Annotated in this window: 722 protein-coding genes, 9 tRNA genes, 1 other RNA gene, 11 pseudogenes and 2 riboswitches; of the genes and pseudogenes, 463 read left to right on the forward strand and 280 right to left on the reverse strand. The window is 63.5% G+C overall.

Features of this window, described 5'->3' with window-relative positions; all coding sequences use genetic code 11:
* Positions 1-62: 62 nt before the first annotated feature.
* The 3 genes from BLR66_RS09920 to BLR66_RS09930 all read right to left on the reverse strand — a co-directional run bounded on the left by BLR66_RS09920 (position 63) and on the right by BLR66_RS09930 (position 2,883).
* Positions 63-395 carry a DUF4242 domain-containing protein gene (locus BLR66_RS09920; RefSeq protein ID WP_255402416.1) on the reverse strand — a complete coding sequence of 111 codons (333 nt, stop codon included), beginning with the start codon at positions 393-395 and terminating at the stop codon, positions 63-65.
* 28 nt (positions 396-423) lie between these two features.
* Complete coding sequence (locus BLR66_RS09925; RefSeq protein ID WP_176943832.1) at positions 424-2,250, reverse strand: sensor domain-containing diguanylate cyclase; 1,827 nt, start codon at positions 2,248-2,250, stop codon at positions 424-426.
* Between the two features lie 216 nt (positions 2,251-2,466).
* Positions 2,467-2,883, reverse strand: a complete 417-nt coding sequence (locus BLR66_RS09930; RefSeq protein WP_093285116.1) for an RcnB family protein — start codon at positions 2,881-2,883, stop codon at positions 2,467-2,469.
* Between the two features lie 144 nt (positions 2,884-3,027).
* Between BLR66_RS09930 and BLR66_RS09935 the strand changes: the two genes are divergently transcribed.
* On the forward strand, positions 3,028-3,414 hold the full coding sequence (locus tag BLR66_RS09935; RefSeq protein ID WP_093287715.1) for a tautomerase family protein: 387 nt from the start codon (positions 3,028-3,030) through the stop codon (positions 3,412-3,414).
* Positions 3,415-3,483: 69 nt separating this feature from the next.
* Here the strand turns inward: BLR66_RS09935 and BLR66_RS09940 are convergent, their stop codons facing one another.
* Entirely contained in the window at positions 3,484-3,723 is a 240-nt protein-coding gene (locus tag BLR66_RS09940; protein WP_093285120.1) for a hypothetical protein, read from the reverse strand.
* 318 nt (positions 3,724-4,041) lie between these two features.
* Here BLR66_RS09940 and BLR66_RS09945 point away from each other — a divergent pair, with 318 nt between their 5' ends.
* Positions 4,042-5,970: an alpha/beta hydrolase family protein gene (locus BLR66_RS09945; RefSeq protein ID WP_093285125.1), complete on the forward strand. Its 1,929-nt coding sequence runs from the start codon at positions 4,042-4,044 to the stop codon at positions 5,968-5,970.
* A 1-nt stretch (position 5,971) separates the two neighbouring features.
* Here BLR66_RS09945 and BLR66_RS09950 read toward each other — a convergent pair whose 3' ends face one another.
* Complete coding sequence (locus BLR66_RS09950; RefSeq protein WP_093285129.1) at positions 5,972-6,349, reverse strand: YciI family protein; 378 nt, start codon at positions 6,347-6,349, stop codon at positions 5,972-5,974.
* 155 nt (positions 6,350-6,504) lie between these two features.
* Here BLR66_RS09950 and BLR66_RS09955 point away from each other — a divergent pair, with 155 nt between their 5' ends.
* Together BLR66_RS09955 and BLR66_RS09960 are read left to right on the forward strand one after the other, a co-directional pair.
* Complete coding sequence (locus tag BLR66_RS09955; protein WP_093285133.1) at positions 6,505-7,446, forward strand: ABC transporter ATP-binding protein; 942 nt, start codon at positions 6,505-6,507, stop codon at positions 7,444-7,446.
* Positions 7,443-8,216, forward strand: coding sequence for an ABC transporter permease (locus BLR66_RS09960; protein WP_093285138.1), 774 nt, complete (start codon positions 7,443-7,445; stop codon positions 8,214-8,216). Before BLR66_RS09955 ends, BLR66_RS09960 begins: the two co-directional genes overlap by 4 nt.
* 99 nt (positions 8,217-8,315) lie before the next feature.
* On the opposite strand, the gene BLR66_RS09965 is transcribed toward BLR66_RS09960, so the two are convergent.
* On the reverse strand, positions 8,316-9,935 hold the full coding sequence (locus BLR66_RS09965) for an MFS transporter (RefSeq protein ID WP_093285142.1): 1,620 nt from the start codon (positions 9,933-9,935) through the stop codon (positions 8,316-8,318).
* Positions 9,936-10,006: 71 nt separating this feature from the next.
* Entirely contained in the window at positions 10,007-10,249 is a 243-nt protein-coding gene (locus BLR66_RS09970; protein WP_093285145.1) for a DUF3297 family protein, read from the reverse strand.
* A gap of 67 nt (positions 10,250-10,316) precedes the next feature.
* On the opposite strand from BLR66_RS09970, the gene BLR66_RS09975 reads away from it, so the two are divergent.
* Positions 10,317-11,552: a DUF418 domain-containing protein gene (locus BLR66_RS09975; RefSeq protein WP_093285148.1), complete on the forward strand. Its 1,236-nt coding sequence runs from the start codon at positions 10,317-10,319 to the stop codon at positions 11,550-11,552.
* Here BLR66_RS09975 and BLR66_RS09980 read toward each other — a convergent pair.
* The gene (locus tag BLR66_RS09980; protein ID WP_093285152.1) at positions 11,549-11,833 is read right to left on the reverse strand and encodes a DUF4031 domain-containing protein; all 285 of its coding nucleotides are present in this window, start codon (positions 11,831-11,833) and stop codon (positions 11,549-11,551) included. The genes BLR66_RS09975 and BLR66_RS09980 overlap by 4 nt on opposite strands.
* A gap of 141 nt (positions 11,834-11,974) precedes the next feature.
* Between BLR66_RS09980 and BLR66_RS09985 the strand changes: the two genes are divergently transcribed.
* Positions 11,975-12,517 carry a DUF6630 family protein gene (locus BLR66_RS09985; protein ID WP_093287720.1) on the forward strand — a complete coding sequence of 181 codons (543 nt, stop codon included), beginning with the start codon at positions 11,975-11,977 and terminating at the stop codon, positions 12,515-12,517.
* A 284-nt stretch (positions 12,518-12,801) separates the two neighbouring features.
* On the opposite strand, the gene BLR66_RS09990 is transcribed toward BLR66_RS09985, so the two are convergent.
* The 6 genes from BLR66_RS09990 to BLR66_RS10015 form a co-directional block, all read right to left on the reverse strand.
* Positions 12,802-13,272 (reverse strand): hypothetical protein, encoded by a 471-nt coding sequence (locus BLR66_RS09990; protein WP_093285160.1) that lies wholly within the window; start codon positions 13,270-13,272, stop codon positions 12,802-12,804.
* A gap of 157 nt (positions 13,273-13,429) precedes the next feature.
* Positions 13,430-13,834 carry a DUF3037 domain-containing protein gene (locus BLR66_RS09995; RefSeq protein ID WP_093285164.1) on the reverse strand — a complete coding sequence of 135 codons (405 nt, stop codon included), beginning with the start codon at positions 13,832-13,834 and terminating at the stop codon, positions 13,430-13,432.
* Positions 13,821-14,588 (reverse strand): HipA family kinase, encoded by a 768-nt coding sequence (locus BLR66_RS10000; RefSeq protein ID WP_176943873.1) that lies wholly within the window; start codon positions 14,586-14,588, stop codon positions 13,821-13,823. The genes BLR66_RS09995 and BLR66_RS10000 overlap by 14 nt, the downstream gene beginning before the upstream one ends.
* Positions 14,589-14,952: 364 nt before the next feature.
* Positions 14,953-15,522: a DUF3016 domain-containing protein gene (locus BLR66_RS10005; RefSeq protein WP_093285174.1), complete on the reverse strand. Its 570-nt coding sequence runs from the start codon at positions 15,520-15,522 to the stop codon at positions 14,953-14,955.
* A gap of 117 nt (positions 15,523-15,639) precedes the next feature.
* Entirely contained in the window at positions 15,640-16,107 is a 468-nt protein-coding gene (gene msrB, locus BLR66_RS10010) for a peptide-methionine (R)-S-oxide reductase MsrB (protein ID WP_093285179.1), read from the reverse strand.
* 208 nt (positions 16,108-16,315) lie between these two features.
* A complete protein-coding gene (locus tag BLR66_RS10015; RefSeq protein ID WP_093285182.1) occupies positions 16,316-17,362 on the reverse strand; it encodes a CorA family divalent cation transporter in 1,047 nt (348 codons plus the stop codon).
* A 354-nt stretch (positions 17,363-17,716) separates the two neighbouring features.
* Here BLR66_RS10015 and BLR66_RS10020 point away from each other — a divergent pair, with 354 nt between their 5' ends.
* Entirely contained in the window at positions 17,717-18,385 is a 669-nt protein-coding gene (locus tag BLR66_RS10020) for a DsbA family oxidoreductase (protein ID WP_093285187.1), read from the forward strand.
* A 60-nt stretch (positions 18,386-18,445) separates the two neighbouring features.
* Here the strand turns inward: BLR66_RS10020 and BLR66_RS10025 are convergent, their stop codons facing one another.
* From BLR66_RS10025 to BLR66_RS10040, 4 genes are all read right to left on the reverse strand, one after another.
* The gene (locus BLR66_RS10025) at positions 18,446-18,712 is read right to left on the reverse strand and encodes a hypothetical protein (RefSeq protein ID WP_143014613.1); all 267 of its coding nucleotides are present in this window, start codon (positions 18,710-18,712) and stop codon (positions 18,446-18,448) included.
* A gap of 83 nt (positions 18,713-18,795) precedes the next feature.
* The gene (locus BLR66_RS10030; RefSeq protein ID WP_093285193.1) at positions 18,796-19,098 is read right to left on the reverse strand and encodes an antibiotic biosynthesis monooxygenase family protein; all 303 of its coding nucleotides are present in this window, start codon (positions 19,096-19,098) and stop codon (positions 18,796-18,798) included.
* 180 nt (positions 19,099-19,278) lie between these two features.
* Positions 19,279-19,542 carry a hypothetical protein gene (locus BLR66_RS10035; RefSeq protein ID WP_093285197.1) on the reverse strand — a complete coding sequence of 88 codons (264 nt, stop codon included), beginning with the start codon at positions 19,540-19,542 and terminating at the stop codon, positions 19,279-19,281.
* 136 nt (positions 19,543-19,678) lie between these two features.
* Positions 19,679-20,266 (reverse strand): arylesterase, encoded by a 588-nt coding sequence (locus tag BLR66_RS10040; protein ID WP_255402419.1) that lies wholly within the window; start codon positions 20,264-20,266, stop codon positions 19,679-19,681.
* Positions 20,267-20,414: 148 nt separating this feature from the next.
* Here BLR66_RS10040 and BLR66_RS10045 point away from each other — a divergent pair, with 148 nt between their 5' ends.
* The 3 genes from BLR66_RS10045 (at position 20,415) to BLR66_RS10055 (ending at position 25,455) form a co-directional block, all read left to right on the forward strand.
* Positions 20,415-21,170 (forward strand): ABC transporter ATP-binding protein, encoded by a 756-nt coding sequence (locus BLR66_RS10045; protein ID WP_093285204.1) that lies wholly within the window; start codon positions 20,415-20,417, stop codon positions 21,168-21,170.
* Positions 21,167-23,665: an ABC transporter permease gene (locus tag BLR66_RS10050; RefSeq protein ID WP_093285207.1), complete on the forward strand. Its 2,499-nt coding sequence runs from the start codon at positions 21,167-21,169 to the stop codon at positions 23,663-23,665. Before BLR66_RS10045 ends, BLR66_RS10050 begins: the two co-directional genes overlap by 4 nt.
* 122 nt (positions 23,666-23,787) lie before the next feature.
* Entirely contained in the window at positions 23,788-25,455 is a 1,668-nt protein-coding gene (locus BLR66_RS10055) for an ABC1 kinase family protein (protein ID WP_093285211.1), read from the forward strand.
* 137 nt (positions 25,456-25,592) lie between these two features.
* Here the strand turns inward: BLR66_RS10055 and BLR66_RS10060 are convergent, their stop codons facing one another.
* The 4 genes from BLR66_RS10060 to BLR66_RS19405 form a co-directional block, all read right to left on the reverse strand.
* The gene (locus tag BLR66_RS10060) at positions 25,593-26,810 is read right to left on the reverse strand and encodes an RtcB family protein (RefSeq protein ID WP_093285214.1); all 1,218 of its coding nucleotides are present in this window, start codon (positions 26,808-26,810) and stop codon (positions 25,593-25,595) included.
* 196 nt (positions 26,811-27,006) lie between these two features.
* Entirely contained in the window at positions 27,007-28,128 is a 1,122-nt protein-coding gene (locus tag BLR66_RS10065) for a slipin family protein (protein ID WP_093285218.1), read from the reverse strand.
* A gap of 372 nt (positions 28,129-28,500) precedes the next feature.
* Positions 28,501-28,573, reverse strand: a tRNA-His gene (locus BLR66_RS10070).
* Between the two features lie 522 nt (positions 28,574-29,095).
* The gene (locus BLR66_RS19405; protein ID WP_255402420.1) at positions 29,096-29,224 is read right to left on the reverse strand and encodes a hypothetical protein; all 129 of its coding nucleotides are present in this window, start codon (positions 29,222-29,224) and stop codon (positions 29,096-29,098) included.
* A gap of 199 nt (positions 29,225-29,423) precedes the next feature.
* Here BLR66_RS19405 and BLR66_RS10075 point away from each other — a divergent pair, with 199 nt between their 5' ends.
* From BLR66_RS10075 to BLR66_RS10090, 4 genes are all read left to right on the forward strand, one after another.
* Positions 29,424-30,503 (forward strand): class I SAM-dependent methyltransferase, encoded by a 1,080-nt coding sequence (locus BLR66_RS10075; RefSeq protein ID WP_176943833.1) that lies wholly within the window; start codon positions 29,424-29,426, stop codon positions 30,501-30,503.
* Positions 30,500-31,201, forward strand: coding sequence for a pseudouridine synthase (locus BLR66_RS10080; protein WP_093285222.1), 702 nt, complete (start codon positions 30,500-30,502; stop codon positions 31,199-31,201). The genes BLR66_RS10075 and BLR66_RS10080 overlap by 4 nt, the downstream gene beginning before the upstream one ends.
* The gene (locus BLR66_RS10085; protein WP_093285226.1) at positions 31,198-31,875 is read left to right on the forward strand and encodes an HAD family hydrolase; all 678 of its coding nucleotides are present in this window, start codon (positions 31,198-31,200) and stop codon (positions 31,873-31,875) included. Before BLR66_RS10080 ends, BLR66_RS10085 begins: the two co-directional genes overlap by 4 nt.
* A 208-nt stretch (positions 31,876-32,083) precedes the next feature.
* Positions 32,084-32,563 carry an REP-associated tyrosine transposase gene (locus BLR66_RS10090; RefSeq protein ID WP_093285230.1) on the forward strand — a complete coding sequence of 160 codons (480 nt, stop codon included), beginning with the start codon at positions 32,084-32,086 and terminating at the stop codon, positions 32,561-32,563.
* 45 nt (positions 32,564-32,608) lie between these two features.
* On the opposite strand, the gene BLR66_RS10095 is transcribed toward BLR66_RS10090, so the two are convergent.
* Both BLR66_RS10095 and BLR66_RS10100 read right to left on the reverse strand, forming a co-directional pair.
* Complete coding sequence (locus BLR66_RS10095; protein WP_093285234.1) at positions 32,609-33,163, reverse strand: DUF1415 domain-containing protein; 555 nt, start codon at positions 33,161-33,163, stop codon at positions 32,609-32,611.
* A gap of 133 nt (positions 33,164-33,296) precedes the next feature.
* Positions 33,297-33,779 carry a YajQ family cyclic di-GMP-binding protein gene (locus BLR66_RS10100; protein WP_093285239.1) on the reverse strand — a complete coding sequence of 161 codons (483 nt, stop codon included), beginning with the start codon at positions 33,777-33,779 and terminating at the stop codon, positions 33,297-33,299.
* A gap of 103 nt (positions 33,780-33,882) precedes the next feature.
* Between BLR66_RS10100 and BLR66_RS10105 the strand changes: the two genes are divergently transcribed.
* Complete coding sequence (locus tag BLR66_RS10105) at positions 33,883-34,764, forward strand: DMT family transporter (RefSeq protein WP_255402421.1); 882 nt, start codon at positions 33,883-33,885, stop codon at positions 34,762-34,764.
* Positions 34,764-35,297, forward strand: a complete 534-nt coding sequence (locus BLR66_RS10110; RefSeq protein WP_093285243.1) for a CcdC protein domain-containing protein — start codon at positions 34,764-34,766, stop codon at positions 35,295-35,297. The genes BLR66_RS10105 and BLR66_RS10110 overlap by 1 nt, the downstream gene beginning before the upstream one ends.
* 10 nt (positions 35,298-35,307) lie before the next feature.
* Here the strand turns inward: BLR66_RS10110 and BLR66_RS10115 are convergent, their stop codons facing one another.
* A complete protein-coding gene (locus BLR66_RS10115) occupies positions 35,308-35,598 on the reverse strand; it encodes a hypothetical protein (protein WP_093285247.1) in 291 nt (96 codons plus the stop codon).
* A 225-nt stretch (positions 35,599-35,823) separates the two neighbouring features.
* On the reverse strand, positions 35,824-36,474 hold the full coding sequence (locus tag BLR66_RS10120) for an OmpW/AlkL family protein (RefSeq protein ID WP_093285250.1): 651 nt from the start codon (positions 36,472-36,474) through the stop codon (positions 35,824-35,826).
* Between the two features lie 225 nt (positions 36,475-36,699).
* On the opposite strand from BLR66_RS10120, the gene BLR66_RS10125 reads away from it, so the two are divergent.
* From BLR66_RS10125 to lpdA, 11 genes are all read left to right on the forward strand, one after another.
* Positions 36,700-37,149: a DUF1801 domain-containing protein gene (locus BLR66_RS10125; RefSeq protein ID WP_093285255.1), complete on the forward strand. Its 450-nt coding sequence runs from the start codon at positions 36,700-36,702 to the stop codon at positions 37,147-37,149.
* A gap of 24 nt (positions 37,150-37,173) precedes the next feature.
* A complete protein-coding gene (locus tag BLR66_RS10130; RefSeq protein ID WP_255402424.1) occupies positions 37,174-38,187 on the forward strand; it encodes a LacI family DNA-binding transcriptional regulator in 1,014 nt (337 codons plus the stop codon).
* A gap of 280 nt (positions 38,188-38,467) precedes the next feature.
* Positions 38,468-41,482 carry a beta-phosphoglucomutase gene (gene pgmB / locus BLR66_RS10135; protein WP_093285261.1) on the forward strand — a complete coding sequence of 1,005 codons (3,015 nt, stop codon included), beginning with the start codon at positions 38,468-38,470 and terminating at the stop codon, positions 41,480-41,482.
* 69 nt (positions 41,483-41,551) lie between these two features.
* Positions 41,552-44,101, forward strand: coding sequence for a TonB-dependent receptor (locus tag BLR66_RS10140; RefSeq protein WP_093285265.1), 2,550 nt, complete (start codon positions 41,552-41,554; stop codon positions 44,099-44,101).
* A 118-nt stretch (positions 44,102-44,219) separates the two neighbouring features.
* Positions 44,220-45,461: an MFS transporter gene (locus BLR66_RS10145; protein ID WP_093285268.1), complete on the forward strand. Its 1,242-nt coding sequence runs from the start codon at positions 44,220-44,222 to the stop codon at positions 45,459-45,461.
* A 122-nt stretch (positions 45,462-45,583) separates the two neighbouring features.
* Positions 45,584-47,659, forward strand: a complete 2,076-nt coding sequence (locus tag BLR66_RS10150) for a hypothetical protein (RefSeq protein WP_093285272.1) — start codon at positions 45,584-45,586, stop codon at positions 47,657-47,659.
* Positions 47,656-48,744, forward strand: coding sequence for an alpha/beta hydrolase (locus tag BLR66_RS10155; protein WP_093285275.1), 1,089 nt, complete (start codon positions 47,656-47,658; stop codon positions 48,742-48,744). The genes BLR66_RS10150 and BLR66_RS10155 overlap by 4 nt, the downstream gene beginning before the upstream one ends.
* A gap of 99 nt (positions 48,745-48,843) precedes the next feature.
* Positions 48,844-49,299 (forward strand): DMT family transporter, encoded by a 456-nt coding sequence (locus BLR66_RS10160; RefSeq protein ID WP_093285278.1) that lies wholly within the window; start codon positions 48,844-48,846, stop codon positions 49,297-49,299.
* Positions 49,300-49,504: 205 nt separating this feature from the next.
* The gene (locus tag BLR66_RS10165) at positions 49,505-50,254 is read left to right on the forward strand and encodes a DUF2884 family protein (protein WP_093285282.1); all 750 of its coding nucleotides are present in this window, start codon (positions 49,505-49,507) and stop codon (positions 50,252-50,254) included.
* 129 nt (positions 50,255-50,383) lie between these two features.
* Positions 50,384-51,817: a dihydrolipoyllysine-residue acetyltransferase gene (locus tag BLR66_RS10170; protein ID WP_093285286.1), complete on the forward strand. Its 1,434-nt coding sequence runs from the start codon at positions 50,384-50,386 to the stop codon at positions 51,815-51,817.
* A 75-nt stretch (positions 51,818-51,892) separates the two neighbouring features.
* Positions 51,893-53,704 (forward strand): dihydrolipoyl dehydrogenase, encoded by a 1,812-nt coding sequence (gene lpdA / locus BLR66_RS10175; RefSeq protein WP_093285289.1) that lies wholly within the window; start codon positions 51,893-51,895, stop codon positions 53,702-53,704.
* Positions 53,705-53,840: 136 nt separating this feature from the next.
* On the opposite strand, the gene BLR66_RS10180 is transcribed toward lpdA, so the two are convergent.
* Positions 53,841-54,650 carry a hypothetical protein gene (locus BLR66_RS10180; protein WP_093285292.1) on the reverse strand — a complete coding sequence of 270 codons (810 nt, stop codon included), beginning with the start codon at positions 54,648-54,650 and terminating at the stop codon, positions 53,841-53,843.
* 182 nt (positions 54,651-54,832) lie between these two features.
* Entirely contained in the window at positions 54,833-55,039 is a 207-nt protein-coding gene (locus BLR66_RS10185) for a DUF2061 domain-containing protein (protein WP_093285295.1), read from the reverse strand.
* Positions 55,040-55,473: 434 nt separating this feature from the next.
* Here BLR66_RS10185 and BLR66_RS10190 point away from each other — a divergent pair, with 434 nt between their 5' ends.
* The 9 genes from BLR66_RS10190 to BLR66_RS10230 all read left to right on the forward strand — a co-directional run bounded on the left by BLR66_RS10190 (position 55,474) and on the right by BLR66_RS10230 (position 62,864).
* Positions 55,474-55,860, forward strand: a complete 387-nt coding sequence (locus BLR66_RS10190) for an ATP synthase subunit I (protein WP_093287738.1) — start codon at positions 55,474-55,476, stop codon at positions 55,858-55,860.
* Complete coding sequence (atpB, locus tag BLR66_RS10195) at positions 55,853-56,719, forward strand: F0F1 ATP synthase subunit A (RefSeq protein ID WP_255402580.1); 867 nt, start codon at positions 55,853-55,855, stop codon at positions 56,717-56,719. Before BLR66_RS10190 ends, atpB begins: the two co-directional genes overlap by 8 nt.
* A gap of 78 nt (positions 56,720-56,797) precedes the next feature.
* Entirely contained in the window at positions 56,798-57,073 is a 276-nt protein-coding gene (gene atpE / locus BLR66_RS10200) for a F0F1 ATP synthase subunit C (RefSeq protein ID WP_093285301.1), read from the forward strand.
* 56 nt (positions 57,074-57,129) lie between these two features.
* Positions 57,130-57,600, forward strand: coding sequence for a F0F1 ATP synthase subunit B (locus BLR66_RS10205; protein WP_093285304.1), 471 nt, complete (start codon positions 57,130-57,132; stop codon positions 57,598-57,600).
* Positions 57,601-57,616: 16 nt separating this feature from the next.
* The gene (locus BLR66_RS10210; protein ID WP_093285307.1) at positions 57,617-58,144 is read left to right on the forward strand and encodes a F0F1 ATP synthase subunit delta; all 528 of its coding nucleotides are present in this window, start codon (positions 57,617-57,619) and stop codon (positions 58,142-58,144) included.
* A 147-nt stretch (positions 58,145-58,291) separates the two neighbouring features.
* The gene (gene atpA, locus BLR66_RS10215; RefSeq protein ID WP_093285310.1) at positions 58,292-59,839 is read left to right on the forward strand and encodes a F0F1 ATP synthase subunit alpha; all 1,548 of its coding nucleotides are present in this window, start codon (positions 58,292-58,294) and stop codon (positions 59,837-59,839) included.
* Positions 59,840-59,925: 86 nt separating this feature from the next.
* Positions 59,926-60,789 (forward strand): F0F1 ATP synthase subunit gamma, encoded by an 864-nt coding sequence (gene atpG, locus BLR66_RS10220; protein ID WP_093285313.1) that lies wholly within the window; start codon positions 59,926-59,928, stop codon positions 60,787-60,789.
* A gap of 140 nt (positions 60,790-60,929) precedes the next feature.
* Entirely contained in the window at positions 60,930-62,357 is a 1,428-nt protein-coding gene (gene atpD, locus BLR66_RS10225) for a F0F1 ATP synthase subunit beta (protein ID WP_093285316.1), read from the forward strand.
* 81 nt (positions 62,358-62,438) lie between these two features.
* Positions 62,439-62,864, forward strand: coding sequence for a F0F1 ATP synthase subunit epsilon (locus tag BLR66_RS10230; RefSeq protein ID WP_093287747.1), 426 nt, complete (start codon positions 62,439-62,441; stop codon positions 62,862-62,864).
* Positions 62,865-63,060: 196 nt separating this feature from the next.
* Here the strand turns inward: BLR66_RS10230 and BLR66_RS10235 are convergent, their stop codons facing one another.
* Both BLR66_RS10235 and BLR66_RS10240 read right to left on the reverse strand, forming a co-directional pair.
* A complete protein-coding gene (locus tag BLR66_RS10235; protein ID WP_093285319.1) occupies positions 63,061-63,444 on the reverse strand; it encodes a GtrA family protein in 384 nt (127 codons plus the stop codon).
* A complete protein-coding gene (locus tag BLR66_RS10240) occupies positions 63,441-65,486 on the reverse strand; it encodes a glycosyltransferase family 39 protein (RefSeq protein ID WP_143014614.1) in 2,046 nt (681 codons plus the stop codon). Before BLR66_RS10240 ends, BLR66_RS10235 begins: the two co-directional genes overlap by 4 nt.
* A gap of 63 nt (positions 65,487-65,549) precedes the next feature.
* On the opposite strand from BLR66_RS10240, the gene glmU reads away from it, so the two are divergent.
* From glmU to BLR66_RS10260, 4 genes are all read left to right on the forward strand, one after another.
* On the forward strand, positions 65,550-66,914 hold the full coding sequence (gene glmU / locus BLR66_RS10245) for a bifunctional UDP-N-acetylglucosamine diphosphorylase/glucosamine-1-phosphate N-acetyltransferase GlmU (protein ID WP_093285326.1): 1,365 nt from the start codon (positions 65,550-65,552) through the stop codon (positions 66,912-66,914).
* 372 nt (positions 66,915-67,286) lie between these two features.
* Positions 67,287-67,826: a demethoxyubiquinone hydroxylase family protein gene (locus BLR66_RS10250; protein WP_093285329.1), complete on the forward strand. Its 540-nt coding sequence runs from the start codon at positions 67,287-67,289 to the stop codon at positions 67,824-67,826.
* Positions 67,823-68,317: a DinB family protein gene (locus BLR66_RS10255; RefSeq protein ID WP_093285332.1), complete on the forward strand. Its 495-nt coding sequence runs from the start codon at positions 67,823-67,825 to the stop codon at positions 68,315-68,317. Before BLR66_RS10250 ends, BLR66_RS10255 begins: the two co-directional genes overlap by 4 nt.
* Positions 68,318-68,398: 81 nt before the next feature.
* A complete protein-coding gene (locus tag BLR66_RS10260; RefSeq protein WP_255402430.1) occupies positions 68,399-68,911 on the forward strand; it encodes a GNAT family N-acetyltransferase in 513 nt (170 codons plus the stop codon).
* 262 nt (positions 68,912-69,173) lie between these two features.
* Here BLR66_RS10260 and BLR66_RS10265 read toward each other — a convergent pair whose 3' ends face one another.
* The 9 genes and pseudogenes from BLR66_RS10265 to BLR66_RS10300 form a co-directional block, all read right to left on the reverse strand.
* Positions 69,174-70,517: a sensor histidine kinase gene (locus BLR66_RS10265; RefSeq protein WP_093285340.1), complete on the reverse strand. Its 1,344-nt coding sequence runs from the start codon at positions 70,515-70,517 to the stop codon at positions 69,174-69,176.
* The gene (locus BLR66_RS19410) at positions 70,514-70,792 is read right to left on the reverse strand and encodes a hypothetical protein (RefSeq protein WP_255402581.1); all 279 of its coding nucleotides are present in this window, start codon (positions 70,790-70,792) and stop codon (positions 70,514-70,516) included. Before BLR66_RS19410 ends, BLR66_RS10265 begins: the two co-directional genes overlap by 4 nt.
* Positions 70,793-70,950: 158 nt before the next feature.
* A pseudogene (locus BLR66_RS10270) lies at positions 70,951-71,865 on the reverse strand (sigma 54-interacting transcriptional regulator); the annotation flags it as partial.
* A 41-nt stretch (positions 71,866-71,906) separates the two neighbouring features.
* Positions 71,907-72,419, reverse strand: a complete 513-nt coding sequence (locus tag BLR66_RS10275; protein WP_093285349.1) for a nuclear transport factor 2 family protein — start codon at positions 72,417-72,419, stop codon at positions 71,907-71,909.
* A 283-nt stretch (positions 72,420-72,702) separates the two neighbouring features.
* Positions 72,703-73,071: a DUF3471 domain-containing protein gene (locus BLR66_RS19210; RefSeq protein WP_176943834.1), complete on the reverse strand. Its 369-nt coding sequence runs from the start codon at positions 73,069-73,071 to the stop codon at positions 72,703-72,705.
* Between the two features lie 158 nt (positions 73,072-73,229).
* The gene (locus BLR66_RS10285) at positions 73,230-74,465 is read right to left on the reverse strand and encodes an ABC transporter permease (RefSeq protein WP_093285358.1); all 1,236 of its coding nucleotides are present in this window, start codon (positions 74,463-74,465) and stop codon (positions 73,230-73,232) included.
* A 66-nt stretch (positions 74,466-74,531) separates the two neighbouring features.
* Positions 74,532-75,842: an ABC transporter permease gene (locus BLR66_RS10290; RefSeq protein ID WP_093285361.1), complete on the reverse strand. Its 1,311-nt coding sequence runs from the start codon at positions 75,840-75,842 to the stop codon at positions 74,532-74,534.
* Between the two features lie 71 nt (positions 75,843-75,913).
* Entirely contained in the window at positions 75,914-76,630 is a 717-nt protein-coding gene (locus tag BLR66_RS10295; protein WP_093285364.1) for an ABC transporter ATP-binding protein, read from the reverse strand.
* A 260-nt stretch (positions 76,631-76,890) separates the two neighbouring features.
* Positions 76,891-78,186, reverse strand: a complete 1,296-nt coding sequence (locus BLR66_RS10300; protein WP_093285368.1) for an efflux RND transporter periplasmic adaptor subunit — start codon at positions 78,184-78,186, stop codon at positions 76,891-76,893.
* Between the two features lie 196 nt (positions 78,187-78,382).
* On the opposite strand from BLR66_RS10300, the gene glmS reads away from it, so the two are divergent.
* Positions 78,383-80,209 carry a glutamine--fructose-6-phosphate transaminase (isomerizing) gene (gene glmS, locus BLR66_RS10305; RefSeq protein WP_093285371.1) on the forward strand — a complete coding sequence of 609 codons (1,827 nt, stop codon included), beginning with the start codon at positions 78,383-78,385 and terminating at the stop codon, positions 80,207-80,209.
* Between the two features lie 185 nt (positions 80,210-80,394).
* Here glmS and BLR66_RS10310 read toward each other — a convergent pair whose 3' ends face one another.
* From BLR66_RS10310 to BLR66_RS10315, 3 genes are all read right to left on the reverse strand, one after another.
* On the reverse strand, positions 80,395-81,258 hold the full coding sequence (locus BLR66_RS10310) for a metal-dependent hydrolase (RefSeq protein WP_176943835.1): 864 nt from the start codon (positions 81,256-81,258) through the stop codon (positions 80,395-80,397).
* Positions 81,255-81,797, reverse strand: coding sequence for a hypothetical protein (locus BLR66_RS19215; protein WP_176943836.1), 543 nt, complete (start codon positions 81,795-81,797; stop codon positions 81,255-81,257). Before BLR66_RS19215 ends, BLR66_RS10310 begins: the two co-directional genes overlap by 4 nt.
* Before the next feature lie 350 nt (positions 81,798-82,147).
* Positions 82,148-83,206 carry an alpha/beta fold hydrolase gene (locus BLR66_RS10315; protein ID WP_093285379.1) on the reverse strand — a complete coding sequence of 353 codons (1,059 nt, stop codon included), beginning with the start codon at positions 83,204-83,206 and terminating at the stop codon, positions 82,148-82,150.
* A gap of 189 nt (positions 83,207-83,395) precedes the next feature.
* On the opposite strand from BLR66_RS10315, the gene mddA reads away from it, so the two are divergent.
* The gene (gene mddA / locus BLR66_RS10320) at positions 83,396-84,166 is read left to right on the forward strand and encodes a methanethiol S-methyltransferase (protein ID WP_093285384.1); all 771 of its coding nucleotides are present in this window, start codon (positions 83,396-83,398) and stop codon (positions 84,164-84,166) included.
* A 204-nt stretch (positions 84,167-84,370) separates the two neighbouring features.
* Here the strand turns inward: mddA and BLR66_RS10325 are convergent, their stop codons facing one another.
* A complete protein-coding gene (locus BLR66_RS10325) occupies positions 84,371-84,886 on the reverse strand; it encodes a DUF2938 domain-containing protein (protein WP_093285390.1) in 516 nt (171 codons plus the stop codon).
* Positions 84,883-85,752, reverse strand: coding sequence for a class I SAM-dependent methyltransferase (locus BLR66_RS10330; RefSeq protein ID WP_093285395.1), 870 nt, complete (start codon positions 85,750-85,752; stop codon positions 84,883-84,885). The genes BLR66_RS10325 and BLR66_RS10330 overlap by 4 nt, the downstream gene beginning before the upstream one ends.
* A 62-nt stretch (positions 85,753-85,814) precedes the next feature.
* On the opposite strand from BLR66_RS10330, the gene BLR66_RS10335 reads away from it, so the two are divergent.
* The 3 genes from BLR66_RS10335 (at position 85,815) to BLR66_RS10345 (ending at position 88,405) form a co-directional block, all read left to right on the forward strand.
* Positions 85,815-86,243: a helix-turn-helix domain-containing protein gene (locus BLR66_RS10335; RefSeq protein WP_093285400.1), complete on the forward strand. Its 429-nt coding sequence runs from the start codon at positions 85,815-85,817 to the stop codon at positions 86,241-86,243.
* A 180-nt stretch (positions 86,244-86,423) separates the two neighbouring features.
* A complete protein-coding gene (locus BLR66_RS10340) occupies positions 86,424-87,125 on the forward strand; it encodes a DUF2306 domain-containing protein (protein WP_093285404.1) in 702 nt (233 codons plus the stop codon).
* A 23-nt stretch (positions 87,126-87,148) separates the two neighbouring features.
* The gene (locus BLR66_RS10345; protein WP_176943837.1) at positions 87,149-88,405 is read left to right on the forward strand and encodes a DUF418 domain-containing protein; all 1,257 of its coding nucleotides are present in this window, start codon (positions 87,149-87,151) and stop codon (positions 88,403-88,405) included.
* A gap of 16 nt (positions 88,406-88,421) precedes the next feature.
* Here BLR66_RS10345 and BLR66_RS10350 read toward each other — a convergent pair whose 3' ends face one another.
* On the reverse strand, positions 88,422-89,060 hold the full coding sequence (locus BLR66_RS10350; protein WP_093285414.1) for a response regulator: 639 nt from the start codon (positions 89,058-89,060) through the stop codon (positions 88,422-88,424).
* Entirely contained in the window at positions 89,057-90,706 is a 1,650-nt protein-coding gene (locus BLR66_RS10355; protein ID WP_093285419.1) for a GAF domain-containing protein, read from the reverse strand. Before BLR66_RS10355 ends, BLR66_RS10350 begins: the two co-directional genes overlap by 4 nt.
* Before the next feature lie 355 nt (positions 90,707-91,061).
* On the opposite strand from BLR66_RS10355, the gene BLR66_RS10360 reads away from it, so the two are divergent.
* From BLR66_RS10360 to gph, 6 genes are all read left to right on the forward strand, one after another.
* Positions 91,062-91,976, forward strand: a complete 915-nt coding sequence (locus BLR66_RS10360) for a c-type cytochrome (RefSeq protein WP_093285424.1) — start codon at positions 91,062-91,064, stop codon at positions 91,974-91,976.
* A 57-nt stretch (positions 91,977-92,033) separates the two neighbouring features.
* Positions 92,034-92,645 carry a glutathione S-transferase family protein gene (locus tag BLR66_RS10365; RefSeq protein ID WP_093285428.1) on the forward strand — a complete coding sequence of 204 codons (612 nt, stop codon included), beginning with the start codon at positions 92,034-92,036 and terminating at the stop codon, positions 92,643-92,645.
* A gap of 264 nt (positions 92,646-92,909) precedes the next feature.
* The gene (locus BLR66_RS10370; protein ID WP_093285433.1) at positions 92,910-93,353 is read left to right on the forward strand and encodes a PaaI family thioesterase; all 444 of its coding nucleotides are present in this window, start codon (positions 92,910-92,912) and stop codon (positions 93,351-93,353) included.
* 52 nt (positions 93,354-93,405) lie between these two features.
* A complete protein-coding gene (locus BLR66_RS10375; protein ID WP_093285438.1) occupies positions 93,406-94,521 on the forward strand; it encodes an aromatic ring-hydroxylating oxygenase subunit alpha in 1,116 nt (371 codons plus the stop codon).
* A gap of 582 nt (positions 94,522-95,103) precedes the next feature.
* Positions 95,104-96,192 (forward strand): DNA polymerase IV, encoded by a 1,089-nt coding sequence (gene dinB / locus BLR66_RS10385; RefSeq protein WP_093285449.1) that lies wholly within the window; start codon positions 95,104-95,106, stop codon positions 96,190-96,192.
* Between the two features lie 197 nt (positions 96,193-96,389).
* Positions 96,390-97,043: a phosphoglycolate phosphatase gene (gene gph / locus BLR66_RS10390; RefSeq protein WP_093285454.1), complete on the forward strand. Its 654-nt coding sequence runs from the start codon at positions 96,390-96,392 to the stop codon at positions 97,041-97,043.
* A 138-nt stretch (positions 97,044-97,181) separates the two neighbouring features.
* Here gph and btuB read toward each other — a convergent pair whose 3' ends face one another.
* The 3 genes from btuB to BLR66_RS10405 form a co-directional block, all read right to left on the reverse strand.
* The gene (btuB, locus tag BLR66_RS10395; protein ID WP_093285459.1) at positions 97,182-99,083 is read right to left on the reverse strand and encodes a TonB-dependent vitamin B12 receptor; all 1,902 of its coding nucleotides are present in this window, start codon (positions 99,081-99,083) and stop codon (positions 97,182-97,184) included.
* 117 nt (positions 99,084-99,200) lie between these two features.
* Positions 99,201-99,446, reverse strand: a riboswitch (cobalamin riboswitch).
* 47 nt (positions 99,447-99,493) lie between these two features.
* Positions 99,494-99,892: a TfoX/Sxy family protein gene (locus BLR66_RS10400; protein ID WP_093285463.1), complete on the reverse strand. Its 399-nt coding sequence runs from the start codon at positions 99,890-99,892 to the stop codon at positions 99,494-99,496.
* Positions 99,889-100,374 carry a GAF domain-containing protein gene (locus tag BLR66_RS10405; RefSeq protein ID WP_093285467.1) on the reverse strand — a complete coding sequence of 162 codons (486 nt, stop codon included), beginning with the start codon at positions 100,372-100,374 and terminating at the stop codon, positions 99,889-99,891. The genes BLR66_RS10400 and BLR66_RS10405 overlap by 4 nt, the downstream gene beginning before the upstream one ends.
* A gap of 145 nt (positions 100,375-100,519) precedes the next feature.
* Here BLR66_RS10405 and bioD point away from each other — a divergent pair, with 145 nt between their 5' ends.
* Positions 100,520-101,191 carry a dethiobiotin synthase gene (gene bioD, locus BLR66_RS10410; protein ID WP_093287751.1) on the forward strand — a complete coding sequence of 224 codons (672 nt, stop codon included), beginning with the start codon at positions 100,520-100,522 and terminating at the stop codon, positions 101,189-101,191.
* 165 nt (positions 101,192-101,356) lie between these two features.
* On the opposite strand, the gene BLR66_RS10415 is transcribed toward bioD, so the two are convergent.
* The 3 genes and pseudogenes from BLR66_RS10415 to BLR66_RS10425 all read right to left on the reverse strand — a co-directional run.
* Positions 101,357-101,749: a phasin family protein gene (locus tag BLR66_RS10415; RefSeq protein WP_093285472.1), complete on the reverse strand. Its 393-nt coding sequence runs from the start codon at positions 101,747-101,749 to the stop codon at positions 101,357-101,359.
* A gap of 252 nt (positions 101,750-102,001) precedes the next feature.
* Complete coding sequence (queD, locus tag BLR66_RS10420) at positions 102,002-102,355, reverse strand: 6-carboxytetrahydropterin synthase QueD (protein ID WP_093285477.1); 354 nt, start codon at positions 102,353-102,355, stop codon at positions 102,002-102,004.
* 341 nt (positions 102,356-102,696) lie between these two features.
* Positions 102,697-103,980, reverse strand: a pseudogene (locus tag BLR66_RS10425) (DEAD/DEAH box helicase); the annotation flags it as partial.
* A 382-nt stretch (positions 103,981-104,362) separates the two neighbouring features.
* On the opposite strand from BLR66_RS10425, the gene BLR66_RS10430 reads away from it, so the two are divergent.
* Entirely contained in the window at positions 104,363-105,136 is a 774-nt protein-coding gene (locus BLR66_RS10430) for a Crp/Fnr family transcriptional regulator (RefSeq protein ID WP_093285486.1), read from the forward strand.
* A 109-nt stretch (positions 105,137-105,245) separates the two neighbouring features.
* On the opposite strand, the gene cydC is transcribed toward BLR66_RS10430, so the two are convergent.
* From cydC to ccoN, 12 genes are all read right to left on the reverse strand, one after another.
* On the reverse strand, positions 105,246-106,892 hold the full coding sequence (gene cydC, locus BLR66_RS10435) for a thiol reductant ABC exporter subunit CydC (RefSeq protein WP_093285490.1): 1,647 nt from the start codon (positions 106,890-106,892) through the stop codon (positions 105,246-105,248).
* Positions 106,889-108,619: a thiol reductant ABC exporter subunit CydD gene (gene cydD, locus BLR66_RS10440; RefSeq protein WP_093287755.1), complete on the reverse strand. Its 1,731-nt coding sequence runs from the start codon at positions 108,617-108,619 to the stop codon at positions 106,889-106,891. The genes cydC and cydD overlap by 4 nt, the downstream gene beginning before the upstream one ends.
* Before the next feature lie 104 nt (positions 108,620-108,723).
* Complete coding sequence (locus BLR66_RS10445; protein WP_093285495.1) at positions 108,724-109,449, reverse strand: sulfite exporter TauE/SafE family protein; 726 nt, start codon at positions 109,447-109,449, stop codon at positions 108,724-108,726.
* A complete protein-coding gene (ccoS, locus tag BLR66_RS10450; protein ID WP_093285498.1) occupies positions 109,439-109,639 on the reverse strand; it encodes a cbb3-type cytochrome oxidase assembly protein CcoS in 201 nt (66 codons plus the stop codon). Before ccoS ends, BLR66_RS10445 begins: the two co-directional genes overlap by 11 nt.
* The gene (locus BLR66_RS10455) at positions 109,636-112,029 is read right to left on the reverse strand and encodes a heavy metal translocating P-type ATPase (RefSeq protein ID WP_093285502.1); all 2,394 of its coding nucleotides are present in this window, start codon (positions 112,027-112,029) and stop codon (positions 109,636-109,638) included. The genes ccoS and BLR66_RS10455 overlap by 4 nt, the downstream gene beginning before the upstream one ends.
* 7 nt (positions 112,030-112,036) lie before the next feature.
* Positions 112,037-112,534 carry a FixH family protein gene (locus BLR66_RS10460; protein WP_093285507.1) on the reverse strand — a complete coding sequence of 166 codons (498 nt, stop codon included), beginning with the start codon at positions 112,532-112,534 and terminating at the stop codon, positions 112,037-112,039.
* A complete protein-coding gene (locus tag BLR66_RS10465; RefSeq protein ID WP_093285512.1) occupies positions 112,531-114,084 on the reverse strand; it encodes a 4Fe-4S dicluster domain-containing protein in 1,554 nt (517 codons plus the stop codon). Before BLR66_RS10465 ends, BLR66_RS10460 begins: the two co-directional genes overlap by 4 nt.
* A gap of 235 nt (positions 114,085-114,319) precedes the next feature.
* Positions 114,320-114,616 carry a hypothetical protein gene (locus BLR66_RS10470; RefSeq protein WP_093285517.1) on the reverse strand — a complete coding sequence of 99 codons (297 nt, stop codon included), beginning with the start codon at positions 114,614-114,616 and terminating at the stop codon, positions 114,320-114,322.
* Positions 114,613-115,548, reverse strand: coding sequence for a cytochrome-c oxidase, cbb3-type subunit III (ccoP, locus tag BLR66_RS10475; RefSeq protein WP_093285521.1), 936 nt, complete (start codon positions 115,546-115,548; stop codon positions 114,613-114,615). The genes BLR66_RS10470 and ccoP overlap by 4 nt, the downstream gene beginning before the upstream one ends.
* Positions 115,545-115,688 carry a cbb3-type cytochrome oxidase subunit 3 gene (locus BLR66_RS10480; RefSeq protein ID WP_093285526.1) on the reverse strand — a complete coding sequence of 48 codons (144 nt, stop codon included), beginning with the start codon at positions 115,686-115,688 and terminating at the stop codon, positions 115,545-115,547. Before BLR66_RS10480 ends, ccoP begins: the two co-directional genes overlap by 4 nt.
* Positions 115,689-115,691: 3 nt before the next feature.
* Entirely contained in the window at positions 115,692-116,333 is a 642-nt protein-coding gene (gene ccoO, locus BLR66_RS10485) for a cytochrome-c oxidase, cbb3-type subunit II (protein ID WP_093285531.1), read from the reverse strand.
* Positions 116,334-116,342: 9 nt separating this feature from the next.
* Positions 116,343-117,782 (reverse strand): cytochrome-c oxidase, cbb3-type subunit I, encoded by a 1,440-nt coding sequence (ccoN, locus tag BLR66_RS10490; protein ID WP_093285535.1) that lies wholly within the window; start codon positions 117,780-117,782, stop codon positions 116,343-116,345.
* A 163-nt stretch (positions 117,783-117,945) separates the two neighbouring features.
* On the opposite strand from ccoN, the gene BLR66_RS10495 reads away from it, so the two are divergent.
* From BLR66_RS10495 to cydX, 3 genes are read left to right on the forward strand one after another with little or no spacing between them, the layout of a single operon-like run.
* Positions 117,946-119,532: a cytochrome ubiquinol oxidase subunit I gene (locus BLR66_RS10495; RefSeq protein ID WP_093285540.1), complete on the forward strand. Its 1,587-nt coding sequence runs from the start codon at positions 117,946-117,948 to the stop codon at positions 119,530-119,532.
* Between the two features lie 12 nt (positions 119,533-119,544).
* Positions 119,545-120,693, forward strand: coding sequence for a cytochrome d ubiquinol oxidase subunit II (gene cydB / locus BLR66_RS10500; RefSeq protein ID WP_093285543.1), 1,149 nt, complete (start codon positions 119,545-119,547; stop codon positions 120,691-120,693).
* A 9-nt stretch (positions 120,694-120,702) separates the two neighbouring features.
* Positions 120,703-120,858, forward strand: coding sequence for a cytochrome bd-I oxidase subunit CydX (cydX, locus tag BLR66_RS10505; protein ID WP_093285548.1), 156 nt, complete (start codon positions 120,703-120,705; stop codon positions 120,856-120,858).
* Between the two features lie 81 nt (positions 120,859-120,939).
* Here cydX and BLR66_RS10510 read toward each other — a convergent pair whose 3' ends face one another.
* Both BLR66_RS10510 and BLR66_RS10515 read right to left on the reverse strand, forming a co-directional pair.
* On the reverse strand, positions 120,940-122,208 hold the full coding sequence (locus BLR66_RS10510; RefSeq protein WP_093285552.1) for a sensor histidine kinase: 1,269 nt from the start codon (positions 122,206-122,208) through the stop codon (positions 120,940-120,942).
* The gene (locus BLR66_RS10515; protein ID WP_093285557.1) at positions 122,198-122,896 is read right to left on the reverse strand and encodes a response regulator transcription factor; all 699 of its coding nucleotides are present in this window, start codon (positions 122,894-122,896) and stop codon (positions 122,198-122,200) included. The genes BLR66_RS10510 and BLR66_RS10515 overlap by 11 nt, the downstream gene beginning before the upstream one ends.
* A gap of 252 nt (positions 122,897-123,148) precedes the next feature.
* Here BLR66_RS10515 and BLR66_RS10520 point away from each other — a divergent pair, with 252 nt between their 5' ends.
* The 5 genes from BLR66_RS10520 to BLR66_RS10540 all read left to right on the forward strand — a co-directional run bounded on the left by BLR66_RS10520 (position 123,149) and on the right by BLR66_RS10540 (position 128,526).
* Positions 123,149-123,880, forward strand: a complete 732-nt coding sequence (locus tag BLR66_RS10520) for a glycosyltransferase (protein WP_093285562.1) — start codon at positions 123,149-123,151, stop codon at positions 123,878-123,880.
* A 7-nt stretch (positions 123,881-123,887) separates the two neighbouring features.
* Positions 123,888-124,223, forward strand: a complete 336-nt coding sequence (locus BLR66_RS10525) for a lipid-A-disaccharide synthase N-terminal domain-containing protein (RefSeq protein ID WP_093285566.1) — start codon at positions 123,888-123,890, stop codon at positions 124,221-124,223.
* Between the two features lie 32 nt (positions 124,224-124,255).
* Entirely contained in the window at positions 124,256-125,953 is a 1,698-nt protein-coding gene (locus tag BLR66_RS10530; RefSeq protein ID WP_255402583.1) for an ArnT family glycosyltransferase, read from the forward strand.
* Between the two features lie 150 nt (positions 125,954-126,103).
* Positions 126,104-126,859, forward strand: coding sequence for a phosphatase PAP2 family protein (locus BLR66_RS10535; protein WP_093285570.1), 756 nt, complete (start codon positions 126,104-126,106; stop codon positions 126,857-126,859).
* Between the two features lie 26 nt (positions 126,860-126,885).
* Positions 126,886-128,526 (forward strand): phosphoethanolamine transferase, encoded by a 1,641-nt coding sequence (locus tag BLR66_RS10540; RefSeq protein ID WP_255402584.1) that lies wholly within the window; start codon positions 126,886-126,888, stop codon positions 128,524-128,526.
* Positions 128,527-128,563: 37 nt separating this feature from the next.
* Here the strand turns inward: BLR66_RS10540 and BLR66_RS10545 are convergent, their stop codons facing one another.
* Together BLR66_RS10545 and BLR66_RS10550 are read right to left on the reverse strand one after the other, a co-directional pair.
* Positions 128,564-128,836, reverse strand: a complete 273-nt coding sequence (locus tag BLR66_RS10545) for a hypothetical protein (protein ID WP_143014615.1) — start codon at positions 128,834-128,836, stop codon at positions 128,564-128,566.
* A gap of 964 nt (positions 128,837-129,800) precedes the next feature.
* Positions 129,801-130,706: an AraC family transcriptional regulator gene (locus BLR66_RS10550; RefSeq protein ID WP_093285580.1), complete on the reverse strand. Its 906-nt coding sequence runs from the start codon at positions 130,704-130,706 to the stop codon at positions 129,801-129,803.
* 179 nt (positions 130,707-130,885) lie between these two features.
* Here BLR66_RS10550 and BLR66_RS10555 point away from each other — a divergent pair, with 179 nt between their 5' ends.
* The 8 genes from BLR66_RS10555 (at position 130,886) to BLR66_RS10590 (ending at position 140,727) form a co-directional block, all read left to right on the forward strand.
* Complete coding sequence (locus BLR66_RS10555) at positions 130,886-131,965, forward strand: alpha/beta hydrolase family protein (protein ID WP_093285586.1); 1,080 nt, start codon at positions 130,886-130,888, stop codon at positions 131,963-131,965.
* A gap of 170 nt (positions 131,966-132,135) precedes the next feature.
* Entirely contained in the window at positions 132,136-132,699 is a 564-nt protein-coding gene (locus BLR66_RS10560; protein WP_218119624.1) for an ester cyclase, read from the forward strand.
* Positions 132,700-132,798: 99 nt separating this feature from the next.
* A complete protein-coding gene (locus BLR66_RS10565) occupies positions 132,799-133,776 on the forward strand; it encodes an aldo/keto reductase (RefSeq protein ID WP_093285596.1) in 978 nt (325 codons plus the stop codon).
* A gap of 90 nt (positions 133,777-133,866) precedes the next feature.
* The gene (locus BLR66_RS10570) at positions 133,867-134,961 is read left to right on the forward strand and encodes an alpha/beta hydrolase (protein ID WP_093285601.1); all 1,095 of its coding nucleotides are present in this window, start codon (positions 133,867-133,869) and stop codon (positions 134,959-134,961) included.
* A gap of 103 nt (positions 134,962-135,064) precedes the next feature.
* Positions 135,065-136,042, forward strand: a complete 978-nt coding sequence (locus BLR66_RS10575; protein WP_093285606.1) for an aldo/keto reductase — start codon at positions 135,065-135,067, stop codon at positions 136,040-136,042.
* A 38-nt stretch (positions 136,043-136,080) separates the two neighbouring features.
* Positions 136,081-137,115 carry a zinc-dependent alcohol dehydrogenase family protein gene (locus BLR66_RS10580; protein ID WP_255402448.1) on the forward strand — a complete coding sequence of 345 codons (1,035 nt, stop codon included), beginning with the start codon at positions 136,081-136,083 and terminating at the stop codon, positions 137,113-137,115.
* A gap of 150 nt (positions 137,116-137,265) precedes the next feature.
* On the forward strand, positions 137,266-139,743 hold the full coding sequence (locus BLR66_RS10585; RefSeq protein ID WP_218119625.1) for a glycoside hydrolase family 31 protein: 2,478 nt from the start codon (positions 137,266-137,268) through the stop codon (positions 139,741-139,743).
* Between the two features lie 246 nt (positions 139,744-139,989).
* The gene (locus BLR66_RS10590; RefSeq protein WP_255402449.1) at positions 139,990-140,727 is read left to right on the forward strand and encodes a response regulator transcription factor; all 738 of its coding nucleotides are present in this window, start codon (positions 139,990-139,992) and stop codon (positions 140,725-140,727) included.
* Here the strand turns inward: BLR66_RS10590 and BLR66_RS10595 are convergent.
* Entirely contained in the window at positions 140,711-142,087 is a 1,377-nt protein-coding gene (locus BLR66_RS10595; protein ID WP_255402450.1) for a sensor histidine kinase, read from the reverse strand. The genes BLR66_RS10590 and BLR66_RS10595 overlap by 17 nt on opposite strands.
* Before the next feature lie 165 nt (positions 142,088-142,252).
* Between BLR66_RS10595 and BLR66_RS10600 the strand changes: the two genes are divergently transcribed.
* Together BLR66_RS10600 and BLR66_RS10605 are read left to right on the forward strand one after the other, a co-directional pair.
* On the forward strand, positions 142,253-144,754 hold the full coding sequence (locus BLR66_RS10600) for a YadA family autotransporter adhesin (RefSeq protein ID WP_093285623.1): 2,502 nt from the start codon (positions 142,253-142,255) through the stop codon (positions 144,752-144,754).
* A 108-nt stretch (positions 144,755-144,862) separates the two neighbouring features.
* The gene (locus tag BLR66_RS10605; protein ID WP_255402451.1) at positions 144,863-146,821 is read left to right on the forward strand and encodes a S8 family peptidase; all 1,959 of its coding nucleotides are present in this window, start codon (positions 144,863-144,865) and stop codon (positions 146,819-146,821) included.
* A gap of 162 nt (positions 146,822-146,983) precedes the next feature.
* Here BLR66_RS10605 and BLR66_RS10610 read toward each other — a convergent pair whose 3' ends face one another.
* From BLR66_RS10610 to BLR66_RS10645, 8 genes are all read right to left on the reverse strand, one after another.
* Entirely contained in the window at positions 146,984-147,319 is a 336-nt protein-coding gene (locus BLR66_RS10610) for a DUF6122 family protein (protein ID WP_093285632.1), read from the reverse strand.
* Between the two features lie 251 nt (positions 147,320-147,570).
* Positions 147,571-149,037, reverse strand: a complete 1,467-nt coding sequence (locus BLR66_RS10615) for an MATE family efflux transporter (RefSeq protein WP_093285637.1) — start codon at positions 149,035-149,037, stop codon at positions 147,571-147,573.
* Entirely contained in the window at positions 149,034-150,017 is a 984-nt protein-coding gene (trxB, locus tag BLR66_RS10620; protein WP_176943874.1) for a thioredoxin-disulfide reductase, read from the reverse strand. Before trxB ends, BLR66_RS10615 begins: the two co-directional genes overlap by 4 nt.
* On the reverse strand, positions 149,999-152,047 hold the full coding sequence (locus BLR66_RS10625) for a M3 family metallopeptidase (RefSeq protein WP_093285646.1): 2,049 nt from the start codon (positions 152,045-152,047) through the stop codon (positions 149,999-150,001). Before BLR66_RS10625 ends, trxB begins: the two co-directional genes overlap by 19 nt.
* Before the next feature lie 218 nt (positions 152,048-152,265).
* Positions 152,266-153,165, reverse strand: a complete 900-nt coding sequence (locus tag BLR66_RS10630) for a hypothetical protein (RefSeq protein WP_093285651.1) — start codon at positions 153,163-153,165, stop codon at positions 152,266-152,268.
* A complete protein-coding gene (gene trxA / locus BLR66_RS10635; protein ID WP_093285655.1) occupies positions 153,165-153,497 on the reverse strand; it encodes a thioredoxin in 333 nt (110 codons plus the stop codon). The genes BLR66_RS10630 and trxA overlap by 1 nt, the downstream gene beginning before the upstream one ends.
* Before the next feature lie 90 nt (positions 153,498-153,587).
* Positions 153,588-155,354, reverse strand: coding sequence for an ABC transporter ATP-binding protein/permease (locus BLR66_RS10640; protein WP_093285661.1), 1,767 nt, complete (start codon positions 155,352-155,354; stop codon positions 153,588-153,590).
* 8 nt (positions 155,355-155,362) lie between these two features.
* Positions 155,363-157,777, reverse strand: coding sequence for a TonB-dependent siderophore receptor (locus BLR66_RS10645; RefSeq protein WP_176943838.1), 2,415 nt, complete (start codon positions 157,775-157,777; stop codon positions 155,363-155,365).
* Between the two features lie 371 nt (positions 157,778-158,148).
* Between BLR66_RS10645 and BLR66_RS10650 the strand changes: the two genes are divergently transcribed.
* A complete protein-coding gene (locus BLR66_RS10650; RefSeq protein WP_176943839.1) occupies positions 158,149-158,895 on the forward strand; it encodes a helix-turn-helix transcriptional regulator in 747 nt (248 codons plus the stop codon).
* Between the two features lie 97 nt (positions 158,896-158,992).
* On the opposite strand, the gene BLR66_RS10655 is transcribed toward BLR66_RS10650, so the two are convergent.
* The 3 genes from BLR66_RS10655 to BLR66_RS10665 form a co-directional block, all read right to left on the reverse strand.
* Positions 158,993-160,174 carry an aromatic amino acid transaminase gene (locus BLR66_RS10655; protein WP_093285674.1) on the reverse strand — a complete coding sequence of 394 codons (1,182 nt, stop codon included), beginning with the start codon at positions 160,172-160,174 and terminating at the stop codon, positions 158,993-158,995.
* Positions 160,167-160,406: a DUF6356 family protein gene (locus BLR66_RS10660; protein WP_093285678.1), complete on the reverse strand. Its 240-nt coding sequence runs from the start codon at positions 160,404-160,406 to the stop codon at positions 160,167-160,169. The genes BLR66_RS10655 and BLR66_RS10660 overlap by 8 nt, the downstream gene beginning before the upstream one ends.
* Positions 160,407-160,632: 226 nt before the next feature.
* Positions 160,633-161,682, reverse strand: coding sequence for a YeiH family protein (locus tag BLR66_RS10665; protein WP_093287770.1), 1,050 nt, complete (start codon positions 161,680-161,682; stop codon positions 160,633-160,635).
* Positions 161,683-161,776: 94 nt separating this feature from the next.
* Between BLR66_RS10665 and BLR66_RS10670 the strand changes: the two genes are divergently transcribed.
* The 3 genes from BLR66_RS10670 (at position 161,777) to BLR66_RS10680 (ending at position 164,935) form a co-directional block, all read left to right on the forward strand.
* Positions 161,777-162,673: a LysR family transcriptional regulator gene (locus BLR66_RS10670; RefSeq protein WP_093285683.1), complete on the forward strand. Its 897-nt coding sequence runs from the start codon at positions 161,777-161,779 to the stop codon at positions 162,671-162,673.
* 196 nt (positions 162,674-162,869) lie between these two features.
* Positions 162,870-163,505, forward strand: a complete 636-nt coding sequence (locus BLR66_RS10675) for a flavodoxin family protein (RefSeq protein WP_093285687.1) — start codon at positions 162,870-162,872, stop codon at positions 163,503-163,505.
* A 455-nt stretch (positions 163,506-163,960) separates the two neighbouring features.
* Positions 163,961-164,935, forward strand: coding sequence for an aldo/keto reductase (locus tag BLR66_RS10680; RefSeq protein ID WP_093287775.1), 975 nt, complete (start codon positions 163,961-163,963; stop codon positions 164,933-164,935).
* Positions 164,936-166,598: 1,663 nt separating this feature from the next.
* On the opposite strand, the gene BLR66_RS10690 is transcribed toward BLR66_RS10680, so the two are convergent.
* Entirely contained in the window at positions 166,599-167,447 is an 849-nt protein-coding gene (locus BLR66_RS10690) for a DUF2306 domain-containing protein (RefSeq protein ID WP_093285696.1), read from the reverse strand.
* Between the two features lie 225 nt (positions 167,448-167,672).
* Here BLR66_RS10690 and BLR66_RS10700 point away from each other — a divergent pair, with 225 nt between their 5' ends.
* Together BLR66_RS10700 and BLR66_RS10705 are read left to right on the forward strand one after the other, a co-directional pair.
* Complete coding sequence (locus BLR66_RS10700; protein ID WP_093285704.1) at positions 167,673-168,758, forward strand: sensor histidine kinase; 1,086 nt, start codon at positions 167,673-167,675, stop codon at positions 168,756-168,758.
* Positions 168,755-169,537, forward strand: a complete 783-nt coding sequence (locus tag BLR66_RS10705; protein WP_093285708.1) for a LytR/AlgR family response regulator transcription factor — start codon at positions 168,755-168,757, stop codon at positions 169,535-169,537. The genes BLR66_RS10700 and BLR66_RS10705 overlap by 4 nt, the downstream gene beginning before the upstream one ends.
* Before the next feature lie 5 nt (positions 169,538-169,542).
* Here the strand turns inward: BLR66_RS10705 and BLR66_RS10710 are convergent, their stop codons facing one another.
* Positions 169,543-170,253, reverse strand: coding sequence for a DUF4386 domain-containing protein (locus BLR66_RS10710; RefSeq protein WP_093285712.1), 711 nt, complete (start codon positions 170,251-170,253; stop codon positions 169,543-169,545).
* A 508-nt stretch (positions 170,254-170,761) separates the two neighbouring features.
* On the opposite strand from BLR66_RS10710, the gene BLR66_RS10715 reads away from it, so the two are divergent.
* The 7 genes from BLR66_RS10715 to BLR66_RS10740 all read left to right on the forward strand — a co-directional run bounded on the left by BLR66_RS10715 (position 170,762) and on the right by BLR66_RS10740 (position 180,186).
* The gene (locus BLR66_RS10715) at positions 170,762-171,130 is read left to right on the forward strand and encodes a hypothetical protein (RefSeq protein ID WP_093285715.1); all 369 of its coding nucleotides are present in this window, start codon (positions 170,762-170,764) and stop codon (positions 171,128-171,130) included.
* A gap of 174 nt (positions 171,131-171,304) precedes the next feature.
* On the forward strand, positions 171,305-171,577 hold the full coding sequence (locus BLR66_RS18910) for a hypothetical protein (protein ID WP_176943840.1): 273 nt from the start codon (positions 171,305-171,307) through the stop codon (positions 171,575-171,577).
* 464 nt (positions 171,578-172,041) lie between these two features.
* Complete coding sequence (locus BLR66_RS18915) at positions 172,042-172,452, forward strand: hypothetical protein (RefSeq protein ID WP_143014617.1); 411 nt, start codon at positions 172,042-172,044, stop codon at positions 172,450-172,452.
* Between the two features lie 566 nt (positions 172,453-173,018).
* Positions 173,019-174,389, forward strand: a complete 1,371-nt coding sequence (locus BLR66_RS10725) for a metallopeptidase domain-containing protein (RefSeq protein WP_093285721.1) — start codon at positions 173,019-173,021, stop codon at positions 174,387-174,389.
* Between the two features lie 714 nt (positions 174,390-175,103).
* Positions 175,104-177,191: a hypothetical protein gene (locus tag BLR66_RS18920; protein WP_143014618.1), complete on the forward strand. Its 2,088-nt coding sequence runs from the start codon at positions 175,104-175,106 to the stop codon at positions 177,189-177,191.
* A gap of 3 nt (positions 177,192-177,194) precedes the next feature.
* The gene (locus tag BLR66_RS10735; RefSeq protein WP_093285727.1) at positions 177,195-179,966 is read left to right on the forward strand and encodes an RHS repeat domain-containing protein; all 2,772 of its coding nucleotides are present in this window, start codon (positions 177,195-177,197) and stop codon (positions 179,964-179,966) included.
* Between the two features lie 79 nt (positions 179,967-180,045).
* Positions 180,046-180,186: a hypothetical protein gene (locus BLR66_RS10740; protein WP_218119626.1), complete on the forward strand. Its 141-nt coding sequence runs from the start codon at positions 180,046-180,048 to the stop codon at positions 180,184-180,186.
* Between the two features lie 570 nt (positions 180,187-180,756).
* On the opposite strand, the gene BLR66_RS10745 is transcribed toward BLR66_RS10740, so the two are convergent.
* Positions 180,757-182,046, reverse strand: a complete 1,290-nt coding sequence (locus tag BLR66_RS10745) for a type II toxin-antitoxin system HipA family toxin (RefSeq protein ID WP_093285732.1) — start codon at positions 182,044-182,046, stop codon at positions 180,757-180,759.
* A complete protein-coding gene (locus BLR66_RS10750; RefSeq protein WP_093285736.1) occupies positions 182,043-182,372 on the reverse strand; it encodes a helix-turn-helix domain-containing protein in 330 nt (109 codons plus the stop codon). The genes BLR66_RS10745 and BLR66_RS10750 overlap by 4 nt, the downstream gene beginning before the upstream one ends.
* Before the next feature lie 481 nt (positions 182,373-182,853).
* On the opposite strand from BLR66_RS10750, the gene radC reads away from it, so the two are divergent.
* Together radC and BLR66_RS10760 are read left to right on the forward strand one after the other, a co-directional pair.
* Complete coding sequence (gene radC, locus BLR66_RS10755) at positions 182,854-183,360, forward strand: RadC family protein (RefSeq protein ID WP_093285739.1); 507 nt, start codon at positions 182,854-182,856, stop codon at positions 183,358-183,360.
* 592 nt (positions 183,361-183,952) lie between these two features.
* Positions 183,953-184,261 carry a DUF736 domain-containing protein gene (locus BLR66_RS10760; protein ID WP_093285742.1) on the forward strand — a complete coding sequence of 103 codons (309 nt, stop codon included), beginning with the start codon at positions 183,953-183,955 and terminating at the stop codon, positions 184,259-184,261.
* Positions 184,262-184,960: 699 nt separating this feature from the next.
* On the opposite strand, the gene BLR66_RS10770 is transcribed toward BLR66_RS10760, so the two are convergent.
* From BLR66_RS10770 to BLR66_RS10780, 3 genes are read right to left on the reverse strand one after another with little or no spacing between them, the layout of a single operon-like run.
* Positions 184,961-186,403, reverse strand: a complete 1,443-nt coding sequence (locus tag BLR66_RS10770) for a HesA/MoeB/ThiF family protein (protein ID WP_218119627.1) — start codon at positions 186,401-186,403, stop codon at positions 184,961-184,963.
* Positions 186,385-186,768 (reverse strand): hypothetical protein, encoded by a 384-nt coding sequence (locus tag BLR66_RS10775; RefSeq protein ID WP_218119628.1) that lies wholly within the window; start codon positions 186,766-186,768, stop codon positions 186,385-186,387. Before BLR66_RS10775 ends, BLR66_RS10770 begins: the two co-directional genes overlap by 19 nt.
* Before the next feature lie 10 nt (positions 186,769-186,778).
* Positions 186,779-187,030, reverse strand: a complete 252-nt coding sequence (locus BLR66_RS10780) for a multiubiquitin domain-containing protein (RefSeq protein ID WP_143014619.1) — start codon at positions 187,028-187,030, stop codon at positions 186,779-186,781.
* A gap of 117 nt (positions 187,031-187,147) precedes the next feature.
* On the opposite strand from BLR66_RS10780, the gene BLR66_RS10785 reads away from it, so the two are divergent.
* The 3 genes from BLR66_RS10785 to BLR66_RS10795 are packed head-to-tail and all read left to right on the forward strand — an operon-like array spanning position 187,148 to position 189,223.
* Complete coding sequence (locus BLR66_RS10785) at positions 187,148-187,516, forward strand: helix-turn-helix domain-containing protein (protein WP_093285760.1); 369 nt, start codon at positions 187,148-187,150, stop codon at positions 187,514-187,516.
* A gap of 29 nt (positions 187,517-187,545) precedes the next feature.
* Complete coding sequence (locus tag BLR66_RS10790) at positions 187,546-189,021, forward strand: hypothetical protein (protein ID WP_143014620.1); 1,476 nt, start codon at positions 187,546-187,548, stop codon at positions 189,019-189,021.
* Positions 189,022-189,037: 16 nt separating this feature from the next.
* The gene (locus BLR66_RS10795) at positions 189,038-189,223 is read left to right on the forward strand and encodes a hypothetical protein (protein ID WP_093285769.1); all 186 of its coding nucleotides are present in this window, start codon (positions 189,038-189,040) and stop codon (positions 189,221-189,223) included.
* A gap of 342 nt (positions 189,224-189,565) precedes the next feature.
* Here the strand turns inward: BLR66_RS10795 and BLR66_RS10800 are convergent, their stop codons facing one another.
* Together BLR66_RS10800 and BLR66_RS10805 are read right to left on the reverse strand one after the other, a co-directional pair.
* On the reverse strand, positions 189,566-190,582 hold the full coding sequence (locus BLR66_RS10800; RefSeq protein WP_218119629.1) for a serine/threonine-protein kinase: 1,017 nt from the start codon (positions 190,580-190,582) through the stop codon (positions 189,566-189,568).
* Positions 190,583-190,601: 19 nt separating this feature from the next.
* Positions 190,602-191,060, reverse strand: a complete 459-nt coding sequence (locus tag BLR66_RS10805; RefSeq protein ID WP_093285777.1) for a hypothetical protein — start codon at positions 191,058-191,060, stop codon at positions 190,602-190,604.
* 493 nt (positions 191,061-191,553) lie between these two features.
* Here BLR66_RS10805 and BLR66_RS10810 point away from each other — a divergent pair, with 493 nt between their 5' ends.
* On the forward strand, positions 191,554-192,807 hold the full coding sequence (locus BLR66_RS10810) for a hypothetical protein (protein WP_093285782.1): 1,254 nt from the start codon (positions 191,554-191,556) through the stop codon (positions 192,805-192,807).
* Positions 192,808-193,732: 925 nt separating this feature from the next.
* On the opposite strand, the gene BLR66_RS10820 is transcribed toward BLR66_RS10810, so the two are convergent.
* The 5 genes from BLR66_RS10820 to BLR66_RS10840 form a co-directional block, all read right to left on the reverse strand.
* Entirely contained in the window at positions 193,733-195,001 is a 1,269-nt protein-coding gene (locus BLR66_RS10820) for a DUF4417 domain-containing protein (RefSeq protein ID WP_218119630.1), read from the reverse strand.
* Positions 194,998-195,348: a hypothetical protein gene (locus BLR66_RS10825; protein WP_093285794.1), complete on the reverse strand. Its 351-nt coding sequence runs from the start codon at positions 195,346-195,348 to the stop codon at positions 194,998-195,000. The genes BLR66_RS10820 and BLR66_RS10825 overlap by 4 nt, the downstream gene beginning before the upstream one ends.
* On the reverse strand, positions 195,348-195,833 hold the full coding sequence (locus BLR66_RS10830; RefSeq protein ID WP_093285798.1) for a hypothetical protein: 486 nt from the start codon (positions 195,831-195,833) through the stop codon (positions 195,348-195,350). The genes BLR66_RS10825 and BLR66_RS10830 overlap by 1 nt, the downstream gene beginning before the upstream one ends.
* Before the next feature lie 962 nt (positions 195,834-196,795).
* A complete protein-coding gene (locus BLR66_RS10835) occupies positions 196,796-197,584 on the reverse strand; it encodes a tyrosine-type recombinase/integrase (protein WP_093285802.1) in 789 nt (262 codons plus the stop codon).
* A 186-nt stretch (positions 197,585-197,770) separates the two neighbouring features.
* A tRNA-Met gene (locus tag BLR66_RS10840) sits at positions 197,771-197,847 on the reverse strand.
* A gap of 119 nt (positions 197,848-197,966) precedes the next feature.
* On the opposite strand from BLR66_RS10840, the pseudogene BLR66_RS10845 reads away from it, so the two are divergent.
* The 3 genes and pseudogenes from BLR66_RS10845 to bfr form a co-directional block, all read left to right on the forward strand.
* Positions 197,967-198,488 (forward strand): annotated as a pseudogene (locus BLR66_RS10845) (RNA pyrophosphohydrolase); the annotation flags it as partial.
* A gap of 138 nt (positions 198,489-198,626) precedes the next feature.
* On the forward strand, positions 198,627-198,848 hold the full coding sequence (locus BLR66_RS10850; RefSeq protein ID WP_093285806.1) for a (2Fe-2S)-binding protein: 222 nt from the start codon (positions 198,627-198,629) through the stop codon (positions 198,846-198,848).
* 108 nt (positions 198,849-198,956) lie between these two features.
* Entirely contained in the window at positions 198,957-199,427 is a 471-nt protein-coding gene (gene bfr, locus BLR66_RS10855) for a bacterioferritin (protein WP_093285810.1), read from the forward strand.
* On the opposite strand, the gene BLR66_RS10860 is transcribed toward bfr, so the two are convergent.
* Genes BLR66_RS10860 through BLR66_RS10870 form a run of 3 tightly spaced genes read right to left on the reverse strand, consistent with a single transcriptional unit; the run spans position 199,400 to position 204,390 of the window.
* Positions 199,400-201,817, reverse strand: a complete 2,418-nt coding sequence (locus tag BLR66_RS10860; protein ID WP_093287778.1) for a hybrid sensor histidine kinase/response regulator — start codon at positions 201,815-201,817, stop codon at positions 199,400-199,402. The genes bfr and BLR66_RS10860 overlap by 28 nt on opposite strands.
* Positions 201,818-201,837: 20 nt before the next feature.
* Positions 201,838-203,709: an EAL domain-containing protein gene (locus tag BLR66_RS10865; protein ID WP_093285814.1), complete on the reverse strand. Its 1,872-nt coding sequence runs from the start codon at positions 203,707-203,709 to the stop codon at positions 201,838-201,840.
* A 60-nt stretch (positions 203,710-203,769) separates the two neighbouring features.
* Positions 203,770-204,390, reverse strand: coding sequence for a DUF4126 domain-containing protein (locus BLR66_RS10870; protein ID WP_093285818.1), 621 nt, complete (start codon positions 204,388-204,390; stop codon positions 203,770-203,772).
* Positions 204,391-204,576: 186 nt separating this feature from the next.
* On the opposite strand from BLR66_RS10870, the gene BLR66_RS10875 reads away from it, so the two are divergent.
* The 6 genes and pseudogenes from BLR66_RS10875 (at position 204,577) to BLR66_RS10900 (ending at position 209,009) form a co-directional block, all read left to right on the forward strand.
* Positions 204,577-205,293 (forward strand): DUF6776 family protein, encoded by a 717-nt coding sequence (locus tag BLR66_RS10875; RefSeq protein WP_176943841.1) that lies wholly within the window; start codon positions 204,577-204,579, stop codon positions 205,291-205,293.
* Positions 205,294-205,351: 58 nt separating this feature from the next.
* Positions 205,352-205,705: pseudogene (locus BLR66_RS10880) on the forward strand (polymer-forming cytoskeletal protein); the annotation flags it as partial.
* 125 nt (positions 205,706-205,830) lie between these two features.
* A complete protein-coding gene (locus tag BLR66_RS10885) occupies positions 205,831-206,568 on the forward strand; it encodes a DUF6776 family protein (protein WP_255402455.1) in 738 nt (245 codons plus the stop codon).
* Positions 206,569-206,625: 57 nt separating this feature from the next.
* Positions 206,626-207,012: an iron-sulfur cluster insertion protein ErpA gene (gene erpA, locus BLR66_RS10890; protein WP_093285827.1), complete on the forward strand. Its 387-nt coding sequence runs from the start codon at positions 206,626-206,628 to the stop codon at positions 207,010-207,012.
* Positions 207,013-207,046: 34 nt separating this feature from the next.
* Positions 207,047-207,970: an NAD(+) diphosphatase gene (gene nudC / locus BLR66_RS10895; RefSeq protein WP_093285832.1), complete on the forward strand. Its 924-nt coding sequence runs from the start codon at positions 207,047-207,049 to the stop codon at positions 207,968-207,970.
* Positions 207,971-208,109: 139 nt separating this feature from the next.
* A complete protein-coding gene (locus tag BLR66_RS10900) occupies positions 208,110-209,009 on the forward strand; it encodes a cobalamin biosynthesis protein (RefSeq protein WP_093285837.1) in 900 nt (299 codons plus the stop codon).
* A 91-nt stretch (positions 209,010-209,100) separates the two neighbouring features.
* On the opposite strand, the gene BLR66_RS10905 is transcribed toward BLR66_RS10900, so the two are convergent.
* The 9 genes from BLR66_RS10905 to prmA all read right to left on the reverse strand — a co-directional run bounded on the left by BLR66_RS10905 (position 209,101) and on the right by prmA (position 217,955).
* Positions 209,101-209,514, reverse strand: coding sequence for a DUF2752 domain-containing protein (locus tag BLR66_RS10905; RefSeq protein ID WP_255402456.1), 414 nt, complete (start codon positions 209,512-209,514; stop codon positions 209,101-209,103).
* A gap of 2 nt (positions 209,515-209,516) precedes the next feature.
* On the reverse strand, positions 209,517-209,855 hold the full coding sequence (locus BLR66_RS10910) for a CD225/dispanin family protein (protein WP_093285840.1): 339 nt from the start codon (positions 209,853-209,855) through the stop codon (positions 209,517-209,519).
* Between the two features lie 53 nt (positions 209,856-209,908).
* Entirely contained in the window at positions 209,909-210,205 is a 297-nt protein-coding gene (locus BLR66_RS10915; RefSeq protein WP_093285845.1) for a CD225/dispanin family protein, read from the reverse strand.
* A gap of 105 nt (positions 210,206-210,310) precedes the next feature.
* The gene (locus tag BLR66_RS10920; RefSeq protein WP_093285849.1) at positions 210,311-212,224 is read right to left on the reverse strand and encodes an MFS transporter; all 1,914 of its coding nucleotides are present in this window, start codon (positions 212,222-212,224) and stop codon (positions 210,311-210,313) included.
* Positions 212,225-212,362: 138 nt separating this feature from the next.
* Complete coding sequence (gene purD / locus BLR66_RS10925) at positions 212,363-213,646, reverse strand: phosphoribosylamine--glycine ligase (protein WP_093285853.1); 1,284 nt, start codon at positions 213,644-213,646, stop codon at positions 212,363-212,365.
* Between the two features lie 204 nt (positions 213,647-213,850).
* A complete protein-coding gene (gene purH / locus BLR66_RS10930; protein ID WP_255402585.1) occupies positions 213,851-215,416 on the reverse strand; it encodes a bifunctional phosphoribosylaminoimidazolecarboxamide formyltransferase/IMP cyclohydrolase in 1,566 nt (521 codons plus the stop codon).
* A gap of 124 nt (positions 215,417-215,540) precedes the next feature.
* Positions 215,541-215,810 carry a DNA-binding transcriptional regulator Fis gene (fis, locus tag BLR66_RS10935; protein WP_093285861.1) on the reverse strand — a complete coding sequence of 90 codons (270 nt, stop codon included), beginning with the start codon at positions 215,808-215,810 and terminating at the stop codon, positions 215,541-215,543.
* A gap of 127 nt (positions 215,811-215,937) precedes the next feature.
* Complete coding sequence (locus tag BLR66_RS10940) at positions 215,938-216,879, reverse strand: DUF3426 domain-containing protein (RefSeq protein WP_093285865.1); 942 nt, start codon at positions 216,877-216,879, stop codon at positions 215,938-215,940.
* 158 nt (positions 216,880-217,037) lie between these two features.
* On the reverse strand, positions 217,038-217,955 hold the full coding sequence (prmA, locus tag BLR66_RS10945; protein ID WP_093285868.1) for a 50S ribosomal protein L11 methyltransferase: 918 nt from the start codon (positions 217,953-217,955) through the stop codon (positions 217,038-217,040).
* 229 nt (positions 217,956-218,184) lie between these two features.
* Between prmA and BLR66_RS10950 the strand changes: the two genes are divergently transcribed.
* Together BLR66_RS10950 and BLR66_RS10955 are read left to right on the forward strand one after the other, a co-directional pair.
* Positions 218,185-219,105 carry a hypothetical protein gene (locus BLR66_RS10950; RefSeq protein WP_093285872.1) on the forward strand — a complete coding sequence of 307 codons (921 nt, stop codon included), beginning with the start codon at positions 218,185-218,187 and terminating at the stop codon, positions 219,103-219,105.
* Positions 219,102-219,461 (forward strand): hypothetical protein, encoded by a 360-nt coding sequence (locus tag BLR66_RS10955; protein WP_093285876.1) that lies wholly within the window; start codon positions 219,102-219,104, stop codon positions 219,459-219,461. Before BLR66_RS10950 ends, BLR66_RS10955 begins: the two co-directional genes overlap by 4 nt.
* A 90-nt stretch (positions 219,462-219,551) precedes the next feature.
* Here the strand turns inward: BLR66_RS10955 and accC are convergent, their stop codons facing one another.
* From accC to BLR66_RS10985, 6 genes are all read right to left on the reverse strand, one after another.
* Positions 219,552-220,919 carry an acetyl-CoA carboxylase biotin carboxylase subunit gene (gene accC, locus BLR66_RS10960; protein WP_093285881.1) on the reverse strand — a complete coding sequence of 456 codons (1,368 nt, stop codon included), beginning with the start codon at positions 220,917-220,919 and terminating at the stop codon, positions 219,552-219,554.
* 10 nt (positions 220,920-220,929) lie between these two features.
* The gene (gene accB / locus BLR66_RS10965; RefSeq protein WP_093285886.1) at positions 220,930-221,409 is read right to left on the reverse strand and encodes an acetyl-CoA carboxylase biotin carboxyl carrier protein; all 480 of its coding nucleotides are present in this window, start codon (positions 221,407-221,409) and stop codon (positions 220,930-220,932) included.
* Positions 221,410-221,473: 64 nt separating this feature from the next.
* Entirely contained in the window at positions 221,474-221,914 is a 441-nt protein-coding gene (gene aroQ / locus BLR66_RS10970; protein WP_093285889.1) for a type II 3-dehydroquinate dehydratase, read from the reverse strand.
* A 254-nt stretch (positions 221,915-222,168) separates the two neighbouring features.
* Positions 222,169-222,762, reverse strand: a complete 594-nt coding sequence (locus BLR66_RS10975; RefSeq protein WP_093285893.1) for a TlpA family protein disulfide reductase — start codon at positions 222,760-222,762, stop codon at positions 222,169-222,171.
* A complete protein-coding gene (locus BLR66_RS10980) occupies positions 222,759-225,077 on the reverse strand; it encodes a protein-disulfide reductase DsbD family protein (RefSeq protein ID WP_093285896.1) in 2,319 nt (772 codons plus the stop codon). Before BLR66_RS10980 ends, BLR66_RS10975 begins: the two co-directional genes overlap by 4 nt.
* A gap of 93 nt (positions 225,078-225,170) precedes the next feature.
* Entirely contained in the window at positions 225,171-225,599 is a 429-nt protein-coding gene (locus BLR66_RS10985; RefSeq protein ID WP_176943842.1) for a helix-turn-helix domain-containing protein, read from the reverse strand.
* Positions 225,600-226,149: 550 nt separating this feature from the next.
* On the opposite strand from BLR66_RS10985, the gene groES reads away from it, so the two are divergent.
* From groES to rarD, 9 genes are all read left to right on the forward strand, one after another.
* Positions 226,150-226,440, forward strand: a complete 291-nt coding sequence (gene groES / locus BLR66_RS10990; protein ID WP_093285903.1) for a co-chaperone GroES — start codon at positions 226,150-226,152, stop codon at positions 226,438-226,440.
* A 135-nt stretch (positions 226,441-226,575) separates the two neighbouring features.
* Positions 226,576-228,222: a chaperonin GroEL gene (gene groL / locus BLR66_RS10995; RefSeq protein WP_093285907.1), complete on the forward strand. Its 1,647-nt coding sequence runs from the start codon at positions 226,576-226,578 to the stop codon at positions 228,220-228,222.
* A gap of 109 nt (positions 228,223-228,331) precedes the next feature.
* A complete protein-coding gene (locus BLR66_RS11000) occupies positions 228,332-230,254 on the forward strand; it encodes an esterase/lipase family protein (protein ID WP_143014621.1) in 1,923 nt (640 codons plus the stop codon).
* A gap of 147 nt (positions 230,255-230,401) precedes the next feature.
* The gene (locus tag BLR66_RS11005; protein ID WP_143014622.1) at positions 230,402-232,585 is read left to right on the forward strand and encodes an AsmA family protein; all 2,184 of its coding nucleotides are present in this window, start codon (positions 230,402-230,404) and stop codon (positions 232,583-232,585) included.
* 553 nt (positions 232,586-233,138) lie between these two features.
* On the forward strand, positions 233,139-234,164 hold the full coding sequence (lipA, locus tag BLR66_RS11010; protein ID WP_093285918.1) for a lipoyl synthase: 1,026 nt from the start codon (positions 233,139-233,141) through the stop codon (positions 234,162-234,164).
* 166 nt (positions 234,165-234,330) lie between these two features.
* A complete protein-coding gene (locus BLR66_RS11015) occupies positions 234,331-236,517 on the forward strand; it encodes a carboxy terminal-processing peptidase (protein WP_093285921.1) in 2,187 nt (728 codons plus the stop codon).
* Positions 236,518-236,693: 176 nt separating this feature from the next.
* Entirely contained in the window at positions 236,694-237,515 is an 822-nt protein-coding gene (locus BLR66_RS11020; RefSeq protein WP_093285925.1) for a bifunctional transcriptional activator/DNA repair enzyme AdaA, read from the forward strand.
* A 185-nt stretch (positions 237,516-237,700) separates the two neighbouring features.
* Positions 237,701-238,651 carry a drug/metabolite exporter YedA gene (gene yedA, locus BLR66_RS11025; protein ID WP_093285929.1) on the forward strand — a complete coding sequence of 317 codons (951 nt, stop codon included), beginning with the start codon at positions 237,701-237,703 and terminating at the stop codon, positions 238,649-238,651.
* A complete protein-coding gene (gene rarD, locus BLR66_RS11030) occupies positions 238,648-239,538 on the forward strand; it encodes an EamA family transporter RarD (RefSeq protein WP_093285934.1) in 891 nt (296 codons plus the stop codon). The genes yedA and rarD overlap by 4 nt, the downstream gene beginning before the upstream one ends.
* 33 nt (positions 239,539-239,571) lie before the next feature.
* Here the strand turns inward: rarD and BLR66_RS11035 are convergent, their stop codons facing one another.
* The 3 genes from BLR66_RS11035 to BLR66_RS11045 all read right to left on the reverse strand — a co-directional run bounded on the left by BLR66_RS11035 (position 239,572) and on the right by BLR66_RS11045 (position 242,977).
* Positions 239,572-240,138, reverse strand: coding sequence for a hypothetical protein (locus tag BLR66_RS11035; RefSeq protein WP_218119631.1), 567 nt, complete (start codon positions 240,136-240,138; stop codon positions 239,572-239,574).
* Positions 240,139-240,148: 10 nt separating this feature from the next.
* The gene (locus tag BLR66_RS11040) at positions 240,149-242,341 is read right to left on the reverse strand and encodes a xanthine dehydrogenase family protein molybdopterin-binding subunit (RefSeq protein WP_093285938.1); all 2,193 of its coding nucleotides are present in this window, start codon (positions 242,339-242,341) and stop codon (positions 240,149-240,151) included.
* A 180-nt stretch (positions 242,342-242,521) separates the two neighbouring features.
* A complete protein-coding gene (locus BLR66_RS11045) occupies positions 242,522-242,977 on the reverse strand; it encodes a (2Fe-2S)-binding protein (protein WP_093285942.1) in 456 nt (151 codons plus the stop codon).
* A gap of 95 nt (positions 242,978-243,072) precedes the next feature.
* Between BLR66_RS11045 and BLR66_RS11050 the strand changes: the two genes are divergently transcribed.
* Both BLR66_RS11050 and BLR66_RS11055 read left to right on the forward strand, forming a co-directional pair.
* The gene (locus BLR66_RS11050; protein WP_093285946.1) at positions 243,073-244,035 is read left to right on the forward strand and encodes an XdhC family protein; all 963 of its coding nucleotides are present in this window, start codon (positions 243,073-243,075) and stop codon (positions 244,033-244,035) included.
* Positions 244,032-244,637, forward strand: a complete 606-nt coding sequence (locus BLR66_RS11055) for a nucleotidyltransferase family protein (RefSeq protein ID WP_255402458.1) — start codon at positions 244,032-244,034, stop codon at positions 244,635-244,637. Before BLR66_RS11050 ends, BLR66_RS11055 begins: the two co-directional genes overlap by 4 nt.
* Positions 244,638-244,819: 182 nt before the next feature.
* On the opposite strand, the gene BLR66_RS11060 is transcribed toward BLR66_RS11055, so the two are convergent.
* From BLR66_RS11060 to BLR66_RS11075, 4 genes are all read right to left on the reverse strand, one after another.
* Positions 244,820-246,145 carry an ABC transporter permease gene (locus BLR66_RS11060; protein WP_176943843.1) on the reverse strand — a complete coding sequence of 442 codons (1,326 nt, stop codon included), beginning with the start codon at positions 246,143-246,145 and terminating at the stop codon, positions 244,820-244,822.
* 13 nt (positions 246,146-246,158) lie between these two features.
* Positions 246,159-247,325, reverse strand: a complete 1,167-nt coding sequence (locus tag BLR66_RS11065; protein WP_093285953.1) for an ABC transporter permease — start codon at positions 247,323-247,325, stop codon at positions 246,159-246,161.
* Between the two features lie 17 nt (positions 247,326-247,342).
* The gene (locus BLR66_RS11070) at positions 247,343-248,035 is read right to left on the reverse strand and encodes an ABC transporter ATP-binding protein (protein WP_093285957.1); all 693 of its coding nucleotides are present in this window, start codon (positions 248,033-248,035) and stop codon (positions 247,343-247,345) included.
* Positions 248,036-248,581: 546 nt separating this feature from the next.
* Entirely contained in the window at positions 248,582-249,838 is a 1,257-nt protein-coding gene (locus BLR66_RS11075; RefSeq protein WP_093285960.1) for an efflux RND transporter periplasmic adaptor subunit, read from the reverse strand.
* A 206-nt stretch (positions 249,839-250,044) separates the two neighbouring features.
* Here BLR66_RS11075 and BLR66_RS11080 point away from each other — a divergent pair, with 206 nt between their 5' ends.
* The 5 genes from BLR66_RS11080 (at position 250,045) to BLR66_RS11100 (ending at position 254,621) form a co-directional block, all read left to right on the forward strand.
* Positions 250,045-250,962, forward strand: a complete 918-nt coding sequence (locus BLR66_RS11080; protein ID WP_093285963.1) for an ABC transporter ATP-binding protein — start codon at positions 250,045-250,047, stop codon at positions 250,960-250,962.
* The gene (locus BLR66_RS11085) at positions 250,959-251,726 is read left to right on the forward strand and encodes an ABC transporter permease (RefSeq protein ID WP_093285968.1); all 768 of its coding nucleotides are present in this window, start codon (positions 250,959-250,961) and stop codon (positions 251,724-251,726) included. Before BLR66_RS11080 ends, BLR66_RS11085 begins: the two co-directional genes overlap by 4 nt.
* Positions 251,727-251,733: 7 nt before the next feature.
* A complete protein-coding gene (locus BLR66_RS11090) occupies positions 251,734-252,903 on the forward strand; it encodes a sensor histidine kinase (RefSeq protein ID WP_255402459.1) in 1,170 nt (389 codons plus the stop codon).
* 193 nt (positions 252,904-253,096) lie between these two features.
* Entirely contained in the window at positions 253,097-253,699 is a 603-nt protein-coding gene (locus tag BLR66_RS11095; protein WP_093285971.1) for a response regulator transcription factor, read from the forward strand.
* A 169-nt stretch (positions 253,700-253,868) separates the two neighbouring features.
* Positions 253,869-254,621, forward strand: coding sequence for an AAA family ATPase (locus BLR66_RS11100; RefSeq protein ID WP_093285974.1), 753 nt, complete (start codon positions 253,869-253,871; stop codon positions 254,619-254,621).
* A gap of 3 nt (positions 254,622-254,624) precedes the next feature.
* Here the strand turns inward: BLR66_RS11100 and BLR66_RS11105 are convergent, their stop codons facing one another.
* A complete protein-coding gene (locus BLR66_RS11105; RefSeq protein ID WP_093285977.1) occupies positions 254,625-254,819 on the reverse strand; it encodes a hypothetical protein in 195 nt (64 codons plus the stop codon).
* A 211-nt stretch (positions 254,820-255,030) separates the two neighbouring features.
* On the opposite strand from BLR66_RS11105, the gene BLR66_RS11110 reads away from it, so the two are divergent.
* Entirely contained in the window at positions 255,031-257,358 is a 2,328-nt protein-coding gene (locus BLR66_RS11110; RefSeq protein WP_218119632.1) for a glycogen debranching protein, read from the forward strand.
* A 139-nt stretch (positions 257,359-257,497) separates the two neighbouring features.
* Here the strand turns inward: BLR66_RS11110 and BLR66_RS11115 are convergent, their stop codons facing one another.
* The 7 genes from BLR66_RS11115 to BLR66_RS11145 all read right to left on the reverse strand — a co-directional run bounded on the left by BLR66_RS11115 (position 257,498) and on the right by BLR66_RS11145 (position 263,986).
* Entirely contained in the window at positions 257,498-258,868 is a 1,371-nt protein-coding gene (locus BLR66_RS11115) for a leucyl aminopeptidase family protein (RefSeq protein ID WP_093285981.1), read from the reverse strand.
* A complete protein-coding gene (locus BLR66_RS11120; RefSeq protein WP_093285986.1) occupies positions 258,865-259,587 on the reverse strand; it encodes an HAD family hydrolase in 723 nt (240 codons plus the stop codon). Before BLR66_RS11120 ends, BLR66_RS11115 begins: the two co-directional genes overlap by 4 nt.
* Before the next feature lie 256 nt (positions 259,588-259,843).
* Positions 259,844-260,896 carry an AI-2E family transporter gene (locus tag BLR66_RS11125; protein ID WP_255402586.1) on the reverse strand — a complete coding sequence of 351 codons (1,053 nt, stop codon included), beginning with the start codon at positions 260,894-260,896 and terminating at the stop codon, positions 259,844-259,846.
* A 212-nt stretch (positions 260,897-261,108) separates the two neighbouring features.
* Positions 261,109-261,567 carry a hypothetical protein gene (locus BLR66_RS11130; protein ID WP_093285993.1) on the reverse strand — a complete coding sequence of 153 codons (459 nt, stop codon included), beginning with the start codon at positions 261,565-261,567 and terminating at the stop codon, positions 261,109-261,111.
* Positions 261,564-262,043, reverse strand: a complete 480-nt coding sequence (locus tag BLR66_RS11135) for a hypothetical protein (RefSeq protein WP_093285996.1) — start codon at positions 262,041-262,043, stop codon at positions 261,564-261,566. The genes BLR66_RS11130 and BLR66_RS11135 overlap by 4 nt, the downstream gene beginning before the upstream one ends.
* A 12-nt stretch (positions 262,044-262,055) precedes the next feature.
* Positions 262,056-262,427, reverse strand: a complete 372-nt coding sequence (locus BLR66_RS11140; RefSeq protein WP_093285999.1) for a hypothetical protein — start codon at positions 262,425-262,427, stop codon at positions 262,056-262,058.
* A gap of 116 nt (positions 262,428-262,543) precedes the next feature.
* Positions 262,544-263,986, reverse strand: a complete 1,443-nt coding sequence (locus tag BLR66_RS11145) for a Do family serine endopeptidase (protein ID WP_093286004.1) — start codon at positions 263,984-263,986, stop codon at positions 262,544-262,546.
* 558 nt (positions 263,987-264,544) lie between these two features.
* Here BLR66_RS11145 and BLR66_RS11150 point away from each other — a divergent pair.
* From BLR66_RS11150 to BLR66_RS11225, 16 genes are all read left to right on the forward strand, one after another.
* A complete protein-coding gene (locus tag BLR66_RS11150) occupies positions 264,545-266,701 on the forward strand; it encodes an adenosylcobalamin-dependent ribonucleoside-diphosphate reductase (protein WP_093286008.1) in 2,157 nt (718 codons plus the stop codon).
* 262 nt (positions 266,702-266,963) lie between these two features.
* A complete protein-coding gene (locus BLR66_RS11155; protein ID WP_093286013.1) occupies positions 266,964-267,479 on the forward strand; it encodes a hypothetical protein in 516 nt (171 codons plus the stop codon).
* A gap of 137 nt (positions 267,480-267,616) precedes the next feature.
* Entirely contained in the window at positions 267,617-268,465 is an 849-nt protein-coding gene (locus tag BLR66_RS11160) for a TSCPD domain-containing protein (protein ID WP_093286017.1), read from the forward strand.
* A gap of 544 nt (positions 268,466-269,009) precedes the next feature.
* A complete protein-coding gene (locus tag BLR66_RS11165; protein ID WP_093286022.1) occupies positions 269,010-271,574 on the forward strand; it encodes an AAA family ATPase in 2,565 nt (854 codons plus the stop codon).
* Between the two features lie 347 nt (positions 271,575-271,921).
* The gene (locus BLR66_RS11170; protein ID WP_176943844.1) at positions 271,922-273,091 is read left to right on the forward strand and encodes an alpha/beta fold hydrolase; all 1,170 of its coding nucleotides are present in this window, start codon (positions 271,922-271,924) and stop codon (positions 273,089-273,091) included.
* A gap of 795 nt (positions 273,092-273,886) precedes the next feature.
* Positions 273,887-274,333, forward strand: coding sequence for a type II toxin-antitoxin system HicB family antitoxin (locus BLR66_RS11175; protein WP_218119633.1), 447 nt, complete (start codon positions 273,887-273,889; stop codon positions 274,331-274,333).
* Positions 274,333-274,848, forward strand: coding sequence for a hypothetical protein (locus BLR66_RS11180; RefSeq protein ID WP_093286036.1), 516 nt, complete (start codon positions 274,333-274,335; stop codon positions 274,846-274,848). Before BLR66_RS11175 ends, BLR66_RS11180 begins: the two co-directional genes overlap by 1 nt.
* A 322-nt stretch (positions 274,849-275,170) precedes the next feature.
* A complete protein-coding gene (locus BLR66_RS11185; RefSeq protein ID WP_093286040.1) occupies positions 275,171-276,853 on the forward strand; it encodes an AAA family ATPase in 1,683 nt (560 codons plus the stop codon).
* Positions 276,854-276,932: 79 nt separating this feature from the next.
* Positions 276,933-277,724, forward strand: a complete 792-nt coding sequence (locus BLR66_RS11190) for a hypothetical protein (protein ID WP_143014625.1) — start codon at positions 276,933-276,935, stop codon at positions 277,722-277,724.
* Positions 277,725-278,208: 484 nt separating this feature from the next.
* Entirely contained in the window at positions 278,209-278,436 is a 228-nt protein-coding gene (locus BLR66_RS11195) for an XAC0095 family protein (RefSeq protein ID WP_093286049.1), read from the forward strand.
* A gap of 577 nt (positions 278,437-279,013) precedes the next feature.
* Positions 279,014-279,421, forward strand: coding sequence for a hypothetical protein (locus BLR66_RS11205; RefSeq protein WP_093286058.1), 408 nt, complete (start codon positions 279,014-279,016; stop codon positions 279,419-279,421).
* A gap of 80 nt (positions 279,422-279,501) precedes the next feature.
* Positions 279,502-279,726: a hypothetical protein gene (locus BLR66_RS11210; RefSeq protein ID WP_093286061.1), complete on the forward strand. Its 225-nt coding sequence runs from the start codon at positions 279,502-279,504 to the stop codon at positions 279,724-279,726.
* A 41-nt stretch (positions 279,727-279,767) separates the two neighbouring features.
* A complete protein-coding gene (locus BLR66_RS11215) occupies positions 279,768-280,121 on the forward strand; it encodes an FKBP-type peptidyl-prolyl cis-trans isomerase (RefSeq protein WP_093286066.1) in 354 nt (117 codons plus the stop codon).
* Positions 280,122-280,357: 236 nt separating this feature from the next.
* On the forward strand, positions 280,358-281,281 hold the full coding sequence (locus BLR66_RS11220) for a DUF4034 domain-containing protein (protein WP_176943845.1): 924 nt from the start codon (positions 280,358-280,360) through the stop codon (positions 281,279-281,281).
* A 464-nt stretch (positions 281,282-281,745) separates the two neighbouring features.
* Positions 281,746-282,171 (forward strand): DUF5990 family protein, encoded by a 426-nt coding sequence (locus BLR66_RS18930; protein WP_143014626.1) that lies wholly within the window; start codon positions 281,746-281,748, stop codon positions 282,169-282,171.
* A gap of 91 nt (positions 282,172-282,262) precedes the next feature.
* Entirely contained in the window at positions 282,263-282,580 is a 318-nt protein-coding gene (locus BLR66_RS11225; RefSeq protein WP_143014627.1) for a hypothetical protein, read from the forward strand.
* A gap of 72 nt (positions 282,581-282,652) precedes the next feature.
* On the opposite strand, the gene BLR66_RS11230 is transcribed toward BLR66_RS11225, so the two are convergent.
* Positions 282,653-283,843 (reverse strand): serine hydrolase domain-containing protein, encoded by a 1,191-nt coding sequence (locus BLR66_RS11230; RefSeq protein ID WP_093286078.1) that lies wholly within the window; start codon positions 283,841-283,843, stop codon positions 282,653-282,655.
* 228 nt (positions 283,844-284,071) lie between these two features.
* On the opposite strand from BLR66_RS11230, the gene BLR66_RS11235 reads away from it, so the two are divergent.
* From BLR66_RS11235 to BLR66_RS11250, 4 genes are all read left to right on the forward strand, one after another.
* Positions 284,072-285,184 (forward strand): alpha/beta hydrolase family protein, encoded by a 1,113-nt coding sequence (locus BLR66_RS11235; RefSeq protein ID WP_093286083.1) that lies wholly within the window; start codon positions 284,072-284,074, stop codon positions 285,182-285,184.
* Positions 285,185-285,504: 320 nt separating this feature from the next.
* Positions 285,505-286,410 (forward strand): helix-turn-helix domain-containing protein, encoded by a 906-nt coding sequence (locus BLR66_RS11240; protein ID WP_176943846.1) that lies wholly within the window; start codon positions 285,505-285,507, stop codon positions 286,408-286,410.
* 102 nt (positions 286,411-286,512) lie between these two features.
* Positions 286,513-287,865 carry an alpha/beta fold hydrolase gene (locus BLR66_RS11245; protein ID WP_093286092.1) on the forward strand — a complete coding sequence of 451 codons (1,353 nt, stop codon included), beginning with the start codon at positions 286,513-286,515 and terminating at the stop codon, positions 287,863-287,865.
* Between the two features lie 2 nt (positions 287,866-287,867).
* Positions 287,868-288,479, forward strand: a complete 612-nt coding sequence (locus BLR66_RS11250; RefSeq protein WP_093286097.1) for a hydrolase — start codon at positions 287,868-287,870, stop codon at positions 288,477-288,479.
* Positions 288,480-288,629: 150 nt separating this feature from the next.
* Here BLR66_RS11250 and BLR66_RS11255 read toward each other — a convergent pair whose 3' ends face one another.
* On the reverse strand, positions 288,630-290,093 hold the full coding sequence (locus BLR66_RS11255) for a M20/M25/M40 family metallo-hydrolase (protein ID WP_093286100.1): 1,464 nt from the start codon (positions 290,091-290,093) through the stop codon (positions 288,630-288,632).
* Positions 290,094-290,490: 397 nt separating this feature from the next.
* On the opposite strand from BLR66_RS11255, the gene BLR66_RS11260 reads away from it, so the two are divergent.
* Positions 290,491-291,141, forward strand: a complete 651-nt coding sequence (locus BLR66_RS11260) for a cupin domain-containing protein (protein ID WP_093286103.1) — start codon at positions 290,491-290,493, stop codon at positions 291,139-291,141.
* A 248-nt stretch (positions 291,142-291,389) separates the two neighbouring features.
* Here BLR66_RS11260 and BLR66_RS11265 read toward each other — a convergent pair whose 3' ends face one another.
* Complete coding sequence (locus tag BLR66_RS11265) at positions 291,390-292,259, reverse strand: DUF2306 domain-containing protein (RefSeq protein ID WP_176943847.1); 870 nt, start codon at positions 292,257-292,259, stop codon at positions 291,390-291,392.
* Positions 292,260-292,448: 189 nt separating this feature from the next.
* On the opposite strand from BLR66_RS11265, the gene BLR66_RS11270 reads away from it, so the two are divergent.
* The 4 genes from BLR66_RS11270 to BLR66_RS11285 all read left to right on the forward strand — a co-directional run bounded on the left by BLR66_RS11270 (position 292,449) and on the right by BLR66_RS11285 (position 297,988).
* The gene (locus tag BLR66_RS11270) at positions 292,449-294,488 is read left to right on the forward strand and encodes a winged helix-turn-helix domain-containing protein (protein WP_176943848.1); all 2,040 of its coding nucleotides are present in this window, start codon (positions 292,449-292,451) and stop codon (positions 294,486-294,488) included.
* Between the two features lie 345 nt (positions 294,489-294,833).
* Positions 294,834-295,265, forward strand: coding sequence for a GNAT family N-acetyltransferase (locus BLR66_RS11275; RefSeq protein WP_093286114.1), 432 nt, complete (start codon positions 294,834-294,836; stop codon positions 295,263-295,265).
* A 57-nt stretch (positions 295,266-295,322) separates the two neighbouring features.
* Positions 295,323-295,661, forward strand: a complete 339-nt coding sequence (locus BLR66_RS11280) for a hypothetical protein (RefSeq protein ID WP_093286118.1) — start codon at positions 295,323-295,325, stop codon at positions 295,659-295,661.
* A gap of 200 nt (positions 295,662-295,861) precedes the next feature.
* On the forward strand, positions 295,862-297,988 hold the full coding sequence (locus BLR66_RS11285; protein WP_176943849.1) for a CocE/NonD family hydrolase: 2,127 nt from the start codon (positions 295,862-295,864) through the stop codon (positions 297,986-297,988).
* A 10-nt stretch (positions 297,989-297,998) separates the two neighbouring features.
* On the opposite strand, the gene BLR66_RS19220 is transcribed toward BLR66_RS11285, so the two are convergent.
* Positions 297,999-298,166: a hypothetical protein gene (locus tag BLR66_RS19220; protein WP_176943850.1), complete on the reverse strand. Its 168-nt coding sequence runs from the start codon at positions 298,164-298,166 to the stop codon at positions 297,999-298,001.
* A gap of 1,411 nt (positions 298,167-299,577) precedes the next feature.
* Here BLR66_RS19220 and BLR66_RS11305 point away from each other — a divergent pair.
* Positions 299,578-300,054 (forward strand): hypothetical protein, encoded by a 477-nt coding sequence (locus tag BLR66_RS11305; protein WP_093286133.1) that lies wholly within the window; start codon positions 299,578-299,580, stop codon positions 300,052-300,054.
* Between the two features lie 575 nt (positions 300,055-300,629).
* Here BLR66_RS11305 and BLR66_RS11310 read toward each other — a convergent pair.
* Positions 300,630-301,109 (reverse strand): VOC family protein, encoded by a 480-nt coding sequence (locus BLR66_RS11310; protein WP_093286136.1) that lies wholly within the window; start codon positions 301,107-301,109, stop codon positions 300,630-300,632.
* Positions 301,110-301,382: 273 nt separating this feature from the next.
* Between BLR66_RS11310 and BLR66_RS11315 the strand changes: the two genes are divergently transcribed.
* From BLR66_RS11315 to BLR66_RS11340, 6 genes are all read left to right on the forward strand, one after another.
* On the forward strand, positions 301,383-302,195 hold the full coding sequence (locus BLR66_RS11315; RefSeq protein WP_093286139.1) for a hypothetical protein: 813 nt from the start codon (positions 301,383-301,385) through the stop codon (positions 302,193-302,195).
* Between the two features lie 172 nt (positions 302,196-302,367).
* The gene (locus tag BLR66_RS11320; protein ID WP_093286141.1) at positions 302,368-302,883 is read left to right on the forward strand and encodes an REP-associated tyrosine transposase; all 516 of its coding nucleotides are present in this window, start codon (positions 302,368-302,370) and stop codon (positions 302,881-302,883) included.
* Positions 302,884-303,335: 452 nt separating this feature from the next.
* Positions 303,336-304,202, forward strand: a complete 867-nt coding sequence (locus BLR66_RS11325) for a 3-keto-disaccharide hydrolase (protein ID WP_218119634.1) — start codon at positions 303,336-303,338, stop codon at positions 304,200-304,202.
* Positions 304,199-305,887, forward strand: a complete 1,689-nt coding sequence (locus tag BLR66_RS11330; protein ID WP_093286145.1) for a GMC oxidoreductase — start codon at positions 304,199-304,201, stop codon at positions 305,885-305,887. Before BLR66_RS11325 ends, BLR66_RS11330 begins: the two co-directional genes overlap by 4 nt.
* A gap of 17 nt (positions 305,888-305,904) precedes the next feature.
* Positions 305,905-306,459, forward strand: a complete 555-nt coding sequence (locus tag BLR66_RS11335; RefSeq protein ID WP_093286147.1) for a gluconate 2-dehydrogenase subunit 3 family protein — start codon at positions 305,905-305,907, stop codon at positions 306,457-306,459.
* A gap of 716 nt (positions 306,460-307,175) precedes the next feature.
* Positions 307,176-307,718, forward strand: coding sequence for a hypothetical protein (locus BLR66_RS11340; protein ID WP_093286149.1), 543 nt, complete (start codon positions 307,176-307,178; stop codon positions 307,716-307,718).
* A gap of 15 nt (positions 307,719-307,733) precedes the next feature.
* Here the strand turns inward: BLR66_RS11340 and BLR66_RS11345 are convergent, their stop codons facing one another.
* Positions 307,734-308,510: an NAD(P)H-dependent oxidoreductase gene (locus BLR66_RS11345; protein ID WP_093286151.1), complete on the reverse strand. Its 777-nt coding sequence runs from the start codon at positions 308,508-308,510 to the stop codon at positions 307,734-307,736.
* Between the two features lie 89 nt (positions 308,511-308,599).
* On the opposite strand from BLR66_RS11345, the gene BLR66_RS11350 reads away from it, so the two are divergent.
* Entirely contained in the window at positions 308,600-309,499 is a 900-nt protein-coding gene (locus BLR66_RS11350; protein WP_093286153.1) for a LysR family transcriptional regulator, read from the forward strand.
* A 221-nt stretch (positions 309,500-309,720) separates the two neighbouring features.
* Positions 309,721-310,158, forward strand: coding sequence for a universal stress protein (locus BLR66_RS11355; RefSeq protein WP_093286155.1), 438 nt, complete (start codon positions 309,721-309,723; stop codon positions 310,156-310,158).
* A gap of 206 nt (positions 310,159-310,364) precedes the next feature.
* Here the strand turns inward: BLR66_RS11355 and BLR66_RS11360 are convergent, their stop codons facing one another.
* Complete coding sequence (locus BLR66_RS11360; protein ID WP_093286157.1) at positions 310,365-311,180, reverse strand: arginase family protein; 816 nt, start codon at positions 311,178-311,180, stop codon at positions 310,365-310,367.
* A 327-nt stretch (positions 311,181-311,507) separates the two neighbouring features.
* Here BLR66_RS11360 and BLR66_RS11365 point away from each other — a divergent pair, with 327 nt between their 5' ends.
* Positions 311,508-312,158, forward strand: coding sequence for a glutathione S-transferase family protein (locus BLR66_RS11365; RefSeq protein ID WP_093286159.1), 651 nt, complete (start codon positions 311,508-311,510; stop codon positions 312,156-312,158).
* 271 nt (positions 312,159-312,429) lie between these two features.
* On the opposite strand, the gene BLR66_RS11375 is transcribed toward BLR66_RS11365, so the two are convergent.
* On the reverse strand, positions 312,430-312,969 hold the full coding sequence (locus tag BLR66_RS11375) for a cupin (RefSeq protein ID WP_218119635.1): 540 nt from the start codon (positions 312,967-312,969) through the stop codon (positions 312,430-312,432).
* Positions 312,970-313,127: 158 nt separating this feature from the next.
* On the opposite strand from BLR66_RS11375, the gene BLR66_RS11380 reads away from it, so the two are divergent.
* Positions 313,128-317,474, forward strand: a complete 4,347-nt coding sequence (locus BLR66_RS11380) for a DEAD/DEAH box helicase (RefSeq protein WP_093286163.1) — start codon at positions 313,128-313,130, stop codon at positions 317,472-317,474.
* Positions 317,475-317,699: 225 nt separating this feature from the next.
* Here BLR66_RS11380 and BLR66_RS11385 read toward each other — a convergent pair whose 3' ends face one another.
* Complete coding sequence (locus BLR66_RS11385) at positions 317,700-322,964, reverse strand: putative Ig domain-containing protein (protein WP_093286165.1); 5,265 nt, start codon at positions 322,962-322,964, stop codon at positions 317,700-317,702.
* Between the two features lie 335 nt (positions 322,965-323,299).
* On the opposite strand from BLR66_RS11385, the gene BLR66_RS11390 reads away from it, so the two are divergent.
* The 4 genes from BLR66_RS11390 to BLR66_RS11405 all read left to right on the forward strand — a co-directional run bounded on the left by BLR66_RS11390 (position 323,300) and on the right by BLR66_RS11405 (position 325,564).
* Positions 323,300-323,830, forward strand: coding sequence for a phage tail protein (locus BLR66_RS11390; protein WP_093286167.1), 531 nt, complete (start codon positions 323,300-323,302; stop codon positions 323,828-323,830).
* A 34-nt stretch (positions 323,831-323,864) separates the two neighbouring features.
* Positions 323,865-324,395 carry a phage tail protein gene (locus BLR66_RS11395; RefSeq protein ID WP_093286169.1) on the forward strand — a complete coding sequence of 177 codons (531 nt, stop codon included), beginning with the start codon at positions 323,865-323,867 and terminating at the stop codon, positions 324,393-324,395.
* A gap of 63 nt (positions 324,396-324,458) precedes the next feature.
* On the forward strand, positions 324,459-324,992 hold the full coding sequence (locus BLR66_RS11400) for a phage tail protein (protein ID WP_093286171.1): 534 nt from the start codon (positions 324,459-324,461) through the stop codon (positions 324,990-324,992).
* A gap of 8 nt (positions 324,993-325,000) precedes the next feature.
* Positions 325,001-325,564 carry a GNAT family N-acetyltransferase gene (locus BLR66_RS11405; RefSeq protein WP_093286173.1) on the forward strand — a complete coding sequence of 188 codons (564 nt, stop codon included), beginning with the start codon at positions 325,001-325,003 and terminating at the stop codon, positions 325,562-325,564.
* 34 nt (positions 325,565-325,598) lie between these two features.
* Here BLR66_RS11405 and BLR66_RS11410 read toward each other — a convergent pair whose 3' ends face one another.
* Positions 325,599-325,892, reverse strand: coding sequence for a DUF6916 family protein (locus tag BLR66_RS11410; RefSeq protein WP_093286176.1), 294 nt, complete (start codon positions 325,890-325,892; stop codon positions 325,599-325,601).
* A 331-nt stretch (positions 325,893-326,223) separates the two neighbouring features.
* On the opposite strand from BLR66_RS11410, the gene BLR66_RS11415 reads away from it, so the two are divergent.
* The 3 genes from BLR66_RS11415 to BLR66_RS11425 all read left to right on the forward strand — a co-directional run bounded on the left by BLR66_RS11415 (position 326,224) and on the right by BLR66_RS11425 (position 328,558).
* On the forward strand, positions 326,224-327,171 hold the full coding sequence (locus BLR66_RS11415) for a lipase family protein (protein ID WP_093286179.1): 948 nt from the start codon (positions 326,224-326,226) through the stop codon (positions 327,169-327,171).
* Positions 327,172-327,308: 137 nt separating this feature from the next.
* Complete coding sequence (locus BLR66_RS11420) at positions 327,309-327,947, forward strand: glutathione S-transferase family protein (protein WP_093286182.1); 639 nt, start codon at positions 327,309-327,311, stop codon at positions 327,945-327,947.
* A complete protein-coding gene (locus BLR66_RS11425) occupies positions 327,944-328,558 on the forward strand; it encodes a DUF2569 family protein (RefSeq protein WP_176943851.1) in 615 nt (204 codons plus the stop codon). Before BLR66_RS11420 ends, BLR66_RS11425 begins: the two co-directional genes overlap by 4 nt.
* An 18-nt stretch (positions 328,559-328,576) precedes the next feature.
* Here BLR66_RS11425 and BLR66_RS11430 read toward each other — a convergent pair whose 3' ends face one another.
* From BLR66_RS11430 to otsB, 4 genes and pseudogenes are all read right to left on the reverse strand, one after another.
* A complete protein-coding gene (locus BLR66_RS11430) occupies positions 328,577-330,688 on the reverse strand; it encodes an amylo-alpha-1,6-glucosidase (protein ID WP_093286188.1) in 2,112 nt (703 codons plus the stop codon).
* Positions 330,689-330,692: 4 nt separating this feature from the next.
* The gene (locus BLR66_RS11435) at positions 330,693-331,745 is read right to left on the reverse strand and encodes a glycosyltransferase family 4 protein (RefSeq protein WP_093286191.1); all 1,053 of its coding nucleotides are present in this window, start codon (positions 331,743-331,745) and stop codon (positions 330,693-330,695) included.
* Positions 331,746-331,932: 187 nt separating this feature from the next.
* Positions 331,933-333,243, reverse strand: a pseudogene (locus tag BLR66_RS11440) (trehalose-6-phosphate synthase); the annotation flags it as partial.
* A gap of 9 nt (positions 333,244-333,252) precedes the next feature.
* Positions 333,253-334,041, reverse strand: coding sequence for a trehalose-phosphatase (gene otsB / locus BLR66_RS11445; RefSeq protein ID WP_176943852.1), 789 nt, complete (start codon positions 334,039-334,041; stop codon positions 333,253-333,255).
* 210 nt (positions 334,042-334,251) lie between these two features.
* Here otsB and BLR66_RS11450 point away from each other — a divergent pair, with 210 nt between their 5' ends.
* The 5 genes from BLR66_RS11450 (at position 334,252) to BLR66_RS11470 (ending at position 337,984) form a co-directional block, all read left to right on the forward strand.
* Positions 334,252-334,671 (forward strand): CBS domain-containing protein, encoded by a 420-nt coding sequence (locus BLR66_RS11450; RefSeq protein ID WP_143014628.1) that lies wholly within the window; start codon positions 334,252-334,254, stop codon positions 334,669-334,671.
* Positions 334,672-334,964: 293 nt separating this feature from the next.
* Complete coding sequence (locus tag BLR66_RS11455) at positions 334,965-336,185, forward strand: helix-turn-helix domain-containing protein (RefSeq protein ID WP_093286203.1); 1,221 nt, start codon at positions 334,965-334,967, stop codon at positions 336,183-336,185.
* Between the two features lie 44 nt (positions 336,186-336,229).
* Positions 336,230-336,907, forward strand: coding sequence for a Vgb family protein (locus BLR66_RS11460; RefSeq protein ID WP_093286207.1), 678 nt, complete (start codon positions 336,230-336,232; stop codon positions 336,905-336,907).
* 64 nt (positions 336,908-336,971) lie between these two features.
* Positions 336,972-337,430, forward strand: a complete 459-nt coding sequence (locus BLR66_RS11465; RefSeq protein WP_093286210.1) for an SRPBCC family protein — start codon at positions 336,972-336,974, stop codon at positions 337,428-337,430.
* A 113-nt stretch (positions 337,431-337,543) separates the two neighbouring features.
* Complete coding sequence (locus BLR66_RS11470; RefSeq protein WP_093286213.1) at positions 337,544-337,984, forward strand: SRPBCC family protein; 441 nt, start codon at positions 337,544-337,546, stop codon at positions 337,982-337,984.
* A 32-nt stretch (positions 337,985-338,016) separates the two neighbouring features.
* Here BLR66_RS11470 and BLR66_RS11475 read toward each other — a convergent pair whose 3' ends face one another.
* Both BLR66_RS11475 and BLR66_RS11480 read right to left on the reverse strand, forming a co-directional pair.
* On the reverse strand, positions 338,017-338,817 hold the full coding sequence (locus tag BLR66_RS11475; protein ID WP_093286216.1) for a MipA/OmpV family protein: 801 nt from the start codon (positions 338,815-338,817) through the stop codon (positions 338,017-338,019).
* A 73-nt stretch (positions 338,818-338,890) separates the two neighbouring features.
* On the reverse strand, positions 338,891-339,463 hold the full coding sequence (locus BLR66_RS11480) for a GNAT family N-acetyltransferase (protein ID WP_093286219.1): 573 nt from the start codon (positions 339,461-339,463) through the stop codon (positions 338,891-338,893).
* Between the two features lie 119 nt (positions 339,464-339,582).
* Here BLR66_RS11480 and BLR66_RS11485 point away from each other — a divergent pair, with 119 nt between their 5' ends.
* Together BLR66_RS11485 and BLR66_RS11490 are read left to right on the forward strand one after the other, a co-directional pair.
* Positions 339,583-340,248 carry a response regulator transcription factor gene (locus tag BLR66_RS11485; protein WP_093286222.1) on the forward strand — a complete coding sequence of 222 codons (666 nt, stop codon included), beginning with the start codon at positions 339,583-339,585 and terminating at the stop codon, positions 340,246-340,248.
* Positions 340,245-341,600 carry an ATP-binding protein gene (locus BLR66_RS11490; protein ID WP_093286225.1) on the forward strand — a complete coding sequence of 452 codons (1,356 nt, stop codon included), beginning with the start codon at positions 340,245-340,247 and terminating at the stop codon, positions 341,598-341,600. Before BLR66_RS11485 ends, BLR66_RS11490 begins: the two co-directional genes overlap by 4 nt.
* On the opposite strand, the gene BLR66_RS11495 is transcribed toward BLR66_RS11490, so the two are convergent.
* Entirely contained in the window at positions 341,597-341,932 is a 336-nt protein-coding gene (locus BLR66_RS11495) for a phage integrase N-terminal SAM-like domain-containing protein (protein WP_255402469.1), read from the reverse strand. The genes BLR66_RS11490 and BLR66_RS11495 overlap by 4 nt on opposite strands.
* A 1,793-nt stretch (positions 341,933-343,725) precedes the next feature.
* Here BLR66_RS11495 and BLR66_RS11505 point away from each other — a divergent pair.
* From BLR66_RS11505 to BLR66_RS19225, 7 genes are all read left to right on the forward strand, one after another.
* Positions 343,726-344,238 carry a DUF695 domain-containing protein gene (locus BLR66_RS11505; RefSeq protein WP_093286236.1) on the forward strand — a complete coding sequence of 171 codons (513 nt, stop codon included), beginning with the start codon at positions 343,726-343,728 and terminating at the stop codon, positions 344,236-344,238.
* Between the two features lie 64 nt (positions 344,239-344,302).
* Positions 344,303-344,833: an SMI1/KNR4 family protein gene (locus BLR66_RS11510; RefSeq protein WP_093286239.1), complete on the forward strand. Its 531-nt coding sequence runs from the start codon at positions 344,303-344,305 to the stop codon at positions 344,831-344,833.
* A gap of 519 nt (positions 344,834-345,352) precedes the next feature.
* The gene (locus BLR66_RS11515; protein ID WP_093286242.1) at positions 345,353-345,799 is read left to right on the forward strand and encodes a hypothetical protein; all 447 of its coding nucleotides are present in this window, start codon (positions 345,353-345,355) and stop codon (positions 345,797-345,799) included.
* Positions 345,800-346,082: 283 nt separating this feature from the next.
* Entirely contained in the window at positions 346,083-347,342 is a 1,260-nt protein-coding gene (locus BLR66_RS11520; RefSeq protein WP_093286245.1) for an MFS transporter, read from the forward strand.
* A gap of 155 nt (positions 347,343-347,497) precedes the next feature.
* On the forward strand, positions 347,498-347,932 hold the full coding sequence (locus tag BLR66_RS11525) for a DUF6326 family protein (protein ID WP_093286248.1): 435 nt from the start codon (positions 347,498-347,500) through the stop codon (positions 347,930-347,932).
* A 151-nt stretch (positions 347,933-348,083) separates the two neighbouring features.
* A complete protein-coding gene (locus BLR66_RS11530; protein WP_093286251.1) occupies positions 348,084-348,443 on the forward strand; it encodes a glycine zipper 2TM domain-containing protein in 360 nt (119 codons plus the stop codon).
* A 267-nt stretch (positions 348,444-348,710) separates the two neighbouring features.
* On the forward strand, positions 348,711-349,022 hold the full coding sequence (locus tag BLR66_RS19225) for a DUF6970 domain-containing protein (RefSeq protein ID WP_176943853.1): 312 nt from the start codon (positions 348,711-348,713) through the stop codon (positions 349,020-349,022).
* Between the two features lie 58 nt (positions 349,023-349,080).
* Here BLR66_RS19225 and BLR66_RS11540 read toward each other — a convergent pair whose 3' ends face one another.
* The 5 genes from BLR66_RS11540 to BLR66_RS11560 all read right to left on the reverse strand — a co-directional run bounded on the left by BLR66_RS11540 (position 349,081) and on the right by BLR66_RS11560 (position 354,486).
* On the reverse strand, positions 349,081-349,974 hold the full coding sequence (locus BLR66_RS11540; RefSeq protein WP_255402478.1) for an endonuclease/exonuclease/phosphatase family protein: 894 nt from the start codon (positions 349,972-349,974) through the stop codon (positions 349,081-349,083).
* A gap of 120 nt (positions 349,975-350,094) precedes the next feature.
* Positions 350,095-350,523, reverse strand: a complete 429-nt coding sequence (locus BLR66_RS11545) for a VOC family protein (RefSeq protein WP_093286254.1) — start codon at positions 350,521-350,523, stop codon at positions 350,095-350,097.
* An 86-nt stretch (positions 350,524-350,609) separates the two neighbouring features.
* The gene (locus tag BLR66_RS11550) at positions 350,610-351,854 is read right to left on the reverse strand and encodes a cation:proton antiporter (RefSeq protein WP_093286257.1); all 1,245 of its coding nucleotides are present in this window, start codon (positions 351,852-351,854) and stop codon (positions 350,610-350,612) included.
* 4 nt (positions 351,855-351,858) lie between these two features.
* Positions 351,859-352,887: a LacI family DNA-binding transcriptional regulator gene (locus BLR66_RS11555; RefSeq protein WP_093286260.1), complete on the reverse strand. Its 1,029-nt coding sequence runs from the start codon at positions 352,885-352,887 to the stop codon at positions 351,859-351,861.
* Positions 352,888-352,992: 105 nt separating this feature from the next.
* Entirely contained in the window at positions 352,993-354,486 is a 1,494-nt protein-coding gene (locus tag BLR66_RS11560; RefSeq protein ID WP_255402479.1) for a glycoside hydrolase family 30 protein, read from the reverse strand.
* A gap of 205 nt (positions 354,487-354,691) precedes the next feature.
* Between BLR66_RS11560 and BLR66_RS11565 the strand changes: the two genes are divergently transcribed.
* On the forward strand, positions 354,692-357,499 hold the full coding sequence (locus tag BLR66_RS11565) for a TonB-dependent receptor (RefSeq protein ID WP_093286263.1): 2,808 nt from the start codon (positions 354,692-354,694) through the stop codon (positions 357,497-357,499).
* A gap of 104 nt (positions 357,500-357,603) precedes the next feature.
* Here BLR66_RS11565 and BLR66_RS11570 read toward each other — a convergent pair whose 3' ends face one another.
* Entirely contained in the window at positions 357,604-357,969 is a 366-nt protein-coding gene (locus tag BLR66_RS11570; protein WP_093286266.1) for an MmcQ/YjbR family DNA-binding protein, read from the reverse strand.
* 398 nt (positions 357,970-358,367) lie between these two features.
* Here BLR66_RS11570 and BLR66_RS19230 point away from each other — a divergent pair, with 398 nt between their 5' ends.
* Positions 358,368-358,508 (forward strand): hypothetical protein, encoded by a 141-nt coding sequence (locus tag BLR66_RS19230; protein ID WP_176943854.1) that lies wholly within the window; start codon positions 358,368-358,370, stop codon positions 358,506-358,508.
* Between the two features lie 11 nt (positions 358,509-358,519).
* On the opposite strand, the gene BLR66_RS11575 is transcribed toward BLR66_RS19230, so the two are convergent.
* Both BLR66_RS11575 and BLR66_RS11580 read right to left on the reverse strand, forming a co-directional pair.
* On the reverse strand, positions 358,520-358,999 hold the full coding sequence (locus BLR66_RS11575) for a YehS family protein (protein ID WP_093286269.1): 480 nt from the start codon (positions 358,997-358,999) through the stop codon (positions 358,520-358,522).
* Positions 359,000-359,080: 81 nt separating this feature from the next.
* Positions 359,081-359,560, reverse strand: a complete 480-nt coding sequence (locus tag BLR66_RS11580; protein ID WP_093286272.1) for a hypothetical protein — start codon at positions 359,558-359,560, stop codon at positions 359,081-359,083.
* Between the two features lie 156 nt (positions 359,561-359,716).
* Here BLR66_RS11580 and BLR66_RS11585 point away from each other — a divergent pair, with 156 nt between their 5' ends.
* The 6 genes from BLR66_RS11585 (at position 359,717) to BLR66_RS18940 (ending at position 365,640) form a co-directional block, all read left to right on the forward strand.
* Positions 359,717-360,115: a hypothetical protein gene (locus BLR66_RS11585; RefSeq protein ID WP_093286275.1), complete on the forward strand. Its 399-nt coding sequence runs from the start codon at positions 359,717-359,719 to the stop codon at positions 360,113-360,115.
* A gap of 124 nt (positions 360,116-360,239) precedes the next feature.
* Entirely contained in the window at positions 360,240-360,722 is a 483-nt protein-coding gene (locus BLR66_RS11590; protein WP_143014629.1) for a hypothetical protein, read from the forward strand.
* 128 nt (positions 360,723-360,850) lie between these two features.
* On the forward strand, positions 360,851-361,843 hold the full coding sequence (locus BLR66_RS11595; RefSeq protein WP_176943855.1) for a cyanophycinase: 993 nt from the start codon (positions 360,851-360,853) through the stop codon (positions 361,841-361,843).
* Positions 361,844-362,000: 157 nt separating this feature from the next.
* Positions 362,001-362,654 (forward strand): hypothetical protein, encoded by a 654-nt coding sequence (locus BLR66_RS11600; RefSeq protein WP_093286284.1) that lies wholly within the window; start codon positions 362,001-362,003, stop codon positions 362,652-362,654.
* 241 nt (positions 362,655-362,895) lie between these two features.
* The gene (locus tag BLR66_RS11605; RefSeq protein ID WP_093287814.1) at positions 362,896-364,743 is read left to right on the forward strand and encodes a glycoside hydrolase family 13 protein; all 1,848 of its coding nucleotides are present in this window, start codon (positions 362,896-362,898) and stop codon (positions 364,741-364,743) included.
* Positions 364,744-365,046: 303 nt separating this feature from the next.
* The gene (locus BLR66_RS18940; protein WP_143014631.1) at positions 365,047-365,640 is read left to right on the forward strand and encodes a hypothetical protein; all 594 of its coding nucleotides are present in this window, start codon (positions 365,047-365,049) and stop codon (positions 365,638-365,640) included.
* Between the two features lie 78 nt (positions 365,641-365,718).
* Here BLR66_RS18940 and BLR66_RS11615 read toward each other — a convergent pair whose 3' ends face one another.
* Positions 365,719-366,276, reverse strand: a complete 558-nt coding sequence (locus BLR66_RS11615; protein WP_093286287.1) for a flavin reductase family protein — start codon at positions 366,274-366,276, stop codon at positions 365,719-365,721.
* 796 nt (positions 366,277-367,072) lie between these two features.
* Between BLR66_RS11615 and BLR66_RS11620 the strand changes: the two genes are divergently transcribed.
* The 21 genes and pseudogenes from BLR66_RS11620 (at position 367,073) to BLR66_RS11725 (ending at position 390,385) form a co-directional block, all read left to right on the forward strand.
* On the forward strand, positions 367,073-367,471 hold the full coding sequence (locus tag BLR66_RS11620; protein ID WP_093287821.1) for a TcpQ domain-containing protein: 399 nt from the start codon (positions 367,073-367,075) through the stop codon (positions 367,469-367,471).
* Positions 367,472-367,529: 58 nt separating this feature from the next.
* Complete coding sequence (locus tag BLR66_RS11625; protein WP_093286290.1) at positions 367,530-368,465, forward strand: VirB8 family type IV secretion system protein; 936 nt, start codon at positions 367,530-367,532, stop codon at positions 368,463-368,465.
* Positions 368,462-369,223: a TrbG/VirB9 family P-type conjugative transfer protein gene (locus tag BLR66_RS11630; RefSeq protein ID WP_093286293.1), complete on the forward strand. Its 762-nt coding sequence runs from the start codon at positions 368,462-368,464 to the stop codon at positions 369,221-369,223. Before BLR66_RS11625 ends, BLR66_RS11630 begins: the two co-directional genes overlap by 4 nt.
* Entirely contained in the window at positions 369,220-370,479 is a 1,260-nt protein-coding gene (locus BLR66_RS11635; RefSeq protein ID WP_093286296.1) for a TrbI/VirB10 family protein, read from the forward strand. The genes BLR66_RS11630 and BLR66_RS11635 overlap by 4 nt, the downstream gene beginning before the upstream one ends.
* Before the next feature lie 15 nt (positions 370,480-370,494).
* Positions 370,495-371,532: a P-type DNA transfer ATPase VirB11 gene (virB11, locus tag BLR66_RS11640; RefSeq protein WP_093286299.1), complete on the forward strand. Its 1,038-nt coding sequence runs from the start codon at positions 370,495-370,497 to the stop codon at positions 371,530-371,532.
* A gap of 304 nt (positions 371,533-371,836) precedes the next feature.
* Positions 371,837-372,256: pseudogene (locus BLR66_RS19415) on the forward strand (lytic transglycosylase domain-containing protein); the annotation flags it as partial.
* 505 nt (positions 372,257-372,761) lie between these two features.
* Positions 372,762-373,091, forward strand: a complete 330-nt coding sequence (locus BLR66_RS11650) for a TrbC/VirB2 family protein (RefSeq protein WP_255402587.1) — start codon at positions 372,762-372,764, stop codon at positions 373,089-373,091.
* Entirely contained in the window at positions 373,084-373,392 is a 309-nt protein-coding gene (locus tag BLR66_RS11655) for a VirB3 family type IV secretion system protein (protein WP_093286312.1), read from the forward strand. Before BLR66_RS11650 ends, BLR66_RS11655 begins: the two co-directional genes overlap by 8 nt.
* Positions 373,393-373,483: 91 nt before the next feature.
* A complete protein-coding gene (locus BLR66_RS11660) occupies positions 373,484-375,946 on the forward strand; it encodes a VirB4 family type IV secretion/conjugal transfer ATPase (protein WP_093286316.1) in 2,463 nt (820 codons plus the stop codon).
* A gap of 107 nt (positions 375,947-376,053) precedes the next feature.
* Positions 376,054-376,833 (forward strand): hypothetical protein, encoded by a 780-nt coding sequence (locus tag BLR66_RS11665; RefSeq protein ID WP_093286320.1) that lies wholly within the window; start codon positions 376,054-376,056, stop codon positions 376,831-376,833.
* Positions 376,834-377,004: 171 nt separating this feature from the next.
* Entirely contained in the window at positions 377,005-378,153 is a 1,149-nt protein-coding gene (locus BLR66_RS11670; protein ID WP_093286325.1) for a TrbL/VirB6 family protein, read from the forward strand.
* A 1,657-nt stretch (positions 378,154-379,810) separates the two neighbouring features.
* Entirely contained in the window at positions 379,811-380,689 is an 879-nt protein-coding gene (locus tag BLR66_RS11685; protein WP_093286340.1) for a hypothetical protein, read from the forward strand.
* Positions 380,690-380,794: 105 nt separating this feature from the next.
* A complete protein-coding gene (locus BLR66_RS11690) occupies positions 380,795-382,675 on the forward strand; it encodes a peptidoglycan-binding protein (protein ID WP_093286343.1) in 1,881 nt (626 codons plus the stop codon).
* Between the two features lie 472 nt (positions 382,676-383,147).
* Positions 383,148-383,810, forward strand: a complete 663-nt coding sequence (locus tag BLR66_RS18945; RefSeq protein ID WP_143014632.1) for a hypothetical protein — start codon at positions 383,148-383,150, stop codon at positions 383,808-383,810.
* 48 nt (positions 383,811-383,858) lie between these two features.
* Positions 383,859-384,476: a hypothetical protein gene (locus tag BLR66_RS18950; protein ID WP_143014633.1), complete on the forward strand. Its 618-nt coding sequence runs from the start codon at positions 383,859-383,861 to the stop codon at positions 384,474-384,476.
* A gap of 16 nt (positions 384,477-384,492) precedes the next feature.
* Positions 384,493-385,953 (forward strand): phospholipase effector Tle1 domain-containing protein, encoded by a 1,461-nt coding sequence (locus BLR66_RS11700; RefSeq protein ID WP_093286350.1) that lies wholly within the window; start codon positions 384,493-384,495, stop codon positions 385,951-385,953.
* Between the two features lie 30 nt (positions 385,954-385,983).
* Entirely contained in the window at positions 385,984-386,562 is a 579-nt protein-coding gene (locus BLR66_RS11705) for a hypothetical protein (RefSeq protein ID WP_093286355.1), read from the forward strand.
* A gap of 177 nt (positions 386,563-386,739) precedes the next feature.
* Positions 386,740-387,651 carry an arginine deiminase-related protein gene (locus BLR66_RS11710; protein WP_093286358.1) on the forward strand — a complete coding sequence of 304 codons (912 nt, stop codon included), beginning with the start codon at positions 386,740-386,742 and terminating at the stop codon, positions 387,649-387,651.
* A 149-nt stretch (positions 387,652-387,800) separates the two neighbouring features.
* The gene (locus BLR66_RS19420; RefSeq protein ID WP_255402487.1) at positions 387,801-388,196 is read left to right on the forward strand and encodes a PepSY domain-containing protein; all 396 of its coding nucleotides are present in this window, start codon (positions 387,801-387,803) and stop codon (positions 388,194-388,196) included.
* Between the two features lie 57 nt (positions 388,197-388,253).
* Positions 388,254-388,940 carry a response regulator transcription factor gene (locus BLR66_RS11720; RefSeq protein WP_093286361.1) on the forward strand — a complete coding sequence of 229 codons (687 nt, stop codon included), beginning with the start codon at positions 388,254-388,256 and terminating at the stop codon, positions 388,938-388,940.
* Positions 388,940-390,385 (forward strand): ATP-binding protein, encoded by a 1,446-nt coding sequence (locus BLR66_RS11725; protein WP_093286364.1) that lies wholly within the window; start codon positions 388,940-388,942, stop codon positions 390,383-390,385. The genes BLR66_RS11720 and BLR66_RS11725 overlap by 1 nt, the downstream gene beginning before the upstream one ends.
* 88 nt (positions 390,386-390,473) lie before the next feature.
* Here BLR66_RS11725 and BLR66_RS11730 read toward each other — a convergent pair whose 3' ends face one another.
* Positions 390,474-391,256 (reverse strand): M90 family metallopeptidase, encoded by a 783-nt coding sequence (locus tag BLR66_RS11730; protein WP_093286367.1) that lies wholly within the window; start codon positions 391,254-391,256, stop codon positions 390,474-390,476.
* Complete coding sequence (locus tag BLR66_RS11735) at positions 391,223-391,513, reverse strand: hypothetical protein (protein ID WP_093286370.1); 291 nt, start codon at positions 391,511-391,513, stop codon at positions 391,223-391,225. The genes BLR66_RS11730 and BLR66_RS11735 overlap by 34 nt, the downstream gene beginning before the upstream one ends.
* A 273-nt stretch (positions 391,514-391,786) precedes the next feature.
* Between BLR66_RS11735 and birA the strand changes: the two genes are divergently transcribed.
* The 4 genes from birA (at position 391,787) to BLR66_RS11755 (ending at position 394,336) form a co-directional block, all read left to right on the forward strand.
* The gene (gene birA, locus BLR66_RS11740; RefSeq protein ID WP_255402488.1) at positions 391,787-392,755 is read left to right on the forward strand and encodes a bifunctional biotin--[acetyl-CoA-carboxylase] ligase/biotin operon repressor BirA; all 969 of its coding nucleotides are present in this window, start codon (positions 391,787-391,789) and stop codon (positions 392,753-392,755) included.
* Positions 392,752-393,507 (forward strand): type III pantothenate kinase, encoded by a 756-nt coding sequence (locus BLR66_RS11745; protein WP_093286376.1) that lies wholly within the window; start codon positions 392,752-392,754, stop codon positions 393,505-393,507. Before birA ends, BLR66_RS11745 begins: the two co-directional genes overlap by 4 nt.
* Complete coding sequence (locus tag BLR66_RS11750) at positions 393,501-394,202, forward strand: SPOR domain-containing protein (protein ID WP_093286379.1); 702 nt, start codon at positions 393,501-393,503, stop codon at positions 394,200-394,202. Before BLR66_RS11745 ends, BLR66_RS11750 begins: the two co-directional genes overlap by 7 nt.
* A 58-nt stretch (positions 394,203-394,260) precedes the next feature.
* Positions 394,261-394,336, forward strand: a tRNA-Thr gene (locus tag BLR66_RS11755).
* 62 nt (positions 394,337-394,398) lie between these two features.
* Here the strand turns inward: BLR66_RS11755 and BLR66_RS11760 are convergent.
* Positions 394,399-394,773, reverse strand: a complete 375-nt coding sequence (locus tag BLR66_RS11760; protein WP_093286382.1) for a hypothetical protein — start codon at positions 394,771-394,773, stop codon at positions 394,399-394,401.
* A gap of 202 nt (positions 394,774-394,975) precedes the next feature.
* Between BLR66_RS11760 and rocF the strand changes: the two genes are divergently transcribed.
* From rocF to BLR66_RS11775, 3 genes are all read left to right on the forward strand, one after another.
* On the forward strand, positions 394,976-395,899 hold the full coding sequence (gene rocF / locus BLR66_RS11765) for an arginase (protein ID WP_093286385.1): 924 nt from the start codon (positions 394,976-394,978) through the stop codon (positions 395,897-395,899).
* Between the two features lie 136 nt (positions 395,900-396,035).
* A complete protein-coding gene (locus BLR66_RS11770) occupies positions 396,036-396,188 on the forward strand; it encodes an entericidin A/B family lipoprotein (protein ID WP_093286389.1) in 153 nt (50 codons plus the stop codon).
* A gap of 211 nt (positions 396,189-396,399) precedes the next feature.
* The gene (locus BLR66_RS11775; RefSeq protein ID WP_093286393.1) at positions 396,400-396,618 is read left to right on the forward strand and encodes a CsbD family protein; all 219 of its coding nucleotides are present in this window, start codon (positions 396,400-396,402) and stop codon (positions 396,616-396,618) included.
* Positions 396,619-396,696: 78 nt separating this feature from the next.
* Here the strand turns inward: BLR66_RS11775 and BLR66_RS11780 are convergent, their stop codons facing one another.
* Positions 396,697-397,503 carry a hypothetical protein gene (locus BLR66_RS11780; protein WP_093286396.1) on the reverse strand — a complete coding sequence of 269 codons (807 nt, stop codon included), beginning with the start codon at positions 397,501-397,503 and terminating at the stop codon, positions 396,697-396,699.
* A gap of 257 nt (positions 397,504-397,760) precedes the next feature.
* Here BLR66_RS11780 and BLR66_RS11785 point away from each other — a divergent pair, with 257 nt between their 5' ends.
* The 3 genes from BLR66_RS11785 to BLR66_RS11795 all read left to right on the forward strand — a co-directional run bounded on the left by BLR66_RS11785 (position 397,761) and on the right by BLR66_RS11795 (position 400,452).
* Positions 397,761-399,050 carry a tryptophan--tRNA ligase gene (locus BLR66_RS11785; RefSeq protein WP_093286399.1) on the forward strand — a complete coding sequence of 430 codons (1,290 nt, stop codon included), beginning with the start codon at positions 397,761-397,763 and terminating at the stop codon, positions 399,048-399,050.
* A complete protein-coding gene (locus BLR66_RS11790) occupies positions 399,050-399,358 on the forward strand; it encodes a hypothetical protein (protein ID WP_093286402.1) in 309 nt (102 codons plus the stop codon). The genes BLR66_RS11785 and BLR66_RS11790 overlap by 1 nt, the downstream gene beginning before the upstream one ends.
* Before the next feature lie 161 nt (positions 399,359-399,519).
* Positions 399,520-400,452 carry an MBL fold metallo-hydrolase gene (locus tag BLR66_RS11795; protein WP_093286405.1) on the forward strand — a complete coding sequence of 311 codons (933 nt, stop codon included), beginning with the start codon at positions 399,520-399,522 and terminating at the stop codon, positions 400,450-400,452.
* A 74-nt stretch (positions 400,453-400,526) separates the two neighbouring features.
* Here BLR66_RS11795 and BLR66_RS11800 read toward each other — a convergent pair whose 3' ends face one another.
* From BLR66_RS11800 to BLR66_RS11825, 6 genes are all read right to left on the reverse strand, one after another.
* Positions 400,527-400,913, reverse strand: a complete 387-nt coding sequence (locus BLR66_RS11800; protein WP_093286410.1) for a VOC family protein — start codon at positions 400,911-400,913, stop codon at positions 400,527-400,529.
* A 101-nt stretch (positions 400,914-401,014) separates the two neighbouring features.
* The gene (locus BLR66_RS11805; RefSeq protein ID WP_093286415.1) at positions 401,015-402,397 is read right to left on the reverse strand and encodes a dihydrolipoamide acetyltransferase family protein; all 1,383 of its coding nucleotides are present in this window, start codon (positions 402,395-402,397) and stop codon (positions 401,015-401,017) included.
* Positions 402,398-402,488: 91 nt separating this feature from the next.
* A complete protein-coding gene (locus BLR66_RS11810) occupies positions 402,489-402,854 on the reverse strand; it encodes an SH3 domain-containing protein (protein ID WP_093286419.1) in 366 nt (121 codons plus the stop codon).
* Positions 402,854-403,903 carry an alpha-ketoacid dehydrogenase subunit beta gene (locus tag BLR66_RS11815; protein ID WP_176943858.1) on the reverse strand — a complete coding sequence of 350 codons (1,050 nt, stop codon included), beginning with the start codon at positions 403,901-403,903 and terminating at the stop codon, positions 402,854-402,856. Before BLR66_RS11815 ends, BLR66_RS11810 begins: the two co-directional genes overlap by 1 nt.
* Complete coding sequence (gene pdhA / locus BLR66_RS11820; RefSeq protein WP_093286423.1) at positions 403,900-404,991, reverse strand: pyruvate dehydrogenase (acetyl-transferring) E1 component subunit alpha; 1,092 nt, start codon at positions 404,989-404,991, stop codon at positions 403,900-403,902. The genes BLR66_RS11815 and pdhA overlap by 4 nt, the downstream gene beginning before the upstream one ends.
* A gap of 172 nt (positions 404,992-405,163) precedes the next feature.
* Complete coding sequence (locus BLR66_RS11825; protein ID WP_093286427.1) at positions 405,164-408,736, reverse strand: Calx-beta domain-containing protein; 3,573 nt, start codon at positions 408,734-408,736, stop codon at positions 405,164-405,166.
* A 134-nt stretch (positions 408,737-408,870) separates the two neighbouring features.
* Here BLR66_RS11825 and BLR66_RS11830 point away from each other — a divergent pair, with 134 nt between their 5' ends.
* The 3 genes from BLR66_RS11830 to BLR66_RS11840 all read left to right on the forward strand — a co-directional run bounded on the left by BLR66_RS11830 (position 408,871) and on the right by BLR66_RS11840 (position 412,147).
* Positions 408,871-409,752, forward strand: coding sequence for a tryptophan 2,3-dioxygenase (locus BLR66_RS11830; protein ID WP_093286433.1), 882 nt, complete (start codon positions 408,871-408,873; stop codon positions 409,750-409,752).
* A gap of 335 nt (positions 409,753-410,087) precedes the next feature.
* On the forward strand, positions 410,088-411,548 hold the full coding sequence (locus tag BLR66_RS11835; protein ID WP_255402588.1) for a peptide MFS transporter: 1,461 nt from the start codon (positions 410,088-410,090) through the stop codon (positions 411,546-411,548).
* Complete coding sequence (locus tag BLR66_RS11840) at positions 411,548-412,147, forward strand: thioredoxin family protein (protein ID WP_255402492.1); 600 nt, start codon at positions 411,548-411,550, stop codon at positions 412,145-412,147. Before BLR66_RS11835 ends, BLR66_RS11840 begins: the two co-directional genes overlap by 1 nt.
* Before the next feature lie 130 nt (positions 412,148-412,277).
* On the opposite strand, the gene BLR66_RS11845 is transcribed toward BLR66_RS11840, so the two are convergent.
* Positions 412,278-412,769 (reverse strand): MarR family winged helix-turn-helix transcriptional regulator, encoded by a 492-nt coding sequence (locus BLR66_RS11845; protein WP_093286443.1) that lies wholly within the window; start codon positions 412,767-412,769, stop codon positions 412,278-412,280.
* 97 nt (positions 412,770-412,866) lie between these two features.
* On the opposite strand from BLR66_RS11845, the gene hppD reads away from it, so the two are divergent.
* Genes hppD through hmgA form a run of 3 tightly spaced genes read left to right on the forward strand, consistent with a single transcriptional unit; the run spans position 412,867 to position 415,728 of the window.
* Positions 412,867-413,958: a 4-hydroxyphenylpyruvate dioxygenase gene (gene hppD, locus BLR66_RS11850; protein WP_093286446.1), complete on the forward strand. Its 1,092-nt coding sequence runs from the start codon at positions 412,867-412,869 to the stop codon at positions 413,956-413,958.
* Positions 413,959-414,017: 59 nt separating this feature from the next.
* A complete protein-coding gene (locus BLR66_RS11855) occupies positions 414,018-414,440 on the forward strand; it encodes an endonuclease domain-containing protein (protein ID WP_093286449.1) in 423 nt (140 codons plus the stop codon).
* A complete protein-coding gene (gene hmgA, locus BLR66_RS11860) occupies positions 414,430-415,728 on the forward strand; it encodes a homogentisate 1,2-dioxygenase (RefSeq protein WP_176943859.1) in 1,299 nt (432 codons plus the stop codon). The genes BLR66_RS11855 and hmgA overlap by 11 nt, the downstream gene beginning before the upstream one ends.
* A 13-nt stretch (positions 415,729-415,741) precedes the next feature.
* Here the strand turns inward: hmgA and BLR66_RS11865 are convergent, their stop codons facing one another.
* Positions 415,742-416,311: a hypothetical protein gene (locus tag BLR66_RS11865; RefSeq protein ID WP_093286455.1), complete on the reverse strand. Its 570-nt coding sequence runs from the start codon at positions 416,309-416,311 to the stop codon at positions 415,742-415,744.
* A 137-nt stretch (positions 416,312-416,448) separates the two neighbouring features.
* Here BLR66_RS11865 and BLR66_RS11870 point away from each other — a divergent pair, with 137 nt between their 5' ends.
* From BLR66_RS11870 to BLR66_RS11885, 4 genes are all read left to right on the forward strand, one after another.
* On the forward strand, positions 416,449-417,078 hold the full coding sequence (locus BLR66_RS11870) for a hypothetical protein (protein WP_093286458.1): 630 nt from the start codon (positions 416,449-416,451) through the stop codon (positions 417,076-417,078).
* Between the two features lie 147 nt (positions 417,079-417,225).
* Positions 417,226-418,179, forward strand: a complete 954-nt coding sequence (locus BLR66_RS11875) for a calcium/sodium antiporter (RefSeq protein WP_093286463.1) — start codon at positions 417,226-417,228, stop codon at positions 418,177-418,179.
* Between the two features lie 34 nt (positions 418,180-418,213).
* Positions 418,214-419,416 carry a Na+/H+ antiporter NhaA gene (gene nhaA, locus BLR66_RS11880; RefSeq protein WP_093286468.1) on the forward strand — a complete coding sequence of 401 codons (1,203 nt, stop codon included), beginning with the start codon at positions 418,214-418,216 and terminating at the stop codon, positions 419,414-419,416.
* Entirely contained in the window at positions 419,417-420,274 is an 858-nt protein-coding gene (locus tag BLR66_RS11885; protein ID WP_093286473.1) for an NAD-dependent epimerase/dehydratase family protein, read from the forward strand.
* 32 nt (positions 420,275-420,306) lie between these two features.
* Here the strand turns inward: BLR66_RS11885 and BLR66_RS11890 are convergent, their stop codons facing one another.
* The 3 genes from BLR66_RS11890 to BLR66_RS11900 all read right to left on the reverse strand — a co-directional run bounded on the left by BLR66_RS11890 (position 420,307) and on the right by BLR66_RS11900 (position 422,329).
* Positions 420,307-420,786 carry an Mpo1 family 2-hydroxy fatty acid dioxygenase gene (locus BLR66_RS11890; protein WP_093286478.1) on the reverse strand — a complete coding sequence of 160 codons (480 nt, stop codon included), beginning with the start codon at positions 420,784-420,786 and terminating at the stop codon, positions 420,307-420,309.
* A gap of 76 nt (positions 420,787-420,862) precedes the next feature.
* Positions 420,863-421,198, reverse strand: a complete 336-nt coding sequence (locus tag BLR66_RS11895) for a DMT family transporter (RefSeq protein WP_093286481.1) — start codon at positions 421,196-421,198, stop codon at positions 420,863-420,865.
* A gap of 189 nt (positions 421,199-421,387) precedes the next feature.
* Complete coding sequence (locus tag BLR66_RS11900) at positions 421,388-422,329, reverse strand: phosphoribosylaminoimidazolesuccinocarboxamide synthase (RefSeq protein ID WP_093286487.1); 942 nt, start codon at positions 422,327-422,329, stop codon at positions 421,388-421,390.
* A gap of 102 nt (positions 422,330-422,431) precedes the next feature.
* Between BLR66_RS11900 and BLR66_RS11905 the strand changes: the two genes are divergently transcribed.
* From BLR66_RS11905 to BLR66_RS11945, 9 genes are all read left to right on the forward strand, one after another.
* Positions 422,432-422,764: a J domain-containing protein gene (locus BLR66_RS11905; protein ID WP_093286491.1), complete on the forward strand. Its 333-nt coding sequence runs from the start codon at positions 422,432-422,434 to the stop codon at positions 422,762-422,764.
* A gap of 32 nt (positions 422,765-422,796) precedes the next feature.
* On the forward strand, positions 422,797-423,471 hold the full coding sequence (rpe, locus tag BLR66_RS11910; RefSeq protein ID WP_093286494.1) for a ribulose-phosphate 3-epimerase: 675 nt from the start codon (positions 422,797-422,799) through the stop codon (positions 423,469-423,471).
* Between the two features lie 296 nt (positions 423,472-423,767).
* On the forward strand, positions 423,768-425,255 hold the full coding sequence (gene trpE, locus BLR66_RS11915; protein ID WP_093286499.1) for an anthranilate synthase component I: 1,488 nt from the start codon (positions 423,768-423,770) through the stop codon (positions 425,253-425,255).
* Between the two features lie 115 nt (positions 425,256-425,370).
* Positions 425,371-427,392: an acyltransferase family protein gene (locus tag BLR66_RS11920; RefSeq protein ID WP_255402589.1), complete on the forward strand. Its 2,022-nt coding sequence runs from the start codon at positions 425,371-425,373 to the stop codon at positions 427,390-427,392.
* 82 nt (positions 427,393-427,474) lie between these two features.
* Positions 427,475-428,053, forward strand: coding sequence for an anthranilate synthase component II (locus BLR66_RS11925; RefSeq protein WP_093286508.1), 579 nt, complete (start codon positions 427,475-427,477; stop codon positions 428,051-428,053).
* A 146-nt stretch (positions 428,054-428,199) separates the two neighbouring features.
* Positions 428,200-429,231, forward strand: a complete 1,032-nt coding sequence (gene trpD / locus BLR66_RS11930; protein ID WP_093286512.1) for an anthranilate phosphoribosyltransferase — start codon at positions 428,200-428,202, stop codon at positions 429,229-429,231.
* Between the two features lie 71 nt (positions 429,232-429,302).
* Positions 429,303-429,641, forward strand: a complete 339-nt coding sequence (locus BLR66_RS11935) for an antibiotic biosynthesis monooxygenase family protein (protein WP_093286516.1) — start codon at positions 429,303-429,305, stop codon at positions 429,639-429,641.
* Positions 429,642-429,836: 195 nt separating this feature from the next.
* The gene (gene trpC / locus BLR66_RS11940; protein ID WP_093286519.1) at positions 429,837-430,634 is read left to right on the forward strand and encodes an indole-3-glycerol phosphate synthase TrpC; all 798 of its coding nucleotides are present in this window, start codon (positions 429,837-429,839) and stop codon (positions 430,632-430,634) included.
* Entirely contained in the window at positions 430,627-431,364 is a 738-nt protein-coding gene (locus tag BLR66_RS11945; RefSeq protein WP_093286522.1) for a haloacid dehalogenase-like hydrolase, read from the forward strand. The genes trpC and BLR66_RS11945 overlap by 8 nt, the downstream gene beginning before the upstream one ends.
* Positions 431,365-431,473: 109 nt before the next feature.
* Here BLR66_RS11945 and BLR66_RS11950 read toward each other — a convergent pair whose 3' ends face one another.
* Positions 431,474-431,848: a TFIIB-type zinc ribbon-containing protein gene (locus BLR66_RS11950; protein WP_093286525.1), complete on the reverse strand. Its 375-nt coding sequence runs from the start codon at positions 431,846-431,848 to the stop codon at positions 431,474-431,476.
* Positions 431,849-432,071: 223 nt separating this feature from the next.
* Positions 432,072-432,758 (reverse strand): cAMP-activated global transcriptional regulator CRP, encoded by a 687-nt coding sequence (gene crp, locus BLR66_RS11955; protein ID WP_093286529.1) that lies wholly within the window; start codon positions 432,756-432,758, stop codon positions 432,072-432,074.
* Positions 432,759-432,900: 142 nt separating this feature from the next.
* Here crp and speD point away from each other — a divergent pair, with 142 nt between their 5' ends.
* Both speD and sugE read left to right on the forward strand, forming a co-directional pair.
* Positions 432,901-433,695 (forward strand): adenosylmethionine decarboxylase, encoded by a 795-nt coding sequence (speD, locus tag BLR66_RS11960; RefSeq protein ID WP_093286533.1) that lies wholly within the window; start codon positions 432,901-432,903, stop codon positions 433,693-433,695.
* A gap of 172 nt (positions 433,696-433,867) precedes the next feature.
* Complete coding sequence (sugE, locus tag BLR66_RS11965) at positions 433,868-434,185, forward strand: quaternary ammonium compound efflux SMR transporter SugE (protein ID WP_093287830.1); 318 nt, start codon at positions 433,868-433,870, stop codon at positions 434,183-434,185.
* Between the two features lie 101 nt (positions 434,186-434,286).
* Here the strand turns inward: sugE and coq7 are convergent, their stop codons facing one another.
* On the reverse strand, positions 434,287-434,928 hold the full coding sequence (coq7, locus tag BLR66_RS11970; RefSeq protein WP_093287833.1) for a 2-polyprenyl-3-methyl-6-methoxy-1,4-benzoquinone monooxygenase: 642 nt from the start codon (positions 434,926-434,928) through the stop codon (positions 434,287-434,289).
* Positions 434,929-435,184: 256 nt separating this feature from the next.
* Here coq7 and rplM point away from each other — a divergent pair, with 256 nt between their 5' ends.
* The 6 genes from rplM (at position 435,185) to maiA (ending at position 438,887) form a co-directional block, all read left to right on the forward strand.
* Positions 435,185-435,613, forward strand: a complete 429-nt coding sequence (gene rplM, locus BLR66_RS11975; RefSeq protein ID WP_093286536.1) for a 50S ribosomal protein L13 — start codon at positions 435,185-435,187, stop codon at positions 435,611-435,613.
* 2 nt (positions 435,614-435,615) lie between these two features.
* A complete protein-coding gene (gene rpsI, locus BLR66_RS11980) occupies positions 435,616-436,008 on the forward strand; it encodes a 30S ribosomal protein S9 (protein ID WP_093286539.1) in 393 nt (130 codons plus the stop codon).
* Between the two features lie 36 nt (positions 436,009-436,044).
* Positions 436,045-436,119: transfer RNA gene (locus tag BLR66_RS11985), tRNA-Gln, on the forward strand.
* Positions 436,120-436,232: 113 nt separating this feature from the next.
* The gene (locus tag BLR66_RS11990; RefSeq protein WP_093286543.1) at positions 436,233-436,970 is read left to right on the forward strand and encodes a 2OG-Fe dioxygenase family protein; all 738 of its coding nucleotides are present in this window, start codon (positions 436,233-436,235) and stop codon (positions 436,968-436,970) included.
* A 157-nt stretch (positions 436,971-437,127) separates the two neighbouring features.
* The gene (locus BLR66_RS11995) at positions 437,128-438,117 is read left to right on the forward strand and encodes a fumarylacetoacetate hydrolase family protein (RefSeq protein ID WP_093286548.1); all 990 of its coding nucleotides are present in this window, start codon (positions 437,128-437,130) and stop codon (positions 438,115-438,117) included.
* A gap of 101 nt (positions 438,118-438,218) precedes the next feature.
* Positions 438,219-438,887, forward strand: a complete 669-nt coding sequence (maiA, locus tag BLR66_RS12000; protein WP_093286551.1) for a maleylacetoacetate isomerase — start codon at positions 438,219-438,221, stop codon at positions 438,885-438,887.
* 162 nt (positions 438,888-439,049) lie between these two features.
* Here the strand turns inward: maiA and BLR66_RS12005 are convergent, their stop codons facing one another.
* Complete coding sequence (locus tag BLR66_RS12005; protein WP_093286554.1) at positions 439,050-440,192, reverse strand: PilT/PilU family type 4a pilus ATPase; 1,143 nt, start codon at positions 440,190-440,192, stop codon at positions 439,050-439,052.
* A 91-nt stretch (positions 440,193-440,283) separates the two neighbouring features.
* Here BLR66_RS12005 and BLR66_RS12010 point away from each other — a divergent pair, with 91 nt between their 5' ends.
* The 15 genes from BLR66_RS12010 to BLR66_RS12080 all read left to right on the forward strand — a co-directional run bounded on the left by BLR66_RS12010 (position 440,284) and on the right by BLR66_RS12080 (position 457,085).
* Positions 440,284-440,682, forward strand: coding sequence for a DUF4398 domain-containing protein (locus tag BLR66_RS12010; RefSeq protein WP_093286557.1), 399 nt, complete (start codon positions 440,284-440,286; stop codon positions 440,680-440,682).
* On the forward strand, positions 440,679-441,569 hold the full coding sequence (locus BLR66_RS12015; RefSeq protein ID WP_255402501.1) for an OmpA family protein: 891 nt from the start codon (positions 440,679-440,681) through the stop codon (positions 441,567-441,569). The genes BLR66_RS12010 and BLR66_RS12015 overlap by 4 nt, the downstream gene beginning before the upstream one ends.
* Before the next feature lie 354 nt (positions 441,570-441,923).
* Complete coding sequence (locus BLR66_RS12020) at positions 441,924-442,142, forward strand: YdcH family protein (protein WP_093286560.1); 219 nt, start codon at positions 441,924-441,926, stop codon at positions 442,140-442,142.
* A 530-nt stretch (positions 442,143-442,672) separates the two neighbouring features.
* Positions 442,673-444,043, forward strand: a complete 1,371-nt coding sequence (locus BLR66_RS12025) for a pyridoxal-phosphate dependent enzyme (RefSeq protein WP_093286563.1) — start codon at positions 442,673-442,675, stop codon at positions 444,041-444,043.
* Between the two features lie 102 nt (positions 444,044-444,145).
* On the forward strand, positions 444,146-445,333 hold the full coding sequence (locus BLR66_RS12030) for a cystathionine gamma-synthase (protein WP_093286566.1): 1,188 nt from the start codon (positions 444,146-444,148) through the stop codon (positions 445,331-445,333).
* A 1-nt stretch (position 445,334) separates the two neighbouring features.
* Positions 445,335-446,150 carry an ABC transporter permease gene (locus tag BLR66_RS12035; protein WP_093286569.1) on the forward strand — a complete coding sequence of 272 codons (816 nt, stop codon included), beginning with the start codon at positions 445,335-445,337 and terminating at the stop codon, positions 446,148-446,150.
* The gene (locus BLR66_RS12040; protein WP_255402504.1) at positions 446,089-447,525 is read left to right on the forward strand and encodes an ABC transporter ATP-binding protein; all 1,437 of its coding nucleotides are present in this window, start codon (positions 446,089-446,091) and stop codon (positions 447,523-447,525) included. The genes BLR66_RS12035 and BLR66_RS12040 overlap by 62 nt, the downstream gene beginning before the upstream one ends.
* Positions 447,522-450,980 (forward strand): methyltransferase domain-containing protein, encoded by a 3,459-nt coding sequence (locus BLR66_RS12045; RefSeq protein WP_093286577.1) that lies wholly within the window; start codon positions 447,522-447,524, stop codon positions 450,978-450,980. Before BLR66_RS12040 ends, BLR66_RS12045 begins: the two co-directional genes overlap by 4 nt.
* A complete protein-coding gene (locus BLR66_RS12050; RefSeq protein ID WP_093286580.1) occupies positions 450,977-452,005 on the forward strand; it encodes a GHMP family kinase ATP-binding protein in 1,029 nt (342 codons plus the stop codon). Before BLR66_RS12045 ends, BLR66_RS12050 begins: the two co-directional genes overlap by 4 nt.
* On the forward strand, positions 451,990-452,589 hold the full coding sequence (locus tag BLR66_RS12055) for a D-sedoheptulose-7-phosphate isomerase (protein ID WP_093286584.1): 600 nt from the start codon (positions 451,990-451,992) through the stop codon (positions 452,587-452,589). Before BLR66_RS12050 ends, BLR66_RS12055 begins: the two co-directional genes overlap by 16 nt.
* On the forward strand, positions 452,579-453,283 hold the full coding sequence (locus BLR66_RS12060; RefSeq protein ID WP_093286587.1) for a sugar phosphate nucleotidyltransferase: 705 nt from the start codon (positions 452,579-452,581) through the stop codon (positions 453,281-453,283). Before BLR66_RS12055 ends, BLR66_RS12060 begins: the two co-directional genes overlap by 11 nt.
* A complete protein-coding gene (locus tag BLR66_RS12065; protein WP_093286590.1) occupies positions 453,280-453,903 on the forward strand; it encodes a D-glycero-alpha-D-manno-heptose-1,7-bisphosphate 7-phosphatase in 624 nt (207 codons plus the stop codon). Before BLR66_RS12060 ends, BLR66_RS12065 begins: the two co-directional genes overlap by 4 nt.
* A gap of 19 nt (positions 453,904-453,922) precedes the next feature.
* On the forward strand, positions 453,923-454,774 hold the full coding sequence (locus BLR66_RS12070; protein ID WP_093286593.1) for a methyltransferase domain-containing protein: 852 nt from the start codon (positions 453,923-453,925) through the stop codon (positions 454,772-454,774).
* Positions 454,775-454,861: 87 nt separating this feature from the next.
* Positions 454,862-455,305, forward strand: coding sequence for a hypothetical protein (locus BLR66_RS12075; protein WP_093286596.1), 444 nt, complete (start codon positions 454,862-454,864; stop codon positions 455,303-455,305).
* Complete coding sequence (locus tag BLR66_RS12080) at positions 455,298-457,085, forward strand: hypothetical protein (protein ID WP_143014635.1); 1,788 nt, start codon at positions 455,298-455,300, stop codon at positions 457,083-457,085. Before BLR66_RS12075 ends, BLR66_RS12080 begins: the two co-directional genes overlap by 8 nt.
* Positions 457,086-457,089: 4 nt before the next feature.
* Here BLR66_RS12080 and BLR66_RS12085 read toward each other — a convergent pair whose 3' ends face one another.
* The 10 genes from BLR66_RS12085 to BLR66_RS12125 form a co-directional block, all read right to left on the reverse strand.
* Positions 457,090-457,491, reverse strand: coding sequence for a GtrA family protein (locus BLR66_RS12085; RefSeq protein WP_093286603.1), 402 nt, complete (start codon positions 457,489-457,491; stop codon positions 457,090-457,092).
* Complete coding sequence (locus tag BLR66_RS12090; protein WP_093286607.1) at positions 457,491-458,348, reverse strand: MaoC/PaaZ C-terminal domain-containing protein; 858 nt, start codon at positions 458,346-458,348, stop codon at positions 457,491-457,493. Before BLR66_RS12090 ends, BLR66_RS12085 begins: the two co-directional genes overlap by 1 nt.
* 47 nt (positions 458,349-458,395) lie before the next feature.
* Positions 458,396-459,364, reverse strand: a complete 969-nt coding sequence (locus BLR66_RS12095) for a hypothetical protein (protein WP_143014636.1) — start codon at positions 459,362-459,364, stop codon at positions 458,396-458,398.
* A complete protein-coding gene (locus BLR66_RS12100; RefSeq protein ID WP_218119636.1) occupies positions 459,361-460,191 on the reverse strand; it encodes a WxcM-like domain-containing protein in 831 nt (276 codons plus the stop codon). Before BLR66_RS12100 ends, BLR66_RS12095 begins: the two co-directional genes overlap by 4 nt.
* A complete protein-coding gene (locus tag BLR66_RS12105; protein ID WP_093286615.1) occupies positions 460,188-461,171 on the reverse strand; it encodes a glycosyltransferase family 2 protein in 984 nt (327 codons plus the stop codon). The genes BLR66_RS12100 and BLR66_RS12105 overlap by 4 nt, the downstream gene beginning before the upstream one ends.
* The gene (locus BLR66_RS12110) at positions 461,156-462,262 is read right to left on the reverse strand and encodes a DegT/DnrJ/EryC1/StrS family aminotransferase (protein WP_093286619.1); all 1,107 of its coding nucleotides are present in this window, start codon (positions 462,260-462,262) and stop codon (positions 461,156-461,158) included. The genes BLR66_RS12105 and BLR66_RS12110 overlap by 16 nt, the downstream gene beginning before the upstream one ends.
* Positions 462,263-462,307: 45 nt before the next feature.
* A complete protein-coding gene (locus BLR66_RS18960; protein ID WP_143014637.1) occupies positions 462,308-462,715 on the reverse strand; it encodes a hypothetical protein in 408 nt (135 codons plus the stop codon).
* A gap of 40 nt (positions 462,716-462,755) precedes the next feature.
* Positions 462,756-463,694, reverse strand: a complete 939-nt coding sequence (locus BLR66_RS12115; protein ID WP_093286623.1) for an electron transfer flavoprotein subunit alpha/FixB family protein — start codon at positions 463,692-463,694, stop codon at positions 462,756-462,758.
* Entirely contained in the window at positions 463,694-464,440 is a 747-nt protein-coding gene (locus BLR66_RS12120; protein WP_093286627.1) for an electron transfer flavoprotein subunit beta/FixA family protein, read from the reverse strand. The genes BLR66_RS12115 and BLR66_RS12120 overlap by 1 nt, the downstream gene beginning before the upstream one ends.
* 109 nt (positions 464,441-464,549) lie before the next feature.
* A complete protein-coding gene (locus BLR66_RS12125; protein WP_093286632.1) occupies positions 464,550-465,452 on the reverse strand; it encodes an ATP-grasp domain-containing protein in 903 nt (300 codons plus the stop codon).
* 111 nt (positions 465,453-465,563) lie between these two features.
* Between BLR66_RS12125 and BLR66_RS12130 the strand changes: the two genes are divergently transcribed.
* The 3 genes from BLR66_RS12130 (at position 465,564) to BLR66_RS12140 (ending at position 469,512) form a co-directional block, all read left to right on the forward strand.
* Positions 465,564-466,310, forward strand: coding sequence for a CoA transferase subunit A (locus BLR66_RS12130; RefSeq protein ID WP_093286637.1), 747 nt, complete (start codon positions 465,564-465,566; stop codon positions 466,308-466,310).
* Positions 466,310-466,936 (forward strand): CoA transferase subunit B, encoded by a 627-nt coding sequence (locus tag BLR66_RS12135; RefSeq protein ID WP_093286641.1) that lies wholly within the window; start codon positions 466,310-466,312, stop codon positions 466,934-466,936. The genes BLR66_RS12130 and BLR66_RS12135 overlap by 1 nt, the downstream gene beginning before the upstream one ends.
* A gap of 146 nt (positions 466,937-467,082) precedes the next feature.
* On the forward strand, positions 467,083-469,512 hold the full coding sequence (locus tag BLR66_RS12140; RefSeq protein WP_176943862.1) for an FG-GAP-like repeat-containing protein: 2,430 nt from the start codon (positions 467,083-467,085) through the stop codon (positions 469,510-469,512).
* A gap of 69 nt (positions 469,513-469,581) precedes the next feature.
* Here BLR66_RS12140 and BLR66_RS12145 read toward each other — a convergent pair whose 3' ends face one another.
* Entirely contained in the window at positions 469,582-471,189 is a 1,608-nt protein-coding gene (locus tag BLR66_RS12145; protein ID WP_255402509.1) for an electron transfer flavoprotein-ubiquinone oxidoreductase, read from the reverse strand.
* Positions 471,190-471,269: 80 nt separating this feature from the next.
* On the opposite strand from BLR66_RS12145, the gene BLR66_RS12150 reads away from it, so the two are divergent.
* Positions 471,270-471,881: an alpha-ketoglutarate-dependent dioxygenase AlkB family protein gene (locus tag BLR66_RS12150; RefSeq protein WP_093286655.1), complete on the forward strand. Its 612-nt coding sequence runs from the start codon at positions 471,270-471,272 to the stop codon at positions 471,879-471,881.
* 11 nt (positions 471,882-471,892) lie between these two features.
* Here the strand turns inward: BLR66_RS12150 and BLR66_RS12155 are convergent, their stop codons facing one another.
* From BLR66_RS12155 to BLR66_RS12170, 4 genes are all read right to left on the reverse strand, one after another.
* Positions 471,893-472,543: an ABC-type transport auxiliary lipoprotein family protein gene (locus tag BLR66_RS12155; protein ID WP_176943863.1), complete on the reverse strand. Its 651-nt coding sequence runs from the start codon at positions 472,541-472,543 to the stop codon at positions 471,893-471,895.
* Positions 472,540-473,466, reverse strand: coding sequence for an MlaD family protein (locus BLR66_RS12160; RefSeq protein ID WP_093286659.1), 927 nt, complete (start codon positions 473,464-473,466; stop codon positions 472,540-472,542). The genes BLR66_RS12155 and BLR66_RS12160 overlap by 4 nt, the downstream gene beginning before the upstream one ends.
* Positions 473,467-473,468: 2 nt before the next feature.
* Positions 473,469-474,305: an ABC transporter ATP-binding protein gene (locus tag BLR66_RS12165; protein ID WP_255402511.1), complete on the reverse strand. Its 837-nt coding sequence runs from the start codon at positions 474,303-474,305 to the stop codon at positions 473,469-473,471.
* Positions 474,306-474,430: 125 nt separating this feature from the next.
* The gene (locus BLR66_RS12170; protein ID WP_093286668.1) at positions 474,431-475,546 is read right to left on the reverse strand and encodes an ABC transporter permease; all 1,116 of its coding nucleotides are present in this window, start codon (positions 475,544-475,546) and stop codon (positions 474,431-474,433) included.
* Between the two features lie 132 nt (positions 475,547-475,678).
* On the opposite strand from BLR66_RS12170, the gene BLR66_RS12175 reads away from it, so the two are divergent.
* Positions 475,679-476,938 (forward strand): threonine/serine exporter family protein, encoded by a 1,260-nt coding sequence (locus BLR66_RS12175; protein WP_093286673.1) that lies wholly within the window; start codon positions 475,679-475,681, stop codon positions 476,936-476,938.
* Positions 476,939-477,742: 804 nt separating this feature from the next.
* Here BLR66_RS12175 and BLR66_RS12180 read toward each other — a convergent pair.
* From BLR66_RS12180 to BLR66_RS12190, 3 genes are all read right to left on the reverse strand, one after another.
* Positions 477,743-479,437 (reverse strand): proline--tRNA ligase, encoded by a 1,695-nt coding sequence (locus tag BLR66_RS12180; RefSeq protein ID WP_093286678.1) that lies wholly within the window; start codon positions 479,435-479,437, stop codon positions 477,743-477,745.
* Between the two features lie 71 nt (positions 479,438-479,508).
* The gene (locus BLR66_RS12185; protein WP_093286683.1) at positions 479,509-479,787 is read right to left on the reverse strand and encodes a DUF4124 domain-containing protein; all 279 of its coding nucleotides are present in this window, start codon (positions 479,785-479,787) and stop codon (positions 479,509-479,511) included.
* 3 nt (positions 479,788-479,790) lie between these two features.
* A complete protein-coding gene (locus BLR66_RS12190) occupies positions 479,791-480,195 on the reverse strand; it encodes a DUF4124 domain-containing protein (protein ID WP_093286688.1) in 405 nt (134 codons plus the stop codon).
* 98 nt (positions 480,196-480,293) lie between these two features.
* Here BLR66_RS12190 and pssA point away from each other — a divergent pair, with 98 nt between their 5' ends.
* Genes pssA through rimI form a run of 3 tightly spaced genes read left to right on the forward strand, consistent with a single transcriptional unit; the run spans position 480,294 to position 481,974 of the window.
* The gene (gene pssA, locus BLR66_RS12195) at positions 480,294-481,073 is read left to right on the forward strand and encodes a CDP-diacylglycerol--serine O-phosphatidyltransferase (protein WP_093286693.1); all 780 of its coding nucleotides are present in this window, start codon (positions 480,294-480,296) and stop codon (positions 481,071-481,073) included.
* The gene (locus tag BLR66_RS12200) at positions 481,070-481,471 is read left to right on the forward strand and encodes a hypothetical protein (protein WP_093286696.1); all 402 of its coding nucleotides are present in this window, start codon (positions 481,070-481,072) and stop codon (positions 481,469-481,471) included. Before pssA ends, BLR66_RS12200 begins: the two co-directional genes overlap by 4 nt.
* Before the next feature lie 47 nt (positions 481,472-481,518).
* Positions 481,519-481,974, forward strand: a complete 456-nt coding sequence (rimI, locus tag BLR66_RS12205) for a ribosomal protein S18-alanine N-acetyltransferase (protein ID WP_093287847.1) — start codon at positions 481,519-481,521, stop codon at positions 481,972-481,974.
* 100 nt (positions 481,975-482,074) lie between these two features.
* Here rimI and BLR66_RS12210 read toward each other — a convergent pair whose 3' ends face one another.
* The 3 genes from BLR66_RS12210 to BLR66_RS12220 all read right to left on the reverse strand — a co-directional run bounded on the left by BLR66_RS12210 (position 482,075) and on the right by BLR66_RS12220 (position 486,935).
* Positions 482,075-484,888: a valine--tRNA ligase gene (locus tag BLR66_RS12210; RefSeq protein WP_093286699.1), complete on the reverse strand. Its 2,814-nt coding sequence runs from the start codon at positions 484,886-484,888 to the stop codon at positions 482,075-482,077.
* Between the two features lie 145 nt (positions 484,889-485,033).
* The gene (locus BLR66_RS12215) at positions 485,034-485,456 is read right to left on the reverse strand and encodes a DNA polymerase III subunit chi (protein ID WP_093286703.1); all 423 of its coding nucleotides are present in this window, start codon (positions 485,454-485,456) and stop codon (positions 485,034-485,036) included.
* A gap of 3 nt (positions 485,457-485,459) precedes the next feature.
* Positions 485,460-486,935 carry a leucyl aminopeptidase gene (locus BLR66_RS12220; protein WP_093286708.1) on the reverse strand — a complete coding sequence of 492 codons (1,476 nt, stop codon included), beginning with the start codon at positions 486,933-486,935 and terminating at the stop codon, positions 485,460-485,462.
* 134 nt (positions 486,936-487,069) lie between these two features.
* Here BLR66_RS12220 and lptF point away from each other — a divergent pair, with 134 nt between their 5' ends.
* Positions 487,070-488,152, forward strand: coding sequence for an LPS export ABC transporter permease LptF (gene lptF, locus BLR66_RS12225; RefSeq protein ID WP_093286712.1), 1,083 nt, complete (start codon positions 487,070-487,072; stop codon positions 488,150-488,152).
* Positions 488,149-489,249, forward strand: a complete 1,101-nt coding sequence (gene lptG / locus BLR66_RS12230; protein ID WP_093286716.1) for an LPS export ABC transporter permease LptG — start codon at positions 488,149-488,151, stop codon at positions 489,247-489,249. Before lptF ends, lptG begins: the two co-directional genes overlap by 4 nt.
* Before the next feature lie 92 nt (positions 489,250-489,341).
* On the opposite strand, the gene BLR66_RS12235 is transcribed toward lptG, so the two are convergent.
* Positions 489,342-489,809 carry an RDD family protein gene (locus BLR66_RS12235; protein ID WP_093286721.1) on the reverse strand — a complete coding sequence of 156 codons (468 nt, stop codon included), beginning with the start codon at positions 489,807-489,809 and terminating at the stop codon, positions 489,342-489,344.
* A gap of 171 nt (positions 489,810-489,980) precedes the next feature.
* On the opposite strand from BLR66_RS12235, the gene xerD reads away from it, so the two are divergent.
* From xerD to BLR66_RS12335, 20 genes are all read left to right on the forward strand, one after another.
* Complete coding sequence (gene xerD, locus BLR66_RS12240) at positions 489,981-490,934, forward strand: site-specific tyrosine recombinase XerD (protein WP_093286726.1); 954 nt, start codon at positions 489,981-489,983, stop codon at positions 490,932-490,934.
* Between the two features lie 264 nt (positions 490,935-491,198).
* The gene (locus BLR66_RS12245) at positions 491,199-492,032 is read left to right on the forward strand and encodes a thioredoxin fold domain-containing protein (RefSeq protein ID WP_093286730.1); all 834 of its coding nucleotides are present in this window, start codon (positions 491,199-491,201) and stop codon (positions 492,030-492,032) included.
* Positions 492,033-492,123: 91 nt separating this feature from the next.
* Entirely contained in the window at positions 492,124-496,122 is a 3,999-nt protein-coding gene (gene purL, locus BLR66_RS12250; RefSeq protein ID WP_093286735.1) for a phosphoribosylformylglycinamidine synthase, read from the forward strand.
* A 409-nt stretch (positions 496,123-496,531) separates the two neighbouring features.
* Positions 496,532-502,576, forward strand: a complete 6,045-nt coding sequence (locus BLR66_RS12255; protein ID WP_093286739.1) for an ESPR-type extended signal peptide-containing protein — start codon at positions 496,532-496,534, stop codon at positions 502,574-502,576.
* A 170-nt stretch (positions 502,577-502,746) separates the two neighbouring features.
* Positions 502,747-504,678, forward strand: a complete 1,932-nt coding sequence (locus BLR66_RS12260; RefSeq protein WP_093286744.1) for a S8 family peptidase — start codon at positions 502,747-502,749, stop codon at positions 504,676-504,678.
* Between the two features lie 158 nt (positions 504,679-504,836).
* The gene (gspE, locus tag BLR66_RS12265; protein ID WP_176943877.1) at positions 504,837-506,558 is read left to right on the forward strand and encodes a type II secretion system ATPase GspE; all 1,722 of its coding nucleotides are present in this window, start codon (positions 504,837-504,839) and stop codon (positions 506,556-506,558) included.
* Positions 506,559-506,651: 93 nt separating this feature from the next.
* Complete coding sequence (locus tag BLR66_RS12270) at positions 506,652-506,945, forward strand: GIY-YIG nuclease family protein (RefSeq protein WP_093287850.1); 294 nt, start codon at positions 506,652-506,654, stop codon at positions 506,943-506,945.
* A 96-nt stretch (positions 506,946-507,041) separates the two neighbouring features.
* Positions 507,042-508,256 carry a type II secretion system protein XpsF gene (locus tag BLR66_RS12275; RefSeq protein WP_093286754.1) on the forward strand — a complete coding sequence of 405 codons (1,215 nt, stop codon included), beginning with the start codon at positions 507,042-507,044 and terminating at the stop codon, positions 508,254-508,256.
* 81 nt (positions 508,257-508,337) lie between these two features.
* Entirely contained in the window at positions 508,338-508,775 is a 438-nt protein-coding gene (gene gspG, locus BLR66_RS12280) for a type II secretion system major pseudopilin GspG (RefSeq protein WP_255402516.1), read from the forward strand.
* 24 nt (positions 508,776-508,799) lie between these two features.
* Entirely contained in the window at positions 508,800-509,291 is a 492-nt protein-coding gene (locus BLR66_RS12285; RefSeq protein ID WP_093286759.1) for a type II secretion system protein XpsH, read from the forward strand.
* 19 nt (positions 509,292-509,310) lie between these two features.
* Positions 509,311-509,742 (forward strand): type II secretion system protein XpsI, encoded by a 432-nt coding sequence (locus tag BLR66_RS12290; protein WP_093287860.1) that lies wholly within the window; start codon positions 509,311-509,313, stop codon positions 509,740-509,742.
* Positions 509,739-510,389, forward strand: coding sequence for a prepilin-type N-terminal cleavage/methylation domain-containing protein (locus BLR66_RS12295; protein WP_093286764.1), 651 nt, complete (start codon positions 509,739-509,741; stop codon positions 510,387-510,389). Before BLR66_RS12290 ends, BLR66_RS12295 begins: the two co-directional genes overlap by 4 nt.
* Positions 510,386-511,240 (forward strand): type II secretion system minor pseudopilin, encoded by an 855-nt coding sequence (locus BLR66_RS12300; RefSeq protein WP_093286768.1) that lies wholly within the window; start codon positions 510,386-510,388, stop codon positions 511,238-511,240. Before BLR66_RS12295 ends, BLR66_RS12300 begins: the two co-directional genes overlap by 4 nt.
* Positions 511,237-512,379: a PilN domain-containing protein gene (locus BLR66_RS12305; RefSeq protein WP_093286771.1), complete on the forward strand. Its 1,143-nt coding sequence runs from the start codon at positions 511,237-511,239 to the stop codon at positions 512,377-512,379. Before BLR66_RS12300 ends, BLR66_RS12305 begins: the two co-directional genes overlap by 4 nt.
* Entirely contained in the window at positions 512,360-513,031 is a 672-nt protein-coding gene (gene gspM, locus BLR66_RS12310) for a type II secretion system protein GspM (RefSeq protein WP_093286774.1), read from the forward strand. The genes BLR66_RS12305 and gspM overlap by 20 nt, the downstream gene beginning before the upstream one ends.
* Positions 513,021-513,821, forward strand: coding sequence for a hypothetical protein (locus tag BLR66_RS12315; RefSeq protein ID WP_093286778.1), 801 nt, complete (start codon positions 513,021-513,023; stop codon positions 513,819-513,821). Before gspM ends, BLR66_RS12315 begins: the two co-directional genes overlap by 11 nt.
* Positions 513,822-513,830: 9 nt before the next feature.
* A complete protein-coding gene (gspD, locus tag BLR66_RS12320) occupies positions 513,831-516,029 on the forward strand; it encodes a type II secretion system secretin GspD (RefSeq protein ID WP_093286783.1) in 2,199 nt (732 codons plus the stop codon).
* Positions 516,026-516,940, forward strand: coding sequence for a glycosyltransferase family 2 protein (locus BLR66_RS12325; protein WP_255402519.1), 915 nt, complete (start codon positions 516,026-516,028; stop codon positions 516,938-516,940). The genes gspD and BLR66_RS12325 overlap by 4 nt, the downstream gene beginning before the upstream one ends.
* Entirely contained in the window at positions 516,933-517,802 is an 870-nt protein-coding gene (locus tag BLR66_RS12330) for a glycosyltransferase family 2 protein (protein ID WP_093286787.1), read from the forward strand. Before BLR66_RS12325 ends, BLR66_RS12330 begins: the two co-directional genes overlap by 8 nt.
* Entirely contained in the window at positions 517,799-518,605 is an 807-nt protein-coding gene (locus BLR66_RS12335) for a DUF3667 domain-containing protein (protein ID WP_093286790.1), read from the forward strand. Before BLR66_RS12330 ends, BLR66_RS12335 begins: the two co-directional genes overlap by 4 nt.
* Before the next feature lie 396 nt (positions 518,606-519,001).
* On the opposite strand, the gene ettA is transcribed toward BLR66_RS12335, so the two are convergent.
* Entirely contained in the window at positions 519,002-520,666 is a 1,665-nt protein-coding gene (gene ettA, locus BLR66_RS12340) for an energy-dependent translational throttle protein EttA (protein ID WP_093286793.1), read from the reverse strand.
* 196 nt (positions 520,667-520,862) lie between these two features.
* Here ettA and BLR66_RS12345 point away from each other — a divergent pair, with 196 nt between their 5' ends.
* The 10 genes from BLR66_RS12345 (at position 520,863) to thiL (ending at position 529,725) form a co-directional block, all read left to right on the forward strand.
* Positions 520,863-521,363: an RcnB family protein gene (locus BLR66_RS12345; RefSeq protein WP_093286798.1), complete on the forward strand. Its 501-nt coding sequence runs from the start codon at positions 520,863-520,865 to the stop codon at positions 521,361-521,363.
* A 112-nt stretch (positions 521,364-521,475) separates the two neighbouring features.
* Entirely contained in the window at positions 521,476-522,729 is a 1,254-nt protein-coding gene (glyA, locus tag BLR66_RS12350) for a serine hydroxymethyltransferase (protein ID WP_093286802.1), read from the forward strand.
* A gap of 12 nt (positions 522,730-522,741) precedes the next feature.
* Positions 522,742-523,266 carry a transcriptional regulator NrdR gene (nrdR, locus tag BLR66_RS12355; RefSeq protein ID WP_093286807.1) on the forward strand — a complete coding sequence of 175 codons (525 nt, stop codon included), beginning with the start codon at positions 522,742-522,744 and terminating at the stop codon, positions 523,264-523,266.
* Between the two features lie 136 nt (positions 523,267-523,402).
* Complete coding sequence (gene ribD, locus BLR66_RS12360) at positions 523,403-524,509, forward strand: bifunctional diaminohydroxyphosphoribosylaminopyrimidine deaminase/5-amino-6-(5-phosphoribosylamino)uracil reductase RibD (protein ID WP_093286812.1); 1,107 nt, start codon at positions 523,403-523,405, stop codon at positions 524,507-524,509.
* Positions 524,510-524,612: 103 nt separating this feature from the next.
* Positions 524,613-525,374, forward strand: a complete 762-nt coding sequence (locus BLR66_RS12365) for a class I SAM-dependent methyltransferase (protein WP_093286815.1) — start codon at positions 524,613-524,615, stop codon at positions 525,372-525,374.
* Between the two features lie 181 nt (positions 525,375-525,555).
* Positions 525,556-525,732: riboswitch (FMN riboswitch) on the forward strand.
* Between the two features lie 129 nt (positions 525,733-525,861).
* The gene (locus BLR66_RS12370) at positions 525,862-526,473 is read left to right on the forward strand and encodes a riboflavin synthase (RefSeq protein WP_093286819.1); all 612 of its coding nucleotides are present in this window, start codon (positions 525,862-525,864) and stop codon (positions 526,471-526,473) included.
* A complete protein-coding gene (gene ribB / locus BLR66_RS12375; protein WP_093286824.1) occupies positions 526,470-527,576 on the forward strand; it encodes a 3,4-dihydroxy-2-butanone-4-phosphate synthase in 1,107 nt (368 codons plus the stop codon). Before BLR66_RS12370 ends, ribB begins: the two co-directional genes overlap by 4 nt.
* A 207-nt stretch (positions 527,577-527,783) precedes the next feature.
* The gene (gene ribH / locus BLR66_RS12380) at positions 527,784-528,251 is read left to right on the forward strand and encodes a 6,7-dimethyl-8-ribityllumazine synthase (protein ID WP_093286829.1); all 468 of its coding nucleotides are present in this window, start codon (positions 527,784-527,786) and stop codon (positions 528,249-528,251) included.
* Positions 528,248-528,718, forward strand: a complete 471-nt coding sequence (gene nusB / locus BLR66_RS12385) for a transcription antitermination factor NusB (protein ID WP_093286833.1) — start codon at positions 528,248-528,250, stop codon at positions 528,716-528,718. Before ribH ends, nusB begins: the two co-directional genes overlap by 4 nt.
* 62 nt (positions 528,719-528,780) lie before the next feature.
* Positions 528,781-529,725: a thiamine-phosphate kinase gene (gene thiL / locus BLR66_RS12390; RefSeq protein ID WP_093287866.1), complete on the forward strand. Its 945-nt coding sequence runs from the start codon at positions 528,781-528,783 to the stop codon at positions 529,723-529,725.
* Positions 529,726-529,880: 155 nt separating this feature from the next.
* Here thiL and BLR66_RS12395 read toward each other — a convergent pair whose 3' ends face one another.
* Positions 529,881-530,312, reverse strand: coding sequence for a YraN family protein (locus BLR66_RS12395; RefSeq protein WP_093286835.1), 432 nt, complete (start codon positions 530,310-530,312; stop codon positions 529,881-529,883).
* Positions 530,275-531,555 (reverse strand): annotated as a pseudogene (locus BLR66_RS12400) (penicillin-binding protein activator); the annotation flags it as partial. The pseudogene BLR66_RS12400 and the gene BLR66_RS12395, both read right to left, overlap by 38 nt.
* A 210-nt stretch (positions 531,556-531,765) precedes the next feature.
* Between BLR66_RS12400 and rsmI the strand changes: the two are divergent.
* From rsmI to rnpB, 3 genes are all read left to right on the forward strand, one after another.
* Positions 531,766-532,596 carry a 16S rRNA (cytidine(1402)-2'-O)-methyltransferase gene (gene rsmI, locus BLR66_RS12405; RefSeq protein ID WP_093286844.1) on the forward strand — a complete coding sequence of 277 codons (831 nt, stop codon included), beginning with the start codon at positions 531,766-531,768 and terminating at the stop codon, positions 532,594-532,596.
* 35 nt (positions 532,597-532,631) lie between these two features.
* Entirely contained in the window at positions 532,632-533,822 is a 1,191-nt protein-coding gene (chrA, locus tag BLR66_RS12410; protein WP_093286847.1) for a chromate efflux transporter, read from the forward strand.
* 30 nt (positions 533,823-533,852) lie between these two features.
* An RNA gene (gene rnpB / locus BLR66_RS12415) (RNase P RNA component class A) lies at positions 533,853-534,203 on the forward strand.
* A 352-nt stretch (positions 534,204-534,555) separates the two neighbouring features.
* Here the strand turns inward: rnpB and BLR66_RS12420 are convergent.
* A pseudogene (locus BLR66_RS12420) lies at positions 534,556-535,299 on the reverse strand (NRDE family protein); the annotation flags it as partial.
* 327 nt (positions 535,300-535,626) lie between these two features.
* Here BLR66_RS12420 and mraZ point away from each other — a divergent pair.
* From mraZ to lpxC, 15 genes are all read left to right on the forward strand, one after another.
* The gene (gene mraZ, locus BLR66_RS12425; protein WP_093286856.1) at positions 535,627-536,073 is read left to right on the forward strand and encodes a division/cell wall cluster transcriptional repressor MraZ; all 447 of its coding nucleotides are present in this window, start codon (positions 535,627-535,629) and stop codon (positions 536,071-536,073) included.
* Positions 536,074-536,087: 14 nt separating this feature from the next.
* The gene (gene rsmH / locus BLR66_RS12430; protein ID WP_093287869.1) at positions 536,088-537,041 is read left to right on the forward strand and encodes a 16S rRNA (cytosine(1402)-N(4))-methyltransferase RsmH; all 954 of its coding nucleotides are present in this window, start codon (positions 536,088-536,090) and stop codon (positions 537,039-537,041) included.
* Positions 537,038-537,301, forward strand: coding sequence for a cell division protein FtsL (gene ftsL, locus BLR66_RS12435; RefSeq protein ID WP_093286859.1), 264 nt, complete (start codon positions 537,038-537,040; stop codon positions 537,299-537,301). The genes rsmH and ftsL overlap by 4 nt, the downstream gene beginning before the upstream one ends.
* On the forward strand, positions 537,298-539,118 hold the full coding sequence (locus BLR66_RS12440) for a peptidoglycan D,D-transpeptidase FtsI family protein (RefSeq protein WP_093286863.1): 1,821 nt from the start codon (positions 537,298-537,300) through the stop codon (positions 539,116-539,118). Before ftsL ends, BLR66_RS12440 begins: the two co-directional genes overlap by 4 nt.
* A gap of 8 nt (positions 539,119-539,126) precedes the next feature.
* Entirely contained in the window at positions 539,127-540,584 is a 1,458-nt protein-coding gene (locus BLR66_RS12445; protein WP_255402525.1) for a UDP-N-acetylmuramoyl-L-alanyl-D-glutamate--2,6-diaminopimelate ligase, read from the forward strand.
* Positions 540,581-541,963, forward strand: coding sequence for a UDP-N-acetylmuramoyl-tripeptide--D-alanyl-D-alanine ligase (gene murF / locus BLR66_RS12450; RefSeq protein ID WP_093286871.1), 1,383 nt, complete (start codon positions 540,581-540,583; stop codon positions 541,961-541,963). Before BLR66_RS12445 ends, murF begins: the two co-directional genes overlap by 4 nt.
* Positions 541,953-543,044 carry a phospho-N-acetylmuramoyl-pentapeptide-transferase gene (gene mraY, locus BLR66_RS12455; RefSeq protein ID WP_093286876.1) on the forward strand — a complete coding sequence of 364 codons (1,092 nt, stop codon included), beginning with the start codon at positions 541,953-541,955 and terminating at the stop codon, positions 543,042-543,044. Before murF ends, mraY begins: the two co-directional genes overlap by 11 nt.
* 14 nt (positions 543,045-543,058) lie before the next feature.
* Positions 543,059-544,336, forward strand: coding sequence for a putative lipid II flippase FtsW (gene ftsW / locus BLR66_RS12460; RefSeq protein ID WP_093287872.1), 1,278 nt, complete (start codon positions 543,059-543,061; stop codon positions 544,334-544,336).
* The gene (gene murG / locus BLR66_RS12465) at positions 544,333-545,427 is read left to right on the forward strand and encodes an undecaprenyldiphospho-muramoylpentapeptide beta-N-acetylglucosaminyltransferase (protein ID WP_343123922.1); all 1,095 of its coding nucleotides are present in this window, start codon (positions 544,333-544,335) and stop codon (positions 545,425-545,427) included. Before ftsW ends, murG begins: the two co-directional genes overlap by 4 nt.
* On the forward strand, positions 545,427-546,878 hold the full coding sequence (gene murC / locus BLR66_RS12470; RefSeq protein ID WP_093287878.1) for a UDP-N-acetylmuramate--L-alanine ligase: 1,452 nt from the start codon (positions 545,427-545,429) through the stop codon (positions 546,876-546,878). Before murG ends, murC begins: the two co-directional genes overlap by 1 nt.
* Positions 546,875-547,819, forward strand: coding sequence for a D-alanine--D-alanine ligase (locus BLR66_RS12475; RefSeq protein ID WP_093286880.1), 945 nt, complete (start codon positions 546,875-546,877; stop codon positions 547,817-547,819). Before murC ends, BLR66_RS12475 begins: the two co-directional genes overlap by 4 nt.
* Before the next feature lie 151 nt (positions 547,820-547,970).
* The gene (locus tag BLR66_RS12480) at positions 547,971-548,744 is read left to right on the forward strand and encodes a cell division protein FtsQ/DivIB (protein WP_093286883.1); all 774 of its coding nucleotides are present in this window, start codon (positions 547,971-547,973) and stop codon (positions 548,742-548,744) included.
* Positions 548,741-549,976, forward strand: a complete 1,236-nt coding sequence (gene ftsA / locus BLR66_RS12485) for a cell division protein FtsA (RefSeq protein WP_093286886.1) — start codon at positions 548,741-548,743, stop codon at positions 549,974-549,976. The genes BLR66_RS12480 and ftsA overlap by 4 nt, the downstream gene beginning before the upstream one ends.
* Before the next feature lie 124 nt (positions 549,977-550,100).
* Positions 550,101-551,333 (forward strand): cell division protein FtsZ, encoded by a 1,233-nt coding sequence (gene ftsZ, locus BLR66_RS12490; RefSeq protein WP_093287881.1) that lies wholly within the window; start codon positions 550,101-550,103, stop codon positions 551,331-551,333.
* 260 nt (positions 551,334-551,593) lie between these two features.
* Positions 551,594-552,508: a UDP-3-O-acyl-N-acetylglucosamine deacetylase gene (lpxC, locus tag BLR66_RS12495; RefSeq protein ID WP_093286889.1), complete on the forward strand. Its 915-nt coding sequence runs from the start codon at positions 551,594-551,596 to the stop codon at positions 552,506-552,508.
* Between the two features lie 144 nt (positions 552,509-552,652).
* Here lpxC and BLR66_RS12500 read toward each other — a convergent pair whose 3' ends face one another.
* On the reverse strand, positions 552,653-553,138 hold the full coding sequence (locus BLR66_RS12500; RefSeq protein ID WP_093286894.1) for a DciA family protein: 486 nt from the start codon (positions 553,136-553,138) through the stop codon (positions 552,653-552,655).
* 47 nt (positions 553,139-553,185) lie between these two features.
* Between BLR66_RS12500 and BLR66_RS12505 the strand changes: the two genes are divergently transcribed.
* The 4 genes from BLR66_RS12505 to BLR66_RS12520 all read left to right on the forward strand — a co-directional run bounded on the left by BLR66_RS12505 (position 553,186) and on the right by BLR66_RS12520 (position 558,808).
* Positions 553,186-554,097, forward strand: coding sequence for a M23 family metallopeptidase (locus tag BLR66_RS12505; RefSeq protein WP_255402527.1), 912 nt, complete (start codon positions 553,186-553,188; stop codon positions 554,095-554,097).
* Between the two features lie 217 nt (positions 554,098-554,314).
* Complete coding sequence (secA, locus tag BLR66_RS12510; protein WP_093286903.1) at positions 554,315-557,047, forward strand: preprotein translocase subunit SecA; 2,733 nt, start codon at positions 554,315-554,317, stop codon at positions 557,045-557,047.
* Positions 557,048-557,208: 161 nt separating this feature from the next.
* A complete protein-coding gene (locus tag BLR66_RS12515; RefSeq protein ID WP_093286908.1) occupies positions 557,209-558,171 on the forward strand; it encodes a Nudix family hydrolase in 963 nt (320 codons plus the stop codon).
* Positions 558,172-558,331: 160 nt separating this feature from the next.
* Entirely contained in the window at positions 558,332-558,808 is a 477-nt protein-coding gene (locus BLR66_RS12520; RefSeq protein ID WP_093287884.1) for an REP-associated tyrosine transposase, read from the forward strand.
* A 75-nt stretch (positions 558,809-558,883) separates the two neighbouring features.
* Here the strand turns inward: BLR66_RS12520 and coaE are convergent, their stop codons facing one another.
* From coaE to BLR66_RS12555, 7 genes are all read right to left on the reverse strand, one after another.
* A complete protein-coding gene (coaE, locus tag BLR66_RS12525) occupies positions 558,884-559,510 on the reverse strand; it encodes a dephospho-CoA kinase (protein WP_093286913.1) in 627 nt (208 codons plus the stop codon).
* 114 nt (positions 559,511-559,624) lie between these two features.
* Complete coding sequence (locus tag BLR66_RS12530) at positions 559,625-560,488, reverse strand: prepilin peptidase (RefSeq protein WP_093286917.1); 864 nt, start codon at positions 560,486-560,488, stop codon at positions 559,625-559,627.
* 9 nt (positions 560,489-560,497) lie between these two features.
* Complete coding sequence (locus BLR66_RS12535) at positions 560,498-561,757, reverse strand: type II secretion system F family protein (protein ID WP_093286922.1); 1,260 nt, start codon at positions 561,755-561,757, stop codon at positions 560,498-560,500.
* 226 nt (positions 561,758-561,983) lie between these two features.
* Positions 561,984-563,723, reverse strand: a complete 1,740-nt coding sequence (pilB, locus tag BLR66_RS12540) for a type IV-A pilus assembly ATPase PilB (RefSeq protein WP_093286926.1) — start codon at positions 563,721-563,723, stop codon at positions 561,984-561,986.
* A 391-nt stretch (positions 563,724-564,114) separates the two neighbouring features.
* Positions 564,115-564,543 carry a pilin gene (locus tag BLR66_RS12545; RefSeq protein WP_093286931.1) on the reverse strand — a complete coding sequence of 143 codons (429 nt, stop codon included), beginning with the start codon at positions 564,541-564,543 and terminating at the stop codon, positions 564,115-564,117.
* 319 nt (positions 564,544-564,862) lie between these two features.
* Positions 564,863-566,260, reverse strand: coding sequence for a sigma-54-dependent transcriptional regulator (locus BLR66_RS12550; RefSeq protein ID WP_093286935.1), 1,398 nt, complete (start codon positions 566,258-566,260; stop codon positions 564,863-564,865).
* Positions 566,261-566,414: 154 nt separating this feature from the next.
* Positions 566,415-568,022, reverse strand: a complete 1,608-nt coding sequence (locus BLR66_RS12555) for a sensor histidine kinase (protein ID WP_093286940.1) — start codon at positions 568,020-568,022, stop codon at positions 566,415-566,417.
* Positions 568,023-568,231: 209 nt separating this feature from the next.
* Between BLR66_RS12555 and sucC the strand changes: the two genes are divergently transcribed.
* The 4 genes from sucC (at position 568,232) to BLR66_RS12575 (ending at position 572,686) form a co-directional block, all read left to right on the forward strand.
* Positions 568,232-569,395 (forward strand): ADP-forming succinate--CoA ligase subunit beta, encoded by a 1,164-nt coding sequence (sucC, locus tag BLR66_RS12560; RefSeq protein ID WP_093286944.1) that lies wholly within the window; start codon positions 568,232-568,234, stop codon positions 569,393-569,395.
* Positions 569,396-569,524: 129 nt separating this feature from the next.
* Entirely contained in the window at positions 569,525-570,400 is an 876-nt protein-coding gene (sucD, locus tag BLR66_RS12565) for a succinate--CoA ligase subunit alpha (protein WP_093286949.1), read from the forward strand.
* Between the two features lie 286 nt (positions 570,401-570,686).
* On the forward strand, positions 570,687-571,058 hold the full coding sequence (locus BLR66_RS12570) for an endonuclease domain-containing protein (protein ID WP_093286954.1): 372 nt from the start codon (positions 570,687-570,689) through the stop codon (positions 571,056-571,058).
* Positions 571,055-572,686: an NAD+ synthase gene (locus tag BLR66_RS12575; RefSeq protein ID WP_093286957.1), complete on the forward strand. Its 1,632-nt coding sequence runs from the start codon at positions 571,055-571,057 to the stop codon at positions 572,684-572,686. Before BLR66_RS12570 ends, BLR66_RS12575 begins: the two co-directional genes overlap by 4 nt.
* 247 nt (positions 572,687-572,933) lie before the next feature.
* Here the strand turns inward: BLR66_RS12575 and BLR66_RS12580 are convergent, their stop codons facing one another.
* On the reverse strand, positions 572,934-573,821 hold the full coding sequence (locus BLR66_RS12580; RefSeq protein ID WP_093286962.1) for an outer membrane protein assembly factor BamD: 888 nt from the start codon (positions 573,819-573,821) through the stop codon (positions 572,934-572,936).
* Between the two features lie 97 nt (positions 573,822-573,918).
* Here BLR66_RS12580 and rluD point away from each other — a divergent pair, with 97 nt between their 5' ends.
* From rluD to BLR66_RS12595, 3 genes are read left to right on the forward strand one after another with little or no spacing between them, the layout of a single operon-like run.
* Positions 573,919-574,923: a 23S rRNA pseudouridine(1911/1915/1917) synthase RluD gene (rluD, locus tag BLR66_RS12585; RefSeq protein ID WP_093287887.1), complete on the forward strand. Its 1,005-nt coding sequence runs from the start codon at positions 573,919-573,921 to the stop codon at positions 574,921-574,923.
* Positions 574,920-575,765: a peptidoglycan editing factor PgeF gene (gene pgeF, locus BLR66_RS12590; protein WP_093286966.1), complete on the forward strand. Its 846-nt coding sequence runs from the start codon at positions 574,920-574,922 to the stop codon at positions 575,763-575,765. The genes rluD and pgeF overlap by 4 nt, the downstream gene beginning before the upstream one ends.
* Positions 575,762-576,319, forward strand: coding sequence for a DUF4166 domain-containing protein (locus BLR66_RS12595; RefSeq protein WP_255402533.1), 558 nt, complete (start codon positions 575,762-575,764; stop codon positions 576,317-576,319). Before pgeF ends, BLR66_RS12595 begins: the two co-directional genes overlap by 4 nt.
* Before the next feature lie 109 nt (positions 576,320-576,428).
* Here the strand turns inward: BLR66_RS12595 and BLR66_RS12600 are convergent, their stop codons facing one another.
* A complete protein-coding gene (locus BLR66_RS12600; RefSeq protein WP_093286974.1) occupies positions 576,429-578,870 on the reverse strand; it encodes a TonB-dependent receptor plug domain-containing protein in 2,442 nt (813 codons plus the stop codon).
* 289 nt (positions 578,871-579,159) lie between these two features.
* Between BLR66_RS12600 and BLR66_RS12605 the strand changes: the two genes are divergently transcribed.
* The 5 genes from BLR66_RS12605 to BLR66_RS12625 all read left to right on the forward strand — a co-directional run bounded on the left by BLR66_RS12605 (position 579,160) and on the right by BLR66_RS12625 (position 585,964).
* Positions 579,160-579,636, forward strand: coding sequence for a DUF3574 domain-containing protein (locus BLR66_RS12605; protein WP_093287891.1), 477 nt, complete (start codon positions 579,160-579,162; stop codon positions 579,634-579,636).
* A gap of 406 nt (positions 579,637-580,042) precedes the next feature.
* Entirely contained in the window at positions 580,043-581,644 is a 1,602-nt protein-coding gene (locus BLR66_RS12610) for a SulP family inorganic anion transporter (RefSeq protein WP_093286977.1), read from the forward strand.
* 264 nt (positions 581,645-581,908) lie between these two features.
* Positions 581,909-584,509, forward strand: a complete 2,601-nt coding sequence (gene clpB, locus BLR66_RS12615; protein WP_093286982.1) for an ATP-dependent chaperone ClpB — start codon at positions 581,909-581,911, stop codon at positions 584,507-584,509.
* Positions 584,510-584,613: 104 nt separating this feature from the next.
* Positions 584,614-585,048, forward strand: coding sequence for a hypothetical protein (locus BLR66_RS12620; protein WP_093286986.1), 435 nt, complete (start codon positions 584,614-584,616; stop codon positions 585,046-585,048).
* A 286-nt stretch (positions 585,049-585,334) separates the two neighbouring features.
* Complete coding sequence (locus BLR66_RS12625; protein WP_093286991.1) at positions 585,335-585,964, forward strand: DUF3011 domain-containing protein; 630 nt, start codon at positions 585,335-585,337, stop codon at positions 585,962-585,964.
* A gap of 85 nt (positions 585,965-586,049) precedes the next feature.
* Here BLR66_RS12625 and ybaL read toward each other — a convergent pair whose 3' ends face one another.
* Both ybaL and BLR66_RS12635 read right to left on the reverse strand, forming a co-directional pair.
* Complete coding sequence (gene ybaL / locus BLR66_RS12630) at positions 586,050-587,786, reverse strand: YbaL family putative K(+) efflux transporter (RefSeq protein WP_093286993.1); 1,737 nt, start codon at positions 587,784-587,786, stop codon at positions 586,050-586,052.
* A 156-nt stretch (positions 587,787-587,942) separates the two neighbouring features.
* The gene (locus BLR66_RS12635) at positions 587,943-590,327 is read right to left on the reverse strand and encodes a TonB-dependent receptor plug domain-containing protein (protein ID WP_093286996.1); all 2,385 of its coding nucleotides are present in this window, start codon (positions 590,325-590,327) and stop codon (positions 587,943-587,945) included.
* Between the two features lie 210 nt (positions 590,328-590,537).
* Here BLR66_RS12635 and BLR66_RS12640 point away from each other — a divergent pair, with 210 nt between their 5' ends.
* From BLR66_RS12640 to BLR66_RS12655, 4 genes are all read left to right on the forward strand, one after another.
* The gene (locus BLR66_RS12640; protein ID WP_093287002.1) at positions 590,538-592,397 is read left to right on the forward strand and encodes an ABC-F family ATP-binding cassette domain-containing protein; all 1,860 of its coding nucleotides are present in this window, start codon (positions 590,538-590,540) and stop codon (positions 592,395-592,397) included.
* 79 nt (positions 592,398-592,476) lie between these two features.
* Positions 592,477-592,842 carry an FmdB family zinc ribbon protein gene (locus BLR66_RS12645; RefSeq protein WP_093287007.1) on the forward strand — a complete coding sequence of 122 codons (366 nt, stop codon included), beginning with the start codon at positions 592,477-592,479 and terminating at the stop codon, positions 592,840-592,842.
* A 356-nt stretch (positions 592,843-593,198) separates the two neighbouring features.
* On the forward strand, positions 593,199-593,729 hold the full coding sequence (locus tag BLR66_RS12650) for a hypothetical protein (protein ID WP_343123923.1): 531 nt from the start codon (positions 593,199-593,201) through the stop codon (positions 593,727-593,729).
* Positions 593,730-593,913: 184 nt separating this feature from the next.
* A complete protein-coding gene (locus BLR66_RS12655; RefSeq protein ID WP_093287017.1) occupies positions 593,914-596,172 on the forward strand; it encodes a hypothetical protein in 2,259 nt (752 codons plus the stop codon).
* Positions 596,173-596,229: 57 nt separating this feature from the next.
* Here BLR66_RS12655 and BLR66_RS12660 read toward each other — a convergent pair whose 3' ends face one another.
* A complete protein-coding gene (locus tag BLR66_RS12660) occupies positions 596,230-597,141 on the reverse strand; it encodes a DUF3011 domain-containing protein (RefSeq protein WP_093287022.1) in 912 nt (303 codons plus the stop codon).
* 152 nt (positions 597,142-597,293) lie between these two features.
* Here BLR66_RS12660 and aspS point away from each other — a divergent pair, with 152 nt between their 5' ends.
* Both aspS and BLR66_RS12670 read left to right on the forward strand, forming a co-directional pair.
* Positions 597,294-599,045 carry an aspartate--tRNA ligase gene (gene aspS / locus BLR66_RS12665; protein WP_093287028.1) on the forward strand — a complete coding sequence of 584 codons (1,752 nt, stop codon included), beginning with the start codon at positions 597,294-597,296 and terminating at the stop codon, positions 599,043-599,045.
* Positions 599,042-599,593: a GNAT family N-acetyltransferase gene (locus tag BLR66_RS12670; protein ID WP_093287033.1), complete on the forward strand. Its 552-nt coding sequence runs from the start codon at positions 599,042-599,044 to the stop codon at positions 599,591-599,593. Before aspS ends, BLR66_RS12670 begins: the two co-directional genes overlap by 4 nt.
* Here the strand turns inward: BLR66_RS12670 and BLR66_RS12675 are convergent.
* Entirely contained in the window at positions 599,590-600,534 is a 945-nt protein-coding gene (locus tag BLR66_RS12675) for an AraC family transcriptional regulator (protein ID WP_093287036.1), read from the reverse strand. The two genes, BLR66_RS12670 and BLR66_RS12675, sit on opposite strands and share 4 nt — an antisense overlap.
* 174 nt (positions 600,535-600,708) lie before the next feature.
* On the opposite strand from BLR66_RS12675, the gene BLR66_RS12680 reads away from it, so the two are divergent.
* The 29 genes from BLR66_RS12680 (at position 600,709) to BLR66_RS12810 (ending at position 636,631) form a co-directional block, all read left to right on the forward strand.
* Complete coding sequence (locus BLR66_RS12680; RefSeq protein ID WP_218119637.1) at positions 600,709-601,725, forward strand: aldo/keto reductase; 1,017 nt, start codon at positions 600,709-600,711, stop codon at positions 601,723-601,725.
* 101 nt (positions 601,726-601,826) lie between these two features.
* Positions 601,827-605,027, forward strand: a complete 3,201-nt coding sequence (locus tag BLR66_RS12685; RefSeq protein ID WP_093287039.1) for an efflux RND transporter permease subunit — start codon at positions 601,827-601,829, stop codon at positions 605,025-605,027.
* Positions 605,024-606,142, forward strand: coding sequence for an efflux RND transporter periplasmic adaptor subunit (locus BLR66_RS12690; RefSeq protein ID WP_093287042.1), 1,119 nt, complete (start codon positions 605,024-605,026; stop codon positions 606,140-606,142). Before BLR66_RS12685 ends, BLR66_RS12690 begins: the two co-directional genes overlap by 4 nt.
* A gap of 41 nt (positions 606,143-606,183) precedes the next feature.
* A complete protein-coding gene (locus BLR66_RS12695; protein WP_093287047.1) occupies positions 606,184-606,828 on the forward strand; it encodes an alpha/beta fold hydrolase in 645 nt (214 codons plus the stop codon).
* 145 nt (positions 606,829-606,973) lie between these two features.
* Positions 606,974-607,705, forward strand: coding sequence for a YebC/PmpR family DNA-binding transcriptional regulator (locus BLR66_RS12700; protein ID WP_093287052.1), 732 nt, complete (start codon positions 606,974-606,976; stop codon positions 607,703-607,705).
* 98 nt (positions 607,706-607,803) lie between these two features.
* Positions 607,804-608,325, forward strand: coding sequence for a crossover junction endodeoxyribonuclease RuvC (gene ruvC / locus BLR66_RS12705; RefSeq protein WP_093287057.1), 522 nt, complete (start codon positions 607,804-607,806; stop codon positions 608,323-608,325).
* Positions 608,326-608,542: 217 nt separating this feature from the next.
* Positions 608,543-609,127, forward strand: coding sequence for a Holliday junction branch migration protein RuvA (ruvA, locus tag BLR66_RS12710; protein ID WP_093287062.1), 585 nt, complete (start codon positions 608,543-608,545; stop codon positions 609,125-609,127).
* Positions 609,128-609,195: 68 nt separating this feature from the next.
* Complete coding sequence (locus tag BLR66_RS12715; RefSeq protein ID WP_093287066.1) at positions 609,196-611,118, forward strand: potassium transporter Kup; 1,923 nt, start codon at positions 609,196-609,198, stop codon at positions 611,116-611,118.
* Between the two features lie 86 nt (positions 611,119-611,204).
* Positions 611,205-612,245: a Holliday junction branch migration DNA helicase RuvB gene (gene ruvB / locus BLR66_RS12720; protein ID WP_093287071.1), complete on the forward strand. Its 1,041-nt coding sequence runs from the start codon at positions 611,205-611,207 to the stop codon at positions 612,243-612,245.
* Positions 612,235-612,675, forward strand: a complete 441-nt coding sequence (ybgC, locus tag BLR66_RS12725) for a tol-pal system-associated acyl-CoA thioesterase (RefSeq protein ID WP_093287074.1) — start codon at positions 612,235-612,237, stop codon at positions 612,673-612,675. Before ruvB ends, ybgC begins: the two co-directional genes overlap by 11 nt.
* A 46-nt stretch (positions 612,676-612,721) precedes the next feature.
* A complete protein-coding gene (gene tolQ / locus BLR66_RS12730; protein ID WP_093287078.1) occupies positions 612,722-613,498 on the forward strand; it encodes a protein TolQ in 777 nt (258 codons plus the stop codon).
* Positions 613,499-613,510: 12 nt separating this feature from the next.
* Complete coding sequence (locus tag BLR66_RS12735; RefSeq protein WP_093287082.1) at positions 613,511-613,948, forward strand: ExbD/TolR family protein; 438 nt, start codon at positions 613,511-613,513, stop codon at positions 613,946-613,948.
* Entirely contained in the window at positions 613,938-614,927 is a 990-nt protein-coding gene (gene tolA, locus BLR66_RS12740) for a cell envelope integrity protein TolA (protein ID WP_093287086.1), read from the forward strand. Before BLR66_RS12735 ends, tolA begins: the two co-directional genes overlap by 11 nt.
* A gap of 83 nt (positions 614,928-615,010) precedes the next feature.
* Positions 615,011-616,330 (forward strand): Tol-Pal system beta propeller repeat protein TolB, encoded by a 1,320-nt coding sequence (gene tolB / locus BLR66_RS12745; RefSeq protein ID WP_093287091.1) that lies wholly within the window; start codon positions 615,011-615,013, stop codon positions 616,328-616,330.
* 80 nt (positions 616,331-616,410) lie between these two features.
* A complete protein-coding gene (gene pal, locus BLR66_RS12750) occupies positions 616,411-616,932 on the forward strand; it encodes a peptidoglycan-associated lipoprotein Pal (RefSeq protein ID WP_093287095.1) in 522 nt (173 codons plus the stop codon).
* Positions 616,933-616,953: 21 nt separating this feature from the next.
* Positions 616,954-617,754, forward strand: a complete 801-nt coding sequence (ybgF, locus tag BLR66_RS12755; protein ID WP_255402539.1) for a tol-pal system protein YbgF — start codon at positions 616,954-616,956, stop codon at positions 617,752-617,754.
* 49 nt (positions 617,755-617,803) lie between these two features.
* Positions 617,804-618,484 (forward strand): 7-carboxy-7-deazaguanine synthase QueE, encoded by a 681-nt coding sequence (gene queE, locus BLR66_RS12760; RefSeq protein ID WP_093287100.1) that lies wholly within the window; start codon positions 617,804-617,806, stop codon positions 618,482-618,484.
* 127 nt (positions 618,485-618,611) lie between these two features.
* Positions 618,612-619,280, forward strand: coding sequence for a 7-cyano-7-deazaguanine synthase QueC (queC, locus tag BLR66_RS12765; protein ID WP_093287104.1), 669 nt, complete (start codon positions 618,612-618,614; stop codon positions 619,278-619,280).
* Positions 619,281-619,343: 63 nt separating this feature from the next.
* Positions 619,344-619,419, forward strand: a tRNA-Lys gene (locus tag BLR66_RS12770).
* Between the two features lie 675 nt (positions 619,420-620,094).
* Positions 620,095-621,918 (forward strand): copper resistance system multicopper oxidase, encoded by a 1,824-nt coding sequence (locus tag BLR66_RS12775; protein ID WP_093287109.1) that lies wholly within the window; start codon positions 620,095-620,097, stop codon positions 621,916-621,918.
* A 5-nt stretch (positions 621,919-621,923) separates the two neighbouring features.
* A complete protein-coding gene (locus tag BLR66_RS12780) occupies positions 621,924-623,075 on the forward strand; it encodes a copper resistance protein B (RefSeq protein WP_093287900.1) in 1,152 nt (383 codons plus the stop codon).
* 15 nt (positions 623,076-623,090) lie between these two features.
* Positions 623,091-623,870, forward strand: a complete 780-nt coding sequence (locus BLR66_RS12785; protein ID WP_176943864.1) for a c-type cytochrome — start codon at positions 623,091-623,093, stop codon at positions 623,868-623,870.
* Between the two features lie 19 nt (positions 623,871-623,889).
* Positions 623,890-624,390, forward strand: a complete 501-nt coding sequence (locus BLR66_RS12790; protein WP_093287118.1) for a DUF411 domain-containing protein — start codon at positions 623,890-623,892, stop codon at positions 624,388-624,390.
* A gap of 78 nt (positions 624,391-624,468) precedes the next feature.
* Positions 624,469-624,867, forward strand: coding sequence for a heavy metal-responsive transcriptional regulator (locus tag BLR66_RS12795; protein WP_093287122.1), 399 nt, complete (start codon positions 624,469-624,471; stop codon positions 624,865-624,867).
* Positions 624,864-627,236 (forward strand): heavy metal translocating P-type ATPase, encoded by a 2,373-nt coding sequence (locus BLR66_RS12800; protein ID WP_093287125.1) that lies wholly within the window; start codon positions 624,864-624,866, stop codon positions 627,234-627,236. The genes BLR66_RS12795 and BLR66_RS12800 overlap by 4 nt, the downstream gene beginning before the upstream one ends.
* 565 nt (positions 627,237-627,801) lie before the next feature.
* On the forward strand, positions 627,802-635,232 hold the full coding sequence (locus BLR66_RS12805) for an FG-GAP-like repeat-containing protein (protein ID WP_176943865.1): 7,431 nt from the start codon (positions 627,802-627,804) through the stop codon (positions 635,230-635,232).
* Position 635,233: 1 nt separating this feature from the next.
* Entirely contained in the window at positions 635,234-635,545 is a 312-nt protein-coding gene (locus tag BLR66_RS18970) for a hypothetical protein (protein WP_143014640.1), read from the forward strand.
* A 20-nt stretch (positions 635,546-635,565) separates the two neighbouring features.
* The gene (locus BLR66_RS18975; protein WP_143014641.1) at positions 635,566-636,021 is read left to right on the forward strand and encodes a hypothetical protein; all 456 of its coding nucleotides are present in this window, start codon (positions 635,566-635,568) and stop codon (positions 636,019-636,021) included.
* A 79-nt stretch (positions 636,022-636,100) separates the two neighbouring features.
* Positions 636,101-636,631 carry a hypothetical protein gene (locus tag BLR66_RS12810; protein ID WP_143014642.1) on the forward strand — a complete coding sequence of 177 codons (531 nt, stop codon included), beginning with the start codon at positions 636,101-636,103 and terminating at the stop codon, positions 636,629-636,631.
* Positions 636,632-636,892: 261 nt separating this feature from the next.
* On the opposite strand, the pseudogene BLR66_RS12815 reads toward BLR66_RS12810, so the two are convergent.
* Positions 636,893-637,291: pseudogene (locus BLR66_RS12815) on the reverse strand (DNA methyltransferase); the annotation flags it as partial.
* A gap of 499 nt (positions 637,292-637,790) precedes the next feature.
* On the opposite strand from BLR66_RS12815, the gene BLR66_RS12820 reads away from it, so the two are divergent.
* The 15 genes from BLR66_RS12820 (at position 637,791) to BLR66_RS12890 (ending at position 654,506) form a co-directional block, all read left to right on the forward strand.
* The gene (locus BLR66_RS12820; RefSeq protein ID WP_093287907.1) at positions 637,791-638,429 is read left to right on the forward strand and encodes a polysaccharide biosynthesis/export family protein; all 639 of its coding nucleotides are present in this window, start codon (positions 637,791-637,793) and stop codon (positions 638,427-638,429) included.
* Between the two features lie 65 nt (positions 638,430-638,494).
* Complete coding sequence (locus BLR66_RS12825) at positions 638,495-639,880, forward strand: GumC family protein (protein WP_255402590.1); 1,386 nt, start codon at positions 638,495-638,497, stop codon at positions 639,878-639,880.
* Between the two features lie 557 nt (positions 639,881-640,437).
* Positions 640,438-641,886, forward strand: a complete 1,449-nt coding sequence (locus tag BLR66_RS12830; RefSeq protein ID WP_093287140.1) for an undecaprenyl-phosphate glucose phosphotransferase — start codon at positions 640,438-640,440, stop codon at positions 641,884-641,886.
* A gap of 48 nt (positions 641,887-641,934) precedes the next feature.
* Positions 641,935-643,218 carry a polysaccharide biosynthesis protein GumE gene (locus tag BLR66_RS12835; RefSeq protein WP_093287143.1) on the forward strand — a complete coding sequence of 428 codons (1,284 nt, stop codon included), beginning with the start codon at positions 641,935-641,937 and terminating at the stop codon, positions 643,216-643,218.
* Positions 643,219-643,236: 18 nt separating this feature from the next.
* Complete coding sequence (locus BLR66_RS12840; RefSeq protein ID WP_093287147.1) at positions 643,237-644,319, forward strand: acyltransferase family protein; 1,083 nt, start codon at positions 643,237-643,239, stop codon at positions 644,317-644,319.
* Positions 644,320-644,341: 22 nt separating this feature from the next.
* Positions 644,342-645,475 (forward strand): glycosyltransferase family 4 protein, encoded by a 1,134-nt coding sequence (locus tag BLR66_RS12845; protein WP_093287151.1) that lies wholly within the window; start codon positions 644,342-644,344, stop codon positions 645,473-645,475.
* Positions 645,472-646,518 carry a glycosyltransferase gene (locus BLR66_RS12850; RefSeq protein WP_093287155.1) on the forward strand — a complete coding sequence of 349 codons (1,047 nt, stop codon included), beginning with the start codon at positions 645,472-645,474 and terminating at the stop codon, positions 646,516-646,518. Before BLR66_RS12845 ends, BLR66_RS12850 begins: the two co-directional genes overlap by 4 nt.
* Positions 646,515-648,014 (forward strand): lipopolysaccharide biosynthesis protein, encoded by a 1,500-nt coding sequence (locus tag BLR66_RS12855; RefSeq protein ID WP_093287160.1) that lies wholly within the window; start codon positions 646,515-646,517, stop codon positions 648,012-648,014. Before BLR66_RS12850 ends, BLR66_RS12855 begins: the two co-directional genes overlap by 4 nt.
* Complete coding sequence (locus BLR66_RS12860; protein WP_255402544.1) at positions 648,011-649,303, forward strand: GumK N-terminal domain-containing glycosyltransferase; 1,293 nt, start codon at positions 648,011-648,013, stop codon at positions 649,301-649,303. The genes BLR66_RS12855 and BLR66_RS12860 overlap by 4 nt, the downstream gene beginning before the upstream one ends.
* The gene (locus BLR66_RS12865) at positions 649,290-650,078 is read left to right on the forward strand and encodes a polysaccharide pyruvyl transferase family protein (RefSeq protein WP_093287163.1); all 789 of its coding nucleotides are present in this window, start codon (positions 649,290-649,292) and stop codon (positions 650,076-650,078) included. Before BLR66_RS12860 ends, BLR66_RS12865 begins: the two co-directional genes overlap by 14 nt.
* Before the next feature lie 30 nt (positions 650,079-650,108).
* Positions 650,109-650,888, forward strand: coding sequence for a WecB/TagA/CpsF family glycosyltransferase (locus tag BLR66_RS12870; protein ID WP_093287166.1), 780 nt, complete (start codon positions 650,109-650,111; stop codon positions 650,886-650,888).
* A gap of 127 nt (positions 650,889-651,015) precedes the next feature.
* Positions 651,016-651,531, forward strand: a complete 516-nt coding sequence (locus tag BLR66_RS12875) for a DUF2306 domain-containing protein (protein ID WP_093287171.1) — start codon at positions 651,016-651,018, stop codon at positions 651,529-651,531.
* A 219-nt stretch (positions 651,532-651,750) separates the two neighbouring features.
* The gene (locus BLR66_RS12880) at positions 651,751-652,575 is read left to right on the forward strand and encodes an alpha/beta fold hydrolase (RefSeq protein ID WP_093287175.1); all 825 of its coding nucleotides are present in this window, start codon (positions 651,751-651,753) and stop codon (positions 652,573-652,575) included.
* 63 nt (positions 652,576-652,638) lie between these two features.
* On the forward strand, positions 652,639-653,283 hold the full coding sequence (locus BLR66_RS12885) for an NTP transferase domain-containing protein (RefSeq protein WP_093287178.1): 645 nt from the start codon (positions 652,639-652,641) through the stop codon (positions 653,281-653,283).
* Entirely contained in the window at positions 653,280-654,506 is a 1,227-nt protein-coding gene (locus tag BLR66_RS12890; RefSeq protein ID WP_093287182.1) for a molybdopterin molybdotransferase MoeA, read from the forward strand. The genes BLR66_RS12885 and BLR66_RS12890 overlap by 4 nt, the downstream gene beginning before the upstream one ends.
* 182 nt (positions 654,507-654,688) lie before the next feature.
* Here the strand turns inward: BLR66_RS12890 and fdhD are convergent, their stop codons facing one another.
* The 3 genes from fdhD to BLR66_RS12905 all read right to left on the reverse strand — a co-directional run bounded on the left by fdhD (position 654,689) and on the right by BLR66_RS12905 (position 660,015).
* The gene (gene fdhD, locus BLR66_RS12895; RefSeq protein ID WP_093287187.1) at positions 654,689-655,540 is read right to left on the reverse strand and encodes a formate dehydrogenase accessory sulfurtransferase FdhD; all 852 of its coding nucleotides are present in this window, start codon (positions 655,538-655,540) and stop codon (positions 654,689-654,691) included.
* Positions 655,533-657,845, reverse strand: coding sequence for an FdhF/YdeP family oxidoreductase (locus BLR66_RS12900; protein WP_093287192.1), 2,313 nt, complete (start codon positions 657,843-657,845; stop codon positions 655,533-655,535). The genes fdhD and BLR66_RS12900 overlap by 8 nt, the downstream gene beginning before the upstream one ends.
* A gap of 124 nt (positions 657,846-657,969) precedes the next feature.
* A complete protein-coding gene (locus BLR66_RS12905; protein WP_093287195.1) occupies positions 657,970-660,015 on the reverse strand; it encodes a phytase in 2,046 nt (681 codons plus the stop codon).
* A gap of 202 nt (positions 660,016-660,217) precedes the next feature.
* Between BLR66_RS12905 and BLR66_RS12910 the strand changes: the two genes are divergently transcribed.
* Both BLR66_RS12910 and BLR66_RS12915 read left to right on the forward strand, forming a co-directional pair.
* Entirely contained in the window at positions 660,218-662,602 is a 2,385-nt protein-coding gene (locus tag BLR66_RS12910) for a TonB-dependent receptor plug domain-containing protein (RefSeq protein ID WP_093287199.1), read from the forward strand.
* A gap of 78 nt (positions 662,603-662,680) precedes the next feature.
* Positions 662,681-663,970 (forward strand): histidine-type phosphatase, encoded by a 1,290-nt coding sequence (locus tag BLR66_RS12915; RefSeq protein WP_176943866.1) that lies wholly within the window; start codon positions 662,681-662,683, stop codon positions 663,968-663,970.
* Between the two features lie 14 nt (positions 663,971-663,984).
* Here BLR66_RS12915 and iolG (BLR66_RS12920) read toward each other — a convergent pair whose 3' ends face one another.
* Both iolG (BLR66_RS12920) and iolG (BLR66_RS12925) read right to left on the reverse strand, forming a co-directional pair.
* Positions 663,985-664,962 (reverse strand): inositol 2-dehydrogenase, encoded by a 978-nt coding sequence (gene iolG / locus BLR66_RS12920; protein WP_093287206.1) that lies wholly within the window; start codon positions 664,960-664,962, stop codon positions 663,985-663,987.
* A 13-nt stretch (positions 664,963-664,975) separates the two neighbouring features.
* A complete protein-coding gene (iolG, locus tag BLR66_RS12925) occupies positions 664,976-665,962 on the reverse strand; it encodes an inositol 2-dehydrogenase (RefSeq protein WP_218119638.1) in 987 nt (328 codons plus the stop codon).
* Positions 665,963-666,095: 133 nt separating this feature from the next.
* Here iolG (BLR66_RS12925) and BLR66_RS12930 point away from each other — a divergent pair, with 133 nt between their 5' ends.
* From BLR66_RS12930 to BLR66_RS12970, 9 genes are all read left to right on the forward strand, one after another.
* Positions 666,096-666,989 (forward strand): MurR/RpiR family transcriptional regulator, encoded by an 894-nt coding sequence (locus BLR66_RS12930; RefSeq protein ID WP_093287209.1) that lies wholly within the window; start codon positions 666,096-666,098, stop codon positions 666,987-666,989.
* Positions 666,990-667,078: 89 nt separating this feature from the next.
* Positions 667,079-669,016: a bifunctional 5-dehydro-2-deoxygluconokinase/5-dehydro-2-deoxyphosphogluconate aldolase gene (iolC, locus tag BLR66_RS12935; protein WP_093287217.1), complete on the forward strand. Its 1,938-nt coding sequence runs from the start codon at positions 667,079-667,081 to the stop codon at positions 669,014-669,016.
* Position 669,017: 1 nt separating this feature from the next.
* A complete protein-coding gene (gene iolD, locus BLR66_RS12940; protein ID WP_093287221.1) occupies positions 669,018-670,862 on the forward strand; it encodes a 3D-(3,5/4)-trihydroxycyclohexane-1,2-dione acylhydrolase (decyclizing) in 1,845 nt (614 codons plus the stop codon).
* A complete protein-coding gene (gene iolE / locus BLR66_RS12945; protein WP_093287224.1) occupies positions 670,859-671,749 on the forward strand; it encodes a myo-inosose-2 dehydratase in 891 nt (296 codons plus the stop codon). Before iolD ends, iolE begins: the two co-directional genes overlap by 4 nt.
* The gene (gene iolB / locus BLR66_RS12950; protein WP_218119639.1) at positions 671,749-672,552 is read left to right on the forward strand and encodes a 5-deoxy-glucuronate isomerase; all 804 of its coding nucleotides are present in this window, start codon (positions 671,749-671,751) and stop codon (positions 672,550-672,552) included. The genes iolE and iolB overlap by 1 nt, the downstream gene beginning before the upstream one ends.
* Before the next feature lie 39 nt (positions 672,553-672,591).
* Complete coding sequence (locus BLR66_RS12955; RefSeq protein WP_093287231.1) at positions 672,592-674,091, forward strand: CoA-acylating methylmalonate-semialdehyde dehydrogenase; 1,500 nt, start codon at positions 672,592-672,594, stop codon at positions 674,089-674,091.
* 49 nt (positions 674,092-674,140) lie between these two features.
* Positions 674,141-675,487 carry an MFS transporter gene (locus tag BLR66_RS12960; RefSeq protein ID WP_218119640.1) on the forward strand — a complete coding sequence of 449 codons (1,347 nt, stop codon included), beginning with the start codon at positions 674,141-674,143 and terminating at the stop codon, positions 675,485-675,487.
* Positions 675,488-675,497: 10 nt separating this feature from the next.
* Positions 675,498-676,304, forward strand: a complete 807-nt coding sequence (locus tag BLR66_RS12965; RefSeq protein WP_093287236.1) for an inositol monophosphatase family protein — start codon at positions 675,498-675,500, stop codon at positions 676,302-676,304.
* A 4-nt stretch (positions 676,305-676,308) separates the two neighbouring features.
* Positions 676,309-677,772 carry an alkaline phosphatase D family protein gene (locus tag BLR66_RS12970; protein ID WP_093287241.1) on the forward strand — a complete coding sequence of 488 codons (1,464 nt, stop codon included), beginning with the start codon at positions 676,309-676,311 and terminating at the stop codon, positions 677,770-677,772.
* Here the strand turns inward: BLR66_RS12970 and BLR66_RS12975 are convergent.
* Complete coding sequence (locus BLR66_RS12975) at positions 677,738-679,807, reverse strand: TonB-dependent receptor plug domain-containing protein (protein ID WP_093287245.1); 2,070 nt, start codon at positions 679,805-679,807, stop codon at positions 677,738-677,740. The genes BLR66_RS12970 and BLR66_RS12975 overlap by 35 nt on opposite strands.
* A gap of 106 nt (positions 679,808-679,913) precedes the next feature.
* Between BLR66_RS12975 and BLR66_RS12980 the strand changes: the two genes are divergently transcribed.
* The 3 genes from BLR66_RS12980 to BLR66_RS12990 are packed head-to-tail and all read left to right on the forward strand — an operon-like array spanning position 679,914 to position 682,263.
* A complete protein-coding gene (locus BLR66_RS12980; protein WP_093287249.1) occupies positions 679,914-680,243 on the forward strand; it encodes a PepSY domain-containing protein in 330 nt (109 codons plus the stop codon).
* Entirely contained in the window at positions 680,243-680,905 is a 663-nt protein-coding gene (locus tag BLR66_RS12985; RefSeq protein ID WP_093287253.1) for a response regulator transcription factor, read from the forward strand. The genes BLR66_RS12980 and BLR66_RS12985 overlap by 1 nt, the downstream gene beginning before the upstream one ends.
* Positions 680,902-682,263, forward strand: a complete 1,362-nt coding sequence (locus BLR66_RS12990; protein WP_255402551.1) for a sensor histidine kinase — start codon at positions 680,902-680,904, stop codon at positions 682,261-682,263. Before BLR66_RS12985 ends, BLR66_RS12990 begins: the two co-directional genes overlap by 4 nt.
* Before the next feature lie 23 nt (positions 682,264-682,286).
* Here BLR66_RS12990 and recQ read toward each other — a convergent pair whose 3' ends face one another.
* A complete protein-coding gene (gene recQ / locus BLR66_RS12995; RefSeq protein WP_093287257.1) occupies positions 682,287-684,089 on the reverse strand; it encodes a DNA helicase RecQ in 1,803 nt (600 codons plus the stop codon).
* A gap of 400 nt (positions 684,090-684,489) precedes the next feature.
* Positions 684,490-685,074: a Dps family protein gene (locus tag BLR66_RS13000; protein WP_093287260.1), complete on the reverse strand. Its 585-nt coding sequence runs from the start codon at positions 685,072-685,074 to the stop codon at positions 684,490-684,492.
* A gap of 84 nt (positions 685,075-685,158) precedes the next feature.
* Between BLR66_RS13000 and hrpA the strand changes: the two genes are divergently transcribed.
* Positions 685,159-689,268, forward strand: coding sequence for an ATP-dependent RNA helicase HrpA (hrpA, locus tag BLR66_RS13005; protein WP_093287264.1), 4,110 nt, complete (start codon positions 685,159-685,161; stop codon positions 689,266-689,268).
* Positions 689,269-689,361: 93 nt separating this feature from the next.
* Here hrpA and BLR66_RS13010 read toward each other — a convergent pair whose 3' ends face one another.
* Positions 689,362-689,883 (reverse strand): hypothetical protein, encoded by a 522-nt coding sequence (locus tag BLR66_RS13010; RefSeq protein WP_093287922.1) that lies wholly within the window; start codon positions 689,881-689,883, stop codon positions 689,362-689,364.
* A 78-nt stretch (positions 689,884-689,961) separates the two neighbouring features.
* On the opposite strand from BLR66_RS13010, the gene BLR66_RS13015 reads away from it, so the two are divergent.
* The gene (locus BLR66_RS13015; protein ID WP_255402592.1) at positions 689,962-692,115 is read left to right on the forward strand and encodes a RelA/SpoT family protein; all 2,154 of its coding nucleotides are present in this window, start codon (positions 689,962-689,964) and stop codon (positions 692,113-692,115) included.
* A gap of 152 nt (positions 692,116-692,267) precedes the next feature.
* On the forward strand, positions 692,268-693,695 hold the full coding sequence (locus BLR66_RS13020; RefSeq protein ID WP_255402593.1) for a tetratricopeptide repeat protein: 1,428 nt from the start codon (positions 692,268-692,270) through the stop codon (positions 693,693-693,695).
* A 66-nt stretch (positions 693,696-693,761) separates the two neighbouring features.
* Here the strand turns inward: BLR66_RS13020 and BLR66_RS13025 are convergent, their stop codons facing one another.
* Entirely contained in the window at positions 693,762-695,858 is a 2,097-nt protein-coding gene (locus BLR66_RS13025) for a glycosyltransferase (protein ID WP_093287269.1), read from the reverse strand.
* A 95-nt stretch (positions 695,859-695,953) separates the two neighbouring features.
* Between BLR66_RS13025 and mrcB the strand changes: the two genes are divergently transcribed.
* The 8 genes from mrcB to BLR66_RS13065 all read left to right on the forward strand — a co-directional run bounded on the left by mrcB (position 695,954) and on the right by BLR66_RS13065 (position 704,638).
* Positions 695,954-698,362, forward strand: a complete 2,409-nt coding sequence (mrcB, locus tag BLR66_RS13030; protein WP_093287273.1) for a penicillin-binding protein 1B — start codon at positions 695,954-695,956, stop codon at positions 698,360-698,362.
* A 125-nt stretch (positions 698,363-698,487) separates the two neighbouring features.
* Positions 698,488-699,012, forward strand: a complete 525-nt coding sequence (locus tag BLR66_RS13035; RefSeq protein ID WP_093287932.1) for a hypothetical protein — start codon at positions 698,488-698,490, stop codon at positions 699,010-699,012.
* A 34-nt stretch (positions 699,013-699,046) separates the two neighbouring features.
* Positions 699,047-701,077 carry an ATP-dependent DNA helicase gene (locus BLR66_RS13040; protein WP_093287276.1) on the forward strand — a complete coding sequence of 677 codons (2,031 nt, stop codon included), beginning with the start codon at positions 699,047-699,049 and terminating at the stop codon, positions 701,075-701,077.
* A complete protein-coding gene (gene tsaB, locus BLR66_RS13045; protein WP_093287280.1) occupies positions 701,058-701,891 on the forward strand; it encodes a tRNA (adenosine(37)-N6)-threonylcarbamoyltransferase complex dimerization subunit type 1 TsaB in 834 nt (277 codons plus the stop codon). The genes BLR66_RS13040 and tsaB overlap by 20 nt, the downstream gene beginning before the upstream one ends.
* Positions 701,892-702,367: 476 nt before the next feature.
* Positions 702,368-702,763 (forward strand): hypothetical protein, encoded by a 396-nt coding sequence (locus tag BLR66_RS13050; protein ID WP_093287286.1) that lies wholly within the window; start codon positions 702,368-702,370, stop codon positions 702,761-702,763.
* A gap of 484 nt (positions 702,764-703,247) precedes the next feature.
* On the forward strand, positions 703,248-703,691 hold the full coding sequence (locus tag BLR66_RS13055; protein WP_093287291.1) for a hypothetical protein: 444 nt from the start codon (positions 703,248-703,250) through the stop codon (positions 703,689-703,691).
* Positions 703,692-703,764: 73 nt separating this feature from the next.
* Positions 703,765-704,136, forward strand: coding sequence for a hypothetical protein (locus tag BLR66_RS13060; protein WP_093287296.1), 372 nt, complete (start codon positions 703,765-703,767; stop codon positions 704,134-704,136).
* A gap of 61 nt (positions 704,137-704,197) precedes the next feature.
* On the forward strand, positions 704,198-704,638 hold the full coding sequence (locus BLR66_RS13065) for a pyrimidine dimer DNA glycosylase/endonuclease V (RefSeq protein ID WP_093287300.1): 441 nt from the start codon (positions 704,198-704,200) through the stop codon (positions 704,636-704,638).
* A gap of 145 nt (positions 704,639-704,783) precedes the next feature.
* Here the strand turns inward: BLR66_RS13065 and BLR66_RS13070 are convergent, their stop codons facing one another.
* Positions 704,784-705,563, reverse strand: a complete 780-nt coding sequence (locus BLR66_RS13070) for a LytR/AlgR family response regulator transcription factor (protein ID WP_093287303.1) — start codon at positions 705,561-705,563, stop codon at positions 704,784-704,786.
* A complete protein-coding gene (locus tag BLR66_RS13075) occupies positions 705,560-706,699 on the reverse strand; it encodes a sensor histidine kinase (protein WP_093287306.1) in 1,140 nt (379 codons plus the stop codon). Before BLR66_RS13075 ends, BLR66_RS13070 begins: the two co-directional genes overlap by 4 nt.
* 219 nt (positions 706,700-706,918) lie before the next feature.
* Here BLR66_RS13075 and BLR66_RS13080 point away from each other — a divergent pair, with 219 nt between their 5' ends.
* Positions 706,919-707,320, forward strand: coding sequence for a hypothetical protein (locus BLR66_RS13080; RefSeq protein WP_093287312.1), 402 nt, complete (start codon positions 706,919-706,921; stop codon positions 707,318-707,320).
* A gap of 12 nt (positions 707,321-707,332) precedes the next feature.
* Here the strand turns inward: BLR66_RS13080 and BLR66_RS13085 are convergent, their stop codons facing one another.
* The 4 genes from BLR66_RS13085 to gshB form a co-directional block, all read right to left on the reverse strand.
* Complete coding sequence (locus BLR66_RS13085; RefSeq protein WP_218119641.1) at positions 707,333-707,701, reverse strand: hypothetical protein; 369 nt, start codon at positions 707,699-707,701, stop codon at positions 707,333-707,335.
* Between the two features lie 139 nt (positions 707,702-707,840).
* Complete coding sequence (locus BLR66_RS13090; protein WP_255402557.1) at positions 707,841-710,543, reverse strand: bifunctional diguanylate cyclase/phosphodiesterase; 2,703 nt, start codon at positions 710,541-710,543, stop codon at positions 707,841-707,843.
* Positions 710,544-710,848: 305 nt separating this feature from the next.
* On the reverse strand, positions 710,849-711,724 hold the full coding sequence (locus BLR66_RS13095; protein ID WP_093287324.1) for an energy transducer TonB: 876 nt from the start codon (positions 711,722-711,724) through the stop codon (positions 710,849-710,851).
* A gap of 144 nt (positions 711,725-711,868) precedes the next feature.
* Positions 711,869-712,816, reverse strand: coding sequence for a glutathione synthase (gene gshB / locus BLR66_RS13100; protein WP_093287327.1), 948 nt, complete (start codon positions 712,814-712,816; stop codon positions 711,869-711,871).
* A gap of 186 nt (positions 712,817-713,002) precedes the next feature.
* On the opposite strand from gshB, the gene BLR66_RS13105 reads away from it, so the two are divergent.
* The 7 genes from BLR66_RS13105 (at position 713,003) to BLR66_RS13135 (ending at position 724,958) form a co-directional block, all read left to right on the forward strand.
* Entirely contained in the window at positions 713,003-713,401 is a 399-nt protein-coding gene (locus BLR66_RS13105) for a response regulator (protein WP_093287330.1), read from the forward strand.
* A gap of 16 nt (positions 713,402-713,417) precedes the next feature.
* A complete protein-coding gene (locus tag BLR66_RS13110) occupies positions 713,418-713,951 on the forward strand; it encodes a chemotaxis protein CheW (RefSeq protein ID WP_093287333.1) in 534 nt (177 codons plus the stop codon).
* Positions 713,952-714,168: 217 nt separating this feature from the next.
* A complete protein-coding gene (locus tag BLR66_RS13115) occupies positions 714,169-716,205 on the forward strand; it encodes a methyl-accepting chemotaxis protein (protein WP_093287336.1) in 2,037 nt (678 codons plus the stop codon).
* 89 nt (positions 716,206-716,294) lie between these two features.
* Positions 716,295-722,576 (forward strand): Hpt domain-containing protein, encoded by a 6,282-nt coding sequence (locus BLR66_RS13120; RefSeq protein ID WP_143014643.1) that lies wholly within the window; start codon positions 716,295-716,297, stop codon positions 722,574-722,576.
* Positions 722,563-723,852, forward strand: coding sequence for a chemotaxis protein CheB (locus BLR66_RS13125; protein ID WP_255402560.1), 1,290 nt, complete (start codon positions 722,563-722,565; stop codon positions 723,850-723,852). Before BLR66_RS13120 ends, BLR66_RS13125 begins: the two co-directional genes overlap by 14 nt.
* A gap of 67 nt (positions 723,853-723,919) precedes the next feature.
* Positions 723,920-724,390 (forward strand): chemotaxis protein CheW, encoded by a 471-nt coding sequence (locus BLR66_RS13130; protein ID WP_093287339.1) that lies wholly within the window; start codon positions 723,920-723,922, stop codon positions 724,388-724,390.
* Positions 724,391-724,655: 265 nt separating this feature from the next.
* Positions 724,656-724,958, forward strand: coding sequence for an EF-hand domain-containing protein (locus BLR66_RS13135; protein ID WP_176943867.1), 303 nt, complete (start codon positions 724,656-724,658; stop codon positions 724,956-724,958).
* A 66-nt stretch (positions 724,959-725,024) separates the two neighbouring features.
* Here the strand turns inward: BLR66_RS13135 and BLR66_RS13140 are convergent, their stop codons facing one another.
* Entirely contained in the window at positions 725,025-725,753 is a 729-nt protein-coding gene (locus tag BLR66_RS13140) for a 16S rRNA (uracil(1498)-N(3))-methyltransferase (RefSeq protein WP_093287345.1), read from the reverse strand.
* On the reverse strand, positions 725,750-727,144 hold the full coding sequence (gene bioA, locus BLR66_RS13145; protein ID WP_093287348.1) for an adenosylmethionine--8-amino-7-oxononanoate transaminase: 1,395 nt from the start codon (positions 727,142-727,144) through the stop codon (positions 725,750-725,752). The genes BLR66_RS13140 and bioA overlap by 4 nt, the downstream gene beginning before the upstream one ends.
* 29 nt (positions 727,145-727,173) lie before the next feature.
* On the opposite strand from bioA, the gene nudE reads away from it, so the two are divergent.
* From nudE to BLR66_RS13165, 4 genes are all read left to right on the forward strand, one after another.
* Positions 727,174-727,728, forward strand: a complete 555-nt coding sequence (gene nudE, locus BLR66_RS13150; protein WP_093287353.1) for an ADP compounds hydrolase NudE — start codon at positions 727,174-727,176, stop codon at positions 727,726-727,728.
* Entirely contained in the window at positions 727,725-728,522 is a 798-nt protein-coding gene (gene cysQ, locus BLR66_RS13155; RefSeq protein ID WP_093287358.1) for a 3'(2'),5'-bisphosphate nucleotidase CysQ, read from the forward strand. The genes nudE and cysQ overlap by 4 nt, the downstream gene beginning before the upstream one ends.
* A 371-nt stretch (positions 728,523-728,893) precedes the next feature.
* The gene (gene mazG, locus BLR66_RS13160) at positions 728,894-729,706 is read left to right on the forward strand and encodes a nucleoside triphosphate pyrophosphohydrolase (RefSeq protein WP_093287361.1); all 813 of its coding nucleotides are present in this window, start codon (positions 728,894-728,896) and stop codon (positions 729,704-729,706) included.
* Positions 729,707-729,995: 289 nt separating this feature from the next.
* Entirely contained in the window at positions 729,996-730,298 is a 303-nt protein-coding gene (locus tag BLR66_RS13165; protein WP_093287943.1) for an Mpo1-like protein, read from the forward strand.
* Here the strand turns inward: BLR66_RS13165 and BLR66_RS13170 are convergent.
* The gene (locus tag BLR66_RS13170; RefSeq protein ID WP_176943879.1) at positions 730,288-730,659 is read right to left on the reverse strand and encodes a DMT family protein; all 372 of its coding nucleotides are present in this window, start codon (positions 730,657-730,659) and stop codon (positions 730,288-730,290) included. The genes BLR66_RS13165 and BLR66_RS13170 overlap by 11 nt on opposite strands.
* 105 nt (positions 730,660-730,764) lie before the next feature.
* On the opposite strand from BLR66_RS13170, the gene BLR66_RS13175 reads away from it, so the two are divergent.
* The 7 genes from BLR66_RS13175 (at position 730,765) to BLR66_RS13205 (ending at position 739,099) form a co-directional block, all read left to right on the forward strand.
* Positions 730,765-731,466: a response regulator transcription factor gene (locus BLR66_RS13175; RefSeq protein WP_093287368.1), complete on the forward strand. Its 702-nt coding sequence runs from the start codon at positions 730,765-730,767 to the stop codon at positions 731,464-731,466.
* Between the two features lie 44 nt (positions 731,467-731,510).
* A complete protein-coding gene (locus tag BLR66_RS13180; RefSeq protein ID WP_093287373.1) occupies positions 731,511-732,794 on the forward strand; it encodes a sensor histidine kinase in 1,284 nt (427 codons plus the stop codon).
* A gap of 104 nt (positions 732,795-732,898) precedes the next feature.
* A complete protein-coding gene (locus tag BLR66_RS13185; protein ID WP_093287378.1) occupies positions 732,899-734,437 on the forward strand; it encodes an efflux RND transporter periplasmic adaptor subunit in 1,539 nt (512 codons plus the stop codon).
* On the forward strand, positions 734,434-735,150 hold the full coding sequence (locus BLR66_RS13190) for an ABC transporter ATP-binding protein (protein WP_093287383.1): 717 nt from the start codon (positions 734,434-734,436) through the stop codon (positions 735,148-735,150). Before BLR66_RS13185 ends, BLR66_RS13190 begins: the two co-directional genes overlap by 4 nt.
* Positions 735,147-736,382, forward strand: coding sequence for an ABC transporter permease (locus BLR66_RS13195; RefSeq protein ID WP_093287388.1), 1,236 nt, complete (start codon positions 735,147-735,149; stop codon positions 736,380-736,382). Before BLR66_RS13190 ends, BLR66_RS13195 begins: the two co-directional genes overlap by 4 nt.
* Positions 736,383-736,532: 150 nt before the next feature.
* Positions 736,533-737,483: an isoaspartyl peptidase/L-asparaginase family protein gene (locus tag BLR66_RS13200; RefSeq protein ID WP_255402564.1), complete on the forward strand. Its 951-nt coding sequence runs from the start codon at positions 736,533-736,535 to the stop codon at positions 737,481-737,483.
* Positions 737,484-737,725: 242 nt separating this feature from the next.
* A complete protein-coding gene (locus BLR66_RS13205; protein ID WP_093287396.1) occupies positions 737,726-739,099 on the forward strand; it encodes a S8 family serine peptidase in 1,374 nt (457 codons plus the stop codon).
* A 102-nt stretch (positions 739,100-739,201) separates the two neighbouring features.
* Here the strand turns inward: BLR66_RS13205 and BLR66_RS13210 are convergent, their stop codons facing one another.
* Together BLR66_RS13210 and BLR66_RS13215 are read right to left on the reverse strand one after the other, a co-directional pair.
* Positions 739,202-739,663, reverse strand: coding sequence for a VOC family protein (locus tag BLR66_RS13210; RefSeq protein WP_093287401.1), 462 nt, complete (start codon positions 739,661-739,663; stop codon positions 739,202-739,204).
* Positions 739,664-739,737: 74 nt separating this feature from the next.
* Positions 739,738-740,430: an SGNH/GDSL hydrolase family protein gene (locus BLR66_RS13215; protein WP_255402595.1), complete on the reverse strand. Its 693-nt coding sequence runs from the start codon at positions 740,428-740,430 to the stop codon at positions 739,738-739,740.
* A gap of 155 nt (positions 740,431-740,585) precedes the next feature.
* Between BLR66_RS13215 and BLR66_RS13220 the strand changes: the two genes are divergently transcribed.
* From BLR66_RS13220 to BLR66_RS13260, 9 genes are all read left to right on the forward strand, one after another.
* The gene (locus BLR66_RS13220) at positions 740,586-740,972 is read left to right on the forward strand and encodes a diacylglycerol kinase (protein WP_093287411.1); all 387 of its coding nucleotides are present in this window, start codon (positions 740,586-740,588) and stop codon (positions 740,970-740,972) included.
* A 14-nt stretch (positions 740,973-740,986) separates the two neighbouring features.
* A complete protein-coding gene (locus BLR66_RS13225) occupies positions 740,987-741,730 on the forward strand; it encodes a TerC family protein (RefSeq protein WP_093287416.1) in 744 nt (247 codons plus the stop codon).
* 233 nt (positions 741,731-741,963) lie between these two features.
* Complete coding sequence (locus BLR66_RS13230; protein ID WP_093287421.1) at positions 741,964-742,602, forward strand: LemA family protein; 639 nt, start codon at positions 741,964-741,966, stop codon at positions 742,600-742,602.
* A 23-nt stretch (positions 742,603-742,625) separates the two neighbouring features.
* Entirely contained in the window at positions 742,626-743,519 is an 894-nt protein-coding gene (locus BLR66_RS13235; protein ID WP_176943868.1) for a TPM domain-containing protein, read from the forward strand.
* Positions 743,519-744,010 carry a TPM domain-containing protein gene (locus tag BLR66_RS13240; protein ID WP_093287426.1) on the forward strand — a complete coding sequence of 164 codons (492 nt, stop codon included), beginning with the start codon at positions 743,519-743,521 and terminating at the stop codon, positions 744,008-744,010. The genes BLR66_RS13235 and BLR66_RS13240 overlap by 1 nt, the downstream gene beginning before the upstream one ends.
* Positions 744,011-744,167: 157 nt before the next feature.
* Complete coding sequence (gene lgt / locus BLR66_RS13245; RefSeq protein ID WP_093287431.1) at positions 744,168-745,070, forward strand: prolipoprotein diacylglyceryl transferase; 903 nt, start codon at positions 744,168-744,170, stop codon at positions 745,068-745,070.
* Positions 745,067-745,861, forward strand: coding sequence for a thymidylate synthase (locus tag BLR66_RS13250; protein WP_093287435.1), 795 nt, complete (start codon positions 745,067-745,069; stop codon positions 745,859-745,861). Before lgt ends, BLR66_RS13250 begins: the two co-directional genes overlap by 4 nt.
* Positions 745,813-746,430 carry a YqhG/Tai3 family protein gene (locus BLR66_RS13255; RefSeq protein ID WP_093287438.1) on the forward strand — a complete coding sequence of 206 codons (618 nt, stop codon included), beginning with the start codon at positions 745,813-745,815 and terminating at the stop codon, positions 746,428-746,430. The genes BLR66_RS13250 and BLR66_RS13255 overlap by 49 nt, the downstream gene beginning before the upstream one ends.
* The gene (locus BLR66_RS13260; protein WP_093287441.1) at positions 746,427-746,930 is read left to right on the forward strand and encodes a dihydrofolate reductase; all 504 of its coding nucleotides are present in this window, start codon (positions 746,427-746,429) and stop codon (positions 746,928-746,930) included. The genes BLR66_RS13255 and BLR66_RS13260 overlap by 4 nt, the downstream gene beginning before the upstream one ends.
* 75 nt (positions 746,931-747,005) lie before the next feature.
* Here BLR66_RS13260 and BLR66_RS13265 read toward each other — a convergent pair whose 3' ends face one another.
* The 10 genes and pseudogenes from BLR66_RS13265 to BLR66_RS13310 form a co-directional block, all read right to left on the reverse strand.
* Entirely contained in the window at positions 747,006-747,653 is a 648-nt protein-coding gene (locus tag BLR66_RS13265; protein WP_093287445.1) for a DUF1287 domain-containing protein, read from the reverse strand.
* Between the two features lie 8 nt (positions 747,654-747,661).
* Positions 747,662-748,483: pseudogene (locus tag BLR66_RS13270) on the reverse strand (symmetrical bis(5'-nucleosyl)-tetraphosphatase); the annotation flags it as partial.
* Between the two features lie 10 nt (positions 748,484-748,493).
* Positions 748,494-748,874 carry a Co2+/Mg2+ efflux protein ApaG gene (gene apaG / locus BLR66_RS13275; protein WP_093287451.1) on the reverse strand — a complete coding sequence of 127 codons (381 nt, stop codon included), beginning with the start codon at positions 748,872-748,874 and terminating at the stop codon, positions 748,494-748,496.
* A 63-nt stretch (positions 748,875-748,937) separates the two neighbouring features.
* A complete protein-coding gene (gene rsmA / locus BLR66_RS13280) occupies positions 748,938-749,732 on the reverse strand; it encodes a 16S rRNA (adenine(1518)-N(6)/adenine(1519)-N(6))-dimethyltransferase RsmA (RefSeq protein ID WP_093287455.1) in 795 nt (264 codons plus the stop codon).
* Entirely contained in the window at positions 749,729-750,709 is a 981-nt protein-coding gene (gene pdxA / locus BLR66_RS13285; RefSeq protein WP_093287458.1) for a 4-hydroxythreonine-4-phosphate dehydrogenase PdxA, read from the reverse strand. The genes rsmA and pdxA overlap by 4 nt, the downstream gene beginning before the upstream one ends.
* On the reverse strand, positions 750,710-752,059 hold the full coding sequence (locus tag BLR66_RS13290; RefSeq protein ID WP_093287951.1) for a peptidylprolyl isomerase: 1,350 nt from the start codon (positions 752,057-752,059) through the stop codon (positions 750,710-750,712). It abuts the gene before it with no gap.
* Positions 752,060-752,073: 14 nt separating this feature from the next.
* Complete coding sequence (gene lptD, locus BLR66_RS13295) at positions 752,074-754,491, reverse strand: LPS-assembly protein LptD (protein WP_093287462.1); 2,418 nt, start codon at positions 754,489-754,491, stop codon at positions 752,074-752,076.
* 135 nt (positions 754,492-754,626) lie between these two features.
* Complete coding sequence (locus BLR66_RS13300; protein ID WP_093287465.1) at positions 754,627-755,535, reverse strand: histone deacetylase family protein; 909 nt, start codon at positions 755,533-755,535, stop codon at positions 754,627-754,629.
* 44 nt (positions 755,536-755,579) lie between these two features.
* Positions 755,580-756,134: a cob(I)yrinic acid a,c-diamide adenosyltransferase gene (locus tag BLR66_RS13305; RefSeq protein WP_093287468.1), complete on the reverse strand. Its 555-nt coding sequence runs from the start codon at positions 756,132-756,134 to the stop codon at positions 755,580-755,582.
* Positions 756,135-756,154: 20 nt separating this feature from the next.
* Positions 756,155-756,769, reverse strand: a complete 615-nt coding sequence (locus BLR66_RS13310) for a hypothetical protein (RefSeq protein ID WP_093287472.1) — start codon at positions 756,767-756,769, stop codon at positions 756,155-756,157.
* 72 nt (positions 756,770-756,841) lie between these two features.
* Between BLR66_RS13310 and ubiH the strand changes: the two genes are divergently transcribed.
* Both ubiH and BLR66_RS13320 read left to right on the forward strand, forming a co-directional pair.
* The gene (gene ubiH, locus BLR66_RS13315; RefSeq protein ID WP_093287475.1) at positions 756,842-758,053 is read left to right on the forward strand and encodes a 2-octaprenyl-6-methoxyphenyl hydroxylase; all 1,212 of its coding nucleotides are present in this window, start codon (positions 756,842-756,844) and stop codon (positions 758,051-758,053) included.
* 211 nt (positions 758,054-758,264) lie between these two features.
* On the forward strand, positions 758,265-759,455 hold the full coding sequence (locus BLR66_RS13320; RefSeq protein WP_093287954.1) for a UbiH/UbiF family hydroxylase: 1,191 nt from the start codon (positions 758,265-758,267) through the stop codon (positions 759,453-759,455).
* 184 nt (positions 759,456-759,639) lie between these two features.
* Here the strand turns inward: BLR66_RS13320 and BLR66_RS13325 are convergent, their stop codons facing one another.
* The 7 genes and pseudogenes from BLR66_RS13325 to BLR66_RS13355 all read right to left on the reverse strand — a co-directional run bounded on the left by BLR66_RS13325 (position 759,640) and on the right by BLR66_RS13355 (position 765,159).
* Positions 759,640-760,362, reverse strand: coding sequence for a hypothetical protein (locus tag BLR66_RS13325; RefSeq protein ID WP_093287479.1), 723 nt, complete (start codon positions 760,360-760,362; stop codon positions 759,640-759,642).
* An 80-nt stretch (positions 760,363-760,442) separates the two neighbouring features.
* On the reverse strand, positions 760,443-760,778 hold the full coding sequence (locus BLR66_RS13330) for a hypothetical protein (RefSeq protein ID WP_093287484.1): 336 nt from the start codon (positions 760,776-760,778) through the stop codon (positions 760,443-760,445).
* A gap of 3 nt (positions 760,779-760,781) precedes the next feature.
* Positions 760,782-760,988: pseudogene (locus BLR66_RS13335) on the reverse strand (alkylphosphonate utilization protein); the annotation flags it as partial.
* A gap of 121 nt (positions 760,989-761,109) precedes the next feature.
* Positions 761,110-762,156: a 23S rRNA (cytidine(2498)-2'-O)-methyltransferase RlmM gene (gene rlmM / locus BLR66_RS13340; RefSeq protein WP_093287492.1), complete on the reverse strand. Its 1,047-nt coding sequence runs from the start codon at positions 762,154-762,156 to the stop codon at positions 761,110-761,112.
* A gap of 96 nt (positions 762,157-762,252) precedes the next feature.
* On the reverse strand, positions 762,253-762,816 hold the full coding sequence (locus BLR66_RS13345; protein WP_093287494.1) for a nucleoside deaminase: 564 nt from the start codon (positions 762,814-762,816) through the stop codon (positions 762,253-762,255).
* Positions 762,816-763,094: a hypothetical protein gene (locus BLR66_RS19425; protein WP_255402596.1), complete on the reverse strand. Its 279-nt coding sequence runs from the start codon at positions 763,092-763,094 to the stop codon at positions 762,816-762,818. Before BLR66_RS19425 ends, BLR66_RS13345 begins: the two co-directional genes overlap by 1 nt.
* A gap of 295 nt (positions 763,095-763,389) precedes the next feature.
* On the reverse strand, positions 763,390-765,159 hold the full coding sequence (locus tag BLR66_RS13355; protein WP_093287504.1) for a glutamine--tRNA ligase/YqeY domain fusion protein: 1,770 nt from the start codon (positions 765,157-765,159) through the stop codon (positions 763,390-763,392).
* Between the two features lie 124 nt (positions 765,160-765,283).
* Here BLR66_RS13355 and BLR66_RS13360 point away from each other — a divergent pair, with 124 nt between their 5' ends.
* Together BLR66_RS13360 and BLR66_RS13365 are read left to right on the forward strand one after the other, a co-directional pair.
* A complete protein-coding gene (locus tag BLR66_RS13360) occupies positions 765,284-765,547 on the forward strand; it encodes a putative signal transducing protein (RefSeq protein WP_093287508.1) in 264 nt (87 codons plus the stop codon).
* Positions 765,548-765,557: 10 nt separating this feature from the next.
* Positions 765,558-767,768: a GGDEF domain-containing protein gene (locus BLR66_RS13365; protein WP_143014644.1), complete on the forward strand. Its 2,211-nt coding sequence runs from the start codon at positions 765,558-765,560 to the stop codon at positions 767,766-767,768.
* A 112-nt stretch (positions 767,769-767,880) separates the two neighbouring features.
* Here BLR66_RS13365 and BLR66_RS13370 read toward each other — a convergent pair whose 3' ends face one another.
* From BLR66_RS13370 to ahpC, 5 genes are all read right to left on the reverse strand, one after another.
* Entirely contained in the window at positions 767,881-768,516 is a 636-nt protein-coding gene (locus BLR66_RS13370; RefSeq protein ID WP_093287519.1) for a hypothetical protein, read from the reverse strand.
* Positions 768,513-769,481: a transaldolase gene (locus tag BLR66_RS13375; RefSeq protein WP_093287522.1), complete on the reverse strand. Its 969-nt coding sequence runs from the start codon at positions 769,479-769,481 to the stop codon at positions 768,513-768,515. Before BLR66_RS13375 ends, BLR66_RS13370 begins: the two co-directional genes overlap by 4 nt.
* A 28-nt stretch (positions 769,482-769,509) precedes the next feature.
* Positions 769,510-770,475 (reverse strand): LysR substrate-binding domain-containing protein, encoded by a 966-nt coding sequence (locus tag BLR66_RS13380; RefSeq protein ID WP_093287525.1) that lies wholly within the window; start codon positions 770,473-770,475, stop codon positions 769,510-769,512.
* A 111-nt stretch (positions 770,476-770,586) separates the two neighbouring features.
* The gene (ahpF, locus tag BLR66_RS13385) at positions 770,587-772,188 is read right to left on the reverse strand and encodes an alkyl hydroperoxide reductase subunit F (protein WP_093287528.1); all 1,602 of its coding nucleotides are present in this window, start codon (positions 772,186-772,188) and stop codon (positions 770,587-770,589) included.
* A gap of 108 nt (positions 772,189-772,296) precedes the next feature.
* The gene (ahpC, locus tag BLR66_RS13390) at positions 772,297-772,860 is read right to left on the reverse strand and encodes an alkyl hydroperoxide reductase subunit C (RefSeq protein ID WP_093287532.1); all 564 of its coding nucleotides are present in this window, start codon (positions 772,858-772,860) and stop codon (positions 772,297-772,299) included.
* Between the two features lie 171 nt (positions 772,861-773,031).
* Here ahpC and prmC point away from each other — a divergent pair, with 171 nt between their 5' ends.
* Together prmC and pip are read left to right on the forward strand one after the other, a co-directional pair.
* Entirely contained in the window at positions 773,032-773,877 is an 846-nt protein-coding gene (gene prmC, locus BLR66_RS13395) for a peptide chain release factor N(5)-glutamine methyltransferase (protein ID WP_093287535.1), read from the forward strand.
* 277 nt (positions 773,878-774,154) lie between these two features.
* Positions 774,155-775,099: a prolyl aminopeptidase gene (gene pip, locus BLR66_RS13400; protein WP_093287539.1), complete on the forward strand. Its 945-nt coding sequence runs from the start codon at positions 774,155-774,157 to the stop codon at positions 775,097-775,099.
* Between the two features lie 88 nt (positions 775,100-775,187).
* On the opposite strand, the gene BLR66_RS13405 is transcribed toward pip, so the two are convergent.
* The 5 genes from BLR66_RS13405 to BLR66_RS13425 form a co-directional block, all read right to left on the reverse strand.
* Complete coding sequence (locus BLR66_RS13405; RefSeq protein ID WP_093287544.1) at positions 775,188-776,030, reverse strand: transglutaminase-like domain-containing protein; 843 nt, start codon at positions 776,028-776,030, stop codon at positions 775,188-775,190.
* A gap of 109 nt (positions 776,031-776,139) precedes the next feature.
* Positions 776,140-776,919 (reverse strand): N-formylglutamate amidohydrolase, encoded by a 780-nt coding sequence (locus tag BLR66_RS13410; protein WP_093287549.1) that lies wholly within the window; start codon positions 776,917-776,919, stop codon positions 776,140-776,142.
* Positions 776,912-777,463, reverse strand: coding sequence for an NUDIX hydrolase (locus tag BLR66_RS13415; RefSeq protein ID WP_093287552.1), 552 nt, complete (start codon positions 777,461-777,463; stop codon positions 776,912-776,914). Before BLR66_RS13415 ends, BLR66_RS13410 begins: the two co-directional genes overlap by 8 nt.
* A 99-nt stretch (positions 777,464-777,562) precedes the next feature.
* On the reverse strand, positions 777,563-778,486 hold the full coding sequence (locus BLR66_RS13420) for a 5'-3' exonuclease (protein ID WP_093287555.1): 924 nt from the start codon (positions 778,484-778,486) through the stop codon (positions 777,563-777,565).
* Positions 778,479-779,084 carry a nitroreductase family protein gene (locus tag BLR66_RS13425; protein WP_093287558.1) on the reverse strand — a complete coding sequence of 202 codons (606 nt, stop codon included), beginning with the start codon at positions 779,082-779,084 and terminating at the stop codon, positions 778,479-778,481. The genes BLR66_RS13420 and BLR66_RS13425 overlap by 8 nt, the downstream gene beginning before the upstream one ends.
* A 163-nt stretch (positions 779,085-779,247) precedes the next feature.
* Between BLR66_RS13425 and BLR66_RS13430 the strand changes: the two genes are divergently transcribed.
* Together BLR66_RS13430 and BLR66_RS13435 are read left to right on the forward strand one after the other, a co-directional pair.
* On the forward strand, positions 779,248-781,560 hold the full coding sequence (locus BLR66_RS13430; protein WP_093287561.1) for a DUF1631 domain-containing protein: 2,313 nt from the start codon (positions 779,248-779,250) through the stop codon (positions 781,558-781,560).
* Between the two features lie 631 nt (positions 781,561-782,191).
* On the forward strand, positions 782,192-783,286 hold the full coding sequence (locus BLR66_RS13435; protein ID WP_093287564.1) for an NAD(P) transhydrogenase subunit alpha: 1,095 nt from the start codon (positions 782,192-782,194) through the stop codon (positions 783,284-783,286).
* 220 nt (positions 783,287-783,506) lie between these two features.
* Here BLR66_RS13435 and BLR66_RS13440 read toward each other — a convergent pair whose 3' ends face one another.
* Genes BLR66_RS13440 through BLR66_RS13455 form a run of 4 tightly spaced genes read right to left on the reverse strand, consistent with a single transcriptional unit; the run spans position 783,507 to position 785,240 of the window.
* Positions 783,507-783,950, reverse strand: a complete 444-nt coding sequence (locus tag BLR66_RS13440; protein WP_093287568.1) for a DUF3106 domain-containing protein — start codon at positions 783,948-783,950, stop codon at positions 783,507-783,509.
* Between the two features lie 4 nt (positions 783,951-783,954).
* On the reverse strand, positions 783,955-784,326 hold the full coding sequence (locus tag BLR66_RS13445) for a hypothetical protein (RefSeq protein ID WP_093287571.1): 372 nt from the start codon (positions 784,324-784,326) through the stop codon (positions 783,955-783,957).
* On the reverse strand, positions 784,323-784,883 hold the full coding sequence (locus BLR66_RS13450; protein ID WP_255402597.1) for an RNA polymerase sigma factor: 561 nt from the start codon (positions 784,881-784,883) through the stop codon (positions 784,323-784,325). The genes BLR66_RS13445 and BLR66_RS13450 overlap by 4 nt, the downstream gene beginning before the upstream one ends.
* A 21-nt stretch (positions 784,884-784,904) precedes the next feature.
* On the reverse strand, positions 784,905-785,240 hold the full coding sequence (locus tag BLR66_RS13455; protein WP_093287574.1) for a hypothetical protein: 336 nt from the start codon (positions 785,238-785,240) through the stop codon (positions 784,905-784,907).
* 124 nt (positions 785,241-785,364) lie between these two features.
* Between BLR66_RS13455 and BLR66_RS13460 the strand changes: the two genes are divergently transcribed.
* The 3 genes from BLR66_RS13460 (at position 785,365) to BLR66_RS13470 (ending at position 787,836) form a co-directional block, all read left to right on the forward strand.
* Positions 785,365-785,676 (forward strand): NAD(P) transhydrogenase subunit alpha part 2, encoded by a 312-nt coding sequence (locus tag BLR66_RS13460; RefSeq protein WP_093287578.1) that lies wholly within the window; start codon positions 785,365-785,367, stop codon positions 785,674-785,676.
* Positions 785,673-787,079 carry an NAD(P)(+) transhydrogenase (Re/Si-specific) subunit beta gene (locus BLR66_RS13465; protein ID WP_093287581.1) on the forward strand — a complete coding sequence of 469 codons (1,407 nt, stop codon included), beginning with the start codon at positions 785,673-785,675 and terminating at the stop codon, positions 787,077-787,079. Before BLR66_RS13460 ends, BLR66_RS13465 begins: the two co-directional genes overlap by 4 nt.
* Positions 787,080-787,269: 190 nt before the next feature.
* Positions 787,270-787,836 carry a DUF4410 domain-containing protein gene (locus BLR66_RS13470; protein ID WP_176943870.1) on the forward strand — a complete coding sequence of 189 codons (567 nt, stop codon included), beginning with the start codon at positions 787,270-787,272 and terminating at the stop codon, positions 787,834-787,836.
* Positions 787,837-787,941: 105 nt separating this feature from the next.
* Here the strand turns inward: BLR66_RS13470 and BLR66_RS13475 are convergent, their stop codons facing one another.
* Positions 787,942-788,361 carry a hypothetical protein gene (locus BLR66_RS13475; protein WP_093287587.1) on the reverse strand — a complete coding sequence of 140 codons (420 nt, stop codon included), beginning with the start codon at positions 788,359-788,361 and terminating at the stop codon, positions 787,942-787,944.
* Positions 788,362-788,577: 216 nt separating this feature from the next.
* On the opposite strand from BLR66_RS13475, the gene sufT reads away from it, so the two are divergent.
* Both sufT and BLR66_RS13485 read left to right on the forward strand, forming a co-directional pair.
* Positions 788,578-789,129 (forward strand): putative Fe-S cluster assembly protein SufT, encoded by a 552-nt coding sequence (gene sufT, locus BLR66_RS13480; RefSeq protein WP_093287590.1) that lies wholly within the window; start codon positions 788,578-788,580, stop codon positions 789,127-789,129.
* 342 nt (positions 789,130-789,471) lie between these two features.
* A complete protein-coding gene (locus tag BLR66_RS13485; protein WP_176943871.1) occupies positions 789,472-791,823 on the forward strand; it encodes a S8 family serine peptidase in 2,352 nt (783 codons plus the stop codon).
* 235 nt (positions 791,824-792,058) lie between these two features.
* Here BLR66_RS13485 and BLR66_RS13490 read toward each other — a convergent pair whose 3' ends face one another.
* Genes BLR66_RS13490 through wrbA form a run of 4 tightly spaced genes read right to left on the reverse strand, consistent with a single transcriptional unit; the run spans position 792,059 to position 794,227 of the window.
* Entirely contained in the window at positions 792,059-792,547 is a 489-nt protein-coding gene (locus BLR66_RS13490; protein WP_093287593.1) for an asparaginase domain-containing protein, read from the reverse strand.
* A gap of 5 nt (positions 792,548-792,552) precedes the next feature.
* Complete coding sequence (locus tag BLR66_RS13495; protein ID WP_093287596.1) at positions 792,553-793,287, reverse strand: hypothetical protein; 735 nt, start codon at positions 793,285-793,287, stop codon at positions 792,553-792,555.
* The gene (locus BLR66_RS13500) at positions 793,284-793,631 is read right to left on the reverse strand and encodes a DUF2069 domain-containing protein (protein ID WP_093287599.1); all 348 of its coding nucleotides are present in this window, start codon (positions 793,629-793,631) and stop codon (positions 793,284-793,286) included. The genes BLR66_RS13495 and BLR66_RS13500 overlap by 4 nt, the downstream gene beginning before the upstream one ends.
* Positions 793,628-794,227, reverse strand: a complete 600-nt coding sequence (gene wrbA / locus BLR66_RS13505; protein WP_093287604.1) for an NAD(P)H:quinone oxidoreductase — start codon at positions 794,225-794,227, stop codon at positions 793,628-793,630. The genes BLR66_RS13500 and wrbA overlap by 4 nt, the downstream gene beginning before the upstream one ends.
* A 76-nt stretch (positions 794,228-794,303) precedes the next feature.
* Between wrbA and BLR66_RS13510 the strand changes: the two genes are divergently transcribed.
* The 3 genes from BLR66_RS13510 to BLR66_RS13520 are packed head-to-tail and all read left to right on the forward strand — an operon-like array spanning position 794,304 to position 796,447.
* Positions 794,304-795,581 carry a YihY family inner membrane protein gene (locus tag BLR66_RS13510; protein WP_093287609.1) on the forward strand — a complete coding sequence of 426 codons (1,278 nt, stop codon included), beginning with the start codon at positions 794,304-794,306 and terminating at the stop codon, positions 795,579-795,581.
* A gap of 25 nt (positions 795,582-795,606) precedes the next feature.
* A complete protein-coding gene (locus BLR66_RS13515; RefSeq protein ID WP_093287614.1) occupies positions 795,607-796,176 on the forward strand; it encodes a TlpA family protein disulfide reductase in 570 nt (189 codons plus the stop codon).
* Between the two features lie 4 nt (positions 796,177-796,180).
* Entirely contained in the window at positions 796,181-796,447 is a 267-nt protein-coding gene (locus tag BLR66_RS13520) for an acylphosphatase (RefSeq protein WP_093287617.1), read from the forward strand.
* Between the two features lie 152 nt (positions 796,448-796,599).
* Here BLR66_RS13520 and BLR66_RS19510 read toward each other — a convergent pair whose 3' ends face one another.
* From BLR66_RS19510 to hemA, 7 genes are all read right to left on the reverse strand, one after another.
* On the reverse strand, positions 796,600-798,645 hold the full coding sequence (locus BLR66_RS19510; protein WP_093287622.1) for a glycosyl hydrolase family 18 protein: 2,046 nt from the start codon (positions 798,643-798,645) through the stop codon (positions 796,600-796,602).
* A gap of 543 nt (positions 798,646-799,188) precedes the next feature.
* Positions 799,189-799,971 carry a polyphosphate kinase 2 gene (gene ppk2 / locus BLR66_RS13530; RefSeq protein ID WP_093287626.1) on the reverse strand — a complete coding sequence of 261 codons (783 nt, stop codon included), beginning with the start codon at positions 799,969-799,971 and terminating at the stop codon, positions 799,189-799,191.
* Positions 799,968-800,315 (reverse strand): hypothetical protein, encoded by a 348-nt coding sequence (locus BLR66_RS13535; RefSeq protein ID WP_093287630.1) that lies wholly within the window; start codon positions 800,313-800,315, stop codon positions 799,968-799,970. Before BLR66_RS13535 ends, ppk2 begins: the two co-directional genes overlap by 4 nt.
* A 4-nt stretch (positions 800,316-800,319) precedes the next feature.
* Positions 800,320-800,838 (reverse strand): molybdenum cofactor biosynthesis protein B, encoded by a 519-nt coding sequence (gene moaB, locus BLR66_RS13540; protein ID WP_093287634.1) that lies wholly within the window; start codon positions 800,836-800,838, stop codon positions 800,320-800,322.
* Between the two features lie 324 nt (positions 800,839-801,162).
* Positions 801,163-801,615, reverse strand: a complete 453-nt coding sequence (locus BLR66_RS13545; RefSeq protein WP_093287639.1) for a GNAT family N-acetyltransferase — start codon at positions 801,613-801,615, stop codon at positions 801,163-801,165.
* Positions 801,616-801,684: 69 nt separating this feature from the next.
* Positions 801,685-802,788, reverse strand: a complete 1,104-nt coding sequence (prfA, locus tag BLR66_RS13550; protein WP_093287643.1) for a peptide chain release factor 1 — start codon at positions 802,786-802,788, stop codon at positions 801,685-801,687.
* A complete protein-coding gene (hemA, locus tag BLR66_RS13555) occupies positions 802,766-804,046 on the reverse strand; it encodes a glutamyl-tRNA reductase (RefSeq protein ID WP_093287648.1) in 1,281 nt (426 codons plus the stop codon). The genes prfA and hemA overlap by 23 nt, the downstream gene beginning before the upstream one ends.
* A 67-nt stretch (positions 804,047-804,113) precedes the next feature.
* Between hemA and BLR66_RS13560 the strand changes: the two genes are divergently transcribed.
* From BLR66_RS13560 to ychF, 8 genes are all read left to right on the forward strand, one after another.
* Positions 804,114-805,793, forward strand: coding sequence for a tetratricopeptide repeat protein (locus BLR66_RS13560; protein ID WP_093287652.1), 1,680 nt, complete (start codon positions 804,114-804,116; stop codon positions 805,791-805,793).
* A complete protein-coding gene (gene lolB / locus BLR66_RS13565) occupies positions 805,790-806,446 on the forward strand; it encodes a lipoprotein insertase outer membrane protein LolB (protein WP_093287656.1) in 657 nt (218 codons plus the stop codon). Before BLR66_RS13560 ends, lolB begins: the two co-directional genes overlap by 4 nt.
* The gene (gene ispE, locus BLR66_RS13570) at positions 806,443-807,315 is read left to right on the forward strand and encodes a 4-(cytidine 5'-diphospho)-2-C-methyl-D-erythritol kinase (RefSeq protein ID WP_093287660.1); all 873 of its coding nucleotides are present in this window, start codon (positions 806,443-806,445) and stop codon (positions 807,313-807,315) included. Before lolB ends, ispE begins: the two co-directional genes overlap by 4 nt.
* A 14-nt stretch (positions 807,316-807,329) precedes the next feature.
* Positions 807,330-807,407: transfer RNA gene (locus tag BLR66_RS13575), tRNA-Gln, on the forward strand.
* A 101-nt stretch (positions 807,408-807,508) separates the two neighbouring features.
* The gene (locus BLR66_RS13580; RefSeq protein ID WP_093287663.1) at positions 807,509-808,468 is read left to right on the forward strand and encodes a ribose-phosphate diphosphokinase; all 960 of its coding nucleotides are present in this window, start codon (positions 807,509-807,511) and stop codon (positions 808,466-808,468) included.
* 156 nt (positions 808,469-808,624) lie between these two features.
* A complete protein-coding gene (locus BLR66_RS13585) occupies positions 808,625-809,287 on the forward strand; it encodes a 50S ribosomal protein L25/general stress protein Ctc (protein ID WP_093287666.1) in 663 nt (220 codons plus the stop codon).
* A 47-nt stretch (positions 809,288-809,334) separates the two neighbouring features.
* Positions 809,335-809,916, forward strand: coding sequence for an aminoacyl-tRNA hydrolase (gene pth, locus BLR66_RS13590; protein ID WP_093287964.1), 582 nt, complete (start codon positions 809,335-809,337; stop codon positions 809,914-809,916).
* 78 nt (positions 809,917-809,994) lie between these two features.
* Entirely contained in the window at positions 809,995-811,086 is a 1,092-nt protein-coding gene (gene ychF, locus BLR66_RS13595; protein WP_093287671.1) for a redox-regulated ATPase YchF, read from the forward strand.
* Between the two features lie 96 nt (positions 811,087-811,182).
* Here the strand turns inward: ychF and BLR66_RS13600 are convergent, their stop codons facing one another.
* The 3 genes from BLR66_RS13600 to BLR66_RS13610 all read right to left on the reverse strand — a co-directional run bounded on the left by BLR66_RS13600 (position 811,183) and on the right by BLR66_RS13610 (position 816,036).
* Entirely contained in the window at positions 811,183-814,266 is a 3,084-nt protein-coding gene (locus tag BLR66_RS13600) for a TonB-dependent receptor (protein WP_093287675.1), read from the reverse strand.
* A 110-nt stretch (positions 814,267-814,376) separates the two neighbouring features.
* Complete coding sequence (locus BLR66_RS13605) at positions 814,377-815,480, reverse strand: FecR family protein (protein ID WP_093287678.1); 1,104 nt, start codon at positions 815,478-815,480, stop codon at positions 814,377-814,379.
* Positions 815,458-816,036, reverse strand: coding sequence for an RNA polymerase sigma factor (locus BLR66_RS13610; protein WP_093287681.1), 579 nt, complete (start codon positions 816,034-816,036; stop codon positions 815,458-815,460). Before BLR66_RS13610 ends, BLR66_RS13605 begins: the two co-directional genes overlap by 23 nt.
* Before the next feature lie 104 nt (positions 816,037-816,140).
* Here BLR66_RS13610 and BLR66_RS13615 point away from each other — a divergent pair, with 104 nt between their 5' ends.
* The 6 genes from BLR66_RS13615 to BLR66_RS13640 form a co-directional block, all read left to right on the forward strand.
* The gene (locus BLR66_RS13615) at positions 816,141-817,262 is read left to right on the forward strand and encodes a cyanophycinase (RefSeq protein ID WP_093287684.1); all 1,122 of its coding nucleotides are present in this window, start codon (positions 816,141-816,143) and stop codon (positions 817,260-817,262) included.
* Between the two features lie 46 nt (positions 817,263-817,308).
* Entirely contained in the window at positions 817,309-818,340 is a 1,032-nt protein-coding gene (locus BLR66_RS13620) for an isoaspartyl peptidase/L-asparaginase family protein (RefSeq protein WP_093287687.1), read from the forward strand.
* Between the two features lie 307 nt (positions 818,341-818,647).
* Positions 818,648-818,733 (forward strand) — tRNA-Tyr (locus BLR66_RS13625).
* Between the two features lie 45 nt (positions 818,734-818,778).
* A tRNA-Gly gene (locus BLR66_RS13630) sits at positions 818,779-818,852 on the forward strand.
* A 65-nt stretch (positions 818,853-818,917) separates the two neighbouring features.
* A tRNA-Thr gene (locus BLR66_RS13635) sits at positions 818,918-818,993 on the forward strand.
* Positions 818,994-819,070: 77 nt separating this feature from the next.
* Positions 819,071-819,647 (forward strand): GTP-binding protein (locus tag BLR66_RS13640; RefSeq protein WP_143014645.1); only part of this gene is annotated, 577 nt, incomplete at its 3' end.

The raw sequence follows: 819,647 nt of genomic DNA on the forward strand, positions 1-819,647 counted from the left end.
GCATTCCGGACTTCAGGGCGCGAGCCGCAAGTTTCTCCGGACTCCTGCCGCGCTCAGCCGTGCTACTCCGCGGTGGTCGGATCGATAATGGCCAGGACTTCGGAAACGCGGTTGGCGGGAAAGCCGCCTTGTTGGGCGTGGTCGCGGACCATCTGTTCGTTCGGCGCGCGGTACAGGCAGTAGATCCTGTCGCCGGTGACGTAGCTGTGGATCCACTGGATCTGCGGGCCCATGTCGTTCAGCACGCCGCAGGAAGTCTGGGAAATGCTCTTGAGCTCTTCGGCCGACAACTTGCCGGCGCCGGGGACGTCGCGTTCGATCACGTATTTGGGCATGAGGGCGGCTCCGCATGGTTGGTTCATCCCGTAACGGCGCACGGTGATTGGTTCGGCCATGCGGGCGATGCGATCGGGGTGCTGCCGATCAGTGCCGATTGGCAGGATCGTCCGTCGGCAGCAACTGCCAGGTATTGCGCCCGGCGCTCTTGGCGGCGTACAGGGCCGCGTCGGCCGCGGCGGTCAGGTTCTTGGCTACGGCCGGGTGCGCCGAATACGCGATGCCGATGCTGGTGGTGACGTGCAAAGTGGTTCCCTCCACCACGATGTCTTCGCTCATCGCCTCGATCAGCTTGCCGGCGATCGCTTCCGCGGTTTCCGGCGCCGACAGATCCTCGATCAGCACCACGAACTCGTCGCCGCCCAGCCGCGCCACCAGATCGCCCGCGCGCACGCATGCGCTGAGGCGTTGGCCGAACACGCGCAGCACTTCATCCCCCGCCGCGTGTCCGTGGGTGTCGTTGACCTGCTTGAAATGATCGATGTCCATGTACATCAGCGCTACCGCCAGCCCCTGCCGCCGCGACCGCCCCAGCGCATGGGTCAGCCGCTCGTCGAACTGGCGCCGGTTGGCCAGCCCGGTCAGGCTGTCGAGATGCGCCTGCGCTTCCAGCTCGTCTCGGCTGGCCTTCAATGCCTGTTCGGCGGCCACGCGCTGGGAGACGTCGCGACCGGCGAAAATGATGTCCGTGGTATCGCCGTCCGCACTGGGGATCGGCCGTGCCGCGGCCTCCATCCACACGTAATGCCCTTCCTTGTGGCGCAGGCGATAGATCGCGGTCACCGGATGACCCGATGCGAGCACCGAGGCGATCGTTTGTTGCTGCACGGCGTAGTCTTCGGGATGCACCAGAACCTGGTTGGGCTGGAGCAGCTCGGCCGGTTCCCAGCCCAGCACGTCCCGTGACGATGGTGAAACGTAGAGCCTTTGTCCATCCGCCCGCATCCGCACCACCACATCGTGCGAATAGTCCGCCAGCATCCGGTATCGCTGTTCGCTCTCGCGCACGCGGGCCGTCAGCCGCGCGCGTTCGGCCATGCTCAGCGCCACTGGAAAACTCATCAGACAGGCGGTGCCGACGAACAACTGGAGCAGGATGGTGCGCTGGACAAGGTTGCTCTCATTCACCAGCGCCAGCGGCCCGTGGCCCAGCGCGGTGGCGATGCCGCCGATGATGGCCAGCAACGAAATGCCGACCACAACGCCGGCGAAGCGATGCCGGAAAACCCCGTACAGCAACGGCGGATAGACCAGGAACAACAGTGGATAAGCGGACTGGTAGAACACCAGGCCGCATACCGTAGCGATCAGCAGCATGTCGCCCAGGAAAGCCCAACGCCGTCCGGGAACGTCGCTCAGGCCGATGCCCTTGCGATGAGCCACCAGCGTCAGCGTCGCCACGATCACCATGCCCACCACGTGCGCCGAATACCAGACCAGGAATGTAGTCAGGAACGGTGTGTGGGAAGTGGCCGACACCACTGCGCTGGCCAGCAGGCCGGAAACGGCGCAGGCCGCCAGCGTACTGCTGGTGGCGATGCCTCCCAGGCCGAGCCAGCGCGTGGGATTGCCGACATCGGGGACCAGCCGCCGCACCACGCCGGCGACGATCAGCACTTCGAGCAGATTGAAAGCGCTGAACGCGAAGCCGGAGCCCACGCTGTCGCCGGACAGCAGCCGCACCGCCAGTTCGGCGGCGAAACCGGCGCCTACATAGCCCGGCCAGAGTGCGGTCCGGCGCGATAGCAGCCAGCCGGCGAATATGCCGCTGCTCACCCATACCGCGGAAACCTCGCCAGGCAGGCGCGTGACGTTCAAAGACACCCAGGCCGTGGCGCCGATCAGCAACGCCATGAGCACCCGGTCCCGCCAAAGCAGGATGCGGTGCGATTGTGAGGACCTGTCGTCGTTCAACAGTGGACACCCTGCCCAGTGCGGCACCGGAAGCTTATCGGAGCACATGTGAGCGCATGTGATGGCCGGAGTCCACGGGGACTGCGGGGAAGTGCGGCTTCCATCACTTCACCTGCTGCGACGCGACACATAAAGGCCCGGCACGTAAAGGCCCGGCACATAAAAAAGCCCCGCCTGGGCGGGGCTTTTCTGTTGCGACTCATCACCGGCACGGACTCAGTAGCCCAGCGCCTGCGAGATCAGGCCGCTGGCGACTTCCACCAGCAGATAGCGGTCGTCTGCAGGGCGTACCCAGCGATAGCCGCGCGGCGGCGCGGCCAGATGGTAGCGACGGTAGTCGGTCACGTAATAGCGCGGCTGCAGATAGACCACCGGGGCGTGCATGCCGCGACGATAACCGTGCTTGATCTGGCCCAGGTGGCGGCCATTGTCGTGACGGCGGTCGTCGTGGCGACGGTCGTCATAGCGGCGGTCGTAGCGGTCGTCGTCATCGCGGTCGCGGCGGTCGTTGTAACCGTAGCGGTCGTCGTCGTCGTAGCGGTCGTGCTTGTCCTTGCCATGATCACGCGCCATGGCCGCGACGGAAGACAGCAGCAGGACGGCGATGGACGTGGTGAGCAGCAGTCGTTTCATGATGAGACTCCCTGTGGGGTTGGTGCACGGCAAGGCTAGGCGCGCTTGCCTGAACAGGGATCTTTTTGCTGACGATTGACCGCGCATGCGTTCAGGTTCGAGGATGGCAGCCCCGCCCTGCCTGCGTTTGCGCTGGAGAACCCCATGCCGTTCGTACGAATCGATCTTCTGGAAGGCAAGTCCACCGATTACCTGGCCGGTCTCGGCGAGGTCGTCTACGAAGCGATGCGAGCGACGTTGAATGTGCCTGCCGACGACCGCTTTCAGGTCATCGCCCAGCACAAGCCTGGCACGCTGTTCATCGATGGGCGTTATCTGGGCATCCAGCGCAGCAGCGAATGCGTGCTGATCCAGGTCACTCTCAATGCCGGACGCAGCGTGGAAATGAAGAAGAACTTCTATCGAGCCGTGGCCGACGGCCTGCATGCGCGGCTCGCTTTGCGCACGGAAGACGTGTTCATCAATCTGGTGGAAGTGGCGAAAGAAAACTGGTCGTTCGGCAACGGCGAGGCGCAGTACGCGGATCCTTGAACAATCGTCTGCCAGTCGCCGCTTCCTGGCCGCCATGCAGACGCATGGCGGTCCATCGCACCGCCCGCGCTAGCGCGCGCGCGGCCTTACCGCGGGCGCGGATTTGAGCACCTCGCCTTTCTGGGCCGGGGCCACGGTCTGCAGCACGCGGGTCACGCCAAGCTTCTCCACTTTGCCGCCGGATTTCTCGTAATCGGCGATGTCGCTGGCGATACGCTCGCTTTCCAGGCGCTTGTGCGGATTGCCGTCGCTGCCGGCGGGCGGTCCTTTGGGGGCCGGTCCCTTGCCGCTGGTTTTCTTCGCTTTCATCAATCCCCTCCTGCGGGGCGGCGGAAGCCTCATGCCTCCAGATCGGAGGCCGCCAATTGCGACTTCCGCCCCCACTATGCGCCTTTAAGCGGCAGGAGGGTGTGATCGCAGTGCCGGCGAAAACCCGGGCCAGGCAGCTGCCTCCGGCCAATACCGCCTCGCGGCCCGTCTTGGCGCGCTCAAATGCGTCCGGGGAACCGTTTCCGCAACAGCGCTTTCCACAAGCGGTACGGGCTGGTTCGGCGCCGCCGGCTCTTCTCGCCGCTGGAACCGTGTTGTCTAATCGGCGCGGGGATTCGAAGCAAGGACAGGGGCGGAATGAAAAGCCGGATGCGATGGGCGGGCTTGGGGTTGCTGTGCGTGGCGGCAACGGCGCAGGCGCAGGTCGACCTGGAGCCGTTTTTGAAACGGGACATGATCAGCGCATTGAAGATCTCGCCGACCGGCGAGTACTACGCGATGACGGTGCCGATGGAGGACCGCACGGCATTGAGCATCCTGCGCCGCAGCGACAGGAAGCTGACGGCCAAAGTAAGCGGCGTCAAGAATTCGCTCATCGACGATTTCTGGTGGGTCAACAGCGAGCGCCTGGTGATCAGCATGGCCGAGAAATTCGGCAGCGAGGACCAGCCCGGCCTGACCGGGGAGTTGCACGGCATCAACGCCGACGGCAGCGATTCGAGGCGGTTGTTCGCGCGCTTCGGTGTGGGAGGCGGGGATCCGGTGCCGATGGCCGCCTTCATGGTGGACACGTTGCGTGGGGACGATAACAACGTGTTGATCAGCGTGCGTACATTCGACAAGAATCCGGTAACGCGTGTGGAGAAGCTGGATGTCTATACGCGTAAGCGCGTGCGCGTGGCGACAGCGCCGTTGCGCGGCGCGCGGTTCGCTTCGGACGCGGCCGGCGTAGTGCGTTTCGCCCAAGGGGCGGACAACCAGAACAACAGCAAGCTCTATTACCGCGAAGACGACAAGGCCGAATGGCGTTTGCTCAACGACGAAGCGCAGTCCCATCGCCGCGAATGGCCGCTGGGACTGTCGGAGGATGGCGCCAGCGCCTATCTGCAGGCCGAGAACAACGAAGGCACCGACGCCATCGTGGTCATGGACCTGGCCTCGGGCTCGCGTACCGAGAAGCTGCGGGATCCGGCGGTCGATCCTTATGCGGTCATCCACGATCGCAGCGATTGGATCCCGATCGGCGCTTTCTTCATGCACGAACGCGTGCAGACCCGCTTCTTCGACAATCAATCGAAGACCGCCAAGCTCTACCGCACGCTGGAAAAGGCGTTCCCGGGGAATGCCGTGCATGTGACTTCCTCCACCGCCGACGGCAAGCTGCTGGTATTCAGGACTTGGAGCGATACCAGTCCCGGCGACTACTACTTGTACGATGCCGAAGACCGCCGCGCCGACCTGATCTTCAGTCAACGCAGCTGGTTCGATCCCGAACACATGGCTCCCTTGCGGGCCATCGAACTGAAGGCGCGCGACGGCTTGACGCTGCGCGGTTATCTGACCGTGCCCAGGGGCGCCGAGGCGAAGAACCTGCCGATGGTGGTCGTGCCGCACGGCGGTCCGTACGGCGTTTTCGACGAGTGGGGCTTCGACGACGAAGCGCAGATGCTGAGCCAGGCCGGCTACGCGGTGCTGCGCGTCAACTTCCGCGGTTCCGGCAACTACGGCAGGAGCTTCCTCGGCGCGGGCGCACGTGAGTGGGGTTTGAAGATGCAGGACGATGTGACCGACGCCACCCGCTGGGCGGTCGCGCAGCAGATCGCCGATCCACGGCGCATCTGCATCTACGGGGCCAGCTACGGCGGTTACGCCGCGCTGGCCGGAGTGAGCAAGGAACCCGATCTCTACCGCTGCGCCGTCGGCTACGTGGGCGTGTACGACCTGACCATGATGCATAGGGTCGAATCGCGCGAAAGCACCTCCATGCGCAACTGGACCGCGGACTGGCTGGGCGAACGCGATTCGCTGGCGGCGGTATCGCCGACCAGCAACGCCGCGCGCATCAAGGCGCCGGTGTTCCTGGCCGCAGGCGGCGAGGACGAGACCGCGCCCATCGCCCACAGCAAGCGCATGGAAAAAGCCTTGAAATCCGCCGGCGTCCCGGTCGAGACGCTGTATTTCGACACCGAAGGCCACGGCTTCTACACCGAACCGCACCGGCGCGAGTTCTACACCAAACTGCTGGATTTCCTGAGCCGCAACCTCGGCGGCGGCAAGGCCAAGTAGCTCAGGCTCCCACGCGCCTGCGCACCGCGTCGATGTCGCGCACCGGCCGCACTTCGATGCAGCCAGTCGCCGCCCAGGGGAATTCGGCAGCGATGCGTACCGCTTCGTCGATGTCCGCGGCTTCGATCAGGTTGAAGCCGCCCAGGATTTCCTTGGTCTCGGCGAACGGGCCATCGACGACGCTGGTACGGCCGTTGCGGATGCGCACGGTCTTGCCCGTGGAAGCGGCTTCGAGCTGCATGGATTGCTTGAGCTTGCCCTGCGCGCGCAACTCGTCGGCATGGACGAAGCAGCCGTGCATGGTGCGGTCGAACTCTTCGGCGGGCATGGCGCCGACCAGCGATTCGTCGTTGTAGATCAGGACCAGGAACTGCTGCATGGCGGCCTCCGCGTAAGGGCTGCCACAAGTACCGGTTGCCCGGCGCCAGGTCAAGCTGCGCCCGCGCAGGGATTCATATTCCCGTATCCGGGACAGCCGCAGTGGCCCGGCTCCGGTAGGATTCACGCACTTCATCGCACCGATGCGGGAGCGCCGTGCAGTCCATTATCTCCATCAACAAGCTAAGCAAGACCTACGCCTCGGGCTTCCAGGCGCTCAAGTCGGTGGATCTGGAGATCCGCAGGGGCGAGATCCTGGCCCTGCTGGGTCCCAATGGCGCCGGCAAGACCACGCTGATCAGCATCGTCTGCGGCATCGTCAATCCCAGCTCCGGCAGCGTGACCGCCGACGGCCACGACATCGTGCGGGATTACCGCGCCGCGCGCAGCAAGATCGGGCTGGTGCCGCAGGAGCTGTCCACCGATGCGTTCGAGACGGTGTGGGCCACGGTCAAGTTCAGCCGCGGCCTGTTCGGCAAGCCGCCCAATCCGCAATATCTGGAAAAAGTCCTGCGCGATCTGTCGCTGTGGGACAAGAAGGACAGCAAGATCATGACCCTGTCCGGCGGCATGAAGCGCCGGGTACTGATCGCCAAGGCGCTGTCGCATGAGCCGACCATCCTGTTCCTGGACGAACCCACCGCTGGCGTCGACGTGGAGCTGCGCCGCGACATGTGGCAGATGGTGCGCAACCTGCGCGAGAGCGGGGTGACCATCATCCTGACCACCCACTACATCGAAGAGGCCGAGGAAATGGCCGATCGCATCGGCGTGATCAGCAAGGGCGAACTGATTCTGGTCGAGGACAAGCACGTGCTGATGCGCAAACTGGGCAAGAAGCAGCTGACCCTGCAGTTGCAGACTCCGCTGCAGCGCCTTCCCGAGGAATTGTCCGGACTTGCGCTGGAACTGACCGACGAGGGCCACGCGCTGGTCTACACCTTCGACACGCAGACCGAAGAAACCGGGATCGCCGCGCTGCTCAAGCGCCTGGGCGAACTGGGCATCGACTTCAAGGACCTGCATTCCAGCGAGAGTTCACTGGAGGAGATCTTCGTCAGCCTGGTGCACGCGGGAAAGCCGGAGGCGCGCGCATGAACACGCTCCTCAACTGGCACGCCATCCGCGCCATCTACCGCTTCGAAATGGCGCGCACCTTCCGCACCATCACCCAGTCCATCGCCTCGCCGGTGTTGTCCACGTCGCTGTATTTCGTGGTGTTCGGCGCGGCCATCGGTTCGCGCATGGGCGATATCGACGGCATCAGCTACGGCGCTTTCATCATTCCCGGTCTGATCATGCTGTCGCTGCTGAACGAAAGCATTTCCAATGCCTCGTTCGGCATCTACATGCCCAAGTGGGCGGGCACCATCTACGAGTTGCTGTCGGCGCCGGTGTCCTACATCGAAGTGGTGATCGGCTATGTGGGCGCGGCGGCCAGCAAGTCGCTGATCCTGGGCATCCTGATTCTGGTCACCGCGCGCATCTTCGTGCCTTACGAGATCGCGCACCCGTTCTGGATGCTGTGCTTCCTGTTGCTGACCGCGGTGACCTTCAGCCTGTTCGGTTTCATCATCGGGCTGTGGGCCGACGACTTCCAGAAATTGCAGGTGATCCCATTGATGGTGGTGACGCCGCTGACCTTCCTGGGCGGTGCGTTTTATTCCATCAGCATGCTGCCTCCGGTGTGGCAGAAGATCACCCTGTTCAACCCCGTGGTGTACCTGATCAGCGGTTTCCGCTGGAGTTTCTATGGCGTAGCCGATGTGAACGTCGGCGTCAGCCTGGCCGCCATCCTCGGCTTCCTGGTGCTATGCCTGGCCGTGGTGTGGTGGATCTTCAAGACCGGCTGGAAGCTGAAATCCTGAGCTGCTGCCGGAGTTCCGTAGGTCGGGGCTACGCCCCCGACGCACGGGTGGTTTCGGACTTCCGTGCGTCGGGGACGTAGCCCCGACCTACTCAAGCTCTTAGCGCTGTTCGCGTGTCAGTGTCCGCTGAATATCCTCCAGCCCATGCCCGCGCGTCTCTATGCCGCTACGCAGCAGCATCACGCCCGAAACCGCCATCGGCAACGCGATCAGCAGCGCCGACAGCAGGAAGTTATCGAAAAAGCCGATCACACCCAGGCCCGCCCCCAGAATGCCGCCGAACTTCGAACTGGCCGCGACCACGCCAGAGCCGGTCGCGCGCAGGTGCACCGGATAGATTTCCGCCGCATAGGGAATCAACATCGCGATCACCCCGCTGACGCTGATCAGCAGTGCGGCGGTAGCGACGACGGTGGCGGTGGCCGATTGCAGCTGCATCCAGCTCATCGCGCAGAACGCCAGCAGCGACAGCGTGGTCAAGGCGATGAACAGCACCAGTGCACGGATGCTGCTCCAGCGGTGGTAAAGCCACACCACCACGGCGATGCCGGGCAGCGCCAGCACCGCCGAACGCGCCAGCAAGGCGCTTGCGCCCTTGGCGTCCACGCCCAGTTCCACCAGATTGGTGGGCAGCCACAGCAGGAAGCCGAAGTTCGCCAATCCCCACGCCACGCCGCACACCAACAAACCCCAGGTGATGCTGGCATGGCGGCCGCGCAGCAGCTGGCGCATGCCCACCACCGGATGCTGTTCGTCGATCACGCTGCCGGCTGCAGCGGGAGAGTCGTCCGCCTCGATCGCCGCAGGCGACGCGCCGGAGAATTTCTTCAACACCGCGCGCGCTTCGTTCTCCAGGCCCGCGTTGGAAAGGAAGCGCGGCGACTCGGGGATCCAGCGGTTGAGGAACACGATCAGCGCACCGGTCGGCAGGCCCAGCAGCCACAGCACGCGCCAGCTGAACATCGGTTCCAGGATCGCAGCCGCACCCGAGGCGAGCAGGTAGCCGGCAGAAGTACCGATGCCGCCCAATGCGACCAGCAGCCAGCCGCGATGCGCGGCGGGGATGGTCTCGGCCATCAGGGTGAAGGCGATGGGCAGCAGGCCGCCCGCCGACGCGCCCATCAGGAAGCACATCGCCAGGTTCCACTCGAAACTGGGCATGGCGCCGCAGATCGCCGTGCCCATGAACATCAGCGCCGACAGCAGGATCGCCGCACGGCGTCCGAACAGATCGCCCATCCGCCCCCATAGCACCGAACCCACGGTAGTACCGGTCAGCGCGAACAACGCCAGCAGGCTGGCCCTGGCTTTGGTGATCTCGTACTCGGCGCTCATGCCGGGCATGACGAAGCCGAGCGTGGCCGGCTTCATCACATCCACCGCCAGCGCCACGATCAGCACGATCACCAGCGTCCAGTGCTCGCGGTTGAGCGGCACGCCGTCGGCGATATGGAAATAGCGGTGGTCGCGCGCGCCCTGCGCGGTGTTGCGCATCTGCTCCATGCGCGGCATCAGCCCGTACATGGACAGCGCCAGGCCGACCGGAATCAGCGCCATGCCGATCCACATCTCGGTGCTCATCGGCATGCCGACCATCTGCCAGTGCGTGTGCTGGCCCATCATGAACATCGGCACATGAGCCAAGACACCCGCCAGCACCAGCAGGCACCCGAACCAGAACGCGAACGGGTGGTGGAACGAGATGCCGCTGGTTTTCATGGGATTAGGTGCGCCTGAGGTCCGCGCAGCCTAGCAAATGGCGAGGCCCGCACCGGCGGAGAACGGCGCCTTCAGGCGATATCGCGGTAATACGCGACCACTTCGCCCTTGACCTTGATGGTCATCGGGTTGCCGCGGCGGTCCTTCGACTTGCCGACCTGCACGCGTATCCAGCCCTCGCTGACGCTGTATTCCTCCACGTTGTCGCGCTCGACCCCGTTGAAACGGATGCCCACGCCACGGTCGATGGCGGCCGCGTCGTGGAAGGGACTGGCGGGATTGATGGCCAGATGGTCGGGAGGCGTGTCGGTCATGTCCGGTTCTGCGGTTCGTGGATGGTTCGGTAGAGGATAAACGCGAACCATGCTTTAGTCTTGCCGGATGACCCTTCCCGCTGCCGATCCCATACCCGTTCGCGAACGCCACGACCTCATCGATGCCCTGCGCGGTTTCGCCCTGGGCGGCGTGTTGATGGTCAATCTGGCCTCGTTCACTCTGTACGAGTTCCTGCCCGATCCGGCGCGCGCCGCGCTGCCGACCGCCGGTTTCGATGCCATCGCGCTGCAGGCGATGGAGCTGCTGGTGAACGTCAAGTTCATCACCCTGTTCTCGCTGCTGTTCGGCCTGGGTTTTTCTTTGCAAATGGAGCGCGCGGAGGCCAGCGGCGGTCTTGCCAGATTCGTTCGGCGCCTGCTGATCCTGCTCGTCATCGGCCTGGCGCACAGTTACTTCATCTGGTGGGGCGACATTCTGCTGACCTATGCGGTGGTCGGACTGTTGCTGGTGTGTTTCCGGCATGCTTCCGATCGTGTGTTGCTGATCGCGGGCCTGGTGATCGCATTGCTGTTGCCGCCGTTGCTGTCGCCCTGGGTCAGGGAAGCGCTGGAGGGATGGCCGAAGCAGGCGCAAGTCTATGCGGGCGCACTGCAGGCGTTCTCATCCTCGTCGCCGGGTGCGGTGCTTCGCGGCAACATCGATACGGCCAATTGGGCGCGCGTTTCCAACTGGGCGCTGGCGTGCTTCGTGCTGGGACGCTTCCTGCTGGGTTATTGGGCCGGACGCCGTGGTCTGTTCCAGCATCCCCTGCAGCACAAGACTCTGATCGCCCGTTTGTTTTGGGGAAGCTTGCTCGCAGGCGTCGCCATGACGGTTCTGCAGTTCACCCAGGCCGGTTTGCGCGAACAGTATCCATTGCTCGACACGGAAGCCTCCAAGTTCGCCATCCGTGTGCTTTTGCGCGCAGGGCCTCTGGCGCTGGGCATCGCCTATGCCGCCGGCTTCGCTTTGCTGTTCCTGCGGCCCCAGTGGCGGCCGCGTTTGCAAATACTGGCGCCGATGGGGCGCATGGCGCTGAGCCATTACCTGACCCAGAGCGTACTCGGCATCGCCTTGTTCTACGGTATAGGCTTGGGTATCGGGCCACGCTGGGGTGTGGCGGGCTGGTGGTCGGCGTGGGCGCTGATCTTCGCAGGGCAGATAGCGATCAGTCATTGGTGGTTGGCGAGGTTCCGTTTCGGGCCAATGGAATGGGTGTGGCGTTCGCTGACCTACGGACGGCGGCAGCCGTTCCGTCTGCAGTCCCGAGGTTATGCGGCTACCGCATCACGCATGCCTTAGGGCGACTGGCGGGTAGCCTGCTTCCGGGCGTTGTCGATCACCGAGCGCACCAGTTCGCGGTCGGTGTGGCGCGAGATGGCCTGCGCCCCCAGCTGCAGGGCCCGTTCGCGCAGTTCCACCGTGACGTCGTAATGCGCGCCGCTGGGTTTGTCCTGGAACGCGCGCCGTGGCATGCCCAGTCGCTCGGCCATCGCGTGCAGTTCCTCCAGCGTGTCGGCCATCAGGTGCGCCCAGCGCTGGCCGCGCCACCAAGTCACTGCATCGTCGACGTAAACGGTCATGCGGGGAGTTTTCCACAATGACCGGACATCTGCGAACGATTGCTTCGCGGGCTGCTCGGTATCGGATGAGGAAATGCTTTCCAAGTTGCCCGCCAAGCGCCAATATCGATGCCCGAATCGTTCCTCAGCACTCCCATGGCCATGCCCGACAACGAAGCCGACTACGGCGACCACGAAGCCGATCCCCAGGACCTCGAGGAAGCCGACGAACTGACCACCGAGGCGCTGGTCTGGCAGTTGCTGCTGCTGGTCAATCCCGGCGACGAGGAAACCGCCCTGCGCCAGTTTTCGCATTACCGCGAAGCGCTGCTGGAAGCCGGCGAAGATGCCGAGCCGGTGTGGGTGCTGAAGGATGCGATCGATTGGACCTCCGGCTTCTTCGTCGATTGGAAGGACAAGGAGTCCTTCATCGACAGCGTCACCGAGCTGGTGCGGCGCTGGAACCTGGAGATCGACTGGGGCGGCGATACTTCGGACGAGGATTTCCTGGACGGCACCGACGTGCCGGCGCTGATGTCCACTGCCTACGACCGCCTGCGCGAACACGGCTACACGCTGTGGACCTGGGACACCGGCAGCGACAGCTATGGCGGCTGGATCACTTCGAGCCGCGATGACGAAGCCATGCGACTGGTGGCGGTGGCCCTGAACATCGAACTGCGTCCGGGCAGCGATTCGTTCTAGCTGCCTGGCGGGCGGGCTGCCTGCGATGCGTTGGCCGCTAGACCGGCGGACTTACAAGCATCGCAGGCAGGACTCCGCCGCTGGCGTACAGGTTTACTCTTCCTCGTCGCCGCCGATCTGCGGGTCGTGGTTGGCGCGTGTGTTCATGAACAAACTCCTGGTGGCAGGTCGCCGACGAGCGGAATTGCCGCCGGTCCCGCTTTGTAGGCGCGCAACCGTTAATCGGTTGCGACGGGCGCGCTATGTTTTCTTTACACCGCGCCTTCGATCCGGCCGCGGGCCGCTCAACTCTTGCGCAGACGCGGCTTGAACTTGCCGGCGCAACGGATGTGGGATTCGATGTGCATCCGCGCCAGTTCCAGGTAGTTGGCTTGGGGGCCGCTGCCGCTGCCGTGTATTTCGCCCAGATACTCGCCATCGGCCCATACCTTGCCGACCCATTCGGCTTCGGTCTCGCCGATGGTCAGCGAAACCGTGTAGCGCATGTCCTTGTCGTCCAGGTTCTTGCAGCCGTAGACCATGGGGAACTGGGCGGTGAACACGGTGTCTTCCGCCAGCCTGGCCAGGTGCTGGCGGGTGCGCTCGGCGATCTTCTTGCGCGCGTGTTCGACGACGGTATCGACCGCGCTGCGAACGTATTCGGATCGGTCCATGAAAGGGTCGATCGCCTCGAGTGGGTGATAGGCGTTCTTCTTGACCCAATCGATGAACGCCATTTCCAGCTCAACGGAGCCGGCTTTGAGCTTCTGGTTCATGCAGTACTACTCCAGGGTGCTGCGCGCCGCTCCCAGAAGCGCGATGGCGGCAACGCGAGGAGCCCGATTGTGTGGAACGAAACGTTAAAAGCGCGCGAGCGCGAAGCGGGGCGTGTGATAAGGAGACTCGCGATCAGACGGAGTTCCCGCGTCGCTGTCAGCGCTCCAGCCGCACCATGCTTTGCAGCAGGTGTTCCATGATCGCCGGCATGTCGCCGCACTTGCCCATGTGAACGGGCGAGGTCTGGATGATGGAGCTGCGTTTGGCGGTGAGCCAGTGGAAGCGGGCGCGCTGCGGCAGCAGGCCGATCGGCCCCGTGCCCACGCCGCCGCGGCAAATCGCGGGAATGGTATCCAGATGCCGGCGCAGCGATTCCATGTCCAGGTCGGGCGCCAGCGCCAGCACGCGGGCTTCGTCCAGTTCGATACGCGCTTCCAGGTAGCGCGAAGCTTCGCAGGAGAGGATCACGCCGACATTGACGAACTCCTCGCGTTCCACCCGCGGCACGACCCGGATCACCGCATAATCGTAGTGATTGCTGTTGGGGCTATCGGCGCGCATGGATCGCCTCCTGCACGAAAGACTGGCGCTCATCGAGGCGCCGCATCAGATACTCCACGTAGGCGGCGCGCTGTGCGGCCGGGTCGGCGAAGGCATCGGCATTGAGCAGCCAGCCGTCCGGCACCTGCGCCACGATGCCCTGCAGGACGTCGCGACCGAGCTTCGCCGCAAGCGCCGCGTCCGCTTCGGGCAACGCCGCCGCCCACGGCAACAGCACATGGTCCTTGATCATCTTGAACGGATTGCCGGCGATGGCGCTGCCCCCATCCCAGCCATGATGGAAATACAGCGCCGCGCCATGGTCGATCAGGCGCAGCTGCCGGTGCCACATCAGCAGGTTGGTGTTGCGGGGCGTGCGGTCGACGTTGCTGACATAGGCGTCGAACCAGACGATCCGCGAGGCCAGCTCGTCCGAGGGCTGCTCGGCCACCGGATCGAAGTTCACCGCGCCAGGCAGGTAATCCAGGGCCAGATTCAAACCTGCGCTTTCCCGGATCAAGTGCTGGATTTCCGAATCCGGCTCGGTGCGCGCCAGATCCGGATCCAGCTCCAGCAGCACGATTTCCGGAATGGGCAGATCCAGCGCGCGCGCGATTTCCCCGGCGATCAGCTCGGCCACCAGCGCTTTCGCGCCCTGGCCGGCGCCGCGGAACTTGAGCACGTACATGCCGTCGTCGTCGGCCTCGACCACGGCGGGCATGGAGCCGCCTTCGCGCAGCGGGGTGACGTAGCGGGTGGCGGAGACGGTGCGCAGCGGCATGGAACTAGGATACCGGCTCTGGCCAGCAGGATGTCGGGAAAAGAACGGCATTGCCGCCGCGCAGGCGCATCGTGCAGGCCGCATCCCTGTGGAGAAAGCGGCGGCACCGGCAAGCCCGTAAGCATCATCGTTCTTCGTCATCCCAGCGAAAGCCGGGATCCATCTTGATTTTGCTTTTTTGCTTCCGCAAAGAAAATACGAACGGAAAAGGAAGGTATGGCCGAAATAGGTCCCAGCTTTCGCCGGGATGACGGACGAGGTGATGCTTGGGCCAAGAGCAGCCGAGCAAGCCCGGCACTACAAGGCCAACGGCGCTCCACCGCGGCGGACACTCGCCTGCGCGGCGGCTACCGTCGCATCAGCGTGCGCTGAGCTCCGCTTCCGGTTTGAATTCGCGGCGCAGCCAATCGTCCAGCAGGCCTTTTTCGTAACGCAGCGGATCGCTGTCGCCCAGCATGCTGTTGCCCATGAGGAATGCGGTATCGACCAGCTTGCGTTCGCCCTGATCGATGACATTGCCTTGTGCGTCCGTGCGCTTGAAGGTCAGGGAAATGCGGGGCGGATAGATGTCGCGCACGAAGCGCGTGTCCTGCAGGTTGGGCCCGCGCCAGGGCTCGTACTGGCCGGCGCGCTTGATGTCGGTGATGGTGACTTGCAGTTGCTCACCGGGCGGCAGCTTCTTGGTGGCGCTCTTCTGCAGATACTGGGCCAGCTGTGCGACCCAGTTGCCGCGCTGGGCTTCCCAGCGGTTGCCGCTATAGCGGATATCGGAGAACTGCGCGGGATCGGTCCAGTCCACGCTGACCGGGCCTTCGGCGGGCAGGCTGCGCGGGGCGTCGGGATCGGTCACGTTGCGCGACTTGGCGGCCACCGGGCCGGCGAGGAACAGCGCCAGCAGGATGCCCGCGAACAGGGAGGAAGTTTTCATGAGATGACTCCGTTGACGTGGCGGGGAGCACGATTCTGCTCTCCCTGGTCCTCAATACGGGGCAGACGGCGGATTCGTTGCGCTGCCGTTGCGCCGCATTCATGCCGCGGTGAGCGGTCAGTCCGCGACGCCTGCCTCCGCCCCGCCGCGATGCAGCGGATCGGGCAGCGCCGCCCCCTGTTCGGTGAAGCCCAGCGATACCGAATTGAGGCAATGGCGCTCGCCGGTCGGCGGGGGGCCATCCGGGAAAACGTGGCCCAGATGGCTGTCGCAACGGGCGCAGACGATCTCGGTGCGGATCATGCCGTAGCTGGTGTCGCGGAGGGTCTTCACATGCGCATCGTCGTAGGGCCTGAAGAAACTGGGCCAGCCGGTGCCGGAATCGAACTTGGCGCTGGAGCGGAACAGCGGCAACCCGCATAGCCGGCAGGTGTAGACGCCCTCCAGCTTGTTGTCCAGAAACACGCCGCAGAACGCGGCCTCGGTTCCGTGCTCCAGCAGTACCCGGCGCTCTTCGCCATTCAGGCCATCGATCAACTGCTGGCGCTGGGCGGGGTTGGGCGGGGTGAGGTCGAATGCGCTCATGGGGGACTCCTGGCCGGGGTTGAAGTTTGCAGGGTCGGATATTCGCTGCGCGCGAAGGCCCATTAAGCCTGCCTGGCTGCGATATGGGGATGCGGTGGCCCTATTTCCACAGAGATACCGCTTTGGAAATCAGGAGGGATCTTGGACAGGCTCACCACGAACGGCATTTTGGGCAGGCTAAACGCCAACGGTTTGCTGGCGCCGCTGCTCAGCCTCCCACGCCGAACCTTCGCAACAGTGCGTACACGAGTACGCTGGAGGCCAGGCACAAGCCCATGGCGATGCCGAACCCATGGGCGCTTTGCAGCAACGGCAGGTTTTCCATGTTCATGCCGAACACGCCCACCACCAACGTGGGCGGCAGCAACAGCGCGGTGACCACGGATAGCACGAACAAGTGCCGGTTGGTCTGTTCGGCCAGTTTCGCGGCCACTTCGTCCTGCAGCAGGCGTGCGCGCTCGTGCAGCGTGGCCACGTCGCTGTCCAGTTCGTCGAAGCGCTGCGATAGCCGCGTGGCCGCCGGCAGCAAGACATGCTCGGAGGACGCGGCGTAGCGCTGCTCGAACTGGCGCAACACCCGCCGCAGCGCAGTCAGTGGCCGATGCATGTGCACCGCGTGGCGTCGCAGCAGGGCCAGGTCGCGACGCTCTTCGCCGATGCGGTCGGCGAGCACGCGATCCTCGATATGGTCCAGCTCCTCGCCCAGCTCCAGGGTGGCGCGAGCCACCGAGACGGCGAACCGTTCGACGATGGCTTCGAGTACATCGGCCGCCGAATCGAAACGCACGCCGCTACGCACCTGCTGGCGTACCTGCTCCACCGAACGCAGCGCCTGGCGCCGCGCGCTGATGATCAGGCCATCGGTCAGCGCGAAATGCAGCCAGCCCACTTCCGCCTCGCCGCGTGCGAACGAATGCCTGCTGTGATCGCTGCCGCGCTGGTGGTGCCAGTCGACGAAGACGCCGAATGCCGTCTCTTCTTCCAGCTGCAGGCTGACGTGGGTGTCGTGCGAGAGCAGCGCTTCGTTGGCCTCTTCAGGCAGCCCGAGCTGGGCAACGGCCTGGGCGGTGCGCGCATCGCTGGCGTTGAAGTGCAGCCACAACCACGGGTGGTCCGCCCGCGCCGCAGCCAGCGCCACGGGGGTCAACCTTTCCACTTCCAGACCATGGGCGATGCCATCGGTGTCGAATGCGTAGGCCCACACCAGGCAGGGCATGCCGTTGAAGGAAGGGGCTTCAGCGGTGGGAACGAGCATTCGGAAGCGGATCCCGGCTTTCAAGACAGTCTGGTGACAAGCAAGCTACGCGCGCGCCATGCCAGTTTTGTGACAGCGCGCTTTGCTCGCTTCGATTGGAGCGGGACCAGAAAAGGGGACGGCCGTGGCCGTCCCCTTGGGTGACGCGCAAGCGACGACGAGGACGCCTGCGGCATCGGTACCTGGCGCATGGCGTGGATCGCGCCATTATTTGGATAAACGCCAGCCGTCGTCGCAACGGCCATGCCGCACCGTTCCATTCATGTGGATGGGCGTTCGGATTGATCCGCGGCATAGCGCCCCCATCTGCTGGACATCGCGGCATCGCCGCTGCCCGAAGCCCGTGGAGATGCCATGTCCGTTCCCGTCAAGATCGATTTCGTTTCCGATGTCGCCTGTCCCTGGTGCGCGGTGGGTTTGAAGTCGCTGGAGGCGGCGATTGCGCGGGTAGGCGGCGAGCTGGACGTCGAACTGCGCTTCCAGCCCTTCGAACTCAATCCGCAGATGCCCGCCGAAGGTGAGGACGCGGTGGAGCATCTGACCCGCAAGTACGGCATCACCGCCGAACAGGCGGCGCGCAACGGCGAAGCCATCCGTGCGCGCGGCGCCGAGCTGGGTTTCGAGTTCCGCATGGACCGGCGCCGGCACGTGTACAACACCTTCGATGCCCATCGCCTTCTGCATTGGGCCGAAAGCCAGGGCGAAGGGCGGCAGCTGGCGCTCAAGCATGCGTTGTTGAGCGCCTACTTCACCGACGGACAGGACGTGTCCTCGGCCGAAGTGCTGGCGCAGTTGGCGGCTGCGGCCGGTCTGGATGCAGACCGCGCGCGCGCGATCCTGGCTTCGGACGAATACGCCCAGGAGGTGCGTGCGCAGGAAGAGTTCTACACGAGCCAGGGCATCACCGCGGTGCCGTCGGTGATCTTCAACGATCGGCATCTTGTGCAAGGCGGGCAGCCGGTGGAGCTGTTCGAACAAGCGCTGCGCCAATTGGCGGGCATCCCCGCGCCGCAAAAAACCTGAGCCGCGCCCGGGAACCTGCGATCACTGGCTCGCAGTCGCCGGATGCGCGCCGTGTGGGTTTCAGCCGTGGCAGATCAGCATCACCGACTCGCGACCGGCCATGTCCATGACCACTGCGGTGGGAATGCCGTGGTTTTCATGCAGGGACATCGCCATCAGGTCGGCGGTTTCCATGGCATCGTTGCGCGAAGCGAACCATAACCGGCCCTGGTCGCCTTCATAGAGCTGCCAGCCACTGCGCGCGGATACGATAGTGAACATCAAGCGCTGCTGCATGTCGGGTTCTCCTGCGGCGATGCTGGCGCCGCAGAAGCATCCTGAACTCATGTGATACGAATCACATTAGGGCGATGGCCCTCTGTCGCGTAGGAAAAGTCCTACTTCCAGCCCCGTCCTTCCCGTTGCGGCGATCAGCTCGCCAGGGGCCGCAACTCGTGCTGTTCGATGTCGGTGGACAAAGCGTGGAACCGCAAGGCCACTTCATAGATGCCGGCCATCGCGAAAGCCGAGCGCTGGGAATCGGGATGGTCCCAGAACTCGGTGATGAAGACCGCATCGGGTTCGGCGGGCACGGTGCTCACCACGTAGCTCAGGCAGCCGGGAACGTTGAAAACCAGGCGCGTGACTTCTTCGAGCGCTTCGACCAGAAGCTCATGTTTGCCTGGAAGCGCCCGCGCCTTGGTGGCCAATCCATAACCGTAGGACGAGTTCATGATCGGGCATGCTCACGAAGTTGCGACTTTCCATCCTAGGGCTGTGCGCCGGATGGAAGGTTAAGCATTCGGAAAAGTCATGGGATGCCTGTCGACACTTGAAGTCGCGCCCGGATCGTGCATCCGCGCATCGCATATTCGCCGCGCCGACGCGCCCTGCGCCGCTAATCCGTCGTTCGCTCAGTGCGCGGCGAGCGTGGGTATGGCTTCGAAACGCCGGGCGTAGCCGCGTTCGTCGGCAACCCGCTCCACTTCCTGGTCGGCCAGATCGGGCGCCCCATACACCGCGTAGGCGATGCTGCCGTCGTCGCGCTGGCCGACTTGATGCAGTCGGTAGCGGGGGCGGCCGCTGCCGCTGTTTTCTGGGTAGTGCACCGGTGGCTGGCTACCGTCCAGATCCATTTCGCTGTTGTCGACCACGCCGCCGATGAATAAAGCACGCATCGCTGTTCTCCTATGAGGCTAAGGAATCATCAGATGACACGCAGCATCGCAAACGCATTGTTGGGGTTGTATGAAGTTGGCGTTGAAATTGCGGCAAGCCCGCGTGAAGAGACTTGCGCTGGTCGCCGCCGAGGTTTCATTTGAGCAAAGGCGCGAGGGACTTCCAGACATGGTCGCGCAGTTTCGGCTGCGCAGAGGCGATGGGATGCAGGTTGTCGGCCTGGAAGGCGCTGCGGTCCAGTGCGATGGGTTCCAGCAGGAAAGGCAGAAAGGCGGTCTTGTGGAGCTTGGAAAGGTCGCTGAAGCTGCGCTCGAAACCTTGCGTGTAATCGCGACCCAGGTTGGGCGGCATGCGCATGCCGACCAGCAGCACCTTGGCGCCGGCGGCCTGCGATAGCTTGATCATGCGTTCCAGGTTGCTGCGGGTCTGTTGCAAGGGAAGGCCGCGCAAGCCGTCGTTGGCGCCCAGTTCGATCACCACCACGGCGGGGCGGTTGCGTTTGAGCTCTCCGGCGATGCGCGACGCGCCGCCTGCGGTGGTTTCGCCGCTGATGCTGGCGTTGACCACGCGCCAGCCGGGCTGGGTCTTGTTCACCCGGTCGGCGGTCAGCGCCACCCAACCCTGCGCAGCGCTGAGGCCGTAGGCGGCCGATAGCGAATCGCCCATCACCAGAATGGTGCGTGCGCCCTGGGCAGGCGCGGTTTGCGCGAAAGAAGCGGGCACCAGCGTCGCGAAAACCAGCAACACCCAACCTATGGCACATTGAATGCGGCTGCGTGGCGCCGCATATCGCAAGTTCTTAAGAAGCCAGCTCTTAAAAATCATTTAACAACGTCTCCCGATCATGGGTGGACAAACACCAAGGACCATCATGGCCGATTCCACCGAACTGCGCGCTGAAGTCGCGCGGCCCAAGCTTGCACCACAAGAGCCGCGTCCCGCATTGCAGGTCAGCGCCCTGGGCAAGCGCGTGCCTTTGCCTTCGGGCGAGCTGACTATTCTGCAAGACGTGGGCTTCCGGATAGACCATGGCGACACGGTGGCGATCGTCGGCGCCTCCGGCTCGGGCAAGAGTACCTTGCTGTCGTTGCTGGCCGGGCTGGACAGTCCCAGCGACGGCAGTGTCACGCTCGATGGCGAAGCGCTTTCCACCATGGATGAAGACGGGCGCGCGCGGGTGCGCGGCGAGAAGGTCGGCTTCGTCTTCCAGAGCTTCCAGCTGCTGCCTTCATTGACCGCCCTGGAGAACGTGATGCTGCCGCTGGAATTGCGCGGCGATGCCGATGCGGAGACGCCAGCGCGGCAGATCCTGCAGAAGGTGGGACTGGCCGAGCGCCTGGGCCACTACCCGCGCCAGCTTTCCGGCGGCGAACAGCAGCGCGTGGCGCTGGCGCGCGCGTTCGTCACCCGGCCGTCGCTGCTGTTCGCCGACGAACCCACCGGCAACCTGGATACCCATACCGGGCAGGCGATCATCGAACTGCTGTTCGCCTTGAATGCCGAGGCAGGTACCACGCTGGTGCTGGTCACCCACGACGAACATCTGGCCGGGCGCTGCGGCCGTATTCTGCGGCTGGATAGTGGCGCGCTCATCGACGATGCGCCGGTCGAAGGCGCCGCTGCATGAAGACCTTGCGGATGGCGTGGCGGCAATTGCTGCGCGATGCGGCCGCAGGCGATATCCGCATCCTGTTCGCCGCGCTGGTATTGGCGGTGGTGGCGGTGACCGCCGTCGGCTTCGTCACCGACCGTGCCGAGCGCGCGCTGGCGATCGAAGCCAACCGCCTGCTGGGCGGCGATGCCGTCGTCCGCGGCGACGCGCCCATCACCGGCGCCGTGCGCGAGGCCGCCAACGCCGCCGGCTTGCGGCGCACCGAAACGCTCAGCCTGGACAGCATGATCCGCGCAGGCGAGCAGCTGCGCCTGGGCGACCTGCGCGCACTGGGCGAAGGCTTTCCGCTGCGCGGCAGCTTCCGCATCATCGACGCCGCTGGAGCCGCCGAACACGACGCGCAGGGCATTCCCGCGCCCGGCACGCTGTGGATGAGCCAATCCGGCGCCGAGACGCTGGACGCGAAAATCGGGGACAGCATCGGCATCGGCGACTCGCAGCTGCGCCTGACCGCACTGGTGGTGCAGGAACCCGACGCTTCGATGGACTATTTCAATGTCGCGCCCAAGGTTTTCCTCAATCTCGCCGACGTGCGGGCCACTGGTCTGGTGCAGGAAGGCAGCCGTCTGGGCTATCGATTGGTGGTGGCGGGCGATGCCGCGGCGGTGGAGCGTTTCACCGCCATCGCGCGTCCGGCGCTGGCGCGCGGACAGCGCCTGGAAACCATCCAGGACGCGCGCCCGGAGATTCGTTCTTCGCTGGACCGCGCCGGCCGTTTTCTAGGATTGGCCGCGCTGGTTTCCGTCGTGCTTGCCGCGGTGGCCGTGGCCATGGCGGCGCGCCGTCATAGCGAACGCCATTTATCCGGCACCGCCGTCATGCGCTGTCTCGGCGCCAGCCAGCGCACCCTGGTTGGCATCCACGTGGGCGAACTGATTCTGCTGGGCCTGATCGCTTGCACCGTGGGCGTGCTGATTGCCTATGGTCTGCAATGGGCGATCGGCAGTTGGCTGCAGGCGGAAATGAAGATCTCCATTCCCCCTGCAGGCTGGCTGCCTGCGTTGCAGGGGTACGGCGTGGGCATGATTGTGCTGCTGGCCTTCGGCGCGCCGCCGGTGCTGGCGTTGCGCCGCGTGCCTGCCTTGCGCGTACTGCGCCGCGATCTGGACCCCACCGAACCCAGCGCGTGGCTGGTCGCGTTGACCGGCTTCGTCGGTTTGGGCGCGCTGCTGTGGTGGAAGGCGGGTTCGGCGACCTTGGGCACGGCCATGCTGCTCGGCATTCTGGGCACGCTGGCGGTGCTCGCCCTGCTGGCGTGGCTGATGATCCTGCTGGTGCGTCGCCTGCGTTCGCGTCTGCGCGGCAGCCTGCGTTATGGATTGGCGAACGTGAGCCGCCGTGCGGGCACCAGCGTGGCCCAGGTATCCGCGCTGGGCTTGGGATTGATGGCGCTGCTGCTGTTGACCTTCGTGCGCACGGACCTGCTGGACCGCTGGCAGCTGTCCTTGGCTGCCGATGCGCCCAACCGTTTCATCATCAACGTGCAGGAAGACCAGCAGGCTGAGGTGAACGCGTTCATGGCCGAGCAGAAGATCGCGCCGCCTGTGCTGTTCCCGATGATCCGCGGGCGCCTGGTGTCGCTCAACGGCAAGCCCACCAGCGGTGCCGATTACGCGGATGACCAGGAAGCCAAGCGCCGGGCCGAACGCGAATTCAACCTCTCCACCGCCGCGACCCTGCGCGACGACAACAAGGTCACCGCCGGCAAGTTTTGGAATGGCCGTACGCCTGCCACGCCGGAGCTATCGGTCGAAGAGCGCTTCGCCGAACAACTGGGCTGGAAGATCGGCGACCGCGTGGCCTTCGATATCGCCGGCCAACCGTTCGAAGGAAAAATCACCAGCCTGCGCAGCGTGGATTGGGAAAGCTTCCGTCCCAATTTCTTCGTGATCGCTTCGCCCGGATCGATGGAAGGGTATCCGGCCAGCTACATCACCGCGGTGAGCGTTCCGCCCGGACAGAAGCGTTTCACCGCGCAGCTGGTCGAGCGCTTCCCCAACCTGTCGGTGATCGATGTCGATGCGGTGCTCAAGCAGGTGCGCAGCACCGCCGACCAGGTGTCTACCGTGGTCCAGGTGGTGTTCTGGTTCTCGCTGGCCGCCGGCGTGCTGGTATTGCTGGCGGCGGTCAGCGCCAGCCAGGACGAGCGTTTGCTGGAAGGCGGCGTGATGCGCGTGCTCGGTGGCAGCCGCCGGCAGTTGCGGCTCGCGCAGGCATCGGAATTCGCTGCGATCGGCTTGCTCTCCGGTCTGGTCGCGGCCATTGCCGCGTCGGTGTTGTCCGGCGTGATCGCCACCCAGGTGTTCGATCTGCCGTGGAAGGCGAACTGGTCGCTGGCCGCCATCGGCGGAGGTCTGGGCATGCTGGCCGCGCTGACCGCGGGGCTTTTCGCCACGCGCCGCGTGCTGGATGCGCCGCCTTCGGTGACGTTGCGGGAGCTGCAGGGCTGAAGTCGCGCGGCTGACCCGGCGCCCGCGCCCGGATTCATGCGCGGTTGGGCGTTTCCGCCCCGTTTCACCGCGCGATTACCCATGCGTGGACACACTCGCTGGAAACCGCATGGAGTCGAGCGATGGATTCGAACCTGCACAACGCGCCAGCGGTCGGCGGCAGCATGGAACGCAGGGCGCAGATCCTGCGTTTCCTGTGGTGCTATCGCAATTCGGGTGTGTTCTCCGGGCTTTCCTTGGAGCCGTCGCTGGAACAACGGTTCGAATCGGAAGGAAGTCCTGAAGAATTCAGCCGCGATCTCGAAGCGCTGGGCCCGACCTTCGTCAAGCTGGGGCAGATGCTTTCCACGCGTCCGGACATAGTGCCGCCCGCTTACGCCACGGCACTGGAACGCATGCAGGAAAAAGTCGGCCCGATCCCCTTCGAGCAAGTGCGCGAAGTGGTCGAAGAGGAGCTGGGCGTGCGCTTGAGCAAAGCATTCGGCCAGTTCGATCCCGAACCGATCGGTTGCGCCTCGCTGGCCCAGGTCCACCGCGCCACCCTGCGCGACGGCACGCCAGTCGCGGTCAAGGTGCAGAAGCCCGGCGTCGGGTTGCAGCTGGCGGCGGATCTTTCCCTGCTGCGCGGCGTGGCCAATGCCGCCGACCGCATCACCAAGCTGGGCAGGCACGTGCATTTCGCCGACTGGCTGGGCGAATTCAACCGCACGCTCATGGCCGAACTCGACTACGTGGCCGAAGCGCAGAACCTGGAACGCTTCGGCGAACATCTGGCGCCGTATCCGGAGCTGTGCGTGCCGTATCCGGTCTGGGATCTCACCAGCCGCCGGGTACTGACCATGCAGTTGCTGGAAGGCGCGCGCGTGGACCAGGTGCCGGGCGTGCGCCGCACCGAACAGCCGATGCAGCCTTTGGCCGATGCGCTGATGCGCGGCTACCTGGATCAGATGTTCGTCTACGGCGAGATCCACGCCGATCCGCATCCCGGCAACTTGCGCGTCATGACCGATGGCCGTCTGGCGATCTTCGACCTGGGCATGGTCGCCAACGTGCCGCCGCGCCAGCGCGAGCGCATGCTCAAACTTCTTTTCGCGGCGGTCGATGGGCGCGGCGAGCAGGTCGCGCAGGGAGCCATCGCATTGGGCACGCCGCTGGACGACTACGACGACGAGCGTTTCACCCGCGAGGTAGGGCAGCTGGTAGCCCGATACGCCGCCCACAGCGCCTCGATGTCGGAAGGCCGTGTGGTGCTGGAGCTGGTACGCCTGGCCACCGCCCACGGCCTACGCACGCCCCCTGAAGTGAGCCTGCTGGGCAAGACGCTATTGAATCTGGACGCGGTATGCCAGCTGCTGGTGCCGGGATTCGATGCGAAACAGGCAGTGGAAAACCATCTGCAGCACGTCATGCGCGCGCGCCTGCGCCAGTCGCTGTCTTCGCCCAGCCTGGCCAGCGAACTGATGGAACTGCAGTCGCTGATGCGCGATGGGCCGCGCAAGCTCGCCGACATACTCGACGTGGTCGCGGACAACCGCTTGCAGCTGCGGGTGACCGGGCTGGAGGAGTCGCACCTGATGGAAAGCCTGCAGAAGATCGCCAACAGGATCGCGGCCGGCGTGATCACCGCCTCGCTGATCCTGGCTTCTTCGCTGATGATGCGCATCCCCACCCAAAGCACGCTGTGGGGTTATCCGACTGTGGCGTTGCTGCTGTTCCTGCTGGGCGTAGGCCTGGGCGCGAGCATCGTGGTCAGCGCGCTGTTCGGCGACCGCAAGGTAAAGGCGAAATAGCCGACTGCGCCGTAGGAGCGACGTGAGTCGCGAAACGATGGGTGCGGAGGTTATGGTTTCGCGACTTACGTCGCTCCTACGGCAGCAACAAGAAAGCGCCACCCTGTGAAGGGCGGCGCCGTTGGTTGCGGGCTTGATCAGCCTTTGATGCAGATCACCTGACGCAGCGTGTGCACCACTTCCACCAGGTCGGTCTGCGCGGCCATGACCGCATCGATCGACTTGTAGGCGGCCGGCGATTCGTCGACCACCGCCGCATCCTTGCGGCACTCCACATGCGCGGTGGCTTCGCGGTGCTGGGCCAGGGTGATGTTCTGCCTGGCCGCCGTACGGCTCATCACGCGGCCGGCGCCGTGGCTGCAGCTGTGGAAGCTGTCCGCGTTGCCCTTGCCGCGCACGATATAACTGCGCGTGCCCATGCTGCCCGGGATGATGCCCAGCTCGCCCGCGCGTGCGCTGACCGCGCCCTTGCGGGTCACCAGCAGTTCCTCGCCACCGTGCGTTTCCTTCTGCACGTAGTTGTGGTGGCAGTTCACCGCCAATTTCTCCAGCTGGAACTTCGGCAGGCGATGGCGCATTTCCGCCAGTACCCGCGCCATCATCGCCTCGCGGTTGTGGCGCGCGTAATCCTGCGCCCACGACACCGCTTCCACGTAGTCGTCGAACAGCGGCTCGCCTTCCATGAAGAAAGCCAGGTCCTTGTCCGGCAAGTGAAAACCGAGCACGCGGTGCGCCAACTGCTCGCGCGCACGCTCGATGAAGTAGCTGCCGATCAGGTTGCCGGTGCCGCGCGAGCCGCTGTGCAGCATCACCCATACCGCATCGGTCTCGTCCAGACAGATCTCGATGAAATGGTTGCCGCCACCCAGCGTGCCGATCTGGCGTTCCAGCTTGTCGGTGCGGATCTTGCGGTGCTTGGCCTTGATCGCCTCCAGCCCGGCATGCAATCCCGATTGCGCGATGCGCGTCTCATGGCTGTCCGGCAGACGGCGATGCTCGCCACCCGGTCCGTTGCCCACCGGCACGCCGCGCTCGATGGACGAACGCAGCTGCGCCAGGTTGTCCGGCAGGTCGCTCGCGCGCAGGGTGGTGCGCACCGCGGCCATGCCGCAGCCGATGTCCACACCGACCGCGGCCGGGATGATCGCACCGCGGGTCGGAATGACCGAACCCACCGTCGCACCCTTGCCAAGATGCACGTCCGGCATCACCGCCACCCACGGTCCGACGAACGGGATGCTGGCGATGTTTCGCAACTGCGCGTGGGCCTGGTCTTCCAGCGGCACGCCGCGCACCCATCCCTTGATCGGGGTGGCGCTGCCTTCGGCATGCAGCAATTCGTAATTGGTGTCCATGATGTCCTTCCTTGTAGAAAAGAGCCCCCTCCCCCGTTCACGGGGGAGGGTTGGGGTGGGGGCTCGACGGAGCCATCGGCAATCCCTTGCCATGAAGTCATCGAATGCGGCTCTTACAGTATCCGCATTCAATTTCCACGACTCCGTTCGCCCCCATCCCAGCCTTCCCCCGCAAGCGGGGGAAGGGGCGGTTGCATTACTTCAACGTCACCAACTGCTTCAGCACGCCATCCAGGCCGCCGAACACAGTCAGCTTGTCGATCTTCTCGGTGACCTTCTCCAAGGCCTCCAGTTCCTTCAGGCGCATCAGCACCGGGCTCTCCTCGATCAGCTTGGCGGTGTTGAGCAGGGAACGCGTGGCGTTCGCCTCCTCGCGCCTGCGGATCACGTTGGCTTGCGCCGCCTTCTCCGCCTGCACCACGCTGTTGAGGATGTCCTTCATCTCGCCCGGCAGGATCACGTCCTTCACGCCGACGCCCAGCACCTCGACGCCGAATGCGCCGACCTGGCCGCGCACGTAACCGAAGATGTCGGCGTCCAGGGACGCCTTGTCGCCCAGCAATTCGTCCAGCGTCTTGGCGGAAACCGCCTTGCGCAGGCCGTACTGCAGTTCGCGGTACAGGCGATCGCCGAACTTGGCTACCTTGGTACGCGCGGCGACCGGGTCGGTCACGCGCATGCTGGCGGCCAGGTTCACACGCAGGCTGACCTTGTCCTTGGTCAGCAACTCCTGGCCCGAGACCTCGACCGACTGCACGCGCAACTCGATCACCTCGGCGCTCACGTTCTTCTGGAAATTCCAGAAGGCGTAAGCGCCCGGCGCCAGCGTGCGCGCCAGCTTGCCGTCGACGAACACCAGGCCCGCCGACTCGGCCGGCACCTCGGCGGTCACCGCGACCTTGGACAACACCCCGAGCTGACGCAGACGACGGGTGACGGCGACATCGACTTCGAGATTCCCGGCCAGCGCCACGCGCTGCACCTCGACCTTGACCAGCCCGCGCCAGTACAGCTTGCGCGAACCCGGCGCCAGCACGTCTTCCAGCTTGCCGTTCTTCGACACCAGGCCGACTTCATCGGCGCCGATGTCGGCCAGCACGAAGGTTTCGTCCAGCCTGTCGCCCAGGCGCGCGATCAGCGCATCGGCATCGCGACCGGCGTACTCCGGATTGGCGATGTTGTGCACGGCCACCTCGATCCGCTTCAGCGGGTCGAACATGCGGTACACGCCCGCGGCGAGCACGCGCTCGAACTGACGATTTTGATACACCAGGCCGCGCTCGCCGTCACCGATCACGACCCTCTTGGTCCAGAACATGGCACTACTCCTTAGGTATGGCTCTGGTGGTCCGATCCATTGCATGACGCCGCAGGCGCGGATCGGTTCCGCCTGCAGCTGTTGGTTCTCCTTCTCCCACTGGGAGAAGGGAAGCGGAGAAAAGTGGAAACGCCCCTTGACGCCGGCGAAGCGGAATCGCAGCGCTGTCGGCGGAGAGCCGGAAGTTTCCGGTCTGCATGGCGATGTTCAGCCATGTAGACGATCCGCTTCCGTCCGTCCGCTTCAAGAGCAACGATCCGGCCGCGCCACCGCTGCCTTGTTCCGTACCCGCATTCCTTCGCGGAGTTACCGAACGCCGCATGGGGCGTTTCCTGTGGTGGAACTTTCGTTCCTATTTCCAGATTTACAGTCTGGTTTGGAGCGGGAGTCGAACCCGCGACCCGCAGATTCATGGTCTGCTGCTCTAACCCTCTGAGCTATCCAGTGGTGACGTGTCGGAATCGAACCGACTTATTCAGCGCTGAGCTGATGCCTAACCATTCGGCCATCGTCCTCGCGAAACACCCTCTCCCACGCTTCGGCATACGCCACGGCAAGCCCGCGCGCACCGGACGGCATCGCAAGCCGTACCGCTGTAGCGTGTTCGATCGATGTTCCGTATTGCCGGCTGTCGCCAACCGGCAATCCTTGCGGGCGTCTTGCGCCCAATGCATTGCAAACCCAGCCTCGCGCCGCTCGCGTCGAAGCATCACCACGCGGCGCACATGCGCCGGTCGCAGCCGCGCCCCTGCCTCGGGCGCGCAGCATCGCTGCGCCCGGATGCTTCAGGGCGAATATCGCTTGTTGAAAGCCGATTTTCCATTGGCTGGTTTTGCCGAACTCTTGCGCTGCATGCGCTTCCTTTGCGAACGCTGGAAACAAAACGCCCCCGGGACTTGCGACCCGAGGGCGTTCGCGTTGCCTCGGGAGATCGGGGTGGCCGATCTCCCAGGGAGTCCGACCGTGATTAGCTGTGCATGTACCGGTTGCGTTCGCCGGGCAGGCGATCGCATGGCTTCGTGCAGGCGCGCGCATCCGCGCCGCGGCGGGTGGGCCACAGTGCAAAGAGGATCGCGTTGACGAAGTTCGGTTTCATGGGAAGTTCTGGTGTCGCAAAAAACGCCACGGGGGCGAAGGCCGCGCACGATACGCTGCTTGTTTTCGATGCGCAACTATTTTTTAACATCGAAATTCAGAACCTGACGAACGGTTGCAACGAATGGGCGAGCGATACGTATCGATGCGAATCAGACGCGGCAGGTAGAATCGTCGCTGATTCTTTTCGGTGACACCTCTTGGCCGCCCCCATTTCCGATCCCGCGCTCGACTCTCTGTTTCTGCCGTTTTCCAGCCGCTCGCTGGCGTGGCCGGAAGGTCCGGTGCTGTTCCTGCGCGCGCGCGAAGGGTGGGCGATGCGGCAATTCCCGCTTGCGCGGCTGGTGTGCGAACAGAGCTACAAGCCGTTCGCCGACGAACTGGAGCGCGGCGGCCTGCGAGTGATCGCCGATGCGTCCGAGTCGAACGTGCGTTATCCACTGGTGCTGGTGTTGCCGCCGCGCCAGCGCGAGGAAGCGCGTGCTCTGTTCGCCCGCGCGATTTCCTTGTGCGCGCCGGGCGGCGTGGTGGTGGCCAGCATCACCAACAACGAGGGCGCGAAGTCAGGCGAGGCCGATCTCAAGCAGCTCACCGGCCTCGGTGGCAGCCTGACCAAGAACCATTGCCGGGTGTTCTGGAGCAAGCCGATCGACGGTTCCCAGGATCAGGCGCTGCTCGCGAAATGGGCCGGGCTGGATGCGCCGCGCCCGATCCTGGACGGTCGCTTCAGCAGCCGACCGGGCGTCTTCGCCTGGGACCGCATCGACCCGGCTTCGGCCTTGCTGGTCGCACATCTTCCCGCCGACCTCGCGGGCAAGGGCGCCGACCTGGGCGCGGGATACGGCTACCTGTCGGCGGAAATTCTTGCGCGCAGCACGAAAGTCTCCGCGCTGGATCTTTATGAGGCCGAGGCGCGCGCGCTCGCATTGGCGAAACAGAATCTCGCACCATTCGAGCAGCAGGCCGCGCTCGGCTATCGCTGGCACGACGTCACCACCGGCGTTCCGGAACAGTACGATTTCATCGTCAGCAACCCGCCCTTCCACACGCAGAGCCGTGCGGACCGTCCGGATGTGGGCCGTCGCTTCATCGCTGTCGCCGCCGAAGCGCTGAAACCGGGCGGCCGGTTGTTCCTGGTCGCCAACCGGCATCTGCCTTACGAAGCGGTGTTGAACGCCAGTTTCGGCCAGGTGCGCGTAGCGGGCGAGGGCGACGGCTTCAAGGTGATCGAGGCGATCAAGGCCGTGCCTTCGGCAAGATCGGGAAAGTCCGCACGATGAAGCTCGTAAAGCACCTCGCCAACCTGGGCTACGGCAGCCGCAAGCAAGTGGGGCTGATGTTCCGCGAAGGCCGCATCACCGACGCGCAGGGCGAGGTGATGTATGCCGATGATCCGTTGGACCACGACAACCTGCGCGTCGACGGCGAGCCGCTGGATCCGCCGCAGGGACTGTTGATCATGCTGCACAAGCCGGTGGGCTATACCTGTTCCACCAAGGACCCGGGCCGGATCGTCTACGACCTGCTGCCGCCACGTTATCGGCTTCGTTCGCCGTTGCTGTCCTCGGTAGGACGATTGGACCGGGACACCAGCGGTCTATTGTTGTTCACCGACGACGGCGCGCTGCTGCACAAGATCGTTTCGCCGAAATCGAAACTCTCCAAAGTCTACGAAGCGACCCTCGCCAACGATCTGCGCGGCGATGAAGCGGAAATCTTCGCCAGCGGTACGCTGATGCTGGAATCCGAACAGACCCCGTTGCTGCCTGCGGACATGGAGGTCGTTGATTCGCATCGTGTCCGCCTGACCCTGCACGAAGGCCGCTATCACCAGGTGCGGCGCATGTTCGCCGCGGTCGGCAACCATGTCGAAGCCCTGCATCGCAGCCGGATCGGCGGACTCGGGCTGGGGAATCTGCCCTCCGGCGAATGGCGAATGCTGGATCAAGCGACGCGGGCGGAGCTGTTCGAGGCATGAGTGCGCGCGCGGTGATTTTCGATATGGATGGCCTGCTGATCGACAGCGAACGCGTCATCCTGGATTGCTGGCGCGAGACCGCGGTGGCGCAATCGCTGGACCTGGAAGATAGCCTGTGGCTGTCGATGGTGGGCTTGCACGACAAGGGTTGTGCCGAGCTGCTGAACGGGTTGCTCGGCGCCGAGCGGGCCGAGCGGCTGACGTTCGAGTGCAAACGCAGGTACGACTTGCTGGTGGAGGACGGACTGCCGCTCAAGGCGGGCGCCCGCGAACTGCTGCAGGATCTCTTCGACCTCGGCGTGCCGCTGGCCGTCGCTACCTCTACCCGCGGCGAGCGTGCGCGGATCAAGCTGGCGCGCAGCGGTATCGACGGCTATTTCGCGCATGTGGTTACCAGCAGCGACGTGACCCACGCCAAACCTGCGCCGGATCTGTATCTGCTCGCCGCGCAGCGCCTGGAGGTGCCGCCGGCGGAATGCGTGGCGCTGGAGGATTCGGAGTTCGGCGTGCGCGCCGCTGCTGCGGCTGGAATCCGCGTGATCCAGGTGCCCGACATGGTGCCGGCCACCGATCTGTCCCGGTCGCTGGCGCCGGTAGTGGAGTCGTTGCCTCTGGCACGTCCCCAATTGGAGTCATGGTTGCAGATCTCATTGAAAGAACCGCAAAGCGCGTAGGAACGACGCGAGTCGCGGAGTCCTTGAGGTCAATGTCTTGTCTTATGTTTCGCGACTTACGTCGCTCCTACGGCGGTGGTTGGCGGTCCGCATAGACCGCGCAGGTTGCGCGTAGGAGCGACGTAAGTCGCGAATACCAGAAAATCCTTAGTCAAAGGCGACCAGGTTTCGGATAGCCCGAACTTCCGGACGAGCACAGCATGCCGGGATGGGAACTTCTTTCTATGGAGAACGGGCATCTGGCCATCGCGCATTGCGTCGTGGGCGGGTTTCTATTCCAGGGCAAAGTTACCTGGTGACTTTCACCACTCATCAACGTGCGCAGATATTCAAGGAGAGCGGGAATGCCGCCTTGATGGCACGGTCGCTGCATGGGCTGAAAATATGGGGAGACACCAAGCTGCTGGCCTGGGTATTGATGCCGGACCATCTGCATCTGCTGATCACGCTCTCCCAAGCGGAGACACTACAGGGCGTCGTGCAGAAGGTGAAGTCAAATACGGCGCGGGAACTGAAGAGCAACGATCTTAGTCTGGGTCAGGTATGGGCATCCGCGTTTCATGACCGGTCGCTGAGGCGGGATGAGGATATTCGGGATGTCGCGAGGTATATGGTCCTCAATCCCGTTCGTGCGGGGTTGGTTGCATGTGTTGGTGGCTATCCTTATTGGGACGCGGTTTGGATTTAGTTTCAGTCGCGACTTACGTCGCTCCTACGTTCCCCTACGGCGCCCCTACAACGTAGGGTCGGCGCCAAACAATTTATTCCAACCCTGTAGGCCCAGCCTGTCCAGCGTTTCCACGTTGCGGTCCACGATGTCGTCCGCATCCGGGAACGCTTCCACCGCACGGCTGACGCTGTCCTCGCGCAACAGATGCAAAGTGGGGTAGGGCGAGCGGTTGGTGTAGTTGCCGATATCGTCGAAAGCGGTGCCGGCGAACTGGTAGGCCGGGTGGAAACTGGCCACTTGCAGCACACCTTCCAGATCCAGCGCCTCCACCGCGGCGTCGGCGTTATCCAGAAAGTCGTTGTAGTCCAGGAAGTCCTGCAGCACATCGGGGTGCACGATCAGGGTGGTGTCGATCTCGTCGGCCGGCGTATCGCGCAGCAGCAGCATTTCTTCGGCCAGCTGTTCCAGCAGCGCCTCGGGCGTGCTCGCGTCGCTCAGTACGAAACGCACCTGCTGCTTCACGTACACGGCCTTGGCGAACGGGCACAGGTTGAGCCCGATCACCACACGTTCCAGCCAGTGCTTGGTTTCAGCGATGGGGTCTGGGTTGGAGGTCATGGAGATCGGCGTCGATAGCCCTCCCCGTCAAGGGGAGGGTTGGGTGGGGATGGTGTTGCTCTTGATCGAGGTGTTTCCTGCCCGGACGGGAACACCATCCCCATCCCGGCCTTCCCCTTGAAGGGGAAGGAGATCAGTCACGGAAGTTGTCGAATTGCAGCGGCAGCTCGAAATCGCCTTTCTTCAGCAGCGCCATCGCATCCTGCAGATCGTCGCGCTTCTTGCCGTTGACGCGCAGCTTGTCGCCGTTGATCTGGGTATCGACCTTGAGCTTGGCTTCCTTGATCGCCGCGGCGATCTTCTTGGCGACTTTCTGCTCGATGCCCTGCTTGACGGTGATCTTCTGGCGCGCGCCGGCCAGGTTGGTTTCCACCTCGCCTTCCTCCAGGCAGCGTACGTCGATGCCGCGCGCGATCAGGCGCGCGCGCAGGATGTCCGACATCTGCTTGAGCTGGAAGTCGCTGGGCGCCGATTGGCTGATGACGTTGTCGTCGAGCACGAACTTGGCGTCCACGCCCTTGAAATCGAAGCGCGTGGTGAGTTCGCGGTTGGCCTGGTCGACCGCGTTGGTGAGTTCGTGGGTGTTGACTTCGGAAATTACGTCGAAGGAAGGCATGGGCGTGCGTTATGCGGTATGGGAGACGGCTAGGTTAACGCAGAAGGCCTCTTTTTCCTTGCCTGGAGCAGAATGCGGCAGGGCAAATTGGCGATAATGCGGGATGACTCCCCGCACCTCGCACCTGCCCGCCATCGCTTTCATGCTCTCCGCCGTGGCCCTGTTCGCGCTGATGGATGCGGGACTCAAGCTGTTGTCGCCGCACTATCCACCGCTACAGGTGGCCGCCCTGCGCGGCCTGGCATCGCTGCCGCTGGTGCTGGTGTGGGTTTTATGGACGGCCAAGCCTGCCACGCTCTGGCGGGTGCATTGGCCTCTGCACCTGCTGCGCGGGGCCCTGGGCATCGGAATGATGTTCGGATTCGTCTATGGCCTGCGCAGCATGCCGCTGTCCACTGCCTATGCCATCACCTTCGTGGCGCCGATGCTGGTCACCGCCATGGCCGGTCCTTTTCTGGGCGAACGGGTGGGGCCGCAGCGTTGGATCGCCATCGTGGTGGGACTGATCGGCGTGCTGGTGATTCTGCGGCCGACCGGGCAAGGCATGGCGACGTTGGGCGGCCTGGCCATCCTGCTCGCCGCGATCTGTTATGCGGCCAGCGCCATCACCGTGCGTTTGCTGGCGCAGCGCGACAGCATCCAGGCGATGGTGTTGTGGTTCATCGTGCTGCTGTCGTTGGGCGCGGGAGTCATGGCCGCCCCGAACTGGCTGCCCCTGCAGCAGGCGGACTGGTGGGTGATCGCCGGTGTCGGCGTCTCCGGATCGCTGGCCCAGGTCGCGTTGACCGAGGCCTTCCGCCGTGGCGAAGCCTCGCTGATCGCCCCCTTGGAATACAGCGCGCTGCTATGGGGCGTGTGCCTGGATCTGGCGCTGTGGCATGTGCTGCCCGATGGCGTGACCTGGCTGGGAGCGGGCATCATCGTCGTCAGCGGTCTCTATCTGCTGCGCCGCGAGAAAGTGCATGCGGAAACCGAGCATCCCTGATGCCGCTGTTGATCGTCCCGGTCGTCATTCTGGTGCTGCTGGTCCTGTGGCTGCTGTTGCTGCCGCTGTCGTTGTGGCAGCGCTATCGCCTGGGCAAGGCGCGGCGCAAGGCATGGCCGTGGGCGGTGAGGTTGAATTCTTGGGTGCTGCTGTTTTCCGCGGGCCTGTTCGCCGCGAGCATGGCGCTTACCGAGTTGTGGTGGCCCGGTGCGCTGGGTTACGCCCTTGCGGGTATGGGGGCCGGTCTGCTCACCGGCGTCGTTGGTCTGTGGCTCAGCCGTTTCGAACGGACTCCACAAGGCATGTACTACACGCCCAATCCATGGCTGGTGTTGACGCTGATGCTGTTGGTGGCCGCCCGTATCGCGATGGAGTTCGTCGAAATGTGGCGTTACTGGCAGGGCCGCGATGCGCTGTCGCTGCTGCCGGTGCTCGATCATGCCAGCCTGTTCGCCGTGGCCGGGCTGTTGCTGGGTTACTACCTCAGCTATACCTGGGGCTTGCGGCGCCGGTTGCCGCCGCGCGGGCCGTAGCGCGCAGACGCTAGAAGTCCTCGACGATCTCGATCGCGCTTTCGGTACGCTCGGCCAACACTTCGGCCACGGCGTGGATGCGGCGCACGGCTTCCTCGTTGGGCGCTTCTATCTCGATGTTGTGCAGTCCCGGCGATTCGTCGTCCGGCAAGCCGGAGGAACTGGAGTCGTCGTCGTCCATGTGCGGCATCAGGTCGGCGACTTCCTCGACGTGTTCGATGCCTTCTATCGCTTCCAGCGCATGGATGAGCTCGGAAGCGGCGTATTCGTTGCCGGTGACGCGCAGTCGCACTGTGGGCATGGCTTGATCCGTTAGGACAGGGAATAAATACCGTAGCCACTGCCGCGCGAAGGCGGAGTGAGAGGAATCTGTCAGCCCGGTGACGCTTTGCCGCGCTAACCGACGGCGTTGGGCCCCGACGGGATCGGATAGTTGCAACGGAAACGGCGAGCCCCGTGGGACTCGCCGTTTGCCGTTGCCGACGCAGCTATTCCGCTGCGAAGCGCTGGATCAGGACGCTTCCGATCAGAAACGCGCGCCCAGGCCCACGCCGATGGTCCACGGGTTCATCTTCAACTGTTCGCCGGTGCCTTCGCCGGCAAGATTGACGTCGGCGTCGCCTCGCATGTACCGCACATCGGTACGCGCGAACCAGCGGCTGTTGATGTTGAAGTCCATGCCGGCGGTGGCGATGGCGCCCTTGGTGCTGTCCAGGCCCACGTGCGGACCGCCTGCCGAAATGTCTTCGTTGCTGAAGTTGGATTCGTAGTAACCCAAACCCACGAACGGGCGCATCACCGCATCCGCGTCACGGAAGTGGTACTGGCCGCTGAGGGCGAGGGGCTGCTGTTCCACGGTGCCGATCTTGCCTTCCGGGCCGCGCACGCGGTGGTTGAACTTGTCCGCGGCGCCCCACAGTTCGATGGCGATGTTGTCGTTGACGTACCAGCTGGCGCTCAGCGTCGGCGCGGAGCCGCCGTCTATGTCAAGGCCGGGGGCCGGATCGGAATCGGGCTGCAGGATGGCGCCGCCGCCGACGATGGCGATGCGCTTGCCGGAAGCGGTCTGCGTGGAAGAAGCATCGGTAGTAGTGGTGTCGGTATCCTGCGCGAATGCGGAAGGCGCGAACGCCAGAGCGGAAAGCAGGGCGATGCTCAGGGGACGAAGTGAAGACATGATGATTCTCTCCATGTGTTTTTATTTGGCCCGGGGAGTGGCGCGCACACCGTAACGATCGATGCATGAATGCGAACCGGCGCGCGAATATTTGTTAACGGAAATTTTCATGCTCGCTTCAGTCTGGCGCTTTTCATGTGCTTTACATAACAATGCATTCAGACACATGCTGTCGTTTCACGCACCTCCATTCGCTTCGGCCAATAGCAATAATGGGAGAGGAAGATGGTCAGCAGCGCAGCCGCAACCGTCGAGGCCTATCTAACCGAACTTCCGCCTGAACGCCGCGCAGTAGTGGCCACGGTGCGTGCGCTGGTCAACGCCCATCTGCCCGCTGGTTATGTGGAATGCATGCATTGGGGGATGATCAGCTGGGAGATCCCGCTGTCGCGCTATCCCGTCACCTACAACAAGCAACCCCTGGCGTACGCCGCGCTGGCCGCGCAAAAGAACAACTACGCGCTCTACCTGATGTGCGGATACGCCGATCCGCACGTCGAGCAGGACCTGCGCGCCGCTTATGCCGCGGCCGGCCTCAAGCTGGACATGGGCAAAAGCTGCCTGCGCTTCCGCAAACTCGATGCGCTGCTGCAGCCTGCGGTGGCCGCGGTGATCGCTTCGACCCCTGTGGAAACGTACATAGCGCGCTATGAAGCCAGCCGCGTGCGAAACTAGGGCCCGTTTCACCGGTATTGGCGCATGCGTCCTTCCAAGAACGATCCTGCCGACGGCAGAAAGAGCGACAGTCCGACCATGGCCGATTTGGCCAAGGTGGCTGGCGTCTCCGCCATTACGGTGTCGCGCGCGCTGCGCGACAGCCCCTTGGTCAATCCGGAAACCCGCGCCCGCATCGCCGAGATCGCGCGCCAGTACGGCTACGCCTTCAATGTCAGCGCGCGCAATCTGCGCCTGCGCCGCAGCATGACCGTGGCCGTGGTGGTGGAAATGAAGCCCACCCTGGAGCGGCAGATGTCCGGGCCCTATCCGCTGGATTTGCTGGGCGGCATCACCCAGGAGCTCACTTCCTCCGGCTACAGCGTATTGCTGACTTCGCTGCAGGGCGGCGCGCTGTCCCATGTGCAGGCGGCCGATGGCGTGATCCTGCTGGGACAGGGCGCGCATGAGGATGCGATGCACCAGGTGCAGGAATGGGGAAGGCCGATGGTGGTGTGGGGCGCGGTCAGCCGGCACGAATCGCACGTGGTGGTCGGCAGCGACAATCGCCGCGGCGGGGCGCTGGCCGCCGAAAGGTTCCTGGCGCTGGGCCGCAGCCGGCCTGTGTTCCTGGGCGACCCGGCGCACGCCGAGTTCGCCGAGCGGCTGGAGGGATTCGCCGATACCCTGGCCAAGTACGGCATCGCGCCGTTCACCCCCAGGGTCTCCAGCTTCACCGTCACTGCAGGCGCCGAAGCGGTGCATGCGTTGCTGAAGGAGCATCCGCAGATCGATGCCCTATTCGCCGCCAGCGATCTGCTGGCCATCGGCGCCATCCGCGCCCTGATCGAATGCGGACGTCGGGTGCCCGAGGATGTTTCGGTGATCGGCTATGACGACACCCCGCTGGGCGCCACCTATGTGCCGCCGTTGAGCTCGGTGCACCAGAACTTCATCGATGCCGGCGTCCTGCTGGCTCGCAAGATCCGGACCCTGATCGAGGGCCAGCCGGCCACCTCCGAAACGCTGCCCACCCACCTGGTGCTGCGCGCCACCTGAGCGCGGTTGTCTGCTGCGTTGCAGCGATTGCCGATGCTCCGCCATTAGGACACGTCACCTTCACGGGGTGCCGTTCTATATTCCAAGCCATTGTTTAACAAGGCTATTTACGGTCGATAGCTGAGTATTTCGTATTACACGGGTGCTCAGAACGGCCGCGGACTTTGGCTTGGCGATCTTTTGTTATCGATAACTTGACATCGATAACAATGCTTCCTAGCTTGCCTCCCCGCCGGCATCGCCGCCGGCATGAGGCAACAAGAGCCGGGGGTAGGAACGCGTGGCGGATGCAATCCACGACACAGGTCGGGCACAGGGCGCGCAGGCGCCTCTCGATCCTTGGCGCCTGAGGCAAACCAGCTGCGAACCCGCGCAGCGGGCGCGCGACGAAAGCCTGTTCGCGCTGGCCAATGGATCGCTGGGCGTGCGCGGCGGTTTCGAGGAAGACGACAGCCCCAGCGACGGCAGCTTCCTGGCGGCGGTATTCGAAAAGAACCCGATCCACTATCACGAGCGCTTGTCCGGCTTCGCGCGCAGCACCGACACGCGAGTGCCGGTGGCCGAAGGCAAGGGCATCGGCCTATGGCTGGGCGACCGCCGCGTGCATCTGGATCAGGCCGAATGGCTGCAGTTCGAGCGCACGCTCGATCTGCGCCGCGGCGCGCTCGACCGCCGCCTGCGGATCAGGACCCTTGAAGGCCACCGCATCGAGATCCACGCCGAACGCGTGGTCCCGCTTACGCAGCCGGCACTGCTGGCGATCCGTTTCAGCGTCGCCTCGCTGGATTACGAAGGTCCGCTGACGCTGGTTTCCTTTATCGAAGGCGGACGCCAGGCGGTCGAACAAGGCGACGATCCGCGCATCGGCGTCTCCGGCGGGCAGGGCATGGAAACCTTCGGGCTGCATGCCCACGCACATGGCGCGCAGCTGTCGCAGCGCGCATCGGGCAGCGGAATCGAACTGAGCTGCGGACAGACGCATCGTTTTGCGGCCGACGACTTGTCTTTCGTGGAGGCGCAAGCGCAAGGCGCGCGCGTCGAGCAGCGTTTCCATGCCGCGCTGCAGCCGGGCCGCGCGGTTACCCTGGAAAAGTTCGTCGTCTACGCCGTCGATGGCGATGAAGCCAGGCGCGAGGATCGCCTGCGGGCGGCATTGCAGGAGGCGGCTGCGGCGGGTTTCGACAAACTGGCGGCCGATCAAGCCGATGCGCTGGCCGATTTCTGGCGCCACGCGGAGCTGTCCATCGACGGCGATGCGGCGACCGAACAGGCGCTGCGTTTCAACCTGTTCCATCTGCTGCAATCGGCGGGACGCAACGGCGTCGACGGCACTGCGGCCAAAGGATTGACGGGCGAGGGCTATGAAGGCCATTGCTTCTGGGATACCGAAGCCTTCGTGTTGCCGGTCATGGCTTTCACCGCGCCGGAAGTGGCGCGCGCCATGCTGCTGTACCGCTACCGCACGCTGGAGGCCGCGCGCGCGCATGCGCGCGAAATGAACCATCCGGTCGGCGCTTTGTATCCCTGGCGCACCATCGACGGCGGCGAAGGCTCCGCGCATTACCCCAGCGGTTCGGCGGCGTACCACATCAACGCCGCCATCGCCTACGGCATAGGCTTGTATCTGGAGAGCAGCGACGACCTGGATTTCCTGGACCAGGCCGGTGCGGAAATGCTGTTCGAAACCGCGCGCATCTGGCCTCAGGCCGGGCACTTCAACCCGCGGCGCGGCGGCGCCTTCTGCATCCACGAAGTCACCGGACCAGACGAATACACCACCCTGGTCAACAACAACTACTACACCAACCGCATGGCCCAGCGGCACCTGCGCTGCGCGGTCGCCGCCTGGCGCTGGTTGTCGGGTGAACGTCCGCAGCGGATGCGCGAACTATCGGAACGCCTGCAGCTGGAGACGCAGGAATTGGAGCTGTGGCAACGCGCCGCGGACGCCATGTACCTGCCGTACGACCAGGCGCTGGGCATCTTCGAGCAGGACGACGGATTCCTGGACAAGCCGCGCTGGCCCTTCCCGTTGCAGGGCGCGAGCGGCGAACACCGCCCGCTGCTGCTCGACTACCATCCGCTCACTCTTTACCGCCATCAGATCTGCAAGCAGGCCGACGTGGTGATGGCGCTGGTGCTGGCGGGCGAGGACATCGAGCCGGCGCGCAAACGCCGCAGCTTCGATTATTACGAAGCCGTCACCACCCACGATTCCACCCTGTCCGCGCCGGTGTTCGGCATCCTGGCCGGCGAAGTCGGCCATGCGGACAAGGCCTGGCGGTATTTCCACGACAGCGTGCGGGTGGACCTGGACGATCTGCACCGCAATACCGACCACGGCGTGCACATGGCCGCCATGGCCGGCAGCTGGCTGGGGCTGGTGCAGGGATTCGGCGGGCTGCGCGTGCGCGAATCGCAACTGCATTTCGCGCCCAGCTTGCCGCGGGCGTGGAACGGCCTTGGTTTCAATCTGCGCTGGCGCGGACGTAGTCTGCGCGTGGATGTTTCCAGGACCGGCGCGACTTACCTTCTGCGCGACGGCGAAGCGCTGATCATTCATCACGCGGGCCGATCGCTGGAACTGCAACCCGGACAGGCACAGACGCTGGTGCTGGCGCCGGAAGCGACTTCCGAAGTGTTTCCCCGCCCCTGCCAGGCGTTGATCTTCGATCTGGACGGCGTGCTCACCGACACCGCGCACAGCCACTACCGGGCTTGGAAGCGGCTGGCCGACGAAATCGACGTTCCCTTCGATCTGCAGACCAACGAGCGCCTGAAAGGCGTGGACCGCGCCGCATCGCTGGACATCATCCTGGAAAGCGCCGCGGCTCCGTTCACCGCCGAAGCCAAGCGCGCGCTGGCCGACCGCAAGAACGGCTACTACGTGGCGGAGATCGAGAATTTTGGCCCGCAGGACCTGTTCCCCGGAGTGCGCGAACTGCTGGAAGCCGCGCGCGCGGCCGGGCTCAAGCTGGGGCTCGCCTCGGCCAGCCGCAACGCGTCCGCGCTGCTGAGGAAGCTCGGCATCGAAGACCGTTTCGACTACATCGCCGATGCCGCGCGGATCGCGCGCGCCAAGCCCGATCCGGAAATATTCCTGACCGTCGCACGCGAACTGGGCGTCGCGCCGGAACGGTGCATCGGCGTGGAGGACGCCGCCGCCGGCATCGTCGCCATCCATGCCGCCGGCATGCCGGCCATCGGCATCGGCGATGCGCACGCGCTCGGCCAGGCCGATGCCGTGCTGCCGGATATAGCCGCATTGAAGCTGGAGGATTTCGTTTCAACCTGACCGTACGAGGCCGCAGAGCCGCGATGGATCCGCAACCAACCTGTCTAAACAAGAGTGGAGGGAACACCCATGCAACAGACGACACTGATCCGTTACGCACTGTCCGTAGCCATCGCCGCAGCCCTGGCGCCGGCATTGGCTCATGCCCAGGAAGCCGCCCCAGCAGAGCCTGCTCCCGCAGAGCCGGCCACCAGCAATCAAGAGGCCACCACACTCGACACCGTGGTCGTCACCGGCAGCGCAGCCGGCGGCGTCAAGAAGATCGAGGCCAGTTACAACATCGTCACCGCCAATGCCGAGCAGATCAAACAGGCCAATCCCAAGAGCACGGCCGACCTGCTCAAGATCTCCCCCGGCATGTGGCCGGAATCCACCGGCGGCCAGACCGGCGCCAACATCGAAATCGCCGGCTTTCCCGGCGGCGGCGACGCGCCGTATTTCTCTACCTTGCTGATGGGTTCGCCGGTGTACGGCATGCCCACGCTGTCGTTCTTCGAAACCACCACGCTGATGCGCTTGGACGACACCATCGAGTCGGTCGAAATCCTGCAGGGCGGTCCGTCGGTAGTGTTCGCCGATGGCCAGATGGGCGCGACCGCCAACTTCTTCCTGAAGACCGGCACTGAAGAGCCGACCGGCAGCGTCGGCGTGACCTACGGCGATGAAGGTCTGTACCGGCTGGACGGTTTCGCCGGCTTCAAGGTCGCCGAGGGCTGGTACGGCAGCGTCGGCGGCTTCTGGCGCACTTCGGACGGCGTGCGTTCGCCCGGCTTCAAGGCCGATGAAGGCGGCCAGCTGACCGCGACCCTGGCGCACGATTTCGACAAGGGTTCGATGGTCCTGTACGCGCGCTACCTCAACGACAAGAACCAGTTCATCACTCCGATTCCGTTGATCCAGACCGGCACGGACAGCTTCAGCGAATATCCCGGCTTCGACCCGCTCACCGATACCTACTACAGCCGCGCGATCCAGCATGTGCGCCTGCCCACCTATCCGGGCGGCCCGAAAGACGCCGATCTGGCCGACGGCCGTGGCGCCGACATGATCTTCGTCGGCGGCAATTTCGATTTCAGCTTCGACAACGGCTGGTCGATCAGCGACAAGTTCCTGTTCAACGACGGCGACGTGGATACCAACGCGCTGTTCTCCGGCAACAACCCGGCGACCTTGAACGACATGATCTACACCCCGGGTACGCCTGGTGGTTTCACAAGCACCGGCGTCTCGCCGACGAATCCGACGCCCGGCACTGCCGTCGCCACCTACGTCGGCGGCGGCGCGGTGCCGCTGGATCAGAGCGTGATCCAGCAGGGTTGGTGGCACATCCACAAGCACCTGAAGAGCTTCAACAACGACTTCCGTTTGAGCAAGGAGCTGTTCGAAGGCAATACGCTGACCATCGGTTTCTACATCAACCACTACACCATGGACGACAGGTGGTCGCTCGGCAACCAAATGCTGATGAGCAATACGCCGAACGCCACGCCGATCATGGTCAGCTATGTCGGCATGGACGGCCAGACTTACCAGCGCACCGACAACCAGGGCTTCGCCGACTTCAGCGGCTTTCACATCGCCCAACATGGCAGTGCAACCAATACCGCGCTGTACTTGTCCGACTCCTGGCGCGTCGGCAAGTGGCTGCTGGATCTCTCGGGCCGTCTGGAGAACCAGGACGCGACCAACAATGTTTGCAACCGTAGCGCCGTGAATCTGAATGCGGGTGGCCTTGATGGCGATCCAAACACTCTCTACGACAACAACGTCGAAATGTGCAACGGCACCTACGCCAGGACCGACTACAAGAAGTCGCATCCGGCCTTCACCGCCGGCGCCAACTATTCGTTCAACGACCACATGTCGATGTACGGGCGCGTCAACACCGGCGGCCACTTCCTGGACTTCGACAACGGCATCCGCGGCAGCACCACTGGCAACACGCCGCCGATCCAGAAGATCCGCAACTACGAAATCGGCTTCAAGTACCAGTCGGATCTGTTGTATGCCGATATCAGCGCGTACCGGCGCGTCTTCAGCGGCCTGCAGTATCAGCCGACCGATGGCGCGGGTACACCAGTTGGCACACCGCTGATCTATGGTTCCGATTCCGTGGGCGTCAACTTCATCGGCGCGCTGACTCCGATCGAGAATCTGCGTCTGCAGTTGGTCGCCAACTATCTCGACGGCGAGTACACCGACTTCAATGCCTGCTTCCCGTATACCGATATCAACGACCAGCCCGCCTGTGCACCGATCGAAGGTCAGCAGCTGCAACGCCAGCCCAAGGTGCGCTTCATGTTCACGCCCAGCTACAAGTTCGTGTTCGACTGGGGCGACATCATGCCGTACGTCACCTATACCCACGTCGGCGACCACACCCAGGACCAGTCCGGCCTGCAGCAGCTGGGTTCGTACCACACCGTGGACTTCGGTGTGACCTCCAATGTCGGCGAGAACTGGCAGTTCAACCTGCGCGGCACCAACATGACCAACGAACTGGGCCTGACCGAGAGCAACTCGCGTATCTTCGGTTCGGCCGCCAGTGCGGGCGGTGTGTTGTTGGCGCGTCCGTTGGAAGGTCGTGAGGTCAACTTCCAGGCCAAGTACAGCTGGTAAGTCCGCAAGCCCGACGGTATTCCTTCCCATCGCGGGAGGAAAGAGAAGGCATCCCGGTGCGCCGGGATGCCATATTCCGCATGCAACGGCCGCCCCTGCCGGCGGCCTGGAGTCGTCGATGAACCGTGGCCGCATGATCCTGGCGATGATCCTGACTTACGTGATCTTCGCCATGCTGCTCAACAGCGTTGGCACGTTGATTCTGATGAGCCAGAACGCGCTGGGGGCCAGCATAGAGGCCACCAGTTTTCTCGATGGGTTCAAAGACCTGACCATCGCAGCCGTGGCATTCGCGGCGACCTCGCTGTTGCCGCGCCTCGGTTACCGGAAAAGCATGATGCTGGGCCTGGCGCTGGTTGCCGCCGCTTGCGTGGCGATGCCGCTGGCTAATGCGTTCTGGATGGTCAAGATCATGCTGGTCGCCGTTGGCGCTGGCTTTGCGCTGGCTAAGATGTCGGTGTATTCCAGTATCGGCCTGCTCACCGAAGGCAAGAAAGCCCATGCCAGCTTGATGAACTTCATCGAAGGCTGCTTCATGCTGGGCGTGTTGGCCTGGCCCTGGGTCCTGGCCGCATTCGTGGGACAACAGGACAGTTCGACCGACCCGGTCTGGTTGGATGTCTATTGGTGGTTGGCGCTGGCATGCGCGGTGACCATCGCTTTGCTCATGTTTTCGCATATCGACGAAGGCGCCGCGCGCACCAGCGCCGCGCAATCGTTTGCCGACCTGTTCCGGCTGCTGGCGCTGCCGTTGGTGGTCGTATTTCTGGTTTCGGCTTTCCTCTACGTGTTGATAGAGCAGGGCATCAATACCTGGCTACCGACGTTCAACAACAAGGTGTTGCATCTGTCCACCGTGACCAGTGTGCAGTTGGCCAGTCTGTTCGCTGCGTCCACCGCGGTCGGGCGTCTGGGTGCCGGGCTGGTATTGCGCTTCCTGCCTTGGCATTGGTTGCTGATCATTTGCCTGTTGGCGATGGCGATCCTGGTGCTGTTGGTGCTGCCGATGGCCGCGCAGGTACGGCCGCCCGCGCAGGAAGGCTGGTGGCACGCGCCAGCGGTGGCGTTCGTGTTCCCGCTGATCGGATTGTTCATGGCGCCGATCTACCCGGCGATCAATTCAGTGGTGCTGAGCGCGCTGCCCAATGCCCGGCATGCGGCGATGACCGGATTGATCGTGGTGTTCTCTGCGCTGGGCGGCACCACCGGCTCTTTGATCACCGGCCAGGTGTTCGCGCGCCTGGGCGGGCAGACGGCATTCTATCTGTCGCTGATTCCGATGGCGCTCCTGCTCATCGCGGTATTTCTGCTGAAGCGGCAATCGACCCTGCATGCGGCCAGCGTGCCGCAAACGACGTGATCCGTCTTTGTAGAGCCGAGCTTGCTCGGCTGTTTTTGATTTTGCATTGCGCGGCCCCATGAAGAGCAGCCGAGCAAGCTCGGCTGTACAACGCGAATAAACGACGGTCGGAGAACCTGGGCATGACGAGCTACGTGAAAAGATATCTGGCAGTGGCCCTGTTGGGGCTGTCCCTTGTCGCCAGCGCCAAACCGCCTGTCGCGTCCGCGCCGCTGCAGTTCCAGATCGCCGAAGGCCGCACGCTCAATGCGTTCTATCAGCAAGGTCCGGTGGCCGCGCATCTGTTGTTGAATTCCGGCACGCAACCGCGTGTGCTGGTGGCGTTTCCGGCCGGCAACAGCGGCGCCGGCATCTGGTTCGAACCATCCAGTACTCCGGTGCAGTGGAAGTTGGGCGAAGTGCGCCCCATGCAACAGATTCAGGCGAACAAACGCATCCTGCATGGAATCGTGGCGACCGCCAGCGTCGATGCGCCGCTGGTGGTGCGCGATGCGGTACTGGGCAGCGTACGCATCCTGCGCGACTACCAGATCGAAGGCCGTTATCCGGCCGAAACCGCAACCGCGCCCGTCCGCAGAGGCAATACGCTTACCTGGTCGCGGCCGCGCTTGGATGGCGCGGCCGGCTATCTGATTTCCATCGCCGTCGACAACGGAAGCCTGGGAGGCGGTGGCGATTCGGCGTGGACTTTCACCGGTTCCCGCGTCGGCGAGCCGATGCGCCTGCGCATCATCGCGCTGACTGGTGAAACTCCGCTGACGCCGCTGGGCGAAAACCGCTTGCTCAACGAGCATGCCGGCGCGGATCCACGCAGCCGGCAGGCGCTGGCCTTCCTGAGCTACGAGGAAAAATTCCTGGCCGGGTCCTGGCGTTTCGACACCTACTTCGGCCGCGACACCTTGATGTCGCTGCGCCTGCTGATGCCGGCGTTGCAGCCGGTGGCGATCGAGGATGGGCTGGCCTCGGTGCTGGAGCGGCTCAATGCGCAAGGCGAAGTGGCGCATGAGGAAGACATCGGCGAATTCGCCGTGCTGCGCCACCGCAAGCAGGGCGACCCGCCCAGCGATGCGCCGATCTACGACTACGCCATGATCGACGACGACTTCATGCTGGCGCCGGTGGCTGCGTCATATCTGCTCGACCAGGCCGATGGCCGCGCGCGGGCTGCCGCTTTCCTGGCGCGAAAACTGCCGTCGGGGGAAACGGTCGGCGCTGCGCTCGCACGCAATTTCGCCTTCGTCGCCGATTCGTCGCGTGCCTTCGCGGCCGCGCCGGAGCCGCGCAACCTGATGTCGATCAAGGCAGGCCGCAAGACCGGGCAATGGCGCGACAGCGAAGACGGTCTGGCCGATGGACGCTACCCGTACGATGTCAACGCAGTGTTCGTGCCTGCCGCGTTGAGCGCGATCGGACGCTTCCGCAATGAAGGACTGCTTGCGCCTTATGCGACGCCGGAACAAGCCAAGGCGCTATCGGCCGCGGCCGGCCGGGCCCAAGTGTGGTCGCGGCAGGTGCCGGCGCTTTTCCACGTGCGCTTGCCGGTAGCCGATGCTCGACGCCGCATGCAGGCTTATGCCGGCGCCCAGGGCGTCGATCCAGCACTTGCCCTGGCAAGTCTGCCGCCTGCGGGGCTCGACATCGTCGCCATCGCCCTGGACGGAAATGGCAAACCGATCCCGGTGCTGCATTCTGACGCCGGCTTTGCGCTGCTGCTGCAGGACCCGCCTGCAGCGCAGCTGGAATCGATGGTCGAAGCGATGCTGCGCCCGTTCCCTGCCGGCTTGCTGACCGATGCCGGACTGTTGGTCGCCAATCCCGCCTTCGCCGATGCCGATATCCAACGCCGCTTCGGCCGCAACGCCTATCACGGCACGGTGGTGTGGTCGTGGCAGCAGGCCTTGTTGGCTGCCGGTCTGCAACGACAACTGCAACGCAAGGATCTGCCGGCCGCCACGCTGGTGCGGTTGCAATCGGCGCAGCGTCAGCTGTGGGCGGCGATCGGCAATACGCAAGCAATGCGCACTTCGGAACTGTGGTCGTGGACGTATGCCGATGGCCGTTACCAGCCGGCGCCGTTCGGCCAGAACAGCGGCGACGCCGACGAATCCAATGCCGCGCAATTGTGGAGCACGGTGTTCCTGGCGTTGTCGCCGCCAGCCGCAGCGTCCCCGCCCGACAAAGAGGACAAGCGCCCATGAATACCCGGCTGGTTCGCATCGCGGCGGTAGCCGTCTTGCTCGCCGCGCAGGCGTCTTTGCACGCCCAGGACAAACCGGCCGACGAGGCCAGCACGACGGCGATGCCGGCCGCCTCTCTGCCTTACAGCCGTTTCGCCAGCCCGCAGGCGCGCGACAAGTTCGCGCAGCTGCTGGCGGAAACGCGCGAAGGCAAGGGTCCGAATCCCGCCGACCTCGCCGACCAGCGGCGTTTCTACCAGCGCTACAACGACGAGCGATTGCGCGAGGTCGAGCGCATCTATCGCAGCCGCGTCCAATCCACCCGCATGGGCGGCGTGCCGGTGCAGGTGGTGGATCCGGAAGGCGGCGCCCGCGATGACAACGTGCACCGCGTACTGATCAATCTGCACGGCGGTGCTTTCATGTGGGGCGCGGGCAGCGGTGCGCTGGTCGAAGCGATTCCCATCGCTGCGGTCGCCGGCATGCGGGTGGTCGCCGTGGACTATCGGTTGGCGCCGGAACATACCTATCCGGCGGCGGTGGACGATGTGGAAGCGGTCTACCGCGAATTATTGAAAAGCTACCGTCCGGAGAACATCGGCATCTATGGTTGCTCGGCCGGCGGTGCGCTGACTGCGCAGGCGACCGCACGCCTCCTGCAGGCCGGCTTGCCGCGCCCCGGCGCCATCGGCACCTTCTGCGGCTCCGGCATGCCCTTTGGCGGCGATTCGGCCATCCTGGGCCAGTTGGCCGTGGGCGCGGCGCCGATGCCGGCCGATGGCGAGCTTCGCCTGCCCTACCTGCAGACAGCCAAAGCCGATGATCCTGTCGCTTATCCGGGACAGTCGCCGGAACTGCTGGCGCGGTTTCCGCCGACATTGCTGTTGGCCGGCGGCCGCGATTTCTCGGTGAGCGCGCTGACCACCATGCAGCGCCGTCTGCTGGCTGCCGGCGTCGATGCGGAACTGGTGGTCTTCGACGGGTTGTGGCACGCCTTTTTCGTGTTCCCGGATCTGCCCGAGTCGAAGGAAGCCTATGGCCTGATCGCGCGCTTCTTCGATCGTCGGCTGGGTCGCACCGCGCTCGAAGGCGCCGTCGGCAACTAATCCCCCCACCATTGTCATCTCTCGCTGCACTCGGGATGACAGGGAGAACGGGATCGGCTCGCGTATCTTGTACGTCTTCGATAAAGCGAGGAGAGCAGGATGAATGCGACAAGCGGTCTGGTCCTGGCGGTTTTCATCGGCATGCTGCTGCCGCTGCAGGCCCTGATCAATGCGGCGCTGGGAAGGCAGACCTTCGGCCCGGTGTTCGCCGCGCTGATGTCCTTCGCCGTGGGCACCGTCGTTCTGTCGGTGTGGTGGCTGTCTTCCCGGCCCGCGTTCGAAACATCGGCGCTGGCCAAAGTGCCGTGGTGGGCGTGGACCGGCGGCATGATCGGCGCGGTGTATGTGGCCGGCGCCACCTTGCTCATCCCGCGCATGGGTGCGGCGGCGCTTATCTGCGCGGTGGTGTTCGGGCAGGTGGTGGGATCGCTGGTGCTGGACCACTTCGGCGTGCTGCACACGCGTACGCCGATCGATCCGCTGCGCGTGGTGGGCGCGTTGCTGGTGGTCGCTGGCGCATTGCTGGTGGTGCGGCCCTGGCAGTCGGCCGCCTGATCGGCAGCAGATGGATAAAGGTGGGAGCGGCGTCCCGCCGCGAGCTCTTAGCCTGAACAGAAAAAGCAGGAGCTCGCGGCGGGACGCCGCTCCCACGTTAAAAAGCACATGTAGGCATGACCAACGGCCTCCCTGCCGAACGGCACGTTGGCAACCGTCCGCGAACTGGCATGCTGTTCCCCGTCCGACCACCCGGGAGACTCGCATGCGCCGTACTTTCTGTTCGCTCGCCCTGCTGTCGCTGGCCGCCAGCGTCCAGGCCAAAGACGTCAGCTGCAATATCGAAAGCGACTACGACCTCACCATCAACGACCAGAGCGTCATCCTGACCCGCGAAAGCGGCACGCCCAAATGGATCGTGATCCGTGGCGACAGGCTGTTCGTCGATGACCGCTGGGTCGCGCTGGGCAAGGAAGACCGCCAGCGTATCGCCGACTTCGACCGCGGCACTCGCGAGATCATGCCGCTGGCGCGCGAAATCGGCCGCGATGCCGCCAGCATCGCCTTCACCGCGCTGGGCGAAGTGGCCGCCGGTTTCAGCAACGATCCGGCCGATACCCGCGCCAAACTCGATCAGGCCCGCAAGAAGATCGACGCGCGCCTGGCGCGGTCGGTCACCGCCAACCGTTTCGACGGCCGCGATCTGGGCGAAGGCATCGGCCAGGCCGTGTCGGAGGTCGTGCCCCTGGTCATCGGCGACATCGTCGGCGGCGCGGTGCGGGCCGCCCTGAGCGGCGATACCCAGCGCCTGGAACAAATGGAAGGCCTGGACAAGCAGATCGAGGCGCGCATCGAGCCGCGCGCCAAGGAGCTGGAAGTGCGCGCGGAGCGGTTATGCACGAAGATGGAAGCGCTGGACCGGCTGGACAATGCGCTGGCGTATCGTCTACCGGGCGGCGCCGCGCTGGATCTGTTGCGTATGAAACCGGAAGCCGACCCGGGTTCTGAAAAATAGGGTTATTCGCCCGCGCGAGGGTTGCGGCAAGGCGCAGGGAAACGAATTGTTCCAGTGAAAGGTTGGCGCATCGGGCATAGATGGCCACAATAGGGGTCCCCACACGATCTGATCACTGGAGTCTTCTGTATGGCCGAACTCAAGGAAGCACGCGTTCCCGATATCGGCGATTACAGCGACGTGCCCGTCATCGAAGTCCTGGTCGCCGTCGGCGATACGGTGGTCAAGGACCAGGGCCTGGTCACGCTGGAGTCGGACAAGGCCACGCTGGAAGTGCCCGCGCCGTTCGCCGGGGTGGTGAAGGAACTCAAGGTCAAACTGGGCGATACGCTTTCCGAGGGTTCGGTGGTCGCCATGATCGAAGCGGCCGACGCGGCCGCTTCCAAGCCCGCCGCCGCGCCCGCGTCTGCGGCAAAAGCGGAAGTCGCGGCTTCCGAAACCGGCGCCAAGGTCGAACCGGCCGCCGTTGCCGCCCAGCCCGACAAGATCGCCCAGCGTGAAATCGCGCAGGAACAATCCGCTCCGGCCACGGCCGCCGCCCCGCAGGTGCTCGACAGCAGGCCCGGCATCGACCCCGAAGCCTCGCCGCCGCACAGCCCGCCGGTGGAATTCAACGCCGAAGCGGTGCTGCCGCAGAAAGTCCCGCACGCCAGCCCGTCGGTGCGCCTGTTCGCGCGCGAACTCGGCGTCGACCTGACCCAGGTCAAGGGCAGCGAACGCGCCGGCCGCATCAGCAAGGAAGACGTACAGAAATACGTGAAAGACGCGCTGGCCGGCGGCGCTGCCGCCTCCGCCGCGCCCGTTGCCGGTGGCGGCGGCAATGGCCTCAACCTGCTGCCCTGGCCCAAGGTCGACTTCGCCAAATTCGGCGAGATCGAAGTCAAGCCGCTGTCGCGCATCAAGAAGATCTCCGGCGCCAACCTGGCGCGCAACTGGGCCATGATCCCGCACGTCACCCAGCACGACCACGCCGATATCACCGAGCTGGAAGAACTGCGCGTGCTGCTCAACAAGGAGAACGAGAAGGCCGGCATCAAGCTGACCATGCTCGTCTTCATCATGAAGGCGGTTGTCGCCGGCCTGAAGAAATATCCCGATTTCAACGCCTCGCTGGATGCCAGCGGCGAGAACCTCACCCTGAAGAAATATTTCCACATCGGTTTCGCCGCCGACACGCCCAACGGGCTGGTGGTGCCGGTGATCCGCGACGTGGACAAGAAGGGTCTGGCCGAACTGGCCAAGGAAATGTCCGAACTCGCCGGCAAGGCGCGCGATGGCAAGCTGGGCCCGGCGGAAATGTCCGGCGGCTGCTTCTCGATCAGTTCGCTGGGCGGCATCGGCGGCACCGCGTTCACGCCGATTGTGAATGCGCCGGAAGTGGCGATCCTGGGCGTTTCCAAATCCTCGATCCAACCGGTCTGGGACGGCAAGGCCTTCCAGCCGCGCCTGCAGCTGCCGCTGTCGCTGAGCTACGACCACCGCGTCATCGACGGCGCCTCCGCCGCACGCTTCACCGCGTACCTGGCCCAACTGCTGGGCGACATGCGCCGCGTGCTGCTCTGAATTTCGTAGGGCGGGCATTGCCCGCCGTCGCCATTCCCGGCGGGCAATGCCCGCCCTGCGTTCGAGAATTTCCAGATGCCCAATACCGTTGAAATCAAAGTCCCCGACATCGGCGATTACACCGATGTGCCGGTCATCGAAATCCTGGTCGCCGTCGGCGACACGGTGAAGAAAGACCAAGGCCTGGTCACGCTGGAATCGGACAAGGCCACGCTGGAAGTGCCTTCGTCCGCTGCCGGCGTGGTGAAGGAATTGAAAGTGAAACTCGGCGATACGCTGTCCGAAGGCAGCGTGGTCGCTATCCTGGAAGCCGAAGGCGCCGCCGCAAGCGCACCGGCCGCCGCCTCGCCGGCGAAAGCCGCTGCCGAACCGGCCAAGCCCCCGGTGACGCCATCGCCTGCCGCTCCTGCCGCAGCACCGGCGCCCAAAGCCGCGCAAGGCACCGGCAAGACGGCGGATATCGAATGCCGCATGGTCGTACTCGGGTCCGGCCCCGGCGGTTATACCGCCGCGTTCCGCGCCGCCGACATCGGCCTGGATACGGTTATGATCGAGCGCTATTCCAGCCTGGGCGGCGTCTGCCTCAACGTCGGCTGCATTCCGTCCAAAGCCTTGCTGCATGCCGCCGCGCTGATCGAGGAAGCCGCACACTCGGCCGACATCGGCGTGGAATTCGGCCCGCCCAAGATCGACCTGGACAAGCTGCGCACGTTCAAGGACTCCAAGGTGGTCGGCCAGTTCACCAAGGGCCTGGCCGGCATGGCCAAGCAGCGCAAGGTACGCGTCGTGCAAGGCGTGGCTTCGTTCGTGTCGCCCAATGAATTGGAAATCGTCGGCGAAGACGGCAAGACCCAGCTGCTGCGTTTCGAACAATGCATCATCGCCGCCGGTTCGCAGGCGGTGAAGCTGCCCGCCTTCCCCTGGGACGATCCGCGGGTGATGGATTCCACCGATGCGCTGCAGATCGCCGACGTGCCGAAACAACTGCTGGTCGTCGGCGGCGGCATCATCGGCCTGGAGATGGCTACCGTCTACCGCGCACTGGGCAGCCAGGTGACCGTGGTGGAGTTCATGGACCAGCTGATGCCGGGCGCCGACAAGGATCTGGTCAAGCCGCTGGCCGACCGTTTGAAGAAGCAGGGCGTCGCCATCCATCTCAAGACCAAGGCGACCAAGGTGGAGGCCTCGAAGAAAGGCATCAGCGTGGCCTTCGAGGGCGCCGCCGAAGGCCAGCCTGCCGAGCTCCAGACCACCATCTACGACCGCGTGCTGGTCGCGGTGGGCCGTTCGCCCAACGGCAACAAGATCGGCGCCGACAAGGCGGGCGTCACCGTGACCGACCGCGGCTTCATTCCCGTGGATCGGCAGATGCGTACCAACGTGCCGCACATCTTCGCCATCGGCGACATCGTCGGCAACCCGATGCTGGCGCACAAGGCCACCCACGAGGGCAAGCTGGCCGCTGAAGTGGCGGCCGGCGAAAAGAAGGAATGGGTGGCGCGGGTGATCCCGTCGGTGGCCTACACCGATCCGGAAATCGCCTGGGTGGGCGTCACCGAAACCGAGGCCAAGGCCAAGGGCCTGAAGGTCGGCGTGGGCAAGTTCCCGTGGGTCGCTTCGGCGCGCGCGGTGGGCATCGGCCGCGGCGAAGGTTTCACCAAGCTGGTGTTCGACGAGGAAACCCACCGCATCATCGGCGGCGCCATTGTCGGCGTGCACGCGGGAGATCTGATCACGGAAATTTCGCTGGCCATAGAGATGGGCGCCGAAGCTGCCGACATCGGCCACACCATCCATCCGCACCCGACGCTGAGCGAATCTGTGGGGATGGCGGCGGAGGTGTTCGACGGCACCATCACCGATCTGTATATCCCGAAGAAGAAATAGTCATCCGGCAGGAGCAGCGCGTAGGAGCGACGTAAGTCGCGATGAAGGGTGCGCAAACTCGTTTCGCGACTTGCGTCGCTCCTACGGCGCCTTCTGTACCCTCTCCCGCATGCAGAAGAGGGTCATACGTTGCGGCTCAAAACGCCAGCGTCACCCCTGCGATCGGCCCTTTGAATCTCTGGTCCAATCCCAGCGACCCATCGCTGCCCTCCCGGGTCGCGTCCAGCTTGAACCAGTCGTAGCCGGCGAAGAGGCCCAGGTTCTCGGTGAGCCGGTATTCCACCAGCGCGTTGGCGCGGCTGATGCTGCCTTTGTAGTCGCCGAAGTCGCCCCAGTCCGCATCCAGGTACTGTCCCTGGAAATTGACCAGCCATTTCTCGCCGGGAGTGAAGGTCACGCGCGCGCCGACCACCGGCGCGTAACCGTCTTCGCTGGAGCTGTCGTCGTAGACGTCCTCGCCGGCCTCGGCATGCAGCCGGCCTTCCAGCTTCGCCCACTCGGCGCCGATCTGCAGGCCCACGCTGACGCTGTCGGTATCGACCACCGAATAGTCGTACATGAGGCTGGCCAGCTGGAACTCCGTTTCGGCACGGGCAAAACTGCCTGCCGGAATGGTCACGTCATCGAACGACAAATCCTCATCGAGGCTCGCTTCGCGATCCTTGTCGTATTTGAAGTAGTCGAACACCAGCCTGCTGCGTTCGCCGAAGCGGAAAACGCCGTCGATGCGCGGAACGATTTCGTTGCCGCCGAAGTCGAAATCCTGCGAGTAACGCTGTTCGGTGCCGTTGAAAACGGTATTGGCGGTGAGTTCGCTTTGCGCGTCCACATCCATGCCGCCGAGTCTCAGGGTGAAGCGGTCGTCATCGTCGGCGGCGCGCGCGCAAGGCGCGGCGACCGCCGAGGCCAGCGCGGCCGCGATCGTCAAGGGAACCAGATATTTCATTCTGTCGTCTCCGTGGGGGAGGGGAAGGTCGGCAACGAAGATCCGTTGCCTGCGACCACCCTAAAAACCCGCTCGTCGACAGCTTGTTAATACCGGCGCGATCAAGCGCCCGGGAGTCCGTTTTTCCGACCCGTGTCACGCCGCAGCCGCAATGCCGCAAGCTGAGTTCCAGGCGGCTCCGTTCACACCGGCATCGCACGCATCGCGCGTTCGGCGCGCCGACGTTCGATGCGCTTCCAGACTTTTTCGTGGAAGTGGAACACCACCGTATTGCAGGCCGGTTCGACCAGCGCCAGCATGCCGCCCACCAGCAGGCTGCCCGTGAACAGCCAGCCCAGCAGGAAGGCGACGGTGAAATGGAGCAGAGCGAAGCTGAAGGTCTTGGTCATGGCAGGCCACCAAATGAGAATCAATCTCATTATGGGGTCGCATACGCCAAAGTCCAGCGCATTGTTTCTTGCCGATCCATAGATGATGCCTATGAAAGGGTTGCTGCCGGCTCATAAAGAGGAAGCCCCGGCAGCGGGCCGGGGCTTCATGGAAGGTCTGCGGCGGAGCATCGACGAGGAAGTTGAGCGCAGACCGTGCAAGGACTGACCGGACCCCATGGAGAAAGTTCCGACTTTTCCAGCTGAACAGGCGAATTGCCTGAAATCGTTTAACGCAAGCCTCGGCATCGCTCTTCCGCTGCTTTTAATTCGGCTGCGCAGCCGCAAACACGGCTTCTGGCGGTTGCCGCTGAAATTTAACGCCTGCTATACTTTTGCGGCTCGGCGAGGCGCCTCCAACGGCCTTGTCCCTTCCCACTCACCGGGTTTCGCGTGTGCTGAATTCCGCCGCTGCGGGCCGGCGACTGGCATTGCGGGCGGTGGCCTACCAAATGGCCGCCGTAGTGCTGGTGGCGCTGGTTTTCCTTGTACAGGGGTGGTCCGCTTGTCTGGCGGCGCTTCTGGGCGGGGCCAGCGTGGTGTTGGGAAGCGCCCTGGCTGCGAATGTCGCGCTGGGCGGGGGAGTGGTTCCGGCGCGGTCCGCGTTCCTGCGGCTGCTGCTGGCAACCGGCCTGAAATGGGCGGTGGTGATACTGATATTTGCGATGGCATCGGGTGTTGGGCGCATGGCGCCGCTCCCGTTGCTGGCAGGGCTCGCGGTCGCTTTGATCGCGCATCCACTAGTTTTGAACTTTAGTGTCAGGGTAGATCGTGATCGCTGAATCGGCGTCCGGTGGCGGCTCCACCGAATACATCCAGCACCATCTGAAGCATCTCCAGTGGCATGTGGGAGATGGCAAATTCATGACCATCAACATCGACAGCGTGATCATCACGCTGGTGTTGTCGGCCCTGTTCCTGTTCTTCTTCCTGCGCACCGCGCGCAAGGCCACGGCCGGCGTGCCGGGCAAGTTCCAGACCGGCGTCGAAATGGTCGTTGGCTTCGTCGACGGCCTGGTCCGCGAGACCTTCCACGGCCGCAGCAAGATGATCGCGCCGCTGGCGCTGACCATCTTCTGCCTGGTGTTCCTGATGAACTTCATGGACATGCTGCCGGTGGACTGGCTGCCGGGTGCCTGGGTCAAGGGCAACGAACTGGCCGGTCACGACCCGCACCACGCTTATCTGCGCATCGTTCCGACCGCCGACCTCAACACCACCCTCGGCCTGTCGCTGATGGTGTTCTTGCTGATCCAGGTCTTCGGCATCAGCCACAAGGGCATCGGCAAGTTCACCGCCGAGGCCTTCACCGCGCCGTTCCACGCCGAAGGCACGGTGATGAAGATCCTGCTGGCGCCGGCCAATCTGCTGCTGCGCGTGATCGAAGAGCTGGTGCGCCCGCTCTCGCTGACCCTGCGACTGTTCGGCAACATGTACGCCGGCGAGCTGATCTTCATCCTGATCGCGCTGATGACCTGGAACTCGCTGTTCTCCAGCGGCATGACCTACGTGATGGCGCCGCTGCAGTTCATCTCGGGCTTCGTGTGGACGGCCTTCCACATCCTGGTCATCACCCTGCAGGCCTTCATCTTCATGATGCTGACCGTCGTGTACCTGAGCATGGCGGCGGAAAGCCACTAGGCCGTCAAACCCACAAGTTTCGCTTCACCCTTTCGCTTCATTCCTTTTTCAAACCTGACTAGTAGTACGGAGAACACCATGGAAAATGTCGCCCTCTACGCAGAAATTGCGAAGTTCACGGTCATCGCGGCCGGCCTGCTTATCGGTCTCGGCGCCCTTGGCACCGCGATCGGTTTCGCCATCCTCGGCGGCAAGTTCCTGGAAGGTTCGGCCCGCCAGCCGGAACTGACCCCGATGCTGCAGACCAAGATGTTCATCGTCGCCGGCTTGCTGGACGCGGTGCCGATCATCGGCGTCGCCATCGCCCTGCTGCTGATCTTCGCCAACCCGTTCCTGTCCGCGATCGCGGGCTGATCAGGCAACCGGTCTTGGCTAACGCCGGCGTCCAGCGCCGGCGTCTGGAGTACGCAATGGATATCAACCTCACTTTCATCGTCCAGGGCTTCGCGTTCTTCGCGGTGGCGTGGATGGTGATGAAGTTCGGCTGGCCGCACATCATCGCGGCCATCGAAGAGCGTCAGCAGAAGATCGCCGAAGGGCTGGCCGCGGCCGACCGCAGCCAGAAGGACCTCGCGCAGGCGCAGGAAAAGGTCAACGAAGCGTTGAAAGAAGCGCGCACGAAGGCCAACGAAATCATCGATCAGGCGCATCAGCGCGCCAACCAGATCGTCGAAGCCGCCAAGAACGATGCGATCGCCGAGGCCAACCGCCAGAAGGCGCTGGGCCTGGCCGAGATCGACGCCGCCAGCACCCGCGCCAAGGAAGACCTGCGCAAGCAGGTGTCGGTCCTGGCCGTGAGCGGCGCCGAGAAGCTGCTCAAGCGCGAAATCGACGCCAACGCCCACAAGGCGCTGCTCGACGAGCTGGCCGCAGAGATCTGATGAGAGCCGCTGACCAATGAGCCAAGCCCTCACCCTCGCTCGTCCGTACGCCCGCGCCGCTTTTTCGATGGCGCAGGATGAAAATGCCCTGGCCAAGTGGTCCGACGCGCTCGGTTTCGCCGCGCAAGTGGCCGCCGATCCGCGTGCTGCCATGCTGCTGCTCAACCCGCAGCTGACCCATGCCGAAGCGGTGTCGCTGCTTTCGGTCGACGGCGCGGGCGAGTCGTTCTCGCGCTTCCTTGCTCTGCTGGCGGAAAACCGCCGGCTGGCGCAGTTGCCGGAAATCTCCGGCCTGTACGAGGAACTGAAGGCCGAAGCCGAACGCGTGGTCAAGGCCACCGTGACTTCCGCCGCGGAACTGCCGGCGGGCGAGTTGGACGTGCTCAAGGCCGCGTTGAAGAAGCGCTTCGGCCGCGAAGTCGAACTCAGCACCGCGATCGACGCGTCGCTGATCGGCGGCGCGGTGATCGATGCGGGCGACGTGGTGATCGACGGCTCGCTGAAAGGCAAGCTCTCGCGGCTGCAGGCCGCGTTGGCGAATTGAAGCCGGGATTGGGGATTTGGGATTCGGGATTGGCAAAAGCAACCACGGCAGCTTTTACGAATCCCGAATCCCAAATCTCCAATCCCAAAACAAATTGAAGAAACCCGCGTGTCGCCAATTGTGGCGCACGACACAGGAACCCAAAAAATGGCAACCACGCTCAACCCCTCCGAAATCAGCGAACTGATCAAGACCCGGATCGAGAAGGTCAAGCTGGCCGCCGAAGCCCGCAACGAAGGCACCGTGACCAGCGTGTCCGACGGCATCGTGCGCATCTTCGGCCTGGCCGACGTGATGCAGGGCGAAATGATCGAACTGCCCAACGACACCTTCGCACTGGCCCTGAACCTGGAGCGCGACTCGGTCGGCGCCGTGGTGCTGGGCGACTACGAAAACCTGCGCGAGGGCGACGTGGCCAAGACCACCGGCCGCATCCTGGAAGTGCCGGTCGGTCCCGAATTGCTGGGCCGGGTGGTCAACGCGCTGGGCGAGCCGATCGACGGCAAGGGCCCGATCGACGCCAAGATGACCGCGCCGGTAGAGCGCGTGGCCCCGGGCGTGATCTGGCGCAAGTCGGTGTCGCAGCCGGTGCAGACCGGTTACAAGACCGTCGATGCCATGATCCCGATCGGCCGCGGCCAACGCGAGCTGGTGATCGGCGACCGCCAGACCGGCAAGACCGCGCTGGCCATCGACGCCATCATCAACCAGAAGGGCACCGGCATTAAGTGCGTGTACGTGGCGATCGGCCAGAAGGCCTCGTCCGTCGCCAACGTGGTGCGCAAGCTGGAAGAAAACGGCGCCCTGGCCCACACCGTGGTGGTGGCCGCCACCGCGTCCGAATCGGCCGCCATGCAGTACATCAGCGCCTACTCCGGCTGCACCATGGGCGAATACTTCATGGATCGCGGCGAAGACGCCCTGATCGTGTACGACGATCTGTCCAAGCAGGCCGTGGCCTACCGCCAGATCTCGCTGCTGCTGAAGCGTCCGCCGGGCCGCGAAGCCTATCCGGGCGACGTGTTCTACCTGCACAGCCGCCTGCTGGAACGCGCCGCGCGCGTGTCCGAGGAATACGTGGAGAAGTTCACCAACGGCGCGGTGAAGGGTAAGACCGGTTCGCTGACCGCGCTGCCGGTGATCGAAACGCAGGCCGGCGACGTGTCCGCATTCGTGCCGACCAACGTGATCTCCATCACCGACGGCCAGATCTTCCTGGAAACCGACCTGTTCAACGCCGGTATCCGTCCGGCCGTGAACGCCGGTATCTCGGTGTCGCGCGTCGGCGGCGCCGCCCAGACCAAGATCATCAAGAAGCTGTCCGGCGGTATCCGCATCTCGCTGGCCCAGTACCGCGAGCTGGCTGCGTTCGCGCAGTTCGCCTCGGACCTGGACGAAGCCACCCGCAAGCAGCTCGAGCGCGGCCAGCGCGTCACCGAGCTGATGAAGCAGAAGCAGTACCAGCCGATGTCCATCGCCAACCAGGCGTTGTCGATCTACGCGGTCAACGAGGGCTACCTGGACGATGTGCCGGTGAACAAGCTGCTGGCGCTGGAAGAGGGCCTGCACGCGCATTTCGCTAATACCCAAGGCGCGCTGATCGAGAAGATCAACGCCAGCGGCGACTGGAACGACGAGATCGAAACGGCGTTCAAGAACGGCATCACCGAGTTCAAGACGACGGGCAGCTGGTAAGACGTAGGGCGGGTTTTAACCCGCCATTGCGGAATCGATAGGTTAGCCAAAGGCGGGTCAAGACCCGCCCTACGCAGGAAACAAGAATGGCAAGCGGCAGAGAAATCAAAACCAAGATCAAGAGCGTGCAGAACACCCGCAAGGTGACGCGCGCGCTGGAAATGGTCTCGGCCTCGAAAATCCGCAAGGCGCAGGACCGCATGAAGGCCTCGCGTCCGTACGCGCGCGCCATGAAGCAGGTCATCGGCCATCTGGCACAGGCCAATTCCGAGTACCAGCATCCGTTCCTGGTGGAGCGCGCGGAGATCAAGCGCGTCGGCTACATCATCGTTTCCTCGGACCGCGGCCTGGCCGGCGGCCTCAACAACAACCTGTTCCGCAAGACCCTGGGCGAAGTGCGCCAGTGGCAGGACAAGGGCGCCGAAGTCGATGTGGTCACCATCGGTCAGAAGGCCTCGGCCTTCTTCCGCCGCATCAAGGTCAACATGCTGGCCAGCGTCACCCACCTGGGCGACCGTCCGCAGCTGGAACAGCTGGTGGGCGTGGTCAAGGTCATGCTGGATGCGTACGAATCGGGCAAGGTCGACCGCGTGTACCTGGTCTACAACGATTTCGTGAATACCATGACCCAGCGCGCGGCGTTCGACCAGCTGCTGCCGTTGCCGGCCGCCGATACCCAGATCACCCACCACGACTGGGACTACATCTACGAACCCGACGCCGCCACCGTGCTCGAACACGTGCTGACGCGCTACGTGGAGTCGCTGGTGTACCAGGCCGTGCTGGAAAACGTGGCGTCCGAACACGCCGCGCGCATGGTGGCCATGAAGTCGGCCAGCGACAACGCGACCAAGCTGATCGGCGACCTGCAACTGGTCTACAACAAGGCCCGTCAGGCGGCGATCACGCAAGAGATTTCGGAAATCGTCGGCGGCGCTGCAGCGGTGTAGTCGGATTCGGGATTTGGGATTGGAGATTCGTAACGGCCGCGATCCGCGCTTCCACGAATCCCGAATCTCCAATCCCAGATCTCAAACAATCCATTCGCCGGTGTAAATCGGCAACGAAATAGATAACCGGAGTAACCAACATGAGTCAGGGCAAGATCGTTCAGATCATCGGCGCCGTCGTCGACGTCGAATTCGCGCGCACCGAGGTGCCGAAGATTTACGACGCGTTGAAGGTGGACAACACCGCCATCACGCTGGAAGTGCAGCAGCAGCTGGGCGACGGCATCGTGCGCACCATCGCGCTCGGTTCCACCGACGGCCTGAAGCGCAACCTGATCGCCACCAACACCGGCAAGGCCGTGTCGGTGCCGGTCGGCGCGGGCACCCTGGGCCGCATCATGAACGTGCTGGGCGAGCCGATCGACGAAGCCGGTCCGGTCGAAGCGACCGAGCACTGGGAAATCCACCGCCCCGCGCCCGCTTACGCGGAGCAGTCTTCGGGCAACGACCTGCTGGAAACCGGCATCAAGGTGATCGACCTGATGTGCCCGTTCGCCAAGGGCGGCAAGGTCGGCCTGTTCGGCGGCGCCGGCGTCGGCAAGACCGTCAACATGCTTGAGCTGATCAACAACATCGCCACCGAGCATGCGGGTCTGTCCGTGTTCGCAGGCGTGGGCGAGCGCACCCGCGAAGGCAACGACTTCTACCACGAGATGGCCGAAGCCGGCGTCATCAAGCTCGACAACATGAAAGAGTCGAAGGTCGCGATGGTGTACGGCCAGATGAACGAGCCGCCGGGCAACCGTCTGCGCGTCGCGCTGACCGGCCTGACCATGGCCGAATACTTCCGCGACGAAAAAGACGCCGACGGCAAGGGCCGCGACGTGCTGTTCTTCGTCGACAACATCTACCGCTACACCCTGGCCGGCACCGAAGTCTCCGCGCTGCTCGGCCGCATGCCGTCGGCCGTGGGTTACCAGCCGACCCTGGCCGAGGAAATGGGCGTGCTGCAGGAACGCATCACCTCGACCAAGACCGGCTCGATCACCTCGATCCAGGCCGTGTACGTGCCCGCGGACGACCTGACCGACCCGTCGCCGGCCACCACCTTCGCCCACTTGGACGCCACCGTGGTGCTGTCGCGCAACATCGCCGCGCTGGGTATCTACCCGGCCGTCGATCCGCTGGACTCCACCAGCCGCCAGCTCGATCCGAACGTGATCGGCCACGAACACTACGACACCGCGCGCCGCGTCCAGTCCACCTTGCAGAAGTACAAGGAACTGAAGGACATCATCGCCATCCTGGGCATGGACGAGCTGTCGGAAGAAGACAAGCAGGCCGTGTCGCGCGCGCGCAAGATCGAGCGCTTCTTCAGCCAGCCGTTCCACGTGGCCGAAGTGTTCACCGGTTCGCCAGGCAAGTACGTGTCGCTTAAGGACACCATCCGCGGCTTCAAGGCGATCTGCGACGGCGAGTACGACCACCTGCCGGAGCAGGCGTTCTACATGGTCGGCGGCATCGAAGAAGCGGTCGAGAAGGCCAAGAAGCTGGCCGAAAAAGCATAAGCAACATAGGGCGGGCCCTGGCCCGCCATCGCGATAATCCGTGGTGGGCTTGAACCCACCCTATGCAGTCAAAGGTTGATCATGGCATCTACCATCCGTTGCGATATCGTCAGCGCCGAGCAGGAAATCTTCCACGGCGAAGCGACGCTGGTCGTGGCCACCGGCGAACAGGGCGAGCTGGGCATCGCGCCCCGCCACGCGCCGCTGATCACGCGCCTCAAGCCGGGCAAGGTCGTGGTGACCCTGCCCAGCGGCGAACACCTGGACTTCGCCATCAGCGGCGGCATCCTGGAAGTGCAGCCGCAAGTGGTCACGGTGCTGGCCGACACCGCGATCCGCGCGCAGGACATCGACGAAGCCGCCGTGCGCGCGGCCATGGAAGAAGCCGAGCGCGTGCTGGCCAACCGTGGCGAAGCGATGGACGTGGCCGAGGCGCAGCAGAAGCTGGTCGAAGCGACCGTGCAGCTGCAGGCGCTGGAGCGCTTGCGCAAGAACCTCAAGCACTGAGCTTTATCGCCATAGCAATCCCGAAACGCCGGCCTAGTGCCGGCGTTTTTATTCGCAATCCACAACGTAGGGCGGGTCTTGACCCGCCTTCAGGCAACATCGCGATAACCCGGATGGCGGGTCAAGACCCGCCCTACGCTCTGCTCTTTATCGCGTGCCAAGAGCAGCCGAGCAAGCTCGGCTCTACAAAGCGGGGTCAGTGTTTGTAGACCCAATGACGCGACAGCAGGAAACCGATCACGCCCAGCGCAAGTTCGACCGCAGGTTTGGCCATCCACGCCCAGCGCAGGCCGAACCAGTCGTCGATGTTGCCGATAGCCCAGGTGCTCACGAAGGTGGTCATCAACCACATGGCCAGGAAGCGCAGCAGCGGCTTGCGTCCCAGATGATGTTCGTCGCCGGTGAAGGTGATGCGTCCGTTCAACCAGAAACCCAGCAGCGCACCACTGATGCGGCCGGCCACATTGGCCGGTTCCACCAGCATGCCCGCATGGCTCAGGCCGACCATCACGCCCCAGTCCAGCAGCCACTGCAGCACGCCGATCAGCAGGTAGCAGCGGCCCTGGCGCAGGACGCTCATGGTCGCTGGCCCCCGGTTGCGATGCTCCACCACTGCGCCGGACCCTGTTCGCCGCGCATGACCGCACCAGCCCGTTGCAGGCCTGCGCGCTGCGCGGGATTGAGCGTGTCCTTGCGCAACAGCACTTCACCGATGCGCTCGCGTTCAAACAGCGACTGCCAGGCCGCACCGGTCGGGTCGTGGTCGGCCAGCGCGGCGGCGGCCGCAAGCGAGGGGTCGTAGCGCGAGACCGTGCGCGCCCGCACGCCGGTTTCGGCCGCGTGCGGCACTTCCGCATCCAGCGCCAGCACGTTACCCATGCCGGGCGATGCAACGCGCATGCGGGCCAGCAGGATCCGTTCCGGCGCGTAATGGCGGAACGAGGCCGCATCATCGCCCAGCGCCAATACGGTTTCCTTTATTGCGCCCGTCCGCAGCATCCAATGGCCATTGGCCTGGAACGCCAGGTTGAGCACGCACAAGCCCGCCAGCATCCAACCGGCGCGCCGCGGATCCGCGCGCGCGGTGGTCACCGCAAGCAACGGCAGCATTGCCACGCAGGCGGGAAACACATAGCGCAGGTACTGCATCGGAATGATGGGAATGGCCATGCTCAGCGCCAGCATCGCGGCGATGGCCGAAGTCCTGCGTTGGATCAGCGCCAGGATCCAGGCGCCGGCCAGCACCACCAGAACAAATCCGCCACCGCCAGCGAATGCTTCCAGATAGCGGCCGGTATCGAAAGTCAGATGCCAGGGCAGCCACGCATCGAATCCGGCGTGCCAGCGCGTGTCGTCGAAATCGGCCGTGGCGAAGTAGGGCGAACGGAACCAGGCATTGAACAGCGGCAGAAAAGGATTCCCGGTCAGCACCGCGGCATAGACATAGCTGCTGGCCCCGACCGCCAGCGACAGGGCGCCGGCGAGCAGCACCGCACCTGGCCGCAGCGCTGCGCGATGGCGCCACAGCGCCCAGGGCAACAGCACGATCGCCATTGCCGCAGCAGCCAGTTTCAAGGCTAACAGCCCTCCCACCAGCACTGCGCCTGCATACAATCCTCGAGAGCCTTGCACCGGTGCCCGTGCGATCAGTACCACCAGCCACACCAGCAGTGCGGCCGTGGGTGTTTCGGTCTGCATGCTGCCGGCCAGCACCGCAGTTAGCGGCAAACTGGCGTACAGCGCCACAGAGGCCCAGCGTGCAAGCGCATCGCCGCCCAGCTCAGCGGCCAACCGCCATACGCCCGCTGCGGCGAGCAGGATCCACAGCGCATTCACCGGGCCGCGCGCTTCGCCGCCGCCGATGACCTGCGGAAACGCCTGCAGCACGTCGCCCAGCCACGGGGCCAGCGCCCAGATGTGGGTTTCGGCATCCATCGCATAGCGGCCGTCCTGTAGCAGCTCCCACGGCAGGCGCAGGTGGTAGCCCAGATCGTCCACCTGCAGAGTCGGCAGCCAGCAGCCGGTGCTGGCCAGGCCCAACGCCAGCACCGCCAGGGCGGCCGCACGCGGATGTGCGGCCACCGCATCGCGCCACTGGTCCCGCGCATGGCGCAGCGACGGGAGCATGCGATTACGGGCCAGAGCCACCATCACGATGGCCAGGCCCAGGTAGCTCCAGGCGTAGTGCACCGGCAACGGCAGCAGCCATGCCAGCGACCCGCCTAACAGAACCAGCCCGGCGACCAGCTGCAAGGGCAGCGATTCCTGCCTCAGCAGCAAGCCGCCAAGCGCCAGGGCCAGCGCCGCCAGCACCAGCGTCGCCGCCACCGGAACCGGACCTGCGAACAACACCAACGCCAGGCTCCAAGGCAGCGCTAGCGCCGCGGCCCACGACCAGCGCGCGAACCGACGCAGCGGCCATGCCAGCAATGCCGACAGTGCGGCCAGCACCAGCAGTTCGCCGAAACGGCCCGAATGCCAGTGTTCCCACAACCGGTACTGGAAAAAACCGAGCGTGCACAGCGGCACGCCGGCCCACAGCAGCGCCAGTTGCCAGCGGGGCGTAACGGGAATCAAGGGTGGCGTCGAGGAGGCGGAACGGGAGGACGGGATCGAAATCATCGCGCGCATGCTAACAGCGCGCCGATTTAGAATGGGTCACGACACCGAATCGCTGGAGCGCACATGGCCGGACCCCTGCACGTCATCATCCTCGCCGCCGGCGAAGGCAAGCGCATGCGTTCGGCCAAGCCGAAAGTGCTGCAGCCCATCGCCGGGCAACCGATGCTGGCCCAGGTCATCGCCGCCGCGCGCGCGTTGAATCCGGCCGGCATCCACGTGGTCCACGGCCACGGCGGCGATCAGGTGCAGGCCGCCTTCGCCGAGCAAACCGATCTGCAATGGGCGCAGCAGGCGCAGCAGCTGGGCACCGGCCATGCGGTGGAGCAGGCCATGCCCAAGGTGCCCGATGCGGCCACCGTGCTGGTGCTGTACGGCGATGTGCCGCTGATCCGCAGCGAAACCCTGCAGCGTCTGCTGGAAGCGCCGGGAAGGCTGGCCGTACTGGTCGCCGAGGTTGCCGACCCCACCGGCTACGGCCGCATCGTGCGCGATGCCGAAGGCCGCGTGGCCGCCATCGTCGAACAGAAGGACGCCGACGAGGAACAACGCCGCATCCGCGTCATCAACACCGGCATCATCGCCGCCGAATCCACCGCATTGAAGCGCTGGCTGGCGCATCTGTCCAACGACAACGCGCAGGGCGAGTACTACCTGACCGATGTGTTCGCCGCCGCCGCTGCCGAATTCAGCGCCGCCGAGATGGTGCTGGTGGGTGAGGCTATCGAAGCCGAAGGCGCCAACGATCCCTGGCAGCTCGCCCAGCTCGAACGCGCGTTCCAGCTACGCCAGGCGCGCGCGATCTGCGCGCAGGGCGCACGCCTGCTGGATCCGGCGCGCTTCGACCAGCGCGGCACGGTAACGGTGGGCCGCGACGTGGAGATCGACGTGGACGTGGTGCTGGAAGGCCATGTGGAATTGGGCGACGGCGTCAGCATCGGTCCGTTCACGCGCTTGAAGGACGTCAAGCTGGGCGCTGGCACCTTGGTGCGCGCGCATTGCGATCTCGACGGAGTCGTGGCCGAAGGCGCCGCGCAGATCGGCCCGTACTCGCGCCTGCGCCCGGGCACGGTGCTGGCCGACGGCGTGCACGTGGGCAACTTCGTGGAAACCAAGAAGGCCACGCTGGGCCTCGGCAGCAAGGCCAACCACTTGACCTACCTGGGCGATGCCGTGATCGGCAGCGGCGTCAATATCGGCGCCGGCACCATCACCTGCAACTACGACGGCGTGAACAAGTTCACCACCACCATCGAAGACGGCGCCTTCATCGGCTCCAACTCGGCCTTGGTGGCGCCGGTCACCATCGGCGCCAACGCCACCATCGGCGCCGGCTCGGTAATCGGCAAGGATGCGCCGGCAGACAAGCTCACCCTCACGCGTGCACGGCAGCAGACGCTCGAGGGTTGGCAGCGGCCGAAGAAGCGGTAGACCTCGATGGAAAGACGTCACCTAACATTTGAGGAATCCTGCGCAAGGACCTGCGCACTACAGCTCGTCGAGTGCGGCGGTCCCACTGCGTCTGGCCTGGATGGTTATGTCTGTGAGAAGTGCGCTGAGTTCCTGGTGGCTCAAACCACCAACTCCGCTCAGCTTGCCGCTGTTCCGTGCGGCTATTGCGGCCAAGCGCACGCCTACGCCGCGGTCCGTGGCGTGCCTGTATGCGATTCCTGTGCACTGCGGGCGCTATCGGCGGCAAGATATTGGTACAGTCATGCCACTGGCTTCAGCTCGATTGGAGCCTAAAGGTTTATTCAAGCCGAAGCCGTTTCGCGGGCCAGCTTAATTCAGGCGTCAAGACTTATGGAACTCGCAGAGCGATCCGTCGTAGATCCTGCATTGGGCGACCGCATCGTCAAGGTCAACCATGCGGGCGAGCACGGCGCGGTCAGCATCTATATGGGCCAGATCCTGATGGCGCGAATCACGGCGCCCGCCATGGTCGATGAACTCATCGAAGTCCGTTCGCATGAGCGCCGCCATCGCGCTCTGTTCGAAGCGGAGTTGCAACGGCGAGGTCGTGCCCGTTGCCGCAGCTACTGGCTGTGCGCATGCGGCGGCTTAACGCTGGGCCTGATCACCGGCCTGCTGGGGGAAAAAGCCATTGCAGCGACTACGGCTGCCGTAGAGAGCGTCGTGCTTCGGCATCTGACCGAGCAGCTCGCGGTGTTGCAAGGCTTGGACCCGGAAGCCATTGCCGCAATTTCCGCCATCATCGAAGAAGAACAACAGCATCACGATCAATCGATAAGCCACGGAGCGGACGGGTTCTGGCGCCGCGTGCTGACGCCGATAGTTTCCGCGTCGACTGAGTCTGTAATCTGGTTGGGAATGCGGTTATGAACCGGACCACTCTCACGGCCATTGCTGCTTTCCCGCAACAGCTCCAAGAGTTCTTTGAAGTGATTCCTACGGATTTCAGGAGCTGGAAGCCGGATTCATGGGAAGGCATCCCCAGCGAACCCTTCAGCGCCATCGAGCAGATCTGCCATGTGCGCGATATCGAAGTGGATGGGTACCACGAGCGCTTCCGGCGCGCGTTGCAGGAAGCCAATCCCACGCTGGAGAACGTGGACGGCGAGACGCTGGCGATGGAGCGCGGCTACGCCGCTGCCGATCCGCTCGAAGTCTTTGCCGCATTCCGCATCGCCCGCGCGAAGACGCTTGAAACCATTTCGACGTTGACGGCCGAGCAGTCCGATCGCACCGCGGTCTTCGATGGTGCGCCGATCACCGTGCGCGGACTGGTGCACATGCTGTGCAGCCACGACCAGCAGCATCTGGCCGGATTGCAGTGGCTGATGGCCAGGATCGATGCCTCGCGGTCCCGCTGAATCCGTGCGATGAACGTGATTCGCCAAAAGCAGCCGAGCAAGCTCGACTCTAAAAGACGGGAGCCGGTTGGTGGGCTGTTATTGCGCGCTGGAACCGAAGCCGACGTAGAGGTGTTGCTGGAAGTCGAACGCCGTGCCGCCGAGCTATTGCTGGGCCATGGCGCCTACGACATCTTCGCCATGCACAGCTTGTCGCCGCAGAACCTCCAGGACGGTATCGCGCAAGGAATCTTGCATGTGGCTGAACTGGAGGGACAGGCAGTAGGCTTCGCGTTGTGCGGCGAAATAGACGGCCATGCGCATCTGTTCGAAATGGACGTCATGCCGGAACACGGCCGTCGCGGCATCGGCGGCGCGCTACTTGAATCAGTCTGCACGGAGGCTTCGGTGCGCGGATTTCCCGCGATGACGCTGACCACGCTGCGCGATGTGCCGTGGAATGCGCCGTTCTATGCCGCGCGCGGTTTCGTTGAAATGTACCCGTCGCAATGGGGACCCCAGCTGGTGGAGATCGTCGCGAGGGAACGGATGCTCGGATTTCCCATGCCGCTGCGGGTGGTGATGCAGCGCAGAGTGGGCGACGGCGCGGACTGATTCAGAGTAACCCGACGAGCCACTAAATGCCCCCTTTTGAAAAAGGGGGCGGGCGCCCGCAAGGCGGGTGACGGGGGATTTGCTCTTGGCGCGAAGAGCAAATCCCCCGCAAATCGCTATACGCGCTTTGCTGCCCCCTTTTTCAAAGGGGGCACACGGCGGGCCGTCTCGCATGGTTGCGAAAACATCGCTGCTCCTGAGTTGATGCCGGATGCCATCACTGACTGGCGACAGAGCCAGCCCTGGAACTTGGCTTCCAGCGCTAACCTACATCCGGCAACTGTATCGCCACGCACAACCCACCGCCTTCGCGGTTATGCATCGACAGCCGGCCGCCATGCGCTTCCACTATCTCGCGCGTCAACGCCAGCCCCAGCCCGGTGCCGTTGCGCTTGGTCGAATAAAAAGGCACCAGCGCATTCTGCAGCACCGCCTCGTTCATGCCGCTGCCACGGTCCAGCACCTCGATACGCAGCCAGTCCGGCAGGCGGGTCAACTTCACGCTGACGGCGGCACCTTCCCCGCCCGCCTCGTGCGCGTTCTTGAGCAGATTCAACAGCGCCTGTTCCATCTGTGCCTGATCGATGCGGCTGCTCATTCCCTCGGTGGGGCTTTCCAGCTCGAATCCGATCTGCCGTTGCAGGCCGGACAGGAAATTCGTCCAGTCCACGGTGTTCAGCAGCGGCTGCGGCAGCTTGGCGAAACGCGCATAGCCGCGGATGAACCCTTCCAGATGCCGCGCACGTTCCTCGATGGTGCCGAAAATCTCCTCCAGCCGCTCGTTGCGTCCGCGCCGGACGAGCTCCGCGCCGGAATGGGCCAATGAAGCGACAGGCGCGAGCGAGTTGTTCAACTCGTGGCTGATCACGCGGATGACCTTCTTCCAGGTCTGCACTTCCTGGCGGCGCAGTTCATTGGTCAGCAGGCGCAGCAACAGCAGTTCGTGCTTGCGGCCGTTGAGACGGAAGTGGCGGCGCGACAAGTGGTAAACCTGTTCTTCCTCGTCTTCCTCTTCGTTGCCGATAGCGAACAGGCTGTCGCCGCCGCGTTGCATGGCCTCGCGCATTTCCACCGGCGCGGCCGACATCAGATCGTCGAAGCGCTGGCCTTCCAGTTTCCAGCCGCTGTGCAGCAGTTTGCGCGCGGCCAGGTTGGCGAACACCACGCGGCGCTCGCCATCGCCGCCGGGCGCTATCAACAGCATCGCCACGGGCGTGTTCTGCACCATCGTGTCCAGCAGCAGTTCGCGCTGCACCAGTCCTTGCCGCTGCTCGCGCAGCACATCGCCCAGTTCCGCGTGCGAACGCACCAGGTCGCCCAGATCGTCTTTTCCTTGCCAATGGATGCCGAAGTTGTACTCGCCGTCACGATAGGTGTTGACGCTGCCGGCGAGCGCGCGGAATAGGGAATTCAATGGCGCCAGCGCGCGCCGTACCACCACTGCCGCCAGCGGCACGATCACCAGTGCGGACAGCAACGCCACCAGTTTCGCGTCGTCCAGCCATTGCAGCAGCAATAGCGGCAAGGCGATGGAGGCCGCCAACAAGGGCAGCAGCCAGAAGAACAGCCGGCCCACGACGGAGCGGCGGATGGTCAGGCCTGTCATCGCTGCCGGCTCATGGAAGCTTGATGCCGAAACGTTCCATGCGCCGGTACAGCGCCTGGCGGCTGAGCCCCAGATCGGCGGCGGCTTGGGCGATCACGCCGCCGGCGCGCGCCAGCGCGGCTTCTATCCCGGCGCGGTCCGGCTCCGTCACCGAAGCCTGTTTCACCATCGTGGCCTTGGGCAGATTGAGATCGGCCGCTTCGATGCGGTCGCCGCTGGCCAGCAGTCCGGCGCGCTGCACGACATTGCGCAGTTCGCGCACATTGCCGGGCCAGGGGTGGCGTAGCAACGCGCTGCGGGCACTGTCGCCGATCGGCTTGTCGGCAGGGCGGAAGCTCTCGGCAAGCGGCAGGATGTCGCCCGGGCGTTCGGCCAGCGGCGGCAGCGCCAGCTCGATGGCATTGAGGCGGTAGTAGAGGTCTTCGCGGAAACTGCCGTCGCGGATCAGGGCGGGCAGGTCCGCATTGGTCGCGCTGATCACGCGCACGGTGACGTGGCGTTCGCGGTTGGAACCCAGGCGCTCGAAGCGGCCAGTCTCTAGCACGCGCAACAGCTTCATTTGGCCGGCCAGCGGCAGGTTGCCGATTTCGTCCAGGAACAGCGTGCCGCCGTCGGCCGCTTCGAATTTTCCTTCACGGGCCTTGTTGGCGCCGGTGTAGGCGCCGGCATCGGCGCCGAACAGTTCGGCCTCGATCAATTCCGAAGGCAGCGCACCGCAATTGAGGGTCACGAACGCGCCGTTCTTCACCGACGAATTGGCCTGCACGATTTCGGCGATCTTTTCCTTGCCGCTGCCGTTGGGCCCGGTGATCAGCACCGGCAAATCGGAACGGGCGACCTGGCAGGCCAGCGCGATCACCCGTTCGCTGGCCGGGTCGTCGAACACCACACCGCGCAGATCGTATTTCTGCGCCAGTTGCTCCTGGCGGGCCCGTTCGCGATTACGGCGCCGGTCCAGCTCGCTGCGCGCCTCGGCCAGTTCCAGCAGGTTGTTGACGGTGGCCAGCAGTTTGCGGTCGTCCCACGGCTTGGCCACATAGTCGGCTGCGCCGGCCTTGACCAGTTCCACCGCGCTGCTCAGATGCGTCCAGGCGGTCAGCAGGATCACCGGCAGGTCCGGGTGCCGTGCGCGGATCTGCGCGAACAGCGCCACGCCCTCGTCGCCCGAAGTGGTGTCCTCGGTGAAATTCATGTCCTGGATCACCAGGTCCACCGATTCGTTCTGCAGCATCGCCAGCCCCGCCTCCGGTGTCTGCGCGTGCAGGGTGGAGATATCGTGCAGCGAGAACAGCACTTCCAGCGCGGTGGCGACCGCGGGGTTGTCGTCGATGATCAGCAGGCTGGGCATGCGGGTTTCAGGGTCTCTGGGTCAAAGCGCGCATCGTAACGTCATTGCGCATCGGCCAGCGCATGGTGCCCGTAGCTCAGCACCCGGGTGATCTGCCACTGGCCGTCGCGCTGGCGCCAGACGATGGCGAAATCGGCGGCGCCTTCGCACTTGCCGCCGTCGAGCTGGCAGAAGCGATGCACGCCCTGGGCGAGGGCGCCGAAATCCTTGATCGGGTAGACCTTCAAGCTACCGGGGATGAGCTGGCGGGTGAAGTGGCCGCAGACGTATTTCTTGGTATTGGCGATCATCGCATCGCGGGTCCAGGTGACGCCGCCGGTGTCGTGGTAGAACTCGACGTCTGGGGAGAAGTAGCCGGCGTGTTCTTCCAGGCGTCCGGGTTCGTTGCAGTGGTTGAAGGCGTCGAAGACGCGGGTGTCGAGTGCGGCGATTTCGTTGGACAGAGGTGCGGGGGCCTGTCCGTCTGCGGGCGATTGTCCGGCGGCTTGCAGTGGTGCGGTATGCAGCGCAGAGGCGAGCAGCGCGAGCAATACGGGTAGACGCAACTTGATCATGAGAAATTCCTGCGAAAGATCAGAAGAACTGGACGCTAACGACGACGGGTGTTTCGGGAACTAGCCCTTCTCCCGCATGCGGGAGAAGGGCTTGCCCCGTACTTGATACGGGGTGGCCGACAGGCCGGATGAGGGCGCGGCTTCGAGTCAGCTGATTCAGCGGCAGCTTGTTCGGCTTCGGCGTTCACTCATCCGCCTTCGGCACCCTCTCCCGCGAGCGGGAGAGGGGCTCGCCTTCATTTTTATGGTTCAACAATCCACTCTTCTTGCGACTGGGCAATCGCTACCGCTTCCTGATCGCCTTGGTCTCGCGCCCATCCATGAACAACACCACCTGATCCGCCTCGCCTGCAGCGTTGACTCCGAAGCTGACCTTCGCGTCCACCGCCTGCACGCGGAACACCGTCTCCGAAATTCCCAGCAGCGGCCATGCGGCCTGGCCCGTTGCCTGCAGCATCAACCGTTCGCCTTCACGCCACACTTTCAATTCGAAACCGGGCGAGATGACGTAGGTGCCCACATACGTGTCCAGCGTGCCTTCGGACACGAACACGCCGCTGTCGGCGGGCGCGTCGGTAGTCTGCGCCGCGACCGAAAGGCAGGCCGAAAAGGCAAGCGCAAGGGACAGCGGAAGAATCAGTATTCTGTTCATGGGCGGCTCGCTCCGGGGGAGGAAGCGACTATAAGCAGCCGACCATGAACCAGGAAAAATCCAAAACTGCGGGAGGGACTTCGGTACCCGAGGCCTTGAGTCCTCGAGTGCCGGGGCCGCAGCCCCTCCCGCAATGAACCTGGATCTATCAGACCGGGTCACGCACTGCGCGTGGCCACCGCCGGAGGTACCGAAGCGGCCTTGCGCGCCGGGCCGTACACCGCGATCTGACCCAGCAGCCATAGCAGCGTCGCGCCGACCGGCAGGTAGATCAGCGGCAGGCGCGGCAGTTCGTATTTGCCCATCAGCAGCTGGTTGATGGCGTAAGCGAACAGCATGCCCAGCACGATGCCGATGGTGGCCAGCAGGAAATTCTCGGTCTGGAAATAGCGCAGGATCTGGCCGCGGGTGGCGCCCAGCGCACGGCGCACGCCGATCTGCTTGGTGCGCTGCTGTACCCAGAAGCTGGCCAGCCCGACGATGCCCAGCGCGGTCACCACCAGCAGGGCGACGATCACCACGCCCAGCATCCAGGCCATGGCGCGATCCTGGCGGTAGTACTCGTTGCGCATGGTCTCGAAGGTCTTCGCATCGTCCTCGGGAATGATGCGCGTGGGCCCGCTGCTCTCCAGGACCTTCAGCGCCGTCTTCATGATCTCGTCGCGGCGCGAAGGATCGGCAACACGCAGCAGATAGGTGTTGCCGGATTCGTAGGTCAGGTTCACCGGGAAGATGGCCGAATATCCGTTCGCCGCAGGGCCGTCGTTGTCGTTCGGACGCACCAGGGTGTCGACGACGCCGATCACGCGGTGCGGATCGTCGCCCCACGAATAGAAACCCTTGCCGATCGGGTCCTGTCCCGGGTAGAGCTTGTCCGCCACCGCCTTGGTGATCAGGACGACCGGGATGTTGCCGTTGAAGCCGGGCCCCTGCAGCGTTTTCCATTCGATCAATTCATTCTGCTGGAATTGGCGCCCGGCGATCAGCTTCAGGCCAAGCGTATCGAACAGATCCGGACCGCCCATGTAGGTCGACAGACTGAGATTGGAAATCTTCTGGTCTTTTCCCAGCCTTACCCCGCTGTTCCAGGACGAGCCACCGAACGGAACCTGAAGACTTGCGGAAGCGGATTTCACCCCGGGAATGCCGCGCAAAGCGGCCAGATCGGCCTTGGTAACCGCGGCGGCGTCCTCATTCCGGGAGATTCCGTTGACGCGGATGCGCACGATCTCGCTTTCCGCAAGTCCGGTAGGGCGTTGCATGCGCTCCAGGCGATTGCCGATCAGGAACAGCGCGTTGCAGACGATGGCGCAGCTCAGCGCGATCTCCAGCACGATCAGGGCGGCGGCGGTCTTGTGCCGCAGCAGGGTGGAAAGAATGGGGCGGATGTCCATGGTGGTTCTCCGTTCTATATCGTGATTTCGACAAGATTCATTGCGATTGGATTCATTGCGATGCGCTCACTGCGATTTGAGCTGGATGGCCGGCGTGACCTGCATCGCGCTCCAAGCGGGCAGCAGCCCCGCCAGCAAGCTGGCGACGATGGCCAGGACCAAAGTCGTCACCAGCATCACCGGGTCCAGATGCGCCAGCGAGGCATAGTCGGACGGCTGCTGGCGTACGGCCCAAAGGCCCAGCATCGCCAGGCCGAGGCCCAGTATTCCTCCTGCGATCCCTATCGTTCCCGCCTCCACCAGGCATTGCATGAAGATGGCCCGGCGCGATGCGCCGAGCGCACGCCGCACACCGATCTCGCTGCCGCGGCGCAGGAACTTGGCCAGCAGCAGGCCCACCGTATTCAACAGGCACACCAGCAGGAAGCCGAATGCCAGCCAGGTCTGCAGACGCACATCGCCCGGCACCACCTTGTTCTCATCCAGCCAGGTCATGACGTTGCTCAGGCGCGTATTGGTAGGCCGTTCGAAGCGGCCGGCCTTGCGCTGCTGGTCGGAATAGTTGATCAGGTACCGGCGATAGGCCGCTTCCTTCTCCGCGCTGTCCAACTGCACCCAGTACTGGATCCACGCACAGGGCGCGTTGAGGCCGTTGGAACCTTCGGGGTCGTCGTTCGGCTCATCCCCCCAGCAGGTCATGTCGCCGCTGCTCCCCAATTTCAGCGCGCGTGAGGTCGAGAAGGGGATATAGACCTCCTCGCCTTCGCCGTAATGGCTCTGGGTGAGGTCGAAGAAGCGCGGCGTCGGACGCCACTTTTCGGTCACGCCGATGATGCGGAACTCGTGCTCGTTGAGGCGGATGCTCTTGCCGACGCTGTTGCCGCCGAACAGCTTGTCGTTGAGGTCCTTGGTGATCACCGCCACCCGCTCGCGCGCCTCGTCCTCCTTCACTCCCCAGCCCTGGCCGTAGGCGAAAGGAACGTCGAACATGTCGAAGAAATCGCTGGACGTATAGCGCGATTCGACCGTGAAGGGGGTCATGCCCTGTTTCTCGGGCTGGATGGCCAGCCCGCCCGCCGACATCATCGCCTGACGGTCGCCGCGCTTGTCGCGCAGCAAGGCTTCGGAATCGAAGCGCGTCATCTGGCTCTGGGGATCTTCGCCTGCGACGTAGCCATCCATCGTCGCCGGATCCATCTGCACGTAGAACAGCTTGCCGCTTTTCTGCGGTATCGGATCGCCGGACAGCACGTAGAACACGGTCAGTGTGGTCATGCTGGCGCCGATGCCCAGGGCGATCGCCAGCACCATCAGTGCGGTCAGCACCTTGTTGCGCTTGAAGCTGCGCAGTGCGAGTTTGAAATAATAGCCGAACATGTTTCTCTCCCTATGGCGGGCATTGCCCGCCGCGCGCGGTATCGGTTGGTCCTGGGCGGGCGATGCCCGCTCTACAACGTTGCTTCGGCGGACTGGGCCACGCGGATCAGGCTTGGTTCCACCGACAGATCGGTGGCCATACCGTCGACGATGTGCACGTTGCGCTGCGCGCGCGCGGCCAGTTCCGGGTCGTGGGTCACCATGACGATGGTGGTGCCTTTGGAATTGATGTCTTCCAGCAGTTCCAGCACGCCGCGCGCCATCTGCGAGTCCAGGTTGCCGGTCGGTTCGTCGGCCAGCAGCAGGCGCGGTTTGCCGGCCAGCGCGCGGGCGATGGCCACGCGCTGCTGCTGGCCGCCGGAGAGTTCGGCCGGGAAATGCTTCATGCGCGAGCCCAGGCCTACCTGAGCCAGCGCTTCCTCGATGCGTTGCTTGCGTTCGCTGGCGGGCATGCCGCGGTAGCGCAGCGGTACATCGACGTTGTCGAACAGGTTGAGGTCGGGGATCAGGTTGAAGCCCTGGAAGATGAAGCCGATCTTCTGGTTGCGCAGGCGGCTGCGCGCATCGTCGGACAGGCCTTTCACGTTCTCTCCATCCAGGGTGAATTCGCCGCCGGTGAAGTTCTCAAGCAAGCCGGCGATGTTGAGGAAAGTGGTCTTGCCCGATCCCGACGGACCGGTGACGGCGACGAATTCGCCTTCTTTCACATGCAGGTCGAGCGAACGCAATGCGTGCGTTTCGACCATCGCGGTGCGGTAGACCTTCGAGACCTGGCGCATGTCTAGCATTGGAGTTTCCTTTGTCGGTGATTGATGTTGGTGATTTGTTTCGGTGTCAGTGGTCTTGCGGGAAGCACGTAGCCAACACCGCCGCCATGAACCTCCCCCTTTGAAAAAGGGGGATCAAGGGGGATTCGCTCTTGCCCCTGCTGCTGCTTCTGCTCGTGTTTCCGCACTTCATGAAATCAGGATCAAGAGCAAATCCCCCATAGCCCCCTTTTCCAAAGGGGGCAAAAGCCGTGCTTCCCGGTTCATTGAGACTTTGCATATCAGTGGATGGTCACGCGTTCGGCATCGCCGAACTGGTCGCTGCCGGAGACGACGATTTTTTCGCCGGGCTGCAAGCCGGAGACGATCTCCACCGCGCCCAGGCTGCTGACGCCGGTCTGGATCGGGCGGCGCACGGCGCGGCTGCCGTCGACGACATAGGCGAAGCGGCCGCCGTCCTGTTCCAGGAACGAACCGCGCTCGACCATCAGCACGTTGCGGCGCGTGTCCAGCACGATGCGCGCGGATAGGCGCTGGTTCTGGCGCAGGCCCGGCGGCTGCTTGCCCTCGGCGAAGCGCAAGCGGGCGTTGACCTCGCCGTTGACCACTTCCGGCGACACCGCCGACACCTGCGCGGCGTACTGGATGCCGTTGCTGGTGATCTGCGCCGGCATGCCGATGGCCAGATCACGGGCGAAGCTTTCCGGCACCTTGATTTCGACTTCGAACAGGCTCAGGTCCACCACGCTGAGGATCGGCGCGTTGGTGGCCACGTTGGTGCCCTGCGGAATCTGCACCTGGCCGATCTGCCCGTCGAAGGGCGCGCGCACGGTGAGCGCATCGACCTGGCGCTGCAACTCGGTCACCACCGCGCGCTGACGGTCGGCCAACAGGCGCTTGTTGCGCGAATCCAGCCCGGCGCCTTCGCCCTGCAATCCGGAGTCCTTGCGGGCGGCGGCCAGGCCGATGTCGGCCTTCTTCAGTTCGTCCTGCGCCTTGGCGTATTCGTTCTGCGAAACGGCCCCGCCCTGGTAGGCGCGTTCGTAACGCTCCAGGTCGCGCTGGGCGGCGGTGCGTTCGATCTGCGCCTGGTCCAGCAACTTGGCTGCGGTGGAACGGGTGATCTGCGCGTCCAGCAGAGCGCGGCTGGCTTCGGCTTCCATGCTGGCCAAAGTCGAACCTTCCTGGGCCAGCTTGCTGCGCAGTTCAGGGCTGTCGATTTCGGCCAGGGCCTGGCCTTTCTTCACCACATCGCCCGCCACCACCTTGAGGGCGACCGTGCCGCCGGCGATGGCGTACAGGGTCGGGCTGTTGGCGGCGATGACCCGGCCGTCGGCCGAAATATCCCGCACCAGGTCGCCGCGAGTGACCTCGGCCACACGCACCTTGGAGGCATCGAACGAACGTCCGCCGGACATCCAGCCGCTGATCACCCAGACCGCCAGCGCCAGCACCGCCGCGCCGGCGATGCCGCCGATCAGCCATGGCTTGCGATTGCGCCGGGTCGAAGCCACCGGCTTGATCGCATGGTCCTGGGCCGAAGTGTCGCGGATGCGGAAAGGGTCGCGGGTTTCCATGGGGCGGTCTGGTGTCCGTAGGCTAGGTCTTGGATGTCATAACCGAAGCAATGGTTGTGCCAATCTCAAGTCATTGAATGAAAAGAAAATATTGGGCGGACACAGTGTCCGCGCGGACACTTTCGGCGTCCGTGCGGACGGTCCGCCGCGGTTTCGGCGTTTACACTGGACACCCAGAAGACAGGAGCGGTCATACATGTGCGGCATCGTTGGCGCGATCGCGGATCGCGATGTGGTTCCGGTACTCATCGAAGGACTGAAGCGGCTGGAATACCGCGGCTACGACTCGGCCGGCATCGCCGTGGTCGAGGAACGCGACGTACGCCGCGTGCGCCGCACCGGACGCGTGTCCGAGATGGAGAGCGCCGCGCTGGCCGAAGGCTTCCACGCCCACCTGGGCATCGGCCACACTCGCTGGGCCACCCATGGCGGGGTCACCGAAGCCAACGCCCATCCGCATATCAGCCAGGGCGTGGCCCTGGTCCACAACGGCATCATCGAGAACCACGAGGAACAGCGCGAACGCCTGCGCGGGCTGGGCTACCAGTTCGAATCGCAGACCGACACCGAAGTCATCGCCCACCTCATCCATCACTATCTGAAGGAAGGCAACGATCTGCTCGCCGCGCTGCAGCGGGCGGTCAAGGACCTGACCGGCGCCTACGCATTGGCCGTGGTCAGCCGCAAGGAACCGGACCGCATGGTCTGCGCGCGCATGGGTTGTCCGCTGCTGGTGGGTCTGGGCGAAGGCGAGAACTTCGTCGCTTCCGATGTCTCGGCGATCCTGCAGGCCACGCGCCGGGTGATCTTCCTGGAAGAAGGCGACACCGCCGAAGTCGGCCGCGGCGGTGTGCGTGTGTTCGATTCCACCGATACCGAAGTCTCGCGCGAAGTGCACGTCTCCGATGTGTCGCTGGCCTCGCTGGAGCTGGGGCCGTACCGCCACTTCATGCAGAAGGAAATCCACGAACAGCCGCGGGCCCTGGCCGACACCATCGAAGCGGTGATCGACGGCGGTTTCTCGCCCGAGCTGTTCGGCAAGAACGCCGAAGCGGTGTTGCGCGACGTCGAAGGCGTGCAGATCCTGGCTTGCGGCACCAGCTATTACGCCGGACTGACCGCGCGCTACTGGATGGAAGCCATTTCCGGCTTGCCGTGTTCGGTGGAGATCGCCAGCGAATACCGCTACCGCGCCGCCTTCGCCAATCCCAAGCACTTGATCGTCACCATCTCCCAGTCCGGCGAAACCCTGGACACGATGGAAGCGCTGAAGTACGCCAAATCGCTGGGCCACAAGCACACGCTGTCGGTGTGCAACGTACCGGAGAGCGCCATTCCGCGCGCCAGCGAGCTGGTCTGCTACACGCGCGCCGGCGCCGAGATCGGCGTGGCCTCCACCAAGGCCTTCACCACCCAGCTGGCGGCGCTGTTCCAGCTGTGCGTGGTACTGGGCAAGATCCGCGGCGCGGTCAGCGAAGCCGACGAAGCCGACTACCTGGAACAACTGCGCTTCCTGCCCGGCAGCGTGCAGCATGCGCTCAACCTGGAACCGCAGATCGCGATCTGGGCCGAAAAATTCGCCAGCAAGCAGAACGCGCTGTTCCTCGGCCGCGGCCTGCATTACCCCATCGCGCTGGAAGGCGCGTTGAAGCTGAAGGAAATCTCCTACATCCACGCCGAAGCCTATCCGGCCGGCGAGCTCAAGCACGGCCCGCTGGCGCTGGTGGATGCGGCGATGCCGGTGGTGGTGATCGCGCCCAACGACAAGCTGCTGGAAAAAGTGAAATCCAACATGCAGGAAGTGCGCGCGCGCGGCGGCGAGCTGTTCGTGTTCACCGACCAGGACAGCAACTTCACCGAATCAGAAGGCGTGCACGTGATCCGCACCCCGCGCCATGCCGGCGTGCTCAGCCCCATCGTCCATACCATTCCGGTGCAGCTGCTGGCCTATCACACGGCTTTGGCGCGTGGCACGGATGTGGACAAACCGCGGAATCTGGCTAAGAGCGTTACGGTGGAATGAGATTCGGGTAGGGACGCGTCCTTCTCCCCTTGAGGGAGAAGAGCCTGCCCCGGACTCGATACGGGGGTGCCGAAGGGCGGATGTGGGGTGAGAGCGTAGCGAGACCTCTGACGTTGCGCCAAGATCAAAATGGATCCCAGCTTTCGCTGGGATGACGATGATCCTGGGGCGAGCGCAACGAGCGCTCAGGCAGCTTGCTCCCATGCTTTGCGCTGCGTGCGCCCGGTGGCGACGACCGTTGGAGGCGCGGTGGCCGCCAGACGCGTCAACACCTTTTCGGCCATCGTATCGTCGGCCATTTGCGAAGGGTGGAAGCCAGGCCGCAGGTAGTCCAGCAAATGCCGCAGCGTGCGCCTTAACATGTGATGGCCCGCACCCAGGTGCGAACGGATCTGCGTCCAGGTCTTCCTGCGCCACAACAGTCGGTCCTGGCGTAGCAAAGCGATCGCCTGGCCGCCCATCAGCAGGTAGAACAGGCCCACCGTCAGCGCGAAGCCGAGCAGCCTGACCGGATAGCTGGGAGCCATGTGCTGCAGCAGATCGAACGCCACACGCCGGTGCTCTATCTCTTCGGCGAAGTGCCATTCCATCAGGTCCTTGATCCTCGGGTCGGCGTCGGCCAGCACGTTCTGGGAAAGGAATTCGTGGCCCACGTAGGCGTTGATGTGCTCCACGCAACTGACCAGCGACACGCGCAGCCACAACGGGCCCAGCTTCTCCATGGTGCGGAACACGAGCTTGTCCACGTTGCGCTCGAACACGCGGAATCGGTAGCCCTGGTCGTCCAGGTTTTCCCAGTAGCGCACATGGGCAACGCCATGCTGGGCCTCCTGGTGGATGAACTTCGCGCAGCGTTCGCGCAATCGCTGGTCGTGCAGCTGCGGCATGCACTCTTTCAGCGTGCGCACGTAGAAGCCCTCGTTGGCGGGCACCAGGATGGTATAGGCGTTGAGGAGGGAAGAGACGAATTCGTTGCCCGGCAACCAGTGCTTGGGAATATCGGAATCCATTTTCGATACGAAGCGGCGGGGAGTGATGGTTTCGTTCATGGGTAAATCCCTATGCCAGAAGCGGCATCGTCGTGAAGGAGCGGCCGGCAGCGTGAGCGCGCCAGTTTCCTGGTTGGCGACTCGCTGAAAACGGCAGATGGCTTGCATATGCCAGAACCGTCCGGGCAAGTCGTGCCCGGGTCGTGGCCGTTGAGAGAGCAGCTCAGGCAAGTAGGCGGCTGCTTGGCGAACGCATTGCTCGGGCCGATGGAAACCTTGAGGGTTTCGACGCCGAATGGCCGGCTCCAGCCGGCGTACACATCGTGGTGAGTCGTCGCCCCCGGCTTGTTGCGCGACAACGCCGGATCGGCGGGATCCGGGTCCGAGCATAGTCCCAACGATGTTAGGGAAAGCTCAGGGTTGTTGCCGGAACCGTCCGAGCGCTTCCTGGTCGACGAAGGGACATGGTGGACGGTCCAGCCCGGGTCCAGCGGACCGCGCATCCAGTCCAGGCGCGGATTGGATTGCCAGCGCGGCATGCCGCCGTCCTGTGCGTCCGTCTGGATGGCGTCGTCGATTTGGTGGTTGTAATAGGTCAATTCGAAATCGAGAACGTCGGCCCAACCGCTACCTACCAACCCGCAACTGTAGCAGGCGATGGGGGGGCAACGGCCGCAGCCGGGTGGGATGCGTTGTGCAGTTTCGGCAAGGGTAGGGTTGGTCGCACATGCGCTGCCAAGCGCGCTTGCCTTCAGGCCGCATGCTCACTTTACGAAGCGGCCGCCGACCCAGCTACTGGCGAGGGATATTCACGCGCACCCACTTTGGGTAGAACGAAATGCCTGTTACCGCAATGCGCCGCCTTGTAGAGCCGAGCTTGCTCGGCTGCTTTTCGATCCGTGGAAAGCTTCAGCCGAGCAAGCTCGGCTCTACAAGGACGCGGGGTGCTTCAGCGCGGAAGGTCCGCGTCGCGCAACAGGGCCATGGCCTGCGTGCGCGAGCGCACGCCCAGTTTTTCGAAGATGCGGGTCAGCGCATTGCGCACGGTCTTGTCGCTGATGAACAGCGACGCGGCGATCTGCGCGTTGGTGCGGCCGGCGACCAGGCCGGCGACGATGGCGCGTTCGCGAGCGGTCAGCACGGACAATCGCGCATCGCTGTCGCTGACGCCCTCGCCGAGGAATTGCAGCACTTCGGTGCAGAAGCGTTCCCACGCCGGCTCGTGCTCCAGCAGCACGTGGTTGCGCGATTCCAGCTCCACGAACCGCGAACCGGCAATGCCCGCCGCCAGCAAGCGCCCTTCCTCCAGCGGCACCACGCCGTCCTGGCGCGCGTGCAGCACCAGCGTGGGCACGGTGATCCGTTGCAGCAGCGACACGACATTGATGTGGCCGCGCGAATCGAGCAGCGCGCCGGCCGCCTCGGCGGTGGTGGTAGTGCGCGCCAGTTCGTTGAACCACTGCACCTGCGCCTCGGTGGCTTCGGGGATGAAACGCGAGGTGAACAATTGACGGAACACCGGGTTCTCGTTGGCCCAACCCACCCGTGCGATGTCGGCGATGGCGTGGTACAGGCGCGCGCTTTCCTCATCGCCGCGCTCATAGGGTCCGCGCGCGTAGGCGCCGTACAGCACCAGTTTGGACACGCGCTGCGGATGCTTGGCCGCATACGCCACGCACGCCGCCGCGCCCTGCGATATGCCCAGCAGGGCGAACGGCCGGTCGATTGCCGCCGCGTCCACCACGGCCTCCAGATCGCCCAGCCAGTGCTGCAGGTTCAGGCCGCGCGGGTCGCCGCCGGTCATGCCGCAACCGCGTTCGTCGTAACGCACGAAATGGAAATGGCCGCCGAAGAAACGCGACCAGTGGCGCCAGATCGGGCTTTCCAGGTCGTATTCCAGGTGGCTCAGCCAGTTGGCCGCCTTCACCAGCGGCTGGCCCGCGCCCATCGACGCCCAGGCCAGGCGCGCGCCGCCGCCGGTGGTCAGGTAGCGGATGGATTGCTGCATGGGTGGCTCCCTGAAGGGACTGGACCGGAGTGTAGCCGGGACATTGTTCATCCATCGAACACGCAAAACAGGCGCACGTCGGGACATTGCTCACCTGCCAGGCGCACGCCGCGCGGACGATGCTATGGCGTCCGTTTTCCGCTGCGCGTGCTTGGGGGCACGCTTTTCGCCATTGCATCGAGGTCGCCGATGAAACGTTCCCTGATCCTGCTTTACGGCGTGGCCTGTTACGCCGTGTTCTTCGCCACGTTCCTGTACGCCATCGGCTTCATTGGCAACCTGTGGGTGCCCAAGGCCATGGATTCGGTGCGCAGCACCAGCGTCGGCGCCGCGGTGCTGATCGATCTGGGCCTGCTGGCCCTGTTCGCGCTGCAGCACAGCGTGATGGCGCGGCCGGCGTTCAAGCGCGCGTGGACCAAGATCATTCCCGAATCGGCCGAACGCAGCACCTACACGCTGCTTTCCAGCCTCGCATTGATCCTGCTGTTCTGGGCTTGGCGCCCGATCGGCGGAGTGGTCTGGAGCGTGGAAAACGAAACCGCGCGCATGGCGCTCTACGCGCTGTATGCGGTCGGCTGGGCGCTGTTGCTGTACACCACCTTCCTGCTCAACCATTTCGACCTGTTCGGCTTGCGCCAGGTATGGCTGCAGTTCCGCGGGCGGCCGTACACCCATTTGCCGTTCAAGACGCCCACCCTGTATCGCTGGGTGCGCCATCCCTTGTACGTGGGATGGCTGACCATCTTCTGGGCCACGCCCACCATGACCGTCACCCATCTGCTGTTCGCGCTGATGACCACCGCGTACATCCTGATCGCCATCCAGCTGGAAGAGCGCGACCTGGTGGCCGCACTGCCGGAGTACGACGAGTACCGCAAGCGGGTGCCGATGCTGGTGCCGGGCACCAAGCGGCGGGAAGGCGGGAGCGTGGGCGTGGCTGCGCGACGGTCGGCGGGTTGAGGTTGCATAGGGTGGGCTCCAGCCCACCAGTGGCCGAACATCGGCGCTTGGAGCGCGCTCGCGACGTGCAGGAAGACGTCATATTTATTTGCGAAGGATTCTGCGAAAGATATAGAGAAAAATGACTCGTCGTCCCCGCCTTCGCGGGGACGACGGGACAATTTTTCAGTTTCAGTAATTGTTCTAGAGACCGTCAACAGGTTTTCAGAAGTCCTTCAACCATAGATCCACTGCTTTCATCGTCCATCCAGCCGCATACAGGCCAACGCCGAATACCGCATGGGTAACCAAACTGTTGAGGCGCGCAAGCGCAGGCCGCGGTGCGAGGCGGGCGGCTATGCCCATGCCCATGCCGGGCTGCATCAGCAGGAACGGCGCGGCCACGCTGCCGATGCCGACGACCAGCGCAGGAACCAGAGTGGGCTGGCGAGTCCAATCGACGCCGAAGACAGCGAGCAGCAGACCCGAAAAAGCGATCCCGCTCGCGTAGTGCGCCAGCAGCCCCACTATGCGTTCGCCCGGCACCGGCGGCGATGCCGTGATCGGCGTGTGGCGGAACCTGCCGCGCGGCAGATAGGCGAACCAGCGGCCCACCAGGGCATGGTCCAGCGCCGCAATACCGAACAAGCGCTTGCGCAGGAACATCCACAGATCCATGACCAGCGTTGCGCCCACGCCGATCGCAATGGCGCACCGAACAATATCCAGCTTCCCGTTCATCGCGCGCTTCCTTGCGCACGCGCGGAAACGTGCCAGCAGGCAGCATCGAAGCGCACCTCGCCGCCATGCACGTAGGGCGCAAACGCGGCGCGCAGCGGCTCGATGATCCGCGCCCGCGTGCGTTCGTCCGCGTCCTGCAGCAGCTGGCCCACCGGCCCCAGCCATGTCAGATAGGGGACCAGACCGTCTTCCGGCATGGCGCAGGCCACATCGATCGCTTGTACGTCGATGTCCGACCAGCCGCTTTCCGCCAGCACGGCACGTATGCGGTCGGGATCGGCGAATGCGAACTGCCCGGGCCCGCCCGGTGGGCGCACGGGCAGATTAGGCAACAGAGGCGCAGCGACGCGTTCGGCAGTGGTCATGAAGGGATTCTCCGCCGCGCTGCGCCACGCGATGAAGGACAGCCGCGCGTCTGCGCGCGCGGCGCGGCGCAGATTGGCGAAGGCCCGCACGGGGTCCTCGAAGAACATCACGCCGAAGCGCGAAACGATCAGGTCGAAATCCGCTCGCTCGAAGGCATGGGCCTGCGCATCGGCAGCCAAGAAGCGTACGTTGACTTGTTCCTGCGCCGCGCGATTCCGCGCCACGGCGATCATGGGTTCCGAAAGGTCGATGCCCACGCATGCGCCCTGCACGCCAAGCCGCCGCGCGATGGCAAGGGTGGTGGCGCCAGTACCGCAACCCACATCCAGCACGTGCGTTGCGGCGCCCAGCACGCCGTCGCTGGCCAGCAAGGCTTCGAACGGCGCGAACAGCTGGTCCAGCAATCGCTGGTTGTGCACCCACGCGCGCCCGGCCGACCCGTTCCAGAGCGTTTTCTGATCCACGCCGGACTGCGCCGGCGCCTTGGTTGGCTTGTCCATCTCTTGTCTTCCCGTGGCTAAAGTCGCACTGTGCAACTTAAAGCCAACTTGAGGTCAAGCGCGTGAAGAGCCTGGACATCTCCGAAGTCGTCCAAAGCGCTGGCGTGCCGGCTTCGACATTGCGCTTCTACGAGGAAAAGGGACTGATCGCCTCCATCGGCAGGCAAGGCCTGCGCCGACAGTTCAACTCCAATGTGCTGGAACGGCTGGCGCTGATCTCGATGGGACGCGCCGCCGGCCTGAGCCTGGACGACATCGCTGCGATGTTCGGCCCCGACGGCCAGCCGAGCATAGACCGCAAGTTGCTCGCCACCCGAGCGGACGAATTGGAAAAAGCGGTCCGCCGACTCAGCGTCATGCGCGACGCCTTGCGCCACGCCGCTGGTTGTTCCGCACCCAGCCATATGGAGTGCCCCACTTTCCGGCGCATTCTGCGAGCGGCGGAAAGCGGAGCATTTGCGGAGCAGCGAATCAAGAAGGGATTGCGTTAGGCGTGCACACCACCATGGAATCGAGCGCAGCGATTGCGCGGCGCGATGCCTTTGCATACGCAACGCATTGAGCGATCCCTATCCTCAGTCAGTGCCGTCTCCCGACTTTTTCCGCTGCAAACATGGTAGTTGTGCGAACTAGAGTGATCGGATCGGCAACTCCGCCGGGACGGAACGCTCATGGATACTTCTACCGCCGCGCTGGATGAACTGCTGGCGCCACGCACCACTTTGCGTAAAACCAACTTTGGCGCTGGCCGCAGCATCGCCAAGGCCATCGCCTGGGGCGCGCTACTGTTGCTCGCCCTTTATTACGTGCGCCACAGCGTCATTCCCTACTTGGAAGTGCGCCCGGAAATCTACGATTACCTGTGGCCCAAGCGCGGCTGGTTGTGGCTGCACCTGAGCGGCGGTGTGCTGACATTGCTGCTGGGCTGGCTGCAGTTCGTCGGCCGCCTGCGCAGCGCCTATCCGCGCTTCCATCGCTGGACTGGCCGCGTCTACCTGATCGGACTGCTGGCGGCCGCCACCGGCGCGACCGCCATGGTGCTGACCACGCCGCTGGGCTGGACCACCGCCTACGCCTTCGCAGTCATGATCGGTGCCTGGCTGATCACCGCGCTGCTGGCCTGGCTGGCGATCCGCAAGAGCGACATCGCCACCCATCGTGAGTGGATGCGGCGCAACTACATCATCACCTTCGCCTTCGTCACTTTCCGCCTGGCGGGCAAGATTCCCGGCCTCTACGGCATGGGCAGCCTGCAGGAGGTGTTCACCACCTTCGGCTGGATGAGCTGGACCGTGCCTCTGCTGCTGAGCGAAGCCTTCCTCGCGGTGCGCCGACTGCAGGCGCTTCCTTCACCCACGGTAACCGCACAATGAGCGCGTCGGATTTGGAAATCGCCATGCCCATCACCCCTCCGGCTCCGTCGGCCGCATCGGGCAACGCGCCGCTCAGGCCCCTCCTGGCCAGCGAGCGGGCCGAATGGCTGGACGCGCTGCGCGGTTTCGCGTTGCTCGGCATCCTGCTGATCAACCTCACCGCTTTCAGCGGTTACGCCTTCGTCGATCCCGCCAGCAAGGCCGCATTGCCGTGGAGCGGTGCCGATAGCGTGTTGGAATACTTGGTGCACGCCTTGGTGGAAGCCAAGTTCTATTCCTTGTTTTCGTTCCTGTTCGGCCTGGGCTTCGCCATGCAGCTGCAGCGCGCCGAACAGCGCGACGGCGATTTCCGCAGCGTGTTCCGCCGCCGCATGGCCTGGTTACTGGTGTTCGGATTGGCGCACGCAGTGTTCGTGTGGTTTGGCGACATCCTCAATTTCTACGCGTTGATGGGCTTCGCGCTGTTGTGGTTCCGCAAAGTGTCCACGCGCGTACTGTTGGGCGCGGCGATTTTCTGCCTGACCGCGCCGGTCTGGCTCTACGCCGGCTACCTGCTGATCGTGCAGCTGTCGCATGCCGCGCCCACCGCCGCGCCGGAAGGGGGCGCCCGCTTCGCCGCCATCATCGACGCTTATGCGCATGGCGGCTACGGCGATGTGGTGCAGTCCAACGCGATGATCTACGTGTTCGCCTGGGTGCGACGCATCTACCGCTTCCAGCTGCTGCGCATCTTCGGCATGTTCTTGCTCGGTGCCTGGGCCGGCAGAGTAGGTTTGCCACTGGCGCGCGAGGCTCTTCGCCCGATGCTGCGGCGCTGGCTGCTGATTGGCGTCACGGTGGGGCTGCCGATGAACCTGGCCTTCGCCGCGCTGGGCGGCAACGATGCCTTGCTGCCGGCCAGCGCGAAAGGATTGCTGTCGATCGCCATGGGTTCGGTCGGGATTCCGTTGCTGAGCCTGGCTTACTTCGCCGCATTCGCGTTGTACTGGCGCAAGCTGCGCGGCAGCGGAAACCTGTTCGTCGCCAGCGGGCGCATGGCCTTGACTCACTACCTGAGCCAGAGCCTGGTGTGCGTGACGCTGTTCTATGGCATCGGCTTCGGCCTGTTCCAACGGGTCAGCTACGGCGTTGGCCTGCTGATCGCATTGGCGGTGTTCCTGGGCCTGGCGCTGCTGTGCCGCGCGTGGCTGAAGTTCAATCCGCAGGGGCCGATGGAAATGCTGTGGCGCAGGCTCGCTTACGGGCGCCAGCGTCCGGCGGACGCATTGGCGACGGAGTGAGCGCAACGCGGCCGGATCACTCCGGCGGCAGGCCTTCGCGGTGCGCCAGCAACGCAGCCTGGGTGCGGTCGGCCACGCCCAGTTTCTCCAGCACCTGGCTGACATAGCCTTTCACCGTGCCGGCGGTGAGCCCCAGATTGCGCGCGATCTGCTTGTTGCTCTGGCCTTCGGCCAGCAGACCCAGCACCGAGCGCTCGCGCGCGGTCAGGCTGTCGATCTGCGAGGGCGGGCGGCGCATCCATTCCAGCATCTGCCGCTGCGCCTGCGGATGCAGCCAGGCGCGGCCCGCGTTGACCTCGCGCACCGCGCGGATCAGATCCTCGGACAGCGCATCCTTCAACAGATAGCCGGTGGCGCCGGCGGTGAGCGCGTCGCGCACCTGGCTATCCTCGGCGTAGCTGGTGAACACCAGCACCTGCGTGCGCGGGCGCAGCTGTTTGATCGCGGCGATGGTCTCCACCGCGGTGGCGCCCGGCATCTTCATGTCCAGCACGATCACGTCGGGCATTTCGCTGGCGACCAGTCGCAATGCGCCGGGGCCGTCGCTGGCTTCGGCGACGATGCGCAGGTCGGGTTGCTGTTCCAGCAGTGCGCGCAGGCCTTCGCGGACCACCGCGTGGTCGTCGGCCAACAGGATGCGGATAACGTCGCTCATGGTTTGCTCCGGTCGAAACGCGGCAGGTAGGCCAGGATCTGCGTGCCCTGCGGCAGGCCGGGCAGGATGCGCAGGCGTCCGCCCAGTTCGGACAGCCGCTCGCGCATGTTGTTCATGCCCATGCCCTGATGCGTGGCCTCGCCGATGCCGCGCCCGTCGTCGGTGATGCTGAGGCGGATGCCGGAACTGCTGAGCAGGGTCTCGATGCGGATCGACGAGGGCGAAGCATGGCGGATGGCATTGGACACCGCTTCCTGGCACACGCGCAGCAACGCATCTTCGTGGGTCGTGGCTTGCGGCTGGTAGTCGCCCAGGTTGAGGTGCAGTTCCACCTGCGCCGGCACCATCGCCGACATCATCCGCCGCAGGCGGTGCGGGAAGGTGGGGCGTTTGCTCGGCGTGCCGGCGGCGCGGGTGGCGGACGAACGTGGCGAGAGTTCGTGCAGCAGTCCGCGCATCTCGCCGAAAGCCAGGCGCGAGAGTTCGCCCAGCCGCTCGATGCGGCGTTCGCCTTCGGCCGCATCGCGGCGCCAGGCTTCGGCCAGCGACTGGGTGATCAGACTCATTGAGGCCAGGATCTGGGTGACGCTGTCGTGCAGGTCGCGGGCCAGGCGCTGGCGTTCTTCCAGCACCGCCGCTTCGGTGGCGCGTTCGAACAAACGCGAATTGACGATGGCCATGCCCAGGTTCTCGGCGACGATTTCCAGGCTGGCGCAATCCAGCTCGTCGAAGCAGCGGTCGCCTTCCACATTGAGCACGCCCAGCACTTCGTCGCCATAGACGATGGGAATGGCCAGCTCCGCCAGTGGCGGCTGCACCCCGGGCGGACATACATAGCGCGGATCGGCGGCGACGTCGTTGACCAGTTGCCGGCGTCTTTCGCGTACCGCCGCACCCATGATGCCCTGGCTGATCGGAAGGCGGTCCTGGTGCTTGATCAGGCGTTTGTATTCGCCGCCGCGAATGCGGATAAGCAGGGTCTGCGGATCTTCGGGATCCAGCAGCGGAATATCCACGTTGGGATAGTCCAGGGTGTCGTGGACGGCATCGGCAGCGTTCTGCAGCAGGCTGTCCAGGTCCGGTCCCGCCGCACCCAGCGCAGCCACGCGCGCGAGCAGGGCGAAGCGCGAGGCGCGGCGTTTTTCTTCGCTGTAGCGGCGCGCGTTTTCGATGGCGATGGCGGCATGGCGGGCGAAGATTTCCAGCAGCTCCTGCGCACGCGCATCCAGCGTGCGTGGCGCATGGGTGCCGATGCCGAACACGCCGATCAGCTGGCCGTGCGCGCGGATGGGCATGCCGATCACATGCATGCCCTCGGGTGCTTTGCGTGCGGCGTGCGGCAGGTCGCTGTAATAGCCGCGCAGCGGTTGGCCGGTTTCCAGCACGCGTCCGGTCAGGCCCTGGCCGCGCGGCAGTTCGTCGAGCAGCTCGTCGGCCGGTATTTTGTGGCTGGCGGCGGTGCGGATGACATCGCGTTCGGGTACGTACAGCCCGATCACGCCGTCGTCGGCGCCGATCAGGTTGCAGGCGCGTTCGACGATGCGCGAAAGCAATGGCTCCAACGCGAGTTCTCCTGAAATTTCCCCGACCATTTCGGAAAGGAGTTCGAGTTGCGGGCGGCGTGCGTGGTCTTGGTCCGTTGCCATGGCGCGGAATAGGGAAATCCCCAAGCGGACTGTTGGCCCATGTTACGCCGCGCCACCGCCGGCGATGCGGACCGGCGACAGGGTCGCGGCCCTGCCAAGAGTGAGGGGTGGCCGGCGCGGCGGCGCCCTGTCCGGGAACGCCCGTTATGCGTTGCCGGCGCTGGCGTTTGCGCGGTTGCGGATGTCGATTCAATCTCCATGCCAGCAGATTAGGCAAACTCCCGCATGCGGCGACACGCACGCGAAGGGGGTGCGCGGCACCGACCCACGGATGCGTGCGCACTGCGCAAGGAGGGTGGCGGAGCGTTGGGACGAGCGCCGAGGATGACCGTCGTCGCAGATCGCAGCGTGAACCATGCACCCCGGACTCAAGCGTTACCTGAAAAGTTTTTCCATCGTGATCGCCGCCTCGCTGGCGATCGCCGTACTGGCGGTCTATCTGCTCAGCCAGCGACGTCTGCGGCACGACTACGAAGTGTCCGTGCCGCTCGCGCCGCCACGCGCGGCGCTGGCCGCCGAGGGCGCGCAGCTGGCGCGCTCGCGCGGTTGCGCCGATTGCCATGGCCAGGACTTCGGCGGCAAGCTGGTGCTGGACAAAATGCCGTTCGCGCGCCTGGTCGGCACCAACCTGACCCATGAGCCGGGGAAATCGAATCCGGCGCGTGAACACGAACGCTTCTATCGGGCGCTCCATCACGGCGTGGATATGCAGTCGCGGCCGTTGCTGATGATGCCGTCGGCAGAGTTCACGCATTTGAGCGCACACGAAATAGAAGCGCTGTCGGCCTATCTCGCTGGTCTGCCGTATGTGCGGCGCACGCCGCCGGCCAGCGCCATGGGGCCGCTTGGACGCGCATTGCTGGTCGGCGGAAAGCTGCAAGGCTTCCTGTCGGCCGAAGCGATCGACCATGCCAGGCCTGCAGTCGCCGCCGCGCCGCCGCTGGGCACCATTGCTTATGGCGAACACGCCGCACAACTGTGCACCGGCTGCCATCGTAGCGACTTCGGCGGCGGTCCCATGTCCCATGGCGGACCAAGCGCGCCGCCGGCCGCCAATCTGACGCCCGATGCCAGTGGCCTGGGCGCGTGGAGCGAAGTGGACTTCGTAGCCGCGATGCGCACCGGCAAACGTCCCGACGGAAGCGACATCGACAGCGCCTTCATGCCCTGGCGCGCGGTGGGCCAGGCATCGGATCAGGAACTGCATTCGATCTGGCTGTATCTGCGCGCGCGCCCGGCGATAGCGCGTACGACGCGCACGGTGCAGTAGCGCGCTTTCCACGCGCACCGCCGCACGACTTTCCCTCCCCCAACCCATGGAAATCCGATGAAACTCTTCACCATTCCCGGTGCCTGCTCCACCGCCGACCATATCGCCCTGCAGTGGACGGGCAAGCCTTTCGAGGTGGAGGTGCTGACGCCGGAGCAACTCAAATCGCCCGACTACCTGGCGCTGAATCCGGCCGGCACCGTGCCGGCGTTGAAGGAAGACGATTTCCTGCTCACCCAGAACGTCGCCATCCTGAACTACGTCGGCGACAGTTATCCCGAAGCGCAACTGTTCGGCGATGGCAGCGCGCGTCAGCGGGCCGAGGCCACGCGCTGGCTGATGCTGTGCAACGCCGACATGCAGCCGGTGTTCGGCACCTTCTTCGCACCCATGAGCTACATCGCCGATCCGGCGCAACACGCCTCGCTGCACGCGAGTTCGCATCTCAAGCTGCGACGCCTGTTCGAGCGCGCCGACGCGCAGCTGGAGCGGCGCGACTGGCTGGCCGGTTTCCGCAGTGCGGCCGACGCCTATCTGTTCATCATGTTGCGATGGGCGGCGGCCTTCCGGGTCGATCTGGAGGGGTTGGCGAATCTGGCCGGTTTCCGCCACCGCATGCAGCAGGATGCCGGTGTGCAGGCCGCGCTCGCGGCCGAGGGACTGGCATGAGGTGGGCAGGGCACAGGCCGGCCACCCCTGCCATAAAGGGGGTGGTTTCCCTCTCCCATGCCCGTGGCGCGGGTACCGGCAGGCCAGCCAGGATGATGGCCGAAGCCGACGGCGGTTCTTGCGATCAGGGTGGTGGCACGGCCTTCCGACGCTTCGCTCTCTCCCGGCGGGAAGGTCTCTGCTTCCCTCGGCGCTTCCTGAGACATCCGTCCCCCGGCTCCCGGCGGGAGAGAGTCCTTTCGATGGCATCGCTGGAGTTTGCCGATGTCGATCGCAAGTGAATCGCCGCATTTCCTCTGCCTGCAAACGCTGTTCGAGAACGCGCCGGTCAGCCGGCTCTACGGCGCCCGTGCGATCGTGGGCGAGGGCTCGGCGACGGTCACTTTCAGGACCCGCCCGGAATTCATGCACGCCGCCGGCGGTGTGCACGGCTCGGCCTATTTCCGCATGTTGGACGATGCGGCCTTCTTCGCCGCCAATTCGCGCGAGCACGATTATTTGCTGGCGACGCTGCAGTTCAACGTCCAGTTCCTCAGACCTTGCCGCGGCGGCATGCTCACGGCGACGGGAACGTTGACCCACCAGTCGGGACGGATCTTTTTCGCCCAGGCCGAATTGCGCGGTGAACACGACCAGCTGCTGGCCACCGGCGCCGGCATCTTCACCCGCAGCGGGGTGCCGCTGTCGGGAGAGATCGGCTACAGATGATCCATGCGCATGCGTCGGCTACAGTAGGGGCAGCCATCATCGGTAGTCCGTCATGCCCAAGCGCGTCGCAGACCTGATCGCCCAGTACGACCCCTCGTTGCCGCTGGCCGAGGCCAGCACCATTCCGGCTTCCTGGTATATCGATGAAGGCATCGCGGCGCTGGAACGCAAGACCACTTTCTCGCGCACCTGGCAGATGGCCGGCCGCGTGGACCAGGTGCGCAATCCCGGCAATTACGTCACTTGCGAGATCGCCGGCGAGCCCATCCTGGTGGTGCGCGGTGAAGATGGCGTGCTGCGCGGTTTCTTCAATGTATGCCGCCACCACGCCGCGGCGGTGATGACTGAGGCGTCGGGCTGCGCGAAGAACCTGCGCTGTCCCTACCACGGCTGGACCTACACGCTGGAAGGCGCGCTGAAGGGAACCCCCAGCTTCAACAGCGAGTGCCACTTCGACCGCAGCGCGCATGGACTGGCGCCGGTGGCGACGGCGGTGTGGGAGAACTGGGTATTCGTGCGGCTGGATGCCGAAGGCCCCGGGCTGCAGGAATTCCTGGGTCCGCAGCTGATAGAAGAGTTCGCCGCCTTGCGCTTGCAGGATCTGCACTGGTTCGAGCGCCGGCATTACTACTTCGACTGCAACTGGAAGGTGTTCGTCGATAATTATCTCGATGGCGGCTACCACGTACCGCATCTGCACAAGGGCCTCAACAGCGTCCTGGACTTCAAGAACTACACTATCGAAAACGGCATGCATCATTGCCTGCAGTCCAGCCCGATGGTGAAGGACGGCGACCACGCCGATTTCTCGTCCGTGCGCGGCGGCGACCGCGCGCTGTACTACTGGCTGCATCCCAACTTCATGGTCAACTGGTACGAAGGCCAGATGGACGTGAACCTGGTGCTGCCATTGGGCTTGAACCGCACCGAGGTCATCTTCGATTTCTATTTCGCCGATGTGTCGGAGGCGGCGGCCGAACGCAACCGCGCCAGCATCGACGTGGGCAACATCATCCAGGACGAGGACATGGCCATCTGCAAGTCGGTGCAGCGTGGGCTGAACTCGCGCGCTTATTCCACCGGGCGTTTGTCGATCCGCCGGGAGGCGGGGGAGCATCTGTTCCATAGGTTGTTGCATGGGGAATTGTCGGGCGCACTTGAAGAGTAACTATGGGTCTGTCGTCCCCGCGAAGGCGGCGATATGGCGACTCTTGTGTAGGCCCACAGAACAATGCGACGTCATCCCAGCGCAAGCTGGGATCCATCTTGATCTTGATCTTGATCTTGATCTTGATCTTGATCTTTTCTCTGTTTTTGCCTAAAAGCAAGGCGTTTCGCGCTTTGCGCGAGTCACTTTCATTGCTTGTGCAAAGAAAGTAACCAAAGAAACACACCCTAACGGCGCGCCCGGCGATGGAGCCGCCGGGTCCGCAAGCAGGCCGGGAATTTCCGTAAGGCGCCTCCTGCGCCTCCGGAAACGGCGCACATCCCTGTGCGCCGCCCCTTCGGGGTTTTACCCGACCTGCTTGCCGCGCCTCACGGGAGGGAGAGCAAGAGCAACAGCCAAAGCCAAAGCACTTGGTTCGTCTTCTCCGCGAAGGTGGGGACCCAGCGACTTTGCCCCTGGCACAGAGTTGCGTAGGTCGGGGCTACGCCCCCGACGCGCGTGCATCCAGAGTCGGGGATGTAACCCCGACCTACGTGCTTGGGCCCGTTCGTGCGGCCTCGATGGCCCGGGCATAATGCGCAAGTGCGCAAGATCCTCCACATCGACATGGACGCCTTCTACGCGTCGGTCGAACAACGCGACGATCCCGAGCTTCGCGGCAAGCCCGTGGTGGTGGCCTGGCGCGGCGCGCGCTCGGTGGTGTGCGCTGCGTCGTATGAAGCGCGCAAGTTCGGCGTGCGTTCGGCGATGCCGGCGGTGCGTGCCGAGCGCCTGTGCCCGCAGGCGATCTTCGTGCCGCCGGATTTCGTGCGCTACAAGGCGGCTTCGAAGCAGATCCGCGATATCTTCCTGCGCCACACCGACCTGGTGGAGCCGCTATCGCTGGACGAAGCCTATCTGGACGTCACCGAGCCGAAGACCGACTTCCCCAGCGCCACCGCCATCGCCGAGGAAATCCGCCGGCAGATCCGCGAGGAAACCTCGCTCACGGCCTCGGCCGGCATTGCGCCGAACAAGTTCCTGGCCAAGATCGCCTCGGACTGGCGCAAGCCCGACGGGCAGTTCGTGATACGCCCGCAGCGGGTGGAAGCGTTTCTGGCGCCGCTGCCGGTGGCCAAGATCCCGGGCGTGGGCAAGGTGATGCAGGGCAAGCTCTCGGCCCTGGGCATAGAACTCGTCGGCGACCTGCGCGAATATCCGATGGACGAATTGCAGCGCCACTTCGGCAGTTTCGGCGCCTCGCTGTACCGGCGCGCGCGCGGCATCGATGAGCGGCCGGTGCAGCCGGATCAGCCGGTGCAATCGATCTCGGCCGAGGACACCTTCGAACACGATATTCCGCTGGAAGAACTGGCGCCCACGATCCGCAGGCTCGCGGTCAAGACCTGGGAAGCCTCGCGCAAGACCGAACGCGTGGGGCGCACGGTGGTGCTCAAGCTGAAGACTTCGCAGTTCCGCATTCTTACCCGCAGCTTCACACCCGACGCGCCCCCGTCGTCGCTGGATGCATTCACCGAGATCGCCTTGTCGTTATGCGAGCGCGTCCAGCAGCCGGAAGGCACTTTGTACCGGCTGGTTGGCGTGGGTCTTGGCGGATTCCGCGAGCGCGAGGAGGCTGTGTCGCAGGGGTCGTTGTTCGAGGAAGGCCGAGGCGAAAGGGTGCCCGAATAGTGCATTCGCTCCGGACCGCCATCTTCGAGAATTTGCTTTTGCACGCCCACGCAGGTAGGTCGGGGCTACGTCCCCGACGCCGAACTCGCGCGTGCGTCGGGGGCGTAGCCCCGACCTACGGCGGGTGTGGTTAGACAGAAATACTGCGAACGGCATATAAGTTCTTCCATGATCTACAACCCCATACGGAGCACGAATTGGATTTTCCTTACTCGCTAGTGGTCTTCGATCTCGATGGCACCCTGGTCGACAGCGCCTCGGACATCGCCGAAGCGGTCAACCGTACCCTGACGGACTGGTCGTTGCCGCGCGTCGAGGAGGTGGTGATCCGCGGCTGGATCGGCGACGGCGCGCGTGCCCTGGTGACCAGCGCGTTCGCGCATGCGGGAAAGACCATCGACCTGGACGAAGTGATGCCGGGCTTCATGGTCCACTACGCCGAATGCCTGCTGCTGTACCCCACGGTCTATCCAGGCGTGGTCGAAACCCTGCAGGCGCTGCGCGATCGCGGCGTCGCGGTGGCGGTGTGCACCAACAAGCCGGAGCGCTTCGTGCGTCCGCTGCTCGATGCGCTGGATCTGGGGGGCTATTTCGAAGTCATCGTCGGCGGCGACACGCTGCACGAGCGCAAGCCCAGTGCGATGCCGCTGCTGCATGTGGTCGAACACTTCGGCCTGCAGCCGGCGCAGTGCCTGATGGTCGGCGATTCGGCCACCGATGTGGAGACGGCGGTGGCAGCCAGAATGCCGATGGCGCTGGTGACTTATGGGTACTTGCGCGGCTTCGATCCGCATGCAGTGAAAGGAGTGCGCGTGATCGACGACATGCGCGAGTTGCTTGCCGCCACTTGAGCATGCACGGCGGAGGTTCAACCCTACTCCCTGCGGGAGAAGGTGCCCGTAGGGCGGATGAGGGTACGGAGCATCCGACTGTTGATGCTCGCGCCGTACCCTCACCCCAACCCCTCTCCCGATGGGAGAGGGGCTCTCTCAACGCGCCGGCTGATAGCGCAGGCTCAATCCGTACTCGCGGCCGGGCTGGTTGTACCAGGCGATGGTTTCGTATTCGCGGTCGAACACATTGGTGGCGCGCGCCTGCAATGTCCACTCGGCGTTCACCGCGTATTCCACGCGCAGATCCACCGTCGCGTACCCACCGACACGGACGTTGTTGGCGGCATCGTCGTAGCGAGCGCTGGCCGCGTTGAGCGTGGTGCCGAAACGGAAGTCGCCGAAGCTGCGATCCACGTCGATGCGGCCGGTGCGCGGCGCGCGGCGCGGCAGCAGGTTGTCGTAGTTGGGGTTGTCGTTGCCTTCCGCAGTCAGCCTCGCCCGCGCCCGCGGGTCGGCATAGCTCAACTGCGTCGATAGATCCCAGCCGGCGAGCGAGGTGGCTAAGGTCAACTCCGCGCCACGGATGCGGGCCTTGTCCACCTGCACCAGGTTGAAGAAACTGTCGTAGCCGGTCAGCGAATCGATGCGCGTTTCGAACACGTTGAACGTCCAGTTCCAGCGTTCGGCGTACTGGCCGACGCCGATATTCAGGCTCTTGGATTCTTCTGGCTCCAATTCCGGGTTGCCGCCGAACGGGTAATACAGGTCGTTGAAGGTCGGCGCCTTGAAGCCGGTGCCGTAGCTGGCGTTGAGCTTTAAGCCGTGGCTCAGATCCATGCCCCAGCCGACGCTGCCGGTGGCATGGTTGCCGAATTGCTCGTTGTCGTCGTTGCGCACACTCGCCTGCAGCTGATGCGCGCCGAAGCGGCCCTGGTATTCCAGGAACACGCCGGTGTTGTCGCGGCTGTCGATGGTGAAGGCGGTGGTGCTGGTGACCTGGTCCTGCTGCCAGTCGCCGCCCGCAGTCAGCAACTGCCCTTCGCTCAGTGCGATATCGGCCTGCACCGATGCGGTATCGCGCTGGGTATCGAAGGTGTTGACGTAAGTACGCACGCCCGCTTCCCTGAAATAGGCGTCGGATTTGTCCCAGGCGCGTCCAGCCTGCACGGCGACCTTGACCCGGTCCGAAGGCGTCCAGGTGAGCTTGCCGCCGGCCACGCGCTGGGTGGTTTCGGTTTCGTTCCCGCCGAAGATGCTGCCGTCGTACTCGTTATCCGCATCGGCATTGAGGAAGTGACCCTCCACGGCCAGCGCATCGGTCAACTCGTAACCACCGCGCAGAGACACCGACACATTGCGGTAGCCGTCCAGGTCAGGCTCATCGGCGAAGCAACCCTGGAACAGGGTGGCAGAGCCGTTGCAGGCATTGATGCCGTCGGTTTGCTGATACGCGCCTTCGGCGCTGATCCAGCCGCGCTCGCCGCGGTTGCTGAAGCCCGCGCTTGCTTCGCGCAGATTGTGGCTGCCGGCACCGATGCGGAAATGCGGCGAGAAGCCGTCGCCGCCCTTGCGCGTGAAGATCTGGATCACGCCGCCGATGGCTTCCGATCCGTACAGGCTCGAACGCGGCCCGCGAATGATTTCGATGCGCTCGATCTGGTCGACCGGCAGATCCTGGAACATGGTGGTGCCGGCTGTGGCCGAACCGACGCGTACGCCGTCGATCAGCACCAGCACCGAATCCGATTCGGCGCCTCGCAGGAACAGCGAAGTCAGCTTGCCCGGGCCACCCTGGTTGGTCATGTTGATGCCGGCGCGACCTTTGAGCAGTTCCGGCAGCGAACGCGCCTGGGTACGTTCGATCTCCTCGCGGTCGATCACCTGCGCGGGCACCAGGCTGTCTTCGATGGCGACCTCGGTGCGGGTGCCGGTGACCACGATCTCATCCAGGTCGGTGGCGTCGGCGGCGATTTCCGCCTGGGCTATCGAGGGGAGGGCGAGGACGATCGCGACGGCAAGGACGTGGAACGCGGGGGGAACGGAAAGACGGTGCTGCATGGCGAACTTCTCCACCGCGCACGACCCGTACGCGGAATGGTGTGGTGGAGTCGCGAGCAGGGGGAAACACGAACGGAAGGCCGCAGCGCGGACCGCCGCCGCAATGCCCGCCGCATCGCAACCAGTGAACTCCAGGGCCGGTCTCCGGGCTTGCGAGTTGAAGCGGACACTCGTGGGAGTGCGGCTTCGGCCGCGGCGCCTTCCCGCACTTGCGTGCAGTGGCTGATGCTCTGGCTGGCTCGCTTACCGTTGCGGGGGCAGCGCCGGACTCGTGGTTCGCGACCTGGGTCGGAACGACTCACCGGCTTCCCGTTTCAACCCGTTGGCGCGTGCCGCAGGGTCACCTTGAAGCGCGCGCAGTGTACGCGATGCGCGGCGGGCGGGCACGCCTGGCGTGCCCCGTGCTCAGTTCAGTCTTCGCGTTCGCCGCCGTCTTCGCCCGGCGAATCGAACAGGTCGAATCCGGGCGCTGCGTCGTGGTCCTGCTGTTCGTGATGGGTGGTGGTGACTGGAGAAGCGGCGGGGCGTCCACGCGGCGCGGGAAGCAGGGCGGCGGCGGCTTCGTATTCGGCCACCAGTACCTGCCGGCGCGCCTCGGGCACTTCCTGCCAGTGGCAGTCGGCCAGGGCGCCTTCCAGCGCGTACAGCAGATTGAGGCTGGGACGGAAACCGGCGCGCTTGACCCGCATGAAGGCCTCCACCGCGCCCGCGGCGGCGATGTCTTGCTGGGTGCGCAAGCCCACCTGGCGCAACCAGGCGGCGGACTTGGGGCCTATGTTGCGCATCTTGATCGGGGGCGCGGCGGTCATTGCAGGGATTCCAGGAAGGCCTGGGCGATGGCTTCCAGACCCTGCTGGTCTTGCTCGTCGAAACGATCGACGCGCGGGCTGTCCAGGTCGAACACACCGACCAGCGCGCCCTCGTGCACCAGCGGCACCACCAGCTCCGAGCGCGAGGCCGCATCGCAGGCGATGTGGCCGGGAAAGGCTTCCACATCGGCCACCCGCTGGGTCTGGCGGGTGCGCGCGGCGGCGCCGCACACGCCTTTGTCCAACGCGATGCGCACGCACGCGGGCAAGCCCTGGAACGGGCCGACGACCAGTTCGGCGCCATCGTAGAAATAGAAGCCGACCCAATTGAGATCGGGCAATGCGTGATAAACCAGGGCGGCCAGATTGGCGGCGTTGGCCACGCGGTCGGGCTCGCCCTGGATCAGCGCGCGCGCTTGGGCGACGAGCTGTGCGTACTGCTCCGGCTTGCTGCCTGACAGGGTCTGGGTGGCGAAGGACATGGCTGGATTCTATCCGTTACCCGGGACGGGCGCGTTGGGAGCCTTATGATTGGCCCATTCTCAAGAGAGAACGAAGAATGGCGGCGAAACCGGTAAAAGGCCTCTCCACGGTGGATGCAAAGCGAAGATGGTCGTTGATTCGCGCATGACCGGTTTCTACATCACCGGCACCGACACCGGCATCGGCAAGACGGTCGCTTCCACCGCATTGCTGCATGCGCTGCGCTCGCAAGGCTTGCGCGCCGTGGGCATGAAACCGGTGGCTAGCGGATGCGAGCGCTCCGAGGCGGGCTGGCGCAATGAGGATGCGCTGGCCTTGCTGGCCGCCAGCGATCCGCAGCCGGCCTATACCGATCTGAATCCCTACGCGCTGCCCTTGCCGCTGGCGCCGGAAATCGCCGCGCGCGAAGCGGGCGTGCAGATCGAACTTGAAACATTGGCTTCGGCCTTCCGGAGATTGCGGGACATGGCCGATGCCGTGGTGGTGGAAGGCGTCGGCGGATGGGCGGCGCCGTTGTCGGCCACGCTGGATCAGGCGGACCTGGTGCATGCGCTGCGCTTGCCGGTGGTGATGGTGGTGGGCATGCGGTTGGGCTGCCTCAACCATGCGCGGCTGACCGCGCGCGCGATCGCCGCCGATGGCTGTGAACTGGTGGGGTGGATCGCCAACCACGTCGATCCGGACATGCAGCGGCAGGACGAGAATTTCGAACTGCTCCGCCAGCGCCTGCGCGCGCCTTGCTGGGGTAGGTTGCCGCATGATCGCGCAATGGATGCCGAGGGTTTGTCGTGCGCCCTGAATCCGGGCGCGTTGTAGGAGCGGCGTAAGCCGCGATGAAGCTCTACCGGTAAGGCTTCATCGCGGCTTACGCCGCTCCTACAGATATCCAGGCAATAAAAAACCCGGCAGCGTGGGGGCTGCCGGGTCGGCTGCACGGGGGGAGGGACCCGTGCAATAAAACGACGAGGTGTCGCGTGTTGCTTACTTGCCCTTGGCGGCCTTGGTCGCCTTGGCAACGGTCGCCTGCGCGGTTTCGCTAGCGGCTTCGAACTGGCTCTTGGCCAGCTGGCCGAGGGCTTCGTTGGTCTTCAAGGTCAGGCCGATCACTTCCTGGCCGGCAGCGGCGAAGCGCTCGGCGTTTTCCTTGGCGATCTGCAGGCCCTTCGGCCACACGGTCTTGTAGGCTTCGACATCGCGGATTTCCGACAATTCGCCGAAGAATGCGGTGGTGGCTTCGACGTTCTTTTCGAAGGTCTTCAGCTGCACGCCGAACACGGTCTCGGCGTTTTCCAGGGCCAGACGGTTGGCGCGCGCAGCGGCGGCGGCGAACTGGTGGGTGAAGGTGGTGAACTGTTCGTTGATCTGTGCGGACATGGTAGATGTCTCCTGAAAGGGGTTTTACCGACTTGTTGCGGTGCAGCATACAGAGCTGTTTGTTGCAATGCAACAACAGGCGTATGGAAATCCGACGAACGGTCAGTACCCGTTTAGAATCAATCGCTTGTATGAAGCCTGTAGGTCGGTGGGAGCGGCGTCCCGCCGCGAGCTTCTGACCTTGGAGCCTGCCGGCGCCTGTGCTTGCCTTGCCAACCAAGAGCTCGCGGCGGGACGCCGCTCCCACGACGCTCAGCCGCGGTAGCGGCAGCCGGAGGTGCAGGTCTCGTGGACCACGATCTCGCTCAGCGCTGGCAGCGCGGGCTTGAGCCGCTCCCAGACCCAGATCGCCAGCCGTTCGCTGGTCGGGTTGTCCAGGCCTTCGATATCGTTGAGGTAGTGGTGGTCCAGCTGGTCGTAGAGCGGCTGGAATGCGGCCTTGATGTCGCCGAAGTCCATCACCCAGCCCGTTTCCGGACCCGGCTCGCCCGCCACGCGCACTTCTATGCGGAACGAATGCCCGTGCAGGCGTGCGCACTTGTGGCCGGGCGGAACGTTGGGAAGCCGGTGCGCGGCTTCGAGGGTGAAGATTTTGAAGATGTCCATGGGTGGCATTGTAGGGTGAGGGACGGAGAAGCGAAGGCGAACCGTCGGCAGTAAATTAAAAGGTCGTCATCCCGGCGAAGGCCGGGACCCAACTATCGGCGAGAAGGCGTTCCTGCGTCCGGATAGCGGCGGGCGAGCTTGGGTCCCGGCGTTCGCCGGGATGACGTCCCCTATTTTTTGGTTTCGTAGGCGACATCCAACGTCGGCATACAAAAAAGCCGGCCCGAAGGCCGGCTTTACATGCGACTGCTATCGGTCGATCAACGCGCCGGACGCGCACCCTGACGGTACGGGTTCGGACTACGCGCACCATCGCGCTGACCGCCGGACGGATGCGCGCCGCCGCCGGTGCGCTGCTTCGGACCGGCATGCGCGTGGCGCGGCGCATCCGAATGCGGACGGCGTGCGGTGTTGGCGCGGCGCGGGGCGTTGTTGCCGCCCGGACGCTCGTTGGGCGGGTTGTCGTTGCCCCAGCGGATCGGACGCATCGGCTCGAAACCGGGCACGTCGCGGATTTCCACATCGCGCTTGAGCATGCGGGTGATCGCACGCAGCAGCTTGGCTTCGTCCTGGGCGACCAGCGAGATCGCCTCGCCCTGCGAACCGTTGCGGCCGGTACGGCCGATGCGGTGCACGTAGTCTTCGGCGACCATCGGCAGATCGAAGTTGATCACCGTGGGCAGCTGGTCGATGTCGATGCCACGGGCGGCGATATCGGTGGCCACCAGCACGTTGATGCGGCCGGCCTTGAAGTCCTTCAGCGCGCGGATGCGGGCGCCCTGGCTCTTGTTGCCGTGGATCGCCGCGGCCTTGATGCCGGACTGTTCCAGGAACTTGGTCAGCTTGTCGCAGCCGTGCTTGGTGCGGCCGAATACCAGCGTCTGCTTGCGCGAATCGGCGGCCAGGATGTGCAGCAGCAGCTCGCGCTTGCGGGTGCCGTCGACCGGGTGCACGCGGTGGGCGATGGTGTCGGCCACGGTGTTGCTGGGGGTGACCTGGATGTGCTTCGGTTCGACCATGAATTCCTGCGCCAGCTGCTTGATGCTGTCGACGAAGGTCGCCGAGAACAGCAGCGTCTGCCGGTTCTGCTTGGGCAGCTTGGTCAGGATGCGCTTGATCGCGGGCAGGAAGCCCATGTCGAGCATGCGGTCGGCTTCGTCCAGCACCAGGATCTCGATGCCCGACAGGTCCACGTTGCGGCGGTCCATGTGGTCGATCAAACGGCCGGGGGTGGCCACGATCAGGTCCACGCCGCGGCGCAGCGCGTCCTGCTGCGGGCCCATGCCGGCGCCGCCGTAGATGGTGGTGCTGGGGATGCGCAGGTACTTGCTGTAGTCGCGCAGGCTGTCGTGCACCTGCACGGCCAGTTCGCGGGTCGGGGCCAGGATCAGCGCGCGCGGCTTGCGCTGGCCGTTGACGGCCTGCGGCGAGGTGCCCAGGTGCTGCAGCAGCGGCAGGCCGAACGCGGCGGTCTTGCCGGTGCCGGTCTGCGCACCGGCCATCAGGTCGTGGCCGGCCAGGGCCAGCGGAATGGCCTGGGTCTGGATGGGGGTGGGGTTCTCGTAACCCTGTTCTTTCAGGGCACGCAGCAGGAAGGGCGAAAGCCCGAGGTTTTCAAAAGACATTCGATGAAGCTCCAGTATTCCGATCGAAACGGCCCCGGTCGTCCACGCAAGGCGCGGACGGCAGAAGACCAGTGAGGATCGAGGTATTGCCCGAAGCGTTCCCGATGAACCGCGCTGCGAGAAATGTATGCGGCCGGCGCCAAAGCGGCGGGACCGTATCTGCAAGGCGAATGGCGTCGGAGTGGGGGCGGGCGCATCGGTCCATGACGTTGAAGGCATGTGACCTGAAGGCGCCGGCGAACCCGAAGGGAAACGGACGGCCGCTTGCAAACGGGGCGCACTGTAACCGATCCCGGCCGCGAATGCTCGCGCCGCCGGCATGGGTCGTTCAGAAAGGGCGAGGAGTATCATTGCCGCATGCACGGGAAACCCCACTGCTGACATGAATTCTCCCGTCCTGCGCAGCCCCAGAGGCAAGGATGTTCCCGGCCAGATCCGGGTGGCGGCGCCGTCGCGTCGCGTCGGGACGCACGCCTGCAGCGGCTGCCTGGTGCGCCATCTGGCGGTCTGCGATGCGCTTTCGGCCGTGCAAACCGATGCGCTCGACGCGATGGCCGGCGATGTCCGCCTGCAGGCCGGGCAGATGCTGGCCCGCGAAGGCGATGTGCGGCGCTATGTCTTCACCGTCACTTCCGGCGCGCTGCGCCGCATCCGCGTGTTGCCCGACGGCCGCCGGCTGGTGGCCGGATTCCTGATGCCGGGCGATTTCATCGGTTTCAGCGGCGCTTCCCACTACCGGCACTCCATCGAAGCGATCAGCGACAGCGTGCTGTGTTCCATCGCCCAGGCCGACATGCGAGAACTGTGCGAACGCCACCCCGGACTGGAACACGAACTGCTGGAGCGGGCCTGCGTCGAACTCGATGCGACCCGCAACAATCTGATGGCGCTGGCACGAATGACGCCGTTGGAGCGTTTGGCAGGTTTCCTGCTGGACATGGCCGCGCGCCGCCAGCGCCAGGGTCTGGGCGGTAATCAGTTGGTATTGCCGATGACGCGCGCCGATATCGCCGACTATCTTGGGCTGACGGTGGAAACGGTAAGCCGGAGCTTCACCAAGCTGCGCCAGGACGGGATGATCGCGGCAAGCGATCCGCATCGCATTGAGTTGCTGGATTCCACGCGTTTGCTGGCGTTGGCGGAAGCACGGGCGTGAGCCTGCAAACCGGGCGCGAGATAAAAAAGCCGTCATCCCGGCGAAAGCCGGGACCCAACTTTCCATCGATGTGCGGCTTGGGTCCCGGCTTTCGTCGGGATGACGTTCTTTATTTTTTGAGCGCCAAGTGACCATCGATCAATCGGTAGCTCGCATGCACCATCCCTGCCGGCAGTTCGTCATGGCTGATCATCAGCACCGTGCGCGAACCGCTTGCCTGCGCCAGATCCAGTAGAAGTTCGTTGGCGGTATCGGTATCCAGCCCTTCGGTGGGCTCATCCAGCAGCAATAACGGCGTGTCGCGCAACAATGCGCGAGCGAGCGCGATGCGTCGCGACTGGCCCGCCGAAAGCGTGGCGCCATTCTCGCCGACCCACGCGTCGAGTCCCTCCGGTAGCGCGCGTATCGCGCCTTCCATCTTCACTTGCGACAGTGCCTGCCACAGCCGCGCATCGTCGGCCCCCGGCGCGCCCATGAGCAGGTTGTCGCGAACGCTGCCGGCGAACACAGCCGCGTCCTGCGGCAACCAGGCGATTTGCGCATGCCAGTCGGCCTGGGCGAATTGGCGCAGGTCGACGCCGCCGTAACGCACCGATCCGCTTTGCGGATCGCACAGCCGCAGCGCCAGCGCCAGCAGCGAACTCTTGCCGGCGCCGCTATCGCCGCCGAGTGCGACACGTTGTCCGGGAGCGACGCGGAGACTCGCTTCCCGCAATACCTCGCGCGCATCGTCGGGCCAGTGGAAGCGGACTTCCCGGAATTCCAGTTCCGCATGCGGGGGAACGGGGTAGGCCATCGCAGCGTCCATCGCCAGCGGCGTCAGCGCGGTGATCTGCCGCAGGCGCTGCTGAGAAGCGCGCGCGGCGAGCAGCGATTGCCAGGCCAGTCCGATGCCGGCGGCGGCTTCGTACACGGCGACGGTCATGAAGAACAGACCGCCCGCCGCTGCCGGCGACAGGCGGCCATCGTACGCGGCGTCCAGCAGCAACCACAGCATGGCCGGCAGCGAAACCGCAACGACGCTCGCATGCAGGGCGGTGCCCAGCGACAGGCGCGCCTTGCGTTCGCGCTCGCGCCGGGCGACTTGCGCAGTGGCTGCGTCGATATGTTCTATCCAGGCTCCGGTCGCTTCCAGGGCGGCAAGATCGGTCGCCCCTTCCAGCCCTTCCAGCACGGCGGTCCTCAGGTCTGCGCGCGCGTGCGCTCTGGCTGTTTCGACATTGTTTGCACTGCGGACGATGACGTAGGGAATGCCGACGCCCAGCGAAACCAGAACCAGGGCGAGCAACGCCCCTGCGATGGGCAACAGCAATCCCGTCACTACGACGGCGGTCAATCCCAATCCCGATAGCGCCAGCAGCGGGCCGGCGGCGCGCACCAGCAAGCCGTCCACGTTTTCGATATCGGCCACCAGCCGCGCCAGCAGGTCTCCCACCCGATGCCTTCCCAATCCCAGCGGCGCCAGTGGCAGTACTTTGCGGAAGAAATCCACACGCAGATCGCGCGCCAGTCGCAGAGTCACGTCATGGCCGACCAGCTTTTCGGCGTATCGCGACAGGATGCGCACGAAGGTCAGCGCACGTATGCCGGCGGAAGGACCGAAGAAGTTGAAGCCCATCGCGGTTACGCCGGCCAATGCGGCAGCGGTCAGGAAATGGCCGGCCAGTCCCAGCAGCGCAGTACCCGCCAGCAGCGTGAGCAGCAACAGGAGGATCGTCATCGCGATGGAGCGTGCGTGCAGCCTGAAGACGTTCATGGCGTTTGGTCACGCGCGGTGAGGACGCCTTGGGGCAGCCACAGAATCCTGTCCGCCGCGCGCGTCGCCGCCAGGCTGTGCGTGGCCAGCACCAGCGTGCGTCCGTGTGCGAATTCGGCCAATGCGGCAAGCAGCGCGGCTTCTGTTTCCGGATCCAGGAATGCAGTGGGCTCGTCCAGCAATAGGAGTTGCGGATCGCGCAGGAACACGCGCGCCAGCGCGATGCGCCGCGCTTCGCCGCCGGACAGGCCGAATCCACGTTCGCCGATCATGGTATCCAGACCGTCCGGCAGGTTCCTGGCGAAACGCATCACTTGCGCGGCTTCTGCGGCGGTGCGCAGTTCCGCTTCGGTAGCTTGCGGACGCGCCATGCGCAGGTTGTCGGCGATGCTGCCATGGAACAGATAAGGTCGCTGCGGGGCGTAGCCGATGCGCATGTTCTGCGGAATGGCCATATGTCCGCCCGCGACCGGAAGCCAGCCTGCGAGCGCATCGAGCAGCGTGCTTTTGCCGCTGCCGCTGGGGCCGACGAGTGCGAGGCGCTCGCCGGCGGCAAGATCGAAGGAGAGATGCGCCAACACGTTGCGCTGCGCACCGAGTGGGCGCAAGGCGAGATCGCGGACTTCAATCATCGCAACGGGCTTGAGCGGAAGCGCGGTCTGTGGGAGCGGCGTCCCGCCGCGAGCCTTTGCTTGTGGTTGTACCTCCGGTGCGCTTGCGCGAGTCAAGAGCTCGCGGCGGGACGCCGCTCCCACGTCTTCTGTGGCGGTGGAATCTTCCATGGCGGTTTCGATTTCATCGAGTGCGGCCAGCGCGTTGGCGCGGTCGTGGTAATGCGCGGCCAATCGGCGCAACGGCGCGTAGTATTCCGGTGCAAGCAGCAAACAGAACACGCCGGCGCCCAGAGTCAATGGAGCGGCACGCAAATCCAGCATGCCCAGGTAACTCAGGCCCAGGTAGACCGCCACCATCGCCACGCTGAGCGAGGCGAAGAATTCCAGTACCGCCGACGACAGGAAGGCGATGCGCAGGACCTTCAGGCTGCGCGCACGCACGTCTTCGGCCGCACCGCGCAGGCTTTCAAGTTCCATGGCGCCGCGGCCATACAGGCGGATCACGCCTAGTCCGCGGAGGCGGTCGGCGAAATGCCCGCCCATGCGCGCGAGCGCCTTGAGTTGTCGGCGGCTGGCCGCTTCCGCGCCCCAGCCCACCAGCATCATGAAGACCGGAACCAGCGGCAACGTCACCAGCAGGATCGTGCCGACGATGCGATCCACACAGAAGACCGCGATCAGCAATGCCAGCGGCACCGCGATCACTTCGGTGCGCGCCAGCAGATAGCCGCCGAAATAGCCTTCCATCGCATCGGCATGCGTACCCATCAGTTCGGCCAGTTCCCCGCTACGGCGCTGGCGCAGCCACAAGGGCCCGCGGCCGAGAAGCCTGCGCATGAGCTGCGCGCGCAGCTCCAGGCGGATGGCTTCCACCGCCGAGTCGCTGAAATGCCGCGCGCCCCAGCCCAATGCAGTCCGCAATAATCCAACGGCCAGCAACGCGGCAAGCGCTGCCACGCCGTCGCGCGGTGCAACCTGCGAAACCAGCACCTGTTGCATGCACCAGGCGATCGCCGCGGCCTGCGCCATCAGCAGCCAGCCGGACAGCACCGTGCACAGGCTGGCCAAACGCAGCTGCCCACGTGCCGGCTGTTCCAGTGCCCGCAGGCGCATCAGTTGCGCGTGGCGCGATGCTACGGGGGTCGCGAACGGTTCCTGATCCAACTTGGCCGATGCCTGCCCACCGGCGTCATCGTTATCGATTGCATGCATGCGGGTCATGGTGGCAGGGGCGCGCACCCCAGCGCCACCAGCGCCTCTTTCAGTGCGGGCACCTGCATCAGCCAGGGCGAAACCAGGGTGATCAACCCGGCCAGCAGCACGAAGCCCGCGGCCGCCCTGCGCAAGCCAGGGCGCTGCTGCCAGCGACCCAGGCGGGTGCCCGACCAGGTCAGGGGAATCATCATCGGCAGCGTGCCCAGCCCGAAGGCGGCCATGGTCAACGCTCCATCGCGGGCGTTGGCCTGCAGCCACGCGGCCGTGAGCAGGCTCATGCTGAGCCCGCAGGGCAGCCAACCCCACAGCATGCCCAGTGCGATCCGCCGCCATGCGCGGTCGGCGGGCAGCAGACGCTGCTGCAAGGGTTGCAGCAGGCGCCAGAAATGCGCACCCGCGCGCGGCAGAAAGGTCAGACGGCTACCCTGGCCGAACAGGCGCAGCGCCACCAGCACCAGCACCAGACCGACGGCCACGCGCAGACCCAGCACCAGCGCATCGACGCGCCACAGTTGCAGCAGGCCGCTTCCAACACCACCGACGAGTGCTCCAGCCAGCACGTAGCCGCCCACACGGCCCAGATTCACCTGCATCGCCTGCTGCCAGCCGCCCTGCGGCGAAAGCGCGGAAAACCCTGTGGCGATGCCCCCGCACATCGCCGCGCAATGCAAGCCACCCAGCAAACCGCTCAGCAGCGCGGCAAGCAGCACGGGCCAGTCAATCGGCATCGGTGGCTTCCCGTTCCGGCGTGGCGTTCGCTGCGTTGTTCGCTGCGTCGTTTTTTTCGTCGCGCAGGATGTCCAGCGCGGGCGTATCCAGGTCGTCGAACTGGCCGCCACGCACCGCGGCAACGAAAGCCCACATGGCCAGCCCCAGCAGTACCAGGCTCAGTGGTACCAGCAGCAGCAGACTGTTCATTGCGAAGTCCTTTCCGGCGTCAGGCGGGTGAGGCGCAGCGCATTGAGCGTGACGGCCAGCGAGGATAGCGCCATTCCCAGGGCGGCCAGCCATGGCGTGACCCAGCCTGCCGCCGCCAGCGGCAAGGCCAGCAGGTTGTAGCCGACGGCCCAGCTCAGGTTCTGTGCGATCACCCGCCGGCTGCGCCGGGCCAGGGCGATGGCGGCCGGAAGGCGCTGCAGGGTAGATCCGGTCATCACCAGATCGGCAGCGCGCTGGGCCAGCGGCGCGCCTTCGCCCATGGCGATGGACACGTCCGCTCCGCCCAGCACCGGGGCATCGTTCAGGCCGTCGCCGACCATGGCCACGATGCGCCCCTGCGCCTGCAGGGCACGCACCAGCGCCAGCTTGTCTTCGGGCGATTGCCGGGCATGGGCGTCGGCGATCTTCAGCGTATCGGCCAACCGCTGCACCGCCGCTTCGCCGTCGCCACTGGCCAGGTGCACGACAAGTCCTTGTGCGCGCAATGCCTGCAGTGCGGCATGCGCATCGGGGCGCGGGACTTCCCTCAGGGTGAAGCGGGCCTTGCCGCGAGTCCCATCGCCCAGCCAGAGGTGGCCATCGTCTTCGCGGCCGGCGGCGAAATCCGCGCGTCCCAATCGCCAGTACGCGCCGTCGATCCTGCCCGAGATTCCGCGTCCCGGAACCGTCTCCACTTCGTCCGCACTCTCAACCCCGGTCGGATACGCCGATAGAAAAGCGGCGGCGATGGGGTGGCCGCTGTCGCGTTCCAGCGCCGCGCCAATGGCCAGTGCGCGTGGCGCTTCGAAGCCGTCGAAGGTTTCCACTTCCTCCAGCCCGGGTCGCGCCCCACTCAAGGTGCCGGTCTTGTCGAACACGATATCGGTCGCGCGCGCCAGCGTGTCCAGCGCGTTGGCGCGGGTCGAAAGCACGCCGAGCCGGGACAGCGTGCCGTGCGCGGCGGCCAGCGCAGCGGGAACCGAAAGCGACAAAGCGCACGGGCAGCTGATCACCAGCAAAGCCAGGGTGACCTCGAAGGCGCGCTCGGGCGCATGGAAATGCCAGTACGCATACACCGCCGTGGCGCACAGCAGCAGCGCGATGACGAAGTGGTGGCCGATGCGATCCATGCGCTGCGCCACGCGGGGCCGGTGGGCCTGCGCCTGATCCACCAGACGCGACAGTTGCGACAGGCGGGTGGCGCTGCCGGTTTCGGTGATCCGTACCCGCGCGGGGCGTTCGCGGCAGGTGGTGCCGGCATACACCATGGCCCCTGCGGTCTTGCCGACCGGAAGCGATTCGCCGGTGAGCAATGCTTCCTCGAACGAAGCTTCTCCTTCCAGAAGCACGCCATCGGCCGGCACGCTGTCGCCGGCGGCGATGCGCACCACTTCGCCGGCGCGCAGCGCGCTGACCGGCACCGTTTCGCGCACGCCGCCATCGATCTCGCGGGTGGCGAATGCGGGCCGTGCCCGGGCCAGCGCGTCGACCTGGGCGGTGGCGATGTTGCGCGCGCGCTGTTCCAGCATGCGCGCGGCCAGCAGCAGGAACACGAACATCACCGCCGCGTCGTACCAGACGTGGGTACCGCCGCGCAGGGTTTCCCACAGACTGGCGAAGTAGGCCAGCAGGATCGACGTGGCGATCAGCGTATCCATGCCCAGATAGCGATTGCGCAGTTCGCGCCAGGCGCCGGCCAGGAACGGCCAGCCGGAATAGAACACCACGGGAGTGGACACCAGGAAGGTAAGCCAGCGGAAGAAATCCCGCGTCGGTACCGGCATGGTGTGGCGGGTATCCAGGTACAAGGCCTCGGCCAGCATCATCGCCTGCAGCGTGCCCAGCCCGGCCACGCCAAGCCGTATCAGCCAGCGTTTGCGTTCGGCCAGACGGGCCTGTTCGCGGGCCTCGCCGCTTGCCAGGTAGGGCCGATAGCCCAGCATAGCGATTCGATGCAGCAACCGGGACAGCGGCGTGCGCTGCGGATCCCAGGCAATGCGGATGCGGCCGGTCACGGCATTGGCGGTGCTGTCGATCACCCCGGTTTCACGGCACAGTGCGCGATCGATCAGCCAGGCGCAGGCCGCGCAGCGCATGCCATCGGTCAGCAGGATGATCTCGCGGCCACCTTCGATGCGGTGGCTGTGCCCATCGAGCAGTTCCTCCCGATCCCAGATGGACAGGTCCAGCGGCTCGGTGCCGACCCGTGCGGCTTGCGCGCTGCGCAGCCGGTAGTAATCGCCCAGGTCGGCATGGCCGATCCATTCGGCCGCCGCTGCGCAACCATTGCAACAGAACGACTGGTCCTGGCCCTGAAGGCTCATGCGGACCGGCGATGCCGACAGCGGCTCGCCGCAGTGGTAGCAGCCTGGCGAGCGGGATGCGTCCATGCGTCGGCTACCGGCCGGCGACGGCGGGAGCCAGGCGGGCGGCTTGCTGCCGTTTGAGCAGGCGTCCACGCAGGCGCCAGCTACTGTCGATGGGGAGCAGTTGCAGGCTCCAATCGTGGGAGGAATCCAGCGGGGCGTCCGCGCGCCAACCCAGTGCGCTGGGCGCAAGTTCGATGTGCAGGTCCGCGCTGGCCTGCGAGGGATGCGCCAGGACCAGGCGCAGCGGTTGGGTGTGGTCGAAATCGCCGGTGGCCGGCAGGACTTCGATCACCCCGTCCTGGGCGCGCAGCACCGCACTCAACTTGCGCTGGCTGGCCACGTTGTCCATGCCCAGATCGGCGGTCTGTACCTGCGCCACGCGCTGCACCTGGTCGCTGACGGTGTCGGCGCCACCGGAGCGCACTGCGATCACCACCAGCGTCACCCCGGCCACGATCGAGGCCAGCGGCAACCCGAACACGAGCCAGACCATGGGTTCGCGCCAGAAGCTTTTGCTGTTGGTCATCGCACCGGCCCGAAATAACTGCTGTCGATGGTTCTGGCGGCGGTGCCGTCCACGTTCTCCACATGGAAGCGCACCTCGTGGCGGCCGCCGATAGAGTCGGGAGCAGCGACGATGACCGGCAGCGACAGCACCTGTTCGGCGTTGGCCTGCACGATCTGTTCTCCATCGCGCAGGGCGATGGACGGCGTCGCCGACTCCAGGCGGATGCGGTAGCGATGCGCTTGCCGGTCTTTGTTGATCAGCTTGAGCACGTAATGGTTCTCGATGCGGCCATCGCCGGCTTCGCGGTACAGCGCGTTGCGGTCGCGCAGTACTTCGGCGATCAGCTCGCTGCGGTGCGTCACGCCCCAGGCCCAACCGCCGACCAGCGCCAGCAGGATCGTGCCGTAGACGAAGATGCGCGGGCGCGCCACGCGCGTTCGCTTGCCGTCGATGGCGTTCTGGGTGGAGTAGCGGATCAACCCCTTTTCGTAGCCCATCTTGTCCATGACTTCGTCGCAGGCGTCGATGCAGGCGCCGCAGGCGATGCATTCGTATTGCAGGCCGTTGCGGATGTCGATGCCGGTCGGGCAGACCTGTACGCAGATGGTGCAGTCGATGCAGTCGCCCAATTGGTCGGGCGCGAACTTCGGCAGCGGTTCGGCCACCACGCCGGCCCCGGCGAAGGTGATGGTGCCGTGCGCCTGCAGACGGTTGTCGGCGGCAGTGGGATGCTGGTTGGCGCGGAACACGTAGTCGTAGGCGGTGATCTTGTCCAGCAGGCCGCGCGCGCGTTGCAGCACGCTGCCTAGGCCGCGCTTGCGCGGGCCGCGCGGCTCGCCGCGCATCGGGTCGTAGGCGATGATCAGGGTATTGCGGTCGAACATGGCGCTCTGGAAGCGGGCATAGGGACACATGTATTTGCATACCTGCTCGCGCAGGAACCCGGCGTTGCCCCAGGTCGCCATGGCGTAGAACAGCACCCAGAAGGTTTCCCAACCGCTCCAGGCGAAAGGCCATGCGCGCGCCCACAGCTCAGCGATGGGAGTGAAGAAGCCGACGAAGGTAAAGCCGGTCCACAACGCGAACGCCAGCCAGATAAAGTGCTTGCCGCCCTTGCGCAGCATCTTCTCCCGGTTCCACGGACCTGCGTCCAGCTTCATGCGCTTGCCGCGGTCGCCTTCGGTCCAGCGCTCCATCCACAGAAACACTTCGGTCCATACCGTCTGCGGGCAGGCATAGCCGCAGAACAGGCGTCCTGCCAGTGCGGTGAAGAAGAACAGGGCCATGGCCGCGATGATCAGCAGCAGCGCCAGGAACAGGAAGTCCTGCGGCCAGAAGGTCAGCCCGAATACGTGGAACTTGCGCGCCGGCAGGTCGAACAGCACCGCCTGACGGCCATCCCAGCGCAGCCACGGAAACACATAGAACATGCCGAGCAGCCAGAACACCGCGGCCACCCGCAGGCGGTTCAGGCGGCCCGATATATCGCGCGGGTAGATCTTGCGTTCGCTGACGTAGAACGAGTTGCCGCCTTCGTCCACCATGTCCAGCGGGATGCGGCGGCTCATGCCGCTTCCCCATCGAGGGCCTGCGCAGGCTTGCAGGCACAGGCGGGTAGGCAGATGCGGGAACGGGCGGGAGAAGAAACGGCAGGAGGAAAGCAGTCTGGATGCATCACGGGGTTGGCTTCACCGGCGTGACGGCCGGCGTGGCGGAAGCGGCGCACTGCGGCAAGGCAAGGCGCGCACAAGGTGGTGAGGTCGCAACAATCGCTGCAGGAGGCAGGCATCGCGGGCGTTCCGTTCAATCCGGCGGCAGTGCGCGGTTGAAACGGCTGGACGGACGCAGCAGGATCCAGGTGAACAGGCTGGAAGCCGCCGAGGCCGCCCAGAACATGAAAAAACCCACGGTGTAGCCCAGTTCGCGGGTGATCGGCAGATCGGGAAAGGTCAGGTCGCGCAACGCCAGCGGATCGACGAACGCGAAGAACACCACCGTGCACACGCCGGCGCTGAAGAAACTGGGCCACAGGATGGCCCCTGCGCGCTGTGCCAGCGGTCGCGGTGGATGGTCGAAACGCGGTTCGGAGAAATCCGTCATGGCTTGCCGCCCCCGGCCGTGCTCTGCGGCTTGTTCGACAGCGACCAGACATAGGCGGCCACCAGTCGCGCGCGGGTCTCGCCCAGCACCGCGCGGTGCGCCGGCATCTGCCCGTGGCGGCCTTCGTTGATGGTCTTGGCCAGGCTTTCCTTGCTGCTGCCGTACATCCAGTAGTCGTCGGTCAGGTCGGGTGCGCCCAGTTCCGGATTGCCTTTGCCGTTGACGCCATGGCAGGCCGCGCATACGCCTTCGAAGAGCTTCTTGCCGCGGGTCGCCAGGTAATCCTTCTGCAGCGATTCGGGATAGGGCAGGGTACGCACGTAGGCGACGGTGTAATCGACCGCGTCCGGTCCATCCATGTTGCCCAGCACCTTGCCCCATTCGGGCATTACTCCCTCGCGCCCGTCCAGCACCGTTTGCAGAATCTGCTCGGGCTCGCCGCCCCAATGCCAGATGTCGTCGGTCAGGTTGGGATAGCCGATGGCGCCCTCGGCCGAGGAGCCATGGCAAGTAGCGCAGCTGTTGCTGAAGATCGAGCGCCCCAGTTCTCTCGCCCTCGGGTCGTGCGCCAGGACCGGCAGCGGCTGGCCTTCGTAAGGTGCGAAAGTCCGGGACAGCTTGGCTTCCTCGCGCGACTTGTCCAGCGCGTGTTCGCCAGCGGAGGACCACTTGCCGTAACCACGGAAACCGCCGAGACCGCCGTACCACGCCAGATAGCCGATACCGAACACGATGGTGAGGTAGAACAGGTTGATCCACCAACGGGGCAGGGGCTTGTTGTATTCGGTCAGATCGCCGTCCCAGACGTGGCTGGTGTCCTCGGGCGCCGGGTCGCCGGGCCTGCGGCGCGCGGTCCACCACAGCAGCCACACGCAACCTGCGATGTTCAGCACCACCAATACGATCACATACCACGACCATGAATGGCTCATCGGATGCTTTCCCCCTCGTTGTCTTCCAGCGGCAGCGAGGCGGCGGCATCGAAATCGGCCTTGCGCGCGGGACGCCACGCCCATGCCCAGCCGACGACGAACAGCACCAGCAACACAGCGGTCACGATTCCGGACAACATGCCTCAGCCTCCCCTTGGTGCGTGTCGGCCGAGCGCCTGCAGGTAGGCGACCACCGCATCGAGTTCGCTCTTGCCGTTCACCTCTTGCGCGGCGGCGGCGATTTCCTTGTCCGAATACGGATCGCCCAGGGTCTGCAGCGCTCGCATGCGCCTGGCCACGGTGGCGCCATCGACCGGACTGTCTTCCAGCCAGGGAAAGCCCGGCATGTTGGACTCGGGCACCACGTCGCGCGGATTGGCCAGGTGCACGCGGTGCCAATCGTCGGAATAGCGCCCGCCCACGCGCGCCAGATCGGGCCCGGTGCGCTTGCTGCCCCATTGGAACGGGCGGTCGTAGACCGATTCCCCGGCCAGCGAGAAGTGGCCGTAGCGTTCGCTTTCGAAGCGCAGGGTGCGCACCATCTGCGAGTGGCAGTTGTAGCAACCCTCGCGCACGTAGACATCGCGCCCGGCCAACTGCAGCGCCGGGTAGGGCTTGACGCCTTCCAGCGGCTCGATGGCCTCGGCCTGGTGCATGAGCGGCACGATTTCGGCCAGACCGCCGAAGGACACCGCCACGGCGATCAGGACCGCCATCAGGCCGACGTTCTTCTCTATCTTCTCGTGGCCGTTGGCATTTGCGTTGTGGGGTTTCTTGTCGCTCACGTCAGTTCCTCAGGCCTTTGCTTCCGACACGTCCACCGGCAGGATCGGCTGTGGCGCCAGCGCGACCGCCGCCCGGTAGGTCTTCCAGGTGTTCCACGCCATCATTCCCATGCCGGACAGCACCAGCAGTCCGCCGCCCAGGCGGATCAGGTAGTACGGATAGGTGGCGTTGAGCGCCTCGACGAAGCTGTAGGTCAGGGTGCCGTCGTCGTTGGTGGCGCGCCACATCAGCCCCTGCATCACGCCGGCGATCCACATCGAAGCGATGTAGAACACCACGCCCAGCGTGTGCATCCAGAAATGCGCGTCGATCATCTTCACCGAGTACATCCGTTCGCGGCCCAGCAGGCGCGGGAGCAGCGCGTAGATCGAGCCGATGGAGATCATCGCCACCCAACCCAGCGCTCCCGCGTGCACGTGGCCCACGGTCCAGTCGGTGTAATGGCTAAGCGAGTTGACCGTCTTGATCGACATCATCGGTCCCTCGAAGGTGGCGATCATGTAGAAACTGATGGCCACGATGAGGAATTTCAGGATCGGATCGGTGCGCAGTTTGTGCCACACGCCCGACAGGGTCAGGATGCCGTTCAGCGCGCCGCCCCAGGACGGCGCCAGCAGGATCAGCGAGAACACCATGCCCACCGACTGCGCCCAGTCGGGCAGCGCGGTGTAATGCAGGTGGTGCGGTCCGGCCCACATGTACACGGCGATCAGCGCCCAGAAGTGCACGATGGACAGCCGGTAGGAATACACCGGGCGTCCGGCCTGCTTGGGCACGAAGTAGTACATCATTCCCAGGAAGCCGGCGGTCAGGAAGAAACCCACCGCGTTGTGCCCGTACCACCACTGCACCATGGCATCGACGGCGCCGCTGTAGACCGGGTAGGACTTGGCCAGGCCCACCGGGATGGCGATGCTGTTGACGATGTGCAGCAGCGCGATGGCGATGATGAAGGCGCCGTAGAACCAGTTGGCCACATAGATGTGCTTGACGTTGCGCTTGGCGATGGTGCCGAAGAACAACACGCCGTAGGCCACCCAGACCGCCGTGATCAGCAGGTCGATGGGCCACTCCAGCTCGGCGTATTCCTTGCCCTGGGTCAGGCCCATCGGCAGGGTGATGGCCGCAGCCACGATCACCAGCTGCCAGCCCCAGAACACGAAGGCGGCCAGCTTGTCCGACAGCAGCCGCACATGGCAGGTGCGCTGCACGATGTGCAGGCTGGTGGCGAACAGCGCGCAACCGCCGAAGGCGAAAATGACCGCATTGGTGTGCAACGGCCGCAGGCGGCCATAGCTGAACCAGGGCAGGTCGAAATTGAGCGCGGGCCAGTACAGCTGGGCGGCGATGATCACCCCCACCAGCATGCCCACGATCCCCCAGACCACGGTCATCACCGCGAACTGCCGTACCACTTTGTCGTTGTAGGTCCCCTGGACGCCTTGCATGCAGTCCGCTCCTCGGCTTGTCGGCGCGGATGATCCCTTGGGCGCGCCCGCGCTGCGTTGATCCAGATCAATGCGGCGGCCGAAAGGGCATGGTCTAGTTCCGGCCGAAGGTTGCCTCTCTGAGGCGCTACAATGGATGCACCTCCATGCCGAGTCGCCCCCCATGCCGGACATGAGCGTCGTAGAGCTGTCGCGCCTGCAGTTCGCGTTGACTGCGATGTACCACTTCCTGTTCGTGCCGCTCACCCTGGGCCTGTCCTTCATGATCGCGATCATGGAGAGTGTCTATGTGATGACCGGGCGCGACATCTGGCGGCGCATGACCCTGTTCTGGGGCACGCTGTTCGGCATCAACTTCGCCATGGGCGTGGCCACCGGCATCGTCATGGAGTTCCAGTTCGGCATGAACTGGTCCTACTACAGCCAGTACGTAGGCGACATTTTCGGCGCGCCGCTGGCCATCGAAGGCCTGATGGCGTTCTTCCTGGAAGCCACCTTCGTCGGCCTGTTCTTCTTCGGCTGGGACAAGCTGTCCAAGGTCAAACACCTGATGGTGACCTGGCTGGTGGCGCTGGGCACCAATTTTTCGGCGCTGTGGATCCTGATCGCCAACGGCTGGATGCAGTACCCGGTCGGCGCGGAATTCAATCCGGCCACCATGCGCATGGAAGTCAACGATTTCGCGGCCGTGCTGTTCAATCCGGTGGCGCAGGCCAAGTTCGTGCACACGGTCAGCGCCGGCTACGTGCTGGGCGCGGTGTTCGTGATGGCGATCAGCGCTTTTTATCTGCTGCGCGGCCGGCATGTCGATCTGGCCAAGCGCTCGATGGCGGTGGCGGCCAGTTTCGGGCTGGCGGCGTCGCTGTCGGTGGTGGTGCTGGGCGACGAGAGCGGTTATGTCACCGGCGAAAACCAGAAGATGAAACTGGCGGCGATCGAGGCGATGTGGGAGACCGAACCGGCTCCGGCCGGCTTCAACGCCTTCGCCATTCCCAACCAGGAAACACGCACCAACGAATATGCCGTGCATATCCCCTGGGTGATGGGGCTGATCGGCACGCGCTCGTTAAACACCGAGATTGCGGGCATCGACGAGCTGGTGGTGCGCGCCCAGGAACGCATCCGCAACGGCCAGGTCGCATATGCGGCCCTGCAGCGGTTGCGCGCAGACCGCAGCGATATGCACGCCAAGGCCATGTTCGACCTGCACTGGCAGGACATGGGCTACGCGCTGCTGCTCAAGCGCTACCGCGAAGACATCGGCAACGCCAGCGAGCAGGAAATCGCCAAGGCCGCGTCCGACACCATTCCGCGCGTGGCACCGTTGTTCTGGAGTTTCCGCCTGATGGCCGGGGTAGGCTTTTACTTCATCGCCTTCTTCGCGCTGGCGTTCTGGCTGGCCACCGTGCAGAAGCTGGACAAGTACCGCTGGTTCCTGAAGCTGGCGCTCTACAGCCTGCCGCTGCCGTGGCTGGCGATCGAAGCGGGCTGGCTGATTGCTGAATACGGCCGCCAGCCGTGGATCATCGACGGCGTGCTGCCGACTTTCCTGGCGGCTTCGGGCCTGAAACTGCACCAGGTCATCATCTCGCTCACCGGCTTCGTGGTCATCTACACCTCGCTGGCGGTGGTGGACGTGTACCTGCTGCGCAAGGTGGTGCTGAAAGGACCCGACGATATGCCCGGCGGCGAGCGGCGCCCCAACCAGGAAGGCGCGCCGCTGGCGACTGCCTCATCCACCGCGGCCTGACCGGAGAGCGGCATGGACACTATTCCCCTCGATTACGAAACCCTGCGCCTGATCTGGTGGCTGCTGCTGGGCATCCTGCTGATCGGCTTCGCGGTGATGGATGGCTTCGATCTGGGTGTGGGCACGCTGCTGCCGGCGGTGGCGCGCACCGATGCGGAGCGCCGCCTGGTCCTCAATGTGGTCGGCCCGGTCTGGGAAGGCAACCAGGTGTGGCTGATACTGGGTGGCGGCGCGATCTTCGCGGCGTTCCCGGCGTTGTACGCGGTGAGTTTCTCGGGTTTCTACCTGGCGATGTTCCTGATCTTGTTCGCGCTGATATTGCGGCCGGTCGGCTTCAAGTTCCGCAGCAAGGTGGAAGACAAGCGTTGGCGCGCGGTGTGGGACTGGGGGCTGTTCGTCGGCGGCTTCGTGCCTTCGCTGGTGTTCGGCGTGGCGATGGGCAACGTGCTGCTGGGCGCGCCTTTCCATTTCGACGACACCTTGCGCATCTACTACACCGGTGGGTTCTTCGCCTTGCTGTCGCCGTTCGCCGTACTGTGCGGGTTGGTCAGCGTGAGCATGCTCATCGCCCATGGCGCAGCCATGCTGGTGATCAAGACCGACGGACCGGTAGCCGCGCGCGCGCGTCGCTATGGTTCGCTGGCGGCGCTGGCCACGGCGGTGCTGTTCGTGCTGGCCGGCGTCTGGGTGGCCAATGGCGTGACCGGCTATTCCATCGTCGGCACGCTCGATGCGGCGGGCGCTTCCAATCCTCTGGGCAAGCAGGCGATCGCCGCGCCGGGTGCGTGGATGGCGAATTACCGGACCATGCCGTGGACCTGGATCTTTCCGTTGCTGGGCGTGGCGGGCGCTTTGCTCAGTGCATTGATGCTGCGTGCGGGACGCGGAGGTGCCGCCATCATGGCCTCGGGCCTGGCCATTGCCGGCATCATCCTCACCGAAGGCGTGGCGGTGTTTCCCTTCCTGCTGCCGTCCTCCACCGATCCCAATTCCAGCCTGACGCTGTGGGACGCTTCTTCCAGCCACATGACGCTGTTCGTCATGCTGGTGGTCACCTGTCTGTTCCTGCCCCTCGTGATCCTCTACACCAGCTGGGTGTACCGCGTGCTGCGCGGCAAGGTGAGCCCGGAAAGCCTGGAACAGAATCACAACTCCTACTGAGGAAAGGCCATGTGGTATTTCTCCTGGATACTCGGCGTCAGCCTGGCGGCCAGCTTCGCCATCCTCAACGGCATGTGGTACGAAATGCGCGAGAACGACCGCACCGCGCGCGAAGCGCAAGAGCAGGAAGCGGAGCGGTTGGCGAAAGAAGCGCGCGCGGACTGAAACCCGTGGGTCGTAGGTCGGGGCTACGCCCCCGACGCACGTGCACCCAAATTTCCCGAGCGTCGGGGGCGTAGCCCCGACCTACGAGCGCAGGCGCAGGGTGGTGCGCGTGCCGCGGCCGGACACTGAAGAGAACGCGAGATTCCAGCCCAGGTGTTCGCACAGGCGCGAGATCAGATCCAGGCCTATGCCTCCGCCGTCGCGTCCGCCGCCGCGCGCCATGCGCGCGTAGATTTCGCTGATTTCCTCCGGCGACATGCCATGGCCGGGGTCCTCGATCACCACGGTGGCGTCGGAGCGCAGGCTGATGCGGATCTGGCCGCGGTCGCTGTTCTCGATGGCGTTGCGCAGCAGGTTGCCGATCGCCGCCTGCACGATGGTCACCGGCGCCACGATTTCGCAAGGAGGCATCGGCTCCAGCACCAGCGTCAGGTCCTTGTCGCGCGTCAGGTAGCGATGGTCTTCCACGATCTCCGGCAGCAATTGGTCCAGCGCCACATGGTCGCTCGAGTCCGCCAGCCGCGAAGGATCCTTGGCCAGGGTCAACAGCAACGAGATCAATTGCTCCACATTACGCGCGGTACGGTGGATGCGCGCCACTTGATTGCGCGCGGCAGGGGGAACGTCCGCCTGGTCCAGGACCAGCTCGGAGGCGCCGGCGATCACCGCGATGGGCGTGCGCAGTTCATGGCTCGAGCTGGCGATGAAGGCATGCTCGCGCTCCACGAAGCTCTGGTTGCGGCGCAGGTAGTCGTTGAAGGCGTCGGCGATGACCACCATTTCGGCGCTGGCGTCTTCATCCAGGACGACTTTCTGGTCGGGCTGGGCAGGCTTCAGCTCTTCGACCTGGTGGGCCATCATGGCCAGCGGCTGGATCACCAGCCCCAGCCGCCACATCACCACCAGGCCAAGGATAAGGATCACCACGACCGTACCGGCGGCCACGGCAGCGGTAATGGCGCCCTCAACACCTTCGAACTCGGTCAGGTTCAGGGCCATCGCCACTGGCTTTCCGTTGATCTGTTCGATCAGCACCACGCTGCTCACCCCATCCAGGGTCATGTCGTCGTGCAGCCCCGGTTCCAACGGCGCCAGCACGGCCGGTAGCGGTGGAGCGCCGGCCACTCCGAACAGACGCAGCGTGTCGGTATCGCGCCAACGATAGGCGGAGTTGGCCTGGGTACGTTGCCCGTAGTAGTCCAGCTCCGCACGCAGCAGCGATTCCCAGGCCAGGTGCTCGACCCGCTCGTGGATGATGTATCCGCCCGCCAGTACGGCCGCCGACAGCAACACCGCGTAGATGAAAAGCCACTGCAGAATGCGGTGCTTCAGTAGCGGCCTAGATCCCATCCAGTTCATCCCGGGCGATGGCCGCCAGCCTGTAGCCGACCCGTGGCAGGGTATGAATCAATTTGACCGGGAAGGGGCCATCGACGCTGCGCCTAAGTTCGTAGATGTGCGAACGAAGCATGTCGCCGTCGGGCGGATCGTCGCCCCACAACGCGTGCTCCAGCCGTTCGCGGCTCACCGCGGCGGGACTGGCCTGCATCAGCGTCTCCAGCAGTTTGCGGCAGGCCGGATACAGGTGCAGCGGCTTCCCGGCACGGGTGGCTTCCAGTGTCGCCATGTCCAGGCGCAGATCCTCGACCTCCAGTATCCGCTTGCGGCCGCGGCCGGCCACGCGTGCGATCAACGCCTCGATGCGGACTTCGAGCTCGGGCAGGGCGAATGGCTTGGTCAGGTAGTCGTCGGCCCCGGCGCGGAAACCGGCGATCTTGTCGGGAAGCTCGTCGCGGGCGGTCAGCATGATGACCGGGGTGGCGGCATTCGCGCTGGCGCGAAGGTGTTGCAATACCTCGCGGCCATCCATGCGCGGCAGCATCCAGTCCAGCACCACCACGTCATAGGTCTGGGTGGTGGCCAGATGCAGACCGGTGACTCCGTCGGGTGCGGCGTCCAAGGTGTGGCCGCGCGCTTCGAAATATTCGAACAGGTTGGCAACCAGGCTTCGGTTGTCTTCGATCACCAGCAGGCGCATCGGGGTTCCAAGGAGGGGGCGCAAGCCAGCGCGAACGGCGATGCTCCCAGCATCGTGCGCGCCGTGTCAAAAGCCGGCCTTTCCGGGCTGAACGGTTAACGCGCCGCTAACGAAGTTCTGACGCATTTCCGACATCGGCTTTTCCACCCTTGCCGGCATCTCCCCAGGGGTTCCGAAGTTCGTGCCCGAGCTGCATCGGCGTATGGGTCAATACGCCGAAAATCGCCATGGCCGGCCCTATCCGATGACCGCATGAATTCGACCCCGATCCCCGAACTTTCCGTTGTCGTGCCCGTATTCGACGAATGCGACAACATAGCCCCGCTTGTCCACGAAATCGTGGCTGCGTTGCGTCCTCGGCTGGCCTTCGAAATCGTCTACGTCGATGACCATTCCAGCGACGACAGCCTGCGCCGGCTGCTGGAGCTGAAGGATCGCGTGCCCGAATTGCGCGTGTTGGCCCACGACCTGCGAAGTGGACAGAGCACCGCCATCCGTACCGGCGTGCGCGCCGCGCGGGCGGCGTGGATCGCGACCCTCGACGGCGACGGCCAGAACGACCCGGCCGATATCCCCAAGCTGCTGGATGCGCGCGGACAGGCCGGGCCATCGGTCAAGCTGTTCGCGGGCTGGCGGGTTGATCGCCAGGACAGCGCGAGCAAGCGCTGGGCTTCGCGGTGGGCCAATGCAGTCCGTGCGAGAATGCTGCGCGACGATACTCCCGATACTGGCTGCGGCATCAAACTGTTCGAGCGCCAGGCATACCTCGACCTTCCCTATTTCGATCACATGCACCGTTATCTGCCGGCGTTGATGCAGCGCGCGGGCTGGAGCACGGTCAGCATACCGGTCAGTCACCGCGGGCGTTCGACCGGAGTTTCCAAGTACAACAATCTGGGGCGCGCCTGGGTCGGCATCGGAGACCTGCGCGGCGTAGCCTGGCTGATCCGGCGCAGCAAGAATACCGGCACGCGGGAGTATTGAGGCAGGCATGCATCCGATGAATCAGGAAATCCTCTGGCTGGGTTGGACCGGTCTGCACATGACCCCATGGAAGGTCATCGGCATGGTCGGCGCGCTGATGTTCGGTGCGCGCTGGTTGGTGCAGTTCATCGCTTCGCGGCGGGCGCGCAAGCCGGTGATCCCGCGCTTGTTTTGGTATATGAGCATTGTCGGCAGCCTGATGACGCTGAGCTACTTCCTGTTCTCGGCCAAGCAGGATTCGGTGGGCGTCATCCAGAATCTGTTCCCCGCCTTCACCGCCTTCTACAGCCTTTACCTGGATATCAGGCACCGGGGCTGGAGACGCGACCGCGGCGGCCGCTGAGGCCGACGGTGCCATCGTTTTCCCGCCAACGCATTTTCGGCACGGCCTTCGTCTGGCTGTCTCTGCTGATTGCGCTGAGTCTGCTGGCCGGCCTGGGCCTGCGCGACCCTTCTCCGCCCGACGAACCGCGTTTCGTGCTTGCCGCGCGCGATATGGTCGAGTCCGGACAGTGGCTGTTCCCGCACCGCGGCAGCGAGTTCTATGCGGAAAAGCCCCCGGTGTTCATGTGGATGCAGGCGGCCGCGTACGAAGCCATCGGCAACTGGCGGATCGCTTTCCTGCTGCCTTCCTTGCTGGCCGCATTGCTGACGCTGTGGCTGATCTACGACCTGGCCGCACGCCTGTGGAGTCGCAGGACGGGACAGTACGCAGCGCTGGCGCTGTTCGTATGCCTGCAGTTCGGTCTACAGGCCAAACGCGGCCAGATCGACATGGTGCTGGTGGCGATGACCACCTTGTCGCTGTACGGGTTGTTGCGCCACCTGCTGCTTGGACCGAATTGGCCGCTAGCCTGGCTGGGCTTCTTTGCCGCCGGACTGGGGACGGTGACCAAAGGGGTGGGTTTTCTTCCGGTGCTGGTGTTGTTGCCCTGGGCCGCGCTGTCGTGGCGGAACCGCAAAGCTTCTCCTTCTGCGCCGTCCGCACGTGGCGGATGGCGTTGGGCGCTGGGCGCGCTGTGTTTCATGGCGGGCGCGGGCGTGTGGGTCGTGCCCATGCTGTGGGCGGTGTTCAACAGTTCCGATCCCTCATTCCAGGCCTACGCAAGCGAGATCCTGCTCAAGCAGACCGGCAAGCGCTACGCGGGGGCTTGGCATCATGTGCAACCGTTCTGGTACTACGCGCAGGTCATCGTGACTTTGTGGCTGCCGGGCGCATTGCTCTTGCCTTGGCTGCTGCCTGCGTGGCGGCGTCGCCTGCGTCGTGGCGACCGGCGCTTTTGGCTGCTGCTGGGATGGAGCGCGCTGGTGCTGTTGTTCTTCAGTGCCAGTCCCGGCAAGCGCGAAGTTTATATTTTTCCCATGCTGCCGGCCCTGTGCGTGGCGGCCGCGCCTCTGCTGCAGGGATTGATGCGGCGTGCCGGCGTGCAGCGGACCCTGCTGGGCTATTTGCTGGCGCTCTCCCTGACGACGTGCGGCTTGGCTTTGTCCGGATTGCTGGGCGCGAGCGAATGGGCGCACCGTTTGGCGATGCAGCGCGACATCGACGAAGGTACCTTGCGCACGTTCCTGGTGTGGCTGCTGATCTTCGGCACCGTCTCGATGGCGGTGATCCTGTGGGCGCGATTGCGACGTGTGGGCGTGGCGGCCGTAATGGTCACGGCGCTGCTGTGGATGGCGTACGGCTTCGGCCTGGCGCCGACGTTGGACGCCGACAGTTCCGCGCGCAAGCTGATGCAGCGAGTCGGCCAGCGTATCGGACCGCAGGCGGAGTTGGGCATGGTGGCCTGGCGCGAACAGAACCTGCTGCAGAGCGATCGACCCACCGTCGATTTCGGCTTCAAGAATTCGTGGCAGGAGCAATGGGCCCAAGCCGGCCCATGGCTGCTGGAGGATCCGGCACGGCGCTGGGTGTTCGTGCTGGACAAGGCGGTCAGCCCCTGTGTGGATGCGGCGCGCACGATCGACATCGGCCAATCCAACCGCAACCGATGGCTGCTGGTGCCGGGAAGCGCCTGGAAAAAAGGTTGCAAGACGCCCGCTTTCGACGTAGAGGACGACGAAATTCCTTGAATCGCAGCTGACCGGTCGCCCCTGCTTAACGGGCAGCGAACTTAGCTCCGACCGCTCTCCGACAGAGCCGATCCAATCATTCGCGCCACCTTGTCTGCATGTGCGTGGATGCAACCTCTTACTCCTCTGCCTGTCCCACGGTTCTTGTCGATGATTGGTTCCGCCGCGCTGGGCGGCAATCGCACGCGCCGTTGGTCGCACCCGTTATCGCGGTTCTACTTGCGGCACCTGTGGATGCCGCTGGCCATTTTCGCTGCCCTGTCTTTGTTGTTGATGGGTTTGCACGGGGACTTGTGGCTCGCCGATCGCGTGTACGCGATGGAAGGCCATGCGTGGGCGCTGCAGACCGGCTACATCACCCAGGACCTGCTGCATGCGACGGGCCGCCAGGCCAGCAAGGACATGTGGTTCGCACTGGCTTTGGTGCTGGCCGTCTCCCTTTTTGCGCGGCCGATGAGGCAATGGCGACGGCCATTGGCTTATCTGCTGGCGGCGACTTTGCTGTCCACTGCCGCGGTCGGCCTGCTCAAACGCTGGACCAACATGGATTGTCCCTGGGACCTGCTGCGTTATGGCGGAGATAAAACCTACTACGGCCTTTTCATGCATCGGCCTTCCATACTGGGCCATGCCAAATGCTTTCCCGCTGGCCATGCCAGCGCCGGCTATGCGTGGACGGCGCTGTATTTCTTTTTTCTGGGTACGCGGCCGCGTTGGCGCTGGTGGGGTTTGGGGTTTGCGCTGGCCTTGGGGTTGGTGTTCGGAATTGCGCAGCAACTGCGCGGCGCGCATTTCCTTTCCCATGACCTTTGGGCGCTGATGATCTGCTGGCTCGTGGCGCTGGGACTTCATCGGCTCATGCTGACGCGTCCGCCCGTATACGCGCCATTGCAGGCCTTGTCGTGAGCGCGGTTACTCTGACCCCGGACGGACTGGGCCAAAAAACCGGTTCGAAAACGGCATGGTGGAAGCAGCGCATCGAGCTGCCCAGCGAGGCATTGATTCTGTTGTGCAGCGCGTTCTTCGCGCTATTCAATAACAGCGCGTTCTGGCACGGCGCGATCTCCAACCCGATGCAGCAATGGCGGCTGGCGCTATCCCTGTTCCTGATAGTGACCGCCGTGCATGCCTTCCTGCTGGGGTGGGTGGTCAACCGCTGGACCGCGAAGCCATTGCTCACGGCATTGTTGCTGGTGACTGCGGTCGCCAGCCATTACATGAATGCCTATGGCGTGTACCTGGATGCGGACATGCTGCGCAACGTGCTGCATACCGACAGCAAGGAATCCGGCGAGCTGCTGACCTGGTGGCTGCTGGTTCCGTTGGCCCTGACTGCGTTTCCGGTAGCGCTGCTGTGGCGAGTGCAACTGCGCAGGCGCAAGTGGCCGCGTGCGCTGGCGATCCGCAGCGCCTTCCTGCTGGGCGCGTTGCTGGCCGGCGCCGCAGGTGCGCTGATGTCGTCGCAGGGAGTGTCGTCGCTGATCCGCAATCATCGGGAAGTCCGCTATCTGGTGACGCCGGCCAACTACCTCGTGTCGCTGGTCAACGTCATGCAGGCTTCTCCCCCTGGCCCGAAACGCGCGCTGCTGCCCGTGGGATTGGACGCAAGGCAGGATCCTCGCCCTGCCGGCAGCAAGCCGCGCTTGCTGGTGCTGGTCGTAGGCGAAACCGCCCGTGCGCAGAACTGGGGATTGAACGGTTACGCGCGCCAGACCACGCCCGAACTCTCGCGGATCGAGGGTCTGCTCAATTTCAGTGATGTGACTTCCTGCGGCAGCAGCACCGAAGTGTCCCTGCCTTGCATGTTCTCCCCCTACGGGCGGCGCGACTACGATGAGCGGAAGATCCGTAGCCATCAATCGTTGCTGCATGTGCTGGATCACGCGGGCATCGGTACCTTGTGGCGCGACAACCAGTCGGGCTGCAAAGGCGTTTGCGATGGGCTGACTCTCCAGCGCCTGCAGGATTCGAACGAGCCCGGCCTGTGCAACGGCAAGCGTTGTCTGGATGGCATTCTCCTCAAAGGGCTGGAAGCGCAGCTCTCCCCTTCCAAAGGCGACCGGGTGGTGGTGTTGCACCAGCTCGGCAATCACGGGCCGAGTTACTTCGAACGCTATCCGCTGGAGTACAAGCGCTTCACTCCCACTTGCGAGAATCCCGAACTGGGCCAGTGCGCGCGGCAGGAGATCGTCAACGCCTACGACAACGCATTGCTGTACACCGATCACTTCCTGGCCGAAACCATCGCCATGCTGAAATCGCGAACCGACTACGACACCGCCCTGATCTATGTGTCCGACCACGGCGAATCACTGGGCGAAAAGGGTCTGTTCCTGCACGGCGTGCCTTACTCCATCGCCCCGGCGGAGCAGATCAAGGTGCCGATGGTGATGTGGCTCTCGCCGGGGTTGGTGCAGGACGCCAGGCTGGACACCACATGCCTGAAGCGCGAAACGATGGGGCCGGCCAGCCACGACAACCTGTTTCCTTCTGTCCTGGGGCTGATGCAGGTGAGTACGCGCGAATATCAGCCGGCTTACGACCTGTTCGCGAAATGCCGCAACCGCCAATAAGCAAGCGCGGCGCGGTCCGTCCGCAGCGGTTGGCGCCCTAGCGTTTCCACCAGAGAACGGCCGTCTCTGCCAGCAGGCACATCAGCATAGAGAGGAAGGCAGAAGCGGCCGCAATGGCCGACAAGGTGGCCAGCGCGAGAAACGGGGCAGGGTGCAGACCCTTGCCGCCATCCACTACCAGGGCCGCAAGGCCGCATAAGGCTGCGGCAACGGTCGATCCGATGAAAACGCGGAGAAGACGCGGATAAGCGGTGGCCGGCATGCCGCCTTCGGCGCCGCCCTGGGCAACGGCTGCGCCTGGAACTTTCATGCTTGGATTCTTCATCGCTGCGCTGTTCGAAGGAGTCGGCGGCAATGGTGTCCGCCGATTCGTCGGAACCCGGTCGTATCGGCATTCGTTTAGGGTTAAGAGCGCCCCTTCGTTCAGTCCAGGATGGGAAGTCCGATTTGGGTTCGGGCGGCCTCTTTGTGTTGGTCGGCCAAAGTGTCGGTTTGGTGGAGGTACTGGGCCGGCAGGAAGTGGCGGGTCGGCCGTCAGCGCGCACGGTGGTGCGAAAGCGCCGAGGCCGCCGTGGAAAGGGGCGCGGAACCGGCCCTTGCCCGGATGGACGGCAGCTTGGGCCGCTGCCGCGCTCAGCCCCGGACCGGGAATCGCAACGCTCCGGGCACAAAAAACCCCGCAAATACGCGGGGTTAGATGACTCAATGCCGGATCCAACGAGTTCTTCGATGGTGGTATGGGTGGACTCAAAAAACACGGCTAAGTGAATATTTTGCAAAGAATTATTGAGTTTGAATTTTTGCAGCTACCGTCAAAGTTACCGTTAGCAAGAGGGGATACTCAGCGCCAGGATATTTTTTGAAATAACACTGTGCACTACGACCTGAGCACTGCATCTATCATTTAGCAGCCGTTTAGTTGACCCTCGCATATGAACCCACTCATTAATCCAACCACGCCGTTTGGAATGACGGCCTTGATGACGCGCGGTATCGCACTCCCCCTGGGCTGCATGCGGCCTGGAACGTTGGTGCCTGGATGTGTGGTGGCAAAGGTGAGATCGCACACCTCTAGGAAAACCTGGGGGCAGTAAGTATCCAATTTACCACCGCAGAACTTCATGAGATCAAATACAGCATTCGCAGGATTGGTCGTGCATGGCGGTCGAATGAACGCAGCCCAGATGGAAGTGGTTGACCAGTCGAAGTAACGATTCGAAGCGGGAAGCGCATTGCTTTACGTGGGCAATGCGCGATGTCTTCCCGTTGAATAACTAGCTCAGACGCAGACGCCTGGCATCTTGTTGTGGAGGTGCGCCGAATAGACGGCTGTACTCGCGACTGAATTGCGATGGGCTCTCATAGCCGACAAGGCTGCCCGCATTACCCGCGTCGATATTCTGGTTGAGCATCAATTGCCGCGCCTCCTGCAATCTCAACTGCTTCTGGTACTGCAGTGGGCTGGTGCCGGTGATGGCGCGGAAATGCTGTCGGAACGTGGAGGGGCTCATGTGCGCGCGAGCAGCCAGATCGTCCATCTGCAGCGTCTGGGTAAAGTTCTTCTTCAACCAGGCGACCGTTTTGGCGATGTGCTGGCTGGGTGAGCCGTTTGCAGCAAGGTGATGCAAGTGCGGGGAATGGGGCCCCGTCATCAGGCGCGTAGTGATCTCCTCTTGTATCAGCGGCGCTAAGCGGGGAAGCAGCTCCGGTTCGTGCAGCAATCCGATCAGCCGAATCAAAGCATCGACGATGGGCTGGTCCAGGGTTTCGATGGAGATGGACCGAAAGGCTGAGTCCCTCAGACGATGTGACAGCTCCATCTCGGAGGCCATCTGGACGATCTGGCGGCTATCGAGCGTCAGCATCAAGCCCAGAAACGGCTCACGGACGCTGGCCTGCGTGACATGCGAGACAACCGGTAGATCGATAGTGGTCAGCATGGATTGTCCAGGGACGTAATCCATCACTTCTTCACCCTGCATGACCTGCTTGGCGCCTTGGGCTACGACTCCCATTCCCAGGGTGTAAATGCAATGCAAGGGTTTGGTGGGCGCGTTACGGCGATGAAGCGAAAGCGCCGGAATAGCGGTCGCATAGTCCCCGTCGGTATGGGCAACTCCTGCAATGGCCTGGGCCAGCGCCGCGGTCGACGACGACGGAAGGGGGATAGAGCTAGACATGGCCGATTCCTGTGTATTTCCTGACTGTGTCTACTTTAGCGCCTGTCCGAAGGCAGGTGTGCACCTTGTGTCGCCAGATCGTCAGTTTAGGCAAACAACGCAGCGGTTCCGGCAAACGGCTGAGGGATGAGGCGGGGAAACTAGCTCATCGAATTCCCCCTCAGCAAGGAAAGATCGACATGGATAACCCTCGCGACACTCTCGTTCAGGACCAAAGCCCCAGCTTGAAGGCCCGCCGCCAGCTTCTCAAAGCCGGTGCCGCGCTCGCCGCCGTACCTATCGCGGCAGCCGCAACCGCCGCTGCGGCTGCAGCAGCAGGTGCAAAAGCAACAGGCGGACAGACCGCTCCGGCGCTAAGCGCGGTGGACGCGAAATCCGATGAGTTCATCAACGGCCTGGCCGATCTCATGGCGCACTCGACGCGCACGCCGATCTTGCGATGGCCGAACGAGTACGACATGGAGTTCGAGGAGATCTTCTTTCCGGCGATGGACGGCGTGACGGTGGAAGGTTGGTTCATTCCCGCCAATTCGGACAAGTTGATCATCTGCAATCACCCCATGCCGTGTAATCGCTACGGCTATCCGGGCCACCTAGATCCGTGGAAGAACTTCGGCGGTTTCGAGGTGAACTTCCTGCCCGAATACAAAGTTCTGCACGACGCCGGCTACAACATCATCGCCTACGACATCCGCAATCACGGCCGTAGCGGCATGGGAAGCGGTGGCGTCAACGGTCACGGCGTACTGGAATATCGCGATGTGATCGGATCATTGCGTTACGCGAAATCGCGTCCCGACACCAAGAACATGCGGACGGCGCTGTACAGCCGTTGCCTGGGCGCCAACGCCACCATCGTGGGCATGAAGAAGCATCCGCAAGAATTCAAGCACATCAAGGCGATGATTGCCCTGCAACCCGTAACACCGGCAGTGTTCGTGGAAAAGGCGGTGGAAACGCAAAGGATCGCCAACGGCCTGGAACGGTTCGACATCGCCTTTCATAAGCGCACTGGCTTCCACCTGGCCGACGTCTGGCCAATGGAATACGCCAAGGCTGTGACCGTTCCCACGCTGGTCGCCCAGGTCCGTGATGATTTCCTGACCAAGCCGTCCAACGTGCAGGAGATCTACGACACGCTTTCTTGCCGAGACAAGAAGCTCTTCTGGATTGAAGGGACAGACCAACGCTTCCAAGGCTACAACTACTTCGGAAAAAACCCGGAGCTGATGCTCGAGTGGTTCGGAAGCCATATTTAAGGGGACCAAACAGTGGGCGGCGCCGATGTCTACCCGGGTCCACTGGCTCCGGGCTATAACGCCCCTGCTTTTCAATCGCTTATCCATCTTGACTGAATAGTCGTTCCGAAAGCACTGCTCGCGTTGACGCGCGCAGTTCAACGGACCCCACATAACAGAAGGAGTACTTCATGAACAAACTAGTCGCCCGCACGATCCTCATGCTTACCGTCACCCTCGGCGCGACTGCGTGCAAGCCTGTCGCACCACCCGAAACTCATGCCGCTGCCGCAGGCCCCATGGCCTCAGCTGCCGCTCCGGAAGCAATCCAGGCTTCTACGGTCGCCGAAACCAACAAGCGCGTGATGCAGCGCTTCACCGGAGAGTTCCTTCCGACCGGCGACGCTGCTCTGGCTGAGCAGTTTCTCAGCCCCGATGTGACCATCTACTTCGCCGGACAGAAGCAGCAGGGTCGTGACACCTACCTCGGACTGGTCGCCGCCAATCGCGCCGCATTCCCCGATCTGGTCTGGAAAGTGGATCAGATGGTGGCCGAAGGCGACACCGTTGCCATCCGCTACACGATGACTGGAACGCATCGAGGCGACTTCGCCGGAGTCGGTGGAACAGGCAAACCTGTCACCGCGCAAAGCATGGCCTTCTACCGTCTTGAGAACGGGAAGATCGTCGAGGAACGCGCTCAGCTGGACTTGCTGGCGGTCCTCCAACAGATCGGCGCCATACCGACCAAGTAACTGTACAGAGGCGGACAAGCCTGGACGTAAGCCTTCCGCAGCTAATTGACATCAGCGCGTACGGGTTTACTCCTACACCCACCAACAAGGAACACTATCATGAAGAAAATATCCATCGGCGGACTGCAAGTCTCGCGCATAGGACTCGGCGCCATGTCGATGTCTGCCTTCTACGACATCGGCACGGCAAACGATGCGGAATCCACTCGCGCCATTCACCGTGCGCTGGATCTGGGCGTCACTCATATTGATACTGCCGAGATCTATGGACCCTACATCAACGAGGAACTGATCGGTCAGGCCGTCAAGGGTCGTCGCGACCAAGTGGTGCTGGCGACGAAGTTCGGCTTTATCTCCCACGCGGGCGGTGGCCCTGGCGTCATCGATAGCAGTCCCACGAATATCCGTGTTGCAGTTGAGGGCTCCCTCAAGCGCTTGGGCACAGACTATATCGACTTGTACTACCAGCACCGGGTGGATCCGAATACGCCCATCGAGGATACGGTCGGTGCTCTGGCGAAACTGGTGGTCGAGGGAAAAATCCGCCATATCGGTCTGTCCGAGGCTTCGCCCCGCACGATCCGCCGGGCCCATGCCGTGCATCCGATCACTGCATTGCAGACTGAGTATTCGCTGTGGACTCGCGACCCAGAAGCGGAGTTGCTCCCACTGTTACGCGAACTGGGTGTCGGTTTTGTTCCTTATTCGCCACTCGGTCACGGCTTCCTGACCGGCGAGATCCGTTCACCCGAACAGCTCGGCGATGACGATTGGCGCAAGACCAACCCGCGCTTCATCGGTGAGAACTTTCAGCGCAACTTGCGCATCGTGGAGGAGGTGAAGGCCGTTGCCGTCGAGGCAGGCGCGACGTTGGCGCAAGTGGCGCTTGCTTGGTTGTTGGCGCAGGGTGACGACATTGCTCCGATTCCCGGCACCAAGCGGGTAGCCCGCGTCGAGGAAAACACCGCTGCCGACCAACTCGAGCTGAGTGCGGAACAGATCAATCGGCTGAACAATCTGACGTCTGCCACAGGCGAACGCCACAGCGAAGCAGGCATGGCTGCCATTGACCGGTGAAGCTTGCAAAAGCTGCGGGGCTTTCCCTACCGCACAAGCCATCGGCATGCCGAGAGTTTCTCTATAAACCTAAGAATGACGGAGTCGAAGATGGACAATACTAGAATCGATGAGAAGCGACGTAAGTTCCTTGGCGCGTCCGTAGTGGCCGTGAGCGGCGTTGCGATAGTGGGCGCTGGGCTGACGATTCCTAAGCAGGCATCCGCCCAAACAAGAACATCCGCAGGCCTGGCCGTGATTGGCCGCGCTGATACAGGAAATATCCTGGTAGAGCGTGTCACTTATGTCAGCAGAGATGCGCAAACCAAGATAGTCGGCAATCTTTTCAAGCCTGCCGATTTCGACCCAGGAAAAAAATACGCGGCCATCGTCGTCACGCATCCCATTGGTGGCGTCAAAGAGCAGACCGCAGGCCTTTATGCACTGAAGCTAGCCGAGCAGGGTTTTATTACCCTGGCATACGATGCCTCCTATCAGGGCGAAAGCGGCGGCGAGCCGCATCTGCTGGAGCTTCCTACCGCGCGTGTATCCGACATCAGCGATTCCATCGACTATCTGAGCAGGCATCCGCAAGTGGATCCCAATCGTATCGGCTCGCTAGGCATATGCGGTGGCGGCGGTTACGCGCTGAACGCCGCCCAGACCGAACTACGCGTCAAGGCTGTTGCAACGGTCAGTGCTGCCGATATCGGCGATCTGCGACGCAATGGTCTGGCCAATTCCCGGAGCTATGAAGAGCGTGTGAAGCTCTTGCAGGACGCGTCGGCACAAAGGACTCGCGAGGCTGCGGGTGAGCCTGTCCGCCTGACACCAACAGTGCCCGAGACCGACAATTTCACCACAAGCACACCAGTCATGTATCGGGAAGGCTACGAATACTATCGGACCGCGAGAGGCCAGCACCCTAACTCTCCCGGTCGCTCAGTTTTCTCCGGCCTTCCAGCCCAGATGGCGTTCTTCGCATTCGAGCAGCTTGAGACGATCTCGCCCCGCCCGGTGTTGATGATCGCAGGAGCCAACGCAGACAGCCTTTATTTCAGTGAAGATGCCTATAAGAAGGCAAAGGAACCCAAAGAGCTGTTCCTGGTTCCGGGCGCGACTCACATCGACATGTACGACAGGCCGCAGCATGTGACCCCTGCGGTTGCAAAGCTCCAAGAATTCTTCACCCGGAACCTGATTTAGGGTTCGACTCTTTGCCATTTCTGCTGCGTGCCGTGAACCCTTGCGGCCAAATGGCGACGAATGCCCCACGCGACGACAATTATTCACAGAACGGATCTAAACCATGAAACACATCTCTATCGGCGAGCTCGACGTCTCCCGCATAGGACTCGGCGCCATGTCGATGTCTGGCTACTACAACATTGGTGATGGCAGCGATGAAGAGTCCATTCGCACGATCCATCGCGCCATCGACCTGGGCGTCACTCATATCGACACCGCCGAGATCTATGGCCCCTTCACCAATGAGGAACTCGTCGGCCGCGCCCTCAAGGGCCGTCGTGATCAGGTCGTGCTGGCGACGAAGTTCGGCTTGGTCTCGCACGCCAGCGGTGGCCCCCGCGTCATCGATAGCCACCCGACCAATGTCCGGACCGCCGTCGAAGGCTCTCTGAGGCGACTGGGGACCGATCACATCGACCTGTGCTACCAGCACCGTGTCGATCCGAACACGCCCATAGAGGACACCGTGGGCGCGCTGGCCCAATTAGTCGTCGAGGGCAAGGTTCGCTATATCGGCTTGTCCGAGGCCGGTTCCGCCACGATCCGTCGCGCCCATGCCGTGCATCCGGTCGCCGCGCTGCAAACTGAGTATTCGCTTTGGACCCGTGACCCGGAAGCCGAATTGTTGCCGTTGTTGCGCGAGCTGGGCATCGGTTTCGTTCCCTACTCGCCGCTCGGTCATGGTTTTCTGACCGGTGAGATCCGCTCACCCGACGATCTTTCAGACGACGATTGGCGCAAGACCAACCCGCGCTTCACCGGTGATAACTTCCAGCGCAATTTGCGCATCGTCGACGAGGTCAAGGCCGTTGCCACAGAGGTGGGTTCCACACCGGCACAGATCGCTCTGGCCTGGCTGCTTGCACAAGGCGATGACATCGCCCCGATTCCCGGCACCAAGCGCGTTGCCCGCGTCGAGGAGAATACCGCTGCCGACGGCGTCGAATTGAGTGTCGGACAGATCGAGCGGTTGAACAATCTCACACCCGCCGTCGGCGAGCGCCACGATGAGGGAAACATGGCCGTAATTGATCGATGAGTACGAAGATTGGGGTACAGAAACCAATGGCGAAGACCATGAAGCGTTGGCAGATGAGCGAGATCGGGCGGGAACATCTGGCGCTTGTCGACGTGGAACGACCCCAGCCTGCGCGAGGGGAGATCTTGGTCAAGGTTGCCGCCGTGTCGCTCAACTATCGGGACAAGCTGGTCATAGAAACTGGTCTGGGTCTTGAACTTGTCTTTCCCTTTACACCCGCGTCGGACCTGGCCGGAACCGTGATCGCGGTCGGCGAGGGCGTCGAGCGCTTCCAGCCAGGAGATCGTGTGATCTCTACTTTCACGCCTGGCTGGATCGAGGGAAAGCCGAACGGCGATGCGCGCACGATGCCCTATCGATCGCTCGGCGGCGCTTATCCGGGCGTGCTCGCTGAATACGTCGCCTTCCCACAAGACTGGTTTGTCCTGAGCCCGGCATCGCTTGATGCAGCGCAGGCGAGCACGCTGCCTTGTGCCGGACTTACCGCCTGGTTCGCACTTGTAGAGCGCGGCAAGCTTCAGGTGGGACAAACGGTGTTGATCGAAGGCACCGGTGGCGTGGCGCTATTCGGACTGCAAATCGCTAAGGCCCAGGGGGCGGAAGTGATCGTTATCTCCGGCAGCGCCGACAAACTCGAAAGAGCGAAGGTGCTCGGTGCGGATCACCTCATTGATCGCAACGCCGGGGATTGGGTCGAGGCGGTTTGGAGGCTGACGGACGATCGCGGGGCGGACCACATCCTGGAACTAGTCGGAGGACCGCATCTCGAAAAAGCCCTTCAGGCGGTAGCCGTCCACGGGCATATCTCAGTGATCGGCGTGCTGGAAGGATTCGACATTTCCTGTTCGGCGGGGCCGCTGTTGCTTAAGTCGCCGACGGTCCAGGGAATCAGTGTAGGCCATCGACGTGCACTGGAGGATTTCGCTCGCGCCATTGATCGGAGCGACATCAGGCCAGAAATCGAAGCGCGTTACACCTTCACCGATCTGCACGATGCCCTTGATCATCTGGATCGCGGACCTTTCGGCAAGATCGTCATCGACGTTGCGACCAATTGGACCGATGTGGACTAGAGATTGAACGTCCGCCATTGGCCGGAGCGGCGTTGGCGAATGACACTTCCGGCCCACGATACAACACCAAGTCGCGCAACAGATAAGTGACAAAACCGAACCCATGTCCGACTATTAACTATTAAGTAGTTCGGCCTTGCTGGAAGCATTATGACGACCGAAAGTACCCCAAAGGTTCTTGTCTTCTACTCCCACGACGGCGCAAACGCTCAACCCATGCTGTCGCCGGGCCCGCAGAGGACGAGCCCCGGGCTGCTTGGCGGCATCATGCTCATGAGCATCGTGATGGCCTTTTGCTCGATGGTTGGAGTCACGGCGCGGGCCCAGGCGCCGACATCAACGTCCGTTCAACAGAGCGCTGACGGCCTCATCATTCGCACGGCCAGCGGAGCAGTCAATGTACAAGTCTGGGCCGATAACATCGTCCGTGTCCGGCGCTATCGCAGCAACGCGCCCGATCTGCCGAGCCTGGCGGTCAACATGCCGCGACCCTCGCAGCAGACAGTACACTTCGTCGAAACTCCGACCAGCGTCGAACTTTCCACTCCGGCGATCAAGGTCGCCGTGTCGCGAGAAAGCAGCGCGGTCTCTTTCAACGATGCGGCCGGTAAACCCTATCTCGGCGAGATCCTCCAGCCCGGAAACGACGGCCTGACGCCGTCCGTTGAGCGCGGACCTGGCCTGTTCGCGGTGAGGCAGGCCTTCGATATTTCCAGTTCGCAGGAGTTCCTAGGCCTGGGCCAACACTCCGATGGCGCAGTCAGCCGGAATGGTCGACGACTGCTGCTGCAGCAGGTCAACAGCGATGTGGCCGTGCCGATGCTGTGGTCGACCAGAGGCTACGGAATCATGTGGGACAATCCTGCAGTAACGTCCGTCGAAGTGGGCGTGCCGCAAGCCTCGCACCAATTGGTGTTCCAATCCGAGACTGCACGCGACATCGACTACTATTTCATCGCAGGGACCGATCCCGACGCGGTGATTGCTGGCTATCGCCGCCTGACGGGCGCAGCGCCGATGATGGCCCGGTGGACCTGGGGATTCTGGCAATCGCGCGAACGCTACGCTTCGCAGGGCGAACTGGTGGGTGTGGCCCGCCGCTATCGTGAGATGAACATTCCGCTCGACGGCGTGATCCAAGATTGGCAGTACTGGGCGTCGGGGCAGTGGGGCTCCCATCAATTCGACTCCGAACGCTACCCTGATCCGAAAGCGATGATCGCCGATCTACGCGCGATGAACGTGCATGCGATCATCTCGGTCTGGCCGCGGTTCGATGTCGATCTCGATAACGCCAAGGCGCTCGACGCCGCTGGCGCGCTGCTGGTTCCGACCTTTCGCAATGTCTACCCGGCTGGTTTTGGCCGCTGGTACGATCCGTTCGACAAGGCCAATCGCGACCGCTATTGGTCGCAGGTCTCCAAGACCATGACGCCGATCGGCTGGGACGGATACTGGCTCGACGGCAGTGAAGCTGAACTGGGCGGCGCCTGGGGTGAATTGCGCGCTCTGACGACGTCCGCGGGATCGGGAGCGGAGGTCTACAACGCCTATCCGCTCATGCACACCACCGGCGTTTTCGAAGGGCAAGCGAAAGACGCACCCGGCAAGCGACCTTTCATCCTGACGCGGTCGGCTTGGTTGGGCCAGCAGCGCAACGCAGCGGTCGTCTGGTCGGGCGACATCCATGGCGACTGGGAAGTGTTCCGCAAGCAGATTCCAGCGGGGCTGAACTTTGTCGCCAGCGGCATTCCCTATTGGAACACCGACATCGGCGGCTTCTTCGGTGGCGAACCAACGGACGCCAACTATCGCGAACTCTTCGTGCGCTGGTTCCAGTTTGGCGCTTTCACACCGATGTTCCGGGTCCACGGCACGGGGCCGGCCAAGGAGATCTGGCGATTCGATGAAGAGGCGCAGCAGATCCTCAAGCGCTATGTCGAACTGCGCTACCGGCTGCTGCCGTACATCTATGCGACTTCTTGGCAAGTCACCGTCAACGGCTACACGATGATGCGGCCGCTGGAGATGGATTTCACCTCCGATCCGCAGGCTCGCAGCCTCCCGGATCAGTACATGTTTGGGCCCAGTCTGCTGATCAACCCGGTGACCCAGGCGAAGGCGGGAACTAGGACCGTCTACCTGCCGGGCCAATCGGCCTGGTATGACTTCTGGACCGGCCATCGTTACGCCGGCGGTTCCGTGGTGACGGTTGCCACGCCCCTGGACCTGCTGCCGATCTACGCCCGAGCGGGCGCGATCGTACCGATGGGACCGGTCGTCTCGCATGCGGAGGAGGGCGCCAACGCTGCCCTGGAGATCCGGGTCTATCGCGGCGCGGACGGCGCCTTCACCCTCTATGACGACGAGGGCGACGGCCAGGGTTACCAGAAAGGACGACGGGCAACGATCGATCTTCGCTGGGACGAGGCGCAGCACAGTTTGACCATCGGGGCCCGACGGGGGCGCTACCCAGGTATGCCGCGAGAAAGGATTTTCAACATCGTCTGGGTCGGTGAGCAGAGCGGCGCGGGGTTGGCAGCGGGACCGCCGGACCAGGTGGTTCGCTACACCGGTCAAGAGACGGTCGTGATCTCGACTTCGCCGATTCAGGCCATCGCGAAATAGGCGATCCGTTCTTTAGCCCAAGTTGCATTCTGATGGTTCGGACCTTGATAAGTACCTGGCATCAATCCGGGCGCATGCCGCTTTTGGCCGAGAGCGGACGATTTATTCTCTGATGGAATTGCCGGGATCGCGGCCATCCGGGATACTCCGAGTAACCCGCAGGATGCGCCGTTCGTGGTTTGGGGCTGGTTCTTCCGACACGTTCCACCAGATGTTCGCGCATCCACCGAGTCCAGACGTTCCCCAGTGAGTCAGCCTGCCACGCCACCGTCTGTCCCGACCTCCTCCGCAGCGCTGCGCTTGGCGCTGCTGGAAGATGACGACATTCTGCGCGACCGAGTGCTGGTGCCGGGGCTGACACGGCATGGGTTCGACGTGGCGCCCATGCGCACGGCCGCCCAGCTACATGCCGCGCTGGAGCAGCGCAACTTCGATCTGCTCGTGCTGGACATCGGCCTGCCCGATGGCGATGGCTTCACCCTTACCAACCAACTGCAGATCGGCCGGCCGAGCATGGGCATCGTGATCCTGAGCGGTCGCGACACTTCGCCGGACAAAGTGCACGGCCTGAGTCAGGGCGCCGATGCATACCTGACCAAACCGGTGGAAATCGAAATGCTGGCCGCGACGCTGTTCAGCGTTGCGCGCCGACTCACGCGTCCTGACACGACGCCGGTCGCCGGGCTGGCAGAGTGGCAACTGCAGGACGATGGTTGGTGCCTGTTCTCACCGGATGGAAAAGCCGTGGCGCTGACCCAGTCCGAGCGCCGCGTGCTGATGTGCCTGTGGCGCACGTGCGGGAAGCTAGTTTCGCGCGACGCGTTGCTGACTACGCTAGGCGGTGACATGGGGTTGGAGATCGACCCGCATCGCCTGGATGCCCTGCTGCACCGCCTGCGGCAGAAGGTGCAGGACCGCACCGGCATGGCGTTACCGCTGACGGCAGTGCGCGGCGCCGGTTACCTGTTCATACCGCAGGGCTGAGCGCTGGGGCCACCAGCGGCAGTCGCAGCGTGAAGCGTGTGCCATGCCCCGGTGCGCTGTCCACCCACAGACTGCCCGCAGCCTGTTCGGTCATTTCCTGCGCCACCGCCAAGCCAAGGCCGGTGCCCTGACCGGCCGGCTTGGTCGTGAAGAAAGGCTCAAAGACCTGAAGCATCACCTCGGCATCCATGCCGATGCCCGTATCGGACAGGCGCAGCACCGCCTGACCTGCCTCCACCGACAGTGCCAAGGTGTAGGTGCCGCCATCGGGCATTGCATCGCGTGCATTGGCGGCGAAGTTGAGCATCACCAGATCGAACTGGCTGGGATCCAGATGTACCAAGCAAGGCACTTCGGGCACGGTGATGTGGACCTGCACGCCCGGGCCGAACAGCTGACGCAGCATCGGTTCAACGCCGAACAGCGCCTGGCCTGCGTCGAAGTCGGTCGGCACCGCCAGTTCGCGGCGGCTGAAACTCAGTAGCTTGCGGCTGATGGACACGCCGCGCTGGGCTGCCAGCTCGACACCTTCCAGCGCATCGCCCATCGCGTGGGCGTCGGCGACCGGATCGAAGTCCAGTTCGTGCAGGCGGTGGCGTTGGGCGGTGTAGCCGATGATCGCGCCCAGGATGTTGTTGAAATCGTGCGACACGCCACTGGCCAAGTGGCCGACCGATTCCATTTTTTGCAGGTGCAGCAGGCGTTCCTGCACGCGTTCGCGTTCGCGTATCTCCGCGCGCAGGCGTTCGGCCGAGCGGCGGGCGCTGAAGAGGCCTTCGCGCAGCGCCTCCACGGTGCGGTCCAGCACCAGGGTGATCATCAGGTAACTCAGCGCCAGCGATGGTAGGTTCTGGAAAGGATTGCCCTGGCCGCCCGGACCCTGTCCTCCGGGGCTTTCCATGCCCAGCCAGAACATCAGCGGGATGCCGGCATACACCGACCAGAGCGCCCAGCGCCCGATCACCAGCGCGGCTAGGGTCAACAGCATCATCGGGTAGGGGTCGAAAGCCTGTAGCTGGTAACCAAAGGCGATGTTGGCCGCGATGCCCGAACACAGCGTCACCCCGATGAAGGCCGCCGTCGCGGTCTTGACCCGGCCGTGCCGGATCATCCACACGCCAAGCCATGCTGCCAGCGTCATCGCGGCATCGGTACCGATATCGACCGCCAGCTGCGTGGGATTCATCTGGATCCGCGTGGCGGTGAGCAGGTGGTAGCCCTTGTTGAGCGGAATCTCGGTGCCCAGGAACAGCAGCAACACCTGCAGCGCCGGCGCGTTACGGCGGTCGATCGCATCGGTGGCCGGGACCCGGCGCAGCCACGCCACGACCCGGCGCCATAGCGGCAGGCGCCATGGCACGAGCCAGTACCGACTGCGGCGATGTGTCTCCATGGCCGTGAGTCTAGCGTGAGCCAGCCATGAGTTTGCGTGCATTGAGTGCATGCGGCAGATGGGCCTAAATCCGGATTACCACACACCGCGCAGGCAAGCCGGTGTGTCCATCCTCTTTCCGGACCTACCACCATGCCCAGCTCTGTCATGCCGTCCGCGCACCGTGGGCGCACGTCGCCCTATCGCATCCTGCCTATGTTGTCTTGCAATCCGTTGACGGCGACATTGCTGCTTGTGTTGACGCTGCCTGCTGTCGCCGCGCCGGTAATCGGCGCTGTGCAGCCGGTTTCCATCGCGACCAGGTCAGTCGCGGTCACGACCGAGGACGCGATTGCGCCAGCGGCGGATGCCGACAGCGATGCGGAAGCCGATACCAACGTCCATCCCAAATCGGTGGAAGCTGCGACCAACTACTTCGAGGTCAACGGTGTGGCTGATGGCAGCGACAATGCCGCCGCGACCGGCACCGGCGCCCTGGCGGCTGGTCCCAGCGCCACGGCTACCGGCAATTACGGCGTTGCGATCGGCTCGCGCTCCAGCGTGACCGATGCCTACGGCATCGCTATCGGCCACAACGTCACCGCTGGCAATACGGCCATCGCGATGGGCGATGGTGCACAGGCGACCGGCCAGTCGGCTGTGGCGATCGGTGGCAGCTATTTCGGCAGCGATTTCGGCGATTCCGATGGTGCGATCAGCAGCGGATTCGGTGCGGTATCGCTGGGCGCAGCAGCGCAGGCTACCGGCAGCACGTCCACGGCGCTGGGTTGGGGAGCGCATACCGATTCCAGCAGCGGCTTGGCGGTGGGTGCCTCGGCTGGTGCATTGGCCTATGGCGCGTCCGCGTTGGGTGCGTCGTCTTATGTGACCGCCGAACAAGGCACCGGGGTCGGGTACGGCGCTTATGTAACCGGCACCGTGGGCGTGGCGGTGGGTGGCTTCAGCGAAGTCACTGGCGCCTTCGGAATGGCGCTGGGTTATGGGGCGCAGACGACGGGTGACGGCGGCGTGGCGGTTGGTGAGGCAGCGTTGGCCCAGGGTCAGCAAAGCGTGGCCATCGGCGCCACCAACGCCGGCATCTCGGCGCAAGCCAACGGGCTGGGCAGTACCACTGTGGGTGCGGGATCGTGGGCGCTGTCCGACTACGGCGTGGCCATGGGCTTTGACAGTCATGCCGACGCGATTTACAGCACTGCGCTGGGTGCACAGGCCATCTCGACCAGCACCAGTGCCACGGCGCTGGGCGCCAGCAGTTTTGCCGATGGTAACGAAGCCACAGCAGTGGGTTACATCGCCAGTGCGTCCGGTGTGGGCGCAACAGCGTTGGGCTCCGGCGCTAGTGCATTCGGCGATGGCGGCCTGGCGTTGGGCACCAACAGCGCAGTGACCGGCTTGAACAGCGTGGCGCTGGGTGCGGCCAGCTTCGCCGATCGAGACAACACGGTTTCCATCGGTACCGCAGGAGCTGAGCGCCAGCTGACCAACGTGGCCGCCGGCACCGAAGATACCGACGCGGTGAACCTGTCGCAGCTGCACGCGTTGGCCGACACGCTGACACTGTCCGGTGGCGCGATGGTCGATGGAATGGGCGAGATGGCTGCGGCATTCGGCGGCGGTGCGGGCTACAGCGCCGCGGGCGGCTTCGTGATGCCCCACTACAGCATCCAAGGCAGCAACTTCACCAGCGTGGGTGACGCGCTGACTGCGCTGGATGGCGCCTTCACCGCCTTGTCCAATCGCTTGGCCTCGCTGGAAACCTCGCCTGCAACCGGCATCGCGGGTGTGTCGGTAGGAGGTGCCAACGGTAACGGCTCGACCGTGGCCGATGGCACGAATGGCGTGGCGGTCGGCGCCGGCGCTGGCACCGGAGGCCAGAACGGCACGGCCGTCGGCGGCGGCGCTTATGCCGCCGGCCCCAACGACACCGCGCTGGGCGGCAACGCCAGGGTGATGGCTGATGGCAGCACCGCCGTGGGTGCAAACAGCAGCATCAGTGCCGAGGCCACCGACGCGGTGGCCGTAGGCGAAAGCGCTGCGGTCAGTGCGGCCTCCGGCACGGCAGTCGGGCAGGGCGCTTCGGTCACAGCCGAAGGCGCCGTGGCCCTGGGACAGGGTTCGGTGGCTGATCGCGTCAATACCGTCTCGGTTGGCAGTGCCGGCAACGAACGCCAGGTCACCAACGTCGCCGCCGGCACCGCGACGACCGATGCGGCTAATGTCGGCCAGATGCAAGCTGGCGACGCGCAGTCGGTGGCCACGGCCAACGCCTACACCGACACCACCGCGACCAGGACGCTCACTTCGGCCAACAGTTATACCGATCAGAAGTTCTCAGCGTTGGACGACCGCTTCGACCAATTGTCCAACGATGTGGGGAACAAGCTCGCCACGCAGGACAAGCGCATCGACCGGATGGGCGCGATGGGCTCGGCGATGATGAACATGGCTATCAATGCGGCCAACACGAAGAGCGCCAAGGGCCGCGTCGCGGCCGGTGTCGGCTGGCAGAACGGCGAAGCCGCGCTGTCGGTGGGTTACGCCAAGCCGATCGGCGAACGCGCGTCTTTCAGCATCGGTGGCGCCTTCAGTGGCGATGACACCTCGGCTGGTGTCGGCTTCGGTATCGACCTCTAGCCCGCAGACCTGACCTGTCCGGCGATGCCACGCAGGTCTTCCATACCCGCACACCACCGGCCGCGTTCCACGCGGCCTCTCCCGACCGAGGCCTCAACGATGAATTCGATGTCCAAGCCCCTTCGCCGCAGTCTGCTGGCCGTTTCGCTGGCCCTGGCCATTTCGCCCGCCATGGCGCAGGCGTCGCGTTTTTCTACTCTGCGCACCGGTGTGGCCAACGAGCCTACCGTGATCTATGACGGACTGATCGTCACCTACCGCAAGGGCGCGGTCGAACGCACAAGTACTGTCGCCGCGGCGACCAAGTTGAAGTCGGCCATGGCCACCACCGCCGTGCGCAGCCAATGGAATGCGTTGTTCCGCCAGGCACCGCCCGTGCTCAATCGCGTGCGGCGCCTCGCCACCGGCGCCGATCTGGTGCGTCCGGGCAGCAAGCTCAGCCAGGAACAGCTGACCAGCCTGATGCAGACCTTGAAGGCCGACCTGTCGGTGGCTTACGTCGAGCCGAACGTGCTACTCAAGCCGATCCGCTCCACGGCCAAGGCCATTCTGGCGCCGGGCCAGCAGCCCAACGATCCCAACGCCGTCATCCAATGGCACATGCGCGCCGCCGATGGCCACGCCGAATACACCGAGCCCAACGGTAGTACCGTGAACTTCCCCAACCGGGGTGGGATCAACGTGATCCCGGCCTGGCAGTACGGCGACGGCGATGGCGTAGTGGTGGCGGTCATCGACACTGGCATCACCGCGCATCCGGACCTGGATACCTCGCTGGCTGATGCCGGTTACGACTTCATCAGCGATGGCTACATCTCAGGGCGCGCTACCGACGGTCGCGTGTCGGGCGGTTGGGACCGGGGCGACTGGACCACCGAGGACAAGTATTTGGCAGCCAACGGTGGCTGTGTGCAGAGCTATGAGCAGTCCGACAGCTCCTGGCACGGCACGCACGTGGCGGGCACGATTTCCGAGCTGACCAACAACGGCGTGGGCATGATCGGCGTCGCGCCCAAAGCCAAAGTGCTGCCCGTGCGCGCACTGGGTCATTGCGGCGGGACCACGGCCGACATCGCCGACGCCATCATCTGGGCCTCCGGTGGCCATGTCGATGGTGTGCCGGATAACCAGCACCCGGCCGAAGTCATCAACATGAGCCTGGGTGGCACCGGTACCTGCGCCACAGATGGCGTGACCGCACAGGCCATCAGCGCGGCGATCGCCCGTGGCACAACGGTGGTGGTCGCCGCCGGCAATGACAGCAGCGACGCCGGTGCGTATACGCCGGCCAGCTGCCCGGGCGTGATCAATGTGGCGGCGACTGGTATCACTGGCAAGCGTGCGTCCTATTCCAACTACGGCAGCAGCATCACGCTATCCGCGCCGGGTGGCGGTGCCTACACCAACGACGATCCCAGCACCGGCACCACCGTACGTGCCGGCTTCGTCTGGTCGACGTTAAACCTGGGTGCACATGAGCCGGGCAATCCGACCTACGCCGGCTATACCGGTACCTCAATGGCATCGCCGCATACCGCCGGTGTGGTCGCGCTGGTGATCAGTGCCGCCTATGCCGCCGGCAAGCCGATCCCCACCCCTCAGCAGATTCGTGAAATTCTGACGCAGACCTCCAACGTGTTCCCAGTCAAACCAACGCTGCGCATAGGCGCAGGCATCCTGGATGCAAGCAAGGCCGTCGCCCGTGCCGCGGGTGTTGCCGGTGGCGGTGATGAAGCCACCGCCGTGCTGATGACAAAGGGCCAAGTGCTCAGCGGCCAGAGCGCGGCGCAGGGAGGCACCCAGCTGTTCCGTCTCGACGTACCGGCCAACGCGCGTAATCTGCAGATACGCACGCTTGGCGGCAGCGGCCAGGTGAAGATGTATGTGCGTGCCACCCGCGCGCCCAGCGCAGACGGCAGCGATGCCGACGCCAGTTCCGTCCGTGCAGGTACCACGCAGAACATGCAGACCGCGTTGCCTGTGTCCGATAGCTACTTCATCCGTCTGGTAGGCGGCGCCGGTGGCTACAAGGGCGTGAGCCTGACCGCGACTTACTCAACATATTGATCCATGTGTAGAGGTTGCCCAGATGGGCAACCTCATCTAATGGATCTATATCAACGTTCGAGACAGCCGGGCTGGACGTCTGCTATTGGCTGCGGATTCAACTAAGCAGACGCTGGCCCATGGCTACTAGTGCCCCTAGGGCGGCCTTTCGCAGAAGACCGCCTATCGCATCATTAGGCAATCGATAGCATCGAGGCCGATGTGGATCAATAGCCCCACTCCAAACAGCCGGGTGCGTCGGGGCAGGCACAGGAGCGCGTAAAAGAATGTCGCCGGCATCGAATGCAGCGGATGGAAGCCGATGCTGCAACGACCTGGTGCATAGATGGGATCGGCCAGAAGGTGGTCGATGTCTATTAGCCAGCCAGCGAGCATCCACAGCCATGCGCGCCACCAATGTTTGCGATACCAGATGAATGCCACGGCCCCGGGGACCGCGGCGTGCAACAGCAGATGGATCAGAGGGCGGGCGTCGAGTTCCGCGATCACCACGCACATGGGAAGTGGCGCTCCGTCGTAGTCAGCTTAATGCGGCCAATGTTCGTACAGTTCATTGATGACGAAACGATGCGCATAGAGGCCGTCTTCATTCGGGTGCTCCTGCAAATGAGAATGATCGGGCCGCAGGCTGGCGTGTAACCCTAGCATTGCGACCTATCCACGGCGGCACAACCCAAACACCGCGCCTCAGCGCCAACTCGCGCGGCTGACTGTTTGACCCAAAGCGAACATTGCTGCCCTGCTACGCGTCATACGCCGAGGGCGGTAGGATCGGCCGGGCCCGGGCCCGTTTCAATCGGGTCGACGGCGGTCAATGGCACACCCCGTCGCTGTTCCTGGCGAAACAGCATCATCGACATCACACAGGTAGCGATCATACCGGCGGGCAAGCTTAGCCACAAAGCGTCGCTCCCAAGCCAGGCATAGCCGCCGAAAGCCAGGCCCAGACGCAGAGGAAACATGGCGATGATGATGATGACCAAGGGCAAGAAGACGACGCCCTTGGCGCGAAGACTGCCGAACAGAACGGAGCTGACGGCCATGAAGAGCAGGCCCCAGCTGGCGACCCAGACAATGTGCTTGGTCACCGGCAAAGCGGGGCTGCCATGGCCTAAGAAGAGTGCTATCACGGCATCATCCACTCCGAGCAATACCAGGATGATGAGGGCGGTAGGGACCACGCTCCAGAGCACACCGATACGGGCGATTTCGGGTACGCGCTGCCATTTGCCCGCACCGATCGCTTGCGCGGTCATGGTGCTAACAGCGGCGGCCACTGCCACCGCAGGCAACTGAATATAGGCCCACAGCTGTTGAGCCACGCCGTAGGCCGCTGTAGTGAGCACGCCCTCGTGATTTACCAGGCTCAGCACGCTCATGGCCGAAACCATCCAGACGATCAACTGCAGTCCCATCGGCAGCCCCTTGCCAATGATTTCAGCGAAGAGTTTCAGGTTCGGGCGCAGATAACGAAGTTCAGCGCGCCGCAATCGTATCGGGAGGTCCCGCCAGTACACCCACACCAGCAACGCACCCAGGCTCGTGTACTGCGCGATGGCCCAAGCCAGAGCAGAACCTTCGATGCCCATAGGCGGAAACGGACCGATGCCAAGGATGAGCACTGGGTTGAGCACGCTGTCGAGGAGCACGCACAGAAAGGTGAACCATAGAGGGGAAAGTGAATCCCCGCTGCCCCGTAGTCCCATGGTGAGCAAAGTGAAGAGCAAGCCCCCAGGCATACCGAGGAATATCATCCGAAGGTAGACCAAGCCCAGATCAGACGCGCCCTCGGGAGTGCCCATGATGCTTAGTAGCTGGGGCGCGGTAGCCCAACCCAGCACCGTGACGATTGCGGCGATGATCACGAAGGCAGTGGTGGCCGTGCCCATGACACGGCGGGTGCCGTCGAGATCACGCCTGCCGACGGCTTGTCCGACCAAAATGGTTACCGACATGCCCACGCCAAACACCAGTGAGATCAGGAGGTAATAGATCATGTGGCCATTGACCGTGGCGGCCAGTGCATCCTCGCCCAAGATGCGACCGACCCAGATCGAGTTGATGGTACCCCCCAGGGATTGCAAGATCGAGGCGATCAGGGTGGGCAGCGCGAAGGCCAGCAACGCCGGGCCGATGGGGCCTTGTGTAAGGTCCTGCGCTAACTTCGGCGCAGACGCGCCTGAGCGCGGCCCATCGACATCATGCCCGGAATTCATCCTGCGTCGAGATCGAGATAGCGCTCGGCATCCAAAGCGGCCATGCAACCTGCGCCGGCAGAAGTAATGGCCTGGCGGTAGTGCTGGTCTGCGACATCGCCAGCGGCAAAAACACCGGGGATCGAGGTTGCGGTGGCGCCGCCGGCTAGACCCGAGCGCGTGATCAAGTAGCCGTTGTCCATATCTAGCTGGCCATGGAACAGATCCGTATTGGGGTGATGGCCGATGGCAATAAAGACACCTTTGGCTTTCACTTCCGAGATCGTGCCGTCGTGCACATGTTTAATCCTCACGCCTTCAGCTGCGGCGGACATGGAATCGACATCGCCCAGCACCTGTTCCACCTCGTGGTTCCAGATGATCTCCACGACTCCGGCCCGAGCCTTCTCGAACAATTTTTCCTGCATGATCTTTTCGGCGCGTAGGGAATCCCGACGGTGAACGAGGGTTACCTTGCTTGCGATGTTGGACAGATAAAGCGCTTCCTCCACAGCCGTATTGCCGCCGCCCACCACCACCACTTCCTCCCGTCGGAAGAAAAATCCATCGCAGGTGGCGCACGCCGAGACGCCGCGACCCAGGAACGCTTGCTCCGAGGGCAGTCCCAGGTATTTGGCGGTGGCGCCGGTGGCAATAATCAGCGCGTCGGCTGTGTAGGTTGTCCGGTCGCCTTTGAGCACAAAAGGTCGCTCTAGCAAGGCCGCACGCTCGATATGGTCATGAATGATCTGGGTATCGAAGCGTTCGGCATGGGCTTGCATGCGCGCCATGAGATCGGGGCCAAGCAACCCGTGCGGGTCGCCCGGCCAGTTGTCGACCTCGGTAGTGGTCATCAACTGCCCGCCAGGCGCGCCGCCGGTGATCACCAGGGGCCGCAAGTTGGCGCGGGCCGCATAGACGGCCGCCGTCCAGCCCGCAGGACCCGAACCCAAGATGAGAAGGCGGCTGTGATGAAGCTTGGTCATGGCAGCAGGGCTGATGGGAGCTCGGGAGTGGCCGCCAGGCCGCTATAACGGAGTAGGGCATCGATCTCGGGATCACGACCGCGGAATGCGCGGAAGTTCTCAATGGCTGGACGGCTGCCGCCGGGCGCGAGCACTTCCCGTCGAAAGCGATCACCCGTTTCTGCCAGCTGGTCAGGTGCCGCTTCGAAGGCCGCATAGGCATCAGCGCTGAGCACTTCGGCCCATTTATAGCTGTAATAGCCAGCTGCGTAGCCGCCGGCGAAGATGTGCATGAAGCCGTGCGGCATGCGGTCTTCGGTAAACAATGGATTGACCGAGACGCGCGCGCGCACTTCTCTCAATAGTTCGAGGAATGAAACCTGTGGCGAGGTCTGCGTGTGGAGCTCCATGTCAAACAGGGCCTGTTCGAGGTAGCGGCTCAGGTGCATGCCGCTTTGGAAATGACGCGCGGCGAGCATCTTGTCGAATAGAGCCCGCGGTAGCGGCTCGCCGGTTTCGACGTGAGCAGACATGCCGCGCAGCCGCTCCCACTCCCAGCAGAAATTCTCCATGAACTGGCTAGGCAGCTCCACGGCATCCCACTCAACATTATTCAGGCCCGACACCCGCATCTCGTCTACGTCGCTAAGCAGATGGTGCAACCCATGTCCCATCTCGTGGAACAGAGTTGCCACCTCGGCATGGTTCAGGGTCGCCGGGGTATCGCCGACACCTTTGCCGAAGTTGCACACCAGGAAGGCAATCGGGGTTTGTACTCCGTGACCCTTGCTGCGACGAGTGCGGAAGGGCGTCATCCAGGCGCCACCGTTCTTTCCTTGCCGTGCGTAGGGATCAATATAGAACTGTCCTACCATTTGACCATCGGCACGGGTCAGTTCGTAGAACCGAACGTCTGGGTGCCAAACCGGTGCTTGCGCCTCGACAACTTTCAGGCCGTAGAGGGACTCGATGAGGGAGAACAATCCTTGGAGAACTTTGGGGAGCGGGAAGTAGGGTTTCACTTCTTGCGGCGAGAAGTGGTAGCGCGTTTGCATTAGCTTGGTGCCTACATAGCCCATATCCCAAGGATTGACCTGCTCCACACCCAGCTCGTCGCGCGCAAAGGCTTCCAGTTCAGCCCGGTCGCGACGGGCGTGAGGCAGGGCGCGCTCACCGAGTTCACTGAGGAAGGCCAAGACCTCTGTAGGATCTCGGGCCATCTTGGCGGCGAGGGAATACTCGGCAAAGTTCGCAAAGCCAAGGAGCGCTGCCATTTCCGAGCGCAGCTCTAGTATCCGCGTGATAATCGGCGTGTTGTCGCGTTCGGCCGGCCCCAGATCGGAGGCTTTGGTGGTACTGGCCAGCACCATGGCCTTACGCAGTTCACGGTTCTCCGAATAGAGAAGCACCGGGCCCAAGCATGGCCCCTGCAGCGTGAGCTTCCAGCCTGTCGCCCCGTCTTTTTCGGCCGCCGCACGCGCGGTCGCAATCACTTCTGGCGGCAGACCGGCCAGTTCGGCCTCGCTTTCCACATACACCGCGATGGCGTCGGTGGCGTCGACGACATTGTTGGCAAAGCGAGTCGACAACATCGCCATCTCGTGGCGAATTTCCGTAAAGCGCGCCTTTTGCGCATCGTCGAGCTCAGCCCCGCCCAGGCGAAAATCCCGGATTGCCGTTTCCAAGATCCTGCGGCGTATGCTGGGGTATTCATCGAATGCGTCAGAAGACACAAGTGTCTTGTAGTTGGCGAAGAGTTCTGGACTTTGCTCGATAGCAGAGGAGAAGGACATGACGCGCGGCATGTTTTCTTGCTGGACGGCCCGCAGCTCGGGCGTATTGACCACTGAGAGCAGATGTTCGACCGTTGCCCAGGCATGGCCAAACTGCTCCATGGCGTCATCGAGGGCAGCCACAGTCGTATCCCAGCTAGGTTTCGCCGTTTCGGCTGCGGCAACGGCGGCTTGGGCCTGCGCAATAAGGGCATCGAGTGCCGGGGAGACATCAGCGACTTGGATATCCGAGAACCGGGGCAGGCCAGGGGCCAGCAGGGGATTGATGGTCATGGGTGGGATCCTCTTTTCTTGGTAGCCAACGCGCCTGCGACCTAAGTACAAAGGCGTGTCGTGCACAGTGGCATGCGGAGACAAATGTCGGCCGCACTTATGTCGACGCCTTTCGACGTCTACTTTTCATCGGCGCAGCTATCGCTGCGCACTTGCGTCGGAACTGAGGCGATGGAAGAAGCTTCGACCTTCCACCGCATGGCACGCCGTTGCGGTCGTTAGGTGTAGACCGGCTCACCTTTGACGAGAGGCGCGGCCCGCACTTGGAGAAACAGACCGTCTAGAAGTTTAGTTTTGAGCTTGCGCGTACTCTCAGACCCAACCGCGCCCAACTCCCGCATTCGCGCCATAGCCTGTGCTTCAGCCTCAGTCTCCTCGCGCGCCACGATCGCGTTGAACGCCTCCATGTAGCGAGTCATGGCCTCACGATCCGATCGGTCGGCGGGCGGATTGCCGAGTTCGGCTCCCGCCAGAGTGTGCAGGCGAACGATCGCGGATTGAACGCGGTCGCCATCGACGTCGGTCCAACCGAACGCCTCCCTGACCCTCGTCGAAGTTTCGCTAAAGCAAGTGTGGACCAGGTCAGCGGCCGCACCTGGCGTAGTAGTGAAATCCCAACCCATGGCGGCCACGATATTAGCTGCGGAGGCTTGTTCGGGTCCTGCAGACACGGTGCTGACAAGCGCGCTTCGGGCCTGTCGCCACTGCTGGCGCGACGCCGTGCCTTCACCCAGTTGATGCAGTCTAACCAGATCGCAGGCCGGGCCGTAGGCATCACTTCCGGCAAGCACTGATTTGAGTGATTCACCCTCGCGACCGTCCCAAATCCAGAGCAGCCAGCCCTTGAAAACGGCCTGCGTGTCCGCTCTTAGTGGCAGCACCGAGATAGCGTCAACGAGACTTTGGGAGACTTCGGCTTCTCCACTCGGACCGACTAGGGCGCGCAGGAAATGAAAGAAAGCTGGAGCTAGGCCGTTCGAGTCACAGAAGCTGCTAATGGCCTCTTTGTCGAAGTTAACCGGCCACCAGATGTCGCCAGGAGCGGCGGGTGCCTTCGCTCCCGACAGAACCAGTTCCTTGCGTTGCGGATCGCCGAGGAAAGCGGACGCACGGGCCATCATTTATCCCCCAATTGCTTTTCGATGATGGCCGCGATCTGGCCTCTCGTCTTTGATCCCGTAAAGCGATCCACAAGTTCGCCGTTCTTGATCACCAGGAATGCCGGAATGCCGGCGATGTTGTAGCGAGCTCGCAGGTCTGGTTCGGCGTCCGAGTCCACCTTGATGATCTTCAACTCACCTTCATACTCAAGCGCCAAGTCTTCCAGCGCCGGCTCGACCGCTTTGCACGGTCCACACCAGTCTGCATAGAAATCCACGAGAACGACCCCGTCGTGTCCCAGAACATCCGCCTCGAAGTTCGCGGTTGTCGTTTTTGTTAGCAAAGACATTACGCATTACCTGTTGAATGATGAAAGCTGAATGCATTTCATCGTGATAAATACTGATCTTGATCTGATCAGAGCTGGTTGAAAGAGCCGTTACAGCGTGCTCAAAACGATCCTCCCATCCTCGATGCTCATGGCATTTCGGTGGAAGCGCGCTACGTCCGGTCTGTGTGCTACAGATATTAGGGCTGCGTGCGGCAAGTGCTCATCCAGCAGTGTGTAAAGTGTTGTCTCAGAGTGCGGATCCAGCGCACTCGACGCTTCGTCGAGGAACAAGAAGTCCGGCTTCGCCAGCAACGCGCGCGCCGCTGCCATGCGCTGTTGCTCGCCTGGCGAGAGAATTTGGCGCCACTGGTTATGCTCATGAAGACGCGAGCAAAGGGCGCCAAGACCCAAGGACTGGAGAACTGATCGATACTGCGGATCGGCGTGTGGATCAGGTGCGTTGGGATAGGCGAGCAAGCTGGCGAGCGTACCGTCGGGCATATAGCTGCGCTGGGGCAGGAAACAGATTCGCTTTCCTTCCGGGCTTTGGACCGATCCGCTCCCATAGGGCCACAGCCCCGCCAGCGCGCGCATCAAGGTGCTTTTGCCTGAGCCCGAGGGTCCACGCACCAACAGACGATCGCCCGCTTTGAGCTCAAGATCGCCTATTTCTACCAAAGGTGCGCCGCCAGGCAGCCGCAGGGAGAGGTTTCGTGTCGACATCACGTCCCCAGTCGACTGGGATACCGCGATGCCAGAATGAGCAGGCGTGTCCAACGCTTCATCGAACAGCCGCATACGCGCGACAGCCGAACGCATGATGGCTATCTCACGATAGCTTGTCGCCAGGACTGACACGGACATATACATCATCAGGAAAGCTGAGCCGACCAACTGCAAGTCGCCTACACCCATGCGTCCATCGAGGACCAGCGGCGCGCATAACGCCATGGGGGCCACGGTGAGCACAAGTGCGGGTAGGCTGAGCACTGCGCCGAGCTTGGCGTTGGCAAAGGTATACCGACGCCAGTTCTTCCGAATTAGGTCGAATATCCCCTGCAGCCTTACTCCCTCAATCGCAGCGCCTTTCTCAAAGGCGACCATTTCGGCATTCTCACGAATACCCGCCATGTCGTTTCGAAACTGCGCTTCGAGGCGCTGTCGGGTGATCTCAGTTCTGGTCAGCGAATCGCCGACGAAATGGACAATGATCGTCATCGCCACGCCGGTTAGGACCGCGATGAAAGGCAGGTAGCCATGCACCGTCCAAGGCAGGCCGATGGACTCTAGAGATACGGGCTTTGATAGCGTCCACAACGTTCCCGAGTAAAGCACTACGGTGACCAAGGTGCCTAATATGGTCGGCGCAAGGGTGATGAAGTTCTCAACGTAGATGTAGATGTCTTCCTGGATTCGCTGCTCCGGGTGATCGATGTCACCCCTTCGTTCAAGATGGTAGAAGCGATTTTCTACTAGCCATCGCCCGAGGAAATCGTTGGTAAAGACCGTACGCATGCGCATGCGCAGGGTGAAATTGACGATCACGTTGATCATGGAAACTGCGAAGATGAGCACGATGAAACCGGTGGTCATCGAGATATTCGGCCACAACGCAGCGGCATCCTTGGCGCTTAGCGCATTGGTCGCGGCCGCCAACTTCACCTGGAATTGCAACATGGCCACCGAGCCAAGAATGGTGAAGACCAGCTTTAAGGCCACCATGCTCCAGCCGATCTTCGCATCTCGCTTGAGATACTGCTTGATCAGGTGCCAGATATACCCGAGATCGGGCTTGATCCTATGATCCCGTACCTCGGGGGTGCGGTCGGTCGCTGCAACTTCGGCGTCGGATGGATTTACGAAACTTTCGGTCATGGTGGGTCCTAGAAAGCTCGCGAAAAGACGAGGCGAATTACCCGAGGCGGAGCCATCGGTATCGCGCCGAGCACACCAGTTGGCTCGTAGTTCTCCCGATCGAACAGGTTGTCGATCGACAGGTTGATCCGAGTGTCGCCCGACCGATAGCCAACGGTGGCTCGGAAGGCGAGGAACTCGCGGTTGAGATCAAGGAGCATGGTAGTTGGGATGTCAAAGGCTTTCACGCCTGTGTTGTAGTTCGCACCGAACCCGACATCGATGGAGCGGTTGTCAGTAAGTATGAAGGTCTTAATGGCCCAGGCGTTCGCGATCCACTCCGGTTGAGCGAAGACTTCATTGCCGTCACGCCGCTCCTGGGTCTGGTGCGTCACGCCTCCCAGGATCTTCAGCGTTGGTGTTGCGGAGCCCGCCAGTGAAAGTTCGAAGCCTTTGCCCGTGGAACCGGGACCATTCTTGAAGTAGATCTGTGAGCCGGGGTGATCGAAGTCTTGGATCGCTTCATTTTCGGTCGAATACCAGTAATAGGATCCATTGATCGTCAGCCGATCCTCGAATAGGCCGCTCTTGAATCCGACCTCCTTGCGGCTCTGCAGGGAAGGCCGGAGAGGGCTATTGTCGAAAGTTGGATACGACAGCGGCGACAGCGGCTGAAAGCCTTCGCGGTACGATCCGTAAATGGAGAGCGCATCGCTGACATCGTAGACCAGCCCGAAGCTGGGCAGGAATATTCTCTCGTCGACAACTGTTCGCGTAAGGCCGTCTGACGCCAGCGTGTCATTCTTGTACCAGGACTGTCGAAGCCCGATGAGCCCGTGGAAGCGGCCCATGGTCATCTGATCTTGCACCACAACACCATATTGGTTTTCATCGACCCTGGTCTTCGGCCCGGAGCGGTCAACGGTCAACAGAGGGAACGGCTGGCCCATTGTGAATCCGATCCCGGGAGCCGACGACTGACTTTCAAGATCGCTTTGGGTCATATCGAGGGCGATGATGGCCTTGTGCTCGACCGGGCCGGTCGAGAACTCCGAGTAAACATCCGCATAGTGGCTGGACTGGTCCTCAACACTACGAGTAGCAGAGCTAATGATGAAGCTGCCTAGACCGAAAAAGTCGTAGGCGAGCGCCGATTGAAACTGCCCATCGCTTGTTGCATGCTGAAATTGCCCTCGTGTGCGCAACCGAACCATCAGGTCGTAGCGGTTCACCAGATCTCGCTCAACGCTGTAGCTGAGACGAGTGGATTCGACGGTGACTTGCCGACCATCATTGAGACGCGAGCCATAGGGCGTGAAAGTCCCTGTGGTCGGGTCATAGCTGGCCAGATCAACCAAGGCAGTCTTGGTCGTGTAGTACTGAAGACCAAGGTCGGCATCCACGGCGCCGCGATAACCAAGCATTCCGTTGATCGCGTGGGAGTAGGGATTGTTGCTGCCGTTCGGCCGTTCGTCGGCCGTCTGAACTTGGCCGGCAACTCGAAATGCCAGGCCGCGTTCCTCTGCAAGAGGTCCGCCGACATCAAAAGTGGTCAGAAATTCCTCGCCGGTCCCGACCCCGATGGCGATGTCGCGACGTCTCTCGCCAGTGGCGCGCTTGGGGATGTAATTCACCGTTCCGCCGGCCACTTGGGCTCCGGTCAATACCGAAGCGACGCCTTTCAGAACTTCGACAGACTCTACGTCCGTGATCGGTGCATTGCCACCGATACTGCTGTTGCGAAGGCCACCTGTGTAGCTGACGCCATTCGTATCCCCGTCACCAACTTGGATGGCGGTACCGGTGCCGTTCAGAAGCAGGACGCCGGGCACGTTGCGCAGCGCTTCGGCGATGGAAAACGCATTCTGACTCCTGATGACTTCTTCCGTGACGGAATCGACCGTCGCCGGCGTCTGCCGCAGGGGGGTGTCTGTCCGAGTGAGCAGGCTCGAGTCATTGCGAGCGAAGTCAGTTCGCCGTCCCTTCACCACGACCCTGTCCAAGTTAGTGGCGTCCTCGCCGTCATTGCGCCGGGTTAGGTGGATCGCTCCTCCCGGTATGGTTTCTGCCAGCCACGGCGTGCCTTGGAAAACCAAAGTCAATGCCTGAGACAGTGTCATCCGCCCGGAGACGCCTTTTACGGGCGTGTCGCCGACATCTTGGGAAGAGGACACCGATGCTCGTGCTTGGGCCAGCACTTGGCTGAAAACTCGCGACAACGGGCCGGAATCGACCCGAAAATCAATCAACTCGGCGCGGCCAACGACGGCCGTCGGACGGGCGGCGGAGCCATCGGGCTGCGTTTGGCCAAGCTCAGTTTGGGTCTGCGCCAGGGCGCTGGTGGACATCAGGAAAGCAGCAGCGCTGACGACGCCGATCGTTCTCTTGTACAAGACACTCCCCTCACACCAGTTATTTGGAGATGAGATGATTGACTCAGACATTCGACAGCGTCTTAACAGCCAACGCACCACAAATTGCCTGAGAGTGCAGAATAGTGTCTGCGCGATAGCGCTTGTCATATAGTCGCCAGCCTGGATGCCTGCCGGCGATTGGAAATGCGAGGGTCACCATGTCGCAACCGCAAAAAAATCACTCTCCTTGTCCCTTTTTGGATATGGAGTGGGGCGATGTTCCGGACGTCAGCAACACAGCGCCGCAAAGCGCTCAAGGTTGGCGCACGACGTTGTCTGCTGTGGTCTCCCCCCACGCGTTGCTAAAGATTAGCCCTACCGACCAAAGAGGTGTGGTCTCGTCGGTCCGCAGGGGGGCCTTGACGTTGTTTCGGATAGGGCTAGACCCCCAGGACATCGCCGTGAAGCCCGACGTCAATGGTCCGCTCGATCTTCGGGTGGCGGTAGTGTTGGGTGGTGCGCTTACCTATACCAGCCATTCCCATCGCCGTCGCCTTGGTCGCGGAGACATCTTTACCCTCTCACCCTTGTGGGATGCCTATCAAATTCAAGCGGAGGAGAACGCCGAAATTGCAGTCATCCAGGTGCCGATCTGGTGGTTGTTTGATGGGCGGTTCAGTTTACAAAATATGGGATGGATCGGCGCTCAACATCTTGCAATTCCCGCCGACTTCTTTCTTAGCCCAGTTCTTCTCAGCGCAGCCCATGCGCTGCTTCGATACGATGGGGTACCCGAGCACCTCGACCAGGCGCAATATCTGCTCGGAGCGGCGCTAATTTACACACTCAACGCCGCTGCACCGTCCCCTGAGTTGGCCATCAGTCATCCCACGCGTTTTACGCGGATCCATAACCACATCATGACCAACATCGCCAGTGAAGATCTATCGCCACAGAACACCGCAAAGGCGATGAGAATATCTGTTCGCACCTTGCACCAGGCGTGTGCCGACAACGGCACGACGTTTGGCGGTATCGTCGCGGACATGCGCATGAGCTATGCGGCTTATTTGCTTCGCAACGGATCGGCCCACGTTTCCGAGGTCGCCTATTCCATCGGGTTCCGCAGTCTTTCTCATTTCTGCCGCCTGTTCAAAAACAGGTATGGGGTCTCGGCGAGACACTATCGGCTCACCAAGCCTGCCTGACGCGCAGAATACTGGCCAGACGTCGGCAAGTTGATGGTGCGTTTGATAATGCGACGCCCTGATTTGGCTATTAACTAAAAAGCCGGTAGGAAGAGAGCTAGATCACGTCAATTGCGGTGAGAGCGGACGCGAATTTGGCGAAATTAGCCTCGTTGAGGCCTGCGACATTAATGCGGCCAGACACGTCTATATAGATGCCATGACGCTCTCTTAGGACCCGCACCTCGTCGGCCGACAGAGGTAGCATGGCGAACATGCCGCGCTGGCGTTTTAGCGCGCCGAGATTGAGACGGGGTAGGGGAAGGTCGGCTAGGCGCGCGCGGATGGCGTTGACGCGAGAACGCATATGATTGAGCTCAGCATGCCAACTTTGCGTCAACTCGGCCGACGCCAGCACCGATTTAACGACCGCTGCGCCATGGTCGGGCGGATTGGACCAGAGCAAGCGTGCGTTACTTGCCGCGGTGCGAGAAAGATTAAGTGTGATCGCGGGAGATTCGCCGAGCAGCACCAGCATCCCCGTGCGATCCCTATAGAGACCGAAACTCTTGGAGCACGACACGGCTATGAGTGCGCTCTCGCACCTCAGCAGCAGTTCGCGCACACCGCGGACGTCGGCTTCGAGGTCATCCCCCAAACCGGCATAAGCAAGGTCCAGGAGCGGAGTGAGGCCTTTGGACGAGGCTACATTTGCTACGGCGCGCCAAGCATCAAGCGGCAAGTCCGTGCCTGTTGGGTTGTGGCAGCACCCATGAAGCAAGATGATGTCGCCCGCACGTGCTTGTTCTAAAGCCGAGTACATCGCCGCCAAGTCGATTTGGCCGTCTATGTTCAGATGACGGAAGGTTCTAGGGATCAAGCCGACAGCACTGATCAAAGGCACGTGGGCCGGCCAGCTAGGTACGCCCAACCAGACCTGGGCCTTTGGATTCGCTTGCGCTACAGTTTCGAGAGCCAAACGCAAGGCACCGGTGCCGCCAGGGGTCTGGATGCGCGCCAGCCGGCCTTGCATTGCCGCCTCGAGGCCAGGGAAAATAGCGCCTTGAAGTCTCAGGGCAAACTCACCATCCCCCGCGAGTCCTAAGTAACCTTTGGAAGTTTGCTCGATCAAAAGCGTTCGTTCGGCTTCTTTTACGACCGCCATGATCGGAATCGCGCCGTCCTCGTCTCGATAGGTTCCAATGCCAAGATCGATCTTGCCTGCCCGAGGATCGGCCTGCATGAGGGCGGCAAGCTCCATGAGAGAATCAGTCTTGGCGATAGGCAGGCGGTCAAACATTGGATTGCTCCTGAGCGCAACTGGGGCCGCTTCTGTGCGTCACCATCCGACGGTGTAAATCCGCCACGACAGTGCTTCCAGTTCTGACGCACAGGCCTGGAACAACGGCATGGACGATACAGGCCAAACCACCAAGCAGCATCGCCTTGCCGAAGGATGCCGCTACGCCCATGTGCGCGAAGTAGCTCTCTCCCACAGACGCAGGATGATCGACGAACAGACGTTTGATCATCGGATCCACCTGCTTTGCGAGAGGCAGTACCGGTGTCGCCTGATCAACTCAGGCATGCATTGTGTAAAGCTCATTCATCACTCCTCTTCCCGTCCATCAGGACGGAAATAGCACCAGTCAAAAACAACTCTGCTTTCACCACTTGAGTCGATCGCCCCTGCCGCGTTTGCTGCCGTTCTTAAGCACATGCAACTAGAAGACACGATCTGCTGAGTAAACCCTTTCGTTAGCCGACCCAGAAGACCCCAATCTTTGTTATGACCGCATTGACCACCAAACCCCCCGCGATAAGGAACACGAACAGCAGCAAGGCCAACAGCAGGGGTCTTGCGCCGGCCTGACGGATGGCTCCGATCTGCGTGCGAAGGCCGAGACCGGCCATGGCCATCGCCAGCAGGGCGATATCGAGCCGCTGAATGTTCTGCACCCAAGCTACCGGCAGTAGCTGCAGCGAATTGAAAGCGGTGACAGCGATGAAAGCGACAGCGAACCACGGCACTACGATGGGCGAACGTGTGCCGTCAGCCGCCGCTGTGCGACTTTGCATCGCCGAGAGCACGAACAGAAAGGGGGCCAGCATCATGACCCGCAAGAGCTTCTCGATGACAGCAATATCGGACGCTGCCTGACTCACTGCGCCTCCGGCGACCACCACCTGCGCCACTTCGTGCACAGTGGAGCCTACATAGACCCCATAGGCATGCTGGGAGAGCCCCAGCAGTGGATACATCACCGGATAGATCAGCATGCCCAGGGTGCCAAAGACCACGACCGTTGCCACCGCAACCGACACCTTGTGCGCAGGAGCCCGTAGAACAGGCTCAGTGGCCATGACGGCGGCCGCACCACAGATTGCGCTGCCGGCGCCAATCAGCATCGCCGATTCGCGGTCGAGCTTAAGAACACGCGTGCCGAACCATACGGCGAGTGCAAAGACTGAGGCGACCATGATGGCCGCGATGACCACCCCCGCGACGCCAACGCTTGCGATATCGTGCAGCGTCAGGCGGAAGCCATAAAGCACGATGCCAATGCGAAGCAATCGGCTTTTGCAGAAGTCGACGCCTGGGCCCGTGGTGCGCGATATCTGCGGGAACAGGGTGTTGCCGAGCACGATGCCGAACAGGATCGCCAGCGTAAGGGCGCTAAGCCCCCAACGTTGGAGTAAGGGCAGTGCCGCCAACGCCAGTGCTATCGTGGCGATGGCGCCGGCCAGCAGAAGCCCGGCTAGTAGGCCCTGCGGCGAAGACTGGGAAGCGTACGCTGGCGTGGTCATGGTGGGCCGACCTGAGAAGGCCGCCATGCTCGTGCGCGCGCTTCACACTGTCCAACGCATAAAACTCAAGCAATCATGAGCTAAGGTCATACAGATGAATCTCCACCTGTTGCGCATGTTTCTTACGGTTGTCGAGGAGCAAGGCTTCTCCCGAGCGGCAGAAGTACTCCACGTCAGTCAATCTGCAGTATCTAAGGGCGTACGGGAGCTTGAACACCAGCTCGGCCTGGCGCTAATCGAGGACCGACGCGGCATTCGCCTGACCGAGGCCGGTGAGGCCCTGCTCCCCCACGCCCGTAATCTGTTCGCGTTGGAACGGATCGCCTCGGAAGTCGTTGAGGATCGCTTGCGGCTGCGCCAGGGACGCTTGCGGATTGGCGCAAGCACGACTATCGGCAGCTATTGGCTGCCTGCCGCCGTGGCCGAGTTCACACAGATGCATCCAGGCGTCGCCTTTGAAATGGAGATTGGCAATATGGGCGACGTAGCCCGTTCAGTGATCGACTGCACGGTGGATATCGGCTTTATAGAGGGCGCGACCGATCTGCCGGGCTTGACGCTTAGCGTGTGGCGAGAGGAACCAATTGAGCTGGTCGCGGGCACACAACTAGAAGGTTTGGAAGGTGAGGTTTCCATGGAGGCGCTTTGCCGACATGTCTGGCTCATGCGCGAGGCCGGATCGGGCACGCGTCAGGTCAGCGACGCCTTCCTACTGGCGCAGGGAATGTGCCCTACGCGGCGCGCCGTGCTTGGCAGCAACGAAGCCATTGTGCGTGCGGCGGCCGGCGGCGGCGGCGTCGCGATGGTGCCTCGTTGCGTCGCCGAAGACCTGATCACCACCTGCCGGCTGCGATCGGTGCGATTGGCCGGCGCTAAAGTTACTTCCAGGCCGCTGTATATCGTCGAGCTCACCGGACGGTCGCGGTCACCGGTGCTCAGCGCATTCTTGGCACATGTCGAAGGGATCCAGCCTTTGAAGCTCGGCGAATGAGCGGCGATTGAATGTAGTCCCCTCCGTGAGAAGCAATGGGCATTACGATGAAGTCTTGAAGAGCTTCGACTTTCGAGTTCCGGCTCCGTCAAATCAGACAATGAATCCGGCGGTTTAGGCAATCTGGCGAAAACACCGGACTAGATACTTCATGGATGCTGATGGTGGCGCTAATTGCCGGGCTGGAGAAGGCGCGATGAGAACATCCAATCATGTGCGCAAGAAGAAGATGTTTTTAGTTGGATTGGTTGCGACCGTCATGGCAGTCGCAGCGGTCGCCCTGGTGGCGATCAAGGATCGGACGTACGTACCAAGCGGACCCTACTCGCCAGTCGGGAAGCCAAATCAAGAGATCGCCGTCGTCTACTACTCGCGCTCGGGTCACACTGAGGCGGTCGCCCGGGAGATCGCCCGCATGTTCAACGCGCCGATTGCCCGGATCGAGGCAGACTATCCTCTTGGTTTTAAGGGCCAAGGCGACGCAATCACAGACGCCCGCGCCCAGGCCCTTCCGCGAATCCAGGTCGGACCGATAGATCTGGCGCCAGCCAAGCGTGTTTTCCTGCTCTCGCCAACATGGATGTTTCGTCCGGCGACTCCGCTCTGGGCCTACGTCGAGCAAACTGATCTCTCGGGCAAGGAGGTCGTCTTGATCATGACGGGCAATAGCCGCTACAAGCAGAAGGAGGTGAACGCGTTCGCCAAGCGCATCGAAGCGCACGGGGGCCACCTCATCCACCATGCCTTCCTGCGCCGCGGTCGAGTCTATTGGCAGAAAAGCCGCGAGGAGCTCACTGACGATGCCCGAGTTGAGGTGGCCAAGATCGAGTGAGGTTATCTGTCCAGCTCCTAGCTCGAACGAAAGCCCACGAACAACAGTGAGATAGTCATCATCGGTATGGACAACCCCGGCAACCGCATCCGCGAGAATGTCAGCTCGTGAGAGGGCCAGTTATGGAAGTGGGGCGGCAGATGATTAGCCATGGCTCAATTCCAAGCGTTGTGGCTTACAGCACCAAGAAACCCTGAAACAGACTTCTCTGGAGCGTCATTTTAGGCAAGAAATATGGTGGTTCCGGCAAGCGGTCCTCGAGCGCTAAGGGGAGACTGTAACGTCCCGACTCCCAGATCTAGGACCGCGACATGGACAACCCCGACCAGGTTGAAAGCGTTGGCCTGAATTCTCGCCGCCAGCTACTCAAGGCTGGCGCTCTAATGGCTGCCTCGCTGCTGTTGCCCAATACGCTTTCTGCCCAGGCCGTCGTAGGCAATGCGCCGAAGCGAACGATGGGCATTCGAAAGCTCGGAGGTCTTAGCGTCTCGGAAATCGGCGTGGGTGCCATGAGTATCAGTGCCAATTACGGCCCTCCCGCTGACCGCAGCCAGGGTATCGCCGTCCTGCGTCTCGCCTATGAAACGGGCGTTACCTTCTTCGATACGGCCGAGATTTATGGCCCACTTACCAATGAAGACCTTGTGGGCGAGGCGCTCGAGCCGATCCGCAATCAAGTCTCTATTGCTACCAAGTTTGGCTACACGAACGACGGTACCTTCCAGCTGAATAGCCGTCCGGAGCATATAAGAAAGGTGGTCGAGGGCTCGCTTAAGCGGCTGCGAACCGACCGTATCGACCTTTACTACCAGCACCGCGTCGACCCCAATGTGCCGATCGAAGATGTGGCCGGCGCCGTGAAGGATCTGATCGCCGAAGGTAAGGTGCTTAACTTTGGTCTGTCCGAGGCTAGCGCGCGAACGATCCGCCGCGCCCACGCTGTGCAGACCGTCGCTGCGCTACAGAGCGAATATTCGTTCTGGACGCGTGACGTCGAACATAACGGTGTGCTTGCCACGTGCGAGGAACTTGGGATTGGCTTCGTCCCGTGGTCACCCCTTGGACAGGGCTATTTGACCGGAACAATTGACGCCAGCATGACCTTCGACCCGAAGACGGACATTCGATCAGGCTTCGCCCGCTTCTCACCAGCAAACCTGGCGGCTAACAAGCCCGTTATTGACCTGCTTCGCAATGTCGGTAATGAGAAGAAAGCAACGCCAGGCCAAGTCGCGCTGGCGTGGCTCATGGCCCAAAAGTCATGGATCGTCCCGATCCCAGGCACACGCAACGCCAAACACATGGCGGAGAATCTGGGAGCGGTCGGTGTGGAACTGACTCCCGCAGACCTTCGCAGCATGGAAGCAGCGTTCTCGAAGCTCACTGTGCAGGGTGCACGTTTGCCCGAAAGGTTCATGTCCAAAGGGTGATTGGTCCACCTGACCGGAACGCAAATCTGCCGGTTGTTCCTAAGCCCACTGTGTCAGAAGGGTGCACCTTCCCCGGCGACGGCCAACTTATGGCTCCTCCCACAATAGTGTGTAGCCTAGCTGTAGCCTAGGGATCCGACCAAAGGTTCATGTTGTTGATTTGTCGTTGGAATTTGTTGGTTGACAAATAACTCATATGCCAACGCCGAGCGAAGCTCCTGCGAGGGAGAACGTGTAGAGACTCGACGGGAAGGCCGAAAGACAAGACAGAGTCCAGACCACGAACCGGAAACGGGCGGCGAAAGTCGAAGTGGCAAGCATAATCCTTCGGTCGTTGGTTCAAGTCCAACACGGCCCACCACCCACAACCCCTGCATGTGCCCCGTCCATGTGACGGGGCACATGCGTGCTGGGAGCAAGCATAAGTTGGCCGGTTTTCGACCAGCTTTTACTGCGCTACTGAGCTAAATACGCCTTTGTTCTTGATCTCGGTGAGCACCTATGGCCAAAACTTGACTCCTGCAGTGGCCATGCTGGATGCCTTGGAAGCCGCAACGTCCGATGTGGTGCGTATGGCAAGCCGTATCATTCGAATTCGATGACTCGCATGCGGCCATTGAGGTGCGCCGAGGCCAGGTCTGCAGTGAACAATTCATAGCCGCTCGCCAGCACAAGCACCACGCCGGTCGCGTTGGCCAGAAATTTAAGCGAATCGAGGACTTCGACTGCTAGATGAGTATGCGGGGTATGCAATGGCTACATAAGTCGAGTTGCTTGCATCGATGTGTGTATGGCTGTGGCGATCTGGCCTTTCCGGTCGGGGTAGCGCGCGCTATGCCTACACACAATTCATTCCAATTAAACCATGGACTTTATCTCGAAAGCTGCGTCCAGACTGAAAGGTGTAGCCGCCGTGCAACCGAACGCGGAATCGACCGGATCCAATCGGTTTTACCTCATGAATCGCCTCTATACGCACAAGTACCGATCGATGGAGGCGCACGAACGATTCTGTTTCGAGTCTTGCATGAAAATCAGCAAGAGTGCTCCTGATCACGTACTTTGCACCCGCGGCATTAATCTCCAGATAGTTGCCCTGGGCTAGAACCACGTCTATCTGACACGCTGGTACCAAGCGTGTTCTCTGTCCGATGGGAAGTGCCAAACGCCTGAACGGTGTGAGAGGGACTGCACCTATAGATTGTTCGAGGTTTTCGCGCAGTTGCTGTGCAGGGATAGGTTGCAGCGTATAGACGGTCGCGTGGGGACCTAACGTTCTGAAGCCACTCCGTGCGCTTAAACCCACTAGAACAATCTTCAGTCGTGAACTATGCCACCTTTCGAGTGCTTCATACCCGGCACTGCTCCGTTGTTCAATATCCACGAATAGCACATCTAGTCCACACTGGGTATCAGAACTGGTAAGTTCGTCGAGCTTGGCGTATTCAGAAACGACGTCGAAGGCTCCTCCGTCCAGCCTCTCTACGAACCTGCGCAGCCTGGCCCGAGCTTGAAGATCACTCTCAACAATTGCTGCTCGCATTCCATTCCCCTGATCTCTTGCTAAATAACGGACGCAGTTCTGGATCACTGTCAACAAAGCAAAAAAGCTCATCGGTAACGCGAGGCCTCGTGCGGCCGATCTAGTGCGCGGGCTCGATCGCTACTTCAAATGCGGCAACCACAACATCACAGTTGCGCCAGCTATGCCGACTCCTGTACCCAGGCAGAGAACTGCCAATGTCCCGGAGGTGATCCATTTCGCTGTGGAGCCAGATTTCTCAGCTGCAAAGTAGATCTCCAGGAACAGAAGCGGAAGCAAGAATTTGGCGTAGCTAAGAAAAGTAAGGAACGGACCCGTGAATGTCTTTGGATCGAACCCTACCGGTGCCTGGAAAATCACCAGCCAGAGCATCAGGCCGATTCGGAAGAACCAGACACCGGCGACTGCCATGAACAATCTCAGCGCCCATTTTCGATGTACCGCAAAGCGCCTGACCATTGCCATGCGCCATGCCATCGCGGCGAAAATAACGATCATTAAGGTATTGAGCACGCCTGCGGCCTGTCGGATGCCGTCATTGGATCCCCCGCGGAACAGAGACATGATCAACCCGCCGAGTCCCAGTACCAGCGCCGACACCAGGAATGCGCGCCCACTCATCCGGTGAATCCTTGGCCAATGTCTTCGCACGATTGGAAGCATCTGTATGGTTGCTGCCAGAACCACCAGCACCGTGAAGGCGAGATGCGACAGAACCACCAGGTTCCCAGCGGTATCGCCAGCAACGTAACCGCGAGGCAGAACTTGGTTCCATCGCGACCAGTCATCGGCCAGCACGGCAGAGCCGTAGAAGATTAGGACATAGGTCGCGAAGATCCACTGACCGCATAAAGCCAAAATCATCCAAGCGCTTGCCGACCTGCCAAGCCATACCCCTGCGTCTGGCCCAAGGGCTCGCTTGAACCTGCTTGCCTCACCCTGCGTAACGATCGGGGCCATATCAGACATTTGAGATTCCTCATTCCACTTCCCCGCATGTTTCACTTGATTACGTCGTTGGACTATAGGTATGCGACGAACGAAACCCAGATTGGGTTCAATGACGGTATGCGCAGACAGGTGACGCCCCGCGCTCGGGATGATGACGCGCGCCGATCCTTGCAGACCCTCGGATGGATCTGCACCTACCAAGCGACGGATGCACTTGCCCTCTTCTTGAAGTAATGTCTTGGCATGAGCGACCAATTTTTGCTAAGCACATCCCTACGCGGACTGGCCCTGCTGTTTGCTTGGCGGCGCTTGGTATTCGCAATACTGGTCGCTCTGAGCCTATCTCTTCTCTTGCTTTTTGTATGGCGGGCGGATGCACCGACTCTCTTCGTACGAGTTATGGGTTCGGCCCTGGCCGCTGTAATGATTTTTGGGCTGTTCGAGCAGTGGCCACGACGGCTACCGGCATGGCTCGCCCGCTGGGCGCTGCAGGTATTAGGCGTAGCGCTTGTCGTTCCCACCACTCTTTTCTTGTTTTACTTCTTGAGCACCGAAACCGGACAACCTGCGTTCTGGATGGAACGCGAGCGTTTGGGCGGCTTCGCAGTGCTAGCATTGACTGGGTTACTCGTTGCACCCTGGGTCGCGCTCGCCGCCCTGGTGCGCCAGAAGGACGCTATCGCCCGTCACCAGGCCCTTGCTTTTGAACTTGAGCGTAGCGAGCTATCGCGCCGGGCGCTTGATGCCCGATTACGCTTGCTGCAGGCACAGGTGGAGCCACACTTTCTTTTCAACACCTTGGCCAATGTCAGGGCGCTGGTAGTCGCTGGATCTCCAATGGCGTCGCAGGTTCTGGAAAGCTTGATTGCCTACCTGCGCGCTGCCGTCCCGCGTCTGCAGAACTCCGCGACCACTATTCTGGACGAGGTGGCCTTGGTGCAGGCGTATTTGGAGCTGATGCATATCCGTATGCCGGACCGATTGCAGTATGGGATCGTTGCCGACCCGGAGTCGCTTGGTCTGACATGTCCGCCGACGACGATTCTTACGCTGGTTGAGAATGCAGTACGTCACGGGATTGACCCGAGCGAAGAGGGAGGACGGATCGACGTGTCTATAACCACTTTCGATGAGCGTTGCGTGGTAGAAGTACGTGATACTGGCGTCGGATTCCACGAAAGCTATGACGGCTGTGGCACCGGATTGGCTTCGCTGCGGGAGCGTTTGCACCTTGTGTTCGCGGGAGAAGCCTCCCTGCATATATCGGCCGACCCCCTGCAAGGAGTGCTTGCCCGAATTGAGATTCCTATACGCAAGGACCTGCCATGAACGGAAGCCCCAGTGCGCTTATTGCCGACGATGAGCCGCTGCTGCGCCAGGAGCTTGAGAAGCTTCTGGCCAAAGCCTGGCCGGAGCTGAACATTGTTGCGACTGTACGCAATGGTCGGGAAGCGGTAGAACAATTCGAGAAGCTGTCTCCCGACATCTGTTTCCTGGACGTACGCATGCCGGGGCTATCGGGCGTCGAAGCAGCTCGCCGCATTGGAGCCCGAGCCCATATCGTATTCGTCACTGCATACGACAGCTATGCAGTCGAAGCGTTTGCGCAAGGCGTAGTCGACTACCTGGTCAAGCCGATCGCGCGAGAGCGACTGGCCGAAACGGTAATGCGCCTGCAAAGTCGCCTTGCATCTTCCAGGCCTTCACCGCCGTCCGAATCGTTGCTGCAGCAGCTCGCGGCGTATCTTCACGAACGGCAGGCGCCGGGGCCACTGCGTTGGCTCAGAGCGTCGACGGGCACCACGCTACGCATGATCGCCGTGGAATCGGTCGACTTCCTCAGGTCCGACGAGAAGTACACATGCGTGGGCTGGCGCGATGAAAGTGGTGCGCCGGCCGAGGCGATGATCCGAACGGCACTCAAAGATTTGCTGGAACAGCTTGACCCCCATCAGTTCGTGCAATCGCACCGGTCGGTTGTGGTTGCTCTCCGTGCCATTCGCCACGTCACTCGAGGGGAGAACGAGACAGCTACCATCCATCTTATCGGCCGACCTGAAGTACTTCCGGTCAGCCGTAAGCACTTCCATCACTTTCGCCAGATGTGATGAATTTAATCGACCTGGACCGGTGCTTGCCTGACGGGTGGATGACTTCCGTCAATGCCTTCTTCCGCGAAGCCCTTGATCAGCAGCCAGATCATGGTTACCAAGAATGCTAAAGAGATAGGCGCAAGCATCAGGTAGATTACGTCGTGGCCAAAAAGGGCGCGTCCGACTGTAAACATCTGCGATAACACAGCTAGGATGCCGAAAGCGGCGAGGGCGCGAGGAATCAGCCGCAGCCGATAGAATATCGCGAACAGTATCAAGACGCCCGTGCCGCCCAACAGTTTGTCCAGATAATGGATGCCGTCCCGCAGCCCGACGAGCAGGACCTTGGCTGCATGGAAAGAATCGGCCTTGTCTGCGCTTGCCGAAACATACGCTTCACTGAGGCTCCTGAAAGCGATCAGGCTGGAGTATTCGAGCATCGAAATTGCCAGACCTGCGATCACAATCGCAAAGTAGCCCGTAACAAGCACCGGCGCCCGCTGCCTCAACGATGTAGACACCAGTGCAGCCGCGAACGTCGAGACCAGGCCGGTCAGCAACCCGAGGAGCGCGATCATTCCGATTTTGTCTGAATGGGCGGCTGCATTGACTATCAAGCCTCCTTCGACAAACAGATCGGACTGCAGCTTGAAGTTGGACACCATACCGACCACGAAACTAACCATCATGGCCAGGCCGATGAATCTGCCGGTGTTCTTGTAGTCGCTCATATCTGGAGACTCCTCATCATGTACTCCGCAAGCAGGCCGCCCGCACTTGGTCGATGATGCAAGAATGGCTTTCTTGCCCGGGTCGGGCAATTCGTTTGCGACATACCGCCGTCTTGGCGGTACTGCTGACGAAATATGCCGATGGGCGAAGATTCCGAGACGGCCAGATCCCGACTCCAATCACCTGACCGCTTGCCTATGCCCTATCTGGTCCCGCAGGTCCCCAAGACACTTTGCTTCCGATGCCAGCGTCTGGTCCGATCAGTACCGCCTGCAGGAGCAGGGCGGCTATGAGTCAAATGCAGTCATTGACTGCAGGGAGCAAGGAGACCTCACTCCGCTATGCGTATTCTCGTCGAACTCAGCGGCGCAGCCACGATATCCCATCGGCATTGCGTTTGTGCAGGTCAACTACCAGAGCGTGCCGCTCATCCCAAACCACTGTTATTGGTACTCGCTTTCCGGTCTCAATTGGCACCTTGATTCACCACCCTTCCGGAACCGATACATGACCAAGAACACGAACCGCCTACTCCACTTCTTCAGCTGCACTTTCGCCGTAGCGCTGGTTTCTGGCTGCGCTTCCTTTGCCGTCAGCGACGACATCCTTGTCCAGCGGACCGGCTTCGCGCTCGGTCTGGAGCCTAGTCAGTTCACCATCTCCAATCGAATGGATGAGGGAACCACGACGCGCTACCAGGTCAAAACCACCTCCGGCCAACAGTACAATTGCTTCGTCGGCGGATCGGTCAATGTCCTGGGCAAGTCCGTTAGTGATGCGATCTGCACCGAAACTGGCAAAGGGGCCGCGAGCGGCTCTGCCACCAAGCCGACAGGGAACTGCAATGCGCTGCTCAAGGCTGCCGGGAAGTGCTGATTTAGTTCAGCGACCAGTCCGGTGTCATTGTCGAGCAACACATTATGCAGCCGTGTAGCCGTCACCTTGTGTCTTCTGGTGCCGGCCGTGGTAGTGCCGGTGCTAGAGGCCAACGCGACGCATCTCTTCAACGCGTTGTGGCCTCCCCACGCAAGGCTCCACGAAGCGTGGCAATTGCTGACCAACAGCGCGCTTTCGATCACCGCGATTGCGTGGACCTGGACCAATCGGCGGGGGCACGCGTGTCTAGTCGGTATGCTGCTGACCGGTGGTTTCGTGGCCGCGTGGCTGGGCAGGCGTATCTACGGCGGCGGGATGGACGGGACGACCACCGCGGCGGCAACGATCCTGGGAATGGATGTGGCCGCAGTGGTGATGGTGGCCTGTTTCCTGGTTTTCTCAGTGGACTGGCTCAAGTTGCGCTTTCCGCCTGCCGCGCAACCTTAATCCTCAGTATCGAACCGAATGGTGTTCAAGATGAAGCATGAGCGGCTGCGTATTTTTCTCTCACGACATATGTAGTTGGCATTCCTATTTTCGGTTACGGCCATCGACCGCACCCGACTATTTTCCAATACCGCAGTCCTTCGCCGCAGCATTCTGCATCATCAAAAGTGGCGGTAAAAGTATTGCAAAAATCCAGACAAACCGATAAGGCATTGATGCAAGTGCAGGTTGCGAGTGTACCGTCCAGTGCGCCAATTCGCATGGCACTGCGGCTACGCGCAGCCAATGTCTCTACTACCCGACATCTATGCAACTTCCAGCCAGGACCGAGAGACGGATCATCAGAACGTCGGCATCCCTTACTTCACAAAATCATTCCGTCCAGCGGTGGTGCCGGTACGGGCCACAGACTCTCACAGGTAGCATCGGTAACACCCCAGCCACGTTGACAAGAGAAGCGAAAAATGACCAAGAATATGATACTCGTAATGGGCGCTTTAGTTGCGATGACGCTATCTCGTCCTGTCAATGCTCAAGAAACGCATCTGTATACGCCGGAAGAGCAAGCTGGAATGACGCACGACGGCGCGATCGCCACGATGACAACTCCGTCTGAGTTGCGAGAGTACTTCGAGAACGCGAGTAAACCGAAGCCGACTGGACACGTCACCTATTGCAATGCCGGAATCATGGGAATCGGTGCTAGGGGTAAAGCCCTCGGAAAAATAAACGCTATTTGCGGTGGCCCGGAGAAAACAACGATCTTGCGAGCTGGCCCGATGATCGATGCAGTAAGTACCTTTGTGGGCACAAGCTGCAAGCGGTCTGAAATGATCGTATTCAGGTGCGATAGCCGCCCGGCCAAGAATAAATAGCTGTAGGAGAAGCGCTCGTAGGACAGCGTCGCTAACAGGCAGCGAAGGGGCCTGTAGACTTCGCCTCGGATAAAAACAGCGCTCGGCTTCGGGCACTTCTTGGGGAAGAAGCATATGAATTTTCTGCGTTCCGCCGTCTCGGGCGGTGGCCGCCATTTAGTGCTCGTACTGGTGCTTGCGGTTTTCTGGATCGCTACTCCGGCAGCGGCGCAAACTTCGTCGATCTGCCAGACGCCACTAAACGCAACGGTTGCGAACGGCGCGACTGTATGATCGGAAATGGGGAAGATCGAGACCACGGCTTTATGATCAACGTAGATCGTCGATTCTAGACGGGGCTAAAGGGACGAGATGATCAAACTAGCGAGCGTCAACGGGCGCCGAGCCGCTGTTGTTGTTTTGGCAGGGATCGTATTATCAGGACTTCCGGTGAGCGTGTTTGCAGAAGGCCGTTGTCCGCCCGGCACGTTCGAAACCGGATCGTGCGACTTCATTATATGAATAAATATCGAGCGGCACTAATCTATGCCTTCGGACTGCTTGCCTCGGGCACCTCTGGATCAACCATGGCGGAGGTGGTGGTGGGCCGGCTGGAAGTGCAGTGGGGCGACGTAGCAAACGGGATAGAGGCAGAGCCAGCCAAGTTGCGAGTTGCATTGGTGACCGGGCGCGGTGTGCGGTATGCGCTGGATTCTGCCTCGGCCACTCGTGCAGCCGGGGATCTGCATGGGCTCACCAATCGCTGGGTGGCCGTGGAACTCTCCCGGCAAGCAGTATCCGTGGAGCTTCGTCATGCTTCCGTAATCGTCCCGATTGATCGGCCTTGGCTGTCGCCATTGTCGAAGTCGCTTCTTACCCCTAGTCCAGTGCTCGGCAATACCCGATGGATCACGCTGGCGTGCAAGTTCAAGGATGTGGCAGACGAGCCGAGGCCCACAAGTTTTTTCCAAGAGCAGTATGGAACAAGCGTCGGGCAGCTTGGACACTATTGGAGCGAGGTTTCTCAGGGCAAGATCAATCTGCAAGGAAGCCAAGCCTATGGTTGGTTCACGCTTCCCAAAACACGCTCACAGTACATGAACGTCAACGGCAGCGGTCAAGAGCAAGCGAACTTGGGCCTGTTGTTCGACGATTGCGCTGCCCTAGCGGACCCGTCGGTCGATTTCGCGGGCGTGCGTGGAATCAACATGATGTTCAACGCGATCCTGGATGGCTCTGCCTGGGGTGGAACTTCGTGCGGCACGCTGGACGGGCGATCGGTGTGCTTGGGCACAACCTGGAATCCGCCTTGGAGCTTTAACAACCTGGCACTCTTCGCCCATGAGATGGGGCATGGCTACGGACTGCCGCATTCCGACAATTCTGATGGGGATGCGGACACCTATGACAATCCCTGGGACTTAATGAGCGACTACTGGAGCAACGCGCTCGACCATTCGCGCTATGGCCGGCTCCCAAAGCACCTGAGCGTGCCGCAACAGGATCGATTGGGGTGGTTTGATGCGCCTCGCAAATTGACCGTTGTTCCCAGTTACGCTCCCGTCGACGTCACCCTGGATCGGTCAAGCCTTGTGGGCTCAAGCAATATTCAAATGCTCGTCTTGCCTGAGCCACTGTCGCAGGATGGCTACTCAATAGAAGTTCGAAAACGGACCGGACCTGGCAGCTATGAGAGCCAGCTAGCGGGCGATGCCGTGATCATTCACAAAATTGGCCCCAGCAACCTAGCCTACAGCGTGGACGCTGATCAGCCACCTGCCACTATATCCAACAATGAGGGCTCCATGTTCAAGGTGGGGGAGCAGTGGAGATCGCCAGGCAACAGTGTCGTGCGCATCAAGGCCGCTACCTCCGAGGGTTTCATTGTCGAAGTAAATCGGGCACGGGTCACGGGCGGCAACCTTCCCCCGCGCAGTTGGCCTGCGACCCCTCAGTGATGGAAGGCGAACCCTGTCGCAAGTGGTGGATGTTTACAGACGCGAGCGCGAAATACTAAGGGCGCAAGTACCACGATCGAAGGACCTGAATGACAAAGAATGGTGCGGCGGTCGATATCGTCGTGTTATAGCGTCCATCGACATTCGACGTCGGAACATTTGTGTGGGACCGCCTCTGGGCGTCAAATGTGCCAATCTCCGCTAGGTTTTTCTGCGAGAGAGAGAAACGCGACCCCAGCCAATCGGACCGCTGCCCGCAGCGACGACGAGCCCGTGCTGTTGGTGTCTAAGCAGGACCAAAGTAGGTGCACTTTAACTGCTACTCCATTGAGTACGTCATCTGCTAAGAAGCTAGCAACGCCGCTATGAAAACGGCCTTTCACGGGAACATTCGCCTCCGGTTGGCTGATTGAATCCGCCGCCGAGAGCGGTCGTCCAAGGTTCCAATATTGGGTGCGGGCGTAGTGCGTTCGGTTCCGTGCATCTAACAATGCCGACCGGCGTGCTCTGGCTTGAGCTGTCCAAACTGGACCGGCACCGGGGAATCCATGCCACTCATCGGCTACGCAGGCGATAAGAATAAAAATTGTGCAGTTCAATTCCGTATTGCTGCTGATTATCCCAAACGCATTGATTAGAACGTTTCAGTCGGATTATTACTGCCGTATGGCGAAGCCTCGCACAGGCAAGGATCGCTACATGCGAGGCTAAACGATGCGAACCAGAATTATCTTAGCAGCTGCATCTATGCTCTTACTCCTGCCAGTGTTGGCTTGGGGTCAGGTTCAATGGGGGCAGGAATACGATCGGCAGTTGAAGACACGTCAGACAGTTTCTTCTTTCGGTCCCGGGCTGTTTGGCGAGTCCGTGAATCTATTTGACGGTACCGTCTCGTTCAGTGAAACGGATATCAATGTGCCAGGTAATGCCGGTCTTCCAATGACCGTATCGCGTAACTTCTCGATAGGCAATCCCAAGAACGCTGCGTTAGACGGATTGTTCGGAAACTGGGACATGGCTTTGCCGTACGTGGGTGTAGTGTCAGACGGAGGTGCGCCTCCAGGTCAAACCCCAAATCCAAATTTCCTGTGGCCAGCAGGAGCTGGCTCGCAGGCCAGGTGTACGACGCAGAGTGCACTTGGGCCGGATTTAGGTGGTGTTGCTGGTGGCGGTAGTTTGTTCGCTCTTAATGAACGAACATCGCCAAAGTTACAGAGACCTGCCATGGTGGGTATGCGGTGGGTAACAAAAGGCTTCTGGTATTTTAGCTGCACCGCGTCGTTAGCTAGTGGACACCCTGGCGAAGGGTTCATCGGTATCGACCCTTCTGGCAATAGATACACGTTCAACTGGATGGTAAGTCATTTCTACCCAGGGTCTTCGCTGCCGGGCATGGGCGAGAATCAGATCCAAGTTCACCGCGCAGATGTGCGCATCTATCCAACTCGCGTAGAAGATCGGTTCGGGAATTGGGTGAGCTATCAATGGCAGGGTCGGCGACTCTCTTCGATGAGGGCGAGTGATGGGCGCGAGATAAACTTCACCTACGGATCAGATGATCAAATTACAAAAGTAACCTCTCAGGGTAGGAGCTGGATCTACACCTACATTGACCATCCTCAAGCAAGCGTGGGTGGCCGGTTGATTTCTGTAACCAATCCAGACGGAACAAGTTGGAAGTTTGGCCAAGATCCAGGAAACTACGTTGATTTTGAGCCGAAGTACGAAATGCGTCCCGGTCCCGGCCCTGGTGGTGGCGACGAAGGCCTCGCATGGCATCAGTATGAGGTTCTAGAGCGAGTCGCGCGTTGTTCGTACGATCACTATCAGTCAACATTGACCCGGCCATTTGAGGTCACGCATCCGACTGGTGCGAGAGCACTGTATACATTCAAGTCTCTGCGACATGGCCGGACTGGTGTACCGGCTCAATGCCAGCGGGGTTGGGACAGTGGTGGAGATGCTGGTGCAAGGGATGCGCAGAACAGCCAAAATATGTACCCAGCGTTCAAGGTTGTGATGTCCTTACAGAGTAAGCAGGTAGAGGGCCCCGGGTTAGCAGCGCTGACTTGGCACTATGGGTACACGAACCTGCAGGCATGTGTTGCGGAAGAGTGTCTGAACCAAAGCACGCCTACCCATAAGAAGGTGACAGTCTCGTCGCCAGATGGTGACCAGACGGTAAGCACATTCGGCAAGCAATTCGGTGTGAATGAAGGGCAGTTGCTTAGCGTTGAGACAATACGTGATGGCGTGACTGCGTCTCGCACAAACTACGACTATGTGAGTAATCAGCAAGCGGCGCAGATGCCATTTCCTGACTATGTGGGAGAATCGTTCGCAGAATTCCCCGATCTGTGGAACGAAGCGGCAATTCGACCAATGAGCGCAGCGATTACTATCCAGGACGGGGTAACTTTTTGGAAAGCTACCAATACTTTCGACATGTTCGCGCGACCAGTTTCCGTCACGCGTGAAAATACCAAGAACTACAAGAGAACAGACATAAGTGAATATAAAGACCACTTTGGTTACTGGGTGATTGGTCAGGCGGCTCGTGAATACAACGCCGAAACGGCCATGGTCTCCAGTCAGGTCGATTTCAACGATAAGGCCTTGCCCTGGAGAATCTACCGATTCGGAAAACTGCAGTCGACGACGCTTTACAATGACGACGGTACGATTGCTTCAGTGGTCGATGGCCGAAACAATAAGACGGTCCTATCTGAATGGAAGCGCGGCATACCGCAATCAATCCGTTATCCGGCAACGCCGGAGTCGCCTCTGGGTGCAATTGAATAAGCAGTGATAGATGACAATGGGTGGCTGGTCAGTCATACGGAAGAGAATGGCTACACCACGTCCTATGACTACGACGCGATGGGACGCGTGGTCAGGATTAGGTATCCAGTCGGCGATGCAAGCACTTACCATGACACGACATTCTCCCTGACACAGCTAGCACCAGGCGATTGGCTTCCGCCCGGCGTGGTTGTCGGCCAGTGGTACCAGGCGGAGGTAAGAGGATCGGCAAGGAAGTTCACCTATCTGGACACCATGTGGCGTCCGGTGCTGGAGCACACTTACGACGCAGACAACCTGGCAGCAACCCTCAGCGCAACGCGCACGCAGTACGATAGCAATGGCCGAGTAGTTTTCAAGTCTTATCCTTCATCGCAGGCGGGCGCGGGTGCTTTGGGTGTTAGGAGTTACTACGACGTGCTGGGTCGATCAATACGCAAGGAACAGGATAGTGAACACAAGGTATTGGTAACAAAGACCGAGTATCTTGCTGATCTACAAGTTCGCGTTACGAACCCCCGCGGTTACCAGACAATTACCCGATACATGGCTTGGGACCAACCAGGCTACGAGCTCGCGGTATCGAGTAGCCAACCGGAGGACAAGGTGATTGAGGTGGCGCGCCATCCTCAGTTTGGGTGGCCATTGCAGTTCACCCAGCGCAGCGCCGATGGCAGCCTGCAGCAGGACCGGAAGTACGTCTACGATGGCGCGGCGCAGCTGTGCAAGGCAATCGAGCCCGAAACCGGCACGACCGTAATGGGATATGACGACGCGGGCAATTTGGTCTGGTCGGCCACTGGTCATCATGACTTGACCAGCACGAGTATGTGTAACCATTCTGAAGCCTACAGCGGGGGGCGACGGGTAGATCGCCGCTACGACGCCAGAGATCGCTTGACGGCCCTTTCCTTCCCCGATGGCCGCGGCAATCAGACCTGGCGCTACACCCCCGATGGGTTGCCGGCCAGCATCACCACTTACAACGACCTCTCCTATGGTGCGTCGGTAGTAAATGCCTACAGCTACAACAGGCGCCGCATGCTAGCAGGCGAGTCCATCACCCAGCCGGGTGAGTACAGCTGGGGGATCGGCTACAGCTACGACGCCTACGGAAACCTCTCCACGCAAACCTATCCCACCGGTCTGATCGTGAACTATGCGCCCAACGCACTAGGCCAGCCCACCCGTGCCGGCAGCTATGCGACTGGCGTGCAGTACTATCCTAATGGGGCGATCAAGCAGTTCACCTATGGCAATGGCATTGTGCATTCAATGACCCAGAACGCCCGTCAGTTGCCGGCGCGGGTAGTCGATAGCGGAAACGCGCTTGACCATGCGTACGGATTCGACGTCAACGGCAACGTAGAATTTATCCAGGACAACGTCGTCGGCACGCCTACGCTCCAGCATCGCTACATGCAGTACGACGGCCTGGATCGTTTGAAGGCGGCGGGTTCGCAGATTTTTGGTGGGGACCATTGGCACCGCTTCAGCTACGACTCGCTGGACAATCTAAAGTCGTGGAAGCTGGCCGGGGTCAAGGATTACGCGAACTACACCTATGATGCCCACAACCGGTTGACCAACATCAAAAACATCGCCGGTGCCTCCGTGGTGGGCCTTGACTACGACATGCAAGGCAATCTGGCCAACAAGAACGGACAGCTCTACACGTTCGATTTTGGCAACCGCTTGCGGTCAGTGCCCAGTAGGGAGTCCTATCGGTATGATGGGGAAGGGCGCCGGGTGCAAACCACGCGTGCGGACGGCACCTACACACTGTGGCAGTACAGCGAGGCGGGCCAGATGCTGTTCTCGCTGAACGGCCCAAGCGCACAGAAAACGCATGAGAACGTCTATCTTGGTGGCAGTCTGGTGGCGACCATCGACCACGATTGGCCTAGCAATGCTGTTACGGCCATCAAATACCAGCATACCGACGCGCTGGGCAGTCCTGTGGCGGTGACCAACCCTGCTGGGTTGGTGGTTGAACGCACCAACTTCGAGCCGTATGGCTCAGCAATAAACAAGACGGTCGTTGGCATCGGGTACACGGGCCACGTGATGGATGGCGCAACAGGGTTGACATACATGCAACAGCGGTACTACGACCAGGCGCTGGGCAGGTTCTTGTCTGTCGATCCGGTTAGTGCCGATAGCAAAACCGGTGCGAATTTTAATCGCTACAGATATGCAGACAATAGCCCATACGGCTTTACGGATCCTGACGGAAGACAGTCAAAGTCTACGTATGTTATTCATGGTGAAGGAACGGATGGTTATTACGATGGCCTTGCCCCTGCATCTCAAGTGGATATAACTCCAAATACTAGCTGGGGCACATCGACAAGGTCTGCCGTTTACCCTGCTAGATCCACTGACGATCCAGACATATTAGGTCACGTTCGCGTTGTAGAGCGGTCTGATAGACGACGAGGTAATGTCAGAAACCCGCCACAAGGACAGTATTCAAATAAGCAAGCGGACTATCGAGCAAAAATACTAAACAGTAGAAAACTTGGGATGGCAGCGGCTGGCCCTGTTGCCGCAGGAAAGTGCGTGTCCGGCGGGTGCTCGACACCAGCTGGAGCGGTAAAGGTAGTAGTCGAGTTCTTCCTTAGTAGCGTCGATGGCGTAAACACTAAGGTTGAAATTCCGACAGATTCTGAGCTCGATAAGATGAGTAACGGGTCGAGCGCAGAACAAGCTTATACCGCAGGGCAAAAGGCCGTGGAAGTGCTGGATACGGTGACAGACAAAATTGAAAAGTAACGATACGACAAAAGTTGCAGTAAGGATGAGTCGTTCGGCTCCCTAACCGGGTGCAACAATCGGCCAAAAAGGGGAGCCCATGCCATCCAAAGCCAGCCTGACCTTCGATCATGCAATCCAGGACGCGGTCGACCTGGTCAACCACTTCGATTGCCTAAACACCCAGCCACCGCCACCGGAGAATGAGGTCCTGAAACGGGCCAGTCTGGTCATGCCCTAGCCGCGCTGGAAACCTACTTCGAGGACCGCTTGGTCGAGGCGGTCGATGCCTTAGGCGGGGCAGGGGAGTAGATTCATGCGAAACATACTGGCCAACGACCTCAAGACTTCCATACGCCCAGTGAAGCGTCCTCGGTAATTCGATCCAGTTGGAAGTAGAGTTCGAGTCTGCCCGTGTAGGGGCTGCGTTGCGAATTACAACTTACGCAAATGTGTCGATTGATCTAGTTCCGGAAGTAAGGCTGACGGATGCCAGCGGAGAAGTGGGATCGTTCTTTCTGAAAGCGTTTGCGGTGAGCGAGTTAGATGGCATGGGAAAGAGCCGAATTCGCAAAGATCATATGATTTTCTTTTCACGCGCGCTGCCAGGACAAATGAATCCATTCACCAGATTTGCATCCAGACAGGAGCTTCTTTTCTGTCTGTCGGGGTGGTCTGAGCTCGTTGATACCTTGGCTTCAGAATCTGCTACAGCTGTTTAGGCAGATCCGAATCTTGAGTTTGCCGTTGGGGTGGACAAGCGCGCACGAATCCCACAACGTTGTCCAACGTCATATGCCATGTTCGGCACTCATCCGTTAATTAGTGCGGAGGCGATTTGACGTTCTCGATGTTCGAAGGCATCGAAAAACTGATCAAGTTCGCGGTTGCTCATGCCGAAGGAGTGACCGACTTGGCGCCATCGGTTGGTCGCTCGCTCTACTTCGGTCAGGATCCGAATGGCAGCGTCGCGATCGATCCGGAAGTACGGTGCGACCGACATCAAGGCTTCGATCGATGCCTCAGGGCCGGTGTCTTCCGATATCCAGGTTTTCAATTCGCGAACGCGCTCGGGGAAAGGATTGACGTCGAATGCCGGGGCGAGCGTCCATTGCCCCAGTTGGGTATGCAGGAATCCGTGGTTGTGCAGGTGATCATCAACATTGGTGATGAGGATGGAGAAGGCGATGCGTCGCCATAGCTCTTCTATGTCGGTCTGGGGCTGGCTGCCGTGCTGTCGCAGGGCGTCGACGATTTCGGTATAGCTGTGCTCGGTGCCGTCGCTCGTATCCACCCCGAGCATGGTCGCTGCCGAGATGTACATCAGCCGGCCGCCGTCGTCCGGCCGATCGAATCGTCGGATCAGGGCGACCGGACTGCCATCGCTGTCGACCAGTCTGGCTTCTGCGGCATTGATGCCGCTTTCCTTGGCAAGCAGGAGTGCCAGGACCTCGCCCTTGGTCACGGGCCGGTCGTCCTGCACGCTCGGGAATTTGCCGATGGATAGTCGGCCGTCTTTGTCGATCACCGTGCATTTGGGGCGCAGGCCGCCCAAGGGGGTGCCACGGCCACGCAGATAGGCCAGGTCCGCGGCTGTTTCGGTGTGCAGCTCCACCGCCCGCGATGCATTGAGCAGCAGGCTCAACTCGATCAGTGGCGGTGCGGTGCGCCGGTCGGGCTCCGGTGTCCGCTGGAAGATTCCGTTCTCATCCCGAAAGCGCAGCGCTCCGACGCGGCTGGTGTCGTCGACCGCCAACAGGAAGTCCAGGTGGTTCAGTGCGTGTGGTTCGATTGCCGCGCCTTCTTCGCGCGCGCGCTGACGTTGCTTGGCGTAGTCGCGCAGGATGACCTTGCGGCCCCAGCCATCGGGTTCGGTGTCGGCGATGGCGCCGTGGAATAGCGAGCCGTCGCGTGCCTGCTGGTGGAACTGCATGCCCGAAACCAGGGGCAGCCCGGGTTCCAGCGCGAAACGGTCCGCGGCGGCCAGCCAGTCCGGGTGATATTCAAAGCCCGCGCTTTGGCGCGCACCCTGGGCCTCGAATCGGAGGGTACCGACCTGGCGCGCGGTTTCGCCCAGAAAAACGTCGAGGACCCTTCTCATAGCGATTTGGCTTTCTTGGGCCGTACCCGTTGCGGCAGGCGACTGCTGTCCATCAGCATCCCGGTATCGTCGCTGCGGCTGTCGGCGATCTCGGCCAGGCCGGCGGAGAACCCGAGGGTGAACAAGGTCATCGCGTACACGCCCATGGACACGCTGGGATCTCCTTTCTCGACCTTCAGGTAGGTCGCTTTGGAAACACCGACCCGCTCGACCATCATTTCCACGGTCAGGCTGCGCTTGCGGCGGGCATCCTTGAGGTCTTTGCCGAGCTTGGCAAGGGAGCGGCGGACCCGGGGGGGTAGGGTGTCTGTGACGGGGGATCGCATGGATAAGGTCTCATAGAATGACCCTTAAGTGCTTTAAGGGCTATATTATTAGTCCTTATCCGCCTCCTTGGGAGGTAAGTCAAGGCTCTGGGTGGGGCTGGGGCGTAGCTATTCCTGCTGAGAGCCGTGGTTGCGGGCCTGATTGGGTCTGGCCGGCATCTGGAGGTCCCTTGCTCGTTTGGAGGTCGCCTGCGGGCTCGCGGGCTTTGGCCCCATGCCCCGCTGGGTCATGGCCATCCGGCTTGATCCCGGGCGTCTTCGGCAGTTGGGCTGCCTGCGCGCTCCGCTTGCGGGGAGTCCTTCGTTTGAGGGTATGGAGGCGGTCTTGCTGTTTCCTTTCACCGTATCACGGCGTTCTCGCCGTCAAGGGCTGCGCGCTTTTGGCGCTGGCGTCCTGATGGCCGTCTGTGACCCCTGACTGCTTCGCTGCGCCGTGCTGGTGCCGTTCCGGGCAATTTCGCCCTGAGACCAGAGCACGGACATGACGCAGTTTTCTTCCTTCATCGATTCTTCGCTGTTCCTGCGGGACGAGCAGGGGCAATACCTGCCGGCGACATCGGAGCAGATTCTTGAGATCGCACGGCGGGTGGTCGACCTGCAGGTGCGGGACGGGATGTTGTTTTCTTCGCCGGCGGTGGTGAAGTCGTTCCTGGCGACCAAGCTGGCAGGCTACGAACGCGAGGTGTTCGTGATGTTGAGTCTGGATACGCGGCATCGGTTCCTGGATTTCGTCGAACTGTTCCATGGCACGATCGATGGGGCCGAGGTGCATCCGCGCGAAGTGGTGAAGCGAGCCCTGAAATTCAATGCGGCGGCGATAATAATTGCTCACAACCATCCATCGGGCGACGCCGAGCCATCCGCGGCGGATCGAGCGGTGACAGCACGGCTGAAGCAGGCCCTGGCACTGGTCGATGTGCGGTTGCTGGATCACTTCGTCGTGGGTGGGTCGAACATCGTGTCCCTGGCCGAGAGAGGGTGGGTCTGAACTTTCGGGGAGCTTCGGCTCCCCTTTTTTGCTGCGTCCTTTGCCGGGTGCGGGGCCAACGGTGCTGAGCGTGTTTGCTTCGGGCTTCGGCCTTGTGCATCCCGTGGTGCCGGGCTTGCCTGGCTTCTGCAGTCGCTTCTTCGGTCCATGGTCGAACCAGACGCCGAGATGCAGTGTGGCCTTGTTATGGCGACTCCACGCCGTGCTTTAGGCGGTCCGCCGTCTGGATGCAGGAGCATTCCCCGCCAGTCGTAATGGAACAGACCTTGCAGGCGTCATGGTGCATGCGGAGAAGCCGATTCGCGTAAGTGCCGAGTCAGCCACGTCTCCTTCTGGGCCAGTTCGACCACTGCGTCCTTGGCTTGTCGTGAATCCTGGCCAGGGCACGGCTGCGCCTCGGACGTCATGGCCGCAACCCTGCGGCACAAACAATTTCCCTGGCGTGCGCCTTCCTCGCGAAACAAATTCTTTATGCCTTCGGGTCCTCCACTGCGTTGCGGCCGCGATGCGGTGCGGCCCGCCCGTCCCCGGCCGACTGGATCACCGACAAGGCCGCATTGGGCGACCTTGCAACCCCGAAAGGAGAAACACCATGGCAAACATCGGCACCTTCACCGCACAGAACAATGGCTTCGCCGGCACGCTTCGCACGCTGACGCTCAACGTCAAGGTCAAGTTCGTCCCCAACGACAAGGGCAGCGAAAATGCTCCTGACTTCCGCATCCAGTCGGCGAGCAATTACGACATCGGTGCGGCGTGGAAGAAGGTCAGCCAGGGGGACCGCGAGTATCTGTCGGTGACTCTGGACGATCCTGCGTTTCCGGCGACGATTTACGCTCGGCTGGTCGAAGCCGACAACGGCACGCATAGCCTGATCTGGACGCGTAGCAAGAGCGACTGACTCGCCTTCGGCGCCTTGCCCACAGTGGCAGGGCGTCTTTTCACTGGCTAGATAGCCCGCAATCCAGCTTAATTCCTGGGGCAGCAGGAGAGGGCTTTCCGACTCGGTGTGGAACAGAAGTACAGAATTGCCTTTGAAATCCACCCGCCGGGCAGCGTGCCAAAGCGTCGCCGTATCTAGCGGGTATGTGCTTCGGTCAAAGCTATTGTGTTAAGTGGCCGCAGAACTAGCGACGGACCACATAGCTGGTGCGCTCATGCATCCGCTCGAATCTATTCCCGAACGGTTCGTGATAGATGTAGAACGGTGCGGCGCCGATTGCTTGGCGCCGCACCTTTGGCTCTAGGACTTTTTTCCGCGAGCCTGGGCAAGAGCACTCGCGGCGGCAGTTTTGGAAGCTGCCGATGTACGACCATCTCGCATGACCTGAGAAGCCGCTGTGGCTGCGCGCGCGGACGTCGATTCCTTCGAGGTACGGCTTTGAGTTAACGTGCTTGCCGCCGCGATCTTGGAATTGACACCGGTGCTCGGAGAACGGAGAACCGTTGAGGCTGCTTTGGCGGCCTTGCCGCCGGTAGTTTTGTTGGTCATGATTAATCACCATTTGGTTGAGTGGAAGAGCGGGGGGCGAGCAAACCCACGCTCTATTTTCTTGCACTAGCCACCGGACAAAAGCTCGCTGGTGAAATCTACCGGTGTTTAACGAGATGTTGGCAGTTCCGCTCCGTCTCCTCGTGCAAAACGCGACGATGACGTGGATCCGCATTCCGTGCACTCGCTATTGGGAGTCAGCTTCTGGTCCACGACGCGGCGCTCCATATGGTGCACACGGCGCGGGTTGGCGGCGACGGAAGTTCCGAATAGCCCGAGGAAGGAAAACAGGAAATCATTGGCAGCAATGGAAGCGCCTACGGCGTTGAGGGTGATAACGCTGGGGTTCGTCGCTCCGGACCCATAGTCCTGGTCGCGGCGCTCCTCACCGGACTTGGATTCCACAGCCAGTTGGTGCCGGTCGATCGTATCCGAGCACCATAGACATCCGGTTCCGGGCAATACCCAACGAGTCACCGTAAACACTGAATCCAGAGACTTTCCGTCTTTGCCCGGCGTCACCAAGGATCCGATCTGTATTCCGGGTATGAAGTATTGCTGGACAATAGCGTTGAACACTAGCCGGGCCCGCATGCTATCCGCGGCAAGGAACATGAAATCGCAATCCAACACCTGGCGAGCGGCGGAATCGGTGGCAAAGTCGTCTGCGATGGGTGTGAAGTCGATCCCGGGATTGGCCTGTTTCGCAACACGCTTGGCGATGTCGACTTTGCGGCGCGGATACCGGAACAGGAGGCGTTTGAGGAATTCTGGGATCGGCCAGGAAGGCCCGACGACATCGGTAGTCGTTGCTCCTATCACCCTGGATAGGTTTGTGACATCGATGGTGTCCGGATCGATTACGATCAAGGAACCTACGCCCAACCGCGATAGGTACTCGACTAGCAGCGAGCCAACACCGCCAGCGCCGATGACAGCGATCTTTGCCTTGCGCAGAAGCTCCTGCCCACCCTCCCCGAACATTTGCACCTGCCGGTGGAACTGGATTGCGGCAGCATGCGAGCTGCGATCTGCTTCCGCATACAGGCGTCGGATGTTGGGGCCGGCGATACGGGTCTCATGGAGTTCGCATCTAGTACCGTCCGGAAACCAGATATCGCCGGCAACGGCGTTCTTTGCCATGACGATGGCACCAACGGGCATGCCTTCCGCGAGATCCAGTAGGGCCGGATGCCCGCGCTCGTGGGAGTCAAAATCGTCCCGGCTGAACCCTACGTAGTCGCGCCCTCCGTGGTTGTGCACGCCGATGTAAACAAGGCGCTCGACGCGTGCGCGGCGGATTAGCGGACGCATGAACTCCGCCCGGATCATCTTGTGCCCGTAGTTGCCGTTCACATGATCGATGCCATCGACAGCGAGGTGAAGCTCCCGAACGAGCAGGCGAGTCCTGCCGCCCATTTCGACCATGCCGGCAAGCATGACAGCGGCATGTTCTTCGCCATCGCCCGGGAACAGGTGCTCGTAAAGCTCGTCGAAGACGCTTTGCGAAAAGACCAGGGAGCAATCTCGTTTCATAGCGAATTCAGCCACGCCAGCACTTTGGCAAACTTGAGCGCCGGCGTTTCAACGATAGGGTCGCGGCCATTACTGCGGCGCGATACCTGCACCGATAGCTGACCCATGAAAGTGTGGTTGGGAGTTACGGGCGCCGTCAGGTCCGTTCCGTCCTTCCGCGACAGGTCTCCACGGACAAAAATGGGATAGACATCCGCGTAAGGGATCTGAGCTGGTAGGTGTCCGGCCAGCCACGTGTCGTTTTGGGTAAATGCAGGGCCGAGGGCAACGGGTCCGAATCGAACCCGCGCCCCTCCCTGATCGTCCGGTTCGACGACGAACTCGGCCGGTGAAAACCGAGTACGGATTTCCTCCAGAGCCACTGCGACCTGAGCGTTCATGGGCAGTCCCTCAGGAATGGTCGTCATTGCAAAGGACATCGAAACGTTCGTGGTGATGCACCTTGATCAGCTCGTCGTCCTTGACGGCCACTTGCTGTCCGTTGCTCAGGTCATGGAAAACCAGGAAGTCGAGTTGGATGTTCAGACCCTGGGCCATGGCAGCCTGTTTGATCTGCAGGCCGGTGACCTCTTTGTCGGGGACAGTCACTGGCTTGCCATTGACCTTGATCTCTATAATTTTCGGGGGCTTGGGATCATTCATCTTCAAAACCTCTGGCCCTGGCCACGACACAGATCGTGATTGCTACCTTGACCGGTGATTGCAATATAGCAATTGCATTTCAGCCTGTCAATTGCTATTGTGGGATATGAGGATCCTATGACCGACAACCGCCCGCGCTTTGACGGCGCCACTTATTTCCAGGCTCTTGAGGCAACTGTCCAAGCTCGGGGCATGCGCTGGAAGGACGTTAGCGCCGAGACTGGCATCAGTGCCTCCACCCTCTCTCGAATGGGGCAAGGCAAGGGGCCAGATTCAGCTAGCTTGGCGACTCTGGCCGCCTGGTCGGGACTTAACCCTGCGGATTTCGTTTCCCTGGAGACGCGGTCGGCCGAGGCTGAGCCATTGGCACAGGTGTCGGCCCTGCTCCGGTACGATCCGCGACTGAGCCCTGCGGCGGCCGACATGCTGGATCAGATGATCCGCTCGGCCTATGAACGTCTGGCGGATCGGCCGCACTCAGAGTAAGTTGCCGCGTTAGGACGTCCCATGGCCGCGTGAGCGGCTATTGCTTTGCTCGCTACGGGAATCTTGGGGGTTGGGTGCATAAGTGGATCGCAATTGCGACGCCGGATGATTACGCCCAATTGGCGTCGATCAAGGAGCTCCAATCCGCGGCGAGCACCATCGTCGAACGTCTCAAGGAACATTTGACCGACAAAGTGAAGGGAGTGCTCGTCGAGTACCCCTATGTCGACAAGGACTATCGGAGCACCTACTACGGCTTTTACGCCAAAAAAGGCCAGCGTTATGACCCGTTCTGCGTGCGCCTCCATTTTTTCAACGATCGGGTTCGCCTTACTGAGGACCTTACCCTTGAAACGACTTCGAACAACCTGAGCAAGGACTACTTCGGCTACATGATCGTGCGCCCAACGATCATCACGCCGATTGGACGCACCATCCTGTCGATCGACATCGTCAAGGAATTTTCCGGCGCGATCATAGATGCGAAATATACCGTCCATGTGCTCGGCTACCGTCTGGAAGTCAACGGGTTTCCTTTCATGCAGCAGCACACGGATATTTCGGTGTGCGCCCACGCCGCTTGCTGGGGCATTCTTCGGCATTACAGCGAGCGCTATCGCGCCTATGCGGAACGCCTGGTGTACGACATCACAAAAATGGCTGGAAGTGGGGACCCCGGCGGCCTTACACCTTCCCGAGGCCTTGTCGTGCCGCAAGCCTCGCAGATTTTCTCTCAGGCGGGTCTATATCCGGACGTTTACGGACGAAGGCAATTCAAGGCGAATTTCGAGCGCCTCATGATGGCTTACGTCGAGTCCGGCTTTCCTGTTTTTGCTGCAATGCAGAGCCGTCAGCACGCTATTTCGGTCATTGGTCATGGTTCACCCGATAGAAATGCTCTTCAGGCGAGCCAGGCTCCGCAATATGCGTGGGACGCAACGCAGTCGTTCTACGTGGTAGACGACAATCGAATGCCATACCAGCTCGTTGATGGACTCGATGCTGCCGATTACAAAATCTCTGACATCGATGCTTTTATTGTTCCGTTGCCTGAAAAAATATTCTTTCCTGGCGAGGCGGTCGAGCGCCATGTAGAGCATCTTCTCAGTAACGGCATCCTGGGTCTTGATTTCAGCTTCCTGGTCAGTCCGGTTATCCGCTACTTCGTGACGACATCGGCAGCGCTGAAACGGTATTTCAAAGACAATAAGTCGCAATTTCCGCCAGACCTTTACACAGCGCTAGTTGAACTGGTGCTTCCGCAATTCGTCTGGATCGCGGAACTCGCCAGCCTGACGGAGTGGCAACACAAGAGGTTCAATAGTCTGATGATCTTCGATGCGACAGCGAGCGCTCTTGAGCCGCTCCCTTATTTTGTCGTAATGGATCAGAAGAGGGCGCTAATCTTTGACCGAGCCATTTCAAATGGAGCTGGGTATATTGAGTTCGGCGACCACGTGTTGAATCCGATGAGTGAATTCAGAAACCTGCAGTCGCGACTGTAATCGAGGGAGATTTTCCATGGCAAATGACAGATCCAAGTCCGGGTACATCTTCACGGAACGAAAGAGCTACAAAGCCGTCGATGTGGGTGCGCTGAGCGCGCACATCGAAAAGGTTCAAAAAGATGTAGTTCCAAGGATCAAGGAGCAGGGGGAGAAGAAAGAAACGGGTGCGCACCGGCTTCGATTGAAAGGCATAATTTGACGCTGGTTGGGTCGATTCGCTCAGCCCCAAGCGCGCTTGGCTCGTTGGCGGTCCCGTCGCTTGTATCGAAGGGCCAAATGCGGCAGCGTTATGGTCTGGAGTGTCGTCAGGTTCGTATTGCAACATGCGCGCAACACAATTGATCACGCATCTCCATTCAAAGAATGGAACTACCGAGCTAACACGCGTGATTTTCGGGGCCAGGAAAAATAGCCCGCCTTGTCAACATCGAAGTTGCGTTGATCCTTTAGTTCCTTTGGCGATACTTTCAATCGGACGCCTGTCTGTACAAGCGCCGTTCTGGACAGATAGGTATCTTTTTCGTTACGTATCTTCTTCACGTCAGTTCTCCCGTAGGAAGCGCTTCGTCGCTTGTCGACTGAGTGCGGCGACACAATACTCGTTTATCCGTCGTTCCTGTCCTTCGACTCGACCTTTCCTTGCAATGGAGGCGCCATCGGGTCCGACGTCCAGGTAAAGGCTCATGCCGTCAAGCTTCTTCATCCAATGCCGGCCCGCAGCATCACGAGAAAATTGCCAATCCAACAGCTCGCCATCAAGAGGCGCCAGATCGTTCACAATCTCGATAACCGAACAATAGCGCTGCTCAACGGCCAGCAAGCATTTTCGAATAACTCGAATCAATGGATCGGGAATATTTTCTGGGAAAGTATCATTTGACGTATTGGGAAACTGGCCACCAACAACCGCTTGACTGAATGCATCTCTATCAAACTCATCATTGACATAGTGTGAAGCGAACTGGCGATCGAACTCCGCGTCGCCAGCGCACATTCTGAACAACGTCAGCCCAACCTGATAGATGTCGTATCGATGATCGTATTCCTCGTCCAGAAAAAATTCGGGCGGTGCCATCTTTCCGTAGTGCTTACGCTGTTCGGCCAGTCCGTTGAGCCCTCTTGATTTAGTGAGGCCGAAGTCCGCAATCAGTGCCTCGCCTCGCTCCGAGAGCAAAATGTTATCGGGTTTGACGTCGAAGTGGACGAGCCCCTGCGAGTGGATGTGATGCAGGCCGCTGAGAAACTGAGTCGCCAACACTATGATTTCGCGAACGGTCAAGAACCTCTGATCCATTAGTCGCTTCAACGATCCATTCACATAATGTGGCATTGCAAGGTAAATGTGATCAGGGTCTTGACATGCGTAATGGATAGGAACCACGTTCGAATGCGCCGCTGCGTAAATGCAGCTCGACTCGCTGAAATACTGGTCAGCATCAAGGGTTTGCTTCTCTATCTTCTTGATGACGAGCTGGGCATCAAGCTGGGGATCGTGCGCGAGGTATACCTGCGAGTTCCTTCCCTCAGCGCCTATCTCCTGCCCAAGCTGGAATTGCACGTCTGCGATGCTATATGGCTTAAGCATGTTGGGCACCTAATGCCGCGAACACCGCCTCACGGGCTTCGGGCTTGAGATCAGTCCAGTTCTCCACTTGTTCAAATGCGACTTCATTGTTCACATAGCGTTTGAACTGGTCGCGCGGAAACCCAAGTCGTCTAGAAACGTTGGCGATCTGGCCGGAGTAATAGCTTTTCAAACAGCTACTCGCGAATGCCTCTTGAATGACGCCTTCGATCTCGATGCGCTCGATGCTCTTGGTCTTTGCGCTGCTTTCAGTGATTCGTAGACCTGCATGCTCGATGGAGTATTCGCGGATCACATCCAGGATGTTGTTGCGCACGTACTTGAGTCCATCCGGAGTCGAGAGTGCTTTCGGAATCTTGATGGTTTCTACATTTAGAAGTGCGCCCGCCGCAGCGTCATACACGGCAAACGTCACCTCACCCGGCTTAGCCCGAACTCCCATGGTATTCATTAGAGCGTGTCATCCCCTTGACTTTCGGCAGTGTAAGGCAATTTCTGGCCATGTTGTGGTGGACGGTTAATAACGCACTGACCAAAGGCAGGTGAGGCCAAGAGCAAAAGGCGCATGTATGCAGGTTGGTGACGGGACATCGGAGCCCTAGTAGTTGTGTATAACTTCGTTCGTTGCTGTCGAAGGAATGCAGCGACTGCTAGCACACCGCATGCTAGGTATCTTCTCCCGATCTCGGAAATAGGAGTATCTGGTGTGAAGTATTTACGTTGCGCAGCGATCGTGCGAGTGCTGAGATGTGGTTGGGGTCCCGATGGGCGGAGCATGGCGAGGGCAGCAGGCTGGCTTAGCGCTCGCGTGTTTCAAAAGTTAGCAAGAATGGCTAATCGCCAGCGCGTGTGCTAACTGGGCGCACCCAACGGTTCGACCTGAGTTGATGGTTAAGCGTGTCCTTTCGATTTTTTACCCGAGTCAACAATAGGGTAGTGCTGACATGAAAATGACCTCGGTAAAAATAGGTATTCCGTTCGCTCTTTCACTAGCCCTAGTGTCAGGGCCCGCATGGGCCCAAGAAGACGCTCCTACCGAAACCGAGCGCCTCCAAGAGGAAGTCAACCGACTTAAGGCGAAACAGGAACTGCAGGAACTGAAGTACGGAAAACCGCTAGAGGGCAAGGCAGGAGACATAACGGGTGCAGAGAACGTGTCAGGAATTGCACAACAGAAAGCATTGATGCTGGGCGCAAGAACCGCAAAAGACCTCGCCGAAGCTGTACAGGAAGCCGTACAGAAAGAAACGTCAATCTGCGCTAAGTCAGTGCTTGTGACTGACGACAGTGCAGTGGCTACAAAGCTAATGCTCGCCAGGTCCATCCAGGAGAATCTAGAGAACCTGGATTTGCGTATCAAGCTTGCTGACAAACAGATGGACAAGCAGTTGGGATCTCGAAACCTAATAGCGTTTTCAAGCATTGTACTTGGCGCGGCCGCCATCCAAGGCATCGCCGGGACCATTGTGGGCATAACGAAGCTCTTCCGGGCTGACTACACCATCAATTCCTTTCAGACAAAGAACGACCCTGATTGGATTGCATCGCACTTCCTTATGAACGTGAATTCTTTTTGCCTAAACGCGGATGCGTCACGCAAATCCTGCCCAGTTGCCTACTACTCTGATCGCCTACCTACAACGTCTGCAGGCTCAAAGCTAGTCGGGCAGATCAACGAACTGCTCGCTTCCGCGACGAAGCTGCAGGGGAAAGTCGATAGTTTGTATGGAGACACAAAGGTTCCTGCGGAACTGGCGCGCAAAGCCGAGGCTGCGTCGATACTGGTGGCTGTAAAGAAGCTACATTCTTCGCTTCTTGATGGGGGTGCATCTGGTGTTGCTCCATTTACGGCTTTATCAGCGTTCATGAGGGCTACTACCGATCAAAGCTGCATCGTTCGTCTGATCGACACGGCGCCCAGTGGTGTCGCGATGACAAAGAACACCATCCTTGGTAAAGGCGGCACCGTTTACTTGCATACCGCCGCCCAACTTGCCGCGGTTGTCACCAATGCGGAGGGTGTCCCGCTTTATACCGCTTGCCGCCAGAACTCATTGGCCACGACTGTCAAGCTATCGGCCCTTGCACGCAAGGCAAACGGTTATGTCGCTCCGCCCTGGGAGGGGACTGATGGCATCACGCAAAGCCTCGTGGATTGCGGATCTGACATTACTGCCGTTATCGCGCGCAAGCCTTAGTCCGGCGCACCTGACCAGACGCAAACCCCGTAAAGGTTTCTGGTGGGAACTAGGCAGCGCCTTATGATCCGTGACCACCGGCTTCGTTCCATTAACGGTCGACCTCTTCCCGTGCGACGTGACGCTTGCAGTGCTTGATTTCTGGCGCGGTACTACGCTCAAGCAGGTCACTTGCCTTCGAGGTGGCCCAATTCTTGCGTAAGTCGAAGGGGGCAAACAGCTGTATCGAGGAAGAAACATGGGAACTCGGCATGAAGCCCTTCTGCAAGCAGGATTCGACGTCATCGACGACCTGCTCTGGCAAGCGGAACGGGGGCAACTTATTGGCCACGGTCCGGTTCCTTTGCGACGATCTGGCCGTATCGGCCCTGTGGTCGAGCTGATGTACGCGCGCCAGGCGCGACCAGCGGAATATGCACAGGTCTCGGTAGACATACCCTTTGCGCGTCTAGTTGGGGACGCGATGGATTCCGCACGAATCAGCGGCGGCGGCTTCAACGATGTGGCTGGCGTGTTTCCTTTGGGCAGGGGGATCGGGGGAGGGCATGCAGAGGAGCAATGGGAACAATGGGCACTGCATGCGCAGAACTCAGCCGTGGCCCATGGGCTTGATCGTTCTCTGGTTGATGGGCTAATCGGGGCGCTTATCGAACTGCAGGACAACGTCTATCAGCACAGCGAGGCGCCAGCGTCCGGCATGGTCGCCTATGCAGTTGCACCCGGAGCGTTTGAGTTCGTCGTGGCCGATGCCGGCGTCGGGGTCTTGGCCAGCCTCATCAAGAATCCTGAGTTTGCCGAGCTGAGGGATTCGGCCGAGGCTCTAAAAGTTGCGGCGTCGGACGGTGCTTCCCGTTTCGATCGCAGCACGGGCCATGGCTTTGGAATCGGACAGTTGTTCAAGGCGCTCGCCCGGGACGCGGGAGAGCTACGCTTTCGGAGCGGGGATCACGCGATGCAGATTCGTGGCGACCAACCGAGCCTGATCGGCAAGGTGGATACCGTCCAGAAGGCCTGGCTGGATGGATTGATCGTTTCGGTTCGTTGCGCGGCGAACGAGCCGGCTGGGAATCCGTAGTTTCGGATTAGCCGTGGGCGGCGACTCGTGGAATCTGCGAACGAGGAAGGCGTTGTGGGCGAGTAGCTCATCCAACGGCGAGCCCTCCGGCGTCAGGGCCGAGGTCCACTTCAGTTTGTCGCCCATGATCCTGGCGCGGCGGCGGCATCGCATCTTAGAGAACGATTCCGTCTCCAGCAGCGTCACACTGGAAAAGTGCTGCGTCAGCATATGAAGCTTGCGGGTGCCACCTCGCATAATGAGGGCAAGCGGCCGGCCCACGTTCGCTGCAAGCGTGCACAACTGCTCGACATGCCAATCGATCCGTTCCGGATGGCCGCAGCCAGTCGCGAACTCGAACGCCAGCGCTGAAATCTCTTCGCGTTCAGCCACCATCGCCTGCCAGTTACGGTAGTCCTGTTCCGTTCGCGCATTGACGTGCAGCGCGGCGGGCAATCCGGCAGCAGCCATTTCAGCCCAAGTCAGAGCGATGCGCTTGATGGCGTGCAGATTGTCGGTCCGGGGAACGTCGGTCAGAACGCTGTAATTCGGGCTCGTGACCATACCTATATCGAGCTTCGCCAGATCGTGCAGGATTTCCTTTCTGTTCTTAAGCTCCCACCACCGCTCGATGTATCGGTCCTTCTCGACGCCGCTGAGCACGATTTGCGCATCAGCGGAAATGCAAAAACGTTCCGCGAGCTGTTCTCGCGAAACGACGTGAAGCTTGCCGTGTTGCAGGTCAATGACCCGGTACAGAGGGAGCGCGATAGTCTCGGCCTGGAACCTATCGTTCCTGCCGGTTCGGTGCTCGATGAAGGGGATGACCTTCGGCAGGGGCGGCATCGGGACAGGCGCTGCGCGAGGCACGTCATTGAGTTTCAGGCTTACCACCTCCCGCACGCTCTGCACGAAATGCTTGGCGTTGCTGCGGCAGACCCGATCGCATGCCGTCTTGTCAGTGCAGTTGCACAGTGCGTCGCAGTCGTACAGGTCGGCACCGTTGTGCATTCCGCCGCAATGGGTTAGTTGTGGACACTGTGTGCAACCAAACGCGAGGGGATGCTGTGAGGCGTCGTCCCTGAGGCTATTGGGATCGCGAAAACTTTTGGCAAGGCGGATATCCAGAGACCGATTCATCTCAAGGACACCTCCGCGTTGTCACCGAACAAGCCCACGCGCTCGATCACGCCTTCGGCGTATCCTCCGCAACCGGCGATCGCGGCCAGGGCTTCGGCGGGTGGCTTGGTGATACGGCCGACAGGGCACCGTCCTCTGCTGATGATTAGGTATTCGCCGTCGGGCTCGACGATGTAGCTGTCGCCGACTTTGACCCCTGAATCAGGCAAGAGCTCGGCGGACACCATGCGCAATCCCTCGCTGATCGTGAGATCAAGCAGCGTGGGCGTCTTCATGCGATCGAGCCCGCCGTCCCAGCGCCGTTTCCACGGTTTGCCGGTCTGGTTGCGGATATAGTCGAGGCCCATCAGGAACCCTCCAGCACCAGACGAAATGACTTGGTCTTTCCCTGGCGGGTTTCCACGAGCAGGCCTTTCGCGGCCAACCCGGACAGGCGGTTGTTCCAGGCTGTGGTACCGATGCCCGTATCGGGGAAGCGATCGGCCAGCTGCGGTGCCGTGGACATTCCCAGTTCGCGGACCTTCTCAAAGGTCTGCCGCTGCGCCGGATCAAGTTCACCAATGAATTGCTGGCGGATGATGTTGTCTCTTGCGTCGAGCCAGCAGCACCATAGGACATCGTTGAGCGCCTTGACCAAGTGCTCCAGTTCTTCGAGAACGGTGGGCTCGGGGTTGGTAATGATCGGATAGATGTTTTGCCGAGATGAGCGGGTGAAATCGCGGTAGCCGATGACACTTTCGCGCAAGAAAGATACGGTGGCCACTTCGATGCCGGCGAAGTCGAGAAAGACCTTTTCCGGCGCCGTCCCGGCAGGAGTGGCGTCGATCAACATGGCCAGCAACTTTCGTCCTGCAGCGGACCCCGCGAGTACGCGGGACTGACTGGCGAGAGATTGGATATGTAACTTCATTTCACTAACCTCATCTGTTATAGGTGAGGTTAGTGATACAAGTTCGGCGTGTCAAGTCGGATCTGGGAGTACGTCGCGCGCGAAGCAGCTTGGAAGCACGGGTGACCTTGGCCCGGGCTGATTGAAGTCCCAACAGGCCAAAAGTTGGGCTACCGCCCGGATGGGATTTCGAGCGAGGGCCGGTCTGCTACCGGTTCCGTAGGTCGGGTCGGCAGCCAGCGCGCTGATCGGCGCCGTCCCGGCTTTGGCCGATGCGCTGACTCTGGAGAGGGTACTCTCGGAGCCTCTTGCGGGTGTACGGCGACCAATGGGTGGGGCAAAGGTTGGTACCGGCTGGAGGACGCCCTTTTCACCCGCATGTAGCAGTGGCCTTATCTAGGCGATGTGCTTTAAAAGGTACTTTGACGCCCTTAAAGTGCCCTTTAAAGCACTTTGTGATAGAGGACGTGGCGACAGCGAAAGTACCTGAACAGCCTGCGATTCGCTCCTCTGAGGTGTTGTCAAGCTGGACAACACATGGTCCAATGCACTCAACCACTAACCCGGCCTGACCGCTTCGACAAGAACGAGGGGGCGACCGGGGGCAAAAGCCGCCGCAAGGCGGTTTTTGCATTTCTGAGCCAAGGAAGAAAAATGGCTAACCCGGTCGTACTGCGGACGCGGATCTATATCGACGGGTATAACCTGTACTACGGGTGCCTGAAGGGCACCCCATACAAGTGGCTGGACCTAAAGGCTCTCTTCGACCAGGTACTTGCCACCACGTTATTTGAGCAGAACGACCTGCCAGCACAATTTCTGCTGCAGCCTCCAGCCATCAAATATTTCACCGCGCCGATACTCAAGAACTTTGCGAAAGCGGCCGATTCGGTTGCCAGCCAGGCTCAGTATGGATGGTCCAGATCGAATTCCGACCATTCGGCCGCCCGCAGCTCTCCAGGGCGTACGAACAGCATCGGCGCCAGTTTCAAGGCACAGGCGACGGGGAGTGTGCCAACGAAGCCATCTATGGCCCGAAGCAGTCCGCCCACTTGGACAGGATCGGTGATGGTGGGGAAGTTGTGCTTTCGCCGTGAGGGCAGGGTGGCGCTAAGGTCGGCTGCTGGGTCCCTCGATGCGTACTCCGCGGCGATCGCGTATTTGAACACCCGGCTCAACTGGAACCGGAGGCGATGCGCCTGTTCCAGATGGCCACGCTTGGCAATCCGGTCGAGCAGGGGGCGGATCTCGGCCACACCTACCTCGGTGATGGGCAGCTTGCCTATCCAGGGGAAGGCATGGTTCTGCAGCCGGTCCCGTTCCTTGTCGTGTTGCTTGGAGGTCCATTCAGGTGCTTTGACCGCCAGCCATTCACGGGCGATGACTTCGAAGCTGTTGGCCGCACCTTCCTTACGGGCGGTCTTGGTCGCCTTTCGTTGTTCGCCGGGGTCCAGTCCGCGAGCCAGGAGCTTGCGGGCTTCGTCGCGCTTGGCGCGGGCATCGGCCAAACCGGTATCGGGATAAGTGCCCAGACTGAGCGTGTTGCGTTGGCCCGTCAGCGGGCGACGGTAGTCCCAGCGCCACCAGCGAGCACCATCAGGTTTGAGCAGCACGTACAGACCGCCAGAATCCGTGAGTTTGGCCGGCTTTGCGCCGGGGATCGCCTTGCGGATCGCGATATCGGTAAGAGGCACGGAGAGGTCCTTTGACGGTAACTGCCTTTTGGGCTTTACCAGTTACCGTCAAAGTTACCGTCAGTTACCGTCGGATTTCTACCCGCTGGGTCGCACCGCATCGGACAATAAAAAAGCCGGAAGGCCCGTTCTTAAAGGGTTTTCCGGCTCTTTTTGGACTGCGTTGGACGTCTTCAATGCACGGATTGGTGGCTATGGGTGGACTCGAACCACCGACCCCAGCATTATGAGTGCTGTGCTCTAACCGGCTGAGCTACATAGCCGTGCATTGAACCGCGCATTTTTCCTGCCTGACCCGCGCCTGTCAATGAGAACCTCTTTGCTTGAGACATCCGCTTGGGCGTGGCACAGTCGGAGCCAGTAGATTTCAGGAGTCCGCATCGTGATCGATCCGGACGGCTACCGACCTAATGTCGGCATAGTGTTGATGGGCCCGGATGGGCGGGTGTTCTGGGCGCGCAGGGTGCGCCGGGATGGCTGGCAGTTCCCGCAGGGCGGCATGAACACCGATGAGACGCCGGTCGAGGCCATGTACCGCGAATTGCGCGAGGAAACCGGCCTGCTGCCAGAGCATGTCGAGATCCTTGGCGCCACCCCAGGCTGGCTGCGCTACCGGCTGCCGCACCGCGCCGTGCGCCACAACGAACGGCATGTCTGCATCGGCCAGAAGCAGGTGTGGTTCCTGCTGCGGCTGGTGGGGGACGAGTCCCACGTCCGCCTGGATCTCACCGAAACTCCCGAATTCGACCACTGGCGCTGGGTGGACTTCTGGTACCCCATGGAGCATGTGGTGATGTTCAAGCGCGGGGTCTATGCCCGCGCCCTGCGCCATCTGGCCCCCTTCGCGCGCCTGGTGGCCGGTGCGCATGCGGTGCCGCAGATGCTGATCGATGCCTGGTTGCCCGAACTGGGCGGGCCGCGCCCTGCTTCCCGACCGCCAGCCAAACGCGGCGGCAGCGGCGGTCCCGGCAAGAATTGACAATCATTCTCATTCGCGATGGAATAGGCACAGTCCCACCGGGACGCCAGGAATCCATCGAACGTGTACGTCTGCATCTGCAATGGAGTCACCGACCACCAGATCCGCGAGGCCGCCGCCAGCGGCGTGCGCAGCGTGGCCGAACTGACCATGCGCACCGGTTGTGGCGCCACCTGCGGTACCTGCCTGGAGACGGCTGCCGACATCCTGGAGGCCCACGCGCCCGAGCGCCGTAGCGCCTTTTCCGTGCCGATGCTTGGCGCCGGCATTTCCCAGGCCGCCTGACCCACCGCGCTCGTAAGCGGTTTCCGCCGCGAGATGAGCACGATTCGCGTTTCGTCATCGCTCTGCGCGAGCCGTTAACCTGCCCGCCTTCCCCACCGGAGCACGGCCATGAAGGGCGACGCCAAGGTCATCGAATTCCTCAACAAGGCGCTCTACAACGAGCTGACCGCGATCAACCAGTATTTCCTTCACGCCAAGATGCTGAAGAACTGGGGCCTGGGCGAACTGGCCAAGCACGAGTACGAAGAATCCATCGACGAGATGAAGCATGCGGACAAGCTGTCCGAGCGCATCCTGTTCCTGGACGGCCTGCCCAACTTCCAGATGCTGGGCAAGCTGCGCATCGGCGAGAACCCGCGCGAACTGCTGGAATGCGACCTGGCCCTCGAACTCGAAGGCCTGCCGGTTCTGCGCGACGCCATCGCATATTGCGAAACGGTCAGCGACTACGTCAGCCGCCAGCTGTTCGCCGATATCCTGGAGTCGGAAGAAGAGCACATCGACTGGATCGAGACGCAACTGTCGGTCATCGACCGCATCGGCGAACCGAATTATCTGCTGACCAAGCTCGAGGACTGAGCGGTCGCGTCGGAATCGCGATCGAGCTGCGCGATATAGCCTTGCAGGGACATGCGCGCGCGCGCGTATTCGGCGATCACCAGCGCCACCGCCACCGCAGGACGGTCCAGTTTCTGGGCGCGCGCGCCCAGCTCCACGCGCTTGGCCGCGGTCGATAGCGCCATCGCGCCGACGTTGGCGCTGGAGGATTTGAGGGTGTGCGCGGCGTCGCGCATCGCTTCCAGATCGGGAATAGTGGAAGCCGATTCCAGCCGGGCGATCAGCCGCGGCGCATCTTCCAGGAACAGGCCGATGATGCGCACGGTTTCGTCGCCGGCGATTTCCCGCAGCTCGTCCAGCATGTTGTGATCGAGCACCGGGAAGATCGAAGGTGCAGCCGGACGCGGCGGGGGCGGTACGGCCGGGGTGCCTGCATCGGTGACGGGTTGGACTGAGTTGCGCACGCCGAAGCTGGCCCGGCCCGGCAACCAGCGCTGCAGGCAGTTTTCCAATTGCTCGCGCGATACCGGCTTGGATAGATAGTCGTCCATGCCCGCATCCAGGCAGCGCTGCCGGTCCCCCGCCATGGCATTGGCGGTCATGGCCACGATCGGCAGGCGCATCGTCGAACCCTGCAGCACTTCCTGGTCGCGCCATTCGCGGGTGGCCGAATAACCGTCCAGCACCGGCATCTGGCAATCCATCAGCACCAGGCTGTAACGGCCCGTCGCCATTTTCTCCAGCGCGATCTGGCCGTTGATGGCGATGTCGCAGCTGTAACCCAGGACGGACAGGAGCTTTTCGCCGACCGCCAGATTGACGGGGTTGTCCTCCACCAGCAGCAGGCGGGTGACGGCGGGCGATCCGCTGACCGGATCGGTGGCGATGGACGCCTCCGCGCTGGACGGCGCTGGAATCTCCGTGTCCACGGCTGCCGGCGTTTTTTCCATCGCGATCGGATGATCGTCGCGCTGCGGAATCTCGTCGAAGCCCACGACCGGCGGTTGCAGCACCGGCGGCGCGAAAGAGAGGGCGGCATGCAGGTCGGCGCCATGCGACTGGCGCGGCAGCAAGATGCTGCCGTCGCGCAGTTCGTCGGGAATTTCCTCGTCGCCGTACAGCCAGACCATGCGCACTTTGTCGACCACGTTGTTGCGGGTGACGCCGCGGTGCAACGCGCGCGCGCTGGCGCGGATGGAGGAAAGATCGCCCAGGACGATGGAAAAAGTCGTCGCGCCGGGCGACTGGACCGAGCGCAGGCGCTCCAGCGCTTCCTGAGTGGTATCCACGCAGGTCAGCTGTATGCCCCAGCTTGGCAGCAGAATCGACAGGCGCTGGCGCAGGCGTGCCTCCGGACTGACCAGCAGGGCCCGGGTCAGTTCCAGGCTCGAATCCTGGGCGCGCATGTCGCCGATCACCTTCAGCAGCGGCACCTCGAACCAGAAAGTGGAACCGCGCCCCGGTTCGGAAAGCACGCCGATGCGTCCGCCCATCAGGTCGATGATGCGCTTGCAGATGGCCAGGCCCAGCCCGGTGCCGCCGTACAGGCGGGTAGTGGAGGCGTCGGCCTGGCTGAACGAATTGAACAGCCGCGTCTGCGCTTCGGCATCGATGCCGATGCCGGTGTCGCGCACCTCGAAACGCAGCAGGTGCTGAGCCGCGGTTTCGCCCAGCCTGCGCACGTTGACGGTGACCGTGCCGCGTTCGGTGAATTTCACCGCGTTGCCGATCAGGTTGCTGAGCACCTGGCGCATGCGCACCGGGTCGCCGCGCACGGGCAGGCGCACGGCGGGGTCCAGCTGCAGGTTGAGGCGGATGTTCTTGTTCTCGGCCGGGCGCTGCATCAGCTGCAACACGCCGTCCAGCACTTCGCGCAGATTGAAACCGGTGATTTCCAGTTCCAGCTTGTTCGCTTCCAGCTTGGAGTAGTCGAGGATGTCGTCGACGATGCGCAGCAGCTGCTGCGAGGAGGCGCTGGCGGTGTTGAGCATGTCGCGCTGGTCGGGCGGAAGGGCCGCGCGCGAAAGCAGGTCCAGCATCGGCACGATGCCGTTGAGCGGCGTGCGGATCTCATGGCTCATGGTGGCCAGGAATTCGCCCTTGGCCAGCACCGCCGATTCGGCCGCCTGCTTGGCCAGCAGCAGTTGCTGCTCCAGGCGGTCGTGGCGCTGCAGGTCCTTTTGCAGATTGTCGCGTTCGGACTCGGCCATCGCCGCGCGCGCTTCGGTGCCTTCGTAGTAGGCGGCCAGCCTGCGCATGCGCAAGGCGACGGCCACGCAGACGACCCCGGCCACGCCGGCGCTGGCCAATGCCACCCATGGCCAAGGCCCGGCGATGCCGAACCAAGGCAGCAGCAGCGAAGCCACGGTCAGCAGAATCGCCGCCAGCACCAGCCAGGGCGCGACGGGCATGCGCCCCAGCCTGCTCATTTCTAAAGGACCGCGTTGTGGAAGTCGAAGCCCAGATCGCTGCCGACTCCCTGCACCAGGTTGCCCTGTATGAAGTCGACGCCGCCCATCCACATCGCGGCCGCCGCTTGGGGATCTTCGATCTGCTGTCCGATCACCTGCAGTCCCATCCGGTGGGCCAGGTCGATCATCCCGCGCAGCTGGTCGCGCAGGGCCGGGTCGTTGTGGGCAGCGGCATAGCGGCTGGCCACGCGCAGGTAGCCGAGCGGTAGCTGGGTGAGCAGCGCTTCGGCTTCACGGCCGGGTTCGAACTGGCTGAGGCAGAACTGCACGCCCGCGGTCATCAGCCGGTTGCAGAACTGCCGCAGCGTCACCGAATGGATCAGTGCATCGTCCAGGCGCAGATCGATGATCAGCGAAGTGCCTTCGATGCCGCGCGCGGCGATGTCCTGCAGAAGCCAGTCGGCGAACGCCTCGCGCGCCAGCGAACGCGGCGATTGCGAGACGAACAGGCGCAGCAACCTGCCCTCGCTCTGGGATTGGGAAAGCAGATCCAGCACCCGTTCCATCACCTGCCGGTCCAGATCGACGATGCGGCCGGCCATTTCCGCTGCGGGTACCGCCTGCGCCGCGGGCACCAGCGTGCCGTCGGCCTGGCGCATGCGCAGAAACACCTGGTATTGCGCCAGGTTGTTGCCGGCGACCGAGACGATAGGCTGGTAAGCCAGCTCCAGATCCGCGTCCGATAGCGAGAACCCAACTTCGTCGCCGGCCTCGGGCGGCGTGTAGGCGGCGATGCCTTCGGACTGCTGGCGTGCCAGCAGTGCGGCGCGCTCGGTGGCTTCCAGTGCGCTGCCGGTGTCGGAGAACGTATGCGGTATCGCCGCGTAACCCACGGCTCCCGCCAGACGCAGGCTTTCGTCGGCGCGCACCGGGAAATCGTGCTGGCCCAGCCGTTCGCGCAACCTGCGCGCGAGCGCCGCCATGCTGTCGGCGTCCAGGTCCTTGGCCAGCGCCAGGAAACTGTTGTCGTTGAGTCGTGCAAGCGGATGCGGCGCGGCGGCCAGCGCCAGCTCCCGCCCGGCGGCGGCCATCAGGTTTTCGAAGTTGGCATACCCGTAACGCTCGCGCAGTCCCAGGGTGCCGCTGATTTCTATGAAGAACAGGCCGCCCGGCGTTTTTTCTTCCAGCGCGTTGCCCAGCTGCAGCATCAGGTAGGCGCGGGTGGGCAGGCCCGTTTCCGGGTTCAGCGTCAGCTGCGGAGCGGCGGTCAGCGGCACGCGCTGGCGCGCGCGCTGGATGCGGTTGGACACCGCCGCGATGAGATGGCGCGGGCGGATGGGCTTGGTGAGGAAATCGTCGGCGCCGCTTTCCAGCACTTCGTACTCGCGCTCCGGATCCGGGTCGCCGGTCAGGAACACGATGGGCAGGTGCAGCAGCTCCGGGCGCTGGCGGATCTGCATGGTCAGCGACATGCCGTCCCGCCCCGGCATATGCAGGTCCATCAGCACCAGATCCGGTTTGAAACGCTCGATCGCCCCGATCACCGAGTCCGGCGCCATCTCCACTTCGGCCTGCATGCCCGCGCCATGCAGCACGCTCTGGGCGAACAGCGCCTGTCCGCGGTCGTCTTCCACGATCAATATGCGGAAAGGCGTTTGGCCGGTTTCGTGTTTACGGGTGTCTTTGGCGGCGGCGGGCATGGTGGCGGTGGTCTCGTCGGCTGCGTCCGGTTTGGGGGCCGGAGCGTCTTTGGCGGCGAGGGTAGTCGCCGGCTCTTCCGCAGGCGCGTCGTCGGTCCAGCGACGCCAGTAATGCGACGGTGGCTTTTCGGCGCGCAGTCGGGAGCGTAAGGGCTCGTCCTGCGGACGGGATGTGGGTTCAATAGCTGACATCAGGCTTCCCCAAGCATGAGGCCCATTATGCGACGAAGTTCACAAGTTTGTGGGCGCCGGTCATGGCCCTGATCCTTCCACCGGTCCGGCCATGGACCGGGGACCTTGCATAAGACTGCGGAGTCCCCGCGACAGTTTGCGCCAGACCCACCATACCGCCAATGCCAGGACCACGCTGACCCCTACCACCAGCGTCAACGCCAGCCAGGGGTGGGCGAAGGCCAGCGACAGGCCGCCGACCACCACTACATCCTCGGTCACCGATGCGGTCCAGTTGCTGACGGGCTCCGGCGACGTATTGAGCAGGGCGCGCGAACCGCTTTTCAATAAATGGCTGGTCAGCGCCACGCCCGCCCCGGCCGCCAGCGCACCGGCGCCCAGCTGCCCATCGGGGGACAGCGTGGCCGCGGCCAGGAATGCACCGGCCGGCACCCGCGCCAGGGTCTGCAGCAGGTCCCAGCCCGAGTCCACGCCTGGAATCTTGTCGGCGAAGAATTCGGTCAGCGCCAGCGCGCCCGATGCGCCCAGCACCCACCAGGACTGAGTGACTTGCAGCGCGGGCGGCAGGTCCAGCCAGCCGAGCGCGCCGGCCACGCCCAGTCCGAACACGGTCAGGTACACACGGATCCCGGCCATCCATGCCAACAGGATCCCAATTACGAAAAGATGCGCTTCGGACATGAGAATGATTCGCCTAGACTGGGCACACCGGACGGTCACAGGGGGCCGTCCAACCGTTACCGAGTATAGGCCCGTTGCCCGGGCGCTACCTGAGCCGCCTCGGGTATCGCCGGACGCGTGTCCGCCTGGGGGCGAATGCTTTCCCGGGCTTTCCTCCAGTACTGAATATCCCCCGGAAATCCCCCGATGCCCGCGATCCCCTCCCGCTACCAGATCGTGCAACGCCGGCAGACGCGCCGCTGGCCCTGGGTCGCCGCAGTCGGCGCGCTCTGGTTGCTGTCGTTGGGGCTGGCCTGGCATTGGGCGAGCCTGCGCGCCGCGCCCACTCTGACCGAGGCGACGGCGCGCATGCGCAGCGCCGAGCGGCAGCTGGCCGATCAGCAAGCCCGGTTGAGGCAATTGAGCCAGCGCGAAACCACCCTGGCCGTGTCCGACAAGATCAGCCGCGACGCCAATGGCGATCTGCAGGGCGCCCTGGCCGAACGCGACGAAGAGATTTCCGCCCTGCGCGCCGATGTGGCTTTCTACGAACGCCTGGTAGGCCCCACCCAGCAACGCAAGGGGCTGAACGTGTTCTCCTCGGAGTTCGCCCCGGGCGTGGGCAGCGCCTGGCACTACCAGATCGTGCTGACCCAGAACCTCAACCGCGGCGCGATCAGCCAGGGCCGGATGCGCTTCGTGCTTGAAGGTGTGCGCGCCGGCAAGCTGGCCACGGTGGACTGGGCCGAACTGAACCAGCGGCCAGGCATGCAGGGGCAGGGATTCTCCTTCCGTTATTTCCAGAGCCTGGAGGGCCAGGTGATGCTGCCTAGCGATTTCACCCCGCAACGCGTGCGCGTGTTGCTGGACGGCGAAGACGTGGCGGTGGAACAGGCTTTCGACTGGAAGAGCGCCAATACCTGAGCGAACGCCACGTTCTTTTTCGCAACCCCTTTATTTTTAGTCGCCAGCGGAGACCTCCATGTTCAAGAACAAGCCGATCCATCACGACGGCCATGCCATCGATACTCTGATCGGCCCCCAGGTCACGATCCAAGGCGATCTGATCTTCAGCGGAGGCCTGTATGTGGAAGGCCGCATCTACGGCAAGGTCATCGCCGAAGAAGGCGAACGCGCCGTGCTGACCCTGGCCGAGCAGGGCCGGATCGAGGGCGAAGTGCAGGTGCCGGTGGTGATCCTCAACGGCCAGCTGCAGGGCGACGTGTACGCGGCCGAGCGCGTGGAGCTGGCGGCCAAGGCGCGGGTGACGGGCAACGTGCACTACAAGATCGTGGAAATGCGCGCCGGTGCGACCCTGACCGGGCGACTGATCCATGTCGATGCGGAAACGGCGGCCGCGCCGGTCGCCACGCTGGTGGCCTCCAGCGGCTGAATCGGGCGGGGAGGGGCGCTGGCCCCTTTGTTCAGAGGTTCCTTAACCCGCAAGGGCTATGCTGAGCCATGATCGATCCACCCGCTCCGGCCCAGGCCAAGCCGCAAATCCAACCGTTGACGCCGCTGGCGCGCGGCACTCTTTACACGACCGTCGCGCTCTTGCTGCTGGCGCTGTGCTTCGGCGGATGGGGGCTTTGGAAAGTGTTCGGCAACGCGGACGCTGACCAGCCCACGCCCGCACAGCTGCAGGCACAGCAGCGCAAGATCGACCAACTGGAACAGCGCGCCGCCACCCTGGCCCGTTCCGACCAGATCAGCCGCGACGCCAACGGCGACTTGCAAAGCACGCTGGCCGAGCGCGACGAGGAAATCGCCGGCCTGCGCGCCGACGTGGCCTTCTACGAGCGTTTCGTGGGCGCCACCGCCCAGCGCCGCGGCCTGACCGTGCACGAGCTGCAATTGCAGCCCTCCAGCGACCTGACCTGGCATTTCGTCGCCACCCTGACCCAGAACCTCAACCGCGGCGCAGTCAACGCCGGACGCCTGCAGGTTTCGGTGGAAGGCACCCATGCGGGCAAGCTGCAGCGGCTGGCCTGGGCCGATCTGCGCCAGCAGCCCAATGCGCCGGGCGTGGAATATTCGTTCAAGTATTTCCAGCAGGTCGAGGGCGACCTGATGCTGCCCGCCGATTTCAAGCCGTCCCGCGTCGCCGTGCGCCTTGTCCCGCAAAGCGGAAGCCCGCTGGAGCAGTCCTTCTCCTGGGCCGATTCGCTGGCCGGTGCGCCCGCCGCGCCTGCCCCCTGATGCGCCGATCGGCTGCGCCTGCTTGAACCGGCAGCCGTCCGGCCCCATCCTGATGCCATGAGCACGCTCGTTTCCCTGCCAGGCGCCGCGCCTGCGCCGAACTACCAGTCGTTGGACCGCCCGCTGAATTTCACGCATGCGGCCGCGGCCAAGGTACGCGAATTGATCAGCGAGGAAGGCAACCAGTCGCTGGCCCTGCGCGTCTATATCCAGGGCGGCGGTTGTTCGGGTTTCCAGTACGGTTTCGAGTTCGACGAAAACCGCGCCGACGACGATGTGGCGGTGGATACCGACCAGGTGACCCTGCTGGTGGATCCGTTGAGCCTGCAATACCTGATGGGTTCGGAAGTGGACTACACCGAGAGCCTGCAGGGCGCGCAGTTCGTGATCCGCAATCCCAACGCCAAGACCACCTGCGGTTGCGGAAGCAGCTTCAGCATGTGAGCGCGCGCCTGTCGCCGCGTATCATGCCTGCGCCGTGACCGACACCCGCCCCAAATTCCCCGCCGAACTTTCCGGATTCGCCTTTACCGGCGAACCGCTCAATCGCGCCGACGCCTTGCGCGACGATGCCGACGCATTGGCGCGGTTGTGGCCGCAAGCGCGCGTGATCGTACTGGACGCCGACGGCAAAGCCTTCGCCGATGAAACCGGGCGGTTGCTGGTCGCGACCGGCGCCGCGCTCGGCGGCGGACCGGGGACCGCGGTATTGCTCGGACTGCATGGCGACACCGCCTGGTTTTCGCTGGAAGCCGAGGCGCTGCCGTTGACCGCTCCGCAACGCATCGACTTGCGCCGCGCCGCCGCCTCGTGGCCCGCCGCCGAGGCCAGCGCTTTCGCCTTCGCACGGGCCATGCAGCACTGGCGCAGCCGCGCGCGCTATTGCGGTATTTGCGGCGGCGCCATCGAGTTCCGCCGCGCCGGTTACGTGGCCCATTGCAGCCAATGCGGCGCCGACCACTACCCACGGGTCGATCCCGCAGTGATAGTGGCGGTCAGCGATGGCGAGCGCCTGCTGCTCGGCCGCCAGGCCAATTGGCCCGCGCGTCGTTATTCGGTGATCGCCGGTTTCGTCGAGCCGGGCGAATCGCTGGAACAGACCGTGGTGCGCGAAGTGTTCGAGGAAACCCGCGTGCGCGTGCGCAGCTGCCGCTATCTGGGCGCGCAGCCATGGCCGTTTCCCGGCGCCTTGATGCTGGGTTTCATCGCCGATGCCGAACCCGACGCGCCGCAGGTGGACGGCGAGCTGGAAGACGCGCGCTGGTTCAGCGTGGAAGAGATCGCCGCGGCGCGCCAACGCAAAGGCGAGGATGCATCGGGAATGCTGTTGTCGCCGCGCATCTCCATCGCGCGTTCGCTTATCGAGCATTGGTACGAAGGGGTCACCGCCAGCAAGCAGTAGGTCGGGGCTACGCCCCCGACACGCGCTGATCCATTAGGTGTACGTGCGTCGGGGACGTAGCCCCGACCTACGGGCCCCTCGCGACCACGACCCGCCATTCACGGTGGGCCAAGCTAGAATCGCCCACGGAGGGACACCCATGTCGATCACTTTGGTTGCAGTCGTCATTGCATTGGTGCTGGGGCACGTAGCGCCAGCGCTGGTGACGGCCGCGCGTCACTACCATTGGTATGGCCACTGGCTGCGATGGCTGGATGCGAATGCGGGCGAAGGCGGCTTCTGGGGCGGACGCTACGGCATAACAATGGCGCTGCTGCCGCCATTGCTGATCGTCGCCCTGCTGCAATGGATGCTGCGCGCGCCCCCGCTGCTGCTGGGCTTCCTGGGGTTGCTGTTCGGCATCGTCGCGTTGGTCTACGCCTGGGGTCCGCGCGATCTGGATGTCGATGTGGAAGCGATCATCGATGCGCACGATCCGCCTGCGCGGCGCGCTGCCATGGCGCGGCTGTGGCCGGATGGCGCGGCCACCGCGGCCGACGGCCCGGCGCTGGTGGAAGCGGTGTTCCGCAACGCCCTGCATCGCTGGTTCGGCGTGCTGTTCTGGTTTCTGCTGCTGGGGCCGGTGGGCGCCTTGCTGTACCGGCTGACCGCGTTTTCGGTCGAAGGGGAATTCGCGCAAACTCTGCCTGCCGAAACACGGCAAGGCGCACGGGCCCTGTACGCCGTGCTGGACTGGCCGGTGGCCCAGCTGATGACGCTTTCGATGGCGCTGGTCGGCAATTTCGATGCCGTGTTCAATGCGTGGCGCGAAGCGCGCGGCAACCAGTTGCAACTGGACAGCGGTTTCCTGGGCGCGGCCGCACGCGCCAGCGTCAAGAGCGAGTTGGCGGAAGAGGCCGAGGAATACGCCGAGGAAGGCATGGTCCAGGCCATGCGCGAGCTGCCCGAATTGCGCGACGCCATGAGTCTGGTCTGGCGCATCCTGTTGCTGTGGATGGCGGTGCTGGCGTTGTTCGTGGTCGCAGGTTGGGTGAGCTGACCCGGACGCCCTTGTAGGAGCGGGCCCTGCCCGCGACGCTTTTTCCATTGAGCGAAGAGCGTCGCGGGCAGGGCCCGCTCCTACAGAATCTTCAGCTGCCCGGCGCCAGCAACGTAAATGGAAACCACGGCAGGTTCCGCGCGATCCAGTAGAAGGGCAGCAACACCAGCCAGAATTTCGGCTCGGCCACCACGGCGATCAAAGGCCGCAGGAAAGCGGGTTGCCAGCCCAGTTTCCATGCCGCCAGCAGCGGCGAGATCGACAGCATCGACATGGCCAGCGGATTCATCGAGAACGCGCGCGGCACATCGCCATGGGTCAGTGCGTGAAGCGCGCGGGTCATGCCGCAACCGATGCAGTACCAGCCGGTGAAGGCATGGAACATGCATTCCGGGAAAGGGCTGCCGGCCGCGTTGGGGTCGAAATTACGCAGCAGCCAGAAACCGACAACGGCCGCCAGGGCGGCCGCTGTCAGTCCAGCTATCTGCAAAGGCTTCAGTGCCACGATCACTGCGCGGACTGCACCTGTTCCATGATCTGCTGGTACTGGGCGAAGCCGTCGCCCATGGTCAGGCTGTAGGTCGTCCAGGCCACGCCGATGATGGCCAGCGCGGTGGCGACCCAGCACCAGGTCTTGGCGGTAGCCGAGGCGCGCTGCGCGCCGGCGATATCGCCCTGCGCCAGCAGCTTATTGACCTTGCTGGAGAACACGATCGCCACAATGCCGACCAGACCGAGCGGGCAGCACAGGCAGGTAGCCAACACGGTGGAAATAATGGCCCAGGCAAGGTGATTGGGAACGCTACCGGGGGCGGCGGCGGAAGCGGGCGGCGGTACGTAGCTCATCTGGATTCTCCGTTCTGGATGGTTGCTGAGACAGGTGGATGACGGGGGACAGTCTAATTCAGTCCGCCCAGTCCGCCCACCACTCCCAAGGCGACCACGAAAATCAGATACAGAAGGATCGGGATCACTGCCAGTCCGGCCGAAAGCATCGCCCAGAACTTGGCCTTGTCCGAGGCTTCGCGCGCGCCGGCGATATCGCCCGCTCCCCGCTTGCCGTCCACTTGCGAGGCATAGACGATCGACACGATGCCCAAGGGCAGGCAGCAGAACAAGGTGCTCAGGATCGCCCAGACCAGATGGTTGGGAATGTATTCCTGATAGCCGCCCGGAGGCGGAGGCACGTAACTCATACAAGACTCCGGTGACGCCGGGACTGCGGATAGCCCGGACTTCGATTGATTCGTGTTTCCCCGCTATTAGCGTAACCGAATGGTGCTCATCAGAGCACGCTGCCGCTACGCGTCGCCGCCACGCAGTTCGCGTACCCGGGCTTCCAGTTGTTCCGCGGTGGCGCCCTTGCCGTCGATGGTTTCGCCCGCAACCACCTCGACGTGCGCGCGGAAGCGGCGCGGCACGCGCATGCGGGCCATGCGCCCGTCGCGGTGGCTCCACATGCTGGTCCACATGCCTTTGAGCGCCATCGGAACCACCGGCACCGGGCGTCCGCTTTCGGCGGCGCGTTCCAATGCCTTTTCCATGCCCGATTTGAACGGGGCGATCTCGCCGTCGCGGGTCAGCGCGCCTTCCGGGAAGATGCCCACCAGCTGGCCGTCGGCCAGCGCCGCATCGATTTCGTCGAAGGCGCGCTGCATCAACTCCGGGTTCTCGCGTGCGCCGGCGATGGGAATGGCCTTGGCGGTGCGGAAAATCCAGCTCATCACCGGAATGTTGAAGATCTTGTAGTACATGACGAAGCGCACCGGCCGCGGCACGCTGGCCGACAGGATCAGCGCGTCCATGTAGCTGACGTGGTTGCAGACCAGCAATGCGGCTCCTTCGTCGGGCACGTTCTTCTCGATGCCGTGCAGCCGCAGCTTGTACAGCCCGCGCACCAGCACCCAGCTGAGGAAACGCATCAGGAATTCGGGGACGATGGTGAAGATGTAGATGGCCACCACGGCATTGGCGATGGCCAGGGCCAGGAACAATTGCGGGATGGTCCAGCCCAATACCCGTTGCAGGAAAATGCCGATCCCCGCCGCGGCCACGATGAACAGCGCGTTCTGGATATTCATGCCGGCGATCACGCGCGACATTTCCTCGCGCGGAGTACGGCTCTGTATGAGCGCGAACAGCGGCACGACGAAGAAACCGGCGAACAATCCAATGCCGACCAGGTCGATGACGATGCGCGTGCTTCCCGGCGCCGACAGGAAGCTGTCGAAGGTCAGGCCGCGCAGTGGCGGCAGGCCACTGCGAGCGAAATAGAGGTCCAGCAGGAAGGCGCTCATGCCCAGCGCGCCCATCGGCACCAAGCCGATTTCCACTGTGCGTGCCGAGAGTTTTTCGCACAGCAGCGAGCCGACGCCGGTGCCGATGGAGAACAGTGCCAGCCCGAAGATGTAGATGGTGGTGTCCTGCGGCAAGGCGCCCAGGTGCAGCTCTGCGTAAGCCGGCAACTGTGAAGTCAGCATGGTGCCGAAGAACCAGAACCACGATACGCCCAGCACGGCATTGCGTACGGCCGGTTGCTTGCGGGTCAGCCGCCAGATTGCGATGGATTCGGGAATCGGATTCCAGTTGATCTTCAGATCGGGCGCGCCGGCATCCACTTTTGGAATCAACCGAGACAACAAGTTGCCGGCGATCGCCAACAAAATGATCGCAATGGCGGCTACCACCGGACCCTGCGTGCCGGCCAGCACGAAGATCATCCCGCCAGAAATCATGCCCACGAGGATGGCGATCGAGGTGCCCATCTCGACCAAGCCATTGCCACCGGTCAGTTCCTCCGGCTTCAGCACCGAGGGCAGGATTGAATACTTCACCGGTCCAAACAGCGTGGATTGCACGCCGGTGCAGAACAGCGCCACCAGCAGCACGGTCATGTTCTGGGTCAGAAAGCCCACCGCCGCCAGCGACATGATGGCGATCTCCATGGCGGTAGTGATGCGGATCAGGCGCGACTTCTCCAGCTTCTCGGCGAACTGTCCAGCGATGGACGAGAAAAGGAAGTACGGCAGGATGAAAATGGCCGGGGCCAGCATCGCATACAGCGACTTGTCGTCCGCACTGACCGTCATATAGCCCAACAGGCCGATGATGGCCTGCCGGTAGACGTTGTCGTTAAAGGCGCCCAGCGCCTGGACGGCGAAGTAGGGCAGGAAGCGCCGCTGTTTCAGTAGGGCGAACTGGCTGTGGCTCGACATGCAGGCTCCTTGGATGCGCGGAGACTAGCATTTGCCGTTTGCTTCTCCCACCCGGGGAGCGTGGCGTGGCGAAAGTAGAACGATCCGCTACCTGTGGGTCAGTGCGCGCTTACATGGGCGCCAAAACCGGCGTCCCTCTCAGGATTCGCGCGCGATCGCCCGCCAGCCGATGTCGTGGCGGTGGAATTCCCCGTTCCACGAAATCCCGGACACTTCCGCATACGCCTTGCGCTGCGCATCGGCCACGCTGTCGCCCAGCGCGCATACGCACAGCACGCGGCCGCCGGTGGTCACCACGTGGTCGCCCTCGATGCGGGTACCGGCGTGGAAGACCTTGGTATCGGCCACGTCGGGCACGTCCCAGCTGTTGATGACATCGCCCAGGCGCGGCGTATCGGGATAGTTCTGCGCCGCCATCACCACGCCCAGCGATGGACGCGGGTCCCAGCGCACTTCGGTTTCGTGCAAACGCTGGTCGATGGCCGCTTCCACCAGCTCCAGCAGGTCGGATTGCAGGCGCATCATCACCGGTTGCGTCTCCGGATCGCCGAAGCGCACGTTGAATTCGATCACTTTGGGCGCGCCGGCCGCGTCGATCATCAGTCCTGCGTACAGGAAGCCGGTGAAGGGAATGCCGTCGGCGATCATGCCCTGCACGGTGGGATTCACCACTTCGCGCATCACCCGCGCGTGCACTTCCGGCGTGACCACCGGCGCGGGCGAATACGCGCCCATGCCGCCGGTGTTGGGGCCGGTGTCGCCGTCGCCCACCCGCTTGTGGTCCTGCGAGGTGGCCATTGGCAAGGCAGTGACGCCGTCGACCATGCTGATGAAACTGGCTTCCTCGCCGTCCAGGAATTCCTCGATCACCACGCGCGCGCCCGCATCGCCGAAGGCGTTGCCCGAGAGCATGTCGGTGACGGCGGCCTCGGCTTCGGCAAGCGTCATCGCCACGATCACGCCCTTGCCTGCGGCCAGGCCATCGGCCTTGACCACGATGGGCGCGCCTTTGTCGCGGACATAAGCCAGCGCGGGCACGATCTCGGTGAACACCGAATAGAACGCAGTGGGAATGCCATGCCGGGCCAGGAAATCCTTGGCGTAGGCCTTGCTGCCTTCCAGCTGCGCGGCCGCCGCGGTGGGCCCGAAGATGCGCAGGCCGGCCTCACGGAAGCGGTCCACCACGCCGGCCACCAGCGGAATCTCCGGGCCGACCACGGTGACATCCACTTTCGCGTTGCGCGCCAGCGACAGCAGGCCGTCGATGTTGTTCACCGCCACATTCGCATTGCGGCATTTGGTTTCGGTCGCGGTGCCGGCGTTGCCGGGTGCGACGATGACTTCGACGACTCGTTCGGATTGAGCGAGTTTCCATGCCAGGGCGTGTTCGCGGCCGCCTGAGCCTATGATCAGAACTTTCATAACCAGTCTCGCTTTTTTTCCCGCAAGAGCAGGAGTCTAGTGACTTAGAGCCCCTCTCCCACCGGGAGAGGGGTTGGGGTGAGGGTACGGCGGAGTCCGTGATCTTCAGCGATCATGACTTCGTCGCACCCTCATCCGGCGCTTCGCGCCACCCCGTATCGAGTACTGGGCAGGCTCTTCTCCCGCAGGAGAAGGGAGCAGCAATCAGTGCCTGAAGTGCCGCACACCCGTAAACACCATCGCCAACCCATGTTCGTCCGCCGCCGCGATGACTTCATTGTCGCGCATCGACCCGCCCGGCTGGATCACCGCCTTGATGCCCGCTTCGGCCGCCGCATCGATGCCATCGCGGAACGGGAAGAAGGCGTCCGAGGCCATTACCGATCCCGGCACCACCAGGTGCGCATCGGCCGCCTTGATTCCGGCGATGCGCGCCGAATAGACCCGGCTCATCTGGCCGGCGCCCACGCCGATGGTGCGATTGTCCTTCGCATAGACGATGGCGTTGGACTTGACGAACTTGGCCACCTTCCAGGCGAACAGAAGATCGGCAAACTGCGCCTCGCTCGGCGCCAGCTTCGTCACCACCTGCAGTTCGTCGCGCGTCACCACGCGATCGTCGGCAGTCTGCATCAGCATCCCCGAGCCCACGCGCTTGGTGTCGATGAAACCTTTCGAGGCCGGCGCGAGCGGGATGCGCAACACGCGCACGTTGGCCTTTTTCTTCGCGTATTCCAGCGCGCCTTCGTCGTAATCCGGCGCGATCAGCACCTCGACGAACTGGCGGTCCAGGATTGCTTTCGCGGTCGCCGCATCCAGCGCGCGGTTGAAGGCGATGATGCCGCCGAAGGCGCTGGTCGGGTCGGTGGCGTAGGCCAGCTCGTAGGCATCGCCGCAGGCCACGCCCACCGCCACGCCGCACGGATTGGCATGCTTGACGATCACGCAGGCCGGCGAGTCGAACTGGCGCACGCATTCCCAGGCCGCGTCGCTGTCGGCGATGTTGTTGTAGCTCAGCTCCTTCCCCTGCAGCTGAGTGAAGGTGGCCAGCGAACCGGGGGCGGGGTACAGGTCGCGGTAGAACGCGGCCTGCTGGTGCGGGTTCTCGCCGTAGCGAAGATCCATGACTTTGACGAAGCTGCCGTTGGACTGCGCCGAGAACGCCGCGCGCGCCGGCACGTCGCGCGACGGATCGTCCACGGCGGAGAGATAGTTGCTGATCGCCGCGTCGTACTGCGCCACGCGATTGAAGGCGGCGACCGAAAGTGCGAAACGCGTCGCGGCCGACAGTGCGCCGTCGTTGCCCTCCAGCTCCTCCACGATGCCGGCATATTGCGCCGGATCGGTGGCCACTGCGACGCGCGCGAAATTCTTGGCGGCCGAACGCAACATCGCCGGTCCGCCGATGTCGATGTTCTCCACTGCGTTCTCGAGAGTGCAGGCAGGATCGGCGGTGACGGTCTCGAACGGATACAGATTCAGCACCAGCAGGTCGATCGGGGCGATGCCGTGTTCGGCCATCACCGCATCGTCGGCGCCTGCGCGCCCCAGCAGGCCGCCGTGGACCATGGGATGCAGGGTCTTGACCCGGCCATCCATCATTTCGGGGAAGCCGGTGACTTCGGAGACATCGCGTACGGCCAGCCCCGCGTCGCGCAGCGCCTTGGCGGTGCCGCCGGTGGACAGGAGCTCTACATTGCGGGCGGCCAGCGCAGTGGCCAGTGCGACCAGGCCGGTCTTATCGGAAACGGACAGCAGCGCCCGGCTTATTTTCACGGAGGCGCCAGGCTTGGAATGGGAAGTCATGGGGAGGGCGGTGCGGGAAGGTGGCGCGAATTATAACTTCCGCAGCGCAGCACCACCGTGCGCGGACGGCCCGGTACGCCATGCGAACTCAGGCCAGCCCGTAGTCCTTGAGTTTCTTGCGCAGGGTGGCGCGGTGGATGCCCAGCAGCGCCGCCGCGCGGCTCTGGTTACCCTCGCAATGGTTCAGCACTTCGACGAACAAGGGGATTTCCATTTCACGCAGCACGATCTCGTACACATCGTCCGCGTCGCTGCCATCCAGATCGCGCAGGTAGCGGCGCACCGATTGCGCCACGTGTTCGCGCAATGGAGGTTTTGGATTGCCACGGCTGGTGTCATGGCGAGCGGCGGCATTCACGAAGGGCGATCCCCTGGCCAAAATCGTTGCTGGAAAACCGTCGAGCGGGTCACGGCTTTCGACGGGGAGGGGAGTCTAGCGCGTGATCTGCGCGGGTGCATCCCTTTGTTGACGATTTTGCTTGCCGCTAGCGAAAGTCGAACGAGAACGCCACCACGTCCGGGTTCGGTTCATGCAATCTCAATACGATCTGAGCGCTTTGGCCAGGGGCGAGTTCCGTTTGCGTTGCGGTAGCGCCCAGATACTCTTTTGGCGCAAAGGCGCGAGCGCCGAGCACGCGGCCATCGGCGTCGGACAACGACAACAGCAAAACCGGCCAAGCCTGCGGCCAGCGTGCATCGTTGCGGAAGGTGGCTTGCACATTCAAACCGCCCTGGGTATCCGGAATCGGACTCACATCGCGGCTCAGCATCGCCAATGCACTGGGTTGGTGCCAGGCGGGCACCGAGCATCCCGCCACCGCGCACAGGGAAACGATTAACGGCCTCCAGCTCGCATCGGCCGCCAGGCGGGCGCGGTCGGCCACCAGCACCTGAACTGACAATAGAACTGCGAGCACCACCAGCGCCGCCCACTGCCACTTTGCGGTACGTGCAGGTATCAGAGGTTGGGCGCGCTGCCGGGTAAAGCTGGGTCCCGGATATTGCAGGGTCGGTGATGGTGCGGCGGGCACCGACGCTTTCGTTGCGATTTCGTCGATTGCGGTAGCGGCCGTTTCGATCTCCTCGGGCTCCACGGCAGGCGGTTCGTCCTGAACGACGCTGGCAAGGGGTTCAACATCGACGATGGCTTTAACCGCATCGCTCGTCGCCTCGTTGGTCGTTTCCCGCGCCAGGTGCGTGTCGGTTTCCGTTGCTGCAGGAGCGGAAGCCGCTACTTGCAGAAACCTGGCGAAACTGGGCCCACCTTTTGCCGGCGCATCGCCGGTCGCGGTAACGGCAGTGGCCGCTTTTTCACGCGGCACGTCCGCACGCAGCCGGCCGCCGCAACGCGGGCACAGCACGGGCGGCAGATTGGTTTCCCGGTCGGTGGCGACCAGATCGCGGCAATGCGGGCAGGAAAAGAACATGCGGCTATTCAATCATGGGATTGCAGCTACAAGAAGCGGACTGTAGGAGCGGGCCCTGCCCGCGAGCTTTTCCGGACGTATCGCATTCGTCGGCTACCTACCAAAAGCTCGCGGGCAGGGCCCGCTCCTACACGGGCGGGGCCCGCCCCTACAGAGGTTCAGCGTCGTACGCCTTCGATGCGCATCCAATCGCCTTCCTGGTCGGTGGTCAGCCGGTCGAACCAGGGGGCGTAGCGGACCAGCAGCTCATCCTCCTGTCCCTGCAGGATGCCCGACAGCGCGATGCGCCCGCCGGGCGCGACGCGTTTGGCCAGCGTCTCGGCCAGGGCGTCCAGGGCCGAAGCGAGGATGTTGGCGACGACGATTGGATAGGTTGCTTGTGGCTCGTCCTGCGGCAGGTAAACCGCCAGCCGCTCGCCCACCCCATTGCGCTCGGCGTTGTCGAAGCTGGCGGTCAGCGCCTGCGGGTCGTTGTCCACGCCAACGGCGCTGGCGGCGCCCAGTTTGAGCGCGGCCAGGGCGAGGATGCCCGAGCCGCAGCCGAAATCGAGCACGCTCGTGCCCTGCAGTTCCCCTTCGCACGCCAGCCGGTCCAGCCAGCGCAGGCACAGCGCAGTGGTGGGATGGGTGCCGGAGCCGAAGGCCAGCCCCGGATCCAGCCGCACGATCGCCGCATCGGGGTTGTCGGCTTCCTCGGGAAGCGCTTGATTCCACGGCACGATGAAAGTGCGCGCGCCAAAACGCAGCGGCACGTACTGGTCCATCCAGGCGCGTTCCCAATCCTGGTCCTCCACACTGCGGAAGCTGGCGCTGGACCAGTCCAGGCCGGGATCGAACGATTCCAGCGCAGCCAGCAGCGCCAGCGCGTTGGTTTCCGCGGGAAACAACGCAGTCAGCACCAGCGCATGCCACAACGGCGTCTGGCCCACACCGGGTTCGAGGATCGCGTGTTCGTTGCTGGTATCGGCATCTGCGTCCAGCAGGGTGACCGATAGGGCGCCGACGTCCTCCAGCGCGTTTTCATAGCGCGGCTGGTCGGATTCGCTGCAGCGTAGGGAGAGTTCCAGATAGGGCATGTTGCCGCTCGGTCGAAGAAAGTTTGGGGGAAAACAGCGCGCTCGATTCAGAAAACCGCAGGAACCGGCCGCGCCATAGGGCGGGAAGTCTGCATTAGACTACGGCGCGGCCTCCGAATTGTCGTGCGCCGGTTCCGAGCGGCGATTCGCATAGAGGCCAAAGACGCGGCCGCTTCCTCCTTCAGATCGTCATGCTCAGCCTAGCGAAAATGGTCAGCCAGCAGTCCTAATGCTCACGTTGAAAACAAAATCCGTGTTCTTGCTGCTTGCGGTCGCCGGACTGTCGGTCGCTGTGGCCTGGAATCGCGGCATGGTGGATTCGGCTGGCTTGAGCCCGCGCGTTGGAAGCGAAGCCGGTGGCATGGCGCAGGCCGCTGCGGCTTTGCACGAACGTTCCGGCTACATCCCAAAATCCCCGAGCGATTCGCGTGTGGATTTCGAAGGCGCCAGCGACCTCTACGCCTATGTCCAGGGGCTGCGCGCGCAGGAAACGGCGGGAGACGCGGAAGCCTTGTGGGAGGTAAGCCGCGTGCTCGACTACTGCGCCGCCTATGCGGCCGACCCGGCGGGGTATGCCGCCGATACCCGCACGATCTCGGAATTGAAGGGCACCTCGACTGCGGCGATGGCGGCTGCGCGCGACCGTGTCGGCAAGCGTTGCGCGCGTTTCGTTCCCGCCGACGGTTTTTCCTTGTCGTCTTTGCGCGCCAAGCGGTTCGATGCCGCGCGTGCGGGCAGTCTGGCCGCCGAGGCGGCGTTGCTGGCGATGGGCGAGCCCCTGTCCGACAGCAACGAATACAAACAGGATCTGGTGGAACGCGTACGCCGTTCCGGTGATCCCGAGGCCTACGTCGCGATTTCGCCCGCCATGGGCATCGCCGGGAGCGGCCAGGAAGCTTATTTGGGCAGAATTTCGGGTACGCAGTACTCCGAACTCGCCTGGTTGCTGGCGGCGTGCCGCCTTGGCAACGATTGCAGCCCCAGCGGCGTATTGATGACGTCGTATTGCGCCAACGGCGGGATCTGTTCGCGCGACAGCTCCCAGGATTTTTACCTGTTCGTTCTCGATGCCGGCGTGCCCAGGCAGGGAGCGGACAATTTGAACGGAATGGTGGATAGCCTCATGTCGGATATTGGAGTTGCGAAATGACTCACAAGCGCTTTGCGCAAAAAGCGAAGAAAGGGTTCTGGATACTTCTGTTCGTGGCCTATGCCGCATTGGCGGCCGGCGTGGTGATCGAAACCACCAGGCCGGAATTCCGCGGGCTGACGCAGATTTCGGTGATTTCGGTGGATTCGGCCGAGGAAGCCAGGAGCAAGGGCGCGGGCCAGGTTGCGGCGGTCTATCGCGCCACCAGCGGCGTGCCTTTTTCATCGCTGCCGCCCGGCAGCACTTTCAAGATCGTATGGCCCGACGGTTCGTCGGAAACCATCGTGGTGGGCAGTCCTCTGTCGAGCATCGCCGCACGCCCACTCAAGGGTACGCAGCAGCCGCCTTCGGAATAAGAACCCGAGGCGGCGGCTTCTTTCGCGCCATGACGTACGAAGAGTCATTGGCGGCGCAAGCAGGACCGGGCCGGCATCCGGCCCGATCTTCTACACCAGCGCGATCGACTTGTTCTTGCGCTCGGCCAGCCGTTTTTCCAGGTAGTGGATGTTCTGCGCGCCGGCCTGGAAGCCGGTGTCGCGCATGATCGACTGCTGCAGCGGAATATTGGTCTTGATGCCGTCCACCACCATCTCGCTCAGCGCCACGCGCATGCGGGCGATGGCGGTTTCGCGGTCGGGACCGTGCACGATCAGCTTGCCGATCATGGAATCGTAATTAGGCGGTACGCGATAGCCGGTGTAGATGTGCGTGTCCACGCGCACGCCCGGGCCGCCCGGCGGATAGAAGCCGGAGATCAGGCCGGGGCTGGGCGCGAACGTGTCGGGGTCTTCGGCGTTGATGCGGCACTCGATGGCGTGGCCGCGCAGCACGATGTCCGACTGCTTGATCGATAGCTTCTGCCCGGCGGCGATCTTCAGCTGCTCGCAGACCAGGTCGATGCCGGTGATGCGCTCGGTGACCGGGTGCTCCACCTGGATGCGGGTGTTCATTTCGATGAAGTAGAAGCGGCCGTTTTCGTACAGGAATTCGAACGTGCCCGCGCCGCGGTAGCCGATGCGGATGCAGGCGTCCACGCAGACCTTGCCGATCTCGTTGCGCTGCTCTTCGCTGATGCCCGGCGCCGGCGCTTCCTCCACCACTTTCTGGTGGCGGCGCTGCATCGAACAATCGCGCTCGCCCAGATGGACCGCGCCGCCCTGGCCGTCGGCCAGCACCTGGATCTCCACGTGGCGCGGATTCTCCAGGAATTTCTCCATGTACACCTGGTCGTTGCTGAAGGCGGCCTTGGCTTCTGCCTTGGTGGTGCTGATGGCGCTGTTGAGCGCGCCTTCGGCATGCACCACGCGCATGCCGCGTCCGCCGCCGCCGCCGGCGGCCTTGATGATCACCGGGTAGCCGATCTCGCGCGCGATCTTGGTGTTGGTGACGATGTCGTCGCCCAACGGACCGCCGGAGCCGGGCACGCAGGGCACGCCCGCGGCCTTCATCGCGCGGATCGCTTCCACCTTGTCGCCCATCAGGCGGATGGTGTCGGCCTTGGGACCGATGAAGATGAAACCGGATTGCTCCACGCGCTCAGCAAAATCGGCGTTCTCGCTGAGGAAGCCGTAGCCCGGATGGATCGCCTGCGCATCGGTCACCTCGGCGGCGGCGATGATCGCCGGCACGTTGAGGTAGCTTTCGCTGGAAGGCGCAGGGCCTATGCAGACCGATTCGTCGGCCATGGCCACGTGCTTGAGGTTGCGGTCCACGGTGGAATGCACGGCGACCGTGCGGATGCCCATCGTGTGGCAGGCGCGCAGGATGCGCAGCGCGATTTCGCCGCGATTGGCGATGACGACTTTGTCGAGCATGGGCCGCGCCTCAGCCGATCACGAACAGCGGCTGGTCGAATTCGACCGGCGAACCGCTTTCGGTCAGCACCGCCAGGATGGTGCCGGACACGTCGGCCTCGATCGGGTTGAACATCTTCATCGCTTCGATGATCGCCAGGGTTTCGCCGGCCTTCACCGACTGGCCGACGGTCACGAAAGCCGGCTTGTCCGGCGAGGGCGAGGTGTAGAACGTGCCGACCATCGGCGAGCGCATCACGTGGCCTTCCGGCTGATCGCTACCGCCCGGTTTGGCGCCGCCGCCGGTCGCCGACTCGGTGGGCGAGGACATCGGCATGGGTGCGGCGGCGCGCGCTTCGGCCGGCGCGGCGTAGACCGGGGCCGCGGCCTGGTAGTTGCCCTTGGGCACGCGCGCCAGACGCACGCTTTCTTCGCCTTCCTTGATCTCGATTTCGGCGAGATTGGATTCTTCCAGCAGGTCGATGAGTTTCTTGATCTTGCGCAGGTCCATGTTGGCCTCTGTGGTTGGATGCCCGCGCCGCTGACGGTGCGAGTCGGGATAAGGAAAGGGAAAGTCAGGCGGGAAGCCGCTTGAGCGCGGCTTCCATGGCATAGCGGTAGCTGTCGGCACCGAAGCCGCAGACCACGCCTACCGCCAGATCGCTGAAGTAGCTGTGGTGGCGGAAGGGCTCGCGGGTATGCGGGTTGGACAGGTGGATCTCGATGAATGGGATCGCCACGGCCGCCAGCGCATCGCGCAGGGCCACCGAGGTGTGGGTGAAGGCGGCTGGATTGATCAGGATGAAGGCGGTACCGTCGGTGCGTGCAGCCTGCACGCGATCGACCAGCTGGTGCTCGGCGTTGGACTGGAGGCTTTCCGCTTGGTGTCCGCCCGCTGCCGCCTGCGCCGTCAGCGCGGCGTCGATCTCGGCCAGCGTGGTGCGGCCATAGACCTCGGGCTCGCGGGTGCCGAGCAAGTTGAGATTGGGGCCGTGCAGGACCAGCAGCTTTGCCATCGAACGCTCCAGCGGAAGCGCCGCAGTCTGCGTGAAGACGTCAATACTGTCCAGTTCGCAGAAGTTACTGGTGTTTTAAACAATTGTTTCAAATTGCCAGAGTCATCCTGCGTGGGAGCGGCGTCCCGCCGCGAGCTCTTAACTCAGCGCCCGAATAACCTGTGGCGAAGCTTCGTGCAGTTCAAAAGCTCGCGGCGGGACGCCGCTCCCACCGGCCCGGAAAGGTTTATGCGCGTCGGGGGCGTAGCCCCGACCTACTTTGTCCAGCTGTCGATTTCGCCGGCGGCGAAGGGACCGACCTTCTGCTTCAGGATCCTGCCATCGGCGCCGACCAGTACCGAGTACGGCAGCACTCCCTTGCGGTTGCCCAGCCACACGCTGGCGTCGGCGGGGCCGGGCGTGTCCACCAGGATCGGATAGGTCACCGGTACACGGGTAAGGAATTGGCGGATGTTCTCAGGCGTATCCAGCGCCAACCCGATGACCTGTACCCCTGCCGGACCCTCGGCGCGGGCGTAGCGGTCCAGCTCCGGCATCTCTTCTATGCAGGGCCCGCACCAGCTGGCCCATACATTGATCAGCAGTGGCCGCCCGGCGTAAGCCCGAGGCAGCGATTGGGTTCGTCCCTGCAGATCGGGAAGAGCGATAGTCGGCATCGGCTCGCCCGGGCGGGCGGGCTTCACTCCCCGTGGCGGTTCCGGTGCGGAAGCCTCCATAGCGGCCTGCAACGCGCGCTGGCCGGTGTCGGTGCGCAGCAGCGGACTTCCGCCCCACCAAAGGCTGGCGAGCACGCCCAACACGCCCGCCGCACCCGCAACCAACAAGATGCGTGTAGTGGTCAGTTTCATCGCTTGGCGCGCGCCAGGGCCTTGGCCACCACTTCCTGGGTCAATACGGTCGGTAGTACTTCGCCTTCGCCGCCATCGCTGGGGAACACCACGTACAACGGCACACCCACGGCCTGGTGGGCTTCCAGGAATTGCGTGATGGCCGGGTCCACATTGGTCCAGTCGCCCTGCATGAATACCGCGTCGGCCTGCTGCATCGAGGCGCGGAAATCCTCGCGCCCCAGCACCGCTTTCTCGTTGGCCTTGCAGGTCACGCACCAGTCGGCGGTCATGTCCACGAAGACCACGCGGCCTTCGGCGCGCAATGCCGCCAGTTTCGCCGCCGAATACGGCACGAAATCGGAGTTTGCCGTGGCGGCATTGACTGGCTCGGGGCGCAAGCGGTGCACCAGCACCAGCGGCGCCAGCGATGCCAGCAACACCAGCAGCGCCAGCGCACGGCGCAGCGGCGCTACCTGCAGGCGCAGGCGCTGGTACCACCATAGACCCAGCGCCAGCAGCACCAGTCCGGCCAGCGCCAGGCCGATCGCATCCACGCCGCGCTGTTTACCCAACACCCACAGCAGCCAGACTGCGGTCAGATACATCGGGAAAGCGAGGAAATGCTTCAGCGTTTCCATCCACGCACCCGGCTTCGGCAGGCGCTGCGCCAGTCCCGGCACGAAACCGATCAGCAGGAACGGCAATGCCAACCCCAGCCCCAGGAAGGCGAAGACCAGTAGCGCCACCGGCGTAGACGCAGTAAAGGCGAAGGCCAGCGCTGCGCCCATGAACGGCGCAGTGCACGGGCTGGCGATCACCACCGCCAGCACGCCGGTGAAGAAATCCCCCGCGGGGCCGCTGCGTCCGGTGAGCTCGTGTCCGGCGCCGGCGAAACGATGGCCCAGCGCGAACACGCCCGACAGGCTCAGGCCCACCGCGAACATCAGATACACCAAAGCCCCGATCACCAGCGGCTGTTGCAGCTGGAAACCCCAGCCCAGCGCCTGTCCGGCCGCACGCAGGGCCAAGGCGATGGCGCCGATGGCGATGAAGCTCAGCAGCACGCCGGCCGTGTACCAGAGCGCGCTGGCGCGGGCATGGCCGCCGTCGCGCCCGCTGTCGGCCAGCGACAAAGCCTTCAGCGACAGCACCGGCAGCACACACGGCATCAGGTTGAGGACCAGTCCGCCGGCGAGCGCCAGCAGCAGCGCCACCCATACGCTGGTCGACTTGCCGGCTTTGCGCAGTACGTCGGCGGGCGGGGTGGTGCGGGGCACTTCCAATGCCACACCATCCCCACCCAACCCTCCCCTTGAAGGGGAGGACTCAGAAGCGGTGGTTTCTTGCTCCCTCCCCTTCAAGGGGAGGGTTGGGGTGGGGATGGTGTTCCCGTCCGTAGCCGAGAGGTCGGCAGCAGAGGTGATATGGCCTTTCGGTATCGCCAGCTTCACCGCACGCGTCATCGGCGGATAGCAGATGCCGTCCTTCTGGCAGCCCTGGAAAGTCACCTTCAACGTGGCGTCGGCGGCTTCGCCCGAGCTGCGTTGCAACGGCACCGGCACCTCGGCCTGGTCGAAGTAGACAATCACTTCGCCGAAATGCTCATCGCGATGCGACTGGCCTTGCGGCCAGCGCGGACGGCCCAGCGCCAGGTGCTTGGCGCCTTCCAATTTCATCGTGGTGCGGTCGCGATACACGTAGTAGCCCGGCGCCGGGGTGAAGCGCAACAGCAGCTGGTTGCCGTCGTAGGCGATGGCTTCGAAAGCGAACGCCTGTTCCTGCGGCAGCGGCAAGGCCTCGGCCGCGCCGGAAGGCGCTGTTGCAGCCTGGCCGAACCGCGGCAGGCCGCCAGCGTTGGTCGCGCCAAGCGGCCCGGTGGGTCCGGCAATGGCTCCGGCGGCGGGCAGCTTCACCACCAGCTTGCGGGTTTGCGGGGGGTAGCAGATGCCGGCATCCGCGCAGCCCTGGTATTTCACTTTCAGGGTCACGCTTTCGACGCCTGGCGCCGCCTGGCCGGCCAGCACGCCGGTCAGGTCCTGGTGGTAGGTTTCCACGTCGCCGAAGAATTCGTCACGGTAGGCCTTGCCTTTGGGCAGCTGCAGCTTGCCGGCCTGGAAGCCCGGCCCATCGACCTGCACGTCGGTGCGGTGGCGATACAGGTAATAACCGTCGGCGACCTTCCATTGCACCTCGATGCGATCGCGACTGGGCGCGCTTGCGGTCAATGCGAAAGCCTGGTCCACCGGCAGCAGGTCCGCTTCGCTCACAGCGAAAGCCGGCGTCGCCGGAATGGCGAAGGCAAGCAGAGCCAGCAGGCGCGGCAGGATGGTCATCGAATCGGTCTTCCTCAGAGCGGGCAAAAAATAAGCGGCCGTTCGACCGCATGCACGCGCCGCAGTTCATTAGGGTCCGTTAACGGCCCTAGGTTAACCGGTGGCGGGGATTCCTGGCCGCGAACCGGGCCCGCGGCGGCCGATGGCACGGCCGGTCCGTTGTGCCGCCAATTCCTCCATGACCTCCAGCAACGAGATCCGGGCGCGCAACGGCACCTCGCGGAAGGCATGCACCAGCCGGAATTCCAGCGGGTCCTCGATCAGCAGCGCTTCGGCGGTGGCGATGGAGTCCAGCAGGACTTCGCGCGACAAGGACATCTCGCCGCGGCCGGTCACCAGCCACTCGAACTGCACCTCGGTCACCTGGGCCAGCTTGCGCAGGTGGGAGACGCTGGGGTTTTTTCCCAGGGGAGCCTCCCAGTGGCTGACTGCGCTGCGTTGCACGCCCACGGCCTCAGCCAACTGCTTCTGCGACATTCCCGCGGCGCGGCGGGCCAGGCGAATCCTTTCTTGCTGAATCATCGGCACTCCTTGGCCTAGCATCTTGGAAAGGGAAATCTACATTACCGGAGACAGTACTTCTCACAGAAGTCAAAGAGCTACCAATACTAAACAGGTGACCAATATTAGGCACATAACGTCTGCTTTTGGTAGCACTTCAGTAATTTATCTCAATTTAATTGAAGAGTTACACCTGTAAGGTACCGAAACTAACCTGATTAAGTCCCTTATTGACCCGTCCCTGTCTTCCCATGGCAAGAACGGGTTGGTATTCCTACGCTCGCTGGCAGGAAGTCGGCTTTGACAGGAAGTCGGCGGGGGGAGAGGCGCAGGGTGAGGTACGCCTAAGCAAGGACACGACACCATCTCCATGAGAGCGCGCATGCCCCTGTCATGCGCGCTCTTTTTTTGCCCTGCGTTTTCCCCTCTTGAATCGCACGCAGGGGCACCCCATCTGTCTTGCATCCCGGCATTGCCGGGTTTTTATGCCCGCGAAGCTGGCACTCACCCGGTACGAGTGCTAACATCGCCGCCCCTTTCCCAGTGCAATCAATCACTTAAGAGGATTGAAATGAGCAATATCAAGCCGTTGTACGACCGCGTAGTCATCAAGCGCGTCGAAGAAGAGAAGTTGTCCGCTGGCGGTATCGTCATTCCGGACTCCGCCACCGAGAAGCCCATCAAGGGCAACGTCATCGCCGTCGGCGACGGCAAGGCGCTGGACAACGGCACCGTCCGCGCACCCAAGGTGAAGGTCGGCGACCAGGTCCTGTTCGGCAAGTACAGCGGCACCGAAGTGAAGCTGGACGGCACCGACTACCTGGTGGTGAAGGAAGACGACATCTTCGCGATCCTCGGCTGATCCGAGCACGGGATTCGGAATTCGGGATTTGAGATTCGCAACGGCGCAAAGCACGTAGCGAAACTTCCCGACTGCCGGCATCCCGCTTCCTAACGAATCCCCAATCCCGAATCACGAATCCCGGAGTTACTCAACATGTCCGCCAAAGAAATCCGTTTCGGTGAAGACGCACGCGCCCGCATGGTGCGCGGCGTCAACATCCTCGCCAATGCCGTCAAGGCCACCCTGGGTCCGAAGGGCCGCAATGTCGTGCTCGAGAAGAGCTACGGCGCTCCCACCATCACCAAGGACGGCGTCTCCGTCGCCAAGGAAATCGAGCTTGCCGACAAGTTCGAGAACATGGGCGCGCAGATGGTGAAGGAAGTCGCTTCCAAGACCTCCGACAACGCCGGCGACGGCACCACCACCGCCACCGTGCTGGCGCAGGCGCTGATCCGCGAAGGTTCCAAGGCGGTCGCCGCCGGCATGAACCCGATGGACCTCAAGCGTGGCATCGACAAGGCGGTCATCGCCGCCGTGGCCGAGTTGAAGAAGATCAGCAAGCCCACCGCCGACGACAAGGCCATCGCCCAGGTCGGCACCATTTCGGCCAACAGCGACGAGTCGATCGGCAACATCATCGCCGACGCGATGAAGAAGGTCGGCAAGGAAGGCGTGATCACCGTTGAAGAAGGCTCGGGCCTGGACAATGAGCTGGACGTCGTCGAAGGCATGCAGTTCGACCGCGGCTACCTGTCGCCTTACTTCGTCAACAACCAGCAGTCGATGTCGGTGGACCTGGACGATCCGTTCATCCTGCTCTACGACAAGAAGATCTCCAACGTGCGCGACCTGCTGCCCGTGCTGGAAGGCGTGGCCAAGTCCGGCAAGCCGTTGCTGATCGTCGCTGAAGAAGTCGAAGGCGAAGCCCTGGCGACGCTGGTGGTCAACACCATCCGCGGTATCGTCAAGGTTTGCGCCGTGAAGGCGCCGGGCTTCGGCGACCGCCGCAAGGCGATGCTGGAAGACATGGCCACCCTGACCGGCGGCGTGGTGATCTCCGAGGAAGTGGGCCTGTCGCTGGAGAAGGCGACCCTGCAGGACCTGGGCCGCGCCAAGAAGATCCAGGTGTCGAAGGAAAACACCACCATCATCGACGGCGCCGGCGAATCCACCAACATCGAAGCCCGCATCAAGCAGATCAAGGCGCAGATCGAAGACACCTCTTCGGACTACGACCGCGAGAAGCTGCAGGAACGCGTGGCCAAGCTGGCCGGCGGCGTGGCCGTGATCAAGGTCGGCGCATCGACCGAGATCGAGATGAAGGAAAAGAAGGCGCGCGTCGAAGACGCCCTGCACGCCACCCGCGCTGCGGTGGAAGAAGGCGTGGTCCCGGGCGGCGGCGTTGCGTTGATCCGCGCGTTGCAGGCCATCGGCGATTTGAAAGGCGCCAATGAAGACCAGAACCACGGCATCAACATCGCCAAGCGCGCGATGGAAGCGCCGTTGCGCGAAATCGTCACCAACTGCGGCGAAGAGCCGTCGGTGGTGCTGAACCAGGTCGCTTCCGGCACCGGCAACTACGGCTACAACGCCGCCACCGGCGAATACGGCGACATGATCGCGTTCGGCATCCTGGACCCGACCAAGGTCACCCGTTCGGCCCTGCAGAACGCGGCGTCCATCGCCGGCCTGATGATCACCACCGAAGCTATGGTGGCCGAAGCGCCGAAGAAGGAAGAGCCGGCCGGCGGCGGTCATGGCGGCGGCGGTATGGGCGGCATGGGCGGCATGGATTTCTGATTCCGCCCTGCGACCTCGTGTTGCAATCCGAAAGGCCCGCCCAGTGCGGGCCTTTCGTTTATGCACGTTTCGCATACGCTAGAGCCGCCACTGCCTGGACACTCAATCAATGACCGTCGAAAGAAATTCACCGAGAACCGTAGCGCTCGCGTGCGCGCTGTTGGCGCTGGCCTTTCTCAACGGCTGCGCGGTGGTCAAGGTCAGGGAGCAGCGCGCAGGCGATGCCGATCTCGCGCGCCGCGCCGATGTGCTCGGCAGCGGCCAGCTCAGCGCCGATGCGGCTTCCAGCCTGGCCTCCGCAGGCTTGGACCCGGAGAGCTGCCGGCGCGAGCCCGAACCCTGCGCCGGGCAACTGCGGCAGGCGGTGCCGGAAGAAGCCTGGCTGGCCACGATCGCCGAAGTACGCACCTTGCGCATGCAGGCAGCGGCCGAAGCGATGCGAACGGTGCCGGAAGTGGCCGCGCACGAAGCGATGGATACCGCGCGCTGGGCCTATGCCTACTTGTTCATGACCGCGCGCACGCCCGAGCAGCGCGTGTTCGAATCGCGCCAGGGGCGCGTGTTGCGCTTGTACAACCGTGCAGTCGAGGTGACGGCGCAGTCGTTGTTCGAGGTCGCGCGCATGCGCAAAAGCGCACCCGACCAGACCCAGCAGATCCACAACCTGCATTTGCGCATCGTGTTGCACGGTTTCGACCGCAAGCAGGAGGATGCGCCCGAGATGCTGTTGGCATCGGACACGCTGGGTTTCGACAACCTGCGCGCGGTGTACGGCCGCGATGGTTTCGGCAGCAGTCTGGTAGCGGTATTTCCGCAGCTGAAGACGGTTGCGGCGCCTACGGAATCCGCACCGCCGGATCTGCCTTATCGCGATACCCGTTATTTGCCGGTGACCAGCACGCTCCGCTTCGAGGGAGAGACCCTGAGCGAGGTGTTGGCGACCGAGGATGTGCAGATCGACGTCTACAATCCCTATCGGTACGAACAGGAAACCATCGCCGGCCGCAGTGTCCCGCTGGCGGCGAATTTCTCGGCCGCCTACGGCGTATGGCTGGCGCGTTCGCAACTGGCACGGCTGAGTCTGTCCAGTCTGCTGCGTCCGCGCCAGCAGAGCCCTTTCGATCCGCGCGTCTATCTGACCCAGCCCTATGATCCGGACAAGCGCGTGGTGATCCTGGTGCATGGCTTGGCGAGCAGCCCGGAAGCCTGGGTGAACCTGGCCAACGAACTGCTGGGCGACGACGAGCTGCGCCGGCATTACCAGGTCTGGCAAGTGTTCTATCCGACCAATCTGAGCCTGTTGAACAGCCGTGCGCGCATCGATCAGGCCTTGCGAACGACGTTCGCGCACTTCGATCCGCAAGGCGACGACCGCGCCAGCCGCGGTGCCGTGCTGGTTGGCCACAGCATGGGCGGAGTGATCTCGCGATTGCTGGTCAGCGACAGCGGTGAGCAGGTGCTGCAGCGCTTGTTGCAATCGTTTCCGTCGGCGCAGGCTACCGCGTTGGCGCAAGAGCCGATGGTGCGGAAACTGACCGTGTTCCATCCGTTGCCCGAGGTCGGTCGTGCCGTATTCCTGGCTACGCCGCATCGCGGCGCCGAGGTCAGCGAAGGCTGGGCGCTGCGTCTGGTGCGGCGCGCGATCCGGCTGCCCTTCACTGTCTTGCGCGACACCTCGGAATTGTTCCAGCGCAACAAGATCGATGAGCAGGAACTCCAGCGGATCGGCTTCCACAAGGGCCGTCCTCCAACCGGGCCGGACGATCTCAGTCCCGGCTCTCTGTTCATGCGCAGCACCGCCGATCTGCCGATCGAAGCGGGACTGCCTTACCACAGCATCATCGGCTGGAAAGATCCGTCGGTGCCGCTGGCGCAGTCAAGCGACGGCCTGGTTCCCTATGCGAGTTCGCATCTGGATGGCGCGCTTTCGGAAAAGGCGATTCCTTCGGGCCATAGCGTGCAGGAGACGCCGGCGGCGATTCTGGAATTGCGACGGATCCTGCGTCTGCAGATAGCGGCGGATGGTCAATGAGACCAGGGTAGGTCGGGGCTACGCCCCCGACGCGCGGATGGTTCCAATTCCCGTGCGTCGGGGGCGTAGCCCCGACCTACTGGGGTGCGCGTCTGACGGCGGGCATGGACATTGATGCCGACGTACGGCTTCATGCATGCTGCCGCAATGAACCCCGCGCCTCTGTCCAAGCGTCGCTCGATTATCTTCTGGATGCGACGCCTGCTGATTGCCGTCATCGCTGTGTACGTCCTGTACCTGATCGCCGGCAATCTGTTCCTCAATACTTCGCTCGGCCCCTCGGCGATCAACCGCAAGCCGGAAAAATTCCAGATGCAGTGGGCGAGCGGCAGCACTTGGTGGCCGGGCCGCGTGTCGCTGTCGGAGGTGAAATTGCAGGGCCATGTGCGGCATACGCAATGGTCGGTGCGCGCCGCGCGCGCCAGTGGCCGTATCGGCTTGCTCCCTCTGCTGCGCAGAGAGCTGCACGTGCCTTATGTGTCGGTCAAGGAGGTGGACGGCTCGGTGGATCATGTCGACACCGAACAGCCTTCGCCGGCACCGCGTCCGGGTGGCTGGACGCTGCGTTTCGACCGTATCGCCAGCGATAGCGTGCGGCGCGCCGGTTTCGGCGAGCTGTCGCTGCAAGGCCAGGGAAGCGCCGAATTCGGTTTCATCAAGCAACTGCGCGGCGGGCCGATGGAAGTGCTGCCTTCGACCGTGAAATTCACGCACGCGCGCCTGGCCCAGGATGGCCGGGAATGGTTGCGCGACGGCACGCTCGATGCGCGTTTCGCCATCGCCCGCCACACCCGCGCGCAGGCGCAGGGTTTGGACAAACTGCTGCTCAGCGATATCCAACTCGATCTGCAGGGTACGACCGCCGCCCTGGCGGTGGCGATGGACGCGCAAGGCCATGGTTCGTTCGAAACGGTGCCGGGGAAGGGACAGGCGAAGGCCGCCTTGAAATTCTCGCGCGGCGCGCTGGCGTCCGGCAGCCAGTTGCGCTGGCAGATGCCCGTGGTCAGCACCGATCCAAAGGGCGCGACTCATACCGATCACGTCCAGGTCGCACTGGACGTGGACCACGACATGACCCTGACCGCGTACATGCCGCCGCAAGCGCACGGCGTGTTCGGCCTGGACGCCGACTTGCGCGTGACCGGCAACAGGATCCCGCTGCGCGATTTCGCCAGCCTGCTGCCGCGCACTTCCGGCCATGTGGCGGGCCAATGGCGGTTCTCTTCGTTGCGCTGGCTGGGGCGCTTCTTCACCAAGGCGCCGTGGCTGACCCTCGATGGCGCCGGCGATGTCGCCGCCAACGTGCGGGTAGTCGATGGCAAGGTCGCGGCCGGCAGCACCTTCAGCGTGCCGCAGGTGGCGGTGGTGGCCGAGGTGATGAGCAACCGCATCGAAGGCAGTGGGCGCGCCGAGGGCCGTTTCGATGCCGGGGCCGACGGCGGCTTGCTGCCCAGTTTGAACATCGTGCTGAACCGCTTCCACGTCGCCGCCGACGACAACCTGCGTGCGCCTTACGTGCAGGGCAACGACTTGCACCTGGACCTGGCCGCGGGCGAAGACCTGGCCGCGTTGCGCGATTCGCTGCGCGCGCACCTGACGTTCAAGGGCGCGAGTATCCCGGACCTGCGCATCTACAACCGCTATCTGCCCAGCCAGCACCTGCGTTTCGATGGCGGCAGCGGCGTGCTGAGCGGCGATCTGCATCTGGACGGCAAGGGCGAAATCGGAAGCGGCTGGCTGCGCGTGGCCGGACGCAAGGCGCAGATGCGCGTGGCCGGCATGGCGTTGCGCGGAGATATCGGCATCGACACGCGCCTGCGTCGCGCCGATCTGGCCAGGCGCAACTTCGCCGTCGACGGCAGCAGCATCACCCTGGACAACATCAGCTTCAGCGAGCCCGGCGGCGAAACGCGCAGCGGTTGGTGGGCGCGCATCGCCCTGCCGCGCGCGCGTCTGGACTGGAACAAGCCGCTCAGCATCGGCGGCGACGCCAACGTGAAAATGAAGGATGTCGGCTTCCTGTTGTCGCTGTTCTCCCGGCAGAAGGAATACCCGAAGTGGGTATTCAGGCTGGTCGACGCCGGCCAGGCGCAGGTGCGGGGCAGGGTGCAATGGCGGCGCGATACCCTGGTGCTGGACCGCATCGACGCCAGCAACGACCGTTTCGACCTGCAGGCGCGCCTGCTTCTGCGTGGAAAGAACCGCAATGGCAGCCTCTACGCCAAGTGGGGCGTGCTGAGCGTGGGCGTGCAGGCAAACGGTGCGCAGAACAGCTTTCATCTGCTGCGGGCCAAGCAGTGGTACGACGCCCAGCCGCAATTGTCGCCATAGGACGGGCTCTGGTCTGTCGCTCGTGAACGAGGTTGGCCGAGGCGGAAAAGTCGGTCGCAGTGCGCAACAAAAACGTGACTCGCCTATTCATTTTTCTGTTTCGTCCGGCCGCGCGGCGAGCCATCGGCAGCTGCCATCGACCTGCACGAATGAGTCATCTCCAGTTCTCACAAGGGTTGTAACCGTTCTCACACAATCGGTTCATGAGCTTCGCTACTGAACCCTGCAGTTCTGTTTTGCAGTGCAGCGTGCAAGAGCCGCGAGGCGTCCTTCACGATGCGCCCGCATCCCGACGTGGGGGAGGGAGCAAGCCCGCAACTGGCCTAGCCATTGCGGGCTTTTTTTCGCCCGCGATTTGCCTTGTTCCTTGCACAAGAGCCGGCGGGCAATGCCCGCCCTACAAAGTCGGATCGTAGGGCGGGCACTGCCCGCCGGCTTCTGGGACAGCCAGGCGGCCCATGGCTCCCCATGCGCTGATGGATGGATCGTTGTTTCCCAGTGCGGATCGGCTTCCGGGCCGCCGGTCCGGGGCCTTAGGAGCTAGAATTCGTTCATGAGCAACGATGCAGGCGTCCGCCCCGGTTCCTCCCGGGAAATCCCCCTTCAGGTCCTGGCCTCCAGCGCGGCCGCCGCGCCGCTGGAAACCGGGGTCAAGCAGCTGGGCGGGGACAAGATCAACCGCTCTCCGGTTCAGTTCCTGGACGCCCCCGTGCTGCGCAAGCCGTCCTGGATCCGCGTACGCATTCCCAGCGACGGCTCGGTGGCCCGGCTCAAGGCCAAGCTGCGCGAGAACCGCCTGGTCACGGTTTGCGAGGAAGCCAGCTGCCCCAATATCCACGAGTGCTTCAGCCACGGCACTGCGACCTTCATGATCCTGGGCGAGGTCTGCACCCGCCGCTGCTCGTTCTGCGACGTGGCCCATGGCCGTCCCAAGCCGCCCGACGCCGGCGAGCCGCTCAGCCTGGCCACCACCGTCGCCGACATGGGCCTGAAATACGTGGTGGTGACCTCGGTGGACCGCGACGACCTGCGCGACGGCGGCGCCCAGCACTTCGTCGATTGCATCGCGGCCATCCGCGAGCATTCGCCGGGCACCCGCATCGAGATCCTGACCCCGGATTTCCGCGGCAAGGGCCGCATGGACCGGGCGCTGGAGATCCTGGCGGTCAATCCGCCGGACGTGTTCAACCACAACATCGAAACCGTGCCCGACCTGTACCCCAACGTGCGCCCGGGCGCCGATTACCAGTGGTCGCTGACCCTGCTGCAGAAGTTCAAGCAGCAGCACCCGCAGCTGCCCACCAAGTCCGGGATCATGCTCGGTCTGGGCGAGACCATGGAACAGGTCCAGGCCACCCTGCGCGACCTGCGCGCGCACCAGGTGGACATGATCACCATCGGCCAGTACCTGCAGCCCACCGCCCACCACCACCCGGTGCTGCGCTACTGGACCCCGGACGAGTTCGCCGAGCTCGAGCGCTACGGCCAGGAGCTGGGGTTCAGCCACGTGGCTTCCGGCCCGCTGGTGCGTTCTTCCTACCATGCGGATCTGCAGGCCAAGCAGGCCGGCGTCGGCTGAACGGCCGCCCGCCGGAGTCGATTGGCAAACGAAGCATTCACATTTTGGCGACTTACCGCCGGTAGGCTGCAAGCGGATGACAGGGCCGGCAACTTTCGGCACTGTCGCCAAGTCAGAGCTTTTCCGCAGCATCCCCACAGGCCACCATGGCCAACGAGTAGACCCGATGAAATTGAAGACCCCTGCCGTCGCCCTCCTGTCCCTGGCTCTGGTCGCACCGCTGGCCCTGCTTGCGCGTGCCGACAGCCAGCCGCTGTCCGGCACCACCGGGCCCACGGCGGACCAGTCATCCACCTCCAAGCAGGTGTACGGCCTGTTGTCCGACAGCCGCTACGCATACCGCCCGCGTGCGCTGGACGATGCGCTGTCGCAGGACATCTTCAAGCGTTACCTCGAATCCCTGGACGGCGGCAAGCAGTACTTCACTGCCGACGATATCGCCAAATTCGGCCCTTATAAGACCGAGCTGGACGACGCCATCCGCAGCGGCGAACTGGAACCGGCCTACGACATTTTCGCCGTGTACAAACAGCGCGTCGGCCAGCGCATCGCCTATGCGCGCACGCTGCTGAAGCAGAACTTCGATTTCACCGGCGACCAGCGCTGGGAATACGACCGCGAGAAGGCGCCCTGGGCCGCGAACACGCAGGAACTGGACGAGGTGTGGAAGAAGTCGGTGATGAACGATTGGCTGCGCCTCAAGCTCGCAGGCAAGAAGCCCGATGAAATCCGCAAGACGCTGGACAAGCGCTACGCGACCTATCAGCGCACCGTGGACGAGCTGAAGAGCGAGGACGTGTTCCAGACCTTCCTCAACAGCTACACCAACGCTATCGATCCGCATACCGACTACTTCACGCCGAAGACGGCGGAGAACTTCAACCAGTCCATGTCGCTGTCGCTGGAAGGCATCGGCGCGCAGCTGCAGCGCCAGGACGATCTGGTGGTGATCCGCGAGATCATCGCCGGCGGTCCGGCCGACGTGAACGGCACGCTCAAGCCGGGCGACCGCATCGTCGCCGTCGGCCAGGGCAAGTCCGGCGCGATGACCGACGTGATCGGCTGGCGCATCGACGATGTGGTGGCGCAGATCCGCGGCAAGAAAGACACGCAGGTGCGGCTGGAATACATTCCCGCCGAAAGCGGCGTGGACGGCAAGCACGCGCAGGTCACCCTGACCCGGCAGAAGATCAAGCTGGAAGAGCAGGCGGCCAAGGCCGAGACCATCAATCTGCCCGCCGCCAACGGTGAACCGGCGCGCCGCATCGGCGTGATCAAGCTGCCCGCGTTCTATCAGGATTTCGAAGGCCGCCGGAAGAATCCGAACGATTACACCTCCGCAACGCGCGATATCGCCAAGTTGCTGGTCCAATTCAAGGCGGATAACGTCGATGGCGTGGTCATGGACCTGCGCAACAACGGCGGCGGTTCGCTGGACGAAGCGGTGGAGCTCACCGGCTTGTTCATCGACAAGGGCCCGGTGGTGCAGGTGCGCGAGTCCGGCGGCCGCGTCACCGTCAATGCCGACCGCACTTCCGGCGTGGCCTGGGACGGTCCGCTGGCGGTGCTGACCAATCGCGGCTCGGCTTCGGCTTCGGAAATCTTCGCCGGCGCCATCCAGGACTACGGACGCGGCCTGGTGATAGGCGAAACCACTTTCGGCAAGGGCACCGTGCAGAACCTGGCCGATCTGGACCGCTGGCCGGCCAACGAAACCCCGCGCTTCGGCTCGGTCAAGCTGACCATCGCCCAGTTCTTCCGCGTCGCCGGCGGCAGCACCCAGCACAAGGGCGTGGTGCCCGATATCGCCTTCCCGGTCAGCGTGGACGCCACCGAATACGGCGAGAGCACTTACGACAACGCGTTGCCGTGGACCAAGATCGCCGCGGTGCCGCACACCCAATACGGCAACTTCGCGCCGCTGCTGCCGCGTCTGGAAGCGCTGCACGCCGCGCGTGTGGCCACCGACAAGGAATTCCAGTGGTGGTCGCAGGACGTGACCGATTTCCGCGCCGAAGCCGCCAAGAAATACGTGTCGCTCAACGAAGCCGAGCGCCGCGCCGAACGCGACAAGCAGGACACCCAACGCAAGGAACGCCAGGCCGAACGCAAGGCCCTGGGCCTGGCGCTGGATCCGCTGGCCGACGATGCGGCCGACGACGGCCTGGGCGCCAACGAGCGCGATATCGTCAAGGATGCCGCCCGCGAAAAACTGGCCGACAAGCGCCCCGATCCGCTGCTGCGCGAGTCGGCCGCGATCCTGGGCGATGCCATCGACGTGCTGGGCAACGACCGCACGCTGTCGGCGCAGGTGTTGCCGGTATCCACCATGCCGGGGCGCTGGGCGGATTGAAGCCCGCATGAACACCTCTCCCACCGGGAGAGGTCGCCGCGCAAAGCGCGGCGGGTGAGGGTACGGCGAAGCCAAGGCAGGTGAACAGCCTCCAGACTTGCCGCGTTTCGCCCGCAATCGCAAGCAAAGCAAGAATCGGATAGCGGGCGCCCAGTGCGCCCGTTACGCTTTGGCCCATGGAAAACCACGACCAAAAACTGGAACGCGCCCGCGAGCTGCTGGACGGCGGCGAGCCCACCTTGAATGAACTGGCCGCTGCGGTCGGCCTTAGCGCCTCGCATCTGCAGCGCAAGTTCCAGGCCCGCTACGGCATCAGTCCCGCCGAATATCTTGCACAGAAAAAACTCGGCGCGCTGAAGACCGGCCTGCGCGCCGGCAACGACGTCAGCGCCGCGCTTTACGACGCCGGCTATGGCTCGCCTTCGCGCGTGTACGAACAGGGCGCGGCCAAGCTCGGCATGACGCCCGCCACTTACCGCGCGGGCGGTGCGGGAATGGAAATCCGCTGGGCGCTGGTGGACACCGTGCTGGGCAATGCCTTGGTCGCGGCCACCGAGCGCGGCATCTGCGCGGTGGAGCTGGGCGACGATGCGCAGGCCCTGGAAGAGCGCCTGCGCGAGGAGTTTCCGCAGGCACGCATCGAGCGCGTGGACGCAGGCAGCGACGAGTTCCTCGCCCCGCGTTTGCAGGCAGTGGCCGAACGCCTGGCCGGACGCGGCAGCGACGTGCCCGTGGACTTGGTGGGCACCGCCTTCCAGAAGCGCGTCTGGGATGCGTTGATGAAAATCCCTTCCGGCCAGACCCGCAGCTATACGGAACTCGCCGATGCCCTGGGCTCACCCAAGGCGACGCGTGCGGTAGCCAGTGCCTGCGCCAACAACCGCATCGCGGTGGTGGTGCCGTGCCACCGCATCATCCGCGGTGACGGCTCGCTGGGCGGCTATCGCTGGGGGCTGCCGTTGAAACAGGCCCTGCTGGAACGCGAACGGGCGGCATGAATGTAGGAGCGACGTGAGTCGCGAAGCCGCGAACGTTTCAGACCTTCGCGACTCACGTCGCTCCTACAAAAGAGATCGTTGGCTTGAGCGGTATGCAAGGCGCCACCCGTAACTTTCAAGGCGCGTCGGCCGTCGTCCGCCCGGATGCGGGATTACAATATGCGCTTGACTGTCGGTTATCCCCCATGAACTCCTCCGCTCCCAACACGCCTGCTCCGGCGCGCGGTTTGGCCATTGCCGTTGCCTTGGCCGCCGTCTACCTGATCTGGGGCTCCACCTATCTGGGCATCCGCTTCGCATTGGAAGGCGGCTATCCGCCGCTGCTGATGGCGGGCGGACGTTTCCTGTTGGCCGGCGGCATGATGTTCGCGGTGCTGCGCATGCGTGGCGAAGCGGCGCCCACGAGCGCGCAATGGAAGAACCTGGCGCTGATGGGCCTGCTGATGATGGGCATCGGCAACGGCATGGTCAGCATCGCCGAGCAATGGGTGTCTTCCGGTCTGGCCGCCGTCGCCATCGCTTCCACGCCGTTGTGGATGGGTTTGTTCTCGCTGGCGCGCGGACAGCGCCCCAGTGGACTGGAATGGCTGGGCATCGGCATCGGTTTCATCGGCGTGCTGTGGCTCAATGCCGGCAGTACCTTGTCGGCCACGCCGTGGGGACTGGTTGCCTTGCTGATCGCGCCGATCGCCTGGGCGTTCGGGTCGATCTGGAGCAAGGGCCGCGACCTTCCTTCTCCTTTCATGTCCGCGGCTGGACAGATGCTGACGGGCGGTTTGATGATGCTGCTCGCGGGCCTGGTCACCGGCGAAAGTTTCCACGGCATGCCGACGTTGAAAGGCACGCTTTCCGTCGTCTACCTGATGACCTTCGGTTCCATCATCGGCTTCACCGCCTATGTGTGGCTGCTGCACCACGTTCGTCCCACGCTCGCGGGCAGCTATGCCTACGTCAATCCGGTGATCGCGGTGATGCTGGGCGCGTGGCTGGCGGCCGAACAGTTCACCGCGCACGACCTGGGTGCGATGGCGGTGATCCTGTTCGGCGTGGTGGCGATCACGCTGGGCAAGGCGCGCACTGCGCCTGCACCGGCGCGGGATGCCGTGGAGCCGGCCGCAGCAGAGCAAAGCAAATGACTCCGGCCGCGATCGATCGCCGCGGTCTGTGGGCCGCGGCAGGTTCGTTTGCGGTCTGGGGTTTGATGCCGTTGTACTGGCATCTGCTCAAGAACGTGCCTTCGATGCAGATCGTGATGCACCGGATCGCATGGAGCGCGGTGCTGGTGGTCGGCGGACTGTGCCTGACCCAGGGTCTGCGGTGGTTGCGCACTGCGATGGCGCGCCCGCGGGTGCCGTGGATGCTGCTGCTGAGCGGCGTGCTGATCGCTTTCAATTGGGGACTGTACATCTGGGCGGTCAACGCCGGGCATGTGGTGGAAACCAGCCTGGGTTATTTCATCAATCCGCTGCTCAATGTGTTGCTGGGCGTCCTGCTGCTGCGCGAACGGCTGACGGTGGCGCAGTGGGTTTCGGTGGCGGTGGCCGCCTGCGGCGTGCTGTGGCTGACCTTCAACTACGGCAGTTTTCCGTGGATCGCGCTGTCGCTGGCGGCCTCGTTCGGTTTCTACGGATTCATCCGCAAGCTGGCGGTGGTGGATTCCATTCCCGGGTTGGCCATCGAGAGTCTGTACCTGTTCCTGCCGGCGGTGGCGACGCTGGTCTGGCTGGAGAGCCACGGCAAGGGCGGGTTCGTCGGTGACTGGAGCTGGCAGACCGACGCCTTGCTGGTCTTCGGCGGTGTGCTGACCGCTTTGCCGCTGATCGGCTTTTCCTATGCCGTGCGGCGCATTCCCTACAGCGTGGTGGGGTTCATGCAGTACCTGGCGCCCACCTTGCAGCTGCTGATCGGCGTGCTGGTGTTCAACGAGGTCTTCGACCGCGACCGCGCGATCGGTTTCATCTTCATCTGGATCGGGCTGGCGATCTTCGCTATCGACGGCTTCGTGCGCTCGCGCAAGGTCTAGGCATTCCCTTCTCCCTCCGGGAGAAGGAAAGCATTATTCCGGGCAAGGCCCGCCCGCATCCGCCCACAGCTTGAATGCGGCCACGAACTGATCGTGCGGCACCGGCACCGGCAAGCGGCCATTGCCGGGATTCCAACCCCACAACACCAGCTTGTCTTCGCTCACATGCTTGAGCAGCGCGGCGAAATCGCGGTCGCCATTGCTCTTCTTGTCCTTGATCATCGCGCACAACTGCGCGCTGGGCAGTCCGATCCACGCCATCTTGTGATCCGGCGGCGGCAGCGACCAGTGCGGCGCGCCCGGCGGCGCGTGCGGGCCGTAGCTGGCCGGTGGATTGGCTTCGGCGTGGCAAGTGGCGCAGGGCAGGCCGGGGGCGCCCTTGCCCTCGGGTCCGCGCACCACGCCCATCTGGTGCGGTGTCTGCGCATCGAACTGCAACGGCTGATCGCCCGGAATGTGGCAGTTGCTGCAACGCGGATGCTGGAACACTTTTTCGACGGTGGCGAAGGCTTCCACGGCCTTGGCTTTTTGTTCCGGGCTGACGCGCGGGCCGCAGGCAGTCAGCGCAAGCAGGAAGAAGCTGGCGAACAGGATACGCATCGTCATCTCCTCACGCCTTGGCCGGCTTGGCCGGCGTCTGCGCTGCAAGCCGGAAGGGAAGTTCGCGCAACCGTTGTCCGCTCAAGGCGAACAACGCATTGGCTACCGCTGGTGCGATGGGCGCGGTGCCGGGTTCGCCGACGCCACCGGATTTTTCCGTGCTCGGCACGATATGCACTTCCACCACCGGCATCTCGCTCATACGCAGCACCTGGTAGTCGTGGTAGTTGGATTCCTGCACACGGCCGTCCTTGAAGGTGATGTGGCTGTGCAATGCGGCACCCAGGCCGAAGGCGATGCCCGATTCCATTTGCGCTTCGATGCCGGCCGGGTTGATGGCCACGCCGCAGTCCACCGCGCAGACCACGCGGTGCACCTTGATCGCGCCGTTGTCCACCGACACTTCCGCAATCTGCGCGATGAAGCTGCCGAAGGATTCGTGCACCGCCACGCCACGTCCGCGGCCTTTTTCCAGCGGACCGCCCCAGCCGGCCTTTTCCGCGGCTAGGTTCAGCACGCCCAGGTGACGTGGATGCTTGGCCAGCAGTTGCCGCCGGTATTCGACAGGATCCTTGCCGGCTGCGTGCGCAAGCTCGTCGACCAGGCTTTCCATCGCGAAGGCGGTATGGCTGTGGCCGACCGAGCGCCACCACAGCACGGCGATGCCGGTCTTGGGCGAGTGCAGGCCGACGCGCCGGTCGGGAACGTCCATCAGATAGGCCGAATCGGAAACCCCTTCGATCGAAGTGGAGTCGATGCCGTTCTTGACCATCATCGATTCCATGAAGGTACCGGCCATGATCGATTGGCCGACCGCATCGTGCTGCCACGAAATAGGTTTGCCGGCCGCATCCAGCCCCACGCTGGCCTTGTGCACGAAGGCCGAACGATAGAAGCCGCCGCGGATGTCGTCCTCGCGGCTCCACACTGTCTTGACCGGGGCCTTGGCGGCCTTGGCGATATGCACCGCTTCGAACACGATGTCCGGCGCAGGCGTTGCGCGGCGTCCGAAGCCGCCGCCCAGGAACGTGGTGTGCACGAACACCTGTTCCGGCTTCAGGCCGGCAACCTGCGCAGCGGTGCCCTGTTCCAGCGTCTGGAACTGCGTGCCGACCCAGAGCTCGCACTTGTCCTTTTCCAGCTTCACCGTGCAATTCATCGGCTCCATCGGCGCGTGCGCCAGATAAGGCACCGAATAAGTGGCATCGACGCGCTTGGCGGCCTTGGCCAACGCGCCCGCGGCATCGCCGGCCTGCGCGGCAGGCAGGCCGGGAGTGGCCGCCAACGCTTCGAACTGCGCGCGCAGGGCGGTGCTGTCCAGGGCCGCGTTCGGTCCCAGGTCCCATTCCACCTTCAATGCATCGCGGCCGAGTTTCGCGGCCCAATAATGGTCGGCGACCACCGCGATACCGGTCGGTACCTGCAGGACCTGGCGCACCCCGGCGATGGCCTTGGCCGCGGCGGCATCGAATGACACCACCGTGGCGCCGAACACCGGCGGGTGCGCGACCACCGCGGTCAGCAATCCCTCGAACTGCACATCCATGCCGAACTGCGCGCGGCCGGTTATCTTCTCAGGCGAATCCAGGCGCTTGGTCGCCTTGCCGATGATTTTCCAATCCTTGGGATCCTTGAGCGCAATCGTGGCCGCATCCGGAGCGCTCAACTTGCCCGCGGCGTCGGCCAGCGCACCGTAGCGCACGCGCTGCGCGCCTGCGATGGCTTCGCCGTTCTCGGTGCGAACTTCCGCGACTGGCACCTTGAAGTGCGCCGATGCGGCCTGCACCAGCATCGCGCGCGCGGCCGCGCCGGCCTGCCGGTAGCGATCGAATTCGGACCAGGTGCTGGTGGATCCGCCGGTGCCCTGCATGTGGAAGACGGGACTGAAATATTCCAGCGCGGCCGGCGCATGCTCGACCTTGATCTTCGTCCAGTCCGCGTCCAGTTCTTCGGCGATCAGCATCGGCAGCGTGGTCCACACGCCCTGCCCCATTTCCGAATGCGCCAGCAGCACGGTCACGCTATCGTCGGCGCCGATGCGCAGAAAGGCGTTGGGCGCGAAACCGGCCGCCGCCGCAACGGCCGCCGGTTGCGCTGCCAGACGCTTGGCGCCGGGAATGACGAAGCCGATCACAAGGCCGCCGCCGAGCACAGCACTTGTTTTGAGGAACTGACGTCGTGAGTTGCTGGTTTCTGCGTTCACGGTGGATCTCCGTTGTCTGTTCCCTTCTCCCCGTCGGGAGAAGAGCTTGCCCCGTACTTGATACGGGGTGGCGCGGAGCGCCGGATGAAGGTGCGGTGGAGTCCATGATGGTTCGGACCTTAGCGACTTCGCCGTACCCTCACCCCAACCCCTCTCCCGGCGGGAGAGGGGCTCAAAAAATCAGCCTTTATCGATCTCCGCCGCGCGATGCACCGCCGCGCGGATGCGCGGATAAGTGCCGCAGCGGCAGATGTTGCCGGACAGCGCCTGGTCTATGTCGGTATCGGTGGGCGTGGGGATCTTCGTCAGCAAGGCCACCGCGGACATGATCTGTCCCGACTGGCAGTAGCCGCACTGGACCACATCCAATTCCGCCCATGCCTGTTGCACCGGGTGCTTCCCGTCGGCGGAGAGTCCTTCGATGGTGGTGATCTTCTTTCCCGCGACCGCGGCGACCGGCGTGATGCAGGAACGCAGCGGCGCGCCGTCGATGTGCACGGTGCAGGCGCCGCACTGGGCGATACCGCAACCGAACTTGGTGCCGGTGAGTCCCATCAGATCGCGAAGGACCCACAACAGGGGCATGTCGGCCGGCGCATCGACATCGCGCTCGGTGCCGTTGACGTTCAATTTCATACGAGTTCCCTGGCGGCGGCTGGGGTGGCGCTCACCTTACTCCCGCCGTTGCGGGTTGCCAACCAGGCGCGGCTTAGTCCATCGTCTTAGTACGCATGAGCAGCTACCGTCACATCCTGGAAACATCCGCCGCCGCGCACCAAGGCGGGGATCCGGCCACGCTGGCGCTGGTGGTGGAAACCGAAGGTTCGACTTACGTCGGTCCCGGCGCCATGGCGTTGTTCGGTGCGCGTGAAGGGCAGGTGGGCTGGTTGAGCGGCGGTTGCCTGGAACCGGAAATAGAGAAACGCGCGCGCTCGGCGGCGACGCAATCGCGTATCGAATGGATGGACATCGATACCCGCGACGACGAAGACCTGATCGGTGGTTCCGCACTCGGCTGCCGTGGCCGCCTGCGCCTGGCGCTGCTGCCGCTGGCTGCCTTGAGCGGCTGGCCTGCGTTGGTGGAAGCCTGGAAGAAAGGACGGGGGATTTTGCGGCTTTCGCTTTCGACGCAAGGCGAAGTCTTGGTCGAAGTCGGCGAGTTGAAACGGCAGTGGCGGATGGACGCCGCGCATTCGGAAGAGTTCCACCCGGTGACAGGAATATGGAACTTGGCGATTCCCGCACCACCCGCCGCGCTCGTGTTCGGCGCAGGACCGGAAACACCCACCTTGCTGCCTTTGTTGCGCAGCCTGGGCTGGATCACAACGCTGGTGGAGCGCCGTACGCGCTGGCTGCCCGAGGCCCGGCATGCCGATGTGTCGATCGAAGCTTCGCCGCAAGCCGCGTCGTCGATGCTCGACCGCGCCTTCGATGCGGCGCTGGTGATGAACCACAACTTCGAGATGGACCGCGAAGCTTTGGAAGCCCTTGCCGGTAGCGAACTTCCTTTCATCGGTTTGCTGGGTCCCACGCGGCGGCGCGAAGACCTGTTCCGCGTGTTGCCGCCGGCCGCGCGCGAAGCGCTGCAACCGCGCCTGCACTCGCCGGTCGGGCTCAAGCTGGGCGGGCAGGGGCCCGAAGCGATCGCCCTGAGCATCGCTGCGCAGCTGCAGGCGTATCGATTTCCGCAATGAGCCGGGAACCGAACCCGCACGCCGCCATCGTGCTCGCGGCAGGCGGTAGCCGCCGTCTTGGCCGCGCCAAACAACTGCTGACGCGCGGTGGAGAAACGCTGGTGCATCGCACCGTGCGGCTGGCTTCGCTCACGCAACCGCAAAGGCTGCTCCTGGTCATCGGCGCCCATGCCGACGAAATGCGCGAGGCGGTGTCCGATCTGCGCGTCGAAATTCTGGTCAACGACGATTGGCAGGAAGGGTTGGCCAGCAGCTTGCGCGTGGCGGTCGATGCGCTGAACGAAACTGGGTCGGCGCTGATTCTGGGCTGCGATCAGCCGGCACTGGAACAAAGCCATCTGCAGCGATTGCTATCAGGCGCGGCCGTATCGGCTTCGGGATGCGCGGCTACGCTGCATGGTGCGGCACGGGGCATTCCTGCGGTGGCGAGCGCTGCGGTATTGCGGGAGGCGCACGGCTTGCACGGCGACAGCGGTTTGCGCGGCGCGCTGCAAAAGCTGTCTTCCGACTCTCTCTATCTATTGGAGGCGGCTGAGCTGGAGTTCGATCTGGATACGCCGGCTGATGTGGAGAAGGCCGTCATCGGTGGATTGATAGATTGATCCTTGGCTTTGCTCTAAGGCTGGCCAAGCGGTTTGCGTAAGCAACCCTGAAAAATAAGCAACGTCATCCCGGCGAAAGCCGGGACCCAACTTAACGTCGATCTGGAAATTGGGTCCCGGCTTCCGCCGGGATGACGGTTTTTCTTTTTATTCGTACGAGGATTCGGCTAGTCGATCCCGGCTTACGCCGCGCGCAAGGCTTCGGTCACCGGCAGTTGCGCCGCGCGCAGGGCCGGGAACAGGCCGCCTACGAAGCCGATCGCCAATGCCCACTTGATGCCGGTCCACAGCACCGCGGGCGAAACCTTGAACTCGAAGGTCAACTGGCCCACGCCGCCGGCGATCGTCGAGGCGGTGTAGCCGTTGAAGATCAGCCAGGCGATCAATCCGCCGATCAATCCGCCCAGCAACGCCAGCAGCATGGTTTCCAGCATCACCGCGACCACCACCGGAACGCCGCGGAAACCGATCGCACGCAAGGTGGCGATTTCGCGTGCGCGCGTGGCGACCGTGGCGAACATGGTGTTGAGCGCGCCGAACACCGCGCCCAGCGCCATGATCGCGCCGACCACGATGCCGATGATGCGGATCACCTTGGTCATGCCTTCGGATTGCTTGCTGAAGTAGGCCAGCGTGGTGCTGGCATCCACGTCCAGGCGCGGGTCGCCATCCAATGCGGCCTTGAAGCCCTTGAACGCCTTGGCATCGGTGAGCTTGGCGGTGACCGAAGTGCGGGTGCTGCCGCGCCGGTAGGTGGTGGCGACCACTTCGGCGTCGGCCCAGAGTTCCGAATCCATGGCGTCGCCGGAATGGAAGATGCCGGCCACGGTCCAGGTCTGCGCGCCCAGCTTGATCTGGCCTCCGGGTTGCAGACCGATGAACTGGCGTTGCGCGCCGGTGCCGGCCATCACTTCGCGGCGGCCGCTGGCGAACTTGCGCCCGGCCACCACCTTCACCTCCGGCCGCACCGCCCAGGCGGCCTCGCCGATGCCGCGCAATTGCACGCTGCCGTCTTCGCCGGGCTTGCCGCCCTTGATCGGAAGATTGGCGGCCACCACCAGCTCAGGCGATATCAGCGGGCGGTTCTGCGCATCGCGGGCAATGCCCGGCACCTGGCCGATCACGTTGACGCTTTCGTGGTCCAGCGTGGACATCACCTCGGCGGCCGAAGCGCCGCGCAGAACGATCGCGCTGTCCTCGCCACCGCTGGCGCGCAGCGTTTCGCGGTAGCCCTCGGCCATGGCCAGCATCGCCACCAGCACCGCGACCACGCCGGCGATGCCGATCACGATCACCGAAGAGGCGCCGATGCGCTGGGTCAGCGTGCTCAGCCCGACCTGGGTCACCGAGCCGGCTTGATGGCCGCGCCGGGTCAACAGCATCCACAGCGCGAACAGCACCACCAGCACCGCCAACACATACCAGGGCGAGGCCAGCCATGCGCCGATGCCCACCACGACCAGCAGGAACAGGCCCAGGCCGCGCAGAAATGATTTCAGGATTCCCATATCGTGTTCTCCGTTAGCGGCCGGCCAATGCATCGACGATGTTCAGGCGCATGGCGCGGATGGCCGGCAAGGCGCCGACCAGCAGGCCGATGGCGACCATCAGGCCCAGCCCCAGCAACCAGCTGTTCACGCCTACGGGGGGCATGTTGATCACCCCGCCGCTCACCGCGGTCAGTACCGGCCCCGCCAACGCCGCCAGGCCCAGGCCCAGCACGCCGCCTATCAGCACCAGCAGCACCGATTCGGCCAGCACCAGTCCCAGTACCGCGCCATTGCGAAAGCCAATCGTCTTCAGCACCGCCAGTTCGGGAATGCGCTCGCGCACCGCCTGGGCCATGGTGTTGCCGGTCAGCAGCAGCAGAGTGAAGAACACCGCGCCCATGATCGAACCCACGATCAGGCCGATGTCGGCCATCTGCTTCATCCAGGACGCGGTCGCGGCCGCTTCGGTCATGGACTTGGTCTCGTGGTCGGAGTTGGCCGACAGCGTGTCGATCGCCTTGGCCACCCGGTCGGCCTGGTTCACGTCGTTGACGCCGCTGATGTACCAGCCCACCTGGCCGCGGTTGTAGGGACAGGATTCGTCGAAGTACTTCCAGTGCATGATGATCATCTGGTCGTACCAGCCGCCGGCGGCCTTGTCCTTGGGCTTCATCACGCCGACGATGTCGAAGGCCCAGTTCTTGGTGCCGTCGCTGTTGGGGAAGATGGTGGACATCAGCGGAATCTTCTGCCCCACCTTCCAGCCGAAACGCTTCATCAAACCTTCGCCGACCAGGATGCCGGTGCGGGTGGCGTCGAAGGTCTTGCGCTGCGCCGGATCGACAGCGATTTCCGGGTACAGGTCCAGGTAGTTGGGCGCTACCGCGAAGCTGAAGACCTGGTTCTCCGGCTTCTGGTAGGCGCCGCCGAACCAGTTGGCGTAAGTCACTTCCTTCACGCCGTCGGTGCGGGCGATACGGTCGGTCAGCGACGAGGGCAGGGTGTCGATGAAGGACAGCTTGGAGCTGGTCTGCAGTCGCTTTGCGCCTTGCGCGCTTTGGCCGGCCTGGTCGAAGCTTTCGCGCACGCCGTTGAGCAGGCCGAACAGCAGGAACGCGGCCAGGATCGAGACCAGGGTGAGGATGGTGCGGGTCTTGCGCCGGAACAACTCGGCCCAGATCAGATGCAGGTATTTCATGAGGTTCGCTCCCGGGCTCAGGCCGCGTGCTGCACTTGTTCGACCAGGGTGCCCTTGTCCAGATGCAGGGTATGCGAGGCGTACTCGGCGGCCTTCGGGTCGTGGGTGACCATCACTATGGTTTTGCCGTGTTCGCGGTTCAGCAGCTGCAGCAGGCCCAGGATTTCCTCGGCCGACTGGCGGTCAAGGTCGCCGGTGGGTTCGTCGCAGATCAGCAGGGCCGGGTCGGAGACGATGGCGCGGGCGATGGCTACTCGCTGTTGCTGGCCGCCGGAGAGTTCGTTGGGTTTGTGCGATTTGCGTTCGGACAGACCCACCAGTTGCAGGGCGATTTCCGCATTGCGCTTGCGCTGCGCGCCGCTCAGTTTGGTCAGCAGCAGCGGCAGCTCGACGTTCTTCTGCGCGGTCAGCATGGGCATCAGGTTGTAGAACTGGAACACGAAGCCGACGTGGTCGCTGCGCCACTGCGACAGCTGTCCTGCGTTGAGGCGGTTGATGTATTCGCCGTCGATTTCTATATCGCCCGAGGTCGGTGCGTCGAGTCCGCCGATCAGGTTGAGCAGGGTGGTCTTGCCGGAGCCGGAGGGTCCCATCAGGGCGACGAAATCGCCTTTTCCGATGTCCAGGTCCAGGCCGTGCAGTACGTGCACCTTTTCCGGGCCGCGTTGATAGGTCTTGGTGAGGTTGCGAATCGAAACCAGTGAAGACATGGGTTGTTTCCTTCTGCTCGGGTTCTGTGGTCGTCATCCCGGTGGAAGCTGGGATCCCTCTCGGTCTTGCCATCTTCCAATCGTCATCCCAGCGAAAGCTGGGACCCATCTTGATCTTGCTCTGTTCCTGCTACTGCTTTTTTTGCTTTTGTCTCTTCCCTTGCGCGCAGCGCAGGGGAGGATTGAGGAGGGGTGCTCTTGATCTTGCTTTGGTCTTTAGGCTGGTTTCGAAGTAAAAGCGTTTCGCGCGTTGCGCGAGTCACTTTTCTTTGAACGGCAAAGAAAAGTAACCAAAAGAAAGCCGCCCTACGTCGCGCCCCACGATGAAGCCGTGGGGTCCGCAAGCGGGCCGGGAATTTCCGTAAGGCGCATCCTGCGCCTCCGGAAACGGCGCACATCCTTGTGCGCCGCCCCTGCGGGGTTTACCCGGCCCGCTTGCCGCGCCTCACGGGGTTTCATGAAGCGACGATGGAGCAACAGCAAAATCGACAGCGGTTCTCATATGTTCGTTAGATAAGGCAAAAAATCACACAAACTTGGTGTCAATTACTCGGCGGCTTCCTGCGCGACCTTCACCTTCGCGCCGTCCTTCAGCTCTGCCGGCGGGTCCAGCACTACCGTGTCGCCGGCGCCCAATCCGGAGCGCACCAGGCGGTCGTTGCCCAGCGCCATGCCGGTTTTCAGCGTGCGCTGTTCCACTCGCTCTCCGTCATCGCCCAATACGAAGGCGACTTCGGCGCCCTCGCGATCGACGATGGCCGCGGCCGGCACGCGCACGCCTTGAGGCTGCCGTTGTGCGGTCTGCGGCTTGGTCGTTTCGAGGAAGCTGACGTTGACGCCCATTTCCGGGACGATGCGCGGGTCTTTCTGCTTCAGTGCGATGCGTACCTTGACCGTGGCCTTGCCGCGGTCGGCGGTGGGGATGACCGCGATCACCTCGGCCGGGATCTTCCAGTCCGGATACGCGTTGAGCGTGGCTTCTACCGGCATCTGCGGCTGCACGCGGCCGATGAAGGCCTCGCCCACGTCCACTTCCACTTCCAGCGAATCCATATCGACGATGGTGCCGATACCGGTGCGGGTGAAGCCGCCGCCGGCCGACAGTGGCGAGACGATTTCACCCGGCTGCGCGGCCTTGGCGGTGATCACGCCGGCGAAGGGCGCGCGCACCACGGTGTTGTCCACGCCGTTGTCGGCGATGGTCAGGCGGTCGGCAGCGACCTTGGCGTTGCGCTGGGCGGTGAGCAGCTGCGCGCGCAGCGAGTCGCGCTGGGCCACGGCCTGGTCGTACTGCGATTTGGAAACCAGCTGCTGGTTGACCAGGGTCGATAAGCGCCGGGCGTTGGCTTCGGCTTCCACCAGCTGCGCCTGCGTGCCGGTGACCTGGCTGCGTGCGGCGCCCAGTTGCGCCGCATACAGCGAGCGCTCTGCATCGGCATCGATGGGATCCAGCGTGGCCAGGATCTGGCCGGCTTCCACGCGCTGGCCTTCCTCGATCATCACTTCCTTCACCTTGCCGGTGATCTTGGCCGACACCGTGGCCATGCGCCGCGCCACCACATAGCCGGTGGCGTCCAGCACCGAAGCCGCAGCGCTGCCGCTACCGCCCATTGCCACCACCGGCGCGGTGCGCACTTCAATGGCTTTTTCGCGGCCGAACACGAACCAGGCCGCTATCGCCAGCAGCAAAAGCAGCAATGCGGCGACGCCAAGCCCGATCCACAGCCCGCGCCGGGATTGCGGTGGCGGCGGTGCTTTGCGGTCGATGCGGAGTTCTTTGAGCAGGTCGGCGGAAGTATTCATCTAATGGCCAGACGGGGCAGGGCGGAGAGTGTGACCGGCAAGATTAACCGAGCCCAGTTGCCGGAAGTCACTTTCTGCCGTTCCAGCTTGCCCGCGGTCGTCGCGCCGGGCCAGTGACAGCTGTCACCCGATTGGGCTGATGGCTTGCACTGCACGGCCGGTGGCATGCGGCGGAGGATGGCGTTACTTCCCTTTGGGACATCGCCATGTCTGCTTCCACTGTAGTTTCTCCTCCTGCAGTCCTGGCCCGACTGCGTTCTGCGCGGAAATCCTATGGCAAGGTCGTCGCACTGGACGAGATGAATCTGCAACTGCGCAGCGGTCAGGTGCTGGCTTTGCTGGGCGCCAACGGCGCGGGCAAGAGTACCGCTGTGTCGGTGATGCTGGGGTTGTGCGATGCGGACCAGGGCGAGGCCAGCCTGCTCGACCAACCGCCGCGGGCGATGCAAGCGCGCCGCCGCACCGGGGTGATGCTGCAGTCCACCCAGTTGCCGGACACGCTGCAGGTCGGCGAACTGCTGGCGATGACGCGCGGTTACTACGCGCAACCGCTGAGCGTGGCCGACTGCGTGGCGATGGCCGGGTTGGACGGTTTGCTGCAGCGGCGCTACGGCAAGCTGTCGGGTGGGCAGCAGCGCCGCGTGCAGTTCGCCATGGCCATCTGCGGGCGGCCACAGGTGCTGTTCCTGGACGAACCCACCACCGGCCTGGACATCGAGGCGCGCCAGCAGATGTGGGCCGCGATCCGCGAACGCGCCGCCGCCGGCTGCGCGGTGCTGCTGACCACGCATTATCTGGAGGAAGCCGAAGCGCTGGCCGACCACGTGGTGGTGATGCAGGCCGGCCGCACCCTGGCCGAAGGCAGCGTGGAGCAGATCCGCGAACGCGTATTGCAGCGGCGTATCCGCTGCCACTCGCAGATGGACGAACAAGGCGTCGCCCGCTGGCCGGGCGTGCGCCGGGTGCAGCGCGACGGCGGTCTGCTGGAAATCCAGGCCGAACCGGTGGAACCGGTGGTCGCGCGTTTGCTGGCCGAAGACCCGCATCTCACCGCACTCGAAGTACACCGCGCCGGCCTGGCCGACGCGTTCCTTGAAATCACCCGCGCCGCGGAGGCCGCATGAACGCCGTCGTTCCAGACTCCCTGTCCCCTCGCGCCATGTTTGCGCTGTACCTGCGCGAAGCGCGCTACGAATTCTTGCGTCTGCTGCGCACGCCGGCCTTCAGCGTGCCCACGCTGGTGTTCGCACCCATGTTCTACCTGCTGTTCGGCGTGCTGCTCAATCGCGGCAACGCCGGTGCTGCCAGCTATCTGATGGCGACCTACAGCGTGTTCGGGGTGATGGGTCCGGGCTTGTTCGGTTTCGGCGTGGGCCTGGCGATGGATCGCGAACGCGGTTTGCTCACCCTCAAGCGCGTGCAGCCGGTACCGGCCTCGGCGGTGCTGCTGGCCAAGGTGGGCATGTCGATGATCTTCGCCGTGTGCATCGGCGCGATGCTGCTGGCCCTGGGCATCACTTTGGGTGGCGTGGACATGGACGCATCGCAGATCGCGCTGATGCTGTGCGTGGACGTGCTGGGCGTGATGCCGTTCTGCGCGCTGGGCCTGCTGCTGGGCACCTTGCTCAACGGCAGTGCGGCGCCGGCGGTGGTGAACCTGATCTACATGCCGATGGCGCTGCTGTCCGGGTTGTGGCTGCCCCTGCACATGCTGCCGTCTGTGGTGGAAAGGATCGCTCCGCTGTGGCCGGCTTGGCACCTGAGCCAGTTGGCGCTGAAGATCGTCGGCCAGGACAGCGGTCGCCAGGTCGCAATGCATGTGGCGGTATTGCTGGGCTTCACGGCGATATGCTTGCTGCTGGCGCAGCGACGCCTGCAACGCGCCTGAGGATGTTGTGACCATCAGCCTGTTCCGCTCCCTATTGCACTCGCTGTTCCCTATGGCTCCGGATTCGCTGGTCCGTCAGCAACAGGCCAGTGCCGACGCGAGCATGCGCTGGTTTCCGTGGATCAATCTGGTCTGGTCGGTGTGGCTGTTCGTCACTCCGTTCTACGCCACCAAGTACTACCCCGACTGGCTGTGGCCCACCTTGGCCAGTTATGCGGTGTTCCTGCTGCTGTTCCATCGCTTCCATTACGGGCGCCACCGGCTGCCGATCAACCTGGCCATTGCCGCGCTGGGTTTCGCCCTGTTGCCCTACAACCCCGGTTCGCAGAGCTACATCATCTACGCCTGCGCGTTCTTCCCGTTCTGCATGGGCGGGCGCAAGGCGATGCTGGCCATATTGGCCCTGCTGGCCGCCTACGCAACGGCGTGGCATGCCGCACACATCCCCATGATCTACATGAGCAGCGGGGTGATCGCCGGCGTGGTGGTGGGCCTGTTCAACATAGGAATGCGCCAGAAGCTGCGCAGCGAGGCGCAGCTGCGCCTAAGCCACGAGGAAGTCCGGCGCCTGGCGGCGCTGGCCGAGCGCGAACGCATCGGCCGCGATCTGCACGACCTGCTCGGCCACACGCTGTCGCTGGTGGCGCTGAAATCCAACCTGGCCTCGCGCCTGATCGGGCACGACCCGGCGGCCGCGCGCAAGGAAATGGACGATGTCAGCGACGTGGCGCGCGATGCGCTGACGCAGGTGCGCCGCGCGGTCAGCGGCATCCGTGCCGCCGGACTGGCGGCCGAACTCGCTTCGGCGCGGCTGCTGCTGGAGTCGGACGGCGTGCGTTTCAATTACGAAATGAGCGAAGTGGCGCTGTCGGCCGAACAGGAAACCGTGCTGGCCCTGGCGGTGCGCGAAGCGGTGACCAACATCCAGCGCCACGCGCGCGCCGCCGGCGCCAGCGTGTCCCTGCGCAGCGCGGACCAGCAGGTCAGCCTGCGCATCCAGGACGACGGCCGCGGCGGTGCCATCGTGCCGGGCAACGGCCTTTGCGGTATGCGCGAACGCATCGAATCCCTGGGCGGCCGGCTGCGTGTGGACGCCGCACCCGGGCAGGGCACGTGTGTGGAGGTGACCTTGCCGTTGGTTGGCGATCGGGATTCGGGATTGGGGATTGGGGATTAGGGAAGCGGGAACCATGAACGTGGCAGCCCTTATCTCTCCCGCTACTGACTACCGCCCTCCAGCTCTAGGCTCCGAATCCCGAATCCCGAATCCCGAATCCCGAATCCCGAATCCCGAATCCCGAATCCCGAATCCCGAATCCCGAATCCCGAATTTGCTATTTTCACCGCATGTCCATTCTCCGCACTCGCAAGTGATCGGCATCCTGCTGGCCGAAGACCAGGCCATGGTGCGCGGCGCGCTGTCGGCGTTGCTGGGCATGGAGAGCGATTTCCAGGTGCTGGGTGCTTCGGCCGATGGCGAAGCGGCGTGGCGCGATCTGCAGCGGCTCAAGCCCGATGTGCTGGTGACCGATATCGAAATGCCCGGCCTCAGCGGTCTGGAACTGGCGCAGCGCATCCAGCGCCACCAGTTGCCGGTGAAGGTCATCATCGTCACCACCTTCGCGCGGCCGGGTTTTCTACGCCGCGCATTGGATGCCGGCGTGTCGGGCTATCTGCTGAAGGAATCGCCGGCCGACCATCTGGCGCAGGCGGTACGCAAGGTGCATGCCGGCGGACGCGCCATCGATCCGGATCTGGCGGTGGAAGCGTGGTCCGAAGCCGATCCGCTCAACGACCGCGAGCGGCAGGTGCTGCGCCTGGCCGGCGAGGGCATCTCGGCCGGCGATATCGCCACCCAGCTCAATCTCTCGCATGGCACGGTGCGCAACTATCTTTCCGAAGCCATCGGCAAGCTGGGCGTGGGCAACCGCATCGAGGCCTACCGTCTGGCCCGGCAGAAAGGCTGGCTATAGCAAAGATCGACAGACGTGGGAGCGGCGTCCCGCCGCGAGCTCTTCATGCAGGCGGAAGCAAAGAGCTCGCGCCGGGACGGCGCTCCCACGTTGCAGGGCTTGTATTGCGCGTCTCAATGCGCGCGAATGCGGCGGGGTAGGCTGACGGCCGGGCAATCAGGGCCAAGCCATGCGCGCTATCGACGCCGAACACTATCTGCTGGACGTAAAGCTGAAACGCAGCAAGGTTCCCGACTTCAACCAGTACCCGTTCTCGCTGCCGGTGGTGCATCACCTGCATACCCTGGAACTGCATCCGAAGGTCACCTTCATCGTGGGCGAGAACGGCAGCGGCAAGTCCACGCTGCTGGAGGCCATCGCCATCGCCTGGGGTTTCAATCCCGAAGGCGGCACCAGGAACTTCAACTTCCAGACCCGTGCCTCGCATTCGGTACTGCACGAGTACCTGACGTTGGGCAAGAGTGTGCGCCGGGCCAAGGATGGGTTTTTCCTTCGCGCCGAGAGTTTCTTCAATCTCGCCACCGAGATCGAGCGCCTGGACCAGGGCCCCGGCGGGCCGCCGATCATCGATTCCTACGGTGGAACTTCGCTGCATCAGCAATCCCACGGCGAGTCGTTCTTCGCGCTGATGGTGAACCGTTTCGGAGGCAACGGCTTCTACGTGCTGGACGAACCCGAAGCCGCACTTTCTCCGCAGCGCCAGCTGGCGATGATCGCGCGGATGCATCAACTGGTGCAGTCGCGTTCGCAATTCGTCATCGCCACGCATTCGCCGATCCTGATGGCCTACCCGGACGCCTGCATCTACCAGATCAGGGAAGACGGCCTGCATCAGGTGGAGTACGAGCAGACCGAGCACTACCTGGTGACCAAGGCGTTCCTGGACAACCCGGCGCGGCAACTCGATCGATTGATGAGCTGACGGTCACTTTGCGTCCACGGAGGCCTGCAAAGCGACCGCAAGCGCCGCGTCCCCGGAAACCAGGTCGGTCCATTTCAGTTCTATTCCTTTTCGCTTGCCTTTTTCGGTGAGCTTCAGACCGGAAGCATCCACCAGCAGGGTGTAGGAACGGTCGCCGATTTCCAGCGCTCTGCGCAGAGGTTTGTCCAGCGGGGTCATGGCGGACTCCTTCAAGTGGGGTCGGCATGCTACCGCTGCCCAGTCGTAGTGCCGGTGAAAGTCGGATGCGCCGTGCATGCGGCCGAAGCATGGCAATGAATACGAATGCATCGGCTTCCACGGTCACATTGTGCGGCTGCACCACGGCCCACAATGCATCGGCGCGCTGGCGAACCGCCGCGCGTTATCGGCTACCTGGGAGGGTGCTGCGATGCGTAACGCAATGCGTCTGTTCGGCGGTGTGGGTGCGTGCCTGCTGTTTTCGTTCGTGCTGTCGCTTGCACCGGCTCCTGCCGCGCAAGCGGCGATCAACGCGCAGAACCTGGGTGCGAAGTACGACGGTACCCAGAGCAACATCATTTTCCGGGTCTATTCCTCGCGCGCCACGCGCATCGAGGTCTTCCTCTACAAGACTCCGTCCGGCGCGCAGGAAGTGGTGCGCTACGTCCTGACCAAGGACGCTGCCAACGTCTGGTCGAAGACCGCCTCGGTAGCGACGCTGCAGAACACTTACGGCATCACCGGCACGGTCTATTACGGCTACCGCGCCTGGGGACCGAACTGGCCCTACAACGCCAGCTGGACCAAGGGCAGCGGCACCGGCTTCATCACCGATATCGACGCCAATGGCAACCGTTTCAATCCGAACAAGCTGCTGATCGACCCGTACGCGGTCGAGATCAGCCAGGACCCCAACACTCCCACCTGCACCGACGGCACGATCTACGCCAGCGGCGCCGCCCATCGCAACAAGGACAGCGGCGCATGCGCCAGCAAGGGCATCGTGCTGGCGCCCATCACCACCTCCAACGGCACCAAGCCAACGCGCGCGCTGAAGGACGAAGTGGTCTATGAAGTGCATGTGCGCGGACTGACCAAGGACGACACCGCCATGTCGGCTTCGTTGCGCGGCACCTATGCCGGCGCTGCGCTCAAGGCATCGGCGCTGGCCAACCTGGGCGTCACCGCGGTCGAGTTCCTGCCGGTGCAGGAAACCCAGAACGACACCAACGATGTCGATCCTCTATCCACTACGGGAGACAACTACTGGGGTTACATGACGCTCAACTACTTCGCGCCGGACCGCCGCTATTCGTCTGACAAGACGCCGGGCGGCCCCACGCGCGAGTGGAAGGCGATGGTGAAGGCCTTCCACGACGCTGGCATCAAGGTCTACATCGACGTGGTCTACAACCACACCGGCGAAGGCGGGGCCTGGGGCGGCAGCGATGGCCTCACCGTGTACAACCTGCAGTCCTGGCGCGGCCTGGACAATCCGACCTACTACTCGCTCACCAACGACCTGCAGTATTCGTGGGACAACACCGGCGTCGGCGGCAACTACAACACGCGCAATACCATCGCGCAGAACCTCATCATCGATTCGCTGGCCTACTGGCGCGACACGCTCGGTGTGGACGGCTTCCGCTTCGATCTGGCCTCGGTGCTGGGCAACACCTGCCAGCACGGCTGCTTCAACTTCGACAAGATGGATGCGGGCAATGCGCTCAACCGCATCGTGGCCGAGCTGCCGCCGCGGCCGGCCGCGGGCGGCACCGGCCTGGATCTGATCGCCGAGCCGTGGGCGATCGGCGGCAACTCCTACCAGGTCGGCGGCTTCCCGACCGGCTGGGCCGAATGGAACGGCATCTACCGCGATTCGCTGCGCAAGAAGCAGAACCAGATGGGCGTGGAAGCGGTGACGCCGGCGGAACTGGCCAACCGCTTCGCCGGTTCGTCGGACCTGTACGGCGACGATGGCCGCAAGCCCTGGCATTCGGTCAACTTCATGGTCGCGCACGACGGCTTCACCTTGAGCGATCTGTACGCCTACAACAGCAAGCAGAACAACCAGCCCTGGCCCTACGGCCCGTCCGATGGCGGCGACGACAACAACCACAGCTGGGACCAGGGTGGCGTGGTGGTCGACCAGCGCAAGGCCGCGCGCACCGGTCTGGCGTTCCTGATGCTGAGCGCCGGCGTGCCGATGATCACCGGCGGCGACGAGGCGCTGCGCACGCAGTTCGGCAACAACAACGTGTACAACCTGGATTCGTCGGCCAACTGGCTGTTCTGGACCCGCAATACGGTCGAGGCCAATCACGAGACCTATACCAAACGCCTGATCGCCTTCCGCAAGGCGCACCCGGCGCTGCGCCCGGCCAATTTCTATTCGGGCGTGGACAACAACGGCAACGTGATGGAGCAGCTGCGCTGGTTCAAGCCCGACGGTGCGCAGGCCGATACGGCCTACTTCACCAATGCCAACAATCACGCCATCGCCTGGCGCATCGACGGCAGCGAGTTCGGCGATTCGGCCAGTGCCATCTACGTGGCCTACAACGGCTGGTCGGGTAACGTGAACTTCACCCTGCCGTGGCCCGGCACCGGCAAGCAGTGGTACCGCGTTACCGACACCGCCACCTGGAACGAAGGCGCGAACACGGTCGTCGTGCCGGGTTCCGAGGCGTTGATCGGTGGCGAGAACACGGTGTACGGGCTGCAGGGGCGTTCGGTGCTGTTGCTGATTGCCAAGTAGGTGGGCGCGGAGCGAAGCAAGATCTTTCGCCTGCTTCGTAGAGCCGAGCTTGCTCGGCTGCTCTCGCGGGGAATCAAAAGCAGCCGAGCAAGCTCGGCTCTACAAAGATAGGCGATTTGGGATGGAGATTACCCTGGGGTCACGCGGGATAGCGTGCCTTCAACATCTCAAACGCAGCCCGCAACGCCATAGCCTCACCACCCGCAGGACGCCCCGCGCGATCACTATCATTCCACGCATACACATCCAGATGCGCCCACTTCTGCTGCGCAGGTACGAAGCGCTCCAGATACAACGCAGCGGTAACCGCGCCGGCCATGCGCGAACCCGCGTTGGCCATGTCGGCTATGCCACTGTTGAGATAGCGCAGGTAAGGACGCCACAACGGCATGCGCCACAGCGGATCGCGCGTGCGTTCGCCCGCCGCGATCCAGTCGTTGGCCAAAGCATCGTCGTTGGCGAACAAAGCCGGCAGATCCGGCCCCAACGCAATGCGCGCCGCGCCGGTGAGGGTGGCGAAGTCCAACACGATGTCCGGTTGCTGCTCGCTCGCGTAAGTCAGCGCGTCGCACAGGATCACCCGGCCCTCGGCATCGGTGTTGTCGATCTCCACACTCAAGCCCTGACGCGTGGCGATCACTTCGCCGGGACGGAACGCATCCGGGCCGATCGCGTTTTCCACCGCCGGCACCAGCACCGTCAACCGCACCGGCAGCTTGCGCGCCATGATCAGTTCGGCCAGCGCCAACGCATGCGCCGCCCCGCCCATGTCCTTCTTCATATTGCGCATGCCGTCGGCCGGCTTGATATCTAGCCCGCCGGTATCGAAGCACACGCCCTTGCCGACCAATGCCACGTGCGGCAGACCGCTGTCGCCCCAGCGCAGCGCGATCAAACGCGGCGCCCGATGCGAAGCGCGGCCGACTGCGTGGATGGCCGGGAAATTCCGCGCCAGCAACTCATCGCCAGCGATGACTTCCAACTGCGCGCCATGGGTCGCAGCGAGTTCGCGCGCGACTTCTTCCAACTGTTCCGGCCCCATGTGCTCGGTGGGCGTGTTGACCAAGTCGCGCACACGCACGCACGCGGCCAGCAGATCCAGCGCTTCGGCATCGGCATCCTGCAGCAGCAGGCGCGCCGGCTGGCGTGCGGGTTTCTTGTAACGGTCGAAGCGGTAGCTGCCCAGGCCCCAGCCCAGCTGCAAAGCCGCGCGCGCATCGGCTTCCAGCGTCGAAGCCAGCCGCCAGTCGCCTGCCGGCAGGCCCAGCGGCGCATGCGCGTAGGAATAGGGATCCAGCGGATCGCCAATGCCGATCGCGGCGGCGGCGATACCGGTTTCGCCCGGTAGTAGCAGCAACGCGCCCGGTGCGGCGGAAAACTGCTGCGCGTCCACCCAGGCCTGCAAGGCGGGCGACAAGCCATCGCGCCAGCTGCCGAATTGCTCGCGTGACAGCACGTGCAGCGGCAGTGCGGAAGAAGAAGTGTCGGTGAATCCGTTCGGCAGGCTCATGCGGCGGCGTGCTCCGTAGCGTGGTGGTGCGTTGCATCCAGCCAGTCGGCCAGTGCGGTGAGGTCGGTGAATTCCAGATCGGGGCGCAGGGTGGGGTGGGTCCACGCCAGCGCCTCGCGGTTGATCCAGCAGCTGCGCAAACCTGCCTGCGCGGCGCCGATCACGTCCATCTCGATATGGTCGCCCACGTGCAGCACTTCGCCATGCGGCACGCCCAGGCGCTGGCAGGCGGCGTGGAAGATGCTGGCTTCGGGCTTGGCCGCGCCGTGTTCGCGGGCGCCCAGCTGGAAGGCGAAATGCCGCGACAGGCCGATGCGTTCAAGATCGGCGTTGCCGTTGGTTACCGCCGCGACCGGCACGCGCGCGGCGATGCGCTCCAACGCGGCCAGACTGTCGGCGTAGCATTCCACCTGGTTGCGCGCGGCGTAGAAGATTTCGTAGGCAGGCTCCAGCAGCGCGGCGTCGGCGCCGCTTTCCTGCAACGCGCGCCGCAGGGTGATCCTGCGCAGTTCGCTGAGGTCGTGGATCAGCTGCGGGTGCTCGGCGAAAACCTGCTCGCGCAGCGCGCGCATGGCCTCGATGGGAAAGCGGGCGGCGGTGGGCGGGCTGTGTTCCAGCATCCACGCATGCAGCACCTGCTCGATCCGTGCGCCGATCGGGGCGAAGGGCCACAGGGTGTCGTCGAGATCCAGGGTGATGGCGCGGACTGGGAAATTCACCCTCGCATTCTAACGGTGCAGGGAGTTTGGGGCACGAAGCGGGAGATGCCAAAGAATGGGATGCCCCGCTGTTGCCTCCCCCTTTGAAAAAGGGGGATCGAGGGGGATTTGCTCTTGCTTTGCTTCTTTGGCCAAGAAAGCAGGAGCAAGATCAGGATCAAGAGCAAATCCCCCGTAGCCCCCTTTGCCAAAGGGGGCAAAGCTAGAGCAGGGGCAAAGCTAGAGCTGGAGCTGGGCCCCGATCAGGGCCCGCCGGTCACTCCAACAACCGCGCCCAGCCTTCCATGCCTTCCACCCGCGCCAGCATCAGCTTGACGCACACCAGCAACGGCACCGCCAGCAGCAGGCCGACGATGCCCCACAGCCAGCCGAACAGCATCAGCGCCAGGATCAGCACCAGCGGCGACAGCGCCATGCGCCGGCCCAGCACGATGGGGGTGACGATCTGGCCTTCCAGCGTGTGCAGCCCCAGGTAGACCAGTACCGGCAACACCGACAGCCACGGTTCCTTGTAGGTCACGAAACCCACCAGCAGCATCACGCCCATGCCGATCAACGCGCCCACGTACGGGGCGAAATTCAGCAGCGCCACCATCGTGCCCCACAGCAGGGCTTCCTGCAGCGGAATATCCAGCGCATACAGAATGCCCGCGTAGACCAGCCCCACCACCGCGTTGATCACGGTGATGGTCAGTACATAGCGCGACAGTTCGCGTTCGATGGAATGCATCAGGTCCACGGTGAACTTCTGCTTCTGCCGGCCGGGCAGCAACGCGATCGCATTGCGCTGCAGGTTTTCGCCGTAGACCAGGAAGAAGAACGTCAGCAGCACCACCGCCAGCACCGAGGCCAGCATGCGCGGGGTGGCGGTGAGCACTTTGTAGGGGTCGTCCACCTGGGTGCGCACCACTTGCACTTTCTTGGCGCTCTCGCCGCCGGCGGCGCGGGCGATGTTCTCGGCGGCGCGGTTGGCGTCCTGCATGGGTTTGGCCAGCTCGCGCAGCCGGGGGGTCAGTTCGCGCAGTTCCCGCGGCACATCGCGGAACCAGTCGCCGGCCGGCACGATCAGCTGGCTGCCCAGCGCGCCCGCACCGGCGATGCCGCCCACCACCACCACCAGGGCGGCGACGAAGCGCGGCACCCACAGCCGCTTCAGCACACGGATGATGGGGTTGGCCACCAGCGCGAAGAACATGCTCAGCAAGATGGGCAGCAACAGGTCCTGCGCCGCCCACAGGGTGTAGCCGATCGCCAGCGTGGCCAGTATCTGCAGCGCGGCGGAGGCGCGCGGGCGGCGTGGCGGCGGCACTGCTTGGCCGCTGTGGTCAACCGCTTGCGGATCGCTGGGGGAAAGGCTCAAAGGACACGCTCGCGCAAGATGAGGAGACGACGAAAGGGAATGATCGGTGGGAGCGCCGTCCCGGCGCGAGCTTTTGGCTGGAAGGAACGCATGGATCGGTGACTCAAGAGCTCGCGCCGGGACGGCGCTCCCACCAGGGCGCTCCCACACTGGGGGAGGTTTCAGCGTTCGGAGATTTCGGTGGCCGCCTCGGCCGGTCGCGGTTCGGTGCGGAAAACTTCGTCCGGGGTGCCGGTCTGCCGAGCCGACGGCCGCACGTACTCGAACTGCTGCTGCGCCGGGTCCGCGGTGTCTTCCGCCGCCCCATCGGCGACCACGCCTTCAGCCGTGTCGGCCGCACCTTGCGCCGTCTCCGCCGCCACCGTCGCCTGCACCGAAGCGAACAGCCCCGACACCGCGCCGATCATCTGCAGCAGCCGCGGCCCGCTCAGCGCGCGCAGCGGTTCGGCGCGGCCGGAGATGAAACCGCTGACCAGCCCGGCGGCGACGATGCGCGCCGGGGTCCAGCCTTCGCGCCAGTTGAGTTTCAGGGCGGCCCACTGCTCGCGCGTGCGTTCGCCGCGGCTCTCCACCCGGCGCTCGGCGATGTTCACCCGCCGCTGCAGCTGCTTGTAGTTCATGGCGGCGTCCCGGGCTTGTCGTCTTCCTCTTCCTCGCCTTCGTCGCCGATACCCAGGCGCGCCAGCTGACGGCGCGTGGCGTGCAGGCCGGCGCATTCGAAGTAATGGATGGTGCGCCACACGGCGATGGCGGTGACCGCGCTGCTCAGCACCGCGGCGAAGGACAGCGACTGCAGCCACGACCAGCCCAGCCGCTGCAACACCGCGATCAACGCGCCCACCACCAGCAACCAGGCCGAAGCGCCGAACACGATACCCACCGCCACCCACGCCAGCGCACGGCCCATCGCACTGCGCGCCAGCGCCAGGTCGGCCGAGATCAGGCGGCGCAGCGCGCGCCCGGTGTCCTTGGCCGAGGCCAGAGTCGCCTTGCCGGCAGCGCCGATGCGCCGCACGCTTTCATCCAGGTGCGGCGGCTTGACGTCGGCCTGGGGCTCGTCGCCTGCCGACGCGCCGGGCAGCTCGTTGTCGCTCATGCGGTGTGCGGCTTACTTGTCGCCGCCGCCGCTGCGCGCCAATTTGGCGATGATCCAGCCGGCGGCGAAAGCCACGCCGAAGGAAGCCAGCGGACGTTCGCGGATCAGGTCGGCGGCGCTGTCGATCAGGTCGCGGCCCTTGTCCATCAGATGGTCCACCTGTTCCATCGCAGCGGCGCCGCCCGATTCGGCGGCGGCCAATCCGGACAGCGCGCTGTCGGCCAGTTCGGCCTTCACGTTGGCCTTGCCCAGTTTCAATTCATCGCCCGCCGAACCTGCGGCGCCCTTGATGGCTTCGCTGGCGGCGGCGGCGGCGGATTTGAGATGCGAACCGGCTTCGCCCAGGTTGCTCTTCAATGCATCGGTCGCGGTGGGGTTGTTCATGGTTTTCTCCTGGTGTGGAAGACGGGCGCGTTCAAGCCATTGGCCCGGTTGGGGAGATACATCTATAACAGGCCGCCATTAACAAGTCGTCATCGCGGCGTCGCATCAAATGTGAGTTATTGCACCAGTAGGTTGCCGCGTGCGTTGCCGCGCATGATCTGCAGCACCAGTTGTGGTGGTTTGCGGGCGAAGCTGGCCTGGAAACCGGCCAGATCGGTGAACTCGCCAGTAGTCGCGCCCAAGACCACATCGTCGGGCTGCAACTGGTTCTGCGCGGCGCGGCTGCCGCGTGCCACGTCTTTGACCAGCACGCCACTTAGCCCAGCGCTGCGCAGGGCCTCGGGTAGGTCGGCGAATGAGGCGCCGGTCAGGCGTGGGTCCAGCGACGCGCCGGCTACTGCTCCGGGCTGCGCCTTGAGCGCGGCGCGCAGGGTCAGCGGTTTGCCGTCGCGGCGCAGTTCCAACGCTATCGCGTTGCCGACCGGCTGCAGGCCTTCGTAGTTGTGCAGCGCCTCGGCGCTGTCGATGCGCTGGCCGTTGGCGGCCACCACCACGTCGCCCGCCTTCAGGCCGGCCGCCGCCGCGCCGGAACCGGCGTAGATGCGGGTGATCAGCGCGCCGCGGGTTTCGCTGATGCCCAGACCCTTGGCCAGGTCGGCGGTCAGCGTCTGCGATTCCAGGCCCAGAGTGCCGCGGATCACCACGCCGTTGTTCTTCAGCAGCTGATTCACCACATCGCGCGCCAGGTTGGAGGGGATGGCCAGGCCCAGGCCGATGTTGCCGGCCATGCTGCCCTGCGGGTTGAGGCTGGCGGTGTTGATGCCCACCAGCTGGCCCTGCAGGTTGACCAGCGCGCCACCGGAATTGCCCGGGTTGATCGAAGCGTCGGTCTGGATGAAGTTCTGCAACCCCAGCCCGCGGATGCCGCTGCGTCCCACCGCCGAGACGATGCCCGAAGTCACCGTCTGGCTCAGCCCGAACGGATTGCCGATGGCCACTACGAAATCGCCCACGTTCAGCGCACCACTGTCGGCCAGCGGCACCGCGGTCAGGTTATCGGCGCGGATCTGGATCAGGGCCACGTCGGTGTCGGCGTCCGAACCCCGGAATTCGGCCTTCAGCGTGCGCCCGTCGGCCAGGGTCACCGACACGTCGTCGGCGTTTTCGATCACGTGGTGGTTGGTCAGCACATAGCCGTTCACCGCATCGATGATCACGCCCGAACCCAGCGACTCGTTGATGCGTTCCTGCGGAATGTTGGGGAACATGCGGCGGAAGAACGGATCGTTGGCGAACGGGTTGCGTACCCGCACCACCTGTTTGGTGTTCACGCTGACCACCGCCGGCATCACCTTCTGCAGCATCGGCGCCAGCGAAGGCAGCGGCTGGCCGTTGACCGCCGCCGGCAGCGAGCCGATCGCCGGAACCAGGGCAGGGGCGTGGGCGGGGGCCGGCGCGGCCTGGGCAGGCTGTTCCAGCAAAGCGTTCAGGCCGGTGGCGGCGAATCCGCCGAAGGCGGCAGCGGCGGCAAGGGCGATCAGGGTGGGGAGCGGGCGCATGGTCGGAGGGTCGCGGGAAAGGTGGGAGGGGGGGGGCGGCTGGCCGGCCGCCAGAGGCGGGCAGGCGCCTATATGAACGAGTGTGATCAACGCGCCCTAAACCGGCAATGAAGTCGGCCGGCGGGTCTTTCGGGCGTTCCCCAAAACTGAACAGGGGTGTCATTAAAAATCATTACGGAATAGCCTTTTTGCCGTTGACAGGCCGGCCGGGCGGGCGTAGCTTGCAGCCTTCGCTTTAGCCACTAGATATAGCGGTCAGATGCGAAACGGACCCAAGCAGTAGGGTTTTTGCTTGGAAATAGGGCGCTGGAGGGGAAGCGCATGGCATTGACGGCGACGCTGGTTTTACGGGACCGCACGCACAATTTGCAGTCCACCGCTGCGTCTGACGCGCCGCGGTGCGAACCGACGTCCCGGCCAATCCGGTCCGTAACTAACCTGCAGCAACCACGCACCGGCCGGCACGACCGTCCGGGCGCATAAGAACGAGTTCCACAACAGTTTTAGACACCAACGTTTCAGACACCATCGTTTTAGAACAGGGAGAACAACAGAATCATGAGCACGGTGCGCCTCGAGGCGGTTAAAACAGAAGAAGCTGCAGGGTCCCTGGTCCCGATGCAGCCGGCCTCGCAAGACATCTGGGACAAGAAGTACCGGTTGAAGACCAAGCAGGGCGAGGCGATCGACGCCGACATCGACGGCACCTACCAGCGCGTGGCCCGCGCCCTGTCCGACGCCGAACCCACCGCCGAGAAGCGCGCCTACTGGTACGAGCGCTTCCTCTGGGCGCTGCGCCGCGGGGCCATTCCCGCCGGCCGCATCACTTCCAACGCCGGCGCGCTGGAGCACAAGCCCGCCACCTCCACCATCAACTGCACCGTGTCCGGCACCATCGAGGACTCGATGGACGGCATCCTGGACAAGGTCCACGAAGCCGGCCTGACCCTCAAGGCCGGCTGCGGCATCGGCTATGAATTCAGCACCCTGCGTCCGCGCGGCGCGTTCGTCGCCGGCGCCGGCGCGTACACCTCCGGCCCGATGTCCTTCATGGATATCTACGACAAGATGTGCTTCACCGTGTCCTCGGCCGGCGGCCGCCGCGGTGCGCAGATGGGCACCTTCGACGTGTCCCACCCGGACGTGAAGGACTTCATCCGCGCCAAGCGCGAAGACGGGCGCCTGCGCCAGTTCAACCTGTCCCTGTTGATCACCGACGGCTTCATGGATGCGGTGGCCAAGGACGCCGACTGGCCGCTGGTGTTCCCGGTCAACGCCAAGGAACAGGGCGAGATCAACATCGACGACGAGTCCGAGGTGATCTGGCGCGAGTGGCCCACCCACAAGAACTACGTCAGCCGCGACGACGGCCTGGTGGCCTGCAAGATCTACGGCCACATCCGCGCGCGTCACCTGTGGGACATGATCATGGTCTCCACATACGACTACGCCGAGCCGGGCTTCATCCTCATCGACCGCGTCAACGAGATGAACAACAACTGGTGGTGCGAAAACATCCGCGCCACCAACCCCTGCGGCGAGCAGCCGCTGCCGCCCTACGGCGCCTGCCTGCTGGGTTCGGTCAACCTGACCACTTTCGTGCGCAAGCCCTTCACCGACCAGGCGAGCTTCGACTGGGAGGAATACAAGGAAGTGGTGCGCGTGTTCACCCGCATGCTGGACAACGTGGTGGAAGTGAACGGCCTGCCGCTGGAGCAGCAGCGCGCCGAGATCCTGCGCAAGCGCCGCCACGGCATGGGCTTCCTGGGCCTGGGTTCCACCCTGACCATGCTGCAGATGAAGTACGGCAGCCCCGAGTCCTGCGAGTTCACCGAATCCATCGCCCGCGACATGGCCGTGGCCGGCTGGGAAATGGGTCTGGCGCTGGCCAAGGAGAAAGGCGCCGCGCCGATCATGGAGGAACTCTTCGACGTCACCGCCGCCATGCTGCGCCAGCGCCCGGAAATGTCCAAGGACGGCTGGCGCATCGGCCAGCAGATTCCCGGCAAGGTGCTGCACGCCAAATACAGCCGCTACATGCAGCGCATCGCCACGGTCTCGCCCGAGCTGGTGGACGAGCTGGCCGAAATCGGCAGCCGCTTCACCCACCACAGCTCCATCGCGCCCACCGGCACCATTTCGCTGAGCCTGGCCAATAACGCTTCCAACGGCATCGAGCCTTCGTTCGCCCATCACTACAGCCGCAACGTGATCCGCGAAGGCAAGAAGTCCAAGGAAAAGGTCGACGTGTTCTCCTACGAGCTGCTGGCCTACCGCCACCTGGTCAACCCGGCGGCCATGCCCTTCGCCGAAGACGCCGCCGGCAAGCTGCCCGACTATTTCATCAGCGCCGACGACATCAACCCCAAGGAGCACGTGGACGTGCAGGCCGCGGCGCAGAAGTGGGTGGACAGCTCCATCTCCAAGACCGCCAACGTGCCCACCGACTACCCGTACGAGCAGTTCAAGGACATCTACCGCTACGCCCACCAGCAGGGCCTGAAGGGGTGCACCACCTTCCGCTTCAACCCGGCCGCCTTCCAGGGCGTGCTGGTCAAGGAAGCGGACCTGGAAAACACCACCTACCGCTTCGAGCTGGAAGACGGCAGCGTGATCGAGGTCAAGGGCAACGAGCAGATCGAATACGACGGCGAAATGCACACCGCCGCCAACCTGTTCGACGCCCTGAAAGAAGGCTATTACGGCAAGTTCTAGAAACAACCAAGCGAAGAACCCTTCCCCCGTTCACGGGGGAAGGTGCCCGAAGGGCGGATGGGGGCAGACGCTCGCGCAGACCTCAAAGCAAGCAACCACACCGAACGATGCGCCACCCCCCATCCCAACCCCGTATCAAGTACGGGGCAGGCTCTTCCCCCGTAAACGGAGGAAGGGGCAGCCCACCCACCACTCCCACCCTCACACCAACCGGTATAGCATCAGCTCTGTACCAAACCCACGGCCCCAGGAGGGCATCTACATGAGCAACGGAAACGGTGTGGTGGCGACCCTCACGGGCGCTGCAGAAAGCGTGAAAGAAACCGCAAGCAACATCGGCAGCTCAATCGCATCGACCGCCAGCGGCGCAGTCGCCTCGGTCAAGAAGTCGGCGAAGAAAGCGCGCAAGGCCGCCACCAAGCGCGTCACCGCCGCCAAGAAGGCCGTCGCCAAGCGCACCGACAAGGCCAGCAAGGCGGTGAAGAAGACCGTGGCCAAGGCCAAGAAGAAGCTCGCTTCGGCCAGCGCCTCGGCCAAGGCCGAAGCCGTCGCGTTGAAGAAGAAGGTAGGCAAGAAGACCGCCACCAAGAAGACCGCGAAGAAGGCAGCCAAGAAAGTCGCCAAGAAGTCCGTAGCCAAGAAGGCGCCGGCCAAGAAGACGGCGAAGAAAGCCGTCAAGAAAGCCGCGCCAAGGAAAGCCGCAAAGAAAGTAGCCAAAAAGGCAGCCCCCAAGAAGGCCGCCAAGAAGGCAGTGAAGAAAGCCGCAAAGAAAAAGTAATCCACTGAAAGAACCCCTCTCCCGCCTGCGGGAGAGGGGCAGGGGTGAGGGCCGCCCTTAGCGCTGACCCAACCCCGCCGAGCCCCAACCGAACCACCTACCAAGCCACACAACACAAGCAATCAGGAACCCGCTCCATGGCCGTCAAGATCGACAAGAAAATCAAGGGTTACACCGTCCTCACCCCGGAAGACCGTGCGCGCGAAAACGCTGCCGTCATCCAGGCCGAGTCGGTGTCCCGCGCCAAGGCCGAGGCCGAACTGCCGGTGGCCGACATCATCCACATGCACGAGCGCATCGAGCGCCCGGAAGTGCTGATCGGCAGCACCTACAAGATCAAGTCGCCGTTGGTGGAGCACGCCATGTACGTGACCATCAACGACATCGTGTTGAATTCGGGCACCGAGCACGAGCTGCGCCGCCCGTTCGAGATCTTCGTCAATTCCAAGTCCATGGAGCATTTCCAGTGGATCGTGGCGCTGACGCGCATCATGTCGGCGGTGTTCCGCAAGGGCGGCGACGTGACCTTCCTGGTGGACGAGATGAAGGCGGTGTTCGATCCGCGCGGCGGTTATTTCAAGGCCGGCGGCGTGTACATGCCTTCGCTGGTCGCCGAACTGGGCGCCATCGTGGAAGAGCATCTGAAGTCCATCGGCATGATCCACGACCCGGAAATGAGCGCACACCAGCGCGCCATCCTGGCCGAGAAGCGCGCGCAGTACGAAAACCGCGCAAAAAAAAACTCTGACGTAAGCAACACCCCAAACCCTTCCCCCGCTTCTGCGGGGGAAGGTGCCCGTAGGGCGGATGGGGGCGCTCTTAGCGCCCTGAACGAACCCGCCTCCCACGAAGACATCTCCGTCACCGGCGACGGCACCAGCTTCCCGCCCAGCGCCACCCTTTGCCACAAGTGCAACACGAAGGCGCTGGTCATCATGGATGGGTGCGCTACGTGTTTGAACTGTGGGTATTCGAAGTGCGGGTGAGTTAGCAATAGACTCAATACGAAAGCTTAGGTGCAGCCTTTTTTTATTCGTTTGCAGAGACTGGATCGCCCCCAAGAATCGGACAAGTAGGCTTACCGCGGGGACATCTTGTGTCGGGATATTCGTACAATCGCCACAACTTCAGTTGGACCCGCACAGAATTGGTGTGGACATATTGCCGCTGCGTAACGTTGGAGCTTGCTCTAAAAGAGGAGCTCTCATTGCTCACTAGCAGTAACAACGGTGGACACGATTTGCCAACGCTCCTCGCGAGCTTTGCCAACGGGACTCTATCGCCGAGTCCACTGAGATCTCAGATCATCACCCTAAGCACACATTTAGCCGCTGACTTGGGCGCGCTTTGGTCGCAGGGGAAGGATGGGCAAGCGACCAAGGTCAGGGCCAATTGCTACCCTTACATTCGCTACTTACGTCATCAGAGTGATGGATGGACCCCCCAGCATTCAAGCGACGCTGATCTACAAAAGCTAGCAGCGACAGTGGATCAACTCTTCATTGCGCTAAGGAGTGCGGGAATTACCCTATGAACACAATCTCTGAGTTTATTGCACATATACGGAAGAACCTGACACAGGTTGATCTGAAGTACGTGCATCCCGTGATGTACATAGTCGTAATGGATCCTGCCCTAGCCAAGCTGGATGTCGATGCCGCTGAGGAAGAGTTGGCGTCTCGACTCGGTTTGTCAGCAGAGGAGTTGGCCTCGATAGTGGCTAGCTTTGGACTTTCGCTGGTGTTTGCAGCGGAACAAGGCAAGGAGAACTCCGCGTACGCTTTTTTGTATCGCGGAACCTCGCTGGGGAATTGGCTTCCCTTGTTCGATAAGGGCCTAAGGGACGAATGGGTAAACTCTATATCCAGCAGTGCGTCGGCAACCTCGCAAACTCGCGCACTCCACTTCTACGGATTCAAAGGTGGTCAAGCGCGCAGCACAGTTCTGCTAATGCTCGCAAAGGACCTGGTGATGTCAGGCTACCGGGTGCTCGCAGTTGATGTCGACATAGAAGCGCCGTCTCTTTCGTCGCTTCTAAATGCAAGAACGTCGTCGGTGCGCTCAAGCCTTGTTGGGTTAATTCGAGGCGACTATCCTGAACCAGTTGGCGTCTCGGTTTCCCAGAACGGCGGGAAGCTGGATCTTCTGCCTGCGGCACCCTCTGTAGAAAGCTTCGAGATGGACTACGCGGCGTTTCTACTTCAGGTAACGGGCGATCCTTCACTGCTGCAATCATCGATTGAACGTCTCAGGAAGTGGACGGCCTCGCAGTCTTACGATTTCGTTCTATTTGATCATAGAACTGGCCTTTCTACCTCGGTGCTGCCCGTTATCTCGGCTTGGCCTGGGTCGGTGGTCATTGCGACCCGACCCGACTCTGCCGCGCTGAATCTTGAGCACGTGGTGTCAACACTGCTAGCCGCATACCCGGAGTACCCGGGACTCTTCGTCAACTTCTCATTGGACCCAGAGGCCAAGGTCGGTCGATACAACGAGCAGGAGGAATCTCTACGCGCGCTGTTGTTGACGGTGTTGGCAGATGCCATAGAAAGAGGACAAGACGTTGCAAACGGCATTGATCTCAATGCGGATGATCTCGCCGCGTATTTTGTGTCGTGGTATCACGACCGCGCTTTTCTTTCTGTAGATGTTCCAGAAGTCGCGCGTATTAGCAAGGATAATCAAGAGTCCTTGCGACTGATCCGTGAGCTACTAGGAATATCTCCTGTGATTCACAACCTTGATCAGCGTGCCGTCCCAGCAGTGGTCGATGGGGCTGTAATTTCTCCTAGTGGCGCCCTTGATGAGGGTCTTTTCGTCGAGACTCAAGGAGCCGCAAGAGTACTTCAGCCGAACTTGCCCTCATTCTACGTATTCGGCCGAAAGGGAACGGGAAAGACCCGTCTTTTCAGAGAGTTGTGCAGTAGGGGATTGGGGTTTCCGCTCCATTCCGCGTCAGATCTTGCCCGAGGTTTGCAGTCCCAGTCCGCTACTGCAAAATCTCTGCTTTCGAGGGTAAACGGTGATTTCGAAACGTTCTGGTGGACACTGCTTTACTCTGCAATTTCTGCAGGTGGTGAGAAGGAGTACCTGCAAGATCTCAAGCGTCGTCTTGACCAAGATGTTTACATCGGCGCGGACTCAGGCGCAGTTGCACAGTTACTGAAGTCGAGAGGCGGGTATTTCACATTTTTGATTGATGGTGTTGAAACTGCAGTTGAATCTGCGAAGACCGGCGCGCTAGTTGAGGCGCTTTTCCGTTTTCTTAGCACTTTGCAGAACGACCCGGACTTCTCGTCAAAGGTTCGTTTCCGTCTTTTCATCCGTTCTGATCTGCCCATAGGGATACAGAATGTAGAGCAGCAAGTTCACGCCAGAAGGGTGGACCTTAGGTGGGACGAAGCATCTATTTTTCATTACGTTCTTGCGGAGATATCTCGAAGTGATTGGTTTCGTAGCAAATTCACGGTTACTTGTGAAAGGATTGAAAAGAGGCGAGCGTCGATTCAGTCTGTCTCGCTATCGGCGTTGGAGTATGAAGAGCTTCTACTAGAAGTCTTTCCTCAAAAGCTTAGACGCAACAACCTGCTAACGATGACTTTCTTTCGTACATACTTCTCGGACGCTGCAGGCGAGGGCGACAGTAGATCTTCATTTTATCCTCGCGTCTTCGGTAGCTTCCTAACTAAACTTGCGGAAATTGGTTCTGACGAGCCGGGGCGTGCTTTGGATACCGATGGCAAGGTTTCTCATCTTGCAGTACTTGAGGCCTTTACCTTTGCCGCAAAGGACTTCATCAACGAGGTTAAGCAGGAGCTCAATTTCGCATTAGCATTGAGTCCAGACTTAGATGAGAACCGAAAGCTTGTGAATGCCTTGACACAAGGGTTTTCGGGATTGACTACTCCTTTTGTTCTCGACCAATGCGTGGAAAGTCTTGGTGTTCGTCTCCCAGAGATGAATAAGGGCGCCCTGCGCGAGTCCCTTCGCCGAATGAAGGATATGGGCATCTTCGAAGATCATCCGTCTGACTCTAATAAGTGGAGGGCAGGCCGACTGTTCAAGGAGGGGCTCGGAATGAAGTACTTCAGGTAACGCGCATAACGCGTAACGCAGGTTAATCGGAGCCGCGGTTGCACTGATTCCGTTCGTGGCGGGTCGAGACCCGCTATGGCGATGGCATATTGAAAGAACTAAAGGGGACGGAGGTAATTAAGTCATCTAATTACCTCCGTCCCCTTTAGTTGGCTTATGTGAACTATTTACGTTGCTTCGCTGGCATTACGAATGCTCTCATGTAAGCAGATTTGAGGGGCACCAGCCTTCGGTTATGTCCGTATGTCGGTGGTGAGACCAACACACCTGCGCGTCGATAGAAGCTCATACGTGCAGCCGGGTCGGCGTCTAAGCATTTAGATATTCGCGATAGTGGGGCTATGGCAATGTCTCGTTTAGTTATCTATCTGATTCATGGAACCTGGCCTTTCGGTCCGTTCGGGCGCGAGAAGGCGGATAGCCCGCCAGCCTGGTTTCGCCCCAACTCCGATTTCTCAAGCGACATCACTCAAGGCGTAGAAGACAACTGTGACGTGCGCTGCTTCGAGTGGAGCGGGAGAAACAACTTCGGTGCAAGAAGTTTGGCCGCCATTAGTCTCGCAGTACGGCTAAGGAACGACTTCGACGACGATGATCCTGAGTGCCGTTATGTACTTATAGCGCATAGTCACGGCGGCACGGTTGCTGCCAATGCAATCGCGATGCTTTCGGAAGATGCGTCATGCGAGCGTAAGGGTCCGGAAGACTCAATTATCCCAAAGATACATTGCCTCATATGCATGGGCACACCATTTGCATTCTGGACAATCGCGGGTATCACTCAGCAGAAAGTATTCTTGTCTTCCACAACGACCCTATTCGTTGCTCTCCTTGCGGTCGCAGCCTTGCAATTGTTTCCAGGCTTTTCCCAAGAGTGGCCCTTACTATTCATTGCTGGGTTCATGGCCTTGGGATTCGTCTTGTTCATCGTGCGCCTATTACTCGGTGTCATCAAACGTTCAACACCGGACGACTATCCACAGTCCAAGGAATTTCCGCCTCACATACCTATTTTTGCGATACGCGCACCTCAGGATGAGGCTTCGATGGTTATCGGCTTCTCTCAAGCGTTGCAGAGCATCACTCGCGAGTACTTCAAGCTGGCTGAGCCCGCGCTCTTTGCTACGAGTAGCACTTATCTGATTGCAGCGGCCATCGTCGCCGGTATTCCCTTACTTGTACTTGGCCAGATTCTAGGGCAGTTTGCCGTCCGGGGTCCCGACAATCCATCGCTCGTCTACGGGATGGGCTTCATCCTATCAGGCGCTATAGCGGCACTGCTTTATCTGTCCTGCCACTGCTTAATGGCGCTTTCAGTTGGCTATTGGAAGATCAGGCTGTGGAGACGTCGCGCTATCGAAGTTGATGCAACCCCACCGGGGATATGGACTAGTGTGAAGGTCTTGGATCTGAACCCACTGAATGAGGGACTACGACATAGTCTGCACAAACTTCCAGAGGTTCGGGAGGAAATTCGAAGGGGGCTGCACAACTATCTGCGACCCGCAGGCCCGTGAAGACAGCATGAGAAAACGCGTGTAAGGCTGGTCGAAAACGGTCAGAGTGCGTTTCTAGGAGTAAGTTCTTGGAAACGTGCTCTGACCCCGTTTTCGCGTTGTATCTTTGAACTTCCCGGCTTGTACCAACGCGCGTAAAAAACGGGGTCAGAGTACGTTTTCTGAGTAGGGAAAGGTACTCTGACCCTGTTCTTCGTGCGTGACGCAGCGTGGTTCTTGATGTTGCATTGATCCTCGGCAAGCGAAAAGGGCCACCTCTCAGATAGTAAATATTTCACACGTACTCCTTGCGCTTGACACCGGCACAGGTGGAAATAACTATCGTCAGTGTCCGTGTATTGGTTGGCACATTTCGGGGCGGGCAAAAAAGCGCAGTAGATCGGGTTTTTAATTCTCACTAAAGTGTGAGATTGCAATGAAACCACAAAATATGGGGCTGGTGTCGAAACTCGACACTAGAAGTTGTGGGTGAATAAGTGCAACTAAATAGTAGTTGCAACTGGTAGTTGCAATTCATAGGATTCCTTTGTCGAACATTTCGTCCCGCCGAATCAAGCAACTAGAGCGACTTGCCTCATGTCCAAAGGACTATGAGTGGCGTGAACTCCGAACGTTGATGACAGGGCTCGGTTTTACCGAGAGGCAGGGCAGTGGGTCGAGAGTTTCCTTCAGCCATCCAGACAATCCGGAACACATCGTAAAACTCCATAAAACACATGGCCGGAATCCTCCAACGGTTAACGTTGTCTACCTTCGAGAATTGGCTGCAAAGTTAAAAGAATGGGGTTACTCGCAATGAATACACTTGAACACAAGAACTACAGGGCATCCGTCGAGTATTCGAGCGAAGATGAAATTTTTGTGGGAAAAGTTCTCGATATCGAAGCACTCATCCTCTTCTCTGCTGACTCGGTTCAAGGGCTGAAGATCGAGTTCGCCGCGGCGATTGATGAATATCTCGAAGAGTGCAAACGGGAAGGCACAGAAGCCCAGAAGCCGTACAAAGGAACGTTCAATGTGCGCGTCGGGCCTGAATATCATCGACGCGCAGCGAAGATGGCTATCTCTTGGGGCGTATCGCTCAATGAGTTTATGCGGATTGCAGTCATTCAAGCTGTAGATCGTCACCAGATAAAACCAAACGCCTCTTCGGTATCATTGCCTGACAACTCATTCATCTCTCAGATGTACCAGGAGCCGGATGAGGCCGTATCAGTTGTCAAAGCAAGGCCCTATAACTAATGTCTGAGCTTCTCTTAGACGAACTGCTCCGCTTCGTGCTCGTAGGAGCACGGTTTAGCAAAATATCGATCGATGAAAGCGCGATGGTCGATGATGCGAAACAATATGCAGTTACGTTTACGGGCGCTAATCCAGTCGTGTCGAAACATGACTACGCTGGCCGTCCAGTAATTGAGCTTGTGGTGGGACTATCGGCCACTCATGTGGATAAAGACGATGCCGAACACGATGGTGTCGTCTTTGGGGTCGAATGCACGGCTGGTTTTGTGGGCGCGGAAGAGGCGCTAGACGGCAACCTAGAAGAGTTCAACAAGTACAAAGAGCATTTCGGGCGATCGATTTACTGGATGTTGCGAGAGCGTATGGATTCAATTTTTGCAGTTACCATGATGAGAACTGCTAAGACGCTTCCATGGGACCTGCCAACCATAAGGCAGGTAGCCGACGGTGAGCGCTCAAAAAAAAGAAACTCTCCTAAGAAAAAGAAAGTTGCTCATAAAAAACTTTCAAGCTAGCGGAACAAAAGGGGACGGAGGCAGAAAAGGGGTCAGGGTAAATATTTGTTTGAAACAGATATTCACTCTGGCCCCTTTTTTTCCGCAGGGTTCTATTGTTCACCTCTGACCCCGAGGCCGCACGCGCGGAACTCATCGAAAGCAAACTACTCAAAGAAGCGCAGATTGTGATCGCGTGATGCGTCACACTCACCCACTGATTTACTGTGAATATTCAGCACTGAGCACACAATCCTAGTGATCTTCCCGCTTCGCGCGCTAGACCGAGGATCGTATCTTTTGGTTTCTCGGAAATTCACCCTGTAGGAAACAGAACAGCTTTATGACCGTACGACAGAAAATCTTAGAAATGCCGAATGCTAGTCAGGACGAGACTCCGATTGTATCGGTCTCCCATACTGGAGTAGTGGTCATTGTGGGGTCCAACGGCTCCGGCAAGAGCCGCTTGGGGAGTTGGTTGGAGAACCCAACAGTGCAAGCCGCCGCGGCGCCACCGGCTTTTGGCAACATGGACCGGCTTGCCTACCGAGTTGGCGCGCAGCGATTGCTCGCTTTACCGGAGCAGGCGCAACGTGTGGCTCCAGAGCGAGCTCAAGAGATCCTATTGCAAGGCAATGAAATGACCAACGGGCCGAGCCGAGTACAGGGCGATGCCGTAGTCGGCCAGCTCAACGATTTTGGTCCACTACTGAATGCCCTCTATGCACAGCGAGTCAGAGTTAGAGATCAATACTTCGTGCTCGCCCAACAAGCAGGTGGCCCGCCTGGCCCAGCACCATCCGACGCTTTGGATCGGTTGCGGAGCATTTGGATGCAAGTGTTTCCTGAGCGCGAGTTGATCATACAAGATCATGCCGTTAGCGCGCGATCGCCCGGTAACGATTCAACGTACTCAGCGTCAAAGATGAGCGATGGTGAGCGTGTGGGATTCTATTTGATAGGGCATGTATTGCTGGCTCCGGAGAATCTAAGAATAGTCATCGATGAGCCCGAGCTGCATCTTCACCCCAGCATTCAAGCAAACTTGTGGAATGCCCTCGAAGCGGAGCGCCCTGATTGCGCCTTTATCTATATCACCCATGATCTAGGTTTTGCCGCCAGCCGAGCAGAAGCAGCGATAGTAGTATTGCAGGACTATTTGCCTCCGAACCCCAATAATCGCGTTGCGATGGGTCCGCCACCTGACGCAGCAGGTACCTGGAAATGGCGCTCGGTGACCCGGGTGGAAGAGATTCCAGTCGATGTCGTTCTTAGAATCCTGGGGGCGCGGCGACCGACTGTTTTTGTAGAAGGAACGGCCGGGAGCTTGGACATTGCAGTTTATCAAGTGTTACTTCCCGATTTCTATGTCGTGCCAGGCGGCAATTGTGAGCAAGTTCAAAAGTCAGTAAAGGCATTCAGAGCACAGAAGGCGTTGCATCATGTGGACGTGCAAGGAATCGTCGATAGAGATGATCGAGATGCTGCGCAAATAGAAAGGTTGAGGGAGCAGCATGTTTTTACCCTGCCCGTGGCAGCCGTGGAAAATTTGTTGGCAGGAGAGGAATGTCTAAGGGCTTTTATGGTCAGGTCAGATATCGCCGTTACTGATCATGTAGAGAAGCTGGGAGAAATCGCTTTGCGCGTTAACCGTGAAATGGCCAAGCTGCGCGACTGGGCAATTTCGGAGCGGGCACAGTATGCAATCAGAAGAAAGCTGCAGTCATTGCGTAGATCGGACGATACTCTTGCTTCGCTAGAGCACGCCACCGGCAATGCGATTGCGTCGGCAGTTCCTGCTGATATTTACAGGGAGTCCGCTGAGGTCATCAATCAGGCGCTCGCAGATCCAACCTCATTGGATGCTGTTCTAGTTAATTTTCGTAACAAAGGCATCTTGTCTGAGGTGGCTAAGGTCTTCGGAACTAGTCGAAAGATGTACGTCCAATCTGTCATCGATTTGCTGCGCACAAATGGGGATCTATGGACGCTATTACGTGCGAAGGTACCGCTTCCTCCGGCATAAAGGCAGGTAGCCAACGCTGCTCGGGTACGACCTTTGACCTTATCCGGGCTGTTCGCTTAAACACCCAGGGGGAGCATTGATGAGAAAGAATTTTCCAGCGGACTGGGCATTTGGTATAAAAGGGGCTATCGAGTCTGTAGTCCGCACAAATTTCCCCGAAAAGTTGCGGCTCTGGCCTGTAGTGCAAAATTTCAACTTTGAAGCGTACGGTGTTGGTAACAAGCACTTCGTCATGGTGTTGCGTGACAAACTCTCTGGGATTCCTTCTGGGCCAGGGACGCTCAAACCGTTTCCTGGATCTAACCATCCTGCGATACCGCCGACATTAGATAACATCGTTAGCTGGATGGACTACCTCGACACACAGTTCCAACTCCGTCCAGCCGATATAGCAATGATCTTGCCCATCTACGACTGTGGAAAGAATGATGCTGGAGGTGACTATCAGATGTTCACCGTGGCTGAGGCCCAGATGTGGGACTTGCAGCTAACAACAGGAATCGCCAGGCAGAAAACTACTGTTCTCGCACCGGTCGGGCCTGCGCCAGCGCAGCCAGCCAGCATTACTTACAACATAAATGGGACAAACTCGCGAGTTAATATCAACTCTAGCGACTCTTCCGTAAATATCGCTGAAACGAACTCCACCATGGCGTTCGATGAGCTAATAGAGGCTATTAAAACTGCTTCGACGGATTCACAGCGTATTGATGCAATGGTCGCCTCAGTAGAAGATATGAAACGATCGGTAGGCACTGACTCGTTCATCGAGAAGTATACGTATTTTATGGGTAATCTTGCTGATCACATGCAGATATTCGGCGTTTTGTCGGCCCCATTCTTGCCGGCCATCGCAAAGTTTCTAAGTTGAAACCCTAAGCCGCTTTTTCCAACTTATGTTCGTAAGCCCATAGGCTGCGGTAAACGGTAGGCGTACCGCATCGTTCGTGCGGATATGCCTGCTATTGATGCCGTTCGTTGCGCTCACTGCATCCTACGCGCTGGCGAAGATCGGCCGATTAGAAAAACGGGGTCAGGGCCGGAGGCTGGGTTAGCTTCATCAACCCAGCGCTTCTCTAGAACTGTGAGTTGACATTACATCTCCACCTTCTCAAACTCACTTCCAAGGAGCGTTGAAACTCCTCATGTAGCGGTACCCACCTCCGTCAATCTGGTGGGTTTTTTGTGCCCGAGTCTTGGGCGCAACCGGCGCAACGTTCCGCGTCGGGAGGGCGGCTGAATACAACACCCGCAAGGGGAATAAGCCCGCCGGCTACATGCGGTTTCAACCCTCCCGACACCTTGCGCGCGCCTGCGCGCAAGGCATTCCATCGCGAACAAGAAAGGAGACCGTCATGCGCCAAGGAACGCCATGCGAGCCCGGCTATTTCCTGCCGGAAGAAGCCCACCAGCAACTGCAATCCCTCTGCCACTACCTGCACCTGCTGGCCGAACTCAGCCAACCCGAACACACCAACCCCGACGCCCTCATCCTGCCCCGCGCCGGCCTGGCCCACTGCTTCACCCAACTGGCCGAAGCCGCCGACCAGATCGTGGCCACCACCACCTTCCGACCCGGGTAGCGCGCGCCAGGCCAAGCCTTCGCGATACCACCGTAGTCCCTTGTGCCGTATAGGCAAAGTTCGATTGACGGCCCTCCCAGGCCACACCCACAATCCGCACTACACTCCACTTTGGGGTCTAATCGTAGTTGGCCATTGTGAAAGTTGACTGCCCTCATTGTGAAAAGCCGGGAATCTCCCTAATCGATAAATTTCGATCTGTTCCTCACAATCCCGCAGTGTGCTCTGTGTGTAAGCAGCTTAGCTCCCAACTTCTATGGCCCACACGCTTGGTCGGAGGCGTTTTGGGGGCTGCGCCCTTTTGGGGGCTGCTCGTATTCATTTTCTGGGGTTGGGTGCCGCTGGTCGCTATCCTGAGCACGGCCACACTGCTCATCTTTGCTCTCCTTTGGTTTCTCCCATTGCGCCCGCAATCGGAAGGTGACGTAAAAGCCGCAAAGAGGGCATGGCTTTACTACACATTATTCATTGTGCTTTTGTTCGCAGCCGCTGCCATTTACAGCTGGACCAACGGCTAACAATTCATTCAAGCCGAACCCGCTTCGCGGGTCGGCCTAATTCAGGCGTTAGGCGGCTTATGACACTTCCACGCAGCTTGATCAGCGCAGGCTTTTTCTCCTGGCTCGACAGCGCACTGTCTCAGCCCATACCTGCTCGCACAGAAGCCTTCCACTTCAACCTCTACGAGGGCGCGGACTCTGTTCACGTGCAGCTCGTCGGAACGGAGGCATTTCTTCCCGGGGCAAATCCGAGCACAGACTACTGGCCTTCTGCCGAGACGTTCTCTACGGGCGAGGATATCTTTGAGGTTCCTTTTACAGTGGCCGGTCCCGACTGGCGGGCATGGCTTAAGACGCTGATTGATTTGGTTAATTCATACATTGCCGATGGCTCCAAGTCGGGCATACTTCGCAGCAGAATGGGTGTCGGGATCGGCTTCGTAGATGGAGATATGCATGTTCTATGGCATCGCGACGCCGCCTGACAAATCATTCAAGCCGAGCCCGCTTCGCGGGTCGGCTTAAACCAGGCGTTAGCTGCCTTGGGACAGACAATGGAGGTCACATGAAATTGTTTGCTGCTCTCCTCATTTCTTCGTTCGTCCTCGGGTCGAGTGCCGCCATGGCCTGCGGCACTCACCCGCCTGCTGTTCAAAGCAAAATCGACGCGACGGAGCTGGCGGAGCTTCGGGCACTTGCATCGGCTGCGGCCCGCGACGCGGACCAGATCGTGAAAAACGGAGTCAGAGTACGTTTTCCAAAGAAAGGCACTCTGCCCCCGTTTTTGTAAACTACGAGCTACGAACCTCCAAGCCCCACAAGGAACCTCTCATGGCTCTCAGCACTATGGCCTCCGGCCTGCAATTCGAAGATACCGTCGTCGGCACCGGCGCCGAGGCCACGCCTGGCCGCAATGTCACCGTGCACTACACAGGTTGGCTTTACGAGAACGGCGAACAGGGCGCCAAATTCGATTCCAGCAAGGATCGTGGCGAACCCTTCATATTCCCGCTCGGCGCCGGCATGGTCATCAAGGGCTGGGACGAAGGCGTGCAGGGCATGAAGGAAGGAGGCCAGCGCACGCTGATCATCCCAGCCAACCTCGGCTACGGCGCACGCGGCGCCGGTGGCGTCATCCCACCCAATGCCACGTTGAAGTTCGACGTCGAACTGCTGGGAGCCTGACCCCTACCGTTTCTCCCGCAACGCGAGTAAGGCCGGTCAACAGCGCTCACGGGTTTGCGGCTTTGTCCGTGGCAGGTCAAGACCACGCTCCGCGACTGGCCAGCGACCTATAAATCACCGTTTTCCTGAGGGGGATGAAAATGAAAGCAGTGTCGCAATGGATGCTACTGGCCGTGGTTTGTCTGTCCGTCAGCGTGGAGGCAGCCGAGATTCCGGCCGGACTGCCCGAGCTGGAGATGCGCAGCGCGATCGAGCGGCAGGCCTCTGAAATGTATGCAGCAGGTGACCTGCGCGCGTTGGACGCCCGCAGCGATGCCTATGTGGACGATGGGGTACGGACGTCGAGCGGACTCTGGGTCAGCGGTATCTTCGCAAGCGGCGTGGAAAGCGCAATCGTTGATCCCAGGCCCAGCGACAGCGCTGGCTGGGACGCGCTTGAGCGGCGGGTCAAGGAATGGGCCAAGGATTCTCCGCAATCGCCGCTTGCACATCTGATGGTGGCCGAGACCATTTCCCGGCGTGCCTGGAGCATCCGCGGAGGTGGGTTCGCGCATACCGTCGCGCCTGACGCGTGGGCACCGTTTCGCAAGCATCTGGAGCGGGCGCGGAAATACCTGGTGTCGAAGGAGAAGGTGGCCTCCGGTCATCCGCAGTACTACGCAACGCTGGTCGGGCTCGACACCGCACTCAACGTTGGTGATGCGCAGGTACGCAAGGATTTCGATGCCGGCGTGCATCGCTACCCCAACTACTATCCGCTGTATTTCGCCATGCTCAACCACCTGATGCCGAAGTGGCATGGCGGGCCCGGCGAAATCGAGACGTTCGCAAAGGCGGCGGTCGATGCGACCCGCGACCTAGAAGGCGAAGGCATGTACGCCCGCATCTACTGGTTCGCAGCCCAGAACGGCTATGACGACACGCTGTTCCTCGCATCGTTCGCACGTTGGGACCGCATGCGCGCCGGCTTCGAGGACGTGATCGCCCGCTATCCGGATCAATGGAACCTGCAGAATTACGCACATTTTGCCTGCCAGGCCGGCGATGCCGAGACCGTCGCCAAGTTGCTGCCGCGTTTGCAGTCGCCGTTACCGTCGGCGTGGCAAGGCCGCGCCTCGTTCGCCGAATGCCGCCGCCTCGCCGGGCAGCTGAGCACCTGAAAGAACTGGACGGGCAGAAAGGTCCGCTATATCTATTGGTGCGGAAGCCCAACTTACTGCCACAACCTCTTGTGCCGCGCGTAGACAAAGCCTGATTGACGAGCCTCCCAGACCACACCCACAATCCGCGCTACACCCCACTTTGGGGTCTAATCGTAGTTAGGCGGTGGGGAGGCATTACGGTGGTCAGAGCAGTCCTTATCTTCTGCGCGCTACTTCTGTCAGCTTGCTCAGCAAAGTACTCGGCGCTTCCCCCTCCGCCAGAGCAGCCCAAAATCTTGGTCGATGATCCAAAGACATGTTGCGATGATCCTTGTGCCAAACCAAAGATTGACTCCGATGGCCACGACTCTGAGACACCGGGACCCGCAGCCTAACAATTCATTCAAGCCGAGCCCTCTTCGCGGTCTCGGCATACTTCAGCCGTCTCGTAGCGAGCCGGCTTAATTCAGGCGTTAGGCGGCATGAAACAAACATTGCGACTCCGGATCGTTGTGACTGAGCCACTCTCTGGGGTTTGGTTCGCCCTGCAACGCGGCAAGTCAGAGTTGGTTGCACCAACATCCCGTGCGCCCGAGCTGATCTTCGACTTTTCAGTTCTTGCTGACCTATCAAGTGACCCACCCAAGTTGACCGGCGAATTTACCCAAGGCCCGCCGGCCGCGCGGTTCATATACATCAACTCTGGTACCTATGCGGGCCAACCGGGGACAGTCTGGTCGCGTCGTGCCAAAGTGCCAATCACTGGCATCACAGCCCGGTTGGCCGACCAAGCCATCGCAACCGATGGTGTTCTCCAAGCTGTTGTTCGCGGCATCGCAAAGGATGGTGGACCGTTCTGCGCCTCTGTCCCACTACTGATGGATTGGGTGATCGTGCCTGCCGCCTAACAATTCGTTCAAGCCGAAGCCGCTTCGCGGGTCGGCTGTGTCAGGCATTAGGTCGCACCAACTCAATCTCCCGTTCCAAGAGACCCAGCTTATGACACCACTTGAAGCGATTCAGAGAGACATCGAGGAGGCACCCACAATCATGTCTCTCTCCGATGAGCAAGAATTCTGCCGCCGGCTCATGGAGATACCAGAAGCCGACCTGCTTGAGCAGTGGGAGCGGGTGGGAATCATCCTGGATCGGCTGCATGAGTCCCATACCTCAGTGGTGTTCGAAGTGACTTCAGAGAACGACTTCAGGTTTTTTGGGGACTGGGCTCGTGCATTCGCCGGCCAGTTCCCGGACTTTCCCCAGTCGGCCGCAATGGTCGCGCTGGCGGACAACCTTGAAAAACCATTTTCGATGTGACCCGGCCGAGGCAATCTGACCCCATTTCCTCCATTTTCCAATATCGTCAAGAGCAAGCCTGTTTTCGGAATGTTAGCGGGTTGCTTGCGCACGCTCGCGCGCGAGCCATCGTCGGTACTGCCCGGGGAAGGGCGAGTCCGGATCGAGTAGTTCCACAAGTTCCGGCATTGCTTCCAATCCACGCCGGTTCGGCGCGTTGAGAAAAACGATCAGTCCATCCCGGGCGGGGAGTTGGATGTAGCCCAGTGCGACCTCCGCCCAATCGTTGCCGCCATGGCCAAGAATTCGCATCGCGTCATATTCGATGACCTGGAAGCCAAGGCCATATCCTTGTGCACGAGGACAGTCGATGGTCGCACTGTCTTCGCAATCGACGACAGCATCATCACCGGTGTCGACCAAGGCACTACCGCGCGCCAACGGCGTGCCGGCTTTGCCGGACTCGTCGCGGGCGACCATGGCAAGGAAGCGCGCATAGTCCGGCACGGTTACCAGCATGTCATCGGCGGCAGAATAGCTGCCTTCTTCGCGACACCAACCATTCGGCCGGCACCACATGCGGTGGGCCGTGCCCTCCTCGTCGATGGGAATGGCGACATCGCGTAGCCCGTTGCGCCGTATCTCCATCATCGCATGCTGCATGCCGGCGGGTTCGAACACCAGCTCCCGCACCACTTGCGGAAATGGACGGTGCAGTTTGGTGGAGATCGCACGCGCGAGGTATTCGAAACCTTCGCCGGAATAGCCGTATGCCTCGCCCGGCGCCCGGGCGAAGGCGAGCTTCCCGTCACTGCGGAAGAACCGCCAGTTGGGAAAGCCGGTGGTGTGGGTGAGGACGGTACGCGCTGTCAGCGACTGTAGTCTTGGGTCGCCGGCGATATCGGGATCGACCCAGTACGCCCCCAGCGGCTCATCGAGGTCGAGTTCACCGGCGTCGATGAGCCGCAATGCGGTTTCCGCAGTCACGGTTTTGGTGATGGAAGCGACATTGAACCGCGTAGCCGCGTTGGCCGGCACGCCTGGCGATGCATCGCCGTGGTACAGCGCCCAAGCGAGCTTGCCATCCATAAGGATGCCGAGGCCGGCAGTGACGATGCGATGCTTGTCGAGGATCTCCTGCAGCTCTTGTTCGACTGCGGGTGTCGGCGGCCTCAGGCCGCGACCGGTCTCTACTGAAGGCCGCGACGCAGTAGCACAGCTGCCGAGCAGCATGGCCAGGATCAGCCAGGACAGGCAGGTTGGAACGATAAGACCGGTACGCATCGCAAGTTTCCCCAGATTGAGCGTCCAGGATGTTGATGCGGGTGGAAGGGGAAGGGTTTAGATACAGGTAACGCGAAAAAACCCGAGCAGAGAACGGTAAGCTGGGTTAGCTTCACCAATCCAGGGCTCTTTGCCCCTGGTCAGGAAATGCTGGGTTGATGGAGCCAACCCGTTACCCACGTCCACTTTAGTTCGTCCCCTATAGTTGGTGGACGACAGGAAGGCACGATGACCCGACGCACCGTTTCGATGCTGCTGACACTTGCCGCCGTGGTGTTGCTGGCTGCGTGCACGCCCGTAAACCTCCGCGAGACCGCCGCGTCGCGCGCGCCGGCTGCAGCGGAGCAGACCATCGTCGATACCGGCGAGATCGAGGGCGCGGCCTACCGAATCGACATACCCGCCAACTGGAACGGCGAGCTGGTGGTCAACGCGCATGGTTACGAGACGGCCGGTTCGCCGCGCAAAGTGCCGTTGCCGTTTCCCTCCGGCATGGAGCCGTTGCTGACGCAGGGTTTCGCGATCGCGGCTAGCGGTTATTCGGGGCAGGGCTGGGCGATTCCTGAAGCGATCGCCGACACCGAACGGCTGCGCACGCATTTCGTCGCCCGCCATGGCGCGCCGAAGCGGGCGTGGCTGGTCGGCTGGTCGATGGGCGGGCTGGTCGCCCTGGCGAGTGCAGAACGACATCCGCGTGCGTGGAACGGCGTGGTGTCGATGTGCGGCGTCGCCGTTTCCAGCGAAACGATGTTCGCGCGCGGCGCCTTGGGACCGCTGGCCGCGTTCGATGCGATGTTCCCCGGCACGCTGCCGCAGGCGTCGGCCGGTCTGGCCGATGCGTCACTGCCGCCCGCTGCCGACGGCGATGCCATCGAAGCGGCCCTGGCGGGCAATGAAGCGCGCGCGCAGGCACTGGCCAAGCGTTTCGACATTCCGCGCGGCGAACTGGCCGGCTCGCTCTGGCTGTACTACCTGGCGCTACGCGAGTTGGCGCAGCGGGCCGACGGCTTTCCCGTTGGCAGCGTTACCGGCCCCGAGGGTGTGGACGGCGACGAGGCCGCGCTGGGCGCGCGCATCCGCCGCTACGTCGCCGACCCGGCGGCGCTCGCCTACGTGCGCAAGACCGGCGCGCTGACCGGCGACGCAAAAGTGCCGGTGGTACTGCAGCCGAATGCGCTTGATCCAATCGTGCCGGCCCGCTTCAGCAGCGCTTATCTTGCGCTTGCCACGGCCAAGGGTCGCGGCCAAAAGGTGCGCGCGCTGCCGCCGGTGGGCGAAGGCCACTGCGGGTTCCCGCCGGAGACGGTAGGCACTGCACTGAAGGCCGTACGGGAACGGTAGAATCGGTTGCGGCCAGGCTGGATTGGTTTCATCAACCCTCACGTCACCCGCCAAGGAACGCCATGCGAGCCCGGCTACTTCCTGCCGGAAGAAGCCCACCAGCAACTGCGATCGCTCCGCCACTACCTGCACCTGCTGGCCGAACTCAGCCAACCCCGACCACCTCATCCTGCCCCGCGGCTTCACCCACCTGGCCGAAGCCGTCGACCAGACCGTGGCGACCACCAGCGACTGCAAGCCCACCTCCCGATCATCCTGTATGCTCGGAAGACTTCGTCCCCTCATTCGCGCGCCGACGCTCCGGCCGTAGGGAGGATTACATGCAGCCGACCACGGGCGCCTACGGCGACGGCCTGGCGAAATACTTCCGGGCCGATGCGAGTTCGCATCTTGTTATCAGTGCCCTGCGGAAGTCGAAGCTTGCCGTGACGCGCATCCGGCGCGACGCACCGGGACACGGAATGACCTCGCCGCTGCCCGCAGAATCCGCATTCTCGGTGCTCCTGCAATTGAGGGACTCGCCCAAACGCGAACTCTTCATCGGCGGGCGTTCCGTCTACCGCGGGGGCTATGGCGCCAGGACCACCAGTATCGTCGATCTGGAACAAGAGCCGACCGCCAACCTGCAGAGCCCCTTCGACGTTCTGCACTTCTACGTCTCGCGTACCGCACTCGATGAAATCACCGACGAACATGGCGCGCCGAGAATCGCAACGCTTTCCTGCGAACGCGGCGCCTTCGATGCGACGGTTTGGCATCTGGGACAAGCGCTCCTGCCTGCGCTCGAGCGCCCGGAGCAAATGGGCGAGATGTACGCCGATCATCTTATGCTGGCAACGCACACCTATTTCGCGATTGCCTTCGGCGGCATGCGCCTGCCTGAGTACGGAAGGCGCGGCGCGCTGGCGCCTTGGCAGGTACGATGCGCCACCGAACTGATGATCGAGCGGATGGGCGAAGACATATCGCTGTCCGAGCCGGCAGCAGCGTGCGGGCTTTCGTCGAACTACTTCGCCCGCGCCTTCAAGCGGAGCATGGGCATGCCGCCCCATCGCTGGATGCTGCTGCAACGTGTGCTGCGCGCCAAGTCGTTGCTGCGGGATGCCGATCGATCGCTCAGCGACATCGCAGCTGCGTGCGGTTTTGCCGACCAAAGCCATTTCACGCGCGTCTTCACCGGCATCGTCGGCGCAAGTCCCGGCGCCTGGCGAAAGCAGGTCCTGTGAACGCGGCGGCGGTTTTTGCAAAGGTCCGATAGAAATCTTCAAGACCTTCCCGGCGCGGACGGCCAGACTCGAAAGTGCAACCTTCTTTTGAGGAGACGTCCCATGGGAATGCATAGCCAACTCCGGACCTGCACGTGGGTCGCAGTATTGTTTCTCGCGACCCTCCCGGCGCTAGCCGGCACGTCCGATTTCCCTGCTGGTTTCCGCATGCAGGAGATCCAGACCAACGGAACCACTTTGCATGTTCGCATAGGCGGAACAGGGCCCGCCGTGGTGCTCATCCATGGGTACGGCGACACCGGCGACATGTGGGTGCCCCTGGCGGCGGATCTGATGCGCGACCACACCGTCGTCGTACCGGACCTGCGGGGAATGGGGCTCTCGGCGATTGCTGCGGAAGGTTTCACCAAGAAAAACCAAGCCGAAGACATTGCCGGAGTGCTGGACGCGTTGCACATCGACCGCGCCGATGTCGTCGCGCACGATATCGGCAACATGGTCGCATTTGCGTTCGCCCAGGCCCACCCGGCCCGCACCACGCGGCTGGTGGTGATGGACGCGCCAGTGCCCGGGATCGGCCCGTGGGACGAGATTCTCAAGAACCCGTTGCTTTGGCATTTCCGTTTCGGCGGGCCCGACATGGAACGTCTGGTGGCCGGGCGCGAGCGCATCTATCTGGACCGGTTCTGGAACGAGTTTTCCGCCAATCCGGCGCATTTCCCGGAAGCTGCGCGGCGTCACTACGCAGCGCTCTATGCGCGGCCGGGTCGCATGCATGCAGGCTTCCTGCAGTTCGCCGCTTTCGATCAGGACGCGATAGACAACCGCGCGGGGTTGACAGCTGGACGCCTGAAAATGCCCCTGCTCGCCGTCGGTGGCGACCATTCCTTCGGATCGACCATGGCCTTCGTGATGCGTTTTGCCGCCGACGACGTGCACGAGGTGGTGATCTCCGATGCCGGGCATTGGCTGATGGAAGAACAGCCGCAAGCGACGGTCGCGGCGATCCGCGCCTTCCTTGACGCGGATGCGCGGCTCGCGCAGGCCCGTCTGACGTCTTCAGAGGTCGATGCTGTCGCGCGAGGCGGCGCTGGAGCGGGCACATCCGGGATCAGCGGCGTGCAGACGACCCTCCTCTCGGGAAATCCGAATGCGGCTGGGCCGTACGCGATCGAAATCCGCGTCCCGCCCCGCACGCGCATCGCCTCGCACAGGCATCGCGACAACCGTACCGCGCTCGTCGTGTCCGGCGAATGGTACTTCGGATACGGCGAGCAGGCCGACGAAGCGACGGCCCGTACGCTGGGCCCGGGCAGTTTCTACACCGAGCCGGCAGGCGACCCGCATTTCGCCTTCACCGGAGACCAGCCAACGGTCGTCTACATCACCGGTCAGGGTCCGACGGATACGACTTACGTAGTCGCCGCGCACGCGTCCAGCAAGCAAGGGGAGTAGCCATGGCGTCGTTCGCAACCATCCGCGATCCGCTTGCCGACCACTTGCTCACGCCAAAGAATGCCGCTCTGGTCATCATCGACTTCCAACCTGTGCAGGTCTCCTCGATCCAGTCCCGCCCGAAACGCGAATTGGTCACCAACATCACCGCACTGGCCCGTATCGGCAAGCTCTACGAACTGCCGGTTGTGCTGTCCACGGTGAACGTGAAGACCGGTCGTAACCAGCCGACCATCCATCAGATCATCGACGTGCTGCCCGACGTCCACCCCATCGACCGCACGTCCATCAATGCATGGGAGGACGAGGATTTCGTACGGGCCGTGAAAGCCACCGGGCGGAGGAAGCTCATCATGGCCGCCCTGTGGACTGAAGTCTGCCTGGTCCACCCTGCACTCGATGCCATCAACGAAGGTTTCGAGGTCTATCCGGTCATCGATTGCGTCGGCGGAACATCGCCCGAAGCGCATGCGCTGGGCGTTCAACGCCTCGTCCAGGCCGGCGGCAAACCAGTGGGATGGGTGCAGCTGATATGCGAACTGCAACGCGATTGGAACCGAGAGAAAACGACGCCGGGATTCGCGGACATTCTTTTCGCGGTCGAAGGCCATTGATCGGCCAAGGCAGGAGATCCATATTCAACGCGGAAAATACGGGGTCAGAGCCAGCTTGGGCGTAGGCTGGGTTGGTTTCACTAGCCCAGCGGCTTCATCGGGCTCCCGACATGCTGGGTTGATGGAGCCAACCCAGCCTACGCGCCTGCTCTACCCGTCTTTCCGAAAAACCGGCGCCGGGCCGCCGGTGACTCTGACCTGCGCGGTCTTGGCGGTTTCGCCAAGGTAAGCCAATGCGAACTGTGCGAACTTGACGCTGTTCTGCGCCGATTCGCCCATAGTCGCCAGCGTGTCGCTGGTGGTGTGGATGTAGGGGAAGCTGCCGTTCGGGCCGCCGGCCTCGAACATCATCGCGGCGGGATAGCCGGCGTTCGTCCACGAGGCATGGTCGGAGCAGGCGTAACCGCAAGTAACGCTGCCGCGCGTGAGACCCTTCGGCGCGAGGTAGGTATCGAACAGGGTGACGAAGAAGTTCTTCAGATCGGCGTTGGAATAGTCGGCGATCAGTTTCATATCCGGCACCGCGCCGGATTTGTAATTGGTCATGTCCACCTGCAGCACCCCGACGACGTTGACGCCGCTGCTGCGGAAGGACTGTGCGATAGCGTTGGAGCCGCGCAGGCCGACTTCCTCTGCGGCATAGCCCATGAACTTCACCGTGCGCCGCGGCCGCCAGCCTTCGGACAGCGCAATGCGCAGCGTTTCGGTGAGGGTGGCGATGCCCGATGCGTCGTCGTCGGCGCCCGGCGCGAGCTGGTTGAGATCGTTGCGGTTGCTGGCGTTGATCGAATCCAGGTGTGCGCCCAGCACCACGACTTCGTTGGGCAGGTCCCAGCCCTGGATGGTGAGGATCACCGAGGGCTGCGTGGAGCAGTTCGTGCAGGCGGTGAACAGTTCGGTGGTGACGTAGCTGCGGCCGGCGGCGATCGATTGCCAGTGGGTGCGGATCCATTCGGCCGAGGTCTTGCCGGAACTGCTGGCGTAGTAGCGATTGCGATAGCTCGAGAGGTGATTGATGGTGTCGTAGATGCGGCGCTCCTCCACCTGCGGCAACCAGCGGTCCACGGTGGCCTGATTGTCGAGCGTGTAGCTGGCGAGCAGCGATTTGGTCATCGCCTGCCGCGAGCGGTCCGCATGCAGGAAAGCCTCGGCCTGCGTACGACTGGGAAACGCGAAAAAGCCGCCGCAGCGACGCTCTTTGACATGCACGTGGCGGCCGATCTCGCCAAGGCTGTCGGCCCTGATTTCCGAAATCACCAACGGCATGCCGGTACTGTCGCGCCGCCCGACCGCATCGCGGGTCAGGCCACGGATACCCTGATAGGTGTCGCGTGAGGTCACGATATACACCGGCGCGAACGGGTCGGTCTGCGACCACGGCGCCGTCGCCGTCGGCGGGATGACCGTGCCGTCTGCCCAGATCGGATGCCGACGCGGCGTTTCGGCAGCGTTCGCAGCGCGCTGCGCGTTCAGTCGGGCCACTTGAGATTGAGATGAGGAAAGTGGACTGACGGCGGCGGCCTGCGCCGCGCGCATATTGTCCGATCGCAACATCACAATGCTGATCAACCCGCAGAGCAGCAGCGTCGTCGGACTCAGCAAGAACGGTTTCATCGTGGCATCCCCCGGATGACCGCTGGCGGCTTTCCTGTCGCCACGCTACCACTTTTACGGCCGGCCCGGATTGCACGGATTGCCCGTTGAATCCGCGCTGGCATCGACAGAGCGGGGCATTTCCATCGCGAACAAGGAAGGAAACAGCCATGCGCCATGGAAGGCGAAAAACCGGGATCAGAACAAGTTTCCCTTCGATCTGCACAGCCAGCCCGCGATACCACCGTAAGCCCTCGTGCGGTATGGGAAAAGTTCGATTGACGGGCTCCCCGGGCCGTGCCCACAATCCACACTACACCTCGTTTTTGGGTCCAATCGTAGTTGGATGGCAATAAGAATTTGAAGCCATACATCAGACGGACAGCGGCAGCCCCGTCCCGAACGAAAAGAGGCACACATGAGTCGCATGCTTCTCATCATCTTTGCAGTTTGCGGGCTTGCCGCCGCGGCACAGCGACCTTCCGTGAAGTGCGCTGAAGATTCTCCGGAGCGGCGTGGAGAGGTAGGTTGTACGATTCTGGCCAATAGACCCCTGCATGGGTCCACGGCCAAGCCCGTGTATTGGCATCTTGATCGTTTCGATTCCCTCGAGGCCGCGAAGAAGGCCGCCGGTCCTAACGGCGTCGCTGCCGAAGCACATGGCTCGGTGTGGCTCATGACTGTCGAAACTCAGGCTGAGGCACATCATGGCGGCCATCACGTCGCTTGGATAGGTCCTGTCGAAATGCCCGCTGCGAACCGTTATTCGATGCGGGTACTGTCCTCCATGCTCGAGCCTGGAACCACCACCCCCGTCCATACTCACTCCGGTCCAGAGGTGTTCTACGTTGTCGCTGGCGAACAGTGCTTGGAGACTCCCGAGCGCAGCTACAGCCTTGGGCCCGGCCAATACCTTGTCTTACCTGCTGGCGTTATCCATCGTGGGCGACCCGGCGGGTCCAGCGCACGACGGGTACTGGCGGTCAATCTGTATGATGCCGCGCAGCCGATCAGCCATGATTTGAACAATCCGCCGCCACTGGTTCCGTGCAAAGCTGCCATCCAGTAGTTCATGCGACCAGCTGAAGGGAACGGAGGCAATTGAGCCACTTGATTGCCTCCGTTTCCTTTGCAGTCCCTCCATCGCTATGTGCAGGCTGGCAGGGTGCACGCTTAGGTCCATGATATTGCCGTAACCCACTGTGCCGTGTGCGGGAAAAGCGGGATTGGGAAAAACGAAGTCCGGGCAAGTTTTCCAACCCAGCGCGGCTCGTAGGCTGGACGGCTTCGCCAAACGGGTCGGAGTACGGTTCCGGACTAGCCAGAAATGAACTGGAGTAGGTGCTTGCCATACTTGCCGGTGTGTGTGGCGGTGACCGCGACGATCGCGTAGCCGAAGATCAAGCCGACTGCCGCAAGTGCGACGACGGCGGACCATTTCGCATTGCCTGACTGGACTAGCCGCCTGTGCTTGTTGCGGATGAAAAATTCGGCGACCAGCAGGTTAGGAACAAAGAACAGGTAGAGCATTGCGTAGTCCAGTGGACCGCTCGTGTCGCCTTTGCCAAAACCGATACCCCCCGCCAGGTCCTTCCACGCCCGGATTTCCAGATCGAACAGCCAGGAACCAAGCACCATCGCGAACAGGCGAATGGCCCAGGCACGATGCAGGTCGAAGCGCTTGGCGCGCGCGTGTACGTAGGCCATGGCCGCGCTCAGCATCATCACTGCGCCCCATATCCCGAAGGCTATGGACGCCGATTGGACGTATGCGCCGCGCGTAAAAATGAACGACAGGCCGCCGGTTCCGGCCAGCAGTCCTGCCGTCACATACACCCGGCCGGTCCAGCGATGGACGGCGCGATGGCGGGCCCGTATGCGGCTCGACAACAGAATGGGCCACGCCAGCACCAGCACCGCGCCGCAGACGAAGTGCATACCGATGCCAAGGTTGGCGATCCACTCGGAAACCGACCGTATCGGCAGTCCGGCCACCAGGTCGTGCCATTGATCGAAATTGCTGAGGGTGCTGCCGGCGCCCCGCAGGATAATGTAGGTGCCGAATACTCCCAGGCCCACCAGGCACGCGTAATAGAAGAATCGACCGGTCCAACGCAGCAGACGTGCCGGAGCGGAACCCAGCTGCGGCTGGGATTGGCCGATGTAAGGGCTGTCTAGTTCATTCATGACAATCTCCATTCATTGGCTGCACAAGATCTTTCTTGCGCGACCAGGATCGGCCAAGGGCATGGACAAGGCTTAAGGGCAGTCGCAGGTTCCGCGTAGATTTGGGCCCCAATGCTTAGGGGAGGCTTAGGCCGGCCCCAAGACGCGCTATATACTGGCCCGAGCGGAAGCTCTTTCGCCGGGGACCGTATGTCGCAGCCTGTTCCGCGCAACCTTGTCTTCGACGACGTGGTCATCGACTTCGCCGGCAGACGGTTGGTGCGCGGAGGCAGCGAGCAGTCCCTGGAACCCAAGGCTTTTGCCGTGCTTGCAGTGCTGGCCGGTTCGCCTGGCCGCGTGTTCACCCGGGATGAAATCCTGGAGGCGGTCTGGGGCCATCGGCACGTTACCCAAAGCGTACTCAACCGTATCATGAGCGTGCTGCGCCAAGGACTGGGCGAGGACGCGCAACATCCGCGACTGCTGCGCACTGTCTACGGGATCGGCTATCGCTTCGACCTCCCAGAACATGCGCTGACGATTGACGGAGAAGCGGAGACCGCCGGCCCTCCCACTGATCCGCGTCCGTTCCAGTCGCCTCCACTGCAGGCCGCGACACCACGTTCCAAGCGGGCCCGTTGGTTCGTCCTTGCGGCCATTCCTACCGTTCTTGTACTGACAATCGCAGTCCTCAGCTGGCTGCCGGGTAAAGATGCAGGTAGCGCGACCTCCGCTCTGCCGGACCGAGCGCCCGCCCCCTCGCCACAACCCTCGCTGGCCGTGCTCCCGTTTGCCGACCTGTCCCAGGCACGGGACCAGGAATATCTGGCCGACGGTCTGGCGGAGGAAATCATCAATCAACTTGCGCAAGCACCGGCGATGCGGGTGGTAGGGCCCGCTTCGAGCTTCTCGTTCAAGGGCAAGAACGAAGACCTGAGCGCGGTCGGCCGGAAGCTCGGCGTTGCCTATCTGCTTGAAGGCAGCGTCCGCAAGGATCGCGATCACCTGCGCGTCACCGCACAGCTCGTCCGTGCCCAGGATGGCACCCACCTGTGGTCCAGAACCTATGCGAGCGAACGGCGCGACATATTCAAGATGCAGGAGGAAATCTCCCGCGACGTCGCGCTGGCCCTGAGCGTCAAGCTGGATGTCGCCAAGTTCAACCGCGAGCAGGGCGGTACCACCAACGTGGAAGCCTACGAACGCTTCTTGCGCTGGCGCAACATCTCCATGCAGGAACGGTTCGATTTCAGCCACGATCGCGAACGCTTGCAACTGGCCCGTGAGATGGTGGCGCTGGATCCGCAGTGCGTGTTGTGCTGGGATGCGCTGGCCGGCTCGCTCCTGTCCATGGCGCAAGAAGTAGGCGGCGTTCCAGCGGAGAAGTTGCGCGCCGAGGCACGCCAGGTTCGCGAGCGCATCGCCCGCATCGCACCGGACAGCTGGGTGGCCAGGCGAGACCGCTCCAATGCCCTGTGGCGCCAGGGCAAGCGCGCCGAAGCCATAACGCTGGCGAAGCAGGTCGTGGATTCGGGCCCGATGAGCAAGGAACGCGTCTTTGATTACGCTTACATGATCTATGCCATGGGCCACCTGGACGAAACCGTGACCCTGGTCGAGCAGGTGCGCGCGCTGGAACCCAGGGCGCTGTTCCTATCCCGCGACCTGCAGTTCGACTACGTCGCCGCGCGCCGTTATGGAGATGCGGAGGCCGAGTACCAGCGTGGCCGGGAACTGGAAGGAAGCCAGCTGGAACCGGATTACGTCGCCTTCTTTCGCCAACTTGCGGGCAAGCGACCCGGTGGGCTGCACGAATTGAGAATGCTGCACCGCCGGCTGTTGGGACAAAGCAAGGAATACGACACGCCCTTCTTCCGCGACCTCGGCGCGAGGCTGGACGATCGGGAAGCCATGCTTGCCCTCGTGCGCAAAGCCCTCGCGGACGAGTCCTACGGCGGTGGCGCCGACTTCGCGTACCTTTGGACCAGCGTGGCCGACGCATTGGGCGAGGCGGATCTGGCCGTGGCCGCATTGCGTAAGGATCTGGAAGCGCAGAAGGGTTTCAAGGAAGGCAGCATGGAGCAATTTCCTTATGTCGCGTTCTGGAACGCGCCCTATTCAAGCGTGCGCGCGCATCCGGACTACAAGAAGCTGCTGGTCCAGGCCGGCGTCTCCGGGTACTGGCGGCAGACCGGCAAGTGGGGAGACGGTTGCGCGCCGCTAGGCACGGATGATTTTGAGTGCCGGTGACGGGATACGGCACGTGTGAAGCAGGTTAAACCACTCCTATTCTCTGCATTGGCAGGACTCCAGCTAAAGCGGGGCGGAGGCGATTAAGTCGTTTAATTACCTCCGTCCCCTTTAGTTCGTTCAAAAGCTTCACCCAACTGGCCGAAGCCGCCGACCAGATCGTCGCCACCGCTTCTTGCGACCGGAGTAACGCGCTTCAGGCTAGGCCTGTTCGCGATCGCTCAGGAAATACTCGACGTCTCACCGCTTGTGCCGCGTAGACAAAGCCCGATTGACGGGCCTCCCAGGCCACACCCACAATCCGCGCTACGCCCCGCTTTGGGGTCTGATCGTAGTTGGGGCGCTATGGAAAGTTTTCGGATATCCACAGAGACAGCAGGGCTAGATCTCCCGCTCATCCACCGCTTCCTCTCCGAGCACACCTATTGGGCCAAAGGCATTCCGTTTGCCTTGGTGCAGCGGTCCATTGACCACTCGCTCTGCTTCGGCGGCTTCCTCGGCAAGTCCCAGATCGCGTTTGCTCGCGTCATCTCCGACTACACGACCTTCGCCAACCTTGTGGACGTCTTCGTCCTGCCGGAGCATCGGGGCAGGGGTTATGGCAAGGCGCTCATGGATGCTGTTTTCGCACATCCGCAGCTTCAAGGGCTACGACGGTTTACCCTGGCCACAGGGGACGCGCATGGGTTGTATGCTCAGTACGGGTTTACGGCACCGCTGTATCCGGAGTCGCTCATGGAGCGATACTTCCCGAGTGTTTATGCAGTGGCGCCCTAACAATTCATTCAAGCCGAAGCCGCTTCGCGGCCCGGCTGTGTCAGGCGTTAGGTGGCTATGACACGTTGGTGGCTGCTTGGAGTGATTCTGTTCGGCAGCATTTTTGCGCTGTTCGGACTATTGCGTGTCGACGCTGGAGTTCTTGATTCGCGCACGATTCGCTGGACACTCATATTATTTTTATTCGGCTGCTATTTCGCAATCGTAATGTTTGGCACGGCAGAGAAAAAGCGTTCCCTTTCGTTGCTAACCCAGACTTTTCTTGGCGTTGTCCTGGCCTTAGCAGTCGCAGCACTGGTTGGCGCCACTGCTGAAGGATATGTTTTAGCGCTGGCGTTGGGTCTGGTTTTGGGATTCACGGCGGATTACTGGATGGAGCACGTCCAATTTCCATAGTCACTACCTGACAATTCCTTTCCGCTCAAGATTGCCGTAGCGCGCGGATGCTAGCATCCGCCCTTTCGGCATTCTCAGCCCAACCCGACATGAAAACTTTCCTGGCACTTCTGCTGATCGCACTGTCCGTGCCCTCGACCGCCCGGGCGTCGGAGGTCCATGTTCCAGCAGGATTGCACGGAGACAACATCGAACAGGCAATGTCCATTCTCGCGCGCGAGACGATGGCGGGCTATCGCGACGAGGACCGCCAGCGTTATCTCGGCACGCTGTTCCGGCTCCAGCTGGCCGCCGGGCAGTACACAGAGGCGGTGAAAAGCATTGAGGACCTTCGCGCATTGCGCAAAGACGATCCCTCCCAACCGCCGCTGTACTTGCAATACGAGATCTATGCGCGGGCGAAGACCCTGCAGGCGACGCGCGGGCTGCCGTTCGCCCAGGCTTGGAGCGCGGTCTTCGCCGAACGTTTTGGGGCATTGGAAGACAAAGTCGCGCTGCAGGCCGAGTTCGGTTTCGGCGGCTACCTGCCGCGGATGCGCGGCGACCTGGACGCGGCGCTTGCGCGGACTTCCGGAAAGAAGCGGCTGCCATTGGCGGAGGCGGTCGACCTGATCCGCGCCTGGCAGGTGCATGCGGCCTACTGCGCGTTCCAAGCCCTGTTCGATCCGGCACTGGCGGCGGACGATGCGCGCCGTTACGCGATCGACCGCGATACCTTGGTTCGCACACCGGAGGGCGCCAGTATCGCCGTCCTGATCGTGCGCCCGGCCAAGGCGCCGCCATTGCCTGCGCTGTTGACGTTCACCATCTACGCCAACGACGACTGGGCCTGGAGCGATGCGAAGAAGGCCGCCGCATACGGTTACCCGGGCGTAGTGGCCTATTCCCGTGGCAAGGGCCGCAGCCCCGACGCCATCGTCCCGTACGAGCACGATGGCGCCGATGCCGCTGTTGTGATCGACTGGATTTCCAGACAGCCATGGAACGACGGCCGCGTGGGCATGTACGGGGGCAGCTACAGCGGCTACACCCAATGGGCTGCCCTGAAGCACAAACCCAAGGCATTGAAGGCAATCGCCACCTCCGCCACCCTCGCACCCGGCATCGACGCGCCGATGGAAGGCGGCATCTTCTTCAATTTCATGTACCCGTGGCCGCTGTATGCCGCGAGCAACCGTTGGCTGGACGATGCTCGCTACGGCGACAACGCGCGCTGGGCCGCGCTCAATCGCAACTGGTACGCCAGTGGCCGCGCCTACCGGGATTTGCCGGCCATCGATGGAAGCGCCAACCCGGTGTTCGCCAACTGGCTGAAACATCCCGGTTACGATGCCTATTGGCAAGCCATGATCCCGCAAGGCGACGCATTCGCCGGCATCGACATCCCCGTGCTGGCCACTACCGGCTACTTCGACGGCGCACAGGCCGGCGCTCTGCATTACTTCCGCGAGCACTTGCGGCATCGCCCGGAGGCCGACCACACCCTGCTGATCGGCCCCTATGAACACTTCACTATGCAGACGGGCGTGCCGCCAACCGTACAGGGCTATGCGCCAGAGCCTGCTGCGCGGATCGATCTGCAAGCCCTGCGGCTGGCATGGTTCGACCATGTGCTGAAGGGCGCCCCGAAGCCGGAAGTGCTGGCCGACCGGGTGAACTGGCAGGTCATGGGTGCGGACGCATGGCGGCACGCGCACACACTGGAAGCAATGGCGACGCGCACGCAACGGCTATGCCTGGTGCCGGGCGCGACGGCCGATGCGAACACCTTGTCCACGCAACCTCGGCCACAAGCCATCGTCACGCAACGCGTGGACTTCAGCGACCGCGGGGACGCCGACTGGACGCAACCGGCCAATGTGGTCAACACCCAGCTTGACCCGCATGCGGGTCTGGTCTTTGTCGGCGATGCGCTGCCGCAAGACGCCGAACTGGCCGGGGCGTTCAAAGGCGTACTCGACTTCACCGTAAACAAGCGCGATGTCGATGTTGTCCTCGGCGTGTACGAGCGCAACGCCAAGGGCGAATACCTCGACCTCGCCTGGTGGCTGCAGCGCGCCAGTTACAACGCCGATCGCCGCCAGCGACGCCTGCTGCGGGCCAACGAGCCGCAACGACTCGTCGTGGAGGACACGCGCCTGATCGGCCGCAAGCTGGCCGCCGGCAGTCGCATCGTGGTGACTCTCGGCGTGATCAAGCAGCCCGACCGCCAGCTCAACCTGGGCAGCGGCAACGAACCATCCGATGAAGTCATCGCAGACGCGGGCCAACCCCTGGAAATCCATTGGCGCGGCAGCAGCTGTCTGGAGTTCGGTTTGCGCGAGTGATTTACCGGGGCTACAGCCCGAACACACCAAGCCCGACCACCACAGCATGACTCCTGGTTTCTACTACTAGTTCGCCAAGGTGCGGCACGTCCATCTGCAGGGAGACCGCTTCCACATTGCCGACCGTGGCCGGCAATGCGAAGTATCCGTGTCGCAGCTGCAATGGGTCGGAGGACATGATTGGATCAATCCGAGGACGGTAGTTCTGCATCTCGGCAGCGACACCGGATTCGGGAAACAGCGGCGTTTATTGCGCGTTGGCAGTGGTGGTCCGGTTTCAAGCAACACCCGGTTGTCGACAAACTGGACAGACTGATCGGCCGACATGATCGCGATCAATCGAAAGCAGACCACTAGACCGTAGGAGCGACGTGAGTCGCGAAGCTGGGAAAGCGCAGCACTGGGGACTTCGCCGTGAATCGCCGACGCTTCTGCATGGAACACTTCCGTGCGAGGGTTGGCCCAGCTTTTTGGTGTCCGATTTATCGGGACCCACCCACTCCGTCCCCGTTTTCGTTCTCACAAACTGGGGGCAACACAGCAACCCGATCGAACACGACGAAGAGACGCCGCTTGAGAGTAGGTTGATGTGTGAAAAATTTACGTTCGCCCGTTAACAATAAGTTAGGCCTCTATTCTTTCCGGAAACTCCTCCACAGACGGCCATTTGGTTCCAGTCAAGCGACACGCCGTTTGTCAAAAAAGCCAAAAAAAATCTTGACGGAGTTCAAAATATGGAAGAGGCTCATCGCAAGGGGTAGGCACTAGAGTCTTGGTTTGCAAAGTATTGCGAATGGGTCCTTTCGGGACCGATGGGGAAAGGCCGCTTCCGAACCGATGGGCTAGATACTCGGGTATCCCTGTCGAGCGAAGGTCGTCTGGTTTGATATGCATGCTCAAAGCTCGCATCAGACGTCAAGAATGCTTCTGGATCCAGGCATGCGTGCAGAAAAAGAAGTGTGCCGCTTGTGAATTCCTTCGAAATAACCAACAACCCGTTCATCGATGCTGATCCTGTAGGGGCCTAATTAGGAATCGACATGGCAACGCTAAGAGCAGTCGCACTGATTCTGAATTCTGTCCTGCTGCTAGGGGCGCTTATCTTTCTAATCGGACTCGGAAGAGATTACGGCGCGGATGCGGGCGACTACGCGCCAGGATTATTCGCTCTGGCAACCTCCGTGATTAGCCTCATAACCATCTTGATTCAATCGCGCCGGATGGCGTAACCCACTCATTTCCACCAACGCGAACGAGGCAGGCCGCTATGGCTATGATATCTGTTGTGTTTGGAACCCTTGCGCTCCTGGGTTATGCGGTCTTCTTGCTGACGCATGGGCAGTCTGCAGTGCTCTATTGGGGCGCGGCGATATGCGGGATTGTTGCCGTAGTGTTTGGGATCATAGGCAGAAAGCAAAAACAGGGAAGAATCGGCCTGGGGGTGGGGCTCATAAGTCTCGCGGTGGGATTGGCTCTCTTCCTGTGGTTAAACATGCAACCCGCGTAGGGCGGGCTGAAAAAATGGGGTCAGAGCGCGCTTTCTAAGTAGGAAAGGTGCTCTGGCCCCGTTATCAGGAAGGTGGAAAAGCATGTGGATCGTAAATCTTCTCCAATCACCCCTTGCCCACACTACTATAACGATAGTTTGGCCTGCGCTCGTATCGCTGCTGATCTTTAATGCAGCGAGGAAAGCGGAGAGGTCCGACCTGAGATTGGGGCCTCTTCTGGAAGTTTTGGATGCACTGGATGGCGCAGAGAAAGCCGTCCGTAGTTTTCATGTCAGGTACGCCAACGGCTATAAATCCGATGAGGAATTCGTTTCGGACGCCACGTTGGTATTCTCCAAATGCTCCGCTTTTCTCAACATTTCAAGAGACGTCAAGAAGCGCGTGCTGCTTGGTCCGCAGATGCAGTGTATCGACAGTGCTCGCGAAAGCTTGGTTCGAGAACTTTTGGCGATCCGGTACGACGATAAGTCCGCTCCATTTCCTCATGGAGAGAATCACATTCAAAAGATCGCTGCTGCATTGAAAGGTATCGAGCTGCAGGTCGCGGAGAGGCCCTGAATGGATTTTCAAAGGTAGCCGGCTTAGCCAGCGCAGCGCGGGTAAGCGAAGCGCACCCGAGCTACGATGCTTCGCTGTTGGAGGCTGCTGGGATGACGATAGTTGCCTTGGTGTGGCGCGAGGTGAACGGCGTCGAGGGTGCATGGCCGTAGGAGCGGCGCAAGCCGCGAAGCCCTCAGCGCCGAGCGCTTACTGGTTTCGCGACTTGCGTCGCTCCTACAGCGCCGATGCTTTCATTCATGGGCCGGTCAACGCGGTGGCGGAATGGCTGCATTCCACCTTTCTCCGCTGAGTGAGCAAAGGAGGGTCGCCGTTGGATCGGGCGGCGTCACCCGGCAACCGGAAAGTTTGGTGAACGTTGAGGCACCCCGGGTGCGCTGCGCTTACTCGGGCTGCTTGCTGACGCGTTACGATGCCGCACCCCATCGCTGGCACGCTTTAGGTTCCGCATGAAGGTCCGTAGGCTGGCTCAGCTTCATCGACCCAGCGCTTCCGACCGCTTGCTGCCACTGGAATTCACCAGCAGTGGGTCAATATCCATCGCATGTTTTTTTGCCGTGCCAACGCCGCGGGCGTCAACCGCGCCGCGCCGCTTCGATAGCGGCGATGTCGATCTTGCGCATGGTCATCATGGCGTCGAACACGCGCTTGGCGGCCGCACGGTCGGGGCTGGCCATCGCGTCGGTCAGCGCGCGCGGTGTGATCTGCCACGAAAGGCCCCACTTGTCCTTGCACCAGCCGCACGCGCTTTCCTGCCCGCCATTGCCGACGATCGCATTCCACAGGCGGTCCGTTTCGGCCTGGTCGTCGGTCGCCACCTGGAACGAAAACGCTTCACTGTGCTTGAATGCCGGCCCGCCATTCAAACCCATGCACGGCACTCCCAGCACCGTGAAATCGACCGTGAGCACGTCGCCTTGCTTGCCCGAAGGAAAGTCCCCCGGTGCGTGGTGCACCGCGCCCACCGCACTGTCGGGAAAAGTGTCGGCGTAAAACGTCGCGGCATCCAATGCGGTGCCGTCGTACCACAGGCAGATCGTGTTCTTGCTGATCATTCGGTTACTCCAGGAAGACGGCTGACATGGATCAGAATGTTCCGGTCACTTTCTACACCTTGTCCGTTAGGGAAACTTGAAGGCCCATGGCCAGCGCAACCCAGGCGAGAAGCGCACCCGGAGCGCTTCGCCCGGGAACTCCGCGTCCCGGATGCGGTCTGGCCTTATCCGGGCTACCCGCCACGCGCCGACGCGTTACGATGCCGCACCCCACTCGTTCGCACGCTTTAGATTCCGCATGAAGTCCCCCACCCCCGAGGCACCTCCGGCCGCATGAGCAAGGCATCGAGCACAGCGGATGCCAAGGCCGAATCCTGGACAGAACGCTGGCAGCACTGGATCGCGGTGCTGTCGAGCGCGCTGCTGCATCTGCTGCTCCTGCTGCTGGTGATGCTGACCCCTCCGATCACCATGGCGCCGCCGCAAGGCGCCGCTGCAGGCGGCAGCCGGATGGCCGTGGATTTCATCGGCGCCACCACGCCGCAACCCACGCTGGCACCGCCGGTCAACAAGCCGCCAACGCCCAAATCCGCCACAAAGAAAGCGCCAGCCTCACGCGTCCAGGCCACCCGGGTCGTAGTTGCCGAAGATCCGCTGCCGCCCGACGAAGAAGACGAGGCCACGCAGGCCCAGGCGCCCGCCGCCGCCCCGCCGCCAACGCCGCAGCGTCGCCCGCATATCTGGGGGCAGCCGCCGGGCATGCTGCCGCAGGACACCGCTCCGGAAAACGCGGGGCTGGCCAGGGGCCCTTCCATCGACCGCGGCAGCGGCAACAACGCATCCGGCAACGACACCAGTCTGGAAGTGGGCGGCTATCAGGTCTATTACGACCTGCGCAACGACATCAAGCTGCGCGCCTGGCGTGACCAGGGAATGACGGAGATCTTCCTGCCACTGCCGGGCATACGGCAGTACATGGTGTGCCCGCTGGAAACCGCGCTGAGGCGCGAGTCCGGCCCCTGCCGCCTGCTCGAACCGGGCGCTCCGGAACTGAAAGCGATCGGCGACGCGCGCGACGTCATAGACATGCAAAAGGTCTACCGGCGGGGGGAGCTGGTCTGGAGCGGGCCGGGACCGTATCGGTGAACACGCGCAAGGCGGGCTCAAGACCCATACGCATCTGATGTGGGGTGGGTTTTAACCCGCCTTCCGTGACCGCGATATGCGTTGGACGGACGCCGCGATTCGGAATACTCCGAGTCCGAAGAACGGCATCCGCTGATAACGGAAAGCGTGGGCAGGCTGTGATTCTCCCCGCATGCCCAACTACCGACGCGTCCGAGTGCCAGGCGGCACCTATTCCTTCACAGTCAACCTGCTTGAGCGCAGACGCACCCTGCTCGTTGATCGTTTCGAAGCGTTGCGCGACTCATTCCGCGTCGCCCACGCGGCCAGGCCATTCGCCTTGCTGGCTTGGGTGATCCTGCCTGACCACCTGCATTATGTCTGGCGCCTGCCTGAAGGCGACGACGACAACGCCACGCGCTGGCGCCACATCAAGAGTCGTTTCTCACGCGCCATTCAAACCGGCGAGCGCCTGTCCGAACGCCGCCAAGCCAAAGCCGAGCGTGGCATCTGGCAACGGCGTTACTGGGAACGAGTCGTCCGCGACGAGGACCATCTACGCCGCTGCATCGACTATGTCCACATCAACCCGCAGAAGCATGGCCACGTCGAATGCATCGCGGGCTGGCCGCATTCCTCATTTCATCGCTACGTGAAAGCGGGGCTGCTGCCTGCCGATTGGGCCGGGGAAATCCGGAAGGCGGATTAGAGACCTTTATGGCTCTGGATATGTGCAACCCTCGGAATATGTGCGACCCCCCGGGAGGCGGGTTAAAACCCGCCCTACATTGACTGCGGCCATGTAGGGCGGGTTTTAACCCGCCTTCCGTGACCGGCGATATCTGTGGTTCATCCCTTCAATTCTTCGCATGCGCTTGATTATTCTCGCTATCCAACCATTGCCGGTATTGCAGACGGGTGTTCATCTACCGTCGAAACCATAATGAAAGAAGGCGGGCGCAGTTAAGCGACCTGGTTATCTACGTTCCCTTCTTTCATTTGTTATAAAGCGCTACTGCGATTCGCCGACCAGCGAAACCGAGCAGGCTGAAAAGAAGAGGAGCCCGTCCCATGCGCCGCTACGCAGCAGCACTCGCAATCGCGCTGAGCTTGGCGGGCGCACCGCTCCATAGCGCTACCCGAACTTCACCAGAACCGACCATGGACGCAGCCGCTATCGGCCGCTGGGACATAACCCTGCAAACACCCGCCGGCGCCGCCCCCTCCTGGCTGGAAATCCGCCGCTCCGGTTTGCGAACGCTGGTGGGGCAATTCGTAGGCATAGTCGGCAGCGCGCGACCGATCTCGCATATCGAAGTGGAAGACGGCGAACTGCGCTTCTCCATTCCGGCCCAGTGGGAAAACGGCCCGGAAGACCTGTCGTTCAAGGCCCGCGTGCAGGGCGACAGCATGACCGGTTCGATGACCTTCCCCGACCGCAAGCGCCGTGAGCTGACCGCCACCCGCGCGCCGTCGCTGCGAAAACCAGCGAACAACATCGTGCACTGGGGCGAGCCCATCCGCCTGCTCAACGGCAAAGACCTGAGCGGCTGGCGCGCGCTGGGCGAGTCCCACTGGGAAGTCGCCGACGGTGTGCTGCGCAACATGGCCGGCGGCGGGGCCAACCTGGTGACCGAGCGCAAATTCACCGATTTCAAACTGCACGTGGAACTGCGTCTGCCCGCAGGCAGCAACAGTGGTGTCTACCTGCGCGGACGTTACGAAGTGCAGATCGCCGACACCCAGGGTGAACCCGCGAGCGATGGCCTGGGCGCGGTGTACGGGTTTATCGCACCGAACGAAGACGCGGGCAAAGGTCCTAACGAGTGGCAGTCGCTGGACATCACGCTGGTCGGGCGTAGGATCACGGTCATGGTCAACGGCAAGACGGTGATCTGCGATCAGGAAATCCCCGGCATCACCGGCGGCGCGCTCGACAGCGACGAGGGCGTGCCGGGACCGCTGCTGCTGCAGGGCGACCACGGCGCAGTCGAATTCCGCAACCTGGTACTGACGCCCACGCAATGAGCAAGTCCAGCGACAACAGCTTCGACGCCATCGTCATCGGCTCCGGCATTTCCGGCGGCTGGGCGGCCAAGGAGTTGTGCGAGAAGGGGCTGAAGACGCTGGTGCTGGAGCGCGGCCGCAGCGTCGAACACATCAAGGATTATCCCACCGCCAACCTGGCGCCCTGGGAGTTGCCGCATCGCGGCGTCATGCCGCGCGAACTGGCCGAAGCCAACCCGATCATGAGCAAGATCGCCGGCGAGGACAACGCGCACTTCTTCGTCAAGGACAACGAACACCCCTACGTGCAGGAACGGCCCTTCGACTGGCTGCGCGGCTATCAGGTCGGCGGCCGTTCGCTGGTATGGGGGCGCGGCTGCCAGCGCTGGAGCAAGTACGAGTTCACCGCGCCCGAGCGCCAGGGCTACGGCATCAACTGGCCGATCGGCTACGACGACATTGCGCCGTGGTATTCGCACGTGGAGCGTTTCATCGGCGTGACCGGCACGCGCGACGGGCTGGAAGCGATGCCCGACGGCGAGTTCCAGCCGCCGTTCGAAATGACCTGCATGGAGAAACATCTCAGCGACAGCATCCGCGCGCATTATGGCAATCGCTACGTGGTGCACGGCCGCTTCGCCCACCTCACCAAGCCATTGGAAATCCATGCCCAGCAGGGCCGCGGTTCGTGCATGGCACGCAATCTGTGCATGCGCGGCTGTCCCTATGGTGGCTACTTCAGTTCCAACTCTTCCACGCTGCCGTGGGCGGAGAAGACCGGCAACCTGACCCTGCGTCCGCATGCGGTAGTGCATTCCATTCTTTACGACGAGGCCAAGGGCAAGGCCACGGGCGTGCGCGTGATCGATGCCAATACCCATGCCATCACCGAGTACCGCGCCCGCATCATCTTCGCCAATGCGTCGGCACTGAATACCACGCTGATTTTGCTCAACTCGGTTTCCTCGCGCTTTCCGCACGGACTGGGCAACGACAACGGCCTGCTGGGCAAGTACGTCGCCTTCCAGAACTACCGCGCCTCGGCCGGCGGCAAATTCGATGGTTTCCAGGATCGCTACCACTACGGCCGCAGGCCGTCGGAATGCATCATTCCCAATTTCCGCAACCTGGGCGAACAGGACATGGATTTCGTCGGCGGTTACACCACTTTCACCGGCGCCTCGCGCGGGCGCGGGGTAGAGACGCCGCAACGCCTGGGGGGCGCGTTCAAGGATGCGCAGACGCAGGTCGGGCCGTGGGACATCTACATGTACCTGCAGGGCGAGACCATTCCCAAGGAAGCCAATCACGTGCGCCTGCACGAGACGAAGAAGGACGAGTGGGGCATCCCGCTGCTGGTCGCTTCGGTGGGTTACGACGACAACGACGAGCGCATGATCCGCGATTGGCGCACGCAGGCCGCCGCCATGCTGGAGGTCGCCGGCTGCCGCGACATCAAGACGGTGGACAACAGCTGGTCGCCGGGGCGCGACATCCACGAGATGGGCGGGTGCAGGATGGGCAGCGATCCGAAGACTTCGCTGCTCAACCGTTGGAATCAGTTGCACGCGTGCCCCAACGTGTTCGTCACCGACGGCGCCTGCATGACTTCCACCGGCAACCAGACGCCTTCGCTGCTGTACATGGCGCTGACGGCGCGCGCGGCCAATCATGCGGTGGAGGAATTGGGGAGGCAGAACCTGTGAACGACCGGAAGCCGTTGATGATTCCCATGACGCGACGCGAGGCGTTGAAGACGGCGTCGGCTCTGCTGGGCGGCGCGTTGATCGTGCCCGCGGTGCTGACGGGGTGCGCGCCCGAGGACCAGAAGGCGGCGCCGAAAGGGTTGCGCCTGGACGACGAGGCGCTGCTGGGCCATATCGCCGATACGTTGTTGCCGACGACTGCGGCTTCGCCGGGCGCAGCGGCGGCCGGGGTGGGGGCGACGATGTTCATGCTGCTCAGCGAGTGCCAACCGGTTGAGGTGCAGCAGCGGGTGGCCGACGGGTTGCAGGAGTTGCGGGCCGCTTGCCGGGCGCGTGGGGTTGCCGGTTTCGATGCGATGACGCAGGGCCAGCGGGAGCAGTTGCTGGGCGAGATTGATGCGGCGGCGCAGCAGGCGGGGGACAAGCATTGGTTCGCTGTCGCGCGGGGGTTGGCGTTGCATTCCTACTTCACTTCGGAGATTGGGATGACGCAGGCGACGCGGTTTGTGCTGGTGCCGGGGCGGTGGGAGGGGTGTGTGCCGCTGGAGGCTGGGCAGCCGGCGTGGGGGTGATGGGCAGCCGGCTAGCTCGCCATTGAGACACTTATGGTGTCAATCGTAGGATTAGTGAATAACCATGACGACACAGCTAGACAACTTTGACCTCGCGTTTTTTTTGTGCCCCTGTGATGTGCTCGACAAACATGCCCTTCTAGCTCATCAGCCCTACAATCTAAGGGATGAAGGAAGTTGGTTTTTGGCCTTCCGAAAAGGGATGATTGGCTTTCACTCAAGACTGCATGGTGTCAGGACGCATTATCAACAGGTTCATGCTTGGCAACCCAGACCTCGTCACCATCGCGAACCTGAATATCACTTGGCCACTATCTTCTTTCATATGGACTCGGCCATCGAGTGCTGGGCTAATCCGCACGCCCCTCGGATTCCTAGAGTCCATTGCAGACCAAGGCTCGCCCTTCAGCGGATCGTGGTGAGGTTCATGGGGGTAGGTCTTGATCCGTAGGGCGTAGGCTGGGTTGGTTCTATCAACCCAGCATGCCGGGATACTCGACCAAGAGCGCTGGGTTGATAGAGCCAACCCAGCCTATGCACTGCTTCACCCAACTGGCCGAAGCCGCCGACCAGATCGCAGCCACCACCACCTTCCAGACAGCCCGGCGCAAAAAGCCAGCGCGACCCGAATAGCCGAAGCGCACCGCTGCCGACCTGGACTGGCTTGAACAAAGCAGTACCATCGCGGACATGCGCTGGAGCCTGGGGAGGCTGCCATGACGATGGAAAACCCGGACCGCAAAGAAGCCGATTTCTCGCAAGTGAACTTCGCCGTGCGCCAGGCCAAGGCCGACGAATATCTGACCGAGAACACCTTACTGGGACGCACCTGGAAAGCCTGGCGGCTCTGCATGGTGGCGCTAGCACTGATCCTGACGGCCGGCACCATCTACCTCCTGTCACGGGGCTACCGCTCGGGCGCGCCCGCCTTCCTGCCTGCCTCCGATTACATGATGTGCCTGCTGTGCAGTGCCGGCGGTGCCATGGGGGTGGGCTGGTCCGCCCGCTCGCTGTTCGACGAAGAGACTGCCGGCTTCGGCAGGTTGCATGCATGGATGGCGGCTTCCACGCCGCTGGCGGCTTTGACCGCCTGGGCCATCGGCCTGGCGTTGCTGCACGCCTACCTGAAAGGTTGGCAGCCGCAAATCCCATTCCTGGTCTGCAACCCGTTTGGACTGATGCTCACCATCTACTTCATCGGACTCGCCGTGTTTCACCTTTCGGTGCGATTGGGCCATTTCGTTCTGCGACGCGCGTAGTGCCGCAGGGCAGGCCTAAGCCCATCGCTCATGCGCCAACAATCCCGTCTGGCCGACAGCGACATGACTCGCCAGTACATGACCATCGGGGTAGTCGCCTTCGTTCTGCGGCCGGAAAGGAATGGGCGCCTCCTCGAAAAGACCTTCAAGACGCGAACGCCAGGCGGCTTTCGCTGCTGCCACGGCATCGGTGGTGATGCGTCCGGTTCCGTAGACCGCATGGGTGGGCAGTACGTCCATGCCGGGGAAAAAGAACGTGCCATGGGTGATAGGGAAGAGCAACTGTTCCAGCGGCCCGTTGATGCCCCGCGGCGAATAATCCACCGCCGGGCCGCCGGCCGTCACCGACAATAGCGCCCGCTTGCCTTTGAAGGCCCCATCGCCATAGCGATACTGGTTGCCGGCGTTCTTGTAGCCGTACGCAAGACCGTAGGCCCACACCCGATCCACCCAGCCTTTGAGGATGGCGGGCATGCCGAACCACCAAAGCGGAAACTGCAGAATGATGGCGTCGGCGGCCAGCACTTTTTGCTGCTCGGACGCGATGTCCTCAGTCTGGCGTCCGCTGGCATAGGAATGCCCGGATTCCTGCACGAAGAACAACCGCTCCGGATCGGCACGGTCGGGAAAGTCGTGTTCGTCGAACACGGCCTTCCAGCCCATGCCGTACAGGTCCGACGTCAGTACTTCATGCCCCTGTTCCTGAAGCGTCCGTACGGCCACGTCGACGAGTTGACGGTTCAGCGATGTGGGTTCCGGATGGGCAAAGACAATCAAAACCTTTTTCTTCATTACTTCACTCGCAAGCTGGCGTAGCCATTACGATCAGCCGCTTTCATCTATCTGTAAAATCGCATAATTTTTCGGCTACCATCCATCAGATGGATAGCAAGCGCCTGGACCTCAATCTGCTTGTCACTCTGGAGGCGTTGCTGGCGGAGCAGAACGTGACCAAAGCGGCTGCCCGTCTGCATCTGAGCCAACCGGCGGTCAGCGCCCAGTTGAGCCGACTGAGGGATATGTTCGATGACCCGCTGCTGATTCCCGTGCAACGAGGGATGACGCCGACGGCCAAGGCCATCGAGCTGCTCGCTCCATTGCGCCAGGCTCTCGACGGAATTCGCGCCACGGTCGCCTCGCACAGCAATTTCGATCCTGCCAAGGCCAAGCTGATCGTGGCTATCGCTTGCACGGACTACATGCAGGCGGCGGCGGTCAAACCGCTGGTCAAACAACTCAGGAAAAGCGCGCCAGGCGTGCGCGTGGCGCTCCGCACTCTCGATGCGTCGCAGCTGGAGTCGCAGATGGCGCGCGGCGAAGTCGACCTGGCGTTCATGACGCCGCAAACCGCGCCCCCCAACCTTCGCAGCAGGCCTCTGTTCGATGAGCGTTATGTGCTCATTGGGCGCCGGAATCATCCGCGGTTGCGTAGTCGTATCACGGTCGAACAGTTCGCCAAGTTGGAGCATGTGATCGTATCGCCGCGCGGCGGCGGTTTCGTCACTCCGGTGGACGACGCTCTGGCCGCTCTTGGGCACAAGCGCAACGTGGTGCTCTCCGCGGCTTCTTTCCTGTTCGTCCCGGAAATCGTGGCCGAGTCGGACTTCGTGGCCCTGGTTCCGGCACGACTGGTGCACGACCGTACCGACAAGCTCAAGCAGGTCGAGTGTCCGTTTCCCGTGGAAGGGCTAAGCATGGCGATGGTGTGGCATGAACGCAGCCACGGGCACAACGGCCTGCGTTGGGTCAGAGAAACGGTCGTCTCATTGATCAACGCCTAGGACCGTAGGCTGGGTTGGCTTCACCCACCCAGCGCTCTTGGCAGGGTGTCCCAGCAAGCTGGGTTGATAGAGCCAACCCGGCCTACGCGCTGCAGGCCAGGGTTAATCCGCTCGGCTCACCCATCACTTATGGCGAAGTTGACCTGGATCAAGTTGCTGGCGGCCGGATGTGCAATGTTGATGCCCAACGGGCATTGAGCCGACTGTGAGGAGAACCGAGTATGTTCAAGCACATCCTGTTGCCGACCGACGGCTCGGATCTGTCGTTGCGCGCGATCGAGCGGGGAGTCGCACTGGCCAAGGCCATGGGCGCCCGGGTGACCGGCTTCCATGCAACGCCGTCGTTCCACGTCTTTGCCTATGAGGCGCTGCAAGTGGAATCCACGCGCGAGGAATACCTGCGGGTGAGTGCGGAGCAGGCGGCGAACCTGCTCGGCACGGTCGAGTCCGCGGCCCGGGCCGCCGGCGTTGCTTGCGAATCGGTGTCGACCGTCAGCGACCATCCTTACGAAGACATCCTGCGGACCGCTACCGAGCGGGGCTGCGACCTTATCGTGATGGCATCGCACGGGCGCCGCGGCGTCAAGGGCCTGCTGCTGGGCAGCGAGACCCAGAAAGTGCTCACGCATGGCAACGTACCGGTACTGGTCTATCGCTAGTTGTCTTTGCGCCCATGCGACTGCCGGAAGGCGGGTCAAGACCCGCCCTACGCAAATCAAGTTTTATGTAGGGCGGGTTTTAACCCGCCTTCTGTGTCGGCGAAATCTTTTGACAGAACAGCAGGGCCGTAGGCTGGGTTAGCTTCACCAACCCAGCGTTCTTGGCAGAGCGTCCCGGCATGCTGGGTTGATTGAGCCAACCCAGCCTACGTGTTTCGCGGATTGATGACTGCCTCGCAAAGCCTCGCAATCACCTTGCTGCCTTCCCGCGCCTCCTCTTCATTGGAGGGGGCGAATTCGGTCACGGTGAGGCCCACTATGTCGGCTTCGCGCGCAATACGGCCGACCAGGGCGACCGCATCTTCAATACCGAGTCCGCCTTCGGGATAGGCGACGTAAGGAAATTCGCGCGGATCCAGTACATCCAGGTCGAAATGGATATGAACCGGCCCGTCGATGGGTGCCTCCGGATCCAGCAGTTTCAGATCCAGTTCGCGTTGCAGCGCCCAGTCGCCGTCGTCGCCGATCCGGATGCCGAAATAATGGAAGCGGGCCGGATCGATCGCAGCGCCCAGGAAGGGCCGCATCGGCTCGGGCGCACGTCCCAGGATCGCGCTCACCGGCATGCCGTGGAAGTTGCCGCTTGGGGAAGTCGCTGGCGTGTTGGCGTCGAGGTGTGCGTCGATCCAGATCACATGGAGGCTTGGATGCATTCCGTGTAGATAGTCGATCACCGCGACATCCACCGCGCAATCGCCGCCCGCGGTCAGCACACGCCTGGCACCGGAGCGCGCGAGGATATCCTGCGCGCTGCGGAACTGGGCGAAGATCGCTTCCCAGCGGCGGACGCCGTGAGCGCTATCCGCATTGCCGTCGCTCAACGGTACCCGGGCCAGCGGCGCGTACTGTCCGCACACTGTGGCTGCGGCTTCAGCACCGCGCGCCAGATTTTCGTGCCGGCCCGATCCTTGCCATTGCGGGTAAGCCAGGCTGAGGTCGAACGGCCTCTGGGAAGCTTGCATCTGTTTCGCGCTCCATTCCGTATCCCGTTACAGCGTGAACCGACCCGGAGAAATCGCAACAAATCGTACATCGCCTTGTAGGAGCGGGCCCTGCCCGCGACCGCTCTTTGTCGAAAGAACGCCGAGAGCGTCGCGGGCAGGGCCCGCTCCTACGGAGTTTCATCTGGGTGGTCGCTGCTCGATGATGCCATAGCTTCCGCAATTCTCTTTAGCCTTTTGCCTGCATGCCCACCGGGCACGCTAAGCTGGTGGAGAAGCCGAATTCTCGAAAGTCGCGTCAGAGCCTTCCTTTGCCACTTGGCCCCTGTATTGAAGGACCGGCATGCAATGAAACTTCTCTTCAGCCGCAATCCCAATCCACGCCTCGCGGTGGCGGTGGCCCGCTACCTGGATGCGAACGTCGAGTTCGAATTCGCCGCGCCACTTGCGCCCGGCCAGAGTGAGCGGTATCGCGCGCTGAACCCGAATGTGCTGTTGCCCATCTTGCTTGGCCCCGGGAAAAGCCTCTGGGAGACCGACGCCATCGCCTGTCGGCTGTCGCGCGACGTGCGTTCTGATTTCTGGCGCACGGGCGACGACGAGCCCGAGATGATGCAATGGCTCAGTTGGGGCAAGGAGAACTTCGCAAGGGCCTGCGACATGGTGCATTTCGAACGCGGTACAAAACAGCGGTACCGGCTTGGCCCGGTGGATCAACAGCGGGTCGAAGAGGGGCTGAAGCGATTCGGCACGGCGGCCAAAATCCTCGATGCCGAGCTTTCCGGGCGAGGATGGCTGGTCGGGGATTCGGTGTCCTATGCCGACTTCCGGATGGCGGCGTTCCTGCCTTTCAACGATGTCGCGGAGCTGCCGCTGGATGACTACCCGTCCGTCAGGCGCTGGTATCGCCAGCTCGAAGAAATCGATGCGTGGCGCGATCCCTTCAAGGGGCTGGAGGCGCCCGCGCTACCGCCAGTACGAGCTGACGACGAAGCCTAAACCGGAACTTGGCCCTGATCTTGGGTTATGAAAGCCATGAGTACATCGGCAACGGGTTTGCGGACAAGCATGCCGGTCTTCGCAATCTGAGGCTGTTCAAGCCGACTATCGTTCATGGCATCGCCAACAGGATCGTCGCGGTCTGCAGCATGGGCGCGGCCTGCAGTTGGGGATTCAGATTAGGCCGCTTTTAGTGAGTACCGCCTCTGTTTGGAGTTAAGCCGGGGTGACGGCATTTTGCGACGCATTCATGCGCGCCGAAGCGACGCCGCTAGCGCCAGAAGATGCGCAGCCCCTCTGCGCCGAACACGGGATCCGCCGCCGGCACAGGTACCTGGGCGACGGCTTTTTCGGTGGTTTCGCGCTCGCTTTCCAGGCCCGTGCGCATGTCGGGTTCGCGGCCTTCCGGATAGGCCCCGACTACCTGGAATCCGTCGGCTTCCCGCAATTTGCGATGGGCCACGCCTGCCGGTATGACCAATACGTCTCCGGCCCGCAGATTCACTTCCGGCCCATGCTCGCCGCCCAGCTGAAGCAGCGCCTTTCCCGCGAATGCGCCCAGCACTTCATGCGTATTGCTGTGGAAATGGTGGAACGGATAAACGCTCCAGCGCCAGGCGTCGGTCCAGCCGTTGTCCGCGAAACGCTTTTCCAGCCATTGCGCGCCTGCGTCGTCGCGTTGCGAAAAGACGCCGCGGTAGACCAGCGCCGGATTGGTGCTGTTGGGGATGGCGCCATCGGGCGTCAAACGGAATATCTCGGTCGCAGGATGCGATTCGGTGGGCTTCTCCACCACATGCGAACGCAGCATGGCAAACCTCCGTGCAAGGCTCCTTGTATTAAGGTTTCCTATTCTAGAGCGGCCCTTGTTCACGGGTCGTATAGTTGGATGCCCGGCATCCGGCCCCATGTAGATTCCCAGTGAACGGGTCCGCGAGACCCCAAGAAGGCTTTCGCCGACTTTCCCCAATGCCTCTCGACACTTTCCATCCTGCCGTCGCCAACTGGTTCAGTCGGACTTTCGGTGCGCCCACGCAGGCGCAGGCCGAAGCGTGGCCGCAGATCAGAGCGGGCCGGAACACCTTGGTGGCTGCGCCTACCGGCTCGGGCAAGACGCTCACGGCTTTCCTGGCGGCGCTGGACGAACTGGTGCGCACAGGGTTGCAGCAGCGGCAGCCGGAGGGACTGCCCGACGAAACGACGGTCCTCTACATCTCGCCCCTCAAAGCGCTTTCGAACGATATCAAGCTGAACCTGGACGCGCCGCTGGCGGGAATCCGCCAGGAACTCGCAGCCCTGGGTTTGCCTGACGTGGAGATCCGCACGGCGGTGCGCACCGGCGATACGCCGCAGAAGGAACGCCAGCAGAGCCTGCGCAAGCCGCCGCATATCCTGGTCACCACGCCGGAATCGCTGTACGTATTGTTGGGGTCGGTCTCGGGACGGGCCATGCTGTCCACCACGCGCACGGTGATCGTGGACGAAATCCATGCCGTGGCCGCAAGCAAGCGGGGCAGCCATCTTTCGCTGTCGCTGGAACGCCTGCAGGCGCTGTGCGCCGCGCCGCTGGTGCGCATCGGACTCTCGGCCACGCAGAAGCCGATCGATGAAGTGGCCCGCTTCCTGGTGGGAGGCGGTTCCGCGCACGCCGCTGGCGTCGTCGATTGCGCGATCGTCGATATCGGCTATGCCAAGCAGCGCGATCTGGCGCTGGAAATTCCGCCTACGCCGCTGGCAGCGGTCATGTCCAACGACCAGTGGGAACAGGTGTACGTGCGCGTTGCCGAACTGGTGCGCGCGCACCGCACCACGCTGGTTTTCGTCAACACCCGACGCATGGCCGAACGCGCGGCCCGCCACCTGGGCGAATTGCTGGGCAAACAGGCCGTCGCCGCCCATCATGGAAGCCTGGCCAAGGAAGCGCGACTGGATGCCGAACAACGGCTCAAGCGCGGAGACCTGAAAGTACTGGTGGCCACTGCGTCGCTGGAACTGGGCCTGGATATCGGCGACGTCGATCTGGTCTGCCAGCTGGGCTCGCCGCGTTCCATCGCCACTTTCCTGCAGCGTGCCGGACGCTCGGGGCATGCGGTGGGAGGGATTCCCAAGGCGCGGTTGTTTCCCCAGTCGCGCGACGAACTGCTCGAATGCGCGGCGTTGCTCGATTGCGTGGCCAGGGGAGAACTCGACGCGCTGCGCGTGCAGCCGGCGCCGTTGGACGTGCTGGCGCAGCAGATCGTCGCCGAAGTCGCATGCGCGGAATGGGGCGAGGACGAACTCTTCGCCCTGCTGCGCCGCGCATGGCCGTACGCGAATTTGAAGCGCGAAGACTACGACGCAGTGGTGCGGATGTTGTCCGAAGGCTTCACTACCCGGCGCGGTCCGCGCGCGGGCTATGTGCATCGCGATGCGGTCAACCGCCGCCTGCGCGAGCGCAAGGGCGCGCGGATGACGGCCCTGATGTCGGGCGGCACCATCCCCGAGACCGGCGATTACGCGGTACTGCTGGAACCGCAGGCGCACAACATCGGCACCGTGAATGAGGACTTCGCGGTGGAGAGCCTGGCCGGCGATATTTTCCAGCTCGGCAACGCCAGCTACCGGATCCTGCGGATCGAGCCCGGCCGGGTGCGCGTGGAGGATGCGCAGGGCGCGCCGCCCAACATCCCATTCTGGCTGGGCGAGGCGCCCGGGCGTACCGACGAATTGTCGTTCGGCGTTTCGCGGTTGCGCGCAGCGGTCGGAGACGCGATCGAAGCATCCGGTCAGGACGCTGCCTGCGACGGGCTGGTGCGGCAGACGGGGATGCAAAGGGAGGCAGCGCAGCAGATCGTGGATCATCTGGCGCGCGCGCAGACCGCGCTCGGCGCCTTGCCTACGCAGACGCGCATCGTGATGGAGCGGTTCTTCGACGAATCCGGTGGCACCCAGCTGGTGATCCACTCGCCCTATGGCAGTCGCCTGAACCGTGCCTGGGGACTGGCGCTGCGCAAGCGCTTCTGCCGCAAGTTCAATTTCGAACTGCAGGCTGCGGCGACCGAAGACGCGATCGTGCTGTCGCTTTCCACCAGCCATAGCTTTCCGCTGCAGGATGTGGAGCACTACCTGAAGTCGGCCTCGGCGCTCGAGGTCCTGGTGCAGGCGCTGCTGGATGCGCCGCTGTTCGCGGTGCGCTGGCGCTGGAATGCGACCACGGCCTTGGCGCTGCCGCGTTTCCAGGGCGGCAAGAAAGTGCCGCCGCAACTGCAGCGCATGAAATCGGAGGACCTGCTGGCGACGGTTTTTCCCGACCAGGTGGCGTGCGCGGAGAACCTGGCCGGCGAGCGGGAAATTCCGGAGCACCCGCTGGTGGCGCAAACCCTGTGGGATTGCCTGTATGACGCGATGGATGCGGACGGCTGGTTGAACCTGCTGCGCCGCATCGAATCCGGAGAAGTCGAAGTGCTGGCCAGGGATCTGCCGGCGCCTTCGCCCCTCGCGGCCGAGGCACTGAGTGCGCGTCCTTACGCTTACCTGGACGATGCGCCATTGGAAGAGCGCAGAACGCAGGCGGTGCAGAGCCGCCGCTACGCCGATCCGGAAAGCGCCGCGGATATGGGTCGGCTCGATGCCGACGCCATAGAAGCGGTCAGGCGCGAGGCCTGGCCCGAGGCACGGAATCCGGACGAAATGCACGAAGCCCTGAGCGGCCTGGGACTGATAACGGAAACGGAAGTCCACGCTGCGCCCGACTGGCAGCAGTGGCTGCAGGCGCTGGCTGCGGACGGCCGCGCTACCCGGCTCGAGCTGCATGGCGCCGGTCTTTGGGCGGCGACGGAGCGGCTTCCGCAAGCGGCGGCGGTCTATCCCGGGGCAGTCGCGCATCCGCCGGTGGAAGTGCCGCGCGAATACGCCGAAACGCCTTGGAGCAACGAACAGGCGATGCGCGAACTGCTGCGCTCGCGCCTCTCCGGCCTGGGTCCGATGCGTGCGGACGAGCTTGCCGCGCAGTTGCAGGTGTCGGTTGCGGAAATGGAAGTCGCATTGCTCGGACTTCAGAACGAAGGTTATGTGTTGCAGGGGAACTTCACCCCCGGTTGCGGAGAAACGGAGTGGTGCGAACGGCATCTGCTCGCCCGCATCCACCGCTACACGCTCAAACGCCTGCGCCAGGAAATAGAACCGGTGGAGCCGCGCGATTTCGTGCGATTCCTGTTCGACTGGCAGCACCTCAGCCCCGCCACCCGCGTCAGCGGCCCCGAAGCGCTGTCGGTCGTGCTCGGCCAGTTGGAAGGCTACGAGGCGCCGGCGGCCAGTTGGGAAGCGGAGCTGTTGTCGGCCCGGGTCCAGGACTATTCCATCGCCTGGCTCGACGATCTCTGCACCTCCGGACGCACGCTATGGACGCGGCTGCGGCCCAACGCTTCCGAAGGTGGTATCGCCACAGGCACGTCGTTGCGCTCAACGCCGCTGCTCCTGCTGCCGCGCCGCACCGCATCGTTCTGGCGTCAGCTGGCGCCCGCCCCTGGCGACGACGCGGGCATGAGCTCGCGCGCCAGCAAGGTCGTTGAATGGCTGACCGCCAGCGGGGCCTCTTTCTTCGACGAGCTTGCGGAAGGGACGCGCCTGTTGAAGACGGAACTGGAAGACGCGCTGGCCGAACTGGTCGCGCGCGGCCGCGTTCACTGCGACAGCTATGCCGGCTTGCGCGCGTTGCTGGTGCCCGCTTCGAAACGCGCTTCCATTTCATCCAGGCGTCGGCGCCATTCGTTGTTCGGTATCCAGGACGCCGGGCGGTGGGCGCTGGTACGCCAGCCGAACGCCGATCCGGGCGCGAAGAAATCGCCGGAAGCGATCGAACACGTGGCACGCACGCTGCTGCGCCGGTACGGCGTGGTGTGCTGGCGGATGCTCGAGCGCGAAGCGGTCTGGCTTCCTCCCTGGCGCGAACTGGTCCGCGTCTACCATCGCCTGGAAGCGCGCGGCGAGATCCGCGGCGGCCGCTTCATCGTGGGGTTGTCCGGGGAGCAGTTCGCACTGCCCGAAGCGCTGGGTCTGCTGCGGCAAGTGAGGCGCCGTCCGGCCGACGGACAACTGGTGCGCGTTTCCGCCGCCGACCCGGCCAACCTGCTCGGCACCGTACTGACCGGAGCGAAAATCCCACGGGTACCCGGATCCAGCGTGGTCTATCGGGACGGGATTGCGATTGCGGCCAGTGCCGGCGGACAGACGCAGTGGCTGGTCGAGCTGGATGCGCAGGACCAGCGAAAGGCGACCGATGCGTTGGTGCAACGCAGCGTCTGGAAGCCACCTTCTTCGGTAGAAATCGTGGTCTGAAAGTCCTGCGCGTGCGAATTCCGATACACGTTCTTCGGAAGATCCGGGAGTTTCGGCTCAAGGCAGCAGTTGGACTCCGGTAGAGGATCCGGCCGTCGAGGAGTCTTCCTCGGCGCTGGGTCCTCTCAATGGAAGGGAATGCTCATGCCGGAGAAGCGGACCACAGAGTGCGCCAAGAGCGGGCGCGGTCGCGCCGCGCCCATTCCATCAGCAACTCCGTCCGCATCAGTAACTCTTCTCCAGATTCAGCAGCACGCCGTGATCGGTATCGTCGCTGCTGCCGAACAGGCCGCGGTATTCGAAGCGCAGGGTCAGGTCGCGTTCGGTATGCAGGATGGCGCCCAGGCCCAACACGAAGCGGTTGCGCTCCAGCCCCTGCACATCGGTGCGGTAGAACGGACCGCCGGGCAGGTCGGCGTAACTGATCGTGGCCGAACTGTCGTCCTGGAAGTCGTGCTGATATTCCAAACGCAATTGGGGCGAGAAGGTGCCCAGGCTGACCGGATAGCGGTAATCCAGCCGCAGACCCAGGCTTGCGGTGGAAGTATCCACATCCTGGTCTTCGTATCGCAGCGCGTAGATCGCATCGCCTTGCTCGGTGTAGCCGTCCAGGCTGGCGCGAGCCAGGTCGAAACGGGCGTAGGGCGATACGTGCAGCCGATCGCGCCGGTAGTCGCCGCCGGCGGACAGCGAGATCAGCCATTGCTTGCCGTCGCGTTCGCCGCTCACTTGACCGCCGTTGGCGGCGACGTAGCGGCGGCTGTCGAAGGACAGGCGTTGATAACCGAGCAGACCGTCGATGAAGAAAGTTTCGCCGGGGTGATAGCTGCCGTACACCGCCAAGGTCAGGCTGTCCGAGTCGCTGCGGCTGCCGTTCTCGCCGATGTCGCTGTCGTCGCGGCCGTAACCGATGCCGCCGCCCAGCACGAAGGCGCGATTGATGCGGTAATCGGCGCCCAGGCTGACGCCGGTGGTCTCGAAGTCGAAACCGCTGCTGTCCGCGCTGCCGTCGCGGTCGCCGCTGTTGATCGAACCGCCGGCCCAGAACGCGTACGAACCGCCGGTGGCGGCCGGTGCCGGCGCTGCGACCGGCGCGGCCTCGTCGCGGACGGGGCAATGGCTGTCGAGCGCGCGCCGCGTATCGTCGTTGCAGGCGGGGTCGGTGGCGAAGCTCAACCGGTTCTGGAAACGCGCGCCTTCGTTGCCGCCGTGCAGACCTTCCATGCGCTGCTGGAAGTTGCCGATCTGCGCGTTGGCGAAGCGGCGCGTCGCCGAAGCCTGCGCACCGAGCACGCCCATGACCTCGGCATCGAGGGTCGGGTCAGGGCGCTGGGCCACCTCGATATCGACCGTCGCCGGCGCCGAAGTGGCGAACGCGTTGGCCAGCGTGAAGGTGACAGTGGCCAGGCCGGAGAAGGAAGCCGCCGGGGTGAAGGTAAGCTCGTATGTCCCGCCGCTGCCGGCGATCGTCGCGGTACCGGAGGACGCCGGCAGAACGGAGACCAGTGTCGCCGCTGTGAATGGCCCGCCGCTGGCGCCTGCGGTGAGGTCGACCACGACCGGAGTGCCGGCGATCGCGCTGACCTGTCGCGAGACGGCCACCGGCAGCGGATTGACCGTGACCGTGGCGATGATCGGCGCCGATGCGCCGAACGCATTGCTCAGGGTATAGCCGATGGTGATCGAGCCCGAAGCGTCGGTCGGCGGCGTGTAGACGATATTGGTGCCGCTGACGGTGGCGGTGCCTGTGCTGGGTGCAGTGACGATGGCGACGCCGGTGAACGGACCGCCGCTGGCGTTGAGGGCCGCATCGATGGTGACGGCCTGACCCGCCAGCGTGGTCACCGTCTGCGGCTGGCCTTGCGGTACCGCCAGCGGGGTTACCGTGATCGACACCGTGGCCGGGGCGGAGCTGCCGCCGGGACCGATGGCGGTGTAGCTCAGCGAATCGGCACCGTGGTAGCCGGTCGCCGGCGTGTACACGATGCTGGTGCCGCTGACTGCCGCCGTGCCGTGCGCAGGCGCGCTGGCGATGGCCACCGCGCTGATCACTCCGCTGTCGTTGCTGGTCACCGCGATGGTGATCGGTTGCTGCGCCGGCGTGGTCGCGTTGTCGGCCACCGCGACCGGTGCGGTATCGGCGATGGCGATCGTGTACGACCGGCTGGCGCTGAAGCCCAGGCTGTCCGTCGCCTGGACAGTGAGATTGTAGTTGCCCGCAATGGCCGGCGTGCCGCTGAACGCTCCCGCCGAGCTGAAGCTCACGCCTGGCGGCAGACCGCCGCTGCTCAGGGAGTAGGAATAAGGCGCCGTGCCGCCGCTGGCGCTGAGGCTGGCCGCGTAGGGCGTTCCCACACCGCCTGCGGGCAGGCTGGCCGGTGCGATGGCGATCGTCGGCGCTGCGATCGTCAGCGAATAGCTCGCCGCGATGGTGGCCGCAGTGCCGCCGGTACTGTCGGTGCTGCGGACCACGAAATTGAACGTGCCCGCCACGATCGGCGTACCGCTGAGCACTCCGGCCGAGGAGAACGAAATGCCTATCGGCAGCGAGCCGCTGTCCAGCGAGTAACTGTAGGGCGCAACGCCGCCGCTGGTGCTGAAGCTCTGACTGTAGGCGACGCCCGGACTGCCCGCCGGCAGTGTAGTCGGCGTCAGGGTCAGGGTCGGTGTGGCGATGGTGACGCTGTAGGCGCGAGCGCCGGATTGGCCGTTCGCGTCCTGCACGGTGACCGTGAAATTGAACGTACCCGTCATCGCCGGAGTTCCCGACAGCACTCCGGCCGAAGAGAACGACATGCCCACCGGCAGCGAGCCGGTGGTCAGCGAGAAGGCATAGGGCGCGACGCCGCCGCTGGCGGTGAGCGTCTGCGAGTAGGCGACGCCAGGAACCGGATTGGGGAGCGTGGCCGGAGCGATCGCAATGGTTGGCACGCCAACTTGCAACACGTAATTGCCCACTACCGCGTACGGCGCGCCCGTACCGGTGCTGCTGTCGGTGGCGCGCAGGGCGATCGAATAGCTGCCCGGCACCGTAGGCGTGCCGCTGAGCAATCCCGCGCTGGAGAGGGATATGCCCGGGGGCAGCGCACCGGCGGTCAGCGCATAGCTGTAGGGCGCAGTGCCGCCGCTGGCGACGATCGTCTGCGAATAGGGGGAACCATAGGCCACCGTCAGCGTGCCTGCGGCCGGCGTCAGCGAAAGGGTCGGTGCGCCGACGTTGAGCATGAATGCCTGCGCCTGCGTGAACGGACCGTTGCCGGTGCTGTTGTCGACGGCCGAAGCGTTGAGCAGGAACGAACCGCCAGCGGTCGGCGTACCCGATACCGTCACGCTGTCGGCGGTAGTGCCGGTGATCGAGAGACCCGCCGGCAGTCCGCTGACCGAGTAGCCGCTGTACGGCGAGGCGCCGCCGTTCCAGGTGAAGGTTTGCGTATAAGGCGCGCCGGTCTGCGCAGAGAGCGGACCGGATGCGGTCACGGTGATGGTCGGGTTGCTTACCGTGATCGTCGCCGTCGCGGGCGCCGAAGTGCCTGCGGCATTGGTCGCGGTATAGGTGAAGCTGTCCGGTCCGGCGTAGCCTGCGTTGGGTTGGTAAGTGATCGAGAGACCGCTGGCGATGGCCGTGCCATGAGTGGGTGCGGTACCGACGGCGACCGAGGTCGGCGTTCCGCCGGTGATGTTCAGCGTGATCGCATTGGCGGCGCTGCCGTAGCCGACGGTGGCGGAAACCGCATTGGCGAGCGGCGCGATTTCCACGATGGTCAGCGCATAGGCCTGGGTGGCGGTGTATGGCCCGGTGCCGGTGCTGCTGTCGGTGGCGGTGACGCTGAAGTTGAAGGTGCCGTTGGCAGTCGGCGTACCGCTCAGCGCGCCGGCGCTGCTAAGGCTGAGTCCTGGCGGCAGCGCGCCGGCGGTGAGCGCATAGGCGTAGGGCGCGGTGCCGCCGCTGGCCGGGTTCAGCGTGGCGCTGTAAGCCGTCGCCAGAGTGCCGTTGGCCAGCGTGGTTGCAGGCAGCACGACGGTAGCCGCATTGATCGTCAACGAGTACGCGCGCGAGCCCGTGTAAGGGCCGGTACCGGTGCTGCTGTCGGTGGCGGTGACGGTGAAGTTGAAGGTACCGCCCGCTGTCGGCGTACCGCTCAGGATGCCGGCGCCGCTAAGGCTCATGCCTGCCGGCAGCGCACCGGCGGTGATCGCACGCGTGTACGGTGCGGTGCCGCCGCTGGCGCTGATCGTCTGGTTGTAAGCCGTCGCAACGGCGCCGGCCGGCAGCGTCGTCGGCGCCACCGCGATGGTCGGCGCGCTCACTGTCAGCGAGTAGGCGCGGCTGCCGGAGAAACTGTTGGCGTCGGTGGCGGTGACGGTGAAGTTGAAAATGCCGCCCGCCGTCGGCGTGCCGCTCAACGCGCCGGTGCCGCTGAGGCTGAGTCCCGCGGGCAACGCGCCAGCGGTGATCGCTAAGGTGTACGGCGCGGTGCCGCCGCCGCCGGTGATGGTCTGGCTGTACGCGGCGCCGACGGTCGCGGCAGGAACCGTGGTCGGGTTGACCGTGATGGTCGGCGGCGGATTGACCACCAGGGTGACGCTTTCGACTTCGAAGTAGCTGCCCGGCCCCGTGCTGCTGTCGGTGACCCGGATGCCGAACGTATAGCTGCCCACTGCGCTTGGCGTGCCGCTGAGGGTCGCCCCGCTCAGGCTCAGGCCCGGCGGCAGCGAACCGCTCACGACTTCGTGCGCCAGCGTATAGGGCGCCACGCCGCCGACCGCTGTGAAGGTGAAGCTGTAAGCCACGCCGTTCACCGCGGCGGTCGGGTTGGGGGGCGACAGGCTCAAGGTCGGATTGGCGACGGTGAGGGTGTAGGACTTGGTCGCGGTCAGCGACGTATTGTCGGTGGCCTGGACGGTGAAGGTATGGTTGCCACGTGCGGTCGGCGTGCCAGCGAGCAGACCGCTGGCGTTGAACGTGAGCCCTGCAGGCAACGCGCCGCTGGCGAGCGTCCAGGCGTAGGGCGCGGTACCGCCGGCGGCGGTCAGCTGCTGACTGAAGGGCGTGCCGGCGGTCATGCTCAGCGTGCCGGGCGAGATCGTGATCGGCGACGCCGCTCCGATGGTGACGTTGACCGTGACTTCGTTGTTGAGTCCATCGTCGAAGACGAAGCTGTCGCTGGTCGCGGTATCGCCGCCGCCGGCATGCGCGTAAGTGACCGTCTGGGCCAGCGTGTTGATGGTGACGGTACCGTGCGCCGGCGGAACTTCCAGCAGACCGATGCCGAAGTCGTCCGGCCCGTCGCAGGCGCTGGCGTCGATGACTTGCGAACCGCCGTGCGCGACCGTGATGTTGAAAGGTCCGCAATTCGGTGAAGGCGCGGCCATCGCGGCGCCGGGCCAGAACCAAGCCGCGCACGTCAATGCCAGCAGTCCGAACCAGGAAATGAAACCGACGCGCGCGGCACGCGATGGCCTCGCGCTATGCGCATTCTGCTGATGCATGTCCTGCCCCAAGTAGACGCCGCGCGCGCTTGGGCGGATGCCCTTTGTCTTCGCGACAGCGTAGATCCAATCCCCGTATCCGCTGTCAGCAGGCGATGCCCGGCCACGCTCCTTGCGAACTCTTGCGCATTCGAGCAGGAACCAGAGTCAAGAAAAGTGCTGCATCTCACACTTATTCATGCTGCAGCTACGTGGGGAAAATTTCTGCACAGGTGTAAATATTTCACACTGCATAGATGTAAATAATTCACTTGTGCCGCACGCATGCGGTAAGAGAGAGTAGCCTTCGCATCTCACATTAACGTGCGGTGCCACCATCCTTGGGGGGAACAAAAATGACCGAAGTATTCTTGGGGCAGATCATGCTCACGGGCTTCGCCTTTGCGCCGAAGGGGTTCGCCCTCTGCAACGGACAGCTGCTGTCGATCAGTCAGAACCAGGCGCTGTTTTCGTTGTTGGGAACGACCTACGGCGGCAATGGCCAAACCACATTCGCGCTGCCCAACATGCAGGGCCGCACGCCGGTCGCTTTCGGCACGTCCGCCGATCCCGGGTGGCAACCCACGGCTTATCAACTGGGCGAAACGGGCGGGGCCGAGAATGTGACTGTGCTGACCACGCAGTTGCCCCTGCACAACCATCAGTGCAGCGGGACCACCGCCACCGGCAGCCAGCGCAACCCGACCAACGCGCTTTATGGAACCAACACCGCCGCGCTCTACGCACCCGCCAACGGCGCCCAAGTGCCGTTGTCGCCGCAGAGCATCGCGCCGGCGGGCGGCACCCAGCCGCATCCCAACATGCAGCCCTTCGACGTGATCAATTACTGCATCGCGTTGGCCGGCATCTTCCCTTCGCGCAACTGACGCGCGGCCACCCACTCACTGCACGGAGTTCCCTATGAGCACCCCGTATGTCGGAGAGATCCGTCTGTTCGGTTTCCCCCGCGTCCCCAATGGCTGGTTTCCTTGCGACGGCTCGCTGCAGTCGATCTCGGAATACGAGGTGCTGTTCACTCTGATCGGCACCACTTACGGCGGCGACGGCCAGACCACGTTCGCCGTGCCCAATCTTAGCGGGCGCGTGCCGATGCACTGGGGCAACGGCCCCGGCCTGAGCCAGCGCGTCATCGGCGAGCTCGGCGGCAGCGAGACGGTCGTCCTGACCGCCAACCAGATGCCCGCGCACAGCCATACGATGAGCGCGACCACGGCGGTGGCCAACGCCACGGCGATCGGCAACACGGTCGAACTGGGCGCGTTGTCCGGCGACACCATGTACGCCACCGACGTCACCGGCGCCAACGGCTACGCCACCTCCGCGGCATCGACCACCATGTCCGGCAGCAACCAGCCGCACGACAACCTCATGCCGACGCTGACGGTGCAGTACTGCATCGCCTGGGCCGGTATTTTCCCGCAACAGAACTGACTTCCGATTCGCGCCGTCCGTTGCGCGCGAGCCCGCACGTCCACCAGTTCCGAGGACCTCTCCGTGACCGAACCCTTTATAGGCGAAATCCAGCTTTTCGGTTTCAACTTCCCGCCCCGCCAGTGGGCTTTCTGCAATGGCGCGACCTTGTCGATCCAGCAGAACACCGCGCTGTTCTCGTTGCTGGGCACCCAGTACGGCGGCAATGGAACGACCAGTTTCCAGCTGCCCAATTTCACCGGTCGTGCAGGCTGCAACCAGGGCGCGGGGCCGGGCCTGAGCCAACGCGTCATCGGTGAGACCTTCGGCGAGAACAGCGTGACGTTGACCCAGGGCGAAATGCCGATGCATTCGCATCCGTTCACCGTCTATAACCAGAACGACACGAGCAAGCGCGCGAGTTCGCCCAGTCCCGGCAATTCGTTGGCCGTTCCCAGTCTCAGCGCGCCGTTCGTCACCGGCGGACAGGCGAACGCGCAGTTCGCTCCGGGCATGTGCGGCGTCAGCGGCGGCGGTCAGCCGCACGAAAACCGGCAGCCCTATCTGGCGGTGAACTTCTGCATCGCGCTCAGCGGCCTGTATCCCAGCTTCAACTGAGAGTCCGCATGTCCGCCGTTCTTGCGCCGTCGCGTCCGCCGTTTCCGGCCGGGCGCGACGTCCGACTGGCGACGCCCGGCTTCCTGCGCGCGCGCGGCATTACGCTGCGGCCCGCGCGCGACGACGATCTGCCCTGGTTGCGCACGCTCTATGCGAGTACGCGCACCGAGGAACTCGCGCGGGTGCCTTGGCCGGATGCGGCCAAACGCGATTTCCTGGATAGTCAGTTCGCGCTGCAGCACCTGCACTATCTGAGCCATTACGATGCGGCGGATTTCCTGGTCATCGAAAGCGACGGCATACCGCTGGGACGCTATTACCTGCATCGCGGCGAACCGGACTACCTGATCATCGACATCAGCATCGATCCGGCCGCCCGCAGACAGGGCATCGCCGGCGCGCTGATCGCGCAGACGCAGCGCGAGGCCGCCGGGCTTGGGCGTGGCGTGCAGTTGCACGTCCAGGTCGATAATCCGCGCGCGCAGCGCCTCTACGAGCGCCTGGGATTCGCCGCAGCCGAGGAGTCGGGCAGCCACCGGCGCATGCGCTGGGCGGCCGGCCGGGAGGGCTGAAGGAATCCAGCCGAACGGTTCGATTGAAACCGGTTCAATTGAAAATGGCCTGGTAGAGGAAGCCCTCGCGTTCGCGGGCGATCGGTACCAGGAAAATTCCGACTTCGCCGATCCCGTCGTGGCGCATGCGATACAGCTGTTGCGGAAACAGGAAAGACGAGGCGTTGCGGAACAGCAGCGAGAACGGCGAACGCATCGTCCCTGGCGCCGGGCTGTCCTGCAGCGCACGCGCCTCGACCAGCACGAACGGCACCTCGCCATCGCTCATGGTGGCGGCGAACGTTTCGTTTACGTATGGAGCGAAATGCTGCAGCGTCAACAATTCCATGTGGTCTCCCCCGGCCAGCAGGAATGGTGGCCGGCCCGTAGGTACGATGCAAGCGCGACGTTGTATGGCGGGTCTCGCCCCGCCTGACGGTGTATCCGTTGGGCAGATGTCTCGATTGGGAATGCCCGGAATCCGAAAGCGGCATCAACGGATTCGGTGTTGCATGTGGGATACCAAAAGCGCACCACGTCTTGGAGCGCGTGCAAGTTCCCGTAGTTCTTGGCGTGACCTAGGCGATTCGGGAAAAACTGAAACCGTGCGCGACGTCCGCACTTTGACGCCGGTGGATAAGTAGGCTTCGCGCGCATCCCACGATCAAGGAAAGATCCTCATGGCCGCGAACATCGCCAGCCCCACCCAGCCGACCCTCGACACTGCGCTCACCCTGGCTCTGGCAATCGCCTCCAAGGCCGCCTACAACTACTACAGTGGCGATCCCATCACGCCTCCGGACGGCTACACCCAGGCGGACGGATGGACGGGCTGGGACGCGTTCCTGGACACCGGCTCCGAAGAGAAATACGGACTGGTATTCCAGTCGCAGACCGATCCGGGCACCTTCATCTTCGCGTTCCGCGGCACCGACTCGGATCTGGATGGTTGGGAGGACGCGCACTTCTTCACCACCGACTTCGAGCCGAGCCGGGGCAGCATCAGCCCGATCCCGCGCGTAGCCTCGGGCTTTTACGGAATCTACGACAGCATGGGCGGCGGCATGGCCCAGTCGATGCGGCAGCAACTGTTCTCGCTGCTCGGAAAGTACAAGCCGCAACAGCTCTACGTCACCGGACACAGCCTGGGCGCGGCACTGAGTCAATTGTTTTCGCTGGATCTGGCGATCAGCCAGCCGGCCGCCTCGACCAACATCAATTTCGCCAGCCCCATGGTGGGCACCGACAGTTGGCAGACAGCCTACGGCGCGACGATCGCGACCGGCAACAGCATCCGCATCTACAACTATTGGGACTACGTGCCCACGCTGCCGCCGGATGCGTTCGGATACGGTACGGTCGGCGAGGGTTTCGTCACCTCGTTCTACGTAAAGGGCGAATGGTTCCCGCACGAACTGTCGCGGCATTCCATCGTCAATCTGACGACCGTGCTGAGCAATGCGCTGCCGCTGAATCCGCAGCAATGGGTAGGGGGATTTCCCGACTATGTCGACCCCAAGCGGACGATGAAAAGCACTCTGCCTCCGGCGACGGCGCCAGTGCGCTGGGTCGAAAAGATCGGCCAGCACATGGCGTTCGAGCATTCGCTGCGCGCCGCCGCGGCGTGATCGCAGCGCGCGTGCGCAGGGTGGAATCCGCACGACGGCTTCCGCCGCCCGCTTGGTATCGATCCCGACCTGCCGGGGAAATGGCATAGAGTACGTTTCGCTTCGCCCTTGCCCTTGCTTCGAAGGATCGGCACGCAATGAAACTGCTCTTCAGCCGCAATCCCAACCCGCGCCTCGCAGTAGCGGTGGCGCGCCACTTGAACGCGAAGGTCGATTTCGAGTTCGCCGCGCCAATGGCACCGGGCCAGAGCGAGCGGTACCGCGCGCTGAATCCGAACCTGCTGCTGCCCATATTGCAAGGCCCGGGGAAAAGCCTCTGGGAAGCCGACGCCATCGCCTGCCGGCTGTCGCGCGAGGCGGGTTCGGATTTCTGGCGCACCGGCGACGACGAGCCCGAGATGGTGCAATGGCTCAGCTGGGGCAAGGAGAACTTCGCAAGAGCCTGCGACATGGTGCATTTCGAGCGCGGTACGAAACAGCGGTACGGGCTTGGCGCGGTGGACCGGCAGCGGGTGGAGGAAGGGTTCAGGCGTTTCGGCACCTCCGCTGCGCTCCTCGATGCCGAGCTTTCCAGGAAGACATGGCTGGTCGGGGACTCGGTGTCCTATGCCGACTTCCGGATGGCGGCGTTCCTGCCTTTCAACGATGTCGCGAGGCTACCGCTGAGCAACTACCCGTTCCTCGAGCGGTGGTATGGCCAGCTGGAAGAACTCGACGCCTGGCGCGATCCCTTCAAGGGGCTCGAAGCGCCCGCGCTGCCGCGGATACCGGGTTGATTTTTCTCCCGCGGGACGAGTTTTCCCCTTGGTTTAACCCGGTCTGCCGCCTCATCGGGCACACTAAGCGGGTGGGGAAAGGCCGGGGGGCTGAAGTGCACGAAGAAGTCGAAGTAAATGAATTGGACGGCCTGTGGGGTTGGCTGCTGCTGTTCACCGGATTTGTGATTCTGAAGATGGTCAGGATCGGCTTCCTGATCCTTGCCACCTTCCTGCCCTTGTTTCGCGACGGCACCTGGCAAGCGCTTACCAGTCCGGGTTCGCCTGCCTACCATCCGCTGTGGGAACGCGTCCTTATCTTCGAGCTGGCCGGCCATATTGTCATCGGGGCCATGGCCATGGTCGCCCTTGCATTGCTGGTCGTGCGTTCCTCGTACGCCCCGAAGTTCTCCATCGGCCTGGTGACGGCAAGTTTTGCGGTGGCCGCCGCCAATTACTTCATCGCGGCGCAAATTCCCTCGATTCCCGACCAGGGGACCGGTTACGAAAACCTCGCCGTACTGGTTCGCGCAACCATAGCGATGCTGATCTGGGTGCCGTACTTTCTGGTGTCCAGGCGCGTCAGGGCGACGTTCTACAGTCCACGTCTGCTCGACGAACCGTCGCCGTAACCCTGGATTGCGGCTGCTTCAATTGCGGACCTGCAGCGACACCTGGCCGTTGTCGTCCGAGTCGATGAAGACGGCCACCCGGTCTCCTATGGCACGGAATACCAGATCCACGCGGTGTTCCCCCACCATGAGACCGGTGATGACGGCATCCTGTATACCCGGCGGAAGTTCGGGGCGATGCACATGGATGGTCTGCGTACCGCCATCGATTTCCACGCCCAGGCACGCCTGCAGCAGCATCAGTCCGGATCCCGCTGCCCAAGCCTGGGGCAGGCAGGCCACCGGATAGGCGACCGGCGGCGCACCCTGCGTCCGCGCGAAGCCGCAGAACAGTTCCGGCACGCGCATGTCGAAATGGACGGCGGCCTCGAACGCGCCGCGCAGCAGCCGCGTGGCGGCTCCGCGTACGCCTTGGCGCGCCATGCCGAAGGCGCACAAGGCCGAATCGTGCGGCCACACCGAGCCATTGTGGTAGGAGATGGGGTTGAAGCGCGATTCGCCGCGCGCCACCGTGCGTATTCCCCAGCCCGTATAGAACGCCGGCGACATCAGCTGTTGCGCGACGCTTGCGGCGCGCTCCGGAGACGGCAGGTCGACGAAGAGCAGGTGGCCCGCATTGCTCGTGCGTACGGCGCAGAGTTCGCCTGCGCCGTCTATGGCCATGCCGTAGTAACCGGAGCCCTCCATCCAGAACTGGCTTTCCACGGCGGTGCGCAGCTTGTCTGCGCGGCTGCTCCATCGCGCCGCCGCGCTCGGATCCCAGCGTTCGCCCAGCTCGGCCATGGTGCGCAGGGCGGCGTATACGTAGCCTTGCACTTCCACCAACGCGATCGGGCCTTGCGCAAGGCGGCCATCGGCGTGGAAGACGGAGTCGCCGCTGTCTTTCCAGCCCTGGTTGGCCAGGCCCCGGTCGCTGGCGCGTGCATAGACAAGAAAGCCATTCGGGTCCGAATCGCAAACGCGCTCTATCCATTGCACGGCTGCCGACAACGCGGGCCACAACGATTGGACGGTCGCCACGTCTCCGGTACGCCGCAGGTAGGCGCCGGCCAGTGCGATGAACAGTGGCGTGGTGTCGACGCCGCCGTAGTAGAGACCGTAGGGAAGCTCCTTCAGCGCGGACATTTCGCCCTTGCGTGTTTCGTGCAGGATCTTGCCGGGTGCCGCGTCGAGAAATGGCGACTCCTCCTGCGCCTGATGCTTGGCCAGGAAACTGAGCACTCCTTTGGCCAGCGCGGGGTCCAGCCACAGGGTCTGCAGCGCCGTGATCACCGCATCGCGTCCGAACGGTGTGGAGAACCAGGGAATTCCGGCGTACGGATAAGGGCCGGTCTCCAGTTCGCTGGTGAGCAGGGCCAGGTCGGATCGGGACCGCCGCATCCACTGGTCGAACAGCGGACCGCCGCTGGCCACGCGCGCGCCGCGGCGCTGGCGCCGCCGCATCCGCCGGCGGGCGGTGGAAGCTTCATTGCGGTAGCGTTCGCGCGTCGGCTGGCCTTCCGGCACCGCGCCGATCTCGATATACAGCTCGTCGCTCGCCCCCGGCCCAAGCGACACAATCAGTTCCAGCAGGCCGGGTTCCAAAAACCGCGGCGGACGGGAAAATTGCACCGATGACGTGCGCACCACGCTATCCAGGCCTTCGTAGCGGAAGCCATAGCCCCAGTCGCCGGTCTCCGATTCGAACAGGCGTCCACGCGCGGAACGCTTGCTGCCGCGCACTTCGAACATGTCCACGAAGTCGGCGGCCAGACGGAACCGCAACGGCAAGCGCGTGGGCCGGTCTCCGTAATTGACGCAAGAGATCCGTTCGAACATGCGTTCCTTGCACAGGAATCTGCTGCGGGTCAGGTGAATAAGGCCCTCGGGCGCGCCCATCTCGTCGATCGCCGACAGCGCGCGGTTGGTCATGTGAGCGACGAACAGCACATTGTCCTGGGTGACCGCTGCGCTGAGCAGGGCCGGCTCCTCATCGCCGAGCAGCAATTGGTAGGCCGATACGATGCGCGTGTCCTGGATGAAGAAGCCCTCGCTGGGGGAGACGACATCGCCCAGGCTGTTGGCGACCATGAAGCTGTCGCCATCCTTGAGTACGTAGCGCGTCTGCAGCGCGGCGCCGGCCGATTCCATCGGGTCAGGCCTTCCTCAGGATCGGCTGCTCTTCGGTCAGGCGCAGGTACAGCGCCTCGTAACGGGCCGCCATGCGGGAGGCGTCGAAGCGCCGTTCGAAGCAGGCGCGGATGCGGCCACGGTCGTATCCGCGCACCTCGGCCACCGCGGCCACCGCTTCGTCCATGCCGCCTACGACACGGCCGCTGATGCCGTCGTCGATGACTTCCGGTACCGACCCTTCGCGCCAGGCCACCACCGGGGTGCCGCAGGCCATCGCTTCGATCATGACCAGACCGAACGGTTCGGGCCAATCGATAGGGAACAGCAGGGCTGCGGCGTTGCCGAGGAATTCGCTCTTCTGCGAATCGTCTATCTCGCCGATGAATTCCACATCCGCGCCTTCCAGCATGGGCTCGATAGTCTCGTGGAAATAGCGCCGGTCTCCCGCGCCCACTTTGGCGGCGATCTTCAGCGGCATGCCGATTCTCCGCGCGATCTCTATGGCGCGGTCCGGGCGTTTTTCGCGTGAAAGACGCCCCAGGAAGGCGAGGTAGTCGCATGTCGGCCGGGACGGAGGAACGCACAAGGCGGGCGGCAGTCCGTGGTGGATCGTATCGAGCCAGTTGGCCCATGGCATGGGCTTGCGCTGGTTGTCGGAAATGGAAACCAGCGGGAAGCCGGGCCAGCGGCGGTAAACCTGCGCCAGGTCCTGCTTGTCCTGGCGGCCATGCAGGGTGGTGACGGTCTTGTGCGCTACCGTTTCGAATATAGGGAAGGGAAGCAGGTCGATATGGAAGTGCAGCACATCGAAATCGTCGACGCGCTGGCGGATGCTGTGCAGCATCGACAAATGCGCGGCAAGGATCGATTTGTGCGGTGCCGGGTCCAGGCGCAGGGCCTGTTCCCTGAAACTGGTCAGATCGCCTGAGGTAGTCGAATCCCCCGAGGCGAACAGCGTCACCTTGTGTCCGCGCTCCACCAGCGCCTCGGTCAGGTACGACACGATGCGTTCGGTTCCTCCATACAGGCGCGGCGGTACCGATTCAAGCAAAGGCGCGATCTGCGCGATTCTCATGGGTTCTCCTTTGATGCTCTTAAGGCGGCTGATCTTAAGGCGCTTGCGGCGTTCCTGGCTGTCATCAGGTGCGCGTCGCCAGCACCAGGGCCGGTTTGCGCGATGCCGCGCCTTCCCGTGCCGGCATCAGTATCGCGTTGGTGGGCGAGGAGCGGCTGGCGGGCTCACCGCCAGGGATGGGCCCGTGAAGGCGTTCGAGGAACTCCGATGCCCAGCGATTGATGTCGTGCAGTTTCAAGTTGGTCATCATCGACTCCCAGCGCTGGCGACGTTCGGAAACAGGCATCGCCAAGGCGGTGTCGATGGCGTTGGCCACATCGTCCACATCGTGCGGATTGACCAGCAATGCCTCGGGCAACCCTTCGGCAGCGCCCGTCAGCCGGGAGAGCACCAGGACGCCGGGCGAGGAGGGATCCTGGGATGCGACGTACTCTTTGGCCACCAGGTTCATGCCATCGCGCAGCGGCGTTACCAGCGCCATGTCGGCCGCGCGGTAGAAGCCGGTGAGGATGCGGTGCGAATAGCTGCGGTTGACGTAGCGGATCGGCGTCCAATCCGGGCGCGAATGCAGGCCGTTGATGTGGCCTGCCAGACCTTCCAGTTCCTTGCGCAAGGTTTGATACTCGGGAACCGCTGCGCGCGTCGGCGGAGCGATCTGCAGATAGGTCAGCGGCTCATGGCGTACCTTCTTGCGCTCGAGATGGCGTGCGAAAGCGCGGAAACGTTCCGGCAAGCCCTTGGAGTAGTCGAGGCGGTCCACCCCTATGGCAAGGCGCTTGCCGGACAGGCTGGCTCTCAATCCGCTGGCTGCCGATATCGCCGCCGGTGCAGCGGCGACCTGCGCGACCGCCCGGGCGTCGATGCCGATAGGGAATGTCGCCAACTCGCAACGGACCTGCTTCTTGCCGATCGCTTCCAGGGAGTGGCGGAGGTTTTCCGTGTCGCCCGCGGTCTGCAGGCCAACCAGATCGTATTCGGTGAGGAAGCCCAACAGCTCTTCATGGCCCGGCAGCATGGACAGCACGTCCCAGGACGGCATCGGGATATGCAGAAAAAAACCGATGCGCTGGCCGAGGCCCAGCTTGCGCATTTCGTGCGCCAGCGGAATCAGATGGTAGTCGTGTATCCAGACCACGTCGTCCGGTCCAAGCTCTTGGGCGAGCGCGCGGGCGAAGCGTTTGTTGACGTCCCGGTAGCCTTCGTAGGCCTCGCGCCGGTAATCCACCAAGTCGACGCGATAGTGGAATAGCGGCCACAAGGTGCGGTTGGCGAAGTGGTGGTAGTACGCATTGAACTCGGGCTTGGGAATGTCCAGCGTGCAATAGCGGATGCCGTCGCCTATGTGGACGTGCGCAGGTCCTTCGCCGTGCTTTCCGCTCCATCCCATCCATACTCCGCGGTGCTCGCGCAGAACGGTCTGCAACGCCGTCGCCAGGCCGCCGGTCTGGACGTCGCCCGGTTGGGCTACCCGGTTGGATACCACGAATAATCTTCCCACTGTGTTCTCCTACGTGAACTCTTCCGCGAAGCGGACTTCATGCTCCGACGGCTCATGCTTAGCCAGCCATGCCAGAACGGCATCGACATCGGGCAACCCGAAACGGGCCGCCGTCTCTCTTGGGCTGCCGACCAATACGCTGATCCCTCCCATTTCGTTGACCGCGGCGAAGCCGGGCTCATCGGCGGGATCGTCGCCCGCATATACAGGGCGTCTTCCTGCGAACGGCGGGCTGGCCATGAAGTGGCGGATAGCCTGGCCTTTGTCGATGCCAGCCGGCCGGATCTCGATCCCGTGCTGTCCGCGGTGCAGGCGATGCGAGGGCAGGGCGCTTTCTACTTCTTCGGCAAGGCAGATCAGCGCCGGAGCGGCGTCGGGCGCTGCACGCCAGTGCAGGTAGAGACAGGGACCGTTGTGTTCGATGCTGGCTCCCGGGAAACGGGCGACCAAAGCGCTGGCGTGTTCCGCGTAGACCGCAAGCGCGTCATCGTCCCATTCGCCGGCGTGTTGCTGGCTCCCCTGCGCCGTCCGGCGCTGCACGCCATGCAGGCCCGACAGCCAAACGAGTTCGAGCGGATGCAGCAAAGCGTCGAGCGAAGCGATGCTGCGGCCACTCACCAAGGCCAATGCGCCGCCAAGACGGTCGGAAAGGGTAGTCAGCAGACCACGCAACGTATCGTCGAACGTCACACCATCGGGTCGCTCGATATGCGGCACTAGCGTTCCATCTACATCCAGGAACAACGCCAGATTGCGGCTTATCGAGGGGGGAGCTCGAGAGCCATCATCGTTATCCATGGCAGCCATGCTACGCAAACGCATGTAATCGATTTGTGCACTGCGATGTATGGAAGGTTAGCGGTACGCTGCGTTCTGTTAATTATTCTGGAAAGTGTTTATGAATGTGTGGAGGATGCGACGCGTGGAATTACCGAGGTTTAACGGCAGGTTGACGGGCTTTTGATCGCAAACGAGAGAGGATCGAGCGCCCCGGCCTAGGAAAGATCCGTGAAAGTCAGAACCGTAATGACGCAGAATCCCGTTGTCGCCGCCGCGTCCACCTATCTAAGCGAAGTGGCCCGCAAGATGCTGGACAACGATATCGGGGAAATCCCGATCGTGCACGAGGGAAAACCGATCGGCGTCGTCACCGATCGCGACATCGTGGTCCGCCTGGTGGCGCACGGACAGGATCCGAAACAGGTACGGGCAGAAGACTGCATGACGAGCCCGGCGCTGACTTTCGAACAGAACGCCGACTTGAAGGAATGCGCCGAACTGATGGCTCGGGAGAGGATCCGCCGCGTCCCGGTCGTCGATGCAGGCGGAAGCCTGTGCGGCATCGTCGCTTTGGCCGATCTGGAACGCAGAGCCGATACGCGATCGATGAAGGCGGAGGTTTCCCGGCATGTTTCGCAGCCGCACTAGCCGGTTGCCGCGCTGAAAGTCCGGCTGCGCGCTGAGCAGCGTGCGGCGGATAACGTAAATTGGGATGGCCCAGTGCCAGGAATGGGGCGCTCCGGCGACTGGACCTTCTACACCTGATTCACGCTTTGGACTGCATCGGTATGGATCTCCGGCGCGTAAAGCTTAGAGGGCTGCGTAGGCGTCCAGCGTGTCACGCACCATGCGCGATTGCGTAAAGAGTCTGCGTTCCCACCAAGATTCTCCCGGCTTCAGAAATGGCCCCGTTCGAAGCCGCCGCGGGTTAGCCTGTGGCCATGGATTCCCTGATCGCTGCGGCCGCACGCGCCCTGGCCGCCGGCGACGCCCTCGGCGCGCTCAAGCGGGTCGCTCTGCGCGAGGACCCGCCGGCACTGGCGCTGCGAGGCATCGCCATGGCCCAGCTGGGCGAACACCCGCGTGCGCGCGAGTTGCTGCGCCGCGCTGCCCGCGGCTTCGGCGCTCATGAGGCGTTGGCGCGTGCGCGTTGCGTCGTTGCCGAAGCCGAGGTGGCGCTGGCCATGCGCGATCTGGGGTGGTCGCCGCGCACGCTGACGGCGGCGTCGGCCACGCTCGAGGCGCGCGCCGATCGCGCCAACGCGATGCAGGCGCGCGTGATTGCAGCACGCCGGCTGCTGCTGTTGGGTCGCCTGCACGAAGCCGAAGTGGTCATGGAACGGATCGATGCGCACGGCTTGCCGCCGGCGCTGGCGGCGGTGGCCGAGCTGACCCGGGTGGAACTCGCATTGCGTTCGCTGCGCATCGGCCCGGCGCGGGTGGCGCTGGCCAGGGCGCACGAAGCGGCCGAGCGCGCGCGCGTACCCGCGCTGATGTCCGAAGTGGCCGAGGCGCGCACTACGCTCGATAGTCCCGCTGCACGGCGCTTGTCCGCCGACGGCGAGCAGACCTTGCGTCTCGACGAAGTCGCGGCTCTGCTGGCCTCCGGCGCGCTGGTGATAGACGGTTGCCGTCGCGGGCTGCGCGTTGGCGGCCAATGGCGGTCGCTGGCGCGCCGGCCCGTGTTGTTCGCATTGGCGCACGCGCTCGCTCAAGCATGGCCGAACGATGCCGATCGGGAAGACCTGATCGCAGACGCATTCCGCATGAGCCGCCCCGACGACACGCATCGTGCGCGCCTGCGCGTGGAGATCGGCCGCCTGCGCACGCTGGTGCGGGGCATGGCGCATATCGAAGCCACGCCCCGGGGTTTCATCTTCATGCCGTGCGGCGCGCAAGACGTCGTCGTACTGGCGCCGCCCATCGATGGCGACCAGGCCTCGCTGCTGGCATTGCTCTCCGACGGCGCCGCGTGGTCCACCTCCGCCTTGGCGCTGGCCCTGGGCGACAGCCAGCGCACAGTCCAGCGCGCGCTGGCCGAACTGGAGGCCGCCGAACGGGTGCGCTCGATCGGGCGCGCGCGGGCGCGCCGCTGGCTGGCGCCGCCGCTGGCGGGATTCACGACGATCTTGTTACTCCCTGCTGCGCTGCCGATTGAATAGAGTTGTCCCACGCCGCCGATCCAAGGCGAGCACAGGAGACGACGATGACAAGTTCCGCAAACAAAACCGCCCAGCAGCCCGCGCTACGCCCGGCCGAAATCGTGCGCGAATACGGGCCCTTCAGCGACGCCGGGAAAGTGCACGGCGTGACCCACGACGGCCGCCGCGTCTGGGCCGCCACCGGCGCCAGTCTGATCGCCTTCGATCCCGAAAGCGGCGAGCCCACGCGCACGCTGGACGTCGCTTGCGATGCCGGCACCGCTTTCGACGGCACCCATTTCTATCAAATCGCCGAAGCGCGTATCGACAAGATCGATCCGGCCACCGGCAAGGTGGTGGCCTCCATCCCAGCCCCGGGCCATGGTTCCGATTCCGGACTCACCTGGGCCGAGGGCAGTCTGTGGGTGGGCCAGTACCGCGACCGCAAGATCCGTCAGATCGACCCTGCCACCGGCGCGGTCAAGCGCACTATCGAATCCAACCGCTTCGTCACCGGCGTGACCTGGGTCGATGGCGAGCTATGGCACGGCACCTGGGAAGGCGAAGAAAGCGAACTTCGCCGCATTGATCCGGATAGCGGCCAAGTGCTCGAACGGCTGGAAATGCCTGCAGGTACCGGCATCAGCGGCCTCGAGTCAGACGGCGAAAACCTTTTCTACTGCGGCGGTGGGGCCAGCGGGAAAGTACGCGCGGTGCGGCGTCCGAAAACAGCCGTCGCCTGATCGCGCCGGCGCAGCCGCAGCCGCGGTTGCCTATTCGAATTCAAACAGTGGAAGGAGCAGGAACATGACCGACATCATTCATCGCGTCGGAATAAAGGCGCCCCTGTCCAAGGTCTATGCGGCGCTATCGACGATCGAGGGCGTTGCGGGCTGGTGGACGGCGGCCACGACCGGAGTTTCCGAACCCGGCGAAACGATCGACTTCGAATTCATGACGCCAGGCGGGGAAAGAATCGGCGCCATGGCCATGCGAGTGGTGGCCATGGATCCCGACAAGCAGGTGCACTGGCGCTGCACGGCGGGACCGGACGAATGGATAGGCACCGACGTGGTCTTCAGGCTGGTGCACGAAGACGACTACACGATCGTCCGCTTCGGGCACAGGAACTGGCGCGAGGCGGTCGAATTCACCGAACACTGCAGCATGAAGTGGGCGATATTCCTGTTGAGCCTGAAGCAACTGGTCGAAACAGGCGAGGGCAGGCCTTCGCCCAACGATATCAAGATCGACAACTGGAACTGACCGCAAGATGGCTTGAGCGAAGCGGCAGCCATCGTTAGCATGCAGCCTGGACAGAAACCAATCACAAGCCGGCGGGTCGAGACCCGCCCTACGGCACCTCGCCAGATCCGCCGATGAGCCAAACCTTCCGGCAAACCATCCTCATCGACGCTCCGATCGAGGTTGTTTGGGACAGCCTGTCGATTCCCGGACGGATGAAGGCATGGATGGGCGAGCCGGAACTGGAAATCGGGATAGACACCGATTGGAGCGTAGGCGGTCCGATCGTGATCCGTGGGCATCACCATGTGTGGTTCGAGAATCGCGGTACGGTATTGGAGTTCGATCCTCGCACCAGGCTGAGCTACACCCACCTGAGCTCGTTATCGCGGCTTTCCGCAGATGAGCACGCAAACTACGCCACGCTGGAGTTCAGCCTGGCGCCGATGGACGACACGACTTCGTTGACCTTGGCGATCACCGGCTTCCCGACCGAGAGCATCTTCCGGCATATGGACCTGTACTGGAGAGGCACATTGGAAGTATTGCGGCTGCATGCGGAACAGCATTGCTGAGCATGAAACCCGGTCGGGTCGCCTAGGCGGATTCAGAACCGGCGCGATACACCGATGAAGAGGAGCGAGACGCTGTCGGCGCCTTGTTCCACCAGAGGACTGTCCTGAATCTCATCCGGCAGCGAACGGAGCTGGGCGTTGCCGATGAACAACCATCGCTCGGCGAACGGAACCATCACCGAGACGCCGATATGCGGAATGGTGGAGCGGCCAGGCTTGTAGTCGACCACGCCGCGAGCCACTTCTTCGTCCAGCGTGCCGTAATAGTAGTTGGCCATGTCGTCCGACAGCATCGTCGCGCCGATACCGGGTTTCACGGTGACGCGGCCTATCCGGAAAGGGTAGCGATAGTCGACAGCGATCTGGTATCCCTCGCTGGTGCCGGTGATATCGGCCCTGGCATCGAGTTCGATTTCTCCCGCAGCGCCCTTCCAGGTGGCGGACAGTCCGGCGTCCGCGCTATGGTCGCGGTCCTCCAGTAAATCGCGGTCGATGCCTCGTTCGGCAAGTTCAGCGACGCCGAAGTCGTCTGCATCGATGCCGTCCAGGCGCGCGGCGATGAAACCATCCACGCTGAAGTGGTCCGTCTTGGCGAGACGGTAACCCAGGGTGGCGCCGCGCCAATAGAACCATTCCCCTTCATAGGACACGCTGGGGACGACGAGGGTCCGATTGCCTTCGCCGGCGTATTCGCTGTCCCTGAGCACGCCGGCAATGCCGAGGCTCCAGTGCGATGCGGGTTCGTCCATCGTTTCGGATTCAAGCGGTTCTTGCGCGTACGAGACGAACGGAGCGAGCGACACGAGGCATAGCGAAGCGCGGACGGCTTTCATTGGAATTCCTTGCAGTGGGGAGGATAGTCGGCGCTGCGATTCCTTCCTTCATGCGCGAAGGAGCAGCGTTCTTTTAGGAAGTGCATCGGTCGTCGGCGGGAAGTTGCGTTTCGCTCGCCGCAGTCGGCGTCGCACAAAGGGATTGGCTGGCCGGAGCCGGAAGGACGTACCGCACCATCTCGACGCGGCTCGCGCTGGAGGCGGCCTGCAACCGGGCGGCATGGACTTTCCAGGTCGGGGTCTGCGATTGGAGGTAGCGGCATCCGGTGTTCGCCGCCAGAACGAGCGCCTGTTGGAACAGATGTGTCTCCACGCCCATATGCCGCCAGGCGGGCCGTACGAACGGAGCTTCGAGGTTGGCGTAGTAGCCACGCTCCAGAATCGAGAAATCCACCGTTGCGCAGACGTAGCCCACCAATTCCCCGGCGAATTCGGCGACCCAGACCCAAGCGCGACGGGGCGTGTCGAACAAAGCTTCCACCAGTTCCAGCGTGTCGGCCTGCGCGCCAACGTCTGGCAGGCGCTCGTAGGCGAGACTTTCTGCATGTTCGGCGCACAGGACGAGCAGACGGGGCAGGTCTTCGAGCACGGCGGGCCTGACGGTTACCGGGGCTATATCGGGCAAGCGAAGCGGTTGAACGCTCATTCGAAAGGAATCCTTCTGCCATGCGGCGGCTGGAGGTATCCTGTGGCGTCGTTTTTAAGAATTCTTTAATCGCTTCCCAGCAAGCTCGCGCCAGGCGTCGAAGACTTGAGACTACGGTCATGAACTTGTTGCTGGTGGAAGACGATGAAATGCTGGCCGAGGCCGTGCGCGCGGGTCTGGAACAGAATGGCTGGCATGTGGACTGGGTGGCGGATGCCGGAGCGGCCAGGGCCATTCTGGTCGACCATCCCTACGATGCGGTGTTGCTCGACCTGGGCCTGCCCGGCGGTTCGGGACTGAGCGTGCTCTCGAATCTGCGGGCCCGCTACGACGCAACGCCGGTGCTCATCATCACCGCGCGCGACAAACTGACCGACCGCATCGGCGGGCTCGATGCCGGGGCCGACGACTACATCGTCAAGCCCTTCCAATTGGACGAACTGTTCGCAAGATTGCGGGCCGTGATCAGGCGCAGCCAGGGCCGGGTGTCGCCGGTGCTGACCTTCAACGGGATCAAGCTGGACCCGGCGCAACGGCGAGTGACGCACCGGGACGAATCGGTGGCGCTGAGCGTGCACGAGTACCGCACGCTGATGCTGCTGATGGAGCGGCAGGGCCGGGTCGTCACCCGCGAGCAACTCGAGGAGGGCATATACGGTTCCTCCGGTACGATCGAGAGCAACACGATCGCGGTGTATATCCACCAATTGCGGCGAAAGCTGGGCGAAGAGGCGATCGTGACCGTGCATGGATTCGGCTACCGGATGGGCGGCAACGGCGCATGAATTCCATTCGCGGGCGCCTGACCCTCGCATTGCTGTTGTGCATCGTGCTGTCGTGGATGACCTGGCTGTGCTGGCAGGCCATGCAAATGAATCGCGAACAGACCGGTCTGTGGGACGCCTCTTTGCGCGATATCGGAACGCAAGTGCTGCGGTCCATGCCGGACAGCGTTACCCAGCTGCCCAATGCTCCGACGCAACCGCAGCCGTCCAGGTTCCAGGACGGGAAAATGAGTTTTCAGGTCTGGGTGGACGGACGCAACGTGGTGCATTCTCCGGCCGCGCCCGCTGGACCGTTGAAGCCGGATTTCCGCGACGGTTTCGGCACTCATCGGATCGGCGACGATATGTGGCGCGTCTACAGCATCACCGACCGTAAACGGGGCATCGTGGCGCAGGTCGGGCGCACCCAGGCCACGTTGAACCGCGAGCTGCACAACTTGAAACGCCTCAGCCTGGCCGTGGCCGCGCTGATCTTCTCGCTGCTGGGATTGATGATCTGGATAGTGGTGCGCTGGTCGCTGGCGCCGGTGACCGCTTTGCACGACAGTTTGCTGGCACGGCGGCCGTTGGATCTGACTCCCTTGCCGACCGAGGCCATGCCTACCGAAGTGCGCCCGCTGGTGGATTCGTTCAATAAGCTGCTTGCGCGCGTCGACGCGGCCGTGCAGAACGAGCGCCGTTTCACCGCCGACGCCGCGCACGAACTGCGGACGCCTTTGGCGGTGCTGGCCGCGCATACCGATGTCGCCCTGCGCGCCACCACCATCGAGGAAAAGGATGCCGCGTTGCGGCGTTTGAGCAGCGGCGTGCAACGCAGCGCCCGCTTGTCCGAACAACTGTTGGATCTGGCCAGGCTGGATGCCGGCGCCAGTACGGAAGGGTTCGGCCAGGTCGATCTGTCGGAGCTGGTGGTGCTGGTCGTTCGCGACTTCGAAGCGCTGGCCCGGGACCGTGGGCAGCATATTTCGCTGCAGACCGAGCCGGGCGCGATCCTGGGCGATATCGATCAACTGGGCATCCTGTTGCGCAATGTGATCGACAACGCGGTGTGCTACGCCGGCGAAGGCGGGCAGATCGCGGTGTCGTGCCGGCCCGGGCGGTCGAACGATATCCGCGGCATGCGTCTGGAGGTGGCTGACGATGGCCCCGGTGTCGCGGAAGAAGATCGTGCCCGCATTTTCGACCGCTTCTATCGAGCGCCCCGCAGCACGGGCCGCGGCAGCGGAATCGGTTTGTCGCTGGTCGCGCAGATCGCGCAATCGCATGGCGCATGCATCGAGGTGGGGCCAGGACTCAAAGGCCGCGGCTTTGCTATCTCCGTTTTCTTCGCCGGTGCAGCTGCGGAACACTAAGCAACTGGATATGGCCGCCAAATCAACTGGAAACCTCTGTCAGCAGAACTGAACAGCGGCACCAGCCTGGACAGGCGAGAGCCTAGGCCTTGAGTCCAGCATGTGGTTGGAACGAGATCCAGGGCCAGCACCTCCCGGTACAAGAACAGCAAGGCGGCCAAGACCTGATTCTGGGTGCTAGGGGCAACTCGGTGCCGCTGGACCAGATCGCTCGGAAAATATTCGATGTCCTTGCCGCCTAATTCGTGTGGGTGCCGGCATCCGTTGATCTGGATATACCGGCGAACCCAATACGGATAGGCCTGTTCCGCCCACAAACTGTAGTGCTTCACCCGCAATCTGCGCCGAACTTCATCGAACAGTCTGGGCCGGTGGCACTACGGATCCTGGTTTGCTTATGACCGCGACATCTTCCACCGTGGGAATTAGACGGCCTTCTTGCCGTTAAACACCCGCATTGCCCCATGCCCTGCCGATCCGAGAAATCGCCGCAACCTTTTTTGTCGTATGGGGAAAGCCTGATTGACGAGCCCCCAGGCCACACCCACAATCCGCGCTACACCCCACTTTGGGGTCTAATCATAGTTAGGCCGCAGAAACAATGAGACGCGAGACTGTCCTTGCCATACTTCGTTTTCAGCTTCTCGCGGGCATAGTCTTTGCCATCTTTGGCTCTGCATTCGGATTTCTTATCTACTTCCAATTTCATGATTCGGGCGTACCCAATGGCATAAACGAACCGCCGAGCGCTACGAGCGTTGCCTTGATTGTCGCAGGCATTTCTATCGTCGTCGGAGGCTTGGCTTCTTATGTGGCAAGAGCGTGCATCAAGAGGTTCCGCTAGGCTGCGGCCTAACAATTCATTCAAGCCGAACCCGCTTCGCGGGTCGGCTTAATTCAGGCGTTAGGCCGCTAGGGACACTGTGAGCAATCCTTATAAAGCCTCGCCCAGCAAATTACCTGAGTCGCCCGGCAGTGGGCCGCGCGTCGTCACCTCCATGTTTAGATTCCTCGCTTTCGCACTGACAGGGCTGGCTTCATTCCTGCTCGGCTGCCTTGCGACAGTCTTTGCTCTGTTGCGTGTGTTCGCGCCACCGGCAAACTGTCCATCACCATGCGATGCGCCCGCCTACGTTGCATTGGGTGTCGCAATGTTCGTGGCACCGGTAGTCGGTGTACTGTTCTCTGCTGGAGGCATCTATGCTTTATCCCGGCTTTGGCGTCGCAAGTCCGGCGCAGCGGCCTAACAATTCATTCAAGCCGAAGCCGCTTCGCGGCTCGGCTTAATTCAGGCGTTAGGCAATGTATTTCAGCATCAGCGAGTACCCAGGTCTCAAAGGCATGAGCAAAGCTGATCAGCGTCAGTTGATCACGAGCGCGGCCCGCGAGTTCGATAAGGGGGCACGTTTCAGATTCTGGGCAGCGGCGGCCATCTTGTTCGTGCTACCAACCGTCTTCGTCATATCAAGCCTGGCTCCAGCTTGGCTTGGGGCACGGCCGTGGCTGGCAGGAGTATTGGGGGGACTTGGCTTTTACATATTCTTGCTATGGGACATAAACGGTCCCACTCTAAGAGCGGTCAAACGGCATGTAGCTCAACGACCCATTCCCTAACAATTCATTCAAGCCGAGCCCGCATCGTTACGGCACCGAGCGGGCAGTTGGTCGGGCGGGCCGGCTTAATTCAGGCGTTAGGCCCCTTATGAAGCTCCGTAATGCGTTGTGGGCAGAAATCGTAAGGAGTCACCTTTGCTGGCTCGGGGCGTGCCTTCTCGTATTCGCAGGCCTCGCACTTCTACCCAAGGATTTCTCGCGGATTATCTGGATTCCACTGGCCTGCCTGGCTATCGCCATTCCGTACGGGCTATTAGTGGGGCGGATTGTGTGTCCGCTTTGCGAGTATCCGTTTTACAAGGTTGGCTTCTTTCGCATCAAGTTCGGTAGCGGCAAGTACCGCATCAATTATTGTCCCCACTGTGGCGTCAGCTTAGACACTGTGGCGGGCCCTAACAATTCATTCAAGCCGAGCCCACATCAGGGCGGCGCCTAAGTGCGCGCCTTCGGCTATATTTGCACCCAGTCGCCGCCTGCTGCGAGCCGGCTTAATTCAGGCGTTAGGTTTCACATGAGACTTCTGTTGCTCTTCATTGCCTTATTCACCATGCCGTCGGCCTTTGCTGGTAAAGCCATGCCATTAACTATCCCGAATATTGTCGAGAATGATCGTTGGTCATTGGCTGAGGGCACGCACAACGACAAACCTCTTGTAATCCGGTTCCGCGATGAGTTTCTCAATAAGCCAGACCTAAGCTCTCACCCTCGCCTTGTTAGGGTGGTTTGGTCATATCAGGCCAACACCAGCGGTATGCCGGGTTCTGATGCAAGCGATCAAATGGGAGTCTTTGAGGACCGACTAGTTGCAGCCGTAGAGCCGAGCCAAACAGCTGTGCTTGTTGCCGTCCTCACCAATGACGGACAAAGAGAGTGGCTCTTCTACACGCCGGATGTCTCTGAGTTCGGTCGTCGTCTTACCGAAATGCCTCAAGAGAAAGACCGCTACCCAATCGATATATCTACGGAGAGCGACCCAGAGTGGTCTACTTTCTACGACAACATTCTTCCCGGTGTCGCGGAGTGAAACCTAACAATTCATTCAAGCCGAAGCCGCTTCGCGGGCCGGCTTAATTCAAGCGTTAGGCGGCATGGACGAGTTAATCGCTGAGCTCAAAGAGAGAAAAGCTGCGGCTTCGCTTTACGCAGATGATTCTCTGCTTGGCGGACTGGCTCCACCACTTAGTCTCAGCGAGATTGAGCTTGCTGAAGCATCTTTAGGTTTCAAGCTTCCAGACTCACTTCGGCGCATCTATTCCGAGGTCGCAAATGGCGGGTTTGGATACTCATACGGCCTACTTGGACTAAATGGCGGCCCTCGCAACGAGGATGGCCAAGACGCAGTTGGCCTCTACATGACCTACCGGGAGAGCGATCCAGATGATCCGCTCTGGCAATGGCCATTTGGCCTCCTTCCCATTGGGCATCTTGGTTGCGCAATGTTCCACTGCATTGACTGTTCTGACCCAGCCGGGGCTGTTGTTTGGTTCGAGCCGAATCCACATGAGCCAGGGCAGTCCTGGAGCGATTCATTTATTCCGTTTGCTCCCTCGTTGGTCACTTACTTTCAGGCATGGCTAGACGGCAAAGATTTATTCGAGGTGTTCGCGGATGGCACCTAGCAATTCATACAAGCCGAGCCCGCATCAGGTTCGATAACTTCGGTTGATTCTGGGTATTATCGGCTTCGGGACCGGTCCATTGCGGGCCGGTTTAATTCAGGCGTTAGGCCATATGTTCGAGCTTGCATGCCCCCACTGCGCTACCAAACTGACACCGAAGCAGGCACTAGAATTCGGCACCGTAGCTCTCCCAATACCAGGCTCTTGGTGGCTACGTTGTCCTGGGTGCGGAAAAGGTAGTAATTTTCGAGCCGTCGATGGAGCCGTGTCCCAATACCAAGTTGACGGAGCACCTGGTCCCGACTGGCACGATTTGGGCACGGTTGCAGTCCCAGGACTGACCACGCGAATCGATCCAAGCTTTCTCCACGTTTGGTATCTTGGGGTCCACTACGAGTTCCCTTGCGGGCCGCCCTAGAGTCGGCTAGGCAGCCCTAACTATTCATTCAAGGGGAACAGCCATCGTGCCGATGTCTGTCCCCTTAACTCAGGCGTTAGGCGCGTTTAGGAGGTAATCGCATGTCACGGAAAGTATCCGCAATCATTGCCATTGCAATCGGCGGCGGGCTGGCGCTCCTACTTACCTGGTGCTGGGCATATATCGCAGCGATGAATCCACTTCCCAGCCTGCTGGCCAAGAGCGGGCTGAGAGGTGCTGGCTTCTGGACGGTCATCGCGTCAACCGACTTTCTTATCAACGTGATCTTGTGCCTTCCGGCAGCTTGGGCGCTATGGCGGCTTGGGGCACGTCACATCCAGGCCAATACGCTGCTGGCGCTTGTGTCATTTGCCATTGCGGGCGCGGTGACGGTTGGTCTGCCAGCCTTCTCATACGGTCTCCTCATCTGGATTACTTACCTACTACTTCTTGCCTCATTGCCAGTTGCCGTGTGGATGCTGTCAAAGTTCATAGGCAACGCGCCTGACAATTCATTCAAGCCGAAGCCGCTTCGCGGCTCGGCTTAATTCAGGCGTTAAATGACTGCTTCTGGCCGGAGGCGGTTATTGAACTGCTAGCCAAAAGCTGAACTCAGGGTGTGGGTTCTCGCCTGTCCCGCCTAACGCGGCTGTTCGGTTCATTTGGCGCCCGTGTGCAGTTGATTGCCGTTTATTAGTGCAGGCTGGGTGGCGAGAGCGCCATCGCTAGATGCGCATCGGGCAATCTGCGGTGCGAAACCTTGGCTATCGCCTCAATGCAGCGTTCCAGCAACGGGCTCGACCAGTTTGCTGCGACGCAGCATAATGCCGTATGGCCCAAGATTCCCTCATCCCCAATACCGGTGCGCCCAATACCAATACAGATCTGACGCCACGCCAAGTGGGGCTGATCCTGTTCGCGCTGACCCTGGGCGGCTTCGCCATCGGCACCAGCGAATTCGCCAGCATGGGCTTGATGCCCAACATGGTGGCCTCGCTCGGTGTGACCGAACCGCAAGTGGGCCACCTGATCAGCGCCTACGCGCTGGGCGTGGTGGTCGGCGCGCCGTTGCTGGCCATCCTGGGCGCCGGCTGGACACGCAAGACGTTGCTGCTGTCGCTGATGGGTTTCTATGCGCTTGGCAATCTGGCCAGCGCGTTGGGTCCGACCTACCACAGCTTGCTGCTGTTCCGTTTCATCGCCGGCCTGCCGCATGGCGCCTACTTCGGCGTGGCGGCGTTGACGGCGGTGGCGATCAGCCCGCCGCACCGGCGCGGCCGTGCGGTCAGCATCGTGATGCTGGGCCTGACCCTGGCGATCCTGATCGGCAATCCGCTGGCGACGTGGGTGGGGCAACTGGTCGATTGGCGCTGGATCTATGCTGCGGTGTCGATGATCGCGGTGGCTACTGCTGTACTGCTTGCGGTATGGCTGCCGGCGCATGTCGATGGCCCGAAGGCGAAACCGCTGGACGAATTGCGTGCGTTCAACCGGCTGCCCGTGTGGCAAGCGTTGGGAATAGGCGCGATCGGTTTCGCCGGCATGTTCGCCGTCTTCAGTTATCTGGCACCGACGATGCTGGAAGTGACGCGGGTGTCGGCGGCATGGATTCCGTTGGGGCTGGTCGGATTCGGCGTCGGCGGGGTGATCGGCAATTTCGCCGGCGGCTGGCTGTTCGACCGTTTCAAACTGCGCGGCGCGTGGGTGGTGCTGGCATGGGCCCTGGCGATGCTGCTGTTGTTCCCGCTGATGGCGAAGTGGCTGCCGACCCTGCTGCTGGCGACCGTCGCCATAGGCCTGATGGGCGCGCTGGGGCCGATCCTGCAGTCGCATCTGATGGACGTGGCCGGCGATGCGCAGACGCTGGCGGCGGCCTCGCACCATGCCGCGTTCAACACCGCCAACGCGCTGGGCCCCTGGCTGGGCGGCATGGCCATCGTCGCCGGCTATGGTTGGACATCGACAGGTTATGTCGGCGCCGCCACGGCAGTGATCGGACTGTTGATCTATGTGTGGGCCAGCAAGACAGCGCACGCAGCGCGCGCGCTTGCCGACGAGCCGCCGGCTCCGGTCGCCTGCGAGTCGTCCTGACGACGCCAACGGACCACAGCGCGACGTAAACCGATCTTCCGTCGCGGCTCCCCGCGTTATATCCCAGCACACCTGAGGGTGAGTGACTTTCGCCACGTCCTGGCGCCGACCCGATGCTCTAGTCTGCGGGAATTCCGCCTCGGGAGACTACGTCAATGAATGCGTCGAAAGTGGGGAAGACGGTTCTGGAAGATCAGAAAGTCAACGTGAAAACGAAGCTGTCCGCGTTGTGGGCTTCGGTCATGTTCTGCTACGTGTACGGCGACTATTTCGGTCTCTATGGCAACGGCAAGCTCGCCGAAATGATGGAAGGGAAGATCGGGCCGCTGGGCGAAGCTACGCAGGGCGTGTTGGTGGGCGTCTCGGCGATGATGGCCGTTCCCAGCGTGATGGTGTTCCTGTCGCTGGCGATGCCGCCAGTCTTGAATCGCTGGCTCAATCTTCTGCTTGGCCTGGCGTATACCGCGATCATGCTGATGACCATGCGCGGCGCGCCGACCTTCTACATCTTCATGGGTGTGATCGAAGTACTGCTCACTCTGCTGATCGTCTGGCATGCGTGGACCTGGCCCCGGCGGCAGACGCCGTAGAGAGCCGAACCAAGCGGTAATCCGAAAACGGTAAGCGGATACCGGCTGAACCATTGCCTTCGCGCGGTGGTGCGAGAACCGTTTTTTTCACGCGCTGTTGTCGATTGCAGGCGAACAATGCCGTTTCGTACACGAGTGGCGAGGTCGGGACATGAAGACGATACGTACGGTTCTGCTGGCTGGCGCGATGCTGCTTTCGGCCAACGCGTTCGCCCAGCAATACGGTCCGCAGGACGAAGGCCGCCGTTTCAACGACGGCAGCAAGGTGGTGTGCAAGAACGTCGAAGTCCAGCGCAGCAGCAAGGATTCCAACCGCATCCTGGGTACCGCCACCGGCGCGGTGGTGGGTGGTCTGCTCGGCAATCAGGTCGGCAAAGGCAACGGCAAGAAAGTCGCCACGGTCGGCGGTGCGGTGGCCGGTGGTCTGATCGGACGCAAGGTGCAGGGTAACGCCCAGGAAAAAAAGGGCGACCGCGTAGTCGAGCGTCAATGCGAGCGCGTTTACCGCTGAGTTTCAGCGCCGGAGTCCCATGGCCAGCGGTTGCAATCAGGGAAGGGCGGGCGCACCCGCCCTTCCGTGCCGCCGTTACAATCCCTGCATCGCTGTTTGTATGAGGGACGTATGAAACGACTGCATTCCGCCGCCCGATCTGTTCCGACCATCGCACTGCTTCTGGCGACGCTATGCGCTGGGTGCGCCGCGGGCGACGCGCGTCAGAAACCGTCGCCTTCTTCTCCGGCCGCCTCAACGTCGCAGCCTTCGCCATCATCCACTTCGTTGCCCGAATGGCTCCGCGTCAAGATCGGACAGTACCAAGCGTTGCCGGCCGATCGCGCGCCGCTCGGCATCTGGCGGATCACCCACAACGGCCAGGCTGCCTACTATTTGTATTCGCCCTGTTGCGATCAGTACAACCCGTTGTTCGACGCGGGCGGAACCGAGATCTGCAATCCTTCGGGCGGCTTCACCGGCAGGGGCGACGGCAAATGCCCGCAGCCGATGGACCGGGGAACGAAAGCCGCACTGGTTTGGTCGCATCCCGCTTCGACTTCCCAGACCGACGACCCGCCTGGCCTGATGCGTAACTGAAGCCCGGTCATCGGTCGCACAGGCGACATGGGCGACGCCGGCTTAGTGTTCGTGCGATCTACTTCCCGGCGGCGAGTTCGAAGTCCACCACCACCGGGAAATGATCCGAGGGATAACGGCCACGGCGATGGGTGGTTACGGTTTTGGCCGACTTGGCCTGCAGTCCGCGGAACAGGATCCAGTCGATGCGCTGGTCGGCTTTGCCGGTGAAGTTGTGGAACGTGTCCGGTGGGCCAAGACGCCGCGGTGCCGCCGTCCAGGCGTCGGTGAGCACGGTGGTCAACAAGGAATGCGTGGGACCCTCCGGCGCGGTGTTGAAGTCGCCGGTAAGAATGATCGGCTCATCGGCGGACAGTTGCCGCAAGCGCGCAAGAATGAGCGCCGCGCCGCGTTCGCGGGCGGGCTCGTCTTCCTCGCGGTAGGGCAGGTGTGTGTTGTAGAGGACGAAGGTCGCGCCATCGGCGATGCGCTGGAAGCGCGCCCAGGTCACCATGCGCGGGTACAGGTTGCCCCAGCTGATGCTGCCCACCGTTTCTGGCGTGTCGGACAGCCAGAAATCCCCGGTGGTCAGCATCCGCAGCCGATCCTTGCGATAGAACACGCCCATGTGCTCATCCCCGCTGCCGCCACGGCGACCTTGGCCGAACCACGCGTACTGCGGTAACCGCGCCACCAGTTCGTCGCCCTGGCGCTGGAAAAGCTCCTGGGTGCCGATGAGGTCCGGGTTCTCGTGCGCTATCACCTTCGCCATCAATGCGCGCCTGGCCTCCCAGCGGTTGGCGCCATCGCTGTCGGTCAGCAGGCGCACATTGAAAGTCATCACCCGAAGCGGCTGCGACATCGCCGGCCCGCAGGCCAACAACCAGACCGACAGGCACATCAGCAAGCGCAACCCGATCCGGTTGCCGGTGGTATTGCGGGGTGCATGCGAAGCGCGAAAGAAAAGAGACATGCGAGCAACCGAAGCGGCGGGGATCGACGGGAGTCTAGTACACGTGCCGTCAGGAAAAAGGGGCGCAACGCACGTGCCGCATCGCAGTACAGCCCAAGCAGTGGACGATGCGTCTTGTCTTTAGAACGTCACCTTGACCGAGGGCGCGCTCCGTTGCGCTTCTCCGTGATACACGGCTTCTATATTGTTGCCGTCCGGATCCAGCACGAAGGCGCCGTAGTAGCCCGGATGGTAAGGGCGCAGGCCGGGCGCGCCGTTGTCGCGTCCACCGTTCTTCAATGCGGCCCGATGGAACGCCTCGACCATGGCCCTGTCCTTCGCTTGGAAGGCCAGGTGGTGGCGGCCGGTCAGTTCGCCCTGCGCCGCTTCGCTGTCCGGTGTGGAAATGAACAACTCGTCGGCCCAGAAGAAATCCTCGCCCGAGCCGCTCATGGGGATGTTGAGTTCCGCGAATACGGCCTCGTAGAACTTCCGGCTTGCCGCAAGATCCTTCACTACGAGTTGGATATGGTCGATCAGTCTTCCGCGGTGCAGTTCCTGCGTTTCCATGAGCGCTCCTGGGCATTAGAGGGGGAGCAAATCTTAGACGCGGGCATGGACGAATTCCTTCACGGAATTTTGACCCCGCCACGGCCTCAGACGGGCTGGCTGCTGGATTGCGTCTGCTCGCCCCTGCGGCCCAGCATGAAACGAAAAAACGGGCCGGTGAGCAGGGTGGAAAGCACGGCCAGCGTGACCAGGGCCGCGAAGGCATGTTCGGAAAGCAATCCTTTGTCGCGCAGGATCGTGGCGGCCACGATTTCCATCAGTCCTTTGCACTGCAACAACGCGCCGATGGCAAGTGTTTCGCGTCGCGACAGCTTCGATGCAGGCGGACAGATCAGCACCGCCGCGAGTTTGGCGACCACCGACACCGCCAGCAACGCCAGCGATGCCTGCAGGGAAGCCCAGCCGAGCGCGTCGCCGTCGATCTTCAGGCCGCTATGGCCAAAGAACAGCGGCGCCAAGGCGAGCAGGGCGAACCTGCCCATGCCTTCGACCGGCAACTTCCGCGTCCATGCCGGCGGCAGCATCGCGCCGGCGAAATACGCGCCGAGCAAGGCGTGCAGGCCGAGATGAGAACTGGCCCAGGAACCGGCGATCAGATAGAGCGGCAGCACCAACCAGATCGCCCAGCTTGGCGGAACGAAGTGGTTGCGGCGGCTGGTTTCGCCCAGGACCACCATCGCCACCGGCGCCGCAAGCGCCAGCAGGTGCAGCGGCGTTCCGCCGGACAGAGAAGCATCGCCGCCTGCCACCAGCAGCAATAAGGCCAGCCCGACCCAAAGCACCGCATCGTCGATCACCGCGATGCGTACCGCCACCTGGGTGAGCGGGCGATGCAGCGGTCCCAGCTCGCGCACGATGCCAATCAGCACTGGCAAGGCGCTGACAGCTACGCAAAGACCGATGGCGACCGCGCCCAGCGTGCGGTCGCCATTGGGCGTGGCCCAGTTCGGCAACACCGCGAAGTAATGGTAGGCCGTCACCGCGCCGACCAGGAAAGGCAGCAGCAACGCGAGTGCCGCGCAGGCGACGAACCGGAACACCGAATTGCGCGACGCAACCGGCAGTCCGGCGGCTGAATCGACCTGGGCGAAATGACGCGTTTCCAGCCCGGCGGTGAACGCCAGCAACAATACGCCGGCCCAGCCGAGCTTGTCGCCGATCGCAGACGGCACGCCCAGCGAGGCCGGCAACCAACCGGTGGCCGCCAATACCAGTCCGATGATGATCGGGACCACCGCTATCGGTATCGAGCGGCCGAGCAGGCGCCATAGCGTCCAGGCAAGCAGGATGAAGATCAGCGCGTCGGCGGCGGTGGCAATAATCGCGTGCATGGGCTCAGCCTACAGGAACCGGCGCGGGTTGCTTCGGCGGCCTGGTCGATTCGCGGAACAGCAAGGTGTGTTCGACGTGGACCATGCGGCCGGCATTCGGCGCACGGATACGCTCGAGCAGCTGCAGAGTCGCAAGCCGGCCCATTTCCGCAGTCGGCTGCCGAACCGTGGTCAGGGCAGGGTAGATATGGCGCGCGATGGGGGTGTCGTCGAAACCGCAGACCGACAGATCGCGAGGCACCGCAAGACCGCGTTCGCCAGCCGCCCGGATCACGCCTGCGGCCATGTCGTCGTTGGCGGCGAAAATCGCCGTGGGCGGATCGGCCAGATCGAGCAGCCGGTTGGCTCCGTCGATTCCGGATTCGAAAGAGAATTCGCCCTGTGTCACCAGCTGCGCGTCGTAGGCGATGCCGGCTTTGCGCAATGCCTCGCGGTATCCCGCATAGCGCCACTGGCAGGCGCCGTGCGAGCGTGGGCCCTTGATATGCCCGATACGCCTGTGGCCCAGCGCAATCAATCCCGCCAGGAGTTCGAGCACGGCGGCGGTTTCCTCCATCATCACGCCGATGCGCGTCTGCGGGTTCCGCGGAGCGATGCAGGCGAACGGCACCGCGTGCTGCTCCAGATAACCCAACACGACCTTGTCGTCGGTCAGCGGAGGAATCAGCACCACGCCGTCGGGACCGAAGTATTCGAAAAACCCCTTGATATCGTCCGCGATGCGCTGTTTGCCCGAACCCACGGGGGCCAGGACCAGGTTGTAATGGTTGGCGCGGCAGGCTTCCAGCATGCCGCTTTGGATCTCCATCAGATAATTGCGCGAGGGATTGTTGTAGACCAGCGCCACCATATAGGAGCGCTGCCCGGCCAGGCTGCGGGCGGAAAGATTGGGCTTGTACTGCAACTGCTCGACCGCGCGCATGACGCGATCGCGCGTTTCCTCGCGCACATTGGGTTCGTGATTGAGCACCCGCGACACCGTTTTCATCGACACGCCGGCGGCGGCGGCCACATCCTCGATACGACTACGCATTTCCTGGCCCCTCTCCTTAAGTAAACCAGTCCCTGGACGGCCGGCACGGGTCAAGCGATTCTGCCAGCGCAAGGAGCGCTTGGGGATATTCGCGCTCGCTTGCGCTCATGGCTGGCCGATGGAGCTAGGCCAGCGGAAGGTGGCGATGCTCTTGGCCGGAAGCGTGTAGCCGAAACGCCGGTCTTGCTGGCGTACCGAAAAGCTGCGCTCCCTGGAGTTGGTGTTGACAACTATCAGCACCACCGAGCCGTCGTCGGTATTCTGGAAGGCGACGTTGTCCAGGCCATCGCCGGTCGCAGTGGAAGCGATGCGGTAGGCATCGCGGCGTACGAAGCGGCTGGCGTGGGCGAGCGCGTAATAACCGTTGTTGCGGCTGACACGGCCTGTCGCCGAATCGATGGTCACCACTCCGATGCAGGTATCGCAGCCGCCCGCGTGCGGACCGCCGCGTTCGTCCAGGGCCAGGTTCCAGAACAATACGCCGCGTGCCCAGTCGCGAGTGGCTTGCACGATCAGCTGCTTCGCCTGCAGAGGCAGGCCGCCGCTACGCACCGGTTCCCAGGTGCCGTCGGAACATTCGGTCATGTAGACGTCCTTGTCCGGGAACGCCGCATGCACGCTGGACTGCGCGGCCGGATCGCCGCCATAGCAATGCCAAGCCACTGCGGCTACGTAGGGGCCCGCGGCGGGATCTGACAATACGGCGGTCGGTTCCTGAGGCTTGTCCCAGTTGTGGTCCCAGTCGAAGATCAAAGGACCCTTGCCGCGTGCGGCGATCAATGGCCCCAGGTGGTCGCCGATCAGTCGTGCACGCGCGGGTGCGTTGAGACGCATGCCCGGATAATCGGCGGGCTCGAAATCGGGTTCGTTCTGCACCGTCAGGGCGAAGACGGGAATGCCCTCTGCCGCGTAGGCGTCGACGTATTCGAGCAGGTAACGCGCGAAGGCGTCGTAGTATTCGGGACGAAGGCCGCCCTTGATCAGGCTGCCGCTGTCCTTCATCCAGACGGGCGCGCTCCACGGCGAGGCCATCACCTGCAGCCGCGGATTGACCGCAAGTGCCTGGCGCGTCACCGGCACCACGTCGGACAGATTGGGGCCGATACTGAAATGCCGCAGCTGTGGATCGGGCCTGCCGTCGGGAGGATCGTCCAGACTGTAGTGGTACCGCGAGAAATCCGATGCGCCGATGGTCAGACGGGTGAACTCCAGGCCGATGCCGTCCGCCGAGCGCCCGAACAGTTCCTGCAGCAGTGCTGTCCGTTGAGCGGAGCTCATCTTGTGCTGGATCAGCCAGGCGGAAGAGTCGGTGATGGAGGCGCCGAAGCCGAGCATGCGCTGGTACCGCTGGTCGGAGTCCACTTCGATCTCGGCAGGCGCGTCCGCCGATTCCATATGTTCCGCACGCACTTCCACGGGCCGCAGCGCCCAGCGGTGGTCCGAAGTGGTGACCCAGGCTTGAACTTCCGCGGCGCCGCTCGAGATGCGTGAATCCGGAATTCGGGGTTGGCTGGCGCAGGCGGCATTGATCAGCGCCAGCGAAAGGAGCAACAAAACCGGCCCGGATCCTGTATTGCGGCTACGGTGCGAAACGTTCATCGATTCTCCCGCGTGATGCGTTGTGTAACGTTACATGTGCGCGCGCGTGCATGGTGCGTCGCAACGAATAGATAGCGCTATCACTATTGGAACGCCCGCTGCAGCGAGGTCTGCGCGCACAACGCCGCGCCATACTTAACCGATTGTTGACAAGCGCTTTCGCCGATTATATGACAGCGCTGTCAGCTATGGCGGGAGAGGCCTAATGATTCTTGCAAGAGAAAATACGACGATGACTTCCGGCGTGCGCCAAACGGGCCCGCGCAAACGAATCCTGGTTACCGCCTGTTGCCTGGGACTGTTCGCTGCGCAATGGGCGCAGGCGCAGGAACAGCAGGCGACGACGACTGCCACAGAGAGCTCTGCGCAGGAGCAGGACGTCAATACGCTCGATGCGGTGGTGGTGACCGGCATCCGGCAGAGTATCGCCAAGTCGGTGGAAACCAAGAACGAATCCAACTCGATAGTGGAAGCCATTTCCGCCGAAGACATCGGCAAGCTTCCGGATCTGAGCATCGCCGATTCCATTTCCCGATTGCCTGGTCTGGCCACGCAGCGCGTGGACGGACGTTCGCAGGTGATCAACATCCGCGGCATGTCGGAGCAATTCGCCGGAACGCTGTTGAACGGACGCGAGCAGGTCAGCACCGGCGATAGCCGTGGCGTGGAATTCGACCAATATCCTGCCGAATTGATCAACGCGGTCACCGTTTACAAGACGCCCGATGCGGCATTGATCGGGCAGGGTCTGTCGGGCACCGTGGACCTGCAAACCATCCGTCCGCTGGATTTTGGTGAACGTCGTATCGTGTTCAGCGGCCATGGCGAGAAGAACTCGCTGGGCGAGGTCAGCGCCGACGGCGACGACAAGGGTTATCGTGCCAGCGCGTCCTATGTGGATCAGTTCGCCGACAACACCGTTGGCGTTGCCCTCGGCATCGCCCGGATCAGCTCGCCGTTTCAAGAAGAGCACTACAAGGCCTGGTGGTGGGCGGACCTGGATGCGGTGGACTGGGGCGATCCGCCGCAGGCCGGGCGTCCGGCCAACGCGATCGCTTTGCAGGGTTCGGAAGGCTGGGTGAAATCGCGAGACCTTACCCGCGACGGTGTGATGGGCGTGCTGGAATTCAAACCCAACGAAACCTATCACGGCATCCTGGACCTGTATTACTCCAAGTTCGATCAGGATGAGGTGATGCACGGGACCATGTGGAGCAATGATCCCTGGTTCGTCGGCGAGAACGGCGCGGGCGTCACCTACAGCAACGCCACCACCACAACCATCGACGGCCACCAGGTGGTCACTGGCGGCACACTCAACAACGTGCAACCGATCGTACGCAACGACAGCAACACGCGCGAAGACAAACTGTACTCGGCCGGTTGGTCCAACACCTTCAAATGGGACAAGTACACGTTGGGCGCCGACTTGAGTTATTCGCGCGCCGAGCGCAACCAGTCGGTGCTGGAACTGTATGCAGGACGATTGGACGGCCAAAGCATCGATTTCAACCTGGGCGCTGGCCCTGGCTTCAATCAGTATTCGTTGCCAGACATGGCCGATCCCAACGCGGTGTATCTCTGGGATCCGCAGCACTACGGCCACGACGGTCGCCTGGAGGACTCGCGCCAGGAAGACACCATCAAGGCATTCCGGCTGGCACTCAACCGCACCGTCGATTCGGATTTCCTGCGCAGTTACGACGTGGGTGTGAACTTCAACAAGCGCACCAAGGAAAAGGTGGCCACGGTCTACTTCGCCGATCTGCCCAATGGCCGCGCACCACAGCTGGTGGATCCTTCGGACTTGAACTCTCCGACGTCGTTGGGATTCGTCGGCATGGGTGATGTGCTGAGCTTCAATCCGCGACGACTGCTTAACGAGTACTACGACGTCTATGTCAGCGAAAGCAACGACGACCTGCGCAAGGACTTCACCGTCGAGGAAGACGTGAAGACGTTCTACTTCCGCGCTAACCTGGATATGGACCTCACCGACCGCATCCGCTTGCGCGGCAACGCCGGCGTGCAGTACATCCGCACGGATCAGGAATCAACTGGCTTCAACGCCGCCTCGACGCTGAGTTCGCAGACCCTGGGCACCAGCTACGGCGACATCCTGCCCAGCTTGAATCTGGTCGCCGATTTCGGCGACGGCTGGATGCTCCGTTTCGGCGCAGCCAAGACTTTGATGCGCCCGCCGATCAACTACCTGAGCGCGGACAGCAGCGCGGGCGTCAGCACTACCGCGCCCTTCGTATGGTCCGGTAGCGGCGGCAACCCGACGCTTGAGCCGTACCGTGCCCGCGCCTTCGACCTCTCTTTCGAGAAGTATTTCGGCGAAGGCAACTACGTGGGACTGGCTCTTTTCTACAAGGAGCTGGAAACTTACATCTACCGCCAGAACTTCCCGAATTGGGACTTCAGCGAGTACACACCGGACCCCAATGGCCCTGTACCGGTATCCAACTTCGGCAACTTCAGCACCTGGGCCAACGGTACCGGCGGACTCATGCGCGGTGTCGAGTTGAGTACGGCGCTTTCGGGTAACACCTTCCATCCGGCTCTGGACGGCTTCGGTGCTCAGCTCAATGTGTCCTACACCGAGTCCTCCATTGATCCAGATCCGAACGACAGCAGTCTGGGCACCGACACCATCCCCGGCCTGTCCAAGATCGTGGCCAATGCGACGGTGTACTATGAGAAGCACGGATTCTCGGCACGCTTGAGCCAGCGCTATCGCGACCGCTACCGTGGTGAGTACAGCGCTTTGTTCGGCCAGCGCCAGTATCGCTTCACGCTGAGCGAGCGCACGCTGGATCTGCAATTGAACTACGACTTCCCGGAAAGCAGCCCGCTCAGCGGACTATCGGTGCTGTTGCAGGCCAACAACCTGACCAACGAACCATTCCGCACAGAGGTCAGCGAATCGACAGGTACCGGGTTGTTCTTCCCGGAGGAGTACACCGAGTACGGTCGTCAGTATCTGATCGGATTCCGCTACAAGCTGTAATCGGCCGCCTGCAGCTCGCCCGCAGACATTCGCTGTCTGCAGGCGAGCTGCCGTGAAGGACCTCCGGCAGCGCGACCCTTGAACGCAGCGGTAGATCCGCCATTTCAGTATGAAGACGACAAAATCGCAGCCCTGCGCGCCTTGCTCAACGAATCCAGCGCTTTGCGATACGACCATTGCACCAGTTCGCACAGATAGTCGTCCGGCACGCTAGCCACATCCACTATCGTGATCCAGCGGAAGCGGGCCAGCCAGCGTGCGGGCTTGATGCCGGGGACATCGGTCAGCTCCAGGAAGCGATCCGGCGAAACCTTGATGCTGAAACGCCATTGCTCGGGCTGGCTGGTCTTGAAATGGGCGAAGCGTTTTCCGCCCACGCTGTAGACCAGGATGTTGGCGGGCGCGTCATGCAGTTGCGAGGCGGCGCCGGGAAGCTGCGCGCAGAACTCTTTCAATTGCTTCGTGTCCATAAGAAAGGAAGCCGGAGTAAGGGATACGTAATCAGTATGGCTTTCCCCGAACGACATCGCTTGCCTGGCCGAAGGCGTTGCGGTCCTCCGCAATAGGGCGTCGATTGACTCAAGCTACTGTCTTTTCCGGTCCGTTGGGAGCCGTTTCATGTCGCTGAAGCGTGGTTTTTCGCTCGCGCTACGTTCGTTGCTGGCAATGGGATCGGCCTTGGCCGTGTTGCCGCTGGTCAATCTGGCCGGCGGCGCACTGGCCGATTCGACGGGATTTCCCGCGGGTGGTGAAGCCAGGTTGGCCTGGGATCTGGGCTGGGTCTTCATCGCCGGTTCGCTGGCGGCATGGGTGGTGGCGACGCTGGCCCCGCGCGCGGCGCGCGCATGCGGCAGTGCTCTTCGCGCTGATGCTCGTCATAGACGTACTGGCCGTGGTGTGGGTTGGCGACGACTGGCCGCATTGGTTCAACGCCGGAGTTCTGATCGCTTTGCCGTTGCAGGTGGGGCTTGGTGCGTGGTGGGCGCTGCGTGGCGGAAAGCGCACGTAGAATCGCTGCCTTCACCTCCCTTGGTTGCCTCTGAAACGCACCGTCAACCCCTTGAGGAAGTTGCGGAGTATCTGGTCGCCGCAGGGGCGGTAGTGCTTGTGGTCGGCCTGGCGGAACAGAGCGGTAAGTTCCGGCTTGGTCAGCGGGAAACCCGCCATCGCGAACACCTCATGCATGTCCACATCCTTCAGCTGGAACGCGACACGCAGCTTCTTCAGCACCACATTGTTGGTGATGCGCGTTTCCACGGGACGCGGCGGCAGGCTTTCGTCCCGCCCGCGGTAGTAGAACACCAGTCCATCGAGGAAATGCGCGAGCACGCGGTCGCTGCAGGCGACGAACCCGTCTTCCTCCTCCTTCTTAAGCAGCGCGTGCACGTGCGCCTTCTCGATGGGGAAATCCGCATCGGCCAACTGGATGATCTCGGCCACCTTGCCATCGCCGAGGTCCAGCATGTAGCGGATGCTGCGCATCACATCGTTGTTGATCATGTCCGTCCTGTGGGCCGCCCGGGCTACCCAGGCAGCGTACAGTTTACCGTCGGCCGCAGGACGGTGCAGGCGGCGATTTCCTCAGACGCAGCCGGCGGCCTCGGTGCACTTCAATCGGGAGGCCTCTTCCTTGAGCAGTTTCTCGTCGGCTTCTTTCCGTGCGCGGATCTCGGTGGGCGTGCGGCAGACGCGGGTGACGTAATTGCTCCCGGTCCTGGCCTCCTGCGTGCAGACCAGGCGTTCGCCCTGGTTGTTGCTGATGGTCGCCTCGATCCGCGCCATCAATCTACGGACTTCGGCCTGATCGGCGGTCGCCAGTTGCGAAGTATCGGTCCTGCCTTCCAGCAGCTTCTCCAGTTTTTCCTGATCGGACAGAACGGATTTCTGCGCATCGCGCGGCAGTTTCGCGTAGCGATCCCGTTTGGCCTTCATGTCGGCGCGGATCGTCTGTTGCTGGGCAAGGATGTCTGCGGTCCGCGTCGGCGCATCGGCCGACTTGGCGACAAGGGAGATGGTCAGCAGGGCGGTGCAAGCCAACGCGTACAGTCGGTGGGTCGTCATATCGTTCTTGTCCGGGGTCGTCTTTTCGAACGTATCCGATCGGAGCAGCCGCTCCAATAGGCGAACGGCAAGCGGACAATTTGTGCAAAACAAAGCTTTTTGGGGCTGCCCGCAAAAGCTATAGTCGCTGCCGGGTCTTTCCGGAGGGAAGATGAAGTGAGCGCCCGCGCTACCGTCTCCGAACCGATCGTCTCCCGCCTGCGCGCGATCTGCCTGGAATTTCCAGAAGCCTGCGAAGAGCAGGCCTGGGTGGGCACGCGCTGGATGATCCGAAAGAAGAATTTCGCCCATGTGCTGGTGATCGATTCGGGCTGGCCGCCGGCCTATGCGCGCGCCGCGAAATCCGAAGGGCCCATGACCGTGCTGACGTTCCGCTCCAGCGCAAGACTCGAAGCGCCTCGGTTTTCCAAGCCGCCCTTCTTTAAGCCAGTGTGGTGGCCGGATATCGCCGGCGTGGCGATCGATGCGGAAACAGATTGGGACGAAGTGTCCGACCTCCTTGCCGCAAGCTATTGCCTGCTGGCGCCGAAGAAACTGGCCGCGCAGGTCGGCTGAGCCAGTTTCGGTACTGTTGCCGTGCGCGTGGATCCGCCGCTGCCACGGAAGGTAGCTTGGAAAGGGATGGCTTGAATCGGACGGAAGCCTTGGTCAGGATGCGCCTAATAGCCAGGAGACCGGAATGGATCGGAAAAGGCCACAGCTTCCATGCGCCGCAATGCTGCACACTGGCTTCACATCGCATAAGTCGCTGAAGACCGGCGCTGCGATTTCCGCACTCTCGGTCCTGTTCCTGCTCGGCGCATGTTCGCCTGCTGCCGACGCTCCCGCGACGTCCGCCGTTGCGCCCCCCTCTGCGGCGGACGCCGCAAAGCCCAACCCGGCGCAGACCGCGGCGCGCATGCAGGAGTGCCGTACCAAACTCGAAGCCGGCATCCCGTCGGGAATGGTGATCAATGCCTCCGCCGACAACGGCCGTCCGATACTCTGGGTCGGGCCCGAATGGGAAAAGAGCGCACGACAGGCAAAGGAATCGCTTGCGCGCGACACGGCCTGCTTCTTCCTGTCCGGCGACGAATCCAGGACGCTCAAGTTCTCGATCTACGACCAGGCCACGGACAGAGAGGTCGCGGTATGGGACCGCTCCCGATTGATCGAATGGTGATCGCATTGTCCACGGCGATCCGTACGCAATCGAACGATGGACGGAGAACTACCCCCGCAGCGCAGCTTGTATAGCCGGTGAGACCTATGCACACTCCGGCACAGATCGCTCCGACTACGAGGTATTCCATGCTGCGTTGCCTGCTGGTGCTCTTGTCCGCTTTCGTTCTGGCCGCTCCCGCGCTTGCCGCAAAAGCTCCGCCTTACACCTATCTACGCGTCGGCAATGCCGCCGATGTAGCGCCGGCCACTACTCCCGGCGTGGTGCTGATGGGCGGAGGGACCGACGTCGATCAGGCTTTCCAATGGCTGTGCGGTCTGGGCGGCAACGGCGACTTCCTGGTGATCCGCGCCACCGGCACCGATGCCTACAACCCTTATGTGCGCGATCTGTGTCCGAATGCCAACTCGGTCGCCACGCTGATCATTCCCAGCGCTGCGGCCGCCAATCTGCCGGCGGTGGCGGCGATCATCGCCCAGGCCGAAGTGGTGTGGATCGCAGGCGGCGACCAGTCCAACTACATCGGCTTCTGGAAGAACACCCCGGTGCAGTCCACGCTCAACGCGCGCATCGCCCAAGGCGTGCCGGTGGGTGGAACAAGCGCCGGACTCAACGTGCTGACCCAGTTCGTCTACACCGCACAGGCCAGTCAGGGCGTGACCAGCAGCCAGGCCGTGGCCGATCCATTCAACCGCTACATGACTTTCGATCGCGACTTCGCTGGCGTGCCGTCGCTGCAGGGCGTGATCGGAGATCCGCACTTCGCCGCGCGCGACCGCATGGGTCGCGACATCGCCTTCCTGTGCCGGGTGGCGGCCTACGGCTGGAGCGCCGCGCCGCGCGGCATCGCCGTGGACGAAATGACCGCGCTGCTGGTGGCCAATGGCGGCTACGCCAGCGTGGTGGGTTCGGGGAAGGTCTATTTCCTGCAGGCGCCGGGAATGCCGCAGGTTTGCGCAGCCAAGCAACCGCTGACTTACCGCAATATCGGCGTCGCGCGCATTGCCGCCGGCGACGGTTTCGATCTCTCCAACTGGATGCCGGTGGGCGGGACGACGTATATGGTGTCCGTCGAAGCCGGCGTGCTGGGTTCCTCCCAGGCGGGCGGCTCTCCTTATTGAGGCTCTCCTTATTGATGAATTGATAAGGAGGAGCGGCTGGGCAGGTGTGGCGCTTGCTTAACCGCGTCCGTGGGCGATGAACGGATAACGATTCCGTAAGGTCCGATTCACCCGATGGCGCCGACACTTGCCTCACTTTCACAAGGAGGGACGAGTGATGAAGACATTGAAGAAGATAGGCTTGGCTGCCGCTCTGGCGGTGGGACTGGGTATCGGCGCAGCGGCGTCCGCGCAGACCGTGGGCTACAACATCCGCACCGGCGATGTATGGGTGGACACGCGCCTGGGCGAAATCAACGACTACGGCCGGCGCTACCGCGATCCGTTCGTGGGCGAGATGACCGGCTATTACGGCGCGCCGCGCAGCCTGATCGTCGAGTTGCTCGATAATCGTCGCTGGGCACCTGCAGACGTTTATTACGCCTGCGCATTGGCCCATTCGCTGGGCGTTCCTTGCGTAAACGTAGTGCGCGAGTACGACCGCAATCCCGGCCTGGGCTGGGGCAACGTGGCCAAGCACTACGGCATCAAGCCGGGTTCGCCGGCTTTCCACGCCTTGAAGCGCGGCACGGCCTCCACCTACGGGCGCTGGGGCTACCCGGTCGCCGTCGACCGCCCCGTGCATGTCGACTGGTCCAAGCATGGTCCCGGCAAGTCGCAGGGCAAGGGCAACGCTCCGCGTCCTGCCGCCGATCATGGGCAGGGAAAGTCCGGTCATGACAGCGGCGATCATGGCGGCAAGGGCAAAGGCAAGGGTAAGGACCAAGGCAACGGAAGCGGCAAGGAAAAAGGCAACGGCAAGGGCAAGTAATCCGCTCGGTGCGATTGCAGGTACGAAGGACGGCGGCCGCAAGGCCGCCGTCCTTGTTTTGCGATTCTTCGGAAGCCAGGCGCCGCGCTGCTGCGTCGCAGTACATACGAATTCATTTCCCGCCGGCGGCTCCGGCTTGTAGCCTCGCCGCATCCCGCGAATGCATCCGCCATTCGACGGCCCTCGGGAATTCCGTATGCAAGCAGCCCGCATGCAAGCAGTCCGTATGAAAGCAGCCCGCATGAAAGCAGCGGTCGCATTGTGTTTCGGCCTGATGCTCAGCGCGTCGGCGTCCGCACGCGACGTCGCCATCGATCGCCTGGAACCCGCCAGCTGGTGGGTGGGAATGAAGCATTCACGCATCGAACTGATAGTGCACGGCGACGCGATCGGACCATTGAAGCCCCGGTTGTCGCGGCCTGGCGTGAGCGTGGTCGACGTGCAGCGGGTGGACAACCCCAACTATCTGTTCGTCAGCCTGGAGATCGCGGACAGCGCCAGTCCAGGTACGTTCGATATCCAGTTCCTCGACGGCGACCGTGTGGCGGCGCGCCATCCGTTCCGCCTGGACGCGCGCGAGCCGGGGTCGGCGGCGCGCAAGGGCTTCGACACTTCGGATGCCATCTATCTGATCACCCCGGACCGCTTCGCCAATGGCGATCCCGGCAACGACACGCTCGCAACCATGCGCGAGCCAGCCGATCGCGCTTCTCCCAACGGACGCCATGGCGGGGATATCGCGGGCATCGCGAAAAGCATCGACTACATCGCAGGGATGGGCTTCACCCAGCTCTGGCCGACGCCGCTGCTGGAAAACGACCAGCCTAAATTCTCCTATCACGGCTACGCCATCACCGACCTGTACCGCGTCGACCCGCGCTTCGGCAGCAACGAGGACTACCGTGCGCTATCCCGCAGCGCGCGGGCCAAAGGCGTGGGCCTGATCATGGATGTGGTGCTGAACCACATCGGCTCCAACCACTGGTGGATGCGCGACCTGCCCACGCCGGACTGGATCAACCACGGCGGCAAGTTCGCGCCCACCAATCACCGCCGCACCACGGTGCAGGATCCGCATGCGGCACCGCAAGACCGCGCGGACTTCGTGGAAGGCTGGTTCTCGCCCGGGATGCCCGACCTCAACCAGCGCAATCCGCATCTGGCCACCTACCTGATCCAGAACAGCCTGTGGTGGATCGAATACGCCGGCCTGTCCGGTATCCGCGAGGACACTTTCGGTTATGCCGATGCGCAATTCCTCAGCGCATGGGGCAAGGCGGTGCTCGACGAGTATCCGGATTTCAGCATGGTCGGCGAGGAGTGGAGCGCCAACCCCGCCACGGTCGCGCACTGGCAACGCAGCAAGCTCAATCCGGACGGCCACGTTCCGTATATGCCCAGCATGATGGATTTCCCTGTCCACACTGCATTGCGCGATGCTTTGAACGAACCGGAGGGCGCGGACACGGGCTGGATACGGCTGTACGAGGCATTGGCCAACGATTACCTGTATCCGGACGCGGACCGTTTGGTCGTATTCGCCGAGAACCACGACACCACGCGCCTGCTCGCCAACGTGAAGGGAGACGTGGCTCTGTTCAAGATCGCGATGGCCTATCTGGCCACGGTGCGGGGCACGCCGCAGTTCTTCTATGGTTCGGAAATACTGATGGAGGGGCCGCGCGAACGCGAGGACGGAAAGATCCGCGCGGACATGCCGGGCGGTTGGGTGGGCGATGCGAAGAACGCCTTCACCGGCGCCGGTCTGTCGGCGGCCGAGCGCGACGCGCAGGACTACCTGCAGCGGCTGCTTCGCTGGCGCAGGAATACCCCGGTAGTGCAGCACGGCAAACTGCAGCATTTCGCACCGGCCGATGGCGTGTACGTCTACTTCCGCTACGACGGCAACGACACGGTGATGGTGGCTTTGAACCGGAATGCCACCTCCAAGCCGCTGGCGCTGGAACGCTTCGGCCGGTTCGTCAAGGCCGGCAGCAAGGGCCGCGACGTGATAAGCGGCAAAACCGTTGCGCTGGGGACGATGCTGGAACTGGCCGGCAACGCGGCGACGATCATCAGCATCGAATAGACCGCATCCGCTGCCTTGCTCTAAGAAGGGCTGCCCCGCGCTAAGGCCCGCCGGGCTGGGCAGGATCGTTTGGCTGCGGGCCATCGGGATCCACGCCCGGATCGGGCGGGGGAGGGAACACCGGATCGCTGGGCTGCCAAGGTGGCGTGTCGCGCGCGGGATTCGGTGATTCGCCAGGCTTTGGAGCAGGGGGCTGGAAAGGTCCGCCGGGATTGGGATTGTGCTGGTTCAAGCCGTTCTCCTTGCATTGCTGCGGCAACCGCTGCCGCATCGCCAACATGCGCGGGCCGACGCTTGCCTTGCGTGAAAAACGCGGGTGCGCTTTTTCGCCTGGACGCAACTTCAGACAGTTTTGTCGATGCCGCAAACCAGGCTGATTCGGGCGATCGATTCGCTTTCTTCACGACAATGCCGCCCGGCTGTCTTTTCAAGCCGCTAGCCCGGAGGCCGGATCCTGCGCTTCAATGGGTCCTGTCCGCTCCGGCCGGCCGATTCCAGTACCCGAATCGCCCGTTTCGTCGCGCCATCCCGCGTCCCGTCGCCGCCGCCGCCAAGACCGGCAAAGTGCCGACTATTCTCGCCGGCACTCCACACGGGCCGGGTGCCGCCATGAGCATTACCGACTTCCTGTTCTCTCTGCATAAGCTGCTCGCCTGGTTGTTCGCATTGCTGACGGTCCTGCTGCCCCAGCATCTTCTGGGCCCGTTGCCCGCTACGGACACTCCAGCGGCGGTGCCTGCTGCGGCGACAACAACGCAGCTTTGCGTGCAGACTCCTGCGCCGCCGCGCAAGCTGGCCCGTGCGGTACTGCCGCCATCGAATACCGATGAAGCCGGCACAGCCGCAAACGCGTCCGATGGCTCCGAGCCAAGGTCTGCACCACGGACAAAACAGTGAGGGCGGCTTTGCGCAGCCGCCTGTTCCGGACCGCAAAAAAAAGGAATGCGCCGGTATCGCTTCGCAGCGGCGTCGGGGTTACAGATTTTCCGGTTTGAAGCGGCTGCGCCGCGAGATATCCGGCCCCGACACCATGAATTTGCCCTCGCCGCGATAGTGCACGGTCTGCGGAATCCTGGGCACGGCGGCGACGTGAGCTTTCACTACTTCCCAGATGAACAGCCCGTGCTTACCCACCTGGCTGCCGTCGTAAAGCCGGCACTCGAAATTGGAATGGCATTCCGCCAGCAACGGCGCCTCCACCCTGCTGCCGCGTTGCGCGGTGAGCCCGAATTCCGCGAACTTGTCGGTATCGGCGCCGCTGCAGTTGCCTATGCCCACCACGGTGTCCAACAGATCCAGCGCGGGCAGATTGATCACGCACTGTTTGCTACGCCGGATCATTTCAAAACTGTGATTGGCTTCCCAGATGTAACAAGCCAGCAACGATGGCTCGAATCCCATCACCATGTGCCAGCCCAGGGTCATGATGTTGCGTTCTTCCTTCCATGCCGAACTGACCAGGACGATGGGGCCTGGTTCCAGGAAGCGACGCACCTGGTCCGTCGGGAAATTTCTTTTGCGGAATTTATTCATGCGCTTGGCACGGCCAGAAAAGAGACCCACGGCACACTAACGGCGCACGCGTGAAAATAACGGCATGGAAACGATAGTGCTTCCATCAGTTCGCTGGATTATCGATTTCCTGTTTATGAGAGACGATGCACAGTTGTGCATTCGTGTCTTTCATCGCGAATCTCAAGATGACTTATGGGCGCAGGCTGTCGATCGAGCGTATTGAAATACCTGTAATCACAGTTGTCCAAAAAAACGAAAGCTACCGATAGTCACCTCTCTGCCATAACACGGTTGTCGCCGTATCTCCGTTGCCACTGCGCCATTTGCACGAACGGAATTCTCGATTCGATACTTCAAACTGAGACGCATGCAACACGCGCGCAATAGTAGTGCTTGACTATGCGTGTTGTATCGAGCTAGTTTCCCGCTTGATTGCTCGTCCGCCTGCTTAGGCGCGACCGCCATCCGCTTGCCGGATAGGGATGCAATTCACGGGGATAGATAAATGTTTCAGGGAGCGTTTCTGCCAGGGAGGTGGGGTACTAGTGTCGCGATATTCCTCTGCGGTCATTACCGATGCGGTTCCGGGATGCGCCTGTCGCCACGACAGGCTGGCTCGTCCGGTTGGTTCTTTCGCCTTTCGCTTTTCAATGCGCACCGCGGGCCCCGGCCGCGTGCGTTCTCGCTTTTCGCTTGCCTGTCGTTCCCATCTTCATGCCGGCTGCGGAGCAGCACTGCCGCGCCGGCCGATCCTTCCAATCCCATCTGTTGGTGAAGCGTGAAACATAAGACTTTGGCCGGCCGCTGCTGGTACGTGTTGATCTTCTTGGTTATTGCGTTGTCCGGGTGCGCCACGCGTCCCGCGCCGGATTTCGGCGGCCGCTGGAAAACGGTGAACCATTACGCGGCATCGGCCGAGGCAATTCCCCTTTACCAGACTTACGTGTTCCATGCCTCGCCCATGGACGGCACGCTCAAGAACATGCTCACGCGCTGGGCGAGCGACTCGAAGATGACCTTGTCGTACCTGCATCCTTCGGATTTCACGCTGTACGGACCGGTAGCGCAGATCCAGACCAACGACCTGCAAACGGCGGTTTCGCAACTGACCGCCGCCTATGCCGGACAACAGGTATCGGTCACTGCCAGCGACAACCAGATCGTCGTCCGCGTGGCCCAGGCCAGCGAGGACGCGCCGGCAGCCACACCCTGAGCATGGCCGGAATTTTTTCGGGTCGGTGTTCCCATAACGGCTTCAAGGAATCAGATTGATGTTCGGGAAGAAAGTTTCATCGCCGCAGATCGACAGCGCGGTTTCCAAATCGGTCAATTTCGAGATCACTCTGGCCGACATGGCCCGGCGCAGCGAGCGCCGCGCCTGGCTGGTGGCGTCGGGCGCCATCGCGCTGTCGCTGATCCTGGCGGCGGGCTATTTCTACATGCTGCCGCTCAAGGAAAAGGTGCCTTACCTGATCATGGCCGACGCCTACACCGGCACCAGCTCGGTAGCGCGTCTTACCCAGGACGCCGACCACCGCAGCATCACCACCAAGGAAGCGGTCAACCGCAGCAACGTGGCCCACTTCCTGCTCGCGCGTGAGTCCTACGACGTCGCATTGATGAACCTGCGCGACCGCACCACCGTGTACACCATGTCCTCGCCGGATGTGGCGGCGGCCTATACCGGCCTGCATAACCCGAAAAGTCCCACCAGTCCGTTCAACGTCTACGGCAAGAACAAGGCGATCCGGGTCAAGATCCTCAGCATTTCGCTCATAGGCGGGTCGGCCAAGACATGGCCTAAGGGCGCGACCGTCCGCTTCCAGCGCAGCCTCTACGACAAGCCGACCGGCACGTCCAAGCCGCTGGACAGCAACATCGCCACCATGGAGTTCACCTACAAATCGAACCTGAAGATGGAAGAAAAATATCGCATCGAGAATCCGCTCGGGTTCCAGGTCACCAATTACCGCGTCGACAGGGATTACGACGACAGCGGCTTCACCGCCACTCCGCCGGACGAAATGGAAGTGCAGCCGCTTCCGCAGACGCCCAATCCGGCGATGCCCGCTGCGCAACCCGTCGTCCCAGGCGCAATCCCCGGCGATGCGGCCAATCCTGCGATCCAGCAAGGCTACCCGGCGCCCGCTACGCCGCCGGCTGCCGCTCCTTCCTCCAACAATGCCAATGGGGCCATCAACCAATGAATCGCTTGAGCAAGCATTGTCTGGCAGTGATCCTGCACGCTGCGATCATCGGCGTCGCGCTGCCGGCCAGCGCGCAGGTCGTGCAGCAGTATGAATACGAACCGGATCGGATCTATGAGGTGCGTACCGGCCTGGGCATCACCACCCAGATCGAGCTTAGCCCCAACGAGAAGATCCTGGACTTCAGCACGGGCTTCAGCGCGGGCTGGGACCTGACCCGGCGCGAGAACGTGTTCTATCTCAAGCCGAAGAACGTGGACGTGGACACCAACATGGTGATCCGCACCGCCACGCATTCCTATATCTTCGAACTGAAGGTCGTGGCAACCGACTGGACCGCGCTCAGCCAGGCCAAGCAGGCGGGCGTGCAGTACAAGATAACCTTCGCCTATCCCAACGATATCGAGTTCGTTTCCGAAGCCGACGAAAAAAGCGTGCCGCAGCTCAGCACCAAGCTGGACAAGGACAGGCGCTACAACTTCAACTACGACTATTCGACGCGCACCAAGCAGGCTTGGCTGATCCCCACCAACGTCTACGACGACGGCCAGTTCACCTACGTCAAGATGAGCGACCTCAAGGCCTTTCCTACCGGCAACTTCCCCGCGGTCTTCGGCCGCGAGCGCGAGGGCAGCGAAGATTTCGTGGTCAACACCACGGTAGAGAACAACACGCTGATCGTGCACGGCACCTATCCCTTCTTGGTCATCCGGCACGGCAAGAATGTCGTCGGCCTGCGTAGGAACAAAGCACAATGAACCAGACTCCGCCGTCCAATCCTTCCGGCCGCCCTTACGACGACGGCGACCCCGATCCGCAACCCAATCGCGGTCCGGATGCGCCCGCGCAAAGCGGCAATCCCTATTACGCCAACCAGCAGAGCGCTGCGGCGCCTGATCTCGACGCGAACGCCCCGCAGCTGAGGTCCAACGACCTGCAGAAGCTCAATCGCAAGGCGTTGCTGTTCCTGGCGGGTATCGTGCTGCTGTTGATCGTCGCCGCGGTATGGATGTTCAAGAGCGCTACCTCCAGCAAGGACGAAGTCGCCAAGCCACGCGAAGAGAAAGTGGTGATTCCCGAATTACCCGGCAACACGGAGCCGCAGGCAGCCGAGCCGGTCGCGCCGATCGAAATGCAGCAGTACGCCGCCGAACCGACGATGCCGCCGTTGCCGCCCGAGCCGGCGCAGCCCAACGCTTATCCCTCGGATGGATACGGGGCGGCACCGCAGCCGCGCGAACCCAGTTTGATGGAACGCAGGATGATGAACGGCGCTGGTGCCGGTGGTGGCGAAGGATCGGGTGGCGATCCGCAGGCGGCGAAGAAGGAAGCCTATATGCAAGCCATGATGGCCGGTATGCCGGGCCAAGCGCCGGCGCAACCGCCGCCGCAGGACGAAGTCGCTTCCGCGCAATACATCTACAGGCCCGATGCCCTGCTGGTTCGTGGTACCTACATCCGCTGCGTGCTCGAGACCCGCATCGTCACCGATATCCCGGGCTTCACTTCGTGCGTCGTCACCGAACCCGTCTACTCCATCAACGGCCGCAGCCTGCTGCTGCCGAAGGGCTCCAAGATCTCCGGAAAATACAATAATTCCGGCGCCACGGGACCGCGGGTCGCGGTGATCTGGGACCGCATCACCACCCCCAACGGCATCGACGTCAACATGGCCAGCCCCGGCGTGGACAATCTTGGCGGCGCCGGCCATCCGGGCGACTACAACGCGCATTGGGGCAGCCGCATCGCCTCGGCGCTGCTGATCAGCCTGATCAGCGACGCCTTCAGCTACGCGGCCGCCGAGAACGGTCCCCGCACCACCACCATCTCCAATGGCAACGTGCTCGAGACTCCTTTCGAAAGCAGCACCGCGCGGACCATGGAGCGTCTGGCCAACCAGGCGCTGGACAAGAGCATCAACCGTCCTCCCACGGTCACCATCAACCAAGGGACCGTGGTCAATGTCTATGTTTCCAAGGACGTGGACTTCACCGGGGTACTGGCCCGCAACTGACGCGGGCCACATGCCATGGACATCGATAACTCACCGGTAGCGCGGGTCTCCAGCGAATTTCTGGACTACCAATACGAAGTATTGGGAATCCTGGAGTACATGAGCTCTCCGGACGTCACCGAGATCTGCATCAACAAGCCGGGCGAAATCTATCTGGAAACTCGGCAGGGCTGGCAGCGCATCGAGGTGCCCGGTCTGAATTTCGAACGCGCACGGCAGTTCTGCACCGCCGTGGTCAACGAAAGCAATACCGGCCAGCGCATCACCGACACCGATCCGGTCGTATCGCTGACCTTTCCCACCGGTCAGCGCGCCCAGTTCGTGATTCCGCCCGCCTGCGACGCCGGCAAGGTTTCCATCACCATCCGCCTGCCGTCCAAGCACACCAAGTCGCTGCAGCAGTATCAGGAAGACGGATTCTTCGACCAGATCCTCGAGCAGGGCCACACGCTGGGCGAGCACGACCGGGAGCTGCTGGAGCTGAAGTATTCACGCAACTACGCCGAGTTCTTCAAGAAAGCGGTCCTGTACAAGAAGAACATAGTGGTTTCCGGCGCCACCGGCAGCGGCAAGACCACTTTCATGAAATCGCTGGTCAACCACATCCCCGGCGACGAGCGCCTGGTCACCATCGAGGATGCGCGCGAACTGTTCATCACCCAGCCCAATGCGGTGCACCTGCTTTATTCCAAAGGCGGACAGAGCACCAGCAACGTCACCGCCAAGAGTTGCATGGAAGCCTGCCTGCGCATGAAGCCGGATCGCATCATCCTGGCCGAGCTGCGCGGCGACGAATCCTTCTATTTCATCCGCAACTGCGCCTCTGGCCACCCGGGTTCCATCACCAGCTGCCACGCCGGCAGCACCACCCAGACCTGGGACCAGCTGGCGTTGATGGTGAAAGCTTCTGCGGAAGGAGCGGGATTGGAGTTCGCCATCATCAAGCGTCTGCTCATGATGACCATCGACATCCTGGTGCATATCAAGGCTCACGCGGGCCAACGCAACATCACGGGCATCGATTTCAACCCGGAGAGAACGTTCGCGGAGTGAGATTGAAAACGTGTCCGCCGTCTCTAAAATCGGCCTAATCGGTTACCTATGTTGGCATTTTTTTTTAAGAACAGAAAATGCTACCAATAGCGGACGTTGGGGTAATGAGAGCATGTGGATATGTAATGTTTTTCCTACAGAATTTTGCGATGGTTTGTGAGTTGACAACACTAGGGTGCTCATGAAATATGGGTGCAGGGATATCGGTGATGAGCGCGAAGAGCTGTGGAATTCCACATGCTTTGTCGGATGATCGTCGAACAGCGTTAAGCGTGTAACGGAGGAGTACGCGGTGTTACCTGGCATGGAGCTAATGAGTTGCCCAGAACTGGCGGTTCCGCCGGAGGTCATGCATCACGTCGTGCGCGTGGAATCGTCGCACAACCCGTATGCCATCGGCGTGGTAGGCGGGCACTTGGTGCGCCAGCCGAAGAACCTGCCCGAGGCGCTCGCCACGGTACGCATGCTGGAAAGCCGCGGCTTCAATTTCTCGCTGGGCGTCGCCCAGGTGAATCGCTACAACCTCGGCAAGTACGGCCTCAACTCCTACGAGAAGGCTTTCGAGGTCTGCCCCAACCTGCAAGCCGGCTCGCGCATTCTGGCCGAGTGCTACAGCCGTTCGGGCGGGGACTGGGGAAAATCGTTCAGCTGCTACTACTCCGGCAACTTCGTTACCGGCTATCGCCACGGTTATGTGCAGAAGATCTACGCCTCGATGCGCCAGACCGCGCCGGGGTCGGCCAGCGCGTCGCAGAGCCAGGCAATTCCCGTGGTCAGCAAGCCGTCGCGGCGCACTGTCGGAGTGACCCGCTATCCCGTTTACGCCGCGCCGCCCGCACAGGTTCCCACGATGGCTGCGGCGCCAATCGCACGCCAGGCTCAGCCACAACCCATCGCTCCACCGGATGCCTCGCAGGCCGCATTGATGCGCATATCGGCTGCTACACCGCAGGAGCAGCCCGTAGTTCTGCAAAGCATGCAGGCAGGCGCCCAGCCGGCCCAAGCGTCTGCCGCAGCGGACAGCCCTGCCGTTTCCCAGGCGACTGCGGCGGAATTGCCCGCGGTCGATGCGGCATTCGTTTTTTAGCGTTTTTTGAATGGCGGAAATCATGGATACCCCCACCGCTTGTTTTCGTTTAGCAAATCAACCCAAGGAGATGACACGCATGAAACCAGTATTCTCGAAGGCCTCCAGCGATCAGGCCAAGAACTTCCTCTCGCCGCTGCTCATGGCGGTGGTGTTCGTCGGCATTCTGGCGATGCCGGGCATGGCGATGGCGCAGGAAGCTACCGACAGGGTCGAGGAGTTCTTCGGAAACCTCAATTCGCTGCTCAACATCGCTTCGATCGCTGTGGTCACCATCGCTGTGATTTTCGCGGGCTATCAGATCGCTTTCGCCCACAAGCGGATTTCCGATGTGGCACCCGTTCTGATCGGCGGGTTCCTGATCGGCGCCGCGGCACAGATCGCAAGAATGCTGCTGGGCGACAATACGCTTGAAGAGAATGGAGCGCCGGCCGGCATGCTGATCAACTCCCTCTTGATGCTCTATGCATAAGAATGTGCTGTTCAGAGGTTGCACGCGCCCGGCCATGTTCATGGGCGTGCCCTACATGCCGTTCTTCCTCGCGGCCGGGACGTGCATCCTGCTGACCTTCTACATCAACATGTTCTGTCTGCTGTTGTTGCCGCCGGTCATCTTCGTCATGCGACAGATGGCCAGGCGGGACGAGATGATCTTCCGCATGATCGGCCTGCGGCTGCAGTTCAAGTTCAAGGCCAGGAACCTGAAGCATCACTCGGGAATGTGGGTGTTCTCGCCCAACAGCTACCGTGCCAAGCCTGCGAAGGATCGCTAGGCCTGGCCGCCTGCGTTTTCCCGTCGATCCAAATCCGTTGAAACTCAAGATCCGCCAAAACAAGATCCGCTAAAACAAGACCCGCTAAAACATGTTCACTCCCGACACCTCCATCAGCGAATTCATCCCGCTATCCACCCACGTGTCGCCTTCGGTGATCAAGACCACTGGCGGCGACTATCTGCTGGTGTGGCATCTGGGCGGGTTGCCTTTCGTCGGACGGGACGAGTGGGAAATAGAACACCGGCACAACACCTTCAACCGCATGCTGCAGACGCTGCGCGCGCCGGACTTCGCCAACCTGGCGTTCTGGGTGCACGACGTGCGCCGCAAGCGGCGCATCAACGACCGCAGCAAGTTCGGCCAGGCCTTCAACCAGGACATGTCGGATGCTTACTTCGAGTCGTTGTCCTCGCAGAAGATCATGCAGAACGAGCTGTACCTGACCATGATCTACCGGCCGGTGGTGACGGGTAAGCGGCTGGTGGAAAAATCCACCAACATCGCCCAGCTGCAGTCCGAGCAGGATCAGGCCATCGCCAAGATCCAGGAATTGGCGGGCAACCTGGAAGCGGTGTTGAAGGATTATTCGCCGTACCGGCTGGGCATGTACGAAGCCAGCAACGGGGTGGTGTTCTCCGAGGCGCTGGAATTCTTCGGCTACCTGCTGAACCGCATCGACGAGCCGGTGCCGGTGCTCAGTGCACCGGTGAACGGCTATTTGCCGGTCAGCCGGCACATGTTCTCGGACAAGACCGGCGACTTCATCATCAACACGCCCAACGGCGTCAATCATTTCGGCGCCATCCTCAATATCAAGGAATACACCGACGGTACCTACCCCGGCATTCTCAATGGGCTGAAGTACCTGGACTTCGATTACGTGATAACCCACTCGTTCAGTCCGATCGGCCGCCAGGATGCGCTGAAGGTGCTGGACCGCACCAAGGGCATGATGATTTCCTCGGGCGACAAGGCGGTCAGCCAGATCGTGGAGCTGGACCATGCCATGGACCAGCTGGCTTCTGGCAACTTCGTGCTGGGCGAATACCATTTCACTCTGGCGCTGTACGCCGATTCCCAGGAAAAGCTCTCGCAGAACACCGCAACCGCGCGCGCGGAGCTTTCCAATGCCGGGTTTGTCTCCACCAAGGAGGACCTGGCGATAGCGTCCTCGTTCTATTCGCAGATCCCGGGCAACTGGAAGAACCGCACCCGCCTGGCTAATGTCAGCTCGCTCAATTTCCTGGGCCTGTCGCCGCTGCACAACTTCGCTTCCGGGAAAAAGGAAAACAATCCCTGGGGCGAGTGCGTCACCACTTTGCAGACCACCAACGGGCAGCCTTATTACTTCAATTTCCACGCCACTCACCCGGCTGAGAATTCGCTGGGCGAGAAGGCAATCGCCAACACCATGGTCATCGGCAAGTCCGGTACCGGCAAGACCGCGCTGATCAACTTCCTGCTCAGCCAGGTCCAGAAGCTGGACCCGTCGCCGACCATTTTCTTCTTCGACAAGGACCGCGGCGCGGAGATCTTCGTGCGCGCCTGCGGCGGCAACTACCTGGCGCTGGAGAACGGCCGGCCTACCGGTTTCAATCCGTTCCAGTGCGAACGCAATGATGCCAACACTCAGTTCCTGGCCGATCTGATGAAGGTGCTGGCCGGAAAGACCGGCTACACCTCACGCGAAGAGGAAGACATCTTCCGCGCGGTCGAGAACATGCTCGACACCCCCATGCATCTGCGCAACATGACCAATTTCCAGAAAAGCCTGCCCAACATGGGCGACGACGGCTTGTTCGCGCGCATGCGCAAGTGGACCGCGGGAAATTCGCACGGCTGGGTCTTCGACAATCCGGTGGACACCATCGACCTGCAGAAAGCCAACATCATCGGCTTCGACTACACCGACATCATCGACAACCCCGAAGTGCGCGTGCCAGTCATCAACTACCTGCTGCACCGCCTGGAGGCGCTGATCGACGGCCGCCGCCTGATCTACGTGATGGACGAATTCTGGAAGATCCTCGACGGCAAGGGCGGGCTCAAGGAGTTCGCCAAGAACAAGCAGAAGACCATCCGTAAGCAGAACGGCCTGGGCATCTTCGCCACGCAGAGTCCGGAAGACGCGCTGGCCAGCGACATCGCCGCAGCGTTGATCGAGCAGACCGCAACCATGATCCTGCTGCCCAATCCGAATGCCAGCCGCGACGACTACATCAATGGCCTGAAGCTGACCGAGGCCGAATACCAGGTAGTAGTCAGCCTGGACGAACGTTCGCGCTGCTTCCTGGTCAAGCAGGGCCATGCGTCCAGCGTCTGCCAGCTTAATCTACGGGGTATGGACGATGCGCTGGCGGTGATATCGGCGTCTACCGACAACATCGAGATCATGCATGAAGTATTGGAGGAGCAGGCGCGGAACCAGGGCGTTCTATCCAACGAACTACGCCCCGAGCAATGGCTTAACGAGTTCTATGCGCAGCGCAAGGGTTCGGGAAAAGGTGGCGGCAAATCGTCCGGCGCGCGCTCCGGCATGGCCAGGGCGTGAGAACAGGCGATCTCATCGTCCGCGATGAGGTCGTCGAGCGAAGTTGTACGGCTCGGTCCAGGCCGAGGTGTTGTCAGTGCGGTACCAGCCCATAACGGAGGTGAGGAATGAACGTGAAGAATGCAGCGATTTCAAAGAAGCCAAAATCCAGGTACGTCAATTTCACCGCCGGGCTGGTGCTTGGCTGCGGACTGGCGGTCGTCGGGGTCGGTAGAGCCGGGATGCCAGTGGTGGATATCCCGCATACGTTCCTGACGCAATTCGGCTGGCTAGCCGACTACGGTGAACAGGTGGACCAACTCGCGAAGTTGAAGGAGCAGTACGACAAGCTTCAGGAGCAGTACCAAGCGCAGCTGGAGCAGATGAAACAGCTCCAGATCGGCGCCACCGGCGGCTACAACGGCAAGCCTGGCAAGAAGGCCGAATTGCCGCCCAAGCGCGACCGTTATGCCGGCGAGGACGCCGCCTGCCCTGAAGTGAAGAAGGCGCCGGTCCCCGGCCAACGCGCCGTATGCAAGAACATAGTCCGCTTCCAGAACGATCAGTACAACCAGCTGGTCGATGTGCTTGAGCTGGAGGAAAAGCGCACCCAGGAGTTGGAGGCGATCTACGCCGAGCGTGCGGGCATCAGAAAGGACGAGCCCGGCCGTTTGCAGGACAACACCAACAAGCTCAACGCCCTGCAGGCCCGCTCGCAGTTGGATATGCAGGCCGCCAAGACCACGCTGGATGCCTATCAGAGCGTAGTGGTTTCTCTAGAGCAGGAGCAGGCTAGGAGCACGCAGATGGCCCTGGAAGGTCGCAAGAACGGCAATCTGGTGGCGGGCCTGGTGCGTGGCGCAAGCTTGGGCCTGGCGCTGGAGGGCGCTCGCGCACGTGATCGCTAAAGCATCCGCTTTTATGCAAGAACGGGCAGCCCGCATCGCATTGCGGGCTGTCTGGTGTTCAGGCAATAACGAAATGTGAGATGAAAAGTCGGTTGGACTGAGTATTGTGGGAACCGCAGGCAGGGATCTGCTTGTGTGTACGGAATCTATAGGGGCAGGACAGTGGGCACGATGCAAGATCTGTTGGCAGGGGTGCAGAAAGCGCAGGGTCTGGGTGAAGAAGCCAGCAACATGGTCTTCTTCCAACAGATCAACAGTTTCTTGCGCGATGAAATCGGCGAGTTCATGGGCAACCTGCTGGAACGAACGGCAGGCATCCTGGGCTTCGCCGCCCTCTCTCTTTTAACCATCTGGGTGCTGATCCAGGGTTACCGCATCGTGACCGGGCAGTCGCGCGACTCGATGATGGCGCTGGTCACCAATTCCCTGCGCGCCTCGCTGATCGTGGGTATCGCCATCGGGGCCGCGGCGGGTTCGACTTCGATCTATAACACGTTGACCGAAGGGCTGAGTTCAGTGATCACCCAGACCGTCACCGGTGAGGACGACGATCCTTACGACAGTATCGACAGAAGCCTGGCGCTGATGCAGATCGCGCTGACCAGCATCGATTCGCTGGATGTGGGCGGGGACGAAATCCTCAATGACAAGAAAGACCGGGCCATGTGGTTCACCGGCATCGGCGCGGGTGGCCCGGCGGTAACCGCCGGCACCATGCTGTTGCTGAACAAGATCGCCATGGCGCTGTTCGTGGGCCTGGGGCCGTTGTTCATACTTTGCCTGTTGTTCGAGCAGACCAAGCAGTTGTTCGGCAAGTGGCTCTACTACGGCATCGGCACGATGTTCTCGCTGGCGGTACTGAGCGTGATGGTGACGCTGGCCATGGATATGGTGATCGCGGTCGCTGGTTCGTTCTGGGCCGGCGATCTGGTGGGCGACCTGATGGGCGATGCGGGCACCGAAGGCATCACCAGCCGGGCGATGCAGCAGGGCGGCCTGGGGTTGATCCTGACCATGCTGATCATCAGTGCACCGCCGATGGCTGCTGCATTCTTCCAGGGGACATTGGGGCATTTCACACCTGGGTCGGTATTCGGTATGGGTGGCTCTGCAGGTGGAATGCGTGACGTATCGGGTAGACAGCCTGGCCAACCGGGCTACTTGCCACCTTCCCCTGCTTCGAACCAACAGACAACCGTGAATACTAGTGCGCCGAATCAGGTAGTCGGTCCAAGGAACACTGAATCAGTGTCAGGAGTAGTAGCTGGGCAAAGGGGTCAGGCAAATGTTCCTAGGACTGGACCCATCGAAGGAGCATAGTCAGCACAGGTTGTGATTGAGAATTCATTATGCTCGCGTCATCCGGCGCGCCCGAGGTTCTGTATGAAGCACAAGATTTTGGCGGCTGTATCGCTGCTGCTTATTGCCGATAGCGCGTTTGCTCAGTATGTAATCGGAGATACAAAATACACTTGCCCAGTAGGCGCAGCTTGGAATGACCCAAGATGTATAAGAGAACCTGCTGAGCAAGGGGCGAATGGTAGTCAGGGTCAGGTCAATTCAAGTTCTCCGAAACCACTAGGCAAGTGGGAAACTACATGGGGCGCAATTGCAGTCGATCCGGTAGTTGGAGACATGGGAACATCAGTGGGTAAGAGAACCGAGCGTGAAGCCAAGCGTGAAGCGGCCAGGCTTTGTGCAAAGCACGGCGCAACCCGCTGTGAGGTCACGTCGTACCACAACCAATGCGGAGTGGTGGCTTGGCCTTCCGTGGTAGGAGCTAGAGTGACCACGCAGAGTGGGCCGACGATTGAGGTCGCCAGTCAACTAGCTCTTTCGGAATGCAATTCACATACCGGTGCTAATTGTAGAATTGTCTATTCGGATTGCACTAGGCCTGAGTTCAAAAGGTTCTAGAGGCCGGATTCTGAGGCGACATTGAAGGTATTCGTGCTATTAATTTTTGGCCTAAGAGTTGCAAAGAGAGCCGCTATTGCGGATTGTCATGCTTAAGGCGAAAGTAAGGACCGTGCGATAAATTTGGCGTATCGAAATCAGCGCGCAATTGTTGTATCAGGCGATAATTCCAGTGGTGCAGTACGCGCAGAATGTTGAAACTGCAACCAAGATTGCAATTGGCCGATGCGCTAATGACGGTGATGGCAATTGCCAAGTGTTCTATTCGGCTTGCCGCGTGCCAATTCGTATCTAGTAGTTTTATGTGGCGTATGCACTGCTACGAAAACCGTAGTGCAACAAGGGACGCTAAAAGCTAATATTAGTTGGAGTCAGGGAGAGGTGACGTGCGATGAGGACATGGATTGTTTTGGCTTTCTGCTTAATGGGCTTTAGTAACGTTCTATTGGCGCAAGTATGTCCATACGGAGCATATCCAGGACGTCTTGATGAACCGCAGACTTGTAGGCCGCCGCCTGATGATGTGAGCGACCAAGAATCCGGCCCTCCCACCCGGCGAGATAATTCTTATTGGGCGAGCAACTATGTCGCTGTGGCGTGGCATCCCAATGCTTCCGATGTCTGGGCGATATGGAATGCTCAATCCGAAGAGCAGGCGAAAGAGGGGGCGTTGAGGCTCTGTGCAGCGGCGATGAGCAAGGGCTGCACTATTGCAAATGCTGCTAGCAATTCATCGATTGCGATCGCGCGCGCATCCGACGGAACATTATGGTCCGGTTGGGGAGAGACGCCGAGAAAGGCAAAAAATGAGGTTCTCGCATCCTGCAAAAAACAAGGCGTCCGATGCCTTCATGAAAGGACGTTCACTGGAAAACCTTATCGGGATGCGGCGGGTACCATGCCCACTGCCACGCTGGAATACTATGCTCCTCCTTTCGAGGCGTTCCTCCGCAATCGGTAAGGCGCATTGGTCCGGATTGGAGCAGCGGAAGCGTGCTGGAATGCGGATATCAACTATGGAGTCGGAATGACAATGAAACACGGAAGAAAGCTACTCCTAATGCTGATGGTGCTGCTGATCGGCGCCTGTAACGCGAAGACGCCAGAGAACGTCTCCGGGGAAACAGCGAATCCCCCCGCCAAGCCGACCGATAAGGAAGTCCCAGCCATGAACAACGAATCCCAGAAAGCAACCGAAGTCCAGCCGCCGTCGCCCAGCAGCGTGCTGTATTTCATCTATCAGAAAGACGGCGACGGCGCCTTGTCGTATGAAGTAGAAAACGGCAGCTGGACGACGTACTGGTACGGCTATCGGTTCGAATTGGACGGCAAGCAGTACTACACCGGGTTTGCCTACGACACGCCGTTCAAGTTCAGCAAGGCCGAACAAGAAAGCGATCCGGCGCCGGATGCAAAAGCGACCATCACTCAATCCACATTCGTGCTGACGGCGCCGGGGACCGAAAGCCCTTGGACTTTTCAGGGCTCGGATCGGGCTGTCGGCGAGTTCGGCGCATATGAGAAAGGCAATGAGATCGACAAGACGCGTGAGCCGCAGAGCTATCGCACGCCGGGCGGAAACCTGGTGTTAGCCATTCCGACCTGGTATCTGGCGGGCGGCACGCGGGTAAGTTCCTTCGATCTGTTGGTCTTCAACCCGCACGAGCTGAAGGTCGACGAGCAACGCTGGGTTTACCTGGGAAATATCGTGGCCGGAGAAGACAATAGCGCGGCCTGCGATGAAGAAGACGGCGGAAAGATCGCCTGTGTCAAAAGCTCCGGGACGCTGAGCTTTGTGCCGAAGGAAGGCAGCGACCTGCCGCTGCTGCGGGTCGCACGGAGCGGAACGGAAGTCGTTTCTCCCGGGAAAACCCGTGTGCTAGGTCCGGCCGACGCCACCGATTACAATTACGACCCGGTTAAAAAGCAGTACCAGTAACAGAATCACAGCATCTGTTGACCGAGAACACAGGACTCAAGGACGAGTCCGGTTGACGAACCACGGCACATCCTGCCGTAACTCAACCTGGAAGGAGATCCAATCATGGAACGTGATTACAGCCGAGCGGAAGTTCTCGATATCATCGAGAGGGAAGCAAGGGAACGGAATATCCCGCGCGACGATTTCATGCGTTTCGCCTACATAGAGACCGGGGGCACGTTCAACGAACAGGCTTCGCGGGGCGAGCGTGGGGCCAAGGGCCTGTTTCAATTCGTGCCGGATACGGCTCAGGCTTACGGCATACGCGGCCAAGAGCTCGACGCAGTAGCCAATACCGACGCAGCAGCGCGGCTTTACTTGGACAATCGGCAGATCCTGGTCAATCGCCACGAGCGCGATGGCCGGCCTTATCTGTCGGGCAAAGCCGAGCCCGATGGGCTGGATATGTATATGGCTCACCAACAGGGTGGGGCGGGCTACCGCTCGATCCAGACGGCCATTGCCACGGGTCAGTTCAGCCGCGAGGACACGCGCAGCAACATACTGAATAACGTCAGCTCACGCGATTTCGAGGCGGTGACGGGCAAGAAGTACGCCGATTTCCGGACCATGTCGGATCGCGACATGGCGACGACTTTCACGCAATACTGGGATACGAAGTTCGATCGGGTACGCATTCCGGAAAAAGGGATCGAGCCGACGACCGACGCGCGCCAGACCACTCCGGTGCAGACCACACCCGTTCAGAGCCAGACCGCACCAGCGACGGGAATCGCGCTGACCGCCGCCCATGATCTGAGTGTGAAATACGATCATGTGAAATACGCCATGAGTGGAAAATACCCGGGCGTCGACGGCAAGCATCCAGACCAGGGCTATGTGGATTGCTCAGGCTGGGTGACGGCCATGCAGAATGCGACGATGGCCGAGATAAATGCGAAGGCCGGTCGTGTGGTGTTCGACAAGGGCGAATTGTTCAAACCCGGCACCGACGGCGCAGCAATGATCGTCGATAAAGCCCAATCCCGCTCCGGAGTGATGATCGAAGGCAAGGCGGTCACCCGCGACGTGCTGAAGGAAGGCATGATCATCGGCGAGGACAATGGCCCGACCAAGTGGGACGGCGGCCGCTACAAGGGCATCGACCACATCACCATGGTAGTGAAAGACCCCAAGAGCGGCGAGTTGATGATCAGCCAGTCGCGCGGCGGCGAAGGCGTGGAACTGAGCTCGCTGGACAGGTACTTGGAGCGCAAGCAGGCCAACGGCGTGAAGCTGTACGCCACGGACCCGCTGGCCGAGGCGCGCACGTTGCTGCAGGACAAGCAGCATGCCCGCACTCAGACCGAAGCGCAGACGCCTCAGACACAGCGCGCTGCACTGCCCGAAGGCGCGTTGAAGCACGGCGAGAAGAACGAGGAAATCCGCAAGCTGCAAGACACCTTGAACGCCTACGGCTATCGCGACAAGGAAGGCCGTGCGCTGAAGGAAGACGGCAGTTTCGGCGACCGTACCAAGGAAGCCCTGCAGGCCTACCAGCAGGCTCACGGCTTGAAGGCCGATGGCATAGTCGGTCCCCAAACCTTGGATGCGTTGAAGAAATCCAAGGAAGCGCCGCTGCTCTCGGATACTCGCCATCCCGACAATGCGCTGTTCCAGCAGACGGTCAAGAGCATGGAACAACTCGGCCCGCAGGCCTTCAAGAGCCGGCAGGACCTTGAGAATGCGGCGGCGGCCGGCGTGTTCGAAGCCAAGGCCAGCGGCCTGACCCGGATCGACCATGTGCTGCCCAACACCAACGGCACCGGTGTGTTCCTGGTGCAGGGCGAACCCGGCGACCCGGCCAACCGCCGCGTCTATATGGACAAGGGACAGGCCGTCGCCGAGCCGATCGAAAAGAGCACCGCGCAAGTGCAGCAGGAAACGCAGAACCAACCGCAGGCGCAGCAGGAGCGCGAGCAGCGACGCACGCAAAGCATCTGATCGATCCGCCTGACCATAGGAAGCCCCGCGACTGCGGGGCTTCTTCTTTAAGGAATCGGTTGGAGTTTGCCTCTCCCGAAAGCTGTAAAAGACCCGTGCCTTATCCGTAGTCTTTCGGAGTTCCCCTTCCGTTCGCCCGAAGCCGCGCGTCCGATTTCGGACCCGCTACCTCGTGGGCAACGTTCCTGGCGGCACATACACCAGCCCTCGACGCGGCCGCAGCAACGAGAACGCTAGCAACGACGACCGATTGTGTATAACCAACCTTGCGGGCTGGATGCAAATGTGAGTTGAACGTGATCAAAAAATGACCTAGATTGAAATCGACCATTGGCAGGATGCCCTTATGAAAAGATGTTCTGGAGTACTTCGTGCTTTATCTAGCTCCGTGTCGCTTTCTCTTGAACTGACGGGGCGTCGATTAGTGAGATCTACGCGCGGTCGGGGCTCAGCGCTTCTTGCTGGTGCGATTATGTTCGCCCCCCAAGGTTTGGCAGCGGCAGAATACGAATTCTCGTATGGACCTAGTGGCGTGAATCTGGAGGGAAACGGATGGCCCGGCCGTCATTCATTTCTAGATGTGTACTGCGTTGATTTTCCCGACCCAGGATCTGTTACCCGTCTAGACGAAGGCCTGCTAAACGGGAACGCAATTTCCTATTTTCGAGCCACCTACAAGGGCCCGATACTAGCTTTCATCGTCACTTCTACCGTGCCGAAAGGGCGGTCGGAAGCCCAGGATTTTACGGCGCTGCTGGACAACGAATACCGCGCAGCACGTACCGTTAACGCGGATCCTCCGGGCAATAGATATAGGATGGAAACAGGGAAGTCCGCTTGGGGTCCAGTGATACGCCTGCAGCTTACCGATATCGCGGAGAACACTCCTGCCGGACCTTTCCCTTTGTCCAGAGCCTTCTACTCTGGTGAGGGCGAAGGGCAACGTCTGCACTCGGTGCATAGAATCTTCGTAAAAGGATCGAATCGGTTTGAGATTGCGGTGATCGGGGCTTTGGAAGCGTCGGACACCACAGAGGCGAAAATCGCATTGGAAGGTCGGCTGGGAAAGCTCGCGGATAAGCTGGTTGCCTCCCTACAGCGGTGCAAGGCCGACAACAGTGCCGCTTCTCAATAATGCGGGATGAAGTAGGTTCGTTTTGGGATACGGGTGCAGGACGCAAAGATGAGAATATTTTCCAGTGAACAGCGGCTTGCATCGATCGTTCTGCTGCTTTGCTTGTTATCAACAGGATGCCAATCGGCCATGTCTTCACCTTCAAACATGACACCTCCGCCTGGGCACGGACCGTTCACAGGAACGGCGGCCGATTGGCCGTTGTGGTTCATCGCGCACAACTTTGATGTTTCGACGTACAGCACTTACGGTTGCAAAGTCCGCTATGGAAGCTATCGTGTTGATGAGGCCGACAACATACTTCAGAGTTCGTCGGATGCCATAGGTGTCAATTATCCTGACAACATGAGTGCCGGTTACGGACCAATACGTAACTTTCCGTCTCCGGCTACCGTCACTTGGCGTTCCAAGGACGGTGCTTCACACCAAGCTGAAATAGACATTGGCGAGATATTTAAAGACAAGATGATTCGTCACAATGTGGCGCGTGAGGATATTTCAGAAGCCAGCTACGTTCCCACCCCAGGAATCATCCTTGAAGTCAATGATCGAACCATCAATGTCTACATGCGAGCGATGATTTTCTTGAGGAAACCAAGGTTTCCTGATAGGCCCCACAGCGATTATCGGGATGATTTAATCAAAGTATTTAGCCGCACCTACTGAGCAAGGAGCGCTGGAAATGGGTACGCTCGACAATAATCCTGATGGAGTGGATGCTCCACTTGCGAATGAAAGTGATCTCGACAGCTATCGGCAGGCCGAAGAAGCAATCGGAAAAATGCAAGTTCCGATGTTGCTGAATGCTGCCAATCCACACGAACGGATGTATGTTGCTGCCTTGGATGGTACCGGCAATAGCATGTCCAAGGATTCGCCGGAAAACTGGAGCGTAGTGGCAAAGACCTATGAGCAAGTTCGTGCTCTGAAGGATCAAGGTGTCCGTAACATCGCTGGGGGCTACGTTGAAGGTACCTTTACCCAAGACAATCCAGTAACGCGCAACATCGATGGGCTTACTGGGTTTACCTTTGAGCGGCGTGTGGAAACGGCTTACCTGCAGTTCTGCGAGCAGGCAAAAAAGTGGATAGATGAAGACCCCCAGGCGCAAATCCGTGTGGCGGGTGTCGGATTCAGCCGCGGTGCGGAGGAGGTAGCGGCGCTTACTCGCATGATTGAGGAGCGTGGAATCCAGGATCCGCGAGGTGCCAGAGTTGTCCGGGATGGCGAGGATCTGGTCACGCAGGTCAAGTACACCAATCCTCCGTTGGTCGCGCCGGGCAAGACAATGCAGGCCGTGCTGCTCTATGACCCGGTGGCGACTGGTGTGAAAGAGCACGACCGCCGCTTACCGCCTTCGGTGGTATCGGTGCTGCAGATTACCGCAGAGGACGAGGCCCGGGATCCGTTCAAGTCCACCAATCATATTCCGCCGGGCTGGAGCGATGGCATGAGCTCGCTCAACTTGACCGTTGCTGGGTGCCATAGCGATATCGGCGATACCTATCGGCTCAATGGTCTGGGTATCCGCAGTTTCAACCTGGGCGTGGACTATTTGAATGCGTTGAGCGATCGTCCTTTCCTGCAGAAGCGTGCGGTGCCGGATGATCCTGCCATGAGCGTGATTCATCGGTCGGAGCAACATATGAGTGGGCTATACACCACTTTCGGTTACCGCGACGGCGTTCGCGACCGCCACAACGATCTAGGTCCTTCCGTACTTTGTCAGCGTGGGGAGGTGCGCGATTGCACCCTGCGCCAACCGATCGATCCTGAATTGGAGAAGCAACTGGAGCGTCGCGCCGTGCCAGTAGCGCCGACGCCAACGCTTCCGCAGCACACAGAGTCCTGGGCTCCCTTAGACCAGCCGCCGTCGCGGCAGGCGGCTCATACTCAATCGAAGGCCAGCGCGCTGGACGCCAGCATCGACCAACTCTACGCAGCAACGAAGAGTATTGATGGCGCAGCCTGGCTTAAGGAATCGCAAGCTGTCACCAGCCGATTCCTTGGCTCCGCTGAAGGCCAATCCTGGCAGCAGGAAGTGAAGGCCTATGAACAGGCGCGGCAGGACGAAGCGCAAGTGCTGTTGGCACAGCAGACGCCAGAGGCGCCTTCACAGAAGCCGCATTCCATGCGGATGTGAAGTTCTGAATAGACATCAAGGAGCAGACGAATGGATTCGAACCTCGAAGAGGTCAAGAAACTGCTGGTAAAACTGGCGGCCATTGCCAATCAGATAGACGCAAGAAGCGTAGAGGCGGTGCGACGAATCGAAGGTAGTGCTGCTGCGCTGGATCAGGGCAGACAACGGTTCAATGCCAGCGCAGAGCAGTTTGTGGGTCAGGCGGTGCGATCAATCGGCGAGCAAGCGCACGATGTCATCGTGCAGGGTACCGGTCAGGCGGTGCGTCAGTTCAACGCGCAACTTCAGCAAAGCGCCGCCAGTGCAAAATCGTCGGCGGAGACGATGCGGGAACAGCACAATCTTTTGGCGCGAGCCCAGAGCATGCTCGTCTGGAAGGGTCTGATTGCGCTGATCATAGGTTCGCTGCTTGCAGCTGGGGGCAGTAGTTACCTCGTCTGGAAGAACATGCGGGAGCTCAAGCGAGCGGAATTTGGCGCCGATATCCTGCATGCAACGCAATCAGGCAGTCTGACCCGATGCGGAAAAGACAACGCGCTCTGCGCGAAAGTGGGCAAGAGTCCCAAAAGGGCCGGAATGCAAGGCGAATACCTGCTGCTCGAAGACTAGACACGCGTTTAGTGTCGGCGGCACCGAGGCTGTAATAGGGCGAACAGCTATGACCATCATCGAAAGCCGTTTACCAGGCGCATCGAAACCGAAAATAGAGGATCTTTAAAGCAAGGGGACGAATTCGAGCCTTATCCTGGGATAGTCTTTCCACTTCGGCGGTTCAAAGACATCCGTATGCTTACGCGCGACACTTCTGCCTTCCTGCAGCTTGCGCATCAAAGCGCACCCGATTTCGGCCCCCCCACCGCGAGGGCGGCATTCCTGGTGGCGCCGGACGGATTCGCGCGGGCGGACCAGTCGGCACGCGACAATCTGTATATGGCGCAGGCCGCGGCCTTCGATGCGGGCGCGGCGCAAGCGCAGCATCGTGAGCTGCAGCGCGCGTTGGCGTCGGAGTTGCCGGTGGTGTGCTTCAGTGGCGATCCGGCCACGCCCGACGCCTTGTTTCCCAACAATGTTTTCGCCACCGCGCCGGGTCGGCTGGTAGTGGGGCGCATGCGCCACGAAATACGCCAGCGCGAAGCCGCGCGCCGCGATATCCGCGGGTTCTTCACCGATCTGCTGGGCTACCAGGAAACCGACCTGTCGATGCAGCCGCACCCTTGTGAACTCACCGGCGCGCTGGTCATCGACCGCGCACGGGGCCTCGGCTTCTGCGGATTGTCCGAACGCTGCGACGAAGAGGGCGCCGCGCTGATGCATCAGGCCTTCGGTTTGCGCGCCACCTTGATGTTCGACCTGGCACCCGGCGAATACCACGCCAACGTGGTGCTGGCGGTGCTGGCCGGCCGCGCCGCCCTGATCTGCGCGGACGGATTCGCCGATGCCGCCGTGCCCGGGGCCATCGCCGGACTGTATGCGCCCCATGGCATTGCCCTGTCGCCGGCCGAACATGCCGCTTTCGCCGGCAACGCCATCGCGCTGTCCGAACGCTCGGTCTGGATGAGCGCAGGAGCGGAAGCCTCCCTGACTTCGACCACCCGCAACCGCCTGCGGGAGGCCGGTTTTGCCTCGCGCAGCGTGCCGCTGGGGGCTATCGAGGCCGGCGGCGGCTCGCTTCGCTGCTGTGTTGCCGAGATTTTCTAATGAGCCAGCAACCTGAACGCGCCGGATCGGGCTGTGGATAAATTCAGATCGAATTCACCGCCCGGCGCCAGAATCCATTTCCTAATCAACCACTAGGCCGCGTCGGCTCCCGTTCATTCAGGGAAGCCGAAAACCGTTACGATTCCGTTATGAGATTCATGTCCCGCTTTCTGCTGTCCACCTGCGCACTGCTCGCCCTGTCCGGCGCAGCGGTAGGCGCGTGGGCGCAATCGGGGCAGGAAGAGCAGCCGCGTCCCGAGCCGCCGCGCCAGAGCATGCCACGCGAGAGCATGATGCCGCAGCGTAATCCCGCTTCGTTGTCCGACTCGGTGCGCCGCGCGCAACGCGAGACCGGCGGCCAGATACTGGGCGCTGAGCGGGTGCAGTACGACGGCCGTGAGATCAACCGGGTCAAGGTCATGGACGATCGCGGCCGCGTCCGCTTCATGGACGACGACCCGCAGCGCAGAGGCGGCCGCGACCGTGGCCCCCAGCGCGAGGATGCGCCGCCGCGTGCACGCGGCGACAACCCCCGCCGACCGTAAGATGTTCCCTACCCGGGGGCCTGCTGGCCGCCAGTTCTAGTAGTCACAGGAGTGTCCATGCGTATTTTGCTGGTCGAAGATGAAGCCCCTCTCCGCGAAACCCTGGCCGCGCGCCTCAAACGCGAAGGCTTTGCCGTGGATGCGGCGCAAGATGGCGAGGAAGGCCTGTACATGGGCCGCGAAGTGCCGTTCGACGTGGGCATCATCGATCTGGGCCTGCCCAAGATGTCGGGCATGGAGCTGATCAAGGCGCTGCGCGACGAAGGCAAGAAATTCCCCGTGCTGATCCTGACCGCGCGTTCCAGCTGGCAGGACAAGGTGGAAGGCCTGAAGCAGGGCGCCGACGATTACCTGGTCAAGCCCTTCCATGTGGAAGAGCTGCTGGCCCGCGTCAACGCGCTGCTGCGCCGCGCGGCCGGCTGGAGCAAGCCGACCCTGGAATGCGGCCCGGTCGCGCTGGATCTGGCCGCGCAGACGGTCAGCGTCAACGGCGGCAACATCGACCTGACCAGCTACGAATACAAGGTGCTGGAATACCTGATGATGCATGCGGGCGAGTTGGTGTCCAAGGCCGACCTGACCGAGCACATCTACCAGCAGGATTTCGACCGCGATTCCAACGTGCTTGAGGTCTTCATCGGCCGCTTGCGCAAGAAGCTGGATCCGGAAGGCGAGCTGAAGCCGATCGAGACCGTACGCGGCCGCGGCTACCGCTTCGCCATCCCGCGCAACCACGAGGGCTGATGCCCCCGCACGCGGCGGACGTTGGTGCGGCACAAGGCGGGCGCGATCCTTTTCAGGGATGGCGCCCGCGTTCTTTGCGCGCCCGGCAATTGCTGGCCGCCAGCGTGGGCTTGCTGGCTTTCCTGTTCCTGGCCGGCTACGCGCTGGACCGCGCCTTCGTCAGCACCGCCGAACTCAACCTGCGCAATCGCCTGAAGGGCTATGCGATTTCCTACGCCAACAAGCTGGAATTCGGCCGCGACGGTACCCTGATACCGCCCGAACTGCCGGTCGATCCGCGTTTTGCCCAACCCGGTAGCGGCCTTTACGCCGAGGTGGTGTTGCCCAACGAGCACTGGGGTTCCGATTCCACCCTGGGGCCCACCTTGCCGGCGGCCAACATGCTCAAGCCGCTGCAGGAAACCTTCGAAGGTCCGGTGCCGATGCGCCAGATCGACGGCAAGGAAGGTGGCGTATACCGCTTCGGGCTGGGCACCATCTATGCCAACCGTGCGCCGGAAGGCGAGTTCCCGTATTCGATCTACGTGTCGGAGGATTCGCGCGTGCTGGGTGCGCAGCTGCGTACCTTCCGCGGCGCCTTGTGGGTGTATCTGGGCGCGGCTGGCGCGTTCCTGCTGCTGCTGCAGGTAGCGGTGCTCAACTGGAGCCTGCGGCCCTTGCAGCGGGTGATCAACGAACTGACCAAGGTGCAGCGCGGACAGGCCAGCCGCATGACCGAGCGCCACCCGCGCGAGCTGGAGCCGCTGACAGAAAGCATCAACGCCTTCATCGAAAGCGAGCGCGAAAACCTGGACCGCCAGCGCAATACGCTGGCCGACCTTGCCCACAGCCTGAAGACGCCGCTGGCGGTGCTGCGTTCGCAGCTGGACGAGGGCATCCACGCCATTGCGCTGCGCGAAGAACTGGATACGCAGTTGAAGCGCATGAACAATCTGGTGTCCTATCAGTTGGCGCGCGCGGCTTCCAGCGGCCATGCCCTGTTCGCAGCGCCCGTGCCCATCGAATCCAACGCCGAGGAAATCGTGCGCGGCCTGGAAAAGGTCTACGCCGCCAAGGGCGTCATCTGCGAATTCGATATCCACCCGGATGCGCGCTTCCACGGCGAGCCGGGCGATCTGCAGGAACTGATGGGCAACCTGCTGGAGAACGCGTTCAAGTGGGCGCGCTCGCGCGTGCTGCTGACCGCCACGCCCACCAAGACCGTGGGCAACCGCCGTGCCGGTCTGCTACTGGCGGTGGACGACGATGGCCCCGGAATCGCCGACGAAGACGTCGCGCATATTCTGCAGCGCGGCGTGCGCGGCGACGAGCGCGTGCAAGGGCACGGCATCGGCCTGGCGATCGTGCAGGATCTGGTGCGCGGTTATCGCGGCGAGCTGCAGGTGACGCGTTCGCAGGAGCTGGGCGGGGCGCGCTTCGAGGTCATCCTGCCGCAAGGGCTGTAGGAGCGGCGTAAGCCGCGACCGTGAATCCCGACTTCCCTGTGTATTGCGGCCTGGCGATGAATTTCCTTGGTCGCAGCTTACGCAGCTCCTACAAGAACGTGGGTGGGCCGTAGAAACGTTGCAAGTGCGCGGCTACTCGCGGCATTTCCGCTTGCAGCAAGGCGGGCGCGGAGAAATGGTATTCGCTGGTCACGGCGAAGAATTCTTCCGGCGATTCGGAAGCGTAGGCATCGATGGCGGTGTCGCGTCCGCTATCGACTTCGTCGCAGAACGCATCGTACTGGCGCTGGAAATCGGCGGCCCATTCGCGCTGCCAGGCGCGCGGCAGCGGCGGGGTGCCGTCCATTGCCCCATCCAGCGCGTCCAGCTTGTGCGCCATTTCGTGGATGGCCACGCAGAAGCCGGCGAAGGGATCGGCCAGGTCGTCCTGCACGTCGGCCCAGGACAGGATCAGCGGGCCGGCTTCCCACGATTCGCCGCTAAGATCTTCCTCGAATTCGTGCAGCACGCCAGCCGCATCCACGTGACTGCGTTGCACGCGAAAAGCATCCGGATAGACCAGCAACTGCGACCAGCCGCGTAATCCCTTCGCACCGAAACCCAGCAAGGGCAGGCAGCACAGTGCGGCCAATTGCATGCGTGCCCGCGCATCCAGCACCAGGCCGGCGAGGGGCGTGATGGTTTTCTCGTGCAGAAAACGCGCTACCAGCGACTGCAATGCCGCATCGCTGGATGCGTGCAAGTCATGCAACAGGGGAACCGAGCGTCGGGTGTCGGCCCAGATCTCGGTGTCGAGGGAATGGGGCGGGCGCTTGAGCCAGCCGAACCACGATCCGATCAGCGGAACATGCCCGGAAGGAAGCTGTGCCACTTGGAGCCGCGAACACGCTGCAGGCCGTCTTCATCGCCGCCGCCACCGCCTCCCGGGGACGCCGAAGCGGGCTTGGCGTACTTGTTGCGCGTGGCGCTGGCCTTGGGGTGCGCCGCGCCCGCCTGTGCCGCGTCGTCGCGAGCGACCGCCTCGGTTTCCTGGCAGGCACCTGGATTGGGCGGCGTGTTACGTCCGTTCTGGGCCAGGGCGTGTGCGCTGGCGCAGATCAGAAACAGAGCTAAGCTGAGACGCAGCATGGGAGACTCCTGTCTGGCGGACTTTCTGACCGCGCGAACTATAGCGCGGTTCCCGGCCCGTTGGCGGCCGGCTCCCCATCTTGCCGACCACTGGCTGCTGCGGTGCAGCAGGGCCGGGCTCGCGCATAATTGCGGCATGCCCACTTTTGACCCGTTCCCTGCGCTGGTTGTCACCGCGCACCTGCCGGTTTCGCTATCGACCAGCCTCCCGCGGCGCCCGCGTACCGGCTCCGGGTCGCGCTTCGAATACGCACTCTTACCGTGCAGGCGCATGTGAGCGGCGAACGCGGCATCCTGCAGCGGCTCATCGCCGGCCCGGTGTCGGGCGACGCATTGGCGCAGGAGGCGGGGCTGACCCGCGCGGCGATGTGGAAACGCATCGAAGCCCTGCGCGAAGCCGGCGTGGAAATCGACGCACAGGCCGGTCGCGGCTATACCCTGCGCCATCCGCTGGAGCTGCTGCAGGCCGACGACATCGTCGATGCGCTGCCTCCGTTCGTGCGCGCCGGCATCGCCTCGCTGGAGATCGCCTGGTCGCTGGATTCCACCAACAGCGAACTGCTGCGCCGCGACACTCCCGCGCACGGCGTGGCGGCATTGATCGCCGAGCGCCAGACTGGCGGACGCGGGCGGCGCGGGAAAACCTGGGCCTCGCCCCTGGCCGCGCATCTCTATCTGTCGCTGTCGCGGCAGTTCTCCGGCGGGCTGGCGCGGCTCGGCGGTTTGAGTCTGGTCGCAGGCGTGGCCGCGGCCGAGGCACTGCACGAATCGGGCTACACGGGCGTGCGCCTGAAATGGCCCAACGATCTGGTGGTGGAGGGGCGCAAACTCGGCGGATTGCTGGTGGAAGGCGGCGGCGAGCACGCCGGCCCGGTGCGCGCGGTGATCGGGCTGGGCCTCAACGTGCGCATGCCCGAGGCCATGGCTGCGACGCTGGACCAACCCTGGACCGATCTGAGCCATCTTCTCGAGACGGCGCCGTCGCGCAACGCGGTCGCCGCAGGATTGCTCACCCATCTGGTGCCGGCGCTGGATCAGTTCGATGCCGAAGGGTTGGCTCCGTTCCTGGCGCGCTATGCGCGTTTCGATGCGCTGACGGGCCGCGAAGTGGTCGTGCATCTGGCCGGGGCGACCCAGGCCGGCCTCGCCACCGGCATCGCCGAAGACGGCGCGCTGCGCGTGCGCGTCGATGGCGAAGAACGTGTTTTCCATGCGGGGGAAGTGAGCGTGAGGGCACAATGAGCCGATGGTTGTTGGACCTGGGAAATACCCGACTGAAGTGCGCGCCGCTGCATGACGACGGCAGCCTTGGCGAGGTGGTTGCACTGGTGCATGAGCCGAGCGCGTTCGCCCAGGAATTGCAGCGGCTGCTGCCCGAAAGCGCGGATTCGGCCTACCTCGCCAGCGTTGCGTCGCCGGCACTGACCGCGGCGGTGGTGGAAATTCTGACCCAGCGGTTCCGCAGCATTTCCCAGGCGCGCAGCAGTGCCCGACTGGCGGGCATGCGCATCGCCTACGCCGAACCCGCGCGACTGGGCGTGGATAGGTTCCTGGCCCTACTTGCCGCGCACGGACGCAAGCCGGGCCCGTGGCTGATCGCAGGCGTCGGCACCGCGTTGACCATCGATCTGCTGGACCGCGACGGTTTGCATCGCGGCGGGCGCATTGGGCCCTCGCCCAGCATCATGCGCCAGGCGCTGCATCAGGCCGCCGCGCAGCTGCCGCCGGAAGGCGGCGACTACCGGGAGTTCGCTTCCAGCACGGCCGACGCCCTGGCCTCGGGTTGCGAAGGCGCCGCGTTGGGCCTGATCGACCGCAGCCTGGCCCAGGCGACGCGGATGCTGGGCGAAGTTCCCACCCTGTTGCTGCATGGCGGCGGTGCTGACATGCTCGCCCCACATTTTCCCGATGCGCTTCGCGCGCCCGCGCTGGTCCTGGAAGGGCTGGCCCTGTGGTCGCGCGTCGGCACGGCCCCTGGAACCACCGAATGCTGATCCGCGCCCTGATAGTCCTGCTAATCGTGTTGAATGCGGGCGTGGCCGCCTGGTGGCTTTCCCGCCCCGCGCCGCTGCCGCCCGCGCTTCCGGCGCAACCGGCGGGCGTGCCCAGACTGCAATTGCTGAGCGAAAGCGGGAAAACCGCCGCCCCTCCACCAACAACGCCAGCGCCGTCGGCACCCGTGCCATCGCCGCCCACCGCCGTGGCTGCCGTTGAGCCCGCAGCGCCTGCGCAATGTTTCAGCATCGGACCGTTTGCCGATCAAGTCGCGGCCGGATCGGCGGCGACGCGCATCGGCAGTCAGATCACACGCGGCAATCCACGCGAAGTTCCCGGCAAGACGGCGCAAGGCTACAACGTAGTCCTGCCGCCCCAGGCCGATCACGAAGCGGCACAGGCGCTGGCCCAGCGCATCGGCGCCGCCGGCTTCGACGATTATCTGGTGGTCAACAGCGGCGCGCAGACCAACGGCATCGCCCTGGGCCGCTACCGCAGCCGCGAAGGCGCCGAGCGCCGCCAAGCCGCGCTGCGGGCGGCCGGCTTCGATGTGCAGTTGCAGCCCATAGGCAACGAAGGCGCGGCGCAATGGTGGCTGGATGTCGCCGCCGCTGCCGGCGCTACCGCATCCGGCCTGCGAAGTGGGGCCGGCGCACCGCAATCGCGTTCGCTCGATTGCGCCCTGCTGCGGTAGAATCCGCGTCCGCGCTTTCCCGCACGCCTTCTTTCCAGCGTGTTTGCGCATCGGCCATGCCGGCATAGCTCAGTTGGTAGAGCAACCGCCTTGTAAGCGGTAGGTCCCCAGTTCGAATCCGGGTGCCGGCACCATCGATCCGCACCTGTTCCGTCTACGCGCGATCACTCCGCCCGCGATCACTCAGCCTTCGCGATCACACCGATGCGGCGGCGCCGCTGAAGCCGCGGTTCAACGACGACGGCATCCGCCGCCACGATTGTCCGCTCTTCATCCGTTTCCAGGTTTCGCGGATGATCGCTTCGCTCAGCGGCCAATCCAGCCGCTGCCATTCCGGAATGCTGCGTTCGTAGCGTTGCTTGAGCGTGGAGAGCAATTCCTCGAGCTCGGCGTGATAGTTGAGCAGATAGAGGTCGTAACCGAATTTCAAGGTGGGGATGTAATCATCGAACTCGCGCGAACTGCGGTGGAATGCGCTTTCGCGATAGCAACCGCGCCAATGCCGTAATTCGGCGTCTATATCCAGCATTACATCCTGCGGGGTCGAACGGATGTCACGAATGGTGCCCATGGCAAGCTCCGGCGATTTGTTTCCCTGCGTCCGCAGTGTTCGGGATGGGCAGTGACAGGGCCGTGATTGAGGCGTGAGAGCAAAGTTAAGCAGTTGGCCGGTGGCGGGCGTCTGCGCTAAAGCGGAACTTGTTGCACCGCCACAGTGCGGCCCGACGATCGAGGCTAGACTCGTCACCCCTTGCGCAGCTTGAAGATTGCAGATGAGCCGAACTTTTCCGCCTGTTTCCCTGATCGGCGTGCCTACCGATGTCGGCGCCGGGCACCGCGGCGCGCGCATGGGGCCCGATGCGCTGCGCATCGCCGGCCTGGGCGATGCTTTGACCGCGCGCGGCGTCTCCGTCGCCGACCGCGGCAATCTCAATGGCCCGGTCAATCCTTGGTTGCCGCCGGTGGAGGGGTACCGCCATCTGGACGAAGTAGTGGCATGGAATCGCGAGTTGATGCACGCCACCACCGCGGAACTGCAACTGGGGCGCATGCCGATCATGCTCGGCGGCGACCACTGCCTGGGCATGGGCGCGATCACCGCGGTGGCGCAGCATTGCCGTGATACCGGCAAGCGGTTGCGCGTGGTCTGGCTGGATGCGCATTCGGATTTCAACACCAGCGCGGTCACCCCTTCGGGCAACATCCACGGCATGCCGGTTGCCTGCCTGTGCGGAATCGGACCCGATGCATTGACCCGGCTGGGCCGCGATTTCCCGGCGATGGACGCGCGCGACCTGCGCCAGATCGGCATCCGTTCGGTGGACGCGGAAGAGAAACGCCTGATCAAGGACAACGGCATCGATGTCTACGATATGCGCTACATCGATGAGAACGGAATGAAGCGGACCATGGAGGCGGCGCTGGAGGGCGTGGACGAGAATACGCACTTGCACGTCAGTTTCGACGTGGATTTCCTGGACCCCAGCATCGCACCCGGCGTCGGCACCACCGTGCCCGGCGGTCCCAACTACCGCGAAGCGCAGTTGGTGATGGAAATGATCGCCGACACCGGCCGCCTGCTTTCACTGGATATCGTGGAACTGAATCCGGTGATAGACACTCGCAATCTGACCGCCGAGTTGGTGGTGGACCTGGTGGAAAGCCTGTTCGGTAAGTCGACCTTGATGCGGGACTGAGTCGTAACTGAATGCGGACGTCCGCATTCACACGGGGTGAATGCGGCAGAGGTCAGCGTATGTCCCAAGGTTGTCCGGGGATCGTTTCCGATTGCGTACGGCAACTGGCAAGACCCTTTCAATCAGGAGGAATCATATGAAGCGTTTACTGGCATTGATGGTGTTGTCCATGTTCTCGGCGGGAATGCTGGCCGGCTGCAACACCATGGCGGGCGCAGGCAAGGATGTGCAGAAAGTAGGCGAAAAGGTCGAAGACAAGGCCGAGGACTGCAAGGACGCCAAGTGCTGATCCCAGCAGTTCCGTGCTGAACGCGGCGTAGCGAATACGCCATGGGAAGGGCCGGGCAACCGGCCCTTCTTCTTTATCCAAGATGCGGTCTTCACGTTGGCAACTGAATGCCGTTATGGCGCGTTTACACAGACTTGATCTTGCGAAAACGTGTGCGCTGCCATGCTGTTCGCACGGTATCACTGCCGTGACTTTCTCAAAGAGGCAAGCCATGAACAAGGACACCATCGCCGGAAATTGGAAGCAGTTGAAGGGCAAGATCCAGGCCAAATGGGGCGATCTGACCGACGACGACTTCAAGGTCGCCGAGGGCAACTCGGAATATCTCGCGGGCAAACTGCAGGAGCGTTACGGCTGGGACCGCGATCGCGCCCACACAGAGGTGGACGACTTCGCACGCAGTCTCAATAAATCCGACATGCGCAACTGATTCCATCTCCACATACGACAACGGGCCTTTTGGCCCGTTGTCTTTTTCCGTTCGTATTCCGGAAGACCGGCGCGGCAATCAACGATAAGGGTCGGCCACGAATCCATTGGGGAACGCGCGCGGAGCGGGATCGCGGCGCTCATAGCGCGGGTACTGCCGCGGCATCGCTCCGATGGAGACCAGGTGATGCGCGTCGTCGTAACGCAATTCGCTGATCTGCGCCGGCCTGCGGGTGGCGCGTACGAACTGGGTCTGGCCCACCGGCGACCATTCGCGCTGGCCGTGTCCGGTGCCCATGCTCTGGCGCGCCGCGCTGTCGGCCGCCTGCTCGCGTATTCGGCCTTCGGCGGCAGCGGGTGCCGAAGCGGATTTGGCTTCGTCGCGCTCGTATTCGCGGCCGCGCGATATCGAGGGCATCGGTGCCGGGTAGTAGCGTGGGCGCGATTCCTGGAATACCGCCACGCCGATCACGCCGACATTGCGCGGGCGGCCGGTGCGGGCCGCATAGCTGTCGCCCAGGTCGGTGAAGACGAACTGGGCGATGTCGTCCAGCGACTTGCGCCAGCCGGCGATCTCGGCGCTTTCCCAGGGTTCGAGCACATAGCCGGCCTGCGAAGGCGCGGCGGTTTGCCCGGTGACGGCATTGATGCCGTCCACCGACAGCACCACCAGCACGCGTTCGCCGGTGGTGTTGGTCAGGCGCACGCCGTAGCGGTTGCCGGGCGTGCCGGCCACCCAGGTATCGCCGTGGTGCGGGTATTGGCGCAGCCATTCGCCGGTGTCGCGGTCCACGACCGAGACATCCACCAATGGCCTGGCGGAAAGGGGCGTGCAGGCGCCGGTCAGCAGCAGCGCCAGAGACATCAGGATGGTCTTGCGGGACATGGTCGTTCTCCGTGGTGGGCATGACAGGGAACGCGCCAGCTTTGCCAGTGGGGTTGATCGCGTTCAGCGGCCGTTGGCCGTGGGAGCGGCGTCCCGCCGCGAGCTCTTGCTTTGATCGCCCCACTGCATTTCTGTTGCATTGGGAGCTGGAAGGGCAACAGCTCGCGGCGGGACGCCGCTCCCACGCGCCGGCTCCCACGCGCCCGCTCCCACGCACGGTTAAACTTGACGTATTCAGTCTCAGGCAAGTCCCACGAATGACCCGCGTCCTTACCGGCATCACCACCTCCGGCACCCCGCACCTCGGCAACTACGTGGGCGCGGTGCGTCCGGCCCTCGCCGCCAGCCGCGCCCCTGGCGTGGAGAGCTTCTATTTCCTGGCCGACCTGCACAGCCTGGTCAAAGTCCAGGACGCAGCCCGCGTGCAGCGCTCCACCCTGGAAATCGCCGCCACCTGGCTGGCGGCCGGGCTGGAGCCGGACAAGGTCTGGTTCTACCGTCAATCGGATATTCCCGAGATCAGCGAACTCAACTGGTTCCTGACCTGCGTGGCCGGCAAGGGCGTGCTCAATCGCGCGCACGCCTACAAAGCCTCGGTGGACCGCAACCGGGCCGAAGAACAGGACGATGACGCGGGCATCAGCGCCGGGTTGTTCATGTACCCGGTGCTGATGGCGGCCGACATCCTGCTGTTCAACGCCGACAAGGTACCGGTGGGCCGCGACCAGGTGCAGCATATCGAGATGGCGCGCGATTTCGGCCAGCGCTTCAACCACTTGTTCGGTGGCGAATATTTCACCTTGCCGGAAGCGGCGATCGAAGAGAACGTGGCCACCTTGCCCGGCCTGGACGGCCGCAAGATGAGCAAGAGCTACGACAACACCATTCCGCTGTTCGCGCCGCGCGATGAAATGCGCAAGCTGATCGCTTCCATCGTCACCGATTCTCGGCTGCCGGGCGAAGCCAAGGAAGTAGAAGGCTCGCATGTGTTCCAGCTTTACCAGGCCTTCGCCAGCGCCGAGGAAACCGCGCAGATGCGCCAAGCCTTCGCCGAAGGCATCGGCTGGGGCGACGCCAAGCAGAAGCTGTTCGAGCGCATCGATACGGAAGTGGCGCCGCTGCGCGAACGCTACCAGGCATTGATGGCCAAGCCTGGGGAAATCGAATCGATCCTGCGCGATGGTGCGCGCAGGCTGCGCGAAAAGTACGCGACTCCATTCCTCGCCGAACTGCGGCAGGCGGTCGGCTTGCGCGATCTTTCCGCGCAGCCCGAGGCGCGGGACGCTTCAGTGCAGAAGTCGGCGCCGCCTTCGTTCAAGCAGTACCGCGACACCGACAACCGCTTCTATTTCAAGTTCCTGGACGGCAACGGCGTGCTGCTGGTGCAGAGCAACGGCTTCGATTCGCCGAAAGAAGCGGGTCAACTGATCGCGGTGCTGAAGCGCAGCGATCGCGCCGATGCGATGGAGACGCCCGAGATCAACGTGCTGGTACCGGTGCAGGATGTGCTGAAAGCGCTTGAGCAATTGCGCGATGCGGAGGCCTGATGCCGTACTTGGCGCTGGTCCTGTTCCTGCCGTGGTTTTTGCTGCTGGGCGCTCTGTTCTGGCTTTTTCCGCGCCAACCGCGCAACGCCTGGCGCAGGCGTTTCGACCTCATCGCGTTGCTGGTGGCGTTCGTGCTCAGTTTCGCCGGCATGCAGTGGGGCTATGCGCTGGGGTTGGCCGACATTGGTACCGGCGCCATCTGGAAGCAGGTACTGGCCACATTGGTCGCCTATGGCGCGTTCCTGGCCGCGATCTTCATCGCGGTCGTGCTGCGGAGCTGGCTGCTCGCCCGCCAACCCAAGACGTAGGAGCGGGCCCTGCCCGCGATGGGGCTTTACAGGGAGAGCCCGGTCGCGGGCAGGGCCCGCTCCTACATGGGGTGCCTCAATGGCGGTGCTACCAAAGCTGCATCGCGAGCGGCAGTCGTGCTCGCTAGAATCGATAGTCCGCAACTAGAACGATCGAGTGCATGAACGAACACGGCATCCACACCATCGACACCGCGTTCCAGCGCGAGCATTTCGACGCCGCCTATCTGATCGTGGAGAACGGCCGTGGCGCCTTCGTCGATTGCGGCACCAATCATTCGGTTCCCTTGTTGCTGTCGGCGCTGGAAGGCGCCGGATTGACTCCCGGCGATGTCGACTGGCTGATCGTCACTCATGTGCATCTGGACCACGCTGGTGGCGCCGGGTTGCTGATGCAGCACCTGCCCAATGCCCGGCTGGTCGCGCACCCGCGTGCGGCGCCGCACCTGATCGATCCTTCCAAGCTGATCGCCGGCGCCACCGCGGTGTATGGCGAAGAAGAAATGCAGCGCAGCTACGGGCAGATCCTGGCGGTGGCCGAACAACGCGTGCAAGTGGTCGAAGACGGGCAGGTCCTTCTGCTGGCCGGCCGCGCGTTGGAGTTCATCGACACGCCGGGGCACGCGCGTCACCATCACTGCATCTGGGACGAGCGCAGCCGCAGCTGGTTTACGGGCGACACCTTCGGTCTCTCCTATCGAGAGTTGGACAGCGCCAACGGCGCCTTTGTGATTCCCACTTCAACGCCGGTCCAGTTCGAGCCGGAGAAACTCAAGGCTTCCATCAGTCGGCTGCTATCGTGCGATCCGCAATGGATGTACCTCACTCATTACGGTCGGGTAGGCGACGTGCGAAGGCTGGCCGACGATCTGTATCGGCAGATCGATGCGATGGTGGCGATCGGACATGAATTCGATGGTCTGCCGAACCGCCATGAGCGGATCAAGGAAGCGCTCGCTGCACTCTATCTGCAACGTGCCCGCGAGCATGGTTGCCCGTTGGACGATGCGGGCGTGGAGAAGGTGTTGCATATGGACATCGAGCTCAACGCCCAGGGCCTGGCTTCTTGGCTGGATCGGGACAAGCGTGCGTAGGAGCGACGTGAGTCGCGAGCATTTCCCCAGAGCGCCAATTCGCGACTGACGTCGCTCCTACGCGCTTGCGACGTCTACTTCCAGACGTTGGGTTTTTCGCGCGCCGACTTCCTGGCCATCGGCACTACGCAGAAACGGTGACCGCTGGGGGCTTCCAGCACCCACCAGCGTTCGCGCACGAATTCGATGCGTTTGGCGCCCAGCTTCTCCAGCCGCGCGACTTCGGCCTCGATGTCGTCGGTTTCGATATCCAAGTGCACGCGCGAGGGGTGCGAGACTTTCTGCACTTCGATATGCATGCCGCCCGGCCCGTCCGAGAGCGGGGCATACAGGCCCAGGCCGTCTTCATCGTAGTCCTGCACCTCCAAACCCAGTGCCTGGCTCCAGAAATCGGCCGACGATTCCAGCGAGCCTCGTTTGCAATCGATGATGAAACCGGCCAGTCGGCTCTTGTGTGCCATAGAAGGTCTCGACGGAGGAGGGTAGGAGCGGCCCATGGCCGCGAGCTCTTGTGATGCAGTGACGCCGAGAAGAGCTCGCGGCCATGGGCCGCTCCTACAGGTTATTGGGAAAGCGCTAGATCGTCGATCATCGCCTTGAGGAAGCGCGCGGCCTCGCCGCCGGTCGCGGCGCGGTGATCGAAAGTGACCGACAGCGGGATGATCTTGTGCGATTCGAAACCGCCCATGATCGGCATGACCTGGTGGCGCGCGCGGCCGGCGGCCACGATGGCCACGCAGGGCGGCACCACCACCGGGGTGGCGTAGCGTCCGGCGAACATGCCGAAGTTGGACAGCGAAATGGTGTAGCCGCTCAGTTCCGAAGCGGCGATGCTGCGGTCTTCCACCTGCGCGCGCAGGCGGTTGACGCCTTCGCGGATGCCGCGCGCATCCAGGATGTCCGCGTTGCGCAGCGCGGGGACGAACAGGCCGTCGTCGGTATCGACCGCTATGCCGATGTCCACCTGCGGATGCAGGGTGCGGCTGAGTTTTTCGCCGTCGAACCACGCGTTCAACGCCGGCACCGCTTTGCAGGCGCGCACGATGGAGCGGATCAGGCGAACGGTGACGTCGTTGCCGGGCGTCCACGCGTGCACGTCGGCGTCGTCGTTGAGCGTGGTGGGCACGACCTTGGCGTGCGCGTCGGCCATGACGCGGGCCATGTTGCGGCGAACGCCCTTCAGCTGTTCCGGTTGGCCGCTGACCGACACGCCGGGCGGCTGCGTGCGCATGGGCTTTCCGGAAGCGGACAGTGCGGTGCGCTCATGGCTTTCTCGTAGGAGCGCGCCCTGCGCGCGACCGGCCGATACAGGTGACGCTTCGTCGCGGGCAGGGCCCGCTCCTACAAGGCCGTCGGCGACGGCCTGCTTCACGTCGTTCGCCGTGACCGTGTTGTCGGCGCCAGTGGCACGCACTCGGCTCAGGTCCACGCCCAGTTTCTTCGCCAGCGCGCGCACGGCGGGCATGGCACGTACCCCGCCGACCGCCACCGCCTGTTCCTGGTGCACGGCATTGGAGCTCTGCATCGCGCCGACCACGGTGCCGGCATCGTCGCGCTCGGCGGTGGTGGGAGCGCCGTCCCCGGCGCGATCTTTTGCTTCAATGTTTTCAGTGGGGGGCTCGCGGCGAGCCGCCGCTGCCACCGCGGGCGGTCCGTGGGAATGACCGGTGTCCTGCCCGTCGGCGCGCTGCGGCAGATTGGGGTCGGGCTGGAACTCGGCCAGCATCGCGCCGGTCACCACGATGTCGCCGGCGTTGCCCGCCAGTTTCAATACCTTGCCCGAAACAGGAGACGGAACCTCCACCACAGCCTTGGCCGTTTCCATCGACACCAGCGGTTCGTCCAGGCGGATCGTGTCGCCTTCCTTGACGAACCACTCGACGATGGTGGCGTCGGGCAGGCCTTCGCCCAGATCGGGAAGATTGAAAGTCTTGCTGTCGCTCATCGGGGTTCCAGGTTGAGTTGTTCGCTTTGTAGAGCCGAGCTTGCTCGGCTGCTCTTCGCATTGAATCAAAAGCGGCCGAGCAAGCTCGGCTCTACAAAAAAAATAAGGTGGGTTCGCTATCGATCAGTTCGATGGCACGCGCCGGTATCCAGCCGCTTTCGCCGTTCGCGTTTTCCGCCCACCACCAGCCTTCCTGCTGGTAGTGGACGGTGATCGATTCGCCGACCCGGGTCGCCAGCTCCCGCGTATCGTAATCGCCCAGCGCGGTGGCCGTGCCGGTGTCGCGGTCGAACAATGCGGCGGGTATCCAGCCGCCCAGGCCCTGCGCCAGCGTGGCCCAGACGAACTGCGGCCAGTCGCTGTCGCGTTCGCCCAGGGTGACCGAGTCGCCGGCCGAAACCCGGATCGCAGGGCGGTCTGGTGAACGGTGTTCGGCGATGACGCGTGCGCGTTGCATCACCCTGCGGCCAGCACGCGCTTGGCGGCGGCGACGATCTTGTCGACGCTGGGCAGGTATTTCATCTCCAGGCGGAACAGCGGGATATGCGTGTCGGGGCCAGTGACGCGTTCCACCGGCGCCAGCAGGTCGTACATCGACTGCTCGGCCAGGCGCGCGGCGATCTCCGCGCCGAAGCCCGCCGTGCGCGGCGCTTCGTGCACGATCACGCAGCGCCCGGTCTTGCTGACCGATTCGGCGATGGTGTCGAAGTCCAGCGGCTTCAGCGTAGCCACGTCGATCACTTCGGCGCTGATGCCTTCTTTGGCCAGCGCGTCGGCGGCTTCCAGCGTTTCCTTCACTTGCGCGCCCCAGGTCACCAGGGTCACGTCGCTGCCGTCGCGCAGCACGAAGCACACGTCCAGCGGCAGCGCTTCGCCGTCGTCGACCACCAGTTCCTTGTACTGGCGGTAGATGCGCTTGGGCTCCATGTAGATCACCGGGTCCGGGTCGCGGATCGCGGCCAGCAGCAGGCCGTAGGCGCGCTGCGGCGAGGACGGCATGACCACGCGCAAACCGGGCACGTTGGTGAAGATGGATTCGTTGGCTTCGGAATGGTGCTCGGGCGCGCGGATGCCGCCGCCCCACGGCACGCGCAGCACCATCGGGCAGTGCAGGCGTCCACGCGTGCGGTAGCGCATGCGTGCGGCGTGGCAGATCAGGTGATCGACCATGGGATACACGAACCCGTCGAACTGCGCCTCGGCCACTGGCTTCATGCCCATCGCGGCCATGCCTACGCTGAGACCGGCGATGGTGGTCTCGTCCAGCGGCGTATCCAGGATGCGGTTGGAACCGAAGCGCTGCTGCAGGCCGGCGGTAGCGCGGAACACGCCGCCGTTCACGCCTACGTCCTCGCCCAGCACCACTACCGAGTCGTCGTGCGCGATTTCCCAGGCCAGGGCCTGGGTAATGGCTTCGATGAGGGTGATCGGCAGAGCGGCTTTGGCAGCCTGGTCGGCGGAGGCGCCGGGCGCTGTGGTCACGGTCTTGGCTACTTCGACGTTCATGGGCGCGGCTCCCGTGCCGAACGGTCCGCCGCGATCGCCGCAGCGCGCTGGGCGAGCAGTTCCGGCGGCGGGTCGGCGTAGAGATAATCGAACATCGCCTCCACCGGTTGCACCGGCGTCTCCAGGTAGGCGTTGACCTCGATGTCGACCAGCCGCCCGCATTCTTCCTTCCATGCGGCGTCTTCGGCCTCGCTCCACAACTTCTGCGCGCTCAGCCAGGTGCGCAGGCGAGTGACGGGATCGCGTTCCCAGGCGGACTTCACTTCCGCGTCATCGCGGTAGCGGCGCGCGTCGTCGGCGGTGGTGTGGTCGCCCAAGCGGTAGGTGACGAATTCCAGCACGCTGGTGCCCTGGCCGCTGCGTGCGCGTTCGGTGGCGATGCGCATGGCTTCCAGCACCGCGATCAGATCGTTGCCGTCTACTTGCAGGCAAAATACGCCGCCGGCGATGCCCTTCTGCGCCAGCGTCTGCGCACCGGTTTGCGCCGAGCGCGGTACCGAGATGGCCCAGCCGTTGTTGATCACGCACAGCACCAGTGGCAGCTCGTAGGCGCCGCCGGAATTGAGCGCGGCGTAGAAGTCGGTCTTGGAGGAACCGCCGTCGCCGCAGGTGCTGACCGCGACGCGTTTTTCGCCGCGCAGCTTGAACGCCAGCGCTGCGCCGGCCGCATGCAGGCATTGGGTGGAAATGGGTACGCACCAGGCGAAATCGTGGCGCGGCACCGCGAAATCGTTGCCGCGTTCGTCGCCGCCCCAGTACAGCAGCACCTCGCGCGGGCGCACGCCGCGCATGAATTGCGCGCCGTACTCGCGGTAGCTGGGGGCGAAAGTATCTTCGGGCAGGGTGGAGGCGCCGATGCCGACATGGGTGGCTTCGTGGCCCAGGCAGGAGGCATAAGTGCCCAGCTTGCCGGTGCGCTGCAAGGCCACCGACTTGGTGTCGAAGGTGCGCACGAACAGCATCTGCTTGAACAATTCCTTCAGCCGCTGCGTATCGCGCGCGGCCTCGGGCAGGTCGTCGCGGACGAGTTTGCCGTCCTGGCCCAGGTATTGCAGGTATTCGATTTCGAATTTCGCGGCGATGGTCATCGCGTGTCGGGTTCCCGTTGCAAGTGAAACCAATGATAAGTGGCGCCATGTTAAGGAACCGGGGCGGCAAAGCCGCCTTGCAGCGCAGCAATACGCGTGGCAATGGCAATGGTCCGCACAAAAAAAGACGCGGCCTAAGCCGCGTCTTTGGTTGTAACCGTTTGCGTTCGGTTCAGCGCACGATCGTGGTGATGCTGGCGTTGTTGTTGGCGGTGTCGGATTCCGGTGTGATGGTGGTTGCCGCGCCGTTGACTTGCGGCCTGCGATGGGCCGGGATCGGCAGCGCGTTGACGCGGATTCTGAAGTCGGCGCGGGCACCGGCGGCCATCGGTTTGCGGGCGGCGCAGCGGAACGTCACCTGACGGACCGTGCCCTGCTTGCGGCAGTCCCAGCCGCTGGGCGGGTCCAGGGTGGCGGCCAGGTTCATGGTGTTGCCGCTGAACACGACCACCGCCTGTTCGGCGGCCAGCGTGCCCAGGTTGCGCAGGGTCGCCGTGTACGGAATCGAGAACGTCAGGCGCGGCACGCTGGCCGGGCCGGTCAGCTTCAGATCCAGATCCGCGGTGGATGGCGCGGTGATCAGGATCGCGGCCACGGCTTCATCGTTGGTATGCACCGCGTCGAACGACTGGGTGCTGGCGGCGACCGCCAGATTGGCGCTACCGCCGACCTGCGCCGCAGTGGCGACCGCACTGATCGCGAACGAGGCGCTGGCCGCATTGGCCAGGCTGTCGGTGTGGCAGGCGATCGAGGTCATGCCACCGGAGATCTGCGCCGCATCGCACAGCCAGCCGCTGGGCGCGACCACCGCGAAGGTGCTGGATTCGGCGTTCAACGCGAAACCTATGCCGGTCGAGGCAGCCGCATCCGGGCCCAGGTTGGTCACCGTGGCGGTGTAGCGCAGAGCCTGACCGACGGTGACGGTTGCCGAGTCGGCCACCGCAGTGACCGCAAGATCGGCGCGATGGCGCGATTCGAAGTACGCCACCACCGGGTCGTGATCGGACAGGCGCGAGGGCGAGTTGGCGTCATTGCGCGCGATTTCCGGGAAGTCGGCGTTGATGCGGGCGTGGTCCAGGCCGAACGCGGTGCTGGAAACGATCAGCTGCTCGTTGACCAGCACATGATCCAGGGTCTGCGCATTGCCGCCGAAGACGAACGAATAGCGCTCCTCTTCCGGTTCCAGCACGCCCAGGTTGACCAGATCCGGATTCACCAGGTCGATGCCGTCGCCAGGCACCGCGGTTTGCTCGTCAAGTGTCGGTGTGCCGGTCACCACGTTCATGGTGTCGGCCAGGCCGTCGTTGAAGGCGAAGGCGTTGTAGTCGCCCAGGCTGACGATGCGCTTGCCCGGGTCGGCGGTCTGCAACGACTGGATCAGGTTGGCCAGGTACTCGGCCTGCTTCTGCCGCTTCTGGCGCACGCGGTCGCCCAGCGTGGTCGGGCCGGAAGGCTCCACGCTGTCCACGTCGTTGAGCGAACGCTGGTGCACCGCGATCGCGGTGATCGGGTAGGTGCGGCCATCGGCGTAATGCACCACCGCGTCCAGCACCAGCGGCGGCCGGTCGTTGAGCAGGCTGACCGTGCCGCTGGGCTCGGTCCAGGTGGTGTCCTTACCCTGCTGGGTCACGCTCAGCACCTGCACGCGCGCCACCCCGGTGGCGACTTCCGCGGTCTTGACCAGGAAGCCCACGTCGATGCCGCCCACGTCGTTGCCTTCTTCCAGATAGGCGACGTAGTTGGGGTCCGCCTGTCCTGCGGCCACCGCATCGGCGTTGATCTTGCTGGCCAGCGCTTGCAGCGTGGTCAGGTTCTCCACTTCCACCGTGGCCAGGATGTCCGGCGCATTGAGGAAGTCGCGCACCGTCAGCGAAGCCTTGTTGAGACGGTTGGCGAAGGCCGCCGCGGTCAGCACCGGTTCGCCGGTAGCAGGGTCGTTGACGGTGTCGAAGAAGCGTTCCAGATTGTAGGCCGCCACCGTGAACTCATCAGCGTTGGCCACGCGCGCCGCTTGCGGCGACGGGCCCGGCGAGGTGGTGATGGCGACCGCAGGGTCGCGCAGGATCGTGTAGCGGCGGAAGCCGTAATCCAGCGGGCCGGTCAGGCCTTCGATCAACGCGCCGGCGGCCAGATTGAGGATGAAAGTCGGACCGCCCAGCGAATCGCTGTCGATGGTCAGCAGTTCCGGGTTGAAGTCCCAGCGCGGGATCGGCGGAATGCTGCTGCCGGCGGGCGCCGGGTCGGGCGCCTGGATGCCGGGCTCGCGGAACGGACGCGGGGTGCCGGTGACCACGGCATTGAGGATGCCGTTGCTGGTGCCGGTGGCGTTGGGTTCGTTGGTGTTGCCCTGGGTGGGCGCCACCACGGTCAGGCTGGCGGCGGTCACGCGCATGCCTTCCAGGCGCTCCAGCTGGTCCAGCGCGCCGGTCGGCGAGGGCAGGCTGGTGCTGAGCGCTACCGGCACGGGCAACGGGTTGTCGGTGGAGAGCAGGGCCACGCTCGGACTGCCGCTGATCTCGGTCAACGGCAGCTGGTTGGGATCGGTGCTGGGAACGTATTCGATCACCGTGCCGCTGACGCGAACGCGATTGCCTACAGCGGCGGCCGCAGGCGGCGCGATGCTGGTGAACACATATACGCCCTGCGAAGTGGCCGGGTCGGCGTCCGCTTCCGCATCGCTGGTCTGGAGGAAGAAACCGTTGCTCTTGCGTCCGGTCACGATGCCGGTGGTGGTGACCAGCTGGTTGGCGACCGGAGAGGTCGCGCCGTTGCCTTGTATCTCGTGGATGGAAATCAGGGTGACGTCGTCGTTGACGATGGTGGCTTGCGCCTGCGCATCTCCAAGCACCGCGCCGCTGATGTTGCCCAAACCCAGGAAGAAGGTTTCGTCGGCTTCCTGCACGCTGTCGTCGCTTACCGGGACCACGACCTGCGCCGAATCGGCGCCCTCGGCGATGGTTACCGTACCGGTGGCGGCGGTGTAGTCGTCGCCCGCCGTAGCGGTGCCGTCGGCCGTGGCGTAATCCACACTGACGCCGCCCGTGCCCGCCGGCTGGGTGAGGGTCAGGGTGAAGGCGAAATTGCCGGTGGCTTCGTCCTGGCTCACGTCGGACACGGACAGGATCGGCAGGCCGCCGCCGCCGCAGACCAGCGCGGTGGACGCCCCGTTGCGCGGCGCAGGCGCAGTCAGCGCGAAATCGGCGGCGTTGTTGTTGCCGTCGGTGCAGCCGTTGTCGGCGCGCACGGCGGCGGTGGTGTTGCTGAGGTTGGCGGTGGGGCTGGAGCCTTCCGCGCAGCTGGCGGTGGTGCCGAAACCTACGAAGTCGATATTGCCGGTGGGGCAGGCCCCGCTCAGCGTGACCACCGAATTGACCAGCGCCACCTTGCCGGCGGTGCCGGACATGGCGATGGTGCCGGTGGCGTCGGGCGTGGGCAGCGCGGGCGCGGCGGTGTTGGCGCCGTCGGCCTGCTTGATCAGGTAGTAGCCGCCGGCCGGCAGGTTGCCGCTGAGGTTGGTGCGCGCCCAGGTGGTGCCGGCGGCGCTGGCGTATTGCACCGACCAGCCGTCCAGGCTGACCGTGGAAGTGGAATTGTTGTGCAGCTCGATGTAGTCGCTGCGCAGCGGCGCGCCGGAATTGCCGCCCCCGCCGTAGACCTGGCTGATGACGACCTGCGCCTGCGCGGCCCCAGCGCACAGCAACGAAAATACCGCCAGCGCCGTCAGGCGCGCGAACCCGTACTTCATAAACCTCTCCCTAGATATGAACGCAGCACGAGCGACTGACTGCCGGCCGATTGTGGCGCAATCCTCGGCCCGGCGCATGACACCGCCGTGACGCCAGCCGTTACCATGCCCAACCCGCATCCCTCAGGTTCCACATGAGCATCCAGGACAACCAGCGCCCGCTGGAAGAAGGCATCCACACCGATCTGGCCGGCCGCATGAGCTATGCCGGCTACCTGCGCCTGGACCTGCTGCTGGCCGCGCAGCAACCGGTGTCGCAACCGCCGCACCACGACGAACTGCTGTTCGTGGTCCAGCACCAGGTGTCGGAGCTGTGGATGAAGCTGATGATCCACGAGCTGCGCGCGGCCCTGGCGCACCTGCAGCGCGACGAGGTCTGGCAATGCCGCAAGGTGCTGGCGCGCAGCAAGCAGGTGCTGCGCCAGCTGACCGAGCAGTGGTCGGTGCTGGAGACGCTGACGCCTTCGGAATACATGGGTTTCCGCGATCTGCTGGGGCCGTCTTCCGGGTTCCAGTCGCTGCAGTACCGCACCATCGAGTTCCTGCTGGGCAACAAGAACGCCGACATGCTGCGCGTGTTCGCCCACGATCCGCAGGGCCAGGCGGATCTGGAACAGGTGCTGCGCGCGCCCAGCCTGTATGAAGAATTCCTGCGCTATCTGGCCCGCTTCGGCCATGCGATTCCCGCCGAACGCCAGGAGCGCGACTGGAGCCTGCCGCACGTCAACGATCCGGCGTTGCTGCCGGTGTTCGAGGCGATCTACGAGGATACCGGCCGCTACTGGCGCGAATACGCATTGTGCGAGGACTTCGTGGACCTGGAGACACAGTTCCAGCTGTGGCGGTTCCGGCACATGCGCACGGTGCTGCGCATCATCGGCTTCAAGCGCGGCACCGGAGGCTCCAGCGGGGTGGGGTTCCTGCGCCAGGCGCTGGAGCTGACCTTCTTCCCGGAGCTGTTCGAAGTGCGCACCATGATCGACGGCAAGCCGGGATCGGCCGCACCCGCCTACTGACGTAGGTCGGGGCTACGCCCCCGACGCGCAGGCCCGGCATGGCTGGCGAGTCGGCCGACCTATAAAACCTGGATGGGCCGCGCGCGTCGGGGGCGTAGCCCCGACCTACGTCCCGGCAGGCAAAGTCCGCGTTATTTGACGCCAGCGGCGCCCGTCGGTGATCCTCGCCTGTCCCGCGTCAAGGCGCGGAATCCTATTTCCCGATACATCCGAATGCTGAACAAGGGGGCAAATCCATGAGCTCGACCATCCCGAACGCCGCAGAACCGGCCGGCCCACCGCTGGAAGCGCCCGCCGGCAACGACGCTTCGCTGCCCCCTGAATTCGGCCAGCGCATGGGCCATCCCAAGCCGCTGTGGATGCTCTTCATGACCGAGTTCTGGGAACGCTTCGCGTTCTACGGCATCCGCTGGGCGCTGGTGTTGTACATGGTGGCGCAGTTCCACGCCGGCAACGACGCTGGCGAAGCGCCGTCGAATCTCATCTACGGCGCTTACCTGGCGCTGGTCTACGCAGCTGCGATCTTCGGCGGATACGTTGCCGACCGGGTGCTCGGCTACCAGCGTTCGATCCTGCTGGGCGCGGTGATCATGGCGGCCGGCTTGTTCATGATCGCGATGCCCGACGAACAGATCTTCAAGTTCGGCCTGGCAACCGTGATCTGTGGCAACGGCTTGTTCAAGCCCAATATCTCGACCATGGTGGGCAAGCTGTACGCCGTAAGCGACAGCCGCCGCGATGCGGGTTTCACCATCTTCTACATGGGTATCAACCTGGGTGGTTTCCTCGCGCCGATCGCGACCGGCTTCCTTGCCGAGCAGGTGTTCGGCACGCAGGCGATGCCGGCCTACAAATATGTGTTCATCGCTTCGGGCATCGGCATGGTGCTGAGCCTAGTGTGGTTCTGGTTCGGCCGCCGCCAGCTCAAAGGCATAGGTCGTCCGCCGGAGGGCGACGGCGGCAAGCAGAAGGTGCTGTATGTCTTTGTGGGCGCACTGGTCGCGATCCCGGCCGTGTACTTCCTGCTGTCGATGGGCGCCGCGGCGCTGCAATGGTTCGTGCTGCTGCCGATGTTCGTCATTCTGTGCGCATTGCTGCTGATCGAAGGCATCCGCGAAGGCAAGGTGCAGCGCGACAAGGCCATCGCGATGCTGATCATCTTCGTCTTCAACGTGATGTTCTGGATGTTCTTCGAGCAAGCGGGCAGTTCGTTCACCTTCCTGGCGGACAAGATCGTCGATCGCGACATCTTCGGTCAGGGCGGCTTCGTGTTCTCGAATGCCTGGTTCCAGTCGGTGAATTCGTTGGCGATCATCGCCCTTGCACCGGTGATCGCGCTGATCTGGATCTGGATGGGCAAGCGCAACGCCGAACCTTCGATCCCGCGCAAGTTCAGCCTGGGCCTGATCTTCAACGGCCTGGCCTTCCTGCTGTTGATGTTCGCGCTGTCCAGTCTGGTCGATGACGTGGGCAAGATCCCGTTCTGGACGTTGTTCATGGTCTACGTCATCCAGTCGGTCGGCGAACTGTGTCTGTCGCCCATCGGCCTGTCGATGGTCACCAAGCTGGCGCCGGTGCGTCTGGTCGGTTTCGGCATGGGCGGCTGGTTCCTGTCCACCGGCATCGGCAACAATTTGTCGGGTATTTTCGCCGGGCACGTCAGCGGTACGGGCGGGATGACGGTGCAGTCCGCGCATGCCGGCTACACCTTCGGCTTCTGGGCGTTGTTGATCGCAGGCGCTCTGCTGTTCCTGCTCGCGCCGCTGATCCAGAAACTCATGCACGGGGTCAAGTAATGGCGCTTGCCTCGCGCGGCGCGACCGCATTGTTGCTTGCGGTCGCAATGGCGGCTTGTTCGCCGAAGCAGGAGCAGGAGCCGAAGGCGGAACCCAATCCGCCTTCGGCGAAAGCCAACACGTCGGCCAAGCCGGATACGTCCCGGCCTGTCGCCTCGGGCAACACGCCCACCGCTGCGGATATCGCGGCGGTGGCTGCCTTGAACGCGACGTTCGATCCCAAACGGGACCCGGCCAGCGATCTGGAAATGGCCAAGGTCGAAGCGCAGCGCGGCGGCAAGCGCATCCTGTTGGACGTCGGCGGCGAGTGGTGCAGCTGGTGCCATATCCTGGACAAGCTGGTCGAGGAAGACGGCGAGATCCGCAGTTTCCGCGACGCGAACTTCGTGTGGATGAAGGTCAACTACAGCGAAGAGAACGAGAACAAGGCGTTCCTGTCCGCGTATCCCGAAATCAAGGGCTATCCGCACCTGTTCGTACTGGACGCCGACGGCAATCTGCTGCATTCCCAGTTCACCGGCGACCTGGAAAAGGGCAAAGGCTACGACCGCAAAAAGTTCTTCGCCTTCCTCAAGGACTGGGCGCCGGCCGCGAAGTAATTACCTGAAAGGAATTGCATCTGTAGGAGCTGCGTAAGCTGCGACGCCGTACGGGTTGTGGTTATCGCATCGCACCCACCGGTCGACCAGGTCGCAGCTTACGCAGCTCCTACAGACGCGCCTCGCGCCTCTATTTCTCCTGGATGTTGCCCACGCCTGCAGCCAGCTTGATTATCAGCGCATCCAGTTGCGCGCGTTCGTTCTCGTCCAGCCCCGCCAGCAGGCGGCGCTCGCATTCCAGCGCCATCGGCGCCACTTCGTCGTAGACCGTGTAGCCCACCGGTGAAAGTTCCAGCACCGAACGGCGGCGGTCGTCGCCGTGGGTGTCGCGCTGCACCAGCCCGCGCTCCAGCAAGCGGGCCAGGGCCCGGCTGACGGCGACCTTGTCCATGGCCGTGCGCTCGGCCACTTCGCCGGCGGACAGCTCCGGGTAGCGTCCCAGCACCGCCATGATCCGCCACTCGGTGACCGCCAGGCCGAAGCGCTGGCCGTACAGGCCGGAAATGGTCTGGCTGATGCGATTGGACAGGATGCTCAGCCTATAGGGCAGGAAATGCTCAAGTTCCAGGACGGCATGCTCCTGGTGGGCGGCGTTGGAGGAAGCAGGGCTAGGGTCGTTCATGAAGCTTTCCTTGGGTAATGGTGCATTGCCGCTTGCAATTGGTTTCATATGAAACTATAAAGTTCGCTTCCCGGAACAAACCTGCGAGGTACGGACCATGAGCGCACAGCCCAATCTTGGCATGCAGGTCACCACGTTCGAAAACCCCATGGGTATCGACGGCTTCGAATTCGTCGAATTCGCCGCCCCCCAGGGCCAGGGCGAGCTGCTGCACGACTATTTCCGCAAGCTGGGATTCACCGCGGTGATGCACCACAAGACCCGGCCCATCACGCTTTACCGCCAGGGCGGGGTCAATTTCCTGGTCAACGAAGACCCCGACTCCTTCGCCGCCGATTTCGCGCAGGCCCACGGCCCCAGCGCCTGCGGTTTCGCCATCCGCTTCCGCAAGCCGGGCGCCGAAGTGCTGGCCACGGTGCTGGGCAACGGCGGCGAAGCGATCGAGCACAAGGCCGACAGCAAGGCGGTCGATGCGCCGGTGGTCAAGGGCATCGGCGACTGCATGCTGTATCTGGTGGACCGCTACGGCGACAAGGGTTCGATGTACGAGGACTACCTGCCGGTGCAGGGCGCCGAGCAGAATCCGAAAGGCTTCGGCCTGACCTTCATCGACCACCTGACCCACAACCTGTACTTCGGCAACATGCAGAAGTGGTCGGACTATTACGAACGCCTGTTCAACTTCCGCGAGATCCGCTACTTCGACATCAAGGGCGCCAAGACCGGCCTGGTGTCCAAGGCGATGACGGCGCCGGACGGCGTGGTGCGCATTCCGCTCAACGAATCCAGCGACCCGAAGTCGCAGATCAACGAATACCTGGACGCCTACCACGGCGAGGGCATCCAGCACATCGCCTGCTTCACCGACGATATCTATACGACCGTGGAAGCGATGCGCGCACAGGGCGTGGAATTCCTGGATACGCCGGACACTTACTTCGACGTGATCGACCAGCGCGTTCCCAATCATGGCGAGGACGTGCCGCGCCTGGCCAGGAACAAGATCCTGATCGACGCCGACCTGGAGACCCATCAGCGCAAGCTGCTGCAGATATTCACCCAGAATGCGATTGGCCCGATTTTCTTCGAGATCATCCAGCGCAAGGGCAACGAGGGTTTCGGCGAAGGCAATTTCCAGGCGCTGTTCGAGAGCATCGAGCGGGATCAGATGAAGCGCGGTTTTCTCTGACGCCAGATAGAGCCCCTCTCCCATTGGGAGAGGGGTTGGGGTGAGGGTACGGTGGAGCCATGAAACTCAAACCACCACTGCCAACCACCACGCTCGAAAACTCCCGTCGTTTACGCCGAGAAATGACAGACGCGGAGCGCAAGTTGTGGAGATTTCTCCGGGCAGGCCAATTGGGCGGCCTCAAGTTCCGCCGCCAGCATCCGATCCCGCCCTACATTGCAGACTTCTGCTGTATCGCAAAAAAGCTCATCGTTGAATTGGACGGATCGCAACACACGAACTCAGGCGATGCCTTCAGAACCCGTGCGCTTCGGTTTCAGGGTTGGCAAATCATCCGCTTCTGGGACCATGATGTATTGCTGGCAACAGAAGCGGTAGCCGAAGCCATCTGGAACATAGCGTGTAAACCGTACCCTCACCCCAACCCCTCTCCCGATGGGAGAGGGGCTCAAGCGCAAACCGAGCCCGATCATGAGCAATGACAAGTACCAATCCGGCTTCGCCAACCATTTCGCCACTGAAGCGATTGAAGGCACGCTGCCGATCGGCCGCAACTCGCCCCAGCGCGTGGCGCACGGCCTGTACGCCGAACAGCTCTCCGGCACCGCCTTCACCGCGCCGCGCGCGGAGAATCACCGCAGCTGGTTGTACCGCATCCGCCCGGCGGCGATGCACGGCACCTTCGCGCCGTTCGTGCAGGCCGGCTTCCATAACGACTTCGAATCCGGACCGGTGTCGCCCGATCAGTTGCGCTGGTCTCCGCTGCCTTTGCCGGAAACGCCGAAGGATTTCGTGGAAGGCCTGTTCACCATGGCTGGTAACGGTTCGGCGGTTGCGCAGCACGGGGTAGGTATCCATCTGTACGCTGCCAACCGCTCCATGCAAGGCCGCTACTTCTACGATGCGGACGGCGAACTATTGATCGTGCCGCAGCAGGGCGCGCTGCGCATCGCCACCGAGCTGGGCCTGGTCGAAGTGGAGCCGCAGCAGATTGCGGTGATACCGCGCGGCGTGCGTTTCAGCGTGGAGCTTCCGGAGGGCGCCTCGCGCGGCTACGTGTGCGAGAACTTCGGCGCGATGCTGCGGCTTCCGGATCTGGGCCCCATCGGTGCGAATGGTCTTGCCAATCCACGCGATTTCGAGACGCCTGTGGCCGCCTATGAAGATATGGAAGGCGAGTTCGAACTGATCGCCAAGTTCCAGGGCCATCTGTGGCGTGCCGATATCGGCCACTCGCCGCTGGACGTGGTGGGCTGGCACGGCAACTACGCGCCTTACCGCTATGACCTGCGGCGCTTCAACGCGATAGGTTCGATCAGCTTCGATCATCCCGATCCCTCTATCTTCACGATGCTCACTTCGCCCAGCGACACGGCGGGAACGGCGAACCTGGATTTCGTGATCTTCCCGCCGCGCTGGCTGGTGGCGCAGGACACCTTCCGTCCGCCGTGGTTCCATCGCAACGTCGCCAGCGAGTTCATGGGCCTGGTGCACGGCGCTTACGACGCCAAGGCGGAGGGCTTTTCGCCCGGTGGCGCTTCGCTGCACAACTGCATGAGCGGGCATGGGCCGGACGCGGCCACGTTCGAGAAAGCCAGCACTGCGGATCTGTCGAAACCCGATGTCGTCGCCGACACCATGGCTTTCATGTTCGAAACGCGGGCGGTGATACGGCCGACGCATCAGGCCATCCAGGCGCCACATCGGCAGCGCGACTACCAGGACTGCTGGGCGGGGCTGCGGAAGCGTTTCATCGCGCCGACCGGATGACCGGGTGGCGCATTCAGAGGCTGATGGATTGGGGTGTGGCCAGGTTCAGTTTTTCCAGCGCAGGCAGATAGTCCTCGGGCAGCACTTCGGCCAGTCGCTCGCGTACGCGCTGCACCATCGAAGCATTGGTGGTGCGTTGCAGGCAGTGCAGCGAAGCGAGCAGATGGGCCACGGTCGCGTCGGGGTCTTGGCTGGCGCGCAACTGCGCGTGATGGGCGGCCGCCGATTCATGGCGTTGCAGTTCCAGCATGCCCAGCATGTAGAACTTGGCTCCGACCAGCGAGCGGCGCGCGCCGGTGGCCGTTTCCCGCTGCGCCGCAGGCGGTGGCGATAGAGCAGGGGCAGCAGCCGGGGCCGGAGTTGGAGCCGGAAGGGTTTTCCTGATGGACGCATCGGTGGCCAGATAGCCGGTTTCGTGCAGGCGGCCTATCAGCGCGGGAGCGTCCGGCCCCAGCAGCACCGTAAGCTCTTCCAGGTTGCGGCGGCCATCGCAAAGTATCAATGCGCGCCGTTCGCGCATGCTCAGCGGCCCTGCGTGCGATTGCAATGCGAGGCGTGCCTGTTCGGTCTTGAGTGGCAACATACGGCGCACATGAGCGTAATGGACCGCGGGCAGGCTACGTGGCGGCAATTAAGGGCGTATGACAGCAGGCTGCGCTTTGCAACCGTTTAACGTGCGGGTGTTAGCGTGCTGTCCTCATCCAGAACAGGAGTTCCGCCATGCGCCATTCGTTCGCCCCGTGGGTGCTGGTTGCCGCCGCCTTGTCGCTGACCGGTTGCAAACCAGAGGCGCCCGCGCCCGACGCCGCCTCTCCCGCTGCTGAAGCGCCCGCCGCGGACGCCGAGGCCAGCGTTCCGGAAACGGCGGCTCCGGCAATACCGGAGACGGCGCCGCCCAGCGACACCCAGGCCAGCTTTGCCGGCTACGGGGACATGAAGCTCGGCAGCACCGTCGACGAAGCCAAGGCCGCTTGGGGCGGCGAACTCAATGGCAAGCCCAGCGAAGGCAGCACCTGCTACTACCTGACCCCGAAGTGGGTGAAGAAGGCCTCCGATTTCGCCTTCATGGCCGAAGACGGCAAGTTCGTGCGCTACGACGTGGGTACCGACAAGGAGGCGGCACCGGGTGGCGGCAAGGTCGGCATGACCGTCAACGAACTGCAGAAGCTCTATGGCAACGCGCTGCAATCCAGTCCGCATAAATATGTGGAAGGCGGCCAGTATCTCTCCATCGCCGCCAGCGGCGTGGCGCCCAGCAAGCTGGTGTTCGAAACCGATGCGGCCGGCAAGGTCTCCGCATGGCGCGTAGGCCTGTCGCCGCAGGTCGATTACGTGGAAGGTTGCTCCTGAGCCAGGATCGCCCACTGGCCGTGGGAGCGGCGTCTCGCCGCGAGCGTTAAGCAAGGGCTCGCGGCGAGACGCCGCTCCCACGACAACGCGGCGCGCTTGCGCATAGACTGGGCCCTGGAATCGGGACAACGGTAGGGGAGAGCGGCGATGGCTGAAGCCTGGGGTTTTTTCGCATTGGGTCTGGTGCTGCTGGCGCTGGGAGGCGATTCCATCGTCAAGGGCGCTTCGGGCCTGGCGCAGAAGTTCGGCGCTTCGCCCTTCGTCGCCGGCCTGTTGCTGGTCGCGTTCGGCACTTCGCTACCGGAATTGTTCGTCAACGCACGCGCTTATGTAGTGGGCGCGCAGGATCTGGCGCTGGGCAACGCGGTGGGCAGCAATATCGTCAACGTCGGCCTGACCCTGGGTCTGGCCGCCATCTTCGCGCCGTTGCTGGTGCGCATGCGCCTGCTGTCGCCGCTGCTGGTGTTGCTGACGGTAGCCAGCGTGGCTTTGATCGTGTTCGGGTTGGATGGCGTCATCACCCGCATCGAAGGCATCGTGCTGTTGCTGGGTTTCGTCGCTGCGCTGGCGTTCATGCTGGCGCGCAGCGGACGCGAGCAGGTGGAAGTGCGCGAGAGCATCGCGGCCTACGCCGCCACCCGCAGCGTGCTGTGGATGAACCTGCTGCGCTTCGCGATCGCGGTGGCGTTGCTGTATTTCGGCGCCAAGTTCGTGGTGCAGGGCGCGCCGGTGATCGGCGCCGGCTGGGGTTGGTCGCCGTTGCTGGTGGGCCTGTTGCCGGTGGCCATCGGCACCGCGCTGCCGGAAGTCGCCGCCGCCATCGCTGCCGCGCGGCGCGGGCAGGGCGACATGGTGGTGGGCCATGTGATCGGTTCCAGCCTGTTCAATCTGCTAGTGGTGGTGGGCGGCATGGCCGCACTGCGTCCGCTGCCGCTGCCCGAGTCCTTCGTGAAACTGGAACTGCCCGCGGCCATCGCTTTCGTGCTGGTGCTGTACCCCATGCTGCGCGGCGATCTGCGCATCAGCAAGACCGAGGGCGCGATCCTGTTCGTGGCGTTCCTGGGCTGGGTTGCGCTGGAACTGTTCCTGATCGCGAACTGAGAGCGGCCTGCGGCCCGGTCGATATACTGGACGCATGAGCCGAATCAATCCCGTTACCCGCGGCATCGCATTGCTGCGCGATTTCTTCCGCCTGCAAGCCGCCGCCGGCATCGTGCTGATGGCCGCCGCCGCATTGGCGATGATCGTGGCCAACTCGCCGTGGCAGGGCGCGTACGAAGCGTTCCGGCACTTGCCGATCGGTTTCAGCGTCGGCGGTTTCAGCCTGGTGAAAGGCGCCGAGCACTGGATCAACGACGGGCTGATGGCGGTGTTCTTCCTGCTGGTGGCGCTGGAAATAAAACGCGAGACCCTAAGCGGCCAGCTCTCCAGCCGCGAACAGATGCTGCTGCCGGTGCTGTGCGCGATCGGCGGCGTGGCGGTGCCGGCGGTCCTGTACTGGGCCATGAACCAAGGCGATCCCGTCGCGCTGCGCGGCTGGGCGATTCCTACTGCCACCGACATCGCTTTCGCGCTCGGCATCCTGGCGTTGCTGGGCTCGCGCGTGCCGTTGGGAATGAAGCTGCTGCTTTCCACGATCGCGGTGGTCGATGATCTGGTCGCCATCCTGATCATCGCCATCTTCTACACCCACGATCTGGCCGCGCACCAACTGGCGTGGGCCGGGGCGGGAGTCGGTTTGATGCTGCTGCTCAACTGGCGAGGAGTGACGCGTCTGTGGCCGTATCTGTTGCTCGGCGCGGTGGTCTGGTACTTCGTGCTGAAGTCGGGCGTGCATGCCACATTGGCCGGCGTGGTGACTGGTCTGCTGATTCCGCTGCGCGGCAGGGCCGATGATGCACCTTCGCCGCTGGAGTCGCTGGAGCACACCTTGCATCCCTGGGTGGCGTACCTGGTGCTGCCGCTGTTCGCCTTCACCAATGCCGGCCTCGTCCTGGGCGGCTTGCAGATAAGCGACCTGTTGGCGTCGGTGCCGCTGGGAATCGTGCTGGGCCTGGTGCTGGGCAAGCCGGTCGGCATCGTCGCCATTGCGCTGATCGCGCGTGCCACCGGCATCGCGCGTTTTCCCGAGGGCATGGACTTCAAGGCGATGGTCGGCCTGGGCATGCTCTGCGGCGTGGGCTTCACCATGAGCTTGTTCATTTCCAATCTGGCCTTCGTCAGTATCGGCGATCATTTCGGGGAGGCTTCGGTGCTGGGCGTTTTGTGCGCGTCGGTGATCTCCGCGCTGACCGGCTGGGTCTGGCTGCGTTTCACATTGAAACCCGGCAAGGATTGAATGCGCAGCGCGCTGGTTTTCGGCGGCAGTGGGCAGATCGGCGTGCCGGTGATCGAACGATTGCTGGCCAATGATTGGCATGTCACGGCCGTATCGCGCGCGCCGCAGGTTGATAGTGCGGAACTGGAGTGGCTGCGCGGCGATCTGCAGCAGGTGGAAGGGCTGCCGCAACAGGTCGACGCGATTTTCAGCCTGGGACCCTTGGATCATTTCTCGCGCTGGTATTCGAACACCACGTTGATCGCTGCTCGTGTGATCGCCTTCGGCTCGACCAGTCTTGAAACCAAGCAGGAATCGGAAGACCTGCCCGAGCGCGATGTCGCCGTCAGACTGGGCGATGCGGAAGCCCGCATTTTCGAGGTCGCCCGGCAACGCCAGGCCGGCGCGACGGTGCTGCGCCCGACCTTGGTCTATGGAGCCGGCCGGGACAAAACCCTTACCCGGATCGCATCGCTGGCGCGCCGCACCGGTTTCTTCGTGTTGCCGGGCAACGCCAATGGGCTACGGCAGCCGGTGCACGTGCAGGATCTTGCGGACGCGGCTTTGGCGGCGGTGGAGTCCGCCAATGCGCATGGCCGCAGTTATGCACTGCCCGGGGGAGAAACGCTGGCTTACGCGGAGATGGTGAAGCGCACCCTGGCCTCGCTACAGCCGCCGGCGAGATTGGTCCGGGTGCCTACGCCGTTGTTCAAGGCCGCGTTGGCGGGTGCGCATGCGCTGGGGAAAATGCAGAGCCTGGGCGGCGCGGCGGTGGCGCGGATGCAGCAAGATCTGGTGTTCGATCTAGGGCCCGCGCAGCGGGATTTCGGTTACGCGCCAAGAGCGTTCCAACCCACCGACGGAATGTTTTCTTTGTAGAGCCGAGCAAGTTCGGCTCTACAAGGCGTCCTTCAATATTTCCAACCCATCTTGCGATAGAACTTGGACAGCACCCAGATCGGGCCGATCAACAAATAGACCAGGTCGGTGAAGAAGCTGGGTTTCTTGCCTTCGATCTTGTGGCCGATGAATTGCGCGATCCAAGCCAACACGAATACCGCGATGGCGATGTACAACAGATTCTGCAACCCGACGCTTTGTTCCAGCAGCCGGCACAGGCACCCCATGGTGAAAAACACCACCAGCATGCCGTAGCCGATCGGCCGCGAGAGGCGGTTGTAGAACATCCAGGTCGCGAACATCGCCAGCGCCGCCCACACCCCGCTCTTGAACAGCGTGCCGAAGACGGGAATGCACCACAGGAAAGCCACCACCGACCAGAGAATCGCAGGTACGGCGAACACGTGGATCAGTTGGTTGGTTTCGTTCTGGTGATCGCCGGAGTAGCTGTGGAACCAGCGGTCTATGGGGCGTTGTACCGACGCATTCATACATCCCTCCCGAGGATCAGTGCGCTAGGGTATGGAGCATAGCCGATTGGGGCTGGCGTTTCCGGGATGCCGGGCGCTAGTGGGCCGTAGATTTGGAAAACAGCTGGATTACCGCCACGCCGGCCACGATCAGGCCGATACCCAGCAGGGCCGGGGCATCCAGCGGCTGCTTCATCCACAACCAGCCGATGCCGGCGATCAGCACGATACCCACGCCCGACCAGATGGCGTAGGCCACGCCCATCGGCACCGTCTTCAGTACCAGCGACAGGAAGTAGAACGCCACGCCGTAGCCCAGCGCCACGACCAGGCTGGGCAGCGGTCTGGTGAAACCTTCGGAAGACTTCAATGCGCTGGTGGCGACGACTTCGGCGAGGATGGCGATGCTCAGGTAGAGGTAGCCGATCTTCATCGAGTGCTCCTGCATGGGTAAGTTGGCTGGCACGGAAAAGTGAATCGTCATCCCCGCGAAGGCGGGGACCCAGTGACTTGAAACAGTGGAAAGCAAAGTCACTGGGTTCCCGCCTTCGCGGGAATGACGGCATGACTATTTCATTTCTTCCGTGAATGTCATAGCAGGCAACGCAATGCCCAGATACTTTTACTCAACCACTATCCCCGCCAGCTTCTGCAGCGCTTCGGCATACTTGGCGCGCGTGCGCTCGATCACTTCCGCCGGCAACGCGGGCCCCGGCGCGGTCTTGCCCCAGTCCAGCGTCTCCAGATAGTCGCGCACGAACTGCTTGTCGTAGCTCGGCGGGCTGGTGCCCACTTCGTATTCGTCCGCGGGCCAGTAGCGCGAGGAGTCGGGCGTCAGCATCTCGTCCATCACGTACAGCCGGCCGTCGGCATCGGTGCCGAACTCGAACTTGGTGTCTGCCAGCAGGATGCCGCGCTGGGCGGCGTAGTCGGCGGCGAAGGAATAGATGCGCAGGGTCGCATCGCGCACGCGTTCGGCCAGCTCCGGGCCCACCGCCTTGACCATGGTGTCGAAGTCGATGTTCTCGTCGTGGTCGCCGACCGCGGCTTTGGTCGATGGGGTGAAAATGGGTTCCGGCAGTTTCTCGGCCTGGCGCAGGCCATCGGGAAGAGCGATGCCGCTGACCGCGCCGGTGCGCTGGTAGTCCTTCCAGCCGCTGCCGATCAGATAGCCGCGCGCGATGGCTTCCACCGGTACCGGCTTCAGCCGCTTGGTGACCACACTGCGTTTGGCGTACAGCGCCGGATCGACACCCGCCGGCAATACCGAAGCCACATCGATGCCGGTCAGGTGGTTGGGCAGCAGGTGGGCGGTCTTCTCGAACCAGAAATTGGAGATCTGGCAGAGCATCTCGCCCTTGCCGGGAATCGGGTCGGGCAGCACCACGTCGAACGCGCTCAGGCGGTCGGTGGCGACCATCAGCAGGAAATCTCCTGTTAGAGCCGCTCCAGAAGGCGCATCGGCCGGCAGGCGCTCGCGCGGCAGGTCGAAAACATCCCGTACCTTGCCGCGATGGCGCAGCGTCAGGCCGGGCAGATCGGATTGAAGCAGGGTAGTGGGCATGGAGCCTGGGTCCGCCGGATGAAAGGGAGCAGGCCGCCTAGTTTACGGCGCGCGGGCGCCGCCGTGCCGTAAAATGCGGGCAATACGGGAACAAGGCTGCCGATGAACCGCTGGTACGGAAAACTGCTGGGCCTGATCGCGGGCGCTTTGCTGTTCCGCCCGAATCCCGTTTTTGGTGCGCTGATAGGCCTGATCATCGGCCACGCCTTCGACCAGGACTGGTTCAAATTGAGCCGCGACAACCCCTATCGCATCTTCAATCTGACCAGCGAGGCCAGCGATGCGGAAATCGATCAGGCTTATCGCCGGCTGATTTCCCAGTATCACCCGGACAAAATGATCGGTGCGGCTGACGATCTGCGCCGGCAGGCGGAAAAGAAGGCCGGCGAGATCAACGCCGCCTACGACCGCATCAAGAAGCTGCGCAAGCGCTGACCCCTCATCGGATCCCCAACGGAAACCGCCCCATGTCCGACTGCATCATCGCCCCATCCATCCTCTCCGCCGATTTCGCCCGCCTGGGCGAGGAAGTGGACAACGTGCTGATGGCCGGCGCCGACTGGGTGCACTTCGACGTGATGGACAACCACTACGTGCCCAACCTGACCATCGGCCCGCTGGTCTGCAGCGCACTGCGCAAGCACGGGGTGACCGCGCCGATCGACGTGCACCTGATGGTGAAGCCGGTGGACCGCATCGTTCCCGATTTCGCCGAGGCCGGCGCCACGCTGATCAGCTTTCACCCGGAGGCCAGCAACCACGTCCATCGCACCATCCAGCTGATCAAATCGCATGGCTGCAAGGCCGGGCTGGTGCTGAACCCGGCCACGCCGGTCGACGCGCTGGACTGGGTGTTGGAAGACCTGGACATGGTGCTGTTGATGTCGGTCAACCCCGGTTTCGGCGGGCAGGCCTTCATTCCTTCGGCGCTGGACAAGCTGCGCGCGGTGCGCAAGAAGATCGATGCGAGCGGTAAATCCATTCGCCTGGAAATCGACGGCGGGGTCAAGGCCGACAACATCGGCGAGATCGCGGCCGCCGGCGCCGATACCTTCGTCGCCGGTTCGGCCATCTTCAATGCGCCGGACTACCAGCAGGTGATCGCGAAGATGCGTGCGGCGGTCGCCGCCGCAGGCCGGTAAGGCCCCGCCATAGACTGTCGCCATAGAAAAGGGACGGAAGCTTTCGCCCCGTCCCCGGAAGATTGGAGGCTTATCCTGCCTCCGCCAGTCGTCCCTGCTATGGACTCCCACGCTAAGGGTCCAAAATGACGGGGTGATGACACGGACGGAAGGCAAAAAGCCGCCGCCTCGGGTTAAAGTATCCCTTGTGACCACACAGACCCTCTCCCGCGCCCTTCCTTCCGCTCGCCCCAGCTGGCGATGGTGGCCTGTTGCCGTCGTCTGCCTGACTCCCGCGATTCGGAAGGAAACCTGTTTTGATCACGCCCCAGCAATTCCAGCAGCACGCTGAGCAAGGCCATACCCGCATCCCGGTGGTGCGCGAAGTGCTGTCCGACCTGGACACGCCGCTCTCGGTCTACCTGAAACTCGCCGACGCCCCGCACACCTACCTGCTGGAATCGGTGGAAGGCGGCGAGCGCTTCGGCCGTTATTCCATCATCGGCCTGCCGGCCAGGCGCGTGATCACGTTCCGCGGCCATGCCATGGAAATCCGCGATAACGGCAAGGTGGTCGAAAGCCGCGAAGTCGCCGATCCGTTCGCCGAAGTCGAAGCCCTGCGTGCGGAACATTCGGTGCCCAAGCTGGAAGGCCTGCCCGGTTTTACCGGCGGACTGGTCGGCTGGTTCGGTTTCGAGTGCATCGGCTATATCGAGCCGCGCCTGGCCGGCGGCGACAAGCCGGATGAGCTGAACACGCCCGACATCCTGCTGATGCTGTCCGAAGAACTGGCCGTCTTCGACAACCTCAAGGGTCGCCTGTACCTCATCGTCCACGCCGATCCGCGCGAAGCCGGCGCATGGGAAAACGCGCAATCGCGGCTGGACGCGCTGACCGCCAAGCTGCGCCAGCCCGGTTCGTACCCGGCGCCGATCACCCGCAACGTGCTGGACGAAAGCCACTTCGTTTCCGGGTTCACCCGCGACGGCTTTATTGGTGCGGTGGAAAAATCCAAGGAATACATCCGCGCCGGCGACATTTTCCAGGTGGTGCTGTCGCAGCGCCTCAGCGTGCCGTTCCATGCGCGCCCGGTGGATGTGTACCGGGCGTTGCGCGCGCTCAATCCCTCGCCCTACATGTATTTCCTGGACGTGGGCGATGTGCAGGTGGTGGGTTCGTCGCCTGAAATCCTCGTTCGCCTTGAACATAACGATAAAGGCGAGGGCGAAGTCACCGTGCGTCCCATCGCGGGCACGCGCCCGCGCGGACACACGCACGCGGAAGATCTGGCGCTGGAAGCCGAGCTGCTGGCCGACCCCAAGGAGCGTGCCGAACACCTGATGCTGATCGATCTGGGCCGCAATGATGCGGGTCGGGTATCGGAAGCGGGCACGGTGCAGGTGGGCGAGCAATTCGTGATCGAGCGCTACAGCCATGTCATGCACATCGTCAGCGAGGTCACCGGCAAGCTGCTGCCGGGCCTGAGTTATGCCGACGTGCTGCGGGCGACCTTTCCTGCGGGCACCGTCAGCGGCGCGCCGAAGATCCGTGCGCTGGAAGTGATACGCGAGCTGGAGCCGATCAAGCGCAACGTCTACGCTGGCAGCATCGGCTACATCGGTTGGCATGGCGACGCGGATACGGCGATCGCCATCCGCACTGCGGTGATCAAGGACGGGCGGCTGCATGTGCAGGCGGGCGCGGGGATCGTCTACGACTCGGACCCTGAGAAAGAGTGGGATGAGACGATGAACAAGGGCAGGGCGTTGTTTAGGGCGGTGGCTGAGGCGGCGAAGGGGTTGTGACCCCGCAGTGGGGACCTTGTGCGGAAGCGATTGGAAAGGGGTGCGGCCGCTACAGCGCCGCGTAGTGCAATTACTGGAGTATGAAGACCGGATGAAAGCGCCAAGCTCTGGCTATATGCCACATGTGGACGGATTGCGATGTGTCGCAGTCATGTCGGTTCTGCTGTTCCACTTTGGGATCCCGGGATTGGACGGAGGATACGTCGGCGTCGATGTCTTCTTCGTCATCAGTGGTTACCTGATCACGAAGATCATCGTCGATGAGGTGGTGGGGACCGGCGGGTTCGATTTCGGTAACTTTTATTCGCGCCGCATTCGTCGCATCCTGCCGGCGCTGATAGCGACCCTGGCGGCCACCACCATTATGGCGCTGGCGAGCCTGACGCCCTCCGATCTGGTCGCCTACGGGAAATCGCTGGTAGCCTCGGCGTTGTCCGTGTCGAACCTGCTGTTCTGGTCGGAAAGCGGCTACTTCGACGCGGCGTCCCAGACCAAGCCACTACTGCATACCTGGTCGCTCAGCGTAGAAGAGCAGTTCTATCTGTTCTGGCCGGCCTTCATCTACCTGGCGTTCCGGAAGTTCGGGAGGAAGGGGCTGCTGTGGAGTATCGTGGTCGCGGGCGTTGCAAGTTTTGCCGCCAACCATTTCGCCGTCACGATTCGGCATGTCGGTTACGGTTCCGATCTCTTTTTTCTGCCGCATTTCCGGGTGTTCGAGTTCGCCATCGGTGGGGTCGGCTGCTTCGTCGTTGGCAAGCTGCCGCCGTCGCGCATGCTGCAGGAACTGATGATGGCGCTTGGGCTGGGCCTGATCGTCTATTCGATCATCAGCTTGAAGGAAGGAATGGTCTTTCCGTACGTCAACGCCATCGCGCCCTGCACTGGCGCGCTCCTGGTGATCATGGCGCGTGGATCCCTGATTGGCAGGGCGTTGCTCGCGAATGGGGTGTCCACCTGGATCGGAAGAATCAGCTATTCGCTCTACCTGACCCACTGGCCCGTCGTCATCTTCGTCGGCCAGTTCATGCCTGCGACGGCCTGGGTCTTCAGGTTCATGGCGATGGCCTCGCTGTCGCTGGCGACCGCAGTTGCCCTTCACTATCTGGTCGAAGCCAGATTCCGCCACGCTGGCGCGAGGCGCGCACCAAGCAAGATAATACGAAACGTGCTGGCCGTATCGGGCGGGATATGCGCATTGGGCGTGGTGGTAGCCCTTTCCAATGGAATGATTTGGCGTTACCAGTATTTCACGCCGGGCTCTTTGCTTCAGTCTGTAACCGCAAAGGAATCGACTGCCCGACCTGCGGGGAACATCGTCGCCAGCCAGGCCGAGGCCTTCGCGCCCCTGGGCGCTGCGGCGATCGATGCAGGCAAGTCAAGACGTTTCGAGGATATTATCGCGGCATGCAATATCCAGGTGCTGCAGGACAAGACTCGTTGCTTTAGGGATCGGCCTTCACAAGTGCTGCTATTCGGAAATTCCCACGAACCCGACGCCTTCAACGCCTTCAACCGTATATATGGAAAGGATGAGCGAGTTAACCTGATCAACTTCGGCACGGTGAATAACTGCGAGATCGTTTTCGATAAGACGCGCTTCTCGTCCCCGACGCCGGATTTGGCTTGCGACCAGCGCTTCAAAACGCTGAACAGCGGCCGGTTCCTCAAGGGCATCAGTGTGATTGTCTACAACACACACCACGGATTCGATCCTGTCGCCCGAGATCTGTGGGCCGTGCTGGAGCTCGTAAAAAAAAGGAATCCTTCCATCAAGATTGTTGCGATCGGTTCCTACTTGCAAACGACTGTGGAATGCGCGTCCTTGTACAACAGATATCGAACATATGAAGCTTGTCGGCGGCAAGAGTTCGTGAACTACCATAACCCGGGCGAAAGGGAGAACTCACCCGTACCGCAGGTGAAGTCGCTCGACTACCTGTACATCAGCAAATACCGGTTGCTTTGCGGCGGAGACAGGCTGGACATGTGCCTGACCTATGTTGACGGAGAGCCGGCTTCATATGATCAGCACCATCTTTCCAGAAACTTTGCCAGGCACTTGGGCGAGCGCATGGCGGAGGTCCATCGGGAAGATCTGGCCAAGATCGGGTTGCCGGTGCCGGAAGGTATCCCATGAGGCGTTCCCGTGCGCTATATGCCCGGCGGTTGGCGTTCCTTCTGGTTTCACCGCCCCAAAGAAACCGATGCAGGAAACAACGATGCTGCTAATGCTCGACAACTACGACAGCTTCACCTACAACCTCGTGCAATACCTGCAATCGCTGGGTGCCGAGGTCAAGGTGGTGCGCAACGATGCGCTGACGGTGGATGAGATCGAAAAGCTCGCCCCCGAGCGCATCGTCATTTCGCCCGGTCCGTGCACGCCCAACGAAGCGGGCGTGTCGCTGGAACTGATCGAACGACTGGGCCAGCGCACGCCGATCCTGGGCGTGTGTTTGGGCCACCAGAGCATCGGCCAAGCCTACGGCGGCGATGTGATCCGCGCCAAGACCATCATGCACGGCAAGACCTCGCGTATCCGCCATGAAGGCAAGGGCGTGTTCGCCCACCTGCCCGACGCCTATGAAGCCACGCGCTACCATTCGCTGGTGGTGGATCGCGGCACGCTGCCCGACAGCCTGGAGATCACCGCCTGGACCGAGCTGGAAGACGGCTCGTTCGAGGAAATCATGGGCTTGCGCCACAAGCAGTTCCCGGTGCAGGGCGTGCAGTTCCATCCCGAGTCCATCCTGACTGAGCATGGACATGCGCTGCTGAAGAACTTCCTGGAACAATAAACAACAGTGTCGTCATTCCAGCGAAAGCTGGAATCCATTTTGATGTGCGCGTTGACCTCTAAGATCAAGATGGATCCCAGCTTTCGCTGGGATGACGGCAAAAGCGAAAGCCGGAGTTCCGGTTTCCCGAACAAGAGCGCCAAGCCATGCCCCTTACCCCCCAAGAAGCCCTGCAACGCACCATCGAGCATCGCGAGATCTTCCACGACGAGATGGTGGACCTGTTCCGCCTGATCATGCGTGGCGAAGTCTCGCCGGTCATGACCGCGGCCATCCTCACCGGGCTGCGGGTGAAGAAGGAGACCATCGGCGAGATCGCCGGCGCGGCCACGGTGATGCGCGAGTTCTCGCGCACGGTGGAGGTGCCGGACAAGTCGCGCCTGGTGGACATCGTCGGCACCGGCGGCGATGGCTCGCACACCTTCAACATCTCCACCGCCTCGATGTTCGTCGCGGCGGCGGCAGGCGCCAAAGTGGCCAAGCACGGCAACCGCAGCGTGTCGTCCAAATCCGGCAGCGCCGACGTGCTGGAAGCGCTGGGCGCATCGATCGAGCTGGAGCCGGAGCAGGTCGCCCAGTCCATCGCCAGCACCGGCATCGGCTTCATGTTCGCGCCGGTGCACCACCCAGCGATGAAAGTGGTCGCCCCGGTCCGCCGCGAAATGGGCGTGCGTACCATCTTCAACATCCTGGGCCCGCTGACCAATCCGGCCGGCGCGCCGAACATACTGATGGGCGTGTTCCATCCCGATCTGGTCGGCATCCAGGCGCGCGCGCTGCACGAACTGGGCGCCGAACGCGCGCTGGTGGTGTGGGGTCGCGACGGCATGGACGAGCTGTCCCTGGGCGCGGCCACCCTGGTCGGCGAATTGCGCAACGGCGTGGTCACCGAGTACGAACTGCATCCGGAGGATTTCGGCATCGCCATGTCGGCCAGCCGCAATCTGCGCGTGGCCGATGCGGCGGAATCGAAGACGATGCTGCTCGGCGTGCTGGACAACCGCCCAGGCCCGGCGCGCGAGATCGTCGTGTTGAACGCAGGCGCGGCGCTGTACGTCGCCGGCGTCGCCGATTCCATCGAAGCGGGGATCGAGATGTCGCGCGAGGTCATCACCACCGGCGCGGCGCTGGCCAAGCTGGAGGAGTTCGTGGCGACGACCAGGAGACTGGTTCAGTGAACAAGGTGCAGGCGCAATTTTTGGGCTCGTCATTCCCGCCTTCGCGGGAATGACGGCTGAGAGATATGCATATGAATGATGGGTTCGCACAACTTCCCAAGCCACCGTACTACGCGGTCATCTTTTCCTCCCAACGCAACGCGCACGACGAGGAAGGCTACGGCAGCACCGCACAGCGCATGGTTGAGCTGGCACGAGAGCAGCCTGGCTTCCTTGGCGTGGAGTCCACGCGCGGCGCCGACGGTTTCGGCATCACCGTGGCTTACTGGGAAAGCGAGGAATCCATCCTGGCCTGGCGTCGGCATGCCGAACACACCGCCGCGCGCGAGCGCGGGCGCAGCGACTGGTACGACCATTTTGAGTTGCGTGTCGCCAAGGTAGAGCGTGCCTACGGTTGGGATGGAAAATAGGCCGGAATTCCTTGATCCGTTCGTGGTGAGCCTGTCGAACCACGTTTTTCGCCACGAAAACGGGTTGTCAATATTTGAACAAATCGCAAAGAGCGTGGTTCGACAGGCTCACCACGAACGGGTTTGTAGGGCGAATCGTCTGAATAACTTAGAATTCCGCACGAATGGGCTGCAAAGCCACCTCACAAGGCCCCAATGAGCGACATCCTCAACACCATCCTCGCCCGCAAGGCCGAAGAAATCGCCGAACGCAGCGCCCGTGCGCCGCTGGTCGAAGTGATCGCGCGCGCGAACGACGCTTCGCCCGTACGCGGTTTCGCCGATGCGTTGCAAGAACGCATCGGCACGGGCGATGCGGCGGTGATCGCCGAGATCAAGAAGGCCAGCCCGTCCAAGGGCGTGATACGCCAGGATTTCCGGCCGGCCGAGATCGCCATGAGCTACGAGTTCGGCGGCGCGGCCTGCCTGTCGGTGCTGACCGATGTGGATTTCTTCCAGGGCGCCGACGCCTACCTGCAGCAGGCGCGCGACGCCTGCACCCTGCCGGTGCTGCGCAAGGATTTCACCATCGACCCCTATCAGGTGTACGAAGCGCGCGCGCTGGGCGCCGACTGCATTCTGCTGATCGCCGCCGCGCTGGACGATGGCCAGCTGGTCGACCTTTCCGGCCTGGCCATGCAGCTGGAGATGGACGTGCTGGTGGAAGTGCACGACATAGACGAACTGGAACGCGCACTGCAGGTGCCGGTGCCGCTGATAGGCATCAACAACCGCAACCTGCGCACCTTCGAAGTATCGCTGGACAATACGCTGGCGATGAAGGACGCGGTGCCCAAGGACCGCCTGCTGGTCACCGAGAGCGGAATAGTCGTAGCCGACGATATCGCCCGGATGCGCGCGGCCGGCGTGCACGCATTCCTGGTCGGCGAGACTTTCATGCGCGCCGATGAGCCGGGCGAGGCGTTGCGTCAGTTATTCTTCCCGTATGAGTGAAGCTGCACAGAAATTTCCGACGCCGCGCGACGAAGCGCCGGTAGTGGTTTTCGACTTCGACCACACCCTGTACGACGGCGATTCCTTCAGCCACGTGCTGGGCTGGCTGGTGAAGCGCAACCCGTTGCGGATGCTGGCCGCGCTGCTGGCGACGCCACTGCTGGGACCGATGGTGGCGTTCTTGCCGACGAGGCGCCGCGGCATCACCGGCTATGTCTGGATCGGCACATTCGGTTTGCATGGACGCCGCAGCTTCGATGCCATGATCGACCTGTACGTGGCCACGCACCAGGTAGAAATCCGCCGGCGCCTGCTGCCGATCGCTTTGGAAGTGCTGCGCGGACACCGGGCGTCGGGCGACCGCGTGGTCATCGCCACCGGCGCGCCGCCTGAGCTGGCCCGAGCCATCCTGGCCTGCGTCACCCACCAGGACGTGCCGGTGATCGGCACCGCGGTCGGTCCGCGCTTCGGTGCGATGGGCGCACGGCGCCATTGCCACAACGAAGAAAAAGTCCGGATGCTGCAAGAACGCGGCTATGGCGAGATCGCGGTGGCCTATTCGGACAGCAGCGCCGATCTTCCGCTGCTCAGGGCCGCACGCGCGCCGGTGGTGGTGAATCCCAAGGCCAAGCGCGTAGCGATGTTCCGAAGCGTGTTGCCCCCGGGTACGCCAATCCTCAACTGGGGATGCAAGGACCGCGCCGGCGATCCGGTAGCCTCGCCCCCATAGAGTGGGCCCTGGCCCACCATTGCGGCGCGGTACGGTTGCCTTGCTCTGGTTCGCGACTTGCCATCGCAAGCGTGAAGATGGCAATGGCGGGCCGGAGCCCACCCTATGGTCAATCGCGGGGTTTGGCCTTCCAATCCAGGATGAGGTCGTGGAAGTCGTGTTCGGCGAAATCGCGGAACTCGCCGGCGTCGTAGAAGCGCCCGTAGCAGTTCTTGCAGCTCTCGAACCAGATATGCGGCTGCTGCGGATCGACCATGCGGATCAGCGGCCGTTTGCCGGCGCAGGCCGGACAGTCGATATGGTCGATCTCGTTGGTGGCTTCGCCGCGGTGTACGTCGCCCGTGTCGATTTCTTCGGCGTAGCCCTTCAGGTGCTCGTAATCGCCCATGTCGAACCACAGGCCCTTGCACTCGGTGCAGCGATGGACGTGCCAGGCCAGGTGGGTGACACGTTCCATCGTGCCGGCGCACTTGGGACATTGCATGCAAAGACCTCGGTCAAGGATGACGGGCCGAAGATACCCGAGTTGCCCCGGCGCAGGCGAGAGGTGCTCTTGTAGGAGCGGGCCCTGCCCGCGACGCTTTTCCCTCCAAGATTAAGGAAAGAGCGTCGCGGGCAGGGCCCGCTCCTACAAGAACAAGCGCTGGCGATCAGGCAAAGAAAAGGCGGGCCGAAGCCCGCCTGATCCAATCCCCAAACTGGTGCTTTCAACGCGTGCCGTACAGCACGACGGTCTTGCCGCGGGCATGCAGCACGCCGTCGGCCTGCTGTTTCTTCAGTACGCGGCCGGCCATCTCGCGCGAGCAGCCGACCAGACGGGCCAGCTCCTGCCGGGAAACGCGCAGCTGGGTGCCTTGCGGGTGGCTCATGGCCTCCGGCTCGCGAGCCAGGTCGTGCAGGGTGCGGACGATGCGGTCGGTGACGTCCAGGAAGGCCAGACGGCTGGCTTTCCTGCTGGTATCCAGCAGTCGGCGAGAGAGCTGTGAACCGATGGAATAAAGCAGGCGCGGCGCGTCGGCGATCAGGGTGCCGGAGAACAGCTGGTGCAGGCGCTCATAGCTGATCTCGGCCAGTTCGCATTGCGTACGGGTGCGCAGGATCACTTCGCGGCGGTCCGATTCGATGAACAGGCCCATCTCGCCGACGAACTCGCCGGCTCCGAAATAGCCCAGCACCAGCTCGCGATCGTCCTCTTCCTCGGTGATGATGCTGACCGAGCCGCTGACCACGTAGTACAGGGTGCCGGCCGGGTCGCCGGGGCGGAATACGTCCGCCCGCGCCGGGTAGCGGCGGCGATGGCAGTGGGCCAGGAAGCGTTCGATGGTGGCGGCGTCGGGCGTCAGGGGGCTGGCCGCGATACGCGCAGGATTGGAAATAGGGGTGCCAAGGCTCATTCGGGGGAATTCAAATGTGAGTTCAGCAAGCTTAGTCTGAATATGTGCGCAACGGCAAACCCTGGTCAGACCGACATTTCGCTGTCACCCCGTTTGCCGCATAATCGCGCCCCTCGCCGCTTCCCCCAGAGGGATCTCCGCCGTGGTCAAACCACTCCCGCGTCTCAGGCTCCAGGGTTTCAACAACCTTACCAAGGCGCTGAGTTTCAATATCTATGACGTCTGCTACGCGGTCTCGGAAGAGGAGCGCCAGCGTTATATCGCCTACATCGACGAGGAATACAACGCCGATCGCCTGACCCAGATCCTGACCGATGTGGCCGAGATCATCGGCGCCAACATCCTCAACGTGGCCCGCCAGGACTACGACCCGCAGGGCGCCTCGGTCACCATCCTGATTTCCGAGGAGCCGGTGATCGACAAGAAGCTGGCCGGCAAGGAGATCATCTCCGACGCGGTGGTCGCGCACTTGGACAAAAGCCACATCACCGTCCATACGTATCCGGAAACGCATCCGCAGCACGGCATCGCCACCTTCCGCGCCGACATCGACGTGGCCACCTGCGGCGTGATCTCGCCGCTGAAGGCGTTGAACTACCTGATCGAAAGCTTCGAATCGGACATCGTGGTGGCCGACTACCGCGTGCGCGGCTTCACCCGCGACGTGAAGGGCAAGAAGCACTACATCGACCACAAGATCAACTCGATCCAGGACTTCCTGGCCAAGAACATCAAATCGCGCTACGAGATGTTCGACGTCAATGTCTATCAGGAAAACATCTTCCACACCAAGATGCACCTGAAGGACTTCGACCTTGACCAGTACCTGTTCGAGGAAAAGGCCAAGAACCTGTCGTTCAAGGAACGCATGAAGATCGAGGCGCTGCTCAAGCGCGAGATCGAAGAGCTGTTCCACGGGCGCAACCTGGTCGAATAAGCCAGCCGGGTTACGTGGGATTCGGGGAGCTCCCGGTATCCTGCGCGGCATCAAGAAAAGGCGGGACGACCCGCGCGCAGGAATTCATTCCTGCGCTACCAAGACCGACGGCGGTCCGTGGCGAAAGCCATGGGCCGTTTTTCGTTTCATGCCCCAGTTCGAGGAGAGCACCATGCCCTGGATCTATCTGCTGCTTGCCGGCGTTTTCGAGATCGGCTTCGCCATAGGCCTGAAATACACCGAAGGCTTCACCCGTCTATGGCCCAGTCTCGGCACCGTCGTCTCCGCAGCCATCAGCCTGTGGCTGCTGACCCAGGCTCTGCGCACAATTCCGGTGGGCACCGCTTATGCCATCTGGACCGGGATAGGAGCGGTGGGCGTGGCCACACTGGGCTTGCTGTTGTTTTCAGAAAGCGCCTCGCCTGCAAGGCTGCTGTGCATCGCGTTGATCATCAGCGGCGTGATCGGCCTCAAGCTAACCTCGGCGTGAAGGCATGGGCGTCGTAGGAGCGACGTGAGTCGCGAAACGGTAGATGTCCGAAAAATCTTCGCGACTCACGTCGCTCCTACGCGATTCCGATATCTCCGGCCTCAGAGCCGGTAAGCCACAGCCTTCATCAGATTGGAGGCGACGGTCATCAGCGCCGGGATGGGCTGCGGCAGAACCCGGGCGCCCGCCTGTTCGGCATGGTCGGCATGGCGGGCCTCGTCGGCCTTCATCACTTTGATGATCTCCCTGCTGCGCAGGTCCGCTTCGGGCAGGGTCTGCAGGTGCTCGTCCAGGTGCGCCTCGACCTGGTGCTCGGTTTCCACCACGAAACCCAGGTTCCAGCCATCGCCACGCAAGCCGGCCAGCACGCCCAGTGAGTAGCTGCCGGCGTACCAGAACGGGTTGAACAGGCTGGGGCGGCTGTCCAGTTCTTCCAGCCGGTCCGCGCACCAGGCCAGATGGTCGGTTTCTTCCTGGGCGGCCTCCAGCAGGTGTTCCCGGGTCTGCGGGTCGCGGGCCACCGCGGCCTGGCCGAAATAGAGCCCTTGGGCGCAGACCTCGCCCACGTGGTTGATGCGCATCAGGCCGGCCGCGTGACGGCGTTCGTCGGCGTCCAGCTCCACGTCGGCGGTGTCGGCGGCCGGGTTGGGTCGGCGGGCCAGGGGTTTGCCAGCCAGGGTGCCGAGGGCGTTCTGGGCATCGACCAGCAGCCGGTCGAGGGGCGAGAGGGCACGTAGGGTCATGTGCGCCATTGTGCCGGGCTTGCTAGCCAGCAGGTAGCGGTAGGTCGGCCCCAGGTACGGGCAAGCTCTATGTGGCCGACGCGCTGAGACAAGAGCGTCGGGGGCGTAGCCCCGACCTACGGCCCGGGTTTGCTTGCAATGCAGCACGGCGGTACGTACAATCCCGCCTCTTTCGTTCCGCCCTTACAACGCGTGGCAAAGTTCCGCCGGAAGTTTTCGGCGCAATCAGCCCGACCAAACAACATCGAGCTCCTTCATGAATACGTTTAGCGCCAAGTCCGAGACCGTCCAGCGCGACTGGTACCTCGTCGACGCCACAGGCAAGACCCTGGGTCGCCTGTCCACCGAGCTGGCCCGCCGTCTCCGCGGCAAGCACAAGCCCGTCTACACCCCGCACGTTGATACCGGCGATTACCTGGTGGTGATCAATGCCGAAAAGATCCACGTGACCGGCAACAAGCTGGCCGACAAGAAGTATCACCGCTTCACCGGCTATATCGGCAACCTGAAGACCGAAACCCTGGGCCAGGCGCTTGAGCGCCACCCCGAGCGCGTCATCGAGATCGCCGTCAAGGGCATGCTGCCCAAGAACACCCTGGGCCGCGAGATGTACCGCAAGCTCAAGGTCTACGCAGGCCCCAATCACCCGCACGCCGCCCAGCAGCCGCAAGTCCTGGATATCTGATCATGGCAATCACTCAGAATTACGGCACCGGCCGTCGCAAGTCCTCCACCGCCCGCGTGTTCCTGCGCAAGGGAACCGGCATCATCACCGTCAACGACCGTCCGCTGGACGAGTTCTTCGGCCGTGAAACCGCGCGCATGATCGTGCGCCAGCCGTTGGAGCTGACCAAGAACACCGAAAGCTTCGACATCAAGGTCACCGCCGCCGGCGGCGGCACCACCGGCCAGGCCGGCGCCATCCGCCTGGGCATCGCCCGCGCGCTGGTGGAGTACGATGAAACGCTGAAGGGCGAGCTGCGCAAGGCCGGTTTCATGACCCGCGACGCCCGCGAAGTCGAGCGCAAGAAGGTCGGTCTGCACAAGGCACGCCGCGCCACCCAGTTCTCGAAGCGTTAATCGGCAAAGTTCTACAAAGCCACAACAAAGCAATTTTGCCCCGTCGCCAAGCGGTAAGGCACCTGACTCTGACTCAGGCATTCGGTGGTTCGAATCCATCCGGGGCAGCCACTTCAAGGTCGCAAGCAGCACACGCGGAGACAAGCGAAACGTCTCCGCAGCAGAAGCCCGCCCCGTGCGGGTTTTTGCGTTTCTGGTCGATGTCGTCGGGAGTGAACTGATCCATGGTCGCCACCTTTCTTCCCCCTTTCACCGAGCCGGCCGCGCTGCTGCCGCAGTTGCGCGAGCGCGGCTACGCAGTGCTCGCGCCCGCCGCCGCCGAAACGCTGTGCGCGTTACAGGCCGGCGCGCTGGATGCATTGAGGCCGGCCTGGGAAGACCTGCAACCCGACCGCTACCTCAAGGACGGCGGCAGTTATCGCAAACGCCGTCATTCCTGTTTCGTTTCCGAACAGGGGCGCCTGACCCAGGCGCCGCACCGCGCGCATTGGCAGTCCGAGGAATACAACGCACTGCACGGCGGCATGCGCCGCTGGTTCGAGCCGGTGCAGGCCGATACCGTTGCGCAGCCGGCCTGGGGCAAGCTGCTGCAGGGTCTGGCCGAAGTCTGCACCGCGTTGAAGGGCGCCCAGCCGTGGTTCGTGGAAGCGCACCAGTTCCGCATCGACACTGCCGACGGCATCGGCCGCCCCACCCCGGAAGGCGCGCATCGCGACGGCGTGGATCTGGTGGCTGTGCTGCTGGTGGGGCGCCATGAAATCAGCGGCGGCGAAACCCGCGTATTCGACGCCAACGGCCCCGATGGCCAGCGTTTCACCCTGACCGAGCCGTGGACGCTGATGCTGCTGGACGATGCGCGCGTGATCCACGAATCCACACCGATACGGCCGTTGGGCGACTATGGCTACCGCGATACCCTGGTGCTGACCTACCGCGCCGGCAATTTCCAGGGCGACGAATAAAAACTTGCCACCGATTTGTAGAGCCGAGCTTGCTCGGCTTGCTCCTTGCGGAGATCAAAAGCAGCCCAGCAAGCTCGGCTCTACAAAGAAGCAGGCGGCAATCTGTTTAGTTACAATTGAAACAAATAAGTCGTTCGCATAGTTATCGGAGATTCGGATGAAACTGGGTTCATTGAAGGAAGGCGGCCGCGACGGCACCCTGATCGTGGTTTCGCGCGATCTCACGCGCGCGGTGCGCGCCACCGGAATCGCCCCGACCCTGCAGGCCGCGCTGGAGGACTGGTCCAATCTGGCACCGCGCCTCAACGCGCTGTCCGAATCGCTGGACAGCGGCGATGCAGACGGCGTGTTCGAGCTGGATTTCAACGCACTGGCCGCACCGCTTCCGCGCGCCTACGAATTCGTCGACGGCAGCGCCTATCTTCCGCATGTCGAACGCGTGCGGCGCGCGCGCGGGGCAGAAGTGCCCGAGAGCTTCTACACCGACCCGCTGATGTACCAGGCCACCAGCGCCGGCTTCTACGGCCCGCGCGATGCGGTGCGCGTGGTCAGCGAGGACTACGGCATCGACCTGGAGGCCGAGATCGTGGTGGTCACCGACGACGTGCCGATGGCGGTGACGCCCGAACAGGCCGCCGCGCACATCCAGCTGATCGGTCTGGTCAACGACGTGTCGCTGCGCAACCTGATTCCTGGGGAATTGAACAAGGGCTTCGGTTTCCTGCAATCCAAGCCGCGTTCTGCCCTGTCGCCGGTGTTCGTCACCCCCGACGAACTGGGAGCGAGCTGGCGCGACAACAAGGTGCACTTGCCGCTGCTCACTCACATCAACGGCGAATGGTTCGGCGCGCCCGAAGCCGGCGTCGACATGCAGTTCGATTTCGCGCAACTGGTGGCGCATGCGGCCAAAACCCGGCCGTTGGTCGCTGGCACCATCGTCGGTTCCGGCACCATCGCCAACGAGGACACTTCGAAAGGCGCTTCGTGCTTTGCGGAGAAGCGCACGGTGGAGACGCTCAGGGACGGCAAACCCAGTACGCCTTTCATGAAATTCGGCGATGTGGTCCGGATTGAAATGAAAAATAGTGATGGAAGTCACATATTCGGCGCGATTGAGCAGCGGATCGAACAGCAACCCTTGCCCTGAACGCTGGTGCGGGCGCAAATGTGGTCACAGTGGTCCGGCAGGCTTGAACCCATGCAGCTACGCGTACCCTCCATCGCCTTGAATCATGGGGTCCGCTACGGATGAGCGAGCAACTGCGTCTGTATTCCTACTGGCGGTCCAGCGCGGCCTATCGCGTGCGCATCGGCCTGAACCTGAAAGGTCTGAGCTACGAAACCTTGCCGGTGCATCTGCTCCGCGATGGCGGCGAACAACACCGGCCCGACTATGTGGAGATGAATCCGCAACAGATGGTGCCCACCCTGTTGCACGGCGTACGCGTGATCCGCCAGTCGCTGGCGATCCTGGAATATCTGGACGAGGCCTGGCCCTCGCCGCGCCTGTTGCCGATGACCGCACGCGACCGCGCCCGGGTACGCAGCCTGGCGCAACTGGTGGCCTGCGACATCCATCCGCTCAACAACCTGCGCGTGCTGCGCTATTTCGAACACACCTGGCGGGTGCCGCAGTCCGAGCGCGACGATTGGGTCAAGCATTGGATCGTCGAGGGCTTCGCCGCGATGGAAACATTGCTGGAAGGCGATCCGGCCACGGGGACGTACTGCCATGGGCAAACGCCGGGACTGGCCGATTGCTGCCTGATCCCGCAGGTGTTCAACGCACGCCGCTTCGGCGTGGATATGGCGGCATTCCCGACCATCGCCCGCATCGAGAAAGCCTGCCTGGAGCTGCCTGCCTTCACCGAGGCGCAGCCGGACAAACAGCCGGACGCGCAGCAGCAGATCGCCTAGCCGGGCAAGTCTGGCAATTCCACATTTCCTGCACATCGGCCTCCCCCTTTGGAAAAGGGGGATTGAGGGGGATTTGCTTTTCGCGCGGTGCAAGAAGGATCAAAAGCAAATCCCCCGTAGCCCCCTGTTCCAAAGGGGGCAAAGCAAGAGCGCTCTACGGCCTCAGCCGAAACCCTGAGTGATCCGCGGCGAGCTGCCGGACGACGCCGAATCGTAATCGGCGTAGGGATCGTGTTCGCCGCTGCTGCCTTCGGACAAGCGGAATTTCAGCGCCAGGCCGTCGCGCGAATCGGCTGCGCGCAGCGCTTCTTCCTGCTCGATACGGCCTTCCTTGACCATCCGGAACAGGCACTGGTCGAAGGATTCCATGCCGTCTTCAAGCGAAGCTTCCATGGCCGGCTTGATTTCGTGCACCTGACCTCGGCGCAGCAGGTCGCGGATCATCGGTGTGTTGATCAACACCTCGGCCGCCGGCAGGCGACGGCCGTCCACGCCCTTGACCAGACGCTGCGACACTACCGCGCGCAGGTTCAGCGCCAGGTTCATCAGCACGTTCTTGTGCGCGGTTTCGGGGAAGAAGTTGAGGATGCGCTCGATGGTCTGGTCGGCGTTGTTGGAGTGCAGCGTGGCCAGGCACAGGTGGCCGGTTTCGGCGAAGGCGATGGCCGCTTCCATGGTGGTGGCGTCCAGGATCTCGCCGATCAGGATCACGTCCGGCGCTTCGCGCATGGCGTTCTTCAGCGCGTTGTGGAAGGCATGCGTGTCCAGACCCACTTCGCGCTGGTTGACGATGGACTGCTTGTGCTTGTGCAGGTATTCGATCGGATCCTCGATGGTGAGGATGTGCCCGGTGGTGGTGCTGTTGCGGTGATCGATCATCGAGGCCAGCGAGGTGGACTTGCCCGAACCGGTGGAGCCGACCAGCAGCACCAGCCCGCGCGGGGTCATGATGATGTCCTTCAGCACCTGCGGCAGGTTCAGCTCTTCGATGGAAGGGATCACGCTGCGGATAGCGCGGATCACCATGCCCACTTCGCCGCGCTGCTTGAACACGTTGATGCGGAAGCGGCCGGCATCCTGCAGGGCCAGCGCCATGTTCAGTTCCAGTTCGCGCTCGAAAATCGGCACCTGGCCTTCGTCCATCAGCGAATAGGCGATCTTCTTCACCATGCCGGCGGGCAGGCCGGTATTGCCCAACGGATACAGCTTGCCTTCGATCTTGATGTAGACCGGCGCCCCGGTGGTCAAAAACATGTCCGAGGCGTTCTTTTCCGTCATCAGCTTCAGGAAGTAGCCGATATCCATGTGCGATGTTCCCCAACATTGGCCCCGCACCGTTGCAAGTGCGACGCAGGCTTCCGACAATGGCCGCGCATTCCCCTTACACGGCACTCCTATGCATCGTAGCTTCGCACAATTCCGCCGATTCCTGTGTGTGATGGTTGGCGCATTCGTGCTGCTGGCCGGGCTTGCCGTACCGTTGCAGGCCCAGGTGGCGGCCATGCCGGAGCTGGCCGCCGCGCAGCAGGCGGTCAATCGCGCTGACCAGGCCGATGCCGACCAGTACGCCCCCGAGCTGCTGAATTCGGCGCGCAGCGCGTTGGCCCAGGCGCAAGCCGCCGCCGCCACGCGCCGCGACCGCAAGCTGGCGCCCGAGCTCGCCGCGCGCGCCAGCGCCGATGCCGATCTGGCCCGCGCGCGCAGCAACGAAGCGGTGGCCAACGCGCAGGTGCAGCAAAGACGCCAGGAAATCAGCGAGCTTCAGCGCACGCTGGGCGAGGAGGGCGCGCGATGAGCACCAACGCGATGAGCACCAAGATGCTTGCCTGCGCGCTGTTGCTGGCTTCGTTGCCGGCGCTGGCGGCCGAACGCCCCGAAGTGATCGTACTGAACCAGCGTTTGGTCGCATTGCAGTCCGACCCGCAGCTGGCCGAATTGGCCGCCTACGAAAAACTGCAGGCGCAGCAGGCCGTGGCGGTGCTGGCCAAGGCGCGCGGCAAGCAGCGCGACAGCGCGTTGTATCTGGCCGACCGTCGTGTGGAAATCGCCGAAACCGCCGCCCGCGCCGAGGCGGCAAGGCGCGAAGCCGACCGGCTGGACCGTACCCGCAGCGAATTGCTGGTGGAAGCCAGCCGCCGCGACGCCGCACGCGCGCGCCAGGAAAGCGAGCGGTTGCGCGTGCAGGCGCAGATCCAGGCGGAGGAAGCCGAGCGCCTGCGCGTGGCCGCCGAAGCCGAGACGCTGGCCCGCCAGGATGCCGAAGACATGCTGAGCTCGGTCGCCGGTCAGCAGACCGCCAAACTGAGCGCGGCGCGCCAGAAGGAAGCACGGCTGGCCCGCCAGGAAGCCGAATTGATGTCCGGGGCCAAACTGCCGGCTTCCAAGTTCGAGGATCGGGGCGAAGTGTTCACCTTGGCTGGTTCCGCGTTCGATGCCGGGCAAGCGAAGCTTTCCAGCAGTGGTTCTGCGAGCGTTTCTGCGCTGGCCGCCTACCTGCAGGCCAATCCCAAGGCCAAGGCCAGGATCGAAGGCTTCGGCGACAAGCAGACTCCCGGCCAACGCCGGGCCGACGCGGTTCGCGACGCTCTGCTGGCGGCCGGCATTCCCAAGGCGAGGATCCAGTCGTCAGCGAAAGGCGAGGGCAGCAAGAGTCGTGCTGTCGATGTGGTGATTGCGCAGTAGAAAATATTTTAAAAACAATAGGTTGCACCTGTTTTATTGAGTTGCAGGGCTCCCGCGCTGTCCGCTCCCTCGCCTGTCTTTATCAATCCGATCAAGCACTTGGGAAGAGGGTTGCCGGGTTCGATTTCAAAGAGTAGGGTCGTATACCCAAGCGCCCCCATCGCTTGGCTCACCGGAGGATCGAGCCGATGACGCTGACCCACAACCCAGAGGACCCCACGCCAGGCCGACAGGTCAGTGCGGGTGATTCCGGGGAATGCGCAGCCCGCCGCAACCCGATATTCCGCTCCCAAGCCAACGCCCCGTGCCTGCAAAGGTCGGGGCGTTCGTATTTCCGCTGAAGGAGGTTACGAAATGTTCGAAGGACAACCGCAAACCGAAATCGACGCACTTATGAAGGCCGACCCCGAGTTCAAGCAGCTTTACCAGCGACACCGCGAGCTGAACAAGAAGGTGACCGATGCCGAGCTGGGCGTCCTGCCCATCGACGACACCACACTGGGTCAGATGAAACGCGAGAAACTCGCTGCGAAAGAACGACTTATACGAATCTACGACGCCAAACCCCACTGACGTCTCCCCCGCCGTTCCATTGTCGCGGGCGGCGACAGCCTCCTCGTCGGCTGTCGCCGTCCGCGTCACTCGAAACATGAGAAAGCCTACGAAGCGATTCGCAGGCTTTTTTGTTGGGTGAATGAGCTTTCGACCAAACCATCATCGTCATCCCAGCGCAAGCTGGGATCCATCTTGATCTTGATCTTTTCTCTGCTCCCTCCTCAAAGCAAAGCGTTGACCAGCCGTTCGGCTGTTAAAAGCCGCGCTTTGCGCGAGTCACTTTCTTTGCTTGTGCAAAGAAAGTAACCAAAGAAAACACACCCTAACGCCGCGCCCAACGATGAAGCCGTTGGGTCCGCAAGCGGGCCGGGAATTTCCGTAAGGCGCCTCCTGCGCCTCCGGAAACGGCGCACATCCCTGTGCGCCGCCCCTGTGGGGTTGATCCCGGCCCGCTTGCCGCGCCTCACGGGGTATTGGAGCCAAAACCTTCAGCGTCCGGCGATGCGATAATCCAGTCCCTTTCAAGCCGCACGCGAGCGCCTCTCCGCATGACCATCCATTCTTCTGTCCTGGACCTCATCGGCGAAACGCCCATCGTCAAGGCCCAGCGCCTGGATGCGGGTCTGTGCGAGCTGTACCTCAAGCTGGAAAGCGCCAACCCGGGTGGTTCGATCAAGGACCGGATCGGCATGTCCATGATCGAGGCGGCCGAACAGCGCGGTGACCTCAGGCCGGGCGCGACCCTGGTGGAAGGCACCGCCGGCAATACCGGCATCGGCCTGGCCCTGGTGGCGCAGCAGAAAGGCTACAAGCTGGTGCTGGTGGTGCCGGACAAGATGAGCCGGGAGAAGATCTTCAATCTCAAGGCCATGGGCGCCGAGGTCATCCTGACCCGTTCGGACGTGGCCAAGGGCCATCCCGAGTACTACCAGGACCTGGCTGCGCGCATCGCCAGCGAAACCCCGGGAGCCTATTTCATCAACCAGTTCGGCAACCCCGACAATCCGGCCGCACACGAGTTCGGCACGGGTCCGGAGATCCTGCGGCAGATGGACGGCCAGCTGGACGCCGTCGTGTTCGGCTGCGGCAGCTCCGGCACCATGACCGGCCTGTCGCGGGCTTTTGCCGAACATGCGCCGAATGTAGAGCTGGTATTGGCCGATCCGGTCGGCTCCATCCTCACCCAGTACATCAACGAGGGCACGATCAGCGAAAAGTCGGGCAGCTGGATGGTGGAAGGCATCGGCGAGGACTTCCTGCCGCAGATTTCCGACTTCACCCGGGTTAAGAAGGCCTATTCGATCAGCGATAAGGAAAGCTTCCTGACCGCGCGCGAATTGCTGGCCAAGGAGGGCATCCTGGGCGGTTCCTCCACCGGCACGCTATTGGCGGCGGCATTGAAATACTGCAAGGAGCAGACCACGCCGAAGAAGGTGCTGGTATTCGTCTGCGACACCGGCAACAAATACCTGTCGAAGATGTACAACGACTACTGGATGCTGGACAACGGTTTCATCCAGCGCGCCCAGCATGGCGACCTGCGCGACCTGATCCTGCGCCCGTACAGCCAGAAGGACACCGTGGTGGTCAGCCCGACCGATCTGCTGACCACCGCTTACCAGCGCATGAAGCTGTACGACGTGTCCCAGCTGCCGGTGATGGAAGGCGAGAAGCTGGTCGGCATCGTCGACGAAAGCGATGTGCTGCTGCATGTCTACGGCGACGAGGCCCGGTTCCGCGATCCGGTCTCGACCGCCATGGTCAGCAAGCTGGATAGGCTGGATATGAAATCGCCCATCGAGGCGCTTTTGCCGGTCTTCGACCGCGGGCAGGTCGCCATCGTCACCGATGGGGAGGCCTTCCTGGGCCTGATTACCCGCATCGACCTGCTGAACTTCCTGCGGCGCAGGGTGCAATAAGTCGCAAGCTGAATTGAGACGGCCGTGTCACCTTATTGCTTGCATGGACGATTGGTTAAGGCCCAGCTGCTAAAATCGCCGGCTGTCTAAAAGGATTAGGCCATGTCGGTATCCCCCACCCACCCCGCCTCAGGCGAGCAACTCGCCTTGGCCACGCTGGCCATCCACGGCGGGCAGTCGCCCGACCCCAGCACCGGCGCGGTCATGCCGCCCATCTATGCCACCTCGACCTACGCCCAGAGCAGCCCCGGCGTGCACCAGGGCTTCGAGTACTCGCGGACCCACAACCCCACCCGCTTCGCCTACGAGCGTTGCGTGGCCGCGCTGGAAGGCGGCAGCCGCGGCTTCGCCTTCGCCTCGGGCATGGCGTCCACCTCAACGGTCCTGGAACTGCTCGACAGCGGCGACCACGTCATCGCCATGGACGACATCTACGGCGGCACCTACCGCCTGTTCGAGCGCGTGCGCAGGCGCAGCGCCGGCCTGGATTTCAGTTTCGTCGACCTGACCGACCTGTCCGCATTCGAGGCCGCCATCCGCCCCGAGACGAAAATGGTCTGGGTGGAAACCCCGACCAATCCGATGTTGAAGATCGTCGACATCGAAGCCGTCTGCGCCATCGCCCGCAAGCACGGCCTGCGCGTGGTGGTGGACAACACTTTCGCTTCGCCCATCCTGCAGCGGCCCTTGCTGCTCGGCGCCGACATCGTCATGCATTCGGCCACCAAGTACCTCAATGGCCATTCGGATATGGTCGGCGGCATGGTGGTAGTGGGCGACGACGCCGAGCTGGCCGAGCAGATGGCGTTTCTACAGAACTCGATCGGCGCAGTGCAGGGGCCGTTCGACAGCTTTCTGGCGCTGCGCGGGTTGAAGACGTTGCATTTGCGGATGAAGGCGCATTGCGAGAATGCGTTGGCGTTGGCGCAGTGGCTTGAGGCGCATCCTGCGATCGAGAAAGTGATCTATCCCGGCCTGACTTCGCATCCGCAGCACGAACTGGCGAAGCGGCAGATGGATGGGTTCGGCGGAATAATTTCGGTTGTGGTCAAGGGTGGATTCGAATCAGCCAAACGGGTTTGCGAGAACACCCGGCTGTTCACTCTGGCCGAATCCCTGGGCGGAGTCGAAAGCCTGATCAACCATCCTGCTGTGATGACTCATGCCTCCATCCCCGCGGAGCGTCGCGAACAATTGGGAATTGCAACGGGTTTGGTGCGACTGAGTGTCGGCATTGAGGGTCTCGCAGATCTCCGCAGCGACCTGGACGCAGCATTGAGCTCATATTGACATGACGAGTACCGATTCCTCGACCAATCCGTTTTCGGTTTTCGGACGGCATCGTTCCCTGGCTATCGAACTGACGAAGCGCGAGGTCCTGGGGCGCTACCGTGGAGCCAGCTTCGGACTGCTTTGGTCGCTCATCAGCCCGTTCCTCATGCTGATGGTTTACACCATGGCCTTCGGATACATCCTGAAGAGCCGTTGGCCGGGAACCGATGGTTCTACGACCGACTTCGCGCTGATACTTTTTGTTGGCCTCATCATTCACGGCTTCTTTGCAGAGTGCCTTACCCGCGCGCCTTCCTTGATTCTCTCGAATGCAAATTACGTAAAGAAAGTAGTTTTTCCGCTCGAAACGCTGGTGTGGAGTATGGTCTTCTCCGCACTGTTCCACTTGGCGATGAATTCGTTGGTGCTGCTCTTGCTCCAATGGATATGGAACGGCCAGATCCACCTGACCACCCTCATGCTCCCCCTTGTGTTGTTGCCTCTGGTGATACTTACCGTGGCAGTCGGCTGGCTGGTCGCGGCACTGGGAGTCTTTCTGCGTGATATAGGCCAGTTCGTCGGCGTGCTAGCGGCTGCCATGCTGTTCCTATCCTCGGCAATCGTGCCTGTGCAGTCCTTGCCCGAGCACTACAAATGGGTCTTTTATGCGAACCCGCTGACTTTGATCATCGATCAGGCGCGAGAGGTGGTCATCTGGGGAAGGCAGCCGAATTGGGCGTCCTTGGCAATCTACACGTGCGTGGCGCTGGTGTTTGCATGGCTTTCCTATCAGCTCTTCCAAAAGCTGCGCAGAGGTTTTGCGGATGTTATCTAAAGTGAGCAGAGCGAACGGCGTGTCGCCCGATATCAGGCCGGTCATTTCGGTCGAAGGCTTGGGCAAGTGCTACCGAATGTATGAAAAACCGTCTCATCGCCTTTGGCAGGGCCTCACCGGTCGTGGAGGGTTCCATAAGGATTTCTGGGCGCTGCGCGGAGTCGATGTGCAGATCATGCGAGGCGAAACGTTCGGCGTGATCGGGAAAAACGGCTCGGGAAAATCGACTTTCTTACAAATGGTCGCCGGTACCTTGACGCCGACAGAAGGCTCGCTCAAGGTCGTTGGTCGCGTGGCAGCGTTGTTGGAGTTGGGAAGCGGTTTCAATCCAGAGTTCACCGGTCGCGAGAACGTCTACCTGAATGCCACGATTCTGGGGCTTGCGCGCAGCGAGATCGATGCGCGCATGCATAGCATCCTGGAGTTCGCCGATATCGGCGAGTTCATCGACCAGCCAGTGCGCAGCTACTCCAGCGGCATGACGGTGCGCTTGGCTTTCGCGGTGATCGTGCACGTAGATGCGGACATCCTGATCATCGACGAAGCCTTGTCGGTAGGCGACGCGTTCTTTTCGCAGAAATGCATGCGCTTCCTCCGGGATTTCCAGAAGACCGGCACGCTACTGTTCGTAAGCCACGATGCAGCGGCGGTAACCAATCTGTGTTCCCGGGCAATCTGGTTGGAGGGCGGTACCGTGCGGATGATGGGTCCCGCACAGGCGGTGGTCGAGCGTTACATGGCCCAGCAGCATGCTGCCAGCCGCAATGCCCTGGCCGGTGAAACCGTGGTCGTTGAAGAGAAGCTGCCGTTGCATCTGCAGGCGCGTGAAGCGACGGATTTCCGCAAGCAGGATTTCGAGAATTCCGGAGTAACGAATCGAATAAGCCTATTCGAATTCGACCCGGACAATACCGGTGCCCAATTCGGGGCCGGACTAGCCAAGATCGTAGGCGTGGCGTTCCTCGATGAGCAATCCGTGCCGTTGAAACTGACCGCCGGCGGCGAACTCGCGCGCCTTCGCATTACTTTCCGGCTGCTGGCGGACCTGGACGATCTTATTGCCGGGTTCTACGTAAAGGATCGGTTGGGGCAACGCCTGTTTGGAGACAATACCCATTTCTCCCATCTGCACGCGCCTATTTCGGGACGCCAGGGGGATGTTTTCCATGCCGAGTTCAAGTTCCGCCTGCCGTTGATGCCGCAAGGCTCCTACATGATCGACGCAGCAATCGCTTCCGGTAGTCAGGACGATCATACGCAGCAACATTGGATCCACGACGCGGTGGAATTCAAAGCGATCGACAAGACCATGAGGTTCGGTCTGGTTGGAATCCCGATGCTCGGCATCGAAGTTTCCAAGGACAGCAGCGGATGAAGTTCACTGGCGAACGATTCCTTCCGACCGAGACGGGAGAACTGCGCTACGAGCACCTTCACCGCTATGCGTGGTGTTCACGGCTGGTCGAGGGACTCGATGTGCTGGACATGGCCAGTGGCGAAGGCTACGGCAGCGCCATGCTAGCGCGGACCGCGCGCAGCGTTATCGGCGTAGACGTGTCGCATGAAGCTATTGGCCATGCCGCCGAAGCTTATCAGGACGTCAAGAATCTCAGTTTCGTGTGCGGGGACGCCACCGATATCCCGCTGCCTGATTCCAGTGTCGATGTGGTGGTGTCATTCGAAACCATTGAACATCTGTTTGGGCAGGAGGAAATGATCCTGGGTATTCGTCGTGTTCTCCGGCCCGGCGGTTTTCTGGTGATTTCGTCGCCCAACAAGAAAGTCTACTCAGAGCAGTCGGGTCATCACAACGAGTTCCATGTGAAGGAGCTCTATTTCGAAGAGTTGAACCAGCTACTGGTCCGGCACTTCGACAAGGTCACCTATTTCGGGCATCGGCTGGCTGTCGGTTCGACTATCGTCCCCTTGCAAGGAACGGAAGACTTGGATCAGTTTTCCGCTTTTACTGATGGTGCCGCCGGGGTCGAGAACCGAGTCGTCTCCATGCAGGAGCCTGTCTACTACATAGCAGTGGCCACTGTAGACGAGCATGTCGATGTAGATGCGCGACCATCCATTTTCTACTCCGAATCTGAAGACCTCTACCAGCGCCATCGGGAAATCGCACGCTGGGCGCAAACTCAGGACGAGGAAGTAAAGCGCGTAGGTAAATTGCTGCAAGACGAGCAGTCCAGGCACGAGACGTCGCAGCAGTGGGCGAGGTCGGTTGAGAAAGAGCTGCAGGAGGCCCGCGAAACCCTGGGCGCGCTGGTCAAGGAGTTCGAGGAGCGAACCGCTTGGGCCAATGCGCTAAGCCGGGAAGTAATGGATGGGCGCGCGGCTCTAGCCAAGATCAGTAGCGAGTTTGAGGAAAGGTCCGTTTGGGCCCTTCAGCTGGATCGGGAATTGAAACTGTTGCAAGTCGCGCACCAGCATATTGAATCAGAACGCGCGGAGGCGATGGCGGCCGTCAAGGCTCTAGAAGCCGAGCTGGGGTCGGCTCTTGAAACGCAGGAACAAATCGTGCACAACCACAAACTGTTGGAAGAACGGGCAAGCATGGAGCAGGCAAGCAATTCCGCGATAGTGAGCCACTTGACCGAAGACCTTGAACGCTTGCGTAAGACCAACGCCGATCATAGAGCCGAGCTGGAACGCATACGAAACTCCCGATCCTGGCGGTTGACCAGCCCCGTGCGGCTGCTCGGCAGAATTCTGAGAGGTGAGTGGGCGGTCGTTGCCGAGTCGCTTCGCGGTAGCCGTCTTGCGACCGTATCGTGGCTTGCGCCCGTACGTGGGCCCATCAAGAGATGGCTGATGCGGAAGACTGAATCGCCTCCAATGCCCTTCGAGAATATGTCGTTGGAGGCGGTGACCAATGATCGGGACTTGGCAATCAGTGGCCTGAAGTTCGAACAGATGGCCAACCCGGCGATCTCCATCATCATTCCGACGTACGGCAGCCTTGATTTCACGGTCGCCTGCCTGAAGTCAATCGTGATGCATTCGCCACGCGCAACTTATGAAGTAATAGTCGCCGAAGACGCCTCGGGCGATAGTTCGATGGATGCATTGGCCAAGGTCGAGGGGCTTCGTTATACCGTTAACGAAACCAACCTCGGATTTCTCCGTTCCTGCAACAAGGCGGCAACACTGGCTCGCGGGGAATATCTGTACTTCCTGAACAACGATACGGAAGTGACAGCCGGGTGGCTGGATGCGCTGCTGGAGGTTTTCGCCACGCACGCTGATGCGGGATTGGTCGGCTCCAAACTTGTTTACCCGGACGGGCGCCTGCAGGAAGCGGGCGGCATTCTTTGGAAAGACGGCTCTGCTTGGAACTATGGCCGCCTGCAGGATCCGGCGAGCCACGAATTCAATTATGTGCGGTCCGTCGATTACTGCTCCGGCGCAAGCATCCTGATCAAGACGGTTGACTTTGTCGCGCTCGGTGGCTTTGACGAGCACTTCGCGCCTGCATATTGCGAAGATTCCGACCTGGCTTTCCGTTTGATGGCGCAGGGAAAGAAGGCGTACTACACGCCGTTCTCCATCGTCATTCATCACGAAGGCATTTCGCACGGAACCGACACCGGTAGCGGAATCAAGGCCTACCAGGTCGTCAACCAGCAGAAGTTCCTGGCTCGCTGGGGAAACCAGCTGAGCCGCCATTTCGACAATGGCACCAATGTGTTCTTGGCCCGGGACAGAGCCTGGGACCGAAAAGTAGCGCTTGTCGTCGACCACTACGCACCGCAGCCGGATCGCGACGCCGGGTCTCGCACCATGATGGCCTTCATCGATTCGTTGCTGGCTATGGGATGGCTGGTCAAATTCTGGCCGGACAACCTCTGGTATGACGGCACCTATATTCCAGTGCTGCAAAAGAAGGGAGTGGAAGTAATCTACGGCGAAAAGTGGTACGGCGGCTTCGGGCGCTATTTAGAAGAATGCGGCAACCAGTTCGATGCCGTTCTCTTGTCGCGACCGCATATTTCCCTACCGTACCTCCAGGCGTTGAAGAAGTATCCATCTATCAACACCGTTTACTACGGGCATGACCTGCATTTTCGGAGGCTGGCGCGGGAGTCTGCCGTTACCGGCAACGGGGCGAATGGCACCGAAGGCCTTCGCATGGAAGAGCTCGAGCGACGTATCTGGCTTGAGTCGGACTTGGTGCTCTATCCTTCGCAGGAAGAGGCCGATGACGTTGAACAGACCCAGCCCGGGACCAACGTTCGCGCCATCACGCCCTATGCGTTCGAATATTTCAACGAACACGCCGTCGTCGATTCTCGCGAAGGCATTCTTTTCGTCGCCGGTTTTGGCCATCCGCCCAACGTGGACGCCGCGTTTTGGCTGGTGAATGAAATCATGCCTGAGGTATGGAAGGCCTTCCCCGGCGTGCAGCTGACGTTGGTTGGCGCCAATCCGACGCCGGAAGTTCGCGCGATGGAAGGAGCGCGGGTCTTGGTCACTGGATATGTGGACGATGCCACCTTGGCGCGACACTACCTGCAAGCCCGAGTTGCGGTGGTTCCGCTGCGGTACGGCGCTGGAATAAAAAGCAAAGTGGTCGAAGCCTTGCAGCAAGGCATCCCGCTAGTCACCACTCCCACGGGCGCCCAAGGTTTGCCCGGGATAGATGGCATAAGCAGCATCGGCGAAGGAGCTGATGAAATGGCGACCGCGTTGGTAAGTTTGCTGAAGGACGACGAGCTGTGGATCCGCCAATCTCGCGCCGGGGCCAGCTATGCCAGGCAGAATTTCTCCAGCCAGGTAATGCGGCGACAACTCGCCCAGGCCATGGAAAGGAATCCGTCGCCATGATCGTCAGGTCGCGTGCGCCGTTACGTCTGGGCTTGGCCGGCGGAGGGACCGATGTATCCCCGTTTAGCGACAAGCATGGCGGATACGTCATGAATGTGGCGATCGATAAGTACGCGTACGCGACGATCGATCATTCTCCCAATGGCCTGGCCCAGTTCCATGCCCTTGATGCGGGGACAATGGAGCAGTTCATTCCTTCGGAAGTGGACTTGGCTGCCGGACCGCTGCAGCTCATGAAAGGCGTGTACCGGCGCATCTGCGAGCGACACTTGAACGGAGAATATCCCCCCATACGGGTGCGGGCTTATTCCGACGCACCTCCCGGTTCGGGCCTGGGATCTTCTTCGACGATGGTGGTGGCGCTGGTGACCGCCTTTGCCGAGTACTTCGGGCTGCCCTTCGGAGAGTATGAGGTCGCGCATCTGGCCTATGACATCGAACGCAAGGATCTTGGCCTGTCGGGCGGTAAGCAAGACCAGTACGCGGCCGCCTTCGGTGGATTCAATTTCATGGAGTTCTACGCCGATGACCGTGTCATCGTGAACCCCTTGCGAATCAAGGACTGGATATGGGCCGAGCTTGAGGCCAGTCTGGTTCTGTACTTCACCGGCGTGTCGCGTTCGTCGGCAAAAATAATCGACGAACAATCGCGGAACATCCGCGACGGCAACGCCGGTTCGCTGGATGCCATGTTCAGGCTCAAGAACGAAGCCACACAAATGAAGGAAGCGCTGCTTAAAGGGGATTTCGGCAAGCTCGCATCGGTCATGCAGTCCGGCTGGCAGGCTAAGAAGCAAAGCGCGACCAGCATTACCAACCCGATGATCGACGAGCTTGAGCGCATGGCCAGCGAAAACGGCGCGCGCGCGACGAAGGTTTCGGGCGCTGGCGGCGGCGGCTTCATGATGTTCCTCTGCGACCCTGCGGACAGGGTCGATCTGACCCGCGCCCTTGCAGGGGCCGGAGGCAGCGTTTACGACACGCATTTCACCCCTCAGGGAGCCAGCGCATGGAAAATAGGATAGAAGCCTACGTCAAGGCAGAGTTCGAGAAGACTCGCCAGAATTTCGAGCGCATGTCGCAGGACGGCGAGATGCTCGCGCAAGTCGGCGCGGCGCTCGAACTGTCGGTATCTGCGCTTCGGGCAGGAAAGAAGATCCTGTTTGCGGGTAACGGCGGAAGCGCCGCCGACGCCCAACATTGGGCGGGAGAGCTGGTCAGCCGTTTCTACTACGACCGGCCCGGATTGGCCGCAGTAGCGCTTACGACCGACACCAGCATCCTGACCGCCATCGGCAACGACTACGGTTACGACTACGTTTTCGCCAGGCAGATCGAAGCGCTGGGCCAGGCTGGCGATATTTTCTACGCCATCTCGACATCGGGCCGCTCCAAGAACATCCTCCGCGCGATCAGTGCTGCGAAAGGGCTTGGAATGCGAGTCATAGGTTTCACGGGTGCCAGCGGCGGCGAGATGAACGCGCTCTGCGACGTCAATTTCCGGATTCCTTCTGACGAAACACCACGCATCCAGGAAGGCCACGAGTTCCTCGGACATACGCTGTGCGCGCTGATCGAAGCCCAGATGCACCCGCAAGATGGCGTGTGAAGAAGCCATCATATTGGCCGGTGGCAAAGGGATGCGCCTGCGCTCGGTCGTCAGCGACGTGCCCAAACCATTGGCAACGGTCGCGGGCCGTCCATTTCTCGCCTTCTTGCTGGACCATCTGGTAGGAGGGGGAATTCGCAGATGCATCCTCGCCACGGGCTATCTTTCGGAAAAGATCGAGCATGCGGTCGGCCAGGACTGGGCGGGAATGGAAATCGTGTACTCGGTTGAAGAGCAAGCCCTGGGAACCGGCGGTGCGGTAGCGCAAGCGGCCACGGCGTTGGCCGGAAAATCAGCGCATGTTTTGAACGGCGATACCTACCTCATGTACTCGCCGCTGGAGCTTGAAGCGCGGACGATCGCCGCGGGTACCGAAGCAGGCATCGCTTTAGCCAGCGTCGACGACGTCGCACGCTATGGTGCCGTTATCGTCAGAGATGCGAGGGTGGAAGTGTTCCAGGAGAAAGGTGCTACTGGACCGGGCCTGATCAACGCCGGAAGCTACTTCCTCACCGAAGCAGCGTTGTCCGATCTGAAGCGGCATCGCGCGCCGTTCTCGCTTGAAACGGACATCCTCGCGCCGCTTGCACAAAGGCGTCAGATCGTAGCCTTCGATCGCACGGAGGGCTTCATTGATATCGGCGTTCCCGATGACTATGCTCGCGCGCAAGAGCAGTTCCGGGCCTTGCCATGAATGCGGTAGCGTCCAGATACTTCGAAGATGTCGGCGCGGCGCTTACCCTAGTCAACCAGCCAGCACCGAGACGGGCCCTGTTCCTGGATAGGGACGGAGTGATCAACGTTGATCACGCCTATGTGCACACCGTAGAACGGACCGAATGGCTGCCCGGCATTTTCGATCTTTGCGAGACTGCGGCTGGGCAGGGGCTGCTGCTGGTGGTAGTGACCAACCAAGCGGGTATCGCCAGAGGGCTATACAGCGAAGCGGATTTCATCGCTTACACGCGTTGGATGCATGAGGAGTTCCAGCGACACGGAGTTTCCCTCCTTGCGACGTATTACTGCCCACACCATCCCGATGCTGGGTTGGGGCCTTACCTAGTGCGATGCGATTGCAGAAAACCGGCTCCTGGCATGATCCTGGAGGCCGCGCAAAGATATGGCATCATTCTTTCCGAATCATGGCTCATTGGAAACAGTAGGAGCGACATTGCCGCTGGCGTGACGGCAGGGGTAGGGCAAACGGTACTGCTAAGCGCCGCCGACGAAGGCGGCGGCATGGAGCCCGGGTCTTGCCACGCCCGTACTCTTGAGGAAGCACGGCAGATTATCGACAGAAGCGTCAGCCAGTAGCGGACCAAGGAGAGGAGTCTTGAATAGCAAGCTTTGTCCACTGTGCCAATCGCGCGCCGCGCAGTTTTCGGTGGTGCAGGAAGTGATGTACTTGGAATGCCGCAAGTGCGATTTTATATTCGCCGACCCCGACTTGTTGGAGAAAGTCGATGCCGGCGCCCCGCTTCGCCAGTATGACGAAGCCTATTGGTTAGCCGAACTGGCCTCTGCGCGCGAGCGTTCCTATGGCTCGTCGCTCGCGCGTTTGGCAGAGGCGGTTCTGTACTGTCGCGTCCCAATCAACAAAGTGATCGATATAGGCACCGGGCCGGGCTATCTGCTCGATGCCATTGCGGCGCACCTGCCTTCCAAAGCCTGGCATTTTTATGGCGTCGAGAAGTTTCCACCAGAGCCCGGTTTCCGCAGCGAGAGCCCCAACTATCGCTGTGCCGATCTGGCTGACCTCTCCGAGAAGTTCGAATGCGGCGTTTGTATTGAAGTCCTTGAGCATCTGACGCCCCGCATGGCTGAAGGCTTGGCGGATGCGATGCGCAATGTGGCAGTCGAGGGTTCTTTGTTCCTTTTTAATACCGGGCTCACGCAGTACGTGCGTAAGGAGGATCCCGGCTACTTGGACCCATACGGGCGCGGGCACATCACTTGCTGGTCGGTTACGGCAGCGCGACGGATATTCGAGCCTCGCGGGTTCCGGGTCCATCCATTGCGTGGAAAGGCTTGGGCTTTCGTCCTGGAATTCGGTAGTACGGTAACGCCGGGTATCCTTGAGGACCGCATCTGGACCGCGCCGGTATGCAATCAGCAACTGCTGCAGGACGCGTCCATGGGGACGTTGCTCTATATTCTTGGACGCGAGAGCGCCCGTGCTTACTGAACCGCGCGAACCCGCTTAGCCGAGCGCCTCGCTTATTATTCTCGCTGCCGCACCCATTGATTGCGATCATTCGCTAAAGGAGGTCATATGAACCACAAGATTATGCCGTTGACTCTGTTGGTAGCTCTGGCGTTGGCTGGATGCAATGGCGATAAACCAGCGCCTCCGGCAGCCGGGCACGAGACTGCCCCGGCTTCCGCGCCCTTGACGCGGGAGCGCAAGGTTCCGGAGTCGCTGTCGGATCCGTCGCACGCGCTTACGCTGCGTCCGGGCGCAATTGATCGTTGCACCGCTACCGATGGATTCATTGCCGTCGAAGTTTCATGGGACGCCACAGGCGCAAAAACCGAAGGGGTGCACGTTTTCCTGCAGAACGTGGGCGAAGAGCGCAGGCTCTGGAGTTCTGCGGGCGCTATCGGCAAAGACACGACGGGCAAGTGGATGCACGAAGGCGCGACAGTGATCCTGGTAAATGCCAGCAACGATCAAGAGCTGGCGCGTGTGCAACTGAAGGACGTCCCTTGTGATTGAGGCGTTAGCGGGTAAGGCCCTTCCTCGCTGGCCATTGCTGCTGCTGGGCGCAGCAAGCTTGGCGCTGTTCGCGATCCACCAGACTTACGTTTCCATCGTGCATCCGTCCGCTCTCTATATGGATTCGCTTAGGCTGCTGTCGCATCTGTACGAGTGGCAACACGGGCGAATGTCGCTGTTGGAAATTTGGGGCTATGGCGGTTCCTCGCATCGGGGCCTGATCACGCAGCTATTCCTGTATGCCAACGTCAAGTTGTTGTCGCTCGACGTGCTGACCGTCAACCGTATAACCGGCGTTGTCGTCCTGGCATTAGGGTTTTCGATAGCAGTGCCTTACTTGCGACAGAATCTGAGAGATCCAGGGCTGTCTTCGACGCGTGCGCGCTGGTTGCTCTGTTATTTCGCGATCCTGTTCATCGCCTTGGGCTACAGCCCCGCAGGTTTCGAACTGTTCACGCTCGATCTGGGCTTGCCTCTCTGGGTCAAGAACTTCTGTTTCGTCGCTTACTTCGCTGCGCACGCTCACCTTCTGCGTTCACCCACGCTTGCCCGCTCTATGACCCTGACCGCTCTCGCGCCTGTGGTGGTGCTGGTAGTGGGCATGGGATGGTCCTACGCATTCGTGGGCACGGTTGTATCGGTGCATTTTCTGGCGATGATATTGCTGGGAGGCCCCGCGAGAACCTTAAGCAGCGTCGTTCCGACCCTGGTCGTACTGGTGTCGGGGCTGTTGTATGTAAAGGGTGGCGGTGGGGCTGGCGATGGCGTCACAGGCGGAATGCTTTTCCAGAAGTTTCCGTCCGCGATCTGGTTGGCCTGTCATTCCATCGGCTCGACCTTCCTCGGTTCCGAAACCGGGACCAGGCTGGGCGTTTCCCATTGGCTGCCGGGTTTGACGGGGATGGGCTTGATTCTTGCCATGTTTGTGTTCCTGTTCCAAAGCATCCGCCGCCGAACCTGGTCGGGCACGCTGTTGCCGTTGTACTTGGCCGGATACGGCGGGCTGGTCGCGCTGTCGGTTGGATACGCACGCGGCGGCGGTGGCTTTGACGCCGTAATGGCGTCGCGCTACTACATGGATTTGTACTTGTTTACCGTGGGCGCTTTCTGGGTATGGTCCGAGCATGCGCTGAGGCAGCGCGACTGGCTGAGCGTGTGCTTGCTTGTATTTGCGCAAGCACTGTTGTTCACCGGGCAAATGGCTACGCAATGGGTGGAATGGCATACAGCACCCTATCGCCGGGTGGCGATTGCTGCCATGAATGAGGCGACCCTCAACGGCGTTGCCGACGAAGAGGACGCGCGCCTGCTGCAGTCGCCGCTTCCCGACGCCCGTAGAGGCGCCGCCGCGATGCGCAATTTTGGCGTCGGCGTCTTCCACAATCGAGTCGCGGGCGAATGCGCCGACGAAGGGATCCGCAGGCAAAAGGGCTGGTACCGGGTGGAGAATGGAGCAGTTTGGATGTCGGGAAGTGCGGTGCTAAGTGTTCCCCGCTGCGAGTGCACGACCGTGGCCAGCGTCTATCTGCCGGCGAGTTTCGCTGAACGTGAGATCGTCGTCCAGGAAGGAGAACTGGAGGTTGCACGGATCAATCTCACACCTGGGCAAACGCAGACGATCCGTTTACCCCCTACATTGCGGCCCTCGTTGTTCCGGGTGACCGCTTCGTCGGTGACCGTGCCCAAGCGCGATCTGGGCACTGCCGATGTCCGAGAACTCTCGGTACTGTGGACTGTGCCATCGTTCGAGTGCGCGGCTCCTGCCGCGCGGACGCCGTAACATGTCAAGCTTTGGGGCGTATCAGCAGCCGAGTCAGAGTGAAGTTGAGCGGCAATGTCACCACGGTGGCAGCCACCGGCGCTAGCTGTTCGCTGAAGCCCATCAGCCGCACCCATGCGGTGATGACTGCCAAACCCGCCAGATAGTTGACGAGGTGCACCAAAGGAAACGCTGCGAACCGATGCCAAGACCAACGCGATCCGAAGACAAAGTAGGTATTGATGGCGAAGCCGCTGAACATTGTTAGCGCATAGCTGGCGGTAAACGCCACGCCATACGGCAACCACTGCAACAGCAACCAGTAGATGCAGTAGGATAGGATCGTGTTGGCGCCGCCCCCCAGCAGAAAGCGCAAACCTTGAGTACGTAGCGAGCGTTCTGCCGGCGGCGCGGGTTGATTGCTCATTATTCGGTCTTGCGGCGCACTACATCGCTGTAGGCGACCACGCAATGCTTGCCGTCCTCATTCAAGGCTTGGGCGACGATTCGATAGAACTGCTTGTCGGGATCGTAATCCGGTGTCGAGATGCGGATCATGTGGCGGCGGGCAGGATAGATGGGCGCAAAGAACACCATGCTGCTCTTCAAGAATATCGTTCCCGGACCCGGGTACTCCTGTCCCAGCAGCCGTGTTAGCCAGCCGCTGAATATCATGCCATGCGTGATTCGGCCTTCGAACCCGACCGACCGCGCGAAGTTGTCGTCGAAATGCAGCGGATTCAGGTCGCCGCTCTGGTGGCCGAACTCGTCTACGTCTTGTTGCGAAATCAGGAACTCTCTCTTGAACACCGGCAATGCGGAAGCCGTCAGGCGCGGCCGCAACAGGCAGGCGTGTTGCAGCTGGCGAGGAATCAGGCCTGCATCGCGCAATAACATGTCGTAGGTCGGAGTGGGGGGCGCCAGCAGGGCGATCGGCATTGGCGCCATGCGTCCCAGAAAAGCCGCGAGATGGGATTGCGCGGTCTGCTCATCTACGATCTCGAAACAACCGGCGTGGCCTTGCCAGGCGACGCCTTCCGGCAGCGCGATAGCTTCTGGCCATGTGCGATCTCCGGCGCCGGATTGGATGCCGTCGGTGTTGGTGCTCTCCCACCGCAGTACGGCGGCGGCGGGCACACAGGAGAACCCGAAGCGCTCAAGGCGCTGCAATCGATCCAGTGACGCTGATCTCACCAGTACGTCGTCTGCGCCCGTTTCCAGAATGACCCGCAGCAGGTCGCGATCCGAGCCGTGATCATCGGTCCAGCGCAGCATTTCCGACATGCGTTATCGAACTCCTTCGAGAAGTTGTGAATCGGGAACGAGACGATTCAAAGCACGCGCCGCAACACGTGCTCGCCCTTGCCAAAATGATAACCAAGCTTTTCCCAGCATCGGATGACCGCGTTATTGGTCAGTTGGGTGATGAGGAACGAGTGTTCCGCACCGATATTGCGCAGATGTTCGTCCAGCTCGGAGATAATGCGCACATACCAGCCTTTATGCCGTGACGAGACCGCGCTGAGAACAGGCTGTGCGAGCCGCAGACCCCAGCCTTCCCAATGCTGGCGGTGGTACTTGGCGGTGCAGAACGCTTCGGGCTCGGGCACGTCCGGAACGATAGTGGCATCGGCGAACCCGTCGCAGATCGAAGCTTCAACCCATCGTTCCATCAGGCGATCAGCGTCTTCCGTGGTGATCTCCGGATCAGCATGGAAACGATCGAAATGATTCACCATCGTTCGTGCGCTGCGGGCCAGGCTGGGGACATCCTCTGGCATCGCCAGTCGAACGGCGTGACGTTCTCCTGGTCCAGCACTCAATGGGCGGTGGTAGTAACAGCGCGTTTCTATCAATTCAAAGCCGGTCTGATGCAATGTGCGCAGAGCTGGCAAGTCGGTCGAAGGCACGACCGAGAAAACGTAGTCGATGCCGTGCGTTGCCGCCTGCAGCAAGGTTGCCTGCAGCGCGGTGCGGCTGACCGAGACGTCGGCGCGCAAATCCTGCGCGTGCCCCGGCTGGACGACGGCATTGAGGCGGGCGATGCCACGGCCGAAGAACTGCGAGTCCCACGGCAGGCGCTCCATCAGCACCCAGCGCTCGTCGTTGCCAGCGCCGCAGGTGAAGCGCAAGTCATCGGACGAGGGCAAGGGACGCAGCAACTGATGCAGATGGACGTCGAGATCGTAATCCGCGTTAAGCCCGCGAATGAACGCATGAGGTCCGCTCATGCCAGTGCGCTTGAGGAGGCCGACGGCCTGGTCCGCGCTCAAGGTTTCCATCAGGAGCTGAGCGCTCATGCTCCGCGCACCTTTCGGCTGAGCTGGACGAACTCACTGTAGTCGCGAATGTACTCCTGGGCATCGTAGTACTCCGAAGCGAAAACCAGGAGCACCGCATCGGGCGAGTATTTGTACTGGATTCCCCAGGTCAAGGGCGGCAGATGCAGACCGATTTCGGGGCCGTCCAGCAGGAACTCCTGGCGCGTGAACCCGTCGTCGGCCACCACGCTGCAACTACCGTGCGCGGCGACCAGGAATTGATGGCAGGTACGGTGCGCATGTTCGCCGCGGATTTCCGCATTCGGAACGCCAAAAACCATGAAGTATCGTTTTGCTGCAAACGGCACCGACCGTTCGAACTCGCCAACGGTCAAATTTCCGCGCAAATCGATGACTTTGGCCAGCCGACTGATGGTGACACCCTTCACCTGGGTATCCAGCCGCCCGGGGTGGCTGGGCGGCGCGGGGCTCGGCTGCAATTCCGTTTCAGTGGCTGGGGTTGTGGTGTAGCCGACGATCTGTGCGGGGTTGCCGGAGACGATCGCGTAAGGCGGAACAGCGCGGGTGACCACCGCCCCTGCCTGGATTATCGCCTCGCGGCCGACCGTCACGGCGGCGGCAATGGTCGCCGCCGCCTGCACCTGCACGCCTTCTTCGATCCGAATGATCTCGCTGCACGAACCCGCGTCTAGAACTGCGCCGGCGCCAATGTACGAATCAGCGCCGAGCATCGTGCCGTCGCCCACTATCGCGCCAGCAAGCACGCGTACGCCCTGGCCCACCACCACGTCTCTGCCAATCAGCGCGCTCTCGGCTATATCGTTCGCTTTCGGCAATTCCATCATGCACCCACCTCATCCAAGGCAACCTGTCTCGTCCGCGGATACTTTTCGATAAGCATAGGGATGCTCAGCGGTCGCTGTTTAGTATTTTCGTAGGCGCGCCAGGCGTAGTTGCCCACAAGACCCAATCCGAAAGCGTTCAATCCGCCGAAGAAAAGCAGAGTCAGCATGGTGCCCGTATAACCTGGTACTGCTACAAGGCCCAACAACTTGGCTATCAGCACCAGCGCGCCCATCGCCATGGAAGTGAGCAATCCAGCGAGGCCGACGGCCAGCAGTATGCGAATGGGTGCATCGGTGAACGCGAAGACGCTATCCATCAGATAGGTCAGTTTCTTTCGGAACGTCCACGCGCTTTTTCCGTGTTGGCGTTCAGTGCGCGAATAAGGCACGAAAATGCGGCGACCCCCGATCCAGAACAGCAATCCAAGCAAACTCCCGTTGGCTTCGGTGAGGGTCAATAGCCGCTCCAGGAACTGACGAGTGACCGCGAACACATCGACGCCGCCCACCGGGACGTCCCGTTGCACGAACTTGCGATAGAACCACCAGAACAACGCAGCGGACATGCGCGTTGACAGGGGGTCCTGGCGGGCCTCGCGTACGCCGAACGCGATATCTCCTTCGCCCGCGCTTAGACGCTGAAAAAATTCGAGGACCAGCTCGGGCGGCTCCTGCAGGTCCGCGGCCATAACGGCGGCGAATTCGCCCTGGGCGTGCAACAGGCCTTCGCGAATTGCGGCGAAGGAACCGAAGTTGCGCGACAGCAGGATCAGCTTTGCATCCAGGCCGCTGGCGGGAAGTTCGTTGCGTAACCTCTCGTGGCTGTCGTCAGGACTGCCGTCAACGACGAAGATCACTTCCAGGCGACCGTCCAGCCCCGCATCCAGGCGAGCGACCGCACGGACTAGGTCATGAATGGACCCCGCGTTCCGGTAAACCGGGATGACCAACGAGAAGTGCGGTTTCAGAACTGGTTGCATGCGTCGATTACTCGCTGGACTTCCTCATCGGTGATCTCGGGGAAGCACGGCAACGTGATGACGGTCTCGCAGAGGGTTTCCGTCACCGGCAAAGTGGTCGCGAGAAATCGCTCGCCGAAGCAGGGTTGCCGATGGTCAGGAATTGGATAGTGGATCTCCGACTGGATGCCCGCTTGCTGCAGATGCGACTGCAAGGCAGCGCGCTCGGAGGTCCGCGCGACGTAAAGATGGCCGACATATTCCTGCCCGGCAGGAGCACTCAAAGCAATCCTTCCGTTGTGGATGTTGGCGGAATAGCGATTGGCGACGGCTCGACGACGCTCGTTCCAACCATCGAGTAAGGGCAACATGCATCGCAACATGCCGGCCTGAATTTCATCCAGACGACTGTTGCGACCGCCAGCCAGAGCATTCGTGTACTTCTGGGACCAGCCATATTGGCGCAACTGGCGCAGGCGATCGGCGAGCGCCGTATCCCGACAGACCACCGCACCACCGTCACCAAGCGCACCCAGGTTCTTCGTGGGGTAGAAACTAAATGTGCCTATGTCGCCGAAGGCTCCCGCCTTGCGGCCGTCCACTGAAGCGGCGCCATGGGCCTGCGCACAATCTTCCACTACCGGCACGCCGGCACGCCGACACTGTTCGACTAAGTCTTGGATATGAGCGAGTCGGCCATACAGGTGGGTCACAACGACCGCTTTCAGCGGCTGCGCAGCCAAGGCAGCGGCCAATGCGGCTGGGTCCATGGTGGCCTCATCGGCCAGTACATCAATGAAGACAGGCTCGCCGCCGCAAGCCGTTACCGCAGTGGTGCTGTACATGGCCGCATTGGCCACCACGGCGACGCGATCATGCTCGCGAATACCCAGCGCACGCAGTGACAACTCCAGAGCATCGGTGCCGTTAGCCATGCTCACGCAGTGTTCGACGCCGCAGTATCCGGCAAACTCGGCCTCGAACGCCTTCACGTTGGGACCCAGGACAAAGTACCCGCTGCGGATGACTTCGTTGGCCGCGTCAGTCAATTGGCCCTCGATGGCCTCGATATGGCGACGAAGGGAATTGACTGGAACTACTTCTATAGGCATTACATGTCCTTATTGAACTTTGCGCTGGGCTTTATTTGCCGGACATCAACACTGGGGGCCGGCTACGCGGAGTTCTGCGAGCACTCTCTTGCTGGAGGGTTCGATCACGCGAAACCGTGAGCCCGGTCGCGTCCAGGGGCCTGTCTTGGCTTCACCCTCGACGCCGCCCGCCGCGAACAACTTGAAATCGCTGCCGTCGCCGGCCCAAATCTCGATCGTTGTAATCGCAGGTATTGCCGATGCATCCCATTGTACGACGGCTTCCACAGCAGGATCGCACTGGGTCATGCGGGATGGGCTCACCGTCAGCTTTATCGCGTTATTGGTGGAAGCGACATTCCCCGCAGAATCTGCACTGGTGTCTTCCACAGGCACAGAAGCTTCGGTTGGGGCAGCGTGGCGCTCGCAGGCGCCCAAACAGAGCAATAGCAGGACTATCAGTCGTCGTTTCATCTAAAGTCTCCAGCGAGGATTCTTGGATTGCGGGCCCAGATCAAAGCGCGCTTTCCAACTCAGGCAGCAGCTTGAACAAGTCGCCCACCAGTCCGATATCCGCGATCTCGAAAATAGGCGCCTCGGCATCCTTGTTGATCGCCACGATGGTGCCGGCGTCTTTGATCCCGGTTAAATGCTGGATTGCACCACTGATGCCAATCGCGACATACAGCTCCGGAGCGATGATCTTGCCCGTCTGCCCCACCTGCATTTCGTTGGAGCAGTAACCAGCATCGACCGCGGCGCGCGAGGCGCCCACCGCAGCGCCCAGTTTGTCGGCAAACGCATAGATGATCTTGAAGTTCTCCTCCGAGCCCACGCCGCGCCCGCCGGAGACCACGCGCTTTGCGCTCTGCAGGTCGGGGCGATCGGATTTGCCGGCAGCCAGTCCGACGAAGCGGGTGTGTCCGGGCAGGGCAGCTTCGACCGAAACCGCTTCTACCGTTGCGCTTCCGCCCTTGGCCGCTTCCGGCCAGGAGGCAGTGCGCACAGTTGCGACCACAGGATGCTCGGTGGGCGCTTCGACGGTGATAATGGAGTTGCCGGCGTAGATCGGGCGCTTGAAGGTGTGGCTGCCTTCCACCGACATCACGTCCGAAACCTGGGCGGTGCCCAGCAGGGCGGCCACGCAAGGCATCAGGTCCTTGCCGAAGGTGGTGGAAGGGCCGAACACGTGCGTGTAGCCCGCCGCCAGCTTGACTATCTGGGGTGCCAGCACCTGAGCAAGGGCGTGTGCATTGGCCGGGTTGGCCACTGCCAGCACCTTGGCCACTCCAGCGATCTGCGCGGCTTCGGCGGCGACGGCGGCCGGATCGGCGGCGAGCACGGCAATGTCGATGGAATCGGGCTTCAGCGCCAGCGCGGCGCTGACCGTCTTGGCCGTGGCGGCGTTGAGTTTGCCGTCCAGGTGTTCGGCGATGACCAATACCTTGCTCATTACAGCAACCCCTTCTGCTTGAGTGCGGCGACCAGTTCGGCCGCGTCCTTGACCATCACGCCTTTGCCGCGCTTGGCGGGGGCGGCGTAGTGGGTGGTCTTGAGGGTGTCGCCGCTATCCACACCCAGATCGGCGAAAGGAATGCTTTCCAACGGCTTGCTCTTGGCCTTCATGATGTCCGGCAGCTTGATGAAGCGCGGCTCGTTGAGGCGCAGGTCGGTGGTCACCACGGCCGGCAGATCTACTTCCAAGGTTTCCAGGCCGGCGTCCACTTCGCGGGTCACGGTGGCCTTGCCGTCGGCGATCTCAAGCTTGCTGGCGAAAGTGGCCTGCGGGCGGCCCCACAGCGTGGCCAGCATCTGGCCGGTCTGGCTGGAATCGTCGTCGATGGCCTGCTTGCCCAGGATCACCAGGTCCGGTTGTTCCTTTTCCACCAGCTTGAGCAGGGTACGGGCAGCGGTCAGCGGCTGGATCGGCCCATCGACGACCACATGGATGGCGCGGTTGGCGCCCATGGCCAGGCCATTGCGCAGGTGCGCCTGGGCGTCGGCAGGGGCGATGGTGGCCACGATCACCTCGGTGGCGATGCCCTTGTCGCGCAGGCGCAGTGCTTCTTCCAGTGCGATTTCGTCGAAAGGGTTGGCCGAGAGCTTGACGCCTTCGGTGACCACGCCGGAACCATCCGGTTTGACCTGGACGCGGACGTTGTAGTCCACCACGCGCTTGTAGGCGACGAGAATCTTCATCCTGCGGGAATTCCTGAGGCTGGAGGGGGAGGCCCGGCATTGCGGCGGCTGGCCGAGAGCAGATCGGGGATTTTACCGGTCGGGGGCGGGCCGTGCGAGTGCGTACGGTTCAGTCATTCAAATGACGGGCCAGGTTGGCGACCAATCGCTCGACGCTGCCGGGCGCCTGGGCGAAGAAGAGCGATGGTTCGGTCAATTCCAGTTCCAGCAGTCGCGATTTGCCGGCGTCATCCCGGATGAGATCGATGCGGGCATAGGACAGCGGCTGTTCGAGCTGCAGCAGGCGTTCGGTTGCCATCAGGACCCTTTCGGCTAGCTGGCGCTCGGCCGGGTCCGCATCGCGTGGGGTTATCTCGCCAGCGGCGTGGGGTGTTGTAGTGGCGGGCTGGTCGGGGCGCAGCAGCGCTGCTTTGCCGATGGCATGGCTGAACTGCCCATCGAAGTAGATCAGGGCGGCCTCGCCGGCGCTGTCTACCGACCGCAGGTAGGGCTGCAGCATCACACTGCGTCCTTGCTCGAGCAGCCGGGCGATATGGTTGCCGGCAGCGAAATCCTGCGCCCGCGAGTAGCGCTGGGTATCGCGGGAGCCCGCGCTGACGGTGGGTTTGACCACGAACTCCTCTGCTTCTTCCCCTGTCAGGAAGGCCTGCAACGCCTCAAGAGGCTCCGCGTCCGGCTCCACGAATACGGTAGGCACGACCGGCACATCGGCGGCCTCCAGATCGGCAAGATAATGCTTGTCGGTATTCCAGCGAACGACGTTGAGCGGATTCAGCAGCCGGGTGGATTGCTGCACGCGATCGCACCAGCCCAGGAATTCCGCCAAGCGTTCGGTGTAGTCCCAGGGAGAACGCAGCAGGGCCGCATCGAAGCGACGCCAGCTGACCGTGGCATCGTCCCAGGCGACGACGCGCGCGTGCAGGCCGGCACGGGCACAGGCTTCAAGCATAGGGGCAAGGTCATCATCGTGACCGGTGGCGGCGACCGCGGTGACCAGGGCGAGTGTCTTCATGGCCCAAGTTTAAGGGCGACCGCGTTCGCTGGTGGGTATTGGCCGAAAGTACCTGTGTGCGTTGCGGGCAGCCGGTTAAAATGGCCGACAATTTCCCGAACGGATAAGGTCATGGTCGAAGCGGTCGCCTCCTCGCCTTCGCGTAGCGGAGCCAAGAGCAAGCTCTATCCCAGCGCCGACGCAGCCTTGAAGGGGGTCGTTTCCGACGATCAAATCGTGGCGGTGGGCGGATTCGGGCTTTGCGGCATTCCCGAGGCCTTGATCCTCGCTTTGCGCGATAGCGGCGTCAAAGGCCTGACCGCCATCTCCAACAACGCCGGCGTGGATGGCTTCGGGCTGGGCCAACTGCTCTCCACGCGCCAGATCCGCAAAATGATTTCCTCCTACGTCGGCGAGAACAAGGAGTTCGAGCGGCAATATCTTTCCGGCGAACTGGAGCTCGAGTTCAACCCGCAGGGCACGTTGGCCGAGCGCCTGCGGGCCGGCGGAGCGGGGATTCCGGCGTTCTTCACTCGCACCGGCTACGGCACCATCGTGGCCGAGGGCAAGGAAACCCGGGAGTTCGATGGTTTCCAATACGTGATGGAAACCGCTTTGAAAGCGGATGTGTCGCTGGTGAAGGCCTGGAAGGCCGACACCGCCGGCAACCTGGTCTACCGCAAGACCGCGCGCAACTTCAATCCGGCCGTGGCGACCGCGGGCAAGGTATGTGTCGCCGAAGCGGAGATCATCGTCGAAGTGGGCGAGCTGGACCCCGACCAGATCCATACGCCGGGCATCTACGTGGACCGCCTGGTGCATAACCCCCACCCTGAAAAGCGCATAGAAAACCGTACCGTGACCGGAGGAACCCGCTGATGGCCTGGACCCGCGACGAAATGGCCCAGCGCGCCGCCCTGGAACTGACCGATGGCGCCTATGTGAACCTGGGCATCGGCTTGCCGACCTTGGTGGCCAATTACATACCCGAAGGTATGGATGTCTGGCTGCAGTCCGAGAACGGGCTGTTGGGCATCGGGCCGTTCCCGACCGAAGACGAAATCGACGCCGACCTGATCAATGCAGGCAAGCAGACCGTAACCGCACGCAAGGGTGCCAGCTATTTCGGTAGCCACGACTCCTTCGCCATGATCCGCGGCGGCCATATCGACCTAGCCGTGCTGGGCGCCATGCAGGTCACCGACAAGGGCGATCTGGCCAATTGGATGGTTCCTGGCAAGATGGTCAAGGGCATGGGCGGTGCCATGGACCTGGTGGCCGGGGTCAAGCGCATCGTGGTGCTGATGGAGCATGTGGCTAAGGACGGCAGCCACAAGATTCTCCCCGAGTGCAACCTTCCCTTGACCGGGGTAGGGGTGGTGAACCGGATCATCACCGACCTGGCGGTATTCGACGTAACCCCCCAGGGACTGGTGCTTGTGGAATCGGCCGAAGGGGTGACCCGAAGCGACCTGGAAGCCAAAACCGGGGTCGGTTTCACCTGAAAGGAACAACAGCCCCCGCGTCGGCTTAACCTGTATAAGGCCCAAATATGCTGGGACAACCGCGACCGCTCTCACTATTGTTAAGTGGGGTCGCGGGTTATAGTTTGTTATCAGGGGCAATAAATTCAGTCGGGTTGAGGGTTCTCATGAAGTTTCGCGTAGGCGCTTGCGCTCTGTTGGTATGTCTGGCCGGCTGCTCTGCCGAAGCTCCCGATACTAAGTTCGGCGATCAGCGGGGCGCGGCCTCGACAAGTTCACGTACTGCTCAGCGGCTGCCCTCGGTTCAAGCCGGTCGCGATACCGGCCAATCAATCGCCAATGCGCCTGATCGCGGCGAATTGATCCAGTACAAGAACAAAGGCGCTGCGACTAAACGCGAAGGCGCCTATACCTGGTTTCCGGTCGCGATCAGTGAAGCACACGCCCTGAAAGCGGTTGTAGGCGGCATCATGACCATTCCGTCACCGGACGGCTCGCAGGTCAAGTTGCGCTATGAGCGGCACGTAGAGCATCCCGATGGCAACTGGACCTGGATCGGGCGTGTCATTGGCGGAGACCAGAAGCAGGAAGCCATTCTGACTTTCGGCGAAAAAGCCGTATTTGGTTCTATTCCCCAGAAGACGGGCTCCCCACTGAATCTACAAACACGTGGCAGCACGTTGTACGTAGTGCAGACCGATCAGTCCAAGGTTAAGAATCCAAACAGCCGCAGCGACATGATGGTACCTCCGGCTGCTGCCTTCCGCAGTCAGCTGCTGGCCGCGGCTTCCAAAGCGCAGGTCTCCCAATCCGCCGGGGAAACGAAAGCTGCAACCCCGGCCACCACTATCGACATTGCGCTCGGGTATAGCGCTGGTTTAAGAGCGGTGTACGGTAGCCAGTCGGCGACGGTGACCCGCTTGGTCAACCTAGTTGACGTGGGCAACGAGGCATTCAATAACAGCCTGATTACCGGTGCGCTGCGCATAGTCAATGCCGTGGAGGTTAACTATGCGGACAACACTACGAACAAAGTCGCCCTAGGTGAGTTGACCGGCACGACCGGCACCGCGCCAGTTACCATTCCCGCATCGCTTGCTCCGCTGCGAACTGCCCGCGACCAGTACGGCGCTGACCTTGCTATCTTGGTGCGTAAGTTCCAGACCCCGGAAAACCAAGGTTGCGGTATCGCGTGGTTGAATGGATCCGGCGGCGTGCCGATCGATCCGACCACCGACGATGATTTCGGATTTGCGGTAATCAGCGACGGCACTGACACCGGCACGGATAACAACACCTATTTCTGCGCTGTAGAGAGCTTAATACATGAGGTCGGCCACCTGATGGGTTCGGCCCATGATCGCGATAATTCGAAGATCAACCCGGACCTGCCGTCAGGCGGAACCAACTTGCTTTTCGGCCGCTATCCTTACTCGTTCGGTATGAAGACAACTGCGGCCAATGGTAACTTCTACACCATCATGGCGTATGGAGACGACAACCAAGACTTCTATCGCACATTCTCCAATCCGCTAGTTTTGAAGTGCGGACCCGCCGACAATCTGCCATGCGGCGTTACGGATCAGACCGACAATGCGCGTAGCTTGAATCAGACGATTCCGGTGGTAGCGCAATTCCGCGACAGGGTCGTGCCGTTGGGTGTGGTGGCCAATGACTTCAACGCCGATGGTCGTTCGGACATCTACTGGCGCAACATGTCCACCGGCGTCAACGACGAGTGGCACATGAATGGCTTGGCCATCGCCAGTTCCGGCACCGTATACGTGGAAGCCAACCAGGCTTGGAAAGTTGTCGGCACCGGCGACTTTAATGGCGATCACAAGGCCGACGTGCTGTGGCGGAATTTCACCAGCGGCCAACTTTTCATCCAGCACATGGATGGCCGCACAATCCTCGCCACCTCTGGCACGTCGAACACGGTGGCCGACAAGAACTGGCAAATAGCCGCTTTGGCCGACTTCGATGGCGATGGAATCACCGACATCCTGTGGCGCAACATCGTGCTGGGTACGCACGACATCTGGCTGATGAGCGGCCGCGTACCGCGTGCGCAGCAGTTCGTCTACCACGAGCCGAACCTAGCATGGAAGATCATCGGTGCAGGCGACTTCAATGGCGATGGCATGGCCGACATCCTGTGGCGCAACAGCTCCACCGGCGAGAACTACATCGTGTTCATGCGTGGCTTTGTCGTCCAGGCGACCTCCGGGTTTACCCGCCGGGAGTCCAACCAAGCGTGGAAGATTGTGGCGATCCGTGACTTCGATGGCGATGGCATCGCCGACGTCTACTGGCGCAATGACACCACGGGTGTCAACCACCTTTGGAAGATGAACGGAACGACGGTAGTGACTGACACGCAGGTTTATGTCGAGCCTAATCAGGCTTGGAAGATCGTCAGTTCCGGCGACTACAACGGTGATGGCTATGCCGACGTGCTGTGGCGCAATTCAACCAGCGGACAGAACTACATGCAGCTGATGCGCGGCGCGCAAATCCTTTCAGCCAGCGAAATTTATCGTGTGCCGGATACCAACTGGCAGATCATGGGGGGCGATCGCGTACCGGCCAACTGACCGTACGTCATCTGCAGAGCTTGTAAAAAGGGGTCGTTTTAGCGACCCCTTTTTTTGTTTCTGCGCTTTCTACAGATTCTGGTAATTCGGGCCCGAACCACCTTCCGGCGTCACCCAGGTGATGATCTCGTACGGGTCCTTGATATCGCAGGTCTTGCAGTGCACGCAGTTGGCGGCGTTGATCTGCAGGCGTTTTCCCGTTTCGTCCGCAACGATCTCGTAGACGTTGGCGGGGCAGAAGCGGGTGCAGGGATTGTCGTATTCCTCGGCGCAACGGGTGATGCAGATCGAGGTGTCGGCGACCTTCAGGTGCACGGGCTGATCTTCGTCGTGCTCGGTGGCGGCGTAGTAGACGGCCTGCAGCCGATCGCGCGGGGCGAGGGTGCGTTGCACGTAGTCGCGCTTGGACTGTTCGTGCTCGCCCAGTTTGTCCAGTGAGGACCAGTCGGGCTTCACCTTCAGCGTCCACGGCGACAGGCCGCCGGTGACGGTTTCCCAGCCCGCATTCAACATGCCGAACCACAAGCCTTTCTTGAAGCCGGGCTTGATGTTGCGCACCCGTTTCAGTTCCTTCATCGCATCGGAAGCACGCAGCTTCGCGTCGAAGCCGGCCGGATCCATCGATTGCGCCAGGTGCTCGGCGGCGAGCATGCCGCTGCGGATGGCCTGGTGGGTGCCCTTAATCTTGGGCACGTTGAGCAGGCCGGCGGTATCGCCGATCAGCAGCGCGCCGGGCATCTCCACTTTGGGCAGCGATTGCCAACCGCCGGTGACGATGGCGCGCGCGCCGGCCGACAGGATCGTGCCGCCTTCCAGCAGGGGCGCGATCAGGGGATGGTTCTTCCACTGCTGGAAAGCTTCCCAGGGTTTGTACCCGGGATCCTTGTAATCCAGGCCGCTCACGTAACCCAGTGCGATCTGATTGTTTTCCAGGTGATACAGGAAGCTGCCGCCATAGGTGCGGTTGTCGGCGGGCCAGCCCAGCGTGTGCACGATTTTTCCTGCGGATACCCGGCCTTCCGGTACCTGCCACAGTTCCTTGATGCCGATCGAATAGCCCTGCGGATCGCTGTCGTTGTCCAAGGCGAATCGTTTGACGAGGCGCTTGGTCAAATGCCCGCGCGCGCCTTCGGCTAGTACGGTGACCTTGGCATGGATGTCGATGCCTGCGGTGTAGCCGGGCTTGTGGGAACCGTCCCGTGCCACTCCCATGTCGCCGATGCGTACACCGATGACTTTCCCCTGGTCATCGTGCAGGGTTTCGGCGGCGGCGAAGCCGGGGTAGATCTCCACGCCCAGCGCCTCGGCCTGCGGCGCCAGCCACGCGCACATCGCGCCGAGACTGACGATGAAGTTGCCGTGGTTGTTCATGCCGGGCGGGACGAACGGGAACTTGCGTCCGCCGGTTTTGTTCAGGTGCCAGAATTCGTCTTCCTTGGCCGCCACGCAGATCGGCGGAGGCGCGTCGCGCCAACCGGGCAGGAGGGCATCCAGCGGACCGGGTTCGATCACCGCGCCGGACAGGATATGCGCGCCGATGGTGCTGGATTTCTCGATCACGCAGACGCTGATGTCCGGATTGATCTGCTTGAGCCTGATCGCGAAGGACAGACCCGCGGGGCCTGCGCCGACGGTGACGACGTCGTATTCCATCACATCGCGTTCTGCATCGGTCATCGGGGTTTCCATGGCTGGCTTGCGGCTGCGGCTATTTTCGGTGTTTGCGGAGGAAGGGGCAAATCCGCCAGCATGGCTCCATGTCCGTACTGCGTCCCCTTGCAACGAATGGTAGCGATCAGGCTCTGCCAGGCACGGAACTCTGGTTCGCGCCGGACTGGCTGGAGACCGGGCAGGCCGACGCGCTGTTTGCGGAGTTGCAGGATGCGATCGAATGGGAGACGCACCGCATACGCCTGTTCGGCCGTGAGGTGGACTCTCCCAGGCTGAGCAGCTGGATAGGTAATGAAGACGCGGCCTACACTTATTCGGGCACACGGTTCCAGCCGCGGCCCTGGCCCCCAGCGCTGACCGATATCCTTCGCCGGCTTGCGCAGGAGCTGGATTGCCGATTCAACAGCGTCCTGGCCAACCGCTATCGCGATGGACGCGATTACATGGGTTGGCACAGCGACAACGAACCTGCGTTGGGCCCGCATCCGGTCATCGCTTCCCTGAGCTTGGGTGCGACGCGGCGCTTCGTGCTGAAACACCGCCATGAGGCATCACGCAAACTGGAATTGCCATTGGCGCACGGCAGCCTACTGGTGATGCGCGGGGACACGCAGACCAATTACAAGCATTCGCTGCCGCGTACGGCCAAGCCGATGGGAGAACGCATCAACTTGACCTTTCGCCGAATACTGGCTTGAAACGATGAACGTCAGCGCTTGTCGCGGCTGGCGTCGCTTTTTCCGGTGGTCAGCACCCAGCCGACGACTTCGCTTCCCAGTTTCTCCAACGCCGTGTCGAAGGCGGTCGCCACCTGCGCCACTTCCACGCCGGCCGAAGGCTCCACCTGCAGAAACGTACGCGAGGCGACGATGCGTTGGTCGCTGGTGTGCAGAAGCTTGGCGGTGAGTTCGATGGTGGCCGAGGGGACTGTATTGCCCGCGTAATCGGCTTCGTAGCGGCGCAGATCCATGATCAGCCGGTAGTCGGCGCGGATGCCGCTGCCGGCGCGGGCGACGGCGGGGATCTTGCCCGAGTCCTCCAGCGCACGCAGCACCGTGGCTTCGATCAGGTCGGTGGAAGGCTGCGACCAGGTCACGCTCTTGTAGACCTGCAGCTCGCCGGGCACCGGACGCACCGCGATGCGCGGGCTGTCGACCACGCGCGCGGCGGTGGGCTTGGCCACCGCCAGCTGCCAGGTCACCGAAGGCCAGGAAGGATCGGGCGTCACCTTCACCTGCGGCGCGTAGATCGTCACCGGATCGCGTTGCTTGCCGTTTCCCAGCACCGAACAGCCGGTCAGCAGCATGAGCGGCATGGCGACGGAAAGAAGACGAAGAGAGGCCGGTCGCATCGATTTCATTTCGGTTCGAACTCCTTGGGTGCGTCGCGACCCAGCAGGTAGCGCGCGGGGTTGCCTTCAAGCCGGTCGCTGACTTGGCGCAGGTCGCGGATCAGGCTGCGCAATTCGGACAGGGTAGGACCCAGTTGCCCCAGCCCGTCGCTGGCGAAACTGTTGATGGCCGCGCGGTTCTCGCCGAGGATCGCGTCGGCGTTGCCGGCCGCCGAATCCAGTCGCGCCAACGTGCTTTCCAGCTTGTTGAGGATCGGCGGAAGCTGCTTCACCAGGTTCTGGTCCAGGCGCTGGATGGTGCCGTTGGTGGTGTCCAGGGTGCGGTCGAGGTTGGTGGCCGCATCGCGGGCGCTGGCGATCAACGCTTGCAGGCCTTCCTCGCGATTGGCCATGTCGCCGCTGATGGTTTCCAGGTTCTGCAAGGTGCTGGCGATGCGCGCCACGTTCTGGTCGCTCAGCACCTGGTCCAGTCGCTCGACGATGCGGTTGGCGGTGTCGGTGATGTTCTGCAACGCCGAGGGTGCGGTCTGGATGACCGGCGCTTCGCGCGTATCGACCGAAGTAAGCGCCGGGGCCTGCGGCGTGCCGCCGCTCAATTGGATGATGGAAGGACCGGTCAGGCTGGTGATGGCCAGTTTTGCGCGCGTGTCTGCCTTGACCGGCGTGGTCGCTTCCAGGCGGATCCTGGCGATCACCTGGCGCGGGTCGTTGGGCGCCAGCGACAGTTTGGTGATGGAGCCCACTGCGATGCCGTTGTACTGCACCGGACTACCCACGGACAGGCCGGTGACCGCTTCGCGGAACACCACCTGGTACTCCTGCCAGCTGCGCTCGGAGGAGTACTTCGCCGCCCACAGCCCGAACAGCAGCAACGCGGCCGCAATGATGATGGTGAAAGCGCCGATGAGGACGTAGTTGGCTTTGGTTTCCATGTTCAGGACGCCTCTTGCTGGGTTCGTTCTTGGTAGGCATCGCGGCCTTGGCGCGCGGCACGTGCGCGCGGGCCGTGGAAATATTCCTGTACCCAGGGATGGTCGAGCTTCTCCACCTCGGCGATCGGCGCATTGATCACCACTTTGCGGTCGGCCAGCACCGCCACCCGGTCGCAGATAGCGTACAGGGTGTCCAGGTCGTGGGTGATGAGGAAGACGGTAAGGCCCAGCGCCTGCTGCAGGGTCCGGATCAGCCGGTCGAAGGCGGCCGCACCGATCGGGTCCAGCCCGGCGGTGGGCTCGTCCAGGAAAAGCAGCGGCGGGTCCAGCGCCAGCGCGCGTGCCAGGCCGGCGCGCTTGCGCATGCCGCCGGAGAGTTGCGAGGGCAGCTTGTTCAGCGCATCGGCCGGCAACCCGGCCAGCTTCACCTTCAGCAGCGCCAGCTCGTAGCGCCAGCTGTCGGGCAATTCGCCGTGGTGTTCCTTCAGTGGTACTTGCACGTTTTCGCCCACGGTCAGCGACGAGAACAAGGCGCCGTCCTGGAACAGCACGCCGGTATTGCGTTCTATGTGCTGGCGGTCCTGTGGGCGGGTCGACCGCGCATCGGTGCCTAGCACTTCTATTTCGCCGGCATTGGGAATGCGCAGGCCCAGGATGGAGCGCATCAGCACCGATTTGCCCGTGCCCGAACCGCCGACCACGCCCAGGATTTCGCCGGGACGCACGTCCAGATCCAGATCCTCGTGCACGGTCTGCTCGCCGAATTTGTTGGTCAGTCCGCGCACGCGGATGACCGGCGTGGTGCTGTCTGTCGGCGGATTGGCGGTGTCGATTGGCACTGTCGGTGCATTTCCTTGGCTGAATAACGGGTGCAGCATTACGTTTTTACAGGTGAACCTTCGCGCGCGTAGCGCGCTCGGGCTCAACGACGCATGCGCCAGTGGCGCATAAGCGCGTCGTTTCGCTACCAATCCATGCTCATGAACCACAATGCAGCCAGTGCGTCGATGATGATCACCAGCGAAATGGTCTGCACCACGCTCGAGGTAGTGCGTTCGCCCACCGATTGCGCGGTGCCTTCCACCTGCAGGCCTTCCAGGCAGCCGATCAGGCCGATGATCAGGGCGAAGATCGGCGCCTTGGACATGCCGACCAGGAAGTGCCGTACTTCCAGGGTCTCGTGCATGCGCGTCAGGTACATCTGCGGCGGAATGCCCAGGTCGAAGGCGCCCACAGTGATGCCGCCGGCCAGGCCGGCCATCATCGAAATGAAGGTGAGCAGCGGTAGGGTGATCAGCAGGGCCAACAGGCGCGGGATCACCAGCAGGTCGATCGGATCCAGGCCGAGCGTGCGGATCGCGTCGATTTCTTCGCGGCTTTGCATGGCGCCGATCTGCGCGGTGAAGGCGCTGGCGGTACGCCCGGCCAGCACGATGGCGGTAAGCAGGACCGCGAACTCGCGAAGGAAGGCGATGCTGACCAGTTCCACCACGTAGATCTCCGCACCGAAGTCGCGCAGGATCGTCGAACCCAGGAAGGCGATGACCGCGCCGACCAGGTAGGAAAGCAGGATCACCAGCGGCACCGCATCCAGGCCCACCTGCTCCATGTGGAAGACGGTAGCGGTGACACGCAGGCGCTTGGGTTCCTTCAAAGTGCGCAGCATCTTCACCAGGTTCTCGCCGGTGAAACTGACCAGGGAGACTATTTCCTTGCCGTTGTCCTGCACCTGGTAACCCAGGCGCGCCAGCGCAGCCACGAAGCCGTAGTCGCGCTTTTTCTTCGGCCGGTCGTCGGCGACGTCTTCGATGGTGGAAACCAGCGCTTGATGCTCTTCGCGGAACTGCAGGTCGTCCAATGCGATGTCGTTGCGCGCGGCGTGACGCAGCAGTTGCAATACGCCGGCCGAGTCGATGCGCGAAATGCCGGTAGCATCGATGGCCTTGGCGCCGGCCGGGATCTCGCGCAGGCGTTCGGCGACCTGCAGCGCGGTCGCGATGGTCCATTGCCCCGCCAACCGTACCCGCGAGGGATCGGCGTCATCGGTTTCGAAGCGGGGGCGGGCGTCGGTCTGGGTCATAGCGCTCGTATCGGTGAGCATACAGTCTACCCATGCCGGGAGAAGCGAGGAGCCGGCCTGCTGAATCGTGGCATAGCCGGCAAGAGCCGGGCATCATCCATCTGCACCATTCCCAGGCCCTAGACTAGCCGCATGCCGCAAACCGCAACGAACTCCGCCACAAGCACTGCTACTTATGCCCAGCGCATCGCTTTCGTATGCGAAACGGCAGCCCGCCTGCATACCTATGGCACTACGGCGCAGCGCCTGGAAGGGGCGGTAGTCGCGTTGTCGACCCGGCTGGGACTGGACTGCGAGCCCTGGTCGAATCCGACCGGCCTGATCCTCAGTTTCAGCGATCCGTCCCGACCGCTGGGAGCCAGCGATACCACCCGGGTGATCCGCCTGGCGCCGGGCGAAAACGACCTTTACAAGCTCAGCGAATCCGACCGCATTGCCGAAGCCGTGGCCGGTGGGGCGATGAGCATCGCGCAGGGCCACACCGCGCTGCGTGCGCTGGACCGCAAGCCCAGTCCGCGTTGGCGTGCGACGCAGCTGCTGGCGTTCGCGTTGGCCTCCGGCGCAGTGGCTGGGCTGTGGCGGTTGCCGTGGCTGGATATCGCCACGGCCACGTTCATCGGTTTGTTGATCGGCGTACAGGCCCTTTTGAACGAGCGGCGTCCGCGGTTGAAGGAGGCCAGCGACGCGGTATCGGCATTGATGGCCGGCATGGTGGCGGTGCTGGTTTCCAATTTCATCCAGCCGCTCAATCTGAACAGCGTGATCATCGCCTCGCTGGTGGTGCTGTTGCCCGGCATGACGTTGACCAATGCGGTCAACGAACTGACCAGCCAGCACCTGGTCTCGGGTACGGCGCGTTTCGCCGGCGCCATCGCCACCATTCTCAAGCTGACGGTGGGTACGCTGATCGCACTGACCCTGGCGCAGCTGCTGGGCCTGTATCCGGAAGTGCGCGCATTGCGTCCGCAGCCGGAATGGGTGGAATGGACATCGCTGGTGCTGGCGGCCTATGCCTTCGCCGTGTTGTTCAAGGCGCATCGCCGCGACTATGGCTGGGTGATGGCGGCGGCGATCTGCGGTTATCTGATTTCGCGCTATGCGGGGCAGGCCTGGGGAACTGAGGTCGGGATATTCCTGTCGGCGCTGGTGCTGACGGCGGCGGGCAATGTGTTCGCGCGCTGGGCCAACAAGCCCGGCGCGATCATCCGGGTGCCGGGCATCATCATGCTGGTGCCGGGCAGCAACAGTCTGCGGGGTGTGTTGAGTCTGGTGCAGCAGCAGGATCTGGCGGTGGGCAATTCGGCGCTGTTGACGGTGATCAATATCGTGATGGCGCTGATTGCAGGGCTGTTGTTCGGGAATCTGTTGGTGCCGGCGCGGAAGAATCTCTGAAGTTTTCTGCCTCGATGAAGGTGGGTGTCCACGGACAAGTGAATCGTCATCCCAGCGCAAGCTGGGATCCATCTTGATCTTGATCTGGCTTTTACTTTTTCTTCGAAGCAGAAGCGTTGACCAGCCGTTCGGCTGTTGAAAGCCGCGCTTTGCGCGAGTCACTTTTCTTTGAACGGCAAAGAAAAGTAACCAAAAGAAAGCCGCCCTACGGCGCGCCCAACGATGAAGCCGTTGGGTTCGCATGCGAATCGGGAATTTCCGTAAGGCGCATCCTGCGCCTACGGAAACGGCGCACATCCCTGTGCGCCGCCCTTCGGGTTTACCCAATTCGCATGCCGCGCCTCACGGGATGGTGAATCGGCGGCAACAGCAAAGCCAAGCCAAGCAATATGCACTCAGCGGCACTACTTCGCCTCGGCTCCTAAATCGGTCAGTAGTCGGCTCTTGAGCTTTTGATCTTCGTCCCGTGAGTCGCGGCAAGCCGGTCGGGTTAAACCCCGCAGGGGCAGCGCACATGGATGTGCGCTGTTTCCGGAGGCGCAGGATGCGCCTTACGGAAATTCCCGACCGGCTTGCGCACCCGGCGGCTTTATCGCCGGGCGCGACGCTAGGGTGTGTTTCTTTGGTTACTTTTCTTTGCACAAGCAAAGAAAGTAACTCGCGCAAAGCGCGGCTTTCAACAGCCGAACGGCTGGTCAACGCTTTGCTTGGAACGGAAAGATTGTGCCAAGAGCACCCCCATCCGCCTTCGGCACCTTCCCCCGCAAGTGGGGGAAGGGTAGTGCTGAAACTCTGCGGCTGATTTTAGCCGGTCAGCTTCTTCAGCAGTTCTTCGCGGCCCAGGTTCTCCGCTTCGCTAGCGCGCCGCGCGCGGTACTCGAAGGTGCCGGCGGTCAGGCCGCGTTCGGAGATCACCACGCGGTGCGGGATGCCTATCAGCTCGATGTCCGCGAACATCTGGCCCGGGCGCAGGCCGCGGTCGTCTATCACCGCCTCGACGCCCGCGGCCTGAAGATCGTCGAACAGCTTCTGCGCGGCATCGCTTACCGCCGCATCGCCCTTCGGATTGATGGTGCAGATGGCGACCGCCCAAGGCGCCATCGGCTCGGGCCAGATGATGCCGGCCTCGTCGTGGTTCTGTTCGATCGCCGCAGCGACGATGCGCGACACGCCGATGCCGTAGGTGCCCATGAGCATGGTGGCGGCCTTGCCCGATTCGTCCAGCACCGTGGCCTTGAGCGCTTCGGTGTACTTGCGGCCCAGCTGGAACACATGGCCCACTTCGATGCCGCGTGCGATCTGCAGCTCGCCGCCGTCTTGCGCGCGGTCGCCGTGGACCACGTTGCGGATGTCGGCGACGGCGTGCGGTTCGGGCAGGTCGCGGCCCCAGTTGACGCCGGCGATGTGGAAACCGGCTTCGTTAGCGCCGACGACGAAGTCGGCCATCGCCGCCACTTCGCGATCGGCGATCACGCGGATCTCTTTCGCTGGCTGCAGCGGACCCAGGAAGCCGGGCTCGCTGCCCAGGTATTCCTTGATCTCCGCTTCGGTGGCCATGCGGTAGTCGGCCAGGCCAGGCACCTTGGCCAGCTTGATTTCGTTGACCGCGTGGTCGCCGCGCACCAGTGCCAGCACGAAGCCTGCCTCGGTCATCACCGCAACCGATTTGACCGTGCGCTGCAGGGGAATGCCCAGCAGCGCAGCAACTTCTTCGCAGGTCTTCTGCGTGGGCGTATCCACCTTGCGCAACTCTTCGCTCGCCGACGCACGCGGTGCCGGTTCGGCAGCCTGCGCGGCTTCCACGTTAGCGGCGTAATCCGAGCCGGTGGAGAAGGCGATGGCGTCTTCGCCCGAATCGGCCAGCACGTGGAATTCCTGCGATGCATCGCCGCCGATGGCGCCGGAGTCGGCCTGCACCGCGCGGAACTTCAGGCCCAGGCGGGTGAACACGCGGCTGTAGGCAGCGTGCATGTTGTTGTATTCGCGGACCAGATCGGCTTCGGTCAGATGGAACGAGTAGCCGTCCTTCATCAGGAATTCGCGCGCGCGCATCACTCCGAAGCGCGGGCGGATCTCGTCGCGGAACTTGGTCTGGATCTGGTAGAAGTTCACCGGCAACTGCTTGTAACTGGCCAGTTCGTTGCGGGCGAAATCGGTGATCACTTCTTCGGCGGTGGGCGCGAAACAGTACTCGGCGTCCTTGCGGTCGCGGATCTTCAGCAATTGGCCGCCGAATTTCTCCCAGCGTCCGGTTTCCTCCCACAGCTCCCTCGGCTGGACCGTGGGCATCAGCATCTCGATGGCGCCGGCGCGGTTCATTTCCTCGCGCACCACGTTTTCCACTTTGCGCAGCACCCGTAGTCCCAATGGCGACCAGGTATAGAGTCCGGAGGCCAGCTTGCGGATCATGCCGGCACGCAGCATCAGCTGGTGGCTGACCACTTCGGCGTCGGCGGGGGTTTCCTTGGTGGTGCGGAGATGGAATTGCGACAGGCGCATCGGGGAAGGTTCTTCACAGCATGGGGAAGCGGACATTTTGCCAGCTGCGGCCGGACATTGCGGGATTGCGCTCAGTCCGCGCTGTCGCCCTTGACCTTGATGGCACGGTCGGGCTCGCGGTCGATGCGTTGGAAAGGCCGGTCCGGCGGAGGTTTGTCGGTGATCTGGAGGACGCCGGCGTCGTCGCGCCAACGGTAGAGCGAGGGCCTGGCGTCGCGGGCCTGGGCGGCGGCGGCCTGCTCGGCGCGTCGCTGCCGCGCCTCGGTTTTTCCAGGCGCTTCGCGCGATAGCCACCAGGCCACGCCGATGCCCAGCAACAGGCCTGCGCAGATGGCCCAGGCCAGGCGCATGGGTCAGGCGGCGGGGGTGCAGTAGGCCTTGACTGCTGCTTCGGCCAGGTTGCGCTGGCTGCCGCGGTCGTCTTCGGTCAGCGCCTTGTCGGGCTTGCCGTCCCCATCGGTGTCCTGTTGCACCGCGGCTTTGCCACTCAGCACCTGCAGATTGCGCTTGGCGGTAGTGCACATGGGGTTCTCGACGGACTTGCCTGCCACGGTGGCGGTGGGGGCCGGCTCGCCACGATTGTCGATCTGGCGGTCTTGCGCCTTGCCTTCCGGGGGTGGGCTGTCGGAATAGTGGGTCACGCCCTTAGCGTCCTTCCACTGATAGATCTTGCCGGCCAGGGCCGTTGTGCAGACCCCGGCCAGGACGAGCAGGGCAAAGGTGCGGATCAGGACCGTACTTGTGGACAGAGCGCGCATGGCGGTCTCCAGGGGAGTCAGGGGATAAGGGGAAGGATGCGATTGCAGCACCGCCGGGCCGGGCTGGCAAGCCGCCGGCTTGGGCTAAACTGCGACGCATGGACGAAAACAAGCAAGTCCCGCGTTCGCGGACGATCTATCTGCTGCCCAACCTGTTCACCACGGCGGGCCTGTTCGCCGGCTTCTACGCCATCATCGCGGCGGCCAACGGCCAGTTCGTGCAGGCTTCGGTGGCGGTGTTCATCGCGGCGGTGATGGACGGCATCGATGGCCGGGTGGCGCGCCTGACCGGCACCAGCAGCGAATTCGGCGTGCAGTACGACTCGCTGGCCGATCTGGTGAGCTTCGGCATGGCCCCGGCGCTGGTGATGTACCACTGGGCGCTTTCGGCGCTGAAATTCGACGGCAGCGTGATGGGCCGGGTGGGCTGGGCGGTCGCCTTCCTCTACGCGGCCTGCGCCGCGCTGCGTCTGGCCCGTTTCAACACGCAGGTGGGCACGGTGGACAAGCGCTGGTTCATCGGCCTGGCCAGTCCGGCCGCGGCGGGGCTGATGATGTCCTTCGTCTGGGCCTTCGCCGATGGCGATCTGGGCTGGAGCGGCGAGGAACTGCGCTATGTGGCGCTGGGGGTGACCATAGTCTCGGCGCTGCTCATGGTCAGCCGCATCCGTTTCTGGAGCTTCAAAGGCACCGGGGAAGGTGGGGCCAAGGCCGACCGTATTCCTTTCTACGCGCTGTTCCTGGTGCCGGTGGTGATCGCGGTATTGGCGATGGACCTGCCGCGCGCGCTGCTGGCCATCGGCGTGGTCTACGCGTTCTCGGGGCCGGGATTCTGGCTGTGGAGACGTTGGCGCAAGTTGCCGGAGACCACGCCGTGAGCGAGCTGTGGTCGTCGCAACAGCATGAGTGGCTGGCTGCGCTGGGCCACACGCTGTATGTGCAGGGTGCGGCGGAGGCACCGGTTGCGGTCGCGGTCGAAGCCGCCCAGCCGCAGCGCGAAACCGCCCAGCCCGTCGTCCCGGCGCGCCGCAGGCTCGAAGCCGAAACGATGGCGGCCCCCGCGCGTGCCGTACCTGCGCCCGGGCGCGCTGCTTCGCGCCTGCCGGACAAACTGCATTTCGCGCTGATCCGCGCTTCGGGCTGCAACCCCAACGCTGAGGATGCGGCCGCGATCATCGCCGGCTGGCCGCCTTCCTCCGAACTGCGCGGCAATCCCGCGGCCAAGCGCGCCCTGTGGCCTCAGTTGCGCGCCTTGCGCAGGCAGCGTTCGCCGTGAGCGCGGTGGCGGTCGATGCCGGGCATGCCGATGCGGGCTTGCGCGCGATGCGCGAGTCGGACCTGGATGCGATCCTGGCGATCGAACAGCGCGCTTATCCGTTCCCGTGGACGCGCGGCATCTTCCGCGATTGTCTGGCCGCCGGTTATCCCGCCTGGGTGCTGCAGGAACGCGGTCTGCCCATCGGCTACGCGGTCATCAGCGTGGCGGCGGACGAAGCGCATATCCTGAACATCTGCGTCGCACCGGAACGCCAGGGCCGCGGTCACGGCCGTCAGTTGTTGCGGTCGCTGGTCAAGCTGGCGATGGACCTGGGCGCCGCCCGCATCTTCCTGGAAGTGCGCCCCTCCAATCCCAACGCCATCGCGCTGTACCACGACGAAGGCTTCAACGAGATCGGTCGGCGCCCGCGTTATTACCCTGCGCGCGATGGACGCGAAGATGCGCTGGTGATGGCGATGGAGCTGGTGGGCGAAGATATCGACCGGATGCCCGCGCTGTAGGAACTATTGTGGGAGCGGCGTCCCGCCGCGAGCTCTTATCTAGAGATGCAGAGATCAAAAGCTCGCGGCGGGACGCCGCTCCCACGGGCTGCGTTGGGATTCAAAGCTTGGCGCGTTGCTCGAGCAAGCCGGCCAGCTGGTTGCTCCAATCGACCAGCCGCTGGCGTTCCTGTTCGATTACCGCGGGCGGCACCTTGTCGCTGAATTTGGACAACTTGATTTCGCTTTTCTCTTTCTCGCCCGCGAACCTTGCGATCTCCTTGTCCAGGCGCGCGCGTTCTGCGTCCAGATCGACCAGCCCTTCCAGGGGCACCAGTAGCTTCAGTTCGCCCACGATGGCAACTGCCGAAGCGGGTGCCTGCGCATCGGCCTGCAGCCATTGGACGCCTTCAAGCTTGAGCAGGAACGAAAGCTGCGAGGAATAACGATCGGCCAGCTTGCGGTCGTTGTCGTTGCCGTCCTGCAGCAGCAGCCGTACCTGCTTGCCCGGAGACACGCCCAGCTCGCTGCGCACCCGGCGCAATGCCGAAACCATGTCCTTCAACCACTCCACATCGATTTCGGCTTGTGCGCAATCGTTGCTGGTGTAGTTGGCGGATTCCGGATAGGGCTGCAGCGAAATGGTGCCGCCTTCGATGCCTAGACGCGGGGCGACCTGCTGCCACAGCTCTTCGGTGACGAAAGGCGTCAGCGGGTGCAGCAGGCGCAGCAGCGATTCCAGCACGTACAGCAGCGTGTGGCGGGTGCTGTCGGCAGCGGCCGAGTCGTCGCCGTTCAAGGCCGGTTTGGTCAACTCCAGGAACCAATCGCAGAACTCGTTCCAGGCGAATTCGTAAAGCGTTTGTGCGAGCAGGTCGAAGCGGTAGCTGGCGTAGTGGGTTTCGGCTTCGGCCGAAACTTTTGCCAGGCGCGCGAGGATCCATTTTTCGGCGTCGGTTATCGGAGAAAAATCAAGAGCGCCCCCATCCGCCCTTCGGGCACCTTCCCCCGCAAGCAGGGGAAGGGTGAAGCTTTCGGTATTCATCAACACGAACCGCGTCGCGTTCCAGAGCTTGTTGCAGAAATTCTTGTAGCCCTCGGCGCGGCCCATGTCGAACTTGATGTCGCGGCCGTGGTTGGCCAGTGCGGCGATGGTGAAGCGCAGCGCGTCGGCGCCGTGGGCCATGATGCCGTCGGGGAATTCCTTGCGCGTGGCCTTCTCGATCTTCGGCGCATCGGTGGGCTTCATCAGGCCGGTGGTGCGCTTGGCGACCAGATCTTCCAGGGCGATGCCGTCGATGATGTCCAGCGGGTCCAGCACGTTGCCCTTGGACTTGGACATCTTCTGCCCGTCCTTGTCGCGGATCAGGCCGGTGATGTAGACGTCCTTGAAGGGAACTTGGCCGGTGAAATGGTCGGTCGCCATGATCATGCGCGCGACCCAGAAGAAGATGATGTCGAAGCCGGTGACCAGCACCGAACTGGGCAGATAGCGGTCGAAACCGCGTTCGGCCATCGCCGTCTGATCGGGCCAGCCCAGGGTGCTGAACGGCCACAGCTGCGAACTGAACCAGGTTTCCAGCACGTCGTTGTCTTGAGAAAGCACGACGTCGGCGCCGAGCGAATTCTTCGCGCGCGCTTCGGCTTCGTCGCGGCCGACGTAGACGTTGCCCTGCGCATCGAACCACGCCGGAATGCGATGGCCCCACCACAGCTGGCGGCTGATGCACCAGTCCTGGATGTTCTCCATCCAGTGGCGGTAGGTGTTGATCCAGTTGGCGGGCACGAACTTCACCGCACCGTTCTCGACCAGCTCCAACCCGCGCGCAGCCAGTCCGTCCATCTTCACGAACCACTGGTCGGTCAGGTACGGCTCGATCACCTGGCCGGTGCGGTCGCCCTTGGGCACCTGCAGCTTGTGCGGCTTGGTTTCCACCAGCAGGCCCGCGTCTTCCAGATCGGCGAGGATCCGCTTGCGCGCTTCGTAGCGGTCCAGACCGCGGTACTTCTCCGGCGCCGCATCGTTGATGGCGGCGGTCGGAGTGAGGATGTTGATCAGCGGCAGGTTGTGGCGCATGCCGACCTGGTAGTCGTTGAAATCGTGCGCCGGCGTGATCTTGACCACGCCGGTGCCGAATTCGCGCTCGACATAGGTGTCGGCGATGATCGGAATCTCGCGTTCGGTCAACGGCAGCTTCACGGTCTTGCCGACCAGGTGCGCATAGCGCTCGTCTTCCGGGTGCACCGCCAGCGCGGAATCGCCCAGCATGGTTTCCGGGCGCGTAGTGGCCACAGTCAGCGTGCCGCTACCGTCGCTGAGCGGGTAGGCGATGGACCACAGAAAACCGTCCTGCTCCACGTTCTCCACTTCCAGGTCGGAGATCGCGGTCTTCAGCACCGGATCCCAGTTGACCAGGCGTTGGCCGCGGTAGATCAGGCCTTCTTCATGCAGTTTGACGAAGGCTTCGATCACCGCCTTCGACGCCATCGGATCCATGGTGAACGCGCTGCGCGACCAGTCGCTCGAGGTGCCCAGGCGGCGCATCTGGCGTTCGATGGTGTCGCCGGATTGCGCCTTCCATTCCCATACTTTTTCGATGAAGCCTTCGCGGCCCAGCGAGTCGCGGGTTTCGCCCTTGCCTTCCAGCGCCAGATTGCGCGAGACCACCATTTCGGTGGCGATACCGGCGTGATCGGTGCCCACCTGCCACAACGTGTCGTAGCCGCGCATGCGGTGGTAGCGCACCAGCGCGTCCATCAGCGTCTGCTGGAAGGCGTGGCCCATGTGCAGCGTGCCGGTGACGTTGGGCGGCGGCAGCAGGATGGTGTACGGCTCGCCTCTGCCGCTCGGTTTGAAATAGCCGGCGGCTTCCCACTCTGCGTAGAGGCGGGCTTCGAAGGATTTGGGGTCGTAGCTGGGGGCGAGGTCGGTCATGGAGTCCGCGTTCTGCTTCTATCGTCATCCCAGCGAAAGCTGGGATCCATCTTGCTTCTGCTTTTTGCGCGGTTCCAAGGACAAGCAAGAGCAAGATCAAAATGGATCCCAGCTTTCGCTGGGATGACGTCACTGGGTTGGGGGGTTACATATCGTGTTTGCTGACGTCGTACCCGCGCGCCTTGTACTGCTTCCAGCGTTCGCGCAGCGGTTCGCGCGCGGATTCGTCGGCGGGCACGACTTCCAGGATGCGTTCGCAAGGGCCGTCGAAGGCCGCGTCGCGCAGGTTGATCACCAGCGCGCGTGCGGGCGTGTCGATGTCGGGCGTGGCGATCAGCACCGGGGTCAGTTCGTCTTCCTCGTCGCCCGCGATCTGATGCGGGATGTAGGCGTCGTCGTCCAGCTCCCACAGCAGCGCGTCGATCTGTTCGGCCTGCTCGGCGTCGCGCGCCAGCACCAGCGTCCACAGGTTGGCGTCGTAGGACTTGCGCGCAAGTTCGCAGACCAGCTTGAGCGGCTCTTCCAGGAAGCGGGGCTTCGCGATCAGGTAGAAATCGGCGCGCGGCACGGTTTACGCCGCGCGATCCAGCAACCACTGGGTCAGCAGGCCGACCGGACGGCCGGTGGCCATGCCGCGCTTGCCTTCGTCGTTGGCTACGCCAGCGATGTCCAGGTGCGCCCAGCGCTGGTTCTCGGTGAAGCGCGCCAGGAAGCAGCCGGCGGTGATGGCGCCGGCCCAGCGGCCGCCGATGTTGTAGACGTCGGCGAAGGTGGAATCCAGCTGGGTCTGGTATTCGTCCCACAGCGGCAGGCGCCAGGCGCGGTCGAATACGGTTTCGCCGGCGGCCAGCAGTTCGTTGGACAGGTCGTCGTGCTTGCTCATCAGGCCGGTGGCGAAGCGGCCCAGGGCCACGATGCAGGCGCCGGTCAGGGTGGCCACGTCCAGCAGCGCTTCGGGCTCGAAACGTTGCGCATAGGTCAGCGCATCGCACAGGATCAGGCGGCCTTCGGCATCGGTGTTGCCGACTTCGATGGTCTTGCCGGACATGCTGGTGATGACGTCGGATGGGCGGTAGGCGTTGCCGTCGATCGCGTTCTCCACCGCCGGCACCACCACCACCACGTTCAGCGGCAGCTTCATCTTCACCGCGGCCACGAAGGTGCCGATGACGTTGGCGGCACCGCACATGTCGTACTTCATTTCCTCGATGCCGCCCTGGGTCTTCAGGTTGACGCCGCCGGTATCGAAGGTGATGCCCTTGCCGACCAGCACGAACGGTTTGGCGTCGCCGTTGCCGCCGTTCCACCTGAGCACGATCAGGCGCGGGCGATTGGCCGAACCGCGCGCGACCGCCAGCAGCGAACCCATGCCCAGCGTTTCCATCTGGGTTTCGTCGAGAATCTCCGATTCGGCGCCTTCGTGTTCGGAAGCGAACTTCTGCGCTTGTTCGGCCAGATAGGCCGGGGTGCAGATATTGGGCGGCAGGTTGCCGAGTTCGCGCGCGAAGGCGACGCCGGCGGCGATCGCTTCGCCCTGCGCCAGGGCCTGCGCGTCGTTGCCGCTGACCGACAGCGCGGCCAGGCCGGTGTCGTCGGTCTTCTTCTTGCCCAGCGTAGCGGTGTAGCGGTAGCTGGCGTGATCGGAGGCGATCACCGCCTGGCGGATGTTCCAGGCGTTATCGCGTCCCTTCACTTCCAGCTCGGACAAGGTGAACAGCACGTTGGCCGAAGGACCGATCTTCAACGCGCGCGTCGCATCGCCCACGGCCTTGAGATATTGCGGCACCCCGAACTTGGCCGCTTCGCCCAGGCCGATCACCAGCACGCGCGATGCCGCGACGCCCGGAAGATCGTGGAGCAGGGTGGTCTTGCCGGTCTTGCCGTTTACATCGCCGCGCTGGACCAGTGCGTTGAGCTTGCCCCCGCTGGCCGCGTCCAGGGCGCGACCGGCCGGTGTCAGGGTCTTGTCGCCATAGGCGCCTACCACGATGCAGTCGAAGCCAGCGGTGGCCGGCGCGTCGTGGTTCAGGGTGAATTCCAGTGCCATTGAGCAGATTCCCAGATCATTAGGTGACGAGTTCCGTACAATCGCGGGTCCTCAGGCTGCGGCATGGCCGCGCCAGGCCGCAGAAAACCGCGGCCAATCCCAGCGAACGAACCCGAGATTGTAAACCAACCCCCATGGCGAAGCTGGACCGCTACCTCTTCCGCGAATTCACCCAGAGCTTCCTGGCCACGCTGATCGTGTTGCTGGTGGTGAGCTTGGGCGGGGTGATGGCCGATCTGCTGGGCAACATCGCCGAGGGGCGGATCCCGGCGAGCCTTCTGATCTCGCAGATGGGCCTGCAGTTGCTCAACTATCTGCCGGTGATCCTGCCGCTGGCGCTGATGCTGGGCCTGCTGCTGGCTTTCGCACGGCTGTACCGCGACTCCGAGATGCCCGTGCTGACCGGGATCGGGGTAGGGCCGGGACGGATATTGAAGCCTTTCCTGATGCTGGTGGTCCCGGTGGTGGTCCTGATCGGCGCCCTGTCGTTGTGGCTGGGCCCGTGGGCCGACCGTACCAGCGAACGCATGATCGAGCACGCCAATCGCAGTCTGGTCGTAGCCGGTCTGGACGCGGGCAGGTTCACCATGCTGCCCAACGGCAGCGTCATCTATATCGGCGGAATTTCGGCCGATGGAACCAAGTTGCAGCGCGTGTTCGTGCAACGCCAGGAAGGCGACCGGCTGGATGTGGTGACTGCGCGCACGGGCGAGATGTTTTTTGAAGGCCAACGCGACCGCTACATGCGGCTGAACGAAGGGTTTCGGGTGGAAGGCCCGCTGGATAAGGGCCGCGACTTCAATCTGATGCGCTTCGCCAGCAACGAATTCGCGTTGCCCGACCGGGCCGATGTCCGCGCCGAAACCGACCCCGAGTTGCTGCCCACCCTGGCGTTGCTGGGCGACAAGCGCGCCGACGCCAATGCGCAGCTGCACTACCGGCTTACCCCGCCGTTGCTGGCGCTGGCGTTCGCGCTGATCGCACTGCCGCTGGCGCGCAGTTCGCCGCGACAGGCGCGTTATGGACGCATCATGCTCGGCTTCCTGGCCTATCTGGTGGGCACCAACCTGATGTATATCGGCACCCAGGCATTGTCCGAAGGCAAGGTTCCCGGCGTATTGGGGCTGTGGTGGCTGACTCTGCCACTGCTGGCGTTCGCCCTTTGGGCCTACCTGCGCGACGGGCGCATGGCGCGTTCGCGGATGAAGGCGTCATGAGGCTAAGTCCCAATCTTCACGATCTCTACGTGGGCCGGGTGGTCCTGGTCACCGTTTTGCTGGTGTGGTCGGTGCTGGTCGGGCTGGATGTGGTCAACGCCATTTCCAGCGAACTCAATGACCTGGGCAAGGGCAGCTACAGCTTCGGCCATGCGGTGGCCTTCGTGGCCTACACCATTCCGCGTCGCGCCTACACCATGTTCCCCACTGCGGCGGTGATCGGCGCGGTAATGGGGCTGGGCCAGTTGGCCGCCAGTTCGGAACTGATCGCACTGCGGGCCGTGGGGCTGTCGCGCCGGCGTCTGAGCCTGTCGGTGGCCATCACTCTGGCTTTGCTGACCGGGCTGATGGTGCTTTGCATGGAAACGGTGGGCAGCTGGGGCCAGACCCAGGCCGATCGGGTCAGGACCTCGGCGATCACCAACAACGCGGCGGCGGCGACGTATTCGGGGCTGTGGGCGCGCGAGGGCAATGTTTTCCTCAATGCGCAAGGCGGCGAAAAGAAAGTGCAGGACGGCCGCGAGTGGCTGCAGCTGCGCGACGTGCGCCTGTACGAGCTGGCCGACGACGGCAGGCTGGCCGCGATTTCCCACGCCACCACCGCCGAAAACTTCGACGACAAGTGGGTGCTGAAGAACGTACTGCGCACCACTTTCAACGCGCGTTCGGTGACCCAGCAGCAGTTGCTGGGCATGCGTTGGGATTCGGACCTGGACCCGGCGGCGCTGGCCGACACCATCGCCAAGCCGCGCTACATGGCCTCTACCGACCTGGCGCGCAGCATCGATTACCGCAAGCGCAACGGGCTGGATGCGCGCGAGTACCAGGAAGTCTACTGGGGCCGCTGGTTCTACCCGTTGAATGTGCTGGCGCTGTGTCTGGCCGCCATTCCCTTCGCCTTCGGCAGCCTGCGCAGCGGCGGGTTGGGCAAACAGCTGTTCCTGGGGATCCTGTTCGCCTTGGGTTTCTGGCTGCTGCAGACCTTGTTCAGCCGATTGGCCGGCGCGTTCAGGTTCGACTACTGGATCGCCTATCTGCTGCCGCCGCTGGTGATGCTGACGGTGTCGGTGTGGTTGTTCAGGCGACGCAGCAGTTAGCCGCACCGAGGTAGGTCGGGGCTACGACCCCGACGTACGGGAACTGGAACCGTGCGTGCGTCGGCCGCGTAGGGCCGACCTACTGCGCCACGTCATTTTTTCGGCAACCGGATCATGCGTGTGCCGCTAGCTCGATCATGCAAAGTGAGTTTCTTGCGATCAACCCAAGCCCACCAGAATCCCAGACCGGCCAGCAGCGACGAAAAAGTCGCCACCGCATAACGTACGCAGAGCGCCTGCCAGCTCGGCGCACCGCCATCGGCCGCGACCACCTTCAGGCGCCACGGGCGCATGCCCAGGGTCTGCCCGCCGCGTTGCCAGCTGATCACCGCGTAAGCGCCCGTCACCAGCCAGCAGGCCAACCAGAGCGCGATCTGCAAAACGCTGAAAGGTGCGATGTTTTGCCGCGCTGCATGGCCTGTCAGGTAATAACCGAGGGTGAAAACAGCGCTCAGCAGCATCCACAGCGCCAGCGCCGGCCAGAAATCGTAGAGCAGGGCGAGCAGGCGCCACCCTATGTGGGCGCGGGGTTTCGGCGTGGCGGCGAGTGGGTCGTTCATGCGCACAGGATAGCGGGAGGTGCCGATCTAGCGTAGGTAACGCGTAGGAGAACGTAGGAGCGCGTAGGAGCGACGTAAGTCGCGAAGTTTCTTCCCAGCACGTGTGATCGCGACTTACGTCGCTCCTACGCGCCCCTACGTCCCCCTACCCGCTCGGTCTATGCTTCGCCGATGAATTCGACTTCTCCCGCCGATCGCCGCACCCAGGCCATGGCTTTACCTCCGGTACCCGATGCCGATGCCGCGGAAATCGCCGCGTTCCTGGATGCGATCTGGGCCGAGAACGGCTTGGCCAAGCCGACCCTGGCCAGCTATCGGCGCGATCTGGAAGGCCTGGCGCGCTGGCGTAATGGGCGACAGGGCGGACTGGCGCAGGCCGATCGCGCCGGTTTGTTCGATTATTTCGCCGCGCGTACCGCGCAGAATTACTCGCCGCGCAGCAACGCGCGCCTGCTGTCGTCGCTACGCGCCTTCTACGCCTGGCTATTGCGTCGGGGTGTGCGCAGCGACGATCCCACCGCGCTGCTCGACCCGCCCAAACTGCCGCGCTCGCTGCCCAAGGCCCTGGCCGAAAGCCAGATCGAGGCCTTGCTGGCCGCGCCGCAGACCGATACGCCGCTCGGATTGCGCGACCGCGCCATGTTCGAACTGATGTACGCCGCCGGCCTGCGCGTGAGCGAGCTGGTCAATCTGCCCGCCAACGCGGTGAACCTGCGCCAGGGCGTGGTGCGGGTGACCGGCAAGGGCAGCAAGGAGCGGCTGGTCCCGCTGGGCGAGGAGTCGCAGCACTGGCTGGAGAAATACCTGGCCGAAGCCAGGCCGAAACTGGCGGGTAAAGCCAACCGCACGGCGCTGTTCATCGGCAGCGACGACGAGCCGCCCAGCCGCCAGCAATTCTGGGGACTGGTGAAGCGCTATGCCGCCGTCGCCGGCATAGATCCCGGCAAAATCAGCCCGCATGGTCTGCGCCACAGCTTCGCCACGCACCTGCTCAACCATGGCGCGGATCTGCGTGCGCTGCAGATGCTGCTGGGCCACAGTTCGCTCTCGACTACGCAGATCTACACGCTGGTGGCTCGCGAGCACCTGCAGCATCTGCACGCAAAGCACCATCCGCGCGGGTGAGCCAGGGCTCGCCTGCGCGGCACTGCCGCGCAGCCCTGGCGAACGCCCGGCCATGGATGGCCGGGCCGGAGTTTCCGCAGCACGTATCGTTGCGCCATGGATGGCATCGGTCCCGCCTGCGCGGCACTGCCGCTGCCGACAAGGGCGATGCAGCGTCTCCGTTAAGGCCGCGGCCCTGCGGGATATGCGAAAATTGAACCCGAAAGCCCCCTGCGCGGTCGCAATCCCTGGCTGCCCATTTCTTACGTCTCGAAGGACCGCTTCATGAAGCATCTGCTGTTCTGCCTCGCCATGTTGCTGGGCCCAGCCAGCCTGTCCGCTTGCGCACAGGCCCCGCAACCCGGACCGGCGGCAGCGCAGGTCCCGTCCACGGCGGCGGCGCCCGCGGCGGCCAAGGGCAATACACCGGACGAGCGCGCGCGCCAGGCGCTGCTGGCCTTGAATCCGAAAATGCAGATCGACTACATCGGCGCCGCCGCCCTGCCTGGCTTCCGCGAAGTCATCGTCGGCGGACAGGTGGTACTGGTCAGCGACGACGGCAAATACCTGGTGCAGGGCAGCGTGGTGGACATCGGCTCGCAAAAGGAACTCACCCAATCCAGCCCGGCGTTGTCCAAATACCGCCAGGACCTGCTCAAGAGCGTCAAGACCAGCGAGCGCATCGTGTTCGCCCCGCCCAATCCGAAATACACACTCAGCGTGTTCACCGATATCGAATGCGGCTACTGCCGCAAGCTGCATAGCGAAATCGCCGAATACAACAAGCGGGGCATCGCCATCGAATACATGGCTTTCCCGCGCATGGGCCTGGGCAGCCAGGACCACCGCGACATGATCTCGGTCTGGTGCGCCACCGACCGCAAGCAGGCCCTGACCGACGCCAAGGGCGGCAAGCCTGTCCCCGTGCGGACATGCAAGAGCACCCCGGTGGACATGGAGTACCACGTGGGACAGCGCCTGGGTATTTCCGGTACGCCGGCCATTTTCGCCCCGGACGGAACCCAGCTGGGCGGATATCTGCCGCCGGACAAGATGCGCGAAGCCCTGGACAAGCTGGCGGGCGAGGCCCAGGCGGTCAAGCCGGCCGGCATGCAGTAGGCCGCCTGTCAGGCAAAAAATGCGATACGACGAAGCCGGCCCCGCGCCGGCTTCGCTACAATAGTGAGCCCCGTTTCTTCCGGTTCCGGACATGATCGTCCTCGAGGGCCAGCCGGCCCTGTCGCAATTCCGCCGCGCGCGGCTTGAATCCCGATTGCAGTCCGTCTCGCCTTCCGTGCTGGTGCGCGGGGCCTGGTACGTCTATTTCGTCGAACCCGAAGCGGGCGCCGAGGTCGATATCGGCACCCTTGGTCGCATCCTGCAGGCTACGTCCGACCCGATGGCGGCGGCAGAGGACACCCAGTCGCGTTTCATCGTGCCGCGTCTTGGCACCCTGTCGCCCTGGGCCAGCAAGGCCACCGAACTGCTGCGCGGCGCCGGCCTGCCGGTCAAGCGCGTGGAACGCGGCACCCGCATCGACCTGCAAGGCTGGGAAGACACCACCGCGCTGGCCAAGCTGCTGCACGATCCGATGACCCAATCGCTGCTGTCGGCGCGCGAACAAGCCGCCGCACTGTTCACCGCACCGCCGCGCGGCACCCTGGAGCGCATTGCACTGGGCGCGCTGGAAGCGGCCAACAAGCGACTGGGCCTGGCCCTGGCCGATGACGAGATCGACTACCTGCGCCTGCGTTACGGCGAACTGGGCCGCGATCCTTCCGACGTCGAACTGATGATGTTCGCGCAGGCCAATTCCGAGCACTGCCGCCACAAGATCTTCAATGCGACCTGGACCCTGGAAGGCAAGGACCATCCGCAATCGCTGTTCCGCATGATCAAGCACACCCATGCGCAGACCCCGCAGCACACCCTGTCGGCGTATAGCGACAATGCCGCGGTGGTGGAAGGCTACGCGTCCTCGCGTTTCCGTCCCGGCGCCGATGGCGCCTACCGCAGCGAGCCGAAGACCGATGCGGCGTTCTGCATCAAGGTGGAAACGCACAACCATCCCACCGCCATCGCGCCGTTTCCCGGCGCCAGCACCGGCGCTGGCGGCGAAATCCGCGACGAAGGGGCGACCGGTCGCGGCGGCAAGCCCAAGGCGGGGCTGAGCGGTTTCAGTGTCTCGCACCTGCGTATTCCTACGTTGCCGCAAGCCTGGGAAGCGCCGCGCGCGCTGAATCCGCGCATGGCGCCGGCACTGGAAATCATGCTGGACGGTCCGCTGGGCGCGGCCGCTTTCAACAACGAATTCGGGCGCCCGAACCTGACCGGTTATTTCCGCAGTTTCGAACTCCCCGAGTCCGCCACGCTGATCCGCGCCTACGACAAGCCGATCATGTTGGCCGGCGGCTTGGGCGCCATCGACCGCATCCAGGTGGAAAAGATCCGCTTGCAGCCCGGAGACGCGGTGATCGTGCTCGGTGGCCCGGCGATGCTGATCGGCCTGGGCGGCGGCGCCGCCAGTTCGGTGGCCTCGGGCGACACTGCCGAAGACCTGGATTTTGCCAGCGTGCAGCGCGACAACCCGGAAATGGAGCGCCGCTGCCAGGAAGTGATCGACCGTTGCGTGGCGAAGGGTGCGGACAATCCGATCCGCTGGTTCCATGACGTCGGCGCAGGCGGCCTGTCCAATGCGATTCCCGAATTGCTGCACGATTCCGGCATGGGCGGGGTGATCGACCTGGACCGCGTGCCCAGCGACGATCCTTCGCTGTCGCCGATGCAGCTGTGGTGCAACGAATCGCAGGAACGCTATGTGCTGGGTGTGGCGCAGGAGCGACTGGCCGAATTCGCTGCGCTGTGCGAGCGGGAGCGGTGTCCGTTTGCGGCGGTGGGTGTGGTTACGGAAGAAGAGCGACTGGTGGTGGGATATGGCACGCTCGATCCCCTTCTCCCAGCGGGAGAAGGTGGCGCGCAGCGCCGGATGAGGGGCGACGAAGGTCAAGGTGGTTCGAACATCGTGACTTCCGTTTCCCCTCACCCCAACCCCTCTCCCGAGGGGAGAGGGGCCTTCCCCATCGACCTGCCTATGGACGTATTGTTCGGCAAGCCGCCGAAGATGCATCGCGACACCGCCCATCCGCCCGCGCCGCGCTGGCCGGCCATGGAGACTTCCGCGCTGGACCTGCACGACGCCGGCCTACGCGTGCTGGCGCATCCATCGGTGGCTTCCAAACAATTCCTGGTCACCATCGGCGACCGCAGCGTCGGCGGACTGACCGCGCGCGATCAGATGATCGGCCCCTGGCAGCTGCCGCTGGCCGATTGCGCCATCACTCTGTCGGGTTTCGAAGGCTACGTCGGCGAAGCCATGGCCATCGGCGAACGCACGCCGTTGGCGCTGCTCGATGCCGCCGCTTCTGCACGCATGGCGGTCGGCGAAGCGATCACCAACCTGTGCGCGGCGCCGGTGGAATCGCTGGACCGCATCAAGCTTTCCGCCAACTGGATGGCCGCGGCCAATCACGACGGCGAAGACGCATTGCTGTTCGACGCGGTGAAAGCGGTGGGCATGCAGCTTTGCCCCGAGATCGATCTGAGCATCCCGGTCGGCAAGGATTCGCTGTCGATGCAGGCGCAATGGCACAGCGACGGCACGGCGCAGAAATCCGTTTCGCCGGTCTCGCTGATCATCACTGCCTTCGCCCCGGTCACCGACGCGCGCGAGCAGCTCACGCCATTGCTGGCCCGCGAAGAAGACAGCGATCTGTGGCTGATCGGGTTGGGCGCGGGCAAGCAGCGCCTGGGTGGTTCGGTACTGGCGCAGTGCCATCCCGAAGCGGGCGCGGGTGCGTTGCCGGCCTTCGGCGGCAGTGATGCGGACGACAGCGTGCCCGACCTGGACGATCCGCAACGTCTGCGCGATTTCTTCGAACTCATCCGCGATGCGCGCGAAGCCGGCGTGTTGCTGGCCTACCACGACCGCAGCGACGGCGGCGCGTTCGCGGCACTGTGCGAAATGGCGTTCGCGGCGCATTGCGGCCTGGACATCCAGCTGGACGGATGGGGCGACGATCCGTTCCGTACCCTGTTCGCCGAAGAGCTGGGCGCAGTGGTGCAGGTATCGGCCGAAGACCGCGCCGCCTTCGCGGACCTGGTCGAACGCCATGCGTTGACCGAATGCGCGCAGCGCATCGCCAAGCCCACTACCGCGCCGGTGATCCGCATCGAACAGGAAGGGCAGACGCTGGCGCAATGGCGCTGGGACGAGCTGTTCGACGCATGGTGGTCGGTCACCCACGCCATGCAGAAGCTGCGCGACAATCCGGAAACGGCCGATGAGGAGCGCGAATCCGTGCGCGATTTCTCGGCGCCCGGCTTGCGCCCGAAGCTGAGCTTCGATCCGGCCGAAGACGTCGCCGCCCCTTACATCGCCAAAGGCATCCGGCCGAAGGTCGCGATCCTGCGCGAACAGGGCGTCAATGGCCAGATCGAAATGGCCGCCGCTTTCGACCGGGCCGGTTTCGATACGTTCGACGTGCACATGAGCGACCTGATCGGCGGGCGCGTGAAGCTGGACGGGTTCAAGGGTTTCGCTGCCTGCGGCGGCTTCAGCTACGGCGACGTGCTGGGCGCGGGCCGTGGATGGGCCACTTCCATCCTGGAACGCAGCGAGCTGCGCGATGCGTTCGCGATGTTCTTCCAGCGCGGCGACACGTTCTCGCTGGGCGTCTGCAACGGCTGCCAGATGCTGAGCCAGTTGAAGGACATCATTCCCGGCGCCACGCATTGGCCGCGTTTCCTGCGCAACCGCAGCGAACAATTCGAAGCGCGTTTCTCCCTGCTGGAAGTGGTGGAATCGCCCTCGCTGTTCCTGCAGGGCATGGCCGGTTCGCGCATTCCCGTGTCGGTCGCGCACGGCGAAGGCCGCGCCGAATTCGATAGCGCAGCCGATCAGGCCGCGGCGCGGGTGGCATTGCGCTTCATCGGCGGAGACGGACGCACGGCGCTGCAATACCCGCTCAATCCCAACGGATCGCCCGACGGCATCACCGGCCTGACCAGCGACGATGGCCGTTCCACCATCCTGATGCCGCACCCGGAGCGCACCTTGCGCAGCGTGAACCTCAGTTGGCGTCCGCAGGACTGGAAAGACGATTCGCCTTGGCTGCGGCTGTTCCGCAATGCGAGAAATTGGGTGGCCTGATCACATAACAAACAAAAATATCGAAATATTAAAAAGCCCGCCAAACCCAATATTGGCGGGCTTTTTGTTTTTTCGCGTACGCGTGCGTATGCGCTTTTCCGTGCTGCAAATAATGTGATAAGCGCTTGTTTACTGGCGTAATTACAGTGCCTGTTTTCAGCTTCGTGAAAATTTTGTGTGTTGAGCGGGCGCGACTTTATGTGACTTGACTCTCGATAAACCTCTAGTGAATATCGAATCACAGTTGCAGTGTAAGGAAGCATTCAGCTCGTGACCGCAGTGAATCCGAAGCGTTCGAATATCCGTCGAGCGCAACCCCGAGGGGGCTCCAAAATTTCCGACTAGTTCGTCCGGCCCCCGCCAGGCGATCTGGGTATCCCTTTGCCAAAATTTAATAAGGAAATGGTCGATGAATCGCATTTATCGCAAGGTATGGAACCAGTCGTTGGGCCTGTGGGTCGTGGCCTCGGAATTGGCATCGGGAGACAGCGCAAGCGCGCAAAGTAGAGCCGTAACCGGCGCGCCACGAAGAGGTGCGCTTGTGGTAGCGCTGGGCATGCTGCTGTCCGCCAACACGGCGTTCGCCCAGTCCGTGGAAGTAGGCGGCAACGCCGAATGCGTGGTTTGGAATAGCTGGCCTGCCATAGATCAGTGCCTGGTCGACGGCTCGGCCAATGCGAGCGGCGCCAATGCCGTCGCCATCGGCGCGCAAACCATCGCCAGCGGCAACCGCAGTACCGCCCTCGGCACCGGCAGCGGCGCTACCGCGACCGGCGCCACCGCGCTGGGCGCCGACAGCGCTGCGCGCGCCGTCAACAGCACGGCGGTGGGCCGCCAGACTTCCATCACTTCGCTCAATGGCGTTGCGATCGGTTTCAACAGCTTCGCCAATAATGGCGCCAATGGCGTGGCCATCGGCTACAACGCCGGAGTCAGCGGCGTCGACGCCATTGCGGTGGGCACGCACTCGCGCGCCACCGCGACCAATTCGATCGCCATCGGCAACAACGCCAACGCCGCGTCCGCCAACAGCGTGGCGCTGGGCGCCAACTCCCTTGCCAATCGCGCCAACACGGTATCGGTGGGCAGAGCGGGCGCAGAACGCCAGATCACCAACGTGGCCGCAGGCACCCAGGCCACCGACGCGGTGAACGTGGCGCAGCTGGATGAAGTTGCGGCGGTGGCTGAAAACACCGACAACTATTTCAGAGCCACTGGAGATGGCGAAGCCACTGCCGAAGGCGAAGAGTCGGTTGCCGCGGGTTCCGGCGCATTGGCCGATGGCGATCAAAGCACCGCAGTCGGCGCAAACAGCGCGGCCAGCGGTTTTGAAGCCGCTGCATTCGGTGCCGGCGCCGCGGCTACCGGCAACTACACCACCGCCATCGGCGGTGGCGCACTGGCATCGGGTTTCAATAGCACCGCATTGGGCAATCTCAGCACCGCTTCCGCATCGGGCAGCGTGGCGCTGGGTTCCGACAGCGTGGCTTCCGGCAACAACAGTCTGGCATCCGGTCAGGGCGCCACGGCCAGCGGCATCAACAGCGTCGCGGTGGGCGGCGCCTTGGCGGGCGTCATCACCACCGAAGCTTCCGGCGACTTCTCCACCGCGGTCGGCGGCGCGGCGTGGTCACCCGGTGAGAACAGCACCGCACTGGGTAATTTCTCCACTTCTTTCGGCGACAACAGCGTTGCCCTGGGCGCGGATGCGTATGCGGATGCGGAAGGAAGCGTGGCGCTGGGGCAGGGCTCCTTTGCCGATCGCGAATACACCGTCTCGGTGGGCGATGCCGGCGCCGAGCGCCAGATCACCAACGTGGCTGCCGGTACCGAAGCCACTGATGCAGTGAACGTAGCGCAGCTGGATGAAGTCGCGGCGGTGGCCGAGAACACCGACAAATATTTCAAGGCCAGCGGCAGCGCAGACAGCGACGCGGGTGCTTACGTGGAGGGCGATAACGCTACCGCAGCGGGTGAGGCGACCAATGCAGTGGGCAACGGCGCATCGGCGTTCGGCGGCGGCGCCAATGCGGTGGCCGAGGGCGCCACCGCGGTGGGCTTCAATGCGTTGGCTTCGGGCCAGAACAGCGCGGCCTTCGGTCAGAACGCGCAAGCCACCGGTCCGGCGGCGGTTGCCGTGGGCGGCAATGCGGTGGACGAAGAAGGCAATCCGCTGATCACCAACGGTGGCGTGCCGGTCGATACCGGCGCAACCAGCGCGGGTGTCGGCGGCACGGCGGTCGGCGCCAGTGCGCAGGCCGACGGATTCGCCGCCACGGCCGCGGGCGTGGGCGCGTATGCGGAAGGCGCGCAATCGGCGGCCTTCGGTGCGGTTTCCAACGCCATCGGCGATTACTCCACCGCAATTGGTACGCAGAGCGCGGCCGTCGGCACCAGCAGCGTGGCGGTGGGCGGGCCGGTCGATCTGATTCCGGGGCTTGGCTTCTTCGTCAGCACGCAGGCCACCGGCGAGGCTTCGGCGGCCTTCGGCGCCGGCGCGATCGCCGCTGGCGACTACAGCACCGCCACCGGCACTTTGTCCGAAGCGTCGGGACTGGAAAGCACGGCGCTGGGCTATTTCGCTTATGCGCCCGCAGACAACGCCAGCGCATTGGGCGCCGAGTCGTGGGCCAGCGGCGCCAACAGCACCGCGGTCGGCTTCTTCAGCACGGCGCTGGGCGACGATTCTGTGGCGGTGGGTTCCGGCTCGGTGGCCAGCGAAAATTCCGCCACTGCGGTCGGCGGCCAGCGTCTGCTGGTGGACGAGGAAGGCGAGCCGATCCTGGATGAAGACGGCGAACTGCAGTACGTCGCCACCGAGGCCAGCGCAGTGGATGCCACTGCCTTGGGTTCGGGCGCGGTCGCCAGCGAAGCGGGCGCCACTGCGGTCGGTGCAGGTGCGCAATCCAGCGGTCCGTATGCCACGGCGTTGGGAACGCAAGCCAGCGCTTCCAATATCCAGGCCACTGCGGTGGGCTACAACAGCAGCGCTGCGGGCTTGGCATCGACGACGGCAGGCGGCTTCAGCAGCGCAGGAGGCGATTTCGCGTCGGCGTTCGGTTACGGCGCAGACGCCAGCGGCGCCAGCAGTACGGCGCTGGGCGAATTCAGCATCGCCTCCGGCGACGAAAGCATCGCGCTGGGCGGGACCGCGTTCGGACTTTTCAGCGCCGAAGCCAGTGGGTTCGGTGGCGTGGCCTTGGGCGCGGGTTCATTTGCCACAGGCGATTTCAGTTCGGCATTGGGTTGGTTGACCACTGCCGGTGGTTTCAACAGTACGGCTTTGGGTTCGGCGGCCAGTTCGTCGGGCGACAACAGCGTGGCGGTGGGCGCAGATTCCGAAGCGGCCGCAGAAGGCAGCGTTGCGATTGGCCAGGGATCGTTCGCTGATCGGGAGAACTCCGTTTCCGTCGGCGATGTCGGTGCCGAACGCCAGATCACCAACGTGGCGGCCGGCACCGAAGATACCGATGCGGTGAACGTGGCGCAGCTGGAGGAAGTGGCGGCGGTAGCCGAAAACACCGACAAATATTTCAAGGCCAGCGGTAGCGAAGAAAGCGACGCCGGCGCGTATGTGGAAGGCGACAACGCCACCGCGGCGGGCGAAGCGGCCAATGCCATCGGCGACGGCGCCTCGGCCTTCGGCAGCGGCGCCAATGCGGTGGCGGGCAATGCCACGGCGATCGGTTTCAACGCGTTGGCCTTCGGCGAGAACGCGTTCGCGGCAGGCGCCAATAGCCAGGCCACGGGCGAATACGCCACCGCGGTGGGCGCGGAGAGCCAAGCGAGCGGTTACATCGCCACTGCGACGGGTGCCGGCAGCGTTGCCAGCGGCGATGGCAGCGTGGCGACCGGTTCGCTCAGCGAAGCCTCGGGCGAGGAATCGACCGCCAATGGTTTCTTCAGCACGGCGTCGGGCGATGCTGCCACCGCCCTTGGCGCAGAGAGCACTGCGTCAGGCATCGAATCCACCGCCACTGGTTTCCTCAGCACGGCTACCGGCGATGGTTCCACCGCGCTTGGCGCCGAGAGCAGCGCCGCCGGCGATTACTCGACGGCATTGGGCCTGGCTTCGTCGGCATCGGGCGTCAGCAGCGTGGCCTTGGGCGAGTTCAGCATCGCCTCGGGCGATGAAAGCGTTGCACTTGGCGGCACTGCGTTCGGGTTGTTCAGCGCCGAAGCCAGTGGCTATGGCGGTGTGGCTCTGGGTGCGGGTTCGTACGCGGCGGGCGATTTCAGTTCGGCATTGGGTTGGTTGACCACTGCCGGTGGTTTCAATAGTACGGCTTTGGGTTCGGCGGCCAGTTCGTCAGGCGACAACAGCGTGGCGGTGGGCGCAGATTCCGAAGCGGCCGCAGAAGGCAGCGTTGCGATTGGCCAGGGATCGTTCGCTGATCGGGAGAACTCCGTTTCCGTCGGCGATGTCGGCGCCGAACGCCAGATCACCAACGTGGCGGCCGGCACCGAGGATACCGATGCGGTGAACGTGGCGCAGCTGAACGAAGTAGCGGAAACAGCCAAAAACACCAACAAATATTTCAAGGCCACCGGCAGCGAAGAAAGCGACGCCGGCGCCTATGTGGAAGGCGACAACGCCACCGCGGCGGGCGAAGCGGCCAATGCCATCGGCGACGGCGCCTCGGCCTTCGGCAGCGGCGCCAATGCGGTGGCGGGCAATGCCACGGCGATCGGTTTCAACGCACTCGCCCAGGCACAGGGTAGTGCTGCGTTCGGCTTCAATGCGCAGGCGGCGGGAGCCAGCAGTGTGGCGGTCGGCTCCAATGCTTTGGCGCAGGGCGTGAATTCCTCGGCATTGGGCACGGGTAGTGCCGCATCGGGCGATGGCAGCCTGGCGCTGGGGTCGAACGCCGAAGCCAGCGGCGCCTACAGCACCGCCACCGGCACCAACTCGGTCGCCAGCAATACGCAGGCCACTGCTACTGGTTACAGCAGCAATGCAGCGGGCCTGGCGGCTACCGCCAATGGTGGATTCAGCAGCGCGGGTGGAGATTTCGCCTCCGCGTTCGGTTATGGATCCGACGCCAGCGGCGTCAGCAGCACGGCGCTGGGCGAATTCAGCATTGCCTCGGGCGATGAAAGCGTTGCACTTGGCGGCACTGCGTTCGGCTTGTTCAGTGCCGAAGCCAGCGGCTATGGCGGCGTGGCTTTGGGCGCGGGTTCGTATGCGGCAGGCGATTTCAGTTCGGCGCTGGGTTGGTTGACGACCGCCGGCGGTTTCAACAGCACCGCGTTGGGTTCGGCGGCCAGTTCTTCGGGCGATAACAGCGTGGCGGTGGGCGCCGATTCGGAGGCGGCTGCTGATGGCAGCGTCGCGATTGGCCAAGGCTCCTTTGCCGATCGCGCCAATACTGTGTCGGTCGGCGATGTCGGTGCCGAACGCCAGATCACCAACGTGGCGGCGGGCACCGAGGACACCGATGCGGTCAACGTCGCCCAGTTGAATGAAGTCACGGGCGACTTGACCGATCTGGAAGCCAACGCGGTCGCCTACGACGACGAAAGCAAAGACACCTTGACCCTCGGCGGCGCCGACGGCACTACCGTGACCAACGTGGCCGATGGCGCGGTCGCTGTCGGCAGCAGGGATGCCGTCAACGGAGGCCAGTTGTTCGGTTCGCTGGACAGCATCGCCACGGCCTTGGGTGGCGGCACCACGGTGGGCGCGACGGGCGGATTGATCGGCACCAGCTTCATCGTCCAGGGCGGCAGTTATTTCAATGTGGGCGATGCGCTGTCCGCGCTGGACACGGCGGTCACTTCCTTGGATGGCCGCGTTTCCACTTTGGAGAACCCGACCGCCGCCAGTCTGGCCAACCCGCGCGTGGAAAACGCCAGCGCCGCAGCGGCGCAGACGGCTACACCCGCAAGCGGCGCCGTGCCTGCTACCCAAAGCTCTGGCGCCGTCTCTACTTCCGCAGTGGCGAGCAGCGAAAGTCCAGTCGCAGTGGGCCAAGGCCCGGTCGCCGACCGCGCGGTGACCAACGTCGCCGCCGGCACCCAGGCGACCGACGCGGCCAATGTGGGGCAGGTGCAGGCCGCCGATGCGGCCACGCTGAGCTCGGCCAACACCTACACCGACAACATGGCCACCGAGACGCTGAGTTCGGCCAAGAGCTACACCGATATGCAGTTCAAGGCACTGGACGACGACTTCCAGAACTTCCGCACCGAAACCGAACGCCGCTTCCTGGATCAGGATCGCCGCATCGACCGGCAGGGCGCGATGAGCTCGGCGATGCTCAACATGGCCACCAGCACCGCCGGCATCCGCACCGACAACCGGGTGGGCGTGGGCATCGGTTTCCAGGGCGGCGAAAAAGCGCTCTCGGTCGGCTATCAGCGCGCGCTGAGCGACCGCGCCACCATCACCATTGGTGGCGCGTTCAGCGGCGACGAGAAATCGGTGGGCGTGGGCGCCGGCTTCGGCTGGTGAGATGAGCAAGGGGCTTGCCGCCGGTTGCGGGCGGCAAGCGAAGGTTCGGGATCCGCTCCCCCGCGGATCCGGCAGGAAACTGGCTGGGCCGGCCAATGGACTGGGTACGCAACGTCAAGCTTCAAACAAGGCCGCTCAACCCCTGTTCCAACTTCCAAGAGGATTGCACCATGATCAAGAAGAACAAACTCGGTTTGGCCGTGGCGACGGTGTTGATGATGTCTTCGGCAGCGATGGTCCCGGCTTTTGCCGCGGGCCCCGCCAAAGGCCGCATCATCGACAGAACGCAGGCGTCGGACTCGGTCGGTGCGAGCCGCTTGATCGTCAAGTTCAAGAGTGCCGGCAGCGTGGACGGCAAGCTGACCACCGTGCGTCAGGCCGCTGCGCGCGTCGGCCTGCGCCAGAGCGCGGCTGCCGGCGCCAAGGCAGCCGTGCCGCTGGCCGCAAGCCATGTGCGCAAGCTGGCGTTGGGCGGCGATGCGATCAAGTTGTCGCGCAACCTTTCGGCGAGCGAAGCCAGTGCATTGGTGGCCGCGCTGCGCGCCGATGCGTCGGTGGAATACGCCCAGGTGGATCGGATGATGCGGCCGGTCGAAGACTTCAGCGCACCGGCTGCGATGACCTCGGCGCTGGCGGCGGCCAGCGGACGGGTCACGCCGCAGTTCGTTCCCAACGACCCCTACTTCTCCGTCTACCAGTGGCATTACGACGATCCTACCGGCGGCATCAACACGCCGGCCGCGTGGGATCTCTCCACCGGCGCCGGCACGGTGGTCGCGGTGCTGGATACCGGCATCCTGCCCAACCATCCGGACCTGGCCAGCGGCACGCATATCCTGCAGGGCTACGACTTCATCACCGATGCGTTCGTCTCGCGCCGCGCCACCGACGACCGCGTGCCCGGCGCGCTGGACCAGGGCGACTGGAACCCGGTCGCGGGCGAATGCTATGCAGGCTCGCCGGTGCAGGACAGTTCCTGGCACGGCACCCACACCGCCGGCACGGTGGGCGAGTTGACCAACAATGGAAGCGGCGGCTCGGGCGTGGCCTACAACGCCCAGGTGCTGCCGGTGCGCGTGCTCGGCCGCTGTGGTGGCTACACCTCCGACATCGCCGACGCCATCGCCTGGGCCTCGGGCGCGCCGATCGCGGGCGTTCCCAACAACGCCAATCCCGCCGAAGTCATCAACCTCAGCCTGGGCGGCGGCGGCGCTTGCGAAGCCTACGAGCAGGCCGCGATCAATACCGCAGTCGCCAACGGCAGCCTGGTGGTCATTTCCGCCGGCAACCAGAACGCCAACAGCTCCGGTTATTCGCCCGGCAATTGCCAGAACGTGGTCACCGTGGGCGCCACGCGCATCACCGGCGGACGCGCCAGCTATTCCAACTACGGCGCCAACGTCGACATCGCCGGACCTGGCGGTGGCGGCGGCCAGGACACCGGCAACGATGGCTGGGACGGCTACGTCTTCTCCACCGGCTGGGATGGCGCGACCACGCCCGGATCCGGCGCGGGCGTGTTCATCTACACAGGCATGGCCGGCACCTCCATGTCCGCACCGCACGTGACCGCGGTGGCCGCGCTGGTGCAAAGCGCATTGATCGCCAACGACAAGGATCCGCTGACTCCGGCGGCGTTGGAAACCCTGCTCAAGACGACGGCACGGCCGTTCCCCGTCACCATTCCAGCAAACACGCCGATCGGCACCGGCATCGTCGATGCGAAAGCCGCGCTGGACAAGGCATTGGAAGAACCCTGCGATCCGGCGACCGAAGTTTGCGGACCGGTGGCCACGCCCCTGGTCAACAAGGTCAATGTCACCGGACTGGCGGGGGCTGCGGGAAGCGAGAAGCTCTACAGCTTCGAGGCCACGGCCGGTAGCGTGCTCAGCTTCATGACCTTGGGCGGCAGCGGTAACGTGTCCTTGTATGTGAGTTTCGAGGAAGAGCCCAGCGCGACCAGCTACGACTACAAGTCCACGCGTCCGGGCAACAGCGAAACCGTGCGCATCAACGCTCCGCAAACGCAGGCCGGCACGTACTACGTAAAACTGGTCGGTGTGGCCGCCTACAGCGGCGTCACCCTGGTGGCGCGCCAGTAAGCGTTTTCGCCCGCTACGCGCAACACGGGAACCCCGGCGTCTGCCGGGGTTCCTGTCTGCGGAACCGCCAACCGGAGACCATTCCGCAACGTGGAGGCTGCTAGAGTGTGCCCCGGTTGCTTATGGAGTACCGCGTGAACGCAGCGCTTTCCCCCGACATGCAGCAGTCGAATCCCGGCACGGTCGGCGCTGACGAGCGGATCGTCGCGGCCTTGCTTGAGAAAGGCCGGCTGAAGGATGCGGATCTGGCGCGGGCGCGGCGTCTGCAGGAAGAAACGGGCGGCGGGGTGCTGTCGTTGCTGACCCGGCTGGGCCTGGTGTCCGAGCGCGACCACGCCGAGACCTGCGCCGAGGTGCTGGACCTGCCGTTGCTCAACCTGAAGCAGGTGCCCGAGCTGCCACCGGAATTCCCGCCGGAGGCGCAGCCGCTGTCGCCGCGTTTCCTGCGCCAGTTCCATGTCTGCCCCTTGGGCGAGCACCGGGGTGTGTTGGATCTGTGGATGGCCGACCCCTACGACTCCTACGCCGTGGAAGCGGTGCAACTGGCGACCGGCTATCCGGTGCGTGTTTCGGTGGGCCTGCGTTCGGAAATCGACGACCTGATCGAACGCTGGCACGGGCAGGGCCGCAGCGCGATGGGAACGATCGTGGAAGACGCCGACGGCGAGAGCACCGGCAATCTCGACGACGTCGAGCACCTGCGCGACCTGGCATCCGAAGCGCCGGTGATCCGCCTGGTCAATCTGGTGATCCAGCGCGCGGTCGAACTGCGCGCCTCCGACATCCACATCGAGCCTTTCGAGAACCGCCTGAAGGTGCGCTACCGCGTCGACGGCGTGCTGGAGGAAGGCGAAAGCCCGCCGGCCAATCTGACCGCCGCGGTGATCAGCCGCGTCAAGATCATGGCCAAGCTCAACATCGCCGAGCGCCGCCTGCCGCAGGACGGCCGCATCATGCTGCGCGTACAGGGCAAGGAGCTGGACCTGCGCGTGAGCACCGTGCCCACCGCACATGGCGAGTCGGTGGTGATGCGTTTGCTGGACCGCGAAACGGTAGTGTTCGATTTCCACAAGCTCGGCTTCACCGACCACTTCCTGCCGCAGTTCCAGAAAGTGCTGGAACAACCGCACGGCATCCTGCTGGTCACCGGTCCCACCGGCTCGGGCAAGACCACCACGCTGTACACCGCGCTGAGCAAGCTCAACACCGCCGACGTGAAGATCATCACCGTCGAGGACCCGGTCGAATACCAGATCGAAGGCATCAACCAGATCCAGGCCAAGCCGCAGATCGGGTTGGATTTCGCGCATGCCCTGCGCAGCATCGTGCGCCAGGACCCGGACATCATCATGATCGGCGAAATGCGCGACCTGGAAACCGCGCGCATCGCCATCCAGTCCGCGCTCACCGGCCACCTGGTGCTGTCCACGCTGCACACCAACAACGCCGCCGGCGGCATCACCCGCATGCTGGACATGGGCGTGGAGGACTACCTGCTGACCTCCACCATCAACGGAATTCTGGCCCAACGCCTGGTGCGCCGGCTGGAGCCGGTGCATGCGGAGAAGTACCCGGCCTCACCGGAGGAAATAGAGAAGTTCGGACTGCGCCGCTACCAGCCGCAGGGCGAGATATTCCTGTACCGCCCACGCGCGTCGGCCATCGCGCCTACAGGCTATCTGGGCCGTACCACCATCATGGAATTCCTGGTCATGAACGACGAACTTCGTCGTGCCGTGATGCGCCATGCCGGCATGGGCGAGCTGGAGCAGCTGGCGCGCGATGCGGGCATGCGCACGATGTACGAGGACGGCATCGTCAAGGCGTTGAGCGGGGAGACGACTATCGAGGAGGTGTTGCGGGTTACGGAGGATGCATGATCAGACAGGCTGCGCCACACGGGTGACCGCATATTTTCGGATCGTCATTCCCGCGAAGGCGGGAACCCAGCGACTTTGCTCTTGGGGGTGCTTATGGACAAGCAACCAGCGACTTACATTCTCGCAAGTGGACGCAATGGAACGCTCTACGTTGGAGTGACTAGTGATCTGATTGCGAGAATGTGGCAGCACCGTGAACATGTGGTGGAGGGGTTCACGAGCAAGTACGGCGTAGACAAGCTGGTCTGGTACGAACTCCACGGCACGATGGAAGCTGCCATCACTAGAGAGAAACGAGTAAAGAAATGGAACAGGGATTGGAAAATCAGATTGATAGAAGAGCGAAATCCCTACTGGAACGATCTTTGGGCCGAGGTCATCGGCTGAAAGCCTAAAGTCGCTGGGTTCCCGCCTTCGCGGGAATGACGGCTGAAAAAATTCGAGCGAACACGTACCAATCACTAGTCATCAGCCAACAATCTCATGCCCCTCTACCGCTACAAAGCCCTCAACACCCGCGGCGAAGTCCTCGACGGCCAGATGGAAGCCGCCAGCGACGGCGAGGTGGTGGCGCGTCTGCAGGAACAGGGGCATTTGCCGGTCGAGGCCAAACTGGCCTCTGAGGGCAGCGGCACTTCGTTGCGTTCGCTGTTCCAGGCCAAGCCGTTCGCCGGCGACCGGCTGGTGCAGTTCACCCAGCAGCTGGCGACGCTGCTCGGCGCGGGCCAGCCGCTGGACCGTTCGCTGACCATCCTGCTGGAACTGCCCGAAGACGACAAAGCGCGGCGCACCATCGCCGACATCCGCGATACGGTACGCGGCGGCGCGCCATTGTCCACGGCGCTGGAGCGGCAGCACGGTACCTTCTCGCGCCTGTACATCAACATGGTACGCGCGGGCGAAGCCGGCGGCAGCATGCACGAGACACTGCAGCGTCTGGCCGATTATCTGGAGCGCAGCAGCGCCATGCGCGGACGCGTGATCAATGCCATGGTGTACCCGGCGATCCTGATGGTGGTGGTCGGCTTCGCACTGCTGTTCCTGATGGGTTACGTGGTGCCGCAGTTCGCATTGATGTACGAAAGCCTGGACGTGACCCTGCCGTGGTTCACGCGCGGCGTGCTGGCGCTGGGTTTGTTCGTGCGCGACTGGTGGTTCCTGCTGGTCGCGGTGCCGGCGGCCCTGTTGTGGTGGTTGGACCGCAAGCGCCGCGACCCGGTGTTCCGCGATCGTTTCGATGCCTGGCTGCTGCAGAAGAAAATGGTCGGTCCGCTGCTGGCGAAGATGGAAACCGCGCGTCTGGCGCGCACCCTGGGCACCCTGCTGAAGAACGGGGTGCCACTGCTCGCCGCGCTGGGCATCTCCCGCAACGTGCTGGGCAACCGCGCCTTGTCCGCCGATGTGGAACAGGCCGCCGAGGACGTGAAGAACGGCCACGGCCTGTCGGCCTCGCTGGCCAAGGGCAAGCGCTTCCCGCGGCTGGCGCTGCAGATGATCCAGGTCGGCGAGGAATCCGGCGCGCTGGACGGCATGCTGCTGAAGACCGCAGACACTTTCGAGCTGGAGACCGCCCAGGCCATGGACCGCATGCTGGCCGCGCTGGTACCGGTGATCACCTTGGTCTTGGCGGCGGTGGTCGGCATGGTCATCATCGCCGTGCTGGTGCCGCTGTACGATCTGACCAATTCGATCGGTTGAAGGACCGCTGGCGATGTAGGAAACAGCCCGTTCAGAGATCCCCGCCCACACTAACCGCCTCATGATTCCAAGGATTTCGTAATGCTGCGAGTTTCGCGCTCGATCACCCGTTCCCCCTCGCCGGCCGCGCAAAGCGGCATGAGCCTGCTGGAAATCATCATCGTCATCGTGCTGATCGGCGCGGTGCTGACCCTGGTCGGCAGCCGCGTGCTGGGCGGCGCCGATCGTGGCAAAGCCAACCTGGCCAAGTCTCAGATCCAGACCCTGGCCGGCAAGGTGGAAAATTATCAGTTGGATACCGGCAGCCTGCCTTCGCGGCTGGACGATCTGGTCACCCAGCCGGGCAACGCCAATGGCTGGCTGGGCCCATACGCCAAGGCGGCCGAGCTGAAAGATCCGTGGGGCCACGCTATCGAGTACCGCGCTCCCGGCGAAGCGCAACCGTTCGACTTGATCAGCCTGGGCAAGGACGGTCAGGTAGGCGGCGACAGCTACAACGCCGATATCAAGTTCGAATAACGGCACACGAGTAACAGCGCCGGTATGACGCGGGGCCGCATCAAGCGCATCCGCCCGCGCAAGCCGCGGGGCGTTTCCTTGCTGGAGATGTTGCTGGTGGTGGCGTTGATCGCCATCGCCGGCATGCTGGCGGCCATGGTGCTGACAGGGGGCTTGGACGGCATGCGTCTGCGTTCGAGTTCCAAGGAAATCGCCGCACAACTGCGCTACGCGCGGGCGCAGGCCATCGCCACCGGCCAGCCGCAGCGTTTCGTGATCGATCCGGCCAGACATCATTGGCAGGGCCCGAACCAGAGGCAGGGAAATATCCCCTCGTCGCTGGGCGTGGAATTCACCGGCGCGCGCGAAGCGCAGGCGCGCGCGGGCGAGGGCGGCATCCTGTTCTTTCCCGACGGTGCCTCCACCGGCGGCCGCGTGCAATTGAGCGCGAAGAAAGCGGCGTGGCGCATCGACGTGGCCTGGCTGACCGGCGAAGTCAGGCTGGCGCGCGCGCCAGGCGGCGGATCGCCTCCATGAAGTCACCGCCATGAAATCCATGCGCTTCCGCAGCCAGCGCGGCTTCACTCTGATCGAAGTGATCATCGCCTTCGCCTTGCTGGCGCTGGCGCTGACTTTGTTGCTCGGCTCGCTGTCCGGCGCGGCGCGGCAAATCCGCACCGCCGACGATAGCGGGCGTGCGACCTTGCATGCGCAATCCCTGCTGGCCCAGCTAGGCGTCGGTGAAGTTCTGCAGCCGGGACGCAAAGAGGGCACCTTCGAAGCGGGGCGCTATCGCTGGACGCTGGAAATGGAGCCGTATGTCGACCCTCTGAAACGGCGTTCCCCGCAAACGGTCTCTTCTGCGCCGCGTTTGCTGCAGGTGCAGTTGCAGGTGGAATGGGGCGACGCGCCGGGTCAGCGGCTGCGCTGGCAGACGCTGCGCCTGGCGCCCGCCGACATCAATAACGCCTCGGTGCTAGCGCCATGAACCGCAGCGCCCGCGGCTTCACCCTCATCGAAGTGCTGCTGGCCACGGTGTTGCTCGCCGCAGGCTTGGCGCTGGCCTTCGCCACCTTGCGTTCGGCCACGGCCATGGTGCAGCGTGGCGAGACCATCGCCCAGCGCAACGAACGCATCCGCGCGGTCGAGGGCTTCCTGCGCCGGCGAATCTCCTCGGCGCAGAACATCGCCTTCGCCGTCGATCCCGGCACCCAGAGGCAATACCGCTTCGTCGGCGAAGAGCGGCGCATGCGTTTCGTCGCCGATCTGCCGGATTACCTGGGCCGTGGCGGACCTTACCTGCACGATCTGGTCGTGGCCGAAGGAGGCAGCCAGCTGCTGGCTTCCTTCGCCATGGTCCAGGCCGGGCAGGCGGTGCGCGAGCCGCAGCCGCGTCCGCCGGAAATCCTGGCCGACAACCTGGGCGCCATACGCTTCCGTTATCGCGGGCTGGACCAGGAAGGCAAGCTGGGCCAGTGGCAGGAACGCTGGACCGCGGCCGAATCCCTGCCGCTGCAGGTGTCGATCGATATCGAGTCCGCCGATGGCCGGTCCTGGCCAGGCTTGGTGGTATCGCTGGCGCAGGGCAACGGCCAGGACAACGGACTCGGCCAGGGTCTGGAGCCGCCGCCATGAAGCGCCAACGCGGAGCCGCCTTGCTGCTGGTGCTGTGGCTGATCGCATTGCTCACGGCATTGATCGGCGCTTTCGCCCTGACTGCGCGGGTGGAAGCCCTGCAGGGAAGAATATTGAGCGGCGGCGCCAGGGCCCAGGAATTGGCACGGGCCGGAGTGGAGTATTCGCTGGTGCGGCTGGCCGACACCGAACCCGCCACCCGCTGGCTGCCCGACGGGCGCAGTTATCGATGGAGCTACGCGGGCGGCGAAGTGGAGCTTCAGATCGTCGACGAAACCGGCAAAGTGGATCTCAATCAGGCCGGGCAGCCTTTGCTCACCGCGCTGATGCAGACGCAGGACGTTGATCAGGAACAGGCCGGACGCATCGCCTCGGCCATCGTCGATTGGCGCGATGCCGATCCGCTTACCCAGGTCGGCGGCGGTGCGGAAGACCCCGACTATGCGGCGGCAGGACGGCCTTACGGGGCGAAGGATGCGCCGTTCGAAACCGTGGCCGAGGTGGAGCAGGTGCTGGGCATGACTCCCGAACTGTACGCCCGGCTGGAGCCTTACCTGACTCTCTACAGCGGCCGTGGCGAACCCGACCCTACTTACGCGCAGGCAGCGGTGCTGACGGCGATGGGGCTGGATGCGACGACTTATCTGGCGCAGCGAAGAAGCCCCGTGCCCGGCGCTGGCGCAGCGCAGCTCGTGGGCGGAGGCAGCGGCACGTATAGTATCGACAGCCGCGCACGGCTGGACGATGGCCGGGTTGCGGTATTGCGGACAGTGGTGCGTGCGGGTAGCGGCTCGGTCCCGGGTTCGGCGTATACCGCGTTGCGCTGGCAGGAAGGAACGGCACCCCAATGAATACCACGCAGGAAAATCCGTCGCTGATGCAGGGCGTCCGTCGCTACGGCGCCGGAGCGGGCGGCTTTTTGCGCTGGTGGAAGCAGTCGTTGCTGTCATGGCTGCCTTTGCGCTGGCGCGTGCTGTTCGGGCTGGCCAGTAACCGCTTGCTGTTTTCCCAGGTCGGCGACCAGTTGCGGCTGCAGATGCAGGATGCCGAGGGTCTGCATGAGATCGCCTGGCTGCCGTTGCCGCTCGAGGCGGCCCAACTGGACGCCGTGCTCGCCAACCGCACCGACAAATTGCCGCGCTGGCTGCTGCTGCCGGCCGCCGCCGCCCTGCAGCGCCGCCTGTTGCTGCCGGCCGCTGCGGCCGAGCGCTTGCGCGACGTGGTCGGCTTCGAGGTCGACCGGCAGACCCCCTTCACTGTCGATAGCGTGCGTTTCGATGCGCGCGTGCTGGGCCGCCGCGCCGATGGCCAGCTGGATACCGAACTGGTGGCCGTTCCACGCGCGCGTTTCGACGCGGCGCTGGCCGGGCTGGGCGGTTTGGCCGGATCGCTGGCGGGCGTGGACGCCAGCGACGCAAGTGGCCACCCGCTGGGCGTCAACCTGCTTCCGGCGGAAATACGCCGTAACCGCCGCGACGCGATGCGGACCTGGAACTGGGTGCTGGGAGCGGTCGCGCTGCTCGGCGCGGCTGCCGCGTTCTGGCAGGTTCTGGATAACCGGCGGGAATCGGCGGAGGCCTTCACCCGGCAGGTCGAAGCGCGCGCGCTTCAGGCCCGCAGCGTGGCTGCCCAGCGCCAGCAGCTGGTCGATATCGTGGAAGGCGCCGCTTTTCTGGACCGCGCCCGTTCGGCGCGCCCCACCACTGTCGAGATCCTGGACGAACTCAGCCGCCGGTTGCCGGACAACACCTATCTGGAGAAGGTCGGGATAGAAGGCGATCGCCTGCTGCTGATCGGCCTGAGTCCGGAGGCTTCGGCATTGGTAGGGCGCATGGAAGGCTCCCCGCTGTGGCGCGCACCGGCCCTGAGCGGCGCCTTGCAGCCTGATCCGCGGACCCGGCTCGACCGTTTCAGCATGACGGCCGAGCTCGCGACCGCCGCGGCGCCGGCTACCAGCAAGGGAGCCGCCAATGGCGCCCGCCAGCCTTGATCGCAACCGCCCCGATCGCGACCGCTGGCTGGCGCTGGGCTTGCTGGTCGCGGCGCTTGCGCTCGCTTATCTGCTGGTCGTCCACCCGCTGTGGACCGCGCCGATGCGGGAAGTCCAGGACCGCATCGACAGCGCGCGCGAGCGCGAGTTGCGTGTGCGCACCCAACTGCAGCAGGCCCCGGAGATAAAGAAAGGGCTGGCCGCGGCCGTGGCCCAGCAGTCGCAGCGGCCGGGCTTCCTGTTGGAAGCCACACCTGAGCTGGCCACCGCCGGACTGGTGAAACGCCTGGAAACCGTGGTGCTGGAAGCCAGCCCAGGCAACCGCAGCTGCGCCATCACCAATCGCTCGCCGCTGGCCCAGCCCGGCAGCGACCGCTTCGCGCCGGTAGTGGTGCAAGTGCGTTTGAGCTGCGGCACGCCGGAGCTGGCTTCGGTCCTGTACGCGCTGGAAAGCGGCACGCCGCGTCTGTTCGTGGAAAACCTGAATGTCCTGACCATGGGCTACTCGTTCATGCCGGGGCAGTCCAGCGCGGGGCTGGATGTCAGTTTCGATCTCTACGGTTACCTGCGTCCGCCGACCGCAGCGCGTATCCCCGCCCCGCCGGCTATCGCGCCCGCGCCCGCAAAGCCAGGAGCAGTCGATGCGAATTGACTCTTTCGGCCCGCGCACCTGGCTGCTGGCCGCGCTGGCGGGTTGGGCATTGCTGGCGTGGGTATTGGCCTTGTTCGGTATGGGTGGGCAGATTCGTCCGCTGGCCGACGACCCCAGCCTGGTGAATGCGTTGCCGAAGCTTCCGCAGCAGACGCCGGAACGCCTTGGGCCGCTGGCCCAGTATTCCGAAATCGCCACGCGCCCTTTGCTGTCCCAGAGCCGCAAGCCGCAACCTTTCTTCATCCAGGGACAGGAAGGCGGCGAGCAGCCGCAGACTTTCGATTTCGTCCTGACCAGCGTGCTGATCACGCCGCAGCTGCAGATGGCCATCCTGCAACCGACTCAGGGCGGGGAAGGGGTGCGGTTGAAGATCGGAGACGCGCCCGAGAGCGCGCAGGGCTGGCGCGTGGCCGAAATCCATCCGCGTAGCGTGGTGATCGAAGGGCCGGAGGGACCGCGCACCTTGGAACTGCGGGTGTTCGACGGGCTTAGCGGTCAGCCCCCCAGCGCCTCGCCCGTTTCGCCGGGATCGGCCCCGCCCGTGCAGCCTCCGGCGCCGGGGACAGCGCCGCCGCCTGCCTCGCCGGTTATGACCACGCCCTCCCGGCCCATGCCGGTGTCGCCGGCCAACGCTGCCGGTCCGGCGCCCGCGCCGGGCAGCCAGCCCCAGGCCGAATCAGCGATGACCACCGAACAGCAGATGGAAGCGATTCGCCAGCGCATCGAAGCGCGGCGCGCGCAGCTCCGCCAGCAGGGCCAAGCCCCGCCTCCCCCGAACAAGACCAAGTAGAGTGCCGGCATGAAGTCACGTTTGATCCTGGTATCCGTTCTGACCGGCCTGTTGGCGGCATGCGCCAGCGTGCCCACGCCCGAGGTGCGCCGCGATGCGGATATCCGTAATGGCAGCGCGGGCGCCGCGCAGACTTCGCCGTTGAATTCGGTGGAAGAACCCGAGACCGGCCCCCAGGCGGTGATCCGCCGCGGCAACGGCCAGATGATCAACCGCAGCGCCGCTTCGGCACCGCCGCCTTCGCTGGCGGGGATGAGCGGCGGCGGGGCCAGCTTCAATTTCGAAGGCGAATCCGTGCATGCGGTGGTCAAGGCCATCCTGGGCGACATGCTGGGCCAGAACTACGTGATCGCGCCCGGCGTGCAGGGCACCGTCACGCTGGGCACGCCCAAGCCAGTGTCGCCCGCGCAGGCGATGACATTGCTGGAGCAGGTGCTGGCGCAGAACAACGCGCGCATGGTCTACAGCGACGGCCGCTACAACATCATGCCGGCCGACCAGGCGTTGTCCGGCACGCTGGCGCCGCGCACCGGCCCTGCCTCCAACGCGCGCGGTTTCGAAGTGCGGGTGGTGCCGCTGCGCTTCATCTCCGCCAGCGAAATGAAGAAGGTGCTGGAGCCGTACGCGCGGCCCAACGCCATCGTCGGCATCGATTCCACCCGCAACGTCATCACCTTGTCTGGCACGCGCAGCGAACTGGAAAATTACCTGCGCACGGTCGAGATCTTCGACGTCGACTGGCTGTCGGGCATGTCGGTGGGCGTGTTCCCGCTGGAATCCGGGCGCGCCAGCAAAGTAGTGGCCGATCTTGAGAAGGTGTTCGGCGAAAGCAGCAAGACTCCCAGCGCGGGCATGTTCCGCTTCATGCCGCTGGAAGGCGCCAACGCGGTGCTGGTCATCACTCCGCAGGCCGCCTATCTGGATCAGATCCAGGATTGGCTGGAACGCATCGATGGTGCGGGTGAAGGTTCGCGTCTGTTCTCGTATGAGCTGAAGTACATCAAGGCCAAGGACCTGGCCGATCGCCTGGCCGAAGTGTTCGGCGCCGGCCGCAGCGGCGGCAATGGCCAGGACACCGGCGGCAACTATCCGGCATCGCTGATGCCTGGAACCGATCCGGTCTCGATCAAGGACGGCGCCGATGGCGGCAGCGTCGATTTCGGTGGCAGCAATTCCAGTGGCGACGCGTCGTCGTCCACCGGTGGCGGTACTGGCGGCGGTTCGTTGTCGCTCAACCAGCGTTCCGGCGGCAACGGCAGCGTCACGCTTGAGGTGGAAGGAGACCGCGTGGGCGTGTCCGCGGTCGAGGAAACCAACACTTTGCTGGTGCGCTCCAGCGCCACCGCCTGGAAGTCGATCAAGGACGTCATCGAGAAGCTCGATGTCATGCCCATGCAAGTACATATCGAGGCGCAGATCGCCGAAGTGCAACTCACCGGCGACCTGGAATACGGGGTCAACTGGTATTTCGAGAATGCGGTCAATGCAGACACGGACGACGGTGGTGCCGGTTTGCCGAGTGCGCTCGGACGCAATATCTGGGGCGACATCTCCGGCAGCATCACTGGCAGTGCCGGGTTGGGCTGGACTTTCCTGGGCAGGAACGCCGCCGCCGTGGTCAAGGCGCTGGACAAAGTAACCAATCTGCACCTGCTGCAGACGCCTTCGGTGTTCGTGCGCAACAACAGTGAAGCGACCTTCAACGTCGGTAGCCGCATTCCCATTCAGTCGGTCAGTTTCAATCCGGGTACAGGGACCGACGGCACGTACAGCCAAGTGCAGTATCTGGATACGGGCGTCATTCTCAAGGTGCGGCCGCGCATCACCAAGGATGGAATGGTCTTCCTGGACATCGTGCAGGAAGTCAGTTCCCCCGGAACAGTCGCTGCTGATGCGCAGGGCAACGTACGCATAGACACTCGCAGGTTGAAGACCGAGGCGGCGATCCAGAGCGGCGACACAGTGATGCTGGCCGGCCTGATCAAGGACAGCGTGGACAATGGTTCTTCAGGAGTTCCTTTCCTGAGCAAAATTCCCGTTCTGGGCTCGCTGTTCGGCACCAAGAGCCAGAACACCGAGCGCACCGAAACCATCGTGCTAATCACGCCGACGATCATCCGCAATCCGCAGGAAGCGCGTGACCTCACCGACGAGTACGGACAGAAGTTCCGCGCCTTGGAACCTCTGCACCAGCCCAAGAAAAAGTGAGCCCATCGCCCGCCGCCGCGCTGCCCGTCATCCTGTTGCCGGTCGGCGTAGACGACGATGCGCTCGACGCCTGCCTTGGCGCATTGGATGCCGGCACTCCCGCCGGCAGCCGCATCTGGCTGGCCGACGACGCGCAGGCTGGCCCGCGCGCCAGCGCCATTATCGAACGCTGGTTGAAGCGCACCCCACTACAGGCCGACTACACGCGCCGCCAGAGCATGATCGGCGAGGTCGCGCACCTGGACGAAATGCTCGCTGCGTGCGCGGGCGTGGATGTGGTGGTGCTGGCTCCCGATGCGCAACCGCTGCCGGGCTGGTTGATGCAGTTGTCGGCCTGCTTCGCGCGCGATGCGTCGATCGCCAGCGCCACGCCTTGGTGCAATGCCGGTGAAGCCGCGGCTTGGCCGCGCCTGGGCGAGATCACGCCGCCGCCGTCCGACTTCGAACGAACCGCGCTGGCCTGCGCGGCGATGCCGCCGGCGCATCCGGAATTGCCTTCAGCCGTCAATCATGCGGTCGCGCTTCGCGGCACTGCCCGACAGCGCGCCGGCGGTCTGGACGCCAGCAGCTATGCCTCGTGGTACGCAGCGCTCATCGACCTGTGTCTGCGCATGTCCGGGCTGGGTTGGCGCAACGCCCTGTGCGAAACCGCCTTCGTCGCACGCGGCGGCGAAGGCATGCCGGCCGATGGCGACATGGACGCGCTCAACGCGCGCTGGCCGGCCTGGCATGCGCGGCTGGCGAACTTCCTGATGCAGGACCCGCTGCGCGAGGCGCGCGAACGCCTGGCCACCCTGTATGCCGAAACCGGATCGCCCGCGCCGCAACGCGAACTGTTCGCCGATGACTTGGATCCCGTTCGTGGTGAGCCTGTCGAATCACGCCCTTCGCGGGAGCGCGGACATGACTGACGCGCCAGAGGCGGCAATCGCAGCGATCGTGGTGAGCCATGAAAGCGCGAGCACGCTGGAACGCTGCCTTCAGCGGCTACGCGCCGCCCGCGAGGTCGTCGAAATCCGCGTGATCGACAACGCTTCGCTGGACGGCACGCTCGACATCATCCAGCGCCACGCGGCGCAGGATCCGCGGGTCCGCTTCATCGGCAATCCCGACAATCCCGGCTTCGCCGTCGGCTGCAACCAGGGCGCCAGGGAATCGACCGCGCCGTGGCTCGCATTCGTCAATCCCGACCTGATGGTGGAAGCCGACACGCTGGCGCGCCTGCGCGCGCATGCGCTTTCCGTCGGCAGCGACGCCCTGCTGGGCGTGGATCTGGTGGACGAGGCAGGGGTGCGCGATGAAGCCGCGCGACGACGCGATCCGGATTTTGGCGCGATGCTGCGCGCCCCGGGCCGCGCATCCAAGCTGGCCGTGCCGATCCGCGAGGACCAGGCCTTGCAGCCGGTTCAAGCCATCTCCGGCGCGCTGATGCTGATGCCGCGCGCCTTGTTCGATCGCCTGGACGGTTTCGACGAAGACTACCGCCTGCATGCCGAGGACCTGGACCTGTGTCGCCGCGCCCGCGAAGCCGGCGCGTTCGTGGGGGTGGCCAACGATATCCGCGTGCTCCATGTCCGCGGCGTCTCCAGTCGCGCCCGTCCGGTATTCGTCGAATGGCACAAGCACCGGGGATTGTGGCGGTACTTCCGCAAGTTCGAATCGGCGCGTCGCGGTCTTCCCGCACGCACCGGGGTGTTCGCGATGATCTGGTTGCGATTCCTGGTCAGGTTCATGCGAACATTCGGTTCGCGCATGAACGGGGAAACGCGTTGACCATTCTTGAATCGGGCCTCTGCGCCAACTGCGACCAGGCCGTGCAGGGGCCGGCGCAGAAGTTCTGTCCGGCCTGCGGCCAGCCCACTCCGGCCCATCGCATCGATTGGCATTTCCTCGGCCATGAGCTCGAGCACAGCGTGCTGCACATGGATCGCGGCATTCTTTACTCGCTCAAGGGACTGATACTGCGGCCGGGCCACCTGATACGGGACTACATCGAAGGCCGGCGCGGTGGGCAGGTCAAACCGTTGATGCTGCTGATGATCATGGCGGCGGTGGTGGTCTTGGCCAGTAAGTTCTTTCTGCAAGGCGATGTCGTTGGTTCGATGATGTCCGCAGGCGGCACCGGTACGGCCAAGGTCAACGCAGGCGCGCAGGTCGATCCGGCGCTGATGGCGAAGGCGATCGCGGCAGCGACGGACTGGATGAACCATCACTTCGCTGCCTTCACCCTGCTGTTGTTGCCGCTGGAGGCCCTGGCACTCAAGCTGTCGTTCCATCGCCAAGGCAATCCGAATTATCCGGAATGGCTGGTCATCACCGCCTTTTTGACCGTGCAGACCTTCGTCCTGTGGACGCTTGCGGTGCCACTGCAGCGATGGTTTCCGCAAGCGCTGCTATGGGTGGTTTGGTTGGCGCTCGCCTACAGCGTTTTTTCGCTGGCGCAGTTTTTCCATCCCTATCCGCGCTGGAAATCCGCGCTGCGCGCCCTGCTGGGTTTCGGGGTCGTCATGCTGGCCAGCTTCGTCCTGACCATGGTCGTGGCTTTCGTCGTGTACGCCAGATTGCAGCAGGCATGAAGCATCTTGCCAGGACGGAACGCCCACTCGTTCATTGATGTGGTTTGAGGGTCCGTTGGATCTTCGATGAAGCTGGGTCGGAATTCTAATGGACAAGAAAAAATGAATCGTCATCCCAGCGAAAGCTGGGATCCATCTTGACTTCGGTGGGGCAATCGAAAGCCAGTGCCTTCCGCCATCTAAGCCGTAGGTCGGGGCTACGCCCCCGACGCACAGGGATTAACAACCCGTCCAAACCTAGCGCCAAGATCAAAATGGATCCCAGCTTTCGCTGGGATGACGATCTCATTATGTTCGGGTTAGTTTCCGATAGTCGGATCGGCGACGACGTCCTTGGATCCCCGCTTTCGCGGGGATGACAGATTGGCAAAGCCGCGCTATGCGCGGGCCAATCTGTCACTTCAAAGCCTTGAACCTCAACCGCTTCGGCTGCGCGCCTTCCGCACCCATGCGGCGCTTCTTGTCTTCCTCGTACTCGCGGTAGTTGCCTTGGAAATACTCCACGTGCGAGTCGCCTTCGAAGGCCAGGATGTGCGTGGCGATGCGGTCCAGGAACCAGCGATCGTGGGAAATGACGAACGCATTGCCCGGGAATTCCAGCAACGCGTCTTCCAGCGCGCGCAGGGTTTCGATATCCAGGTCGTTGGAAGGTTCGTCCAGCAACAGCACGTTGCCGCCCTGCAGCAGGGTCTTGGCCAGATGCAGGCGGCCGCGTTCGCCGCCCGATAGCGAGCCGACCATCTTCTGCTGGTCCTGGCCCTTGAAATTAAAGCGGCCGATGTAGGCGCGCGACTGGATCTCGATGCCGTTGATATTGAGGATGTCGGCGCCACCGCTGATCTCCTGGAACACGTTGTGGTTGCCTTCCAGTTTTTCGCGGCTCTGGTCGACGTAGGCGATGTTGACGGTCGGGCCCATCTCGATCTCGCCCGAATCCGGCTTCTCCTGCCCGGTGATCATCTTGAACATGGTCGACTTGCCGGCGCCGTTGGGGCCGATGATGCCGACGATGGCGCCCTGCGGCACGGTGAAGCTCAGGTCGTCGATCAGCAGGCGGTCGCCGAAGCGCTTGGAGACGTTCTTGAACTCCATGACCTTCTGGCCCAGACGCTCGCCCGGTGGAATGAAGATCTCGTTGGTTTCCTGGCGCTTCTGGTAGTCGATGGCCTGCAGTTCTTCCATGCGGGCAAGACGCGCCTTGCCCTTGGAGCGGCCGCCCTTGGCGTTCTGTCGCGACCATTCCAGTTCCTTGGCGATCGCCTTCTGGCGCGCCTTTTCCTGGTTGTCTTCCTGCTTCAGGCGGTTGTCCTTCTGGATCAGCCACTCGGTGTAGTTGCCCTTCCACGGAATGCCGCGGCCGCGGTCCAGTTCCAGGATCCACTCGGCGGCGTTGTCCAGGAAGTAGCGGTCGTGGGTGACGGCCACCACGGTGCCGGTGTAGCGGGCCAGGAACTGTTCCAGCCACTCCACCGACTCGGCGTCCAAGTGGTTGGTGGGTTCGTCCAGCAGCAGCATGTCAGGCTTCTGCAGCAGCAGCTGGCACAGGGCCACGCGGCGCTTCTCGCCGCCGGACAGCTTGCCGATCACCGCATCCCAGGCCGGCAGGCGCAGGGCGTCGGCGGCCACGTCCAACTGGTGCTCCAGGGTGTGCGCATCGCCGCTGGCCAGAATCGCTTCCAGGCGCTGCTGCTCGGCGGCGAGTTTGTCGAAATCGGCGCCTTCCTCGGCATAGGCTTCATACACGCGGTCGAGCGCGGCCTGGGCTTGCAGCACTTCGCCCACGCCTTCCTCCACCGCCTGGCGCACGGTGTGCTCCGGATTGAGCTGGGGCTCCTGGGCCAGATAGCCGACCTTGATGCCGGCTGCCGGACGCGCTTCGCCGCTGAAATCGGTGTCCACGCCGGCCATGATCTTCAGCACCGTGGACTTGCCGGCACCGTTCAGTCCCAGCAGACCGATCTTGGCCCCGGGGAAGAACGACAAGGAGATGTCCTTGATGATCTGGCGCTTGGGCGGAACGGTCTTGCTGACGCCGTTCATGGTGTAGATGTATTGCGACATGGTGTCTCCGGAAATGGCGCTGCCGTGCCCGCGCAAGGGCTGCACGGAGGTAAAAGCTGGGAATGGCGGAATTATACCGGCTGCGGCCGGCTGGCTGCTGTCTTAACGGATTTCTACAGGGCCCGCGACGGCAAGATGCCGTTCAGCGCTGCGGTCCGATATTTGGCCTCAAGTTCCCACCCCAGAGGTATGCACTATGCGCCACGCTATCAAGTCAGGCCTGTCGCTTTTGTTGGTCATGACGGCTTTGGCCGCCGCCCCGGCTATGGCGCGGGATCATGGCCATGACCGCGACTACGATCGCGACCGTTATGGCTACCAGGATCGCGACCGTGACCATGACCGTCGCGGCTACGGCCGTTACGACGACCGCCGACGCGGTCACGACCGCGATTACGGTTACCACCGTGACGGTCGCTATTACCGCGACGACCGTTATTACCGCCCCGCACCGCGCGTGGTCTATCGCCCGGTCTACCGACCCGCTTATCACCCCGGCTACGGTCCTCCGCGCTGGGCCCGTGGCGCCCGCTACTACGGCGACGGCTACGGCCCCACCTACGTGGTCCGCGATTACCGCGGCTATGGCCTGCGGGCGCCGCCACGCGGTTACTACTGGCGCCGCAGCGACGTGGGCGATTTCCTACTGGTCGCCGCAGCCACCGGCATCATCGCCGACCTGATCCTGCACCACTGATCCCACGGACCGGCAGGTCCTGGAACCCGGAAAACGCGCCGAAAGGCGCGTTTTTTGGTTGCGGCAGGGGCGGGGGGCTACAATCGGCGACCCATTCCCCTCCGGAGCTCCGATGTTCCCGCGCAACGCCCGAATCGAAGGTTACGATCCTGAACTGGCCGCGGCCATCGCATCCGAGAACCGCCGGCAGGAAGACCACGTCGAGCTGATCGCGTCGGAGAACTACTGCAGCCCGCGGGTGATGGAAGCGCAGGGCAGCCAGCTGACCAACAAATACGCCGAAGGCTACCCCGGCAAGCGCTACTACGGCGGCTGCGAATACGTGGATATCGCCGAGCAGCTGGCCATCGACCGGGTGAAGGAGCTGTTCGGAGCCGACTACGCCAATGTGCAGCCGCATTCGGGTTCGCAGGCCAACCAGGCGGTCTACCTGGCGCTGCTGAATCCGGGCGACAAGATCCTGGGCATGTCCCTGGCCCACGGCGGCCATCTGACCCACGGCGCCAAGGTCAATATCTCAGGCAAGTTGTTCGACGCCATGCAGTACGGCGTCAACGACCAGGGTCTGATCGATTACGACGAAGTCGAGCGCCTGGCGCTGGAACACAAGCCGAAGATGGTCGTCGCCGGCTTCAGTGCCTATTCGCAGGTCGTCGACTGGGCGCGGTTCCGCGCCATCGCCGACAAAGTCGGTGCGTATCTTTTCGTGGACATGGCGCACGTCGCCGGCCTGGTCGCAGCCGGCGTGTACCCCAACCCGCTACCGCACGCGCACGTGGTCACTTCCACCACGCACAAGACCCTGCGCGGACCGCGCGGCGGCATCATCGTGGCCAAGGGCGCTGGCGAGGAAATCGAGAAGAAGCTGCAGAGCATCGTTTTCCCGGGCATCCAGGGCGGTCCGCTGATGCACGTGATCGCGGCCAAGGCGGTCGCCTTCAAGGAAGCGCTGGAGCCGGAATTCAAGGCTTATCAGGCTCAGGTGGTGAAGAACGCGCAGGCCATGGCCAAGACGATTATTTCCCGTGGCTACAAGATCGTCTCCGGCGGCACCGAGAACCACCTGATGCTCGTCGATATGATCGGCAAGGGCGTCACCGGCAAGGCCGCCGAGGAAGCACTGGGCAAGGCCCACATCACGGTCAACAAGAACGCAGTGCCCAACGATCCGCAGAAGCCGTTCGTCACCTCCGGCCTGCGCCTGGGCACCCCGGCGGTCACCACGCGCGGTTACCTGGAGCCGGATTGCGTGGCGCTGGCGAACTGGATCTGCGATGTGCTGGACGCGCCGGGCGATGAGAAGGTCATCGCCGGTGTGCGTGCGAACGTCGAGAAGCAATGCGCGCAATTCCCGGTCTACGGATAATCCCTTTCCCGAATGCATTGTCCTTTCTGCCAGCACACAGATACCCGCGTCATCGACTCGCGCGTTTCCGAAGACGGCGCGACGATCCGCCGCCGCCGCGAGTGCGAAGCCTGCGGCGAACGTTTCAGCACGCTGGAAACGGTGGAGCTGAAGCTGCCGGTGATCATCAAGGGCGATGGGCGACGAGAATCCTTCGATACGCGCAAGCTGCGGCTGAGCATGGACCGCGCGCTGCACAAGCGCCCGGTCTCGGAAGAGCAGGTAGAGGCCTCGGTGCGAGCGGTGGTCCATCAGGTGCGCATGAGTGGCGAACGCGAATTGCCCTCGCGCAAGATCGGCGATTTCGTGATGGCGGAAATGCGCAAGCTCGATCATGTTGGCTACGTGCGTTTCGCTTCGGTGTACCGCAGCTTTGAGGACGTCGCCGATTTCCGTGAGGAGATCGAGAAGCTGGAGCGCGATCTGCCTACCGCCAGCGGGCAGTTGCCGCTGCTGGGTGCGGATGTGGTGCCGATCGATAAGAACAAGAAGCGCTAGTTTTCCCTTCTCCCCTCGGGAGAAGGTGGCGCGTAGCGACGGATGAGGGTGCGGCGCGAGCGCGCAGATCTCGATGCTCCGTACCCTCACCCCAACCCCTCTCCCGATGGGAGAGGGGCTTCAAAGGCGAAGCTGCATGAGTACGGCATTCACCGCTACCGACCATCTTTTCATGGCACGCGCCCTGCGCCTGGCCGAACGCGGCGCCTACACCACCAAGCCCAACCCGATGGTCGGCTGCGTGATCGCTCACGGCGATCAAATCGTCGGCGAAGGCTTTCATGAGCGCGCCGGCCAGGCGCATGCCGAAGTGATCGCATTGCAGGTTGCAGGCGTACGCGCCAAGGGCGCGACTGCTTACGTCACCCTGGAACCCTGCGCCCATAGCGGCCGTACCGGTCCCTGCGCGGACGCATTGATCGCGGCCGGGGTCGCGCGCGTGATCGCGGCCATGCGCGATCCGTTTCCTCAGGTGGATGGCGCCGGTTTCGACAAGTTGCGCGCCGCCGGCATCGCCGTCGAATCGGGGTTGATGGAAGCACAGGCGCGGCAGCTCAATCGCGGCTTCCTGTCGCGAGTCGAGCGCGGCCGTCCGTGGGTGCGGATCAAGCTGGGCACCAGCCTGGATGGGCGAACGGCGATGGCCAGCGGCGAGTCCAAATGGATCACCGGCGAGGCCTCGCGCCTGGACGTACAGAAGTGGCGGGCACGCGCGGGCGCACTGATCACCGGCGCCAACACCGTGCTGATCGACGACCCTTCGCTGACCGTGCGCCTGGGCGACGACACGCCCTTCGTGGCGCCGCTGCGGGTGGTGCTGGATCCGGGGCTGGCCACCATCGCGCGCGGCAAGGTGCGCGACGATTCGGCGCCTACCCTGTATCTGCACGCGGCCGACGCCAAACCTCCGCGCGATCTTCATGTCGAACGGGCTGTCGCGCCGGTGCTGCACGGCCGCTTCGATCTGGAGGCCGTGCTGAAGTTGCTGGCGGAGCGTGGGGTCAATGAAGTCCAGGTGGAAGCGGGAGCGACGCTGGCGGGTGCTTTCGTTGCCGCGGGATTGGCCGACGAAGTGCTGCTGTACGTCGCCCCGGTCTTGCTGGGCGAACGCGCGCGGCCGTTGTTCGCGGGGTTGGGCATCGATGCGATGGCGCAGCGCGCACAGCTCAAGGTGGTGGATGCGCGCGCCATCGGCGAGGACCAGCGCTTGTTGCTTGTGCCTGTCAGGGCCGAGAGCCCGTAGTCCCCGACATTCCCATGACGTCATCACATCCATGACGTCATCCCAGCGAAAGCTGGGATGACGACGGTAAGGATTTCCGTTGCAACGTATTTCAGAGGTCTCGATGACAACCTTTAAAGACCATTTCTCCCAAGTTGCGGGCGCCTACGCTCACTGGCGCCCCACTTACCCCGATGCCTTGTTCGATGCCATCACCGCAGTCGTGCCTGGCAGCGCCGAGGTGTGGGAACCCGGTTGCGGCAGCGGCCAGGCCACCCGCGGACTGGCTACGCGCTTCGCCCACGTGTTCGCCACCGACCCCAGCGCCGCACAAATCGAGCAGCATTGGGCGAAGGAAGCGGACGCCGCCAAGGTGCGCGTGGCGGTGGAGCCGGGCGAAGCGACTTCGCTGGCGGACCGCAGCGTCGGACTGGTGGCCGTCGCCCAGGCTCTGCACTGGTTCGACCGCGCGCGGTTCTTTGCCGAATGCGGGCGCGTGTTGCGGCCCGGCGGCGTGCTGGCGGCCTGGACCTACCAGGACATGGTGTTTTCCGACGATCTTGCGCCTGCGGCCGGGGCATTCCGTACGCAGATCGAATCCTACTGGCCGTCCGAACGCACACAAGTGGACGCCGGCTATGCGGACTACGCCTGGCCGTTTCCGGCATTGCCCGCACCGGCGCTATGGTTGACCGCCGAATGGAGCCTGCCGCAGCTGCTCGGTTATCTGGGCAGTCTGTCCGCCACCGCGCGCTGCCGCACCGCCACCGGGCGCGATCCGGTCGAAGACCACGCGGATGCTCTGGCTTCGGCCTGGGGCGATCCGCTGCGCGAACGCACCATGCGCTGGCCATTGATCCTGCATTTACGCCAAAAGCCCTTGTAGGAGCTGCGTAAGCTGCGACCTTGGCGCAACAAGCCCACGGGACAGTCGAGCCATGCGGCATGGTTCACGGTCGCAGCTTACGCAGCTCCTACAACGGGTGGCGGGTGGAACGCATCGTCCGGCCGCCCGTGCGTGGCCCGAATGGTAGAATTCCCGCGCCGGTTCGCTGGCAAACACAACGTAACGTCTTCAGGGCGGGGTGAGATTCCCCACCGGCGGTAGGTCCCAGGCGCGTGAGTGCCGCAGACGAGCCCGCGAGCGCCGCCGGCAAACCGCTTCCACAGCGAGCGCCGGAGGGTCAGCAGATCCGGTCCGATGCCGGAGCCGACGGTCATAGTCCGGATGAAAGAAGACGGTCGCGCGCGGCCTTGCGGTCGCGTTGCTTCGTGCCCTGTGGGCGTTTTTCGCATTCACTTCGCGGGAAACGTGTCATGCCCATCGCAATCAGATATTCGCGCGCCCCTCTCCAGACCAGGAGCGGTCGCTGATGTTCACCGGAATCATCGAAGGCGTAGGCCGCCTGGCCCGGTCCGAAAACCGGGGCGGCGACGCTCGCCTGACCATCGAAGTCGGCGGCCTTCCCTTCACCGACGCGCGATTGGGCGAAAGCGTCTCCGTCAACGGGGTGTGCCTGACCGTGGTGGCGTTCGACGCGAATTCTTTCGAAGCCGATGCTTCCAACGAAACGCTGGCGCTGACCACGCTCGGAAGCCTGGCTGCCGGCGCCCTGCTGAACCTGGAACGCGCCATGCGTCCCACCGACCGTCTCGGCGGCCATCTGGTCAGCGGCCATGTCGACGGCATCGGCAAGGTCCTCGACATCCGCCAGGACGCGCGCGCGCAGCGTTGGCGTTTCGCCGCACCGCCGGCCTTGCTGCGCTATGTCGCCAAGAAGGGCTCGATTTGCGTGGATGGCGTCAGCCTGACCGTCAACGAGGTGGATGCGGCCGGTTTCGAAGTGGCGCTGATTCCGCACACGGTTTCCAATACCGCCTTCGCACAGACTTCTGTCGGCGATGCGGTCAACCTGGAGATCGATCTGGTCGCGCGATACGTCGAGCGTTTGCTCGGCACCGGTTACGCAGGAGCGGGCGCATGAGTTTCGCTCCTATTCCCGAGTTGCTGGAAGAAATCCGCAATGGGCGCATGGTCGTCATCGTGGACGACGAGGACCGCGAGAACGAAGGCGATCTGATCATGGCCGCGGAAATGGTCAAGCCATCGGATATCAATTTCATGGTCACCCACGCGCGCGGGCTGGTCTGCCTGTCGCTGACCCGCGAGCGCTGCCGCCAGCTGGGCCTGCCGCCGATGGTCCAGGACAACACGTCGCAGCACCACACCAACTTCACCGTCAGCATCGAAGCGGCCGAGGGCGTCACCACCGGCATCTCCGCCTACGATCGCGCGCACACCATCCGCACCGCGGTACGCCCGGACGTGAAGCCGCAGGACCTGTCGCAGCCCGGCCATATCTTCCCGCTGACTGCGCAGCCGGGCGGCGTGCTCAACCGTTCCGGCCACACCGAAGCGGCCAGCGATCTTGCCCTGCTGGCGGGGCTGGAACCGGCCGGCGTGCTGGTGGAAATCCTCAATGCGGACGGCAGCATGGCGCGGCGTCCGCAACTGGAGGAGTTCGCGCGCGAACACGGCTTGAAGATTGGCTCCATCGAAGAGCTCATCCGCTACCGCCTGAGCACCGAGCACACCGTCGAACGGGTGGACGTGCGCGACATCGAGACCGAGCATGGGCCCTTCAAGCTGCACACCTACCGCGACCGCCTGAGCCATGGCCTGCACTTCGCGCTGCTGCGCGGTCAGGCCGACGCCGCCATTCCCACCCTGGTCCGTGTGCATATGCAGAATCCGCTGGCCGATGCATTGCACTGGCGCCGCGCGGATTTCGGCCCCGCCGTCGGCGAAGTGCTGGCCGCCATCGCCCAGGAAGACCGCGGCGCACTGGTCCTGTTGGGCGAATCCAGCACGCCCGAATCGATGCTGGAGCGGATCCGAGCGGAGGCCGGGCAACACGAAGCCGAAGCGGTGCGTGGCGGCGCAGTGGCCGAATGGCGGCGCAACGGCGCCGGCGCCCAGATTCTGGCCGACCTGGGCCTGGGCAAGCTGAGGGTGCTGGGCACGCCGCGCCGGCAGGTGGGTTTGGCCGGGTATGGGCTGGATGTTGTGGAGTACGTCCCGTACTAACTGTCATGCTGGGCTTTGCCCCCTTTGACAAAGAGGGCTACGGGGGATTTGCTCTTGATCTTGCTTTGGCGCCAAGAGCAAATCCCCCTCAATCCCCCTCAATCCCCCTTTTTCAAAGGGGGAGGCCTGAGGCGTCTTCAAAGGGGGAGGCCTGAAGCGTCGCTTTTCCCCGGCTGCTAAACTTGCCGCCCCATCAGGTACCTGCCCATGCCCCATTACGAAGGCGAATTGCGCGCTCCCGAAGCCGCACGTTTCGCGATCATCGCCAGCCGCTGGAATCCGCGCATCACCGATGCGCTGGTCACCGGCGCGCGCCAGAGCCTGGCCAGCAACGGCGTGGCCGATGCCGCAGTGGATGTGATCCGCGTGCCGGGCGCCTGGGAAATTCCGGTGGCCGCCGCGCGTATCGCCGCAGGCAGCCAGCATGCGGCCATCATTGCGTTGGGTTGCGTGATCCGCGGCGACACGCGCCACTACGAACACGTCGCCGACCGTTGCGCCGAAGGGCTGATGCGGGTGTCGTTGGACTTCGGCATCCCGGTGATGAACGGAGTGTTGGCGGTCGAGCGTATCGAGGACGCCGAAGTGCGTGCCGGCGGCAGCCACGGCAACAAGGGCGAGGAAGCCGCCTTGGCCGCCATCGAAATGGCGCAGCTGCTGGAGCAACTGGCATGAACCGTAACCCGCGCAAGGACGGCCGTCGCGATGGCGTAGATCCGGTCACCCGCGCGCGCGCGCGCCGTCGCGCGTTGCAAGCCGTGTACGCCTGGCAGATGTCCGGAGGTCTGGTGGAGCAGGTGATCGCGCAGTTCGCGCACGAGCAGGCGCATGAGATCGCCGATCTGGAATATTTCGACGATCTGGTGCGCGGCGTGGTCAAGCATCGCGCAAGCCTGGACGAAGCACTGGTCGGTTATCTCGATCGGCCGGTCGAGGAAGTCGACCCGATCGAGCGCGCCGTGCTGCGCCTGTCGGCCTACGAACTGATCCACCGCCTCGACGTGCCGTATCGCGTGGTGCTGAACGAAGCCATCGAAATCGCCAAGCGTTTCGGCTCCGAACACGGGCACACCTACGTCAACGGCGTGCTGGACAAGGCCGCCGCGGACTGGCGCACTCCGGAGTTCAGCGCGGCCAGATAACGCGCGCGGAAAGCAGACAGGCCTCCATGGCCTTCGCAGACGATATGCTGGAAGCCATGGATATCACTGAGTTCGACCTGATCTCGCGCATCCGCGCCCGCGTTCGCCAACGAGGCGACGTGGCGCTGGGCATCGGCGACGATGCCGCGTTGCTGCAGGTGCCGCCGGGCCATGAGTTAGTGGTGACGGCCGATACCCTCAATGCCGGCGTACATTTTCCTGAAGCCACCGCGCCCGCCGATATCGGCTGGAAAGCGCTCGCGGTCAATCTGTCCGACCTGGCGGCGATGGGCGCGACGCCCGCCTGGTGCACCTTGTCGTTGTCGCTGCCGCAAGCCGACGAAAGCTGGGCCGATGCTTTCCTGGATGGATTCCTGGACCTTGCCGACCTATACGGAATCGGATTGGTCGGCGGCGACACCACGCGCGGACCATTGTCGATTTCGGTTACCGCGATGGGCCTGGTCGAGCAGGGGAGCGCATTGCGCCGCGACCGCGCGCAGGTGGGCGACGATGTGTGGGTAACGGGAACGCTGGGCGATGCGGCGGCGGCTCTTGAAGCGTTGCTGGAAAGGCGCGAAGTCCCCGTGTCGTTGCGTCGGCGTCTGGACCGGCCCACGCCGCGCATTGCCGCGGGCCTGCGATTGTCCGCACTCGCGCATGCCTGCATAGATATTTCGGACGGTTTGCTCGCGGACTTGGCGCACGTTTGCGAACGCAGCGACGTGGGCGCGGAAATAGATCTGGCGGACCTGCCTGTCTCGGCGGAACTGGCAGCGGTGCAATCCGCAGAACGCTGGCGCTGGCAAGCTTGCGGCGGCGACGACTACGAGTTGTGCTTCATGGCCTCCCCGCGCGATCGCGATCTTATCGTGCAGGCGCTGGATTTCACCGACGTTTCCGCAACGCGCATCGGCTGCATCGTCGCAGGGCAGGGCGTTCGCGCCTTCGAGGCAGAGAGGCAGGAATGGAAACCACCTAGCCGGGGCTACGAACATTTCGCGTGACATCTGACCAACCGAATATCGTGGGAGCACCGTCTCGGCGCGAGCTTTTCGCTTAGGTAGAACAGAAAAGCTCGCGCCGAGACGGCGCTCCCACGGGATTTTCGACAGGCTCGCCACGAGCCGGACTTGGGCTGCGCTTCTTCGCGTGCGTTCCGCTAGACATCATCTGCGCGAAACGCATCGCGCAGCCAGTTGATCCGCGGCGCTTGCGGATCGCCATCGGCTTCGACCACATCGAACCGGCAAGGGAGGTTGCTGTATTGCCGATGCTGGCCGAGGAAGCTCTGGGCGGCGTGCACCAGTTTGCGGCGCTTGCCGACATCCACTGAAGCCGCACCGCCGCCGAAGGCGCTCGACTGCCGATAGCGGACTTCGACGAATACCAGCGTATCGCCGTCGCGTCCGCTGCCGTCCAGCATCACCAGATCCAACTCGCCGCCGCGATAGTTCGCGTTGGCGGCCACCTCGCGCAGACCGGCGCGTACCAGCGCGTCGCGTGCGGCCGTTTCAGCCAGATTTCCGCGCGTCCTGCGATCCAGCGCAGCGCGCTCAGTCACCGCCGGCGATCGGCGCCGCGCGTCCGCCATTGAAGGTGGACCAGGCCGGCGTGCGGATCACGTTGCCGAAGCCGTCGAGCCTGAGCACACCCGTGGCGCCTTTCACTTCAGCGTTGTCGCCGGTCGCCAGCTTTTCCAGATAGGCGGTGAGCAACCATGCGTCGTAGCCGAAGGCGAAAAGACGCGCTGCCGGTCCGCGTGCGGTCGGCAGGGTGGCGCCGATGCTGCTGGCGGCAGGCAGGCCGCCGATGCCGCGCGCCGTCCACACTTCGGTCGGGTAAACGATGCCGTCCAGCGCGCTGTCCTGTTCCGGCTTGCCGGTTCCGGAAATCAACTGCGAAGTGGCCACGCGGCTCTTGCCGCCCAGGCCGGCCATGGCCAACTGTGGGGCGATCGCGCGGGCAACGCTGCCTTTCAATGCCAGGAACACCGCATCGACGCCGCGCTGCGAGGCGTTGGCCAGATTCGCGGCAATGCTGCCCGGAGCGTCGCTCACGCTGATCGCCTCGACGACCGTACCGCCGCGTTCGGTAAAGCGTTCGCGGAACGCGTTGGCCGCGCGCTTGCCGTTGTCGTCGTTGCCGTTGATCACCAGCGCGGTGCGCCGTTCGCGGCTGAGCAGGTACTCGGCGGCGATGATGCCGTCGTCTTCCGGCGCCAGCGAGAAGCCTGCATTGCCGGACGGCGGGGCCGCCGCACCGCGGTTCAGCGCCAGCACCGGTACCGACAGGTTGGTGTCGCGGAACACCGCGGTCACTTCATCGCGACCCAGCGGTCCGACGATGAAATCCGCGCCGGCCGCAGCAGCTTTGCCGTAGGCCTCTACCGCGCCGGCGGGCGTACCGGCGGTGTCGTAGAAATTGATTTCCGGGCGACGGCGGGCTTCGCCGTAGTAACCCGCCAGCAGGCCATCGCGAACCGGCGCAGAGGCCGTGGCCAGTTGTCCCGAAAGCGGCAGCAGTACCGCCAGCTTGACCGGCGGCCGGTAGCCGTCGCGCTCGGCGGCCGGACGATTGTTCAGGTCGAAACGCCACTGCGCGCTGCGGTCGAAAGGACGGGGCAGCGGCAGACCGCGATTCAGCAGCGCGCGGCCTGCGAAGGCGTACAGCGGATCGCCGACCGGCAATTTGGCGGCATCCCGCGCCAGGGTCGCGTTGTCGATACCGGCCAGCAGGCGCTCGATCTGGCGGGCGTTGTCGATCTTGGCCTGGCCGGTCAGCGCGACATCGTTGCGGGCCAGGGCCGCGGCTTCCTTCAACGCGCCGGTGGCCTCACGGGTAGCGGTCGGGCCGCTCACGTTGGTGGTGGCGCAGCCTGCGAACAGCGCAGCCAGCAGCAACAGGGCGGCAGTATTGAGGGGACGCATCCTTCCGAATCGCTTATCCATGGGTTTGCTCAGCGGCTGTACGTGGGAACCGGCTAGGATTGTACCTTCGGCGGCGCGGGACTGCGTTCAGCCCATTGCCTCAGGAAGCCAACGCACATGTCCGCTGGAACGCTGTTCATCGTCGCCACCCCGATAGGCAACCTGGCCGACCTTTCGCCGAGGGCGCTGGAGACATTGAAGACGGTCGCGGGCATCTGCGCCGAGGACACGCGCCACACCCGCCAGCTGCTGTCCCATTTCGGCATCGACCGGCCGTTGCTGGCCCTGCACGAGCACAACGAAGAAGCGATGTCCGAGCGCATCGTCGAACGCATTTCCGGCGGAGACTCGCTGGCGCTGGTCAGCGATGCGGGTACGCCCCTGGTCAGCGATCCCGGCTATCGCGTGGTCCGTGCCGCGCGCGCCGCGGGCTTGCGGGTCAGCCCCATACCCGGCGCATGTGCCGCCATCGCCGCGCTCAGCGTGGCCGGCTTGCCCAGCGACCGTTTTACCTTCGAAGGGTTCCTGCCGGCCAAATCTTCCGCGCGCCGCGAACGCATGGGCCGCCTGGCCAGCGAAACCCGCACGCTGGTGTTCTACGAATCCTCACACCGCATCGCCGAATCGCTGGCCGACATGCGCGCGGTGTTCGGCGACGACCGCACGGCGGTGATCGCGCGCGAACTGACCAAGATGTTCGAGACGGTGCTCGACGGCACGCTGGCCGAGCTGCATGCGCGAGTGGAAGCCGACGACAACCAGCGCAAGGGCGAGTTCGTGGTGATGGTGCAGGGCGCTGGCGACGACGAGGAAGCGCAGTTGATCGAAGGCAGGCGCCTGTACACGAAGTTGAGCGAGCATCTGCCGCCTTCGACAGCGGCCAAGCTGGCGGCCGAAATCAGCGGCGCGCCGCGCAAGGCGCTGTACGGGCAGGGCGGAGCGGACTGATCGGCATGCAGGGGCCGGCCTCTCCTGGCGGGCAGATGGGGGCAGGAGCCTGGGCCGTTTTCCGCGTATTCCTGCGCTTGGGGCTGACTTCATTCGGCGGCCCCATCGCGCACCTCGGCTATTTCCGCGATGAATTCGTCGCGCGCCGAGGCTGGTTGAGCGAAAGCGAATACGCCGAACTGATCGCGCTGTGCCAGTTCCTGCCCGGGCCGGCCAGCAGTCAGGTCGGCATGGCCATCGGCTTGTCGCGTGCGGGAATTCGCGGTGCGGTGGCGGCATGGTGCGGATTCACTCTGCCATCGGCGGTTCTCATGATTCTGTTCGCGCTCGGGTTGACGCGCTGGGGAGCGGCGCTGCCCGCGGATGCGCTGCACGGATTGAAATTGGTGGCCGTGGCCGTGGTGGCGCAGGCGGTGTGGGGCATGGCGCGCCTGTTCTGCATCGATTCGACGCGTGTGCTGCTGGCGGTGGCCGCTGCAGCGATGGTGTTGTACTGGCCGCAGGCGTGGGTACAGGTGGGCGTCATCGTGTTGGGCGCGGTAGTGGGCCTGTCACTGCGGCGAGTGGCCGAGCCGGCAGAAGGCAGCGGTCTGGCGATTTCGTTGTCCACGCGCATGGGCTTGTCCATGTTGGCGTGCTTTCTTGCGCTGCTATTGCTGTTGCCGCTGGCCGCGCAGTATTTCTCTTCATCCAACTTGCGGGTGTTCGATGCGTTCTATCGCAGCGGCGCCCTGGTCTTCGGTGGCGGTCATGTGGTGCTGCCGCTGCTGCAGGCCGAAGTGGTGTCGCCCGGCTGGATGGACATCAATCGATTCCTTTCAGGCTACGGCGCCGCCCAGGCGATGCCCGGTCCCTTGTTCACTTTCGCCGCGTTTCTGGGCGCAGCGATGTCCGCAGGGCCGGGCGGATGGATCGGCGGCCTGCTGGGCTTGCTCGCGATCTTCCTGCCTTCCTTCCTGCTGGTGTTGGGAGTGCTGCCGTTCTGGTCGCGGCTGCGCCGGCAACGCGGTGTGCAGGCGGCATTGGCGGGAGTCAACGCGGCGGTGGTGGGCCTGCTGCTGGCCGCCCTCTATGACCCGCTGTGGACCACGGCGGTACGCGACTGGCGCGATGCCGCATGGGTGGTGGTGGGCGTGGCCGCGCTGATGTGGGCGAAGCTGCCTGCGTGGCTGGTGGTGCTGGCATTGGGTCTGGGCGGTGCGGTATCGGTCTGGTTTGCGGGCTAATCGGCGCATGCGTGCGACAATGCACGTGGCGGAGTCGGCCAGACAGTCGCGTCACTCGCAAGGGTGCCGAGGAAAGTCCGGGCTCCACAGGGCACGGTGCCAGGTAACGCCTGGGCGGCGCGAGCCGACGGAAAGTGCAACAGAAAGATACCGCCGAACGGTTCTTCGGAACGCGTGGCAAGGGTGAAATGGTGCGGTAAGAGCGCACCGCGAGTCTGGCAACAGACCGGCACGGCAAACCCCACCGGGAGCAAGACCAAATAGGGACCTCATGACGCGGCCCGCGTCGGGTCCGGGTAGGTTGCTCGAGCGTAACGGCGACGTTGCGCCTAGAGGAATGACTGTCCAAGACAGAACCCGGCTTATCGGCCGGCTCCGCCGCTTTCATCTTCGCTTTGCTTCGATGAAAGCCCCAAAACTTGCTTCGCAAGTTTCGGGCCCCGGCTTGTGCGCCCAATTCCCCGCCGCTGTCGCGGCGCCCCCTTTACTAAAGGGGGCTATTGCTCCGCTGATTGTGGCGGTGTGCGACGCGCTCTGCTGCATGCCTGACCCGCGCGAGCGTCGGCCGCGTAGGGCCGACCTACACAATCGATCCGCTTCCGTAGGTCGGGGCTACGTCCCCGACGCGCGCAGACCGTGTCGGCCTGGGAATTTCCGCCGTCGTTCGCCGGAACGGGCTTGCACTCGCATGTAGGCGATGCCCTTCGAATCGCGCGTCGTTGAATAGCGCGTTTTCGCCTTCGAAAACGCCATCCGGGCCGAATCTGCGTTCGCTGATGTAGCCGCGTCCTTCGTAATCGATGGCGATGATCGTGCTGGCGCGGGTGCCGTAAATGGGGTCGCGAATGAAAGCAGGGGAGAGTTTGCGTTCCAGTTCGAGGCCTATGCCGGTGTCGGGCAGCTGCGCGTCGTCGGCATGATGTTCGTCGGCGAGCGCACGCCATAGCGGCTGTGGATCGGTCGCGTCCGTTTCCGACCATTTGAGCATCGCCTCGCACAGGCGTTGCGTCTTGGGCCATGGAATGTCGAAGCCGCCGTTCGACATGCCATGGATGCCTGGCGCGATAGTGCGATGCTCCAGCACCGGATGGTTGCCGATGTATTCGCACGAATCCGCATCGGCGATCAGCAGATTGAAGGGCGAATAGTCCCGCGCGCTTGCCGCAAGGTCGCGGGCATGGCGAGCCGCGTCGGGGTCGATGCCTTGCAGGAAACCCACCGGCAACGCCCCGCGTGAAGGTCCGGAAATCGTCTGCGCCAGCGGATCGCGCACATTGGTGACCACGGCGACGCGCCCGCGTGTCTCGATTCCTACCCAGGTGCCTCCGGATTGCAGATCGCGGCCGGCCCGGATGCCGGCCGGCTCCGGCCACAGCGCCAGCGGGGCCGTGGGGCGGGCATGGAATTCATCCCGATTGCCGGCCATCAGCAGCCGCCAGCGGGGGTGGACTTTCCAGGCGACGGCGACCAAGCACATGCCCCCGATTTTCGATCCTTGCGCAGTCCCTGACCAGCGGAACAATCTCAATGCTGAATGATACGAGAGTTGTTCACATCCCTTCCACGGCCCTGAATCCATGCCCAATCTCAAAATTTGAGACTAAACAGCATGTTGTGGATAACCTTTGAACAAGTTTGTGAAGTATGCCGCAAGCCATTGAAGTACAAGCTGATTTATTCCTGCCTTCCCTGTTGACAACCTTCCGGCCGGTGCTAAGGTGGGCACCAGAGGGAAAACCGGGTTATTAGTGGTTTTTCGTGGTTCAATTGCCGCCTTCCAGCGGATTTCGTGGGTGCAGGGGTCGTGTTCCAAGGTGAGACCGCCATCACAGTTGACGACAAGGGCCGGTTGGCGGTGCCCACCGCCTATCGCGAGCTTGTCGCGCGCGAATGCGGCAACCGGCTGGTGATCGCCTACAACCCTTTCGAGCTGGGCTGCCTGTACCTATACCCCGAGAAGGAATGGCAGCGCGTCCGCGATTCGGTCAATGCGTTGCCCAGCACCCAGCGTGCGCACCGCAACCTGCAATTGAAGCTGGTGGGCGCGGCGACTCCGGTGGAGTTGGACGGCAACGGCCGCATCAGCATTCCGGCCAGCCATCGCAGCGCGGTGGGCATCGAGAAAAAAGCCGTGCTGCTGGGCATGGGCGACAAATTCGAATTGTGGAGCGAGCAGGCGCATCACGCGCAGATCCGTCAGACCTTGTCCGACGACGATCTGAGCGAGCACATGCTCGACCTGAAGCTGTGACGGGCGGTGCCCGGGTGCGCGGCGAAGCGCAGGCCGGCCACCTTCCCGCGCGGCATCTGCCAGTGATGTTCGAGCAGGTCATGGAAGGGCTGCAGGTGCAAGAGAACGGAACCTACCTGGATGGCACCTTCGGGCGCGGCGGACATGCGCGCGGCGTGCTGCAAAAACTCGGCCCGGGAGGCCGGCTGCTGCTGATGGACAAGGATCCCGAAGCGATCGCCCACGCCGAACAAGAGTTCGCCAGCGATGCGCGCGTGACGATCCGCCGCGGCAGTTTCGCCACGCTCGCCCAATGGGAGGCGACCGCCGCCGGGCTCGACGGAATCCTGCTGGATCTCGGCGTCTCTTCGCCGCAGCTGGATGTGGCCGAACGCGGTTTCAGCTTCGGCAAGGACGGTCCGCTGGACATGCGCATGGACCCGGACAGCGGCGAGAGCGCGGCCGAATGGCTGATGCGCGCCGACGAAGCCGAGATCGCCGACGTGCTCTGGACCTATGGCGAAGAGCGGCTGAGCCGGCGCATCGCCAAGGCCATCGTCGCGCGCCGCGCCGAAAAGCCGTTCACCCGTACCGCGGATCTGGCCGATCTGCTGGGAGCGGTGGTGGGACGCGGCAAGCACGACATCAACCCGGCCACGCGCAGCTTCCAGGCCATCCGCATCCACATCAATCGCGAGCTGGCCGATCTGGAAACGGGTCTTGACGGTGCGCTCGACCGTCTGAAGGCCGGCGGCCGCCTGGCTGTGATCAGCTTCCATTCGCTGGAAGACCGGATCGTCAAACGATTCATCGCCAAGCACGCGAAGGCGCCTCCGGCCAATCGCCGCCTGCCGGAGCTGGACGTATTCGTGCCCACGCTCAAGGCCATCGGCGATGCGCAGCGCGCCGATGCCGCGGAGACTTCGGCCAATCCGCGCGCGCGCAGCGCGGTGCTGCGGGTGGCCGAGAAGCTGGCGGTGGCCGCATGAGCCGCTTCCTGCTGGTGGTGTTGATCCTGGGCAGCATCGCCTCGGCGATCGGCGTGGTCTATGCGCGTCATCGCCACCGCCTGTTGTTCGTGGAACTGTCGCGGCTGGAGAAGGTGCGCGACGAACTGAATATCGAATTCGGCCGCCTGCAGCTGGAGCAGGCGACCGTGGCCGAGAGCAACCGCATCGACCAGATCGCGCGCATGCGCTTGGGCATGAAGTTTCCGGAAGCCGCCGACGTCGTGGTGGTGCGCCCATGAAGAGCCGCGACAAGAACAACCAGGCTCCGCGCGGCCGCAACCGCGCACGCTTCAACCTGCGCGGCCGGGTGCTGCTGGTGGTGTGCGCGCTGGGACTGTGCTCGGTCAGTCTGATCGGCCGCGCCGCCTACGTGCAGCTGGTCAATCGCGATTTCTACCAGCGCGAAGGCAACGAGCGCTTCGTGCGCAACATCGAGATCCCGACCTCGCGCGGCATGATCACCGACCGTAACGGCGAGCCGGTGGCGGTGTCTTCCCCGGTCGAATCGATCTGGTGCGACCCGCAGGAGTTGTTGAAAGCCCCGGACCGTTTGCCGGAGCTGGCGCGCGCCCTGGGCGAGCCGCTGGACACGCTGACCAGCCGGGTCAGCCAGCGCGCGGAAAAAGAGTTCTATTACCTCAAGCGCCGGATCAACCCGGACGAGGCCAAGAAGATTCTGGCCCACGGCGTGCCCGGCGTGTACTCCAAGCGCGAGTACCGACGCTTCTATCCGCAAGGCGAAGCGATGGCGCACGTGTTGGGCTTCACCAACATCGACGACCGCGGCCAGGAAGGCGTGGAGCTGGCGTTCGACGAATGGTTGCGCGGCACTCCGGGCGCGAAGAAGGTGATCCGCGACAACCGCGGCCGCATCGTGGAGAACGTGGACCTGGTCCGCCAGGCGCAGCCGGGCAAGGATCTGACTCTCAGCATCGATCGCCGCATCCAGTACCTGGCCTATCGGGAGCTTCGCAACGCGCTGATCTCCCACGAGGCTACCGCGGGTTCTGCGGTGGTGCTGGACGTGGCTACCGGCGAAGTGCTGGCCATGGTCAACTTGCCCACGTTCAATCCCAACTCGACTTCGTTGGGCAAGCCGGACGCGCACCGCAATCGAGCGGTGACCGATCTGTTCGAGCCCGGCTCGACCGCCAAGCCGCTCACCGTCGCCGCCGGGCTGGAAGCGGGCGTGATTACGCCCGCGACGATATTCAATACCAATCCGGGTTGGATGCCCAACGGCAAGTACCGCACCACGGACACTCATAATTACGGTGTGCTCGACACCACGGGCGTGATTCGCAAGAGCTCCAACGTGGGCGCCGCAAAGATCGCCCAGCGGCTGGAAAACCGCCAGTTCTACGACTTCTTCCGCAAGATGGGTTACGGCCAGAGCACCCGCAGCGGCTTCCCGGGCGAAGCGTCCGGGTTGTTCCCCGCGCCCAATCGGTGGAGCGGCACCAGCAAGCAGACCATGTCCTACGGCTACGGCATTGCGGTGACCCCGCTGCAGGTCGCGCACGCCTACGCGACGCTGGCCAACGGCGGACGTGCGATCCAGCCGACTTTCGTCAAGGGCGAGCGCAACGAGCCCAAGCAGATCCTCGACCCGGTGATCGCTGCCGAGGTGCTGAAGATGATGCAGACGGTGACCGAACCCGGCGGCACCGCGACCCAGGCTGCGATCCTCGGCTACCACGTGGCTGGCAAGACCGGCACCTCGCGCAAGGCCTCAGGCGGCGGTTATTCGCGCAAGTACCTGTCGTTCTTCGCTGGCGTAGTGCCGGTGGACAATCCGCGCTTCGCCATGGCGGTGGTGGTGAACGAGCCGAGCCAGGGTTCCTACTACGGCGGTCTGGTCGCCGGACCGGTCTTCCACAACGTCATGGAAGGCGCGTTGCGCTTGATGGACGTGCCGCCGGACGACATCGAAACCTGGATCGCGGCGCAGGAAAAGGCCGATGGCAAGCGCGGACCTGCCGCCGTGCCGGCCGCCGCCGCGCCCGCCGAAGTACATGCCGCGCTGCCCGTGCCGCTGCCGGGTGACGTGCAATGAGGCGCGCCATGGCCCTGGCCGATCTGTTGCCGGAGATGGAGATTCCGCGCGACATCGTGATCCGCGGACTGGTCCTGGACAGCCGCCACATTGAGCCGAGCGATGCGTTCGTCGCCATCGCCGGATTCGGCGCGCACGGTCTGGGTTTTGTCGAACAAGCCCAGGCCGCAGGCGCCAGCGCGATCCTGTTCGAACCGCCGGCACCGGCCGAATTCGATGTGCCCGCCGATGCGATCGCCGTGCCCGGCCTGCGTGCGCGCATGGGCGAAATGGCCGACCGCTTCCATGCGCGCCCGTCGCGCGACATGTCGATGGTCGGCGTCACCGGCACCAACGGCAAGACTTCCACCGTGCAACTGCTGGCGCAGGCCTGGCATCTGCGCGGCCTGCGTGCGGCCAGCATCGGCACGCTGGGCGCCGGGCTCTACGGCGAAGTCGTTCCGACCGGATTCACCACGCCGCTGGTGCTGCAGATGCATGCGCTGCTGGCGCAGCTGCGCGATGCGGGAGCCAAGGCGGTGGCGATGGAAGTGAGCTCGCATGCGTTGGATCAGGGCCGCGTCGATGCGGTGCATTTCGATGTCGCCGTGTTCACCAATCTTACCCGCGACCATCTTGATTACCACGGCGACATGGCCGGCTATGGCGCGGCCAAGGCGCGGCTGTTCGCCTGGCCCGAACTGCAGGCAGCGGTGATCAATCTCGACGATGCGTTCGGTCGCCAGCTGATCGCGCAGCTGCCGAAAGACCTCCGCGCAATTGGTTTGAGCTCTCGCGACGAAGCCCAGGCCAGCGTGCGCGCAAGCAATCTGCGCCTGGACGCGAACGGCATCGCTTTCGACCTGACGGTCGAAAACGATTGCTACGGCGTCCAGTCCAAGCTGCTGGGCCGTTTCAACGTCGACAACCTGCTGGCGGTGGCCGGCGCGCTGCATGCGCTGGGCGATGCGCCGGCCGACATCGCGCGCACACTGTCGAAACTGCAGCCCATCCATGGCCGCATGAACCGTTTGGGCGGCGATGGCCAGCGGCCGCTGGTGGTGATCGACTACGCGCACACGCCCGATGCGTTGGAACAGGCGCTGGCCAGCCTGCGCGACCACGCGCCTGCGCGACTGATCTGCGTGTTCGGCTGCGGCGGCGAGCGCGACGTGGGCAAGCGCCCGCTGATGGCCGCCTGCGCGGAACGGTTGGCCGACCGGGTGATTGTGACCGACGACAATCCGCGCGGCGAAGACGGCGATGCGATCGTCGCCGACATCCTGGCCGGTTTCGCCAGGCCCGATTCGGTGACCGTGCAGCGCGACCGCGCCCAGGCGATCGCCCGCGCGATCGGAGAAGCCGGAGCTGACGACATCGTGTTGATCGCGGGCAAGGGCCATGAGCCCTATCAGGAAGTCGCCGGCGTGCGTCACCCGTTCGACGATACGGCGGTCGCCCGCCAATGCCTGGAGGTGCACGCATGAAGCGGCTTCCACTGTCGCTGCTAGCGCATTGGGCCGGCGGCGAATTGCATGGCGAGGATCTGCTGGTCGACACGCTGACCAACGACACGCGCAGCCTGATGCCGGGCAGCCTTTATGTCGCGCTGCGCGGCGAGCGCTTCGACGGCCACGATTTCGCCTACGACGCAGCCATGCGCAACGCCGCCGCATTGATGGTCGACCACCCGGTGGAAGTGGAACTGCCGCAGATCGTCGTTGCCGACACCCAGCTGGCGCTGGCGCGCATCGCGACCAGCCTGCAGCTGGACCGCGGCGGCAAAGCCATCGCCATCACCGGCAGCAACGGCAAGACCAGCGTCAAGGCCTTGACCGTGGCGATTTTGCAGCGCGCCGGCAACACTTATTTCAATCCCGGCAACCGCAACAACGAGATCGGGCTGCCGCTGGCGGTGATCGATGCGCCGGACGACGCGGATTTCTCCATTTACGAAATGGGCGCCGGCAAGCCGGGCGATATCGCCTACCTGACCGACATCATCACTCCCGACGTGTCGCTGGTGAACAACGTCGCCGCCGCACACCTGGAGCGCATGGGCAGCTTGATGGGCGTGGCCCAGACCAAGGGCGCGATCCATTCGGCGCTGGCCATCGACGGCGTGGCCGTGATCAACGCCGACGACGCGTTCGCCGAATACTTCGCTGGTCTCGCAGCGGGCCGGAAGATACTGCGCTTCGGCCTGGATTCCACCGCCGATGTCACTGCGCGGAACATCGTGGCCGGAGTCGATGGCTCGCGATTCCAACTGGTCACCCCACAAGGCGAGGCGGCCGTCGAACTGCCGTTGCCCGGACGCCACAACCTGCTCAACGCATTGGCCGCCGCATCCCTTGCGTTGGCAAGCGGCGTGGCCCTGGCGACGATCGCCGAGGGGCTGGCCGCGAGCAAGCCGGTGCCCGGCCGTCAGGTCGCGCACGTGCTGGCCAACGGCGCCGTGCTGATCGACGACAGCTACAACGCCAATCCCGGTTCGCTGGTTGCGGCCATCGACACGCTGGCTGCGGCAGGTGGCGAGGCCTGGCTGGTGCTGGGCGACATGCGCGAGCTGGGCGATGAAGGCGAAGCGTTGCATGCCGATGTCGGGCGCAAGGCCAAGGCTGCAGGTCTGCGCCGCCTGTACACGCTGGGGCCGCTGAGTGCGGCCGCCGCGCTGGCTTTTGGCGAAGGCGCGCGCAGTTTCGAAACGCATAAAGAACTGGCCGATGCCTTGCGCGTCGACCTGTCGCAGGCCGCAGATCCGAAAACCCTGCGCTGCCTGGTCAAGGGATCGAGAGGAAGCGCGATGGATCGCATCGTCACGGCATTGCTGTCCACAGGGGAGGGCGCATCGCATGCTGCTTGAATTGACACGCTGGCTGCAGCAGCTGGAAAGCCTGTTCGGCTTGTTCGGCTACCTGACCTTCCGCGGCATCCTGGCTGCGCTGACCTCGCTGTTCCTGTCGCTATGGATGGGTCCTGCGGTGATCCGCCGGCTGGCCCAGTTCAAGGGCGGCCAGCCGATCCGCCAGGACGGCCCGCAGACCCATTTCACCAAGGCCGGCACGCCGACCATGGGCGGCGCGCTGATCCTGATGACGGTGCTGCTGTCGGTGCTGCTGTGGGGCGACCTGCGCAACCGTTATGTCTGGGTGGTGTTGCTGGTGATGCTGGCCTTCGGCGCCATCGGCTGGTACGACGACTGGATCAAGATCGTCAAGCGTGATCCCAATGGATTGAAGTCGCGCTGGAAGTACCTGCTGCAATCGATCTTCGGCCTGGCCGCCGGCATTTTCCTGTTCATGACCGCCGATCCTTCGGTGCCGGCCTCGACCACGTTCTATATTCCGATGATCAAGAGCGTGGCCTTGCCGCTGGCCGGGATCGGTTTCATCGCCATCGCGTATTTCTGGATCGTCGGTTTCTCCAACGCGGTCAATCTGACCGACGGCCTGGATGGCCTGGCGATCATGCCCACGGTGCTGGTGGCCTGTGCGCTGGGCGTGTTCGCCTACGCCTCGGGCAACGCGGTGTTCTCCGCCTATCTGCAGATTCCGCAGGTGCCGGGCGCCGGTGAACTGGTGATCATCTGCGCGGCTATCGCCGGCGCGGGCCTGGGTTTCCTCTGGTTCAACACTTATCCGGCCATGGTGTTCATGGGCGATATCGGCGCGCTGGCGCTGGGCGCGGTATTGGGAACGGTGGCGGTGATCGTGCGCCAGGAACTGGTGCTGGTGATCATGGGCGGCATCTTCGTCATCGAAACGCTATCGGTGATGATCCAGGTGGCCTCGTTCAAGCTCACCGGCAAGCGCGTGTTCCGCATGGCGCCCATCCATCACCACTTTGAACTGAAGGGCTGGCCCGAGCCGCGCGTGATCGTGCGCTTCTGGATCATTTCGGTGGTGCTGGTTCTTGTCGGTCTTGCGACGTTGAAGGTGCGTTGATGAACGGCGCTCCCATCAACAATCCGCCGCGCCAGGCCACGCGACTGGAAGCCATCGGCGGCCGCTACGATCCGTGGCTGCTCGGGGTAACGCTGGCGCTTACCGCGCTGGGCGTGGTGATGGTCGCGTCCAGTTCGATCGCCATGGACAGCAATCCGTTCTACTACCTGACCCGCCACCTGGTGTTCCTGGGTCTGGGCATCGGCCTGGCCTATGTGGCCATGCGCACCGAACTCAAGACCGTCGAACACTACAACCAGTGGTTGCTGCTGGCGTGTTTCGTATTGCTGTTACTGGTGTACGTGCCGGGTCTGGGCAGCAGCGTCAACGGCGCGCGGCGCTGGATCAACCTGGGCGTTTCCAAGTTCCAGGTCGTGGAAGCGGTGAAGGTGCTCTACATCGTCTGGCTGTCCAGCTACCTGGTGCGTTTCCGCGACGAAGTGAACGCCACTTGGCCGGCGATGCTCAAACCGCTGGGCGTGGCGGTAGCACTGGTCGGCCTGCTGCTGCTGCAGCCGGACTTCGGCTCTTCCACGCTGTTGCTGGCGATCACCGCCGGCATGCTGGTGCTGGGCGGCGTGAATCTGCCGCGCATGTCGGCGCCGATCGTGATCGGCCTGCCGATCTTCGCCTTCATCGCGATCCTCGAACCGTACCGCATGCGGCGCATCACCTCTTTCATGAATCCGTGGGAAGACCAGCTCGGTTCCGGCTACCAGCTCAGCAACGCGCTGATGGCCGTCGGCCGCGGCGAGTGGTGGGGCGTCGGCCTGGGCGGCTCGGTGCAGAAGTTGAACTACCTGCCCGAGGCGCACACCGATTTCATCTTTTCCGTGATCGGCGAAGAGCTGGGTTTCGTCGGTGCCTGCGGTGTGATCGCGCTGTACGCGCTACTGGCCGGCCGCGCTTTCCATATCGGTTTGCGCTGCGTGGAAATGCGCAGGCACTTCGCCGGTTACTGTGCGTTCGGCATCGCGCTGTGGATCAGCATGCAGAGCTTCGTTTCCATCGGCGTCAATCTGGGCCTGCTGCCGACCAAAGGCTTGACCCTGCCGCTGATTTCGTCGGGCGGTTCCAGCGTGCTGATGACCTGTGTAGCGATGGGGTTGCTGCTGCGGGTTTCCTACGAGCTCAATCGCGCCGAGCGCCAGGTCGCTTTGCTGCGCGGCGAAGCGGCGCCGACCGCGGAAGCACCGGCGTCGGCTGCGCCCGTTACCGCGACGCAAGCGCCGACACGCGGCACCAGCCGGCTGAACTCGCGCGTCGAACCGACCTTCGAGAGGATCGCATGAGCGCACGCAGCGACGCGCCAGTGATGATCCTCGCGGGCGGCACTGGCGGCCATATCTTCCCTGCGCTGGCCGTGGCCAAGGTGCTGCGCGCGCGCGGCGTGCCGGTGACCTGGCTGGGCGCCGACGGCGCGATGGAAACGCGCTTGGTTCCCCAGCACGACATTCCTCTGGATACCCTCGCCATCTCCGGCGTGCGTGGCAAGGGCAAGCTCGCCTTGCTGGGCGCGCCGCTGCGCATCTTCAAGGCGATCCGCGGCGCGGGTGCGGTGTTGCGCCAGCGTTCGCCGCGCGCGGTGGTCAGCTTCGGCGGCTTCGCGGCAGGTCCAGGCGGCATGGCCGCGCGCTTGCAGGGTCGTCCGTTGCTGGTGCACGAACAGAACCGCGCGCCTGGTTTCACCAACCGCGTGCTGGCGAAATTCGCCCGCCGCATCCTCACCGGCTTTCCCGGCAGCTTTCCCGCCCGCGAAGAAGCGGTGGGCAATCCGGTGCGCGGCGAAATCGCCAGTTTGCCGGTGCCCGCGCAACGTTTCGCAGGGCGCGCAGCGCCGCTGCGGCTGCTGGTGCTGGGCGGCAGCCAGGGCGCCCGCGCCTTGAACCTCGCGTTGCCACAGGCGCTTTCGGCGCTCCCGGAATTCCGGATCGAAGTGCGCCACCAGTGCGGCGAGAAGATGCGCGAGGAAGCGGTGCGTGCCTATGCCGAAGCCAATGTGGCTGCCAGCGTGGAAAGCTTCATCGCCGACATGGCCGAAGCCTATGGCTGGGCCGACCTTGTAGTCTGCCGCGCGGGCGCATCCACGCTGGCCGAGCTGTGCGCCGTCGGCATCGGCAGCGTGCTGGTTCCTTTCCCCGCCGCCGTCGACGACCACCAGACCAAGAACGCGATGTATCTGGTCGAACGCGGCGCCGCCGTTCTGCTCAAACAGGACGACCAGTTGGCGATGCATCTGCAACGGACGCTCGGCGAACTCGCTGCCGATCCGGCCCGCCGTCTGGCGATGGCCGACGCCGCGCGCTCGCTGGCCAAGCCCGATGCGGCCGAACGCATCGCCGACATCATTCTCGAAGAATCAGCATTGGAACGCGCAGCATGATGATGGCCGCCGCACGCGAACGCCGCTTGCAACACACGGGCAACCTGGCCCAGGAATTCCGCCGCGTGCATTTCGTCGGCATCGGCGGTTCCGGCATGAGCGGCATAGCCGAAGTGCTGTGCACGCTGGGCTATGAAGTGTCCGGTTCCGACAACGCCGACAACGCGGCCACGCGCCGGCTGGTCTCGCTGGGCGCGCGGGTGATGCGCGGGCACAACGCGTCCAACGTGCTGGGCACCGATTGCGTGGTGGTCTCCAGCGCCATCAAGCACGACAACCCGGAACTGATGGAAGCGCGTTCGCAGCGCATTCCGATTGTGCCGCGCGCGGCGATGCTCGCCGAGCTGATGCGTTTCCGTCGCGGCATCGCCGTGGCCGGCACCCACGGCAAAACAACCACCACCAGCTTGACCGCAGCGGTGCTGAGCGAAGGCGGGCTGGATCCGACTTTCGTGATCGGCGGGCAACTGCTCGCCGCCGGCGCCAACGCCAAGCTCGGCGACGGCCAGTGGCTGGTGGCCGAGGCCGACGAAAGCGACGGTAGCTTCCTGCGCCTGAATCCGCTGATGTCGGTCATCACCAACATCGACTCCGATCACCTGGAGAACTACGACAACGATTTCTCCAAGGTCCAGGCCGCCTTCGCCGAATTCCTGCAGCGCCTGCCGTTCTACGGACTGGCGGTGCTGTGCATCGACGATCCGGAAGTGGCCGCATTGGCCGCCGACACGCCGCGGCATGTGATGAGTTATGGCTTTGCCGAGAACGCCGACGTGCGCGCCGAGGACGTGACCCAGGAAGCCGGATGCATGCGCTTCACGCTGCGCCTGCCCGAAGATACGCAAGTGCGGGTCAAGCTCGCTTTGCCGGGCCGCCACAACGTGCAGAACGCGCTCGCCGCGGCCTGCATCGGTTGGCAGCTGGGAGTGGCGCCGCAGGACATCGCCAATGCGCTGGAGAAGTTCTCCGGCATCGGCCGGCGGTTCAACGATCTTGGTGAAATCGCCACGCCCAACGGCGCAAAGATCCGGCTGGTCGACGACTACGGCCACCATCCGCGCGAGCTCGCCGCAGTGTTCGCCGCCGCACGCGGCGGATGGCCGGACAAGCGTCTTGTCGTCGCCTTCCAGCCGCACCGCTACAGCCGCACGCGCGACCAGTTCGATGCGTTCGCCGCGGTGCTTTCCGAAGTGGACGTACTGGTGCTGAGCGAAGTCTATCCGGCCGGCGAAGCGCCCATCGCCGGCGCCGACGCCAAATCGCTGGCGCGCGCCATCCGCGCGCGCGGCCGCAACGAGCCGGTGGTGGTCAGCCAGGTGTCCGAACTGGCCGGCGTGCTGCCCGACGTGCTGCAGGACGGCGATCTGCTGCTGCTGATGGGTGCCGGCGATATCGGCCATGTCGCACAGGACATCGCCGCACATGGTTTTGGAGGAAGCAGGTCCGAATGAGCAAGTATGCAATTCCCGCGCCAGTCGTGACCGACCCGAAGGTATTCGGTCGCGTCGCCGTGCTGCTCGGTGGTACCTCCAGCGAGCGCGAAGTCTCGCTGGATTCGGGCCGCAACGTGCTCGACGCGCTGCTGGCGCGCGGCATCGATGCGACCGCCGTCGACGGCGTGTCCGCGCTGATCGATGCGCTGGCGCAGAAGAAATTCGACCGGGTCTTCAACATCCTGCATGGCGGCGAAGGCGAGAACGGCGTGCTGCAGGGTCTGTTGGAAGCATTGGGCGTCCCGTATACCGGCTCCGGCGTACTGGGCTCTGCGCTTGCGCTCGACAAGATCCGCTGCAAGCAAGTGTGGATGTCGGTCGGTTTGCCTACGCCCGCCTACCAGAAGTTGGCAAAAGGCGACGACGTGCATGTCGCCGCCCGCGCCATCGGCCTGCCGTTGATCGTCAAACCTTCCTGCGAAGGTTCCAGTGTCGGCATCTCGCGCGTGGTCGATGAAGCCGACCTGCAGGCCGCGCTGGATCTGGCGGCGCGTTATCCGGGCGAGTTGCTGATGGAGCAGATGGTCATCGGCGACGAGCTCACCGTGCCGGTTCTGGGAGACGTGGCATTGCCTTCCATCCGCATCGTGCCGAAAGGGCTTTGGTACGACTACCACGCCAAGTACATCGCCGACGATACGCAGTACTTGTGCCCCGGGCTGGAAGGCGCCGACGAAGCCGAAATCGGCCGCATCGCGCTGGCCGCGTTCCAGGCCGCGGGTTGCCGTGGCTGGGGCCGCGTGGACGTGATGCGCGACCGCGCCACCGGCAATTTCTACCTGTTGGAAGTGAATACCGCACCCGGCATGACCAGTCATTCGCTGGTGCCCAAAGCGGCGAAACAGGCCGGCATCGGTTTCGAAGAACTGTGCTGGCGCATTTTGGAAACCACGCTATGAAACCGGCATTCGTGATTCGGGATTCGGGATTGGCGGGAGCGGGCGTGCTTCGCCTGTACGTCATCGCGCGAAGGATCGAAGCACAGGGTGTTCGCGCTTTCACGAATCCCGAATCCCGAATCCCGAATGCCGTCGTAAGCGGAGCGGGCGCATGAACGCCGCGCTGCGCATCTTCACCTGGCTGCTGGCATTGGCGCTGGTCGTCATGCCCGTGGTCGCGGTGATGAACGGCTGGATCGGCGCCGAGCGTTGGCCGCTGACCAAGCTGCGCGTGCATGGCGAATTCAAGCGCGTTGACCCGGCCCAATTGCAGGCGGTGGTGCTGCCTTACGCCAAGCCCGGCTTTTTCGCCGTGCGTCTGCAGAGCGCGCAGGACGCGGTGGAAAAACTGCCGTGGGTGGAACGTGCCGAAGTGCGCAAGCGCTGGCCGGACGTGATGGAGATAGAAATAGTCGAGCACAAGCCGTTCGCGCGCTGGGGCGCAGATCGGCTGCTGTCCGAACACGGCCGCCTGTTTCCCGTTCCCAAAGGCATGCAGTCCGATGCGTTGCCGCTGCTCGGCGGCCCCGATTCGCAGGTGCAGGAAGTGGTGAAGCTCTACAACGAATCGCGCGAGCTGTTCGCGCCGATCGGTTTCAAGGTCGACAGCCTGGTCATGGACCGTCGCGGCAGCTGGTCGCTGGCCTTGAGCAACGGCACCAAGGTGGTGGTGGGCCGTGCCGACGCGCGTCCGCGCCTGGGCCGCTTCGCGCGGATGCTGCCGCAGCTTCTGGCGCGCAACGCATCGCCGCTGGAGCGCGCGGACCTGCGTTACACCAATGGTTTTGCATTGAGCTGGTCGACTACGAAGCCAGCCGTTCCGGGGGCTTCGTCCTCCATTCCTGCCGCCACTGGCGGCACGTTACAGACGCAGGCAAGCACATGAATCGCAAGGGCGACAAATCGCTGATCGTCGGTCTCGACATCGGCACCTCCAAAGTCACCGCGCTGGTCGGCGAATATTCGCCGGGCAATCCCATCGAAGTGATCGGCATCGGCTCGCACGAATCGCGCGGACTCAAGCGCGGCGTGGTGGTGGACATCGAGTCCACGGTGCAGTCGATCCAGCGTGCGGTGGAAGAGGCCGAACTGATGGCTGGTTGCGAGATCCGTTCGGTCTACGCTTCGATCTCTGGCGCGCACGTGCAGTGCAAGAACTCGCCGGGCATCGTGCCGATCCGCGACGGCGAAGTCACTTGGGGCGATCTGGACCGCGTGCTGGAAGCGGCCAAGGCCGTGGCCATTCCCGCCGACCAGAAGATCCTGCACGCGATTCCGCGCGAGTACGTGTTGGACGATTCGCAGGAAGGCATCCGCAACCCGGTCGGCATGACCGGTGTGCGCCTGGAGGTGCACGCGCACCTTGTGGTGTGCGCGCAGTCGGCCGCGGCCAATATCAGCAAGTGCGTGCAGCGCTGCGGCCTGCAGATCGACGACCTGATCCTGTCCTCGCTGGCTTCCAGCGTAGCGGTGCTGACTTCGGACGAACGCGAACTCGGAGTGGTGCTGGTCGACATGGGCGCGGGTACCACCGACCTGGCCGTGTTCGTGCAGGGCGCGATCTGCCACACCGCCTCGCTGCCCATCGCCGGCGACCACGTCACCAACGACATCGCGCACATGCTGCGCACGCCCACGCCGGAAGCCGAGCAGATCAAGGTCCGCTACGCCTGCGCGCTGGCGCAACTGGCCACCGCCGAAGAAAGCATCCAGGTGCCCAGCGTCGGCGATCGTCCGCCGCGCCGTCTGCCGCGCCATTCGCTGGCGCAGGCCGTGCAGGGCCGTTACGAGGAAATCTTCGAAATGGTGCAGGCCGAACTGCGCCGCTCCGGCTTCGAGGAACTGGTGCGCGCCGGCATGGTGCTGACCGGCGGCGCTTCGAAGATGGAAGGCGTGGTCGAACTGGCCGAGGAAATGTTGCAGATGCCGGTGCGCATCGGCATTCCGCAGCACGTTACCGGGTTGGGCGAAGTGGTCGGCAACCCGGTGCACGCCACCGGCGTGGGCCTGCTGCTGATGGGCAGCCAGATAGAGCATCCGCGGCGTCCGTCGCTGCCTCTGGGCAAGACCGGCAGCCTGCTCAACAAATTGAAGAACTGGTACCGCGGCGAGTTCTGAGCCGCGCAAGGAGTTAAGCGCATCCGCGACGGCGCGGGTGGGTGAGGCGGGAAGGGAAAGACGGGAATTGAGCGGCAACCCGATTGATTGCGATACACAACATAACTATTACGAGGACATGGACATGGCACATTTCGAACTGGTTGAAAGAATGGCTCCCAACGCGGTGATCAAGGTCATCGGCGTGGGTGGCGGCGGCGGCAACGCGGTCGCGCACATGGTCAGCAGCAGCGTGGAGGGCGTTGAATTCGTCACCGCCAACACCGACTCGCAGGCCATCAACAATTGCGGCGCCAAAACCCAGCTGCAGCTGGGCGGCAACGTCACCAAGGGTCTGGGCGCAGGCGCCAATCCGGAAGTCGGCCGCCAAGCCGCGCTGGAAGACCGCGAGCGCATCATCGCCGCGCTCGATGGCGCCGACATGGTGTTCATCACCGCCGGCATGGGCGGCGGTACCGGTACCGGCGCCGCACCGGTGGTCGCGCAGCTGGCCAAGGAAATGGGCATCCTGACCGTGGCCGTGGTCACCAAGCCGTTCCCGTTCGAAGGCCGCCGCCGCATGCAGGTGGCGCTGAAGGGCATCGAGGAACTCAGCCACCACTGCGATTCGCTGATCACCATTCCCAATGAGAAGCTCATTACCGTGCTGGGCCGCAACGCGACCATGATCCAGGCCTTCCGTGCCGCCAACGACGTGCTGCTGGGCGCCGTGCAGGGCATCGCCGACCTGATCGTGCGTCCGGGCCTGATCAACGTCGACTTCGCCGACGTGCGCACGGTGATGAGCGAAATGGGCCTGGCCATGATGGGCACCGGCTCGGCACGCGGCGACGACCGCGCGCAGGCGGCGGCCGAAGCGGCGATCCAGAACCCGCTGCTGGACGACGTCAACCTGTCCGGCGCCAACGGCATCCTGGTCAACATCACCGCCGGCCCGGATTTCACCATGGCCGAGTTCGACGAAGTGGGCCGCACCATCGAAGGCTTCGCCGCCGAAGATGCGACCGTGGTCCTGGGCACCGTGCTGGACCCGGACATGCAGGACGAAGTCCGCGTCACCGTGGTCGCCACCGGCCTCAACCGCACCGCCGCCGTACGCCAGCCGCTGGGCCGTGGCGAAAGCCACAACCTGCGCGAGCCGATGCGCGCGCCGATCAAGCTGGTCCGCGACGCCACCACCGGCATGGCCTACGACGCCAACGCCATGATGGATCCGGTGGCCAACGCGGTCAGCGGCCTGGGCCTGCGCCGCGGCAGCGCCGAACCGGCTTCCGGACCGGCCGCCGCTCCGGCAACGGCCGACCTGCCGGGCGATTACCTGGACATCCCGGCGTTCCTGCGCCGCCAGGCGGACTGACCGGTGACAGATCGGCCCCCTCTCAAGTAAGTGGAGAGGGGTAGTGAGTTGAAGGCGGATCTCCTTGCCAGGGAGGTCTGCTAAGCAAGACTGTCCTGTCCTTTTGCTGCCGGGCCCTTTCGGCCCGGCAGGTTTTCGATCCGAAACCTCGCCTCACGGCATTGTTTCAGCCGTAGGACAGTACGATTCTTCCGTTAAGATTCAGGCACCTGCGTGCTAATCTCGCGGTCCGTTGAACCTCAGCCTCGCGTTCCCCCTCCATGACCCAGCAGCGCACCCTCAAGAATGTGATCCGCGCCACGGGCGTGGGGCTGCATAGCGGGGAAAAGGTCTACATGACCTTGCGTCCGGCTCCAGTGGACAACGGCATCGTGTTCCGCCGCGTGGACCTGGATCCGGTGGTGGAGATTCCCGCCAATGCCGAGCTGGTGAGCGAAACCACCCTGTGCACCGGCCTGAGCCGCGAAGGCGCCAAGGTCATGACCGTCGAACACCTGATGTCGGCGATGGCCGGCCTGGGCGTCGACAATGCATTCGTGGAGCTGTCCTCGGCCGAGCTGCCGATCATGGACGGTTCCGCCGGTCCCTTCGTGTTCCTGCTGCAGTCCGCCGGCGTAGTCGAACAGGACGCGCCCAAGCGCTTCCTGCGCATCAAGCATCCGGTGGAAGTGCGCGACGGCGACAAGATCGCGCGCTTCGTGCCGTACGACGGTTTCAAGGTCGGCTTCACCGTGCAGTTCGACCATCCCATGATTCCCGCCTCGCAATCGCGTGCGGAGATCGATTTCTCCACCGCCGCCTATACCAAGGAAGTCGCGCGCGCGCGCACCTTCGGTTTCATGCGCGACCTGGAATACATGCGCGAGCGCAACCTGGGCCTGGGCGGTTCGATGGACAACGCCATCGTGCTGGACGAGTTCCGTGTGCTCAACGACGACGGCCTGCGCTATGCCGACGAATTCGTGCGCCACAAGATCCTCGATGCGATCGGCGATTTGTACCTGGCCGGGCACCCCATCCTGGGCGCGTACGAGGGCTTCAAGTCGGGCCATGCGCTCAACAACAAGCTGGTGCGGGCCCTGATGGCCGAGCGTTCGGCCTGGGAAGAAGTGACCTTCGAAGCGGCGGCCAGCCCTGCCCCTGTGATTTACGGCAGCCCCGCGCTCGCCGTCTGAATCCCGTTTCCGGCGGATAGCCGGATTTGACCGGAACTGTGAACCCACGACGTTCCGCGGCCCTGGATTCACAATAATTTAACTATTCGATAACGAACGCATTGCCTTAGCTGGGTACCATGCTTCGGCCTGTGCGCGCCGGATTCAACGTTTGGCCCGGCCGCCCTGGTGTTCAGGAACGGGGTCCTTGCCCCCATCGAGTCCGGCGGAGTCCGGGTCGTCCAGGGATGCCAAGGCGGCTTTGAGCGCATTGCGCGAAGCTTCCGACATGGGTTTGACCGCAAGTCCGGCACGCTGAGGCCGCTGGAAAGGCGCAGTCGTAGTTTTCGCAACCACTTCGGTGGCTGCAAACCCGATGGATCGGGCCAAGTTGATCAATTCGGGTGCGGCAAGTCGCAATTTGGCGTGCCACACAGGGGAATCGACAATAAAAACGAGTTTTCCGCCGGTCACGTTCCCCAGTTTGCAGTGTGGGGCCAGGGCAGGCGGCAGACAGGGGCGAAGTTGCTGTTCCAGCGCGTCGAGCCAGATGGCCCTGCGCACCGGGTCGGTGGCGGCATCCGACATCGCAGCCTGCAAAGCGGGCTGTGGGGATGAAGCACGACGCGGTTGGGACTTCGAATCAGACATCGGTATCTATGACCTTTCAAACCATCGTAAACAATTCACGCGCCGGCATGGCCCATCTCTTGGCCAGCAAGTCCCATCAAGCCCGTGTATTCATGTATTCCCGCCCGCTCGCCAGTGTCGGCATTCTGCTCGCTGCCGGCCTTTTGCTGGGTTTCGGCGGCCGCAGCGTCGCCGGCATGGCCCAGGTTTCGCTGCTGCAGGCCAAGGCCGACAAGCAGCAGGCCGAGCTTGAACAGGTCCGCCGCGGCGCCCAGCAGGAAGTCAACGCCATGGCCGCGCGCCTGGGCGAACTGCAGGCCCAGGCCAACCGTCTGAATGCGCTGGGCGAACGCCTGACCCGGGTCGGCCAGCTGCAGGACGGCGAATTCGACTTCGACAAACCGGTGGGCGTGGGCGGTAACGACCAGAGCTTCGACATGGAGCCCCGGGCGCTGAACGCTGGGGTGACCCAGCTGGAGCGCCAGTTCGCCGCCTCCGGCAAGCAGCTGTCGGTGCTGGAAGCGCTGCTGTTCAACCGCGAGCTGGACAAGAACGCCACCCCCTCGCGCATGCCGATCGCCAACAGCTACATCACCTCCGGTTTCGGCGGCCGCGCCGATCCATTGGGCGGCGGCAGCCAGTATCACAAGGGCATCGATTTCGAGGCCGATGTGGGCGACCCCGTGCTGAGCGTGGCCGACGGCGTGGTCAGCTTCGCCGGCGTCAAGAGCGGCTACGGCAACGTGGTCGACGTGGACCATGGCAATGGCTACGTGACCCGCTACGCGCACAACTCGCGGCTGGTGGTGCGGGTGGGCGATCTGGTGCGGGTAGGCCAGGAGATCGCCAAGGCCGGCTCCACGGGCCGTTCCACCGGCGCGCACGTGCATTTCGAGGTGTGGGAGAACGGCAACGTGGTCAATCCGCGCAAGTTCCTGGGCGAAGGCCCGACCCCGGTAGGGCAGGTCAAGCGCGGCTGAATGTAGGTCGGGGCTACGCCCCCGACACACGGGTACTTCCGGTTCATACGCGTCGGGGACGTAGCCCCGACCTACTTGATTCACCAAGTCCCGCCCCAAGCTACAATGGTGTGTTGCCAACAGGGCGCATTGCGCCCTGTTTCGTTTTGGGCGGCAGGAAGCGGGCTCGGAGAGCCGCCGACTGCGCCCGACGCTCCTTTCAACTCCGGTTCCCTACATGATCAACAGCCTGCTCACCCGTGTCTTCGGTAGTCGCAACGAACGCCTGCTCAAGCAACTCCAACGTAGCGTCACCAAGATCAATGCGCTGGAGCCGGAGCTGGAGAAGCTCTCCGACGAAGCGCTAAAGGCCAAGACCCCCGAGTTCCAGAAGCGCATCGCCGACGGCGAAGCGCTGGACAAGATCCTGCCCGAAGCCTTCGCCGTCTGCCGCGAAGCTTCGCGCCGCGTGCTGGGCATGCGCCATTACGACGTGCAGCTGATCGGCGGCATGGTGCTGCACCTGGGCAAGATCGCCGAGATGCGCACCGGCGAAGGCAAGACCCTGGTCGCCACCCTGCCGGTGTACTTGAACGCACTGGAAGGCAAGGGCGTCCACGTCATCACCGTCAACGACTACCTGGCCCGCCGCGACGCGGCCTGGATGGGCAAGCTGTACGGCTGGCTGGGCCTGACCGTGGGCGTGGTGTATCCGGGCATGCCGCACGGCGACAAGCGCGAAGCGTACGCGGCCGACATCACCTACGGCACCAACAACGAATTCGGCTTCGACTACCTGCGCGACAACATGGCCATGTCGCGCGAAGACCGCTACCAGCGCGGCCTGCACTACGCCATCGTCGACGAAGTGGACTCGATCCTGATCGACGAAGCGCGCACCCCGCTGATCATCTCCGGCCCGGCCGACGAATCGCCGGAGCTCTACATCCGCGTCAACCGTATCGTGCCCAAGCTGGTCAAGCAGGAAACCGAGGAAGGCGAAGGCGACTTCTGGGTCGACGAGAAGGGCAAGCAGGTGCACCTGTCCGAGGCGGGCATGCAGCACGCAGAGGAGCTGCTGCGCGAAGCCGGCATCCTGGCCAGCGACGACGACAGCCTGTACGGCGCCAACAACCTCAGCGTGGTCCACCACCTCAACGCGGCCATGCGCGCCAACGCCATCTACCAGCGCGACGTGGATTACATCGTGCGCGACGGCGAGGTAGTGATCGTCGACGAATTCACCGGCCGCACGCTCACCGGCCGCCGCTGGTCCGACGGCCTGCATCAGGCGGTCGAAGCGAAAGAAGGCGTGCCGGTCCAGCGCGAGAACCAGACCCTGGCCAGCATCACCTTCCAGAATCTGTTCCGCATGTACAAGAAGCTGTCCGGCATGACCGGCACGGCCGACACCGAAGCCTACGAATTCCAGAGCATCTACGGCCTGGAAGTCATCGTTATACCGACCAACCGCCCGACCGTGCGCAAGGACTCGCCCGACCAGGTGTTCCTCAACCGCAACGGCAAGTTCAACGCGGTACTGGCCGACATCCAGGATTGCTACGCGCGCGGCCAGCCGGCGCTGGTGGGCACCACTTCCATCGAGACCTCCGAGCTGCTGTCCGAGCACCTGCGCAAGGCCGGCGTGCCGCACGAGGTGCTCAACGCCAAGCAGCACGAGCGCGAAGCGCACATCGTGGCCCAGGCCGGCCGTCCCAAGGCCATCACCATCGCCACCAACATGGCAGGCCGCGGTACCGACATCGTGCTGGGCGGTTCGCTGGAAGCCGAATACGAAGCGCTGCCCGAAGACGCTACCGATCTTGATCGCGTCCGCATCAAGCGCGAGTGGCAGAAGCGCCACGACGAAGTGAAGGCCGCCGGCGGCCTGCACATCGTCGGTACCGAACGCCACGAATCGCGCCGCATCGACAATCAGCTGCGCGGCCGTTCCGGCCGCCAGGGCGATCCGGGTTCCTCGCGTTTCTACCTGTCGCTCGAAGACAACCTGATGCGCATCTTCGCCAGCGACTGGGTGCAGAAAGCGATGAAGCTGATCGGCATGAAGGAAGACGACGTCATCGAGGACCGTCTGGTCAGCCGTCAGATCGAGAAGGCGCAGCGCAAGGTGGAAGCGCACAACTTCGACATCCGCAAGAACCTGCTGGATTTCGACGACGTCAACAACGACCAGCGCAAGGTGATCTACAACCAGCGCGATGAGCTGCTGGACGCCGACTCGGTGAAGGAAAACATCGAAGGCATCCGCATGGACGTGGTCGAGGACATGGTCGCCAAATTCGTGCCGCCCAATTCGGTGGACGAGCAGTGGGACCTGCAGGGCCTGGAGCAGGAACTGGCGGTGGAAGCCGGCCTGAACCTTCCGGTCACCCGCTGGCCGCAGGAAACCGAGGAACTGGACGCCGAACGCATCGCCCAGCGCGTGCAGGAAGCCATGGCCGCTCACTTCGACGAGAAGGAAGCGCAGCTGGGCGCGGAAACCATGCGCTCGCTCGAGAAGCACATCATGCTGACCGTGCTCGACAAGAGCTGGAAGGAGCATCTGGCCAGCATGGATTACCTGCGCCAGGGCATCCACCTGCGCGGCTACGCGCAGAAGCAGCCGAAGCAGGAGTACAAGAAGGAAGCGTTCGAGCTGTTCTCCGAGATGCTGGAGAAGGTCAAGCGCGAAGTGGTCACCATCCTGGCGCGCGTGCGCATCCGCAGCGAAGAGGAAGTGGCCGCGCTTGAGGCCGAGGAGCGCCGCGTGGCGGCGGCCCGTGCGCAGCAGCTGCAGTTCCAGCACCAGGAAGCGGGCGGCTACAGCGCCGATGAGGAAGCGGCCGATGTCGAAGCCGCGCAGCTGGGCTTCTCGCCGGTCACCCGCGACGGCCCCAAGGTCGGCCGCAACGATCCTTGCCCGTGCGGCAGCGGCAAGAAGTTCAAGCACTGCCACGGGCAGTTGAGCTGACCCGCGCCGCGCGTGCGGATGCTTTTGTAGGAGCTGCGTAAGCTGCGACCGCGGCAACGACGGAGGGGCTGGCTGGACCGGAGATATTCCGGTCGCAGCTTACGCAGCTCCTACCGAGCTGCATTTGCGTTCGGCGCACGATTCCCGGCAAGCTCCGGGCCATGCCTTCTTCCTTGCGCTTCATCCACGTCGCCGCCGCGGCCATCACCGACGTGCGCGGCCGCATCCTGCTGGCGCGCCGTACCGACGGCCGCGATCTGGCCGGCCTGTGGGAGTTCCCGGGCGGCAAGTGCGAGCCGGGCGAATCGCCGGAGCACGCGCTGATCCGCGAATTGCAGGAAGAGCTGGGTATCACCGTGCAGGTCGGCCCGCCGCTGATGAGCGTTCCGCAGCAATACCCCGACAAGCGCCTGCGCCTGGACGTACGCCAGGTGACGGCGTGGCAAGGAATCCCGCGCGGTGTCGAGGGCCAGGCGCTGGCCTGGGTGGCGCCGGAAAAACTGACGCGCTACCCCATGCCACCCGCCGACCGGCCGGTGGTCGCCGCGTTGCTGCAACCGGATCGCTACCTGGTCACGCCCGAGCCTGGCGATGACGATGCCGCCTGGCTCGCCTCTCTTTCCGCGGCGCTCGCCGCCGGCATCCGGCGCGTGCAGTTGCGCGCGCGATCGATCGACTCGCAGGCCCGCTGGCGAAATCTGGCCGAAGCCGCGGCGGCTCTGTGCCACAAGGCCGGCGCCGAAGCGCTGGTCAACGGCGATATCGAGCTTGCACAGCAACTGGGCATTGGCGTGCACCTGCGTTCCAGTCAACTGGGCGGCCTCTCTTCGCGGCCCCTTCCTGGAAACCTGACCGTCGCCGCGTCCTGTCACGACCCCGAAGCGCTGCAGCTCGCCCAGACGCTGGACTGCGATTTCGCCGTACTCGGCAGCGTGCTGCCGACCGCGACCCATCCGGAGGCGAGCCCTATGGGCTGGGAAGGCTTCGCCCGACTCCGCGAGTCGGTCTCGTTGCCGATCTACGCCATCGGCGGCCTCTCGCCCGCCGACATCCCCGAAGCCCGCCAACACGGCGCCCAAGGCATCGCCGCCATCCGCGCCCTCTGGCCGCCGTCGCTCCTGTAGGAGCTGCGTAAGCTGCGAACAGAAACCATCAGCCGCACCGAAGCTTGGTCAGCGGGAAATCTACGGTCGCAGCTTACGCAGCTCCTACGGGAACTTCTTACCTCTCAGCGAGCAGGAAGCCGATGGTTTTGGGTTGCCGGCGCAATCCATTCTTGGCTTCATGAGTACTTTATCCAGCAAGGGACAGGGACATGCTGCTCTTAGACGCGGACGTGTGTCGTTACCCGGACAGATTTATCTGGTTACTTTCACCACTCGGCACAGGGACCCGTTGTTCGTGGAGGAAGCCATAGCAAGGACTGCATCTGGGGCGTTCACCGACCCGCATGCATGGAAGTGCTCGCGCTTGCTGGCTTGGGTGCTAATGCCCGATCACTGGCATGGTCTGATCGAGTTGGGTGAAGAAGAAAGCCTGTCCGGCTTAGTTTGCCGGCTCAAGGCAAACACAGCTCGTTGTATCCGGCGTGAAATCTGCGGCGGCACGGGTGCGTTGTGGGCGCGCGGATTCCACGACCGTGCATTGCGTCGTGAAGACGACATCCTGCATGCAGCCAGGTATGTGGTGATGAATCCAATCCGTGCCGGTCTGGTCGAACGGCTAGGCGACTACCCGTACTGGAACGCAATCTGGCTGTAGGAGCTGCGTAAGCTGCGACCATGATGATGGCAAGGCACGGAAATCTGGCACAGGGGGAGGGTTTCCGGTCGCAGCTTACGCAGCTCCTACAGCGGCACGCGATAGCGCGCGGTAGCGGGCGTCCAGTTCATCGACGGCTGCGCTCAGGTGCGAGAGGTCGCCATCGTTGACCACGATATCGTCGGCGATGGCCAGCCGCTGCGCGCGGGTGGCTTGGGCGGCGATCATCTTTTCGGCCAGGACATCGTCGATGCCGTCGCGCTGCATCAGGCGCGCTTTCTGGGTGGCGGGCAGGGCGTCCACCACCAGGATGCGGTCCAGCCACGGATAGGCGTCGCGGCCGCCGCCTTCGGTGAGCAGCGGGATCGCGGCGACGGCATACGCGCTGGCGGCCGCACGGCATTGCTCGAGCAGCCGCGCACGGATGATCGGGTGCAGGATCGCTTCCAGTGCGCGCCGCGCCGGCTCGTTGTCGAACACCAGGGCGCGCAAGCCCGCGCGGTCCAGCTGTCCATCCATCGTCAGCACCGATGTACCGAAATGCGCCGCGACGGCGTCCAGTGCCGGTTGGCCCGGTTCCACGATCTGGCGGGCGATCAGGTCGGCGTCGGCGACGAATATGCCGCGCGCGACGAATTCCCGCTCCAACGCGCTTTTGCCCGAGGCGATGCCGCCGGTGAGTCCGATGAAATAATCGCTCATGCCTTCATGCTCGTAGGAGCTGCGTAAGCTGCGACCGCAATGATGGCACGACACGGAAATCCCGGTTCAGACGGAGGGTTTTCGGTCGCAGCTTACGCAGCTCCTACAGAAGGCTCAGGCCAGGCCGGAGAACTTCATGTAGGCGTCGACCATCTGCTTACCCCAGAAGAAGACGATCCAGCCGGCGATGGCCAGGTACGGACCGAAGGGTATGGGCGTGGCGCGGTCGCGGCCTTTGACGGCCAGCCATATCGAGCCGATCACGGCGCCCACCACGGAGGACAGCAGGATGATGGGCAGGATGCCAGTCAGGCCCACCCAGGCGCCCAGCGCGGCCAGCAGTTTGAAGTCGCCGTGACCCATGCCTTCCTTGCCGGTCAGTTGCTTGAACAGCCACCACACCGTCCACAGCGACACGTAGCCGGCGATGGCGCCCAGCACCGCCGGCTTGGCCGGCATGTACAGGTTGTCCAGGCTGGCGATCAGTCCCAGCCACATCAAGGGTAAGGTCAACTGGTCGGGCAGCAGTTGGGTTCGCAGGTCTATACCGGACAGCGCGACCAGGAAGCAGCTCAGCAGGATGGCGCCGAAGCCCTGCCAGCCGAAACCGAAATGCCAGACCGAAACCAGGGCCAGGATCGCGGTCAGCAGTTCGACCGCCGGGTACTGGGCCGAGATCGGCGCATGGCAATGGCGGCACTTGCCGCGCAGCGCCAGCCAGCTGAACACCGGGATGTTCTCGTACCAGGAGAGCTTGTGTTTGCAGTGCGGGCAGTGGGAAGGCTCGATCACGATGCCCGGCGGCGGCGGGTCGTAGATCTCGGGCTGCTCCAGGATCTCTGTCGCGTCGCGCTTCCACTGCCATTCGAGCCGCCGCGGCAACCGCAGGATCACCACGTTGAGGAAGCTGCCCACCAACAGGCCCAAACCGGCCGCAAGGGGATACCCCAGTGCGGGGTTCTGGTCTAGGAATGCCATCCGGGAATATTAAATCGTCGCGGCCAGCTTGAAGATGGGCAGGTACATGCCGATGACCATGCCGCCGACCAGGACGCCGATGAAGACCATGATGAACGGCTCGATCAGGCTGGCCAACGCGTCCACGGCGTTGTTCACTTCCATCTCGTAGTACTCGGCCACCTTGAACAGCATCGCGTCCAGCGCACCGGCCTCTTCGCCGATGGCGGTCATCTGGATGACCATGTGCGGGAATAGGTTGGTCTGCTTCAAGGACATGTTGACGGGATAGCCTACTGCTACGTCATCGCGGACGCGAAGCACCGCCTTCTCATAAACAGTGTTGCCAGTAGCGCCCGCAACGGTGTCAAGGGCCTCCACCAGGGGTACACCCGCCTTGAACGTCACGGCCAAAGTGCGGGCGAAGCGTGCGATGGCGGAGTTGTGCATGATTTGGCCGATGATCGGCACTTTCAGGATAAGACGATCAAGGAAATGCTGGAAGGCAAGCGACCGTTTTTTGAAATACAGAAACGCAAAGATCGCACCGACTATCACGATCAGGAACGCCCACCACCACGACACCATGAACTTGGACGCAGCCACGATCATCTTGGTGAAAGCGGGCAGGTCGGCACCGAAGTTCTTGAACACTTCCTCGAACTGCGGCACCACAAAAATCAAAAGAATGGCGCTGACGAGTATCGCCACCGCCATGACCATGATCGGATAGAACATGGCTTTCTTGATCTTGCCCTTGAGCGCCTCAAGGTTCTCCTTGTAGCTGGCGATCGTATCCAGCACGGTTTCCAACACACCCGCGCTCTCGCCCGCACGAACCAGGTTCCGGTACAGCTCATCGAACTGCACGGGATGCTTGGCCACCGCTTCGGACAAGGAAGAGCCGCCTTCCACATCCGTGCGTATCTGGCCCACCATCTTCTTCATGCGTGCGTTCTTGTGCCCCTCGCCGATGATCTCCAGCGATTGCACGATAGGCACGCCCGACTTCATCATGGTCGCCATCTGACGACTGAAGAAAGCGATGTCCTTGGGCGTTATGGTTTTCCCGGCCTGCCCGAACAAAGGCTTGGGCTTCGGCTTGACCACCGTGGGTGTGATGCCCAGGCGGCGCAATTCGGCGCGGAGCAGGTTCATGCTCTTCGACTGCTGCTCGCCTTTCATCTTGATGCCGCGCTTGTCGTTTCCTTCCCAGACAAACGTGACCATCTGAGAGGTATTGCGGGCGACGGGCTCGATTTTCTTCGCGGCGCTACGTGTCACAGCCATTCTGGTATCCCCTAGGCCGGCATCCCCACACCGGCGGTCATGCCCCGCATGTTAGCCGTTTCCCGGCATCAGCGGTATTTGCCACTGTGACGCGCTGCCGGGTTTCGCAATAACCCCGTAGGAGCTGCGTAAGCTGCGACCGAAAACCCTCCGATTACCCCAGGCTATCCATCCCGTTCATTGTCGTGATCGCAGCTTACGCAGCTCCTACGGGGGGCAGGGGCCGTCAATCCTTGGTGACGCGGTTGATCTCGGCCAGGCCGGTCACACCGTGGCGCACCTTCAGCAGGGCCGATTGGCGCAGGTCGCGGACGCCGGCCCGCTGGGCGGCCTCGGCGATCTGCATGGCGTTGCCGCCCTCCAGCACGATGGCCGAGATCTCGTCGCTCATCGGCATGACCTGGTAGAGGCCGGTCCGGCCCTTGTAGCCTTCGGTGCATTCTTCGCAGCCGACGGGTTCGTAGACGGTAATGCCTTCATCGATCTCGGCCTGCGTGAACCCCTCGGCCAGCAACGCGTGATGCGGCAGATCCATGGGTCGTTTGCACTTGTTGCACAGCCGGCGCGCCAGGCGCTGGGCGATGACCAGGGTAACCGAGCTGGTGATGTTGTAGGGCGCGATGCCCATGTTCATCAAGCGGGCGATGGTCTGCGGCGCATCGTTGGTGTGCAGGGTGGACAAGACCATGTGGCCGGTCTGGGCGGCCTTGACCGCGATCTCGGCGGTTTCCAGGTCGCGGATTTCGCCGACCATGATGATGTCCGGGTCCTGGCGCAGGAAGCTGCGCAGGGCGGCGGCGAAGGTCATGCCGCGCTTGGTGTTCTGCTGCACCTGGTTGACGCCCGGCAGACGGATTTCCACCGGGTCTTCTACGGTCGAGATGTTGCGTTGTTCGTCGTTGAGGATGCCCAGCGCGGTATACAGCGACACCGTCTTGCCGGAACCGGTCGGGCCGGTCACCAGCACCATGCCGTAGGGGCGCTGGATGGCGTCTTCGAACAGCTTCTGCTGGTCCGGTTCGTAGCCCAGTTTCTCGATGCCCAGCTTGGCGGCGCTGCCGTCCAGGATACGCAAGACGACTTTCTCGCCGAACAAGGTCGGCAGGGTGCTCACGCGGAAGTCGACCTGCTTGGTCTTGCTCAGGTTCAACTTCATGCGGCCGTCCTGTGGCACGCGCTTTTCAGCGATGTCCAACTGCGCCATGACCTTCAGGCGCGCGGTAATGCGCATGTTCAACTTGACCGGGGCCTTAGCCACTTGCTTGAGGATGCCGTCAATGCGCTGGCGCACGCGGTAGTCGGCCTCATAGGGTTCGAAATGGATGTCCGAAGCGCCGCGTTTGATGGCATCCACCAGCATCTTGTTGACGAACTTGACGACCGGGGTGTCGTCTTCCTTGCTGCCTGTTGCAGCGTCCGAGGAGGAGTTGTCGTCGTCGCCGCTGGTGATATCCAGCGATTCCAGGCCGTCGTCGTCGCTGCCGAACGCGTTGCTCAGGTTGTCGGTCAGGTTGGACCATTGTTCCAGGGCGCGGCGGAGCGAATCTTCGTCCACCAGGATGGGTTCCACCACCAGGTTGGTGTGGAACTTGATCTCGTCTAGCGAATGGGTGCGGGTCGGATCGGATACGCCGACGAACAGACGATTACCGCGCTTGAACAAGGGCAGGACTTGATGCTTCTGTACCAGCTCGTCGCTGACCAGCTTGAGCGCATTGTGGGCTGGGTCAAAGGCCGACACGTCCAGTAAAGGCATGCCGAACTCTATGGCGTTAGCTGCCGCCATCTGAGGCGCGCTTACCAGCTTCTTTTCCGTTATCCATTGAGCCAGTGGCAATTTGGACTCGGCGGCGTTGGCCATGGCTGCACGCGCGTTGGTTTCGTCCATTGCCCCGTCCATTACCAGACGGCGAGCGATGCCGGTGATTCCGACTAGGTTGACGTTAGTGGCGGCGACGGCATTCATTGAGCATTTCCTAGGTTAGGCATGTGCCCGGAAGAGTGTTGCAAGAACTGGGCCAGCTTGGATTTTAACGTACACCCAAGGATCATCCGCGGCGATGATCAGTGCTGCCGACCAGAGGCAGAAAGTGGCCTGAGTGCGTGTCGCGTCTCGCAGTGTTGAGGCCACTGGCGCGGATGTCCATGATGTAAATCCGAGTGGTTGTGGCTGCTAGTTCAGCGGAAGTTCGCGGGGACGATTATCGGCTCTATAAAGATGACGCCCTGGCGCGTTGCGTCCGTGCTCCAATCCGCCCTTGGCGGCTCGATCCCTGGCTAGATAACACACAGCAACAATGCCTAAAAAAGAAACCCCGCCGAAGCGGGGTTTCCGGTATTGCTGTTGCGAGTTCGTATCAGCGGCAGGTAGCCGGCACGTACTTTTCAGGCAGAGTGGTGGTGCAGGTCCAGGTGCCCACACGACCGGTAGCGATTTCGGCAGCGGTGGTCGGAGTCAGGACGATATTGCCGCCGCCAGTAATGCCGGTGGTACCCGCATTGACCGCAACCGTGATTACACCGGCAGCGACACCGAGCGAGGTCACGTACTGACTGGCCTCGTTGCTGCAACCGGAATCGGCCAGAGTTGCGGGCACAGCGTTTTGGGAGGCCACGTAATCAGCGATCGAGGTCTTGCAAGCACCGGCAGCGACAATCGCTTCAGAAACCTTCGAACGCTTCAGGAAGTCCTGGTAAGCCGGCAGAGCGATGGCCGCCAGGATGGCGATGATGGCGACAACGATCATCAATTCGATGAGGGTGAAGCCCTGCATGTTCTTCTTCATGGATAAATCCCCTTGGTAAGGTTTGGCTTGATTGATATGGGACACAAGCCCCGTGTCCCATAAGTTTGGTATGGACCGTGGGCGCCGTGGTGAAACGTGCCACGTGCTCGGGGAATGTCGCAGGAAACGTGCCAATCGAAGGTTCTGACCGCTGGCACATCCAAAAAGAGCCGCCGGTTCCGTTCTCCCCCGGAACAAGCTTCCAATACCCTGACGAAGTGACTTTCTGCGTCAGTTAGTGACCTTGAGGGTCGGTTTTGCTGGCCGGTAACAGGCCATTTTCGACGACGGTCACATTCTCCGATGCGATCCGCCGGTCTTATTCCATCCCCAGTTTTTTCAATTTGTAGCGCAGCGCCCGAAACGTGATGCCCAGCTGCGCCGCAGCCTTGGTCTTGTTCCAGCGATTGTCTTCCAGCGCCTTCTGGATGGCCGCTCGCTCCAGCTGCTCTATATAAGAAGGCAGCGCGCCCGCCCCCGGATCGATGCCGGCCAGCGGCGCCTCGTCGGCCAGCGCCGGCACCTCGACAGGCGCGCCGCGCCCGCCATGACCATTGCCCTGCGGCAGATGCAGGTCGGCGGCATCGATCTGGTCGCCATCGGCCATGGCCATGGCGCGCTCCAGGATGTTCTCCAGTTCGCGCACGTTGCCCGGGAAGCTGTAGGCCGCCAGGGCGCCGATGGCTGCGGCGGTCGGCTGCGGAGCGTTGCGGCCGTGCGAGTTGGCCAGGCGCGCCAGAATGGCCGAAGTCAGTTGCGGCAGATCGCCGGTGCGTTCGCGCAGGGGCGGCACGCGCAGTTCGATCACATTGATGCGGTAATAAAGGTCGTGGCGGAAACGGCCGTCGTTGGCCAGGTCGCCCAGGTCCTTGTGGGTAGCGGACAGAATGCGCACATCGACCGCGACTTCCTGCGAAGCGCCGACCGCGCGTACTGCCTTCTCCTGGATCGCGCGCAGCAGTTTGACCTGCATGGGCAGCGGCAGCTCGGCGACTTCGTCCAGGAACAGGGTGCCGCCATTGGCGGCCTGGAACAAACCGGTCTTGTCGGCATGGGCGCCGGTGAAGCTGCCCTTCTTGTGGCCGAAGAACTCGCTTTCCATCAGCTCGGCCGGAATGGCGCCGCAGTTGACCGGAACGAAAGGACCCGCCGCGCGGGCGCCCTGTTCGTGGATGGTGCGGGCGACCAGCTCCTTGCCCACGCCGGATTCGCCCAGGATGTAGACCGGCGCCTGGCTGCGGGCCACCTTGGCGATGGTGTCGCGGAGCGTGCCCATGGGCGCCGAATTGCCGAGCAGGCGGCTGGCCTGTTCCGGCGGGGGCGGGGGGGCCGGGGCACGCTCGGTGTTATTGAGTTCCAGCGCATGCTTGACCAGGCCGCGCAGCACGCTGATATCCACCGGCTTGCTGACGAAATCGAACGCGCCGGCCTTCAGTGCCTCCACCGCCAGCTCGACATTGCCGAAGGCGGTGATCATGGCGACCGGCGTGCGGGGATACAGGCGGCTGATGTCGCCGACCAGCTCGATACCGTTGCCGTCGGGCAGGTTCATGTCGGTGAAGCAGAGATCGTAGGTGTTGCGGGACAGGTGCTCGCGCGCTTCGCCCAGGTTGGCGGCCGTGTCGATGCGCAGACCCATGCGGCCCAGGGTCAAAGTCAACAACTCGCGGATATCGCGCTCGTCGTCGACGATCAGGGCGCTGCGGTTTTCGCTCATTCGGGTCCCTCACAATCCCCTGTGCAAGAAGTGTAACTGTTCAGCGCCGTTGTAGGAGCTGCGTAAGCTGCGACCATTGCAATGGGGCTGGTGGGCCTTATACCGCAGGACCGAAGACCACGGTCGCAGCTTACGCAGCTCCTACAAGGGCGGGTCATGCGGGCAGCAACGAATGCGGGCCGGGCAGGGTGACGCGGAAGCAGCTGCCGCCGCCGGGCACCGCCACGTATTCCAGCGAGGCCTGATTGGCGCGGCACAGTTCGCGGGCGATATACAGGCCCAGCCCGGTGCCGTGCTCGGAGGTGGTGAAGAACGGGCGGAACAGCTGCGCGGCCACGGCTTCGGGGATGCCGGGGCCGCGATCCAGCACATCGATCATCGGACGGTTGTCCGCCTGGAACACCCTCAGCCGCACGCGCGCCGGTTCGCCGGGCAGGCGGCCGTAGTTCAGGGCGTTGTGCACCAGCACGGTCAGGATCTGCTGCAGGTGGCGCAGGTCCACCAGGGCGGGCACTGCGCGCGCGCCGATCACCGTCTCCAGGCTGTCGGTCTCGATGGACATGTTCTGCTGGTATTCGTCGACGAAACGGCGCACGTAGCCGTTGAGGTCCACATGCTCCGGGCTGGCGCGTTCGCGGCGGGCCAGGCCCAGCACGCTTTCCACGATGCCGTTGGTGCGCTGGCACTGCTGGTGGATGATCTGCAGCAGGCGGCGGTCGCCGTCGATGATGCTCTTGGATTCCTCCAGCAGCTGCACCGCGTAATTGATCGCGGCCAGCGGGTTGCGGATCTCGTGGGCCAGGCTGGCCGAGAACCGGCCCAGCGCGCTCAAGGTCAGCGACTCGGCCCGCCGCGACACCACGCTGGCATCGTCCAGGAATACCAGCGACAGCTCGCTGCCAGCCAAAAGGCGGGCGAAGCGCGGCTGCACTTCGGTCTGGTCGGGCGAAAGCTGCAGGGGGGTCTCGTCGTTCTGCCAGCCGTTGCGCCATTGCTGCAGGCGGCGGGCCAGTTCCGGGGCGACTTGCGGCAGATGGATGCCGTGGCCGTCGTTCTCGCCTTCGCTGCCGTCGCCCAGCAGCAGGGAAGCGGCTTCGTTGGCCAGTTTGATGCGGTTATCGGCGTCCACCACCAGCACTCCGGTGCGCATGCGGCGGATGATCAGCTCGTTGACCTCGAACAGATTGGCCACTTCCAGGCCGCGCTGGTCGGCCAGGGCCTCGCTGGAACGGGTGCGCTGGCCGGCCCGGCTGGCCAGGTAGCCCACCGCCAGGTAGCTGATGGCGAACATGATGAGTTCGGCCACGGGCCGTTCGACATTGTCCAGGCTCCACACGAATTCGATCAACATGACCACTGGCGCCAATACCGTGACTGCCATTCCCCAGCGGAAGGAGAGCAGCAGCGCAGCGGCCGCCACGTTGAACAGCAGCAGCATTGCGACGCCGGCGGTGGCCTGGGGCAAGGCATGGGTAATCAGCGCCGCCACCACGATATCCACGCAAGCGCCGGTCAGCACCAGAGAAGTCAGCCAGCGCGTCTTGCGCCCGAACAGCATCATCAGGACGGCGAAGACCAGATAGAAAGCCGTGACCACGGTCCCCAGCATCGGGGCCTCGGATTCTCCCAGCATCCCGGAAAGAGGACTGAACAGCAGCCCGGCCAGGATGCCGGCTTCCAGCACCCGGTACAGGGTGAAGAAATAGAGTTCGCGCGCAGGCGCGGATTCCAGGTGGGAGATGATCGAAGGGCGCTGCGTCAAGCGGGGGATTCCCGACGGCGAAGGCCACAGTATAGGGAGTGCGTGGCGGTCCGGAACCAGGGCCTATTCCCAATGCTGGCCCTGGCCTAAGCCGAAGGTCGGTTTTGCACCGCAGCACGGGGTGGAGGACAATGGGCGGCCCATCGGCGCCCTCCGGCCAGCCCGGACCCCGCGCGCGGTGCGTTCTGTTCCTCCAAATACGGTGACGCATGAACTTTCACGAATACCAGGCGAAGCAGTTGTTTGCCGAATACGGCATTGCGGTGCCGGCCGGGCGCATCGCGCGCACGCCGGAAGAAGCGGTAGAGGCCGCAAAAGCCATTCCCGGCGACCTTTGGGTGGTCAAGGCCCAGATCCATGCCGGCGGCCGCGGCAAGGCCGGCGGCGTCAAGCTGGCCAAGAACCTGGACGAAGTGAAGCAGTACGCCGCGGCGATGCTGGGCACCCGGATGGAGACCTACCAGTCCGGCGGCGTGGCCCTGCCCATCGACACCGTGCTGATTTCCGAAGGCACCGATATCGCCAAGGAGCTGTACCTGTCGGTGCTGGTGGACCGCGCCAGCCAGGCCATCACCTTCATCACCTCCAGCGAAGGCGGGGTGGATATCGAGACCGTCGCCCGCGAAACCCCGGAGAAGATCCAGACCCTGGACGTCAACTTCGTGCAGGGCCTGCAGCCCTACCAGACCCGCGAAGTGGGCTTCGCCCTGGGCCTGGACGCCAAGCAGGTCAACCAGCTGAGCAAGATCATGCTGGGCCTGTACAAGCTGTTCAACGAGAAGGACCTGGCCCTGGTCGAACTGAATCCGCTGGCCATCCTCACCAACGGCAACCTGGCCGTGCTCGACGGCAAGGTCAACTCCGACGACAACGCCTCCTTCCGCCACGCCGACCTGGTGGCCATGCGCGACAAGTCGCAGGAAGACGAGACCGAAGTGCTGGCCAGCGAGAACGACCTCAACTACGTGACCATGGACGGCAACATCGGCTGCATGGTCAACGGCGCGGGTCTGGCCATGGCCACCATGGACGTAATCAAGCTCAGCGGCGGCGAGCCGGCCAACTTCCTGGACGTGGGCGGCGGCGCCACCAAGGAGCGCGTGACCACCGCGTTCAAGCTGATCCTGTCCAGCGACAAGGTCAAGGCGATCTTCGTCAACATCTTCGGCGGCATCGTCCGCTGCGACATGATCGCCGAAGGCATCATCGCCGCGGTCAAGGACGTGGGCGTCAAGGTGCCGGTGATCGTGCGCCTGGAAGGCACCAACGTGGAAGCGGGCAAGGCGCTGCTGCGCGATTCGGGCCTGGCCATCATCACCGCCGACGACATCAACGACGGCGCCAAGAAGGCCGTTGCTGCCGTCGCCGCCTGACCTAACTTACCTGTAGGAGCGGCGTGAGCCGCGACCATGGATTCCAGGGCCTACGGATAATTCCGTGATCGTCGATGGTTTCCGGTCGCAGCTTGCGCAGCTCCTACAAAGAGCCAAAGGATTTTCAATATGAGCGTTTTGGTCAACAAGAACACCAAGGTCATCGTGCAGGGCTTCACCGGCCAGCAGGGCACCTTCCACGCCACCCAGATGGTCGAATACGGCACCCAGGTCGTGGGCGGCGTGACCCCGGGCAAGGGCGGCACCACCCATATCGAACTGCCGGTGTTCAACACCGTGCGTGAAGCGGTCGCCTCCACCGGCGCCGACGCGTCGGTGATCTACGTGCCGCCGCCGTTCGCCGCAGACGCCATCCTGGAAGCGGCCGACGCCGGCATCCGCGTGATCGTCTGCATCACCGAAGGCATCCCGGTGCTGGACATGCTGCGGGTCAAGAACACGTTGAAAGGCTATCCGAACACCACCCTGATCGGCCCCAACTGCCCCGGCATCATCACCCCGGGCGAGTGCAAGATCGGCATCATGCCGGGCCACATCCACCTGCCGGGCAAGATCGGCATCGTCTCGCGCTCGGGCACCTTGACCTATGAAGCGGTCAAGCAGACCACCGACGTGGGCCTGGGCCAGAGCACCTGCATCGGCATCGGCGGCGACCCGATCAACGGCGTCAACTTCGTCGATGCGCTGAAGCTGTTCAACGAAGACCCGCAGACCGAAGGCATCATCATGGTCGGCGAGATCGGCGGTTCGGCCGAAGAAGAAGGCGCCGAATACATCGCCAAATACGTCAAGAAGCCTGTGGTCGGTTTCATCGCCGGCGCCTCGGCCCCGGCCGGCAAGCGCATGGGCCATGCCGGTGCCATCGCGTCGGGCGGCAAGGGTACGGCAGAGGGCAAGTTCGCGGCGATGGAAGCGGCGGGCGTGGTCACGGTGCGTTCGCCGGGGGATCTGGGTGCGGCGATCGCGAAGCTGGTGAAGAAGTAAGTTTCATCGCTAAAGTTTGCAGCAGAAGGCCGCTTTGTGCGGCCTTTTGTTTGTCTGGTGCAAAAGCGCCCTCATCCGCCCTTCGGGCACCTTCTCCCGCAGGCGGGAGAAGGGTTGCTATCTGGTTTGCAGCGAACGTTCGGATTGGGTCGGGGGCGTCGTCACCAAAACGAAGAACCCCTCTCCCGCCTGCGGGAGAGGGGCAGGGGTGAGGGCGCGGCATTTCCTTACATCCCTGGCTCTCTCTTGTCCGTAATCTGTAGTCCGGCCACACCGGAGCGCAAGGATGCGCGAACGACAGAAGACCCGTTTTGCAAGGCAACTCCGCCGCCAGATGACCGACGCTGAGGCGTCACTCTGGTATCACCTGCGTAATCGAGCACTACTGGGTTGCAAATTCCGCCGCCAGCATCCCATTGGCCCCTACATCGTCGATTTCGCCTGTGTCGAACGGAAGCTGGTGATCGAACTGGATGGCAGCCAGCATGCCGACAGTGCCAGCGATTCCGCACGGACAAGCTGGATCCAGGCAAACGGTTACCGCGTCCTCCGTTTCTGGAACAATGACGCCTTGCGCCAACAGCAGGTGGTACTAGCCGTGATCCTCGAAGCTCTAGAAAGTGCGGGACCGATTGCGAGCAACGGGTCAGCACCATGACCCTCCGCATCGCCCTCGCCCAGTTCGATTTCCCCGTCGGCGCGGTCGCCCAGAACGCCGAACGCATCTCGGCGATGATTGCCGAGGCGCGAGATGCGCATGGCGCCGATCTGGTGCTGTTTCCCGAGCTGGCGATCAGCGGCTACCCGCCGGAAGACTTGCTGATGCGCCCCGGTTTCTTGCGCGACTGCGAAGCCGCCCTGCAGCGAGTCGCCGCTTCGGTACAGGGAATCGTCGCCGTGGTCGGCTGGCCGCAGTCGGCGGGCAGCGTGGTCTACAACGCGGCCAGCGTGTTGCGCGATGGCGGGGTGGAAACCACCTACCGCAAGCGCGAGCTGCCCAACTACGCGGTGTTCGACGAACGCCGTTATTTCGATGTCGATCCCGATGGCGGCGCCTGCGTGTTCGAAGTAGCCGGGGTGCCGGTCGGGTTGGTGATCTGCGAGGACCTGTGGTTCGCCGAGCCGCTGGGCGAAACCCGCGATGCCGGCGCGCAGCTGGTGATGGTGCCCAACGCTTCGCCCTTCGAGCGCGACAAGCATGCCCAGCGCGATGCTCTGCTGGCGCAGCGGGTCAGCGAAACCGGTGTGGCGCTGGCTTATCTCAACGTAGTGGGTGGGCAGGATGCGCTGGTGTTCGACGGTGCTTCAGTACTGGCCGACGGCGACGGACTGGTGCATTCGGCGGCGCGTGCGTTCGAGGACCACTGGCTGATCGCCGACTACGACGCGGATACGCGCAAGTTCACTCCGCTGGAATGGCCATGCGAAGCGGACGAAAGCCGCGACGGGCTGGCCTGGCGCGCCGTGGTGCGCGGCACGCGCGACTATTGCGCCAAGAACGGGTTCTCGAAAGTATGGCTGGGGCTTTCCGGCGGCATCGATTCGGCGTTGGTGCTGGCGATCGCGGTCGACGCACTGGGTGCGGACAACGTCACCGCAGTGCGGCTGCCTTCGCGCTATACGGCCGATCTTTCCAACGACCTGGCCGCCGAACAATGCGCGACGATGGGCGTGAGGCTGGAGACGATTCCGATAGAGGCGCCGTTCAAGGGTTTCATCGAGGCCCTGGGGCCTGTTTTCGCGGGCCGCCAGGCCGACACCGCCGAAGAGAACCTGCAATCGCGCAGCCGCGGCGTGATCATGATGGCGCTGTCCAACAAGCTGGGCGGACTGCTGCTGACCACCGGCAACAAAAGCGAATACGCGGTCGGCTACGCCACCATCTACGGCGACATGTGCGGCGGCTATGCGCCGATCAAGGATCTGTACAAGACCGAGGTGTTCGCGCTGGCGCGCTGGCGCAACACCGTCGGCGGCGCGCCTGTGATCCCCGAAGCGGTCATCGCCCGTCCGCCTTCGGCCGAGCTGCGCGAAAACCAGACCGACCAGGATTCCCTGCCGCCCTACGACGTGCTGGATGCGATCCTGCTGCGCTATGTGGACCAGGAGCAGTCGCGGGACGAGATCGTCGCGGCCGGATTCGACGCGGACGTGGTGGACCGGATGCTGCGGCTGGTGCGCATCAACGAATGGAAACGCCACCAGGCCGCGCCGGGACCGAAGGTGTCGCGGCGCGCATTCGGACGCGAGCGGCGGTATCCGATAAGCAACAAGTATTCGGGATGAGGGTTTTTTCCTTCTCCCACTGGCGCCCGCAGGGTGTGCAAGGCTGAGAAGGTCCCCGAAGAGCTTGCCCCGTACTTGATACGGGGGCGGATGAGGGAATGCGTTATCAGTTCGCAATCGACTTCACGCAGGCCGGAATTCTCCTTCCCTCATCCGGCGCTTCGCGCCACCCCGTATCAAGTACGGGGCAGGCTCTTCTCCCGATGGAGAAGGGAGCAAAAGAAAGGGGCCTTGCGGCCCCTTCTCTTCAATCCTTCTTCTTCATATCCACCGCTGATTTCTCCCCGGCGAACGGGTTGAGTTTGCGGATCGGGGAAGGGTAGTCCGGCCAGTCGCCGCTCAGCCAGGGATGCTGCGGGTCGTTCTGCTGCAGCACGCGGCGGGCGTCGGCGGCCAGGGTTTCGTTGCCCAGGTGCGTATAGGCCTCGCCCAGCACGGCGACGGCGTCGTTCTGGAATTCGCTCTGCGGGTAGGTTTCCAGCAGGAACTTCGCGCGGGCGGCGGCCGATACCCAGGCGTCGCGGCGCAGGTAGTACAGCGCGGTGTCCAGCTCGTGGCGCGCGAACAGGTTGCGCAGCGCGATCATGCGCTGGCGCGCATCGGCGGCATAGCGGCTGTTCGGGTAGCGCTCGGCCAGCAGGTTGAAGTCGTTGTAGCCCTGCAACGGCGTGGCCAGGTCGCGGCGGCTGGGATCCAGCTTCCACACCTTCTGCAGGAACACCGTGTCGCGCCCCGAGTTGGCCAGGCCGCGCAGGTAGTACATGTAGGGAACGTTGCGCTGGGTCGGGTAGGTGCGGATGAAGCGGTCGATGGTGGAAACCGTGTCGTCCATCTTGCCGGCCTTGTACTGGGCGTAGGCCGTTTCCATCAGCGCCTGCTCGGTGTAAGGACCGTACGGATACTGGGCGATCAGCTGGCGGAAGGTGATTTCGGCCCGGTCCCAGTTGCCGCCAACCATGGAGGCGTGCGCCTTCTCGTAGATTTCCTCGACCGGCTTTCCTTCGACGGAATCCTTGTTCTTCTTGAAGAACTTGCCGCAGCCGGTACCGGTGAAGGCCACCACCAGCATCAGGGCGACGATGCGCAGGAAAGCGGGGCGGGCGGCGGGGGAACGGGTCGTGGGGCGCTGGGTCATGGGCTGGCGGAGGCCGCGGCAGGGAATTCGGAACGGCGATGATAGCCTAGGCGCTGCCCAAGCCATGAACGTGCGGCCAACGTGCCGCCTGCAAAGCATGACCGAACCCACCCAGATAGACCTCCCGGACGATTCGTCCGACGACACCACCCTGCGCACCGCCGTGGTCCCCGGCAGCGCCGCGGGCCGCCGTTTCGACGCGGTGCTGGCCGAACTCTTCCCCGAATACTCGCGTACCCGGCTCTCCGAGTGGATCAAGTCCGGGGACGCCCGCCTGGACGGCGAAATCGTGCGCGGGCGCGATTCGGTGCGCGGCGGCGAGACCGCCAGCCTGGGCGTGGTGCTGGACACCCAGACCCATGCGCTGCCCGAGGACATCCCGCTCGAGGTGCTGTACGAGGACGCCGATGTATTGGTGCTCAACAAGCCCGCCGGGCTGGTGGTGCATCCGGGCGCGGGCAATCCCACCGGCACCCTGGTCAACGCGCTGCTGTTCCGCGACCCGTCGCTGTCGCTGGTGCCGCGCGCCGGCATCGTCCACCGCCTGGACAAGGACACCAGCGGAGTGATGGTGGTGGCGCGCAATCTGCCGGCGCACACCGCCTTGGTCGAACAGCTCTCCTCTCGCGAAGTGCATCGCCAATATCTGGCCATCGTGGTTGGTTCGATGGTCTCCGGCGGCACGGTCAACGCGCCGATCGACCGCCATTCGCGCGACCGCATCCGCATGTCGGTGCGCGAGGAGGGCCGCGACGCGGTCACCCACTACCGCCTGCGCGAGCGTTTCCGCGCGCACACCGCGCTGGAATGCCGTTTGGAAACCGGCCGCACGCATCAGATCCGCGTGCACATGACCCACCTCAAATACCCCATCGTCGGCGATCCGCTGTACGGCGGTCCGTTGAAACTTCCCAAGCATGCGACCGAAGAACTCATCGCCGCCTTGCGCGGATTCAAGCGCCAAGCGCTGCATGCGGAAATTCTGGAGTTCAAGCATCCCGCCACCGGCGAACCGCTGCGCGTGTCGGCGCCCGTGCCCGAGGACATGCTCAACCTGCTTGCCGCGCTGCGCGCCGACGGCGAGGCGCAGAAGCAGCGATGAACGCGGCGGTATGGGCGCAGTGGCCGGCGCCGTCGAACGTGCGCGCCTTCACTACGCTACGCCACGGTGCGGGGAATTCGCTGCCGCCGTTCGACCACTTCAACCTGGGCAACCGCACCGCTGCCGACGGGGACGATCCGTCGACGGTCGAGCGCAATCGTGTCGAGCTGGTCGAGCGCTTCGAACTGCCTTCCGTTCCGCATTGGCTGCGGCAGGTGCATGGGACTGAGGTACTGCGGTTTTTGGCCCCTCCCCCTGCGACGGCAGGAGGAGGTTGGGAGGGGGTGCTGTCAGCATCACGTGCACCTGACGCAACCCCTCCCCATCCCTCCCCTGCCGTCGCAGGGGAGGGGGTGGAACCCATCGCCGACGCCTCCGCTACCTCCACCCCTGGCGTAGTTCTGGCCATCCTCACCGCCGACTGCCTCCCCGTCGTGTTCGCCAACGAAGACGGCAGCGAAATCGGCGCCGCGCACGCGGGCTGGCGCGGCCTGGCCGCAGGTGTGCTGGAGAACACGGTCGCCGCGATGCGATCGCCGTCGGACAGGATCGTGGTCTGGCTGGGACCGGCCGCCGGACCGCAGGCCTACGAGATCGGCGCGGAAGTGTTCGACGCATTCGTTTCGCAAGACGAAAACGCAACCACCGCCTTCGTCGCCACGCGTCCGGGCCACTGGCGCGTCGATCTGTACGCACTCGCTCGTCTACGCCTGGCCAAGCTCGGCATTACCCGCGTTCACGGCGGCGATCTGTGCACCATCTCCGATCCGCAACGCTTCTTCTCCCATCGCCGCGATGCGAGAACCGGACGCATGGCCACGCTGGTGTGGATGCAGCCGTGAGCGCGGCCCTGTTCCAGCAGGTGCTGGGCGCGGAATTCGAAACCTTGCCGCCTGCGGTCAGGGCGCTGCATACGGCAAGCGGCCATCGCCGTTACCACGGACAGGTGGAAGTGGTGCGCGGCGGGAATCCGTTAGCGCGCCTGTTCGCCTGGGCCACGCGCCTGCCGCCTGCGGGCCGGGGTGAGGTAGAGGTGGAGATGGAGATGGACGCAAGTGGTGAAGACGAAAAGTGGACGCGCCATATCGGCGGTCACGCCATGCCCTCGCGCCTGTGGGAACGGGACGGATTGCTGTGCGAACAGCTGGGCCTGGCGCGTTTCGGATTCCGGCTGACGGTGGAGCAGGGCAGCATCGTCTGGCGGGTGCAGCGCATCACGGTGCTGGGCCTGCGCTTGCCCGCGCGCTGGTTTGCGCAGGTGCTGGCGCGCGAGTCCGAAGCCGACGGCCGCTATCTTTTCGACGTCGCCGCCGCGATGCCGATGATCGGCCTGCTGGTGCGTTACCGGGGTTGGCTACGCGTGGAGCAGGCCGCAATGCCAAGTAGGGCGACGTAGGAGCGACGTGAGTCGCGACTGAAACGGATGTCATTGGAAATGTAAATCCGTGGAATTCCTTCGCGACTTGCGTCGCTCCTACGCACGCCATACCAGCGCATCTCGTGGGTCAGAACGTGTAGCGGATCCGCGAGTAGTAGTACGCGCCGTTGCTGCCGATCGGCGAGAGCACGTCGTAGGGCAGGTTGCCGAAATAGGCGATGTCGTCGATGGAGCGGTCCGGGTATTCGTCGGTCAGGTTCTGTCCGCCCAGCGCCACGCTCCATTTCGGCGTAATGCGGTATTCCACTTCCGCATCCAGCTGCCACTCCGCACCATAGGTCTGACGCGGCTCGAAACCCCCACCGAAGTTGAACACGCGCGTGGCGCTGCCATGGCGGCTGACGCGCCCCAGCAGGTTCCACTTGTCGCTGTTCCAGTTGGCCGACAGCAACGCGCGGGTGCGCGGCGCGGCGTCGGTCAGCGTGTTGCTTTCCTCGATGCCGAACAGCACGTAGTCCGGATCCAGCGCGGTCAGCTCGGCCGGGGTGGCGGTGATGCGCTTGATCTCGGTCTTGGCGTAGCTGTAGGTGCCGCTGAGCAGCAGATCGCCGCTGCCCAGCTTCTGGCGCCAGTTGGCCACCAGCTCCGCGCCTTCGGTGCGCGTGTCGGCGGCATTGATGAAGAAATTCACGCTCTGCACGCCGGGCACACCGAACTCTTCCTCCACGAACTCGGTCAGTGCGTCGCCGCTGATGCGTTCGGTCAGGGCGACGCGGTCGTCGATGTCGATGCGGAATACGTCCAGCGACAGATCGAAGTGCTCGCCGATCTTGCTGGTGAAGCCCAGGCTGAAGTTCACCGACTTCTCCGGCTCCAGCGGCCTGGCGCCCAATGCCTGTGCAATGGGGTTGTTGACCGACAGCAGACGGCCCTGCAGCAACTGGCCGGACGCGTCGTAGCCGGTGGAAGTGGCTTCGTAGCCGATCTGGCTCAGCGACGGGGCGCGGAAGTTGTTGGACACCGAGCCGCGCAGCGCGAAGGCGGGCGCGAATTCGTAGCGCGCCGCCAGCTTGCCGGTGAGTTCGCCGCCGAAGTCGTCGTAGTGCTCGTAGCGCGCGGCGATGTCGGTGGTGAATTTCTCGCCGAAGTTGCTGGACAGGCTGGCGTACGCACTGGACACGTCGCGCGACAGGTGGGCGACGTCCTGCGGGGTCAGTCCACCGCCGGCCTGCGAACCGGTCGGCCGGTCGGTGAACGGGCCGGCGGCATAGGAAGCCGGGTCGCCGGCGCCGGTGTCGTATTCCTCGCGGCGCAATTCCACACCAGCGGCGAAGGTGTGGTGGTCGTCGCCCGCATCGAAGCCGCGGCTGACATCGAAGTTGGCCAGCGCCTGCTTGAACTCATAGTCGCCAGTCTTGAATCTGGTCGGGCTACCCGGTCCCAGCGAAGCGTTGAGCGAATTCTCCAGGCGATAAGTGAAGGAATTGCGGCCGTAGTTGAGGCTGGCATCGTAGTCCCACTCGCCCCATTGCCCGCGCAGGCCGGCCACGCCGGCCACGTCCTGGTTCTCGCCGATGGAGATCGGCCGGTAGCCATCCGGATACACCTCTTTCCAGTTGGCCACGCCGTCGGGATAGCGGAAGTAGTTCGCGCCGCGGGTATCGCTCTGGTTGAAGGTGCCGAAGGCGTAGAGCTCCGCGTTTTCGCCGACCGGCAGCGCGCTGTTGAGCCAGGCATTGAGCGCCTTGGATTCGCCGTCGCCCAGGGTGTAGTTGCGCTTGCCGGCCAGGGCCAGGTTGTCGGGGGTCTGTTCCTCGAAGAACGGAATCTGGTCGAAGCCGGCGCGGTTGGTGCCTTCTCGGTTCTTGAGTTCCAGGCCGACGCGGAAAAAGCCGCCATCGCCGATGCTGCTGCCTACCTGCGCGCTGGCGAAGCTGGTCTGGCCGTCGGTGACGGTTTCGTCGATCGGCTCCACATCGGTGTGGTGGGCGCCGAAGCTGGCTTCGTACGATCCGCCTTCGGGCGCGTCGTTGAGGATGACGTTGATGACGCCGGCCACCGCATCGGAACCGTATTGCGCGCCGGCGCCGTCGCGCAGCACTTCGATGCGCTTGATCGCGCTGACCGGGATGGCGTTGAAATCGACCGGCGTGGTGCCCTTGCCGATCTTGCTGTCGGTATTGACCAGCGCGCTGGTATGGCGGCGCTTGCCGTTGACCAGCACCAGGATCTGGTTGGGGCTCAAGCCGCGCAGTTGCGCGGCGCGGATATGGTCGGCGCCGCCGGAGTTGGACTGGCGCGGGAAATTGAACGACGGCAGCAAGGCCTGCAGGGCGCTGCCCAGTTCGCCGTTCAACACGCCGGCCTTGCGGATGTCTTCGGCGCTCAGCACATCGATGGGCGAGGTGGACTCCAGCACCGTGCGGTCGGTGGCACGGGTGCCGGTGACGATTACGGTATCGAGATTGGTGGCTTCGGCCGTGGTTTCGACGGCATCTTGCGCGAAGGCGGGACTGGCGAGCGCAAGGGCGATGGCGAGGCCGAGCGGCGTCGCGAGGGGGCGGGACATGGAGACTCCTGGGGGTTTACGGAAAGATGAAGCGATTGGCGCAGGGCGACGAAGTACTCAGTGGCCGGGATCGTGGCCGGTACAGCGATACGGGAAATGCATCATGGGCGGTCGTCGCGGGCGCAGATATCGGGGAATATGGATACCTTAATTGTATTAGCTGGTTCAGGGCAGGGACCGGGCATGCGCTTTGCGCATCAACTCATGCCGTACGGTTATTTCGGGTGCGGGTAAGATGAAATCAGAGTATCGGACCTTCTTCTGGAGCGACCCCATGGTTTTACGCCGCATGCTGTTACGCAGCGCCTTCATTGGACTACTGGCGACGCTGGGCGCTTGCGCCACGCAGGCGCCGGCAGGTTCGGCACCGGCGGCGGTATCGGCGACTTTGCAGGGCGATGCGGCACGGCCTGCGTTGGCGCAGGGCTGGGTGCGCAGCGAGCTTTACTTCGGTGTGGGGGAGGAAAGCGGCCCGGCCGACCGCCCGCAGGCCGAGCCGATCAGCGAGGCGCAGTGGCGCGCGTTCCTGGACAAGGAGGTGACGCCGCGTTTTCCCGACGGTCTGACCGTGTTCGACGCGTACGGCCAGTGGCTGTTCCGCGGGGCCAAGGAGCCGAACCGGTTGAGCACTAAAGTGCTGGTGATTCTGCATGAAGACACGCCACAACGGACTGCGGATATCGAGGCGATCCGGTTGGCGTGGAAGCAGGCGACCAAGCATCAGTCGGTGTTGTGGTCGAAGCAGGCGGCGGAAGTGTCGTTCTGAGGCGTCAACTTCCTTCTTTACGTTCGCGGAAACAGAACTGAAACCCTTCCCCTGCTTGCGGGGGAAGGTGCCGAAGGCGGATGGGGGCGCTCTTGGCGTGGTCCATCCGATCAGAGCAGAAGCGTTTCGCGCTTTGCGCGAGTCACTTTTCTTTGAACGGCAAAGAAAAGTAACCAAAAGAAAGCCGCCCTAACATCGCGCCCGGCGATAGAGCCGCCGGGTCCGCAAGCGGGGCAGGAATTTTTGGAAGCAGCATCCTGCTGCTCCAAAAACGGCGCACATCCCTGTGCGCCGCCCCTTCGGGGTTTGCCTGCCCCGCTTGCCGCGGCTCACGGGGTTGTGGCGCAAAAAAGCAAAAAAAGAAGCAAGATCAAAGTCAACGACCCCGCCAATTCGCGAGCAAAGAATGTCCTCCACTCCCGCACCCTCCCGCCGCTGGTTCGTAGCAGGCGACCTCAACGGCTTCTTCGGTCTGGTGGTCGATAACCTGTCGATCCTGGGCTTCATCGCCATGGCCTTGATCGGGATCTTTGGATTCCCCGCCGAAGTGGTGTACCAGCGCATGTTTCCCGGCACCGCGCTGGGTGTGCTGGTCGGCAATCTGATCTACACCTGGATGGGGCGGCGCCTGGCAGCCAGGACCGGTCGCAACGACGTCACCGCCATGCCGCTGGGGCTGGACGCGCCGACCAGTATCGGCATGGCGCTGCTGGTGCTGGGGCCAGCATTTCTCGCGTTCAAACAGCAGGGCCTGGAGCCGCAGGCGGCGGCCATCGCTACCTGGCAATTGGGCATGGCCTCGCTGATCGTGATGGGCGTCTTGAAGCTGGTGCTCTCGTTCTTCGGCGATGCGGTGACGCGCATGGTGCCGCGTGCCGGCCTGCTGGGTTCCATCGGTGGCGCCGCGCTGACATTGCTCGGCTTCCTGCCGCTGATTGAGACCTTGCGCTCGCCCATCGTCGGTTTCGTTACCTTCGGCCTGCTGCTGTACGTGCTGGTGGCCAAGGGCCGCTTGCCGGTGAAGATTCCCGGTGTGCTGCTGGCCTTCATCGTGGGCACATCGCTTTACTACGGGTTGGGATTGGCCGGCCTGGGCACACCCGGATTCGCCTTGCCAGAAGCGGTGCCGCTCAGCTTCACCTTGCCGCTGCCCACGCTCGGTTTCATAGATGGGCTTCCGGCCACCATTCCTTACCTGCCTTTGCTGCTGCCGTTCGGCCTGCTGATGGTGGTGGGCGGCATCAACGTCAGCGAAAGCGCACGCGCGGCCGGCGACGACTATCGCACCCGCGACGTGCTGCTGGCCGAAGCCGTGTCCACGTTGGTCGCCGGCTTCTGCGGCGGCGTGGCCCAGACCACGCCCTACATCGGCCAGCCGGCCTACAAGCACATGGGCGCGCGCACGGGCTACACATTGTTGACCGGTTTGTTCATCGGCCTGGGTGGAATCCTGGGTTACGTGTCCGGCCTGGTGCAATGGCTGCCGCTGGCGGTGCTGGCGCCGATCATCGTCTACGTGGGTTTGGACATCACCGTGCAGGCGTTCAACGAAACCCCGCGCAAGCACGCCATCGCGGTGGCGCTGGGCTTCCTGCCTTCGATCGCGTATCTGCTCAACATCAAGTTCGGTAACCCGGCGTGGATTCCACCGGAGAAATTCGCTGCGCTCTACAGCGGTACGGACGGGCATGGTTTGCCGGACCTTGCCACCATCGTGACCTTGGGCAACGGTTTCATCATCACGGCGATGATCTGGACCACTGCATTGGTGGCGATGATCGACGGGCGCCTGCGTCACGCTGTGCTGGCGCTGCTGTTCGGCGCGGCGCTGACGCTGTTCGGCTTCATCCATTCGGTGGATCCGCGTGGCGGCATCTACTTCCCATGGGATCTGGTGGACCTGCCGAAGGTGATCATGTGGCAGTTCTTCGGTGCGTATGTGGCGCTTGCGATATTGCTTGGTTTGCTTTCGCTGCAGGACAAGGCGGACTCCGTGAACGCTCAGTAGGAAGGCTGTTGCTCCGCCCCCTTTGAAAAAGGGGGGCTACGGGGGATTTGCTTTTGACTTTGCTCCTGTTCTTGCTTCCTGCATTGCGCGAAAGGCAAATCCCCCTCGATCCCCCTTTTCCAAAGGGGGAGGTCGACTTCCAGCTTCTCGGGGGCCTTCCGCCGCCCCAACGGGCGTCTCGCCCTGCCTTGAAACACGGCCGCTTTAGCCGCATCTGGATAGCATTGCCGGCACGCCGGCCACCCTTTTCCAGAGGTAATCCCGATGCGGATGGACAAGCTCACTTCGCGTTTCCAACAGGCGCTGGCCGACGCGCAATCGCTGGCCGTGGGCCGCGACCACAACATGATCGAACCGGTGCACGTGCTGACCGCGCTGCTGGACCAGTCCGATGGCAGTACCCGGCCGTTGCTGGCCCAGGCCGGCGTCAACGTGCCGGTATTGCGCGAGCGCCTGACCGAAGCGCTGGACAAGCTGCCCAAGGTCTCAGGCCAGGCCGGCAACCTGTCCATTGGCAACGACCTCACCCGCCTGCTCAATGTCACCGACAAGCTGGCCCAGCAGCATGGCGACCAGTTCATCGCCAGCGAATGGTTCGTAATGGCCGCGCTGGAAGACAAGGGCGCCTTGGGCATGGCCCTGCGCGCGGCGGGCGCGGACAAGGCCAAACTGGAGGCCGCGATCGAAAAGGTCCGGGGTGGGCAGAGCGTGCAGTCCGAAAACGCCGAAGAGCAGCGCCAGGCGCTGGAGAAATACACCATCGACCTGACCGAGCGCGCCGAATCCGGCAAGCTGGACCCGGTGATCGGCCGCGATGAAGAGATCCGCCGCACCATCCAGGTCCTGCAGCGCCGCACCAAGAACAACCCGGTGCTGATCGGCGAACCCGGCGTGGGCAAGACCGCGATCGTGGAAGGCCTGGCCCAGCGCATCGTCAACGGCGAAGTGCCCGAGGGTTTGAAGAACCGCCGCGTGCTCTCGCTGGACATGGGCGCGCTGATCGCCGGCGCCAAGTTCCGTGGCGAGTTCGAGGAACGGCTGAAAGCGGTCCTCAACGATCTGTCCAAGACCGAAGGGCAGGTAATCCTGTTCATCGACGAATTGCACACCATGGTCGGTGCGGGCAAGGCCGAAGGCTCCATGGACGCCGGCAACATGCTCAAGCCGGCGCTGGCGCGCGGCGAGCTACATTGCATAGGCGCCACCACCCTGGACGAATACCGCAAGTACGTGGAGAAGGACGCCGCACTGGAACGCCGCTTCCAGAAAGTCTTCGTGGGCGAACCCACGGTGGAAGACACCATCGCCATCCTGCGCGGGCTGAAGGAACGCTACGCGGTGCATCACGGCGTGGAGATCACCGACCCGGCCATCGTCGCCGCCGCCACGCTGTCGCACCGCTATATCGCCGACCGACAACTGCCCGACAAGGCCATCGACCTGATGGACGAGGCCGCCTCGCGCATCCGCATGGAGATCGACTCCAAGCCCGAGGAGCTGGACCGCAAGGAACGCCGCCTGATCCAGCTGAAGATCCAGCGCGAGATGCTGAAGAAGGAGAAGGACAGCGAATCGCAGAAGCGGCTGGCCGACCTGGAAGCCGACATCGAATCGCTGGAACGCGAGTTCTCCGATCTCAACGAAATCTGGAAGTCGGAAAAAGCCGCACTGCAGGGTTCCACGCGCATCAAGGAGCAGATCGAACAGGCGCGCCTGGATCTGGAAGCGGCGCAGCGGCACCAGGACTACGCGCGCATGAGCGAGATCCAGTACGGCCTGTTGCCGGAGCTGGAAAAGCAGCTGCAGAACGCCCAGGAAGTGGACCGCAAGGATTTCAAGCTGGTCCAGGACCGGGTGACCGCCGAGGAGATCGCCGAAGTGGTGTCGCGCTGGACCGGCATCCCGGTCAGCAAGATGCTGGAAGGCGAGCGCGAGAAGCTGCTGAAGATGGAATCGCAGCTGCATACGCGCGTGGTGGGGCAGGAGGAAGCGATCAAGGTCGTATCCGATGCTATGCGCCGTTCGCGCGCCGGTCTGTCCGATCCCAACCGTCCCACCGGCTCGTTCCTGTTCCTGGGCCCGACCGGCGTGGGCAAGACCGAGCTGTGCAAGGCGCTGGCCGAGTTCCTGTTCGACAGCAGCGACGCCATGATCCGCATCGACATGAGCGAATTCATGGAGAAGCACAGCGTCGCCCGTTTGATCGGTGCGCCTCCGGGCTATGTCGGCTACGAGGAGGGCGGTTATCTGACCGAAGCCGTGCGTCGCCGGCCGTACTCACTGATTCTGCTGGATGAAGTGGAGAAGGCGCACAGCGATGTGTTCAACGTCCTGCTGCAGGTACTGGACGACGGCCGTTTGACCGACGGACAGGGCCGCACGGTGGATTTCCGCAATACCGTCATCGTGATGACCTCCAACCTGGGCTCGCACCAGATCCAGGACATGTCCGACAACGGCGGTGCCGACGTGCAGTCGGCCGAGGCCTACACGCAGATGAAGGCCGCGGTGATGGGTGTGGTGCAGGCGCACTTCCGCCCGGAGTTCATCAACCGGCTGGACGACATCGTGGTTTTCCATCCGCTGGACAAGGCGCAGATACGGGAGATCGCCAGGATCCAGTTGAAAGGTCTGGAGAAGCGCCTGGGCGAACGCGGGCTGCGGATCGAACTGGAAGACAGTGCCTTGCAATTGCTGGGCAACGTAGGCTTCGACCCGGTGTACGGAGCGCGTCCGCTCAAACGCGCCATCCAGCAGCAACTGGAGAATCCGCTGGCGCAGAAGATCCTGGCGGGCGAGTTCGCCAGCGGCGACACCATCCGGGTAGGGGCCAGCGGCGGCGGTCTGGTTTTTACGCGCGGTTAATCCACGGGCGTTAGCATCGCGTCGCGATCTGTAGTTGCATTACAGGCACATGGCCGCGGTTTCGCGGCCATCCCCGTTCAAATGCTTTCTCATGGAGAAACACGATGCACAAGACTCTTTTCGGCGGCGTGCTGGCACTCGGCCTTGCGCTGACGGCCCTGCCCGCAGCGGCGCAGAACATGACCTGCAAGCTGACCTTCAGTTCTTCAAGCTGGTCGATCTTCTACAAGACCACTTCCGGTACCGGTGTAGTGACCTGCAGCAACGGTCAGAGCCTCCCGGTCAAGATCACGGCCAAAGGCGGCGGTCTTACCGTCGGCAAATCCAAGATCACTAATGGTTTTGGCGAGTTCGCCGAAGTCAGGAACATACGCGACGTGCTGGGCAGCTATGCGGCCGCCGAAGCGCATGCCGGCACCGTGAGGTCCGCCAACGCGCAAGCCATGACCAACGGCAAAGTGTCGCTGGCGCTGGCCGGCAAGGGCGAAGGCTGGGATTTGGGCGTTGCCTTCAGCAAGTTCACCCTGAAGGCGCGCTGACGCTCTTCCCGTTGCCGGCTTCGGTTGCCGCGCAAGCAGGATTCGAGGCCCCGGATAAGCGGGGCCTTTTTTTGCCTGTCATATGACGACAGCGAGTCCGTACGAGCATGGCGCGACTGCCATGCGCCTGCCGTCAGTGCGTTGGAGCTACCTGTGTTCACCTCTGTCGCAACCGACATGGGCGCGGTCTCTCCGGGACGGGCGGGTGCGGTGGAATTGTGAGAAATGTGCCGATATCCTCGGCAGCGCAGGGCTACTTTCACCTTTCCACCCGAGGGGAACCACCATGCACATCTTCAAATTTGCCGTACTAGCGGTTCTTGGTTTGATTGTTTATGCACCAGCATCGACGGCGCAGGCCCAGTCCACGGTCGAATGCCAGTCGCGCGATTACCAATACGACGAATGCTGGGCTGGACCTCTGCGCGCGCCTCAGCTCGTCCACCAGATTTCCAACAGCGCCTGCATCATCAACCGCAGCTGGGGCTATAACCGCCGCAGCGGGTACATCTGGGTAGCCAATGGCTGCGCGGGTGTTTTCGCCGATGTGGGCGGTTATCACCACGGACGCGGTGACACTTACGACCCGGGCGCGCGCCACTACGACGAACATGGACACGACGGCGGCGCCGTGGTCGCTGGTGCGGTGCTCGGCGCGATCCTGGCCGGTGCGGCCAGCGATTCGCACAAGGACCGCCGCCACACCACCAGCAATGTGCATTACGACAGCTCCAGCAAGTACACCGGTTGCCACGGTGTCGGCTGCATGGTCGACAACCCGGACCGGGATACCAGCCAGGACATCGACCCGCGACCGTCGTTCGACAGGGACGGCAACCCCAATTTCGACACCAAGGGGAACTGGCAGGGTTGCCATGGTGCCGGCTGTCTGGTCGATAACCCCGACAACAACTGACTGGTACGACGGATCTGTGCAAAAAAAAGCCCGGCGATGCCGGGCTTTTTTTTCGGACGGACGCCGCGAGGTTGGAGGCTTCCTGTCAGCTGCTTTTGCGCAGCGCGCGGTATGGCGGGGTGGACATGATCATTTCCGCCAGCGAGTAGGCCAGTTCGCGTTCGGCCATGATCGCACCGTCGGCGCCGTGTTCCAGCAGGTGCTTCACTTCCGCATCGCTGTGCGCGCGCGCCAGCACCGTCAGCGATGGGTTGATCGCGCGCAGCTTGGCGATGGCTTCGCCCGCTTCCAGCGGTTGCGGGATGGCCAGCACGGCGATCTTCGCTTTTTCCGGCTGCGCTTCGGCCAGCACCCGGTCGGAGGCGGCGCTGCCGCGGATGCCCGGTATGCCGTTGGCGTGCGCGCGTTCGATGTTGTGGCCGTTGTCGTCTATCACCACCAGCGGCACGCCGCGCTCGCGCAGCACCTGCGCCAGGATGCTGCCGACGCGGCCGTAGCCGATCACGATGGCGTGGTCTTCGGCGACCAGCGGCGGACCCGGCGGCGGTTCGGCTTCCTCCGGCGCGGGCGCCTCCTTCTCGTTGCGCGCCTTCCACTTGTCCAGAGCGACGAACAGGAAGGGATTGGCCACGATGGACAGCAGCGCGCCGGCCAGCACCATGTCGTGCGCTTCCTGCGGCAGGATCTTCAGCTGCAAGCCCAGGCCGGCGAGGATGAAGGAGAACTCGCCGATCTGCGCCAGACTGGCGGAAATCGTCAACGCGGTGCCGGTGGGATGGCCGAATGCGCGCACGATCACGAACGCGGCCAGCGACTTGCCGACCACGATGATCAGGAACGTGGCCAGCACCTGCAGCGGATAGTTCACCACGATGGTCGGGTCGAACAGCATGCCGACCGAAACGAAGAACAGCACCGCGAAGGCGTCGCGCAGCGGCAGCGAATCGTTGGCGGCCTTGTGGCTGAGTTCGGACTCGTTCAAAAGCATGCCGGCGAAGAACGCGCCCAGCGCGAAAGAGACGCCGAACAGTTTCGCCGAACCGAACGCCACGCCCAGCGCGATGGCCAGCACCGCCAGCGTGAACAATTCGCGCGAACCGGTGGCGGCGATCTTCTCCAGCGTCCACGGAATGACGCGTTTGCCTACCACCAGCATCACCGCCACAAACGCGGTGACCTGCAGCAGGGTGATGCCCAGCGCTTTGGCGATGGCCCAGGCCGGGCTGGTTTCCTGTTGCGCGGCCTCGACCGCCGCGCCGCTGACCTGTGCGGCCGCATCGGCGGTGTTGCCGTCGCCCAGCGCGCCGGCCAGCGCGGGCAGCAGCACCAGCGCAAGCACCATCACCAGATCTTCCACGATCAGCCAGCCGACGGCGATCTTGCCGCGGCTGGTATCCAGAAGCCGGCGGTCTTCCATCGCGCGCAGCAGCACCACCGTACTGGCCACCGAAAGCGCCAGGCCGAATACGAAGCCCTGCAGATGCGGCCACCCCATGTACCAGGCCAGCGCCCAGCCCAGCAGCGTCGCCGCCGCGATCTGCACGATGGCGCCGGGAATGGCGATGGACTTGACCTTCATCAGGTCGGCCAGCGAAAAGTGCAGACCTACGCCGAACATCAGCAGCATCACGCCGAGTTCCGACAGTTGCGTGGCCAGCCCCTGGTCGGCGATGAATCCGGGCGTGAACGGCCCCACCACCATCCCCGCCAGCAGGTAACCGACCAGCGGCGACAGCTTGAAGCGGTTGGCCAGTGCGCCCAGTACGAACGCGACCGCCAGGCCGACCGCAATGAGGTCGATCAGGTCGGTGTCATGGGGCATTCGCAATCCAGCATCGTCCGAGTGGAAACAAGTGTCGCCGATGCCTGGATTCAGGGCAAACCGGAACTGACCGGTACGTTCATTCGGATGCAGGCGCCGTCAAATGAAAAGCCCCGGCATGCCGGGGCTTTTCTTGCTTGACTCAACGCTTCACCGTCACCACTTGTAGCCGACGCGCGCGTAGATGTAGCCGCCGTTGAAGCCGAACGGACTCTGCGTGGGCCACGGTAGCTGGCCGGAGGTGGAGTTGGCGAAGATCACCTCGTCCGGATACTCGTTCAACACGTTGTCGCCGCCGACAGTGAACTCCCATTTGTCCAGCTTGTAGGCGAGCGACAGGTCGAGCAGCCATTTCGCGCCAAAGGTTTGGTCAAGTGCGGGGTTGGCGTTGCGGACGGTGAACTCGCCGTACCGCGTCGCAGTGGCGCCGATGCTGAAGCCGCCCTTGGTCCAGACGCTGTTGAGGAAGAACTTGTCGCGTGGCGCCCCCACTTCGAAGCGTCCCAGCTCTACCCGGCCGAAGCGTACCGCTGCCGGATCGATCAATTCCAGCGCCGCCGGGTTGGGGGCTACGCGGTCGATCTCGGTCTTGTTGTAATTGTAGCCGGTGGTGAAGTCGAGCTTGCTTGACGCCAAGTTCCACGTGTACGTGCCGACGATGTCGATGCCGGTGGTGGTGGTATCCAACGCGTTGGTGAAGTAGCGACCTCCCGCCACGTCAGGGAAGCCGTGCGTGTTGAGGTAGGTGCGCACCGCCGTGCTGGTGAGGTTTTCCGACAGCGTGATGCGGTCCTTGACCTTGATCTGGTAGGCATCGATGGTCACGTACAGGCCTTCGACCGGCGTCAGCACCAGGCCCAGGCTGAAGTTGTCCGATTCCTCGGCCTTCAGCGGTTCAGCGCCCAGCGCGATGCCGGCCGGATTGGTCACGCGGAAAGTCACCAGGTCGAAAGGAATGCCGCCGATGAAGTTGGTTGAAGTGGTCTGGTAGTACTGCTGCTGCAGCGATGGCGCGTGAAACCCGGTCGAGGCGGTGGCGCGCAGGGCGATGGCGTCGTTGAACGCGTAGCGACCGGTTAGTTTGCCGGTGGCTGTGTCGCCGAAGTCGCTGTAGTCCTCGTAGCGCACCGCAATGCCGGCCGACAGCTTCTCGGTGAGATCGCCTTCCAGGCCGACGTAGTACGAAAGGTTGTTGCGGTCGAAGGTGCCGCTGTCGCTGGGACGGAAGCCCGGGAACACCTGCGAGCCGGACGGCGCCGGCGCACCGGCGATCAATTCGCCGCCGTTGATGTATGAGCCAGGCTCGCCCGGTCCGATCGTGTATTCCTCGCCGCGCCACTCGGCGCCATAGGACAGTGTGAGCGGATAGGCCAGTCCCCAGTCCAGCTGCTTGTTGAAGTCGAAATTCAACACGTGTTGCTTGAATTCCAGCGAGCCGGCGTAGAACTCGGTCGGCGAGGTCGGGCCGATGCTGCGGTTGAGCGTGTTCTGGATGTCGAATTCCAGCTTGTTGGAGCCGTAGGTGTAGCTGATGTCGATGTTGGTGCCGCCGGCGGTGTAAGTCTTCAGGCCGCCAGAGAAGCTGACATCGGTGGAGGTATTGAAGATCTGCGGCAAGAAGCCATCGGGATAGATCGACGGGATGTTGCGCGAGTCGCCGGCCGGCCGGAAGAAACCGTTGGAGAGCGATTCGCGCTTGGTATACAGACCGTACGAATAGAAAGTGAGGTAGTCGGCGACGGCGATTTCACCGTTGTAGAGGAAGGAGCCGTTGTCCACTTCCGGATCGCCCAGGCGTTGCACGACTTTGCCGGCCGGCGCGCTGGTGGGGGTGACCACGCCCAGGTACGGCGCGGCGCGGTCGGTCTGGTCCTGGTGGCCGCCCTGGACGGCGAAGTGCACCTTGCCCGCTTCGCCCAGCTTGAAACCGGCGTCGCCCTGCACCTGGTACTGCTCGCCGTCACCGGCGCTGTAGAGGCCGTAGGTCGCGCTGGCGCTGCCGCCCCTGTCCGAACCCTTCAGCACGATGTTGATGACGCCGGCGATGGCGTCGGAACCGTACTGCGCCGAAGCGCCGTCGCGCAGCACTTCCACCCGTTCGATCGCGGAGATCGGAATGGTGTTGAGATCGACCGGCGAGGAACTGCGGCCCTGGCTGCCGTTGACGTTGACCAGCGAGCCGGGGTGGTAGCGCTTGCCATTCACCAGGACCAGGGTGTGGTCGGGTGACAGGCCGCGCAGCTGCGCCGGGCGCATCGCGTCGGTGCCGTCGTTGATGGCAGGGCGTGGGAAGTTGAGCGATGGGATAGCGCGGGAAAGCGCGGTCGCCAATTCCACGGTGCCCGTGGATTGCAGCACTTCGGGAGTAATGATGTCGATCGGTGCGGTCGATTCGGCCACAGTGCGGTCGGAGACGCGGGTACCCGTGACGATCAGGGTGTCCAGGGTCTTGGCCTCTTCGGGAGTTTCCTGGGCCAGGGCGGGAGAGGTGAGCAGCGCGAGGAAGATCGCGGCGGCGAGCGGGGCGGGCTTGCGGTTCATGGCTACTCCAAAAAGATTTTCAGGGTTCAAGAGACTTCAGGGTGGATTCGGTTCTTGTCGCTGGATCCGCCGCGCAGGAGCTGTTGCGGTGCATCAAAGTCTGGATTACAGGCATATGACATCCATGTCAATGATTTATTAACAAACGTGTGACGGGCTGTAATAGTTAAACTATGCAACGCAACTTCGTTAATAACCCTGGCTCATCCCGTGATTTCCTTACGTAATTTCGCCCTGCGCAGGGGCGAACGCCTGCTCCTGTCCGATGTCGACCTGACCATGCACGCCGGCTACCGGGTGGGCGTGGTCGGCCGCAACGGCACCGGCAAATCCAGCCTGTTCGCCGCCATCCGCAACGAGATCGAGGCCGACAAGGGCGATATCGACCTGCCGGGTAAAGTCCGCATCGCCAGCGTGGCCCAGGAAACCCCGTCGCTGCCGGACCCGGCCATCGAGTTCGTGTTGTCCGGCGATGTCGATGTCGCCGCCGCCTTGCGCGCCGAGGCCAAGGCCCTGGCCGACGAGGACTGGGAAGCGGTGGCCATGGCCCACCACCGGTTGGAAGAGGTCAACGGCTACGACGCTTCCGCGCGCGCCGGCAAGTTGCTGCACGGCCTGGGTTTCCCGGGCGATACCCACCAGCGCGCGGTGTCTTCCTTCTCCGGCGGCTGGCGCGTGCGCTTGAATCTGGCGCGCGCGCTGATGACGCCCAGCGATCTGCTGCTGTTGGACGAACCGACCAACCACCTGGATCTGGACGCGGTGCTGTGGCTGGAGCAATGGCTGCTGAAGTATCCCGGCACGCTGCTGCTGATCTCGCACGACCGCGAGTTCCTGGACAACGTCACCACCCACACGCTTCACCTGCATGGCGGCAAGGCCAAGCTGTACACCGGCGACTACACCGCCTTCGAACGCCAGCGTTCGGAACAACTGCGTCTGCAGCAGATCACCCATGAAAAGAGCATGGCCGAGCGCGCCCACCTGCAGAGCTTCATCGACCGTTTCAGCGCCAGCGCGGCCAAGGCCAAGCAGGCGCAGTCGCGGGTCAAGCGCCTGGCCAAGATGGCGGGCACCGAAGCGGTGCGCGCCGAACGCGAACTGGTGATCGAATTCGCCCAGCCCGCGCGCCTGCCGTTCTCGCTGATCCGCTTGAACCATGTAGATGCCGGTTACGGCGAGGACACGGTAATCCTCAAGGACGTGGCTTTCGGCCTGGAAGCCGGCGACCGCATCGGCCTGCTGGGCGTCAACGGCGCGGGTAAGTCGACGCTGGTGAAGACGCTGGTCGGCGACTTGGCGCCAATCCATGGCGACCGCAGCTGCCACCCCGACGTGCGCATCGGCTACTTCGCCCAGCACACGGTGGAATCGCTCAAGCCCGCGCAATCGCCCATCGACCACCTGCGCGACCTGTCGCCGGATGCGCCGACGCAGTCGTTCCGTGATTTCCTGGGCAAGTGGAATTTCCCCGGCGACCGCGCCTTCGAAAGCGTCGATGGCTTCTCCGGCGGCGAACGCGCGCGCCTGGCTTTGGCGCTGATCGCCTGGCGCCAGCCGAACGTGTTGCTGCTGGACGAACCCACCAACCACCTGGATCTGGAGATGCGCGAGGCGCTGGCCGAAGCGCTGAGCCTGTTCGAAGGCGCCATCGTCATGGTCTCGCACGACCGCCATTTGATCGGCCTGGTTTGCGAAACCTACTGGCGCGTGGCCGATGGTGTGGTCGAACCCTTCGCCGGCGACCTGGACGAATACGCCGCCTGGCTGCGCAGCCGCGCCACCGCCCAGGGCAACAAGCCGCCGAAGATTCCCGAAACGCCATTACCAGCCGCACCCGCGGCCAAGCCGGCGGCCCCGGCGAAAAAGGTCAATCCGCACAAGCTGGCCCAGGCCGAAGCCCGTGTGGCAGAACTGGAGGGCAAGCTGGCCGCGCTGGAAACCGAGCTGGCCGATCCTGCGGTTTATGCGCAGGGCGGGGCCCGGGTCGCTGAGATCGGCCGCCAGCAAACACAGCTGCGCGACGCGCTGGCCACCGCCGAGGCCGAGTGGTCGGCGCTTTACGACTAGACTCACCCGCAACGGGCGCGCTTGCTTCGCCGGCCGCCTGCCCCCAGAAACAAGCCACCGCACTCAACCGACGTCGTCCATGCCTATCTATGCCTTCCAGTGCGCCGAATGCGGCCACAGTTTCGACCGCCTGCAGAAGATGTCCGATCCGGACCCGGAAACCTGCCCGTCCTGCGGCGCGCACCAGGTCAAGCGCCAGCTGACCGCGCCCGCATTCCGTTTGTCCGGCAGTGGCTGGTACGAAACCGACTTCAAGAAAGACGGCGACAAGAAGCGCAACCTCACCGAAGGCAGCGAAGGTATCGGCAAGTCGGAGAGCAAGCCTTCGGGCGATGCCAAGCCGGCAGCCAGTGAAACCGCGAGTGCGCCGAAGACCGAGAGCAAGACCGAAGCCAAGCCGGTGGCGCCCGCTGCTACGCCTTCTTCTTCTTCTTCTTCTTCGTAGGGCAGATTTCTCCGGCGCACGGATAAACAAAGGGCGCACGGATAAACAAAGATCGTCATTCCCGCGAAGGCGGGAACCCAGCGACTTTGGCTTGTGCGGCCAGCTCGCCGCATTGGCGATCTACTGCGCGACAAAGAACAGTGCATTCGCCAAATTGAGCGACTTCAACCTCCGTATGAAAGCCAAAGTCGCTGGGTTCCCGCCTTCGCGGGAATGACGATTCATTTTTTGGCTTGATGGAAGGTTTGCGTACCCGTTAGTGTGCGGCTATGAATCGATATCGGCTGCTCGCTGCAACCCTGTTCCTCGCTTCCTGTGCAACCTCGACCGGCTCTCCCACAGCCGTTGACCCGGTAGTGACTCCGGCGGACGAGTTCTACCAAAGCATCGCCGCGTTCTGTGGCCGCTCGTTCGCCGGCAAGATAGTCGCCAATACGCCTGCATCGGCCGCGCCCGATCCTTTCGAAGGCAAGGCATTGGTGATGCACGTGCGCGATTGCAACGAGAACGAGCTGCGTATTCCCTTCCATGTGGGCGACGACCGTTCGCGCACGTGGGTCATCACCCGTCGGACCGGTGGATTACGTCTGAAGCACGACCATCGCCATGCCGATGGCAGTCCGGATGCTGTCACCCTGTACGGTGGCCAGACACATGAAGCGGGTACGGCCCAGCGTCAGGAATTCCCTGCCGATGCCGAATCGATAGCGTTGTTCCGTACGCAAGGAATGCAGGCTTCGCTGACCAATACGTGGGCCCTGGGAATCGTGCCTGGGAAAAAATTCGTCTATGAGCTCAGTCGTCCGAATGGACGTCTGTTCCAGGTCGAATTCGATCTGGCCCGAGCCGTCGCGACGCCAGCGCCCGCATGGGGCGCTTCACCATGATCAAGAACGCTGCCTTAGAGGCGGCGTTTGCAGGCAGAGACAGACGGGATCAGCGAAGGCCGCAGCGTGCGCGGCCGCCGCGGTCCACATGGCTCCAGTGCTTCGATAACCTCAAGTAGCCACTCGACTGGAACCGGATGAACGGATAGATTGCCTCGGTGGCCGATAGGGGCTGGGGGAATCAATGAGTGCAAGGAATCTGGCGCTGACTGCGCTATTGGCCGTGTCCGTGATTGGTGGAGCTTGGGCGGCTCGCAACGTCCAAGTGCTTCGTATCTACAGCGCGCTTGAGGTGACCGAGCGTTTCATGCGAAGCCGCGTTTCGGATCTGATGGCTTGGCGGGCGAGTGCTACGGCCGTCGCCGCAACGGCCCAAGCCGAACCAATCCGAGTGAACGGATCGCAGCCCCTTCTGCCTCCCGGTCTGACCCTCTCGGGCGAAGTGACCGGTGTGCCAGCGGCTTTGCAGAACTCGATCATGGTGACCGCGTACGCCGGTGGCAAGGCCTATCCGGCCGTCGTCGATGGAGCGGCTTATCGCGTGCCCATCGGCCGGCTTGCGGACGGGGAGATGGTGAGGGTAGAGGCGTTTTCGCAACGCATTCACTATGTATCGGTGATCGGCAGTTATGGGAAGCTGAGGCAAATGGCGGGGGGCGACTCGTACCTGGATATCTCCGATCATTATCGATTGCGCGTGTCGCCCTACAGCAGCGCTCTTGCGTGGATGATCAGGGTCGCGCTTGGCCGCGACGCAGTCAGCGATGCGGAATTCGCGACCGCGACCCGCTCCATCCACTATTCCGATATGGTCAGCGCAGCCCATACGCTATTTCTGGTCGCGTACGAATTCTTCGTGCCGTTGCCTTCGGGATTCGGCGATGGGTGGCAATTGCTTCAGGATGAAGCAGCCTATCGCGCTGCGGTGGAGACTTATATAAGTACCAATCAAGTCATGGAAACGTTCGAGTCGGATGCGATCAGCGGCTTTTTAGATCAGCCCGACTATGTGAAGTTCGTCTCGCTTGCGGAAATGCCGGAGTCTACGTTGCTGCTCGGCGCGACTCCGATGGAGGATGTGGCAGTCGATGTATCCATTTCTACCACCGGCCGGCCCGTAAGCGACGCACGGTTGCTGGTCAAGAATTCCGATGGGACGATCAGCGGATACAGTGCGCAGGGAAATGGCTCTGTTCGATTCGACGCCCGTATTTCGCACGACTACGAAACCGATGGCGAAATAATACTGACGCCCATTGGCGCTACATTCGAGCAGGTCTGGTCCTACACGTGGTTCAGCCCTACAACATTGCAAAGGACGAGCAGGCAATTGCAGTCCACGCGCCTGCGCCGGTTTTTCGTCGGCGACGGTTCGAGCATCTGGGCGTCCACATCGAGTTGGAAGGTAAGGTATCCGGACTCTCCGAGCAGGCCTTCCGAAACGATCTATGAGCGCCGGATAGCGTCGGCCATCGATCTCGATCAGCAGTATCTTCGCAACGCATGGGTCGGCCTTTCCGGCAGGCGCGGTTTGCCATGGATATGCGAGTCCGCCACACAACTCGAGATCTGCGAATATGCCCAATACCGTTTCGATGGCGCCGGAGCCGGCCTGGTCGAAGATCTTGGGATGAAGCTGGTGTCCGGCTTCATGCCGGGCCCCAACGATGGCCGGGACGCGTTTTCCTGGTCGGTGGATGCCGGCGGAAGGCTGCAGACGCGCGTGCGCGATGCAGATATCACTTTCTGGACGTTGCCGGGTGGGAACACCGCCGCGGATTCGGTCGTGTATCTCGCCCGGGGCAGAACGCCCGCAACGGCGGAAAAGGCACTCTTTGGACAGACCCTGTCGCTGCGTGTGGAAGCTCCCGCCTTTGCAGAGGCCGAGGCAGCGGGTACGTGGAAGCCCGCAGGGACGACTACGGTGCCGGTGCGGTATCCCAATCCGTTGGCGGATTTGACGATACGGCGTAACCCGGACTTCACCAGCCAGGAAAACTACTCCGAGTTCGGACAAGACGTGGATTCGTTCGTCGGCGGTTGGCAATGGTCTATGCAGCGTACCTACGACTATCAGGTGTCGGCATCGTTTCCCGGTGGTACGCAATGGGTGACCGATTGCAGCAGCGCCTATGCGGCGGGGGCCACTCGCTGCGCACCGCGAAGAGGCCGCTATTTCAAGCCCCTCAAGCGGGTAGGCGATCGCATGTATGGGGTCGAGGAGCTTTACACCTATAGCGGCCCCTTGCTGCTCTCGAGCGAGCAAGGGTCGTTGGCACCAGAACGAAAAATCAGCAGGCCCAATTTCTACAGTTGCGTTGACGGCGCTTGCCAGGCGTCGACAACCATGGCGTTGCTGGCGGTACGCAAACCGGCAGCGACGGCCAGCAATGCTGTCCGCCCTGGCAGTTCACTGCGAGGCCGGTATCGCCGTGCGCGATAAAAAAAGCCGCACTCCACAGGGTGTGCGGCTCTTGCCGTGCTTGAAGATCGACGAGCGTCAGCGGCTGCCGAAGCGTCCGCGGCAGCCGCGGTCCACCCAGATCTGATTACCCAGATAACCCCAGGTGGAGCCTTCGCGGCAGCTGTTGTTGGACAGCTGTTCGATCAGCACCGGGCGGCCGTAGCGGCTGTTCCAGGCGCAGGTGCGGCGGCGGTTGTCGTCGCTGCTGCAGGTGACGTTGTAGCCGCTGTTGCCGCCGCCGGGATTCCAGTTGCCGCCGCCGGCGCTGAACTCGGCGCGGCAGCCGCGGTTGACCCAGATCGTGCCGTTGCGCTGGCCCCAGGTGTCGCCCTCGGTGCAGCGGGCATCGGACAGTTTGCGGGTCAGCACCGCATTGCCACGGAAACCGGTGGAGCATTCGCGGTAGCGGCCATCGACGCTTTCGCAACGGATGGTCCCGCCGCCGCCGCCCAAAGAGCCCTGCACGAAGCGGCCGCGGCAGCCGCGGTCGACCCAGACCACGCCATTGCCGCTGCCCCAGTTCTGGCCTTCGACGCAGCGGGTGCTGGACAGGTTCTGGCTGAGTACGGCGCGGCCGCGGAAACCGGTGTTGCAGGTGCTGCGGCGATTGTCCCTGCTTTCGCACAGGACCGAGCCGCCCGGGGAAGGTCCGGGGTTCCAGCCGCCACCGCCGCCCAGCGAGCTGGCGATGTCCTGCTTGATCCGGCTGAAGGTCCAGTTGGAGCGGTTGACCTGGTCCAGATAGAAACGCAGCTGGTCGTCGGGGATGCGGCGGCCGCGGGACTGTTCCGAATACTCCAGGCTGATGACCCTTTCCTGATCCTGGCGCGACAGGGTGCGCAGATTTTCCGGTGCGTAGGCCTTGGTCTGGATCTGGGCCTGGGCCGGGGAGGGGACTGCGATGAGCAAACCGAGCACTACGAGCATGGCTGACAACGTGCGCAACATGGCAGTCTCCAAAGGGCGTCAGGATGGTGCGCGGGAATATACACCCCGTTTATTCAGGCCCGATGATGGTGCGGATTTGCCCGGGCAGGGCCACGGCCTCAAAATAGCCGGCTTTCCGGCCCTGGTTGCCGGAACCGTCTTCCGGAGCCCCCATGCGTACCCATTTCTGCGGCCTCATCGACGAGGCCCTGACCGGCCAGTCCGTCACCCTGTGCGGCTGGACCGACGTCGCCCGCAACCTCGGCGGGGTCTGCTTCATCGACCTGCGCGACCACCACGGCATCGTGCAGGTGCTGGTGGAGCCGGAGCAGGTCGAAGTGTTCAAGGTCGCCGCCAGCCTGGGCTACGAGGACGTGCTGCAGGTCGAAGGCGTGGTGCGCGCGCGCCAGAGCGTCAACGACAAGCTCAAGAGCGGCAAGGTGGAAGTGGTCGCCACCCGGATCACTGTTCTCAACAAGGCTCAGCCGCTGCCGTTCCACGCCCATGAGAACGCCGGCGAGGAAACCCGCCTGAAGTACCGCTACCTGGATCTGCGCCGCCCCGAGATGCAGCGGATGATGCGCACCCGCACCAAGCTGGTGGCCGCATTGCGCCAGTGGCTGGACGCGCGCGACTTCCAGGACATCGAAACCCCCATCCTGACCAAGGCTACGCCCGAGGGCGCGCGCGACTTCCTGGTGCCCGCACGCATGCATCCGGGCGAGTTCTACGCGCTGCCGCAGTCGCCGCAGCTGTTCAAGCAGATCCTGATGGTGGCCGGCTTCGACCGCTACTACCAGATCGCGCGCTGCTTCCGCGACGAAGCGCTGCGCGCCGACCGCCAACTGGAGTTCACCCAGCTGGACATGGAATTCGCCTTCGTCAAGGAGCGCGACGTGCAGGACACCACCGAGGAGATGATCCGCACGGTGTTCCGCGAAGTGATGCAGGTGGAGCTGGCGGCGGAATTCCCGCGCATGACCTACGCCGAGGCGATGCGCCGCTACGGTTCGGACAAGCCCGATCTGCGTAATTCGCTGGAACTTATCGACGTCGCAGCACTGGTGAAGGACAGCGAGTTCAAGGTGTTCACCGACTGGGCCTCGAACCCGGAAGGCCGCATCGCCGCGCTGCGCATCCCGGGAGGCGCGGTGCTGTCGCGCAAGCAGATCGACGACCTGGGCGCGCACGCGGCCAAGTACGGCGCCAAGGGCCTGGCCTACATCAAGCTGGGCGAGAACGGTGAAGTCGCTTCGCCCATCGCCAAGTTCTTCACCGAAGCCGCCTTCGCCGAGCTGATCAAGGCCACCGGCCTGCAGAACGGCGACCTGGTGTTCTTCGGCGCGGGCAAATACAGCACGGTCAGCGACTTCATGGGCGCGCTGCGCCTGAAGGTCGGCAAGGACATGAACCTGGTGGAAGACCGCTGGGCGCCGCTGTGGGTCACCGATTTCCCGATGTTCGAGTGGGACGAGGAAGCGCAGCGCTACGTGGCCCTGCACCATCCCTTCACCGCGCCTGCGGTGGATGACATCTCCGACCTGCGCGCCAATGCCAAGACTGCCGTGTCGCGCGGCTACGACATGGTGCTCAACGGCAATGAAATCGGCGGCGGTTCGATCCGCATCCATCGTCCGGACATGCAGAGCGCGGTGTTCGAACTGCTGGGCATCGGCGCCGAAGAGGCCGAAGCCAAGTTCGGCTTCCTGCTGGACGCGCTGAAATACGGCGCGCCGCCGCACGGCGGCATCGCCTTCGGCATCGACCGCATCGCCGCGCTGATGGCCGGCACCGAATCGATCCGCGACGTCATCGCCTTCCCCAAGACCACCACCGCGCAATGCCTGATGACCGGCGCGCCGTCGCCGATCCCGGACGCGCAGCTGGCCGAGGTGCATGTTTCGGTACGCCTGAAACAGCCATGAGCGACGAGTTGCTCATACGCCGCGCCACCCCGGACGATGCCGAGGCGATGTCGCGCATCGCCACCGACACCTTCGTCGAAACCTTCGGCGCGCTGTATCCACCCGAAGACCTGGCGTACTTCCTGTTGAACTCCTACTCGCCGGCGGCGCAGCGGGAGATGCTGGAGAAGGAATCGGTGGCGATGTGGTTGCTGGAACGCGGCGGCGTGCCGGTCGGGCACGCCTGCGCCGGCAGCTGCGGCTTGCCGCATGTCGATGCCAAACCCGAAGACGGCGAGCTCAAGCGGCTCTACGTGCTGCGCGAAGCGCACAATGGCGGCTGGGGATCGAAACTGTTCGAGACCGCGCTGGCGTGGCTGGAGAAGGACGGTCCGCGCACGCTGTGGATCGGCGTGTGGTCGGAGAACCTGGGCGCGCAGCGGTTTTACGGGCGCTACGGTTTCGAACGGGTGGGCGAGTACAAGTTCCCGGTCGGCAACACCATGGACGACGAGTTCATCCTCCGGCGTGCGGCCGGCGAGCGGGCTTCGAGCCGAAAAATCCTCTAGCCAGAAGAAGCGGCGCTGCTGCGCACCTGCACGATTTCCGAACGCGGCGGCGCGCCGAACAGACGCTTGTATTCGCGGCTGAATTGCGAAGGGCTTTCGTAGCCCACGCGGTGCGCGGCCGTGCTGGCCTCCAGGCCATCCACCAGCATCAGCCGGCGCGCTTCGTGCAGGCGCAGCTGCTTCTGGAACTGCAGCGGCGACATGGCGGTGGCCGACTTGAAATGGTGGTGCAGGGACGAGGCGCTCATGTGCACGGCCTGGGCCAGCGCGTCGATGCGCAGGGGTTCCAGATAGTTCTGGCGCAACAGCTCTACCGCATGGGCGATGCGGTGCGAACGGCTGTCGCTGACGACCAGATCGCGCAGACGGTGGCCCAGGTCGCCCAACAGCGCCCGGTAGAGGATTTCGCGTATCGCGGCCGGCGCCAGCACGCGCAGGTCTTCCGGCGTGTCCAGCAGCCGCATCAGCCGCAACACCGCTTCCAGCAGCGAGGGACTGACCCGGGCCGCATAGGCGGCGCTGGCCGACACGGAGCGTTCGGCTTCGGCCTGCGCGTCGACATCCAGAATCAACGCGGCGATCTGCTCCAGGTCGATGTTCAGGCGCAGGCTCAGGTAGGGTTTTTCCGGGGTGGCTTCGGTCACCTGGCCCAGCATCGGCAGGGTCATCGACACCACCAGGTAATTCAGCGGGTCGTATTGATAGATCTGCTTGCCCAGGATGGCGATCTTGCTGCCCTGCACGACTATGCACAGGCACGGCTCGTACAGATTGGGCGCGCAGGGCGTGGGCGCACTGCGCCGCGCCAGCTTCAAAGGCGCCAGCGCGGTGTCGTGGACGCCGTCCTCGGTCGCCAATCGGGCAATCCGGTCGGCCAACTCGTTCTGCTGCGCATTCAGCGAGTGCTGGGCGATCAGCTCGGAAGAAATCACATGGCTCATGGCTTTCAGCGTGGGGGCTGGGGTTTTCCGATTATCGGCACAGCGGCACGATTTGCACGGCCGTTCGATCCGAATTGCAGGATCGGGCAAGTTTTCGCCAGCAATGAACTAACGCCTCACGGGGCAGGGAGCCTAGTTTGGACTTGCCGCACGTCCTCCCCCACGGACTAACCCATGAACGTATCGATTCCCCGCCGTAGGCTCGGCCGCGGCGCTTTGGACCTGCCTCCCCTGGAATGCTCCGCCATCGGCCTGGGCTGCATGGGGATGTCGGAGTTCTACGGCCCCAGCGATGACGCCGAGTCGCTGAAAACCCTGCACCATGCGCTGGATATCGGGGTGGATTTCCTCGATACCGCCGACATGTACGGCAGCGGCGGCAACGAGCGCCTGTTGGCAAAATTGCTGAAGACCCGTCGCAGCGAAGTGGTGCTGGCGACCAAGTTCGGCTTCATGCGCGATCCCAACGATCCGGGCGCCCGGCCCGTCAACGGCCGCCCCGAATACGTGAAGCAGGCCGCCGACGCCAGCCTGCAACGCCTGGGCGTCGACCACATCGATCTGTACTACCAGCACCGCGTGGATCCCAACGTGCCCATCGAGGAAACGGTGGGCGCGATGGCCGACCTGGTGAAGGCCGGCAAGGTGCGGTATCTGGGCCTGTCGGAAGCGTCCGCCGCCACCCTGCGCCGTGCCAGCCAGGTGCACCCGATCACCGCGCTGCAAAGCGAATACTCGCTGTGGTCGCGCGATATCGAAGAAGAGATCCTGCCGGCCTGTCAGGAACTGGGCATCGGCGTGGTCGCTTACAGTCCGCTGGGGCGCGGCTTCCTGACCGGTGCCATTCAGGCTCCGGAGGATCTGAGCGCGGACGATTTCCGCCGCCAGAATCCGCGCTTCCTGCCCGGCAACATCGAGGTCAACCGCAATCTGGTCGGCGCGCTCGCGGCAATCGCCGAAGCGCGCGGCTGCACGCCGGCGCAATTGGCGCTGGCCTGGCTGCTGGACCGCGCCCCGGACGTGGTGCCGATTCCCGGCACGCGCAGGATTTCGCGCCTGGACGAAAACGCAGCGGCGACGCGGATTCAATTGAGCGATGCCGAACGCCGGCAGATCGATGGCGTGCTGGACACGCAGGCCGTGGTCGGCGAGCGCTACGCGGCGGTTGGACGTTCGCTGCTCAACGGTTGAAGCGAGCGGATCAGGAATGCACGCGCAATCGGCGCGTCACGAACCGGCTTTTTCATTGCCGGCTGTAGCGCAACCAAGAAAAGATTCGGAGCCGTAGCCCCATGTGGATCGTCCAGTACGCCTTGAACCGCCGCTACACCATCGGGGTACTGGCCATCCTGATCCTGTTGTTCGGCACCTTGGCGGCGCGGCGCATGCCTACCGACATCCTGCCGGAAGTCGGCATTCCCTCGATCAACCTGATCTGGACCTACAACGGTCTGCCCGCCGCCGAAGTGGCGGCCAAGATGACCTCGTTCTCCGAAGCGGCCATCCTCAACACCGTCGACGACCTGAAGGAAGTCAGCTCGCAGACCTTGAACGGCATGGCCATCGTGCGCATCGATTTCCAGCCCAACGTCAGCCTGGAACGCGCGCTGGGCCAGATCACCGCGGTGTCGCAGACCATCCTGCGGCGTATGCCGCCGGGCACTTCGCCGCCGCTGGTGATCCGCAACAACGTGTCCAGCACGCCGGTGCTGCAGCTGGTGCTGTCCTCCGATTCGCTGACCGAAGCGCAGCTGTACGACTACGCGCGCCTGCAGCTGCGCTCGCAGGTCCAGACCATTCCCGGCATCCGCATGACCCTGCCGTACGGCGGCGCCGCACGGCAGATCATGGTCGACCTGGACCCGCGCGCGCTGCGGACCTATGGCCTGACTCCGGCCGATGTCACCGGCGCACTGGAGCGCGGCAGCCCGACCCTGCCTTCGGGCGTGATCCGCGAAGGCGGGCGCGAGATGCAGATCGCGCTGGAAACCAGCCCGGTGTCCGCGGCCGGTTTCCTGGACCTGCCCATCGTCAGCCGCGACGGCAATGTCATCTACGTGCGCGATGTGGCTTCGGTGCGCGACGGCGGCGCGCTGCAGACCAACGTCGCGCGCATGGACGGCGCCAGCGCGGTGTCGGTGGCGCTGATCAAGCTGGGCGGCGCCTCGGCGGTGGAAATCGTGCGCGCGGTGCGGGCCAAGCTGCCGGAAATCGAAGCGTCGGCGCCGCCGGGCATGCGCATCGAGCCGATCTTCGACCAATCGGTGTTTGTCGACAACGCCATCGGTTCGATCCGCCACGAAGCCCTTCTGGTCGGCCTGCTGGTCGCGTTCGTGGTGCTGGTATTCATAGGTTCCTGGCGCTCCAGCCTGATCGTGCTGTCGGCCATTCCGCTGGCGTTGCTGGCTTCGGTGGCCATGCTCAACCTGCTCGGCTACACCTTCAACGTGATGACCCTGGGCGGCTTGGCGCTTGCCATCGGCATCCTGGTCGACAACGCGGTGGTCGACGTGGAGAACACCAACCGCAACATCGCCGAAGGGCGCCCGGTGCGCGAGGCCATCCTGCACAGCGCGACGGAAGTGGTGTTTCCGGAACTGGTCTCGACCCTCTGCATCTGCATCGTGCTCACGCCGATCCTGCTGATGACCGGGCTGTCGGCCTGGGTGTTCGCGCCGCTGGCGCTGGCGGTAATCTTCGCCATGGGCGCCTCGTTCCTGCTTTCGCGCACGCTGATCCCGGTGCTGTGCCTGCTGCTGTTGCCGGCCGATGTGGAAAGCCGCAAGCGCCCGCGCTGGGCGGCGGAGCGCGCGCTGCTGGCGGTCAACCACAAGGTCGAACACGTGCTGGAAAACCTGCGCGAACGGCACCACGCCTTGCTGTTCAAACTGGGCCACCACGGCGGCGTGCTGGCCATCGCCGCCTTCGTGCTGCTGGGCCTGGGCGCGGCATCGGCGATGTTGCTGGGCCGCGAATACTTCCCACAGGTCGATGCCGGCCAGCTGCGCCTGCAGGTGCGCTTGCCCACCGGCACGCGGCTGGAACAGACCGCGGCGCGGCTGGCCGATATCCAGCGCGAGATCCGCAGCATCGTCCCGCCGGCCGAATTGCAGACCGTGTACGAACAGATCGGCGTGCCCGATGCGGTCAACCTGGCCCTGGTGGATAGCGCGGTGGTCGGTTCGTTCGAGGCCGAAGTGATGTTGCAACTGCGTTCGCCGCATGCCTCCAGCGCCGGCTACCTGGCCGCGATCCGCCAGCGCGTGGCCGAAAAATTCCCGGAGGTGAAAATCTTCGAGCGACCGCCGGATGCGACCAGCCGCACGCTCGCCGGTTCGGCGGTGGGTGCGTTCGAAGTGCGGGTGATCGGCCGCGATCCCGGCAACCTGGCCGTCGCGCGGCAAATCGAATCCAAACTGCGCGGCATTCCCGGCGCGATCGACGTGACCCTGCGCCAAGTGCTGGACCTGCCCGAATACCACGTCAGCATCGACCGCAGCCGCGCCGCGCAACTGGGCCTCACCGCGCAGGACGCCAGCCGCGCGGTGCTGGCGGTGCTGGGCTCGGCCGGCACGGTGACGCCGGTGTACTGGGTGGACACCGCCAGCGCGCAGTCCTACACCGTGCAGGTGCAGGCGCCGCCGGCCAGCCTGGACAGCATCGAAACCCTGCTCAACACACCGCTGCGCATCGGCGCCAACGGCGAAGCGGTGCTGTTGCGCAATATCGCCACGGTGAGCCCGCGCAGTGTGCCGGCCAGCATCGGCCGCACCACATTGGCGCCGACGATCAGCGTGCTGGCCAACGTGCAAGGACGCGACCTGGGCTTTGTCTACGACCGGTTGACGTCCATCACCGAAGAATTGAACGCTACGCTCAAGCCCGGCAACCGCATCGAGATCGCCGGCCAGGCGGGCGAAATGCAAAGCGCCTACGGTGAACTGGCCGCCGGTCTGGTGATGTCGGCGATCCTGGTGTTCCTGGTGCTGGTGGTGAATTTCCAGTCGTGGATCCTGCCGTTGGCGGCCATGTCCGGCCTGCCGATCGCCATCGCCGGGGCCGCAGTGGCCCTGTTCGTCACCGGCACGCCGTTGAGCGTGCCGGCATTGATGGGCGTGATGATGGTGATCGGTGTGTCCACTGCCAACAGCGTGCTGGTGACCAGTTTCGTGCGCGACCTGATCGCCGCCGGCCACGACCACGAAGCCGCCGCTTACGAAGCCGCCGCAGTGCGCCTGCGTCCGGTGCTGATGACCGCCAGCGCCATGGTGCTTGGCATCGTGCCGATGGCGCTGGGACTGGGCGAGGGCGGCGAACAGAACGCGCCGCTGGGCCGCGCGGTGATCGGCGGACTGCTGTTCGGCACGCCGGCCACGCTGTTGCTGGTGCCTTCGCTGCTGGCCGTGCTGGGCCGCCGCCACAATCGCCGCATCGCTCAATCCGATTCCGAAACCACCGATGGCCAGCCCGCCGGCGCAGGAGCTTCCTCATGAACACCACGAACATGGCCCGAACGACACAGGCAGCCTTGATTGGCGGCGCATTGCTGGCGCTGCTGGCGGGCTGCAGCCGCGGCGCCGCCGAACAATCGACGGCCACCGCGTTGCCGCAGGTGCTGACCGCGCAGGCGCGAGCGGCCGAGCCGGACTACGCATTACGCCTGCCTGCGCGCGCCGTCGCCGGGGAATCGGCGCAGCTGTATCCGCGCGCCACCGGCTTCATCAGCGAGCGGCGGGCGGACCTGGGAGATCGCGTGACCGCCGGACAGGTGCTGGCGGTGATCTCGGCGCCGGAAGCCGACCAGGCCGTGCGCGAGGCGACCGCCGAAGTGGGCAGGCTGCGCGCCGATCTGCAGCTGGCCAAGGTCAATTACGAGCGCGCCGCGGTGCTGGTGAAATCGGGTGCGGTTTCGGCCGAGATGTACAGCGACCGCAGCGCCAACCGCGATGCCGCCGAAGCGGCGCTGGCCGCGGCCCAGGCGCGCTTGTCCAGCGCGCGCGAACGGCAGGCCTTCCAGGTGGTGCGCGCGCCGTTCGCCGGGGTGGTGGCCGCTCGCAACGTGGAGCGCGGCGATCGGGTGATCGGCGATTCCGCTGCGGCCGTGCCCCTGTTCCGGATCAATGCGCTGGACCCGCTGCGGGTGCTGGTGGACATACCGCAGGGCGCGGTCTTGCAGGTGCGTCCGGGTCTGCAGGCCGAAGTCGGTTTCCCCGAACTTGCAGGCGAGCGCTTCCAGGCCGAAGTGGTGCGCATCGCCCAGAGCATCTCCGAGGAAGCCGGCGGCATGCGGGTGGAACTGCGCCTGCCCAATCCCGAGGGCCGCATTCCAGCCGGCATGGTGGGCGAGGTGACCCTGCAGGTGCCGCGCGCGGCGCCGACGGTGATAGTGCCGGTGTCGACGGTGATCGCCGGCGCGGGCGGGTCGCAGGTCGTGCGGCTGGGCGTGGGTTCGCGGCTGGAGTTCCGGCCGGTCAAGCTGGGTCGCAATCTGGGCCCGGAGATGGAGATACTCGACGGCATCGCCGCCGGCGATCAGGTGGTTCTGGCGCCCAACGCCCTGCTGCAGGCGGGCGCCAAGGTGGTGGCCAAGCCCGCGCCCAAGAGCTGAGCGCTGGCCGTGGGGGTATGGATTCGGACAGACTGCGGGACATGACGTCCGACGATCCGGCTTCTCCCCAACGTGTTCTGCTTCTGCACGGCATCTGGAATGCCAAGGTCTGGCTGGGTCCGTTGGCGGCGCGGTTGCGCGCGGCCGGGTTCAGGGTCGAGATCTTCGGTTATCCCAGCGTGTTCGGTGGGCCGGAAGTGGCGGTTCCACTTCTGATAGCCCGATTGCGGGACAGCGAGCCGGTGGCGCTGCTGGGCCACAGCCTGGGCGGGCTGATCGCGCTGGAAGCCCTGAGCCGGGAGCCGGACCTGCCGGTGACGCGGGTGGTCTGCCTGGGTTCGCCCTTGCGCGGCAGCCACGCGGCCCGTGGCCTGGCGGGACGGATCTGGACTTCGCCGGCGCTGGGCCGCAGCGCAGGCCTGCTGCTGCGCGGATTCGAGCGGTGGCAAGGCAAGCAGCAAGTGGGCATGGTCGCGGGCAATGTGCCGCACGGGCTGGGGCGCTATTTCGCACGTTTCGAGGACGAATCCGACGGTACCGTCGCCCTGGGGGAAACCCGCCTTCCGGGGCTGACCGACCACTGCGTGGTGGCTGCCAGCCATAGCGGACTGGTGTTCTCGGCCGCGGCGGCCCTGCAGGCCGCGCATTTCCTGAATCACGGCCATTTCGCGCCTAATCCCCTGTAGGAGCGGGCCCTGCCCGCGAAGCTTTTCGCCGGTTGGTGCATTTTTTTTGTTGGTGAAAAAAAGCTTCGCGGGCAGGGCCCGCTCCTACAGGGGTTGTTCCGCGCCGGTATAATTAGCGGCTTGTCCAAAGCAACCGGAAGTCGCCATGGGTCGTGGTCCCTCCATCGAAGGCCGCAAGAACGCTACCGACGCCAAGCGCGGCAAGATCTTCACCAAGATCATCCGCGAGATCGGTGTGGCCGCGCGCGCCGGCGGCGGCGATGCGGCCAACAATCCGCGCCTGCGTACGGCGGTGGACAAGGGCCTGTCGGCGAACATGTCCAAGGACGTGATCGAACGCGCCATCAAGAAAGCCACCGGCGAACTGGAAGGCGTGGAGTTCGAGGAGATCCGCTACGAAGGCTACGCACCCGGCGGCGTGGCGGTGATCGTGGACTGCCTGACCGACAACCGCGTGCGCACCGTGGCCGAAGTGCGCCATGCCTTCGGCAAATGCGGCGGCAACATGGGCGCCGAAGGCTCGGTGGCTTTCATGTTCCGCAAACTCGGCGTGCTCAGCTACGGCGCCGGCGCCGATGAAGACGCCGTCACCGAAGCGGCCATCGAAGCCGGCGCCGACGATGTGGTGGTGTATCCGGAAGACGGCGCCATCGACGTGCTGACTTCGCCCGATGCCTTTCTGGCGGTGAAGGAAGCGATGGAAACCGCGGGCCTGGCCCCTGGCCACGCCGAGATCACGATGCGCGCCGACAACGACATCGCCGTGGACGCCGAAACCGTGCCGCAGGTGGTCAAGTTGCTGGACATGCTGGAAGACCTGGACGACGTGCAGGCCGTCTATTCCAACGCCGATCTGGGTCAGGACGCTTACGCGTAGACTGACGCTGTGATCCGCATTCCCGGCACCCTTCGGCTTCGGCCGCTCCGCGTCCTGCGCCCAGGGCGGTCGGAAAACCGACACCCGGGAACCGCATCGTGACCCGGATACTTGGAATAGACCCCGGTTCCCAGCGCACTGGCGTTGGCATCATCGACGTCGACGCAGCGGGCAAGACCACCCATGTCTACCACGCGCCGTTGCTGCTGCTGGGGGAGGGCGATTTCGCCCAGCGGCTCAAGCGGCTGCTGCTGGGTCTGGCGGAAATCATCGAAACCTATCGCCCGGACGAAGTGGCCATCGAGCAGGTGTTCATGGCGCGCAATCCCGATTCGGCGTTGAAGCTGGGCCATGCGCGCGGCGCGGCGATCTGCGCGGTGGTGCTGCGCGATCTGCCGGTGCACGAATACGCGGCCAAGGAAGTGAAACTTGCGGTGGTGGGCAAGGGCGGCGCGGACAAGGTGCAGATCCAGCACATGGTCGGCATCATGCTCAACCTCAAGGGCAAGCTGCAGGCCGACGCGGCCGATGCGCTGGCCGTGGCCATCACCCATGCGCATGTGCGCGCGACCGCCAATCGCCTGGGCGTGAATGTGCGTGAAGCTTGGGGAAGGAAATGAATTCAGCGCCAAGCGTGCTTCGACAACAAACGCAATATGGCATCGCCCGGTTTTTCCCCCCTTTGAAAAAGGGGGGAAGGGGGGATTTGCTTTTCGCGCCAAGAGCAAATCCCCCTCGATCCCCCTTTTTAAAAGGGGGAAGACAGGCGGGCCTTCGCATAGACAAAGAATTCGCTGCTTCCGCCCGGCCAAAGCAAGCGAGCAAAGGAATATCGGCATGATCGGACGTCTCCGTGGCATCCTGGCCTACAAGCAACCGCCGTGGCTGGTGATCGATGTGGGCGGCGTGGGCTATGAGCTGGAGGCGCCGATGAGCACCTTCTACGACCTGCCCGATGTAGGCCGCGAAGTGATCCTGTTCACCCACCACGCGCAGCGCGAGGACAGCGTGTCGCTGTACGGCTTCCTGCGCGAGAGCGAACGCCGGTTGTTCCGCGACGTGCAGAAAGTCAGCGGCATCGGTGCCAAGATCGCGCTGGCGGTACTTTCGGGGGTGTCGGTGGACGAGTTCGCGCGCCAGGTGCAGACCGGCGACGTGGCCGCGCTGACGCGCATTCCGGGCATCGGCAAGAAGACCGCCGAGCGCATGGTGGTGGAACTGCGCGACCGCGTGGTCGATCTGGGCAGCAATCCGCTGGGCTCGCCCAGCCTTCCCAACGATCCGCAATCCGAAGCCACCATCGCCCTGCAGCAACTGGGCTACAAGCCGGCCGAGGCCGTGCGCATGGCGCGCGAGGCCGTGGCGCCGGGCGACGATGCCGCCATGATCATCCGCAAGGCTCTGCAATCGGCGCTGCGTTGAACGCAGGCTTCAGAGCTTCGACCTCCTAGAGCTTCCCCTCACATTCATCGCGCTACGCTTAGGCAGCCATGTCAGCTACTTCTTCTCCACAAGCCGGTCATTCCGGGGAACACGGTCATGGCAAGGCAGGCCTCGCCGCGCTGGTGGCCGGTGCGGTCGGCGTCGTCTTCGGCGACATCGGCACCAGCCCGCTGTACACCATCAAGGAAATGTTCCATCCGCATTTCGGCCTGACGCCGGATGCGGGCACGGTGCTGGGCCTGCTGTCGCTGGGCTTCTGGTCCTTGATCCTGATCGTGACGGTGAAGTACGTGATCGTGATCATGCGCGCCGACAACGAAGGCGAGGGCGGCATCATGGCGCTGACCGCACTGGCCCAGCGCAGCCTGAAGAAGGGTTCGCGCGGCAGTTACGCGGTGGGTATCCTGGGCATCTTCGGCGCCTCGCTGTTCTTCGGCGACGGCATGATCACTCCGCCCATCACCGTGCTCGGCGCGGTGGAAGGCCTCAGCGTGATTTCCGCCGGGCTGACGCGGTGGGTGGTGCCGATAAGCCTGGTGATCCTGGTCGGACTGTTCGCTTTCCAGCGTTTCGGCACGGCCAAAGTGGGCAAGATCTTCGGGCCGGTGATGATCACCTGGTTCGTGGTGCTGGCGGTGATCGGCGCGCACAACATCAGCGGCTTCCCCAGCGTGCTGCGCGCGCTCAATCCGTACTGGGCCTGGCAATTCTTCGTGGCCCATGACTGGCATGCGCTTTTCATCCTGGGCGCGGTGGTGCTGACCGTAACGGGCGGCGAGGCGCTATACGCCGATATGGGCCATTTCGGCAAAAAACCCATCCGCTGGGCGTGGTTCGGCTTCGTGCTGCCGGCGCTGGTGCTGAATTATTTCGGCCAGGGCGCGGTGCTGCTGGAACATCCGGAAGCGGTGGAGAGCCCGTTCTTCATGGCCATGCCCGCCTGGGCGCAGATTCCGATGACGGTGCTGGCCACCGTGGCGGCGGCCATCGCCTCGCAGGCGGTGATCACCGGCGCGTTCTCGGTCACCCGCCAGGCCATCCAGCTGGGTTACCTGCCGCGCCTGTCCATCAAGTACACCTCCAAGGACACCTTCGGCCAGATCTACGTGCCTTCGATCAATCTGATGCTGTTGCTGGCAGTGATCGTGCTGGTGCTGGTGTTCCGCAGCTCCACGGCGCTGGCGACGGCCTACGGGCTGTCGGTCACCGGCACCATGCTGATCGACACCCTGCTGCTGGCGGTCGTCGCCTATACGCGCTGGCCTGATTCGCGGAAGTGGGTGCTGCCGCTGTGCGCGCTGTTCCTGTTGATCGACATCGCTTTCCTGGTCGCCAACGGCGCCAAGCTGTTCAGCGGTATCGGCGCCTGGGTGCCGTTGTTCATCGGCATCGTCGCGTTCCTGCTGATGCGCACGTGGCGCCGCGGGCGCGAACTGCTGCATGCCGAAGTGCAGAAGGAAGGCATCAAGCTGGACAGCTTCCTGCCGGGACTGATGCTGGCGCCGCCGACCCGGGTGCCCGGTACCGCGATCTTCATGACCGCCGACCAGGGCGTGGTGCCGCATGCGCTGCTGCACAACCTCAAGCACAACAAGGTGCTGCACGAACGCAATGTATTCCTCACCGTGGAAACGCTCAATGTGCCGCACGCGCCCAAGGAAAAGCGCCTGAAGATGTACGCCATCGGCGACGATTTCTACCGCGTGGTCATCAGCTACGGTTTCACCGAAACGCCGGACGTGCCGCAATCGCTGATGGGCTCCTGCGACAAGGGCGGGATCTATTTCGATCCGATGGAGACCACCTATTTCGCCAGCCGCGAGACCATCGTCGCCAGCGCCCACCGTGGCATGCCGGTCTGGCGCGACAAGCTGTTCGCGGTCATGCACCGGAACGCGGCGCCGGCTACGGGGTTCTTCCGGATTCCGGGCAACCGGCTGGTGGAACTGGGCGCGCAGGTGGAGATCTGACGCCTGTGTTTTTCCCCTTTGGAGCGCTTTTCAACAGCCGAATGGCTGGTCAAAGGGGGAGGTCTTCCATCCCGCATAATGGCCCCATGACCGAAGACCGCATCCTCACCGCCGCGGCCACCCGCGAAGACGACGCCCTCGAGGCCAGCATCCGCCCGCGCAAGCTGGACGAATACCTGGGACAGAAGCCCGTCCGCGACCAGCTTTCGATCTACATCGAGGCCGCCAAGGGCCGTGGCGAGGCCATGGACCATGTGCTGATCTTCGGGCCGCCCGGCCTGGGCAAGACCACGCTCAGCCACGTCATCGCCAACGAACTGGGCGTCAATCTGCGCGTCACTTCCGGCCCGGTGATCGAGAAAGCCGGCGACCTGGCCGCGCTGCTGACTAATCTGCAGCCGCACGACGTGCTCTTCATCGACGAGATCCACCGCCTCTCGCCGGTGGTGGAAGAGGTGCTGTATCCGGCGATGGAGGATTTCCAGATCGACATCATGATCGGCGACGGCCCGGCCGCACGCTCGATCAAGCTGGACCTGCCGCCGTTCACCTTGATCGGCGCCACCACCCGCGCCGGCCTGCTCACCGCGCCGTTGCGCGACCGTTTCGGTATCGTGCAAAGGCTGGAGTTCTACAGCGTGCCCGAACTGACCCAGATCGTGCGGCGCTCGGCCAAGATCATGAACATCGATTGCGTGGCCGAGGGTGCGGCGGAGATCGCCAACCGTTCCCGCGGGACCCCGCGCATCGCCAACCGCCTGCTGCGCCGCGTGCGCGACTACGCGCAGGTGCGGGCCCAAGGCCACATCGACCACGAAGTGGCCAAGGCCGCGATGGTGATGTTGAACGTGGATCCGGAAGGCTTCGACGAACTGGACCGCCGCCTGCTGCGCCTGATCATCGAGAACTTCGACGGCGGCCCGGTGGGGGTCGAATCGATGGCCGCCGCGCTGTCCGAGGAGCGGGGCACGCTGGAAGACGTGATCGAACCCTATCTGATCCAGCAGGGCTTCCTGGTGCGTACCGCACGTGGCCGTATGGCTACCGCAAAAGCCTACCGCCACCTGGGTTTGAAGCCGCTCAAGCCGGTCGCGGACCTGTTCGTGGAGAACGACGATGCGGGCTGAGCAGCAGGCCGATGGCCTGCGGTTCAGTTGGCCGACACGCGTGTATTGGGAAGATACCGACGCAGGTGGCGTGGTCTACCACGCGCAATATGTGGCTTTCCTGGAACGCGCGCGCACCGAATGGCTGCGGCATCGCGGCCACGGACAGGAACAATTGCGCCACGATCACGACCTGGTTTTCGCGGTACGCGCGATGCGGTTGGAGTTCCTGCGCCCGGCGCGGCTGGACGACCTGCTGACCGTGACCGTGGAAATCCGCGCCTGCAAGCGTGCCAGCGTGGTGTTCGCGCAATCCATCCTGCGCGGAGACGAGGTGCTGCTGACCGCCGAGGTGCGCGTCGCCGTGCTGACCGCCAGCGGTTTCAGACCCAAAGCCGCGCCCGATGCGTTGTACGAAGAATTCAAGGCGCTGGAAGTGCCGCAACCGTAAATGCCCCCGCTAGCCCCACCCGAATCGGAAATTTGAGGAATACCGGATGATCGCACTGCTCCTGGCCCTGCAGGACACCGTGGTTGAAGCCCTGCCCGAAGACGTCGCCGCCGCGGCCACCCAGGCCAGCGCCGAAGTCGCCCACAGCAGCATCAACTACTTCGACCTGATGCTCAAAGCCAGCCTGCCGGTAAAACTGATCGTGCTGCTGCTGCTGGTCGGTTCGCTTATCAGCTGGGTCATCATCTTCCGCAAGGCGCGCATCTTCAGCCGCGCCAACCGCGATGCGGACGAATTCGAAGGCCGGTTCTGGTCCGGCGCCGATCTCAACAAACTCTACTCGGCAGCGGTCGACCGCAACCGCGTGGTGAGTGGGCTGGAGGCGGTGTTCGAAGCCGGTTTCCGCGAATTCGCGCGCCTGCGCGACAAGCGCAAGCTCGACAGCCGCGCGCAGCTGGAAGGCGCGCAGGGCGCCATGCGCGTGGCCTACACCCGCGAGATCGACAAGCTGGAACGCAATCTCGAGCTGCTGGCCAACATCGGCTCCACCGCGCCGTACGTGGGCCTGGTCGGCACCGTGTTCGGCATCATGGTGACCATGCACGACATGCTCAACAGCGGCGAGCAGGCCGGCATCGCGGCAGTGGCGCCGGGCATTTCCGAAGCCTTGTTCGCCACCGCCATCGGTCTGTTCGTGGCCATCCCCGCGGTGTGGGCCTACAACCGCTACACCACCCGGGTGGAACGTCTTTCGGTGCGGTACGAATCCTTCGCCGAGGAATTCAGTTCCATCCTGCAACGCCAAACCCCATCCGAAGAGTAAGCGGAGTCCGCCATGGCCACCGCCATCTTCCATCGCAAGCGCCGCAAGCTCAAATCCGAGATCAACGTCGTTCCCTACATCGACGTGATGCTGGTGTTGCTGATCATCTTCATGGTCACCGCGCCGCTGCTCACGCTCAGCGTGGATGTGACCTTGCCCAAGGCCAACGCCAAGGCGGTGGACAGCAAAGAGGATCCCATCGTGGTCGTGGCCTATCCCGACGGCCGTATGGGCCTGAAGCTGCCCGATGCGGACATCGAAGTGCTGGATACGGCCGCCTTCGAAGCCAAGCTGGCGCCCATCGTCGCCCAGCAAGGGGGCGAGATGCGGGTGATGGTCGCCGCCGAAGGCAAGGCTCCCTATCAAGTCGTGCTGACCGCAATGGACGTGCTGAAGAAAGCCAAGGTCAAGAACGTCAGCCTGTTGACCGAATCCGGTAATGCACGCTGACGTTGCCCCACGCGGTGCGGTTCTGCCGGAAGAGAGCTACGGAAAGGCGATCGCCTATGCGGTCGGCTTGCATCTGTTGCTGGCCGTGTTGTTGTGGTTGTCGTCGTGGCTGACCTGGGATCACGATTCGGCTTCGGCAGCGGGACTGCCGGTGATGGAGGCTTCGCTGGACGCTTCGGCCGCTGATATCCGTGCCGCCGAACGTGCCCTGCAGCACGTGCCCGAACCGCTGCCGCAGCCGGTCGAAGAAACGGCCGAAGAAGAAACCGTGCCGCCGCCGCAGCCGATCGAAGAACCGCGGCCGCAGGATTCGCCCACGCCCCAGCAGCAGGTCGCGCAGGAACGAATTCCGGTGCCCGACAGCCAGGACCAGGACGAAGCCAGCCGCCTGGCCCTTTCGCAGGAAAAAGCGCTGCAGGAGCAGGAACAGAAGCGCCGCCAGGAACAGATCGACCTCACTGAGCAGAAGCGCGTGGAAGAAGCGCAGAAGCAGCAGCGCCTGGCCAAGCAGCAGGAAGAAGCGGAAAAGCAGAAGAAGCTGGACGAGATCCGGCGCCTGCGCACGCAAGCGGCCAAGGACGCGCAGCTGGCCGAACAGAAACTGCGTCAGCTGGCCGATGCGCGCGCGCGCCAGACCACCGCCCCGGCCGCCGCTACCGGCACCAGCGCGCCGGCCGGCAACAACGGTGTGGACGATGGCCTGTTGGCCAAATACATCGCGGCCATCCAGCAGCAGGTCAGCGGCCAGTGGACCCGGCCGGAGTCGGTGCCCCTGGGTACAAAATGCCGCGTGGTCATCAAGCAACTGCCCGGCGGGCAGGTGATGAGCGCCGAGGTCCAGCCCGGCTGCGCCATGGATCAGGCCGGCCAGGACTCGCTGGAGCGCGCGGTGTTGAAATCGCAGCCCTTGCCCTACCGGGGCTTCGAGAGCGTGTTCAACCGGACCCTGAACTTCAATTTCACGGCCCAAGACCGTTGATCACACGGGCTTTCGTTCACGATTGCGAAAATGTTCACGTTAAGCCTGTTATCCCTCTCCCACCCCAAAACCTCGAAGTGCCCATGAAAAGATTGCCGCATTGGCTGGCCGTACTCGCGCTCGTTTTGCTGCCGTTCGCCGCCTCGGCGCAGCAGCAAGGCCTGGAGATCGACATCGTCGGCGGCAACGCTTCGGCCCTGCCGATCGCCGTGGTACCGATGCCCTACCAGGGTTCGGCCGCCGCGCCCGGAACCGATGTGGCTTCGGTGGTGCGGGCGGACCTGGAGCGCTCCGGCGCCTTCCGTGCCTTGCCCGAGGCCAGCATCGTCGAGCGTCCCACCCGCGGTGGCGAGGTGCAGTACCCGACCTGGCGCGCGCTCAAGCAGGATTATCTGGTGGTCGGCCGAGTGGTCGATGCCGGTGCCGGCAGTTACCGGGTGGAGTACGAACTGTTCGACGTGGCCAAGCAGGAGCGCATGCTGGGCCTGGCGCTGACCGCCCGTTCCAACGCCATGCGCGACGTCGCCCACCAGATGGCCGATGCGATTTACGAAAAGATCCTGGGCGTGCGCGGTGCGTTCTGGACCCGTATCGCCTACATCACCCAGACCGGCCTGGGCAAACAGGCGCGCTATGCGCTGATGGTGGCCGATTCGGACGGCTACAACCCGCAGACCGTGGTGCGTTCGGCCGAACCGCTGCTCTCGCCCTCGTGGAGCCCGGATGGCAGCAGGCTGGCCTATGTCAGCTTCGAGCGCGGCAATTCCTCGATCTACATCCAGAACATCTCCACCGGCGCGCGCGAGCTGGTCACCAGCTTCCGCGGCATCAACGGCGCGCCCACTTTCTCGCCCGATGGCCGTCGCCTGGCGCTGACCCTGTCGCGCAGCGGCAATCCGGAGATCTATGTGATGGACCTGGGCAGCAAGCAGCTGACCCAGCTCACCAATCAGTTCGGCATCGACACCGAACCGACCTGGAGCGCCGACGGCAGCACCATCTATTTCACCTCCGACCGTGGCGGCCGCCCGCAGATCTACCGCGTGCCTTCCAGCGGCGGCAGCGCTTCGCGGGTCACCTTCCAGGGCAATTACAACGCCACCGCCACCGTGTCCTACGACGGCAAGAAGATCGCCGTGGCCCAGGGCAGCGGCAACAACTACCGCATCGCGATGATGGACAGCAGCCTGGGTTCGCCGCGCTGGAGCACGCTGTCGCCGGGTTCGCTGGACGAATCGCCCAGCTTCGCGCCCAACGCCAGCATGGTGCTGTACGCCGCCCGCGAAGGCCGCCGCGGGGTGCTTTACGCCGTATCGGCCGATGCCCGCGTGCGCCAGCGCTTGGTTCTGGCCGATGGCGATGTGCGTGAGCCGGCCTGGTCGCCTTACCGCTCGCCCCGCTGATCACCCCCGTAGAAACCGTTTGCGCCTGTTAATATTACGGACCCAGTTTTCCACCCCGCGCCACGCACGAGGAACCCCCGATGAATAACACCGCCCGCGTTTTAATGCTTTCCCTGCTTTCCGTTGCAGTCCTGGCCGGCTGCAAAAAGACCGTCAAAGAAACCCCGCCGCCGCCGACCGACACCACCGGCAGCACCGGCACGGTAGTGGACAACACCACCGCTGCAGGCGCCTACGGCCCGAACGACCTGGATACCGATGCCTGCCTGCGCCAGCGCGTGGTCTACTTCGACCTGGATCAGGATGCCCTGAAGCCGGAATTCCAGGCCATCGTCGGCTGCCATGCCAAGTACCTGCGCGACCGTCCGTCCTCGCGCATGAACCTGGAAGGCAACGCCGATGAGCGCGGCAGCCGCGAATACAATCTGGGCCTGGGCGAACGCCGCGGCAATGCCGTGTCCTCGGCCATCCAGGCGCAGGGCGGCTCCGGCAGCCAGATCTCGGTGGTCAGCTACGGCGAAGAGCGCCCGGTCTGCACCGAGTCCAACGAGGACTGCTGGGCCCGCAACCGTCGCGTCGAAATCATCTACACCGCCAAGTAAGCGCAAGACGGAAACACGCAAGTGAAGCGACTCCTGATCGGTACGATCATCGCGGCGGCCCTGGTGGCCGCCGCACCCGCTCATGCCCAGCGCCAGAGCCTGGCCGATCGCGTGGCTGCGCTGGAAACGCAGGCCGCCAACAATCGCGGCAACACCGATCTGTTGAACCAGATGACGCAGCTGCGCACCGAATTGCAGGAGATGCGCGCACTGGTGGAGCAATTGCAGAACGAGAACGAACAGCTCAAGCAGACCGCCAAGGACCAGTACCTGGACCTGGACGGCCGCTTGAACCGGATCGAAGGGGGAGCCGTTCCGGCGGTACCCGCGACAACGCCGCCGGTCACGCCGCCGGCCACCGGCGCGACCGCGCCGGCCGCCGAACGCGCGCCGTCGGTGCATGGCGATGTCGGCGCCATGGCCCAGTCCGGCGATGAGCGTGCGGCCTACAACGTCGCCTTCGATGCGCTGAAAGGCGGCAACTACGCCGATGCGGCGCAGTTGTTCATCAGTTTCCTGGAGCTGTATCCGAGCGGCGCCTACGCCCCCAACGCGCTGTACTGGCTGGGCGAAAGCTATTACGTCACCCAGAACTACCAACTGGCCGCGCAGCAGTTCCGCACCCTGCTGGAGCGTTACCCGACCCACGACAAGGCTTCGGGCTCGCTGCTCAAGCTGGGCCTGTCCGAATACGGCCTGGGCAAGGTCGATGAAGCCGAGCGCACCTTGAACGATGTGGTCACCCGTTACCCCGGCAGCGACGTCGCCCGCACCGCCGACGACCGCCTGAAATCCATGCAGCTGGGCCGCAGCATCCGCTGATTCGCTTGCCGCTTTCCGCCAGACGGGAAGGAACGGCTACTCTTCGCCCATGAACGCCGCCGTCCCCAGCGAGATCGTGCAGTCCACCACGGACCGCCTGAAGATCACCGAGATTTTCCTGTCCCTGCAGGGGGAAGCCGCCAGCGTGGGCTGGCCCACCGTGTTCGTGCGCCTGACCGGCTGTCCGTTGCGCTGCCAGTACTGCGACACCGCTTACGCCTTCCACGGGGGCGAATGGTGGGACATCGCCGACATCCTGGCCGAAGTGGCCAGGCACCGCGTGCGCCACGTCTGCGTCACCGGCGGCGAACCGCTTTCCCAGAAACGCTGTCTGATACTGTTGCGTGCGCTTTGCGATGCGGGCTACGACGTGTCGCTGGAGACTTCCGGCGCCATCGATATCGCCGACGTCGATCCGCGCGTTTCCCGGGTGCTGGACATCAAGACTCCAGCCTCGGCCGAAGTCGCGCGCAACCGCTGGGAGAACCTGCCGCTGCTGACTGCGCGCGATCAGGTCAAGTTCGTGCTGTGCGGGCGCGGCGACTACGAGTGGGCGCGCGATATCGTTTCGACGCACAAGCTGAGCCAGCGCTGCGATGTGCTGTTTTCCCCCAGCAAATCGGAATTGTCCCCGCGCGATCTGGCCGACTGGATCGTCGCCGACCGTCTGCCGGTGCGCTTCCAGATGCAGCTGCACAAGCTGCTGTGGAACGACGAACCGGGCCGCTAGTCCCGTGCTTGTAGGAGCTGCGTAAGCTGCGACCGTGCGGCTCCAGCTCCGATAAAATATCCTTGCGCTTCGGATCTCCGGTCGCAGCTTACGCAGCTCCTACGGCCTGCCCAACTTTGGAAAACCCATGAAAAACGCAGTGGTCCTGGTCTCCGGCGGCATGGATTCGGCCGTCGTTCTCGCCTTGGCGCGCGAGGAAGGCTTTTCCGCCTATGCGCTCAGCGTGAGCTACGGCCAGCGCCATACCTCGGAGCTGCAGGCGGCCGATCGTGTCTCGCAGGCTCTGGGCGCTGCCGCGCACAAGACCGTCAATGTCGACCTGCGCTCCATCGGCGGTTCCGCTTTGACCGATTCCGGCATCGAAGTGCCTGAAGCGGGCGGGGCGGGCATTCCGGTCACTTACGTGCCGGCGCGCAACACCATCATGCTGTCGGTGGCGCTGGGCTGGGCCGAAGTGCTGGGCGCCACCGACATTTTCTGCGGGGTCAATGCGGTGGATTACTCGGGCTATCCCGATTGCAGGCCCGAATTCATCGCCGCGTTCGAGAACCTGGCCAACCTGGCCACCAAGGCCGGCGTGGAAGGCGCGGGCCTGCGCATCCGCGCGCCTTTGCTGAAGATGAGCAAGGCCGACATCGTGCGCGAGGGAATGCGCCTGGGCGTGGACTTCGCCCAGACCGTTTCCTGCTACCGCGCCGACGAACAAGGCCGCGCCTGCGGCCATTGCGACGCCTGCCGCCTGCGCGCCGCTGGTTTCGCCGATGCAGGGGTGCCGGACCCTACGCATTACGCCTGATTTCTCAGCGGGCGCCGGGTGCGCTAGAATGCGTCCCCCGGCGCAATGCCGGGGGTTTCATGTGGGCCGTTAGCTCAGTTGGTAGAGCAGAAGACTTTTAATCTTTTGGTCGATGGTTCGAATCCATCACGGCCCACCATATCGCCAGTGGATTACGACCCGGCCCTGATCAAAACGAGCGTCGGAGACATCCAACCTTGGATGTCCTTCAGAGTTCACGATCCTTTATCCCAAAGACCGACAAGTGGGGTTAAAGTACGGCCATGTCGGTCTGGGCACTACTTCTGCGGGTACTACTGAGCGTCGCCCTGGTGCTGAATGGCGCCACGGGGGCGGCCGCGGCAGTGCGCATGCAGATGCCCCACGGCGATGGCCAGGCACTTGCGGCCATGGCAGTGGAGTCGCCCGAACTTTCATCGGACGACATGCCGCCTTGCCATCAGCAGGCAACCGAAGCTGACGGCGAGGCCCTCTTGGCCGCAGACGAGTCCGCACCGGCTGGATCCAAACACTCCACTCCGGACTGCTGCAAATCCTCCAGCTGCAATTGCGTTTGCGCGCATGCGACGCAGGCGCCGCTTGCGTCCACGTTCATTCATGCCCCGCTTGCCGACCGCAGCCAGAACGTTCGCCCGCTATTGTTGGGCCACCCAGCGCCTGCGCTTCCGCATCTGAACCGACCTCCCATCGGCTAAGCATCCCTTGGGCGCCAACGGCGCCTGTCCTGATTTGTAGCTTGCGACGGTTATCCGTGGCCGGCTCTTGTATGTTCCGCATGCGCGGACCTTTTCGATTTTCGAATGGAGTTTTTCTTATGTCGTCCGACCTTATTGGTCTCGGCGGACTTCGCGCGCCGTCGCGTCGCCGGTTCGTGCAAGGACTGGCCGCCGGCGGCGCGGCCGCGGCGCTGGGTTTGTGGCCGAAGAACAGCTGGGCGCTCAAAGGCGCTGGCAACAACAATGTCCTTTCCGGCACCGAGTTCGATCTGACCATCGGGGAAACCCCGATGAACTTCACCGGCCGCACGCGACCGGCGATCACCGTGAACGGTTCGATCCCCGCGCCTTTGCTGCGTTGGCGCGAAGGCACCACCGTCAACCTGCGCGTGTCCAATGCCTTGCCGGCCGGTTCCATCCACGGCCATGAGACCTCGATCCATTGGCACGGCATCCTGCTGCCGGCCAACATGGACGGCGTGCCGGGACTCAGCTTCTCCGGCATCCACCGCGGCGAAACCTATCCGTACCGCTTCACCGTGCAGCAGGCAGGCACCTACTGGTACCACAGCCATTCTTCCTTCCAGGAACAGGCCGGCCTGTACGGCCCGCTGATCATCGATCCCATCGAACCCGAACCCTTCGCGTTCGACCGCGACTACGTGGTGATGCTGACCGACTGGACCGACCTGGATCCTGCCGCGCTGTTCTCGCGCTTGAAGAAGATGTCCAGCTACGACAACTACAACAAGCGCACGGCGGGGGATTTCATAAACGACGTCCAGCGACTCGGCCTGGCGGCTACCGTGAACGATCGAAAGATGTGGGGCGAAATGCGCATGACCCCGACCGATCTGTCGGACGTCGATGCGCACACCTATACCTATCTCATGAACGGCACCACGGCGCTCGGCAACTGGACCGGATTGTTCCGTTCCGGCGAAAAAGTGCGGCTGCGCTTCATCAATGGTTCGGCGATGACTTATTTCGACGTGCGTATCCCCGGTTTGAAGATGACCGTGGTGGCCGCCGATGGTTTGTACGTGCATCCGGTGACCGTGGATGAGTTCCGCATCGCCGTGGCCGAGACCTTCGACGTGATCGTAGAACCTTCCGGGCAGGACGCTTTCGCGATCTTCGCACAGGACATGGGGCGTACCGGCTACGTCAGCGGCACGCTGGCCGTGCGCGACGGTCTGCGGGCGCCCATACCGGCTATCGATGCACGTCCGCTGCTCACTATGGCCGACATGGGTCATGGCGGCATGGGGACTTCCAAAGGAATGGAAGGCGGTTGCGGCGCCAGCATGGGCCACGACATGTCGTCCATGGCGGCGCCTTCAAGCGCCGAGCACAGCGGGCACGACATGGCCAGCATGGATAACGGTGGCGCAGCAATGCAGATCCATCCGCAGAGCGAAACCGGTAATCCGCTGGTCGACATGCAGACCATGGCGCCGGTTCCCAAGCTGGACGACCCGGGCATCGGATTGCGCGACAACGGCCGCAAGGTGCTCAGTTATTCGATGCTCAAGAGCACGTTCGAAGATCCGGATGGAAGAGACCCGGGGCGCGACGTCGAACTGCATCTGACCGGACACATGGAGAAATTCGCCTGGGGCTTCAATGGCCAGAAGTTCTCCGAGGTCGAGCCGTTGCGTCTGAACTACGGCGAGCGCCTGCGCATCGTCTTGGTTAACGACACCATGATGACGCACCCGATCCACCTGCATGGCATGTGGAGCGACCTGGAGGACGAGCAAGGGAATTTCCTGGTCCGCAAGCACACCATCGACATGCCGCCGGGCAGCAAGCGCAGCTACCGGGTACGCGCCGACGCGTTGGGCAGCTGGGCGTACCACTGCCATCTGCTCTACCACATGGAAGCGGGAATGATGCGGACAGTGCGGGTGGAGGAGTGATCGCCATGAATACGATGAATCGTTTGCTGCGGACTATTCCACTGTGTCTGCTTATCGGATCGTCGCTGGCGCCGGAGCGGCTGCTTGCGCAAGAGATGGATCATTCCAGCATGCAAATGCCGGCACGTCCGGAGCCTTCGACATCCTCCACCCCAAAGGTCGAAGCGCCGGAAGAGAAGCCCACTTCCTCGCCCGTCTCGGCCAATCCCCATGCGGGCCACGGCGATGCGACGCTGCCTGCAGCACGGGCAGAGCAAGCTCCCGCGGAACAGGTGGACCATGCCGCAATGGGCCACGGCACGTCGACGGCGCCTGCAGAGCCCATGGATCATTCGAAGATGGGACACGACAGGGGAGCCATGTCCGACGAGTCCATGCCGATGGATCATGCAGAAATGAATCATGCGGAAATGAATCATGGCGCCGAATCGGCCGCGCCATTGCAGCCGCGCACGCCGATACCCGTCGTCACCGATGCCGATCGTGCCGCCGCGACGCCGCCATCGGGCGGCCATCCGGCGCACGACAACAGCATTCAGCACTATGTATTGCTGGATCGTCTGGAGGGTTGGGACGCCGACCCGGGAGCAGGCACCGCCTGGGCGATGCAGGGATGGATGGGAACCGATCTCAATCGCCTCTGGCTGCGCAGCGAAGGCGAGCGTGTCGATAATCGTACCGAGAGCGCCGACCTGGAAGTTCTGTACGGCCGCAGCATCGCCCGCTGGTGGGATGTGGTGGCGGGTGTGCGTCATGATTTCAATCCTGGAGGGTCGCAGGATTTCGCGGCGATCGGCGTGATGGGGCTGGCTCCCTACATGTTCGAAGTCCAGGCCACCGGCTACATCGGACAATCGGGACAGACCGCGGCGCGGGTGGAAGTCGAGTACGAAATGCTGTTGACTAACCGGTTGATTCTGCAGCCGATGGTCGAGGTCGATTTCTACGGACGCAACGACGAACGTCGTGGCGTCGGCTCGGGATTGAGTACCGCGGAAGCGGGCCTGCGCCTGCGTTACGAGATAACCCGCCGGTTCGCGCCGTATGTCGGCATCGTCCACGAACGGGCTTTTGGCCGCACTGCCGATTTCCGTCGAGCAGAAGGCGAAGACGCCAGCGACACCCGCGTGGTCGCGGGCTTTCGCATCTGGTTCTGATAAGGGAGCAAGACCATGTCTATCGTCACACGCCGTTCGGCGATCACCGTCATCGTGCTGGCTCTTTCAGCGGTCCTGTTTTCCGGCCTCATGGTGTGGTCCGGTCTCTACAACGTGGCTGCCGACGATCCCCACATGAAGTCCACCTATCGCCTGCTGGAAACCATGCGGAAACGTTCGATTGCGGTGCGGGCAGGAAAACTGCACGTGCCTGCGGATCTGAAAACCCCGGCACGCATCGTGCAAGGGGCAGGCAACTACAACGCGATGTGCACGGGCTGTCATTTGGCGCCGGGCATGGCGGACACCGAGCTCAGCAAAGGCCTGTATCCCGCGCCGCCGAACCTGGCCAAGACGGAAGTGGATGCCGCGGAGGCGTTCTGGGTGGTCAAGCACGGCATCAAGGCCTCGGGTATGCCCGCCTGGGGAAAGAGCATGGACGATGCCTATATCTGGAATATGGCCGCTTTCCTCCAGGAACTTCCCAAACTCACGCCAACGCAGTACCAGGCGATGGTGGAAAGCAGTAGCGGGCACTCGCATGGTGGCGGAGAAACCAAGCCGCATGAGCACCCTGGAAGTGCTGCGGACGGTCATGATGGGGGGACTTCTGGCGGTCACGCCGACATGGAAGGCATGACGATGAGTGCGTCGCCGCCGCATGCACATGCAGCCGGCACACCACCGCATAAGGATGCCGCAAAGACAGCGAAGCCTCCTGCCGATGAGCATGCAGGCATGGCCATGCCGACGCCTGCGCCCGAGACGCATAAAGACGATGGCCACCAACACTGATCTTCCAGGGATGCATTGAATGAAACTCTTATCCTTCTTGATCCTGACAGGTGCGATCGCCTTGACGGCCTGCGCACGCGACTCCCAGGAAACGGTCACTGCCATCGCGATTGCGGAAACCGCCGCGCCCTTTGCCTCGCAAGGGCTGCCGCCAGCGGTGGTTCACAAGAGCCCCAGCTGCGGATGCTGCGGCCTTTGGGTGGACCATCTGAAGAGCGCGGGTTTTCCGGTGCAAGTCCAAGACAGCGAGGACGTAGTACCCGTGAAACACCGCCTGGGCGTGCCGTTCGGCAAAGGTTCCTGCCATACCGCCGAGATCGCTGGGTATTTCATCGAAGGGCACGTCCCGGCCGAGGACATCAAGCGCCTGTTGGTTGAAAAGCCCGATGCGAAAGGACTGGTATTGCCCGGAATGCCCGCCGGCTCTCCCGGCATGGAAAGCCCGGATGGAACCTCCCAACGCTTTACGGTCGAATTGGTGCAGGCCGATGGAACCACGGTTCCTTACAGCTCGCACTGACGGATCAGGCCTTGACTCTGGACCATGGTCCAGGCTGCAGACTGTCCCTGACGCGCTTCGCGCCAACAGGTATGAGCTATGAAAATCGGTGAACTGGCCCAGAAGGCCCAAGTCAATATCGACACGGTGCGCTACTACGAGCGGCAGGGTCTGTTGCCTGCGCCGCAGCGCCTGCGCTCGGGTTATCGCCAGTACGCACCGGGCGACGTGTCCCGCTTGCGCTTCGTGCGCCGGGCGAAGGCGCTTGGCTTCACCTTGCTGGAAATCCGCGACCTGCTGGAACTGTCGAATCATCGCGACGAAGACATGGCCGGAATGAAGACCGCCGCCATGCAGAAGCTCGATGACGTGGAAGCCAAGCTGGCCGAGCTCACCCGCATTCGCGACGGCCTCAGGACCTTGGTCGCTTCCTGCCCGGGCCACGGAATATTGGAGCAGTGCCCCATTCTCAATGCGCTGTCGGAGGATCCGGCATGAACACGCACAGCCATGGCGGCCACGACAAACCCGCGCCAGGCACCGGTGGCGGTTCCTGCTGCTCGTCCGCAACCAGCCACGCGTCAGCCGGCGCTGCGATCGATCCGGTCTGCGGGATGAGTGTCGATCCGGCTACCACCGCGCACCATGCAACCCATGAAGGCACGGAGTATCACTTCTGCTCGGCGCGTTGCCGCGAGCGCTTCGTGGCCGATCCGAAGAAGTATCTTTCTCCGGAGTCGTCGGCCGTTGAAAAGAGCGCGCCTGCCGGCACGATCTACACCTGTCCCATGCATCCCCAGATCCGCCAGCAAGGCCCCGGCACCTGTCCGATCTGCGGCATGGCGCTGGAACCGGAAATGCCGAGCCTGGAGGATGAGGACAATCCGGAGTTGCGGGATTTCACCCGGCGCTTCTGGTGGACGCTGCCGTTGACCGTGATCGTGCTCGCGCTGGCCATGCTGGGGCATCGCATCGCTTTCATATCGACAGAGACCCGCACCTGGGTCGAGCTGGCATTGAGCGCGCCGGTCGTTCTGTGGGCGGGCTGGCCGTTCTTCGAACGTTGCGTCCAGTCCATTCGCAACCGCAGTCCGAACATGTGGACGTTGATCGGCGTCGGCGTGGCCGCCGCTTTCGGCTATAGCGTGGTCGCCACGCTCGCGCCCGGGCTGTTTCCCGAATCGTTCCGCGAACATGGCCGGGTGGGTGTGTATTACGAGGCGGCGGCGGTGATCGTCTCGCTGACATTGCTTGGCCAATTGTTGGAGCTCAAGGCGCGTTCGAAGACTTCGGCTGCCATCAAGGCGCTGCTGGGGCTGGCGCCGAAGACGGCAAGGCGTATCAAAGATGACGGCGTGGAAGAAGACATTCCGCTGGATCACGTCCATACCGGCGATCGCCTGCGCGTGCGCCCCGGCGAAAAGATCCCGGTGGACGGTACCGTGCTGGAGGGCCGCAGCAGCATCGACGAATCGATGCTGACCGGAGAACCCATTCCCGTCGAAAAAGAGAAGGGGGCCAAGGTCATCGGCGCGACCCTCAACGGCACGGGCAGTCTGGTCGTGCGTGCCGATCAGGTGGGTGCGGCAACGATGCTCTCGCAAATCGTGCAACTCGTCGCCCAAGCGCAGCGGTCGCGTGCGCCCATGCAGCGCATGGCCGACAAGGTGGCCTTCTGGTTCGTACTCGCGGTGCTGGCCGCCGCTCTGCTGACCTTGCTTGGCTGGGGATTGTTCGGTCCCGAGCCTTCCTGGACTTATGCGGTGCTCAACGCCGTTTCGGTGCTGATCATCGCCTGTCCTTGCGCGCTGGGCCTGGCGACGCCCATGTCCATCATGGTGGCCACGGGGCGTGCCGCACACGCGGGCGTGCTGTTCCGCGATGCCGAAGCTTTGGAGCAGCTGCGCAAGATCGATACGTTGATCGTCGATAAGACGGGCACGCTTACCGAAGGCCGCCCGACTTTCCGCGAAACGATCCTGGCCAACGGCTTCACCGCCGATCAGGTCCTGCGATGGGCCGCCAGCCTTGAGCAGGGAAGCGAGCATCCGTTGGCCGAAGCGATCCTGGCCGAGGCTGTACAGCGTGGACTTCCGCTGGTAGCCGCCGAAGATTTCGATTCGGTAACGGGGCAGGGCGTGCGGGGTACGGTCGAGGGTCATGCGCTCGCCCTGGGCAATCAGGCATTGATGGCTGCGGTGAATGCGGATATCGCTTCTGTCGCGGACGACGCCGAACGCCTCCGCAAGCAGGGCGCAAGCGTCATGTTCCTTGCGGTCGACGGACGCTTGGCCGGTGCGGTGGCCGTCGCCGACCGGATCAAGGAAACGACTTTGCCTGCCCTCAACGCCCTGCGTGCGGAGGGGCTGCGCATCGTCATGGCTTCCGGCGACGCCCAGGCTACGGCGCAGGCGGTGGCCGGCACGTTGGGAATCGAGGAGGTATACGGCCAGGTCCGGCCGCAGGACAAGGTGGCGCTCGTACAGCGCCTGAAGGCCGAAGGCCGGCGCGTGGCCATGGCCGGCGATGGAATCAACGATGCTCCGGCCTTGGCTGCAGCGGATGTCGGAATCGCAATGGGGACAGGCACCGATGTGGCCATGTCGAGCGCACAGGTGACCCTGGTCAAGGGCGATCTGACCCGGATCGTGCGGGCCCGCGCCATCTCCGAAGAAACGGTCGCCAATATGAAGCAGAACCTCGGCTTCGCTTTTCTTTACAACGCCCTGGGTGTGCCGATCGCCGCTGGGGTGCTGTATCCGGTGTTCGGTCTTCTGCTCAGTCCGATGATCGCCGCATTGGCGATGAGCCTGAGCTCGGTATCCGTCGTTACCAACGCACTGCGCCTTGGAAGAACGTCGTCCTGATCGCTAAACAGCGCCCAAAGCCCTGAGCCGGCGAAGGGCGCCTCTTGTCATTAGGCTCATCCCAAGGAGTTCGTTCATGAAGTATGCGTTTCCGATTCTTGCGATTTCGCTGTTGATTTCCATGGATGCCGCCATCGCGGCCGATCCGGCCTACGGCCAAGCCTGCAAGTCCTAACGCGATGAATCACGGCAAGATGGACATGCCGCATGGTCAGATGGATCACAGTCAGTCAATGTAAGCAGCTTGGTCATAGTCCGTTCGGATTTGCGTCTTATGGGTCTTTATCTCGACAGATGTAAATACTTCACACCAAAGCTGAACTCTCGGAGATTTCACGCGAATAAGTGAGAGATTTCACATTACCACTGTGGTTGCAGGGTCGGTATGGCAGGCAGATACTAAGCGCGCTCGCCGCCGGTAAGGTCGGTTGGCGATAAGAACTGCGACACCGGTGGGGACCGGCAGCACAACGCCAGACACTAAGGGAATTGCAGAATTGATTTAGCCAATGCGCGTCGATTCCGCGGTTGTGGCTGCGTAGCGATGCGGAAAAGGAGTTTCGCAGTGCCCGATACGTCGTCCTCGCGGTTGTCCTATTCCGCCGCTGCCCTTTTCCTGCTGGTTATTGCCTTTCTGATTGCACCCCTCGGTGCGTTGGTGAGCCAAGTCATCGCGCAAACCATGGGCGGCAATCAGCCTCCTAGGTTGCTGGTGGAAGCCGATCCTCTTTCCGACGCCGTGTCGGCTACGGCCGCCGAGTTCCGGGTAGACGAATCCGGCGCCGCCACTTATTCGATCCCTCTGTATACCGTCCCGGGCACGGCCGGCGTGGTGCCGCATCTGACCTTGAGCTATTCCAGCCAGAACGGCGATGGGCCGGTAGGTAAAGGCTGGGCCATCGGCGGGCTGTCCTCGATTTCCCGATGCCGCGCGACGCGGGAAGCAGGCGATTTCATCGGCGCCGCCACACCCGATGGCAACCCGAGACCGATCAACTTTTCGGCCACCGACCGCTTCTGTCTGGATGGCCAACGCCTCATTCCTTCCAGTGCCACCTGCCTCGCCGCCAGCGGCATGACTGCCGCCGCCTTGGCGACTGAGATCGATTCCTTTCAGCGGGTGTGCGCCTATACGGTGGGCAGCGCCACAACCGGACCCAACTTCTTCACCGTCGAACGCAAAGACGGGTCAATCAGCTGGTATGGCGACCGGGACAACAACAACAGCCAGAACCGTCCCGATGGCTACTTCGAGACTAACTCCGCTCTCGCCCCCACCGCTGCCCTTACTTGGGCACAGACCCGGTTCCAGGATTCCACCGGCAACTACATCGACTACCTGTATCTGGAAAACCCCGCTGGCGCCGGCACGGGCGAACACCTGATCAGCGAAATTCGTTACACCGGCAAAACAATCCTCGTCGGGCAATCGGGAAGTGCGTCGGCGCCCTACGCCAAGGTGGTGTTCAACTACGCAGTCCGGCCCGCGGCCAAATGGACCAAGGGCTACGCTTCGGGCGGCATGCTGACCCAGAGCCGCAGCCTGTCTAGCATCACCTCCTGCGCTACGTTGGTGTGTTCAGGTCCTGAGCAGGCACGTCACTACCTGCTCACCTACGCCGCCAGTGCGTCGGGCAGCAATCTCGATACGTTGATTGGATTGCAAGAATGCCGGGACAGCACTGCGGCGATTTGCGCGTCCCCCACGGCGTTTGTCTGGAGCCAGGGCAAATACGAGTTCGCGACCCAAGAGTTGCCGTCAGGTTTCTTGTATGTAAGCGACGTGGGATTCAACGGGATCAAGTACGGAGATTTGAATGGGGACGGGCGCGCGGACTTGATCAATATGCGAGCTGGAGTGGTTGGGTGCCCTAGCACCACCATCATTCTGACCGCGTTAAGCGCCCTGGATGGCAATGGTCGCCCCACGTTTCCCAGCAGTAGTTATGTTTGCACCCCTGCTCTTAACGCGGAACGAGGCGAGGGTTCCTGGCACCTTCTGGACTACAACGGGGATGGTCGCGATGACCTGTTCGTCTCCGGTCCCGATTGGCAGGGTTGGCGCCTGCATCCGTCCAATGGATCGGGTTTTGATGCCAGTCAAAATTTGATTGCCGGACTCGACGCCATCATTCCCTCCTATCCGGGGAAGAACGATCAGGTCCAACTGGCCGATCTCAACGGCGATGGGTTGACCGATGTCGTCTATCCGAACGGAGGGGCGCTGCGCGCCCGCATCATGGAGCGGCAATCCGGTGGATTTGGTTGGGGCGCCGAGAAAACCATCGCCATCGATCAAGCCTCGGTCGACGACTGTAACTATGCTCCCAACGTGACCTGCAGCTACACGGTTGCGGGCGCGCCGACGCCCAAGACTGGCTTCTCCCAGCTGACGGATTTCAATGGCGATGCCACCTCGGATCTGCTGATCAAGGTCACCACCACGAGCACCCGAACCAACTACGGCACGCCGGGCTGTCCGATTGAGCCCATCGCGCCTCCGGAGTCCCAATCCACGGATCAACCGTCGTTGGTGATAATGCCCTATGTCCTGCAAGAGGACTCCCCGGTGGGCGTAGAGGAAAGTCTTGCCGCTGGACCGTGCGTGGTGACGACGATCACCAGCAACTTGCACGCACTCTCAGTCCAGTCGCTGGGCACAACTGGGGTGGCAGTGGCCTCGACGGGCGTGGTGTCGCCCGGCAATCCCGAGACCCTAACGTTTGCAGATGCCAACGGCGATGGCCTGACCGATGTGTTCTATCGCGCAACCGCCGACAGTGATTGGATTTACCGGATCAACCGAGGCACCGGCTTTATCTCCGGTGGAACGTTGGCCCAGACCGAGTATCGGAACCAGACCCGTTTCCAGGACATTAATGGCGATGGTCGGGCCGATGCTTTGGTGCTGACGAATTACGGCAGCTATAAAGCCTATGCGGTGCGCTACGCCCTCAGCACGGGCGGCTACGCCGCTTCGGCTTCCCCAATGCCAGGCGGTGGCGCACGCCTGTGCTCAGGCGGCTGCAATCCAGACCGATTCGTGTCGATGTTCACCGACCTGGATGCGGATGGAATCCTGGATTTTGTGTCTTTTGAGTTGAACGAGAATCCCCCGCTGTTCGTTTCTCGTGCCAACACGCGATTCGAGCCGCGCGATACACTGGTGAAGGTGGTCAACGGCTTGGGTTCGGAAACCGACATCACCTATGCACCGTTGACCAACAAGGATCTGTATCGCCGCGACACCGGCTCGCGCAATGGCTTGAACTGGGGCCGTGGCGCGCCCGTGCTGGATCTGCTGGCCTCCAGCTATGTCGTGGCCCGCGTCTCCAGCAGCTCGCCACAACTGGGAGCACCCGGCGCCAAAGCCACCTTGCACTATCGTTATGCCGGTGCTCGCGTGCAGGCAGGCGGCCGGGGTTTCCTGGGCTTCCGCGAAATGGTCACCATCGATCCGAATCAGACCGGTGGGTACGTCGTCACCACCACGACGTACGCCCAGAATTTCCCGTTTATGGGCATGCCCATCCAGACCGTCAAAGCGGCGGTGTTGAATCAGGCGTATCTAGTCCCGACGTGCCTCAACAGCGCGGTGACCGATGCCTGCTATGCGACACCGGGGCAGAGCTTCCCGAGTCTGGGTGGTAGCGTTTTCTCCAACAGCGTGCAAAGTTGGGAAGTAGCCCCGGTCAGCCTTGCCGCGCAGACCCCTTTGCACGTGCGCACCCTGGGCTCGGAAGAGTCGTTGCGTGATCCCTACACCGGCGCTCAAACCAGCAAGGTCAACACGGCTTTTGGTTATGGCAGCTACGGCAATGTCACCCAGACCGTTGTCGATACTTTCAATGGCACAGAAGGATCGCCTGCCGCCACCGTGATCACGGCCAATACTTACGGCGATGATGTGGCGAAATGGCGTCTAGGTCGTTTGACGTCCAGCACCATCACCCATCGTCGGCCAGGACAGTCAGATGTCGTGCGCGCCACGGGTTTTAGTTACGACATGAGTGGTGCGGCCACCGGACTGATGACCGAAGAGCGCACGCAGCCCGGCGGTGCGGCCGACCAGGCGCTCACCAAGGCGTATTCGCTTGATCACTACGGGAACCGGGTGCAGGCCGTGACCTGCGCGGCACCAGCAACCTCCTGCAGCACCTCAGGCTTCCAGTTCCATCCCGCCGGCTTAGAGGCGGTCAAACGCTACTCCCGCGTCGAGTACGACGCCCAGGGCAGATTCCCGGTGGCCACGGTAGAGCCATTCTGGAACGGTGCCAGCGGGGAGGAGCGCGTCACCAGCCGAGTGTTGGAGCGCAACGTCTTCGGCGATCCGGTCAATGCTATAGACGTCAATAACGTGCGCACCTTTGCCTTCAAAGGCGGGCTGGGTCGCGATTACTTCACGTGGGTCCAGACCAGCCCCAATGCCACGCCCGGCAATGGCGGTTTAAGTTCGACCACCACCTACCGCTGGTGCGCCAGTCAAGTGAATTGCCCGGCAGGCGCCAAGGTCAGGCAGCAAGTGGTGAGCGCGGGATCGCCGCGCCAGTGGACCTATCTGGATGCACTCGGCCGACCGGTGATGAAGGCGATGGAATCCTTCAATGCAGGCGTCATCGACCAGGATGTTTCGGCTTCCTGCACCGACTTTGATGTGACCGGCAAGCCCAAGCGGACCTCCAACCCGTTCTTCCTGGCCGGTACGGCGGGCACGGACGGACCGAGTGGGCTGGACAACGTCTGCGTGGCAGCAGCACGTCAATGGACAGTGACCAGCTACGACGTGCTGGGGCGCCCTGTGCAGGTCGTTACGCCCGATGGCAGCCAGGCCTTCAACAGCTACAACGGACTGACCACCACCGCCACCGATCCGCGTGGCAATCCCACCGTGCAAACCCGCAACGGCAAGGGCGAGTTGGTCACGGTCACCGATGCAGCCGGGCTGGTGACCACTTACAGCTACACCGCCGACGGCAATCTGCGCGCGGTCAGCCGCGATGCGGGCGCAGGCACCATCACCAATGCCTTCACCTACGATGGTCTGGGGCGCAAGATCCAGCAGATCGACCCGGATGCGGGCACGACCAATTTCCAGTACAACGCGATGGGCGAGATGATCGCCCAGACCGACGCCAGTGGTCAGCGAGTTGAGCACGAGATCGATGGGCGTGGCCGCGTCTGGCGCAAGACCGTCAAGCAAAGCAACGGCATGGTGGAAACGCAATCCACCTTCACCTTCGATACGGCCCAGAACGGCAGCGGCTCGCTGACGTCGGAAACGATCACTGGCAACTACAGCGGTTGGGCAAACGAAACCGGCACAGCGCTTAACTTCACGCGATATCAGAGCTATGACGCGCTCGGAAGACCGCAGTCGGGTATGACCGTAATCGATGACGGCATGTATGGGACCTTCACCGAATACGATGCGCTTGGCCGTCCGTGGAAATCGCGGGATGCCAGCGACCAATGGACCAAGACCCAATACGGTCCGCGCGGCGTGGTGGCGGTCTGCGCCAGCGAGGGCTGGGATCTTGACCCCTCATGCCCCGCCAATGGCAACACCTATCAACGCATCCTGGCCACCGACGCATGGGGCAATGTAACCAAGGAACGTCGTGGCGATAGCGCGGCGATGGAAGTGGTGCGCAGCTACCACGCGCAGACCGGACGCATCGCCACGATCTGCGCCGGCAACACGGCCTGCAACCTCACCAATGAAGCCTACGTATGGGATGCGGCAGGAAACCTGAGTTCGCATCAGAAAGAACAGCGTTATCTCGAAGCCTTCACCTACGATGCCTTGAACCGTCTGGTCGAATCCAAGATGTTGATCCAGAACGGCGTGGTTACCAATCAGGTCACCCTGGCGCAGGGCTACGATCAATTGGGCAACGTCTGCACCAAGAACGGCCTGGGTTACGACTACGCGGGTGCGGACGGCTGCGGCGGCGCGGCGATGATGTCGTCGGCGATGACGGCCAATGCCGCCTCCGTGCGAGCCGGGGCGCTGTTGCCGGCCTATCAGCGGCCGAAACCGGCGAGATGGAGACTGCCGGCCGCCTGGCGCGAGACCCGCGCGCATCAGGCGCCCGAAACCGCGACGCGCCGCTACAGCGACGATGATCGCCCGAGCTGGGATCGGGAAGCCGACCGCTGGGGCCTGGACGACGACTTGCGCCTGGGCCCCCACGAACGCTTTTGGGTGCGCAGCAAGCCCCGTCAGGCAACCAAACCCGTTGCGTTCCAGAGCACCGCACGACCCACGGCGGCTGCTGTTGCCGGCACCCAGTCGGCGACCGTGATGTCGGTCACCGGCAGTCCGCATGCGGTGAGCCAGTCAGGCACCGGAACAGGGGCAAGCTTCTATTACTACGACACCCACGGCAACCAGACGCTACGCGATGCGCCGGGCACGGCCAGCGACCGCACAATCAAATACTCGGTGGACGACAAGGCCTATGAGATCGCCATGGGCAGCGGACAGCGCGTGCGGTTCTGGTATGGCCCCGATGGACAACGCTACAAGCGCGAGGAGGCAGGCAAGACCACGCTGTATCTGGGTGGGGTGGAAGTGGTCATCCAAGGCGGTGGCACCACCTTCAAGCGCTACTTGGGCGGGATCGCTCTGCAGACCGTCACCGGCGGCGTGGTCAACAGCACCAAGTACCTATTCCACGACCATCTGGGCAGTCTGGTGCGCATCGCCAACGCCGATGGCAGTGTGTCGGAAGGTCTGGATTATGCCCCTTTCGGTAGCCGCAGGAGCTATACCAACCCCCTCGCCGCCGGAACGGGAACCACAACAACGGACCGCAGTTTTACCGGGCACGAGGCCGTCGATGGGACGGGCGTGATCCACATGAATGGCCGCATCTACGATGCGGAGGTGGGCAGGTTCCTGCAGGCCGATCCCGTGATCCAGGCGCCGGACAACACGCAAAGCTGGAATGCCTACACCTACTGCTTCAACAATCCGCTGGCGTATACCGACCCCAGCGGAAATATCAGTTTGAGGCAAGTTCTGGGCATCGTCATCGCTGTGGTCGGCATGTACTTCATGCCCTATGCCTCGAACGTCTGGATCAATATCGCCTACGGCGCGGCAGTGGGTTTTGCCAGCGGTTATGTGGCCACTGGGACCCTGCGTGGTGGTGTCACCGGGGCGTTCACGGGAGGCATGACGATGGGCATCGCTTCGTTGGGATTGGATATCTGGGGGCAGATGGCCTTCCAGGCCATGACCGGTGGCATCGTCGAAGGGATCAATGGCGGCAACTTCGGCAATGGGTTCCTGGCTGCTGGGCTGAGCACGGCTTTCATACCGCAGATGGGATACGGGAACTTGGTCCAACGGAGCGTCACAGGCGCGCTGGTTGGCGGGACGATTTCAAAGCTAACCGGTGGAAAGTTTGCCAATGGTGCGATCAGCGGGGCCATACAAGGCGCCATGAGTAAGAGGCGTGGACAACAAGCGTCTGTTCGGCAGGATGAGCCTGCCGGAGTTTTTGACAGAATCGGCAAGCTATTTTCAAAGGCCTACCGTAGTTTGATGTATCCAGCCGAACTAAATAGCCCCGTGGTTCTGAACAGCATGGAAGGCTCTTGGGAAGACGCTCTCCCTGGGAATCCCTACAATCGCCATGAAGAGGGCGGATTTTGGGGGTTCGAGAAAGATGGCTCTTATGGAACAAGGCGCTGGGTCGATTTGATACCTGACAGGAGCGAAATAACTCCTCCGGTCATGGAGGCAGGGAATATATATAAAGGTTTAAGAGTCATGGGCGAATGGCACATCCATCCCAATCCGAGACCAGTAGACGAATTCGGAGTGCGATGGATATCCAAACCATCGGGTTCCGATATTCGAACAGTTATTAATGCCAATTATTCTGGAGCAAGCTACATCATTGACAATCAATCTGTAATTCGCATGAGTAACACTGGTACGTGGAATATCCTTGATACCCACGACGCTATTTTCGGAGGAGATTAATATGAGATTCGTTATAGCTCTGGCTATGCTCTTATGCTTCACCACTATTGGCTTTTCTCAAGAAAATGCTCAGCCCCCAAATGGAGTTTATGCGGCTGACCAAAAGAAAGAATTCACAATGGCGCTTGCTGCTGCCTATGAAGCTGCAAATAAAGGCAGGCTTAGCACAAGAAATAAGACTGTTGTTGTCGCAAATCATGGGAAATATGTTGTTGTATCTTTCCTAGCCAACGGTTCCGTTCGTGGAGGACAAGCACATATTGTTTATGATCCCCAGCTCAAGCAGGTAGTGTATGTGCTAGGTGAGGATTAAGTACGAATTCGTATAAACCCATGAAATTATTGACGCCAGCTTTTTTGCTAGTCATCGCCACAATAATCAGTGGCTGCAACAAGCCGCCAGAAGTTTTGTGTGTGCAGACCGGATTTACGACTGAAGACGTTTGCCCGGCCACTTTCTTTCATGTCTTTGGGCGTGATGACTATTTAGGAAAAACAGTAAGAATCTCAGGCTTCCTAAGGACTTCTACCTTGAATGGAAAGACCAGAACGCTGTTGTTTTTCTCTAAAGATCAAGCAGATATCAATGGCTATTATGGGGCGATAGAAATTGCCAATTTTTCTGTTTCAATAAAGCCGGTACGACATAAGGCATACGAAAAGGTTTTGGCGCAACGCCACGAATCATACGTAGAGATAATTGGAAAGCTTCGCCATGCGGATGTGTTAGGTTTTGATAAAGCCCCATTAGTAATTTATGACATCGTTGGAGTGCGGGAAGTGCCGTAGCAAATTCGGTGGGCTTCAGTCTTGGAACTGGCTGGGAGAGTTCCGGAAGGGGGTTAGCTGCTTTAGGGGGATTTTGCAGATGCGCCAAGCAATGCTCAGTGTAATTCTTCTGTGCGCCACGCTGCCTGCGGTGGCTGCCGATGACATCATTCGCCGGAAGGCGAGCACCGACCACCTGACCGACGCCGACTCTGGCTTTGTGCTAGCCAGTGAGGCGCGGTTTGAAAACTTGTATTTCCTGAATGTGAAAACCCGCCAGGAATACCAATCGCAGGGCAGTTTCTGTGGGCGACTCCCCGTGGGGCACTACCAGCTCTATAAGATCAATACCCCTTACGCGCCCGTCATCGCGGACGAGCCTTACGAATTCGACGTGGTCGCAGGGCAGCGCCACTATGTGGGAACCTTGGTGCCGCCCTGGACCAGTCGGTCCAAGAAGTTCAAAGCTGAGATGGCCAAGAACCCTGCCAAACGACCCTACAGCATGCATTTCATGGGCGTGGTCTACGACTATGCCGTGATCGACCAATTGTCCGCCCTGACGGAGAAGTATCAGAAGCGATGCCCGGGAGTGAATGTGTCCGAGTTCAGTGTGGAGCTTATGAAGTAGCAATCCACCTAAACTGTTACACGTGTTATCAATCATCGATATGTTCGAAGGTGGCCGGCAGACGCCTCCTCTCATTGATAAAAATAGCCCTGATGCGCACATGTAATGCATAGAAGAGTCAGCAGGTGGCTTGTGGTTGCGGCCATCGCCTTTTGGGCTGCCGTGGCATTTGAGTTATTCGCGCGGCAAGGGATTTGAGCAGTCGCACAAAAAAGCCGCCCTCTCGGGGCGGCTCGTTGGCCTTCCGACCAACTGGCTGGCTTACGCGTTCGCCAGGCGCTCGCGGGCGATGTCGGCGTAGTGCTGGGTCATCTCGCAACCGACCCAGCTGTAGCCCTCAAGCTGCGCGGCCAGCAGCGTTGTGCCAGATCCAGCGAAGGGATCAATAATCCGCCCGCCCTGCTCGCAGATCCGCACCAGTTGACGCATCAGCTCGGTAGGCTTGCCGGTCATGTGGTGCTTGTCGGACCGACGCACCGGCTCGCGGATCACGCCAGGCAATACCGGCGCCTGCCGCTGCAGCGGCATGTTGCCCTTGCTACCCCACACCACGTATTCGGCCTGATTTCGGAAGCGGCCCAATTGCGGTCGCACGCCTTCGGTCTTGTCCCAGACCGTGATGCCACGCCAGGTGAAGCCCGCACACTGCAGCGCGTCGGTGTAATGACCCAGCCCTTTCTGCACAGGTCAGGCCGCTAACGCATATGCCCCAGCGAGCGCTTGTCGTATCGATGCCTCATGTTCAGTGTGAACTATTGCCGAAAAGCCCTGCCTTGAGGCAAGCAGAGTTCACGTATCAATGCCAAAAATGAACTGCAACCGTTGCATGACGCGGCCCTTTCACGGCGCCTTCGCAACCGCGTGCAAACAATCATCTAGGGTGTGACCCACGTTGCGGCCTGGATTGTGTCGCAGATCCGGAATTCATGGCGGGTTGGAATTTTGCCGTGAGAGTCGTATATCGTTGGATTGTGGTGAACAAGATCGACTGGCGCATGCCAGAGCGGCTGCGGAACATGAGTGACCAGTAGTAGATACCGCCAGGGTTGGGCAGGTTGCCGGCGATAGTCGATGCCGGCATTGAGTATGGTGGCCCCGAATCCAGAGGTGGCATTTGAGCAGGATCGATCGAACGATTGGAATGGTGTTGGCTTGCGCGATGGCGCTCTGCGCATGCAGCACGCGCGCGCCGATGCGCGATTTGCCGCCGGCGGACCCGGTGGGCCAGGCGCTGGGCCGTCCCGAATACCGGCTGGGCCCGGGCGACCTGGTCAAGATACAGGTGTTCCAGCTGCCCGACCTTGAGCGCGAAGTCCGGGTCGATAACGCCGGCCGGATCACGCTGCCGCTGATCGGCGCCGTGCAGGCGGCGGGCTCCAGCATCAGCCAGATCGAAGAACAGGTGGCTTCGCGGTACCGGGATCGCTATCTGCAGAACCCGCAGGTCACCCTCTCTTTGATGGAATCGCCCAACCAGCAGGTTACGGTGGGCGGCGCGGTCGAGCAGACCGGCATCTACCCGATGGGCGCACCGTATCTGACCTTGCAGCAGGCGGTGGCGCTGGCCAAGGGCGTCAGCAACATCGCCGACCGCCGCAACGTCATCGTGTTCCGCACCGTAAACGGCGAACGCGTATTCGCCAGGTTCGATCTGGTCCAGATCCAGCAGGGCAAACTCAAGGATCCCGATATCTATGGCGGCGACATCATCATCGTCGATCGCTCCGGTGCGCAGATGCTGCTGCGAACCTTGATCGAACTCACTCCTTTCGTAGGGGTATGGCGGGCCTACCGATGAGAAGGTACACGCCCGGAACAGACGCGCCCCGAACAGACGCGCCCGGAACAGACGCACGGGAAGATCTGCGCTACGCCGATCCCCACGATGCGCCGGCTGCCGGCAATTTAGCCGAGTATGCGGGTGCCTTGCTGAGAAGCTGGTGGTTGATCCTGCTCATCGCCGGTGCGGTGGTACTGGCGGCGCTGGCGGCGAGTCTGATGATGACGCCGCAGTACCGCGCCACCACCACCTTGCAGATCGAGCGCGAGGCGATGAAGGTGGTGCAGATGGAGGACCTGATCCCCAGCGAATCGCCGATGGACCGCGATTTCTACCAGACCCAGTACGAATTGCTGATGAGCCGCTCGCTGGCGCGGCGGGTGATCGCCAAAGCCGGCTTGGCCAACCACCCGGTTTATCGGGAGACAGTGGAGGCAGCGTCGGAGAAGCTCGGCCCCGTGGCTGCTGGCCAGCCTGCCGCTGCGTCGCGGCGCGAACTGATCGACCGTGCGCTCACCGATCAGGTGCTGGCTTCGCTGGAAATAGAACCGGTCCGCAACTCGCGTCTGGTCAAGGTGAATTTCAGTTCGCCCGATCCGGACCTGTCCGCACGCGTGGCCAATACCTATGCCAGCGAGTTCATCGCCAGTGGTCTGGAGCACCGGCTGCAGGCATCGTCTTTCGCCACCAAATACCTTTCGGAACGTCTCACCCAGATCAAGCAGCGCCTGCAGGACTCGGAGAAGAACTTCGTGGACTTCGCGGGCCAGGAGAAAATCGTTTCGGTCGGCGATGACAAGCCATCGCTGCCGGCGCAGAACCTCGAAGAACTCAATGCGCTGCTCGCGTCGGCCCAGGACGCGCGCATCAAGAGCGAAGCGGCCTGGCGCCAGGCCAGGTACGGCAGCGGCCTGGCTTTGCCGCAGGTCGTCTCCAATCCGTTGATCCAGAACCTGATGCAGACCCGCGCCCAGCTTTCCGCCGAATACCAGCAGAAGCTTTCGACCTTCAAGCCGGATTACCCGGAGATGCTGCGCCTGAACAGCCAGATGAGCGAAGTCGGCCGGCAGATCAACACCCAGATCGCCAACATCCGCGAGTCCATCAAGGCGCAATACGAAGCGGCCAACACGCAGGAGCAGATGCTGGAAGCGCGCATCGAACAGCTGAAGGGCGACGAACTGGACCTGCAGGACCGCAGCATCCGCTACAACATGTTCAAGCGCGAAGTGGACACCAACCGCCAGCTCTATGACGGATTGCTGCAGCGGTTCAAGGAAATCGGCGTTGCAGGAAACGTGGGCGCCAACAACATATCGGTCGTGGACCTGGCCGACCCACCCGGCAACCCGTCCTCGCCGCGGTTGGCCTTCAATCTGGCGCTGGCGGCCATTTTCGGGCTCTTCGCCGGCGTCGTCGCTGCGTTGCTGCGGCATGCGATGCGTTCGTCGCGAGAGGCGCGCCGGTAGGGCCGTAGCGTCTGCAACCGTTCATCGGAAACATTCGCCGCCGCCTTCCTCCGGGCGGGGACGAAGTGCGTTCGAAGCTCCACTCGCCGATCAAGCGATTTGGTATTTCGTGCGTGATCCTAATCACGGACTGGCGCGTAAATCGATTTTTTTGCGAAGCAAGTCGCGTTTACGTAGCTGACTTACCTGTACCGAATCGTTCGACCTCACAAGTGATTCAGAAAAATTTCGCTAGCGTGCAGACCCTCAAGAACCAAGCGCAAATGCACGCGCTCTTCACAAATAGGTGCTATGTTGCAGTGCAGCGAAACATGCTTTTCCCCGCAATAAACGCCGCATTTCACTGTCGTAAGCATGTCTTGCCGCCAAGAGGTGCCCTGATCTTCTTTCCAACCAGCAAGGACGCTCTTCTTTCAATCAGCAAGTAGGTTTGTCGTTCGCCTGGGGTCGGCGCTGGAGGGCACCGGTAAAGGCATCGGCAAAGTGGTTAACAGCACGGTTCGCGTACGACGTCCCCCCGCGTCGGCCCGCTCCGCGCATGTTAGGGAATACTCAAGATGCTTCTCGCGAACCTGAGTGCCGCCAAGTCGGCATCGTCCCCCCGTTTGTTGTCGAAGTACTCCACCGCCGCCGATCTATGCTTGCGGGTCGCGGATCTGGCGGTCGTTCTGATTTCAGCGCTGATCGCCTACCGCCTGCGGTTCGATACCTGGATGCCTGCCTTCGGGTACCGCATTCCGATCAGTACTTCGATCCTGATCGCAGCGCTGTGCTTCAACGCATTCCCGCTGTACCGCAGCTGGCGCGGCCGTGCGGTGTTCCGCGAAGTCTGGATGCTGGGCCTGGCATGGACAGGCGTGCTGGCGCTGGTCTCGGCGCATATCTGGGTGCTGTATCTGGGCCAGCACACCTCTCTGCTGTGGCTGGGTCTGTGGTATGCGACCGGTTTCGTGCTGTTCGGCTTCTTGCGCGTTGCCGTCCGTGGTGCGCTCAACTGGATACGCAGCGTGGGCATAGACGTGCGGCGGGTGGTGGTGGTCGGCCTGCGTCCGCCGGTGCTCAAGATCCATCGCTATCTGCACCAGAACGCATGGGTCGGCATGCAGGTCGTCGGCTATTTCAGTACCCGCGACGACATCAGCATCGCCGAAAGCACCGATCTGAAGTGCCTGGGAGCGGTCGAGCAGTTGCCTGCGTTCCTGGAGGAGGACAGCGTCGAAGAAGTATGGATTTCGCTGCCCATGGGCAAGCTTGGACGGATCAAGTCGGTGCTTGCCATGCTGGACAAGACCCCGGTCAAGGTGAAGCTGATCCCGGATATTTCCGATCTGGACGCGCTCAACCAGTCCAGCGAACAGGTCGGCAGCGTGCCGGTAATCAATCTGCGGCAGGGTAGCGGCGCGCCGGACAATTCGTTCTTGCTGACCAAGGCGATGATGGACCGCGCGCTCGCGCTGGTCGCTATCGTGGCGCTGTCGCCGCTGATGCTGGGCATCGCGCTGGCGGTGAAACTCAGCTCGCCCGGTCCGGTGCTGTTCCGGCAGAAACGCCATGGGCGTGCCGGCAAGGAGTTCTCGATGCTCAAATTCCGCTCGATGCGCATCGATCAGGAAGCGGGCGCCGAAGTCAAACAGGCGACTCGCGGCGACCCGCGGGTGACCAGGATCGGCGCGTTCCTGCGACGCAGCAGCCTGGACGAACTGCCGCAGCTGTTCAATGTGCTGGATGGCAGCATGTCCCTGGTCGGGCCGCGCCCGCATGCGATCCAGCACAACAGCTACTACGGAACGCTGATCGACGGCTACATGCAGCGGCACTACGTCAAGCCCGGCATCACCGGCTGGGCGCAGGTCAACGGTTTCCGTGGAGAAACCCCGCTGTTGCGCGACATGAAGAAGCGCGTGCAGTACGACATGGACTACATACGCCGGTGGTCGCCGTGGCTGGATCTCAAGATCATGGCGATGACGGTGTTCAAGGTCCTGGGCCAGAAACAGGCGTACTGAAATGACTGGGCTTTGTTTCGACCGGCCGCTTTGCGGAAGCCGAACGCGATGACCGCGACGATCGCCAGGGAGCGCGGCAGCAGTCCGGCCGTGGCGGCGCTGTTGCTGCTTGCGATCGGCTACAACTTCCTGCTGGCGTTGTTCAATGCCTCGGTGCATCCGGTCGGCGCGTCGTCGGCTTATGCGGTCGAGCTGGCCATTTATGCCGGTTGCTTCCTGTTCGGACTGCGCTCGCTGGGCCGCGACGGCCAGCTGCTGGTATTCACCGGCCTGGGTTTGGTGCTGGCCTTCAACCTGCTGCGCTTCCTGGAAACCTGGAGCTTCGACCCGAAGCTGGTGCGCGACGCGATCATCCCGTTCGCGTTCCTGACCCTGGGCACGGCCTACCGCGGCCGCCTGCACAAACTGGTGTTGTGGCTGGCGGTGATCGTGGTGCTGGTGGCGATATTCGAAATGGCGTTCCCCAACCTGTACGGCGATCTGGTCGACCCGCGCAGCTACTTCGTGAACACGCGCGGCAACAGCGAAGACGATTTCTGGAACGAAACCAGCAAACTCTACGTAAGCGCCACCCGGCCGGGCGAACGCAACTGGCTTGGCGGGTTCGAATTGCCGCGGGTGTCCTCGATCTTCGTGGAGCCGGTGACGATGGGGAACTTCATCATTTTCTTCTGTGCGGTGGCCATCACCTTCTGGCGGTCGCTGCGGGTCGCCGGCGTGGTCTTTTCGCTGGCGCTGATCCTGTTCCTGTTGATCGCTTCGGACGGCCGCCTGGCCAGCGCCACCTGCCTGCTGATGCTGATGCTGGCGCCCTTGCTGCGGCGGACGGACCAGACACTGGCCGCCTTCCTCTTCATCGGCGTGCTGCTGGCCGGCTGGCTGGCGGTCTGGGCGCTCGGGGTCAGCGCCTACGAAGACACGATGATGGGGCGGGTGTTCGTGTCGGTCGATGCGATCAACGCGATGAGTCCGCGGGAGTGGTTCGGCATGGATCTGGCGGCGCCTTACCGCTATTCCGACAGCGGTATCGCTTACTTCATCGCCGGGCAGTCCATCCTGGTGGTGCTCGTGTTTCTGATCGCTTATTCGTTCCTGCTCAAAATGCCCACCAGCAACGGGCAGTTGTTCAAGAATCTTTTCGTGGTCGCCTTCGCGCTCAGCCTGCTGGTTTCCAATGCGTACTTTTCCATCAAGACCGCCGGGTTGTGGTGGTTCGCATGCGGCTACTTCTGGCGACTGCAAATTCCACAGACGACGCCTGCCTGGAAAGGCGGACTGGACACGCATGAAACGCCAATGTTCGGCGGCGCGAAAACGGCGGTGTCGCCATGAACAAGAACGGAGTGCCGCATGGCAGCAACTACGGGGACAGCCCCGGAATTCCAGAACGCGGGCGTATCCGACGCAACAGGGCGCGACGCGCGCATCGACGCAGCCAAGGGCGTGGCAATCGCACTGGTGGTGCTGGGGCACGCAAAAGGCATCCCCGGGCAGTTCACGATACTGGTCTACAGTTTCCACGTACCGCTGTTCTTCCTGTTGTCGGGCTGGCTGTCCCATCGCCGCAACGCGCAGACGGCGGCGCAGGCGCTGCCGACACTCGGCCGCACACTGTTGGTGCCTTACGCATTCTTTTTCTTCGTGGCTTATGCCTATTGGCTGCTCACCCGTCAGATAGGGGAAAAGGCGCTACGCTGGGGGCAGGTGCCCTGGTGGGACCCGCTCGGTGGGCTGCTGACGGGAATCGGACCGCAGCTGTACGTGCATCCGGCGCTGTGGTTCCTGCCCGCACTGTTCACCACTGCGCTGGCGTACTTCTTCCTCGGCAAGAAGCTGCGGCCATCGACTATCGCGGTAATGGCGCTGCTGCTGGCGCTGTTGTGGATCGCGTTCTTCCCGGGATTGGGGTTGCGTCTGCCGTTCGCCCTGGACGTGCTGCCCGTCGCGCTGTTCTTCTATGCGTGCGGCGCGCTGGCGGGGCGCACGCTGCCGTTGCCGGGATCGATGCTGGCGGGAATCGCGCTGGCCGTGGTGCTGCTGGCTCCCTGGCTGTGGCTGGCGTGGAGCAACGGGCGAGTCGATATCAATCAGCTGCGCTTCGGCGCTTCGGCGTGGAAATTCGTACTGGCCAGTCTGTTGGGCACTTCCATCGTGCTGTCGATCAGTCCGCTGGCGGCGCGATCGAAGATATTGCGCTGGATGGGCCGCAACACGCTGTTGATCCTGTGCACGCACATGCTGGTTTTCTTCGTGCTGTCGGGAATCGCTTCGGTATTCGGTCTTTTCGTGGCGGGCGACAAGCCCGGCCTCGCATGGGCGCTGGGCATCTCGGTGGTTTCGGTCGCTTTGTGCGTACCGTTGCGCTGGCTGTTCATGCGCTACGCGCCATGGGCACTGGGGCAGCGTGGCGCCAACGTGAAGGCGACGGCATGAGTGCGGCCGGCGGAGCGATCCCATGAAAGTCGTGCACGTGGTCCGGCAGTTCCATCCTTCGGTCGGGGGCATGGAAGAAGTAGTGCTGAACATAGCCCGCCGCCATCTGGCCGCTGGCGGCGAAGTGGAAGTGGTGACGCTGAACCGCGTCTTCCACGACAGTGCGCAGCGTCTGCGTACGCACGAGCAGTATCAGGGAGTGCCGGTGCGGCGCCTGTCTTACACCGGATCCACCCGCTACCCGTTATGCCCGCAAGTACTGGGCGCATTGCACGGCGCCGATGTCGTTCACGTGCACGGCATAGATTTTTTCTACGACTACCTCGCATTGACCGGCGCGGTGCACCGCAAGCCGATGATAGTTTCCACCCACGGCGGGTTTTTCCACACCGCCTACGCCTCCCGGCTCAAACGGTTGTGGTTCAACAGCATCACCCGCGCCTCGGCGCGCGCCTACCGGCGCATCGTCGCCACCAGCCGCAACGACGGAGAGATGTTCGCCCCGGTGACGGCGGCCGGGCGCCTGCGCGTTATCGAGAACGGCGTGGATATCGAAAAATTCTCCGGCATGGGTTCGCCTGTCCCCGGCAAAACTCTGGTCAGCTTCGGCCGCTGGTCGGTGAACAAGGGCATTCCGGAAACATTGGACCTGCTTGGGCATCTGGTGGCGGGCGACGATGCCTGGCGCCTGATCCTGGCCGGCCGCGCGTTCGACCTGAAGCGCGCGGATGTGGAGCGCGACATCGCCTTACGCGGATTGCAGGCGCATGTGGAGGTGGTGGAAGCGCCGTCGCAGGAGCAGTTGGGCCGCTTGCTCTCGCGTGCGCAGTATTTCGTTTCCCTGTCGCGGCACGAGGGCTTCGGCATCGCCGCGATCGAGGCGATGAGCGCCGGCCTGATTCCCGTGCTTGGCGACATCCCGCCTTACGCCAAGCTGCACGACGAATCGAAGCTGGGCGTGCTGGTCGATGCGCAAGCGCCCGAGGCCGCCGCCCGGGCGGTCCGGCAACTGGCCGATGTGGACGAGGAAACCTTCCAAGCGCGCCGGCGGCATGCCCTGGCGTATGTAGCGCGCTACGACTGGGACGCGGTCGTAGCACGCTATCGGGACGAATACCGCCAGGCGCTCGTCCAAAGCGGAGGGCCGGCGCAATGAACGTCGCGCATACGCCTTGGGTGTCGGCGACGCCCGCCCGCCGTTTCGTCGTGCTGCAATCCACCGGCAAGCCGGACGAGACCACCAATCCGTATCTGGTGCAGCTGCTGGACGCGCTGCCGGAAAACGTGGAAGTCCGGTATTTTTCGGTACGCGATGCTTTGTTCTCGCGCTACGACCTGTTTCACGTGCATTGGCCGGAGTATCTGCTGCGGCACCGTACTCCGCTCACCACGCTGGCCAAGCGGGCATGCATGTTCCTGCTGTTGCTGCGGCTCTGGCTGACGCGCGTGCCGGTGGTGCGCACGCTGCACAACCTGCGGCCGCACGAGCAGGGCGGAATGGCCGAACGCCTGCTGCTGCGTTGGCTGGATCATTTGACCACACGGAAAATCAGGATCAACGCGGCGGAACGCGATGCCGATCCGACCACCGATACCATTCTGCATGGGCACTACCGCGACTGGTTCGCGGCGCGGCAAGTACCGCCCAGCATAAAAGGGCGCCTGCTCTGTTTCGGACTGATACGGCCTTACAAGGGCGTGGAGACCCTGATCGAAGCCTTCCGCGGACTTCCCGACGCCAGCGCCACTTTGCGAATCGTCGGCAGGCCGGTCGGCGCAGCCATGCGCCAGGTCGTGGAGGACGCGTGCGCGGCCGATGCACGCACCGGCGCTATTCTCGAATACGTAGGCGACGAGGTGCTGGCGAAGGAAATCGGCGAAGCGCAATGCGTGGTGCTGCCGTACCGCGACATGCAGAACTCGGGCGCGCTGTTGCTGGCGCTCTCGCTGGCGCGCCCGGTGCTGGTCCCGCGCAGCGACGCCAATGTCGCGCTGGCCGCGGAAGTCGGCGAAGAATGGGTGAGGCTGTACGACGGCGCGCTGGACGCGGACATACTCACAGCTACATTGCGAGCGCTGGGCGAACCTCAGCGCCAGTCCGCACCGGATCTGTCCCGGCGCGAATGGCCGCGGCTCGGCATGCAGCATCACGCCACCTATGTCGCCGCGCTGGACGCGACGGAAGGGCGTGGCCGATGAGTACGGGAAAACCTTCCCTGGACGCAGCATTGCCGCAGGTTCCTTCCCTGGGCCGTCTTGCGGCCAGCGGCGCCTTGGTGACGATGGGCAGCCAGGCGCTGAAGATCGCGGTGCAGTTCGGCGGCATAGTATTGCTGGCGCGTCTGCTGACGCCGCGCGACTACGGGCTAGTGGCGATGGTGATCGCGATCATCGGCGTTGGCGAAGTACTTCGCGATTTCGGCCTGTCCTCGGCGGCCATCCAGGCCAAGCACCTTAGCCGCGGACAGCGCGACAATCTGTTCTGGATCAACTCCGGCATCGGCTTTCTGCTGGCGGCCAGCGTGTTCCTGTCCGCCGATGCGATCGCGGCTTTCTATCGCGAGCCGTTGCTGCGCCCGGTCGCGCAGGCTATTTCGGCGACTCTGCTTCTCAACGGCCTGACCACGCAGTTCCGCGCGCATCTCAATCGCGACATGCGCTTCGGGCAGTTGGCTTTCGCCGACGTCACCGGCCAATTGCTTGGCCTGGCCGCGGCAGTGGCGGCTGCGTTGCTGGGCTGGGGTTATTGGGCGCTGGTGGTGCAATCGCTGGTGCAGGCTTCGACCTTGTTGGTATTGATGGCGCTGGCGGCGCGCTGGCTGCCCGGTCTGCCGAAACGGAACATGGAAATGCACGGGCTGTTGCGCTTCGGCGGCAATCTGGTGGCGTCGCAATTGCTCATCTACTTCAGCACCAACCTTGGCCAGATACTCATCGGCAACCGCCTGGGTCCGGTGCCGCTGGGGCATTACAACCGCGCCTTCGCGCTGTTGATGATGCCGCTGACCCAGCTCAACGCTCCGGCGACTACTGTCGCCCTGCCGGTGTTGTCCCGGCTGCAGGGCGACCCCGTGCGCTATTCGGCGTTCCTGCTGCGCGGGCAGGCCACGCTGATGCATTTCATCATCGCCATCTTCGCCTTCGCCTGCGCCCAGGCCAGTCCGTTGATCCATCTGGTGCTGGGCGACCGCTGGGCGATGACGGTGCCGATCTTCCAGATACTGGTGGTGGGGGGAATGTTCCAGGCGGCGGGCTATGCGGCTTACTGGGTATTCCTTTCCAAAGGACTGACCGGCCCGCAGCTGCGGTATTCGATCGTCAGCCGCACGCTGGTGATCGGCTGCATCGTGGTCGGCGCGCAGTGGGGCGTGCTGGGTGTCGCTACCGGTTATGCCTGCGGTCTGGCGTTGTCGTGGCCGCTGGTCCTGTGGTGGCTGCACCGCACCTCCGATGCGCCGGTGCGCGGCATGCTGCTGAGCGGTTTGCGTGCGATAGCCGGTTACAGCCTGTGCGGGTTCGTCTCGCACGCGGCATCCGCACGATTCGCAGGCGCGTCGTTGCCGCTGCCGCTGCAGTTGGCGGTCGGAATCGCGGCCTTCTGCGTCGCCTTCGCATTGCTATGTCTGGTCTGGTCCGCGTTCCGGCGCGATGTGGCCGGCATCCTGCACACCCGCACCCTGTTGAGAAGCGCATGACACAGCGCGATATCGCCCCCGCATTGGAGAATCCGGCCATGTTCCGAGTAGAAACAACGACCGAGCAGCCAACGTCAGAGGCTCCCGATACGGTCCGTGAGCGCGATCCGGCCGCCCCCGGAAGATTCCTGGTGCTGTCGGCGCACGACTACCGCACGCCGCGCCGGGCCAATATCCATTTCATCGGCGACGAGCTGGCCAAGCGCGGACATACGCGCTTCTTCTCGCTTCGCTACAGCGCGCTGTCGCGATGGAAGGACGATATACGGTTGCCGTTGGACTCCAAAGCCAATCTCATCGAAGAGAAAAACGGCGTCGAGTGCTTCCTGTGGAAGACCGCGTTGCATCCGTTCAACACGCGCCGGCATTGGTTGCGGCCGCTCGAGAACATGATGTTCCGCTGGTATGCCAGCCATCCGCCGCCGGTGCTGGTGGCCTGGCTGCGGGAGGCCGAAGTGGTGATCTTCGAAAGCGGCACGGCGGTGGTGTTCGCGGAGCTGGCCAGGAAGCTCAACCCTTCGGCCCGCCTTATCTATCGCGCCTCCGACAGCCTGAGCGCTATCGACAGCGCGCAATACGTGGAGCGGACTTTCGCGCGCGTAGCGGCCGGTCTGGATGCGATTGCGCTGGTATCGCCCGCGATGGCCGCCGAAGTCGCCAGCCGGGACAACGTCTACCACGTCGGCCATGGCATCGATCCGGAGATAGAGCGCCAGGCCGACCCATCGCCTTACGCGGCTGGCCTGCATGCCGTCGCAGTAGGCTCGATGCTGTTCGATCCCTCGGCGATAGCGACCGCCAGCCGGGCTTTTCCGCAAGTGACTTTCCATGTGATCGGCTCGGGCCGGGGCCGCATGCCGGACTATGGCGAAAACGTAGTGGTGTACGGCGAAATGCCGCACGCGCAGACCCTGCGCTACATCAAGCACGCCACCTTCGGCATTGCCCCGTACGCGTCGGCGCAATTGCCCGCCTACCTGGCCGACAGTTCGCTCAAGCTGCTGCAGTACGATTTCTTCGCGCTGCCGGCCATCTGTCCGCACGCCATCGTCGGACGCTATGCCTCGCGTTTCGGCTATACGCCGGGAGACGCCGAATCGATCGTCACCGCGATCGACGCTGCGTTGCTGGCGCCGCGGGTCCGTACCCGCGAGTGCCTCGATTGGCCCGGAACGGTGGACAGGCTGCTAGAACCCGAGCGTTATCCGGAGCTGCGGATAACGCCATCCGATAACCCACCGCATGCGCTGGCGACGGCGGAGCAGGAGCCTTCGCATGTCGCTATTTGACGCGTGGCTGGAGCGCCGACAGCGTCGCGCGCTGTACTGGTGGCAGCCGAACAACGGCGGAGTCAACGTCGGCGACCATCTGTCCAAGGTGATCGTGGAAGCGATGCTCGCCTTGCGCGATGAGGACCTTTTGCACAAGCAGGACCGGTCGCGGCGGTTGTTCGCGATCGGTTCGGTGCTGCACAACGCGCGCGATGGCGAGACGGTATGGGGTAGCGGCATCAACGCCAAGATTCCCGAAGCGCAGCATCGTTTCCGCGCGCTGGATGTGCGCGCGGTGCGCGGGCCGCTGACCCGACAGTGGCTGATGGATCGCGGCATACCCGTCCCCGAGGTATACGGCGACCCGGCGCTGCTGATGCCTATGTTCTATTCCAACGAACTGATCGGCGCGCCGGGGAAAACCCCCTTCGTGGTGATCCCGCATTTCAACGAGGCGCCGGAGAAGTACGCCGCCAACCGCGACCGCTTGCTGTTGCCGAACATGAAGCCCTTGGCCTTCGTGCGTGCGCTGCTGGGAGCGGAAACGGTGGTCTCCAGTTCTCTGCACGGGGTGATCCTGGCCGAAGCCTACGGCATTCCGGCCGTGTACCTGGACAGCGGCAACGGCGAAAACCGCTTCAAATACGACGACTACTACGCGGGCACGGGCCGCGCGAGCTGGCGTTCGGGGCGTACCGTCGAAGAATGCCTGGATATCGGCGGAAACGGACCGTTCGATCTGCACGGCATCCAGGTTGGGTTGCGCAAGGCGTTTCCCTATGACTTGTGGTGATGCGCGAGGATTCGATACGGGGGCCGGCGCATGAACGCGATCGACGACGGAAGGCCGCACCCGGAGCGGGCGCCCGCAACGCCGCAAACGACCTGGCTGGGCGGCTATCGCGTGCATTCGATGACGCGTGAGCGGCTCGCGGAAGATCTGCTGGGCGCTCTGGACTCCGGGCGCAGGCGTCAGGTGTTCTTCGCCAACACCAATTTCGTGGTGCAATGCCGGCCGCTCCGCACGCGCCTGCAGGCTTCTTCGGTGTGCGTGGTCAATGATGGGATCGGCATGGATCTGGCGTCGGTGCTGATCCACGGCCGCCGCTTCGCCGAAAATCTAAACGGCACCGATTTCATTCCTTACCTCTGCACGCAACGCGCGCGTCCCTTGCGCTTCTTCCTGCTTGGCTCGCGGCCGGGCGTAGCGGCGCAGGCGGGCCGGCATCTGGTCGAGAAGCTGGGGCAGCAGGTGGTGGGTACTTGCGACGGTTATGGCGAATACGCCGAAGCCGGCGAGGGTTTGGTGGATAAGATCAATGCGTCGGGCGCGGAGGTGGTGCTCGTCGCCTTCGGCAATCCTGGACAGGAGGCCTGGATCCTGGAACATTGCGCCGCTTGTAACGCGCCGGTGATGTTCGGGGTCGGCGCGCTGCTGGATTTTCTGTCCGGCAGCGCCAGGCGTGCACCGCCCTGGGTGCGTGCGTTGCACCTGGAGTGGCTGTTCCGGCTATGCCTGGAGCCAAGGCGCTTGCTGAAGCGCTATACCTGGGACATGATCGGGTTCTTCTGGATTTGTCTGCGCGCCGGGAAGCAGTCATAAGCCCAGGCAGGGGGATGGGGTGACACCGACTGGGTCGCGCCGGGTAGCGTCATGCTGCCGGCGGGGTGGTCGCGGCCGTCGGATCGATCGCAGGAGAAGCCCTCCCATTACCTGCAGGAGAACCACCATGCTTGGTCTGACCACAATGGGCATCATCCATACCGCCATCAGTCTTGTCGCCGTGGCGGCGGCGTTCATCGCTTTCTTCCGGGACAAAGGAATCGATCCCCGCAACGGTCTGGGAAAGACCTACGTGATTACGACGGTGCTGACTTGCCTGACCGGGTTTTTCATTTTCCAGCATGGCGGATTCGGTAAGCCGCACGCCCTGGGAATCATCACCTTGCTGGTGCTTGCCGTTGCCTGGGTGGCCGGCAACAAGAAAGTATTCGGTCGCGCAAGTGCGTATGTGGAAACGGTTCTCTATTCGCTCACCGTGTTCTTCCACATGATTCCGGCGTTCACCGAAACCTCCACGCGGCTGCCGGTCGGCGCGCCCTGGGCCTCGGGTCCGGATGATCCCAACCTGCAGAAGGCCGTCGGCATCGCGTTCCTGGTTTTCCTGGTCGGTGCTACCGCGCAAGTCATCCGCCTTCGTCGACTGCGCCGCGCTTTGCCGCCTGCTGCCGCACAAACCGTATGAATCCGTAGGGCGGGCACTGCCCGCCACCGCGCATGTTTCGAGCATTCGGCGGGCAGTGCCCGCCCTACAGCGAAGGTGCGGTGAAAAAATGCACTGGCGTTTGCATGCTTGTAACCATCGCTGCACTACCTTGGCAAGGCCGCACGCGGGCGGGTGCGGCCCGCTGCCGCCGTGAACCATTCGAGCGACTTTCCCCCACCCGAACCCACAGGAGAAACCATGGCCACCTTCACCACCAAAGACGGCACCCAGCTCTACTACAAGGATTGGGGTACCGGCCCCATCGTCACCTTCAGTCATGGCTGGCCTTTGACCTCCGATGCCTGGGAAGCGCAGATGTTCCATCTGGCTTCCAACGGCTTCCGTTGCATCGCCCATGACCGCCGCGGCCACGGACGCTCCAGCCAGCCTTGGGACGGCAACGAGATGGACACCTATGCCGACGACTTGGCGGAACTGTTCGCGCATCTGGACGTCAAGGACGCGGTCATGATCGGCCATTCGACCGGCGGCGGCGAAGTGGCGCGCTACATCGGCCGCCATGGCACCAAGCGCGTGAAGAAAGCCGTGCTGATGGGCGCGGTGCCGCCGATCATGCTCAAGACCGAAGCCAATCCCGGTGGCCTGCCGATCGAAGTCTTCGACGGCTTCCGCAAGGCTTACCTCGCCGATCGTTCGCAATTCTTCCTCGATGTGGCCAGCGGTCCGTTCTTCGGCTTCAACCGGCCTGGCGCGAAGGTTTCGCAGGGCCTGATCCAGTCGTGGTGGGCGCAGGGCATGTTGTCCGGACACAAGAACGCCTACGACTGCATCAAGGCTTTTTCGGAAACCGACTTCACCGAGGATCTGAAGAAGTTCGACGTGCCCACCCTGATCATCCACGGCGACGACGACCAGATCGTGCCGATCGGCGCCTCGGCGATGCTTTCGTCGAAGTTGGTCAAGGATTCGGTGTTGAAAATCTATCCCGGCGGTACCCACAGCCTGGGCGACACCAGCAAGGACCAGCTCAACGCCGATCTGCTGGAGTTCGCGCGCAGCTGATCGACGGGCGCCCCGGCACGGGGTGTGGATATGGCGAAAACGCACGGGTGGTAGATTGGCGGTATGAGCCAAGCCACCCGTGCCGCCGAATCGAACCCTCCGCGCGAAACGCTCCCCGCGCTGCATGGCCTGGTGCTGAGCGGCGGCGCCAGCACGCGGATGGGGAAGGACAAGGCGCTGCTCGACTGGCACGGCGAACCGCAACTGCAGGCGACATTTCGCCTGTTGAGTGGGCACGTGCGATCCTGCTTCGTGTCCTTGCGCAGCGATCAGCGGGCCGAACCGGTCCGTGCGGCGTTGCCGGGCATCATCGACGAGATCGAAGGAGCAGGGTCGGCCGCCGGTTTGCTGGCAGCGCACGCGGCTTATCCGGAGGCAGCATGGCTGGTGCTGGCCTGCGATCTTCCGCTTTTGCAGGCCTCTACTTTGGAAGCGCTGATCCGCGCTCGCGACGGACAGCGCGCGGCCATCGCCTATCGCAGCCCCATCGACGGTTTGCCTGAGCCCCTGTGCGCCCTGTGGGAACCGGCGGCGCTGGCGCGCTTGTCGCACCAGGCGCAGGCGGGGCGGTACGGGCTGCGCGAGGTGTTGCGATCGGCCGACACGCTGTTGCTGCCCGCGCCCGGTGGTGGCGAACTGGACAACATCAACACGCCACAAGAGCGGCAACGGCTGGCTCTTCGAATGGAGCGAGGCACGTCGGAATGATCGCCTACGCCCAAGCGCTTGAACTGCTGTTGGCGGAAGCCGCTGTCCTGCCAGCCGAGTGGTGCCGATCGGCGGATGCTTGCGGACGGATTCTCGCCGAACCATTGCGCGCGTCGAATATGCTGCCGCCCTTCGACAATGCAGCGATGGATGGATACGCCTTCGCCACTTCGAGCGAAGGACTGGCCGCAGGCAGCGAGCATCGGGTCGCCGGCCAGCTCGCCGCTGGCGCGCCACCGCCGCCCGATGCGGCCGGCGACGTGTGGGAAATCGCTACCGGTGCAGCCTTGCCGGCAGGGCTGGATTGCATCGTGCCGTTCGAACGCGTCGAACGCTTGAGTGCAGAGCGCATCCGGTTGCGCGAAGCCGCCTTCGCCGGACAGAACATACGCCGTGCAGGCAGCGACATCGCCATTGCCGGAGAGGTGGCGGCAGCCGGGCAGCGTATCGATCCGGCCTTGCGAATGGTCCTGGCTGCGCTGGGCGTTGAGCGAATCAGCGTGCGGCGCAAGCCGCGCGTGGCGTTGCTGAGCACCGGCGCCGAACTGGTCGTCGATGCTTTGCTGCCACTGGGACCGGGACAGATCTACGCCTCCAATGCCTCGTACCTGGAAGCGTCGCTGCGTGCGCTGGGTGCGGAAGTAATCGCGAACGTGGCGCTGGGCGACGATGCGCAAGCCTTCGCCGCGCAGACGGGGCGGCTGGCCGATCAAGCCGATCTCGTCCTGAGCACCGGTGCGGTGTCGATGGGCAGCCGCGATTTCATACCTGCCGGCCTGCAAGCGATGGGCGCGCGTTTGCTGTTCCACAAGGCGGCGATCCGGCCCGGCAAGCCGATCCTGGCCGCGCGTTTGCAGGAAGGGGCCTTGTTCGTGGGGTTGCCCGGTAATCCGATCGCCGTTGCGGTCGGGCTGCGCTACTTCGTGGTGCCGTTGCTGCGTGCCATGCTGGGCATGCCTGCGGAAACTCCCTTGCGCGCTTCATTGGCGGCGCCGATCCGCGTGGCCAAGGGATTGCGGCATTTCCTCAAGGCGCGGCTGCGTCAAAGCAGCGATTCGGGCCTGGTCGCCGAGTTGCTGGAAGGCCAGCAGTCTTACCGCATGGGTTCGCTGCTGCAGGCCAATGCGTGGGTGGTGCTGCCGGAGGATGCCGACGAATGGCCGGCGGGAGCGCTGGTCGATGCGTTGCCGCGCGATGCGGATGGTGGTTGGTTTGTAGTTTGATTGTTTGGTTATTCGCCCTTCTCCCGCTAGCGGGAGAAGAGCCTGCCCCGTACTTGATACGGGGTGGCCGACAGGCGGGATGAGGGGGAGGCGTCGCAAATGTCCGGCGCGCGTTGCTTCGCCGAACGTGCCACCACTCGACGCAATGCTGAGCGCCGAACCCACAACAGCTCCGGCGTCCCTCACCCGCCTTCGGCACCCTCTCCCGCTAGCGGGAGAGGGGTTTGTCTCTGCAATCGGTGCGGATGGCTATAGACCACCTGACGTCCTGGCCGCGCGAAGCCGGCGAGGGTGAGGCCGCAATCGCGCGCCAAGTCGACGGCCAATGCCGTAGGCGCGGAGATGGCGGCAAGCAGGCCGATGCCCGCCACCGCTGCCTTGGTCACCATTTCGTAACTGGCGCGGCTGGTCACCAGCGCGAAACCCTGTGTCGGATCGACCTCGCCACGCACCATCGCGCCGATAAGTTTGTCCAACGCGTTGTGGCGCCCCACATCCTCGCGCACCAGTAGCAACGTTCCCTCAGGGGAAGCCCAGGCGGCGGCATGGGTTGCGCCGGTCGCCGCATTCAGCGGTTGCCGGTCCTGCAGCGCAGCCAATGCGATCTCGAGCGCGGCCAGCTCGACCGCCACGCTATCGCCGACAGGTGCAGGACGCTTCACCACCTCCTCGAGCAGGCGATTGCCGCAGATGCCGCAGCCGCTGCGGCCCGGCAGCAAGCGTTCGGGAGCCGCGTCGCCGGAGGCGGGATTGCGCGTGCGGATATCCAGCAGCAGACCTTCGAGAACGCTGCGCACCTCTATAGCCAAGATGTCGCCGGGAACCGCGCGCCCTTCGGTCAGCGAAAAACCGTAAGCGAAGTCCTGCAGGTCTCCCGGCGACGCCATCATCACCGCGAACGGCGTGCCGTCGTAGCTCACCGCTACCGGCACCTCTTCTGCGAGCAGATCCGAGTCGGTCCGCGCAATGCCGGCATGCAGTTGCGTGACCGGCCGGCGCGCATAGCCGTTGCCTGGTGGGTCAGGATCAACCACGGCCCGGCGTATCTTGCGAAGCGCGGATAGACACCGGAATGGACTTGTACGCGGGCGTGCCGGACTTGGGGTCGTGACTGTCCAGCGGCACCAGGCAATTGCCTTCCGGGTAGTACATGGCGGCCGAGCCGCGCGGGATGTCGTATTCCACCGCGGTAAAGCCGCGCACGCAGCGCGCTCCGGTGCCCGCCGCAGTCCCCATGCGCGATTCGATATCGATGCGGTCGCCGTGCTTCAAACTGCGCACCTGCAGATCCGCCGCATTCATGAACACCACATCGCGGCGTCCGCTGATGCCGCGATAGCGGTCGTCGAAGCCGTAGATGCTGGTGTTGTACTGGTCGTGCGAGCGGATCGTGGTCATGGTCAGCGTATCGGCGCGGTCGTCGCGCGGATCTTCGTTGAGCCTGGGCGCGACCAGGAAGTTGGCCTTGCGGCCAGGGCCGCCCCAGTCGCGTACCGAGGCGCCTACGTATAAGCGGAAGCCGCCCGGTTCGCGCACCCTGCGGTTGTAGTCGGCGAAGATGGGAAATACCGCTTCGATGCCGTCGCGGATGCGGTCGTAGTCGTCCACCAGCGACTGCCAATCCACTTTGCTCTCGGGCAGAGTCGCTTTGGCGATGCCGGCGACGATGGCCGGTTCGGAAAGCAGGTGTTCCGATGCCGGTTTCAAGCCGCCTTGCGAGGCATGCACCATCGACATCGAATCCTCCACCGTCACCGACTGCACGCCGCCGGTTTGCACATCCAGTTCGGTGCGGCCCAGGCACGGCAGCAGGAACGCCTGTTTGGCCGGGATCAGGTGCGAACGGTTGAGCTTGGTGGCCACATGCACCACCAGATCGAGTTTGCGCATGGCCGGGAAGGTGGTTTCCGGATCGGAGATCGCCACCGCCAGGTTGCCGCCCAGACACACCAGCGCCTTGGAGCGGGCGTCGCGGATCGCGCGCACTGCTTCTACCGCATCGTGCCCGTGGGTAAGCGGGAATTCGAAACCGTAGGCGCGCTTGATCGCGTCCACTAACGCTTGCGTGGGTTTCTCGGTGATGCCGACGGTGCGGTCGCCATACACATTGGAATGACCGCGGATCGGGGCGATGCCCGCACCAGGGCGGCCGATGTTTCCGCGCAGCAGCATCAGGTTGGCCATCAGTTGCACGTTCTGCGTGCCGAAGCGGTGCTGGGTCATGCCCATGCCGTAGCAGAGAATCACGCGTTCGGCCTTGGCGTAGACCTGCGCGGCGGCTTCGATATCGGCGCGCGACAGGCCGGAAGCCTCCACGATGTCTTCCCAGCGCGTACCGGCGATGTCCTCGCGCAACGCTTCCAGGCCCTGCGTGTGTTCGGCGATGAAGGCATGGTCCAGCACGCCCTTGCCGCCGGCGGCAAGATCGGCGGCGTCGGCTTCGAACAGCCACTTCATCATTCCCTTCAGCAGCGCGGCGTCGCCGCCGATCTTCACCTGGTAGTAGGTCTGGGCGATGGGCGTGGAGCTGTTGGTGAGCATCTCGCCAGGATCCTGCGGCGAGGCGAAGCGTTCCAGCCCGCGTTCGCGCAGCGGGTTCACCGCGATGATCGGCGCGCCTCGCTTGGAAATTGCACGCAAGGTCGAAAGCATGCGCGGATGGTTGGTGCCGGGATTGTGGCCGAAGCTGAAAAGCGCATCGCAATGATCGAAGTCTTCCAGCGTCACCGTGCCCTTGCCGACGCCGATGGATTCCGGCAGGCCGACGCTGGTGGCCTCGTGGCACATGTTGGAGCAGTCGGGAAAGTTGTTGGTGCCGAATTCGCGCACCATCAGTTGGTACAGGAATGCGGCTTCGTTCGAGGTTCGTCCCGAGGTGTAGAACTCGGCCATGTCCGGGTGGGGCAATTCACGCAGCGCTGCGCCGATGCGGGCGAACGCGTCTTCCCAAGCGATCGGGTGGTAGCGGTCGCTGGCCGCGTCGTAGGACAGCGGCTGGGTCAGCCGGCCGGCGTCTTCCAGCGCATGGTCGGACCACTCCCACAGCTCCGCGACGGTGTGGGTGGCGAACAGTTCGGGCGTGGCACGCTTGCCGGTGGCTTCCCATGCAACGGCTTTGGCGCCGTTCTCGCAGAACTCGAAGGAAGAAGTGTGCTTGGGGTCGGGCCAGGCGCAGCCGGGACAATCGAAACCGGCGGGCTGGTTGACGCGCCGCAGCGCGGCGGCTTCGCGTCCTACCGCCATCTGGCTCTTCAACGCCCGCGCCACCGCGCCCAGTGCGCCCCATCCCCCGGCGGGGCCTTCGAAATTTTCTACGCCAGGAACCTTGCGTTCAGCCATGGAATTCAATGCCGGTCAGCGCCGTTGCGACTGACCGGAGTTTGCCACGATTGAGCCAGGCCTGCGGTGAATGGCGTTGCGTGATGGATGTGCGTACGGCGCAGTCCGCCATCGGTTTTCGAGCTTAGTTGCCGCGCATTTCCAGCTTCAGCGCGCGCGCGATCGATTCCCACGGCACGTACTTGTAGTTCTGGTTTTCCACCGGCATCACGTTGCGGCCGTCCTGGGCGATCATGGCGCCGTGCTCGAAACCGGGGCCCAGGTTGCGGCTGGTGATCTCCAGCCCATCGGTTTCGGAAATGCCGTCGATGCCGCGCAGCGGATCGGCGACCACGGCGAACGATCCCAGATATTCCTGCTTGCCTTCGCGGCGATAGACCGCATAGGTGTCGTTGCCCTGGCTGGACACGACGATGTAGCCGCGGCCGTCGCCCAGGTCGTAGATGCCCAGTCCCTCGAAGTCGTCCTTGACCGCGGGATTGTCGGCGATCTTCTGCACCGCGGTCTTCGCATCGCCACCATCGGGCTCGGCCGACATGCGCCACAGGGCCACGTCTTCTTCGTCCACGTACAGCGTGCCGTCGTGGTCGTCGGCCACGCACCCTTCGGTCTGCGAATCGAAATTCATGTCGCGCACCAGCTTGGCGGTTACGCGGCCTTGCGCGGTCGCCACCAGTTCCCATTGGCGCTTGCGCGTGTCGTCGCCGTTGACGAACACGTAAAAGCGCTGGTCCTTCGGGCTGCGGTACATGCACAGGCCGTAGGGGTCGCCCAGTCCAGTGGGCTGTACGCCATCGGCGACATCGACCAGTTCGCGCTTCTGCGTGTCCAGCCGGTAGAGCCCGATGGACTTGTCGGTGCGATTGCTGGCCGCGACCAGCACGATCTTCTCGCCGCCCAGCTCGAAGTCCTCGCGCAGGTCGACGTTGTTCATCTTGCCGACCGGCAGGAACTGCACCACCTTGCCTTGCATGTCGTAGAGGTACAGGCCGGCCTTCTTGTCGGTGGCCACTACCAGACTCTTGGCCGGATCCTGCGGGTTGGCCCAGATCGCGGGGTCGTCGGCGGCGTCGCCGTAGCTGCCGGCGAACGTGGTCTCCACGGTGGCGGTGACTGCTGCGACCTTTTTGGGTTCGGCCGTGGCGGCGGCGGTAGCGTCGAGGGGCAGATTCAGCGCCTTGGCGATATCTTCCATGGCCAGCGCTTTGTAGTTGGAGCCGTCTTCGTCGGTGATCAACAGCAGGCCGTTGGGGAACGACGGATAAGCCGCGCCGGTCGCGAACAGCGGGCCCGGTTCGCCGATGGCTTCGCTGCTGCCTGGCGCCGCTACCTTGAACGCGCCCAGGAAGGCGTCGTGCTTGTCGCGGTCGTACACGTTCACCTGGCCTGCCGAGGCGTCCGATGCGATCAGCCAGCGCTTGCCGCCTCCGTCGTAGACCGCGATGCCGCCGCTTTCCTCTTCGATATGGCCCAGTCGCGGCGCGTCGACGATCCTGGCCGAGACATCGGCTTCCGGATCGGCGTTGAAGCGCCAGATGCCCACACCTTCTTCCGAGGCGTACACGTGGCCTTTGTTGTCCGCCGCGCATTGCTTGAGCGGGGAGGGCACGTTGATGCGGCGCATCTGCCGAGCGTCCAGCTTGCCCCCGGCGGTGGCGAACAGGATCTGCTGATCCACTTCGCCGCCATCGCCGACGATGAAGGCGTACAAGGCGCTGTCCAGCGGGTTGCGGAACAGGCAGATGCCTTCGGCCGCGAAGCCGAGCGGCAACGGCCGCGCTCCTATTTCGGTCAGTTTTTCGCCCTGCATGGAAAACAGGCGCAGGCTATTGGTAGTGGTGTCGATGGCGGCCAGCACGGTGGCTTTGCCCTTGCCCAGTGCGACGTCGTAGGCCACGTCCACCGCGGCTACTTCGCCCGAAGGCGCCGTGCCCAGGAGCTTGCCGGCAAGGTCGTAGACCTCCAGTCCGCCCAGTGCCGAGGTGCCGACCAAGCGGCTGCGCGCCGGTTTGGCCGAATCGCGCACCAGCACGGCGGCATTGGCCTCTTTGCTGACGGTCGGCGCGGTCTGCGATCTGGCGGAAATCAAGGCGGTTTCCTGCGCGGCCGCGGTGCAGCAAAGCGCAAGAGCGATCGAGGCGGCCAGACAGGCCGTGCGGCGGATTCCCATATGCTCTCCCGTGCGGACGCAGGCGGCCCGTGGTGTCATCAAGCGTCAATGTGTGGGCGGCAAGATCACATACCGTTTCCGGTTTTGCAAGAGAAATTCTAAATCTGTTGCAATTTGGAATGTTTGTTCGTAATCTCCCGAGCAACCGCCCGGTCAGGCCTTCGCCTGGCTGTTTGCGGACGTCCTCGGGAGGGACTGAACGATGCGGAACATTCACAGGAATGCGCTGACGGCTTTGATATTGAGCAGCCTGGCCATCGCGCCGGGATATGCGCTGGCACAGGACGCGGATGCCGCGCCCGCGCCGCAGAACGATGAGGTCACCGATCTGCAATCGGTGGTGGTGACCGGGGAAATCCAGTACCGCAACCGCACCGAAACCACCGCGCCGGAGCTGGTCTACGGCCAGGAATTCTTCGCCCAGTTCGAGCCGGTTTCGGTCGGCGACCAGCTGCGCCGCGTGCCGGGCGTGGCCTTTACCAGTGATATCGGCGAGTCCGATTCGCCGCAGTTGCGCGGGCTTGGCCAAGGCTATACCCAGGTGCTGGTGAACGGCCGTCCCATTCCCGGCGCCGGCAACGACCGCACCGTGTTCGTCGACCGCATTCCGGCCGAGATCATCGACCGCATCGAGATCGTGCGTTCGCCCAGCGCCGACATCGACAGCCAGGGCGTAGGCGGCACCATCAACATCATCCTCAAGGACGGCGAAAGCCTGCCGCCGGGCGTGATCGCCCGCGTCGGCGCCACCTACAACACCGATGCCGGCAATATCCGCGGCAACGGTTCGGTGTCCTGGTCCGGGCGCAACGAAGCAGACACGGTCTTCTATTCGCTCACTCTGGATGCGCAGGAACGCTACAACAATAAAGACACCGTGCAGGAAGTGTTCGAAAGCGATTCGGTGGGCTTCGACGAGGAAGTCGGCCGGCATGGCTCCGGCGCCGGCCTCGCCCGCTTCGACGACCCTGAAAATTCGTCGGCGATAGAGCGCACCGAAGAACAGGACAGCCGCGATTCGCGCGACCTGTCGTTCAACGGCGATTTGACCTGGAAGCCGACGGAGGATTCCAGCCTGCGGCTTGACGCGTTCTACCTGAGCACCGACCGCAAGGAACATCAGGACACTTTCAATTACGAAGGCGACGGCAGCGTCGGCGGGCTCGACCTCGAGAATCCCGAGCTGGAGTTCGAGGACACCGACATCCAGCAGGACAGCTTCGGTTTGGGCGCCGAGTACCAGAAACAATTGAGCGACGTGAGCAAGTTCAGCCTGCAGGCGGCCTATGCCAGCTTCACGGACGACACCGTGCAGGACAAGTTCGAGGAAACCAACGAGGATCTGGTCAGCAAGGAAACCACCGACGCCGAAGACGCCGAATGGTCGGCCAGCGCGTCCTACACGCGCGAGCTGTCCGACCGGGTGGAAATGAAGGTGGGCGTCTCCGGCAAGGTCAAGGACCGCGACTATCGCCTGATCGTCGACGACGACCTGGATGACGAAGAGGAATTCACCCGCAACGACGGACGCTTCCAATACAAGGAGCGCCGCCTGGACGCCTATGCGCAATTCAAATGGAAACTCAGCAGCGCGGTGACGCTGGAAACCGGTCTGCGGGCGGAAAGCACCAAGACCGAACAGGATTTCCAGAACGAACTCTCCGAAGGCGGCGTGCTGGAAGAGACCATCGTCGGCGATGCGGACAGCAGCGAGTTCATGCTCAATCCGTCCGCTCACCTGCAATGGAAGCTTACCGACAACGATCAGTTCCGCGTCAGCCTGGCGCGCACGGTCCGCCGGCCCAGCATCGATCAGGTCATTCCGTCGTACGCGCTGGAATCGCCGGCCGACGAAGACGTGACCATAGGCAACCCGGATCTTTCGTTCGAATCCTCGTGGGGCCTGGACGTAGGTTACGAGCGGCGCTTCGGCGGGCGCGGCGTGTTCGGCGTCAACGTGTTCACGCGGCGGATCTCCGACCTGATCGGGCTGGTCAATACAGGCCTGACGGTCGACGAGATCGGCCTGGATCCGGAAGATTTCCCCGGCAATATCTACACCTACCAGAACATCGGCGATGCCAAGACCCATGGCGTCGAATTCGATCTGTCCACGCCGCTGGAATTCATGGGCATGTCCGAAACAGGCGTGTTCGCCAACTACACCCGGCTCTGGTCCGACCGCGACGATCCGGCCGGCGGCGGCAAGATCGAGATCGACTACCAGCCCAAGTACGTCTATAACGTCGGCGTCACCCAGAACCTGCCTACCTGGAACATGAGCTTCGGCTTCAGTTACCAGAAGCAGGGCGAATCGCGTTTCGTCACTTACGGCGAGATCGAAAGCCAGAAGTACGACGGCAATCTGGAATTCTTCGTCGAAAAGCGTCTTGGCGACCGCTGGGTGCTGCGTCTGACCGGCAATAACCTGCTGGACGCGGACAGCTTGCAGGCCGAAGCCGGGTTCGACGGCGACAACGGTGCGGAGATCCTGGCCAACCAGGCGGCCTACGACGTGGACGCGTATGAAATCGAGCGCGAGAATTCTTCGCCACGGTGGACCCTCACCTTGCGCGCGGTGTTCTGAGCGTTTCGCAGAATGCAATAACGCAGTCGACCGATGGCCTCCCAGGAGGTCATCGGTCCATCCGGCAGAAGGAAAAACATGTCATCGATACGCTTCGGATGCGCGGTCGCGCGCCTGTCCTGCATTGGCGTCCTGACAGCGTGCGCGGCCGGTTGCGCCGCCGAAGGTCGGACCTCGGCTACCGGTCCTCAAGCCGTGCATGGGGACGATCTGCGTCTCGAGCGGGTGGTGATGCTGATGCGGCACGGCGTACGGCCGCCGACCAGGGCCAAGGTCGCACCCGAGGCACTGCACGATAAATCCTGGCCGAAGTGGTCGGTGGATTTCGGCGAACTCACCGCGCACGGCTACGACGCAGTGCGCCTGCTGGGGCAGTGGGACCGCGCCAACTGGGTGGCCCGCGGGCTGCTGCCGGCGACGGGCTGTCCCGCCGAAGCCGACGTGGAGGTCGCGGCCAGCAACAAGTCGCGCACCCAGGCGACCGCACGGGCGCTGGTGGAAGGCATGGCGCCCGGCTGCGCACTGCATGTCGAATTTCCCGCCACTCCCGACGACGACGTCGAGTTCCATCCGCTGGATGCCGGCGCAATGCCCATCGATGCGGACGAAGCAATGCGCGCGGTGGCGGCGCTTGCGCCGGCCGGCGGCATGCAGGCAGAAATCGCCACGCATGCCGAACGCTTCGCTTTGCTCAACAAGGCGCTGGGATGCGAAGGCTCGCGCAAGAGCGCTGCTTGCGATGTATCGGCGCTGCCTGCGGGTCTGGTGCGCAATGAGGGCGACCGGCCCGATGTCGGCGATCCCTTCGGTTTGGCTTCGACGATCAGCCAGACTTTCCTGCTGGAATACCTGGAAGGCATGCCGATGCGGGACGTGGCCTGGGGCCGGCTGACGCGCGGGCAGATCGAAGAGTTGCTGGAATTCCATTCGCTGAAGTTCTACTACGAAGGACGCGCACCTTACGTGGCAGCGCGCGCGGCCTCGCCGCTGGCCGCGCGCATGCTCGAGGCGATGGAGCAGGGGCCGCGACTCACCGTGCTGGTGGGACACGACACCAACATCGCCGACCTGGGCGGGCTGCTGGATCTGCACTGGCAGGTGCCCAGCTATCCGCGCGACGATCCGCCGCCGGGTGGCGCGCTGGGATTCGAAGTGCTGGCCGATGCATCGGGAAAACGCTTCGTGCGTGCGTTCTATCGTTCGCAGACCATGGACCAAGTGCGCGAACTGCAGCCGTTGTCGGCAGCCAACGCGCCCGCCTACCAATACCTGCCGATTCCCGGTTGCGACAACGGCTGCCCATTGCCGGAATTCGAAGCGCTGCTCCGCTCGCGCCTGGTGCGGCCGCTGAAGTCCGCCGGCCGCTGATTCCGCCGAATGCGTTACAGGCGCACCGGCGCGCCGGTGCGCACCGATTGCGCGGCGGCCTCGGCCAGGGCCAGGGCGGCGACGCCGTCGGCGTAGCCCACCGATGCGGCGGCGCCATCGAGCATGTCAGCGAAATGATCCATCTCGCGGCGATAGGCTTCTGCGTAGCGGTCCAGGAAGAAGTTCTGGAAGCGGTCCGCAGCCGCGCCGTTCTCGCTCCATACCTGCACGGTGCTTTCGGTGACGTTGTCGGCGCGGACCATGCCGGCCGAGGCATAGGCTTCGATGCGCTGGTCGTAGCCGAAGCCGGAGCGCCGCGAGTTGGAGATCACGCAGATGCGGCCCGAGGCGGTCTTCAACACCGTGCGTGCGGTATCCACGTCGCCCAGTTTGCCTATTTCCGGATCCACCAGGCAGCTGCCGGCGGCGTAGACCTCCACTGGCTCTTCTCCCAATAGCCACCGCGCCATGTCGAAGTCGTGGATGGCCATGTCCTTGAACAGGCCGCCGGACACTGCGACATACGAAGGCGGCGGCGGGCTGGGATCGTTGGAGGTGATCTGCAGCGTTTCCAGCGTGCCGATGGCGCCGCTGTCCAGGCGCGCCTTCAATGCCTGGAAGTTGGGATCGAAGCGGCGGTTGAAGGCCAGCAGCAGTTTCGCTTTCGACAACTGGCCCGCTGCGCTGCGCGCACGCGCCAGGTCCTGGTCGATGGGCTTCTCGCAGAACACGGCCTTGCCGGCCGCCGCTGCGCGCACGCTGTAATCCAGGTGGGTATCGGTGGAGCTGGCGATGATCACGCCGGCCACCGATGCGTCATCCATCGTCTGATCCAAGCTCAGCACCGGGCAACCGTATTCCTGCGCCAGCGATTGTGCCGAAGCGTCGATGGCATCGACCACGCCGGCCAGTTCGATACGCGGATTGAAAGCGGCGTTCTTGGCATGGATGCGGCCGATGCGTCCGGCGCCGATAAGTACGACCTTGTGCATGGAGTTTCCCCTTCTAAAGATGGATGACGGTGCCGCTGCGCATCGACGCCGCGCAGGCTTCGGCCAGGACCAATGCGGCTACGCCGTCGGCATAGCCCACCAGCGGTTGCGCGCGACCGTGCAGTACGTCGGCGAAGTGATGGATCTGGTCGCGGTAGCCGTCCTGGTAGCGAGAGGCGAAACCCGGATGGATCGGCGCGCTGGATACGGCTTGTTCGGTCAGCGTTTGCAACGTGTCCTGCTGCATGTTGCCGGCGCTGAGCATGCCGGAAGAACCGAAGGCCTCGATGCGCTGGTCGTAGCCGTAGCCGCTGCGGCGCGTGTTGGAAATCACGCACAGCTTGCCGGATGCGGTCTTGAGCACGGTGCGCGCGGTATCCACGTCGCCCAGGCGGCCGATCTCCGGGTCGACCAGGCAACTGGCGGTGGTGTAGAGCTCCACCGGTTCCTCGCCCAGCAGCCAGCGCGCCATGTCCAGATCGTGGATGGTGAAGTCCTTGAACAGGCCGCCGCTGGTGGGAATGAAACCCGGCGGCGGCGAGGCGGGGTCGTGGTTGATCAGGTGCAGCGATTCCAGCCTGCCGATCGCGCCAGTGTCGAGTTTCTGTTTCAACGCCTTGAAGTGCGGATCGAAGCGTCGGTTGAAACCGAGCAGGAAGCGCGCGCCTTCGAAGCGCGATTGCGCCTGCAGCGCTTTCTGCAGGTCCAGGTCGATGGGTTTTTCACAGAACACCGCCTTGCCGGCTTCCACCGCGGCCAGCGCGTTGGCCAGATGCTGGTCGGTGGAGCTGCAGACCAGTACGCCCTGGATCAAGGGATCGGCCAACGCCTGTTCCAGCGTGGCGGGCCGCGCGTCGAAGCGCTGGCACATGGCCTGTGCGGCCTCGGGCCGCGGATCGACCACGTACTTCAGCCTCAGGCCCGGGTGCCGGGCCGCGTTGGGGCCATGCACCTGGCCCATGCGCCCGGCGCCGATCAGCGCTAACTCGATGCGTTCCACGGTCGTCCTCGCGGGGCTGGGCCAATGAATGGAAGTTCTATTCTATTTCATATTGTAATAGAATTTCCAAGAAAATACTTTATATTCCATTCTCCGGCAGGTGCCGGGCATCGCATTGGCAAGGAGTGGCCGTATGGCCGAATCGAATACCCCGCCGACCACGGCCGAAGAACTGCGTGCGGCGATCCTGGCCCGCTACGAGTCGCTCAGCAAGCGTCTGCAGCAGATCGCCCGCTACGTGCTGGATGAGCCCAACGCGGTGGCGCTGGAGACGCTGGCCGTGCTGGCTGATCGCACCGGCGTGCAGCCCTCGGCCATCGTGCGTTTCGCCAAGTATTTCGGCTTCGACGGCGCCACCCAGATGCAGCGCCTGTTCCGCGACGGCCTGCTGTCGGGCACTGCGCCGATGGGCTACAGCGAGCGCGTGCGCGAGTTCACCCAGAACGTGGAAGGCAAGGCGGTCGGCGACCCGGGGCAGGTGCTGGGAGAATTCGTCGAAGGCAATATCCTGGCCATGCAGAACCTGGGCAAGATCGTCGGCCGCGACGACCTCAGTCGTGCGGTGAAGCTCATTTCCCAGGCAGAAACGGTGTACGTGGCCGGCTTCCGCCGCTCGTTCCCGGTGGCGGCCTATCTTGCGTATTCGCTGTTGCAGGTGGACAAGCGCACGGTCTTCATCGATAGCTTGGGCGGCATGTCGCTGCAGCAGGTGCACGCCATCACTGCCCGCGACTTGCTGATCGCGGTCAGCTACCACCCGTATGCGGAAGAGACCGTGCATGTGGTCGATGCGGCAGTGGAGCGCGGCGCCAAGGTGCTGTCGATCAGCGACAGCCTGGTCAGCCCGGTAGCCAAGCCGGCCACGCTGGTGCTGCAGGTGCGCGAAGCGGAAATCCGCAAGTTCCGTTCGCTTTCCGCTTCCATGTGCCTGGCCCAGGCGCTGGTGATTTCCTACGCCTTCGCCGCCAGTCCGGCTGCGGGCGGCGCCAAGAAAGCGGTCGTGCCGGCCAAGCGCGCCAAAAAATGAAACATATGTTGCTTTAATTTCATTTATGGAATATATGTTACATCAATTGGGGCGAATGGCGTCCACAACCGGCTGAGGGACGGCCCTGCATGGCGGCGACCGAGCGACAACTAGATCTGATCACTCTCGGCCGTTCCTGCATCGATCTGTACGGCGAACAGGTGGGCGGCCGGCTGGAAGACATGATGTCTTTCGCCAAGTACATCGGCGGCAGCCCTACCAACACCGCGGTCGGTGCCTCGCGCCTGGGCCTGCGCAGCGGCCTGCTGACCCGTGTGGGCGCAGACCACTTCGGTCGCTTCATCCGCGAACAGCTGGTCCGCGAAGGGGTTTCCACGCAGGGCGTGCTGGAAGACGGCGAACGCCTGACCGCGCTGGTGTTCCTAGGCATCCGCGACCCCGACACCTTCCCGCTGATCTTCTACCGCGAGAATTGCGCCGATATGGCGCTGGAAGCGCACGATGTGGACCCGGACTTCATCGGTTCGGCCGGCGCCTTGCTGATTAACGGGACGCATCTGTCGCGCCCCAATGTGTTCGACGCAAGCCTGCGCGCCTGCGAGATCGCTCGCGCGGCCGGTGCGCGCATCGTGTTCGATATCGACTACCGGCCGGTGCTGTGGGGACTGACCGGCAAGGACGCGGGTGAGAACCGTTTCGTGGCCCACGACGCGGTGACCGCACGGTTGCAGGAAGTGCTGCCGCTTTGCGATCTGATCGTGGGCACCGAGGAAGAAGTGCACATCCTGGGCGGCACTACCGACACCATTGCCGCCTTGCGCGCGATCCGCGAAAAGACCTCCGCGCTGCTGGTATGCAAGCGCGGCGCGCAAGGATGTTCCGTGTTTCCAGGGGCCATACCCGACCGCCTCGACGAGGGGGTGGTCGGGCGTGGGTTCAAGGTGGAAGTGTTCAACGTGCTGGGCGCGGGCGATGCGTTCATGGCTGGCTTCCTGCGCGGCTGGCTGCGCGATGAAGCGCTGCACGTCTGCTGCGAATACGGTAACGCCTGCGGCGCGATAGTGGTCTCGCGGCACGGTTGTTCGCCGGCCATGCCGACCTGGGAAGAACTGCAACTGTTCCTGCAGGAGACCGCGCGCCCGTTCCGGCTGCGCGACGACGCGGAGCTGGAGCACGTGCACTGGGCTAGCACGCGGGCGGGGCGGTGGGACGAACTCACCGTGCTGGCCATGGATCATCGCAGCCAGTTCGAAGCCCTGTGCGAACAGGTCGGCGCCGATCCGGCGCGCATCGTCCAGTTCAAGACGCTGGCGCTCAAGGCTGTGGACCGTCTGGCAAAAGGCGATCCCCGCTTCGGCGTGCTGCTGGACGGCCGCTATGGCATGCGCGGACTGGAAGCGGCGGCGGACCGGCCTTATTGGATAGGAAGGCCGATCGAGTTGCCGGGCTCCTGCCCGCTGGAATTCGAAAGCTCCGCCGACGTGGCCACCGAGATCGCCACCTGGCCGGCCAACCACGTAATCAAGTGTCTGGCCTTCTATCATCCCGACGACGCGCAGGATCTGCGCGAACGCCAGGAACGGCAGCTGCTGCGCCTGCAGGACGCCGCGCGCAAGACCCGGCATGAACTGCTGGTGGAAATTATCGCTTCCCGCAATGGCGCGGTCGACGACACCACGGTATCGCGCGTCATGCAACGGCTCTACGATCTGGGCATGAAGCCCGATTGGTGGAAGCTGGAGCCCAACGAGAGTCCGCAAGCCTGGGACCACATCGAGCGCACCATCGCGGCCAACGATCCACGCTGTCGCGGTGTGGTGCTGTTGGGGTTGTCGGCGCCAGAAGAGGAGCTGATCGCCTCGTTCGATGCCGCCGCTTCCACGCCGATCGTGAAGGGATTCGCAGTGGGCAGGACCATATTCGCCGACGCGGCGGAGAAGTGGTTGGCCGGGAAGATCGACGATGAAAGCGCCATTGCCGATCTTTCGCGCCGGCTGTCGGTTCTGGTGGACGCATGGCGCGCGGCCAAGACACGCGTTGCGGTTGCCGCCGGGGAAGCAGGCTGACATGAGTACGATACGACTCACCGCCGCGCAGGCCCTGGTGCGCTGGCTCAGCGCCCAGCACGTCGTCGTCGATGGCGCGGAAGTACCTTATTTCGCAGGGGTCTGGGCGATCTTCGGACATGGCAACGTCGCCGGCCTGGGCGAAGCGCTGTATGCAGGCCGCGACGCGCTGCCCACTTGGCGCGCGCACAACGAGCAGGGCATGGCCCACGCGGCCATCGCCTATGCCAAGCAGATGCGCAGGCAACGGGCGATGGTGTGCACCACCTCCATCGGCCCTGGCGCCACCAACATGGTCACCGCTGCCGCACTGGCGCACGTGAACCGCTTGCCGGTGCTGCTGGTGCCCGGCGATGTCTACGCCAGCCGCCGTCCGGACCCGGTATTGCAGCAACTGGAGGATTTCAACGACGGCACCGTATCGGTGAACGACTGCTTCAAACCAGTCTCGCGTTATTTCGACCGCATCCTGCGCCCCGAGCAACTGCTCGACGCACTGCCCAGGGCACTGGCGACGATGCTCGATCCTGCCAGCTGCGGCCCGGCGACGCTCGCCTTCTGCCAGGACGTGCAAGCCGAGGCCTTCGACTATCCCGCGCATTTCTTCGAGCGCCGTCTGTGGAAGCAGCGCCGGCAACCGGCCGACGCGCACGAGCTCGATGCGCTGGCTGCGGCGATACGTGCCGCAAAGCGTCCCTTGATAATCGCCGGCGGCGGCGTGCGCTACAGCCAGGCCGAAAGCGCACTGGCGGCGCTGGCCGAAACCAGCGGGATTCCGGTGGCCGAAACGCAGGCCGGTAAAGGCGTCTTGGGCTGGCAGCATCCGCGTGCGCTGGGCTCGATCGGTGTCACCGGCTCTGCCGCCGCCAACACCGCGGCGCAGCAAGCCGACCTCATCGTCGGCATCGGCACGCGCTTGCAGGACTTCACCACCGGTTCGCGCAGCCTGTTTCCGGACCGCAAGCTGTTCCAGGTCAATGTTCAGGCCTTCGATGCCCATAAGCACGGCGCCGAACCCGTTGTCGGAGATGCGCTCAGCGTCATCGATGCCCTGAGCGCGCGCCTGCGCGGTTGGTGTGTGGCCGAAGAGGTCGTGCTCGCCGATCGCAATGCCATCGCCGCCTGGAACGAAACCGTCGCCGCTGTCACTGCGGGTGCGGACGATCAGGCGCTTCCCAGCGACGCGCAGGTGATCGGCACGGTGCAGCGCGGCGTCGGCGAAGACGCGGTGGTCGTGTGCGCCGCAGGCGGTCTGCCCGGCGAACTGCACAAGCTCTGGCGCACTTCCAAGCCCGGCGGCTACCACCTGGAATACGGCTACTCGTGCATGGGCTACGAGATCGCCGGCGGACTGGGCGTGAAGATGGCCGAGCCGCAGCGCGAAGTGGTGGTGATGGTCGGCGACGGCAGCTATCTGATGATGAACTCGGAACTGGCTACGTCGGTGATGCTGGGCCTCAAGCTGATCGTAGTGGTGCTGGACAACCGCGGCTATGGCTGCATCAACCGCCTGCAGCAGGCCACCGGCAGTCCCGGCTTCAACAATCTGCTTGCGGATTCCCGCCACCAGATGCTGGCGGACATTGACTTCGCCGCGCATGCGCGCAGTCTCGGCGCATTGTCCGAACATGCGGCCACGCTTGGCGAACTCGGCGCCTCGCTCGGCCGTGCCCGCGCCGCCGACCGCAGCTATGTCGTGGTCATAGATACCGATCCATTGAAAACCACGGAAGCCGGCGGCTGGTGGTGGGACGTAGCCGTCCCGGAAGTTTCCGACCGCTCCGAAGTCAACGCAGCACGCCGCGCCTACGAACACGGCGTGCGCATGAAAAGAGACCTGTCATGAGCATACGTTTCGGTGTCAGTCCCATCGCCTGGGCCAACGACGACATGCCCGAATTGGGCGGCGATACCCCGCTTGAAAGCATCCTGAAGGACATCCAGGAACTGGGCTTCGAAGGCGTGGAACTCGGCGGTAAATTTCCCCGCGACGCGGCCGCGCTCAAGCCCCTGCTTGCGAGCTACGGCATAGATCTGATCGGCGGCTGGTACAGCGGATCGCTGCTGATCCAGGACGCCGACGCCGAAATTGCCGCGCTGCAACCGCATCTTGAACTATTGAAGGCGATGGGCAGCACCGTGTTCGTGTTCGCCGAAACCAGCAATGCCGTGCACGGGGAACGCGGCATTCCGCTGACCGGCACGCCGCGCCTGTCCGGCGCCGACTGGGTGTTGTTCGGCACGCGCATGACCGCAGTGGCGGACTATATCCAGGCGCAGGGGCTCAAATTCGCCTACCACCATCACCTGGGCACGGTCGTGGAAAACGCGGCCGACCTGCAGGCGTTCATCGAAAATACCGGCCCATCGGTCGGGCTGACCCTGGATACCGGCCATGCGGCGCTGGGCGGCGTGGATTCTCTGGAAGTGATCCGCAACCATCCCGGCCGCGTCGTCCACGTGCACTGCAAAGACGTGCGCTGGGAAACTTTCGCCAAGGCGAAGGAGGGCGGCTCCAGCTTTCTCGATGGCGTGGTCTCCGGCATGTTCACCGTGCCCGGCGATGGTGGCCTCGATTACGCGGAAATCATGCGCGCGCTGAAGGCCATCGATTATTCCGGCTGGATCGTGATCGAAGCCGAACAGGATCCCAAGCTCGCAGATCCACGCACCTACGCGGCGCTCGGATTGAAGACCTTGCGCGACGAAGCGGCCAGGGCGGGTCTGCGCTGATGCAACTGCGCGTTCGCCCGCATGCGCCCGATGCTGCCGGCACCGTGCTGGAAGTGACGCCCGCCAGCGCGGGTTGGCAGCACGTGGGGTTCAAGCTGGTACAGCTGCGGGCGGGGCAGACCTATGCCGCCAGCGATGCCGGCCGCGAGACCTGCCTGGTACTCGTTTCTGGCGCCGCGGATGTGACTGCCGGCGACGAAACCTTTGAAAACCTCGGTGGCCGCGCCACGCCGTTCGAGGACAAGGCGCCGGGTGCGGTCTACGTTCCGGCGGGAATCGCCTGCACCGTCACCGCGAAAACCGCTGTCGAACTTGCTGTCTGCACGGCTCCCGGCACCGGTGCGGGAAAGGTACGTGCGATCGACGAATCGACGATGACGCGCGAGGTTCGCGGCAAGGACACGAACACCCGTTACGTGCGCAATATCCTGCCCGAGACCGAACCCGCCGAGGCCCTGCTGGTGGTGGAAGTGATCACGCCCGGCGGCCACTGGTCCAGCTATCCGCCGCACAAGCACGATACCGCCACGCCGGAACAGGAAACGGCGCTGGAGGAAACCTACTACCACCGTCTGCAGCCGCAGCAGGGCTTCGCCATCCAGCGCGTCTATACCGACGACCGGTCGCTGGACGAAACGATTTCGGTGGAGGATGGCGACGTGGTGATGGTGCCGCGTGGCTACCACCCGGTCGGCGCGCCCCACGGATACGATCTCTACTACCTCAACGTGATGGCAGGCCCGAAGCGCCAATGGGTCTTCCGCAACGATCCCGCCCACGAATGGATCGTGCGCAAGCGCTGATCCAGGTGCGGCACGACGCGAATACTCAGGAATACGAACATGCGCAACATCGAACATTTCATCGGCGGCCAGTCGGTCGCAGGAACCTCCGGCAACTACGGAGAAGTTTTCGACCCGAACCGCGGGCTGGTGCAGGCTCGCGTATCGCTGGCTTCGGCCGCCGAGCTGGATCGCGCGGTGGCCATTGCCGCCGAAGCGCAGAAAGGATGGGCCCAGGCCAACCCGCAGCGCCGCGCGCGGGTGATGTTCGAATTCAAGCGCCTGCTGGAGGCGCATATGGACGAGCTCGCCCTTCTGCTGTCCAGCGAGCATGGAAAGGTGATCGCTGATTCGAAGGGCGACCTTCAGCGCGGCCTTGAGGTCATCGAATTCGCCTGCGGCATTCCGCACCTGCTGAAGGGTGAATACACCCAGGGCGCCGGTCCGGGCATCGATGTGTACTCGGCACGCCAGCCCTTGGGTGTGGTCGCGGGCATCACTCCTTTCAATTTCCCCGCGATGATCCCGATGTGGATGTTCGGTCCGGCCATCGCCTGCGGCAACGCCTTCATCCTCAAGCCTTCCGAGCGCGATCCCTCGGTGCCGGTGCGGTTGGCCGAGTTGATGATCGAAGCAGGCCTGCCGCCCGGCGTGCTCAACGTGGTGCATGGCGACAAGGACACGGTGGAAGCGATCCTGAAACATCCGACCATCAAGGCGGTGAGCTTCGTCGGTTCCTCCGACATCGCCCAGTCGGTCTATTCACTGGGCGCGCAACATGGCAAGCGTGTGCAGGCGATGGGCGGGGCCAAGAACCACGGCATCGTGCTGCCCGACGCCGACCTTGACCAGACCGTCGCCGACCTGATCGGTGCGGCCTACGGTTCAGCCGGCGAGCGCTGTATGGCCTTGCCGGTGGTGGTGCCGGTGGGCGAGGAAACGGCGGAAGCGTTGCGCGAGAAGCTCGTCATCGCGATCAAGGCCTTGCGCATCGGCAACTCCACCGACGCGCAAGCGCACTACGGCCCGGTCATCAACGCTGCGCACCGCAGCAAGATCGAGGCCTACCTGCAGACCGGCGTGGACGAAGGCGCCGAACTGGTGCTGGACGGACGCGGCTTCTCGCTGGCCGGCAGCGAACAGGGCTTCTTCCTCGGCCCCAGTCTGTTCGACCACGTCACCGCCGGGATGAAGACCTATCGCGAAGAGATCTTCGGCCCGGTGCTGCAGATCGTGCGCGCCGCGACGTTCGAGGAAGCGCTGGAACTTCCTTCCAAGCACCAGTACGGCAACGGCGTGGCCATCTTCACCCGCAATGGCGATGCCGCGCGCGAATTCGCCGACCGGGTGGAAGTGGGCATGGTCGGCATCAACGTGCCTATTCCGGTGCCGGTGGCCTACCACAGCTTCGGCGGCTGGAAGCGTTCGGGCTTCGGCGATCTCAACCAGTACGGCATGGATGGCGTGCGCTTCTACACGCGCACCAAGACCATCACCCAGCGCTGGCCCAAAGGCGGGCCCGTGTCCGACCAGAGCTTCGTCATTCCGACGATGCGCTGAATAAAGCATCCGATGGAATAGCAAGTCCGACCATTCCTGGGAGGGAATCGTGGCTGGTGGAATCCTGAAGTTCTTCACGACCGGCCCCGATCTGCCGGAGCTGTCCGACCGTGCGCAAATCGACGGCCTGTTCAAGCGCCACCGGTTCCGGGTGATGCTGGCCATCACCCTGGGCTACGGTCTTATCTACACCTGCCGGCTGGCATTGGGCGTGGTGAAGAAACCGCTGATCGATACGGGCATCTATTCGCCCAGCGATCTGGGCATGATCGGATCGGCGCTGTTCTACACCTACGCAATCGGCAAGCTGACCAACGGCTTCCTGGCCGACCACGCCAACATGAAACGCTTTTTGGCGTTCGCTTTCCTGGCCACGGCGCTGTGCAATCTGGCGATGGGATTCACTACCGCCTTGTGGGCGGCGGTGATGCTGTGGGGATTGAACGGCTGGTTTCAGAGCTTCGGCGCGCCCGGCGGCGTGGTGGCGATGACCAGCTGGTTCTCCAACCGCGAGCGAGGCCGTGCTTATGGTGTCTGGAGCACCGCCCACTCGATCGGCGAAGGCCTGACCTTCCTGGTGGTCGGCAGCGCGGTCGCCGCGCTGGGCTGGCGCTGGGGCTTCTGGGGTCCGGGCATCATCGGTATCGCCACCGCGATCGGCTGCTTCCTGCTGATCCAGGACCGGCCGCGCACGATGGGCCTGCCCACGGTCAACGATTGGAAGAACGACCACTACGGCGAGGCGGCCAAGCCTGCGGCCAAATCGGTGATCGGCCTGCAGTTCTCCATCCTCAGGATTCCTGCGATCTGGGTGCTGTGCCTGGCCAGCGCACTCACCTATGTCACCCGCTACGCGATCAACTCCTGGGGCGTGCTGTACCTGCAGGAGGAACGCGGTTTCTCCTTGCCTGCGGCAGGCACTTTGCTGATGGTCAGCACGCTGGCCGGCATCGTCGGCGCCATCGCCTTCGGCCTGGTGTCCGACAAGGTATTCAATGGCAGGCGTCCGCCGGCCAATCTGCTGTTCGGCATGCTGGAACTGATCGGTCTTTGCCTGATCTTCTTCGGACCGGCCAACATGCCGGTGCTGGTGGCGGGCATGCTGCTGTTCGGCATGGGCATGACCGGCATGGTGACTTCGCTGGGTGGCCTGTTCGCGGTGGACATAGCGCCCAAGCGCGTGGCCGGCGCGGCAATGGGAGTGATCGGCATCTTCAGCTACATCGGCGCGGGCATCCAGGAACAGGTATCGGGCTTGCTGATCGAAAAAGGCATGACCGTCGCGGGCGCTGTGCGCAGCTACGATTTCGGGCCGGTGATCTGGTTCTGGATCGGCTGCTCGGTCGTCGCAACGCTGCTCGCCACCAGTCTGTGGCGCACCAAACTTAGAGATTGAGGAAGAAGACGTGCTTGAACCTTCGCGTGACCTGCAGGCGATGATCGAAGCGGCGCAAGCCGCCGGCGCAGGACTGCGCAAACATTTCGGCAAACTGTCCGAACTCGGCATCCGTTCCAAGAGCGGGCCGGCCGATCTGGTCTCCATTGCCGACGAGGAAGCGGAGCGCGCCACGCGTTCGATCCTGGAAAAAGCCCAGCCGGGTTTCGGATTCCTGGGCGAGGAAGGCGGCGAGTTCGGCGGCAGCGACCGCTCGCAGACCTGGATCGTCGATCCGCTGGACGGTACCACCAACTTCCTGTTCGGCACGCCGCTGTGGGGCGTGAATGTGGCGCTGGCGCGCGAAGGCGAAGTGGTCGCCGGCGTCACCTACCTGCCGGCGATCGATGAACTTTATGTCGCCGAGCAGGGCAAAGGCTGTTGGCTCAACGGCCAGCGTATCCGCGTCTCCACGCGCGCCACTCTGATCGAATCGGTGTTGGCCTGCGGCATCCCCTTTGCCGGCAAACCGGACCACCCGGTGTTCGCGCGCGAGATGGCGCTGCTGAGCGCCGAAGTGGCCGGCATCCGCCGCACCGGCGCGTGCGCGGTGGACATGGCCTGGGTCGCTGCCGGCCGATGGGATGCCTACTGGGAACGCGCGCTCAACGCCTGGGACATGGCGCCGGGGGTGATTCTGGTGAAGGAAGCGGGCGGGGTGGCGACTTCGGTCACCGGCGGCGCGCTGGATCTGCATGGCGGCAACGTCTGCGTTTCCAACGGTGCGGTCCAGCATGCGCTGATGGAAAAACTCAACGCGGCGCTCGATCAGGATTGAATCGATGAAGCCGAGACGCCGCAGTTTCCTCAAGGGCACCGGGCTTGCCGCCGCGTTAGCGCTGGTTCCGCGCGCATGGGCGCAAGTGCTGGGATATCCGCGTGCCTTGCAGGGTCCGATGATAGGCGCTCCGGGTCCGAACCATTTCACCGTGTGGGTGCGGGCCAGCGGCGCGTTCGAGGTGCAGTTGGAATACTCCACCGACCGCTACTTCGAAACCGTCATGCGCGGTTCCGGCGCAGTGGCGAGCGCGGAGAACGATTGCTGCGTAGTGCTGCGCGCCGAAGGCTTGGAACCGGACACCACGTATTGGTACCGCCTCAAGTACGCCGGCGAGGAAGATCGCTACCAATTCCTGCCGCACAAGACCAGGACCGCTCCGGAAGGTCCTGCCGACTTTCGCATCGCCTTCGGTTCCTGCTGCCGCATCCAGTACGACCCCGACCAACGCATCTGGAACGCGGTGCGCGCGCTGGAGCCGGACATGTTCTTCTGGCTGGGCGACAACATCTACGCCGACAGCGATCAGCACGCCGCGCTGATCGACTTGTATGGCCGCGGCCGGGTGGTCGAGCGGTTGGAACCGCTGCTGCGCTCCACTCCGCAACTGGCGACCTGGGACGATCACGATTTCGGCCATAACAACTCCGATGGCGCCAACCCGCGCAAGGCCGATTCGCTCAAGATCTTCCGCAACTTCTGGGCCAATCCGGGCTACGGCGAGTCCGGTAATCCTGGCGTGTACTTCAAGCAGCACTACGGCGGCGTGGATTTCTTCGTGCTCGACGGACGTTACCATCGCGATGCCACCGACAAGACCGACGACGCCGGCAAGACCATGCTCGGCGCGGCGCAGAAGGCTTGGCTGAAGCGCGGACTGAAAGCCAGCCGGACGCCGTTCAAGGTCCTGGCCATCGGCGGCGGCTGGTCGTCGGCCGAGAACGAAAAGGGCGGCGATTCCTGGGGCGTGTACCTGACCGAGCGCAACGAGATCTTCGATTTCATCCGCGACAACGATATCGGCGGCGTGGTCTGCATCTCGGGCGATTCGCACATGGGCGAACTGAACTGCATTCCGCGCTCGGGCCAGGGCGGCTACGATCTCTACGATTTCTGTTCTTCGCCGCTGGCGCAGATGCCGGCGGCCAAGAACACGCGGCAAGCGCCGGAAGTGCGGGTGCGCGATACCTGGACGCGTTCGGTGAACGTGGGCCTGATGCGCTTCGATATGACTGGCGCCGAACCCACGCTCACCTACACCTTGCACGACGTGATGGGCGAGCCGGTATGGGATCCGTTGGTGCTGACGCCGTCCGATCTGAAGAACGGAGTCAAGACCTGGGACCGCAAGTCCGATCCCGAAGAGCTGGGAAGGCTGGAACGCTTCAAGCGCGGCGGCGGCTATTACGGCTACGATGCGCCGGAAGGCTGGCCTAGCCGCCCATACTACGACGGAATGTCAGACTGAAATAACCGGGCGTTTCGCGGTCGCGGCGTTCGGTTTCCTCCAGCGCCGAGGTCGAACGCGGGCCGTCGTACTTGCGGCGCGATTCGATGAAATCGCGGCCGAACAGATCGGTGGCTTCGGCGCGCACGCGCCAGCGTTCGCCGATGCGGCGCTCCACGAACAGCGTCCATCCCGCGTCTTCCGATTCGCGCGCCACTTCGTCGTAGCGGTATTTGGCTTCGCGTTCTGCGATATGTTCGAATTCGACGCCCCAGTTGATGCGCCACGCGGGCAAATCCTGGGTCAGCTCAATGCTGCCTTCCACCGGCTTCTCCTCGGAGATCGGCCGCGACTGGCCGGTGACCGGATCGGTGACCCGACTGCGCCGCCACAACATCGAGGTGCGCAGGTGCGCGCCACTGAATCCGATGCGGTCCAGGGGCGTGGAGAATTCCAGGACCAGCGTGTCGCGGCGTCCGTCGCCGATATTGCCGGGCGCATCGAACGCATCGTCGGGCGTGGTCACCAGCACGCGGTCGATCACGTCGCTGATCTCGTCGTGGGTCCAGGTCAGGGTCAGTGCCGCATCGCTGCCGAAGCGACGCTCCCACGCCGCGCTCGCGCGCCAGGTTTTGTCCGGTTCCAGGCTGGCGTTGCCCGCCGCCACCAGATCCGAATCCAGCGAGGCGGAGGCGACGAAATCGCCGAACTCCAGTTGGCCTACTTCCCGCGACAAGGCGAAGCGGAACTGGTTGCGCTGATCCCGATCCCAGCGCGCAGCCAAGCGTGGCTTCGGGTAGGTGAAGCTGCGTCGCAGCGGGCTGTCGCCGCTCTGCGAGATGGAAGAGCGCTCGACCCGCATGGTCCCTTCCAGCAGCCAGTGGTTGGCCGGTTTCCAAAGTGCGCCGAAAGCGGCCTCCGCGCGCTTCTCCTCGATCCTTACCTGCGAACCAGGCAGTGCGACCGGCGCGCCGTTCTGCACCAGCGCCGCCTCGCTTTCCAGGAAATTGAATGCGCCTTCCAATGATGTGACGAAAGACAGTCGCTGCGAATGCTCGTGGGTCAGTTCCAGGTGGCCGATGGTCTCGCCGGTGTCGGTCTTCTCGCCGAAGGTCTCCTGCTCGCCGTCCTCGATCGATTGCTCCTTGCCCTCCAGCCAGCCGAGTTGCTGCGAAAGCGTCATCTCCATGGTGGAATGGGCACCGAACTGCTTGACGAAGCGCGCGCCGAATTCCACTTCTTTGCTGTCTTCCGATTCCTGCACTGTCTCGTCCTCGGCATTGCCGAAGACAGCTTCGATGCCGGTGCTGGTTCGCACGCGTTCGCCGCGCGCGGCGGCGGTCAGGGTCAGCCGTCCGCCGGCGACGGGCTGGCGCCAGCTCACCCCGGCTTCGCTGTTCCTGGCGACGGTGCGCGTGCGCAGACGGCTTAGGGCCAGCAGACCGCCTTCGGGCGAGAACGTGCGGATGGTGCCGCGCCCGCTGTCGTCGTCCAGCTCGGGTTCGAACTTCAGCGCCAGATCCAGGGCGCGATCCTGCCAGCGGCGTCCGTACTCCACTTGTCCCTGCGGCGACAGCCAGCCGTCGGTGGAAGCCACCGCACCGGCTTCCAGCGCCGCCTCGGTGGAGGCCTCGCGCCGCCGCACCACGTTGGCCAGGATCGGGTGACCGGACATGTCCACGCCGCTAGCGCCGCTGCGGATCAATTCGATGCGTTCCACCGCAGCGGCTGGAATGCGCTTGAGCAGATCGCCGATATCCTCGCGCTTGCTCGAGGGCCTCGCGCCGTCGATCAGCACGTTCCCCTGCGCGGCCGCGTAACCGCGCACGTCCTCGTCGGCTTCTACCAAAGTGAAGCCGGGCAGGCGATCGAGCATGTCGCGCGCGTTGGCCGGAGAAGCGGAGGCGAAATACTCGGGCGGGTAGGCCGTGATTCCGTTGGCGGCGGCAGTCTGCGCCGCCGCCGGCAGCGCCATGCACGCAGCCACGCATGCGATCAGGCGAAAGGCGAGTGCCGATGGCCAAGCCCTGGGCGATGATCCGGTGCCGGTCTGCATTGCGCGATTCCCCTCTAAGAGGAGCGCAGGCTAGACTGGCGTGGCTGACATCCCGGCGGGGCTCTTCGTCAGGTCGATATCAGCAAGGCCATCGCATGCTGTGCTCATGAACCTATCCCTCCGCTCCCGCAAGCTTCTCGTTCCGCTGGCCCTGGTTGCCGCGGCCTCGCTGTTTCCCGCCGCCGTGGTGTTGGCGGCCAAGCACGACGATCACGTCGCCGCGCGCGAACTGCTCAAGCGCGGCGAGATCCTGCCGCTGAACCAGATCCTCGAAGTGGCCCAGCGCCGCGTGCCTGGCGATGTGATCGAAGTCGAGCTGGAGCACGAAGACGAAGGCTGGGAATACGAAGTGAAAGTGCTCACGCCCACCGGCCATGTCCGCAAGATCACCTTGAACGCGCGCAACGGCGCCGTACTGAAGATCAAGGACGACTGATGCGTTGCCTGGTGGTCGAGGACGATCCGGATATCAGCGCCGACCTGCAGCGCGCGCTGGAGGCGGCGGGTTTCTCGGTCGATGCGGTCGCCGACGGAGAGAGCGCCTGGTACCAGGGCGATGTGGAGGATTACGATGCGGCCGTCCTCGATCTGGGTCTACCCAAGCTCGATGGCCTGTCGGTGCTGAGGCGCTGGCGTTCCGCGGGACGCGCGTTCCCGGTGATCGTGTTGTCCGCGCGGGGAGACTGGACAGAGAAAGTGGAAGGCATAGAGGCGGGCGCCGACGACTATCTGTCCAAGCCTTTCCAAATGGGCGAGCTGGTCGCGCGTCTGCGCGGGCTGGTGCGCCGCGGCGCGGGCCGGTTGTCAAACGTAGTGGTGACCGGCGCGTTGCGGCTGGACACCACGCGCATGACCGCGGTTTTCAACGGTGCCCCCGCCCGGCTCTCGCCGCTGGAATTCCGCCTGCTCGATTTTCTCGCCCACCAGTCCGGCCGCGCGGTTCCGGCCGACGAGCTGGCCGAGCACCTCTACGGCGCGAGCGAAAGCGGCGATGCCAACGCGATCGAAGCAATCGTCGCGCGCTTGCGCCGAAAATTCGGTGCCGATGTGATAGTCACCCGGCGCGGCTTCGGATACCTGCTGGAATCGGGCGCGTGATCGCGCGTTCGTTGCGCTGGCGTCTGCTGCTGGGCGCGACGGCGGCGATCCTGGCGGCGCTGGTGATCGCCTGGCTGTTGATGACGCTGTTGTTCGAACGGCATCTGGAGCGCCGCCTGCAGGCGGAGATGACCCGCGATGCCTTGGGACTGGTCGCCGATCTGTCGCTGGCGCCCAATGGCGCCCCTTTGTTGGAGTCCGAGCCGCGCGATCCGCGCCTGCAGAAACCGGCGGGCGGTTATTACTGGCAGATATCCGCGCGCGCGGGCGTGCTGCGCTCCCGTTCGCTATGGGATGCGGCCCTGCCGGTGCCCAAGGACACGCCTGCCGGCGACTGGCGTTTGCGACGAATTGAAGGGCCGTTTCACGAACCTGTGGCGATTCTCGAACGCCGTCTGCAACTGGATGACGCGAAATCACCCGTACAAGTACAGCTGGCGCAGGACACGCGTCCGCTGGCCAGCGCGCGCGCCGAGTTCGGGCGCGAGTTGGCTGCATTCCTGGCGGTGCTATGGCTGGTGCTGTCCGCCGCTGCCTGGCTGCAGGTGATGTTGGGGCTCAAGCCGCTGGGAAAAGTACGAGGCGAACTGGAGGCGCTGCGCGACAGTGCCAGCGCGCGCCTGCCCGATTCCAGCCTGCGTGAAATCCAGCCGTTGACCGATGCCATCAACGCCCTGGCCGACGCCCGCGAACGCGATCTGGATTTGGCGCGGCGCCGTGCCGCCGATCTGGCGCACGGATTGAAGACGCCGCTGGCCGCGATGGCGGCGCAGAGCCGCCGTGCCCGTGAAACCGGCGCCGAAGCGGCGGCCGATGGCATGGACCGGGCGATCGCCGCGATCGGCGCCACCATCGACGCCGAGCTTGCGCGCGCGCGTATCGCCGCGGCCGGTCATGCTCCTGGAGTCTTCACCTTCGTCCGTGCCGCGGTCGAACGCCTGGCCACGGTACTGGAACACACGGAAAAGGGCGGACAGATCGCTTTCGCGCTTGATATCCCGGCCAGCCTGCAACTGGCGATCAGACCCGAGGATCTGTCGGAGATACTCGGCGCGGTGTTGGAAAACGCCGTCAAGTACGCGCGCCGTCAGGTACGGGTGACGGGCAGCGCGGGTCCGGAGTGGACCAGTGTGTCGGTCGAAGACGATGGTCCGGGAATCGCCCATGACCGTTTCGACGATGCATTGATGCGTGGTGGCCGGCTGGACGAATCGGGTAGCGGATACGGGTTCGGTCTATCCATCGCCCGCGAACTGATCGAAGCGATGGGCGGAACGATGGAGCTCGGCGAGTCTTCGATGGGTGGCTTGAAAGTCCGTTTTTTCTGGGGGTTGAGGGCATCAGCGGGCCGGGATTGACGGGTGCCGATCCATGGCCCGGCCTAACCCTGCGCGCGGATGGTTTCCAGTACTTGCGGGCCATAACGCTCGAGTTTGGTCCCGCCGATGCCGCCGACTTGCGCCAGTTCGCCCAGGCTGCCGGGGCGCTGTTCGGCGATGTTGCGCAGCGTGCTGTCGTGGAAGATGACGTAGGCCGGCACGTTCTGTTCGCGCGCCAGTTGCGCGCGCAGTTCGCGCAAAGCGCCGAACAAGGGCAAATCCTGCGCCTGCACGGCAACGCCAGTGCGTGGGCCGCGATCGCGTTCGCGCGGTTTCTTCCCCGGCAGTTCCTTGCGCAGTACGACCGCCTGCTTGCCGGTGAGGACCGCACGGCTCGAATCGGTCAGGCGCAGACCGCCGAAGGCTTCGGCGTCGACTTCCAGCAGTCCCGCGGCGACCAGTTGCCGGAACACGCCGCGCCACGATTTCGCATCCAGGTCCTTGCCGATGCCGTAGGTGCTGAGCTTGTCGTGGCCGAACTGCTGGATGCGTTCGCCCTCGCCGCCGCGCAGCACCTCGATCAGGTGCACCACGCCGAAGCGCTGGCCGGTGCGGTAGACGCAGCTCAATGCCTTTTGCGCGGCCAGCGTCGCATCCCAACTGGCGGCAGGCTGCAGGCAGTTGTCGCAATTGCCGCAGGGGTTCGGATAGGTTTCGCCGAATCCCGCCAGCAGCACCTGGCGCCGGCACTGCATGGATTCGCAATAGCCCAGCAACTGATCCAGCTTGCGGCGTTCCAGCTGCTTGCGTTCCTCGCCGGCCTCGGACTGCTCGATCATCTGCTTCAGCAGCACCATGTCGCCAAGTCCGTAACAGAGCCAGGCTTCGGCGGGTTCGCCGTCGCGGCCGGCGCGGCCGGTTTCCTGGTAATAGCCTTCCAGCGATTTGGGCAGGTCCATGTGCGCGACGAAGCGCACATCCGGTTTGTCGATGCCCATGCCGAAAGCAATCGTGGCCACCATCACCACGCCTTCCTCGCGCAGGAAGCGGCGCTGGTTGGCGGCGCGCACTTCCGCATCCAGACCGGCGTGATAGGGCAGGGCCTTGAAGCCCAGCTCGGCCAGGGCCTCGGCGGTCTGGTCGACCTTGCGCCGCGACAGGCAATAGACAATGCCGGCCTCGCCGCGATGCGCGTCCAGGAACTCCAGCAGCTGGCGCTTGCCGTTCTCCTTCTGCACCACGTTGTAGCGGATGTTGGGGCGGTCGAAGGAGCTGACGAACCATTGCGCTTCGTCCAGCTGCAGGCGCTCGGCGATTTCGCGCTGGGTGGGCGGGTCGGCGGTGGCGGTCAGCGCGATCCGCGGCACTTGCGGCCAGCGCTCGTGCAGGACGGTGAGCTCGCGGTATTCGCGGCGGAAATCGTGGCCCCATTGCGAGACGCAATGCGCTTCGTCGATGGCGAACAGGGCGATGGGGGAGCGGTCCAGCAGCGACAGGAAGCGTGGCGTCAGCAGGCGTTCCGGGGCGACGTACAGCAGGTCCAGCTCGCCGACCAGTAGCGCACGCTCCACACGCGCGGCGGATTCGCCATCCAGGGTGGAGTTGAGGAACTCGGCGCGCACACCGACCTGGCGCAGCGCCTCCACCTGGTCCTGCATCAGTGCGATCAACGGCGAAATCACCACGCCCACGCCCGTGCGCAGCAGCGCCGGCACCTGGTAGCACAGCGACTTGCCGCCGCCGGTGGGCATCAGCACCAAGGCGTCGCCGCCGGCGGTGATGTGCTCGATGATGGCTTGCTGCGGGCCACGGAAATCGGCGTGGCCGAAAATGCGGTGCAACAGTTGCTGTGGGGATTCCTGCATGGGTCTAGGTTAACAGCGGGGTCAAGCCCCGCATTCCGGGTATGCCGGAGACGGTGCTAAGGCTTGGCCGATTGTTCCGGTAAGGGTTTTCCGTATTCGGGGCAATATTTTGAAGTAGTGCGGTCGCATTCGCAGAGAACGCAGTGAAGAAGACCACGCGCGCCGCTAGCTTTTCTCCTCTCCCCTTGTGGCGCCCGAAGGGTGTGCAAGGCTGAGAGGATGCCCGGAGGGCAGGAGACGGGTGCGCGAGCGCAGCGCGTGCTTTTGGACCTCATCGTTCAATACACGCCTTATCTGTTGGTGCTGAAGGCTCCGGCGCACCCTCTCCCGGCCTTCGGCCACCCTCTCCCATCAAGGGAGAGGGGGTCCCACACCCGTTTGGAAAAAGCGCGGGAGGGAGTTACTGCAGCAGCGAACGCAGCATCCAGGCGTACTTCTCATGGGTCTGCAGGCGCTGGGTCAGCAGGTCCACGGACGGGTCGTCGCCAGCGCTGTCGGCGGTCTTGAGCACCTTGCGCGCGGTGCGGCATACGGCTTCGTTGCCGACCACCAGCTGGCGCACCATTTCGTGCCAATCGGCGCTATGGGTCAGGCCGGGTTCCTCGGGAATGGAGGACAGGGCGACGAATTCGCGGTACGAGCCGGGCGCGTTGTAGCCGAGCGCGCGGATGCGTTCGGCCACTTCGTCCAGCGCCGTCCACTGCTCGGTGTACTGGGTCTCGAACATCGTGTGCAGCGAGTTGAACATCGGGCCGGTGACGTTCCAGTGGAAGTTGTGGGTCTTCAGGTACAGCGTGTAGCTGTCGGCGAGGAACCCGGAAAGACCGTCGGCGATCTTCTTGCGATCGCCGCTGCCGATCCCGATATCGATGTTGGGCGCGGTAGGCGCGGCGGCGGCCAATCGGGCCGCGGCGGGTGAGGTCGCCGGCGCCTTGCTCTTGTCCGGCTTGCTGCTTTTGGGCTTGCTGCTCTTGGTCTTGGCCATGCGGGGCGCTCCTTAAGGTGGGATAGGCGACAATAAACAAGGTAACGCATGTTGTGTAATCAAAAGATTCACTGCCACTGATCGATGGGTGCTTCCGAAGCCGAAAACAAGGACCTGCCTGCCGCGCGCCGTGCCATAGACGGAGCGCTGACCCGCGACCGTGGGCGATTGCACGGCCTGTGGTCGCGCTGGCAGGCCAAACCCGCCGACCCGGCCGCCCGCGCCGCGTTCGAACAGGCGTTGGCGCTTTCCAGCGCCAAGATCGCCGCCCGTGCCGCCTCCGCGCCTGCGATGACGCTGGACGAAGCGCTGCCGATCGCGCGCGAAGCCGAAAAGATCGTCGAACTGATCCGCGCCCATCCGGTGGTGGTGATCGCAGGCGAAACCGGCTCCGGCAAGACCACCCAGCTGCCCAAGCTGTGCCTGGCGGCCGGCCGCGGCGTGGCCGGCATGATCGGCTGCACCCAGCCGCGCCGGATCGCGGCGCGCGCGGTGGCGCGGCGCGTGGCCGAGGAGCTCAAGACCCCGGTCGGCGGCGCGGTCGGCTTCCAGGTGCGTTTCAACGACCAAGTCGGAGACGACACCCGCATCAAGTTCATGACCGACGGCATCCTGCTGGCCGAGATCGCTTCGGACCGCTGGCTCTCGGCCTACGACACCATCATCGTCGACGAGGCGCACGAGCGCAGCCTCAATATCGATTTCCTGCTCGGTTTCCTCAAGCAGCTGTTGCGCAAGCGCCGCGACCTCAAGGTCATCGTGACCTCGGCCACCATCGATACCGAACGCTTCGCGCGCCACTTCGACAACGCGCCAGTGATCGACGTGGAGGGCCGCACGTTTCCGGTGGAAGTGCGTTACCGGCCTTTGGAAGAGATGGGATTGGGGATTCGGGATTCGGGATTCGTAGAAGCGGATCGTCGGACGCCATCGGTATCACGACCCGCTGCTGCTGCGAATCCCGAATCCCGAATCCCCAGTCCCACCCTCACCGTCAACGACGCCATCGTGGCCGCCATCGACGAGATCACCCGCCAGGACCCGCGTGGCGACGTGCTGATGTTCCTGCCCGGCGAACGCGAGATCCGCGACGCGCACCAGGCGCTGGAGCGACGCAAATACCGCGAGACCGAAGTGACCCCGCTGTACGCGCGGCTGTCGGCGCGCGACCAGGACAAGGTCTTCAATCCCGGAACCAAGCGCCGCCTGGTGCTGGCGACGAACGTCGCGGAAACCTCGCTCACCGTGCCGCGCATCAAGTACGTGGTCGATCCCGGCTACGCGCGCGTCAAGCGCTACAGCCCGCGGCAGAAACTCGACCGCCTGCATATCGAACCGGTGTCGCAGGCCAGCGCCAACCAGCGCAAGGGACGTTGCGGCCGCATTTCCGACGGCATCTGCTACCGCCTGTATGCGGAAGCCGATTTCCAATCGCGCCCCGAGTTCACCGATCCGGAGATCCGCCGCTCCAGCCTGGCCGGGGTGATCTTGCGCATGCTGTCGCTGGGGTTGGGGCGCATCGAGGACTTCCCGTTCCTGGAACCGCCTGACGAGCGCGCCATCGCCGACGGCTGGCAGCAGCTGGGCGAACTGGGCGCGGTCGATAAAGACAGAAAACTCACCGCCATCGGCAAGCAGATGGCGCGCCTGCCGGTCGATGTGAAGCTGGCGCGCATGCTGGTGGCCGCGCACGGCAATGCGTCGTTGCGGGAGATGACGGTCATCGCCTCGTTCCTGGGCATCCAGGACCCGCGCGAGCGTCCGCCCGAAGCACGCGAGGCCGCCGACAACGCGCACGCGAAATTCGCCGACTCCAGATCCGAATTCGTCGGCATCCTCAAACTGTGGCAGGCCTATCGTGATGCCCACGAAGAGCTGACCCAATCGAAGCTGCGCGATTGGTGCGAGCGCCACTTCCTGGGCTTCCTGCGCATGCGCGAGTGGCGCGAGCTGCACCGGCAATTGCTGCTGATGTGCGCCGAACTGGGATGGGAACTCAACGAAGGTTCCGCTTCAGTGAAAGTTGGCGAAGGCATCCCCCCTTTGAAAAAGGGGGGCAGGGGGGATTTGCTCTTGGCGCGAAAAGCAAATCCCCCTCAATCCCCCTTTTCCAAAGGGGGAAGACAAGCGGGCGACGAAGGTTTGCCGGCAGAGGGCATGAGTCTCGCCGCTTATGTCTCGCTGCACCGTGCCTTGCTCGCCGGCCTGCCCACCCAGATCGGCCACAAGACCGAGAAAGGCGATTTCCTCGCCCCCCGCCAGCGCCGCTACCACTTGTTCCCGGGCTCCACGCTGGCGAAAAAGCCTCCGGCATGGGTGTTGAGCGCGACCTTGCTCGACACCGCGCGGGTGTGGGGCATGACCAATGCCGCCATCGAACCGGACTGGGTGATCGCCGAGCTGCCGCATCTGCTGGCGCGCAAGCATTTCGACCCGCACTGGTCGCGCGCGCAGGGCCATGTGCTCGCATCGGAGCAGATCAGCTTGTTCGGGCTGGTGCTGGCGCCGAAGAAGCCGGTGCACTACGGCCGCATCGCGCCGGTCGAGGCGCACGACATCTTCGTGCGCCAGGGCTTGGTCACCGGCGAGATCAACACCCGCGCCGGTTTCGTCGCCGACAATCTGAAGACGCTGGAACAGGCGCGCGAAGAAGAAGCCAAGCTGCGCCGCGCCGGCATCGTCGCCGACGAGGATTGGCAAGCGCGCTGGTACCTGGACCGTATTCCCGCCGATCTGCATTCCGCCGCCGGGCTGGATGCCTGGTACAGGACGCTGGCGCCGGAAGCGCGCCGCGCGCTGTACTGGTCGCTGGCCGACCTGTTGCCGGGCGAAGGCAGCGAAGAAGACCGTTTCCCGAAATATTTCCCACTTGGCGACGCGCGTTTGCCGCTGCATTACAAGTTCGAGCCGGGCGCCGTGGACGATGGGGTGACCCTGGAAGTGCCTGTGCATCTGCTCAACGCACTGGATGCCTCGCGCCTGTCATGGCTGGCTCCGGGCTTCATCGCCGACAAGGCCGCCGGCCTTATCCGCAGCCTGCCCAAGGCGATGCGGCGCAATTACGTGCCCGCGCCCGATTTCGGCCGGGCCTTCGCCGAGGCGTTTCCGAAATCAGGCGCCGACGACATCCGTGGCGAACTGGCGCGCTTCCTCACCCGCGCCACGGGCGCTGCCGTGGCCGCGCTGGATTTCGACGACGCTGCGCTGGAACCGCATTTGCGGATGAACCTGCGCTTGCGTGCGGAAGACGGCAAGGTGCTGGCCGAGTCGCGCGACCTGGACGATCTGCGCATGCGCTTCGGAGAACGTGCCGGGCATGCGTTCGCCGCGCGCGCCGGTCGCGAGATGGCAGCGCAGGGGCTGCGCGAATTCCCCTCCGCGCCGATTCCGTTGCAGGTGCCGGGCGAAGTGGGCGTGCCGGCCTATCCGGCACTGGTGGACGAGGGTGAGAGCGTGGCGCTACGCGTCTTTGCCGACCGGGCCGAGGCGGCGATCGCGCATCCGCAAGGCGTGCGCCGGTTGCTGGACATCGCCTTGGCCGACAAGGTCAAGCAGGCGCGCAAGCAATTGCCGGTGTCGCCCAAGACCGGGCTGCTGTATGCGGCGATCGAATCACAGGAACGCCTGCGTGGCGATCTGGTGGAAGCCGCGCTCAATGCGGTGCTGGCCGAGGGACTAGGCGACATTCGTGACCGCGAGGCTTTTGAGCGCCGCAGCGAGGACGCTGCGCGCAAGCTGTTCGCCGAAGCCATGGAGCGCCTGAAACTGGCCGAGGCCATCCTTTCCGCCGTGGCCGAACTCAAGCCGCAGCTCGAATCCAAGCTGATGGGCTGGGCCAGCGGCAACCTGGACGACCTGCGCGGCCAACTGGCGTCGTTGGTGCATCCCGGTTTCCTGCGCGACACTCCCGCCGACGCGCTGGCGCAATTTCCGCGCTACCTGAAAGCCATGCGGCTGCGCGCGGAACGTGCATTGCGCGATCCCAGCCGCGACCAGGCGCGGATGCTGGAATTGCGGCCGTTCCTGGAAGCGCTCGACCAAGCCGCCGCGCGCGGGCGCCAGTCGGATCCGGCCTGGCAATCGTTGCGCTGGGATCTGGAGGAGCTGCGCGTGTCGCTGTTCGCGCAAGAGCTGGGCGCACGCGCGGGGATTTCGCCGAAGAAGATCGCCCAGCGGATAGCAGCGCTCAGCTGAGTAGGTCGGGGCTACGCCCCCGACGCATGCGATGCCCGCGCGCCCGGATGCCGCTTGGGTCGGGGGCGTAGCCCCGACCTGCGGCTGGGCGCGTTACTTTATGCGGCGGACTTTGGCGGCGGTGTTGTAGCCGTCTATCTTCATGTACCAGCTGTTGAAGATGCCTGGCTTGATCGAGACTTTGGGATCGGTCTTGCGCACGCCGGGGAGCGTGGCCGGTTCGATCTGTTCCCACACCTGGCCATTGGCCAGAGTGTATTTCTTGCCGTCGGAAAAGCCCTTGAACTCACCGACGATGTTGCTCTCGATGGGCTCGGCGGTTCCGAAATCGAAGAAGCCGCGGCTCTTCGCCACCACTTCCTTGCGGCCTTCTTCCTTCGCCGTCTCGACCGCCTTCGTCGTTTCCTGCGTCACTTTGTGCTGCAGCCACGCATTGAGCGCGGCCAGTTCCTGCGGACTCAGCTTGTCCAGCCCGGCGGCCTTGAACTGCTCGGCGCTCATCTGCTGCTCGACATTGGCCGTCAATGGCGGCGATTGCTGGGCCCAGGCCAGAGGCGCAAATGCGAGCGCCATCAGTACCAAAGGGATGCGAAGCGATTTCAAGTGAGCTTTCATGGCGGCTTTCATGCGGGTGTTCTCCTCCGGGCGCAAGGCGGCTAGTGTAGTCATATCTTCCGCAAAACCATCACCCTGATCGCCGTGACTTCCGCACCGCTGCAAACCTGGCTGCAGTCCCGTTCAGCCGACGGATTGGCCCCGGAAATGCGGGCCACCCTCGCCGATGCCGCGCTGCTGCCCAATCTGGAATCGGGCATGCCCGATGCCTGGCCCGTGCTGACCGATACGCTCGAGGCATTGGCCGGCCTGTCGGCGGAAGGCGACGTACTGGTCGCGGCTTTGCTGTTCGGCATCCCCGGCTTGCAAGCAGGCCTGAAAACGCAGCTGGCCAAACAGCCCGGCATCGCGGGCCTGCTGGACGGACAGAATGCGGCGGCGCAGGTCTGGGCACTGCATGCCGAACGTACGGTCGCCGGCAACAGCGAAGGCCTGCGCCGGCTGCTGCTTTCCATCGTCCACGATCTGCGGGTGGTGCCTATCCTGCTGGCCCGGCAGCTGGCGCGAATGCGGGCCGCCGGAAAACTGCCTGCCGCCGACAAGCGCCTGCTGGCGCAGCTGACCCGCGACATCCACGCGCCTTTGGCCAACCGCCTTGGCATCTGGCAGTTGAAGTGGGAGCTGGAAGATCTGGCCTTCCGCTACCTGGAACCGGAAACCTACCGCCAGCTTGTCCAGCAGCTGGACGAAAAGCGCGCCGGCCGCGAACGCTACATAGAGGGTGTGAAGACCACGCTGCGCGCGGCGCTGGCCGAACAGGGCATCGCCGCGGAGATCAGCGGACGGCCGAAACATATCTACAGCATCTGGCGGAAAATGCAGAAGAAGCAGGTGTCGATGGACGAGCTTTACGACCTGCGTGCGGTCCGCGTGGCGGTGGAGGACGTGGCCGCCTGCTATGCCGCACTGGGTGTAGTGCATGCGTTGTGGCTGCCTGTGCCCAGCGAATTCGACGATTACATCGCACGGCCCAAGCCCAACGATTACCGTTCGCTGCATACCGCGGTGATCGGTCCGGAAGGGCGCACGCTGGAAGTGCAGATCCGCACCCACGAGATGCATGCGCAGGCCGAACTGGGCGTAGCCGCGCATTGGCGCTACAAGGAAGGCAAGGGCGGCGACAAGGCCTTCGATCGCAAGATCGCCTGGATGCGGCAACTGCTGGAGCAGAGCGGCGAAAGCGGGCGCGACGAAGCCGAAGGCCTGGCCGGCGAACTCGATGCCCAGCTCGCCGAAGAGCGCATCTACACGCTGACGCCCAAGGGCGAGGTCATCGATCTGCCGCACGGGGGCACCGTGCTCGACTTCGCCTACCACGTGCACACCATGGTCGGACACCGCACGCGCGGCGCCAAAGTCAATGGCCGCATCGTGCCGCTCAACCACCAGCTGCGCAGCGGCGACCGCGTGGAGATCATGACCGCCAAAACCGGCGAACCGCGCCGCGACTGGCTGCTGGCCGCCAACGCATTCCTGGCCAGCGGCCGGGCGCGCGACAAAGTCCGCGCCTGGTTCCACAAGTTGGACCGCGCACGGAACATCCAGGCCGGTCGCGAAGTGCTGGAGCGCGAGCTCAAGCGGCTGGGGCTGCATCACGCCGATCTTGCGCCGATGGCGAAGAAGTTCCATGCCGAAAGCATCGATGACCTGTATATCCAGATCGCCTTGGGCGACGTCGGCCCCAGCCAGATCGGCCGCGCGCTGCACGAGGAACAGCGCGCCACCAGCGAGCCGGCAATGGCGCCCGCGATTCGGCGCCCGCCCAAACGCGCGCCTACGCCTTCGAAGTCCAAGTTCACCGTGCAGGGCGTGGGCAATCTGCTGGTGCAGCTTGCGCGTTGCTGCCAGCCGGTGCCGGGCGAGCCCATCGCCGGCTATCTGACCCGCGGACGCGGGGTCACCGTGCATCGCGCCAACTGCCCGTCGCTGCTGCGCCTGGCGGCGAGCAGTCCGCAGCGGGTGTTGCCGGTGGAATGGGGCGTGGCCGGCGGCGGTTACGAAGTCGACGTGCAGATCCGTGCGCTGGACCGCAAAGGCCTGCTCAAGGACATCACCACGCTGATCGCGCAGGAAGACGCCAATGTCACCGATATCCAGAGCGACAACGTGCGCGGCAGCGGCCAGGTGGCGCTGCGTCTGCGCCTGAAGGTCGCCGACTACGGCCAGCTTTCCATGCTGCTGGGCAAGCTGGATGCGTTGCCCGGGGTCGAAGAAGCGCGACGTTCAGCCTGACTGGGTATGCTGCGGCGGTGACCCGCGACTCCGACAATCCGCCGCGCGGCAAGATCGAACCGGTAGCCGACTGGCTGCAGGAAGTCGAGTTCCGTCGTCCCACCGCAAAACCGGCGGCGCCCATTTGGCGGAGCCGCGGCTGGTGGCGCTGGGTGGCAGCGGTAATTGTGCTGCTGGTGCTGGCGGTCGTGGCCTTCAGGCAACCCCTGGCCGACTTGATCTGGCCCGATATGCGCGTGCAGCGCTTGCTGGACGACGCCGAGCTGGCTTTAAAACAGGGCAGGTTGAGCGCGATCGACGGCACCGGCGCCCGCCAGCGTTTCGAAGCGGCGCAGGCGCTGGACTCGGACCGCAGCGAGGCCCGCGACGGCCTGGCGCGGGTCGCGCAAGCCGCCGTCGCGCAAGCGCGCGGGTATGTACGCGACAACCGTTTCGAACAGGCGCGCCAGTCTCTTGCCCTGGCGCGCGAGCTGCAGGTGCCGCGCGCGGATGCAGACGCCGTGGCCGATCAATTGCGGCAGCGCGAAGTCGCGCATGCGGGGCTGGATGAGCTGATGCGGCAGGCCGGCAGCGCCAGGACCAGCGGCGCGCTGGAAACCGCACTGCCGCTGTACCAGCGCGTGCTGGCGCTGCAGCCGACCCATACCACCGCACTGGAGGGCCGCGAGGACGCGTTGTCCGAATTGCTGCAACAGGCGCGGCTGGCGATCGCTGCGGACGATCTTGCGAAAGGGTCCGCACTGATCGAACAAACGCGCGAATACGATGCCGGCCACGTGGACTTGCCCGACGCACAGGCGCAGCTTGCACGCGCCGTGGAAGCGCGCCGCCGCGACGCCGACGGCGATCTGCGCCGGCTGCGGCTGGAGCAGGCGCTGACGGGCTACCGGCTGGTGCTGGCCGCTTCGCCCGCCGATGCGGACGCGCAACAAGGCATCGAGCGGATTGCCGTGGCTTATGCGCAGCGATCGGCGCGGGAAGCTTCGGATTTCGACTTCGCCGCCGCCCAGGCTTCGTTGCGGCTGGCCCGCGAACTCAGCCCGCGCGCCAGCGTAGTCAGGGAAGCGGAGCAGGCCCTGGCGCGCGCGCGGCAATCGCAATCGCGGCTGGGTTCCACGCTGCCGCTGCGGGAAAGGAAACGGCGCACGGAGAGTTTACTAGCGGCAGTGGAGCAGGCCGCTGCGCGGGGCGAATGGATCGCTCCTCCCGGCGAAAGCGCCTACGACAAGCTGCGCGCCGCGCAGGCGCTCGCGCCGGACGATGCGGCGGTCAAGCGCGCGGCCGCACGCGTGGTGCTGGCCACGCGCGCGTGTTTCGAGGACGAACTGCGCGCCAACCGCGTACGCCGCGCACGCGCCTGTTACGACGCCTGGCAGACCCTGGAGACCCGTGATGCGGGTCTGGCCGATGCGCGTCGGCGCTTGTCCTTAAAGTGGATCGCGGTAGGCGACGAGCGCTTGGGATCGGGTGATGTCGAATTCGCCGCGCAGGCGCTGCAGGAAGCGCGTGGTTTGGACGCGAATGCGCCGGGATTGGCTGAATTCGCTGCACGGGTACGCCGCGCCCAAACCGGCCAGTAGGTCGGGGCTACGCCCCGACGGCATCGCGCGATCGGGGACTACGGGTGTCGGGGGCGTAGCCCCGACCTACAGGAAAATCTTGCGCACTGTTTCGCGCGCCGCATCCAGCGAGAAATGGCGCGCGACATTTTCCAGCCCGTTCCGCGCCAGCCGGTTCCACAGTGCCTCGTCCGAATACAACCGCACCACCGCGTCGGCGAAAGCCCGCGCGTCGTCGGCGACCAGCACGTCGACTCCATCCTGCAGATGCATTCCTTCCACCGCGCACAGCGTGGCCACCACCGGCTGCCCATGGGCCATGCTCAGGTTGACCTTGCCCTTGACTCCTGCACCGAAGCGCAGCGGCGCGACTGCCACGCGCATGCCGTTCATGGCCGCTTCCAGGCTGGGCATGTGACCGTGGATGACAACGCCTTCCTGCGCCAGCGCAGAGATCGAATCGGGAACATCGCCGCCGATGCAATGGAACACCGCATCGGGCAGGCGTGGGCGCAGCAGAGGAAAAACGTCCTGCACGAACCAGCGCACCGCATCGACATTGGGCGTATGGCGGAATCCGCCCACGAAAACAAGATCGCGCCGTTGCGCGAACGGCAAGCCGGGTCCGGCCACTTCATGCAGGTTGGAAAGCACTTCCACCTTGCTGGCGGGGGCGTCCTTGGTGAGTACTTCGCGTTCGGTTCCACTTACCACCAAGGTGGTGTCCGCGGCCGCAACCACCGAAAGCTCGCGTTGCCGGGTTTGCAACGCCGCCTTGGCCAACGCTGCATTGCCAGCCAGTTCGGCGGCGCGCGACTCGCGCAGGTAGTGCAGGTCGATGGTATCCAGCACGAAGCGCGCTTGCGGTGCGTGCTTCCTGGTTAGCGGCAGGATCTTCTCGGCCAGATGGTAGCGGCAAGCCAGCACCACCGAAAAACGCGGTCCGTGCGACGACAGCCAGGCCGGCGGGCTTTGCGAGAACGGCGGGTACCAGACTTCCACGCCCAAGGCCTGCAAGGCAGCCAGCGCCTGCGGCGGCGGTGCGTGTTCGGTGGCCAGGAAAACCACGTGAGCGTTTTCGTGGCACAGCATTTTGATCAGGTTGAACAAGCGCAGCGACGCCGAATCGCGGTCGGGCTGCGGGACAGCCTCGTCGACGATCAGGATCTGCCGCTGATGCGCATGCGCCGTCGCCGGCGTCGGCGTCGGCGACACGCCCGGCGCGGGAAAGGCCGAAAGCGCATCGCGCCATTTGCGTTCGAACAACTCCCGGTTGCGCACCTGATAGGCCTTGGGGCCTTGATTGAGGTCGGTGCCGGAGGTGATGCCTTCCAGATGAACCACGCGCGACGCAGGCTGGTAGAGCACACGTTTCCCGGCTGCGCGCACCGAAAACGCAAGATCGGTGTCTTCGTAGTAGGCGGGCGCATAGCGCGTATCGAAGCCGTTCAACGATTCGAACAAAGCACGCGGAATCGCGATGGCCGCCCCCGAGCAATAGTCGGCGTCGCGCAGGCTGGCGTAGCGCGGATCTTCGGGCGATTCGAAACGCCCGTAGTTCCAGGCCGAACCATCGGAGAACACCACGCCGCCGGCCTCCTGCAGTCGCCCGTCCGGATATATCAGCTGCGCCCCGACCAAACCCACATCGGGCAGGGCGTCGAAGGTATCCAGCAACGCGTCCAGCCAGCCGGGCTGGGGCACGGTGTCGTTGTTGAGGAACACCAGCACCTCGCCGCGCGCACGCGCGGCGCCGTCGTTGCAGGCGGCGATGAAACCGCCGTTGTGCGCGCGGCGGTGGAAATGCAGACCCGCCACCTGCGCCATCCACTCCTGGGTCTGGTCGCTGGAGCCGTCATCGACGACCAGGATCTCGCAAGCGGCCAGCGGCGGATGTCCGGCCAGCGCGCGCAGGCAGGTCAGGGTGTGCGCGACTTGGTTGTAGACCGGCACCACGATGCTGGCGCGCGGTTTGTCGCTGTCGGGAACGGTGAACGGAGCGAACGGCGCCTCGGCGGGAAAATAGAGCTTCGCCCGCTGGGAGGCCGGCGCGCGGCGCAATTGGCGCCGCACCCGCTGCCAGGTGGCCTGCCAGCCGCGCATGCGCAGGCTGGCCATGCCACGGCGGATCAGCCCCAGCGCGCGTTGCCATTGGAAGCGCACATCGGCCAGGGAAATCGACATTCCGGTGCAACTCCAGCTGAGCGAAAGGGTGCTCCGGCCCGTCGCAGCGCGGCGGGCTGCGCTAGACTCGCCGGAATCCATATTGTCGCATCCCTGTGCCGCGCTACGACTACGACGACCAAGACGACGATCAAGACGAACTCGACGACGCCCATCCCTGGCGTCAGCGACTGGTCACCTGGGCACTGGCAGCGCTGGGGCTGGGGCTCGGCTTCCTGATTCCCTATACGCTGTACCTGAACCATCAGGTCAGCCAGCGCTTTGGCGCGCTGCAGTGGCAGATTCCGACCCGTGTGTATGCGCGCCCGCTGCAATTGGCGCCCGGCGTGGCGATGGATGCGCAGACCCTGAAGACCGAGCTGGATGCAGCGTCCTATCGCGACGACGGCGTCGGCGAGCGCCTGGGAACCTATGCGCGCGAAGGCGGCCGCTTCACCATTTCCAGCCGCGGCTACACCGATGTGGACGTCAAGGTGCCCGCACGCAGGGTGCAGGTGTCGCTGTCCGGCGGGCGCGTGGCCAGCGTCCGCGATCCGGTCCGCAAGCAGAGCCTGAAGGTCGCAAGACTCGACCCGGCCCGCATCGCCACCTTGTACGGCCAGAAGCAGGAAGAACGCCGCCTGGTGCGCCTGGAAGAGGTGCCGGAACTGCTGGTGACCGGGTTGCAGGCGGTGGAAGACCGCGATTTCAGCACCCATCACGGCATCGACCTCAGCGGCATGGTCCGCGCGCTGTGGGTCGCCGTGCGTTCCGGCGGCGAGAGCAAGCAGGGCGCCAGCACGCTGACCCAGCAGCTGGCGCGCAGCGGCCTGCTGGGCATCGGCAAGGAAGTCACCGTGCGCCGCAAGTTCAACGAGATCCTGTTCGCCCTGATCCTGGAGGCGCGCTACGACAAGCGCACCATCCTGGAGGCGTACATGAACCAGGTCTACATGGGACAGCGGGGCAGCCAGGCAATCCACGGCGTTGCCGCCGCTTCGGAATTCTGGTTCGGGCGGGAACTGGATTCGCTGACCACCGAACAGATCGCCTTGCTGATCGGCATCGTCAAGGGACCTTCCTACTACGACCCGCGTCGCAATCCCGAGCGCGCGCTGGATCGCCGCAATCTGGCCTTGAACAAGCTGCACGAAACCGGCCTGATCAAGGACGACGAATGGAAACGCGCCCTGGCCGCGCCGCTGGGCGTCACCAAGACCCCGGGCATGGCCGCCGCCAACCGTTTCCCCGCCTATGTGGATCTGGTGCGCCGGCAACTGGCGCGCGACTATCCGGAAAGCGCGCTGCAGGGCGCCGGCCTGAGCGTGCTCACCGGCATGTCGCCTTCAGCGCAGGCCTACGCGGAGGGCGCGGTGGCGCGCACGCTCAAATCGGTGGAAAACAAGCGGCGTCCACCGTTGCAAGCCGGCCTGGTGCTGACCGACGTGCACGACGGCGATGTGCTGGCGGTGGTCGGCAGCCGTAACGTGTCGCAGCCCGGCTTCAATCGCGCGGTGGAAGCGCAGCGGCCGGTGGGCTCGCTGCTAAAGCCGTTCGTGTATCTGCTGGCGCTGGCGCAGCCGGACAACTATTCGCTGGCCAGTTACGTCGACGATTCACCGGTCACCGTGCAACTGGGCAAGGGCAGGCGTTGGACGCCCGGCAATTCCGACAACCGCAGCCACGGCACCGTGCGGCTGGTCGATGCGCTGGCCCATTCGTACAACCAGGCCACCGTGCGCATCGGCATGAAGGTGGATCCGGAGCGCCTTTCCGGCCTGATCCGCGTGCTGGCCGGCATCAAGGCCGAACCGAATCCCGCACTGATCCTGGGCGCGACCGACCAGAGCCCGTATGCGATGGCGCAGTTGTACCAGTTCCTGGCATCCGGTGGCGAAATCCAGCCGCTGCATGCGGTGCGCGGCGTGCTGGATCCGAACGGGAAACTGCTCAAGCGCTACGACAAGACGCCGGCGCCGGCGCAGGAAGGCGATTCCATCGCCGCGCACCTGATCAGCATCGCTTTGCAGCAGGTGGTCAGCAACGGCACCGGCCGCCAGCTGCTGGGCGACGGCCTGGGCCGTCTGCAATCGGCGGGCAAGACCGGCACCAGCAACGATGGCCGCGACAGCTGGTACGCCGGCTACACCGGCGACCATCTGGCGGTGGTGTGGATGGGCAACGACCAGAACGAGCAGACCGGCCTGTACGGCGCCACCGGCGCGATGCGGGTGTGGTCGGGCATTTTCTCGCGTTTGCCCAGCGCGCCGCTGAAAGTTTCCGGCAAGGGATTGGATTGGCAATGGGTGGCCGGCACCAACACCACCGACGCCAGTTGCCCCGGTGCGCGGCAGATTCCTTTCGTGGCAGGTTTCGCTCCGGCGTATGCGGCGTGCGTGGTCGAACCGGTGCCCGATGAAACGGGTGAGGAAGAAGGCGGCTGGCGCAGCTGGTTCGGGTTGGACAAGAAAGAGGAAGAACCATCCGCACCGCCCTCTGAGTCCGCACCTGCTCCTGAACAGTGACGAGAATGATGCTGCGGAGCGATTCTATGCGTGGGTCGGCAGCATTGCCTGATTGCAGCTTTTGCTCGTCATTCCCGCCTTCGCGGAAATGACGGATTTATCCTTTACGGGTTACTTCATTGATCATGAACAAGTTCTTGTTTCTGGCTGCCCTGTCGCTTTCCCTTTCCTTGACGGCATGCAGTACCGCACCGGAACTTCCGGCAAGACCACAGGTACCAAAAGTGGCGCCGGAACAACGCCTCTCAGCCGCCGTCGCCGCGTCCGCAGGGGCAGACGACCGCGAACTCGCCGTGCAGCCCCTGCGCGACCCGCAAGTGCAGGATCTGCGCGAAGCCGCCACCGCGGCGATCGCAGCGCACAACTACGCCGCCGCTGCAGAAGCCTTGAACCAGGCGCTGCTCATCGTTGCCGACGATCCGGCGGTGCTGCAGGAGCGCGCGGAAGTCGCCTTGCTGCAGGCCGACAACGAGCGCGCCGAAACGCTGGCCAAGCGCGCCTTCGACCTGGGTTCCAAGGTTGGTCCGTTGTGCCGCCGCCACTGGGCTACCATCGAACAAGCGCGTTTGGCGCGCGGCTTGCCACAGGACGCCGCATCGGCGCATGCGCAGATCGAAGGTTGCACGGTGGCCGGATTGAATAGAATGTAGCCATGGCGTTTACTGAAAGCGCTGACAGGCCCTAATGTCCCAACTCGCCCAAGCCAGCCGCGACGCGCTCAGCGCCGGCGGCGCGCTCGCCGCCCAGCTCGACAACTTCGTCCCCCGCCAGGCGCAGCAACGCCTGTCCACGGCGATCGCCGAAGCCTTCGAGGGCCGCGAAGTGCTGCTCGCCGAAGCTGGCACCGGCACCGGCAAGACCTTCGCTTATCTGGTGCCCGCGCTGCTGTCCGGCCTGAAGACCATCATTTCCACCGGCACCCGCGCGCTGCAGGACCAGCTCTATCACCGCGACCTGCCGCGTGTGCGCAATGCGCTGGGCACCGGATTGAAATCGGCGTTGTTGAAAGGCCGTGCCAATTATCTGTGCAAGTACCGGCTGGAGCAGGCCAAGGGTGAACCCCGCTTCACCAGCCGCGAACAGATCTCGCAGTTCCAGCGCATCGTGTCCTGGGGCGGCCGCACCCAGTTCGGCGATATCGCCGAGCTGGAAGCCTTGCCCGACGACTCGCCGCTGCTGCCGATGGTCACTTCCACCAACGACAACTGCCTGGGCACCGATTGCCCGTTCTGGGGCGACTGTTTCGTGGTGCAGGCGCGGCAGCGGGCGCAGTCGGCGGACATCGTGGTGGTCAATCATCATCTGCTGCTCGCCGATCTGGCCTTGAAACAGGAGGGCTTCGGCGAAATCCTCCCGGGAGCGCAGGCGTTCGTGATCGACGAAGCGCACCAGCTGCCGGAACTGGCCGCGAACTTCTTCGGCGAAAGTTTCGGCATGCGTCCGATCCAGGAACTGGCGCGCGACTGTCTGGCCGAATGCAAGGACGTGCCCGGCGCGCTCGCCAGTCTGCAAGTGCCGGTGCGCGCGTTGGAACAATCGCTGCGCGAACTGCGCGCCGGCATGGAAGGGTTGCCTGTGCGTGGTACCCGCTTCCGTGCGCTGGCTAAACCGGAAGTGCGGGCAGGCTTCGATGCGCTCACCGAATCGCTGGCTCACCTGATCGAGGCCGTAGTCGCCATGGCCGACGCCTCGTTGGGCATCGATGCCTGCGCTTCGCGCGCCAAGGATTCGGCCACGCGCCTGGCGCGATGGCTGGAAGACGGCAATGCTTCCGGCGAAAGCCATGTGGTGGATCTGGAAGACGGCGCGCCGCTGCCCACCAGCGACGTGCTCTGGTACGAACTGACCCAGCGCGGTTTCCGCTGCCAGCGCACGCCGCTTGATGTCTCCGGACCTTTGCGCGAACACAGGGAGAAATCCCATGCGTCATGGGTATTCACTTCGGCCACGCTGGCGGTGAGCGGCGGCTTCGATCACATCGCCACGCGGCTTGGCCTGGAAGATCCGCCCACGCTGTTGCAGCCCAGTCCGTTCGATTGGCCGAAGCAGGCGCTGTGCTATCTACCGCAGAATCTTCCCGAACCCAACACGCGCGGTTTCGGCACCGCGTTGATCGCCGCTTTGTATCCGGTGTTGCAGGCGTCCAACGGCCGTGCCTTCCTGCTGTTCGCCTCGCACCGTGCGTTGCGCGAAGCCGCCGAGACCCTGCGCGATGCGCCGTGGCCGTTGTTCGTGCAGGGCGAAGCGCCGCGCGCCACGCTGCTGCAGCGCTTCCGCGAATCCGGTAACGGCGTGCTGCTGGGTGCGGCGAGTTTCCGCGAAGGCGTGGACGTGGTGGGCGACGCGCTGTCGGTGGTGGTGATCGACAAGCTGCCGTTCGCAGCGCCGGACGATCCGGTGTTCGAGGCGCGGTTGGAAGCGATCCGCCGCGACGGCGGTAATCCGTTCCGCGACGAGCAGCTGCCGCAGGCGGTGATCGCGCTCAAGCAGGGCGTGGGCCGGCTGATCCGCAGCGAAACCGACCGCGGCGTGCTGGTATTGTGCGATCCACGCCTTACAGGCAAGCCGTACGGGCGTGTGTTCCTGGATTCGCTGCCGCCGTTTTCGCGCACGCGCGAGGTGGCCGACGTGGAACGTTTCTTCGGCGTCGAACCCACCGTCGCCCCGCCTCGGCAAGACACCGAACAGGACTGGTATGAAGCTGCTCGCTTTTGAAACCGCCACCGAAGCCTGCTCCGTCGCTTTGTACCTCGATGGCGAAGTCATCGAACGCTACGAAGTCGCACCGCGCCTGCACGCCGAGTACGCGTTGCCATGGGCCGAAGAGTTGCTGGCCGACGCCGGCATCAAACGCTCGCAACTCGACGCCATCGCCGTCAGCCGCGGTCCTGGCGCCTTCACCGGCGTGCGCCTGGCCATTGCTCTGGCGCAAGGTATAGCGCTAGCGCTGCACAAACCAGTCGTCGCCGTCTCCACCCTCATGGCAATCGCCGCAGCCGTGCCCCCTCCCTTGCGAAGGCAGGGGAGCTCGAAGCCGCCTCAAGCGGCTGAGGGGGAGGGGTTGCGTGACCATTCGGAAAGTTTCCGGGCCCAGACTCAACCCCCTCCCAGCCTCCCCCTGCCTTCGCAGGGGGAGGGGCACAAGCAACGCATCCTCGCCGCCATCGATGCGCGCATGGGCGAGGTGTACGTGGGCGCGTTCGAGCGCAACGGCGACGAATTGATCGCGATCTCGACAGAAGTCGTCGCAGCACCGGACAAGGTTGTGTTGCCGGACGACCAACGCGGCTGGCACGCGGTGGGAACCGGTTTCTCCGCTGCCAACGGTGCGCTTCAATCTCATCTGGGATCGCAACTGCTCAGCGTGGACGCCAGCATCCTGCCGCACGCCGCCGACGTCGCACGCCTGGCGGTCGCCGCCTACGCGCGTGGCGGGGCGTTAGCGCCGGAACGGGTGGAGCCAGCCTACCTGCGCAACAACGTGGCATTGACGCTGGAAGAACAGAAAGCGTTTCGCGCATCGAAGTGATTCCTGATCTTCGTCAGATGGCTCAAGAAGTGCTCGACTTGCTTACGGCCTAATTCGCATGGATGCCGCCGGCCGTTGCGCTGGATACAGCTAGATCTGCTCCGCCCGCAAACTGTAGTGCTTCACCCGCGATCCGCTCCCAACTTCGTCGAACAGTCTGGGCCGTGGTGCGGCGGCCCCTGGTTTGCTTATGACCGCGATATCTTCCGCCGTAGGCATTAGACGGCCTCCATGCCGTTAAACACCGACGATGTTGCATGCCCTTGCGACCCGCAACATCGCCGCAACCCCTTGCCCTGTGTAGGCAAAGTCCGATTGACGGACCTCCCGGGCCACACCCACAATCCGCGCTACACCCCACTTTGGGGTCTAATCGTAGTTAGGCCTTGGAGCGAGCTGTGCGGCTATTTGTAGTAACAGCATTGGCAATCGCCTGCTCTGCCTGCGCATCTACACCGCACCTTGCGGACACGAGCATGTGCGAGCACTTGGATTCATGGGCCAAGATTGTGCCCGCGGGACAGTCGAGCACCGTCAAGCTGATCCGGGGAGGCATGTGGATGGTCAACCATTACAAGACTTGCGAGCACTCCGATGGTGATAAGGCAGCAGGCGTCTTCTGTGAGTGGCTCATGGAGAACACTTCCACAGAGTTCATGGAGTCAAACATAAACCGCTCCATCACCTGCCTCCAAGGTCAACGCATCGCGGGTCCGAGCGGAAATACCGGCATTGAGTCCTGGTCCGGTAAGGCAACCTTCTACAGCCCGCAACTGGCCACGGCCGATGTCCAGATCGACTTAGAGTACTCACTGGACAACTCCAAGGAGAGCGGAGAGGATTTCCTTCAGTTCACCGTTCGGGCCCTGTAGTTTGCAACCAAGGCCTAACAATTCATTCAAGCCGATGCCGCTTCGCGGCTCGGTTTAACTCGGGCATTAGGCGGATGATCATGCTTAATCGGTTCACACAGATATTCCTTTGGCTCCTTCGGATTACGGTCCCGTTCACTCTCGTCAGTATGCTCGTTGTTCCTGTCATGCTGACACCACCCACTGAGGCAGTATCGGCTGCCAAAACTTACTCACCTGGCACGACGCTCGTAGTCATTGGTGCCGGTGAGAGCCAATACACATTCGTGCGGCTCTCCGATCCGACGTTTCTTACGGTGCAACTTGCGCCTGGGACCGCGCCATCCGTATCGGAATCTCGTGTAGGCATGCTGCTGTGGCTGGCCTTTATCGCTATCCTCGCTTTTCTTAGTTGGCGGCTGTGGGGTCGCGGACGTACGCCGCCTAATAATTCATTCAAGCCGAACCCGCTTCGTGGGTCGGCTCAGCTCAGGCGTTAGGCGGCATGCCAATCTTCCAACTCATCTCACTAATCTTGTCTTCTACGCTGCTTGCGCAAGGAGACATCCCTGCGAGCGAGGTGTCAATCGGCGGGATCGCAATCGGAGACTCTTCCTCTCAGGTTCTGGAGAAGCTCGGTGAGCCGAGTAGCAAGCTTGAAGCCTCTGACTTCTTAAATCTTCACTACAAATATCCAAATATGACCGTCTCGTTTAGTGAAGGTGTTGTTGCTGGTCTCTTCACAGACAGTTCTAGCGCGTGCACCCCCAAGCAGTTGTGCCCCGGCGATAGCCTAGACAAGATGCGTTCTCTCTACGGTGAGCCACTCGTGACAAATCGGGAGACTGGTCGCTTCTATGAGTACTATGGTTACGAGCTGTACTGCTGGTTCAAGATTCCGGTCAACGACAACAAGGTGGATTCGATAACGGTGGCCTGTCAGCCATGAGAATGCCGCCTAACAATTCATTCAAGCCGAAGCCGCTTCGCGGCTCGGCTTAATTCAGGCGCTAGGCACCCCTATGCTGATACTCGGGTTTGCCATTGTTGGAATACTCGGCATCGTTTTGGCGGCCATTGCAGCCGGCTCCAATAAGCGGCGGGCCGCAAGCGGTGCCGCTACCCCACACTGGCTCATCGCTCGCCGGTGGTCTGGCCCGCTCGGCCTGTTACTCGGCATTGGCAGCTACTTCATCTCATACCCTTTGCAAGATCAGGGTGAGACCTGGCGGGTAATGGGGTTTCCGTTCTTCGCTGCTGCCTTCGACCCGCGCGGCGCCGACTACGTCGGTATCGCCACCATCCCAGCCATCATCGGCAACTTCGTATTCTTCCTTGCACTCCCGCAGCTCATACTATGGGCCACTGGGCGTTCCCGGGTTCGGGGTGCCTAACAATTCGTTCAAGCCGAAGCCGCTTCGTGGCTCGGATGTGTCAGGCGTTAGGCGAAATTCCATGCGTCTCTGGTCGTTGCATCCAAAGTATCTCGATCCGCAGGGCCTGGTCGCCCTGTGGCGGGAGGCTCTGCTGGCCAAGGCTGTTCTTCGCGGCGAGACCAGCGGCTACACTAATCACCCTCAGCTCGAACGGTTCAAAGCCCATTCTCATTCGCGCTTGGCCATCAACTCGTATCTGGCGTCAGTCCATGACGAGGCCACTAAACGTGGCTACTCCTTCGATCGATCAAAGGTAGGGCCTGTCCGGTCCATTCAAGCCATTCCAGTTGGCTCCGGCCAACTCGCGTACGAGTGGGACCATTTGCGGCGCAAACTGGCAACACGCAGCCCAGCCGCACTTGCGCTCTGGAGCGATGTGGTTGCGCCAGCGTGCCATCCGCTGTTTTGCCGACGACCTGGATCAATGGCGTCATGGGAACGGGCGTCGGGCGGCGCCTGATAATTCATTGAAGCCGAACCGCTTCGTGGGTCGACTAGGTCGGTCGTGGTCCTAACGCCTTCGTCAGCGTGCATTTGGCCATCGCCGTGCCCCGGGGCGTAACGCCTGCGCTACACGAGCCAGCGTTCGTTTTCGCCCCAAGCTGTCATTCTTCCCGTCGCGTCGACACCAGCTTGAGGAACGTCTCGTGCTGGTAGCGGCTCATGCGCAGTTGCTGGCCTGTATCCATGGTGACCACGTGGTGCCCGTTGAACCACGGGTGGATGGCCTTGACCCGGCGCACGTTGATGATCGCCGAGCGGTGCACGCGGGCGAAGTGGCGCGGGTCCAGGCGGGCGGCCAGCGTGGCCATGGTCTCGCGCAGTTCGTGCACGCGGTCGGCAAGGTGGATCTGCACCGTGTTGCGGCTGGCCCTGATCCAGACGATATCGTCGACGGTGACGAAGACCACATGCTCGTCCACGCGCACCGGGATGCGGTCCAGGTAGTCGTCGCGCTGGCGTAGGGCGTCCAGCGCCTGCAGGATGCGCGCCGAGGCCTGCGGGCCGACCGCATCGGGCGCGGACAATCGCGTCTTCGCCCGCTGCAGCGTGGCGGCGAAGCGCTCGCGGCTGAACGGCTTGACCAGGTAGTCCACCGCATTGGCCTCGAACGCTCGCACCGCGTACTGCTCGTAGGCGGTGACGAACACCGTCGCCGGCATGCGCTCGGCGCCGATGGTGGCGACCACGTCCAGGCCGGTGATGGCCGGCATCTGTATATCCAGGAACACCAGGTCCGGCGACTGGCTGCGGATCGCCGCGACCGCCGATACGCCGTCGCCGCATTCGCCCAGCACTTCCATATCCGGATCGTCGCGCAGCAGACGCACGATCGCGTGGCGCGCGATCGGCTCGTCGTCCACCACCAGCGCGCCGATGCTCATGCAGAGGCGGGGTCCGATGAAAACTCCGGCGTAAACTCCGGCGCGTCATCCGGTCCTTCCAGTTCGCGGAAGGGAATGCGGATGCGGCATACCACGCCCTCGGGAAAGATCATTTCCAAGCGCGCCTGCGCGGAATCGCCGTAGAGCTCCTTCAATCGTAAGCGCGTATTCGACAGGCCGATACCGTGTCCGGCCGAGTCCGCAGGTCCGGCGGCCAGCATGCTGTTGCGGTTGCGCACGTCTATGCACAGCGTATCGCCCTCGCGCCGGCTTTCGATTTCGATGTTGTCGCTGCCCACGCGCTGGCCGATGCCGTGACGGATCGCGTTCTCGACGATGGGCTGCAGGATCAGGCTGGGCACCGCGCAGTCCAGCGTATCGGGTGCGATGTAGATCTGCGTGGTCAGGCGATCCTTGAAGCGGGTGCGCTGGATGCCGAGGTACAGCTCGATCAGGGTCAGTTCCTGGCGCAGGCTGATCTCCTGCCCATCGTAATCCTCCAGGAACGCGCGCAGCAGTTCGCTCAGCCGCAGCAGCATGTCTTCGGCCGACACTTTGTCTTCGTCGAGCAGCGTGATGATGGCGTGCAGCGTGTTGAACAGGAAATGCGGCTGAAGCTGCGACTTCAACGCCAGCAGCCGCGACTGCGCCAGTTCGGTGGCCAGACGGCTCGCCTCGACTTCGCGGCGCGCTTTCTCAGCGTGGAAGTGGATCGCCTGGTGGATGGCGAACAGCGCCCAGTAGGTCAGCAGGCCGGTGGCGAAGTGCTGGGCCAGGAAGTACCACAGTTGCTGGCTGAACCCGCTGGGCTCGAACACGGTGGAGACCATCGCCCCGATCACCATCGCCAGGAAGGTGACGCCCACGCTGGCCAACAGCTGCGCACCGAGCCCGCGCAAGCGCAGTGGCGCCCGCACCGGATAGCGCTCCGCAAGACGGAATACGGTGGGCGCCAGCGCGGCCCAGGTGTACCACTGGATCATCGACCAGCGCAGATAGGTGAATATCCCGAAGCTGGGGCCGCCGTCCAGCCCGGCGGTCAGCGATCCTTGTATGGCGAAAACCACCGCCACCGCCGTCCAGAGGGCGAGGTAACGCCAGAACCCGATTTCCGTGCTGCCGAGGCGGATCTTCATTGCAAGTGTCCTGACCGTCCCGGGTATCGGGACAGGTCCATCCTAGGCGTGGGGCGCAGCCCTGAAAAGCGTGGCGACGCGCGACTACGATTCGCAACGGCGTGGCGACGATTCGTCCCGGATCGATTGCCGGAGTGTCGTCGCCTGGGTCTGATGCATGCGCCGACCTGCCATCGCAGTGCCATCGGTGTTCATCCATCCCGACCGGAGACCCTCGCCATGCGCCTGACTCGCCCCGCCGTTCTCGCCACTCTCCTGTTCGCCACCGCCGCGCATGCCGGCGATGGGAAGAACACCCGCTACCTGGACCTGATCAATCGCGCGCACGACAGCGTGATCTCTCTCGAAGTCGCGCCCGCGGGCAGCGACGCGTTCCAGGAAAAGCCGCTGGGCACCCCCCTGCGCGGTGGCGGCGACTCGACCACGATAGAAATCGCAGGCGAGAGCTGCCTGTACGATGTCCGCTTCAAGTTCCGCAACGGCAGGACGCTGGTCTACAAAGAAGTGGACATCTGCGGCGGCGGCAAGCTGGCGATCCGCCCGTTGCCTACCAGCGACGCAACTCGCTTGGTTCGATCGCAGCCGGCGGCTACGCAATACGCTGAAGGAAATACTCCATGACGCGCCTTCCATTCATGGGTTGGCGCTAGGTATTTCCTCTAGCGAGTAATACACCGCCTTGCCGTTCTGCCGAGCCAGCGCGACCATCTCATCGGCGCCCGTAGACGGGCCGCCGATGCGCAGGCAACCGTCGCACTTGGCGACCAGGCGGCGCGATATGGGGTGGAATATCTCGTTGAAAACGGCATCGCCAACACCGGTGGAGCCGGCGTGTTCGATCAGCGGCAGGGCATACCACTCGCCTAGCACGGGAAGGTGTCCGGCGCGAAACAGGCGAAGCGACGCCTCCGTCATCGCCTCCACATTTTTTGCGATGAGAGCGGGATCGTCGTTGGTGCCCGAGCGGTACGGGCCGGCAACCAGGATCATTTGAGGTTTCACGAATACTCCCAGGATAGGTTTAAGGCACGGAGCAAGTCGGACGGCTACCGCTTGACGCAATCAGACGAATGCCGCTTGATCTTGCTCGTCCACAAAAAGCCCCGCCAGCCCGCGTTAGAACGAGTGAAACACGACAGGATCAGTGACCCACCGCGCGTCGCCATTCCGAACCCGCGCGCTGGAACAGGACGCGTTCGGGGCGGTGCAGGGCGAAACCCTGGCCGTAGTCCACACCCAGCGAATTCAGCGCCTTCGACATGTGGCCGGCGCTGACCCATTCGGCCACCACTTTCAATCCGCGCTGATGGCCGATCTGGGTGATGGCGCTGATGATGGTGCGGCTCATCGGGTCGGTGTCCAGGTCGCGGATGAAACTGCCGTCGATCTTGATCATGTCCACCGGCAGATTCTTCAAGTAGCCGAACGAGGACATGCCGGCGCCGAAATCGTCCAGCGCGATCAGGCAGCCGGCCTGACGCAGGCGTTCGATCATGTGCACCACCTTTAGAAGGTTGCGCACCGCCACGGTTTCGGTGATCTCGAAACAGAGCTTGTGCGCCGGCACTCCGTATTGGGCCATCAGGCCGAGAATGTAATCGGCCAGTCCCTCGTCCTCGATACTGGCGCCGGACAGATTGATGGCGCAGGTGCCCAGGCGCGCGCCGGCCGGATGCAGCTCGGAGAAATGCGCCAGCGCATTGCGGATCACCCAGCGGTCGATGGCCGGCATCAATCCGTAGCGTTCGGCCGCCTGCAGGAACGTACCGGGCAGCACGATGCCGTCTTCCTCATCGCGCAGCCGCAACAGCAGTTCGATGGTGGGCGGATCGGCGCGCGACCCGCCGAGCGGCACGATCTCCTGGTAATCCAGCAGCAGACGATCCTGCTCCACCGCCCAGCGCACGCGGTTGGCCCATTCCATTTCGCTCTGGCGGCGCGTGGTCTCGTCGTCCTCGCGGTAGACGTGCACGCGATTGCGGCCGTTCTCCTTGGCCAGATAGCAGGCGGTATCGGCCCAGGCCAGCAGGTCCTTGAGCGTCGGTTCGCCGTGATCCACCACCACCACGCCGATGCTGGCGCTGATGGTGTAGGTGTGCGTCTGCCAGGTGAACATCAACGCCTCGATGCATTCGCGCAGGCGCTCGGCCAGAACGCGTGCGCTCTCGGCGTCCACGTCGAAGGCCAGCAGTCCGAATTCATCGCCGCCCAGCCGCGCCAGCACGTCGCCGAGGCGCTGTTGCTGACGCATGGCCAGCGCCAGTTGCGCCAGCAGCTGATCGCCGGCCATGTGGCCGGAGACATCGTTGATCAGCTTGAACTGGTCCAGGTCGATGTACAGCAGCGCGCACGGACGGGAATCGGAGTGGAGCTTGCGTTCGGCCAGCGCCAGTTCGACCCGTTGCTCGAACTCGCGGCGGTTGCATAGTTCGGTCAGCGCGTCGTGGGTGGCCTGGTAGATCAGGCGTTCGGTCAGCTCGCGATGCTCGGAAATATCGGTCGCCACCATCAGCAAGTGCGGAACGCCGTCCATGTCCACCTGCGCGATTGATGCGTTGACCCAGAATGGCTCGCCGTCATGGCTCAACAGCGCCGCGTCCACGCTGTTCCAGTCCTCGCCCAGGGTCGCGGGATCGCTGGCCCGCCGTTGCAGCAACGGATCGGCGAACAGATCGGCCAGCATTGGCCGGCCGACTTCACCCAGGCGCAGGCGCGCGGCCTGATTGGCGTAGACGATGCGTCCGTCGCTACCGTCGGCCAGCAACACCAGGGCCGGCAGCAGTTCGTTGAGCGTGCGGAAACGGGTTTCGCTTTCGCGGAAACGTTCGCTCATCCGCTGGCCCATTTTCACCGCGCGCCGACGGGTGGTGGACAGCGACCAGAGCAGCAGCGACAGGAGCAGGCTGATCGTCACGCCCGCGCCGATGACAGTGCGCACGCGGGTGGCGTCCAGTACGTGCACGCGCGGCCGCAACTGCATTTCCCAGCGACGGCCGCCGAAGTCCAGCGTCCGCGTCTGCACCGCCGCATCCGCAATGAAGGGAGTGCCGGAGTCGAAAAAAGCTTCGGTCCCGGGCGCATCGAGATCGCGGATACGCACATGGAAACGTTCCAGCACCGAACTGCCCAGGGCCTCGTACACCAGCGGCTCCAGGCGCAGGCTGATCGCCAGCGCGCCGATTTCCCGGCTGCGCCGTTCGGCCACATCGGACGGGATGGGTCCGTACGAATACACCGGCAGGCGCACCGTTACCCCAAGCGCGGCGGGACCGGCGTATTGCGTGAACTGCCGCAGCGCGAACGGTGCGGAAATCACCGGAACGTCCGCATCCCGCGCGCGTTCCAGCGCCAGCAGGTTCGGTTTCTGCGCGGCGATGTCGAAGCCGATCAGCGATTCGTTGCCGCGTAACGGGGCGGCCAATTCATAGGGATAGGCGACGCGCTGCGGGTCGTTCGGGTCGGACTGGCGGCGCGCGAAGACGGTGGCGACGTAGCCGGGATGCTTGGCCGATATGCGCAGGTTCTCGCTGTATTGCTCGAACTTCCGCTGGTCCATGCGGTCGTTGGACAGGAACACCGTCTGCATCGCGCGCAGCACGGCGGCGACCTTCTCCAATGGCGCCTGCAAGCGCAACGCACTGCCGTCGGCCAGCGCGGCGTACGCGGCCTGCGTGCGTTCGCGCTCGTCGAGCCACATACGGTGGGCCACCCAGGCCGTGAACAGCAGGCCGGCGACCAGTACGGTCATGGCCCAGACCGCAGGCGGCGTACCCAGGCGCCGTGGCAGGTCGTCGGCGGGCGTGCCGCCAGCCGATGGTTGCGGCGGTGGAGAAACAGCGTTCACTGCGATACCTGAACTCCTTTTGCGGGGGTGAGTGCCAGGGGAAGCTCTATGCCCGCGGTCAGACCTCAGTCGACTTCTGAACATGCATGCTGCATGCCAAGACCTTGCCGCGGCGTGATGCAGCGCGTAGACCCAGTATCCGCCGATACCGCAACGATGTGGGCGGGACATCCCCCTGATGCGCCAGCGTCAGGTTTGGTCCCGCAGCGTCGGTCCTGGCCTCGCATCGGCGCCGGGGCAGAGGGGCGTCTGTTAGTGGAGAGGCCTTGGACCGGCGAGCGCCGCCCGCAACCCAGTTGCTTCGGCTACTGGTCGCGCACTTCGCCGCCCGGCAGGAACTGCCAGGTGCGGGTGACGTGCAGGATGTCGATGTTCTCGTCGGTCTTGGGCAGCGGCGGGAACGGCACCGACAGCTGCACGATGCGCAGCGCGGTGGAATCGAGCAGGGGAATGCCGCTGGACTGGATGATGCGGGTGTTCTCCACCGAGCCGTCGCGGCGCACGGCCACGCTGATCACCAGCTGGCCCTTCAGGCGTTTGCGCCGGGCCTCGTCGGGATAATTTAGATTGCCCACGCGCTCGGCGCGGTCCACCCACGCGCGCAGGTAGTTGGCGTAGGCGTATTCCTTGGTGCTGGCGGAAACGAATTTCCGTTTCGGGCGTTTGGCGTAGAGGTCGGAGCGTAGATGGATCTCCGCGGCCAGGCGCGCCATTTCCGCATCGCGGTCGATCTTCAAATCGCCGCGCGGCAGTTCCGGCCGGTCGGGCTCCGGCCTGGTCTGGGCGGGAGGCACGGTGGTGTCCCCGTTTCTCGAAGTGACCACGCGCGTTTCCGGCGGCGGGGCGACGTCGGGCGACTGCGCGCGCAACGGCTGCGGGGCCACCCCGGTCTGCGTCTGCGGCACCCAGCCTGCCTGGCTGTCGCGCGGACGCTGGGCTTTGTCGTGGTCGCCGCCGCCCTGCTGGTTGGCCGCTGCCAGGAAGTCGGCCTGCTTGGGTGTGAGCGGGGTCTGGGTCTGGCTGAGGATCACATCCAGCGTAGGCACCACCGGTGCCGCATCGTCCAAGGCAAAGCCCAGGCCCAGCACCAGCATGCCGTGCACGATCAGCGACAACGCCAAGGTGGCGGTGAGGCGTTCGTTGGAACCTATCTTGGGCGGGGGATGAACGACCGCGGACATCAATAGCTCCGAAAAAACAGCGTCGTCATCCCCGCGAAGGCGGGGACCCAGAGACTTTGCTTTTGCTCGAAGAACAAAGACGCTGGGTTCCCGCCTTCGCGGGAATGACGATCTGAAAAAGTCGCGGGATTGCTGGCCACAGCATCAGCCCTGCATACGGCTTTCGATCGCATCAAACAACAACCCCGCGATATTCAACCCGAACTGCGCATCCAACTCGCGGGCGCAGGTGGGGCTGGTGACGTTGACTTCGGTCAGATAATCGCCGATCACGTCCAGGCCCACGAACAGCATGCCGCGGCGCTTCATTTCCGGAGCGACCTGTTCGGCTATCCAGCGGTCGCGGTCTGAGATCGGGCGGCCTTCGCCGCGGCCGCCAGCGGCCAGGTTGCCGCGGAACTCGTCGCCCTGCGGGATCCGCGCCAGCACGTAGTCCACCGGCACGCCATCGACCAGCAGAATGCGTTTGTCGCCTTCCTTGATGTCCGGGATGAAACGCTGGGCCAGGGTCAGGTTGCCGCGGCCGACCAGAGTCTCCAGGATCACGTTGAGGTTGGAGTCGCCGGCGTGGGCGCGGAAGATAGAACGGCCGCCCATGCCGTCGAGCGGCTTGAGCACGGCCTCGCCATGTTCGGCCACGAAAGCCTTGAGCGCCGCCGGGTCGCGGCTGACCAGGGTCGGCGGGCAGCATTGGGGGAACAGCAGGGCGGCCAGCTTCTCGTTGAAGTCGCGCAGGCCCTGCGGATCGTTGACCACCAGCGCGCCGGCGCCTTGGGCGATGCTGAGGATGTGGGTGTCGTAGAGGAACTGGTCGTCGAACGGCGGGTCCTTGCGCATCAGCACCGCCTGGCCCGGGCCGAAGGCCAGTTCCGCCATCTCGCCAAGGGTGAACCAGCCGGTCTTGTCGTCCTTCACCGCCAGCGGCGCGGCCTGCGCCACGGCCCGGCCGTCGCGCAATGACAGGCCTCCGGGCCGCACATAGTGCAGACGGTGGCCGCGGCGCTGGGCCTCCAGCAGCAGGGCGAAAGTGGTGTCTTTGGCGATCTTGATGGACCCGATGGGGTCCATCACCACGACGACATCGAGGGGCATAACAGGCAATCCAGGGGGTATTTCGTCCGCAAGATGTTAGCAGGCGCAAAATGAGACGGAGTTCGCATCACGGCGTTCAGCTTCACCCAGACGGAAAGCTCAACTTGACAGTCTGCGCTGGTGCTGGGATATAAGAGGCTTCGCAGCGGTGCCGATTAAGAAGCGCCGCGCTTGGGGAACAGGGCAATGACAGAACTAGAAAACCCGGCCGGGGGGTTCAGCGGCCTCCGGGTGATGGTGATTGACGACTCGAAAACCATTCGTCGCACCGCTGAAACCCTGCTCAAGCGGGAAGGCTGTGAAGTAGTCACGGCAACGGACGGCTTCGAGGCGCTCGCCAAGATCGCCGACCAGCAGCCGCAGATCATCTTCGTGGACATCATGATGCCGCGCCTGGATGGCTATCAGACCTGCGCGCTGATCAAGAACAATCAGGTCTTCAAGAGCACGCCGGTGATCATGCTGTCCTCCAAGGACGGCCTGTTCGACAAGGCGCGCGGCCGTATCGTCGGCTCAGAGCAATACCTGACCAAACCCTTCACCCGCGAAGAGCTGCTCGACGCGATTCGCACCCACGTCGGCTGACGGAAGGAACGACGCCATGAGCCGCACTCCCTTCGACATCCTGGCCGAGTACGAGCGCCGCAGCCTGGCCCACGCCGTGGCCCTGCCTGCGCGCGAGGCGGTCGCCGAGCAATGGCGCGGCGTCGGTTACCGGGTCGGACAGCGTCGCCTGGTTTCCGGTTTCGAGGACGTGGTGGAAATCGTGCCGATCCCGCCGACCACGCCGGTGCCGGGCGCGCAGCCGTGGCTGCTGGGCATCGGCAACTTGCGCGGCAATCTTTTCCCGGTGATCGACCTCAAGCATTTCCTGGAAGGCGAACGCACCGTATTGCACGAAGGCCAGCGCGTGCTGGTGGTGCGCCAGGCCGGCGGCGACGTCGCCCTGACCATCGACGAATTGTATGGCCAGCGCAGTTTCACCGAAGACCAGAGCGTCGAACCCGGCGCGCTGGCAGAGGGACGCTACGGGCATTTCGTGGAGCGTGCGTTCCATGGCGACGAGCATGACTGGGGAGTCTTTGCGTTGTCGCTATTGGCGCGTACACCGGAATTCCGTCAAGCCTCGCTGTAAGGCCTAGATGCGTGCGGAAGTAGAGACAAGGGCCGTTAGGAACGGTCCGGAACGGTCCGCCAGGAGGGCGGCGACAGGGATCCGGCGCATAGAGGCGGGGTTCGTGAGAAAAGGTCCGGAACCACCGGACCGCGTATCGGGTGGCGCACGGGGAGTGCGTAGCCGGATGAAAGCGGAACTATTGCTGCACTTTGTCCAATTTTCAGGGGTTTGAAAGATGAGCACTGCACCGGATTCTCCCAAAGCCAGCAAACTCGGCAGCCTGGGAAGCAGCTTCTGGCTGGTCCTGCTGGCACTGTCGGTGATCCTGTTCGGCGCCAACACGGGCGTCGCCACCTATACAGGCAGTCGGTTGTCGGGCGCCTCCACCGGCGCGGCGGACTTGCAAGTGCTGTCACAGCAGTTGGCCAACCAGGGCCGCGAGGCGGTGGAGGGCGACGCGGAAGCGTTCAAATCGTTCAAGGCCACCAAGGCGCAGATCGAGTCGACGGTCGCCACCACCAACAGCCGCTACGGTTCCGAGGGTACGGTGTCCGGTCCGCTGAGCCAGTTGACCGCCACCTGGACGCCGCTGGGCAAGAGCGCCGATCAGCTGATCAGCAGCGAACCGGCAGTGCTGGCCTTGGCCGGCAACGCCGATCGCTTCACCTCCCAGGTGCCGCAGCTGCAGGCGCAATTGAACGAAGTGGTGCGCGCCATGTCCGCTGGCGGCGCGCAGTCGTCGCAGATCTACAACGCCCTGCAGCAGGTCGTGGTGGCGGGCACCATGGCCCGCCGCGTTACTGAAATGCGCGCAGGCGGCAGCGGTGCGGCGATGGCCGGCGACGCGCTGGTTCGCGACGCGGTGGTGTTCGGCCAGGTGTTGGAAGGTCTGCGCAACGGCAACCCGGATCTGGGCATCGCTCCCTTGCGCAACGCCGATGCGCTGTCCGCGCTGACCCAGTCGCAGACGCTGTGGGCCACCATGAAGAAGGACCTGGACGCCATCACCGGCAGTTCCAAGAACCTGTTCGCCGCGCAATCCGCCGCCGCCGCCATCACCAACGGTTCCAGCAAGATGCTGGACGACAGCAAGAAGCTGTTCGATGCGTTCTCTTCGTTCGGCTCGGCGCGCGACACGCGCATTTTCCCGAACTTCTGGCTCGGCATCGTTTCCGGTATCGCCGCGCTGGTCTCCATCATCGGCTTGCTGTGGTCGCTGTACCGCAACCGCCAGCGCGAGCAGGAAGTGCGATACCAGACCCAGGTGGAATACAACAGTCGCAACCAGCAGGCGATTATGCGGTTGCTGGACGAAATCAGTTCGCTCGGTGAGGGCGATCTGACCGTGAAGGCCACGGTGACCGAAGATATGACCGGCGCCATCGCCGACGCTATCAACTACGCCGTCGATGAACTGCGCCACCTGGTCACCACCATCAACGACACTACCGTGCAGGTGGCCGCGTCCACCCAGGAAACCCAGGCCACTGCGCTGCAGCTGGCCGAAGCGGCCGGACACCAGTCCGACCAGATCAACAGCGCCTCCGAGCGCATCAACGAAATTGCGGTCAGCATCGACCAGGTTTCGCGCAATTCCACCGAGTCGGCCGAAGTGGCGCAGCGCTCGGTGCAGATCGCCACTGAGGGCGCGGGCGTGGTGCGCGAAACCATCCGCGGCATGGACCAGATCCGCGACCAGATCCAGGAAACCTCCAAGCGCATCAAGCGCCTGGGCGAGTCCTCGCAGGAAATCGGATCGGTGGTGGAACTGATCAACGACATTTCCGAACAGACCAACATCCTGGCCTTGAACGCGGCCGTGCAAGCGGCCTCGGCCGGTGAAGCGGGCCGAGGTTTCGCGGTGGTGGCCGACGAAGTGCAACGACTCGCAGAGCGCACCTCCAGCGCCACCCGGCGCATCGAATCGCTGGTGCAGACCATTCAGGCCGACACCAACGAAGCGGTCAGCTCAATGGAGCAGACCACCTCCGAAGTGGTGTCCGGTGCGAGGCTGGCCGAGGACGCCGGCACGGCGCTGGGCGAGATCGAACGCGTGTCGAGCGATCTCAACGAACTCATCAAGAGCATCTCCGGCGCGGCCCAGAAGCAGTCCGCGGCTGCGACCGACATCACCCAGACCATGGGCGTGATCCGGCAGATCACTTCGCAGACCTCGCTGGGCGCGGGCCAGACGGCCGAGTCCATCGGCCACCTGACCGAACTGTCGGCCGAACTGCGCCGTTCGGTCGCCGACTTCAAGTTGCCGGGCTGAGGGCAGGGAAGCACACGAATGGAAGTCAGGAATTCCCGAGCGGCATCACCATTGCGCGGCCCGCGTGCCGCCGTCATGGGGGCACGCCGATGAGTGCGCTGCGCGATGCCATGAGCCATGCGGTACTGGGTTGGGTGAAGCCCGAGCTGGACGAAACCCTGCGTCTGGCGCGGTCGGAAGTGGAGTTCTTCGCCGAAGATCCCGCCGACACCTCGCGCATGCATTTCTGCGCCGGCTATCTGCACCAGGTGCAAGGCACCTTGCGCATGGTCGAGCTGTACGCCCCGGCGATGGTGGCCGAAGAACTCGAACTGCTGGCGCGCGCGCTGCAGGAAAAAACCACGGTCGACCAGGACGAAGCCTGCGGCACGCTGATGCGCGGCACCGTGCTGCTTCCCGATTACCTGGAACGCCTGCAGGGCGGCCATCGCGATATCCCGATCGTATTGCTGCCGTTGCTCAACGACATCCGCGCCGCGCGCGGCGCGCCGGGCCTGAGCGAAAGCGTGCTGTTCGCGCCCGACCTGGAACAGCCGCTGCCGCAGGAGCTGCCGTTGCCGGAAGTGCTTTCCTGGCAGGCGCGCCAGACGCGCGTGGGCCAAGCGCAGGAGCAACTGGAGCAGGCGCTTTCGGCCTGGCCGGAAGACGGGGTGCCGGCCGATGCGGCAGCCTTGTCCAAGGCGGTCAGCCGTTTGCTGGAAAGCGTCGAACACATCGCCACCCGGCGCATGCTGTGGGTAGCCTCGGCGGTGTCCGAAGCCTTGCGCGACGGCGCGCTCGCTGCGACGCCCGCTCTGCGCCAGGCCTATACCGGCGTCAGCCGCGCGGTACGCGCATCGCAGGAAGGCGCGGCCAGCTCTACGCCCAGCAGCCAGGAACCCACCCGCCAGCTGTTGTATCTGATCGCCCAATCGCCGGCGCGGCATGCCGCGCTGGATCAGTTGCGCGAAGCGTTCGCGTTGGACGCCGAACTTCCCAGCGAAGAAGAACTCGACCACGCCCGCGGCAGCGTCAGCGGGCGCAACCGTGCGCTGTTGGATACCGTGGCCGGCGCGGTGAAGGAAGAACTGCTGCGCATCAAGGATGCGCTGGATCTGCACCTGCGCACCGGCGCCGAAGTCGGTGCGCTGCAAACGCAGGTCAGCGAACTGGGCAATGTCGCCGACACCCTGGGAATGGTGGGTCTGGGCGTGGCGCGCGGTGTAGTGGTGCAGCAGCGCGATGCGCTGCGCGAAATGGTGGATGGCCAGCGCGTGGCCGACGAAGGCGCGTTGCTGGATATCGCCGGCGCGCTGCTGTACGTGGACGCCTCGCTTGACGATCAGGTCTCCCGGTTGGGCGAGGCGGCCGTCGGCACGGCCGACACGAGCAGTTCCGAATCCCAGCGCACGGTCGAAGTGCTGGCGCAGGAAGCCATGCGCAACTTCTCCGCCGCGCGCGAAGGCTTCGTCGCCTTCATCGAAACCAACTGGAGCCATGCCGAGCTGGAGCAGGTACCGCGCCTGCTGTCCGAAGTCGCAGGCGCCTTGCGCATGCTGGAGTTGCCAGAGCCGGCCGATTACCTGCTGGGCGTGCGCCAGTACGTGGCGGTCGAACTGATCGGCAAGCGGCGCGTGCCCGGTGGTCAGCAACTCGACACCCTGGCCGACGCCATGGCCAGTCTCGAGTACTACCTCGAAGCCTTGCGCGAACGCCGCCCCAACCGCGACGAGATCCTGGATATCACCCGCAGCAGCCTGGAGAAATTGCGCTACTGGCCGGTGCCGGCCGAAGCGCCAATTGCGCAGGAAACGGTGGTCCTGGCGGAGACGGAGACGCCCGCCGTAATTATGGAAGAGGCCGAATCCGCTTCCTTCGACGCGCCGTTGGAAAGCGCCGCCGAAGCCGTCGAATTCGATCGCTCGGCCGTCGATGCCGCGGCCAACGATGAGGAAGGTGTCGACGCTCTTGCGCTGGATACCGCCGCGCTGGAAGCGTTGGAAGTGGAGGAAGCGCTGCAGGCGCTCGAATTGGAAGCCGCTTCGCTCGCCGAGGCCGAGGAAGAGCAGACGCTGGAGATCGAAACGACGCCGGTGCAGGCGGAGGCTGACCTCGCTGCGCCGACGGCCAGTGTGGCCGTGCACAACGAGCCGGCGATGGGCGGTTTCGAGACCGCCGCAAGCGATATCGACGACGACATCCGCGAAGTGTTCCTGGAAGAGTTCGACGAGGAAATCGTCAATCTCAAGCAGATGCTGCCGGCCTGGAGCGCGGCTCCGGGCGACATGGAGCGCTTGCGTTCCATCCGCCGCGTATTCCACACGCTCAAAGGCAGCGGCCGCCTGGTCGGCGCCAAGTTGCTGGGCGAGTTCAGCTGGAAGATCGAGAACATGCTCAACCGCGTGCTGGACGGCACGCGCGCGCCTTCGGCCGCGGTGATCGCGTTGCTGGAGCATTCCACGCAAGTGTTGCCGCAGCTCAATGCCGCCTTGCGCGGACAGGGGCGCGTCAGCGCGGACCTGATCGGTCTGCAAGACCTTAGCGACCGCGTCGCCGCGGGTGAAGAGGCGTTCTACAAGGCGCCCGTCGCAACCACCGATACGGTCGCCGTCGAGCAGGAACCGGAAAGCGAGGCCCCGGCCCAGTTCGAACCCGAAACCGAGGGCACGCCCGCCTCGGTGGATGGAGTCCTGCGCGAGATTCTGGAAACGGAAGTCGGCGCGCATCTGGAAACCGTCGATGGTTGGCTGGCGCGGGCGCACGCAGCGCCTGCCCATGCCGACGAATCGCTGCTGCGCGCGTTCCATACCATGAACGGCGCATTCGCCATGGCCGACGTGCCGGAGATCACCGAGGTCACCGGCGCCGCCGAGCAGTACGTGAAGCGCCTGTCTTCCGCCAGGGAAACCGCGTCCGCCGAAGGTGTGGCCGCATTGGCCGACAGCGCCTATGCGATCCGGCGCAGCATCGCCGCCTTGCAGGCGTCTTCGCCGCGCATCCCGGTGTTCGCAGCGCTTGCGGCGCAGCTGACCGGCCTGCGCGACAGCCTGCCGGAAGTCAGGTCCTCGGCGGTCATCGTCGATGACTCGTCGCAAGGCACTTATACCGAGGCCATGCCCAGCATCGCACCGCCGGTTTCGCCCAATGAAGTCGAACTCTCGGTGCACGACCTGTCCGCCTATCTCGGCCACGAAGTCGAAACCACGGCGCCGGCGACAAGCGACGGATCCACGCTGGAGATAAGCGAGGAGTTGACGTTCGACGACCAGCCGATCGTGCTGGAAACCGAAGAAGCGTCGCCCGGGCAGCAGGCGGTCACCTTCTACGACGTGGAACTGACTTACGTACGCGAACCGGTCGAGCGGCCGCTCGTGTCCGCCACCGAAGGCAGCGAAACCACGGAGCGCGCCGGGCAGGCGTTGCCCGAATTCGAGGAAGCCGCGGGGAGCGCGCAGGAAGAAGAGCCCGTGCTCGAGGAATCGGCGACGACCGAAGAGTTCGGTGCGACGGAAGACATTGCGGTTGAAGAGCTCGCTGCGGAGGAGCTTGCTGTCGAGGAGCCCGGCGTCGAGGAGCCCGTCACGGAAGAGCCTTCCATCGTCGAAGAAACCGCTCTTGATGAGCCTGCTCTTGTCCTCGAGGAGCCCATCCTCGAAGAGCCTGCCGTCGTAGAAGAGATCGCCGTCGAAGAGTCGGTCCTCGAAGAGCCCGCCATCGACGAAGTGGAATTCGAAGCGCCCGTCGAGGCGGTGCAGGCCGAAGAGACCTCAAACGGAACCGTGGAAGCCGAGGCGATCCAAGCCGATTCCGCACAATCCGATGTGGAAGCAATCGAAGTAGCGGAAACAATCATCGATACCGTCGAGCCCCCGAGCGACGTCGTGCCGGAGCAGCCGGCAGTGGAGACAGGGGTGCAGGAAATGGTGGATACCGTGACGGCAGGACCCGACGAACCCGTCGAAGCCGGCGATACGTTGCCGGCAGAGGATCTTGCGGAAGAACTGGAAACGGCGGCGCCCTCCGTTGCCGCAGCGCTCGCGGCAACGCCCGCGGCGCCCGACGACGCGTTGGATTTCACCGAGCTGGATCGGGATCTGGTGGATATCTTCGTCGAAGAAGGCAACGACCTGCTCGACCACTCCGACGGCTTGCTGGCCAAGCTGCGCGAAACCCCGGAAGACCGCTCGCTGGTCACTGGCTTGCAACGCGACCTGCACACCATCAAGGGCGGCGCGCGCATGGCGGGCATCAACGCCATCGGCGACCTGGGCCATGCGATCGAATCGCTGCTGGAACAGGTGGCCGCGCAGCGCATCGACCTGGATGGCGACAGCGTGCGCCTGCTCGAACGCGGCTTCGATGGTTTGCATGGCCTGGTGACCAAGGTCGGCGCGCATCGCAAGGCGCCGATGCCGACCGATCTCATAGCCGAGTTCGAACAACGCGCACGCCCGCAGGCAGCGGTTGCGGCCGATGCCTCCGACGAAGGCGGGATTCCCGCGCCTGCGGTCGTCCTGGCCCCGCTCTCCGCGCCCATCGACACCGCATTTGCGGGCGACGACGAGGCGATGCCTTACGCCGCGCAGGAACAGGTACGCGTCCGCGCCGACCTGCTCGACCGCCTGGTCAACCACGCCGGCGAAGTGGCGATCTACCGTTCGCGCCTGGAACAGCAGTTGGGCGCATTCCGCGGCGCCATGTCCGAACTGGACCGCACCAACATCCGTCTGCACGATCAGCTACGCCGTCTGGATCTGGAAACCGAAGCGCAGATCGTCGCGCGTTACCAGCGCGAGCAGGACAAGCGCGACCCGACCTTCGATCCGCTCGAGCTTGACCGCTTCTCCACCCTGCAGCAGCTCAGCCGCGGTCTGGCCGAATCGGCCGCCGACATCACCGGTCTGCAGGGTGTGCTCGACGACCTGGCCCGCCAGTACGACACCTTGCTGCAACAGCAGTCGCGTGTGAGTTCGGAACTGCAGGACGGCCTGATGCGCGCGCGCATGGTGCCGTTCGACGGTCTGGTCCCGCGTCTGCGCCGGGTATTGCGCCAGGCGGCCACCGATACCGGCAAGCAGGTCAAGCTGCACCTCGACGGCGCCCACGGCGAACTCGACCGCAACGTGCTGGAGCGCATGACCGCGCCGTTGGAGCACCTGCTGCGCAATGCGGTGGCCCACGGCCTGGAGTCGCCCAAGCAGCGCCGCAAGAAGAACAAGCCGGAGGAAGGCACGGTGCAGATCGCACTGCGCCGCGAAGGTGCGGAAATGGTGTTCCAGGTGTCCGACGACGGCGCCGGCATCGATCACGCCGCGATCCGTCGCCGCGCCGAACAGCGCGGCATGGTGCAATCCGACGCGCAACTGACCGATAGCGATCTGGAACGCCTGATCCTGGAGTCGGGTTTCAGCACTTCCGAAAGCATCAGCCAGCTCGCTGGCCGCGGCGTCGGCATGGACGTGGTCTACAGCGAAGTCCGCCAGCTCGGCGGCTCGCTGGAAATCGCCTCCGAATCCGATAAAGGCACCACCTTCACCTTGCGCCTGCCGCAGACCCTGGCGGTCACCCAGGCGGTATTCGTGCAGATCGGCGAGACCCAGTTCGCGGTGCCGGTCGCGGCCGTGGGCGGCGTGGGTCGGATTTCGCGCGATCGTTTCGAAACCGCCGGTGCGGTCTATGTCTACGGTGGCGAGGAATACGTGCTGCACGACCTGGGCGCATTGATCGGCCAACCGCCGGCGCGCGCCGAGGGCCAGCCGCAGGTGCCGTTGCTGCTGGTGCACGCCGGCGACCTGCGCGCTGCCGTGGCGGTGGACCAGGTGCTGGGCAACCGCGAAATCGTGGTCAAGCCGGTCGGTCCGCAGATCGCTTCGGTGCCCGGCATCTACGGCGCCACCATCACCGGCGACGGCCGCATCGTAGTGATCCTGGACGTCGCGCCGCTGGTGCGCCGCCACATCCTGCAGCCCAACCTGTTCGTCAGCGATACGCCTGCGCCGGAAGAACGCCGCGTGCCGCTGGTGATGGTGGTCGACGATTCGCTGACCATGCGCAAGGTCACCGGCCGCGTGCTGGAGCGCCACAACTTCGAAGTGGCGGTCGCCCGCGACGGCGTCGAAGCGCTGGAGCGCCTGGAAGAGCGCGTGCCGGACCTGATGCTGCTCGACATCGAAATGCCGCGCATGGACGGTTACGAACTGGCGACGGCGATGAAGGCCGACCCTCGCTTCAAGGACGTGCCCATCGTGATGATCACCTCGCGCACCGGCGACAAGCACCGCCAGCGCGCCATGGAGATCGGCGTGCAGCGTTACATGGGCAAGCCCTATCAAGAGCTCGATCTGATGCGCAACGTCTACGACCTGCTGGGAATCGCCCGTGTCCGCGAATGATTCCCTGCAAGGCGGCGCGGCGGCCGGAAGCTCCAGGCGCGTGGCCCTGCTGGCGCGTGCCGGCGCCGCGCGCGAACAGTTGCGCGCGGCGCTGCACGAAGCGGGCGCGGAGATTGTGCTGGAAGACGATCCCAACGCCATCGATGGACAAACCCTGGGCGACGCCGCTCCGGAAGTAGTGCTGGTGGCGTTGGAGTCGGCGATCGAAGACAGCCTGTCGCGTTTCGACGACGTGCTGCACGACCCGGCGGTGGCGGTGATCTTCGACGAAGCCGAATTGGCCGCGCGCCGCGAAGGTTGGGAAGCCAAACGCTGGGCACGGCATCTGTCCGCCAAATTGAACGGCCACGCCGACGTATTGCCGCCTGGCGGCGAAATCGACGACACCCGTCCGGAACCAGGCCTGCCGCGTACGCCGGCCCAGATCCACGCCGACGCCGTTATAGAACCGCATCTGCAGGAAGCCCAGGGCGTCGCCTTCGAATTGCCGCGTGGCGGACTGGAACTGGTGGAAACCGAGGAATCCGGTTCCAGCCAATCCTTCGATCCCGAAACCTGGAAGCCTGCCGCATTCCACGCACGCGACTTGCCCTTGCAAGACGGCTTCGAACAATCGCCGCCGCCAGCAGCGGTGGAGCCGCCGGTTTCCTCGCCGCCGCCGTTGCCATCCGCGGAGCCGGCGAAAACCGGTGGACTCGCGTTGGAGTTGGAATCGCTCCATGCCGTGCCCGCTTCGGCAGGAGCGGTCGTTCGCGGCGCGGCGCTGCTGTTCGCCGGTATCGGCGGTCCGGATGCCGTGCGCAAGGTGCTGGCCGATCTGCCGCCGGATCTGTCGCGGCCGGTGCTGGTGCAGTTGCGCCTGGACGGCGGCCGCTACGACAACCTGGTCAAGCAGATGGAACGCGTTTCCGCGCTGCCTGTGCTGCTGGCCAAGGCCGGCGAAATCGCGCACGGTGCGCATGTCTACGTGTTGCCCAACGACGTCGCGGTGAATGTGGTGGAAGGCGTGGTCCATTTCGGCGAAGGCGCGTTGCGGCCCGAGACGCTGATCGCTTCGCTACCCGCCGCCGAGAGCGCGGTGCTGCTGTTGAGTGGCAGCGATCCTGCGCAGGTAGAGGCGGCCCTGGCGCTGGCGGCGCAAGGCGGCCTGGCCGCGGGCCAGTCGCCGCAAGGTTGCTACGACCCCGCCGCTTCCAAGGCGCTGGCGGCCCGTGGCGGAAAGGTGGCCACCCCGGCCGAACTCGCGGTGCATGTTGCTTCGCACTGGCCCGACTGACCGGACGATTACAGGCAATACCGATAAAGGCAATACTGATAAAGGCAATACTGATAAAGGAAGACCGATGGCGAGTTCCAACGACGAAATACGCGGAGTACTGGTGCAGGTAGGCGAAGAACGCCTGTTGCTGCCGAACGCGACCGTGGCCGAAGTGCTGGCCCGGGTGCCGGTCGAATCCATCGCCGACGCTCCGGCATGGCTGCCGGGCCAGATCCTCTGGCATGGCTGGCAGGTGCCGCTGGTTTCCTTCCCGCGCCTGACCGGCCAGGGTCAGGAAAGCGTGGTGGCCAGCAGCAAGATCGTGGTGCTCAAATCGCTGAGCGGCGGCGAAGCCATGCCGTATTTCGCATTGTTGACGCAATCGTTCCCGCGCCTGATTTCCGTGCCGCGCGACGGTCTGCTGGCCGATGCGACCGAGGAACAGCTGCCGGCCGGTGTGCAGATGCGCGTGCTGCTGGGCGATGAAGCGGCGCTGCTGCCCGATCTGGCGAGCATCGAGGCCATGATCGGCGACGCGCTGGCGCAAGCCGCCTGAGTTCCTGATCAGCCGGGCGGGCGTCCGGCGAGCATGCGCGGCTCTTCCGCGCCTGCGTATTACCTGCCCTCCATCTCTGTTCGCGGCCTGAATCATGGCCATACCGCCGGTATCGGCGAATCTGCCGGATTGCCGTTGTTGCGGGCCGTTTCGCTGAACGGACGCTGCATGGCGGCGCCGGATTCACAGCCGGTTTCCAAGCGCGGCGCGAGCCTTCGCTCACCACTCAACGTGGAGACGAGCGATGAAGAAACCGATATCCGCCTTGATCCTTTCGCTGCCGATTCTGCTGATGGCGGGGCCAGCCTGGACGCAGGAATCGACGTTGCCCAATGCCAAACAATTGCAGACCGCGACCGGCCCGGTGACGGTGCGCTGGGGCCAACCTGCGCAATCGCCGAGTATCGAGAAGTACCGGGCGCAAATCGCCGCACTGGACAAGAACGGCGACGGCAAGTTAAGCCGCGACGAGCTACCTGCCGGTAACGAGCTGCAAGGCAAATTCAAACTGGTCGATCAGAATCACGATGGCGGCTTGAGCGCCGAAGAGCTTGCGAACTGGTTTTGAGCGGGCGGTCGCCACGCGGGGTGTACGTGATGATCAGGATTTCCGCGTCGGGGACGTAGCCCCGACCTACAGGTCGCCGAATCTGGATTGCAGCGCGGCGATGGCCGCAAGACCCGCGGTTTCGGTGCGCAGCACGCGCGGCCCCAGGCGCAGACCGGTATAGCCCGCCGCCCGCAAGGTTTCGCGGTCGCGCGGCGACCAGCCGCCTTCGGGGCCGATGGCCAGCGTGGCGGAGGAGGCGGACGCTGGCAGCGAGGCAAGCGTGTGTTCGCCCACCGGGTCGAGCGTCAGCTTCAATGCATCCACGCTCGCCCGGGCCGCATCGGCCAGAGTGGCGGGCGCGCCAAGCTGCGGGATGATCGCGCGGCCGCTTTGTTCGCAGGCCGACACGATGACGCTGCGCCAATGCGCCATGCGCTTCTCGGTACGTTCGGCATCCAGCTTCACTTCGGTGCGCTCTGCCAGCACCGGCGCGATAGCGGCCGCGCCCAGCTCGGTCGCCTTCTGCAGGATCAGGTCCATTTTCTCGCCACGCGCGATGCCTTGCAGCAGGGTGATGCGGAACGGGGATTCGTTCCCGACCGGACGCAGGCCGAGGATTTCGACGGTGACCTCGCGCTTGCCTGCAACCGCGATACGCGCGTCGCAGTCGTTGCCGTCGCCATTGAACAGCACACATCCGTCGCCCTCGCGCAGGCGCAGGACCCGCACAAGGTGGTTGGCGGCAGATTCCGGCAGCACGGTTCTGGAACCGACCGGCAACGGCATGTCCACATGGCAGCGGGTGACTCTCATGCGGTGGCCTCGTCGATGGCGATGCGGGTGACCGCGGCCAGCGATCGCAGCTGCTGGTCGTCCACGCAGTACGGGGGCATCCAGTACAGCACATCGCCGAGCGGGCGCAGGACCACGCCGTGCTCCAGCGCCGCGCGGTAGGCTTTCAAGCCGACCCGTTGTTGCGAGGGAAAGGGATTGCGCTTGTCGCCGTTGCGGGTGAGTTCGAAGGCCACGATCATTCCCGCCTGACGCACGTCGGCGACCTGCGCATGCGAGGCGAGCTCGGCCGCAAGCTCGCCCATCCTGGCGGCCGTGGCCCGGTTGCGGGCGAGCACGCCGTCGCTTTCGAAAATATCCAGGGTCGCCAGCGCCGCCGCGCAGGCCAGCGGGTTGCCGGTGTAGCTGTGCGAGTGCAGGAACGCGCGTTCGCGCGAATCGTCCAGGAACGCGTCGTAGATTTCCTGCGTGGCCAGCACCGCAGCCAGCGGCAGGAAGCCGCCGGTCAGGCCTTTGGACAGGCACATCAGGTCCGGCATCACGCCGCTTTCCTGGCTGGCGAACATCGGCCCGGTGCGGCCGAAGCCCACCGCGATCTCGTCGGCGATCAGGAACACGCCATGAGCGTCGCAAAGCTGGCGCACGCGCGCCAGATACGCGGGGTCGTGCATGCGCATGCCGCCCGCGCACTGCACGCGCGGTTCGACGATCATCGCGCAGATCTCGCCAGGGTGCAGGTCCAGCAGATCGGCCAGGGCGTCCGCCGCGCGCGCAGCGCGGGCGGCGGGCGACTCGCCTGGCTCGGCGAGATACGCGTCTGGGGAGGGCGCGAACAGGGCTTCGCTCAGCAACGGCGCGTAGACGCGTCGGTATAGCGGGATGTCGCCTACCGACAATGCACCGATAGTCTCGCCGTGGTAGCCGTTCTCCAGAGCGATGAACTTGGTGCGCCGGTGCTCGCCGCGATTGTGGAAATAGTGGAACGCCATTTTCAGGGCCACTTCCACGCCCGCCGAGCCATTGTCGGCGTAGAACACTTTGGCCAGCGGCTTGCGTCCGCCCTGCCGCGGTGCAAGTTCCAGCAGGCGTTCGGCCAGCCGCACCGCCGGCGCGTGCGAGAAGCCGGCCAGCATCACCTGTTCCAGCGTCTGTGCCTGGCGCGAGATCGCGTTCGCGATGCGCGGTTCGCTGTGGCCGAACAAATTGGTCCACCAGCTGCTCACCGCATCCAGGTACCGGCGCCCGTCGTAACCCACCAGCCAGGCGCCTTCGCCGCGTTCTATCGGCACCAGCGGCAAGGTGTCCGGGTGCTCGCGCATTTGCGTACAGGGGTGCCACAACACCGACAAATCACGCGAACGCCAGTCGTCGGCCTCTGTTAGCATTTGTGTTCCATGATCTTTTTCCTGCATCCGCACATCATACGCACCGGGATTGGCCGATGAACCGCCGCCTGCCTGTCATCCACTCCATCACCGAGCGTACCGAAGGCCCCTCCGACCGCACGGTGGAAGTGCTGGATCTGGAATTCAGCAACGGCGAGCGCCGGCACTTCCACCGGCAGAAGCCGCACGGCCATGGCGCCGTGGTGGTGGTGCCGATGCTGGACGATGACACTGTACTGCTGGTGCGCGAATACGCCGCGGGCGTGCACCGCTACGAGCTGGGCCTGGTCAAAGGCCGGATCGATGCCGGGGAAACCCCGGCACAGGCCGCCGATCGCGAATTGAAGGAAGAAGCCGGCTACGGTTCGCGCCGCATCGACGTGCTGCGGGCCATGAGCCTAGCCCCCACTTACATGAGCCACCAGTCGTGGCTGGTGCTGGCGCGCGATCTCTACCCCGAGCGCCTGCCGGGCGACGAGCCGGAGGAGCTGGAAGTGGTGCCGTGGAAACTCGATGCGCTGGACGAATTGATGCTGCGCGAGGATTTTTCCGAAGGACGCTCGCTGGCGGCCTTGTTCATAGCGCGCGAATGGCTGAGGAATCCATCATGAGTTCTCCGGTAACCACCGACCTGCAGGAAGCGGTGATCGTGATCGCGCGCGAAGCGGGTGCGGCGATCATGCAGGTCTATGCAAAGGCGTTCGAGGTCGAACGCAAATCCGACGCCAGCCCGTTGACCGCCGCCGACATGGCCGCCCACCACGCCATCGTCGATGGCCTGCAAAGGCTGACCCCCGATTGGCCGGTCCTGTCCGAGGAAGCAGCGGATATCCCCTGGGAAACGCGCCGGCACTGGACGCGCTACTGGCTGGTCGACCCGCTGGACGGCACTCGCGAGTTCGTCAAACGCAACGGCGAGTTCACCGTGAACATCGCACTGATAGACGGCGGCGTGGCGGTGTTCGGGGTGGTCCTGGCTCCGGTCGGCGGCGCTTTGTGGCACGGCGCGCTCGGCCAGCAGGCCTATCGGCGCGACGGCGAAGTCGATGTGGAGTTGCGGACGCGCGCGCCGGCGACCGGAACGCTGCGGGTCGCCGCCAGCCGTTCGCATCGCGATCCGCGCACCGATGCGCTGTTGGCCCGTATCGGCGATGCCGAGACCATCGGCCTGGGTTCTTCGCTGAAATTCTGCCGCATCGCCGAGGGCAGCCTGGATGTGTATCCGCGTTTCGGGCCGACCTCGGAATGGGATACGGCTGCGGCGCAATGCGTGCTGGAAGCGGCGGGCGGGGCGGTCATCGCGCCGGATGGCAGGGCGTTTCGCTACAACCAGCGTCCGACTTTGCTCAATGGCGATTTCCTGGCATTGGGCGATCCGGAGTTGCCTTGGAAGTCTTGGCTCTAGGCTTTTGCTTTTTCTATTTAGACCCGTGAGACGCGGCAAGCGGGGCAGGTAAACCCCGCAGGGGCGGCGCACAAGGATGTGCGCCGTTTTTGGAGCAGCAGGATGCTGCTTCCAAAAATTCCTGTTCCGCTTGCGGACCCGGCGGCTTCATCGCCGGGCGCGACGTTAGGGCGGCTTTCTTTTGGTTACTTTTCTTTGCCGTTCAAAGAAAAGTGACTCGCGCGTAGCGCGAAACGCTTTTGCTTCAGATTTAAGAAAGCAAAGGCAAGATCAAGATGGATCCCAGCGTTCGCTGGGATGACATCATGGATTGTTGACCTTTTCTGCCTTCGTTAACAGCCTTCCAGAAACTATCCGAACAATTGCCCTCGATGAATGCGCCAGACATCAACGACCTCCTCACCATCATGGCTCGCTTGCGCGACCGCGAAAACGGCTGCCCCTGGGACATAGAGCAGGACTTCGCCAGCATCGCGCCCTACACCATCGAAGAGGCCTACGAGGTCGCCGATGCGATCGACCGCAACGACCTAGCCGACCTCAAGGACGAACTGGGCGACCTGCTGCTGCAGGTGGTGTTCCATGCACAGATGGCGAAAGAGCAGGGCGCATTCGCGTTCGAGGATGTGGTCGCTGCGATCTGCGACAAGATGACGCGCAGGCACCCGCACGTCTTCGCGGACGCCAGTGTCGAGGACGCCGAAGCGCAGACCCGTGAGTGGGAAGCGCAGAAACGCCGCGAACGCGAGGCGGCGGGCGATGCGGATACCTCTGCGCTCGCAGGGGTATCGCGCGGCATGCCGGAATGGCAGCGTGCGGTCAAATTGCAATCGCGTGCCGCGCGCGTGGGTTTCGACTGGCCCGGCCCGGATCCGGTGATCGCCAAACTGCACGAAGAAATAGAGGAGGTGCGTGCGGAGTTCGCGCGCGGCGATGCGCAGGCCAACCACGAACGGCTCCAGGACGAGATCGGCGATGTCCTGTTCGTCTGCGCCAACCTTGCGCGGCATGCCAAGGTCGATGTGGGCGCCGCACTTCGGCATGCCAACCTCAAGTTCGAGCGGCGTTTCCGATCGATGGAGTCCCTGGCGGCCGACGACAGCGTCCATCTGTCCCGGTTGCCCCTGGACCAGCAGGAGGCCTATTGGAATCGCGCCAAGACCATAGAGCATAAGCAGGAATGACATGGAAAGGCCGGGGCAAATAATCCGTTCGTGGTGAGCCTGTCGAACCACGCTCTGTGCGATCTGTTTCATTGCACGATGACTTGGTTTTCCCCGCGAAAGGCGTGGTTCGACAGGCTCACCACGAACGGGCTTTTTGTCTCCGGATGCTCACCAGTCCGCGGCCTCGTGGAGGTGCCCGACAAGTCGGCTACGCCTTCGAGGTTCATTGCCGACCGCCGATGAGGTGTTGTACTCGCCGGCCGGCGCCCGCATCATCCGCTGGTGCCAACCGCCTCCGGTGCAAGCCATGAACCGTTTCGCCAGCTTCCGCGAGTTCTACCCGTTCTACCTGGAAGAGCACCGCAACCGCATCTCGCGCCGGCTGCATTTCATCGGCAGCTGGGGGGTATTGGTATTGCTGGCGACGGCGATGTTCACCGGCAATCCCTGGTGGGCATTGGGCGCACTGTTCTGCGGCTATGGATTCGCCTGGGTCGGGCACTTCTTCTTCGAGAAGAACCGGCCGGCCACCTTCAAGCACCCGTTCTATTCGTTCGCCGGCGACTGGGTGATGTTCAAGGACATCCTGACCGGCAAGATCAGGCTGTAGCGGCGGCGGGTTCGTAGAACATCAAAAAGGCCGCGCCCACGATCAGCGCGAACGCCGCGTAGTGGTTCCATTTCAGCGGCTGGCCCAGGTACCAGGCCGAAAATCCCGCGAAAACCACCAGGGTCAGGATTTCCTGGATGGTCTTCAGCTGCACCACGGTGTAAACGCTGCTGCCCAGCCGATTGGCCGGCACCATCAGCGTGTATTCGAAGAACGCGATGCCCCAACTGGCCAGGATGGCCACGATCAGGGGCGAGCTCTTGTACTTCAAGTGCCCGTACCAGGCGAAGGTCATGAAGATATTCGAGCCGAGCAGCAACAGCAGGGGCAGGAGGCGTGCGGTCATGGGGGCCGGATGGATGAGAGGAGTGACTAGCCTACCTGCTTGTCGTGGCGGCCCCGCCTTCACATGGCGTCAACTTGCGAGCGGGTAGCTTCACAAACCTGAAGCGATAAAGGAGACGGCATGCGTCATACACAGGAAACGGCCGGGCTTGTGCTGGTGGTGGAAGACAACCGCAACATCTCGGAGATGATCGGGGAATATCTGGAGGGCCGGGGTTTCGAGGTGGATTACGCCACCGACGGCCTGGACGGCTACCGGCTTGCGGTCGAAAACAGTTACGACGTGCTGGTGCTGGACCTGATGCTGCCGCGCATGGACGGCATGGAAGTTTGCCGCCGGCTGCGTAACGAGGCGCGCAAATCCACCCCTGTATTGATGTTGACCGCCCGTGACACGCTGGACGACAAATTGACCGGGCTCGGTTCCGGTGCGGACGACTACCTCACCAAGCCCTTCGCCATCCAGGAACTGGAAGCGCGGCTGCGCGCGCTGATCCGGCGCGAGCGCCGCCAGGTGGGCGCCGAAGTATTGAAGGTTGCGGACCTGGTGCTTGACCCGGTGAGTATGCGGGCCACGCGCGGAGGTTCGGAACTGATGTTGTCGCCCATAGGTTTGCGCCTGCTGACCATCCTGATGCGCGAATCGCCGCGCGTGGTCACCCGGCAGGAGATCGAACGTGAGATCTGGGGCAACGGCCTGCCCGATTCGGATACGCTGCGCAGCCACCTGTACAACCTGCGCAAGGTGATCGACAAACCCTTCGACAAGCCGCTGCTGCATACCGTGCAGAGCGCGGGCTATCGCATCGCAGATATCGCCTGACTGCGGCTGTGATCGCAGCCGCCCGCAAAGGTACGGAAAGAAAAATGCCGCAGGGGCTGCCACGTAAAATCCGGATCGCCTTCATCGTGCAGGTGGCGCTGGCCAGCCTGGCGATCGTGTTGGGCGTTTTTCTGGTTTCCGTGGTGATCAAGCAGAGCCTGATCAACGCGGCCCTGCAGGAAGAGGCCGCGCATTTCTGGGACCTCTACGGCGCCTCCGAGGCCCAACCGCCGCCCAATACCTACAACATGCGCGGCTATCTGGTGCTGCGCGGGCGTTCCAATCTGCTGCTTCCGGAAAACCTGCGCGCGCTCAAGCCCGGCTTCCACGAACTAAAGGACGACGACCTGCTGGTGCTGGTCGATGAGAAACCCGAAGGCCGTCTGTACCTGGTATTCCTGCGCTCGCAAGCCACGCGCCTGGCGTTCTATTTCGGCACGCTGCCTATCATCCTGACCCTGGTCACCATCTATTTCGTTTCCTGGCTGACCTACCGCGCCTCCAAGCGCCTGATTTCCCCGGTCACCTGGCTGGCCCGGCAGGTCACGCAATGGGATCCGCGCCATCCGGACGTCAGCAAGCTGGCCCCCGACAAGCTGCCGCCCGACGTGCAGGGCGAGGCCCGCCAGCTCGCATCGGCGCTGCACGGGCTCGCCCATCGCGTATCCGCGCACGTGGCGCGCGAGCGCGACTTCACCCGCGATGCCAGCCACGAACTGCGCACTCCCCTGACCGTGATCCGGGTGGCCAGCGACATGGCCATGGCCGAAGAATCCTCTCCGCGGGTGGCGCGCTCCCTGCAACGCATACAGCGCGCCGGGCGCGACATGGAGGCGGTGATCGACGCCTTCCTGATCCTGGCGCGCGAGAACGAGGTGGAGCCGCAGAGCGAAGATTTCGAATTGGCCGACATCCTGCTGGACGAAGCGGACAATGCGCGCGCGCTGCTGATCGGCAAGCATGTGGATCTGGAAGTGACCTGCAACGCCAAGCCGCGCCTGCACGCGCCGCCGCGGGTCATGCAGGTGGTCATCAGCAACCTGCTGCGCAATGCGTGCAGCTATACCGACCGGGGACGCATCGACGTGATCCTGGAGCAGGACCGGGTCATCGTCCGCGACACCGGCATCGGCATGAGCGGGGATTCGATGGCGCGCGCCTTCGAGCCGTTCTACCGGGCCGATCCCTCGCGTCCGCAGGGAACGGGCCTGGGGCTGTCGATCGTACAGCGCCTGTGCGATCGCTTCGGCTGGAAGATCGAGCTGGAAAGCACGATGGGCGCTGGCACCACCGCCACCATCCGTTTTCGCGACTTGAGCCTGGGATGAACGCGGCGCGACCCGGGAACTGAGGCCACGCCCATGCTGTCAACGATGACCGCAGCCGTGCGTTAATTGCCCGAACTCCCACTTTCCCAGGTCCCGACTTCCGCATGAGCCAGACGCGACGCAGCGCCCCGAACTCCCGCAAGCTGGCTTCAAGGATCGCGCTCGCCGCAGGTGCGCTCATTCTGCTCGCGACGGGCTTGTGGTACTGGGACAACCGCGAAACCAAAGCGGCCGAGGGCGCGTACCGGACCACGCCGGTCGAACGCGGCGACATCCGCGTCGCGATCTCGGCGACGGGCACCTTGAGCGCCATTTCCACGGTCACCGTAGGCAGCCAGATTTCCGGCCAGGTCACCGATGTGCTGGTCGACTTCAATAGCCAGGTGAAAAAGGGAGATGTGCTGGCCCGCATCGACCCCAGCACCTACGAGGCGCAGATCGAACAGGGCACGGCGCAGATCGCCAGCGCCAGCGCTTCCCTGGCGCAGGCGCGGGCGACGCTTCGCAACGCCGAACTGGATTACCAGCGCAAGGCGGACCTGGGCAAGCAGAAGCTGGTCGCCCAGAGCGATGTCGATCTGGCCCGGTCGGCGCTGGACCAGGCGCGCGCGCAGGTCAATTCCTCGCAGGCGCAGATCCGTCAGCAGACCGCTTCCACCCAGACCACGCGGGTCAACCTGCAACGCACGGTGATCACTTCGCCGGTGGACGGCGTGGTGCTGACCCGCACCATCGAGCCGGGGCAGACGGTGGCCGCCAACTTCTCGGCGCCGGAGCTGTTCACCATCGCCGAGGATCTGAGCAAGATGAAGATCGAGCTGGCCGTGGACGAATCGGACATTGGCCAGGTCAAAGTGGGGCAGGTGGTTTCCTTCACCGCCGATGCGTTCGCCGACCGCCAGTTCAAAGGCAAGGTGGAGCAGGTGCGGTTGGCGGCCACCACCACGAACAATGTGGTGACTTATCCAGTGGTGGTCACCGTCGACAACAGCGACGGTACGCTGCTGCCTGGCCTGACCGTCAACGCGGAGATCGAAGTCAGCAAGCGCGACAAAGTGCTGAAGGTCTCCAATGCGGCGCTGCGCTACAAGCCGACGGCGAACGGTACCGGCGCGGCTCAACCGCCGGCGCAGGGCCCGCAGCGCGCCGGCGGCAGCGGCATCACCGACGATCTGGCGCGTACGGTCGCCGAGCTCAAGGTCAACCCGCAGCAGCAGGCCGCATTCGACGCGGCAGTGGCGGCGGTCCGCGAACGCCAGGCCGCGCGTCAGGCGCAGGTGGCGCAGGGCGGCAACAGCATGTTCGGCGGCGGCCGTGGCGGTCCGCAAGGCATGGTCGTGATCGGCAGCGGTAGCGGCGCGGGCGCCATGCAGGCGCAAATGCGTCAGCGCATGGCCGAGCGCTTCCAGCAGGACTTCGCTGCGTTTCGTGCCGGTCTGGACGATGCGCAGAAGCAGCGATGGGATGCCGCGCTGGGCGCGTTGCTCAATGCCAAGCGCGCCTCGATCTACCGGCTGGTCGATGGCAAGCCCGAGACGCTGATGGTGCGCATCGGCGCCAGCGACGGCACTGCCACCGAGGTCTCCGGCGGCGGTTTGAAGGAAGGCGACCAGATCATCACCGGCGAGCGCGCCAAGGAATGAGCGCGCCATCCTCTGCAAAGGCCGCCGACACGCCGGTCATCCTGACCCGCGCGCTTTCCAAGATCTATTCGCCCGGCACCGAGGCCGAGGTCGCCGCCCTGCAGGGCGTGGACCTGCGCATCGGGCGCGGTGATTTCGTGGCCATCATGGGGCCGTCGGGCTCGGGCAAATCCACTCTGATGAATCTGATCGGCTGCCTGGATACGCCTACTTCCGGAACCTACGAATGCGATGGCGTGGACGTGTCCACGCTGGATGCCGAAGAGTTGGCGGAGCTGCGCCGCGACAAGATCGGCTTCGTGTTCCAGGGTTTCAACCTGTTGCCGCGGATGAGCGCGCTGGAGAACGTCGCCATGCCGCTAGGCTATGCACAGGTGAAGCCGGCAGAGCGCACGCGGCGCGCGCAGGAGGCTTTGGCGTCGGTGGGATTGGGCGAGCGTTCGTCGCACCGTCCCAGTGAACTTTCCGGCGGCCAGCAACAGCGCGTGGCCATCGCGCGCGCGCTGATCAACCGTCCGCCGATCCTGCTGGCCGACGAACCCACCGGCGCGCTGGACAGCAAGACCGGTGAGGAGATCCTGGCCCTGTTCAAGCAACTGCGCGACGACGACCACACGGTGGTGCTGATCACCCACGACGCCGAAGTGGCCGCGCATGCGGACCGTACTTTCGTGATGCGCGACGGCGAGCTTCACGCGGAGGGTACGGCATGAATTTCACCGATATCCTGCGCACCGCCATCCACGCCCTGCGCGGTAACTGGATGCGCAGCGCGCTGACTTCGCTGGGCGTGATCATCGGCATCGCGGCGGTGATCGTGATGGTGTCGGTGGGGCAGGGCACGCAGGCCGAGATCGACAAGATGGTGTCCGGGCTGGGTTCGCAACGCCTGGACATTTCGCCGGGTGCGGGCCGCGGCGGCGGCGGCGCGCGCATGAGCGCCAGCAGCTTCTTCACCCTGAACGAAGGCGATGCCGAGGCGATCCGCAGCGAAATTCCGGAAGTGCAGTACGTGGCCGGCGCGCTGCGCGGCAACACCCAGGTGGTGTACGCCGAAAACAACGCTTCCACCAGCTGGCAGGGCGTGCAGAGCGATTTCTTCGATATCAACGGTTGGACCATCGCCAACGGCGAGGGCTTCGATGCGCAGGATTACACCAGCGCCGGCAAAGTGGTGATCCTGGGCGAAACCGTGCGGCGTACGCTGTTCGGCGACGATCCGGGCGTCGGCCAGACCATCCGCCTGGGACGGGTGCCGTTCACCGTGGTCGGCACGCTCAAGCCGAAAGGACAGGGCGGCTTCGGCCAGGACCAGGACGACGTGGTCATGGTTCCGCTGGAAACCGGACGCCGCCGGCTGATGGGCGCCATGGGCCTGCCGTCGGGCGCGGTGATGCAGATCGCTTTGACCGTGGCCGATGCCAAGGACCTGACATACGCGCAGGGCGAGGTGGAAGCGCTGCTGCGCCAGCGGCACAAGATAGCGCCTGGCGAGGACGACGATTTCAACGTGCGCAACATCTCCGAGATCGTCGCCACGCGCACCGCCACCACCAACCTGATGTCGAAACTGCTGGGCGCGGTGGCCACCATCTGCCTGATCATCGGCGGCATCGGCATCATGAACATCATGCTGGTGTCGGTAACCGAACGCATCCGCGAAATCGGCCTGCGCATGGCGGTGGGCGCGGGACCTTCGGACGTGCGCCGGCAGTTCCTGGCCGAAGCCATGCTGATCTCGCTGATCGGCGGGGTGATCGGGATCGTGATCGGCGTGGTGGGCGCGCTGCTGGTGGGCAAGTTCAGCGAACTGCCCATCGTGCTCAACGGACAGGTGGTGGCGCTGGCGGCGGCGTTCTCCATCGCCACCGGCCTGTTCTTCGGCTATTACCCGGCCAGAAAGGCCTCGCAACTCGATCCCATAGAAGCCCTACGCCAACAGTAAGGCATGTTGTAGGAGCTGCGTAAGCTGCGACCGGAAAGAGTGAACTCACTCTCTACTCGGGGCCAAGCACAACAGGTCGCAGCTTACGCAGCTCCTACAACGCGTTCGGCATCAGTTATCCTTCGCATCGACTCCCTGCCGATGCGCTCGATGAACAACCCGCCCCGCCCTTTCGCACTCGCCATCCACGGCGGCGCTGGCGTGATCGAGCGCGACCAGCTTTCCGCCGTCGAAGAAGCATCGATCCGCGCCGACCTGGATGCCGCGCTCGAAGCCGGGCGAAGCATCCTCGCCAACGGCGGCAGCGCGCTCGATGCGGTCGAAGCGGCCGTCGTCGCCCTGGAAGAATCGCCGCGTTTCAACGCCGGCAAGGGCTCGGTATACAACGCCGATGGAAAACATGAGCTGGATGCGTCGATCATGGAAGGACAAACGCGCCGCGCCGGCGCGGTGGCGGGCGTGGAAACCATCCGCAATCCGGTGCGGCTCGCCCGCGCGGTGATGGAACAGTCGCCGCACGTGATGATGATCGGCGCCGGAGCCGAGCGCTTCGCCGACGCCCAGCCGCAGATCGAACGCGTGGCCAACCACTGGTTCGACACCGACACGCGCCGTGCGCAGCTCGACCAGGAACAGACGCGCGAACGCACCGAGGCGGGCGACGAGAGCCTGCGCGGGAAGTACTTCGGCACCGTGGGCGCTGTGGCGCTGGATTCGCAAGGAAATCTTGCCGCCGCTACATCCACCGGCGGCATGACCAACAAACGCTATGGACGCGTCGGCGATTCGCCGCTGATCGGCGCCGGCACCTGGGCCGACGAACGTTGTGCGGTGTCCGGGACAGGCTGGGGCGAATTCTTCATCCGCAATGCCGTCGCGCACGACATCGCCGCGCGCATGGCGTACGGCGGCGCCACTCTGGCGGCGGCGGCCGAAGCGGTGATCCTGCAGCGCGTGCCGGAACTGGGCGGCGACGGCGGCGCCATCGCGGTGGATCGCGACGGCAACATCGCCATGCCGTTCAGTACGGCGGGCATGTATCGCGGCTGGATCGCAACGGACGGCTCGCGCGGCACGGCGATATTTCTTCAGGGCGACTAACACACAGACATGGCGTCACGCTGAGTGTCGCGAAGCGCCGTCGTCCCATCCATGCCGCCCATTTAGCGTGCGGGTGCAGTGGAAACGGTTACCTCTTAATGTGAGACGCGCGTTCAGAGAAATATTTTCCACAGCCGGGCACAAATTCCGTCGCAGCGCCATTGCATGAGCACCATGGATGACTTAGGTTGCCGGTAGGCCGTCCATTCCGGGCGGTCGAAATTCAACACGGAGCGTCACTCATGAAGGGTAAGCATCGTTTCGGTTTGCTGGCGGGCTCGGTATTGATCGCACTGGGGACTTCTTTCACGGTCCAGGCAGGTGGACGCCCTGATCTGGTGTTGCAGTCGCTGGGCAATGGTCGCGCGCATGCAAGCGGCGAATTGCTCGTCAAATATCGCGACGGTGCCAGCGCGACCGATCGGCAAGCGTTGAACCAGGGATTGGGAGCGCAGAAGCTGGAAACCGTGCGCGCCGGCAACTCGAAGAAGGGCGAGCTAGCGCTGCTCAGGCTTCCCCCCGGCCTGGATATCGCCGCGGCCGTCAGCGCGATCAGCGACGATCCTGCAGTGGAATACGCAGAGCCGAACTGGACTTACCAGCATCAGGCGACCTCCAACGACACTTACTACACCAACGGTTCGCTGTGGGGCATGTACGGCGACGGTTCCTCGCCGGCCAACCAATACGGTTCCCAGGCGGCGGAGAGCTGGGCCGGCGGCCACACTTCGTGCGGCAACGTGATCGTGGGCGTGATCGACGAAGGCATCTACTACCAGCATGAAGACCTCGCCGCCAATATCTGGACCAATCCCTACGATCCGGCCGATGGCATCGACAACGACGGCAACGGCTACATCGACGACGTGCGCGGCTGGGACTTCGACGGCAACAGCAACAACATCAATTCGGGCGGCGCCAACGACGACCATGGCACCCATGTATCGGGCACCATCGCCGGCGTCGGCGGCAACGCCAAGGGCGTCGCGGGCGTTTGCTGGAGCGGCGTCAAGCTGATCAGCGGAAAATTCCTGGGCCGCCGCGGAGGCACCACCGCCAATGCGATCAAGGCCATCGATTATTTCAATGACCTCAAGACCAGGCACGGCCTGAACATCGTCGCCACCAACAATTCGTGGGGCGGCGGTGGATTCTCGCAGGCGTTGCAGGACGCCATCGGCCGCGCCAATACCGCCAACATCCTGTTCGTGGCCGCAGCTGGCAACGATGCCTACGACAACGACGCCACCGCCAGCTATCCCTCCAATTATCCCAATGCGAACGTCATCGCCGTAGCGTCGATCACCAATACCGGCGCTTTGTCGAGCTTCTCGCAATGGGGCAAGACCACGGTGGATCTGGGTGCGCCGGGTTCGGCAATCTGGTCGACCGTTCCCAAGAGCTCGAAGGGTTCGCTGATCTCCAGCTACGCGAGCTATAGCGGCACTTCCATGGCGACGCCACACGTCACCGGCGCTGTCGCCCTGTACGCCTCGACGCGTCCGGGCGCGACCGCTGCCGATATCAAGGCCGCCATTCTTGCCAATACGGTGCCGACGGCTTCCCTGCAGAACAAGACAGTGACCGGCGGCCGTCTCAATACGACCGGCTTCTGATTCGCGGTTGCATGCTCTTTGCCAGAAGGCCCGGCCAAAGCCGGGCCTTCTGCATTTATCGGCACCCGGCCGGCGTTTCGACGGAAGCTTGCGCAATGGCTCCTATTGCTGCTTGCTCCAATTTTCCATGCGCCGCTGCATTTCTTCCGGCGGCACCTCTTCCTTATGCGTGGCCAACGACCACTTGTGGCCGAACGGATCGATCGCCGTGCCGATGCGGTCGCCCCAGAATTCGTCCTTCAGTGGACGGTCCGCTTTCGCTCCCGCTTTTACGGCTTTGTCGTAAGCCGAATCGGCATCGGGGACATAGATCATAAAGCTGGTGGTCGCGCCGCCGCGCTTGTGCGGTCCCAGCGCGTCCATCTCGGGAAATTCATCGGCCAGCATCAGGTGGGTGTCGCCGATCATGATCTCGGCATGGCCGATCTTGTCGCCCATGGGCAGGCGAAAGAGCTCTTCGGCACCGAACGCGTCGCGATAGAAATCCAGCGCCTTGGCGGCATCGTCCACCATCAGGTAAGCGGTGACAGTGTGGTAGCCGTCGGGAATGTAGTTCACGGTCATGTCCTGGCTCCTTATGCGGTGCGAGAGCCGGGAATCTATGCCTGATCGGGTTACGGATTCGTTACCGGCGGACTTCAATGGCCGGTCAGATAAGGGGCGACCTTCTGCCGCCACAGTTCGTAGCCGGCGCGATTCATATGCAGCCGGTCTTCGACGAAGAGTTCTCCGCGCGGCTGGCCGTTCGCATCGAGCATGGAAGTGAAAACGTCGATGTAATCGACGTGCAACCGTGCCGCCTCGGTCTTGATGAGAGCGTTGGCCTGCCGTTGCGCCTCCAGCAACCCTGCGCGCAAGGGGCTGGGTTTGTTGGAGATGTAGGCGATGCGCACCTTGGGCAGATCGCGGCGCACGCGCTCGACGAAAGTGCGGAAATCGGCCACCACCTGCTGTGGCGTACGGCCCATCTGAAGATCGTTTTCGCCCGCGTAGAGCACGATCTGCCTGGGCGCATACGGAATCACGATGCGGTCGGCATAGAAAGTGCTGTCGCGCAGTTCGGATCCCCCGAAACCGCGATTGATCACCGGTACGCCGGGAAAATCGGCCGCCAGCGTCTCCCACAACCGGATCGACGAACTGCCGACGAAGACCACGCCATGCCGCGGCGGCGGGGATGCCGCATCCTGGGCCGCGAAGCGCTGCATGTCCTGTTCCCAGTCGGCCTTGGAGACCTGCTCGGGAATGCGCGGCGGGCCCTGGGGGGCGGGTGGAGCGCTGGCGCAGGCGGTCAGCAGGGTCAGCAGGCTGGCGAGAACAAGATGACGCAGTAGCAGCATCAGAGACGGGTCCTATGGTTTTAGCTAGTGAAACAGCCCGCGCCGGCCGGCGCAAATCGGGTGGCGGCAGCCACCTTGTGGCAAAATCGACGCCTCACCCGCGAATTCCTCCCAGCCCATGCCCATTTCCGCTGAGCTTTTTCAACATGGCCGATGAAAAAGGGCATCTGCCACGCGGGCCCGGCAGGATACTGAAGGCGACGGTCTGGTCCTTCCAAGGCCTGCAGGCCGCCTGGCTGCACGAATCCTCGTTCCGCCTGGAATGCTACCTGCTGGCCGTACTGGCGCCGCTGGCGCTGTGGCTGGGACAAAGCGGCATCGAACGCGCCGTGCTGATCGGCAGCTGCCTGCTGGTGCTGTCGGCCGAATTGCTCAATTCGGCGGTGGAGGCGGTGATCGAACGCTACGGTCCCGAGTTCCACGAACTGGCCGGGCGCGCCAAGGACATGGGCTCGGCTGCCGTGTTCGTGCTGATGATGAACGTATTGCTGTGCTGGGGCCTGATTCTGGGCCCGCGACTTTTTTCGCTTTGAAGGATTGATTGACGATGAGTTTCGAATTTCTCGCCGACCCCAACGTCTGGCTCACCCTGGTCACCCTGAGTGCGCTGGAAATCGTGCTGGGCATCGACAACCTGGTGTTCATTTCCATCGCCGTGGGCAAGTTGCCGGAGCACCAGCGCGACGTGGCCCGCAAGTTCGGCATCGCGGTGGCCTGCATCACGCGCATCGCGCTGCTGATATCGCTGGCGTTCCTGGCGCGCATGCAGCACGACCTGTTCAGCGTATTCGGCATGGGCATCTCGGTGCGCGATCTGGTATTGATCCTGGGCGGCATCTTCCTGCTGGTGAAAGGCAGCATGGAAATCCGCGAGCTGATCACCGGCGGCCACGACGAGGATCCCAATACCACCAGGGCTTCGGGCGTGTTCGCCATGGTGATCCTGCAGATCGCCATCATCGATATCGTTTTCTCGCTGGATTCGGTGATCACCGCGGTGGGCATGGCGCAGCACATCCCGGTGATGGTGGCCGCGATCCTGCTGGCGGTGGCGGTGATGCTGCTGGCGGCCAATCCGCTGGGCCGTTTCATCGACGCCAACCCGACCATCAAGATGCTGGCGCTGGCCTTCATCGTGCTGATCGGCGTGGTGCTGATCCTCGACGGTCTTGAAGTGCATGTGCCCAAACCGTACATCTACTTCGCCATGGGCTTCTCGGTCATGGTCGAATGGCTGAACCTGCTGATGCGCCGCCGCGGCGCGCAGCACCAGCATCCCATCGTGCCGTAACCGGTATTCGTAGAGCCGAGCTTGCTCGGCTACCTTTACGCGCAACTGCTCGTAGGTCGGGGCTACGTCCCCGACGTACTTGATGGACGACAGCGCCCGTCGGCCACCTAGGACCGACCTACGGTATTCATGGCAGCCGAGCAAGCTCGGCTCTACAAGGAGGCGTCCCGGCAGTTGCGCCGGGGCCGGCGCGGTGCTGCAATGGCCCCAATCCAACCGGAAGGACTTCCGCCATGCGCCTGCTTTCGCGTTCGTTCCTGATACTCGGTCTGGTCGCGCTGCTGTCGGGCTGCGGCTACAACGCCATCCAGCAGAAGGACGAGGCGGTCAAGGCCGGCTGGTCCGAGGTGCTGAACCAGTACAAGCGCCGCGCCGACCTGATTCCGAACCTGGTCAAGACTGTGCAGGGTTATGCGCAGCACGAGGCCAAGGTGCTGACCGATGTGACCAATGCGCGCGCGAAGGTAGGCCAGATCCAGGTCAATGCCGACGATGCCGCTTCGCTGCAGCAGTTCCAGGCCGCGCAGGGCGAGCTGTCCAGCGCGCTGTCGCGCCTGCTGGTGGTCACCGAGAACTATCCCAACCTGAAATCCGACCAGTCCTTCCGCGATCTGCAGGCGCAGCTGGAAGGCACCGAGAACCGCATCACCGTGGCGCGCGGCCGCTATATCGAAACCGTGCAGGGCTACAACACCTTCGTGCGCTCGTTCCCGCAGAACCTCACCGCCAAGTTGTTCGGCTACAAGGAGAAGCCCAACTTCACGGTGGAGAACGAGGCGCAGATTTCCGAAGCGCCCGCGGTGGATTTCGGCAACACGCCGCCCCCGCCGGCTCCGCCCGCACCGCCGCCTGCGCCTGCGCCCGGCAATTGACCGGTGGCGGATAGCTGATCGACATGCTGCGACGCGCGCTCGCGCTCGCCTTGCTGCTGTTCGCCTGCGTGTCCGCGAGGGCGCAGCAGATGGCGGCGATTCCTGCGCTGACTTCGCCGGTGGTGGACGCCACCGGCACGCTTAGTGCGGAACAGAAGCAGCAGCTCGAACAACAGGCGTTGGCCCTGCAGCAGCGCAAGGGCAGCCAGCTGCAGGTGCTGATGATCCCCAGCACGCAACCGGAAACCATCGAGCAATACACCCAGCGCGTGTTCGACCAATGGAAGCTGGGCCGCGAAGCGGTGGACGATGCGGTGATCCTGGTCGTGGCCAAGGACGACCGCCGTGTGCGCATCCAGACCGGTTATGGGCTGGAGGGCGCCATTCCCGATGCCATCGCCAATCGCGTCATCCAGGAATACCTGGCGCCCAAGTTCCGCGCCGGCGACTACGGCGGCGGCATCGCCGATGCCACCGCGCAGCTGGTCAAGCTGATCGACGGCGAGCCCTTGCCGGCGCCGGTCAGCGACAACCGCGGAAGAGGAAACGATGGCGGCGGCGATTGGCTGTTCGCCCTGTTCGCGGCCTTCATCGCGGCCACCCTGGTGCGCGGGGTGTTCGGCAAGGCGCCCAAGGGCCTCCGTAGCCTGTTCACCGGCGGTGCGGCCGGCGGAGTCGCCTGGCTGCTGTCTTCGATCATTCCATTAGCCGGCCTGGCCGGGTTCTTCGGGCTGATTTATGGGCTGATGTCGGTTTCGGCGGGGCGCTACGCCCGCCACGGCGGCTGGGGTGGGTTCGGCGGCGGCGGCTGGGGTGGGGGTGGTTTCGGCGGCGGCGGCGGTTTCGGCGGTGGGGGTGGCGGCTGGTCGGGCGGTGGCGGCATGTCCGGCGGCGGCGGTGCCTCGGGGAGCTGGTGATGCGACTTCTCCGCCACGTCTTCGCGCGCTCGGCGCACCATTTGTTTCCCGAGGACAGCCTGCACCGGATCGCCGATGCGATTGCCGCGGGCGAACTGCGGCACCGCGGCGAAATCCTGTTTGCGGTCGAATCGGAACTTTCTCCCGGCATGGTGCTGCGCGGCGTACAGGCGCGCGCCCGCGCCGAGGCCGCCTTCGCGCGCTTGCGCGCCTGGGATACCGAAGCCAACAACGGCGTGCTGATCTATCTGCTGCTGGCCGATCACCGCATCGAGATCGTGGCCGACCGCGGCCTGAATGGCCTGGTCAGCGCCGAACAATGGCGCGGCGTCTGCCTGCTGATGGAGGAACGCATGCAGGCCGGCGAGCCGGAGCAGGCGGTGGTCCGGGGTATCGAGGCGGTATCGGACCTGCTGGCCGAGCATTTCCCCCAGATCGACGGCACGCCCGACCACGACGAACTGCCCAACCTGCCGCTGATCCTGGATTAACGGTTTGTCGTCTTTGTAGGAGCGGGCCCTGCCCGCGACGCTCTTGCTTGGCAGGCATCACGCGCAGAGCGTCGCGGGCAGGGCCCGCTCCTACAAGTCGGGCGCTGGCTGCGGTACTCGGGCAAAATAGGGTCTTGCCCAACCCTTCGCAGGCCACATGACCTACCTCCACCAGATCGACCCGATCGCGCTTTCTCTCGGCCCGCTCAAGATCCACTGGTACGGCCTGATGTATCTGCTGGCCTTCGCCAGCGCCTGGTGGCTGGGACGCCAGCGCATCCGCGCCGGCCGTCTGCCGGGCGTGGACATGAACGGACTATCGGATCTGGCCTTCTACGGCATGCTGGGCGTGGTGCTGGGCGGACGTATCGGTTACATCCTGTTCTATTCGTTCGGTCCATTCCTCGACAACCCCTTGATGATCTTCAAGGTGTGGGAAGGCGGCATGAGTTTCCACGGCGGCCTGTTGGGCGTGATGGCTGCGGCGCTTTGGTGGACACGCAAGCAGAAGATGCATTTTTTCGACACCATGGATTTCGTGGCGCCACTGGTGCCGGCCGGGCTGGGTTTCGGGCGCATCGGCAATTTCATCGGCGCCGAGCTGTGGGGCAAGTACACGCAAGCCGGCTGGGGAGTGATTTTCCCCAGCACCGATCCCAATGTGCTCAAGCTCGGATTGAACGCTGCGCAGCTGCAGGCCCAGTACGCCGCCGGCGCCCTGGATAAATTCGCACGCCATCCCTCGCAGCTCTATCAGGCGTTCCTGGAGGGCCTAGTGATGTTCTGCGTGCTGTGGTGGTATTCGCGCAAGCCGCGTCCGCGCTATGCGGTTTCGGGAATGTTCGCGCTGCTCTACGGTGTGTTCCGTTTCCTGGTGGAATTCGTGCGGGTGCCGGACGAGGGCATCGGTTATCTTGCTTTCGGTTGGCTGACCATGGGCCAGTTGCTGAGCCTGCCGCTGATCGTGCTGGGCCTGTTCCTGTTCTGGCTGTCGCGCCGTTCGCCGGTTCTGCAGCCGGTCGTTCCCACCGAGGCGCATGAAGGGCAGAAGCAAGCATGAAGCAATACCTGGACCTGCTGCGGCATGTGCTCGATCAGGGCACGGAAAAATCGGACCGCACCGGCACCGGCACCCGCAGCGTGTTCGGTTGGCAGATGCGCTTCGATCTCAACCAAGGTTTTCCGCTGGTCACCACCAAGAAGCTGCATCTGCGCTCCATCGTGCACGAGCTGCTGTGGTTCCTGAAGGGCGAAACCAATATCGCCTACCTGAAGGAAAACAAGGTCGGCATCTGGGACGAGTGGGCCGATGAGAACGGCGAACTGGGCCCGGTCTACGGCAAGCAATGGCGCCGCTGGGCCATCGCCGAAGGCGGCGAGATCGACCAGATAAAATGGGTGGTGGAAGAGATCAAGCGAAATCCCGATTCGCGCCGCCTGATCGTCTCGGCCTGGAACGTGGCCGACCTGCCGAAGATGGCGTTGATGCCGTGCCATACCCTTTTCCAGTTCTACGTGGTGGAAGGCAAACTCAGCTGCCAGCTGTACCAGCGCAGCGGCGATATCTTCCTGGGCGTGCCGTTCAATATCGCCAGCTATGCGCTGCTCACGCACATGGTGGCGCAGGCCTGCGGACTGGGCGTGGGCGATTTCGTGCACACGCTGGGCGATGCGCACCTGTATTCCAATCACTACGAGCAGGCGCGGGAGCAGCTGGCGCGCGAGCCGCAGCCTTTGCCTACTTTGCGCCTCAACAAAGAGATAACGGATCTTTTTGCGTTCGACTATAGGGATATTGAGATATGCGACTACAACCCGCTGCCGGCCATCAAAGCGCCCGTCGCAGTCTGATCGCGGCGCTGGCGCTGGTTGCGCTGGCCTCGCTCGGTTGCCAGCGGCATGCGGAAAAGAGCGCTTCCGTCGCCGCGCAGGATAGCGCGCCGCAAGCCGCGGACACTGCGTGCAGGAGTGGCGATGCGGCGCAAGCCGCGCGGGACTTCTATGCCAGGATCATGGCCGAGGCTTCCAGCGGTCTGCCCTCCAGCGAAAGCATGGTCAAGCTGGCGCCGTTGATGACTTCGTCGATGCGCGCTGCAGTGGAGAAGGCACGCGTCCGCCAGCAGGCGTTCATCGCCGCCCATCCGGATGAGAAACCCGAGTTCATCGAAGGCAGCCTGTTCACCAGCTTGTTCGAAGGTCCAAGTGCTCTGGAGTCGGCTTCCGCGGTCGCCAACGGCGACGGCGCGGTCGTCGAGGTGGGATTCGTGCATAGCGAAACCGGATCGGAGACTTTCCGTTGGAAGGACCAGGCGCTGCTGCGCTGCGAACAAGGGCGCTGGCGCCTGGATGACGTTCGCTACGGCGGCGATTGGGATTTCGCATCCAAAGGACAGCTCAAGCAGGCGCTGGAATCCGAATGACCCGGCCTGCGGTCGTATTGGTGGCGGCGCTGGATCGCAATCATGCGATCGGCAAGGGCAACGACCTGCCATGGCGGTTGCCCGACGACCTGAAGCGCTTCAAAGCGCTGACCTTGGGCAAGCCGGTGCTGATGGGCCGCAAGACCGCGCAATCGCTGGGGCGCGCGTTGCCGGGCAGAACCAACCTGGTGCTGACCCGGTCGGGGCAGACGCCTTTCGACGGCATGCGTGCGGTGGGGTCGATCGAAGAGGCGATGCAAGTTGCAGGCGATGAATCGGCGACTGAGTTGTGCGTCATCGGAGGTGGCGAGATATACGCTTTGACGCTGCCGTTCGCCGACCGGTTGGATCTGACCCATGTCGAAACGGTGGTGGAGGATGCGGATGCGTTCTTCCCGGCGTTCGATGCGTCGGAATGGAAGGCGGTGTCGCGCCAAGCGCATGCGGCGGACGAGCGCCACGCGTTCGCATTCGAGTTCGTGGACTACGTTCGCGAATAACGGAAGTAGGTCGGGGCTACGCCCCCGACGCTCGGAAGCTTGAGGCTGCACGTACGTCGGGGGCGTAGCCCCGACCTACAGATCGCTCAGGACCGGCCGGTAATGCCCGATCACCGGGTGCCGAAACAGAATGTCGTCTTCCTGCGTGCCGTTGCCGATGTTGTGGATGACCAGCGGCGTGCCGTCGGAGGCCTTGCGGTCGGAAACGATGCCGATATGCAGCAAGCCGCTGCCGCTCAGCTTCCACGCGGCGATATCGCCCGCTGCGTAGTCGGCGGCATTGGCAGTGATCGGGCGCGACCAGCCTTGGCGCTCGAACCAGCGCATCTGGTTGGGCACGCGGCGGTGGTCGATGCTGCGGTTGGGCGCCTGCAAACCCCACTGCTGCGGGTACTCGGCAAAGTGTGCGCGCATGTCTTCGTGGATCGACTGCTGCAGGTCCAAACCGCCAACACGCAATGCGCGCACGATGACATCGGTGCATACGCCGCGCTCGGCGGGCACGTCGCCGCCGGGGTAGGGCATTTCGACATAAGCCGGATCGTAGAGAAGCGTCACGCCTATTTGCCGGCGCGCTGCGGCTACCAGCGGCGGCGATGCAGCGGCCGCAGTGACGGAGCGTGTGATAGGTACGGGTTCGGCTTGCGATGGTTCCGGCGGCGAAGGACGGCAGGCGGCTAGCAACGCGAGCGACACCATCGCGCTGACACGAAGCAGGTTCATGCCGGCGGCGGCACGTCCCGCCCGGCCACCTGCACCAGCCGCAGCTCGTCGGTGTCCAGCTGCAAGGCGGTCAATTTGCCGCCCCACACCGCACCGGTATCGATGGCGTGCACGCCATGGCCGATCATCAGGCCCAGCGTGGACCAATGCCCGCACACGATCTTCAGATCGCGCTGGGCGCGGCCCGGCACTTCGTACCAGGGATACAGGCCTTGTGCCTGAGTGCCGGGGCCGCCTTTTTCCTCGATCGCCATGCGCCCGCGCGGCGTGCAATAGCGCATGCGGGTGAGCACGTTGATGATGGCGCGCGCGCGATCGTAGCCGCCCAGCTGCGGCGACCAGTTGGGCTTGTCGCCGTACATGTTGCGGAACAGCTTGCGGTAGCCGTCGCCGTGCAGTTGCTTTTCGACTTCGCGCGCGTGCTTCTCCGCCAGGGCTGTGGTCCATTTCGGCGCCAGCCCGGCGTGGATCATCATCCAACCCAGCTCGCGATCCACGTGGGCCAGTTCCTGCTTCCGCAACCAGGTCAGCAGTTCGTCGCGGTCGTCGGCCAGGACCACACGCTGCAGGTCGGCGTTGACCTTGCGTTGCTCGTCGGGCGTGCGTTCGCCTATGGCCAGTAGCGACAGGTCGTGGTTGCCCAGCACCACCACGCTGTTGGCGCGCAGCGAATGCACCAGGCGCAGGGTTTCCAGCGATTGGCCGCCGCGGTTGACCAGATCGCCGCAGAACCACAGTTTGTCCACGGCCGGATCGAAACGCAGACGCTCCAGCAGGCGCTGGGTAGCGTCGTAGCAGCCTTGCAGGTCGCCGATGGCCCAAACGCTCACGCGGGGTCCCTCAGTGCACCGTGCGCGGAACGGACAGGGTGAAGGCCGCTATGGGCGCGTCGAAGCGCGTGCCGTCGTCGGCGAGCATGTCGTAGCTTCCCTGCATGGTGCCCAGTGCGGTTTCCAGAACCGCGCCGGAGGTGTATTCGAAATCGTCGCCCGGACGCAGCCAGGGCTGTTCGCCGACCACGCCTTCGCCGCGCACTTCCTGCACCTTGCCGTTGGCGTCGGTAATGATCCAGTGGCGCCCCAGCAAGCGCGCCGGCACCTTGCCGTGGTTGCGGATATGGATGGTGTAGGAGAAAACGAAGCGCCCGTCCTCGGGTACGGATTGGTCGTCGAGGAAACGGGTGGCTACGTCGATGGCGATGGCGTAGTCGGAGGGGCTCATGCCCACAGTGTATGCAAAAAACGGGAATGGGGAACCTAAAAGCGCGGGGTCGGCGCGCCGACGCTATTCGCTCATGCCCGCTGCCGAGCCATTGGCCAGACGCACGAAGCCCTCTACTTCCACCTGCTCTGCGCGCGCATCGGCGCGCAGTCCCGCAGCTTCGATCTGCTCGGTGGTGCACGTGCCCATCAGTGCGTTGCGCAAGGTCTTGCGCCGCTGGCCGAACGCGGCGCGGACCACTTCGGCGAACCATTTGGGATCGTTCACACCGATTGTCTCCGGCGCGCGCGGTATCAACCGAACCACGGCCGAATCCACCTTCGGCGGCGGCCGGAAAGCTGCGGGCGGCACATCGAACAGCGGCGTGACCGTGCAGTAGGCTTGCAGCATGACGCTGAGGCGGCCGTAGACCTTGCTGCCTGGGCCGGCGGCCATGCGGTCCACCACTTCCTTCTGCAGCATGAAATGCATGTCGCGCACCGCCGCCGCGTGATCCAGCGCATGGAACAGGATCGGCGAGGACAGGTTGTAGGGCAGGTTGCCGACCAGGCGTAGTTTCCCCTCGCCGGCCATGCGGCTGAAGTCCACTTCCAGCACGTCCTTGTGGATCACGGTCAGCTGGCCCACGCCGTGGGCGGCCTGCGACAGTGGAACCACCAGGTCGCGGTCGAATTCGATGGCGGTCAGCTCGCCGTGCCTGCGCAACAGGGGCAGGGTGATCGCGCCCTGGCCGGGGCCGATTTCCACCAGCCGGTCGCCCGGCTGCGGGTTCACCGCCAGTACGATCATTTCGATCATGCCGCGGTCGGTCAGGAAGTGTTGGCCCAGGGATTTTTTGGGCGGCGCCTTGAAATTCATCCGGCGAGTTTACGTTGCGCGGCGATGCGCGCGCAGGTTTCCACTGCGGCCAACAGGCTGGAGGGATCGGCGACGCCCTTGCCGGCAAGGTCCAGCGCGGTGCCATGGTCCACCGCGACGCGCGGGTAGGGCAGACCCAGGGTCAGGTTCACCGCGCGCTCGAACCCGCTGTACTTGAGCACCGGAAGGCCCTGGTCGTGGTACATCGCCAGCACCGCATCGAAGCCAGCCAGTTTCTGCGGCAGGAAGGCGGTATCGGCAGGCAGCGGACCCACCAGCTGCATGCCCTCGTTGCGCAATATCTCCAGCACCGGTTCGATCACTTCGATTTCCTCGCGGCCCAGATGTCCGGCTTCGCCCGCGTGCGGGTTCAACCCCAGCACGGCGATGACCGGTCGCGCGATCCCGAAATCGTCGCGCAGCGCCTGTTCGGTGATGCGCAGCACGCGGACCAGCGTAGGCGCATCGATCGCGTCGGGTACGGCACGCAGCGACAGATGGGTGGTGGCCAGCGCCACGCGCACGATGTCGTTGGCCAGCATCATCACCACGCTGCGGCCAGCGCGTTCGGCCAGCAGCTCGGTGGTACCGGTGTAGGCGATGCCGCCGGCGTTAATCGCGGCCTTGTGCACCGGTCCGGTGACCAGGCCCTGCAGTTCGCCGCGCAAACAGGCGTCGGAAGCAGCGTTCAGCGCATCGATCACCGCGCGCGCGTTGTCGGGCGCGGTGCTGCCGAAACGGTTGGCGACGGCATTGGGAACCGGATGCAGGCGCAGATCGCCGGGAAGGCTCGCCGCCTCGCCCGCTTCAAGCAGGCGCAGCGGCAAATCCAACGCCGTTGCCGCGGCTTGCAAGGTAGCGGCGTCGCCGAAGGCCAGCAGGGTGCAATCGGTGCGCGGTTGCTGCACCAGACGCACGCACAATTCCGGGCCGATGCCGGCCGGCTCGCCCGGAACCAGCGCGAGCCCGGGTTTCACTCAGCCGCCGGTGGCGGGAGCCGGGGCCGGGGTTTCGGCCGGGGTTTCGCCGTCGCCCTTGCCGTTGCGGACATTGACGTAGGCTTCGCCACGCAGTTCCTGCAGGTAACGGTTGTATTCGTCTTCCAGCTTGCGGCGGCCGATGGTTTCGCGGACCTGGGCGCGCTGGGTAGTGCTGGTGACGTCGGTCTGGCGCTGGCCGACGCGCTGCACGATATGCCAGCCCGCCTCGGTGCGGAACGGCGCCGAAACGCCGCCATCGGCGGTGCCGGTGATTTCCTTGCCGAAAGCCGGGCCGAATGCGTTGGCCTCGAACCAGCCCAGGTCGCCGCCCTCGCTCTTGCTGTTGGCGTCTTCGGAGGATTCCTTGGCGACTTCGACGAAATCGGCGCCGCCGGCGATGCGCGCACGCAAGGTATCGATCTTGGCCTTGGCCGCCGCAGCGTCCTGCACCGGCGTAACGCGGACCAGAATGTGGCGGGCATGGTATTCGGTGACGGTCTTGGCCGCGGCCTGGCTGCCGTCGCGCACTTCCACCAGCTTCAGCAACTGGAAGCCGCTGGGACCGCGGATCGGACCGACTACCTGACCCGGAGTCATGGTCTTCAGCATCTCGGCGAAGGCGCCCGGAATCTCGTCCAGGCTGCGCCAGCCCAGGTCGCCGCCTTCCAGGGCGTTGGGGCTGTCCGAGTAGCGCACGGCGGCGGCGGGGAAATCGAGTTCGTTCCCGTCGACCAGGCCTTTGACGCCTTCGATCTTCTTCTGTCCGGTGGCGATCTGCTCGGCGGTGGCGCCCTCGGGCAGGCCGACCAGGATGTGGGCAAGGTGGTATTGCGTGTTGTTGGCCTGCGCGGCGATGGCCGCATCGACTTCGGCTTCGCTGACCTGGATACGGCTCTGGCCGAAGCTCTGGCGCAGGCGTTGCACGGTGATCTCGTCGCGGACCGAGCTGCGGAAGTCTGCGAAGGGAACGCCTTCTCCCGCCAGTCGCTGGCGCAGCGCCTCGACCGACACGCCGTTCTGCTGGGCGACGGCGGCGACGGCATTGTTCAACTCGTCGTCGCTGACGCGGATGCCGGTTTCGGCGGCGCGCGCCACCTGCAGCTTCACCAGCACCAGGCGTTCCAGCACCTGGCGCTCCAATACCTCGCGCGGCGGCAACTGTCCGGGCTGGTTGGCGTACTGGGCGGTGACGTTCTTCACGGCGCGGTCGAGCTCGCTCTGCAGGATCACGTCTTCATTGACCACCGCGGCGATACGGTCGAGCGGTTGCAGATTGTTCTGGGCGGCCACGGGCGTGGATGCCATCAGCGCGGCAAGCACGCCGGCGAGGAGCAGTCGGATAGTCATAGTCTTCATGGGGTTCATTCCGGTCCGGAATCGTTGTCGTCGGGGTCCGGCGTAGTGTTGCTTGGCGGGACGAGATAGAGGTCGTCGCGGTAGTAGCCGAGAATAGCACGGCGCAAGGTGCGCTCCGTGTTCTGTCCGGCCGAGCCGAGACCCTTGAGTACGAATTCGACCTGGAACGCATTGTTGAGGTCGCCTTCGCGATTGCGCACGTAGCGGCGCACGACCGCGCGTACGGCAAGGCAGCAGCTGTCCCATTGCACGCCGGCCAGGGCTTCCAGCGGCTTCTTGTCCAGGATCGAATAGTAGTAGCGGCCGACCACGCTCCAGGTGGGCGTGAGAGGGTAGAGGAACGAGAAGTCCGCTTGTTCGAGCAGGTCGGCGCCGTCGGAGACGTTGCGGCGATAGCGGTAACCGAGGTTGATCACCCCGTCGTCGGGCAGCAGATAACGCGCACGCAGGCTGGACAGGTCCTCGCGTCGGAACTTGGGATTCCATTGATAGGAAGCGCCGATGGTCCAGCGATCGGTCGGAGCATAGTTGAGGTCGGCGACCCAGGCGGATTTGCCGCTTTCCACTGGCTGCTCGCCGGGAGCGGTGACCCGCGATTCGTCGAAATAGAAAATCTGGCCCAGGCTCGCCGAAAGTTTCTCGTGGCCATCTGCCTGACGGAGCAGACGGCTGGTCAAGGCCAGGGTTAGCTGGTTGGCGTCGGTCTGGCGGTCCGGGCCGGTGTAGCGGTTGTCGCGGAACAACTGGCCCCAACTGAAAGTGAAGGGACGCGTGTCGAAGATCGGGATGCCGCTCTGGTCGCGGTACGGAGCGTTGAGATAGAACAGGCGCGGCTCCAGCGTATGCAGGTAGCGCTCACCCTTGATCTCGGTATCGCGGTCGAAGAACAAACCGGCATCCAGCGATGCGATAGGCAGGCTGCGCGACGGGCTGGTGTCGGTGAAATTGGGATTCGCGGTGAATTCTTCGTCAAGCTTGTAACTGGTATAGCGCCAGGCCAGCGTAGGCGTGATGTACCAGGAGGCGCCTTGCAGGGGCATCGACACGAAAGGCTTGAGGTCCAGGCGGCTGCCGCCCGGCGTGATGTTCAGGCCGTTGGTGTCGAGCACCTGGTTGTGCTGGAAGCGGACGGCTTCCGCATCGATGCCAGCGGTGAACCAGCGTCCGAACGGCTGTTCCCAATTGAAGTAGACGCGCGGCAAGCGGTTGTAGGGCAGGGAGGCTCCGGTCAGCGTGTAATCCGAAAGTTGCCAGACATCGGCCATGGCGCCAGCCGACCAATAACGCCCACGGCCGTACAGCCCGAGCGTGCTGACCAGCGAAGTGGCCGACACCCCGTAGAGCGAGTTGGCGAAATCCTCGACATAGCGCGAGTCGCTGACCCAGGCCAGGTCGGCGCGGGCCTGCCATTCGCTGTTGAGGTTGTGGAAACCGCTGTAGCGGAACATGCCGCGGTTCTTGCTGCGCAAGGGGTCGCCGTATTGATCCACTTCGGTGCCGTTTTCGTAGTCGCGCTCCCGGTCCTTGACCAGGTCGTCGGTCGGCATCCAGTTGAGATCGAAGGTGCCGCGCCCGCCTTCGTACAGATAGCGGAACTGCCCACCCAGCGAAACGCCCCGGTCGCTCATGTAGCGCGGGATGATGGTGGCGTCGTAATTGGGCGCCAGATTCAGGTAGATCGGCTGGCGGTAATCGAAACCATTGCGTCCGGACATGCCAACGGCCGGATACAGCAGGCCGGTATGGCGGCGGTCGTCGATAGGGAACTTGATCCACGGGACGTACAGCACCGGCACCTTGCCGATGCGGATGGTGGCCGCGCGGGCCACGCCCCAGCCTTCGTCGGTGTCCACGTCGATGCGTTTGGAGCGGAGTTCCCAGACGCGCTGCTGGGGATCGCAGGTGGAATAGGTGGAGCCGTGCAGGCGGCCCTTGGCGCCGGTAAGGTCGATACTGTCGGCGCCGCCGTTGCCGCGCCGGGAAACCAGCTGGTACTGCACATCCTCGATCTCGTGGGTGTCGGTGTTCTGGTCGCCATGAGCACGCGCGGCCATGATGCGCATGGTGCCGTCTTGGTAGCGTACGTTGCCGTCGGCCACGTAGGTGTCGGTTTCCTGGTCGTACTTCAGGTTATCGGCATTGAGGAACTGGTCGCCGCGGCGCAGTACGACATTGCCTTCGTATTCCAGCTTCTGCTCGGTGCCGCCCAGCTTGTTGCCCTCGATAGCCGTCGGCTGCTCCGCCCTCTGCTCGCGCGCCTGAGCTGCGCTGACCCCGGGTTTGGGCGGCTCGGCCTGATCGAATGCCGGTATGGCGTCGGTGATCGGGCACAGGTCCCAGTTGTCGGGTTTGTCCTCGGCCAGCGCCGGCAGGCACAAAGCGATACTGAACGGCAGCGGTAGCAGGCGGAGGACTGGGCGCACGCGGTGTATGGCTCGTCTGGAGAAGGTCAAAAGCGGCCGCTAGCTTGCCGTATCCCCAGCATACGGGCAATGAAAGCCCCGGTCAGGTTTCGGGCGAGGTTCATCATGCACGCCGCGCGCCGGCCGCGGCCCGGCTCAGCGCAGCTCGCTTACGTGAGCTACGCTGCATTCGCGCAGCGCTTCCAGGTCGTAGCCGCCTTCCAGCAGAGAGACGATCCGGCCCGAGGCGTGGCGGTCGGCGATGGCCCGCAGCTGCCGGGTCAGCCAGGCGAAATCCTCGGTTTCCAGCATCAGGTCGGCCAGCGGGTCGCGCATGTGCGCGTCGAATCCGGCCGAGATGAGCAGCAGTTGCGGACGGAAATCGTCCAGAACCGGCAGCAGGGTATCCGCCCATACGTTGCGGAACCGGAAGCCGCCGGTCCCCGGCGGCAGCAAGGCGTTGAACACATTGCCGACGCCGCGTTCGCGCGGCGTGCCGCTATTGGGGTAGATGCCCGACTCGTGGGTACTGAAATAATCGACCCGCGGCTCCTCATAGAAGATGGCTTGGGTGCCATTGCCGTGGTGCACGTCGAAATCGACGATGGCCACGCGCTCCAGCCCGTGCCGGTCGCAGGCATGGGCCGCCGCCACCGCGACGTTGTTGAGCAGGCAGAAACCCATGGCGGTGTCGCCCGTGGCGTGGTGGCCGGGCGGGCGGACCGCGCAGAACGCGGCCCGGCTGTCGCCGAGCATGACCGCATCCACCGCCGCCACCGCGGCTCCGGCGGCGCGCAATGCGGCGGCGCGCGAATCCGGGCAAGTCACCGTATCCGGGTCCAGCATGCGGTAACCGTTGAAATCGCTGTCCAGCACCTCGCGCAGCAACGCCTCGCTATGCACACGCCGCAGGTCGCCGAGCTTGGCCAGCGGAGCCTCACGCCAGTCCAGATCGCCATGTTCGGCGCGCAGCCCGGCCAGCACCGCTTCCAGCCGGGCCGGCCGTTCCGGATGTTCCGGACCGGGGTCGTGGGCCAGGCAGGCGGGGTGGGTGTAGATGATCATGTTGCAGGGCGAAGTCGCTGGACGGAGTGCTGAGGCGAGTCGGCTCAAGCGTGCCGGCGTTCGTGGTTCCACAGCACTTCTCCCTGGCCGTCGGCCCGGGCCAGCACCCGCGCGAGCACGAACAGCAGGTCCGAAAGCCGATTGAGATAGCGGATGGCTTCCGGCCGCACGGCATCGTGCCGCGCCAGGGTCACGGTCTCGCGTTCGGCGCGGCGCACGATGGTGCGCGCCAGATGGCAGCGCGCAGCGGCTTCGCCGCCGGCCGGCAGGATGAAATCCTTGAGTGGGGGCAGGGCTTCGTTGTACTGGTCGAGCTGGCGTTCCAGCGCGTCGACATCTTCGCCGCTGATCGCCGCATGTCCGGGAATGCAGAGCTCGCCGCCCAGGTCGAACAACTGGTGCTGCACGGTGGTCAGCAACGCACGGATATCGTCGGGCACCTGCGCCGCAAGGACCACGCCGATGCTGGAATTGGCTTCGTCCACCGTCCCGTAGGCGTTGACCCGCGCCGAATCCTTGCCGACCCGCGTGCCGTCTCCGAGACCGGTAGTACCGTCGTCGCCGGTGCGGGTGTAGATCTTGGACAGGCGGTTACCCACGAGGCAGCCCTATGCGCGGCTCAGCGCGGCGCTTTGGCCCGCGCCCGCAGGCGCGCCGCCTGGGTGACGCCGACGTGGACGATGACCGCCAGGCCGACATAGATCGCGGTGGTGCGCAGATAGGGGACGAACCAGTCGCTGTAGTTCTTCCACCAGCCGGCGAAACTCGGGTCGGCGACGCTGTCGCTGATCCAGTAGAAGCTGCCCTGGCTCAGCAGGTGGCAGAGCACCACCGAGGCGAACAGGCTTACGGCCAGCACGGCCAACACCTTGCCGTTGCTTTGGGCGCCTTCGGCCGAGCTGTAGTAGCGGCGCACCAGCATGCCGCCGAACCAGAGGGCGAAGTAGGCGGGGATGAGGAACCAGTACGCGGCCGACATGCAGTAATGGGCGAAGAAATCCATGCCCTGGCCGCTGATCACCACGTAGTCCACCAGCACTGCCAGCGCCATGAACACGGGAAATGCCCAGCGCGTCCAGCCGCGCAGGTAGAAACCGCCCAGGAAGAACGCGGCCCAGGAGGCATCCGGGATCGGGCCCAGATGGGTCAGGGAAGCGGGCAGGTTCAGCCGCGTCGCCACCAACAACGAGGCGATCAGGGTGAAGACGATGGCGCGCTGGGTCGTGATGTTCATGGAAGGCCTATCCGGGAAGCTCAGGCGCTCATTCTAACGGAGAGCCCATCGCAGCGGGCTTATCATAGGGACATGACCGAAAAACACGATGTATTCACACACGATGTACTCATCGTCGGCGGCGGCCTGGTCGGTGCCAGCCTGGCCATCGCATTGGATCGGCTGGGGTTGGACGTCGGCCTGGTGGAAGCCACGCCGGCGGGCGTCATGCCGGCGGTGTTCGACCAGCGCAACCTCAGCTTCGCCGGCGCCACGGTCAACGCATTGACCGCGCTGGGCGTGATGGCGAAGCTGCGCGCGCCCACCGGCCCGATCCGGCGCATCCATGTCAGCCGGCAGGGCGACTTCGGCAGAACCCGGCTGGAAGCAGCCGATTACGGCCGCGAGGCTTTCGGGCAGGTCGTGGTGGCGCGCGATTTTGGCGAGGCACTGGAAGCGCGGCTGTCGGAACTTAAGCAGCTCACGCGGTACCGGCCCGCGCGCTTTGTCGGTCTGGGTGGCTCGCAGGAGGAATCGCGCAGCTTGCGCATCGCCGACGCACAGGGCGAGCGCGAACTCCGCGCGCGCCTGCTGGTCGCTGCCGACGGCACGCGCAGCGGCCTGCGCGAAGCCCTGGGCATCGCCGCCAGCGAACACGACTATCGACAAACCCTGTTCGTCGCCCGCATGCGCGCCGAACAGGCGCCGGACGGCACCGCCTACGAGCGTTTCGGCGAACACGGCCCGACCGCGCTGCTGCCGCGCGGCGACCGCCATTTCGGCGTGGTGCATGGCGTAGCCAACGAACAGGCGGAAGAAGTCGCAGCGCTCGATGACGCAGCGTGGATGGAGCGCATCCAGCGGGTATTCGGTTGGCGCGTGGGACGTTTCCTCGCCACCGGCGAACGTAGCCTCTATCCCATCGTCAAAGTGGTGGCCGAGCGTACGACCGCTGCGCGCGCGGTGCTGCTGGGCAACGCCGCGCAAACCATCCATCCGATCGGCGCCCAGGGCTTCAACTTGGGCTTGCGCGATGCACTGACTCTGGCCGAATTGATCGGGCAAGCGCCGGATCCCGGTGCGTCGGCTTTGCTGGCCCGTTATGCGGAACGGCGTCGCGAGGACCGGCGACGCACGCTGGAATTCTCCGATGGCCTGGCGCGAGTCACCGGCAACGCGTCACCACTGCTGCGACCGCTGCGCAGCCTGGGTTTTCTGGCGGCCGATAATTCCGCCGCATTGCAGTCGATGCTGGTGGGCGGGGCGATGGGGTTCCGTGGCGAAGTGCCGGAGCTGTGCCGATGAGCTTTCATGGAGTGCGCGAAGAGCAAATCCCCCCTACCCCCCTTTTGCAAAGGGGGAGATGTCATGTCTTCCGAAAAGGAATGATCGAAACATTCCACACGTCCGCGTCAATTGGGAAAAGCGGTGGCAGTGCTGTTCCCCCCTTTAAAAAAGGGGGGCAGGGGGAATTTGCTCTTCGCGCGTCAGCAGGTTGCTCCTGGGCGGCGCAGCCATGAACCGCCGTCGTTTGGATATAGCCGTAGTCGGCGGCGGCGTAGTGGGTGCGGCCTGTGCATTGTCGCTGGCCAAGCTGGGCCTGGAAGTCGCATTGATCGAGGGTCGCGAACCTGCGCATTGGTCCGCCGGAACGCCAGACCTGCGCGTCTATGCTTTCGCGTCGGACAACGCGGCATTGTTCGATGGCCTGGGAATCTGGGATTCCGTTCGCAGTGCGCGTGCGCAAGCCTATCGCCGGATGCGGGTATGGGATGCGTCGGGCGGTGGCGAGTTGTCGTTCGACGCCGATCTGCTGGGTCGCGACCAGCTGGGCTGGATCGTCGAGAACAATCTCCTGACCGATCGCCTGTGGGCGGCGTTGCCGGCGGCGGGTGTGCGGCTGCATTGCCCGGCGCGGGTCGAGTCGATGGAGCAGGATGGCGCCTCGACCGGAACCGGCGGTGTGCGCCTGCGGCTGGACGACGGCACGCGCCTGGAGGCGCGGCTCGCCATCGCCGCCGATGGCGCCGATTCCACGCTGCGGCAGCTGGCGGGCCTGCAGGTGTCCGCGCACGATTACCGGCAGCGTGGCGTGGTGGCTTTCGTCGAAACCGAAAAACTCCACGAACAGACCGCATGGCAGCGGTTCCTGCCGGGTGGACCGCTTGCTTTCCTGCCGTTCGTGGAGGGGCGCAGCTCCATTGTCTGGACGCTGCCGAACGAAGAAGCCGATCGCGTATTGGCGCTGCAGGACGATGCTTTCGATCGCGAACTGACCAGCGCCTTCGAAGCGCGGCTGGGCGAAGTGCGCGCGGTCTCACGCCGTGCCGCCTTCCCTCTGCGTCGCCAACTGGCCGACGCCTATGTTTCCGGCAAGGTGCTGCTGATGGGCGATGCGGCGCACGTGGTGCATCCGCTAGCCGGGCAGGGCGTCAACCTGGGTTTGCGCGACGTGGCGAGATTGCGGGACGCTATTGCCGATGCGCAGTCGCGGTGCGCGGACTGGTCTTCGCCGCACCGCCTCGCGCGCTGGGCGCGCGAGTGCCGTAGCGAGAATGCGGCCGCGGCGTACGCGTTCGACGGCATCAACCAGGTGTTCTCGAACGACGAGATGCACGCCACGCTGTTGCGCGGGTTCGCATTGGGAATGGCGGGAAAATTGCCGCCGCTGGCGGCGCTGTTCTGGCGCAAGGCTTCGGGGTTGTAGCTTTTGCCTCCTCCCTTCGGACTGGAGGGGAGGATTGAGGAGGGGGCTCTTCGCGTTAAACCTTCAGTCGTCATCCCCGCGAAGGCGGGGATCCAGAGACTTTAGCTCTTCGCGACAAGAGCAAAGTCGCTGGGTCCCCGCCTTCGCGGGGATGACGATTCGAAATGTCAGCGCTGTTCCGGTCTCACCCCGGAATAAACGGGAACACGATCTTCAACAATCCCTTCAACCCGCCTTCAGCGGTGCTCGCGATCGCCTTCGCACCCAGGCTGTTGAGCGCGTTGCGCACTTCCTGCCAGCGCAATTTGGTCACGTCCTTCTTCAACAGGTCGGCGACTTCTTCTGCGGCGGGCGCCAGTTTGTTCAACTCATCGGCGATCGCTTTCGGATCGGGCTGCAGGTAGCCCCACTTCTCGGCGATCTTGAGCAGCGTGTCGAAACGCACCGCCACCACATCGCGATTACGCTCGTACACCGGCAGCGCGCCCACATCGAGGATGGCCTGCTCGAATTGCTGTTGGTCGTCCGGGTGCTCGACGCGTACCGCCAGGAAACCTTCCTTCTTGCTGCGCTCGCTGACGTGCTTGGCGCCGGAACGCAGGTTGTCTTCGGTCAGCACGCTGGCCACGATCCGTTGCAGGGCCGCATCGCTTTCCTCCGGCACCAGTGCCCGCCAGCGCGCGTAACCGTCGCGGCGCAAGGCCTTGACCTTGGCCGGGGTGACCCGCAGGCGCAATGCGGCGGCGGCGTTGGAATCGCTGCGCTGGATGGCGCCGTCGCGTTCCAGCAATACGAAGATCAGCAACTCCAGATCGCGTTTGGTCAGCGACTGAAATCCCTGCAGCAGGGTCAGTCGCAGGAATTCGTTGGCGAACCCGGCAGGGTCCTTGAGTTCGATGGGTTGCATGGCCGCGGTCCTCTTCAGGGGAGTAGCTTGCCACGGCGGCGTTGCAGGGGATGAGATCCCGACGGCGCCAGCGGCGCCGCTCAGCGCGCCAGCGCGTAGGCGGCGAGGGCAAAAGCCAGAATTGCGACGGTGGTCGCGATCAAGGTCAGCTGGCTGGCGCGGCGCAATCGGCGCTCTGCCTGGTCCGCGCCCACCTGTAGGACTTCGATGGTCTTCTGCATGTCGGTGGCCAGCTTCTTGATCGAGTCCGCATTCTGCGTCGCCGCATCCTGCAACTGGGCGATCTGCTCGCCGATCAAATCCATTCGCGGCTGGTGGCTGTTGTCCACCTGCGGGGTGCGGGTGAACAAAGGGCGCGCCATGCGGATGATTTCGGGCAGCGAGGACGCGGCGATGGTGATCCAGGTCGCGGCCATGGCTCAGGCCTTCTTGAGGAAGCAGGTCTTCAGCACCAGGTCCTTGATCTTCTCGACCTTGCATTCGATCTCTTCCTCGTCGTCGGTCAGGCGGATGCCTTTGATCAGCGTGCCGCGCTTGATCGTCAGCGAGGTGCCCTTGACCTTGAGATCCTTGATGACGGTGACCGAATCGCCGTCGCTGAGCGGAGTGCCGTTGCTGTCTTTTACGTTCATAGCGGTTCCTTCGTAAGTTGCAATGCCTATTGTAGGAGCGAGCCCTGCCCGCGAAGCTTTTCAGGCTGTCAGACAATAAAGCGTCGCGGGCAGGGCCCGCTCCTACAGGAAGGCGTCATCGTGTTGTGGTGGCGAAGACGGTGATCTCCTCGCGGTCGTGGTAAAGCTGCTTGGCGCGGATGGTCACCGGCTTTTCGGATTGTTCGGCGAAAAGATTCAGGCACAACCTCGTTTCGTCCCAGCGTTTCTTCATCGGCAGCTTCAGGTTGAAGACTGCATGCTTGCACCAGCCTTCGCGGAACCAGGTGGCCATGCGTTCGGCCACGCGCCGTGGCTGTTCCACCATGTCGCAGACCATCCAGTCCAGCGATTGCGAAGGCTTCCATTGGAAACCGTCCGCGCGCAGGTGCTCCACCAACCCGCTATCCATCACGTTCTGGCGCAGCGGTCCGTTGTCCACGCTGATCACGCGCAGGTGATGGCGGGTGAGGATCCAGGTCCAGCCGCCCGGTGCGGCGCCCAGGTCGGCGGCGGTCATGCCCGCTTTCAGCAGCGTTTCGCGCTCCTGTGGGTCGAGTAGCGTCAGCAGGGCTTCTTCGAGTTTCAAGGCCGAACGCGAAGGCGCGTCCGACAGGAGTTTCAGGCGAGGGATGCCCAGCGGCCAAGCGGAACTGTCTTGAGGATCAGCAATAGCCAGGAAGGCATGGTCGCCGTCCACGAAGACGACGTGCAAGCGGGGAAGCCGCGGATTTTCCTTGTCCGTCATCAGGCCGGCCTTGCGCAACGCCGGACGCAAGGCATTGCCGAAGCTGCGCGCCAATCCGGCCAGCGGCTTGGCGACATCCGAATCGGGATGCTCGACCCACAGATCACCGAAGCGGGATTGGCCCGCCAGCGCAGCGAGCATGGGAGCGATGCGGTCCTTGGGATCGAGCCCGCGCAGTTCCGCGATCAGGCGCAGTTTCTGCCGCGCATAGATCAGTTCGCGCCACGGCAACGCTTCCGAAAGCGCCGCGCCGTCGTCGCAGACGAAGACCACGTGGGCGCTGTTGCGTTCGGTGCGCGCATAGCCGGGATGGCCGGCTATTGCCGCGCGTTCGCTGAGTTCGGCCGCAAGCTCAGGCTCGAAGCCCTGGCGGCAATAGCAGAGCAGGCCGGTCATGCGAATGCCGTTGTAGGAGCGGGCCCTGCCCGCGACTGGAGGTAACCGGTAGAGCTTCGTCGCGGGCAGGGCCCGCTCCTACAGGAATGGGGGGTGTCAATAACGGTCGCCGCCGCGTTCGCCGTAGGTGCGCAGGACTTCGCGCGCCGCATCGCGGTTGAGGTCGCGGACCACTTCGATGCCGCGTTTGTTCAATTCGCCGATCCAGTCGGCCGGAAGCGGGCCTTCGTCGAATTCGGTCAGCTCCATCACGTCTTCGGCGCGCGCGCCGATCAGCAGGCGGTCGATGCCGGCCCATACCGTGGCGCCGTAGCACTGGCAGCAGGGTTGCGACGAAGTGGCCAGCGTCACCGTTCCGCCCACCCGTTCGTTGAGGCGCGCGGTCTGCAGGCGTTGCTGGGCCAGCATGTAGGCCATGTTTTCGGCATGGGCCAGCGAAGTGTTCTGCGGCAGCACGCGATTGACGCCGACCGAGATGATGCGGTCGTCCGGCCCGAAGACCACGGCGCCGAAGGGCCCGCCGGTGTTGGCGTCGATATTGATGCGCGACAGTTCGATGGCCAGCGCCACCTTGTCGGCATCGCTGGGGTAAGCCAGCGACGCATCGACGGTTTCGTGCACCCAGGCCGGCAGGGTCAGATGGACTTGCGCGTAGAGCATTACTGGACCTGCGGCGCCGCGCCGCCAGCGGGCGCGCACTGGCCGTTGTCGCATTGGCAGGAGCTTATTTCGGCGAAGCCGCAGACGCTCATCATTCCCTTGGCGGCGCAAGCGGCTTGCACTGCCGCCGGATCGGTCGCGCTGTCCTTGTTGACGCATGCGGGCATCGCGCCGCAGCAGTTGCCGACGTTCTTCACCGCGCAATCGGCGCTGGTCTTGCAGGAAGTGTCCACGACGACTTCCTGCCGGACCTCACGCGGCGGTAGCGGCGAGGACATCGGTGGCGGCGCTTTGGGAGGCGCGGGTGGTGGAGGCGGCGTGGTGCCTGCGAGGTTGCCGGTAGCCGGTTCGGTGGCTGTAGGGGCTGCGCAGGAAGTCAGCGAAAGCGCGATGGTTAGCGAGATCAGTATTGAGGCGATGAGGCGCATGGCGTATCTCCTGTAATCGGATAAATCAGTCGTCGTCCCCGCGAAGGCGGGGATCCAGCGACTCAAGGCTCTGAAAGGCAAAGGCACTGGGTCCCCGCCTTCGCGGGGATGACGGTCTTTTTTCTGGTGCGCCCGTACACCAACATCAGCTTTTTGCCGCCCAAGTATCCCGCAGCGTCACACTGCGATTGAATACCGGCACCTCGCTACGGTGATCCCGGCGGTCGGCGACGAAATAACCGATGCGCTCGAACTGGAACGACTGCTCTGGTTCAGCGCTGGCGGCCGCCGGTTCCACATAGCCTTGCACCGACTTGCGCGATTCGGGATTCAGGTAATCCTGGTAGGTCTTGCCTTCCGATTCGTCGTCCGGATCGGGCACGGTGAACAGGCGGTCGTACAGGCGGAATTCGGCCGGCACCGCATGCCTGGCGCTGACCCAGTGGATGGTGCCCTTGATCTTGCGCTCGGCGCCTTGCATGCCGGGGCGCGATTCGGGATCCAGCCAGCCGCGCAGTTCGACGATTTCACCGGCCTGGTTCTTGACCACTTCATCGCAACGCACGATGCCGGCGCCGCGCAGGCGCACTTCGCCGCCGGGAATCAGCCGTTTGAAGCCCTTGGGCGGCACTTCGGCGAAATCCTCGCGTTCGATCCACAGCTCGCGCGAGAACGGAATCCCGCGTTTGCCGAAGCTTTCGTCCTTCGGGTGGTTGGAAAACGTCAGCGTCTCGTCGTGGTCTTCCGGCAGATTCGCAAGCACCAACTTGACCGGATCGATCACCGCCATCCGCCGCGGCGCGGCCGCGTCCAGATCGTCGCGCAGGCTGCCTTCCAGTACGCTGAAATCGATCAGCGAGTTCTGCTTGCTGATGCCCACCCGGTCGATCAGCAAGCGCAGCGAGGCCGGCGTATAGCCGCGGCGGCGCAGGCCTTGCAGGGTCGGCATGCGCGGATCGTCCCAGCCGTCCACCAGCTTGTCGCCCACCAGCGTGGTCAGCTTGCGCTTGCTCATCACCGTGTAGTTGATGTTGAGGCGGGAGAATTCGATCTGGCGCGGCTTGGCGGCTTCCTTCGGCAGGCCGCGGTCCAGCAGCGGCTGCAGCAATTCGGGATGCGCAGTCAGCGCCACCTTGTCCACGCACCAGTCGTACAACGGCCGGTGGTCCTCGAATTCCAGCGTGCACAGCGAATGGGTGATGCCTTCGATCGCATCGCCCAGGGCATGGGCGAAGTCGTACATCGGATAGATTGGCCAGGCGTTGCCGGTGTTCTGGTGTTCGACGTGCTTGATGCGGTACAGCGCGGGATCGCGCAGGTTCATGTTGCCGCTGGCCATGTCGATCTTGGCGCGCAGGGTGCGCGCGCCGTCCGGGAACTCGCCCGCGCGCATGCGCCTGAACAGATCGAGATTCTCCTCGATCGGGCGATTGCGGAACGGCGATTCGCGCCCCGGTGTGGTCAGGGTGCCGCGATACTCGCGCATGGCCTGCACGTCCAGGTCGTCCACGTAGGCCAGACCGTCGCGGATGAGCTTTTCGGCGGCCAGGTAATAGACGCCGAAGTAATCCGACGCATGCCGCAACGAAGCCCACTCGAAGCCCAGCCAGCGCACGTCGTCCTGGATGGCGGCGACGAACTCGGGGTCTTCCTTGGCCGGATTGGTGTCGTCGAAGCGCAGATTGCAGACACCGCCGAATTCGCCGGCGATGCCGAAATTCAGGCAGATCGCCTTGGCGTGCCCGATGTGCAGGTAACCATTGGGCTCGGGCGGGAAACGGGTATGGACGACCGCGTGCTTGCCGCCTGCCAGGTCCTCGCGGACGATCTGGCGGATGAAGTCGTTCTTCTCTCCGGCCGCGGGAGTTGCGTGGGCATCGTGAGGCGCGGGAGTATCGGAAGGTGCAGCGGACATGCGGTGAGGGAGCCTTGCGTTCGGGGTCACAGTTTAGCCGACGCGCCTGTGCACTTCCTGCGAGCAGGCCGTGGTTTTGCTCGGAACTGGGGTTACTCTGGGTCCGGTGTCCGGGGGAGCCGCCGTGCAAGTCGTTTATCGCGCAAACAACCTGATCGAGGCCCATCTGGCCAAGCATGCGCTGGAAGGCTTGGATATTCCGGTGTTCATTTTTGGCGAATCCCTGCTGGGAGGTGCGGGCGAGCTGCCGCTGTTCGGCGTTTTGCGGGTCTGCGTGCCCGATCCCTACGTCGAAGAGGCGACTGCCTACCTCAAGGAGCTGCCGCTGGAGCAGGGTTGCGAGGACCATGGCGAGGGAGATCCGGGTGCGTTGCCTGCCACGGGGTAGTAATCCGTGTTTGCGCCTCCTGCGGGGCACGGGCGCCTGGTGGCTGGCTTGGGGCCTGTGGGTCCTGTTCTTGACCATGGCCTGGGAAGGCATTGCGCACGCCCAGGGCCCTGTGGCCCCGGCCCTGGAAATCCCGGTCGCCTTGGAATTGCTGGACGCGCAACCGCGCGCGCACCTCAGCCTGGACGGCCGCGGCGTGGTGCTTCCGCCGGAGGGAAGTCCGGCGCGGTTCCGGTTGCGCTTCGATCTGCCCAGCCGCGGCCCGGACGAGTCGCCTTGGCAGCTTAGATTCAATCGCGTCGAGCTGAAGGAACTGCGGTTGCAAGCACCCGGCTGGCGCCCGCCGGTACAGGATTTCTTTCATCCCCAGCCCCACGACGGGCTGTTGCCGATGACCTTTTCGCAAACACTGCCCGCCCATTGGCGCGGACCGGTCAGCGTCGATGTGATCGCCAGCAGCGAACTGGCGCGCACCTTGCGCCCGCAGGTCGTGCGCATGGCGCTGGGAGCCGAGCAGGACAAAAGGGAATTGGCCGTCGCGGTGGCTTTGTATGCCTGCATGCTGGTGCTGGCCATCGTCGCGATATCGCTTTGCCTGGGCGCGCGCGAGCTCGCGTTCCTGAGCTTCCTGGCCTTCGTCAGCACCTCGTTCCTGTTGATGATGGTGGTCAACGGGCATGCCTATACGGCTCCCTTCCTGGCCTGGCTGAAGCCGCTGGGCGGGCAGGGCACCAATATCGCCATGCTGCTGGTGAGCGCGTCCGGAATCTGCACCGCGCGCGATTTCGCGGGGCGGCGTCCGGACAACTTCTGGCTGCGCTGGATCCCCGTTGCCGGCGCTTCGGCGATGGCCGCGCTTGCCGCGGCCGGGTTGTGCGGTCTCGCATTCGCTCCGGAGACCATGCAGATACTGGTGATCGTGGGGTGGGCGGCGGCGGCCGTACTTGCCATGCTCGCCTTCTTCGGCGCCATCATGCGCAAGGCATGGCTGGGGTGGCCGCTGCTGACCGCACTGATCATGCTGGGCGTCAGTTGCACGATGTTCGAGCTGAGCGTGCGTGGAATGGCGCATCCGTTCTGGGGCCGGTTCGGCTACCAGATCGGGCTGGTGCTGGTCGCCGTGGTGCTGGTGGTCGCGCTGATCGGCCGTATCGCCGATTTCCGCCTGAAGCACGAGCAGGAACGCATGGCCCGCAAGGCCGGCGAACAGCGGCTGTTGCAGCAGCAGGCCTATACCGATCTGGCCGACCTGCTGCGCAAGCGCCTGCGCGAAGTCGCCCCCAAGGATATGGAGTGGTACGCGGTTCAAATGGCGATGGAAAGTCTGCTGCCCTGGCTGCAGTTGAATTCGGCCACCATCGTCCTTTCGCGTCCTGGCTACGACCAGACCCGGATCACCGAGCCGGTCACCCATACCTCGCGCATGTCCGCGTTGATCGACGTCAACGATGCGACGCTGCGCGCGGTGGCGCAGCGCAAGTCGCCGATGACCGAGCTGATCATGAATCCGGTGCCGGGAAGCGCGCAGTCGCGTGCGGCGAGCATGGTCTATGCGGCGGTGCCGCTGACCACGGGCAAGGGCGACGTGGGCGTGGCCCTGCTGGAGCGGGTGGGTCCGCAAGCATTCAGTGCCGAAGAGCTCGCATTGGCCGAACAGTTCGGGCATCTGGTATTGCAGCAAACCGCCGAAGCCCGCGAGACGCATAAACTGCGACGTTCGGCCGAGTTGGACGCACTGACCGGCATGCTCAACCGCAATGCCATCGACCTGGCGCTGCGGCATGCTTTTATCGAAGCCCACAAATACGATCAGACCTTGGCCTTGCTGTTCATTGATGTGGACGGGTTCAAGCTGGTCAACGACACCTATGGCCATGCCTGCGGCGATCAATGCCTCAAGCATCTGGCCCAGGTCCTGATCCGAACCTTGCGGCCGGGCGATCTGCTGGGACGATACGGCGGCGAGGAGTTCCTGGTGCTGCTGCCCGGACCGAAGGAGGGACAGGCGTGGGAAATCGGCGAGCGGATCCGTCTGCAGATCGAAGAGTCGGCGGTGGACTGGCAGGGCCAGCCGGTGAAATTGACGGTCAGCGTGGGCGTAGCGACGCGTCTTGCCCACGAACAGGCTCCGGCCGCGGCTTTGGAAAGGGCAGACCGCGCGCTTTACGCGGCCAAGCACGAGGGCCGCAACCGGGTGGTTCTGGCAGCCCGGAATCCTTGAAACAAGTACTCAACGCAAGCGTCCGATGGACACAATGCTCTTCGTCCTTGTAGAGCCGAGCAAGCTAGGCTCTACACGGACGAAAGCAAAAGTGCCTGCTCTTGCGCGCGGATCAAAGCCGCGTGATGCCGCACACGTAGACCATTTCGCATGCGCCGCCGCCGGTGTCCTCGCGTGTGGTCGAACTGCGCCAGCGCCAGCCGTCGGCTGCGTTGGCCTCTATCAGCCAGCCGTCGATGCGCACGTTGTCGCCTTTGCGGATCGCTTCCAGCGCATCGGCAACGGCCGCATCGGCGGGAATCATGTGCATGTTGGCGCTGCTGGTGGTTATCTCGTGGGGCGATAGCGGCGGTTCCCGTTCCCATTGGTAGTGGTACCAGCGCGAGGACTGGCTGATGCTCAGCTGCGACACCACGCTGTCTTCGCGCATGCGCTCCCAGCCCAGGGCCAGATCGGTAGGAGACAGCTCCGCCTCGCGGCCCCTGCGGTAGTCCTCGCGCGAAAGCACGCGCGCATCGACACTGAAGCCGGCCAGCGGCTTCAGCGTAGCCGCCGTTAGCGTGAAGGGACGCAGCGAGTCCGGTACATCGCTTTGCAGCGGCGGATTCCCTTTACTCACCGCTGGTGGAAGCGGACAACCCTGACTGGTCGCCGACGCCTGCGCCGCCCCTTGCGGCGAGCGCGACGAAAACCACCAGACCAGCGCCATCAGCGCCGCGCCTGCGAACAGAACGGTGCGCAGCTTCACGCGGACGCGGATAGCCGGTCGGCAATGGTCTGGCGCAGGCCTACCAGATCCTTGGCGAAGGCAGCGATGCCATCGCGCAGTTTTTCGGTCGCCATCGCGTCGTCCGCCAGGTCCTTGGCGAAGCGCGCCGCGTCGATGGGCGTATCGGTATTGGTTTCCGGCTTGGCGGGCGAAAGCTTGCGCGGCAGTTCGCCGGTTTCCGCCTCAAGTTTCTCCAGCAGATCCGGCGAGATGGTCAGGCGGTCGCAACCGGCCAGCGCTTCGATCTGCGCGGTGGAGCGGAACGAGGCGCCCATCACCACCGTCGACGATCCGCGGCGCTTGAATTCATCGTAGACGCCGCGCACGAATACCACGCCCGGGTCCGCATCGATGCTCGCCGGCGTCTCGCCGCGCGCCACATACCAATCCAGAATCCTGCCCACGAACGGCGAAATCAGGAACGCGCCCGCTTCCGAACAGGCCAGGGCCTGGGTGCGGTTGAAGATCAGGGTCAGGTTGCAGTCGATGCCGTCGCGCTGCAGTCGGCGCGCCGCTTCCACGCCTTCCCAGGTAGCGGCGACCTTGATCAGGATGCGTTCGCTGCCGATGCCGCGCGCGGCGTACATGTCGATGAACTTGTGCGCCTTCTTCACCGTGGCTTCGGTGTCGTGGGCCAGATCGGCGTCCACTTCGGTCGATACGCGTCCCGGGACGAGTCCGGCCAGGGCCGAACCCACCGCGATGGTCAGCCGGTCCACCACCTCTTCGACCAGCGCTTGCTTGTCGCCCGATTGCGTGCGCGCCCAGGCCAGTTCTGTTTCGATGGCGTCCGCGTAGACCGGCAGATCCAGCGCCTTGCGCACCAGGGTAGGGTTGGTGGTGCAGTCGACCGGGCGCAGACGCTTGACTGCGTCGAAGTCGCCGGTATCGGCGACCACGACGGAAAGTTCGCGGAGTTGTTGCAGTTTCGATGCGGAGGTCATGGTGCTTTGATTGTCCTGATAGGGGGCTTCAGTGGCGTTTGCCGGCAGACTTCCTGCCCGGAGACGGTGGCGGCTGCAGGCCGATTTCGGGAGTGGGCGAGAATAGCTCCGCCGGCAGCTCGGAGAATACCTTCGACAGCTCCAGCAGGAACCCGGCCATTGCCGAACTCCTGCGCCATAGCATCGCAATCTGGCGGCTGGGATGCGAGTCGCTGAAGCCTAGCAAATGTATGTTCTGTGATCGGGCCACGGGCGGTTTGATCGCCAGCGTGGGTAACAGGGTGATGCCCACGTTGGCGGCGACCATCTGCCGCAGCGTTTCCAGGCTGGTGGCGCGGAATTCGGACTTCTCGTTCGCGCCCGACAGCCGGCAGACTTCCAGCGCTTGCTCGCGCAGGCAATGGCCGTCTTCCAGCAGCAGCAGTTTCTGATTGGAGAGCTCGCCCAGGCTCAGCGAATCGAGTCGGGCCAGCGGATGGTTCTCCGGTACCGCCAGCAGGAACGGTTCCTCGAACAGGAACTCGCTGTGCAGCTGATCGTCGTGCACCGGCAGCGCGAGCAGTGCGGTGTCCAGTTTGCCTTCGTGCAGGCGCGACAGCAGCACGTCGCTTTTCTCTTCCACCAGCAGCAGTTCCAGTTGCGGGAAGCGTTCGCGGATGCGCGGGATGACATGCGGCAGCAGATAGGGGCCGAGCGTCGGGAAGATGCCCAGCCGCACCGTGCCGGCTTCCGGGTCTTGGCTGCGCCGCGCGGCTTCCTTCATCTGTTCCACTTCGGCGACGATGCGGCGCGCGCGTTCGGCGGCATCGCGGCCCGCGGGCGTCAGCATAACCTTGCGCGGCGCGCGTTCCACCAGCGACACGCCCAGCTCCTCTTCCAGCTTCCTGATCTGGGTGGACAGCGTGGGCTGGCTGACGAAGCACGCCGCCGCCGCGCGACCGAAGTGCTTGTGGTCGGCGAGAGCCAGCAGGTACTTGAGGTCGCGGAGGTTCATGGAGGAGTCTTCATGTACGGCACCTCGCAATTGTAGAGCCGAGCTTGCTCGGCTGCTTTTGATTCCCGCGGAGAGCAGCCGAGCAAGCTCGGCTCTACAAGGCGGGTTATCTCAGGCGGCCCGTGCTTCTGCAACGGTTTCGGCCGGTGCGGAAGTCCGGATCAGATGGTCGAACGCGCTCAGCGCGGCCTTGGAACCTTCGCCCATCGCGATCACGATCTGCTTGTACGGCACAGTGGTCACATCGCCGGCAGCGAACACGCCGGGCAGAGAGGTCTGGCCGCGTTCGTCGACGATGATCTCGCCGCGCGGGGACAAATCGATCGTGCCCTTCAGCCACTCGGTATTGGGCAGCAGGCCGATCTGCACGAAGACGCCTTCCAGCGCCAGCGCGTGCTTCACGTTGTTGCCGCGGTCCTCGTAGACCAGGCCGTTGACCTTCTGGCCATCGCCGGTGACTTCGGTGGTCATGGCCGAGGTAACGACCTTGACGTTGGGCAGGCTGCGCAGCTTGCGCTGCAGCACTTCATCGGCGCGCAGCTGATGGTCGAATTCGATCAAGGTGACGTGGCTGACGATGCCGGCCAGATCGATGGCCGCTTCCACGCCGGAGTTGCCGCCGCCGATCACCGCCACGCGCTTGCCCTTGAACAGCGGGCCGTCGCAGTGCGGGCAGTAGGCCACGCCCTTGTTGCGGTATTCGTTCTCGCCGGGCACGTTCATCTGCCGCCAGCGCGCGCCGGTGGTCAGGATCACGGTCTTGCCTTTCAGCGAGGCGCCGTTTGCCAGCTGGATTTCGATCAATTCATCGCCGTGCACCAGTTTCTCGGCGCGCTGCAGGTTCATGATGTCCACCTCGTACTGGCGCACATGCTGTTCGAGCTGCGCAGCCATCTTCGGGCCCTCGGTTTCCTGCACGGAGACGAAGTTCTCGATGGCCATGGTGTCCAGCACCTGGCCGCCGAAGCGTTCGGCCGCCACGCCGGTGCGGATGCCTTTGCGCGCGGCATAGATGGCCGCGGCCGCGCCGGCCGGACCGCCGCCGACGATCAGCACATCGAACGGCGCCTTGGCCGCGAGCTTCTTCGCATCGCGCGCGGCCGCGCCGGTGTCGAGCTTGGCGACGATCTCTTCCACTTCCATGCGGCCCTGGCCGAAGACTTCGCCGTTGAGATAGATGGTGGGCACCGCCATCACCTGGCGTGCCTCGACTTCCTGCTGGAATAGCGCGCCGTCGATGGCGACATGGTGGATATTGGGGTTCAGCACCGCCATCAGGTTCAGCGCTTGCACCACGTCCGGGCAATTTTGGCAGCTGAGCGAGAAATAGGTTTCGAACTTGAGCACGCCGTCAGGGCCCGGACCTTCCAGGCCCTTGATCTGTTCGATCACGTCCTGCGCCGCGCGCGAGGGATGGCCGCCGACCTGCAGCAGCGCCAGCACCAGCGAGGTGAACTCGTGGCCCATCGGGATACCCGCGAAACGCAGGTGGATGTCGTGGCCCGGGCTGTTGAGCGCGAAAGACGGCGTATGCGCATCGGCATCGCGACGTTCGGTCAGGCTGATCTTGTCGGAGAGCAGGACCAGCTCGCCGAGCAGTTCCTCCATCTCGCGGGATTTTTCGCTGTCGTCCAGCGACGCCACGATTTCGATCGGGCGCGTCACCTTCTGGAGGTAGGCCTGCAACTGGGTCTTCAGATCGGCATCAAGCATGGAGTACTCGCGTGGTTGGTTCGGATAAAACCCTCCCCCGCGCACGGGGGAGGGGATCGCCTCTTTGGGGGAGGTAGGTATTGCGGAGCGTTGTTGCGAAGCCAGCGTTTAGATCTTGCCGACCAGGTCCAGCGAGGGGGCCAGGGTCTTTTCGCCTTCCTTCCACTTGGCCGGGCACACTTCGCCCGGGTGGCTGGCGACGTAGCGGGCGGCCTTGAGCTTGCGCAAGGTTTCGCTGATGTCGCGGGCGATGGCGTTGTCGTGGATTTCCGCGGTCTTGATCACGCCTTCGGGATTGATGATGAAGGTGCCGCGCAGGGCCAGGCCTTCCTCGTCGATATGCACGTCGAACGCGCGGGTCAGCTGGTGGGTCGGGTCGCCGATCAGCGGGAACTGCGCCTTGCCCACGGCCGGCGAAGTCTCGTGCCAGACCTTGTGCGAGAAATGCGTGTCGGTGGTGACGATGTAGACCTCGGCTCCGGCGTTCTGGAACTCGGCGTAATGGGTGGCGGCGTCTTCGACTTCGGTGGGGCAGTTGAAGGTGAAAGCGGCCGGCATGAAGATCAGCACGGACCAGTTGCCTTTCAGATCGGCGTCGGAAACCTGGATGAACTTGCCGTTGTGGAAGGCATTGGCGGTGAAGGGCTTCACTTGGGTATTGATCAGGGACATCTATGCTTCCTTCGTTGGTGGGGTGATTGATAGGAACCGTGAATGTTAGTGGCGATCGATTGATATCTCTAATCGATTGATGGCATTGTATTGATAGTCGATGACTATCGGATGACCGGCTTTCCCCCTGTCGATCAGCCGCAATGCCCTGAAACCCAAGCCGCCGCTACGATGTCGCCGATGGATATGAGCCCACCCTCCCGATTGGACGCAGTTTTGCGCCAAGCCAGCGAGCGCGTCGAAATGGCCGATGCCAGGCCCTTGCTCGCCCATGCGCTGGGAAAGCCGGTGTCCTGGCTGTACGCGCATGGCGATGAAACCATCGAGGCATCCGCGCTGCGGCGCTTCCAGTCGCTGCTCGAAGCGCGCGAATCGGGCCGGCCGGTCGCCTATCTCATCGGCCGGCGTGGTTTCTGGACGCTCGATCTCGCAGTCACGGCCGACACGCTGATCCCGCGCCCGGAGACCGAACTGCTGGTCGAACTGGCGTTGCAGCGCCTTCCGGTCGCGCTTCCGTTGCGGGTCGCCGATCTGGGCACCGGCAGCGGCGCCATTGCGCTTGCGATCGCCAAGGAGCGTCCGCAATGCAGCGTCGTCGCCACCGATGCCAGCGCGGCGGCCTTGCAGGTCGCGCGCGGCAACGCGCGCGACCACGCGATCATCAACGTGCAATTCCGTGAGGGAAGCTGGTTCGCGCCGCTGACAGGCGAACGCTTCGACCTCATCGCCAGCAATCCGCCGTACATCGCCGAGGGCGACGCGCATCTTGCGCAAGGCGACCTGCGGTTCGAACCGGCAGCCGCGCTGTCTTCGGGCAGCGACGGGTTGGACGATATCCGCGAACTGGTTCGCGGTGCCGATGATTTCCTTCAGGCTGGTGGCTGGTTGTTGCTGGAGCACGGCGTCGATCAGGGTGCGACGATCCGGCAACTGTTTGTAGCGGCGGGATTCGTCGAAATAGCGACCGAGCGTGACCTCGAGTCGCGCGATAGAGTGACGTTGGGGCGTCGGCCGTGACGCGGAGCTTGGCAAGGACCGCAATGTCCATCGTCATGCCGGAACTCTAATCCTTGCGGTCGTCATCCCAGCGAAAGCTGGGATCCATTTTGACTTTGCTCTTGCTTCGAGGCCCTACGATGGAAAGCAAGATCAAGATGGATCCCAGCTTTCGCTGGGATGACCTCACGCGTGGAGGCAGTCGGCTTGCAAAATGCTGCTTTCTGGCCAGCTCTCGAAACAACGAAGCAATCGCCCCTGCGCTAAACTTCGCGCTCCCAGATCGCAGGCCACACCCATGCGTCAGCTCTACCCGGAAATCGAACCCTTCGACACCGGCACGCTCAAGGTCGACGAACGCCACACGCTCTACTACGAACAGTGCGGCAATCCGCACGGCAAGCCGGTGGTTCTGCTGCACGGCGGCCCAGGCGGCGGCTGCAGCCCGAAGATGCGGCGTTTCCACGATCCGGCCAAGTACCGCATCGTGCTGTTCGATCAGCGCGGTTCCGGCCGCTCCACGCCGCATGCGGATCTGGTGGACAACACCACCTGGCACCTGGTCGCGGACATCGAACGGCTGCGCGAAAAACTCGGCGTAGATCGATGGCAGGTATTCGGCGGCAGCTGGGGTTCCACCTTGGCGCTGGCCTACGCGCAGAAGCATCCGCAGCGGGTGACCGAACTGGTCCTGCGCGGCATCTTCATGCTGCGGCGCTGGGAGCTGGAATGGTTCTACCAGGAAGGCTGCTCGCGCCTGTTCCCCGATGCGTGGGAACACTTCCTGGAGCCGATTCCAGCGGTGGAGCGCCACGACCTGATCTCTTCCTTCCATCGCCGTCTGACCAGCGAAGACGAAGCCACCCGTCTGGCCGCGGCGCGCGCTTGGAGCGTGTGGGAAGGCGCCACCAGTTTTCTGCGCGTGGACCAGGATTTCATCAGCGGCCATGAAGACGCCGCCTTCGCGCTGGCCTTCGCCCGCATCGAGAACCATTATTTCGTCAACGGCGGTTTCTTCGAAGTGGAAGACCAGTTGCTGCGCGATGCGTACAGGATCGCCGACATCCCCGGCGTGATCGTGCATGGCCGCTACGACGTGGTCTGCCCCATGGCCAATGCCTGGGACCTGCACAAGGCCTGGCCGAAAGCGCAGCTGGTGATCTCGCCGACGGCGGGACACTCGGCGTTCGAAGCCGAGCATGTGGATGCGCTGGTGACGGCGACCGACAAATTCGCTTTGTAGGAGCTGCGTAAGCTGCGACCGGAACGCTTCAGATCGCAGGCAGCAACCAACCTGCAGCCCATTTCCACAGTCGCAGCTTACGCAGCTCCTACGTGGCGGTGGGTTCGCGAGGAATCAACGCTTCCACGAAGGTTTCCTCCGACCACACCTCGAACTTCTCCAGCGTGTTCGGCCCGAAGGTATTGCTGATCGCCACGTCGGCCGCATCGCGCCCGCGCGCGATCAACACGCGGCCGATGCGCGGGAAGTTGTGGCGTGCGTCGAAGGTGTACCACTGACCGTCTAGAAAGGCTTCGAACCAGGCCGAGAAATCCATGGGCGCGGCGCTGGGCGGTACGCCGAAGTCGCCGATGTAGCCGGTGCAGTAACGCGCCGGAATGTTCATGCAACGGCAGAGCGCGATGGCCGAATGGGCGAAATCGCGGCACACGCCGCGTCCTTCTTCCAGTGCCTGAGCGGCGCCCTTGGTGGCGTTGGCGAACTCATAGCCGAACTGGATGCGGTTGTGCACGTAGTCGCAGATGGCCTGCACGCGCGCCCAGCCGGTCGGCGTCTGGCCGAACAGCTCCCAGGCTTGCTCGGCAAGCTTGTCGGTCTCGCAGTAGCGGCTGCCCAGCAGGTAGACCAGGGTTTCATCCGGCAGTTGATAGACCGGAATCTGCTGCGCATCGGGGACGACCGCGTCGGTCCAGCCCGTATCGCGCACCACGGCATCCGAGGACACGGTGAAGGACCCGGCCGGCGAAACCAGACGCGTGCAGAGATTGCCGAAGCCGTCGTGGTACTGCTGCAGCGGAACGGCCGGCGAAGTCTGCAGTTCCTTGGCGATGGCGATGTCCGCGCGCCGCGAATCGTGCAGGTTCAAGGTCAGCAGCATCGGGGTCGGTTCGGGAAAGCGGTGGGTGATTTCGAAACCGAGGCGTATCAGCACGGGAAACTCCGGGGCATGGAGCCGCCGGCACTGCATCGCACCGTGCAGGTGCAACGGGCGGAGTAGCGGTGCTGGAAGCGTGGGGTAGCACCGTTGTAGCAGAAGCGGATCAGCCGTGGGTCAAATCCGGCAACAGCGCAGGCAGAATCCGGGCCAGCCGCTCGGCCCATTCCTCCTGTCCCGCCGCATCGTCAATCAGGTCCTGCCGGATTTCCAGCTCCACATGCAATAGCCCGCGCTGCTCGCCGTGCACCGGAACGGCGAAGTCGCTGGTGTCGCTGACCGCGTACGGTTCGTTGTCGCCGACCACCATTCCTGCTTCCGCGCGCAGTGCGTCGCGCAAGGCATGGGCCAGGCGCGCGTCGCGGTGGTAGAGCACCCCTGTGTGCCAGGGCCGCACGAAGCCCGCGAACACAGGGGTGAAGCTGTGCAGCGAGACCAGCACCGGTGCGGGTGACTCTTCGCTGCGGCGATCCAGTTCCTGGGTGATGCGCGCGTGATAGGGCGCGAAGATCTCCAGCGCGCGCGCTGTCCTGGCGTCGTCGTCCAAGCTTTCATTGCCGGGAATTGCGGTCCCATCGCTGACGGCGACTATCGAGCCGGGCGCTTCCAGCGGACGGTTGCAGTCGATCACCAGCCGCGAATAGGTCTGCAGGATGGCGAAGGCGTCGAGCTTTTCCGAGAGGCGTTCGGCCAGGCCGGCGATGCCGATGTCCCAGCCGATATGGCGATCGAGTTCGGCCTGCGACAGGCCCAGATCGCCCAGGCGCGCGGGAATTCTTTGCCCGGCATGGTCGGCGATCAACACGAAAGGGGAATCGCCGTGCGCGCGATGGACGGTAAAAGGGGCTGGATCGTCCGCGCCCAGCAGCGTCGCCGGGCTATCCACGCGGCGCGCCGTCCAGGTGGTGGTCGATCATCCACAAGCCGGCCCACAGCTTGGCGTCCAGTTCGTAGCCTTCGGCCATTTTCCGCACCAGCCACGCAGCAGCCTGTTTGCGCGGAATCTCGTGGACGGTGATGTTCTCGTCGCCGTCGCCGCCCCCCGCGCCGACCCGGGTCAGGCCAGTGGCGCGGACGAAGGCGATCTTTTCGCTGGCCATGCCCGAAGAGGTCGGGCCAATCATCAGTACTTCCGCGTGCGCGGCGGTCCAGCCGGTTTCCTCCTCCAACTCACGGACCGCGGAGATCTCGATGGATTCGTCGGCATGGATGTCCCCCACCAATCCAGCCGGCATCTCGATGGTGGCCGCCTGCAGCGGCACGCGGAATTGTTCGACGAACAGCACCTTGTCCTCTGGCGTCACCGCGATGATGATCGCGGCCAGTCCGGTGGCGTGGGTGCGTTCCACGTATTCCCAGGTGCCGCGCTCGATCATGCGCAGGTATTTGCCTTCGTAGACGGTCTTGGGCGGTGCGGTCTTGTCGTTCATGCGTACATGCTAACGGGAAGATAAGAACCGATGTAGGAGCGGGCCCTGCCCGCGACGAAGCTTCACTGGGAAAGCCTCGGTCGTGGGCAGGGCCCGCTCCTACAAGGCGTTGTCGGCAAGGCCGGCGGCGGCGCGCAGCCGCCGGCGCGTCATCGGGCCGAAGCGCAGCGATTCGGAAAGCGCCTCGAGCATGCCGGCATCGACGCTGGCGCGGACGAAGTCCGGTTCGGCGCTGTCCACCGGCGCATCCAGCGCGATGGTCGACAGTTGCCGCCACAGCAGCGCATGCTCGCGTTGCTCGCGCAGGCGCACGGCCATCTGCGCCGCGCCGCGCATACGCAGGAAGGCTACTTCGTCGATGCGCGTAAGCAGAATGTCCAGGCTGCCGAAATGCGCCAGCAGGATCGCCGCCGACTTGGCGCCGATGCCGGTGACGCCCGGAATGTTGTCCACCGCATCGCCGGTCAGCGCCAGGTAATCGGCGATCTGGGTGGCTTCCACGCCGTGGCGCGCCTTCACCCCGGCCATGCCCCAGCGCTGCCCGCGGGCGAAATCCCATTGCTCGTCGGCTTCCATCAGCAATTGCGACATGTCCTTGTCGGCCGACACGATGACTCCGCGGAAGCCGCGCGGCCGGGCGAAGTGCAGCGCGCTGCCGATCAGGTCGTCGGCTTCGTATTCGCTATGCGCCAGCACATTCAGGCCCAGCGCGGCGCACAGCGCCTTGCAATGGGTGAACTGGCGCTTGAGTTCTTCCGGTGCCGGGTCGCGGTTGGCTTTGTAGGCCGGGTAAAGTTTGTTGCGGAAACAGCTGTCCAGCGCTTCGTCGAAAGCGATGGCGATGTTCTGCGGACGCTCCTGTTCCAGCAGTTCCAGCACGAAACGCGCGAAGCCATGCACCGCATTGGTCGGCCAGCCATCGGCATCGTGGAACTGGTCGGGCATGGAATGCCAGGCGCGGAACACGTACAGGCTGGCATCCACCAGGTACAGGGGCTTGGGCGCGGCCATCGCTTCAGGCATGGTTCGACGAGCTCACCACCGACGGTGGTTGCCAGTCGCTCAGCAGGGCCGCGACCTCTGGGCGCTCGCGCTCGGGCACATCGAGCTTGGGCGTACCGATATGGATGAAACCGACGACTTTTTCATTTTCTCCAAGGCCCAAGGTCTGTCCGATCGATTCGTCGTAGGCCGCCCAACCGGTCAACCATTGCGCCCCGAAACCCAAGGCCTGCGCCGACTGCAACAGCGCGAAGCAGACGCAGCCTGCACTGAGCAGTTGTTCCTGCTCCGGCACCTTGTGGCCGGGGGTGAGCCGCGCGATCACGGTAACGATCAGCGGCGCATGGGAAAAGCGTGCGCGGTCTTTCTCGACTGCCGCCTCCGGTGCCTGCGGATCGCGTTGCAAGGTGCGGACGGCCAGCGCTTCCCCCAGCGCATGGCGGGCCTGGCCCTGGATGCGCAGCAAGCGGAAGGGCACCAGCTTGCCGTGATCGGGCACCCGCACCGCGGCCTGCAGCATGCGCAGCAGGGTGGCATCGTCGGGACCGGGCTCGGTCAGCTGTTTGGAGGGGACGGAAAGGCGGCTATCGAGGAATTGCAATGGGTTCGGGGTCGTCATGGAGGCTAGTTTAGCGTTTCATGCATGTTGCACGGCATCAAAGTGCCTAACGGGTCACGGTTGCCGCAGACCGCGATTCCCTAAGCTGTACAGGTGGGACTAGGAGTTCCGATCCTGTCCAGCCCCCGACACAAATCGCCTGCCAAGGCGGGGAACCTTGAGCATGTCCAGCAGCACTCACAACGCCGAGCATTACGGGCGCGATTCGCGGTTGCTGGAGCAAGCGCGGGCGACCGTCGTGCCTCCGCTGGTGGATACCTTCGCGGTGGCCCTTGGCCGCTTCGACGACGCCTTGTTCGATCGCGCCGAACGCGCCGGCCATTCGCAGATGGCTTTCCTGGATGCGATGCGCGAACTGCGCCGCCGCCGCGACGAGATCATTCGCCGTTTCCGCGCGCATCTGGACAAAGCCTGGCAATCGCTGGAAGCCGGCGAACCGCTTTCGATGGAAAGCGCGCTGGCCGAACCCAGCTCCGCGCTGAGCCTGGTTTCGGACCAGGAACTGGAATCGCGACTGGCCGCGCGCAACCTGGCCAGCGTGATCATGCGCGATTGCAAGCCGGTGCTGCAGCGCCTGGATCGTCGCCTGGGCTGGATCGCCGGCAATCTGGTGCTGGACAACGACCACAATCCCATTGGCCCGGAACATATCGGCGTCGCCATCCATGAGGCCTTCGCCACTTGCGAGCTTTCCCTGGAAGTGCGGCTGGTGGTCATCAAGCTATGCGAGCGCGATCTGGTGCCCGGCATCGGCCGTATCTACGAAGCGCTGGATCAGCGGCTGGTGCAGTCGGGGGTGATGCCCGAGATGCCCGCTACCCGTTCGCCCGCCCGGCCGGCGCAGCGCGCGCCGGAGACGGAGCGGGAGATGGCGCGTGAGATGGAACGGGAAGCAATGGCCGAGGAAGACGAAGCCAGCGCACCGGCCTGGGCCGCCCGCTTCACTCACCGCATGGCGGGCATGAAGGGCGGCATGCAGGCGTCCCTGGCGCACAACAACTTCGGCGATGGTCCTCCGGGTTATGCCGGCGGCGCGCAGGGCGTGCTGCTGGAGGCGTTGCACCACTTGCTGCAGGAGTCGCGAGGTAATCGCGAGGCTCCGGAACCTTCGCGCGCTTCCTCCGGTGGGGACAACCGTCCGCTGTCGCAGCGCGAAATGCTGTCGGTGCTTTCCCTGCTGCAAAGCACGCCCAGCGCAACGCTGCGCGCGGCCATCGGCGATACCGGCGAATCGCTGGCCCAGCGCTTGAAGAGCGAAGTGCTCAGCGGCGCCACGCAATTGGGTGTGGACCCTTCGACCGCGCGCCTGGCGCCGGTGGACGAGGACGCCATCGATCTGGTCGGCATGCTTTTCGACGTGATGCTGGACGAGCGCGATCTGGAAGGCCGCCCGCGCGAACTGATCGGTCGGCTGGTGGTTCCTTTCGTCAAGGTCGCGTTGCTGGACCGGCGCATGTTCGTGCAGAAGACCCATCCGGCGCGGCGCTTGCTTAATGTGCTGGCCGAGGCTTGCGAAGGCAACAACGGCGAGAGCGCGGCCGAGCGCACGCTGATGACCAAGGTCGAGGAAGTGGTGGACCGCCTGACCGCCGAGTTCAACGAGAACCTGGCCATCTTCCTGACTCTGGAAGAGGAATTCCGCGATTTCCTGGGCCAGCACAAGCGCCGCATCGAAATCGCCGAACGCCGCGCCGCGGAAATACAGAGCGGCCAGGAACGCCTGGAAAGCGCGCGCGTGCGCATGGCGCAAGAGCTGTCCAGCCGTCTGGACGGACGCCATGTGCCGCAGGCCATCGACGATTTCATGCGCCAGCCCTGGGCCCACCACGTCACCATGACCGTGCTGCGCGAAGGCGAGGACAGTGACGGTTTGCGCGATGCGCTGGCCCTGGCCGATGGTTTGATGGAAGAGCTAACCGAAGCGCAGCGCCAGATCATCGGCAAGCCGTGGCTGCAAAGCTGGCGGCCTTCGCTGCAAAAGGTGTTCGCCAGCGTGGGCATGAATCCCGATGCCGCCAGTTCCGCGGTCGATGCGCTGCACGACACTTTGCAGGCGGTGGCGGCCTCGCGCCCGGACCTGGAAAGACAGCTTCCCGAGCTGCCGCAGGTCGCGCTGCCGAAGGTGGCGGAGGACGATTCGGTTTCCATCCAGTTGGTCGGGGGCACCGATACGCTGGATTTCGACAGTACCGACGCCGACCATTTCCGCTCGCTGGCGATCGGCACGTGGCTGGACTTCGTGGACAAGGACAACAAGGTGCAGGCCGGCAAGCTGTCGTGGGTCAGCCCGATTTCTTCGCGGCTGTTGTTCGTCAATCGCCGCGGGGTGCGTTTCTGCGTGGCCTCGCCGGAAGAGCTGGCGATGATGGTGCGCATGGGGCGGCTGCGCACGCACGAGGAAGAGGATGCGTTCGATAGCGCGATGCAGGGTGTGATCGAGCGGTTGGACCCGGAAAAGGCGGCGGTCGGCGCCTGATTTTCGCTCGCCTTCATCTCAAATTCTCCTGAATCGTTATCCCCGCGAAGGCGGGGACCCAGCGACTTGCGCACAAACCTTAGAAAAAAATCAGTCGTCATCCCAGCGAACGCTGGGATCCATCTTGATTTTGCTCCTGCTCCTGCATTTGCTTCTGCCTCCTCCCTTGCGCGCAGCGCAGGGGAGGATTGAGGAGGGGTGCTCTTGCTCTGGCTTTTACTTTTGCTTCAAAGCAAAAGCGTTGACCAGCCATTCGGCTGTTGAAAGCCGCGCTTTGCGCGAGTCACTTTTCTTTGAACGGCAAAGAGAAGTAACCAAAAGAAAGCCGCCCCCGTATCAAGTACGGGGCAGGCTCTAACGCCGCGCCCCACGATGAAGCTGTGGGGTTCGCAAGCGGGCCGGGAATTTCCGTAAGGCGCATCCTGCGCCTCCGGAAACGGCGCACATCCTTGTGCGCCGCCCCTGCGGGGTTTGTCCCGGCCTGCTTGCCGCGCCTCACGGGGTGGATGGACCAAAGCCAAAGCCAAAGCCAAAGCCAAAGCCAAAGCCAAAGCCCATTTTCCCGCAAACCGGCCTTCCTCCCCGCGCTTTGCTAGCATCGGCAGTCTGGAATCCGATTGGTGAGGGAAACATGGCGATTGAAGTGCTGGTGTTGAAGGAGTCGGCGGCGGGTGAGCGTCGCGTGGCCGCCACTCCGGAAACGGTGAAGAAGCTCGTCGCCGCCGGCGCCAGCATCAAGGTCGAACCCGGTGCCGGGCTGGGCGCTGGTTTCGTCGATCAGGCCTATCTCGATGCGGGCGCCCAGCTGGCGACGGGCGATACGCCGGCGCAGGCCGATCTGGTGCTTTGCGTGCAGTCGCCCGACCCTGCGGCCATCGGCCAATTGAAGCAGGGCGCGACCCTAGTCGGCATGCTGCAGCCGCAAGCCGACGCGGCACGCGGCGACGCGCTCAAGGCGCGCGGCATCCTGTCGTTCCCGCTGGAAAAGCTGCCGCGCACCACGCGCGCGCAGGCGATGGACGTGCTCAGCTCGCAGGCCGGCATGGCAGGTTACAAGGCCGTATTGATCGCCGCGCAGCTGGCGCCGCGCTTCTTCCCCATGCTGACCACCGCAGCCGGCACCATTCGTCCGTCCAAGGTATTGATCGTCGGCGCGGGCGTCGCCGGCCTGCAGGGGGTCGCCACCGCCAAGCGCCTGGGCGCGCAGGTGGAAGGCTTCGACGTGCGCCCGGAAACGCGCGAACAGATCGAATCGCTGGGCGGCAAGTTTCTGGATCTGGGCGTCAGTGCAGCGGGCGAGGGTGGCTATGCGCGCCAGCTTACCGATGAGGAGCGCGCCGAACAGCAGCGCCGTCTGGCCGAACATCTGAAGGGCATCGACGTGGTGGTCTGCACTGCCGCCGTACCGGGCCGTCCCGCCCCCAAGATCATCACCATGCCCATGGTCGAAGCGATGAAGCCGGGCAGTGTGATCGTGGACTTGGCTGCCGAAACCGGCGGCAACTGCGAGGCCACCAAGCCAGGCGAAACCGTTGAACGCAACGGCGTGACCATCGCCGGCCCCTTGAATCTGGCCAGCATGGGCGCGGTGCACGCCAGCGAGATGTATTCGCGCAACGTGTTCAATTTCGTTTCCCTGTTCGTCAAGGACGGCGCGATCAATTTCGATTGGAACGATGAGCTGCTTGCGAAGACGCGATGGCCGGAAGTGGTTGCTGCGGAATGAAAATAAGTTGAGAGCGGGAAGCGGATTCGCGGCCCAATCGTAATAATTCAGGCCGTCATCCCGGCGAAAGCCGGGACCCTAGCATCAACACTCGGAAAGTTGGGTCCCGGCTTTCGCCGGGATGACGACCCTTGATATGAGTGTATCCGTAGCCCAGCCCGGAACTATCCGGCCAATGCTGTCGCAAGCCGGCTCTGCAGCTGAAGCTATCGACTTGGACTTACCGAGGCGGCAAGGGTGGCAGCGGCTCCTTCGGCGCATTCTTCTGTATCCAGGCGCGACGCTGTTCCGGCGTCATGTTCTTCCAGTCCTCGCGCAATTTCCTGCGCTGCTCCGGCGGTAGGTCCTTCATGCGTATGAACAGCACGCGCGCCTCTTCGCGCTGGCGGGGATTCATGCCTTCATAACGGCGCATGCCCTTGCGCGCCTGCTGACGCTGTTCGGGCGTCATGCTTTTCCAGCGTTGCGCGTGCTCCAGCATGCGCGGGCGGTCATCGGGATCGCTGTTCCAGCGCTCGCGCACCGGCGCGATCAACGCCTCGCGCTGCTGCGGGGTCAATTTTTCCCAGTCTGGCAGCGGCTGCGCAGGCGCCGATTGCGCCAGTGCGTTACCGGCCAGCAACAGCAGGCCAAGCGCGAGGGAACAGGAAAGAACGGTCTTCATGCGGTTACTCCATCGCCAGCGGCTCGGCTTCGGAAGAAGCCAGCCACATGTACAGATCGGGACTTTCGTCCAGCGCGGCGAGACTGTCGCCATAGATATCATCATCGCCCATCGCTGCGACCGTGGTCTGCGTTGCCGGCACGGTGCCGGACTGCGGCAGGAACTGCACGCCTAAGGCCACCGCCAGCACTGCGGAGAACGCCGTGGCGGCGACCCAGCGCCACGCATGCCCGCGCTTGGGTGCGGCCTGCGCGGCATGCCGCGCCGCGCGCAACCGAGCCAGCGTCTGCGGCGAAACCTGCGAGACGGCGGCCGCATGCAATTGGCGCATATTGCGGTCGAATTCATTGTTGCGTTCTTCGATCTCCGGGTTCATCGGAAATCCTCCAGTTGTTTCTGCAAAGCGTCGCGCGCGCGCGACAGATGGGTCTTGACCGAGCCTTCCGAACAGCCCATGGCCTTGGCTGTATCGGCCACGTCCAGTTCTTCCAGCACGCGCAAGGTGAAGGCTTCGCGCTGGCGCGCCGGCAGCTTGCGCAGGGCCAGGGTCAGCTTCGCATAGGCTTCGCGCTGGTCGTGGGCTTGCGAAGGCCCGGCGGCGGAGTCGGCCCAGTCGATCGCGCTGTCCTCGCCGCGTTCGTTGGCCGGAGCGAACAAGCGCAGGCGGAAATTGCCGCGCCGCTGCACGTCCACGATCTTGCGCCGCAGGATGCTCCAGAACAACGGGGTCCATTCGGCGGGGGGGCGCTCGCGGTAGCCCAGCATCTTCATCATCGCGTCCTGCACCGCATCCAGTGCATCGTCGCGGCTGCGCAGGCCGGCTTCGGCGAAGCGGAACGCGCGGGTGCCGATACCGGCCAGGAACAGTTCCAGCGTCACCGCAGGGGGGCGTGCGGCGTTCCCGGTCTGCTGGTCGAAGCCAGCCTGGCTGATGTCGGCACTCACCAGCACAGCTTAGTGCCTGTGGTCCCAACGGCGGTCGAAGCGGTCGCCGCGACGGTCCAGACGGTTGTCGGCGCGCTGTCCCTTGCGGTCCAGCCGGCGGTCTACATGATTGCCACGCGCTTCCAGGCGATCGGCCGCGCGCGCATGGCCGTGGCTATCGGCCCAGGCAGCGCGCCGGTCATAGCGGGTTTCTATCCGGTCGCCTTTGAGGTCGAGCCGCTGTTCCACCCGGTCGCCCCGCCGGTCCAGGCGGTGGTCGACACGGTCGCCGAGGTCGCGGGCGGAAGCGGTGCCGGCGATGCCCAGCAGCAATGCGGCGAACAACAGCACGGGTTTGCATTTCATCGCGTCGTCCTTGTGGTGGGTTCGGGGAAGGAAACGCTGTTCCCGGCGAACGGTTGACCTTGCTGCCAACGGATTCAGGGCCCGGTTATGATGCGGCAGGGCGCAGTGCCCGAGGAGAGAGTGGATGAGCGACGGTTTCGTGGCCCTGTACATCTTCATGCTGGCGGCCATCGCCGGCCACGTGATCATCTCGCGGGTGCCGGTGATCCTGCATACCCCGCTGATGTCGGGCTCCAACTTCATCCATGGCATCGTGCTGATCGGCGCCATGATCGTGCTGGGCCATGCCGATACCACCCTGGAAAAGGTGATCGGCTTCGTCGCCGTGCTGCTGGGTGCGGGCAACGCCGCCGGCGGCTACGTGGTGACCGAGCGCATGCTGGACATGTTCAAGTCCTCCAAGAAACCGGCCGGCAAGCCGGGGGCGCAGCCATGAGCTTGATCACGCCCGAAGTGCTGGCGACCTTCGTCAAGCTGAGCTACTTGGTCGCTGCCACGCTGTTCCTGCTGGGCCTGCAGCGCATGGCCTCGCCGATGACCGCGCGCAGCGGCATTCGTTGGGCCGGCCTGGGTATGCTGATCGCCACGGCCGCCACTTTCCTGCTGCCCGAACTGCACAACCACCTGCTGATCTTCACCGCAGTAGCCATCGGCACTGCGGCGGCATGGATTTCCGCCAACCGCGTGGCCATCACCGACATGCCGCAGATGGTGGCGCTGTACAACGGCATGGGCGGCGGCTCGGCGGCGGCCATCGGTGCGGTGGAACTGCTGCGCTATTCGTCCATGGGCGGCTCGCCTTCGCGGGTGACCCTGGTGCTGGCGGTGGTGGGCGCGCTGATCGGCGCGGTGTCGCTGTCGGGTTCCATCATCGCCTGGGCCAAACTCGATGGGCGCATGGACAAGCGCTACACGTTCGCGGGCCAGCAGTGGTTCAACGCGCTGGTCGCGCTGGCGGCGGTGGTGCTGGGCATCATGGCCATCTGGACGCTGGGCACGCCGTGGATCATCGCTTTCTTCATCGTCGCGCTGGCGCTGGGCATCCTGATGACCCTGCCCATCGGCGGCGCCGACATGCCGGTGGTGATCTCGCTGTACAACGCGTTCACCGGTCTGGCCGTGGCCTTCGAAGGTTATGTGCTGGGTATCGAAACCCTGATCATCGCCGGCATGATGGTCGGCGCGGCCGGCATCCTGTTGACGCGGCTGATGGCCAAGGCCATGAACCGTCCCATCAGCGGCGTGCTGTTCTCCAGCTTCGGTCCCGGCAGCGGCGAGATGCAGGAGATCAGCGGCTCGCAGAAGCCCATAGAAGCAGGCGACGTGGCCGCGATGATGGCCTTCGCCGAACGCGTGGTGATCGTGCCCGGCTACGGCCTGGCGGTGGCCCAGGCGCAACACAAGATCTGGGAACTGGCGCAGCGGTTGATGGAGCGCGGGGTGAAGGTGAAGTTCGCCATCCATCCGGTCGCCGGACGCATGCCGGGGCACATGAACGTGCTGTTGGCCGAAGCCGGCGTGCCCTACGACCTGATCGCCGACATGGACGACATCAATCCCGAATTCCCCAACACCGACGTGTCGCTGGTGATCGGCGCCAACGACGTGGTCAATCCGGTGGCCAAGACCGATCCGGCCTCGCCCATCTACGGCATGCCCATTCTGGACGTGGTCGATTCCAAGAACACCATCGTCATCAAGCGCGGCAAGGGCACCGGTTTCGCCGGCATCGAAAACGCGCTGTTCTATGCCGACAACACGCGCATGCTGTATGGCGATGGCGCGGAGATGGCCAGTGCTCTGGTCAGCGAACTCAAAGCGCTCGATGGGGGACATTGAGCGGCGTGTTCGGCTTGTTTTGAAATAAGGGGAAGGGAAAATGAAAAGCACAACAAGACGCAGGCTGGCCTGCGCCTGTTTGCTGTGGATGCCTCTGATGGCCGTTGCGCAGGAAGCCGCAACCCAGCGGACCGAAAGCAAATGGTGGGCGGGAAGTCAGGACTCGAAAAAGACGTCTGCTGAAAATGCAGTGGCCGACGAACCCGCGACCACGGCGCCGCCTACTCCTGCGGTGGCGGGCAGCGTCATCGAAATCGCTCCTGCGCCACTGGCCGGTCCGGTAAGCACGAAGGATTTCGATTGCGTCGAGGTCAAGCGCTTCGAAGTGGGTAGCGGTTTCATCACCAGCAAGCAGGATGCGCGTGCGGCCACGATTCCTGCGGAAAAGCTGGGCAGCATGCAACGCGAAATCGCGGGCCAGATTCCCGAAAAAATCCGCGGCTTCCGGTCCACTCTTGTCGCAGACGCATCGCCGCAATGCCCTGATCCGACGCGCGCGCTGGTATTGAGCGGGCGGATAACCGATTTCAAGGAAGGCAACCAGGCGCTGCGATACCTGGTGGGGTTCGGGGCGGGTGCGCAAAAATTCGGCGTGCTGGTCCGGGCCACACGCAAGTCGGACGGCGCCTTGGTCGGCGAGGGCGAAGTGATCGACCGGAAAGTCGGAGGCTGGGTTGGCGGCCAGGCGGAGAAGGGCTTGGAAGATTTCGCTGAGAAGGTAGCCACGTTCCTGAAGGGATCGTTGCAGTCCAAGTAAGTGGTGCGGTCCGAGCGAAGTGCCGCAACAGCGGACTGCTCGGCTGCCTTTGATTCCACACGCAGCCGAGCGAGCTTGGCTTCTGCGTTGGTTCTGCGAAAAGGCTCAGCGCGCGGCGATAGCCGCGACGACCAGCGCCACCCCCATCCACAGTCGGTCCACCGCATGATTGGCCAATCCCGCCAGCGTCCAGGCGTAGTCCATACCCAACTTGAGCGCCGAATCCCAAGGATTGAGCCCCATGGCGAAACCGATCTGCGTGGCCGCGACGCCCCAGTTGGCCAGCACCAGGATCGCTACCGTCGCCAGTACGGCCAGCAGCGCCCGCGCCGCGCCGCGCGGCATTCCGCCCAGTCGCAGCATCACGGCGGCATCCAGCGCTCCCACTACGGCCATCCAGCCGCAGGTCTTGCCCGTATACACCGCCAGCATGATCCAGACCACGGTGAAGCAGAGTCCCCCCAGGAGCAGCATCACCGGAGCGAGCCAGCGTGCGGGGCGTGTATTGGGTTGGGCTTCTTGCATCGGGGCTCCGTGGTGACGGCATAGGATACGGGTCGCCGCAGGGGAGCGTGAGGAAAAAGCGCCGCATCGTCGGCAACGCAGTGGCGGCCATCCGCGGTTTTTGTCCGCTCCGGAACACTCCGTTGCCCTCACCCGATCGCCTCGACCCGCTGCGCAGCGGGCAGGCGGGCTAAAATAACGGCTTGCGCTAGCCCGCGCGGCCCCCATCTGGTTGTCATGTACTCCCGTAGCAGCGAACCGGTCCAATTCGAGCGCGATTGCGCCGCCGTCCTGGTGCCCCAAGGCGACAGCGTCACTCTGCCGGCGGGCAGTTTCGGCTACATCACCCAGGCGCTGGGCGGCAGCTATACGGTGTTCGTGGAAGGCAATCTGTTCCGCATCGCGGGCGTGGATGGGGACGCGATTGGCAAGGAACCGGCCGAGTCGCTGAGCCTGCCCGAGAACGCCAGCGACGAGGAAGTCGAACAACTGGTCTGGAAACAGCTGCGCACCTGCTTCGATCCGGAGATCCCGTTCAATATCGTGGATCTGGGCCTGGTTTACGAAGCCAACCTGCGCCACCGCGAGGACGGGCAGCGCGAAGTGGAGGTCAAGATGACCCTGACCGCCCCCGGCTGCGGCATGGGCGAAATCCTGGTCGACGACGTGCGCAACAAGCTTGAGCTCATTCCCACCGTGGCTGAGGCCGATGTCGAACTGGTATTCGACCCGCCGTGGGGCCGGCACATGATGTCGGAAGCGGCCAAGCTGGAAACGGGGATGCTTTGAGGCTCGCCCAACAGCTTTGACGGGCCGCGCAACGCGGCTCCGTGACGCAGCATGCAAACGGTTCCAATACCGGACTCTGCTCACACGGCCTTCACGCCGCAAGGCCAGTTAGTAACATTTGAAACCGGTTACCGTCACATTTAGAGATATCAGCCCCTAATTCGGTGAGATTCCTCACCGGAATGTCTTGTGCGCATACCGCACGCCCGGTTAGGTTCGGCTCAGGATGCGCTTCCGGCGTATCCCGTCAGCGGAAACGGCCGTACCCACCCTTGTTCCAAGTCACGGCCGTTCCCGAAGCAGCCGCGTTAGCGGCACCACCCACTTGTAGAGGGAACTTCAATGTCAGATGTCTCAAAGCGTCGTCTGCGTATGCATGTGCTGGCCAGCGCCACCGCTATCGCAATCTCCTCGATGTGCGCATTGCCCGCCATGGCGGCAGGCAGCGTTGATGTCAGCGGACTGCATTCTCCCGAGCAGACCAGCTTCGACCGGTTCATCGTCAAATACCGCGACGGCAGTACCGAGCGCGCCAGCGCCGCTTCGCTGGACAGCGCGCTGCGATCGGCGACCCGCGCCGTTCCGGCCAAAGCGGGCCGCGTGCTGGAAGTAAGGCAGCTGCGCCGTCTGGCGGTAGGCGCCGACGTCGTCCGTTCCGACCGCAAACTGGACCGGGTGGAAGCCGAATCGCTGATGCGCCAGCTCGCCAGCAATCCGAATGTGGTGTACGTCGAAGTCGACAAACTCAACAAACCCTTCTTGACCCCCAACGACACCAACTACAGCCAGCAGTGGGGCTACCAGGATTCCGATGCCGGCATCCGCGCCAACGAAGCCTGGGACGTCACCAGCGGCGCCGGCTCGGTGGTCGCGGTGCTCGACACCGGCATCACCAACCATAGCGACCTCAACGCCAACATCCTGCCGGGTTACGACTTCATCATCGACACCACCGTGTCCAACGACGGCAACGGCCGCGACAGCGATCCCAGCGATCCGGGCGACTGGGTCACCGCCAACCAGTGCGGCGGCGTACATGCCGCGCAGAACTCCAGCTGGCATGGCACCCACGTGGCCGGCACGGTCGCGGCGGTGACCAACAACGCCAAGGGCGTGGCGGGCGTGGCATACAGCGCCAAAGTCGTTCCCGTACGCGTGCTGGGCACTTGCGGCGGTTACGACTCCGACATCGCCGACGCCATCACCTGGGCCTCCGGCGGTACGGTCAGCGGCGTTCCGGCCAATGCCAATCCGGCCGAAGTGATCAACCTCAGCCTGGGCGGTTCCGGCGCCTGCGGTTCGACCACGCAGACGGCGATCAATGGCGCGGTCGGCCGCGGCACCACTCTGGTCATCGCGGCGGGCAACGACAACGTCAACGTGTCCAACGCTTCGCCGGCCAATTGCGCCAACGTGGTGGCGGTGGGTTCGATCACCAGCACCGGCGCGCGTTCGAGCTTCTCCAACTACGGCGCGGGTGTGGATATCGCCGCTCCGGGCTCAACCATCATGTCCACGCTCAACACCGGCACCACCACGCCGGGTTCGGAAACCTACGCCAACTACAGCGGCACCTCGATGGCGACTCCGCATGTGGCCGGCGTGGTGGCGTTGATCCAGGCTGTGTCGGCCACGCCGAAAACCCCGGCGCAGGTCGAAGCGTTGCTGAAGAGTTCGGCGCGTCCGTTCCCGTCCACGCCTTCGCAGCCGATCGGAGCCGGCATCGCCGACGCCAAGGCGGCGGTGGATGCGGCCGGCGGTGGCGGCGGCAACGTCAATCCGGTGGCCAACTTCACCTCGTCGGCCAGCGGACTTACCGTCAGCTTCACCGACACTTCCACCGACAGCGACGGCACCATCGCTTCGCGCAGCTGGAACTTCGGCGACGGCACCACTTCCACGGCCACCAACCCCAGCAAGACCTACTCGGCCGCAGGCACCTACACCGTCACCCTGACGGTCACCGACAACGGCGGCGCCACCAACACCAAGACCAGCTCGGTCACGGTGAGCACGGGCGGTGGTGGCACGGCGTTGAGCAACGGGGTCCCGGTGACGGGCCTTTCGGCGGCCACGGGCGCATCGCTGAACTACACCATGGTCGTGCCGGCAGGAGCTTCCAACCTGACCTTCACCACCTCGGGCGGTACCGGCGACATGGATATGTACGTCAAATCCGGCAGTGCTCCGACGGACACGGTGTACGACTGCCGACCGTACTTGAACGGCAACGCCGAAACCTGCACCTTCGCCACGCCCACCGCAGGCACGTATTACGTTCGCCTGAAGGCCTATTCCGCCTTCTCCGGCCTCAGCCTGACCGGCAGCTACACCACCGGCGGCGGTGGCGGCACGCAGACGTACACCAACGGCACCGACGTGACCATCAGCGACAATGCGACGGTCAACAGCCCCATCACCGTCTCCGGCCGCAGCGGCAACGGTCTGGCCAGCACGTCGGTGGCGGTGAACATCGTGCACACCTACAAGGGCGACCTGAAGGTGGACCTGGTGGCGCCGGACGGCAGCGTGTACGTGTTGCACAACCGCACGGGCGGCAGCGCCGACAACATCAACTCGACCTACACGGTGAACCTGTCGAGCGAAGCGTTGAACGGCACCTGGAACCTGCGCGTGAACGACAACGCCGGCGGCGATACCGGCTACATCAACAGTTGGAGCGTCACCTTCTGATCGAAGGCCGCCAGGAAGGCGAGTGGAAACCCCGGCGCGAGCCGGGGTTTCTTTTTGTCCGAATCTGTCGGTTGCTGTTGACGTTGCCCTCTCCCCTTTGGGGAAGGGCGGCCGGGAGAGGGTCGGCTTTTGATCTTTCGGCTAATAGGAAGCGGAAGCAAGAAAGCACGCTCGCTGCGCTCACGCTCCCCTTTCCTGCCCTGCGGGCATCCTCTCCCACAAGGGGAGAGGAGGGTCAATCCGCGGCTTCGAAGCGATTGGCGGAAACGTTCTTGCGCACCTTGGCCGGGTCCCAGATGCGCCCGTTCATGGCGATGTAGACGCCGGCGGGCAACGACTGCACCGCGCCCACCGCGCAACCGATGTTGAACTCGGCGTCGGAGCCGCGGAAACGCGCGGGGTTCAGCGCGCCGGTCAGCACGATCGTCTTGCCTTCGATGCTGGACAGCACCTTGGCGGTGGCGACCATGCTGTCGGTGCCATGGGTGATCAGCACGTGCCGCGCGGCTTGCGCGGCGATGGTGTCGCGCACCAGTTCGCGGTCGGCGTCGCTGATGTGCAGCGAATCCTTGCGGATGATGGGGATCACATTGAAACGGAACGCCACCCCCAGCTCCTGCAGGATGCGGCCGATCTGCGGATCGCCCACCTGGAAGTCGGACTTGTCGTCGAAGTAGATCTTGTCGATGGTGCCACCGGTGGTGACGATCAGCAGTTCTTCCATTTCGCTTACTCCTGCGCGCTCCTGGCCGCTTCGGCCGCGCTCGCTTCTTGGGGTGTGGTGAGGCGGTAGTCGCCGTAGAGTTCGCACAGCTGCAGCCATTCGCGACCTGGCGGAGGCATGACTTGGCGCGCGCCCTCGATGCTGCGGCTGAAAGTGCAGCGCGCCGGCGCATTTTCTTCTTCGCTGTCGAGGTCGGCGCCTACTTCGACCATGAAATCCATGTTGTCGTAGTCCAGCGTGCCGGTGCGGCCGTGCAGGCGGTAGGCATGGTATTCCCACGAACAGCAGCTGGCGCGGCCGGCCTCGACCAGATAGCCGTCGATCACCGACAGGTCGGAATAGCCGCCACTGAAGAAAAGTTCCAGTTTTCCGGTGCTGCGATCGATGCGGTAAAGTTCGCCTTCGCAGTTGGGCCCGGCCCCGCACATGCCACGCACTTCCACTTCGTGATAGCCGTCGCCGTCGATATCGACCAGGTTGGCGCTGCCCATGGTCGTGTACTCGGTCTCCACTTCCACGGTTTTCTGGTCGGTCCGGCCGTCCCCGGTTCGGGCGCGCATCAGGTAGCTGCGGATTCCTTCTTTGTCGCAGACCGTGGTCACCGACAGCGTCGATTGATCCGCGTTGGTAGCCACCTGTTCGGCGACCGGCTCGCAGTTCTCATCGGCGCGGACTTGCGCGGCGAAAATCAACAGGGCAAGGACCGCTAAAGCAGCGGGAACGCGCGCAGAAGCGATCATGCGCCGCCTGCCGTTTTCTTCTTGCCGAACCGCGCGCTGACGCCCGGCCAATTGCCGGCCATGATGATCATGACCGCCAATACGACCTCGGTGAGGGCATAGGCGCGCTCGGCAGGCAAGGTATAGGCTTCCATCACCCCGTGGCTGAACCAGAACAGGCCCAGTACGCCGGCCCAGAACACGGCTTTGGCGTTGCCGCGCAGCACACCGACCAGCAACAGCAGCGGCGGCAGGGTGAAGAAGATCATCGCGGCCACACGCAGCTTGCTGTCGTGGAACCACAGGGAGAACAGCACCGACAGGGCGAACAGCGACAACGCCAGGACCACGCGCGACGCCTTCATGCCGCCGACCCCAGACGTCTGGCGATCTCCGCCACGCGCCGGCCCAACGCACGGGCCAGGATCGCTTCCTCTTCGTTTAGCTGCGGGTCGTCCGCCATGCCGGACACATGGCTGGCGCCGTAAGGCGTACCGCCGCCGCGCGTAGTGCTCAGGGCCGGCTCCGTGTAAGGAATGCCGACGATCACGCAGCCGTGATGCAACAACGGGACCTGCATGGAAAGCAGCGTCGATTCCTGTCCGCCATGCTGGGTAGCGGTGGAGGTGAAGACCCCCGCAGGCTTGTCCACCAGCGTCCCGCTGGCCCACTCGGCACCCAGACCGTCGATGAAATGCTTGAGCGGAGCGGCCATGTTGCCGAACCGGGTAGGGCTGCCCAGCACCAGTCCGGCGCATTCGGCCAGGTCGCGCGCCTGCACGTAGGGGGCGCCTTCCTCCGGTTCCGGCGGCGAGGCCTGTTGGGTCACCGCGGCCACCGGCGGCACGCTGCGCAGGCGCGCGCTCATGCCGGCGACTTCGCCGATGCCGCGCGCGACCTGCTTGGCCAGCCGCGCCACCGACCCGCCGCGGCTGTAATAGAGCACCAGGATTTCCGGCATGGTCCCGCCCAATCGTTGCAATGGCGCCTAGTATCGGCGATGTCGCCGGCTCCGCGCATCGGGTAACCTTCCGGCAATGGAACCACTGGATTCGTTGAACCGCTGGAGCGAACGCATGCGCGACCGCGCGCGCATGGGCACCTTCGCGCGTTTCCTGGCTAAAAGATTCCTCGACGACCGTCTGTTCCAGGCCGCCGCTGCATTGGCCTACACCACCATCTTCGCGCTGGTGCCGCTGGCGATGGTCGTGTTCGGGGTACTGTCGGCATTCCCGGTGTTCAATGAATGGAGCGACCAGCTCAGCGATTACATTTTCTCGAACTTCGTGCCCAGCGCTGCGAGTTCGGTATCGGGATACCTCAAGCAATACTCGGCCAGCGCCGGCAAGCTGACCGCGGCCGGCGTGATCGCCCTGGTGGTTTCGCTGCTGATTACCCTGAACAGCGTGGAAGCCACCTTCAACCGTATCTGGCGAGTGGGCACGACCCGTCCCCAGCTCAGCCGCTTCCTGGTGTACTGGACGGTGCTTACTTTGGGCGCGCTGGTGGCGGCCGCTTCGCTGGCGATCTCGGTGCGCTTCTTCGCGCTGCCGGTTTTCGCCACCAGCGGCGGCAAGATCCTGCAGACCTTGAGCCTGACCCTTGCGCCGATACTGATCGAATTCGCCGCCATCGCCGCGATCTACCGCGTGGTGCCCCACCGCACTATCAAGCTGCGTTACGCGGTGGCCGGTGCGCTGATAGCCACGATTCTACTGGAGCTCATCAAGTGGGCGCTGGGCGTGTATCTGGGCAGCTTCAATTCGTACCAGAACATCTATGGCCAGGTAGCGGTGCTGCCTATCCTGCTGCTGTGGATCTACCTGGGATGGATCGCGATCCTGCTGGGCGCTTCTTTCGCCTCGGCCATCTCGGCGTTCCGCTATCAGCCGGTGTCCATGCGGCTGCCGCTGGGATACGAGTTCTATGCGCTGCTGCGCCTGCTCGGACGCTTCGACGAGGCGCGCAAAGAGGGGCGAGGCCTGCACAGCGACCAGATACTCGTCATGGAGCCCATCCTCACCGATTCCCTGGCGCAGCAGCTTCTGTGCCAGCTGGGCGATATCAATCTACTGCGGCGCGACGAGCAGGGCGAGTGGCTGTTGGCGCGCGATCTGGACGACATGACCCTGGCCGAACTGTACGAAGCCTGCCAGCTGCGCGTTCCAGTGGCCGAGGCGCACCTGCCTTGCCACGACGACCAGTTGGGCATCGCGGCCAGGAACGCTCTGGACGAGCTGCGCGTTCCCCTGCGTGTGTTGCTGAAGCGCAGGGTCAGCGATCTTTATGCGAACGAAGGCAATAGCGGGGCGTGAAATCCAGACCATGGAATCCAGGACCATGAAATCCAAGACGATGTTTTGCGGCGCGATTCTTCTGCTCACCCTGGCGGCGTGCAAACGCGACGCAGAGGCGGCTCCGTCTGCATCGACTCCGCCGGTCGTGCCGGAAGCCACCGCGCCCGACGCCGTTTCAGGCCAGACGACCGCCGAGGTTCCGGCACTCAAGATCGGGACGGTGGAAGGATCCGCTTACGACCTTGCGGCCCATCGCGGCAAATGGGTGGTGGTCAACTTCTGGGCCACCTGGTGTGCGCCCTGCCTCAAGGAGATGCCCGAGCTGTCGGCGCTGGACAAGCAAAGGGAAGACTTAGAAGTCGTGGGTCTGGCCTACGAAGAGATAGAACCGCAGGCCATGCGCGATTTCCTCAAGACGCGCCCGGTGGTCTATCCCGTCGCCATCCTCGACGTCTACAACCCGCCCAAGGATTTCGCCACGCCGCGCGGCTTGCCCATGACCTACCTGATCGCGCCGGATGGGAAGGTGGCCAAGCAATTCCTGGGTCCGGTCACCGCCAAGGAAATAGAAGCGGTAACCGCTTCGGCCGGTTCGCCCAAAGCGGCGAAGTAATGTCATGCCGGCGTCGCGGTTCTGGGTCAGCGGCAAGGTGCAGGGGGTTTTCTTCCGTGCGTCCACTCGCCAGCAGGCATTGCGTCTTGGCCTGTCGGGCAGCGTGCGCAATCTTGCTGATGGGCGAGTGGAAGTGATCGCCGCGGGCGATGAAGAGTCGCTGGAAACGTTGGCGCGCTGGCTGCGGGAAGGTCCGCCTGCAGCGACAGTGGCCGGGATCGTGCGAGAGGACTGGGAAGGGCCGCTGCCGCAGGGTTTTCATATCGCCTGAGTGGCGTAGGGCGGGCATTGCCCGCCGCGTTTCCGCGCCACGGAAAAGAGCTGGCGGGCAATGCCCGCCCTACGATTTCTTCAAGATGCTACGGATGCCGCATAAAAACAGGGCGCCGTTCGGCGCCCTGTTTCTGCTTCCAGACGGATGCTTTACTGCAAGCCGTTGCCTACAGTCTTGGCCAGAGTGCCCTGTGCGTCGTCGCCACTGAACTCCCAGAAGAACGCACCACCCAGATTCTGGACCTTCACGTAGTTCATCTTCTCGGTGATCAGCGCCGGGGTGTCGTAAGTCCAGAACGTGTTGCCGTCGTACTTCCAGGTCGCACGCGCATTGGCGTCGGTGTAGATCGTGCCCGGCCGGTCCTTGAGCACCTTGTAGTCCTCGATGCCGGACTCGTACGTGCCTGGTGCCGCGCTACCGGTCTGGTACAGACCGTTGTTGACGTTGGCCACGTTGGTCCAGCCGCGGCCGTAGAAGCCGATGCCCAGATTCAACTTGCTGGCAGGCACGCCGCGCGCCAGGAAGGCCTCGATCGCGTCATTGCTGTTGTAGAACTTGACGTCGCCCGTGGAAGGATCGTTGGGCGAAGCGAACAGCGCCGAGTGGTGGTTGGTGCGGGGTTCGAAAGCACCGTGGAAGTCGTAGGTCATCACGTTGATGAAATCCAGGTACTGGTGGTACTGGCCCGGATCGGTGGCGGCGATCTTGTCCACGCCCGCGCCCGGCGCGATGGTCAACAACAGGCCGGGACGCACCAGGTTGAGCTGACGGCGGAATTCGGCCAGCAACGCGGTGAAGTTGGCGCGGTCTTCGGCGCCGCCGCACGACAGGCCGCAAGCATTGGGATATTCCCAATCGATATCGATGCCATCGAACACACCTGCCGCCGCACCGGTGCCGCCCGCGCCGTCGGTGACCGGCAGGTTGCCGCGGATGTAGGCGTTGACGCAGGAGGTCACGAACGCCACGCGATTTTCAGGACGCGCCGCGCTGGCGAATCCGCGCGACCAGGTCCAGCCGCCCAGCGAGATCAGCACCTTGATATTTGGGTACTTGGCCTTGAGCTGCTTGAGCTGGTTCCAGTTGCCGCGCAGCGGCTGGTCCCAGGTATCGGCGGCGCCGCTTACGCTTTCGGCCGCACTGAAGGCCTTGGTGTAGTCGGCGAACGCATCGCCGCCTGCGCCGGTGGACTCGTTGGAAGGAATGGTCAGGCCGACTTCGCAGATGTTGTTGCGCACGTTGCCGAAGGCGTAGTTGATGTGGGTCAGCTTGGCCGCCGAACCGCTGGTGTCGATGTTCTTGACCCGGTAGTTGCGCCCGTAGATGCCCCACTGGGTGAAGTAACCCAGCACGCGCTTGTTGCCGCCGCCACCGCCCTGGCTGGTGGTCGCGGTGATCTGTCCGCTTTGCGCCGAAGCGTTGCCTGCGTTGTCGCGCGCACGCACGCGATAGGTGTACGCGGTGGCTGCGCTTAGCCCGCTGTCGGTGTAACCGGTGCTGGAAGACGAGCCCACCAGCCCGCCATTGCGGTAGACGTCGTATCCGGCCACGCCGCTGCCGCCGGCGTTGTCGGTCGAAGCGGTCCAGGTCAGGTTGACGCTTGAAGAGGTCACCGACGGAGCCGCCAGGCCAGCAGGCACGCTGGGCGCAGTGGTGTCGGGCGAGGTCACCGGATTGACGGTGATGTTGGCCAGCGCGGACGTGCCGGTGGCGCCGGCGTTGTCGGTGGCCACGGCCTTGATCGCGTAGCTTCCTGCGGCAACGTTACTCCAGCTGATACTGTACGGAGAGCTGGTGTCCACGCCCAGCGAGGTGGAGCCGCGGAAGAACTGCACTTGGGCGACAGTGCCGTCGCTGTCGGCGGCGTTCGCCGAGACGGTGATGGTGGCGCCTGCGGTGAAAGTCGCGTTGTTGGCCGGCGCGGTCAGAGAGACGGTCGGCGATTGGTTGGTGCCGCCGGTGCCGCATGTGCCTAGGTCCAGATACCAGCCGCAGCTAGGGCAATGAGTGGGCGGCGCGTTCCAGATGGAGATTTGCGCTTGATAGAGCTTGCCTTGGTAAACCAGCTTGTCGCCGGGGTTGTAGATGGTGGATGCATTCCATGCGGCCACTCCCGTGCAACTGACGCTTTGCGCCTGCGCCTGCGTGGGCGCTATCCACGCCGCCAGCAGACAGCCGGACAGCAAGGCTTTCATCACTCTAGTGCTCATGGTGCGTTCTCCAGATACCTGACGGTGAGGATCGACGCAGGCGCACAACGGCGTCTGCGATTCGCTTGCGCGCGGCGATGCGGCTGCGGCGCGTTTGTTCCCTCAGGCAAGAACGACAAGAGTGTTGCGGGATGTTACGAAGCCGTGAGCGGTGCGCCTGCATGCAATGTGCGGCGCTGTTTGGCGGGTCCGACACTGGTGGGCAACGATGGTGGTGTCAAGGCACTGCGTGCTGATATTGCAGCGATCGTCACACTAAGAAATGCAGTGCTTGTTGCGCATGTCCGCGCGATTCGAAAGCGATGCGTGTGTGCGCCACGATCTGTCTTTACGTTGTCTTCTGCGGACAGCGACAGGACACGGATTGACTGGGTGGCGAAATCCTCCTGCGCCATTCAAGGCCGCATTCAGCAACCGCCAGAAACCGTGGGAGCGGCGTCCCGCCGCGAGCTCTTCGCTTCTTCCCAGGGTGGTCAGGAGCTCGCGGCGGGACGCCGCTCCCACGGTCACTTCAGAACACGTTGCCGGTCAATCGTCCGCGTCGAACGATGCAATCGGCTTGATCACGCTGAAGCGCTCCTTCAACGGCTTGCTCTTCAGTGCCGGAAAATCCAGCTGCGCATCCGGCACCTGCGTGTCCGGCAACCGATGCAGCAGGTTGCTGATCAGGGTGAGCCGCCCCCGCCGCTGATCGTTGAAATCGACCAGCGTCCAAGGGGCGTGCCGGCTGTGCGTGGCCTTCAGCATGGCTTCGCGGGCCTTGGTGTAGTCCGCATACCGCGCCTGCGCCTGGACATCGATGGGCGACAGCTTCCAACGCTTGAGCGGATCCTCCCGGCGTTCGGCGAAACGTTCCTCCTGTTCGGACTGGTCCACTGTCAGCCAGTACTTGAACAGCAGGACGCCGTCGTCGACCAGGAGCTGTTCGAACACCGGCGCCTGCTTCAGGAAAGCCCGGTACTGGCCGTCATCGCAGAAACCCATCACCTTCTCGACGCCGGCGCGGTTGTACCAGCTGCGATCCAGCAACAGAATCTCGCCCGCCGCGGGCAGGTACGGCACATACCGCTGGAAATACCATTGCGTGCTTTCCCTTTCGCTAGGTTTGCCCAGCGCCACGACGTGGCATTGGCGCGGATTGAGGTGCTCGGAGATTGCATTGATGACGCCGCCCTTGCCGGCGGTGTCGCGGCCTTCGACCACCACCACCACGCGTTTGCCGGAATGCTGCAGCCAGCGCGACATGTTCACCAGTTCAAGCTGCAACGGTTCGAGCAGTTTCTCGTATTCCTTGCGCTTGAGCTTTTTCATTTCCTCGTTTTCCTGCGGCTGACGGCGTGGGTGTCGGCCATGGTGCGGGCTACTTCCAGCAATGCGCCCTGCTGGCGGGTGTTGAGCGCGCGGTAGGCCGCCAGAAGATCGTGCTCGCCCTTGGTCCGAGCCGGATCGAAGGTGCTGGCCAGTTCCGACAGCAACGCGCCGGCTGGCACGCCGAACGTGCGCGCCAATGCGTTGACCTGATCCTTGCCGGGAAGCTTGTCTCCGCTCAGCCAGGCTTTGACCGTGGCCACGCCCGCGCGTGGAATTGCAGTGGCGATGTCGGTGGCGGTGAGGCCGCTGGCCTTGGCCAGCAGCTGCAGCGTGTTGAGCGGCATGCGTTCACTCCTTCAAACGGGGGCGCAGGGTAGCCAGGTTGCAGGGTTTGGTGCGCGCATCCAACTGCGCACGGATGATCTTTTCCCAGGCGGTTTTGCAGGCCGAAGTCGAGCCGGGCAGGCAGAACACGAAGGTGCCGTTGGCCAAGCCCGCGAACGCGCGCGACTGCAACGACGAAGTGCCGATTTCCTCGAAGCTGATCGCGCGGAACAGTTCGCCGAATCCAGGCATTTCCTTGTCGAGCAATGGCAGCAGTGCTTCGGGCGTGGAGTCGCGGCCAGTGAAGCCGGTGCCACCGGTGACCAGCACGCCGTCCACGCCATCGTCGGCGATCCATTTCGAAACCAGTGCGCGGAGCCGGTAGCGGTCGTCCGGCAGCAGCGCGCGTTCGGCCAAGCGGTGGCCTTCTTCTTGGAGCGCAGCCAGCAGATAGTCGCCGGATTTATCGTCGGCCAGGGTGCGTGAATCGGAAACGGTCAGCACGCAGAGCTGCAGGGGAATCAAGTCGGGTTTGGCGGTCATGTTGCGAAGCCTAACCTATGAAGGCAGCGAACCAGTAATTCGTCCGTGGTGAGCCTGGGATGCCGCTCGTTGTGAACTTGGAATGCGCTTCTTGGTGGCCCTGATGCCTTTCGTGGTGAGCCTGGATGCCGTCCGTGATAAACCCCGGATACCGTTCGTGGTGAGCTTGTCGAACCACGCTCTTCGCAAGATAGAGGCTTGGAGGGAAATCGCTTTTTGCTCCAAAGGCGTGGTTCGACAAGCTCACCACGAACGGGTTTGTTTGCGAATCCGGTTGCAGGGTTGTCGCGGGTATGTGGATGTAGGTCGGCGGTCCGTCGGAAACTAATCCTGCAGATGCAACCGAAAGCGCAGCGTGCCTTCGTAAGGCTCCCAGCCCATGTGCCGATACAGCGCCTGCGCGCTGCGGTTGTCCGGGTCGGTTTCCAGTTCCAGCCGGATCGCCCCGTCGGCCCGGGCGAAGTCGGCGGCCGCCTGCAGCAGCGCGCGTGCGATGCCGCTGCGACGTGCGGAAGCCTGCACGTAAAGATCGTTGAGGATCCAGGAGCGGCCGGCGCGCACGGAAGAGAATGAGGGAAACAACTGGGTGAACGCGACCGCCTTGCCGTCGAGTTCGGCCAGCAGGATCACCGATTGTTCGTGCTGCAGCCGCTCGCCGATGAAGCGGCGCGCCAGCGCCGGATCGGAGGGTTGCTGGTAGAAGGTGCGGTAGAGATCGAACAACGGCGCGATGGCGTCCGCATCGTCCACGCTCGCACGCCGAATCACGAAACCCATGCACATCCCGTAGGTCGGGGCTACGCCCCCGACGCGACTGGTTACTGCAGTCGGGGGCGTAGCCCCGACCTACGCGCTCTCGGTCAAACGGGCCAGTTCGTCGGCCTGGTGCTCGCGGCTCAGGCGTTCCAGCAATTCGTCCAGGTTGCCCTGGATGATGTTGGGCAGATCGTACAGGGTGAGGCCTTCCACGCGGTGGTCGGTGATGCGTCCCTGCGGAAAGTTGTAGGTGCGGATGCGCTGGCTGCGGTCGCCGCTGCCGACCTGCAGCTTGCGCGACTCGGCTTGGGCCGCGGCCTGCTTGCTGCGCTCGGCTTCCAGCAGCTGCGCTTTCAGCCGCTTCATCGCATGTTCGCGGTTGGCGTGCTGCGAGCGCGCGGTCTGGTTCTCCACCACCAGGCCACTGGGAATGTGGGTGATGCGGATCGCCGATTCGGTCTTGTTGACGTGCTGGCCGCCGGCGCCGGAAGAGCGGAAGGTATCCACCTTCAGATCGGCCGGATTGATCACGACCTCTTCCACCGCATCGTCGTCGGGAATGATGGCCACCGTCGCTGCGGAAGTATGGATGCGGCCTTGCGATTCGGTTTCCGGCACGCGCTGCACGCGGTGGGTGCCGGATTCGAACTTGAAACGCGAGAACGCCCCGCGCCCGCTGACCTTGGCCACGATTTCCTTGTAGCCGCCATGCTCGCCCGGGCTTTCGGATTCGACTTCCACTTTCCAGCCCTGGCGTTCGGCATAACGCGCGTACATGCGGAACAGGTCGCCGGCGAAGATCGCCGCTTCGTCGCCGCCAGTGCCCGCGCGCACTTCCAGGAACAGATCCGAATCGTCGCGCGGATCCTTGGGCACCAACAGCAATGAGAGCTCGTCTTCCAGTTGCGCCAGGCGTGCCTGCGCGCTGGCGATTTCCTCTTCGGCCAACTCGCGCATGCCTTTATCGTATTGAAGCTCCGGATCGTTGCGCAGCGCTTCGGCAGCGGCGAGGTCGCGTTTGGCGTTGGCCTCCTCGGTCAGCGCGATCGTCACCGGCTCCAGCTGCGAGAACTCGCGCGAGTATTTGCGGAAACGGTCGTTGTCGGCGACCACGCTCGGGTCGGACAGCAGTCGTTCGAGTTCTTCGCGGCGTTCGGCCAGCGCTTCGAGTTTACGGCGCAGGGTCGGCGTCATTTTCTTTCTTGAGGTGGGAATAGGGCGCCTGAGCCGGGAACAGTTTGTCGGCGGCGCGCGCCAGATCCGCATCGCCGGACAAGGCAGCCTCGCGCAGGGCGGCGGTCGGCGGATGCAGCAGGCGGTTGGTCAGGGTGTGGGCCAGGAAGTCGAGCACTTCTTCGGCATCGCGGCCGTTGGCCAGTTGCTGGCGGGCCTTGGCCAGCACGTCTTCGCGCGCGGCGTCGCCATGCGCGCGCAGGCGCTTGAGCGGTTCCTGGCGGGAGCTGGCGTGCAGGTTCTCGATATAGCGCGCGACCTGCAGCTCGATGATCGCCTCGGCGGCTTCGGCGGCCTCGCGGCGACCGCGACGGTTGTCTTCGACCGCGCGTTCCAGGTCGTCGACGGTATACAGGTAGGCATCGTCCAGCTCGGCCACCGCGGGCTGGATGTCGCGCGGCACGGCCAGGTCGAACAGCAGCATCGGCTTGTGCTTGCGCCGGGCCAGCGCCGCGGCCACTTGCGCATGCGTGAGGATGGGTTCGCGGCTGGCGGTCGCGGAGAACACTACGTCGGCTTCGGCCAGATGCCTGTCCAACTCCGTGAGCGGCAGGGCATAGCCGCCGTGGCGCGTGGCCAGATCCTGCGCGTGCGAAAGAGTACGGTTGGCGATCAGCAGCCGGCGCACCTTGCCTTCGCTCAGGTGGCGGGCGGCCAGCTCGATGGTTTCGCCGGCGCCGATCAGCAGCACGGTGGATTCGTCCAGACGCGCGAACGAGTTCTGCGCCAGCCTCACCGCGGTGGAGGCCACCGAAACCGGATTGGCGCCGACGCGAGTGTCGGTGCGCGCACGCTTGGCCACGGCGAACGTCTGCTGGAACAGGCGGTCCAGGACGTTGCCCAGCGCGCCGTTCTCGCGTGCGGTCACCCAGGCTTCCTTAACTTGGCCCAGGATCTGCGGCTCGCCCAGGACCATCGAATCCAGGCCGGTGGCCACCCGGAACAGATGGCGCACGGCGTCCGCGTCGCTATGGCGGTACAGGTAGCCGTCCAGGCCCTCGGCATGCGTAGTCAGCCAGTCGCTGAGCGCCCGGTCATTTTCGGCGATGGCGTACAGCTCGGTGCGGTTGCAGGTGGACAGAACCGCGGCTTCGGATACTTCAGGCAATGCGCGCAAGGAAGACAGGGCCGCGGGCAGGGCGGCCGCGTCGAACGCGACGCGCTCGCGCAGGCCGACCGGCGCGGTCTGGTGATTGAGTCCGAGTACCCACAACGTCATCGTTCAGGTGCTTGCGTTAAGCTTCTGGCCATTCGAAGGTCGCCATTTTACGGCCCGGCTCGCTTACATGCCCGCAATGATTCGTATCACCGTTGGCGTACTGCTGCTGCTCTTCATCGCGCCCCCCCTGTCGGCGGCGCCGGCACCCCCCAAATCCGCCGACAAGCGCCCCCCCGACGCGCTGACCACGGTCATGGCGGGCGAGTTCGCCCTGCAGGCCGGCCAGCTGCCCGATGCTTCCCGCTGGTATCTGCAAGCCGCCCAGGCCGACGACGACGCCGGCCTGGCCGAGCGCGCCACCCGTATCGCCCTGCTGGCCAACGACGATGCCAGCGCCACCCAGGCGCTCAAGCTCTGGCGCCAGCGCGCGCCGCAGTCGCTGGCGATGCGCGCCGCCGAGGCCGCCTTGGCTTTGCGCAAGAACGATGTCCCCGGCGCCCGGCGTGAGCTGGACGCGCTGATGCGCGACAAGGACGACATGGGCTGGCGCTATGCGCTGACGGTGCTGGGCAGCGGCGGCCGCGATCCGGCATTGTCGGCGCGGCTGCTGGACGGGTTGGTCGACACCGGCGCCATACCCACGAAATTGCAGGCCTGGCTGGCGTTCGGTGGATTGGCGCAGTCGCTGGAGCAGCCAAGGCTGGCAGAACGCATCGTCGCCGAAGCGGTAAAGCGCTTCCCGAGCGAGCCGCGGGTCGCCTTGCTGCACGCCAGCCAGCTGCGCCAGGCCGGCGATACCGAGCAGACGCGCAAGATCTTGGCCGGATTGTCGAACGCTGCCGTGCTGGCGCCGGAACTGCGGCTGGCCATCGCCGCCGAATACGACGCACTGGGCGACCCGGCGCAGGCGGCGGCCACCTTGGCCCGCGGTCCGCAGGACAACCAGACTTACGGTCTGCGTGCTTCGCTGTTGGCCAAGGCCGAAGACACCATGACGCTGACCGTGCTTTACGACGAGTTGCGCAAGGATGCCAGCAAACCCGACCCCGAGCGCCGCTTGCTGATAGGTCAGATCGCGCAATTCCTCAAGCGCCCGCAGGAAGCGCTGGAGTGGTATCGCGGTGTTCCCGGCGGCCCCCAGCGCACCGAAGCGCGTCTGCGTATCGCCAATGCTTTGTTCGAGTTGGGCCGCAAGGAAGAAGCCTTCGCCGACGCGCGCGCGCTGCAGAGCGACGCCGGTGCCGACGATGAGGCGCGGCGCGGCGCTTATCTGCTGGAAGCGGAGTTGAAGCAAAAAGACGACGACGATGCGGGCGAACTGGACGTGCTGGCGCGCGGGCTCGCCGCCTACCCGGACGATAATGCGCTGCTGTATGCGCGCGGCCTGGCCTGGGAGCGGCGCGACCGCATCGACCGCGCCGAGGCCGACCTGCGCAAGATCCTGGTCACCGATCCGGAAAATGTCGCCGCGCTCAACGCGCTCGGCTACACCCTGGCCGACCGCACCACGCGCTATCAGGAGGCGCTGGAACTGATCGACCGCGCGCGCGCGGCCGAACCGGACGAAGCGGCGATCATCGACAGCTATGGCTGGGTGCTTTACCGGTTGGGCCGCAATGACGAGGCGCTGGTCGAACTGCGCCGCGCCTTCACTCTGCAGAAAGACGCGGAAATCGCGGCGCACATAGCCGAGGTGCTGTGGTTCACCGGCAAACAGGAGGAAGCGCGCAAGTTCTTCGAGGAATCGCGCAAGCTGGACGCCGAGAACCGTTCGCTGCAGCGTGCGCTGGAGAAGACCGGCGCATGATTCCTCTCGCACGCTTCACGGTCGTAGGCTTGTCATCGCTGCTGTTGGCCGCCTGCGCGACGCGGGCGCCGCAGGCCTCGCTGCCGCCGCCGTTGTCTGCGCCCGCGGCGATACAAGCCGCCGAAAATAACCAGGCCCAGCGTGCGGCTTGGCTCGACGGGCATCGGCAGTGGTCTTTCGAAGGCCGCGTGGCCATCAACAACGCCGGCAAGGGCGGCAGCGGCAGGATCGACTGGCAGCAGGACGGGCCCCGCTATGTGGTTTCGCTGAGCGCGCCGGTGACCCGGCAGAGCTGGCGGCTGATCGGCGACACGCATTCGGAAGCCGGACGGTTGGAAGGTCTGGAGGGCGGCCCGCGCGAAGGCGAGGACGCCGAGGCCCTGCTGCTGGAAGCCACCGGTTGGGACATACCGGTCAACGCGCTGGCGCGCTGGGCCCAGGGCCTCTCCGCCGAGGGTATGCCGGTCGAGACCCAGGCCTTTTCCACCGAGGGCCGCCTGCAGACGATCGAGCAGGCCGGCTGGCGTATCGATTACCGGGAGTGGTTCGATGCAGCGGGCCAGCAACCGCAACTGCCACGCCGGATCGAGGCGCAGCGCGATCGGGCGACGGTCCGGCTGATCGTGGACAGTTGGGACTTCAGCCCGCAATGAGTCGGTTTGCCGTAGGGCAGGGCTGGTCCGAATGGCCGGCGCCCGCCAAATTGAACCTGTTCCTGCAGATCACCGGTCGTCGGCAGGACGGTTACCACCGGCTGCAGACCGTATTCCGGCTGCTGGACTGGGGGGACACCCTCCATTTGCGCGTTCGTGGCGATGGCGTGATCTTCCGGCACGGCGAGTCTGCAGAAGGCGTGGCCGAAGCGGACGACCTGGCGGTCAGGGCTGCCCGGTTGCTGCAATCGGAGGCAAAAATCACCCAAGGCGCAGACATCTCCGTCGAAAAGCGCATTCCAGCGGGCGGGGGTTTTGGCGGGGGATCCTCCGATGCCGCCACCGTGTTGGTCGGCCTGAACCATTTGTGGGGGCTGAATTTGGGCCTGGATCGGTTGGCAGCCCTTGGATTGCAACTGGGTGCAGACGTCCCGGTCTTCGTTCGCGGTGAGAATGCCTGGGCGGAAGGGGTGGGCGAGGAGCTGACCCCGATCCGGCTTCCTCCTGCCTGGTACCTGCTGGCCGACCCCGGCATTCACGTGCCCACCAGGGACTTGTTCCAAACCCCTGATTTGACGCGCAATGCTGCACCCGCGAAAATAGCCGACTTCGTTTCGGGAAATTTGCTCGGCAATGCGTTCGAGCCGGTCCTGCGTCGTCGCGAACCCGCCATAGAGGCCGTGTTCGCAACGCTCTCGCGGATCGGCACGCCACGCCTCACCGGGTCCGGCAGCGGTTGTTTCGTGGAATTCAGTGATCGCGCTTCGGCCGAAGCGGCGCTCGCTCAATTGCCGGAAGGATTGCGCGCGTGGACCGCGGCGGGCGCGGACCGCTCGCCGTTGCACGTTTCCCTGGCGAAGTCGTTTTAGACAGCTTTGAACACTGGGGCGTCGCCAAGAGGCCTAAGGCACCGGGTTTTGATCCCGGCATTTCGTAGGTTCGAATCCTACCGCCCCAGCCACTAATTCGGGAATGGGGAATAGGGAACAGGAAATCGTTCAAGCCAAGCGCTTTTCCGATTCCCCATTCTCCATTCCCGATTCCCCTTAACCGGACTTCGACATGCAAGACGAACGCAACCTGCTTGTCTTTTCCGGCAACGCCAACCAGCCGTTGGCCGCTAGCATCTGCCGCGAGCTCGGCATACGCCAGGGCAAGGCGATGGTGTCGCGCTTCTCCGATGGCGAAGTGCAGGTGGAGATCGAGGAAAACGTGCGCCGGCAGGAGGTGTTCGTGATCCAGCCGACCTGCGCGCCGACCGCGGAAAACCTGATGGAGCTGCTGGTGCTGATCGACGCGCTGAAGCGCGCATCGGCGGCCAGCGTCACCGCAGTGGTGCCGTACTTCGGCTACTCGCGGCAGGACCGTCGCCTGCGTTCGTCGCGGGTGCCGATCACGGCCAAGGTGGCGGCGAAGATGTTCACCGCCGTCAACGCGGACCGGGTGCTGACCGTGGACCTGCATGCGGACCAGATCCAGGGTTTCTTCGATATCCCGGTCGACAACGTATACGCGTCGCCGTTGCTGCTCGCCGATATCTGGCGCGCCTACGGCACGGAAAACCTGATCGTGGTGTCGCCGGACGTCGGCGGCGTGGTGCGTGCGCGGGCGGTGGCCAAGCGCCTGGACGACGCCGACCTGGCCATCATCGACAAGCGCCGTCCGCGCGCCAACGTGTCCACGGTGATGAACATTATCGGCGACGTGGAAGGCAAGACCTGCGTGCTGGTGGACGACATCGTCGACACCGCCGGCACCTTGTGCGCCGCCGCTGCCGCGCTGAAAGCGCAGGGCGCGCTGAAGGTGGCGGCGTACTGCACCCATCCGGTGCTGTCCGGACCGGCAGTGGACAACATCAACGCGTCGGTGCTGGACGAGCTGGTGGTCACCGACACCATCCCGCTGTCGGCCGCCGCGCGCGCCTGCGGCAAGATCCGCCAGCTCAGCGTGGCCGAGCTGTTGGCCGAAACCATCCGCCGGATCGCCTTTGGCGAATCGGTCAGTTCGCTCTACGTGGACTGAGGCGGGAATGGGGAATAGGGAATCGTTGAAGCAACCGCTTTTTCGATTCTCCATTCCCGATTCCCGATTCCCGGGAACGAAGGACTCTTCTGGTCGCGGGAGAGTCTCCAGAGCCGCCGCGAGGCGGCATAACGCAACAATAGTGAGTAAGTGAAAATGGCAATCACACATGAAATCAAGGTGCAGCGCCGCGAAGACGAGGGTAAGGGTGCGAGCCGCCGCCTGCGTCGCGCCGGTACCGTACCTGCCATCGTTTACGGTGGCGAACTCAAGCCGGTCAGCATCCAGCTGAACCACAACGACGTCTGGCTCGCCAGCCAGAACGACTGGTTCTACGCCTCCATCCTGGACCTGAGCCTGGGAGGCGACGTGCAGAAGGTCCTGCTGCGCGACATGCAACGCCATCCGTTCAAGCAGCAGATCATGCACCTGGATTTCCAGCGCGTGAACGAGAACGAAGCGCTGCGCGTCTCGGTGCCGCTGCACTTCCTCAACGAAGAGAAGTCGCCGGCCGGCAAGGCCGCCGAAGTCGTGGTCACCCACGAATTGAACGAAGTGGAAATCAGCTGCCTGCCGAAGGACCTGCCGGAGTTCATCGAGATCGACCTGTCCAGCCTGGAAGTCGGCACCGTGATCCACTTGTCCGACCTGAAGCTGCCGAGCGGCGTCGAAATCCCCGAGCTGAAGCTGGGCAAGGAACACGACGTGGCCGTGGTTATCGCCAAGTACGGCCAGGAAGAAGCGGAAGAGACCGATGCGGCCGCTGCCGCCGAAGTGCCTGCCGCCAAGGTCGCCAAGAAGGAAGAGCCCAAGAAGTAATCGCCTTGCGGTGCACCCGCTTCGGCGGGCGCATCGGCGAACTCGTCATGGCAGGACTCCGTCTCATCGTCGGGCTGGGCAACCCCGGTCCCGAACACGCGCGAACCCGGCATAACGCCGGGTTCCGTTTTGTCGACACGCTCGCCGAAAAAGAAGGCGTGCGCTTCGGTCTGGAAAGCAAGCTGTTCGGCGAAACCGCGAAGATCCATATCGCCGGCGAGCCGATCTGGCTGTTGAAGCCTTCCACCTACATGAATCTCAGCGGCAAGTCGGTCACCGCCGCGTTGCGCTACTGGAAAATCGCGCCGGAAGAGGCGCTGCTGGCGCACGACGAGCTGGATCTGGCGCCAGGCACTGCACGGTTGAAGTTCGACGGCGGCCATGGCGGGCAGAACGGTCTGCGCGACACCATGCAGCTGCTGGGCAACGGCAAGTTCCACCGCCTGCGCATCGGCATCGGCCATCCTGGGCACAAGGACAAGGTGACCGGCTGGGTGTTGGGAAAGCCCGGCAAGGACGATGAAATATCGATCGGCCGCGCCATCGACGAAGCGATCGATGTGCTGCCGCTGGCGGTAGCCGGCAATTTCATGGATGCGATGACGAGGTTGCACACAAGCCGAGATTAGGGATTGGGGATTCGGGATTTGGTAGAGCAGACGCTTTCCCGAATCCCGAATCCCGAATCACAAATCCCGGATCCACCCATGGGCATCAAATGCGGCATCGTCGGTCTGCCTAACGTCGGCAAATCGACCCTTTTCAACGCGCTGACCAAGGCGGGCATCGCCGCGGCCAATTTCCCGTTCTGCACCATCGAACCGAACGTGGGCGTGGTGCCGGTGCCGGATCTGCGCCTGAACCAACTGTCGGACATCGTGAAGCCGCAGAAAGTGCTGCCGACCGCAGTGGAATTCGTGGATATCGCGGGTCTGGTCGCCGGTGCCGCCAGCGGCGAAGGGTTGGGCAACAAGTTCCTGGCCCACATCCGCGAAGTCGATGCGATCACCCACGTGGTGCGCTGCTTCGAGAACGACGACGTCATCCACGTCAACAACAAGGTCGATCCATTGTCGGACATCGACACCATCGACACCGAGCTGGCGCTGGCCGACCTGGACAGTGTGGAGAAGGCCCTGAATCGCGCCGAGCGCGCCGCCAAGGGCGGCGACAAGGACGCGGCCGCGCGCAAGCCGGTGCTGGCCAAGTTGCTGGCCGCGCTGAGCGACGGCAAGTCCGGCCGCAGCGTCGGCCTGGACGAGGAAGAGAAGGGGCTGGTGTGCGATCTGTTCCTGCTGACGCTGAAGCCGGTGCTGTACATCGCCAACGTCACCGAGGACGGTTTCGAGAACAATCCGCACCTGGACGCGGTGCGCAAGCGCGCCGCCGCCGAAGGCGCCGAAGTGGTGCCGGTGTCGGCCGCGATCGAGGAGGAACTCTCGCAGATGGACGACGCCGACCGCGACACCTTCCTCAGCGACATGGGCCTGGACGAGCCGGGCCTCAATCGGGTGATCCGCGCCGCCTACAAGTTGCTGGGCCTGCAGACCTATTTCACCGCCGGGGTGAAGGAAGTACGCGCGTGGACGGTCAAGGCCGGTTCCACTGCGCCGCAAGCCGCAGGCGTGATTCACACCGATTTCGAGAAAGGCTTCATCCGCGCCGAAACCATCTCCTTCGACGACTTCATCAAGTACAAGGGCGAAGCGGGATCGAAGGAAGCCGGACGCCTGCGCCTGGAAGGCAAGGAATACCGCGTGCAGGAAGGCGACGTGCTGCATTTCCGCTTCAACGTCTGACTGGGTTCTGTTTCCATCCCGCTAGTCCGATCCGGACAAGAAAAAACCCGCCGAAAGGCGGGTTTTTTTCTTTCTGCATCCTGTCCGGAGATGCGTTTACAGTCCCTCGCCACCCAGCTTCCAAGTGATCTGCATGTAATAACTACGTCCCATGGAATCGAACCACGAGGTGTCGTAGTACGGGTAGTTGGCCCAGGTCGCGTCCCTTGGCGGCATCTTGTCCAGCAGGTTGTTGACCGTCAACGACACGCGCAGGTGATCGGTGATGTCGTAGCGGGCGCCGGCATTGAAACGCCAGGTGGCCTGGGTCCACGCATCGTTGTCGTAGTTGGCGACGCGGCCGACATAGGTACCGAACAGGCTGGCGCCCCAGGCATTGCGGTCCCAGCTCACGCCTACGTTGCCCTTGGTCCGCGGGAGCGTGGTGGCGGCGAAGCCGACGTCCAGCATGTCCTCGGTCGGATCTCCCGGGTATTGCTGGCGGGTGTGCTTGTGGGTCCAGTTGTAGTTGGCGTTGAAGTTGAACTTGCCGGCATTGGCGGTTTGCAGGCGATAGTTGGCGGTCACGTCGATGCCCGACGTTTCTTCGTTGGCGATGTTGATGGGAGCGAAGTGGACGCTGGTGATGGTGCCGTCCTCGTCGCGGATGACGCGGGCGAGCGCGTCGATGCAGGTCGGCGAAGTTATGTCGACAGGGTCGCCGTCGTTGGTGACGCCGAGCCGGCAATTGGCCTCGTCGATGCGCAGCTGCTCTCTGCTCTGGGCTTGCACCTGGTTCGACACGCTGATCTTGTAGTAATCCACCGCCAGGTCGAAATTGGCGCTCGGCGACCAGACGAAGCCCGCGGTGAACGATTTGCTGGTTTCCACGTCCAGCTCCATGTTGCCGGCGTAGACGTCGAAGGTGTTGGTGTCCCAGCCGCCGTCGTCGTAGCAGTCGCCGTCGCTCATGCCCGGTTCGTCGGTGCGGCACTGGTAGTAATCGGTCGAGACCGTGCGGTAGAAGTCATCGCCCGCGAACAGGTAGTGCATGTCCGGCGCGCGGAAGCCGGTGCCGTAGGAACCGCGCAGCAGCAGCGTATCCAGCGGACGCCATTCGAGGCCCAGGCTGTAGGTGAACTTGCCCGGGTCCTTGTTGCCATAGCTGTACTGGTCGTAGCGGCCGGCAAGGCTGGCTTGCAGGGAGCTGAGCAAGGGCACGCGAAACTCGGCCGCGGCGCCCCAGCGGTCGCGGCTGCCGTGGCCATCGCCGTAGCGCGGGCCGTAGTAGGCGTCGGCGGTCAGGGCTAGCGGGTCGGGGTTGATGCGGTAGGACTGCTCGCCGTATTCGATCGCACCCGCGAAGCCGACGTCGCCGGCCGGCATGGAGAACAAGGCGGGTGTGTCGAAAGTGAAGCTGAGATTGTCGTTCTTGGCTTCGGGGTGCCAGACGGACATCACGCCGAAGGTGGCGAACTGCTCCGGCGTCAGCGGCGTGAACAGGCGCGCCGGATCCGGGCTGAAGATCGCATAGCCGTCGGCGTCGTAGCCTTGCTGCTCGCCCAGGAAGAAGCGGTTGGCGACATCGGCCCTGATGCGCGGCATCTTCACGTCGGCCTTGTACTGGGAATGGTTGTAGGACGCTTCCCAGCTCCAGTCTTCGCCGAACTTGCCGTTGAAGCCGGTGGTCACCGCCAGCGTCTTCTGTACGGTTTCGTTCATCCGGTTTTCCAGTCCGCCCACCTCTTCGGGTGCGAACTGCCGCGACCAGATTTCGTAATGACCGGTGTTGGCGTTGTAGAAGATCTTGTCGTTGTTGTCGGTGGAATTGGGATCGTGGAATTCCCAGGCCATGTGGTCGCTGGTCACGTCGTTGCCGTTGGTGCCGGTGAGCAGCTTGACCGTCTGGCGCCCGAGCTGGACGTCGGCGAACCAGGACAGGGAATCGGAAAAGCGGTATTCGAACGAACCGTAGAGATTGGCACCCTTGCGTTCGTTCTGGATCGTGCGGTACGCAATGGCGCGATCGCTGCCGCAGTAGGGTTCGCCGAATCTGTCTTCCGCCAGCACCGTGGTGCCGTCGTTGAGCCCGGCCAGCGCCGCGCAATCGTCGGCCGGCGCGATATTGACGTCGTCGTCCCAGTCGTAGAGCTGGGCGATGAGCCGGGGTAGTTGCCGGCGCGAGGTCGGTGCATCGAGAGTGGAATCCTGGATGCTGCGGTCGGTGCCCCACAGCGGGCGCTTGTTGAGCAGTTCCAGGCCGACGATGCCGCTGAAATCGTCGCGTTCGAAGCCGGTGGTCAGCGACAGGCGGTGGGATTGACCGCCGCCGCGCTCGGTATCGCCGTAGCGGTAGTCGATGATGGTGCCGTCGGTGGATTTCTTGAGAATGAAGTTGATTACGCCGGCCATGGCATCGGAGCCGTAAACGGCCGAGGCGCTGCCGGTCAGCACTTCGACGCGGTCGATCATCCCCAAGGGGATGTTGCCGATGTCGGTGAAGTTGCTGCGGCTGTTGAGCGGCAGCGGGAAGTCGGCGATGCGGCGACCGTTGATGAGGACCAGGGTGTGGTTGGGCCCCAGGCCGCGCAGATCGACCGCTTGGGCGCCCGGTGTGGACTGCGCGTTGGTGGTGTTCTGCTGGCCATAGACGCTGCCGCTGTTCTGGCTCAATGAGCGCAGCAGATCCGGAACGGAGGTGAGGCCGGCCGACTGGATCTGCTCGGCGGTGATCAGCGTGATCGGCGCGGGACCTTCGAGCTGCGCGCGCGGAATGCGCGAACCGGTGACCTGGATGGTTTCGAGTTCCTGCACCTCCGGCGGCGCTTCCTCCGGCGCGGCCGGCGCCTGCTGGGCCATGGAGACCTGGCGGACAGGCCGTGGCTTGGCAGGCGCGGTGCGCTTGACGATGACCATCGCGCCGGAAGCGTCGCGCTGGGCGACGAACTGGCTTCCCTGCAGCAGCCTGCCCAGTGCTTCCTGTGCCGATCGCGCGCCCTGCACTCCGGAAGTGCGCAGACCGCTGAGTTGCTCGGTGCGGTATACGAACTGCACGCCCGATTGTCTGGCCAGCGTATCCAGCGCCGAGACAAGGTCGCCAGGTGGAATGTTGATCGGCGTTGTCTCCGTGGTTTGCGCATAGGCAGCCAGGGAGGCCGAACAGGCCAGGCTCAACAGCAGGACACGTAACGGACGTAGCATCGTTTTCCCCATTGGCGCACGGGACTGCACCATCGCTAACATGGACGAACGAACCCGATAAATCCCTCCCATCGGCATCCGTCCGCAATCGGCGCGGGCAACAGCGGGGCTCAGCGGCTATGCAGGATCACGCGATCCGGCTGCTGTTCGGCACGGACCGGGAAGCCCTGTTCCAGCAGGCGCACGAACGTATCGGTATTGGACCAGCGGAAATTGCCGCCCACGCGCAGGGCGGCGACCTGCGGATCGCCCATGACGATCTTGCGGACGTTGTAGCGGTTGAATTCGGCGGCAGCGTCGGCCAGCGTACTGTCGCGGAAAGTCAGGTAACCCTCGCGCCAGTCGACCAGGCGTTCGGCGTCTTCCACAGATCCGGCGCGCACCAGCACGCCATGGCTGCTGGCCAGCGCCGTGCTGCCCGCCTTGAGCAGGGTCGGCGGTGCGGGCGCGGCATTGCCGGCGGCACCGGGTTGCAGCCGGACCGTGCCCTCGGTGACCACCACCCGAAGGTCCGCGCTGTCCCGGCGCACCGCGAACCGGGTGCCGACCGCGACCACCTGTCTTTGCCCCGCGGTGACTATGAAAGGCCGCTCGGGATTCTTGCTGACTTCGAAATAGGCTTCGCCTTGCTGCAGGTCGATCCTGCGCTCGCCGCGCGAGAGGGCCACTTCGATCCTGCTGTCGCTGCTGAGCGTGGCCTGCGAGCCATCCGCCAACAGCATCGTCCGCACGCTGCCCATCGCCGTGGAATAAGTGGCCTGTTCGACCGCCGTATAGCGCATCCAGCCCCAGCCCAGCGAAACTGCCAGGGCGAGGCCGGCGGCGATGCCGGCATAGCGGCCGGCACGCGAAGGCCGTTGTATCGCGCGCGGCGCGAACACCAGCTGGCGTAATTCCGGTGGCTGCAAGCTGCCTGCGGCGGACGCCGTGGAGTCGCCGGCATCGGCTGTCGCCCCGGCTGTTTGTCGATCGGACGGCGCGCGCGACCATTGGCCGCGCGCCGGAAGCGTTCCCGCCTGCATGCCCGCGCCCAGCGCCTTCAATCGCCCGCTGTGGACCCAGGCCGCTTCGAGCCTCAGAAAAGCCACCCGATGGGCGGTGGATTCGACCAGCCATGCATCGAGGACCGATTGGTCGTTCGCCTGCCAGTCGCCGCCGTCGCGCTTGGCCAGCCAGGCCGCCGCGGTTTGTTCAATCTGTTTGCTGCTGGCCATGTCCGTGTCCGTTTTCGGCCTGCGGCGCGCGGGACGGCGTCTCTGCGCCGCCGCCATAGAAGTGCTTGGCGATCAGGCGCATGCCCTTGGCGATTTGCTTCTCCACGGTTTTTTCGCTGATGCCCAAACGCATGGCCACTTCCTTTTGTGATAGTTCTTCGACCCGTCGCAGCCAGACCACCTGCCGGCATCGGTCCGGCAGCAGGTCGAAGGCTTCGGCCAGTCGCTTGAGGATCTGCCGGCCGCCGAACCAGCGCTCGGGAGTGATCTCATCTACCAAGACGTTCAGCGACTCGAAATCACCCACTGCCTCGATCGAAACCACCCGGCTGCGGCGCACACGGTCGGCCATCAGGTGCCGCGCGGTGGCGAACAGGAACGATTTGGGCGTCGTCGGCAGCGTCTTTCCGGCCGCTTCGTAGACGCGTACGTAGATTTCCTGGCGCAGATCGTGAAGCTCGTCGCGTTGCGGCCAGCAGCGGCGCAGGTAGTACATCAGCGCCTGCTCATGCACCAGGATCTCACCGGCGAACCAGGCGTCGAGTGATTCGTTCATGCGCCGACATTAACTCAATTGGTCGCTGCACAAGCAGCGCAAGAGGCATGGGGGGAATGGCGCTCCCATTCGTCACCATCCAGCATCTGCTCCGAGGATGCTTGATGGCCAAGTCCCTGCAAACCTGTTTCCGATCCCGCCGCGACAACAGTCGTGCGCGCTCCTGGTTGTGCGCAGCAGTGGTGGCGGGTTTCAGCCTGTTTGCCGCCAACGCATCGGCGCGAACGGCCCCGGATGTTTCGCAGCGCCAGGGTTATCACTATTACGAAATAGGCGATATGGGCGCGCCACGGCCGGCGGCTGTACAGCCCGGGCTGATGCTGGTCGGCGGCGGCGAATGGCCCTACGAAGCATTCCGCTGGATGATCGGCAAGGCCGGCCATGGCCGCATCGTGGTGCTGCGGGCGTCCGGTTCCACCGAAGCGCAGGACGAATTCTTCAAGGACATAGGCGGCATCACTGCCGCGCAGACGCTGGTGTTCGAAGACCGGCGCGCCGCCAGCGATCCGGCGGTACTGGAAATCGTTCGCCAGGCCGACGGCATCTTCATCGCCGGCGGCGACCAGTCCAACTATGTGCGTTATTGGAAGGGCACCCCGCTCAACGACGCGCTCAACCAGCACGTCCGCGACGGCAAGCCCTTGGGCGGCACCAGTGCGGGACTGGCCATCATGGGTGCCTTCAGCTACGGCGCGATGGACGGCGGCAGCCTGACCTCGGAAGACGCCCTGAAGGACCCGATGGGCTCGGCAGTGACCCTGGTCGACGATTTCCTGCAGCTGCCCCCGTTGCCGGCGGGGCAGGTCATCACCGACAGCCATTTCGGCGCGCGCGACCGTCTGGGTCGGCTGCTGACCTTCATCGCCCGGTTGTCCAAGGAGCAGGGCACTGCCCGGATCAAAGGCCTGGGCGTGGATGAAAACACCGCCCTGTGCATCGACGGCGATGGGGTAGGGAAGGTCTTCACCGACACCAATGGCAAGGTCTGGCTGGTGGTTCCCCAGGGATTGGTGGACCTGGTGGCCAAGGGTAGCGCCCAGGACTACCGGGAATACATCGACGGCCGGGTGCTGGCAGGACAAGCTCTTGATTTTCCTGGCTTCGACGTGACTGGCATCGGTTCCGGCAGCCGCCTGCTGCTACCTGCCTTCACTGTCGAGAACCCGGCCTTCCGCTCCGAGGCCGACGTAGTGAAGGGCCGCTTGGTAGTTCGCCCGCTAGACTGAAAGCCTTTCCCCGACCATTCCCAACTACCCGAAGCCGGAAACCCCGATGAAGAAACTGCGTCTTTGCGCTGCCTTGCTGGTCCTGCTGGCCCCGTCCGTCCAGGCTGCGGAGCCCGTGCTTCTGATCCATGGCGGTGCCGGTGTGGTGCGCAGCGACATGACCCCGGCCGACGAGGCCGCGGTGCGCGCCGCGCTCGAGCTGGCCCTGCGCAAGGGCCACGAGCAGCTGGCGGCCGGCAAACCCGCGTTGGACGCAGTGACCGCGGCGATCACCGTGCTGGAGGACGACCCCCATTTCAACGCCGGCAAGGGCGCGGTCTTCACCCACGACGGCAAGAACGAGCTGGACGCCTCGCTCATGGACGGCGCCACCCTGAAGGCCGGAGCAGTGGCCGGGGTGCATACGGTCAAGAACCCGATCCTGCTGGCGCGCGCGGTGATGGAGAAGTCCGAACACGTCATGATGGTCGGGCAGGGGGCGGAAATATTCGCCAAGGAACAAGGAGTTACGCTGGTCGCCCCTTCGTATTTCCGCACCGAGAAGCGTTGGCAGCAGCTGCAGAAGGCGCTCAAGGAAGAAGCTTCCGGCCAGGCCCATGCCGACCTGGAGACCGCCAAGCACTTCGGCACCGTGGGCGCAGTGGCGCTGGACCGGCAGGGCCATCTTGCCGCCGGCACCTCCACTGGAGGCATGACCAACAAGCGCTACGGGCGGGTGGGCGATTCGCCGATCATCGGCGCCGGCACCTATGCCAACGCCACCTGCGCGGTGTCCGGCACCGGCTGGGGCGAGTTCTACATCCGCGCCGCCGCCGCGCACGCCATCTGCGCGCGCATGGCCTACCTGAAGGAAACCCCGCAGCAGGCCGGCGAAACCGTCATCAACCAGGTCATCCCCAAGCTGGGCGGCGACGGTGGAGCCATCGTGCTGGGCGCCGATGGCGCCATCGGCACGCCCTTCAATACCGAAGGCATGTACCGGGGCTGGATCGGCGCCGACGGCGTACCGCACGTGGCCTTGTATTCGGACGAGACGCTGCCATCTCATCCCCCTGCCGACGACGCGGCCAAACTCTAGAATTCAGCGTGGGAGCGGCGTCCCGCCGCGAGCCCTTGCAGTGCAAATCCAAAAGCAAGAGCTCGCGGCGGGACGCCGCTCCCACGTTGCTGTTGCGCCAATTTCCGGAGTCGGACCGCCAAGCCGATCCGTTCGGGCTTGCCTGAACGGAAGTTACGCCGAAGCGCTCCTGTGCCATCCCGGGATCATTTATCCGGAGATTGGAGTGAATGTCCGGTTGACAGTGCCCGGACTACAGGCCAAAATCTCCGGCTGTTTCACTCCGGTTTGATTTGGCCGGCTGGGCTTCATCGAATCTACGCAATCCGGAGGGATACCCAAGCGGCCAACGGGGGCAGACTGTAAATCTGCTGGCTTACGCCTTCGGTGGTTCGAATCCACCTCCCTCCACCAGTTTCATGCGTCATTAGCAGTTGTGTCATCGGCGAGACCCCCGGCGCGGGAGTAGTTCAATGGTAGAACCTCAGCCTTCCAAGCTGATGGTGCGGGTTCGATCCCCGTCTCCCGCTCCAACGAACGCAACGCGCTTGTAAGAGAATTCGCAAAAAACTTAAGCAGCATGTTCATTTAGCAGCACGCTCACGTAGCTCAGTCGGTAGAGCACCTCCTTGGTAAGGAGGAGGTCGAAGGTTCGATTCCTTTCGTGAGCACCACTTCATAAAGCTCCAAGCAAACCAAAGCTTCAAGCAAAACATCATCCATCCAACGATCTACTCGAGAAGAAGCAGCCATGGCAAAGGGTAAATTCGAACGCACCAAGCCGCACGTGAACGTGGGCACGATTGGTCACGTTGACCACGGCAAGACGACGCTGACGGCGGCGCTGACGAAGATCGGTGCAGAGCGCTTTGGCGGCGAGTTCAAGGGTTACGACCAGATCGACGCGGCGCCGGAAGAGAAGGCGCGCGGGATCACGATTTCGACGGCGCACGTGGAATACGAGTCGGCCAACCGCCACTACGCCCACGTGGATTGCCCGGGCCACGCGGACTATGTGAAGAACATGATCACCGGTGCGGCGCAGATGGACGGTGCGATTCTGGTGTGCTCGGCCGCCGACGGCCCGATGCCGCAGACCCGCGAGCACATCCTGCTGTCGCGCCAGGTGGGCGTGCCGCACATCGTGGTGTTCCTGAACAAGGCCGACATGGTGGACGACGCCGAGCTGCTGGAACTGGTGGAAATGGAAGTGCGCGAGCTGCTCTCCAAGTACGAGTTCCCGGGCGACGACACCCCGATCATCCACGGTTCGGCCCGTCTGGCGCTGGAAGGCGACCAGAGCGAGATCGGCGTGCCCTCGATCATCA

Origin of the sequence: Pseudoxanthomonas sp. CF125 (assembly GCF_900104085.1) — a bacterium.
In the GTDB taxonomy this organism is placed as follows: domain Bacteria; phylum Pseudomonadota; class Gammaproteobacteria; order Xanthomonadales; family Xanthomonadaceae; genus Pseudoxanthomonas_A.

Coding starts and splice junctions, on each gene's coding strand:
- BLR66_RS09920 (WP_255402416.1), bottom strand. CDS start 395: ATGGCCGAACCAATCACCGTGCGCCGTTACGGGATGAACCAACCATGC.
- BLR66_RS09930 (WP_093285116.1), bottom strand. CDS start 2,883: ATGAAACGACTGCTGCTCACCACGTCCATCGCCGTCCTGCTGCTGTCT.
- BLR66_RS09935 (WP_093287715.1), top strand. CDS start 3,028: ATGCCGTTCGTACGAATCGATCTTCTGGAAGGCAAGTCCACCGATTAC.
- BLR66_RS09940 (WP_093285120.1), bottom strand. CDS start 3,723: ATGAAAGCGAAGAAAACCAGCGGCAAGGGACCGGCCCCCAAAGGACCG.
- BLR66_RS09945 (WP_093285125.1), top strand. CDS start 4,042: ATGAAAAGCCGGATGCGATGGGCGGGCTTGGGGTTGCTGTGCGTGGCG.
- BLR66_RS09950 (WP_093285129.1), bottom strand. CDS start 6,349: ATGCAGCAGTTCCTGGTCCTGATCTACAACGACGAATCGCTGGTCGGC.
- BLR66_RS09960 (WP_093285138.1), top strand. CDS start 7,443: ATGAACACGCTCCTCAACTGGCACGCCATCCGCGCCATCTACCGCTTC.
- BLR66_RS09965 (WP_093285142.1), bottom strand. CDS start 9,935: ATGAAAACCAGCGGCATCTCGTTCCACCACCCGTTCGCGTTCTGGTTC.
- BLR66_RS09970 (WP_093285145.1), bottom strand. CDS start 10,249: ATGACCGACACGCCTCCCGACCATCTGGCCATCAATCCCGCCAGTCCC.
- BLR66_RS09975 (WP_093285148.1), top strand. CDS start 10,317: ATGACCCTTCCCGCTGCCGATCCCATACCCGTTCGCGAACGCCACGAC.
- BLR66_RS09980 (WP_093285152.1), bottom strand. CDS start 11,833: ATGACCGTTTACGTCGACGATGCAGTGACTTGGTGGCGCGGCCAGCGC.
- BLR66_RS09985 (WP_093287720.1), top strand. CDS start 11,975: ATGCCCGACAACGAAGCCGACTACGGCGACCACGAAGCCGATCCCCAG.
- BLR66_RS09990 (WP_093285160.1), bottom strand. CDS start 13,272: ATGAACCAGAAGCTCAAAGCCGGCTCCGTTGAGCTGGAAATGGCGTTC.
- BLR66_RS09995 (WP_093285164.1), bottom strand. CDS start 13,834: ATGCGCGCCGATAGCCCCAACAGCAATCACTACGATTATGCGGTGATC.
- BLR66_RS10005 (WP_093285174.1), bottom strand. CDS start 15,522: ATGAAAACTTCCTCCCTGTTCGCGGGCATCCTGCTGGCGCTGTTCCTC.
- msrB (WP_093285179.1), bottom strand. CDS start 16,107: ATGAGCGCATTCGACCTCACCCCGCCCAACCCCGCCCAGCGCCAGCAG.
- BLR66_RS10015 (WP_093285182.1), bottom strand. CDS start 17,362: ATGCTCGTTCCCACCGCTGAAGCCCCTTCCTTCAACGGCATGCCCTGC.
- BLR66_RS10020 (WP_093285187.1), top strand. CDS start 17,717: ATGTCCGTTCCCGTCAAGATCGATTTCGTTTCCGATGTCGCCTGTCCC.
- BLR66_RS10025 (WP_143014613.1), bottom strand. CDS start 18,712: ATGAGTTCAGGATGCTTCTGCGGCGCCAGCATCGCCGCAGGAGAACCC.
- BLR66_RS10030 (WP_093285193.1), bottom strand. CDS start 19,098: ATGAACTCGTCCTACGGTTATGGATTGGCCACCAAGGCGCGGGCGCTT.
- BLR66_RS10035 (WP_093285197.1), bottom strand. CDS start 19,542: ATGCGTGCTTTATTCATCGGCGGCGTGGTCGACAACAGCGAAATGGAT.
- BLR66_RS10045 (WP_093285204.1), top strand. CDS start 20,415: ATGGCCGATTCCACCGAACTGCGCGCTGAAGTCGCGCGGCCCAAGCTT.
- BLR66_RS10050 (WP_093285207.1), top strand. CDS start 21,167: ATGAAGACCTTGCGGATGGCGTGGCGGCAATTGCTGCGCGATGCGGCC.
- BLR66_RS10055 (WP_093285211.1), top strand. CDS start 23,788: ATGGATTCGAACCTGCACAACGCGCCAGCGGTCGGCGGCAGCATGGAA.
- BLR66_RS10060 (WP_093285214.1), bottom strand. CDS start 26,810: ATGGACACCAATTACGAATTGCTGCATGCCGAAGGCAGCGCCACCCCG.
- BLR66_RS10065 (WP_093285218.1), bottom strand. CDS start 28,128: ATGTTCTGGACCAAGAGGGTCGTGATCGGTGACGGCGAGCGCGGCCTG.
- BLR66_RS19405 (WP_255402420.1), bottom strand. CDS start 29,224: ATGAAACCGAACTTCGTCAACGCGATCCTCTTTGCACTGTGGCCCACC.
- BLR66_RS10080 (WP_093285222.1), top strand. CDS start 30,500: ATGAAGCTCGTAAAGCACCTCGCCAACCTGGGCTACGGCAGCCGCAAG.
- BLR66_RS10085 (WP_093285226.1), top strand. CDS start 31,198: ATGAGTGCGCGCGCGGTGATTTTCGATATGGATGGCCTGCTGATCGAC.
- BLR66_RS10090 (WP_093285230.1), top strand. CDS start 32,084: ATGGGAACTTCTTTCTATGGAGAACGGGCATCTGGCCATCGCGCATTG.
- BLR66_RS10095 (WP_093285234.1), bottom strand. CDS start 33,163: ATGACCTCCAACCCAGACCCCATCGCTGAAACCAAGCACTGGCTGGAA.
- BLR66_RS10100 (WP_093285239.1), bottom strand. CDS start 33,779: ATGCCTTCCTTCGACGTAATTTCCGAAGTCAACACCCACGAACTCACC.
- BLR66_RS10105 (WP_255402421.1), top strand. CDS start 33,883: ATGACTCCCCGCACCTCGCACCTGCCCGCCATCGCTTTCATGCTCTCC.
- BLR66_RS10110 (WP_093285243.1), top strand. CDS start 34,764: ATGCCGCTGTTGATCGTCCCGGTCGTCATTCTGGTGCTGCTGGTCCTG.
- BLR66_RS10115 (WP_093285247.1), bottom strand. CDS start 35,598: ATGCCCACAGTGCGACTGCGCGTCACCGGCAACGAATACGCCGCTTCC.
- BLR66_RS10120 (WP_093285250.1), bottom strand. CDS start 36,474: ATGTCTTCACTTCGTCCCCTGAGCATCGCCCTGCTTTCCGCTCTGGCG.
- BLR66_RS10125 (WP_093285255.1), top strand. CDS start 36,700: ATGGTCAGCAGCGCAGCCGCAACCGTCGAGGCCTATCTAACCGAACTT.
- BLR66_RS10130 (WP_255402424.1), top strand. CDS start 37,174: ATGCGTCCTTCCAAGAACGATCCTGCCGACGGCAGAAAGAGCGACAGT.
- BLR66_RS10140 (WP_093285265.1), top strand. CDS start 41,552: ATGCAACAGACGACACTGATCCGTTACGCACTGTCCGTAGCCATCGCC.
- BLR66_RS10145 (WP_093285268.1), top strand. CDS start 44,220: ATGAACCGTGGCCGCATGATCCTGGCGATGATCCTGACTTACGTGATC.
- BLR66_RS10150 (WP_093285272.1), top strand. CDS start 45,584: ATGACGAGCTACGTGAAAAGATATCTGGCAGTGGCCCTGTTGGGGCTG.
- BLR66_RS10155 (WP_093285275.1), top strand. CDS start 47,656: ATGAATACCCGGCTGGTTCGCATCGCGGCGGTAGCCGTCTTGCTCGCC.
- BLR66_RS10160 (WP_093285278.1), top strand. CDS start 48,844: ATGAATGCGACAAGCGGTCTGGTCCTGGCGGTTTTCATCGGCATGCTG.
- BLR66_RS10165 (WP_093285282.1), top strand. CDS start 49,505: ATGCGCCGTACTTTCTGTTCGCTCGCCCTGCTGTCGCTGGCCGCCAGC.
- BLR66_RS10170 (WP_093285286.1), top strand. CDS start 50,384: ATGGCCGAACTCAAGGAAGCACGCGTTCCCGATATCGGCGATTACAGC.
- lpdA (WP_093285289.1), top strand. CDS start 51,893: ATGCCCAATACCGTTGAAATCAAAGTCCCCGACATCGGCGATTACACC.
- BLR66_RS10180 (WP_093285292.1), bottom strand. CDS start 54,650: ATGAAATATCTGGTTCCCTTGACGATCGCGGCCGCGCTGGCCTCGGCG.
- BLR66_RS10185 (WP_093285295.1), bottom strand. CDS start 55,039: ATGACCAAGACCTTCAGCTTCGCTCTGCTCCATTTCACCGTCGCCTTC.
- atpE (WP_093285301.1), top strand. CDS start 56,798: ATGGAAAATGTCGCCCTCTACGCAGAAATTGCGAAGTTCACGGTCATC.
- BLR66_RS10205 (WP_093285304.1), top strand. CDS start 57,130: ATGGATATCAACCTCACTTTCATCGTCCAGGGCTTCGCGTTCTTCGCG.
- BLR66_RS10210 (WP_093285307.1), top strand. CDS start 57,617: ATGAGCCAAGCCCTCACCCTCGCTCGTCCGTACGCCCGCGCCGCTTTT.
- atpA (WP_093285310.1), top strand. CDS start 58,292: ATGGCAACCACGCTCAACCCCTCCGAAATCAGCGAACTGATCAAGACC.
- atpG (WP_093285313.1), top strand. CDS start 59,926: ATGGCAAGCGGCAGAGAAATCAAAACCAAGATCAAGAGCGTGCAGAAC.
- atpD (WP_093285316.1), top strand. CDS start 60,930: ATGAGTCAGGGCAAGATCGTTCAGATCATCGGCGCCGTCGTCGACGTC.
- BLR66_RS10230 (WP_093287747.1), top strand. CDS start 62,439: ATGGCATCTACCATCCGTTGCGATATCGTCAGCGCCGAGCAGGAAATC.
- BLR66_RS10235 (WP_093285319.1), bottom strand. CDS start 63,444: ATGAGCGTCCTGCGCCAGGGCCGCTGCTACCTGCTGATCGGCGTGCTG.
- BLR66_RS10240 (WP_143014614.1), bottom strand. CDS start 65,486: ATGATTTCGATCCCGTCCTCCCGTTCCGCCTCCTCGACGCCACCCTTG.
- glmU (WP_093285326.1), top strand. CDS start 65,550: ATGGCCGGACCCCTGCACGTCATCATCCTCGCCGCCGGCGAAGGCAAG.
- BLR66_RS10250 (WP_093285329.1), top strand. CDS start 67,287: ATGGAACTCGCAGAGCGATCCGTCGTAGATCCTGCATTGGGCGACCGC.
- BLR66_RS10255 (WP_093285332.1), top strand. CDS start 67,823: ATGAACCGGACCACTCTCACGGCCATTGCTGCTTTCCCGCAACAGCTC.
- BLR66_RS10265 (WP_093285340.1), bottom strand. CDS start 70,517: ATGACAGGCCTGACCATCCGCCGCTCCGTCGTGGGCCGGCTGTTCTTC.
- BLR66_RS10275 (WP_093285349.1), bottom strand. CDS start 72,419: ATGATCAAGTTGCGTCTACCCGTATTGCTCGCGCTGCTCGCCTCTGCG.
- BLR66_RS19210 (WP_176943834.1), bottom strand. CDS start 73,071: ATGAACAGAATACTGATTCTTCCGCTGTCCCTTGCGCTTGCCTTTTCG.
- BLR66_RS10285 (WP_093285358.1), bottom strand. CDS start 74,465: ATGGACATCCGCCCCATTCTTTCCACCCTGCTGCGGCACAAGACCGCC.
- BLR66_RS10290 (WP_093285361.1), bottom strand. CDS start 75,842: ATGTTCGGCTATTATTTCAAACTCGCACTGCGCAGCTTCAAGCGCAAC.
- BLR66_RS10295 (WP_093285364.1), bottom strand. CDS start 76,630: ATGCTAGACATGCGCCAGGTCTCGAAGGTCTACCGCACCGCGATGGTC.
- BLR66_RS10300 (WP_093285368.1), bottom strand. CDS start 78,186: ATGGAAACCCGCGACCCTTTCCGCATCCGCGACACTTCGGCCCAGGAC.
- glmS (WP_093285371.1), top strand. CDS start 78,383: ATGTGCGGCATCGTTGGCGCGATCGCGGATCGCGATGTGGTTCCGGTA.
- BLR66_RS10310 (WP_176943835.1), bottom strand. CDS start 81,258: ATGAACGAAACCATCACTCCCCGCCGCTTCGTATCGAAAATGGATTCC.
- BLR66_RS10315 (WP_093285379.1), bottom strand. CDS start 83,206: ATGCAGCAATCCATCCGCTACCTGACCACCGGCGGCGGCGCGCGCCTG.
- mddA (WP_093285384.1), top strand. CDS start 83,396: ATGAAACGTTCCCTGATCCTGCTTTACGGCGTGGCCTGTTACGCCGTG.
- BLR66_RS10325 (WP_093285390.1), bottom strand. CDS start 84,886: ATGAACGGGAAGCTGGATATTGTTCGGTGCGCCATTGCGATCGGCGTG.
- BLR66_RS10330 (WP_093285395.1), bottom strand. CDS start 85,752: ATGGACAAGCCAACCAAGGCGCCGGCGCAGTCCGGCGTGGATCAGAAA.
- BLR66_RS10340 (WP_093285404.1), top strand. CDS start 86,424: ATGGATACTTCTACCGCCGCGCTGGATGAACTGCTGGCGCCACGCACC.
- BLR66_RS10345 (WP_176943837.1), top strand. CDS start 87,149: ATGCCCATCACCCCTCCGGCTCCGTCGGCCGCATCGGGCAACGCGCCG.
- BLR66_RS10350 (WP_093285414.1), bottom strand. CDS start 89,060: ATGAGCGACGTTATCCGCATCCTGTTGGCCGACGACCACGCGGTGGTC.
- BLR66_RS10355 (WP_093285419.1), bottom strand. CDS start 90,706: ATGGCAACGGACCAAGACCACGCACGCCGCCCGCAACTCGAACTCCTT.
- BLR66_RS10360 (WP_093285424.1), top strand. CDS start 91,062: ATGCACCCCGGACTCAAGCGTTACCTGAAAAGTTTTTCCATCGTGATC.
- BLR66_RS10365 (WP_093285428.1), top strand. CDS start 92,034: ATGAAACTCTTCACCATTCCCGGTGCCTGCTCCACCGCCGACCATATC.
- BLR66_RS10370 (WP_093285433.1), top strand. CDS start 92,910: ATGTCGATCGCAAGTGAATCGCCGCATTTCCTCTGCCTGCAAACGCTG.
- BLR66_RS10375 (WP_093285438.1), top strand. CDS start 93,406: ATGCCCAAGCGCGTCGCAGACCTGATCGCCCAGTACGACCCCTCGTTG.
- btuB (WP_093285459.1), bottom strand. CDS start 99,083: ATGCAGCACCGTCTTTCCGTTCCCCCCGCGTTCCACGTCCTTGCCGTC.
- BLR66_RS10400 (WP_093285463.1), bottom strand. CDS start 99,892: ATGACCGCCGCGCCCCCGATCAAGATGCGCAACATAGGCCCCAAGTCC.
- BLR66_RS10405 (WP_093285467.1), bottom strand. CDS start 100,374: ATGTCCTTCGCCACCCAGACCCTGTCAGGCAGCAAGCCGGAGCAGTAC.
- bioD (WP_093287751.1), top strand. CDS start 100,520: ATGACCGGTTTCTACATCACCGGCACCGACACCGGCATCGGCAAGACG.
- BLR66_RS10415 (WP_093285472.1), bottom strand. CDS start 101,749: ATGTCCGCACAGATCAACGAACAGTTCACCACCTTCACCCACCAGTTC.
- queD (WP_093285477.1), bottom strand. CDS start 102,355: ATGGACATCTTCAAAATCTTCACCCTCGAAGCCGCGCACCGGCTTCCC.
- BLR66_RS10430 (WP_093285486.1), top strand. CDS start 104,363: ATGAATTCTCCCGTCCTGCGCAGCCCCAGAGGCAAGGATGTTCCCGGC.
- cydC (WP_093285490.1), bottom strand. CDS start 106,892: ATGAACGTCTTCAGGCTGCACGCACGCTCCATCGCGATGACGATCCTC.
- cydD (WP_093287755.1), bottom strand. CDS start 108,619: ATGCGCCTGCGGGCACTGGAACAGCCGGCACGTGGGCAGCTGCGTTTG.
- BLR66_RS10445 (WP_093285495.1), bottom strand. CDS start 109,449: ATGCCGATTGACTGGCCCGTGCTGCTTGCCGCGCTGCTGAGCGGTTTG.
- ccoS (WP_093285498.1), bottom strand. CDS start 109,639: ATGAACAGTCTGCTGCTGCTGGTACCACTGAGCCTGGTACTGCTGGGG.
- BLR66_RS10455 (WP_093285502.1), bottom strand. CDS start 112,029: ATGGACGCATCCCGCTCGCCAGGCTGCTACCACTGCGGCGAGCCGCTG.
- BLR66_RS10460 (WP_093285507.1), bottom strand. CDS start 112,534: ATGACCAACAGCAAAAGCTTCTGGCGCGAACCCATGGTCTGGCTCGTG.
- BLR66_RS10465 (WP_093285512.1), bottom strand. CDS start 114,084: ATGAGCCGCCGCATCCCGCTGGACATGGTGGACGAAGGCGGCAACTCG.
- BLR66_RS10470 (WP_093285517.1), bottom strand. CDS start 114,616: ATGACGGATTTCTCCGAACCGCGTTTCGACCATCCACCGCGACCGCTG.
- ccoP (WP_093285521.1), bottom strand. CDS start 115,548: ATGAGCCATTCATGGTCGTGGTATGTGATCGTATTGGTGGTGCTGAAC.
- BLR66_RS10480 (WP_093285526.1), bottom strand. CDS start 115,688: ATGTTGTCCGGAATCGTGACCGCTGTGTTGCTGGTGCTGTTCGTCGTC.
- ccoN (WP_093285535.1), bottom strand. CDS start 117,782: ATGCAAGGCGTCCAGGGGACCTACAACGACAAAGTGGTACGGCAGTTC.
- BLR66_RS10495 (WP_093285540.1), top strand. CDS start 117,946: ATGCCGGACATGAGCGTCGTAGAGCTGTCGCGCCTGCAGTTCGCGTTG.
- cydB (WP_093285543.1), top strand. CDS start 119,545: ATGGACACTATTCCCCTCGATTACGAAACCCTGCGCCTGATCTGGTGG.
- cydX (WP_093285548.1), top strand. CDS start 120,703: ATGTGGTATTTCTCCTGGATACTCGGCGTCAGCCTGGCGGCCAGCTTC.
- BLR66_RS10510 (WP_093285552.1), bottom strand. CDS start 122,208: ATGGGATCTAGGCCGCTACTGAAGCACCGCATTCTGCAGTGGCTTTTC.
- BLR66_RS10515 (WP_093285557.1), bottom strand. CDS start 122,896: ATGCGCCTGCTGGTGATCGAAGACAACCGAAGCCTGGTTGCCAACCTG.
- BLR66_RS10520 (WP_093285562.1), top strand. CDS start 123,149: ATGAATTCGACCCCGATCCCCGAACTTTCCGTTGTCGTGCCCGTATTC.
- BLR66_RS10525 (WP_093285566.1), top strand. CDS start 123,888: ATGCATCCGATGAATCAGGAAATCCTCTGGCTGGGTTGGACCGGTCTG.
- BLR66_RS10535 (WP_093285570.1), top strand. CDS start 126,104: ATGATTGGTTCCGCCGCGCTGGGCGGCAATCGCACGCGCCGTTGGTCG.
- BLR66_RS10545 (WP_143014615.1), bottom strand. CDS start 128,836: ATGAAAGTTCCAGGCGCAGCCGTTGCCCAGGGCGGCGCCGAAGGCGGC.
- BLR66_RS10550 (WP_093285580.1), bottom strand. CDS start 130,706: ATGTCTAGCTCTATCCCCCTTCCGTCGTCGTCGACCGCGGCGCTGGCC.
- BLR66_RS10555 (WP_093285586.1), top strand. CDS start 130,886: ATGGATAACCCTCGCGACACTCTCGTTCAGGACCAAAGCCCCAGCTTG.
- BLR66_RS10560 (WP_218119624.1), top strand. CDS start 132,136: ATGAACAAACTAGTCGCCCGCACGATCCTCATGCTTACCGTCACCCTC.
- BLR66_RS10565 (WP_093285596.1), top strand. CDS start 132,799: ATGAAGAAAATATCCATCGGCGGACTGCAAGTCTCGCGCATAGGACTC.
- BLR66_RS10570 (WP_093285601.1), top strand. CDS start 133,867: ATGGACAATACTAGAATCGATGAGAAGCGACGTAAGTTCCTTGGCGCG.
- BLR66_RS10575 (WP_093285606.1), top strand. CDS start 135,065: ATGAAACACATCTCTATCGGCGAGCTCGACGTCTCCCGCATAGGACTC.
- BLR66_RS10580 (WP_255402448.1), top strand. CDS start 136,081: ATGAAGCGTTGGCAGATGAGCGAGATCGGGCGGGAACATCTGGCGCTT.
- BLR66_RS10585 (WP_218119625.1), top strand. CDS start 137,266: ATGACGACCGAAAGTACCCCAAAGGTTCTTGTCTTCTACTCCCACGAC.
- BLR66_RS10600 (WP_093285623.1), top strand. CDS start 142,253: ATGCCCAGCTCTGTCATGCCGTCCGCGCACCGTGGGCGCACGTCGCCC.
- BLR66_RS10605 (WP_255402451.1), top strand. CDS start 144,863: ATGTCCAAGCCCCTTCGCCGCAGTCTGCTGGCCGTTTCGCTGGCCCTG.
- BLR66_RS10610 (WP_093285632.1), bottom strand. CDS start 147,319: ATGTGCGTGGTGATCGCGGAACTCGACGCCCGCCCTCTGATCCATCTG.
- BLR66_RS10615 (WP_093285637.1), bottom strand. CDS start 149,037: ATGAATTCCGGGCATGATGTCGATGGGCCGCGCTCAGGCGCGTCTGCG.
- BLR66_RS10625 (WP_093285646.1), bottom strand. CDS start 152,047: ATGACCATCAATCCCCTGCTGGCCCCTGGCCTGCCCCGGTTCTCGGAT.
- BLR66_RS10630 (WP_093285651.1), bottom strand. CDS start 153,165: ATGGCCCGTGCGTCCGCTTTCCTCGGCGATCCGCAACGCAAGGAACTG.
- trxA (WP_093285655.1), bottom strand. CDS start 153,497: ATGTCTTTGCTAACAAAAACGACAACCGCGAACTTCGAGGCGGATGTT.
- BLR66_RS10640 (WP_093285661.1), bottom strand. CDS start 155,354: ATGACCGAAAGTTTCGTAAATCCATCCGACGCCGAAGTTGCAGCGACC.
- BLR66_RS10645 (WP_176943838.1), bottom strand. CDS start 157,777: ATGTCTGAGTCAATCATCTCATCTCCAAATAACTGGTGTGAGGGGAGT.
- BLR66_RS10655 (WP_093285674.1), bottom strand. CDS start 160,174: ATGTTTGACCGCCTGCCTATCGCCAAGACTGATTCTCTCATGGAGCTT.
- BLR66_RS10660 (WP_093285678.1), bottom strand. CDS start 160,406: ATGATCAAACGTCTGTTCGTCGATCATCCTGCGTCTGTGGGAGAGAGC.
- BLR66_RS10665 (WP_093287770.1), bottom strand. CDS start 161,682: ATGACCACGCCAGCGTACGCTTCCCAGTCTTCGCCGCAGGGCCTACTA.
- BLR66_RS10670 (WP_093285683.1), top strand. CDS start 161,777: ATGAATCTCCACCTGTTGCGCATGTTTCTTACGGTTGTCGAGGAGCAA.
- BLR66_RS10675 (WP_093285687.1), top strand. CDS start 162,870: ATGAGAACATCCAATCATGTGCGCAAGAAGAAGATGTTTTTAGTTGGA.
- BLR66_RS10680 (WP_093287775.1), top strand. CDS start 163,961: ATGGGCATTCGAAAGCTCGGAGGTCTTAGCGTCTCGGAAATCGGCGTG.
- BLR66_RS10690 (WP_093285696.1), bottom strand. CDS start 167,447: ATGTCTGATATGGCCCCGATCGTTACGCAGGGTGAGGCAAGCAGGTTC.
- BLR66_RS10700 (WP_093285704.1), top strand. CDS start 167,673: ATGAGCGACCAATTTTTGCTAAGCACATCCCTACGCGGACTGGCCCTG.
- BLR66_RS10705 (WP_093285708.1), top strand. CDS start 168,755: ATGAACGGAAGCCCCAGTGCGCTTATTGCCGACGATGAGCCGCTGCTG.
- BLR66_RS10710 (WP_093285712.1), bottom strand. CDS start 170,253: ATGAGCGACTACAAGAACACCGGCAGATTCATCGGCCTGGCCATGATG.
- BLR66_RS10715 (WP_093285715.1), top strand. CDS start 170,762: ATGACCAAGAACACGAACCGCCTACTCCACTTCTTCAGCTGCACTTTC.
- BLR66_RS18915 (WP_143014617.1), top strand. CDS start 172,042: ATGACCAAGAATATGATACTCGTAATGGGCGCTTTAGTTGCGATGACG.
- BLR66_RS10725 (WP_093285721.1), top strand. CDS start 173,019: ATGGCGGAGGTGGTGGTGGGCCGGCTGGAAGTGCAGTGGGGCGACGTA.
- BLR66_RS18920 (WP_143014618.1), top strand. CDS start 175,104: ATGCGAACCAGAATTATCTTAGCAGCTGCATCTATGCTCTTACTCCTG.
- BLR66_RS10740 (WP_218119626.1), top strand. CDS start 180,046: ATGCCATCCAAAGCCAGCCTGACCTTCGATCATGCAATCCAGGACGCG.
- BLR66_RS10745 (WP_093285732.1), bottom strand. CDS start 182,046: ATGAGAAGGGTCCTCGACGTTTTTCTGGGCGAAACCGCGCGCCAGGTC.
- BLR66_RS10750 (WP_093285736.1), bottom strand. CDS start 182,372: ATGCGATCCCCCGTCACAGACACCCTACCCCCCCGGGTCCGCCGCTCC.
- radC (WP_093285739.1), top strand. CDS start 182,854: ATGACGCAGTTTTCTTCCTTCATCGATTCTTCGCTGTTCCTGCGGGAC.
- BLR66_RS10760 (WP_093285742.1), top strand. CDS start 183,953: ATGGCAAACATCGGCACCTTCACCGCACAGAACAATGGCTTCGCCGGC.
- BLR66_RS10775 (WP_218119628.1), bottom strand. CDS start 186,768: ATGAACGCTCAGGTCGCAGTGGCTCTGGAGGAAATCCGTACTCGGTTT.
- BLR66_RS10780 (WP_143014619.1), bottom strand. CDS start 187,030: ATGAATGATCCCAAGCCCCCGAAAATTATAGAGATCAAGGTCAATGGC.
- BLR66_RS10785 (WP_093285760.1), top strand. CDS start 187,148: ATGACCGACAACCGCCCGCGCTTTGACGGCGCCACTTATTTCCAGGCT.
- BLR66_RS10795 (WP_093285769.1), top strand. CDS start 189,038: ATGGCAAATGACAGATCCAAGTCCGGGTACATCTTCACGGAACGAAAG.
- BLR66_RS10805 (WP_093285777.1), bottom strand. CDS start 191,060: ATGAATACCATGGGAGTTCGGGCTAAGCCGGGTGAGGTGACGTTTGCC.
- BLR66_RS10810 (WP_093285782.1), top strand. CDS start 191,554: ATGAAAATGACCTCGGTAAAAATAGGTATTCCGTTCGCTCTTTCACTA.
- BLR66_RS10820 (WP_218119630.1), bottom strand. CDS start 195,001: ATGAATCGGTCTCTGGATATCCGCCTTGCCAAAAGTTTTCGCGATCCC.
- BLR66_RS10825 (WP_093285794.1), bottom strand. CDS start 195,348: ATGGGCCTCGACTATATCCGCAACCAGACCGGCAAACCGTGGAAACGG.
- BLR66_RS10830 (WP_093285798.1), bottom strand. CDS start 195,833: ATGTTGATCGACGCCACTCCTGCCGGGACGGCGCCGGAAAAGGTCTTT.
- bfr (WP_093285810.1), top strand. CDS start 198,957: ATGAAGGGCGACGCCAAGGTCATCGAATTCCTCAACAAGGCGCTCTAC.
- BLR66_RS10860 (WP_093287778.1), bottom strand. CDS start 201,817: ATGCCCGTCGCGCCCTGGCTGGTGCTGGCGGCGATTCTGCTGACCGTG.
- BLR66_RS10865 (WP_093285814.1), bottom strand. CDS start 203,709: ATGTCAGCTATTGAACCCACATCCCGTCCGCAGGACGAGCCCTTACGC.
- BLR66_RS10870 (WP_093285818.1), bottom strand. CDS start 204,390: ATGTCCGAAGCGCATCTTTTCGTAATTGGGATCCTGTTGGCATGGATG.
- BLR66_RS10875 (WP_176943841.1), top strand. CDS start 204,577: ATGCCCGCGATCCCCTCCCGCTACCAGATCGTGCAACGCCGGCAGACG.
- BLR66_RS10885 (WP_255402455.1), top strand. CDS start 205,831: ATGATCGATCCACCCGCTCCGGCCCAGGCCAAGCCGCAAATCCAACCG.
- erpA (WP_093285827.1), top strand. CDS start 206,626: ATGAGCACGCTCGTTTCCCTGCCAGGCGCCGCGCCTGCGCCGAACTAC.
- BLR66_RS10900 (WP_093285837.1), top strand. CDS start 208,110: ATGTCGATCACTTTGGTTGCAGTCGTCATTGCATTGGTGCTGGGGCAC.
- BLR66_RS10910 (WP_093285840.1), bottom strand. CDS start 209,855: ATGAGCTACGTACCGCCGCCCGCTTCCGCCGCCGCCCCCGGTAGCGTT.
- BLR66_RS10915 (WP_093285845.1), bottom strand. CDS start 210,205: ATGAGTTACGTGCCTCCGCCTCCGGGCGGCTATCAGGAATACATTCCC.
- BLR66_RS10920 (WP_093285849.1), bottom strand. CDS start 212,224: ATGTCGAGCCACAGCCAGTTCGCCCTACTGAAACAGCGGCGCTTCCTG.
- purD (WP_093285853.1), bottom strand. CDS start 213,646: ATGAAAGTTCTGATCATAGGCTCAGGCGGCCGCGAACACGCCCTGGCA.
- BLR66_RS10940 (WP_093285865.1), bottom strand. CDS start 216,879: ATGTTCTTTTCCTGCCCGCATTGCCGCGATCTGGTCGCCACCGACCGG.
- prmA (WP_093285868.1), bottom strand. CDS start 217,955: ATGCCCTATCTGGAACTCTCCCTACGCTGCAGCGAATCCGACCAGCCG.
- BLR66_RS10950 (WP_093285872.1), top strand. CDS start 218,185: ATGCTCACGTTGAAAACAAAATCCGTGTTCTTGCTGCTTGCGGTCGCC.
- BLR66_RS10955 (WP_093285876.1), top strand. CDS start 219,102: ATGACTCACAAGCGCTTTGCGCAAAAAGCGAAGAAAGGGTTCTGGATA.
- accC (WP_093285881.1), bottom strand. CDS start 220,919: ATGCTCGACAAAGTCGTCATCGCCAATCGCGGCGAAATCGCGCTGCGC.
- accB (WP_093285886.1), bottom strand. CDS start 221,409: ATGGACCTGCGCAAGATCAAGAAACTCATCGACCTGCTGGAAGAATCC.
- aroQ (WP_093285889.1), bottom strand. CDS start 221,914: ATGGCAAAGCTGCTGGTCCTGCACGGCCCCAATCTCAACTTGCTCGGC.
- BLR66_RS10975 (WP_093285893.1), bottom strand. CDS start 222,762: ATGAAACTGACCACTACACGCATCTTGTTGGTTGCGGGTGCGGCGGGC.
- BLR66_RS10980 (WP_093285896.1), bottom strand. CDS start 225,077: ATGACCATCCTGCCGCGCCTGCTGGCTCTGCTTGCCTTCGCCATTCCG.
- BLR66_RS10985 (WP_176943842.1), bottom strand. CDS start 225,599: ATGATTCAGCAAGAAAGGATTCGCCTGGCCCGCCGCGCCGCGGGAATG.
- groES (WP_093285903.1), top strand. CDS start 226,150: ATGAGCAATATCAAGCCGTTGTACGACCGCGTAGTCATCAAGCGCGTC.
- groL (WP_093285907.1), top strand. CDS start 226,576: ATGTCCGCCAAAGAAATCCGTTTCGGTGAAGACGCACGCGCCCGCATG.
- BLR66_RS11000 (WP_143014621.1), top strand. CDS start 228,332: ATGACCGTCGAAAGAAATTCACCGAGAACCGTAGCGCTCGCGTGCGCG.
- BLR66_RS11005 (WP_143014622.1), top strand. CDS start 230,402: ATGAACCCCGCGCCTCTGTCCAAGCGTCGCTCGATTATCTTCTGGATG.
- lipA (WP_093285918.1), top strand. CDS start 233,139: ATGAGCAACGATGCAGGCGTCCGCCCCGGTTCCTCCCGGGAAATCCCC.
- BLR66_RS11015 (WP_093285921.1), top strand. CDS start 234,331: ATGAAATTGAAGACCCCTGCCGTCGCCCTCCTGTCCCTGGCTCTGGTC.
- BLR66_RS11020 (WP_093285925.1), top strand. CDS start 236,694: ATGGAAAACCACGACCAAAAACTGGAACGCGCCCGCGAGCTGCTGGAC.
- yedA (WP_093285929.1), top strand. CDS start 237,701: ATGAACTCCTCCGCTCCCAACACGCCTGCTCCGGCGCGCGGTTTGGCC.
- rarD (WP_093285934.1), top strand. CDS start 238,648: ATGACTCCGGCCGCGATCGATCGCCGCGGTCTGTGGGCCGCGGCAGGT.
- BLR66_RS11035 (WP_218119631.1), bottom strand. CDS start 240,138: ATGCGTATCCTGTTCGCCAGCTTCTTCCTGCTTGCGCTGACTGCCTGC.
- BLR66_RS11045 (WP_093285942.1), bottom strand. CDS start 242,977: ATGAAATTGAACGTCAACGGCACCGAGCGCGATGTCGATGCGCCGGCC.
- BLR66_RS11050 (WP_093285946.1), top strand. CDS start 243,073: ATGAGCAGCTACCGTCACATCCTGGAAACATCCGCCGCCGCGCACCAA.
- BLR66_RS11055 (WP_255402458.1), top strand. CDS start 244,032: ATGAGCCGGGAACCGAACCCGCACGCCGCCATCGTGCTCGCGGCAGGC.
- BLR66_RS11060 (WP_176943843.1), bottom strand. CDS start 246,145: ATGGGAATCCTGAAATCATTTCTGCGCGGCCTGGGCCTGTTCCTGCTG.
- BLR66_RS11065 (WP_093285953.1), bottom strand. CDS start 247,325: ATGAAATACCTGCATCTGATCTGGGCCGAGTTGTTCCGGCGCAAGACC.
- BLR66_RS11070 (WP_093285957.1), bottom strand. CDS start 248,035: ATGTCTTCACTGGTTTCGATTCGCAACCTCACCAAGACCTATCAACGC.
- BLR66_RS11075 (WP_093285960.1), bottom strand. CDS start 249,838: ATGAATACTTCCGCCGACCTGCTCAAAGAACTCCGCATCGACCGCAAA.
- BLR66_RS11080 (WP_093285963.1), top strand. CDS start 250,045: ATGTCTGCTTCCACTGTAGTTTCTCCTCCTGCAGTCCTGGCCCGACTG.
- BLR66_RS11085 (WP_093285968.1), top strand. CDS start 250,959: ATGAACGCCGTCGTTCCAGACTCCCTGTCCCCTCGCGCCATGTTTGCG.
- BLR66_RS11100 (WP_093285974.1), top strand. CDS start 253,869: ATGCGCGCTATCGACGCCGAACACTATCTGCTGGACGTAAAGCTGAAA.
- BLR66_RS11105 (WP_093285977.1), bottom strand. CDS start 254,819: ATGACCCCGCTGGACAAACCTCTGCGCAGAGCGCTGGAAATCGGCGAC.
- BLR66_RS11110 (WP_218119632.1), top strand. CDS start 255,031: ATGCGTAACGCAATGCGTCTGTTCGGCGGTGTGGGTGCGTGCCTGCTG.
- BLR66_RS11115 (WP_093285981.1), bottom strand. CDS start 258,868: ATGAGCCTGCCGAACGGATTCACCGACACTTCTTCTTCCGCACTGCCG.
- BLR66_RS11130 (WP_093285993.1), bottom strand. CDS start 261,567: ATGAACTACAAGCAGCTGCAGCGGCGGGTGAACATCGCCGAGCGCCGG.
- BLR66_RS11135 (WP_093285996.1), bottom strand. CDS start 262,043: ATGAGCGACAACGAGCTGCCCGGCGCGTCGGCAGGCGACGAGCCCCAG.
- BLR66_RS11140 (WP_093285999.1), bottom strand. CDS start 262,427: ATGAACAACCCCACCGCGACCGATGCATTGAAGAGCAACCTGGGCGAA.
- BLR66_RS11145 (WP_093286004.1), bottom strand. CDS start 263,986: ATGCGCCCGCTCCCCACCCTGATCGCCCTTGCCGCCGCTGCCGCCTTC.
- BLR66_RS11150 (WP_093286008.1), top strand. CDS start 264,545: ATGAGCACGGTGCGCCTCGAGGCGGTTAAAACAGAAGAAGCTGCAGGG.
- BLR66_RS11155 (WP_093286013.1), top strand. CDS start 266,964: ATGAGCAACGGAAACGGTGTGGTGGCGACCCTCACGGGCGCTGCAGAA.
- BLR66_RS11160 (WP_093286017.1), top strand. CDS start 267,617: ATGGCCGTCAAGATCGACAAGAAAATCAAGGGTTACACCGTCCTCACC.
- BLR66_RS11165 (WP_093286022.1), top strand. CDS start 269,010: ATGAACACAATCTCTGAGTTTATTGCACATATACGGAAGAACCTGACA.
- BLR66_RS11170 (WP_176943844.1), top strand. CDS start 271,922: ATGTCTCGTTTAGTTATCTATCTGATTCATGGAACCTGGCCTTTCGGT.
- BLR66_RS11175 (WP_218119633.1), top strand. CDS start 273,887: ATGAATACACTTGAACACAAGAACTACAGGGCATCCGTCGAGTATTCG.
- BLR66_RS11180 (WP_093286036.1), top strand. CDS start 274,333: ATGTCTGAGCTTCTCTTAGACGAACTGCTCCGCTTCGTGCTCGTAGGA.
- BLR66_RS11185 (WP_093286040.1), top strand. CDS start 275,171: ATGACCGTACGACAGAAAATCTTAGAAATGCCGAATGCTAGTCAGGAC.
- BLR66_RS11190 (WP_143014625.1), top strand. CDS start 276,933: ATGAGAAAGAATTTTCCAGCGGACTGGGCATTTGGTATAAAAGGGGCT.
- BLR66_RS11195 (WP_093286049.1), top strand. CDS start 278,209: ATGCGCCAAGGAACGCCATGCGAGCCCGGCTATTTCCTGCCGGAAGAA.
- BLR66_RS11205 (WP_093286058.1), top strand. CDS start 279,014: ATGACACTTCCACGCAGCTTGATCAGCGCAGGCTTTTTCTCCTGGCTC.
- BLR66_RS11210 (WP_093286061.1), top strand. CDS start 279,502: ATGAAATTGTTTGCTGCTCTCCTCATTTCTTCGTTCGTCCTCGGGTCG.
- BLR66_RS11215 (WP_093286066.1), top strand. CDS start 279,768: ATGGCTCTCAGCACTATGGCCTCCGGCCTGCAATTCGAAGATACCGTC.
- BLR66_RS11220 (WP_176943845.1), top strand. CDS start 280,358: ATGCGCAGCGCGATCGAGCGGCAGGCCTCTGAAATGTATGCAGCAGGT.
- BLR66_RS18930 (WP_143014626.1), top strand. CDS start 281,746: ATGAAACAAACATTGCGACTCCGGATCGTTGTGACTGAGCCACTCTCT.
- BLR66_RS11225 (WP_143014627.1), top strand. CDS start 282,263: ATGACACCACTTGAAGCGATTCAGAGAGACATCGAGGAGGCACCCACA.
- BLR66_RS11230 (WP_093286078.1), bottom strand. CDS start 283,843: ATGCGTACCGGTCTTATCGTTCCAACCTGCCTGTCCTGGCTGATCCTG.
- BLR66_RS11235 (WP_093286083.1), top strand. CDS start 284,072: ATGACCCGACGCACCGTTTCGATGCTGCTGACACTTGCCGCCGTGGTG.
- BLR66_RS11240 (WP_176943846.1), top strand. CDS start 285,505: ATGCAGCCGACCACGGGCGCCTACGGCGACGGCCTGGCGAAATACTTC.
- BLR66_RS11245 (WP_093286092.1), top strand. CDS start 286,513: ATGGGAATGCATAGCCAACTCCGGACCTGCACGTGGGTCGCAGTATTG.
- BLR66_RS11250 (WP_093286097.1), top strand. CDS start 287,868: ATGGCGTCGTTCGCAACCATCCGCGATCCGCTTGCCGACCACTTGCTC.
- BLR66_RS11255 (WP_093286100.1), bottom strand. CDS start 290,093: ATGAAACCGTTCTTGCTGAGTCCGACGACGCTGCTGCTCTGCGGGTTG.
- BLR66_RS11260 (WP_093286103.1), top strand. CDS start 290,491: ATGAGTCGCATGCTTCTCATCATCTTTGCAGTTTGCGGGCTTGCCGCC.
- BLR66_RS11265 (WP_176943847.1), bottom strand. CDS start 292,259: ATGAATGAACTAGACAGCCCTTACATCGGCCAATCCCAGCCGCAGCTG.
- BLR66_RS11270 (WP_176943848.1), top strand. CDS start 292,449: ATGTCGCAGCCTGTTCCGCGCAACCTTGTCTTCGACGACGTGGTCATC.
- BLR66_RS11275 (WP_093286114.1), top strand. CDS start 294,834: ATGGAAAGTTTTCGGATATCCACAGAGACAGCAGGGCTAGATCTCCCG.
- BLR66_RS11280 (WP_093286118.1), top strand. CDS start 295,323: ATGACACGTTGGTGGCTGCTTGGAGTGATTCTGTTCGGCAGCATTTTT.
- BLR66_RS11285 (WP_176943849.1), top strand. CDS start 295,862: ATGTCCATTCTCGCGCGCGAGACGATGGCGGGCTATCGCGACGAGGAC.
- BLR66_RS19220 (WP_176943850.1), bottom strand. CDS start 298,166: ATGTCCTCCGACCCATTGCAGCTGCGACACGGATACTTCGCATTGCCG.
- BLR66_RS11305 (WP_093286133.1), top strand. CDS start 299,578: ATGTGGATCGTAAATCTTCTCCAATCACCCCTTGCCCACACTACTATA.
- BLR66_RS11310 (WP_093286136.1), bottom strand. CDS start 301,109: ATGATCAGCAAGAACACGATCTGCCTGTGGTACGACGGCACCGCATTG.
- BLR66_RS11315 (WP_093286139.1), top strand. CDS start 301,383: ATGAGCAAGGCATCGAGCACAGCGGATGCCAAGGCCGAATCCTGGACA.
- BLR66_RS11320 (WP_093286141.1), top strand. CDS start 302,368: ATGCCCAACTACCGACGCGTCCGAGTGCCAGGCGGCACCTATTCCTTC.
- BLR66_RS11325 (WP_218119634.1), top strand. CDS start 303,336: ATGGACGCAGCCGCTATCGGCCGCTGGGACATAACCCTGCAAACACCC.
- BLR66_RS11330 (WP_093286145.1), top strand. CDS start 304,199: ATGAGCAAGTCCAGCGACAACAGCTTCGACGCCATCGTCATCGGCTCC.
- BLR66_RS11335 (WP_093286147.1), top strand. CDS start 305,905: ATGATTCCCATGACGCGACGCGAGGCGTTGAAGACGGCGTCGGCTCTG.
- BLR66_RS11340 (WP_093286149.1), top strand. CDS start 307,176: ATGACGATGGAAAACCCGGACCGCAAAGAAGCCGATTTCTCGCAAGTG.
- BLR66_RS11345 (WP_093286151.1), bottom strand. CDS start 308,510: ATGAAGAAAAAGGTTTTGATTGTCTTTGCCCATCCGGAACCCACATCG.
- BLR66_RS11350 (WP_093286153.1), top strand. CDS start 308,600: ATGGATAGCAAGCGCCTGGACCTCAATCTGCTTGTCACTCTGGAGGCG.
- BLR66_RS11355 (WP_093286155.1), top strand. CDS start 309,721: ATGTTCAAGCACATCCTGTTGCCGACCGACGGCTCGGATCTGTCGTTG.
- BLR66_RS11360 (WP_093286157.1), bottom strand. CDS start 311,180: ATGCAAGCTTCCCAGAGGCCGTTCGACCTCAGCCTGGCTTACCCGCAA.
- BLR66_RS11365 (WP_093286159.1), top strand. CDS start 311,508: ATGAAACTTCTCTTCAGCCGCAATCCCAATCCACGCCTCGCGGTGGCG.
- BLR66_RS11375 (WP_218119635.1), bottom strand. CDS start 312,969: ATGCTGCGTTCGCATGTGGTGGAGAAGCCCACCGAATCGCATCCTGCG.
- BLR66_RS11380 (WP_093286163.1), top strand. CDS start 313,128: ATGCCTCTCGACACTTTCCATCCTGCCGTCGCCAACTGGTTCAGTCGG.
- BLR66_RS11385 (WP_093286165.1), bottom strand. CDS start 322,964: ATGCATCAGCAGAATGCGCATAGCGCGAGGCCATCGCGTGCCGCGCGC.
- BLR66_RS11390 (WP_093286167.1), top strand. CDS start 323,300: ATGACCGAAGTATTCTTGGGGCAGATCATGCTCACGGGCTTCGCCTTT.
- BLR66_RS11395 (WP_093286169.1), top strand. CDS start 323,865: ATGAGCACCCCGTATGTCGGAGAGATCCGTCTGTTCGGTTTCCCCCGC.
- BLR66_RS11405 (WP_093286173.1), top strand. CDS start 325,001: ATGTCCGCCGTTCTTGCGCCGTCGCGTCCGCCGTTTCCGGCCGGGCGC.
- BLR66_RS11410 (WP_093286176.1), bottom strand. CDS start 325,892: ATGGAATTGTTGACGCTGCAGCATTTCGCTCCATACGTAAACGAAACG.
- BLR66_RS11415 (WP_093286179.1), top strand. CDS start 326,224: ATGGCCGCGAACATCGCCAGCCCCACCCAGCCGACCCTCGACACTGCG.
- BLR66_RS11420 (WP_093286182.1), top strand. CDS start 327,309: ATGAAACTGCTCTTCAGCCGCAATCCCAACCCGCGCCTCGCAGTAGCG.
- BLR66_RS11430 (WP_093286188.1), bottom strand. CDS start 330,688: ATGGAATCGGCCGGCGCCGCGCTGCAGACGCGCTACGTACTCAAGGAT.
- BLR66_RS11435 (WP_093286191.1), bottom strand. CDS start 331,745: ATGAGAATCGCGCAGATCGCGCCTTTGCTTGAATCGGTACCGCCGCGC.
- otsB (WP_176943852.1), bottom strand. CDS start 334,041: ATGGATAACGATGATGGCTCTCGAGCTCCCCCCTCGATAAGCCGCAAT.
- BLR66_RS11455 (WP_093286203.1), top strand. CDS start 334,965: ATGGATTCCCTGATCGCTGCGGCCGCACGCGCCCTGGCCGCCGGCGAC.
- BLR66_RS11460 (WP_093286207.1), top strand. CDS start 336,230: ATGACAAGTTCCGCAAACAAAACCGCCCAGCAGCCCGCGCTACGCCCG.
- BLR66_RS11465 (WP_093286210.1), top strand. CDS start 336,972: ATGACCGACATCATTCATCGCGTCGGAATAAAGGCGCCCCTGTCCAAG.
- BLR66_RS11470 (WP_093286213.1), top strand. CDS start 337,544: ATGAGCCAAACCTTCCGGCAAACCATCCTCATCGACGCTCCGATCGAG.
- BLR66_RS11475 (WP_093286216.1), bottom strand. CDS start 338,817: ATGAAAGCCGTCCGCGCTTCGCTATGCCTCGTGTCGCTCGCTCCGTTC.
- BLR66_RS11480 (WP_093286219.1), bottom strand. CDS start 339,463: ATGAGCGTTCAACCGCTTCGCTTGCCCGATATAGCCCCGGTAACCGTC.
- BLR66_RS11485 (WP_093286222.1), top strand. CDS start 339,583: ATGAACTTGTTGCTGGTGGAAGACGATGAAATGCTGGCCGAGGCCGTG.
- BLR66_RS11490 (WP_093286225.1), top strand. CDS start 340,245: ATGAATTCCATTCGCGGGCGCCTGACCCTCGCATTGCTGTTGTGCATC.
- BLR66_RS11505 (WP_093286236.1), top strand. CDS start 343,726: ATGAGACTTCTGTTGCTCTTCATTGCCTTATTCACCATGCCGTCGGCC.
- BLR66_RS11510 (WP_093286239.1), top strand. CDS start 344,303: ATGGACGAGTTAATCGCTGAGCTCAAAGAGAGAAAAGCTGCGGCTTCG.
- BLR66_RS11515 (WP_093286242.1), top strand. CDS start 345,353: ATGTCACGGAAAGTATCCGCAATCATTGCCATTGCAATCGGCGGCGGG.
- BLR66_RS11520 (WP_093286245.1), top strand. CDS start 346,083: ATGGCCCAAGATTCCCTCATCCCCAATACCGGTGCGCCCAATACCAAT.
- BLR66_RS11525 (WP_093286248.1), top strand. CDS start 347,498: ATGAATGCGTCGAAAGTGGGGAAGACGGTTCTGGAAGATCAGAAAGTC.
- BLR66_RS11530 (WP_093286251.1), top strand. CDS start 348,084: ATGAAGACGATACGTACGGTTCTGCTGGCTGGCGCGATGCTGCTTTCG.
- BLR66_RS11540 (WP_255402478.1), bottom strand. CDS start 349,974: ATGTCTCTTTTCTTTCGCGCTTCGCATGCACCCCGCAATACCACCGGC.
- BLR66_RS11545 (WP_093286254.1), bottom strand. CDS start 350,523: ATGGAAACGCAGGAACTGCACCGCGGAAGACTGATCGACCATATCCAA.
- BLR66_RS11550 (WP_093286257.1), bottom strand. CDS start 351,854: ATGCACGCGATTATTGCCACCGCCGCCGACGCGCTGATCTTCATCCTG.
- BLR66_RS11555 (WP_093286260.1), bottom strand. CDS start 352,887: ATGCGTAGTCGTATCGAGGATGTGGCCGCCGCCGCCGGCGTGTCGATG.
- BLR66_RS11560 (WP_255402479.1), bottom strand. CDS start 354,486: ATGAACGTTTCGCACCGTAGCCGCAATACAGGATCCGGGCCGGTTTTG.
- BLR66_RS11565 (WP_093286263.1), top strand. CDS start 354,692: ATGATTCTTGCAAGAGAAAATACGACGATGACTTCCGGCGTGCGCCAA.
- BLR66_RS11570 (WP_093286266.1), bottom strand. CDS start 357,969: ATGGACACGAAGCAATTGAAAGAGTTCTGCGCGCAGCTTCCCGGCGCC.
- BLR66_RS19230 (WP_176943854.1), top strand. CDS start 358,368: ATGCTCGTCATAGACGTACTGGCCGTGGTGTGGGTTGGCGACGACTGG.
- BLR66_RS11575 (WP_093286269.1), bottom strand. CDS start 358,999: ATGATCAACAACGATGTGATGCGCAGCATCCGCTACATGCTGGACCTC.
- BLR66_RS11580 (WP_093286272.1), bottom strand. CDS start 359,560: ATGACGACCCACCGACTGTACGCGTTGGCTTGCACCGCCCTGCTGACC.
- BLR66_RS11590 (WP_143014629.1), top strand. CDS start 360,240: ATGGATCGGAAAAGGCCACAGCTTCCATGCGCCGCAATGCTGCACACT.
- BLR66_RS11595 (WP_176943855.1), top strand. CDS start 360,851: ATGCTGCGTTGCCTGCTGGTGCTCTTGTCCGCTTTCGTTCTGGCCGCT.
- BLR66_RS11600 (WP_093286284.1), top strand. CDS start 362,001: ATGAAGACATTGAAGAAGATAGGCTTGGCTGCCGCTCTGGCGGTGGGA.
- BLR66_RS11605 (WP_093287814.1), top strand. CDS start 362,896: ATGAAAGCAGCGGTCGCATTGTGTTTCGGCCTGATGCTCAGCGCGTCG.
- BLR66_RS11615 (WP_093286287.1), bottom strand. CDS start 366,276: ATGAATAAATTCCGCAAAAGAAATTTCCCGACGGACCAGGTGCGTCGC.
- BLR66_RS11625 (WP_093286290.1), top strand. CDS start 367,530: ATGTTCGGGAAGAAAGTTTCATCGCCGCAGATCGACAGCGCGGTTTCC.
- BLR66_RS11630 (WP_093286293.1), top strand. CDS start 368,462: ATGAATCGCTTGAGCAAGCATTGTCTGGCAGTGATCCTGCACGCTGCG.
- BLR66_RS11635 (WP_093286296.1), top strand. CDS start 369,220: ATGAACCAGACTCCGCCGTCCAATCCTTCCGGCCGCCCTTACGACGAC.
- virB11 (WP_093286299.1), top strand. CDS start 370,495: ATGGACATCGATAACTCACCGGTAGCGCGGGTCTCCAGCGAATTTCTG.
- BLR66_RS11650 (WP_255402587.1), top strand. CDS start 372,762: ATGGCGGTGGTGTTCGTCGGCATTCTGGCGATGCCGGGCATGGCGATG.
- BLR66_RS11655 (WP_093286312.1), top strand. CDS start 373,084: ATGCATAAGAATGTGCTGTTCAGAGGTTGCACGCGCCCGGCCATGTTC.
- BLR66_RS11660 (WP_093286316.1), top strand. CDS start 373,484: ATGTTCACTCCCGACACCTCCATCAGCGAATTCATCCCGCTATCCACC.
- BLR66_RS11665 (WP_093286320.1), top strand. CDS start 376,054: ATGAACGTGAAGAATGCAGCGATTTCAAAGAAGCCAAAATCCAGGTAC.
- BLR66_RS11670 (WP_093286325.1), top strand. CDS start 377,005: ATGCAAGATCTGTTGGCAGGGGTGCAGAAAGCGCAGGGTCTGGGTGAA.
- BLR66_RS11685 (WP_093286340.1), top strand. CDS start 379,811: ATGCTGATGGTGCTGCTGATCGGCGCCTGTAACGCGAAGACGCCAGAG.
- BLR66_RS11690 (WP_093286343.1), top strand. CDS start 380,795: ATGGAACGTGATTACAGCCGAGCGGAAGTTCTCGATATCATCGAGAGG.
- BLR66_RS18945 (WP_143014632.1), top strand. CDS start 383,148: ATGTTCGCCCCCCAAGGTTTGGCAGCGGCAGAATACGAATTCTCGTAT.
- BLR66_RS18950 (WP_143014633.1), top strand. CDS start 383,859: ATGAGAATATTTTCCAGTGAACAGCGGCTTGCATCGATCGTTCTGCTG.
- BLR66_RS11700 (WP_093286350.1), top strand. CDS start 384,493: ATGGGTACGCTCGACAATAATCCTGATGGAGTGGATGCTCCACTTGCG.
- BLR66_RS11705 (WP_093286355.1), top strand. CDS start 385,984: ATGGATTCGAACCTCGAAGAGGTCAAGAAACTGCTGGTAAAACTGGCG.
- BLR66_RS11710 (WP_093286358.1), top strand. CDS start 386,740: ATGCTTACGCGCGACACTTCTGCCTTCCTGCAGCTTGCGCATCAAAGC.
- BLR66_RS19420 (WP_255402487.1), top strand. CDS start 387,801: ATGAGATTCATGTCCCGCTTTCTGCTGTCCACCTGCGCACTGCTCGCC.
- BLR66_RS11720 (WP_093286361.1), top strand. CDS start 388,254: ATGCGTATTTTGCTGGTCGAAGATGAAGCCCCTCTCCGCGAAACCCTG.
- BLR66_RS11725 (WP_093286364.1), top strand. CDS start 388,940: ATGCCCCCGCACGCGGCGGACGTTGGTGCGGCACAAGGCGGGCGCGAT.
- BLR66_RS11735 (WP_093286370.1), bottom strand. CDS start 391,513: ATGCTGCGTCTCAGCTTAGCTCTGTTTCTGATCTGCGCCAGCGCACAC.
- BLR66_RS11745 (WP_093286376.1), top strand. CDS start 392,752: ATGAGCCGATGGTTGTTGGACCTGGGAAATACCCGACTGAAGTGCGCG.
- BLR66_RS11750 (WP_093286379.1), top strand. CDS start 393,501: ATGCTGATCCGCGCCCTGATAGTCCTGCTAATCGTGTTGAATGCGGGC.
- BLR66_RS11760 (WP_093286382.1), bottom strand. CDS start 394,773: ATGGGCACCATTCGTGACATCCGTTCGACCCCGCAGGATGTAATGCTG.
- rocF (WP_093286385.1), top strand. CDS start 394,976: ATGAGCCGAACTTTTCCGCCTGTTTCCCTGATCGGCGTGCCTACCGAT.
- BLR66_RS11770 (WP_093286389.1), top strand. CDS start 396,036: ATGAAGCGTTTACTGGCATTGATGGTGTTGTCCATGTTCTCGGCGGGA.
- BLR66_RS11775 (WP_093286393.1), top strand. CDS start 396,400: ATGAACAAGGACACCATCGCCGGAAATTGGAAGCAGTTGAAGGGCAAG.
- BLR66_RS11780 (WP_093286396.1), bottom strand. CDS start 397,503: ATGTCCCGCAAGACCATCCTGATGTCTCTGGCGCTGCTGCTGACCGGC.
- BLR66_RS11785 (WP_093286399.1), top strand. CDS start 397,761: ATGACCCGCGTCCTTACCGGCATCACCACCTCCGGCACCCCGCACCTC.
- BLR66_RS11790 (WP_093286402.1), top strand. CDS start 399,050: ATGCCGTACTTGGCGCTGGTCCTGTTCCTGCCGTGGTTTTTGCTGCTG.
- BLR66_RS11795 (WP_093286405.1), top strand. CDS start 399,520: ATGAACGAACACGGCATCCACACCATCGACACCGCGTTCCAGCGCGAG.
- BLR66_RS11800 (WP_093286410.1), bottom strand. CDS start 400,913: ATGGCACACAAGAGCCGACTGGCCGGTTTCATCATCGATTGCAAACGA.
- BLR66_RS11805 (WP_093286415.1), bottom strand. CDS start 402,397: ATGAGCGACAGCAAGACTTTCAATCTTCCCGATCTGGGCGAAGGCCTG.
- BLR66_RS11810 (WP_093286419.1), bottom strand. CDS start 402,854: ATGCAACGCGCACGCGTCATCGCCGAACACCGTTCACCAGACCGCCCT.
- BLR66_RS11815 (WP_176943858.1), bottom strand. CDS start 403,903: ATGAACGTCGAAGTAGCCAAGACCGTGACCACAGCGCCCGGCGCCTCC.
- pdhA (WP_093286423.1), bottom strand. CDS start 404,991: ATGACCATCGCCGCGAAATTCGAAATCGAATACCTGCAATACCTGGGC.
- BLR66_RS11825 (WP_093286427.1), bottom strand. CDS start 408,736: ATGAAGTACGGGTTCGCGCGCCTGACGGCGCTGGCGGTATTTTCGTTG.
- BLR66_RS11830 (WP_093286433.1), top strand. CDS start 408,871: ATGAGCATCCAGGACAACCAGCGCCCGCTGGAAGAAGGCATCCACACC.
- BLR66_RS11835 (WP_255402588.1), top strand. CDS start 410,088: ATGGGCCATCCCAAGCCGCTGTGGATGCTCTTCATGACCGAGTTCTGG.
- BLR66_RS11840 (WP_255402492.1), top strand. CDS start 411,548: ATGGCGCTTGCCTCGCGCGGCGCGACCGCATTGTTGCTTGCGGTCGCA.
- BLR66_RS11845 (WP_093286443.1), bottom strand. CDS start 412,769: ATGAACGACCCTAGCCCTGCTTCCTCCAACGCCGCCCACCAGGAGCAT.
- hppD (WP_093286446.1), top strand. CDS start 412,867: ATGAGCGCACAGCCCAATCTTGGCATGCAGGTCACCACGTTCGAAAAC.
- BLR66_RS11855 (WP_093286449.1), top strand. CDS start 414,018: ATGAAACTCAAACCACCACTGCCAACCACCACGCTCGAAAACTCCCGT.
- hmgA (WP_176943859.1), top strand. CDS start 414,430: ATGAGCAATGACAAGTACCAATCCGGCTTCGCCAACCATTTCGCCACT.
- BLR66_RS11865 (WP_093286455.1), bottom strand. CDS start 416,311: ATGTTGCCACTCAAGACCGAACAGGCACGCCTCGCATTGCAATCGCAC.
- BLR66_RS11870 (WP_093286458.1), top strand. CDS start 416,449: ATGCGCCATTCGTTCGCCCCGTGGGTGCTGGTTGCCGCCGCCTTGTCG.
- BLR66_RS11875 (WP_093286463.1), top strand. CDS start 417,226: ATGGCTGAAGCCTGGGGTTTTTTCGCATTGGGTCTGGTGCTGCTGGCG.
- nhaA (WP_093286468.1), top strand. CDS start 418,214: ATGAGCCGAATCAATCCCGTTACCCGCGGCATCGCATTGCTGCGCGAT.
- BLR66_RS11885 (WP_093286473.1), top strand. CDS start 419,417: ATGCGCAGCGCGCTGGTTTTCGGCGGCAGTGGGCAGATCGGCGTGCCG.
- BLR66_RS11890 (WP_093286478.1), bottom strand. CDS start 420,786: ATGAATGCGTCGGTACAACGCCCCATAGACCGCTGGTTCCACAGCTAC.
- BLR66_RS11895 (WP_093286481.1), bottom strand. CDS start 421,198: ATGAAGATCGGCTACCTCTACCTGAGCATCGCCATCCTCGCCGAAGTC.
- BLR66_RS11900 (WP_093286487.1), bottom strand. CDS start 422,329: ATGCCCACTACCCTGCTTCAATCCGATCTGCCCGGCCTGACGCTGCGC.
- BLR66_RS11905 (WP_093286491.1), top strand. CDS start 422,432: ATGAACCGCTGGTACGGAAAACTGCTGGGCCTGATCGCGGGCGCTTTG.
- rpe (WP_093286494.1), top strand. CDS start 422,797: ATGTCCGACTGCATCATCGCCCCATCCATCCTCTCCGCCGATTTCGCC.
- BLR66_RS11920 (WP_255402589.1), top strand. CDS start 425,371: ATGCCACATGTGGACGGATTGCGATGTGTCGCAGTCATGTCGGTTCTG.
- BLR66_RS11925 (WP_093286508.1), top strand. CDS start 427,475: ATGCTGCTAATGCTCGACAACTACGACAGCTTCACCTACAACCTCGTG.
- trpD (WP_093286512.1), top strand. CDS start 428,200: ATGCCCCTTACCCCCCAAGAAGCCCTGCAACGCACCATCGAGCATCGC.
- BLR66_RS11935 (WP_093286516.1), top strand. CDS start 429,303: ATGAATGATGGGTTCGCACAACTTCCCAAGCCACCGTACTACGCGGTC.
- trpC (WP_093286519.1), top strand. CDS start 429,837: ATGAGCGACATCCTCAACACCATCCTCGCCCGCAAGGCCGAAGAAATC.
- BLR66_RS11945 (WP_093286522.1), top strand. CDS start 430,627: ATGAGTGAAGCTGCACAGAAATTTCCGACGCCGCGCGACGAAGCGCCG.
- BLR66_RS11950 (WP_093286525.1), bottom strand. CDS start 431,848: ATGCAATGTCCCAAGTGCGCCGGCACGATGGAACGTGTCACCCACCTG.
- crp (WP_093286529.1), bottom strand. CDS start 432,758: ATGAGCCTTGGCACCCCTATTTCCAATCCTGCGCGTATCGCGGCCAGC.
- sugE (WP_093287830.1), top strand. CDS start 433,868: ATGCCCTGGATCTATCTGCTGCTTGCCGGCGTTTTCGAGATCGGCTTC.
- coq7 (WP_093287833.1), bottom strand. CDS start 434,928: ATGACCCTACGTGCCCTCTCGCCCCTCGACCGGCTGCTGGTCGATGCC.
- rplM (WP_093286536.1), top strand. CDS start 435,185: ATGAATACGTTTAGCGCCAAGTCCGAGACCGTCCAGCGCGACTGGTAC.
- rpsI (WP_093286539.1), top strand. CDS start 435,616: ATGGCAATCACTCAGAATTACGGCACCGGCCGTCGCAAGTCCTCCACC.
- BLR66_RS11990 (WP_093286543.1), top strand. CDS start 436,233: ATGGTCGCCACCTTTCTTCCCCCTTTCACCGAGCCGGCCGCGCTGCTG.
- BLR66_RS11995 (WP_093286548.1), top strand. CDS start 437,128: ATGAAACTGGGTTCATTGAAGGAAGGCGGCCGCGACGGCACCCTGATC.
- maiA (WP_093286551.1), top strand. CDS start 438,219: ATGAGCGAGCAACTGCGTCTGTATTCCTACTGGCGGTCCAGCGCGGCC.
- BLR66_RS12005 (WP_093286554.1), bottom strand. CDS start 440,192: ATGGATATCGGCTACTTCCTGAAGCTGATGACGGAAAAGAACGCCTCG.
- BLR66_RS12010 (WP_093286557.1), top strand. CDS start 440,284: ATGCATCGTAGCTTCGCACAATTCCGCCGATTCCTGTGTGTGATGGTT.
- BLR66_RS12015 (WP_255402501.1), top strand. CDS start 440,679: ATGAGCACCAACGCGATGAGCACCAAGATGCTTGCCTGCGCGCTGTTG.
- BLR66_RS12020 (WP_093286560.1), top strand. CDS start 441,924: ATGTTCGAAGGACAACCGCAAACCGAAATCGACGCACTTATGAAGGCC.
- BLR66_RS12025 (WP_093286563.1), top strand. CDS start 442,673: ATGACCATCCATTCTTCTGTCCTGGACCTCATCGGCGAAACGCCCATC.
- BLR66_RS12030 (WP_093286566.1), top strand. CDS start 444,146: ATGTCGGTATCCCCCACCCACCCCGCCTCAGGCGAGCAACTCGCCTTG.
- BLR66_RS12035 (WP_093286569.1), top strand. CDS start 445,335: ATGACGAGTACCGATTCCTCGACCAATCCGTTTTCGGTTTTCGGACGG.
- BLR66_RS12045 (WP_093286577.1), top strand. CDS start 447,522: ATGAAGTTCACTGGCGAACGATTCCTTCCGACCGAGACGGGAGAACTG.
- BLR66_RS12050 (WP_093286580.1), top strand. CDS start 450,977: ATGATCGTCAGGTCGCGTGCGCCGTTACGTCTGGGCTTGGCCGGCGGA.
- BLR66_RS12055 (WP_093286584.1), top strand. CDS start 451,990: ATGGAAAATAGGATAGAAGCCTACGTCAAGGCAGAGTTCGAGAAGACT.
- BLR66_RS12060 (WP_093286587.1), top strand. CDS start 452,579: ATGGCGTGTGAAGAAGCCATCATATTGGCCGGTGGCAAAGGGATGCGC.
- BLR66_RS12065 (WP_093286590.1), top strand. CDS start 453,280: ATGAATGCGGTAGCGTCCAGATACTTCGAAGATGTCGGCGCGGCGCTT.
- BLR66_RS12075 (WP_093286596.1), top strand. CDS start 454,862: ATGAACCACAAGATTATGCCGTTGACTCTGTTGGTAGCTCTGGCGTTG.
- BLR66_RS12085 (WP_093286603.1), bottom strand. CDS start 457,491: ATGAGCAATCAACCCGCGCCGCCGGCAGAACGCTCGCTACGTACTCAA.
- BLR66_RS12090 (WP_093286607.1), bottom strand. CDS start 458,348: ATGTCGGAAATGCTGCGCTGGACCGATGATCACGGCTCGGATCGCGAC.
- BLR66_RS12095 (WP_143014636.1), bottom strand. CDS start 459,364: ATGAGCGCTCAGCTCCTGATGGAAACCTTGAGCGCGGACCAGGCCGTC.
- BLR66_RS12100 (WP_218119636.1), bottom strand. CDS start 460,191: ATGATGGAATTGCCGAAAGCGAACGATATAGCCGAGAGCGCGCTGATT.
- BLR66_RS12105 (WP_093286615.1), bottom strand. CDS start 461,171: ATGCAACCAGTTCTGAAACCGCACTTCTCGTTGGTCATCCCGGTTTAC.
- BLR66_RS12110 (WP_093286619.1), bottom strand. CDS start 462,262: ATGCCTATAGAAGTAGTTCCAGTCAATTCCCTTCGTCGCCATATCGAG.
- BLR66_RS18960 (WP_143014637.1), bottom strand. CDS start 462,715: ATGAAACGACGACTGATAGTCCTGCTATTGCTCTGTTTGGGCGCCTGC.
- BLR66_RS12115 (WP_093286623.1), bottom strand. CDS start 463,694: ATGAGCAAGGTATTGGTCATCGCCGAACACCTGGACGGCAAACTCAAC.
- BLR66_RS12120 (WP_093286627.1), bottom strand. CDS start 464,440: ATGAAGATTCTCGTCGCCTACAAGCGCGTGGTGGACTACAACGTCCGC.
- BLR66_RS12125 (WP_093286632.1), bottom strand. CDS start 465,452: ATGAAGACACTCGCCCTGGTCACCGCGGTCGCCGCCACCGGTCACGAT.
- BLR66_RS12130 (WP_093286637.1), top strand. CDS start 465,564: ATGGTCGAAGCGGTCGCCTCCTCGCCTTCGCGTAGCGGAGCCAAGAGC.
- BLR66_RS12135 (WP_093286641.1), top strand. CDS start 466,310: ATGGCCTGGACCCGCGACGAAATGGCCCAGCGCGCCGCCCTGGAACTG.
- BLR66_RS12140 (WP_176943862.1), top strand. CDS start 467,083: ATGAAGTTTCGCGTAGGCGCTTGCGCTCTGTTGGTATGTCTGGCCGGC.
- BLR66_RS12145 (WP_255402509.1), bottom strand. CDS start 471,189: ATGACCGATGCAGAACGCGATGTGATGGAATACGACGTCGTCACCGTC.
- BLR66_RS12150 (WP_093286655.1), top strand. CDS start 471,270: ATGTCCGTACTGCGTCCCCTTGCAACGAATGGTAGCGATCAGGCTCTG.
- BLR66_RS12155 (WP_176943863.1), bottom strand. CDS start 472,543: ATGAAATCGATGCGACCGGCCTCTCTTCGTCTTCTTTCCGTCGCCATG.
- BLR66_RS12160 (WP_093286659.1), bottom strand. CDS start 473,466: ATGGAAACCAAAGCCAACTACGTCCTCATCGGCGCTTTCACCATCATC.
- BLR66_RS12170 (WP_093286668.1), bottom strand. CDS start 475,546: ATGACCCAGACCGACGCCCGCCCCCGCTTCGAAACCGATGACGCCGAT.
- BLR66_RS12175 (WP_093286673.1), top strand. CDS start 475,679: ATGCCGCAAACCGCAACGAACTCCGCCACAAGCACTGCTACTTATGCC.
- BLR66_RS12180 (WP_093286678.1), bottom strand. CDS start 479,437: ATGCGCCTGTCGCAATTCCATCTCCGCACCACCAAGGAAACCCCCGCC.
- BLR66_RS12185 (WP_093286683.1), bottom strand. CDS start 479,787: ATGCGCCTGGCCTGGGCCATCTGCGCAGGCCTGTTGCTGGGCATCGGC.
- BLR66_RS12190 (WP_093286688.1), bottom strand. CDS start 480,195: ATGCGCGCTCTGTCCACAAGTACGGTCCTGATCCGCACCTTTGCCCTG.
- pssA (WP_093286693.1), top strand. CDS start 480,294: ATGGACGAAAACAAGCAAGTCCCGCGTTCGCGGACGATCTATCTGCTG.
- rimI (WP_093287847.1), top strand. CDS start 481,519: ATGCGCGAGTCGGACCTGGATGCGATCCTGGCGATCGAACAGCGCGCT.
- BLR66_RS12210 (WP_093286699.1), bottom strand. CDS start 484,888: ATGACCGACCTCGCCCCCAGCTACGACCCCAAATCCTTCGAAGCCCGC.
- BLR66_RS12220 (WP_093286708.1), bottom strand. CDS start 486,935: ATGGCACTGGAATTCACCCTGAACCACGACGCGCCGGCCACCGCTGGC.
- lptF (WP_093286712.1), top strand. CDS start 487,070: ATGGCGAAGCTGGACCGCTACCTCTTCCGCGAATTCACCCAGAGCTTC.
- lptG (WP_093286716.1), top strand. CDS start 488,149: ATGAGGCTAAGTCCCAATCTTCACGATCTCTACGTGGGCCGGGTGGTC.
- BLR66_RS12235 (WP_093286721.1), bottom strand. CDS start 489,809: ATGAACGACCCACTCGCCGCCACGCCGAAACCCCGCGCCCACATAGGG.
- xerD (WP_093286726.1), top strand. CDS start 489,981: ATGAATTCGACTTCTCCCGCCGATCGCCGCACCCAGGCCATGGCTTTA.
- BLR66_RS12245 (WP_093286730.1), top strand. CDS start 491,199: ATGAAGCATCTGCTGTTCTGCCTCGCCATGTTGCTGGGCCCAGCCAGC.
- purL (WP_093286735.1), top strand. CDS start 492,124: ATGATCGTCCTCGAGGGCCAGCCGGCCCTGTCGCAATTCCGCCGCGCG.
- BLR66_RS12255 (WP_093286739.1), top strand. CDS start 496,532: ATGAATCGCATTTATCGCAAGGTATGGAACCAGTCGTTGGGCCTGTGG.
- BLR66_RS12260 (WP_093286744.1), top strand. CDS start 502,747: ATGATCAAGAAGAACAAACTCGGTTTGGCCGTGGCGACGGTGTTGATG.
- gspE (WP_176943877.1), top strand. CDS start 504,837: ATGCAGCAGTCGAATCCCGGCACGGTCGGCGCTGACGAGCGGATCGTC.
- BLR66_RS12270 (WP_093287850.1), top strand. CDS start 506,652: ATGGACAAGCAACCAGCGACTTACATTCTCGCAAGTGGACGCAATGGA.
- BLR66_RS12275 (WP_093286754.1), top strand. CDS start 507,042: ATGCCCCTCTACCGCTACAAAGCCCTCAACACCCGCGGCGAAGTCCTC.
- gspG (WP_255402516.1), top strand. CDS start 508,338: ATGCTGCGAGTTTCGCGCTCGATCACCCGTTCCCCCTCGCCGGCCGCG.
- BLR66_RS12285 (WP_093286759.1), top strand. CDS start 508,800: ATGACGCGGGGCCGCATCAAGCGCATCCGCCCGCGCAAGCCGCGGGGC.
- BLR66_RS12290 (WP_093287860.1), top strand. CDS start 509,311: ATGCGCTTCCGCAGCCAGCGCGGCTTCACTCTGATCGAAGTGATCATC.
- BLR66_RS12295 (WP_093286764.1), top strand. CDS start 509,739: ATGAACCGCAGCGCCCGCGGCTTCACCCTCATCGAAGTGCTGCTGGCC.
- BLR66_RS12300 (WP_093286768.1), top strand. CDS start 510,386: ATGAAGCGCCAACGCGGAGCCGCCTTGCTGCTGGTGCTGTGGCTGATC.
- BLR66_RS12305 (WP_093286771.1), top strand. CDS start 511,237: ATGAATACCACGCAGGAAAATCCGTCGCTGATGCAGGGCGTCCGTCGC.
- gspM (WP_093286774.1), top strand. CDS start 512,360: ATGGCGCCCGCCAGCCTTGATCGCAACCGCCCCGATCGCGACCGCTGG.
- BLR66_RS12315 (WP_093286778.1), top strand. CDS start 513,021: ATGCGAATTGACTCTTTCGGCCCGCGCACCTGGCTGCTGGCCGCGCTG.
- gspD (WP_093286783.1), top strand. CDS start 513,831: ATGAAGTCACGTTTGATCCTGGTATCCGTTCTGACCGGCCTGTTGGCG.
- BLR66_RS12330 (WP_093286787.1), top strand. CDS start 516,933: ATGACTGACGCGCCAGAGGCGGCAATCGCAGCGATCGTGGTGAGCCAT.
- ettA (WP_093286793.1), bottom strand. CDS start 520,666: ATGTCGCAATACATCTACACCATGAACGGCGTCAGCAAGACCGTTCCG.
- BLR66_RS12345 (WP_093286798.1), top strand. CDS start 520,863: ATGCGCCACGCTATCAAGTCAGGCCTGTCGCTTTTGTTGGTCATGACG.
- glyA (WP_093286802.1), top strand. CDS start 521,476: ATGTTCCCGCGCAACGCCCGAATCGAAGGTTACGATCCTGAACTGGCC.
- nrdR (WP_093286807.1), top strand. CDS start 522,742: ATGCATTGTCCTTTCTGCCAGCACACAGATACCCGCGTCATCGACTCG.
- ribD (WP_093286812.1), top strand. CDS start 523,403: ATGAGTACGGCATTCACCGCTACCGACCATCTTTTCATGGCACGCGCC.
- BLR66_RS12365 (WP_093286815.1), top strand. CDS start 524,613: ATGACAACCTTTAAAGACCATTTCTCCCAAGTTGCGGGCGCCTACGCT.
- BLR66_RS12370 (WP_093286819.1), top strand. CDS start 525,862: ATGTTCACCGGAATCATCGAAGGCGTAGGCCGCCTGGCCCGGTCCGAA.
- ribB (WP_093286824.1), top strand. CDS start 526,470: ATGAGTTTCGCTCCTATTCCCGAGTTGCTGGAAGAAATCCGCAATGGG.
- ribH (WP_093286829.1), top strand. CDS start 527,784: ATGCCCCATTACGAAGGCGAATTGCGCGCTCCCGAAGCCGCACGTTTC.
- nusB (WP_093286833.1), top strand. CDS start 528,248: ATGAACCGTAACCCGCGCAAGGACGGCCGTCGCGATGGCGTAGATCCG.
- BLR66_RS12395 (WP_093286835.1), bottom strand. CDS start 530,312: ATGGCGGACGCGCGGCGCCGATCGCCGGCGGTGACTGAGCGCGCTGCG.
- rsmI (WP_093286844.1), top strand. CDS start 531,766: ATGTCCGCTGGAACGCTGTTCATCGTCGCCACCCCGATAGGCAACCTG.
- chrA (WP_093286847.1), top strand. CDS start 532,632: ATGGGGGCAGGAGCCTGGGCCGTTTTCCGCGTATTCCTGCGCTTGGGG.
- ftsL (WP_093286859.1), top strand. CDS start 537,038: ATGAGCCGCTTCCTGCTGGTGGTGTTGATCCTGGGCAGCATCGCCTCG.
- BLR66_RS12440 (WP_093286863.1), top strand. CDS start 537,298: ATGAAGAGCCGCGACAAGAACAACCAGGCTCCGCGCGGCCGCAACCGC.
- BLR66_RS12445 (WP_255402525.1), top strand. CDS start 539,127: ATGGCCCTGGCCGATCTGTTGCCGGAGATGGAGATTCCGCGCGACATC.
- murF (WP_093286871.1), top strand. CDS start 540,581: ATGAAGCGGCTTCCACTGTCGCTGCTAGCGCATTGGGCCGGCGGCGAA.
- mraY (WP_093286876.1), top strand. CDS start 541,953: ATGCTGCTTGAATTGACACGCTGGCTGCAGCAGCTGGAAAGCCTGTTC.
- murG (WP_343123922.1), top strand. CDS start 544,333: ATGAGCGCACGCAGCGACGCGCCAGTGATGATCCTCGCGGGCGGCACT.
- murC (WP_093287878.1), top strand. CDS start 545,427: ATGATGGCCGCCGCACGCGAACGCCGCTTGCAACACACGGGCAACCTG.
- BLR66_RS12475 (WP_093286880.1), top strand. CDS start 546,875: ATGAGCAAGTATGCAATTCCCGCGCCAGTCGTGACCGACCCGAAGGTA.
- BLR66_RS12480 (WP_093286883.1), top strand. CDS start 547,971: ATGAACGCCGCGCTGCGCATCTTCACCTGGCTGCTGGCATTGGCGCTG.
- ftsA (WP_093286886.1), top strand. CDS start 548,741: ATGAATCGCAAGGGCGACAAATCGCTGATCGTCGGTCTCGACATCGGC.
- ftsZ (WP_093287881.1), top strand. CDS start 550,101: ATGGCACATTTCGAACTGGTTGAAAGAATGGCTCCCAACGCGGTGATC.
- lpxC (WP_093286889.1), top strand. CDS start 551,594: ATGACCCAGCAGCGCACCCTCAAGAATGTGATCCGCGCCACGGGCGTG.
- BLR66_RS12500 (WP_093286894.1), bottom strand. CDS start 553,138: ATGTCTGATTCGAAGTCCCAACCGCGTCGTGCTTCATCCCCACAGCCC.
- BLR66_RS12505 (WP_255402527.1), top strand. CDS start 553,186: ATGGCCCATCTCTTGGCCAGCAAGTCCCATCAAGCCCGTGTATTCATG.
- secA (WP_093286903.1), top strand. CDS start 554,315: ATGATCAACAGCCTGCTCACCCGTGTCTTCGGTAGTCGCAACGAACGC.
- BLR66_RS12515 (WP_093286908.1), top strand. CDS start 557,209: ATGCCTTCTTCCTTGCGCTTCATCCACGTCGCCGCCGCGGCCATCACC.
- BLR66_RS12520 (WP_093287884.1), top strand. CDS start 558,332: ATGAGTACTTTATCCAGCAAGGGACAGGGACATGCTGCTCTTAGACGC.
- coaE (WP_093286913.1), bottom strand. CDS start 559,510: ATGAGCGATTATTTCATCGGACTCACCGGCGGCATCGCCTCGGGCAAA.
- BLR66_RS12530 (WP_093286917.1), bottom strand. CDS start 560,488: ATGGCATTCCTAGACCAGAACCCCGCACTGGGGTATCCCCTTGCGGCC.
- BLR66_RS12535 (WP_093286922.1), bottom strand. CDS start 561,757: ATGGCTGTGACACGTAGCGCCGCGAAGAAAATCGAGCCCGTCGCCCGC.
- pilB (WP_093286926.1), bottom strand. CDS start 563,723: ATGAATGCCGTCGCCGCCACTAACGTCAACCTAGTCGGAATCACCGGC.
- BLR66_RS12545 (WP_093286931.1), bottom strand. CDS start 564,543: ATGAAGAAGAACATGCAGGGCTTCACCCTCATCGAATTGATGATCGTT.
- BLR66_RS12550 (WP_093286935.1), bottom strand. CDS start 566,260: ATGAGCGAAAACCGCAGCGCCCTGATCGTCGACGACGAGCGCGATATC.
- sucC (WP_093286944.1), top strand. CDS start 568,232: ATGAACTTTCACGAATACCAGGCGAAGCAGTTGTTTGCCGAATACGGC.
- sucD (WP_093286949.1), top strand. CDS start 569,525: ATGAGCGTTTTGGTCAACAAGAACACCAAGGTCATCGTGCAGGGCTTC.
- BLR66_RS12570 (WP_093286954.1), top strand. CDS start 570,687: ATGCGCGAACGACAGAAGACCCGTTTTGCAAGGCAACTCCGCCGCCAG.
- BLR66_RS12575 (WP_093286957.1), top strand. CDS start 571,055: ATGACCCTCCGCATCGCCCTCGCCCAGTTCGATTTCCCCGTCGGCGCG.
- BLR66_RS12580 (WP_093286962.1), bottom strand. CDS start 573,821: ATGACCCAGCGCCCCACGACCCGTTCCCCCGCCGCCCGCCCCGCTTTC.
- rluD (WP_093287887.1), top strand. CDS start 573,919: ATGACCGAACCCACCCAGATAGACCTCCCGGACGATTCGTCCGACGAC.
- pgeF (WP_093286966.1), top strand. CDS start 574,920: ATGAACGCGGCGGTATGGGCGCAGTGGCCGGCGCCGTCGAACGTGCGC.
- BLR66_RS12600 (WP_093286974.1), bottom strand. CDS start 578,870: ATGTCCCGCCCCCTCGCGACGCCGCTCGGCCTCGCCATCGCCCTTGCG.
- BLR66_RS12605 (WP_093287891.1), top strand. CDS start 579,160: ATGCTGTTACGCAGCGCCTTCATTGGACTACTGGCGACGCTGGGCGCT.
- BLR66_RS12610 (WP_093286977.1), top strand. CDS start 580,043: ATGTCCTCCACTCCCGCACCCTCCCGCCGCTGGTTCGTAGCAGGCGAC.
- clpB (WP_093286982.1), top strand. CDS start 581,909: ATGCGGATGGACAAGCTCACTTCGCGTTTCCAACAGGCGCTGGCCGAC.
- BLR66_RS12620 (WP_093286986.1), top strand. CDS start 584,614: ATGCACAAGACTCTTTTCGGCGGCGTGCTGGCACTCGGCCTTGCGCTG.
- BLR66_RS12625 (WP_093286991.1), top strand. CDS start 585,335: ATGCACATCTTCAAATTTGCCGTACTAGCGGTTCTTGGTTTGATTGTT.
- ybaL (WP_093286993.1), bottom strand. CDS start 587,786: ATGCCCCATGACACCGACCTGATCGACCTCATTGCGGTCGGCCTGGCG.
- BLR66_RS12635 (WP_093286996.1), bottom strand. CDS start 590,327: ATGAACCGCAAGCCCGCCCCGCTCGCCGCCGCGATCTTCCTCGCGCTG.
- BLR66_RS12645 (WP_093287007.1), top strand. CDS start 592,477: ATGCCTATCTATGCCTTCCAGTGCGCCGAATGCGGCCACAGTTTCGAC.
- BLR66_RS12655 (WP_093287017.1), top strand. CDS start 593,914: ATGAGTGCAAGGAATCTGGCGCTGACTGCGCTATTGGCCGTGTCCGTG.
- BLR66_RS12660 (WP_093287022.1), bottom strand. CDS start 597,141: ATGTTGCGCACGTTGTCAGCCATGCTCGTAGTGCTCGGTTTGCTCATC.
- aspS (WP_093287028.1), top strand. CDS start 597,294: ATGCGTACCCATTTCTGCGGCCTCATCGACGAGGCCCTGACCGGCCAG.
- BLR66_RS12670 (WP_093287033.1), top strand. CDS start 599,042: ATGAGCGACGAGTTGCTCATACGCCGCGCCACCCCGGACGATGCCGAG.
- BLR66_RS12675 (WP_093287036.1), bottom strand. CDS start 600,534: ATGAGCCATGTGATTTCTTCCGAGCTGATCGCCCAGCACTCGCTGAAT.
- BLR66_RS12680 (WP_218119637.1), top strand. CDS start 600,709: ATGAACGTATCGATTCCCCGCCGTAGGCTCGGCCGCGGCGCTTTGGAC.
- BLR66_RS12685 (WP_093287039.1), top strand. CDS start 601,827: ATGTGGATCGTCCAGTACGCCTTGAACCGCCGCTACACCATCGGGGTA.
- BLR66_RS12690 (WP_093287042.1), top strand. CDS start 605,024: ATGAACACCACGAACATGGCCCGAACGACACAGGCAGCCTTGATTGGC.
- BLR66_RS12695 (WP_093287047.1), top strand. CDS start 606,184: ATGACGTCCGACGATCCGGCTTCTCCCCAACGTGTTCTGCTTCTGCAC.
- BLR66_RS12700 (WP_093287052.1), top strand. CDS start 606,974: ATGGGTCGTGGTCCCTCCATCGAAGGCCGCAAGAACGCTACCGACGCC.
- ruvA (WP_093287062.1), top strand. CDS start 608,543: ATGATCGGACGTCTCCGTGGCATCCTGGCCTACAAGCAACCGCCGTGG.
- BLR66_RS12715 (WP_093287066.1), top strand. CDS start 609,196: ATGTCAGCTACTTCTTCTCCACAAGCCGGTCATTCCGGGGAACACGGT.
- ruvB (WP_093287071.1), top strand. CDS start 611,205: ATGACCGAAGACCGCATCCTCACCGCCGCGGCCACCCGCGAAGACGAC.
- ybgC (WP_093287074.1), top strand. CDS start 612,235: ATGCGGGCTGAGCAGCAGGCCGATGGCCTGCGGTTCAGTTGGCCGACA.
- tolQ (WP_093287078.1), top strand. CDS start 612,722: ATGATCGCACTGCTCCTGGCCCTGCAGGACACCGTGGTTGAAGCCCTG.
- BLR66_RS12735 (WP_093287082.1), top strand. CDS start 613,511: ATGGCCACCGCCATCTTCCATCGCAAGCGCCGCAAGCTCAAATCCGAG.
- tolA (WP_093287086.1), top strand. CDS start 613,938: ATGCACGCTGACGTTGCCCCACGCGGTGCGGTTCTGCCGGAAGAGAGC.
- tolB (WP_093287091.1), top strand. CDS start 615,011: ATGAAAAGATTGCCGCATTGGCTGGCCGTACTCGCGCTCGTTTTGCTG.
- pal (WP_093287095.1), top strand. CDS start 616,411: ATGAATAACACCGCCCGCGTTTTAATGCTTTCCCTGCTTTCCGTTGCA.
- queE (WP_093287100.1), top strand. CDS start 617,804: ATGAACGCCGCCGTCCCCAGCGAGATCGTGCAGTCCACCACGGACCGC.
- queC (WP_093287104.1), top strand. CDS start 618,612: ATGAAAAACGCAGTGGTCCTGGTCTCCGGCGGCATGGATTCGGCCGTC.
- BLR66_RS12775 (WP_093287109.1), top strand. CDS start 620,095: ATGTCGTCCGACCTTATTGGTCTCGGCGGACTTCGCGCGCCGTCGCGT.
- BLR66_RS12780 (WP_093287900.1), top strand. CDS start 621,924: ATGAATACGATGAATCGTTTGCTGCGGACTATTCCACTGTGTCTGCTT.
- BLR66_RS12785 (WP_176943864.1), top strand. CDS start 623,091: ATGTCTATCGTCACACGCCGTTCGGCGATCACCGTCATCGTGCTGGCT.
- BLR66_RS12790 (WP_093287118.1), top strand. CDS start 623,890: ATGAAACTCTTATCCTTCTTGATCCTGACAGGTGCGATCGCCTTGACG.
- BLR66_RS12795 (WP_093287122.1), top strand. CDS start 624,469: ATGAAAATCGGTGAACTGGCCCAGAAGGCCCAAGTCAATATCGACACG.
- BLR66_RS12800 (WP_093287125.1), top strand. CDS start 624,864: ATGAACACGCACAGCCATGGCGGCCACGACAAACCCGCGCCAGGCACC.
- BLR66_RS18970 (WP_143014640.1), top strand. CDS start 635,234: ATGAGATTCGTTATAGCTCTGGCTATGCTCTTATGCTTCACCACTATT.
- BLR66_RS18975 (WP_143014641.1), top strand. CDS start 635,566: ATGAAATTATTGACGCCAGCTTTTTTGCTAGTCATCGCCACAATAATC.
- BLR66_RS12810 (WP_143014642.1), top strand. CDS start 636,101: ATGCGCCAAGCAATGCTCAGTGTAATTCTTCTGTGCGCCACGCTGCCT.
- BLR66_RS12820 (WP_093287907.1), top strand. CDS start 637,791: ATGGCGCTCTGCGCATGCAGCACGCGCGCGCCGATGCGCGATTTGCCG.
- BLR66_RS12830 (WP_093287140.1), top strand. CDS start 640,438: ATGCTTCTCGCGAACCTGAGTGCCGCCAAGTCGGCATCGTCCCCCCGT.
- BLR66_RS12835 (WP_093287143.1), top strand. CDS start 641,935: ATGACCGCGACGATCGCCAGGGAGCGCGGCAGCAGTCCGGCCGTGGCG.
- BLR66_RS12840 (WP_093287147.1), top strand. CDS start 643,237: ATGGCAGCAACTACGGGGACAGCCCCGGAATTCCAGAACGCGGGCGTA.
- BLR66_RS12845 (WP_093287151.1), top strand. CDS start 644,342: ATGAAAGTCGTGCACGTGGTCCGGCAGTTCCATCCTTCGGTCGGGGGC.
- BLR66_RS12850 (WP_093287155.1), top strand. CDS start 645,472: ATGAACGTCGCGCATACGCCTTGGGTGTCGGCGACGCCCGCCCGCCGT.
- BLR66_RS12855 (WP_093287160.1), top strand. CDS start 646,515: ATGAGTACGGGAAAACCTTCCCTGGACGCAGCATTGCCGCAGGTTCCT.
- BLR66_RS12860 (WP_255402544.1), top strand. CDS start 648,011: ATGACACAGCGCGATATCGCCCCCGCATTGGAGAATCCGGCCATGTTC.
- BLR66_RS12865 (WP_093287163.1), top strand. CDS start 649,290: ATGTCGCTATTTGACGCGTGGCTGGAGCGCCGACAGCGTCGCGCGCTG.
- BLR66_RS12870 (WP_093287166.1), top strand. CDS start 650,109: ATGAACGCGATCGACGACGGAAGGCCGCACCCGGAGCGGGCGCCCGCA.
- BLR66_RS12875 (WP_093287171.1), top strand. CDS start 651,016: ATGCTTGGTCTGACCACAATGGGCATCATCCATACCGCCATCAGTCTT.
- BLR66_RS12880 (WP_093287175.1), top strand. CDS start 651,751: ATGGCCACCTTCACCACCAAAGACGGCACCCAGCTCTACTACAAGGAT.
- BLR66_RS12885 (WP_093287178.1), top strand. CDS start 652,639: ATGAGCCAAGCCACCCGTGCCGCCGAATCGAACCCTCCGCGCGAAACG.
- BLR66_RS12890 (WP_093287182.1), top strand. CDS start 653,280: ATGATCGCCTACGCCCAAGCGCTTGAACTGCTGTTGGCGGAAGCCGCT.
- BLR66_RS12900 (WP_093287192.1), bottom strand. CDS start 657,845: ATGGCTGAACGCAAGGTTCCTGGCGTAGAAAATTTCGAAGGCCCCGCC.
- BLR66_RS12905 (WP_093287195.1), bottom strand. CDS start 660,015: ATGGGAATCCGCCGCACGGCCTGTCTGGCCGCCTCGATCGCTCTTGCG.
- BLR66_RS12910 (WP_093287199.1), top strand. CDS start 660,218: ATGCGGAACATTCACAGGAATGCGCTGACGGCTTTGATATTGAGCAGC.
- BLR66_RS12915 (WP_176943866.1), top strand. CDS start 662,681: ATGTCATCGATACGCTTCGGATGCGCGGTCGCGCGCCTGTCCTGCATT.
- iolG (WP_093287206.1), bottom strand. CDS start 664,962: ATGCACAAGGTCGTACTTATCGGCGCCGGACGCATCGGCCGCATCCAT.
- BLR66_RS12930 (WP_093287209.1), top strand. CDS start 666,096: ATGGCCGAATCGAATACCCCGCCGACCACGGCCGAAGAACTGCGTGCG.
- iolC (WP_093287217.1), top strand. CDS start 667,079: ATGGCGGCGACCGAGCGACAACTAGATCTGATCACTCTCGGCCGTTCC.
- iolD (WP_093287221.1), top strand. CDS start 669,018: ATGAGTACGATACGACTCACCGCCGCGCAGGCCCTGGTGCGCTGGCTC.
- iolE (WP_093287224.1), top strand. CDS start 670,859: ATGAGCATACGTTTCGGTGTCAGTCCCATCGCCTGGGCCAACGACGAC.
- iolB (WP_218119639.1), top strand. CDS start 671,749: ATGCAACTGCGCGTTCGCCCGCATGCGCCCGATGCTGCCGGCACCGTG.
- BLR66_RS12955 (WP_093287231.1), top strand. CDS start 672,592: ATGCGCAACATCGAACATTTCATCGGCGGCCAGTCGGTCGCAGGAACC.
- BLR66_RS12970 (WP_093287241.1), top strand. CDS start 676,309: ATGAAGCCGAGACGCCGCAGTTTCCTCAAGGGCACCGGGCTTGCCGCC.
- BLR66_RS12975 (WP_093287245.1), bottom strand. CDS start 679,807: ATGCAGACCGGCACCGGATCATCGCCCAGGGCTTGGCCATCGGCACTC.
- BLR66_RS12980 (WP_093287249.1), top strand. CDS start 679,914: ATGAACCTATCCCTCCGCTCCCGCAAGCTTCTCGTTCCGCTGGCCCTG.
- BLR66_RS12985 (WP_093287253.1), top strand. CDS start 680,243: ATGCGTTGCCTGGTGGTCGAGGACGATCCGGATATCAGCGCCGACCTG.
- recQ (WP_093287257.1), bottom strand. CDS start 684,089: ATGCAGGAATCCCCACAGCAACTGTTGCACCGCATTTTCGGCCACGCC.
- BLR66_RS13000 (WP_093287260.1), bottom strand. CDS start 685,074: ATGGCCAAGACCAAGAGCAGCAAGCCCAAAAGCAGCAAGCCGGACAAG.
- hrpA (WP_093287264.1), top strand. CDS start 685,159: ATGGGTGCTTCCGAAGCCGAAAACAAGGACCTGCCTGCCGCGCGCCGT.
- BLR66_RS13010 (WP_093287922.1), bottom strand. CDS start 689,883: ATGAAAGCTCACTTGAAATCGCTTCGCATCCCTTTGGTACTGATGGCG.
- BLR66_RS13025 (WP_093287269.1), bottom strand. CDS start 695,858: ATGTCGATTTCCCTGGCCGATGTGCGCTTCCAATGGCAACGCGCGCTG.
- BLR66_RS13035 (WP_093287932.1), top strand. CDS start 698,488: ATGAACAAGTTCTTGTTTCTGGCTGCCCTGTCGCTTTCCCTTTCCTTG.
- BLR66_RS13040 (WP_093287276.1), top strand. CDS start 699,047: ATGTCCCAACTCGCCCAAGCCAGCCGCGACGCGCTCAGCGCCGGCGGC.
- tsaB (WP_093287280.1), top strand. CDS start 701,058: ATGAAGCTGCTCGCTTTTGAAACCGCCACCGAAGCCTGCTCCGTCGCT.
- BLR66_RS13050 (WP_093287286.1), top strand. CDS start 702,368: ATGTGCGAGCACTTGGATTCATGGGCCAAGATTGTGCCCGCGGGACAG.
- BLR66_RS13055 (WP_093287291.1), top strand. CDS start 703,248: ATGCCAATCTTCCAACTCATCTCACTAATCTTGTCTTCTACGCTGCTT.
- BLR66_RS13060 (WP_093287296.1), top strand. CDS start 703,765: ATGCTGATACTCGGGTTTGCCATTGTTGGAATACTCGGCATCGTTTTG.
- BLR66_RS13065 (WP_093287300.1), top strand. CDS start 704,198: ATGCGTCTCTGGTCGTTGCATCCAAAGTATCTCGATCCGCAGGGCCTG.
- BLR66_RS13070 (WP_093287303.1), bottom strand. CDS start 705,563: ATGAGCATCGGCGCGCTGGTGGTGGACGACGAGCCGATCGCGCGCCAC.
- BLR66_RS13075 (WP_093287306.1), bottom strand. CDS start 706,699: ATGAAGATCCGCCTCGGCAGCACGGAAATCGGGTTCTGGCGTTACCTC.
- BLR66_RS13080 (WP_093287312.1), top strand. CDS start 706,919: ATGCGCCTGACTCGCCCCGCCGTTCTCGCCACTCTCCTGTTCGCCACC.
- BLR66_RS13095 (WP_093287324.1), bottom strand. CDS start 711,724: ATGTCCGCGGTCGTTCATCCCCCGCCCAAGATAGGTTCCAACGAACGC.
- gshB (WP_093287327.1), bottom strand. CDS start 712,816: ATGCCCCTCGATGTCGTCGTGGTGATGGACCCCATCGGGTCCATCAAG.
- BLR66_RS13105 (WP_093287330.1), top strand. CDS start 713,003: ATGACAGAACTAGAAAACCCGGCCGGGGGGTTCAGCGGCCTCCGGGTG.
- BLR66_RS13110 (WP_093287333.1), top strand. CDS start 713,418: ATGAGCCGCACTCCCTTCGACATCCTGGCCGAGTACGAGCGCCGCAGC.
- BLR66_RS13115 (WP_093287336.1), top strand. CDS start 714,169: ATGAGCACTGCACCGGATTCTCCCAAAGCCAGCAAACTCGGCAGCCTG.
- BLR66_RS13120 (WP_143014643.1), top strand. CDS start 716,295: ATGAGTGCGCTGCGCGATGCCATGAGCCATGCGGTACTGGGTTGGGTG.
- BLR66_RS13130 (WP_093287339.1), top strand. CDS start 723,920: ATGGCGAGTTCCAACGACGAAATACGCGGAGTACTGGTGCAGGTAGGC.
- BLR66_RS13140 (WP_093287345.1), bottom strand. CDS start 725,753: ATGAGAGTCACCCGCTGCCATGTGGACATGCCGTTGCCGGTCGGTTCC.
- bioA (WP_093287348.1), bottom strand. CDS start 727,144: ATGCAGGAAAAAGATCATGGAACACAAATGCTAACAGAGGCCGACGAC.
- nudE (WP_093287353.1), top strand. CDS start 727,174: ATGAACCGCCGCCTGCCTGTCATCCACTCCATCACCGAGCGTACCGAA.
- cysQ (WP_093287358.1), top strand. CDS start 727,725: ATGAGTTCTCCGGTAACCACCGACCTGCAGGAAGCGGTGATCGTGATC.
- mazG (WP_093287361.1), top strand. CDS start 728,894: ATGAATGCGCCAGACATCAACGACCTCCTCACCATCATGGCTCGCTTG.
- BLR66_RS13165 (WP_093287943.1), top strand. CDS start 729,996: ATGAACCGTTTCGCCAGCTTCCGCGAGTTCTACCCGTTCTACCTGGAA.
- BLR66_RS13175 (WP_093287368.1), top strand. CDS start 730,765: ATGCGTCATACACAGGAAACGGCCGGGCTTGTGCTGGTGGTGGAAGAC.
- BLR66_RS13180 (WP_093287373.1), top strand. CDS start 731,511: ATGCCGCAGGGGCTGCCACGTAAAATCCGGATCGCCTTCATCGTGCAG.
- BLR66_RS13185 (WP_093287378.1), top strand. CDS start 732,899: ATGAGCCAGACGCGACGCAGCGCCCCGAACTCCCGCAAGCTGGCTTCA.
- BLR66_RS13190 (WP_093287383.1), top strand. CDS start 734,434: ATGAGCGCGCCATCCTCTGCAAAGGCCGCCGACACGCCGGTCATCCTG.
- BLR66_RS13195 (WP_093287388.1), top strand. CDS start 735,147: ATGAATTTCACCGATATCCTGCGCACCGCCATCCACGCCCTGCGCGGT.
- BLR66_RS13200 (WP_255402564.1), top strand. CDS start 736,533: ATGAACAACCCGCCCCGCCCTTTCGCACTCGCCATCCACGGCGGCGCT.
- BLR66_RS13205 (WP_093287396.1), top strand. CDS start 737,726: ATGAAGGGTAAGCATCGTTTCGGTTTGCTGGCGGGCTCGGTATTGATC.
- BLR66_RS13210 (WP_093287401.1), bottom strand. CDS start 739,663: ATGACCGTGAACTACATTCCCGACGGCTACCACACTGTCACCGCTTAC.
- BLR66_RS13220 (WP_093287411.1), top strand. CDS start 740,586: ATGGCCGATGAAAAAGGGCATCTGCCACGCGGGCCCGGCAGGATACTG.
- BLR66_RS13225 (WP_093287416.1), top strand. CDS start 740,987: ATGAGTTTCGAATTTCTCGCCGACCCCAACGTCTGGCTCACCCTGGTC.
- BLR66_RS13230 (WP_093287421.1), top strand. CDS start 741,964: ATGCGCCTGCTTTCGCGTTCGTTCCTGATACTCGGTCTGGTCGCGCTG.
- BLR66_RS13235 (WP_176943868.1), top strand. CDS start 742,626: ATGCTGCGACGCGCGCTCGCGCTCGCCTTGCTGCTGTTCGCCTGCGTG.
- BLR66_RS13240 (WP_093287426.1), top strand. CDS start 743,519: ATGCGACTTCTCCGCCACGTCTTCGCGCGCTCGGCGCACCATTTGTTT.
- lgt (WP_093287431.1), top strand. CDS start 744,168: ATGACCTACCTCCACCAGATCGACCCGATCGCGCTTTCTCTCGGCCCG.
- BLR66_RS13250 (WP_093287435.1), top strand. CDS start 745,067: ATGAAGCAATACCTGGACCTGCTGCGGCATGTGCTCGATCAGGGCACG.
- BLR66_RS13255 (WP_093287438.1), top strand. CDS start 745,813: ATGCGACTACAACCCGCTGCCGGCCATCAAAGCGCCCGTCGCAGTCTG.
- BLR66_RS13260 (WP_093287441.1), top strand. CDS start 746,427: ATGACCCGGCCTGCGGTCGTATTGGTGGCGGCGCTGGATCGCAATCAT.
- BLR66_RS13265 (WP_093287445.1), bottom strand. CDS start 747,653: ATGAACCTGCTTCGTGTCAGCGCGATGGTGTCGCTCGCGTTGCTAGCC.
- apaG (WP_093287451.1), bottom strand. CDS start 748,874: ATGAGCCCCTCCGACTACGCCATCGCCATCGACGTAGCCACCCGTTTC.
- rsmA (WP_093287455.1), bottom strand. CDS start 749,732: ATGAATTTCAAGGCGCCGCCCAAAAAATCCCTGGGCCAACACTTCCTG.
- BLR66_RS13290 (WP_093287951.1), bottom strand. CDS start 752,059: ATGACTATCCGACTGCTCCTCGCCGGCGTGCTTGCCGCGCTGATGGCA.
- BLR66_RS13300 (WP_093287465.1), bottom strand. CDS start 755,535: ATGATCATCTACACCCACCCCGCCTGCCTGGCCCACGACCCCGGTCCG.
- BLR66_RS13310 (WP_093287472.1), bottom strand. CDS start 756,769: ATGAACATCACGACCCAGCGCGCCATCGTCTTCACCCTGATCGCCTCG.
- ubiH (WP_093287475.1), top strand. CDS start 756,842: ATGACCGAAAAACACGATGTATTCACACACGATGTACTCATCGTCGGC.
- BLR66_RS13320 (WP_093287954.1), top strand. CDS start 758,265: ATGAACCGCCGTCGTTTGGATATAGCCGTAGTCGGCGGCGGCGTAGTG.
- BLR66_RS13325 (WP_093287479.1), bottom strand. CDS start 760,362: ATGCAACCCATCGAACTCAAGGACCCTGCCGGGTTCGCCAACGAATTC.
- BLR66_RS13330 (WP_093287484.1), bottom strand. CDS start 760,778: ATGGCCGCGACCTGGATCACCATCGCCGCGTCCTCGCTGCCCGAAATC.
- rlmM (WP_093287492.1), bottom strand. CDS start 762,156: ATGACCGGCCTGCTCTGCTATTGCCGCCAGGGCTTCGAGCCTGAGCTT.
- BLR66_RS13345 (WP_093287494.1), bottom strand. CDS start 762,816: ATGCTCTACGCGCAAGTCCATCTGACCCTGCCGGCCTGGGTGCACGAA.
- BLR66_RS19425 (WP_255402596.1), bottom strand. CDS start 763,094: ATGTCCTCGCCGCTACCGCCGCGTGAGGTCCGGCAGGAAGTCGTCGTG.
- BLR66_RS13355 (WP_093287504.1), bottom strand. CDS start 765,159: ATGTCCGCTGCACCTTCCGATACTCCCGCGCCTCACGATGCCCACGCA.
- BLR66_RS13375 (WP_093287522.1), bottom strand. CDS start 769,481: ATGACCTCCGCATCGAAACTGCAACAACTCCGCGAACTTTCCGTCGTG.
- BLR66_RS13380 (WP_093287525.1), bottom strand. CDS start 770,475: ATGAACCTCCGCGACCTCAAGTACCTGCTGGCTCTCGCCGACCACAAG.
- ahpF (WP_093287528.1), bottom strand. CDS start 772,188: ATGCTTGATGCCGATCTGAAGACCCAGTTGCAGGCCTACCTCCAGAAG.
- ahpC (WP_093287532.1), bottom strand. CDS start 772,860: ATGTCCCTGATCAATACCCAAGTGAAGCCCTTCACCGCCAATGCCTTC.
- prmC (WP_093287535.1), top strand. CDS start 773,032: ATGTCGCCGATGGATATGAGCCCACCCTCCCGATTGGACGCAGTTTTG.
- pip (WP_093287539.1), top strand. CDS start 774,155: ATGCGTCAGCTCTACCCGGAAATCGAACCCTTCGACACCGGCACGCTC.
- BLR66_RS13415 (WP_093287552.1), bottom strand. CDS start 777,463: ATGAACGACAAGACCGCACCGCCCAAGACCGTCTACGAAGGCAAATAC.
- BLR66_RS13420 (WP_093287555.1), bottom strand. CDS start 778,486: ATGCCTGAAGCGATGGCCGCGCCCAAGCCCCTGTACCTGGTGGATGCC.
- BLR66_RS13425 (WP_093287558.1), bottom strand. CDS start 779,084: ATGACGACCCCGAACCCATTGCAATTCCTCGATAGCCGCCTTTCCGTC.
- BLR66_RS13430 (WP_093287561.1), top strand. CDS start 779,248: ATGTCCAGCAGCACTCACAACGCCGAGCATTACGGGCGCGATTCGCGG.
- BLR66_RS13435 (WP_093287564.1), top strand. CDS start 782,192: ATGGCGATTGAAGTGCTGGTGTTGAAGGAGTCGGCGGCGGGTGAGCGT.
- BLR66_RS13440 (WP_093287568.1), bottom strand. CDS start 783,950: ATGAAGACCGTTCTTTCCTGTTCCCTCGCGCTTGGCCTGCTGTTGCTG.
- BLR66_RS13445 (WP_093287571.1), bottom strand. CDS start 784,326: ATGAACCCGGAGATCGAAGAACGCAACAATGAATTCGACCGCAATATG.
- BLR66_RS13455 (WP_093287574.1), bottom strand. CDS start 785,240: ATGAAATGCAAACCCGTGCTGTTGTTCGCCGCATTGCTGCTGGGCATC.
- BLR66_RS13460 (WP_093287578.1), top strand. CDS start 785,365: ATGAGCGACGGTTTCGTGGCCCTGTACATCTTCATGCTGGCGGCCATC.
- BLR66_RS13465 (WP_093287581.1), top strand. CDS start 785,673: ATGAGCTTGATCACGCCCGAAGTGCTGGCGACCTTCGTCAAGCTGAGC.
- BLR66_RS13475 (WP_093287587.1), bottom strand. CDS start 788,361: ATGCAAGAAGCCCAACCCAATACACGCCCCGCACGCTGGCTCGCTCCG.
- sufT (WP_093287590.1), top strand. CDS start 788,578: ATGTACTCCCGTAGCAGCGAACCGGTCCAATTCGAGCGCGATTGCGCC.
- BLR66_RS13485 (WP_176943871.1), top strand. CDS start 789,472: ATGTCAGATGTCTCAAAGCGTCGTCTGCGTATGCATGTGCTGGCCAGC.
- BLR66_RS13490 (WP_093287593.1), bottom strand. CDS start 792,547: ATGGAAGAACTGCTGATCGTCACCACCGGTGGCACCATCGACAAGATC.
- BLR66_RS13495 (WP_093287596.1), bottom strand. CDS start 793,287: ATGATCGCTTCTGCGCGCGTTCCCGCTGCTTTAGCGGTCCTTGCCCTG.
- BLR66_RS13500 (WP_093287599.1), bottom strand. CDS start 793,631: ATGAAGGCGTCGCGCGTGGTCCTGGCGTTGTCGCTGTTCGCCCTGTCG.
- wrbA (WP_093287604.1), bottom strand. CDS start 794,227: ATGCCGGAAATCCTGGTGCTCTATTACAGCCGCGGCGGGTCGGTGGCG.
- BLR66_RS13510 (WP_093287609.1), top strand. CDS start 794,304: ATGGAACCACTGGATTCGTTGAACCGCTGGAGCGAACGCATGCGCGAC.
- BLR66_RS13515 (WP_093287614.1), top strand. CDS start 795,607: ATGAAATCCAAGACGATGTTTTGCGGCGCGATTCTTCTGCTCACCCTG.
- BLR66_RS13520 (WP_093287617.1), top strand. CDS start 796,181: ATGCCGGCGTCGCGGTTCTGGGTCAGCGGCAAGGTGCAGGGGGTTTTC.
- BLR66_RS19510 (WP_093287622.1), bottom strand. CDS start 798,645: ATGAAAGCCTTGCTGTCCGGCTGTCTGCTGGCGGCGTGGATAGCGCCC.
- ppk2 (WP_093287626.1), bottom strand. CDS start 799,971: ATGAAAAAGCTCAAGCGCAAGGAATACGAGAAACTGCTCGAACCGTTG.
- BLR66_RS13535 (WP_093287630.1), bottom strand. CDS start 800,315: ATGCCGCTCAACACGCTGCAGCTGCTGGCCAAGGCCAGCGGCCTCACC.
- moaB (WP_093287634.1), bottom strand. CDS start 800,838: ATGACCGCCAAACCCGACTTGATTCCCCTGCAGCTCTGCGTGCTGACC.
- BLR66_RS13545 (WP_093287639.1), bottom strand. CDS start 801,615: ATGGGTTTCGTGATTCGGCGTGCGAGCGTGGACGATGCGGACGCCATC.
- prfA (WP_093287643.1), bottom strand. CDS start 802,788: ATGACGCCGACCCTGCGCCGTAAACTCGAAGCGCTGGCCGAACGCCGC.
- hemA (WP_093287648.1), bottom strand. CDS start 804,046: ATGACGTTGTGGGTACTCGGACTCAATCACCAGACCGCGCCGGTCGGC.
- BLR66_RS13560 (WP_093287652.1), top strand. CDS start 804,114: ATGCCCGCAATGATTCGTATCACCGTTGGCGTACTGCTGCTGCTCTTC.
- lolB (WP_093287656.1), top strand. CDS start 805,790: ATGATTCCTCTCGCACGCTTCACGGTCGTAGGCTTGTCATCGCTGCTG.
- ispE (WP_093287660.1), top strand. CDS start 806,443: ATGAGTCGGTTTGCCGTAGGGCAGGGCTGGTCCGAATGGCCGGCGCCC.
- BLR66_RS13580 (WP_093287663.1), top strand. CDS start 807,509: ATGCAAGACGAACGCAACCTGCTTGTCTTTTCCGGCAACGCCAACCAG.
- BLR66_RS13585 (WP_093287666.1), top strand. CDS start 808,625: ATGGCAATCACACATGAAATCAAGGTGCAGCGCCGCGAAGACGAGGGT.
- pth (WP_093287964.1), top strand. CDS start 809,335: ATGGCAGGACTCCGTCTCATCGTCGGGCTGGGCAACCCCGGTCCCGAA.
- ychF (WP_093287671.1), top strand. CDS start 809,995: ATGGGCATCAAATGCGGCATCGTCGGTCTGCCTAACGTCGGCAAATCG.
- BLR66_RS13600 (WP_093287675.1), bottom strand. CDS start 814,266: ATGCTACGTCCGTTACGTGTCCTGCTGTTGAGCCTGGCCTGTTCGGCC.
- BLR66_RS13605 (WP_093287678.1), bottom strand. CDS start 815,480: ATGGCCAGCAGCAAACAGATTGAACAAACCGCGGCGGCCTGGCTGGCC.
- BLR66_RS13610 (WP_093287681.1), bottom strand. CDS start 816,036: ATGAACGAATCACTCGACGCCTGGTTCGCCGGTGAGATCCTGGTGCAT.
- BLR66_RS13615 (WP_093287684.1), top strand. CDS start 816,141: ATGGCCAAGTCCCTGCAAACCTGTTTCCGATCCCGCCGCGACAACAGT.
- BLR66_RS13620 (WP_093287687.1), top strand. CDS start 817,309: ATGAAGAAACTGCGTCTTTGCGCTGCCTTGCTGGTCCTGCTGGCCCCG.